The sequence below is a fragment of the Paenibacillus borealis genome (assembly GCF_000758665.1).
Classification (GTDB): Bacteria; Bacillota; Bacilli; order Paenibacillales; family Paenibacillaceae; genus Paenibacillus_AQ; species Paenibacillus_AQ borealis.
This window is the reverse complement of record NZ_CP009285.1, coordinates 5,876,064-6,798,809: the sequence shown is the minus strand read 5'-3', so window position 1 is coordinate 6,798,809 and position 922,746 is coordinate 5,876,064. Positions and strand designations below refer to the sequence as shown.

Below are 922,746 nucleotides of genomic sequence, written 5' to 3'. Positions count from 1 at the left end.
TGATCTGATGGACAGATATCATGTGTTCTCGTCCGCAGATATGGTGAACTGGCGGGACGAAGGGGAGATTCTGGGCTCGGCGGATGTGCCATGGGGCAGACCCGAAGGCGGCTTCATGTGGGCCCCTGACTGCGCCTATAAGAACGGCACCTATTATTTCTATTATCCGCATCCCAGCGGCTCGGACTGGAACAGCACCTGGAAAATCGGTGTGGCCGCAAGCCCTGAGCCGTCCCGGGGATTCACCGATCAAGGCTATATTCCGGGACTTGGCGGTTTTGCCATGATTGATCCGGCTGTGTTCGTAGATGAAGATAACCGTGCCTATATGTACTACGGGGGCGGCGGAAAATGCGAAGCCGGTGAATTGGACGAGGATATGATGTCAATCAAGGGCGGCATGCGGGAAATGGAAGGCCTTGAGGACTTTCATGAAGCAGCCTGGGTGTTTAAAAGAAACGGCGTGTACTACCTGACGTATGCGGATAATCTGGAGAATAACAACCGTATGCGGTATGCCACCAGTGACCAGCCGCTGGGTCCGTGGATGTACCGGGGGATCTTTCTTGAGCCAACCGGCTGTTCGACGACCCATGGCTCCGTGGCAGAATTCAAGGGCCAGTGGTACTTGTTCTACCATAACCAGGAGCTGTCGGGAGAAGGAACGCTGCGGAGCGTGTGCATCGACGAGCTCTATTTCAATGAAGACGGAACGATCCGGAGGGTGGTACAGACCCGGGAGGGCGTTAAGCCGGCGGGGGAAGCGCCGCTTCCGAATCCGTTAATGAAGAGCTATGAAGCGGGGGACAGCACGGCTGGCAGCGGTGCGGTCATCGAAGCTTCGGACGAGGGGCGGAGTGTTATCGCAGGTCTGGATGGCGCAGACGCCTGCTGCCGGTTCCATAATGTGGACGGCGGTGTGAATGGCGGACGGGCAGAGGCCCGGATTCTATATGCAACGGCAGAGCCTCTCGCCAAGCTGCGGCTAATGGTGAACGGCAAGGACTACTCGCTGATTAATGCGCCTTCAACCGGCGGGTCTACGGCATTTACCGGCTGCACCGGCCTGACCGTTCAGCTGGAACCGGGCAGCGGCAACCTCATTACCTGGACAGGCGGTAAAGGGGATGTCCGGATCAGCGGGATGACGGTCAGTCCGCTGGGGGATTGAAGCCTTCTGCGGCTGTTATCTAAAGGCACCGGCGGAAGCAAAAAAAACCCGTGAGGAGAAGCGGCCAAGCAGCGGCGCTCTTTTCACGGGTTCTTTGTTTGCAGCTATACAGATGTAGGCGTATGCCAGCTTCGGTACTAGGACGTTCAGTGTCTCTCTATCCAGGAATACCGGGGCTGCCAATGAAGGGTCTCCTTCGCCATCCGGTTGCTGACAAGCGCTTCCCGGCCCTGGAACCGGCTGCGGCGGTCGTGCACTTCAGGGTAAAACTCATTCAGCAGACGTTCAGTGGGCCAGTCGCTCAGCGTATCATCCGCCGTAATATTGAGATGAGCTGCGGCATCCTCTCCATGCTTCAGGGCCGCAAGGCAGGCATCGGCGGCATCCCGGATGTCGATATAGCTCCATAATGTTTTCTTGAATCTTTCGGGCTGCTCAGGCCGGATATGGGCATATTCGGCTTCGGTCATCACCGTGGAGAACCGCAGGGATACCGCCTTCATTCCGCCTCTGCGGTTGAACATGGCGGCTGTGGCCTCATTGACCACCTTGGACAAGCCGTAGCATTCCCGGGGCTGCTGCGGATGCTGCTCATCCACCGGTACATATTCCGGGGGAAAGGGCAGCGGTGCCCAGGCGAAGCCGTAGGAGGATTCGCTGGAGCCCAGCACGGCCCTGCGGATGCCCAGCAGTCCTGCCGCTTCCAGAACGTTATAGCCGGAGAGTACATTATTGGCAAAAATATGGGCCGGCGGGTACAGCAGCGGCGCAGGGATTGCGGCCAAATGCACAACCGCATCGGCACCCTGCAGCGCACCTGCGAGCTGGCCCAGATCGCTGAGATCGACGATCAGCTGGCGGCAGGACAGCTCCCCGGATTTACGCTGATCAAGAGACATGACTCCGTATCCGGACAGCTGAAGTGCCCGGATGACGGCCGAGCCGAGCTTGCCGCTGCCGCCAGTGACGGCTATGGTTTCCATAAAGCTGAACCTCCTTCAGATTGGTTGGGATAAGCTGTGCATTCAAGGACGGACCAGAGTTCCGTCCGCCTTGCGGTCCAGCGGGTAGGGATGATAATAGGCCGCTGATTTCCAGCCGGTGCCGATCAGTCCCTTCGCTTTCACCTCGTCAAGCTCAATGCCGAGCCCCGGCTTCTCGGCGGGATACAGATACCCGCCGGAGCGCCGGATATGTCCCGGGAAGGCCTCCAGCTCCTCTTCACGGAAATGGTTGATTTCCTGGATACCGAAGTTCCAGGCGGAGAGGTCCAGATGAACGGCGGCAGCCTGGTTGACGGGGTCGTTCTCCCCGCCTTCCTGCCAGGCTGTCCGTACGCCGAAGGCTTCGCAGACGGCGGAGATTTTGCGGCAGGCGCTGATGCCTCCCGCCTTGGATACCCGGACGCGCAGGAAATCGATCAGCCGCTCCTGCACCAGCGGCAGCCATTCCTGCGGATTCGTGAACAGCTCGCCGACCGCCTGCGGGGTTGAGCTCTGGGCGCGCAGCTGGCGGTACCAGCCCAGCTGCTCCGGCGGTAGGGCATCCTCCAGATAGAACAGCGCATACGGCTCCAGCGACTTGGCCAGCTGGATCGCGGCAATCGGCGACAGATGCTCATGCACATCATGCGTGAATCCGATCCCGCCGCCGAATTCAGCCCGGAGCTGCTCGAACATGGCGGGCACAGCCTGCAGATAGGCCTGTTCATCAAAGGCCCGGTCTTGGATCCAGGAAGGCTCCGGCAGGCGGTTCCGCCCGCCTTGCAGGAAGCCGCCTCCGCCGTAGCCTCCGAGCTGGCAGCGGATGACTGAGTAGCCTTCTTCCAGATAACGCTGAACATCTTCCTTCAGTTCGGCGACGGAATCCCCTGTGGCATGCCCGTAGCAGGGGACCGCAGACCGGACTGCCCCGCCGAGCAGGCGGTATACGGGCATTCCGGCTTCCTTGCCGAGAATATCCCACAGCGCCATATCAATGCCGCTGATCGCCGTCTGCGTAACCGAGCCGTTCCGCCAGTAGGCGCTGTGCTGCATGGTCTGCCACAGCTCCTCGATATAGGCGGTATCCCGGCCAATCAGCAGCGGGGCGAACAGCTGCTCAATGACCTGCACGACCGCTTCCGGGTTATACAGATCGGAAGCGGAGCCGAGGCCGTACAGCCCGTCGCAGTCCGTAAGGACCTGAACGATGGTCCAGCTTCCGTCTATTCTGGTGCGGATGCAGCGGATGGCTTTGATTGTGGCCATGTGATTATCTTCCTTTCTGGCGGAGAGTGCCGGGAATCCCTACAGTAACAATCTTGAAGCCTTGAACAGCCAGAACAGCTCCTACAGGAGCCCCGGCGGCCTCTTCGAGAATAGTAGTCTCATAGGCTGCAGCTTCCGTCTCCAGCTTGAGTCCGGTGTCCTCACCCGAGAGATTGTACCAGCGGGCAATGGCATCTCCGCTGTCTTCGGCAATCTTCAGGCTGGAGAAGGCGAGCCGCTCCCCTGACCAGTGCAGCCATCCGGCATCCGGCGGCAGCTCTCCGCCGTGTAACCGCGTGTCAGCTGTGAATGCCGGGACGGGGAAGGCGTAAGCTTCCCGGTAGGCTGCGTAGCGGTCAGCTGCGCCGCCGTGGGGAATGATCATCCATTCGGCTTCACAAGGGCCAAGGCACTGGGCTTCCGGTGTCGGAAATACCCCCCAATCGCCCAGCTCGCCCACAGCACGGAGCAGCGTAACGGCAATTGTGCCCTTCCCGTCCTGCAGCACTTCATATTCATTCAGCCCCTTGCCGGCAATCACCAGTCCGCGATCTGGACCATGCACATCGACAAACGTCTGCATGTGGTGGCAATAGCTGGGATTCTTCCACTCCGGTGCCGGGACGGTCTGGCGCTCCGCCACCTCGAAGACCGAATCGGCGTAATGCACGGCAGCATCGATGCCGGCGGGGAACAGCGCACGCAGCCGGTGGTCACACGCCTGATTATCGAAGGAGGCGGATACCTTAACTCCTGCGCCTGAGCGCTCCAGGCTGACCCGGGTGACGATGCGGAGCGGCACGGTGCTCGCGGAGCGCCCGGACAGACGCTCGTTAAAGAGCACCATTGTACGTATTTCCTCTGCAAGCCGTTCGTCTGCCGCAGCCGGGATCTCCAGCTGATGCATAATCTCAATCGTGGCCCGCCATGGCATATCCTCCACGAGTGTGATTTCCGCCTTAAGTCCTGCCGTAGTGATTGGAGCCTCGCCCGGTGGCTGATAGAAGATATATTCATTGCCGATATCCCCGGCATCCTCATATACTCCCAGGCCTGCATAAGTCACGCCGGTCTTCTTGTCCAGGAGCGTCAGGCTCCCGTCCGGTTCCACGCTTACCCGCAGCAGGGGATTCTCCAGCGTATTTGCTGATACAGCCAAGGACACGCTGTTGCCTTCATCCGCAGCCGCAGCTTTATGCGCTTCAGAAGACACTTCACCGGTAACGGGAATCCAGGCGAAGGAGCGGTAGCCCATGCCAGGCAGATCGTCTGCTTCGAAGGTGATCCGCAGTGCCCGTGCCATGTAAGGCTGTCTGAACCTGTCGTCCGGCAGATCATAGCCGAAGCGCACGCCCAGATCGGTGATCTCCGCAGCGAGCTGCCTGCCGTGCGAATCCACAAGGATTCCTGCCGCATGGGAGCGCCGCTCTACCTCGCCGGCGATTTCAACCGGATTCTCGCTTTGACTGAAATAGCGGCGGCTCCACTCCAGCTCCAGCGTCACCACCCGCGATTCTCCGTAGCCGCTGGTATTGTACACGGTGAACGGCACGGCATCTGCCCCATAGGCCGAGAAGCCTGAGGTATCAATGCGCGAGCTGATGTAGTCCGCACTTGCCCGGGCGAGATTCCGCCCGACCTCCGTGCTTTTGGCGAACCGGATGTCCATCTCCCGGTACACCTCGTCTACGCTGCAGCCGCAGATGCTGTCATGCGGATGGTTCTGCATCAGCGTCTTCCAGGCATAGCGGAAGAGCGCATGCGGATAAGGGGAGCCCAGCGTATGCGCCAGGGCGGCCAGCGGTTCAGCGGTCTTCTCCAGCAGCGTCTGCGCCTGCTGGTTCCGCTGTTTGATCCACACGCGTGCCGAAGCTGTGTTGACGAGCGAGTACCAGCCGTCCGTGCGCTGGCCGCGCAACTCACCGCGGATGCGGGTCAGCTCCTCCGGCAGCTCCGCGCGCAGGCTGCGGATGTAGCTGTCATAGTCCGAGTGGAGGAACTCGGTCTCCGGATACAGCTCCCGGGCGGTGCGCAGCGCGGCGGACAGATTCTGCTGAACGGGCTGGTGGTCGCAGCCGTTCAGCAGCAGCAGATGCGGGGTGGACGCGTAGCGCGAGGCCTGCTCCAGCCGCTGATCCCAGTAGACCCTGGCTTCTGCGGGGTCCACCGGGATCTCCATGCCGTTGTTGTACCAGTTGGCAAAGAGGATGCCAAGCACCTCGGAGCCGTCCGGTGATTCCCAGATGAGCTCCGAGAATGGAGACTCCAGGTGTCCGCTATCCAAGGTCTGATTATTGAATCCGGTCGCCTTCACGCCCCGTCCGAATACGGCAGTCCCGATTCCGGCCTGGCGGAGAATCTGCGCCGCCTGTCCCATGTTGCCGAAGGAATCAGGGAAATACCCGAGCCGGGAGACCGTGCCAATCTCCCGCGCATCGCGCAGGCCGATCTGCAGGTTGCGGACATTGGCCTCACTGCTGGTCAGGAATTCGTCCTGCAGCACATACCAGGGGCCGGCGGCCAGCTTGCCTTCGCGGCTGAGCCGCTGCAGCAATTCTTTTTTCTCGGGATGCACCTGCAGGTAATCTTCAAATACGATCGTTTGCCCGTCCAGGTAGAAGCTGCGGAATTCCGGATCACGTTCGAAGGTGTCCAGCAGTGAATTCATCGTTTCAATCAGGCGGACATGATGGGCTTCATAAGGCATATACCATTCCCGGTCCCAATGTGTGTGCGAAACGACATGAACCGTTTGTTTTGCTTTCATGGAGGAGCCTCTTTTCTTTGGGTTTCGATTATACACCCCTCATTGTAGAAAGGGGAGGGGAGGCGGACAAGGAGACAATCGCAAACTTTAGCGGGAATTATTGGCTTATCGCGGCGGATCGCTTGTTCACTCCGGGAGCTGGAGGCTAAAATAAGGGCACCGGCTTCTGCCGGATGCCTACGGTATACAAGGATATAAATCAATGAAATATGCAGCATGGGATGGTGGCGTAATTGCTGGCACTTATAGTGGATGATGAAATGGAGATCAGGGAGGGGCTGCGCACTGGTTTTCCCTGGTCGGCTTATGGAATTGAAAACGTTTTAACCGCCGATGATGGCGATACGGCACTCGAGCTGGCGCGGGCCCGGAGGCCCGATCTGATTGTGACCGACATCCGGATGAAGCGCATGTCCGGGCTTGAGCTGATCGGGACGCTCGGCCGGGAACGGCCGGACGGCTGGAAGGCCATCGTTATCAGCGGCTATGATGATTTCGATATGGTCCGGCAGGCGATGAAGCTGGGGGCGATGGACTATATCCTGAAACCGATTAACATAACTGAGCTGGGCGAGGTGCTGGGACGCGCGATTTCACAGCTGGAGCAGGAGCGGATGGACCGGAAGAACCGGCAGCTGCTCAATGACCAGGTGCACAGCGCGCTGCCCAAAATCCGCGGTGAGCTGCTGCGGGAGATTCTGGAGCATGACTATGATCCCTACCGGGAGACGCGGCTGCTCCACCGGCTGCGGACACTCCAGGCCGACTGGATTGCCTGCGGGCCTTCCGTGGTTCTGCTGCTGGAGGCCGACGATCTGAAATCGGTGGAGAACCGGGAAGGCCTCCGCCGTGAGAAGGAGCTGATTCTGTTCGGCATCGGCAATGTGGTGAAGCAGACGCTGGAGGAGGATTATCCCGAGCCCTTCATCCTGTACGAGGATTCGAAGCAGCGCTGGGTCGCCGTGCTGAGATGCGCCAAGGGAGAGGGCACAGCACGGATCGAAGAGCTGGGCAATCTGTGCATTGAGCGCATCCATGCCTTTGTGAAGGTGAAGGCCAGCGCTGCGCTGTGCACCCTTCCCGGGGCGATGTCCGAGCTGCATGCCAGATATGCCGAAGCGGAGGAGATTCTGGAGCAGAAGGCGATATACGGGGGGCAGCGCCTCCTGACCAGCCGCGGCTGGGAGCAGGAATCCGAGCTTGATATTCCGCCGATTACGAACCCCGATGAAGTGCTCGATCTCATCCGTTACGGTACCGAGGCTGACATCCAGGCCGCCATGAACCGGTTCTACGAGCTGGTCCAATCCTGGTCGCTCTGCCAGATCAAGGATATCCAGCAGCATATTTTCGAATGGCTGCTCGGCATCTTCAAGAAGGCTGCCCAGCTGGGCTGGAGTGAGCAGGGCTGGCAGCGCAATCCGATGATTCTCTGGGACCGGCTGGAGCGCTATGATACGCTCGAATCGCTGCGCGGACAGGCGGAGCTCTGCCTGCTGGAGATGGCGCGTGATTTTGCCGAGCTGGCCGCTTCACCCGGTCAGATCATTCAAGAGGCGGAGAAATACATTCTGATGCATTATGCAGACAACCTGACCCTGCAGAGCGTGGCGTCTGAGGTGCATGTAACGCCGGTATGGCTCAGCAAGCTGTTCAAGAAAGAGAAGCACCAGACCTTCCTGGAGTATCTGACCGAGGTGCGTATGGACAATGCCAGGAAGATGCTCGGGGAAGTGAAATATAAGATTTACCAGATTTCCTCGCTGGTAGGCTATAAGGACCCTGTTCATTTTACCAAGCTGTTCAAAAAACAGACGGGCTGTACACCCAAGGAATTCCGCAAGCTGCAGGGCATTGCGGATGAGTAAGGCACGGATTGCGCTGGGCTCGCTCCGGAATAAGGTCATCCTGATTTTTTTTGCCATTCTGATTGTTCCGTTTCTCCTGTTCGCCTATTACACCCATGTCAAAGCGATAGAGGGGATCTCCAATGCCAATACATCGGTTTCCCATAGCTTTCTTATCCAGGCGCGCAAAGGCTTCGAGGTCTATCTGTCGCAGCTGAACAGCCAAATGAACGATTTGATCGGGAACAAGCAATTGCAGGATCTGCTGAAGACTGCACCGGCAGGCTGGGAAGAGGAGGAGCTGTTTACGGTCAACATGCTGACCCTGCTTAACAATCAGGCGCTGGCGATCGATGCCTTCCGGGTGCATATTTACCCCATCGATCCCGCCGCCTACACAGACTATATGAATACGATCGGTGAGCCGGACCTTGCCGCCAGGGGGGAATGGTTCCAGAAGGCCCGCTCTTCAATCAGTCCGGCCTGGCATTTGTCGATGCCGAGCAGCGGACGTTATGCCAAGCCCCTCTTGACCTATACCAAGCGGTTCACCGGCCTGTATGACCGCCAGCCGCGGGGGATTATTGCCGCAGATGTATCCGAGGACCAGCTCGCGCGCTATATCTCCCCGTCGGGGAATATCGCCGGGCAGAAGCTGCTGCTCCTGGACGGGGATGGGAGTGTGCTGTACGATTCGTCCGCCAATGAATGGACGGGGCAGCCGGAAATGGCGGGCCGGTTCCACAATCTGACGAGCGGCCCGGAAATTTCACGGACGGTCATGATAGGAGGCCAGAAGTATCTGGCTTCCAGCCTGAAGCTGGACAGCCGTTCCTGGTATCTGGTCAGCCTGTCGCCGCTGAGTGAGTTAACCGGAACGATTGACGAGATCAACAGGGTCATGCTGATTTTCCTGGTGATCTATCTGCTGTGCAGCTTAGGTGTAGTCATTTATTTCACCGTGCATTTCACCCAGCCTGTTGTCCGGCTTGTTCAGCTGATGCGCAAGGCGGAGAAGGGGCATTTCCGCTACCACTCCGTGTGGTCGAAGCGCAATGATGAGGTCGGCTGGCTGTACCGCGGCTTCACCAGTCTGACTACCCAGATCGAAACCTTGATTGAAGAAGCCTCACGTTCGGAATGGAAAAAGAAGGAGCTGGAATTTCAGGTGCTGAGCCACCAGATTAATCCCCATTTCCTGTACAACACGCTGGAATCCATCCGCTGGAAGGCAGAAACTCACGGCCGCAGCGATATCAGCGAGATGGTGGCGGCGCTTGGCAATCTGCTGCGGCTCAGCCTGAACCAGGGCAAGGAAATTACGACACTGCGGCGCGAGATCGAGCAGCTTCAGGCCTATGTGCAGATTGAGCAGGCCCGGATGGGCCAGACCATCCGGATTCTGTATGCCATCGAACCGGAGCTGCTGCCGCTGCCCTTCATGCGCCTGCTGCTGCAGCCGCTTGTGGAGAATGCCATCCAGCACAGCATCCGCGACAATTTCGAGCAGGGCAAGATTCTTGTGTCCGCCCGCCGCGAGAGGGAGGATATCGTCATCGATATCATTGACAACGGCAAGGGCATTCCGCAGGAGATCCTGGACAAGCTGAACCGGGATATTCAGGAGGAGCCGAGCCAGTCCACCGGCAGCAAGGGGGTAGGTCTCCGGAATGTCAACGAACGTCTGCGGCTGTATTTCGGGGATGCCTACCGGCTGCAGATCGAATCTGATCCGGCTTACGGCACGAAGATTGCGCTGCGCCATCCCGTCATGAAGAAGGAGGAACCGGGCCCTGAAGGCGGGGGCGCACCTGCAGCCGGGGCAGACCGGTGACGCCTGCGAACCTCCAACTGAACTGCCCATTTCCTGCCGTCCGCCTGCCGGACGGCAGTTTGCTGTGTACGGGACAGAGCGAAGTCTGCCGGGTATAAGCCAATTTTGGACCAGCAAAGAACAAGATAGGCTCATGGTCTTCCCCCTGAGTGCGGCGGTATCATTAAGGCATCACCTAAACAGAAAGGTACATGCTAATGAAAACGATAACCGCGACTTCAAGCGGGCGGCCCAGCCGCACCGCCGTCCGCAGGAAATCAGGCGTGCTGAAGGATTTATACAAGAACCGGTCACTGCTGGTGATGTTTCTGCCGTTTGCCGTCCTGCTGCTGCTGTTCAACTACCTGCCGATGGCCGGGCTGGTCATTGCCTTCAAGGATTTTGATTTCAGCAAAGGGATTTTCGGCAGCTCGTGGATGAACCCGCTGCTCAGCAACTTTGAATACCTGTTCTCCTCCGATGCCGCGTTCCGGGCGATGCGCAATACTGTCCTGCTCAACATTCTTTTTATAACCGTCGGCTTGGTATTTGAGGTGGGCTTCGCGCTGGTCCTGAATGAGATCCGCCACAAATTCTTCAAAAGGGTGACGCAGTCGATTACCTTCCTGCCCTTCTTCATCTCATGGATCGTAGTTGGCGTTTTCTCCTACAATCTGCTGAATTATGAAAGCGGGTCCATTAACCGGCTGATCGAATGGATGGGCTTCCCCGGCATTGACTTTTACAGCAGCTCCGGGCTGTGGCCGCTGATTCTGACGATTGCCATCCGCTGGAAGGTTACAGGCTATGGCACAATCATTTATCTGGCTGCGCTGACCTCCATCGACCAATCCTATTACGAGGCGGCAGCGATCGACGGCGCGTCCCGCTGGCAGCAGATCCGGCATATCAGTCTTCCGATGCTGCGGCCGACGGTGATCATCCTGACGCTGCTGGCGGTAGGGCGGATTATGAATGCGGACTTCGGGATGTTCTATGCGATGGTGGGCGACGCTTCGCTGCTGTTCCCGACCACCGACGTTATCGACACCTTCGTGTACCGCAGCCTGCGCAAGACCGGAGATATCGGCATGGCCTCGGCCGCAGGGTTCCTGCAGTCGACAGTGGCCTTCGTGCTGGTGCTCAGCAGCAATTATGCCGCCCGTAAAATTGACAAGGATTCTGCCATTTTCTAATCGGCCAAGGAGGTTCTACCGGCATGACAGCCAAAAAATTCTCGATCAGTCAGCTGATCCTCATGCTTATCGTAGCCGTGTTCAGCCTGACCTGCCTGTACCCGTTCATCATGGTCATCTCAGGCTCGCTCAGCAATGAGCAGGACATCGCCGCTTACGGCTACACCCTTTTGCCCAAGCATGTCACCTTCGATTCCTACCGCATTCTGCTGCTGGGCTCACACCGGATTGTCAACGCGTATGGAGTCAGCCTGCTTGTCACCAGCGTGGGCACGGTATTGTCGCTGCTGCTCACAGCCATGGCTGCCTATGCGCTGTCGCGCAGATCCTTTAAGCTTCGCGGCGTTCTGTCGGTATACGTCATTATTACGATGCTGTTTAGCGGCGGCCTTGTGCCCTGGTACATCATCTGTGTGCGCTACCTGGATCTGAAGGATACGCTGTGGGCCTTGATCCTGCCTTCACTGGCGAATGCGTTCAATATGTTCCTCATCCGCAACTTTATGCATTCTATTCCCGAGGAGATTCACGAATCGGCCAAAATCGACGGTGCAGGCGAATTCCGCATCTTCTACCGGCTGATCGCTCCGCTGGCACTGCCCGTGCTGGCCACAGTAGGGCTGTTTATGGCCCTTGGTTATTGGAATGACTGGTTCCTTGGCCTGATGTTCGTCGACAAGCAGGAGCTTCAGCCGCTGCAGCTGCTGCTGCGCACACTGATCTCCAACGTCGATTTTCTGCGAAGCTCCGGCAACGCAGCCGCGATGCAGCGGATTTCGGCCCAGATTCCTTCCGAGTCTATGAAAATGGCGCTCACCGTCGTTACCATCGGCCCTATCGTTTTCCTGTATCCGTTCCTGCAGCGTTATTTCGTCAAGGGTCTGATTGTAGGCGCTGTCAAGGGCTGAGTTACCCGTTCACCGGCTTTACCGGCTCCGGCCGCGAAAGGCATATACATTAACCATCAAGGGGAGAGGTTCTACATGCGAACAAGGAAATCGGGGTTGTTCCTGCTTACCGCCATTTTGCTGCTCAGCTTCACATTATCGGCCTGCGGGGGCAATAATAATTCCGGAAATGCGGCTGGCGGCAATGCCAGCGGCGAACCAGGCAACGGCACCAAAGCTACTGAACCGGAAGTGACGCTCAAATTCTACTTCGGAGGCGATAAAAAAGCGGCCACAGACGAGGTCTGGAGCAAAATCAGCGATTACGTCAAGGAAAAAGGGCTGAATGTGAAGTTCGACATCAACACGATTCCCTTCGGCGATTTCAAGGACAAAATGCTGGTCATGGCGGCTTCCGGCGACAGCTGGGACATGAACTTTGACGGCGACTGGCTGTCCTACAAGCAGATGGCGGCTAAAGGCTCTTACATGGCACTGAACGATCTGCTGCCCAAATATGCCCCGAACCTGTACAAAAAATATGAAGAGCAGGGCACTTTGTCTGCCGCAACGGTAAACGGGGATATCGTAGGCCTGCCGTGGACCATGAAGATGAATGAACGCAAATTCGCCGGCTGGCGCTCCGATCTTGCCGAGAAGGCGGGCATCCAGATTGCAGCGGATTCTGTGAAGACGGTCGAGGATGTCGACAAGCTGCTCCGCGAGTTCAAAAAAGCATATCCGAACGAAAAGCTGTCCCGCACCACGCCGCTGTCGATGTATATGATCCGGGACGAGTGGGTGGACCTCAATTTCCATGGTCTCGGCTTCTACCTGAGCGATCCGAAGGTAACCGTCCAGCCGGTGGAGCAGCAGCCGTTCTATCTGGAATCCGCCAAGCTCTCCAAAACCTGGTATGACGACAATCTGATCAACCGGGATGCCATGATCGACAAGGAAGGCGAGGAGGTACAGTGGAGAAACGGCAAGAAGTTCTTTACGATCACTTCGCATGAATGGGCTTACGCCGATCCCGGTTTTGTAGACCCTTCCTACAAACAGGAAATGTCGCTGCTCTATCCGGACAAAAAATACGTCAACCGCACCGCGCTGGCCAACGTGCTGGCGATCAACCGGAACTCCGAGCATCCGGATCTTGTGCTCCGCTTCCTCGATATGGTAGAGACGGATAAGACGCTGTATGATCTGCTGCAGTACGGAATCGAAGGCAAAACCTACAAGCTTGACGGCGATATGGCCGTCTATCCGGAAGGCATGGAATCTTCCACCAGCAACTATATGGAATGGGGCGGACAATGGGCCTTCTGGAAGCCGCAGTTCATGCGTCCGACACAAACCTACGGCGCAGGCTTCTGGGAGAGTGAAGCTGCATTTGCCAGTGAGCCGAATAACGTGAACTCACCAGTCGATGGTCTCTTTATCGCAGAGGACAATGTGAAGAACGAAATTGCCAAACGCGACCAGGCCTCCGATGAATTCAGCCGTCCGATTGAATTCGGCGTCGTCAAGAATGTCGAGAAGTCCGTCAGCGATTACATCGAGATGCAGAAGAACAACGGGCTGGATAAGCTGCTCTCCGAAACGCAGAAGCAGGTGGATGCTTACCTGGCCGCCCAACAATAGAACATCACGCCAACAAGCTGGAGTACGGTTTGCTGAACGAAGAGCGCCCATAAGCGATTTACGCCCATGGGCGCTTTTTCTTTGAGCTAATATTAATTGGGTGGAGGTTAGTGAACAGATGGGACAAAGATGGACGAAAAGGCTTCGGCGTGTGACTTCTTCTCTGCTGGCTATAGCACTAGTGACTGCGGGCCTGTATTTGCCCGCTGCTTCGGCGGAAGCAAGCGATTCCGCCACCGGTATTAGCGTTACGCTGGGTGAGACTCCCGTAATCAACGGCATCAGCCCTCGGGCCGGTGATAACCCTGCCGGACTGCGGACAGGCATGCTGGACGGCATAACCTATTGGGAGACGAACAAGGCCGAGGATGGCCCGCAGACCGTATATTTCTATATGGATGCGGATGACCTGTTCCTGCATGAGAACACGGGTTACAACGTATCGGTTACGATGGAATACTTCGATGAGGGCAACGGTTCGGCAGTGCTGCAGTATGACAGCGAATCGAATGCCTTCAAGGATGCGCCGCTCTTCACGTATACGGACACCCATACCTGGAAAACGCATACGTTTGAGTTGAGCGATGCCTGGTTCGGCAACCGCACGAATGGCGCAGACTTCCGCCTCGGCATCGAGGGCGGCGGAGTGAGCGCTGCGGCCAACAGGGATCTCAAGGTGGCTTCTGTCAGCATAAGCAAAACCTTGAAACCGCTGCCATCGGATGAGGCTGGAATTATTCTTGGCGATACCCCGGTGCCGCAGGGTATCACCGCAAGGGGAGGCGATTATGAACCGGGCGTTCTGACGGGTACCCTGGCCGGCAGGGGGTACTGGTCGACGAACCGCTCCGCCCCGGACGGCGGGACGCTATATCTGTACATGAATGTTGCGGACGATTACCTGTACGATAATACGGATCAGGATGTATACCTCACGGTGGATTATTATGACGAAGGCAGCGGCAGCATGGTGCTGCAGTATGATGCCGTCTCTGCGCCGTTCAAGGATGCCACATTGTTTAACTATACAGACACGAAGCAATGGCTAAGCCATACATTTAAGCTTGCCGATGCGAAATTCTCAGACCGCACGAACGGCTCCGACTTCCGGATCGGCATCAGCGGGGCAGGTGCGACGGATAACAATCCGGATCTTAAGGTGGCGAGGGTCACTGTGAAGAAATCACCGCGGATCACAGCACCTTCACAGACAGGTATCGTGCAGACGGTATACGGGACAGAGGATATTGTTATCGCCAATATTAACGTGAAGGATTACGGGGCCAAAGGTGACGGGACAACCGATGACACGGCCGCTGTTCAGAACGCGCTTCATGCGGCTTCGGTCCAAGGCGGCGGTGTAGTGTTCGCGCCTGAGGGAACCTACCGGCTGAACGGGCATCTTGTCATTCCAACCGGGGTTACACTGCGCGGCGACCGGCCAGATCCGGCGGCTGGAGATTACACAGTGCGGGGCACAGTCCTAGCGGCTTATGAAGGGCGGGGTGAGGAGAACGGGACCAGCCTTATCCGGATGGAGCCGGTCAGCGGAGTCACGCATCTCTCGGTCTGGTATCCGGAGCAGACACTGGACACTCCGGCAGCATATCCCTGGACTTTCGAGCAGCTGTCGGGGGACAGCGCTACGATCAGCAATGTTACTCTCGTTAACAGCTATAACGGGATCAAGATCGGTCCGGTCTGGAACGAGCTGCACTACATCAGGGATGTATACGGAACAGCGCTGAAGACAGGAATCTTCCTTGATTTCACCACCGATATCGGCCGGCTGGAACGGGTGACACTGGCTCCGGAGATCTGGTCCGGTTCAGGTCTGCCCGGTGCGGCGGAACAACAGGCTTTGTTCGATTATATGACCAGCCATGCCGAAGGTGTGGTTATGGGCCGCTCGGACTGGGAGTATATGTCCGACCTGTCCATTTCAGGGTTCAAGACCGGCCTGCGGGTGACGACACGGACCGATTCACTGGAGACGGCCAATGCGCAGTTGTACCGGGTCCGCATCAAGGACTGCAACGTAGCGCTTAAGATTGAGGGGGTCAATGACTACGGCCTGCTTGTCTCGGACAGCAGCTTTGAAGCAGGAGCCGGTGAGGCTCCGGTAGCCATTCAGGCTACGCAAGGCTTCCATTCCATTGCCCAGTTCAATACGGTTACAGTCGGCGGCAATCCGCTGAATGCGGTGGTAAACGACGGCAGCGGAGTGCTGTCCTTCGAGAACAGCAGCTTCACCGCCTGGAACGGGGAGGCAGGCGGCTATGCAATTGCAGCTAATGGCGGCTCGCTGCTGCTCGGCCAGTCCACCTTCGCCCGGCCCGGCAGGCATGTGCTGCTGGGAAGCGCAGCGCGCACGGTGAACGCCATCAACTCCGGCTATGACGGGCAGCTTGAAATTGCCGATCAGAGCGAGGCTGCGGAAGTCAATGTTCATCAGGATGAAGCCTACACGCTTGAGGTGCTGCCGGAGGGAATCGTTACAGATAGGGCGGCCGCACCGAAGCCGGCGACGAATCTGCTGTTCGATGTGACTGCCAGTCCCTACAATGCCGACTGGAGCGGGTTGCTTGATGTCTCTGCGGCAGTGCAGCAGGCACTTGACGATGCCGGAGCGGCCGGAGGCGGGACGGTATATCTTCCGGCAGGCACCTACCGGATCGACACCAGACTCACGGTGCCGCCTGGTGTGGAATTGAGAGGCTCCTGGGATGTGCCGCATCATACCATCGGCGGCGGAACAGTGATATTCACGAATTACGGTGAGGGCAAGCCGGAGGAGGAGGCGCTGATTACGCTGGAGGCCTCAGCGGGTATACGCGGGTTGTCTGTTTATTACGACAAACAGGACTGGAGCAATATCAAACCTTACGCCTGGACGGTCCGGGGCAAGGGCCACGGCGTATATGCCATTGATGCCACCCTGGTGAATCCTTATCAGGGCATTGACTTCGGCAGCTACGATACAAGCGGGCATTATATTGACTATGTTGCCGGTTCTCCGCTGAAGGAGGGCATCTTCGTAGGCGGGGGCTCGAGTGGAGGGTTTGTGCGCAATGTGCAGTTCAATCCGCATTATTATGGCAGAAGTACCTATCCGAACCATCCTGACACCGATGCTGCCTTCCAGCAGTTGTGGGACTACCAGAAAGACAATCTGGATGCGTTCCGGATTGCCGATGTCAGCGGAGAGACCGTGTTCAATACCTTCGTCTACGGCTCACAGTATGGCATTCACTTTGCCGCACAGTATGGCCGGGGGCCGCAGGCGGTTGTAGTTGGCCATGGTACGGATGGCAGCAAAAAAGGTGCAGTTCTCGACAGCGCTGCACCCGAAGGGCTGACGCTGATCAATACCGAGCTGGTCTCCCTCAGCTCCTCCGATAAGGTTTATGTAACGGTAGGCGAGGATTTCAACTCCAAGGCCACGCTGTTCAACTCCTCCATGTGGGGAGATACGACCAGATCCTTTGATATTCACGGTGGAAAAATAAACATCCAGCAGGCTAATGTCACTACTGTGGGTGAACGGGGGCTTGGGGCGCTCGGCGGGGATATCGCCCTGTATGATTCGTATTTCCAGCAGGCCCGGACAACACATGTCTATGCGGACCCCGCAGTCGGACGGCTCATTCTGACCAACAATCTGTATAACGGGGGCCTGCAGCTGGACAACCGCGCACCGTCCAGAGTGACAGGCACCGATCTCGTGCCTGTGTCGCTGCAGCTTGCGGTAACCCCGTTTGATGAGGCGGGAGGACAGCCGAACGCTGTGCTGACCCTCTCCAATCTTTCGCTGCCGCAGCCGCTGAAGGGCAAGCTGGAGCTGCTGGAGCCTGCTGTGTATCAGAGCGTTATGCAGCCGGTGCGTTTCGAGGGCGTGGAGCCTGGGAGCAGCATCGATATTCCGCTGCCCTTCCTGGCCAGCGACTCGCTCAAATTCAAGATTACACTGGATCACGGGGAAGCATATGTAACCTCCGTCAAGCTCGGGCAGTCGTTCGCCGCCTTCAGTGCGGACGGTGCCGGAAATACGGCGGCTCCCGCCGTAACCGTGTCTGATGCCGGGCATTACTTCAGCCTGGGCGGCCAGTGGAAGGGGACCGGTGATCTCAGCGCCGAAGCCAGGCTGCGGTGGGATGAAGACCGCCTGTATGTGACGGTGGCGGTGCATGACGATGTTCATGCCCAGAGCTGGACGGGCGGGGATATCTGGCAGGGCGACAGCCTACAGCTCGGTATTGACCTGTCACGGCAGGAGGGCAGCGCCAGTCCGGATGTCAGTGAGCTTGGTTTCGCCCTGAACGGGCAGGGCACTGTAAGCGCCTGGCGCTGGAGAGCGCCGCAGGGGCTGAATACCGGAGTTCTGCCTGGAGTGCAGGCGGATATCAGCCGTAATGAAGTTGAGGGAGTCACGCTCTATGAGCTTGCCATACCGTTTGCGCAGCTTCATGGTCCCGGAACCGCGTTCACGCCGGAGGATGCCATCGGCTTCACACTGCTCTTGAACGAGAATGACGGAGCGGGCCGCGCGGGCTTCATCGAATACAATCAGGGCATCGGCACAAGCAAGGATGCAACTCTCTATGGCGATTTGTATCTGCTGCAGGGATCATTTGCAGAAGCTCTTGCCGCATCGGCTGAAACGGCAGTCGCCGCCGCGGAAGCCGCAGCTTCGGTGACAGCGGTGGATGCCGCCGCCAATTTCGTCGCCCTGCTGCCGGAAGGCAATGTGAAGGACGGTCTGAAGAACCGCTTGGCGCTGCTTGACCCTGGCACAACTCCACCGACGCCAACACCGACGCCAACACCGACGCTGACACCAACACCAACGCCAACATCGACGCCAACACCGTCGGCAACGGCAGCGCCGACGCCGCCACCGGCCTCGCAGGCGCCAGCGTCGGCAGCCTCGCCGTCAGCTTCTCCACCGGCGGTGCCTGTGATTACCGTCAGCGGGGACGGAACAGCGATGATCACGGCGGAGGCCGTGCCGGGTTCCGGCCCGCAGACCGCCGGAGTTACGCTCTCCGCAGAGCTGCTGGAGAAGGCCTTCGGTCAGACAGCGGAGACCGGCGGAGTGCGGAAAATAGCTGTTCAGATTACCGGCTCGCCGGGAGCACGGGGCTATGGATTGCAGCTGCCTTCTGCTTTCCTGGGCGGTGCCGGTCCGGACAGGGTTATTGAACTCATAACCCCCACAGGGACGCTCACTCTGCCGGGAAATATGCTGGACGCGGCAACGCTGGCGGCAGCCGGCTCCAATGTGACGGTGACCATCCGGGAAGCGGACCGTGAGGGCTGGGGCGCTGAACTGCAGCGGCAGAGTTCAGGCCGCCCGGCTGTAAATATTGTCCTTACCTCCGGGAACCGGAAGCTGGACTGGCGAAGCAGCAATGCGCCGGTGACGGTATCGCTCCCCTATCAGCTCTCCGCAGGAGAGGAACATGAAGATCTCGCTGTCCGCTACATTGCCGACAACGGAGAAGCAGCTGCGGTTGCAAGCGGCCATTATAATCCTTTGACCGGCAGGATTACCTTCCGCATCTCTCATTTCAGCGAATATGCAGTTGTATCTGCTGCTCCTGCCTTTGGCGATCTGAACCTGGCCCCTTGGGCGAAGCAGGCCATTAGAGCGCTGGCAGCCAAAGGAATTATCCGCGGTCAGTCGGCAGTGAGCTTTAATCCGAAAGCCCCGATTACAAGAGCGGACCTGGTCATGCTATTGTCGGCGGTGCTGGAGCTTAAGCCGGAACCGGCAGCCTCGCCGGGGAATGCTTACGCCGATGTGCGGCCAGACGCCTATTACGCGCAGGCTGTAAGCGGCTTCCGGGCGCTGGGAATCGCCGGGGGAACGGGCGGCAACCGCTTTGAACCGGAGAAGCCGGTCAGCAGACAGGATGCCGCCGTGCTTGTGCAGCGTGCGCTGGCTCTGAAGCCCGGTACATCCAAGCTTGAGGCTGCACCGGAGCAGCTGTACCGGTTCGCCGATGCGCAGGCGGTTTCGGGTTACGCCCGTGACAGCATCAGCCAGCTGCTGCAGGCCAAGCTGCTTCAGGGAGACCGCGGCAGGCTTAATCCGCAGCTTGGTCTGACCCGCGCAGAGGCTGCGGTTCTGATCTATAACCTTTACAATTATATTTATGGGATATAAGCGGATTTTGCAGTAAATCTCCAGACCTGTCAGAGATGTTTTCTGGCAGGTCTGTTTTTCAAATATTAGAATTTATAGGCTTCGCATGATAACTTATCCTTCTATTTCCCGCTGAAATGCCCCGTCCTTGAAAGGACGGCGTAGCCGTTTTCACTTGTATTCTGTAATTTGTTGTATATGTTAATATTTGTTATAATTTCCCGTGCCGAGGGTGTTTCTTTCAGGTCTCAAAAAGGGTACATGTGTAGACAGTCCTTTTTGAGGCAAGAACATACATAGGTGGCTGTAGTCGGACGGATTCTAATAAAATTAGGTGATTATGTTATAATCTACATAGCTAAATCCAGCAGTTAAGCAGTGGACAACGGGGAGGAATTACAGTGATTTGTCGCGAACAGGATGGGGCATTTGTGATGGTGAAGCAGCATGAGCACGGGCTGCTGGCCGGGGAATTTGCGAAGTGGTTCAAGGAGGAGCATACGCCTGCGGAAGGCCGCCGGGCTGAAGTGCTGCGGGCGGTGAGCAATCATGACCGGGGCTGGATCGATCTGGATGAGACGCCGTTCTGGAATGATGCGGAAGATGCGCCATACAGCTTCATCGATTTCCCCGTTGTGCCGAAGCTGACTTTCTACCGGCGGGGCATCAACGAGGTAGAAGCAGATACGCCTTATGGGGCGCTGCTGTGCAGCTCCCATTTCGAGCGGCTGATCGAGGTATCCGGCGAGGAATGCCCGGAGCTCACGCAATATCTGCAGGATGAAGCGGAGCGCAGAGCCCGGATCCACCGTGAGCTGGAGAAGAGCCGGCCGCTCGAAGAAGGTGAACTGTATTATGACGCCAGACTGCTGCAGTTCTGTGATGACCTGTCGCTGTTTCTGGCGCTGAGCGAGCCGGGCAGTGCCGAGTCCGAGAAGCATCCCTGGTTCGCAGACGGCTTCTCGGGCAGTGAGGAATTCAGCTTCACCTCCGGACGTGCGATTCAGGCAGAGTGGCAGGACACCTCCACGCTGACGCTTACCCCGTTTCCATTCACGAAGGAGATCGGAGTAAGCTTCAAGCTGCGCCGGGTCAGCCGCAAGGATATCGAGTCTAAAGGCATTGCCCTGGCGTACAAGGAGACTCCGGAGGAAGAATGCCGGATCACTCTGATTAGCGGAGCAGAAGAAGATGCACAGGTGAAGACCGGTGCAGCTGAACGCTCCGGGAGCTAGCAGAGGACAGAGGCGGACAGATCAGGCGCGCAGCGATAGAGCGCAGGTTAACGGAGCCTTCATGACAAGGCTGGAAGCCGGGACCCGGAACCACAGGACAGGAGTCCGGGACCATAGAACAGGAGAATATGGGACATGGCATGGTGGATATGGACTTTCAATATTGCTGTAATCATACTGCTGGCGCTGTGGTTCCTCCGGATGAAGCTGAGCTGGATGGGCAAAGGAGTGCTGCTGGCCCCCATCCTGATCTATGCGCTGATCTCGGTAGAGGACCTGCTGAACCTGATTGATCTGGGAACGATCGTACCCGGCAACCGGGGGCTGCGCGGTCTGATTCTGATTTTTGTCCTGGCCTCGGTCCTGTTCTATATTCTGTTCATTTTTCATGAAATCAAGGAATCGAACAGCAAGGAGGTCCGGATGCAGCAGACGCTGGTCCGGATCAGTATCGCTGCGTTTACGTGTATTATTTTTTTTACAGTCGTATATACATCCATATATAAGCTGTTCGGACAGTCCTCCTTCGAGGGCAAGGGATTAGGCCAGGACCTGCTGAGCCAGCTGATCACCTTCCTGTACTTCAGCGTAGCTACTTTTACGACAGTCGGTTACGGCGATGTGGCTCCCGTAGACAATACATCACGGCTTGTCGTGGTCATGCAGATCAGCTTCAGCTTCATTACTGTGGCCTATGCCCTGTCCATGCTGGGCCTCTTCCGCAAAATTCTCGGACCCGGCACAACGGAAGAAGAGATTGAGGCGTCTATAGAAGTGGACATCGATGACAAGGTGGAAGAAGCCGTCACGGATAAGCATGAGGAGCTGGAGCAGCAAGCAGAAGGCGGGCGGGATAAGGCGGTAACAGAAGCGGACGGGAATACGAAACCGCAAAGCGGGATGGAACGGGATAAACAGGAAGCACAGGATAAAGAAAAAGCACAGGATAAACGAGAAGAAAAGGATGGACGATGAACAGGATAATGGTGCTCTGCCGAAGCGGGGGGGAAGCGATAAAGCAGAAGATTAACCGGATGCTAAGCCGAATCAGATGCTAAGGTAAACCTGAAAGGGTGAAACGCGCTTGATTTGGAGGCGTGGCATATTCAGATTCATCCTAACGGACTCCAGTGCAGTTATTTGCTGACATCAGCATGTCCATATAGGAACATAGCAGCATTAACCAAATAGATTTCAAGATAGAAAGGAGAATCTCCCTATGAGTACCAAATCGTCCGGGGGCTCTCCCAGGTCTGACCTGCCGGCTGCTGCAAGCACCGGCGGCTATACTCCCCCGGAGAAGGAGAATGGCGGCGGCCGCAAAATGACCCGCCGCCAGTTCCTCGCCCGGGGGGCGGCAACCGCAGTTGGCGCCGGTCTGCTCGCAGGCGGCTATGCCTGGCAGGGCGAGCCGAACTGGCTGGAGATTACGCGGAGGGAGCTGCCGCTGAAGGATCTCCCTTCAGCCTTTGCCGGAACCCGGCTGGTTCATTTCAGCGATGTTCATCTGGGCTTCAATAAGGATGCTCATGATCTGGCCCGGCTGACTAGACACATCAAGGAAGAGAAGCCGGATCTGATCTGCTTCACCGGAGATATTGTGGACAGCTATGCCGAGGATTTGACGGATTCGGTCTCTATACTGGCAGAGCTTGAAGCGCCCTTAGGCAAGTATGCCATCCTTGGCAACCACGATTACAAGAATACGGAGCTGCTTACCCGTCTGTTGAACGAATCGGGATTCCGTGTGCTGCGGAACCAGTCCTACCTGATCAGACAGGGCGGTGCTGTGGTGGCAGTGGCTGGGCTGGACGATATGCTGCATGGCAAGCCGGACCCGGAGGCCGCGATCCAAGGGATTCCGGAAGGCACATTCACGGTGCTGATGATGCATGAGCCGGATTACGCCGATACGGCGGAAGGATATCCTTTTCACCTGCAGCTCTCGGGTCACAGTCACGGCGGTCAGATCCGTCTGCCGCTGCTGGGTGCGCCGTTCACGCCCTACGGATCGCAGAAATACATAAACGGCCTGTATTATACAGAGAATAAGGCGATGCCGGTATATGTGAACAGAGGATTCGGCGAAACCATGATGCCGCTGCGCTTCATGTGCCGGCCGGAGCTTACGGTACTGACTCTGCGCCGGGGGTAAGACGGCAGAGCTTGAGGGTAGGAGCTTAACGAGAGCAGCAGAAGAGGGTGAAGTTCATGAGCACTTTTGAGGCGATTATGGGCATGGCGCTGCAGGGAACGGCAGTGGAACTGAAGACGATGGCGGCCGGTGACAGAGCGGTGCTGGGAACGCTGCTCTCCCATCCGGAGGTACAGCCGCATATTCAGCTGCGCCATGGATCGTCGACCCAGCTGGGTGTCCTGGATAAGCTGGTGAACCGGATGCTGCATGGTTATGATCCTTGCGCACTGCATGCGGGGATATATCTCAAAGGGCAGCCGGAGCTGATCGGATCAGTCTCCCTGCAGAACTGGAACCGGCATGAGGGCAAGGCGGTGCTGGGCTATATGCTGAATCCTGTGTGGTGGGGGCGCGGCTATGCCACAGAAGCGCTGGGGCTGCTTTTGGCCTACGGATTCCGGGAACTGGAGCTGCAGAAGGTGGAGGGCCGCTGCCGCGGGGACAACCTCAGATCGGAGCAGGTCATGCTCAAGAACGGTCTGACCCTGGAGCGGACGCTGCCGATGGCAGACGGCTCGGGCGATGTAATGAAAGTCTTCACAATGTTACACAAATGAAATAATGCCGTTATCAAACTCTAACAGTGTCAGGTTAAACTAAGTACATGACCCCCTTTTGAAAATATAACTGCTGCTGGGACCCGATGATTCGGGTCCATTTTTTTGCGCTCTCCTCACCGGATTCCGGGGTTTACCTGTTTCTGCTGGCGGTTTCCGGAGGCATTAGGCTATGATGGATATACAGAAACAGCATTAGGCGAGGAGGACATTACTCTTGAACGAAGTGATTAGACTACTTACGAACCACCGCTCGTTCCGGCAATATACCGGGCAGGCGGTAGAACCAGAGAAGCTGAAGACCATTATTGAGGCGGCCCAGGCAGCCCCATCCTGGGTGAACGGCCAGCAGGTATCAATCATAGCGGTACGGAGCGAAGAACGGAAGCAGCAGCTGTCGGTCCTGAGCGGGAACCAGAAGCATGTGGCTGAAGCGCCGGTGTTCCTGGTGTTCTGCATGGACTTTCACCGGGCCAAGCTGGCGGCCGAGCTGGAAGACCAGCCGTTTGAAGCGGCCGGGGATGTCGATGCGCTGCTGGTCGGCGCTGCCGATGTCGGCATTGCCTTATCGAATGCGGTGGCTGCCGCGGAGTCGCTGGGACTGGGGATTATCCCGATCGGTGGCGTGCGCCGCCACACAGCGGAAGTGATTGAGCTGCTGCAGCTGCCCGAATATGTATTCCCGGTAGCCGGCCTATGCATTGGCTACCCGGCGGAAGAGCTGCCGAAGAAGCCGCGTCTTCCTATGGAGGCTGTGTATCACGAGGAAGTGTACAACCAGGATCAGAAAGGCCTGATCGAAGCATACAATAAGACTCACCGCGAGTCGCTTAAGGCTCAGGGGCTTACGGAAAGGGATTGGAGCAGTACGATTGCCCGCTTCTATGCCCTGAATCCGCAGTACGGCGACGCCGGGCGGACGCTCCCGCAGCAGGGCTTCACCTGCGATAATCTGAATAAGGAATAGCCATAACAAAAATGCACCGCAGCGGTAACGGCGGACGATAGCAATTATCGTCTACAGCCGGACCATATGCGGTGCATTTATTTTGTTCAACCGGGGATTGCCGCGTCTATTCTGCTGCTATAGTGCTACGGTAATTTTCTCGCGCCGCTTGTAGTAGACCCAGTGCTTGAATCCGATCTCCTTAAGCCGTGCGGCAACGTTATTGCGCTGATCAGCCACCCGGGAGGGCTTATGGGCATCGGAGCCGAAGCTGACCTCCACGCCGAAATGCAGCGCCCGCTCCAGGATCTCATCCGACGGATACCAGCCGCCGCACAGCTTGGTGCCGCCCGAGGTATTGATCTCGATGGCCAGCCCGCATTCGCTGATCACCTGCAGGCATTCGTCAATCTCGCGGGGAGCGGAGATCTCCGAGAACTGCGGATAGTTGCCTTTCATGGCATCGATATGTCCGAGGATCTGGAACATCCCGCTGCGCGCTGATTCGGCAATCAGCCGGTAGTACTCGGCTTTGGCTGCCAGCTTCTGCTCGGGGCTGAGCCCCTTCCAGCGGCTTTTATTAAAAATACTGTTGCCGTCTACGCTGTGCACCGAACCGATCACGTAGTCAAACGGATAAGCGGCAAGCGTCTTGCGGTACAGCTCCGCATGCTCGGGGAAATAGTCCGATTCAATGCCGAGCAGGACATCAATGCGGCCTTCGTATTCTTTTTGCAGGGAGAGGACTTCCTCCACGTAGTGGACAAGCTCCGATTTGGCCATTGCGATACGCGGAAAAGCCTGCTCAGACGGACTTCCGAAATAGGGTGTGTGATCAGAAATACCGATAACATCCAGACCGGCAGATATACCGGCTTCAATATAATCTCTGATGCTTCCGTCAGCATGACCGCAGCGGAAATGATGGGTATGCAGGTCGAAATTCATAGCGGGAACACATCTCCTTAGGCCAATGTGGCAGAATAGGTTACTGGTTAATGGTTAACGGTTACTCTGAGCCGATGAATTGGGTTTCGGGCATTCCCTTAAGATCGCTCAGGAACTGTCTCATGGCAGAATTGACATACTTGCCGGATTTGGTGATGACACCTACGGGATGAGTGACCTCAAGCTCGATAATCGGGACGATTTTGAGTGTGCCGTTTCTGACCTCGGCGGTTACAGACTGTTTGGAAATAACTGCTGCCCCAAGATCCAGCTCCACCATCCGTTTCACCTCTTCGCTGCTGGTCAGCTCCATGATGACCTGGGGGTGAATGCCGTGTTTGGCGAGTACATCATCCACGAATCTCCGTCCGACGGTGTCCGGGGAGAGCAGAATGAGCGGTGTTCTGCCGAGCGCCTCAATCCCGGCTGATTTGACCTGGGCCAGAGGATGGCGGGGCGAGACAACCAGTTCAAAGGTATCATAATACAGGACAGAAGTGGTCATCCCGGGACTGCGGCCGATCAGATAGCCGATGCCGACATCCACGATTCCGCTTTCGACATGCTGATAGATTTGTGAGGAGGACATGGACGAAATCGAGGTTTTGATATGCGGGAACTGGTCCTGGAAATAAGACAGAATCCGCGGCAGAATCTGAATCGCGATGGAGGTGGTCGTGCCGAGAATAATATGCCCTTGAGGATTCTCTTCCAAATCCGCAAGACGCTGCTTAAGCTCTTCAACGATACCTACGATTTGCTCCGCATGCGTGAGAAATACTTTGCCCCTGTCTGTCAGTGTTACGGGCTGATTCCGGTCAACGAGCTGGGTTTTGAACTCTTCTTCCAGACTTTTGATCTGGGCTGAAACCGCTGGCTGGGTCAAATTGAGCAGTTCGCCCGCCTTACGGAAACTCATGGTTTTGGAGATGGTAATCAGTGTTTCGAGCTGGCTGATATTCATGGACTTGCCCCCTAATGGCTACCGGATGGTGCCGCCGTATATTTGTAACTTGTGGGAAAGCGGGTGCTTTCCAGAGGACGTATGCGCCGTAAATCTTACGTTCAGTGTTGGCATTTGATTAAATTATAGGAGATTACACCCGGCAGGGCAATGTCGCCGTCCAAACTATCTTGTGAATTCATTCGACAAGACCATTAATTTTTGGTGAATAATGCCGATATATGAAGTATAATAAATCATTATTGCTTAGGACTTTTGGTATATGACTAAAGCCTGGTCGAGGGGGGACAACACTTTCATGAAAGCAGAAGTAATTAATCCGTTTCTAGAGTCTGCACGGATTGTAATTGAACAGGTGATACAAGTCTCGCCGTCTACCGGTATTCTGGGTATTAAGGACATTGAACTGATCGATAATCATATATGGATTCAAGTGGGAATGACAGGTCAGCTCAGCGGGAATATTATCTTCGGGATCGCCGAGCAGGTGGCGCTTAAGATGGTCTCGGCCATGATGGGCGGCTATGTGATTACAGAAATGGACGAGATGGGCCAGAGTGCAATTTCGGAGCTTGGCAACATGATCAGCGGCAATGCCAGTACTATTCTCTCCAATCAGGGGGTGTCGGTAGACATTACCCCGCCGAAGCTGATGAAGACGGAGAGCATGTCTATTCTGCCGCGCAGAGCGCTGAGTATTCCACTTATGATGGAAGGCATCGGGGAGCTTGATATTCAGGTTATGATCTCTTAGGCGGATAATCGGGAGCTGAACACATTCCATGGCATTACAAGGCAAGGTTGTTGTTATTACAGGAGCTTCGAGCGGAATCGGTGCGCTTACGGCACAGATGCTCAGCCAGCGCGGGGCTGTTCCCATTCTGCTGGCCCGTTCGGGAGACAAGCTGAAAGAAACCGCGGCCGGGATACCGGGCGTTTTTGGACTGTTCGTCTGTGATGTGACCGATGAGGCGGCAGTGGAGCGTACCTTCGGGGAGATTCTTGACCAGTACGGCAGAATTGATATTCTGCTCAACAATGCCGGTTACGGCAAGTTTGCAGCGTTTACGGAGATGGAGCCCGGCGAATTCGATGCTATGATGGACGTGAACTATATGGGGATTGTCCGCTGCACCAAGGCGGTAGTGCCTCATATGCTGGAGCGCGGCAGCGGTCAGATCGTGAATGTTGCTTCTATGGCCGGCAAAATCGGCACAGCCCGCGCGGTTGCCTATACGGCTACCAAGCATGCTGTTCTCGGCTTCACCAATGCGCTCCGCCAGGAGCTCCGCAAGAGCGGGATTATTGTCTCGGCCGTGAACCCCGGACCGATCGCCACCGAATTCTTCAAGACCGCTGATCCTTCAGGCAATTATGAGAAAAGCGTGAGCCGGATCATGATGACTCCGCAGCATGTGTCTGCGAAGATTGTGAAGCTGATGGAGAAAGGCAAGGAAGAAGTGGATCTTCCCGGACTGGCAGCCTTCGGGATTCGTCTATACGGCTTGTTTCCGCGGCTGGCGGATAAGCTGACCTATAATGCAATGAACAGAAAATGATTACTCAGCTATGAAGCAAACGGCTTGTCCCCTTTTGCATGCAGGATGGAATTACATATATAAAATATGGCGTAGATTGGAACTTATGGCCTTCCATTTGGTGGAGAGGCCTTTTTGGCATATAATGAACATATTATCTTAAGCGAAAAGGATGAATTACTATTATGAATAAAGCTTCTTTTGCAGCTATCGGCATTGAGGAAGACCTAGTTGCCCGATTGTCTGAATTCGGCATCACCGAACCATCCCCGGTACAGGAGCAGACGATCCCGCTTCTGCTGGAAGGAAGAGATGTGCTGGCCGCTTCCCAGACAGGGACAGGCAAAACGCTGGCCTACCTGCTGCCGCTGCTGCAAGGGATTAATCCGGACCAGAAGTCGGTGCAGAAGCTGGTACTGGCTCCGACCCAGGAGCTGGCCATGCAGATCCTCCGCGAAGCGGAGCGCTACGGGGCACACCGGGGCATCCGGGCGATGGGGCTGATCGGCGGAGCGGCGATCAAACGCCAGATTGACAAGCTGCGCGAGCATCCCCAGCTGGTGGTAGGCACACCGGGACGCGTGCGGGAGCTGATCGGGCTGCGCAAGCTGAAGATGCATGAGGTGACGACGATTGTGCTGGATGAGGCGGACCAGATGTTCCAGCTTAGCGGCGCGGGCGAAGTGACGAAGATCGTCAGCAGCGCGCTTCGCACACGCCAATTGGTCATGCTGTCCGCGACCATCGGGCCGGAGACCAAGCTGCTGGCTAACCGTGAGATGAAGAATATCGCAGAGGTGGGCATTGATCCCGGTATGATGACGGCTCAGAGCCTGGAGCATCACTATGTGGTATCCGAGGAGCGGAACAAGGTGGATATGCTGCGCCGGGTGATCCGCCACTACAAGCCGGAGCGGGCGATTGTGTTCGTCAATGCTACTGATGACATCGCTGAAGTGACTGCGAAGCTGAACCATCTGGGACTTCCGGCCGCAGCGCTGTACGGCGACGCCGACAAGGTTACGCGCGCAAACGTGCTGGCCCGCTTCCGGGACGGCAAGTTCAAGGTGCTGGTCGCCAGCGACGTGGCGGCCAGAGGCCTGGACATTGAGAATCTGACGCTGGTCGTCAGCTTCGATCCGGCCTTTGACTCCGAGCACTATGTCCACCGTGCCGGACGGACGGGGCGCATGGGCAAACGCGGATTGTCCGTAACGATTGTTACGGAGCAGCAGACGTTCATCATGCGCAAATTCGCCCGCGAGCTGGATATCCAGCTGGACGAGCGGGAAATGGCCTTTGGCAAGGCGCTGACGGAGGGCGAGCGCAGTGAATTCCGCGGCGGCGGTGCAACGCGCCGCGAAAGTGCCCCGCGCGGCGGCGAAGCTGCGCCGCGCACCGGCAAGCCGCAGGTGCGGACCTCGGCGGCTGGAACAGCCGGAGGGACAGGCGGCGAAGCTCCGGCCGCGCAGCCGGGCGCAGCTGGCGGCAGCGGTGGTGCCGGTGCGGTGCGGCGAGAGCAGCAGCACCGGCCGGGAATTGCCGCGAGCACGCGCAGCGGCGCGGCACCGGCAAGCAAGGCGCTCAGCAATGCGGAGCGGGACAAGAACCGCAAGAACAAGGGAGCCCCGAAGTGGCTCAAGAACAAAACCCCGAGAGGTGACGGTCAATGAACACAGCCCCCGTATTGCAAATTACGGGCTTAAGCGGAGGATACAGCCTGAACAAGCCGGTGCTTCATGATATCGGCCTGCAGGTTCAGCCCGGTGAAATGGTCGGGCTTATCGGTTTAAACGGCGCAGGCAAAAGTACAACCATGAAGCATATCCTGGGACTCATGTCTCCGCATAAGGGTGAGATTACGGTACAGGGCAAGACGCGCAGCAGCGACCCTGAGAGCTATCACAGCGCACTGTCCTTCGTTCCAGAATCTCCGCTGCTCTATGAGGAAATGACAGTCCGCGAGCATGTTGAATTCACTGCCAGAGCTTACGGCGTGGAGCGCAGTGATTATGAATCGCGCACCGGCCAGCTGGCCGCACTCTTCAATATGGAGGACAAGATGGATACATTGTCCTCCCATCTATCCAAAGGCATGAAGCAAAAGGTAATGATTATGTGTGCATTCGTAGCACGCCCGGCACTGTATGTCATTGACGAGCCGTTCCTCGGCCTCGATCCGCTCGGCATCCGCTCCCTGCTGGATTTCATGCTGGACCTGAAGAAATCCGGGGCATCCATCCTGCTCAGCTCGCATATCCTCTCCACCATCGAGAACTACTGCGACCGGTTCATTGTCCTGCACCGCGGAATGGTCATCGCGGAGGGAACGCTCGCCGAGATGACCGCGAAGGCCGGGCTGCAGGGCTTGAATTTGGAGCAGCTGTTCTACGAGCTGGTTCAGGGAGGGAAATGATATGGATTTGAAGGAGCTGCGCCGGCAGCGGCGCAGCCGGTTTACAGGAAGCCTGATCCCCTATATGGGGTATATCATTCAGAGCGGTGTAGCAATGGTTTTCCTGCTGGTGCTGATCATCTTCTCCGCCTGGTACACTTCCCTGCTGCGTGATCTTCCGTCAGGCATTCCCATCCACTGGATTATGCTCGTCCTGCTTGTGCCGGCGGCGGTGCACAGCAGCTTCCGGACCTATCTGCAGACTCCGGATACCATCTTCCTGCTGCCGCAGGGCCACCGGATGAAGGAGTATTTCGCCCCGTCCTGGGTCAGCGGGAATGTGTGGAAGATCCTGCGGCTGGCTTTTGTCCTCATTACATTATGGCCGCTGTACATACGCACGGATGAATCCCATAAGGGACTGCTGGCTACGCTCCTCGTCCTGATCCTGGTGAAGCTGCTCGCCAGCTTCGGGTTATGGCGGGAGACCGCTATGCTCTCCCGGCCGGCGGCTATAGGCTACAACCTGCTGCGCTGGGCAGTGGGCACCCTGATGGTTGCCGCCTGGGTATGGCAGCCTTCGGTCCGTGCTCTGATCTTCATCGTAATTCTGGGGGCAGCTTACGCGGCAGCGCTGGCCGTACCCGGCCGGCACTCTGTTCCGTGGGAACGCCTGATTACGATGGAGAAGAATCAGGGGACCCGGGCGCTTATGGTCCTCGGCTGGTTCGTTGATGTCCCCGGACGTGAGCAGCGGGTCTATGCCCGGCGCTACCTGTCTCGGTGGGGCGGCGGCATACCCTGGCAGCGGAATTCGGCTTACCGGTTCCTCTTGACCAAAAGCTTCGCCCGGGGCGACATCTTCGGGATCGTCCTGCGGATCGCCGTGCTGGACCTGTTCCTGGTCTGGATGAATCAGGCCAGCTATACCGGCAGCGGCATCTATGTATTCTTCCTTTTCCTGATGGGGATTCAGCTGACGGCGCTGCGCAAGCTGCACAGCGAGTCGTTCTGGCTGACCGTGTATCCGCTGCCGGAAGGCAGCAAGAGCAAGGGAACCATCCAGTTTGTCTTCCGGGCGCATATGGTGCTGGCGCTGCTGACCGGCTTGCCTCTTCTGCTTCAGCTGGGAGAGCGTCCGCTGCCGGTTCTCGGGACATTTGCCTGCGGATTCCTGCTGGCCTATCTGTTCAAAGCCTATTCGACCCGAAAGGAAGCCCGCATGGATGAGGATGACTTGTAGAACAGGTGTTGTTTGGATAGGAATTGTCACATGAAAAATGGCCTCATTCTCCGCCAAGCGGAGCGTGAGGCCATTTTTATACAGAGGGGTTTGCCCTCTTAATTTCAGGTGGAACAGGGAATGCTGCAACACGGGGAGCGGAGAGAGCACTGGGCTCCCTCCAGGGACTTATTCCCGGTTAGACAAAGAGTGAACGGCTGATGATAACCAGCAGGATAAAGAGAACCAGAATTGCGCCTGTGCTTGTGAATGCACCGTGTCCGTATCCGTATCCGCCTCTAACTTCTTCGCTCATGTTCATTCCCCTTTCGCGTTTGAGTTGTTGTACTTGAGTACATCGTATTGTATGTGCGGAGGGAAGAACGTGTATAGGCCAATGCCATAGGGCGGGGTAAAAAAAATCAGCCCCGGAAATCCGGAGCTGACTTACGTATGCAAAGGACGGAAATCAGGCTTTCTCCAAATCGCGGATGCCTGCATAGACCAGATCGAACAGATCCTCAAGCTGATCCTCTTCGATACAGGAGAAGGCAATGCGCAGATCGCTTTCGCCGAGGGCGATGGTGCCCAGACCGTAATTGTGGATCAGGTGGAGCCGTAGGGCTTCAGCCGGCACGGTGAGCAGCTTGAGGCACATGAAGTACCCGGAGTTGAACGGATAATAAGTCCATACGTCATCGCCGTATTTGCCGCTGTCCAGCAGCGCCTTCACTTTGTTGGCCCGGCCTTTCATGATCTGGAACTTCTCTTCCTTTTGTGCGGCGAATTCCGGTGCCTTCAGTGCGTCCAGTACGAAGGTCTGTGACGGATGTGCTCCGCTGGAGATAGTGGCCCGGATAATACCGAGTGTCTTCTGCTCCAGGGCTGCCAGCAGCTCTTTGTTCTCGGAAGCGTATGTGATGAAGCCGACGCGGAAGCCCCAGACAAACTCCTCTTTGGTTGCCCCGTCGATCTTGACTGCCAGCACACGCGGATGCAGGTTAGCCAGCTTGCCAAACAGCGATTCCTTCAGTGAATCCTCGAAAAAGAGTCCGAAATAAGCGTCGTCGCTGACCACCACGACATTAATGCCTTCTTCAGCGGCACGAAGGATGGCGGCAACAATAGCTTCGCCTTCTTTAATGCCAGGTGTATACCCTGTCGGATTGTTAGGGAAGTTGAGCAGGACGATCGCTTTGCCGCGGTCCTTCTGGGCCAGCAGCGCGTCCAGCAACCCTTCGCTGTTGAAGCTCATATCTTCGGTGAACAGCGGATAGTTAACGGTTTCGGTCAGACGGCGGATGCCGAAGGTCAGCTCGTAGTTCTCCCAGTTTTTGTCCGGATAGATGACGGCATCCCCTTGTTCTGCGAACAAGTCGGCAACTATGCTAAGGCCGTGTGTCAGGGCGTTCGTAACGACAGGATTGCTGAAGGACTTGCCTTCAAGCGACGGATTCTCACGCAGCATCTTCTCCCGCCATACCGTGCGCAGCTCCGGCTTGCCTGCAGGAGGCGCGTAGCCGTACAGGTCTTTGGGGCTGTAGGCGGAGAGTTTATCCTGGATCACACCAAGATGCATCGGCATTCCGTTCTCGGTAGCAATACCGATGGTAGCATTATACTTCTTGGCATGAGCCGTCGCTTCTGCGGATTGGCTCAGGATGCCCTCTTTGGGGAAATAGATTGCCTTACCGAGATTAGAGAGCATATCGTACACATGTTCATTGCCTGCCTTGATGCTGTCATTTAATTGTCCAGCCAGTGGATTCATCAGTTTCATCCTTCCGGTATTCTTCTGGGATATATACGCTAACATTGCCTAACATTATATCACCGTGAATTGCCGCCGTCACTGAGGAATGCCGCGTTTTCATAAATACTTTTGCAATAAGCCGGGCGGCTCCTCCCAGACCTGGGCTTCGACGTAACGCTCGGGGCCAAGGTCTCCTGTGGCGTTCCATTTCTGCGGAAGACCGTATTCGCGGACTACCTCAAGGATCTCTTGCAGTGTGTACACCTGTTCACGGTAAGGCTTGCTGTCCGGATAGCGCATAGTGGGAAATAAATCGCCGTAGGTGAAGCTGATCCGCTCAGGGGTGAATGCCGCAACCGGGATGGCCAGCTCCCTCCCCTCCGGGTACCACTCCAGCAGCCAGGGGCATCTCCCTAGGGTCATATAATGCGGCTGCTGGCGGACCGGCTGGCCTCCTTTGGCGATAAATAGATCTCTTGCCTTCTGTTCAAGGCTGTGGCGGATCTGCAGATAATCGGCGGAACGCTGACTGGCAAAGCCCTTCTTCTGCTCGCGGATATCCCGCAGCACCGTCTCCGCCGATTCAGGCGGAAGATCCGACAGATTCCGGAAGGGGCCGGTTGATTCATCATAATAGTGAAAGAGATAGTGGTAGTCCATAGGCTTCCCGCCGATCTATAGAGGATATTACTATATTTTAACAGATAAAGGGATGATAGGAACAGTGCAGAGATGGGAAGATGTACAAATGGGAACCGTACAAGGTATTATGAAAAGTAAGCTTACGCTTCCAAAGCGGGTTTTGTTCGAAGTATTACAGTGAAGACATGCTCACCAAACTTTAGGAGGGACCAATATGCTGCATGCATCGCCATCCTCTTTTGTAATCCTCCCGGCCTTAGCGAAGATCGTCTGTGAACCGGGCTGGAAGTGGCAAAAAAGAGAGAAGCCGCTGCAAAATTATGATTTGTTCTATGTGTGGAGCGGGGAAGGAACCGTTGTGCGCAGCGGTGTGCCTTATCAGGTGGGAAAGGGAAGCTGCTTCCTGTTCCGGCCGGGGGATCATACAAGTGCTACACATAATCCGCAGAAACCGCTTGTGCTTACATATATTCATTTCGATGTCGCCGAAGAGGTAACGGAGATTCCTGCGCCTTATCACGAACTGGAGGAGACCGTGGAGTTCGAGCATCTGCTGGCCCGTTACGTCCGCCTGTTCCTGGTGCAGACTTACGCTGCAGAGGAGGAAGGCCGCCTGATCCTGAAGCAGCTGATGATTCATCTGCTGCGGCAGGACCAGGTCGTGCCGGTAGAGCGCCATGTCAGCAACCAGCTGGCGGAGGTGATCCATGAGGTGGCTAACTATGTCAGCCAGCATCCCGGTGCAGCGCACCGGGTGGAGGATCTGGCCGCACGGGCAGGACTGTCGCCCCGTTACTTCTCGATCAAGTTCAAAGAGATTACCGGCTCTTCCGTGCAGTCCTATGTGATCCGCACCCGGATTGAACGGGCCCAGCATCTCTTGCTGTACGCCGGTATGAATGTGACTGAGGTAGCGGATGCGCTGGGCTACCGCGATATATTCTTCTTCAGCCGCCAGTTCAAGCAGCATACCGGCAAAAGCCCGTCGGAAATACGCTGAACTTTATCGCTCACTGCCCTGCCGGATTCCCCGGCAGGGTTTTTAGAATTTGTATGGTTTTGGGATCCCTGCCAGGTACCTGAGTAATCATCGAAGCTGCGCCCTGGTTTGTGGGGTCATTCTTTTGGGGTAATACTATTGCAGAGAGTTCCATGCGGAGACGGCTTCCGCTGTGAAGCGGAGCTGATTCATCTGTTCACGGTTCGGCCGTCCGGTCCGGTAAAGTTGAAGAGGGCACCCGTCTGTGACAGAATATAGGGAAGAACAGCATAAGACCTGAGAGGCTGCCGCTAAGGGCAGCTGAATAAACACACGGGAGAAGGAGAGAACTTATGTACGAAATAGTACTGATACGGCATGGAGAGAGCGAATACAACCGGCAGAACCTGTTTACGGGCTGGAGCGATCCCGATCTGACGGAAAAGGGTGTAGAAGAGGCGAAGAAAGCAGGCAAGCTGCTGAAGGATGCAGGGTACACATTCGATCTTGCGTTCGCCTCCGTGCTGAAGCGTTCGATCAAGACACTCAACTATGTGCTGGATGAGATGGATTTGCTGTGGATTCCAGTGCAGAAATCGTGGAAGCTGAATGAGCGTCATTACGGGGCGCTGCAGGGCCTCAGCAAAAGTGAAACCGCACTGAAATACGGCGAGGAGCAGCTCCATATCTGGCGGCGCAGCCTCTCGGTCCGTCCTCCGATGCTGGAGCCGGATGATCCGCGCTATGCCAGAAATGATATCCGCTATAAGGAAGTGCGTCCGGGCGACATCCCGCGCGGTGAGAGTCTGGAGGATACCGTGCACCGGGTCGGCGATTTCTGGGGCAACCGGATTGTCCCGCTGATCCGCAAGAAGGAGCGTGTGCTGATCTCGGCGCATGGCAATACGCTGCGGGCCCTGATCAAATACATGGAGGATATTGATGAAACGGCGCTGCTGGATCTCAATATTCCAACCGGCGTCCCGCTTGTCTATAAGCTCGATGACGATGTGAAGCCGATCAGCCGCTTCTATCTCGGCGAACCGGAAGAGGTACAGGAGAAAGCGCGCGAGGTAGCTAATCAGAGTAAGATTACGGAGTGACTCGGGGATTGTGCGATCCTGTTCTACTTGCTTTGTTGAGCTAAGTCTAATCAATGATAATAAAGGGAGTGTTCCAGCCATTTCGTGGTTTTGGGATACTCCCTTTTTTGGTGTCTGCATAAACGTTCTGAATAGGAAGCTGAAATCAATAGGGTACAAGTGCCAAGTTATAACTCTCTGCTCCAGCCTTTGGGATATGCCAAAAGTAGTGTTTTTCAGATTGTGAATGAATTCGGCAAGATACAGCTGAGATTTTACAAATTTTGTAGTTGAGTGTATTTGATAATATGTTTATTCTTGTTAAGTAAAATTCTGGATCTGACTATTTGACGATAATTTATTGAATAAAAACTGAGGTGCATGAATGAAGGTATATGAATTAAAGGTTAACCATTCCAACACAACTACATTAATTATGAAAAATCGTGACGCACTTTCGTCTCATCCTATTCGAAGTGACTTTAAAGAACAAAATCTAGCCCGAGATTGGCAGCCCGCTGAAATGCAGACTTATAAACGCAGAAAATTTAATGAATTTCCGTATCTGATACCCGAGAAACCAATAGTCTCCGAAAAGGTTATGCAAATTCTTAAGCCTCATACACCTACTGAGGTTGAGTTCCTTCCCCTTTTACATAATGAGTTTGAACTTTATATGATGAATGTAACGAATATTTTGGATTGTGTGGACTGGCAGCGTTCGGAAGCACAATGGCTTTATGAAAAGTATTTTATGCGTTTTGATAAACTGGTATTTGATTTTGCTAAAATCCCGAAAAATACATATCTGTTCAAAACGGAAGAGCTGGCGACAACAAAAGTGTTTGTTACTGAATTATTCAGAGAGCTTATAGAAGATTATCAATTGCCAGGTCTGGACTTCTCTGTCGTATACGATTCGGAGTTCACTTATACAGAAGCAGAGCAAAGAATGGACCAAGGTCAGGCTGTCGGCAGCGGGAAGTGGAGAATGCAGTTTGATGAGGAAGGTGAGTTTTGGCTGGGGGAATTAACATTGGAGCTGAAATACCGGTGGGGCAGGCCGGTGTATATCCCGCCGATTCTGCTTGGCTATAGCTGGCATGAGGTGGAGAAATGTGAAATTGACAGCTTCAATTGGTAGTTGGTATTAGTATACTGGATGAGTGTATGAGTGTATTCAGCTCTGCAGAATTTCGTTGCAGGGCTTTTTTGGCATTTGTGTGACAACGGGTTGCCAGCAAGCAACAAAAAATAGGGTTCAAGGGCCATGAAACTACAATAGCCACCAGCCTGCGGCGCATGTCTTTAGTAGTATCTTTTGAATTGCGTCATTTTTCGACATTGAATTACATAATAATACAATTTTAATTGTTGTTAGGTTCTTGTTGAAAGATTATCCTTTCTAAGTGGTGTATTAGAAGGAAAATCTATTTAATAGGAGGAAATTTGTTTGAAGAAGATAGTCACTTTATTTTTAGTTTTATCTATCTTGCTTGGTAATGTCAGCCAGATGTCGGGCTATGCTACTGCTACAGGAGCTGTTGAAAGCGGCCTCCTCACAGAGACTAAGCCATCATCCGAAACGGATGACTTGGTGCCATTGGTCTCGAAGAGCACTAACGATGCAGTTAGTGAAATTCTGTCTGCTATGACAGTAACACAAGATACATACAGTAAAAGTATACGGGGAAGATATTTAGTCAGCTTGAAAAAAGATTATCCTGTAAGTGTCTCAAGTGTAGTTTACAGTGTGTATGCAGAAACACTTGAGGCTGGTTTTACGGATAGTGCTGTAAATCTGAGCACTTTCGCGGAGATGAGAAAGCAGCAAAACAATGAGGATCTTGCACACAAAGTTAATCTATATCATGTGAAGGGCCTGGAGAGTGCCAATGCACTGTATATGGAATTGCATCCGGAAGAAGTCAACCAGTTGCTTGCAAATCCAATGGTTGCTGCAGTTGAAGAAGACAAACCGATACAAATTGCGGAAGAGAAGGCACTCACACAGGTGGAAGAGCAGCCGATCAAGGAAAGCTCACAAACGATTCCTTGGGGCATCCATTCGACAGGATCATACATAACGAGACAAGCAGAAGGTTCAGTTGATAGCCGGATTAAAGTGGCGGTCTTTGATACGGGAATATCTAGCCATCCAGATCTGAACATTGCCGGTGGAGTTAGTTATGTAGATACTTCTCCGAGTTATGCAGATGACAAGGGGCATGGAACACATATTGCCGGTACAATTGCCGCTTTGGATAATTCATTCGGCGTAGTAGGTGCTGCACCGGAGACCGAGCTTTACGCGGTAAAAGTGGCGGACTCTTCTGGCGACGGATACACAAGTTCGGTCATTCAGGGTATCGAGTGGGCTATTGATCATGACATCAATATCATTAATATGAGTTTTGTATCTGCTCAATATAGTGAATTACTGCACAAAGCCATACAAAAGGCAAGCTCTGCCGGAATCATTATTGTGGCTGCGGCTGGTAATAACGGTTCCGGAGAGGACACCGTGCAATATCCTGCTAAATACCCTGAGGTTGTTGCGGTCGGAGCGATAGAGTCATCACACCACCGTACGGACTTCTCGGCTACAGGCGATGAGCTTGATCTTGTAGCACCGGGCTTTGGTGTAATGAGCACGATGATGAATGGTGGGTACGGTGTTTCCTCCGGAACGTCCAACGCAGCTGCACATGTCACGGGAGCTGCAGCATTATTCTGGTCTCACCATCCGTCGCTCAGTGGACAGCAAGTTATTGACAAGTTATATGAAACAGCGACACCACTCGAAACATCACATGAAGCCGGTCACGGTATTATTAATATTGCTAAAGCACAAGGAGTCATTACAGGTTCAATTGCCCCATTATCAGAAGAAAATCTCTCAGGGCTTAATACAATCATTCCTTCTAATCCAGATAGTGAAATAGGGATTGCCTCTTATGATCCTAAGAATGACGGCGCTTCTATCCATCCAGGGGATTCGGTTACAGTCTCCCTAAAGCTGGAGGGAGATGAGCATGGGGAGAACCCGCATCAACGGGTTGATGTGGAAGTTACTTCCGCCTCCAATCCGCTTCAAGTTATTGCAAGTAAAACGATAACCGGAGTGGAACTGGACAAGGATATTTCCTATACTTGGCAGACTTCTTCCTCTACGCCTACCGGTACGTATAAAATCAAATACAAATTTCCTGCAGTACCTTCAGGGTTATATGATTATCAGTTTACTGTTTATGTGACTGAAGCAGGCATAGGGCAAGATACTTTTGAACCTAATGACACCGTTATAACTGCCAAAAATGTATTCCCGGAGAATAGTTATATCTCTTATATTTCCTCAGCCAGTGATGTGGATTACTACAAGCTGACAGCTGAGGAGACTGGACAAATTCCTATCGGGCTAACCATTCCCTCGACGGTAGATTATGAACTAGATATTTATACCGCATCGGGACTCCCTGTATGGAGCTCTTCTAATGGTACAGGTGCAGCAGAGCATGTGGATTTACAAATAACCAAAGATGAAGTCTATTATCTTAAGGTCACCGGATTCAGCGGCCAGTTCAGCTCCTCACCGTATACTTTAATTTTAGGGGCCATTGAAGCACAGCCTTTTGCAGTTCCTACTGGTCTGGAAAAGACAGAGTATGCTAACAGCATCAAGCTGACCTGGGATGCGATGCCTGGGGCTGTACTCTATAAACTTCGAATTAACGGAGTAGATAAAGGGACCTCAAACGTCAACTCATATACCTTTTCAAACTTGATATCCTCACAAGGCTATCTCCTGGAAGTAGCCGCAGTATATCCGGAAGGTACCAGCGCTTATGCCTCTGTTCAGGCTTCTACTACCTTGCCGGAACTAATTGTATATCAGCCGCAGGATGTAAATCAGGCCTCCCGCAGCACTCAGCTGTTCAGCTTCAAGCCGGCTACAACCGGGGTGTACCGGATTTTTACCAGTCCGTACCAAGGCAGCGGCCCTGCCGTGGATACCGAACTTTCAATATATAATAATCTGCAGCTGGGTAAGCAGCTTGCAGTGAATGATGATACGAATGACACGGTCTTCTCGGAGATCCGAGTCAGCCTGATTGGCGGACAGACTTACTATGTCAAAGTAAATGGTTTTGATACAACCGCTTTGCGTACGAGAATTACTGCGGATGTCATCAGCTCAAGCATTCCTTACATTCAGCAGGATCATGCAGTTGATATTAACGAACAGGCTGGTAACAGCAATGTATACGTCTTCGTTCCGGCGAATACCGGTAAATTCAGAATAAACACTAACCGCTATGGCGGAAGCGCAAGTTCGAAGGCTAACGATACGGATCTCTCTATATTTGCGAGTGTAGATATGGAAGAAACAATTACCGGCGGCTATAACGACGATAAAGCAGACTCCGTGTTCTCAGAGGTGACTGTGAATCTCAGTGCGGGTGTTCCGTATTACATTCGTGTAGATGAAGTGAATGGCGGCAAAACGTATGCACGGCTGCTGGTCACTTCAGCTGGACAAACTACATTTACCTCCCTGAACACCGGGATACCACTTGATTTATCCAAGGTAAGCGGAGAAGAAGCATATTTGCAATTCACACCTGTGTCGACAGGCAAATACCGCTTCTTCACTTCCAATTACCAGGCGACTTCGCAGCTGAATGATACCGAAATAGCCTTATATACGGACACAGATCTTAAGAATTTGCTTGACTCCAATGATGATGCCCGGGATTACAGACCGTACGGTGAACATTTCTCGAAACTGGAAGTGAACTTAACTGCAGGGACGACTTACTATGTCGCTGTGCGAAGCTTCGGCTCAATCAACGGATTGCAAACTCGGTTTGCAGTGGAAGAAATGGGGCATAACACTGCGGGTTCTGCGGTGAACTTACCCTTTGGTGAATTAGTAACTACAGATTCACAAGGTGCTCCACTTGCAATTTCATCCTTGTACGATACCGATTATTACAAAATAGAATTGACTGCTCCTGATCAGATCAGTTTGTATCTGTCTCAGGGTGACGGGACCATCGAGGATCCCCACGGAAATATCAGAGGCTACTTCAGTACAGATGGGCAGATGTCCTTTGATCTGGATGCCGGGACATATTATCTGAAGATCCAGAGCGGTTGGGAAGGTCCCGCTTGGGGTTTTTCAAAATTTGAGTATGAGTTGTCAGCGGATATTAACCTTGTAGAGTATATACAGGGTGAAAATGAGTTCATGTCTACCCTGCGTGCTCTGAAAGCAAGCGCAGTAAAAAGCTTTGATGCTACGCCTGGTAATAAAGGTTCTGTCAAGGTTCAGTATAAAAATAAGGTAAATAATACTAACCTTAAAGTAGAGATCAGAACAGCTAATTTGGCAAATGGGATAAGTGTTTATGAATACACCACAGGAGGAAGTTTTAACAAGAATACGCTAACCGACATTTCATGGAATGGAGCGGTTGATTCCAAGTCGCCAGATAAATATTGGTATGCAAATTATACTGATTCAATCTCTGGAACGCCTCAGTACTGGGCGAAAGATGGTTATTATAAAATATTTGTATCACGCTTGGAAGGCAGTAAGAAGAAACAAACTCAGGAATTCCTAGTGCAGGTAATCAACGATCCGTTAAATGGGTTGAATATTATTCCGCTGCCTCCGACTATTGAGAAGGGTAAAACGATCACTTCAAAAACTGATCCATGCAAAGCATGCAAAAATTATTTTGAGCGTTATATTTTGCATCCCAATGATCATGCCTATGAACTGACGTATGGGACATGGTTTGCAGAAGTGTATGGACTAACGGGTATTCAGAAATTTGCAGCCGGGGCATCAGCTCTAATCACATGTAGTGAAGGTACTGCCAAAGAAAGATTACAGTGTACCTTGAGCAATGTTGGGATGATACCGATACTTGGTGAAGGTGCTGATGCAATTAATGGCGTGATTTACTTTGTCAATGGTGATTATATTGACGCCTTATTGTCAGCCGGAGCGATCGTCCCATTCGTCGGTAATTTTGTTACAGCGGGAAAGAAAATTTCATATACCGCAGCTAAACGTGTTGAACTAGTCTATAAATTGAACCCCTGCGGATGCGTTCCTGAAGGAACGGAGATTATTACCAAAAATGGACCCAAGCCAATAGAACAGATCCAGATTGGCGAGCTTGTATTGGCTAAAGATACGGATACCGGCAAGCAAGAATATAAACCTGTTGTAAATCTATTCAACAGGGAAAATACCGAGATTTATAATCTTGGAATTCAAGGTAAAATAGTTCAAAGCACAGGTAACCATCCATTCTGGGTGATAGGAAAAGGCTGGGTAACTGCTGACGAGTTAACTCCTGGGGATTTATTAGAGACGCAAACAGGCGCTACTGTTGTTTTACAGTCTGTTGCATTAAGTGATGCAGTATCCAAGGTCTATAATTTTGAAGTAGAAGAGTTTCACACCTACTATCTATCAGAGTTTGCTTTACTAACTCATAATTCGGCGGAAGCATGTCAACTTTCTAATTATAGTAAAATTGTAACCAAAAGATTGACAGCTAGAACCACCGGTGCACAATCTACTATTTTGGCTGGGGAAATTACAAAGGCAACAGGACTAGCCAAGCCGTTTGGTTGGGCAGCACATCATATTATACCTTATAAGCCATCAAATGATTTTGCTGTTAAATTACATGCAATTATGAAAAAATATAATATTGATCTCAATTCATCAGCAAATGGAGTGTTTTTACCGCCAGCAACTAATAAAACGGATTTGCTGGTAATTGATGAGTTTACAATTTCTACGCACACTGGGTCACATGGTGTAACCTATTATGAGGATTTGTATAACATGGTTAGGGTTGTTGAAGATGATGGTGTTGATGCAGTTTTGGAAGTGATTAACGAAATGCGAGAAAAACTGCTCACTGGACAATATCAGTTGTATAAAGCGAAAAAATAGGAGGAGAAGTATGAGAGTATATAGTTTAAGATCTGGTGAAGATTCCATGGATTTAATGCTGGACAAGACTGTAAGTGCAGAGCATCCTATAGAGTCGAAATTCACAGGCGATTCCAAAATAACGGTGTGGACGCCACCGATCCTGTACACTAATAATAAAAGGAAATATAACGATTTTCCAAGATACTTAACTGGACATCCTATTATCTCGGAGAAAGTAAAGAATATTTTATTTCCAATTATTGCAGAAGAAATTGAATGTCTTCCCTTGGCGCATCCTGAATTGAAGTTGTTTATGCTCAACATTACAAATGTTATTGACTGTGTTGATTATAGTCGTTCAGTTATTAAGCTAACGGGGAAAGGCAATTTCGCTCGATTTATTAAACAAGTTTTTGATTTTTCTAAGATACCTGAAAAGACCTATATGTTTAAAATAAAGGAAACGGCAATCATTCAAGTTTTTGTAACAGACAAATTTAAAGAGCTTGTGGAGCTCCACGGTCTTAAAGGTTTGGATTTCTCAGAAGTATACGATTCAGCTTTTACTGCAGATAAAGAAGAAGAACAAGAACGGAATTATCAAGCAGCTCTTGATTCTATTGAGCGCAGTAAAGGGATTGAGTTCTCTTACGATGAGGCTCGTATTCTTATGGAGCAGGGAAAAGCTGTTGCCAGTGGAAAATGGAGAATGCAATTGGATGAGAATGGTGAATTGTGGATAGCGGATTTGACACCAGCTTTGTTGTATGACTGGGGACAGCCGATTTATATTCCTCCTGTGTTAATGCTTTTACAATGGCACGAAGTAGAAAAGTCCGAAATTAACTTATAGAGTCCGGAGGAATGAAATGTACTCATTAAAGCGATCTATTGTATTTATCATAAGCTTTGTCCTTGTCTTCACGCTTCTTATCCCCGGTATTGGAACGGGAACACCTTCGGCGGCAGCCGCCGAGGGTGCCCCGGTAACCGGACACCTGCTCAAAGGCAATCTTAATGTTAACGGAATTTATTATGGGACAGTAGAGCTTGGGCTCTCCGTTCAGAACCCGGGTTCCGGAGTTTCTGCAACCCGGTATAGTCTGGATGATGGAGGCTCTTGGCAGACCTACAGTCAGCCGCTCTTTTTCTCGGACAAAAAAGTATATCATATCCTTTATCAGTCCCTTGGACTAAATAACAATAATGAAGTACCCCAAGAAGTTTCTTTTACGATAAAGAAAGATAATTTTCCTCCTGAAACATCCGTTTCAGTGAATGGGACATTGGGACAGAATTCTTATTACACCAGCGCAGTTACAGTTTCCCTAAATGCAACCGATACGCATTCGGGGATACAATATTCAGAATATAGCTTGAATGCGGGACAGAGCTGGAACCAGTACAGCACTCCTTTTGCTGTTGATGGTGCCAATACAATCATTCTTTATCGTTCAACGGATATAGACGGGAACGTGGAAAAAGCGAAAAAAACCAAAATCAGTGTAGATATGGAGCCTCCGTCTTCTCCTGACTTCAAGATTAGTCCGGATGTATGGAGCAACTCCACCTTCACTGTTACTATAACAGATGGTAATGACAGTCAGAGCGGTACGCTGAAATCACAGTATCGTGCAGGAAACTCCGGAGAATGGCTCGATTATACGCAGCCTGTAGAAGTAAGTGGAGATGGGCAGACCAATATATATGCCCGGACACTGGACTACGCTGGAAACAGCAGTGTGGTAGCTGAATATACATTGCAGTTTGATAAAGTATCTCCGACAGTTCCAGTAATTAGTCTTAGCACATCTGATTGGACGAATGAACCGGTCTATGTCAGCCTGGATGGTGGAACAGATGCAGAGAGTCTAGTCCGAGGCTACGATTACAAGGTTGGTGGGGCCGCTGAGTGGAGTGAATACGTTAATTCATTTCCTGTCCGTGGAGAAGGAATCACCCAGGTATATGCTCGGACGATTGACATGGCAGGGAACGTAAGTCCATCTGTTGAAAGAGCGGTTAAAATCGATTTAACTCCGCCAATTGCGCCAGCGAATGTTTTTAAAATCAATCAATTTGGCACTTCGGCTCTAATCCGCTGGACAGCTGGTTCAGATGGCCTGTCAGGAATGAATGAGTATGAAATACTGAACGGAGAAGAGCTGCTCGGCATCACGAAGGATCAGCAGATTAAGCTGGAGAATCTTCGCCCGAATGAGAAGTATTCCATTACTGTAGTTTCTATCGATAATGCGGGGAATGTTTCCGAAGAAACGGTTCCTCTGGTCTTCTTCACCAGCAGCATTGCGGTATCCGGATACCGTGATCATAGCTTTGCCTTGGATAATCAAGGACAGGTCTGGGGCTGGGGACTTAATAATAAGGGGCAATTGGGAGACGGAACCCTTACTACCCGTAATGTTGCAACGAGAATTTCGGCGCTCGATGGTTTCTCCATGATTTCATCCGGATTGACCCAGAATATTGGGCTGCGTGCCGATGGGACCGTGTGGACCTGGGGACAGGATAGCTACGGCATTAATTTATCCTTGCAGGCTGTAGCCGGACTTGATCACATTGTATCTATCTCATCCGGTCTCGGACACTTTGTTGCCTTGAAAGAGGATGGGACGGTCTGGACTTGGGGAAATAACGGTTTCGGACAACTGGGTACTGGGACGATCAATAGCTCAGCTACTCCTGTGCAAGTCAGCGGATTGAGTTCGGTTGTTTCGATTGCTGGCGGATATTACAACACTATGGCGCTAAAAGAAGATGGCACGGTGTGGATCTGGGGAGATGGCTCCAGAGGAATTCTTGGTTATACTGCAACTGCTGAATATAAGCAGCTTATTCCTTTGCAGATTCAGGGGCTGGCAAATATTATTCAGATTGATTTCTCCTATATGCATGGGGCTGCTCTGAAGAAGGATGGAACTGTGTGGACCTGGGGCTTCAATGCAAATGGTCAGCTTGGAAACGGATCAACTTATGATGCTCCTGCCCCGGCAAAGGTTCAGAATCTGAGCAATATTATCAAAATATCTTCCTCTTATGCTCATAATCTAGCGTTAACTGGTGAAGGCGAGGTCTGGAGCTGGGGTGATAATGCTCAGGGTGAACTGGGAGACGGCACTATTGTGCAGACCAGACTCGTTCCTGTAAGATCAGCGCATTTGGAAGGTATTGTCGATATTGAAGCGGCAGAGTTTTACAGCTTTGCTGTAAAAATGGATGGCTCTCTGTGGGCATGGGGGGTTAATGATGACGCTCAATTGGGTACAGGCAATTTGACCCTGCAGCGTACCCGTACGATAGTAAGCGGAATAAGTTATCCGGTCGATACGCTGGTTCCTGCTGCACCAGCCCACTTGATCACTGCGGGTAAAACAGCAACTACAGCTGTACTGTCTTGGGACGAAGCTTCTGATAATCACGGCATCAAAGATTATCTAGTCTATCGGGGGACAAATCTGATTCAGGCACTTCCTGTTGACGGGAACTCGATTGATTCAGTAACCGGGTACACGGCTACAGGTCTTGCGCCTGGAACAACATATACCTTCTCGGTTAAGGCAAGGGACTATGCTAACAATATTTCGGCCTCAAGCAATGAGGTTTCGGTAACAATGGAGGCTTCAGCACCAATGACTGTCTCAGCTGGCTCCGATCAAACCTACGCCCTTAAGAGCGATGGTTCTGTATGGGCATGGGGCAGCAACTATAGAGGACAATTAGGAAATGGGACATTGTCTATTTCGTATACGGCCTCACAGACTGTAAATCTGTCATCGATGACAGCCATCTCCGCTGGTGGTTCTTACGGATTGTCATTGAAAAGTGATGGCACAGTTTGGGGTTGGGGTGATAACTCCATGGGACAACTCGCCAATACAGACCTGTCATCCCAACAATATTTGCCGCTCAAGATTGAAAATTTCAACTCTGTTACAGCTATATCTGCAGGCCATACGCACGCACTGGCGCTGAAGAGTGACGGAACAGTGTGGGCGTGGGGATCAAATTACTTTGGTGAATTAGGTCTTGGAACTACCGGAAACAAATATGTTCCTACAAAGATACCTTCACTCAGTGGGGTGAAAGCGATAAGCGCAGGCATGTTCTACAGTCTTGCGGTTAAGACTGACGGTACCGTCTGGGCATGGGGGACGAATATGAATGGCCAGCTTGGCAACGGTTCTACAACAGATTCAATGGTTCCAGTTAAGGTTAACACGTTGCTCAATGTAAGCAGTGTTTCTGCAGGCTTCTATCATGCTCTTGCGCTGAAGACTGATGGGACCGTCTGGGCATGGGGGAGTAATTCATATGGCCAGCTTGGAGATAGAACCTATACGGACCGTTCTAATCCTGTAAATGTATCTACAGTTAGCGGGATTACGCAAATCTCCGCTGGCATGTACCACAGCATTGCAAAGAAGGATTCTGCTGTCTACAGTTGGGGCTACAATGCTTCAGGACAACTGGGCAATAACAGCACCAGTGCTACATCGACTCCTGTCACTGTTTCCGCGATAACCAGTACCAAAGACATAGATGCGGGTGTAAGTCATAATGCGGTAATTGACGGAAATGCGGTGAAGACTTGGGGCAGCAACAGCAATGGCCAGTTAGGCAATGGGACCTCATATGACGCCAGGGTGCCGGTAACTGTACTCGGGTTGATACCAGGGCAAACGGCCGCTCTCAAGACTATTAATTCCAGTACCCTTTTAACTAATGAATTCGCTGAAAAGATAGATGATGGACAGAGCGTTATTCAGAGGCTGAAATTCTCTGACGGATTTGTAATGCCTGACCTAATTTCTCCTACTGCGCCTGCCCATGTGGAGATCACGAAGAATGCTGGTGCAGCCGTTCTACAATGGGATGAATCAAAGGATAATATAGGCGTCAAAGAATACTGGGTGTACATGAACGAAGAACTCGTACTGAAGACAGCCGCACATGAAGGAGTTGAATTACAGATTCCTGACAATGAGTTGGTCTCTATTACTGTAATTGCTGTAGATGAAGCAGGTAATATCTCGAAGTCCAGCATGCCTGTATCGCCCTGATAAATAGAAGTATTTACAAAAAAAGGACCTTCAGATTCTGAAGGTCCTTCTAAAGGAGCAAAATTAGCTTGTCAAATCATGTGAACAAACGGAACAAAAATTCAAAGATGAGCAAAACAATGCTTATGGCTTCCGGTATTTTTGTAATTATTTTGATTGGATTAATATTGATTATCGTCATAGATCATACATCAGGGAAGTCGTATTCAGTGGAGGAAATGCCTAATTACACTCAGATTAAGGGCGAATATCAAGCTGAAGGGTTAAAGTATGAAAAACAGCCTCATCTTGGCGATTCCCAGGCAAAAGTAAAGGTTGTAGAATTTGCCGATTTTAAATGCCCAGCCTGCAAGAAATGGAAAGAAGCGAACATGCAGCGCTTCATAAGTGAGTTTGTAGATTCAGGAAAGGTTGAGCTTTTCTTCATCAACTATGCCTTCATAGACCGGGACTCCATCCTTGCCGCGAGTGCAGGGGAAGCTATCGCCAAACAGGATAACGACAAGTTCTGGGAGTTCTATGATGTACTGTACGGACACCAAGGCGATGAAAGTAAAATTTGGGCCACAGAGTCTTTCCTGCTAGACTTGGTGAAGGAAAACATAAACGGCATCGATTACAGTTTGTTCGAGAAAGATTTGAAGGAACATACCTATATGCTGGATGTGAAAGAGGATTACAAAACAGCCGGTCATTATGGGGTTAATGGTACACCGCAATTTATGGTGAACGGAAAGCTGTTGCCGGATTCCTCTTATGAAGGATTGGCTAATGCCATTAACGAACAACTGGAAGCCACAGCCTCTTCGCCGCAATAAAGGAGGAATAAGAAATTGGAAATGGAGGTTCAAAAGGAACCCCAAACCTATGCCCCACTCGGCCCTTCGGGTCTTGGAGGCTGGCTGGTGCTTGTGCAGATCGGATTAATCGCAACCTTGTTTCAGGGGGCTTTTCAACTGCTGAATTACAATCTCCCCAGCTTTGGCCGGGAGTATTGGGATATTCTGGCGTCACCGCAGGGAGAAATGTATCATCCGCTATGGGCTCCGCTGATCGTATTTGAATGCGCTGTTGCTGTTGCTTACGGTGTTTAATTTAGTTCTGTTCTATCAAAAAAAGGCACTATTGCCGCGCGTGATTATACTGCTGTATTCTGCCAACGTACTGATAGGAATCATTGATTACATTCTAATCATGAATATACCGGTTGCTCGCGGACTGGAAGACGGTAGCAGTCTGCGTGATCTTATAAGAGCGGCCCTCACCTGTGCTCTATGGATGGCCTATTTCCGCAAATTGGAGCGGGTAAAAAAACCTTTATACGGTAAAATTATAGCAGAAGTAAACGGTCCGGATTTTTGCGAAACGCTTCTTCAGCAATAACAAAGCCCCGCACAAGGACACGTAAGTGTACTTTGGCGGGGCTTTGTCTGTCTGGGAAGCCTTCCATAAATTCATCTTAAGTTGTTTAGTTTAAGCCGGACTCTGCCCGGTATTCTAAGTAGCGCGCTGCATCTCACCCAGCAGCTCGCCCATCTTCACCTTCGTGTCCACGGTAAGCCCGGGGCGCGGTGTGAAGGTGCCGCTCTCCAGCAGCAGGACTACGGTAGAACCGAATTCGAAATAGGCCAGATCGTCGCCTCTTTGCCATTCTGTGGCGTTCTCATCGGTGTAGCGGATACTGCTCACATTCATTGCGCCTACCTTGACCACGGCGGTTTCGCCATAGCTGCCGGCTATATAAGTAATCAGCCGTTCGTTGCGGCTCAGGACACTCTTCATATGCCGCATGCCGAAATCATTCACGGGATAAGCCCGGCCGCGGATATAATCGCTCTCCCGCAGCTGCCCGGTTAACGGGGAATGTATCCGGTGATAATCGGTGGGGCTCAGGTAAAGAACGAAATAGTAGCCTTTTTTATACAATTCGAGGTGTGGCGAATGATTAAGCAAATCCTCCAGCGTATAATCCTGACCCTTCACATTCATTATTGTTCCGCAGTTAATGTCGCCCATTGCCGTAATCATGGCGTCCACAGGACTTGCCACCGCCTGTTCACCGCTTGCGACCGGCCGCATTCCCGGCTTCAGGCGTCTGCTGAAGAATTCATTAAGTGTACGGTATTCTCCGGCAGTCTTCTCCGCCTCAGCGGCAGGAATATGATAGGAACGAATAAATACCGGAATCATAAAGCGGCTGAGTCTGCTATGGGAAAAAGCACCCATTACCCGGGAAAGCCATCTGTGTGAGGATAGCTCGGTCATCAGCCGCAGCAATTGTTTAACCATGCCCATCTCCCTTCCATCATGCAGCAGCAAGGTCCGAGTAGCCTCGGACCTCACCCGCTCTGCATTATATTGACATAGAATAGAAGACAAATCAATAAGAGTTATGCCGTGCAGCCTCTTCATACAGGTATCTGGCATAGCCCATGGGCCGGCGGTAGCTTTCTTTCCAGACGGATCCGAGCCCGGCTTTCTGGAAGCCGTAACGCTGGTCGCGTCCGTTGCATTCGATGAAATATAAGCGTCCGCTGCCCGTAATGCCGATGTCCAGACCGATATCAGCAAGGCCTGGAAGGCTCTGTTCCAGCTCACGGGCAATGGCAAGACTGAGGGAGAGGACAGACATGCGGATCCGAGCTGCCGCTTCCCCCGGGAAAGCCTTCTCCAGAGCGAAGGATGAATTCAGTGCTTCGCCTCCACGGGCGATGTTGGACACGAAGCCGCCCGGTGCAGCCAGCTTGGCGAACATGCCGGTCACCTGCCAGTCTCCGCCCCATCCGCGCTGTACAGTAATACGCAGGTCAAAGGGGCGGCCGTTTATCTCAGCCAGCGGTATCCGCTCCTGCACGAGATACGGCACCGAAGAGAGTCTGGCACGGAGTGCCCGTGGAATGGCGCCCTGATTCACAGGCACACTGTACCAGCGTCTTGAGCCGGAGGGAGAATAACTCCATTTCCATTGTCCCGCACCACTGATCCGTGTAAGACGCATAACCCCGTTTCCTACACTTCCCCGGCAAGGCTTGAGAATCAGATCCGGATAACTGTCCATCATTTCCTTCAGGCCGGACATTCCGGCTGAGGTGACAGGCAGAAATGTCTGCAGTTCCTGGTTTTGCTCCAGCAGGCCGTGAATCTGATCCTTACCGTAGCGGTTGCATATGTTGTATACCTGAATCCCCTGCCGGAGCAGCCGCTGGACGCCGCTGCTGCCCGGGTCATAGATCGCCCGGTTATGGATGACCTCCGGCGTCGGGATGATTTGACTCCGGTAGCCGTGCGGACCCTTTATATAAGCCCTGCTGAAGCCGGACTTCGTATCGATGCCGGACAGCTTCAGAAAGCAAGGGGTTAATCCGTATGCGGCGGCGGCTTCCTCGTAGTTGGCCAGAGATTCCTGTCCGGTTTTTAACCGGGGAACGCCCCCGTGCACAGCGGCATTTAGCAGTATCCCAACGAGCTTTTGCCCCATGTTCGTTCCTCCCGTTATCTTGAAGTAGCTTCCCGGCTGATTTTTCGTCTCCTGTCATTGTATGTGTGTACGTGCCCGTCAGGGTTGGACGGATGCGCGGCGGCAGATGCCCTTTTTTGAAAGGCGAGAATGGAAATTCTTTAGAACACTACACCTTATTCTTATCAAAGCTTAGCCGGGGGAATGGTGTCATCAGCCCATACTACTGCATATGATGCCTAGGAGAAACAACAGATGGAAGGAGGAGACTGCTTGTGAAGAGTTCCAAAAGAAATCAGCATCGCAGTTCAAAAAAGCCGCTCTATTATGTAGATGATCCCAATAAGACTGAACTTAGCATGTTGAAAAGCAGTCCCAAAATACAAGAAGTGAAAGAATCTGCCGCCGTAGAAGCGGTGGATACAGTGGACCGGACGCTGCAGGTCAGCGGGGTAGAGGTCCTGGAAGTGCCAGAGCAGATCCAGCAGCAGACTTTGCTTGATCAGGAGGCTGTGCACGAAACGGTAGTGGAAGAGCAACAGGAAGAGGAACAGCAGTATGAAGACGGGGATTTTTTGATTGAGCCGGAAGTCATTGTACCGGTGGAAAAAGAGCGCCTGCAGCCCGTATATACCGATGATCTGTCCGATGCAGCAGTTACAGGTGCCAAGATTGCTCCGCGCACGATTGACGGGTCCAAGCTGAAGTTCGGCATCATTGGTACGCCATGGCTGCAGGACTATGCAGTGCAGAACATCAACATTGCAGACAAAGCGGTCACTTCCTCTAAGATCGCCCCGGAATCTATTGCCGGCGAGCATCTGGCGGAAGGCAGTGTCAGCGGAGGGAAGCTGCTGGATCATTCCATTGGCGGAGAAAAGCTGAAGAACGGCAGCATTGGTCCTGAGAAGCTGGCGGACCGGATTATTGGCGGAGGGCAGATTGCCGACGGAGCGATCAGCAGCCGGCATCTCAGTGAGTTCATCATCACGGCGGAGCTGCTGGATGACGGTGCGGTGACCGGCGAGAAAATTCTCAGCAGCAGTATTGTCAGCCGCCATATCGGCAACGGCAGCATTGACCGCTCGAAATTGGCAGATGAAGCCATATCCGGTGACAAAATCGCCGATGGAGAGATCAGCGGCGTCAAGCTGGGCGACGCGGTGATTGAAGGCCGCCACGTAGGGGAAGGCGTCATTACATCGAAGCATCTGGCTCCTGGCGCAATTGGACGGGAACAGCTCGCCACCCGGCTGATCGGGAAAGAGCAGCTTCAGGCGGGCATCATTGACGGCGGGCATCTCGCGGACGCAGCAGTTGGATCAAGGCAGATCAAGGAGAAGGCTGTCCGCAGCCAGCACTTAAGCCCGGAGAGCGTAAATGCGGAGCATATTGCTGACGGGGAAATTGGCAGCCGGCATCTGGCGGACCGCAGTATTTCATTCGTGAAGCTGGCAGAGGGTGCAGTGGGTACAACACAGCTGATCGAGCAGGCGGTAACTTCTTCTAAGATTGCGGACCAGAGCATCCTGCCGCATAAGCTGGCTGATGAAGCGGTAACTACACGCCATATCGCCAAATCCGCAGTACGCGGACCGCAGATTGCCCTGCAGGCCATCACCTCGGCTCATTTGCAGCGCGAAGCCGTAGACAATTCCCACCTGGCAATGGAATCCGTCGGATCTGCCCAGCTCCAGCAGCATTCGGTTCTTGCAGGACATTTGGCTCCCGGAGCGGTAACGGAAGAGCAGCTGGCGTATGACTCCGTTACGGGAGAACATCTTAGTCCCCAGAGTGTCAGCTCAACCAAGCTGGCTGACGGGAGTGTCATTTCCGCCAAGCTGGCCACCGGTGCGGTTGGGGGAAATGCCCTGGCCAGAGAAGCGGTCAGCGGAGAACATATCGCCATCTGTGCCGTCGAAGAGAAGCATCTGGCTGACGGCAGCATCAGCAGCCGTGCCCTGCAGGAAGAATCGGTCGATGCTGAACATCTTGCACCGGGGGCTGTAGAACGCCGGCATCTCGGGGATAACAGTGTAACGTCAGCCGCGCTGCAGTCCGGTTCCGTATCGGGAGATAAGCTGGCTTCCGGCGCAGTGAAGGAGGCGCATCTTGCTGCTAGTATTGTACAGCCGCATCACTTGGCTGACCATGCTGTAACTTCATTGAAATTATCGCCGGAGAGTGTCTCGACAGACAAACTTGGCGATTTGTCCGTCACCTCCATCAAGCTGGCTGACGGCAGTGTGAGTGCCTCCAAGCTTGCGGCATTAGCTGTGCAGAGTGAACACATATCAGCAGGTGCGGTCGGACCGGATTCCATCAGCGATACATCGGTACAGGGCAGACATCTTGCGCCGGGGAGTGTGGGCGGCGCGCATATCCGTCCTATGTCAATCGGTAACGGACATATCATTCCTAGCTCTGTATCCTCCATCCAGATTCAGGATGGCAGCATCGGTGCCGCCAAGCTGGCGGAGGGTGCTGTAGCCTCCCGCCATCTCGCAGCCGGAAGTGTAGCGGGCAGCCACTTGGCTGAATCCTCGGTAGAAGGACAGCATATAGCCGAAGGCAGCATCAGCCTGACTCATCTGGCGGCAGAAGTCCGCAGCGGCGAGCTTCTGCCGGACGGCAGCATCAGCGGGGAGAAGCTGGCCCCGGGGGCTGTGGAATCCGTCCATCTGGCTCCGGACAGTGTGCAGACTATTCATTTGACGCCGGAAGCCGTAGAGGGGCAGCATATCCGTGCAGGTGAGATCACGCTGGCGCATCTGGCGCAAGAAGCGCGCAGTGCAGATCTTCTGCCGGATGGCAGCATCGTAGGAAGCAAGCTGGGAGCAGGCGCTGTAGGTGCCTTCCATCTGGCGGCAGGCAGTGTGTATGGCGGCCATCTGGCTGCGGGTGCAGTAGACAGCCGGCATATCCGTCCCGGCAGCATTCAACTGGCACATCTGTCCCAGGATACACTGACCTCAGATCTTCTGCCGGATGGCAGTATTAGCAGCGAGAAGCTGGCCGCAGGTGCGGTAAGTTCGCTGAATCTGCAGCAAGAGAGCATCTATGGCGAGCATCTGGTTGACGGCATATTGCAGGAACGGCATTTGCATTCCGGCCTGATCAAGCTTGAGCATCTGGCCGATGAAACCCGGAGCGCGGAGCTGCTGCCTGACGGCAGTATTGGCGGAAGTAAGCTGGCGGCAGGTGCGGTGGGCTCGTTCCATCTGGCTGCGGGCAGCATCTATGGCGGTCATCTGGCTCCAGATGCAGTGGACAGCCGCCATATCCGCACCGGCAGCATCCAGCTCGCACATCTCGCTTCCGAGACGCTGAGCTCTGAACTGCTGCCGGATGGCAGTATTGACGGAAGCAAGCTGGCCACAGGAGCTGTAGATTCACAGCATCTGCAACTGGAGAGCATCCATGGAGAGCATCTTGCGGATGAATCGCTTGAAGAGCGGCATTTAGGATATGGCATCATTAAGCTGGAGCATCTGGCAGATGAAGTCCGCAGCGCGGAGCTGCTGCCGGACGGCAGTATTGACGAGAGCAAGCTGGCGGCAGAGGCGGTGGGGCCGCAGCATCTGAAGCCGCAGAGCGTCCACGGAGAGCATGTCGCGGATAGGTCGCTGAGGGGGCAGCATCTGGCCTCCGGCAGCATCCAGCTGGAACATCTGGCGCAGGAAGTCCGCAGCGCTGAGCTGCTGCCTGACGGCAGCATCAGAGGAAGCAAGCTGGCGCCAGGCGCAGTGGGCTCTGTTCATCTGGCTTCCGGCAGCGTCTATGGCGGTCATCTGGCGCCGGAAGCAGTCGACAGCTGCCATCTGCGCGCAGGCAGCATCCAGCGTGAGCATCTGGCTGAAGATACGCTGACTTCAGAGCTGCTGGCAGATGGCAGTATCGGAGGCAATAAGCTGGCGGAAGGTGCAGTAGGTTCCTCTCATCTGGCTCCGGGCAGCGTATTCGGAGGCCACTTGGCCCCGGGTGCGGTAGACGGCAGCCATATCCGCTCCGGCAGCATCAGTCTGGACCATCTGGCAGAGGATACGCTGACTTCCGAGCTGCTGCCGGACGGCAGCATCACCGGAAGCAAGCTGGCGGAAGGTGCAGTAGGTGCCCAGCATCTGCAGGAGCAGAGCATTCAGAGCGAACATCTGACAGACGGCGCGCTGGAAGAGCGTCATTTGAGCAGCGGTATTGTGACGAAGCTGGAGTATCTTGCAGCGGAGATGCGCAATGCAGGACAGCTGGCAGACGGCAGCATCACCGGAAGCAAGCTGGCAGAGGGTGCAGTAGGTGCTCAGCATCTGCAGGAGCGGAGCATCCAGAGCGGACATCTGACAGACGGTGCGCTGGAAGAGCGTCATTTGAGCAGCGGTATTGTGACGAAGCTGGAGCATCTTGCAGCGGAAACGCGCAATGCAGGACAGCTGGCAGACGGCAGCATCACCGGAAGCAAGCTGGCAGAAGGTGCAGTAGGTGCTCAGCATCTGCAGGAGCGGAGCATCCAGAGCGGACATCTGACAGACGGTGCGCTGGAAGAGCGTCATTTGAGCAGCGGTATCGTGACGAAGCTGGAGCATCTCGCAGCGGAAACGCGCAATGCAGGACAGCTGGCAGACGGCAGCATCACCGGAAGCAAGCTGGCGGCCGGTGCAGTAGGTTCCTATAATCTGGCTCCGGGCAGCGTATTCGGGGGCCATTTGGCCCTGGGCGCGGTAGACGGCCGCCATATCCGCCCCGGCAGCATCAGTCTCGGCCATCTGGCTGAGGATACACTGAACTCCGAGCTGCTGGCAGACGGCAGCATTACCGGAAGCAAGCTGGCGGCAAGCGCAGTAGGTTCTCCGCATCTGGCAGACGGCGTGCTGGAAGAGCGTCATTTGAGCAGCGGCATTGTGAAGAGGCTGGAGCATCTTGCGGCGGAAACGCGCAGTGCGGGGCAGCTGGCAGACGGCAGCATTACCGGAAGCAAGCTGGCGGCAGGCGCAGTAGGTGCTCAGCATCTGCAAGAGCAGAGCATCCAAGGCGTGCATCTGGCAGACGGAGCACTGGAAGAGCGTCATTTGAGTAGCGGTATTGTGACGAAGCTTGAGCAGCTCACGGCGGAAACGCGTAATGCAGGGCAGCTGACGGACGGTAGCGTTACTGGTGAGAAGCTTGCTCCGGGCAGTATCGGGACCAACCATCTGACTGAAGGTGCGGTAGGGAATGCAGAGCTTCAGGACGAAGCGGTGGATGGCTCCAAAATCACTTCATTTGCTATTCAATCCCGTCATCTGGAAGAAGACAGTGTGCAGAGCTATCATATTGCTCAAGGTGTGGTGACCGGAGATCATCTGGCGCCCGGATCAGTGAATGCCGAGCATCTGTCGTTCAGTCCGGTACAGAGTGCCGGGAACCGGGAGGTCCTGCAGCAGTTCGGGATGACGGCCTTCATGTTTAATGGAGACGCACAGAGTGTTGAGGTAACTGTATCTTTTGATGAAAGCTTCGGCCATACCGGCTATGTGCTTGTCGCCATGACCAACCAGCCGTATTTCCACGCTTCGCTGAAGAACAGATCTGGCGGGGACGCGACGATTGAAGTAGTGCGCCTGCGCGAAACTCCTCATTTCTATGGAGTGCTGTCCTGGATCGCCCTCGGTTCGCCTTTGGTGAAGCCGGCTGCAGATCATCGTGTGTTTGATTAGAGCAGGAAGATAAACAAATACTAGAGCGCAGCCGGAGGCTGCGCTCTTTATGTTGATAAGTACAGCGAAATCCGGGTTCACCGGGACTGCGGCAGCGGAAGGGCATTTGTCCAAATTTCTGCTCGGAGGGAGACACTTGCCGTTACCCGGGACAGCGGATTACATAGACTGTGATGTAACCCTCAGCCCGGAGACCATGCCCTGCAAGGAAGGTGGATGAGCTTGAAGCACACACGTACATCTGCCCGCCGCACGGGGCGGCGGGCTTTGCAACCCAAACGGCGGATTTCCCGGCCGGCGTGCCCTGCCGTGCCGCTCCCTGCGGCCAATCACCCCACTCCCTATGTGTCGGTGATCATTCCGGCTATGAATGAAGCCGGAACCATTGGCAGGGTGATTGCCAGAGCCAGGGAAGTCCATCCCCGCTGTGAGGTTATTGTTGTGGTTAACGGTTCTGCCGACAATACGGCAAAGATTGCATTGTCACTGGGAGCACATGTCATTCACTTCGAGCAGCCGCTCGGTCATGATGTGGGCCGCAGTGTTGGAGCAGAGGCGGCCAAGGGAGAGGTCCTGCTTTTCATTGACGGGGATTTTGTGCTTACCGCTTCGCAGCTGCGGCCTTTTGTGGCCGCAGTCAGCCAGGGTACAGATGTGGCCCTAAATGATTACTCCGGTCCGGTCCGTCATGAATTCCCGCATCCGGTAGTGCTCTCCAAGCATGTGCTCAATATTATGCTTGGCCGTCCGGATCTGAAGGGCTGTTCACTGACGGCGGTACCTCATGCACTCAGCCGAAGGGCTCTTGTGACGCTGGGGAGCGGCCTGTTGTCGAGGCCGCCTCTGGCACACGCGCAGGCAGTGCTTGAGGGCCTGCATGTGAAGGCTGTGCATAAGGTGGCGGTCGGCAGGCTGAATGCCGTACGGCCCAAGCAGGCGGGGACAGATCCCTTGCGTGAGGTTATCCTCGCGGATCATCTGGATGCGGCAGGTCTGGTCCTCCAGCGCAGAGGCGAAAGAGCAGGCTTCATTGACGGCAACCGGCGAAGGGAGATGGTGAGATGACAGCAGCACCGGATCCTTCACCCGGACAACGGCAGGAGGTTCACGTATCTTCGCTTCCTGCGGCCCGCCGCGCGGGAACGGCGGGCCGAGGCAGAGCTTCAGCCCGGCGTTCCCGGTCCGCCAGCCCGGCCGCCCGGAGCAAGGCAGCCAAACCAGCTGCCCCCGCTGCCGCTGCGCTGCGCCGGAGCACCACCGGCAAAGCAGCGGTTGTCCGGAGGCCGGCTGCCGGCAAGGCGGGTTCCCGCCGTACCGCAGCGGGGGCTTCATCCGCTGGTGATGCCGGCTACCGCCGGGCAGGGCAGCCGCTGCCCCCTCTAAGCGGTTCATTGTCCGTGATTATCTCGGCAAGGAATGAGGAGCAGACCTTATTGAAGCTGCTTGATCAGGTCAACCGCCTCCAGCCGCTGGAGATTATCGTCGTGCTTAACGGCTGCAGTGACCGCAGCTTCCAACGCACCCGGATGTGTTCCCGGGCGACCATCGTGCATGTTCCGGAATCTGCCGGGCATGATGTGGGACGATCGCTTGGCGCTAAGCTCAGCCGGGGAGATATTCTGCTATTCCTGGACGGGGATATGGTGATTCCCGTTCGGCAAATGTCTCTTTTTGCGGAGGCGGTGGATGGCGGTGTTGATGTAGCCTTGAATGATCTTGATCATCTGCTGCCCCCATTTGCCCTCAGTGATGCGGTTACCCGCTGCAAGATGTATCTGAATGCGGTGCTTGGACGGAATGATCTGGGCGTCAGCTCGATGACAGCCGTTCCCCATGCCTTGTCGCGGAAGGCGCTGGAGCGGATTGGCTACCGTGAACTGATGGTTCCGCCCAAAGCGCATGCGCTCTCGATTATGGGACAGCTGCGGGTGGAGAAGGCAGGTACGGTGAATGTGATCAAGCATAACCGGCTGCGCCAGGGCAATACGGGGGCCGGGAATGCCATGGAACAGCTGATTGCCGGAGATCATGCCGAAGCGCTGGCTCAGGTTCTTGCAGAGCGGCAGGCAAGCGGGCGGTTGCCTGAAGGCCATCTGCAGGAACAACGCCGGCAGATGGCGGCGTGGAGGAATGCCCTATGACACTGACCAGCATTATTATTCCAACGTATAACAGACTCGGCCTGCTGCGTTCCTGTGTCGAGTCGATCAGAGCTTATACGGATTCACCCTATGAAATTATTGTAGTCGACAATGCTTCAAGTGACGGAACGGATGACTACTGCCGCGCGAATAAGCTGACCTTCATTTCCCTTCCGGAGAACCGCGGCTTTCCGCTGGCCTGCAATCTGGGGCTGCAGCTGGCTGCGGGAGATGAGCTTTTGCTGCTGAACAATGATGTCATTGTGTCGCAGGGCTGGCTGGCCAATCTGAAGAGCGCCTTGTCCAGCGCCCCGGATATCGGAATGGTCGGTCCGGTGACCAATTATGCCAGCGGACGGCAGCAGGTGGAGACGGGTTATACAGATATTCCGGGTTATCATGCTGAAGCCCGCTTGGCGAATGTTCCGGATGCGGCGAAACGGCTGGAGACCACAAGGCTTGTAGGGCTGTGCCTGTTATTCAAAAGAGAGCTGATGGACAACATCGGCCTGCTGGATGAACGGTATTCACCAGGCCATTACGAGGATGATGATTACTGCTACCGCGCCAGGCTTAGGGGATACCGGCTGCTGATTGCCGGAGATTGTCTGGTGCATCATGAAGGCAGCGCCAGCTTCAAGGAAGTCTTTTCTTCCTCACTTCAGGAGCTGGTGGAGCGGAACCGCAGACTATTTATGGAGAAATGGCATGTAGATCCCGCACAATTCATCTGAGGGGCCAGGCCAATGGCTAAAGACATAGATAAAGAGGAGGAAAGTAAGTGAAAGGAGTCATACTGGCGGGCGGAACAGGAACAAGGCTTTACCCGTTGACCCGGCTTATGAACAAACATTTGCTTCCGGTCGGCAATTATCCTATGGTGTGCTACGGCATTGACCGGCTGCGCCAGGGGGGATAACCGATATTCTCCTGGTCATCAGCAAACAGTCCGCAGGACAGTACACCGACTTTCTGGGCAGCGGCGCGGAATTCGGTGTATCCCTGACTTACAAAATCCAGGAAGCTGCAGGAGGCATCGCGGAAGCGCTCGAGCTGGCGGAAGGATTTATTCAGCCGGGGGAACGGTTTGTCGTGCTGCTTGGTGACAATCTTTTTATGGATGATCTGAAGCCTTATGTGGAGAGTTATCTGCAGCAGCCGCAGGGATCGGCGAAAGTGCTCTTGAAGCCGGTTGATGATGCGCGGAGATACGGGGTACCGGTGTTTGACAGCGGGGATTCTTCCCTGATTGCATATATTGAAGAGAAGCCGGAGCATCCGAAGACAAAATTCTGTGTTACAGGCATTTATATGTATGACGAAGCGGTATTCGATATTATCCGCCGCGTATCCCCTTCCAAGAGAGGGGAGCTGGAAATTACCGACGTAAACAATATTTATGCCGCAGAGCGCAAGCTTAGTTATGATGTGCTTAAGGGATGGTGGAGCGACGCGGGAACATTCCAGTCCTTGCGCGAAGCCGGAGAAAAGCTGAGAGATACGCTGCCCTGAGGGGCAGCGTTTTTTATAGATAAGTATTTATGTGTTTTGGGGTCCCCGCAAAGTACCTGTATCATCAGCGAAGCTAAAGCCCCACTTTGTGGGGTTATTTTAGATGTACCTGTAAGCTCCGGCTGATTCATCCCTGGGGATTCTGTGCTCTCCGTCAGGTGCTTGCCGGCCGGGCGATTCTCCACCAGAGCAGGTCTTCGGTCTCCCGGTACAGCTCCGCATCCAGATGCTGCAGGACACGGTGCGAGGCGGTATTATCCTTCTCGGTATCCGCGATGACCCAGCGTGCATCCGGGTGTTTGAAGATCCAGGCCGTAATTTGGCGCGCCGCCTCTGTAGCGTAGCCATGCCCCCAGTACCTCTCATCGATGACATAACCAAGGATGACCTCGCCTTGTTCATTCGGCCCGCCTTTGAGGATCAGGAAGCCGATAATCCGCTGCTCCTCCTGCTGAATAATGGCCCAATTGGTCAGCCACGGATAGTTCTGCTCATCCTGGAGAACCTTGGCGCGCCTCACCTGCATGGCATAACGCATCTCTTCGTCGTCAAGCAGGGTTTGCGCTGCGGTCACCTTCAAGCCCAGCGACTGCTCCAGCTCCGCGTAATTCTCCAACGCTAACGCCAGCTCGGCTGCGGTCAGGGGCCGCAGCTCCAGGCGGTTGTCTGCAAGTTTCATAGATTACCTCCAGTTCATGTCGATACATAGATCCGGACCCATATAATAAAGATCCAATTTCAGCCAAGCATAGTCTGCTGTTCAGCAGCTTGTCAATATCCTCCAGCCGGTAACTCTTTTCAGAGCCCTGTCATTATCCGCTCCACTTCCCCCTCCCAGTTCCCCTTATCTAGAAGCAGTTGGATTTTCTCCACTTAATAATCCCATTGCGCCTTTTGTATCTATCCTAAGTGGAAAAAAGGCATTTATTTCTTCCTGAATTCACTTTCATGCCTAATCGCTGTAAAAATAGTTGTTCTTTTTCCACTTGTTGCTCTGGTTCCCGGTCATTCGGATAAATTAGGTGACGTTTTTCCACTTAACAGCCATAGCACTTAGCAGTCTTATCTACGCAGCCCTCCACAACTTGAGGAGCTTCTCCGGCACCGTCACGGCTGATGCCGCATATGCTGTAGCAGGGCGTTTGAGCAAAGGAGACATGAAGGTGCAGAGTAAAATAACAAAAGTCCTGCAGCACATGGCCCATACGCACGAACAGATGGCTCGGATTCTCGACGCCGAACGCCACGTGGCCGTCCGTATGTCGCAAATAGTTCACGATCTGCCGGATGCGGACCCTGATTTTGGCGGATTCAGTGGGCTGGTAGAAAGCTCAGGTCAGGTTAACAAGAACATTATTGCTTACTTGAATGCACTTGCCGATCTCGAAGAAGCAATGGCAGAGGGAGTAGGCAGGGTAATCAAGGAATTAAACGGTCAGGAAGAAGAGTAACGCGTAACCTGCGCAAGGAGGCGGAAGATGAGCAGAGAAAAGGCTTATCTGCAAATGCTGGAGTCGACCGCTGTAATCCAGTGGAACATCGCGATGATTCTCGAGGCCAAAGCGGTGGAAGCGGAAAAAGTGAAGCAGTGGACCCATCATCATATCCACGCTAGAGCATTCGACTCCCATGAAGACCAGCTGAAGGAATCACTCTCCATTCACGAAGTGATCGTAGAGATGGTGGAGGGGCTGACGAAGCTGGAGAACGGGCTGTACAGTAATCTGAAGGCAGTGCTGGGCAGCGGTGAAGATGAGGGCGGCGGCGACTTCGGCGGAGACGGCGGGGATGGATTCAGCTTCGGAGACGATAGCAAATGAGCGGCGGGCTTCTCTCCGAACATGCCGTCAAGCTGGAGATGATCCGCTCGATCGCCCGCAGTCAAGCCGCGCTCGCAGCAATCCTCGAGAGCATTGCCGAAGTTACGGGGCAATCGGAGCTGACAGCCCGCAAGCTGAGCGACAATATCAGGATTCTGAGTGGGTACCAGAGTTCGATGTGCCGGATGATATCCGGTATTTCACTGCATGAGCCCAAACAGGGAGTTCCTGCTGCGCCATGGCTGAGCAAAGAATGCTCAGATGGTACCGCTGCTAGAAGTAAATGAAGTACAGGAGGAGTAGACAGATGAAGAGAAAGAGACTTGGCAAGCTGCGCTCAGGCAGCAAGGGCCGCAGACGTACACTGCTGTTGTCACGGAAGACCAGGGTGCGCAGAAGCCTTGGACGCAAAACGCGCAGGGGGCTGATCCGCAAGACAGGCAAGAGAGGGCTGCTGCTGCGCAAGAAAAAAAGACTCCGCCGCCGGCTTTCCCGCAGGGTGCATGTAATTCAGCCGCCGGTACATGTTGTGCCGGTAGTCGAAGCGCCGCCGGTGCCGCAGGTAGTACCGCTCCCCCCGGATCTGGGCGTCCCTCCGGAACTGCCGCCGGGAGACGCCTTTCAGCAGGGCTACACCGAAGCATACAACGTGGGGTTCGACGCAGGTTTCGCCAAGGGCTTCGAGGACGGGCATAAGCTGGAGCTGGGCTGACAGAGCCTTAGCCGTGGCCTAGATGGGCAGCTATAGAGGTTGGCAGGGTCTCCCGCCGCCTCTATAGCCTATGGAAGACACTGGAATCAGCGGACTATCGGAATTTCCGCCCGGATATGATAGACTTCTTAACAGAATCTTTACCGGGTTCAAATGCCGATAGGAAAGCGGGGAATATACATGATTGGAAATGAGATACGGAGAGCACAGAGCGATGAGATCGGGGAGATTATGAATCTGATTTCCAAATGTGTACAAGTTATGCAGGCAGGCGGAAGCGATCAATGGGACGATAGCTATCCGAACCGCGAAGTCATTACCGCGGATATTGATGCAGGCACATTATTTATCTGTCTGGACAACGAAGCTATTGCCGGTATTATTGTGCTGGATGAGAATCAGGCGGAGCAATATGGGGAGATTGAATGGTTACAGCAGCAGGGGACGCATCTGATCATGCACCGGCTCGCGGTTCATCCGGAGTTCCAAGGTAAAGGGATCGCCCGGCAGCTGATTGCTTTCGCTGAAGAGCATGCCCGTCACAGCGGGTATAGCAGTATTCGGATGGATACTTATGCGAAGAATGAACGGGTACTCAAAATTTATCCCTCGCTTGGTTATGTGCAGAGAGGCGAGATTTATTTTCCCGGCCGGGTAGCGGCTTTTCCTGTATTTGAGAAGGTACTGACGGAGGTTCCTGAGTAGTTTGTGTGATGTTACATTACATATTCAGGTCTAATAATAGCGAATACATTATTTTAATCTGCTAAAAATAGTTTTGTGTTAATTATTATAACTTGTGTTGACAGGAAAGTTGTCTTTACTTTATGATGGGATTATTCAGAATCAAATGAATAGTCCTTTTCGTATATCCTTAATAATTGGTTTAAGGGTCTCTACCGGGAACCGTAAATTTCTGGCTACGAAAATATGCTGAGGCATATTTTTGTGGCCTTTTTGTGTTAGTCATCAGCTGGACATCAACAAGACTAGGGGGAACGGACAATGGCGGACATCCTGATCAAGCATGCGGAGATCATTACAATGAATAAGCAAGAGGAAATTATATACGGGGATATCCGCATCAAGGACAATCTGATTGTGGAGATCGGCAGCGGGCTTGAGGTGCAGGGGGATGAGACGGTACTTGATGCCAAGAACCGCACGGTAATTCCCGGTTTCGTGCAAACCCATATTCATCTGTGCCAGACACTGTTCCGCGGCAAAGGCGATGATCTGGAGCTGATGGACTGGCTGCGCAAGCGGATTTGGCCGCTGGAGGCGGCACATGATGAGGAGTCGCTGTATTATTCCGCTATGCTTGGCATTGGGGAGTTAATTACAAGCGGCACAACGACTATAGTGGATATGGAGACGGTGAATCACACGGACTTTGCTTTCCAGGCGATTGCGAAAAGCGGCATCCGGGCACTGTCCGGCAAGGTGATGATGGATCAGAAGAATGCGGATGCCCCGGCGGCGCTGCAGGAGGATACGGCAGCTTCCCTTCAGGAGAGTGTGGATCTGCTGGAGAAGTGGAATGGATATGGCAACGGGCGGATTCAATATGCGTTTTCCCCGCGTTTTGTTATTTCCTGCACGGAGCCGCTGCTGAAAGAGGTGCGTAATCTCTCGGCGCATTACGGGGTCAAGGTGCATACCCATGCCTCCGAGAATCTGGGGGAGATCGAGATTGTGCAGGCGATGACCGGTATGCGTAACGTGGTGTATCTGGATCATCTGGGGCTGGCGAATGAGCGCCTCATTCTGGCCCACTGCGTCTGGCTCGATGATGAGGAGAAGCGGATTCTGCGGGACCGCGGAGTGCATGTCAGCCACTGCCCGGGCTCTAACCTGAAGCTGGCCTCAGGTATCGCCGATACGCCGGGAATGCTGCATGATCATATTCATCTCAGCCTTGGGGCGGATGGCGCTCCGTGCAACAATAACCTGGATATGTTCAATGAAATGCGTCTGGCGGCGGTGATCCAGAAGCCGCAGCATGGTCCAACAACGATGGATGCCAGAAGTGTGTTCCGGATGGCGACGATCGGCGGAGCCAAGGCGGTGGGCATGGAAGACCAAATCGGGAGCATTGAGGTTGGCAAAAAAGCCGATCTGGCGATCCTCAACCTGTACAATTTCCATACCTTCCCTTCCTATGATGTGGATCCGATATCGCGGATTGTCTATTCCGCCACCCGTGCGGATGTGGAAACGACCATTGTGGACGGAGAAATTCTGATGCATAAGGGCCTGCTGAAGACCGTCGATAAAGAAACCGTGCTCCATGAAGCTAACCGTTCGATCAAAAGACTGCTGGTGAACACTCCGCTGGGCTAATGGCTCTATTTCTGAATCACGCTCAGGATCATCACACAAATCGCTCTTAACAGCTAACTAACCGGTGATCCGGGAACACAACGGCTGGAAGTCGCAATATTCACCGCAATTGGGATCGGTGCGAACAGTGGGCAAGCCTCTCGTTCAAGCTATATACTATGCAGGGGACTCCGGTCCTCTGTTTTTTTTTTTTTTTTTTTTTTTTTTTTTTGATGTTAAATACACGCTGTATCGGCGGAAATGTTGTACTTTTTGCAACTTGAATCGCAAGATGCCATGGTGTTCGTGAGGCTTGTTGTACAAATTACAACAATTGTCCCGCATCCCGCTTGCAGGAGGAGAAATGCTGCTTTTTGTACAACAATTTCGAAATTGAACCGAAATAACCAGGGAAATGTTGTATTCTGTGCAGGATTTTTAAATTAAAAAATTTACGCAACAACGTCGGCTGCCCGGGAAGTCCGCTTTTTCACTGAGGAGCAGGCTGGATGATGGAATGAGTTAAATTTTTATTGGAAAAAGTGAACCATTCCTCCATATATGAGGTCAAATATAGTGAGGTGAACCCATTGGAACTGGATGGACTGGAGCAGGCGGAGGCTATTAGTGAAGAGCAACTGCGGCAGATAATGAAGCTTTATGGAGAAGATGTCTGGAATTATATTTATTTTCTGACCAAAAGCAGTGATCAGGCGGATGAGCTCGCGCAGGAGGTGTTCATCAAATGCTATTACCGGATCGGTACCTACCGGGGGATTTCATCGCTCAAAACCTGGCTGTTCACGATTGCCCGCAATACGGTGTTCTCTTACCGGAAGTCACGGTTTTTCCGCTCGGGTCTGTGGGGCGGGGTGCAGCCTTTACCCGCTGCGGCCCAGAAGCGGCAGGATGCAGCGGGACTGGCAGCCGTTGCCCGTTCGGCGGAGATGGAATACCTCGGCAACCGGCAGGTGGATGAGATCTGGGGCCTGATTATGAGCCTTCCAGATAAGCTTCGTGAGGTGCTGGTGCTTGATCTCAAGGCAGAGCTGTCGGTCCGGGAAATCTCTGAGCTGATCGGGATATCCCCTGGCACCGTCAAATCAAGGCTGCACCGCGCACGTTATAAAATCCAGGATAAACTAAGGAGGATGGAGTAATGGATAAGCGTGAACGGGAGCCGCAGTGGTATGAGCTGGCCCGTAAAGGCCCGTTTCCGGAAATGAAATTTACGGAAGAAGCTGCAGGCAGAGTAACCCGGCAGATTGGAACGGATGGTTCCTTACTGAACCAGGTGCTGCCTTCCGGCCGGCGGCGCAGGGTAATCCGCGTGCGGATCCTCTCTTCAGCGGTCGTCCTCCTACTGTTGTTCGGAGCCGGGGCGCTGGTTCTGGGAGGTGATGGGGTTGGGCGGTCCGGCGGCTTTAATCCGTTGCAGGTAAGCAGCGCCGGAATCATCGATCCGCCGGTTACGGGCCAGGCTGATCTTACGAATGAAGGGCTTAAGGCGGCCGCCGAACAGGTAATGCTTGAGCAGCTGGGGAAGAAGCTTCCCTTTGTGAACCTGGAGCCGCTCGTGGAGGAAGGAGAAACTCTGGCCGATTTTAAAGATGGGGATAGTTTTGCTAAAATCTGGCTCCAAACAGAGACCGGCAAGGTAGTGCGGACGTACATGGACACCTTTTTTACTCCTGAAGAAGTCGACTCCAAGTTCATTGATGAAGCGATGGATCAGCTGCGGAAAGCTGGTTACAAGGGAGAATTCACAGTTACTGCGCTTCACCATTCCGTCCACTACGGGACAAACGCTGATGAACAGGGCATACAGACCGATGACGGTCTCATAGCGGAGGAAGGGCAGATTGATTACGAGAACGGCGCCTACCGCAGCTCGACCTTCAAAATGGGCGAGAATGAGGTCGGTGCGGAAGTGAAGCAGGCGGGTCTTAAAGCAATTAAGCTGCTAAGGGAAAAGGGCACCGATCATCTCTATTCCATCAAGCGCACCGTTGCGCAGAAATGGGATGCACTCGTTTTGACGTATGGAGAGAGTGAATATGGGGCTACTACAGTGCTTATGGACTACGCTGCACAAGACATACTGCAAGTGTTCGATATTTTACTTTACGATGAGAAGTCATTCAGCTCCGCCGATCCAAACACGAATCTGCTGGATATGGATAAGGCCAAGCTCCGGCGCTCTGCTGCTGCCATCGCTGATGAAATGTTCGGCATCCGGCTGGAGGAGTATACAATCGTCAAGGAGATGTCGGGCATAGGATCGATTGCTTTTAAAAGTCCGGACGGAGCAACAATCATTACCGGCTCGTATAATCTGGACGGTACTTTTTACATGATCCAGCAGACGCCTGCCACTGCCGAATAATCTATCATTTTCATAGGAGTTGAACAGGACGCATGCCCCTAAGGGCGGCGTCTTTTTACATTTAAGTAGAAGCTCCGGTTTTGATAACTATTTCAAGTATTGCTATACTAGAGAAATCTGAACTTTTACAGAAAAATGGAATAGAATTTACACAGATTTTCAATAAAGAGAGTAAGAGGGGATAATATTATTATGAACGACAAGAACAATGCGCCAGTGCAGGCTCATTTCTATATCGTTATTGGACTGATCTGGCTGAAGCTGCTGCTGCTGCGCGGTTTGTTTTTTGACCGGATTGCCTGGGAATGGATTGCTGCGGATATCGCACCGGTGCTGCTGCTGATGGGCGTGCTGGCTATTGTTACGCCTAAGCGGATGAAGAAAGCTGTCTTCTGGAGCTTCAATGGTCTATTGTCGCTGCTGTTCTTCGCGGCTAGTGTGTACTTCAACCACTTCGGCTCAGTGCCGACCTATCTGGCGCTCTATGAGCTGAATCAGGTGCTTCAGGTGAAGGAGAGTGTGGAATCTACGATTGAGCTGATCGATTATCTGTTTTTTGCCGATCTGGCCGTTATGATAATCTATTTGCTGTTCCGCAAATGGAAGAATGGTGCTGCGCTGCGGCCAAGCAGTCAGCCTTCGCACCGGGCACGGAGGGTCTATCTGGTGGCACTGCTGGTAGCTATTATCGGAGGCGGCTCGCTGTCGGTCTATTCCATTGATTCGGCCCGAGGAATAACCAATGAGCTGGTTCAGGCGGAAAGCGCCGGCTTTCTGAACTATGAGGTGGTGGCGGCGATCAAAGCCCAGGAGGATAACGGTCTCATCGGCACCGGGGATATCAATGAAACGATTGCCAAGGTGGAGGCGCTGGAAGCTGCTTATCCATACAAGGATATCGCAGGGGGACTGCCGGAATATTTTGGATCGCAAAAGGGTAAAAATGTAATTGTAATCCAAATGGAAGCATTTCAGAATTTCCCGCTGCATCAGTCGCTGGATGGCCAGGAGCTGACACCGGTGTTGAACGGCTTGGCCGGAGAGGGCTTTTATTTCCCGCATGTCTTCCAGCAGGTCGGTCCGGGCAATACTTCGGATGCGGAATTCATGAGCAATACTTCGGTTTATCCGATTGCAACGCTTGCGATGTCAACGGGCTTCGGAGACCGGGAACTGCCGGGTCTGCCGCGTCTGCTGCGGGATAAAGGGTATGAAGCTTACACTTTCCACGTGAACAAGGTTGGCTTCTGGAACCGCAACGAGCTGTACCCGGCGCTTGGCTTCAACGGCTATTATGACAAAGGCTACTTCAAGAATGATCATTTCAACGCCTTCGGGGCATCCGATGAGCAGCTGTATGCTACAGCGGTAGAGAAGCTGGCGGCATTGCAGAAGAAGGGGACACCATTCTATGCCCAGCTCGTAACAGCCTCCAGCCATCATCCGTTCCAGATTCCGGACAGCTTCAAGAAGATTAAGGTTCCGGATAAATTGCAGGGGACGATGCTGGGCGATTATCTGACAGCAGTGAATTATACGGATTATGCCGTCGGCACTTTGATCGATGGACTGAAGCAGCAGGGCATGTGGGAGAATACCGTGCTCGTGCTGTACGGCGATCATTTCGGCCTGCAGCCGAAGGATGTCCCGGCAGAGCAGGTGGAAGAAGCGCTTGGAACCCCGTATGACGACCGGATCAGCCGGTTTAATATTCCGTTAATTATTCATGTACCCGGCATGGAGCAGGGACAGGTCGTGGAGCGGACCGGCGGACAGCTGGATGTGCTCCCTACGGTGGCTAACCTGCTGGGGGTAGCGCTGAAGGATGAAGGCTTTACCGCTTTTGGGCATGATCTGCTCAATATTGACAATAATGTGGTCGGGATGCGGTATTATTTGCCGACAGGCTCCTTCTTTAATGATGAAGTGATGTTCGTGCCCGGTAAAGGCTTCGCGGACGGAGAGGCCATCTCCCTGGATACGTATGAGCCGGTTGCGGATTTCAGTAAATATCAGACCGATTACGACTATATCCTGAAGCTGATGGGTTTGTCCGATGAATACGTGAAGCTGCTTCCGCAGCGTTAGGAGGAGAGACAGGGATTTGAAAAAGCTGAATAAAGCAGAGATTATTGTGGCCCTTGCGGGCTGCGTCCTGATCCTCTATCTCCTATTCTTGAAACCCTTCACCGGCGTTGCCGACAACGGGGATTTCAAGCGCATGATGGAGACGGTCGGACTGAATTACTATGACAGCACAGAAAGCTATGCGGACCGCTTTTTCAGCTATAGCCATAGCCGGTTTTCCTATGAAAATCTGTTCAAGGGCTTCTATCCTTCCTCACAAATTCTCGTTGTGCTGGTGCCGCGACTGCTTGCCGGGCTGGTGCATGGAAGTTACTTTGATATCCGGCTGGTTGCGTGCGTCTACGCTATGCTGCTGCTGTGGGCGACATGGCTGATCGTGAAGCTCGGGGCCAGAGGCTCCTATATTACGGGGCTGCTGCTGGGTGCGGGACTGCTGTTTGTCTTCTATGATATCGGTTATCTGGCTTATTTCAATTCGCTGTTCGGTGAGCCGGTATCGATGGTGTTCATGCTGCTAACCTTCGCGCTCGGACTCCGGCTGGCAGGATCAGAGCGGCCGGCGGCGGGCGGGCTGAAGCTGTTCTTTATTGCCGTGCTGTTTCTGGTCTGCTCCAAAATCCAGAATGCACCCGTCGGCCTGGCGTTTGCCCTGATCTTCCTGCGTTTGCGGACCTTGAATGGAACAGGCAACTGGCGCAGGCTGGCACTCCGGTTCGCGGTGGCAACGGCGCTCGTGTCCGTGGCTTTGTACGTGGCTGCACCGAAGGAATTGAAGCATATCAATCTCTATCAGACCGTATTCTTCGGAATTCTGAACGGGTCGCCGGATGTGCGCGGTGATCTGCGTGATCTGGGTCTGCCGGAGAAGCTGGAGGTTCTGGCGGGTACGAATTATTTCCAGGCCGGTACGGCCATTAAGCAGGATGATCCTTCGCTTACAGCAGATTTCTATAATCTCGTATCTCACAAAGACGTGCTCTTCTTCTACCTGGGACATCCCTCACGTCTGGTAGAGAATATGAAATATGCAGCTAAGAACAGCATGTCCATCCGTCCCTATTATCTCGGAAGCTATGAGAAGAGCATGGGGAAGCCCGAAAGGGCAATCGACTATACCTATAGTACATGGAGCCAGTTCAAGAATAACCATCTGCCGCATACGCTCGGGTTTCTGGCTCTATTCTATCTGGTGTATTATGTGATTGTTCTGGCTCACTATTTCCGCAGCCGGGGGCAGCAGGCGCGGATTGCCGGTGAACTGATGATGCTGCTGGGACTGATCGGGTTATTCTCATTCCTTGTTCCGGTACTGGGCGACGGCCGGGCGGATATCGGCAAGCATCTCTTTCTGTTCAATGTCTGTTTCGATATGATGGCCGTAGCGATGTTTGGCTGGGCTGTGCATAAACTCGTTATGCTTTTGAAACCTGTTTTCGCTGCAAACCGCTAATTGACCCGTTACGGATTATAGAATACAATGTGTTTGGAACTTTAGTAAAAGAGTGGAAAATGGCTTAAAACAGCCTCATCCTACAAGGGGGCCGCTATGGGTAATGATGAATACAAGGACAAGATTGAACAGGCAAGGCAGGAACTGAACAAACTAGCCCTGGAACACGGGATGCAGGATGTAAGGGTGCTTCGCCAATCGGTGAAGCTGGATGCGCTCCTAAATGAGTACAGTGATTGCAATACAGAGAAGGACGACCAGCTTTATTAGAGAATCAAAGAGCAGCTTTGTAAATTCAAAAGACACTTTAACGGCAGTGTGCCGCTAAAGTGTCTTTTTTAATTGTATAGGAAACTATGATATTTGTTTGTTGTGGATCAATTTTTTTGGAATTTGGAGCAGGTCGGTTCGTCTGAAGGACGAAGTGGTTCTGGTACCAGCAATCCCACAGCATCCCCGGAAGTCGGAGGCGTGGAAACAAAGGGATAAATCCCTCTGATTCCGCTGAAAGTGGACGATATGAGGAAATTAAAAGGATAAATCCCTCTGCTGATTCCAGCGGATGCAGGCCCAAGGCAGGAATGAGGGGCAGAAGTGCCCCTGAATCCGCCAAAAGTGGGCGGGAAGCAGGAATGAGGAGCAAAAGTGCCCCTGAATCCGCCAAAAGTGGGCGGGAAGCGGAAATGAGGGGCAGAAGTGCCCCTGAATCCGCCAAAAGTGGGCGGGAAGCGGGAATGAGGGGCAGAAGTGCCCCTGATTTTACCGGCGGCTGCCCCAAACAAAACTAGTCAGAATAGAGCAATGTGAGAGGGTCTTAAAATCTACATCAGCTGCATAGGCTGCATAGCTCCAGCTTGATTCACCCGTTTGGGTGATTTTGTTCTGTTATGTGTCGGGTGGATAATCATCACCCAGCAGCTCACGGAGCATCTTCTCCCGGTCGGTCATGAAGGCTCGAGTAACCGTATAGTGATCCGTGTCTTCAAGAGCCACTGGTGTGATGTGCTCTCCCTCCAGCAGGAAGATATCCGCACCCGGGTAAGACATCAGAATCGGTGAGTGGGTGGCGATGATGAACTGGGAGTTCTGCTCTGCCAGCTCATGCATGCGCACCAGCAGCGACATCTGCCGCAGCGGGGACAGAGCCGCTTCCGGCTCGTCCAGAATATAGATGCCCTGCCCTCCGAAGCGGTGGACGAAAGTTGAGAAAAAGGATTCTCCATGAGACTGCTCATGCAGAGAATTACCGCCGTAGGAGTCTTTGATAAAACGTTCCGAGCCCGCCACGGGCTCCTCGTCCAGCTCATCGATATAAGTAGCCACATTGTAGTAGCTCTCCGCACGCAGGAAGAAGCCGTCCTTCGGCCGCTTGACCCCTTTGGCAATCCTCAGGTATTCATAGAGACTCGAATGCGAGGCGCGGGTATTGAACGAGAAGTTCAGCGTCCCGCCTTCCGGATTAAATCCCCAGGCAGCAGCGATGCCCTCCAGTACAGTCGATTTCCCGGTTCCGTTCTCCCCTACAAGAAATGTGACCTGCTTCTGAAAAGCAATCCGCTCCAAAGCCTGCACCACCGGCAGATTAAACGGATAGGTATCAAATGAAGGCACCTGTTCACGCAGCAGGTCTACATGGCGGAGATAGAGCATCGGGCCATATATCGAATTCATTTCTAAATTCCTCCTCTTGACCAAGGTATACGGAATGGTTGTAATTCCTATTTTAAATGGATTCCGGGGTCCCCGCAAAGTACTTGAATAGGCTTCGGAGTTTTGGCGTCACTTTGTGGGGCTATTCCGGGGCTTTTTGTGGATGAAATCTGCAGAGGTTCGGGCCATGCGGGCGAAAGACAGGGGGCATGTGCCAATTTCGGCGCGATACAGACAGATGTCCATGAGGCGGATGCTGACTCCGCATATAGTACTACTGTCTTGAGAATATGACGGGGCAGGGTGAAAGCCGTGAAAGCAAAAAAGAGAAACGTGCGTCCGCGGGATTACCGTGACGGTTACACGGAAGGATACCGTCTCGGCTTGTGTGAAGCCGTGAAGCGTCTGAATTCTCCTGAAGTGGGTGCATGCCGGCCATTTAAGCTGATGTATGTTCCACAGGGGTTTCAGGCCATCGACACGGGAATAACAGAAGCGCTGCGGCAGCTGGTCAGTGAGCTAATTATTTGTTCTCCGGAAACCATGCTGGAGGTGGCATCGCGCGAATCACCGGGAGCGGTGCTTGTGATGAACGGGCTGCATGTGTTTCCCGAGAATCATCTGGAACAAATCACGGAAATAAGAAAGCTGGGTATTCCAGCGGCGATCTGGTTTGTCGATGACCCCTATTTTACCGAGGACACATCGGTCATTTGCCGACACTATGATTACGTGTTTACACATGAACTGGGCTGTGTGGAGTTTTACCGTTCGCTGGGCGTGACTTCGGTGCATTATCTTCCGCTGTGCGTCAACCCGCAGATGTTCTACCCGCGCCGTACCGGACCGCAGTATCAATACGATGTTGTGTTTATCGGCAATGCCTTCCGCAACCGGACGGAGCTGTTCGATGAGCTGGCTCCGTTCCTCCGCGGGAAGAAGGTGCTGATCGCCGGCGGCTTCTGGGAACGGCTGAACACCTTCGAAGAATTGTCTCCATTCATCAAAAGCGGCTTCATCCCTCCCGAGGAAACAGCCAATTATTACAGCGGTGCCAAGCTTGTCATTAATATTCACCGTCCCTGGGAAGGCGGGCAGGACAACCGGAATACCTTCCAGCTGCCGTCCCTCTCCATTAACCCCCGGACCTACGAGATCAGTGCCTGCGGAACGATGCAGCTGACCGACATCCGCGAGGACCTGGGCAGCCACTACCGTCCGGGTCATGATCTGGAGACCTTTGCTTCTGCCGACGAGCTGAAACGCAAAATTGACTATTACCTGAAGCATGAGCAGGAGCGCCGCAAGTATGCGCTGCGGGGGCTGCAGACTACACTGCGCCACCACACTTTTACCGCCCGGCTGCCTCATTTACTAAATGTTCTTACTGCACAAGGGTGAAATCCAATATGGGATAGAAGGAGCGAATACTCATGAATAATCAATTTATAATGCCTGCACCACCTCTGCCGCGGACACCTGCGGAAGAAGAGAAACTGAGCGGCCGTCTGACCGGCTTCAAGGTCGGATACGATGAAGGCTACCTGCGTGGACGCCTGGCAATTCTGGACGGCCGGCCGGAAGAGCCGGTTCAGGTGCGCAATATCCATGTGATGTATGTGGCTTCAGGTAAAGGTTATCCGTATTCTCCGCTGGATGATGCCGTACTCTTCGCACTGCAAAGACTGACCGCCCAGGTGACGATTACCGATGTGCGTCAGAATCTGGTGGAGCTGGCGTCGGCCCAGCGTCCGGATCTGGTTCTGGTCCTGGACGGTCTGGATTTACCGCTGGATCAGGTCGCCGTTCTGCGCGGCAGAGGCATCAAGACAGCGATCTGGCTTACGGACGATCCGTACTATACGGATTTCACGATGAAAATCGTTGCCCACTATGACTATGTATTCACCCTGGAGCGCAACTGCGTGGAGTTCTATCGCGGCCTCGGCTGCACAGAGGTACATTATCTGCCTTTTGCCGCCCACCGCGAGCATTACCGCCCGACTACCGGACGTTCGCCGATCAGCCGTGATGTAAGCTTCATCGGGTCTGCTTACTGGAACAGGGTTAATTTCTTCCGTGATATCATGCCGGAGCTGATGAGCTACAACACGGTGATTAACGGGATCTGGTGGGACCGTCTGCCGGAAGCACCTATCTATGGCGACCGGATTGAGATCGGCAAATGGATGTCCCCTCAGGAAACGGCAGTCACCTACAGCGGTTCGAAGATTGTCATCAACCTGCACCGCTCCCACATTGATGAGGTAGCCAATAACAATACGCTGTATATTCCGGCTGCCTCGCCGAATCCCCGTACCTTCGAAATCGCCGCCAGCGGCACGCTGCAGCTCAGCGACGCCCGCGATGACATGGGCTCGTTCTATAAGGTCGGGGAAGAGATTGACACCTTCTCAAGCCCGCAGGAAATGATGGATAAAATCCGTTTCTACCTGACGCATGAGGAAGAACGCCGGGATATGGCGCTGCGCGCTTTTGATCGGACTCTGAAGGATCACACCTACACCAAACGCCTGAACCAGCTGTTGACGGTTATTTACGGCTAACGGCCGGCAGGCTATTACGCACCGCAAAACGCTCAAAAATGTGCGCTTTACAGGGGACAGGTGTCGTGCCGGCATCTGTGCCCCCTCAATATACTGGATGGAGTGCCGGGTTATGATGTTAGCCTGCTGCGGGGGATTTCCGCCGGATGAAAGAAAAGTAAGACGCAATGATACTTCGTAAACTTTAGCGGATGGTTCCGAAGCGAGTTTTACACGAAGAAATGCTCTGCAGTGAGTGCTCGTAAAACTTAAGTTTATGCTTTCGAAGCGAGTTTTACTGCGATGAAAATGCTCTGATGCTAAGCTTCGTGAAACTTAAGCGAATGCTTCCGATGCAAGTTTTACACGAAGAAATGCCCTGCAGTGAGTGCTCGTAAAACTTAAGTTTATGCTTTCGAAGCGAGTTTTACTGTGATGAAAATGCCCTGATGCTAAGCTTCGTAAAACTTTTAGGGAGGTGAATGGCTGCTCCACAGCCCCTCGCGGGGGAGCGCCGAGACACCATGGCCGACAAAGCTACAATCGTCCTCTTTTCCCATGTTTCCAATACACGCAGCATTACGGGTGCGGAGAAGCTGCTGTTATTCTTCAGCCGGGAGCTGTCTCCTTACTTTAATTGTATTCTGGTAGCCCCACAGGACGGGAAGCTGACGCGCCTGGCTCGGAGCTACGGAATCAATGTCCAGCTGTTATCTATTCCGCTTGTCTATGGAATGTATACTCCATACGCAGGCCTTCCGGCTGATATCCGCAAGCTTCAGGAGAGCCGGGAGTACCATGAGCTGAGTGACTGGCTTGCGGGTGTGCGCCCGTCGTTCATTATTTCCAGTACGTGCGTGCATGCTCTGCCGCCGATGGCAGCGAAATCATTGGGCATTCCGGTGGTGTGGAAGATCTCCGAGACCATTACGGATAATGAATTCACTCCGATCAGCGTGGAGCTGATCCATAACAACAGCGATGAGATTCTGGCCATCTCGCAGACGGCGGCGGCTTGCTTCCCCGAGGATATCCGTGAAGGCAAGGTGACCCAGCTGCCCCCCTCCTGGAATGACGCAGAAATGATGTTTGAAGCCTGGAGCAAGCTCCGGGGAGAAAGGCGGAGTGAACTGAAGGTAGCTCCGGAGGAACCGCTGGTGGGTTATGTCTCTTCCTTCATTAATAAAGAAAAGGGTCTTGAGCATTTTGTCAAAATGGCTGTTCTTGTAAATGAGCAGCATCCGGCCGCCCATTACATCGTGGTGGGTTCTCCCGGAGACAAGAGCTACTATGAACGCTGTGTCCGTAAGGTGAAGCTGGAGGGGTTAACCTCCCGGTTCAGATTTGTCGGATATGAAGAATGTCTGCCTGCAGCTTACTGCGCTATGGATCTGCTGGTCGTTCCCAGCCTGATCCGTGAAGGCTTCGGCATGACGGCACTGGAAGGCTATGCCTTCGGCAAGCCGGTGGTCGCTTATGATTCCGGGGGCTTGCGGGAGATTCTGAACGCAGCAGGCTGCGGTGAACTGCTCGTGCCTGCGGCTAACATCGGCGCGCTGGCCGAGCGGGTGAACCTGCTGCTGGCCGCTCCAGCCATGGCGGCGGCCATTGGCAGCCTGGCGCGGGAACGCATCGAGGCCGTCTACGGCCCGGCGGCTTACCGCGCCCGCCTGCACGGCTTAGCGGAGAGATGGTATCTCCGCTACTGCCTCGCGCCGCCGCAGGCAGCCGGCGGCGAAGAAGCCCCGCCCGCAGCTCCGCCGGCGGGCGGGGAGGGGGCCCCCGCGGCCGAGGCGCCGCGGGAACGCTCCTCGCGCCGCGCCGCGCGGCTGCGGGGCGCGAAGCTCCGGCGCGGCAGGCTCCGCCGCGCCAAGGCCCGGGCGCGTGCGGCGGCATCGCGCCCGCGCCGTAAGAAGCGCGCGGGGGGCTCCGCGCGCCGGAGGGCCAGCGGCGGCAAGCACCGCCGCGCGGGCCATGCGCGCCGCCGGGGAAGACGGCGGCGCAAGGCGGCCTGAGGTCCGCGGGGAGTTCGCGGACCGGGCCGCTTTGCAGGCGCTACGCCAGCTCCGCCGGAACCGCACTCCTCAGAGGGATAAATCCCTCTGAATCCGCCCCACCCGGCGGAATCGCACAAATCAGGAGCACAACTGCCCCTGAATTCGCTCCAGCCGCCGGAATCGCACAAATCAGGGGCACAAATGCCCCTGATTCAGCTAAAACTGCCGGAATCACCAGAATCAGGGGCACAACTGCCCCTGAATTCGCTCCAGCCGCCGGAATCGCGCAAATCAGGAGCACGAATGCCCCTGAATCCGCCCCACCCGGCGGAATCGCACAAATCAGGGGCACAACTGCCCCTGATTTCGCCCCACCCGCCGGAATCGCGCAAATCAGGGGCACAACTGCCCCTGAATTCGCTCCAGCCGCCGGAATCGCACAAATCAGGGGCACAACTGCCCCTGATTTCGCCCCACCCGCCGGAATCGCGCAAATCAGGGGCACAAATACCCCTGATTCAGCTAAAACTGCCGGAATCGCGCAAATCAGGGGCACAAATGCCCCTGATTCCATCGCTCCTGGCGGGCCAGCCCTTCACCGCCGCTGCGCCGGACCGGCTGCCAGCTCAGATAGAACTGCCTGCCCTTCCCTAAGGGCAGGCCATAATCAAAGGGGAGTGAACCCATGAAGATCATGACGATTTTGGGCACACGGCCCGAGATCATCCGCCTCAGCGTCATCATTCCGCTGCTCGACGAGCATGCGGAGCGGCATGTGCTGGTGCATACGGGACAGAATTTCACGGCCAGCCTCAGCGGGATTTTCTTCGCCGAGCTGGGACTCCGCGCACCGGACTATGTGCTGCAGGATAGGCAAGCCGGACTCGGGGGCCAGCTGGCCGCTATGTTCGGGAGCCTGGAGAGCATCCTGCTTCAGGAGAAGCCGGACCGGATTCTGCTGCTGGGCGATACGAACAGCGCGCTGAGTGCAATCCTTGCCGAGCGGATGGGCATTCCTGTGGTCCACATGGAAGCAGGCAACCGCTGTTACGATTTGAAAGTGCCGGAGGAGAAAAACCGCCGTGTCATAGATGCCGTCTCGACCATAAATATGCCTTATACCCAGCAGAGTAAAAGACATCTGCTCAGCGAAGGGTTTCCCAGCCAGCGTATCGTGTTAACCGGCAATCCGATCCATGAGGTGATTACGCATTATGAGGAGCAAATCGGGTCCAGCGATATTCTATCCCGGCTAAACCTTGAAGCAGGCCGGTATTTGCTGGTGACTGCCCACCGGGCCGAGAATGTCGATGATCCTGAATCCCTGCTCCAGATTATGTCGGGACTTAACCTTGTGGCTGAACATTATGGACTCCGCCTGATCTGCAGCATCCATCCCCGTACACGCTCCAAGCTTACGGAGCAGTTCCCGCTGACTATGAACCCGCTGGTGGAATTCCATGAGCCCTTCGGATTTTTTGATTTCGTCCATCTGGAACGATACGCCCTGTGCGCCATTACGGACAGCGGCACCGTTCAAGAGGAATGCTGCCTGATGGGGGTGCCGACAGTGACTATCCGCCGGACCACAGAACGTCCGGAGACGGTCGATTGCGGAAGTAATGTAGTGTCCGGCGTAGAGCAGAACAGCATTCTGCGCTGCACCCGGCTGATGACGTCGCTTAAGCCCGATTGGGAGGCGCCGGAAGGGTATCTCACCCCCGATGTCTCGGTTAAAGTAGTTAAATTTCTGCTTGGAGGGAACCTGCATGTTCAATAATAAACGGATTCTGGTTACAGGCGGTACCGGTTCCTGGGGGCATGAGCTTATCCGGCAACTGCTGCCGCAGCATCCCAAAGAAATCATCGTATTCTCCCGCAGCGAGTCTGCACAGGTAGCCATGAGCCGTGAATTTGAAGATAAGCGCCTCAGCTTCGTCATCGGTGATATCCGTGATAAGGATGCCCTCGTGGCTGCATGCCGCGGAGTGGATTATGTGTTCCATCTGGCGGCGCTTAAGCATGTTCCCGTCTGTGAAGATCAGCCATATGAGGCGCTGAAGACCAATGTGGTCGGCACGCAGAATGTGATCGAAGCGGCGATTGCCAACAATGTGGAAAAAGCGATTTATATCTCCACTGATAAAGCGGCCAATCCGTCGAACTTCTACGGCATGACCAAAGCTATCGGCGAGAAGCTGTTCGTATACGCCAACCTGATCGGTTCAGGCACCCGGTTTGTAACGGTGCGCGGCGGTAATGTGCTGGGAACGAACGGCAGTGTCGTCCACTTGTTCATGAAGCAGATCAAGGACAAGGGACAGGTGCGGATCACAGATATGAATATGACCCGCTTCTTCTTCACCCTGCGCGATGCCATCACGCTGCTGTTCAAAGCCTCTGAGGTCAGCATCGGCGGCGAGATCTTCGTCATGACCATGCCAACCTGCCGGATCGTGGACTTGGCCGAGGTACTGATCGAAGCTTCGGGCAGAAGAGATGTCAGCATGATCGAGGCTGGAATCCGCCCGGGTGAAAAAATCCATGAGATTCTCATGAGTGATTTTGAGAGCTTAACTACCGTTGTTTACGATGAGCAGTATCTGGTCATCCTTCCTACCCTGGATATGCCGGAGCTGAAGGAGCACTACCGCGAATACCCGCATGTGTCCTTCAACAGCTTCAGCTCGGAGAACAATCTGATGGATCAGGCAGAGATCAAGGACATTCTGATCCGGGGAGGGTTCCTCAAGTGAAGCTGCTTATCCTCGGAGGAAACGGTATGGCGGGTCACATGCTGGCGGATTTTTTTCGCCGCCAGGGCAAGCATCACGTCTTCCATACAACCCGGGATAAGAACGATCTTGGCGGGCTGTATGTGGATGCCGATGACATTGCCGGCGTAGAGAAACTGGTCGAAATCGTCTCTCCCCATTGCATGATTAATGCAATGGGTGTACTGAATCAATTCGCCGAACGTGACGTAATCGGCGCTTACCATGTCAACGGATTCCTTCCCCACCGTCTGCGGCGGGCAGCGGACAGCGTCCATGCCCGGCTCATCCACATCAGTACCGACTGCGTGTTCGAAGGAACGCGCGGCGGGTACACGGAAGAGGATGCCACTGACGGCACATCGGTTTATGCCATCACCAAAAGCCTTGGAGAAGTGCGTGACCCCGGCCACCTGACGATCCGCACCTCCATTATTGGTCCCGAAATCCGCTCCGGCGGCATCGGGCTCATGGAATGGTTCCTGGCCCAGAAGGGCCGGGTAACCGGCTATGAACGTGTGATGTGGAACGGAGTCACCACGCTGGAGCTGGCCAAAGTGATCAGTTCCCTGCTGGACGCTGATCTGTCCGGGCTGATCCATCTGGCCCATCCCCGGCCGGTGAGCAAATATGAACTGCTGCAGATGATGCAGTCGGCGTTTCATAAGGAGGATGTCGAGATCATCCCCGAACGGATACATGTTCAGGACCGGACACTGGTCAGCACCAGAAGCGACGTGAACTTCGAATTACCGTCCTATCCCGAGATGCTTGCGGAGCTCGCAGACTTTATGCACGGCTCAGAGATGCCGACATGAAGGGCCGGAGGCTGCTGATAACCGGAGCTTCCGGCTTTACCGGCAGGCATGCCGTGGCTTATTTTGCGGCTGAGGGAGCTGAAGTGACCGCTGTGGTACGCCGCAGCGAAGCGGAGGCTTCCGTCTTCCCGGCAGGCGTTCAGCAATATATCTGTGATCTAGGCGACCGTAAGGCTGTCGCCGGGATGATTGGAGAGGTCATGCCGGATCAGGTGCTGCACCTGGCAGGCAAGAACTCGGTTCCGGAGTCCTGGCAGGACCCTCTGCTCTATATGGAGACTAATGTAATGGCTACATTGTATTTGCTTGAGGCGCTGCGTTTTCAGCCGGCCAGCCGTATCCTGGTGGCCGGTTCCCGGCTTAAGTACAGACCGGATTCCGCGGCAGGTCCGCCGCATCCATACAGCCTCAGCAAGACGCTGGAGGAGCTGGTATCGCTGGCCTGGGGCACGCTGTTCAAGCAGCCCGTTCTGATGGCAGAGCCCTCCAATCTGATTGGCCCCGGGCCGTCTACCGGCTTCTGTTCCTTACTGGCACAGCATATTGTGCGCAGTGAAGAGGCGGCCGCTAAGGGGGAAGCCCGGCCTGCTGCATTCAGGCTCTCCTCGCGGCATGTCCTGCGCGACTTTCTGGATGTGCGTGATGCCGTTAGAGCGTATGGCTATATTCTGGATCATGGAGAGACCGGGAAGATCTACAGGATCGACTCCGGCGCGCAGCGGGAGCTTGGGGAGATTGCCGGGAAGCTGCTGGCTCATGCAGCGGTTCCGGTAGAGATGGACTGGGGACCGCAGCATGCAGAGGAAGGTCAGGCTGCTGCTTCCCCAGCATCTGCCGTTCCGGCAAAGGCTTCGTCTGCATCTGCTGATAGAGAAGTGCTGCAGGAAGAACCTGAGTACAATGCTGCTATTCTTGGCTGGAAGCCCGGGATCGGTCTTGACCGGTCACTTGCGGATATTATCGGCTATACAAGGGCCGGCAAGGAAGGAAGAATATGATGAAGCCCAGAGTATCTGTGATCATTCCCTTTTATAATTGCCCTTATATTGAGCAGGCGCTGCAAAGCGCCTTGGCTCAATCCTGGCAGCCCTATGAGATTATCGTGGTTGATGACGGATCATTCATGCATGCAGAGCGCATTACCCCATATTTGCCGCATATTCACTACCTGGGCAAAGCCAATGGTGGTACTGCCTCCGCACTGAATCACGGTATTGCCCATTCTACAGGGGATTATGTAGTCTGGCTTAGCTCGGATGATATGTTCTATCGTGACAAAATCAACAACCAGGTTCTGTTCATGGAGCAGAACCGTTTGCTGATCACGTACACGAATTTCAACTTCATTAACGGGGATTCACAGCTGACCCAGCTGAACGCAGCTGCTGTGTTTCATAACCAGCTGGATTACTTACGCTGTTTCCTGCAGGGCAATCCCATCAACGGCTGCACCGTGATGTTCAAGCGGGAGATATTCGGAGCCATTGGTCTGTTTAATGAGGCTCTCCCATACACCCATGACTATGATTTGTGGTACCGGGCGATTCTGAACGGCTATGCTCCGGTCATGCTCAATCAGTCCTTGACGGCCTATCGCCGCCATGACGGTATGGGCACTATCAAACATTATGATGTCATCATGGCTGAAGCCGCTGCGACCAATGCCCGCTATCATGCTCCGCTGAGTAGCTTGATCGCTTCCATGGGCGGCTAAGTGCCGGCGAGAGAAGATGATTCATGCTTCCGGAGTGAGTTTTACGAAGAGAATTCAGGAAGTAGATGTTATCACAACTTTTAGGAGGGAAAGCGTATGTACCGGGAAATAGAAGTGAAAGACTTCCTGCCGGTCCTGCTGGAGCAGCTGAAATTCTCCGAGAGTATCCTGGATATCGGCAGCGGTACCGGTACGCTGCTGGAGCGATATGAAGCGGCTGTTGTGCTGGGGCTGGATATCCACAGACCTTATCTGCTGCACCGCAAATACAAGTCCCCTCATATCATTCCGGTTCATGCCGATGCCAGCCATATCGATAAGCTGTTTCTGCCCGGGACCTTCTCTGCGGTCACGCTGATTGATTCCCTGGAGCATTTCTCGATGAGAGAAGGCACGGAGCTGCTGCGGAAAGCGGAGATTATCGCTTCGAACCGGGTAGTCGTGTTTACGCCCAGGGGTTTTTTTCCTCAGGAGGGAACGGATCATTTCAACCTGCACGGGGAGTTTTACCAGAGACACTGGAGCGGCTGGGAGCCTGAGGATTTCCTGAAGCTGGGATACTCTGTAACCGTACTGAAGGGCTTCCACCATGCTGAGAACCCTTCATTCCGTGCAGCGTTCGGCGAGAATCATGCGCCGCTGGATGCTCTGCTTGCCTGCAAAACAGTATGAATCGAATCGGGAAGGAGGTGAGCACATGAATCAGAAAACCAAGGTTTCGGTGGTGATCCCCTTTTACAATTGCCCTTACGTCGACCTGGCGGTGAAGAGTGTGCTGGCTCAGAGCTACCCGGACATTGAGCTGATCGTTGTCGATGACGGGTCTACACACTATGTTGAGAAGCTGGAGGCGTATAAGGACAATATAGTGTATATCCGCAAAACAAACGGCGGCACCGCCTCGGCGCTCAATATTGGAATTAAGGCGGCCAGCGGAGCTTATTTTGCCTGGTTAAGTGCTGATGACCTGTTCCACCCGGATAAAATCACAAGGCAAATGGAAGCCATCCGCAGCTCTGGAACCTCCTTCAACCATACGGCCTATTATTATATCAATGAGCTCGGGGAGCGCTTCTCCGGAATCATCAGCGTGCCTTTTCACAACAGGGGTGATCTGATCGAGACGATGATGTCAGGTTGTCCGGTAAACGGCAGCTCTGTTCTGCTTGATATGGACATCTTCTCCAAGGTCGGCCTGTTTAATGAGAAGTTCCTGTATACGCAGGATTATGACTTGTGGCTGCGTATTCTGCCGCATTATGAATGGTCCTATATTGAGGAGCCGCTGCTTGATTACCGTGTGCATAAAGAGATGGGCTCTGTCATACACAGTGAAGCGCAGAACCGGGAGATTGCGCTGGTGCAGACCAGGCATCAAGGCATTCTGACGCAGCTGCTGAGAAAGGAGAGAGGGAAATGAGACTGACATTCCCGATTCTGACGCTGTCCAGAGGCGGTGCGCAGCGGATGCTGGCCGAGCTGGCCAACCGTCTGGCGGAAATCGGCCATGAGGTGGTTGTTCTTTTACCTAGCCACGGTATTGTTGAATATGAAATGAAATGCCCCATTATCACTGCACCGGCAACGGTGCTGACCGAAGATGATTTTCCATACGGGGATGTGATCATCTCCAACTACTATACAACGGTGCCGGTTGCCCAGCGGGCCAGTGAACAGGGCAAGGGGCTGCATATCCGGCTGGCCTTATGCTATGAGCCGACTTTTTTACCCGATAACAATTTGTCGTTCGCCTCTTATAATATCACCCGCAACCTGTTCGTGCTTTCGCGCTGGCAGCAGGAAATCGTACGGATTAATCATGGCATTAAGGGCAGAATTGTTCCCATCGGTCTAAACCCTGATTTCAGTAATACACATTTACGCGGCAGAGGCGGGAACAAGATTGTCGTCTCGGCCATTATGCGCCGTCCGGAGGGCGGGTTCTCGGGCCACCGGGAACAGGATTATCTGCTCCAGCAGCTGGACATAGTGAAACAGCGTCATCCTGAGGTGGAGATCTATATTATCACGCCCCCGGCAGAATTTGCTTCCTCCGAGACGCTGCAAGAGCTCCTTGGGGATGGACGGTTTCAAATACGTACTCCGGGCAATGATTCTGAGCTGTCTTATCATTACAATGAGAGCGACATTTTTGTCAGCTCCAGCACCTATGATACCGGCTCGTTGCCCGGGCTGGAAGCCATGCGCTGCGGTGCCGCGCTGGTTACTGTATATTCCGGGGGGAATCTTGAATACTGTGTACACGGGCATAACTGCCTTATGTCATACCGTTACGAGAACCGCCTGGCCGATGATGTCTCTGTGCTTGTTAACAACAAGGAGTTCCGCGAGCGTCTGGCCGCGAGGGGAGAGCTGGATTCTCAGCGTTTCACCTGGGAGAGAAGCATGCAGATCTTTCAGACAGAGCTGTTTGAGCTTGTATCTAAACAAGGTGTATAACCAAAAAGAACCTTCAAGCCCCGGAAGCTGTGCGGGTTGAGGGTTCTTTTTCACGTTATCTTCAGAAGATAGAGAAGGAATTCAACATTTCACGGAAGGAATGGGCATATTGCTCGAATCCAAAACGGGACACCATATGCTGCCGGCCCTGCTGGCGGATCGCTTCACGCAGCGGAAGGTTGTTCATCAGCTCCAGCCCTTCGTTTACAGCCGCTCCCACATTGCCGATCGGATAAAACTTGCCTGTAATGTTATGGGTGATAAACGATCTGACCCCGTCAGAATCGGTGCTAAGTACAGGACAAGTACAGCAGATGGCCTCAGCTACAGCATACCCGAAACCCTCCGTGATAGAGCTTGACAGCAGGAATCCCCCGGAACCGGCGATGGATGAGTAATATACCGGCATAATATGATTTGGAATGTTGGTGAACACACTGAGGCGGTCTTTCAGACCCAGAGATTGCAGCTCTCTGTTAAATTGCTCCTTCTGGTCATCTGCAGCAAGATCGGGATCATGGAACATCCAGAGATGAAGATCAGGCTTGTGGAGCCGGATTTGATGGGCAATCTTGAGATATTCACTCCAGTTCTTATTGGTTTCCAGCCGTCCTACCCAGGCGATGACCGGATCGCAGGGCGGTTCACCGGGGATATACTGGAAGGACTGCACATCCACGATGTTGGGAATGACATAACGGTGCAGCCAGGGACAGATCTCTATAAACAGCTCCAGTAAGTGATCGGTCGGGGGAATGAGTACAGCATTGCAGTAGGATCGGAGAAAAGGTACGGAATCAATAATCAGATCCCTCGCATCACTGCGCTTTCCAAGTCCCTGAGATTCATATATCAGAATACGGCCATACCCCAGCCGGCGCAGACGTTCCAGCAGTAAATAGTCTGAAGTTACAATAATGGCATCATAATTATGCGTATCCAGCACCGCTTTGATCTCTGCATCCACGGAAGTGATAAACACCGGGAAGCTTGCCTGGTTGTGACTTCCGGACCCCGGCATGAGGTAAAGTACATGGCATTCGATGCCGCTCTTCTGAAGACTCTCACACCGCAGCTTGTTCAGTGTCTCTACCCCGCCGCTTGGTACATAAAACGTGAATAAAACCTTCAATATCACCCCTCCTGACATTAACCTTGCGGAGAAACACAGTCTGCTATTTATAAGATACGCCAAGGTTCCCTTACGCGTGACGGTTAAAGAGCGATGTGCCAAATCCTTTCAGGATAGCTTGGCAGGGCAAAGGCCATGCTAAAGCTTGTTACGCTGCACTTAACTATTCTATAGACGGGGGATGAACGGATGTTACGATCGAAATTTGGTTTAACGGTTTCTGCTGCGCTGCTGCTGGGCGCGGTGAGCATTACAGGATGCGGTGCGAATAACTCTGCAACGGGCAATACGGTGGAAACGAAAAGTGTGCGGGGGACGGACGGGCGGATTCACGTCAACTCTGCGCAGAACGGAATGCGTGCCAACTCCTTCGACAGCATGGAGGTGAGCAAGGAACTGGCTGACCGTGTAGCGGCCATGCCGGAAGTCCGTTCGGCCAACGTAATGCTGGTAGGCAAAAGCGCCTATGTAGCCGTAATGCTGGAGGATGCCTCCGGCGGAGTAAATGCCAAGAGCACCCGGGGAATTAAATCGTACAGCTATGGCAGTACAAGCGGCAGTACCACATCCGGGATGCTGAGCGGTACAGGCAGACCGGCAGGCGGGCTGGAAACAGGGATAGGTGCTGGAATGGGTGGAATGGACAACAGTATGCGTACCGGCAGAGGAACTGTAGCCGGTAATCCGGGTATGACGGGTACAGGCGGCTCCATTGCCGGAATTCCGGGAAGCATGACAGGCACGGGAACTGTCGGCGGTACGGGCGTTGCAGATCCTGAGAATTATCTGGGGAACGGCAACAACGGTATTATGTCCCGCAGCAATATGGTCGATGGACGGCATATGAAACGCGACATCGATGAAAGCCTGGGCAATACCATTGGAATCCGCAGCGTGGCACCGGGTAACGGAACCGCGATAACGGATAAGGACACGCTTACCCAGGAGATGAAGGATAAGATTGCCGCAGAGGTTAAAAAGGGAAAGACAGACATTAAGAATGTGTATGTCTCGGCTAACCCTGATTTCGTCGAGCGGGCTGATTATTATGCTCAGGAATTCCGTGCAGGGCATCCGTTAAAGGGCTTTGCGAATGAGTTCCGCACGATGGTTGAACGGATCTTCCCTACGCGCAGCGGGTATTAAGCATTGTGAGTAAGCTGCCCTGTCTTAATTAGGCTAGTATTCCAGAGGAATATGAAGCTTATTCAGCATGAGGGCACAGCACAGTACAGGAATGCACCTGCACAAAGAGCCAAGCAGCCACTGCTCCCGGATCCGGGCCGAATGGCTGCTTGGCTTGCTTATACATATATAGAATGGATCAGGGGAGCAGCAGACAACTCATAGTCTAACCTATTTCAGCCTCCAGCTTGCGTCCGCCAATCCATACTCCGCGGAGATTCAGCTCACCATCCAGCAGCAGGATGTCGCCGCGTTTGCCTGCCTCCAGCGACCCGATAGACCGCTGCATGCCAAGCGACACCGCCGGGGTAAGGCTGGCTGCCTGCGAGGCTTCCTGCAGGCTGAGGCCGACCTCCTGAACCAGGTAGCGGAAGCCGCGGATCATGGTCAATGTACTGCCGGCCAGAGATTCGGGATGCTCCTTCAGCGTAGCGATTCCGCCGCTCACAATAACGGGCAAATCGCCGATGGCGTATTCTCCGTCGCTGAGTCCGGTTGCTGACATGGCGTCTGTGATCAGCAGCAGATTGTGTTCGTTCTTGAGCCGGGTAATAATGCTGATTGCTGCCGGATGAACATGAATGCCGTCAGCAATAACCTCCGCACGGATCCGCGGATCGAATAGGACAGCACCTGCGGTTCCCGGCTTGCGGTGATGCAGCGGCGTCATGGCATTGAACATGTGCACAGCCTGGTTTAGGCCGGCATCTGCAGCGGCAATAACCTCTTCGAACGAGGCATCCGTATGGCCGAGAGCTGCCGTAATCCCGTGCTTACGCAGCCACTGGATGGCATCCTGTGCCCCTTCGCGTTCCGGGGCCAGTGTAACCTGGCGGATCATCCCCGGATAACGGCCCTCCCATTCCTCCAGCCATAATATATTCGCCGGAACAATATGTTCGGGATTCTGGGCTCCGGGCCATTTCGGGCTGATGAACGGGCCTTCCAGATGCACGCCTGCCAGCTGGGCATAAGGCATGCCGCCGTCAGCATTACGATAAGCATCCACTTCCGACAGTACACGGTCGATGTCAGCCTTGGCAGCGGTCATTGTCGTGGCCAGCATAGACGTTGTGCCTTGTGAAGCATGGAAGCGGGTAATGGTGTTCAGAGAATCGGCATCGCTGTACATGAAATCGTAACCGGCTCCACCATGCACATGCACATCAACAAATCCGGGAATCAGCAGTCCTTCCGGCTCAGATGAAGTCCCCGCCTTCCAATTAGCATAAGCTGCCGGAAGCCAGGCGGCCTCTCCGGCATATTGGATCAGGCCTTCCGAAACGGCAATTACACCCTTTTGGATGACCCCCTCAGGAGTAAGTACTTTGCCGTACAGCAGTTCCCCGGTTGAGCTATTTATTTCAGCCATTTTGCTGCTCCTTCATCAAGCAGGACCACAACATTCGGATGGCTCTGCAGCAGCGAGGCAGGACATTGGGTCGTAATTGGACCCTCCAGCGCATTTTTTACCGCTTCCGCTTTCTCTTCCCCGCGTACCAGCAGCACAATCTGCTTGGCTTTGAGAATACCTCCGATGCCCATCGTTACGGCCTGCCGCGGCACATCCTCGAGCTTATCGAAGAAGCGGGCGTTGGCTTCCAGCGTTTCCTCCAGCAGGTCAACGACATGCGTCCCACTGCTGAGGCTGGCATCCGGCTCATTGAAGCCGATATGGCCATTGCTGCCGATGCCGAGAATCTGCAGATCCACAGGACCGTTATCCTCCAGCATCCGGTCATAAGCCAGACATTCGGCATCCAGATCCGGAGCATTCCCGTTCGGGACATGGGTACGGGCCAGGTCAATATCGATATGGTTGAACAGATGCTCATTCATGAAGCTGCGGTAGCTCTGCGGATGATCGACCGGTAGGCCGACATATTCATCCAGGTTATAGGAAGACGCTTTGGCGAAGCTGACGATGCCCTTGCGGTGCATTTCCACCAGCTTCCCGTACACGCCGACAGGAGAGCTTCCGGTAGCCAGACCCAGCACGGCTTTGGGATTGCTCTGCAGCAGGCTGGCAATCAGGTTCGCCCCGGTTACTGCGAAATCTTCTTCGTTCTGGAATTTCAAAATATTCATTACGATTGTCCTCCCCGTTTATGACGGTAGTGTTGTACATTCAGATAAGACTGCTCCAGCTTGGGAATGAAATCCCCGAACCGGGTGCTGACCATGCCGGTGAACAGGATGTCAATGATATGCAGCTGGGCAATTCTTGAGGCCATGTCGCCGCGCCGCATGCCCTGCTCAAGTGAGGATGAGAACAGCGGGATATCGGCCAGTGTTGCCAGTGTGCTGCTTCCATATGAGGTTAATGAGACCGTGGCCGCGCCGCTTGCCGCAGCACAGGTTAACGCATCGATCGTCTCCGGGGTTTCACCCGAATAAGAGACTGCAAACGCGACATCACCGGCAGCGAGCGAAGAAGCGGAAGTAATCTGCATATGCGAATCGGCAAAAGCAGTGCAGTTCACGCCGATGCGGATCAGCTTCTGATAGAAATCCTGGGCGACAATGGATGAGGTTGCCATCCCGTACAGATCGACCCGCCGTGCCCGGCAGAGCAGATCGATCACGCTCTGCAGCCGTCCGAGATCAAGCAGCGAGGTGGTATCCCGGATGGAGGCCAGATGATTAGCCTGCATCGCCTCGACAATGAACGGCAGCGGATTGCCGGCTACGATATCCTGGTAAGAGGAGCCGCCGTCCTGCGGCGAAGCGTCGCTATGGGCGAGCTCAGCCGCCAGCTTGACTTTGAAATCAGGGAAACCTTTGAAATGCAGCACCTTGCAGAACCGCGTAATGGTTGCCGGGCTGATGCCGCACTCTTCGGCAAGATCCGTAATACCCATATGGACGATCTCTCCCGGGGAAGCCAGGATACGTTCCGCCAGCTTGCGCTCCATTTGTGACAGCTTGGGCTTGTCATGCTCCAGGGCATGCAGGATTGGAGACAAGTACTCACCTTCTTTTCTTTGAAATCATACAGGTTGTTTGTGTTTAGGGTGACGCTGCTTACTATGATTGTCGAATGGATGGGAAGCAGACTCGAAATAGTGTTCTGAAATTATTTTAGTTAATATGTTGATAATTAAGAAAATTATTTTCATGTTTAGAATAAATCAAATCGCCCAAGGATGCAATAGTGAGTTTGCCCTAAGTGCGCAGAAATACGCTAGCCTGAGGCGCGTCTGCTGGAGAGGTGCCAGCCGGGGACGCTCCAGCGAGAAGCGCGCCTGCGGGAGATGCGTTTGACGGAGACGCGCCTGCTGGGGAACGTGCCGATCGGAAATGCACCTGCCGTGGCGTACCTAGTGGTAGAGTTGCTTGCCGGAGGGGCGTTTGCTGGAGAGGGGTCTGCGGGAGATGCGCTTGCTGGAGACACGCCTGCTGGGAACGTGCAGATCAGAAATGCACCTGCCGTGGAGTACCTAGTGGTAGAGTTGCTTGCCGGAGGGGCGTCTGCTGGAAAGGGGCCTTCTGAAGGCGAATGCTGGAGATGCGCTGATCGGAGGGGCGCCGGCTAGAAATGTGCCGATCGGAAATGCGTCTGCTGGGGACACGCCCGCCCGCCGGGAAATTAGTTGGATAATCGTCATTTAAACCAGTCTGCTTCTGCTCTTTTGTTGAATTTAATTGGATTTATGTTAATTAATTCTACCCCTATCCTCGTCGTTTGCTATTTGAGTAAAATTAAGTGTTGTTATTCCAACTGTGATGCTGCAAACAGGATTTATTCTAATATTAGATGACGTTTTTCCACTTAATTCTCCTTTGCAGGCAGAGGGCAACAGTGAGGGGAGGCTGAATGTACGTTTGTGCTAACAATTGCGGCGGATGGGGCAAACCGGAAAATCAAAAGCCGCAATCTGCGTGCTTGAGGTCACTCACGCAGATTGCGGCTTTTCTAATTAGTGTGTTTATTTGGTTAATCGGGTTGTGCGCGTTTTGCTGGAAGGTTGTCTGCCGCGCAGCAGCTCCCAGAGGATGAAAGCGAGAATGAGCAGCTGCGGCACAAAGGTCTCCCAGGTCGGATACAAGCCGAGCCAGCCGATAGAGGGGAGGCTGCTCTCCGCATGTGCCGGTATTTTGCCGGCCACTTGGAGTGCATGGATGCTCTCGCCGAGGAACCGGAATACGAGATAATAGATCAGCACTGTGGCGGTGCGGAAGAAGGCGGCAACCGGCAGTCTGGCGCTCAGGGCAATGATTGCGTAGCCCAGAACGATCAATACTGCAAGTGCACCGCCTATTCCCAGCAGCAGCCGGGAAGTGGCGATAGCAGGTGCCATGCCTGCATAGAAGATGGTTGTTTCCGCTCCTTCCCGCAAGACCGCAAGTGCAGCGATGAAGAACAGATACCATAGATTGCCCTTGGCAAGCGCACCCTGCATCTGGCGGTCCACATACTTATTCCATGCAGCCGTACTGGATTTGCCGTGCAGCCAGCGGCCAACGGTGAGCATCATGACCACGGCGACCAGCCCGGCAATACCTTCGATCAGCTCACGTGCTCCCCCGGAGGCTGCCTGCGAGATGGTATAGGTCAGCAACACGGCGAGGCCGATGCTTCCGGCCAGCCCCGCCGCAGCCCCGGACCAGACCCAGCGCCGGGCTGCGGGTTCTGCTTCTCTGCGCAGATAAGCGAGCAGAGCGGCGAGCACAAGAATCGCCTCCAGTCCCTCACGCAGCAGAATCAGTGCCGCATCCCACGCAGTATACGTCTGTTCTCCGGCCAGCGGAGTCAGCTCGGTGAGCATATTGTCCATGATCTCCTGTGCTTCGGCAAGCTTCGGAGGATCGGAGAGCAGATAGCCGGTGACGGCGGTGCTTTCATTCTCAATGTTGGCATAGACCTTAGGCGAGGCAAGCTGCACAGCGCCTTCTGCCGAAGGCCAGGCTGTGATGAATTGCTCCATTACCTCAGCTGCCGCCGGGCTGTCTCCGGCTTCGGCAGAGGCTGAAGCTTTGTTCAGGTAGCTGATCAGCCCTTCAATGGAGGCGGGCTCCGCCGTCGCGGTACCGGTATCGACCGCCTTGCCCTCGCTATAACCGGACAGCAGCGTAACCAGCGCCTCGGCTTCCGCCAGCGCAGCTTCTTCGCGGAGCGGCTCGGCCTGCAGCGCAATGCGCAGCAGGCTCATCTTCGTCTCCAGCAGGCCGTAGACGGCGGGATTGTCCCCGCGGATGCCGCGCTCCGCCGGCGTCCAGCCGTTCACGACGGCGCGGTAGGCTTCCGCCGCCGCCGTCCAGTCGGCGCTGCGCGCCGCATCCCGCGTGCGCTCCGCCGCGGGCAGCAGCTTCGCCGCCGCTGCGCGCCCGGCGGCGCCTGTGTCACCGCCGCCTCCGCCTGCAGCGGCGGTGACGTACGCGTCCACGCTTCTGGCGAGCGTGGACAGGGCGGCCTTGGCGTGCGCTCCGCCGCCGGCCGCAAGGGCCTGCGCCGCGGCTGCCAGCGCGGCGTCGACCTCTGCTGCCGGACCGGCAAGTGCCGGGTCCGGCGTGCTTTCGTTCGCGCTGCGCCACAGCACCGCGAACGATTCCACATCGGCTGCCGCCGCATCCCAGCGGCTCTGGCCGGCCTCTACAAGCGCGCTGCCTACGGGCGGCAGCAGCTCATCCAGCGGCGCGCCTGACGCAGAAGCCGGCGCGCCGGGCAGCAGCAGAAGCAGGCAGATCAGCAGCAGCGCTGCCCTGATCTGCCGCCATGGACTGATTTTAACCGTTATGATCATCGGGATCATTCCCTTCGCGAATAAGCATGCTATTATCTTTCTTCTATAGAAGGCGGACTTAAGTGTTGCGTGTGAAGCGTGGTTGTCACTGCAGTGAACATTGGGACTTCGGGGCGGCAGCAGTTGTTGCTCCTGATTCTCGGCCAACAATCCTGCACGAAATACAACATTTCTTTTAAAATATTGCCCCTAAACTAAAATTGTTGTATGAAATGCAGCATTCCACCGGTTCCAGGCTGGTAAACGAAGCGATTGTTGTATTTCATACAACAATCCGTCCAAATAGGCAGGAAACTCGGTATTCGGGTTGTATTCCATACAACATTTTGCCTGATTCCGTTTGCCGCCGCGCCAGTTGCCAGCCGCCCCTCCATTTACTCAATCCCGCCGCTGCTCCGTTTCTTTCCGCGATTTCCGCGACACACATCCTGTTCTGAAATCTCCTGTCTGCTCCGGATTATTTGTTCGTGATCGTTTGTCCCACATCTCGTTCATCCTGCAATTTCCGAAACACACATCCTGTTCACAGATCTCCAGTCTGCTCCGGATTATTTGTTCGTGACGTTCGTCCCACATCTCGTTCATCCTGCAATTTCCCCGTCCCACATCCTGTTCTCAAATCTCCAGTCTGCTCCGGATTATTTGTTCTTGATCGTTCGTCCCACATCTCGTTCGTCCCACATCTCGTTCATCCCGCTGATTCTGGTCACGCTGAACAACCTTTGGCACCCGGATGTATCCGGCGCCAAATTTCAGCGTCAATTCCTCACGCTGAATCCGGGCAATGCTTCCAAAGTACGTCACCCCAGCAGCGTCTCTCCAATATATCCGCCTTCCCGTACACCGGGGAAGCAGGCGAATACGGCGCTGCCGGTATGGACCATATATTCATTCAGCCGGTCATTCTTCGAGAGGCGCTGCTGGATGCTCACGAACTGCTTCATCAGGTCCTTCTGGAAGCTGATGAATACCAGTCCTGCATCCAGCTGTCCGGTCTTGAGATCCATGCCGCTGGAATAGGAGTAGGAGCGGCGCAGCATTTTGACCGAGCCGTCCCCGTGGGCGAGGGCCGAATGGGAATCCGGCGGGATGACAGGCTTGCCGCTGGCATCAGCCGCTTCGAGATTCAGCTCAGCGAACTCATCCCGGGCGCCGATCGGGGCGCCGCTCTGCCGGTGCCGCCCGAACGTTGCTTCCTGATCGCTCAGGGTAGAGCGGTCCCAGACCTCAATGCGAAAGCGTACCCGGCGCAGAGCGAGATACGTGCCGCCGTTCATCCAGGCGGGGCCATCGGCGCTTCCGCTCCAGACGACACTTCGCATCTCGGCTTCATCAGTGACGTCGGGATTGCCCGTGCCGTCCTTGAAGCCGAGCAGATTACGGGGTGTGCCGCCTGCCGGATCGGCGCTGCCGGTGCGCTGGAAGCCCTCCTGCGTCCAGCGCAGCACCGCCGTGCCCCGGGCGATGCGGGCCAGATTGCGGATGGCATGGAACGCCACCTGCAGATCGTCAGCGCAGGCCTGCACACAGAGGTCGCCGCCACACCACTGGGGCTCCAGGCTGTCTCCCGTAAATGCCGGGAGATCGGAGAAGGAGGCGGGCCGCTTAGCAGCCAGTCCGAACCTGTCGTCAAAGAAGGCAGGACCCGCACCGAAGGTAAGCGTGCATTTGGAAGGAGTAAGGCCATCTGCCTCACCAGTGTCGGCTGGCGGAAGATTGGGATTGTCGTTCACGCTGCCGATCAGCGTACCGGAAGTAAGGGCAGCGGCCGCTGCAGTCCAGGCTTCCAGCAGTTTCTGGACGTCACTGAGCTTGGTTGTCGTCAGGTCAAACGCAGCGAAGCACAGGAAATTCTGCGCAGGTGTAGTGATTCCCGCCTGATGATTCCCGTAGAATGGAATAATGTCTGTTCCCGTGTGTTGCGGGGAAGCGCCTGCCTGGCCCGCCTGCCCTGCGGCTTTGCGTGCCGCCAGAATGCCGCCCATCCCGCCGCCGCCGAGCAGAAGCCCGAGGCTGGAGGCGCCTGTAAGCCGCAACATATCGCGGCGGCTTAGTTTTTTATCGAATAATAGCTGTTCCTTGGAATCTTCCTTTGGCAGTTCGTTCTCCGTACCGGCGTTTCCCCAGGAAGGCTTGTCTTTCTTCTTCATACCGGTCACACTCCCAGAATAGTTCCCATGTTGGATAGAGGCTCAGCTAAGGCGTCCAGATTCTGGCTAAGCTTGCGGACCTCATCCTCTTTCAACGTTTCGTAGGAAACGTAGCCGTCACCGGATTTGAACGGCGCCAGCTCATTCAGCAGTGCAGTGAACCGTTCACCAATCGTTTGCTCGAGGGCAGGATCTTTTTTGGCCAGCTCGGGTTTCAGCAGCTCATAGATCTTCTGGGCACCTTCCACATTGGCGACAAAATCATACAAATCCGTGTGCGAGTAACGTTCCTCTTCACCGGTTACTTTGGAGGACGATACTTCATTCAGCAGTTCTACAGCTCCGGTAACGAGCAGATTGGCATCAATCTCAGCGGTTTCCACCTTGGCGCGCAGCAGCTGCGCATCTTTTAGTAAACGGTCCGCAACATCGGTCATGCCATCCGTAGTATTGTTCTGCCAAAGGGCTTGTTCAATCTTATGGAAGCCGCGCCAGTCGGCAGCGTCAACATCGTTCTCACGGGCATCAATGTTCGGGTCCAGATCTCCGAGCGCTTCAGCGATGGGTTCAATCCGTTCATAATACATGCGTGCCGGAGCATACAGCGCTTTGGCATCTTCAAGCTTGCCTGCTTTCACCGCATCGGTGAAGCCTTCGGTCTGTTTCACGAATTCGTCGCATTGTTCAATTACATATTTCCGGTACTCATCGATGGCTGTGGTGAAATCCGCCGTAGTGGCAGCAGTTGAATCTGCAGTTGCAGATGGTGAGCTGGTTGCCCCATTACCCGTCTGGGCTGCAGCATTATTCCCGGAGGTATTGCTGTTATTGCCGTTGTTGCCATTATTATTGTTGTCATTGCTTGCACAGCCGGCAAACAGGAGTGAAGCCGCAAGCAAACCCGCGGGCACTGCATAACCTATCTTCATTCTGTTGGACACCCCTTTTTTTATGTAAATGATAATCGTTATCAATGATGGACCTATCATAAATCTCCCTCCAGTACCTGTCAATAAAAATGTGATAATTATCATATCCATGCTGACTCGCACAAATAAAACACAAAAAAGCCTCCCGGCAGGCGGAAGACGCAGTTCGTTAATTTTAAAACGGTACCGTCCTTTAAACGGACAACGTTACTGTTTCTACTTGATTCCTGCACAGAATACAACAATCTACTCATAACAACGGCCCAAATCAAGAATTGTTGTAAAAAAGGCAGCAATTCCTCTTGTTCCAGCAGATGATAGGGGGAATTCCTGTATTCCGTACAACATTCCTCCCGGACACCCGGGTATTCATGAACCGGAGTTGCACTGCGTACAACATTGTGTAATCACGGAAACTCCTGAAGTCCCTTGGCTCGGCCAGCTCATCTGATTCTATACCGTAGACCGCTCAATAATCCGGTAATCCAGCTTACGGTAGACCGGGTCAGGATTGTCTGAGCTAATCTGTTCATGAATGATACGGAAGGCGGATGCTCCCATCTCATACAAGTGGTTATCTATGGTGGTGATCTCGAGCAGACGGCCGATCGGCTGGTTATCGAAGCCCATGACCGCGAGATCTCCGGGGATGCTGAGACCCGCTTTGCGCGCCTCAATTATCAGTCCGGCTGCAACATGATCTCCGGTAATAATCATGGCTTCAGGCCGCTCCGGCATCTCCAGCAGCGAGCGTGCCACGGCCGCCCCGTCTTCCTCCGTAGTGCAGTCGTAGATCATCCATTCCTCCTGAAAATCCAGCTTGTGCTCAGCAATGAATTCGCGAAAAGCAGTCTGCCGGATGGAGGCGCTGCTGCCGTTCTGCCTGCCTTCGCAATAGCCGATGGAGCGGTAGCCTTTGCCCGTCAAGTACTGCAGCCCCTGCCGGAAAGCCGCATAATGCTCAATATATACAGAGGAATAGCGGCGCTGCCCGCTGTCCTGGCAGGTTACAACCGGACCGTATGCGGTATACTCTTCAATGACTTCCGGCTTCAGTGCAGTCGATACAATGACCACACCGTCGATTTCTTTGTTGCGCAGCATCTCCAGAACTTTAATCTCTTCTTCTGCTAAATAATTGCTCTGGCACAGAATCAGCCGGTATTGCGCGAGCAGTGCCTCATGAGCAAGGCCATTCATAATAATGGAGAAATAAAAAGCATTAATATACGGAAGAATCACCGCCACTGCTCCGGTACGGCCGGTAATCAGATGGACGGCATTCATATTTCGGGTGTAGTTTAACTGCTCAATCGTATCGAGGACGGCGGCTCTTTTGTCTTTGCTGACATAAGGATGATTATTCAGCACCCGCGAGACGGTCGTTACGGAAACTCCGGCAATCCGGGCGATTTCTTTAATATTAGCCATGGCGTATGCTGCCCCCCGAGTCAGAATTGGAATGGTTTTATTTTACCATAGAAATTTTCACATTTTCGCATATAAAAAAGCTTGCTATGGAATCCATTTCATAAATTACACTGGGGTTGTTAGCAGCCTTACCGGATTAAGCCGGCGTGACCGAAAGGGCGTGACGGACCGGTAAAGTTTGCGGCTTCACGCTGCGGGCGGACGGAGTTCCAGCAACATTTTTTTGCCTAAGCATTACTTAGCAGCGTGTTTTCTATAGACTTTGCCCAAACGGATGCCGCCTTAACGCCCAAGGAGCTGCAGCCGTTTTTTGTACGCCCCGGTGAGGAGCGCCAGGTTTGTCCACGCTCCACATTTGTCCCCGCCCAAATTAATGCTGCAACAGCACCATTAACTGCCACCCTACATAGTATGGTTTGACTGTATCCCTTTACCTTGTTATACCAAACAAACCCAGAGCAAGGAGGGGTGACACCATTGAAAGGGAACGAACATCATAGCAAATTTCTGTTGACGCATCGTGAGCGCGAAGTATTCGAGCTTCTAGTGCAGGACAAAACTACACGGGATATTGCAGGACTGTTATTCATTAGCGAAAAAACCGTCCGCAACCACATTTCCAACGTCATGCAAAAATTAAACGTAAAAGGCCGTTCGCAAGCGGTTGTCGAGCTGATCAAGCTTGGGGAGCTGAAAATATAGCTGCCGTGCTTCAGAGGTGATGCGTTTAAGCCTTCTCTTATCCTTCGGGGTGAGGGGAGGTTTTTTGTTGCTTGAATTTTTGTAATGTGAAAAGTGAATGAAATCACAATCTATTTTTGCCGGAGTGGTAAATTAAAGCTATCAAGTAAATCCGGGGGGATCTGTTATGACCAGATATGAACAGCAAAGAAACTTTCTGAAATCTAATTTTCATGAATTCAAGCATATCAAAACAGATAAGATTAAGGGAATTGCCCAGCCGCCAATTGTTAAGTCTTTTGATTCAAAATCACCAATTATTGATCTGCCGAAGGCCAGCAAAAATGTGGTAAGAAAAGGGAGTATATTTGATTGTATTGAGCAAAGAAGAAGTACACGCTTCTATTCTGCCGACACTTTGAGTCTGGAGGAGTTGTCCTATTTATTATGGGCTACCCAAGGGATTACCGGGATAAGCAAGAACGGGCTTACGCTGCGGACCGTGCCCTGCAGTGGGGCGACACACACCTTGGAAACCTATTTAATGATTATGCGGGTAGAGGGCGTTCGGCAGGGGATCTACAGATACCTTCCAGTGGAGCATAAGCTCTTGTTTATGTTTGAATTAGATCAGCTTGAACAGAAGATTGATGCGATTACTTTGGATCAGCCCTTTGTCCCTAACTTTGCCCGCAAAGCTTCTGTGCTGTTTGCCTGGAGTACCACGCCCTACCGCTCCGAATGGAAGTATGATATTTCTGCCCACAAAAAAATCCTCATCGATGTAGGACATGTCTGCCAGAACCTCTATTTAGCCAGTGAATCCATCGGTGCAGGTGCCTGCGCCATTGGCATCTATGATCAGAAGCTAATTGATGAGGTATTGGAGTTAGACGGTGATGAGGAATTTGTTATCTATCTTGGCGCAGTGGGGAAGAAGCGGGAGTAGGAGCCTTGGTGGGAAATTGAAAGTATAGCTGACATCTTCTGAGGCGAGCGTTAAACCTTCCTTTTACCTTTTGGGGTGAGGGAGGGTTATTGTTGTTTAAATTGGTTGTGTTTTTATATACTAAAACAAGAATTGGAAAAACAAAAGGGAGGCACTATTATATCGACTGTATATGTTAAAGTTCGGCATTGGCTCTTTTGGTATGGGGTTTATGGATTCTGTCCTACAAGCTGTAACGATGAAATCACTCTCTATTCTGATAAAGAGCTTAGAAATTTCCTGGGTTATTTTGAGCTTACAACGGAAACATCCCTGAGGTATCTATTGGATCATGAACTAGATAAAACAGAAGATAAAAATTACTGTGAGGAAATTGAAAACTTTTTAAATAGTCAGAAAGTTATTCATTATAGTTACATTTATCCAAGAAATGTAGAGGATGTTTCAGATCAAGTGAGTCACTTTGCCCCCATAAATGAGAATGGCCATAAACCCGTTTACATCGAAATGTGGTCTAAGTTATCAAGATCTTGGGACATTGATCAGCTCAAAATGAGTGTGAGAATACTTGCTAAGGATTTTTTACATATGGAGATTTGTAATGTGGAGCTTTTAGAAGTTCCGACTCACGAGGAGACCAGACTATCATTACAAAATGAATATAAGCCGTTTATTAAGTGATATTGGAGCTGATAAACTATGCCAAATATTAAAAATCTGGATCTAATTACCGCCAAAGTAAATGACTTTACTCTTAATGATCTGAAGTTCATTACGGATTTCAGATATTGGGTTGAAGTGGATACGGTGCAGTTGTTCGATGAATACAATACTCCGATGCTGATGATCAACTTTGTTTTAATGCCTAAAGGGGATAAACCAACATATAAAGTCAGCATTCATTTCAAAAAGGTGGGGAGTCTTCAACTATCTGCCACCGGAACAGTAATCCAGTTAAGCTGGTTTGAGATTTTGAATATTTCGGATAGGGGCTGGGATTCGGTTAAATATCTTGTCAGGGATTTTGAGAATGAGGACCGATTTAAGTTCTATTGCGATGACATTGAAGTCATTGCTATTGAGGAAATCGATTGGATTATTGGTTAGACGTTCTCATAAAGGTAATCAGGGCATTGCAGATATGTTATTTTCACACCGTATTTCCATTAATGTTGTACATATTGCAACTCTGAGGCCTAGATATCCGTGTATTTAATAGGATTGTTGTATAAAATGCAAGAATTGTCCGGTTAAGCCGCCCGGAGGAAGAGAAATCCTGCCTTTTGTACAACATTTTTGGATTATGGCCGAGATGAGTGGGGAAATGTTGTATTTTGTGCAGGATTTTCAAAAGGAATAAGGGAGGTTTGTGAGCCCTTATCGATTCTCAATAATATATTGAAGATAGTCAGCTGCACTCTGGTTGATTACTTCATCACTCGCCTGAAAGGAAGCTCCGAAGACGGCGAAATAGGGTGATGCGATCGCGCCCACATGGATTGCGCTGGCTTTAAACGGTGCTATAACCTCATCTACAGTAAAAGAAACGGAGCCGGCCGGCTGGTAATTTTCTTGCTTATCCCCAATGGACATAGCGATCCCCAGCTTTTTCCCATTCAGCTTATTCCCGTTTGAACCGTACGCCCAGCCGTGAGTGAATACATCGTCCAGCCACTTTTTCAGTAAAGGCGGGTAGCTATACCAATATAAAGGAAATTGAAAAATAATATGGCTGTGTGCTTCGAGTAAACGTTGCTCTTTCTGAACATCAATGCTCCAGTCCGGATACTCCTTGTAAAGCTCATGGACCGTAACTTCCTCTGGATGCTGCAGCAGCTCCTGTTTCCATCTTTTATTTACTCTTGAATTCTCAATATTAGGGTGTGCTAGGATCACAAGGGTTTTCATATTTAATCACCTTTCCGGCGGATATTGGCTTTGTGCAGCTGTTTATATTATTTTGGATGCCTGTAAAAATGTAAATACACACAATAAAGTAACATGGTTACCTCAAAGTGTGCATTGGACTCCGGATCGTTATATGGCATGATAGAAATCATAAGATAAGATAGGCTAAATTAATTAGGGTGTGATGAGGTGGCAGGTATGAAAGAATATTATTTAGGCATAGAAGCAACGCTTGAAATTCTCGGAGGAAAGTGGAAAGCGTTAATCATATGTAATCTAATGTCGGGTAAGAAACGGACAAGTGAATTACAGCGCAGTATCCCGGGCATCTCGCAAAAGGTTCTGATCCAGCAGCTCCGCGAACTTGAAAGGGACGGAATGATCGGCAGACAGGTCTATAATCAAATGCCGCCCAAAGTTGAATATTATATAACGGAATATGGAACCACAGCCAATGGAATTATTGACGTAATGTGTTCCTGGGGCAGAGCCAATATTGCAATCAGACAGCAGCAGGGTGAAGAAGTAATGTTGCTGGAAAATAATCCGAACGATGAGTAAACCTGCGTTGCATCGCTACATAGAATGCCCCCAATTGACAATAGTTTGATATCAAACTATAATTTCTGTATGGAAACTAGAGATGTGATTTCGCTGATCTCCAAAATCAGAGAGAAGGTTAACCGGTTCATTGTCCAAGAGATGGTGAAGCAGGGGCTGGAAGGTATCGGCACCTCTCATGGGGACATTATTTATGCGCTGCTGCAGAAGCCCAGGCTTACAATGGCAGAGATCTCCGCCAGAATTAATAAGGATAAATCGACAGTCACGGCGCTGGTAGATAAGCTGGTCCGGCTTGGCATGGTGACGAAGGAAAGGGAGAAGGAGGACAGCAGGTTTGTGTATGTTGCCCTGACGGGGAAGGGGAGGGAGCTGGAAACGGTTTTTGAGGCGATATCCGCAGACATGCTGGAGCAGTTTTACCTTAATGTCACCGAACAGGAGAAGGAAGCGCTGCTGGGCATTTTAATCAAAATTAATAACAACTTCTAAAAAAATATGCCAAATAGTTTGATATCAAACTATAACTCGAAGGAGGAAATACTTGTGAGAGATTACACGAAAGAATTGCCGCAGCATACGGAGAAATACATCGGAGAGAACGATCTGTATCTGCAGATATTCGTGGGGGAGAAACTCCCGGAAGACGCCGGCCTCCGGCCCCCTTTGCTATTCGTGCATGGTGCCTTTACCGGAAGCTGGATGTGGAGCAAATACATTCCCCATTTTATCCGTGAAGGCTGGACCTGTTATGTCATGAATCTGAGAAGCCATTACAGAAGCCGGGTGCTGGATATGACGGAGATCAGTTTCGCAGATTATCTGGAGGATATAAGGGAGATTATCGCTGAGTGCGGGGCTCCGCCTATTGTGATCGGGTTCAGCATGGGCGGGATTCTGAGCCAGAAGCTGGCGGAAACAGCAGAGCTGGCCGGGCTCGTGCTGATTGATTCAAGTATTAGTAAGGAGGTTCATGACCGGGTGCCTTACCGGGACATAGTCCGGACACAGCCCGGCCTCGTAGTGCCTTCCCCGGTTCGTGAGGAGCTTGTGAGCATAGATGAATCGGCAGAGGATGTAGCTTTTCAAAGAAAGTACCTGACTATGGAATCTGCCAAGGCGTTTAGCGCTTTTTCTTTTCATTATGGTGCAGAGGGAATCCGGGTAGACAGCCGCTCCATTACGTGCCCTTGTCTGGTTATCCATGCTGTTAACAGTGAGGAGGACGACGGCCGCGGCAGAGTCAACGCAGAGCATTTCCATGCGGAATATAAAGGCCTGTGGAACACCACGCATACCGGTCTGCTCGTAGGACAGCGGTATCTGGAAGCTGCGGGGACTGTTCTGGAGTGGCTGAAAAGATTGACACTCGACCCCCCAGGGGGGGATACTACCTGTAAATGTTGAAGATAGTTCTATACGTTAAAATATAGGGTGGGATACTATATTGAATACCAAACCCAAAACTGCGGTCCTTTGGGCGATTCTGGCGGCTGCACTGTATGCAATTAGTACGCCGATATCGAAAGCGCTCCTTAAGGAAATTCCGCCAACGATGATGGCTGCGCTGTTATATCTGGGTGCAGGCATTGGGATGTCGGCTATCGGATGGTTTCGTTCCGGAAGAGAAGCAGTGAGGAGCGAAATGCGGCTGACCAGGCGGGAACTGCCTTTTACAGCCGGGATGGTTGTCTTGGATATCGCCGCTCCTATCCTCCTGATGATCGGACTAACGGTGACTACACCTGCAACGGTCTCACTCCTCAATAACTTTGAGATTGTAGCAACCGCACTAATTGCCCTTCTGCTGTTCAAGGAGTCGATTAATTCGAGATTGTGGCTGGCGATTATCCTCATTACAGCAGCCAGTATGATCCTTTCTGTCGGGGATTTCGGCAGTATCTCATTATCGTGGGGTTCAGTCTTTGTGCTGCTTGCAGCAGTTTGCTGGGGACTTGAGAATAATCTGACCTCCAAGCTGTCCGCCAAAGACCCGTTACAGGTTGTAGTGATCAAAGGGTTCGGTTCAGGGTCAGGCTCACTTATCATCTCACTCATTCTCGGAGAAACTGCAGATCGTATCGGGTATATCTTTGCTGCGTTGCTGCTGGGATTTGTTGCTTATGGACTGAGTATCTATTTGTACATATATGCACAGCGGTATCTTGGAGCGGCGAAGACTAGCGCTTATTATGCTATTTCCCGGTTTATAGGAGTGCTGCTGTCACTGATTATGTATTTCGATTTACCGCCCTTATCGTTTATTGTTGCACTCATCATTATGATTGCTGGTACTTATTTTGCCTCTACGGACCGTAAGGGGACATGAAATAAATAAAAGGCCGCATGAACCGGATGATCCGGTTGCTTGCGGCCTTGTTTGAGTGTGGAGGGTCGATTGTGAAATATAGTTCAATCTATATACATCCGGTTAGATTAATGGAATTTGACGGTCTTGATGCGTGATTCCTGTTCGTAAGTAAGCGGGCTTGGCGTTTGCGGTGTGTGCAGATGGCGTTCTACGCTGTATTCCATTTTCCGGTAGTCTTCTTCTCCAGAAGCCATTCCAGGCTGCCACATTCCGGTTACCCAATTCTTCAGTTCCTTAATTCCTGCCAGCATTGCATTCATCCTCCTTGGCGATGAAATCCGATGGAAAATTAGGGTTTCGATCACTTTTGTTTACGCTTTCATTATAACACGGATCAGTTGAAAATCAATGGTGTGTCCGTGTGAAATAGACAATAAAAGAGTACAAAGTGTGAATTAGAAAGGTTTTGTGCTTTGTGAAGAGATGTGTGTCCGTACGGGGGAGACATAAGGCGAGGGAGAATGGCAAAAGAAAAAGCGACTGCCGGAAATGGCGGTCGCTTGCAGCAAAAAGTTTATTTTATACGTTTCAATGCGGCTTCCTGATCAATAGAACGTCTGGCCAGCATGTCCAGTGTAGCATCATGTACGGTTAATGTTTTGTCTATCCGCTCAAGAGTGTCCCGGGTTGCAATGACTTCAGCATTGACTTCGGATACAGCCTGCTGGATCAGCGGGATCAGCTTCGTATCTTCTTTGATGCTGTCAATATCGGCCTTCATTACGCCCAGCTCAGACTTAACCTCGCTCAGCTCAGACTTGACCGATCCCAGCTCAGACTTGACCTCGCTCAGATCAGACTTGACCGATCCCAGCTCAGACTTGACCTCGCTCAGATCAGACTTAACCGATCCCAGCTCAGACTTAACCTCGGTCAGATCAGACTTGACCGATCCTAGCTCGGACTTGACCTCGCTCAGATCAGACTTGACCCCGCTTAGCTCTAACCGCATGTCTTTAATATCAGATTTGATGCCGGTAAATTCAGACTTTATGCCTGTCACTTCAGTTTTCATTCCCTGTAATTCCGTAAGAATCTGTTGCAAAATCGTATCACTCATCGTCACAGCTCCTCAAATATGGATTACATCAGAAGCGGGCCCTTTGGATTATGTTTAATTATTATAGCATAAGCCGTAGGGACAGGCCGAGGAAAAAGAGCACAGTAGCTTAAGTGCTGCATCCCTGCCTGGCCCGTAGAAAATCTCTAATTGTGAATGTATTTTTGCACTAATAATTGGGATATTTACCAATCCGCAAAGATGCTATATTGATTTTGGTAAGCGGTTGCATAAAAAATATAAAACCGATTTTATGCATCGGCCGATCACAACAAACCGGGAGGAATAAATGATCCATGCCAAAAAAGAAATCGTTTCTGTCCTTAATCTTCACCGCTGTCTTGCTGCTCGCTGTGGCCACACCTATGGTCTCTGCAGCAGCTGAAGAACAGGCGCTGCAGGCGCAAGCACCCGCAGCTGCGGCTGCATCTACGGGTCTTCAATCCTACGTAGATGCCATGCAGCCCGGATGGAATCTGGGGAATTCACTGGATGCGACCGGAGCCGATGAGACTTCCTGGGGCAACCCGGCAGTCACGCAGGCTCTGATCAAGAAGATTGCCGCCCAAGGCTATAAGAGCATCCGGATTCCTGTGACCTGGGATGTACATACCGGAGCGGCTGCCCCGTATACAGTGGATGCGGCCTATCTGTCCCGTGTCCAGCAGGTTGTCGATTGGGCTGTAGCAGAGAATCTGTATGTCATGATCAACGTTCACCATGATTCCTGGCTGTGGATCAGCAAAATGGAGCAGCAGCATGACCTGGTGCTGGCCCGCTATAAGGCGGTCTGGACGCAGATTGCGAACCGCTTCAAGGGATATTCCACCAAGCTGATGTTCGAGAGCGTCAATGAGCCGCGTTTCACCGATGGCGGAACAACGGATGAAGCGAAGGCGATTCAGATGCTGGATGAGCTGAATGTGGCTTTCCATGGCATTGTCAGAGCCTCCGGCGGGAATAATGCCACCCGTCCGCTGGTGCTATCCACACTGGAAGCCTCGCCGACGCAGACCCGGATGGATGCACTTTACCAGACCATCACCAAGCTGAACGACTCCAATCTGATCGCGACCGTTCACTATTACGGGTTCTGGCCGTTTAGTGTCAATATTGCCGGTTATACCAGGTTCGAGACCGATACCCAGAATGATATCGTGACTACCTTCAATAATGTCTATAATACCTTTACCGCCAAAGGCATTCCCGTTATTGTTGGCGAGTATGGGCTGCTCGGTTTTGACAAGAATACAGGTGTGATCGAACAGGGCGAGAAGCTGAAGTTTTTCGAATATCTGGCTTATTACCTGAAGTCCAAGCAAATTACACCGATGCTGTGGGACAATGGCCAGCATTTCGGCCGCACGTCCTTCCAGTGGTCCGATCCGCTGCTCTACAATATGATGAAGGCCAGCTGGACCAGCCGCTCGTCCACAGCTGAAAGCGATCTCATTAATCTGAAAAAGGGTGCTGCAGCCAAGGATGTGACGGTGAAGCTGAACCTGAACGGCAATACGCTTACTTCGATTCTGAACGGCAGCCAGCAGCTGGTGTCGGGAACGGATTATACTCTAAGCGGTGACCAGCTGACGTTCAAAGCAGCGAAGCTTACCAGTCTGATTTCTTCCGGCAATCTCGGTGTCAATGCTGTATTGACTGCCCGCTTCAACAAAGGCGCGGACTGGAATTTTAATGTGATTCTCTATAATACGCCAAAGTTAAGCAACGCGCAGGGAACTACCACTGCTTTTAAAATACCGACTACGTTTAATGGGGATACCCTGGCTACTATGGAAGCTGTGTATGCCTCGGGAGGCAATGCCGGTCCGCAAAACTGGACGCCGTACAAGGAATTCGCTTATACGTTTACGCCTTCCTACAGCACGGGCGAGATTAGTCTGCTTCCGGCTTTTTTCAATGAAGTGAATAATGGTGATGTAATCCTGAAGTTCCATTTCTGGAGCGGCGAAGTCGTGAATTACAAGATCACCAAGAACGGAACGAGCGTTACTGGTACGACGATGTAGATGCAGCACAAGCAGAAGATGTACATTAGCCTTCTTTTATCCTGCGGGATGGAAGAAGGCTTTTTATTGCGGCAGCGTTAAATATCCAAGAAAATCTTGGGGATACTATTCCAAACGAACTGGGAGGGGGGGAATCTATGGATCCGGATGCACAGAATATTCCTACACTGCGGCATATTCTGGATGAATTTGATCAGTGTGCGGATCTCAGCCACCGGAGCTTTCCTGAACTGGCCGTTGATATTGTATATTTCCCGCATACGGTGGATAAGGAGCTGTTCATCCAGGAAATACTTATTCCCTTTGACCGGCTCCCGGCGGATGAAATCGATAAGCTGTTCCAGCAATCCCAATTTGTCAGAGCGGAGGAATCTAAGGCCGCCGTTATCAGCATACTGGAGGGCTGTGTTGCTGTTTTTCACCGGGAAGCCGTTTATTTGCTGGATGCTTACGGCCCGGAAGTTCGCAGTGTGCAGCAGTCCGAAACCGAGACGGTGATTGCCGGTCCCCATGATGCTTTTGTGGAATCCGCCTCTACGAATCTTAGCTTAATCCGCCGCCGGATCAAAAGCTCACATCTGAAAATTATCAAATGTGAAATCGGAGAAATCTCCAAGACAAATGTGTACATCCTGTATATCAAGGATATTGCCAATCAGAAGTATGTTCAGGATCTGCAGAACCGGATTAACCGGATTGAGACGGATGCGATTAATGACGGCGGGACGCTGACCCAATTTATTGAGGACATGCCGAATTCGGTGTTCCCGCAGTTTCTGACTACGGAAAGACCTGATGTGGCCGTGTCGAAGCTGGTAGCCGGGCGGATTATTACGATTATTGACAATAGCCCGACAGCGCTCAGCGCGCCCTCATCCTTTTTTGAATTCTTCTCTTCACCGGATGATTACTATCAACGCTGGGCGCTGGGGACAGCACTGCGGCTGCTCCGGTTTCTGGCCCTTGTCATCACGATCTCCTTCACTGCGATGTATGTGTCGGTGACCACCTTTCATTATGAGATGATTCCGGAAGCGCTGCTCAGAACCTTGGCAGAGTCACGGAACCGGGTGCCGTTTCCGCCTGTATATGAAGCGCTGCTGATGGAAATTATGATCGAACTGCTGCGGGAAGCCGGAGCGCGCCTGCCGACCAAGATTGGACAAACCATCGGGATCGTAGGCGGTATTGTTATCGGACAGGCTGCGGTGCAGGCCGGGCTGACCAGTAATGTGCTTATCATCGCAGTAGCTTCATCTGCTATTGCCTCCTTTGTGATTCCGAGCTACATGATGAGCGCCTCCATCCGCCTGATCCGCTTCGGGATTATTATACTCACCGGAATATGGGGCAATATGGGACTGGTAATGGGGATAGCCCTGATCGTAATTCATTTATCCAGCCTGACCAGCCTGGGCTCATCTTATCTCACGCCTGTCGCTCCAATGAAGACGGGTGACTGGAAGGATGTATTTATCCGCGCGCCCTTCTCGAAGCTGACCAGCCGTCCTTCCCAGAGCAGGACTGCCAATTCCGTCAGGCAAAAAAACAGAAAGCAGGAATAGACTCTATGGCCGGAAAGCTGCGCCCTTTTCATATAGCCGTTCTGATGCATATGACCCAGTCCGGGATTGTAATTTTTATCCTCCCCCGTAATCTGGCCGACTATTTCGGTACCAATGGATGGCTGTTTCTGGTGCCGTGCATCGTAGTCTCTACTTTCAATATCTATTTAATTTCCCTGGTCTTCCGGCTGGGTCAGGGGAGGTCTGTGTTTGAAATTATGGAGCAGTCTATTCCGAGGCTGGCGCTGTATCCCTTTTATTGCGGACTGGCTTCGGTCTGGCTCGTTTTTGGCTGCATGATCGGCAAGAAATACGTGCTCATCTTTCAAATGCTGTCCTTCCCGACAACCAACCCCATGGTATTCAAGCTTGCAGTGGATGTTCTGGCCTTTCTGATGATTACCAAAGGAATCTATTCGATATCTAAAGCGGCAACTCTGTTCTTCTGGCTTAGCGCATGGATGTACCTGCTCATGCTGTGGTTCTTTCCGGCGTTCCGCTGGGAACGGATGACTCCGTTTATTCTGAAAGGCGGACATGACCAGTTCAAAGGCGGGCTGGAGATTTATTCCGCTTATCTGGGCTACGAATTATCCATATTGTTATTTCCTTACATGGATAAGAATAAAAAGGCAATGGCAGGTGTTCATGCGGGAAATCTCTATTTATCCTTGCTCTATCTCTCGCTGGCGATCATTTGCTTCGGATTCTTCAGTCTGGGGCAATTGAAGAAGCTGCTCTATCCCTTGCTTGATCTGCTGGCCTATATCCAGTTTCCGTTTATCGAGAGGCTGGAGAATCTGCTGTACGGCCTGTTTCTGTTCCCGGTTCTGGTTACGGTCGTGATGTATTGGTGGGCGGCACAGGAGTCGGTGCGAAGAATGCTTCCCAAGCTGAAGTCATCCTTGCTCACCTTCCTGCTGACCGGTATCTCCTATGGCATCTCTTTTGTTCCGAAGACTCTGGATGAGGTGGGGGTCTGGATCACTAATCTGGGATACGCGGTGACCGGGACCGCATTCGGCTTCCCTATACTATTGCTTCTGCTGCTGCTGATTCAGCGGAAAGGAGGCGGGGTCCGTGCCTAGACAGCTTAATTGTATTGCCCGGTTGTTCCTTCTCTTGGTTCTGCTTCCTCTGCTTCTGACCGGCTGCAGAAGCGACGAACGAATTCTTGAGAAGCTGGGTATGGTGCAGACGACGAGTTATGATCTTGCGGAGAATAACAGACTCAGAGTCACCTCATGTGTCCCGGTTATAGATCCGGATTCCAGTGTACGCAGAGAACTGCTGTCTACCGTCACAGACAGCATTAAGTCAGCCAGAATAACCTTCTCCAGACAGACGGATTTGACGGTCGTCAGCGGCCAGCTCAGAGATGCGTTATTTGGCCTATCCCTGGCGAAGGCCGGGCTGGGGGATTATACTGATACCCTGCTGCGGGATCCTTCTATTGCACTTGGCGTCAAAGTTACGGTGATTAACGGGGATGCCAGTGCAATTCTGGCCAAGGATTACAAGCCTCATACGGATACCGGAAGATATATCAATCATTTGCTGGAGAAAGAGGCGGCCGGCAATTCTATCCCGAATACCACGCTCTATGAATTCTCCAGAGACTATAACGATGATGGTATAGACCCGGTAGCACCGGTCGTCAGGGATGATGGTGACAAAGCCGTTATTGACGGCATTGCCTTATTTCAGGAGGACCGGTATATGATGAAGATTCCAGCCCAGGACGGGATCTTCTTCGGACTGTTCCGCGATGATCTGAGGCAGGGAGAGGCCGCGTTCAATTTGGGGGAAGAGGAAGGCAGACCCGTGGTCGCTATGCTCAGTTCCATCTTGAATTCGCGCAAGGTGAAGGTACAGCATCTGGGCGGCAACCATTTCAAGGTTGACCTCCTGGTAAACATCCAGGGTTCTGTGCTCGAATACACCGGACACCATTATTTGAATAAGGCAGAGGTGCGGCAGGGTCTGGAGCAGGACATCGCTGACAGGATTACAGCTAAAGCGGAAGCCATGGTCCGGCAAATGCAGCAGCATAACGTGGACAGTCTGGGGATTGGAATACAGGTAAGGAACAGTTTAAGTTATAAAGAGTGGAGCCAAATGAATTGGCGGGATGTCTATCCGCAGGTAGAGATAGAATGTCATACCAAGGTGACCATTAAGGATTACGGGAAATACATGTAGGATAATTATTTCAATTTATAAATATACAAAATAGGGCAATGGGTGTAAAATTGCATTACTTAGGCCTTACCGGAGAGCAGAATATCAATGGTAGATAGAGAAACGGGTGCTGCCCTTCCAAGGGAGGCATGAACGTTTCTACTTCTATGCCTGCATGTGAATAAATGCGCATGGACCTCAGGCCTGGGGGGATTATGCCGCATTGCACCACAGGGTTATTCTGTTCCCGGAAGCAGAAGCGAAGTAACGGCAAGAAGATGAACCGAAAAGAGACGGAGGAATTAAGAATCATGGAGAGAAAAAACTGGAAGCACCTTATGAAAATAGCAATGTTGACTGCTGCGGTTGGCCTGGTAGCGGCTGGCTGCGGAAATTCCAATAATGCCAATGCAGGCAATGCCAATACTGCAAGTACCGGAAATGCTGCGGAAGCTCCCGCCGAGGCGGTTACAATATCGCTGGGCCTGCTGCCTTCTATTGATGCGATTCCGTTTATTATTGCTCATGAGCAAGGGTTTGATAAACAGCATAATGTAAATCTCGATATCCAGACCTTCAAGAGCGCCAAGGACCGTGATGTGGCTTTTCAAGCCGGCAAAGTGGATGGTCTCAGCGCAGATCTTGTAGCGATCTCCATCTATAATGAAGCGGGCCTGGATGTCAAAATCACCAGCACCACAACGGGTGAATTTGATCTGCTGACCGGAAATGACGAAGTCAAAGAGGTGAAGGATCTGAAGGGTAAGACGGTCATTCTGTCCAAGAATACCTCGACTCAATATACCGTGGCGATGATGCTGAAGCAGGCTGGCCTGACTGAAGACGACATTACAGTGACCGAAGTGCCGCAGATTCCAACCCGTCTGGAGCTGCTCAAGAATAATAAAGCCGATGCAGCCGTCCTTCCGGAGCCGTTCGTGACCATGGGCAAAACTGCCGGGCTGCGCGTTCTCAGCTCGACCCATAGTGCGGGAATCAATCCGTTCGTGCTGGCTTTCCCGCAGAGTGCGATTGATGCCAAGGGACAAGGCATCCGTGATATGTATGCCGCTTATGATGAAGCTGTAGATTATATGAAGACGCATGACCAGTCGGAATATATCGATCTGATTATCAAGGAAGTGGGTTATCCGGACACGCTGAAGAATGAGATTCAAGTGCCGGAATACCTCCCTGCTTACCAGGTGGATGTGAAGGAAGTAGAAGCTGCCTTCGCCTGGGCCCGTGAAAAAGGACTGCTCACCAAAAATATATCGGCTGAAGACGTGATCTCCGATGTCCAGTTCAAAGAATAGCGGACTACGCATTAATAACCTGCATGTAGCCTACCAAAAGGGTCAGCTGGCGCTCGGAGAGATGAATCTGACCCTTCCGGAGCATGGGATTTATACGGTAATCGGTCCTTCCGGCAGCGGCAAATCCACGCTGCTGCGGGCGATAGCCGGACTGCTGCCGGGTTATGAGGGGGAGCTGCTCTTCAACGGCAGATCCGTCCATGACAAGGAAACGCTGATCGGACTGGTGCCGCAGAATTATGGGCTGCTGCCCTGGAAGACGGTCCGTGACAATATCCGGATTGCCATGAAAATTGCCCGCCCCGGCGGCGGAAGCAGTAACAGGCAGGAGCAGGACGGGAAAATCCTGCATTGGCTTGAGTCCATGGGAATAGCCCAGCTGGCTGGCCGGTTCCCGCTCTCGCTCAGCGGAGGGCAGCAGCAGCGGGTAGCCATTGCCCGTGCGTTCGCCATTCTGCCGACCATTCTGCTGCTGGACGAGCCGTTCTCGGCGCTGGATGCCCTTACGCGGGAAGGGCTGCAGCAGATTTTTATCGACAACTGGCAGGCACATCCGGCGACCACGCTGTTCGTCACCCATGACGTAGAAGAAGCTATTCTCCTGGGACAGAAGATTATTGTGATGCTGCCCGGTCAACAGGAGCCGCCGGAGATTCTCGACAACTCCGCGGTGTTTGCCATGAAGCATGGGGACAAGCGGGAGAGCGATGAATATTTTGAGCAGAGTAAGAGAATCAGAAAGGTAATGATGGAGAAATGGTGAAAAAACGGCATCTCCCTCACCTGCTGCGGCTGCTGTTAGTTTTTGCGGGCATGAACGTAATCTGGTATATTGCCTATCTGCTGATGAATCATGCTATTCTGCCCAGCCCTGGTGCGGTCTATGAAGCTATGTTTCAGTTAGGAGCGCGTGATGTGGCGCTGAATGTCGGCTACAGTCTGGTCCGGATCTTCGAAGGGGTGCTGCTGGCGCTGCTGCTGGGTTTGCTCGTTGGTCTGCTGATGGGCCGCTCTCCGCTCTGGAACAGGCTGCTGGATCCAGTGGTGTATCTGACCTACCCGATTCCCAAGATTGCGCTCTTGCCTGTAGTGATGCTGTTCTTCGGCCTGGGGGAGACCTCCAAAGTGCTGATGATCATGCTGATCCTGCTGTTTCAGGTGATCATTTCCGTACGTGACGGTGTGAAGGCGATCCCTGAGAGTACATACGATGTTCTGACGAGCATCGGCGCGAGCACCATGCAGAAATTCTGGCATGTGACGCTCCCCGGCGCTTTGTCGGTCATTCTCAGCACCATCCGCATCTCGCTGGGAACGGCAATATCTGTGCTGTTCTTCACCGAGATTTACGGCACGGAGCATGGCATGGGCTTCTTCATTATGGATGCCTGGCTGCGGCTGGATTATCCGGAGATGTATGCGGGGATTATGCTGTTCAGTCTGGTCGGCTTTGTCCTTTTCCTGCTGGTGGATCTGCTGGATTACCGGTTTATGAAGTGGCGGCGGTAACCTCATCAGCTGTTCTCGAAGCTTTCTTTAACCCTGCGGGGTTAGAGAGAGCTTTTTTTGTATAAGGATTTACATGTTTCACAAGGCCACTTATCCTCCTGTTTCTCGCTGAAAGGCTACTGTCCTTAAAAATGGACGGCAAGGCCGTTTCTGCTTATCTGTCCAGTGGCAAAAATTAAAATTATTTTTAGTTTCAGGGAATTTAAACGAAAAAATATAATTATAAAACAAAATAAGGAGCGGGGCAGAAAAAGACCCGGGTTTGCATTGTGAACGCCCGTTTAGTTCAAGTTAAGGTAAACTTAAAGGAATGGAATGAGCATTTTTGTTTTAAATAAAGGTAAATTCGCTGAGGTTATTTACATAAATAGAAAATATTAAGTTCATATAAACATGAAATGGTTTAGTTTTATTTGTTTACAATGCAATTTCTGTATGTTATTTTATTTTTGGAAACGGATTCATTCAGGTTTTATGAAAAGATTTATGTATTTGCAAATGGAATTACTTTAAAGAAATGTGAATCAAGCATGGGAAACGGGGGAGGTAATCTGAACAGATGGAGACGGGGATTAAGTCTGATAGTAGTGATTCTGCTTCTTGCTGCCGGTGCAGCGGCATACTTCTGGTCTTCAAACGAAGAGCCGGACTTATTGCAGTCCGCTCAGCAGACAGCTGAACCCGGAGAAGAACCGGCTGCAGCAACGCCGGCCGTGGTCAGCCGCAGTGAACGCTCTTATGACTTAACTGTGGATACAGTGAATCCGGGAGCGGAGATCAGCCCGATGCTGTATGGTGCTTTTTTTGAAGAAATTAACCATGCCGGCGACGGCGGGCTGTATGCAGAGCTGATCTCCAACCGGTCCTTTGAAGACAATCCGGATACCTTATTTCATTGGTGGGTAGAGGAAACAGGCGGGAGCACAGGCAAGCTGTCCCTCAGTGATTCCGGTCTGCTGAATGAGGTGCAGACCAGGGCTATGGCTATAACAGTAACTGCTGCCGCTGAAGGCGGAGCCGTATCTGCAGTGAATAACGGGTATTGGGGAATCGCGGTGACTGAAGGAGCCAGCTACAGGCTGAACTTCTATGCGAGACCTGAACCGGGGGAAGAGCTGCCGCTGCGGATTACACTGGAGAGCGCGGACGGGAAGCAGATCTATGCAGAGCAGGTGGTCAGCGTACTGAAAGAAGGGTGGAATCAATATTCATATACCTTGATCTCCTCGGGTACGGCTGCAAATGCAAGAATTGTCTTCTCCGCTTCCAGGGCAGGAACACTGTATCTGGACATGGTCTCCCTGTTTCCGGAAACCTGGAAGGGCCGGGAGAACGGGCTGCGGATAGACCTCGCCGGGAAGGTAGCTGCGATGAAGCCTTCATTCGTCCGCTTCCCGGGAGGCTGCTTCGTTGAAGGGAAAACGCCGCTGGATGCTTACCGCTGGAAGACAACCATCGGGCCGGTGGAGTCGCGGCCGGGTCACAGCGCCTACTGGAACTACCGTTCCTCTGACGGGCTGGGCTTCCACGAGTATCTGCAGTGGGCGGAGGATTTGCAGGCAGAGCCTTTGTATGTAGCTTATATCGGAATCTCGCATGACGGGGACCCTATTGCCAAGGCCAATACTGTTCCGCTTGCTGAAATTCAGCCCTGGATACAGGATGTACTGGATGCGATCGAATATGCGAACGGTCCGGTAACAGGGGAATGGGGGGCGCTGCGGGCGGCAAACGGGCACCCGGAGCCTTTTCAGCTGAAATATGTAGAGATCGGCAACGAGAATAACTTCCAGTTAAGTGAATATGCACAGCGCTACGGCCTGTTCTATCAGGCAATTAAGGATAAGTACCCGGACATGAACATCATTGCCAATACTGCCCTGGAAGGCGAGCCGATTGAGATCATTGATGAGCATTACTATGAATCGGCGGAATGGTTCATGAACAATGCAAACCGGTATGACACGTATGACCGCAGCGGTCCCGGTATCTATGTCGGCGAGTATGCGGTAACCAAAGGTGCAGGCGAAGGTAATCTTAATGCGGCGATTGGCGAGGCAGCTTTCATGGTAGGGATGGAACGGAATTCCGATATTGTGAAAATGTCGTCTTATGCGCCGCTGTTTGTCAACGCGAAGGACCGCACCTGGAATCCGGATGCGATTGTGTTTGATTCTGCATCCAGCTACGGGACTCCGTCTTATCATGTTCAGCAGCTGTTCGGAAGCAACAAGGGCGATGTTGTTCTGCCGGCGGTTCTCACGGCTGCCGGCTCAGCGGATGCCGCGGTGAAGCAGTCTATTCAGGGAGCCATTGGCCTGGGCAGCTGGTCCACGCAGGTAGAATATAGTGATGTGCGTGTTGCCAAGGGGGATGAGGTGCTGTTCGAAGATGACTTCAGTGCGGATTCCGGAGGCTGGACTGTGAAAAGCGGAAGCTGGGAGCAGTCCGAAGGAACATTCAGGCAGAGCAGCAGTGACATTGATGTGCGGGCGGTCGCCGGAGATGCCTCCTGGAGCGATTATACGCTGACCCTCAGAGCCAGAAAGACCGGCGGAGCGGAAGGCATGCTGATCATGTTCGGAGCCAAGGATGACGATACGTTCTACTGGTGGAATCTCGGCGGCTGGTGCAATACGCAAAGTGCCATTGAGAAATCCGTCGGCGGTTCACGTTCCGTCATCGGCCAGACAGTCCCTGTAAGCATCGAAACCGGCAGATGGTACGACATCCGCATTGAATTATCAGGCGGCAATATCCGCACCTATCTGGATGACAGGCTTATTCAGGAGATCGATGACAATAGCTCTCATGGACCGTTGTTCCAGACCGCCAGCCGTGATCTTGCCACGGGTGAGATTATCGTCAAGGTCGTCAACGCAGGTGAAGCTGCCCAGCGTACGCATATAACCTTTGCAGGCCTTGCCGCAAAACGGCTGACAGGGACATCCACCGTGCTGCAGTCGGAAGAACTCAGCGATGAGAACAGCTTCACGCAGCCGGACAGGATCGCTCCTGCCGTGCAAACGATTCAAGTGAATGACGGTAGTCTGGAGTATGAATTCCCTAAGTATTCAGTCACAGTTCTTAGACTAAAGGAAGGAGGCGGATGAGCGTCAGGGGGATACAGCTCTTTTACTATAAGCCAGCCTAAAGTACCTATTTTAAGGGGAGGTTCAATTCATGAAGAGAAAGACAAACAATCTGCTGGGGTGTCTCTTATTGGCGGTTGCATTAATGCTGCCAGCCTGCAGCAGCGCGCCGGCCACATCAGGAAATGAAAGTTCATCTAACAACGAAAAAACGACTGCATCCGCTAATGTAGGAACCACGGAAGCAACTACAGAAACGGCGGAACCGGCAGCATCCGAAGCCGTGGCGGCCGATACGGCAGCGACCGATTTGCCTAGTAAGGATATTACGGGCGAAGTAACCGTATGGGCCTTTAATGAACAGGTTTTCGAAGAAATCGGGAAGGCGTTCATGGCTGAATATCCGGGCATCAAGCTGAAGACCGTGGTTATGCCGTTTGCCGATCTTCATGACAAGCTGCAGACAACCATTGCTGCAGGCAGCGGGGCGCCGGATGTGGCGGAAGTGGAGATGTATCAGCTTAACCGTTATATGGCCGGCCATGTGCTGGAGAATCTGCTGGAGGAGCCATATAATGCCGGCAAATACAAGGATCTGGTCACGCCTTTCAACTGGGAACGCTGGATGACACCGGACAGCTCCGAGCTGCTCGGGATGCCCTGGGATATGACACCGGGGGTTTATTACTACCGCGCGGATATTTTTGAAGAGCTGGGTTTGCCCAGTGACCCGGCTGAGCTTGGGGAGTACATGCAGGATGAGGAGAATTTCCTGAACCTGGTGCAAATTTTGAAAGCTAATGGCAAGTACTTCATGGAATGGAGCGACGGTCCGGTGGTCTGGGCTGGCGATGAGGTCGGCTATTTCGATAAAGATATGAACTGGACCCGCAATACGGACAAAATGGTCAACATTCTGGATATCACCAAACGCGGACAACAGCTGGGCTGGGCGCCGCATATCGGCTACGGCTCGGATGAAGGCAAACAGCTTGTACTGAAAGGTGATCTGGTCGGCGTGGTCTCCGGTTCGTTCGGTGCACGCGGTCTGCAGGAAACCTTCCCTGAATTGGCTGGCAAATGGAAGGTTACCCGCCTGCCGGTCGGCATTAACGTAGGTATGGGCGGCTCCAGCTTCGTAATTCCGGCGCAGAGCAAGAACAAGGAAGCGGCATGGGCTTATATCCAGTGGAGCATGAGAAGCGAGAATGCCTGGAAGATCTGGACCAAGCATTCCATTCAACCGGGCTACAAGGATATTTCCAGTCTTGACTGGTACGCCAGCACCAAGAATGAATATCTGGGCGGCCAGGAGGAATTCAAGCTGTACGAACAGCTCAGCAACGATATTCCAGTCAAGCACCTGACCCCTGTGGATAATAAAGGCTGGGAAATCTTCATTGCGGCGATCGGCGATGCGCTGGCCAAAAACACGGATTCCAAGACGGTCATTCAGAAAATCGGCGACGACGTGATGGCTCAGGCCTCCAAGGAAATCGCTGCCTTTAAGAAAGCAATGCAGGAATAACCGGGGAAATTATAACAGGGGGCAGCCTGCATTTCCCGGAGCTGTCCCCTGTATTTAATGATAAGTGTTTGTGGGGTTAATTTGTGGGGATGGTTTTTGTGGGGATTTTTCAGATGGGAGGAAACCAACGCGTGTTGCGCATGCTGCGAAAATATAAAGTGAGTCTGTTGGTTCTGGCACTTTTGGCGATCTCCCTGGTGTGGTGGAATCAGTCCAGGGGATTCGATAATACGGCCATGGCAGGCATTCCTGTCTATGCCGATGTAGATGAAAGCTCTGTGCTGGAAAGTGACAGCCTGAGCTCGAAGCTTGAGCCGTCCTACTCCAGCTATTATGCGGAGCAGCAGAAGTCAGGCGCGGCAGATGCTGCGGATTTCGATCTGCGCCTTCCTGCGGCAGAGTACTCTGCCGTCAGCAGCGAAGGCACTGAGCTGCTTAGTGATCTTGGCGGCAAAACAGAGAAGGTGCTGGCGATGAATGCAGAGGACAGCTGGGTAGAGTATACCTTCTCGGTCCCGTCAGACGGCTTCTACCAGATGGGGATGGAATATTATAATCTGCCCGGCAAGCGCTCCTCTATTATCCGCAGTCTGAAGGTTGACGGGGAGTATCTGTTCTCCCAGGTCAAGAGAATGGAATTCCAGCGGATGTGGAAGGAGAGTGCAGAGCCATGGCGGGATAATCAGGGGAATGAGTTCAATCCGAAGCGTGAAGAAGTGGCAAGCTGGCAATACCGCGAATTCCGCGATGCGGAGGCCCGCACGGCCGATCCGTTCCGGTTTCATCTGAGCGCGGGCGAGCATACGCTGCGGCTCGAAGCGATCCGCGAGCCGGCTGCCTTAAGCGAGCTGCGGATTGTCTCGCCGCAGACATTACCGTCCTATGCGGAAGTGAAGCAGGAATATGCAGCCAGGGGCTACCAGCCTGTGCAGGACAGAATCGTCAAAATCCAGGCGGAAACCTCCTCCCTCCGCTCTGATCCAACACTGAAACGGATCGAAGACCGGGAGCCGTTAACCGAACCTTTCGACAAAGACGCCATTGTGCTGAACAGCTTCGGTGGCGTAGGCTGGCGTACCGGCGGACAATGGGCCGAGTGGAATTTCGAAATTCCGGAATCCGGCTTATACAATATCGGCATCCGTTTCGGGCAATGGTTCCTGAACGGTATCCCGGTGGAGCGGCGGGTCATGATTGACGGTGAGGTGCCGTTCCAGGAAATGAATGCCCTGAGATTCCCGTACAAGGCGGAATGGCAAGTGAACAAGCTGGGCAATGAAGACGGCGCTTATCTCTTTTATCTGGAGCAGGGTAGGCATACACTCCGCATGGAGGTTCAGGTCTCAGGGGTAGGCCCGATGATTGAATCTGTTCTGAATACCACTCATAAAATGTCGCTCCTGTCGCGTGAAATTACGCAGGTGACCGGGACGAATCCCGATCCGAACGGGGACTGGAAGCTGGAGCAGAATATTATCAATCTGGTGCCGCGGCTGCATCTGATGGCGCGTACGCTGGATGATGCCGTGCAGGCGATGTACGATTTCGGCGTGGCGGAAGGAAGCTCCGAGCTGAGCACCCTGTATGAAGCGCGGGACCGGTTCCTGGAAATGGCAGCGGACACGACAAGCATTCCGGCACGTCTGCAGCAATTCACCGACCTGCAATCCTCGCTTGGCCTATGGGTCAACGGTCTAATGAAGCAGAGTATCGTAATGGATTACATCGAAGTGAAATCGGAGGATCAGGCCTGGCCTAAAGACGCAGCTCCCTGGTATACACGCGCAGGCACGATGAGCTACGACTTCCTCAGCTCCTTCACCAAGGATTACAGCGGCATTGGCAATACCTATAAGGATGAAAAGGTGCTGGATGTCTGGATTTCACGCGGGCGTGACTGGGCTGAGATCATTAAGCAGATGATCGATGAAGACTTTACGCCAAACTCGGGCATCAAAGTCAATGTTAACGTCATTCCGACGCTTCCGGCGGATCAAAAGCAAATTCTCCTGCTGGCTAATACGGCCGGACTCGCTCCTGATGTGGCACTGGGGGTGGAGGGGGAGGTCCCGATTGACTTTGCCGTCCGCAATTCACTCGTCGATCTGAATGACTTCGCGGACTATAAGGAAGTGGCCGGCCGCTTCAGAGAAGGCGCCCTGATTCCTTATAAATATGACAATGGCGATTTCGCCCTGCCGGAGAATCAGAACTTCAGCATGCTCTTTTACCGGAAGGATATTATGGAGCAGCTTGGCATCCGGGATGAGGATATTCCGGATACCTGGCAGGAGGTCATGGACTTGATCCCTGTCCTGCAACAGAACGGAATGGATTTCTATTACCCGCATGCTGCGAATAACACGAGTCTGGCGATCAACGAGTTTGCCCCGTTCCTGTTTCAGTTCGGCGGAGATTTCTATAAGAACAACGGCACACAGTCCGGCCTGGATTCGCCGGAGGCGCTGACCGCCATGAAGATGTGGACCGGCCTCTTCACGAATTACAAGCTGCAGAAGCAGGCTGATTTCTATAACCGCTTCCGCTCCGGGGAAATGCCGATCGGGGTTGCCGACTATTCAACCTATATTCTGCTGTCTACCGCTGCTCCCGAGCTTACGGGCTGGTGGGGCATGAAGCCGATGCCGGGGATAGAGCAGGAAGACGGCCGGATCAACCGCTCCACCGGCGGGCTTGCCCAGACGGGAATCATCTTCAAGGATTCCGATATGAAGGAAGAGTCCTGGGAGTTCCTGAAATGGTGGACCAGTGCGGACGCACAGGAGAATTTCGGCTCCGAGCTGGAATCCCTGCTTGGCGTAGAAGCACGCTGGAATACCGCCAATATTGAAGCGCTGAAACGGCTGCCGTGGCAGCAGGATGATATTGATGCCATTCTGGAGCAGTGGGACTGGTTCAAGGAACGTGAGGTTGTGCTCGGCGGTTACTACACGACCCGCTATATCGCCAACATCTGGAATGAGATTGTGCTGAACGGTAAATTCCCGCGGGAGGCGATGGAGCAGGGTGTACGTGAAATCAATAAGGAGCTTAACAAAAAGCGTGAGGAATTCGGGCTTAAGGTGCCTGAAGCTTCGGGCGCGGCCGGTTCAGGGGAAGGAGGACAGAAATGAGCAGTGAGATCATAACACCGGCAGAGGCTGGAGGCGCAGCCGTGCTGGATTCCAAGACACCCGGGAAATGGGCTCAGCTATGGATAGATATCAAGAAGAATAAGGTTTCCTATTATTTTCTGGCCCCGTTCCTGCTGCTGTTCGCTATTTTTACAATCGTACCGATAATTATGTCCGTTGTGCTGAGCTTCTCCTATTACAACATCATTGAAACGCCGAAATTCATCGGATTCTCCAACTACAAGCTGCTGTTTGTAGATGATGATATCTTCCTGAAGGCAGTCGGAATCACACTGAAGTTCGCCGTCATCACCGGGCCGGTAGGCTATATTCTGGCCTTCCTGCTTGCGTGGCTGATTAGCCAGATTCCGCAGAAATACCGCTTTTTCTATACACTGTGCTTCTATTTGCCTTCTATTACAAGTGCGGTGGCGATGTCGGTCGTCTGGCTGTATTTCTTCGCCGGCGACCGCAAGGGACTGCTCAACCATTGGCTGATTCAGCTGGGCATCCTCAATGAGCCTTATCTGTTCCTGCAAAATGTCGATTCGATCGTCCCCGTCATCATCATTGTTTCCCTATGGATGAGCATGGGGGTAGGCTTTCTTGCCTTTCTGGCCGGTCTGCAGAACGTGCCGGGGGATCTCTATGAGGCGGGTTCCATTGATGGAGTGAAGTACCGCTGGCAGCAGCTGTGGTTCATTACCATTCCGTCCGTCAAGCCGCAGCTGCTGTTCGGCGCGGTAATGCAGGTGGTCAGCTCGCTTACTGTATTTGATGTCAGCATGCGGCTCGTCGGATTTCCGAGTCCGCTGTATGCGGGCCATACCATTATGGCGCATTTGTTCGACTACGCATTTACCCGGTTTGAAATGGGGTATGCCTCGGCAATTGCCGTACTGCTGTTCTTTCTGATGTTTGGGATGAACCGTCTCATCTTCAGAGTGCTGGGGAGGGATTAGGATGCACAAGTTAAAATTACGGCGCCTCGATTATGGCGGAGTCTTACTGTATCTGTTTCTTACCGCGTTCGGGCTGTTCATGCTGCTGCCGCTGATTTATATGGCCGTAACCGCACTCAAGCCGACCAGCGAGCTGTTTATGTTTCCGCCGCGGTTCTTCGTGGTCAATCCGACGCTGGTGAATTTCCGCGATCTGCTGCTGATTACCGGAACCTCGGCGGTGCCGTTCTCCCGGTTTATCTTCAACAGCATCATCGTTACTGGAGGGATTGTGGCCGGCGGGGTTGTGATCTCAGCCATGGCTGCCTATCCGCTGGCCAAACATCATATGCCGTTCAAAAGCTTCATCTTCAACATGATCGTAGCCGCGCTGATGTTCTCGCCGCTGGTCCTGCAGATTCCGCAATATTTGCTGATCAGCCGCAGCGGATTGATGAATACGTACTGGGCGATGATTCTGCCGTATCTGGCCGCGCCGATGGGGATGTTCCTGATGACGCAATTCCTGCGCCAGCTTCCCGACGCGCTGCTTGAAGCCGCCCGGATAGACGGCGCTTCCGAGTGGAAGGTGTTCTGGATTGTGGTTATGCCCATGCTCAAGCCGGCGATCTCAACGTTTGCGCTGTTCAGCTTCATCTCTGCCTGGAATGATCCGTACCCTTCGATGGTGTATACGACCGTTCAGGAGATGAAGACACTGCCGCTCGCAATCCAGACGATCAGCGGCGGGGTTGGAGTTGTGGCCCGGGTGGGCACCTTGGCAGCGGCGAGCTTCCTGATGATTATCCCGACGATTCTTGTCTTTATCATTACACAGCGGATGGTGCTCCAGACAATGGCCCATTCCGGGCTGAAGGAATAGGGGGGCTTAAGCGAAATGATGACTAGAGGCGCCAGAGTGAAAAGAACGCTGTTTAGCGTAATGCTCCTGATCCTGCTGCTTCCGCTGTTTCTGCCTCCCGGCCAGGCATCTGCCGATGCTCCGTATAAAGGATATACCTGGAGTCAATCCGGCAATGAGGTCCGGTCCATCAACGGGTATTTGTATGATTCCTCCATTGATCCCGGCAGCTCGGAGACGGGGGTGCTCAAGAATCCCGAATCGCTCTTTATCGGGGAGGATGACACGCTTTATATTGTCGATACCGGCAACAGCCGGATTATCCATATGGATAAGGACGGCGGGCTGATCAAGATAATCGGTGATGGCGAAGGCGGCGGCAAGCTGCTGGAGCCGAAGGGGGTTTTTGTGAAGCCGGACGGCACTGTGTATGTCGCTGACACCAAAAACCAGCGGATTGCGATTTTTGATGCTGCGGGAAAGTTCTTGAAGGAATTCCTGAAGCCGGACAGCACGCTGCTGGGCGCGAATTTCTCGTATTCACCCTCCAAGCTGATTGTAGACAAACGGGATTATATGTATGTGGTCAGCGACGGGAATACCCAGGGCCTCCTGCAGATAGATTCCGGCGGCAAATTCAAAGGCTTCTACGGGGCGAACCATGTAGGCTTCTCCTGGACCCGGCTGCTGATCAGGCTGGTTGCCACCAGGGAGCAGCAGAGTCAGCTGGCGACCGTCCGTCCTTCCGAGTTCTCCAATGTGGACCTGGATCAGGAAGGCTTCATTTACAGCACCACACTCGGAGAAGAGACGAACCAGATTAAGCGGCTGTCCCCCGTAGGTGTAGATACCCTGAACATCGGAAAGCGCCGGTATGGGGATTATTACACGGACGGCCCGTTCAGCATGGCTTCCTTTATGGGAATCAGCATTGACAAGAACGGCTTCATTACCGCCCTGGACCTGCAGACCAGCAAAATCTATCAATATGACAAGCTGGGCAACCGGTTATTCAGCTTCGGGGGCATCGGTGATCAGAATGGCCTGTTCGTCACACCTTCAGCGGTAGATCAGACCTCTGACGGTATGCTGTATGTGGTCGATAAAGGACGGGGCCGGATTGACCGTTTCAGGGCAACGCCGTTCGCTGAGCTTGTGCATCAAGCATCCCTGCTGTACGTAGACGGCAGATATGATGAGGCAGAAGCGTTGTGGCATGAGGTGCTGCGGCAGAACTCCAACTACGATATGGCTTATCAGGCCATCGGCAAGGCGCTCTACAAAGCGGAGGAGTATAAGGAAGCGATGGGTTATTTCAAGCTTGCGGGTTCGAGAACCGACTATTCCTCCGCTTTCCGCGAATACCGCAAACTATATATCCGCGAGCATTTTACGTTATTTTTTGCCGGTGCGGCCGTGCTGCTTCTGGTGCTGTACTGGACTGTGCCGAAAGCATACCGCAGGTTCCGCGTATGGCTGTACAGACCGGTGTCGGCTGAACCCGGTACGGCTAAGGGGGGATTGTGATGAATACGTTGCGGATGATTCACCAGGTGGTAGCGCATCCTTATGAGTTCTATCACGACATTCAAGGCAGGCAGCGGATCGCCTGGTTCCAGGGGATTCTGATCATTCTCCTGACCTTTGCAGCGAAAATGATTTCGATTCTGATTACCGGCTACGCCTTTCAGACCCGGGAGCCGCATGAAATCTCGATGTTCCATGAGTTCATCTGGCTGATTGTTCCCTGGCTGACCTGGTGTGTATCGAACTGGGGCGTGAGCACGATTCTGGACGGTGAGGGGAAGTTCAAGGAGATTTTTGTGGGCAGCGCCTTTGCCCTGGCTCCTTACATGCTGCTCATTATTCCGGTTACTCTGCTGACACTGGTGCTCTCGCTGGATGAGGCTTCAACCTTTAATCTGCTGCAGAAGTTTGTGTTGGTCTGGGTTGCCTGGCTGTTCCTGCTCAAGGTTAAAATACTGCATGATTTCGAGGTAAGGAAGGTGATCTTCATTACGCTGATCAGCATGATCGGCATCGGGATCATCTGGTTTGTCGGCATATTGCTGTTCGGGATATCTAATCAATTCGTATCATTTATCGTCGATCTGCTCAAAGAGATGAGATTGCGCGCGTAGAGAGGGGAAGGAACACGATGATTACAAAAATGAAGGTGCGCAGCATCCTCTTGATCGTGCTGGTGGTGCTGGCTGCAGCTATACAGGTTCCGCCGCTCTACGGCTCTGCGGGCCCGTCCGCCGCAGCCCCCGCGGAGGCTGCGGCGGGAGAGCTGCAGGCGCAAGCACCGGTGCAAGCGGAAACGGCGGAAGCACAGACACAGGAGCCTGCCGCAGTGAAGGCTCCGGCGGCGGACACGGTCACGCCCGGAACGAAGGCGCTGGAGAACGAACGCTACATCCTGTATGCGGATGAGCAATCGGGGAACCTGCGGATCACGGACAAATCGACGGGCAAGGAATGGCTGGGCTCGCCGCAGCTTGCGAAGACGGCCATGCCGAACGTCAAGAAATATACGGCAGCGCCGGTCTATGCCAGATATACGCAAGGGGCGGATATTACACAGGTCTATCCGCTTAAGGATGAGGATTCCAGCGTTAAGGTTACGCTGGAGCCGGAGGTGGTCCGCGCCGAATTCACCTTCAAGAGTCTGCAGCTGTCATTCGCGCTGGAGTACCGGCTGACGCAGGACGGCTTCGAGGCGTCCATTCCCCAGGAGTACCTGAAGGAAACGGGCAATGCGAAGTTTACGAGCCTGGAGGTGCTGCCGTTCTTCCATGCGGCCAGGGAAGATGAAGAAGGGGCGATGCTGCTTCCCGACGGCCCCGGGGCACTGCTGGAATTCCGCCCGGATCATCCGGCGTACCTGAAGGGATATTCCGAATACATTTACGGCGGAGACGAAACCTTCATTAAGCAGAATCATGAAATCGAGGACAGCTATTGGCTTAAGGAAACGCCTATGAAGAAGGCGGTGGCCATGCCTGTATTCGGGATGTACCATGGCGGCACCGGTTATCTGGCCATCGTCACCCAAGGCGAGACCGATGCGAAGATCAACGGTGTGCCGGCAGGCATCCGTGCCATCCCGCTGTACAGAGCTTCCAGCGAATTCACGCTGCGCAAGGATGATGTCATCTTCGTCGGTACCTCCGGACAGATTCCTTATTATCAGGGGGAACTGATTAAGACGGACCGTGCGGTAAGGTATGTCCTGCTGCAGGATGAAGAGGCCAATTATGTCGGCATGGCCAAGGAATACCGCAAGTATCTGCTCGGGGAGAAGGGAATCAGGGAAACCCGGCAAGAGGATACCCCCCTGTATCTTCAGGTGCTCGGCGGAATTACCCGCGACGAGGTGATCGGCTCGACGTTCATAGAGATGTCTGCCTTCAAGCAGATCAGGGAAATGATCGACCGCTACAATGCCGCAGGCGTATCCAAGCTGGAAATCACGATTTCCGGCTGGTCCAAGGACGGCTTATACGGCAACCAGCCGGATCACTTTCCCGCCGCGAAGCAACTCGGCGGAAGCGGCGGACTGAAGGAGCTGCAGGAATATGCGGCAGATCAGGGTGTAGAGCTCTTTTTGAAAGCCAATTATGTTAAGCCTTATATGGACAGCGACGGTATCAAGGCAGGTAAAGAGGCGGTGCGCGGCATTAACCGCGAAGTGCTGAAGCAATACATCTACTACCTCTCCAGCGGATGGAACACGGATGATTATTTCTATCTGCTGAAACCGGCTGTGATTGTGAAACGCAGCGCAGCGGAATTGAAGGAATACCGGAAGCTGGGGATTAACGGCATTCAGTTTGATCATTTCGGCAGTCTGCTGTATTCCGACGAGGATAACAACTCCAGGACGGACCGCAAGCTGACGGAGAGTGCCTATGTAAGCACGCTGGATCTTTATCGCCAGGAGAAGATAAGCACGGCCGTGGATTACGGGTATGCCTATACGCTGGGACATGTGGACCGGATTGACGGGGTGCCGCTGGATTCCAGCGGGTTCGTATATACCGACCGGGCGGTTCCGTTCTATCAGCTGGTGGTGCATGGCCTTGTTCCTTATACGGCAAGCCCGGCCAATCTGAGCGATGATTCCCGCAGCCAGGCGCTGCGCGCTCTGGAGTACGGGGCGCTTCCGAGCTATGAGCTGACCTATGCCAAAACCAGCGACCTGCAGCGGACACTGGAGGACCGGCTGTTTAGCTCAGAACTGAACGATTGGCTTACGCCTTCCGCCAAGACCTATCTTGAGCTCAAAGAAGTATATGATGCTATCGCCAACCGGCAGATGACGAATCATGAAGAGCTGCAGAGCAAGGTCTTCCGGACAACGTATGCGGGCGGCGTGAGCATTATCGTTAATTATAATGATCAGCCGGTGGAGGCAGCCGGCCGGACCATTGAGGCTTACAGCTACGCGGTGACAGGAGGATGATGAAGTGAAGAAATTAAAGTTGTCGATGCGGGCGCGTTATTTTATGGAAGGCTATTCCTTCATCTCCTTGTGGCTGATCGGTTTCCTGATGTTTATGGCCATCCCGCTGGGCCGTTCAATGTATTATTCCTTTCATGCACTGAAGGTCAGCAAAGACGGGCTGATCGCCACCTTTGTCGGAATGGACCATTTCCGCGCAGCGTTTACGACCGATGTCAATTTCCTGCCGCTGCTCAAGGAGACCATGGTGTCAACACTGACCCAGGTGCCGCTGATTCTGATTTTTTCGCTGTTCTGTGCCATTCTGCTGAACCGCGGAATGATCGGCAAAACCTTCTTCCGCGGCGTATTCTTCCTGCCCGTCATCATTGCTTCAGGAGCCATTCTCAGCAAGCTGATGGACCAGGGGGCGGCGAATCTGCCGATCTTTTATAATCAGAATTTGTACAATAAGCTCTCAGCCTTTATCCCCGGCGATATTCTGGAAACGCTGCTGAAGTCCGCAGAATCTCTGACGCTCGTGATGTGGGATTCCGGGGTGCAGATTCTGATTTTCCTGGCCGGGCTGCAGACAATATCCATATCGCTCTATGAAGCCGCCAAATGTGACGGCGCGACAGCCTGGGAGAGCTTCTGGAAAATCACCTTCCCGATGATTATGCCCATGATGCTGGTGAACACCTTATTCAGTATCGTCAGCTCCTTCACGAAGGCGGATAATCAGATTATGAGCCATATCCTGAACGTGGTGTTCAAAAATAATGATTTCGGCTACGGCTCGGCGATGGGCTGGATTTACTTTGTCTTTATCTTCTTGATCCTGGGCGTAGTATTCCTGCTGTTCCGCAAGTCGCTCAGTGCAACCGAAGGGAGGAAATAGAACATATGCTTAAGGAAGCAGCAAGTACGGTTCGTCCGGCGGACATGGAGCCTCTGTCCACCCGCCTGAGAGCCAGCGGGAAGCTGGACAGGGCAGCTAAGCGCTCGTTCCGGGTCATCCATGTGGCGTTCTATTATCTGGTCATTCTCAGCTTGACGTTTGTATTCCTGTATCCGCTCCTGTACATGGTATCCAAATCCATGATGCAAATGCAGGATGTGGCTGATGCCACCGTGCAGTGGATCCCGAAGAAGCTCAGCTTCCACAATTACAGCCTGGCGTGGAATGCGCTTAATTTCTGGGGCGGCTTTGCCAACAGTGCGATCATTTCCTTCGGGAGCGCGGTGCTGCAAATTCTTAGCTGCTCGCTGGTCGGCTACGGCTTTGCCAGATACCGGTTCCCTGGATATATGATGTGCTTTGTGCTGCTGCTGTTTACGTTCCTCGTTCCGCCGCAGACGATCGTTGTTCCGCTGTATCTGTTCTTCAGTGACTTGGGCTGGATCAATACGCATCTGCCGTTTGTCATTCCTTCGCTGTTCGGCCATGGACTGAAGGGGGCTTTGTTCGTCCTCATCTTCGTCCAGTTCTACCGGAGAATGCCGAATGTGCTGGAAGAAGCAGCCCGGATTGACGGAGCAGGACCGTTCAGAACCTACTGGAGAATCATGTTCCCGCTGGCTAAGCCGGCGATGCTGATCGTCTTCCTGTTCTCGGTAGTGTGGCATTGGAACGACAGCTTCGAGCCGAATACGTATCTGACAACGCCGGATTTCTATAATCTGTCGCAGCGGCTGGCCATGTTCTACGGCACCAACAATCAGGCGGCGGAAACAATGTCGCAGATGACCTCCGGCTCCATCGGCATGGCCCCCACGGGCCTGAACCAGATTATGGCCGGCTGTATCCTGACCATCCTGCCGATTCTGATTCTATACTTATTCGTGCAGCGTCATTTCGTGGAAAGTGTAGAACGTTCCGGGATTGCCGGAGAATAAGACTGGAATCAGGGAAGTACGAGTGGACTGCCGCTGATAAATCTGCTGAGAATGCTGTAATTTCCTGTCGCAAATATAATATGGTAAATATATCTAAATATATTTATAATTAGAATATCCATGTTACTTATTTGAGGAGGATGAACTGTTTTGAACAGCAACCGTAATCAATTTATTCAGCAAGCAGCCAGAACTGCACTGATCACTTCCGTAACGCTCGCATTGCTGCTGCCTGGAGGACTGGCCTCCGCGGCTTCCGCCGTCACTTCAGAGATGACAGCAGTCCCTGTAACAGCTGCCGGCCCGACCGCCAATTCAGCCGCTCCGGACCCGGCCAAAGCCAAATTCACGCAAGAGCAGGCCATTGCCAAGGTAAAAGAGCTGTTTCCTGTTCTGAAGGAAGCGACGGTATCCAATGTACGGCTTGGCACGGACTCGTACCCTCCTTCCGGAAACCAGATGGTCTGGAACATCCAGTGGCAGTATCAGCTGGGCAACTCGGGTTACGGGTTCTCCAGTCTGGTGGATGCCATGACTGGTGACCTGGTCAGTACGTATATTTCTTATCCTATGTTGAGGGAGAATGCCTATTATCCCCCGCAATTCTCCCGGGAGGAGGCACTGGCGAAAGCCCGCAGCTTTACTGCCCTGGCCGCACCATCGCTGGCAGGCACTGATCTTATACTGGAAGAGAACGACCAGAACTATATGAGCAGGGCAGCGCTCTTTGGTATGTTTGAATACAGCTTTAGGTTCAGCATTTTGAGAAACGGACTTCCCTCGGCAGCAGATATGCTGAACATAGTCGTCGATGGGAACGGAAATATCGTTCAATTCATCAAGCCGTCTACAGACGCAGTGTATCCGTCAGCGAAGCCGGCGGTCTCCCTGGAATCAGCAAGCAAGAAATTTGCCGAGAATTTCAAAGTAGGACTCTATTATATCCCTCTATATAAAGATGGTGCGGCAACCCGCTGGATTCTGGGTTGGCGTCCTGAGAGTGAGTCCCTCTATCTTGTGGATGCCCAGACCGGCAAAAGCATCGATAACGAAGGGGGGGCGATCTCCGCGGCTGTCACTTATGAGGCTGTTCCGGAGCGGAAGAATACTTTCCAGCCGATAAGCTCCGGCACCGCATTAACCGCAGCGGCAGCAGCAAAGCTTGTACAGCAGACCGTTGCAATCCCCGCAGAACGCAAGCTTTCGGGCCAAAATCCTGGCGTCAATTCCCAGAATGACGGTCAAAAGCTCTGGAGATTGTCCTGGGAAGCAAGCCGCACGGCTGCAAATATGGCAATGCCGGAGCGTACTTACGCTGAAGTAGACTCAAGCACCGGGGAAATCGTTCAATTCCAGCTGGATCAGTATGGAGGCCAGGTATTGAAAGAACAGCCTGCACCTGCGGGCGGAACCAAGCTGAATCAGGCACAAGCCAAGGAGAGGGCGATAGAGCTTATCAACCGTCTGTATCCTAAGGCCAGCGGAAATCTTAAGCTGGCTGAGCATGGAGGGAAGTGGAGTGTCCTTGAGGACGGGAAAGGATACCGTTACCAGTTCATACGCTATTATCAGGGTATTCCGGTTAGCGACAGTAATATATCCTTAAGTATAGATACTTACGGCAGACTGCAAAGCTATATGAATCCAGGAAGCACCGGTTATGAAGCGCTCAAAGACAAGCCTGCTCCGGCAGTTTCCGAGAAGGAAGCACTCCAGAGCTATCTCGGCGGATATGATCTGAAGCTGCAGTACAGTAGTGTAGGCGGATATAATATAGACAATAAGTATGTTGAACCGGTGGTTAAGCTGGTTTATGCTCCGACTCCGGTAGAGTCTCAGGATACCTATAAGGTGCTGGATGCGCAAACTAAGGAATGGGTCACGACCTACGAGAACCCGTTGCAGTCAAGAAGTACAGCTGAGGCAGTTGATCTTAAGGGCCATGCTGCAGAGCAGGCACTGACCGAGCTGCTGAGATACGGCGTGATCAGCGTAGATGCGGACAAGAAGGTGAATCCGGACCAGGAGATAACGGCCGGTGACTGGTTTACCCTGATTGCCAGATCCTCAACGCCATATTATGCTGGATATTCGAATGGTTCTGAGCCGAAAGCAGTGGCTGGTGTGAGCCCGGACAGCCCTTATTATGAAGCCATCAGCTACGCGGCGGAGCGTGAATGGATCAGCAGAGAGGCTGCGCTGCAGCCTGAGAGTAAGCTAAGCCGCGAACAACTCGCCGTCCTGCTGGCCTCCTTCCTGAAGTACGATAAGCTTTCAGCTTTTCTGGGGAATGACTCTGTCCTAACCAGCTTCAGTGACAGTGCGGCAATTAAGGATAAAGGCGCTGTAGCACTGGCCGTGAAGCTGGGACTGCTGCAGGGAGAGAACGGGAAGTTCAATCCGCAGCAAATCGTAACGAAGGCGCAGGCGGCGGGTGTAATCATTAAGCTGGTGGAGCTGCAAGGCAAAACTGATCAGCCGATCGGCCAATAAAGAATAGACAACAGCAAAGCCCGTTCCCGCCATTATGGCGGGAACGGGCTTTTTGAATCCTATTATTACGTTGTGAAGCTTATTTGCCGAGCTGCTTATCGACTTCCCGGACGGGATTCTCGCCGACATTTTCTTCGGTCTTGATGCTGCTCATGAACCAGCCGGTAGCGGCAATAATAATCAGAACCACGTAGAAGGTGAGCTTCCACCAAGTGCTGTGTGCGAAATCTTCGGACAGCACACCCAGCGAAGGATGTGCCAGGGTGATGACTGCGAGCTTAATACCGACCCAGCCGACAATGAAGAAGGCTGCGATTTCAAGACCTGGACGGGTGTGCAGCAGCTTGACGAAGAACGAAGCAGCAAACCGCATAATAACCAGTCCGATGAATCCGCCCGCAAAGATGACGAGGAACTGTCCGCCGTCGAGGCCGCCAATGTGGCCGATTCCGCTTGGCGGAAGGGCGACGGCGAGAGCGACAGCTGCAAGGATGGAGTCTACTGCAAAGGCGATATCTGCAATCTCAACCTTAAGTACAGTGAACCAGAAGCTGGATTTCTTCTTGTTGACGGCCCCGGAAGTGCCGCTTTCAGCTGCTTCATCCGTGACGGGCTTCTTGAACAACAATTTCCGGAAGATGTGATTCCCCGCGATAAATAACAGATAAATTGCGCCGATAGCTTGTACCTGCCAGATATCGACCAGATAAGAGATGACGAAAAGCGATCCGAACCTGAACACAAACGCTCCTGCCAATCCGTAAAAGAGCGCCTTCTTACGTTCCTCATCAGGAAGATGTTTAACCATGATTGCCAGTACGAGTGCGTTGTCTGCGGCAAGCAGCCCTTCCAGTGCGACCAGAACGAGCAACACCCATCCGTATTCTAATAATAATCCCCAATCCATTACTGTTTCCTCCTCATGTGGCTCCGGATACTTTTTAGCAAAAAATACCCTTATTACCATTATTGTAACCAAAACTATATAAAAAAGACCTTTACCAAACAGATTAGCCTTTGGAATAAAGGTAACCTGATTGGTAAAGGTCTCGCTAACAATGATAAATTGCCGATAAAACCGGAGAATATCCTCATATTCTCGTATTGACGATTTTATCTAACAGCTACTCCCCTTTACGGGATATATGAAATTTTAGGATTTACGTATCTGACTAAAAGTATCATATATGAGTTGAGAGGCGTTGTCAATGCTTATGAGAATAAATATCAATCGGAGATGACTGTTTTGAAAACGGAAACATGGTATGTCTAAGTTATATAACTTAACATCTGATATGTCGAAACTGCAAACATAAGGAAATAAAGGGCAAATCAAGCTTTATCCTAATTGACGATACCCCGTTATGAAAATATGATGAGACTAATTAAAGCGGTCAAGCGAGGTTTATGTTAATTAACTTAACACTTTACCAAGCTGGCAGCCAGTTGACTGTCGCATATGGGAATGCCAGGGAAGCTTAGCTCACAAAACGTAAGCTGATGCTTCCGAAGCGAGTTTTACTGCGAAGTGGTTTCAATGGAGTAATGCTCCGTAAAACATTCAGGAGGTGGGAAATGATGCAGCCGTCATGTATATCAAGTGAAGCGGAGGAGGAGATTAGCCGCCACCCTTGCTACAGCGAGGAGGCCCACCGGTTTTATGCCCGGATGCACATCCCGGTTGCTCCCGCCTGTAACATCCAGTGCAATTACTGCAACCGCAAGTTCGACTGTGTAAATGAAAGTAGGCCGGGCGTGGTCAGTGAAGTGCTTACGCCGGAGCAGGCAGAACGAAAGGTGAGGGGCGTTGCCGCTCAGCTGATGCAGCTCTCGGTAGTGGGTGTGGCCGGACCCGGAGATCCTCTGGCGAATCCGGAACAGACGTTTGATACCTTTGCCCGGGTCAAGAAGTATGTGCCAGATGTGTCACTCTGCCTCAGTACTAACGGACTTACGCTGTACCGGCATGTGGATGAGATTATCGAGCTTGGCATCCGTCATGTCACCATCACCATCAATGCCATTGATCCTGATGTCGGCCAGGCGATTTATCCCTGGGTATTCGACGAAGGGGTCCGGTACGAAGGAAGGGAAGCAGCTGAACTGCTGATCAGCCGTCAATTGCTGGGGCTTGAGATGCTGGCGAAGCTGGGGATTCTGGTCAAAGTGAATTCGATTATGATTCCGGGGGTCAACGATCATCATCTGCCCGCCGTGTCCCAAAGAGTAAAAGAACTCGGGGCCACACTGCATAATGTAACACCGCTGATTATCGCACCGGGCAGCCAGTACGAAGCGGATGGGCGCAAGGCGCCCCGTCCGAAGGAATTGTTAAATCTGCAGGAGCTGCTCGGCCGTGACGGAATGAAGGTCATGCGCCATTGCCGCCAATGCCGGGCGGATGCGATCGGGCTGCTGGGCCAGGACCGCAATCAGGATTTCCCGCTTGAAGCAATGGAAGCTGAACCGGTCATTAATGAAGAAGCCAGGGCAATGTTCCAGCGTGAGCTGGATACCAAAATCCGTGAGCGCGTCAAAGCTAAACAGGCCAGACGCATTCAGGCAGGCGGACCGAAGACCAGAGTCGCAGTGGCTACAAGAGGCGGCGACAAGGTCAATCAGCATTTCGGGCATGCCACTGAGTTTCTGATTTATGACACTGACGGCGCAGATGTACAGCTGCTGGGTGTCCGCAAGATACAAGCATACTGTCATGGCAAAGCAGACTGTAACGGTGACAAAACCGCCACGCTGCAAGAAATCATATCCATTCTAAGTGATTGCCGCATTCTTCTCTGCTCCGGTATCGGTGACGCTCCAAGAGCCAGCCTGAACAAAATCGGAGTCTTGCCCCTCGTCCGCAAAGGCGGAATTCAGGAAGCCATTCTCGAAAGCGTCAAGTACAGCTCTTATTTTGAAAATATAAACATTTCGAAGGGATGATGAACAATGAGACAAATAGCTTTCTACGGTAAAGGCGGTATCGGTAAATCGACAACTTCACAAAACACCCTGGCTCAGCTGGCTACTAAATTCGGACAAAGAATCATGATCGTTGGTTGTGACCCTAAGGCAGACTCCACCCGTCTTATATTGAATACGAAAGCCCAGAACTCCGTGCTTGAACTGGCGGCTGAGCTTGGCTCGGTAGAGGATCTTGAGCTTGAAGATGTATTGCAGACAGGTTTCGGTGACATTATCAACGTAGAATGCGGCGGACCTGAACCGGGTGTAGGCTGCGCAGGACGCGGGATCATCACCGCCATTAACTTCCTTGAACAGGAAGGCGCTTATCAGGATCTGGACTTCGTATCCTATGACGTACTTGGTGACGTTGTATGCGGCGGTTTCGCAATGCCAATCCGCGAAGGCAAGGCGCAAGAGATCTACATTGTCTGTTCCGGTGAGATGATGGCGATGTACGCAGCGAACAATATCGCCCGCGGTATCCTGAAGTATGCTACCAGCGGCGGTGTAAGACTGGGCGGCCTGATCTGCAACAGCCGTAACACGGACCGTGAAGATGAGCTGATCATGGAGCTGGCCCGCCGTCTGAACACGCAGATGATCCATTTTGTACCGCGCGATAACATCGTTCAGCACGCCGAGCTGCGCAGAATGACCGTTGCCCAATATAACCCTACCCACTCGCAAGCCCTGGAATATGAGAAGCTGGCTGAGAAAATCCTTAACAACAAAATGCTGACCATCCCTACTCCGATCTCGATGGAAGAGCTGGAAGAGCTGCTGATGGAATTCGGCATCATCGAAGATGAAGAAGCTGCGATCAAGAAGCTGCAGGCTTCCGGTCAATAAGACTCTAAGCCATCAAGAAAAGGAGGGTCAATACATGGGACTGAATATCGAAGAAAATAAAAAACTGGTAGAAGAAGTTCTGGAAGCTTATCCGAAAAAAGCGAGGAAAGACCGCGAGAAGCATTTCCAGGTTGCTACCGATAACGCAATAGATTGCGGGACTTGCGCAGTCAAGTCCAACATTAAATCCCGGCCGGGTGTGATGACTCCGCGCGGTTGTGCCTATGCAGGCTCCAAAGGTGTAGTATGGGGGCCGATCAAGGATATGGTTCACATTAGTCATGGACCGGTCGGCTGCGGTCAGTACAGCTGGGGCTCACGCCGTAACTTCGCGAACGGTACGCTGGGCATTGACAACTTTACGGCGATGCAGATCACCAGTGATTTTCAGGAGACGGATATTGTCTTCGGCGGAGATAAGAAGCTGGCCGTAATCATGCGTGAAATCACCGAAATGTTCCCGCTGGCCAAAGGGATCTCGGTTCAATCGGAATGCCCGGTCGGTCTGATCGGCGATGATATTGAAGCGGTATCCAAGAAGATGTCCAAAGAGCTGGATATGCCGATTGTTCCCGTGCGCTGTGAAGGGTTCCGGGGGGTCAGCCAATCGCTGGGCCACCATATCGCGAACGACGCCATCCGCGATTTCGTCATGGGCCGTGCGGAGCTGGCGGAGACCGGCCCGTATGATGTCAACATTATCGGCGACTATAATATCGGCGGTGACGCCTGGGCCTCCCGTATCCTGCTGGAAGAAATGGGCCTGCGCGTGATTGCCCAATGGTCAGGGGACGGCTCCCTCAATGAGCTGGAAGTGGCTCACAAGGCGAAGCTGAACCTGATTCACTGCCACCGTTCAATGAACTACATGGTGGATCATATGGAGAAGGCTTACGGCATTCCCTGGCTGGAATACAACTTCTTCGGGCCAACGAAGACGTATGAGAGCCTGCGGGCGATTGCGGCCCTGTTCGATGCAACCATTCAAGAGAACTGCGAAAAGATGATTGCCAAATATAAGCCGGTGATGGATGCCATTATCAATAAATTCAGACCCCGGCTGGAGAATAAAACCGTCATGCTGATGATCGGCGGACTACGTTCCCGCCATACCATCGGAGCGTATGAGGATCTGGGGATGGATATCGTGGCTTCCGGTTATGAATTCGCCCATAAAGATGACTACGAGAAGATGCTTCCGATGCTGCAGGAAGGAACAATCATTATGGATGACCCTACAGCCTATGAGCTGGAAGAGCTCACCCAGAGAATGAACATTGATCTGGTAGGTTCGGGTGTGAAAGAGAAGTATGTGTATCACAAAATGGGTGTTCCGTTCCGTCAGATGCACTCCTGGGATTACAGCGGTCCGTATCATGGCTTCGACGGATTTAAGGTTTTTGCCAAGGATATGGATATGACGGTGAACAGCCCGGTATGGGATCTGGTCACCCGGAAATCCAAAATCCAGCCAGAGGAGGCGAGCATATGAGCAAGGATGAACTGAACATTAAAGATAATACGAGCTTGTTTAAGGAAGAGCGTTATGTTCAGCAGCGGGAGAACAAGAAACAGTTCGAAGCGCCTTGCAGCGAGCAGGAAACTGCTGAAGCACTCGCTTACTCCAAATCCGCTGAATATATGGAGAAGAACTTTAACCGCCAGAATGTGGTCATCAATCCGCACAAAGCCTGCCAGCCGCTGGGTTCCGTAATGGCCGCGCTCGGGTTTGAGAAAACACTGCCGTTTGTACACGGCTCGCAGGGCTGCAACGCCTACTTCCGCAGCCATCTCAGCCGCCACTTCAAAGAACCGACGCCATCCGTTTCCACATCAATGACAGAGGATGCAGCCGTATTCGGCGGAATGAACAACCTGATCGATGGTCTTGAGAACAGTGTCGCGCTGTACAAACCGGAGATGGTTGCGATCTGTACCACCTGTATGGCTGAGGTTATCGGGGACGACCTGAATTCCTTTATCGGCAATGCCCGGATTAAAGGGGTGATCAGTGAAGAATATCCAGTGGCTTACTGCAATACACCGAGCTTCGTCGGTTCACATATCACTGGCTATGACGCCATGATCAAAGGTATTCTGAGCTACCTCTACACCCGTTCGGGAATCGAGAGTAAGCCTGGAAGCGGTGCGGATAGCGGTGAGAAGCTGAATGTTCTGCTTGGCTTTGAGCCATACACCGGTAACTTTGCTGAGCTCCGCAAGATTCTGGCAGCTTTTGATACGAAGTACACCATCCTGGGAGATCACAGCGGGAACTATGACTCACCTGCCACAGGAGAATACGAGTATTACTATGGCGGCACGAAGCTTGAGGATGTTCCGCAGGCAGCCAATGCACTGGGAACCCTGTCCCTGCAAAAATATACGCTGAAGAAGACGCAGGAATATATCAGTGGCACCTGGAATCAGCAGATTTCTGCATTATCCACGCCGCTTGGGATTAAAGGTACGGATCAATTGCTGGAGGCGATCAGCGAACTGACCGGCCTGCCGGTTCCTGCTTCACTTACTGAAGAACGCGGCCGCGTAGTAGATGCGCTCATGGACAGTCATCCTTACCTGCACGGCAAGCGGGTTGCGCTTGTAGGTGATCCGGATCTGCTGATCGGACTAATCGGCTTCTGCCTGGAAACCGGAATGGAGCCGGTGCATATCGTCTGCTCGAACGGTGATGTCGATTACAATGAAGTGAAGTTCAAGGATGAAGCAGAGGCGCTTCTCGCCACCAGCCCGTACGGCTCAGAAGCAACTGTGCATGTGGGTAAAGATCTGTGGCATATGCGCTCGCTGCTGCTGAATGATACGGTTGATCTGGCCATTGGCAGCTCACATCTGAAATTCGCCGCTAAGGATGCCGATGTACCGCTGATCCGGGTCGGATTCCCGATCTTTGACCGTCATCATATGCACCGTTATCCCATTATCGGGTATCAGGGGACGTTGAATCTGCTTAGCTTGATTGTGAATACAATCCTTCAGCAGCTCGATGATAATCATTCCGGATTTAATTTCGAGCTGGTGCGCTAAACGGGATTTATCAGCTATCTAAGTTAAAGTGATCACGGAAGGTGATTGGGATTACTGAAACTTTCTGAAATGTAATTTATATTATAAAGACAACTTTTTGAATAAATGTAAAAAATAACTCGCCTGGTCTCCCTGGTCCCCGGTACATTCGGCAACGGTTAATATGACCGCAATCCGGGGGCAGCGGAGGGCCGGGATTCTTGCCATCATGTGCAAGTGCCGCCTCAGGAACAGCGCAAGATATGCGTGAAACACAGCATCTTAAGCGAAGGAGATGAAGAGCCGATGGACCCTGTTCGAAAAGACGAATTTGATTCCGAGGCTTGCGGGAGCATAGCTCCAAAGGCAAAGCCCTGTCCGCGGCCCAAACCGGGTGAAGCAGCTGGAGGCTGCTCCTTCGACGGAGCCCAAATTACGCTGCTGCCGATTATGGACGCTGCACATCTTGTCCATGGACCGATTGCCTGTGCCGGAAATAGCTGGGAGAGCAGAGGAACGTTATCAAGCGGCCCCTGCCTGTCCCAATATGGCTTCGCTACGGATCTTACGGATTCCGATATTATTTTTGGCGGCGAGAAGAAACTGAAGGAAAGTATCGACTATATTGCCGAGCGCTTTGCGCCTCCGGCAATATTTGTATATTCAACCTGTGTGACTGCGCTGATTGGCGAAGATATGGATGCGGTCTGCAAGACTGCGGCTGAGCGGATCGGGATTCCTGTGATCCCCGTGAACAGTCCCGGCTTCGTCGGCAGCAAGAATCTCGGCAACCGGCTGGCCGGGGATGCCCTGCTGCAGTATGTCATCGGTACAGGAGAGCCGGAGCCGCTGACACCTCTGGGTGTGAATCTGATCGGAGAATATAATATTGCCGGTGAGATGTGGGATATCGAGAAGCTGATGAACAGTGCGGGGATTACGGTAACCTCGCGGATAACGGGAGATGCCCGTTACAAGGAAATTACCTGGGCACACCGTGCCAAAGTGAATATGGTGGTCTGCAGCCGGGCACTGCTGGGCCTTGCCAAGGAGATGGAATCCAGATACGGCATTCCATATTTCGAAGGCTCGTTCTATGGTGCCAAGGAAACGACCTATTCGCTGCGGCAAATGGCGTTTCTGATGAATGACCGTGAGATGGAGCGGCGGGTGGACCGGCTCACAGAACGGGAAGAAGCCCGGTTAAGCCAGGATCTGCGGCCTTACCGCAAGCTGCTGAAAGGGAAACGGGCGGTGCTCTATACCGGCGGTGTCAAAAGCTGGTCGGTGATCTCGGCGCTGAAGGAGCTTGGCGTCCAGGTAGTCGGGGTAGGCACTAACAAGAGTACAGAGGATGATGTACGGCGGATTGCTGACCGGGTGGGCGACGATACGGAATACATTCCTGAAGGCGGAGCAAGCCGGATTATTAAGACGGTCAGGGAGCGCAAGGCTGATATTATGATTGCCGGCGGACGCAATATGTACGTGGCAATGAAAGAGCAGATCCCTTTCATTGATATTAATCAGGAGCGGCACAAAGCTTATGCCGGATATGAGGGATTGCTGAGGCTGGCCAAGGAGCTGACCTATTCGCTGGCCAATCCAATCTGGAAGCTGGCCGCAAGTCCTGCCCCATGGGATAAGGAGGCTCATCCTTATGACCGTTAACCGGAGAAAGAAGCCGGCATCGGTCAACCCGATGAAGATCGGACAGTCGCTGGGTGCCGTGCTTGCACTGCAGGGCTGTTACCGGGCCATGCCGCTGATTCACGGCTCACAGGGCTGCTCAGCTTTTCCGAAGGCGCTGCTGACCCGGCATTTCCGGGAACCGATTGCCGTACAGACCTCGGCGCTGCAGGAGATGGATGTCATCTTCGATGCCAACCGTAATCTGGAAGAGGCGCTGAATCTGGTGCTCAGTAAGCACCGTCCCGATATCATCGGCATTATTGGAACAGAGCTGACTGATGTGGCGGGTGTGGATTATCAGAACATGCTGAAGACGTATAAAAGAGAACGGAATATGCGCGGCGGTCTCGCCTTCTCCGTCGTGCTTCCGGATTTTCGCGGATCATTGGAATCGGGCTTCAGCTCTACGGTAGAAGCCATGATCGACGAGATGATCCAGCAGGTCGGGCACCGGGGGTCCAGGAGCGTAAACACCCGGCAGATCACCTTGCTGCCCGGATCTTTCTTAACCCCGGCCGATGTAATGGAGCTGAAGGAGATTATCTCCTCCTTCGGATTCGAGGTGATTGCGCTGCCGGATATCTCGACTTCCCTTTCCGGCCATCTGCTCACCGGCTTCTCGCCGCTGACCCGGGGCGGGGTTCCGCTGGATTCCATGCTGCAGAGTCTGCAGTCCGGACTGACAATTGCCATAGGCGGGAGCATGGAGCGTCCGGCCCGGCGGCTGCACAATGCCCTGGGCACGCCTTATAAGGTATTCGAAGGCGCAATGGGGCTCAAGGCTTCCGATGAACTACTGCATTTCCTGCATCAGATCAGCGGGGAGCCGGTACCGCTGCGTTATTGCTGGCAGAGGGAGAATCTGCTCGACAGCATGCTGGATGCCCATTTTCAGTTTGCCGGAATGTCGGCTCTGACGGCGCTGGAACCGGATCATTTGTATTCTGTCTCGGGATGGCTGGAGGAGCTGGGTGTAGAGCAGAAGGCGCTGATTACCTCGTACGAAACCCCGCTCGTTGCCGGAATGGAACGTGAAGTATGGGTAGGGGATCTGGACGATGCCGAGGTACTCGGGAAGGGTGCGGATCTGTGGATCAGTAATTCCCACGGGATCGCGGGTGCACAGCGGATCGGGGCAGCCTTCATGCCGGCCGGATTCCCGGTCTGGAACGAGCTTGGTGCTTATATGTCTGTCTCGGTCGGGTACAGAGGCGCTATGGAATGGAGTAATAAAGCAGGGAACTTGTTAATGCAAAGGGAGGCAGGACACCGTGAAAGTAGCGTTCGCCACAGATGATGGAAACCGTGTGAATGCCCATTTCGGACAAAGTCCGATGTTTGCCGTATATAATGTAACGAAATCCGGTGCAACTCTGGTTGAGCTGCGTAAGCTGCCGGCTGTGCTGAACCAGGATGAAGCAGGCAAAATCGACAGCCGCCTGGATACGGTCAGCGACTGTACATTGATCTTCATCATGCAGATCGGTGCGTCAGCGGCGGCGCGGGTCACTCGGCGCAAGATTATGCCGGTGAAGGTGCCTTTCGGCAGTCCTATAGATGATCAGCTGAAACGGCTGGTGGAGATGCTTCAGGGCAAGCCGCCCATGTGGCTGGCCAAGGTTCTGCGGGCGGAGGAAGCCGGAGAGAGCGAAGGGGGAGAAGCGAATGGAACCCATGGCTAATGAGCATGCGGCACTGCAGGATACGGGAATTCCGGAAGCTGCGGGAAGACAGCGCAGCCGGAAAGTGCGCAAGGAGCTGAATCAGGAGACAGCGGATGCTCTGGTCCGGCGGTTGTGCCATCTGCTGGATGCCGGAGATTTCTTCGGGCGTAATAGCATGCTGCCGCCGCTGGAGAAGATCGGGAAGCTGTTCCTGGCTACTGCCGAGGATCAGAATCAATCTGAATTCAATTGTGCCGTGTCACCGAAGGTCCGCCAGCAGGTGCCGCTGCTCTTCCAGGCGATGGCCGGAGTCATGGAAGAAAGAACGGGCCTTATGATCCAGAGTACCGCCGAGATTAACGGCGAGGGCTTCGGACGGGGGCTGCTGTACAGCGGCAGAGTTATTCTGGTGCTCAAAAGCTTACGCGCCGGCGCCCCCTTCCCGTTCACTTCTGCAGAGAAGACGATCCGGTACGGGGTAGAGTGTATAGAAGAAGGGCAGGCTTTTCTGGATAAATACAAGGTGATGACTTCAGAGTACGGGCTGCTCAGCCTGGAGGGCTAGAGCAAATCTTAATTCGCAGTTACAGGGGGATTCAGGAATGGAGCAGCTTGCCGGAGGTTTGGAGCTGGAACGGTATGCCCGGCAGCTGAAGCTGCTCGGGGAAGACGGGCAGAGGGCACTGAAGGAAGCGACAGTCATGGTGGCCGGAATCGGCGGACTTGGCGGAACAGCGGCACTCTATTTGGCGGCGGCAGGTGTCGGCAAGCTTATTTTGGCCCATGAGGGAATCATTCTCGCACCGGATCTTAACCGGCAGATTCTGATGGATAGTGATCATTTGGGACATGAGCGTATGAGTACAGCTATTGCTCAGCTGAAGCGGCTGAATCCGCACGTGGAAATTGAAGGCTATAATTCTAAAATTGAATATAACGCGGCCAGACCCTGGGTAAGGGATGCCGATATTGTGATCGATGCCCGGTACGATTTCCCTGAGCGTTATGCGCTGAACCGTCTGTGTGTCGATACGAACACGCCTATGGTGGAAGCGGCAATGTATGGCTTTGAAATATCGCTGACTACTATGATTCCAGGACTGACGCCTTGCCTCGAATGCCTGTATCCGGATGTGCAGCCGCAGTGGGAGCCGTTTGGGTTCCCTGTTCTGGGTGCGACCTCCGGGATTGCGGGTTGTCTGGCAGCGCTGGAAGCCGTAAAATGGATTACAGGGGTAGGGACAACTTATGCGGGCGTAATGCATCGCTTCAGCTCACTCGACTTCGCCTGTTATAGCGTCCATATTACCCGTAATCCGAATTGCGCTTGCTGCGGAGAAGGAGGTAAACCGTGAAAAGTCTCAAGCTATGTGACACGACACTGAGGGATGGTGAACAGGCGGCTGGAGTTTCATTCACGAGGGCGGAAAAGCTGGAAATCGCAAAGTTGCTGTCGGAGTGCGGAGTAGAGCAAGCAGAGGTAGGGATTCCTGCCATGGGCAAACGGGAGCAGGAGGATATCGCGGCCATCGCTGAATTGGGACTGCCCATGAAGCTGATGACGTGGAACCGTTCGGTTCCCGGAGATATTGACAAGGCAAAGGCTACCGGAGTGAACTGGAGTCATATCTCCATTCCGGTGTCGGAGATTCAGCTGCAGGGGAAGCTGGGGCTGTCGCAGCGGGAAGGCCTGAACAAGCTGCTTCGGGCAGTGGAATACGGGCTGCGGCAGGACATGACGGTGTCAGTAGGCATGGAGGATTCCTCCAGGGCGGATATGAATTTCCTCATTGAAGTGGTGAATATACTATATAAGGAAGGCATCCGCAGGTTCCGTTATGCGGATACCGTCTCGGCGCATCATCCGGGGCAGATGGCGGACCGGGTGAGCCGGCTGCTGGGTGCAGTGCCTGGTGATGTGGAGCTGGAGGTGCACTGCCACAATGATTTCGGTCTGGCCTGCGCCAATACGCTCAGCGGCGTTGCTGCAGGGGCGGTATGGGCCAGCACGACGGTGGCTGGAATCGGTGAACGGACCGGCAATGCGGCCATGGAGGAAGTAGCCATGGCCTGGCGCTATTTGTACGGCGGTGAATGTGCGGTCAGGCTGGATCTGCTCAAGGGCTTGGCTGACAAGGTGATTAGCGCATCCGGCCGCAGTGTCGGTGACGCGAAGCCGATTGTGGGGCAGCTTGCCTTCACCCATGAATCGGGGATTCATGTGGACGGGCTGATGAAGGAGCAATCGACATATCAGTCCTTCGATCCTGCGGAGGTAGGCCGGGCTCACCGTTTCGTGCTCGGCAAGCATTCCGGCAGCGGCGGTGTGACCCATGTGCTGGAGCAGCGGGGGCTTGAGGTCAGTGCCGATACGGCCGGCCGTCTGCTGGAGAAGGTGCGTGAATATGCGGAAGCCCGCAAAGGCACCGTGCCGGAGTATATGCTCGTGCAATGGCTGATGGAAGAGCAGCAGCGGGCTCAGAATGCGGTATAGAACAGCAATGAAGTGTTGATCATATAAGCAGCGCCGGTTTTCCTAAGGGAGGACGGTGCTGCTTTTTTATTTTTTTGCTGTGAAACCGCCATTTTCTGAAAAGATAACTTGCATAGCTTACAGGAAGCATCTACACTTTGAGCAGGATGTTAATCGGAAAAAAGCAAGGAGAATGGACAGCTATGACTTTGAAGAAAACGATCTTTTTCGATATTGACGGCACGATTTATGATGAGGAAAAGCAGATTCCCCCGTCCACCAAAGAGGCGATAGCCGAACTGAAGAGGCGCGGCCACCATGTGGCGATTGCTACCGGAAGAGCAGACTATATGTTCGAGGAGTTGCGCGGGGAGCTGGGGATCGATTCTTATGTCTCGCTCAACGGGCAATATGTAGTGTATGAAGGAAAGCCGGTGTACAGCAATCCGATTGAGAGGCCTACGCTGGAGGATCTCACGTTGTTCGCTGAGAAGCTGGATCATCCTGTGGCGTACACAGATACGGCGGGGATGAAGGTAAACGTAGCGGATCATGAGTATATCAAGACGAGCATCGGTTCGCTGAAGCTGGTGTTTCCGACGCATGATGCGGAATATTTCCTGAAGAATGACACGCATCAGGCGATGATCTTCTGCCCGCAGGAGAGTCAGGCTATATACACTGAGCGGTATCCGCAGCTGAATTTCATCCGCTGGCACCCGCTGTGTATGGATGTACTGCCGGGCAACGGCTCCAAGGCTAACGGGATCGCGGAAATGCTGAAGGTCATCGGCGTGGAGAAGGAAGAGGTATACGCGTTTGGCGATGGTCTGAATGATGTGGAGATGCTGGGATTTGTCGGCTATGGTATTGCCATGGGCAATGGGGAGGCTGAAGCGAAGGCTGCCGCCTCTTACGTAACGAAGCATGTCAGTGAGGACGGGATTTACGAAGGCTTGAAGATGGTCGGACTGCTGTAAGGCAGGGAATGGACAGTGTAAGCGGAAGCGCTGGTTACCTGGACTGAGGACGCCGCCCAAGGAGTATCCTATTGCAGATTGTGCAGTAGGATGCTCTTTTTTTCGTGTGGCCGGCTTCCAAAGGGCGGGTTGTCCGGCAATAGTATATGTTATTGGTGGACGGGGTGTGATAAGGCGGGTGAACAATTTCCGGCCTGTCTGGGTGAATATAACTTGTCCGACCGGTACAAATCACCAGTTTTTCCTAAAATAAATATTTGCCTACGGGATGAATGTCCATGCCCTGCCCTGGGTAAACGGAGTAGGATACATAAAGTCCACTGGAGGTGTTGATAATGGGTCGCCCTGAACATAAGAGAAAAAAACGTATCTGTAAAGATGAAGTGTTAGAATGCCCGCTGCCAAAGATTAAACGTCCGAAACGAAAACTGCATGACAACAAATGCAACTGCAAGAAGATTATCGTCAAAAAGCAGATAGTCCGCGTTAATATTCCATTGGGGGCACTGGGAGCAGCAGGTGCCGCCGGAGCTTTAGGCGCTGCCGGAGCTGTGGAAGCGCTGGGCGCGGCGGGAGCCGCCGGGGCAGCAGGCGCGCTTGGCGCAGCAGGTGCAGGCGGAGCACTGGGTGCACCGGGCGCTGCCGGAGCACTCGGTGCTGTCGGCGCGGCCGGAGCGCTGGGAGCCGTAGGCGCAGCAGGTGCCTTGGGTGCCCGGGGAGCAACCGGCACGCTGGGTGCCGTTGGTGCCGCAGGGCTGCTGGGTGCGGCCGGAGCCGCTGGCGCACTCGGTGCGGTTGGGGCCACAGGCGCACTCGGCGCTGCCGGCGTCGCCGGAGCTTTGGGTGCCGCAGGCGCGGCCGGGGCAGCAGGCGCGCTGGGGGGCATTGGTCCGGCGGGGATTGCCGGACTGCTCGGGCCCGCAGGGCCGGCGGGCGCAGCTGGGCCAGCGGGACCTGTAGGTCCCGCCGGAGCAGTGGGGCCTGTAGGACCTGCTGGAGCCGCCGGAGCAGTAGGACCAGCGGGTCCCGCGGGAGCAGCCGGAGCAGTGGGACCAGCGGGTCCCGCGGGAGCAGCCGGAGCAGTGGGGCCAGTAGGCCCCGCAGGAGCTGCAGGAGCAGTGGGGCCAGTAGGCCCGGCGGGAGCAGCCGGAGCAGCCGGTGCCACGGGCGCCACAGGCGCGGCTGGTCCAACCGGAGCCACAGGCGTTGCCGGCCCGGCTGGTGCTACTGGTGCGACCGGAGCCACTGGCGGGATTGCCCAGTTCGGTTATGTATATAATCTAGGTGCACAGGTGGTGCCGATTGAGGCGGATGTATCTTTTGATACGAATGGGTTTCTTACGCCAGGAATTACACATGCTCCGGGTACGACCACCATTTCGGTCACCAATGCGGGTGTCTACGAGGTTAATTTCTCGGTATCCGGTGTAGAGCCGAGCCAGTTTGCCCTATTCGTCAATGGCGCACAGGTTCCGGGAACGGTATATGGTTCAGGTGCAGGAACGCAGCAGAATACCGGGCAGGCCATTTTCTCCCTGTCCTCCGGAGATGTGCTGACGCTGAGAAATCACAGCTCGGCAGCAGCAGTCACACTGCAGACACTGGCTGGCGGAACACAGGCGAATGTCAATGCGTCGATTGTAATTAAGCAGCTGGCTTAGCGGTTAAACAGACTGAATTGAAGGTTATAGAACAGGCTTGGAGAGAGGCGGGGTACCGGGAGCGGGTATCCTGCCTTTTTATTATGCGTAAATTACAAAATGTAGCATTCAAACGCAACCTGGAACCATAAGCATCCGTCATATTATAGAGATTCCATAAGGGCGGGTGCAGGAATAGAGGAATAGAGCATTAGAGCATTAGAGCCATAGAGGAAGAGGGGAAGATCATGAGTGTAGCACGTAAGTTGAACCGCAGGTATCTGATGATCATTGTGCTGGTCTTGACGGCCGGACTCTCCCTGCTGTTAGCAGGCTGCGGGAAGACGGAGAATTCCGCCCGGGAACAGGTGCGGGTGCTGTCTCAGGAGGAAGTTGTTGCTGTTTTTGCTGAGCAGGATTTGGCGTTGCAGGCGGGTGAAGAGGTACCTAGCTCTACTTTTCAGCTGGAATTGAACGGGCTTAAGCCACAGACCTATTCCTTGGACGGGGTGGAGCTGTCTTTGTACCAGTTCGCTTCAGAAGAGGAACGGAGTGCAGGGTGGAAGGCTTTTGGAGAACAAACGGCGGCTGCTGATCTGATCCCCTTTAAGGATTATCAGGAAGGCTCCGTTCTGATGTTCTATATCCACGGAGTGTCTGGAGCAGAGGGGCAGAAGTGGAACGGACAGATTGATATGCAGCTGAAGGCAGTGATGCAGGGATTGATTGCAGCGCAGTAAGCGCAGGCTTTTAGAATAAATTGTTATCCTCTTCCTTCTGTCTGGTTAAGATATATTAATATGTCTTACAGAGGCAGGAACCAAGAGAAGCGGAGGGAATCTAAATTGAACCCCAAATGGTGGAAAGAGAGTATTGCCTACCAGATTTATCCGATCAGCTTCATGGACAGCAATGGTGACGGGAAGGGCGATCTGCGCGGAGTGTTATCGAAGCTCGATTATTTGCAGGACCTCGGCGTAGATGTGATCTGGATCTGCCCGATTTATAAGTCACCGAACCATGACAACGGCTATGATATCAGCGACTATTGCGACATTATGAAGGAATTCGGCACGATGGATGATTTTGACCTGCTGCTGCGCGAGATGCATACCCGCGGGATGAAGCTGATGATGGACCTTGTTCTGAATCACACCTCGCATGAGCACCCGTGGTTCGTCGAATCCAGAAGCTCGAAGGATAATCCCAAACGGGACTATTATATATGGAAAAAAGGCAAAAACGGCGGTCCGCCCAACAACTGGGAATCCTATTTCAGCGGTTCGGTCTGGGAGCTTGATCCCCGTACGGATGAATATTACCTGCATCTGTACTCCCGCTTTCAGCCCGATCTCAACTGGGAGAATCCCGCAGTGATTGATAAGCTGCATGAGATGGTGCAGTGGTGGCTGAAGAAGGGGGTTGACGGGTTCCGGTTTGACGCGATTGCCCATATTGTGAAGGCCGAGGGTTATCCGGATGCGCTGAATCCCGGCGGAACACCGACCGTACGCGCGTATGATATGTTCTCTAACCTTGAGCATGTGCATACGCTGCTGCAGAATCTGCATGATCAGGTGCTCTATTACTACGATATTATGACGGTGGGGGAAACCTCGGGTCTCGGGCCGGAGCAGGCACTGGATTATGTCGGTGACGGACGCCGCGAGCTGAACATGACCTTCCAGTTCGAGCATATGAATCTGGATGCCGCCTCACCGGGCAGCGGGAAATGGGATGTCGTGCCCTGGAAGCTGACTGACCTGAAGAAGATTATCAGCAACTGGCAGACGGTTCTGCATGACCGGGGCTGGAACGCCAACTATCTGTGCAACCATGATCAGCCGCGTTCGGTCTCACGGTTCGGCAATGATCTCTATTACCGCATCCCGTCAGCCAAAATGCTGGCCACCTTCATTCACATGCTGGAAGGCACTCCTTATATCTATCAGGGTGAGGAGATTGGGATGACCAATGTTGCCTTCGAGTCGATTGATGATTACCGGGACGTGGAAACGCTGAATTATTATGAGGAAAAGCGGACCGCCGGCGTTCCCGAAGCCGACATTATGGCCGCTATTCATACGAAAAGCCGCGACAACGCCCGCACGCCGATGCAGTGGGACGATGGTGAGGATGGCGGATTTACGACGGGGGTTCCCTGGATCAGGGTGAACTCGAACTCCCGGGAGATCAATGTGGCTAATGCAGTCAAGGACCCGGACTCCATCTACAATTACTATAAGAAGCTGATTCAGCTTAGAAAACAACATCAGGTGATCGTCTACGGCGAATATGGCCTGCTGCTGGAAGAGCACCCTGAGATCTATGCCTACACCCGGACGCTGGAGGACCAGCGGCTGCTGGTGATTCTGAATTTCTATGAACATGATCCGGTATTTGAGCTTCCGGAGGAATTTCAGGCTGCAGAGAAGCTGGAGCTGCTGGTCTCCAATTATCCTGCAGCCAAAGAGGATGATCTGCGCAGTCTGAAGCTGCGTCCATATGAGGCGCGCGTGTATCTGCAGCACCTGAGCGGCAAAGCGTAACAAGGGGCTTGGGATTCCATACTGCCTGCTTCGCACAGGCATATAAACAGCAGTCCGGAGAGAGCCCCCGGACTGCTGTTTTGTGCAGAATAACATAAGAATTAAGCCCATCTGTTGCATCTCTGTGACCATGCTTTGTTTCTATAACAAAAGACGGTACAATAAGCGGTATTAGAATAATTCATAGGACCGTGCTGGGAAAAAGGCTGTGGAGGGAGTAATAGAGAGATGAGTGAGTGGTATGAAACAAGCTTTGGCGAGGACTATTTAATCGTTTATAGACACAGGGATTTCGGCGGTGCACGCCATGAGGTGGAGACGATGATTGGCTGGCTGGACTTGCCTAAGGGTGCGAAGGTACTGGATCTCTGCTGCGGCATGGGCCGCCATTCGCTGGCTTTGTCAGAGGCCGGTTATGAGGTGACCGGTGTTGACCTCTCAGAGGCGCTGCTGCGTGAAGCGCGTTCGCAGGCAGGCTCGGAAGCCGTAACCTGGCTGCGCTCGGATATGCGCGAGCTTCCCCTGAAAGGCGGATTCGATGCAGTGGTTAACCTGTTTACTTCCTTCGGGTATTTCGAAGAAGACGAGGAACAGATCAAGGTGCTGAAGGAAATCTGCCGGATGCTGAAGCCGGAGGGCAGGTTCATCATTGATTTTCTGAATCCGGCTTATGTCATCCGCCATCTGGTGCCCCACTCTGTCCGTGAGGACGGGGATAATCTGATCGATGAATCCCGCCGGATTGAGGATGGTTACGTGAAGAAGGATATCCTTCTGACCTCGAAGGCCGGCGGTTCACCCCGTAAGTATCATGAACGGGTGAAGCTCTACTCCCTGGATAATTTCCGCGGGATGATTGCGGCTGCCGGGCTGCGGCTCGAAGCTGTCCATGGCAGCTATGATGAAGAGGAATATGATGCTGAGTCCTCTACCCGGATGATCTTCACAGGAGCTAGACCGTAGATGGCGGCGGGAAGAAGAGCCAGAGGAGGAGAGAGGATTTTGCACAAGGCGGATATTCATACATGGGAAGGCGGAATTCTGCAGGTATCTGTACCGATGGGGCTGCCGCTCCGTCAGGTGAACAGTTATATTCTGCCTGACCGGGACGGCAGGCTTACGGTGATTGACCCGGGCCCGCATACCCCGGATGCAGAGCTTGCCTGGCAGGGTGTGCTGGAGGAACTGGATTTGTCCTGGTCCAAGGTGCGGGATATCGTCGTTACCCATCATCATCCCGACCACTATGGCCTTGCCGGCTGGATGCAGGCCCGCAGCGGCGCACGGGTCTGGATGTCGGAACGGGCTCACGCTGAGGCCGGTCTGGCCTGGGGCAGCGGGGCGATTCTGGATGAGGCGTTGCCGTTGTTTTTCCTGCGGCACGGAATGCCGGAGGCCTGGATTCAAGGTATCCGGGAGCATCTGGAGAGCTTCCGGCCGGAGGTGACCCCGCAGCCGGAGGTCACCTATATCAATGAGGCGGAGCCATTTGTAATGGGCAGCCGCAAATGGCAGGTGCTGCTGACCGGCGGGCACGCGCCGGGGCATGTGTCGCTCTACCACGGCGGCAGCGGGCAAATCTTCTGCGGCGATGCCGTGCTGCCGCAGATTTCGCCCAATGTCGGCCTGCAGCCGGGCAGCGATCCGCAGCCGCTGCGGACGTATCTGCAAGGGCTGCGGGAGCTGCGCAGCCTTGAGGTGCAGCTGGCGTTCCCGGGCCACCGGGAACCGTTCAGCGGGTTCACGGTGCGGGCGGACAGCCTGCTCCGGCATCATGAGGAGCGGCTGGATGCTACAGCCGCATTACTTGCCGGCGGACCGCTGAGCGGGTTCGCCGTCTGCGAGGGGCTGTTCCGCAGCCGGATCGCGACCGCGCATCAGATGCGGTTCGCGATGAGCGAGGCGTTGGCCCATCTGGCCGAGCTGGTGCGCCGGGAGCGGGCGGCCGAGACGGAGGAGGGCCTGGGCGGGAGCATATTGTTCACGGCCGTGAAATCCTAAGCCTGTTGTGTGCCGCCCAAGGGTGGTGTTCCTGCGGCGAATGGGGATTCGCTCGGTCAACGAGCTATGCCGGTTGTTGCTTATTCAACAGTAACCATTCCGGATGGTTTAAAACTTACCTTCTGGGGGTTCAGGGTGCCACTTACGCCGCTTCGCATCAGGGTATCTGCAGGTCGGCTTCAGCCACTGCGGACCGTACAGCCCTTATTGTCTTGATTGGGCACATTTTACCGGGTTAACGGACCCCAGTGTATTTATTCTCTCTCTTCGGGGCATATTTCAGGTGGAATATAGTAAATAACGGCTGTGGTGTCCGGATAATCTGCGGAGTGAGGCTTTTTGCAGACATAAGTGCATCTGTGTCCGTTGCTATCTCTCCATGCGGCGCCTATCCTTATGCTATCGCGTGAACCTTACATTGTTATTACCATTACCAGATTAATCGAGAGAAACGGGTACCATCCATTAATGGACAGTACCCGTTTTTTTTTTTTTTTTTTTTGTGTTATTTAGCAAAATGCCGAGTTACTTTAAGCGGCGGGAACAAGAAATCTCCTCTGTACCCGCCGGAAGTGGGTGAGATGGGCCGAAAGTATGCGAAAAATCGAATACAATGAGCTACCGCGAAGGTAAACGGACCAAATGTATGCGAAAAATCGAATACAATGAGCTACTGCGAAGGTAACTGGGCCAAATGTATGCGAAAAACCGAATACAATGAGCTACTGTGAGAGTTAAGGGGCCGAATGTATGCGAAAAACCGAATACAATGAGCTACTGCGAGGGTAAACGGACCAAATGTATGCGAAAAATGATGTGAGGTAATGATGACGGCAGACGGGAAATAGTTGCGTCGTGCTAAACCGCGTTGTGCTGAACTGCATTGCACCTACAGCGCAACATGGTCAGCATGGTAGACTAGTTAGACCCTGGTTTTCGGTATGTACACTTGTTGATTTATTAACAACTGTTAAATATAATAATTGCAACTAAGCAACTAAGCAACTAAGCAACTAAGCAACTAAGCAACTAAGCAACTAAGCAACTAATGAAAAGGAGAAGCTTATGGACAGACGTATCGGCAAAACACGGGAAGCTATTTTTGAGGCTTTTATCAGCCTGATGGCCGAGAAGAACTTTGAGCAAATTACGGTAAATGAGATCGCAGCACGTGCCAATGTAAGCAGAGGTACAATCTATCTCCATTACGTGGACAAGTACGATCTGCTGGATCAGTGTATAGAGACGCAAATGGAGCAGCTGTGTGAGAGCTGCCTCTCCGGCAGGGAGAGTGCCCATTTTGCCTCAGGGGGGCCGCTGCTGCGCACAGCCGAATATCTGGAACGGCACGCATGGGTCTTCACTACACTGCTTAACAATAAAGGCGTTCCGGCCTTCCGGACCCGTCTGCATGCTATTCTGCTGCAAGGTCTGAGTGAGCAGATCGACATGAGCGGCCTGAACCACGGGATGAACAAAGAGATGCTGATCCAATTTCTGGCATCGGCTGTAGTGGGTGTAATGGAGTGGTGGATCACCCATTCCATGCCGTACCCGGCCAAAGAAATGATCGAAGACATTCTGACTCTAATGGAGCGCAATCAGATGGCGCCCCGGCCGCTGGATATTGTGCAATAGATCTGTAGAAGCCGGGAGGTTGCTGTATTATTTCGAAACAAAGACATTCCGCTACTTCTATGCAGCAATTTATGTAGTAGTTCCGAGTGGGAATTCAGAATAGTTGTAGAACGTACACTTAAAAACAGCGAAAAGGCAGGCTAGTATCTTTTAACTGTATTCTGTACAACTAAATCTGCCTGTATGGTGAGAAACAATCTACTAATCGCAGTTTAATTGTACGAAATACAACTAAACGGATAATCGGTTGTAAATCAGACGATTTAGTTGTACAAAGTGCAATTAAGCCGCATCAATTATTTTCATTTTGGACGGGTTGTTGATTTTGTATTTTACCGGATGCTGCGTCAGTTTCTTGGCGACAATCTTGGCTTCGAAGGACACTTTATCACCGACCTTAAGCTCCAGCTTCTTCAGCGTTGCGCTGTGGCTGGACCAGACCTCCTCAATCGCCAGATCATGGCCTTCTACCGAAACAGCTTCATATATAATGACTTCATCATCGTTATCCGAGAAATGATTAGGTACGGTTGTGAACTCTTTGATCCTAGCGGTAATCACGAGCTTGTCTTCAGGCAGCTGGACAGCGGCTTTCTTTTTGGAGACGGCTTTTTTCTGCGGAATTTCCGGTATCGCTTGCTTTACTGAATCTGATTCTGAATCTGAGCTTTCCGGAGCAGCCAGAATCTCCTTGCTTGCTGTTTCTGCCTCAGGTACTTCCACATCCTGGCTTACCTGCTCTTCCAGAATGTCCTCGGCTAGCTTGGTCTCTTCCGTTACCTCTGCGGAATCATCCGCCTTGGCTGCTTCAGCCGCCGCCGCGCGTTGTCCGAAGGCAGCGGTCTGCATTTCTTTCAGATAAGCGGGATGTATGCAGTGCTGCTGTTTATTCTCAAACTGTATCACCACGGTCTGGCTGTCCACGTAGCCTACAATTTCTACCGGCAGTGTCAGGCCGTTTCTTTTATACAGATAAGTCTTGACCCGGGTTGCTGTAGCGGGCAGGAGATTCCATTCCTTACACCGGTCAATCAACTCATCCTCACTGTCAAAATCCAGGACGGATACAGGCTCTACTACGAACGAATAGGTCATTCACACTTCGCACCTTTCAAAATAAAAATAATGTAATATCGTCTTACTCCGGCTCCTCATTCTCCGGGACACTTCTCCGCGCGGCTTCTTCAACATCCTCCGGCGCATGCGGCAGGCCAAGCTCCTGCTCGCGTTCTGCCTGCTTGCGGTGGGCAATACGGCTGCTGGCAGCTGCGGCTACGGCACCTACGATATCGTCCAGATACGTGTGGATCTGGCCGGTAGTCTTGTCATTCAGCCGCTCCAGTACGCCGGGCTTCAGCTTGTCCACATAACCGTAGTTGGTGAAGCCGATGCTGCCATATACATTCACGATGGAGAACGCCAGAATCTCATCAACTCCGTACAGCCCCTCATCATTCTCAATCATATCCTGAAGAGGAGTAAACAGCTTGCCCTCTTCGGCCAATACATCAAGCTGGATGCCGGTCAGGACCGCATTCTGCACCTCCCGTTTGCTCAGCACCATCTCCACATTATGAATGCATTCTTCCATGGTCAGGTTCGGATAATACTTCTTCTGCAGCAGCATGACAAGCTCGGCAATCTCAAGAATTGTTACCCCGCGTTTCTGCAGCCAGAACCGGGTGGCTTCGGCGACGGCTTTGCTGTTGAGGCTGTAAGGTATTTTGGCATCAGTCATGAGAAGTCCTCCATTCGTGAGTCAGTTTGGATAGCTGTTTGTACTAAATTGTACGCAAGCGGCAGAGGGATGTCCAGAACCTGGCGGATTTGCTGGCTGGTTCTGGCAGTGTGCTGGCCGGATCTGGCTGCATCTGTCCGCCCGGACAGAACTTCTGTAATTTAGGATAAGCTGTTGTTATTTTTTGGACAGAGGGCTCGTATACATAGCAGTACAAACTGATCTTAGCATTGAAAGGGGTAATGAAGATTGAAAAAGCCAATCAAACACATCCGCGGGGTTTCCGCGGCTTGCCTGCTGGCCGTTCCGATTATGCTCTCCGGCTGCAGTCTGTTCGGTTCGGAATCCGCAGCGGTAGACCCGCCACCGGGTGAAGTGGAAGCACAAATGCTGCAGGTCAGCGGTGAGGGCACGCTTGACACCGGGGTGCTGGGACCGGTCTCGCTGGATGAGGGCGATCTCGCTGCGGGAGTTAAGGATACGGCAACTTCTGCTGCAGCCGGAGAACGGACAACCGTGTTCCTGGAGGATCAGAACGGCCTGCTGGCACCGGTGTCTCTGGCCCTTCCGCAAGGAGATGGCACAGCCATGCTGGAAGATTCTCTTACTGCGCTAGTCAGCAAGGGAGCATACAAATCTGCATTGCCCGAAGGCTTCCAGGGCGTACTGCCGGCCGGGACGGAAGTGAATAGTGTATCTGTCGGCCAGGATAAGGTGGCTATCGTTGAATTCAATTCGGCATTCAATGACTATGATCCGGCGGATGAACGCAAAATTCTGGAGGCAGTCACCTGGACCCTGACGGGTCAGGAAGACATCCAGGGCGTACAGCTCTGGGTCGATGGCAAAAAGCTTACCGAAATGCCTCTGCAGGGTACTCCGCTGGACCGGCCGCTGTCCCGCACTATGGGCATTAACCTGCCCAAGCAGAGTGGACTTATGATGAACTCCAGCGCAGTAACCGTCTATTTCTCTGCTGCTTCACCGGACGGTATTCATCAGTATTATGTTCCGGTTACCCGCTTTGTACCCGCAGGGGGGGATACGGTGAAGGCTGCCCTGAATGAGCTGATTGCCGGACCTCAGTCCGAGAATGGCCTGGAGATGGTCATGACGCAGGGCACGGTGGTTGATGCTGTGGAGGCGGGCCAGAACGGGGTAGTTACCGTTTCCCTGACGGATGAGATGTTCGAAGGCAGCACAAGCGTTCCTGAGGAAATGCTGGAATCGGTCGTGCTGACTGTAGCGCAGAATACGGACGATGCCCTGGTGCAGATCCGCCTGAACGGTAAAGAAACGGTCACAGGAACCAACAATGTCGATTACGGCCAGCCGGTCTCGGCACCGGAATATGTGAACGACCTGGCGCTGTAGAATGAATCTGAAGGCTTAAAAAGATGCTTTTGTGCCTACTCTTTGATAGAATAAAGGTTCATCTATCCGGATATCGTGACAGGAATAGCGGTGCCGTTCTCTGAAGAAGAGGACGGCACCCGTTTCTGCGTATAAGATAGGGATGGATTTGTGTACACACAAACTTATGGCTATACGATGTAGGAGGCAGAAAAGATGAGATCAAACGGGCGCCAAGAAGACCAGCTCCGGCCGCTGACGATAACCACCCAAACCAACAAATATGCAGAGGGCTCTGTAATTATTGAGATGGGAGATACCAAAGTCATCTGCACGGCAACCGTGGATGAGAAAGTTCCGCCGTTTCTGAAAGGACAAGGCAAAGGCTGGGTCACTGCCGAATATTCCATGCTTCCCCGGGCTACCCAGACCCGCAACCAGCGTGAAGCAGCACGCGGCAAGCTTACCGGACGGACGATGGAAATTCAGCGTCTGATCGGACGGGCACTCCGTTCCGTAGTGAATCTGCAGGCGCTCGGCGAACGCAGTATTACGCTGGACTGCGATGTGATTCAGGCGGACGGCGGAACACGGACAGCTTCGATAACGGGCGCTTTTGTAGCGATGGCCTTTGCCATCAATAAGATCGCGCTGCAGCACAAGCTGGCGGTATTTCCGATTACGGACTACTTGGCGGCGATCAGCGTCGGTGTTGTCGGCGACAAAACGCTGCTCGATCTGAACTATGAAGAGGATTCCAAAGCGAAAGTTGATATGAACGTGGTCATGACCGGCGGCGGTGCATTTGTTGAAGTGCAGGGCACAGGCGAAGAACGGCCGTTTACCCGCCAGGAGCTTGACCAGCTGCTGGGTCTGGGTGAGAAGGGGATCTATGAACTGATCGCCGTGCAACAAGAAGTACTGGGCACCATTGCGCTCAAAATTCCTTCCGGCCAGCCTGGCCAAGAGGTGTAATATGAAGTCCGGCAGCGGTATTCTGATTGTCGCGACGAAGAACAAAGGCAAGGTGCGGGAGTTCCAGCACGCCTTTGCTCCCCTTGGACTCACCGTCAAAAGCATGTTTGATTACCCGGATCTGCCGGATGTGGTGGAGGACGGGGTTACTTTTGCCGAGAATGCCCTCAAGAAATCCCGGGCCGTAGGCGACGCACTGGGATTTCCGGTGCTTGCGGATGATTCCGGTCTGTGTGTGGAAGCGCTGGACGGAAGTCCGGGCGTATATTCGGCCCGCTATGCCGGTGAGCCTGCAGATGATGAAGCGAATAACCTGAAGCTGCTGAGCGAGCTGGAGAAGCTGAAGCAGGGCGAAGATACCGGTCAGCCTTTGCTGAGTCCGGCCCGGTTCGTCTGCGCACTGTCGCTGTATGATCCGGCGGACGGGCGTGAGCTGACGGCGGAAGGAACGGTGGAAGGCTGGATTACCTCGGAGCCTGCGGGCGGCGGAGGCTTCGGCTATGACCCGCTCTTCTATCTTCCGCAGTTTGAGAAGACGATGGCGGAGCTGACGCTGGAAGAGAAGCAGGCGGTCAGCCACCGGGGCGCAGCACTGCGCCTGCTGACGGAGAAGCTTGCAGCTGCGCAGCGGGATGTGAAATAGAAGCTACAACTTATCCGGAAGTCCCCATGCATGCATAACATGCACGGGGGCTTCCGGATTTTTTATTGTGATATGGAAATTAGATGATAATCCCCCCTCAGTATGGAAATTTACCCCTAGCGCAGCAGCGTGCTTTGTATGAGAATAAGAGTTGACTTCACCCCTTTCGAACATCCTGCATTCTTCCGCTACCCCATCCCTTCCACAAGTTTTGCATACAGAGGCAGCCTTAGCTGAATGAGGCAAAACTTACTACACAAGCATAAGCCATAATTACAAGCACGCACCCGGCAAGAGAGCACGTGATCCGCATGTATGCAGCATAGCTGCGTTTTTTTGGGCTGGACTATAGCTTTCAGCCTGCTAGCCGTGAATTTAATAGATTTACAGGGTGGGGGTCAATAGGTTCCTGGAGGTGAGTGCTGAAGCTTTCTGATTGGGTAACGCATTGAACCGGGGAGGTAATAACGAAATGGTCTTTATCAAAAAGAAATCTCGTAAAACCTTTGTGCTTGGCTTGGCGGCAGTCCTTTTCCTTTCCCTTTTGACAGCTCTCGGTACAAACACTAAAACTGCAAACGCAGCTTCCGATTACAAGATTGTCGGGTACTATGCATCCTGGGCCGCTTACGGGCGGGCGTATAATGTAACGGATATTGATCCTAATAAAATGAATGTGATCAACTATGCTTTTGCGGATATTTGCTGGAACGGGATCCATGGTAACCCTGACCCAACCGGTCCGAATCCGGTAACCTGGTCCTGCCAGAATGAGCAGGGCCAGACGATCAGCGTCCCGAACGGCACCATTGTGCTGGGTGATCCCTGGATCGACGCCCAGAAAAGCTTCGGCGACGACAAATGGGATGACCCGATCAAGGGTAACCTGAAGCAGCTCTGGAAGCTGAAGGAAAAGAATCCGAACCTGAAGACGGTCATATCCGTCGGCGGCTGGACGTGGTCGAACCGCTTCTCGGATGTGGCTGCGACTGCGGCAACCCGTGAGGTATTCGCCAATTCCGCCGTTGATTTCATCCGCAAATACCAGATGGACGGCGTCGATCTGGACTGGGAATATCCGGTCAGCGGAGGACTGGCAGGCAACAGCTACCGTCCGGAGGATAAACAGAATTATGTCCTGCTGCTTCAGAAGATCCGCGAGAAGCTGAATGCTGCAGGAACTGCCGACGGCAAAACGTATCTGCTGACCATTGCTTCCGGCGCAGGACCTGCTTATATCCAGAACAATAATCTCAGCGGGATCGCTGCAGTGGTGGACTGGATTAATATCATGACCTATGACTTCAACGGAAGCTGGAATACAACTACCGGACACAACGCGCCGCTCTATTATGATCCGGCCGCAGCTTCATCGGGGCTGACCGAGCCGGCGAATTACAATATCGACAAAGCGGTCACCAGCTATCTGAGTGCCGGCGTGCCAGCCAGTAAACTGGTGCTCGGCATGCCGTTCTATGGCAGAGGCTGGGGAGGAGCTCCGGCGACAGGTAATGGCCAGTATCAGGTCTCGGCGGGAATCTCCTCCACAGGCACGTGGGAGAAGGGCAACTATGATTTCAGTGATCTGGAAGCCAATTACATTAACAAGAACGGCTATACCCGCTACTGGAATAACACTTCCAAGGTTCCTTATCTCTATAATCCTTCGAATCAGACTTTTATCAGCTACGATGATGTAGAATCCATCGGCTACAAAACAAGTTATCTGAAATCCAAAGGCCTGGCCGGAGCCATGTTCTGGGAGACCAGCGGCGACCGCAACCGGACACTGCAGACTAAGCTGAGCGCCGATCTTGGGGGCGGAGTAGTCACTCCGACACCAACGCCGACAACAACGCCAAGCCCTACGCCAACCGCTACAGTGAAACCGTCAGCAACGCCGAGTGCGACACCATCGCCGACACCGACAGCAACGGTCAAGCCGAGCGCCACACCGACTGCCACACCTGCGCCGACCGCAACAGTCGCGCCGACAGCGACTCCGGGCCAGTGTACGGCGGCGGCATGGAGTTCAACCGCTGTCTACACTCAAGGCCAGCAGGCCTCCTATGGCGGAGTGCTCTATGAAGCCAAATGGTGGACGCAGGGCGAACGGCCGGATCTCAGCGGTGCGTATGGTGCATGGAAAGTTATCGGCACTTGCGGCAACACTACACCGCTGCCGTCAGCCACGCCTGCTTCCACCGTGAGTCCTTCGGCTACGCCGACAGCCGCACCAACCGCTACACCTGCTGTGACATCAACCCCATCGCCAACGGCTACCACGGGAACCTTGGCCTGGGCTGCCGGAATTGCCTATAAAGCGGGTGATGTTGTAACCTACAGCGGGAAATCATACACCTGCCTGCAGGCGCACACCTCGCTGGTAAGCTGGGAGCCGTCTACTACGCCAGCTCTCTGGAAGCTGAACTAAGAAATGAAGCCTTATCAGCAATAATAAATCTCCACACGAAGAAACGGTGCCGGTATAAGCCTGGCACCGTTTTTTTTATGCGCTCTAATCAGAGTATCATTTTGCCATTCCCGCCTTTTACTGCTTCGTTTGAATAATTTCATGTTTACATATAATTAGTTATATAAAACCGGTGTTCATAAGCTTCCACAAGCTGAAATATAATGAAGAGGCAGGCGGCTGTCCCGGTCACAAATATATTTATGGAACGTGATGCCGTTTATTTCGTTATAGTAGTATATAGCGGAAGGTGGTGGATTCACCGATGGTTGTTTGGGTATTATGGTTGATTGCCGCTGGCGTCTTGTTTGTTGTAGAAATGTTTACGTTTACATTCTACCTATTATGGCTTAGTCTCGGAGCATTGGTTGCCGGCTTGGTCGCGCTGCTGCTCCCGGATGCATTATTGCTGCAAGTGGTGGCCGGATCACTGGTGGCCTTGATCCTGACAGTTTTCACCAAACCCTTGGCAGCGAGATTACGCAATTCCAGGGGCTTCAAGGATACTGGTACCGATATTGTCGGCCGAAAGGGTCTGGTCGTCGAAGCGATTGAGCCCGGCCGTTATGGGCAGGTCAAGGTAGGCGGCGATACATGGAGTGCAACATCCACAGTGGCGCTGGGCAAGGATCAAGAGGTTATAGTTGTAAGAAGAGGCACCACAATTATCGAAGTAGAACGATGGGGGGATATGTACTGATGGAGTTAGCTATTATCGGAATTATTGTTGTTGTTGTCGTAGTATTTATCGCACTGACTATCAAGATTGTCCCGCAGCAACGAGTGGGGGTCGTGGAGCGTCTCGGTAAATTCAACCGCCTGCTTACACCGGGTCTGAATATTCTGATTCCTGTAATCGATCAGGTGCGGGTCTATCATGACCTCCGGATTCAACAGGCGAATGTACCGCCGCAGACTGTAATCACGAAGGATAACGTTCAGGTACAGATCGACACGATTATTTTCTATCAAGTGGTAGGACCGGAAGAAGCAACTTACGGAATTTCCGATTATGTCTATGGTGTACGGAATATCTCTACAGCCACCATGCGGCAGATTATCGGTAAGCTGGAGCTGGATGAAACCTTGTCCGGCCGTGAAAAAATCTCCTCCGATATCCGGCTTGCGCTGGATGAAGCGACGGAGAAATGGGGCGTGCGGATTGAGCGTGTAGAAGTTATCGACATCAAGCCGCCGCTGGATATCCAGGAAGCCATGGACAAACAAATGAAGGCTGAGCGCAGCAAGCGTGCGATTGTATTGGAGGCGGAAGCCGCCAAGCAGGATATGATCCTCCGCGCTGAAGGGGATAAGCAGAGTAAGATCCTGAAGGCCGAAGGGGATAAGGAAGCCCGTATCCGTCAGGCGGAAGGTCTCGGCCAGGCGCAGGAGCTGGAAGCCCTCGGCCAGGCCAAGGCGATTGAAGCGGTGGCGCAAGCCGAGAAGATGCGGATTGCCCTGATCGCCAGTGCAGGACTGGACGAAAGAGTGCTGGCTTATCAGTCCTTCGAAGCATTGACTGAAATCTCCAAGGGACCGGCGAACAAAGTGTTCCTGCCGACCAGTGCTGTTGAAACGCTTGGCAGTATCGGAGCCATTGCTGAAGTATTCAAGGCGAGCAAAGACGGCAAATAAGCTCAGGACTATTTTACAATTGCGGCACATTCCGTTAAAGTTAAAAGCAAAACTAAGCCTATGCTTACGAAGCATGCAACGCAAAACTAAGCCTATGCTTACGAAGACAGTTTTGCTACGCAAAACTCTAAGGAGAAGATACTGTGACGCAAAAAGAGATTTCACCGCTCGTAGAAACGCTGGGGCTGCAGCCTCACGTTGAAGGCGGATGGTACAAGAGACTTTGGAATTCATCCTTCGAGATTCCCCAGGAGACTCTGGGCGGAAGCTATTCGGGGCCGCGTGCCTCAGCTTCATCGATTTATTTCCTGCTTCATGCTGACGAGACTTCGGATTGGCACACTGTGCTGTCCTCCGAAATCTGGCTGTATCATTCCGGCAGCCCGATTGTGCTTAGCCTGGGCGGCAGCGGTGAGCAGCCGGAGAACGTAACGGAAGTGATTCTGGGGCTGGACATCGCCGCCGGCCAGCAGCCGCAGGTCGTCATTCCTGCGGGAGTATGGCAGGCAGCCCGTCCGCTGGGTGAAGAGCCGGTGCTGGTCTCCTGCATCGTGTCTCCGGAGTTCCACTTTGATGATTTCAAGCTGATTGATAAGAAATAAGTCAGGAATAAGATGGAGTGCAGCCGGAGGATAGGCTGTACTCCATTTATTTTTTTGAATCAGCATATGATAACCGGACATGCTTTTGTCACTTTTTGGCGGCTGTGCCCCTATCTGGTATACTGATTCTGATTTCGGATGATTATGAATCCGCTTTTAAGGTTAAGGATGCTTGATGAACTCAAAATAGGCTTGGAGGGTAAACATATGAGTCAATTAAACGCACCATTTACAGGCGGGCCTACCTTGAACGACGGGGTGACCATGCCCTGGCTCGGTCTTGGCGTATGGCAGACGAAGGATGGCGATGAAGTTATCCGGGCAGTGAAGGCTGCCGTGGAGACCGGATACCGCAGCATTGATACGGCAGCCGGATACAACAATGAAGAAGGCGTCGGACAAGCCATCCGTGAATGCGGGGTACCCCGTGAAGAGCTGTTTATTACCACTAAAGTGCGCAATCCTGATCAAGGCTATGAATCCACGCTGAAGGCTTTTGAAGTCAGCCGGAAGAAGCTGGGTCTGGAGCAGATTGATCTGTACCTTATTCACTGGCCGGTTGCCGGCAAATATAAAGACACCTGGAAAGCGCTGATTCATCTGCAAAAGGAAGGCCTGGTCAAATCGATCGGCGTCAGTAACTTCCAGACCCATCACCTGCAGGATATCATCGATGACAGCGGTGTTGTACCTGTGGTTGACCAGGTCGAATTCCATCCGCTGCTAACCCAGCGCGAACTTCTGAAATATACACGGGAGCATGACATTCAGCTGGAAGCGTGGAGCCCGCTGATGCAAGGCAATCTCGACTTGCCGCTGCTTAAGGAGCTGGCGGAGCGGTACGGCAAGACCGTAGCCCAGATTGTCCTGCGCTGGGATCTGCAGCAGGGTGTCATCACGATTCCGAAATCCGTACATGCGGAGCGTATCATTGAGAATGCCGGCTTCTTCGACTTTACCCTTAGCGATGACGATGTTAAGGCCATTGAGGACCTGAATCAGAATCACCGTTTCGGCCCGGACCCGGATAATTTCAATTTCTGAGGATGAGGTAGATTGAACTGAAGTATTTAGCAATAGATGTTGGTCGTAACTGCGGTGAATATTTGGACTTCCGGCCGCTGTTGTCCCCAGATTTCTTGATTCATGCCGCTATTGGCGGTAGAAATCCGGGGACTGCTTATGCTTCCGTTGCGAGCTTTCCTCCGGAAAGCTTTCAGGCGGTCGCTGACGCTCCTACAGTTCCAAAATCCCCCTCCGTACGATCATCTTTTATTGGTTTTCTCTTAGTTCAATCTATGGGTGGAGGCGTATAAAGAAAGGAGCAGGCTCTAATGGGGCCTGCTCTTTGCTTTTAAAAGCAGAACAACAATCCAATGGTAAGACATCAAAGCTCATCGACATCTGCTGCCCCGACTTTTATGATGAGAAAAGAAGGAACCAATGGGAGGGCGCAACGTTGGAATTGATAAGAGATCTTCCGGAGAAGCATGGATTGTCTTCGCAGGCTCTATGCCGTTTTTTCATGGAGGTCAGGGAGCGGGGGCTTGAGGTTAACAGCTTCATGCTGCTGCAGGACGGCAAGGTTACGGCAGAGTTTACCCGGATGCCTTACCGTCCGGATACCCCGCAGCTGCTTTACTCACTTAGCAAAAGCTTTACCTCTATAGCCATAGGCATTGCCTGGGATGAGGGATTGCTGCAGCTGGAGGAGGAGGTGATCTCCTTTTTCCCGGACAAGCAGCCTGAGGTAGTGCCGCCACATCTGGCGCAAATGACAGTGCATCACCTGCTATCGATGAATGCGGGCCATCATGATGATATTTACCCCGCTGTGGTCAAGGAACAGGATTGGATCACCGCCTTCCTCGCCCAGCAGGTAGAGCATGAGCCCGGGAGTTATTACCGCTACAGCACCCCCTCCACTTATATGCTGGCTGCCATTCTGGATCGGGTGACCGGGCAGAATATGGTCGATTACCTGCTGCCCCGTTTGTTTGAACCCCTGGGCATTCCCCGGCCGTCGTGGGAGACTTGTCCTCTGGGAATTACGGCTGGCGGGATGGGACTCAGCCTGTCTACAGAAAGTGTAGCCAAGTTCGGCCAGATGCTGCTGAATAATGGGGAGTATAACGGGCGGAGGATTGTATCGGAGCAGTACATACAGCGGGCTGTAAGTGAGCAGAGCGACAACCGGGCCGGGGTGGAGCGCATCGACTCAGCACAAGGGTACGGTTACCAATTCCATCTGTGCCGGCGGGGCTGTTACCGGGGAGACGGATCTTTTGGACAGCTGTGTCTGGTGGCCCCGCAGCAGAATATCGTCGTTGCAGCAACTGCAAGCTTCGTGAGCATGAGCCGGCTGCAGGTATTGCTGGATCTTATTTTTAAGTATATTTTTGATGCGCTGGGAGAGGAATTATCGCCCGATCCAGGGGAGGACGCCAGTCTGCAGGAGTTATTGTCCGATTGGAGCACTTCTGCATTACCTGTGGTGCAGCAGTCTTTTCCGGAGAAATGGCTGACGAATGGTTTGAACGGAACATACCAGATCAGCGGCAACCCCCATGGGCTGCAGAGGATTGCTTTTACCAGGAATAACAAGCGGCTGGAGCTGCAAATGGTGTATGGCGATAAGCGGGACAATGTGCTGCTGTTTGATTTCAGCAAAGCGGTATGGACTGAGGATGTGTTTAATAAAGACCTCGCGCTGCACCGCCAACAGGTAATTACTTACGCTAACTGGCTGGCGGAGGACACACTGAAGCTTACGCTGTACTACATTGAGACTCCTTATGTGGTCACGTACACGGTTATTGTTGAGGACAACAAGCTGGAATTCCGTTTCAACATTAACGTTTCGCTTAATATCCCGGAGTATGCGGCTGTAGGCGGGCTTGTACAGGCTTAGTTCTTATTAATTTGAAAAAAAATGCCCGCCTGAACGTATGCTATACGGTCTTGGCGGGCTTTTGCATCTAGTTAAGATCATCCGATGGAGACATTGTATTTCCGCAGCCACAGATCTACCTGGGCCAGATAAGCGAATAATTGCGGGCCGGACATCAGCTGGCCGAACCACGGCAGATTGCTGGAGGATTCCTTTGAAGCGGCGATTTCCCGGATTTTGGCCGGATCAATCAGCGGAAGGATAGGCGAAGAAGGATCATCCAGAATGCTCAGTACCTGTGAGCGCACCTTGTTGAGATAGGCAGGGTTATGCGTTTTAGGGTACGGGCTTTTTTTGCGGTAGAGCACATCGTCGGGCAGTACACCTTCGAGTGCTTTGCGCAGAATGCCTTTTTCACGGTTGCCTACGGTCTTGATCTCCCAGGGAATGTTGAATACATACTGCACCAGGCGGTGATCACAATAAGGAACACGGACCTCCAGGCCCACCCCCATACTCATCCGGTCCTTGCGGTCCAGCAGCGTAGGCATGAAGCGGGTAATGTTGAGGTAGGACATCACGCGCATCTGCGCCTGTTTGCCGGTCTCGCCGTCAAGCTTAGGCACCTCGGCCACAGCATCGCTGTACCGGTCACCCAAATATTCCAGCGGACGTATCCACTCATTGATTTCCGGCGATAATAGACCCGCACGCATTTTGGGAGCTACCGACCAGGGGAAGGTGCCGGAAGACAGCATCTCCTCACGGTGGAACCAGGGATAGCCGCCGAAGATTTCATCTGCTGCTTCGCCTGAAATCGCAACCGTCGCCTTCTTTTTGATCTCCTGGCAGAATAAATAAAGGGATGAATCCACATCCGTCATCCCCGGCAGATCGCGGGAGTAGAGGGCATTGTCGAGCGCCGTTACCAGTTCAGGGGTGTCAAAAGCAATAAAATGATGGTTCGTATTCAGTTCATCGATCATCCGCTGAATCCATGGACCGTCTGCTCCGGGCTGGAAGGAATGGCTTTTGAAATGCTTGTCGTTGTCTACATAATCCACAGAGAAGGTATCTACCCGGCCCTGGCCGGTCCGGTTGTAATAATCTACGGCAAGCGCAGTTAAGGCGCTGGAGTCCAGTCCGCCGGAGAGCAGAGAGCAGACCGGAACATCGGATACAAGCTGGCGCTCAAGCGTATCCTGGAGCAATTCCCGCACCCGGGCTGCAGTTTCATCCACGTTATCCGTGTGCTGTTCACTCTCCAGCTTCCAATAAGCATAGGTGCGGATACCGCTGCGGCTGTAAATCATGGCATGACCTGGACGAAGCTCGAATATATCTTTGTATACACCATGTCCCGGTGTCCGGGCCGGACCGATAATGAAGATTTCGGCAAGGCCTTCCGGTCCAACCTTCGGCTGGATTTTGGGATGCTGCAGCAGCGCCTTGGGCTCGGACCCGAATACGAAGACATCGTCCACTTGGCTGTAGAACAAAGGCTTGACGCCCAGGCGGTCACGGGCCAGGAAAACCTGATCGCGCAAGCTGTCCCAGACGGCAAAAGCGAAGATGCCATTCAGCTTCTCCGTGCAGTCCGGCCCCCATTCGATATAGGCATGCAGCAGAACCTCAGTATCGCATTCTGTGAGAAAATGATGCCCGCGCTGCTTCAGCTCTTTTTTGAGCTCAGGGGCATTATATAGTTCGCCATTGTACACAATTGCATATACTTTATCGTCATGGCGGGCAATCATCGGCTGTGCGCCGTTCTCAGGATCGATGACGCTGAGTCTGCGGTGTCCGAAGGCAATGGGTCCTGAAATCCAGGTTCCGGCTGCATCCGGTCCGCGGTTCGCTAAAGTTTCAGTCATTCTGACAAGCAGTTGCGAGTGCCCTGTAAGATCACCGCGCCACTGGACAAATCCGGTTATTCCGCACATGTTGGTTCATCCTCTCTTTTGTGCGATTGTTGTCTGTCCTTTCTTTTTTGCCAAGTAATACAGATATATGCCGATTGAAGGGATAAAATGTATGTCCTTATCCGAACACTAGGGGAGAGGGAAATTTGCCAGGAGGGATGGATGACAAGTGTATTACATTAAAGACGCCAAAATCCGCAGAATGACCGAGTATGACGGAGCACCTTGCGCAGAGGTTGGCGTATTGCCTGGAGCTGTGGGCGATTCCGCACTTTTGGTGTACATTGTTGAGGACCGGCGTGAGGAGGGTTACGAAATTGTTCGCATTCTGACGAATGATGCGGACACCGCCACCGATTGGTTTGATAACAATCTGCATGATGCTTTCAAGGATGTGACGGTCAGCGGGTTCACCGGCAGCACTGTAATGAGCCCAGAGGATGAGCGGTCCAAGTTCCAGCGTGAACTGCTGATCTTCGGCGACTTGAAAAAACAGCTGGGCGAGCATTTCCGGCAGTACTCCTAATTCCGGAATCAACAACCGATAACCTATAAGATGGACCATAGAGCAGGAAGCCTGCCGCTTTGCAGATGCGGGAGGCTTCTTTTTTGATCTTATTCAGGAAATTATGATCTTCGTCTGGATTTCGGAGCAGATCCGTCTGAAGGACGAATGTGTTCTTGTATCAGGAATCCCGCTGAATCTCTCCGAAGTCGCCTGCACGGTGGAGGCTTCAGCAGCAACGTTTTTGTTCGGCTGGGAGAGTTTAGCCTTGATAAATTCTGTGAATCAGGTATAATAAATAACGTTGCATTAATACATATGGTTTTTACAGCTTTAGGTTTTATGATTATTCATTTGTCCCGGTAGCTCAGTTGGATAGAGCATGCGCCTTCTAAGCGCACGGTCGGGGGTTCGAATCCCTTCCGGGACGTCAAGTAACAGCCTTCCTTCGGGAAGGCTGTTTTGTCGTCCGGAGGAGGAGAACCCTAGGCGCCAGCGGGGGACGTTGGAGCATACGCTTCGATAGGAATACATCGCAATCAGCCCGAATGGGCTGTATCCCTTCCGGGACGTCAAGTAACAGCCTTCCTTCGGGAAGGCTGTTTTGTCGTCCGGAGGATGAGAACCCTAGGCGCCAGCCGGGGACGTTGGAGCATACGCTTCGATAGGAATACATCGCAATCAGCCCGAATGGGCTGTATCCCTTCCGGGACGTCAAGTAACAGCCTTCCTTCGGGAAGGCTGTTTTGTCGTCCGGGGGAGGAGAACCCTAGGCGCCAGCCGGGGACGTTGGAGCATACGCTTCGATAGGAATACATCGCAATCAGCCCGAATGGGCTGTATCCCTTCCGGGACGTCAAGTAACAGCCTTCCTTCGGGAAGGCTGTTTTGTCGTCCGGAGGAGGAGAACCCTAGGCGCCAGCCGGGGACGTTGGAGCATAGGCTTCGATAGGAATACATCGCAATCAGCCCGAATGGGCTGTATCCCTTCCGGGACGTCAAGTAACAGCCTTCCTTCGGGAAGGCTGTTTTGTCGTCCGGAGGATGAGAACCCTAGGCGCCAGCCGGGGACGTTGGAGCATACGCATTGTTACTCAAACCCCCACTCGCCTACAGCGATCTTCAAAGTAACCAGCATCATTCACACCATGAGTACCGCTATTTACTTTATTGCCCCGCTTATACACATTCACATTCGGGAACCGGTACAGCAGCTACGCTCCCGGCTTACATCCGTTCCGGCTTGGGCAGTCCGAGCACATCAAGCGCCTCGCCCAAAGTACCGGTGAAGCGCCGGGTCAGCCAGAGACGGAAGGCGACGATGGAAGCTTCTCCTTTGAGAATCGGGCAGGCGGAGTAGAAATTGCTGAACAGTGCGGCCAGACTGTGCGCATAGTTACAGATCGTATTTGGCGTAAGCTCCCGGCTTGCCGTATATAGGGTGTCCTGCCAGAGGCTGAGCTGTCTCAGCAGAGCAAGCTCGGCTGCTTCAAGCTGTAGCGGAAAGAGCGGAAGATCTCCCTCTTTTTGATCTATGCTGTCTACGTTATCACTCTTATCTATACTATTTGCGCTATATAAGTTATCCGCACTATCTCTATCATTCCGGCTATTCCCACTATTCCCGCTACCACTCTCCGCCAAGGCGCCGCCTTTACTGAGCACACGGCTGGCCCGGGCATAGGCATACATCAGGTAGACGCCAGTGTTGCCGGAAATCTCCATGGCCTGTTTGAAATCAAACACAATCTCTGTCCCCAGATTGAAGCGCAGCAGATAGTAGCGGATGGCTGCGGTGGCGATGAGCCGGCTGGACAGGCCGTTTTTATCCGAACGGGTAGCATCGATGGAATCCTCCATAAGCCGGACCAGCTCGGTTACCTTAATTCCGATGCCCTGGCGTCCGGACATGGCATAGGAGCTTTTGCCGGCGGATGTATCCAGACCAAGCCCGGCAGCGGAAGCCGGACTTAGAGAAACCACCCCGTAACTTACATGATGCAGCCGCTCCGCCTGCTCGTGGTATCCCAGTGCCTGGAATGCCTGCTTCACCATCGCCTGCGGATATTCCTGTCTGTAATCGATGACGTTAACGACCTTGTCCGCATGTCCAAAAGGCAGCACCTCGCCGCTCAGCCCAGTCGTCCACAGCCCGCTGTTAAACTCACTGTAGGCAAAATCTTTATCCAAGAGGCCGAATTTCCACAGATGATAAGCGATATCCTTGGCCGTATAGGTCAGAATCCCGTTCGAGCGCACCAGCACCTTATCCTTCTGATGCTCCTCTTCAGTATCCTGTGCGGAGTCGCCACCGCCAGCGGATTGCTTCAGAATCCAGCAGCCTGCCAGCTTACCCTCACTCTCCTGAACGAACACCTCTGTCTGCGACAGAAGGTCGAAGGCGGAAGCCCAGAAGCCTTCTTTCAGAATGCTGCTCTCCCAGACCAGCAGATCGTAGCCGATCCCGAAGTTCCGCATCTCCTCCACATGCTCTTTCACAATCTGTCCTGCAACTAGGTTGCCGATCCAGGCGGTGTTGCCGTGACCTTGTTCCAGCGCGTGAAGAATTTCGGTCCGCTTATGTACAGACTCCGGATGCTGCGCATACTCTTTGTTGATCTCGGCATAGATGTCCCAGCAATAATCCCCGAAACGGACATGATTCCCCGCAAGCGGCACATTCAACAGGCCAACAACGGTATCCGCAAGCTGATTGCCGAGATCATCCACGTAGTTGTGCACCTCGACAGTATGACCGGTTTTTCTCAGAATTCTGGCCAAAGCATCCCCGATACAGGAGTTTCTCAGGTGGCCGATGTGCATGCTTTTATTCGGATTAACGCTAGTGTGTTCGACGATAACCTTCTCACCTCCAGCCTGCGGGAGTGCAAAATCAGTCTGCGCCCATACCTGCCAATCGATATACATATTAATGAACCCCGGCGGCGCAACCTCGATTCTCTGCAGCAGTCCGTTTGCGGAACCCGACGCTTTGAGCTCGGCGGTGATCAGTTCCGCGATGACGGCCGGAGGCTTGCGCAGGGTCCGGGCCAGTTGCATAGCAATATTGCTGGAATAGTCCCCATGCTCGGCATTGGCCGGCTGCTCCAGAGCCGCGTTTACCGGAGAGCTGCCGAGAATCCCCAGGCCTTCAGATACTTTGGAAATACATTGTTCCAGACTGTTCTTGATAAGCTGACTAAGCATTAACATAATAAGTACCTCCTATAAATTTGTGAAAAAGTGTAAGCGGCCGCAAAGGGCCAGAGGTTGTTACGGAAATAGACGACAAAAAAAGCCTTCGTCTCAAAAGAGACGAGGCTTAAGCGCTCGCGGTACCACTCTCGTTGCTAAACCTACAGTTCAGCCACCTCACAGGTTAACGGTCTTTAGCCGGGGCTTCCTACTCTTCATTCAGAAGTCCATCTCACGGGTGCGCTTCATTGCCTGATCTGTACCGGCTTACACTCTCCCGGCTCGCTGGGGACTAGATTCAGGGCAACTACTTTCCCGGTCATCGATTGAATATGATTTTTACCAGTATAGCGAATTTCCCGAAGAAAGCAATAGCAGATTACCGGACGGCTGATGCGCCTCTGCAGATCTTTAATCCGCTGTAGGTGCTCCCGTCAGATTCTTAATGTCCGTGGAACCATAAATCAGCAGGGCAATTACAATCACCAGCAGCAGACCGCCGGCGAAGCCCTCCCCGTCAAAGCTGTCCATATCCCCGCGCCTCACTTTCACTTCCGTTTAGGTAATCAGGAGTTTTCGGCTTTCTTTTTCAAAGCGGTCATAATCTCGTTCAGTGTCAGACTGCTGTTGTCATCAAGGAAGCTGACCAGCTTATCGACGTTGTCATTGCTTAGATCACTTAAGGTTTTATATTTGCCTACCAGACTGACGAACATCGACGCGTCCGTGTACATCTGGATGGAGTCTACTTTCAGCTTGCCGGTCAAAAGAAGGGCGGCCACTGCGAACTCAAGCCCTTTTGGAGTTTGTGTTTTGGAGCTGGCCGGCGTTTTTTTGGCGGCAGGTTTCTTTCCTTTTCCAGGAGGGGGCATCTGACTCCCTTCTTCCATTGGGCGTTCTGGCAGGAAAGCGGCAGTAAGGGCGGTCTCTCCTTAATAAAAGATATGCGCCCCCGCAGATTTTGGTGAATGGAACCTGTCTTATGTCCACACCGAGCTGAGGATGCCCGAATAATATTATATTGTGCGATTAAAGATCAACCGTCGCTAGTAACATAGTTTCACAGCCGTAAATGCTAGACATGGAAGGAGGGATGAGACGGGATGCCGATTTTATCAACAGGACCTATCGAGAACAATGCCGTTTCGGGAGTCAGACCTACGCAGACTGTTACGGTAAAGCTGGTGAAGCGTGATGCCGTGGGCGGCTCCGCGGTCAGTATTCAGGGCTACTTGCTGGGGGCGACAAGAATACTGTATGTAAGTGAGGTTATTAATATTGCTCCGAATGAAGTGGTGACCAGGGATTACTTTGCCGATCTGGATGCGTTTGAATTTATCTTCACGATCGGGGAAGCAACCGAGGAGGAGATCGGAATTTCAGTATGGGGCAAGACTTCTACCGGCCAGCTGGTGAATGCCCATCGCGTTGTTACACATGAGAAATTAAGCTCCGAAGTATAGAGATTCACCCCATTCTAATAGGAAAAGGAGTGCTGAAACGATGAGTTTTTTGTCCACGGGACCGATAGAAAATAACATGGTTGGCGGTGTGAGACCGACTACCCAGGTTACAGTCAGAATTGATAACCGCAGCGATATCACTGCCTCCTCAGTATCGGTTCAGGGATACTATTTGAGTGGCGGCGTCAGAAACCTGTATGTCAGCGAGGCGATCGATGTTGCTCCGAATCAATCGATAACCACTACCTATTTTGCTGATCTGGATGGTATAGAATTTACTTTCTTAACACCTGCCACTGTAAATGATCCGGTCCAGGTTTCGATCTGGGGTAAGAGCAGCACAGGGGCACTGGTAACCGCCCATCGCCTGGTTTCTGCAGAATTGCTGGGTGAAGTCTTCGGCATTACCGGCGCAACCGGGCCGGCGGGGGCAACCGGAGCAACGGGTGCTCAAGGCGCTACCGGCGCGACAGGTTCCGGCGGCGGAGCGACAGGTGCAACAGGGGTTACGGGAGCGACAGGCACAGCAGGCGCGACTGGGGTTACGGGAGCGACAGGCACGGCGGGCGCGACTGGGGTTACAGGAGCGACGGGCACAGCGGGCGCGAATGGGGTTACTGGAGCGACGGGCACGGCAGGCGCGACCGGAGTAACTGGAGCGACGGGCACGGCAGGCGCGACCGGAGTAACTGGCGCGACGGGCACAGCAGGCGCGACCGGAGTAACTGGAGCGACGGGCACAGCTGGCGCGACTGGGGTTACGGGCGCGACGGGCACAGCAGGCGCGACCGGAGTAACTGGAGCGACGGGCACAGCGGGAGCGACTGGGGTTACGGGAGCGACGGGCACAGCGGGAGCGACTGGGGTTACTGGAGCGACAGGCACAGCGGGAGCGACTGGGGTTACTGGAGCGACAGGCACAGCGGGAGCGACTGGGGTTACAGGTGCGACGGGCACGGCAGGAGCGACTGGGGTTACGGGAGCGACGGGCACGGCGGGAGCGACCGGGGTTACTGGAGCGACAGGCATAGCGGGAGCGACTGGGGTTACGGGAGCGACAGGCATAGCTGGGGCGACTGGGGTTACTGGAGCGACAGGTATAGCTGGGGCGACTGGGGTTACTGGAGCGACGGGCACAGCTGGAGCGACTGGGGTTACTGGAGCGACGGGCACAGCGGGAGCGACTGGGGTTACTGGAGCGACAGGCACGGCGGGCGCGACTGGGGTTACGGGAGCGACGGGCACAGCGGGAGCGACTGGGGTTACGGGCGCGACAGGCACAGCAGGAGCGACTGGGGTTACGGGCGCGACAGGCACGGCGGGAGCGACTGGGGTTACCGGTGTTACCGGGGCGACAGGAGCAGCGGGTTCAGGGGCCATCATTCCGTATGCTTCCGGGCTTCCAGTAGCTTTGACAACAGTACTGGGCGGGCTTCTGAACACCTCTAGTCTTGTAGGTTTCGGCAGCAGCTCTACCGGTGTCAGCATTGCGGGCGGAACTATTGACCTGACAGGTGCGGCTGGTACATTGCTCAACTTTGCCTTCTCCGTACCGCGTGCCGGAACTATTACTTCACTGGCAGGCTATTTCAGTACAACTGCGGGACTTAGCTTAGTAGGTTCGACGGTAACCATAACTGCGAGATTGTTCCATTCTACTACACCAAATAACAGCTTCACGGCGGTCGCTGGTGCCACAGTAACTTTGGCTCCGCCATTGACAGGAGTTCTTTCTCTCGGTACGATCAGCAGCGGCTTAACTACAGGACTCAGTATACCGGTAACAGCCGGTGAGCGTCTGCTGATGGTCTTCTCGGCAACGGTAACAGCTGGTCTTGATGTAGCGACAACGGTGGCCGGTTATGCCAGCGGTGGGGTTACAATCGTCTAATCGCAGCGCTGCAAGCTATACGCAATAGTAATAAAACAGGGACCTCCCAAGCTTGAGCTTAGGAGGTCCCTGTTTTTGTATGTGGAAGAGAACTAAATATGAATAATGTCTAACATGCAATGTTATACCAGATCGCAAGCCTCGGCCGGCATCCAGTGGGCATCCTGGCCGTCCCATTTCACATTGCAGCCGATCGGGTTAGTCAGAGGTTCACTGACCGGTTGCCCGGCTACCAGCTCTGTCAGGGCGTTATCCAGATTGTTGACGGTCAGCTTGCTGGCCTCGCGCGGATTATCGACGCCGCGTCCGGTGTAGACCAGCTTGCGGGCTTCGTCGAAGATATAGAAGTGGGGCGTGCGCAGCGCGCCATAGGCCCGGGCGGTCTCTTGCGTATCGTCACGCAGATAAGTCCAAGGGAATTTGTGCTCCTCCATCCGGGCAACCATATGCTCGAAGGAATCATCGGGATGCGTGGTTTCACTGTTGGCATTGATGCCAACGAATTGGACACCCTGATCGCGGAACTTCTCCGCTGCCTCACGGGTAAGCTCATCGGAACCCACTACAAACGGGCAATGATTGCAGGTGAAAAAAACAACCAGGAACCTGGCGGACGCGAATTGCTCCAGGGAATAAGTCTGTCCGTCCGTCGCCTTCAGGGCGAAGTCAGGGGCTGAGTCTCCAAGCGCTAACGTAAAACTCATTTACAAGCACCTCCTGAATAAGATACAAGCCTTCCCTTGTATTATACCGGACTTTCCAAGCGCTTCCAAACGAAGGCGTATTACCGTCCTCACCCCCCAAGCCTCGAAGGAGATTTATCAGCGTGATTATACTTTGTACAAAAGAAACCGTATAATTTGGCGCAAAAATCCATTCTATTGCATTTCATACAATTGATTTACGGATTTCTGCTGAAAACATCTGTTTCACTAAATCTGCTGCACAAAGTGCAGCAGATTCAATTTCTCGGCGGATATGAGGCGGATCTGCTGTATAAAGTGCAATTAGAACGGAGGCTCTCTGAAAGTAGATGCTTGGCATAACCATGCCCGCAGCCTGCCACGGTTAAATCGCCATCCCCCGCAGCCAGCCGCGCTCAAATCACCATCCCCCGCAGCCAGCCGCGGTCAAATCGCAAGTATCTCGCGGATGTCCTGCTCGCTCAGACTGGACAGGGCTTCCTGCCCCGGCTGAATCACTTCGTCAATCAGATTTTTCTTCTTCTGCTGGAGCTCGTACATCTTGTCTTCTACGGTTCCCTGCGCAACCAGGCGGATGACCTGCACGACCTTCTTCTGGCCAATCCGGTGGGCACGGTCAGCGGCCTGCTGCTCGACGGCCGGATTCCACCACAGGTCATAGAGAATGACCGTATCGGCTCCGGTCAGATTGAGGCCGGTGCCGCCCGCCTTCAGCGAGATCAGGAAGAGATCGCGTTCCCCTTCGTTGAAGCGGGTGCACAGCTGGGTGCGCTGGGAAGCCGGTGTTTGTCCGTCCAGATAGAAATGCGGTATGCCAAGCAAGGCCAGTTCGCGCCCGATCATTCCCAGCATTTGCGTGAACTGTGAGAAGATCAGCATCCGTTTGCCGGAGCTGCGGCATTCGTCGATGATCTCCAGCAGCTGTTCGAATTTGCCAGATCCTCCAGTGTACCCGTCTACGAAGAGGGCAGGATGGCAGCACAGCTGGCGCAGCCGGGTAAGTCCGGCGAGTACTTTGATCCGGCCGTTGCCGAAGCTGTCGCTGTCCAGATGCTTGAGCGCTTCCTTGCGCAGTCTAGCCAGGTAGGCGACGTAGAGCCTTTTCTGCTCCGGCAGCAGCTCAGAGGCCTGGAGTGACTCGATTTTGTCCGGCAGCTCCTTCAGGACATCGCTTTTGAGGCGGCGCAGCAGGAAAGGACGGGTGCGCCGCGCCACAGTCTCCCGGGGAAGGTCATGGAAAGCCTTCTTGCCGGGAAACAGTCCGGGGAATACGACGCCGAAGATCGACCACAGATCCTCAAGCGCATTCTCCACCGGCGTTCCCGTAAGCGCGAAGCGGTACCGGGCTTGCAGGAGCTTAACCGCCTGGGCAGTCTGGGTCTCATGGTTCTTGATCATCTGCGCTTCATCCAGGATGAGGGTATGGAAAGAGCGCTTAGCGTATTCCTCCGCATCTCTGCGCAGCAGCGGATATGAGGTAATGATGACATCATGGCCGGCTGAATTCCGCAGCGTCCGGCTGCGTTCGTCCGCGTTGCCGTCGGCGATGGCTGCCTTGATGTCCGGGGCGAAACGCTTCAGCTCATTATGCCAGTTGTAGAGCAGCGAAGCCGGGCTGACAATGAGTGCAGGCACGCCGTTCTGGCGGATGTCCGCCAGCTCGGAGAGCAGGAAGGCAATACTCTGCAGCGTTTTGCCGAGACCCATATCATCCGCCAGAATGCCGCCGAAGCGGTAGTGGGCCAGCGTCTTCATCCACTGGAAGCCATACTGCTGATAGTCCCGGAGTACAGGGGCAAGACTCTCCGGCACAGGGAAGTCCAGATTCTCCGGACTTGCCATATTGGCCAGCAGCCGCCGGAATGACCGGCCGAGCTGCACGGAATCGCCTTTGCCGGCATCCGCATGCAGGCGAAGGCCGCGGATGAGCGGCAGGGAGAACTCCGCATGACGGATATCTCCGTTCTGAACGCCAAGCTCATTCATCAAGGCGATAATTTCCTGGAATTCTGCAGTTTCCAGCGGGAGCAGCGCACCATCCGGCAACCGGTAATACTTACGCTTCTCCTGCAGGGATTTCAGCACCAGCACGATGTCCTTCTCCGGGATACCATCCATGCTGAACTTGAAGTCCAGCCAGTCGGTCTTCTCATTCCAGCTCAGACTGACCTTGGGCGTGGCATGCTCAGTGAGCACCCTTTCCTTGACGGCCGTAGTGGCATAGACCTGAAGCAGCGGCTCCAGCAGCGGAATGGTGTGGTGGAGGAAGTCGAATTCCCCGTCCTCATCCCGCATGATATATCCGCTTTCTGTCCGTGCGAAGGACTCGTGAGCCATCAGGTCGAGAATCCGCCGCTCGGCATCACCGTCCCGCATCAGGATAACCTCGTTGCTCCGCTCATGCGCCTTCTCATCCAGCGGGTTGATGACAATCCCGCCGTACTGGAATTCGAGTCCGGCCAGCAGCCGGTCTCTGACCCGGTCGAGATAGAGTCTGGCGTGAAGCTGCGCCTGAACGATTCTGTCCGCGATGGTATCGGCTATAAACACCTGACCCAATTTTTTGAGTCCCGGTATAACGCCCTCCATGAAGGGCTCCATCTGCTCCGGGGCAATGGAAATTCCGTCCTGGCGCGAGGGGTTCAGCATTTTTTTCAGCTCAGCGAGACGCCCGCATTCCTGCACCGGCAGCTTCAGCAGCTTGCCTTCAGACAATACCAGCCCGTAGTCTTCCAGGATCGTTAGCTGTTGAAGACCCTGGACATCCAGCCGGTACCCCTCCCCTTGCGCCTGATCGAACTGGAAGCTCAGCGGGAGGGGCTCATCGGAGAGAGCCAGCCGGTCGTGCAAAGTCTGGCCGTGCTGCAGCCGGGCCGCAGGTGCAGCTAAAAGTGCGGGCAACAGACTCTCCCAAAAGAAGGGAGGAACGGCCAGCAGCCGCTCATTCCCCGGATGGCTGGTATGCGGGGCGTAGGGGCTGAGGCTAGTGCGGTATATTTTTTCATTCAGCATGATTTCAATCAGCTTCAGGAGCACTTCATTATCTTCCTTGGAGAAGCTGTGCTGAGCGTGGTCATAACTGAAATGTCTGGAGAATTCGAAAGGCTCACCGCGGTGAACGCGTTCCAGAAACCCCCTGATTTTGGGCACGATATAGAGGCGTTTAGGGCCTACTTTCAGTTCTATACCAAGCATCGTGGTACCTAAGCTATAGGAGTAAGGTTTGCAGATGAACTCCACCTGTAACGGTGTCCGCAGATCCATATAAGTTCCGGCTCCGCTCGGACGCTGCCGTACGCCGGTGAACATTCCGAGCATGCTGCTCACCAGCTGCCTATCGCCGCTGCCTGTGCGCCCGTCTCCGGCAGAACCGGAATGGCGGGGCGTAAGTATACCGGTCTCTCCCGTGAACCTCCCCGGGTCCTGTCCTTCGGAAGCAAGCGTCTGCCCGATTTCCATATCTTTGCCGAGATATAGGACGCTAACCAGCGCAGCAGCAATATGCTTGCAGAACGGACCTCCCCGGTAATAGGCCGGGCAGCTGCACTCCCCGTTAACATCCCCGTCACTGTCTATGGTCAGCACTACCTCATGGCTCTCCAGCCCATGAACCGCAGCGCGGTATTTCGAATATTCTCCACCCTCGTTGTGTTCTGTATAGATAAGATCAACCTTGTGAGCGTGATAATAAGCTACTCCCTGATCAAAAGCGGCTCTGCCGCACAGCAGCTTGATTACCCGTTCCGGTACCTGGAAACCCAATGTAATCATCACTTCCTTCTATTCCTGATGGCTAACTTGGCTAACTTGCACTCAAGTCAAAACCCTGTTTGCCCATACGACAATCGCTACAGTACCCATAATAGCAGAACAGGCGTACGCCTTCAAAAGGGTTTATGCTGGGAGCAGTTCTGTCTGCTCTGTCCTGAAGAATTAAGCAATGCGGGAGTTATCTTGATGGATGGCAGCGGACTGGGGTGCTCTAGTTGCCCGGACAACATCATTTCACCGCGCCTGCGGACTCCATTGCAGTTATTTCTGTGTAAATTGTGTACAAGGAGTGGTAAGGCGGAAATAGAACAGGGCAGGGGCATGAGCAAGAATAGCGGACAAGCAGAAGTGTGCAAAGGCATAAGTGAGGGGGAGAAGCAGCAGAACTGGTATAGCTTCAGATTTAAAGTAGGTGAAAATCAAAGTGGTAAATCGCGTGCTGAGGGTTTTGCTGTGACCTGATTATGGCTTATGCGTATGCTTAATTGTACTTTGTACAACTAAATCATCTGATTTACAGGCAATTCTCCGTTTAGTTGTATTTCGTACAATTAAACTGCCTGATGTAGACGGGTTATCACCAATTCGGCAGATTTAGTTGTACAGACTACAGTTAAAAGAGACAAGCAACCCTTTTCGCAGTTTTTAATTGCACAGTATACAACTATCGCTGAATTTCCACTTGGAACTGATTACATTTATTATTGCGTTGTTGAATCAACTCCAGTAGAACCAGTAGAGCCAGTAGAGCCAGTAGAGCCAGTAGAGCCAGTAGAGCCAGTAGAACCGCAGCAGCCCACCAAGCAAAAGCCGGCCTGGCCAGCACGATGTGCTCCCGGACCGGCTCAGAGCTGTCCCGAAATGGCGCAGCTGCTCCAGTAATGTTCTCATCCAGCCGCCTACAGTGTCCCCGCCCCGCCAATACCATGCATGATGAAGCTGACGGTCTGCTCAATTTCTTCCTCGTCATTCCAGTCATGGTCCGGCATCAGCAGCAGGCGGGTCAGCAGATAGCCGATGACCGAAGAGATGGTGAAACGGATGATCGCTGGAGTAGGAGCATCCATAATCTGGCCCTGCTCCTTGAAGTGTTCGGTGATTGCAGTGACACGCTCCAGCACCTGGCTGAGAATATTCTCGACCAGCTGCTCTCTGAGCGCAGGCTGGAAGGGGATTTCCTGGATAAGGATGCGGATAATCTTGAGATTCTTACGGGCGAAATCGAGCCGGTTCACCATGAACGCCTTAAGGAAGGCTTCATAGCTCTCAAAGGGAACATCCAGCACACCGCTGAAATTACGCATCACAAACGGAGCGATCATCCGGCTCATGGTGGGCACAACGATGGCCAGCAGCAGATCCTTTTTGGTTTTGTAGTAGCGGAAAATCGTTCCCTCAGCCACGCCCGCCTTCTGGGCGATCTCACTGGTGGCGGCTGCCGAGAACCCTTTCTCGGAAAATGTATCGATGGCCGCCTGCAGGATGGACATCTGCTTGGGCGTCATTTGTTCCTTTTCGCTGAGGGCCAGCAGCTCTTGAATCCACTGCTCCTGCCCCTGCTGCTCTGCAGCATTGTCTTTCTCCATCATAGACCCTCCAACTCTCTTGCTCTTAACTCCAAGTGTACCACAGCCCGTACCGCAAATTCGCGGTTACATTTTGCGGTGCTTGCGCAAGGCCAGCACATTCAGCAGCATGAACAGCAGGGAGAAGCCGGCCAGCATGAATACATCAAGAGCGATATCATTCCAGCCTTTGCCGCGGATCATGATATCCATCAGCGCCTGCGCACCATAGTAGATGGGGGTTGCCAGTCCTACGCGCTGCAGCCAGAGCGGAAGGGTGTCCAGCGGAAATAATCCGCTGAGGAATATCTGCGGCACGATGACCAGGGGAATAAACTGGATCATCTGCAGCTCATTGGCGGCAAATGCCGAGAGCAGGGTGCCGAGCGTCAGCGCTGACATCGAGAGCAGCAAGGTCATCAGCAGAACATAGCCGAAGCTGCCGGCCATCATAATGCCAAGCACCTGGATCGAGAACCAGGAGATCAGCAGCGCCTGAAAGACGGTGAAGATACCGAAGCCGCAGACATATCCGAGCACGATTTCCCAGCGCTTAAGCGGAGTGGAGAGCAGGCGTTCCAGCGTTCCCGTGGTCCGCTCGCGCAGGAAGGAGACGCCCGCGATCAGGAAGACGAAAAAGAATACAAATACCCCAATCATAATCGGTCCGAAGCGGTCGATGGTCTTCATATCCTCTGCGCCGTACAAATAGCTGATCTGTGGCTGATTCTGTACGCTGCCTGCCGCCTCCGGCTGCAGGCTCTGCATAGCTTCCTGGAGGGCCATCATTACGGCGCGGTTAGCAGTAGGGTTGCTGCCTTCAAGCACGATCTCTGGAGTGGTTCCCTTCATTGTAATATAAGTATCTATGTCCCCGGCCTGGAGAGCGGCGTTGCCCGATTCATCATTATCATAACTGGTGATTTCAGCCTTCTGCGCTTCCAGCGCTGTGCTGAACGCTGCTGCACCGGAAGACACGCCGATCTTCGGCTCATAAGCATCGCCGTTAAAGACCAGGCTCATCAGGCTGAGCACCAGCAGAGGGGCGATGAACATCAGCGCCATGGTTCTTTTATCATGGATGAATTGCTGCAGAATTCTTAAGGTTATCGCACGGATTCTCATGAACGTACACCTCCATAGTATAAGAAGGCTTCTTCAATGGTAGCTGAGCCGGTAGCCTGCAGCAGTCCGGCAGGAGTGTCTACTGCGAGCAGAACGCCATCCCGGATCATAGCCAGCCGGCCGCATTTCTCTGCTTCATCCATAACATGTGTAGTTAGGACAATCGTGGTGCCCTTGCGGTTTAACGCCTTCAGTTCCTTCCAGATCGACTGGCGCAGCACCGGATCAATGCCGACCGTGGGTTCATCCAGCAGCAGCAGCGGCGGCTCATGCAGCAGCGCAATGGCCAGCGACAGGCGGCGTTTCATGCCGCCGGAGTATTGGTCTACTCTTTTACGTAAATGCTCCTGCAGGTTCACCAGCTCCATTACATCTCTGATCCGCCGTGTGCGGTCGCCGCCCTTCAGTCCGTAGAGGGAAGCGAAGAACTCCAGATTCTCCTTGGCACTCAGTTCTGTGTATAGTGCATCGGACTGGGCCATATAGCCGATCTGCTGCAGCATGGCAAGCTTCGGCATCCGTACCCCAAGCACGTTTATCTCGCCGGAGGTAACCTCGTCTATGCCCGTGAGCAGCTTAACCAGCGTGGTTTTGCCGGAGCCCGACGGCCCCAGAATCCCGAAGGTTTCAGCCTGTTCCACCTGCAGCGTAATATCCTTCAATACCTTTTTGCTGCCAAAAGCACGATCAACGTGATTGACCGTAATCACAGGGTTCATTGGATTCATTAGTATATCTCCTCATTTCCCAGATCATGAGTGAGCGCTCACTCATTATATTAATGATTCCCGGCATAAATGTAAATCTCTTTCTTCATGCCGAAATAAATATATTAAATTTTATGGATTGCCCGTTTCCATATACCGGTTATCAGGGTAATAAGGAGAATACTGGAGATTGCCGGCAACCGGAACCTACTACATCAGAAGGTGGTGCGAATCATGGCAGGACATAAGCTGCTCCTTACTATGGGAGTGCTTCTGGCTGCGGCGGGGCTTAGCGGCTGCAGCAGCAAAGACGGCGCAGAAGCGGATGGCGTAGCTTTTCACACCTTGGCGGAAGAGAATGCGGACGCGCGGCAGTATTTGCCTGACGATCTGCCGATTCCGGAAGGCGCGGGTATTACTTTTACCAAAGGTGAAGTGGCAGAGGGGAAGAAATCCTCTATGCTGATCTACGAGACAGAGGAAAGCATGGCCGCCCTGGGCAGTACATATCAGAAATATGTAAGAGATAAGGAACTGGAACGCGGTACAGAGATAGTGGACAGCAACAATATTCTAATCAATGGCAAGGTAAACGGTTCTTATTCGTATTCTATTATCGGCAGCAGCTCGGAGTCGAAACCCGGCGGTAATGAGATTATCGTCACCTGGATATTGAATTAACATAACTTTTACAAACGGCGGGTCCTGGAGTTATTCCGGGGCCCGCCGTTGTATTTTCCTCCCCATAAACATTTTTGCTTTTTTTAATAGATTGGATGGACAAGTTGAGAAAGAAAAGGAGTGACGGAGGGGAATTTTGGAACTGTAGGAGCGGGAGCGACCGCCTTTGTCCCCGGATTTCCACCGCGTATAGCGGTAACAATCAAGAAATCTGGGGGCGGGCAGCGGCTGGAAGTCCAAATATTCACCGCAGTGGCGAGTGGTTTTTTCTCGAAAAGTTTAAAGTTCAATCCATTTAGGAGAGCAAAAATGTGATTACTTTTACAATTAATATTTCCATAACATTCCTCTGCAACAGAATTGACATTCGTAGATGAAAATAACATTAGCAGTTACCTATAGGAAAAGGGTGAATCTAATTGACAAACAGTAAATGGATCGGCGCCGCTTTGGCTTCAGCACTTCTCGTAACAGGGGGATCAGTAAGTGTTCTGGCTACAAGCAGCAGTGTGAGCGCCGCCGCCGTCAAGACAGCCGCAGTGCAAGAGGGAAGTACTACATGGAATATTAACGGTACGCAGGTTGCACTCAGCACGATCAACAGCGGCGGATACAAACTCTATTCGCTAAGCCAGGTGGCAGGAGAGCTTGGAGCGGGACTTGTGCTCGGCAGCAGCGGATTTCTTTTAAATGACAGCAAGGGTCTACATAATGTACAGATTCAGGCGGGAGTAAAAAGCTATCAGGTTGATGGTGAAGCACAGGAATTCACAGTGGCACCTGTCGTTCATAACAGCAAAACCTATGTTGAACTCACGAAGCTGGTTACCGCACTTGGCGGTGAACTGCAGGCTGAAACCAGCAGTATCCTGAGCTTCGCCCGGCCGGTTGGCCAATTTGATACCCTTCACTGGAGTGCGGACGGCGGCCTGATCGCGAACCAAAGCGACGCTGAATCCACACTGCTCTATAAATTCAGCCAGGTGCCGGGCAATTATGAATGGTTCTCTTCCAATAGCGGTGCAGTGGACTATGCCGTTTCTGCAGATCAGCAGTGGGGTGCGTTCAATGATGAGACAGGCCTTCTGCAGCTGATCAACCTGTCCAGCGGAGTGATCACTCCCCTCGGCAAAGATACCAGCGTGAAGACGGATCTGGTGTGGTCGAACGACGGCAAGACGATCTATTTCGTGCAAGGCGACAAGCAGGAGAAGCTGGCCCAGATTTCTGTAGAGACCGGTGCTGTCAAAACAGTGCTTGAAGATAAAGTAGAGAACAAATCGGAACTGCGTGTATCGGCCGATGGAAAAACTGCTGTGTACATTGTCAATGTAACAGGCACAGCCAAGAATGATGCCGACAGTACAGAAGATTCACTGACTGTAGACTTCAGCAAAGCCGGAGAACAGCTGTACAAGCTGGATCTTACAGCCAAGGATGCCAAACCGGCAGCACTGACCACTGCACTCGACAACAAGCTGTATCCTGAAATTCTTGGTAACGGCAGCGTGGTTTACCTGAGTGCAGATCCTGAAGGCACTGCCGCCAACACCCTGAAGTCGATTGCAGCAGATGGAACCAGTGCAGATATCGCCTTGAGCGCTGAAGCCAACTGGTCTGCCGGAACCAGTACAGGTCTGGTAGTAGCAGGCTTGACAGCAGACGGAACTACAGTGATCTACTCTATTGCGGGCGGCGCGGCTCCGGTTGAATTGTTCCGCACGGCAGAAGATGTGTCCGAGGTGTCTGTCTCGAATGACGGCAGCAAAGTAGCTATTGTGAGTGACGGCAAAGTGCTTGTGATCCAGAACGGTAAAGCTGTACAGCTGTCCAACTAAAACCTGAGCTTCAACGATTCACAACAACATTTATCGGCGCTGGCCGCCGGGAGGAGAAATATTACATGAAAGTTTTCCGGAAATTAACAGTTACAGCGCTCACCGCGGTTATCGCGGTTACCGCAGCTTTTGCAGGGGTTGCCGCTGCTGCGGACAGTCTCAAGGGTAAAATCACCGTCAACGGTTCGACCGCACTGCTTCCATTGACGCTGCAGGCCGCCAAAGAATTCCAGAAGCTTCACCCTAAAGTGAAGATTGCTGCTTCAGGCAAGGGCTCCGTAACCGGACCTCAAGCCGTGAAGAAAGGCATTGCCGATATCGGCGCCTGCGACTGGGATGCCAGCATCGATGTTCCGGGCTTCAAAGCTTTTGAAGGACAGGTAGCGAACAAGGTAGCGGTCATTCCTTTTGCAACCATCGTGAACAAAAACGTCGGCGTAGACAACTTGACTACAGAACAGCTTAAAGGGATCTACTCCGGTAAAATCACGAACTGGAAAGAAGTCGGCGGAGCAGATGCCAACATCGTGGTCATCACCCGTGCCTTCGGTTCCGGTACACGTGTCAACTATCAGGCTAAGGCGCTTGCCGGCGGAGATATCGTGAAGAAAGAGAAGAACTACAAGGAAACCGGCTCCAGCGGCGACATGAAAACAGCTGTGGGCACTACCCCTAACGCTATCGGATACATCGACCTTGTCTACGTAACCGGCAGTGACATCAAAGCCGTGAAGTTCAACGGTGTGGAAGCTACTACGGACAATGTTATCAACGGTTCGTACAAGATTTGGGCTTACGGCTACTATATGACCAAAGGCCAGCCTACCGGCGCTACCAAAGAATTCATCGAGTACGTGCAGAGCAAGAAGTTCCAGCAGGGTTCGCTCAAAAAGCTTAAATTCATTCCGATTGCAGCAATGCAATCCTAAGATCAACCATAGAACAAGGTAACAGACTGACAGGTAACAGCGGCCAGCTCCGAGTATCATGCGGGGTTGGCCTCTTACAGGAGGGAAAGTATGGGGGCACCGGTTCATAGCCTGACAGCACAGACACAGAAGAGCCTTGAGGAAGTTAAGGTAGATACCAGAAGACATAAGAGACATCTGCTTGGCAACACAATATCCCGTTATTATTTCTTATTCAGTATCCTGGCACTTTGTCTGGTGCTTGGACTAGTTATTGTATTCATCGGCAAAACGGCGCTGCTGCTGTTCGGGAGCATCTCACCGCAGGACTTCTTCTTCTCATTCAACTGGACACCGGAAGAGGATGCCTTCGGCGCCGCTGCCTTCATTGTTAATACATTATCGCTTACCGCATTGACTCTGGTCATTGCCGTACCTATCTCCGTAGGGATGGCCGTGCTCTGTGCGGAAATCGCGCCCAAATGGCTGACAAGCTTCATCCGTCCGGTGCTGGATCTGCTGGTCGGTATTCCTTCTATTGTATACGGTTATCTGGGCTTGACCGTATTGCTTCCCTTCCTGCGGAGAGTGAGCGGAGAAGGTCTGGGGGACGGACTGCTCGCCGCAGCCCTCGTGCTGGCGCTGATGGTGCTGCCGACCATTTGCCGGATCAGCGATGACGCCATTGTATCCGTTCCGCGCAAATACCGTGACGCCGCGTATGCGCTGGGCTCAACCCGTCTTCAGGTCATTATGCGCGTTGTGCTGCCGGCAGCAAGCCGGGGGATTATCTCGGCCGTTATTCTCGGCATGACCCGCGCGATCGGTGAGACCATGGCGGTGGTTATGGTTATCGGCAATACGCCGCAGCTGGCGAAGACCCTGTTCACGCCAACCTCCGTACTGACCAGCAACATCGTAATGCAGATCTCTAACGTCGAGTTCGAATCCACCTGGAACTATTCCCTGCACATGATGGCTTTCCTGCTGCTGCTCATTTCGTTTGTGCTGATTCTAATTATCCGCGTGCTGGGCCGCAAACGGAGGGATGCCTGATGAACGGATTTACCCGTACCCGCCATACTGCAAGATCGCAACGCAACAACAAGATTGCGACTATCGGCTTCTACACCCTGGGAGTTCTGGTGATGCTGCTGATCTTCTGGCTGCTGTTCACTATCCTTGGCAAGGGTCTGCCCGCACTTAGGCCTGAATTCCTGATTAAACAGCCGGAAGAGATGGATGCCGGCGGAGGAATCGGTCCCGTCCTCTTTAACTCCTTCTACATTCTGATTATCTCGCTGCTGATCTCGGTTCCGATCGGGATCGGAGCAGGCATCTATATGGCGGAGTATGCGCCGGATAATGCCTTCACTGGCGCTTTGCGCATCTGCGTGGAATCCCTGGCCTCGGTTCCGTCGATCGTGTTCGGCCTCCTGGGCCTGGCGATCTTCGCCGAGTACTTCGGGGTCGGCCTGACGATTCTCGGCGGAGGCGTCAGCCTGGCGCTGCTGAATCTGCCGACACTGGCCCGCGTCACCGAAGAGTCCATCCGTGCCGTGCCCGGCGAGATCCGTGAAGCCGGCTATGCCCTCGGCATGACCAAATTCCACGTCATCCGCAAGGTCGTGATGCCGGTAGCCCTTCCGGCAATCGTTACTGGTGTCTGCCTTGTGGCCGGACGCGCCTTCGGGGAATCGGCGGTCATTATCCTGACCGCCGGACTCAGCACCTCCGGCGAGATGTGGGATTTCAATCTGTTCTCGCCGGGTGAGACCCTGGCGGTGCATCTGTGGTACGTGCAGTCCGAGGCTATTGTCGAGGATGCGCAGCAGATCGCGGATAAATCTGCCGCGGTGCTGGTATTCGTAGTCCTGCTGATCAACTTTATATTCCGCTTTCCGCTGTGGCTGGGCAACCGCCGCCGGGGGCGCTGAGACTTAAGCTGAAGCTGAAGCTGAAGCTGAAGCTGAAGCTGTTTATGCGAAATAACAGGCTGCTCTGCTGTGGATGATCCACGGCGGGGCAGCCTGTTTGATGTGATAAGGGAAGCCGGGAGGATCGGGCAGCCGCCGGTATGCTTTTTTCACAGGGGAGCCTATCTATTTACAATGCTTAAAATTATAATAATGCTAGAATGAAAGCGGTTATAAGGAATAGGAGGTATGCCGAATGCCTGACCGTATGTCCGAGCAGGAATTGAATAAGCTGATTAATATGCTGGAGCTGTCGCAAGGTAACAGTGATATAGAGTTTGATGTTTCATTTATGGTATCCGATGATCCGGATAATGACCAGGGAGGACGTGTGCTGGTCCGGGCTGACAAAATCTTCGTACAGGACCCGCTGCCCGGCGGATCGCCCGCAGTGATTATGGGAGTCCTGCCGGTTAATCTATATGTCAACGGGGAGCTGATTTCCGGCCCGGCCGAGGTTACTACAGAGGATACTGTAGAGTGGGAGATCTCGGAACCGCCGCTGTATTCTGTTACCGTGTCGGAGGATCGCCTGCTGGCTTTTTTCACTCTCCATTCCACCAAGAAATTCTCCTGGAAGCTGAATGATCATTTCTCTGCCGGAATGGTAGAAGTAGATGCCGTGATGAATACGGAGAATGTTGTCGGAATTCTGGGCCTGAACCAGATTATTACCGACTTCGAGCGCCGGGGAATGATTCAGAATCTGAATATCTCCGGCATCCATAGTGAACTGCAGAATCCGACCTACCAGCCGATTACCGCTGCCCAAGGCAGAGCGGCTGTGCCGGGAGAGAATGCGCATCTGGACTTGTTCTTTTCCGAGACAATAGAGAATGAATTCAGTGAAATTGAAGGCCAGGTCGATTACCGCAGTCATCTGCGTATTCCTTCGGCCATCCGTGGCGAAGTGCTGGCGCGCAAGGTTCCGGTTATCGAGGGAATCCCCGGCTATGATGTCTATGGAGAGATTCTGTATCCTCCGCCGCCTGCAGACATTTCGATTCTCGCCAAAAATAATACGGTGCTGCTGATCGGCAACGAAATCCGCGCTCTCCGTGAAGGGCGGCCCCGGGTGACGGGTGACCGGATCAAATACTTCGACATTTGCACGTCCTACATCGTACCCGGCAATGTGAACATTAAGTCAGGCAATATTGTGTTCTCCGGCGATGTTATTATCCGCGGCGATGTCGAGGACAATATGATCATTGAATCACTGGGTAATGTCTATGTTGCCGGCAGTATTTATAACTCCACCATCACAGCCACCGGCAGTATTCTCGTTAAGGGCAATGTGGTGAACAGCAAGCTGTACTCCGGATATTTCGGCGTGATGTACAACCGGATCTACAACTGCTCCAAGCTGCTGATTGAAGAGACCAGGATCCTCCAGAAAGCGGTCCGGATGCTGGTCCAGGCCGTCCATAGCCGGAAGCAGAGCGTGAAGTACGGACAGGCTGTGCTGCTGCTGCTGGAGAGCAAGTTCCAGAAGATCCCGCAGCTGATCAAGGAGCTGCTCTCGGTGCTGGCAACGGTACAGGCCTCTTACCATCAGGATCTGGAGCAGACGCTGCATTTCCTGAACTTGTTCCTGAAGCCGGCGCAGCTGGTGGATTTTATGAGCGAAGCATCGCTCAGTGGAGTAATCAGTATGCTGGAAGAGCTGCATATGGGAGTGGCCCGGATGCAGGAGACCAAGGTGGAGGTTAACATCGGCAAATGCCAGAACAGCACGCTGAAATCCAACGGTGACATCATCATCCACAGGGACGGGATCGTGCAGAGTGAGCTGTTCTCTTCGGGCAATATCACGTTTCTCAAAACGTTCTCCGTCTGCCGCGGCTCCAAGCTGGAGGCGGGGGGCAGCATCTCTGCCTTCTATGTCGGCGGGGAGAGCGGTGCACAATCCTACCTTAAGGCCAAACAAAGTATCTCCGTCCGCAAAATGTACCTGGGCAAGGTCACCATCGACCGCTATACCGCAGACATTACCGAGCCGGTCGAGAACCTTGTCTTCGACGCCGAGAGCCTGCAGAAGATGAAGCTGTCAGGGGAGTCCGGGAGAGGGTAGAGTGAAATAGGAGCGTCCTGCAAGCCTCGTGGCTGCTTGGGCGCTCTTTTTTCGGTTGCAGTGTACGTAGGTAGGTGCCACCGTGAAGGGGAGCGTCTGAGTGCGGGGTACGAAGGTGCGGGTGGCAGGGTTGAAGGTAAGTGAGGGCAAGCGGCGGGATGATGCAGTATGGGGAGTAACAGGCATGATAGAAGAAGCAATGAGGGGGAAGGTGGAGGCAGTGAGGAGAGAGGAGTGGGGAGAGAGGAGTGGGGAGAGAGGAGAGAGGAGAGAGGAATGGACTGAATGCAATGAGGTGTGCTCTGTGGCCAGTATGGGGGGAAATAGAAGGTTCGGCAGACCTATGCGGACTCAGATGACGTTATTTGGCGAAAAAGACTGCTTTTTTGCCCGTTGCGGACTCAGGGGCTCTTATATTGTTGTTTGGAGCTCAAAATGAGGTGAAACGGGTTACTTAACGGAATCTGAGTCCGCTTGGCCTGCGGAATGGCATGATCCGCCCAAATAAAGGCCCTGCAGTCCGCAAGGATGCTGCTGCATGCATGTGACGTCCCGGAAGGGATACAGCCCATTCGGGCTGATTGCGAAGCAGGTGCTAACGAAGCGTATGCTTGGGCGTCCCCGGCTGGCGTCCAGGGTTCTCATCCCCCGGACGCACAAACAGCCTCCCCGAAGGGAGGCTGTTCTATGACGTCCCGGAAGGGATTCAGCCCCTTCGGGCTGATTGCGAAGCGGGTGCTAACGAAGCGTATGCTTGGGCGTCCCCGGCTGGCGCCCAGGGTTCTCATCCCCCGGACGCACAAACAGCCTCCCCGAAGGGAGGCTGTTCTATGACGTCCCGGAAGGGATTCGAACCCCCGACCGTGCGCTTAGAAGGCGCATGCTCTATCCAACTGAGCTACCGGGACATGGCGCCTGACTGAAAAGCAAGCAAAAATTATGTTATCATACATAGATAATTTTTTCAACTTGTTTTTTTGAAACCGTACGGGGATATGCTATAATCTACAATTGATTAGGGTTCGGATGAATAGGAACGGAGAAAAGGAGGTGCCCTCATGAATCAATTCAATTCCCCTGCCAAAGAGAATATCGTGCTGTTCCCGAAAACGCTGGATTATTATCAGATCCAGCTTACGGTAATGCTGGAAAGTGAACGTTACGGGGAGGCGATGGAACTGCTGCGTTTTCTGCTGCAGTGCCAAGGACAGGAAGAGCGGCACTACGAGGAGTGGCAGTCGCTGCTGGATTGGCTGGAGGCGGCGTTCCCCTATGCCGCGCAGGGTAGTGATGCAGATGGTGCCCCCTCTGCAGAAGAGCAGGATCTGAAGGAAGAGGATATGGCCCGGATTCTGGCCAAGTCCAAGCTGGAGGAGGATGCGGATTATCCCGATAAGCTGCTGAAGCGGGTCATGAATGAACCGCTGTCCGAGGCGACCGTGCTGGCGCTGGAGCAGCTCTCCTACCTCGAGGGGAGCCACGTAGATGAAGCGCTGACCGGCTGGCTGCAGCAGGCTGAGGTACATCCGCTGCTGCAGTTCCGCACGCTGCAGACGCTCCGCCGCCGCGGGGCACAGGGAGCGGTCAGACTGAGCCGCGGCCACGAAGCTGCTGAGGTGGAGATCGAGGCTGTGCCGCTGCAGAACGACGAGTTCCCGGCGCAGGTAAGCCAGGTGCTGGAGCGGGTAGCTGAGCAGGCGGAGGTGCATGAGCCGACGCTGTACTATTTTGCCCAGGAGCTCTGGGGGCAGTTCATCATGTCCATTTATGGAACGAAGGAATACCGCAAGCTGCTGGACGGAGAGTATTCGCTGCTGGATATTTGGGCGGGAGCCCTGCACCAGATGGTGTCGGAGAGTCTGAACGGAAACCGCAAAGAAGAGGAAACACGGAGTATGTACGGGATCACAGACAGCATGCGCTTTCAATTTGAAGGTGCTTACCGTTCGCTCAAAGGATTTGTAAAGACTTCTCTACTTGATAAATAAAGTAATGTTGTATATAATATAATGGTTATTCTGTGCGTGAATTGTATGACTTTTTTTAAGTAAACATGTAACCAATTTTGGAGGGAAAAGTATATTATGAAAGCAACCTGGGAAAAAATAGAGAAGAACCTTGGAGTTCTTGAAGTCGAAGTAGACGCAGACCGCGTAGCTGCAGCACTCGACAAAGCTTTTAATAAAGTGGTTAAGAAAGCAAACGTACCTGGATTCCGTAAAGGTAAAGTGCCGCGGCCGATTTTTGAATCCCGTTTTGGCGTAGAAAGCCTGTACCAGGATGCCATCGACATTCTTCTTCCTGAAGCTTACGGCGAAGCGGTTGAACAAACTGACATCTTCCCTGTAGACCGTCCTGAAGTAGACATCGAGCAATTCGCCAAAGGCCAGCCGTTCATCTTCAAAGCGAAGATCACTGTTAAGCCTGAAGTGAAACTGGGCCAGTACAAAGGCCTGGAAGTTCCTGTACAGAAGGCTGAAGTAACTGACGAAGAGCTGGACGCTGAACTGAAACGTCTGCAGGAGCGTCATGCTGAGCTTGTTGTTGTTGAAGATGATGCAGCAGTTAACGGCGACATCACTGTGATCGATTTCGACGGTTCCGTAGACGGCGTTCCATTCGAAGGCGGACAGGCTGAGCGTCATTCCCTTGAACTGGGAAGCAACTCCTTCATCCCTGGCTTTGAAGAGCAGGTAGTTGGCATGTCCACTGGAGACTTCAAAGATGTTGAAGTTACTTTCCCTGAGGCTTACCATGCTGCTGAGCTTGCCGGAAAAGTAGCTGTATTCAAAGTGAAGCTGCACGAAATCAAACGCAAACAGCTTCCTGCACTGGATGATGAATTCGCTAAGGATGTAAGTGAATTCGACACTCTGGAAGAATACAAGGCAGACCTGAAGGCACAGCTGGAATCCCGCAAACAGGAAGAACTCAAAGGCGTTCGCGAAACTGCAGTAGTTGATGCAGCTGCTGCTAATGCTGAAGTTGAAATTCCTGCGGCTATGATCGCCAGTGAAGTAGAGAACATGGTTCGCGATTTCGACACCCGTCTTCGCCAGCAGGGCATGAACATGGATATGTTCCTCAGCTTCTCCGGCCAGACACGTGAAGACCTGCAGGAACAAATGAAGGGCGATGCTGAGAAGCGCGTTCGCAACAACCTTGTTCTGGAAGTCATCGCTAAAGAAGAGAAGATCGAAGTTTCTGAAGAAGAAGTTACGCAAGAGCTGGCTACTATGGCAGAAGCTTACAAACGTACTCCTGAAGAAATCCGCAGCATTCTGTCTGCCAATGGTTCCCTGAGCAGCCTGAATGACGAAATTTCGCTGCGCAAGACCATCGACTTCCTCGTTAGCAATAGCGTAGAAGTAGAAGCTCCAGCTGTAGAAGCACCTGTTGAAGAAGCGGCTGCAGAAGAAGCAAGCGCTGAGTAATTTTTCTTCAGAGCTATAATTTACCTAGCACGGCCATCTCCAAGGGCCTCCATAAAGATCAGATAAGGCACGTAAGTTTTTGTTACGTGCCTTATTTTTATCGGGGCAGACGTTTGTTAGTACATACCACGGATCAAGAATTGGCATTGCCCGCGGAATTGCGATATAATGGCATGCACATGAGCAGTGCGGTTAAAGAGCAGCAGTGAATAAATGACATCCCGCTTTGAACGTGTTAAAATATTTCTGAAACGGAAAGACTAATCTGTATAGAGAAAAGAGGTTGGTGGCATGAGTCTGGTACCAATGGTTGTGGAAACGACAAGTCGGGGAGAACGCTCATACGATATCTATTCCAGATTGCTCAAGGATCGCATCATCTTCCTAAGCAGTGCGATTGACGATGATGTCGCCAATCTGGTAATTGCCCAGTTGTTATTCCTGGCAGCAGATGACCCCGAAAAAGACATTCACTTGTACCTCAACTCGCCCGGTGGTTCTGTCACAGCCGGCATGGGTATATATGATACGATGCAATATATCAAACCGGATGTTTCAACGATTTGTGTGGGTATGGCTGCCAGTATGGGATCATTGCTCCTTACAGCTGGAGCGCCTGGCAAGAGATATGCGCTGACCAACAGCGAGGTTATGATTCATCAACCGCTTGGCGGCGTTCAGGGGCAGGCATCCGATATCTGGATCCATACCGACTGGATTCTGAAGACCAAGGCGAAGCTGAATCAGATTTATGTAGAGCGCACAGGTCAGCCCCTTGACAAAATCGAACGGGATACGGACCGCGATAACTTCATGAGCGCGGAAGAAGCGAAGGAATACGGGCTCATTGACCAGGTACTCTCTTCACCGATCATATCTTAAAGGGGTGGTAAGATGTTTAAATTTAATGATGAAAAAGGGCAATTGAAATGTTCCTTTTGCGGCAAATCACAAGAGCAGGTTCGTAAGCTTGTAGCCGGACCTGGCGTTTATATATGTGACGAATGCATCGAGCTGTGCACGGAGATTGTGGAAGAGGAGCTCGGTCACGAAGAAGAACTGGATATGAAGGATATTCCGAAACCGAAGGAAATCCGCGATATTCTGGATCAATACGTAATCGGCCAGGAGCAGGCGAAGAAATCGCTCTCCGTTGCCGTATACAATCACTACAAGCGTGTGAACAGCCAGAGCAAGATTGAAGATGTGGAGCTGACGAAGAGTAACATCCTGCTGCTCGGACCTACCGGTTCCGGTAAGACCCTGCTGGCGCAGACGATGGCGAAGATCATCAACGTTCCTTTTGCCATTGCAGATGCCACTTCCCTTACGGAAGCAGGTTATGTCGGTGAAGACGTTGAGAACATTCTCCTGAAGCTGATCCAAGCGGCTGATTACGATGTGGAGAAGGCCGAACGCGGCATTATCTATATAGACGAAATTGACAAGGTAGCACGCAAATCCGAGAATCCGTCCATTACCCGCGACGTTTCCGGTGAAGGTGTACAGCAGGCTCTGCTGAAGATCCTGGAAGGTACTGTAGCTTCTGTTCCACCGCAAGGCGGACGCAAGCATCCTCATCAGGAATTCATCCAGATCGATACCACGAACATTCTGTTCATCGTAGGCGGTGCCTTTGACGGCCTGGAGCAAATGATCAAACGCCGTATCGGCAAAAAAGTTATCGGCTTCAACGCAGCGGTTGAAGGTCAGAAGGATCTGAAGGCCGGTGAATACCTCTCCATGGTATTGCCTGAGGATCTGCTCAAGTTCGGCCTCATTCCTGAGTTTGTCGGCCGTCTGCCGGTCATCTCGACGCTGGAGCCGCTTGATGAGAACACACTGGTACGTATCCTCTCCGAGCCTAAGAACGCGCTGGTGAAGCAGTATGTGAAGCTGCTCGAGATGGATAACGTTGCACTCAAGTTTGAGCCGCTGGCCCTTGAAGCTATTGCCAAGGAAGCGATCAAACGCAATACCGGTGCCCGCGGACTGCGTGCAATCATCGAGAGCATTATGCTCGACGTGATGTATGAGGTTCCTTCACGTGATGACATTAAGGATTGTGTCATTACCGAGAAGGTTGTCCAGGAGAAGTCCCTGCCGGAGCTCAGTCTCAAGAAGGATAAGAAAAAAGAAGAAAGTGCGTAAGCAATGAGTAATCATCTGCTTAGTGCAGCTTAACAATACAATTCAGGGTCTCCACTTTCTCCCGCACACCCCGCAGTACCTGCGGGAGCGGAGAGGGTGGAGCTTTGATCGTTATGGGGGAGAAAACCATGTTCTTGAGACACCAGACCCGTCCCGTCAATGTCGGCGGGGTAATTATTGGGGGAAACAACGAGGTTGCTATCCAAAGCATGTGTACGACCAAAACCGCCGATGTCGAAGCGACCGTAGCCGAGATACTGCGGCTGGAAGAAGCCGGATGCCAGCTCGTGCGTGTAACGGTCAACAATGAAGAAGCGGCGGCGGCAATTAAGGAAATCAAGAAACAGATTCATATCCCGCTGGTAGCGGATATTCATTTCAACTATAAGCTGGCCCTGCTGGCGATTGAGAACGGCATCGACAAGGTACGCATCAATCCCGGCAACATTGGACGCCGCGATAAGGTGGAAGCTGTCGTTAAGGCTTGTAAGGAGAAAGGCATTCCAATCCGTATCGGGGTCAACGCAGGTTCCCTGGAGAGTCATCTGCTGGAGAAATACGGCTACCCTACACCGGAAGCCATGGTCGAGAGTGCCTTATACCATATCGGAATTCTGGAAGAGCTGGACTTCCACGATATTATCGTGTCACTGAAGGCCTCCGATGTGCCGATGGCCATCGAAGCTTACCGCAAGGCGGCGGAAGTGATTCCTTATCCGCTGCATCTGGGCATCACCGAATCCGGCACGTTGTTCGCCGGAACCGTCAAGAGCTCGGCCGGGATTGGCGCGCTGCTCTCCATGGGAATCGGCAGCACGGTACGTATCTCGCTGAGTGCTGATCCGGTGGAAGAGGTGAAGGTGGCCCGCGAGCTGCTCAAGACCTTCGGTCTGATCTCGAACGCCCCTACACTGATTTCCTGTCCGACCTGCGGACGCCTGGACATTGACCTCTTCTCCATCGCGAACGAAGTGGAAGAGTATATTTCCAAGCTGAAGGTGCCGATTAAGGTATCTGTGCTGGGCTGCGCAGTGAATGGTCCGGGTGAAGCAAGGGAAGCCGATATCGGCATTGCCGGAGCACGCGGAGAAGGCCTGCTGTTCCGCTACGGTAAGATGATCCGTAAGGTTCCTGAGGCGGAGCTGGTCTCCGAGCTGAAGAAGGAGATTGACATCATTGTGGCTCATTTCGAAGAGACCGGTGAGATTCCCGGCCGCAAGCATGCGGGACTTGCTCCTGCAGTAGGTGCGGGCAACCCTGAGAGCGGCAACTAACTGAACTGATTCTAATCGTATCCTAACCTGATTTTTTCTATGTTTATATACATGAAGCGCCCCGCTGCAGATGTCTGGTACGATCAGACCATCTGCAGTGGGGCGCTTTTCATTAGATAAGAATCTATATGTTTTGGGGGTTATTTTACGTGCTTTTCCGGAATAGAGCCTTCTTCAGCAGTGTGATTACATAGATCAGAATAGGGATCAGCAGGAGAAAAATAAACGAGAACTTTCCCCATACCGTTCCGATGATGTCATTGACATAGACGGTGTTGATATATGTATTCCAGGCGATGATGAGGAACAGTACAGCCAGCGGGTAGATCAGATGCTGAGGAGCTTTGAGGCTGAAGACCGTTTGGATGCCTTTGAGGATGGAAAGGTAGAGCAGTGAGATTTTGATGAAAAAGGTTAATATCCAGATGGTGATCAGCAGTCCCTCGACGCGCTGCAGAATGTTCCCGATATTGATGGTTTTGGCCAGTGCATAAGCAGGGAAAGTGCTGTTCTCCGTCTGCTCAATGCCAAGTACAAGGATGCTGAGCAGTACGATCAGGAGCAGCACGGTACCGCCGGTTATAGTCCCCCACAGAAAGGCTTTTTCCCCGCTTTTTCGCTTATGGACCAGAGGCAGGAACGTCATCATCACAATGAGCTCCTGAAACATGGCCGACTGTAAGCCGGCCTGAAAGACAGGACCTGCACCCCCCTCCAGAACAGGCTTGATATGATTCCATTCGATTTGGGGGATCAGCGTGAGAACAAGGAGCAGGAACAGAAACAATACCCACGGAAACAGCAGCTCCCCCAATCTGGCGAGCACGATAACCCCCATACTGGCCCCCATAACCGCAGCAATCAGGAACACAATCTGGATCGCCTCAATCGGCGTTTCCGGCATGATCTCACTCGACATGAAGAATCCGAGGTCACCCAGCAAAGTGCCGGTGAGGATGAGGAAATAGAACAGATAGAGCAGCGAGATTAGTTTACCCATCCATTTACCGAAGGCAGCTTCGTGAATTTCAAAAAGATGTCTGCCGGGATGAAGCCGTGCAATAAATAGATAGAGCACCACCATGACCAGGTTGATCATAAGACTGCAGAGCGAGGCAATCCAGGCATCTTCTCTGGCAGTATGCGCAAGTCCGCTTGGGATGACCAGAATAGAGGTGCCGATGGTCAAACCGAATGTCATAATGTAGAACTGTCTTGCGGCAATACCGGTACGGCTTTTCACCTCTATCTCACATCCTTTATCGCAAAAAGTATTCAGGACAGCAGCTCCATGATGCTGCGTACCCAGTCGAGCGGCCTGAGCTGGGACAGATCTGCCTTATCCGCGAGAGTGACCATGACAGTCAGAGCCCAAATTCCATAGAATGCGGCGGTATCCCGGGCGGACCGGAGCCTGAGAATGCCGGGGGTTTTCAGGATGAGTATAAACAGCAGGAAGAACAGTAACAGCAGACTCCAGTTCATTTCTCCTCGAGCTCCCTTTGGAGTGGCTGTATGACCGAGCCGATGCGCCGGATTGCCACCTTGGAATGAACACTGATCTTAACGGTCTTGAAGCTATCCTCCCAATGGTTGCGGTAATCCTTCCACAGATGGGGATACTTCCGGTGCAGCGCTTCTCCGAAGCCGAAGATATCGGAACTATATTTCTGCTGGACCTCCCGGATATCGCTGGCCATTCTGTCGTCGAAACGCTTCTCCAGATTCTTCTCAATGCCCTCGATGCTGGACGGTTTGTTCAGATCGAGGGTGCCTTCCACTGTCGTCAGGTTGGCTTCTATATTCAGTTTCACGGTGAATTCGGGTTTGCCTTGGTCATTCAGCTTGATATCCATCGCGGTATTTGCCTGTGTCACGATGAAGCCTGCGGTGCCGCCATCCGGACTGGGCACATTTCCAACCGTTGAATCCACGTCATTCAGCGTATAATTGACACTTTTGCTGAGCGGTTCACCCAGCCAGCCGACCAGCTTGTCTTTTTTGAACACGGCGATGCCGGCATGCTGAATCAGGGTCTTCGGGCTGATGCTCTGCACATTCTTGGCGGACTCCCCGTCCTCTACATCTCCTTTTAACTGTACCCCCGACATGATCGGATTAGAGCCGCCGCGCTCCAGCTCGGTAATGAACTGCTGCAGGGTTACTTTCCCGGTCGCGGCCCATTTCTTATGGGAGACTAGAATCGAAGAGTACAGGGAATTCGCCGGGATATGCTCGAAGGGAGTGATAATCTCCAGGATCTTCGAAGCTTTCGAATTCTTGGCTACCAGCAGGAAGAAATCTGTACGAAGCTGATTGTCGCGGGAGATGTAGTCTAGAGCATCACTGACCCCGCTCCGGGCCAGCGCTTCCCCGAACACAAGCACACGGATATGGGCCAGATACAGCATACGGGGAGTCATGCTCAGCATCCGCTGCAGCGCATCCGGGACGGTACGGCCTACGGATTCGTAGGTTACGACAGGCAGGCTTCCGGAGGAGGCTCCCTTCTGGTTACCGGCCTCGCTGGGATTCATAACCTGGGCGGTGACCGCATACCCCTCCGGAACCAGATCAATGCCAAGCGCCATGACCAGAGCAAGATCATTCAGTTCTTTGCGGCTCCAGCATCCGGTAAGTGACATGAGACTTAGAATCAGGAGGATTGTAAGGGCGCGTCTTCCCCGCATCAGGCAGCGTTCCTTTCGTTATAGATTCACAGGCAACCTCTAATTTCGTCCGAAAAACTTCTTCATGCTACGCCGCGAGAGGCGGATGAAGGTATCCCGCTGGCTCTGCCAGCGCATAGGTGCGAAGGAGGTCATGTAAGGAATGCCCACCGATTCCAGGCTGCACAGATGCAGACCCAGAATTATCATCGCGATAATCATCCCGTACAGGCCGAAGGAGGCAGCAATACCCATCAGCACAAAACGCAGCATCCGCACAGAAATGCCGACATTGAAGGCCGGCAATGCGAAGTTGGCGATCGCTGTGATGGACACCACGATGACCATGGCTGCTGAGACAAGCCCCGCATCGACCGCGGCCTGACCGATAACCAGGGTTCCGACGATGGACACGGACTGGCCGATGGATTTGGGCAGCCGGATACCGGCTTCGCGCAGAATCTCGAAGGTGATCTCCATGATGAACGCTTCAAGGAATGCCGGAAAAGGAATCCCCTCACGCTGCCCGATCAGACTGATCAGCAGAGTGGTTGGGATCATCTCCTGATGGAACGTAGTAATGGCGATATAGAAGGAAGGAGTCAGCAGCGCAACGGCGAAACAAAAAAAACGCAGCAGCCGCACCAGGCTGGCGAAATCGCTCCGCTGGTAATAATCCTCGCTGGACTGAAAGAATTGCACCAGCAGTGCAGGAACCACGAGCACGAACGGAGTGCCCTCGACCAGAATGGCGATCCGTCCTTCCAGCAGTGCCGAGGCCGTGACATCCGGACGCTCTGTATTATAGACAGTGGGAAAAGGGCTGTAGCGCTTGTCCTGAATCATCTCCTCGATGTAATTGCTCTCCAGCACGCTATCCAGCTTCGCGTCATCCAGCCGTCTGCGCAGCTCCTCTAGCACTACCGGATCGGCATTGCCTTCAATGTACATTACCGCGACATCCGTCTGGGTCTGCTCCCCCAGCTTGCGTGACTCGATCCGCAGCTTCGGGTTCTGGATGCGCCTGCGGACCAGTGCGGTATTCTCCCGCAGGGATTCGGTGAAGCCTTCACGCGGTCCCCGTACAACCGACTGGGAGATGGCATCTTCCACAGCACGCTGCTTGAGCGCCTCTGTGCCGGCAGAGAGTGCGGTAACACTTCCATCTATGAAGAGGATTGTGTTACCGGCCAGGATTTCCGTTTCAACCTCTGTATAGTTGCTGATCTCCCCGACCTTGCCCAGGGTAAGCGTCCGTTCCTGCAGCAGCTTGAGGCAGGTCTCCGTTGTAAACCCGTCCAGCTCATGGAACAGGCTGGCATCCTCGTGAATTGCCTGTATCAGATCCCGCGGCTCAGACAGTCCTTCAATAAATACAAGCACAGCGGACAAGGGGCCGAGCGAGATGAACCGGTAGATGATATCTGTACTTTTGCCCAGGCGGACTTGCATGCCCTCTATGAAAGCGGATAGAGATTCCGGCAGCTTCTCCTGCGGCGATCCTGCATTTTCCAGCTGTGTCATGTGTATTCGCCTCCTGTCATCCGGTATAGTCTTTCCGTTTGTGGAAATCGTATGCAATCTGCAGGCCGGGAAGGGCGGCTCGGGCTTCTGTTTTTTTAGCGCAGGCGTTTACGAATGATTGAAACGGCTATACTACCTAGTAGTAGTTAAATACTGGATAGGCAGACGGAAGGAAACAGGAGGGTGTGCTATGGAACTAAGTATATTGCTGATGGTCGTGCAGCTCTTTTTTGCGCTGGTCATCGGCGTTTATTTTTGGAATCTGCTGCGTGGACAGAAGACCAACAAGACGGCGGTAGACCGGGAATCGCGCAAGGAGCTGGATAAGCTGCGCAAGATGCGGATGATCTCACTGACCAAGCCGCTCTCAGAAAAGACACGTCCGGCCTCCATCGACGATATTGTCGGACAGAAGGACGGATTGCGCGCGCTCAAAGCCGCGCTCTGCAGTGCCAATCCGCAGCATGTCATTATCTACGGGCCGCCCGGGGTGGGCAAAACTGCGGCTGCCCGCGTCGTCATGGAGGAAGCGAAGAAGAATGCATTGTCCCCGTTCAAGCGGGATGCCAAGTTTACAGAGATTGATGCCACTACAGCGCGCTTCGATGAGCGCGGAATTGCCGATCCGCTCATCGGCTCGGTGCATGATCCGATCTATCAGGGTGCGGGGGCCATGGGGGTGGCCGGAGTTCCGCAGCCGAAGCCGGGAGCGGTCACCAAGGCGCATGGCGGGATTCTGTTCCTGGATGAGATCGGAGAGCTGCATCCGATTCAGATGAACAAGCTGCTGAAGGTGCTGGAGGACCGTAAGGTGCTGCTGGAGAGTGCATATTACAATTCAGAAGACAGCAATACGCCGGCGTATATCCATGATATCTTCCAGAACGGCCTGCCCGCCGATTTCCGGCTGGTTGGCGCAACGACACGTTCGCCGGACGAAATCTCGCCTGCGCTGCGGTCGCGTTGTATGGAGATCTACTTCCGGCCGCTGCTGCCGGAGGAGATTGCGGTGATCGGAAGGGATGCCGTCCAGAAGATCGGGCTGAAGCCAAGCCCCGAAGCGGTGGAAGTGGTGCAGCAGTATGCCACGAACGGCCGTGAAGCGGTCAACATGATCCAGCTGGCCGCCGGATTGGCCCTGACCGAAGGCCGGGATACCCTTAGCGCTGCCGAAGTGGAATGGGTCGCGGGCAGCAGCCAGCTGCCGCTGCGGACGGAGCGCAAGATTCCGTCGTCCCCGCAGATCGGGCTGGTCAACGGCCTTGCCGTCTACGGGCCGGGCATGGGTACGCTGCTGGAGATCGAAGTCTCCGCCGCACCCGCTGCGAATGGTCAAGGCAGACTGAATATAACCGGTGTGGTCGATGAAGAAGAGATGCGGGGAGGCTCACGGACAACCCGGCGCAAGAGTATGGCCAGAGGCTCCATCGAGAATGTGCTGACCGTGCTGCGCACGATGAAGCTGGACCCGGACCGCTACGACCTGCACATTAACTTCCCCGGCGGCACGCCAATTGACGGCCCGTCCGCCGGTGTCGCCATGGCGGTCGCTATCGTCTCCGCCATCCGGCAGCTGCCGGTGGACAACACGGTAGCGATCACCGGGGAGATCGGCCTCCACGGCCGTGTGAAGCCGGTCGGCGGCGTGGTCGCCAAGGTGGAGGCCGCGTTCCAGGCCGGTGCAACCACCGTGCTGATCCCGAAGGAGAACTGGCAGTCGCTGTTCTCCGACCTCGGCCCCCTGCGGGTTATCCCGATGGACACCGTCGAAGAAGTCTTCCGCCATCTGTTCGGCACAGACACGGCAGACGTGAGAATGCCTGCCGTGTCGGGCGAGACCTTCTCTTCGGCGCCTTCGCTGCTGAAGGCGGATGCTTCGGGGGAGAGTCTGGGCGGGTAGGAAGTAAATAGTCTGAAGACAATCCCTCAGATAAGGAATCTGGGGGATTGTTTTGCAGTACCGTCCTTTGGAGGACAGTAGAGCTGTTTCAGCTTGTTCGTTATGTAATGATTCCAGAGCCTTACGGACCGTAAGGTTGCTATTTTAGGCGAAAGAGGGACTCAGTTCGGCACCGGGCTAACGGACCGGATGCAGCTCCCGGATATAGATGGATTTTCTACACTTGTTGAGGAACGGATGAACCCTGCGGAACCAGCAGTTGGATAAACAGCACTTAAATCGTCGCATTTCATCCAAAGCAGCTAAATCACCCGAATTAAATGTTATTTTTCCACTTGCTTGCTCCCGATCCGCCAAAATCAGCAAATTAAGATACCTTTATCCACTTGCTTGTGGCAGCAACCGATATCCCTGCGGCATCCTCTCCACGGATACCGTACATATAAGGACGGCGAAGCCGTTTCCACTTGGTACAAGGATCAAGTTTTTTGAGAAGAAACTCTGACATTTCTCCGCCAAAAATGATATAATGATTAGATCAGTGTGTAGAGATATTAGTCTTTTATAGGACTAAAAATATATGTCTCACGATACGTCTGCCATCTGAAATACTATTTTTATGGAGATGACGTACATGCACGGAGAAACAAGACTGCCCAGAAACGCCAAAGAAGGTTTATTATTTTTGTTAATTGTTTCAATTATTTCAGTCAATACCATTGCTCCTCTTATTGTAGGATTGGAGCTCGGATTCAGTAAGGAAGTCTACCTGGATACACTGAAGATCCTTCCATTCATGTGGGTAATCGTAGTTCTGCTGGTACGGCTGGTTGCAGGACCTATTGTCCGCAAAGTGCTGCCTAAGTTCACAGGACAAACCGACGGATTTAATGCCAGGGTTCTCCTGAATATTTTATTGAATGTTACAGTATTATCGATTTCATTGTCGGTTATCGGCACATGGGTTGGAACGAGACATGTAAGTCTGGAGCCCATTAGGAACTTCCTTCATATTTGGCCAAGAAACTTTGGGATAGCCTTCTGGATTGAACTGCTGGTGGCACAGCCGATCGCAAGATTTGCAATGAAGAGCCTGCATGCAAGACAGGACCGTAAGACAGAAAGTGTAAATGCGTAATCAGCGCTGATCGTCCAAAATAACAATACATTCGGGGAACGTCCATGCCGGGCGTTCTTTTCTTTTAATTAACCAGGCACCCTTTAAGTAAAGGCGACGGCATAGTACACTTAAGTTCAGCGAATACTAAAAGACGACTGCGCCACAGCATTTGCCGCGGCACAAGGCTTGTTGGTGTTTTCATGCCGCTTTTGTTAGAATGAATGCATATGACACTACTTATGAACCATGGGAGGTGCGAAAGCGATGATACAAAGCAAATCGAAAGGTCGTCGTTTTCCTTTATTACCGCTTAGAGGTCTTCTTGTATATCCCAGCATGGTTCTGCATTTAGATGTAGGCCGCGAGAAGTCCGTCCGGGCACTGGAAAAAGCTATGGTTGAAGATAACCTGATTCTCCTCTGCTCCCAGTCGGAAGTGAATATAGAGGAGCCGGGACAAGAAGATATTTTCCGGGTGGGTACAGTTGCGAATGTGCGGCAGATGTTGAAGCTTCCCAACGGCACGATCCGTGTGCTGGTGGAGGGTGTGGAGCGGGCCGAGATCATTCATTATACGGATAACGAGGAGTATTACGAGGTAATGGCGCGTGAGCTGCCGGAGCAGGAGGATGTCGATCAGGAGAGCGATGCCCTCATGCGTACCGTGCTAAGCCAGTTCGAACACTACATCACCTTGTCCAAAAAGGTTACTCCCGAGACGCTGGCCGCGGTCTCCGATATTGAAGAGCCGGGCCGGCTGGCCGACGTGATCACCAGTCATTTGGCGCTGAAGATTAAGGAGAAGCAGGAGATTCTGGAGACCATTGACGTCAGCAAACGTCTGGAGAAGCTGCTCGATATCCTTAATAATGAGCGTGAAGTGCTGGAGCTGGAACGCAAGATCAGCCAGCGCGTGAAGAAGCAGATGGAGAAGACCCAGAAGGAGTATTACCTGCGCGAACAGATGAAAGCGATCCAGAAGGAGCTTGGCGAGAAGGAAGGCCGGGCCGGCGAAGCGGATGAGCTGCGCGCCCAGATGGAAGAGAAGCATCTGCCGGAGCGTGTGCAGGAGAAGATCGAGAAGGAAATCGACCGTCTGGAGAAAATGCCGGCAAGCTCGGCCGAAGGCAGCGTCATCCGCAACTATGTAGATTGGCTGCTGGGTCTGCCGTGGAGCGAAGCGACCGAAGATGACCTGGATATCAAGAAGGCGGAGCAGGTGCTGGATGCAGACCACTACGGTCTGGAGAAGCCGAAGGAACGCGTGCTGGAATATCTGGCTGTACAGAAGCTGGTCAAGAGTCTGAAGGGTCCGATTCTGTGTCTGGTTGGTCCTCCGGGTGTCGGCAAAACCTCGCTCGCCCGCTCCATCGCCCGCTCGCTGAACCGTAAGTTCGTCCGCATCTCGCTGGGCGGCGTACGGGATGAAGCGGAGATTCGTGGTCACCGCCGTACCTATGTCGGTGCTATGCCGGGGCGGATTATTCAGGGGATGAAGACTGCGGGCAGCATTAACCCGGTCTTCCTGCTGGATGAGATCGACAAGATGGCAGCGGACTTCCGCGGCGATCCGTCGGCTGCACTGCTGGAGGTGCTGGACCCTGAGCAGAACAATACGTTCAGCGATCACTTCGTAGAGCTGCCGTTCGATCTGTCGAATGTCATGTTCGTCACAACAGCGAATGCCGTGCATAATATTCCGCGTCCGTTACTGGACCGGATGGAGATGCTGTTCATTCCCGGCTATACGGAGCTGGAGAAGCTGCAGATTGCCAGCCGCTATCTGCTGCCGAAGCAGCGCAAGAGTCATGGCTTGGAAGATGAGCAATTATCCATTGAGGACGATACACTGCTGAAGATAGTCCGCGAGTACACCCGGGAATCCGGGGTGCGTAATCTGGAGCAGCAGATTGCTGCCCTGTGCCGCAAGGCCGCCAAGCAGATTGTCTCGGAAGAGAAGGAACGCGTAAGCATTCTTCCGGAAGAGATCAAGGATTATCTGGGTGCTTCGAAGTACCGCTATGGAATGGCGGAGCTGGAGGATCAGATCGGTACTGTGACCGGGCTGGCCTGGACCGAGGTTGGCGGCGACACGCTGCTGATCGAAGTAACGGTTGTGCAGGGGACGGGCAAGCTGACGCTGACCGGACAGCTGGGCGATGTGATGAAGGAATCGGCGCAGGCCGCCTTCAGCTATACCCGCTCTAAGGCGGAGGAGCTGGGACTGGCACCGGATTTCCATGAGAAGAACGATATTCATATCCACATTCCCGAAGGTGCGATCCCGAAAGACGGTCCGTCCGCAGGGATTACGATTGCTACAGCGCTCATCTCCGCCCTGACGAAACGTTATGTCTCGAAGACTGTGGCGATGACCGGCGAGATTACGCTGCGCGGACGTGTGCTGCCGATCGGGGGCCTCAAGGAGAAATCGCTGGCAGCCCACCGTGCAGGCTACAAGAAGATCCTCATTCCTAAGGATAACGAGCGTGACCTGAAGGATATCCCCGAGAGTGTCCGTAACGATGTTGAGTTTGTGCCCGTAGCCCATATGGACCAGGTGCTGAAGCATGCACTTGTTGATCACGGGGCCGTCAGCGGCAGAGACACAGATACGGATACAGATACAGAAATTAGTATTGAAGCGCCTAGTAGTGTGCATTAGAAAGGAAGTCCTATGAAAGTTAACAATGCCGAATTTGTGATCAGTGCCGTAGGCCCTGACCAGTACCCTGTGGATGCCTTGCCGGAGATTGCTCTGGCAGGGCGCTCCAACGTAGGGAAATCATCCTTGATCAACCGCATGATTAACCGCAAGAATCTCGCCCGTACCAGTTCTACACCGGGTAAGACACAGCATATGAACTATTATCGTATTAATGAAAGTATGTACTTCGTCGACTTTCCGGGTTACGGCTACGCTAAGGTCTCCAAGACGCAGCGCGCCTCCTGGGGCAAAATGGTTGAGAAATACATGTCCGAACGTGAAACGCTGAAAATGGTTCTGCTCGTTGTAGACCTTCGTCATCCGCCAACCGGCAATGACAAGATGATGTTCGACTGGCTGAAGCACTATGATCTGCCGCTCTGTGTAGTGGCAACCAAGGCGGATAAGATTCCGAAGACCCGCTGGCCGAAGCACATCAAAGTGATGAAGCAGGAGCTCGGTGTGCTGCCGGGTGATAACTTCATTGCTTATTCTTCAGAAATTGGACTTGGCAAAGACGAACTATGGGAACTTATCGATAGACATACTCTTCCTACCGAAGAAGAACCTCCGGCAGAACCGGATGATCAGGAATCCGGGGATGAACCACAGCACGAAGAGTCTTCTGAGACTTAAGGGTTTGTCATAGAATTGAGGGATGGTTATGGCTCAGCGTCTGGCTATGGAATATGTGAATGCAACAATGCAAATGACCGAATTTCAGCTGAACCAGTTTCTGCTTACCGCCGATACCAGCTATATCAGCCACCGCGTGAAGATCCTTGGGGCAGGTGAACAAGAGATTGTGCTGGAAGAGGCCGGGGGCGAGGAGGTACATCTGTCTTTTGAACGCAAAGGCGGCATCTATATTGGTTCCTTGTCCTGCAGGGTAGTGAATCCTCATCTGATCAATGCGGTCCGTAAGCTCTTCTTCATGTATAAGGGCACGGGAACCGTGAACCGGATTTATAAGGAATTAACGATGATGTATTACTATGAGGGAGGCTCGGTGCGCCGGATTTCGGAAGTGAGACCGGGCGGCACTAAGCTGATCTATCAGCATAAATATTCATTAGTAGAGATGATGTCTATTTACAAGCTGCAGACGGTAGAGCAGGAGATAGAGCAGGAGCGCCGGAAGATTAATAGCTTACTGGATCTCCGCAATACTTGTCAGCATGAAGCGGCTATCCGTGAAGTAGACGAACAGCTTGCGCTGTCTGCTTACCGGCTCTTTCAGTTAGAAGCTTAAGAAGTTTAATTTAAAATTTAGCAATCATTTCCTAGTGAAATGGTTGTATTTTTTTGCGAAATCTATACATATCCTCCCGAAAAGGACCGATAAAAGACATATGATAGATATCCATAGCCACATTCTACCCTTCATGGATGACGGAGCCGCTGATGTTGACGCCGCTCTCGCCATGGCGCAAGACGCCCATAACGATGGTATTACAACTGTAGTTGCCACCCCGCACCATGCGAACGGAGTTTATATGAATCCGGCTCCAGATATAGAAGCAGCTGTGCGGCTGCTGAATGAGAAGCTCCAAGAAGCGGGCAATCCCCTTCAGGTGCTGCCGGGCCAGGAGATTCGTATCTACGGCGATCTGCTGGATGATCTGGAGAAGGGACAGCTGCTGACGCTTGCAGGCTCCAGGTACATTCTGCTGGAGATGCCCTCCTCGCGGGTGCCCCGCAACATGGAGGAGGTCTGTCATGAATTGATCATTCAGGGCTATGTTCCGGTAATCGCCCATCCGGAGCGTAATGCCGAGGTCGCCGAGAATCCGACCAAGCTGGAGCGGCTAACCGAACTGGGAGCACTTGGACAGCTGACGGCCCAGAGTCTTGCCGGGACCTTCGGGAGTAAGCTGCAGAAGGTGTCACTAGACTTGTGCCGGCGGGGGACTATACAGGTGATTGCATCAGATGCACATGATTCTAGTAATCGTCCGTTCGGTTTAAGCGAGGCTTACGAGGTTGTGAAGAAACAATTGGGAAATGAGACATTCGACTTTTTTCTACACAATTCGCGCAGAATTGTTGCTAATGAGGAGATCATTCGAGTTAATCCTGTTCAATCTGGCAGCAAACTTCATAGATTGTTCGGATTTTTTTCTCGTAAAGGGTGACCTCCCTGTTGTTTAATGGTAGAATGGGTATTACTGGATTAAAGCTATAAATTTTATAAAACTACATACAAAGAGGTGGATGACAAGTGACTTTGAAGAAAAAATTGGCAGTATCTACACTAGCAGTAAGCATGGCAGCGGCATCCGTTGCCGGATTCCCATTCAGCAGTAAAGGCCTGGCCCAGCATCTTGGGATCGTAGGTACGGCTTCTGCGGCAGCGGTTACTCACGCAGATGCGAAGCTCAAAGTGAAGAATGTATATGATCAACTTACTGCAGCAGACAAGGAGAAGCTTCTGGCTTATGAATTAGAAGCAGGCAACATTGACATTACTACATTCAAAGCTATCTTCAAGCCAGTGCTGGACAAGCTTACATTCTTGAATGATGGTGATGTTGCAACTGCCCATAAAGCATTCAAGAGCGTATCCAGTGTAGTTTATGATGTGTATGCTAATGATTTTGCTGAAATTAAAGCTATTCGTTATGATTTGGATAATGTAAACCTGCTTAACAAGATCGCTGCAGAAGCTGGCGTGGCTGAGCTTACATTTGATGACCTGATTGAATTCCTGCTGGGTAGCAATGGTGTGGAAGCAGAACTCCGCGCATTGGTCAGCAGCAAGACAAATGCTCAACTGCTTGATATTATCGCTAATTCCACAAGCCAGGATGCTCTCATTGATGATGCCATTACAGCTGTGCTTAACCACAGAACAGGTACAGGAGCCCTTACAGTTAGTCAGGTAGTATACAATCTTGATATTGCTCCTGCTGATGTGAAGCTGACTCTGAAGAACCTGAATGCTACACTTCCAACAGCGAAGCCTGCGGTGAAGGCTCTTGCTACTGCTTATATCAAAGCGTACGGCTTCAATAGTGGCGGTGATGGCGGTAGCAGCGGTGGCGGTGGCGGAACTGTAGTAACAACTCCAGTTACCAATCCAACAGCTACACCTGGAATCTACGATGTATCCAAGCTGGTAACTATTGTTGGAGACAAGGCGACACTTAAGCTGGTTGATGCTGATGTACTGAAAGCATTCGATGCCCTGGTTGCTGCTAATGCCGGTAAGACAGGCCTTACACTTACCCTGAACCTGGGTACAGTGAATGCTGCAACAGTTGAAGTTCCATTGTCCAAAGCAATCATTGATGCCGCTAAGGCTAAAGGCATTGCCAACATTGCCATTACCTTCAACGGTTTGACCGTAACGATTCCAGTAGGCCAATTCAACGATGCGGTTACACTGACTGTATCCACAATTGCTGACACTACTGTAACCTCGATTTCCAGCCTGAAGCTGGCATCAAGCGTATATGAATTTGATCTGACTGTAGGCGGCGTTGCTACAACAACCTTCCAGCAGCCGTTGACAATCAAGCTGCCACTGAAGAATACAACAGGCCTAGACAAAGAATTGCTCTCCGTTGCTAAGGTTGTATACGGTGCGCTGCAGTTCCAGGGCGGTGTTGTAGACGGTGACTATATCGTAGAACCACGTGACACGTTCTCTTCCTACGCAGTAGTAGAGAACAAAGTAAGCTTCAAAGACATTGCAAGTGTACAGGCTTGGGCGGGAAGACAAATTGCCGTTGTAGCTGCTAAGGGCGCAATCGAAGGCGTGGGTAACGGCAACTTTGCTCCGAAGAGCAATGTGACCCGTGCTGAATTCGCCAAGATGCTGATTCGCGCACTGAACCTGGAGAACAACTCCGCTAAGCAGAGCTTCAGCGATGTTAGCTCTACTTCCTGGTATGCTCCATATGTAGCTGTTGCTGCTGAGAAAGGTATCATTACCGGACGCAGCGCTGCACAATTCGATCCTAATGCAACCATTACCCGTGCGGAAATGGCAACCATGATCGCACGTGCAGTTAAGTCGGTGAACCCTGATGCAACTACTAGTGCAAGTGCGCTAAGCCAGTTCTCTGATGCTGCTAAGATCAGTGCATCGCTGAGAGACGGAGTTGCCTTCGCTGCCAGCAATAACCTGGTTATCGGTAACGCAGGCAAGTTCAACCCTAACAATACTGCTACACGTGCAGAAGCAGCAGTTATTATCTACCGTACAATCAACTTCAAGTAAGTAAATAGTAAGTGTGGAGAGCCTCCTCTCGTCTATTAGAGAGGAGGCACTTTTTTAGCTTAGGTGGAATATTACAGAAACAGCTTGGAGGGAAATTCACTTGTCAGCACAAGAATTGGATCTGCGCGATTATTTCCAGATTGTCAGGAAGAGACTGTGGATGATTGTTAGCATTGTTATCGTGGCATGTGTACTTGCCGGGGTCTACAGCTTATACATTAAGAATCCGGTGTATGAGGCTTCAACGAAGATTATTGTTAATCAGACACCTACTCAATCTACAGTAGGGCAGCTGGATCTTAACCAGATTAATACGAATATTCAGCTTATCAATACGTACAAGGAAATTATTAAGACACCGGCAATCCTCGATGTTGTGGCTAAGGACTATCCGCAATTCGCGATTACTGCGGAGGAAATGCTGAAGAAGGTTAATGTTAGCTCCGTAAACAATACGCAGGTGATGACACTTGTCGTTCGAGATAATTCATATCAGAGAGCCGCAGAAATCGTGAATGCCATATCACTTGTGTTCAAGCAGGAGATTCCTTCCCTGTTCAATGTGCAGAATGTATCCATCCTTAATGAAGCTAAGCTTAATCCTCCAGTTGCACCAGGACCGGTAGAGCCGAATGTGGTGATGAATCTCGCGATTGCGTTTATCGTAGCCTTGATGATCGGTCTGGGGATTGCCTTCTTGCTGGAATATCTGGATGATACGCTGAAGACAGAGGATGACATTAAGAAATACCTTGGACTGCCGACGATTGCGATGATTACACGGCTTGGACAAGAAGAAACGAAGACCACGGAACAGCTAGTACAGACGCAGACCAGAAAGGCGGGAGATCTCGAACATGTCACAGCAGCCAAGTAAACAACGCCATCTGATTACCGTGACGAATCCCCGCTCGCCTGTATCTGAAGCTTTTCGGGCACTGCGCACGAATATTGATTTCTCCTCAGTAGACGAACGGATTCAGGTCATCATGGTCACTTCTTCCGGACCGGAGGAAGGGAAGTCTACAGTGACAGCTAACCTTGCCGCTGCCTATGCTCAAGCGGATAAGAAGGTGCTGCTCATTGACGGTGACTTACGTAAACCTACCGCACACAAGACTTTTTCGCTCAGTAACCGTTACGGATTGTCTTCATTATTATCCCAACAGGCTGAACTGTCTGAGGTGATCCAAGAATCAGGAGTGCATAACCTCTCCTTAATGACTTCTGGTCCTATTCCGCCGAATCCGGCAGAGATGATGGCGTCCAATCGCATGAGTGCTGTTCTGCAGGAGTTACGCCATCTATTCGATGTTATTCTGATTGATACGCCACCACTATTGGCAGTTACAGATGCACAGATTGTGGCCTCCAAGAGCGATGGTGTCATTATGGTCGTGAGTTATGGCAAGGTTAAGCGGGATATTGCCATTAAGGCAAAGGCAGGTCTGGACCGGGTAGGGGCAAGAATGCTTGGCGTAGTACTGAATAATGTTAAACGTAAAGCTAGCGAAGGCTACTATTATTACTATTATGGCAATTGACTTGTCACGTAGAGAAAATTGTTATTTTTGGAGGCACTGAAAATGACAGCGAAAACCAGAGTGTTGGTATTATTTCTGATCGATATCACAATCATATGGTTCAGTATCGTGACTTCCTATCTATTCCGGTTCACTAACCATATTCCTCAGGAATATGTTGTCCAGATGATCGTATTCGGTGTGATTTCGACTGTTGCCTTCGGGGGAAGTCTGGTGTATTTCGGGCTGTACCGCAGAATGTGGCAATATGCCAGTATTGGCGAGATCATATCGGTACTCAAAGCTATTGTGGTAGGAGCCGTAATCTCATACTCGGTAGCTTTCTTTATTCTGCCCCAGCGGGTTCCCTTAAGCATAGAGGTACGTTCGGTGGAGACGATTCTACTGTTGGTAGGCGGAGTGCGGTTTATCTGGAGAGTGTTCCGCAATGACCGGATTAGCAATAAGGATACGGAAATCCACACACTTATTGTGGGAGCCGGGGACTGCGGAATATTGATTGCCAGGGAAATGATGGGGCCTTCATTCGCTCATACACGGCTGGTGGGATTCATAGATGACAGTTCAGATAAATATCACCTGACAATATTAGGAGTCCCTGTGCTTGGCAACCGTTACGATATTCCAAGGATTGTGAAGGAGAAGGAGATCCATGAGATTATTATTGCTATGCCTTCCGTCTCCAAAACAGAAATATCTGAGATTATTAATCTCTCCAAGGCAACAGGAGCGAAGCTGAAGATTATCCCTGCTTTGAATGATTTGATTGCCGGCAAAATCTCTGTCAAGAAGCTGCGGGATGTCAGTGTAGAAGATCTGCTGGGCCGTGAGCCTATAGTAGCCGACATGAACAGTATCCTGGGTTATGTCCATAACAAGACCGTACTTGTTACGGGAGCAGGAGGTTCTATTGGGTCAGAGCTATGCCGCCAGATCTCTCCGTTTGCACCGGACAAGCTGCTGATCCTTGGACATGGGGAGAACAGTATTTATACCATAGAGATGGAGCTGCGCAAGAGCTTCCCTTATCTGAATATTGTGACGATTATTGCCGATGTTCAAGATCGTACAAGGCTGATGGATATATTCCAGAGCCACAAGCCGCAGGTCGTCTTTCATGCGGCAGCACATAAGCACGTTCCCTTAATGGAGCGTAACCCTTCTGAGGCGATTAAGAATAATGTCTTCGGCACGCGTAACGTGGCAGACTGTGCAGACAAATACGGTGCAGAACGTTTTGTGCTGATCTCATCGGATAAGGCGGTTAATCCTACCAGTGTCATGGGAGCAACGAAACGAATCGCTGAGATGTATGTTCAGAGTCTTAACGTAACTAGCCCAACCAAGTTCTCGGCAGTTCGTTTCGGTAACGTACTAGGCAGCCGTGGAAGCGTAATACCGGCGTTCAAGCAGCAGATTGCTGCCGGAGGACCGGTCACAGTTACGCATCCTGAGATGGTTCGATACTTCATGACGATACCTGAAGCGGTTCAATTAGTGATTCAATCGGGTTCCTTTGCAAAGGGCGGCGAAGTCTTTGTGCTAGATATGGGTGAACCGGTAAAAATTCTTACACTAGCCGAGGATTTAATTACATTGTCCGGATACGAGCCCTACAAAGATATTGACATCACCTTCTCAGGTATTCGTGAAGGCGAGAAGTTATATGAAGAACTGTTGACAGATGAAGAGAATCTGGGTTCTACACAGCATGACCGGATTTTCATAGGCAGACCTAATGTCATTAGTCAGAGTCAAATGGAGCTGGAATTCAAACGGCTGGAACGTGTTATAGCTGAAGACGGAGAAGCCATTCGTGAAGTCATTAATCAGATCGTGCCAATGCAACCTGTGATCCAGGCGGCCATTAGCTAATTAGAGATTCGGAGGTACCTGAAGTGAAAAGATGGAAGAAAGTATTGATCTGGACGCTGTCGGTCATCGTGGTGTTGGGAGTTGGCGGATTATTCGCTGCCAATTATGCTGTTGATAAGCTGATGAATTCTATGGCTGATGGATTTGATGTAGAGGCAGACGATACTGGTAATGTACCTCAGGGGCAGATTGTTGAGCCTACAGTAGCAGAGAGTGATCCGTCTGCTGAGCCAACCGATGCTGTTGATCTGACAACAACAACATCACCAGACAGCACACCAGCTTCTACGGCTGCCGGAGAACAAACGGCTGTCAGTACAACTAAGCCAGCAAATAATCCAGCTCCAACGCCAGAGGGTGTGGATGGGATTGCTCATATCTCAACGGATAAGGCTAAAGAAGTTCAAGACAACGTTTCGATTACAGATAAAGCTAATGTAGCGTCAATAGTAGCACAACAGTTGAGTGTATCTGATATTAAGAGATTGCAAGAGTTAGCCAAAGGCGGACTAACTAATGAAGAAAAGCGGGAAGCGCGCAGTATTATTCTTGGTAAAGTCTCCGAAGAACAATATAACGAGCTCTCAAAAGTCGCCAAGAAATACGGTGTTAGTCAAGGCAAGACGCGCGATCAAATACTTGCTGAAGAAGAACAACTCAAAGCACAAGAAAAAGGAAGTGAATGATCTTGTTTAAGGTGAAAATTCCCGCAGCAGCTCTACTGACAGTAGCGTTAATAGGATCAGCACCATTAACAGCATCGGCGCCTATATCGGCTTCAGCTGCTGTTTCTGCAGTAACTGCTTCTACAGTAACTACAAAGGCTTCAAATACAATTAAAGTGCAGAATATAGATGTGAAGTTAATCTTTGATGGTGTGGTTATGCAGCCACCGGCAGGACAATATGTGTTTATGTACAATAACACTACCTATGTTCCTCTAAGGTTCATGTCTTATGCACTGCAGAAGAGCGTAAGCTGGGATGCTAAGAATCTTAAGGTAACAGTAGCAGAGCCAAGTAGTTCGGAAATGGTCGTAATTAAAGAATATTTAATGAATGTTACTAATGATTCTTCTTTTAGAGCTAAGAATATTTCTTTGAACAACGTAAATGCAAGTTATGTATTTAACGGGAATAATAAAGCTTTACCCAAAGGTCAATCCAGTTATCTGTTGAACGGTTCCATATATGTACCACTAAGATTCTTATCGGAATCTGTGGGGAATTCCATTAGCTGGGATCAGAAGACGAAGACTATTACTGCCAACTCTAAGAGTTATGAAGAAAATAATGCTAATGTGAATTCAAACAGCAACGGATCGAGTCCAACTGCAAGTACAGCACCGACAGCAACTGCTGATGCAAATGGAGCAGGTTCAGGATCGGCGGGAACAGGTTCGGGTAAGGTTTCCTACGAGTCTATTACAAGCGCAACAGAAGCGAAGTTGAATGCATTAGAGTCGCAAAGTGCATCTACTCTAATGGGAACCTTAGGCGAATATTTAAGTGCGAAAGATGATGCGACCAGAGAAAGTATTATAGCCAAAGGGAAACAGCAGATATCATCCTTTAGAGCTTCTTTCAATAGTATAATCGCTGACGCTGAACAAAAACTAAACAATAATGGATATAGCACAGCTATCATTCAGCAGTATAAAGATGCATTTGAAGCATCTCTTCAGGGCGGTATAGCCGGAGCTAAATCTTTTATGAATTAGAAGTTCAGAGAATCATCAATATTAGAAACGTGGTTCACCGCTGCCCTCATTTATCTCAGGTAACGATAGCGGTGACCATAGTATCCTAAGGACATGGTGAGCGTATGAAGCCGTATATTTGTATCAAACAAACTTTAGACTTTGCATTGGCTCTAATTGGAATGCTCCTGTTATGGCCTTTTTTCTTGATTATCGCTATTCTGATCAAGTCAACATCTAAAGGTCCTGTCTTATTCCGTCAAAAGCGGTTGGGGAAGAACAAGAAAGAATTCTATATTCTCAAGTTCAGAACAATGCGCACAGATACTCCGGCAGAGATGCCTACGCATCTGTTACAAGATCCGGATTTTTTTATCACTAAAGTTGGGAAATTTCTCAGGAGGACAAGCTTGGATGAACTTCCTCAAATTATAAATATTCTCAAAGCTGAAATGAGTATTATTGGCCCTCGTCCGGCGCTGTGGAATCAGTATGATCTAATTGCTGAACGTGATAAGTATGGTGCGAATGATATCAAACCTGGATTAACGGGATGGGCGCAGGTTAATGGGAGGGATGAGTTGGAGATTTTCACTAAAGCTCGCTTAGATGGGGAGTACGTTCGGAAAATGGGATTCTTCATGGATTTGAGATGTTTTTTTGTAACAGCAATAAGTGTGTTGAAGAGTGACGGAATCGTCGAGGGAGGACCTGGAAATTTAGAGAGTAGAGAGATGTAATGAGGTCTGAGGCCCCAAGCCAGTGCTCTTCCTATGAATGATAAGGGATGCAGCTTAATTCAGCCGGTATTTAATGACTGGTGCTCTAAAACTAAAAAGTGATAATTTAAATGAAAAGACGGTTTTTATTAATATTCCTTCGTAATTGGTGTGTTTTTAACTAAGTCTATAAAGTAGTTATATTAGGCATAGATGATTATATAGTAAGAGTCTAAAATGGGAGAGAATCGGAGTTTCTCTCATGAAGATGTAAGTAAAGATTCAGCTATAATCCAATGCCCTTTAGTGAGGGATTAGAATAGAAGTAGAACAGTATAAACTTAGATAATACTGAAGGGAAGTAATTATAAGTGAAAAAGTTACTTATTACAGGTGGTTCAGGTTTTATTGGGAGTAAAATCATCGACAGGCTTTATAGGGATTATGATATTGTTGTTCTGGATAATTTCTCACCACAAATTCATGGTGAGCACTACGAAGAATCGTTTTTATATCAAAACATTAAAGAGAAATGTACGGTAATTAAAGGCGATGTGCGTAACTATGAAGATATACTGTTAGCGTTGGAAGACGTCGATTATATAATACATCTTGCTGCGGAAACTGGTACGGGACAATCTATGTACGAAATTAATAGATATACTGATGTTAATATCAAGGGAACTTCTAATCTACTTGAAGCTATCCTGAAAAATAAGTTACCTATTAAGAAAATTATTCTATCTTCATCTCGTTCCGTATATGGTGAAGGTATGTACACGTGTAAAGAACATGGTAGTGTTGTACCAAAATCAAGGAAAGTTGATGACATGTTGAACTTGGACTTCGAAGTGAAGTGCCCTATATGTGGGCGCGAAGTCGAACTATGCAAAACATCTGAGGAGTGTTCATTAGCTCCAATTTCCTACTATGCATATACTAAACTTGCACAAGAAAAAATGTTAGAAGTTATGTGCCCAACAATGGAGATTCCATTCACAATCTTTAGATATCAAAACGTATATGGAGCAGGACAATCTCTTACTAACCCCTATACAGGAATCCTTTCTATTTTCTCAAAGTTATTATTACAGAATCAGAACATTAACATCTTTGAAGATGGTAACGAAAGCAGAGACTTTATCCACGTTAGTGATGTAGCTGCAATTACATGTGATGCACTTGAGAATGAGTTGACTAATAATCAATATATTAATGTAGGCAGTGGTGAGAATATTTCTGTAATCCAAGTTGCAGAAACATTGAAGCAATTATATGAATCTAACTCGGATATAAAGATTTCCGGTGACTTCCGAATTGGTGATATCAGACACAATATTGCTGATATTAGCAGAGCGCAACAACTATCTGATTTCAAACCGTCTTTTACCTTTGAAAAGGGTATGGAGGAATTTACTGCATGGGTTAAAGGACAAGAGGAAGGAAATAAGCTTGAGAAATCCAATGATCGTTTTGAATTTTCACTTAAGGAAATGAAGTCAACAGGAATGTTGGTTCAAGTTGAGGGTTAGACTCAGATGAGAAAGAATGTTCTATATATTGGCACCCCGTTTTTTGGATATTATAAACAGATCATAGCGGAGTTCGAGGAACAGGGATGCTCTGTTGATTATTATAATGACAGACCCAGTGAAAGTGCATTAACGAAAGGGTTAATCAAAATCAAAAGAAGTTTGATGAACTCTCTCATTCAGAAGTATTTTGATAAAATCATGGCTGAGACTCAAAACAAAAGCTACGATATAATATTCATCGTTAACTGTAAAGTGTTTACACCAATAATGATTCGGAAATTAAAAGACAGTCAAAAAGATGCCAGATTTATTTTGTATATGTGGGATTCATTAACACTGTATCCTAACAGTAAAGATCTGATCCCTCTCTTCGATCGAGCTTATTCTTTTGATTCTGATGATTGTGACAATTTGGAAGGATTAAGTTTTTTGCCGCTTTTCTATGGTAAGACATATGAGAATGTAGGCGAGGAAGTCGTTGGTAAAAGGCTTTACGACATCGTAAGTGTATGTACGGCCCATCCAAATCGCTATATCATATTGAAGGAATTGTTCCCGCGATTAGAGTCTAATGGAGTTCGTATCTTCTCTTATATGTTTTTGAACAAGTTGCAATATTTCTACAATAAAGCTTGTTTATCTGCGTTTAAAGGAGCAAGAAGTAGTGAATTTAAATTCATACCGCTGTCAGAAAAGGAAAATATAGAAATTCTAAAGAAATCAAATACAGTGTTTGATATACAACATAATCAACAAAGCGGTTTAACGATGAGAACGATTGAAACGCTTGGTGCAAAAAGAAAATTGATCACAACAAACACGAATGTTAAGAAGTATGATTTTTATAACGAAAAAAATATCCTGGTAGTGGAAGAATATGATTTGAACGCTATAGAAACATTTCTGAAACATGAGTATGAACCTATTGATGAACAGATTTATGAAAAATACAGTTTACACAGTTGGCTTGAAACAATTATTTCGGGTGCAGATAGTAAAGGATATTTTGTAGTAGGGCTATAGCAGAGTGACGGAGGTAGTCTATGAAAAATATATATTCACTTTCTGAGACGATATCAACCGCATTTGCATTGATATGTACCAAGTTGTTTTATAGAGGGGCTCGATTAATCAGACGGCCATTTTATTGCCGTGGTAAGTCAAGGCTGCAATTTGCTCAAGGACTTACTACAGGATATAATTGCAGATTTGATTTGCTTGGTGAAGTGACCGATAAAACATCGAAAAAACTTATTTTAGGGGAAAACTGCAAAATTGGCGATTATGTTCATATCGTTGCAAGTGAAAGGGTTATAATTGGCGATAATTGTTTGATGGCTTCCAAGATATTTATTAGTGATACCAGTCACGGTGAATATATTAATTTTGATATTGATTCAAGGCCAGATGTTCCACCAGATGATAGACCTCTGTATACTAAACCAGTTAGTATTGGAAATAATGTTTGGATAGGCGAAAATGCTTGTATACTTTTAGGGGTTAATATTGGAGATGGCTGTATAATAGGTGCCAATTCTGTGGTTAACAGAGATATACCTAATAATTGTATAGTCGCTGGTGCACCTGCAAGGGTCATTAAAAAATGGGATGATTCCTTAAATGTATGGAAAGCAGTTAAAAAGGGTTGAAGGGTACTGTTTTAATATATAAACATGAAATCATAAAAAGGTGAATTATATGAAAATATCTGTGGTAATTCCGATGTATAACAGTAGTGAGACAATTACTAATACACTAGATTCCATAAAAAATCAAACTGCATTTAATTATATCCTAGAAATATTAGTCGTTAATGATGGGTCTACTGATAACTCGTTCAATTTGGTTGAGAGTTATGCTAATGAAAATAGGGGAATGCCAATCATCCTTATAGATAAGCCCAATGGAGGGGTTTCAACAGCTCGTAACATCGGTATGGGAGAAGCTAAGGGAGAATGGATCGCTCTTCTAGATTCAGATGACGATTGGTTACCAGAGAAAATTGAAATACAGATGAATACTATACAGAAACACCCTGAGATTGACTTTTTGGGTGGAGATATAGATGACAAAGGGCTAAAGATATTATGGAGACGAATTGAAGGGCTTTATAAGGCAAATGTAAATGATATTTGCATCAAAATGTTCCCTCAGACTTCTGTTGCGATTTTTAAAAGAAATATCTTTGAACAGATTGGCGGATATGATGAAACTCAGCAGTACGCTGAAGACGGAAATTATTTCTTGAAGATATGCACTAATTATAATTATTATCATCTGCCTATACAAATGGTTTACTACGGTAATGGTAAGCCAGGTTTTGGATTTAGTGGACTATCGGCAAATCTGAAAGGTATGTATTTGGGTAATTTAAAGAATATTAAAGAATTAAAGCAAGAATTCATTATAAAAAATAAATTTTATATTTTTTTACGTGTATTTTATTGGATGAAGTATATTAGAAGAATTTTTATAACTAAATTGCGTTGATTAGAAATAAATCGGAGTGGGAATAGCAAAAGATTCATATATCTAAAACCTTAATAAGATGTTTAGTTATATTATGTGAAATGAATATAAGAAGGGATGGAGTACTTGAAACCTTTAATAAGTATTATTGTTCCTATATATAATGTTGAACAATTTATAAAAAAATGTATTGATAGTATCATTTATCAAACTTATAGGAATCTTGAAATAATTTTGGTGGATGATGGTTCGCCAGATAATTGCGGACGTATATGTGATAGCTATGCAAATCAAGATAATAGGATTAAAGTAATTCATAAAAAGAATGGAGGTTTAAGTTCAGCAAGAAATGCTGGTCTAAACGTGGCTACTGGAAATTATATTGGTTTTGTCGATAGTGACGACTGGATAGAAATTGATATGTTCGAAAAACTTCTTAGCGTATCAGAAAGAGAAGATGCAGACATCGTCCAATGCGGATATAATTCTGTTTTAGAAAATGGAAAGATACTTCGTAAGTATACTTCACTTAATGAAAGTTATAATAATAATAAAGATGTGTTGGCGGCATATTTTTCCCAAACTAAAATAAATGTTGTAGTCTGGAACAAACTTTATAAAAGACACTTATTTGATTCTATTCGTATGGTAGAAGGTAGACTATTTGAAGATACAATGGTTTCATTTGAATTAGTTCTTTCTACGAAAAAATTAGTGAGTATTGAAGGAGAATATTATAATTATCTTCAAAGGAAATCAAGTATTATGGGAAGTACATATTCTTCACAAAAATTAGATATGATTTATGCAGGGAATTATGTCTTATCTAAATGTGAGGCCAATGCACCAGAGTATATAAACCAGGCTCATATTTTGTTGTGCATGTACTGTTTCTATTTGTATTATGACTTGAACTATAGCAGCATACAAAATAAGTCGGAACATAGAAAAACTTTAATGTTTGAGTTTGTTAATCACTATGAAATTGTGAAATATAGTGAAGAATTTAAAATGACCAGATTGAAAAATAAAATATTAATTAAATCTTTTTCATTAAATAAATTTTTGGCAATAATAATATATCGCCTATATTACTTACTGAAAAAAATGTAATAATGGCAGAAAGAAGTTAGCGATAAAATGTTAGTTACAATCTATTTTTTTCTTTTATTTTTAATATTAATTTCTACTCAAGTAAAGTTTAAAACACTTATACTTCCGAATACAATATTTTCTGTGATTTGGTGTGCGGGAGGGGTTTTAGCCTGCACAAATAAATTAGGTTTGATGAAGCCGGGTCTACAAATACATCTCTCCATTTTATTATCAATAATTATATTTAATGTATTTTATTTTGTGTTGTCTAATAATCTAAATGAAAATAAAGATAACAAAGTACAATTTAATATTAATTATAAGTTTATCACCGTGATGTGTATTTTGGGTATATTGTTGATTATTCCCAATACTATAACATCTGTGAATACGTTATTAACAACTGGATTTAGTTTATCCAGTGTACGAATTAACTATGCATCTTTGTCATATTCCCAAAGGTTTTTTTATATGTTTTTTACTAATAATATTCCAATTGCAATTTTTAGTGCTGCTTCAATTATTACCGCAATTGATTTAGCGAATAACAAACGTAACCTTTTAAAAATTTCATTAATTTGTATATTTATCGGTACTATCACCTTTGGTGGGAGATATTTAATATTAAATTTTATAATATATTATATTTCAGCTTTTCTTATTTTGAAAAAATATAAAGATTTGAAAATCAAGAAATCTTATATTCTAATAGCCATAATTATATTAGCTATTGTTACGTTATTACGGGGAACAACTGGATTGTCAGTGTTTGATATGGGTGTTTTATATTATGTGGGTTCATTTTCATTTTTAGAATTTATATTGTCACATCCAAATTTATATGGGTTACTTGATCCTCCGATGTATGGGTATTTAACATTTGGATTTTTATTAGAACCTTTTATCTTAACCCTGAAACTTTTTTTTGCTTTAGATATTGATGTACCTAGTTATCATTTCAATGTTTATGCACAACCGTTTGTCAATATTGGCGTCGATAAAGTAATTTACTATAACAATAATACAACGATTTTGTATACATTTATTAGGGATTTTGGGAAGAGTGGGGTTGTAGTTGGTACAGCTTTATTAACCAGTGCAGTTTGTATATTTCAAAAATTGTTTAAGAAAACAAGAAGCATTAGAGCAATAGGGGTCTTAGTACTTTTATACTCATTAATTTTCAATAGTACTATGGTTTATAATTTGACCTCGATTGCTTCTAGTTTATTGATAATTTTCCTTCTGATTTTCAGCAGAGAAAAGAAGCAAAATGAAAATATTCAAAACAAATAAATTGGAACAAACTAGAAATTTTGATAAGCGTAAGTCAATGGAGGATTTTGTATATGAATTATAGAATTAAAATCAAGAACATATTCAAAGATATCTTTAGACCTATATGGCATGTGAAATTAAATTTCACAATTAATAGAAGTTGTTACAACAAGTTTAATCAAGGAGAACTTATCAAATACAAGAATAAACATAATGGTGAACGGTGTTTTATTATTGGGAATGGTCCAAGTTTATCTATTGCTGATTTAGAGAAATTAAAAAATGAGCATACTTTCGCTGCTAATTCTATATATGTTTTATATGATAAAACAGACTGGAGAACATCATATTATTTTTGTCAAGATTCTACTGTGCTTAGAAACAATATAGAAGATATTAAAAAAAAAATAACATCTACAAAATTCATTAAACCAACAGGTTATAGTCAAGATATCGATGATAATGCTATTTGTTTTAATGTTGACTACAATAACTATAAAAAGAGGATTTCACCAGAGTTCAGCGAGGAAATAACTGATAATGTTAAAGATGGATACACAGTAACTTATTCCATGATTCAATTTGCTTGTTATATGGGATTTAAGGAAATATATTTATTGGGTGTGGATTTTAATTATATAATGAAAGACAACAAGATTGACGAGGCAAGTTATCCTGACAAAAGAATGGGAGTAAAAGCAGGAGGGAATCCAGATCTTGAATATAATTTATTAGCATATCAAGTTGCAAAAAGACATGCTGATGACCAGGGGATTAAGATCTTTAATGCGACAAGAGGAGGAATTTTAGAAGTTTTCAAACGTGCTGATTTGGATGATGTACTAGGAGCGAAGAGAAAAAATGACTCGATTTAAAAAGATAATAAATAACAAAAATACTAAAGCTGGTGGCCTTTATTTGGCAGGCAACCTCTTTAATAAGGCCATTGCCTTTTTGACAATACCAATATTTACAAGGCTGATGTCAACCTCGGATTTTGGTCTAGTAAATACTTATCTTTCATGGGTTTCGATTCTTTCATTAATAGTTGGACTTTCTTTAGGTAGCTCTATAAGAAGTGCTTATAAGGATTTCAAGAATGATTTAGAAGGATACGTCTCATCAATCTTCTTTTTGTCATTCTTGAATTTCATGGTAACATCTTCCATAATAATCGTAATTACTTATTTTTTCATTGAGGAATTAGACATACTATTGGTAGCCCTTTGCTTAGTGCAGTCCTATATGACATTTGTAATTAATAGTATTGATATCAAATACATGATGTCTATGGACTATATTAAGAAAACCCTCTTATTAGCACTGCCAAATGTAATTATAGTTTTTATGTCAGTTGTTTGGCTGATAAATATAGAAAATACTAAGTACCTAGGGCGTATTCTGCCATTTGTTATTGTTACGAGTGTAATAGGAGTTTATTACTTGGCTAGGTCTTTCATTACAGGGAAGAAATTGATAGATAAACGCTACTGGAAATATGCGATAACATTATCTATTCCTCTTATCTTTCATGGGTTATCAATCAATATACTAGCAACATCTGATAGGACTTTGTTAACTATATTTCGTAGTTCTTCCGAAGCAGGTATATATAGCTTAGTTTATAATTTAAGTATGGTTGCTGCAGTCGTTACTGCGTCATTAGAGAGTGTATGGATACCCTGGTTTAACAAAAAAATACATGATGGAAAGAAGGAAATCATAAACCAGAGTGTAGCATTATACATAGAAATTGCACTTGTTGTAATGGTTGGAATATTAATGATAGGCCCAGAAGTGCTCGTTTTTATGGCACCACAAGAATATTGGAGTGGGAATATATTAATACCACCAGTTGTGTTAGCTTCATTTTTTATTTTTTTATATTCAATATCTGTTAATCTAGAATACTATTATAAATCGACTAAAGTAATTGCAACTAACACAATCATTGCTGCTTTAGTGAATTTGGGATTGAACTTTATATTCATTCCAAAGTATGGAGCGTTGGGTGCAGCTTATACTACTGTTGCAGCATATATAATTTCATTTGTTATTCATTATCGTGCTGCTAGGAAATTAGACAAAGGTTTATTTCCATTTAGGGTGTATATAAAACCTATAGGTTGGATGTTTCTATCTGTAGGGTTAACTTATGTTCTTATGGATTATATTGTGGCTAGATGGTCTTTAGCTATTGTTGGTTTTGGTATATACATCATCTTTTCAGTTAAAAAAGGAAGATTTTCGTCTTTGCTTAAATAATATTCAGAAGGTAGGGTTAATTTTTGAGTAATAGAAAAGTAGTAGCTTTTGTTCCAATAAAACTAAATAGTCAAAGACTGCCTCATAAAAATATTCTTCCAATAGCGGGGCTTCCGTTATGCTGGCATATTGTTGATACCTTGAATAATGTCGAAAGCATTGACGAAATCTATGTTTTTTGTAGTGATGAGGAAGTAAAAAATTATATACCCTCAGAAGCGAAATTTCTAAAAAGAGATCCGAAATTAGACGGTGATATGGTAAAGGGGTTTGAAATCTACGAAGCCTTTATTAATCAAGTGGATGCAGATATTTATGTTTTAGCACACACGACTTCACCATTCATAAAAACTGAATCTATTAGTAATTCATTAAATTATATTTTGAATGAAGGTCATGATTCTGCTTTCTCCGCACAGAAAATACAGACTTTTGCATGGTATAAGGGCGAACCCGTGAACTATGACCTTAATGATGTACCCCGTACTCAAGATATGGAACCTATTTATGTAGAAACAAGTGCCTTTTTCATGTTTGAAAAAGAGATATTTACTAAATTTCATAGAAGGATTGGATTCAACCCGTATATACAAGAAGTTGATAGTGTTGAGGCAGTCGATATTGATACCAGAGAAGACTATGATTTTGCATTACGAATAATAAAAGATAAATAAGAGGAGTGGAATTATGTTTAAATTAATAGCTGGACCTTGTGTAATTGAGAGTGAGGAATTAGTATTACAGATTGCGAAAGAGGTAAAAGAAATAACAGACGAACTAGGAATTGATTATTATTTTAAAGCTTCATTTGATAAGGCTAATAGAACTTCAATTGATTCTTTTAGAGGACCAGGGCTTGAGGAAGGTCTTAGGATTTTACAAAAGGTAAAGGATACGTATAATTTAAAGATTGCAACTGATATTCATGAACCATACCAAGCTGGGCCTGTTTCAAAAGTTGCTGATATAATTCAAATTCCAGCTTTTTTGTGTAGACAGACAGATTTACTGGTTGCTGCAGCGAGAACTGGGAAAATCATTAATGTTAAAAAGGCACAATTTCTTGCACCTTGGGATATGAAAAATGTTGTTCGGAAATTAGAAGAAGGTGGAAATACAAATATTATGCTCTGCGAACGTGGTACTACGTTTGGGTATAACACTCTAGTTGTTGACATGACCGGTTTAGTAGAGTTGAAGAAATTTGGATATCCAGTTGTGTTTGATGCTACTCATAGTGTACAAAAGCCAGGTGGAAAAGGGGATGCAACTGGTGGTAATAGAGACCATGTCCAATATCTAGCTAGAGCTGCAATGGCCGTAGGAATAGATGCGCTGTTTATGGAAGTTCATCCTGATCCAGATAATGCAAAATCTGATGGTCCTAATATGGTTAAGTTAAGTGACTTAAAATCAATCTTAGAAAAATTAATAAAGGTATATCATGCTGTGAATTAATAGAATAGGGGCTAGAAGCATGGACTATGTAGATCAAGCCAAAAGAGTCTTTGATATAGAAATTAGAGCACTTGAGCTTGTAAGAGATCATTTAAATGACGATTTTAGCAATATTTTAAGAATTGTAACAGAATGCAGAGGGAAAGTGGTAGTCACTGGTATGGGTAAGATGGGGCATATTGCACGTAAGATTGCTGCAACAATGGCAAGTCTTGGGGGACCGGCATTCTATTTACATCCTGGAGAAGCTCTTCATGGGGATTTGGGAATGGTCACTAATGATGACGTCGTAATTGCTTTAAGCTATAGCGGTGAAAGCGAAGAGATTACTAGAGTGCTGGCTAATATTAAGGCAATTGGTGCAACCTTGATAGGAATCTCAGGTAATGCTGATTCTACATTAGTGAAGTATAGTGACTATTCACAGGTATTTCCAAATTTTGAGGAGGCTTGTTACCTGAATTTAGCTCCAACTTCAAGCACGACAGCTGCTTTAGTTTACGGAGATGCTTTAGCTGTTGTAGCGTCAAAGGTATATGGATTTACTGAAACGAAATTTGCATTATTTCATCCTGCAGGTTCATTAGGTAAAAAGTTATTGATTAAAGTTCAAGATGTAATGGCGTATGGAGAAGATAATGCAATGATACAACAAGATGTTACTTTAAAAAGTGCAATTATTGAAATGGGTAAAAAAGGTCTTGGAATAGTTACCGTAGTCGATAATGAGGCTAATATTATTGGTGTTGTAACCGATGGAGATCTAAGACGACAACTTGAAAAAGGTGTTGATGTCTATGGTCTAACAGTAGATGAGATCATGACAAAAACGCCTGTCACCGTTAAGCATGATTGTATGGCAGTTGAAGCACTTCAAATACTAAAAGAAAAAAACATATCATGTGCACCCGTAGTTGATAAGCAAAACAAAGCAGTAGGAACCATTAGAATACAAGCAATTTTGAACAAAGGAATAATCATATGATAAAAATGCTTATAATGGATGTAGATGGGACATTAACTGATGGGAAGATTTACATTGGACCACAGGGTGAATTAATGAAGGCTTTTAATGTAAAAGATGGATTGGGAATTACTAAATTAAATGCCATTGGGATTAAACCCGTTATATTAACTGCTCGAAGTTCAGAAATTGTAGCCAATAGAGCTAGAGAATTAAATATAGTTGATGTATACCAAGGTATACATGATAAGATTTCGGGTTTGAAGATGATAAGTGATAAATACGAGTTGGCATTTAATGATATAGCTTATATTGGAGACGATGAAAATGATTTAGAATGCATGAAATTGTGTGGCTATAGTGGGTGTCCAGCAGATGCGATGGATACTATAAAAAAATTAGTGAATTTCGCAAGTAGGTTTAATGGTGGAGACGGAGCAGTTAGAGAGTTTATTGAAAATATTCTTGTTCGAAATGCAGAAGATTTATCTTCGTGAATTTTTTATAAGATTTGCGATATGTCAGATATACTTCTCTCTAATATTTGAGACTCTCGTTTGTAACGAGTAATTCAAGATGGAGAGAAGTTGTTTTTTTATCACTAAAATACATTTGGAGGTGAATATATATGAAAGGCATAATCCTAGCCGGCGGCTCCGGAACCCGCCTCTACCCATTAACCATGGTAACCAGTAAACAACTTCTACCCGTTTACGACAAGCCAATGATCTACTATCCGTTATCTACTCTAATGCTCGCCGGAATTAATGAGATCCTTATCATCTCCACGCCTGAAGATACTCCGAGATTCCAAAGTCTATTTGGCGACGGGTCTCAGTTCGGTATTTCCCTGCAATACATAGTTCAACCAAGTCCTGACGGTCTAGCTCAGGCTTTTATTTTGGGGGAAGCGTTTATTGGGGATGACTCTGTGGCTATGATTCTTGGAGATAATATTTACTACGGGAATGGAATCCGTAAAATGCTTCAGCGTGCTTCGGACAAAGCACAAGGTGCGACTGTGTTCGGTTATCACGTACAAGATCCCGAGCGTTTCGGTGTGGTTGAATTTAACGATGAAGGCAAAGTGTTAAGCGTGGAAGAGAAGCCGGCACAGCCTAAGTCTAATTATGCGATTACAGGTCTTTATTTCTACGATAACCGTGTTGTAGAGATCGCTAAGAATGTACAGCCTTCCTCCAGAGGCGAACTTGAGATTACTTCCATTAATGAAGCCTATCTTAAAATGGGCGAGCTGGATGTTGAACTACTGGGACGAGGCTTCACATGGCTGGATACCGGTACTCATCAGAGTCTGGTGGATGCTACGAACTTTGTCCGGACGATTGAGGACCATCAAGGGATTAAGATTGCCGCTCTTGAAGAGATTGCATATATTAATGGGTGGATTACGAAAGAACACCTGTTAAGCTGCGGGCAGAAGCTAAGCAAGACGGGCTACGGCCAATATCTGATCAAGGTAGCTACCGGGAAGATTCAATATTAAGCAGTAAAGGTGTGGAGGATATGAAATTAACGGAAACGGCGCTCCCTGGCGTATTTATCGTGGAACCTGCGGTGTTCGGTGATCACCGGGGATGGTTTATGGAGACGTTCAGTGATGCGAAATTTAGAGAGCAGGGCATCGATATAGCTTTTGTACAGGATAATCAGTCGTATTCAGCTACAAAAGGGACCTTGCGGGGATTACATTATCAGCTCAATCCTAAAGCTCAGACGAAGCTTGTCCGTTGCACGCGTGGAGTCATATTCGATGTGGCAGTGGATGTCAGACAAGGCAGTCCCACGTACAGCAAGTGGTTTGGAATTGAACTGAGTGCCGAGAATAAGAAGCAGCTGTTGATTCCCAAAGGGTTCGCCCATGGGTTCATGACGCTGACCGAGGACGTTGAAGTTCAGTATAAATGTGATGAGCTGTATGCTCCGGATTGTGATGGCGGTATTCTCTGGAATGATCCTGCCATTGGAATAGAGTGGCCATTACATGTTACTCCAGTTCTATCCGGCAAAGACGAGAAGGCTCCTGTGTTGAAAGATGCTGTTCTGAACTTTACCTATAATAACTGAAGCATATAGACACTAAATCGAATCATTCTGAGGTGTAATTCATGAGTCGGAAGAAATTGCTGATTACCGGAGGTGCCGGTTTCATTGGCGGGAACTTTGTGCAATATATAGTGGATAAATACTCTGATTATGATGTCTATAATCTGGATCTGTTAACCTATGCCGGTGATTTAACCAAGCACAAGCAGATTGAAGATAGAGATAACTATCATTTCATTCAGGCGGATATTGCTGACCGTGATGCGATTATGTCGCTTTTTGAACAAGAACGCTTCGACTATGTGGTACATTTCGCAGCAGAGAGTCATGTGGACCGCTCGATTACAGATCCGGCTATATTTGTCCGGACGAATGTAATGGGAACTCAAGTGCTGTTGGATGCTTCACGGACCATTGGTGTGGCGAAATTTGTTCATGTGTCCACGGATGAAGTGTATGGCGAACTGGATTTCGATCCTACGGTATTCTTCACAGAGGAGACACCGCTGCAACCTAATAGTCCTTATAGCGCCAGCAAGGCGTCGTCTGATTTGTTAGTTCGCGCGTACCATGAAACCTTTGGCCTGCCAATGAACATTACACGCTGCTCTAACAATTACGGCCCTTATCATTTCCCTGAGAAGCTGATCCCGCTTACGATCTCGAAGGTCTTGAATGAACAGAAGCTTCCTGTCTACGGGGATGGTGCCAATATCCGGGATTGGCTGCATGTCTGGGATCATTGTGCTGCTATTGATCTCGTATTGCACGAAGGTGTAAGCGGTGAAGTATACAATGTAGGCGGCCATAATGAACGTACGAATCTCGAAGTAGTGAAGACTATTATTCATACCTTAGGGAAATCTGAGGAATTGATCGAATTTGTTGCAGACCGGCTGGGGCATGATAAACGTTATGCTATTGATCCCACTAAGCTGGAGCGGCTTGGTTGGAAGCCCACCTATACTTTTGAGACAGGAATTGCTCAGACGATTCAGTGGTATACGGAGAATGCTGAGTGGTGGGAGCAAATTCTTAGCGGCGAGTACCGGAAGTAGCTTATGAGCAGAAAATCAACCAGTAAAAAGATGGGCAAGCGTAGAAAGAGAATCCTCTTTCTGTACTTGCCTCTTCTGTTAATGGCCTTGTTATTCCTGTGTGCGGGCCGCTTCCTCCCGCTGTCCGAAGCTCCCAAGCAGGCTGATGTCATTATCGTACTTAGCGGCGGTGGAGGACGGGTTGAGAAAGCGGTGGAGCTTTTCAAGGAGGGTTTCGCACCGTATATGCTGTTATCGGCAGTTTCAGAAAATGCAGGCCCCTCCGGCGACATGCACCAAACCGCCCTCGCCCTGGGCATCCCGGAAGAGGCCATCCTCACCGAAGACGCAGCTCAAAGCACCTATCAGAACGCCCAGTTCACGCTTCCTATTATGAAGCAGCACGGCTTCAAGTCTGCCATTGTTATGTCCTCTGACTTCCATATGCGGCGGGTGAAATTTATCTTTGATCATGTCTATAAGAAGTCAGGGATTGAACTGACCTATATAGGTGCTGACTCAGGCTATAATGCGAAGACATGGTGGAGTGACCGGTACAGCCGGGAGACTACTTTTAACGAATATACTAAGATGATTGGCAATGCCTTCGGCTATAATGGCCCGGAAGCGAAGAGTGCGTTTGAACAGATTAAGCGCTGGTTCCGCCGGTGAGTTAATTCCGACAATCAAATCAGGTATTCCGGTCTATATTTTGAAGCAAATCTATTTGTAGTCCGGGAGAGATGGACCATGCCTAATTATCATTTTAGGCAGCTTTTGAGCAAACAGGGAATAGAAACGACAGAGACCTTACGAGACCACTAGGGTCTCTATTTTTTTGCCATAACCGGAATCGTAATCTATTTTCAGTAAAATTCAGTGAGAATGGCAAGTAGATCCCCCGCAGTTCACGGATTATACTAATCTGCAATATTCTACACTATTGAACATTGGGATAATGTGACATATTATTACATCTATAAAACAAATATATAATATTTGGATTCCAGCTAGGTGGTGTCTGCGTGGTCCCTACTACAACTATGATTCGCGATGCACTGGCGACGTATCTGTCGCAGAAGAGAATGTCCATTAATCAATTCTCCGGACAATCCGGAATTAATTCAGGAACGCTCAGCCGGATACTTAGTGGTCAGCAGCCGATTGCTATGGACCATCTGGAGCGAATCACCAAGGCGATGGATCTGCCGGAGGACTATTTCTACAGCTTATACGTGGATGAATGTTTCTATTACTCGTCACCAACCTGGCGGCGTCTGCGGCCTTTTCTTTTGCGGTCAGCTGCGCTAGGCCGTCTGGATTGCGTTGAACAGGTTGTTCAGAATCTGCTAGAGAATCTGGTCTATGCCCCCATGTTGTTCGAAGTAGCTGAAGGACTGTTTCAAGAGGGGCTGTGGCAAGCTGCCGAATTGTTGTATAAGAATGTGAGTGCCAGTGAGAAGTATCAGAATTCCGAGAGACTCGCGGTATGCCAATACCGTCTATTCCGAATCGCCATTGGTGACGACCAGACGCGGAATTTGCAGGCGGCGCATCTCTTTGAATGTTACCTGGACCGGCTGGATGAAGCGGATCAATTGGACGGGTTGAAGCATTTGGGTCATGTCTATGGTTCAATGAATCGGTGGCATAAGGTGGATGAACTAGCGAAGGAGATGCTGCAATTAGCGACTCTTCGTTATAATCTCCAGCGTCAGTCGGACCGTAGAGAGAGTAACGAGAAAAAAACCGAGAAACCCCTGTACTTCTATATCCTGTACGCACAGCTTATCCGTTCAGCTGTGTATGAGAAATTAGGAGACTATCAATCGGCATTAGATTGGGTGTCCCTCTATATGGATGGAAGCTGGATACAGGAGGACAATGAAGAAGTGAAGCGGACTGTAACCCAGTTCCAGGAGTGGGGTACCGCGAATCGTCTGCTCTATCGGGTGATGGCAGGACAATATGAGGCTCTCTCTGAATATGTCGAATATATCTCCGAGCGACCAAATGAGATATTCATAGCGTTATATAGTATTATCTTATCGGCTAACCGCTATGATTGGAATGTTGATTATATTCTGGATCGATTTGCTTCCTATATTCCCTACCGGACGTATTCTACAGAATTTGGGAATTACAATCGGCAGATTATATCGGACCAACACAGCCGATTCCTAGTTGAGCTGGCAGTCTATTACCTGCGCAATAAACAAAATGATGAATTTATTTTCGTGCTACAAAGCTTGGAATCCAATCCTACGATTAACAATGAGAGTATAACAATCGCTTGTGTTGATTTGTTTGAACAATATCAGTATGCAGCCGGGGAAGAAGAAATGGAGCGTTACAAACTTCTGATCAGAACAGTGAAAAATTCTAATGCTAAGAAAATTCATTCTTCTTCTAGCTTCGTGTAGTCTGGTTACCATTTTTATATACCTATCGGTACTATCACTTGACTGACCCCGTAGAAAACAGCAGCACTCAACTTCTGATTCAAACTATGTGGCACGGTTATGGCGGTGTTTGATGTTCCGCAGACTAAGCAACGTTCCAGGAATACCGGGAACGTTGTTCTCTTATACAGAAATTAATATTCTACCCGCTGCATCCACAAAATGACAAGCAAATAGTGCATCCCGGTCTATACTTAGAAGCAAATCTATTTATAGTCTGGGAGAGATGGACCATGCCTAATTATCATTTTAGGGAAATATGGACACCTTTGCGATGGATACAGATCAGGTTCTACCGGGATGATGCGGATCGGCTGTGGATTAAACGGGGGAAACAGCGGAGACGGCTTTTAAGTAAACAGGGAATAGAAGCGATAGAGACCTTACGAGACCACTAGGGTCTCTATTTTTTTGCCATAACCGGGAAGCGTAATCTGATTTCAATAAAATCGATTGATAATGGCAAGTGGGTTGCCCGCAGTTCACGGATTATACTAATCTGCACTATTTCACACTATTGACCATTGGAATAATGTGACATAATATTACATCTATAAACAAATATATAATATTTGGATTCCAGTTAGGTGGTGTCTGCATGGTCCCTGCTACAACTATGATTCGCGATGCATTGGCGACGTATCTGTCGCAGAAGAGAATGTCCATTAATCAATTCTCCGGACTATCCGGAATTAATTCAGGAACGCTCAGCCGGATACTTAGTGGTCAACAGCCGATTGCTATGGACCATCTGGAGCGAATCACCAAGGCGATGGATCTGCCGGAGGACTATTTCTACAGCTTATACGTGGATGAATGTTTCTATTATTCGTCACCAACCTGGCGGCGTCTGCGGCCTTTTCTTGTGCGGTCAGCCGCGCTAGGCCGTCTGGATTGCGTTGAACAGGTTGTTCAGAATCTGCTAGAGAATCTGACCTATGCCCCCATGCTGTTCGAAGTGGCTGAAGGACTGTTTCAAGAGGGGCTGTGGCAAGCTGCCGAATTGTTGTATAAGAATGTGAGTGCCAGTGAGAAGTATCAGAATTCCGAGAGACTCGCGGTATGCCAATACCGTCTATTCCGAATCGCCATTGGTGACGACCAGACGCGGAATTTGCAGGCGGCGCATCTCTTTGAATGTTACCTGGACCGGCTGGATGAAGCGGATCAATTGGACGGGTTGAAGCATCTCGCTCATGTTTATGTTTCAATGCATAAGTGGCATAAGGTGGATGAGCTGGCGAAGGAGATGCTGCAATTAGCGACTCTTCGTTATAATCTCCAGCGTCAGTCGGACCGTAGAGAAGACAACGAGAGAAAAACTGAGAAACCCCTATACTTCTACATCCTGTACGCACAGCTTATCCGTTCAAGTGTGTGTGAGGAAATAGGTGACTATCAATCGGCATTGGATTGGGTGTCCCTCTATATGGATGGAAGCTGGATACAGGAAGATAATGAAGAAGTGAAGCGGACTGTAGCCCAGTTCCAGGAGTGGGGTACCGCGAACCGCCTACTCTATCGGGTGATGGCAGGGCATTATGAAGTTCTCTCAGAATATGTCGATTTTATCTCTGAGCGACCAGATGAGATATTCTTAGCTTTGTACAATATTACCTCATCGGCTAACCGCTATGATTGGAATGTTGATTCAATTCTTGAAAGGTTTGCAGCCTACATCCCTTACCGGACAAATCTTGCAGAGTATGGCATTGTTCATAACAAACAAGTTATAGCCAACCAATACGCCAGATTTCTCGCTGAATTAGCAACTTATTATCTACATAATAAGAACAAAAAGGGGATTATCTTTATACTTAAAAGTTTGGAATCGTCTGTTAGAATCAATAACGAGACTAATATCATCAAATGTGTTGATCTGTTCGAACAGCATCGGCATCTGGCAGATGAAGAAGAGCAAGCGCAATACAAACTTCTAATTAGAGAGGTGCAGGACTCACATGAAAAGAAAATTGTTCAAGCTTCTAGCTTCCTGTAGTCTGGCTATTGTAATTATTATACCTGTGGGTACTACTGAGCCCGTAGCAAACAGCAGCACTCAATTTCTGATGCAAACTATGGGACACGGTTTAGGTGATGGTTGATACTTGCCGGACAGCAATAATCTAATTCCGCAGACTAAGCAACGTTCCTGGAATACCGGGGACGTTGTTCTTTTATACAGAAGTTGAAATTGGTCTGAAACAATAGAATAATAAATACATCCGACAAAACTACTAATAATATTCTAGCCTCTGCACCCACAAAACGACAAACAAATAGTGCATCCCGGTCTATACTTAGAAGCAAATCTATTTATAGTCTGGGAGAGATGGACCATGCCTAATTATCATTTTAGGGAAATATGGACACCTTTGCGATGGATACAGATCAGGTTCTACCGGGATGATGCGGATCGGCTGTGGGTGAAGCGGGGATCGCAGCGGCGGCGGCTTTTGAGCAAACAGGGAATAGAAACGACGGAGACCTAAAGGGTCTCTATTTTTTTGGCTCTAAGTACTCCTTAGGATTTACACATTTATGCAAAAATGTTATGGCGGGCTACACTTTGGAGGGATGGCGGATCTTGGATTTCACTTTATACTCTAGTTGAATTACATATGAACGGAGAGGAAGGTGAGGGGGATGAAGCCATATGACTATTCCTTGGATGCGATTAAGGGGATTAGCTGTATTTTGATGATTATTGCGCATATTCCGCTGTATTTCCACGGCAATGAACGGGTGTTTCAGATTGTTGCGGGTGTGGCTCCAGTCCTATTCTTCGCGGTCTCAGGGGTGACTACCACCTTGCAGGTGAAGAGGCGCAGCTTCGGTTCACTTCTCGGCTTCTATGTGCTGTTCGCGGTCATCGGGTTCGCCTACAATCTGATGTGGAGACCGGATGTACAAGCTTTTCGGATTATGGATGTTCCTCAGATCATCGCGCTTGGCGTCCTCAGTGTCTATTTGCTGGAGAAGTATTTGAAGCCCCCGCTCTATCTATATCTGCTGCTGTCGCTGGCCGTGTTTGCGGTACATTCGTTCATCGGGCACCGGCTGCCGGACTTTCCACTTAAATCTGTTGTGTTCACAGAAACGGTCGGCTTCACGTATTTCCCTTGGCTGTTTGCGTTCTTGGGGGGAGTCTTTGCGTACCGGGCCAGTAACCGGGTGAACCTGATCATGACTCTGGTTGCGGGCGGGATGCTGGTGGTCGTCAGTTACGGAGGTGTGAGTGAGGCGGATTACGTGAAATATAATATGTCCATGCCCTATCTGCTGTTGTCTATAACTGTGTTGTTCGGGGCGTTCTATCTCTTCAGAAGGTTCAAAAGCTACGCTCCTGCTAATCCGCTGCTGTATGCCGGCAAGCATTCGTTGCTGTTTCTTTTTACCCATCTGTTCCTGATCCTCGCGTTTGACCGGCTGGGTCTGGGGCGTCTGTACATTGTGCTCATATGGGGGCTGGTGCTGATCTGCACCTATGTGGGCATGCATATTCTTCTGTGGTTTAACCGCTATATAGCGCAGTACCTGGAGCACTTCCTGCCATGGGCGGTTATCGTCATTAGCGTAGTTGCGGTTCCGCTCGTGATCCCGAACAGGGACCTCATCATCCTGATGGAGGCGGCGCTGGGTATGCTGTTCGCCATGAATTATAAGCAGCTCTCCAGTCTGATGTCGGCAAGTGTGTCGCCGCGGCGGGAGCCAGCTCTTCCTGAGGCTGTGGGTGAGCGGGTTTGATTACTTTTAGCTAAGCATTTAAAATGAAATCTTACACATACGACGATGGGGACCTGAAAGGTTTCCGTCGTTTTGCGATGCGCATTGTGACATTTTTTGAAAGGAAGGTGAAGTAATAATGGAGCTGATGCCACACTGGAAACGTTGGGGATACGAAGAAGGAAAAGCTGAAGGAAGAGAAGAAGGAAGAGAAGAAGTCCAGGCCGAGATTATCCGAAAATTGCTGCTTCATGGATTTACTCCGGAAGCTGTATCCAAAGCTGTTGAGTTACCACTGGATGAGATTAAGAAGCTGATGTAAGAGAGCTTTCTGAATAGATATATAACTATAATAATCGAAGACCTTGGTGAGAGTAGAGTACCCAAGGTCTTCTTTTCGTTGAAAATCAATACGTTTATCCACCAGTTAGTGTAATAGCGTTTCTGCCATCGTGCTCAGAGGAAGATAGTCTACTCCCCTTCCCCCTCTTCCCGCTAATCAGCAAGCTAAGCACCGGTACCTTCTTAATCACCAGGTTTAGGGCGAGCGATCCGGCTACCGCAATCACAGTGGTCGGGAACCAGCCCAGATAGGTGTGCAGCACATAACGTTCGAGGAAATTCAGCAGCAGGATGAAGATGCCGTAATGGAAGATCAGGATGACCAGGGATTCTTGGCCGATGTAGGTCAGGAGGGCCGCGCATAATTTGGATTTGGATAGCAGCTGGGTGCCTTTGATGGCCAGCAGGCTTCCGGCGATACCGGCGGTGTAGAAGAGGAGAAGGTTGCCGTATACGCGGTTGTTCATGTCGACGTAGGAGTTGAAGTAGGCGGCAGCCAGGAAGATGAACAGCAGGATTAAGGTATTCAGGTTGAAAATGCGGATTCGGCTGAGGACCTGATGCTGCTTCAGCTTATAGCCGATGAACACATAGAGCTGGGCGACGAGGGCCACATCGATGTTCCAGGGCAGGAAGAAGACCCGTCCCAATCCGTAGCCGGTCAGGCTTAACGCAAGTATGACCCCGTGCTGGAGCTGCCAGGAGCGTGTGTGTATGTAGCGCATGGTGATGCAGAAGACGATTTGTGTGACGAACAGGCAGGTCAGGAACCAGATGGGGATGTTCAGCAGCAGTCCGTCGGAATAGTTGCCGTAGAGAAGTGCGGCCAGTGGCTGAACCCAGCCTACATCCGGACTATGGTCATTGGCGACCAGCCGCAGGATTGCCCAGAGGCAGTAGGTCAGCAGGCCGGCGGTGAAGTAGGGGAGGACGAGAGTCAGGAGCTTGGTCCGCAGTAATAACTTAAGGTTGTCAAAATACTTGGAGGCGCTGAATAAGTAACCGGAGACGATGAAGAACAGCGGGAGACGGAAATCTCTGAACATATCGTTCAGTACAGCTGGAGTCAGGCCGGCATGTCCAACGACAACCAGCAGGATGGTGATGCCGCGGACCATATCAATGACTTTCAACCGGGTGGTCTTCGGTGTCCCACTGGTTCCTGCGGATAATGAAGGATGTGATGCTTGCATGTGGTGACATCTGCCCCTTCCATAGGTGAGTTATACCCTACGATATCGGATATAAGGAGCAGGGACAATAGTACAAAATAGTTATTTCTATATACTACCTTAGTTGGTTGTATATTCTTCATTGAAGGATAGCAAGGAAATGAACAGGAAGTCCGCAGGCAGGAGCAGGGATTGCTCCGTTGTGCGGGCTTTTTGGGTATGAGCAGTTTGGATATCGGACTAATATCTGTATAAAATCCGGCAAGTTTATAGAATAACACCAGAAATTAAAGGATTGCCTGCTACTGAAAGCGTTCTCTTCGCTTTAGATTAAAGAGGCAGCCGGATGATTCATCTGCTGGCTGTGATAAGGTTCCAGCATTGGCAAGCCGGAGATTGCCGGTCAGCCAATGACAAACAAATTACATTCAGGAGGGTCTCACACATGAGAACAATCGGCAAAATGATCTCACTGGCCGCAGTGACCATGCTTCTCGCATCGTCCCTGACAGCATGCTCATCGAACAACGGCAGCAATAACCCGACAGCGGCAGGAGGTGCAAATACAGCGGATAAGTCCGGGAGCCCGGCTACAGCCGCCGCCGAATCGAAGCCGGACCTTAAACGGCTGAGCATCTGGCAAAGCGAGGATTACAATACCTATCCGGTAGCCGCGATGCTGCAGGAGAAGACCGGCTACAAAGTGTCATACGACATGCTGCCGCAGGACAAATGGGGCGAGAAGCTCAACCTGATTATGTCCTCCGGGGAGCCGTACGATGTGGTCACTACCTACAATGACATGGCGCTCTATTCCGATTATGCGCAAAAAGGCGCACTGGTCGATCTGACGCCGCTGATTGATGAATACGGTCCCAATATCAAAAAGGCGATCTCCCAAGAGTCGATGGACGCGCTGAAGATCGACGGCAAGGTGTACGCGATTCCGGTGGTCGTCACTTACAAAGTAAACAACAGCATCCTGATCCGCACGGACTGGCTGGATAAGCTGGGGCTGAAGATGCCGACCACTACCGATGAGCTGACCGCCGTCCTGAAGGCGTTCAAGGAGAAGGACCCGGGCGGCAACGGCGACCAGAACGTGCCGCTGACCATCCGCGGCGACCTGCCGATGCTGGATAACATCGTCGGCGCGTTCGGCATGCCGAATACGTGGAATGATGTGGACGGCCAGCTGGTACCGCGCCTGCTGGACCCGGCGTATAAGGACTACATTACCTATACCGCAGACCTCTACAAGCAGGGCTTGCTGGACAAGGAATTCGTCGTGAACAAGGACGCCACCGCCAAAGAGAAATTCACCAGCGGCAAAGCCGGAGCGATTATCGTCCACTGGGCCGATATCGGCGGCATCTCCGATGCGCTGACGAAGAACATCCCGGATGCGAAGTTCGCCTTCGTCTCGGCACTGAAGGGACCCTCGGGCGAAGCGGGCTTCTCCGGCAATGCCGGGTTCGACCGTCTGACCTTCGTGCCGAAGGCTTCGAAGCACCCGGAAGATGCGGTGAAGTGGATCAATGCAACCTTGGAGCCGGAAACGTTCAAGAATCTGGCGATCGGGGAAGAAGGCAAGACGTACACGTTCGAGAACGGCGCTTACCTGCCGATTCTGCCGGCCTTCAACGACGAACGCAACCTGTCGAACAACTATATGTCGGGCACGGACGAAGAGAACTATCCGCTGTACTGGCAGGCGCGGGCACGGAAGAATCCGGTGCAGTTCGAAGCATTCGACAGCCTGAACAACCAGCTGCCGGATGAATACAAGATCCAGAATATTCTGGGGCTGGCGCCATACATGCCGGAATACGCGAAGAACAATCTGCAGCTGGAATCGATGGCCGGAGACTATACCATTAAGCTGATTGCCGGAGCGGATACGCTGGACGGACTGGCAGACTTCCAGGCCAAGTACAAGGCAGCCGGGGAAGAAGCGAGCGCGAAGGAAATCAATGACTGGTACGCAACTTTGAACAAATAAACCATAGGAGCGGCAGCTTGCATTCCGGGAGTCTGCCGCTACTAGCATAGAAGGGCAGTGATCCTATGAAATTAATGAAGAGGCTGAAACAGACAATCGCCGTGCTCTGTACCGTTGTTCTGCTGGCCGCTCCGTTTCCGGGCCAGTCCGCCATTGCGGCGGCGGAGGGAGAGCTTGCGGCGCATAGCGGTACGCATGTTCTGCAGGCGGTGCTCAAGGCGGGCGCAACCGATTGGGCGTATACGGAGCAATCGGTCTCCGGAATAACAGCCAATACCGCCTATACCTTCGGCGTATGGGTAAAAGGCAGCGGGATTGTCACGCTGAAGATGTCGTCGGGCGGCCCGACGGTAGCTTACACCCGGCCCGCAGCAACCGGGGACTGGACCTATCAGTCCATAGATTTCAATTCCGGGACCCGGTCTGGAACGATGGTCTTCTCCATTGTGGACAGCGCGGGAACCGCCTTCCCGCAGAGCCAGGCCGCCGGAACGATGGTTCTGGATGATGCTTTTCTGGGGCTGGCCGGCTCCACGGATAATCTGCTACAGAACGCGGGCTTTGAGCAAGGCTTCAGCGGCTGGAACAAATACGAGAAGGATGTCTTTACGGTAGCGGAAGCCGCTCCGGGGGAGGAGCCCGCTCAGCCCACAGCGCCGCCGGTTAATACAACGGTATATACAGGAACCCACTCGCTGAAGGCGGATCTACAGGGCAAAACAAGCGGTTGGGCCTATGCCACCCAGAAGATCACCGGCATTACTCCGGGCACAGTCTATGAGCTGGGCATGTGGGTGAAGGGCGGCGGGGCCGCCACGCTGAAGCTGTCCAAGGGCTCAAGTTCTGGAAGCGCTTTACAGTATGTGCGCCAAAAAGCGACCGGCAGCTGGGTCTACTGGACAGCGGATTATACCGCCACTTCAGCTGAGGATCTGTATGTATCCATCTATGACAGCGCCGTCTTCTCCGGCTCGGGCTTTACGCAGGCGGAAGCGATGGGCACCATGTACATTGACGATGTATTTTTTGGAGTCAAAGGTGCATCGTCCAATCTTCTGCTGAACTCAAGCTTTGAGGCCGCAGGCGGACTCACGGACTGGATTGTCGCGAATAACAGCTCGCCGGTTGTGTTTGCAGTTGCAGAGGGAACCTCGGAGAACGGTACGCCGGGTCCGAGCAGTACGCCAAGTCCGACCAGCACAGCGGCTCCGAGTAGTACGCCGGTGCAGACCAGTACACCCACCCCGGCTGCTACAGCAACTCCAGCACCAACACCAACCGTAGCACCGACCGTAACACCAACCGTAACGCCAAGCCCATCCGGCTCGCCGCTCCCAAGTGCACCGGTGGACGCAGCGAATATACACAGCGGCAACCGTTCGATGCAGGCGGTGCCCAAAGGCAAGAAGTCTGACTGGAAAACGGTCACGCAGACGGTCAGCGGAATTACCGCGAATACGGATTACACCTTCGGCCTGTGGATGAAGGGCAGCGGCGCGGTAACGGTGAAGACGGCCAAGAGCAATGGTGAGAATCTCCAGTTCATCAGGCCGAAGGCTACAGGCACCTGGACTTATGTAACTGCCAGCTTTAACTCCGGCACGTATTCCGGCTCGCTTGTCTTCTCGATCGCGGACAGTGCGGGAAGTGCCCTGCCCGAAGCGGAAGCTGCGGGTACGATGTATATTGACGATGTCTTCTTCGGAGTAACGGGCGGCGCCAATCTGCTGCTGAACAGCGGCTTTGAGCAGCAGCTCAAATATTGGGGAGGCGATAAGGGAACGGTCTTTACCCGGTATCCCGACCAATCGGATAATCCGCCGGCCGAGCAGTACGAGGGCATTAACAATCTGGGCGTGTATGCCTGGGACCGGAACCCGGACGGGGTAACCGATTTCGGAGACTGGGTTGGCCGGACACCGTATCTGGCGGAGGATTTCCTGGAGCAGAATACATGGTCCGATCTTGAAGGCGGCAACCGCCTGGCTGCCTGGCAGAATACACCTTATGCCGGCAGCATGCTGTGGGCGGCATATCCGTTCCCTAAATCGGGCGGAAGCCTGGCAGAGGCGGCAAGCGGAGCCTATAACGGGCATTACCGGAAGCTCGGGGAGAATCTGATTGCCTCCGGCATGGCGAATGCGACGATCCGCTTCGGGCATGAGTTCAACGGCGGCTGGTATGTCTGGTCGGTCGGAAATGCCAATGATCTGGACCATCTGCAGAAAACCGAGGATTTCGCGGAAAGCTTCCGCCAGTTCGTTAACACGCTGCGCAGCATTCCGGGGCAGCAGTTCAAATTCGTCTGGAATCCGGCCACCGCAATCTGGGGCGTAGACCTGGAAGCGGCCTTCCCGGGCCGGGATTATGTAGACTTCATCGGGATCGACCACTATGACCAGACCTGGACGCAGAGCGGCGGGACCCCGATATACGGGACGGCCTACCAGAATGCCGATCCGGCTGAACGGTTAAGAAGACAGCAGCTGGCCTGGACGGCCGAGGTGAATGACGGCAACTGGGGACTGAATATGATTGCTGCTTTCGCCGAAGATCAGGGGGTTCCGCTTGCGCTCTGTGAATGGGGGCTGGCTGCCCGCTCAGACGGAATGGGCGGGGCGGATAACCCTTATTTCATCCAGCAGATGCATGATTGGATCGAGAACAACAATGTGGCCTGGCATGTATATTTCAACGTCTCGGCCAGCGACGGCGACCATGATCTGTATGACACGGTAGCTTTCCCGCAGTCTTCGGCCAAATTCAGCGAGCTGTGGAATCCGGCCGGTGCGCCGGATACAGCGCCAGCCATTGAGCCTGCGGACATCCCCGGCATCAGCGGGCCGTATGTCCGGATCGAAGGCGAAGACGGCATCCTGACCGGTAGCGTCAACAAGCTTCACGGTGATCCGTGGGCATCCGGCGGAGAATTCGCCGTGATGTACAAATCGGTCAACGCGCTTACCTTCACCAATGCGAACCGGGCGGATAACGGGCTTGCCATTGTCTATCAGGGCTGGCAGTCGGACCAGAAAGCTTCTCTCTACGTCAACGGCGTTCTGGTCAAAGCGGGTATCCTGTTCCCGCAGCACGGGCGCTCCTGGTCACACAGCTACGGCTCTGTCGTCATTCCTGACGTACAGATTCCAGAGGGAGCTACCGTCAAGCTGCAGATCAATCCAAGCGATGAGCTGGACAACTTCGATAATTTCAAGGTCGACTATATTCTGCTGCTGGGAGCCACGGGGACTTATGTCCCCGGCGATCCCGCCGATATCGAAGACGGTTCCCAGGCGGTGAGCGTTCCTTCGCGGACCTCCTTCACCCGCAGCGGGGTATGGGCGCTCACGGCCAATGTCAAAGGCACCGGAGATACCAACGGTTCCAGTTATAGTACGCAGCCTGTGCTTACTGCAGGCAAGAGCTATACCTTCGGCGCCTGGATCAAAGGCTCGGGCAAGATGGCGCTGGTGATACAGAATACTTCAAGCTGGGCGGAGGTGCTTGTGAAGCCCTTCCAGGCCACGGCTGACTGGCAGTATGTCTCGGCCACGTACACGCCTTCCGCCACCGGCCCGTACAACATCAAGCTGGGAGACAGGGACACCAGCGGCAATGCAGGCCGGATCTATATTGACGATGTGAAGCTGGCGGGAACGGAGGACGGGGCTGCCGTAATTGATGAGAATTTCGAGGACGGCGGAACCCATTGGTGGAATCCTGCAAATTTCACGATGACGGATTACTCGCGGAATGCAGGCAGCGCAGATGCCCATAGCGGCAGCTGGGCGCTGAAGGTCAGCAGCGGCGGGGCAGCGGCGGGAGTGGAGACAGCCTTCTCCCCGGCGCTGCACCTGAAGGGCGGCGATGCTTATACCTTCAAGTTCTGGGCGAAGGGCAGCGGCGGTGTCTCGGTACAGCTTCAGAATAAGGATAACCAGCAGCTGCTGGCCGATGAGAGCTTCGCCGTGGCTTCTGCGGGTGTCTGGGAAGAACACAGCTTCACCGTGCAGCCGGCGGCAAGCGGCGACTATACCCTGAAGCTGGGGAGCGGAAGCAGCGGCGGGGTGCTGTACCTCGATGATCTGCTCCTGAACGCCGCAGGCAACAATAATCTGCTGGCTAATCCCGATTTCGAGCTGGGGACGGGATACTGGCAGGAGAATGCAGCATTCACCGTCCTGAATACCAATGAACTGCAGCTGGCGGATGGGCTGATCGACGGGCTGGACAGCCTGGACAAAGTGAAGGAATCCGCCAATATCAAGATCGACAACGCCAATACAGCCTGGTATGGCGGAGATTCCGCGCGGGCTGTCCAGGGCGGGGCGGGCGGCGGCTATCTTCTGTACGAGCTGCCGTCCGGCATCACCTCGGTTTCCATCTCCCTCTATGAAGATGAAGCCAATACGCCAAAGGGGATAGCCGCTTCCGTGTCTGACGGAAGCGGTTTTGAGCCTCTGGCCCTGACTGCCGACACGTATGCCAATGCCGGGAAGACGAATCTTCCGCTCACCGTCTACCAGAGCTATGGCGTTCCGGCAGGCATGACCCTGCTTAAGATCGCCATTCCGGACAGCAGCGGCGCCGGGACTGTGCAGCTGTCGGAGGTTGCAATCAATGCTGTTGCGGCTCCGGTGACGGCAGCGCCGGGAGCCGGGGAGATTACTCCAGGGCAAGCCGTAACTCTTGCCACAAGCGAGAGCGGCGGCAACATTTACTATACGCTCACTGGAAGTGAAGCGAAGCTGCTCTATACCGGGTCAATCACCCTGGACCACTCCGCCACTCTGACCGCCTGGACGGAGGCTGCGGGCAAGCGCAAGAGCATCACCCGTCTGTTCGCTTACGTGAACACGGAAGAGATTGTGGTCGATGCCTACGGGCAGATCCGCACGGCCGAGTTCCCGGGCAAGATTCATAACGACGCGGAATTCGCCGGGGCTGCGCTTGCCGATCAGGCCTATACGGACGGACTTACCGCTCCGGCAGACCGGGATGCTTACGGCGGACTGGCCGGAAGCCAGGCAACCTATCATTTTGGACAGACCGGATACTTCCATATTGAACAGCTGAACGGGAAGTCTGTCATGGTCGACCCGCTCGGCAATCTGTATTTCAACCTGGCTGTGAACGGCACGGGATATGTCGATGAGACCTTCACGGTCGTGAACGGGCGCGAGAACGTCTATGAATGGCTGCCGGCGAAGACCGGACAGTTCCAGACTGCCTATGACGGCAGCGGGAACTTCTCCTTCTATGTGGCGAATCAGATCCGCCGGACCGGACAGCCCTTTAGTCAGGCCCAGTATTCCGCGGACAGCGTGGATTTCGTGAAGTCGCTGGGCTTCACCGGACTCGGCGCCTGGTCCAAGGCCAGCGGTATGCCGTATGTGGACTGGCTGCCCATGCCGAACCTGAAGATCGGGGACAGCGGATTATTCGATATCTTCCACCCCGATATGCTGAACCAGCTGGATACGAGATTCAGTGCGCTCGCGGCGAACACCGGCAATCAGCAGCTGATCGGCTATATGTTCGCCAACGAGCTTCCTTACAACAAGCTGAAGTCCGCCGTTCCGGCGGCGAATGCCTCAACCGGCAGCAAGGTCAGGCTGGTGGAGATGCTCGCGGAGGAGTACGGGACGATTGAGAGCTTCAATACGGCCTGGGCGATGAACGCCGCCAGCTTCGAGGCGCTGAAGAACACTTCTTTTGCCGCCAAGACTGAGCTGGCTACGCAGGATATGGACCATTTTACAGCGCTGTATCTGGATGAGCTCTACAAGCAAATTGCCTTTTACACCAAGAAGTATGACCCGAATCATCTGGCTATGGGTGACCGCTGGCTGGCCGGTGTGATGAATGACAGCAAGCTCCGGGAAGCCCTGGCCCAGTACGCGGGCAAATATATGGATGTGCTGACCTACAATTATTACACCTATGATTTGAACCTGGACATGCTGAAGCATCTGTATGAGCTGGCCGGAGAAACGCCGTTTATCATGACGGAATTCCATTACGGCGATCCGACCACCGGACTGACGTTCGCGGCCCGGATGGCCGAGAATGAGCAGGACAAAGGGCTGATGTACAGCAACTACGTGGAGCAGGCGGCAGCTTCAGGCATTATTGTCGGCGCCAATTGGTTCACCTATCTGGACCAGGCGCCTACGGGCAGATGGTTCCAGGGGCTGAACGGCGAAGCCGGTGCCATCGGGCTGATCAATGTCGCGGGACGGCCGTATCAGGACTTCCTTGAGTCGGTGTCCGGAACCAACGCCAAGATCTATGACATCCTGCTCGGCGACACGACGCCGTATGACCATGTGTTCAAGCCGGGACAGACCGAGCGGACCTCGGACAAGGTATTGTCTGTAGCGAAGGCAGCAATTGCTCCGGTAATCGGTAATTTGGACACGGAATGGACAGGTGCCGCGACTGCTTCGATTACCGATGTCGATCTGGTACTGGGTGTGATGAAGACAGGTGTCGGCGGCCAGATGAGCCTGACTTGGGATGATAATTACTTCTATTTCCGCTCCCATATTGATGATCCCACACCGATGCAGAGCCCGAATGTAATCAAGGGGCTCACCGTGCCGGCGGCCAAGGCCTACCTGTGGGCCGGAGATGCCATCGAGCTGTTCTTCGGGCCGAAGTATGTGGATGAAGGCGGCTCAATGCAGTTCAGCGACAGCCAGATTCTGCTGGCAGCGGCCATGGACGCAAGCGGCAACGCGCAGACGGCCTATTACTGGGCCGGGTATAAGGAGGAGGAGCAGCCGGTCATCGACATGGCGGCCAAGCCGGATGAGGACGGCAAGGGCTATACCCTTGAGGCGCGGATTGCTTTTGCGGATCTGGGAGTTACCGGTCCTTCAGACGGTACGGCCATCCGTTTCGATATGGGCTTCGATGAAGGCGGCGCAGGCGGCCGTGAACGCCAGTTCTACTGGAACGGGGTAGAGAGCAACTCCGCGAACCGGGAGAAATGGGGCAAGATCATTCTCGCGGACGGCGGCACTGCTGCTCCGGCCGGAGTGCCCGGCACGCCGGTGCTTGCTGACAACAACGGCTACGATACAGGATTGGCCGATGGCGATTATCAGGTGACAATGAATATGTGGTGGGGCAACAACGGAGATACCTATAAGCTCTACGAGAACGATGTTCTCATTGATACGCAGACGTTGTCCGCCCATTCTCCGGATGCCCAGACAGCGGTCACGTCCATCAGCGGCAGGAAGAACGGGACTTACCGCTATTACGCGGAGCTGACGAGCCGGGCGGGAACCACAAGAAGCGCTCCTCTGACCGTGGCTGTAACCCAGGCACAGCCCGGCACCCCGGTCCTGAGCCACAACAACTGGGATCAGGACGGCAGCTTTGAGATCAGTATGAATATGTGGTGGGGAACGAACGGCTCCGTGTACAAGCTGTATGAGAATGGCGTGCTTATAGATACTCAGACGCTTGCCCAGCGGACGCCAAATGCCCAGTCTGCCGTGACCAGGGTCCGCGGCAAAGCGCCGGGCAGCTATGAATACCGCTGCGAGCTGATCAACAGCTCGGGGGTGTCAACCAGCCAGATGATCGTTGTCCAGGTTACAAAATAATATTTCACGGCAAAAGTCTATACAATAAGCCGGGAAATTAAAGGATATTCCATGGGGAAATGAAGCGCAAATTGATAGAATGTGGGGGAGTAACAGGGACCCGGCCAGAGCTGCTGGCCGGGTTTCCCACATATTAGGGGGTTTGAGAACATGGCAGAAATTATTGGCAGCGCATTGCCGAACATTCCGTGGCAGGACAAGCCGGACGGAATTCAGGATGTAGTCTGGAGACATAACGCCAATCCGATTGTGGACTGGAATCCCATTCCGGCCGCTTCGCGGATCTTTAACAGTGCGGTAATTCCCTACGAAGGCGGATTTATCGGGGTGTTCCGCGCCGAGCATAAGCATGGCATGCCCAATCTGCATCTGGGACGGTCGGAGGACGGGCTGAAGTGGGAGATCGAGCATGAAGCCATTGTCTGGAAGGATGAGGCGGGTGAGCCTTACCAGCCGAATTATGCCTACGATCCCCGGGTGGTGCAGATTGAAGATATGTACTACATCATCTGGTGTACGGATTTCGGCGGTGCGGCTCTGGGGCTTGGCATGACCCGGGATTTCCGGGAGTTTGTCCGGCTGGAGAATCCGTTCATTCCTTTTAACCGCAACGGCGTACTGTTTCCCCGGACAATCAATGGAAAGTACGTGCTGCTCAGCCGTCCCAGCGACAGCGGGCATACCCCGTTCGGCGACATTTATCTGAGCGAGAGCCCGGATATGGTCCATTGGGGACACCACCGGAAGGTCATGTCCAAGGCTGCCGCCGGCTGGTGGCAGGATGTGAAGATCGGAGGCGGACCTGCGCCGATTGAAACGTCGGAGGGCTGGCTGATCTTGTACCATGGCGTCGTCGGCACCTGCAACGGGCTGGTCTACAGCATGGGAGCGGCGATACTCGATCTGGACATCCCTTCCAAGGTGCTGTACCGGACAAGGGATTATTTGCTGACCCCGGAGAAAAATTACGAAGCGGTCGGGTTCGTCCCGAACGTGGTCTTCCCCTGTGCAACGCTGCAGGATGCGGCAACCGGGCGGATTGCCATCTACTACGGGGCGGCGGACACCTATGTGGCCGTGGCCTATACCACCATTCAAGAGCTGATCCCATATATCAAGGCGAATTCCGCGCTTGCTCCGGGTGACGGCATCGACTTCAGATAAGGAGCTGCAACGAAATTAGTACCCGCTTTTGTTGACGAAATCTCCACGGGTTTGGGAGTTTTGTCAACAATTTAGCGGTACTTTATTTCGTCGCAGTCTCTAAGCAGAAATTCTTATATTTTAAAGAAAAGGGGGCTGGAGCACCATGGCTGGCTTCGGCAATTTCACAGAGAACGGCTCAGAGTTTGTATTTACCGGCACGCAGACTCCGCGGCCTATGCTGAACTATATTTGGAACCCGCGGATACTGTCGGGTGTTAACCATTTCGGCGGGGGGGACGGGGCTTATGGCGCACGGAGTGCCGCCTATATCGACCCGGAGGGAAGAGGGCGCTCAAGCCTGTTCCGCGGCGGCAACCGCTATTTCTATATCCGTGACGCGGAGACGGGTGAATTCTGGAATCCGGGCTGGTACCCGGTTAAGCGGACGCTGGACCGCTATTCCTGCACCCACGGGCTGGGGTATACCCGGCTGGAGGGGGCTTACGGCGGAATTGCCGCCGGTGCCAGAGTATTCGTCAATGCGGAGGATCCGGTGGAAATCTGGACGGTGACCCTCACGAACGAAAGCCCGCGTGAACGGGAGATTAAGGTCTATTCCTTCGTGGAATTCTCACTGGAAGGCTATGCAAGGTACAGTGAATATAACTCCTATGTCTACTGCGATTATCTGGCAGAGGACGACATTATTGTCGCGCACAACCATGCCCAGGAGCGGCCGCATGAATGGTTCGATGGCTTCGCGGCGGCGAGCGTGAAGCCGACAGGCTACGAGACGGGGAAGCGGGCGTTTCTGGGGAACTACGGCGATACCGACAGTCCCGGGAGCGTAGTCCGCGGAGCCTGCTCGAATTCACTGGCCGCCTGTGAGGATATGGTCGGCGTGCTGGAGCATACCTTCACCCTGAAGCCAGGGGAGGAGGTTACATATCATACCCTCTGGGGAGCGGCCGATGGCAATGAGACGGCACGGGAGCTGACCCGTAAGCTGCTGGCACCCGGCAGGATCGAAGATGATTTCGCGCGGCTGTTGGCGGAGAAGACAGCGATGACGGAGGATATTGCCGTGCAGACGCCGCTGGCCAAGGTGAATCACATCACCAATATGTGGGTCAAGCAGCAGGTGCTGCTCTGTGCCGAGGCCGGCAGAGCCACAGGCAAGGGCTTCCGCGACCAATTGCAGGATGCCTGGGCGGTGTCCGCTTTTCTCCCGGGATTGGCCAAGGAGAAGATCAGGGAGACCCTGAAGTATCAATACAAGGACGGGAAATGTGTCCGGGGCTGGCTTCCGCTGGACCCGCATATTTATTCCGACGGTCCGGTGTGGATTGCGCCGACGGTGAATGCCTATCTCAAGGAAACCGGCGATTATGCCTTCCTGCAGGAGCAGGTGCCTTATCTGGATGAAGGGGCTGGTACGGTCTGGGAGCATATGCTGACAGCGGTCCGGTATTCCTCCGGGGATCTCGGGGAGCACTCGCTGGTGCTTGCCCATGACGGCGACTGGAACGACTCGCTGAACGGGATCGGAACGGGCGGCAAGGGCGAAAGCGTCTGGACCTCGATTGCCCTGTATCATGCGCTGAACGAAACTGCGGAATTGGCCCGCGAAGTGATTCGGGATGAAGGGCTTGCCCGGGAGCTGCTGGAGCTTGCCGTACGGATTAAGGAAGCGGTGAATGCTAACGGCTGGGACGGGGACTGGTACCTTGCGGCTTACAATGACCATGGGGAGAAGGTCGGCTCCCATACGGAACAGGAGGGCAGCATTTACCTGAACAGCCAGACCTGGGCGGTCATGTCGGGACTGGCTGAAGGCGAACGTGCCGGCCAGTGCCTGCAGGCGGTGGATAACAAGCTGGACTCCCCTTATGGACCGCTTACCCTCTCGCCTCCTTATACGGAATACAATGCCTCCATCGGCCGCTTAACCGGCTTCGTTCCCGGCATCTGGGAGAACGGAACGCCTTACTGCCATGGGGGAACGTTCAAGATTGTTGCCGACTGCGTGGCGGGAAGAGGCAATGAAGCTTTTGACACTTACAGTAAAATACTGCCCGACAGCGCCGCCAACCCTTCGGATCATTCCGGGTGCGAGCCTTATGCGTTCACGAATATGTACTTCGGCCCGGCGAATCCGCGGGCCGGAGAGACGGCATTTGCCTGGGTAACAGGTACGGCAGGCTGGATGTTCCGCGCGGTGACCCAATATATGCTCGGCTTCTATCCGGGCTACGACAGTATTAGGATTCGTCCCTGCATTCCTGAGGACTGGGAAGAATGCTCCATGAAGCGGGTCTACAGAGGTGATACCTATCTGCTGACCATCCGCAACAAGAACCGGGAGCAGTGCGGGCTGAAGCGGCTCACGATTGACGGCAAGGAGATTGCCGGGGACGTCTTCCCTATTTTTGGAGACGGCCTGACGCATACTGTAGAGGTGGATATGTAGAGACTGCGGGCAGCTCCATAGTGCCGCAACTTTATAGAATAGCACCAGAAATTGAAGGATTGCCTTCTACTGATAACGGTATCGTTTCTTTACAATAAAGATACAACAGACAGAAGAAGGTGATAGATTTGAGCAGAAGCGAAATCTCGCTGGGCCATCAGCAGGGGGTCAAGACGGGGGCCGGCGGACGGCGCTGGCGGCTGATTCGCGGCAATCTCGATATGTATGCACTGCTGCTTCCCGGGCTTGCCTTTTTATTATTGTTCAAATACACGCCGATGTACGGCATCCTGATTGCCTTTCAGGATTTCAACATTTTCGGCGGTATTGGGGGAAGCGATTGGGTCGGGCTGGCGCAGTTCGAGAAGCTGATTCATTCCAGCGATTTCATGAATGTGCTGATCAACACGCTGGTCATCAGCCTGTACAAGATCGTCATATTATTTCCAATTCCGGTATTGATCGCTTTGCTGCTGAATGAAGTGAAGCGGATGTTCTTCAAACGTACGATCCAGACGGTCATTTATCTGCCCCATTTTCTCTCGTGGGTCATCATCTCCGGATCGTTCATCACCATTCTCTCCCCGGCGGGCGGGCTGGTTAATGAGATCATCCGCAGCTTCGGCGGGCATCCGGTCTCCTTCCTGACCGACAACCAGTTCTTCCGCAGCGTCATTGTCTTCACGGCAGGCTGGAAGGAAACCGGCTGGAATGCCATCGTCTTCATCGCCGCCATTGCGGGCATTGAGCAGGAGCAGTATGAAGCGGCAGCCATCGACGGTGCGGGCCGGATCAGACAGATGATCTCGATCACCCTTCCGGGTATTCTGCCCACCGTTGTGCTGATGTTCATCCTGCGCATCGGCAGCCTGCTGGAAGCGGGGACGGAACAGATTCTCACCATGTATAATCCGCTGGTCTACCAGACGGGGGATGTAATCGGAACCTATGTGTACCGCCTCGGGCTGGGGCAGCAGGATTACAGCTTCAGTACAGCGGTCGGATTATTCAATTCCGTCGTCGGCTTTGTGCTGGTGTTGTCCGGCAACATGCTCAGCCGCAAATTCTTGAACCGCAGCATCTGGTAAGGGAGGAGAAGTGTGAACATGCGCAGCAAAACAATCGGCAGTCTGTGCTTTGATGCCGGAATCTATCTCTTTTTGACCGCGATGGGACTGATCACTCTGCTCCCGTTCGCCAATGTGCTCTCTAAGTCGGTAAGCGAGGAGTGGGCGATAACCTCGGGTAAGGTCGGCATTTTCCCGGTAGGGTTCCAGCTGGATACGATGAAATTCGTCGTCACCTCCAGCCAGTTCCTGCATTCCCTGCTGATCTCAGTCATTGTCACGCTTGTAGGAACGCTATTATCGCTGCTGATCACCGCCATGACGGCCTATCCGCTGTCCAAACGGGAGCTTCCCGGCTCCGGCATTCTGATCGTCATGTTCATCTTCACGATGATGTTCAGCGGCGGCATTATTCCGAATTATCTGCTGATCCGCCAGCTTGGCCTGATCAATCATCTGGGCTCGCTGATTCTGCCGGCGCTGATTAATGTATTCAACATGCTGGTGATCAAAAGCTACTTCGAGAGCCTCCCGGAAAGCCTGGAGGAATCGGCCAAGCTCGAAGGGGCGCGGAATTATACGATCCTGTTCCGGATTATTCTGCCGCTCAGCGCTCCGGTGCTGGCCACGATCGGATTGTTCTATGCCGTATCGTTCTGGAATGACTATTTCAATCCGATGCTGTATATTAACAGCTCCAACTTGAAACCGCTTCAGCTATACCTGCAGGATATCGTCATGAACGCCGACAGCTCCTCCCTCAACCGGAGTGCCGATGATCTGATGAATGTTCCGGCGGAAGGCGTCCGGGCCGCGACTGTTATCGCCTCGACCGTGCCGATTCTGCTGGTGTATCCGTTCCTGCAAAAGTATTTCATCAAGGGTGTGCTGATCGGCTCCGTCAAGGGTTGATCAGACTTCCCGATTCAAGCTTCAAATCCAAAATAGGAAAATCACAAGTTCAATCTATATAGAATATATCTTTCAGGAGGGTCTCATATGAGAAAAATTAGCAAAACGGCCGCACTGGCCGCAGTGACCATGCTGCTGGCATCATCCCTGGCAGCCTGCTCGTCGAACAACGGCAACAATAATGCCGCAGGCACAGCGAATGCACCGGACAATTCCGGCACACCGGCTACGGCAGCCGCCGAGTCCAAGCCGGACCTTAAACGGCTGAGCATCTGGCAAAGCGAGGACTACAATACCTATCCGGTAGCAGCGATGCTGCAGGAGAAGACCGGCTACAAAGTGTCGTACGACATGCTGCCGCAGGACAAATGGGGCGAGAAGCTCAACCTGATTATGTCCTCCGGGGAGCCGTATGATGTGGTTACCACCTACAATGACATGGCGCTCTATTCCGATTATGCGCAAAAAGGCGCACTGGTCGATCTGACGCCGCTCATTGATGAATACGGTCCCAATATCAAAAAAGCGATCTCCCAGGAGTCGCTGGATGCGCTGAAGATCGACGGCAAGCTGTACGCCATCCCTGTAGTGGTTACCTATAAAGTAAACAGCAGCATCCTGATCCGTACGGACTGGCTGGATAAGCTGGGGCTGAAGATGCCGACGACCACCGACGAGCTGACCGCCGTTCTGAAGGCGTTCAAGGAGAAGGACCCGGGCGGCAATGGCGACCAGAACGTGTCGCTGACGATCCGCGGCGACCTGCCGATGCTGGATAACCTGGTCGGCGCGTTCGGCATGCCAAATACGTGGAATGATGTGGACGGCCAGCTGGTGCCGCGCCTGCTAGACCCGGCGTATAAGGACTACATTACCTATACCGCAGACCTCTACAAGCAAGGGCTGCTGGACAAGGAATTCGTCGTGAACAAGGACGCCACTGCCAAAGAGAAGTTCACCAGCGGCAAAGCTGGAGCGATTATCGTCCACTGGGCCGATATCGGCGGCATCTCCGATGCCCTGACGAAGAACATCCCGGATGCGAAGTTCGCCTTCGTCTCGGCGCTGAAGGGACCGTCGGGGGAAGCGGGCTTCTCGGGCAATGCCGGATTCGACCGTCTGACCTTCGTGCCGAAGGCGTCGAAGCACCCGGAAGATGCGGTGAAGTGGATCAATGCAACCTTGGAGCCGGAAACGTTCAAGAATCTGGCGATCGGGGAAGAAGGCAAGACATACACGTTCGAGAACGGGGCGTACCTGCCGATTCTGCCGGCCTTCAACGACGAGCGCAACCTGTCGAACAACTATATGTCGGGCACGGACGAACAGAACTATCCGCTGTACTGGCAGGCGCGGGCCCGGAAGAATCCGGTGCAGTTCGCCGCGTTCGACAGCCTGAACAACCAGCTGCCGGATGAATACAAGATCCAGAATATTCTGGGGCTGGCGCCGTACATGCCGGAATATGCGAAGAACAATCTGCAGCTGGAATCGATGGCGGGTGATTACACCATTAAGCTGATCGCCGGAGCGGATACGCTGGACGGACTGGCAGACTTCCAGGCGAAGTACAAGGCAGCCGGGGAAGAAGCAAGTGCGAAGGAAATCAATGACTGGTACGCAACTGTAAGCAAATAAATCATAGGAGCGGCAGCTTGAATTACGGGAGCTTGCCGCTTCCTTTCCATGAAGGGAGACGGAAAATTTGAATAACCCGGAATATTCGTTTCAGCGGCAGGTTCAGACAGTGCTGCATGCTGAGGTTATTGTCATAGGCGGCGGCCCTGCGGGTACGGCGGCGGCAATCAGTGCGGCAAGATGCGGCAAGCAGGTGGTGCTGCTGGAGAAATCGGCGCAGCTCGGCGGGATGGGAACCCTGGCGAATGTCAGCGTATTTATGCCAATCGGGAATGTGACCGGAATCTACCGCGAGATCATCGCGGAGATGCTGGCAGAATCTTTACCGCAGGGGCATGATGAGTCGATTGCGCCACAGTATTCGCCTTTTCTGATGCGGCAGTATATGAATGAGAAAATGAAAAAAGAGCAAGTGCAGGTATACTACCATGCCGAGTTTGTGGGAACGGTGCAGGAGGGCGGTAGGATCAAGGCGGTCATTGTCTCCACCCGGGAAGGACTGAAGGCTTTTGAAGGCGAGCAGTTCATTGACTGTACGGGTGATGCAAGAGTAGCCATTGAAGCGGGAGTCCCTTATCACTCGGGCAGAGAAGAGGACGGACTGACTCAGCCAATGACCCTGATGTTCATGATGCAGAATACCGGCAAGCCGGTGATCCCGTTCCTTCCGGAAGGCTGCTATGAATACAAGGAGCTGGCTGATCTGCCGCAAGGGCGCGAGCTCTACTGGGAGCAGAACGGCGACGGTACACTGCTTGTAAATATGTCGCGTGTGAAGGCGAACGGAGCTAAAATAGAAGAGGTAAATTACGCGGAGACGGAGGCGCTCCGGCAGGTGTTCTCGATTGTGAATTATTTGCAGAGAAACGGCTTCGGGACGTATGCACTCTCGCATGTTGCCCCGCAGACCGGGGTCCGGGAGAGCAATCAGATTGAGGGAATCTACACGCTGACTGAGCAGGATGTGGTCAGCGGAGCCCGGTTCCCGGATGTGGTCGCACAGACCAACTATGAAATTGATATTCATAGCCCCGACGGAGCGGGGACGACCGATGAACGGGCCATCAGCGGGTATGATATTCCTTACCGGTGTATGGTGCCGGAGCAGGTCGTGAATCTGCTGGTGGCCGGACGGCCGATATCGGCTACACATGTGGCTATGTCCTCCATGCGCATGCAGGCTACCTGCTACGCGCTTGGCCAGGCGGCAGGCGCTGCGGCCGCGATCTCGCTGGATGAGTCTGTGCCGCTGCGGGATGTCCCGGCCGATAAGCTGCATGAGGCACTGAAGCGGCAGGATGTGCGTTTTATAAGTTAACAATAACTATATAGATTGAACTGAAGAACTTCACGCAAGATTTCACATCACTCTGTGAATATGGGACTTCATGGTGGCTGCTGTTGCCGCGGGGTATCCTCGATTCATCCGCTTTCCGGGCAGTGATCAGGTAGATTTTCATAAAATCTTGCACATAATACAACATTCTCTTCATTAAATCAGCCCAAATCCGAAATTGTTGTAGAAACTGCAGGATTTCACCTATTTCAAACGAATTTGCTGGAGGATTCTTGTATTTTATACAACAATCCTCCCGAACATCGGACTATATATGAACTCAAGTTGCAAAACGTACAACATTTATGTCTACATTGATTATTTAAAAGTCAACACACTGCCAGTAACGGATCAAGTGTAAGGTATTGACGTATTCCGCCAGGCCCACACAATTAGATTCTGAAGTTCAATCTATATAAGTACTAATGTAGATAAAATGAACTTAAAAACTACCCCAAAAAAGCAAAGGTACGGAGGGGAATTTTGGAACTGTAGGAGCGACTGCGTACGCCTGAAAGCTTTCCGCAGGAAAGCCCGCTTCGGAAGCATCAGCAGTCATCGGATTTCCACCGCGATCAGCGTTACAAATTCAAGAAATCCGGGGACAACAGCGGCCGGAAGTCCGAATATTCACCGCAGTGGCGACTGATTCTTGACTCTATATCTCAAGTTCAATCTACATAAAGGAGGACGGGGCTGTGTACAAACTGCTAATTGTGGATGATGAGCCGACGGTTCGCTTCGGCTTGCGCTCCTATTTCAACTGGTCCTCGTACGGTATTGAAGTGATTGGTGAGGCGGATGACGGGGATGTGGCCTTTGAGGTGATCGAGAAGGAGCAGCCGGATATTGTGCTGACCGATGTCCGTATGCCCAAGATGGACGGGATTACGCTGTCCCGGCATATCCATGCCGGGTATCCCCGGACGAAGATTATCTTCGTCAGCGGCCATGATGATGCGGATTATCTGAAATCGGCGCTTAAGGTAAGCGCGGTCGATTACATCTTCAAGCCGGTGAATCTGGAGGAACTCAGCGCGGTCATCCGGCGTGTGGTCAGCCATCTCGATGCCGAGCGGGCGGAGCACAGATTCAAGGTGGACATGCAGAGCAAGCTCAAGGAAGGGATGCCGCTGCTGCGGGAGAAGTTTCTGCTGTCCCTGATCAGCACAGGTGCCCCCCGGCAAGGCCTGGGTGAACGGCTGCAGTTCCTCGGTCTGAATCTGCCGCTTACTGTCGTGTACTGGGTGATCGTAATTTCTGTCGATGATCTCGCAGAGGTCACAGGGAGCCGTTCGGAGACGGATCAGCAGCTGTTGTGGTATTCCGTGCTGAATATCTGCCAGGAGCTGATCGGCCAGCATCTTACCGGCTATGCCTTTGAGCACCGGAACGGGGAGTTCGTCGGCATTCTGCGGGAGAATCCGGAGGACGGCGGCGCTGCGGACAACGCGGAAGCGCTGCTGGAGCTGGCGGGGGATATTCTCGGCAATCTGGAGAAATGGCTGAAGATCAGCGTCACCATCGGCATCAGCGAGCGGGTGACCGGCCTTCCCGGGCTGGTTCATTCCTATAAGCAGGCGCGTGAAGCGGCCGATCATAAATGGTATTTGGGCAAAAACCGCATTATCACCATGGACAGCCTGGAGAATCCCGAGTCGGAGCCGGCCAGCTTCACTAGATACGATCCAGATCATAGCGAGCAGCTGCTGTCGGCACTGAAGGCGGCTGATCCGGACCGGATGCGCGAGGTGCTGGACCAGCTGTTCACGGATTTGAACCGGGGCCGCCGTGACGGGCTTAAATACGGGCGCAACATCTGCCTGCAGATTGTCCTCGCGGTCGGGCAGCTGCTGCTGGAGCTGAATGCCGGATCTCCCGAGCTGGAGGCGGCGGAAGCCCGGTTATGGGAGACTCTGTTCGAGCAGGAGACGCTTGGCGAGATGCGGGAGCTGATTGAAGCTCATCTCAGCAGTGTCTGCGCGCGTATCCGCGAGAAGCGGACCGGCAAAGTAGCCAATCTGATCGAAAGGGTGCGCGAGATCATCAAGCAAAGATATGCGGACGGGGCATTGACGGTAACGGACATTGGCAAGGAGGTCTATCTGACGCCAACCTATGTCAGTCTGCTATTCAAGCAGGAGACCGGGCAGACGATCAACGAATTCCTGACACAGATCCGGGTGGAGAAGGCGAAGGAGCTGCTGCGCGATCCGCAGTACAAATTCTATGATATCTGTTATGCCATCGGCTATACGGACCCGAGCTATTTCACCAAGCTGTTCAAAAAAGCCACGGGAGTTACACCGAGCGCATACCGGGACAGCCATGCGTAGGGCAGCCGTAAGCCTCTGGCGCCTGTTGTCCTCAGCCTTCGGCTCGGCTGTAAGCCTGGCCCGCCGCATCCGGATTCCCCGGCAGTGGCTGCTCGCCTATCTGCTGCTGATTGTCGTTCCGGCGGGAATCTTCCTGTATGGCTATTACGAGCGTTCGGCCTCCATTCTGAAGAGCGAAGTGATCCGGACCATGCAGCAGGCGCTGAAGCAGGCGGGAAGCAATCTGTCTTACCGCCTGGAGCATATCTACGATATCAGCAATGCGGCTTTTATGAACCCGAACCTCCACTCGTACCTCTCCGTCGGCGCCGATGACCAGTCGATGGAGATTCAGCTGCAGGTCATTAAGGACCTGAGGTTCCTGGTTGATACGGTACAGTCGAACTCCGATGTCTTCCATGTGCGGCTGTATGTCGATCAATCGAAGCTGTATGCGGGTGAGAAAATCAATTTCTTCTCGCTGGACAGCCTGAAGAACAAGGCCTGGTACACCCCCGTCATTGAGGCCAACGGAGGCATTGTGCCGATTGGGGATTACGAGGAATCTTTTCTCGATATCGGGAAGGCCCGCGTGTTCTCGTTCGCCCGCATGCTGCGTGATCCGGACCGGTACGATAAGGTATCCGGCGTGCTGATGATTGATGTACAGGAGAAGATGGTGGCGGATATTCTGTCCGCGCTGCAATTTGCGCCGGGCACGCAGGTCTACCTGACGGACGCGGATGGAACGATTGTCTATCATCCTGACCGCGCCATAATCGGTACGAAGATTGCTCCTGCCATTCTGGAGGATATGAAGCTTAGCAGTGAGGGCAGCTCCACGCTGAAGATAGGCACGGAGGTCAACGATGTGATGTATACGACGCTGCAGCCCACCGGCTGGAGGCTGGTCGCGCAGGGAACGGAATCCCAGCTGTCTCGCCGCGCCGTGGAGCTGACGCAGCGGTCGGAATGGACCTCGCTGATGGAGTATGTGGCGCTGTTCCTGATTCTGCCCTTTGTGCTGCTCGCGATCATTGTCCGCGGAATGAACCGCAGAGTCATGCAGGTCATTACCGTCATCCGCAAGGAGGGAAGTGACGGGCTGATTGAGCTTCCTCCGGTCAACGGCGATTTTCATATGCTGGAGCGGAGTGTCGATCATCTGATTCTCCGGGTGCGGACACTGGTCGAGGAGAAGTACCGGGCCGAGATTCATGAACGCGAGGCCCAGCTGCAGGCGCTGCAGGCCCAGATTAATCCGCATTTCCTCTACAATACGCTGGATACGATCAATTGGATTGCCATCGGCAAAGGGGCAACCGACATCAGCCAGATGATCGACAGCCTGGCCAAATATTTCCGGCTCAGCCTTAACAAGGGCCGGAGCATCGTCAGCGTGGAGGATGAGCTGAGCCTGGCCGCCGTCTATCTGAAGATCCAGCAGAGCCGGTTTGTGGATGCGTTCGGCTTCGTGCTGGATAGCGAGCCCGGACTGAGTGTCTATCAGATGCCGAAGCTGATCCTGCAGCCGATTGTCGAGAATGCGCTTTTGCACGGAATCCTGAAGTCCAAAGACAAACGCGGAACGATTACAATCTCTGTGAGAGAGGAAGACGGCGATCTGATCTTCCAGGTATCCGACGACGGAATCGGCATGGAAGAGGAGCAGGCGCGCCAGCTGCTGATGGAGGAGCCGCATGAGACGAAGCCTGATTCCACCGGCAGCTCCTACGGGTTGTATAACGTGAATGAGCGCATTAGGCTCTATGCCGGGAATCAGTATGGAATCAGCATCGCGTCTAAGCCCGGCGCCGGTACTACGGTTACGGTGCGCCTGAAGGCAGAGCGGGCCAAGGGACTGGTCTGATGCCACAATACAGCAGTACAAACAGGGGAGATAAGAATGGCAACGATACGTATTGAGCATCACGAAGCTTTGCTGCATATGCTCATTGAAGTGACGGACGACGGCAGTGTGAAGCTGCTGCATTTCGCCTCTGGACCTTATGAAGAAGAAATGCTGGACGATACAAGCTATGCGAACCGCCGCCTGGTGGATGTGCAGATTACAGGAGAGGATCATGTCATCCATCACGGGCTCAAGCATGTCGGAACGGTGCCGGGCACCCGCCTGAAATACCAGTCGCACCAATTCATTGAAGCCGCAGACAGCCGCAGCCGCAGGCTGGAGATCCGCCAGTCCGATGCCGCCACAGGGCTGGCTGTGATCAGCCATTTCCAGTTCTACAAGGGCTTGTCCCTGGCGAGAACCTGGACCGAATTGCGCAATGAAGGAGAGCAGCCGCTGCCGGTCGAGTACGTGTCTTCCTTCGCCTATAACGGCGCGGCCAAGGAAGGAAGCCTTCCCTGGGACCAGAAGATGCGGCTGCACCTGCCGCGTAATTCCTGGTGCGGGGAGGTGCAGTGGCAGCAGCATAGTCTGCCTGAATGGGGTCTCAGCCGGGTGTTCGACCATTCGGTGAACCGGCTGTCGGTGCATTCGCTCGGCACCTGGTCCTCCTATGAACATCTGCCGGTAGGTGTTCTTGAGAATACGGAATCCGGCTCCTGCCTGTTCTGGCAGATTGAGCACAACGGCTCCTGGCAGTGGGAGCTTAGCGATGCTGAGGTGAATGAGCTGTATGTCCGGCTGAGCGGACCGAACGAGGATGAGGGACACTGGAGCCGGACGCTCCAGCCGGGAGAGAGCTTCGAATCGGTACCAGCGGCAGCCGGAGCGGTTCAAGGGGGCTTCACCGAAGCCGCCCGGGAGCTGACCCGTTATCTGCGGCAGGTGCGGAGGAAGAATGAAGACAACCGCACGCTGCCGGTAGTCTATAACGATTTCATGCACAGCCTGTGGGGCAATCCGACGACGGCCAGAGTGCAGCCGCTGGTGGACGCGGCTGCGGCGGCCGGCTGTGAGATTTACTGCATCGATGCGGGCTGGTATGAGGGTGAACTGGGAGAATGGCTGCCGTCCGTGAGCCGCTTCGAAGGCGGTCTCGCGGCCATGGCCGGCTATATCCGCTCCAAGGGTCTGATTCCGGGACTGTGGCTGGAGCTGGAATCGGTGCACCGGGACAGTCCGCTCAGCAGCAAACCGGATGACTGGTTCTTCTGCAAGCGCGGCCGCAGAGTCGTCGATGCCGGGCGGTACCAGCTTGATTTCCGCAACCCGGAGGTTGTGCGGCATGCCGATGACACTGTAGACCGGCTCATTGCGGAGCTGGGTATCGGCTACTTCAAGTTCGACTACAACCAGAACGCCGGAACCGGCACGGATATCGCGGCGGAGAGTCTGGGCGACGGCCTGCTGGGGCATAACCGGGCTTATCTGGCCTGGGCGGACCGGCTGTTCCGCCGCCACCCGGAGCTTATTGTCGAGAGCTGTGCCAGCGGAGGCATGCGGATGGATTATGCCACCCTGGAGCGCTTCAGCCTCCAGTGCGTCAGCGACCAGATGGACTACCGGCTGATGGGCATGATCGCCGCCGCAAGCCCGTCGGTCATTCCGCCGGAGCAGGCCGGAATCTGGTCCTATCCGCTGACCAGCTCTGATGATGAAGCTGTCATCTTCAACATGGTCAACGTGATGCTGTTCCGCGTCATTATGGGCGGACCGCTGGCAGAGCTTGACGAAGCCGGGAGCGCCCTGGTCCGCGAAGGCATCACCTGCTACAAGTCGCTCCGGCAGGAGCTGGCGGAAGCCGCCGCCTTCTGGCCGCTAGGCATTCCGCAGCTGCATTCCAGCCGGGCCTGCCTGGGTCTGCAGCTGGATGGCCGCCTCGTCCTGGCTGTCTGGCGGATGGATCAGGACGAGGAGCTTATCGAGATTCCGCTGGGCAAGCGGGCGAAGGGGATTGGGCAGGGGAAGAGCACCGGTCAACGGGAAAGTGCCGTCCGCTGCCTCTATCCGGCCCGGGCGGAGGACGCTGTGGCTGCCTGGGATGCCGAGCGGGCTGTGCTCTGCGTCCGGCTGCCCCAGGCCTATTCGGCCAGAGTGATTGAGATTGGCTGATTGGCATATGGCAATATTAAAGAACCTGACCCTCCTGTGAAAGGAAGTCAGGTTCTTTGCGTTGCGAGTGGAATGCATAACCATGAAGTTAAACGTCTTCAGGCTGTTCCCGCTCCGGAATAACAAAAGAAACAGTGGTGCCGGACCCGACCTGGCTGTGTATGACGAGTCCCTGGCCATACAGCTGTGTCAGCCGCCGGTTCGTATTCAAGAGCCCGATGCCGCGGGAAGGCAATCCGAGTCCGCTGTCGTCCAGCAGATGGCTGACCTGCTCATCGGGCATCCCCTTGCCGTTATCCTCTACTTCAAAGGACGTGCATCCCTTCCGGCGGTGAATGCGGATAGACAGCTTGCCGCCGGCCTTCCGGCTCAGCAGACCGTGTCTGACCGCATTCTCCACCAATGGCTGGAGGGTGAGCGGAGGCAGAAGCAGATCAACGCCTTGTTCCACATCCCATTCGATCTGCAGGCGTTCGTCAAACCTGGCTTTCTCAATAAACAGATAGGACTTAATCAGCTCCAGCTCATGGGACAGTCCGACCAGCTGCTGCGAGTTCATATAATCGAAGCTGATTCGCAGATAGGAGGAGAACGCCTCTCCAAGATCACGCATCTTCGGGAGGTCGAATTCACTTAAGGCCAGCAGTGCGTTCAGCGTGTTGAACAGGAAGTGCGGCTGGATTTGCGCCTGCAGGTAAGCAGCTTCCAGCCGCAGGCTCTGATTAATAGACTGCTTCAGTCCGGTCAGTGAACGGACCCGGTATTTCAGCTCCAGCGCATCCACCGGCTTAGCGACATAATCATTGGCTCCCGATAAGAACCCCGTATAGATATCCACCGGCTGATTGCGGGCAGTGAGCAGCAGGATCGGCAGCTCCGAGATAGAGAAGCGCTGACGGGCGATCCGGGTTAGTTCGTAGCCGGACATGTACGGCATCATGACATCGGCGATCAGCAGATCCCAGGGTTCGGTGCCGAGCAGATCGAGGGCTTCCCGGGCGCTGGTGACGGTGACCAGCTGATGATGATCTTCCGAGAGTATGCTGGCCAGCACCCTGAGATTGACCGGATCATCATCCACAGCGAGAATATGAGTCTTAGCGGTCAGGGAGGCATCCTGCACCGGCGGGAGAGAAGTGATCTCTTGTATTGCAGATGTGCCGCCAGTATCAGGCTGCCGGAAGAACAGTCCATCCTGTTCAGGCAGCAGTGCTTCCATATCCGGGCCGTCCATCATCATGGCAGCAGCAGTCTTTTCCGGCACCTGCCGGACCTCAGAAGCAGACGCCAGAGGAAGGGTGAAGGTGAACACAGACCCCTTTCCGGGTTCAGAATCCACGGTAAGGTCTCCGCCGTGAAGCTCTGCCAGCTGCTTGCTGATGCTTAAGCCGAGTCCAATTCCGCCTCCGTCATTAATGCCTTTACTGCCTTGCTCATAAGGGGAGAAGATCCGCGCCTGTGTCTCCTTGTCGATGCCTATGCCAGTGTCGGACACGCTGATCCTTGCGGTCTTGCCGGCAATCCTGGCGGATACGGTGATCGTTCCGGCCTGCGTGTATTTGATGGCATTGCGCAGCAGGTTATAGAGAATCTGCACAATCCGTTTCTCATCACCTGAGACGAGCGGCAGGGAAGCGGGGAGCTCATTCCGCAGCTGCAGCTCTTTACTGTCTGTCATGAATTCAAACATATTCAGAATTCCGGTTACCAGCGGTCCGATGGCCAGCGGTTCACGCTGCAATATAATCCGCTTCTCCTGCAGACGGGTCACATCGAGCAGGTCATTCAGCATATGGGACATGCGGCGGCTGATGGTGATGAGCAGCTCCAGGTCCTGGTAGCTCTGATTGCCCAGGGCGGACTGCTCCTTCGCCGCTACCGTTTGGGCGATGCTGATGATGCCATGCAGCGGTGTTCTGAGTTCATGTGAGGTATTCGCCAGAAACTGATCCTTCAGATGATCACTTTCCTTCAGCTGCTGGTTAAGTATCCGGTTCTCCTCGGCATTGCGGAAATACCGCTTGAACCAATAAGCGGAGAAACCAATGATAGCCGCGATGACATCAACCGGATAATACAGGATACTGGTTTTGCTATTCGATTCGAAAGCACCGCCCAGGACGCTGGAGCCGATAGCCGCAGCGGCAAACAACAGAAACACGGAGTCCTGCTCCTGCCGGATGACCATGCGGCCAATGGAATATACGACCGCTGCTACCGGCAGCAGGTAGAGCACAGAGAAGAAGGGTCTAGCATATACAACATAGTGCGCAGGCAGAACCAATACATAGATTGTATAGAGGAACAGGACAAGCAGGTATCCTTTGAACAAACGGCCAGGACGCTCCTGTGTGGAGAAGCTGCGGGTCAGCAGCAGCATGAACAGCGATATCGCAGGATAAGCCAGCATTTTGAGCTTCAGTGCCCATGTATAGTTAATCGGCAGCCAGAGCAGCAGCAGGGTATCATTATCGGTCACTATTGAAGCACCTACCGCCAGGAGCAGCAGGCAGAACACCAGGAACGCTTTTTGCCGGCGGTTGAAAAAGAACAGGATGCCTGCATACATCGCATGCAGCAGCATAATCACAAAAGTGACCATCTGGAAGCCGATAGAATACATCCGTTCCGTATCAACCGCTGCCTGGGAGCCGAAACGGATGGAGCGGACGATTCCTCCTTCGAGCGGGTGATCGTAATTGGCTGCACGGACCAGAAGCGTGATCTGCTGCTGCCCTGCAGCATTATAGGCTGCCGTGTAGGAAACAGCTTTAGGTTTGTAGTCTTGGCGGTTCTCGGCCAGTTGACCGAAGCTGCCTTCCGTCTGCCCGTTAATTTCAATGACGGAGGACGCTTGAATACGCTGAATCCAGAAGCCGTAAGGCTGCTGCTGCGACGGGTCAACCAGAATGCGCAGCCGGTAAGTGCCGTAGCCGAAGGAGGAATGTCCTTCTTCAGGGAAGCCGCTGCTCCAGTCGCCGGGAACGCGGACAACATGCTGCGCGTCCGGAGGGAGTCCGGCGAAGCTCTCTTGGGTGAGGAATTGGCCGGGGTAGAACTCCCATTCGCCATCCAGCCGCACGGACCGGGAATTCTCGAAGTCCCAGCCCCGCATATCCAGAACACCTTGCTTCGCTTCCGGATGCTCCGGCGCTGCATACGCGCCAAACCACAGATACCGTATGCTGATCAGGAGGGTCAGATATAACAGCAGCAATAGAGCGTGCTTAAGATTCAATATGCTGTTTTTATGAATTAGGGTTGGCTTACGTAAGGTAGTCTTCATCATACGGTTTCAATTCGACATTATCCGAAGTTATCCTGCCATGAAATAGCGGAGGTTTGTCCTACCCCCATACACCAACAAGCAGGATGCCGCCGAAGATGACTACCGAGCAGACCATCCGCCGCAGGCCCTGCTGCTCTTTCAGCAGGAGGATGCCCAGGAACGTAGCGAATATCGTCCCGATCTCTCGCAGGGGGCTGATATGGGCGAGCGGCGCCTGCTGCAGCGCGAACAGGAACAGCAGATACGAGCCCGGATTCAGCACGCTTCCCAGCAGGATAGTGAACTTGTTGCTCCGCCACTCCTCAAGCAGCTTGCGCGATTTCAGGACTGCGGGAGTCAGACCGGCGACAAAACCGATATTGGTAACCTCAAGCAGCGCCAGCGGAGACATGTGCTGGAGGTTCAGCTTATCGACGAATACATAGCAGGTTGTGCACAGTCCCACGCAGAGCGCCATAAGAACCGGCGTATAGCCTGGCTTCCGGGAGGCGGTGGAGGTGGATGAGCCTCTGGAGCCCAGTCCGCTGAGCACTGCGAATCCGCCGAGCATGAAGGCAATGCCGGTCCATCCATAGACAGACAGCGATTCGCCCAGAAAAAGAACACCGATCAGCGGGATGAGCAGCGTGCTCGTTCCCCGCATCACCGGGTAAATCTGTGATAAGTCACCCATCTCATAGGTTCTGGATAAGAGCCATGAATATAAGGCCTGCAGCGCCACAGACAGCAGCAGCAGAGCATAAGCGCCGGCAGCAAGCGGGCGTGTCCACAGCTCGGTTATCAGAACAGGGAGCAGCAGAATAGTAGAGATCATCATGATCGACCACAGGAAGATGCTTTTGTCCCGGCTTCTTTTGGTGAACATGCTCCACACCGCGTGACACATCCCGGAAGCCAGAACCAAAAGAATTGGCAGCAGCATTGAAGTTCAACCCCTTAAGAAATGATTAGTGTTCTGAATCGGCGGCAGATGTAGGTGTATGGAAGGGTTGTTCCAGTAGAGCTGAGCCATCTTCAAGCCGGAGCCATGTCTCGAACTGCTTATCGCCCTGAGTCATACGGATGACACGCGCCCCCCGCATGAAGCCTTCCCGCCCGTATGTGTTGTAGCCGGTGGCCCGGCCATAGCTGAGCCGGATGCCATGCAGGCTGCCGGTGAAGTCGTTGATATGATCATGTCCGCAAAAAGTACCCGCCACATCGCCCATTTCCACCAGCGCCGTAAATAGTCCCGAGTTCAGCACCGGAGCGCAGACCTGCTCGAACTTATGACCGTAGCAGTTTTGGGTGGACCACATCTCGGCATACTCGGGAAGCGGGATATGGAAGAACGCCAGCGCAGGCAGCTTGGCCTGGCCTGCCCCGGGATTAAGCCGGGCCGATTGTTCCATCAGCCAGCTAATCTGGCTCTGCCGGACCCAGTTATAGCCGGGGATCTGCGCAAGTCCGGAGTAGGCACCGGTGTCCAGCATATAAAGGATTGCACCTGTTCTACCGTCTGTACCCGCAATCTCAAGGGTGTAGTTGCCTGAACCGGCAAGCTCTGCGGGGCCGGCTTCTGCCAGGCAGTGGGGATGCTCCAGCGCAATGTTCATTAGCTCTTCATAGGAAACCCCTTGCTCAGTATCGTGATTGCCGAATACGAAGGCCCAAGGAATACCAGTCTTCTCTACGGCCTCAACCGCATCCCGGAACGCCTGCTTGGGATTCACACAATCCTTCTCTCCTTCCGGGACAGGTCCGGTATAGATCAGATCGCCTGTGAAGATCACGAGATCAGGCTGTTCCGCTTCCATCACGCGTTCCATAAGCTCCCGGGTATGCTGATCCTCCGCCCTGCCATCCATCCAGTGCAGATCGGTAAACTGTACGATGGTAAAGGTTCCGTCCTGCCGGAATGATAATTTGCGCTTCATGTGATAATCCCCTCTCTGCCTTAATGAAATGGATTTACAAATTCATTTCATTAGTGTTTAAGTTCATTGGTATTTAAGTGCCTTGATGTTGATTTATATTTTTTTATGTTGTTTCATGTTGATTTTAGGGCGATAATCCGTTTCTGTCAATCAGAAATCGGACTGATTGCACTTTCTGCAATAGAATTCGTTCCATTCTGCGTAAAATCTCAATCTGCTGTACTTCATACAATTGATTTCTCAAATTTCACGCCAAAAGCCCCTTTCGCCAAAATTCTAATGTACAGAGTGCAACAGATTCTATTTTCCGGCGGATTTTGGAGTTATCTGCTGCATAAAGTGCAATAGAACTATGGATTGAGCTGTATCTTTTAATCGGAGCTTTTGGAGCGGGGCAGAGGCGGAGGGGGATGGAGCAGAACTGGCTGAGCTGGAGCTGAACCGGACCGTAACCGGAGCGGAGCTGGGACGGAACTGAGGCTGGATTGGAGAGCAACTGGAACGTGATCGGAGCTGAACTGGTTGAGCTGGAGCTGAACCGGAACATAACCGGAGCGGAGCTGGGACGGAACTGAAGCTGGATTGAGAGTAACTGAAACGTGACCGGAGCAGAACTGGTTGAGCTGGAGCATAACCGGACCGTAACGGGAGCGAAGCTGGGACAGAACTGGAGCTGGATTGAGAGAAACTGGAACGTGACCGGAGCAGAACTGGTTGAGCTGGAGCTGGAGCTGAACCGGACCGTAACCGGAGCGGAGCTGGGACGGAACTTGCGCTGGATTGAGAGTAAATGGAACGTCACTGGAGCAGAACCGAAGCGCAACCGAAGACAGCCAATGTGTATCCTTACTCCTGCTTGAAGTAGAGAGCTTCCTCGCTTCACAGGCTTTAACTGTATTTTGTGCAACTAAAGTCACCGGATATGATGCGTTTGTGCACTTTAGTTGCACTCTGTACAATTAAATAACCCGCCATTCCTTGAATGATCGCCATACGCCGTTTTTAGTTGTACAGAATACACTTATCGCAATAAATTTACTCTTTAGCTAATCTTTAACTGTACGAAATACAACTATTTAATATTCGCCACCTTCGATCCGCGCGCAAACAGCAAGCAAGTGTGTGAACAGAATAAAATGACGAAAAGTACAAAGGAGCGGTGGTGGATTAGAGAATTATGAAATTATGAAATTAAGAAATTACGAAATCAAGGAGTTAATAAGGAGTTAATAAGGAACTAAGAAATTAAAGAATTAAGGACTAGAGTGTGGATGCCTAAGCCGATACACTCCACCACCAGAGTAATCTTTGATAAAAGCAGCTGCATTGACAAGTGGAATTCGGCTCCATATACTGAGGAAATCAACATCAATACACTCAAAACAACATTACATATACATAGGGATGACCTAAACTGTAAGCTGGAATGCAACAATCAGCATTCGCGAATTCACTATAACTGGAGGAATCATGCATGTCCCTGACCTATGAAGAACGCAGGCATACGATCCTCTCCCAGCTGGATCTGGAGGGGAAAGTGCAGGTGCATTTTTTGGCTGAGCGGTTCGCTGTGACTACAGAGACGATCCGGCGCGATCTCGACCGTCTGGAGAAGGAAGGGCGTCTGCGCAAGGTGTATGGGGGAGCCGTACGGATTCGCTCCGGGAATAATGAACCCACCTTCATGAAGCGTTCCCAGATGAATCTGCCGGATAAGCAGGCCATCGGCAGGCTCGCGGCTTCGCTTATTCAAGATGGCGAGACGGTGATCCTGGACAACGGAACAACCACGCTTGAGATTATGCGCCAGCTGAAAGACCGTGCCCATGTGACGGTCATTACCAACTCCGTCCCGGTCCTGAACTGTGCACTGGAACAGTTTCAGGGGAAGATTATCTTTGCCGGGGGCGAGGTGAATGCTGATTATCAGGCGGCCGTAGGGATCACCGCCCATGAGCTGCTGAGTCAGTTCAAGGTGAATAAGGCCTTTATCTCTGCCGGGGGGCTGTCGCTCTCGGAGGGAATTACCGATTATCATCTTGAAGAAGCGCTCATCTCCCGCAAAATGATGGAACGGGCCGAAGAATCGATTCTGGTCGCCGACCATTCGAAATTCGGAGTCACTACCTTTGCCCAGATTGCCCCGATGGAGCATATCTCCATGGTTCTGACCGACAGCGGCTGCTCCCGGGAATGGAAGGATACCTTTGCCCGGCTGGATATAGAGCTGCTGACAGGATCATAACGTACTACAGAAGCTGTATTCAAAAAATTAAAAGCGCCAATCCTCCTCACCTTATGGTGTAAGAGGATTGGCGCTTTCTGTTGTGCAGCTGGCTATAGGCTGCGATCTGAAGCTGTGCTCACCTGCCTGAAGCTAGGTGAACCTAGGTGAAGTCATTAGCAGCAACTTAGCCGATCCAGATCCGCTGCGTAGCGTGATCGCCGGAGTTCCGGCCGATCATAATATCGAAGTCTCCAGGCTCGAACACAAGCTCATCGTCCTGGCCGTAGAACATCAGCATCTCACGGGTGATCTCGAAGGTAACAACCTGCTTCTCATGCGCAACGAGCGTAACCTGCTTGAAGCCTTTCAGTTCCTTCACGGGACGGACCACACTTGCGGTAACATCGCGGATATAGAGCTGAACGGTCTCCTTGCCGGTAACATCCGATGTGTTCTCAACCGCAATGGAGGCGAGCACCCGGCCATCAGCCGCAGCCTCAACATTGAAGCTGCTGTAAGCAAAGCTGGAGTAGCTCAGGCCATAGCCGAAACAGAACAGCGGGTCATTGGGGATATCCAGATACCGGGTTACATAACGCACATTCGGATACTGGGGATCATACGGGCGTCCCGTTTGATAAGCATTATAGTACACAGGAATCTGTCCCACGGAGTAAGGGAAGCTCATGGACAGGCGTCCGGACGGGTTATAATCGCCGAACAGCACATCTGCAATAGAATTCCCTGACTCACTGCCCAGGAACCAGGCCTGTACCAGCGCATCGCTTGCATCAAGCACTGGCGCAAGCTCCAGCGGACGGCCGCTGAATACGATGGTGATGACAGGCTTGCCGGTATCCTTCAGACGCCGGATCAGCTTCTCCTGGTTTGCGGACAGCCGCAGGCTGGCTTTACTGCCGCCTTCCCCGGTGTCATGCTGATTCTCGCCGACAGCGGCTAGAATGACATCGCAATCCTTCAGCTGTTCGAAGGCTTCCTCAGCTGCGTCCTCCACATCGAAGACACCCTCCAGCATGCTTCCCAGCTCGCCGGTCATTGCGGTAACAATATCTGCTGCCGGAATTTTGCCGGTGATGCCGGTGTAGAGCGATACTGCCGGATCTTTCTCAGCGCCTGCCCAGCCGCCCAGTACATTAATAGAGGTGGCGAATGGACCGGCCAGACCGATCTTCATCCCCCGCTTCAGCGGCAGAACTTCATTGTCGTTCTTCAGCAGCACCACAGAGCTTGCACCGAGTTCCCGTGCAGCCTGCAGATGCTCAGCGCTTGGCTTATCCGCTTCGTCTGCCGCCGGATCGGCATCCTTGAACGGATTGTCGAATAATCCCAGGGCATCCTTCAGCTCCAGTACCCGGGTGACGGCTTCGTCGATCAGGCTGATATCGAGCAGTCCCTCTTCGACCAGCGCGGCCCCGTGGTTCAGATAGTGGGTGGACATCATCTCGATATCCAGGCCTGCGGCAAGGCTTTTCTGGGCGGCTTCACGGCCATCCTGCGCAGCGCCATGGGGCACCAGCTCATTCACAGAGTTGAAGTCGGCGATGGTAACGCCGTCAAAGCCCCATTCCTCCCGCAGAATACCGCGGAGCAGCTTGCTGTTGCCACTGGCCGGAATGCGGTCAATGGTATTGAACGCGGCCATGACCATAGCGACACCGGCATCTACTGCGGCCTTATAAGCCGGCAGATAGAATTCGCGGAGTACACCGGCGGACATATCCACCGTGTTGTATTCACGGCCGCCTTCAGGCGCGCCGTAGCCGGCGAAATGCTTCACGCAGGCAGCGATCCGCCCGGGTTCTCTCAGGTCTGTGCCCTGATAGCCCCGGACCATGCTCTCGGTCACGCGGGCATTCAGGTAAGGGTCCTCACCGGAGGTCTCCATCACCCGGCCCCAGCGCGGATCGCGCACGAGGTCAGTCATGGGTGAGAAGGTGACATGAATACCGGCAGCGGCGCTCTCTATGGCTGCAACTTCGGCGAAGCGTTCGATGGCTTCGAGGTCGAAGCTGCTGCCCATCGCCAGCGGAATCGGCAGGATGGTCCGGTAGCCGTGAATGACATCCGCCATGAAGAGCAGGGGAATCTTCTGGCGGCTGGATTCCAGATGCCGGGTCTGCAGCTCAATGACATTCCGTGCGCCAATGCCGTTCAGAACGCTTCCGATGTTCTCCATTACCTGCGGCTTGATGTTCAGTTCTTTGAATGGACCCGTTAAATCCACGGTATCATCCAGACCCCAATAGTAAGGACCGAGCTGGGTTAGCTGGGCCAGCTTTTCGTCTAGTGTCATATCGTTCACGAGATCTTGGATAAACGGTTTAGTCATGGCGAACTCCTTCGTTAAACGTACTGAAAGTTATTGTCTGTATATATTATTGTGCCAAATAAATATGCAATTCATCGCCAGGCAGCGTAAGCAGGTTGTTCTTGGCAATGCTTACGGCACCCGGGCGGTACGGATTAGACAAGACCTGGCCGGTAACAGCAGTTCCTGCTGCTTGCAGCTCCGGAGTGCGGGCCGGGCCTGAGCCGATGTGATAGACAAAGGTTAACGGACGGCCGAAGCACTCATAAGTGAAACGCAGTCCGTCAAGACTTGCCGGCAGTACCGGATCAATGATCAGCTCTTCTTCGCTGAAGCGGATACCCAGAATAGCTGAGATGAGCTGATTGAGATAGATTCCGGGGCCGCTGGAATACAGGCGCCAGCCGCCTTTAACCTCTACGCTGCCGTCACGCAGCTGATCGAAGTTCTGCTGATAGCTGTAGCGGTCAGGGAAATTCCCGTCCGAGCTGCTGAAGTACATATTGCTCTGGCGCAGCTGCGCATTAGGAACGCTCTGCCGGATGTTGATCGGGTTGATCCGGAACAGGCCTTCCCAGGCGCGGTCTGCTTCGCCAAGCTTGGCGGAAGCTTCGAGGTAGCGGATATGGGCATGTACATACTGCAGGCTGATCTCGCGGCCCACACTGGCGGCTTGCTCAGCACGGCGGAAGATGGTGCTTACGCCGCCTTCATAGCGGGCGGGACGATCCATCAGACGTACGCCATCCGGGTGATTCAGATGCTCGTCAATCAGGCGGAAATTGGCAACCGCCTGTTCCGGGGTGACCAGTTCAGCAATGATACTGCGTGTCATCGGCAGTAACCGGTACTTAATGCCCGTCTGCTGATCGAGCGGGTGAAGCATATAGTCAATCTCTCCGTCTTCCTGGAAGTAAGCGAAGCCGGCAATGACGCCATCCTTGATCAGCAGCGTCCGGAAGGATTCCTTCATCTCTTCTGCCATTACAGCAAGGCTGGCGGAGAATTCGGCATCGGCTTCAGTGACCTGCGACAGGTTGCGGATAACCTGGAAGGCCAAAGCGACAGTCCAGGCACTCACGAGCTTGGTCTTCAAGGCTTCATCGGCAGGCTGCAGAGTATCATCCCAGTCGCCGCCGGCATAATTGATCAGGGACGTGCCCGGTACGAAGCGTTCACGGATCGTCTCTACAGCAGCTTTGACATGCTCGAGCACGGTTTCGGTCTGCTGGCTTGGCTGAGCATCTGCCAGGTGGTGATAGCCAACCTGTTCCTGGAGAATCGAATAGTCTCCGGTAGCCATGATATAATCGCTGATGCATTTCAGCGGCCAGAGCACGACATCGCCATGCCATTCATGGGCTTGAACCGGATGCTGGTCGAACATGAACCATTGCGGCCATTCCTTGCTCTCCCACAGCTGATGAGAATAAATCTTCAGCAATACATTTCTGGCGAGCTCATAATGCTGGGTCATCAGGAAATACTCCATCGGTCCCTGGCATACATCGCGTGTGCCCCATGCGGCTCCGCCCGGCTGTTCAAGACCATGCGGCATAATGAAATGGGTCATCGCATTATGGGTGTACCACCAGACGGTTTCGTTCAGAATATCAATCCGTGACTGCTCAGCACCTTCAAGCTGGAGCTGGAAGCCCGAAGTAAACGTTTCATAGAACCCTTTATACAGCGCTGCCTCGGTTTCCGCAGTGTAAGGAGATAACAGGGGAAGACTATCCGCCTGTGTGAGCCGGCCCTGAATTACAAGCTGGAAGCCTGCGGAATGCGAGACGGAAATCGTCAGCAGCGTTCCGTTGCGCGGCTGTCTGTCCGTGTAGAACATCCGGTCATCGCTGTACGTATAGGCCGTTCCCGGCAGCTGGATATCGAAATGCAGACCCGGATAAGGAAGCTGCTGCACGGACGCTTCGTCAGGAAGAACCTGCAGAATACCGTCCTTGGCTTCAACTCTTACCGGATGCAGGAATTCATGCTCACCCATAACAAGCTGGTTCGTGATCAGATAGTCATAGGCTCTGCCGAGCTTCGACTGTACCTGCAGGGCAACATCCGGCTGGCCTGCTGCGGTAAAGACGGTAACCGTGAGCAGATCATCCTCTACCTGATAATGCCATTTGGCAAAGTTAACGCCCATTTCGTAAGCTGCCGGCAGCGTAAGAATCCGGTAGACCCCATCCAGACGGACATAGATCCGCTGTCCGCTGTTCCGCTGAATGTTCAGCAGCCCGCGTGGTGTGGAGAGCAGTTTGTGGAAAGAGGTATTGCCGACAACCGTCTGGCCGTTGAAGATTCCGTACATATAGTTAGTGGAAGAAATTAGGTTGTTATCGACTTGGCTTTTATCGAGCAGCGTAGTGATGATATGGCCGTGCGGACGTTCAACCAGCAGCTCCTTGGGCTGCAGGACTACGTGGACATGCTCATCAGTGAAGAAGGAGAGCAGTTCCCCGTTCTCAATTTCTTCAAGCTTCCGGTTAGGGTAAGCCGCATCAATCTCAGCTTGGGTCCACTGTGCAGAGACATAAGGTGCGCCAATATCAGTACTTAGCACAGGCACATCTCTGCCCGGCACAGCCTCACCCGCGCTCCAGTCGATTTCATCGTAAGCTGCCTGCAGCTCGGCCTGGAACTCAAGCTCTGTAACAGCAGCCGGATGAGTAGGGCGGAAGAGCCCGTAGAAAGCGAATTCAGCGGGAGCGGACAGCGTCATAAGCTCTGTCTGCAGCGCGGTATAGGCCAGCTCGTATTGATAGTTGCGGTTCTGCAGATTGCCGCTAAGCACCTCGGGCACATAACTGCCTTTGTAAGACACGCCGAAGAACTGCATGCCGTCAGTAGAATAGCCTACTGCGCGCGTACCCACTGCACCCTGCTGGAGATAAGGGAAATCAGTGCCCTGCGGCTGGTTCTGGCGCGAGCATACGGCGTAGCCGTGCGTGCCTTCCCAGATGCTGTGATCCAGGTATTGGCTCATGTACAGCTCATTGGCCAGTACGCCGCCTTTGCCTGCGACCCCGATATCCTGTCCGTATACCACATCAACAGTCTCGCCGCTGCCGGAGAGCTGAATATGCCAGAACCAGATTCCGTCCCGGGCCGGCGCGAAGGTGACACGGTAGCTGATGGCTTCTATAGAACCTTCAAAAATGAGTTTGTCATCTGTACGGGACAGCTTGGAGCCGGAGCGGATACCGAGTAATGGATAGCTGTTAATTCCTTCCTCTGTATGCACGCGCAGATAGATATTATTAGCTGAACCTTCTACAGGATTGCCTTGGAACTGATTAATGAGAGTAGACTCATGGGTGAACTCGAAGATATCTCCTGTTGGCAGGAACGTATAACTAAGATCATCCCGGGTTAAGGTAATCATGTTTAATTGTTGTTTGAAAATCATAATAACCCTCTCTTTCCAGTACGTGATTGGGACATGAATGTAGGTTAGGGGGAATTCATCATTAGATGTCACAAGAAAAAGGTGACATGTCCGTGTAAAGAATAAATAGAAACGTTTCCATAAGTGATACATCTCGATATTAGTCTGAAGACGAAAAAAAGTCAATTATCTGCGAAAAAACGACTGAATTATTGTTTTTGGAACGTCAAATGTAATATTTTTACTTGTAATTCGAAAATAAAAAATGTTTGACAGCGTATACAACTTGGGAGTATGCTCTGAGCAAGGGGAAACACAAAGAAATAATGGAAACGTTTCTATACTGTCCAATACGGTTAAATATTAAAGGTATGCACGCAGTTGTCATTCAGCTGCAGGGACAAGAAGTGAAACAAAGATATGCATGCGGTAGAATGCATCGTTCAATTTGGAGGTGGGCTCATTGGCAAGATTTGTACATGCGGGCGGAAATATCGTCCGGGAACTATTTAAGAACAAAGTGCTGTATCTCATGCTGCTGCCTGTCATTGTGTATTTCGCGGTCTTTCATTATGCGGTAATGCCCGGCGCTTATGTTGCATTCGTGGATTACAAGCTCAACAAAGGCATCTTCGGAAGTGATTTCATCGGTCTGAAGAACTTTGAATTCCTGGTGCAGACCGGAGAACTCTGGAATATCACCAAGAATACGCTGCTCTACAATCTGGTATTCCTTGCTTTAGGCAATATTATTCAGATTGTGTTTGCCATCATGTTGTCGGAGATTACCGGGAAATGGTTCAAGAAGATCTCCCAGTCCGTTATTCTCCTGCCAAACTTCATTTCGATGGTTATCGTGGGTGTGTTTGCTTACAATCTCTTCAACTTCAACTCCGGATTCATCAATACGATAATCTCGGGGGCAGGGCTGGACCGTTATGAGTTCTATAACGATCCGGGCATCTGGAAATACATTATTGTGGCCTTCAAGATCTGGGCGGGTACCGGCTACGGTATGATTGTCTATCTGGCTGCGATCACAGGGATCAACCATGATCTGTACGAGGCTGCCTACATGGATGGTGCTACTACCTGGCAGCGGATCCGCTACATGACCCTGCCTATTCTGAAGCCGACCTTTATACTGCTCCTGCTGTTCGGTATGGGCGGGATTCTCAAAGGCTCCTTCGACCTGTTCTACAATCTCATTGGCACAAACTCCGTGCTGTATCCGCAGACGGATATCATAGATACGTATGTCTTCCGCTCCCTGGTGGGACAATTTAACTTCTCGATGGGTGCTGCAGTAGGATTCTACCAATCCTTATTCGGCCTGGTCCTGGTGCTTGTGGTTAACTTTATTGTACGCAAGGTTGAACCGGACAGCGCGTTGTTCTAAGACAAGACACGAAACAGGGGTGATGAAAATGGCAAGTACATCTATTAAAATCAAGCAGGATTCCGGCAGTGTTTTCATAAAAGTGATCAGTTACATCTGCATCACGATCTTTGCACTGTTCTGTGTGTTTCCTTTTGCGCTGATGATCTCTTCCTCCTTCATGAATGAGCAGGAGATTGTCCGCGAGGGATATAAGCTGATTCCGAATGAAGTTTCCTTCAAGGCCTACGAATTGTTGCTCAGTAACTCCTCCAAGCTGGTGGATGCTTATCAGGTTACGATTTTTATCACAGTCGTAGGTACGGTGCTCGGGCTGTTCATGATGTCCATGGCCGGATTTGTCCTGAACCGCAAGGATTTCAAATACCGTAACTTCTTCTCCTTCCTGATCTATTTCACAACCTTGTTCAGCGGAGGATTGATTCCGACTTATATTCTGATGGTCAAGCATCTGCATATGAAAGACAACCTGTTCGCCATGATTCTGCCGGCTGTGGTAGGGGCGTGGTCGATCTTCCTGATGCGTAACTTCATGAAGGCGATCCCGGATTCCCTGTATGAATCAGCCACGATTGACGGTGCGGGCGATTTCCGCATCTACTGGCGGATCTTCATGCCGCTGGCGGTTCCTTCACTGGCGACTATCGGGCTGTTCTCGGCGCTGGGCTTCTGGAATGAGTGGTACAACGGGATGCTGTACATGGACTCTCCGACCAAGTTCCCGCTCCAGTACTTCCTGCAGCGCATGATCAACCAGGCGAATATGGGCAGTCTCATCAACTCGGGAGCGGTCATTAATACAGCCGATCTGCCTACCCAATCCATTAAAATGGCTACAGCCGTACTGGCCACAGGCCCGATCATTCTCCTGTATCCATTCATTCAGCGTTACTTCGTAACCGGTCTTACCGTCGGTGCTGTTAAGGGTTAATAGACGCCTGCTTCAATCGAAGGGTGTTTGTTATAGATGCAAAATCCATAATATAGAAAAGAAAAGGGAGGCTTACCGAATGAAAGGTAAAAAGATTGCTTCTTCTCTAGCTGCTGTCCTCATGCTTACTGGAGTGCTATCCGCTTGTTCGTCAAGCAATAATGCAAATGGAAATAATTCAGGTTCCTCGAACACTCCATCCACTTCCACCAATGCCGGAGGTGTAGACACCTCTAAGGAAGCAAAGCTGGTGTACTACCTGTGGGGCAGTGAAGGAGTTACCAATAAAGAAATTCTGGCTGAGATCAATAAGAAGCTTAAGGCTGATCTGAATACTACACTTGAAATCAAGTATATTGACTGGCCGGACGTAGCTACCAAGTATCCGCTGTTGTTCGCTTCCGGCGAATCGTTCGATCTGTCGCATGCTTCTCCGGGTGCCGCTGTGTCCTACTACACCCTGGCTACTGAAGGTGCGCTGACTGACATTACCGACATGCTGGACAAGGTGGCGCCTAAGCTGAAGGCTGAGATTCCTGAAGCCTCCTGGCAGAACACCAAGGTCAATGGCAAAATCTACGGCGTACCGAGTCTGTTCAGTGAATACACGCCTGCCGGTTATGCATACCGTACGGATCTGCTGAAGAAATACGGCATGACCGAAATTAAGACAATCGATGATATGGTTAAATACATGGATAATGTGGTTGCCAACGAATCCTTCCCGCCAATTAACGGTAAGGCTGAGGATGCACAGAACATGTTCAGAATGCTCGTAGATACTACAGACATGTGGCTGAACGCACCTGGTATCTCGCTGAATGAATTGAATCTGGTCACCAAGAGTCCGGAGGATTACAAGACCGTATTCCATCCAGCCTTCACCCAGGAATTCGAGGATTGGGCTGTGAGAATGCGTGAGTGGGGCGACAAGGGCTATTGGGGCAAAGACGTTCTGTCCGCTTCCCTCGGCAGCAAGGACAACTTCAGAGCAGCGAACTCTGCGGGTTATCTGACTCATGCCCAGGACTGGATCGGGCAGTACGGCGGGGATATCAAGGCACTGCCTGACTCTCCTACAAGCTTCTATACTTTTGCTGAAGCGAATAAGAAAATCAAACGTAAAATGGGTGTAGACAACTCGACGGTAATCAGCGCGAATTCCTCTAATCCAGAGCGCTCTCTGATGGTAATTGAGAAATTCATGACCGATGAAAGCTACTACAACCTTATCCAATACGGTATCGAAGGCAAGCACTACGTCATTGAAGATGGCGTGAAGAAGCAGCCGGAAGGCTTCAATGAAAAAACAGATGGCGGAGGCTTCTCGGCCTGGTCCCTCAGAAACGACAAGTTCGTGATTCCGAGTGATACTGAGAACCCGATCCGTAAAGACCTGTTTGCTGAATGGGATAAAGAAGCAATCGATGATCCGTACAACGGCTTCAGCTTCGATCCTTCGAATGTAACAACGGAAATCGCTTCGATCTCGAACGTCAATGCACAGCTCGGTATTCAGCTGATGCTGGGTAAAACAAGCAAAGATCCAAAAGCAGCCGTTGCAGAATACCGTGATCAGCTGACAAAAGCAGGAATTGACAAGGTCATTGCCGAAGTAGAGAAACAATTGGCAGATTTTGTACCCGTCAACTAAAGGAATGTAAAGGTACCAGGGAGCTATAGTCTATAGCTCCCTTACCTATAAATGGGGGAGTAGTGTGGACGTAAACATTAAGGATATCGCGCGGATATCCGGAGTCGGCATCTCGACTGTATCCAGGGTTATCAACAATAAGGGACTGGTGAGTGATGCGACCCGCGAGAAGGTTCTGAGTGTCGTGAAGGAATACAATTATATTCCGAATTCCAACGCACGGAATTTGAAAACCACGCAATCCAAGAACATTGCACTCATGGTCAAGGGGATTACCAATCCGTTCTTCGCCATCATGATTAAGGAAATTGAACGGCAGGTCAACCTGCGCGGCTATCCGTTTCTCATCCATCAGGTAGAGGATGGGACCGATGAGATCAATGCGGCGATTCAACTTGTGAAGGAGAAGAACTTAAGCGGGATTATTTTCATGGGCGGTACGTATAATCATTCCGAAGAAAAGTTCAAGCAGCTGACTGTTCCGTTTGTACTGACGACGATTACTACCTCCCAGGAAGTGGACCCGTCCATATTCTCCAGCGTAACGATCAATGAATCGAAAGAGGCCTATAAAGCCACCAGTTATTTAATCTCACTCGGACATAAGAATATCGGCTTCCTGGCCAAATCACCTTTATTGGATGAAACTACGGGCAGCCGGCGGCTTCAGGGATATAAGCTGGCATTAGAAGAAAATAATCTGCCTTACAATGCCGGGCTTGTAGAGGATTGTGAATACAGTCCGAGCTCGGGCTTCAACGCTGCACGCAGACTGCTTAACCGGGACAGAGCGGTGACCGCAATATTTGCTGCTTCCGATACTATTGCCATCGGTGCGGCCAAGGCTGTGCTTACCGCTGGCTTGTCCATCCCTGATGATATTTCGATTATCGGCTTTGACGGCATTGAGATGGCAGAATATTATCATCCTGCGCTGGATACGATCAGCCAGCCGGGTACGGAAATGGCTCTATCCAGTGTAGGGGTATTATTTGATCTTATTTCGAATCGCACAAACCATCAGCATATTGTCTATGATGCGGTATTGCTTAAACGGGGCTCCTGTAAGATGCTTAAGAGCCGGTAAGAACAAGGCGCTGACTATAAACCCATTGGAGTTGGTAACCAAAATGCAAGAGAATTTGAGAATAGGTACGCTGGTCCGCGGCGCTGAGGCCGTTCAGGTCATTCCGCAGATTGTGAAGCATGGCTTCGAGTCCTTCCAATTGAATTTCTGGCAGACGATAGGTGAGACTGATCTCGTGGAGACGGCTGCGCGGCTCCGCGAGCTGGCTGCCGAGCATAATTTCGTTATCTCTGCCATCGGGATCTACGGTAATCCGCTTGGCGGCAATATCGAGAGTGCGGATACGCTGGCCGGCTGGGAACAGCTGATCGAGCATGCGCATCTGTTCGGCACGGATATTGTCGGCGGCTTCACCGGGCGGCTTCCCGGCTCTTCGATTGACGAGTCGCTCCCGAGATTCGCCGAGGTGTTCGGAGAGCTGTCGAAGAAGGCTGCGGATAAGGGGCTGCGGATTGCTTTTGAGAACTGTGCGATGGGCGGCAGCTGGCAGAAGGGCGACTGGAATATCGCGCATAACCCTACAGCTTGGGAGAAGATGTTTAATAGCGTTCCGGCAGATAATCTCGGGCTGGAATGGGAGCCTGCCCACCAGTTGACCGCGCTGATCGACCCGGTCCCGCAGCTGCGCAAATGGGTGGATAAGATCTTCCATGTGCACGGTAAGGATGTCACTATCGGCTGGGACATTATCAAGGAATACGGGATTCATGGTCCGAAGCCTTATGTATGGGACCGCACGCCCGGCTTCGGCGATACCAACTGGACCGATATTATCACCATTCTCCGCCAGGGCGGCTATCAAGGCACCATCGATATCGAAGGCTGGCATGATCCGGTCTATCGTGATGAGCTGGAGATGACCGGCCAGGTTCATGCGCTGAATTATTTGAAGCATTGCCGCGGAGGCAGCTTTGTGCCGAATCCGGTGGTTTGACTTTGACGACAACAAGACCTCATTATCCACGCATGTGGAGGATGGGGTCTTGTTTGTATTTGAGTTTAAAGATCCGCGAGAAATCCTGCAAAAAGTACAACAATACCGGATTTGAATAGGGCCGGCGCAGGAATAAGAAGCAGAAATACCCCTGATTCAGCTGGCCAAAAATGACCCGGCATATGAATTAGAGGTAAGGAATTTATTTTGGTGACTGTTCCCGGAATCGGTGCCTTATACGAAACGCTTGATTGTCCAGTAAGGAACAGTGAAGCTGCCTTTGTTCGTTGCGATGTGTAATGCATCTGATGAGTGATCTATTTTGCATACTCCGGTGTAGGTTTCTCCGCTAATCAAGTGAACGCGTTGCCACAGGTTGGAGAGGAGGGCATGTTGAATGTCCTTTTTTATCATACTCGTTCACTTCCCTTAGCTGCTGTAAGTTAGTAAGCCTCTGTACTTATTAATTAAACCACAGCAGAATAATGTAACAGCTCAATTGGTTACAGTTTTGTACCTTTTATTATATACATTGCATTGTTAGGAGGCTTACTCTTAATACACTCATAAAAGTGAACATAGACCCGCAACCCTCCGAGTTAGGCTAACAGGTTGATTTTCTCAAATTATGGAGTCGGAGAGGGGAATGCACGTGAGTGACAATCAGTGAATACAAGAGGATTACCGGGAGATTTATGAGCGGATTAAACTGCTGATCGGAGCGGGCTCACGGCTTGCAATGGTTGAGAATTCTTCCGGAGTAATTGAAGGCGGCGTCTACATGTGGGATAAGGTTGTCCGGGCAGACAGCAGGGTAAGGGATGCACTGATTGAGGATTATATGATGCTGGTTACCAGAATACGACGGAACGCGTATTGAAGTCTGTGCAGCGGGAACTGATTGTGCAATACTGTATTCTAACGCAGCTAGTACAAGTCTAACTGCTCTGAATTTAGATCTTGAACCAGTGTCCACGGAAGCAGAGGCCGCTTATCTCATCGGGCGGTCTCTGCTTATTCTGCTGTAATTCGGCGAAACAGAGTGGACAAGCAATTACATAGTGCAGAGTAGCAGTCCTCATAGAGGGTATATATATTCTAGGAGGTGTCACCAATGAATTGGACAACCAGATTGCAGCAGATCACGTTGACTTTACTTACCGCAAGCCTATTTACTCTACTGGGCTGGGGGACATCAGCTTCTCCGGTGAACGCCGCAGCGCCTGCTCCGACCACAGCTCCGGCCTGCAGCACGGGAGATCATGGCCTGCTTAAGGAATTGCAGGCAGCACACAGCGGAGCAGATACGATCCCGCTTAGCTTCTCCGATGTAGAGTTTCTGAGTGCAGATACGGGGCGGGCAGCCGGGAACGGATTCCTGATCGGAACTTCGGACGGCGGCTGCCATTTCCAGAAGATTTATGAAGGACAGTGGAGTTTTGAGCAGATTGACTTCCCTGATAATGTTCATGGCTGGGCGCTCGCAGCGGTCAATGACGGGCAGGCTAAATATCTGATCCGGACCACGGATGGTGGCTCTACCTGGACAAGGCTGTCGAATAAGGCCGTGACCTTTGAACGCGTAGAGTTTCTTGACAGCAGTAAGGGATTCGGCTACAACCGCACATCCACCTATTATACGAATGACGGTGGAGAGAGTTGGAGCCTGATCAAGACACCTGCGAATACTCGCGGAGCGTATTTCACGAGCCGCAATAGCGGATGGGCTGTAGTCGTTGTGCCGGGCAGCGGATACCAGGTGATGCGGACAGCAGACGGCGGAACGAACTGGAAGCTGATGCTGAAATCTTCTTACGCTGAACCTATGTATGGACAAATCTATGCAAACGGCAGTCAGGTGTATGCCGTATTGTACGGCGGATACGGAATGTCGCAGACTTCTTATTCGCTCTACGGCAGCTCTAACTCCGGAGGCAGCTGGACCCGGGTGATTGCCCAGGAAACAGCGGGAGGCGGTCCGGCTCCGGGAAGCGGCGGCGCCAAAGTGAAGAAAGGGCCGGCTTCGGGCAGCCCGGGCAATCTGGTGCTGATCGGCAAAACGACCGCTTTCCTGGTAGGCTTCCAGCCGGCAGCGGAACAAGTAGGGATCGGGCTCACCAAGAACAACGGGCAGCTCTGGAGCAACCAGGGCACAGTTCCCGGCTTCGAAGGGACGATCACGTTCACCGATCATAATCAAGGCTGGCTTGCAGTGAGAGATCTGAACAGCTCGACGCTTTATGTTACCAAGGATGCAGGCGCCACCTGGACGTCTAAGTTTTCTTTTGAGACCACGGGGCGGTAAGCCTTAAATAGCTAATGAAGAAACGGGTATCGTCCCTGCGAGGGTGGCGGACCCGTTTTTTGTATTACAGCCTCATAAATTGAACTTGCAAGGGTGTATGACATGCACGGCAGAGCGTTGCATAGGGAGTCCATATCAGATAACTGTATTTCCTGCAGTTAAAAGACGAAGAATAACCCGATGTGCCGGGCGAAGTGTATTCTGTACAACTAAAATTGAGGAAAGTTTCCTTTATGGCGAAATTGAGTTTTTTAAGTGTACAAACTGCAGTTAAAATCCTCCAGCGTGATCATAGATCAATTATAGTTGTACAAAGTACAGTTATAGCATGAGTAGGCACCGGAGTCACATAGCAGACAACCTGTTCCAACCTAATAGTAGAAATCAGTTGCTGTGAAATGATTACCAGCATGCGGGGTAATGAGACATAGTAAGGAGGTGGAGCATGGTTAAATCTGTTAAAATACTGTGGATCAGCGCTGTTGTAGTAAATTTCGCATCAATCGTGTTCTTTTTTCTGCTGACGAACCACTGGCTTACCCAAGGGTTGATCATGGATATCATCAGTACGGTAGTGCTGCAAATGTTTGGCATCCCGGCGGCGGCTCTGATCGTGGCTTCGCTTTGTATTCTTAAATACAACTGGAAACCGTCCGGCTGGGTGGGATACACGGGGGCCTTGATCATAATTGCTGCGTTGCTGTGGATCGCCGGATACATGTTCTTTTTTGCCTGGCTGGCTATATAGGGAGTTGAATAGAGGGGGGAGGGGGCATGGGAGTGGATAGTTTGTACGATCAAGGTGAAGAAGCTTATGCCCGCGGGGAATTCGTTCAGGCGCTTGCACTGTTCACGGAGGAATGGGAGTTTGGGCATTCCGGTGACTGTCTTAATTATATGGGTTGCTGCCACTTGTCGCTGGGAGAGTATCCGGAGGCGGTTTCTTGCTTTGAACGTCTTCGGCAGAAGAGCCCGGAGTGGGAGAGACCTGTGTTTAATCTCGGGCGGGTATATTTCAGACTGGGGGAGCTGGATAAAGCTTTCCATTATTATGAGGCGGCTCTGGGAATGAATCCGGCCAGTGAAGATGCTCTTTATTACATGGGAACCTATTATTATGAGGTAGGAGACTATGTACAGGCGCGGCAATGTTATGAGCAATCCTTGAAGCTTAATGAAGCGCAGCCTGAACCCCATCTGAACCTCGGAATGTGTTATGTTAGGATGTCTGATTCCAAGTCAGCCCTGAAGGAATTTGAGAGAGCCTATGAACTGGATCCGTCCTGTTACGATGCAGTGCGCAATAAAGGTCTTGTTCTTCAGGATATGCGTAAATTTAAGGCGGCACTGAACGCATTTGGACTGGCGGCCAAGATCCGGCCTGATGAAACGGAGTGCATGACCGACATCATCTATTGCTATGCTAAACTGAAAGACTACGAGACGGCACTAAGGAATCAGGCGTTGCGCTTTATTGAGAAGCTGGAGGTTGCAGTGGCCAAGCAAATTCCTGGAGGTAGTTAATAAACAGGAAAATGAGAACGGACGGTAAAAATAATAATTTACTGATCGTTCTCAATATGCTAAGATTGCAAATGTGAGGCGGAGAAATTTTCTTTGATTATATTAGAATGATCGGTCTCAAAAAGGTGGGAATAAACTTAATTACACAGTAACAACAAATAAACTTAAGGAGTGTTAACGATGGCGAAGCTTGAAGGGAAGGTTGCATTGATTACAGGAGGAAATAGCGGAATCGGGTTGTCTGCCGCCAAATTGTTTGTAGCTGAAGGTGCCAGAGTAGTGATTACCGGCCGCAATCCGGTATCTTTACAGGCGGCGGTAGAAGAGCTGGGCGCGGAGCATGCGATTGCGGTTCAGGCGGATGCAACTGATCCGCAGAGTGCCGTTAAGGCTGTGAATGCAGCCATTGAGGCATTCGGCAGACTGGATGTTGTCTATGCCAATGCAGGTATAGCGGCTTCAACCCCGCTCGGCAGCACGGACTTGGCGACTTTCGAGGAAGTGCTCAAGATTAATGTGACCGGTGTCTTCTTCACCGTTCAGGCGGCGCTGCCTCATCTGAAGGCCGGGGCATCGGTCATTCTGACCGGCTCCGTATTAGCCAAAGCCGGAAGACCCGGCAACTCCGCATACGCCGCCAGCAAGGGTGCTGTCAGCAGCATGACCAAAGTGCTGGCTTCGGAACTCTCACCGCTCGGCATCCGGGTTAACAACATTGCCCCTGGCGCAACGCGCACCCCCATCTGGGGACAATCTGCGATGGATAATTGGAGCCAGGTAGAAGCGGGCATGTCGCGTTCGATTCCGCTGGGCCGTGCGGGGGATCCGGAAGAGGTTGCCAAGGTGGCGCTGTTCCTGGCCTCGGATGATTCCTCTTATATCCAAGGCGCAGATATCGCTGTAGACGGCGGAGCGGGCAGTTCTCCGCTGGGCGCACCGGTTTACCAACAGAACGCATAAACAAGTTGGTATGCGAAAAGCACCTTAACCGGTGCTTTCTTTCGTGTTAGCCATACGAGAGGCGTTGTGCTAAACTGGAATTGTATGTAAGAATATGTTATTTTCATCGTCTTAATAATTACAGTGTTGAACGGAGGTTATCATTTGAGGTTGAGGAGCCGCACTTCAATTATTGGGTTATTGGTAATGACTCTATTGGCCGGAGGGATATATTTCTCTGTTACCGGATTGCCTCATAAGAAAAGTCAGATTGCAAGTGAAGTGAGGGAATATCTGGTTCAGACAAGATTTTATCCGGCAGCAGATATTGAGGAGATCCGGGGATGCTACAGCTTCAAATCGGGCGACTACGAAGCAGAGGTGCGATTTACAGATGAGCCCAATGTGAATTATACGTATGCCAAAGTGAAAGGGGACTTCAGACTTGTCGGAACTTCCAGCCTCCACGGGAATCATATGGATGAAACATTCTATTGAATGTACTTTTCTGCTTTTCCAATAAGAGGTAATGTGCATACACTGTCGAATAACACATACATATACAAATGGATTCACTTTGTGTACGCAGCTGAAATGTTGTAAACGCTCACAATAGACGCAGGAGGCGAATGGAAGATGGACGGAAGCAAGTCGTTGATCTATCAGATTCTCAAGACGATTGAAGAGGGCAAAGAACCGGTGCTGGAGAACCTGGAGGGTATAACAATCGGGGGATACCATAGTGCGCTGGAGCAGATTGTGGAGAATAAGCTGGCTAATAATATCAGTTTCTCCCTAAGCGGCAAAGGGAAAAAAGCAGTCCGCGTCGCGAATACGAGCGGCTCCAAATTGACCGCGCAAGGCGTTAATTATATTCATATTCAGGACAGCCGGAGCTACTAGTGCATGACGGTAGGAGCCTGCTATCTTCGGCTTAAATTTGTTATCCCCTGGCAGCTCCTTGTTGATTGCACAGGAATTAATGCGGTTAATAAAGGGCATGCATGAACTCAGGGGATAAGAAGTATGAGAGGAGGAGCGGCTCCATGGAAGATGAGCGCAAACATAACATCCACATCACTCCGGGGGAAGACGGAGGCTGGGATATTCAGGGGAGCGGAGGCAGGAAGCTCAGCCATCACCGCACCAAGGAGGAAGCTGGACACGCCGGTAGAGCAGAGGCGAAGAAGGCTCATACCGAGCTGAAGATTCACAACAAGGATGGCAGAATCTCCGAATCGGTCAGCTATGGCAATGATCCTTTCCCTCCAAAGGGCTGACCACAGACAAGCTAAATAAACAATGACACCCGCAGACTGGAGATGGGTTATCTCCGGCTGCGGGTGTTTTGCTGCGCTTAAGGTGTTTCATGACAAGCAGGAATGAGCTTGAAATCCAACAGTGATGAGGACTGAATTCATGAAGCAATCCTAGTTTAATCGCCCGTCTCCACGATCCACACCTCAGGCAGATTGCGGAACTGCTCGGCGTAATCCAGACCATAGCCGACGACGAATTCGTCTGGGATGTCGATGCCGCTGTATTCAATGGGGACATCGACCAGGCGGCGTGAAGGTTTGCTGAGGATGGTACAGATGCGGACGCTTGCCGCTTCGCGCAGGGCGAACAGCTGCCTCAGATGCTGCAGAGTCAGGCCGGTGTCGATCAGATCTTCGACGAGCAGTACATGCTTGCCGCGGATATCGGTATCGATATCCTTCTTGATCGTGATCACTCCCGAGGAAGTGGAGCTTGCCCCGTAGCTGGATACCGACATATAATCGATGCCGACGGGGACGGTGATCTCGCGCATCAGGTCGGACATGAATACGGCGCCGCCCTTGAGAATGCCGATAAGCACCAGCTCCCGGCCTTCATAGTCACGCGATATTTCAGCGCCCAGTTCTCTGACTCTTTGCTGCAGCTGGTCCTTGCTTACCAGAATCTTGGTGATTTGTGTCATGATTGACGCTCCTTATGAATCGGAATTGGATCAGGATGATCTGTCCTTTTCCTTCAGCATAACATCATGTGCGCCTCCTTCAAAGATGGTTGTGGAGGAAACCAGTGTAATCTTTGCTTTCTGCTGCAGGTCAGGGATGGTCAGCGAGCCGCAGTTGCACATGGTTGATTTGATTTTGCTGATGCTGAGATCCAGATTGTCCTTGAGCCGGCCGGCATAGGGAATGAAGGAATCCACGCCTTCCTCGAACTCCAGCTTGCTCTCCTTGTCGGCATTGCCGAAGTCATAACGCTGCCAGTTGCGGGCACGGCTCGAGCCTTCACCCCAGTATTCCTTCACGAAGTTCCCGCCGACCAGCAGCTTGCGTCCGGGGCTTTCATCGAATCTGGCAAAATAGCGGCCCAGCATTACGAAGTCAGCGCCCATTGCCAAGGCCAGCACAATGTGGTAATCATGGACAATCCCGCCGTCCGAACAGATTGGAACATAGATGCCGGTCTGCTCATAATATTCCTGGCGGGCAGCCGCTACTTCGATAACGGAAGAGGCCTGGCCGCGGCCGATGCCTTTCTGCTCCCGGGTAATGCAGATGGAGCCGCCGCCGATGCCGACTTTGATGAAATCCGCCCCGGCTTCCACGAGGTACAGGAAACCTTCCTTGTCGACCACATTGCCTGCGCCAACCTTCACATTGTCCCCGAAAGTATCCTTAATATAATGGATGGTTTCGGCCTGCCATTCGGAATAACCGTCAGAGGAATCAATGCACAGGACATCTGCGCCTGCTTCCACCAGCGCCGGTACGCGCTCCTTGTAATCCCGGGAGTTGATGCCCGCGCCGACAATGAGCTGTTTGTTGTCATCATGCAGCTCCAGCGGATACTCCTGATGGCTGTCGTAATCCTTGCGGAACACAAGATGGACAAGATGGCCGCTGGCATTAACAATCGGCAGGCAATTCAGCTTATGGTCCCAGATCATATCATTGGCTTCGGTTAGTGTGATGCCTTCTTCAGCATAGATTAATGAAGATAACGGCGTCATGAATTCCGTAATCGGGCAATCCGGCGGTAGCCGGTTCTCCCGGTAGTCGCGGCTGGTGACGATGCCCATCAGCTTGCCGGTCGGTTCCCCGTTATCCGTAATGGCTATGGTTGAGTGACCGCTGCGTGCTTTTAGCGCTAATACATCCTGAAGGGTATCCTCCGGCCGCAGATTGGAATCGCTGAGGACGAAGCCTGCTTTGAACTTCTTGACCCGGCGGACCATCTCGACCTGCTGTTCAATAGACTGGGAACCATAGATGAAGGAGATACCGCCGCTTTTGGCCAGGGCAATCGCCATGTTATGATCGGATACGGCCTGCATTACGGCTGACGTAACGGGCAGATTCATGGTCAGCGCAGGCGTTTCGCCCTTGCGGAACTTGGTTACAGGCGTCCGGAGATCGACATTTCCCGGTATGCATTCTTTGGTTGTCAGACTGGGCACCAGCAGGAACTCACTGAAGGTTCTTGAAGGCTGCTCATAATAATAAGCCATGGCTTGTCACTCCCCTGCTAAAGTTTCATTAATTCTGCGATTGTAGATTTATACACTTCATACCTTGGATAGAAACCGTACCGGCACCCCGATGTCCGTTTCCAGCTGCTTGTAGTGTTCCCCTTTGGCCAGAATCGCCTGCACCCCGACAAGCTCAATACCCATAACGGACATTTGGTCCGCGATGCAGCGGATGGTAGCGCCTGAACTAATTACATCATCCAGCAGCAGCACCCGGTCACCGGAAGTGAAACCGTCAAAATATATATAATTCTCGTTATACGCCGTCTCGCGCTTGATGCTGACCTCATAATTCTCATACAGCTCTGTACTGAGCCGCAGAATGTTCATCGGCTTCATCAGTTTGTAGGCCGCCAGCATGCCCCAGGTATGTCCGCCGGGTTCAGGCGAAACAATGTAGTCGAAATCCGGGAATTGTTCCGTGATCGCTTCAGCCAGACTATCGGTAATTTCACTGATCAGCTCAGGGGCAATGTAAGTTCCGCGTTCTCCGAAAGGGTACAGCTTGAAGTCATAGGCGATGTCTTTATTTTTGTAAATCCTCACATTCTTGGCTTGGCTGATCGATTCACTTAACCGTGCGTAGGATGCACTCATTGCCCTCACTCCTTCTATTATAGATACCAAAAACCCCAGGACCAAGAGGCGCAGGACAAGACAGGTACGTCAGGAGGAGAGTCCGGCATAGCCGTGTTTCCTTCACTGGTTTCTTCAGTGTCTTGTCTGGCCTCTTGTAGCCTGGGGCAATTTACGGTTGCCTGTAGATACGCTCATACCAAATTAACGAGCTTATACAAGAGATATTTAGTTGAATACCTGACATATTTCTGACTTAAAAATACGTTCATAGGTTAAAACAGGTTCTTGCGTTATATAATATTACTCGTATCATTTGTTATATGCTATCATCCGCAATAAAGTGTGTCAATAATTCATTTATGTGTTATATAATATGACATTTCATAAGAACGCTCGAAGTGTTTTTTTGGACAGTCTGTTTGGTGCCGGGCTCTCTTCAGATTAATAATCAATATAAGCAAGTAAAAGATTCATAAATAAACTCTAAATAACCCATTCTAAAGCATGGTGCTTTCGCGGATTTTTATTTATAATAATTATTATCTGCAATTCATAAATAGTTCAAAGGTTTTGTAAAAAGCCGTATTTTGATGTGATATACTTAACACAGCGATTTGAGATCTTGTGAATTTGATACTAATTTCAGCTTATAAGCTGTAACAGTGCCTACACCAATGAATAGAGATTAGGATGGTGAACAAGCGATGCATATTGTCGTCGTTGGCCTGAATTACCGTACGGCTCCCGTAGAGGTGAGAGAACAGTTCGCTTTTGCCGAGAAGGATCTGCCTGCTGCGCTTCATCAGCTGATGCAGACGAAGAGCGTTCTGGAAGGGGTCGTAGTCGCCACCTGTAACCGGACGGAAATTTATGTGGTCGTGGACCGCCTTCATATGTGCGGATATTTCATCCGCAGCTACATGGAGCAGTGGTTCGGTGTAAAAAGTGATGTATTTGCGCAGCATATGTATATATATGAAGACGAGCAGGCGATTGCCCACCTGCTGCGTGTAACCTGCGGCCTGGATTCCATGGTGATCGGCGAGACGCAGATCCTGGGACAGGTGCGCAGTGCTTTTTTGACTGCCCAGGCGGAGGGTGTAACCGGAACGTGGTTCAACCGGCTGTTCAAGCAGGCGGTGACGCTCGGCAAACGTGCGCATAGCGAGACTTCCATCGGCGAAAGTGCGGTTTCGGTCAGTTATGCAGCGGTGGAGCTGGGCAAACGGATCTTCGGGATGTTTACCGGTAAAAGAGTGCTCATTCTCGGTGCCGGCAAAATGAGCGAGCTGACGGTGAAGCATCTGTACAGCAGCGGCGCGGCTGAGGTTATTGTCGCCAACCGGACGTTGGCCCGGGCGGTGGAGCTGGCCGAGAAGTTCTCGGGCAAGCCGAGTACAATTGAGGAAGCGCTGAAGCGTCTGGATGAAGTGGATATTGTGATCAGCTCTACGGGAGCGGACGGTTATGTGCTGACGGCTGCCCAAGTGGCTGAAGGGATGAAGCGCCGGCCGTCACGGCCGCTGTTCATGATCGACATTGCCGTGCCCCGCGATATTGACCCTGCTGCGGCAAGTGTGCCGGATGTCTTCCTCTATGATATAGATGATCTGGAAGGCATTGTGGAGAGCAATCTGGAAATGCGCCGCAGTGAGGCGGCCAAGATAGAAGTGATGATCAGCGAGGAAATGGATGAATTCCAGCTGTGGCTGAAGACGCTCGGTGTCAGACCGGTGATCCGTGCGCTGCAGGACAAGTCAAACGGGATTTATGAAGAAACGATGGACAGTCTGTTCAACAAGCTGCCTGAACTGGATGATCATCAGCGCAAGGTCATCCGCCGCTTGACCAAAAGTATTGTAAACCAGATGATGCATGATCCGATTAATGTCATCAAGGAGTTGTCCGGCGGGAAGCAGGGGAATGAAGCTCTGGAGTATTTCACCCAGATTTTTGCACTGCAGGAGCAGCTGGATCCGGGTCCGGGAGGCGATGGTGCTGCACCGGCTAAGGAGACGCCTGCTGAAATATCCTCCGGCGGAAAGTTCGCGGTGCCGGGGACGGTGTTTGCCCCGGCCGGCCTGCTGGGCGGGTGAGCGACATGCAACTGCTGAACGGAATATATGATGCCGCTCTGCTGCTATATGCCCTGAGCCTGCTGTTTGTTTTCTCGGATTGCCTTCGGCGTAATCCGGGCGGGAAGCGGCTGGGCACAGGGCTTCTTGCTGTTGTGGGCCTGCTTCAGCTTGCAGGGCTGGCGATCCGCTTCTCCCAGGAGGGCGGGCTGCCGATCTTCACGCCGTATGACTTTCTGTTCTGGTTCTCCTTCAGCATGGTGGTGATCTCGCTTGCGGTAGCTTACACGCGCGGCGGCGAGTTTACGATTCTGCTGCTCAGCATGGCAGGGTTCAGCGTGTTTCTGCTGAACCGGGTATGGCTGACCGCAGAGGACCATACGCTGCAGAGCTGGAGTGCAGTGCACGGCTGGCTGGCGATGCATGTGATTTTGGCTAATTTGAGCTTTGCCGCACTGACACTGGGGACCGTATTTGCGATAATGTATTTGTTTCTGCATACGAAGCTTAAGAACAAGAAATGGGATGACCGTGTCCGCAGGCTGCCAAGCCTGGAGACGATGGACAAATATTCATATACCGCCATCCTTGCCGGTGTGCCGCTGCTGCTGGCCTCGCTGATTCTGGCTGGCTTGTCGATTATCGCGGAAGGGCGGACGCCGCTGTTTCAGGATCTGAAGGTGCTGACTACGCTTATCGGCCTCGGAGTCTACATACTCTATATAGTACTGAAGGTTTCCGGCCGCAGAAGCGGCACTGCGATGGCACGCTGGGCCATCACCGGCTATGGTTTTATCATTCTTAATTTCCTGCTCAATTCTTGGTCTGAGTTCCATGGCTGGGGCGGGGAGTGAGGGGATGTCAAGATTCATGCTGGGGTGATGAAGCGCGGGAATTGGGCTAGGGCTGGAGTGTGAAGGTGGATGGTGTGCTGGAAGTGCGAAGGCGGATCATGTGCCGGAATTGCGAAGGCGGATTGCGTGCCGGAATTGCGAAGGCGGATCGTGTGCTGGAAGTACGAAGGTGGATCGTGTGCCGGAAGTGCGAAGGCGGATAGTGTGCTGGATTACGGTATGCCCGATGAGAAGTGTTTATATTGTGCTCAAGAGCACAGGTGGATTAGAAGCAAGGCGTTATGCTGGAATGTATAGGCGGGTAAGAAGAGGGGAATTGTGCGGCGTGCTGATGCAGATAATTAATGGGGCAGGCGAAATGTCCTGTGTGCTGATGCAGCTAATGAGGCAGGCGAAATGTGAGGGAGTGCTGAGACGGATAAAGATAAGCTGTTCATTGTACACTTGAGTGCTGCAGATGCGGTAGTGTTACTGAGGAAGAGTTCTAAATTTAGCGGGCTAGATTATTATGATTTTGGAGTATGGATATCTTGGTTGCTGGAGTGAGGCGGGATGAGCAAATATTTGCCCATTATGCTGGATGTTCAGGGCAGGCGGGTGGTAATAATCGGCGGCGGAGCTGTGGCTGAACGTAAAGCGGCTCCGCTGCTGGAGGCAGGAGCGGAGCTTGTGATTGTCAGTCCTGCGCTTAGCGGGACGCTGTCCGCAGTGGCTGCGGAGGGGCGGCTGAAATGGATCAGCCGCATCTATGCTCCCGGTGATCTTCAGGGAGCTATCCTGGTCTATGCCGCCAGCAGCGACAGGGCGGTGAATGAAGCTGTTGCCGGGGAGGCACGGATGCTGGGCCTGCCGGTTAATGTAGCCAGCCATGCAGAGGCGGGCAGCTTCATCACGCCCGGCATCCTCCGGCGGGGGCGCTTGACGGTTGCGGTCTCGACCTCTGGGGCGGGGCCGTCCGCTGCCGCGGAGATTACGTCGCAGATCGCCGGGCTGCTGGGCGGGGAATACGAGCCTTATTTGGATTTCCTGCATGAGCTGCGCACCGAAATCAAGCGGCTGGAGCCATCACCTGAGGTTCGCGCACGGCTGCTGCGGAAGCTGGGGAAGCTGGATGTGTTGAATGAGATGAGACAGGGCACCTTTATACCATGGACATCAGAGGTTATCGAATCCTGGATTGCGTGTAACCGGGGGGAGTAGGCGGAATGATCGGGTGGAGTCGGCCATCGGGAGATGTTGATGGAATGAGTGGATGGAGCAGGTCATCGGGAGGCGTAGATGGAATGAGTGGATGGAGCAAGCATCAAGTATAACTGCTGCAATTGCGGAGTAAGTTTGCATCTGCTCTGGCTGCTTCAAAACTAATCCATCAATCATTGAGACTGCTTCAAAACTATGTCTGTAAAGACAAAGGCGGCGGCAGAAATTGACTCAAGTTGCCGATTAAATCGTGCAGCTGAAGCTGTTCCAAACGAAATGGTGGGTTGATGCTTGACGGCCTGCCTATTGAATAGACGATTGAATGGACGAACGATTGAATGGTCGTATAGTCGAATAATTCATTAGACTAATGGATAAATAAGTGGACTAATTGGATGTGTTTATGACGCTGAACTGGGCGGATTCGCGGGTATGTGGCTGGAATGACCAAAGCTGACTGTTGTGCGGTAAATTAAAGGGATAAATCCCTTATATTCCGGCTAAATCGGCCGGAATGAGCAAAATAAAGGGATAAATCCCTTTGATTCCAACGAAATCGGCCAAAATGAACAAATTAGAGGGATAAATCCCTTTGGTTTCAGCAAAAGCGGCGCGAATGAGCAAATGAGGGGCAAAAGTGCCCCTGATTCCAGCAATAGTGGCGCGAATGAGCAAATGAAGGGCAAAAGTGCCCCTGATTCCAGCAAATGTGGCGCGAATGAGCAAATGAAGGGCAAAAGTGCCCCTGATTCCAGCAAATGTGGCGCGAATGAGCGAATGAAGGGCAAAAGTGCCCCTGATTCCAGCAACAGTGGCGCGAATGAGCAAATGAAGGGCAAAAGTGCTCTTGATTCCAGCAAAATTGGCGTGGATGAGCAAATGAGAGGTATCGTGCAGGAAACAGGGCGGGTGCAGGTAACTTGAAAGGGGGAATGGTTCATGCGGAAGATTATTGTGGGCAGCAGACAGAGTGCGCTGGCGCTGACGCAGACAGGACATGTGATTGCCGATCTGGAGCGGCTTAGCGGGGAGCATGGCTTTGATTTTACTTTTGAGGTGCATAAGATTGTTACCAAAGGCGACCGGATTCTTGATGTTACCCTGTCCAAGGTGGGCGGTAAGGGTCTTTTTGTGAAGGAAATTGAGCAGGCCATGCTGGCCAAAGAAATCGATATGGCAGTACATAGTATGAAGGATATGCCTTCCGAATTGCCGGAAGGCTTGATTAACGGTGCAGTGCCGAAGCGTGTCGATCCACGTGACTGCCTGATCTCAAGCAGCGGAGCTGGCCTTGAGGATCTGCCGCAGGGCGCGCGCGTAGGCACAAGCAGCCTGCGGCGCTCCAGCCAGCTGGCCGCGCTCCGGCCAGATCTGGTAATTGAGCCGGTACGCGGCAATATTGACTCGCGGCTGCGGAAGCTGGAGAACGGCGAATACGACGCGATCCTGCTGGCAGCGGCGGGCTTGTCGCGGATGGGCTGGCAGGACAGAGTAACGGCCTATCTGCCGCCGGAAATCTGCCTGCCCGCTGTGGGCCAGGGAGCTCTCGGCATCGAATGCCGTGAGGACGATGAGGAACTGCGCAAGCTGCTCGCGCTCTACAATGATGAGCGCACCGCTCTTACGGTGACGGCGGAGCGCACATTCCTCGGCGCCCTGAACGGCGGCTGTCAGGTGCCGATCGGCGCCTACGCTGTGCTGGAGACGGAGCAGGCCGGGACAACGGGAACAACCGGGACTATTCATTCCGGCGGGACTTCTGGAGAAGGCGGCCCGTCAATCACTTTAACCGGAATGGTGGGAACACCGGACGGATCGGTAATCCTTAAAGAAACCTGTACCGGGAAGGATCCGGTGCAGCTCGGTGCGGAGGTTGCACGCAAGCTGATTGCCAGGGGCGCAGAGAAGATTTTGGCGGATGTAAAGGGACAGGATGTTCAGGGATAAGGTGATAAGGGGATGACGGAGATGGCGGGGAAAGTTTATCTTGTAGGTGCAGGTCCCGGGGATGCGAAGCTGATTACGGTTAAAGGTCTGGAGTGTATCCAGAAGGCAGATGTGCTGGTCTATGACCGGCTGGCGAGTCCAAGGCTGTTGAAGTGGATGAAGCCGGGCGGGGAGAAAATATACGTAGGCAAGCTGCCGGACCGCCATACGATGAAGCAGGAGGACATTAATCAGCTGCTTGTCGATCTCGCTCTGGAGGGCAAAACGGTAGTGCGTCTGAAGGGCGGAGATCCGGTGATTTTTGGCCGGGTGGGTGAAGAAGCGGAGCTGCTGCGGCGCCATGGCATCTACTATGAGATTGTGCCGGGCATTACCTCGGCTATCAGCGTCCCGGCGTACGCCGGTATTCCGGTAACCTACCGGGAGGCTGCGTCTTCCCTGTCGATCATTACCGGACATGAGAGCCCGGATAAGCTGGATCATTCCATTCATTGGGATAAGGTGACGAATGCCACCGGAACCCTGGTGTTCCTGATGGGCGTCGCCAAAATCGGATATATCAGCGCCCAGCTGATGAAGTACGGGCGTCCGCCGGAAACGCCGGTGGCGCTGGTGCGCTGGGGGACACGTGCCGATCAGGAGACACTGACCGGCACGCTTGCCGACATTGAGGCGAAGGTCAAGGCGGCGGATTTCCAGCCGCCGGCCGTTATCGTTGTCGGCGATGTAGTGCTCCAGCGGGAGCACCTCATGTGGGTTGAGGCGATGCCGCTGTTCGGCAAGCGGATTGTGGTGACGCGGGCCCGCAGCCAGGCGAGCGAACTGGTAGACCGGATCGAGGAGCTTGGCGGCGAACCGTATGAGTTCCCCGTCATTGAGACAGTTATGCAGCGTGATGCGGACAAGCAGGCAGAGATTGCTTCAGCGCTTGGCCGGCTTCCAGAGTACGACTGGGTGTTCTTCACCAGTCCGAACGGCGTGGACTTCTTCATGCGCCATCTGGCGCAGTTGAAGACGGATCTTCGCGGTCTGCACCGCGCGCGGATATGTGCGGTGGGACCGGGTACGGCTGCGGCGCTTGCCGGGCGCGGGCTGATTGCCGAAGTGCTGCCTGGACGGTTCCAGGCAGAAGGGCTGATTGAAGCCTTCGGCGATCAGCTGCAGCCGGGGCAGAAGGTGCTGCTGCCGCGCGGCGATCTGGCGCGCGAGTGGCTGCCCGGCAAGCTGAAGGAGCTGGAGCTGGAAGTGACTGAAGTGGATACGTATGAGACTGTGGTTACTGGTGAAGATGATATTGAACTGGTGAAGCTGCTCGAAGAGAAACGGATTCATGCGGTCACCTTCACCAGCTCTTCTACGGTGCGCAACTTCATCTCTATCCTGAAACGGATGGGCCTGGAAGATCCGCTGACGCTGCTGGCGGGGGTCAAAATCGCCTGCATAGGTCCGGTAACCGAACAGACTGCTGTGGAGGCCGGGTTGACTCCGGGATTGCTCCCGGACGAAGCGACGATCGAAGGGCTAGTGCAGGAGCTCTGCCGCTGGAATGAAACAACTAGGCTCAGATAACCTGCGGCCTGGTTTCCGTTATTCCGCTAATGCAATCTGGGCTCTGAAAGTTTGAACACTGCATTTCAACTTTGCATTTTGTGATTTCATATTCGAATAATGCTTGAGACAGATAGATGTGTTTAATTACTTACTGTACAGGAGGAAACACCAATGAGCTTTCCAATTACTAGACACCGCCGCTTGCGCGGTACAGCCGGAATCCGCGGAATGGTGCGGGAGACCGTCCTGAACGTGCTGGACTTTATCCAGCCGATATTTGTAACCTACGGAACCGGCGTGAAGAATGAGATTGGCTCCATGCCCGGCGTGTATCACTTCTCGCTGGATACCCTGAAGGCGGAAGTGGATGAGATTGCCTCCCTGGGAATTCCGGCCGTATTGCTGTTCGGCATTCCCGAAACGAAGGACGCCATCGGCTCCTCCGGATTCGCTGAGGACGGCATTGTGCAGGAGGCTACCCGGCTGATTAAGCAGTGGTATCCCGGGCTGCTGGTTGTCGCCGACACCTGTCTGTGTGAATTCACCAACCACGGCCATTGCGGTATGGTACATACCCATACAGTTGACGGCGTAGTACATGGCGATGTGATCAACGATGCTTCACTGGAGCTGCTGACCCGCACGGCGGTATCCCAGGCCCGGGCCGGTGCGGATATTATCGCGCCTTCCAATATGATGGACGGGTTCGTGCAGGCAATCCGCAGCGGCCTTGACGAGAATGGTTTCGAGCATGTGCCGATTATGTCCTATTCGGTAAAATACGCATCCGCCTTCTACGGCCCCTTCCGTGAAGCAGCGGATTCTGCACCGCAATTCGGTAACCGCAAGACGTACCAGATGGACCCGGCCAATCTGCGGGAAGCGATCCGTGAGGCTGATTCAGATGTGCTGGAAGGCGCTGATATGCTGATGGTTAAGCCCGCGCTGGCTTATCTGGATGTCATCCGGACGATCCGCGACCAGTTCGATCTGCCGCTGGTGGCTTACAACGTGAGCGGTGAATATTCAATGGTAAAAGCGGCCGCACAGCAGGGCTGGATCGATGAGCAGGCAGTTGTCCTGGAAATGCTGACCGGCATGAAGCGCGCCGGAGCAGATATTATTATTACGTATTTCGCCAAGGATGCAGCCCGCTGGCTGCGCGGCTAGACTATATTCAGCTGTATAATTCAGCAGAGCAGGAGTGAAAAAGCATGGGCAATGTGCCGCTTACACGCAGGGAAGAGGCTTCCCGCACAGCTTTTGAAGAAGCGAAACAGTATATTCCGGGAGGGGTCAACAGCCCGGTCCGGGCGTTCAAATCCGTAGGATTGACCCCGGTTTATGTAGACAGAGGCGAAGGCTCACGTATCTACGATATAGACGGCAATAGCTTCATCGACTACGTCTGCTCTTGGGGACCGCTGATTATGGGCCATGCCCATCCGGAAGTGGTGAAGGCGCTGCAGGAGACTGCGGTTAAAGGGACGAGCTTCGGCGCACCCACACTGCTGGAGACCGAAATGGCCAAGACCGTCGTGGAACGTGTAGCATCGGTGGACATTGTGCGCATGGTGAATTCGGGGACGGAAGCTACGATGAGCGCCATCCGGCTGGCCCGCGGATATACCGGACGCAGCAAAATCCTCAAGTTCGAAGGCTCCTACCACGGCCACGCCGACAGCCTGCTGATCAAAGCCGGTTCCGGGGTAGCTACTTTGGGTCTGCCGGATAGCCCCGGTGTGCCGGAAGGCGTAGCCATCAACACCATTACGGTACCTTACAATGACCTAGAAGGGGTCAAAATCGCGTTCGAACGTTACGGCAATGAGATTGCCGCTGTGATTGTTGAGCCGATTGCCGGGAATATGGGCGTAGTGCCTCCGCTTCCGGGCTTCCTGGAGGGTCTGCGTAAGGTGACTACGGGGTATGGCGCGCTATTGATTTTTGATGAAGTGATGACCGGCTTCCGGGTGGACCGCGGCTGTGCGCAAGGGCTGTTCGGGCTGGACCCTGATCTGACCTGCTTTGGCAAGGTAATCGGTGGCGGTCTCCCGGTAGGTGCTTATGGCGGCAAAAGAGAGATTATGGAGCAAATCGCTCCGTCCGGTCCGATTTACCAGGCAGGTACGCTCAGCGGGAATCCGCTGGCCATGGCGGCTGGTTACAGCACGCTGAAGCTGCTGACACCTGAAGTGTATACCCGTCTGGAGGTGCTGAGTGCACGTCTGGAAGCGGGCCTTAAGCGTAACGCGCAGGAAACTGGCATCCCTCTCACGATTAACCGTGTTGGCTCTATGGTATGCCCGTTCTTCACTGAAGGGCCGGTATTCAATTTCGAGACAGCCAAGACCAGCAACCTGGATCTGTTCAAGCGCTATTTCGGCAAAATGCTCGATCAGGGCATCAGCGTTCCCCCATCCCAGTTTGAAGGCATGTTCGTATCCGCTGTGCACAGCGAGCAGGATATTGATGATACGATTGAGGGCCATTATAATGCCCTGAAGTCGTTATGACAGGCGGGCCGGAGGAGTTGTCCGGCACAAGTATCCCTGGTGGAGCGGATGCAGATACAGGGAATACTGGCGAGGTCATCAGGAACATCACCGGCGGCGGCAAATGGATCCGGCGCGGAGAGTGGCTTCAAGTCATGCCGGGTCGGGTGATTACGGCTGCGGCCGACAGGCAGGCAGCCATTGACGCCTGGCTGCTCGGCACAGCCGGTATGCCGGAGAAGCTGCATGCTAGACTGCGCCGCGAGGGCGGCATCCAGTGGAAGGGCGACCGGCTGATGTTATCCCTGTTCCCCTACCGGGAAGCGGGTATTGAGCCGGTATGGCAGGAGCTTGAAGTGCTGTACGAGGATGACTTCTGCCTCGTGGTCCATAAACCGGCCGGCATGGCGGTTCATCCGGATGGCAGCGGAGCAGGCGTAACGCTGGATCATATTGTCGCAGCGCATTATGCCGCTTCCGGCGGAGGAGTGGCCGTCCGCCATATCCACCGGCTGGACAAGGATACCACAGGACCTGTGCTCTATGCGAAGAACGAATACGCCCAGCTGGTGCTGGATGAGGATATGCGCGACAAAACCGTATCCCGCCTGTACGCGGCGATTGTGGAAGGCAGTGTGCCGCCTGAGCTTACCGTGATCGATGCCCCGATCGGCCGTGACCGCCATCATGCGGCCCGCCGGCGGGTCTCGCCCGGAGGACAGGCGGCGGTCACGCGAATCATCGGCCGGGAAGCGCTGCCTGGCGGAACTGTGCTGAAGGTGAAGCTGGAGACGGGCCGTACCCACCAGATCCGTGTCCACCTCAGCCATGCGGGCCATCCGCTGTACGGGGATGACCTATACGGCGGACCCGGCTGGCATACTGCCGGTATTCATGCGGGTGGCAGCAAGAAGGAGAACCTGCCGCTGCGTACAGAACCGGGTAAGGTGAAGTCTGCGATTACAGCCTGGTTCGAGCAGCAGGAGAAGGCGGGCATTACACCCGGATTGCAGGAGCCGGGCAAACTGGCAGGTCCCGGCAGGCCGGAGGTTAAGCCTGGCGTCAAGGCCAAGGCGAAGCCGGCGGGGGCAGACCGCCAGGCGCTGCATGGCGAGAAGCTTATTTTCGCCCAGCCCTGGACCCGAAGCCAGATCGAGGTGGCCGATCCATGGCCGGAGGATATGCGGCGTCTTCGTGAGCAATTAGGCGGGGAGCCGCTGAATTAGTATAACGCCTAGGAGTATGCAGTATGGCTTAATTGCACTTTGTACAACTAAATCGTCTGTTTTACAACCGGTTATCCGTTTAGTTGTATTTCGTGCAATTAAACTGCCGGTTATAGAAGGTTTTCACCGATTCAAGCGGATTTAGTTGTACAGAATACAGTTATAAGAGGCATGCATCTCTTTTCGCTGTTTTTAATTGCACATTATACAACTATTACTGAATTTCTATTTGAAAAGGAACATTATATAGCAGCTGATCTTCATCCGCGGGGCTATATAAATTAAGCAAAGCAGCGATTCTCCCATAGGAGAGGCGCTGCTTTTTTGACCTTCTGCAGAAAAGTTTGATAGAAGTGACAGAAACTGGCTGAACAGGGCCAACGCCGCTGTTTCTTCTCCAGCCCTTGCTGTTCAGTTACCCAAGCCTACCCGGCTGATAAAATTCCGGCGGAGCGCAGGGTCCCTCTGATACATTTCCGCGTTGCAGTTCGTCTTCCTGTAAAGGAGATGAGTCTTTGAGACGCAATCGCAGAGTAATCCTGGTGTCAGCAATGGGTATAGCGGTTATTGCCGCCGGAATAATAATGGCAGTGCAGTTGAACAGCAAATATGGCATTTTGAGTATAGCCGCCCAGTTCCAGAGCTTCAAGGTGACAGTAGACAACCAGTCCGACTTTGATTTGAGCCTCCTTGAGACAGGCGTGGTAACGAGTGCGGCTGCCGGTGCTTCTGCAGACGAGCTGGGCAAGCCTCTAAAAAGCGGAGAAACAATCAAAATCCGACCCCGGCTTAGCATAAGCGGTGAGGGGGGCATTTATCTGAAATATACAGATCCAAGAGAGCCGGAGGCAGCTCAAACCGTTGGAATATGCTCCTACACCGAATCTTTATCCGGATATTCAAAGGTCACGATAACGAATGATAAAGTGACTGTGAAAGAGAATTGCAGCTGATTTTGCCTGTTAAAAATACATATCCCAATTATTTGCAGTTTTCTAGTAACATTTGTAACAGACGGATATCCAATATATTGATAAATATAGTATGTAAGCGTTTCTCATAACATTAACTGGGGGAATCTTTGTGAAAAAAGTAACAAAACTAATGCTCGTAGCCGGTATCTCTTTGGCACTTGTAGGGGTAGGCAACAGCGGCGCCCTGAACAGTGTAACATCTGCAGCGAGCGCACCACTTAAGGTAGGCCGGGTGGAAGCGGCTGCCCATGGTACCAAATGCTTCACAGTAGCTGTTGCTGTAGTACAGAACGGCGTAATCGTTGCAGCTTCGCTGGATGATTATCAATTCCTGGGCACAGATGTAGCAACTGGCGTTCCTAACTCCGATAAGGATTTTGGTCTGAACGGCTACAAAGACCCTAACGTAGTTCTGGCTTCCAAGAAAGCTAACGCTAAATACTATAGCGAGCATATGGCTGAAGCAGCTGGTTCCACAGTTTCTTATGACAAGAACATTGCTGCTGTAGAGAAATTCGCTACAGGCAAAACAATCAAATCCCTTGAAATGACACTTAGCAAGAAGTCCGCAGAGCAAGTAGTTGACGCAGTGAGCGGCGCTACTCTGGTGGATACCTCTAACTATCTGAAAGCAATTTTGGACGCTGCTAAAGCTGCCAAATAATTGCCCTTTTAATATTTGTTTGCGGGACTCCTTCACGGCTGCGGCTGTGCAGGAGTCTTTTTTATGTTCTCTCTACAAGGATGGGCGAGTGGGACCCCTGCGATTATGGGTATAACAGTATTAAGGTGAAATACATCCTGTAACCGGAAATCATAACTGGGGGTTGGGCCATGAAATGGCAGGGCAGAAGAGGCAGTTCGAATGTAGAAGACCGCAGAGGAAGCAGAGGCGGAGGCGGCAAGCTTATTGGCGGCGGAATTAGCGGAATTATTATTGTGGTGATCGTTACGCTGCTGAGCGGCGGGAATATCGGTGACATTATGGGCAATCTGACTTCCACAGGCTCCAGCACCAGCTCTAACGCTCCATATGAGCAGACTGCACAGGAGAAGGAATTGTCGGAATTTGTGTCTGTCGTACTCGCAGATACCGAGGATGTCTGGTCCGAGGTATTCCAGGAGCAGGGAAAAACGTACCAGGATCCTACGCTGGTGCTCTATAGCGGCAGCGTGGACTCTGCCTGCGGAACCGCCAGTTCGGCAGTCGGGCCGTTCTATTGTCCCGGGGATGCCAAGCTGTATATCGATCTCAGCTTCTACGATGAGCTGCAGCAGCAATTCAATGCGCCGGGCGATTTCGCCATGGCTTATGTAATTGCCCACGAGGTAGGGCATCATGTGCAGACGCTGCTGGGCGCATCCGAGCAGCTGAACTCGCTGCGCCAGAGCCTCAGCGAGACTGAGTTCAACAAATATCAGGTCCGCTTTGAGCTGCAGGCCGATTATTATGCAGGGGTATGGGCGAAGCATGCCCAGGGTATGAATCTGCTGGAGGAAGGGGATCTGGAGGAGGCCTTAACCGCGGCGAGCGCGGTGGGTGACGACACGATCCAGAAGCGGGCACAGGGCTATGTGGTGCCCGACAGCTTCACGCACGGCACCTCCGAGCAGCGCAAACGCTGGTTCTACAAAGGGTTCAACTCCGGCACCATTGAAGGCGGAGATACCTTTAATGCTGCTGAGCTTTAGGGCCAAACTGAAGCGGCTGAGCGGTACCCGCAAAAGCTGTCAGCAAAGAGCCTTTCTTCCGATTACCGGGAGAAAGGCTCTTCTTGTTCTAATGCACAGCGCTCCCGTACCTGATCTTCACCGTTCTAAAGTCTGCCTACGGACGGAGATCATTGCGGTACGAGAGCCGGTTCCGGCCGAGTTTTTTGGATTCCAGCAGAAGCTGGTCGGCGTAGACATAGCCTTTTTCCATAGAAGTCTTCTGGCCCGGATCTGCCTTGTAATAGTACAGTCCGAAAGAGGCTGAATACGGCACGCTGATCACCTGGTCCTCGAATTCTGCGGTTACGCTATGTCCGTGAAGGCTGTCCAGGATGTCCTGAATCTGCGCCTGGCACTGTTCAAAGCTTCTGTTCCTGAGAAACAGGGTGAACTCTTCCCCGCCGCTGCGGAACAGGATGTCTTCTTCGTGCAGGAATTTCTTCAGCGTATCGGCAAAATGAATAATGACGCGGTCACCGACGGCGTGGTTGTAAGAGTCATTGATTTTTTTGAAACGGTCGATATCCGCCACTACAATGCCGATATATTCCCCGCTCTGGTTCAGCTCCTTCATCATCTTGTCCATGTGGGCCCGGTTATAGGTTCCTGTCAGGAAGTCCCGGTAAGCCATCTGCTCGAACTTATCGCGTTCATATTTGTGCTGGGCGCTTTGTGATTTGGAATAGAAGGAGAGGCTGACGATGTAATTGAGCAGGAAGAGGGCGATCAGCATTTCCCATTTCTCCATTTGCAGCAGGCGCAGGAGCAGCGCATTGGTCAAGGCTACCTTGCTGAAGTCAAGCAGGTTACGGCTCCGGAACAGCAGATGACGGGCTTCCTTGCGTGTCTTGATGTCTCCAGAAATCGCGAAGGTTATGATCAGGAAAGTGGAGGACAGCAATGTGGTTACGCAGACCACCAGGAGAAACAGGAGCCAGTATCCAAGCGGAAATCTCTCCGCAAAAGGGTGAAGCACTGTATACAGATAATACGCAGCCGAGCCGCCCAGTGTGAAGGACCCGATGTTGTAGAAGGTATCGAGAAATTCGCCGGGATCGGCGGTTTTTGTCTTCTTTTTATAGAAAAACACAATGAAGCGGTATACGGTTTCGAACAGAAAGGTGCCTAGCGGTCCGGCGAAAATTCCGAACGAAGAGGTATAGCTGATCGCATAATCTATCGTAGAATTCCCGCTCCGGGTCACGATGCGCAATTGAAAGTAGAAGCTGGAGAAGATCGTATAGAGCACCAGCGCTTTGATATATGTATCGTCCAGAGCTATAGCATGTTTGGGAATGAAGGCTATAGCAACGGAAGCGGCAAACAGGGAAAGGTCAAATACCCGTGCTTTAGACATGACAGAAGTTTTCCTTTCAGGATTTATACCGATTATAACCGAAAAGATGTTTTTTGATGATAAAGATATTTTTGATTTTTTTAGATGATTGAACCATACACCCATGTCCTATAACCGGCAGCGTTCATATAATACTTTGTTAATGTGGAGCCGTTTGCTCTCGTGCACGAGTGAATCTATAAGCCGGGGAGAGGAAATTATGAGAATATTGCTGGTTACCTACTGGGGCCTTACCAATATGGGCGGGATCTGGACGTATATGAGACAACTTGCCGATAAGCTGAGCGAGCAGGGACACTCCGTTACGCTGATGGGAAGCCATGTGGAGAACAACACCTTGTATTTACTGGGACAGAATGCTTCTTTTGATAAAAAAGCCTTCTATACCTTGCTGCTCCCGCACCTCGATATTACCTTATTCCCGCATCTGCATCTGGAGCATGGCATATTCAGCTTTGAGCTGGGACGTTATGTGTTCGAGGGTGGAGCTGCGGTTCTGGGGCTGGAGAATTACGATGTCATCCATGCCCAGGACCCTATAGCCTCGTACGCGCTGCGGCGGATCATGCGCCGGCCGGTCCCGCTGGTCTCAAGTGTCCACGGTGTGCTGTCCCGGGAAGCCTACTATGAATACAAAGGGCTTGAACCTGAGCTTACCCGTGAGGAGTACGAGAGCCGGCCGATCTGGCGATATTTCCGCCGGATCGAGGCGCTCGCTGCCCGGTCGGCCGACTTGATTATGGTCTCTTCGAATTGGATTGGACAGCTGACCCGGGAACTCGGCATAAGCAGGGAACGTATTCATACTTTGCCGTATGGAGTAAATCTGGAGCAGTATGCGGCCAGGGCGGCGAAGCCTTCACCGCTTAAGATCGGAGGCGGAACCAAGGTAATCATGTATGCAGGACGCCTGGAATATATCAAAGGAGTGCATGTGCTGATCGAGGCTCTTGGAATGCTGCAGAAGCGGCGGGCGGACTGGATCTGTGTAGTGGCCGGCATCGGCAGCCTGCGCGAGGAACTAAGGGAACAGGCGAGCGAGCTTGGGATTCTGGAGCATATCCGCTTTACAGGAAAGCTGGACAATATCCCGGCAGCACTAAGTGAGGCTGATATTTATGTGCAGCCTTCCCTGCAGGATACACAGCCGTTCTCGGTTACAGAGGCTCAGCTTGCCGGTATAGCCCCGATAGTCGCCGGCACTTCAGGTATGCCGGAGATGGTCCGTCACGGCGAGACCGGCTGGATCGTTCCTCCCGGCGATGCCGCCCAGCTGGCCCGGCTGCTGGAGCAGCTGCTGGGTAATGAGGAGCTGAGAGTACGCACCGGCTTCCAGGCAAGGGAGTGGGCGCAGCGCAGCCGTTCGCTGGATGTCATGGCGGCCGGAACGCTGAATGTGTACCGTAAAGCCATAAATATGCGGGAGGGTGTACACAGTCCTGCAGCCAGTTCAGCCTTTGGGGCAGAGCCGGCAGCTGCCGCCATTCCCGGAGCCTTCCATCCAGCCGATGTGCTGAATGCGATGTATCCCGGCATTCCGCTTGCGGCGAGCATGCGGGCAAGGCTCCCGCAGGATTATTCCATTCCGGATTCCCTTACGGTGCTTGCCGATCCGAAATAAGCTCCTGTCCGCCAAAGTAGGCGGCAAAGTTGTCATGCCTTCCTGATTGAAGCATATACATGAGTGGAGTAACATTTTGGGCTTATGCTCTGGGCTTGTCTCAGGGATAGATTATGCCAAGAAGGAGGACATTTCCCGTGTTTGACCAGTCACACGGCTTGAGGTTTGATATTTATGAACGCATTCACCTTTCGGAAGAGCTTCCGGGAATAGCTGAGCTGGAGGAAGTCGAGCTGATTCCCGACATCCAGGTAATCCAGCGGGAGGACCGGGCCGAACTGCACGGGCAACTGCTGCTCACCGGACTCTACCGGGGGGAAGATGATCGCACACAGCGTCTGGAGCATGCGATTCCCGTTGAAATCACAGTCCCGCTGACCCGGGTCAGCTCACTTGAAGACATAGGGGTGGAGATCGAGAATTTCGATATTGACCTGCTTACGATGCGAACCGTCAACATTACAGGGGTGCTCTCGCTGCGCGGAATCGGAAGCGCGGATAACCAGCCGGCCTGGCAGCAGGAGGAGTACACAGTAGCTTACGCGCCTGAGGCTGAAGACAACAAGGCAGAGGCTGAGGCCGTTAACCGCGGGCAGGATAACGATGCACTGTATGAGAATTCGCTCTGGACCTATGGGGAAGGCGCTGCGGAGGCTTCTGTGGAGGAGCAGGAATATGCTGATTCTGCCGAAACCGCCGGAAATCCACTATTCCTGGAAGGCTCTGTATACACTCAGCCTTCGGCCTATGTTTCCGCTCAGCTGAAGGACAAGGAACCCAAGGTAAGGACACATAGCCTGGATGCCTCCCCCGCAACTGCTCCATCCGGAAGAGCAGATTCCGGGCAGAACTACAGTAAGGCTGTGCCGGAGCCGGTATCCAGCCACTTTCTTCCTTCCCGTGAGAAGACAGGAGAGCCAGCTGCGGTAAACGATTCATTCCAGGCAGGTACGGCGAATTATGTAAGTCCGTTTGATCTTGCGGAGACGGCTTCCATATCCGCTGTGCCGCGGGCGGAGGAGACAGGGGGCCCGGCGGGAACAGCCGCTTTGAATACCGTGGATCACTGGGGCACTGCCAGTCTTCATGCCGACCTTCAGAATGAGCCGGTACTCACATCCGCTGCCAGTGATGATTCGGCAGTGTTAGCCGAGAATGCAGAAGTACCTGAAGAGATTCAGGCTGTAGACAATGAGAACCTCGTGTCCGAGGAAGTCTTACCTCCACAGGAGGAGAAGCAGGATCTCAAGATTGCGCTTGGCAGCAAAAAAGATCCGGCAATTGCCGAGCAGGAGCCATTGACCTTCTCTTCACTGCTAAGCTCCAGCCGTGCGCGCAAGGAACAGGAAATTCTCCATTCTGAGGAAGTGGCCTCCAAAGCGGCGGTTATTCCTGAGGCGGGGAATGATACCGAGTGGAAGAGCCGGTTCATCGGCGGCCTCGGCGGAACAGAGCTGTTCCGTAAAGTACGGCTCTGCATCGTCCAGCGGGAAGAAACGCTGGATACGATTGCCGAGAAATATCAGCTCAGTGCAAGAGAGCTGTCCATGTACAACCGGCTCTCCGGACAGAGTGTAGAAGAAGGCCAGGTTTTATATATTCCCTAGGATAGATCGGGGAATACGAGCAGGTAGTTGCTGGGGCTGTCCCGCAAGCCATGACATGGCTGCTTGGGGCAGCCTTATTTTGTATGTGGAATATAATATCGTCAACGTGATCTGGAGCGGGAAGTAAGATAGATGGGCGGTTCTCTGTGTATTAATCTCTGTTAGCCCTGTGTATACAGCTCCGTTAGCCGTTTTTTTGAACCAGGCGGTATAAACTCTGCCCTTTGTGTGTATGCTGGTTGACTAGGAATAGGACTGAATGTATTATTGACATAAGTAATAACTAACATAAAGACTGGGAACGGGAAGAGTAGGCGGTTAGCCCTTCAGAGAGCGGAATTGTAATTGCTGTGAATTTCCGCAGGATGCAGCCCCCGAAGTCGCCCCGGAGTCGCCCTTCTGAGCTTGCCTTCATCTTCATGGAGATCAGGTTAGGATGTGGCCGGAAGCAGCCGTTATCTGCATGAGTGTCGCGCTAAGCCGGACCTGTAAGGGTTTTGAGGCAGAGGTTTATTTTTTGTTAGCGCGAAACAAAGGTGGTACCGCGAAAGAATGGCCTTTCGTCCTTTGAGACGAAGGGTCTTTTTGTATTTAAATATAAGGATTTATATGTTTCACTCTATCAAACCTCCTTATATTTCTCGCTGAAACGGTACCGTCCTTAGAAAGGACGGCAAAGCCGTTTCCACTTGTCAGATCGTTACAGAATACAAAAAGCATCTCATCATTTTCACTAATGGAGGGTTCACAATGGCTGATAACAACAATACAGCAGCGGAGCTGCCGAACCAGCTGGAAGCGGCAGAAGACACCGCGGCGGCGAATCACAAGCAAAGCGATATGCCGACTACCTATGATCCGGGGTCGGCGGAGAAGAAATGGTATGCCTACTGGATGGAGCAAGGCTTCTTCGAAGCCGGCAAACGTCCGGATGCCGAGCCCTACAGCATTGTAATTCCCCCGCCGAATGTAACGGGGATGCTGCATATCGGGCACGCGCTTGATTTCACATTGCAGGATGTTCTGATCCGTACCAAACGGATGCAGGGCTATGATACGCTGTGGCTGCCGGGAACGGACCATGCGGGTATCGCTACACAGACTAAGGTAGAGCAGAAGCTGCGCGAGCAGGGGATCTCCCGCCATGATCTGGGACGCGAGAAGTTCCTGGAGCAGGTATGGGCCTGGAAGGAGCAATATGCGGAGACGATTCACGGGCAATGGGCCAAGATGGGCTTGTCGCTGGACTACTCGCGTGAACGGTTCACCCTGGATGAAGGAATGTCCAGCGGCGTCCGCCAGGTATTCATTCAGCTGTACCGGAAAGGCCTGATCTACCGCGGCAAACGCATTATTAACTGGGATCCGGCTGCACGTACGGCTCTGTCGGACATCGAAGTTGAATATAAAGAGGTAAATGGCCATCTGTACCATCTGCGCTATCCGCTTAAGGACGGCAGCGGCTATATTACTGTAGCTACAACCCGGCCGGAAACGATGCTGGGCGATACAGCGGTTGCCGTGCATCCGGAAGATGACCGTTACAAGGATCTTATCGGCAAAACCCTGATCCTGCCGATTATCGGCCGGGAAATTCCGGTTATCGCTGATGATTATGTAGATAAGGATTTCGGCAGCGGCGCGGTGAAGATTACCCCGGCACATGATCCGAACGACTTTGAGATGGGCGTGCGCCATAATCTTCCACAGATTAATGTGATGGATGAAGGCGGAATTATGAATGCGGAAGCAGGCAAATATCAGGGGCTGGACCGCAGTGATTGCCGGAAGGCGATTATTGCCGACCTGAAAGAGCAGGGTGTACTGGTTTCCATTGAGGATCATGTGCACCAGGTTGGACACAGCGAGCGTTCTGGAGCCGTAGTTGAGCCATACCTGTCCACCCAGTGGTTCGTAAAAATGCAGCCGCTGGCAGAAGCGGCCATCGCAGCGCAGAAGGATGGCAGCGGTGTTAACTTCGTACCGGACCGCTTCGAGAAGACTTACCTGAACTGGATCGAGAATGTCCGGGACTGGTGTATTTCCCGTCAATTGTGGTGGGGCCACCGTATTCCGGCCTGGTACTCCGAATCTACGGGGGAGATCGTTGTTGCGAATGATGAAGAAGAAGCACGCCGGATCAGCGGCCTGACAGACCTGAAGCAGGATGAGGATGTTCTGGATACGTGGTTCAGCTCGAACCTCTGGCCGTTCGCCACACTGGGCTGGCCTGATGAGAACAGCAGCGACTATCAGCGTTACTATCCGAACAATGTGCTGGTTACCGGCTACGATATCATCTACTTCTGGGTAGCCCGCATGATCTTCTCGGCTCTGGAATTCACCGGACAGAAGCCATTCTCCGACGTGCTGATGCATGGTCTTGTACGCGATGCTGAAGGACGCAAAATGTCCAAATCACTCGGCAACGGTATCGATCCTCTGAATGTAATCGAGCAGTACGGCGCAGACGCTATGCGCTACATGATTACGACAAGCAGCACAGCCGGTCAAGATCTGCGGTTCCGGATGGAAAAGGTAGAGCAGGCGCGGAATTTTGCCAACAAGATCTGGAATGCCTCACGCTTTGCACTGATGAATCTCGAGGGTGTTTCTTTTGAAGATATTGACATTACAGGTGAGCTCAGCACGGCGGACCACTGGATTCTGCACCGCCTGAACGAAACTTCCCGTGATATTACGCGTCTAATTGACTCGTACGAGTTCGGCGAGACCGGCCGGCTGCTGTACAACTTCATCTGGGATGATCTGTGCGACTGGTACATCGAATTCGCCAAGCTCTCACTCTATGGAGCGGACGCCGCCGCCAAGGCTAAGACGCAATCGGTTCTGGCCTATGTGCTGGACCGCACGCTGCGCCTGATTCATCCGTTCATGCCGTTCATTACGGAAGAAATCTGGCAGCATCTGCCGCATCAGGGCGACACAATCACGCTGGCCGAATGGCCGAAATATGATTCTGCGCTTGAGAATCCGCAGGCAGTGGCAGAGATGAACCTGCTGATGGATGTCATCCGGGCCGTTCGTAATATCCGTGCGGAAGTGAATGTGCCGATGAGCAAGAAGGTAGAACTGATCATCAAAGCCGGCAGTCAGGAAACGCTGGACATTATTTCCCGCAACGACAATTACATCGGGCGCTTCTGCAACACCTCTTCCTTCGAAGCGGGCCTTGCGCCGCAGACACCGGACAAAGTAATGTCTGCTGTAGTTACAGGAGCTGAGCTGCTTCTGCCGTTGTCAGGACTGATTGACATTGAACAGGAAATTGCCCGTCTGGAAAAAGAAGTCCAGACACTGAACAGCGAAGTTGAGCGCGTGGAGAAGAAGCTCGGCAATCAGGGCTTTGTCGCCAAGGCACCAGCTAAAGTCATCGAAGAGGAGCGGGCGAAGCAGGCGGACTATTCCGATAGACGCGAGAAGGTGCTGGCCCGTATCGCAGAGCTGAGAGGATAAGGGACATGGAAAAGATCACCCGGAGCGGCAGTGCCGCTCCCTTAAGTTCTTATACAGAAGCAGTAGACTGGATTAACAGCCTGATTCCTTTCGGTATCCGGCCGGGTCTTGAACGGATAGAGCTTCTGATGGAGAAGCTGGGTCATCCGCACCGCAAGCTCAAGTTCATTCACGTAGCGGGGACGAACGGCAAAGGCTCCACCTGTGCCTTTCTGACCCGTGTGCTTATTCAGAGCGGTTACACGGTGGGGACCTTTACTTCTCCTTATATCACGAAATTCACTAACCGTTTCCAGTACAACGGAGCCGATATTCCCGAAGAAACTTTGCTGGAACTCGTAAATAAACTGCGTCCGCTGGTTCAGGAGATTGCGGCCGGCGAACTCGGTTCGCCCACCATGTTCGAGGTCTCGACGGCGCTGGCGATTCTCTATTATGGTGAAGTCTGTTATCCGGATGTAGTCGTATGGGAGACTGGTCTTGGGGGAAGGCTGGATGTAACGAACATCGTTACCCCGGTTGTGTCTGTAATCACGAATGTCGGGCATGATCATACCGATGTGCTGGGGGATACACTGGAGCTGATAGCCGGTGAGAAAGCCGGGATTATTAAGCCGGGCGTTCCCGCAGTCAGCTGTGTGAGCCAGCCGGAAGCCGTTGCCGTGCTGAAGGCGAAGGCGGCGGCTACCCGCTCTACTCTCTATTTGGCGGGAGAAGATTTCAGCTACAGTAATGTAGAAATGAGGGACGGCCGCCAGCATTTCACCTTCAAAGGTCCTTTCCGCTCGCTTGAGCTTGATATTGCGATGAAAGGTGAACATCAGCTTGAGAATGCTGCTGGGGCTATGATGGCCCTTGAGGTGCTGCGGCAGTATATGGCTTTCATGCTGGAGGACGAGGATGTGCTGGAGGGATTCCGCGGCACGTTCTGGGCCGGAAGGCTGGAGGAAGTAGGCACTTCGCCGAGAATTATTCTGGACGGAGCGCATAATCCGGAAGGTGCAGAGAGCCTGGCCAAGAGTCTTCCGCAGTTTGGGCCTTACGGTAAATTAAATTTGCTCATGGGGATGCTGGCAAATAAGCATCACGAGTCGTATCTCAAGCATATACTGCCTATAGTGGATACGCTCATCCTGACCGAACCGGATTTCCGGAAGAAAATGGACGCGGAAGATCTGCAGGCCATCGCAGAAAGTCTGCGGAATAAATATGCCAAGGAAAACTTGGAAATCATAGTAGAACGTAATTGGGGCCAAGCGCTGCATCTGCTGCAGACGATCACAGCGGACGATGACCTTGCGGTCGTGTCCGGAACGCTGTATTTGATTTCTGATGTACGCAGTACGCTTTTACGGCAACCCGATTCTGAAAAAGGCTGGTGACGAACTGTTGGATACTACTGAACGTGTGCATTTTATAGGGATCGGCGGCTACGGTATGAGCGCGATTGCCCGGGTGATGCTGGAGATGGGATATACAGTTACGGGTTCTGATGTAGCTGCCCAAGAGTTAACGGAGAAATTGATTGCCAAAGGTGCCAAGGTCTACATTGGACACACGGCAGAACAGGTCAAAGGTGCAGATCTGGTCGTATATTCTACGGCGCTTGCGTCAGACAACGTGGAGTGGGTGGAAGCCGAGCGTCTCAAAATACCGATTCTTCACCGTTCGCAGATGCTTGCCCGGCTGCTGAATGAGCGCAAAGGTGTGGCTGTTGCAGGTGCGCACGGCAAGACTACCACTTCGTCGATGATCGCTTTGGTTATGGAAGACTGCGGAGTGGACCCTACTTATATTATTGGCGGGGAGATCATGAATGTCGGTACGAATGCCAAGGCAGGACAAGGGGAATTCGTCGTTGCCGAAGCGGATGAGAGTGATGGCTCCTTCCTGCAATATCATCCCTGGCTGGGGATTGTAACGAATATTGAAGCCGACCATCTGGAGAACTACGGCGGTGATTTCGGCCAGCTGAAGGAAGCTTATGTACAGTTTATGAACCAGCTGCGTGAGGACGGAACGGCCATTGTGTGCGCGGATGATGAGAATGTGAAATCTCTGCTGCCTCAAGTGAAAGGTACGGTTATCACCTATGGCATTCATTCGGAGGCTGCGGATTATATAGCGACCGATATTGTTCTGGGCGACCGCCAGGTGTCGTATACGATGAACCATGGTACTGAGGTTCTGGGCCGCATCGAGCTTTCGATTCCGGGGCAATACAATCTGTATAATTCAATGGCGGCGGTAATTTCCTGCCTGAAATCCGGCATTACCTTTGAAGCTATCGCTGCAGCTATCGTGAAATTCCACGGTGCCAAACGGCGGTTCCAGGTGCTGGGAGAGATCGACGAGATTCTTGTCATTGATGATTATGCGCATCACCCAACGGAGATTCAGGCCACCATTAGTGCTGCCAAGGCAACAGGCAAACGGATTATCGCCGTGTTCCAGCCGCAGCGCTACACGCGTACCTTCTTCCTGCTGGATGCGTTCAGCCGTGCGTTCAGCGAAGCGGACGAAGTGATTATTACCGATATCTATTCCCCTGCCGGCGAGAAGCAGATTGAGGGAGTCACCTCCGCGAAGCTTGTGGAGCTGATTGTGCAGAACAGCAATGCCGGCGCACGGCATCTGCCGACGAAGGAAGCTGTGCTGGCTGACCTGCAGGACCGCATTGCTCCTGGTGATCTGGTGATTACGATGGGTGCGGGTGATATCTGGAAGGTCGGGTATGCGCTGGCGGATAGTCTGAAGAATCGTTAAGATGGATTAGGCGATTCTATGCAGGTTACATTTATCACTTTAGGCAAGCAATAGGATAGCTAGGCATTTTGACGGAAACGGTTTTCGTTCCTTGAATAAGGACAGCGAAGCCGTTTCTTCTTTTTGTGTCTGGGGATATCCGGCTGGCTGTGAATTTAGAAGTGAAATTAGACCGTCCATTTGCCGATATAGCTTGTGAATGATTTTGTCCTGAAAAAAAGAATGTATTCCCGCATATTTGGTGGTGTGTTCATGAGCTTTCAGCTTGATATTAAGACACTGTTGTACTTGTTCATCTTGGGGAATTTGTTTTCCGCCCTGCTGATTACCTTTTACCGCTACCAATTCTCCAAAGATATCGCCTCGATCCTTTTTATTACTGCCAAATGGATTCAGGTCGTCTTCTGGAGCTCAATTCTGTTGTGGGATTACATTCCCCATTGGATCGCCGTTCCTTTAAGCAATGCGCTTATTCTGGGTGGAGGCGGTCTGGAAATTTCGTCCCTGCTGATGATGATGGGGATGATGGACCGTAAGGCGAAGCTCTATTATTCGGGGCTTGTTGTAGGAAGTGTTCTCAGTTTTATTATCGTCGCGCTGTTCTTCAACCATGCGAACCTGCGGGTGGCATCGACTTCACTCTGGGTAATGCTGTTTGTGATTTATCCCGGGTACCGTCTGACAGCGGGTAAAGAACGTTCACCTCTCCAGATAATAATGGGCGGCGTTTTTTACACCATTGCTGCCGTGATGCTCGTGCGGTCCTTTGCCGCGCTGATTCTGGAACCGGAGATGGGACCGCTGACGGCTAATCCGGCGCAGTATTTGTATTACCTTGGGATGTTTTTGATGCTGGTCGGGGGAATTGCGGTGTTTATTCTGCTCTCCAATGAGCATTCTTATGAGAAGCTGAAGCGCATAGCCACTTATGACAGTCTTACCGGAATCCTTGGCCGCAGGGCTTTCCTGATGGAGGCTGAGCTGAAGCTGGCAATGGCGGCAAGAAAGAGAGAATACTGCTCAATGCTGCTGCTTGATCTGGATCATTTCAAAATAGTGAATGATACATTTGGACATGACAAAGGCGATATAGTACTCCAGGATTTCGCGCTTACCATTGAAAGCCGGTTAGGAAACGGTGACTTGTTCGGCCGGATAGGCGGCGAAGAATTCGCCATTATGCTCTATGGGCAGGATGTGGAGAACAGCGGCCGCAGGGCGGAAGAACTGCGGGAAGCCGTGAAGGAGGCTTCGGCAGACAGCCTTGACGGCGGGTACACCATCAGCATCGGGATCGTTACAGTACTGCCTGATCAGCACACCGCCTTGAATACCCTGTACAAGCTTAGTGACAGGGCGCTATATCAGGCGAAGCAGGACGGGCGGGACCGTGTGGTCAGAGCCGGGTAAAAGAACAGGTTTATACACATCATACATAATGACATTGATGAGCAAGGGGGGGATACTATGGCTGCCAGTTTGGATTTCAAGACACTGCTGGCGTGTCTCTTTTTTGGTAATTTCTTTACGGTTATGCTTACCTTGGCTTACCGGTCGCGTTATCCGAAAGATGGTACATCCCTGTTGTTCCTGACGGCCAAAATTCTGCAGCTGGTGATTATGATCCTTCTGCTGTTAAGGGAATACCGGGAGTTTAAGCTTGTGCTTCCCTGTATTATTCTCTTGAATCTGGCCGGAGGAACCGCAGAAATCTTCGCGTTGCTCAAAATTCTGGATGTCTATTCCGAACGGGTTAAGCGGATTTACTATACATTAACCGGAAGCGCCTCACTTGGTCTTCTCCTGTTGTATCTGCTGTCTCCGGATGTCCCGCGGCTTATTGCGTCTGCCTCGCTTGCGGGGGCGCTGCTGCTGGTCTATCCTGCCTATATGCTATGCTGGAAAGTGAGAACAACACCGCTGCAGGAAATTATGGGCCTGCTGTACGGGATTGTTATCCTGTCGCTGCTTTGCAATGCAAGCGGACTGGCCTATCTTCCGCCTGAGGGCTCGCCCCTCGGTGAATGGATACATGTCTTTTTCTATATCGGAATATATTTGCTGATGTTTCTCGGAACTGCCGGCTTTATGCTGCTCTCCCGGGAGCAGTCCTATGCGGAACTGGAGCGCGCAGCCACCTATGATGAGCTCACCGGCATCCTTAACCGCAGAGCCTTCGTGCTGCGTGCCCGTCCTCTGATTGCTGCCGCTGCCAAGGAAGTGGCGCCCTTCTCGTTCCTGCTGCTGGATGTGGACCATTTCAAACAGGTGAATGATACCTATGGCCATGATACGGGGGACAAGGTGCTGCGCGACTTTGCCCGCAGAATTGAGCGCCAGCTCGGCAACGGTGACCTGTTCGGGCGATTCGGCGGTGAAGAATTTGCCGTGCTGCTGCACCGGTCGGATGAGGAAGCAAGCGGCGAGGTGGCTGAGCGTCTGCGCCGGTCTGTGCTGGATGCCACCATTGAAGGTATACCGCTCTCATACACAGTGAGTATCGGTCTGATCACGATCGTCTCGGGGGAGCGGGTCCCGCTCAATATGTTGTACAAGCTGAGCGATACCGCATTGTACCAGGCGAAGCAGCGCGGACGAAACTGTGTGGTCCGAAGCTATGGCTATGCCGCGGGGGAGCATGGAGTACATCCCTGAGTGTACAAGGGGCTCACGGGTTCAACCCGCTGCCTGGGTCGGAGATCTGATTGCTTTTTTGTGAAATCCTGCCCATAATACAACATTCCTCTCATCATTTCGGCCCAAATCCGAAATTGTTGTACAAACTGCAGCATTTCTCCTCTTCCAAGCAGCTTTTCGGGACCATTCTTGTATTTCATACAACAATCTGTCCGAACACCTAGGAATATGGGAAGCCAAGTTGCAATACGTACAACATTTTTGATTAGTTGTCTTCTAAAGTGCGTTTTATATAGAACAACATATCTAAGCAGCGAAGCGCTTCTCCTGTTATTGGAGCAGCGCTGTTTTGCGTCCGGGCTTCACAACTATGGCAAATTTGGCTCCAGTGATGGGAGTCTCCATATTTTTCTGTTCCTCACTAACCATGTCACTTCTGAGTTAACCACGTTTCGCAAAATTACATTTTTTTGAAATTATTTTCGCAGCAGCCAAGAAACGACAAAACTCCGTAGAACTTTGGGGTAATATATGCTAGATACCTGGCATTGCCAGGGAGACAGACAGATAAATGGAGAGTAGGAGAAGAAGCCATGAAGGAGAAATTGCTATTCATATCTGCAGAGAATCCATTTCCGCAGGATAGCGGAGGCAAGCTGAGAACGGGCAATATTCTGAATATATTACTCGCCAAATACGATGTGGATCTCTTAACCTATCCTGGTTCCAAAGAGCCGGAAGCCATACCATCCCTTACCGTCCATGAAGTGCAGCGTACTATGAATTACCGCAAAGCGATGCTTCGCTCCCTGTACAAATGGCGCAATTGCTCTTATATGAGCCATGTAGATGTGGATATGAAGGAGAAGATTACCGAGCTCTGCAGCCAGCATGCATACAGCCATGTATTTATTTCGCATAGTCTGCTTGGCTGCTGCATTGACATTGTCCGCCGTTCCTTGCCTGGCACTGTAATTATCACGGACGCGCATAACTTTGAGAGCGGATTATCTGCACAGCTTGCCGGCAGGAAGAAGGGGATCGCCAAAGTTTTTTATTCCCTTAATGCAGCATGGACGCGCAGAGATGAGCTTAAGCTGATGGACAAGACCAACCTGCTGCTTACCACATCCGAACAGGACGGACTGAGCTTCAAGGCACTTTCCTTTAAAAATTCCTTTAAGGTCCACGTGATTCCCAACTTCATACGTATGGGTGACTATCGGACGAATACGCTTTATCCGAAAGAGCCGTGGATTATTCTCCCGGGCAATATGAACTACTTCCCGAACATTAATGCAGCTACCTACTTCTACCGTCAGATCTATCCGCTCGTCAAAGCCAGGGTTCCGGACATCAAATGGTATATCGTTGGCCGGGATGTGCATCCCGAGGTTGCCGCTCTGGCAGATAACGACCCCTCCATCATCATCACCGGGTATGTCGATAGTGTGGCGGACTATATACGGAAGGCGCAGGTTGTGATCGCCCCTCTGCAGGAAGGCAGCGGAACAAGGCTTAAGATCCTTGAGGCCTGGGCGCTCAAGACTCCTGTCGTCTCAAGCACCAAAGGAGCAGAAGGGCTGCTGTATGAGCATTCCGCGAATATTATGATTGCCGATGATCCGGTTACTTTTGCCGAAAGCGTGACGCTATTATTGCAGGATCATGAAAAGGGGTTAGTGCTGGCGGACCGTGCCTACCAGACCCTGCTGGCTAACTATGAGGTGGAAAGTGTCCGGGAGAAGCTGCTTAGCCTGGTCTAATCATAAGGGAACACAAAAAAAATTATTATATCCCATAAATCGACATTCTTTTGAGGAGAATTGCGTTACTATTGATCTACATCTAAAGTTTCATAAATGAGGGCTGGATGTAATCCGGCCTATTTTCTTTGTATACAATGATCACTATTTACATAGAACCAAGGAGCTATAGCCATGAGAGAGAGAATGCTGTTCCTATCAGCCCAGAGTCAATATCCCGAAGATTTAGAAGGAGAAATACGAACAGAGAATTTTCTTGATATTCTGCTGGAGCGTTTTGATATTGATCTGCTCGAGTATTGCCATTACCGCAGGGAATTAACAGTAGAGCCTGGACCTGCGCTTACGGTGCATCAGGTCAAGCGTTCTTCTGCTGCACAGAGATCGCTGCTGTACCCGCTGAACAAGCTGCGCTCACCTTCTCCGCTGATCGGTACGGATAAGTCTTTACAGGCGGAAATCACTGAGATGTGCCGCTTGAATACGTATAGTCATGTGTTTATTTCGTACTATATGCTAAGTAATTGCCTGGATATTGTATCCTCACTGCTTCCGGAGGCGGTCATTATTACAGACGCCCACCGTTTCGGGAGCAGAGTGCTGGAGAATGGGGCGGCTGGTAAACGCGGGATCAGCAAAAGCTATCATAAGCTGAATGCCGCACTGATCCGCCGGGAAGAGCGGAGATTAATGAACAAGACCAATTTGCTGCTGACCGCTACAGAATGGGATGCCCTTTCTTTTAAGGCGCTATCCTTCGCGGATGCAGGCAAGGTGCATGTCGTTCCGCCTTACATCGACCTGAGGGAGCCTGCTTATGCCTGCCGAGAGACAGTAATCAAGGAGAAATCCATTGTCCTTCATTGGAATATGAATACCGGTCAGGGCAAGAATGTGACCTTATTGTTCTTGAAGAAGATATACCCGCTGATCAGAGCGGAGGTGCCGGATTTCCGGTGCTATATCATCAGCGATAAAGTGCATCCGGAGGTTGCAGCCTTGGCACACAATGAAGCTACTATTGAAATTGTCAGGGAAGTTGAACATACAGCCGATTACATCCGCCGGGCCAGTGCCGTGGTTGCTTCTTTGCGTGAAGGCTGCGGGGGGCCGATTAAGATTCTGGAGGCCTGGGCGCTGCGGACTCCGGTAGTCTGCAGCTTGAGAGGTTCGGAGGAATTAATCTGTGAAACTGGACGGGATATTCTGCTCGCAGGCACGACCGCAGTTTTTGCCGGCCATCTGGTGAAGCTGCTTACGACGCCGGAGCTCGGCTCCATTATTGCGGATCAGGCATACCGGACGCTGTTGAAGCATTACGCCGCGGAAGGCGTTAGGGAGAAAGTACTTAGTTTGGTGTAAATATATTAAAATAGCATAACCATCTCACATCTATCATATATTTCAGTATAGAACTGAAGATAGCGAGGTGTGGGCATTGAATAGCGGAAGAATGACATTCCGGTTTGACGGGGAGACGGCAGAACGGAAGGCGGAGATGGCAGACCGCCGGATGGTAAGGGAACCTGGTAGAACCCTGGAGCTTGAAGACAGGGGACAGCGTGAGGAGATCAGAACCACTACGCATCTCCGTGCAGATGAATATATAGTTGATCTGGAACGGGAAGAACCCCCCCGCGCCGCCGAAGTATCTTATATGAAATCCTCCGGTCCGCGCCGCCGGAACTGGGATGATTCAGATGGAGAATATGAGACTGGACAGTATTCTATTATCCCTGACTCAAGAACACGCACCATTCCTGTTTATGCAGAGGATTACAGGGAAGATGATAACGGACCAGGCGAGTATTACCCGTTGTTTGAGGATGAACGGGACCCTGAGCCGGAACGGTTCGGGCAGTTCAGCATGAATGGGAATCTGTATGGAGGCTCCTACCATACCCGGCGCCCCTCCTATTGGTGGAAGTTCGCACTGTCCGTAGCGGGAGCGTTAGGTACGGGAATCCTGCTCGGCTATGCCGCGTTGTCCTTCATCGGCAGCGGGGGGAGCGGCACCGGGAATGGAAACGGCAGCACCGCTATTCAGACGGGAACCGTCCAGAGCCAGAATGTCACTGACGGGGGAACGGAAGCGGATATCACCGGCGTTCCGGTTGAAGGAACCGGTGAAGCAGTGGCAGTGCATGTTCCCGTACAGATTGCGGCGCAGAGCTATTATCTGCTCCAATACGGTGTCTTCAGCACACCGGCTGGTGCTGCGCAGGCTCAGCAGGAGCTGCTGGCTGCAGGTCTTGCTGCGGGTCTGGATCCCGCGGACGGCAACCGGGTGTACGCCGGGATGTCGCCTGACCGCGAGCAGGCCAAGCTGCTCAGCAGCGGCCTGAAGAATCAGGGCATCGAGCTGTATGTAAGGGAAGTTGCGTTGCCCGCTGTGGATCAGGTCAGCTATAACGGAACGGCGGAAGCAGTGGACAGCTATTTCGCAATCAGCAGCCAGTTGTTAAGTGAGCTGAGCGGCTTGTCTGCTTCGCTGCTGAGCGGTGCGGGCAGTGTGACAGACAGCTCAGCGGTAAGTGATCTTCATATGCAGTGGACCCAGGCGGTCAAGCTGCTGGAGTCCGGGCTGTCTCCGGAAGGCCAGGGCATTGCCTCAGGATTGGAGAAATCCATGAGCAGGGGGATATCCGCACTGAACGAGTATGGCAAGAATAAGGCAGAGGGCCTGCTCTGGGAAGTACAGGAAGCTATGATGAGCTTTTTGACCGGACAAAAAAGCCTGTTGACTGCGATAAGCTGACGTCCATCGAATTGTATAGGATGCTGCCAATCCCCCGTACCGGCTGTTTGCCGGACGGGGGATTGTTGTGTTGTGCGCAAGTATAGCTGTTGCATGATAAACCAGTTGCCTATTGTGCCGGACTCGGATAATGTTAGTGGACCACGGCTGGCGGAGACCGGTGAAATCGGGCTTTATACGGCCCGGTAGTGGTAAACATTCCCTGGATGGATTTTGCGTTTGTATTGAACCCCGTTTCACCGTATAATAATTAGGGTGTCAAAAAATGGCGAGGGAAGACCAAAATGAAGAAGAAAAATGTAGGAACACTGCTGTTATTTCTAATTCTGGGCTGGCTGGCCGGAGCCTGGATTGCCAAGCTGCTGGAACCTGTAAAAGCTCTGTCTTTTCTTACAGCCTCGACTGTACTCAAGTGGTCGCCGCAAGCCGATTTGGACATCATAACCTATGACATCACTATCCATTTGAAATTGTGCCTGCTCAGTCTTGCCGGAATTATAACAGCTGTATGGCTGTACCGCAGACTGTAGCGTTCACTGCCGGCATCAAGAAGGGACGTTTATTACAGTGGAGCATAACAACACGCGACACATTATTCTTGCCTCGGGTTCGCCGCGGCGGCGTGAACTGTTAGCCTCGCTTGGCCTGCCTTTCGAGGTTCTGGTCAGTGATGCTGATGAGAGTACGCCACCGGAATGGACACCTGAGACCATCGTGCGGAATCTGGCTCTGCGCAAAGCGGAGGCAGTAATCCCTGCAGCCGGTGAACGGAATGCTGTTATTGTCGGCAGCGACACGATTGTTGTGCTTGACGACAAGGTGCTCGGCAAGCCGGTGGACGAGCGGGACAGCGCTGAGATGCTGTCCATGCTGCAGGGCCGAACGCATCAGGTATATACCGGGGTGGCCTGTATTGGTCTTGCAGAGGGACGAACCCTGGTAGATCACCGGGTAACCTCTGTAACTATGAGAGCAATGAGCGAAGATGAAATCTCCGCCTACATAGCGACCGGAGAGCCTGCCGACAAAGCCGGCTCTTATGCAATACAAGGGCTTGGCGCCACCCTGGTGGACGAGATTGCAGGCTGTTATTTTAACGTGGTCGGTCTGCCGCTGTCGCTGCTAAGCGGCATGTTGTCCGGGTTCGGCATTTCTGTGCTGAACCGGCAAGGATAGCAGAGGAAAGAGGGATAGGGATGGAGTCGCAATCATTTATGCTGCGTGACCTCCCCCATGAAGAACGACCACGAGAGCGCATGATGCATTATGGGGCGGAATCATTAAGTCAGGCGGAGCTGCTGGCTATTCTGCTGCGCACGGGTGCGCAGAGTGAATCAGCTATTCATATTGCCCAGCGGTTGCTCGGCATTACTGGCGGCCTCCGCGGACTGGCGGACCTGAGCATTGAAGAACTGACAACAATCAAAGGCATTGGCCCTGCCAAGGCCGTGCAACTGAAAGCAGGCATAGAGCTGGGAAGACGCATGGCGAACTCCCGGCTTACAGAACCGGTTATCATCCGCAGTCCCCAGGACGCGGCGGAGATTCTAACCGAGCAGCTGCGTTATTTGCAGAAGGAGCATTTCATCTGCTTGTTTCTGAATACGAAGAATCATGTTATTGCGCAGGAAACATTGTCCATGGGCAGCCTTAACGCCTCCATTGTGCATCCCCGCGAGGTGTTCCGGGCAGCCATGAAATGCAGCAGCGCAGCTATTATATGCGCACATAATCATCCGAGCGGTGACCCGACGCCGAGTCCTGAAGACATCTCCTTGACCTCAAGGCTGATGCAGGCGGGCGAAATCGTCGGCATCGACGTGCTGGATCATCTGGTCATCGGTGACAGCAGCTTTGTAAGTTTGAAAGAAAAAGGTTATATGTAATACAATTGTCTAGATCCACAAGGAAAAGGAGCATACAAGATGTTAGGTGGTTTTACGAAAGATTTAGGAATTGACTTGGGGACAGCGAATACGCTTGTCTACGTGCGCGGTAAAGGGATTGTTGTAAGAGAGCCTTCCGTGGTAGCCATTAATACTGATACTAAGACGATTGAAGCTGTAGGGGAGTCCGCCAAAAAAATGATCGGACGCACACCGGGCAACATTCGTGCCATTCGTCCGATGAAGGACGGGGTCATTGCCGATTTTGATACTACGGCTACAATGATCAAATATTTTATCCGCCAGGCACAGAAGCAGCGCTCGATGTTCCAGCGCCACCCGAATGTCATGGTCTGTGTACCATCCGGAATTACGGCTGTTGAACAACGCGCCGTTGAAGATGCAACGAAGCAGGCGGGAGCGCGTGAGGCTTATATCATTGAAGAGCCCTTTGCCGCTGCCATCGGAGCAGATCTTCCGGTATGGGAGCCTACAGGAAGTATGGTTGTGGATATCGGCGGAGGAACTACCGAAGTGGCAGTCATCTCGCTCGGCGGTATCGTAACAAGCCGTTCTGTCCGCGTAGCCGGCGATGAAGCGGATGAGTCCATCATCCAATATATCAAACGCCAGTATAATCTCATGATCGGGGAACGCACCTCGGAGCAGCTGAAGATGGATGTGGGTTCCGCTCTGCCGCTCGAGAAAGCCGAAACTATGGAAATCCGCGGCCGCGATCTGGTAACGGGACTTCCGAAGACGCTGACTATTACCTCTGATGAGATCTGTGAAGCGTTGTCGGATACAGTAAACGCTATTGTTGAAGCTGTCAAAGTTACGCTGGAGAAATGTCCGCCGGAGCTTGCTGCTGACATTATGGACCGCGGGATTGTGCTTACAGGCGGCGGTGCGCTTTTGCGTAACCTGGACAAGCTGCTGGCGCGTGAGACCGGAATGCCGGTGATCGTAGCCGAGAATCCGCTGGACTGTGTTGCTATTGGTACAGGCAAGGCACTGGAGAATATTCATTTGTTCAAGAGCCGCAGCAGTTCGAGCCTTCGTTCCAAACGCTAGGACAATTCTGACCTGTGAACGTCAACCCCTGATGTGGGAGAAATTCGGTTGTTAGAGGGTGTTGAAACTGTTTAAGCTGTTTAATAATAAACGTTTATTCATATTGCTGATTACACTGGTTATGTTTATTGTGTTGATGGGCTTCAGCCTGGGGCAGAGGAAAAACTTGTCCTGGCCGGAGAACTTCCTCAGGGATACGACCGGTTTCGTGCAGAATTTGTTCTACAAGCCCGCTGGATACGTAGCGGGCTTGTTCCAAGATATCGGCAATCTGCATGATCTGGCGGAAGAGAACAAGGAGCTTAAGATTCTGGCTGCACAATACGCCCGGGATAAAGCGCAGTATAATTTTATCAAGGCCGAGAATGAAAATTATAAAAAAGATCTTCATTTCACTAAGGCGCAAACGGATCTGTATAACTATGAATATCATATCGCTAACGTAGTCAGCGTGACGACAGAGCCGAGCAATAACACGCTCGTTATTGACCTCGGGGCGAAGGACGGCATCAGGCTGAATATGTCTGTAACCTCTGTCGAGGGACTTGTAGGGGTCATAAGCAATGTTAGTAATTTCACCTCTACCGTCAAGCTGATGACGATGATGGATATTCATGATCCCAATTCGCAGCCGCCGATCGCGGCGACAGTGTTTAACAAGGAAGGCGATACCTTTGGGATGATTGAAAGTTACGACCAGCAGACCGGAATGCTGATGATGAACAAAATTCCCGCAGGAGATCCAATTGCCAAGGATGATATCATTATCTCCTCCGGTAGTGGCGGAGTGTATCCGCGCGGAATGACCATCGGTACAGTCCAAGAGGTGAAGACAGGAGATTATTTAACTTCTACTGCAATCATTAAGCCGGCAGCAGGATTCCAGGACTGGAAGGAACTCTTCGTTGTCTTTACGGAGGAGCGTGCAGAATAGTGAGGATGCGAAGCTCCGTTCTAATTCTATTGTTGTTCCTCTTATTTATCATTGAAGGCACAATCCTTCCTTGGCTGATCCCGAACGCCTGGGAGATGCGGATTATTCCTGATCTCGTGTTTATCGTAATTCTGTTTGTGACGGTATACCATCACCGGCATACGGCACTTATTCTTGGTTTATCCTTCGGAATGCTGCATGATGTGGTGTTCTACGGTCGCATTCTGGGGGCACATTCTTTCGCAATGGGATTATCCGCATATCTGATAGGTCTGATATTCCAGATTCCGCGCGCACCGCTGCCGCTGATGATGACGGTGGTGCTGCTGGGCAGCCTGCTGGAGGACAGCATGCTTTTTGCCATTTACAGCGTCTTTAACCTGAGCCAGCAGCCTTATAACTGGGCGCTTCTGCACCATATGCTGCCTACTATGCTGTTTCATTTTGCTATCGGCTTGCTTCTCTACATTCCGCTCCGGCGCCAGCTTGAGCTGCTGAAGAAAGAGACCCGCAAAGAAGAAGCTGCTTAAGCCGCTGCTGCATTTTCTTATCCTATAAAGAAGGAATTTGCCCGGCCCGGCACGAATGAATGAGGATGGGGGGACAGGCATATGACAGTTAAATCCAAGCATGTAAGGATTAAGGGCATCAAGGATGGCCTGGTATTCCTGCTAGACGACAAGTGTCCCTTTGAAGATCTCTTAAGCGAGCTTCGCTATAAGCTGGAGCACAGCCATCAAAATATTCTGACCGGACCGATTGTGCATGTAGACATCAAGCTGGGCAACCGGCCTGTTACCGAAGAAGATAAAGAGGCAGTTCTGGATATCCTCAAAAGCCAGGGGAACTTATTAATCCGTTCCGTTGAAGCCTTGGAGGACCCGGAAGAGAAGGATCCGGAAGCATTATTCCTGATGAGTGGAATGCTCCGTTCCGGCCAGGTGCTGCATCATGAGGGCAATCTGCTGTTTCTCGGCGATGTGAATCCGGGAGGAACCATTACCTGCTCAGGGGACATCTATATTCTTGGAGCGCTTAAAGGGATGGCACACGCCGGAATCAACGGTAATCAGGAAGCGATTATTGCCGCTTCTCTGCTGGCTCCTACCCAGCTCCGGATTGCTGATATTATCAGCAGGCCGCCGGATGAATGGGGAACCCGGGAGAGCAGTATGGAATTTGCCTATTTATCAGGCGGTGCTATGCAAATCGACAAAATTCATAATATAGTCAAATTACGTCAGGATTTAAATGTGTTTAAAGGGGTGTAGCCTCCATGGGAGAAGCGATTGTCGTAACCTCGGGCAAAGGCGGAGTTGGCAAAACAACCACAACAGCCAACATTGGGACCGCGCTTGCATTGCAGGGCAAAAAAGTATGTCTGGTCGATACTGACATTGGACTGCGGAATCTGGATGTAGTCATGGGGCTGGAGAACCGGATCATTTATGACCTGGTTGATGTGGCGGAAGGCCGCTGCCGTCTGAATCAGGCGCTGGTCAAAGACAAGCGTTTCGATGAGCTGTACATGCTGCCCGCAGCCCAGACCAAAGACAAGACCTCGGTCACACCGGAGCAGGTCAAGGATATTATTCTTGAACTCAAGAAGGAATATGAATATATTCTGATCGATTGTCCGGCCGGAATTGAACATGGCTTCCGCAATGCCATTGCCGGCGCCGACAAAGCCATTGTCGTCACTACTCCGGAGCATGCTGCGGTGCGGGATGCAGACCGGATCATCGGTTTGCTGGAGCAGTCGCATGTGGAATCACCGAAGCTGGTGGTCAACCGTATCCGTCCGGGAATGGTGAAATCCGGCGATATGCTGGATATTGAAGACATTCTCCAGGTGCTCAATATTGATCTGATCGGGATTGTGCCTGATGATGAGCTGGTCATCAAGGCAGCGAACAGCGGTGAACCTACCGTAATGAATCCGAATTCTGCAGCAGCGATTGCTTACCGCAATATTGCCCGGCGTATTCTTGGCGATGCGGTACCACTGATGCAGCTGGACCAGAAACCGGGTGCTTTTAAGAAATTCAAGAAATTTTTTGGAATGGGCTGAACCCTGGCCAGGCACTTATCTATAGTGATCTTCCCTTAAGACCCGCCTGCTGAGAAATCCATGGCGGGTTTTTTGTGTCCGGCGATCTCTCTGAAGGCTTGTTCTAAAGCAGCTTCCGCTACTCATAAAATGGAAGTAAAACAAGCCCGTCCGGAGGGATCAATATGGAATACCAGAGAGATATCAAAAATCGCCGTAAGAAGCGTATACAGAGCTTATTGGAGGATCAGACCGAAGCCGGGTCAGCGCCTGCGCTTTTCACGCCGCCTGACAACACTATCCCGTTCAGGGAATGGGGGGCGGGTCCCCGAAAAGAATTTACGGCTTCAACCGAACCTGATCCTGAGGTGATGTGGAAGAAGCAGCGCAGCAGCTGGGAGGACGATGGCGGGGAAGGGCCGCGTTTTGGCTCGGGCTTCATGCGGAGGACGATTGCCAGCCTGCTAGTCTTCGGAGCGGTATGGGGAATCTTTGCAGTGAGTGAGCCGTGGGCCGTGAAGTCGCAGTATTTCATCACTGGCGCCCTCAGCAATGATATGGATTTCGCTGCAGTGCAGGTGTGGTATGAGGAGCATTTCAATGGAGCGCCTTCATTTATTCCGATTTTTGGAGATAAAGAGGTGCCGGCAGAAAAAGTGACAGCCATACATGAACTGAGCGCTCCCTTGGAGGGGAGTATAGTGCGACCCTTTGCCGCTTCCCTCAAGGGGGTAGAAATTATGCCGGCAGATGATTCAAGCTCCAGTGTCACGGTGGAAAGTGTGGATACGGGCCGTGTATTGTCCGTATCCAAAGAAGCCCAGGGAGGTATCCGGATTACAGTCCGCCATACCGGAAATATAACGGCGGAATACGGTCATTTGAGCGGGACACGGCTCGCGGTGGATGACTGGGTACAGAGCGGAGATACGGTGGGCTGGATTCAGGGGACGGAGGATGCTCAGATCCCGTTGCTTTTTTTTGCGATTATGAAAGACAAGTCTTATATTGATCCCGCTGAAGTGGTATCGTTTGATTAGGATCTTCGGTATTGAGCTGTCACTGCATCCGCTCTTCGTGCTGATTCTGTTCTTCTCCGTGCTCACCGGACAGTTCCTTGAACTGATTACCCTGTTCTCGATTGTATTTATCCACGAACTTGGACATGTATGTGCGGCACTGCTGACCGGGGTTACTGTCAAATCCGTGCAATTGCTGCCGTTCGGCGGAGTTGCGGTCATTGAGGACCATGGACGGCTTACAGCCGGACGTGAAATGGGGATTGCCCTTGCCGGACCGCTTCAGAACGGGATAATGATTCTGATGGCGCTGGCCCTCAAGCAAGCGGAGTATGGCAGCAGCGCTTATCTGGATTATTTCATCGGGGCCAATGCCATGATCGCGCTGTTCAATCTGCTGCCGGTGCTCCCGCTGGACGGGGGCAAAATCCTGCAGGCAGCGCTAAGTCTGCTGCTTCCGTATTATTACACCCTGCTGTGGATCGGCAGAGTCAGTATTGCTGCCAGTCTGCTTGTTGTGGTGTTCGCCCTGCTTCCGCTGGGAACCGGCGGCGGACTTCGCCTCAACCTGCTGATGATTGGAGCCTTTCTGCTCTATTCCAATGTAACAGACCAACGCAACCTGCCTTACCGGTTTGTTGCTTTTTTGATGAACAGGGAACAGATCTATGAGCGGTATCTGCACTCAGACAGCGCTGCCCGCCCGATAGTTGCTCTCGCTGCGAAACCTTTGGATGATATATTGCGTCTATTTAAACGTAACCATTATCATTTTATCTATGTAATGAACGATGACAGGGATATAGTGGCTGTTGTCCCGGAGCAGCGTCTGATTTCTTCTTATTTCGGAATGTAAAGCTAGAATGATTCAAACCAGAGGTGAAGCCATGAAACAAATGATCGTTCACTCCACACAACATATTACTCGTATGGCTCTTCTGGAGAACGGGAGGCTGGTGGAATATGCGGCTGAACGCGATCAGCAGCAAGGTCTGGTCGGGAGTTATTATAAAGGCCGGGTTATGAACGTGCTGCCTGGCATGCAGGCGGCTTTTGTAGATATCGGACAGAAAAAGAATGCCTTCCTATATGTAGACGATGTGCTCCATCCCCATCTGGAGAAGCAGCCCGAGGTGAAGCCTTCCATTGAGACGCTGCTGCAGCCCGGTCAGGAGATCGTCGTCCAGGTGAGAAAAGAGCCGCGTGGCGGCAAAGGGGCGCGGGTGACAACCCACTATACCCTGCCCGGACGCTGGATGGTGTACATGCCTTTTGCCGAGTATGTCGGGGTTTCCAAAAAAATCAGCCGTGAATCCGAGCGCAGCCGGCTCAAAGGAATCGGTGAACGGCTGCGTAAGGGTGAAGAGGGACTCATCATGCGTACAGTCTCCGAGGACGAGCCTGCGGAGGCCGTTGAAGGGGACCTGGCTTTTTTGCGGGCCCAGTGGGAAGTGATTACCCGGCGGGCCAAGGAAGCGGATGCGCCAGCGTTGCTGCACTGTGATCTGAGCATCGTTCAGCGGTTTATCCGGGATGCCTTCAACCCGCAGCGTGATGAGCTGCTGATTGATTCAGCTAAGGCAGTCAAGGAGGCGGAAGCCTTCCTTACCGATATGGCTCCTGAAGGGTACAAGCCTGTAGGATTCTACCGTGGACAAGAGTCTATCTTCTCGGCTTATGGTGTGGGGGATCAGCTCCATAAGAGCTTCGGCCGCAAGATTATTCTGGAAGGCGGGGCTACGCTCATCTGGGATGAGACGGAGGCGCTCACCGTTATTGATGTGAATACAGCTCAGTACACCGGAGGGACGAACCTTGAGGATACCGTAACAAGGACCAATCTGCTGGCGGCGGAAGAGATCGGACGGCTTATCCGTCTAAGGGATACGGGCGGCATTATTATTGTTGATTTCATTGATATGGAGCGGGAGGAACACCGGAAGCAGGTCATCCAGAAGCTGGAGAGCATCATCAGCCGCGACCGGACCAAGACGCATATTCTCGGCTGGACTCATCTGGGGCTGCTGGAAATGACCCGCAAGAAGGCAAGGCATGATTCGGCCGGATTTGCACCGGTGATCTGTCAATGCTGCGGCGGGACCGGCAAAGTCGGGACATGGCTGGAGTAGAGCGGCATAACAGCTGTGCCCGAGGCTTCAACTTCACTTGAAGATACCATTGAAACGGTGCCGTTCTTTAAAAGGACGACAAAGCCGTTTACCCTTGACTTAGGCTAATAAGTATGATAATATCTTCAAGTATGTGTTTGGTTGTTAAATTCCTGCACATGCTGTAACCGCTCCGATCGGGTATATCAAGTGTAATTCCTCCGGGGATTGCCACCTAGACTAGGCGAGTCTGAGACATGAGGAGGTGCAAGTACAATGTATGCAATTATCGAAACTGGCGGTAAACAATACAAAGTCCAAGAGGGCGACGTGTTGTTCATTGAGAAGCTGGAAGCTGAAGACGGCGCAAGCGTAACGTTTGACCGTGTCTTGGCTGTTTCTAACGAAGGTGGTTTGACTGCAGGAACTCCGCTGGTAAGCGGCGCGTCTGTAACAGCCAAAGTCGAGAAACATGGTAAAGGTCATAAGGTTGTAGTTTACAAATACAAACCTAAGAAGAACTACCACAAGAAACAAGGCCATCGTCAACCGTACACCAAAGTAACTATCGAGAAGATTCAGGCGTAAGAAGGTGCGTTAATGATTAACGTGCGGATTACACGGGCTTCTGCTCAAGGTGTCATTGTCGGTTTTGCCGTCAAAGGGCATGCGGAATACGCAAGGAATGGTAAAGACATCGTCTGCGCGGGCGTTTCAACCGTTACGGTGGGAACAGTGAATGCGATTGAAAGCCTGACCGGTGTGGTTCTGGATACTTCAATGAAGGATGGATTTCTCAGTGGAACCCTGGTTCCCGTGAATGATCCTGAAGTCTCCGCCAAGGTGCAGCTTTTGCTGGAATCCATGGTGCTGATGCTCAAAGATATCGCTAAATCTTACAGAAAATATGTTCAGATACAGGAAGTCATTATTTGAAGAAGGAGGTTGACAACATGTTGAAATTGGATCTTCAATTATTCGCATCGAAAAAAGGTGTAGGTTCCACAAAGAACGGACGTGATTCCCACTCTAAACGTCTTGGCGTGAAACGTGCTGACGGTCAAGCAGTAACCGGCGGCAACATCTTGGTTCGTCAACGCGGAACAAAAATCCACCCGGGCACTAACGTGGGCATCGGTAAGGATGATACACTGTTCGCACTCGTGGACGGCGTAGTGAAGTTCGAACGTTGGGGTCGCGATCGCAAAAAAGTGAGCGTGTATCCGGTTGATGTCGCTCCGGTAGCAGCGGCACTGGAAGCGTAAGCTTTCGGAACCTATTTAGATGAGAAGCCTCCGGCATGAGTGCCGGGGGCTTTTTTTGAAAATATTCGCACATATAGAATTCAAGTCAAACACCCGGCAGGAATGCTGGTGATTGCAGAGAAAGCCTGTGTTATACTGGGAAATGGAAAATATCAAGCAAGATGAGCAACCGCTACATTGGAATGAATTTTGCGAACCGAGGGACGGGGAGAAAGAATGAAATCCTGGAAAATTATCGTCTGGGCAGTCATGTTATCCGCAGTGCTTCCTTTAGGTCTCGTGTATTGGCAACCCTCCCTTTTCACATGCCTGCTGCTCGGAGTATGGGTAGCGGCAGTGCTTGCATTCAGCTTTCTTTACAACCGGCGTCATTATGAAGAGGAACTGCGTATACAGGAGAAGACTCTGCAGCAGGCGGCAAACCGGACACTGAATCACCATCGTCATGATTGGATGAACGATCTGCAGGTACTTTACGGATATATCCAGCTGGGGAAACCTGATAAATCCGTGCAATGTGTGGAAAGAATAAAGGAGCGTATCGCGCTGGACAGCCGTATTGCCAAACTGGGTGTACCTTCACTGGTATTCTACCTGCAATCCTTCCGGACCTACAGAAGCAGTCTGGAACTGGAAGTGCAGGTGGAGGAAGGGCTGCAGCTGGAGGACAAGCTCAGTCCCGAAACAGGCGATGAGCTGACATCTGTGATAATGCAGACCGTTAGGGCGTATCAATACAGCGGACTTGTACCGCAAGGGGAAGCGCGGAAGCTTCGGCTCGGTTTTTCACAGGAGGGAAGAGACATTCTTATCTCTTTCGAGGGTGAGGGAGATCATGGCAATCCCGAACTGCTGCAGGGGCAAATTTATAATATAGTACAAGGAAAAATCATGAAGGCGGAGCAGTTTCAGCCGAGCACAAGCTATGTAGAACTGCGGTTACCGCTGGAGATGTAAGGAAGGTGAACATTAATGTTCGTAGATAAAGCTAAGATTTATGTTAAAGGCGGCGATGGCGGCGATGGCCTGGTAGCGTTCCGCCGTGAGAAGTACGTACCGGAAGGCGGCCCTGCCGGCGGCGATGGCGGCCGTGGCGGAGATGTAATATTCCGGGTGGATGAAGGCCTGCGTACACTGATGGATTTCCGTTATCAGCGCCACTTCAAGGCTGACCGCGGGATCAAGGGACGCAACAAAAGCCAGCACGGGGCTAACGCCGATCACATGATCGTACGCATTCCTCCGGGAACTGTGCTGATTGATGATGATACCCAGGAGATCATTGCCGACATGACCCGTCATGGACAACAGGTCGTTGTGGCCCGCGGCGGCCGCGGCGGCCGGGGGAATACCCGGTTTGCGACTGCAAACAACACTGCGCCGGAGCTTGCCGAGAACGGTGAAGAAGGCCAGGAACGTTACATCGTAATGGAACTGAAGGTAATGGCAGACGTGGGTCTGGTAGGATTCCCGAGTGTGGGTAAATCTACATTGCTGTCGGTAGTATCTGCTGCCCAGCCGAAGATCGGCGCCTATCACTTCACAACGATTACACCCAACCTTGGTGTAGTTGATGTTGGAGATGGACGCAGCTTTGTTATGGCGGATCTGCCGGGACTGATTGAAGGTGCGAGTGAAGGAGTGGGGCTTGGACATGAGTTCCTGCGCCACGTTGAACGTACACGTATCATCATTCATGTGGTGGATATGTCCGGCTCTGAAGGCCGTGATCCCTTCGAGGATTGGGTGATGATTAATGACGAGCTAAGGCAATACAACGCAGCCCTGATTGACCGTCCGCAGATTGTTGCGGCGAACAAGATGGATATGCCTGATTCCGAAGAGAACCTTGCGGCCTTCCGCGAGCGTGTGGCGGAGCTTCGTCCTGATCTTGAAATCATGCCGATCTCCTCGCTTACACGCCAGGGAGTTCAGGAGCTGCTCTACCGTGCAACGGATATTCTTGACAGCATCCCTGTAGCACCGGTTGTTGAAGAAGTGGCTGAAACCACTGAACGCAAGGTGTATAAGCTGGAAGCGGAAGAGGATAATTCCTTCACGATTACCCGTGACAACGATGCCTTTGTAGTTACCAGTCCGCGCATTGAGCGGATGCTGAAGCGGATGCAGCTGAGTACACATGATGCCATCCTCAAGCTGGCCCGTACCCTGCGTCATATGGGCGTGGATGCCGAACTGCGCAAGCGCGGTGCTGTAGAAGGCACCATCGTGCGCATTGCTGATTTCGAATTCGAGTTTGTTGAGAACAGCAGCTACTATTAAGCGTTAACAAGCAGATTCAATATGCCGGCTGTGTCTCCCGAGAGGGGATGTGGCCGGCTTTTTTAATATTATCGGGTACCAAAAGAACGGATTTGTATAAAGTTTGCTTTAAATATTTGGCTAAATTTACTACAATCATAGGTGGACTCAAGAAAGTTCAGGCCATGGGGAGACAGAATTATCTGCAACCGAACCTAAATAAGAAGATCCCCGTATATAATTAAGTGCAATAAGCACTTATTTCCAGCTGAATCAACCGATAATAAATACATATACCTGTCATGAAAGAAGGAATAGGCAGATGGCAATTATTGAAGTAGTCAAATATGATGGGCCTGCGGGCGTCTTCGCCTGGAAATACCCTAATCAGGAGCTGGGTACATGGACACAGCTGATTGTGAATGAGTCCCAGGAGGCGATTCTGTTCAAGGGCGGAGAGGCGCTCGATTCCTTTACAGCGGGACGTCACACGCTCAGCACGGCGAACATCCCGATTCTGTCGAATGTAGTGAATCTGCCGTTCGGCGGCAAATCACCGTTTACAGCGGAAGTATGGTTCGTGAACAAGATGAACTCTATGAACGTCAAGTGGGGGACCAGTTCGCCGCTGCAGCTGCAGGATCCCAAATACCAAATCATGATTTCTGTCCGCGCCTTCGGCCAATTCGGAGTCAAGATTGAGGATCCCCGCAAATTCCTGCTGAAGCTGGTGGGGACGCTGCCGGTCTTTGATCAGGACACTATGGTAAGTTATTTCCGCGGGTTGCTGATGTCCAATATCAATGAACTGATCTCTTCTTACCTGGTGCACAAAAAAATCAGCATTCTGGAGATCAACGCCTATGTAGTAGAAATTTCGAAGCATATCCAAGGCCGTCTGGCATCGTCCTTCCTGGACAGCGGGATCGAGCTGAATAACTTCTTTATTGATTCGATTAACATTCCTGATAATGATCCGGCCATACTCCGTCTGAAAGAGGCTTTAGCCAAAAAAGCAGAAATGGACATTATCGGCTTCACCTATCAGCAGGAACGCAGCTTCAACACCATGGAGGAAGCCGCAGGTAATCCGGGTAATTTAGGCGCCGGGATGATGAATACCGGCCTGGGGCTTGGTATGGGCTTTGGCCTTGCCGGACCTGCGACCGATATGATGAACCGGATGACCCGCGGCATGTCACTGGACGGCGGTACGGCGGCAGGACCGGGAACGAATTCCAAATCCTGTGCGGGCTGTGGAACGCTTAACCCGGCAGATGCACGGTTCTGTACCGGCTGCGGTCAGAGCCTGCAGCCGATGCCGGCGGCAGCCAGTAGTACTTGCCGCAGCTGCGGCAAGCCGGTAATTCCCGGCGCCAAATTCTGTCCGCATTGCGGCGAGAGCCTGATCATCAAGTGCACGGGTTGCGGGCATGAGCTGCAGCCCGGTCAGAAATTCTGCGCGGAATGCGGAACAAGGGCGGCTAATGGGTGAGCCGGATGAATAAGCAGAGGTCTTACACGGGTCTTATAACTGTCATTTATATTGCCGTCTTGGCGGTCACTGTATTTTCCTTCTTCATGCTTGGATTCTCTGAATCGCTGATGCGTTTCGTAGTGACCCTGCTTGCAGTCTGCATTGCCGAGACCGTTGTATATGGGTATAGCGTATTCTGGCTGCGCACCGCTCCTGATGTCAGCAGAACTTCGCCGCTGCTACTGAGCGGAGCTTGGATTGTTGGCCTGTATGTAGCTGTGGTAATCGCATCGGCTGTATTGCTTGACTGGCTCCTGGAACTGAGTCCGCTCTGGTATGCGGGAGTGCAGCTAATCGTGCTGGTTGCTGCTGTAGCTGTTCTTGAAGCGATAGGGTTATATGGAAGGAATGCAGCTTCACAGGAACAGAGGGATGCCAGTGCCTCACGAAATCTGCGCCGTCACCGGCAGGAGCTGCACGAGATCAGAGAGCTCGCGGGCACCTGGAAGCATCCGGAATCCATTCGTTTGACTGAACTGGTGGGTACCCTGGAGGAGGTATTCCAATATAGTGATCCAATCTCTAGTCCGGAGTTGTCCGCTACTGAGGATGTGATAAGCCAGCAGATTTCTCTGCTCCATGATCATGTTGCCTTATTGCTTGTACTGAAGGAGCCGCCAGCCGACTGGGACGCGGAAACACAGGAATTGACGGATAGTATTGCCAGCACGCTCCAGCGGCGTAACCGGGAGCTGGCGGCACTTAAATAGGAGGAAGATTACGGAATGGGTATCGTGAATGAGCTAGAAGGACTGCTGCCGGGCCGGGAAGGCCAGCCGTCTGACGGTCTGCCCAAATATGAGCGGACAACATTTGACTATGTAACTATCGGAGTGGGCTATCTTGTGATGCCGCTCGGGCTTGTGCTTGCTTTGATACGCTTCTTTGGAACACATTACAAAAACTACCGCAAAGCCGTCAATTACAGCCTGCTGTACCATGTTTTTGTCGGGGGATTTGTGCAGATGATGGGATTTCTCCTTTATTCGATATATAGTGACGACGGGATCGATGTCATGACGTTAATTATAATGTTAATCCTCTTTGCTCTTGTTCTGCTCCTGCCCGCGTCAGCTTTTGCCAAAAGGGCGGCCAAAGCCAGATTCCGCTTCTCACAGCTGGCCAATCAATATGTACAGCTAATTACTGTGGGAAGAGTACGTTATATTGGGAATCTGGCTGACCGTACCGGACAAAGTGAGAGCGATGTGAACAGGGATCTGATCTACCTCAAGAAGTATGGGGTGCTGGACTCCGGGCTCCTCTTCAGTGAAGGGGCGGATACTGAGCCTGAGGCTCCAGTTAATCAGGCGGATTCATCACCATTTTCTTCTTCTGGCGGACAAACGGTGTATCAGCCGCCAAGGCCGCAGCAGCAGCCGAAGTCCATACGCTGCCCGGGCTGTGGTGCGCAGAATACCGTATCTCCTCTCCAGTCCAAGAGCTGTGACTACTGCGGTACGACCGTTTCTTACAGTTAAGTGAAGGCTGTTCCTCCTGATTAACGGGCGGAATAGCCTTTTTTGAAAATCCAAGGGCACTTGCTCTCATATGAAAAAGTGTTGCAATTTAAGTCTTTCATCCCGTATAATGTCCACTATGTACATACAAAAGTCTTTGGGGTGAGGACGTTCGTGAAAGAACGCTATTATTTGGTCCGGGAGGACATATTGCCCGATGCTGTACTGAAGACCATGCAGGTCAAGCAGCTGCTGGAAGCAGGAGATGTCAAAACGGTACACGAGGGCGTGGAGCAGGTCGGGCTTAGCCGCAGCGCTTTTTATAAATACAAAGACGGAATTCATTTGATTCATCAGCTGGAACGTGAGCGCATCGTAACCATTTCGATTGATCTGGAGCACGAGTCTGGCATGCTGTCCAAGGTGCTGGGTTCCGTGGCTGTCCACGGGGCCAATGTGCTGACGATCCACCAGAGTATCCCGCTGCAGGGGCGGGCCAATGTGGTGATCTCTGTTGAAATTTCTCATTTAAATGAAGAATTAGGCGATTTGCTGGACAGTCTAAAGGCAATCTCGGGTGTGAAACGGGCATTAATTATAGGTCAGGGTTGATATCGCTTAACAAAACTTTTAGGAGGACACAGATGAAGCCGGTTAAAGTGGGATTGCTGGGTTTAGGCACAGTAGGTACGGGCGTAGTCCGTATCGTTGAAGGGAATCAGGAGGATCTGAGCAGCCAGGTAGGCTCGCCCATCCTGATTGAACGTATAGCTGTGAAGAATACCGAGAAGCCGCGGGAAATTGAAGTCGATCCATCCAAGATCACCGATGACCCATGGGAGGTTATCCGTGACCCGGAAATTGACGTCATTGTCGAGGTCATGGGCGGTATTGCGGGAACGAAAGAATACATTCTTGAGGCATTGGAGCGAGGCAAACATATCGTTACAGCCAACAAGGACCTGATGGCCCTGCATGGCTCGGAGATTCTGGCCAAGGCCCAGGAGAAGCAGTGCGATGTGTTCTATGAGGCCAGCGTGGCGGGAGGCATTCCGATTATCCGTACACTGATTGAAGGATTCTCCTCCGACAAGATCATGAAGATTATGGGTATCGTTAACGGGACAACCAACTACATACTTAGCAAAATGAGCCAGGAAGGCGCGTCTTATCTGGATGTCCTGAAGGAAGCCCAGGAACTCGGGTATGCTGAATCGGATCCTACGTCAGATGTGGAAGGGTTGGATGCGGCACGCAAGATGGCTATCCTGGGTACACTTGGCTTCCGGACCAACGTTGAACTGAGCGATGTCAGTGTGAGCGGCATTTCCGGCGTGAGCAAAGAAGATATTGCTTTTGCCAAACGGCTGGGCTACGAGATGAAGCTGCTCGGCATTGCCGAACGCCAGGATGAAGAATTCAGCATCAGTGTGCAGCCTACGATGATTCGTGCGAGCCATCCGATTGCATCCGTGAACGGAGTGTATAATGCGGTATATGTGTATGGTCAAGCCGTAGGGGAAACAATGTTCTATGGTGCCGGAGCAGGCGCAATGCCTACCGCAACCTCGATTGTAGCGGATCTTGTGGCTGTGATCAAGAATCTGAAGCTGGGTGTGAATGGACTCAAGCAGATTGTCCCGTATAAGCAGAAGAAGCTGAAGAGCGATGAAGATATCTTCTACAAGAACTTCCTCCTCCTGCATGTGGATGATAAGGCGGGTGTGCTGGCCAAGATCACTCAGGTGTTTGCCGAATATGATGTCAGCCTGGATTCCGTAGTGCAGCAGGCCAATCCCAATAACCCGGATGCAGAGATTATTATTGTGACGCACAATGCCAGCAAAGCGAGTATGAATAAAGTAATGCGGCATTTGGAGCAATTGAACGTCATTCACCGCATCAAGAGCCATTATCGTGTAGAAGGCTGAGTACCGCATTCCGAGATTCAACGGCTGCGTGCAAATATAACGAAGGAGATTTCCCACGCCATGAGTATTTACGGAAGGTCTAGAGTAAAAGTCCCTGCCAGCACCGCTAATCTCGGTCCGGGATTCGATACACTGGGCATGGCACTGTCACTGTATGCCTGGATTGAGATGGAAGAGGCAACTGAAACAGTATTTCACCTGTATGGTGATGAGATGAAGGGTATCGCCCGTGACAAAAGCAATCTGCTGTACAAGGTGGCCCAAATGGTATTTGCGGAGGCCGGGGTTTCTGTCCCTGAGCTATCCATCTCGATGTATTCCGAGATTCCGCTCACCCGGGGACTGGGCAGCAGTGCTTCAGCGATTGTTGGCGCACTGGCCGCAGCTAATGCTATGATTGGTTCACCGCTTGGCGCTGCGAAGCTGTTTGATATGGCTACAGCGCTTGAGAAGCATCCCGATAATGTAGGAGCCTCCATCTTCGGGGGGATTATCACAGCAGTATGGGATGGAGAGCATGCCGATTATATCCGGATCGAGCCTCCCCGGGAGCTTGAAGTGCTTGTGGTCATTCCAGAATTTGAACTGGAGACAGTCAAAGCAAGGGGGCTGCTGCCTGCCGAAGTTACGATGAGTGATGCTGTCCATAATATCAGCCGTACCTCGCTGCTTACCGCAGCGCTATCTGCCGGCCGGCTCGATATGATCGGCAGAGCTATGCAGGACCGCCTGCATCAGCCGTACCGTGCACCCATGGTGCCGGGTATGGAGAAGCTGCTTGCTGAGGCGCCCGGGCATGGTGCTCTGGGAATTGCATTGAGCGGTGCAGGCCCTACACTGTTATGTATGGTGGACCGTAACGGGGATAAGAAGCAGGAGCTGGAGAATTTCCTGAAAGAGACGATGCAGGAGAATGGTATTCCTTCCTGTACTGTATGGCTGTCTCCGTGCACTTCGGGTGTCACTGCGGAGCTGATTGAAAGAAACGGGATGCAAAACGAATCATTTTTGGATATGATAAAAGGAGAATTACAGTCATGAAATCAATAGCGGTATTGCCTCAGGGCTCGGTGTCGCATGAAGCGCTGCTGCATTTATTTGGGGGTAACCCGGTAAATATTGAGCATCATAAGCTGATATCCGATGTCTTCCTGTCTACGGCGAACGGAGTTACGGATTACAGTGTGATTCCGATTGAGAATACGATTGAAGGCTCGGTCAGCCTGCATATTGACTGGCTCATTAATGAGGTGAATCTGCCAATGCAGGCGGAGTGGATTTTTCCGTCCGTGCAGAATCTGATTGGCAATCCGCAGGAATTTACGGATGGGAGCGGGCATAAGGATTATACGAAGATCGTCAAAATCCTGTCCCACCCGGTTGCTATGGCACAATGTCTGCAGTTTATCCGCAAAGCCGCACCGTGGGCGGAGCTGGAATCTGTGGGCAGCACTTCCGAAGCCGTTGAGATTGTAAAGGATAATCCCGGCAAGGGCTGGGCCGCCATCGGAACATCACTCGGGGCAGCAACGCACGGGCTGGAGATTGTGGAGCGGCAGGTTACAGACCATAACAACAATTACACGCGTTTTGTACTTGTTGGGCAGGAGAAGCTGGAGCTCCCGCTAGAGAGCAGCGGGGACAAGACGAGTATTCTTGTGACGCTGCCCGAGGATTTTCCTGGTGCGCTGCATCAGGTGCTGGCTGCATTTTCCTGGAGGAAGCTGAATCTGTCGCGTATTGAATCACGGCCTACCAAGAAGAAACTGGGTACTTATTATTTCTATATTGATGTGCTGGAACCGATAGAGTCTGTGCTGCTTCCGGGGGCGATCGAAGAGATCAAGGCTTTGGGCTGTCAGGTACGGATTCTGGGGTCATATCCCACATACACCTATGAGGAAGAGAAAGCGGAGGTGCAGTAAGTTCATGGCTGAACAATGGATCTATCTGGATGGACAACATGTAACGAAGGAAAATGCTAAGGTATCGGTATTTGATCACGGTTTTTTATATGGAGACGGTATTTTCGAAGGTATCCGTATTTATAACGGCAATATTTTCAAATGCAAAGAGCATCTGGACAGGCTGTATGATTCGGCCAAATCGATTATGCTGGAGATTCCGCTGACGTATGATGAGATGCTGGAGGCTATGGCTGAGACCATCCGCCTTAATGAAATGCGCAACGGTTATATTCGCCTGATTGTTTCTCGCGGTCCTGGTAATCTGGGACTTGATCCGCGCCGCTGTCCCAAAGCCAGTGTCATCATTATTGTAGAGCAGCTGGCCATCTACCCTGAACAGGCTTATCTGAACGGTCTCCGTGCCGTTTCGGTATCCCAGCGCCGCAACATCCCGGATGCGCTGAACCCTAAGATTAAATCGCTGAACTATCTCAACAACATTCTAGTGAAGATCCAGTCTAATCTGGCCGAAGCCGATGAAGCGATCATGATGAATGCTCAAGGGTACGTAACCGAAGGATCAGGCGACAACATCTTCATTATCAAAAGAGGGGTAGTCTACACGCCTCCTTGCTATTTGGGCGCGCTTGAGGGCATTACCCGTCTGGCGATTATCGAGCTATGTGAGAAACTGGGCTTGCCGCTTAAGGAAGAGCCGTTTACCATGCATGATGTATATATTGCCGATGAGGTGTTCTTCACCGGTACCGCAGCTGAAGTCATTGCAGCCCGTGAAATCGACGGCCGGATTATCGGCTCCGGTCATGCCGGTCCGATTACCCTTCAGCTGCTTGAAGAATTCCGTAATGTTGTGGACAAAGACGGTTACAAGGTTTGGGAATAATATAGCGACAGTGAACTTTAGCTGTAACCATTGAATGAATAGAGCATTAATCCTCTCATGGAGCCATGGGAGGATTTTTTTTGCTTTTAGGGATGTCATTCGCCCATGGGCTGCATAAGATGAAGTAACGAAGGAGGCGGCTGTACCGCATATACCGATGCTGGAGTGCAATAATCCCTGAACCGGGGTGCAACGTCGATCATAGATACTTATTAGGAGGTAAATGCTGCGTGAAAATACACATTGTTAAGCAAGGCGATTCGCTGTTTGCGTTATCGCAGAAGTATGGAGTGCCGCTGCAAAAAATAATCGAGGCCAATCCGCAAATTTCGAATCCAGACGTGCTTGCTGTCGGTGATAAGGTCAAAATACCGGCAGCCCCGATAGCTGTACCGGATAACAGCGATGTATACTACAAGCATACCGTGAAACAAGGTGATACCTTGTGGAAGCTATCCAAAGCATGGGGGATTACGCTGAAGGATATGATTGATGCCAATCCGCAGCTTAAGAATCCTAATGTTCTGATGACTGGGGAAATAGTGAATATCCCGAAGAAAGCTAATACTGCTTCGCCTATTCAGGCTCAGTCTGTCGCTCCGGCAAAAGCTAATACTACCCCCATTCAAGCACAATCAACAGCTCCTGCAGTGGTAGACAAAACAGCTATTGGCGGCAAAACCTATACCGGTCCAATAGAAAAGCCGGCTCCGGTCGTATCTCCTGCTGCAGAAGCTGTCCCGGTTCCTATCGCCGTTCCTGTACCAGCGCCTAACCCTGCGCCTAATAAGGCACCCGAAGTGATGCCGGTCCAGGAAATCATCCATGAGAAGCAAAGCTTGTTTGTACAAATCTCAGTTCCGGCACAGGAAGCCATCACATATGAGATGCCCAAAGAAGCACATAAAACAGAGGTTCAACCGGCAGCCTGGAATGAAGGCAAAGGCTCTCCATGCGACAAGACAGAAGGCTATCCAGGTCTGAATGAGAACCCGTATTTTATGAATTGTCCGCCGGTATATCCGGTGTATGAACCCATGGGAATGATGGACATCAACGCTGCCCCTAACTACATTCAGCCTGCGGCTTTCATGCCGGATTGCCCGCCGTACTATGCTTATCCTGCGGGCGAGTATCCCGGGACCTGGTATCCTAATGCTGCGCCTGACTATAACAATGCGGCAATGTCCGCAGTGAGTCCGGCTGGCGATAATGCGTCATTTGTTTCTCCGCAGTATAGCGGCCAGCCAGTCAATCTTCCTTGGCCTTCCTGCGGATGCGGCGGAATGTCGATTCAGCCTTACCCGTATGAGCAGGCGATGCAGCCTATGTACAATACGTATCCGGTGTACGGCATGCCGCAGCAGGGAATGGTATCCCCTTATTCATCAGGAATGAATTCAATGCCTAATGCGGTGTCACCGGTGTATGATCAGCCGATGGTATCGAATATCCCTCCTTATCCGTCCTACCCGGGCATGGAGAACTTCGCTCATAACCGTGTTCCGGAAATCCAGGTTCCGGAGCTGGCAGTACAGGAACCGGCAGAGACTCTGGAAGCAGGACGCGTTGAAGCTCCGTTAGCGAAGAATGCAAAGAGCGGAGCTTCCAAAACGGCACCGAAAGTGAAAACTTCCAGTCAAACAACAACAGCCAAGGCTAAGACTTCTTCCAAAACACGTTCGAATACAGCCAAAAAGAATAAGAATCCATGGATTTCTAACTAAGCAGTCTGAAACCAAGGTTTACGGAGTGCATGCAGGTCACGCATATGATGCGGGCTTGCTGCACTTTTATAGTTTTTGCAGGTATAGAGACTCGTATAGTATAACTATGTAGTTCTATAGAATTATTTAAAAAATGGTAAATATTAAGGGTTGTCTTTGGCAACACATACATGGTATATTATAAATCCAGTCGCGAGGCGGAAGCCTTTTCACAAGATTGGACATGTTGTTTTGAAGAGTATGCAAACAGCTTCTGAAAAATAAGTGTTGCAATCAGACGAAAAACATGGTATATTATAAAAGTTGCTGGTGACGCGGTAAGCGGCGCTGACAACGAGCTTGATCTTTGAAAACTGAACAACGAGTGAGTATCGGAAATCACCTCGGTGAGATCCAAAATAGAGAATGTAACATTCTCGTCAGATGTTTCAAAATGAGCAATCGCTCTTTCTAAATACAATTTGGAGAGTTTGATCCTGGCTCAGGACGAACGCTGGCGGCGTGCCTAATACATGCAAGTCGAGCGGAGTTTGAATGGAAGCTTGCTTCCATTCATGCTTAGCGGCGGACGGGTGAGTAACACGTAGGCAACCTGCCCTCAAGACTGGGATAACTACCGGAAACGGTAGCTAATACCGGATAATTTCTTTCCTCTCCTGAAGAGAGAATGAAAGGCGGAGCAATCTGTCGCTTGGGGATGGGCCTGCGGCGCATTAGCTAGTTGGTGGGGTAACGGCTCACCAAGGCGACGATGCGTAGCCGACCTGAGAGGGTGAACGGCCACACTGGGACTGAGACACGGCCCAGACTCCTACGGGAGGCAGCAGTAGGGAATCTTCCGCAATGGGCGAAAGCCTGACGGAGCAACGCCGCGTGAGTGATGAAGGTTTTCGGATCGTAAAGCTCTGTTGCCAGGGAAGAACGTCCGGTAGAGTAACTGCTACCGGAGTGACGGTACCTGAGAAGAAAGCCCCGGCTAACTACGTGCCAGCAGCCGCGGTAATACGTAGGGGGCAAGCGTTGTCCGGAATTATTGGGCGTAAAGCGCGCGCAGGCGGTCATTTAAGTCTGGTGTTTAAACCTTGGGCTCAACCTGAGGTCGCACTGGAAACTGGGTGACTTGAGTACAGAAGAGGAAAGTGGAATTCCACGTGTAGCGGTGAAATGCGTAGATATGTGGAGGAACACCAGTGGCGAAGGCGACTTTCTGGGCTGTAACTGACGCTGAGGCGCGAAAGCGTGGGGAGCAAACAGGATTAGATACCCTGGTAGTCCACGCCGTAAACGATGAGTGCTAGGTGTTAGGGGTTTCGATACCCTTGGTGCCGAAGTTAACACAGTAAGCACTCCGCCTGGGGAGTACGGTCGCAAGACTGAAACTCAAAGGAATTGACGGGGACCCGCACAAGCAGTGGAGTATGTGGTTTAATTCGAAGCAACGCGAAGAACCTTACCAGGTCTTGACATCCCTCTGAATCCGCTAGAGATAGCGGCGGCCTTCGGGACAGAGGAGACAGGTGGTGCATGGTTGTCGTCAGCTCGTGTCGTGAGATGTTGGGTTAAGTCCCGCAACGAGCGCAACCCTTGACTTTAGTTGCCAGCAGGTAAGGCTGGGCACTCTAGAGTGACTGCCGGTGACAAACCGGAGGAAGGTGGGGATGACGTCAAATCATCATGCCCCTTATGACCTGGGCTACACACGTACTACAATGGCCGGTACAACGGGAAGCGAAGCCGCGAGGCGGAGCCAATCCCAGCAAAGCCGGTCTCAGTTCGGATTGCAGGCTGCAACTCGCCTGCATGAAGTCGGAATTGCTAGTAATCGCGGATCAGCATGCCGCGGTGAATACGTTCCCGGGTCTTGTACACACCGCCCGTCACACCACGAGAGTTTACAACACCCGAAGTCGGTGGGGTAACCCGCAAGGGAGCCAGCCGCCGAAGGTGGGGTAGATGATTGGGGTGAAGTCGTAACAAGGTAGCCGTATCGGAAGGTGCGGCTGGATCACCTCCTTTCTATGGAGAATCGTTTCCTGCAACGGAAACATTCAAATCGGAAGTATTACTTCCAAAACTCAGGTTTAGGCCTGTTACTCACTCGTTGGTCAGTTTTGAGAGTTTAAGCTCTCATCTTTAACTTGATCCTTGAAAACTGGATACCGAAACGAATTTGCGTTTTAGAACATCTTTTAGCTGAAACTTGTGAAAGCAAGTTGAAATAGTTATTAGTCATGCTGAGCGATGGTTTTGGATTATGAGGGACTTTTGGCTTTAAACAGAATAGCGGACGGATTCATCCGGAAGCGCTGTTTAAAACAAGATGAGCGAATGAGCCAATACCGGAGCGATTGGTTAAGCTAATAAGAGCACACGGAGGATGCCTAGGCGCCAGGAGCCGACGAAGGACGTGGCGAACAACGAAACTGCCTCGGGGAGCTGTAAGCAAGCTTTGATCCGGGGGTGTCCGAATGGGGAAACCCAGCTGTGGTAATTCGCAGTTACTCATTTCTGAATACATAGGAAATGTAGAGGCAGACCAGGGGAACTGAAACATCTAAGTACCCTGAGGAAGAGAAAACAATAGTGATTCCGTCAGTAGCGGCGAGCGAACGCGGAACAGCCTAAACCAAGGGGCTTGCCCCTTGGGGTTGTGGGACGTCTCACATGGAGTTACAAAGGAATATGGTAGGCGAAGAGGTCTGGAAAGGCCCGCGATAGAGGTAAAAGCCCTGTAGCCTAAACTGTGTTCTCTCCGAGACGGATCCCGAGTAGTGCGGGGCACGTGAAACCCCGTATGAATCCAGCAGGACCATCTGCTAAGGCTAAATACTACCTGGCGACCGATAGTGAAACAGTACCGTGAGGGAAAGGTGAAAAGCACCCCGGAAGGGGAGTGAAATAGAACCTGAAACCGTGTGCTTACAAAAAGTCAGAGCCCGATCTATGGGTGATGGCGTGCCTTTTGTAGAATGAACCGGCGAGTTACGTTTAACATGCAAGGTTAAGGTGAGAAGCCGGAGCCGCAGCGAAAGCGAGTCTGAATAGGGCGACTGAGTATGTGGACGTAGACCCGAAACCGTGTGATCTACCCCTGTCCAGGGTGAAGGTGCGGTAACACGCACTGGAGGCCCGAACCCACGCATGTTGAAAAATGCGGGGATGAGGTGGGGGTAGCGGAGAAATTCCAATCGAACTCGGAGATAGCTGGTTCTCCCCGAAATAGCTTTAGGGCTAGCCTCGGTGAATGGAGTGGTGGAGGTAGAGCACTGATTGGGTGCGGGGCCCGCAAGGGTTACCAAGCTCAGTCAAACTCCGAATGCCATTAACTTCTTGCCGGGAGTCAGACAGTGAGTGCTAAGATCCATTGTCAAAAGGGAAACAGCCCAGACCATCAGCTAAGGTCCCCAAGTGTGTGTTAAGTGGGAAAGGATGTGGAGTTGCACAGACAACCAGGATGTTGGCTTAGAAGCAGCCACCATTGAAAGAGTGCGTAATAGCTCACTGGTCGAGTGACTCTGCGCCGAAAATGTAACGGGGCTAAACACACCACCGAAGCTATGGCTAGATGCTTTGCATCTGGGGTAGGGGAGCGTTGTATGTAGGTTGAAGGTGTACCGTAAGGAGCGCTGGACAGCATACAAGTGAGAATGCCGGTATGAGTAACGAAAAGATCAGTGAGAATCTGATCCGCCGAAAGCCCAAGGTTTCCTGAGGAAGGCTCGTCCGCTCAGGGTAAGTCGGGACCTAAGGCGAGGCCGAAAGGCGTAGTCGAAGGACAACAGTTTGAAATTACTGTACCACCGTAATCCGCTATGAGCGATGGGGTGACGCAGGAGGGTAGTGACGCGGACTGATGGATGTCCGTCTAAGCAGTGAGGCTGGTGTGTAGGCAAATCCGCACACCGTTAAGGCTGGGCTGTGATGGGGAGCGAAAATTGTAGTAGCGAAGGTCATGATCTCACACTGCCAAGAAAAGCCTCTAGCCAGGAGAAGGTGCCCGTACCGCAAACCGACACAGGTAGGCGAGAAGAGAATTCTAAGGCGCGCGGAAGAACTCTCGTTAAGGAACTCGGCAAAATGACCTCGTAACTTCGGGAGAAGAGGTGCCTCGGTAGGGTGAATAGCCCGAGGGGGCCGCAGTGAAAAGGCCCAAGCGACTGTTTAGCAAAAACACAGGTCTGTGCGAAGCCGCAAGGCGAAGTATACGGGCTGACGCCTGCCCGGTGCTGGAAGGTTAAGGGGAGTGGTTAGGAGCAATCCGAAGCTGTGAACCGAAGCCCCAGTAAACGGCGGCCGTAACTATAACGGTCCTAAGGTAGCGAAATTCCTTGTCAGGTAAATTCTGACCCGCACGAATGGCGTAACGACTTGGGCGCTGTCTCAACGAGAGATCCGGTGAAATTTTAATACCTGTGAAGATGCAGGTTACCCGCGACAAGACGGAAAGACCCCATGGAGCTTTACTGCAGCTTGATATTGAATTTGGGTACGATCTGTACAGGATAGGTGGGAGCCGGTGAGGCAGGAGCGCAAGCTTCTGCGGAGGCGCCGTTGGGATACCACCCTGATCGTATCTAGGTTCTAACCTGGTACCCTAAGCGGGTACGGGGACCGTGTCAGGCGGGCAGTTTGACTGGGGCGGTCGCCTCCTAAAGAGTAACGGAGGCGTTCAAAGGTTCCCTCAGAATGGTTGGAAATCATTCGCAGAGTGCAAAGGCATAAGGGAGCTTGACTGCGAGACCTACAAGTCGAGCAGGGACGAAAGTCGGACTTAGTGATCCGGTGGTACCGCATGGAAGGGCCATCGCTCAACGGATAAAAGCTACCCTGGGGATAACAGGCTTATCTCCCCCAAGAGTCCACATCGACGGGGAGGTTTGGCACCTCGATGTCGGCTCATCGCATCCTGGGGCTGAAGTAGGTCCCAAGGGTTGGGCTGTTCGCCCATTAAAGCGGTACGCGAGCTGGGTTCAGAACGTCGTGAGACAGTTCGGTCCCTATCTGTCGTGGGCGCAGGAAATTTGAGAGGAGCTGTCCTTAGTACGAGAGGACCGGGATGGACGTACCGCTGGTGCATCAGTTGTTCCGCCAGGAGCATGGCTGAGTAGCTACGTACGGACGGGATAAGCGCTGAAAGCATCTAAGCGTGAAGCCCCCCTCAAGATGAGATTTCCCAATTAGTAAGACCCCTTGAAGACGACGAGGTAGATAGGTTGGAGGTGGAAGTGCAGCAATGCATGGAGCTGACCAATACTAATCGGTCGAGGGCTTATCCAACAATTCTAACACGCAGATTCGTTTCGGATTCAGTTTTCAGGAATCAAATTGTAATTTATAGAGCTCAAGCAGTTCTGTAGAGAAAATTTGTTTTCAGCATTTGGCGATGCTGAGACCTGAACAATGCATTTGATATATCAAATGCCCGTTTGGTGGCGATAGCGGAGGGGTTCCACACGTACCCATCCCGAACACGACCGTTAAGCCCTCCAGCGCCGATGGTACTTGGACCGAAGGGTCCTGGGAGAGTAGGACGCCGCCAAGCACTTAAGACCACTGTTGATATTCAACGGTGGTTTTTTGTTGTACAGTTAACACATGAATTTCACGATTTTAGCCCGCTGCCTGAGGAGGGGAACGGATTACATTTTAAAATTCCTGCTCATAATACAACATTTTCTTTATAAGATAATTATTGTCGGGAGGGTGCGTATGTGATTATTTGGCTGAATGGAACCTTTTGTTCAGGAAAAACGCAAACGGCGGATGAACTCCACCGGAGAATTCCACATTCTTATGTATTCGATCCGGAGAATGCCGGCTATTATATCCGTGATAACATTCCTGCGGAAATGTCAAAAAACGATTTTCAGAGCCATCCTCTCTGGCGTGAGCTTGCGTATTCAATGCTTAGATACATAGATTCAGAGTATGATGGAACAATTATTGTACCTATGACACTAGTAGATCCAGACTATTTTATGGAGATAGTGGGTAGACTAAGAAGCGAGGGCCGTGAAGTTCGTCACTTCACGTTGTCTGCTTCACCTGAGACCCTGCTCAGCAGACTGGAGAGCCGTGGTGAAGGTAGGGACTCCTGGGCTGCTGTGCAGATGGACAGATGCCTTACAGGGCTGAAGAATAAGGTCTTCGAGTGTTATGTGGACACTGAGCAGAAGTCCATTCCAGAGGTAGCTGGAATTATTATATCTCTGTTGAAGACCGGGGAATAGGAAACGGATTCTACAATTAGCTATTCAGAATAGAGTTGAAGTGGAAGGACAAAAGAATTTAATAATTATATTGTTTTCTATTGCATTATGCCCATATATTTGATATAATATTTTTTGTTGTCGAAAGAATTATTGTTGATATGGCTCGTTGGTCAAGGGGTTAAGACACCTCCCTTTCACGGAGGTAACATGGGTTCGAATCCCATACGAGTCACCATAAAAAATAATGTTTGTATATCTCATGATAATGTGTTATGATCATTAAGTTGCTTCTTCGATGGAGGCTTAGCTCAGCTGGGAGAGCATCTGCCTTACAAGCAGAGGGTCGGGGGTTCGAACCCCTCAGCCTCCACCATGGAGACTTGCAAGATAGAAGTGAATACATTTATTACTGACGCGGGGTGGAGCAGCCCGGTAGCTCGTCGGGCTCATAACCCGAAGGCCGCAGGTTCAAATCCTGCCCCCGCAATTTAACTTGGAACCGTGGTGTAGTTGGCCTAACATGCCTGCCTGTCACGCAGGAGATCGCGGGTTCGAATCCCGTCGGTTCCGCCATCTTTTTTACTTCAGGGATGAGAATTCCCAGGGTTCGTTGAAGCATAGGCATCGTAAGGAATACATCGCAATCTCGTAACGGAGTGAAGAGTATCCCGTCGGTTCCGCCATTTTACTTAAGTAAACTATTGAATACATACCGTGTGCGGACGTGGCTCAGCGGTAGAGCATCGCCTTGCCAAGGCGAGGGTCGCGGGTTCGATTCCCGTCGTCCGCTCCATATTTTGCGCCCTTAGCTCAGCTGGATAGAGCGTTTGACTACGAATCAAAAGGTCGGGAGTTCGAATCTCTCAGGGCGCGCCATATTTACTTCTTGGGATAATCAAAGTGTCCTCAGATTCGAACGAGTTCGTTGGAGCATATGCTTCGTTAGAATAACTTCGCAATCGGATGTATAGCATCCGTATCTCTCAGGGCGCGCCATTATTACTTCTTGAATACTCAAAGTATCCTTAAGGGATATATACCTATAATTTGCCGGCGTGGCGGAATGGCAGACGCGCTCGACTCAAAATCGAGAGGGAAACCGTGGAGGTTCGAGTCCTCTCGCCGGTATAACAATGACTGACATGTGAAATTGCTAAATGCAATATTACATGTCAGTCATTTTTTGTTGTTCAGAAACATCCCCAGCTGAGCTGTCCCTTTAGCGATATTGGGCTTCATCTATAAACCAGGTATTTTTTAAATCCATATATCCGTAACTGCTTGTTACATCTTCATTAATGAAAGGATAAATCATTTGTTCATGCTTCATTTGGTTCAGATAAATTATGTAATAATTGCTGAACAAAAAATCATCCAGTCTGTATAAATTATCATTTGGCGATATCGTTTCTGGATCATTATTTTCTTCTGCCAGGTGTTCGTTAATTTCGTTATATATGTTATCGGAGAAAAAACGTTTGGGCAGCAATACTGGGCTAAAGAGAAATTGTAAAAAGGAGAGCTGAATATCTTCGGAAGGTATTTCTCCAGCCAGCATAATATCAATTTTACTCTCAGCAAGATTCGACGACAGATATTCATTTTTATCAATGGCCATTAACTCAAGACGAAGGCCGTACTTATTTGCTTTTTGCTGAATCCACTTGGCTTCTTCACTGTATTCATCTGACATCATAAATCCAAGTGTGAGAGGTTCGTTATTGTAGTCGCAAGCCTTCAAAAGGTTCTCAATTTTACTATCCTCAAGAGGGATATGCTTCTCTTGAGTCTGGAAGTAACTTTTTATTTTATTATTATATGGTCGCTTGAGCTCCGTGAACATTTGTTTAGAGTCGAGTAAATGATAAAGGGCTTCCCTAAACTCCTTTTGATTAAAAACCGGGGATTTTTTGTGATTGAAAATAATAAAATTGAAGCCATCATTTAGCAGGATAGGTGAATAATCAGCACGCTGCTCCGGAATGAGCTTTACTTTTTTTATATTCCAGAATTCAACAATGTCAAGTAACGGTTTGATGCCATAGTAGTCGTTAAAGCTAACAAGCCTCACTGGGGTTTCATTTTTTATTTCAAGTTTAAAGGCTCCCGTACCGGTCCATTGATCCACCGGATAATTATAGCCGTTTGGAACCATTGTTAGATTAATAGAGCATAGGTATCTGAGGAAAAACGAATCCGGTTTTTTTAAACAAATTTTTATCGAGTACTCGTCTAGACATTCCATACTATCGATATTGTCCAAAGCCCAGCATATGACTGATTCCGGACCACAGGCTTGTTTAATGGAATATAATACATCCTCACTGTTAAATAGCTTTCCATTATGGAACAGGACGTTTTTTCGTAAAAATAAGACCCAGGTCCGACCAAAATTCAGCTGACGCCAATGATGAGCCAATCTTGGTGTTATTTTTTGTTTCTCCATATCGAAATCAAGCAAGGTATCGCCTGTTTGTTGAAGCAGAAATGCTTCTAGTGCAGAGGAAGCTTTTCTGGGATCAAGGGTTGTAACAGGGCGGGGCAATATCGTTCTCAGACATGTTAAGTTATCGTTCATATAATGAACTTTAAATATTTTACGCACGTCCTCAAGCGCATTATTCAACCATTGGGAAGGCAAATTTAATTCCAGCAGGAACAGAATATCGTCATAGGATTTAGCTGCTAAACTTTGATTGAGAAACTCGTCGAGCTCCACATCAAAGGGATGGGAAAAGATTATTTGTGACAGATTCCCCCTGCCGATTCCAGCTTGAAAGACTAGCAGTTTTTTATCCTGATATTTTTTTAATCTGCGGTTTACTGTTTTTGTTGTACAATTCCATAAGTTCTCTAACTCATTTGTTTTAAAAAGAATTCTGTTTCCAATATATGAGCGCATCGAAATGTAGTTTCTCTCCATAAACCCCTCACCTCATAAACAATTTTGAAGCTGATTCCTGAAATCTATTCATCCTCTATTTTGTAAAAGTGGTCACATTAAAGTTAAATAACTATTTTTAACATATTATCATATATATATAATGGGGAATAAGAATAAATGGTGAAGATTGAAATAAATATTAATTTAGTTGAATAATCTAAATACATATATAGGAGCGTAGAGTGCATGAAGGAAGTTAGCTTTGAAACATATGATATGCTGATAGAAAGATCCATAAACGATGCGCGGAACACAGAGACAGCTTCTCAAGCGATTCAACTTATTTTAACTTTATCCGGACATTTGGAGTTTGCAGAGATGTTTAAGAGCCTGACTTACTTTGAACAGGAGATCTATAAACTGGTCACTGAAGATGCTCTGAAATTCACTGGATCTGAAGAACAGGACGATTCAGACTTATTGTATTTTTATTACATAAAAAAGCAAAAGTTATTTATTACTGAGCTTAAGCAGGAGCACGGGAGCTTAATTGGATCAATGAAGATAGGCTCCTACAGAACGAAAATTGACGACCTCTTTGAGGAAAATAATATTCGTCATTTGAAAGAAGTAAAAGAGTGCGATTTGTTTTTTAGTGGGCACAGTGGCCAGGAAATTATAAAAATGGTTAATGAAATCAAGCATTTCTGCCAGCACATGGCTCCCATATCCTTGTTTGTGAATCATAAATTATATTCGAATTTCTATGAATTAAATAATCTTTATCCTGCTCATCATAAATTTGATGCAGATTATATTTTATGTGCGTTGACCACCAAATCCATAGAAGATTGGGAAGAAGAGGATAAGATCTTTGTTTATTCCCTCTATCTGTTATTTAAGTCAGGTATCCAAACACGTGCAGAAGAAATCAATAATCAGCAAATTACGCTTTCTTCACTGCATATATTTTTTGAAGATAAATATACAACCTATTGTGAAATTCTGCACCTTCCATTGGAACCTATTTTTAAAGCCAGCAGCCTGATGGAAAAATCGTTACGGGTGCGGGAACTTTTTGCAAAGGTTAGAGAAACTGTCCTCATCTATAGAGATATTAATGGAATCAGTCTGCAAAAAACAGAAAAATTCCTCGGTCTAAATCATGCATCCTTGTGTACGAAAAGAGACAACGCTCTGGAAGAGATGCTGCGCAATCAATTTGGTCTGATTAGTGCTGATCACTCTTCGCTCTATGAACTGTCGAGAAAGCTTGTATATCAGGAGCTGACAGGTCAAATTGCAGGCAATGACCGTCACAACTCGATTCATGCCTTAGTGCATAGCATATTAAGCACATTAGGAGAAAAAACTAATTCGGATGTTTGCTTTTCAAGGTTTTTTCAAAACATAGGAGCTTTCATTAAATTGTTGCGGGAAAAAAAGGTTGAGGATATTTGTGCTTTGAAGCTGCAGAATTATTCCTGTTATATCGTTCCAAGTGCACGTTTGGCACACAGAATGCCTGTAGAAATGTTAGCCAAAATGTGCGTTTCTATTGCATCCCGGATGTTATATAACAGCTGGCATTATATCCCCGGAAATTTCCAGAGTTATACAGATATAATTGAAAATCGTGATTATTATTTCCCTCCACAGTTGCCTGATATTACTAAGCTGTCTAAATATCATCATGTCGGCCATGTAAAACTCTCGGTAAACAATTGTATAAGAGCACCGCATTCTATCACAATTGATGATACTATTCTTCATGCCTTTATGGATATCAGATTGGTGAGATTGGGCGATGAAGTATACCAAGAGTCTGATCTTCTCGACTCCCTTGTCTATACCCAATATTTATATCAGGTATATCAAGCGATCGTTGATGAGGTTGCTGAACAGAATACATCCTATAGTTTAATTGAATACGATAAAGACTGGTATGTTCAATACTATTCCTTGGAGGCTGCCCCGAATGAAAAGAGTACTGTTTATTAATTTAAGATCACATAAGGTAGAACGGATGGAGCCACTTTATGCGGCTAGAAATTTGAACGTGAAGGTTACTTTGCTGGCAGACAAGAAGCCCGGGGTAGATGAAGGATTTATTGATGATTATATTATTACAGATACCTATGACATGAAGGCTTGTCTGGAAATCGTTAAAGAGTATGCTGCAAAGACAAAGATCCATGGGGTGGTCACTTGGGCCGATAAGGATGTTGAACTGGCTTCACTGATTGGAGAAGCTTTGCAGTTAAAAACACTGTCTATTGCGGCTAGTACAGGTGCAAGAAATAAATTTGAAATGAGAAAAAAAATCGAAAGTGTTTTCCCGGAATTATGCCCACAATTTAGGCAGGTTAGAACTTGGGAAGACTTGATGTCAGCACAAGCGGAAATTGGTTTTCCGGCTATTTTTAAACCAGTAGGGGCTTCAGGAAGTAAAAGTATTTTTAAGGTAAACGCTGAATCCGATCTGCCGGATATCTATCGGAGTATGGTAGAGACAACCAGGATTGAGAAAGATAAAGTGTATTCGTACTACCCTTCAGAGTATATCTATGAAGAGTTTCTTGAAGGGGACGAAATCTCGATTGAAGGGCTTATTGATCAGGGGCAGATTATTATTGCCGGAATTATCGACAAGTATGTAACTGAGGATTATTCCCTGGAGTATAAGGAAATATTCCCTTCCCAGAAAAACAGTGAGGATCTCAAACAATATCAAATCCAAATCAAGCAAGCTCTCACAGCCTTGCAATTTGATAATTGCGCGTTTCATGCCGAATGCAAAGTCAAAGGCAGCAAGCTAAAGGTTATTGAAATTGCCGCACGCCCGGCAGGCGGATTCATAACTTCGCATCTTATTCCGATTGTTACGGGAATCTCCTTTCATGAGGAAGTCATCAATAATGCAGTTGGAGAAGCAGTGAATCAAGATATGGATATGGTTGTCTGGCAAAACAATGTCCCCTCAAATGTAGTTCTTGGTCATTTAGATCTACTATCCCAGCAGGCTGGTGTAGTTACTCAAATTGCAGGGATCGAGGATGTATTTGAGGACAAAAATATACTGTATTTCCTGCCTACAGCAAGTGTGAATCAACAGGTATCTTTACCGCCTGACAGCTTTGGCTCCCTGTATCTGGCAACTTGTATAGCCAAAGGAACATCTATATCTGAGGTGGAATATTCGATGGCAAAGGCGATGCAAAAATATAAAGTGACCATAGAATAGGTGAGAAAATGACAATTGCTATTATGAATAAACTAAGCTACCATAGGGTGCCTTATGATAAGTGGCTGGGCAATAAAGAGGACATTGTTATATTCACATCCTCAGAGACATACGAAGAATTCTGTCATAAGGGCTTTCTTGAGGTTTGGCCTTTTGATTCTTATGAAAAAAATACAGAAATAGAAAACTCCATTATTCATCTGAATAAGAAGTATCAATTTTCAAAACTTATCGCTCTATCAGAATATGATATTTTACGTGCAGGGAAACTTCGCAGCATTCTGAATATACCTGGACAGAATTTTTTTAGCAGCACTGCTTTTCGGGATAAACTCCTTATGAAACAAACAGCAAGTTACGGAGGCATCAGGGTTCCTGAGTTTAACCAAATTTTCAGCAAGGATAATATCATTCATTTTGTACAAAACAATCATTTTCCCGTTATTCTTAAACCTATTTCTGCCTCTGGTTCCGAAGGGGTTATGGTACTGAAAAATGAGCAAAACCTGCAAGAGCTCTTAACTGAATTTGATGATTTTGAATCCGGTAATTATGAAGTAGAAACATTTATTGATGGAACAATGTACCATGTGGATGGATTGGTGGCCAAAGGCCATTTGATTTTTTGTTCAGTGTCCAAATATTATAACGGTTGCCTGGAGTACCAGAGTAACAACCCTTTAAGTAGTTTCACTTTATCTGATACAAATTCTTTGAAACACGCGATCATCAAGGAAACTGAAAAATTATTGGAGGCCATGCCCACTCCGGAGGATACTTCTTTCCATGCCGAGTTTTTTGTAAATAATGAAGGGGAAATTTATTTATGTGAAGTTGCCAGCAGAACAGGCGGCGGCAAGATTGGCAGAGTGGTGGAGTTGAAATACGGGCTGAATTTAAACCAGGCTTCCTGCCAGCTGCAATGTCATTGTGCTGTTGAAGCTTCACTCAAAGAAACAGATATGTTATACGGATTTTTGTTGATTCCCCCGCAGATCGGTACTTTTGGTGGATACAGTAAAAATATAACCGTTGAGAGTATCGTTGAGTATGAAACCGCGGCGACTTCCGGGGAAAGATATAACGGGGCTCAGCACAGTGCCGATTTCGTTGCGGCAGTTATCGTAAAAGCTGGCAGCGAATCAGAAATAGAGAAGGAGATCGACAGAATCACAAGTTTATTTCAAGAAAATATGGTTTGGGAAAAATAAATCTTAAGGGAGAATCTTTTGCAGGTCAATGATGGCAGTGTAAATCCAAGCTTGAACAGACGTACATGGTTTTTATTGGGGCTGGGTCTCAATAATCTGGGGAACAATTTTTATTATATCGGCTTACCTTTGTTGGTTTACAAATTGTCCGGGTCTGCAACCTCAATGGGGATTATGGCAATCATCGAAGTACTTCCTGTGCTTTTGCTGGGACCCTTTATTGGTACAATCGTAGATAGACTGGATTCAAAGAAAATATTACTGGTTTCGTCCATATTACAAGCTGTCATTATGGCGGTATTTTTTGGTGTGAGTAATATACAGGACAGTACAGCCATTGTGTATATTGTTTACATTTTAGGCGGAATTACCGCAACCAATGTTCAATTTAATAAAATAACTATTTTTACGATTGTACCCAAGCTTTTTCATAATAATCTGAAAGCAGGAAATGCAAAGATATCTTCTGTAACTACATCCACCGAATTGTTCTCTCCTTTTATAGCATCCTTCTTTATCGGATTAATGGGACTGTTTTCTCTATTTTTGTTTAACTGTATTACTTCTGTGTGGTTTGCCTTGATTATTGTCAAAGCGCAGATACTGGATGAGAAGAAACAACCTGCTCCATTTGATTTCAGCTCTTTTATTAGGGATACAACCAAAGGATTTAAGGTATTTGTACATTCAAGACCTCTTCTGTTATTAATAATAATTGTAGCTATCTCAAACCTGGGAGACGCAGGACTCATCCAACTGCTGATGTATTATATGGCAGAGGACTTTCACCTATCCAATGCATCTATTTCGTTTATCATAGGGATTAGTGGTATTGGGGCTTTTTTAGGTACGTTTTTCCCAAGGTTCACCAATAAAATGACTATAGGTCATACGCTGTTTATAGGATTGCTGCTGAACAATGTCGGGATTTTTTTATTGCTAATTAAGAGTTGGCCCATTATTGCAGTAGGATTGTTTATAGCTAATGTAGGGGGGATTATTTATGGAATCTCTCAGAATACAATTATTCATATGGTCGCAGAGAAAGATATGCTGGCTAGAGTGAATAGTTCACTGAAATTATTGGTGCAGATTACTAAGCCCATCTCAATTTCTATGTTAATGTTCTCAGCCAATGCGTTTGGGGCTTATTTTGGGATTGTTGTATGCGTTAGTTTTGCAGTAATTACTACGGCAGTTATGATAATCACCAAATTTTATAATTTTGAATTGGAAGATAAGAAGATAAGAGGTGAATAGCCCTTGAGAGCGGCGATTATTAATCATTTCTCAGTCAAAAGAGTAGATTACATAAAGGCTTTGAATAATCTTGATGTTGAAATTGTTCTGTTCACTAAAAAGAAATTCGAAAATGATTACAGGCAAATATTTACTACTGTCCTAGGATACGATCATTTGGAACATAATGATAATGTCTATTATGATCTGATAGAAATGCATAAAGAAAAGAACTTTGATGTAATTATAGCTACTTATGAATTTGATCTTGAGAAAGTAGGGTTGTTAAGATCTTATTTGGGTTTGCCCGGACAAAATGCCAGCAGTTCTTTATTGTTCAGAAACAAATTCAAGATGAAAAGCCGTTTGCAGGGTACTGTTAATTTGCCCAGGTTTAAGGAGGTGACCAATGTTTTTGATATCTTTGATTTTGCTCAAAGTAATGGTTATCCTTTTGTTGTTAAGCCCCAGTCAGGAGCAGGTTCTGTTGGGGTGAAAATTATACGGGATGTCAGTGGATTAAGAAAACTGTTAGAAGCAAGTATAACTGAGCCTTTATTAATTGAAGAATATATCACGGGTGAGATGTTTCATGTTGATGGATTGTATAAGGATGGGCATTTAATTCTATCTGTGCCTTCAAAATATATCAATGATTGCTTAGCTTTTGAAACAGGCAAATATTTAGGTTCTGTTATGCTGGAGGAACGCGATCCATATTATGACCGGCTTAACCGGGAGGTTGCCAAAGTTTTAGATACGTTGGAGACACCAAATCAGGTTATTGCTTTTCATGCTGAGTTTTTTTTGGATGATGAGGATACACTGATTTTCTGTGAGATTGCTTCAAGAGTGGGTGGCGGGATGATTCCTGAGGCCATTTATTATGCCAAAGGAGTTGATCTTCTTACTGAATCCATAAGTTCTCAGCTGCTCATTGAGCATGAGTTCACGGTCCAGGATAATAAGATGGCTGGTTGGATAACCATTCCCCCTGGAACAGGTAAACTGAAGGAGTTTAACCTTGCTCCTTTTGAATGGATTAAGGAAAGTTATTATAAAGAAGATGACTTAAACAAAATTTTCGAGGGAGCTTCCTCCAGCGCGGACGCTATCATTTCGTACGTTATTTCGGGAGAGTCCACCGATGAATTATGCGAAAGAATCGAGCAAATATATGCTTGGCACAAGCTGCATGATGAATGGATACAAGAATGCTCAAATGCGGACAGTACCCCGGATAACCTTTTTTTGGGCGCGGCTTTGTCTCCTTGAAATTTGCTTGCCGATATCATCATAAACAGGCTTACAATTTGCTTTCGGGCAATTTGTAAGCCTGTTTTCAAGTTTAATGTACCAGCTCTATTACTGCCATCTGGTGATTCTCCATGTAAGGAATTGTGTACGAGATTTCACCCTCCGGACTTACTGTAAACGGCAGTTCAGTCATCGAGGGAGCCAGATAGACCCGCTGGATGGGGGCCGGAGACGGCAGATTCAGGCTAACAGAAATGTCCCGCAGCGGCACAATGTCCTCGATGACTTCAATACGGCCCTTCAGGGCAGGGGCGGCATAGAGCAGATGGTTCACATAGCGCTTCTCCGCCGGCTGGTGCTGCAGAGTCGTTACTCCCCGGGCTGGGAGATCAGTGCGGAGGGAAGGGCGCGGCAGCAGCCGGGACAGCGCATGGAGCACCATTTCTTTGAGGATAAGGTGGCCGCCTTCCGCATAGTCGCTGAACACTTCCCAGGCAATATAGATTCCGCTGCTGCTCTCAACCATGGCCGGTCCATTATCTTCCCGGGTACCAGGTGTATGCTGATGCGAACAGAAAGTGAAGACATCGCGGTTGAAATACGGATTCTCCAGGTGGCCGAGCGATTGTCCCTCCCGCAATTCTACCAGCTGACCTTCACCGTACATTACATAAGAAGCAGGCAGTAAGGCGCCGGGCGTGAAATGCGGATGGAAATACGCCGGACGGTACGGATTTGTTCCCTGCCAGCGGATACCCAGATTCAGCGCAAAGGCATCACCTGCCGGATTCAGGCCCGAACGTCCGGTGGCCAGCACCTTGCCGCCCACTGCCGTAAAGGCTTCAATAGCAGCCGCCAATTCCGGCCATACCGGTACTTCATCCGGCAGAATCAGCACCTTGTAAGCGGCAAAATCGCTGAATGTATCCACGATGTCATACAGGTAGTGCCCTTCACTCAGTATGCGCACCACACCGGCGTCAGCTACATTGCGCAGTCCCTTCAGTTCCTGTCCGCCGGGACAGGCTTCACGCGCTGCCTCCAGGGACAGGACAGCGATATCCGCAACGGACTCCACCCCGCTGCACCACGGCTCCTTCGCCTCCACCTCGGCATAGGCAGCGCCGATTAGGGCATAGGTCGCTTCATCCATAAAGCCCGAAGGGTGAAGCTGGTCACCGATAGAGCATTTCGCACCATGGGCGAGGCTGAGAGCGGCTTCATAGCGCAGCGCGTTCGGATGCTTATAGCCGCCAAATTCGCCCCAGGAGGTATGGAATTTGCCGGTCATGCCGAGAAATTCCATGCCCAGGGTCTGGGCGTACCGTGCCGACAGCGGGAAGTGATCGTAGCCCCAGCCGCCGGTCGGAAGGGATTCCAGCTCAATGTGGCTGTTGACCTGGACGAGATCACGCCGGCCCCGCTGCTGATGGCCGTTGTTGTGATAGACCGGAAGACCAGGCTTTACAGCGTCGATCGTCTCCCGGACGCGGCGGGCATAATTCAGGTAAGTCTGTTCACCTAAGGCAGTGACGGCTGCTTCATCACGGGGATCCTGGCCGGCTGCCCGCAGTGCCGTGACGCAATATTGGCAGCGGCATTTACGGCTACCGACGATATCGAGAAAGATGCCGTCGGCATCATAACGGGAGACAACTTCATGGATTTGCGCCAGCAAAACGTCCAGATAAGGTGTGTTCAGGCAAAACTCATGGTAACCCGGTGTCATGAAGTCCTTCACCCAGCGTGTACGGTCCTCTGCATCACGGATGAGCCACTCGGGATGACGGCGCGCAAGCTTCTCATCAAGGCCGGCGGACAGATATACCGGCGTCTTGACCCCGATTTCGTGAGCTGCACTGATCATCTCCCCCAGAAGATCGAAGGAGAGATGCGGATGCATTTCATTGGCTTCACTGGGGTGATAGGCCCAGCCGTGATGGCATTTGGAGAACACTGTAACAGAGTCAACATGACCGGCACGCAGCATGGATTGAAACTGGGATTTGGAGAAGTCTTTGCCGGTGCCGGGTATGAATTCGGAAGTATGGAAGTCCAGGTGAACCTGACGAAAACGCATGGATACACAGCCCCTTATACGATTTGGATGAAAAGCGGATTCCCAGTCAATGTAACTCTTTTATGCCGGAGCGGCCAGTGATATTATAGACTTTGAATAGCACAAAATCGACTTGGACAGGAGAGATAGACAGTGCTGTGTCTGGAATTAGCGATTCCGCCGCTGCCGCAATTCGTCACGGTGGGGCATGCCGTCTGGGCGCCGGGAGACCGGCATTTCGCCCGCACGTTCGGTGTGTACGATCTGCTGCTGGTGAAGCGGGGAACGCTCTATATAAGAGAAAAGGATAGAGAGTATGCGGTGGGGCCGGGTAAGCTGCTGGTGCTGGAGGCGGGGCTGCCGCATGAAGGGTACCGGGCCTGCGAGGAGGATACAGAGATTTACTGGGTGCACTTCATCCACGAATCTAAGCCGGCCTATATCCGGCGGGAGGATATTTCCTGGTCATCACTGCTGGCCAAAGGAACGGTGGAGGATGAGGAGCCCTCTGCACAGCAGCGTCTGTACATGCCGAAATATGCCACAATCGACGTAGAGGCGCTGGAGCCGATTCTGCATGAGATGAATGAGATCCACAGCCGGCTGAATACAGAAAATGCACTGCGTCTTCACCTGCTGCTGGCCGGGCTGCTGGAGGCACTTCAGGCGGAATGCATACGGACTGCACAGCCGGAGCCGGCGGCACGGCTGGCCCGGGCAGCAGCCAGCTATCTGGATGTCCACTGGAGACAGCCGTTTAATCTTGCAGGGCTTGAAGAGGAGCTGCATTTCCAGGCGGATTATATTACAAGGTGCATGAAACAGCATATCGGTACTACGCCGCTGCAGTATGTACTCCATCTGCGTCTGGAAGAAGCAAAGAAGCTGCTGGGCGGTACAGTGCTGGGTATTTCTGAAATTGCCGAACGGATAGGCATTCAAGACCCCAACTATATGACGCGCCTGTTCAGCACGAGGTTTGGACTGACTCCCGGAGCTTACCGCCGCCGGCAGCGCCAGAGGGAAGATACAGCTGCCTCTACCGAAACGGAGGAAGTCTAAGGGCCGCTTCGGGGGCTGCCAAGAGCTCAGTCATGTCGATATAATGCTAAAGAAAGTCGGGATCGTTAAGGCGGAAAAAGGCAGAGGGCGCTACCATTAGATTGCAGGAGAACCGCTTGGCATAGGCCAAGACGGGGAAATGGCGCAATGATCAGGAGGGAAGAAATGCTGCCTTTAAATATTCATACGATTATTGATAGGGTAACCAAAGATTCCGCGAATCCCGTGATTCTGTTCCTCGGGGACAGCATTACGGCAGACGGCCTGTATATCCGATTAGCCCGGGAAGGGCTGAAGCAGCACCGTCCGGATCTGGCGGTGGAGCTGATCCCGGGCGGTGTTCCCAGCGAGACGGCGTCGGGCCTCAGCGAAGCGGCACATCCGTTTCCGCGGCCTTGCATCCACGAACGGCTGGCAAGAGAGCTTGCGGCAGCGTCTCCGGGTGTGGTCGTAGCCTGCTACGGGATGAATGACGGGATCTATCATCCTTTGTCGGAAGAGCGTTTCGCAGCCTATCAGGCGGGGATGCTGCAGCTGAGCACACAAATCCGTGAAGCGGGGGCCGCTGTTGTGCTGATGACACCGCCGCCATTTGACGCTCCGTCCATGAACGGCCGGCTGCAGCCGGCGGATGCGGCTGATTTCAGCTATCTGGCTCCTTACAAGGATTATGACGAGGTGTTGGAGCATTATGCGGGCTGGCTGCTGTCCGGTGAATGTCCTGCGGATGGCATCATCGATTTGCGCACACCGCTGCTGGAGCATATCCGGCAGGAGCGGTCACTGAATGCCTCGTATAGTTATGGAGACGGAATCCATCCGGACGCAGCGGGACACGGGGTAATCGCACGGACACTTCTGCGGAATTTGTTCGATGCAGAGCCGGATACGCTGCGGGGTGCGGAGGAATCGGGGGAGGCGGCCCGCGGAAAAGCGGATTGACATGCAAAATGGCGCGGGATTATAGTAAGGTCACCCTATGAGCCGGGAGAGATCACCTATGAAGGTATTGCAGACGATCCGCTCGCGGAAATATTTACAGCGGATTCTACTCAGCTTTATGCTTGTTGTGGCCACACTGGCTGTGGCTTCGCTGTTTGTGAACTCAAATGCCCGCGGGAAGGTGCTTAGCCTGCAGAACGAAGCCGACCGCAAGCTGCTGACCCAAATCAATTACAATATAGAGAACATGAATGGTATCGTAAAGGATCTGGCGGTTTCGCTGTACAATGACGAAGAACTGCTCGCCCTGAAGTCCGGCGCGGATTACAGGCAGAGCATTCTCAAGATCGAGCGCCTCAACCATACGGTGGCCTCTTCCCCGTATCTGCATGCTGCCATCTTTTACAATGGGGCCCAGCACCGGTTCTTCTCGTCGCTCAATCATGAAATTAACAATAGTCTCCTGTACGATTCCCTTAAGGACTACATGGCCTCCCGGGCCGATCTGCCGAAGCTGCAGCTGATTCCGCTGGACCTTGACGGAGAGGACGAGGGGATTGATGTATTTGCGATCTTCATTTATGACGGGGAGACCCTCGGATCTATCAATGACAATGTGCTGATTCTGACGGTGAAGCCGGGCTGGATGCTGGATAATATGAAAGCGCTTAATCAGGTGGCGGAGCGTGAAAAGGATGTCCTCTTCATTACGGACAGTGACGGCGAGGTGCTAATTTCAACCGACGGGCTGCTTCCGGCGGGTCTTGACATCAAGGCGGACCTGCTGCCGCGGATAACTTCTTCAGCCACGCCGCTTAATTCTTTTAACGAAACGTATGGAGACAGGAAGTACAAGGTCACTTATCTGAGCAAAGCGCTGAATAACTGGCAGATCGTCAGCATGCAGGATTACGATGTTGTGCTGGGCAGCGTGCGGCAGATGAAATGGACGGAGATAGCGGTCACGCTGTCTGTAGTTCTGCTCGCTATCCTGCTGTCTGTGTTCTTTGCATTACGGCTGTATAAGCCGGTGGGCCAGCTGCTGACGCTGGTGCCGCAGGATGTACACGGCGCTCCGCAGGCGAAGGATGAGCTGTCGCTGATTGCAGCCAACGTGACCGAGATGATCAGCAAGCTGAAGGGGCTGGAGCTGGAGCGGGCATCGCAGTCAAATATCGCCAAGCTCTACCAGCTGCGCAGTCTGATCGGGTCAAGCCAGAGCATCGATGAACAGGCATTCCTGCAGATCAGGGAGCAGCACGGAATTAACATCGCTTATCCTTCACCGCTGCGGCTGGCCCTGGTGCAGATTGACAATCTGCAGGGACTTGCCGCAGAACCGGGGCTGCCGATGGAATCCCTGCTGTACTTTGCCATTGCCAATATCGGCCAGGAGCAGCTGCGGCGTGAGGGCTCCTGTGAAGCTGCAGATATGAAAAGCGGCCATCTGGTCTTCATCGCCGGCAGCGGAGAAGGGACACTTGCGAAGCTGGAGGAGCGCTTCAGGGAGCTTCAGCAGACGATTTTTGACTACTATCATATTACCTTTACAGTTACGCTGAGCGAAGTGTTCACGGATTACCGCTTCATTACCCGGCATTACAATCTGGCTATGCGCCACTCGAACTACCGGATGATCTTCGGCAAGGGAGCCGTGCTTGAGCCTGAGATGCTCCGGGAGAATGAGCGGAATGAATCGCTGCGTATCCCGCAGGAGCTGGAACGGCAGCTGACGGAAGGACTGAAGGGCGGGGATCTGGCAGAGACGGAGCAGACGATCCGCAAATGGAGAGAACTGCTCGGCAGCTTCAGCTACGAGAATATGTTCTCGGCGGTGCTTCATCTTGCGGTTACCTTAAGCAACACGCTTGGCGAGATGAACAACCGCAACGTCAACCCGGTATCGGTCAACCTGCAGGCCGTTAACCGGCGTATTCTGGAAAAAGAGACGCTGGATGAGATTGAGGCCGTACTTCTGGAGGTTGTGCGCGAGGTGGCGGAGCAGCGGCGCAGCGGGCGGGAGGATAAGAACCGGCTGCTGGCCGAAACGGTGAAGGAAATTATTGATAAGCATTACGCCGATCCGGATCTGAATGTGCAGCGGATCGCTGATATGCTTAAGATGAACTCCGTCTATCTGGGTCAGGTGTTCAAAGCACAGGAAGGCACGACCGTGGTGGATCAGATCAACGCAGCCCGCCTGGCCTATGCCAAAGAATACCTGGAGCAGAAGGACTTGACCGTTACAGAGATTATGGAAAAGGTCGGCTTCGGTAACGAAAGCTATTTCTACCGCCTGTTCAAACGCCGCTATGGAACGACACCGAAGGAATACCGCCTGAAGTCTGCCATTGACCGCAGCAAATAAACGGGTTGTTCCACCTTAAGCAGGCCCGCTAATGAACGATGTTCATGTAGCGGGCTTTTTGCTGCGCCTTGAATGCCACAGTCCGGCCGGAACAGGAAACTGGCAACAATACAGCCCCTCTTTACAGCAATCTTGCAATTGTACAGTTACGCCGAGGCCTGATTCTGAGCTATGGTTAGTCATGCAAAGCCTGGAACGCAGGCAAACAGCTGCAGCTAAGGAAGGAAAGGAAGGGGCTTTGGTTATGTTGAATAAGGTTCCACTAGCGGAACAAAGAGCAGGTTCAGGTGCACCGCCGGGAACGCGCAGAAGAACCTGGATCGGAAGAGAGCTTCACCATTTCCGGAACAACCGGGAGCTGTTCCTGCTCTCGCTGCCGGGACTGCTGTACAAATTGATTTTTGCCTACATTCCAATGATCGGCCTCATCATCGCTTTTAAAAATTACCGCTATGATCTCGGCATCTTCGGCAGCAAGTGGGTGGGACTGGATAATTTCCGTTATTTATTCACTACGGATACAGCGTGGCGGATAACCCGTAATACGGTTCTCTATAATACCGCCTACATTCTGGTAGGTACCTCAGCGGCGCTGCTGCTGGCGATTCTGATGAACGAAATCAAGGCGAAGTGGAGCAAGTTCTACCAGACGGCCTTGTTTCTGCCCCACTTCCTGTCCTGGGTACTGGTGGGTTACGTGGCGTACGCCTTCTTGAACCATTCCGACGGCTTCATCAACCGCACTCTGGAATCCTTCGGGCTGAATCCGGTGAGCTGGTACCAGAATGCCGGGCCGTGGCCGGTGATCCTCATTCTGGTTCAACTATGGAAAGTGGTCGGGTTCAACACGCTGATATATTTTGCCGGCATTATTGGTATTAACAGCGAATATTACGAGGCGGCGCGGATCGACGGGGCGACCAAGCGGCAGATGGCGTTCAAAATCACGATCCCCCTGATGGCTCCGATCATCATCATTATGCTGATCCTGTCCATCGGTAATATGTTCCGCGGCGACTTTGGCCTGCATTATTTCATCCCGAACAACTCAGGTTTTCTCTACGGCTCTACGGATATCATTGATACCTATGTGTACCGCGCGCTCCGTGAAGTCGGCAATGTAAGCATGTCCGCGGCTACAGGCTTTTACCAGTCGGTTGTGGGTCTGGTGCTGGTGCTGACGGCCAACGGAATTGTGCGCAAAATTGATTCTGATAATTCCCTGTGGTAAGGAGGTGCCCTTAGCGTGGGCAAGAAATTCGAATTTTCCAAGCTGTTCATTAATCTGCTGTTTACGGTGCTGTCGCTTGTGGTTGTCCTGCCGTTTCTGCTGGTCATCGCTGTATCGCTGACGGATGAGAAGTCGCTGAACGAAAACGGGTATCAGTTTATCCCTACAACCTTCAGTCTGGATGCCTACCGCTATCTGCTGGACGCTCCTGACATTCTGCTCCGGGCCTACGGGGTAACCTTTACGGTGACCATTATTGGCGCGCTGGTTGGCCTGCTGCTGACCGCGATGACCGCATACGTGATCTCAAGGCAGGATTACCGGTATAACCGGGCGACGACCTTCTATGTATTTTTCACCATGCTGTTCAGCGGGGGACTCGTTCCTTCCTACATTCTTATAACGCAATATCTGCATCTGAAGGACAGCCTGCTGGCGCTGATTCTGCCCATCCTGCTGTCGCCGTTCAACATCATGGTCATGAAAGGCTTCATGTCCAAAATTCCGCTGGAGATCATTGAATCGGCCAAAATTGACGGGGCGCGGGAATTCCGCATTTTCTTCCGGATCATTCTGCCGCTGTCCACTCCGGCGCTTGCCACTTTGGGTCTTCTGATTTCATTTACCTACTGGAACGAATGGTTCAACGCGATGCTCTACATCGATGATCCGAACAAAGTGCCGCTCCAGCTATTGCTGGTACGGACGCTCAACAGCATTGAGTTTCTCACCACGAACTCTGAATTTACCGGACAGCTGGGCATCGATCTATCGAGTTTCCCCAACAGCTCCGCGCGGATGGCGATTGCCGTACTGGCCGGCGGACCGATGCTGGTGATCTTCCCGTTTTTTCAGCGGTTTTTCGTCAAAGGGCTTACGGTTGGCTCCCTAAAGGGTTAACATACAATTACATGTACAAAGTACAGGAGGTCACTTACATGAAAAAGAAGCTGTTTGGAGTTCTGGCATCCGTATTGCTGGTTGCATCGGTGCTGTCCGGCTGCGGAGGCAATAATAACGGCGGGAACAGTAATGCCGGGAAAGGTGCGGAAGGAAGCGGGGGAGCGGAAACCGCGCAAAGTGCGGCCCCGGAATCAGGAAACGCAGGCGAGCTGAAACCGGTCGAACTGACCTGGTATTATCCGCTGTCCCAGCTTCAGGCTGACCAGGAGAAGGTGCAGGAGGAAGTCAACAAGATTGTGAAGGCGAAGATTAATGCCACAGTGAAGCTGATGCCTGTTGCCATCGGGGACTATGTGCAGAAGATGAACACGGTGCTTGCGGCGGGAGAGAAGTTCGATATTCTCTGGACCGGCTACATGCTGAAGCCCGAAGAGCTGGTTCGCAAAGGAGCCATCCAGCCGATGGATGCCCTGCTGGATGAATACGCGCCGGAGCTGAAGGCGGATGTGCCGCAGGTGATGTGGGACGGTCTGTCGGTCGACGGGGAGATTTACGGTATCCCGAACCAGCAGATCAACGGCTCCCGTTACGGATTTATTATCCAGAAACGTTTCGCTGACAAGTACAATCTTGATACCGCTTCCATTAAGAAAATTGCCGATATTGAACCGTTCCTTGCTCAAATCAAGCAAAATGAACCGGACATCATTCCGTTTGGCCTATTCGGCACTTCCTTCATCAATCCGCAGTCCCATGACGACAAATACTGGGTAGTTCCGGGGCTGGATGACCATTTCTATATCAAAACAGATGATCCTGCGTATACATTGCAGCGCTATCCTGAAGAAGAGCTGGACAATTTCCGATTGGCCAGCAAATGGTATAAGGAAGGCTATATTTACAAAGATGCAGCCACAGAAAAAATGAATGATTATCTGGTCAAAGGCCAAATTGCGGTCGATTTCAACGTTACCCTGAAGCCGGGTGTGGAGGCTGAGGTGAAGGCCAAAAACGGCGGTAACGAAGTTATCACGGTTCCGCTTAGTGACTGGTTCTCCAACGGCTATTCGGCCACGACCAACCAGTCGATCAGCCGTACGGCTCCTAATCCGGAGCGTGCGATGATGTTCCTGAATCTGGTGAATACCGATAAGGAGCTGTACAATCTGCTCTGCAATGGTATTGCCGGTGAGCACTATGACAAAACCAATGGGGATTACATCAAGGCAAAGGCTGATTCCCGTTATCTGCCGAATATGGACTGGGTTTTTGGCAGCGTATTCAACTCTTATCTGAAAGAAGGCCAGCCGGAGAATGTCTGGGAAGAGACCAAGAAGATCAATTCCGATTCAGAGGTCAATCCTGTAGGGGCCTTCAAATTCAATTCTGAGCCGGTGAATACGGAGATCGCCAACCTGAATGCGGTCTGGGGTGAATATAAACGGGGACTCGTTACCGGAACACTCGACTTCGAAGAAACCTGGCCTGCACTATACGGCAAGCTGAAGGAAGCGGGAGAAGAGAAATACGTAGCGGAAGTAACCAAACAATTCGAGCAATTCCTTAAGGATAAAGGCCTGAAGAAGTAAGCTTCATAGAGAATATACCTGCACCTCTGGAGGAGATCACGGGAACCTGCTGCTCATGGACGGCTTCGCTAAGGCATAACACAGGCGGAGCCGTTACTATTCCAACCGGAAAGGAAGAGGAGACTTGGTGAAAAAACGTTTGCTTGCCGCCATTGCCGCCAGTATGTTGTTCACGGTCAATCCTGCCCCGCCGCTTGCGGTCACTGTATCAGCGGAGGGCACGACTCCAGGGGCGGTTATTTATGTCGCCACTAATGGAAGCGATTCCAATAATGGGACGCAGAATGCCCCGTTTCTGACTTTAGAGAAAGCCCGGGACACCATCCGTACGCTGAAAGCAGAGGAGGGTCTGCCGGAGGGCGGCGTCACTGTGTATTTGCGCGAAGGGAGGTACGAACGGACGTCCAGCTTCGAGCTGCGGCAGCAGGATTCAGGCGAAGCCGGCAAGCCGGTGACTTACACGGCCTATCCGGGTGAGTCCGTGACGTTGTCAGGTTCGGAGCAGCTGGCCAAGTCAGCGTTCGTTCCGGTTACGGACACGTCGGTGCTCAGCCGTATTATTAGTACTGAGGCCAGAACCAAAGTGCTGGAGGCTGATCTGGCAGCGCTCGGGATTACCGATTACGGCCAGCTCAGCCGTCACGGGTATTATCTGGCCAATGATCTGAGCGAGGTGCCGCCGATGGAGCTGTATGTGGCCGGACAGGGCATGACGCTGGCCCGCTGGCCGAACGAAGGCACCGTCCAGATGGATGAAATTCTCGATCCGGGCCCGACGCGGAAGGACCCGAACGGGGAGGTGCATACGCGCGGCGGCACCTTCACCTATACGTATGACCGTCCCCAGTACTGGACACAGGCGGATGACATCTGGCTGGACGGGATCTTTGGCTACAGCTGGGAGTGGTCGTACAACAAGATTGCTTCCATCGACACGGCTGCCCGAAGCATCACGCTCCGTTACGGTGAAATGAGCGGCCTTTTCAAAAACTGGTACCCGGATTTCCATTTCGCGCAAAATCTGCTGGAGGAAATCGATATGCCCGGCGAATATTACATCGACCGTCAGGCGGGCAAGCTGTATTTCCTGCCGAACGCTGAGTTTACAGCCGCAGAGAATCCGGATATTGAAGTGACGATGCTGAAGAGTCCGATGATCAACGCTCTGAATGCCTCCTATATCGACTTCTCGGAGCTAGTGCTTGAGAACGGCCGTGATTCGGCAGCTGTATTCATGGGCGGCAGCCATATGCGTATTCTGAACAGCGAGATCCGCAATTTCACCAACAGCGGGGTACTGGTTAACACACAGAGCCGATTCTATTACAACAACTTTGAAGGGGCACCGGGAACGGATCACGCCATAATCAGCACCCATATTCATCATATCGGAGGCACCGCCGTCACGCTGGCGGGAGGCAACAAAACGACGCTTGCGCCGGGGAACAATACGGTGGAAAATTCGCATATCCATGATTTTGCCTACTATCACAAAGCCTATAACCCCGGGGTTCTGCTGTCCGGCGTCGGCAACCGCATGTCGCATAATGAGCTGCATGATGCGCCCCATCCGGGCGTGCTGATCTTCGGCAATGACCATACCGTGGAGTATAACGAGATCTATGATGTATGCACCACCTTCTCGGATCTCGGCGCCATCTACATGAATGCGGGCGAACAGCCCCATGAGCGGGGCACTGTCATCAGACGCAACTACTTCCATAACATCGGCGAGAGCAAAGCAGGAGTGGAGGGCGTATATCCCGACAACTTCACGATGGGATTGACTATCGACGAGAATATATTTTACAAGATGGGCAATTCGGCTATTAAAAACAACGGCGGCGCGCATATCCTGACCCGCAACAATATTTTTATCGACAGCAAAATTCCTTATGATTATGCGGATATGTTCCTGGGCGATGAGCCGGATGATCAGGTGCCGCTGAACTACATGCCGAAGTGGCAGGCGCTGTTCGCGGCGAACAATAATTTCACCGGGACCCCTTATATGACCAAGTATCCTGAGCTGGCGGATTTCTTCACGGAGAACCGGTATTATCCCGACACGAATACGTTCCAGGGTAATGTCGTCTACAACCCGTCGGTTCCGCGCAGCGTAACGACTAATGTGTATGGGGCGTATGACAAATTCGGGCTTGTGCAGTATGCGGATAACTGGGTGACGGCAACGGACCCCGGATTCACTGATCTGGCGGGCGGTGATCTGTCGCTGCTGCCGGACGCGGATGTCTTCGATGTCATTCCCGGTTTCCCTGACATTCCGTTTAACGACATCGGCGTTGTTGGCAAGGCAGGTACAACAGCTGGTACAGATAGCCATCCTGTTCAGGGGGTAGCCGTCTATGACAGCGAAGTTACCGTGGACCGCTGGAAAACGCTGAAGCTGCGCACGGCGGTGCTTCCTTGGAACGCGGATCATCCCGTCCTGACCTTCACTTCAGCCGATCCCGGTATCGCTGCTGTGGATGGGGCGGGTGTTGTAACCGGCCAGTCTGTCGGCAGCACGGCTATTACGGTAGCCTCCGCGGAGAATCCGCTGCTGACTGCTACCGTTACGGTGAATGTGGAGGCCGGTGACGGCGTGATGGATTTCACGGATTTCGAGTCGGGCGCGAACGGCTGGCTCCAGGATGCCAACCGCAGCATTGAGAAGATTGGCACGAACCGCTGGTACAAGGTGCTGAACGGAGCGTCATCGCTCAGTCCCAAAACCTTCTCTGAATATGAGTTGAGCTTCAGGCTGAAAACGCCGGAGATTATGGGGGATAATGTGACCCTGTATATTTTCGACCGCCAGGCCGGCAGCGGCTCCAGCCGGATCGGCTACAAGACGCGGGCCGACGGCACCTCCGCCTGGCTGCTGTACAATTCAGCCTGGACGGTGCTGAAGGAGGTGAAGCTGCCCGGGCATGACCTGCAGCCGAATACGGAGTATGCGGTCAAAATGCTTGTGAAGGGCGGCGATATCAGCGTCTATCTGAATGGAGCCTTCCGGCTGAAGGGCAACGATCCGGGCCATAATGCGGAGGGGAAGGTCGGCTTCTACGTCAGCAATGTCAGCCAGATGCACTTCGATGACATTCAGTTCAAGGCTCCGACGACTACGCTGGCCGGGATCATTCCGGCGGAGAGCAAGGTGCGTATTGCCGCAGGAGAACAGCGGCAGTTGCAGCTGGCCTTTGATCCCGCGGATACGCCGGATACAGGCGTAACCTGGCAGTCGGCCAACCCGGCGGTGGCCACGGTGGATAGCACGGGAGTGGTCCACGCCGTATACGAAGGCGAGACCCTCATCTCGGCTGTGTCTACGGTAAATCCGCTCATTAAGGCGGACATTACAGTAACCGTCTCGAGCATCATGCATGAGACGGATTTCGAGAACGGGGGCAATGGCTGGCCGGTAGATCCCAACCGCAGCATCGCCGCTGATCCGGACGGGAACCGCCGTTATAAGCTGCTGAACGGTGCTACCGGCCTGCTCGACAGGAGCTTCACTTCTTATCAACTGGAGTTTAAGCTGAAGACGCCGCCAGTGATGCCGGATAACGGCATCCTCTACATCTTCGACCGCCAGGACAGCGCCGGCTCCACCCGGATCGGCTACCGTACCCGGGCAGACGGAACCTCCGGCTGGATCCTGTACGATACGGCCTGGCAGAAGCTGACCGAGACGGTCCTGCCTGGACATGACCTGCTGCCGGATACGGAGTATGACGTGAAGGTGACGGCCCGGGACGGAGATATCGCCGTATCTGTGGACGGCTCGCCAAGGCTCTCCGGCAGCGATCCGGGACACCGTCCGTCCGGCAAGGTCGGCTTCTATACCAGCGGCTTCGCCTATATGCTGTTCGACGATATTACCTTCTCGGTCCTGCCGTAAATGTTAAAAGGCGCTCTTCCTGCGGGAAGGGCGCCTTTTACAGTTGACTGTCCGGAGTCGATGAGGGCGTTGTTTGAGGCTACGGATTGGGCGGTTTTTCTGAATTACAATCCGAAATGCTCACACACTACTCGAAATTGTTCTTCAACACTCAGACTAGTTGTTCTTTCAAGGGTTTTAATACCGCTTTTAACACAGGCATTTCTAATATCACGGGAAAACTTTACGACATTTTTATTTCCGTTTGTGATTGTTTCTGCTGGATTAGCTGTTAGGTTAATAACATCCAAAATCATCTTATGGTCTTCCCTAAAGAAAAATAGCCTTTCGATTTCTTCATCAGACGTATAGAGACATATCATTCTTTCCTTGGGAACAAAGGGGAGAATCCGTTCCGGCATGATTCCCAGATCTATTATGACCGGTATATCAGCAGGCATTTTCAATAAATCGATAACGAAGAACTCCATCATTTCCTCGACAATTTGAAGCAGCCATTCACAATACTCATTTTGGGGTCTATTAAACCATTCATCCCAGTTTAAGTCAGGATGCGGATATTGAAGTGCAGGGTATTCAGCAGCTTTAGTGAACGGCCTATAGTTTAGGACATTATCCTCTAGCGTTTGAAATCCTAATTCCTCAACAAATTTCTTCGTCATTGTAGTCTTGCCCGCGCAACAACCGCCATTTAACCAATAAACATGCTTTAGCTGTTCTTTTAAATAATTATCATTAATTTTCATTATAACCCTCCTCAATTTTTTATGATTGAGGGAGGGGGCGAATTCTTATCGGTTGTATATAACCATGAAACCACATCTGGAATCCTCCTTTCAAAAGCTATTGATAATATTCCACAATCTTCATTTAAATTCCTTCCACTCTAAAAGAGCATCCGAGGCTGCGCCTCAGATGCCTTGTATTTAGTATTGTTCTATGACTGGTCTTCTACAACGGCGGGCAGGTTTTTACCCGCTGCATTTGGCTTCGTGTATATTTATTGAGTATGACCGTTTGCACGATAATAAATATACCGCCAACCGCCCAATATAACGGCAACGCGGCGGGCATAGCAAAAGAAGATAAACCCATCATGACCGGTGACAACAATCCGATGAAAGCCATTTGGTTATTTTGATTCTGCTGAGACTGCGCTGAAACGGATTGGGACATGCGGAACTGAACGTAATACACCGCAGCCGCAATCAGCGGCAAAATCATATCTGTTGTCCCCAAGCTAAACCACAGAAAATCGTGAGCTGCAATCTCTGGGGTACGGCGAATGGCGTAGTAAAATGCGAGGGTGACCGGCCATTGGAGAAGCATCGGTAAACACCCCATGTTTAAGGGATTGAATTGATGCTTCTGGTAGAGCTGCATCATCTCGGCTTGCTGTTGTTTTTTTGCATCCGGACTGATATCGTTCTTGTACTTCTCCTGAAGTGCAGTTAACTCCGGCTGGAGGACGGCCATCTTTGCTTTCATGACCATTTGTTTCTTGGTTTGATTCATCATGAGCGGCAGGATCGCAAGTCTGATGATGAAAGTCATCAGCACGATCGCTAATCCGTAGTTTCCGTGAAAAGTATCCGCGAAGAATTTGATCAAGACCGAAAATGGATATATAAAAAAGTGGTTAAATAACCCTGGTGAAGCGGCAGTGATCGAGTTTGACTGGGATGCAGCCGAACACCCGCTGAGCACAATGACCGGAATAATCCCAAGCAATAGGACGAGAATGGGCTTGGCCCATTTTTGGAGCAATAAAGTCTTGTTCATCGTTGTCCTCCCTAATTGAAAGTATGGAATTCAATGTGGGGAAGGACTAGGGTCTTCATCATCAGGTGCTTCTCTTCGTCTGACGGTACGTACTATCCAACGTTGAATGCTGCTCGGTTGCGATAGTCTGACAGCCACAAACCAGGTTGAACCGGCTGGAGCAATTTCATAACCCCAGTGTATCTCTTGTGTAGAAAAATAGGTGAAGGGAATTAACACTAACGAAGAGATGAGAGCGATCGAGAATGCCAATTGAATTAAGTCATAAAAATGCTCCAGCCAAGTCACCTCCTTATGAGCCGTATTGGAAAATTTGAATAATGATTATACGGCAGAAGAACTATGTGGTTTCACTAACCTGCCTGTGATTGCGTTATACATTCAACGGATGCTGTTCCTGTATTTCTCGGGGGAGATTCCTTTGTTCTTCTTGAACATCTGGCTGAAATAGGACGGGGACAGATTGCCTACTTCTACCGCGATCTCCCCGATGGATTGGCTGGTGTTGGCGAGCAGGATACAGGCTTCCCTGACACGCCGCTGCATCAGATATTCGGACAGCGTAATGCCGGCATATTGTTTGAACACATGCGAAATATGGTAGGGGGACAGATGCAGACTGGCGGCCAGTGCCTCAAGGCTGAAATTCTCCTTGTAATGCTCATCCAGCCATTCGGTAATCCGCTGGACATGTGAGCCTCCCCGCGAATGGAGAGGGTTGTCCCCGGCCGGGATACCGGACATCTGTGTTTGAAGCAGCCGGATAAGCTGAAGAATGAGCAGTCCTGTGTTCTCTTCCCGGCCGGTAGCAGCGTGCCCGGTACATTGATGCAGCTCTTCCAGCAGCTCGGGAATCCGGGTGTCATTCATTCCGTAGAATACCGGCTTCTGCAGGGTGCCCCTCCACAGGTACCGGAAGAACTTCTCCAGGATAGGAAACGCGGCAAGATAATGCTCCATGAAACCAGGATCAAAGGTTAGATTGGTCCGGATATAGGAACGGCCTTCTGCCGGAGGTACCATTACACGGTGCAGCTGATAGGGCTGGAACAAGACCAGCGTATGATCCTCAAGAGGATAGGTCTGATTCTCCACCATGATTTCACCGCAGCCGCTGTAAATATACAGTATTTCAATGCCCCTGTGCGCATGAAAATAGAGGGATTCGCCGTCAATATATTTATATTTGTACATAAACAATCCGGGGTCCATTCCCCTGGGCGGATGATTGTTACTATTCCTGTCCATGCTCATGCGACGCTCCCTTATCAACCATAGTTCACTGCTATTACTCCATTACTACTAACTCCAGTATAAATAGACGGCTGGCAAAAATAAAACTGCGATTTCGGCCACACTTATAAGACAACAATCGCCAACCAAGCAACCGACGAACCAAGCAAGTAAGCAAAGAACCAAGCAACAAACCAACGAACGAGCCAAGTAAGTAAACAACCAACTAAGCAACGAACCAACGAACCAAGTAACCAAACAACTAGCCAATCCATGGCTTTGTGGCAGGGCAATTGTGAAAATCCATCCTCCATTCCTAAAATGTTGTAAGAAATACAGCTTTGATTCCCTGATACCAGGGAGTTCGGGAGAATTGTTGTATGAAATACAGGAATTGTCCCGCTGAGCCGCTTGAAGGAGGGGAATTGCTGCATTTTCTACAACAATTCCGGATGTGGGACGATTTGATGAGGGAAATGTTGTATTTCGTGCAGCAAAAACCGGCAGGCTCCACTGAAAGAGGCTTGCCGGAATAAAGGATTATCAACCCGGTGCCGCAGATAATGTTGTGTACCAGCAGATCAGAGTCTAGTCAATCCAGATGCAGTACATGCTATCCCCGTTCGTACCAGTACCCCGGTACACCCCGCTGCAGACGCAGCAGTGCCTCCAGGAAGAAGTAATCCCCCCAGATCATGAAATCATCGGGAGAGGAATTCCCTCTGACCGAATAGGAGCCGTGACGCAGAAAACCCTCTTCTGACGGACTGCCTGCGGTAAAATAGCAGTTCAGCAGCGAATCCATCGACTTGTTTACTGCTTCTTCAAACCATGCCCGATCCGGGTCCTCCTCCGGCAGGTGCTCCAGCAGCTCAAGAAGACCGCAGACAACGATGGCGGAAGCTGAACTGTCGCGTGGAGTGGACTCCTCCTGCGGGGCATCGAAATCCCAATATGCGACATGATCGGCGGGAAGATGCTCCAGGAAATAGCGGGCCATCCTTTTGGAGGTTTCGAGATAATGAGGCTCTTTAAAATAGCGGTATGCTAAGGCAAAGCCGTAGACCCCCCAGGCCTGTCCCCGCGTCCAGGTGGAGCCGTCCTGATAACCCTGCGCGGTTCCTCCGCGCAGGGCATTCCCCGTCTGCTGGTCAAAATAAAAAGTATGGTAGGAGGAGTCATCTCCCCTCACCAGGAAGCGGCGGCTTTTCTCGGCGTGGATCCGGGCATACCCGGCATAGCCGGGGTCTCCGGTCTGTTCAGTGGCCCAGCAGAGCAGCGGAAGATTCATCAGGCAGTCGATAATAATCCGGCCGCCGTTGTCTGCATCGCCTTCCGGTCCCCAGGCCTGAAAGAGCTGCGGGGCAGCGCGCCAGCGCTTCATCAGAACATCGGCTGCCTGCAAGGCCAGCTGACGCGAAGCCTCATCCTTCTCGGTGATCCAGCGGGCCTTGGCGGACAGCGAATATAAGAAGCCTATATCATGATGATCAAGCTCCTTCCCGGCGGTCATGCGCTTGTTGAAGGACTCAACCGTCCGGATGGCGGCAGCGTGAATCTCCGGGTCTTGGCTGTATTCATAGCTCAGCCACAGAATGCCGGACCAGAAGCCTTCCGTCCAGCTGGTATGGTCCGTCAGATGATATTTGCCGTCGCCCAGGCTTACAATTGGTGAATGGTCTCTAAAGCGCTTGATATTAAGGCGGGTGGTCGAGAGCGTGTGCTCAATCGCATTTTTCCAGTTCATAATAACCTCCATATTATCGCTATATTGTTCTTATGGTTATTATAAGCCTGCTGCTATGTTGGTTTGTTGCGTGAATTCTTAGGTGAATTGCGGTTTAGGTGGAGCTTACCCGGAACCTGTTACACGGGAGAGAGCTGTTTGTCACAGAACTCCGGTCCGGTTTGTCTACAGGATGTACAGCAAACAAAATAGGATGGAGGCAGAGTGCCCGTGGCAGGGCGGTTTGTGTCTGTTGCAGAAACCAGGAGGAAATACACATGAAAATTGTAGTGGTTGGCGGGAGCGGACTTATTGGAAAGAAATTGGTGAACCTGATGCAGGGGCTGGGTCATGAGACTGTGGCTGCATCACCTTCTCTGGGCATCAATGCTATGACAGGTGAGGGGCTGGCAGAAGCGCTGAAAGATGCTGATGCCGTTGTTGATGTTGCGAACTCGCCTTCGTTTGCAGACGACGCTGTGCTGGAATTCTTCGGGACAACGACCCGCAATCTGTTAGCAGCGGAAATAGAGGCAGGAGTGAAGCACCATGTGGCGTTATCTGTAGTAGGTACTGACGGCTTACTGCAGAGTGGTTATTTCCGCGGGAAAATGGCTCAGGAGGAGCTGATCCAGGCTTCCCCCGTTCCCTATACCATCGTGCGTGCGACTCAGTTCTTCGACTTCGCGGAAGGCATTGCCTATACCGCTACAGAAGGGGATATCGTCCGCCTGCCTTCAGTCTGGGTACAGCCAATAGCCTCTGATGATGTAGCAGCTGCGCTGGTTGATTATATCCTTGGGGCTCCAGTGAACGGGATTGCCGAGCTGGCCGGACCGGATAAGCTGCCTCTGGATGAATTCGTCCGGCAATCCCTGAAGGCTAAGCAGGATACGCGTCAGGTAGTCGGCGATATGGAGGCGCGTTATTTCGGAACAGAGCTGCAGGATCATTCGCTGGTTCCGGCCGGAGATCATCTGCGTATTGCGCCGACATGGTTAGCGGACTGGCTTGCGGCTTCCGGATCAGAAGCATAATATTACTACAAGAAACCGCCATCCTCCGGGCAAGTTTGCCAAAACTTCAGCCTGATGGGGATGGCGGTTTTTTTAAAAAAAAGACAGGATTGATATGTTGCGAGGCGGACACCAGTGGGCTTCTAGCGGACCTGAGTATAAACATTCCAGCTGTTCACCAAATGACCAACGGCAAACAGGAAGGCAGGGATCAGGAGCAGCCAGGACTCCAGCCAGAATCCAAGCAGCATGAAGTAGATTGCCGGGAAGACAGCCATAGGAACGGGAATTCCAAGCCAAGGCGTGAACAACACGGCGAATTCTCTCCCACTCCAGTAAAAGCGGCCCCAGCAACCATAATAGATGAGCAGGCAGACCGCCATCAGTACAGCAGACGGGCCAAGGGGCTGCTCGGCAAGCTTGCGGCCCAGGAGAATAGGCATCATGAAGCAAGTGATCTGGCCTGCCCGCTCCAAGATCGTGAAGATCAGGGGTGTAGAGGCCAAAGACTCTGGAGCATTCCGGGGCGGGAAGAAAATGAAGATCAGATTCGGCAGCAATACTAATAAGGGTATGATGAATCCTTTAATGTGCAGACCCATGTGAACTCTCCATCCTATTGTTCCAAAGTGGATTTATGCATTCTGGCATTGCGGAAATGAATTTTGTCTTTGCCGGATACCACGATCGCCTTACGCGGACAGTTCGCTGCACATTTCATGCAGAAGTCACATTTGTATCCGTGGTACGGCAGATCATCGACAACCACTATGTTACCGGTGGGACATTGCAGAACGCATAATTCACAACTGATGCATTTCGAGGGGACCGTCCGCAATCTGAGCATCAGCCGCATCGACATCCAGGGCAGTACGGTTCTTCTGGAAAGAACGGAGACGGCCTTCGACCCCGGGTACTCTGACTTCCATACCGATTCACCGGCAAGTGCCTGATGGACAAAAGTCTCAGCTTTCTGATAGGCGGCGCTCAGCCGGCCCAGATCATCCTCCGGACTTGCTTCAGCATCCAGCATATTGTTAGGCATACTGATCTCACAGGCGGAGACAGGGATGTAACCCTTATTCTTCAGCAGGGTATAGAGCGGCTCCAGAATATGTGCTGAGTTGTTGAGCGTGGCAATCACATAGACTCTGGTGCCCTGGCTCTTCGGGAGCCAGCGGAAGAATCTCCAGATGAACGGGGATACGGATTGCGAATTGACCGGAAAGGCCAGCCACAGGTCATTAACCGGACTGCTTGGCATATATCCGCTGCCGATCAGGTTCAGGGAGGTGCGGATGTTATAAGTCTTAAGGGTTCTGACCACAAAGTCTACAATCGCTTTCGTATTGCCCGTACCTGAAAAGTAATACAAATCCACGGTCTTATTCATTCTGCGGAATCCCCTGTTCTGCGATTTCCTGCTCCAGCAAGGCTATGGTCTGCCCGCACCAGTCGGCGTAAGATTCCCACAGCTTCTGGCCAAAGGACAGAACCATCAGGATGCGGCTGTGATTGCTGTGGACATCCAGATTCTGCTTCAGCTGCGCCTCGAATTTGTCGAACATCTGCTGCTGCCTGCGATGGTTGATTTCGAATTCCCGGATATGCTCCAGCATAGTTTCGGAAGAGGATGAATTGGAGAAGTACAGCTTGAGCAGAAGCTCGTAGCGTACGGTTTCCTTTTCCACCGGTGTCTTGAGCCATTCCTGTAATTCATACCTTCCGGATGCGGTTATCTGATACTTGATGCTTTGTTTGCTGTTCTTGCCCCCGGCAGAAACAGGTTCTTCACACACGGCGATCAGGCCCTCCGCAGCCAGCCGCTTCAGCTCCGGATAGATCTGGCCAAAGCTCTCACTCCAAAAGAAGGAAAGCCGGGTATCTACGATCTTTTTGATCTCATAGCCAGTTAAATTCTCTTCGTTTAATAGTCCCAGTAACACGTAACCCGTCTTGCTCCTGTTAGCAGCCATATGCACGCATCCAATCTGTAAGATATATCTTTTAGATATAAAATACCGTAAGGATAATCTAAAGTCAAACGTTATTTAATGAGATGAATTGTTGGGGGTGCTTATGCGCTTATGCCCGAATTGGAGCGATAACCTGGAATCTGCACGCTAAAAAGCCGCTCCCGGTGAAGGGAACGGCTTGATGTTTTGGGAGGAACGCTTATACCATATTGGGAATAGCGACGGCAGGCTCAGCCTCGGCTTCGTAATCCACGCCTTCGGTGCGGAAGCCGAACAGATGGAAGAAATCATCCTGGTAGCCCTTAAGATCTGCAAGTTCAGGAACATTATCCGTTTCAAGCTCGTTCCAGCGTCTCATGACCTCGATCTGCACATCCTCGCGCATCTCCCAGTCATCAATCCGGATCAGGTGGCTGCCGTCTGCTGCCGCTTCACCGCCATTATACAGGTGGTCTGCGAACAGGCGGTACATCTGCTGAATGCAGTTCTCGTGCAGTTCTTTTTCCTTCATTACTCTATAGAGTGCGGAAATGTACAGCGGCACCACCGGGATGGCGGAGCTGGACTGGGTAACCAGAGCCTTGTTCACGGAGACGAAGGCCCGTCCACCTGTAGCAGAGAGCTGTTCGTTCAGCGCGATCGCCGTCTGTTCCAGATGGTTCTTCGCCTGGCCGATGGTTCCGTCCCGATAGATGGGATGGGTGATCTTGGGTCCGATATAGGAATAGGCCACAGTTGTTGCACCATCTGCAAGCACACCGGCTCCCTGCAGCTGATTGATCCACATGCCCCAGTCTTCTCCGCCCATAACAGCGATCGTCTGGCGGACCTCGTCATCCGTTGCCGGCTCAATAGTAACCGTGGATACTTCTCCGGTGTGGAAGTTCATCGTTTTGTTCGTGTAAGCTTCCCCAACTGGCTTAATCACCGAAGAGAACACTTCTCCTGTAACCGGATGGGTGCGGCGCGGGGAAGCTACGCTGTACACAACGAGATCAACGGTGCCGAATTCAGCTTTGATGAGGTCAATGGTCTTGGTCTTAATGGCATCCGAGAAGGCATCGCCGACGATACTGAACGATTTCAGGCCCAGCTTGGCCGCTTCCTGCTCAAAAGCAGCGGAATTGTACCAGCCTGCGGAGGCCGTGCGGGCACCTTCAGCAGCTTTGTCGAAGAATACGCCGATGGTATTGGCACCTGCGCCAAATGCCGCCGCAATCCGTGAAGCCAGCCCGTAGCCGGTAGAAGCGCCGATGACCAGCACGTTGGCCGGACCGGAAAGTTTCTTTTGTGCCCGTACATAGTCAATCTGTTCCTGTATTTGTCCGGCACATCCCTCCGGGTGAGCAGTCGTACAGATAAATCCGCGTGTTTTTGGCTGAATAATCATCAAGGATATCCCCTTTGTTTTAGTTTTTAACTTTTTTCGCTAATATAGAGTATAGCAAATGATGGCATAGAAAGATAAGCTTGAATCATTTTTTGATACCAGGAATCCGGGAGGGTCTATAGGTGCTGATGATAAACGGGAAGGAAGTTGCAGAGATTCTAACGATGGAGTCCTGCATCGCTGTGATGGAAACTGTCCTCGCTGACCTGTCGGAGGGGGAGGCGGTGCAGAGTCTCCGCCAGGTTCTTCCGCTGGAGGAGCGGAATGTGCTGGGATTGATGCCGGGGTATCTGCGGCGTGAAGGGGTCGCTGGTGCTAAGATCATCAGCGTATTCCCTGGCAACCACGGGAGCGGTCTGCCGTCGCATCAGGGGATGGTGTCGTTGTTCGACGCCGCCACCGGCGTGCCGCTGGCCATAGTGGACGGCCAGTCGATTACAGCCATCCGCACGGCGGCGGTCAGTGCGGCAGCGACGAAGCTGCTCGCCAGGGAAGAGGCGGAGTCCCTGGCGGTTCTCGGCACCGGGGAGCAGGCCCGGAGCCATCTGGAGGCGATGCTGCAGGTGCGCGGCATTAAGCGCGCCAAGGTCTGGAGCAGAACGCCGGGCAAGGCCCGGGCGTTCGCCGATGCCATGAGCAGCCGGTGGAACGCAGAGATCACGGCAGCGCTGTCTGTGCAGGACGCGGTGATGGACGCGGACATTATCTGCACGGCGACGGCGGCGGGCGAGCCGGTGCTGCACGGCGCCTGGGTGAAGCCAGGCGCGCACATCAATGCGATCGGCGCATGCAGGGCGCATGAACGGGAGCTGGACACGGCGCTGGTAGCCGGGGCCAGGCTCTATGTGGACCGGCTGGAGTCGGCGGTCCATGAAGCGGGGGATTATCTGATCCCGCTCAGTGAAGGGGCGATTACGGCGGACCATATTATTGGTGAAATCGGCGGCCTGCTGAAGGGACATGTTCCGGGCAGGGGAAGCAGCAGTGAAATCACGCTTTTTAAGGGACTGGGGCTTGCCGTTCAGGATCTTGCCGCAGCCTTCTATATTTATAAACAGGCGGTTGCGCTGAATAAAGGTGTGGAAGTTTCATTGTAATTAGATCGAACCTGACGCTGACCAGCTCCGCAGAACACTGCGTTTTCAAGTCTTATTAGGAGTAACATTAAGAGTAACTAGTCCAACATCAGAAATAAAGAAGTGAGTGGATTCAACAATGCAGCAAGCAGCAATGGATGATGATGTATTCGCTCCAAGTGAAACTTAAGTGATAGTTGTATAATGTACAATTAAAAATAGCGAAAAGGGATGCTTGCCACTTATAACTGTAGTCTGTACAACTAAATCTGCCCAAATGGCGAGAACCCGTCTACATAGGTCAGTTTAATTGTACGAAATACAACTAAACGGATAATCGGTTGTAAATGAGACAGTTTAGTTGTACAAAGTGCAATTAAGCCTACCGCATATCCCCTAATCAGGGCATTGTGAACCCTCAGCAAAGCGACGGGCCAACGTGGTTTTTACTAGTTTAGATCAGACATTATACTAGCAATAGAATAGTTGAACATTACAAGAACGACAAAAACCAGCTATCAAGTTGATAGCTGTAGTTAATATAAGAGGGGCTGAATCAAGTGGGCTTACAGGAACAGGAAGGCTGGTATGATTTCGGACTGAGTGCATCACAGGAGGAGCGGGCGAAACGCCTGCATGAAGAGAATATCAATATTGATCTGCTGTTTCAGGGGCCTCTATCTCCAGGCGCAATTCCCGAGAGTGTCTCGCTTAAGGTGAAGGAGCTGTGCGAGCCGTACAAGGATGAACCGATGGTCTACAGCGCCATGCCGGCGCAGATCATTACCCGGCTGTCGGCCAGCGGCGAGATTGCGGAGTACAAAGAGGAATGGTACAGGTCCGGCATTACGGCGGGGAACCGCGAGCTGCACCTGAATGATACGGAGAGTATGATTACCAGTATGGGTGAGGTTCAGCTGCAGTTCGATTCCTCAGACTGGCTGGTGAAGGCACTGACGGCGGAGGATATCCGCAGGGCTAAACGTGAGGGCAGGAAGGCAGGGATTGTAACGGCACAGGAAACGGATGCGCTGGGAAAAAATCTGGAGCTGCTCGATGCGCTGCATGGCTTTGGTCTAAGGATTCTGCAGTTAACGTACAATAACCAGAATCTGATAGGTTCCGGCTGTGCGGAGCCGGGCAATGGAGGGCTGTCCAAATACGGTCTGCGGTTTGTGGAACGGCTGAACACGCTCAGAATCATCGTCGATACCGGACACTGCGGCAGACAGACCACCCTGGATGCCTGCGCGGCCTCAAGTGCGCCGGTTATCGCCTCGCATACTGGTGTGGAAGCTATCTACCCGCATATGCGCTGCAAAAGTGATGAGGAGATCCGTGCAATTGCTGCCACCGGCGGGGTGATTGGTATTTTTGCGATGCCGTGGTTTGTACATGAAGATCCTGATCATACCACCATTGAGCATGTGCTGGACCATATTGAATATGTGATCAGGCTGGTAGGCGCAGATCATGTGGGCATCGGCACGGACTGGCCTATGAGTGACCTTGGCTGGTCGCTGGTCTTTTTCAAAGAGCATATCGCTCCGAAGCTGGGATTCGCCAAAGGGGATGGTCCCTCCACGGAGACCGTAGCAGGGCTTGAGAAATACAGTTATTTCAGCAATTTCACGCGGGGACTGGTAGGGCGCGGTTACAGCGATGAAGAGATCGCTAAGATTATGGGCGGCAACTGGCTGCGCGTGTTCGAACAAATTTGCGGATAGGGGACTTTTACAGATGAATTCATACTTACAGCAGACAAGCTTTAACTTCTACTGCTCAGGAATATATAGCGGCAAAATCCGTTTCACGGACCAGGTCGTCATGCACGCCAAGGTTGACACGCGCAGACGTACGCAGATGCAGGAGAATGTGCTGGAGGCAGGGGCGAAATATGTTCTTCCGCTGGCCCGGATTGCGGAGCAGCTTAGTATATACACATCAGCAGAATGGCTGGGGGACGAGGTTGTACTGGAGAACGGGGATAAATATCAGAAGCATATTACCTATCAGGCGGAGATCTCCGGCGCAGAGCGGACTTCACAGGTATGGGCTTACCGCGGGGGCACGGCGCTGGATATTGTGACGCTGGACGGGGAGGTTATCGCTTTTCTGACCCCTAACCGCTATGGCATTGAGCTGATCGTTAAGGCAGGGTATGAGCAGCTGACCCCGCTCGCCCTCTATGCTGAGCCGCTGTTGTCACAGCCGGAATACGGTGTGAATGATCTGGGGGCGTATCTTGTGCCGATGCGGGACGGCGTGAAGCTGGCTACCGATTTGTTTCTTCCTGAAGGTCTTGAGCCGGGAACGAAGGTGCCAACTATCTTGGTAAGAACCTGTTACGACCGGAATGGTAAAAAAGAAATCTTCATGCGCTGGGCGAACAAAGGCTACGCCGTGGTCTCCCAGGATGTACGCGGCCGGGCGGATTCGGAAGGGGAGCTGATCCCGTTCTACAATGAACGCGATGACGGCTACGATACTATTGACTGGATTATAGCCCAGCCATGGTCTGACGGCAAAGTTGGAATGTGGGGCGCCTCCTACCTCGGCTATGTCGTTGTAGCAGCCGCTACCAGCGGCCACCCGAACCTGCTGGCGGTGGTGGATGAGGTGAATGTAGGTTCGCCCTTCGTGGACACCGCGCGCAAAGGCGGGACGCTCTGCTCCTGGCCGCTGCTGTCCTGGACGCTTGCGCAGTCGGTGGGGACGCGTACGGACTTTGATATCTTCGGCGGCATTACAGTGGACCCGGAAGCGGCGGTCGATGCCAGACCGATCAGGGATATTCCGCAGCAGATGATCGGCCGCACTTCGGGGCCGTGGGAGCTGTGGAGCCAGCATCCTGAATATGACGATTTCTGGAGAAACTGTACGTTCACCGAACGCGGGGATCAGGTTAAGGTTCCGATGTATGTGATTTCCGGCTGGTATGACGGTGACAGCCCGGGAGTATCGGAGACCTGGCGGATGCTGACGGAGCATGATGTGAAGAGCCGCAAAATCCGGCTCGGCGCCTGGGAGCACGGACCGAACCGGGCACGGGATCTGCTGGGTGTGTCCTTCGGCAATGATGCAGTGGTGTACGATTATGATATTTCCGTGCTGCGCTGGTTCGACCGGTTCCTGAAGGATATCCCGAACGGCATCGACCAGGAGCCGCGGGCTTCCTATTATGTGGTGGGTGAGAACCGCTGGAGAACCTCGGAGGACTGGACACCGGCAGAAGCGGTGATTACTCCGTTCTATCTGGGCGGGAATGGCCGGGCGAATTCGTCGCTGGGGGATGGCAGACTGGCGGCTGAGCCTGAGGAGCATTCAGCAGCAGACACTTACATCTATAATCCGGCTGATCCGGTGGCCGACAGCGGCGAGCGGGAGCCGGAGAATATGCGGAAGCATGAGCTGCGCAGCGACATTGTCGTCTATACCAGTGAACCGCTGGCAGAGCGTCTGACGATCGCCGGAGAGCTGTCAGCGGTCATCTATGCCGCGAGCACGGGGCTGGATACGGACTGGGTGGTGACGCTCAGCGATGTGAATGAGCAGGGCGATTCCATCCGCCTGTCCAATTACATCGTGCGGGCGAAATACCGGCACGGGCTGGAACAGCCGCAGCTGCTGGTGCCGGGGCAGGTGGAGCAGTACGATATTTTCATGCAGAACATTGCCCACACTTTTGCCGCAGGGCACCGGGTACGCTTCACTGTCACTTCTTCCAGCAAATTTGTGGCCTTCCCCAACACGAACACCGGGAATAATCCATATGAAGATGCTGAAGCGGTGATTGTACAGCAGACGATCTGCCATAACCATGAGTATCCGAGCCATATTAAGCTGCCGGTGGTGCCGAATTGCTAAGTGTTAAATTTCAAAGTGTTGAATTTCTAACCCTTTATTTGTAACTTTTCCCAAGCAGGGGACGTCCATGAATGGAAAGGGGACTCTCGTATACAGATCCTTTACCGCTTCGGATGAACTTAAGGGGGAAATAAGAATGGGAAGAAGAATATCCGTACTCTTGTTAGCCGTGCTTCTGCTGGCCGGCTGCAGTGAAGGAGGTTCACCAATGAGTTACTCGGAGAGACAGGCAGCCGCAGCTGGACTTGATTCCGGGCTGGCTGAGAGAAGCAACCGGCTGGGCGCGAAGCTGTTTGGCCAGTTGTGGAAGCAGGGCGGCGGGAATCTGTCGGTGTCACCTTACAGTGTGGCCGCCGCTCTGGCCCTTGCGTATAACGGCAGCGCCGGAGAGACGGCCGAGGAGCTGGGGACGCTGCTCGGTTATGCGCCTGAAGAGCGGCAGAAGCTGAACGCCGCCCATCAGGCATTGCTGCAGCTACTGACTGACGGGGGACCGGGGGTTCAGCTGAAGATTGCGAACTCGGTCTGGGGCATGAAGGGTTTGCCGCTGCGCAAGGATTATCTCAAGACCGGCAAGGACTTCTATAATGCGGAGATCAAGACCACAGACCTGACTGCCCGGAAGTCCGTCACGCAGATCAATGATTGGGTCTCGGAACACACGGAGCATAGAATCAATGAAATGCTCACGGAGCCGCCGGGACAGCGGGCTGTCGCGGTGCTTGTCAACGCGCTGTATTTCAAAGGCGGCTGGAGTGATATCTTCCCGGAAGAGGCTACAGAGCCAGCAGATTTCTATCCCCCGGACGGAACGGCCGTGCAGGCGGTGATGATGAAGCGGAGCGGGTATTTCCAGTATGCAGAGAATGAGGATTGGCAGGCTGTGAAGCTTCCTTATGGAGAGGGCCAGATGGAGATGCTGGTGGTTCTTCCAGGCGAGGACTCCTCCCTGCAGGAGCTTGCAGATCAGCTTGCGGCGGGCAAGCTCCCGCTTCTTGATGATGGCTTTGCCAGTACCCAAGGTACGCTTCGGCTGCCGCGGTTTACAGCCAGCTACGGGACAGAGCTTGCAGACGCTCTTCAGGCCCTGGGAGTGAAGCGGGCCTTCGATCCGGACCTTGGCGATTTCTCCTTGCTGGCCGATCTTGGGCTTCCGGTATACTTCAGCAAGGTCATCCACAAAACCTACATCGATGTGAATGAACGGGGGACGGAGGCGGCGGCTTCCACTGTGATCGAGATGCTTGCAGGGTCAGCCCCTCCGGCAGATACGCCCTTTGAAATGACGGTCAACCGGCCGTTTCTGTTCATGATCAGAGATGTGCAGACCCGGGTAGTGCTGTTTCTCGGAGCCATTGAGAATCCGCTGAACACAGATTAAATTGCGGGTTGGGATGAATTTCAAGCACAGGCGCATAAATGCTCCCTTCACAGGTCACAATAGGAAAAAACCAGAATGAAGGGATTAACGTGAATGCTTTTCGCTTGAAAAAACAACTGTGGCGGCGGTGGAGACGTTGGAAAAAGGCTCCCTGGGTGGGAGCGGCATGCATCGTGCTTACGGTGCTGGCCTGGCGGGGCATGCAGGTTCCGGAAGAAATCAGCGCACTGCTGGATCATTCGGCCTGGACGTTACCCGGAACTCTAGACGCAACGATGGAGCAGACCAAGGAGGCCGGTGGCAGTATGCCGGCTGTGGCAGCCGTTTATAATCATATAGAGTCTGACGAGGAAGAGAGAGCCGCTATACTGGACAGCAAGGGGCTACTGGAAGCAGTCAGCCGGGAGCCGGTCAGCCGGACAGTGCATTTGAAGACCATCTATGTCTCCGGAGAAGAAGTGCAGACGCTCCCCGGGAACAGGAACCCGTCCCAGCTTAAGGTGCTGATTGCACAGCATTCCGGCTGGAGCGGCTGGCTTAGCCGGGAGGGCGACCTGTGGCTGGAGCAGAGAGTTAATGATCTGTCGCCGCTCACCAAGAAAGAAGCCTATTTCGGTGTGGACGAGCAGGGGAATCTGACACTGTTCAAAGGACCGCCGGCGTCGGAGAAGGTAATGAAGACCTTCTTCCAGCTGGATATGGGCTCGATGAAATCTTCACTGCCGGAGGGAATCTGGGATCAGCTTCATCAAGGCATCCGGGTGCAGGATATGGAGGAGTACAACAGTGTGCTGTCTACCTTCAGCGACTACGCGCGGGATTCGGCGGAACAGGTGATGCATGCGGAATGAAAATGAAAGTAATAACTGTTTGAAGGCTCGCGGGCAGGACGCTCGCGGGCCTTTTTGTCTGAAATAGAGTCCTGATTTTAATTTCTCCGGGACAAAGTTTTTGTCTCCCCGGGGAAACTTTTTTTGCTATAATGGGTAGAAGGAATACATATGTTCGCTTTAGGGCGGATTCATGGATGAACCCGCAGGGGTATTCTGCCCTGGCACAGAGGAGAGAGAAGGATCTTGCGCATCTTGGGGATTGATCCGGGGCTGGCGATTGTCGGCTTTGGTTTTGTAGATAAAACAGGAAACAAATTGACACCGGTACAATACGGCTGTATCCAGACCGAGGCGCATACACCGGAAGAGGAACGTCTGCTGCATGTCTATGAAGGCATGGTGCAGCTGATCGATAAATATAAGCCGGATGCGGTAGCGGTAGAGAAGCTGTTCTTCAGCCGCAATGTGACGACGGCCCTTCCGGTGGCGCAGGCGCGCGGGGTGCTGATTCTGGCGGCCGTGCAGCGCGGGCTTCCGGTCGCGGAATACACCCCTATGATGGTGAAGCAGGCAGTAGTAGGGTACGGCAAGGCTGAGAAGAAACAGGTTCAGGAGATGGTCAAGCTGCTCCTTAAGCTGTCGGCTGTACCGAAGCCCGATGATGTGGCGGATGCACTGGCGGTGGCCGTATGCCACGCCCATTCCGTGAGTCTTAATTCCAAACTAAATGAGGTATTGCGAAAATGATAGATTTCCTAAGAGGACCGGTTGTACATTTGGAATCAGAATATGTCGTGCTGGATGTTCAAGGCGTCGGATACCGGGTCTTCTGCCCGAATCCGTATGCATTTGCCAAGGTGGAGGGTCCGGTGACCATCTTCATTCATTATCAGACCCGTGAGGATGCTACGCTCCTGTTCGGGTTCCCGACCCGTGAGGAACAGAAGCTGTTCCGCAAGCTGATTGAAGTGTCGGGTATCGGACCGCGTGTGGCGCTGGGCATTCTGACCGGCGGAACACCGGATCAGCTGATCTCGGCCATCTATCAGGAGAATATCACCTTCCTGACGAAGCTGCCGGGCATCGGCAAGAAGACGGCGCAGCGGATGATTCTGGATCTGAAGGATAAGCTGGACGGCTTCGGCGGAGCTGCCCTGCATACAGGGCTGTTCGCAGTAGCAGCTGAAGCCCAGGCCAAGGCCGAGGCACTTCCGTGGGAAGAGGCCCGGGACGCCCTGAAGGCGCTGGGGTATACCGATACCGAGCTGGACCGTGTGTGGCTGACGATGAAGAAAGAAGGAACGGATACCGGACCGGTTGACGTGCTGATGAAGAAGGCGCTGGGGCTGCTCTTTATAGCCAAATAGGTCCCCGAAGAACGGAGTGAGGAATAATGGATGACCGGATTATATCGGCAAATCTGATGATGGACGAGCAGGCGGTCGAATTAAGCCTGCGGCCCCGTTACCTGGGGGAATACATCGGCCAGAATCAGGTTAAAGAAAACCTGAAAATATATATAGAAGCAGCCAAGATGCGCAGCGAAGCGCTGGATCATGTACTGCTGTACGGGCCTCCGGGCCTGGGCAAGACTACACTGGCCAATATTATTGCCAACGAGCTGGGTGTGAATCTGCGGACCACTTCCGGTCCGGCGATTGAGCGGCCCGGCGATCTGGCGGCGCTGCTGACCAACCTCCAGGAAGGCGATGTGCTGTTCATTGACGAGATCCACCGCCTGCACCGCACGGTGGAAGAGGTTATGTATCCGGCGATGGAGGATTTCGCGCTGGATATTATGATCGGCAAAGGGCCAAGCGCCCGCTCGGTGCGGCTGGACCTGCCGCCCTTCACGCTGATTGGAGCAACGACACGCGCGGGGCTGCTGTCCGCTCCGCTGCGCGACCGCTTCGGCGTAGTCAGCCGGCTGGAGTATTACACCATCGATGAGCTGAGCTTCATCGTGTCCCGCAACGCCGAACTGCTCGGCATCGAGATACTGGGCGATGCCGCTGAAGAGATTGCCCTGCGGGCCCGCGGGACACCGCGGATTGCCAACCGCCTGCTGAAGCGGGTGCGCGATTATGCGCAGGTCCGCGGCGACGGCATCATTACGCCGGAGATTGCCGGTGAATCGCTGAAGATGCTTCAGGTAGATCCCCGGGGCCTGGACAGCATCGACCATAAGATGCTGCAGTCGATGATCAGCTCCTTCCGCGGCGGACCGGTCGGGCTCGATACCATCGCTGCTACGATAGGCGAGGAGAGCCAGACCATCGAGGACGTATACGAGCCTTATCTGCTGCAGATCGGTTTCCTGCAGCGCACGCCGCGCGGACGCATCGTTACCCCTGCGGCCTATCATCATCTGGGACTTCCGCTTCCCCCGCAGCAGAACTGAGTCTGCCGGTTCAGAAGAGCATATGTTATATAAAATCCTGCACATATTACAACATTTCCCGCATGATCTCGGCCATAATCCAACATTGTTGTATGAAATGCAGCATTTTTTTTCCGCCAAGCGGTTTATTGGGACAAATCTTGTATTTCCTACAACAATCTGTCCAAACACCCTGGTATCCGGGAAGCAAAGTTGTAATACGTACAACAATCTGATTAAGCCTACACGTATTCCGGAGCAAGATTTGAACGAAGCCCGGTCAGGAAACAGATACTCTCAAAACTTTTAGGAGGCCTACAATGAACCTTGCCAAGTGGAAAGAAACGGGGAAAGGGCTGCTGGGACGGGGGGCACTGGCGGCGCTGCTTGCTGCAGCCAGCGTTCTGACTCCAGCAGGCACCACTCACGCCGATTCCGGCGGGACGATCCGGGTTGCACTTTATGCCGATATTGGCAGCAAATATAAATCTACTGTACCGCTGGTCACACTGCAGTCCGATTTGGGATTCAGCCTGCTCTCGCAGGCGGGAACACCTCTGCTGTCGGTTCCAGCGCAGAACAAAGTCCGCGTCAGTCTGGACGGTTACCGGGTAAAGGTGCTGGAAACGCCAACCTGGCAGGTGGCGGCGGATGCAGCCAAGAAGCTGCAGGCTACCTCCGATAAACCCCAGCTGTTCATGGCATCTCGGGGCGGAGCCAAGGTGTATCAGCTATACACTGGAAGCTATGCCAGTGAAGCTGCTGCCAAATCCGGGCTGACCTCTGTAATGAAAGCCGGATTAAGCTTTCCGGAAGGACAGACCCCGGCGGTTGCCGGGACCAAACATCTGTCCGCAGGCTCCTACGCGACGCTGGAGGAAGCACAGGCGGTTGTCGGCAGCCTTACCGCTGCAGGGTTCGACGCCTGGCCGGTATTCGTGTCCGGAACGGACGGCAGTGCACGGACTGAGGTTTGGGCAGGCGAAGCGGCAAGCGACAGTGATCTTGCAGCGGTCTCTGCCTCAGCAGCTACACTGCTTCCGCAGCTAGTTCTGTCGCCGGTGGCGGCAGGTACTGCGGGACTAATTATCCGGATGGATGCGGGACTTGACTTCAGCAGTGAAGTTCAGGCCTTCCATTATCTATTGTCCGGAAGCGACGCGAAGTTCACGGCCGCCGGTAATGAGAAGGGTATACTGCTTACGGAGAGATCCAAGCGCACTTACCGCGGCAATCTGGAGCTGGGCAATCTGAACGGTTCATTGTCTGTAATCAACTTGGTGCCGCTGGAGCAATATCTGTATGCGGTTGTCGGAGGGGAAGTTTCATCCGGCTGGCCGGAAGAAGCGCTCAAAGCCCAGGCGGTCGCAGCCCGCAGCTATGCGCTGGCCCAAGGCAACCGCTTTGATGTAGCCAATGTTGTCGACACCACGCTAAGTCAGGTATATAACGGCATCACCGCTGAAGCTCCTGTCATTACTAAGGCTGTGGATGCTACCGCAGGCGAAGTGCTGATGAGCGGCGGCAAAGTAGTAGAAGCTGTATTCTCCTCTAACGGCGGCGGCGTAACCGCAGATCCGTCTGAAGTATGGAACAACGGCGGCGATACCTTCGTCAGTGTAGCCAGCCCCGAGGATAGTGCGGCAGTTGCTTCATCTAAGAAGTGGTATTATGTACTGCTGGACAGCGGTATTTCCGGATATGCCCGTGAAGACAATATCAAATTGACCGGGAATACAACAGCGGCAGGACTTCCGCTGGCTACGGCAACTACCAAGGATGTTAACATCCGGCCTTTGCCTATTATTGAGAGCAGTGTTACTCCCGCAGGCAAGCTGAACCCCGGCGATAACGCCGTAGTACTGGGTCAGGTCTATGAATCCGGCAGCTATAGCTGGATCAAAGGGCCTTATTCCTCGGCAGAGCTGCTCAAAAGCCTGTCCGGCAAAACAAGCAATGCTCTTCCTTCTTCCATAACCAGTCTCCAGGTTACTAAGCGCGGCCCTTCCGGGAGAGCGGTGGAGGTCAAGGCGAACGGCCAGATTCTGCAGGTGAAATACCCGGATTTATTCCGCTCTTCCTTTGGCGGATTGCCTAGTACTTTGTTTGATATTGTGCCTGCAGGCAGTTATACTGTACTAGGCGCTGACGGCTCTACAGCCACTATCGGCAGTGTGGCAAGCGCCGGCGTGCTCTCTGCATCCGGCAAAGTGACTGCAAATGGCAGCGGAACCGTAGTTATGGGCGCTAATCAATCCTCCAGAGTGGTCACCAGCAGCCCCGGATTCTACTTCATCGGCTGGGGCAACGGGCACGGCCTGGGCATGTCCCAATGGGGCGTAAAGGGCATGGCGGATAACGGGTATGATTATCGTCAAATATTGCAACACTATTTTAATAACGTTACTATAGTTAAGGAATGAAGACCCATCATGAATGTAGACAATTATGATTTCAATTTACCCGAGGAACTGATTGCCCAGACTCCGCTTGCGGACCGCAGTTCATCCAGACTGCTGCTCGTAAACAAAGAGAACGGTCAACTGGAACACGGACATTTCACAGATATACTGCAGCAATTCCGTCCCGGAGATACACTGGTACTGAATGATACGAGGGTTATCCCTGCCAGACTGTTCGGTGTCAAAGAAGATACCGGAGCCAAGGCAGAGGTTCTGCTGCTGAAGAATCTTGGTGAAGACCGCTGGGAAGCGCTGGTCAAGCCCGGCAAGAAGCTGAAGACCGGAGCTGTGATTATCTTCAGCGAAGAGCTTCGTGCCGTAATAGAGGATGAAGCGGATATGGGCGGCCGGACGCTGCGCTTCATCTATCAGGGAATCTTCCAGGAGATTCTGGACAGGCTCGGATCGATGCCGCTTCCCCCGTACATCAAGGAAACTCTGAGTGACCGTGAACGTTATCAGACGGTCTATGCGCGGCATGAAGGATCGGCGGCTGCGCCGACGGCCGGACTGCATTTCACCAAAGAACTGCTGGAGCAGATTGCAGCGATCGGCGTGAATATCGCTTATATTACCCTGCACGTAGGTCTTGGCACATTCCGTCCGATGTCTGTAGAAACGGTGGAAGAGCATGTGATGCATGCCGAATATTACGAATTATCCCAAGAGACGGCAGATATGCTGAACGCCGCGAGAGCCAGAGGCGGAAGAATTATCGCTGTCGGCACCACCTCCTGCCGGACCCTTGAGACGGCGGGAAGACAAGCGGCGGGCGAACCGCTGAAGGCATCAAGCGGCTGGACGGATATTTTTATCTATCCCGGCTACGAATTCACTGTCGTCAATGCACTGATTACTAATTTCCATCTGCCGAAGTCAACTTTGGTCATGCTGGTGAGCGCTTTAGCCGGCCGGGAGCATATTCTCGCCGCCTATGAAGAAGCGATTAAGCAGCAGTACCGGTTCTTCAGCTTTGGCGATGCAATGTTCATTTATTAAGCAAGAGGAAGGGTTAAACTTATGGCAGCAATCACTTACGAACATATTAAGACCTGTAAGCAGTCCGGAGCACGGCTCGGAAGAGTCCACACTCCGCACGGAATTATTGAAACACCGACCTTTATGCCGGTAGGTACACAAGCCACCGTTAAGACAATGAGTCCTGAAGAGCTTAAGCAAATGAATGCGCAGATTATTCTGAGCAATACCTATCATCTGTTCCTTCGTCCGGGCCATGAGATTATCGGCGAAGCCGGTGGACTGCACAAATTCATGAACTGGGACCGGCCGATCCTGACAGACAGCGGCGGCTTCCAGGTATTCTCGCTGAGCGACATGCGTAAGATCACCGAAGAAGGCGTTCATTTCCGCTCCCACCTGAATGGTGACAAGAAGTTTCTCTCGCCGGAAGTGGCGATGGAAGTCCAGAATGCACTCGGTTCCGATATTATGATGGCCTTCGATGAATGCCCGCCTTATCCGGCAGAATATGAATATGTCAAAAAGTCACTTGAACGCACCACCCGCTGGGCAGAAAGATGCCTTAAGAGCCATGCACGCCCTAATGATCAGGGGCTGTTCGCGATTGTACAGGGGGGCATGCACGAGGATCTGCGCCGCCAGAGCGCGGCTGATTTGACTTCCATGGATTTCCCGGGGTATGCTATTGGAGGGCTCAGCGTCGGAGAGTCCAAGCAGCTTATGTATGAAGTGCTGGATTATACGGTTCCACTGCTGCCGCAAGGGAAACCGCGCTATTTAATGGGCGTAGGTTCACCGGATGCGCTGCTGGAAGGGTCAATCCGCGGAATAGACATGTTCGATTGTGTTCTGCCTACCCGTATTGCCCGCAATGGAACGACGATGACCAGTCAGGGAAGACTCGTTGTACGCAACGCTCAGTATGCCCGTGATTTCGGGCCGCTTGATCCGGAGTGTGATTGCTACACCTGCCGGAATTATTCCCGCGCTTATTTGCGCCATCTGATCAAGGCCGACGAAACCTTCGGCTTGCGGTTAACGACATACCATAATTTACACTTCCTGCTGGAATTGATGCGTAAAGTGCGTGAAGCCATCATGGAAGATCGGCTGCTTGATTTTCGCGATGAGTTTTTTGCACAATACGGATTATATGATAATCTAAAAGGCTTCTAAAAGTACTGAGTGATGTGTTAAAGTTTTTGGAAAGGGGGGAATGATATGTCACAATTTCAACTGGCAGCAGCTTCAGGCGGGGGAGGCAGCATCCTTGGCCTGGTAGGTCCATTTGTACTTATGTTTGTTGTTTTCTACTTCCTGCTGATTCGTCCGCAGCAGAAGAAAACCAAAGCACGCAACGGAATGCTCAAGTCTTTGAAAAAAGGCGATAAGGTAGTTACTATCGGGGGTCTTCACGGAACAATCATGGAGATTTCGGATGACATCGTTGTATTGCGGGTTAATGACGTGACCCGATTAACCTTTGACCGGGGTTCGATCAGTCACGCTGTAGTGGAAGTAGAAGACAAGGATTGATTTGTCTGCACCAAATTACATAAAAATCGGCGTCTCTCGTAAGAGAACGCCGATTTTTTTTGTACATTTATAAGGTTCGGGATCTGGTGTTAACGTTAACGGACATTCGTTGCCCGGCTGCGTACCCGCAGTCTCTCTTCCCCGCTGCGCAGGGTGAGTTTGGCAAGCTGTACGGCGACAGTTGTGGACAGGACAGCCAGCAAAGTGCCGCCGAGCATATCGGTCAGCCAGTGGATGCCGAGATAGAAGATGCCGAATACGATAGTAACGGCCGAGATTGTACTAATTACCATCCAGCGGCGGTTGCCGGAGCGGTAGGCCAGCAGCGCCATGGATACAGAAATGGCCGTATGCAGGCTGGGGAAGCAGTTGTTCAGGCCGGATAGCGGCCGGTACTCCTGTTCGAACTTCGGAAAAACATCCAGCATGGTAAACCGCACCCCTGCGGGCAAATAGGACCACACTTCGTTTACCGGAAAATACAGATAGAATGGAATGGCAATGGCGTAGGTGATCATGATCGTGTAGCAGGTCGCATATAGCATCACGCGGTTCTTATCCAGCAGATAGACTCCGAGCGAGGCGGCGAGCACCGATTGCAGCATGAAAATATAGAAGAAGACAATGATTGGGGTCAGCCAAGGCGTATAGAACAGCTCTTGCACATGTCTGACAAAATGGCCCTCAAGACCAAAGACAAAGGCTGTGTAATCCGAGGTCAGATGCATCTTACGCTCGATCTGCAGCTCATATTTATTCAGAGCAAGCACGCTGAACATTCCTATAACGATTAGTGTGAATTTATAGGAGCGCAGGAGCTCTCTCCCGATTTCAACTAGAGCCATCAGCGGATTGCGCCGGGCACCGATCCAAATCAATACCACTACAATGGCAACGGTGTACACAACTACAAGATTCATGGACTGGTAAAGCAAAGCATTCGAAGCCTCCTTGATAAATCCCTCATATGAAGTCAGATGAACTCAGTTTAACATATTTTCAAGGGGAGGTTTCAATTTTCGAAAAATTATATTAATTAGGATTTTTGCAAATTAACCCCAAATATTCCCCCGAGTGCACCAATGCCTGCTGCAGCAAGCACCCACAGGAAATCAATCCCTTCGGGTGCGCTGTCCAGAGCCAAAAATCCGATCAGCAGAACAATCAATCCATAGAATGCACCAGTGAGACCTCCCTGATACCAGCCTTTACTTGAAGCCCGGCTCCCTGCAGTCAAACCTCCGAAAGCGGCAGCTATGCCGTGTACAATATAGGTGTACATGGTCAGATCCTGTTCCTGCAGTCCGCTGCCCCAGAGCAACAGGGAGAGGACGAACGCGCCCAGCAGCATCCACAGGAACGACCGGCATAAACCCGATAATACAGGACTAGATATTTTCCATGAGAATAGACGCCTGATTAACGACATGGTAAAACCTCCTAAAAGTTTTGTCAGCACTTGCCCTCTTTGTTTGCGATACTTCCTGTGCTTTGAGCTGGTACTAATTATTGTATGGGAAGGCTTGCCCCAATAGTACAAGAATGGCAGACTGGACTTTTACCAGTAATTAATCAGCAGGCTTCCGAATGTTCCCTTGGCAGGCAGGTCAGAATAGGGGTACATTACTCCGCCCGTACGGTCATAAGCCGCCGGGTGAGAAGCGGAAGGGGAGCGAAGAGAATATGTTGTTCCAGCATATTACTGCCCACATCTTTCTGACCGTGCTGATGTATATCTTCATTTTCCTGAGTATGCGGATCATGGGCAAACGGGAGATCGGCAAATTGTCTGTTTTTGACCTCACGATTTCCATAATGATTGCTGAGATCGCTGTGTTTGTAATTGAAGATATCGAGCGGCCCATCTATGACGGGTTCGTGCCTATGGCAACACTGGTTCTGATTCAGGTATTGGTCGCACAGCTTAGTCTGAAGAGCCGGAAGCTGCGCCTGCTGGTGGATGGCAAGCCGAGTATCCTCATCTCGGACGGTAAGCTCCACCGGGGCGAAATGCGTAAACAAAGATATAACATTGATGATCTGCTGCTGCAGCTGCGCGGGCAGAACATAGACAGTCCGGCAGATGTAGAGTTTGCCATTCTTGAAACAAGCGGGCAGCTCACCGTGATTGAGAAGAATAAAGGTGTATCCTCGTCCAATCAGACCGGAAACAGCAGTTCAAGCGCTGAGCAGAAAGAGCAGAACAGCGGAGGCCAGGAGAGCTCCGGAGGTTCAGATAAGTCAGACAAATCAAACAAATCAGACAACTCAAAAAAATCGGGCAAATCGGACAGTTCCGGTAAAGTTAAGCTTCCGAAGCATAAAATCCGCTACGAGGGGCTGCCGATCCCGCTGATTATGGACGGGAAGGTGCAGGACGGCAACCTGGAGATGATCGGCAAGAACAGATTTTGGCTTAGAACGCAGATCCGTCAGAAGGGCGTCTCCGATTTCCGCGATGTCTTCCTATGCTCGATTGATCATAAAGGGCAGATTTATATTGACCCGATCAGCCGCCGGTAACCACTAATTGCGCCAGCGTTTGAAGAAGGGCACACGCTCCAGATCACGCCTGGAGATCAGCCCGGATAACAGGCAGATGCTAAAGTACACTCCCATCCCGCAGGCAGCGGCAGCCAGAAACTGTATCCACTGTGACGGGGAGACGGGAACTGAGGTGTAGACATACGACATTCCAGCGGCCATGATGATCGTAGCCGCTATGATTTTGACCGGATCCGACCATCTTAAGGACATGGCTGTGAGCCGGATAACACTGTATCCATGCAGCATGGTTACGAGGAGGCTGTTGACAATAATGGCGACGATGGCTCCTTGTATCCCGTACTCCGGCCGGGAGGCGAGCAGCAGGATCAGCAGAATCTTGACGACTGCACCAATCAGCGTATTGATCAGTGCCTTGCCCGGGCGGTCCATTGCCTGAAGGGCAACCTGCAGCGGAGCCTGAACATAGAGGAATAAAGCGAACGGCGCCATCATCCGCAGCATAGGTGCCGTATCCGCTGCATTGCCGTACATCATTGTACATAACGGTACGGCAAGAACGTACATAACAGCAGCAAACGGGGCACCGGTGACCATCGCCAGCCGCAAGGCCTGATGCATTCTTTTATGAATCGTGGGCAGGTCATTTCGGGCAGCTGCCTCGGATAAGGAAGGGACGAGGGACACGGCCAGCGAGGAGCTGAGGACACCCGGCAGCAGCAGCAGCGGGATGACCATTCCCTGCAGGGAACCATATTGTGCAGTTGCGGCTGCAGCAGCTATTCCGGCAAGTGCAAGGCTGCGCACGGTAATAATGGATTCGAGCAGATACGAGAAGGAACCGATCAGCCGCCCGGCTGTCACAGGTACAGAAATGCCGATCAGCCGCTTAAGCACGGCGTCGGGCGGCCTCTGCGGTTGATCTCCGGACTCTGCAGCACTACCGGAAACTGCCGTGCCGTCAGCAGGAGGATCCGCATTCTTGTCCTTTTTGACGATATAATAATATTGCAGCAGCAGGGCCATCATTCCGCCAATTTCACCGACAGTTACGCCCAGCATCGCACCTGCCGCCGCAAAAGCGATTCCTTTTGGGAGCAGCAGCCACGAAAACCAGAGCATGAAGAAGATTCGGATGACTGATTCCAGCACAGAGGAAAACGCCGAGGGCAGCATATTCTGCCTTCCCTGGAAATATCCGCGGTAGATGGACGAAACGGCAACGATTGCGATCATTGGGGTCATGCTGACAAAGGTGTAATAGACCCGCCGGTCGGTCAGAATAACACTGGATACCCAAGAGGCGCTGAGCAGAGCTACAATGGTGAACAAAATACCCAGCGTCAGGCTGAGCGCGAGGCCCGTATGCAGGATTTTGCGGGACTGCTCCGGACGGTTCTCTCCTTCTGCTTCAGCAACCATTTTGGCGATTGCCAGCGGGATCCCGCCGGTAATGACAGTCACCAGCACAATAAAGAACGGATATCCGAGCTGATATAGTCCAACTCCTTCGGCACCGATGATCCGCGGCAAGGCAATCCGGGGAATAAAACCAAGCATCCGGTTAATAATGCCTGCAAATAACAGGATTAATGTTCCTTGTATAAAGGTCTGTTTCCTCAAAGGCCACTCCTTCTTCCCAAATTAGATAAACACTGCAGGTGAATTTGTCTCTCTCCCAAGAAGGCTTGTATAAGGATATGCTGCTACCGGTCCACTCCATGACAAGCTTTCCATGTGACAAGTTTTTGGCTGAAAGAAGGAAAGAACGGCAGAGAGGTCGAATATTTACCTCTGAGCATTCGTAACGGGGAATCTTTGGAGGTGTCAACACGTGGAATCGGAACAATGGAGATATGACGAGCTTAGTGAAGAAATCGAAGCCATGTGCATCAGCAAAGCGGAGGAATTCCGGCTCCTCGGCTATGAATATGTGACCGGTAAGGATATTTGGGATTGCATCAGCCGTAACTATGTTAAGGAAGGAAGACCTCCTCTGCATAAACTGGTCAATGATATATATTCGCTGAAATCGGGCAGTTATATGAATTATCTGACCATTGCGGCCTACCGGGGATTGAACTGACGTGCTAATTTGCCAAAAGGTACGATTTTCTTTTGCAAACAGCTACAGGAAGCAGTAAAGTAAGAGAAGAGTATTTCAACAGTTCCTATCCAAACGGATGGCTCTCGCCACAAGCAGAACCGGCCGTTTCTTTGTGTGAATCCGGCACCGTCATTCCTCCTGAATTGACGGTGATTTCGCACGTAGCTATAATAGGAATATTGAGTAATGAAAGGGGAACTAGCTAGAGCATGAAGAGAATGTTGAGCTTTATCATTACCGTGGTCGTCCTAACCGGCGTCATGGGACTTACAACTCCCGGGCTGCTGGACAAGGTCCGTCTAGGTCTTGACCTGAAAGGCGGATTTGAGATTCTGTACCACGCCGAGCCCATGGATACGGGAGGAACCCTGACCCGTGCTTCGCTGCAAAAAACAGCGGAGAGCCTGGAGAAACGGGCGAATGCACTCGGAACAAGCGAGCCTGAGGTTACAACCGAAGGTACGGACCGCATCCGTCTGAAGATTGCGGGCGTTACTGACGAAGCCGAGGTCCGCAAGAAAATGAAAGAACCTGCAGTTCTGACCTTCCGCAGTGCCGCTGATGGTGATGCAGCTGGAGTCTTCAGCAAGATTGAACTCGTAGGCAGTGATTTTGTTGAAGGTGCGGCTGAAGTTCAACGCGACAATCTCAACCGTCCTGAGATTAGTATCTCTATTAAAGACAAAGCTAAATTTGCTGAAATTACAGAGCGTCTCCTGGGTAAGCAGCTCGCCATTTATCTGGATGAGACATTGTTGTCCGATCCTCCTTATGTTAGGGCAGTCCTGACCGATGGTAAGGCTTCCATTTCCGGCGGATATACACTAGATGAGGCCCGTGAGATCGCCGATACGATCAATCTCGGTGCTTTGCCGCTGAAGCTTACGGAGAAATATTCCCAGAGCGTAGGGGCAACACTTGGTAAACAGTCACTTGATCAAACGGTTAGAGCAGGTATTGTCGGTTCCCTGATCATTCTGATATTCATGATGTTTATGTACCGTCTTCCGGGCGTACTGGCCAGCTTCGCGCTGATTCTTCATACCTGGCTGCTGATTCTGGTGTTCGTTATAGCTGATTTCACCTTGACCCTTCCCGGTATCGCCGCGTTCATTCTCGGTATAGGGATGGCAGTCGATGCCAATATCATTACCAATGAACGGATCAGGGAAGAAATGCGCAGCGGTAAGAGCATTTTGTCTTCCGTCAAAGCAGGTAACAAGACCTCCTTCCGTACCGTTATGGATGCGAATGTAACCACTATTATCGTAGCGGCTGTCATGTTCGCCTTCGGTACAGGTGCGGTTAAAGGCTTCGCGCTGATTCTGATTGTGGAAATTGTACTTAGTATTGTAACAAACCTTTATTTTGCCCACTGGATGCTGACAGTGCTGGTTAAAGCCGGCGCACTCAAAAAGCCGAAGCAATTTGGGGTAAAGGAGAGTGACATCAGTGCGCTTTAAGAAAGAGCTTGATTTCGTACATTTAAGTAAATTTTTCTATATTTTCTCCATCGCCCTTACTGTGGCGGGACTGGTCTTTCTGGCAACCTTCGGCCTGAATTACAGCGTTGATTTCAAGGCCGGGTCCAACGTGGACGTGTCCCTCTCCAAGAGCATCACGCTGGCTCAGCTGCAGCCGGCTTTAGATGAAGCGGGGATTGGTCATGACCCTACAATTACCATCGGGGATAAGCGGGTTAACATCCGCTACGATGAAGAGCTGGATGACACTCAAAGTGAAACCCTGAAAGCGGCAATCACCAAGATTGACGATAAGGCATCCTTTGAAGTCAACACAGTGGATACAGAAATGGCTAAGGAATTGGCCCGCAATGCGATCTATTCGGTGCTGCTCTCCAGTATCGGGATTATTATTTATGTAAGTATCCGCTTTGAATGGCGGTTTGCGCTGGCTTCCATCGTGGCGCTGCTCCATGATGCATTTATGGTTGTAGCGATCTTCTCCATCTTCCGTCTGGAGGTGGACTTGACCTTCATTGTCGCGGTGCTGACCATCATCGGTTATTCCATCAATGATACGATCGTTATCTTTGACCGGATCCGCGAGAACCTGCGGTTCGGTAAACAGAAGTCGTATGAAGATCTTAAGTCCCTCGTTAATAAGAGTGTGTCCCAGACCCTCATGCGCTCCCTGTATACAGCCTTTACGGTATTTATTGCCGCATTCTTCCTGCTGATTATGGGCGGAGAGTCGATCAAAATGTTCTCACTTGCCATGGTAATCGGTTTGCTCTTCGGAGCCTATTCTTCGATCTTTATTGCAAGCCCGCTCTGGCTGCTGCTCAAGAAACGCCAGAAGACACCGGTAAAGAGCAACCCGGCCAAAGCCTAAAACTTAAGTTTCCCGGAAAGCCGTGTCACAAGCGACGCGGCTTTTCGGAATCTTTGGATCAGCATCTTAGCTGGTTTCATCATCATGAGATTACTTGCTAGTGGTAAGGAGGGCCTCGTTATGAATGACAAACAATTAGCTGCAAGAGACACCGTTGCCTGGACCGGAATCCTCAGTGATGTCGGGCTGGCTCTGGCCAAAGGCGCCTTCGGTTATCTTTCAGGCAGCAAAGCATTGATGGGGGATGCCATCTATTCCGGAGCAGATGCCGCCGCCAAGCTGGCTGGGGTTATTCCGTGGAACCCGAAGCAGGGACACAAGTATGCAGGATCATCAGGCAGCCGGGCCGGGCAGCGAAATAAAGAGCCGATGGCAGCCATTCTTTTTTCTGTGCTGATTCTTATGGGCGGGCTGCAGATTGCTTTCTCGGCCATTCGTGATTTAACCAGAGGACATTTATCAGCCCCGGGGCAGTCGGCACTTGTTACTGTCTTAATCTGCATTGTGTTCAAAGAGGCTATCTTTCAATATCAATACCGTTATTCCAAAAAAAAGAACGATGGCAGTCATGCCGCGTATGCGGATAACCACCGTTTCAGTCTATATACTTCCATAACCGTATTTATAGGTATCGCTCTGGCCATGACGGGCGGGTATTTCAATTGGCATCCTATGCTCTATATGGACCCGATTGCCGCGCTGCTGACCGGATGTCTGGTTATCCGCAAAGGCTATTCATTAATCACTTCCTCTGTTTACAGCAAAAAGATTCAGGAGCTTCCTTCCGAGGAGGCAGCCAGCTTCATTGAGACTGTCCAGCGTGTGCATGGAGTCATCCGGGTGGAGCAGCTCAAGGCAGTGGAGGAAGGCAGTTATGTGAATCTTCATGTCAAGATCAGCGTAAATCCGCGGATCAGCGTGATGGAAGCCCAGGATATCTCGGAATGCGCCCGGAAGCTGCTGCAGCACCGGTTTGTACATGTAGGCGAGGTTCAAATGGATGTTGTGCCGTATGATCCGGGTTATCCCTATAAAAGCAATCATGAGCTCGTGGATAATGATATTCCCACGCTGCTTCAGTAGTCTGCAAGGTGAGAGAAAGGTGAGCTGTATTGCTTCATTCAAAAACAAGATGGCAATCTCCGGCAGCCGATCCCGAGAAAAATGGGGAACTGGCCCGGAGCCTTTCTATTTCTCCGCTTCTTTCCTCACTGCTGGTGCAAAGAGGCATGAATACCGCAGACAAAGCGCGGGTATTCATGGATGGCGGAGCAGAGGATAGTCATGATCCGTTCCTGCTCAAGGGAATGGCTGAGGCTGTGCCGCGAATTCGAAAGGCATTGCAAGATGAAGAACATATTCTGGTGTATGGCGATTATGATGCAGACGGGGTGTCCAGTACTGCGCTGATGATCTATCTTCTGCGTCATCTGGGCGCTTCTTTTGACATTTATATCCCTCATCGTTCCAATGAAGGCTACGGTCTGCATAATCATGCGCTTGATTGGGCGCTGCAGCAGGGAGTATCTCTCGTTATTACTGTGGATACTGGTATTAGTGCCTACCATCAGATTGCCTACGCTTCCGGGCTGGGCATTGATGTTATAGTCACAGACCATCATGAGCCCCCCGAGCTGCTGCCTGAGGCTTATGCACTCATTAATCCGAAATTGCCAGACTGCCCGTATCCATTCAAGGGTCTCGCCGGAGTGGGTGTTGCTTATAAGCTGGCCGAGGCGCTCCTTGGCAGCGAAGTTCCTGAGGAATGGTGTGAGATCGCCGCAATCGGTACGGTTGCAGATCTGATGCCGCTGCTTGGGGAGAACCGGAGTCTTGTGCGCCGGGGACTCACCAGCATGCGGAATTCGCCGTTTCCGGGGATTCGGGCGCTGCTCTCTGTCAGCGGAATTACGATGAGTACTGTGAGCGCTGTTAATATTGCCTTCGGCATGGCGCCGCGCATTAATGCCAGCGGAAGACTGGATCATGCAGGACGGGCGGTCACACTGCTCACTACCTCGGATGCTGAAGAGGCGGAGCAATTTGCCGGAGAGCTTGACCTCCTGAATAAGGAACGTCAACTGGTCGTTGAGAGAATTGTTGGGGAAGCTACGGCCAAACTGGAGGAGAGAATCAGTCAAACCGGGCTTCCGGATATTATTGTGCTCGCTGAGCAGGGCTGGAATGTCGGCGTAGTCGGTATTGTAGCCTCCAAGCTGCTGGAAAAGTATTACCGTCCGGTTATTATTCTGGACATTCACCCGGATACAGGAATGTGCAAGGGCTCTGCCCGCTCGATTCCCGGGCTGGATATCTATGAGGCCTTGTCTTCATGTGCCGGATTGATGGACCATTTCGGCGGGCATCCGGCTGCGGCCGGAATGAGCCTGCCGCAGGACAAGCTTGAAGACTTTGATGCAGCGCTTAACGCATATGCTGCATCTATCCTGACACCAGAGGACTTTGTAGCCGTGACGGCTGCAGACGGTGAGGTCTCAATAGCTGATTTGTCACTGCAGGCTGCGCTTGAACTGGAGCGGCTTGCCCCCTTCGGGATGGCTAACCCGCTGCCGAGATTCATTCTGCGCGGAGCTGCTGTGAAGGAAACCCGCAAGATGGGCCAGGACGGCAAACATCTGAAGCTTGTCCTGCAGCAGGACAAGGTGACGATCGAAGCGGTAGCCTTCGGTAAGGGGCCGCTGGCTGATCTGCTGCCTGCAGGTACCCTTATTGATGTGCTGGCGGAGCTGTCGGTCAACGAATGGAACGGCTCACGCAAGCCTCAGCTGATGCTGCAGGACCTCGCAGTGCCTGCCGCACAGCTGTTCGATCTGCGCGGTGCTGCCGATGCAGTCAAGCAGGCAGCGCATATCCAGGAGCTGATCCGCTCTTACAGCGGCAGCAACCCGGTGAAGACTGCGGCGGTATTTCAGAACAGCCGTATGTCACCACTGCGTGAACTGAAAGGCATGTCGCTGTGGGTCTATGATGAGGATGCCGGGATTTCACCGTTGCATCAAGGTGATTCGGGAAGTGACCAAACAGAGATAACACTGCTCTGTCTGCTGGATATGCCGGAAACGCCGGAGCAGCTGGAGGCACTGTTCACTGCATTTCCACGCACAGAGAATATTGCCCTGCTGCATTCGATCCGCGACGGCCGTGACCGGCTGCAGGTTCCTACCCGTGATCACTTCAAGTCGTTGTATAAATTGATAGCCTCGATCGCAGCTACCGCAACCCCTGAGCATGAAGTGCTGCTGCGGCTTAGCCGCCAGTCTGCACTGGGTGTGCGTATGCTGGGCAGAATGCTCGATGTATTCGATGAGCTTGATTTCATTAAACGCAGCGGCGGCAGCATCACCTTTGTCACGCAGCCTGCCGCCAAGAGTCTGACGGCATCAGAGCATTTTGTCAGACTGGGCAAGACGGCTGAAATGGAACAGTATTTCATGGAAGGCAGCCGCGGCGAATTGCAGGAATTCATGCTGTCACGCCGGTTAGGCGCCTCGTAGCATTTTGTAATTGCTTTCCGTATAAGAGTTTTTGCAGGGAATTCAGATGAGGATGATCCTGTCCTCATAACTTTTAGGAGATGAGACTATTGGATTTCAAAGACAGTATTCGTGTGATTCCGGATTTCCCGCAGCCGGGAATCAGCTTTAAAGATATAACTACCCTGCTTAAAGATGGCGCCAAGTACCGTGCAGCTATCGATGAGCTTAAGGCGCTTGTTGCCCATCTGGAGATTGATATAATTGCCGGACCGGAGGCGCGCGGCTTTGTAGTAGGTGCACCGCTGGCGTATGCACTGGGCGTCGGTTTTGTGCCCATCCGCAAAAGCGGCAAGCTTCCTTACGCGACGATTGAAGTGGGATACGATCTGGAATACGGCAAAGATACCCTTGCCGTACACACAGACGCTATCCAGCCGGGACAGAAGGTTCTGATTGCTGATGATCTGCTCGCTACCGGCGGCACGATCGCTACTTCGGTAAGCCTGGTGGAGCAGCTTGGCGGACAGGTGGTCGGCGCAGCATTCCTGATTGAACTGACGGCTCTGGCCGGACGCAATAAGCTGTCTGATATTGAAGTGGTTACCCTGTTGACTTACGAGGATTAATTCACCCGGACAACTTTTCCCGGGAAATATAAAGCGGACTGCTGTCGATTTAAGACAGCAGTCCGCTTTTTTTTGAAATATTAGAATTTATAGGCTAGAGAAGTGATAAGTGCACCACGGTCGTTAGCACGGCGAAATGCACTCTTTTTGAAAGGATAAGAGCTCTACGGTCCGTAAAAGTACTTTATAACCGTGTTTCTTCTATTATATATAAGTATTCAGGGCTTAATGAGCGGATTTCTCTGCTTCCTGTTCATTGGACAAGCCAAGAACCTCGAACAGCTTGAAGAGCAAGGAGAGAACCATACCGACGATTGTCGCCAGTGCCATACCTTTCAGCTGTACACCGTAGATCGTCAGTGAGATACCGCTGATGCCGACCACCAGTACCAGAGTAGCCAGAATCATGTTGGTAGCTTTGGAGAAATCGACCTTCTGCTCCACGAAAATACGCAGACCCGATGCGGCAATTACTCCGAACAGTAAGAGTGAGACACCGCCCATGACCGGCTGCGGGATATTAGCAATGACCGACGAGAATGTTCCGGAGAACGAAAGCAGGATAGCGATCACTGCAGCGCCGCCGATTACGTACACCGAGTAGACTTTGGTAAGCGCCATAACGCCGATATTTTCACCATAAGTGGTATTCGGGGTGGAGCCCAGGAATCCTGATAGTACCGTGGAAATCCCGTTACCCATCAGTGAGCGGTCCAGTCCGGGATCTTTGGTCAGGTCTTTGCCGACAATGTTGCTGGTTACCAGCAAGTGGCCGATATGCTCAACAATAACAACAAGCGATACAGGGATGATTGTGAAAATTACCGACCATTCGAAAGATGGGGTGATAATCGTTGGATGGGACAGGAAATGGGCTTCAGAGATAGCCCCTGTATTTACCTGGCCCAAGATATAAGCGAGTACATAACCGGTAACGATACCGATGAGGATATGAATGATTTTGGGGAAGCCGCGGAATAACACGGAGCCGAGTACGGTAACGCCCAGCGTGACCATCGACAAGGTAATAGCTTTTCCATCCGGAGTCCAGTCAGTGGCGGCCACTCCTTCAGGAGCAATCAGTCCGGCCATGCGTGCTGCTACAGGAACGAGCTCCAGTCCGATGGTTGCTACGATAGCGCCCATAACCGCCGGAGGGAATACGACATTAATCCAGCCGGTGCCCGCATAACGCACGATCAAAGCGACTAGAATAAAAATAACACCAGTAACAATAAATGCGCCAAGTGCAAGCGAATATCCATGCTCATGATCGCCGGAATGTTTATCTAGCACACTTAATACCGGAGAGATGAAGGCGAAGCTTGAACCAAGATATGCGGGGATTTTGCCGCGGCAGATCAGAATGTAAAGCAAGGTGCCGATACCATTCATCAGCAGGATCATGCCGGGATCTACACCGAACAGGTTGGGGACAAGCACTGTGCTGCCGAACATGGCGAACAAATGCTGAAGACTCAGGAGGAAACCCGGGCCCCAAGGGAGTCTTTCGTTAACTTGAATTTCGCGTTGCAATGGAGTTCACTTCTCTTTCTGATCTAATTTGATGTAAGCTTGACGTTAAAAAACCGCCTTTACTAGATTAAATAGATCGGCGCCTTTTTACAACAACATTTTTGCGCGCGCCACAAAATTGTCTTTTCTTGTCCCTTTCCCTTACAGGAATACCACGCTATGGCAAGTGTTGACGTAATCCTCCGTAAGCGTCATAATTATAGACAACTTTAATCTGTGCGTAGTGCAGTTTGGAACATATGGAACCTGCAAATTCTGCACGGCTTGCGGGTTCATTTTATTATAGAAGGGAAACGGATACGACGAGAATGGGCATAGAGCAATTAACCGAAAAGGCCGGCGCCTATATAAAAGAAAAAGATCTTCTCCGCATCCGGGAAGCTTATGAGTTTGCCGATCAGGCTCATCACGGGCAGGTTCGGAAATCGGGGGAGCCATACATTCTGCATCCGCTGGCGGTCGCAGATATTGTCGTCAACATGCAAATGGATGTTATATCTATTATTGCAGCGCTGTTGCATGATGTTGTAGAAGATACGACGGTGTCACTGGACCAGATTCGCGCGAAATTTGGCGATACCTGCGCCATGCTGGTGGACGGTCTGACCAAGCTGGAACGCATCCGGTTCCGCTCTAAGGAAGAGCAGCAGAACGAGAATTACCGCAAAATGTTCATCGCTATGGCTCAGGATATCCGGGTCATTGTGATTAAGCTGGCGGACCGTCTGCATAATATGCGTACGCTCAAGTACCAGTCGGAAGAGAGCCAGCGCCGTATTTCCTATGAGACTCTGGAGATTTTTTGTCCCATTGCGGACCGCTTGGGGATCTCTGCGATTAAATGGGAGATGGAGGATATTGCCCTCCGTTATCTGAATCCGCAGCAGTATTACCGGATTGCCAATCTTGTACACAAGAAACGGGCAGAACGTGAGCAGTTTATCGACAGCGTTATCGGGCGGATCCGCGCCAAGCTGGATGAAATGGGCATCGAAGGGGATCTTTCGGGACGCCCGAAGCATATTTACAGTGTCTATAACAAGATGAGCACCAAGAACAAGCAGTTCAACGAAATCTATGATCTGCTGGCCATCCGCATTATCGTCGACAATATTAAGGATTGTTATGCTACGTTAGGAATTATCCATACTCTTTGGAAGCCGATGCCTGGCCGGTTCAAGGATTATATCGCCATGCCCAAAGCGAATATGTATCAGTCTTTGCATACAACGGTAGTGGGTCCCGGAGGGGAGCCTACTGAAGTGCAGATCCGTACCTGGGAGATGCACCGTACGGCCGAATTCGGGATAGCTGCGCATTGGGCGTATAAGGAAGGCAGCAGCAACAACGTGAATCCGGAGAACCGGATGCCGTTCTTCCGCGAGATTCTGGAGCTGCAGCATGAAGCTAAGGATGCGGAAGAATTCGTGGAGTCGCTCAAAATGGACTTTTTCTCCGACCTCGTCTTTGTGTTCACGCCTAAGGGTGAGGTTGTAGAGCTGCCTGCAGGCTCTGTGCCGCTTGACTTCGCGTTCCGCATCCATACAGAGGTCGGCAACCGGACGATCGGCTCCAAGGTCAACGGGCGCATCGTACCGCTCGACCATAAGCTGAAGACCGGGGATATCGTGGAGATTCTGACCTCGAAGAACTCGTACGGGCCGAGCCGTGACTGGCTGAAGATTGCCCAGTCTTCACATGCGCGAAGCAAGATCAAGCAATGGTTCAAGAAGGAGAAGCGGGAAGAGAACGTTGAAAAAGGCCGTGAAGCGATCGAACGTGAGCTGAAGCGCCTGAACGTGGAGGTCTCTGACTGGCTGACGGAAGATAAATTGTCAGAAGCAGCGAAGAAATTCGCCTTCAATGATGTAGAGGATATGCTCTCCGCAGTAGGTTTTGGCGGGATTACAGCCGCGCAGATTGCCTCCAAGCTGACCGAGAAGCTGCGTAAGGACCAGGAAGAAGCCGCCGGTCATCTGGAGCTGACTTCTGAGATGAAGGAGATCAAATCCAGCGGGGAGAAGCGCAATCAGCCGACCAACGGCGTGCGTGTCAAAGGGATTGATAATCTGCTTGTACGCTTCGCACGATGTTGTAATCCCGTGCCGGGCGACGATATTATTGGTTATGTAACCCGCGGACGCGGCGTATCCGTGCACCGTGAGGATTGTCCGAACATTCCGGGTGAAGGGGACGGGGAGGAATCAGCCCGTGTCATTGAAGTGGAATGGGAAGGCAGCATGGAGGCCAACTATAGCGTCGATATTGAGATTACGGGCCATGACCGCAACGGACTGCTGAATGAAGTGCTGCAGGCGGTGTCGGAGAGCAAGACCAATATCTCAGCGGTTACGGGACGCTCTGACAAGAACAAGATGGCGATGATTCATATGACGATTCTGATCCGCAACACCGATCATCTGCAGTCTGTGGTGGATAAGGTCAAGCGCGTGAAGGATGTTTATACGGTTAACCGCATTATGCAATAAGGCATGAAGGCAACAAGGCAAGGAGCTGAAGGATGTTATGAGAGTGGTTGTACAGCGCTGCAAGGATGCGAGTGTGACGGTGGACGGAACAGTAACCGGAGCGATTGGAGAGGGCCTGATGCTGCTGGTCGGCGTAACCCATGAAGATACGGAGAAGGATGCCAAGTATTTGGCTGACAAGGTAGCCGGACTGCGGATCTTTGAGGATGACGCCGGCAAAATGAACTTCAGTGTAACAGATGCCGGCGGAGCAATCCTGTCTGTGTCCCAGTTCACCCTGTACGGGGACTGCCGCAAGGGCCGGCGGCCCAACTTCATGGCTGCGGCGGCTCCGGCGGAGGCCGAGCGGCTCTATGACTACTTCAACCAGGAGCTGCGCAGAGGCGGACTTCAGGTGGAGACCGGTATTTTTGGAGCGATGATGGACGTCTCCCTGACGAACTGGGGCCCGGTTACCCTGCTGCTGGACAGCCGGGGCTAGTCTTGGAAGAGGCGGCCGCTAAGCGGGCTTAATATGACAATCTAATTTTACAGCTGGATGTAAGGACCCCGTTTGGGGTCTTTTTTGTATTGGATAGCGGTTTCCCCGGCTGGATAAACTAGTGAAGAACCATTATACACAAGTTGCGGGGAGTAAGTAGCATGAGACAATCACAGAAAGCATGGATATGGAACAGTATACAGAGCTCTACAGCGGGCTCTATGACTGAAGCTGCTGCGACGGCAAGGGGAGCCGGGGAGCAGAGGGAGCCGCAGATGCTCAAGGGAACAAGCCGCAACCTTCTGCCGCGGACGTAAGGAGTGCGGGAGAAGGCGGCTTATTTCTGTGTTTTTTGGAGCGTTCAAATGGGGGGTAGCCGGCGGGATTTTGCGAAAGCTGCCCTGATCTCGTTATAAAGCAGGGGAATGAGGGTAATAGAATGACGAGAACAGAATAGCGTAGAGAGGAGAAATATATCTCAATGAGTAAAGTAGCATTTCTGCTCGCTAATGGTTTTGAGGATTCCGAAATGAAGGTGCCTTACGAAGAAGTACTGCAGGCCGGACATCAGGCAGAGATTATTGGTCTGAAGAAAAATGAGACCCTGCTCGGTAAAAAAGGCAGCGTGTCTTATGCCGCCCATAAGGCGGTCAGCGAGGTGAAAGCCGGAGATTATGATGCTGTAGTCATCCCGGGCGGATCTTCGCCGGAGAACCTTCGTCTTGACCAGGATATCCTGCAATTTGTAAAAGATGCGGACGGTGCAGGCAAGCCTATTGCTGCTATCTGCCACGGGCCGCAGATTCTGATCAGTGCCGGTCTGGTACAAGGCCGCACGCTTACCTCCTATCCGCCGCTGAAGGATGATCTCATCAATGCCGGTGCGGAATTCAAGGATGAAGAGGTCGTCGTGGACGGCAATTACATTACTTCACGCACACCCAAGGATGAGCCCGCATTTGTGCGTGAGCTGCTTAAGGTGTTGTAATACATGCTTGATCTGAATGAACTCATGCAGCGCTGTAATACTTAAACTAACCTTTGGGAGGGATTTACCATGACTAAAAGAATCCAAGCCTATTTCAGCACAGAAGATGCAGCAGAAGGTGCCAAGACAGCACTGATTCCATACGGTGTGGAGGGAATTGAAGTGTCGGCGCTGACGGATCCTCTGGATACGGGCGGAAACAACCGCCGCAATATTCTGATTCCGCTGGCTCCCTATAACACTTCGGCTACAGCTGCCGGAGGGGTCTACGCAGCAGGGGGCGCGGCAGGGCCGCTTACCGGAGCAGCCATTGTACCTGGAGTTACTGTTGATGATGACCTGGGCCGGACAGATGATGAACGTACGGCGGGAGAGGTGCACAGCGGCTCTGATTTGAAAAGCAGCGATTTGGATAACCTGCACTACGTAATGGATCTCAAAGTGGCTGAGAATCACTACAATGAGGTTGTTGAGGTTCTGCGCGGCAAGCAGGCCTATGTGGAGATTTTTGATTAAGCAGGAGGCCGTGCTTAGTCCGGATAACCAATTCAGCTCCAGTCCTCCCTTAGGGGGAGGCTGGAGCTATTTATTTGCCCGCAGGGAAGCAGAAACCGCATGAATTCTCTAGACAGGGAATAGGGTTGTAGTGTAACCTAATCTGTAGAGTTCGGGCACAGGCATGTACGACTCAATAAAACGCTTTCTTTTCTGTAATGCAACTGTAATATTACATTCATGATTCCTTAATATAGCGTGTTTATAATAGAAGCATGACCCCCTTTTTTATAATATATGATGATGGACCTGCAGCAATCGGCTGCAGGTCATTTTTTTTTGAAATCTAAGAATTTACATGCTTGGAGTAGAAGGGCGTCAGTAGTCGGTAGCGTGAAGCAGACCGTGTAGCGGACTGAGAGGCCCTTATTTTCCACAAAAGCTTACTTTAGAGGATGAAACGGACTGAGATTCCGTTATCTTGTTCATTCCAGCTCGAAATGAGGCATCTCTGGACACATAACGGAATCTCAGTCCTCCTGGCTGGCAGGTAATCCTGAGGAGCCGCGTCCAGTTCTTGCATAGGCCATGTGCGCTTGCGCAGCTCCGGCTGATTCACCCTGGCTGCGAGCAGGGATACTTAACTCAATTTAATTCAATTCATTCCTTGACTTTAGCGCAGTGGTTCAGTAGAATCTAACAATATACGGTATGTTATAATGTTTTGATGACGGGACCAAGTACTCCGTAGCCCACAACCCCAGAGAGGAATCCCGCAGATCCGGCTGCACGTCCAAGTGAGGACGGCAATACCTGATCCGCATGGCTGTAAGGATTCTGTTGATGAACGGACGAATGACCTCCCCGAGAACGCACGGCGAAAGCAGGCAGCAGCAGGTTGCCCGGAGTCAGTAGCCGATTGCGCGTAGGCGGGCGTTAACCGCTTAGAGCGGATGTGGAGCAGAGCAGTTGCTTATGTCCGGAATGTGGGTGGTACCACGGGTGAATTATTGGTTATGATAATCCCTCGTCCCTGTTTGTAATTAAACAGGGCGGGGGATTTTTTGTTGTTTTTAGAAGCAGAGACAATGAGTTCCATGAAGCAAGAGGGGTTATTTTCAGGAGGGATTGGCTGTGGCTAAAGAAAGATTCGAGAAACCAACCGGTACGCAGGATGTGCTTCCGGGTGCAGTAGAGAAGTGGCAGTACGTTGAGGGCAAAGCAAGAGATCTCTGCCGCCGCTTCAACTACCGGGAGATCCGCACACCGCTGTTCGAGCACACCGGGCTGTTTGAGCGTGGTGTAGGTGAAACAACGGATATTGTAGAAGGGGAAATGTACACCTTCAAGGACAAAGGCGACCGCGATCTGGCACTGCGTCCCGAAGGGACTGCGGGCGTTGTACGCGCGTATGTGCAGAACAAGCTGTATGGTGAGCCGGATGTCAGCAAGCTGTATTATATCGGACCGATGTTCCGCTATGAACGTCCGCAGGCAGGCAGATACCGCCAGTTCCACCAATTCGGCATCGAAGCCTTCGGTGCAGTGGACCCGGCAATCGATGCGGAAGTGATTTCGCTCGGGTACCAGTTCTATCTTGATCTGGGGCTGAAGGATGTAAGAGTGGAGCTGAATTCCGTGGGTAACGCGCCTAGCCGCGCGGCGTACCGGGAGAAGCTGCTGGATTTCCTGAGACCGATGAGAGAGAGCCTGTGCAGCGACTGCCAGCGCCGGATGGAACGCAACCCGCTGCGCGTGCTGGACTGCAAGGTCGATCAGGATAAATTCGGCGGGGCCCCGTCTATTCTGGATAGTCTGGACGAGGAGTGCACAGAGCATTTTGCCAAGGTAAAAGGGCATTTGGACGCGATGGGCGTGGAGTACAGCATCAATCCCCGTCTGGTACGCGGTCTGGATTATTACACGCATACAGCGTTTGAGTATAAAGCGGCAGGCATCGGCTCCATCGACACGGTGGGCGGCGGCGGCCGGTATAACGGCCTGGTGGAAGAAATCGGCGGACCGGATCAGCCGGGTATCGGTTTCGGCATCGGCCTTGAGCGTATTCTGCTGATTCTGGAGAATCAGGGAGTAGAGCTGGAAGCAGTGAAGCCGCTGGATGTGTATTTTGTCGCATTGGGCGAAGCTGCAGATCTGGAAATCACCAAGCAGCTGTTCCATCTGCGCAGCCTGGGTTTCTCGGCAGAACGCGATTACCTGGGACGGAAGATGAAGGCACAGATGAAGTCAGCGGACCGCATGTCGGCCCGGTATACGGCGATTCTTGGCGAAGACGAGCTGAACAGCGGTGTTATCGCCCTGAAGTCGATGGAAACAGGCGAGCAGCGGACCGTCAAGCTGGAAGAGCTGGCGCAGTCGCTGAATTAGAATTTAAGCATGGATATACCCGCAAGCAAGCTGCAGTCAGTATATGTAATTTTAACCATGAAGGGGTAGGATAAAAGATGACCAGAAGCCATAACTGTGGACAATTGACAACGGCCAGCATCGGCGAGACAGTAACACTGAACGGTTGGGTGCAGACCCGCCGTGACCTTGGAGGCGTGCTGTTTATTGACCTGCGCGACCGCACAGGGATTGTACAGATTGTATTCAACCCTGACTATTCCGGAGAAGCGCTGCAGATTGCCGATAAGGTGCGCAGTGAGTACGTGCTTGCCGTAACGGGTAAAGTGGTTAAACGGGATGAAGAAACGATCAACCGCAACCTGCCGACCGGTGAGATTGAAGTACAGATTACAGATATTGAAGTACTGAATGCTGCCAAGACACCTCCGTTCTTCATTGAAGACGGTGTGGAAGTGGATGAATCGCTGCGGATGAAATACCGTTACCTGGATCTGCGCCGTCCGGAAATGCACAAGACGCTGCTGCTCCGTTCGAAAGCGGCCAAGATCTTCCGCGACTTCCTGGACAGCGAAGGTTTCATTGATGTGGAAACTCCGATTCTGACCAAAAGCTCACCGGAAGGCGCACGTGATTATCTCGTGCCAAGCCGTGTGCATGAAGGGGAATTCTTCGCGCTTCCGCAGTCTCCGCAGATCTACAAGCAGCTGCTGATGGTCGGCGGCATCGAGCGTTATTACCAGATGGCACGCTGTTTCCGCGATGAGGACCTGCGCGCAGACCGCCAGCCGGAATTCACCCAGTTCGACATCGAGACCTCCTTCATGCCGCAGGATGAACTGTTGTCCATGATGGAAACCCTGATGCAGCGACTGCTTAAGGAAACTATTGGTGTTGAGGTGGCTACTCCGTTCCAGCGGTTGACTTATGCCGAAGCTATCGGCAAATACGGCTCGGACAAGCCTGACCTGCGGTTTGGCCTGGAGCTGGTAGAGATGAACGATATCGTTGCTTCCAGCGGTGTGAAGGTATTCGCCTCCGTGATCGAGAAGGGCGGAGAAGTGAAATGTCTTAATGCTAAGGGCTGCGGCACCTGGACCCGTAAGGAAATTGATGATCTCGGACCGTATGCTGCACGCTACGGCGCCAAGGGCCTGGCCTGGATTCAAGTGAAAGACGGCGAGTTCAAAGGCCCAATCGTGAAGTTCTTCACGGAAGAAGAGATTGCCGCCGTGAAGGAACGTACCGGTGCTGAAGAAGGCGACCTTCTGCTCTTCTCCGCTGACACCAAGAAGGTGGTTGCGGATGTGCTCGGCGCACTCCGCCTGAAGATCGGCCGCCAGCTTGGCCTGATCGATGACAGTGTGTTCAAATTCGCCTGGGTTACAGAATTCCCGCTGCTCAGCTATGACGAAGACCAGAAGCGCTACATGGCAGAGCATCATCCGTTCACACGCCCGATGGATGAAGACCTGCATCTCTTCGATACAGATCCGGGTGCGATCCGCGCGCAGGCTTATGACATCGTGCTTAACGGCTACGAGGTGGGCGGCGGCTCCCAGCGTATCTACAAACGCGAGGTTCAGGAGAAAATGTTCGAAGCTCTCGGCTTCACACAGGAACTCGCGTATGAGAAATTCGGCTACCTGATGGATGCCTTCGAATACGGCACACCTCCGCACGGCGGGATTGCCTTCGGCTTCGACCGTCTGATCATGCTGCTGGCCGGACGCACGAACCTGCGTGAAACCATTGCCTTCCCTAAGACCGCAAGTGCAACCGACCTGCTGATGGACGCTCCGTCCCCGGTAGATGCTGTACAGCTCGAGCAGCTGCATATCAAATTGGCACCAAAACCGGAAAAAGAAAAGAAATAAAACATAAATGGCTGATGGGGCATAGCGCAGACTTAAGCGGCTATGCCCCGCAGGCCTGCATAAGGAGGCTGACATCATGCTGAATCAGTTCTCGCGTACGGAACTGGCAATCGGACCGGAAGGTCTTGGGATCTTGAAGAACAGCACAGTGGCTGTGCTGGGGATTGGCGGAGTGGGCGCGATGGCTGTAGAGGCCCTCGCCCGTACCGGTATCGGACGCATCATTCTAATCGATAAGGATTCCGTCGATATTACCAATATCAACCGCCAGATCCATGCGCTGACGACGACCATCGGCCAGAACAAAACCGATCTGATGGTGGACCGCGTCAAGCTGATCAATCCGGATTGCGAAGCGATCGCCTTGAACATGTTCTACACCGAAGAGACCTATGAGGAGCTGTTCAAATACAAGCCGGATTATGTCATTGACGCTTCGGACACGATTATCTACAAAATTCATCTGATCAAGGAATGTCTGACCCGGAAGATCCCGATGATCTCCAGTATGGGTGCGGCGAACAAGATGGACCCGACCCGTTTCCAGGTGGCCGACATCTCCAAGACGACTATGGACCCGATTGCCCGCGTGATCCGCACGAAGCTGCGCAAGGAAGGCATCAAGAAAGGCGTGAAGGTTGTATTCTCAACCGAGAAGCCGGTAAAGCCGCGTGAGGATGTAACCGAGCAGATTGTTCCCGCCAATGCGCCTGACCGGCGTAAAGCGAAGCAGCCTCCGGCCAGCAATTCGTTCGTGCCTCCGGTAGTCGGTCTGATCATGGTTAGCGTTACAGTACGGGATCTGCTGGAAACCGGCGGCATCACGTTTGAATGAGGATTGAACAGGAACCAAGGGCGTGCAGCCGATTCCCCGCTGCATGCCCTTTTATTGCGGCTTAAGAGTACTAATTTGACGGCATACTAGCTATACCGGCAGAGCCTGCTGATTACGGATCAGGCGAACCGGGTAATAGCCAGCGGAACTTATCATCAGTGGAGGTTTTTACATGAAATCGAATTTTTGGCGGAATAGCGTGGGACTTGAGCCGGGCGACAACTGGAAACGGGAGTGGGCGGCAGGTATTCTATCGTATTTCGCTTCGGTATATATCGTTATGGTGAATGCGGCGATTCTGCATGATGCAGGCATGCCGCTGCGCGCGGGAATGGTGGCCACGCTGCTGACAGCGATTACAGGCTGCCTGCTGATGGCTTTTGGCGGCAAAACACCGATCATCGTCGTCCCGGGCATGGGGATCAATGCTTTTTTCACCTATACGCTTGTGCATTCCATGAAGCTGGACTGGCGTGAGGCGCTCGCCGTTGTCGTTGTAACGGGTGTGCTGTTCGCGATTGTAGCGTTTACTTCGCTCTACCGCATTCTGAGCGACGCGATTCCCCATAATCTGCAGCATGCAATTACTGTCGGAATCGGGCTGTTCCTGACGTTCATCGGCCTGCAAAAAAGCGGGATTGTCATTGCCCACGCCACGACCTTTGTCGCCATCGGGCATTTCAGCGATCCTGCAGTCATTACCTCCGTGGTGACGCTGCTGCTTGCCCTGGTGCTGTTCATCCGCGGTACGCGCGGCGGCCTGCTGATCAGCATGCTGGCGGGGACAGGCCTGGCCTACCTGCTGGGGGCGGCTCATGCGCCTGAGAATACCGAATCCGGACATGTGTTCAGCGGATATGGCGATGTGTTCGCCAGTATGGAATGGAGCGGCTTCATCAGCCTCGTCTTCTGGATTGCCGTATTCCTGCTGCTGCTGATTGTCGTCTTCGAGAACATCGGCCTGATCTCCTCCCAGACGCTGATGATAGGCCGTCCGGAACGCTTCAAAAGCAGTCTGCGGGCGCTGTCCATCGCTAACATCGCGGCAGGCCTGTTCGGCAGCAGCCCGGTGGTTGCTGCGGCCGAATCTACAGCCGGCATCGCGGCAGGCGGACGCTCCGGACTCACCTCACTCGTCACCGGTCTGCTGTTCAGCGCAACGTTCCTGTTCATCCCGCTGCTGGCCTACGTGCCGGACAGCGCAATTGCGCCGATTCTGATCGTGATCGGCGGACTGATGGTGCAGAGCGTGCGCGAGATGGATTTCAGCGACATGACGGAGCTGTTCCCTTCGTTTCTGATTATGGTGATGATTCCGTTCACCTACAGCATCGTGGATGGTATGGCCTTTGGTTTCATCACTTATCCGGTTGTGAAGCTGGCTACAGGCAAAGGCAAGGATGTCCCGCCGGCGCTGTACGGAATTGCCGGGTTGTTCGTAGCGAACTTTGTGCTGCATGCGCTGATGGGCTAAGTTCGCCTCATAAAGGGGCAGGTGAGCCGCTGCAGGCGGCAGCTTGAATTATATGGCTTTCCCTGTCCTGTTGTGATATGATGTACTGCTCACATCACTTTTAGGAGGTAACTGAAATTGGAAGACAACTTTCAAAGTGCCTATCAAGAGGAAGAAGACAGGCTGAACCACGCGCTTATAGAGATTGACTCTACCCTTGAGCGGTTGCGCAGCACTCCGGTGTACACAGGACACGACTATACGGAGCAGGTGCTGGAAGACTCAAGGGAACAGAGGCGCAAAGATCTTGCCAAGCTTAGGCAGGAGCCTTATTTCGGACGGCTTGATTTTCAGGGCAATGACGAGGAAGAACGCAAGGCACTTTATATTGGCAAAATCGGCGTAGACCGCGAGCAGGTAAGCGACCGTCCGCTGGTCATTGACTGGCGGGCACCGGTGGCAAGCCTGTTCTATTCATTTACCGGAGGAACGGAAATGACCTCCTATGAAGCACCGGAGGGGCTGATTGAAGGGCTCGTCTACCTCAAGCGCAACGTGGTCATCCGCAAGCAGATTCTGGAGCGGGTTGCGGATACGTATAACCGCGACAGCGATGCGCCGGCAGTGTCGGACGAATTCCTGGTGTACCGGCTCGGAGAGAACAAGGACAACCGGCTGCGGGATATCGTGTCGACGATCCAGGAGGAGCAGGATAAGATTATCCGGGCGGCCAAGAACACGGCGCTGATTATTCAAGGGGTGGCGGGAAGCGGTAAAACCACCGTCGCGCTGCACCGGCTGGCTTTCTTATTGTATCAATACAAGGATCAGGTCTCGGCGGAGAAAATGATTATTTTCGCTCCGAACCGTATGTTCCTGGATTATATTTCAGATGTGTTGCCGGAGCTCGGTGTCGGCAATATTGCCCAGAGCACCTTTCCGGACTGGGCGGCAGATGTGCTGGGCGTGACTTTACCGGAGCAGGATGCTTCGGAAGCGGTGAGCCGCTGGTTCGAAACAGCGGGAGCGATGCCCGTCATTACAGAAGAGACCCCGGGGCGCTTCAAGGGCTCCACGGTGCTGATGAGCGTCATTGAATCCAGCATTAAGCTGCTGGAGACCAGCGCTGTGCCTGAAGGGGATTTCAGCCCGTGGGACGGTGCTGTGCTGCGCCGCTCGATGATTCTGCGCTGGCATAATGAGGAATATGCGCCGTATCCGCCGGCCAAGCGCAAGGAACGCGTGATGGCGCGGATTCACCGCTGGATTGAGATGGAGCTGAAGAAGAGCCCTTCGGCTGCTGCGCTGAAGGACCGTAAGAAGAAGGGCGCGGCGCGCGAGAAGGCGTACAGCGCCAAGTGGCCGAAATATGAGCCGCTGGCTATCTACAAGCAGATATTCCGTGCGGCGAAGACTCCGGAGGACTGGCCGGCCGGGGCGCCGGAAGAAATTCCGCCGGCTGTGCTGAAGGAAACGGTCAAAGAGCTGAAGAAAGGCATTCTGCGCGAAGAGGATCTTCCGCCGCTGCTCTATATTCACTATCTTTTGAACGGCAATGAGGGAACCGAACGCTTCGACCATATCGTCATTGATGAAGCGCAGGATTTCTCTCCCTTCCAGATAGCCGTGCTGGATTTGTATGTGAAAGGACATTCCTTTACTATTCTTGGTGACTTGTCCCAGGGGATTCATGCCTATAAAGGGGTACATGAGTGGAAAGAAATGCAGTCGCTGTTTGCCGGGGAGTATACAGCGTATCATGCGCTTACCCGCAGCTATCGTTCAACGATGGAGATTATTGAGTTCGCCAACGGTATCCTGTCCGCCGGCGTCGGCAGCGGGCTGCTTGCCGTGCCGGTCTTCCGCAGCGGTAATCCAGTGCGGCTGATTTCCTATGAGGATGCGCAGCCGGAACAGGCTGCAAGCGGCGGCAAGCGGCTCAGCGCTGTCAGGAGCGCCCTGTCGTCGCTCTCCGGGCGCGAATACCGTACAGTGGCTGTATTGACCCGCAGCCTGCGGGAAGCCGCTGAGCTGTATGCTGAGCTTGCCGGGCAGTTCGAGGATATTCATCTCATTGACGGCAGCATTACCGAATACCGCGGCGGCTTGTCCGTACTGCCCGTATATTTGTCCAAGGGACTGGAATTCGATGCCGTCATCCTGGCGGATGCGGACAGTGCGCACTACGGAGGGGCAGCCTGGGATGCCAAGCTGATGTATGTAGGCTGTACACGCGCACTGCATGAGCTGTGGCTCTTGCATGACGGCGGTCTTCCGCATTACGTTCAGCAGCTTGGAGAGGAAACTGTCTCCGGCTGGCCGGTACCCGAAGGGAATTAAGGCCAAACGGAATGTTGTTCTAATCGCTCCCCGGTCCAGATTTTTTTAATTTCCCTTGGCGGTGAAAAGCCGGACATAAGGCGACCGCTAACGCTTTTCCGCGGGTCGTCCCGTCCGATCCACTGTTTAAGCGGGAACCGTATATGCAATCTTAAAAAACGCAAAAAAGAAACCTCTCTTTGATGAAATGGATTAAGATCAACCATTTCAAAGGAGAGGTTTCTTTTGCGGGCCAAATGAGCAAATGAGGAGCATTAGTGCCCCTGAATTCACTGGAAACGGGCCAAATGAGCAAATGAGGGGCATTAGTGCCCCTGAATTCACTGGAAACGGGCCAAATGAGCAAATGAGGGGCATTAGTGCCCCTGAATTCACTGGAAGCGGACCAAATGAGCAAATGAGGAGCATTAGTGCCCCTGAATTCACTGGATGCGGGCCAAATGAGCAAATAAGGAGCACTAGTGCCCCTGAATTCACTGGATGCGGGCCAAATGAGCAAATGAGGGGCATTAGTGCCCCTGAATTCACTGAACGCGGCCAAATGAGGAAATGAGGGGCATTAGTGCCCCTGAATTCACTGGAAGCGGACCAAATGAGCAAATGAGGGGCATTAGTGCCCCTGAATTCACTGGATGCGGGCCAAATGAGCAAATAAGGGGCATTAGTGCCCCTGAATTCACTGAATGCGGGCCAAATGAGCAAATAAGGAGCACTAGTGCCCCTGAATTCACTGGATGCGGGCCAAATGAGCAAATGAGGAGCAGTAGTGCCCCTCATTACGCCGGGTGCCTTAAGCTTTGCCCTTCGGTTCAAAGTGGAACCGTTCTACCTGCCCTTGCATGTCCGAAGCCATGGCGGAGAGTGCAGCGGAGGAGGAGGTGATCTCCTCCATCGAAGCAAGCTGTTCTTCCGTCGCTGCTGTGACACTTTGGAAGGATTCGAGCGCCGCCTGGGCGATCTTGGCCATTTCCTGCACAGAGGCTGCTACTTCTGCGCTGCTGGCCGACATTTGCTCAGTTATCGCAGATACTTCATGGATTTGCTCGCCTACATGCCGGGTGGACTGCTCGATCTGGAAGAACGCCTCGCTGGCTTCCTGTGTAAGCGCCATTCCCTGCTCCACATCCCCAACCACTTTATGCCTCATCACATCATAGGCGCTGGCAATCAGCTCCACCATCTCGGAGATCGTCTCCTGGATTTGTCCTGCACTGACATTGGAGGCTTCGGACAGCTTGCGCACTTCGCCGGCGACTACAGCGAAGCCTCTGCCGTGTTCTCCAGCCCGTGCAGCTTCAATACCGGCATTCAGCGACAAGAGATTGGTCTGCTTGGCAATGGCAGAGATGGCCGTACTGGTGTCCGCCACCTTGGCACTTAATCCGTTAAGCTCAGCGATCAGGGTGCCGGACTGATGTACGGATTCGCGGATCGTCTTCATCTGTTCTCCGACATGCTGCATCTTGGCACTGCCGGTGGAGACATCCTGTTCAGTCTGTACGGCGGCGCTGACAATCATCTCTGAGGCGGAGGCGATTTTTTGAATGCCGGTCGACATTTCATCCATCGTTGTGGCCACTTCGGCGGAAGCATAAGCCTGGGTTTCCACACCACGGGTTGATTCCTCGACCAGCTCGGTCACATATTCGACTGCTTTGCTATTCTCGCCGGTGCTGGCTGTCAGCTGTTCACTGGCTGCCGCCAGGTGGCCTGACGTCTCAGCGACCTCCTGAACCATTTTGCGCAGGGAAGACACCATTTCATTATAATTGCCGGCCAGCTGGCCGATCTCATCCTTGCGGTTCGTTTCCACAGACTCATCCAGATAACCTTCGCTTACCCGTTTGGCCGAACGGTTCAAGCGTTCCACAGCGCCGGTAATGCGGCGGATGATCATAAAGGCTATTGCAGAAGCCAGCACAAGAGTCACAACAAGCACGATGGCCGACTTGTACAGAATCGGATATACAGCCTTGGTATATTCATTCTCCGGGAGCACTCCGGCCATTTTGAATCCGGTCAGCTCGTTCGTAATGTAGAATCCGTCCATTTGTGTGTTGGCTGTATCGTCCTTGTAGGAGAGCTTGCCTGCCGGACCTTTGCCCATTTCTTCCAGCATCGGGCCTGTTGCTTCGGCAGCAACCTCCATGGTGGGATGATAGATCACCTTGTTATTGCCGTCGAGGATATATACATAGCCGCTGTCGCCCAGACTGACGTTCTTGGTTAGCTCCATCAGTTCGTTCATGCTGATGCTGATTGTAACGGCCCCCTTACCGTCCGGCAAAGCCCTGGAAACCGGAAGGATGTAGCTGTTCGTCACTTTGGAGAAAATAGGATCGATCACCGATGTGCTCTCCGGTGTCTTTAGTGCATCTATGTACCAGTCGCGCGTACGGGGATCATAATTCTCCGGCTGTGAATCCGGAGCGAACATGTATTTACCCTGGTCGTTGCCCAGAGCTACGATATCCACTTCCGGATGCTCCAGCTTGAATTTGTCGATCAGACTGCGTGCTTTTGCAGCGTTGCCCGTGAGATCAGTGCTGCTGATCTGGTAGGCGAGCTCGTTGACGCCTGCGCTCTCCAGCTGGATTAACTGCGAGAGGGTTTTATCGAGAATATGAATGCTTGAGTTCGTGGTTTCTTCCATTTTGGTGCGCAAGGCCGACTCTGAGGTTTCCGTGGATATGACAACCAGGGCAAGTGAGGGAAGCACAATAGCTATGATGATTAGCAGCATCAGTTCAGTTCTCAGCTTGGTGATGTGAAATACACGTTTTAAGGGATTCCGTGGGGTTGTCATAGAAGGTTCCTCCTGAATTTCTGAATGGATGGGGTTAAATTAATTTCCATATCTCGAAGTAAATAGATAATTTAATATATATTTCGACACTAATCGACTAAAAAATTAGTTTTTCGTCAAAAAATTTTTGGCTAAAATTGCCGATATGCATTCCTCCTGATAGTTATGGTTAACATGAACTCAAGGTGGAGAACGATTATAACTATTCTTGAACTTGTAACCCGCGGATACCTGTGGCTTAATAATAAGTGTCCGGCCGGGCAAGATTACTTCTGGAAGGAGGCTGATGGCAATGTTTTCAGAATACGAGGTGGTTTCCGTCTAAGACGGAAGCCTGTTTAAGGGGAGGCCGCGAGGCCTCCTTATGTATAAACAACGGCTATATATTTCAGGCTTAGCTAAAATATATAGAAGTACACTGACAAACTACTGATAGATTACCGATAAACAATGAATGTAGACGTTAACCGCAGGGTTTAATATAATGAATTTAGGTTATTTACCAAATTTGAGGAGAAGAAAGGAGGCAGGTGGCATGATTATCAAGAACAGCGCAGTGATCGGACTTAACGGAACACACCTGTTGAAGGAGGAACCAGAACGTGAGTTACGTAAATGGAAAGGATGTGCTCCCCCCGGGGCTGCTCGAAGAGCTACAGGGCTACATCCAGGGTGAATTGCTATACATCCCGAAGAAGACGGAAGAGCGGGTAAGATGGGGCGAGAACAGCGGCTCCCGGCAAGAAATTGCGAACCGCAATGAAGAGATCTTTTGCAGTCACAGCAGCGGCTGCTCGGTGAACGAGCTGCAGAAGAGATATCATTTATCCGAAGAAAGCATCCGCAAAATCATTTCAAAAATGCGGCTGGCGCTGAACAGCTAGCCTGAATATTTGAAAACAACCCACATATAAGTTCTAATAATAGAACAAAGAGCATGCTCCCGCCGGTGATGGCGAGGTCATGCTCTTTTTAATGAAAGCTGCGGGTATGGTATGATAGAGGGCAGCCAGTTATTTCTATCTATCGAAGGATAGCGAATATCAGATTACTAGCAAGGAAGTGGAGTTATGGATTTATTCTCGCTTGGTGAAGATAACGGGAACGGGAACGGACGGTTGCTTGCAGACCGGATGCGGCCCGGGAATCTCGATGAATATATTGGACAGGAGCATATTGTAGGCCCCGGCAAGCTGCTGCGCAGAGCCATCGAGGCTGACCAGGTGTCTTCCATCTTGCTGTACGGGCCTCCGGGCTGCGGCAAAACAACCTTGGCTCATATCATCTCGCATCATACCCGGGGTGAATTTGTCCGGCTGAATGCGGTGGAAGCTTCGGTGAAGGATGTCCGCGAGGTCATTGAGCGTGCCCAGAGCAATAAGTCGCTGTACGGCTCGAAGACCATTCTGTTTCTGGATGAGGTACACCGCTTCAACAGCTCCCGCCAGGATGCGCTGCTTCCGGCAGTAGAGAAGGGGACGATTACCTTCATCGGCGCAACAACGGAGAATCCGTTCCATTATGTGAACGGGGCGCTTATGAGCCGCTCCACGCTGTTCCAGCTGGAGTCCCTGACCAGCGGGCACAGCCTGATTGCCATGAAGCGGGCGCTCGCCGATGAGCAGCGGGGCCTGGGGTTCATGGACCTGAAGGCGGATGAGGATGCGCTGCAGCATATCGCCACGATGGCTAACGGCGATATCCGCCGCGCTTTGAACGCGCTGGAGCTGGCGGCGATGACCACTGCCCCGGAGAGGGACGGCAGCGTGCATATCACACTGGAGGTGGCGGAGGAGTCGATCCGCCGGCCGATTGTCAAAGCGGACGAGTCTACGCAGTATGATGTGCTGTCCGCTTTTCATAAGAGTATCCGCGGCTCCAGCGACGCAGCCCTGTTCTGGTTCCTCTACGCCGTGGAGAAGCTCGGCATGGACCCGATGACCTTCATCCGCCGTCTGATTGCCGCCAGCAGCGAGGATATCGGCCTGGCCAACCCGCAGGCGATGGTCCAGGCTGTCAGTGCGCTGGATGCCTACCGCAACAACGGCTGGCCGGAGGCGAAGCTGAATATCGCGCAGGCAATCCTGTTTGCGGTGGAGAGCCCGAAATCAAACGGCGTGGTGATGGCGATCGCGAACGTCATGGACAGCCTGGAGGATCTGAAGTCGGCTGAGGTGCCGCTGCATCTGCGGGATACACATTATAAAGGCGCAGCCCAGCTGGGGCATGAGGGATACCAGTATCCGCATAATTTCCCCGGCCACTATGTGAAGCAGGACTATCTGCCGAAGGCGATCTCCCGGCGGGTCTTCTATCAGGCGACCGAGCAGGGCAACGAGGCGAAGATCCGCCATAACCAGCAGCTGCGGCGCGGGCAATAATGCCCGCGCAAAGGTACACCAATAAAAAGTAACTTCAGAGGTCTGCGCTATAAATAATCTTTATATTTCTCACTGAAACGGATACTGTCCTTTAAAGGGACGGTATCCGTTTCTATTTGTTTCGTTATGTCCATAAGGCTGACCTTACGGACTGTAGGGCCTTTATTTTATCGGAAGGGGAAATTGGTGTCCGTTTAGCCTGCCGAAGGTTGATTTTGGCAAAGAATAAGAGCTGCTCAGTCCGCTAACAAACAAAGAGGTTGAAAATAAGCAGACAGAACAAAAACACAATTGCTTAGCCTGTCCTGCCAGTAACGAAGCTGATGCGGGGATGAAGGCATTGTGTAAGAACTGACCCTGTAACGGCAAATATGATAAAAATGGAAATTTTTTGACAAAATGAGTCTGTTTCCGGTCAGAATAATTGTAAATATATAGAATTAAATAACATTATGTGGTATATGTGTATATGAGGAGATGATTTCCTTAATTTGTAAGAAGAGGGGGCGGATTGTACGGATTGAATAGAATGTCTTCTAAAGTGTTATCAATGGACACTGGGGAGGGATCTGCGCGTGACCAAGCCCGATTGGGCTGAAACGTAAGAATCGAAGGGAGATGAGTTAGGATGAAGCAAACGAGACGGAAGACAGGCTTTATCGCAGCACTGAGCTTAATGTTAACCTGCACCATTGCTTCAGGGACTGTTGTTCATCCGTATGTCAGCAAAGCCGCAGCCGCCGGGATTAATTATGCAGAGGCACTGCAGAAATCTATCTATTTCTATGAGACACAGCGGTCGGGTGATCTGCCGGAGAACAACCGTGTGGAATGGAGAGGCGACTCGGGGCTGCAGGACGGTGCAGATGTCGGCCACGATCTGACGGGAGGCTGGTATGACGCAGGAGATCATGTTAAATTCGGGTTTCCTATGGCTTACACCTCCACCATGCTGGCATGGTCGGTCTATGAATACAAGGATGGCTACGTGCAATCGGGACAGCTGGATGAGATTCTGGGCAATATCCGCTGGGCAACAGACTATTTTGTGAAAGCGCATACGGCTCCTAATGAGCTGTGGGGACAGGTCGGAAACGGCACAGCGGATCATAACTGGTGGGGACCGGCGGAGGTCATGCAAATGGCACGTCCTTCCTACAAGATTGATGCCGCGCATCCAGGCTCTGATCTGGCTGCGGAGACTGCCGCTGCGCTTGCCTCGGCTTCCATCATTTTCAGGGATTCGGATGCCGCTTATGCGGACAAGCTGCTGCTGCATGCCAAGCAATTATACAATTTTGCCGATACGTACCGGGGGGCTTACTCCGATACAATCACTGACGCCAAGCAGTATTACAATTCGTGGAGCAGCTACGCCGATGAATTAAGCTGGGGCGGCGTCTGGCTGTACTTAGCGACCGGCGAGCAGACCTATCTGGACAAGGCTACTGCCGCCAGTAATCTGTGGGGCACGAACCAGGCCGGACAATGGGGCTATCAATGGACCCAATCCTGGGATGACAAGCATTACGGTGCGCAGCTCCTGCTGTCCCGCATTACAGGTGATCCGAAATTCATTCAATCCACGGAACGGAATATGCAGTTTTGGACCACCGGGGTGAATGGCAGTACCTCTGACCGGGTAGCTTACACTCCCGGCGGATTGGCCCATCTCGACCAATGGGGAGCGCTGCGTTACGCGGCCAACCAGGCCTTCCTGGCCTTTGTCTATGCAGACTGGGTTGCCGATCCCGTGAAGAAGAGCACCGCTCAGACCTTTGCGGAGCGGCAGATTACCTATATGCTGGGCGATAATCCGCGGAGCAGCAGCTATGTGATCGGCTTCGGCGCAAATGCGCCCCAGCATCCTCATCACCGCACCTCGCACGGCTCCTGGAGTGACAGCCAGACCACTCCGGCGAACCACCGTCATGTGCTGTACGGCGCACTGGTCGGAGGACCTTCCAAGACAGACAGCTACACCGATACGATCAGCGATTATGTCTCCAACGAAGTTGCAACCGATTACAATTCAGCCTTTACGGGCGCTTTGGCCAAAATGATGCTGCTGCACGGGCAGGGCCAGCAGCCGCTTGTGAATTTCCCGCCGGCCGAAACACGTGAGGATGAAATGTTCACCGAGACTTCTGTGAATGCCAGCGGCAGCAATTTTGTAGAAATCCGTGCGCTGCTCAATAACCGCTCCGGGTGGCCAGCCCGCTCCAGCAGCCAAATGTCCTTTAACTACTACCTGGACATCAGCGAGGCTGTGGCCGCGGGGTATGGTCCCGGCGATATCACGGTCAAGGCGGGAGGCTACAATCAGGGGTCAACGGTCTCGCAGCTGCTGCCTTATGATGAAGCGAACCATATTTATTACACCAAAGTGGATTTCTCCGGCACACTGATTTATCCGGGCGGACAATCCGCTTACCGTAAGGAGGTCCAGTTCCGGATTGCCGGGCCGCTGAACACCACCTTCTGGGACAACAGCAACGACTTCTCGTTCAAGGGAGTGGCTTCAGGCGCTTCCTCTCCGGTGAAAAACCCGTATATTCCGGTATTTGACGCGGGTGTCAAAGTGTACGGAGAGCTGCCGACCGGCGGTGGAACCCCCGGTGAACCCCAGGTTCCGGGCCGTCCGTCCGGCCTGCAGGCTGTACCCGGCGATGCCAGCGTGGCCTTGAGCTGGAATGCGGTCAGCGGTGCTTCCCAGTATACGGTCAAGCGCTCTCTGGTGAGCGGCGGACCGTACACGGTGATCGGCACGGCAACCGGAACTGTCTACAACGACAGCGGACTGACGAACGGTGTGGACTACTATTATGTGGTGACCGCATCGAACAGTGTGGGGGAGAGTACGGCGTCTGCACAGGCCACGGCCCGGCCGCGCGAGACCACTCCGCCGGTTACAGGAGCTTTGCGTGTACAGTACCGCACTAACGACACCAGTCCCGGCGATTCGCAGATCCGCAGCCAGTTCCGGATTATCAATACGGGAACCGAGACCATTGCGCTCAGCGGTCTGAAGCTGCGCTATTATTACACCGTGGACGGGGACAAGCCGCAGGAATTCCACTGTGACTATGCTGTTGTCGGCAGCGGGAACGTGAGCGGAAGCTTCGGGAAGCTGAGTTCGCCTGCGGCGCTGGCCGATTCTTATGTGGAGATTTCCTTTGCCGCAGGAGCAGGAAGCCTGGCTCCGGGAGCGGATAGCGGGGAGATTCAGGTGCGGTTCAACAAGACCGACTGGACGGCCTACAATGAGAGCAACGACTATTCCTATGGAGGAACCCAGCAGGTGTTCGCGGATTGGGAGAAAGCTACACTCTACCGTGCAGGAACGCTTGTGTGGGGCTTGGAACCATAAATCATTCCAGAGAGGAAGTATGCCGAAATGATGAAGCTGAGTTCAATCAAGAAACCGTTCTCCATAGTAATGGCTGCCATCCTGATCATTTCTCTTACAAGTGGTATCTTTAATTTCAGACCCGGGACAGCCAAGGCTGCATCGGTGGAAAAGACAAGATTTCTGCAATTATATGCCCAGTTGAAGGATCCGGCGAGCGGCTATTTCTCGGCGGAAGGCATTCCTTATCACTCGGTGGAGACTCTGCTTAGCGAGGCGCCCAACTATGGGCATATGACCACCTCCGAGGCTTACAGCTACTGGATGTGGCTTGAAGTGCTGTATGGCTATAACACCGGAGACTGGAGCAAGCTTGAAGCGGCCTGGGACAATATGGAGAAATACATTATTCCGATTAATGAAGGCGACGGCGTGCAGGAGCAGCCGACGATGAACAATTACAACCCGAACAGTCCGGCAACCTACGCCTCGGAGCTGGCCCAGCCGGATCAGTACCCAAGTGCGCTGAACGGCAAGTACGCCCCGGGCAAAGACCCGCTGGATGCGGAGCTGAAGGCCGCCTACGGCAATAACCAGACCTATCTGATGCACTGGCTGGTGGATGTGGACAACTGGTACGGCTTCGGCAATCTGCTGAATCCTACGCATACCGCTGCTTATGTGAATACCTTCCAGCGCGGAGTGCAGGAATCCGTCTGGGAAGCGGTGGCGCATCCTTCCCAGGATGACAAATCGTTCGGCAAAACGAATGAAGGCTTCATGAGCCTGTTCACCAAGGAAAATAGTGTACCTTCCGCACAATGGCGTTATACGAATGCTACAGACGCGGACGCGCGCGCGGTGCAAGCGATGTACTGGGCCAAGGATCTTGGCTACACCAATACGGTCTATCTGAACAAAGCCAAGAAAATGGGCGATTTCCTGCGTTACGGCATGTACGATAAGTATTTCCAGAAGGTCGGCAGTGCTGCTGACGGCACACCTGAAGCGGGAACCGGCAAGGATTCCAGCCAGTATCTGCTGGCCTGGTATACCGCCTGGGGCGGCGGTCTGGGAACAACCGGGAACTGGGCCTGGAGAATCGGCGCGAGCCATGCGCACCAGGGGTATCAGAACGTGGTTGCAGCCTACGCGCTGTCCACTGCAGACGGCGGCCTGATTCCGGCTTCGGCAACGGCAGGAGAGGATTGGGGCAAATCGCTGACCCGCCAGCTGGAATTCTACAACTGGCTGCAATCCTCTGAAGGAGCCATTGCGGGCGGAGCCACGAACAGTTATGGCGGCTCATACAGCGCGTATCCCTCCGGCACAAGCACCTTCTACGGCATGGCCTACGACGAGGCTCCTGTCTATCATGACCCGCCATCCAACAATTGGTTCGGGATGCAGGCCTGGAGCTTGGAACGGGTAGCGGAGCTGTACTACATTCTGGCTTCCAGCGGGGATACTACCTCGGCCAATTTCAAAATGGCCAAACGGGTGATTGAGAACTGGATTGACTGGTCTGCGGATTATGCCTTTGCGGGCAGCCGTCCGGTAACGGATGCCGCCGGCTATTATCTGGACCTGCAGGGGAACCGGATTCTGGGCGGAGATGATCCGCAGATTGCCACCGTATCTGCACCCGGCGAGTTCTGGATTCCGGGCAATGTGGAGTGGCAGGGCCAGCCGGATACCTGGAGCGGCTTCAGCTCCTTCAGCGGCAACAGCGGCCTCAAGGCAGTGACCAAAGATCCCGGGCAGGATACCGGCGTGCTGGGCAGCTATATTAAAGCGCTTACGTTCTTTGCTGCAGGGAACAAAGCTGAGCATGGCAGCTATACTGCGCTTGGCGGAACCGCTTCACAATTGGCCAAATCCCTGCTGGATACAGCATGGGGCTACAATGACGGAGTGGGAATTACGACGCTTGAGAAGCGTGCGGATTATTTCCGCTTCTTCACCAAAGAGGTCTATTTCCCGGCAGGCTGGACAGGCACCTTCGGCCAAGGAAATACCATACCCGGCAGCTCGACTGTACCTTCTGATCCGGCCAAGGGCGGAAACGGAGTCTATGCGAGCTATACTGATGTGCTTCCCGATATCAAAAATGATCCCAAGTGGAGTTATCTGGAAGGCAAGTACAACAGCTCATACAACAAAACAACCAAGACATGGGACAATGGCGCACCCGAGTTCACCTACCACCGCTTCTGGTCACAAGTGGACATCGCTACAGCCTATGCCGAATATGACCGGCTAATCAATAACGGCAGTGGTCCGATACCGACGGCTACACCTACCACCACGCCAACGGCCACACCGACGGTTACGCCAACGGCTACACCTACAGCCACACCGACGGTTACGCCAACAGCAACGCCGACGGTCACGCCAACAGCAACGCCGATTGCTACACCGACGGCTACGCCTACTGCTACACCGACGGCCACACCAACGGCAACGCCTGCTGCGGCGAACCTGGTGGTTCAATACCGCACAACGGATACGAACGCCACAGACCAGCAGTTCCGTCCGCAGCTGCGGATTGTTAACAACGGAACCACAGCGGTAGATCTCAGTAAGGTCAAGCTCCGTTATTACTACACGATTGACGGAGAGAAAGCCCAGCAGTTCAATGTCGATTATGCCACGCTCGGCGGCAGCAATGTGCTGGGCAGCTTCGTGAAGCTCGAGCCTGCGGTTGCAGGAGCAGACTATTACGTGGAAATTTCCTTCAGCACCGGTGCCGGCAGTCTGGCACCCGGGGCGAACACCGGGGAAATTCAACTGCGGATCAACAAAACCGATTGGAGCAATTACAATAAGGCCGACGATTACTCCTATGATTCAACCAAAACGGCTTATACCGACTGGAACCGGGTAACGCTGTATTTGAATGGCGTGCGGGTATGGGGCGTTCAGCCGCAATAAAGCGGGCATTCTGTTGCCGGAATCCGGCCGGAATCTGCCGGTCTGAGCGTTATCCCGTACAATAACGAATAAAAGAACCTTCAGCTCCACTATCCGGTGGTTTTGAAGGTTCTTTTGTATTTATGGGGTTAGCTCGGGCAGGTGAAGTAATTACACCTGCGGCAGCGGCACGACCTTCTCAGCAGCCTCAATGGTTCCGCCGCCCAGACACGTATCACCAAGGTAGAACACCACAGCCTGTCCCGGCGTGATTGCCTTCTGCTGGACATCAAAAGCAACATGCACGGTTCCATCTGCCTGCTTCGTCAGCGTAACACCCTGATCCGGCTGGCGGTAGCGGAACTTGGCGGTACACTTCAACGGGGTGTCGCCAAGTGTATCTGCATCGATCCAGTTCACGCCGGAAGCTGTGAGGCTGGTGGAGTACAGGCTGACATGCTTCTCTCCCTGTACGACATACAGGGTATTGCTTGCCAGATCCTTCTCGGCTACGAACCACGGTTCCCCTGTGCCGGAGCCGCCGATGCCAAGACCCTGGCGCTGGCCCAGCGTGTAGTACATGAGGCCGTCGTGACGGCCTTTGACTTCCCCGGTGGCGATATCGACCATATTGCCCGACTGCGCAGGCAGGTATTGGCTCAGGAATTCACGGAAATTACGTTCTCCGATGAAGCAGACGCCGGTGCTGTCTTTTTTCTTGGCGGTGTAGAGTCCGGCTTCCTCGGCAATTCTCCGCACCTCAGGTTTCGGCAGATGCCCGATCGGGAACATGGCCTTGGAGAGCTGGTACTGGTTCAGCGCGTTGAGGAAATAAGTCTGGTCCTTGTTGTTGTCCACGCCGCGCAGCAGCTTGAACATGCCGCCTTCTTCCACTACCCTGGCGTAGTGCCCGGTAGCGACGTAATCAGCGCCAAGCTGCAGCGCTTTGTTCAGGAATTCCCCGAACTTAATCTCGCGGTTGCACATCACATCCGGATTCGGTGTCCGGCCGGCCTTATATTCTTCGAGGAAATAGGAAAAGACTTTATCAAAGTATTCCTTCTCGAAATTAACGGTATAGTAAGGAATATCGATCTGCTCGCACACGCGGCGCACATCCTCGGCATCGGTCTCCGCCGTACATACGCCGAACTCGTCGGTATCATCCCAATTCTTCATGAAGATGCCGATGACATCATAACCCTGCTGCTTCAGCAGAAGCGCTGTAACAGAGGAATCGACCCCACCCGACATACCGACGACGACACGGATATCCTGATTAGCTTTTGTCATCGTGATCACCATTTTCTATGCACAAAATACCGGCGTTCTGACTGAACACCCGGCTCATTGTGTATTATAACATACCTGTCTACCCCAAACAGGAGAACGCTGTTATAAAATATAGCGAAAAAAGGTTCGAAATTGACAATTTGTCCACCACTGGTGAACAAAATCGCGAATTATTCCCGTTGGGTGTTCCAAATGTGTCCAAAGATATGATAACATAAGCTGAGAGCAAACATCGGAATACGTTGATATGACATATCTCATGTCTAACCAGCGAAACAGGAACAACAGAACCAGCAACTAAACCGAAAGAGGTGCCCCTTTGAAAATATCAACCAAAGGACGTTACGGATTAACCATTATGATGGAGCTTGCCCTGAGATTTGGTGAAGGGCCAACATCACTTAAAAGCATTGCCGAGAAAAACGGACTTTCCGAGCATTATCTGGAGCAACTGATCGCCCCGCTGCGTAATGCCGGACTTGTAAAAAGTATCCGCGGCGCATACGGCGGGTATATTCTGTCCCGCGAGACCAGCACCATTACTGCCGGAGACATCATCCGCGTCCTGGAAGGCCCGATTTCTCCTGTGGACTTCACAGAAGAAGATGACCCGGCCAAGCGCGACCTCTGGCTGCGTATCCGCGACAGCATTGCCGATGTGCTGGACTCCACCACATTATCCGACCTGATCAACTTCAAGGAAGAGAGCCACGCGGATAATTATATGTTCTATATCTAAGGTAATTAGGACAAAAAGCCCCTTCGAGTCGTCCGCGACTTTGAAGGGGCTTTGTTGTGTTGCTGGATATACATCTCTTTAGAGATAAATGTTGTACGTTTTGCAATTTTGATTCATAGATAGCCAGGCATTCGGGAGGATTGTTGTATGAAATACAAGAATAATCCCGCTAAGCCGCTTGGATAAGATGAAATCCTGCATTTTTATACGAAAATAAACGTAGGCTTTAGTAGGCATTAGCTTAGTACGTGTTTTAAAAGTAACTCTTTCGGGATAAACTTACTCTTAAAGGCGCAAAAAGTCCCCCTACCCCAATTATTGAGCGATTTTTAAAAATCAGCTCGTTTCGGGGGACGTCACTTGAACCGTTAAGCCTAACTTTTCGATTTGTTTCAAGTAATAAGCTAACGCCTTTTCCTTGGACGTGCTCTCCGGCACGTCTTTTTCTTCGTATCCAGATCTGTTTTTCATTAAACTGTAAATAATCTTTACCAGTAAATGTGCCGTGGCTACACACGCTTTTTTGTCTCCACGCCGCTTTCGAACCCGCCTAAAGTGCTGACCGATACGATTGGAGGATTTCTCATTGGCCCATGCCGCCTGGGTTAACGCGCGTTTCAAAAACTTGTTTCCCGGCAGACATTTCGTTTTAGATTTCCTTCCTGCACTTTCCTTGTTTCCCGGGCTGACGCCTGCCCAAGACGTCAATTGTTCCTCCGTTTCGAAACGCTTATGAACCTCCGGACCGAGTTCAGCAAAAATAGCCGCAGCCGTATTGCGTTCAATCCCAGGGATCGAATCGAGCCACTCCAGTTCTTCGGCATATGGGGCTAGCTTGCATTCAATCCGGGCTTCCACTTGCTCGATTTGCTTCTCCAGATACAACAGATGATCCCAGTGAAGCCGCATCATCTCCCGATGATGACGACGCACACGTCCATTCAACGCGTCCATGAGTTCAGGGACCTTTTTCTTTAGTTTTGTCTTCACGAGCCCGCGAAGCTGCTCTTCGTCCAGCACCTCGCCATTCATTAACTGCTCCAGCAACAAACGGCCCGATACGCCAAAGACATCCGTGATGAAACTAGACAATTTGATATTTCCATCTTGCAGCAGTTTATGAATCCGATTCTTTTCGGCAGTGATCGCTTGGACCATTTTCACCCGGTACCGGGTCCAGTCCCGCAGATCCCGCAACTGCTCGGGCAGGACCACACTGGCTTGAACCAATCCGCACCGGTGGAGTTTCGCAATCCAAAAGGCATCGTTCATATCGGTTTTTCGTCCAGGAATGTTTTTAATCGTCCGAGCATTCGCCAAGACGATGTCGCACGTCGATTCGAGTACATTCCAGACCGGTTTCCATAATACCCCTGTACTCTCCATCGCTACCTCCTGACACCGATTCGCGATAAGCCAGTCCTGAAGCCGCAATAATTCACGCGTTGTCGTTCCGAACGTCGAGATTTGCTTTTGGGGAGTGTGGTCCAGCGGTCCGTTTAGAATACAAGCGACAACCGTTTTGTTATGAACATCGAGACCCGCACAGCATTCACGTATAGCATCCATGAATCTATCCTACTTTCCTGTCAATTCACAAATCATGCGCTCATTCGTTTAGAATTTTATACACGCACTTTGATGTGCAATAGGCGGTGCCTGAGAGTCGCAATAGGACAGTTTATACAACAGGGTTTTTGGCCCCAATAAATGCTCGTCCACAGATTTGTTATCTTTAGTTTTTCCAGGTTTTAGGTATAGAAACATAGGGAGTACCTATTTTCATTCTAGGGGGTGACGCCGAGGCGTCATGGAAGTTTATACAACAATGTTGGATTTGGGCCGATAGGCTGAGGAAAATGTTGTATTATGTGCAGGATTCTATAAAAAACCTCCTGATCTCTGCCACAGATATCGATGGATTAAGGAATTCTTGCGTCAACATCAGCCACCTCGCAGTCCAGATATTTTACATTCGTGAAGGATGGGTTTATGTTGAAATCTTAAGTTTAGCCTATATAGCTTTCTGAATTATCAGAAATGCTTTATCCGATTTTTACCAGGAATTCCGTAGCATCATTACGCATAAAGACGAAGACAAAAAAAGGAAAATTTATAAGCCTGCTTTTTGGATGCGCCCCGGGTTTCACCGTATTCCCAGTCCTTATGGTCCTCACTGTTGCCTGCCCCCGGCCCATTCCTCTTCTAGCCGGTTCTAATAATTATCCGCGACGCATAAGCTACCAATAACAAACAAGAACGCCTGTTCTATTTTACCATTGCTTAAAAAACTTAATCCTGGTTATAATACAAACAAATGTTCTTATTATACCGGAGGCGATCAGTCATGAAAATGAGCATCGGCCAAACGATTGAAATGATATACCTGGACAAAGCGGGCAAGATTACACAGCGGAAGATTGAAGTACACGGGATTCGGGACGGCCGCATACGGGCTACCTGTCTGAGCACCGGCCTGCCCCGTGTTTTCCTGATGGACAGCATCTTGTCGTGGCATCCGGTACGGGGGCAGAAGTATGCCTAAAGACCGGATCATTCTGCTCTCGGATTGCCAATCCTTCTATGCAAGTGTCGAAAAGGCTGCTCACCCCGAGTATAAAGATAAGCCTGTCGCCGTCGGCGATCCTACGCGGATGAACGGTATTGTCCTGGCTGCCTGCCCTATCGCCAAATCTCATGGTGTAACCACCGCATCCCGCGTGGGTGAAGCCATGACCAAATGCCGGGATCTCGTAGTGATCCGCCCGCGGATGAGTACGTATATTAAGGTTTCGTTGATGATTTCAGAAATCTATAAGGGGTATACCGACCAGGTTGAGGCCTTCAGCATTGATGAGCAGTTTTTGGATGTGACGGGTTCGTTGAGTGTGTTTGGAGAAGGTCTGCCGGAGATGATTCGCTCCATCCAGCATCATGTCCTGTTATCTACGGGGGTGTGGACCCGGGTGGGGACCGGACCGACCAAAATCCTGGCCAAGATGGCCAATAACTTTGCCAAGAAGCAGAAGGACGGGGTCTTCAGGCTGGATTACGACAATATCGACACAGAGCTCTGGCCGCTGCCGGTGCATGAAATGTTCATGGTGGCTGGACGGATGACCAAGAATTTTTACCGTATGGGGATTACCACGATTGGCGATATTGCCCGGATGGAGCTGGGGGAGTTCAAGCGGAGAATGCGCACAACCATGGGCAAGCAGAGCGATATTCAAGCGGAATATTATTGGCAGACGGCGCGCGGCATAGATCCCAGCCCGGTCGTTACCGGGATTCGGCACCAGATTAAGTCGGTGGGGCACGGGAAGGCGCTGCGCTGGAATCTCTATACTCGGCTGCCGGAGATTGAAGTGGTATTGCTGGAACTGGTGATCGAGGTGTGCCAGCGGGCACGGAAATACCGGTATATGGGGTCGGTGGTGTCTATCGCGGTAGCAGAGACGGACGGCAACAAATCTAACTCCTACAGCAGACAAATGACACTGCCGGAGCCCTCGTCTTTAACGCATGAGGTGGCAGCGGCGGCCTACCGCTTGTTTGTGGATCATTGGACGGGGATGCCGCTAAGCCGCCTGGCGATATCTATATCCCAGCTGACCGATGACAGTGTCATGCAGCTCACTTTATTCGATGACCGTATCCGCACTTACAACAGAGAACAGGCAGTGGATCAGATCAAAACCAGATACGGCAGCCGGGCGCTTATCCGCGCATCCTCTTTGCTGGAATCCGGAGTTGCGCTGGAACGGGCCGAACAGATTGGAGGTCATTATAAGTGAGCAAATTAAACGGAAATGAGCGGTGGAAAACCAAAATGTTAATGAGCGAGCATGTAGACCAGTTTGAGGAGAAGCAGGAGGATACGGTCAGAAGAATGATAACAGTGGAGGAGCGGACGATGGTGCGTGACCTCATTTTGCTTCCTTACATAGATACCATGGTCGCCAGAAGCCTGAAGGAGATTGAGCTCTCCGGCAGCATCCTTAAGCGCGCCTTTCTGATAGCGGGGCAAGCGATACAGCGCCGGATCATGCAGGACACCTACCAGCTGCAAAAAGAGCTGAAGCAGCGCAATATCAGAGTGCTGCCCGATGAGCAGGAGGAGTTCCTGGTGTATCACAAAATCTTTTGCCGGGGATATCAGGAACGGTTCGGACTTACGCGTGATGTGATGCGCACCGAGATCAGCTTACGGCTGACCCGATACACCGCGGAGCTTGGCGCCGCATGGAAAGAATATCTGAAATAAGCCCTTAAGATTCATCCGTCAAATTCCCCGTAGTTCCTTTGATGATATACTTTTTGGGTGTGGTCAGACTGAATTCTTTGAACTCTTTAATGAAGTGGTTCTGATCGAAATAACCGAGCTCGGAGATTTGCTCCAGCGTTTCTTTGTAATGCTTATTCTCCAAGGATTCCAGCACATGCTGGAAGCGGATGATCCGGCTGAACAGCTTGGGGGAGGCCCCGATATACCGCTCGAAGGCTTTGATCAAATAGCGGCTGGAATATCCCGTATCCTGCGACAAATCGTTGACATGCAGTGTACCGCGGCTGCAGATGATCTGATCCGTCAAATATTCAATCAGCCGGGGGATTTCCAGCCGGTCACGCATATAGGTTCCATAGAAATCCTCGAATGCCTGGACACGTTCATGAAACGTATTCTTCGCTACCACCCGCTCCAGCAATTCTGCGGCATGCGGGAGAACGTCCCCGACCGGAATCTCCAATTCGCTAAATTCACCTATAGGAAAACGAAAGAAATGCTCCGCATACCCCGGCAAAAAACGAATCACAAAGTACTCACACTCCGAACGGACAAAAAGCCCCTGTCTGCCTTTGTACAACGTGCCGCATATGTTGGCTGACGGGTGATCCGGATAACAGCAAATGACAAGACTCATGCAGCCTTCCGGGATGACAAACATTTGATTGACGTTCGTGTCATCCATGTAAAAGCCATAAAATTGAATGCCGCCGCCGAATGGCGCGGTCAAGGAAGCCCTGTAGTCGGAATAGGAGTGCAGCATCTTTTCAAAGTTTGGCTGGAAGGGCTTATACAGCATGGACGGTCTTGCATTCACATTCAACTTAACTCCCCCTTTTCTCTTAAAACCTATTTTATCCATGCGAATTATAAGTATTAAAAGAGATATTCACATTAAAACCACTGCCGCTACCTATGTCAAGCAGACAAAATGTGAACGGAGGTTCCGGTTTTTACTATAACTATGCTCCTAATCACCATATAATCATATAAATCGATGAAGTTAGTCGGATATAATCTGCGGATTCTGGCAGTAAGTACATATACATTTGGGCCATGGTTAAGGAGATGACATGAGTGTGAATAAGAAGCACCCCGTATTTGCAACTGAATTGAAAGCGGACGGCTCCTTTGAGCCGCAGGCCAACCTGTTCACCGTCCCGTTCGGCTACAGTCCGGGTGAACACCGGCCCCAGCCCGGCCGCTACCGGCTGCTCTGGATGAAGGCCTGTCCCTACGCCCACCGCGCAGTGATTGTCCGCAGGCTGCTGGGCCTAGAAGAAGCCATCAGCCTGGGTACAGCCAGCCATTTCCGCACGGCATACGGCTGGGAGTTCTCGCTGGACGCGGGCGGTGTTGATCCTGTACTGGGCATCCGCTACATCAAAGAGATTTACGATGCGGAGGACCCTGGATATAAGGGGCGTCCCACTGTACCCATTATCGTGGATGTGCAGACAGGACGGGGCGTGAACAGCGATTACTTCAGGCTGACGAACTACCTGGAGACGGTATGGGCCCCTTTTCATAAGGAGGGGGCACCTGACCTGTATCCGCAGCGGCTCCGCAGCGAAATTGACACGCTGAATGACATTATCTTCAGAGATATCAACAGCGGGGTGTATAAAGCCGGCTTTGCCCATTCCCAGGCGGCGTATGAGCAGGCGTTTGATGCACTGTTTGACCGGCTGGATGAGCTGGAGCAGCGCCTTGAGCGCAGCCGTTATCTTTTCGGGGATTTCATTACAGATTCCGATGTCCGGCTCTATACCACGCTCGTCCGGTTCGATGCGGCTTATTACACGGTGTTTAACACGAACCGCAGCCGCCTGACCGATTTCCCGAATCTGTGGGGATATGCGAGGGATCTGTACCAGCTTCCCGGCTTTGGCGACACCACCGGTCTGGCGGCGATCCGCAGCAGCTATCATGCCTCCCCTCACTTAAGGGGATTTGCCCGCAACCCGTACGGCATTTATCCGCTAGGTCCCGATGAACGGGACTGGGCGGCTCCCCATAGACGCTCACATTTAAAAGGAGGGTATTCCCGTTGAGTAATCAAATTCAGACTTCCCCGGCAGAAATTGCTGTGACTGGTGCTTTTGTTAGACAGACTAACCGTTTCTCTGCTGCATTCGGCGATAGTCCTGATGAGCTTCCCGTGGAGCAAGGCCGGTACCGGCTAATCTGGTCGGCAGCCTGCCCCTGGGCCCACCGCGCGGTCATTGTCCGGCGGCTGCTTGGACTGGAGGAAGCCATCAGCCTGGGCACGGTGGACCCGCTCCGGCCGGCTCTTCCGCATACCGACTGGGCTTTTACGCTGGATGAGGATGGGAAGGACCCGGTGCTGGGCATCCGCTACCTGAGTGAGGCTTATCTGGCTGCTGATCCCGGTTATACGGGGCGCCCTACGGTTCCGGCGGTTGTAGAAATCGCGACTGGGAAGGTAGTCCAGAATGATTATTTTAAGCTGACCAATCACCTGGAGACCGCCTGGGCTCCGCTGCATAAGCAGGATGCGCCCGATTTGTATCCCCTGCATCTGCGGGCAGAGATCGATGAGCTGAACGGACAGATCTTCCATGATGTGAACAACGGTGTATACAAGGCCGGGTTTGCCCGTTCGCAGGAAGCCTATGAGGCAGCTTATCACACCTTATTCGAGCGGCTCAATGAACTTGAGGAACGTCTCTCTATCAGCCGCTACTTGTTCGGGGATCAGCTGACCGATTCCGATGTGCGCCTGTACACTACACTAGCGCGCTTCGATATCGCTTATTACACGGCATTCCGTGCGAACCGGCAGCGGCTGGCCGATTACCGCCATCTATGGGCGTATGCCAGGGATTTATACCAGACTCCGGGCTTTGGAGATACAACCGATTTTGACGCCATCAAACGGCATTATCATTTATCCGTGCTTCTGGCTGCTGAGGGCTCCAATCCGTACCGGATTCTGCCCAAAGGACCGGATCTCAGCCAGTGGAACACTCCGCATGGGCGTCATAGCTGAAAGCAAAGGAAAGGAAGGGAATGTATGCTGACATTTAAATCACCGGATCTCTACGTGAACGAGCCGGGCGCACTGCAGCGCCTGGGAGCCTTGACCCGCCAGTATGGCCGCAGAGCGTATCTGATTGGCGGAGAGACCGCGCTGAAGCGGACAGGAGCAACCCTTGAGGCCAGCCTGAAGGCGGAAGGCATTGAGGTTGTTGTAGAGATCAATACAGGTGAGGTTACCCTGGTGAATATCGAACATTATGCGAATAAGCTCTCCGCAGCCGCGCCTGATTTCATCGTGGGAGCCGGCGGCGGCAAGGTGCTGGATCTGGTCAAGGCCGTGGGTGAACGTCTCGAACTTCCTGTGGTCACCGTCCCTACAATCGCGGCTACCTGCGCTGCCTGGTCGGCTCTGACGATCCTGCATGATGATGAAGGCAGAGCGGATGGGGCGCTGTTCCTGAAAGCCTCTCCCCGTGTGATTGTCGCTGATACAGCAGTTCTGGCGGAAGCCCCCAGGCGTTATTTAGCTTCGGGGATTGGGGATACCTTGGCGAAATGGTATGAAGTAGCCCTGAACTTGCAGGACGGGGAAGGCGGACTGGATATCCAGCTCAGTCTGCATCCCGCCCGGCTGGCGCTTGAGATTATCGGGCGGAGCGGCGAGGCAGCCTGCCGGCAGGCAGAGACTGGTGCTTCTGGCGAAGCGTTCAAGGAAGTGGTTGATGCGATCATTGTGCTGACAGGGCTGGCAGGTACAGTAGGTGCGGGCAAGAGGCGCGCACTGGTGGCCCATGCCATTCATGACAGCCTGACCCATCTGGAGGAGACGAAGTCTTCGCTGCATGGGGAGAAGGTAGGCTTCTGCCTGATTATCCAGTCATTGCTGGAAGGCAGGGAAGACATTCATGAGCTGATCAGTACGCTGCTCCGCTATGAACTGCCTGTCACGCTTGCGGAGCTGGGCATTGACAGAGAGCCGCAGATCATCCGTGTTGCTGAAGGCAGTGAAATCGTTCCGGCACCGGGAGGTTTTGCCTTTCCGTATGACAGCGGCAGCGTGGAGACAGCGATTAGAGCCGCAGATGAACTAGGCCGTCAGGCGCTGAAGAATATCGTTTCTTTTAGCACAAGCATTGGTAAATAAAGGCGGAACGCGGACGGGGTTAATATCCCATAATATTTTATATTTCAAAAGGTGGTAGATCTAAAGATGAAAATCATAAAGACAGACGGATTCAGACGCTCCATGCTGTTCATGCCATTACTCGTCCTGGCGCTGGCAGCCAGCGGCTGCGGCAATTCGGGCAGTGCGGCGGCAGTTTCGCCTTCGGCTGAACCTGCTGCTACAGCGGAACCTGCCGCCACGGCTGCACCGGCAAGTCCGGCATCACCGGAAGCTGATCTCAGCGGAGTTACGCTGCGGATTGGCCAGGTGGGCTGGTCGGAATGGGAGGAAGGCTTCAAGGCGGCCGGACTCCTGGATACGCCGTACAAACTGGAGTTCAGTGTCTTCCAGGGCGGCAATCTGGAGCTTGAAGCGATTGCCGCAGATCAGCTGGACTTCGCCATTACGAGTGAAATCCCGCCGATCTTCGCCTCGCAGGCGGCCAATCAGGGGAATTTCAATGTGATCGGCGTCCAGCGGTGGAATACGCTGAATCAGGAGCTGGTGATCCCTAAGGGTTCCAAGGTGACCACCGTAGCAGAGCTGAAGGGCAAAAGAATAGCTTACGTGCCGAATACGACCGCACAGTATTTCCTGGTCAAGATGCTGGAAGGCGCCGGCCTGACCTGGAAGGATATTGAGCCGGTTAAGCTGACGACAGCCGAAGGGCTGAGCGCACTGGTTGGCGGCAAGGTGGACGCGCTGGCCAGCTATGGCAATTCCATTATCGCAGCGCGCCAGAACGGGGCCACGACACTCGCCAGTGCAGCAGACATTCTGTCCGGTAATTTCCCGGTCAGCGCCAACGTGAAGTCCATTGACGATCCGGTTAAGCATGCCGCCATAGCTGACTTCCTGGAACGGTTAACCCGTTACTATACCTGGACCCAGGGTAACCAGGAGCAATGGGCAGAGATCACGGCCAAGAATACGAATCAGAAACAGGCTGAAGTGCTGGACACCCTGGTGAACGGTGACAAGCAGCGTCCGCTGGCACTGGAGACCATCTCGGATCAGTCGATCGCTTCACAGCAGGATATTGCCGACATCTTCACGGATTTAGGGCTGCTGCCTGATACGGTTGATGTGTCCACGATTTGGAGCCATGCCTTTGACGACGAGATTACCGCTATTGTGAAGAAATAGCCTAAGGGTGGAAGCAAATATGAATAACAGAAATGGGAAAAGGCTTCTGCAGGCGGCCCTGCCTTGGGCTGTGCCCGTGCTTGTCCTGCTCTTGTGGCAGGTCTTCACTACCACCGGCCTGCTGGCCGGCAACATCCTGCCGAGGCCGGTTGAAGTCGGACGGGCAGCGGCTGACCTGCTGAAGAGCGGAGAGCTGCTGGACAATGTAGCGATCAGCACCAGGCGGGCCGTTCTGGGCTTCCTGGTCGGAGGCACGGTAGGCTTCCTGCTTGGGCTGTTCAACGGGGTATGGGCCAGGGCGGAGCTGCTGCTCAACACAACGATCCAAATGGTGCGCAATATTCCCCATCTGGCGCTTATCCCGATTGCGATCCTGTGGTTCGGCATTGGCGAGGAAACGAAGCTGGTGCTGGTGTCGCTCGGGGTATTCTTTCCGATCTATCTGAATACCTTTCACGGCATCCGCTCGGTAGATCCGAAGCTGGTGGAGATGGGCAAGGTTTACGGTTACCGGGGAGCTTCCCTGTACGGGCATGTCATTCTGCCCGGGGCCCTGCCTGCTATATTGGTCGGTGTCCGGCAATCGCTGGGCATCATGTGGCTGACGCTGATTGTGGCGGAGACAGTGGCTGCGGATTCAGGCGTTGGGTATATGGCAATGAATGCCCGGGAGTATATGCGGATGGATATTATTGTACTCAGCATTCTCCTGTATGCCGTGCTCGGCAAGCTGTCAGACAGCCTGGCGAAGCTGCTGGAGGCAAGCTGGCTGCGCTGGCATCCGAATTTCGCCGCAAAACGATAAGGGAGCTATGGATGGAATGAATAAATCACAATGGGGCTTTACGCTGCAGACGCAAGGGCTTAGCAAATCATTCGGAAACAGCGCGGTGCTGAAAGGAATCAGCCTGAGCGTGGAGCCTGGGGAATTCATCGCGGTTGTAGGGAAAAGCGGCTGCGGTAAAAGCACGCTGCTCCGTCTGCTCGCGGGGCTTGAGCAGCCCTCCTCCGGGACGGCCATTCTGGACGGTGTGCCTGTGGCCGGGATTCATCCGGAAGCAAGGGTGCTGTTTCAAGAACCCCGGCTGCTGCCGTGGAAGCGGGTCATCGAGAATGTGCGGATGGGCGCTCCCGGACGGGACCGGCTGAAGGCACAGGAAGCGCTCCGCCTTGTCGGTCTGGAGGGGCGGTCCGGAGAATGGCCCGGCGTGTTGTCCGGGGGACAGCAGCAGCGTGTGTCCCTGGCGCGGGCCATCGCCGGCCATCCCCGGCTGCTGCTGCTGGATGAGCCGTTCGGTGCGCTTGATGCGCTGACCCGGCTGGAAATGCAGCAGCTGATCGGCCGGCTCTGGGCGGAGCAGGGCTTCACGGTCTTGCTGGTGACCCATGATGTCAGTGAAGCCGTGGCGCTGGCCAGCCGGGTGCTGCTGATCAAGGAGGGCGAGATTACGCTCGACGAGAGAATCGCGCTGGGCCGGCCGCGCGTGCGTGACTCCGGATTCGCCCACTACGAGAATCTGATCCTGAAGCATGTTATGGGAACGATGGATGAAGAAGATACGCCATCTGGCCGGACGGTTCAATATTCCATCTGACAGGGAGAGGGGGAGAGGCAGTGTGCGTTAAGGAGAAAGAGTACGAGTACAACCGGGATATTGTTGTACGGCCTGTCGGGAGAGGGGCAGCGGCGGCCAAGGACAGCGTGAATCTGTCCTTTGGATTTCCGGCTACCGAATTGCTGCCGGTGGAAGCGCTGAACCGCGCAGCCGCCGGAGCCTTGAACGCTGAGGGCGCGGATGCCCTGCATTATACCGGAGGCCAAGGCGTAGCCCAGGTGCAGGAATGGAAGCTGAACCGCCTGCGGAAATTCGGCATTGAGGCAGAGGCGGAGAACTATCTGGCGGTATACGGAGCAGGCCAGGGCATTGAGCTGGCCGCCCGGGTGCTGCTCAATCCGGGAGATACAGTGTGGACGGAAGCGCCCAGCTTCTTCAATGCACTCGATGCGTTCCGTCATGCGGGAGCGGAGACCGTTGGATTACGGGCAGATGCATACGGGCTGGATGTGGATCAGGCAGAACAGCTGCTGAGATCCACGGAGGCAGCAGGCGGAGTCCTGCCGAAGCTGATTTATGTCATTCCGAATTTTCAGAATCCGTCGGGCACAACCCTGCCGGCGGACAGAAGACAGCGGCTTGCGGCGCTGGCCCGGGCCTACAATCTGTTCATTCTGGAGGATGATGCCTACGGGGAGCTGCGTTATGAAGGGCATGATTTGCCTTCGGTATACTCTTATGCGCCGGAGCGGGTCATCTACCTGACCACCTTTTCCAAAACACTGGGTCCCGGACTCCGCCTGGGTACGGTGATCGCCCCGCTTAATGTAGCCGAGCGTATGCGGGTCCTTACCCTGAACAGTCCGCCTACTCCGTTCACGCTGGAGATTGTGGGCCGGCTGCTGCAAACCTATGACTATGATGGGCAAATCTCCCGGCTGTCGGCCTGTTACCGGGCGCGGCGGGATTTCATGGCGGAGCGTGTGGAGGCAGAGCTTGGAGACGCGGTCACGTTCCAGGTGCCGGAAGGCGGATTTTTTCTGTGGCTATCCTTTAAGGAAGGCGTAAGTGCAACGGAAATAGCCCGGTTAGCGAGGGAACATGGCGTGCTTGTTGTACCGGGTGAGCAGTTTTTTACCGGCAACCATGCGCCTGCCCCCTTCCTGCGGCTCTGCTTCAGCTATTCCAATGAACAGGAAATTGCCCGCGGGGTTCACGCTTTGGCCGCAGCCTATAAACTGCTTATCCAGGCGCAGAGGAGATCCTTATGACGACGAATATTTACAGAGTAAATGCGGTATGGCAATTGGCCGGGGTGTACGGGGTCAGAACCAGAACTTTTGTAGAAGGGCAGGGGATTCCGAGACAGCTTGAATTCGATGAAGTCTATGGCGGGCAGTACCACTACCTGCTGCTGGAGGAGAATGAGCAGGCTGTCGCGACCGCCCGGATTAATCTGAACCATGGGGAGTACGCCAAGATCGAACGGGTCGGTGTCATTCCTGAATTTCAGCACAAAGGCTATGGCCGGCAGCTGATCGGGGCCGCTGAGGAATGGATCAGTGAGCTGGGCGTTCAGCGGATCGTCATTACGAGCCAGCAGCAGGCCGTAGGCTTCTATGAGAGCCTGGGTTATACCGTGAGGCCGGAGATTGTGATCAAGTCCTCGATTCCGGTCGTCCATACCGAGAAAGAAATCCACTGAGCAGAGGAGCAGCATCATGCCGAATAACAATACCATTGAGGGTACGAAGATTGTGAACCACGAGATCGCGAAGGAAATCACCAAGGATGGAGCCTTTAACCGTCAAAAGAACCGCTTCACCACCCCCTTTGGCAATCAGCCCGGTGAGCTGCCGGCAGAGGCCGGGCGTTATCGCCTGCTGTGGGCAAGGATTTGCCCTTGGGCGCACCGCGCGGTCATTGTACGTGAACTGCTGGGGCTGCAGGATGTCATCAGCCTGGGAACGGCCAGTCCGGTGCGGACGGAGAACGGCTGGGAGTTCTCGCTGGACGCGGGCGGCGTGGACCCTGTGCTGGGCATCCGCTATCTGCCGGATATTTATGCGGAGACCGATCCGGAGTATAGCGGAAGAGCAACCGTGCCGACGGTCGTGGATGTGCTGGAGCGGAAGGTCGTGAATAACGATTATTTCCGGCTGACCAACTATTTCGAGACAGCATTCAAGCCTTTTCATAAGGAAGGGGCTCCTGACCTGTACCCGCAGCATTTACAGGCTGAGATCGACGAGTTCAACGACCTCCTGTTCCATGAAGTGAATAACGGAGTCTACAAGGCCGGATTCGCCCATTCCCAGGCGGCCTACGAGCAGGCTTACGATGTGTTGTTCGCCCGGCTGGATCAGCTGGAGGAAAGACTGTCAGCGCAAAGATATCTGTTCGGCGATTCCCTCACAGATTCCGATGTCCGTTTCTATGTGACACTGGTGCGTTTCGATGCGGCGTATTATTCGGTCTTCCGGACGAACCGGAACCGGATTATTGATTTCCCGAACCTCTGGAACTATGCCAAGGATCTGTACCAGACCCCCGGCTTTGGAGATACGACTGACTTCGATTCGATCAAAAGAGGCTACCAGCTCGGCAATCATGCGTATAATCCCCATCAGCTGCTGGCCAAAGGGCCGGATGTATCGATCTGGAATGAACCGCATGACCGGCACAGATTCAGCAAGTAAGGAGTAATAGCTCCGGGATTATCCCGGAACAATGGATAACAAAAGAGGAGGCATTACCGATGAGTTCTGAAGCTAACGTGCGTGTCCGGCCGAAGGAAACCGAGCATGAGATCAATGAGCGGGGCTATTTTGTCCGCCAGAAGAATCATTTCACCACCCCCTTCGGCGAAGGGGAGGGCAAGCTGCCAGTGGAAGCGGGACGCTACCGCCTGATCTGGGCCAAGGGCTGCCACTGGTCCAACCGGGCCTCCATCGTCAGAGAACTGCTTGGCCTTGAGGAGGTCATCAGCATTAATCTGGTAGGTCACGGCAAGCATGAGCAGAATCTGGGCTGGGAGTTTGTGTTCAATGAGAATCAGAGTGATCCCGTGCTGGGCGTGCAATTCTTAAGTGAGTTATACGCGAGCGCCGATCCGGAGTATAAAGGCAGACCCACAGTTCCTGCGGTCATCGACGTTCACACCGGGAAAGTAGTCAATAACGATTACGTCTGGCTGACCAATTATCTGGAGAAGGAATTCGCCCCCTTTCATAAGGCTGGCGCACCGGATTTATATCCGGCGGAGCTTAGAGCAGACATCGATAAGTACAATGATTTCCTGTTCGACAATGTGAATAACGGCGTCTATAAAGCGATGTTCGCCCAGTCCATAGAAGCTTATAACGATGCTTATGAGCATTTGTATGCCGCGCTGGATTCCATCGAGGAACGGCTGGCGGACCGCCGCTTTTTATTCGGGGATTATGTCACAGACTCTGATGTACGGTTATTCGTAACACTGGCACGGTTCGATACTTACTATTTCAAGAATCTCGGCCCGCTGCGTAACCGGATTGTGGATTTCAGGAACATCTGGGGGTATGCACGTGACCTGTACGCAATCCCGGCGTTCAAGAACAATACCTATCTGCGGGATCTGGCCAGAGGGAATGGCGACAAATCAACGATTTTCATCGACTATAATACGCGGTTCTGGGATCAGATTGATTATGAGGGACTGTGGTCGCAGCCGCATGACAGACGGGCGAAGAGCAGTGACCCGGAGCAGAAATTCAAGACACAACATTAGAAATCAATAGACTATAGGGGGATTACGGGGATGAAGATATGGAGAAAGCTCGGACTGGGACTAACGGCGGCGGTGCTGCTGGCGGGGGTTGTGGCTTGCGGGAATAATAACAAGGAATCCGGAAATATAGCGGGTGAAGCTTCAGTAAACAACGATAAAATTACGGTTAATATTGCCACAGGCGGTGCACCCAAGCCCTTTTCTTATGTGAATGACAAGAATGAAATCGACGGGTACGATATCCAGGTGGTCAAAGCTATTTTTGAGGGACTGCCGCAATACGAGATTAATATTGAAAAGACGGAATTCCCGTCGATCTTCGCGGGCCTCGATTCCGACCGTTATCAGATTGGCGCGAACAATTTCGCCAGCAATGCGGAGCGGAGAGAGAAGTACAACTACTCTGATCCGATTTTCAAAAACCAGTTTGTCATTGCCGTGAAGGAAGACCGCGGGGATATTCAGTCCTTTGCCGATCTGGAAGGGAAGACAACGGAGGTTAGCCCAAGTGTGAACTATACGGTTGCCCTGGAGAAATACAATAAGGAATCTGCCAAAACGCCCGTGAATCTGAAATACAGTGATGCCGAGCTGGTGACGATTCTGCAGAATGTGGAGAGCGGCGCCGATGACTTCAACCTGATTGATGCGGCTATGCTGCAGCTGTACATCAAGGAGTATGGTCTGAAGCTGAAGGCAATTCCGCTGTCCCAGGAGGACACGGAGCGGATCGGCGTGCCTTACAGCTATCTGATTCTCAGCAAGGGCGGGAACAGTGACCAGCTGCTGAAGGATGTCAACGGGCGGATTCAGGAGCTCATTAAGGACGGTACGGTATCGAAGCTGAGCGAGCAGTATTTAAATGGTGATTTTGCTCCGGAAATTCAATAGGCGGCCAGCGCGATGCCGAATATATTTGATCTTGAGCTAGTCTTCACCCTGATTCCCAAGCTGCTGAAATACTTGCCGGTTACACTCGAGCTGACGGTGATTGCCATGCTGGCGGGGCTCCTTCTGGGGCTTCTGCTGGCGATCATTAAGATGAAAAGAATCCCCGTGCTCTACCAGATCAGCGCCGTGTTCATCTCATTTGTCCGGGGAACGCCCATCCTGGTTCAGCTGTATTTGTCCTATGCCGGAATTCCGCTGATTCTGAAATATTATAACTACTATCATGAAACCAGCTATAACGTGAATTCCATCCCTTCAATCTTTTATGTGCTGCTGGCCCTGTCGCTGAATGAGGCGGCGTATAATTCCGAGGTGATCCGTGCGGCCCTGCAGTCGGTGGACAAAGGCCAGATTGAAGCGGCGCATTCGCTGGGCATGACGTATGGCCAGGTGCTGCGGAGGATTATTCTACCGGAGGCGTTTATCGTAGCCCTTCCTACATTGGGGAATGCCCTGATCGGGCTGATGAAGGGTACCTCGCTGGCCTTCGTCTGCTCTGTGGTGGAGATTACCGCGCAGTCGAGGATTCTGGCCGGGAATAATCTGCGGTTCTTCGAGTCTTATTGTTCACTTGCGCTGATCTACTGGGCGATGACGATCCTGATTGAACAGGCAATTGCCTGGCTGGAGAAGCGGCTGGATATTGACTTCAAAAGCCTGAGAAAACGGAAGGGAGATGCCATCCTTGATTGAGATCCGCGGGTTAACGAAGTCCTTCGACAAGCACAAGGTCCTGAATCAGATCGACCTTACGATCCGCAAAGGAGATGTAGTCGCGGTCATCGGTTCGTCTGGCGCCGGCAAATCCACGCTGCTGCGGTCGATTAATCTGCTGGAAGTGCCGGACGCAGGGACGATCAGGCTGGACCAGCTGCAGGTCGATTTTGCCCGGAAAACGAAAGCGGATGTGCTGGAGCTGCGGAAGAGTACGGCAATGGTATTCCAGCATTTCAATCTGTTCCGGCAGAAGACGGCCCTGGAGAATGTGATGGAAGGGCTGATTGTCGTCCGCAAGGTGCCCAAGGAAGAAGCCCGGAAGATTGCCGCCCGGCATCTTGCCGGTGTGGGGCTGTCCGACCGGATGCACCATTATCCGAAGCAGTTGTCGGGCGGACAGCAGCAGCGGGTGGGCATTGCCCGGGCGCTCGCCATGCAGCCGAAGATTCTGCTGTTCGACGAACCGACTTCGGCGCTTGATCCGGAGCTGGTGGGCGAGGTGCTGGATACGATCCGCAAGGCGGCGGAGGCGGGCAATACGATGCTGCTGGTCTCGCACGAAATGAGCTTTGTCCGCAAGGTAGCTACGCGGGTACTGTTTCTGGATCAGGGCGTAATCGTGGAGGACGGAACGCCGGAGGAAGTTTTTTCACATCCGAAGTCGGAGCGCACTAAGCAGTTTCTGGCGAATTATTACCGTGATCAGGAGCCGGAATTCACTATTTAATGAAGAGGAACGCTGATGACATACACCTACCGGAAAGACCGCAAGAATATCGACTGGGCACAGGTCACCCGCCTGCTGAACGGCTTCGGCTTAACCGACTTCACACCGGCACAGACGGAAACGGCCTTCAGCAACAGTGCGGTGAATGTATTCATCCTGGATGGAGATAAGATCATCGGGTGTGGAAGAGCCTTATCAGACGGGATTTCGCAGGCGGCGATTTATAATATTGCTATAGACGGGGCGTACCATCACCAGGGTCTTGGTAAAAAGCTCATCGCGCTGATCCTGGAGGAGACGGCGGACTGCAATGTCGTTCTGTATACGCATCCCGATACGGTCTCCTGGTATGAGGAGCAGGGCTTCAGGAGAATGAAGACGGGGCTGGCGCTGTATCATCCGGATAAGATTACAGCAATAACGCGGATGGGATTTATCTAACCAAGCGCTAGCTGCGCCGGGGGAAATAAGTGGATAAACGACATCTAAAGTTGGGGGATTTGCTGTTCTCGCAGGATTAGTTAGATAAACGACACTTAATTTCACTGACGCTGCCTAATAACGGGGGAGGGCATGGAAATAAGTGGATTAAATCCACTTGTTACCCGTAACGCGGGTTCCAAAGGATGAATAGGTGCTGAAAATCCACTTATTTCGGGCGGTGTGGCGAAGCTGGTGACCAACAAGTGTCTACAGGTGCAGAACGGCGAACTTGGGCAGCGGAAGCGGTAGCCGAAATGCAAGGCGACAATATGATTGGCTAAGCAGTGCGGAGAACCGGCAAAGTGAGCCGCCGGATAGTGTCCGCGAGTACGAAACGATGGAGTGAGAGGCCGGAAGGTCCCTGCGATTACAGTGTCACAATGTTCATAGCCGCAAACTTACCTGTCAGCACACAAAGGAGGTGTCCCTGCAGCCAGTAATGGCTCCGGGAACACCTCCTTTTTTGGCAGCCTGCCGGGTCAATTAATTCTCAGGCTTCGTACCATCATCCGCAGCCTCGGGCAGACTCTGTAATATCCGGAACCCCAGCGGTTCCAGCGTAATGCTGAATCCGTCGCCGTCCATCTCCACCGGCTCACCGCTGAAGGCGTCCTGCCAGTTGCCACCGCTGAGTGACTGCTGAAGGGTTAACGGTTCGCTGGAATTGTTCATCCAGACGGTAAAGCGGCTGTTGTCATTGAAACGTTCGTACACGAGGCCCCGGCTATCCGCTTCACTCTGCAGGAAACGGAAGTGACCGGTACGCAGTACCTCATGTTCTTTGCGCAGGGCAATCATGCGCTGATAGAAGCTGAACAGCTCACGGTCCTGGCCGTCCTCTTCCCAAATCATGCATTTACGGCAATCCGGATCATCTTCACCTGTAAGCCCGATTTCATCTCCATAGAAGATACACGGCGTTCCGGTAAAGGTGAGGAGGAAGGTAACCGTCAGTTTCAGTCTCCGGGTATCCCCGCCGAGCCGGGTAAGGACTCTGGGTGTATCATGGCTGGCAAGAAGATTGAACAGTACTTCGTTTGCCTGCCGCGGATACCGCATTAGAAGCCCATAGATATGGGAGGCGAAGGTCTCCGGATCCATCTCCTCTCCCTGGAAGAACTCCAGCAGCCGGTCAGAGAAAGGATAGTTCATTACAGAATCGAACTGATCCCCCTGCAGCCAGCTAAGGGAATCGCTCCATACCTCGCCGATGATGTACGCCTCGGGATTAATCTCTTTGACCGCCTGGCGGAATTCGCGCCAGAAGGCATGGTCCACTTCGTTGGCCACATCCAGACGCCAGCCGTCGATCTGGACCTCGCTAAGCCAGAAGCGGGTGATGTCCAGCAGATATTCTTTGGTTTCCGGGTTGGCCGTATTCAGCTTAGGCATCCCGGCGAAGAAGCCGAACGTATCGTAATTGGGATTGTCACCTTCGGCCTTAACCGGATAATCATAGATATGAAACCAATTGGCGTATTTGGAATCTGCCCCATGTTCAATTACATCCTTGAACGGCGGAAATTCTGCGCTTGTATGGTTGAAGACGGCATCCAGCACTACCTTAATCCCTTTGGAATGGGCCAGGCTGACCAACTGCTTCAGCAGTTCCAAATCCCCGAAGCTGGAGTCGATCGTTCCGTAGTCTACCGTATCATATTTATGGTTGCTGGGAGCCTGGAAGATAGGCGTCAGATACAGCGCCGTTACGCCAAGCTCCAGCAGATAATCCAGATGGTCGATAATCCCCTGCAGGTCCCCGCCGAAAAAACTGTCGTTCGCCGGCGCAGCGCCCCATTCGAGCGTCCCTTCAGGATCATTCGCCGGATCGCCGTTGGCGAACCGGTCCGGCATGATCTGATAGAAGACAGCAGACTTCGCCCATTCCGGAACATGCAGCAGATCGACCTCGTGAATATAAGGCATTTCATAATAGCCTCCGGGAGGCGTAGGCTGCTCTTTCGTATAGAAGCCGGACTCCACCATCCATACCGTTTCTTCTCCGGACTCAAACCGGAAGCCGTAGGAGAAACGTTTACGCTCAGGCGTTACCTCAGCTTCCCAGTAATCAAAATACGTGTCCGTAGCCACCTTGAGCATCTCCAGCTCCTGATGATGATGCTCCCAGTCGTATTTGTCGCCTGTCAGCGCAAATACGCGGTCCACATTGTTCCTTTTGCTGCGGACTCTTAAGTGGAAGGTGTTCTTGTTATACGAATACGCCCACTTCCCCTGTGGAGAATGATAGAGACACTCAAGCTCAATGGATGTGCCGGGTGTTGTTGATGTCAGTGCTTGTCTGCTGATAGCCATGTCTATTCCTCCTGGGATCAATAATGAATGGATATAATAACGAATGAATTATGAGCTTTAGTTAATACCCCGGGCCAAGAGGAATTAAACACCAGATAGACTCATGAAGTGAGGGGGATAATTGGTAAGCGGGGAGAGAAGAAAAAGGGTTTGGGGGGGAACTATAGAATATTTCACCAATGATTACTTACTTCATACATACTAAGACATTTGGGGTGCTCTGTCTGTGAATGCCAAGCTATCGAAATTTGCTTCACTATTCTTCTTAAGTTTGTTATTGGCGGCATGCTCTGCGGATAAGCAGATGCCGGCAGGTGCTTCTGCTCAGGCGGAATTTTCCGTGGCTGCGGCTTCGCCGGGCCCTGCTCAAACTCCGGTGCCGGCGGTTACTGGTCAGCCATTGGTAGTGCCCGTACCATCTCCTTCTCCCGGTCAGCCGGAGCAGCCGGCTTCAAGTCCGCTGATTGCGGCCGCTCCAAGCCCAGGTTCAGAAGAAGCCCACCCGCTACAGAAATATATGGATGCTGTTCACGGGGATATGAGGGGAGATTTGCTGTTCTCCGCCAAACAGGATCTGGACCTCGACGGATATGAAGAAATTGTGCTTGGCTACGGAGATCTTGATCAGGCTGATCCGCAGTATTCCAGAGTTTCGGAGCTGCATGTATTGCGGGACAGGGATGGGAAGATCGAGGAGCTTACACATGATTTTGAGGGCGGATACCAGAAGCTGGGGTTTAAGCTAATCCGGCTGCAGGGTCTGCGGCAGACGTTCATATATTGTGACCTCACCAACGATGCCGGAATGACGGGCTTCATGGTGCTGGAGATCTCTGGTGATCAGGTGCTGCGGAAGGTGTACAGTGCTGCGGCAACCGGGCAGGGGGAAGACGCACTATTAGACAACAACGGGGACGGCCAATATGACGGTTATGTGCAGTACAGGGCAGACTACAGCACATTTTATTATTCTCTGGACCGGACTTATGAAATGGAGAGCGGAGAAATTGTTCTGAAAGAAACCAAAGTGGGGATTCCCGAATACCCGCAGGAGATTAAGGATGTAATCCTGCAGTATTTGAGTCTGAGTGCCCTGCAGGTTGAGCAGTCCCCTGAAACGGAGGAGCGGTTGGCCCTGCTGCGCATCGATAAGGACGGGACTGAGATTACAGGAGAAGACCTTAGCGGCTGGCGGGAAGCTCTGGAAGGCTATCATTCGGAGATTCAGTTTGATATTAAACAGGATGGGCTTGCGTCTGAGGCCTTTCTGACGTATACAGAAGACGATAACAAGCCACAGACGCAAGAGCATACAATGCAGCTCCATCTGGTCAAAGCTGCTGCCGGGTGGCAGATTGATGGTCTGGAAATTCCGTAATTTGAGCATTAAGGCCCTAGACCGCATCTGCCCCGGCTCTGTTAATCAGCTCCCGGTAGTCATTCCGCACATTGCCTACGGCTGATGAGACCGGATAAGCCAGCATCTGCCTTGCATCATAAGGCTGCAGCAGCTTCATCAGGGAGGAGATATCCTGATTGCTGCGGTCCAGCCACTGTGCTTCCGCGTCCTTGCCCAGAATGACCGGCATCCGGTCGTGAATCTCCTCCATGAGGCTGTTCGCAGCTGTGGTGATGATGGTGCAGGTGGCGATTTTGTGGCCGCTGGGGTCTGTCCAGATATCATACAGCCCGGCCATGGAGAAGAGCTGTCCGTCCCGCAAGGTGATACGCAGCGGCTGCTTGCCGCTCTCCTTGACCTTCCAGTCATAGAAGCCGTCTGCCGGAATGACGCAGCGGCGGGACGAGACAAGCCCTTTAAATGAAGCTTTCTCCAGCAGCGATTCACTGCGGGCATTGATTAGCTTCGCAGCGTTCTTATCCTCCTTAGACCAGGAAGGCAGAAGCCCCCAGCGCAGCTGGCCAAGCTTATTGCGCTTGCCGTCATGGATAACCGCCGGAATATACTGCATCGGAGCCGCGTTGAACTTCGGTGCATAATGGTCGAAGGAAGGATCGCCGGTGAAATACCTGGTCATCAGCTCTTCCAGTGTTACGGTAATCGTATATCTTCCGCACATCTTGCCCGTGCCTCCCTTTATCGGCTATTGGTTTACAGCATGGCCGCTTCGTGCTATGCTCGCCTATATTTCTCATGATAGCATTACATTATAGAGGAAGAAACTTAAGGATTGTGAAGGAGGGGCGGCGGCTATGATTATCGTAAGTTCCTGCCTGGCCGGAATGAAGGTTAGATATAACGGTACGGATTGTCTGAATCCGGGTATCCAGCGTCTGCTGGACAATCAGCAGGCGGTTACCGTATGCCCGGAACTGCTGGGCGGCTTCTCTACTCCGCGGGAACCGGCCGAGATCATAGGCGGCAACGGCAGGGATGTGCTGGAAGGCCGGGCCCGGGTGATCGACAGAACAGGCAATGATGTAACTGCAATGTATATAGAGGGAGCCTATGCCGCACTGGAGCAGGCAAGGAGCTTATCGGCAACTCTGGTGGTGCTTAAGGAGAACAGCCCGTCCTGCGGCAGTTCCATGATCTATAACGGAGAATTTGCCGGTGTGAAGGTGCCGGGAGAAGGTGTGACCTCTGCGCTCTTGCGGCTGCACGGAATTGAAGTGATCTCCGAGGAGCAGCTGGCTGCGCGGTTGCCGGAGCTCGAGGCTACGAACCGGCCAAGCCAGCGGAATGAGGCTGCCGGCGCAGCGGATAGCCGTATCCATAATTAGTTTTTCCCAATAATACTCCATGGACAAATGTTACAATATTGTGTTTATTAACAGGTGGTAAAAGGGCTTGTTCAGCAGTATAATCGAGTAGTGCTGCAAGTGGAAACGGCATTGCCGTTCTCTCAAGAACGGTATTGTTTCAGCGAGAAATAGAAGGAAAAATTATCGTGTGAAGCATATAAATTCTTATATTTTAAGAAAATCCTGAATTTCAAGAAGCGGAGAATCTCGTCATGAAACCCATCTATTTGGACCACGCCGCCTCAACACCGGTTCATCCGGAGGTGGCTACGGTTATGTACAATATGCTATTGAACCAGTATGGCAATGCGTCCAGTGTGCACCAGTTCGGACGGTCGGCCAAAAGGATCGTAAATGGAGCGCGCGACAGGATCGCGGGCTTTTTGGGCTGTTCCCCTGATGAGTGGGTGTTCACCAGCGGCGGTACAGAGAGCGATAACCTCGCCCTGTTCGGCGCAGCGTATGCTTCTATTCATAAGGGTAAACATATCATTACCACAGCAGTAGAACATCATGCGGTATTGCATACGTGCGGACAACTGGAGCAGCAAGGCTTCGAGGTTACTTATCTTCCCGTAGATTCCACAGGACTTGTCTCACTGAGGGATGTGGAGTCTGCCCTGCGTGAAGATACAGTATTGATTAGCGTAATGTTTGTGAATAATGAAGTGGGAACTGTACAGCCTATAGAAGAGATTGGCAGATTAGCAGCCGGGCGGGGCATTCTTTTTCACGTGGATGCTGTACAAGCTCTGGGTACGCTGCCTATGGTGCTCCGCGAGCTGCCTGTCGACTATATGAGCTTCTCAGCCCACAAGATTGGCGGTCCGCAGGGCATTGGCGGATTGTATGTCCGGCGGGGAGCGCCGCTGCAGCCAAGGCAGCATGGCGGACTTCAAGAGCGCGGCAGACGGGCAGGTACAGAGAGCCTGGCAAGTACAGCCGGCTTCGCCACAGCGGTAGAGCTGGCAGTAGGCGGACTTGCGGAGCATCATGAGCAGGCTGTCAGGCTGCGGAGCACACTGCTGCAGGAGCTGGACAAGCATGCCGGAGCCGGCGGATATGTAATTAACGGAAATGAACAGCAGACGGTGCCCGGAATCCTGAATGTAAGCTTCCCGGGTGCGAAGACAGATGTGCTGCTGATGAATCTCGATATGGAGCGGATTGCGGCGGCCAGCGGTTCAGCCTGCACCTCGGGCTCTCTGGAAATCTCGCATGTCCTGCAGGCGATGAAGCTTCCGGAAGAACTTTTGAACTCGGCGATTCGCTTTAGTACAGGTTTGGGTAATACTAATGAAGAAATGCAGGTTGTTGCCCAAAAAGTTGGAACCATCTTGAACCGGCTGCGTACTAAAGACTAGGCATTTTTGCGGTCTGGCATCCGCCTGGAAGGTTTCTAACCTCAGGGAACTCGTAATGCACTACTTAAGACTTAAGGTGAGGGGACTTTGGACGCCATGAAACTTCAAGATATGATTGGCCTCACCGTATATGAAGTTGAAGAAGGTACTGAAGTCGGTGAAATAATCGATATTGGACTGGATTCAAACTGGAACATTACGGGTATTGAACTGGAAAGCAAAACTTTTTTCTCCAGTCATGTGAAAGTTGTGGCATGGGATGATATTGTCGCTTATGGCGAAGATGCTGTCATGATCCGCAATAAAGAGTCGATTATTAAGACCGACGCTGACCATATACCCTATACTTTCCTCTTAGGAAAGAACAAATTGAAGGATTTGCAGGTGCTTACGGCATCCGGAACGATACTTGGACGAATATCGGATGTTTATTTTGACCAAAAGATGGGAAACACAATAGTAGCGCTGGAAATCAGTGACGGGCTTGTAACTGATTTGATCGAAGGCCGCAAATGGCTGCCTTGTTCTGAAGGAATGTCTATCGGGGAGAATTCGGTACTGGTTCCTGCGATGAGCGAAGAACGGCTTCAAAAAGCCATTAATATTGTTAACGGATAGGTGGAATGTATTATATGAAGTGTCCAAACTGCAACTCCAAGGATATCGGCAAGATCGGTTCCCACCAGTTCTATTGCTGGGGCTGTTTCATCGAACTTACGGTCAACGGCGAGAAAATGTCGGTTTATCAGGTTGAAGAAGATGGCACGCTCAGTTCGCTTGACGATCTGTTCTCGGGTGAAGATGTTGCACAGGATTTCCCGCAGATCCATGCATCCTCCTGATCCGGTGATCACATCGCTCAATTAACCACTGGGTACATATTATAAAAATTAGCGTCAATTTCCTTTCAGCGTCCACTTTGCTGAGGGTTATTGGCGCTTTTTTGTGCGCGTTACTGCTTTTGCAGCGCTTTTAGCTAATATCTTAAATCCAGCTTACAGACCTTGTATCTTTGTTATCCAAGCTAAGGAATTGTTATATAAGCGCTCAGGCGGCGAATCTATACTGGATAAGACCGGACCCAAGAATTGCCGGAACTATCAGTAGGGAGGAATTGAATTGCAGCGCAGAGCCATAGCAATACTTCTGATCGCACAGCTTATCGTATCTATCTTACCGGGAACACCGGTTAGTATGGCCGCCCCGGCGGAACAACAGCAGACATCAGCCGCAGCTTATCCGGATGTAACACAGCACTGGGCGGGTGATGCCGCAGGCAGATTATCGGCAGAGGGTATCCTGAAGGGATACGCGGACGGGCTCTTCCATCCGGAGGCGCCGGTTACCCGGGCAGAACTCGTAATGATGCTGAACCGGGTATTTCAATATACCACCCAAGGAACGACCTCCTTTGTTGATGTGAACGGTTCCGCCTGGTATGCGGAGCCTGTTATGAAGGCTTATCAGGCCGGAGTAGTGAACGGAACCGGCGGGGACAGATTTATGCCGGATGCGAAGGTACAGCGGCAGGACGGATTCGTCATGCTAAGCCGGGCTTTTCAGCTTGAAGCTTCAGCCGCTCAAGAGCTGACGGCCTTCAATGACAACGGTCAGGTGGCGTCTTATGCATCATCGGCAGTGGCTTCAATGGTTGCCGCGGGGTATGTGAGCGGTGATCTGAACAAGCGGCTGAATCCGCGTGCACCGCTGACCCGGGGCGAAGCTGCGGTCATCCTCAATCATATGATTGGCTGGATCAGCCCGGCTGCGGGAGAATACACGCCGGGTGAGGTCAAGAGCAATGCGGTTGTGAACCGCACCGGGGCAGTACTCCAAGGCAGCAGCATTGCCGGATCGCTTTACGTAACTGAAGGTGTAGGCGAAGGAGAATTCCGCGCCGGCAGGGTTAACGTGACCGGCAGGGTGCTGATCAGAGGCGGCGGTGGTAATACCGTAGTGTTTGAGCAGTCGGAGCTTGGCGCAGTAGTTGTTGACAAAAGCGGCGCTCCTGTCCGGCTGGCTTTGGATGGAGCTTCGGTAGCGGAGAGCATTACCGTACGTCAGAAGTCGATGATCGAGGTGTCTGCCAGTTCGAAGGTCGGGCAAATAACCATCGGACCGAAGGCGGCAGGTTCCAGTATCGTGAACCACGGAACCATCACCCTGCTTGAAGTGGAGGCAGACGGCATTCTGCTGAACGGCCAGCCTCTTGCCAAAGGCTCGAAGCTGGAGCAGCCCGGCAGCGTTGCGGCAACGCCAACAGCAACATCAACGCCGGCACCGGCAAGTACAGTAACAGTAAACACAGGGTCTGGCTCATCGACGGCAGCGCCGGCAAGCACACCAAGCCCCGCTGCATCAGTGGCACCAACTGCTGCACCAACTGCTGCGCCAACTACTACTCCTGCGCCTACTCCGCAGCGGCCTGTTGAGCCGGCAGATGCCTGGAAGCTGGTATGGAACGATGAATTCGATGGCGAGGCCATTGATACAGCGAAATGGAATGTGCAGGACACTGGGCTTGTGTATAACAATGAGCTGGAATATTACCGGCCGGAGAATGCAGGGCTGCAGGAGGATGAAGGGAATCAGGTGCTGGTCCTGGAGGCAAAGAATGAATCCCATCAGGGCAAGAACTATACCTCCGGCAAGCTGACCTCCAAGCTGAAGGGCGACTGGACCTACGGCAAATTCACGGTCCGCGCGAAGCTTCCGGTTCAGCAGGGCATGTGGCCGGCAATCTGGATGATGCCGACCGATGAGCTGGAGCAGTATGGGCCTTGGCCGGGCAGCGGGGAAATGGATATTATGGAGCTGACCGGACCGGTCGCAAGCGATCCGGACAACGCAGGTAAATATCCGAGAACTGTCCATGGATCGCTCCATTATGATTCTCCTCATCTGTCACAGACGGATGAATATCTGCTGCCGGAAGGCCAGACCTTCGCTGACGGATATCATGAATTCACGATGGAATGGCTGCCGGGCCTGATCCGTTATTATGTAGATGGAGAGAAGTACTTCGAGACCAGAGACTGGGGAACGAAAGCGGAAGGCCAGCAGGATTATTATACATTCCCTGCGCCGTTCGACCGTCCGTTCTATATGATTCTGAATCTGGCTGTCGGCGGGGACTGGCCGGGCAATCCGCTGGATAGCTTCCAGTCCGACAGGATGTATGTCGATTATGTCAGAGTGTATAAATATACCGATATGGCCAATTGGCCTGATGTGACCGGTAAACGCGGGGAGGGCCTGCCTCCGGTAACCGCACAGCGTCCGCCGCTCCCGGACGGCAACCAGATTTACAACGGCGATTTCAAAGGTGCTGAGAACAGCTCGGGGCTGCCGGAGAACTGGGACTTTATTCTGAACGCCGGCGGACAGGGAGAGGCAAGTGTGGTGAATGACCCGGATAAAGGTGCAGTAGCCAAGGTTGCCGTAACCCAGCCGGGTACCCAGAATTATGCATTGCAGCTTACGCAAATGCCGCTGCTGCTGGAGAACGGGAAGGCCTACAAGGTAAGCTTTGACGCGAAGGCGGACGCAGCAAGACCGTTCATGACCAAGCTTACCGAATTCGGCGGCGGCTGGACGGCCTACTCAAAGGAGCGTACCTTCCAGCTCACGGAGGAGTGGCAGACCTATGAATATATTTTTAACATGGGTAATTCATCTGACAATAATGTGCGCTTCGAATTCAATCTTGGCCTCGACACCACTTCTGCTTACTTCACGAATGTGAAGGTAGTGGAGACCGAACCATTGCCGGTGATCAGAGAGCCGCTTCCGGACGGGAATCTGATCTTCAACAGCGGCTTTGATCTCGGGGAAGACCGGATGAAGTATTGGACTTATGAAGTGGCGGCGGGTTCTGGTGCAAGCGCAGCAGCTAGAGTTACGAATGAGCTTGTGTTCCCTATAATGGACCGCAAATTGGTTAGCAGCGTTCAATCCCCGGGCCTCGCAGCCGGGTCAGTGAAGCTGTCACAGAGCGGGCTTCCGCTGACTCCGGGAACCGCCTACGAGCTGAGCTTCGACGGGAAAGCAGACCGGAATCTGCCGGTTCAGATTGGGCTCGAAGCAGGGGACAGCAATATCAATTATGCTGCAGGGACAGCCGTTGTCCTCACGGAAGAGAAGAAGCACTACAGCAAGATCATTGAACTTGGTACAGATGCCGGGGCGGAAGGAACCTTGTCCTTCCTGCTGGGGGAATCCGCCGGACGGGCAGAGCTGGATAATGTCCGGCTGACGCCGAAGAAGAATCCGCCTGTAATCTCCGGATACCTTCATTTCCAGGCAGACAGCTACTGGAATACCGAAGGAACAGCGCTGATCGCCGGCGGTGAAGGTACGAAGGATATTACCAGTGTGGATGAAGGCGATTATACCGATTATAAGCTGCGGGTTGCTGCGGGCGGAACCTTCGTACCAGTGGCACGGGTGGCAAGTGTGCAGGAAGACTCCGAAGTAGTCATTGAAGTGCTCGACCAATCGTTGCAGGCTGTAGCGGAACCTTTCCGTGCTGCCGCCCCCAACACCGGCGGACTCCAAAGCTACCAGGCGGTTACAGGTGCCGCGCTTACTCTTCCGGAAGGAACCTATTATCTGCGGATCAGCGGCCACGGCTACAATTTGGCCTGGCTGGATCTGTCCCGGGAGATGGTAGCGGGCGGCAGCTTTGACAGCAAGAGCATGGAAGGCTGGACCCTGTTCAAGAAGGACTGGGATGACAGCGATCCGGTCAAGGATACGGTGGCGTACGCTGTATATGGCAACCTTGAAGTGAAGCTTGGCGGAACGGGAGATGAGTCCTGGAATGCCCAAGTGAATCTTAGGGGGCTTACGCTGGAAAAAGGCAAAACCTATCAGCTCAGCTTCGATGCCCGCGCGAGCCTTGACCGGAGTATTCTTGCGCTGATCCAGCATGACGGAGATATCGATGACAACTGGTTCGCCTATATGGAGGAGCCGGTTGTATTAGGGGCAGAAGGCAGCCGCTATACGTATACGTTCACCGCAAGGACAGATGAGCCGTATGCCGTACTGCAATTCTCCGTGGGCAAAGTTGACCAGGTGCTTGGTGAACATACCGTTACACTGGACAATATCTCGCTCATCCGGGTACATCCGGCGCTGGCAGGCGGACCTGTCCATGAGAATATGATGGCTAACGGTGATTTCGCCTCCGGTACCGCAGGCTGGAATTTGTATTCAACAGACAGCGGCGAGCTGAGCATTGCGAATGTGGAGGAAGCGCTGCAGATTCATGTAGGTACGGTTGGCAGCAATTCCTGGGACCGTCAGGTCTTCTATGAAGGCCTGGCGTTAGAACAAGGCAACCGTTATACCTTGACCTTTAAGGCGAAGGCAGAAGCAGCGCGCCTAATGAATATCAGCATCGGCTGGCTGGATGCCGCGAACAATTACGCCTGGCATGGCTATACCAGCGCGATTGTGGATCTTACGAACGGTGATAAGCTCTACACCATCGTGTTCGATGTGAATGAAGCCAGTACAGAGATTGGCCGGATTTCCCTGGAGCTTGGCAATATTGCCGGGGGGGCGGCCGGTAACCTGAACGTTCAGATCGACGATATCATGCTGGTGAAGAGCGGGGAGATCCCGGCAGAATAAGCGTTACAGCAGCATAATTACAGCTGCCTGCACAGCAGGCGGAACAGAGCAGGGACCGGGCTAATTCGCCCGGTCCCTGAATTCTTGCGGCGTCATATGGCTGTATTCCTTGAACAGCTTAATGAAATAATGGGCATTGGAGTAGCCGAGTGCAGCGGATATTTCATAGATTTTTAGTGCGGAATGCGTAAGCAGGTAAGCGGCTTTTTCCATTTTAGCTGAACTGATATGATCACTGAGCCGTTTCCCGGTCTCTGCCTTGTAGATTTTGGAGAGATAGACCGGATGCAGCTTAACCTCGTCCGCAATAGCGTTCAGCGATACGTAGTGCAGGTTGAGGTCGATGTATTCATGAACCTTCTGAATCAGTACACTGCGCATATCCTTGCGTTCACTGTCAAAATGCTCCTTAAGCAGCGCCAGCATCCGGAGTGCATAATCCAGCAGCTTGTCCGGAGTATGGAAGCTTCCCCCGCCAGGCATAATGCTCCCGGTGATGTCCCCGAGCATTGTATTGTTTTTGTGGGCGAAATAGTAGAAGGCCGTTTCCATATACAGCTTGGCTTCTTCAATATGCTCCGGGGAATGGCCGTCCGTCTCTATAAGCTCGGCATGGATATTCCGGACCTTGGACTCGATGCTGTCCCAGTTACTCGCCTCCAGCAGATGGAACAGAGTGGGCGGCTCATACAGCGACTGAAGGGTCGTGATCCGCTTCTCTGCGGTGTCTTCCGCCTTCAGAAAAACACCTGTTTCGTGGCCGATATGCGCTCTGATCGTGGATATGGCAGTCTGGTACAGGCTGTACACCTGATCCGGGAACGATCCCCAGCCTGTAGCAATCACGGAAATGCCGCCGCCGATGACGGTGCTTACGTTTTTTTGCAGCTGGTAAGCCGTCTGGATCATCTGACTGTGCAGGGACGGCAGGTTGTCCCGGCAATCCTCCGTAAGCGGCTGAAGAACAAGCACAAGATAATCATGGACATCCTTGCAGGACCACATGGCAAACCGCTCCTGAAACAGCTCATGGGCAATGTTGACAATCGCATATTCAAATAACTGCATACTGTTCACATCATGCTGTTGAAAATAATCCTCCAGCCGGATCACAAGTAAGGCCGCCGGCCGCTCCAGTGTGAAAGGCAGGCTGAACTGGTCAAGCTGCTCCGCCAGCTGCCGGTTGCCCGGCTTGCGGCCCTGCAGCAGCCCGTTCAGGAGCCGGTCCCGCAGCAGAGGCAGATGCTCGCGGAAGGTTTGCAGCGTCCGTTGATAGGAAGCGCGGGTCTCCCATTCCTTCCGGATCTCCAGCAGCAGCTGTTCAAGCACCTCCATGAGCGGCCCGTTGCCGATCGGCTTCAGCAGATAAGCGCTGGCCTGCTGGGAAATGGCCTGTTTGGCGTATTCGAATTCCGAATATCCGGTCAGCAGAACCGTTTTGATGTGTTTCCACTCCCGGCGGATATGTCCGATAAGCTGCAGGCCGGACATTTCCGGCATATTAATGTCGGTGACCACAATATCCACCGGGTGCTGGCGGAGAATCTCCAGCGCCTCATATCCCGAGTAGGCTCTGTGCACCTGCTCGACCTGCAGCTCATTCCAGGGGATGGAGATGAATAAGTCGTCTACAACATAGGGTTCGTCGTCAACCAGCAGAATCTGATACATTGTTGTCCTCTTTCTTCCGGATATGCAGGGTGACCATAAGTCCGCCCTGCTCAGATGCTGTAATCAGGATTGCCGATGCTTCGCCGAATTGATGCTTCAGGCGCTGCTGTACATTCCAGAGGCCGCAGCCCCCGTCCAGGCGGTCCTGTTCATTCAGACGGTCTTGCAGCAAGGCGATTCCGGCCTCATCCATTCCGGCCCCGTTATCTTCAACGGAGATCACGAGTTCACTGCCGCTGCGGGCGGCGCGGATGAGAATGAAGCCGAGGCCGATTCTCTTCTCAATCCCGTGGATGATGCTGTTCTCCACCAGCGGCTGGATCAGGAGGCGCGGAATACGCTCGTCCAGCAGCTCTGCGGGAATCTCAAGCTCATACCGGAGCCGTTGCTTGCGGAGATTCTGGATTGCCAGATAATGCTCAAGCAGCTTGACTTCATCGGCAACCGTAGTCAGTGAATGATCCATCCTGGTGATATAGCGGTAGTACTCTCCAAGGCTCAGCGCCATGGCCTCGACAGAGTCCGTATCTCCGATGCTGGCCTTGCTCTTTATGAAGAACAGGCAGTTGTACAGAAAATGCGGGTTAATCTGCGACTGCAGCTGTTTGAGATAAGCATCCTTGGCCCGCAGCTGCTCCAGATACACTTGTTCAATCAAGGATTGCAGCGTGGCAGCCATCTCATTAAATTCCTGATTCAGCAGCGAGAAATCACTGTTAGTCCGGACATGGATACGGGTGGACCAGCGGCCTTCCTTCATGCGGTTGAGCGAACGCAGGAGCAGGCTGATCGGCCGCTGCACCTGACGGTACAAGAGCAGCGACAGCAGCAGGCTCATCCCCAGCAGCACAACGGTCGCTGTAATGAAAGAATAACGGCTGCTGTGAATCGGCTGCAGAATCTGCTCCAGCGGGGAGTAGTGGATGACATACCAGCCCAGCGTGGCCGAGCGGACGGCGCTGACCAGGTAGCTTCCATCCCCCAGCCTAAGAATCGTTGAGCTCTCCTGAGCCTGCGGGAAATCGGGCAGCTGGCTCACCAGCTGCCCGGCAATCTGTTCGTCCGCAGGCTGCGGATTCAGTACCCCGTAGCCGGTATGATAGAGAAAGGTACCGCCGCTGCCGGGCGGCTGGTAACTCCCGAGCATTTTAGCAATGTTGGAGACAGGGAACTTCACTTCAATGATCATATTAGCCTGGGAAGGCTTCTCCCGAAAATTGGCCGGATCAGAGAGCATCAGCCGGAAGCCGCCAGCGCCGCTATTCCCGGAGGGGCCGGGCGAATATTCCCAGCCTGCAGGCAGCGAATGCCGCAAATCGGCTGTGTCGAAGCTCAGGGAAGGATCGGTGGAGAGCGTCTCTCCTTTCAGCAGGTTGAAGATCAGAAGCTGATTCTCCCAGGTGCTTGAGCCGGTCTGCAGGGACAGCTTCTCCAGCACCGTGCGGATGGTCTGGCTGACATCTATCAGATGGCCGAGCTGCTGCAGCTGCACATAATCACGGATAGTCGGGTCCCGCCGCAGGGCATATACACTTCCGGCCAGCTGGTTAATATTATTGTCGATCTGCGCAGTCAGAAACTCCAGATGGTTCAGGTCAGTCGTCTTGATCTGCCGGGTGATAACGCGGATATCCTTGCGGTAGGAGAACCCGTAGAAGATAAGGGTGACCATAATGAGCGAGATCAGAATAGCAACCATTTTGACAAACAAGTTAGCGCGCATCCGCTGTTAATCATCCTTTTTCTTCAAATATAGAAATAGATTAAACCGCTTTCATTAATCATGAAAACTATACCATATTTGCACCAGCCGTTATGCTATACTTTTGAATATTCGTTACTATGAAAACGCTGTTAGGAGGAGACTATGCGTCTATATGCACTTCTCGCTGTAGTAATCATGCTGGTCTCCGGCTGCTCCTTCGCCGGAGATGATCCCCCTGATATCATTCCGGCAGCCGCGCAGCCAGAGGCTCAGACTGTACATTATGATGAAGAGCTTGGCAAATACGTTCCCGCTGTAGATTTATATACCGTCGGAGTGATCAATCCCGACATGAGCTTCAAAGAAGGCGAAAGCCTGGAGTCTAACGTGCATACCCGCTGGGCCGAAGAGCGGCTGGGAATCCGCATCCGTTATTTATGGACGCTCCTCGGCTCCTCCGAGATCTATGCCAATAAGCTGCGTCTCGAGCTGGCCAAAGGGAATATGCCGGATATCGTAACCACACGGGACCGTGAAGTAATTCAGGAGCTGATTGATTCCGGTCAATTCCGGGAAGCCGGCAGCCTGTTCCAGCGTTATGCCTCTCCGGTATGGAAGGCTGCAATGGACGAGGAACCGGCGGTCTGGAACAGCCTGGAGCGGGACGGCCAGCAATATGCGATTCCCATTCTCGATTATGAGTATAACTCAGACCCGGTATTATGGATCCGCGCGGATTGGCTGAAGAAGCTGAAGCTACCAGTGCCGGAGACCCTGGATGAGCTGGAGACGGTTATGGATGCCTTTGCAAACGGTGATCCGGACGGGAACGGCCTGAAGGATACGTTCGGATTATCTGTAAGCTTCAGGAATGGAGCCAGCACCTGGATGGGCGATGCAAGCTGGATCTTCGGAGCCTTCGGGACGGTCCCCGAGCAGTGGAACACTCAGGCGGACGGCACTCTGCAGTACGGGTCCGTGATGCCGGCCGCCGGGCAGGCGCTTGCCCTCATGAAGAGCTGGGTGGACAAGGGGTATATCTCCAGGGATAATGCCTGGCAGGATGAAGAAGGAGCCGCAGCGCTGTTCACTTCGGGCAAGGCCGGCATCATTGCCGGACCGTTCTGGATGCGGGGCTGGCCGCTGAACAAGCTGGCAGACCTTAACCCGGAGGCCGTAATCCAGGCTGTCCCCATTCCTTCGGGTCCTGACGGGAGGGTGCAGCGGCGGGGGCTGCTTCCTGTTAACGGAGCCATTCTGATCAACAAGAAGATGGAGCATCCGGAAATCTTTTTCACCTATCAGAATTATCTGTTCGATTATTACGCCACCTCGAGCGGAGAATTCGCGAACGGGCTGGCTAAGGGATATGACTGGACGGAGCAGGACGGCGGGCCTGTGACGGATCCGGCCTTGCTCCCGCAAGGAGGGATCCGTGTCGAGTCCTATACGCTGACCTTCGATGGAGCGCGAATTCCGTCCAGAGTGATTCAGGAGATTCCCCAAGATATAGCTCCGGTGCTGCTCTCGCAGCTGGACGCCTCCCTCCAGGATCAGTTCACCGGTCCGCCCACACGCACCATGCGGACCAGCTGGGAGCTGCTGCAGAAGCTGGAACAGAAGACGTTCGAGCAGATTATCTTTGGTGATCTTCGTGTAAGCGAATTCCCCGCCTTTGTCACCAAATGGTCGCAGTATGGCGGAGAGCAGGTTACCAGGGAAGTGGGCGAGTGGTATCTCGACCAGCGGTAAAGCGTGATTGGCAGCTTCCTTGAGGGCGGCCGGGTTTACCTTGGAATACAGCAGGAGACTGTGTATACCGGATGCTTCCGGCATACGCAGTCTCCTGTGTTTTTATGCAGCATAACAGTCAACTCAGCCTGATCAGTTGCTCGTATATTTCACAAAATCATAATAGGCATAGAGCGGATTCGCACCGTTATAAGCGCCGAGCCAGGAATCTACCCCGGTACCGTTCCAGATGTTCATCATAATTTTACCAGCGTGGGTGGGGATATTGCTGGTGGCCGTATGCTTCAGCACTCCGTCGACGTACCATTTGATCGAGCCGGGCTGCCAGTCAAAGGCATAGATATGATAGCCCTGCGAAGCATCAAATCCCAGATTAACCACCTTTTCATGGCCGCCTACACCGTTCGTGAAATAATTGAACTGCACCTTAGTTGTATCCTTGCCGAGGAATTCGATGTCAATCTCATCCCAGGGGTTGCCGTCCGACGGGCCGGTATACGTGAAGAAGGAGGAGACAATTCCGTTATTCTTGGCCGGCATCATGTTCACTTCGTATTTACCGTAGCCGTATTTATACACAGAGCGCAGTTCGGCACCGTCAAAGGTATTGTAGGCCGGACTGGTAAGGGCCAGCCGCAGCTGTCCGCCGCTGGTGAAGCTGATGTTATTCGCACGCCACGTACAATTGAACATGCCGCCGTTGGAGTATCCGTCTGCCTTGGCCCATGTATCAGCATTGAAATAGGTTAGCGGTTCCCAGAAGACCGTTGCCGCCGAAGCCGGCGTTGTAATCATAAAGCAGCTCATCAATGCTACAGCCAGGCTGCCCCTCCACAATTTTCTCCAATTCTTCATTACACCATCAGCTCCCCGTGAAAGCGTTTGTAATTACGGGTTAATCTTACCGGATGCACGCGGGGCGGACTATAACAAGTTGTGAATTTGCATACCAAATAATCAAGATCATCAAGTTTCATGAGGCTGGCGGGAAATGGCGGTTATTTTGCGGCAGGCATACATATACTTACTTAGTACTGAAGCCAGTCCAGAACTGCTGCAAGGAGGGTGTGCTCATGGAGCAATGGTCCCAAAGTAAATGGTTCCGCTGGATGATCGGCGTGCTGCTCTCCCTGATCATTCTTTATTTCGTCTGGCTGCTCCGCCCAATGCTGGAGGGAATATTCCTGTTTCTAAAAGCGATCCTGGCCCCGTTCCTGGCGGCGATGATCATCTCATATGTGCTGAATCCTGTCGTCACTATGCTGTCCAAGAGAAAAATGCCGCGCAGTGTGGCCGTCCTGCTGATCTATGCCGTATTTCTCACCTCACTCGCGGTCATTCTGATCAACCTGATCCCCATGTTCATCGAGCAGCTTGAGGAGCTTAACGAGCATCTGCCGGAAATGACACTGCATGCGCAGGGTCTGATGCGGAACATGAACTCCAGACTGATTCCGCCCGGCGTGGAGACGGGGATGAATAACTGGTTTTTTCAGCTGGAAAACCGCCTGGCCGAAGGTATCTCCCATTTCCTTAATAATATTGCGTCTACGATCGGTATCCTTTTCAATGCATTCATCGTGCCTTTTCTGGTGTTCTACATTCTCAAGGACTTCGATGTGTTCGAACGGACCGTTGTATCCTGCCTGCCCCGTTCCCGCCGCAAGTCGATTGTCACCCTGCTGAAGGATATTGATGAGGCGCTCGGCAATTACATCCGCGGGCAGTTTCTTGTCTGCATCATCATCGGCGTGCTGGCCTATATCGGCTATATGATTATCGGGATGCCTTATGCGCTGCTCTTCGCCTGTGTGGTAGCGGTCTTTAACATTGTGCCTTATATGGGTCCGTTTCTGGGTGCGGCTCCGGCCATTGTAATGGCTTCAACCCTCTCTTGGCGCCTGGTACTGATGGTAGCTGTGGTGAATACACTATGCCAAATGCTGGAGAGCAACGTTATTTCGCCGCAGGTGGTCGGGCGGAAGCTTCATCTGCATCCGCTGCTGATTATCTTCGCGCTGCTGGTCGGCGGGGAAATCGCCGGAATGATCGGACTGATTCTGGCCGTGCCGTTCTTCGCAGCCGGTAAAGTGGTCATTCAGCATATCATCGCCTATTATATCCGCAGAAAGCCGGCATAAAGGCAGGGATATTGCTAAATCATTGACGGTACATGTATCTTTTGGTTATAATGTGGTGAATATTACGAGTAAGAAGCAGTACACATAGCATGCGATGAAGAGGAGTATTAATTCGTGAGACCGTTATTGCAGAGAGCCGGCACCTCAGGTGCGAGCCGGTTAACGGACCGCAGTGAACTCACCTCGGAGTAACGGCGCAAGCCGCAGGTTCCTTAAGCTTCATTATAAGGAGACCGGCGTGTGAACCGTCGTCGCCTCACCCCCGCTAAAGGGTGTCAAAGTGAGTGCCGGACAAAGAATGTCCGCCGCTAACTAGGGTGGTACCACGGGAATTCAAACCTCTCGTCCCTAGCGATAATACGCTAGGGATGGGAGGTTTTTTTGCGGTTAGTCCGGCGGAGCGGTGAATTAATTGCGGATTTAGGCTTTGCAGGTTCTACCAGCCGAGCGAATCATAAGCGGGTTCTTGGACTTTGTAGGGCTACAGCCCAGCGAAACTTAAGCGGGTTCCTGCCAACCCGGCGAATCAACGGCGGGTTTGGCTTTTCAGCCCTTCCGGCCCGGCGAATCATTGCCGGTTCTTGGACTTTGCTGTTCCGCCAGGCTAGCGGATTGGTTTTACAGAACTTATGTAAAGATAAAGGAACGGATAGAAATTTTGGAGCTGTAGCAACGTTAGTGGCCGCCTGAAAGCTTTCCGTAGGAAAGCTCGCATCGGAAGCATACGCTAGATTCGGATTTCTACCGCGAGAAGCGGTTCTAATCAGGAAATCCGAATATAACAGCGGGCGGAAGCCCAAAACTTTCTGCAGTGACCCTTATTTACAGTATTTCTTTTTATAACATTAGCCTTACCTAAGACAGCAACACTCCAAGGAGGAGCATAAGATGAGCGATAACACATTTACCCAAGCCCACACCGGCTACCGTGCCCAGACCATCGAGCCGAAATGGCAGAAATTCTGGGACGAGAACAAGACATTCAAGACAAGTGAAGAAGCAGGCAAGCCGAAGTTCTACGCCCTGGATATGTTCCCGTATCCTTCCGGCGCAGGGCTGCACGTAGGCCATCCTGAAGGCTATACAGCTACTGACATCGTCTCCCGTTTCAAACGGATGCGCGGCTACAACGTGCTGCACCCGATGGGCTGGGACGCTTTCGGTCTTCCGGCAGAGCAATATGCGATGGATACGGGACAGCATCCGCGTGATATTACCTTCAAGAACATTGATAATTTCCGCCGCCAGATTAAGTCGCTGGGCTTCTCCTACGACTGGGACCGCGAGATCAGCACAACCGATCCGGGATATTACAAATGGACACAGTGGATTTTCATCCAGCTGTACAACCGTGGTCTGGCTTACGTGGCTGAGGTTTCCGTCAACTGGTGTGAAGCGCTGGGTACCGTCCTGGCGAATGAAGAAGTGATCGACGGCAAAAGCGAGCGCGGCGGCCATCCCGTGGTCCGCAGACCGATGCGCCAGTGGATTCTGAGAATTACCGAATACGCAGACCGTCTGCTCGAGGATCTGGATGAGCTGGACTGGGAAGAGAGCATCAAGGATATGCAGCGCAACTGGATCGGCAAATCGACCGGCGCTGAGGTGACTTTTGCCATTGAAGGGCATGAGGCTACGCTTGAAGTGTTCACCACCCGTCCGGACACCCTGTTCGGAGCAAGCTATTGCGTCGTGGCGCCGGAGCATAAGCTGGTTGATGTGATTACAACAGAAGAGCAGAAGGCTGCCGTTGCGGACTACCGCGACAAGGCTTCGCGCAAGAGTGATCTGGAGCGTACCGATCTGGCCAAAGAGAAAAGCGGTGTCTTCACCGGCGCTTATGCGGTCAATCCGGTGAACGGCGCACAGGTGCCGATCTGGATTGCCGACTACGTGCTGGCCGGCTACGGAACCGGAGCGATTATGGCTGTTCCGGGCCATGATACCCGTGACTGGGAGTTCGCCAAGCAGTTCGGCTTGAATATTATTGAAGTAGTACAAGGCGGCAACGTCGAAGAAGAGGCTTATTCCGGCGACGGCCCGCACGTAAATTCTGAATTCCTGAACGGCCTGTCGAATACTGAAGCTATCGCCAAAATGATTGCCTGGCTGGAAGAGAAGGGCAGCGGCAAGGGCAAAGTAACCTACCGCCTCCGCGACTGGCTGTTCAGCCGCCAGCGTTACTGGGGTGAGCCGATTCCGATTCTGCATCTGGAAGACGGCACAATGAAGACTGTTCCTGTGGACCAGCTGCCGCTGGTACTGCCGGATGTGGATGCCATTAAGCCTTCAGGCACCGGTGAATCTCCGCTGGCGAATGTAACCGAGTGGGTTGAAACGATCGATCCGGAGACCGGCATGAAAGCCCGCCGCGAGACCAACACCATGCCGCAATGGGCCGGCAGCTGCTGGTACTACCTGCGTTATATCGATCCGCATAATGATCAGGAGCTGTGTTCACCGGAGAAGCAGAAGGAATGGCTGCCGGTTGACCTGTACATCGGCGGAGCCGAGCATGCGGTGCTCCACCTGCTGTACGCCCGCTTCTGGCACAAGGTTCTGTATGATATCGGCGTAGTCGATACCAAGGAACCGTTCCACAAGCTGGTGAACCAGGGGATGATCCTGGGGAACAACAATGAGAAGATGAGTAAATCGCGCGGCAACGTCATCAACCCGGATGAGATCGTGGAAGCTTATGGCGCAGATACACTGCGCGTCTACGAAATGTTCATGGGGCCGCTGGAAGCAACTAAGCCTTGGAACGAAAAAGGCGTGGAAGGCATCCACCGCTTCCTCTCCCGCGTATGGCGCCTGTTCGTGAATGAAGACGGCAGCCTGAGCGCGAAGATCACAGCGGACGGCGGAACCGATGAATTCAAACGCACCTGGCATAAGACGCTGAAGAAGGTAACCGAAGATTTCGAGTCGCTGCGCTTCAATACGGCGATCAGCCAGCTGATGATTTTCATCAACGATGCCTACAAGCAGGAGAGCCTGTCCACGGAAGCGGCAGAACAGTTCGTACAGATGCTGTCACCGCTGGCACCGCATATTGCCGAAGAGCTGTGGCAGCTGCTGGGCCACGAAGGAAGCATCAGCTATGTCGCCTGGCCGGCTTATGATGAAGCCTGGACCGTAGACGCGGAAGTGGAAATTGTCGTGCAGGTTAACGGTAAAATCGTTCAGCGCGCACTGATTCCGCTGGATATGGCTCAGCAGGAAATGCAGGACCACGCACTGGCCCTGCCGAATGTGCAAGCGGCTGTCGAAGGCAAAACCGTACGCAAGATCATTGCCGTTCCCGGCAAGCTGGTAAACATAGTAGTGGGTTAAGCGAAGAACGCAACAGTGCCCGCAGCAACGGATGATTCCGTGCTGCGGGTTTTATTGTTTGTGGCCATGATCCGGGGAGAGCAGGGGGGAAAGCCTGATATTAAGGAGGCAATGGTGCTGCGGTTGCGGCCGCCCTAGCGGTCAAGGGGGCTCTGGACGATGCTGCTGCGCCCGAACAGCTCGTCGAGCTTTTCCACATCCTCATCGTATTTGTCATGCGTCGTGGTAATCAGGCGCTCGAATACCCCTTCCAGACTCGTGCGCAGGTGGTTCAGCGCTTCCGCTGTAATGCCTCCGCGGACGGCAACCCGTTCCTGCAGCCCCTGCGGGGTGAAAGAGCCTTCTGTCAGCAGCTTGCCTGTACCAAGCAGCATTTCACCGGCCAGACGGCTGACCAGGGCTTCATCAATGCCGGTTGCTTCTACAGCCGCCTCGATCCACCGTTCAAGGAAATAGCTGAGGAACGCCGGGCCGCAGCTGGAGAAATCTGAGGCAATCCGCGTATGGCTCTCCGGGATTTCCGCAGGAACACCAATACATGAGAATAGCCGGAGCAGGACCAGCCTGTCTTTTTTATTTAATCTGCTTCCGAAGATGCACAGAGAAGTCCCGCTTCTGACGGAATGGGTGATGCTGGGAATAATCTTGGCAATTTTGGAGGGCAGAACGGATTCCAGATGGTAGAGCTGGACAGGACTTGTAATGGAGACGACAATCTGCTCGCTGCGCAGGTAAGGGGCAATCTCATCGCTTAACATTTTGAACTGCAAAGGTTTGACACACAGAAACACAATATCGCTCTCTGACGCGGCTTCTATGTTGCCCGAACATACAGTGATTCCGGGATGAAGCTTCTTCAGCTCCATCAGCTTACCCGGGCTGCGGTTGCTGGCCAGCACATCACACGGATCAAGGGCTCCCGAACGAAGAAAGGTGTCGATGAGCAGACCGCCCATGCTGCCTGTTCCGATAAATCCCACTTTCATCCTGTGGTTACCTCCTTTCTAATGTTGCTGGGTTCTGGGCTTACAGGAATACTCTTCGTTCAATGTATGCACGGCAGTCTTGGACAAATGACAGGTTTTACGCTTGTTTTTGAATAAAATTCCAGTTTACTGAAGGAGGACAGCTTCATGAGCAAAAGAATGATCGGCTGCGCAATTGCCGCTGCCTTGCTGGGCGGCGGTCTAGTCTGGGCTGCAGACCACAGGGCGGAGGATGGTATCGCCGGTTGGGAGACCCTGAACGCCGGAATGGCGCAGGCGCTGGGCGTGTCGGCTGGCAGTGCGGCAACGGCAGGGGAGAGTGGTGAAGATGGTGGCGCTGGTACTGTAGGGGCAGCTTTTGTTGGTGGCAATGGTGCTGGGAGTGGCAAAGCCCTGGCAGCAGCTGGCGGTGAGGGCGGGGGTGCAAGCGGGAAGGACACAGCGGGCGGAAGTACTGTGCCAGCGGGGGAAGCCGGGACAGTGGCAGGTGGAGATGACGGGAATGCGAACAGTAAGGCCGGGGCAGCCGTTGGTGGCGGGATCGCAGGAGCAGCCGGAAACGAGGGCGGTGTAAAAGGAGGGACAGCTGGGGCAGGAGGAAGTGGCGCTGTAAGCGGTGGTGAAGTAACTGGCGGTGCAGTGATTGGATCGGGTGGAAGCGGCGGGACAGCTGGAGCCGCAGGAAGCACTGGAGCCGCAGGTGCCGCAGCTCCAGCAGTGGCTGCTGATGGCAGGGTCAACGTGAACTTGGCCGATACAGCAGCCCTGATGGACCTGCCGGGTATAGGGGAGAAGAAGGCGCAAGCGATTATCGACTACCGCAGCACCAAAGGGGCGTTCCGCAGCTTAACCGATCTGGGCAAGGTGAAGGGGATCGGGCCGAAGCTGCTGGAACAGCTGAAGCCGCTGGTGGTATTTTGAGTCCATGGACCCGCTGGATGATTCGAACGGGCGGCAGCATTCATACTGAAGCTTGTATACACTACAATTGACAGGGAATTACTGGGGTGTTGTTACACAAGGTTGTCTGATTGAGCCGAGTCTATCCTGTCCTGCCCATCCGTATGCTTCGTTGGTCAGATAAGTGTATTTGGTACAACTAAAAACTGTAAAATCAGATATTTTTAATGTTAATTGTATTTTGTACAACTAAAATACACTGTGTGACGTCTTTAGCTGTTTAGAGCATTATATAAGTGTACGAAGTGCAATTAAATCGATTTTCATCCGGATTTCAGCCCTTTTAGTTGTATAGAATACAATTAAGGCCAGAAACCGAAAAGGACTAGTAACAGGCCTAGCTTGAGGCTGCCGGAGAACTGAGCTTAACGCCAGAATCGACGTCTGTATCAGCAATTGCGGTTTACGCAGCATGAGGCTGTAACAAGAACAGCTGGACAGGTAGTTTTAGGATAAGCTGTATAGTGAAAGATTGCTGCATTATGATACAATAATGAACAACTATCTAAGAGGAAGTGGAGATTGCTGATGACTGTGGCTTACCGCAAGAACTGGGATACATACTTTATGGATATTGCCTGCATGGTCTCCACCCGTTCGCGCTGCCCCCGCCGTCATGTCGGCGCTGTGCTGGTACAGGGCAAGAAGCTGCTGGGTACGGCCTATAACGGCGCACCGATGGGTGTTCCGGACTGCTCGGAAGCGGGCTGTATGGTCTCCGAGCAGTATGAGCGTGAGATCATTGATGGTGTAGAGACAATGGTGAAGAAGCAGCGCTGTATCCGGACGATCCATGCCGAGCAGAATCTGCTGCTGTTCACAGACCGGAGTGACCGTGAAGGCAGTACCGTCTATGTCACGGATGAACCGTGCTGGACCTGTGCCAATATGCTGGCTAACAGCGGAATTGTGGAAATCGTCTATCTGCGTCCCTACCGCAAGGATATGGAGAAGGTTGAGGCTATGCTCTCCTCCAAAGGAATTGTGTTCCGCCAATTGGAGAACTATGAGCCGCCGAAGGAAACGATGATTTCGGTATCGGAATAACCGGAAGCATACCGGAGGACTTGTGCCACCACACAGAATAGGGACAGATTAGTGTTATGGATAGCTTCAGGGCTTCAGGGGAAGAACCTCTGCTTACGCATGTGTTTGCGTTTGCAGGGGTTCTTTGTCGTTGCTGCGGCAGCGGGAGAGGAAAAGAGTAGTTCCATTGTGACGGGAAGAAGAGAATAGACCCATGATTGAAGGAGAGATGAGTATGAACAGAAGGCCGCTCTTAAGCTTCACGATATGCTGGATTGCAGGAAGTGCGGCAGGCTGTATGTTCTCCGGCCGCAGCTTGCTGTTCTACCTCGCAGGGTGGCTGCTGCTGCCTGCAATCTGGGCTGTCAGCGGAGGTATCCGCTGGAGAACGGCTGCTGTGTTCGGACTGGCATTTGCTGCGGCGGCGTTGTACTGGGAATGGAGTGAGGCGCGTAATGTAAGTCAGCTGCCGGAGCTGCTCAGACAACCGGCAAGCGGACTTCACGAGGCGTATATAACAGCCGATGGCGTTATTGTGTCCCCGGTGCAGCGGGACGGGGACAGGGTTGATTTTACGTTGAAGCTGTCACGGATCGGACTGGATCAGCAAGGCGGGCAGACGGCCGAAACAGAGGCGGATGTAGAAACGGAAGCCAAAGCAGATACAAAAGAAAAATCAGCGGCTGTGGTAATGTCGGGGGCAGGAGCAGGAGCAGAAGCGGAAGTCAAAGGGGAACTTATCGCCGTACAGATCAAGCTCCAGGAGGAGAGTGAAATTGCTGTAGCTGCCCTATGGGAACGGGGAGACCGGGTGGCTTTGGGGGGAGAACTGGTGCTTCCGCAGGCAGCGCGTAACTTCGGCGGATTCGACTACCAGGCCTATCTGCTCACGAAAAAGATACACTGGCTGCTGAAAGGGGCGGGAACTGCCAGTGTAACGGTTAAACCTCAGGCATCGTGGGAGCTCTCCCGTATCCTGCGCTGGAATGATAAGGCACGCAGTACGCTCGGCGCAGAGATGGAGCGCCTATTCCGGGAGCCTCATGCCGGATATATGAAGGGCCTGGTCATCGGCATCCAGGAGGACCTGGATCCGGAGACCTTCAAGCAGTTCTCACAGCTGGGGCTGACTCATATTCTGGCGATCTCGGGAATGCATGTTGCGGTTTATGTCGGGGTGATCCTGTTTCTTCTGCGCCGCTGCCGCTTTACCAGAGAAACCGCACTGGCGGTTACCTTGCTGCTCGTTCCGGTCTATGTGCTGCTGTCCGGTGCCGGACCGTCAGTGGTCCGCGCCGGGCTAATGAGCATGATTGCTCTGCTTGCCGCAAGGCTCGGCGTGCTCAAGGACGGAATGAATATTCTCGCCGCAGCGGCGCTGATGATGCTGGTATGGAACCCGTATCTGCTGCTCAGTGTCAGCTTTCAGCTGTCTTTTCTGGTGACAGCAGGGCTCATGGTGTATACACCGCTGGCCGCGCCATTGTTCAGACGCTGGCCTAACTGGCTGGGCAGTGCCCTCTCGGTAACCTTCATTGCACAATTGGTCTCCTTCCCGCTGACGATTTATTACTTTAACCAGTTTTCGCTGCTGTCCTTTGCTGCCAATCTGCTGCTGGTTCCCTTCATTACATTCCTGGTGCTGCCGCTAGGTACGCTTGCGCTGCTGCTCGGACGGTTCTGGAATGCGGCCGCGCACTTAACTGTGCAGCTTGCAGAGCTGTTGAATAACGCAACGTTCGCGGCGGTAGAGTGGGTGAACGGCTTCACGGCTGGTGTACTGATCTGGGCTTCACCGTCCTTGCTCTGGATTTGCCTCTACTACGGTCTGTTATACGGTTTGCTATATGCCTTGAAGCGGCGGACAGAGTTTATGCCCGTTCCCCGGTTCATGGACGATGAGACCCGGCCGCTGGCCGAGCTGGAGCGGACGGGCAACAGCCGCGGTAAGGCCGGCAATAGCCCGGAGAATCCGGCGGCAGCTGCGGCTGGCAGAAGAACAGCATTAGGCTTCCAGGCATTCCCCCAGCCTGGTGCAACACGATGGAACGGCCTTGCAGCTATGCTGTGCGCCGCAGGCATAGCCCTTCTGCTCTATAAAGGCTACTACGCGGAAGACCTGAACGGTGAGGGAGCCATCAGCTACCTGGATGTGGGGCAGGGGGACAGCATCCTGATTACCACGCCGGGAGGTGCTCATATTCTGGTCGACGGCGGCGGGACGGTGAGCTTCGGGAACAGGGAGGCCTGGCGTATCCGCCGCAGCCCGTTCGAGGTCGGCGCGAAGACGCTGCTGCCGCTATTGAAGCAGCGGGGCATCCACCGGCTGGATGCGGTAATCCTGACGCATGGCGATCAGGATCATGCCGGCGGGCTGCAGGCGGTGCTGGAGGGCATGCCGGTGTCAGCGCTGCTGTTCAACGGGACGCTGGCGGATACAGCGCCGTACACCAAGCTGATGACTACGGCGCTTGCCGCAGATGTCCGGCTGTATCCGGTGCAGCAGGGCATGGTGCTGGCCGCGGATGAGGCCACGCAGCTGCATTTCCTCTGGCCGGAGCCGAATGCGGACGGGCAGCCCCTTCCGGATGAAGTGGAGGATCAGAACCACGAATCAGTAGTGTTCCGGCTGGAGATGAACGGCCGCAGCTTTCTTTTCACAGGAGACATGGATCAGGCGGCGGAGGAAGCGATACTGCAATCCGCACAGCAGGCCGGAATGCAGGCAGGCAAGCCCATCGACATCCTCAAGGTCGCCCACCACGGCAGCAAAACCGCCACCAGTGCGGACTGGCTCTCCTTCTGGAATCCCGGGGCCGCTGTAATCTCAGCCGGTGTGAATAACCTCTATGGGCATCCGAATGGTGATGTGCTGGAGCGCCTGCATAATAGCGGTACAGCGGTATACCGGACAGATCAGCAGGGGGAGACTCAGCTAAGGGTTCTGGCAGAGGAGATTAAGGTACGGTATAAGCTGAATCAGAGGCCAGCGGAATAGAGCGAATGAAGCGGTGAAAATCCAATAGAATGCGTTTTAACTAAAATAATGTTGCATAAAGCAACGCTATTTTATTATTGATTAACTATAGTTGATTAAGTGTTGTAATATAGCAACGTTATGCTATACTAAATTCGAAATCGCTGTATAAGACGTTCAGAGGAGAAGATAAGATGGAACAGTATTTTTTTCAGACGGCCCGCAGCATTATCGCGGGCAGCGGCTCCCTGGAGCGGCTTGTAGAGCATCTGCAGAGGCTGGGAACTTTGAAATCGGTGCTGCTTGTATCCCAGCCTTTTCTTCAAAGCAGCGGCACGCTGGACCAGGTTACAAGTCTCTTGAAGAGCGGCGGGATCGCCGCACACTGGAATACCGATGTTCAGCCTGAACCGACCATTGCCCAATTGGAAGCGCTCTACAGCGCAATAGCCGAAGTTCCCTGCGATGCCATTATCGGCATCGGCGGAGGCAGTGTGCTGGATGTGGTCAAGCTGCTGTCTGTCATGAAGACCAACAGCCTCTCTGTCCGGGATATGCTGGGGACGGATCTGATTCCGAATCCGGGCATCCCGACGGTCCTGATCCCTACCACCTCAGGCACAGGCTCGGAAGTGACGCCGAACGCCATTGTGACTTTGCCGGAGGAAGAGCTGAAGATCGGCGTTGTCAGCCGCCACCTGCTGCCTGCGCTGGTCATTCTGGACCCGCTGCTGACGCTTGGCCTGCCCCGTGATATTACAGCCTCGACGGGGATGGATGCCTATACCCATGCGCTGGAATCGTTTATTTCCAACAAGGCCAACCGGTTCAGCGACATGTTCGCGCTGGAATCCATCCGCAGCATATCTGCAAGCATCCTGCAGGCCTATCACCATGGAGATGATACAAAGGCGCGGGAGGATATGCTGATCGGTTCCATGTACGGCGGAATGGCCTTGACCTGCGCCGGAACGGCGGCTGTGCATGCCTTAGCTTATCCGATCGGCGGGAAATTTCATGTACCGCACGGTGTTGCCAATTCCATGCTTTTGCCGCATGTGATGGAATTTAATTTCGATGTCATCGTGGAACGGCTGGCTCTCGTTGCCGGAGCGATGGGACTTCAGAGCGGAGCGGGAAAACAGCGGGATGCGGAGCAAGTGATTGAGCGGATCCGGCTGTGGACGCAGGAGATGAGCATTCCCCAGGACCTGGCGCTCTTCGGGGCTGCGCGCGGGGATATTCCCGGGCTGTCGCTTGCGGCTTCTCAGGTTACCCGGCTGATGGGCAACAATCCGAAGGCGATGACGCTGGAGGATATCGGGGCGGTCTACGGCAAGCTGTTTCACTAGGGAACGGTTTGATGCTGCCTTAAGAGCAGCGGCTGGGTTATAATGGAATTAAAAAAACAAGGATGAATAGCTGCATGAAAATTAAAGCCATCGTTATTGCTCCTTACCCGGGGTTATCTGAATTAACGCTAAGCTTGCAGAATGAGCTGCAGGAGTTTGAAATTGTAGTAGAGCATGGGGATTTGTCGAGGGTGCTGCCGCTGATCGGCCGCATTCACACGGAAGGCTACGATGTCATTATCAGCAGAGGCGGAACGGCGAAGCTGCTGCAGAAGCATTCCTATCTGCCGGTTGTGGAAATTCCCATTTCCGGATTCGATATCTTGCGGATTCTTACACTGGCCAAGGGATATAACGCTAAATGTGAAATGATCGGATTTCCCAATATCATTGAAGGATTTATGTCCGTTTCCAGCTTGATGGAGGTTGATATTTCATACACGGTTATTCATCAGGAGCAGGAGGCCGGCGCTGCCCTGGCAGATGCCAAGGCAAGAGGCATTCAGGTGGTCATTGGCGACAGCATCACAGTCAAAATGGCGGCAGAGAGCGGACTGCAGGGCGTGTTAATTACCTCCGGCAAAGAGTCTTTAATGGAAGCGTTCTCGCGGGCCGGGCAGCTCTATAAATCGTCCGAGAAGCTGAAGAGCAAGAATGAAATGTACGAGGCGATGCTGGGCAAGCTGCAGGGCGGATATGCTGCAGTGGACCAAGGCGGCAGACTGGAGTTCTCCAATCCTTCGTTCAAGCATCTGCTGAAGCTCCCTCAAACGGCAGATACGCTGTATACCATGTATCCGGGTCTGAGGGAGATGCTCAGGGATGCCGCCAGGGGGGCAGACTTCGACGGGGTGACCGCCGTATATGAGCCTGAGCAGGGTTTGTATGTGCAGGCGCAAGTGCTGCCCGGCGCAGATGAACGCCAGCTGTATATGCTGGTCGCATCGGAGGAAAAGCCGGAACACAGCGGTCTGGCGGCGAGTTACCTTCTGGCGGAAGCCCCTTACTTCTCCCACCAGGAAGAAGGCGGGCAGAAGACGGATTCTCTGGCTTATCCCGCAGCTGTATACGGCGAAAAAGGCAGCGGGCGCAAGCGTTACGTTATCAACGCCAGCCTCTCTGAATCCAGAGACGGCATTCTTTACCTCAATATCCGCAAATCGTCGGAAGAGGTGCTGAAGGCTGTCATGGAGCTGATGCTGTACGGCGGCGGGCGTATCACCGCCATAGAAGGGACGGAAATTCTCTCCCCCAAGCAGCAGAGAGAGCTCGCTGAGTTCATTATCAAGCGCAAGATGAAGACGGTATTTCTGTTTGATAAAGACCCGGAGGTGCTCGCTGCGGAGGAACGCCTGGCCGGCAAGCTGCTGCGCAGCTTTCAGAACCGGAGTACCCCGCTTCCGGCCCTTCGGGATACAGCCTGGCTGGAACGCAGCATCCGTGCCTGCCTCATCTGGACGAACGAGCGCCAGGGCAAGCAGATCGCCGGTATCCGGGGTGACGTGATGGATGTCCTTCTCGCACAGCCGTGGCAAGGTAATTTTACCGAACTGCGCACGGTGATGGAACTCTTTGTATCGTCGGCGGAGGGGGCATTTATCGAACGGGAAGCGCTTGGAATGCTGGAGGAAGGAAGCCGGAAGGCACGCAGAGGGCTGGCACCGGTGCCCGGCAGGGAAGGATTGAACCTGTATCAGCCGCTGGAGAACATCGAACAGGACATCATCCGGACCGTTCTGGAGCAGGAGAATATGAACCAGTCGCTGGCCGCCAAGCGGCTTGGCATCAACCGTTCGACGCTGTGGCGTAAATTGAAAGAAAACTGACAGGGCAGCTGCTCCCTGGAGCAGCGTTCCTGCTACTTGTGTAATTGCTGCTTGATGGAGGGGGTTAGAAAATGAACATCGCCGTCATCGCGGATGACTTGACCGGGGCGAACGATACGGGGGTGCAAATGGCCCGCCAGGGCTTGGCCACTTCTGTGCTGCTGGAGCTGAAGACGGGCGGCGGCAAACAGGAGGCCGTTGTATTTGATACCGACAGCCGCTCTCTTCCGCCCCTGGAGGCTTATCAGAAGGTCAGGGATGTATGCCTGTTTCTGGGGCGCGGCGGAGATGCTTCCTCTCCGGTTATCTACAAAAAGTTTGATTCCACGCTGCGGGGGAATATCGGCAGTGAGCTGGATGCGGTCTATGAGACGCTGCAGCCTGATTTTATAATTATCGCTCCTTCCTTTCCCGGGGTCGGGCGCACAATGACAGACGGAATTATGTATGTGAACGGAATGCCGCTGCACGAGACGGAGATGGCTCTTGATCCTAAGCACCCGGCGACGGAATCAGCCTTCTCTGCGATTCTTGAGCGGCAGAGCCGTTATCCGGCAGCCCTTGTTTCGCTGGACGGGCTGAGAGGAGAGCGGGCTGCGCTTGATAAGCGGATTGCCGGATACCGCCACTCAGGCATTCCCTATCTTGTGTTCGATGCGGAGCAGGAAGAGGATCTGGCCTTGATCGTTTCGTTATTCCCCCAAGGACCGGAACATCCGAAAGTGGTATGGGCCGGATCGGCGGGCCTGGCAGGTGCCCTGACGACGCAAATTCTTCTCAGCCTCAGGGAAGCTTCGGAGCAGGCGGGAGTTATACCGGAGAAGTCAGGCCAAACACCGGCTACGGCCTGCAATAATGTCTTGTATAACGATCCGAATAGTGTGCTTATTGTTGTCGGCAGTGTCAACCCGTTGTCCCGCCGCCAGCTGACCGAACTGGTGAAACAGGAGACTGTCTCCGCTATCGCCGTTGAATCGGATAAGCTGCTCTTCCCGGGCTCATGCGGCAAGGAATTGAGCCGGGTCCGTGAGCTTGCAACCGGTATTCTCTCACAGGAACTGAAGCATGTGGCGCTCTATACGCCTGGCGATCCGGACGAGGTCGAACGGGTCCGTGAGCTTGGCCGCGCCGGCGGCCTGAGCGCTACGGAAGTGGGCGAGCGCATCAGCGCGGCGCTTGGCCGCGTGGCCGCCGATATTATCGCCGAATGCGGAATCCGCCATATGGTGCTCACCGGAGGCGATACCGCGAAGCAGGTCTGCCACCATTTAAGCGATGTGGAGATCAAGCTCATTGATGAGGTGGAGAACGGAGTCCCGCTAGGGAGGACGCCGGGCGAATCCGGCAGATATATCATTACGAAAGCGGGGGCTTTCGGAAGCGATCAGGTACTGGTCCGCTCCGTGAAGGCTCTGCAGAAAGGTGGGACATTATGAAGCCAATTATTGCCATTACGATGGGGGATGCAGCCGGAATCGGGCCTGAAATTATTGTCAAAGCGTTATCGCACCCTGAAGTTTATGAGATGTGCCGGCCGGTCGTCATCGGCGATGCCGGAACGCTAGAGCGGGCAGCCGCCGTCTCCGGCCGGGATGAAATGGTTATCCGCCCGGTAGCCGGAGCCTCGGAGGCGTTATTCCGGCAAGGCACCATTGATTGCATCAGCCTGGATCTCCTTCCGGACGCTGTAGCTTTCGGCCAATTGTCTGCAGCGGCAGGCAATGCGGCGTTTCATTATATTGCCAAGGCTGTTGAACTGGCTAAGGCCGGTGAAGTCCAGGCGATTTGTACCGCTCCGCTGAATAAGGAGGCGCTCCACAAGGGAGGGCATCTCTATCCCGGCCATACCGAAATTCTGGCTAAGCTGACGGAGACGGAGGATTTCTCAATGATGCTGTCCACCGACCGCCTCAAGGTCATTCACCTGACGACCCATGTCGGGCTGATCAAGGCCGTGGAGATGATTACGCCGGAGCGGACGTACAATGTGCTGAAACTGGCGGATCAGGTGCTGCGGACAGCGGGCAATGAGCATCCGCGCATTGCCTTATGCGGAATCAATCCGCATGCCGGGGAGAACGGCTTGTTCGGGAACGGGGAGGAAGAAGAGAAGCTGCTTCCGGCCGTGGAGAAGGCGCGTGCGGAAGGGATGGATGTATTTGGTCCGGCTCCGGCGGACACACTTTTTTATAGAGCGATGCGGGGAGACTTTGATATCGTCGTCGCCTGCTACCACGACCAGGGGCATACGCCGATCAAGGTGCTGGGTATCGAAGCTGGCGTTAATATCACTATTGGCTTGAAGGGCGGCATCATCCGTACTTCCGTTGATCACGGCACGGCTTTTGATATCGCGGGAACGGGTGTTGCCGATGAGAGAAGCATGCTGGCGGCGCTTCACTCCGCTGTGGAGCTGGCCCCGCAAGGCATATAAATTATATTCTGAATTCAATAGGAAAGGACGGGAGAGCATGCTGGAAGTGAAGGGGATTATACCTGCTATGGTCACTCCGCTGAATCAGCGGGAGGAGCTTGATGAGAAGGCGCTGCGGAAGATGGTCAACCGTTATATTGATGCCGGGGTACACGGCCTGTTCTGTCTGGGAACCAACGGCGAATTCTTTAATCTTTCTTTTGAAGAAAAGCTGGCGGTAGCGCAAATCGTCATCGATGAGGTACGGGGCCGCGTGCCTGTGTATGCCGGGGCAGGCTGCTCCGGAACGGGCGAGACCCGCCGCCTTGCGCAAAAACTGGAGCAGGCGGGGGCGGATGCGCTTTCTGTGATTACGCCTTATTTCCTGACCTACACGCAGGCGGAACTGCAATACCATTTTGAAGCTGTAGCAGGCGAGACCTCGCTGCCCATCGTACTGTACACGATTCCGGCCCGTACAAGCAATACCCTTAGCATTCAGACTGTATCCAGGCTTGCAGAATTGCCGAATATCGTAGGCATCAAAGACAGCAGCGGCAGCTTCGATAACATCCTGCAATTGATCGACCGCACACCGGAATCCTTCTCCGTGCTTGCCGGAACGGATTCGCTTATCTTATCCACGCTCATGGCTGGAGGCGCGGGGGCTATCGCTGCAACGGCCAATATTTTCCCCGGGACGGTGGTGGCGATTTACGAGCATTGGCTCCGCGGCGAATATGAGCAGGCCGAGCAGGCGCAGCGCGTCCTCCGTGAGTTGCGTGCCGCCTTCGCACTGGGCACCCTGCCTTCAGTGCTGAAGGCTGTGCTGGATGAAATCGGCTTGCCGGCAGGTCCGGCCCGGCGGCCTGTGGCTCCGCTCACCCCTCAGGCGCTGGAGGAAGTACGCAAGATGGTGGCCGGTTATGCGGATAGAGGCTTACTGTAAATTTTTTTAACTATACTATTGCAAATTGCAACTCATTTTTAAAATGAGTAGCACAAAATAGATTTTGTGCGCAATATTCCATGAGTTATAGCTATTTTTGCATTAATATTCTACTTGGGTCGTGAGATACTAGTCATACAGACACTCCTAGTTTTTCAGATTACACTATGAGGGGGAACTAATAATGAGAAAAAAGAAAGCGTTTTATTTGGTCTTTGCCGCTCTGCTTGCGTCCGGGTCCGTACTGGCCGGCTGCTCACAAAATGCCAAACCGGACACCTCTGACAACGGAAGCGGGAGCGGTGAAGGAAGCAGCAGCTTTTCTTATTTAATGCATGATAAATTTATTAACTGGCTGCAGGAGGACAAGTGGTACCCATACGTGGAAAAGGCAACCGGCACGACCGTCGAATTTGTTCCCGGCGGCTCCAACGACGATGAGTATTACGCTTCCGTTGACCAGAAAATTATCAGCCGCACCTTCCCTGATTCAGGCATCGTGTCCGTCTCGCAGGCTACCGTATACGGGGCCCAAGGCGCGTTTGTCGATCTGTCTCCCTATATTGATGAATTCGCACCCAATATCAAGAGCTATATTGAGAAGAACCCCAATTACAAAACGCTGATCAGCAATAAAGACGGACAAATTTATGGACTGGTTGCCGAGGCTCCGCTTTTTGCAGACTTCATCTTCTACCGCGCCGATCATTTTGAGAAGGCTGGCATTACCAAGGCTCCGCAGACGATTGATGAGCTGACCGATGCGATGCGTAAATTGAAAGCGTATTATGGCAAGGATGATAAGAATTACTATCCGATGGTCGGCCGTGAAGGCTATATCCGCTTCCAGAGCGCATTCAATGCCGCTGCGAGCTATGATGACGGCATATCCAAAGGTGTGTACGCCAATGGTAAAACCGGCACGGACCTGTATTCCGACGGATACAAGAAGATGGTAGAGTGGTACAAAACGCTCTATAGTGAAGGCCTGATCGATCCGGAATGGGTAGCAGGCTCCGGCACGGAGGAAAGCTGGGAATCCAAAATGCTGACCGGACAAGGCTCCATCAGCTATGACTATCTGACCCGTCCATCGTGGTTCATGGATAACGGCGGGCCGGACAACGATCCGGACTATAACATTGCCATCCTGCCTTATCTGAAAGATCTGAACGGCAATCCTTCCGTGCAGACCACAGAAACCCAGTACAACACCTTGAGAGCAATGGTTATTAATGCAGACAGTAAGGACAAAGCGGAGACGATTATCAAATTCCTGGATTACCTGTATTCCGAAGAAGGCCAAACGCTTGTTTCATGGGGCGTTGAAGGGGAAAGCTATAAAGATGAGGGCGGAAAGAAGCAGTACACCGTGGACTTCTCGGAGCAGGAGGCCACGCCTGCCGGGGAACCGCGCTGGTCTTTCCTCAATGACCGTCTTACCTTTGTGAAGCCGATCGACAACGATGCATTCTACTCCTGGAACACCGAGCTTGTACGCAATGCTGCACTTGAGCTGTTCACGGATGAAAATTTGAAAACCGGCGTACAGGTAACGTACACGGCTGAGCAGGCCAAGCAGCTGGCTGATCTGTCCGCTAAGGTCAATGAGGCGGTTACCGCCGGAGTCACCGAATTCGTCAATGGCAAACGCCCGATGAGCGAATGGGATGCCTTCCTCGGCGAAATGGAAACAGCAGGCTATAAGAAGATTGTAGCCCTTCAGCAAGAAGCATACGACGCCATGTACAAATAAACAGCAGCACCGGCCGCGCTGTCCGCTTGAAGGGACGGCGCGGCTCCTTAATACAGGATTTAACTACAGATCAAATGGGTGGTGGACAAAGTGATAACAAGTGAAGGAATGACGCCTCTTCCCCGTAAAACGGTGATGCGCCGGTTTCTTGCCTATATGAATACGAACAAGCTGCTGCTGCTCATGCTGTTGCCCGGTTTGATCAGCCTGGTATTGTTCAAGCTGGCTCCTCTGGGCGGCATGGTTATCGCTTTTCAGGATTTCAGCGCCTTCCGCGGGGTTCTGGGCAGTCCCTTTGTCGGTCTGGAGCATTTTCAGCGTATCTTTGAGGACCCGTATATCTGGACCCTTGTCAAAAACACGCTTATTCTCGCCTTCTATTCCCTCTTATTCACGTTCCCCATTCCGATTCTGTTCGCCCTCCTGCTGAACGAGGTAAGGGTACGCTGGATCAAAGGGAGCGTGCAATCACTGAGCTTTTTGCCTTATTTCATTTCTTCGGCTGTTATGGTCAGCATTCTGTACACGCTGCTCTCGCCTTCGACCGGCCTTGTTAATGATATTCTGGCCCGCTTTGGCCTGGATACCATCTATTTCATGGCTGAACCGGGATGGTTCCGCAGCAACTATGTGCTGCTTCAGGTATGGCAGACCTTCGGCTATTCGGCCATCGTGTATATTGCTGCAATGGCGGCTATTGATCCATCCATTTATGAATCGGCTTCACTGGACGGCGCCAGCCGCTTTCAGCAGATGCTGCACATCACGCTGCCCTCGCTTAAGCCGACGATTGCCATCATGCTGATTATCAGCGTCGGCAACATTTTCACGGTCGATCTGGACCGGATTCTGCTTATGTACAATCAAAGCGTCTATGAGACGGCTGACGTCATTCAGACTTATGTCTACCGCCTGGCTTTCGCCAGCACGGGATTCCCGGAATACAGCTACGGCACAGCAGTCAATCTGCTGAAATCCCTCGTCGCCTACGTTCTGGTTATCGGCACCAACAAGTTGTCCACTAAATATTCCGATACGCGGCTATTCTGAGAAAGGAGAAGGATGATGAGAACAAAGATCAGCCTGTTCGACATCTGCAACAATATTTTTCTGCTATTGATCGCTCTTATCTGCACGTATCCTTTCCTGTATATATTCTTTCTGTCTATCAGCGATGGAAGAAGCATCGCCTCAGGGGACGTCGTGTTCTTCCCGAAGAACCCCAACTTTGAAGCCTATCAATATATATTGACGAATTCGAGCCTCGGCATTTTCCGCGGTCTGCTGAATTCGGGCATCTATACGGCAGTCGGCACCGTTGTTGCGCTTCTGCTGACATATATGACGGCCTATGTATTGTCCCGCAAGCAGATTAAAGGGCGTTTTCTGATCATGAGCCTGTTCGTGTTCACCTGGGTATTTGAAGCGGGAATTATTCCGGCCTATATCGTCCTGAACAAGCTTGGCTTCGTGGACAACTGGCTGGTTATGATCATTCCCAATGCAATCAATGTGCAGTTTCTGATTATTACCAAGACCTTCCTGGACGGTCTGCCGACTGAGCTTGAGGAAGCAGCCAAAATCGATGGCGCCAACGATTTCCAGGTCATGAGCCGCGTCTTTCTCCCTATATCCAAACCGATTCTGGCCACAATCGGCGTATTCTACGCCGTGTTTATCTGGAACCAGTATCTGATGCCGCTCATTTACCTGCAGAATCCCAACCTGCAGACGATTCAGGTCATGCTGAAACGGCTGGTCATCAGCTCAGGGGATTCCAATACGGCCTTCCGCACGATTATCCAGGACGGCATAATGCTGAACCCGGGCAACCTGAAGGCTGCAGCTATCTTCGTAGCGATGGTGCCGATCGTGCTGATCTATCCGTTCGTACAGAAGTACTTCAAGAAAGGGATTCTGATCGGTTCCGTGAAGTAAGCCTGTCTTGCCTGCATGGAGCCGTCCGGTTAACCCCCGCAATCCGCTAATCCACAATCTGCTAACCAAAGGAGCACATGATGTTAAATAATCCAATGATTGAATTGAACGACCTTACGGAAGACGGAAAGCTGTATTTCAACCGCCGGCTCGGACTGGTGGAATCTTTGTTGCCCTGCGGTTTCGAAACCAGCCATGCCTGCGACCTGCAGGAGCTGCCTAATGGCGATTTGCTCTGCGTCTGGTTTGCCGGCTCGGATGAAGGCAACTCGGATGTCAGCATCGTGATGTCCCGCCTGAATGCCGGTGCAGACGCCTGGACGCCTGCGGTGAGAATCTCCGATGACAACGGCTTCAGTGAGCAGAACCCGTCCTTGTTCCTTCATCCGAACGGCGAGCTGTGGGTGATGTACACGGCCCAGCGGGCCCGGACGGCCGACGAACCGCCGGAGTTCAACCTGCAGTATACCTCCAAGATTTACCGCAAGGTTTCCAGGGACAACGGATTGACCTGGGGGGAGGCGGAGGTCATGTTTGCGCGTGAAGGCTCGTTCTGCCGCCAGAAAATCCAGATTCTCTCCAGCGGAAGATGGATCTTCGAGAACTGGATCTGCTTCAATGACGATACCCGCAACGGCAGCGATATTACAGTCATGAACATCTCCGACGATGAGGGCGCCACCTGGCGCAGCGTCGAGGTTCCCGGCAGCCGCGGCCGTGTGCACTGCAACGTGCTTGAGATGGCGCCCGGGAAGCTGGTCGGGCTGTTCCGCAGCCGTGCGGCGGACAATATTTATTATGCGAAATCAGACGACAACGGCGAGACCTGGACGGAACCGGCACGCACTGAGCTGCCGAACAACAACTCCAGCATTTCCGCCATCAAGCTTGCCAGCGGCAAGCTCGCCATAATCTACAATGATCTGCGCTTCAATGACAAGCCGGATATTACCGTCTGGCCGTTTGAACGCTGTCCTGTCACTGTAGCCCTTTCAGAGGACGAGGGCAGAACCTGGCCGTACCGCCGCCATGTGGAGACCGGTGAAGGCTTCAGCGGGCACAAGAACTTAATCCGCAACCGCCGCTACGAATATCCGTGCATCATGCAGGCTGCGGACGGAAGTCTGCATGCAGCCTATTCCTTCGGCAACCGCCGTACGATGAAATTCATCTCCTTCACGGAGCAGTGGGTTACCGGGGCCGAATAACCGGACTGCTGCCGGGCTGAGCCCCTTTATGGGGCTTTTTGGGTTCGGTTGACAACGAAAAAGCGGTGCTGTACAGTGAGAGACCTAAATTACGGCAACTTGTTGGGGTGAAACGGAAATGAAAGATCATATTGTACAGCATTTTTACACACCGACCAAAACACAAATGGAGCAGTCCGCCTATATTACCTGGGCCGGTCACCGGAAGTGCGGCAAAGAACATGTCGTAGGCCCGCGTGTCCTGGAGACCTATAAAATGGTGTTTGTCCTCAGCGGCAAGGGCTATTTAACCCAGGGCGACCATGTCAACAAAATGCTGAACGAGGGAGATATGTTTATCCTGATTCCCAGGGAAAAGCATTTTTACTATGCCGATCCGGAGGACCCGTGGGAAATCATGTGGGTCTCCTTTGGCGGCCAGCATATACCTTACTATCTGAGCCTGATGGGGCTGGATATTAATCACTGCTGCCTCGCGGGAATTGCCACGCATACCATCATTAACAAAATGCTGCTGCTGATCCAGGAGCTTCCGGAGGCCGGGGACGGGCAGCTGCTGTGCATCAGCTATCTGCTGCATATTTTCCATCTGGTTGAGCAGGGTGCGAAGCATTACGGTGAGGCCGGCATGCGGACAGGCTCCGAAAGCGTGGTGCAGCAGGCTGTTCTTTTTATTGAGCAGAATTATTACATGCATCTTGATGTGGATATGCTGTGCAAGCATGTCAACTACAGCCGTTCCTACCTGTCCCGCTACTTCAAGCGGATTACCGGGATTTCGATCCCGGAATATATCAGCAAAACCCGCATCCAGAACGCCAAGGTGCTGCTGCAGAAGACGGACCTCAATATTCAGGAGATTTCGGCTTCCGTGGGCATCACGGATTCCCTCTACTTCTCCAAGCTGTTTAAGAATGCGACGGGGACTTCTCCCATGTCCTACAAGAAGCACAACCAGGAGCGCTGAGCTAAAGCCGTATCTATAGATGAATGAATGGGGGGATACCCATGTTTGAGTTTGAGCATACCGTGGAATTTAAAGAGACTGACCTGGATCTTCTAACTGTCGGGGAACTGCTGGTGGACATGATATCGGACGATTACGGTGATTCTATTGAAAATGGCACGTATCGCCGCTACTTCGGAGGCTCGCCGGCCAATATCGCCATGAATACGAAACGGCTGGGCATCCGCGCGCTTGCGGCCTCCGCAGTGGGGACGGATGGACTTGGACAGTTTCTGGTAGAGCAGTTAAGCAGGGCGGATATGGATACAAGCTGTATACAGCTTGTGGACGAAGCAACCAGTCTGGTAGTCGTGACCAAGAGCAGGTCCACGCCAATCCCGGTCTTCTACCGGGGAGCGGATTGCCGGCTCACCTACACAGAGGAATTACGCGCAGCCCTGCTCCGGACGAAGATCGTCCATTTCTCCAGCTGGCCTCTGTCCAGGCAGCCGGTAAGATCGGCGGTGGAGCAGATGATCCGGGATGCCCGCCAGCACGGGGTCCTCGTCTGCTTTGATCCCAACTACCATCCGGCATTATGGGATACAAGGGAGGACGGGGTTAAATATATACAATCGATCCTGCCGCTTGTCGATATTGCCAAGCCGTCGGAAGACGATGCCGAGCGGCTGTTCGGGAAGGACACGCCGGAGAATCAGCTGCAGAAGTTCCTGGACCTGGGCGTGAAGCTGGTCATTCTGACGCTGGGCAAAGACGGGGCGCTTGTCTCAAACGGCCGGGAAACGGTGAAGCTTGATACGCTGGCTGCGCAGGTGACGGATACGACGGGGGCAGGAGATGCCTTCTGGTCCGGCTTCTATACGGCGCTAGTCAAAGGATATACGGTGCGCACAGCGCTGCAGTTCGGGCTGGCGGTCAGTGCGTATAAGCTGCAATATACGGGGGCCGTCGTAGAGCTGCCGGCACTTGAGATATTCAAGGCGAAATATCAAATCTAGGAGGTCGAAAGTATTGGCAATTCACAATCAAGTACAATTGATTACGTATCCCGACTCGCTGGGCGGGAGCCTGCAAGCCTTAAACCGCGTGCTGGATCAGCATTTTACGGATATTTTCAAGGGCGGCATCCATATCCTCCCTCCCTTCCCGTCCTCGGGAGACCGGGGCTTCGCTCCGCTTACCTATTTCGAGATTGAGCCTGCCTTCGGTTCCTGGGAGGACATCAGGGCGATCGGGGCGAAATACGATGTGCTGCTGGATGTGATGGTCAATCATATTTCCCGCCAGTCGGCATATTTCCAGGATTTCCTGAAGCAGGGAAGACGCTCGCCCTATGCGGACTTGTTCCTGACCCTCGACAAGGTCTGGGCGGACGGACAGCCTGTTCAAGCCGATATCGGCAAGATGTTTCTCCGCCGTCCCTTGCCGTATTCCACGTTCACTGTTGAAGAAACCGGTGAAGAGGAGAAGGTGTGGACGACTTTCGGCAAAACCGATCCTTCCGAGCAGATTGACCTCGACATTCATTCAGACAAGGTAAGGCGTTTGCTAACCGATATCTTTGAGAATTTCCGCAGCAACAGCGTCAAGATTGTGCGGCTGGATGCCGTAGGTTACATCATCAAGAAGCTGGGTACAAGCTGCTTCTTCGTAGAGCCGGAAATATACGGCTTCCTGGACTGGATCAAGGAGCTGGCCGATTCGCTGGATATCGAGCTGCTGCCGGAGGTTCATGCCCATTACAGCATTCAATATAAGCTGGCGGAGCACGGCTTCTGGATCTATGACTTCATTCTGCCTTACCGCATCCTCGATACGCTCATTAATACTAATGCGGATGCGCTCAAGGAATACCTGATCACGCGTCCTGCGAAGCAGTTCACGATGCTGGACTGCCATGACGGCATCCCCGTCAAGCCTGATCTCGACGGATTGATCGACACGAAGGAAGCGCGGGAGCTGGTCGATATCTGTCTTGAGCGCGGAGCCAATCTGAGCCTGATCGTCTCTGACGAGCACAAGTCCGGGGACGGGTTCGACGTGCACCAGATCCGCGGCTCCTACTATTCCCTGTTGAACCGCGACGATGATGCCTATCTGGCTGCCCGTGCCATCCAGTTCTTCGCACCGGGTATCCCGCAGGTGTATTACGTCGGGCTGCTGGCCGGAGAGAACGATGAAGAAGAGGTCCGCCGCACAGGAGAAGGGCGGGAGATCAACCGGCATAACTTCAGTATAGACGAGATTGAGCAGGCCCTTGGCAAGAGTGCAGTCCAGCGTCTGCTTGCCCTGATCCGGTTCCGCAATGAATACGGCGCCTTTAACGGCGATTTCCGTGTACTGGAATCGGCAAGCCATGAGGTCCGTCTGGAGTGGACCCAGGATGATCTGCGCTGCACGCTACATATTGATCTGAGCACCAAGCGGACGGTCATTGATTATGCAGGAGCGGAAGGGACAAGTGTTCAGCTTGAGGTGTAGAGCGGATTTTTTGCCAAGATATTGTATATGGACTCGCCGTAGTAGCCTGCTCGTCAGCTTGACCGCGTGATTTATCCTGGCACTGAATGTTATAGAGATGGTGCTGGCGGCGCTGGAATCCCGGATGGATGGTGTTCATTGAACTAGAGATTATTTCAGGCGGGGATCGGCTGCAATTTTTATGTATCCCTCGGGCAGATCCCTATCGTGCATCCAGGCTTCCACCAGTCCGTTGAAAAGCTCTGGCTTCGCCAGAGAGACACCGTGCCCAACCCCGGGAATTATCACGCCAACACAGTGGGGATTCGCAGCGACAAGATCCTCGGCGGAATGCTTCATCACAGCTTTTTCCTGCCCGCCTACAGTAACCAATATTTTGCCTGCGGCCTCATTGAACCCGGCTGGAATACTGAACGACATATTCTCTTTCAGCACTGTGATCAGAGTCTCAGGCTGCATCCGGCAGCTCTCGGCATAATACCGCTCCAAGTATTCATCGCCCAGATATAATGTCTTAGCCTGAAGCCTGGAGAACCATCGGTACTTAATCAGCGGAAAAGTTATTCTGGCGGCAGGTCCGATCAACTTTGCAGCGTACGAGATCGGTCTGACCAAAGCACTGTTAATGATGGCATAGTCGATGAGTGCAGGTCTTATACTCAGCATTTGAACCAACACCTGTGCGCCCAGCGAAAAGCCTGTAACGACAACCTTCTTGCCGCCAGCGTTGTCTTCTATCCATTGGAGGAGTTCTGCTGCGCTGCTGCGGATAGAGAATGCAGGCTCCTCCGTACTTAACCCGTGTCCGGGCAGATCTGGAACCGCGCAATGATAGCGGGCGAAAGCCCCCACCTGCCGATCCCACATCCAGCCGCTCACACCGCCGCCATGTAAGAAGAGCATCAGAGTATCCGCGCTCCGGTCCCCATATTCCTGATAATGAATAGCCAACTCGTCACACCTCATTCTTGTAAAAATAACCATCCCTACTCCTACGTCCCAACACCAAAATGGTCTCATAAGTAGAATCGGCTTTACCATCCTTTTGGGGACGGTACCGTTTCAGCGAAAAGTGGAGCTTGGTTTCGATGTTTACTCAGGACCTTTGTGGGGACTGAAAAGGTATATCACAAAAAAGCCCCGTCAGCTTGTCTCAGCTGACGGGTGCTCTATCTATAATACAACCTATATAAGTTGAATCAAAGAATATAACGAAAAGCAAGAAGGATCGGAGGGGGATTTTGGAACTGTAGGAGCGGTAGCGTCCGCCTTTGTATACGGATTTCTACCGCGAACAGCGGTTATAACCAGGAAATCTGTATACAACAGCGGCCGTAAGTCCAAATATTCTCCGTAGTGACGGCTGAGCTGTAAGTTAGCATCTTAGACTCAGCTTATACTAAAACCGGAAATCCTCATCCCGCAAAGGCTCCACGTTCATCGCACGGACGTAGCCGTTGCCTTTTTTGGAGAAAAAGTCATGCTGCTTGGTGTGGGTGCTGATCCCGTTCTGGACGATCGGGTTGATCTCTTCCTCTTCGAACAGCGGATCAAGCCCCAGGTTCATCATCGCCTTGTTGGCGTTGTAGCGCAGGAAGGCCTTCACTTCATCTACAAGCCCGATCTGGGCGTAGATTTGCTCGGTGTACTGCTCCTCGTTGGCATGCAGCAGACGCAGCAGTCCGACCAGAGTCTGGTAGACATCACGCTGATCGTCTTCGGACAGCTCCTCGAAGATCTCCTGGGCGAGCACGCCGACGTAGACGCCGTGGATGCTCTCATCCCGCAGGATCAGGTCGATGATCTCGCCGCTGCAGGTCATTTTGCCCTGGCCGGCCAGATAGAGCGGGTAGAAGAAGCCGCTGTAGAACAAGTAGCTTTCCAGCAGAACAGAGGCAGCCATTGCCAGATAGAGGTCTTTGGGCGACTCGATCTTCTTGTAATATTCCGAGATGGTCTCGGCCTTGAATTGCAGGAACGTATTGTCCTCCACCCAGCGGAAGATGCCGTCGATCTCCTCGGTTGAAGCCAGTGTTGTAAAAATACTGCTGTAAGACTTGGCATGGATCTGCTCCATCATCCCCATGAAGCCGAGGACCGCCTTGCGCTGCAAGCCGTCCACATGCTCCATAATCTGCGGCATGCCGACGCCGCCCTGGATGGTATCGAGCAGGGTCAGTCCGCCCAGCACCTTCATATAAGAGTCCTTTTCGATCTCGCTCAGCGTGAGCCAGGACATTTTGTCATCGGATAATGGAATTTCGTCGTCGGTCCAGAACTGCATAATATTCTGATTCCAGAACATCAGCGAGTAGTCGTCGTCGGGACGGTTCCAGTTCACGGCTTTGATTGCGCTCATAATGATTTATTCTCCCTTTCTGTACCTGTGCCCGCTCTTAGATGGAGCAGGACAGGCATTCCTCGACAGACAGTTTATTGGTCCGGGTGTAGTACAGGGATTTCAGCCCTTTGTGTGCCGCATACAGGTAAGAGCGGGCCAGCTCACGGGTCGTTACATCACTGTTCACATGCAGGACCGTTGAGATACCCTGGTCGATATGAGGCTGAATTTCCGCAATCAGGTCAATCACCTTGAACTGGTCCATCTGGTATGCAGATTTATAGAAGAATACATTGTCCGGACGCAGGTAAGGCATCGGATAGTAGGTGGTCGAGTTGGCATACGTGCGGGTCTCGATCTGTTCTACAATCGGCATTACGCTGGACGTGGCATTCTGGATGTAAGAGATGCTCGCAGTGGGCGCAATCGCCAGACGGTAGGCATGGTACAAGCCGTTCTTCATCACATCATCACGCAGCTGCTTCCAGTCCTCGGTTGTAGGAATATAGATGCCCTCGAACAGCTCCTGCGCTCTTGCAGTAACCGGACGGTAGTCCGTGGTCAGGTAACGGTCGAAATACACGCCGGACGCATAATCGGATTCTGCGAAGCCATGGAAGGTCTCGCCAGTCTCCGCTGCGATCTGCATACTCTTTTCGATCGAATGGAAGTTCATCGTCATGAAGAAGGTCCGGGCGAAATCGCGGGCCTGCTCACTCTCATAAGCAATCTTGTTCTTGGCAAAATAACCGTGCAGATTCATCACACCCAGGCCGACGGAGTGCATCTCTTTGTTCGCTTTAGCCACACCCGGAGCATTGGAGACCGTAGTCATATCGCTGACTGCAGTCAGTGCGAGCATGCCTTCATGAACGGATTCACGAATCTTGCCATGCTCCATCACATTCACAATGTTGAGGGAAGCCAGGTTGCAGCTGATATCACGGCGGATCGCATCCTGCTCTCCGTAGTTGTTAATCTCTGACGTCTCCTGCAGCTGGAAAATCTCGGTGCACAGGTTCGACATTTTGATCTGACCCACATTACGCAAGGCGTGGGCGTTATTGGCATTGCTCTTGTTCATAATATATGGATAGCCCGATTCGAGCTGGATCATGGCGATTTTGGTCAGCATGTCGCGTGCGCTCATGGCAACCTTCTTCTTCACGCGCGAATCAGCGAGCAGGGTATCATACATCATGTCCAGATCCATGTCATCCAGATGCGTTCCATATGCCTGATAGACAGTATAAGGAGCGAATACATGCAGCGGCTGATTATCCTGCGCCAGCTTGTAGAAGCGGTTAGGCACGATCAGGCCTATAGACAACGTCTTCAGGCGTGTTCTTTCATCGGCATTAATCTTCTTGCTGTCCAGGAATTCCAGTACGTCCCAGCCAAAAATATTATAGTAAGCCGCACCCGAACCCTTGCGCTGGCCCATCTGGTCTGCGTAGGAGAAGCCGTCTTCCATCAGCTTCAGGACAGGCATGATGCCTTTGGCCGCATCCTCGACGCCCTTGATGGTCTCGCCGCGCGAGCGCAGCTTGGACAGATTGACCGCCACACCGCCGCCGATCTTGGACAGCTGCATGCAGGTGTTCAGCACATAGTTAATCGAGTTGAGCGAGTCATCCATCTCCAGCAGGAAGCAGGAAACCATCTCACCGCGGCGGCTCTTGCCCGCATTGAGGAAGGTCGGCGTAGCCGGCTGCAGGCGCTGCTCCATCATCGAGCGGGTCAGCGTGCGGGCAGTCTCCACGTTGCCGCGTCCCAGATGCAGGGCCACTACAGCTACGCGGTCCGGGTAATGCTCAAGGTATTGCTTACGGTCATTGCTTTTGACGGCATAGTCTGTGTAGAACTTGGAAGCCGCCATATAGGAAGGGAACTGGAAGTTATATTCGTGGGCAATCCGGTAGATATCCTCCATCTCAGCTGCGGAATAACGGTCATACAGGTCCTCGTAGTAATCATTGGCGATCATGTAATCGATCTTCGCTTTGGTAGTTGTGAAGGTCAGGCTGCGCCGCTCCACATCCCGTATGAACTCGGCTACTGCCTCCTGGTCTTTATCCAGCTGGAAAAAGCCGCTTTCGTCTCTCTTCATCAACATGTTGTTCAGTTCAATATGCCGCAACCCGGCTCACCTCCTGTTTTATGCGTTCTACGTCCCCGAATGTTCCTGACAGCTCGAACTTGCCGACCACCGGTACGTTGTAACGCTGTGCAATTAAATCTGCGCTATGCGCGTAAAACTCACCCCAGTTTTTGTTGCCGCTCGCGGCGATGCCTTTGAGCCTGGAATGGTTCTTCTCTAAGAAAGAAGAGACCTTCTCTGGAATCTGCCCAAATCCGGTGGTGTATGTAACAAGCACGTAAGGCTCGTCGATCGTCATATGCTCTTCGATTTGAACAGCAGGCAGCTTCAGCTTATTGATGAACCGTTTGACGTTGCCCGTCTTGGAATCGTAAGCAATCAACATGGTCCCTAACCTCCTATAACATATAGCTATTTCTACTTGACAAATGATGATGGGCAATTTCACTAGATTTATTGGCTTTTCTCTTATATACACTATATTTAGTAACGTTTAATCATTTTACTACCATATATTGAAAAGTCAATAGAGGGGCAGGTCCTTCTAACCCCCTGATTTGCCCATGAAAAAGGGAGAAAACCACGCCCCGCCTGCATTCTATTCTCTTATAATTTATTAGTATTTTTTTTAAGCTTTTTTGTGCGCCGGTGTCCGGCGAGAATTGAGTCCGTATACACCGGGAAGCTGCCCACTGCAGCCATCGACTCTATGCCTCCAATCCGTACCCGAACAAGTGCGCAGACCAATCCCCCAAGCGATAAGCCGCTTGGGGGATTGGTGGTGTGAGGGATTTCTAGCACAGATGTTGGCTAATGGAGTTCAGGCCGGGCTGATTCCGGTTCTATTGCACTTTTATACGAAAATAAACGTAGGCTTTAGTAGGCATTAGCTTAGTACGTGTTTTAAAAGTAACTCTTTCGGGATAAACTTACTCTTAAAGGCGCAAAAAGTCCCCCTACCCCAATTATTGAGCGATTTTTAAAAATCAGCTCGTTTCGGGGGACGTCACTTGAACCGTTAAGCCTAACTTTTCGATTTGTTTCAAGTAATAAGCTAACGCCTTTTCCTTGGACGTGCTCTCCGGCACGTCTTTTTCTTCGTATCCAGATCTGTTTTTCATTAAACTGTAAATAATCTTTACCAGTAAATGTGCCGTGGCTACACACGCTTTTTTGTCTCCACGCCGCTTTCGAACCCGCCTAAAGTGCTGACCGATACGATTGGAGGATTTCTCATTGGCCCATGCCGCCTGGGTTAACGCGCGTTTCAAAAACTTGTTTCCCGGCAGACATTTCGTTTTAGATTTCCTTCCTGCACTTTCCTTGTTTCCCGGGCTGACGCCTGCCCAAGACGTCAATTGTTCCTCCGTTTCGAAACGCTTATGAACCTCCGGACCGAGTTCAGCAAAAATAGCCGCAGCCGTATTGCGTTCAATCCCAGGGATCGAATCGAGCCACTCCAGTTCTTCGGCATATGGGGCTAGCTTGCATTCAATCCGGGCTTCCACTTGCTCGATTTGCTTCTCCAGATACAACAGATGATCCCAGTGAAGCCGCATCATCTCCCGATGATGACGACGCACACGCCCATTCAATGCTTCCATGAGTTCAGGGACTTTTTTCTTTAGTTTTGTCTTCACGAGCCCGCGAAGCTGCTCTTCGTCCAGCACCTCGCCATCCATTAATTGCTCTAGCAACAAGCGGCCCGATACGCCAAAGACATCCGTGATGAAACTGGACAATTTAATATTTCCATCCTGCAGCAGTTTATGAATCCGATTCTTTTCGGCCGTGATCGCTTGGACCATTTTCACCCGGTACCGGGTCCAGTCCCGCAGATCCCGCAACTGCTCGGGCAGGACCACACTGGCTTGAACCAATCCGCACCGGTGGAGTTTCGCAATCCAAAAGGCATCGTTCATATCGGTTTTTCGTCCAGGAATGTTTTTAATCGTCCGAGCATTCGCCAAGACGATGTCGCACGTCGATTCGAGTACATTCCAGACCGGTTTCCATAATACCCCTGTACTCTCCATCGCTACCTCCTGACACCGATTCGCGATAAGCCAGTCCTGAAGCCGCAATAATTCACGCGTTGTCGTTCCGAACGTCGAGATTTGCTTTTGGGGAGTGTGGTCCAGCGGTCCGTTTAGAATACAAGCGACAACCGTTTTGTTATGAACATCGAGACCCGCACAGCATTCACGTATAGCATCCATGAATCTATCCTACTTTCCTGTCAATTCACAAATCATGCGCTCATTCGTTTAGAATTTTATACACGCACTTTGATGTGCAATAGGCGGTGCCTGAGAGTCGCAATAGGACAGTTTATACAACAGGGTTTTTGGCCCCAATAAATGCTCGTCCACAGATTTGTTATCTTTAGTTTTTCCAGGTTTTAGGTATAGAAACATAGGGAGTACCTATTTTCATTCTAGGGGGTGACGCCGAGGCGTCATGGAAGTTTATACATCAGATGAGTCCATAACCGGCCGGAAAGGAAAATCTGCTGCATTTCGTACATTAGAATTCAGCAAGAGAGGTGTTTTAGGACGGAATTCCAGAATTCAATTGTATGAAATGCAACAGAATGGGATTTAGCTTAGACAATCGCCGATTCTATTGCAGAAAGTGCAATCAGCCAATTATACAGCGCTTCCGGGACAGGGGCATGTCCCGGAAGTTACAAATGCGTTCATGAACTCACCATATGACTCCTGCTCTCCTCCAGCAGCTCGGCATAATATCCGCCCTGCTGGAGCAGCTCACGGGGATGTCCGGATTCGGATATCCGGCCTTCCTTCATCGCAATGATGAGATCCGCTCCGGCAATCGTCGACAGCCGGTGGGCGATAATCAGCGTCGTTCTGCCGTTGGCCACATTGTCGATCGCCTTCTGGATCAGCTTCTCCGTGTGCGTGTCGATGTTGGCGGTGGCTTCATCGAGCACGAAGATCGCCGGATCATGGGCGATGGCCCGGGCGAAGGAGATGAGCTGCCGCTGGCCTGCGGACAAGGTGCCTCCACGCTCGGTGACCGGCCCCTCGATGCCTCCGGGGGAACCTAGCACGAACTCTTCCGCGCAGGAGGCCTGCAGGGCTTCCAGCACGTTTTCCTCTGCAATATCATCCCCGAGGGTGATGTTGTAGCGGATTGTGCCGGAGAACAGGAACACATCCTGGAGCACAACGGAAATATTCCGCCGCAGATCATCCAGCCGGATATCGTTCACATTGACCCCGTCAATCAGAATCTCGCCTTTCTGCACGCGGTAGAAGCCGTTGATCAGACTGATGATCGTCGTTTTGCCGGCACCGGTCTCGCCGATGAAGGCGGCGGTCTGTCCTTTATCGATCACGAAGCTGACATCCTTCAGCACCCAGTCGTCATCGTTATAAGAGAACCATACGTGGCGGAACTCTATCGTTCCATGCAGCCGGTCCATCGATATGCCGCGATCCGGCTGCTCCAGGCGGTCCTCCTCACGGATCAGCTCATAGATACGCTCTGTGGATACGAGTGCGGATTGTATGGAGGTGTACTTGTCAGCCAGATCGGAGATCGGGCTGAAGAATTGCTTGATATACGTCGTGAACGCAAACAGTACACCAATCTGCAGGGTGCCGCCGGAGATCCGGCTGATGCTGAACCAGACCAGGATGGCTACGGCCAGACTCTGGAACATATCCGAAGCCGGCTTGAGGACACTGTTGAGACGAACCTGAATCAGGGTGGTTTTGAAATATTCCCCGTTCAGCTTCAGGAATTGATCCTCTTTTTCCCGCTCGGCACGGAAGCTCTGAATGACCCGCATCCCGGAGAGGCTCTCGGCAAAGAACCCGTTAATCTGTCCAATAAAGTGCTTCATATGGAAGAAGTTCTTTTTGATTTTGTTCTTAATGAAGAGAACCAGGAAGGCCATCACTGGAATCACGGTAAAAGAAACCAGTGTAAGAGAAGGGCTCAGCAGCAGCATGGCGTAGATAATTCCCAGCAGAAGCAGTACATCCTTGACCAGGGATATGACGACATCGGTGTATAGCTCGCTGATTTCGGCCGTATCGTTGGTAGCCCTGGTAATCAGCCGCCCGGAGGAAGTCCGGTCCAGATAAGGCAGGGGGAGCCGTTCAATGATGGAGAATACTCTGACCCGCAGCTCATGGATCAGGCTCTGTCCCGCTTTGCCCACAATCAGCGCCTGGAGATACGAGAAGATTCCGCCAGCTGCAGCTACCGCCACATACAGCAGGGCTAAGCCGCCGATAGAATTCAGTCCGCTCTGCGCGGCACCTCCGATCAGGAAGTGGTCGATCACGCGCTGCAGAATAAGCGGCTGAATCAGGAATGCGCCGTTTACGATCACCACGCACAGACAGGCAATCAGGAGCTGGAACTTGTAAGGGGCCGATAACCGCAGCAGCAGCCTCACTGCACCAGCTTCAGATTTGTCCCGGCTAGCAGACCTCTCCTTCGTCAAGTTGTTCGGTATAGATGTCATAATACATGCCTCCTTTCTTCAGCAGCTGCTCATGGGTGCCCCGTTCGGCAATGCGCCCTTTATCCAGCACGATAATCTCATCGGCTTCCATAATGCCCGATACCCGGTGGGAGATCAGGATGTTGCTCTTGCCCTTGCGGGTCTGCCGCAGGCTGTTCAGAATCTGCCCTTCCGTTACAGCGTCAACCGCTGACAGCGCATCGTCCAGAATCAGGATGGCCGGTTTGCGGATCAGGGCCCGCGCGATCGCGAGCCGCTGCTTCTGCCCGCCGGACAGGTTCACGCCTCGTTCACCTAGCATAGTGTCATAGCCGTCCGGGAACTCTCCGATACTTCCGGCAATTTGGCTGAGTGCTGCGGCATGCTGCACATCCGCGTCCGTGTAGCCGTCTTTGAACAGGACGATATTGTCCTTCACGGAAGCGGCGAACACGAAGGTATCCTGCGGCACAACACCGAGCCCCTCCCGCAGCGGGTCCAGCGCGTAATCGTTAATATCCCGCCCATCCAGCAGAATGTGCCCGGGCTCCACATTGAAGAAGCGGAAGAGGAGGGAGGCCAGGGTGCTTTTGCCGGAGCCGGTCCTGCCGATGATTCCCAGCGTGCGTCCTTTTGGCAGAACGAGTGAAATATCCCGCAATGCCGGAGCATCGGAACCTTCGTAACAGAAAGTCAGCTGGCGCAGCTCCATAGCTCCTTCCGGCTGAACCCGGACAGCATGAGGCAGATCCGTAATCTCGGGCTGAACCCGCAGAATATCATTTAATCTTCCGAGAGAAGCCATCCCGCGCTGAAATATCGTCACGATCCGCCCGATCGACACAATAGGACTTACAATCAGACTGAGGTATCCATTGAAGGCGACAAAGTCACCAATACTGATCTCCCCCCGCAGCACCATCCGTCCTCCAAACATCAGATTCATAACGAAGCATACAGCGAAGCCGAATTCGATCATCGCGGGAAGTGCGGCGGAGACTTTGATCAGGTCCAGGTTGCCCTGTTTCATCCGGCTGCTCAGTTCGCTGAATCTCTCCATTTCCGAGCGTTCCTGCACATAGGCCTTAATGACGCGGATGCCTGAAATGTTCTCCTGAACCCTGTCCGAGACGGCGCCGAACTGATTCTGAACGATCCTGAACCGGGTCTGGACCTTGCGGCCGCTGAAGAGCATTAGGAGGATGATGAAGGGCAGCGGGGAGAGTGTGAGCAGAGTGAGGCTGGGGCTGACTGATGCGAACATGAAATAGACCGAGGAGATACAGATGACAATTCCGTTAAAAGACATCGCCGTAGCCGGACCGAAGGTCATGCGCACTGCTGAAATGTCGTTGATGGCATAAGCAATCAGGTCGCCGGTCTTGCGGCTGCTGAAGAATCCGGGAGAGAGCTTCAGGAAATGCCGGTACAGCTCCTCACGGATGTAGCATTCCAGGTTCCGCCCGTTCGCGATAATGATATTTCTCCAGAGGAAGGTACAGATAAAGACGACAGCGGCAATCAGCACCATCCAGAGTACCTGGGTCAGCACCTGCCCCGGCTCAAAACCGTTATTCTTCATCAGATCGACCGCATTGCCAAGCACCTTGGGGAACAGCGTTTGAATGAAGGAGGCGGCGAACATGAAGACGAAGCCTATAATGTAGCTGAGCTTGCGTGACTTGAAGAACCGCAGTAATACAGATGAATTCATTGGTTTCCCACCTTTACAATACCCTTGTTAAGTATAGTACACATGTTAAAAATCACAGCTCCCGCACGGAGTCACGCTCCACCAGTGTGCTGAGAATGGCGATGTTCTCGGCAGGCTTGCCGGGCTCGGCGATCCGTTTCAGCAGTGTGGCAACAACCGTGCGGCATGAATATTCGATATTCAGATCCATCGTGGTCAAAGCGGGCAGTGAGAAGGCCGAGACCTCGGTATTGCCGCTGCTGAGCACCGACACCTCTCCCGGCACCTTGATGCCATGCTCCTGCAGCTCGCGAAGCAGTTCAACCGCAGTGAAATCATGATCACAGATGAACGCACTGGGCAGCTGGCCGTCTGCAATAAGGGCGGACAGTCTCAGGGGAAGAGTTTCATCCCGCCCCAGAAAAAGCTTCTCATCCACAGGCACCCCGTGCTCTTCCAATGCAGAGGTGATGCCGGTTTTCTTTTCCTTGTTTCGGTAGGCACTGGGATCTCCGATGAAACCAATCCGGCGGTGCCCCCGGTCCAGCAGATATTTGCACTGCTTATAACCCGCGCCCAGGAAACTGAACCATACACTGTCGTAATCATAGGCCGGTGAATAGCCGGTGTAGAAGATGAGATTCGGGATCTGCTCATGAATAAACGAGGCATATTCCAGATTAAACCGGCCGATCAGAATAACCCCGTCGAACTTGAAGCCCCGGCTCAGACGGTAGGGCAGGATCAGCTTATTCTGATTCTCCTTATCCAGAAACTCGATGCTGTAATCGGTCTCTGCCTTCTGCAAGGCGAGCTCAATCCCTTGTACCATGTAGCTGAAATTGCTATTATCATGCGAATAGGGCTTCTGGTGCAGCACCAGAATTCGGGCAGGCTTATGCTTTTTAGGCTTGATATAGCCCATTTCCGCCGCTTTCCGTACTATGGCCGCCTTCAGCTCGTCGCTGATTCCGGCTTGATTGCTGAGAGCCCGGCTGATCGATACAGGCGAGAGGCCCATGGCCTGGGCGATATGTGTGATCGTTACTTTTTTTGTCTTCAAAAAGAATCCCCCGCTTTATCGTACTGCCGCAGCATATCGTTACCGGCACTGTTATTATAATCATAATCATCCATTCAACAGGAATCTACGATAGAAAACGTAAAAAACAACGTAAAAAATATAATTTTTTAACGTAAATTTAAGGACAAATGTATGCATTTCTAACAAGTAAATAATTTTTGCTATCAATATGGGGTTTATTGGGAACCGTTTCGGAGCTGCTGAGTCTTATTGGGCGAGAGGGGAGAGAGAAGCATGCAAAGTAGAGAGATGCCTTATAGCGTGACCATCGCTCCGTCCATGACCCTGCGGGAAATGATGGAGACTTACGGCCCGGATGTGTGGAATTATGCGTTTTTCTTGACCCGCAGCCGGGAGCAGGCAAGTGATATCAGCCAGGAGGTATTCCTTAAGGCATATAAGAGTGTCGGCAAGTACCGGGGCCAGGCCACTTTGAAAACCTGGCTGCTGACCATCACGCGCAACACCGCGTTCAGCTGGAGGCGGAACAGCTTCTGGCGCAGGTTCGCTCCGCTTGGCGAACGGCAGGATACCGGAGAAGCAGCCTTGTCCGCAGAAAAGGAAGCCATCGGCAATCAATATGCGAACCGCATCTGGGAGATCATCATGGGGCTGCCGGATAAGTACAGAGAGGTGCTGGTGCTGGATATTCAGCAGGACTTATCGGTAGCCGAGATGTCCGCTCTGCTCGGCATCGCGCAGGGAACCGTCAAATCCCGGCTGGGCCGGGCCAGAGATAAAGTGAGAACGGCGATAAAGGAGGAAGACCTGTGAAGAAGGAATACGGGGACGAACAAGTACAAGTGATGAGCGGAACGCAGGATTGGTATGGCAAAGCAGGGCGCAACCCGCTGGCCGAGCCGGGCTTTACACCGCAGCTGATGGCGCGGATTGAACAGGCTGCCGAAGAGCGTTCTTCGGGAAAAAGCGGGCAACACCAGCAGTTTGGGCGTATGGCAGGCATGGGAGGACTGGTAGCGGTGCTGCTGTTCGGCGTGCTGCTCTGGCCGTCTGGACAATGGGGGAACAGCAATCCTATGGGGCAGCTGGCGGCGATCTTTAACCAAAGTTCTGGTGCAGCGGCAGTTCAGCCTTCGGCATCACCTGCAACTGCTTCTTCCGCAGCGCCGCATGGTCTGGGGCTGTATAAGATCTCTGCGGAGTTTGAACTAGGCGGGCTTAAGTATTATATGCCACTTCCACTGGACCGGAATAAGGGTGCTGCGATGGCTGTTGAGACTTCCGCCGGGATAGTCTGGTCGCTTCCTCCTCCAATGGTTGATTATCTCAAGCCCAAATATACACACAATACAGAGCCGTATATCCTTTATCTAACCCCAAAAGGGCACCCGGAGCTGTCAGCGGATACAGCCCGGCGGATATATACCTTTCCTTTGTATGCGGGCGGTGCCCAGTCTTACTATTCGTTGGGCGGTCTAATCGGAGCTGAGGATTATCTTATATTTTCAAGCAGCAGCTATAGTATAGGAGAGAAGCAGAAACGTTCAATTCCCAAACTATTTGTAATGGATGTCAGACAGGCAACAGAGCAAGAAATTCCTGTTCCCCGAGAACTTCTGACCATGGATGAATCATATCAAGTCTATAAATCCTTTATGGCCCTTAATCCCGAAAAGTCAGAGCTGTTGGTTGTTTACTACACGGATGATGGAAAAGGCGGCTATACTCAGCAGAATAAGCTGTATGATATTGCAACAGGCAACGTGCAAGTACTTACAGGCAAGATAACGACAGAGGAGCAGGAAAGACCCTCCATGATGCATTATGGAGAACTTACTCTGAATTCAAAAGAACCAGGCACCATAGTCCATTACGAAGTTAACGGAGAGCAACGGAGTACTGAGATTGGTATGAAGACAGGCCAGCAATGGTTTTACGATTGGTGGTATGAGGAATATGGCGTGAAAATTGATCCCACCTCAATAGAAAATTGATGGGAGGAATTCCGTACAGAGCAAGCTGACTTGCAGAAGTTGCTGTGCTGGTGTTGAAATTCTCTATGTGCCAATAGAGGAATTCCTGTGAAACCAGGGATCCCTCTTCATCGTTTCCCCCCCGCCCACATTTGTTCTTTAATTTTAGCCTTACGGACTGTAAAGCGCTTATTATCTTGATTTGGCACATTTGACCACTTTTGCGGACTGGAGTGCGCTTATTGTTTCCCAATCGCGCATTTTTCGGGTGAGTTACATTGAATAAGAGCACTGGAGTCCGCAAGCCGGGCGAAATGATGCTTTTTGAGAAAATAAGCGCATCTCAGTCCGTTTCCATCGTCTTGGCTGTGCTGATTAGTAAGTTTGTTCTTTGTCTTCTGGCACCCAGCCAATTATCGATAACATGTCACTAGCCTACACCGGCCGCCACCCCCTAATATCACGCCACTTGCCATCTCTACCCGCCAGCCACAATCCCCAAGGTCTCATCATCCGCAAATCGTCAATCACTCCACCTGTTTCCCTCCACCTTCGACAGCACATATTTCCTTTTTCCGCGCTCCCGGCTCAATCCCTATAGATAATTTACTAAAAAAAAGCTATACTTTTTGGTAATATCAGAAAGTAAAGTTTTATTCCGTTTATCACTAGTAACACTAGGGGTAACGTAATGACCAGGTTTGGTTCTATATAGAAGAGTGGGGCGGGGTAAATGAAAAAGCTGACCATAGAAGATGTGGCCCAGAAAGCGGGCGTATCGAAAAGCACGGTTTCGCAATTTTTGAATAAACGGTTCAAATATATGAGTGAAGCGACCAGACAGCGTATTGCTGAGGTTATTGATGAGCTGAACTACCAGCCGAACGGACTGGCCCGCAGCCTGAAGCAGAACCGTACGCATATGGTGGGTATTATTGTGGCCAATATTGATTACTCGCTGTCCATCCAGTGTATCCGGGCGATTGAGAATGAGCTGCAGCGCCACGGGATTCAGGTCATTATCTGCAACGCCGACGAGAATGCGGATAAGGAGAACACTTATGTGGAGACCCTGGTTGCCCGCCAGGTGGACGGTCTGATTATTTTCCCGACCGGTGATCAGGCCACGCCGTACATCAGGCTGATTGAAGCGGAATACCCGCTGGTCTTCATGGATAGGCTGGTAGACGGGATCTCGACCCAGAGCCTGCTGCTTGATAACGAGATGGCGGTGAAGACGGCGGTCAAGGAGCTGACCAAGCACGGGCATGAAGCGATCGCCATATTGTCATTGCCGCTTGGCCTGAATGCTATTACCCCGCGCAAGGAGCGGATGAGCGGATACAAAAAAGCGATGGAGGAAGCAGGCCTGCCGCTGCAGGATGCCTATATGTGCAGTGTGCCGCGCGAAGAAATCGCCACCGCGCTGGATGAGCTGCTGCGGCTTCCCCAGCCGCCAACAGCGCTGATTGCCGCCAATGATCTTGTACTGGGGGAGATCCTTAAGTACGCGAACCATAATGCCATTGCCATTCCCGGCCAGCTGTCCGTCATCGGGATTGACGATGCTGAATTCGCCCGGATCTATAATCCGGACATCACTACGATCCGCCAGCCGGCTTATGAGATGGGCATGCAGGCTGCGAAGATTATGCTCTCCCTGATCAACGATGCGGACGGCTCTGTGCCGATTACCTACCGTTTTCCGCCTTCGCTGCAGCAGGGACAGTCGGTCTGCCCGCCGGTGCTGAAGAAATAAAACGGTTTATATAAAGTTCTGCACGAAAAGGAGCGTCACAATAAGCCGGGTGGCTTGTTGTGACGCTCTTTATTTCAAAATATAAGATTTTATATACTCTATGCTATAAAATTACACGCCTGCGTTCATGAATTTCTCCAGCCCCTCACGGGTTGGAAGCCCATCCATATCGCCAGGCGACATCACGGCGAGTGCGCCGATCGCATTGCCGCGCTTCACAGCTTCGGCTACGCTCAGCTTCTCCAGCATGGCGCTGATTACACCAACGGCGAAGCCGTCTCCGGCACCGACCGTATCTACAACCTGCTCCACCTTGAAGCCGTTCACATAACCTTCTTCACCCTTGGAGGTTTTGTAATATGCACCTTCAGGGCCCAGCTTGATCACCACAAGAGATACTCCGCGTTCCAGGTAGAATCCGGCAATTTGCTCTGGCGTATCGAGGCCGGTCAGAATTTTGCCTTCACCATGTCCCGGCAGGAACCAGTCGCAGCGGGTAGCCAGGTCATTGATCGTATTGACCATGGTTTCTGTGTCCGGCCAGAGGGTCGGGCGCAGATTCGGGTCAAGCGAGACAGTTTTGCCGCGCTGCTTCATGAATTCCATGGCATGCAGCGAGAACTCATGGCAGGAAGCCGAGAGGGCGGAAGAGATACTGGTCACATGCAAATGACCTGCAGAAGCGAAATAATCCTCATTGAAGTCAGCCAGGCTCAGCTTGGAGGCGGCGGAATTTTTGCGGAAATATTCAACCTTAGGGTCTCCGGTCAGCACTTTGGATTTGATCAGCATGCCTGTGGAGAACTCCTTGGTTGTAGTAATGCTATCCGTATCAATCTTCTCTTTATTTAGTGCACCGACGATGAATTGGCCGAAGTTATCTTCGCCAAGCTTGGTCACATATCCGGTCAGGTGCTCCAGGCGCGACAATCCGGTAGCCACGTTGCTCTCCGCACCTGCCAGCGCTTTCGAGAAAGAAGTAACCTCATGCAAGGGGCCAACTTCATTGGCGTAGAACATGGCCATAGGCTCCCCGAATGTGACTGCATCCAGCTGTTTACTCATTGATAGTTCCTCCTAAAAGTTTTGATAGCATCGGCTTCCTGAATTCACTTCGCAAAACTCGCTACGGAAGCGTACTCTAAAAGTGTGGTAAGCATAAGCTAAGGTTCAAGAACAAACCCCGTTAAAAAAGTTTGGGATAGAATATAAGTTGAAATTATCACATAAAACGGTTTTGTACAATATGGCATTGCTCATTCAGCGGTCTTATTTTATAGAAAAAGAGAGTACTTAAATTTGAAAACCGTTGATACATAAGCATTTGATGCGTTTATCTGAGGTGTATCGTCTTTGTTCACATAAATATATATTGACTGATGGCAACAATATTATTACTATTTTCTTAGAAGGATAAAGTCTATTGTTAGTAAATTAGATAAATTAGTTTATCTAAATAAATATTCTTATCAGAATGTACCCAGAGAGGAAGTTTCTAAATGAAGAAAATCAAAGTATTGCAGAACATCACTTCTGTTGGCGTTGTAGCCGTTATCCGCGCGGATAATGCCGACGATGCTTATAAAATGTCGGCAGCCTGTATCGAAGGCGGACTGAACAACATTGAAGTCACCTTCACGACTCCGGATGCGGATGTGGCGATCAAGCGCCTCGTTGCCGAATATGGAAGCCGCGCTGTGATCGGCGCAGGTACAGTGCTCGACCCGCTTACCGCAAGAATCGCAATTCTGGCTGGTTCTGAATTTGTAGTCAGCCCTTCTTTTGAAGAAGATACAGCCAAAATGTGTAATCTTTACGGCATTCCTTATATGCCTGGCTGCATGACGCTGAATGAAATGAAGGAAGCTCTGAAGCTGGGCGTGGATGTGCTGAAGCTGTTCCCTGGCAGTGCGTTCGGACCGGACTATGTCAAGGCAGTTAAGGGCCCGATGCCGCATGTGAACATTATGCCTACCGGCGGTGTGGATCTGAACAATATGGAGAAATGGATCAAGAACGGCTGTATCGCTGTCGGCATCGGGGGGAACCTGACTGCACCGGCCAAAGAAGGACGTTATGACCAGATCACGGAGCTGGCTGCACAGTATGTGGCGAAGTTCAAGGAGATCAAGGGCGCGTAATTAAGCGGATCAGTTCACGGAGCTAAAACCTATAAATAATGACAAATGTCTTGCCTGTATTGGGCAGGGCATTTTTTTGTCGTGAGAATTCCTTCATTATAGTGCTGGAGATGTGCGGCGTTCCGCTTATGCCTGTGGCAGGCCGGGTGATTTCCCGGATGTGTAAATGATGGAAAAAGGCCGATCAGGGCAATACTTACAACTAGGACTGGGGTGCTGAAGCGCCTGCCGAAATTGATAAGCTTTCCTGAAAGGTGATGCCATGCCGGGCGACGATGTTCACAGCAAGCTGTATCCCACTCTGAATATGGAAGAGGCGGAGTATATAGAAATCCGCTCCACTGTACACGGCTGCAGGGTGACTGCAGGGGCTTTTTATAAGCTGCACCGGAACTATAATCATCCGCAACTTTTTGCGGAGGGGGAAGTATATGTGCTTGATGATGATTCCAGAGAGAATTATGCTGTCCTCCTGCTGTGCGCAGCTACACTTTATAAATTATAGGGCAGTCTTCTCGCAGGGGGTTATCTTGCGGGGCTGCCTGCTTTTCATGTCATTTTTGTAACAAAATTCTATAAAAGAGTATTTGAATGATTGAAGCATCCCCTGTATGCTTAGTAAGGATTATGGACCGGTCTGCGGCAGCCGCAGAAAACGGAAACCTGGTCTTCATTATGGCGTTATTATCCAAGTTTGGTATTCCAAAAATATTGATTACAGGCTTGCAACAAATTCGCAGTCTTGCGCGTCAGTAAGATTGCATAGAGAGGGGGAACCTTCGTGGTGGAGCAGGGACTCATCAGAGCCGCTCAAGCGGGCGATCGCGACGCTCTAATCACCCTATTGCGAGAAATTGAAGGGCATGTGTATAAGACGGCCTTCTACATTCTGCATAATGAACAGGATGCTCTGGATGCATCCCAGGAGGCATTAATCCGGGTGTATACCAAGATCGGCTCCTATGAGGAGAAGGCCCAGTTCAAAACATGGGTTCAGCGGATCGTGACGAACATCTGTATTGACAAGTTCCGGAGAACGAAGCCTACAGTTTCTATCGATGAGCACGAAATGGTGTTCCAGGATAATAAACATAACGTAGAGCGCGAAGTGATGTCGGGTTACCTGGCGGAGGATATCCGCGAGGCGATCGATCAGCTTCCTGAGCATCACCGGACGGTGATTGTACTCCGGTATTTGCAGGATTTTTCTTACAACGAGATTGCAGACTGTCTGGATCTGCCTTTGAACACGGTGAAATCCTACCTGTTCAGGGCGAGGGCGCAGCTGCAGAATAGACTTCAGGAGTATCAGAAAGGTGGTGTGTCAGGATGAAGTGCGCGGAGGTGATGGAATGGATGCACCGCTATTTAGATCATGATCTCAGTCAGGAAGAAATGCTTGAAATGTTCCGTCATATCGACGATTGTCCTTCCTGCGCGGAAGTCTTTGACCGGCTGACGATGCTCTCCCGCCAACTGGAGGAGCTGCCGGATGTGAAGCCTCCTTTCAGTCTGGTCGACTCTATCCTGCCGCAGCTTGAACAGCTGGACCGCGGCGTCCGGGAGGAGCCGGTTATGGTGGGATCTGAAGATCCCAAGATTGTTCCCTTTACACGCCAAAGCACCCGCGGCAAGAAGTCCAAGGGCGCTTCAATAGCAACGCGGACAGGCATCGGCGCTGCTGCGGCAGCGGTGATTCTGTTATTCGCCGTCTTCAACATGCCGGAGAGTATGCCGGGCGCGGATATGGATCAGGCGTATAATGCAGCAGGAAGTGAAGCGACCTCTAAGATGATGACGGAATCCGCAGAGAATGCAGCTCCGGCGGATGCAGGACAGAACAACAGCACTGACGGCGGCGCTGAGGTCTTCTTCTCAGAACCAGCCACGGCGGAGCCTAATGCTGAGGGCGCGGCTCTGAACAGTACAGGGCCTGCTGCCGGGGATAGTGCGGATGTTGCAGACAAGGCTGACGGAGCGGACGCAGGCCCGGCTCCGGCCAAGGAGCCTCCGGCAACGCAAGCCCCTTCCGCGAAACGCAATGCCACTGCGCCGCCGGCAGATAATTCCCGGAAGGGCAGCAGCGGGAATGATGACCGTGCCGCTGATCCGGCTGCCCAAAGCCAGATCTTCATGGGCACGGCCCAGGAGGATGCGGCGGCTGATACCGCAGTTCCGGAACAAGGCGCTCTGCAGGATCCGAACGCAGCGGAGCCTGGAGCGATGGGTCTGCTGCCTGCACTGGTAGCCCCCCAGCCTTCATGGCCTTCCCCGGACGGCCGTTATACGGCAGAACTGTTCGGTCAGCAGGTTGTGATATACCAGGCTCCGGCAGGCAATGCAGAGGGAGAACGGGTTGCGCTGACTTCTCTTCCAATAGAAGGGACCTGGGTCTCCGGCGTATGGTCAGAGGATGGGAGCCAGTTCACCTATGTAACCCAGCTTCAGGACGGTACGCAGGCAACGAAGGTATACACGGTTCCGGCGGACACTTCAACGCCGCTGCCTTCCGTATCTCCTTCGGTCCCGGCTTCCCCTGGTTCCAGCCCGGCTATTACTCCGGACGCGGCAACGTCCAATAAATAATCGCGAACTGGAACTTTTTAAGCACCTGCGGAATATGCTATGGTAAGAGGACAGGAATTACAGGATTTGCGAGTATCATCGGTATGACCGCCGGATGGTAAGTTTCTAGAGCTTCCCTCTCCGTCGTTTATATAGATGCGCCGCTGAAACGGAGCAACTTTGGCCCTGGCTGCCGAGGTTGCTCCGTTTTTGCCTATGTTTGCAGACGTTTTTTTGTTAAAATGTATGAATGTATGAGTTGTACGTTGTACGCAACCAGGCAATGAAATGGAAAAGGAAGTGGCGGGATGGATGCCAAAACGGCGGCCAAAGACATCAAGCAGGGGAAGATTTCACCGCTGTATGTACTGTATGGCAGCGAGAAATTCCGGATGAATGAATTCACGGCCATGCTGGAGGAACACCTGATAGCCAAAGAGGACCGCGATTTCGCGGTGATTCCCTTCGATCTCTCCGAAACGCCGGTGCAGGCCGTCATAGAAGAAGCAGAGACGGTTCCGTTTATGGTAGAGCGCAAACTGCTGCTGGTGCGGGATGCCGCCCTGTTCACGGCAGGCAAGGAGAACGCCAAGATTGAACACCGCGTAGAACTGCTGAGCGATTATATGCAGCACCCTGCCGAATTCAGCGTGATTGTATTTATGGTGAATAACGATAAGCTGGATGAACGCAAAAAAATCGTCAAAAGTGCCAAGGCCTCCGGTACCGTCTTAGCCTTCAATCCGCTGGGCGCAGAGGAGCTGCTCCGCTGGGTGGAGAAGGGCTTCCGCGACCGGGGCTGTACGGCTGCGCCGGGAACGGCTGAAGCGCTGATCGCAAGTGCCGGCACCGGGCTGCAGGGCCTGTCGGCAGAGATGGACAAGCTGTGCTTGTTCGCCGGTACAGGCGGGAAGGTGGATGCTGCGGCTGTAGAGAGTCTGGTCCACCGCGGTACGGAGCAGAACATATTTACACTGGTGGAGGACATCGCGAATCTGCGCCTCGATAAGGCACTGAATACACTCTATGAGCTGCTTAAGCAGCGCGAAGAGCCGATTAAGATCGCGGCGCTGATCGCCCGGCAGTTCAGAATCATCCTGCAGGTTAAAGATCTGTCCGGACTGAGCTATTCGCAGGGGCAAATTGCCTCCCAGCTTGGGCTGCATCCTTATGCGGTGAAGCTGGCGGGAGAGCAGGCCCAGAAGTTCGGCAGCCAGCGTCTGCGGCAGATTCTCAGCATTCTGGCTGATCTCGATTATCAGATGAAGACAGGCGCTATTGATAAAGTGCTGGGGCTGGAGATGTTTATGCTTCGTCTTGGCGTGTAATCAGGTACAGGTTAGGGTAACCCAAGAGCCTGTCCGCTCCGCTTCCATGCGGGTGTACAGGCTCTTGGGCTGTTCCGGTATATGAAAAAAAGAACACAAAAAAACCTAACCGTATGCAGCATAGCGGTCAGGTTCTTCAAGTGCTCGTTATGATTGTCGCCCGTGGCTTAAGCTTGAGCCTTCAGAGCGTTCAATTTCTTAGCCAAGCGGGATTTTTTGCGGGCAGCCGCATTTTTATGAACCAGGCCTTTAGTTACAGCCTTGTCCAGCTTTTTGGAAGCAGCTTGGAAAGCAGCGTGAGCAGTTTCCACTTCCGTACCTGTCAGTGCTACATCAGCAGTTTTCACAGCTGTACGAAGCGCGGACTTCTGGGAAGCGTTCAGTGCACGGCGTTTCTCGATCGTCTTGACGCGTTTAACCGCGGATTTGATATTTGGCATTGCATTCACCTCCTGGAAGACATTCGAAATCATCATATGATTCACAACTTAAAATAGTTTAGCATGAAGGGTTACAAAAAGCAACACTAAAAGCTTTTGAATTATAGCACCGGGGATTGTATAAACAGCGGCTTTCTCTCGCACACTATCGGCAATATGCTTAAGGAGGCTGAACTAATAATGGAACTGGATCTTCAGCTGTATTCGGTACGTACGGATTTGGCAGTGGAAGCAAAGGAAATGGCTCAGGCGCGGTCCAATGCGCCTATTCCCGGCGTCAATGAAGAGGTGCAAGAAGCAGATGGCATCAAGGTTACCCGGCTTGCTGTAGCAGACAATGCCGGTTCCCAGGCTATCGGACGGGCTATCGGCAATTACGTGACGCTGGAGGTTCCGGCGCTGCGCGGAGGAGATACCGGCCTGCAGCAGAAGGTTTCCACCGTGTTTGCCCGCGAATTCGAGCATTTCCTGGACAGGATTGGCATTAACCGGAACTCCTCTGTACTCATTGTGGGACTGGGTAACTGGAATGTGACTCCGGACTCTCTTGGACCGCTGGTAGTAGAGAATTCGCTGATTACCCGGCAGTTCTATGAACTGGTTCCCGATCAGGTCTCGCCCGGCTACCGTAACGTGAGTGCGATTGCCCCTGGTGTGCTCGGCCTGACCGGCATTGAGTCCAGCGAGGTTGTGCAAGGGATTGTAGACCGTACGAAGCCGGATGTGATCATAGCCATTGATGCGCTGGCCTCCCGTTCGCTGGAAAGAATCAATACGACGATCCAGATTGCCGATATCGGCATCCACCCGGGTTCAGGCATCGGCAACAAGCGGCGGGGGCTGACCAAGGAAGTGCTGGGCGTTCCCTGCATTGCCATTGGCGTCCCTACTGTCTGCTACGCCTCAACCATCGTCAACAACGTGCTGGAGATGATGAGCAATCATTTCGGGAAGATGGAAGGCGGCGGTGCCCATACCAAAGAGATTATGGGACTGCTGGACGATATCTCGGAGCAGGAGCGGCTGGCACTGGTTAAGGAAGTACTTGAACCGCTGGGGCATGACCTGATCGTTACTCCCAAAGAAATCGATGAGTTTATTGAAGAGATCGCCAACATTGTCGCCAGCGGACTCAACGCTGCACTGCATGAAGCGGTAGATCCGGGCAATGTCGGAGCCTATACGCACTGATCTTCACCGTTCTTCACAGGCCCGCACAGTCTGCCTCAAGGCAGCACTGTCAGCGGGTCTTCTCTATGTCCTCTCATCCTGAGGTTCTAGCATTACTCTTTCGCTCATAGATTTGGAGTATGAGAGATTACAGAGGGCTTAGAGGAGGACATAACAATCATGAACAGAAAATGGTTTCAGCTATGGAATATTGGCCGGCTGCGGGGAAGGCTGCTGGATGTTCTGTCGCTGGGAAGAACGATGCTGCTGCTGGCCGGAGGTTCACTTGTATTTTTCATGCTGCTTGGAGCCGGCGGATTGGCCGGACAGAAGCTGAACTCTTCACCCATTCCCTCTATGAAGGGCTTGGCCGCGTCACTTTCCAGCGGATTCTTCATGGAGCTGCTGGGCATGGAGGTTCCGCATTTGCCGCAGGGTGAGGAGCCTTCAGCATTCTCGGGCGACAAGGTTACCTCCTTCGTATTCCGGCTGCTCACCAGCGTCGACCCGGGTGATCCCAAAAGTCTGGTATCGCGTGAGATGCCCGGCCTTGCGGCAGATGATCCCTTCCTGCTGCGGGAAGGCTCCGGGGGGACAGGTACCGCAGGGGCGCCTGCGGATTATCATCCCGGTGTCGATGAATTAGCGGCTGGTGGAGAATCGGGAAACGGTGCTGATCCGGGAACGGACCTGGGCACAGACACAGAGGCGGGGACCAATGATCCGCCTGCCGGAGGCGAAACGGACAACCCGGGTGGAGAAATTGGGCAGCCGGAGGCTACGCCTGCACCGGATTCAAGCGGTACGGGTACAGACCCTGGTGAGAGCGAAGGTTATTCCGGAAGCGGTGATGCTGAGAACGGTACCGGGGATACCTCGGTCAAACGTATCCTAATCTATCATTCCCATCCCCGCGAGGCCTATAATCCTCTGCTTGGCGCAGCAAGCGATAATCCAAGCTCTGCGGTTCCTTCCAAGAATGTAATGCTGGTAGGATCATATATTGCCAAGCGGCTGGAAGCCCGCGGGATAGGAACTGTCCATGCACAGGAGGATTACGCCACGGAGGTGCCGGATTATAACTGGAACTTCTCCTATAAATATTCACGCATGACTGTGAAATCAGCGATGGCCGCCAATCAGGAAATGAGTGAGCTGATCGATATCCACCGCGACTCGCAGCGGCACGGCAAAACGACAGCGGAAATCAATGGGAAAAATTATGCGCAGGTGTATTTCATCCTCGGGCATGCGAATAAGAATTGGAAGCAAAATGAGGCCTTCGCCAATCAGATCCATCAGCTGCTGGAGAAAAATTATCCGGGAGTATCGCGCGGTATATGGGGGAAATCCTCAGGAAACGGGAATAATGGGGAGTATAACCAGACACTGTCCCCGAACAGCGTGCTGATTGAGGTAGGCGGAATCGATAATTCTGCCGAAGAGCTGAAGCGGACAGCAGATATTCTGGCAGATGCCATCGCGGATGTGTACTGGGCCAGCCGGGATGCAGAGAAGGCGGCGGCGCCTGAACAAGGCGATGTCAAACTGGAAGGCACGAGCACGAAGACATCTGCTGGCGGTGCTTCCTGAACTAATTCACTTGAAAAGGAGCGGGGAATATGACGCGGTTCGGAAAAAAGCTGGTCATGGTCGGGATATGGGCGGGAGTCGGGCTTCTGGTGGGTCTGCAGTTCGGCGGCGGCAGCGGTTCAGGAGTCTCCGGCGTGCTGCCGGGCTGGAACACTGTAGCCGGGAATACTGCCGCCGGCGGACAGCTCCAGGCGGGGCAGAGCGGCACAGCGGGAGCCGCGTCTCTTCCGGCCGCGGGTAAGGCCCAGGGCGGGCAAGCCTATGTGTATGTGCCGGTTGTCATTGATCCGGCTACGGGTGCCTACAAGGTACTGCCGGTGCAGCAGCCGGCTGCAGCTGGTACGGATGCAGCAGACGGGACGGGCAGTCTTCCGCAGCAGGAAGTGAAGGACTATGCTACCCTCAGTCCTGAGCAGATTCTGATTCCTGAGGAACAGAAGCCCACCGTAGATGTGCTCGCGGACAAGACAGCCGGTCTGCTGCAGCAGGCTTCGCAGAAAAGCATCCGCTGGGTGGTCTCCCTCTTCGATTCATCGGAGGAGTGAAGAGGTGTACGTGTGCTGCCGGACAGACTTTGAAAGGTAATCGACGGTTGCCGCTTAATTGGAGCGGGCAGCCGTTTCTTTTGTATTGATTCTCCTGTGGTTATTGGCTATCCAGACCGTTTCTTTATATTCCTGCAGCGGGCGGGATTGATGGGCGAAGCCCGTACTGTTATAATAAGTGGATTAACATTAGGCTGTCTGTGGGGGTAAGGAATGACTGACGTTCAGAAACGACAACAACAAATCCGCAATTTCTCGATTATTGCACATATAGACCATGGCAAATCGACACTGGCTGACCGTATTCTGGAGTATACAGGTGCGCTCACTTCGCGTGAAATGCAGGAGCAGGTACTCGATCAAATGGACCTGGAACGCGAACGCGGCATCACCATTAAGCTGCAGGCTGTACGCCTGACCTATCGTGCCGACGATGGACAGGATTATTATCTGAATCTGATTGATACACCGGGGCATGTCGATTTCACCTATGAGGTATCCCGCAGTCTTGCCGCCTGCGAAGGCGCACTTCTGGTAGTGGATGCAGCGCAGGGGATTGAAGCCCAGACCCTGGCTAACGTGTATCTGGCACTCGATAACAATCTGGAGATTCTTCCGGTGCTCAACAAGATTGACCTTCCGAATGCCGATCCTGACCGGGTGAAGCAGGAGATTGAGGATGTAATCGGGCTGGATACGAGCGAAGCTGTTCTGGCTTCGGCCAAAGCCGGCATCGGCATTAAGGAGATTCTGGAGCAGGTCGTTAAGCAGGTTCCGGCGCCGACAGGCAACTCCGAAGAACCGCTCAAGGCTCTAATCTTCGATTCCCACTATGACCCATACAAAGGCGTTATCGTCTATGTCCGCGTTATGGACGGAAGTATCCGTGCCGGTTCCAAGATTAAGATGATGGCAACCGACAAAACCTTTGAAGTTATCGAAGTCGGAGCATTCATGCCGCGTATGACCATTGTGCCTGAACTGAACATCGGCGATGTCGGGTTCATTGTGGCCGGGATTAAGCATGTTGGCGACACGCGTGTCGGTGACACGGTGACGGATGCCAAGAATCCGACGCCTGAACCGCTGCCGGGCTACCGCAAGATCAATCCGATGGTCTACTGTGGTCTGTATCCGATTGAGACCTCTGATTATAATGATCTGCGTGAAGCCCTGGAGAAGCTGCAGCTGAACGATGCTTCCCTTAGCTTCGAGCCGGAAAGCTCCAGTGCACTGGGCTTCGGCTTCCGTTGTGGCTTCCTTGGACTGCTGCACATGGAGATCATTCAGGAGCGGATTGAACGCGAGTTCAATCTGCCGCTGATTACTACAGCACCAAGCGTTATATACCGCATTAAGCTGACTAACGGTGAGACCATTCAGATCGACAATCCGTCGCATTATCCGGAGATCGGGACGATTGACTTCATTGAAGAGCCATATGTGAAGGCGGGAATTATTGTACCTAACGACTTCGTAGGTACAGTTATGGAGCTATGCCAGAACAAACGCGGCGAATTCGTCAACATGGAGTATCTGGATACGAACCGCGTAACCATTACGTATGAGATTCCGCTGTCCGAGATTGTCTATGACTTCTTCGATCAGCTGAAATCCGGCACGAAGGGTTATGCTTCCTACGATTATGAGATCTCCGGATACCGCCAGTCGAATCTGGTGAAGATGGATATCCTGCTCAATAATGAGCAGGTCGATGCGTTGTCCTTCATCGTTCACCGTGACCGCGCATATAACCGCGGCCGGGTCATCTGTGAGAAGCTGCGCGGCATTATTCCGCGCCAGATGTTCGAGGTGCCGATCCAGGCATCCGTCGGCACGAAGGTAGTTGCGCGCGAGACCGTTAAGGCGATGCGCAAGAACGTACTGGCCAAATGCTACGGCGGTGACATTTCGCGTAAGCGGAAGCTGCTGGAGAAGCAGAAGGAAGGTAAGAAGCGCATGAAGCAAGTCGGCAGCGTTGAGGTGCCGCAGGAAGCGTTCATGGCTGTGCTTCAGATTGAGTAGCAGCGTGTAAGCTCCTTGGAGCTTGCGGCTATGTTATTGACCTGCAAGGGAAGCCGTAAGGCTTCCCTTTTCTGGAAATGTTATATTTCTTGAAGAATCAGGATGAAGAGAATAATCATCGCTTATTTCTCGCAGAAACGGGTGCCGTCCTAATCAGGGCGGTGCAGCCGTTTCTTCTTACTTTTCAGCAGCAGAGGCTGCGGATAGCTTTTAACATTAAATAGAACAAAGGAGACAGCTATGAACACAGCGAACAAAGGCCGTCCCCCTGAGGCCGTATATATTCATATCCCGTTTTGCACCAATAAGTGCTTCTACTGCGATTTCAATTCCTATGTCCTGAAGGACCAGCCGGTTATGGAGTATCTGTATGCCCTTGACCGTGAGATGGAATTGACCGTGAAGAACACGCCTCCAGGTGTAATCAAGACCATTTTTGTCGGCGGCGGTACGCCTACAGTGCTCAAGCCTGATGAGATGGCATATTTCCTGCAATCGGTCCGCAGACATTTCCCGCAGTGGGATGAGAATATCGAATTCTCTATGGAAGCTAACCCCGGCACTACCGATATTGATAAGCTCAGAGTAATGAAGGAAGGCGGCGTCAACCGGGTCAGCTTCGGCGTTCAGGCGTTCCAGAATGAGCTGCTGAGCGGGATCGGCCGCATTCATGATGTGAATGATGTATACCGTAGTCTGGAGAATGCCCGCGCTGTCGGGCTGGATAATCTTTCGCTGGATCTGATGTTCGGCCTGCCGAACCAGACGGTGGATATGCTGAGAGAGAGCATCGACAAGGCGCTGGCGCTGGATCTTCCCCACTATTCTATCTATAGCCTTAAGGTCGAAGAGAACACGCTGTTCCACACTCTATTCAATAAGAACAAACTTCCCCTGCCGAATGAAGAGGATGAGCTGGCGATGTATCTGCTGCTTATGTCCACCATGGAAGCTGCGGGTTATACGCAATATGAGATCAGCAACTTTGCCAAGCCGGGAATGGAGAGCCGCCACAATATTACTTACTGGCGTAACGAGGATTATTATGGCCTAGGTGCCGGAGCGCACGGATATGTGGGCCGGCAGCGGCATATGAATATCAAAGGCGTTAATCCGTATAATGAGGCTACGCGCAGCGGGCTGCCCCGTCTGGACAGCTTCCCTATCTCCGAGCAGGAGGCGATGGAGGATTTCATGATGGTCGGCCTGCGGATGCGCGAAGGGGTATCGGATACGGCATTCCGCTCACAATTCGGGAAGTCGCTGGAGGATATTTTTGCGGGATCGCTGCATAAAATGCTAAAGGCCGGGCTGCTGGAGCAGGCCGGGGACACCTATCGTCTGAGCAAGCAGGGAATCCTGTTCGGCAACGATGTATTTGGAGAATTTGTCGGTGCTTTGACAGAAGTTTAATTTTAAAATACCCCTTGAATTGTAATTCACTCTGTTGTATATTTATTCATATTAACAACGAGGGGTGAGTCAAAGTGCTTGTCAAAACGGATATGTTCCGCAAGGTATCTCCTGCGGGAGATCAGCAAGTGATATGCAGAAATGCTACAGTGGAGGATGTAGAGCCGCTGTATCTAATGATAGAGGAATACGCTCAGCGCGGAATTATGCTGCCCCGTTCCAGGCAAGCACTGGCCCGCCAGATCGATCAGTTCGTGATTGCCGAAATCGGCGGCAGATTTGTTGGCTGCGGATCCCTGTTCAGACTCGGAAGCGACCTTGTTGAGGTACGTTCGATTGGTCTGCGTGATGAAGGCAAGGGCAAAGGCGTAGGCTCGATGATTCTGGAGAAGCTGACCGAAGAGGCCAGACGCCAGAAAATTCCTAAGATTATGGCTTTGACCTATGCCGTGGATTTCTTCCTCAGAAACGGCTTCGATGTTGTGGACAAAGAGATTTTCCCGGAGAAGGTCTGGACCGATTGCGTGAACTGCAAGAAGCAGCATGCCTGTGATGAAATCGCTGTGCTGAAGAGATTGGATTAATCGGGAGCCACAGGTTCTGCGGCAACCTATATAAATAAGAAACCACTGCCCTGCGGATCGGAAGCTCCGGGGCAGTGGTTTTTTGCGCGGATAAGAGGATGTTACACTTCACTCTATATAGTGAATATTTGGACCTGTGCTGCTGTTGTCGCAAGAACTTCTCGATGAGAAATCCTGCACATAATACAACATTTACCTCATTATCTCGCCCATAATCCGAAATTGTTGTAGAAAATGCAGCATTTCATCTCCCCCAAGACGCTAAGCGGGATAATTGTTGCATTTCGTACAACAATCTGTCTGAACACCTGCCTATCTAAGAATCTAAGTTGTATAACGTACAACATTTCCGCTTCGCGCACAAGTGATCGCCCCGTTACCTGGCATAAATAAGCTTGCGTTGCTGCTCTATCAGCTCGGCCAGTTCAGGTGTTGCATACGCGGAAGGCTGAAATGAAGGGAACATCGTATTATAGGTAACTCTTCGGGTGGACCCGTCTTTCATTTCGATTTCCATCCAGTATTTGTCGCCCACCCAGCTTTTCGTCTGTTTGGACAGCTCTTCGAACGGAATGTACTCCAGCTTGGGGAATTCCCGGATAAATATGGCGTTGGCCTCCGGGGTAAAGTCCATCAGATCAGAACCGTCATTGCCGCTGATGAAACGGACGGTTTGTATTTTGCCCTCGGCATCCAGCAGATCGTTGAGGGTTCTGGCTGCAGGATTGCTGGACGCCACATAGAGCCGGTCCCCCGCCCAGATTCTTGCCGACACTTTATATCCCTCGGCTTCATAGAGCTGTGTGCCTGTCTTAAGATTCGTTGCATCTCCATCCTGCAGCTCTTGGCGGGGACACCTATGCTCGGATTTGCTGTAAGTAATCTTGCCGATAGCCTTGCCTTTACCCAGTACACTGAGATTAGTCTCGGTATTATCATAATACTGGACACTATCCCATTGCAGGATGGATGCATAATCTACATCACCATAGTAGCACTTGTTCTGAATTATTTTGCCGGTACAGCCTGTAAGCAGCATTGCACCTAAGACTCCGGCGATAATAGTGCATAACCATGATTTCATCAAGCGCATTTCATCACCCCTTGTTTATCTGACGGTGTAGCGGATGAATGGTTGCGGTGTCATATCGGAATAATGGTTTTATCTTGAAAAAATTGCATCCGGCAGTGCTTTATGATTTGTGAAACTGACTTGACAATGCCAAGGTCAGTTTGGTATTTTTGTATTAGTGGTTAGCACTCATCTAACTAGAGTGCTAACGAATCGGAGCCACAGCCGATAGGAGGGAATAACATGTTAACTGAACGCCAGAGAATGATACTGAATGCAATCGTAGATGATTATATTCTTTCCGCTGAGCCGGTAGGCTCGCGCAGTATCTCGAAACGCGGGGATGTAGGCTACAGTCCTGCGACGATCCGCAACGAAATGGCTGATCTTGAGGACCTGGGATACCTGGAGCAGCCTCATACTTCGGCAGGGAGAATTCCTTCCCATAAGGGCTACCGCTATTATGTGGATCATCTGGTACCGTGGAATTCCGCCGAAACGGCCGAACTGGGCACGATCCGCGCTTTTTTCGCCGAGAAGCTGAATGCGACAGAGCAGGTAATCCAACATGCGGCAATGATTCTTTCCAATATGACGAATTATACTTCCATCCTGCTGGGACCGGAGGTTTTTCATACTTCATTGCGCCATTTTCAGCTGCTTCCGCTCGATGACAACACTGCAGTGGCGATTATCGTTACCAGCACCGGTCAGGTGGAGAACAAGATCGTCAACCTTCCTCCGGATATTTCTGTATCCGAGATGGAGAAGGTCGTCAATCTGCTGAACAGCAAGCTGGTGAATGTACCGCTCTATAAGCTGAAGAGCCAGCTCTATTCCGAGCTGGGCGAGGAAATGCAGCGTCACATCTCCCACTATGAAGAATTAATGCAGGTGCTGGACACGGCGCTCGAAAGCGACCATGAACAGCGCATCTATCTCAGCGGCGCAACGAATATGCTGACCCAGCCGGAGTTCAAGGACGTTGACAAGGTGAAGAATATTCTGGACCTGCTGGAAGAGACGCCAACCCTGCTCAAAATGCTTACTCCAACAAGCGGCGGAACGGGGATGCAAGTGCGCATTGGTACAGAGAATAAGCATGATGCCTTTGCGAATTGCAGTCTGATTACCGCTACCTATTCGCTGGATGGCAAAGCGCTGGGAAGCATCGGCATCCTGGGGCCGACCCGGATGGAGTATGCTCGAGTGATGGGCATTCTGGGGATTTTGTCCCGGGATTTGACAGCGATGCTGGCACACTGGTATAAGTGAACAGAGCGTAAATGATTATCGTGAATAATGTTAAGGAGGTGAAGACAACTTGAAAGAGGAAGAGATTCAGGAAATGAATGAACAAAAGGATCCCTCCATAAATGAGAACCAGGCTGCTGATGAGGCTGAAGCTGCAGAAGGCACTGGCACATTTACGGCTGAAGAGGCCGGCGAGGCGGCTTCAGACAGTGGAGAGGAGTTCGGACGGCTGCAGGAGCTTGCGAATGAACATCAGGCGCGTGCACTGCGCGTACAGGCTGATTTCGATAACTTCCGCCGCCGTACACAGAAGGAAAAGGAAGAGCTGGCGCAATACGCGACTTCCAAGCTCGTAACTGAATTGCTTCCGGTACTCGACAACTTCGAGCGTGCACTGGCAACAACTCCGGCAGGCCCGGATTCCGAGGCGTTCACCAAAGGCATCAATATGATTTTCCGTCAGCTGGACGGGGTACTTAAGTCTGAAGGACTTACAGCCATGGAAACGGTAGGACAGCCCTTTAACCCTGAATATCATCAGGCGATCATGCAGGTGGAGAGCGAGGAGCACGAGGAAGGCATCGTGACGGAAGAAGTCCAGAAGGGCTATCTCCTGAAAGATAAAGTTCTTCGTCCGGCCATGGTCAAAGTCAGCATGTAGTTCTGTCTATATAAGCGAGCTTGAATTTACGAAGACAACGTTTCACCACAATAACAATATGAATGGTTGAAGCCCCGGGCTTCACATTATGTCTGAGGAGGCAAATTACAGTGAGTAAAGTTATCGGTATTGACTTAGGAACCACCAACTCTTGCGTTGCCGTTATGGAAGGCGGCGAAGCCGTCGTTATCCCGAATCCGGAAGGCGCGCGTACAACCCCATCGGTGGTAGGCTTCAAGAAAGACGGCGAGCGTATCGTCGGCGAAACGGCTAAACGCCAGGCTATCACGAATCCGGACCGTACCATCGCTTCCATTAAGCGCCACATGGGTACGAACCACAAAGAAAGCATTGACGGCAAAGACTACTCCGCACAGGAAATTTCGGCGATGATTCTCCAGAAGCTGAAATCCGATGCTGAAGCATATCTGGGCCAGACAGTAACCCAGGCCGTTATTACGGTTCCTGCATATTTTAATGACAGCCAGCGTCAAGCTACGAAGGATGCAGGCAAGATTGCCGGTCTCGAAGTACTGCGTATCGTCAACGAGCCAACGGCAGCAGCACTTGCTTACGGTCTGGAGAAATCCGAAGACCAGACCATCCTTGTCTATGACCTTGGCGGCGGTACGTTCGACGTATCGATCCTTGAACTGGGCGACGGCTTCTTCGAAGTAAAAGCTACCAGCGGTGACAACCGTCTGGGCGGTGATGATTTTGACCAGCTGGTTATGGATTATCTCGTGGCTGAATTCAAGAAAGAGCAAGGCATTGATCTGAGCAAAGATAAAGCGGCTGTACAACGTCTGAAGGATGCTGCGGAAAAAGCGAAAAAAGAGCTGTCCGGCGTACTGACTACTACGGTATCGCTGCCGTTCATCACGGTTGTTGACGGAGTACCACAGCACTTGGAGGTCAACCTGACCCGTGCCAAGTTCGACGAACTGACTGCCAGCCTGGTAGAACGTACCCTGGGACCAACCCGTCAAGCGCTGAGCGATGCGGGAATGACTCCTGCTGACCTGAACAGAATCGTGCTGGTCGGCGGTTCCACACGTATTCCTGCCGTACAGGATGCGATCAAGAAGCTGACAGGCAAAGAGCCTCACAAAGGCGTTAACCCGGATGAAGTCGTAGCCCTTGGTGCTGCTGTTCAAGCGGGCGTGCTGACTGGTGACGTTAAAGACGTGGTACTGCTTGACGTAACTCCGCTGTCCCTCGGTATTGAAACTGCAGGCGGCGTATTCACGAAGATGATCGAACGCAACACTACGATCCCTACAAGCAAATCACAAGTGTTCTCGACCTTCGCGGACAGCCAGCCAAGCGTGGAAATCCACGTATTGCAGGGTGAGCGCCAGATGGCGAACGGCAACAAGACACTGGGACGCTTCATGCTGAACGAGATTCCACCGGCACCACGTGGCGTACCGCAGATCGAAGTTACCTTTGACATCGATGCCAACGGTATCGTTAACGTATCTGCTACGGATAAAGGCACCAACAAGAGCCAGAAGATCACTATCACTTCTTCCAGCGGCCTGAGCGATGCTGAAGTAGAACAGATGATGAAGGATGCCGAGCTGCACGCTGAGGAAGACCGCAAGCGTAAAGAACTGGTAGAAGCGAAGAATAACGCTGACCAGCTCGTATACTCCACTGACAAAGTCATCAAAGACCTTGCTGACAAAGTTGACGCTTCCGAGATCGACAAAGCGAACGAAGCCAAGGACAAGGTGAAGGCTGCGCTTGAAACTGACAACCTGGAAGAAATCACTGCCGCTACAGAGGCGCTGAATGAGATCGTACAGCAGTTGTCCGTGAAGCTGTATGAACAGGCTGCACAAGCCGAGCAAGGCGCTGAAGGCGGTCAAGGAGCTTCTGAAGGCAACGCCAAGAAAGACAACGTGGTAGACGCCGATTACGAAGTGGTTGACGATGAGAAGAATCAAGGGTAACCTTAAACGATAAGTTTCTATTTGGTGAGAGGGGAAGGTCAAAACCGGGGCATCCCGTGTTTTGGCTTTCCCTTTAAAATGTAAGGATTTATGGGTTTCCCGTCATAAATTTCTTCTTACATTTCTCGAAGAAACGGTGCCGTCCCCGCGGGACGGCGTAGCCGTTTCTACTTGCCATGTTAAGGGCAGAAGAATAACGATGTACGGAGGTGAAAGCAGTGGCAGATAAACGCGATTATTATGAGGTTCTGGGCCTCGGAAGAGATGCTTCAGACGAAGATGTGAAGAAAGCGTACCGTAAGCTGGCGCGCCAGTATCATCCGGATGTGAATAAAGCTGGCGATGCAGAAGCCAAGTTCAAAGAGGTTAAGGAAGCTTACGACGTCCTCAGTGACGGGCAGCAGCGGGCTCGTTATGACCAATATGGACATATTGATCCTAACCAGGGCATGGGCGGCGGCTTCGGCGGCGGCGGCGGAGATTTCGGCGGTCTTGGCGATATCTTCGACATGTTCTTCGGCGGTGGCGGACGGCGTGATCCGAATGCACCGCAGCGCGGCGGAGATTTGCAGTATACAATGACCATTGAATTCAAGGAAGCGGTATTCGGTAAAGAAACCGATATTACCATTCCGCGCACGGAAACCTGTGATACCTGCTTTGGCTCCGGTGCCAAACCCGGAACGAAACCGGAGACCTGTTCCGTATGCCACGGCAGCGGCCAGCAGGAATTCGTGCAGAATACACCGCTTGGACAGATGCGTAACCGCCGTCCCTGCTCACACTGCAGTGGTACAGGCAAAATCATCAAGGAAAAATGTACAACATGTGCGGGCCAGGGCAAGGTTAAGAAACAGCGCAAGATTCATGTGCGCATTCCTGCCGGTGTCGATGACGGCGCGCAGCTGCGCATGACCGGTGAAGGCGAAGGCGGCACACGCGGCGGCCCGGCCGGAGATCTGTACATTGTCTTCCGCGTCAAGAATCACGATTTCTTCGAGCGCGAGAACGATGATATTATGTGCGAGGTTCCATTGACGTTCGCTCAGGCGGCGCTCGGTGACGAGATTGAAATTCCTACACTTACGGAAAAAGTGAAGCTCAAGATCCCGGCAGGCACACAGACCGGAACCTTCTTCCGCCTCAAAGGCAAAGGTGTTCCTCATCTGCGCGGCAGCGGAGTCGGCGATCAGCATGTCCGCGTCATTGTGGTCACGCCGAGCAAGCTCAGTGATGAGCAGAAAGACCTGCTCCGCCAGTTCGCCTCCCACAATGGAGAGAACACTCATGAGCAAGAGCAGTCCTTCTTTGACCGCGTGAAACGTGCGTTCCGCGGGGACTAATCTCTTAACAGCAGCGCCCGCCCCCATGGAATTGGAGGCGGGCGTTTTTTGCTATGTGCACCTCACTTTAGACATTAGCCAAACCAGTTACCGGCCAATCGCTGCGGGACTGGAGGCATATATCCTCAATTCCACGGCGATTGATTCGTTACCGGCAAATGGAGAAGTTGAGAGGGGGTTGTAGGCATAAATGTTGTACGTTTTGCAACTTGGGTTCATAGATAGCCGGGTGCCCGGGCGGATTGTTGTATGAAATGCAAGAATAATCCTGCTAAGCCGCTTGAAAAAGGTGAAATCCTGCTTTTTATACAACAATTCTGGATTTAGGCTGATATTAAGAAGGGAATGTTGTATTATGTGCAGGATTTCGTTGTTCGAGAAATTCTGCTAAACATAAGGGGATCTGCAGGGGAGAAGATATGACGATCCTGCTGCAAGCACAACTATTCCAACAGTCCGGTTCATAGACAGCACTATCTTGAATCTGTACAAAAACGGCGGCAGCATCCTGATTAAGGATACTGCCGCCGTTACTTTTGGGGCATATTACTTATGAAATACAGTATTCCGTTTACTGATTACGCAGATCCTCGAGCACACGCTCCAGGATTACCGCGGCCTGGGCACGCGTCAGGGTACCTTTCGGGTTGAAGGTGTTGTTGCCTACACCCTGGAGGTAGCCTTTGCTTACTGCATAAGCGATTGCGTTCTTGGCATTAGCCGAGATGGAACCTGCATCCTTAAAGGTCAGCGAGGAGGAAGTGACATCGGCACCCAGTGCCTCAGCCAATATTACCGCTGCTTCTTCGCGGGTCAGGACATCACGGGAGCCGCTCTCCTTGATGTGTATTGTCCAGGTGTCGCCTTTGCCGAGCAAGCGGTCGAACAGGGTCAACAGCTCAGCCTGATTCAGGGTGTCGGCAGGCTTGAAGCTGGCCGTAGTTCCTTTACCGGCTACGATACCGTGAGCGGCAAGAACTTCGACAGCATCCTTGGCCCAGTGTACGCCGATATCGGAGAAGCTTGCATTACGGGCTGCAGCAGTGTAAGTGCCATCGCCGGTAATGCTGAACTGCAGCAGGCCGTCTGCAGGAATGGTGCCTGGCTGCAGATAACTCCATGAATTTTCAGCAGACTCTTTATAAGCTCCTGTCTTGCGGACATCCTTCAAGCCGTCAGGGTTCAGGGCAAGCTGTACAAATACAGGTTTGCTTGTCGTCCAGCCGTTCTTGAGGGTCAGTGAGGAGGAGCCGATATCAATGCTTCCTGTACTGCCGCTTAGAGGGGCGGTATCCGCTTCCTCATTCAAACCGATTGTGACGGTTAGGCCACTGGCGGTAATGAAGTCTGGAAGTGTGCCAGCCGGAATGATCAGGGAGAATCCCTTGCCGTTCAGGCTGAGTGCACTTGCGGAGCTCTTCAGCTTGTCCGCTTGGGCAGCTGTGAGTACAATGCTAACTTGTCCATATTTGGAGAAGTCTACATCAGTGATGTTCAGTACCACACTGTTGTTCACCGCACTCTTCAATGCTGCATCCAGAACGGAGTCCGAAACAGCCAGGCTCGCTGTAGGCTTTCCGCCTGCAGGATCAGCAGTTTCAGTAATCTGCCCGGAAGCCGTATTAGTGCCTGCAGCTGGTGTTGATGTACTTGTAGATGGTGATGGATTACTGGAGCCGGATAGCGGCTCTTTGACAACGACACTCACGGTCGATGAACCTGCCGGAATTGTTGCCGAGTAATTGTCGCTCCAAAGCTTAATATCCGCTAGCTCAAAAGTATAGGTTCCGGCTTTAGTCGGAGTAAAGGTGAACTGTCCTAAGGATCCGGTACCAATTCCATCGTAAGCTCCGTCTGTTACATGCACGCCGTACTGCTGGACATCGCGTCCGTCCTCCAAATGGATCAGGTTCGTATATTCAGGCAATGGTACACCAGGGAAATGAGTTTCCTGATAGGTTGCCAGCTGTACGCTTGACTTGATATTTGGCTGAGCCAGGCTATTGCTGTAGAGCAAATTGAAAGTGGCTCCGTAGATACCGTACACATTCTCAGTTACGGAGAAGCCGGCATCAATGGTAATCGAATTACCCAGCTCAACAGTCGCACTGGAAGCTGTAGGTGAGACCGTTGCTACTGTCTGATCTGTGTTGTAACGCAGAAGCTGGTTATAGTCAAGCCAACCGTTTGAAGCGTAATCGTAAGCGTACAGATAGAACTGATTCAAGCCCTCGGTCAAAGGAACCTCAATTTCAAAATAACCGTTGGAATCAATATAGCCGTCCGCTTCTTTTACGGTGCCATCCGGTTCTTCATAGGCGGCAGAAACTGCAAGCAGATCATTCGGATCCGTCTCTTCATCGATCAGCTCGAACATCAGATCGTAAGCAATGACGCCACTAATGGTTGCACTTCGTGGTTCCTGCTCGTTCGTCCGGGCGTGCTCCGTTATTGTTGCACCGCTGACTTCCGGTGCTTCACGGTCAATAATAACAATAGCAGACAGATCTTTGAAACGGGTCGTTCCGTCCAGGACAGGAGTTATGGAATAGATGCCGTCAGGCAATACATAAGGCTCACCCTGAACATCAATGACGCCAGTCCATTCCGGTTCTTCATAGAGGCCCGGGTAGAATTTCTGCCCTGTAGCATACACGTCTCCGACAACCGTTGTAGAACCATCCAGTGAAACAACTTCCAGCGCTAGGTTTTCTACGGTTTCATTTACAGAGAAGGTCAGGTAGGTGCTCTCCAGAAGCCCGTCACCGTTAGGTGAAATGAACTCGAAATTCTCTGCACCGACTTCGAAATTCGTGATTGTGTCCGGTTTGTACTGCGCACCTACTACCACGCTGAACGGCAGAGTCAGAGTCTCTGTACCTGAAGTTAGCGTCAGTACACCTTCGTACTTTCCAGTCTCCGCATTCGCAGCTACCGTCAGGGGCACCTGGAAGTAATGATCTGCTTCAACAGAGGTTTCAAGATTGGCAAAATCAATACCTTTATGGGTTGGAGTACGCCATTCCACATCAATAGTGAAAGTGTCGGGTTCCCCAGTCAGGGAGTCTACATACACGGTCTTCGTCACAGTGGACGCCGCAGTCACCAGTCCGAAGGACAAGGAGCCTGTGTCATAGTTAACCTTAGGTATTTCTGTTTCCGGACGTTTGGTATCAAGCACCTCCGGAACACGGGCGATGGCAGTGGCACTAAGTGCTTTTGGAAGATCAATCAGCCCGGCACCCTGCTCGTATACACTGTAATATTTATTATTCCGGTCGGAAAGAGTCGTGGCATTATTGGCTAACAGGATTTTAACCTGGTCCGGAGTCAGGGAAGGCTCTTCCCCGTTATCAGGAATGCTTGCGCTCAGCAGCAGTGCAGCAGCCCCGGCCACATGCGGGCTGGCCATACTGGTTCCGTTGAGCTTGGTGTAACCTGTTTTGCTTTCCCAATCCGGTACGGATGAATTCACCCCGACACCCGGAGCCGTTACATCCGGCTTGATGGTGAAGTCCGGAAGTGCAGGTCCGCGCGAGCTGAAACCGGCAATGAGGTTGTCTTTATCTCGACCCACAGAGAAGGACAGCTTATTGCGGTTCGCTGCCAGTTCAGCTTTGATCGCTTTGCCTTCGTCCTGGGTGATGCCGTAAGTAGGGACTCCGGTAGCATCAGTAGCAGCATTGAGATCACCTGCTCTGTTGTTAGCAATCAGCAAGCCGACAGCTCCTGCTGCACGGGCATTTGCGGACTTGTTCACGAAGGTGTTGGTTCCGCGGTCAACAATCGCAATTTTACCTTCAACATCTGCATTCTTATAATCATCTACAGTAAGCCCAAGTCCGGCATAGACAACTTCCAAGCCGTTGGCTTTTCCGGGAAGTCCTTCTTCAGAAGCCTGGATACCATAGACAGTCTGGGTAACACCCACCTTAATGAACGTAATATCGGCAGGGGTCGTAGAAGCGGCGACTGAAATGGTGCGGTGCGCACCGCCTGGTGTACCGACGGTTTCCGCTTCGGGACCGGCGTTACCTGCGGCCAGTACAACGGTGACACCGGCAGCAGCAGCGTTATCCACTGCAATGGCATCAGGCGAATACTGCTGGTTCACATCTGAACCGAGCGAGAGGTTAATAACATCGGCACCGTCGGCTACGGCTCTTTCGATACCGTCAATAACGTCGTCCGTAGTGCCGCTTCCATATGGACCGAGCACGCGGTACACATAAAGCTCAACATCCGGTGCTACGCTCTTGATAATACCAGAGACGTGTGAGCCGTGAGCCGTCTCATAAGGATTGCCGTTGATTGGCGCATAATCGGAATCAGGCGCTGTCTCTGACGGATCGTCGTCACCGTCGACGACATCATACCCGCCTTTATAAATTTCCTCCAGGTACGGATGCGTACGGTCGATACCGGTATCGATTACGGCAACCTGGATTCCTTCACCTGTGATGCCATCCTCATTCAGTTCATCGGAACCGAAGATATCCCCGTTTCCAACCTTTTCGGCAGCCCCGGCATCCTTAAGGGTTTCGGTAAGAGTAGAGGCATCTGTTGCAGTTTCCAGCGCTTGAACCTTCTGGTTAGGGAAGACCGCCTTCACACCAGGTAAGGTCAGCAGCTTGTCCACTTGATTACCCGGCAGAGTCACAGAGTAGCCGTTGAATACTTCCGTATATTCATGGCCGGTGGTTGCACCGAGCGCAACGGCAGCGGCAGCGAAGCTGTTATGCTCCGTGCGGAGAATATTGCGCTGCAGGGCAGGCGCTTTGCTCTTGGCGCCCTGGTTCTCAGCTACTTTGACCGGGTCGCTCTGCAATTGGACAATGAAAGTTACTGGTGCTGAAGTAGTGATGTTGCCCGCATAATTCTGCGGTTTGGAGTTTATCGCTGAAGTGTAGTTCTGGATGGAAGATTTCAATGAGTCCGGGGTGTTGCCAAGCCTGGAGTTAAGCAGAGAGACTTGATTCTTGAGATCCGGTGCTGCCGGTAAAAACGAATCGCTACTTGCGAAAGATGCGGAAGGAAAGAGAATTGAAACAGCTAGACTAAAGCTTGCAGTGCCTAGGCCAAATTTGCGAATGGAGCGTCTGAACATTTAATATCCTCCCCAGTAGTATTTGATTTTGATTGCTGCAACCTTATAAACCGGTTCTCTCCCTTCCTAATGGCTTAATGCTTTGCAGAAAAATAATTGTGAAAATTACATTTATTTTACAGGCAATTTACAGTTTGGAATATACTACTTTAGTACCATATTACGGTAAAGTGGTGAATAAATTGTCGAAAACCGATTAAATTACTTGGTTATTGGAAAAAAAGAATAAAAAACTCCCCGTCAAGACACCATAAACTTGTACAACATATAGCTTAAATTTCAAGAGAGCGGGGATACGGTCTTGGAAAGATATATACTGGCGTACTTCAGGGCTCCAGAAGAAGCGGAAGGAGTCTCCCGCAAGCTGCAGGCATTGCGCGTTGAAGAAGTCACTATTGACAGGTTCAGCAGGTTTGGCGGGAACGGGCTGCAGTCCGGAGTGAATCCGGTCACCGGCAATTTGGCGAGTATGGATTCCATGACCGCAGTCAGTGAGCATACGGGCATCCTCTCCGCATCGCATACGAGCGGCAGCGGGATGAGCCACGGCGGGGATGGCGGACCGACAGGCAGAAATATTCTGCTGACTGTAATTGTGGATTCGGCCATTTACGATCAGGCGCTGACACTTATTGAGGAAGCCGGCGGAATGATTTGATTGTCAAATAACATTACCTGGGAGGCTGATGGAAAGTGGACAGAGAAAACTCGAAAATATTCTCCAAAACGGAAAAATTGAAAATGCTCTATGAGGCGAAGGCGGAGGATGTTGAATTCTCAGCGGCTGAAGCGGATCACGATGATATAGAAGCCATGGACAGGTCACGGGAGGCTGACAAAAGACAGCTGGAGGAGATTCTGAAGAAGGAATAGCGGAAACCTTCCTTATAATGTGAGTTTAATAATGTGATCTTGGCCAGTTCATAATGCGAAATGTTGCAGAGGATGCCCCACAGAAGTGGGGTATTTTTGTGTGCAGCCGTGTATAATGAAGAGATAGGCCATACCGGGAGGTTACTTACGTGAATACAGTTATTTTGTGGGTTGGACTGGCGTTGCTGGTTGCGCTGCTAACCTTCCTGAACCAGAAGCAGGTCTATTCTTCCAAAGTAAAAAAGGCTTACCGCGAGCTTCGGGAGCTTGCCGCTAAAGTCCGTGCAGAGCAGTCGGAGGCCGCTGATCTGGCAGGCTGGGAAACTTCACTTGCCGAAATGGAGAAGCACCCTAATGAGTTCAACAAGCTGGACAATGAGATCGGTCTGCGGCGTGCCTTCGTCCAGTATCTGGAGCGCCATTATCCCCGTGATGCCAGGCTCCCGGATCTGCAGGAAGCAGCTGCATACCAGAAGGATAGTGTGTGGGGGATTAAGATGGGGGATTACGGCCCCAAGAAGTAGTCCAGAACGGTACATACACCCGGAAGAACCGCATACTCTGCCTTCCAAAACTCGAAACCCCATTCTCCGCCAGCCGGGAGTGGGGTTTTCTATCTAGCTGGACCGTGATTGGCAGCCGGACGGTTACCTTGCGCAGCGGCATCATCTACACTGATTTTTTTAATTAATATAATCCAAAATGCCCAAACATCCGTTAATATGAATAAAGCGAAACATAACTGATATAACACAAAAAATAGATAAAAATTGAGATTTGCGGGGAGCTGTCATAATGGAGAATCTATCAGTCCAGGAAGTCACAGATGCACTGGTTGTCAAAGCTTTGGAAAAGAATCTCGCATTGATCCGATTTGATCTTGACCGCCGGGTAGCCTTTGTCAATGAGGTGTTTGCCGGCTCGATGAAATACAAGGTAGAGGAAATGTACGGGATGCAGCACAAGGAGCTGTGTTTCCCCTCGTTCGTGAACAGCCCTGATTATGAACTATTCTGGCAGAATCTGTTCGCCGGACGGAGCTTTCAGGATAAAATCGAACGGATGGACGCGGAGGGGAATTCGGTCTGGCTGGAAGCTACATATATGCCGGTGTTTGATGAGACGGATACGCATGTCATTGGAGTGTCGAAGGTGGCGACCAATATCACGGGCAGGCAGAATAATATGAACCGTGTAGTAGAACAGATGCAGGAAATGGCTGACAGTCTGAATCAGCGTGCGGAAAAAGGAATCGAGCGGAGCCGGGATCTGCTGATGAGTATTGATAAAATTGCTGAAGTGTCGAGCGAAAATACGGATACGCTGCTGAATCTGCAGAAGCAGGCCGCGGCCATTCACGGCGTTGTACAGACCATCCGTAATATTGCATCACAGACCCATCTGCTTGCGCTTAACGCGGCTATTGAAGCTGCTCATGCCGGTGAATTCGGCCGGGGATTCGACGTAGTAGCCAAAGAAGTACGGAAGCTGTCCGCAATGGTTCAGGATCAGATCACAGAAGTGCGCGACAGTGTCCAGGCTATCACGGAGGAAGTAGGAAGAATATCTACCGGACTTAACCTGGTTCAAGAGAATGTGGGTGTGAGCCAGCAGCAGATTCAGGTAGCCCTGAATGAATTCACGCTGATTGCTTCCTCTGCGCAGGAACTGGACAATCAGGCGCGTGAAGTAATGAACATCGTCTGATGTTTGCCTGCCCCGAATGCTGTTCCGGTTCAGCATAGAATTTCCTATTAAGGCATGTATCCCGTTCATTTTCGGGAAGACATGCTTTTTTTTGCTTAGAGTGAATAGGAAAATGAACCTTTTGAAGCTCCCGGTTGTTATAAAGGGTAGTCCAAACAAGAAAGGAGGCATGCTCAGGTGGGCAATAGGGAATTGTTCCAAACGTACAGTAAAGAGGTATACCGGACCTGCTATTATATGGTGCATGATGCTGCCGATGCTGAAGATCTATGCCAGGAGGTATTCATTACCCTTTTCCGCAGCCAGTGGGAGAACATAGATCATCTGAAGGCCTGGATCATGAAGATCACGGTCAATACCTGCCTGAATCACTTGAAGCGCAGGAACAGCCTGCAGCAGAAGCTGATGGCCAATCTCTATGTGTTTAAGGAAAATCCGGAACCACATGTAGAGGGGCTGGTGGAGCAAAAGGAAACGAAGCTGGAGTGGGCTGGTTATATGTCCCGTCTTCCGGTGAAGATCAGGGCTGTGCTGACACTGCGTTATATGCATGAATTCAGTCTTGCTGAAATTTCCGGTATGCTGGATATTCCGCTGGGAACGGTCAAATCCAGGCAGCACAAGGGGCTGCGCCTGATGAAGAAGATTCTTGAGGAAACGGGAGTTCAGATTATAGCTAAGGAGGAAGAGCAATATGGACAGCACCGAAGCACTGCTAAAGCGTCGCTTAAATGACGATAACGAGATTCAGTATCCTGATTTTGAGGAGATGTGGGGACGGATGGAGCAGGCCGGACATACAGGTTCAGTAAGCAGAACCGATGCAGAGGCTCCCGCTCCGCGCAGTCACCGCAGCTGGCGCAAGCTCACCATCGCTGCTTCTCTCAGCGCCCTGCTGGTGGCTGTGCCCGTATATGCTGCTGTGCAATATGATTGGGGCATCCTGCTCAGAGGTAGAGGAGGTGTGCAGGCGGCGCTGACGCAGAATCTGGGTCAGCCGCTTGGACAGACGATCACTAAGGATGGAGTAACCCTGACCCTGCATACGGCGCTCACCGATGAGAACCGGACGGTGATTCTGTACAGTCTGGATGTCGGTGCAGACAGGGAAAGCGGAATGTGGAATATTCAAGGCATGTCCCTTAAGGATGCGAAGGGGAACGGCGATGAAATGGAATATAATTATCAGCAATGGGACGAGAAGAATCAGCGGTATAACGGGTATTTCGAGTCGAATTGGACGCCGGACCAGGAGACGGTCAAGGTGAGCCTGACGGCAGAGAGAATCGAGTCGTATTCACAGCAAGAGGTTGATCTGAACCTGGATACCGATTCACCGCAGCAGCAGAGCTTCCCTGTTAACCGGGATGGACTGGAATCCTTCAGTGTTCAGCCCTTTAAGGAGGGGGATGAACGTCTGATGCTGTCCACGGCTGCAGTCTTTAATAATCCGGAAGCCAAGAGCTTGGCTTTCCCGCAAATTATAGCTTATAGAGACGGAGAGCTTGTCAGGAACTCTCAGGCAGGTGCTTTTGGCAAGCCGGGAGACAACGGGGAATACACCTCGCTTCAGTATTACAAGCCGGGTGACGTTCCCAAGGCTGACACAGTGTATAAGCTCGGCTACACCAGGATTGAACGCAATATTGACGGCCCTTGGACGTTTGATCTGGAACTGAGCAAGAAGAAGATGGCAGACGCCACAATCAAGACGGCGCTGGATCTGCCGCTCGAAGCGGGAGACACAGATAACAGGATTGAGCAAATGGTAGTAACGCCTACGCAAATTCGTGTGTCCGTCCGGAGCAAAGCTAAATTCGCTGAATTGCCGTATGTTACGTATACACTTGAGGTGGACGGCCGGCAGCTGGAAGGCGGAATATGGTATTCGACAACCGGGGACAGGGAGCTGACAACCCTGCGTTTCGAACGGCCGGCAGATCTTGAGATTACAAAGACGACGCCAATAACGCTTGTAGGGAAATATAAAGTTACCCGGCATGGTGACGATAAGGTGCCACTCCAATTGACCAATATCTCCAGCGAGAAGCAGACGCTGATCCGGGAAACCGGCGGTTATCCGGTACAGTGGACCTACTATATGCAGGGTGCGGATCTCTATGTGGAGACGAAGAGCGATGATCCCCATTTTGGCGGCGTGAATCAGACTCATATCGGCACAGGGAAAGACCGGATCTTAGGTAAAATAGTGACAGTGAACTTCCGCGGAGACGGAAACAACCACAGCATTGATGTATATAAGGACTTCAAAGGAACAGAAGCTTCTATATACATGTTCTTCTATTCCACCAACGAGCCAGACAAAGAGACGCGGGTGCAATTGCAGCCTTAAAAGGCAGTCCAAACCTGAAAAGGGGCGGACGCCTTTTTTTTCATAGGAGACGCCCGGGGAATAATGTAGCTGAAATATTTATTGTGCTTACACTGCGATGATCTCACGAATACGTTACCGCGTTATGCTGGAATAACTTGTCCTTTAAAATTTAAATTTTAAAATTGCGATTTAGAGGCGAACAAGAACAGACAACGAGGAGCGTGGCAGGCAGTGAGCAGGCAGCATCCGCTTTTAAAGCGAGTATTAACCGGGGTATTGGCAATGTCAGTTTTGATTCCGGTCATTCCACCTTCCTTCTCTTCATCGACCGTGTATGGGGATCCAGCTGAGCCTGGCGATGTCGTTATGCTGGAGGATTTTGAACATGTGAGCCTGGCAGACTTAACGTTTGACAGTGCGCGCATCTACAGCGGCAATATGGCGCTTGAAAGTGATCCGAAATACGTTCGTGACGGGGCAAAATCCTTGCGGATTGATTATGATTTTATCGGCATAACCGATAATCCCTCCCAGGTTGCAGTCGGGCCTGCAACCCAGTTAGCTTTGACAGGCAGAACGCCCAAAAAAATCGGCATGTGGATTTACGCCAATAACGAAGGGCATGGCCTAACCTCCAAGTTCTATGTTTCAGCCACCGGGAAGTCCAAAACGTATGAGATGAGGAGCGAAGAGACAGGGATAGACTGGAGCGGCTGGAAATATGTCGAGGCCGAGATAGGGAGTGATCTGACGCTGCCCGGTACCGTGGCGTTCTACTTCCAGATGAAAGAACGGCAAATGAGCAAAAAGAACAAAGGCTCCATATGGATCGATGATGTCAGACTTATTTATGATGAGCCGGCGGATGAAGATATGGATGTTCCCGTGCTGGCCCCGGTTTCACCCGCACCGGATCAAACCTTGAATGCTCCCGTATCCGACATTATCCTGTCGGCGGATGATGCGGAATCGGGCATTGATTCAGACTCGATCCAATTAACAGTGGATGGCCAGCCGGTTGCACCGGAGGCTTACGCTTACGATCTGAACACTAAGGCAATTACATATCACCCGGAGGTGCCGCTTGATGGCGGTTATCATCAAGTGGTTGCTGAAGTGAAGGATCTGGCGGGTAATCCGGCTTCAGCGGAATATGCTTTTACTATTGAGCATGGGGCGATGCTCACCTTGGAAGCGCCGGAGGAAGCGGTCAGCAACGAGACTTACCGGTTGAAGCTGGCGGCGAAGAATACAGGCGGAGCGAGCAATGTGCTGGCCAAGATCAAGTTCGACCCGCAGACGCTGCAGGCGGAGGCTGTGCACGCTCGTGACGGACTAAGCAACGTCCAGAGTACCATCGACAATATAGGCGGTTATGTTGAATTTAGCGCAGAAGGACTGCAGGGAGTTCCTGCGGAAGCCCTGGCCAGCATTGATTTCGCTGTAAGCAGGTCCGCAAAAATGGAACGTGGCGAGACCTACAAGCAGTTCACGATGGCGGAAGGCCGCTTTGGGTATGGCAGCGGGACTGCCGTAAGCTCCTTTGCCTCTCCGGTTAATTATAAGATCGGTTTCCCGTATGCCTTAAGCGTCAGGGGATCAGGTCTGCAAACGAAGAACATTATCACCGTTACTACCCATGCGGGAGCTCCCGTAGAAGGGGCGGAGATCGATTTTACCGATACTAGCGGCCCTCAGACTTATGTGACGGTAACAGCCGCCAGTTCCAATATATATACAAGCGCTGACGAATCGTCCGCCGTGCTGCTTACAGCAGAGAACAACGGGCAATTCTTCGCTACAGCAGGAAGCACCTCCGGATTCGTCAAAGTGTATCTGCCGGATGGAACGAAGACAGGTTATATTGCCTCTGCTGATGTACAGCAGCAGAGCCTTACAGAAGGATTGGGACTGACGGATGCCAAGGGCGAAATTCATACTTCGCTGGCCAATCTTGCAATCGGCACCTGGAAAGTACAGGCGGTCAAGGACGGCGGCACCAGTGAGAGCTTCAGCATGAATGTTGTGACCCAATTCGGCGGAGATGATCCGAAATATGTCCAGACCTTTGTTACCGAAGATATGGGTACGATGCTGAGCGTAGGCTGGCAGACAGCCCCTGGAGTTCAAGAGACTAAGATACAATATGTGAAGGACAGCGACCTGGTAGACCATGGGTCGGACAGTGCTCAGCCAAAGGCGGTAGAGCAGTCTGCGCTTACTGAAGTGGAGGTCATCCATGAAGTGGAGGGCGGACCGCTGGGCGAAATTAAGTTCCATAAATCACTGGTTACCGGCCTGGAGCCGGGTATGGCTTATCATTACCGGGTGGGCTATGAAGGCCATTGGAGTGCCTGGTACGAATACAAGACACTGGATGCAGCACCGGAAGCCCCCGTTTCTTTCGTATTCGTTACTGATTCGCATACCAAAGGAGATAATGGGCTTGAAATCTATCAGCAGCTGATCAGCGATGCTCTAACCCGTTATCCGGATACCCAATTTGTGATGCACGGCGGCGATATGGTTGACGACGGAGGAATCCTGAATGAGTGGAACCAGTTCTGGGAAGCTTCTTCGGTCTATGCATCCTCTCTTCCTTCAGGCTATACGATGGGGAATCATGATGTGAAGGGTGAAGGCAAGGAGATTTTTGCCAAGGGACTGGATCTGCCGGAGAATGGCCCGGACATTCAGAAGGATTACGCCTATTCCTTCGATTCAGGTGAGGTGCATTTCATTGTGCTGAACTCCGAGGCAGACGAAGTGACCATGGCTAAGCAAGCCGAATGGCTGCGCGGGGATGTTCAGGCCAGTGATAAAAAATGGAAAATTGTAATGTTCCATAAGCCTGCTTATCATACCGAAGATGGGCGCGGGAATGTAATTGAATACACGCAAACGTATTTTGCGCCTGTTCTGGAGGAACTGAAAGTAGATCTGGTGCTGGAAGGCCATGACCATGTGTATGCGCGCACCTATCCGATGAATGGAGGAAAGCCGCTGCTAAACGGCGAGCGCGGGACGGTCTATCTGGACGGGGGCGCCTCCGGCTGGAAATTCTATGATGGTAAGCAGTACGAGTATCTCAACTTCATGTTTGACGAGGACGTTCCGGTGTATTCTGCCATTCAAGTCAGCCATGACAAAATCACCATCCAGGCCCGTACTACAGAAAGCGATGCATTATTAGACAATTATACTATTGAAAAGAAGGATGAGCTTACAGTGACCTCCGTGGCGGCATCACCGGCGGAGCTGACATTGCAGGCCGGGGAGGAGCGCGCGACAGTTCTCACCGCTACCTATAGCGATAAGTCCACAGCAGATGTCACGAATGAAGCGATTTGGACTTCCTCCAATGACAATGTAGCTACGGTAGATGCCAATGGCCTAATTCATGCGGTTGCAGAAGGCGGCGCTACGATCAAGGCGCAATACGGAAATATGCCGGCAGTCAGCATTGCTGTAAAGGTTCAGGCGGAAAGTACGGCTCCTGTTCTGCTGAAACTGACAGCTGATCCGGGTAAACATACGCTGCAAGTGGGCCAGACCGCAGCTTCTGTGATAACGGCAGTATATGATCATGCAGAGAACCTGGTGGTCACGGATCAAGTCATTTGGTTATCTTCGGACCCTGCTATTGCTTCTGTATCGGACAAGGGGCTTATCACGGGCGTTGCGGCAGGTGAAGCAACGGTCACGGCTTCATTCGGAGGCAAGTCCGTTGCGATACCGGTTGTGATTACGGAGGTTTCCGCACCGGCAGTGGTTGATTTGGAGGTGACGCCAGCTTCAGTCTCCCTGACAGCAGGTCAGACGCAGAGCTTGGCGGTAACGGCTAAGTATTCTGACTTTTCTAGCGCCCTTAAGACCCTGGAAGCGAACTATGCCACTGGCAATCTTTCGGTTGCAGCTGTGAGCGAAGCGGGGGTAGTCACTGCAGTGGGTACAGGAACGGCGATGATCACAGTTTCATACGGAGGCGTGAAGAAGGAGATTCAGGTCTCCGTAACGGCGGCTACAGGCAACAATGATGGAGGCACAGTACCTGTAGCAACTCCAAGGCCAGCGTCAACGTCAACGCCAACTCCGGCGGCAACGGTAACGCCGACACCAGCAGCAACTCCGACACCGGCTGTAACTACGGGGCCAACGCTGCCAACTGTAACGAAGCCTGTGTTCAACGACAGAGTAGATCTTGATAAGGTAAAAGCGATCATGGCAAAAGGGCAAACCGCTCCTGCTGTCACATTCCCGGATGCCCCAGCAGCTCTGTGGAGTGCCGCATTCATTGAACGTGCGGCCCGGATGGGGATTATAACTGGCTATGCGGATGGTTCCCTCCGCCCTGACGCCAGAGTAACCCGCGCTGAGTTTGCAACGATGCTGTTCAAGGCCTTTGGCCTGAATGCTTCAGGCGGAACCGGCTTCTCGGATACGCGGGGGCATTGGGCCGCTGAAGCCATTAGTGCACTTCAAGGCAACGGAGTGATCACCGGGTACGCGGATGGCTCCTTCCATCCCAAGCAGGAGATCACCCGGGCGGAGATGGTGACGATGCTGTCCCGTCTGACGAACTATGTGAGCGGCGATAGTGTTCCATTCTCCGACGTCACTGCGGGCTGGGCGGCAGGGCCGATCAATGCCTTTGCTGATGCGGGTATCGTAACGGGAAAAGGTAATGGACAGTTCAAGCCGGAGGAGCAGGCTTCCCGCGCTGAATCGGTAGTGATGATCCTCCGCCTCATGGATAAGCTCTTGGCACAATAGGCGGCATTTTGTAGCGAGTATAGTAAGAAACAAGTACAATTGGAAGAGCAGCCCGGCCGGGGCTGCTCTTTTTATGCTGAAAGCTCTCAGGCGTCATCTGGCGGGCAGATTTCGCAGTAGCTAAATAGAGATGGTTGGCCGTGACCCGATTACGGGATATGCGGTATACTTAATTGCACTTTGTACAACTAGAACGTCTGATTATCCAGCGATTATCCGTTTAGTTGTATTTCGTACAATTAAAAAGAGCTGTGTAGACGGGTTCTCGCCATTTGGGAAGATTTAGTTGTACAGAATACAGTTATATGAGGCAAGCATCTCTTTTCGCTGTTTTTAATTGTACATAATACAACTATCACTGAATTTCCAGTTCAGTACATAAGGAGAGAACAACACTTGATGATAACACGCTGCGCCTGGGTGAATGAGGATCCTGTCTATATTGCCTATCATGATGAGGAATGGGGCAAGCCGCTATATGATGATCTGAAGCTGTTCGAGCTGCTGATGCTGGAGGGCATGCAGGCCGGACTGAGCTGGTATACGGTACTGAAGAAGCGGGAGAATTTCCGCGAAGCCTTCGACGGTTTCGATCCGCAGAAGATTGTGCTGTACGGGGAGGACAAGATCGCCGAGCTGATGCAGAATGAGGGGATTATCCGCAACCGGCTGAAGATTAATGCTGTCATCCGCAATGCGGAGGCCTATCTGCAGATTTGCCGGGAGGAGGGCAGCTTCGCAGAGTATCTCTGGAGCTTCACCGGCGGAACGCCTGTGGTGAATCAATGGAAGAGCAGAGCGGAGGTTCCCGCTACCACTCCGCAGTCTGACAACATGAGCAAGGCGCTGAAGCGCAAAGGGATGAAGTTTGTCGGCTCGACGATTTGTTATGCATTTATGCAGTCCTCGGGGATGGTGGACGACCATGTGCTGGATTGCTTTTGCCGCAGCCGCGGGACAGATGGAGGGATGTGAAGCGCAGTTTGGCGCTGCACGGGTAAGAAATGCTATACTATCCTAGATATGCTTTACTTAACTACGCGGACGCTTTCCAATCCAGTTCTGCGGAGTGATTTCAGGGAGACTGGGCTCTCATAACTAAGCGTATGCTTTCGAAGCAAGTTTTGCGGAGCAGAACCAACGGAGCATATGCTACAAAACTTTCAGGAGGATTTACTAACATGCTATGGCACGAACTGACGGTACATACAACGGAGGAAGCACAGGAGATGATATCCAATCTGCTGTATGAGGCCGGTGCGGGCGGAGTTTCCATTGAGGAATCCGGAACGCTGAATAAAATACGGGATACCCGTTATGGTGAATTATACGATGAGCCGCTGAATGACATCCCCGAGGGGGAAGCGGTAATTAAGGGCTATTATGCCGAAACAGTGGCAATGGATGAGATTGTGGCGGAGGTAACGCCAAGGGTGGAAGAGCTGAGAGGGTACGGGATTGATCCCGGCAAAGCGCTGATCTCCTGGAAGACGGTGGATGAGGATGAGTGGGCCCATGCCTGGAAGCAGTACTTCAAGCCGCTGCGCGTATCGGAACGGCTGACCATAAAGCCTACATGGGAAGAATATACCCCGGCCTCCCCGGACGAAAAGATTATCGAACTCGATCCCGGCATGGCCTTCGGAACGGGGACGCACCCGACGACGGCGCTGTGCCTGCGCGCGCTTGAGAAGCATATCGCCAGCGGCGATGAAGTGATCGATGTCGGCACAGGCTCCGGCATCCTTGCCGTAGGCGCGGTGCTGCTGGGCGCGAAATCCGTCCTCGCCCTGGATTTGGATCCGGTGGCGGTGGAGAGTGCCCGTGAGAATGTGGCGCTGAACCGGCTTGAGGCTGCGATCACAGTTAAGGAGAGCGATCTGCTCTCCCTGCTCGGCGGTGAACGGGCGGCAGATACCACAGCCGGTGATATGTGGCCTTCGGCCCGACCGGGCTATACTGCTGACCAGGCTGGACAGGAAGCTGTTCCTGCCGCTGCTTCGGCTGCTGAGGGACTGGGAGTTACCCTGCCGGTGCGGGTTGTCGTAGCGAATATTCTGGCCGAGATTATTGTGTTGTTCACGGATGATGTGTACCGTGCACTCCAGCCGGAAGGAATCTACATCACCTCCGGTATTTACAAGGATAAGGAAGGACTTGTAGCGGAAGCGCTGAAGTCTTCCGGTTTCGAAATTATAGAAGTAACCCGTGAAGAAGATTGGGTGGCGTTTACAGCCGGAAAGAGGTAGAGATGGAATTTCTGCAAAGCTTTATACGAATGCCGCTGGAACAGCTTCCGTTCCTGCTTATTACCCTGCTCATCGCCTTTACAGTACATGAGTTTAGCCATGCTTACTTTGCGAACAAGTTCGGTGACCCGACAGCACGCCTGCTCGGCCGCATGACCCTGAACCCGGCGGTGCATTTCGATTTCTTTGGAATTATCCTGCTCGTGGTCGCCGGCTTCGGCTGGGCGCGGCCGGTTCCGGTTAACCGTGACAATTTCAGCCGTCCCCGTCTGATGGGCGTTATCGTATCTGCTGTCGGTCCGATCAGCAATCTGCTCCTCGGGTTCCTCGGAGCAATGATTTATTCGGCTCTGGCGGCGACCGGAGTGTTGGAATCTATCAGCAATGACCGCGTGCTTCAGGCTATTTACTGGTTCTTCGGCATTTTCATTCAACTTAATTTCTTCCTGTTCCTGTTCAATCTGATTCCCCTGCCGCCGCTGGACGGCTACAGGATTGTGGAGGATGTGGCTCCGCGTCCGATCCGCGGGAGACTGCAGCAGTATGAGCAGTGGGCGGTCTTCATCTTTTTGCTGATCCTGTTTATCCCGGGTCTGCGTGCCTACACGATTACACCGCTGGATAACTGGGCCAATCAAATGAGCGCCGGAGCCGTGCAATTCTTCTACGGATTATTCGGCGGCTAGAATTCAGATTGAGGGATGTTCATGCAGCTCTAAACGTTGTACAATATAATGTGGTATTTTTTCGAGGTTTGATCATGTATGTGAAGCGGCGGCCGGGACCTGATTAGACGGGAACGCCGCCGCTTTTACGCTGAATAAGAGACAGGATGATGATAAAAGATGCAGCGTTATTTCGTAACACCGGCGCAGTTCGGCCAAGACAAGGTAAGCATTGACGGCGAAGATGCCCGGCATATTGCCAAGGTGATGCGCGGTAAGGCGGGGGATACGCTGATCGTCAGCGACGGCGTTTCCCGTGAGGCACTGGCTGAGATCGCTGAAATAGAGATTGGCTTCGTAACCGTGACCATACTGGAGAATCTGGCCATGACCCACGAGCCGCGAATCAAGATTACTGTAGCCCAGAGCCTGCCGAAGGGGGACAAGCTGGAGACTGTAATCCAGAAATGTACCGAGATTGGTGCGGTTGCCTTCACCCCGTTCCTCTCCGAGCGGACGATTGTGCAGTATGATGAGCGCAAGGAGAGCAAGCGGGTAGAGCGCTGGCGCAAGATCTGCAAGGAAGCTGCCGAGCAGGCGCACCGGAATATCGTTCCGGAGGTGCATTCGCCGCTGAGCTGGAAGCTGCTGCTGAAGAGCTTCAGTGAGTATGACGCGGTGTATTTCTGTTATGAAAAAGAAGAAGGGCTGCAGCTCCGCAGCGCAGCCGCGCCTTGGCTGTCCTCGCTTGCGCAGGATTCAACTGCCAAGGTAATGATTGTAGTCGGCCCGGAGGGCGGCTTCAGTCCGGAGGAATGCCGCGCGGCCGAAGAGGCCGGCGCAGTATCCGTCGGTCTGGGAGCGCGCATTCTGCGCTGTGAAACCGCAGGCATGGTCGCCGCCGCCTGCATTCTATATGAATCCGGAGAAATGGGGGGAGCTTAAACAATGCCATCCGTAGCATTTTATACTTTAGGTTGTAAAGTCAATTTCTATGACACTGAAGCGATCTGGCAGCTATTCAAAAATGAAGGTTACGAGCAGGTTGATTTCGAAGGTTCCGCCGATGTCTACCTGATTAACACCTGCACGGTGACCAATACGGGCGACAAAAAAAGCCGGCAAATGATCCGCCGTGCCGTGCGCCGCAATCCTGAAGCGATCGTCGCTGTAACCGGCTGCTATGCGCAGACTTCACCCGGAGAGATTCTCGACATTCCCGGCGTCGATCTGGTCATCGGCAACCAGGACCGTGAGCAGATCATGACCCATGTGAAGAATATCCAGGAATCGCGCCAGCCTGTGAATGCGGTCCGCAACATTATGAAGACCCGGGAGTTCGAGGAGCTGGACGTTCCCGGATTCGCTGACCGGACGCGCGCGTTCATGAAAATTCAGGACGGCTGCAACAACTTCTGCACCTTCTGCATCATTCCCTGGTCGCGCGGCCTGTCGCGCAGCCGGGATCCGAAATCGATTGTCGCCCAGGCGCATCAGCTTGTGGAAGCCGGATATAAGGAATTTGTGCTGACCGGTATCCATACCGGGGGATACGGCGATGATCTGGACAACTACCGTCTGGCTGATCTGCTGTGGGAGCTGGATCAGGTTGATGGCCTGGAACGGGTACGCATCAGCTCGATTGAAGCCAGCCAGATTGATGAGAAGCTGCTTGAGGTGCTGAACCGCAGCTCCAAGATGTGCCGCCATCTGCATATTCCGCTGCAGGCCGGACATAACGACGTGCTGAAGGCGATGCGCCGTAAATATACGACCGAAGAGTATTATGCCAAAATGCAGCTGATCCGCCAGGCGATGCCGGATGTAGGCATTACAACCGACGTTATTGTCGGCTTCCCGGGCGAGACCGAGGAGATGTTCCGCGCCGGTTATGACTTCATGAAGGCGGTCAACTATTCCGAGATGCATGTGTTCCCGTATTCCAAGCGGACCGGCACGCCTGCTGCACGGATGCTGAACCAAGTGGATGAAGAGATCAAGAACGAACGTGTCCAGAAGCTGATCGACCTCTCTGAGGAGATGCAGCTGGCTTATGCCCGGAAATTCGTCGGCAGAACTCTGTCCGTCATTCCTGAGCGTTCAGCCAAGGGATCACCGGGACGCAGTATTCAGCACGGCTTCAGCGACAACTATCTGCAGATTCTCTTCAGCGGTGATGACTCGCTGCAGGGTGAGCTCTGCGAGGTGAAGGTGACTGAAGCTGGTGTGAACGAATGCCGCGGTGAGCTTGTCAGTGTGAGCAGAGCCACAGCCGAACCGCGCCGCGCGTAAGCGTACGCAAGGACAGCTATACGCAAGTATAAACAACACCAAGGGGACGCCTCCAAGAGCCGGTAACGGCTCTAAGGGCTCCCCTTTTTTGGCTTCCTGATCTATTGCGGATAAGTCTACTGGCTAACCGCCCGCCGGTATCAAAGAATCAGATCTGCTGCGTCACAGCCTCAGCTTCAGGACCCTTGTGCAGCGCGGAACGTCCCGTCCGGGGTCTGGTGACATAGCTGCTGAGATGCCGTCCGAGAGCCATAGCCGGCTTCTCCACCGCATAATAGCTTGCTGTAGCCGCCAGAATGCTAAGAGCCAGTGTAAGCAGGCCGAACAGCCAGTAGGGAATATAAGGCTGGATGGTATAGGCCAGAGTGAGGAACACGATGAAATGGTAGAGATAGAGACTGTATGAGATTTTACCAAGGAAGCTGATGAAGTTCAGAGAGAGCAGCTTGATCAGCTGCACTGAAGTAAGTGCCAGGATGATGAAGAAAGCCACAGCCAGAGTGATCCCATAGTCGTCGATAACGCGGTTGAACGGCAGATGGATTTTGTCGGAGATGAAACGGGAGTAGGCATAGAGCAGGATGGCTGCGGCCAGGCCGGCCGCCTTGTACAGCTGTCCGGCACGCTGGCAGAGGCTCATCAGTTCTGCCCTGTGCTTGGCCAGCAGGGCGCCGATGATGAAGAACGAGGTGTAATAGACGGTGTCAAAATATGAAGTGTGAAATCCTCTGCTGGACTCCAGGCCGAAGATATCATTGGCTGCGCTGGCCATGTTCAGCAGGAGGCAGATGAGGAGATTGAACACCAGGCCGCGCCTGAGCACTAGGATCATTAACAGCGGGAAAATCAGGGAGATCCGCATCTCATGGAGCAGAGACCAGATGACGGTATTGTAGGCGTTGGTATTGAAGTTGGTGAGCAGCGTCAGATGCTCGGCGATCAGCCGGAGGCTGAACCCGCTCTGCCAGAAGAAGTAGAAGAATGAACCTACCTGACTCTCTGACTTGTTATGCAGCAGGCTGGCGGCAATGATCGCAAGGATCAGGGCCACTAGATAGGGGAGATAGATCCGGCAGATCCGTTTGATGATGAAGGCGGAATATGAGGCAGTTTTGCCGCCCAGGAACGGGAGAGCGAGCACGAAGCCGCTAAGGATGAAGAAGAGAATGACGGCCTGATGGCCGCCGATGAATATCCGGGCCGGGGAATAATAGAATACAGCCGGCAATACCGGAGCAGACTGCCACAGATGATGAAGCACTACAGATAGTGAGGCCAGTCCGCGTATGGAATCCAGTTGAGCAAGCCGCTTCATGATAATCCTCCTCTGCATTTTTATCGGCAATAGCAATACGGTTACTCAACTCAATTGCAAATCTACTAAATCATCAAGTGAAATACATTGTTATAGGAAGCAAAGCGGTTTCTCGATGAAGGAAAGCTGGATGAGGTATAAACATAGAAAGAGGATGTTATAAAATACCATATCGAAAATGTAAATTTCAGACAATGGTACAAATTAGGTATTTTATATACTACCTTAGGCGGTTGCTAACCAGAGCTGAATGTACAGATACAGAGCACTGATTTTATAGTTATAAAGACCTGAATTCGGCCTAAACTGAAAATTAACTGAAAATAGGGTAAAGACTTGGGCTCTAATTGTCGATATAGTGGAAGAGTGTGGCAAAAGGCCACCGATAATAAGACCGTCTAAGGAGAGAACAGATGACCGTGTACAGGAAAATGACAAAAACGCTCCTCATTATGATATTGCTCGTTGCTGCAGCTTTTCCGGTAAACGTCTTTGCCGCTGCTGGAGACATCAACTCTATTGAAATCGACAGCTCTGACAAAATAGAGCTAACCGTTGGCCAGACACCGAAGCAGCTTAAGGTATATGCCAATGTAGAAGGCTCTTCTTCCAAGAGGGATGTGACGGCATCCGCCACATGGACCTCCTCCAAGAATGAAGTTGTCAGCGTAATTAACGGTCAGATCAAGCCGCTTACTTACGGGACGGCAATGATTACAGCTACTTACAGTAATAATGCGGTAGATACTGTTGAGGTATCTGTTACGTATCCGTATAAAGATCTTACACTGAAACGCAGCACGGAGGGCAGCTACAAACTAGGAGACAAAGAAGCCTCACTCCTAGTTACCGCAACGGCCAAGGGCGGCGAATCAGCCACTGAAGAGAAAGATGTGACGAAGGACGCCGACTGGAGCAGCTCGAATTCAGGCGTACTGACAATTACAGCGGGTAAGATTACGCTGGTAGGCGAAGGAACGGCGACAGTTACTGCCAAGTACAAGGGATTAACTGAGACTTTCAAGGCAGTTGTGGAGCTTCCTTATTCGGCAATTGAACTGAAAGACAAAAACGGGACGGTTGTCAAAGAGCTGGAAATGCTGGTTGGTGACGATCCGGTACAACTGACCGCCAAGACGAAAGCGACTGCGGAGAGTACGGAATCCACCATAGCCAATGCTGATGTGGACTGGAGCAGCTCGGCTGAAAGTGTTGCTAAAGTAGATGAAGGTAAGATTACTATACTTGGAGTCGGCAAAGCGGTTATCACTGCCAGTTACCTCGGAGTTACCCAGTCGGTGGATGTGTATGTGCGTGCACCTTATGAAGCGCTGCTGCTGAATCCTACAGGGGATCAATCCCTGTTCCTGGGCGAAAGCCTCAACGTGACGGCTTCCATGCGTAATGCAGTGAATTCGACCACCAATGAAACGGCAGCGGCAACCTGGACCTCCGACAACCTGATGGCGGCTACGGTAGCTGCCAATGTTACCGATGCCAGCAATGCTTTTGCTACAGTAACAGGCAAAGCGGTAGGGTCTTCTGTCATCAAAGCAGATCACCTCGGAATCAGCAAAACCTTCAAGGTAACGGTCTATCCAACCCTGACTGAGCTGACCCTAGAGAAGACTGAACAGGAAATATACACAGCAGACTCCGTCAGCCTGCCGAAGGTAAGCGGAACGAAATATGACGGAACCAAGCTGGATATCAGCGATGAAATCGAGTGGACCTCGGCGAATGAAGAGATTGTCTCGATTAAGGACGGGAAGCTTACCGGCGGCAAGGCAGGTACGGCTACCCTGACAGGCAAGATCAAAGCAGGTGCAGTAACTGCAGGTTCTGCGACTGCGATCCGCTCCAAGACGGTTGAGCTCAAAGTTACAGTTAAGAATAAAGTGCTTGTTCTGATTGGACCGGAAGATGCACTGGGGCTGGTCATCGGTGAAGAAACGCCGCTCCCGGCGGTTCAGGCCGTACTGGAGAACGGTGATGAGCTCGATGTAACAGACACCATTGTCTGGGAACTGGGCGGAAGCAACGCGGTTCTCAAGCAATCGGCAGCTGCCAAGACCATTAAAGGTCTGGTCAAAGGCTCGGCAACACTCAAAGGAACATATTCCAATAAGACGATCAGTGTTCCGGTAACGATTGAGCAGAAGGTTGTGAAGCTCGTCGTAGAACCGGCTGTGCTTGAGATGAATATCAAAGGCTCCAAAACGATTAAGGTCACCGGATATTTCTCGAACGGCAAAACTGCGAACTTCTCGGGCGGAATGAACTGGGTATCGTCAAATCCGGAAGTTGCTTCTGTGAAGGGAACGTCGGTCAAAGCGATTACGGAAGGTACAGTAACCTTGAGCGGTTCCTACCAGGGGATTCCTGCCACCGTCAAAATCTCAGTGGTGCCGAAGCTAATGAAGATTACGGTCAGTGAGAATAAGCTGAGCCTTGCACCGGGTGCAGGCAAAAGCGTAGTTGTAACCGCATTGTATGATACGGGCAAGAGCGCAGTTGTCACAGGAAGCGTAGTCTGGACCAGTTCCAAGCCTTCTGTGGCTAAAGTGAATTCCTCCGGGCAGATTACAGCGGTAAGCAAAGGAACAACATCGGTTAAAGGCAAGCTGGGCACGAAGACAGTGACAGTATCAGTTACTGTGAAATAGTACAGTAATGCCTGCTATCCTTAAGCATAATCATCAGACCTGAACATTTGCCTCTACGGCGGTGTTCAGGTCTTTTGTCGTATAACGGATTCGGATATTAATTTGCTCTCCCCTATAGTAATCCCAAGTAAACCGATGTATAATTCGGAAAAGCATATTATAAAGTCCATTAAGGGAGATGAAGCAGGTGGCTAAGCACAAGGCATTATCCATTCAAACAATTGTGGCAATCGGCATCGGTTCGCCGTTATTCGTAATACTGGGGAGGTTCGGTTCCATTCCTTCGGGTATCCCGAATACCAACATTGAGACTACATACGCACTTCTGGCGCTGTTTGCGCTGCTATACGGACCGGTTGCCGGACTCTTCATCGGACTGATCGGGCACACACTGAAGGATGCGATCTTCTACGGTTCGCCTTGGTTCAGCTGGGTCATCTCCTCGGGACTCGTCGGGCTGATTATCGGGCTGCTGGCAGCCAGAATAGCGATCAGGGACGGTGAGTTTGGCCGGAAAGAGATCATTGCCTTCAATTTAGCGCAGATTGTCGCCAATGCCATTGCGTGGTTCGTAGTAGCGCCGGTGCTGGACATTCTCATCTATGCGGAACCGGCTAACAAGGTCTTCACCCAGGGGCTGATCGCCGGGGCGTCCAACATCGTAACGGTGGCGGTCATCGGAACACTGCTCGCTGTAGCCTACTCCAAGACGAGAACGAAACAGGGTAGCCTGAAAAGACTGCAATAATATATAATTCAAACAGAAAGGCCGGTGCCCGTCACCGGCCTTTCTGTTTGAGCGGGTCAGTTATGATACGTAAATCAGCATATGAGGAAGGTTACCCATGAGCAAAACGGTTATAGAATTCACCGATTTCACCTTTAAATACCGGGCCCAGCAGGAACCTACACTGCATAAGATCAATCTGAAAATTCATGAAGGCGAGAAGATTCTGATTGTCGGGCCCTCCGGGTCAGGCAAAAGCACCCTGGCCCATTGCATCAATGGCCTGATTCCGTTTGCGTATCCAGGCGAAACAAGCGGCACCTTGACCGTTAAGGGGAGAGATACGAAGGAGCTGGGAATTGCCGGCTTGTCAGAGGTGGTGGGGACTGTGCTGCAGGACCCTGACGGGCAGTTTGTCGGCCTGACCGTAGGCGAGGATATTGCCTTCAGTCTGGAGAACGCAGCGGTTCCGGTGCGGGAGATGCATGAGCGGGTGGAAGCTGCGGCAAGAGCGGTCGATATTCAGGAGCTGCTGGCAGCTTCTCCGCAGGAGCTGTCCGGCGGACAGAAGCAGAAGACCATGCTGGCCGGGGTGCTGGTCAGCAATGTGGATGTCCTGCTGTTCGATGAGCCGCTGGCCAGTCTTGATCCCTATACGGGAACCGGGGCGATTGAGCTGATCGACCGGTTGCAGCGTGAGACCGGCAATACGGTCATTATCATTGAGCACCGGCTGGAGGAAGTGCTGCACCGTCCGGTGGACCGGATCATTGTCATGAATGAAGGAGTCATTGCGGCGGATCTGCCGGCCGCCGAGCTGCTGAGCTCTGGGCTGCTTGCGGAGTCAGGTATCCGGGAGCCGCTGTATCTTACCGCTCTTAAATATGCCGGCTGCGAGATTACGCCGGAGATGAACCCGCAGCATCTGAACGGGATTAAGCTAGAGACAGGAGCCGCCAAGCTCCGCGCCTGGTATGAGGCCAGTGAAGTACCGCAGGAGGCGGAAGCGGCACCTGTGCTGCTTGAGCTGCGGGATCTTACCTTTGGCTATGACAAGCAGGCTCCGGTGCTGCAGGGACTGTCTTTCAGCGTCCGCCGCGGCGAGATGCTCTGCATTGCCGGGAGGAACGGTGCGGGCAAATCAACGGTGTCGAAGCTGATTTGCGGGTTCTACCGGCCGTCAGCGGGAAGTATTCTGCTGAACGGGCGTGATCTGGCAGCGGATACGATCAAGGAGCGGGCAGAGCATATCGGCTTCGTGATGCAGAATCCCAATCATATGATCTCCATGACGCTGCTCTATGACGAGATTGCCCTGGGAATTAAGCTGCGGGGCTTCGCGGAAGAAGAGATCCGCGAGAGGGTACATAGGGTACTCCGGATTTGCGGGCTGTATGAATTCCGCGAATGGCCGGTTTCAGCGCTCAGCTACGGGCAGAAGAAACGGGTGACCATTGCTTCCATCCTGGTGCTGGAGCCGGAGGTGCTCATTCTGGATGAACCCACCGCCGGACAGGATTACCGGCACTATAACGAGATTATGGAGTTTCTGCGCGGACTTGGCAGCACCGGGATTACGGTAATCATGATTACGCATGACATGCACCTGATGCTGGAGTACGCAGAGCGGACAATTGTGCTGGCGGAGGGCAGGAAGCTGGCTGATGCCCGGCCGGAAGTGATTCTGACCGACAGGAATATTGTGGGCAGCGCCAATCTGAAGGAGACTTCACTGTTTACACTGGCAGTGAAGGCGGGGATTGACCAGCCGGTGGAATTTGTCCGGCGGTTTATCGAATGTGACAGGGGGAACCGGCGCGGATGAAGGCTAAGATGCTAACCTATACCAAACAGGATTCTCCGGTGCACCGGCTGACGGGGGCGACGAAGCTGATTATATTCGCCGTCTGGTCGGTCTCTGCCATGATTACCTACGATACCCGCTGCCTGCTGCTGATGCTGCTCTTCAGCCTGGCCGTATTCCGGATTTCGCGGGTCCGGTTTCAGGACTATGCCTTCGTGCTCTATTTCATTCTGATCTTCTTTCTGCTGAATCATATCGCGATCTTTGCCTTCTCACCGCTGGAAGGTACACGCATCTACGGCACCCGGCATGATCTGCTCCATCTGGCCGGACGTTACACCTTGACGGCGGAGCAGCTGTTCTATCAATTCAATATCGCTCTGAAGTATGCGGTCGTGATTCCGATGGCGCTGCTGTTCCTGCTCACGACAGATCCGAGCGAATTCGCCGCTTCGCTGAACCGGGTCGGGGTCAATTACAAGATCGCATATTCCGTTTCGCTGGCCTTGCGCTATATCCCCGATATCCAGCAGGATTATGAGAATATCTCCTTCTCGGCACAGGCGCGGGGAATTGATATCTCCCGCAAGGAGAAGCTGCCTAAGCGGCTGAAGAACATCGTATCGATTCTGCTCCCGCTGATTCTGACCAGTATCGAGCGGATTGAGAAGATCAGCACTGCGATGGAGCTGCGCGGCTTCGGAACAGGCCGGGGGCGGACCTGGTACCAGGCCCGGCCGTTTACCCGCAGCGATTATGCTGCGCTGTGTCTGATGGTGGGGATAGCCGCAGCCGCGACGATTATTACTTTTTATGACGGCTCGCGGTTTTATAGTATTTTCTGAGGGGGATGCTGGAAGTGGAGCTTCCGTAGAACTGCGGGGCGGATTGAAGTATAATAAGACAGTTGTAATCCTGGCCGGACGGTACGGTTTAGCGCTGAAGCCGCTGCTCCAGCCTGGACCATACGGGCAGGTAGCACAGCGGCAGTACCCCGAGTGAGCACACGACATTGAAGATGGTCTGGGCATGAGCGAGCTGTGCGGCAGGTCCGCCGCCAATCCAGGCGGAGAGTGACTGCAGCGGTCCGATGAAGGGCAGGAAGAGCAGGGCGCCGCCGACATTGAGCGCCACATGCGACCAGGCAACGAACACGCCGGACGGCGTGCTGCCGATGGCGGCAATTACGGCCGTAACGCAGGTGCCGATGTTCGCGCCAAGCACGATGGCGATCCCGAGCTCCGGCGGCATAACGCCGCTGGTCGCGAGGCCCATCGCCATGCCGATCACCGCCGCGCTGCTGTGCACCATCGCGGTCAGCACGGCACCAGCTGCCAGCCCCCACAGTGCGCTTGTGGCGGCATGTCCGAGGAACCAGCGGAACAATCCGCTGCCTTCCAGGGCGGGGCCGATCGACTGCATAACCGCGATGCCCCAGAGGACCAGCGCGAAGCCGGCCACCGCAAGGCAGATGAACTGCAGCGGCCCCGAGATCCGGCGGCAGGCTTCAACCAGCCGCCATGCCTGCGGGGATAGCTCGCCGGCCATCACCGCGGCCGCCCAGAGGCATAGCGCTGCTGCCAGCAGCGGCGCTGCCATGGTGCTGATCTGCAGGCTGATCAGCTCTGTAGTCAGGCAGGTGCCGATGTTGCTGCCGAGGATAATGCCCAGCGTCCGGGCATACGTCAGCAGCCCGGCATTGACCATACCGATAGTCAGCACGGTTACGGCCGTGCTGCTCTGCAGCAGCGCGGATAGCAGGCTGCTGGCAATCAGGCCTTTGGCCGGCGTAGAGGTTGCTTTATGCAGACTCCGGGTCAGGAGCGGGCCGGCAAGCCTCGACAATGAGGCTTCCATCACCTTCATGCCGGCGAGAAAGATGACAAGGCCGTAAATGACAGGGAACAGCAGGTCACGGATCATGAGGACAGGCTCCTTTTTGGACGGGGGTTGTACACCAATATATGAAGGCATTGCATGGGACATGTATACAAATCGAACAACAAGAACAGGGAGTTGAAGTCATTGGCATCGGTAATTCTGGAACGAAACCGTAAAAAAAGACTGGAACAGGGACATCCGTGGGTTTACGCCAGCGAAGTGGCCTCGGTAGACGGAGAGCCGCAGGCAGGGGGACTTGTCGATGTGCTGAATCACCAGGGCCGTTATCTGGCCACAGGGTATTACAATCCGGCCTCGCAGATCCGGGTAAGAATTCTGTCGCAGAGTAAGCTTGCGGCGATGGACACGGCATTTTTTGCCGGCCGGTTCGCAAGCGCTCTGCAGCACAGGGAGCGTTTCCTGCCGGGTGCGGATGCTTACCGTCTGGTGTATGGGGAAGCGGATTTCCTGCCGGGGCTGATCATCGACCGCTTCGGGGAGGTTCTCGTCGTGCAGCTGCTGACGCTGGCGATGGATCAGCACCGCTCCGAGATTGTGGAAGCGCTGGTACAGGTTATGGCGCCGCGCGGCATTTATGAGCGCAGTGACGTCAGCGTCCGCGAGCTCGAAGGCTTAGAGCAGACCACAGGCGTGCTCTACGGGGAATGCCCGCGCCACATCACGGTGAGCGAGAACGGACTGAAGGTTATCGTCGATATTGAAGAAGGCCAGAAGACTGGATACTTCTTCGATCAGCGCGAGAACAGAGCCTCCATCGCTCCGCTCATGAAGGGCTGGGGCGGACGCAGCGGAATTACGCTGCAGGAGGTAGCGGCAGAGGATGGATCGCTCCAGACGCTGCCGGTCAACAAAAGCGGCAAGCCGGTCACGTTCCCGTTCTGGGACGGCGCAACCGTGCTGGAATGCTTCGCACACACCGGCAGCTTCACCCTGCATGCCTGCAAATACGGCGCCAAGAAGGTAACCTGCCTTGATGTGTCCGCGCATGCGATTGAGAGTGCGAAAGCCAATGTGGAGATCAACGGATTCACCGACCGGGTGGAATTTGTAGTGGATGATGCGTTTGCCTACCTGCGTAATCAGGTGAAGGGGCTGGAAGAACGCTCCGAGCGGGCGACAGGTCCGGCGGCAGAGGTTAAACCCGGCGCTAAGCCGGCTGCCAAGGCGGATACTGCGAAGCCGATGACTGCTGGCGGCGGACGTACCTGGGATGTCGTTATTCTTGATCCGCCCGCTTTTGCCAAGACCAAAAGTGCTGTAGCAGGCGCCGTCCGCGGCTACAAGGACATCAATCTGCACGGCATGAAGCTGGTCAACGAAGGCGGATATCTGGTTACGGCCAGCTGCTCGTACCATATGCAGCCACAGCTGTTCCTGGACACCATTCAGGAAGCGGCCAAGGATGCCGGCAAAGTGCTGCGGCTGATCGAGTGGCGGGCCGCAGGCAAGGATCACCCGCAGATCCTCGGCGTGGACGAAGGGCATTATCTGAAGTTTGCCATCTTTGAGGTGCGCAGCAAATAATGATGTTATCTCAAGCCGGAAGGCTTGTTACGGAGAGTCTCTACTTTAGAGGCTCTCTTTTTTCTTACGGGGAAGTTGCGGGTACTATAGGCAGGGAACCGTCAGCAGAGTGAAGCGGACTGAGAAACCTCTATTTCTCCAAAAAACCTCAGAATGGGGCTTAAGCGGACTGGGATTCCGTTATGTTGCTGGCTGGATTCCATATGAGCTCTGACTGGTCACTTAGCGGAATCTGAGTCTGTTTGCCCGGCGAATCCGCCTGATCTGCTCATATAACGGAATTTCAGTCCGCTTCCTAGGCCGGCGGATCATGAACTAAGCAGAGGAATCGCGCTGAGTGTTGCCCTGCAATTCAGCTGGAATCAGCAGAGGAGTGACTCTGCTGATTTAATTGGACTTTCTCAACAGTCTGGGGGTTATTCCAACTATGTCCCTTCTATTGGAGTTTTACCCGTTAGTAGATGCCATTTGTTCACTTGTAATCATACAATCCATCCAGGTTCTCCCAACCAGCCGAACCATGGCTCCGGGAGAATCTTCTTTGCTGTTGCCCTTGGTAGTCGTGTCCTGAAAAATAGCTGCAGCCATTTGCAAACAATGGCAAACGTACGTTCTGGAGCGTGCTGCGGAGGTATGCTATACTATTGGGACGAGATTATTCATAGATTCTGATATTTATCAGGCAATCCGCTTCTGTGTGTGCAGCAGCAGGGCTGCCTGCATTCTAATTCTCCGCTACGGAAGGAGTCTGCTGAAATGACGGTTAACTTTTTGATCGGACGCTCGGGCAGCGGCAAGACAACTACAATATGGGAGACGGTATCCTCACGGCTGAAGACAGAGCCGCTTGGAGCGCCGATCATTATACTTGTCCCTGAGCAGGGATCATTCGGTACTGAGCGCGGGCTGCTGGCTGCGGGTAATGTGAAGGGCAGCATCCGCGCCCAGACACTCAGCTTCTCGCGGCTGGCCTACAGGGTGAAGCAGGAGACCGGCGGCAGCGCGAGTCTGCCGATCAGCGAAGAAGGCAAGAAGATGCTGATCTATAAGATTGTCAACCGGCGCAAGGAAGAGCTGAAGCTGTTCGGCGCTTCTTCGGACCGGCCCGGATTTGTGGAACGGCTCAGCAGTCTGCACACGGAGCTCAAGCGCTGCTGCCTTGGAGCCGGTGACCTCGAAGAACAGCTGGGCAGAATGCGGGATGCCCTGGGAGGAAGCCCGATTCTGGCCGGCAAGCTGGAGGATCTGCACCTGGTCTTCAGTGAGCTGGAGCAGGAAATGTCGCAGCTCTACATGGATCAGGAGGACAGGCTGGCGGAGCTGGCCGAGCATATTCAGCATTCCGGCTATATCCGCGGTGCAGAGATTTGGGTAGACGGGTTCCACGGGTTTACCAATCAGGAATTCATCGTACTGCGAGAGCTTATGCAATATGCTTCGGGGGTGACCATTGCCCTGACCCTGGACCGGATCTATCAAGCGGGCCAGGCACCGCATGAGCTGGAGCTGTTTCACCCGGCTGCGGTTACATATATCAAGCTGCGCGGAATGGCAGAGGAGATGGGGCTTACAGTCTGGGATCAGCTTCTGGCTCCGCCTGTACTTCCAAGGTTCAAGGACAGCCCGGCTCTCGCGCATCTGGAGCGCGGATTCCAGCGCCGGATGCGCTGGAATGGAGCAGCCGGGCAAGTGGAGGAAGCAGTCAGTATCCGGGCTGCGGCCTCACGCCGGACCGAGGTCGAAGGCGTGCTGCGCGAGATGCTGAGCCTGGCGAGAGACTCGGGGGCCAAATACGGTGAGATGGCTGTATTCATGCGGAATATGAGTGATTATGAGCCGCTGATTGCTCCGCTGTTCCAGGACTTCGGCGTTCCGTTCTTCCTGGACCAGAAGCTGAATGAGCTGCACCATCCGCTGGTGGAATTCATCCGTTCCGCTCTGGATATAGTCCGCCGCCGCTGGCGCTACGAGGATGTGTTCCGCTGCGTGAAGACTGAGCTGCTGCTTCCGCCGGACGGAAGTATTACGCGCGCCAATATGGATGAACTGGAGAATTACGTGCTGGCCTGCGGTATTCACGGGTACCGGTGGACTGACGGCCGTTCATGGAAAGGCATTCCCCGCCTCTCGCTGGAGGGCAGTGAGGCCGTAGATGAAGCTATGCTGGCCAGAATGGAAGCCTGCCGGAGCGCGATCACAGGACCGCTGCAGGCTTTTGAGCAGAGAGTCAAAGCCAGCCGCAGCGGCCTGGAGCTGTGCAGGGCAGTATATCTGCTGCTTGAGGACACAGGGGCGGCGCGCAAGCTGGAACGGATGGGAGCGGAGTCTCTGGAGCAGGGACGCCCGGAAGCTGCCCGTGAGCATAACCAGCTGTGGGGTGCTGTGCTGGACCTGCTCGATCAGATTGCCGAGATGATGGGCAAGGAAAGAATGGAATTTGAACTGTTCGCCGGCGTACTGGAAACAGGGCTGGCTGAGCTCAAGATGGGGCTTGTCCCGCCTGCCCTTGACCAGGTGCTGGTCGGAACGATGGACCGTACGCGGGTGTCGGGAGTGAAGTATGCCTTCCTGCTGGGCTTCAATGAAGGTGTGGTTCCGGCACAGTTCAAGGAAGACGGGATCTTGTCCGAGGGAGAGCGTCTGCTGCTGGAGAATGCCGGTATGGAGCTTGCCCCCGGTTCATCCCGCAAGCTGCTGGATGAGCGCTTCCTGATCTACAATGCGCTTACGACTGCCAGCAGGAAGCTGTGGATTAGTTACGCAACGGCTGATGATGAAGGCAAAGCGTTGCTGCCCTCGGAGATTATCCGCCAGCTGCAGGGCATGTTCCCTGAAGGGCTGGATGAGAAGTATCTGTCAGGATTCCCCCAGGGAGGGGAGGCAGCTGATGAAAGCGCGTCTGCGGAAGCGGTCCACATGAATTTTATCGGCCATCCTGAGCAAACGCTCCGCATGCTGATGCTTCAGCTCCGGCAGTGGCGCCAGGGGGTGGAGATTCCGGGACTGTGGTGGGATGTCTATAACTGGTTTGCAGCGGATAGACAGGCAGACAAGGCGTTGAACAAACTGGCAGCAGCAGATGAGCAGGCAGAAGTCCCGGTGAAGCTGCAGCTTGAACGGCTGCTGGGCTCGCTGTTCTACCGCAACGAAGGGATCAGGCTGAAGCAGGAGACCAGCCTGCGGCTGTATGGCGGCCCCACACTGCGCGGCAGCGTGTCGCGCATGGAGAAATTTGTCGCCTGCTCCTTCTCCCATTTCGCCTCATACGGGCTGAGGCTGAAGGAACGCCAGCTCTACAAGCTGCAGGCTCCGGATATCGGGCAGCTGTTCCATGCGGCTTTAAGCCAAATGGCGCAGCGGCTGCAGGACCAGGGCCGCAGCTGGGGCAGCATGACGGCAGAGGAATGCCGCCGTGAGGCGGGCGAGACAGTAGACCGTCTGTCTCCGCTGCTGCAGGGCGAAATTCTGATGAGCAGCAAGCGTTACAGTTATATCTCGCGCAAGCTGAAGAATATTGTCGGCCGCGCTTCGGTGATCCTTGGTGAGCATTCGCGCAGGGGGAGCTTCGAGCCGGTCGGGCTGGAGCTGGATTTCGGTCCCGGGAAGGAGCTGCCTCCGCTGAGAATTACACTGCCGAACGGCTGCGTAATGGAGGTGGTCGGCCGGATTGACCGTGTGGATATGGCTGAAGGCGAGCAGGGTATTCTGCTGCGGGTCATCGACTACAAATCGAGCCAGAAGGATCTCAAGCTGCATGAGGTCTACTATGGATTGTCGCTGCAAATGCTGACCTATCTTGATGTGCTGCTCACCTATTCCGAGCAATGGCTTGGCCAGGCTGCACTCCCGGCAGGCGCGCTCTATTTCCATGTTCATGATCCGCTGCTGACCTCAGCCAACGGAATGAACCGGGAGCAGGCGGAGCAGGAGCTGATGAAGCGCTTCAAGATGAAAGGTCTGCTGACGGCCGACCGTGAAGTGGTCTCACTGATGGATACCACACTCGACAAAGGATATTCCTCTATTGTTCCGGTAGCGCTGAAGAGCGACGGCAGCTTCTACAGCAGTGCGTCTGTTGCTACGCCGGAGCAATGGGGTCAGCTGTTGTCTTCAGTCCGGAGTACGATTTCGGATATCGGGACGCGTATTACAGAAGGCGATGTGGCCATTCAGCCTTACCGCATCCAGCAGGAAACCGCCTGTACCTTCTGCTCCTTCCGTCCGGTCTGCCAGTTCGACGAGGCTGTGGAGGGCAACGGCTACAATAATCTGAGCAAGCCCGGCAAAGATGTAATCTGGGATCTGCTGTCCCGCAAAGGAGGAGAGAAATTGTGAGCATACATCCAGTAACGGAAGCGAAGCCGGAAGGGAGCCTGTGGAGTGATGACCAGTGGCGCGCCATTGCCGAGAGCGGCAGCGATATTCTCGTCGCGGCGGCAGCGGGTTCCGGCAAAACAGCTGTACTCGTAGAGCGCATTATCCGCAAAATAAGCAATGAAGAAGCAGGCTTCAGCGTGGACCGGCTGCTGGTAGCGACATTCACCAAGGCTGCAGCCTCCGAGATGCGGCAGCGGATCCGGGAGGCACTGGAGCGCAAGCTGGAAGAGGATACAAGCGGTGAGAACGAATACCTGCGCCGCCAGCTTGCCCTGCTGGGCAGAGCATCTATTACGACGCTGCATTCCTTCTGTCTTGAAGTCATCCGCCGTTACTATCAGCTGATTCCGATTGATCCGGGCTTCCGTATACTCAATGAGCATGAAGCTGAGATGATGCGCCAGGAGCTGCTCGATGAGCTGATGGAGGAGAAATACGGTGAGGTCACTGAAGACGGGGAAGATAGCGTATTCGTCCGGCTCGTGGACTGGTTCAGCGGGGAGCGCAGTGACGATGCGGTGCATTCGCTGATTCAGCGGCTGCATGATTTCGCACGCAGCCATCCCTGGCCGGCACAGTGGCTGCGGGATACGGCTGCTGATTTCTCACTGCCGGATGCAGAGTCCTTGAGCCATACCCCTTGGGTACAGAGCATTCTCGCCGAAGCCAGGCTGACGCTGGATGGTGCCATCAGCCAGCTGCTGCAGGCCCGTGAAATCGCGCTTCAGCCCGGCGGACCGGCGCCTTATGCGGATAACCTGACGGCTGACCTGGATATGGCGCAGGGATTACGGGATGCCGTAGAAGCGCAGCCCTGGGCTGATCTGTATGATATTTTCATGGAAATCTCTTTTGGCAAGCTGAAGCCCTGCAAGAAGGATGCAACCGATCCCGGCCTGCAGGAGAGTGTTAAGGCAACCCGGGATCAAGTGAAGAAGAGCCTGCTGGAGCTGCAGAAATCCTTGTTTGGGCGTCCGGCGGAATCTTTCCTGGGTGAACTCCATGAAGCGGCACCGCTGATGAGCGAGCTGGCCGAGACGGTTATCGGGTTCGGTGAACGTTACCGGCTGGAGAAGGCGGGCCGCGGGCTGGTGGATTTCAGTGATCTGGAGCATTACTGCCTGCAGATCCTGCGCCACCCGGACTCGCTTCCGGGGCATTCCCTGCCGTCGGATGCTGCCATGGAATACCGCAGCCAGTTCGATGAGGTGCTGCTGGATGAATATCAGGATACCAACAGTGTACAGGAGGAGATCGTCCGGCTGATCTCCCGTGAGTTCCCCGGCAACCGCTTCATGGTCGGGGATATGAAGCAGAGTATTTACCGCTTCCGCCTGGCTGAACCGGGGTTGTTCCTGGACAAATACCGCAGGTTCAGCGCTGATCCATCTGCTGAAGGTAACGGCAGCGGCCTGCTTGCCGGTGAAGCGGATGCCCGGACTGAAGCCAGTCCCGGGCAGAACGATAATGGCGGCGGCTCGGTCATTGACCTGGCCCGCAATTTCCGCAGCCGGCTGGAGGTTGTGAATGCCGTAAATATGGTTTTCCGGCAGATCATGGACAGCAATGTTGCAGAGATAAGCTACGACGAGCGCGCAGAGCTGGTCTATGGAGCCAACTTCCCGGGAGCGGTGGAGAAAGGGCCGGATACTTATTTTGCGCCGGAGCTGCTGCTGATCGATAAGGGGACTTCTGCATCCGGACAGCCGGAGGAACCCGGGGAGGACGATGAGCTGCCCCAGCAGGAGAATGAGGCAGTAGAGAGTGAGACTGCACAGCTGGAAGCACGGGCCATTGCCCGGCGCATCTCGCAGATGACAGGAATGACCGGCGGGGAACCGCTGCTGATCTATGATAAGGCACTGCGGATCATGCGTCCGGTAGTGTACGGTGATATCGTTATTCTGCTGCGCTCCGCGCGTGTGTGGACGCCGCTGATGATTGAAGAGCTGCGGAATGAAGGCATTCCGGCATATGGCGACCAGAACAAAGGCTACTTCCAGGCTACCGAGGTGGAGATCGCCTTATCGCTGCTTCAGATTGTAGATAATCCCCGCCAGGATATTCCGCTGGCCGGTGTTCTGCGTTCACCGGTGGTGAACCTGCGCGAGGAGGAGCTGGCGAAGGTGCGCCTATGCAGCACCGGAACGTTCTATGACGCGCTGGTTGCGGCATCAGGCGGCCGGGCGGCAGCGGGGGCAACCCCGGCTGGGCATGACGGAGCCGCAGGCGGAGACCCGGCGGCTGAAATTGCAGCGGCTTATGATCTTTTTGCCCGGGAAGAGGAGATCGTGCCGGAAGGCATGGCTGCCAAAGCAGAAAACTCAGCAGCGCGCACGGAGATTGATCCACAGCTGCAGGAGAAACTGCGGATTTTCCTGAATCTGCTGGAGAGCTGGAGAAACACCGCCCGGCAGGGGAGCTTAAGCGATCTGATCTGGCGTATTTACCGGGAAAGCGGGTATCTGGAATGGGTCGGCGGGCTTCCCGGCGGCTTTCAGCGCCAGAACAATTTGAAGGCTTTGTATGACCGGGCCGTTCAGTTCGAGAATGAGACTTCAGCCAGAGGCTTGTTCCGCTTCCTCGTGTTCATCTCACGGCTGAGAGAGAACGGCGGCGATCTGGGCGTTGCCGGAGGCAGCAGCGAGGAGGCTGGAGGCGTCCGGATTATGACGATCCACAAGTCCAAGGGCCTGGAGTTCCCGGTTGTATTCCTGGCAGGCATGGCCAAAATGTTCAATCGGCAGGATCTGCATTCCCCGTTCCTGATGCACAAGGAACTCGGCTTCGGTCCCCGCTTCGTGGAGAGGGAGACGCGGGTCAGCTACCCTACACTGCCTTACCTAGCCATCAACCGCCGTTCACGGCTGGAGCTGCTGGCTGAGGAGATGCGCGTGCTCTACGTCGGACTGACCCGTCCGCGCGACAAAATGATCCTGGTAGGCACGGTCCGCGATTTGCCGCGCACGGTATCCGGCTGGACTGCTATGCAGGGCCGGGAGGAGCTGCTCCTGGCAGACCATCTGCTGGCCCGGGGCCGCAGCTATCTGGACTGGGTGGGACCGGCGCTGATCCGCCATCCCGCAGCCGCTATTCTGCGCAAGCTTGCAGGTAGTGAAGGCACGGTATCCACGGCGCTTCACGGCGATGATTCCAACTGGAGCATATCGGTGCTCGGCGCTTCGGAGCTGGGCTCCGGATCTTTTCTGGCAGCAGACGGTGACAGTGACAAGAACGAAGAACGCCGTATGGCGCTTGAGGCGCTCCGCCGTGGTGAGACTGTGCCTTCGCTGGCAACTGCTTCTGCAGGGCAAATAGCAGACAGGCTGCTGTGGACCTATCCGTATGCGGCTGCTTCCGGCATTCCCGCCAAAACATCGGTGACCGAGCTGAAGGCATTGCTGTCCATGCAGGACCAGCCTTCCCTTGATCTGCTGGAAGAAACCTATGTTCCCGGGGGGCAGAAGACAAGAAGCGGCGGTGCGGGATATGGTGACAGCCTGCATCTGCAGCGCCCGAAATTTATGGAAAAGCGGGGGCTTACCCCTGCTGAGCGCGGAACCGCCTATCATACCGTTATGCAGCATATTCCGCTGGATGAGCCGGTGGACCGGTCTGTTCTCGAGGCTACACTTGCTCGGCTTGAACGGCTAGCCATACTTAGCAAGGAACAGGCAGACGCGGTTGAACTAGGGGAAGTAGAGGATTTCTGTACTAGTGAACTGGGCCGCAGACTCTTTAAGTCTTCCTGGAAGACCAGAGAGCAGCCTTTCAGCTATAGCGTTCCTGCAGACGAGGCTTACCGGGGACTTGCATATCTGGATGAAGCGGCAGCGGGACTCCCGGCTGACAGTGCCAGAGGGAGTTTCAATGAGACCGTCCTGATTCAAGGGGTGATTGACTGTCTGTTCCGGGAGGAAGGCCGGCTTATTCTGCTCGATTACAAAACGGATTTCGTCCCTGTGCAAGAGGGCGGGCTCGAAACGCTGACTGAGAAATACCGCTTCCAGCTGGAGCTGTACAGCAAGGCGCTGCTTGATATTCTGGGCGAGCCGGTCAGCGAGGTCTGGCTGTACTTTTTTGACGGCGGACATGCTGTGAGGTTGTGAGAATAAGGATTACGAGGCTAAGAGTGCTAAGAGTGCTAAGAGACTAACAGTCTAACAGTCTAAGAGACTTAGGATGCTATTAGACAAGAGGTTAAGGATTCTCATAGACTTAGAGATTAAGAGAATGAGAGATTTAACATATATAGGTTGAACCTCAAAGTATATAGACTAAGGGAACGTGGCGGGGAACCATTTTGGAATATAGCGGCGTCAGCGTCTGCCTTTATCTGCGGATTTCCACCGTGAACAGCGGAATAATTCAAGGAATCTGCAGACGGACAGCGGCCGTAGGGCGAAGTGTTCTCTGGATTCACGATATAGGTTGAGCGGATAGACTGACAAAGAGTATCTATATAAACAGCGCTTTAGACTGTAAACATTCAAGTAACCGGCTACCGATTATCTGTCACTCGAAATCTTTTAATTTTAATACCTGATTTGTTAGTGGCAGAAAAGAAATGAGATCCTTACGTTCACGCTGCATAGGCACAATTGTTGTACATTATCCAACTTGAATTCTTATATTCATGACTATTCGAAAGATTGTTGTACGAAATACAAGAATTGTCCTGCTAATCCGCTTGTAGAAGCAGAAATGCTGCCTTTTATACAACAATTCTGGATTAGGATCGATATAATGAGGAAAATGTTGTATTTCATGCAGGATTCAACAAAACACGCGGATGGTCAACACAAACAGCAGATAAAATCGATAATTGCTATGGCAACAGCAGCTGGAAACCTAAATATCCGTTGTAGGTGAAGCCAGCTCTTATCTAAGTATATTAAGTTCAGCCTTTATATATAAATCTATGATTGCCGCGGACAGGCGGGGAAAAGAGGGCGGAAATGCGCATATTGCACACGGGAGACTGGCATCTGGGGCGGACGCTGGAGGGCAGAAGCCGGCAGAAGGAGCAGGAGCAGTTCGTGGATGAGCTGGTGGAGATTGCAGATTCCTCCGGAGCGGATCTGATTCTGATGGCGGGAGATGTCTACGATTCGGTCAATCCTCCGGCTGCGGCGGAGCAGCTGTTCTACGAGGCTGCGGCCAGGCTGACGGCGGGCGGCAGGCCGCTGGTTGTCATTTCCGGCAATCACGATCAGCCGGAACGCGTAGCTTCCGTGTCTCCGCTTGTCCGCAGACAGGGGATTACACTGGTAGGAATGCCGACCTCAGAGCCGGTGACCGTGCATGCTGCAAGAACTGGTGAGATTGCCAAAATCGCTGCGCTCCCCTACCCCTCCGAAGCCCGGCTTGGCGAGCTGCTCGCCGGGGACGGCGGAGAGGCTGAGCTGCGGCTGGCTTACAGCGCGCGCGTCGGCAGGCTGATGCAGCTGCTCGGCCGGGAGTTCACGCCGCAGACCGTTAATCTGGCGATGAGCCATATTTATGTGCTGGGTGGTGTGGAGAGCGACTCTGAGCGGCCGATCCAGGTAGGCGGTGCTTATACCGTAGATCCCTCGGCGCTCTCCTGCGGTGCACAGTATACGGCACTCGGGCATCTTCACCGCGCCCAGCGGGTCAAGGGCGAGGGGATGATCCGCTACAGCGGCTCGCCGCTGGCGTACAGCTTTTCTGAGGCAGGGCAGGCCAAGTCGGTGGCGATGATTGACGTTGCTCCCGGCGGGGAGCCGGTGTTCGAAGAAATCTATCTGAGCTGCGGCCGTCCGCTGGTCAACTGGAAGTCAACCGGAGGATTGCAGGAGGTCTATAGCTGGCTGGATGAAGGCAGGGATGCGGGGGCATTCATCGATCTGGAGCTTCGTTTGACGGAGGCGATGTCGATGAACGATATCCAGCGTCTGCGCAAGTCACGGGAAGGCATCGTACATATCCGTCCGGTCTATCCGCAGATGGAACAGGAGCTGGAAGAGACTGCGCGCTCACGCATGCCTGTACAGGAATTGTTCCGCAGGTTCTACCAGCGCCAGACGGGCGGGGCAGAACCGGACGACAGCCTGATTGAGCTGTTCCTGGAGCTGGCTGAAGAAGAACGGCAGGAATCTGCGGAAGGGGAGGAGATGCTTAAGTGAAGCCGATACTACTGAAATTATCCGGACTGCAAAGTTATAGGGAGCAGCAGGAAATTGATTTTGCCAGTCTCACTGAGACCGGGCTGTTCGGGATCTTTGGTCCGACCGGCAGCGGCAAATCCAGCCTGCTGGATGCGATCACGCTGGCGATGTACGGTAAAGTAGAGCGCGCGGTGAACGGGACCCAAGGCATCATGAACCATTCCGAGGACCAGCTCAGCGTTGCCTTCACCTTCGAGCTGACCTCTTCTTCCGGGGCCCGGCGTTACCGGGTGGAACGCAAATTCAAACGGACCGGTGAGCAATCAGTCAGCAATACCATCAGCCGGTTCATCGAGGTCAAGGATGACGGCGATGTTGTAATGGCTGACAAGCTGGCGGAGGTTACCCGCTGTGTGGAAGAGCATATCGGGCTGAAGATGGATGACTTCACTCGGGCGGTGGTGCTGCCGCAGGGCAAATTCGCCGAGTTTCTGTCCCTGCGCGGTGTAGACCGCAGGCAGATGCTCCAGCGCCTGTTCCATCTGGAGCAGTACGGGGACGGGCTGGCCCTTAAGCTTAGCCGCCGCGTCAAAGAGAATGAGGCGGCACTGCGTGCTTTGGAGGCCGAACAGCAGGGACTGGGCAGCGCAGGCAAGGCAGATGTGGAAGCGGCAGCTGTCCGGGTGCAGGAGGCTGTCCGCCATGCGGCAGAATGCCGCAAGCGGCTCACGGAAGCGGCGGCGCGTGCTGAGCGCTTCGCCCGCATCCGCGAGCTGCAGGAGGAGCATGCCCGCCGCGGGCAGCAGCGGCAGGCTCTACAGGCCCAGGAGGAGCAGATTCTCCTCCTGGAGCAGAAGCTCGGCAAGGCTGACGATGCCGAGAAAAGGCTGCCCGCGCTGAAGGCCTGGCGCAGCGCGGAAGAGGCCTGGAAGAGCCGGCTGGCCCGCGCGGAGGGCCTGGAGGCTCTGGCCTCCGCCGCCAGCCGGGAGGCGGCGGTAATGGCGGAGGCGGAAGCAGCGGCACAGGCCGCGCTTACTGCTGAAGAGCCGGCCCTCCGGCAGGAGGAGGGCCTGTTCCGCCGCGCGCTCGAGCTGGAAGCCGAGCTCGGCGGGCTGCGCCAGGAGCGCGCGGCGCTGCTGGCGCGGGGGGACGAAGCCGCCCGGGGCCTAGCCGCCGGGCGGGAGAGCCTGGCCCGGGAGCGTGAGCTTTTGGCCCGCGGCCAAAAGAAACAGCACGAGCTGCAGCGGAGCCTGCAGCCGCTCGCGGTCCGCTCCCAGGAGCGGCAGTCTCTGCAGGAAGCCATGCAGAGACTGCAGGGTCTGCGTTCTGCCGAGCTCCAGCGGGAGTCGGCAGAACGTGAGCACCGCGGGCGCGCAGCGGTGCTCACGGCGGCGCAGGCGCGCCTGGCCGCTGCCGGTTCCCGGCGGCAGGCGCTTGCTGCCGGGCGCGGGGAGCTGCTTGCCGCCGCTGCCCTGCACCAGGAAGAGCTGCAGGCGGCCGAAGGTGCAGCGGGAGCCGCTGCCGGCCGCCTGGAACAGCACACCAGCGCGCTTGAAGCTGCGCTGAAGGAGCAGGAGGTTCACAGGCTCTCGCTGGCGCTCGCCCGTGAACTCCAGGAGGGTGTGCCCTGCCCTGTGTGCGGCAGCCAGCACCATCCCTCCCCTGCGCTTAATCAGGAGCAGGGGGAACATGAAGAGCTGGACCAACGGCTCCGCCATGTCCGCATTCTGGCCCGGCAGGCGCTGGAGACACGCCATTTGTTCCGCAGCCTGCTGGAGCAGGACGGATCATGGCTTGCCCAGCTGGGCGGGGCAGCGTCCGAAGAGGCGCTGGAGCAGACCGCTGCTACGGCTGCCGGGATAGAGCAGCAGCCGGCTGTTAGCTCTGCCTCTCGCGACTCTCTCGCATCTCTCGAGTCCTCTGCAACTCACGACTCTCCTGCATCCCATGAGTCCTCTGCACACGACTCACTTGCTTCCCTTGAGTCCTCGGCGGCCCTTGAGTCCCTTGGAGCCCCTGTGTCCTCTGGATCACTTGCAGTCCCTGCCGCCGCAGACATCCCGGATGAAGCAGCATTATCCGGTCTGAATGCCCAGCTGGTCTCGCTGAAGGCCAGTTCCGGAGAATTGCGCCGTGCGGCCGCAGACTGGCAGCGCTCCATGCAGGAGCTGGAGCAGCTGTACCACAAGGAAGCGGCCGGTGCTGAAGCTGAGCAGACCTGGGTGCAGGGTCTGGCTGCCAAAGCGGAGGAACTCGCCGCCTCGGCGAAGAAGCTTAGGGAAGAATGGAACCGGCTATTTCCGAAGCTTGCGCCTGAGGAGGCAGAGAAGGCCTATCAGGAGATGCTTGCCAAGGATGAGCGGGCTGAGGAGATCCGTGGACGGCTGGAGATCAGCGTCAAGTTTCTGGACGAGAAGAGCCTTGCTGTACAGGCACTGCAGGAGCAGATAGCCGGGCTCGACAAGGAGCTGGCACAGTGGGATGCGCAGCTTGAAGGCAAAGAAGCCCTTGCGCGTGACAAAGAGCAGCGTCTCCGGGAATGGACAGGCGGGCGTCCGGCGGCTGCGCTGCTGGCCGAATGCGAGCGCAGGCTGCTGGAGCTGCAGGCTGCGCTTGAACGCACCCGGCAGGGACACCGCCAGGCGGCGGACAAGGCCCAGCAGCAGACGCGGGAAGCTGCGGTTGCCCGTCAGGCGGCAGAGTCTGCGCATGAGCATTATACGGCAGCCGACTCCCAGTGGAAGGAGACGCTGCAGTCTTCGGTGTTTGCTTCAGCCGCTGAGGTTGAAGCCGCGTCACTGGAGACCTCCGAGCGGGCACAGGCGGCTGAACGGGTGCGGGCTCACCGCGAGGAGGAAGCGGAGTGTGCCCTGCAGCTACGGAGTCTAGAGGAGAAGCTGGAGGGTGCTGTGCTTAGTGGTGAGGAGTGGCAGGAGAGCCAGGCGTCACTGCAGAAGTGCAGGGAAGAGGATGAGAGTTCACTGCAGGCCCGCGCACGTGCGGAGCGTGATCTGGAGGATCTTCAGCAGCGGCACATCCGCTGGATGGAGCTTGAGGGCCAGCGGGCGGAACATGCTGCTATGCAGGACCGCTTGTCCAAGCTGCAGACGGTGCTGCGCGGCAATGCCTTTGTGGAATATATGGCGGAAGAACAGCTGATGCAGGTGTGTCAGTCCGCCTCACAGCGTCTGCGTTTCCTTAGCAAGCAGCGCTACGCGCTGGAAGTGGATTCCGGCGGAGGTTTCGTCATCCGTGATGACGGGAACGGCGGTGTTAAACGGCCAGTCTCGACGCTATCCGGCGGGGAAACCTTCCTGACCTCCCTTGCACTGGCGTTAGCCTTGTCAGCCCAGATTCAGCTCCGTGGACAGTATCCGCTGCAATTCTTTTTCCTGGATGAGGGTTTCGGTACGCTGGACCCGGATCTGCTCGATACCGTGATAACCTCACTGGAAAGATTGCACAATGACCAGCTGTCCGTGGGCATCATCAGCCATGTTCCGGAGCTTCGTGCCCGTCTGCCGCGCAAGCTGATTGTAGTTCCTGCAGAGCAGGGCGGCGGGGGTTCAACCATTCTTTTGGAAAAAATGTGAAATGCGGGGTTGAGTGTGACAACGATCACAGATACACCTTCAACCCCCTGTTATAATACAGCTAAGCCGACATCATTTGAAACACCTCGGCGGACGTATGACAGGGAATTTGTTCCTTCTCATACGTCCGCCGCCGAAGCAGCTCATATGAGCTGTGAAGGGTGTTTCTTTTTTTTTGTCTTTTTTTAAATAAGAATTTCTCAGTTTCTTCCCTCGTTCCACCGCACCTGAAGTATTCTGCCCTGTTATAATACAGCCTTGTCTTCTTGATCCTATTTCATATACTTCCTCCGGGGTTAACCGGAATGCCCGGACTCCGCCTTTCGTTATCTTTCAATTTCCTGTATGATTAGAGCCATAAACTTTAATTTGTCGCGAAGCGGATCAGGCCGGAATAACCAACAAATTCAGGCAAATGCGCCCCGCCGGGCAAAAGCTGAGCTCACGATTACAGGGTGCAACCCTGTGAGCGGCGGATTTATTTAGTGGAAATGGCCGTGAATACGCCTGTTTTTACAGTATAAGGACTGCCAGTGCTACAGAATTTACCGCGGGAAGTGCCGGATGCAAGCTTCTGCATCACAAATTTCTGGGGAGGATGCGTTGTATGGAAACTGTGTTCAGCAAAATTATCGAAGGTTCGATCCCGTCCACCAAGGTGTTCGAAAATGAGCGGATTCTGGCATTCTACGATATTGAGCCTGCAGCCCCTGTGCATGTGCTGATTATCCCGAAGAAGTTCATCGCTTCGATGAACGATGTCACGCCCGAAGACCTGCCGCTGATCGGCGAGATCCATGCTGTTGCACAGCAAATTGCGGTAGAACTGGGAATCGCTGATACCGGATACCGGCTGATTAATAACTGTGGACCGGACAGCGGACAAGCGGTGCCTCATCTGCATTATCATCTGCTGGGCGGCGCCAAACTTGGTGCCCTCGTAGGGAATTCTGCTTCGCACGCATAATCAGGAATTCAATAAAGCATTCCGGCTAAAAAATAATAACACGAAGGTTGACACCTTATTTAGGTTTGACCTATAATGAAATTTGATGAACCGTGTTGTTATGCTCTTGGACGGTCTGGTCGGAGGGAGGGAAAACTGGTGTCTGAAACGAAAGTTCGCAAAAACGAGACAATTGATGCTGCACTTCGTCGCTTTAAACGTTCCATTGCTAAGGATGGTGTCTTGGCTGAGGTGAAGAAACGCAAGCATTATGAGAAGCCAAGCGTAAAGCGCAAGAAGAAGTCTGAGGCTGCTCGTAAGAGAAAGTTTTAGGAGGATTACCCACGCATGAATCTTAGCGAACGATTAAACGAAGATATGAAGCAAGCGATGAAGAGTAAGGACAAGTTCAGACTCTCCACCATTCGAATGGTTCGTTCTACAATAAAGTATCTTGAAATAGATTTGAAGAGAACATTAGACGACAACGAAGTGCTTGATATCCTTAGTCGTGAAATCAAACAGCGCAAAGATGCCCTCCAAGAATTTGAAGCAGCGGGTCGCGAAGAGCTTGCCGCGAGTACTAAGGCAGAAATCGAGATTATCATTCAATATCTTCCTGAACAGCTTTCCGAAGAAGAAATTAAAGTAATTGTACAGCAGACCATCCAGGAAACCGGTGCTTCTTCGAAAAGTGAAATGGGTAAGGTGATGAGCGCACTGATGCCTAAGGTCAAAGGTCGCGCCGATGGTAAACTCGTGAACCAGGCGGTTCAGCAATTTCTGCAATAATATAACGCTAGCACCCCTTTAATTAGGGGTGTTTTTCGTTATGTGGAGAGTGGCGGACTCCAAGTGCCAATAGCTTCGAATGCAGCAGAATGCATATTGGAAAATAATCGGCGTCACTTTCAGTTTCTCAAATAGCCTCTCTATCAACCTCTCTATCAACATCCAACTTTCCTGTTTCCCCCCTCAAAGCAGTTTTGCCATCCATCTGTGACAATGATCTTACTAAATACACTTTATCCACTGTTGAAACGACCGGACGGAACTGGCGTTCTAAGGATTATATGCTGCGTTTTATTATATGATAAGGATGCGGGCGGATTTATAAGTGCAGAAGGGAGGCAGCAAGTTTGAAAAAGTTACGCATAGTGGTCTTGTCCTGTATAGCCGCGATGTTGATTCTGCTGATACTGCCGTTTACGGGCAGAGTCCAGGCGGACAACGAAGCGGTTCGTGCACCGTCTGCAGCTTCAGGCACAGTCGTGGGCGGTCCTGTCTTCATCATTCCGGTGGACCAGGAGATTGAGCGCGGATTGCAGAGCTTTCTGGAACGCGGGTTTCAGGAGGCGGCTAATTACGGCGCGGTTCTGATTGTGCTGGAGATTGACACACCGGGCGGGCGGGTGGATTCAGCTGAGCAAATCGGCAATATGGTCAGGGACAGCAAAATTCCTACCGCAGCCTACATCAAAGGCGACGCCGCTTCCGCAGGCAGTTACATAGCGCTTAATGCTGGTGCCATTATCATGAAGCCGGGGAGTATGATCGGTGCCGCTTCGCTGGTAGATATGAATGGCAATAGCGTGGATGACGCAAAAATGGTATCCTACTGGAAATCCAAGATGGTAGGAGCCGCATCGCTGAATGGGCGTGATCCGGACGTAGCTGCCGGGATGATGGACATCAATCTGGTGGTGAACAAGCCGGAACTCGGTGTGGACAAAGGACAGGGAGAGATCATCGCTCTGAGCAGTGAGGAAGCGCTCCAGGCCGGTTACGCTGACCGCATTGCGGGTACCGCAAATGAGGCCATCTCCTGGCTGGGTTACTCAACAGATGACATTTTTCGCGTAGAGCATACCGGCGCGGAGAAAATGTCGCATTTTCTGACGAATCCGGTTATTATGACGATTCTGCTCTTCGTCGGCATCGCCGGGGTGTTCATTGAGCTGCTGGTGCCCGGCTTTGGTGTGCCCGGAATTATCGGGACGCTGGCGTTCGCCCTCTATTTCTTCGGGAATTATGTGGCTGGCTTCGCCGGGGCAGAGACCCTGCTGCTGTTCATTCTGGGACTCGTAATGCTTGTGCTGGAGCTGTTTGTGCCTAGCTTCGGTATTCTGGGGCTGCTGGGCTCCGTCAGCCTTGTGGCTGGGGTAGTAAGAGCTGCTTACAGCTTAACGCATGCGATGTTCAGTCTTGGCATTGCTTTTTCGGCAGCGGCAGTTGTGATTGTGATTGTAGCGGTGGTCTTCAAGGAGCGGGGGATCTGGAACCGGTTCATTCTCCAGGACAGTCTTACCAAAGAGCAGGGCTTTGTCCCTGTGACGGAGAAGCTGAGTTTGATCGGAGCCTCAGGGATCAGCGTAACTCCGCTGCGGCCAGCCGGAACCGCCGCGATTGGCGGCGAGCGGATTGATGTGGTGACAGAGGGCGGATTCATCAATGCACAAACCGCTATTTCGGTGGTGAAGGTCGAAGGCGGCCGCGTGGTCGTGAAAGAATCCCTGAAGTAAGCTGTGAAATAAGCTGAGCCTCCTCTTAAGGATTTGCAGCAATGTGGAACTGAATGAATACTTAGGTTACTCAAAAAATAACGGAGGTTGTAAAGCGTATGATGGAAGCATCTATGATTACTTTTTTGCTGATTGCGGTTGTTGTGATCATTGTACTAAGCGTTTTCTTCAGCTTCTTCCCGGTCATGCTGTGGGTGTCCGCCTGGGCATCCGGCGTTAGAATCAGCATTATTACGCTGGTAGCGATGCGTCTGCGGCGGGTAACGCCAAGCCGGATTGTTAATCCGCTGATTAAGGCTACCAAGGCCGGATTGGGGCTGAACATCAATCAGCTCGAAAGCCACTACCTGGCCGGAGGGAACGTAGACCGGGTGGTTAATGCGCTGATTGCGGCGCAAAGAGCGGATATCCCGCTGGAATTCACCCGTGCTGCGGCCATCGATCTGGCAGGGCGCGATGTGCTGCTGGCAGTTCAGATGAGCGTTAACCCGCGGGTCATTGAAACGCCGATTGTTGCAGCAGTCGCCAAGAACGGGATTGAAGTGAAGGTCAAAGCGCGGGTGACTGTCCGGGCCAATATCGACCGGCTCGTCGGCGGTGCAGGGGAAGAAACAATTATTGCCCGTGTCGGCGAGGGGATTGTAACCACAGTAGGTTCGAGTAATTCGCATAAGGATGTACTAGAGAATCCCGACTCGATCTCGCGGACAGTGTTGTCCAAGGGTCTGGACTCAGGTACAGCCTTTGAAATTCTGTCGATCGATATTGCGGATGTGGATGTCGGCAAGAACATCGGTGCGTACCTGCAAACCGAGCAGGCGGAGGCCGATAAGCGCATCGCCCAGGCCAAGGCTGAGGAACGCAGAGCGATGGCTGTCGCCCACGAGCAGGAAATGAAGGCGCGCGTGGTTGAGATGAAGGCGCTGGTGGTTGAAGCCGAATCCCAGGTTCCGCTGGCGATGGCTGAAGCACTGCGCTCCGGTAAACTTGGTGTAATGGACTACATGAACCTCAAAAATATTGAGGCCGACACGCAGATGCGCGGCTCCCTCGGTAAATTAAACGACGGGGACGACAGCAGCCGTCCGCCCCACAAATAAAGGGATGTGATTCCCATGAGCAGCATAATCTACATCGTGGTCATTGCGGTGATCGCGGTCATCAGCAACTGGAACAAAAATAAAGGCAAGTCCGCCCCGCGCGGCGGCATGCCTACCTTTGGCGGCGGCGGGAGCGAAGGCAATCCGCTGCGCCGTCCCCGTGTTCCCGCCCGGCCAGAGGACAGCGGGCGCCCTGGACGTCCAGGCAGCAGATTTCCTGAGCCTGAAGCGCGGCGGGCGAATTCGGACCGGCCGGCTCCCGCGCCGGAAGAGCGGGAGTACGACGCTTCGCCGGCTTGGCCGGAGCGGGCAGAGCAGCCGACGCCTGACTACGAGACAGGCGAAGGGATGTCCATGGAGCAGGCCGGCGATATGGACGGTGTGCAGATCCGGACAGAACGCATGCAGCGGGAGCTGGAGCGTCTGCAGGCAGCTTTTGACGGCATGGCAGCTGCAGTGCCGTCTACAGGCGCAATGACTGCCGGAGAGGGCTCCAGTCCGTCTCAGGCAGGTACAGGGCAGCATCCGCTGGCGCGTGACCGTGAGGCGCTGCGCAGCGGCCTGGTGTGGGCGGAGATTCTGGGACCGCCCCGTTCCCGGCAGCCGCATGCCTCTGTCCGCAAGGAAGGCTGAGATCCCGTCAGATGAGCGGTTTCAGAACCGAATTATATACCAGGCTCTGCCATAATGCCCGGTTTTGCTCTTTAAGAGGAGCAGACCCGGGCTTTTTGCCGTGCTGTCCCTTGGACCTATCCGGCAGAATCCGCTGTATATACGGCTGCCTGGCGGATGGAGCCGCAGGAGCTTCCCGGTACAAATGATGTGAGTTCCTCTCATAAACAAACGCCCTCCCGCATAAGGTGTACAGAAGGCAGGAAGGGGGAGCGTCTACTTATGACCCGTATCGGCCGCAGGCTGCGGGGATGGACAAACGGGGTACTGGATCTTCCGCAGGATGTGCTGCAGGAGATGCCCCGGATCACCCTGATCGGCAATAAGGAATTGTATATTGAGAATCACCGCGGCGTGCTGCATTTCTCATCGGAGCAGCTAAGGCTGGCGTTAGCCAAAGGATATTTGGAGATTTCCGGTGAAGGGCTGGTCATCCGCAATATTCTGGGCCAGGAGCTTGCCGTTGAAGGTATTATCGGTGAAATCAGGTATAGGGAAAGTGGGGAGAATCCATGAAAGAGCCGCCTCTGTCATCACTGCGGGGGTTCGTTACACTGCATGTGACGGGACCGCAGGTGGAAACCTTTATCAATGCTGTAACCGGAGCAGGCATCGTCATCTGGGATGTGAGGCCTGCCGGGGACGGCGCTTCGCTGAACCTGCTGCTCGATGATTTCTTCAGCCTCCGTCCGCTCCTGAAGAAGACAGGCTGCCGCATGCATGTTACGGCCCGTAACGGAATTCCTTTCCGGGCGGCCCGCTTATGGAAGCGGAAGTTTTTTGCCGCAGGACTGCTGATCTTCGGTGTGGGGCTGCTGCTGCTGTCCTCCATGGTGTGGAGCATCAAGGTTGAAGGGAATACCCGCATTCCCACCGAGGATATCCTGGAAGCCGCCCGCAAGGAGGGGGTATACCCTTTTCAGTGGATTTGGCGGATGGAAGAATCGGACAAGCTCTCCAGGGAGCTGACCACCCTTGTTCCGGGTTTGACATGGGCAGGCTTCCACCGGACGGGGACGAGCATTACGATCCAGGTTGTCGAAGCCGACCGCCCGGAGACTAAGCCGCTGCTCAGCCAGCGCCATCTGATCAGCAGAACGGATGCGGTTGTCACCGAAATCTATGCGGAGCAGGGCAGACCTGTGGTGAGCCGCAACTCGCGCGTCAAAAAAGGGGACATCCTCATCTCCGGGGTGCTGGGCGACGAAGAGAATAGAGAACTGGTAGTAGCCAAAGGCGATGTTAAAGGCCTGGTATGGCATGAATATAATCTTGAAGTGCCCCTCAAAAGAACGGGCAGTTCCTATACAGGAGAACGCAAAGACCGTACGTATCTTGTTCTCGGCAAGTGGGCGGTGCAGCTGTGGGGCTACGGGGATTCCGGCTTTGAGAAGTCGCGTACGCTTACGGAGCCCGATATGCTGTCCTGGCGGTCCTTCCAGCTGCCGCTGGGCCTGATGACCGAGAAGGAAATGGAGATTAAATATACCGCTGAAATGCTGACTCCGGAGGCCGCACGGGAGGAAGGGCTGACTCGGGCCAAGAGTGATATTTTCGCGCGTTACGGTGCTGACAGCGTCATCAAAAGTCAAAAAATTTTGCATGAGAAGAAAGAGAATGGTAAAGTTTATATGAAAGTGCTGTTTGAAGTGGAAGAGAGAATCGCGGAAGAACTTCCGATAGTAAACAATTGAGGAGAATGAGGCTACTTGTCAGAACAGACTGCAAGCATTCGTATATCTTTGCAAAATGCGGGAGAAGCTCAATCCCTGTTCGGCCCGCAGGACGGATTCCTGAAAATTATCGAGAAAGAAATTCCGGCGGTTATCGACTCGCGTGAAGCTGAAGTTACCATTCGCGGTGCTGAGCGTGAAGTGGACATGCTGGGCCAGCTGTTCAACGTGCTGCTGTCCCTGGTACGGGGCGGTTACATATTAAGTGAGCGTGATGTGCAGTACGCCGTAGAACTGGCGAAGGATTTCCGTGCCGATCAGCTGCTTGACCTGTTCAAAGGTGAAATTACAACAACTTTCCGCGGAAAACCCATCCGCGTCAAAACGATTGGCCAGAAACATTATGTGACAACCATCAAAAAGCGTGATATCGTCTTTGGCATCGGGCCGGCGGGAACAGGCAAGACTTATCTTGCCGTTGTGCTCGCGGTGACGGCGCTCAAGGAGGGCTCGGTCAAGCGTATCGTGCTGACGCGTCCGGCAGTGGAGGCAGGCGAGAACCTGGGCTTCCTTCCCGGAGATTTGCAGGAGAAGGTAGACCCGTATCTGCGGCCGCTCTACGACGCCCTGTACGACGTTATGGGGCCTGATCAGGTAGCCAAGGCGCTGGAGCGCGGGCTGATCGAGATCGCGCCGCTTGCCTATATGCGCGGGCGTACGCTGGAAGATGCTTTTATTATCCTCGACGAGGCCCAGAATACCACACCAGAACAAATGAAAATGTTCCTCACCCGGCTGGGCTTCGGCTCCAAGATGGTCATTACGGGCGATGTTACCCAGATCGATCTGCCGCGCGGCAAGAAGTCAGGGCTGATAGAAGCCAAAACGATATTATCCGGTATTGAGGAGCTCGGCTTTGTCTATTTTGCAGAACAGGACGTAGTCCGGCATTCCCTGGTGCAGAAAATTATCGTTGCCTATGACCGCTCTGCCGAAAACCTCCAATAAAAAAGGGGATTGTCTTCATGGCCTCAAAGCAACCATCGAAATTAAGCGGATTTGTATATAGCACTAACGGGTGGAAGTATAGCGCGGTCTCGCGCTATGCTCTTTTCCTGTTATTGGGGCTTGTTTTCTACTTCAGCCTGTCCTCTGATTTGCTGCCCAAAAAGTATGACATCAAAGAGGGAACACGCAGCGCCAAGGAAATTACAGCACCCAAGCAAATCCTGGACACCAATGCCAAGCTGAAGGCCCAGGAAGAAGCGGCTGAGAATGTAGTCAATCGTTATGCGATTATTCCAATGCGGGCTGAGAACCTCGTAACGCTGCTGCTCGACCGGATCGACCGGCTGAATCAGGATGATACGATTTCACAAAGCGATAAGACGACGATCTACCGTGAGGAGATTCCGCGGCGGGCCAACGATTTTATTCTTAATTTTGTTGCTGCCAGCAGTAAAGCCGGGACGTATTCAGAGCATCTGCTCGCTGAAATGCAGTCGGTCATCAAAGATCAGGCGTATGTGATTCCGGAAGAAACGTATATTAAGATTCCGCGGCTGACCTCCCAGGATATCATTGAGATGAAGCCTGTCGCCCGGGATATTGTCACCAAGCTGATGAATGACCAGATTACCGACGCCCAGACCGCACGCGCTAAAGTGGCGGAGCAGGTCAGCGTCAGCTCGCTGAGCCAGCGTACAGCCCGCGAGGTTGTGCAGGAACTGGTACGGCTGGTTATTACCAGCAACAAATTCTATGACGAGGATGCGACCAAGGAAGCAAAGGTACAGGCCCGCCAGAATACACCTGATGTATTCATTGAGCAGGGGGATGTACTGGTCGCCAAGAACCAGGAGATTACTCCGGAGCTGTATGCTCTTCTGGACGAGAACGGCCTCTTGAGCAAAGAAGTTAATTATTGGCCGCAATTCGGACTGCTGCTGCTCTCTGTGCTGCTGTCTTTTGGCCTGATGACATTCATCCGTTATAACGGGGGGACCTCCGGCTTCAAGTATAATAACTCCCAGCTGCTTATGCTGGTGCTGGTGTTTATAATTACAATTATTATGATGAAGCTGGCGGCATTCCTGCAGACGGATGTCCGGACGTATATAGGCTTCCTGGCTCCTGTAGCGATAGGTGCGATGCTGATTTCCATGCTGCTGGATATGACTTTGGCCTATTTCTGTTCCATTCTGTTCAGTGTTCTTGCCAGTATTCTACTGAACGTGCAGCAGAACACCGTATTTGATTTCACCTTCGGCTTCTTTGCACTTATTGTGAGCTATGTGGCTATTTTCTCCACCCATCGGGCAGGACAGCGCTCTACACTCCTGAAAGGCGGAATCATGGTATCCCTGTTCGGCTGCCTGACGGTAGCTATTTTGACCATGCTGAGCGGAGGCGTGTGGAACGAAACGCAGACGCTGTATTCCATCGGCTTCGCGTTTGCCAGCGGTCTGCTGACTGCCGTGCTGGTAATCGGCCTGATGCCATTCTTCGAAGCTACATTCGGTATCCTGTCGGCACTGAAGCTCGTCGAATTGTCTAACCCGAACCATCCGCTGCTGCGTAAGCTGCTTACGGAGACACCGGGAACGTACCATCACAGTGTTATGGTCGGGAACTTGTCCGAGGCCGCTGCTGAAGCGATCGGAGCGGACGGCCTGCTGTGCCGGGTGGGTTCGTATTATCATGATATCGGCAAGACGAAACGGCCGTTCTATTTCATTGAGAACCAGAACAATATGGAGAACCCGCATGATTCGATTGAGCCGAAGCTGAGCAAATCCATCATTGTGGCCCACGCCCGAGACGGGGTGGAGATGCAGAAGGAGTACAAGCTGCCGAAGCCGATCCGCGATATCGCGGAGCAGCATCACGGCACGACGTTCCTGCATTATTTTTATCATAAGGCACTGAAGCTGGCGGAGGAAAAGGGTGTCGAGCCCGACTTCACGGAGGAGGACTTCCGTTATCCGGGACCGAAGGCACAGTCGAAGGAATCTGCAGTTGTCGGCATCGCCGACAGTGTGGAAGCCGCAGTCCGTTCGCTCCGCAAGCCTACCGTAGTGCAGGTAGAAACGATGATCGAGAAAATTATCAAAAGCCGGCTGGATGACCATCAGTTCGATGAATGCGACCTGACCATCAAAGAGCTGGATATTATTGCACGGACACTTAAAGAGACCGTAATGGGCATTTTCCATTCCCGGATTGAATATCCCGAGGATGTGCGCAAGCCCAAAAAAGAGGAAGGGGCCATCAAAAATGAGCCTGAGCGTCGTTTGGAACAATGAACAGGAAGAACATGAGATTAACAGCGAGCTGATTGAATTGCTGGAGCGCATTCTGCAGAAAGCGGGTGAAGCTGAAGGGATCGAGAAGGGTGAAGTGGATCTTACCTTTGTCGATAATGAGCGCATTCATGAGCTTAACCTGGAGTACCGGGGAATTGACCGTCCGACGGATGTGCTGTCCTTCGCGATGAATGAGACCGGAGAAGATGAGCCGGAAATTATATATGCTGTGGCCGAAGACGAGGGTGAGGAGCTGGAGGAAGTTCCTTATGTGCTTGGAGATATTATTATCTCCGTAACGCGTGCGCAAGAGCAGGCGCTGGAATATGGACATTCGCTGGAGCGCGAGCTGGGCTTCCTGTTCGTCCATGGTTTCCTGCATTTACTGGGTTATGATCATCAGGACCCGGAATCCGAGGCGGAGATGATGTCCAAGCAGGAGAACGTTCTGGCTCAGGTCGGGTTGACACGCTAATGGTCAAGAACACGGCGGTCGGCCACAAAAAATTCTGGCATTCTTTTCGCTTCGCGGCTCATGGCATTGCTGCGGCTTTCCGGTCGGAGCTGAATATGAAGGTGCACAGCGGTCTTGCTGTTATAGTGCTGGCCGCCGCCGCTGCATTCAGGCTTCCTCTGTCAAGCTGGATGCTGCTGCTCCTGGCGATTACGCTGGTGCTGACCGCCGAGCTGCTGAATACGGCAATTGAAGCGACGATTGATCTGGTCTCGCCGGAGATTCATCCCTTGGCTAAGAAGGCCAAAGATACCGCCGCAGGAGCTGTACTGCTTACGGCGGTGTTTGCTGTTATTACGGGAATCTATGTTTTTTATCATCCCGTGATGGACTGGATCACAAGTCTTATGTCATAATCAGTTTACAACTTCAGCTTAGGGAGAGGCGGATCCGCTTTGTGCGCTCCGTCATCTTTACTTAGAACTGCAAAACCGGGCCATGCTTAAGTGGCGGGTTATGTACGAAGAATAATCGATGCGGTGTATGCCTACGAAGCGAATTTTGTGCGAAGAATAAACGAAGCAGTGTATACTCACAAAACTAGGTCCATGCTTACGAAGTGAGTTTTATTTCGAAGAAAATTCAATGAAGAGAATGCTCAATAAAACTTTCAGGAGGACAACTATGGATTCTGCTCTACTTCTTCAGGAAGCGATCAAGGCAAGAGTCAATGCATATATACCTTATTCTCGTTTCGGGGTCGGCGCTGCACTGCTGGACCAGGACGGGAATGTTCACCACGGCTGTAATATTGAGAATGCTGCTTACGGCCCGACCAACTGCGGGGAACGGACCGCTATGTTCCGCGCGATTGCGGACGGGCATAAGCCGGGTACCTTCCGGGCTATCGCTGTAGTCGCGGATACGGACGGCCCTGTATCGCCTTGCGGCGTCTGCCGCCAGGTGATGGTTGAGCTGTGCGGCCCCGATATGCCGGTAATCCTCGGCAACCTGAAGGGCGACATCGTGGAGACTACCGTGCGCGACCTGCTCCCCGGCGCTTTTGGTCCTTCGGATCTGGAGCAGGGGCAGGCTCCGGAGTAGGCTTCAGGTGGGGTGGAGCATTTAATTGGGGTTAGTTATGCTGGTGATCATAGGTTAATTGTATTTTGTACAATTAAAAGCCCGCTAACTCAGCTAAACTTCGATATAACTGCAAAAAGTACAACTATATTTGCAGTTTAGTCCGAAAATAGCCTCTAATTCAGGAAATAGTTGTATCAAATACAATTAAACCTGTAAAGGTTCTGATTCTAAACAGAATAAGTGTACAAAATACAATTAAGTTTGTTTTCGAGGGTTTTAGTATGGGTTTTTGTTGTTAAAGTAACCAGTCTTTTCCGCGCCGCAGTAAAGCGTGTTCCCGCAGGGAACGTAAGCGCTCATGCTCTAATTCCCTCTTCAATGCACCGGACGCTGAGCCCACGCCAGTTCCGGGTGTCCAGAGGGCCGGGGCCCTTGGGGTCCCCCTTGGCGAAGGGGGAATTAGGGGGATCGAAACGCTTTTGACCTTGTATCAAGGTTTCCAGATTGATCTAAAAATGTTATGAACGCTTTTGACCAAGTTGTAAGACAAATAGGAGGATTATATGAAATTCAAATCAGGGTTTGTCGCCATTATCGGCAGACCGAACGTAGGCAAATCGACACTCATGAACCAGGTGATCGGCCAGAAGATCGCCATTATGTCGGACAAGCCTCAGACGACCAGAAACAAAATTCACGGGGTATATACCGCCAATAATTCACAGATCGTATTCCTGGACACACCGGGTATCCATAAAAGACAATCCAAGCTGGGCGATTACATGAACCAGACGGCGATGAGCACCCTGCATGAAGTGGAGGCTGTATTGTTCCTGGTTGATGCTTCAGAGGGGATGGGCGGCGGTGACCGTTATATCGCGGAACAGCTGAACTCCATCAAGACACCGGTCATTCTCGTAATGAACAAGATTGACAAGATCGAGCCGGAAGCGCTGCTTCCGATGATTACCGAATACAACAAGCTGCATGAGTTCGCCGAGATTGTGCCGATTTCTGCCAAAATGGGCAGCAATGTCAATACGCTGCTGGAGCAGGTACAGAAATATCTGCCGGAAGGCCCGCAGTATTACCCGGACGACCAGATTACCGATCATCCGGAGCAGTTCGTCTGTGCGGAGCTGATCCGTGAGAAGATTCTGCATCTGACCCGCGAAGAAGTACCACACTCCATTGCAGTGGCGATTGAGGACATGAGTGTGGAACCTAATGGCGTAGTGCATATTTCGGCCGTTATTTTTGTGGAGCGCGATTCCCAGAAGGGGATCATTATCGGCAAGCAGGGCGCCCTGCTGAAAGAAGTCGGACGGCGTGCGCGGACGGATATTGAGAACCTGCTGGGTTCGAAGATTTTTCTGGAACTATGGGTAAAAGTGAAAAAAGACTGGCGCAATCAGGACCGCGTACTGCGGGATTTGGGCTTCCACAAAGACCAATAAACTCTCCCTCCGCTCCTACTTGGCAGGAATTGCAAGGATAGATCCTTGAGCTTCGTACATCCTACTTCTGAAGAGACATCGTGTTTCCGAAGAAAGGATGAATACGAATGCGGAACTTTTCGTGGAAGTATTTTGCAATGACTGGAGATGTCGATGCTTATTTGCTGTACAGGGAAGCCGGGGATTCGCCGGAGAGCAGCGGACCGCTGCCGGCGGAGGAAGAGATGGTCATTGATGAAGAAGCACAATAAGGACTGGTTGCTTGCCGAGTGGTTGGGGGAAGAGGCATGCTATACAGGGTGGAAGGGATCGTCATCCGCAGCATGGACTACGGCGAAGGGAACGCAATTATTACGCTTTGCACCGAGAACGCCGGTAAAGTAGGGGTTCTGGTACGGGGCGCTAAGAAGGTGAAAAGCCGCCATGCTGCCCTGATCCAGTTGTTCACAACAGGAGAATTTGTGTTTTTCCGCAACAATGGCGGACTGGGAACACTGAATGCCGGGGAGATCACGAAGTCCCATCATCCGCTGCGTGAGGATCTTGTCAAAGCGGCGTATGCATCCTATGCCTGCGAGCTGCTTGACCGGGTACTGCATGATGAAGAGACGGGAAGCTTTTGGTTCCGTCAACTAAGCGCCTGTCTGAATGCACTTGAAGAAGACAAAGAGCCCGGCATCATCATAAATGTTTTTGAAATGAAAGTGCTCCAGGCGGCAGGCTATGGCCCGCAGCTCGATGCCTGCGTCGTCTGCGATATGGACAAGCCGGATGAGGAGCTTAGAATCAGTCCGCGTCTTGGCGGTGTCATCTGCCGCAGCTGCCGGCATAATGATCCTCCGGCGATGGAGATTTCTCCGCGTGCCCTGAAGCTTCTTCGTGTATTCGCAGCGCTGGATCTGACCAGACTTGGCAATGTGGATGTGAAGCTTGATACCCGCGCGGAGCTCAAGGCCATTATGCGGGCATTTATGGATATGCAGCTGGGACTCCGGCTGAAGACGCAGAGTTTCCTCGATCAGCTCGATAAATACAATATTTGACGAAACGCGAAATATCCGTTACTATAAGTTCAGTTTCTTTTTACAGCAATTTATAGCAATGCCGTGATTGCTCCAGCTTATGGAGAGAGTGCAGTGATCGGGAAAGTAATGAATCGATTTGTCGCTTCAGCGAGCCGGGGATAGTGGAAGCCTGGCGGGACAACGTTCATGAACATGGCGCCCGGGAGTACGGAAGCGGCAGTATGAAAAGTGGATTTCGCGTAGCGTAATCAAGTAGGGTGGAACCGCGGGAGAAGAATTTGAGGCTCTCGTCCCTATGTCTGTTAATCAGGCATGGGGGCGGGAGCTTTTTTGCCTTGTGATGGACCTATGGAGGATATACTCTCCGTAACCTGCCGCAGGGATATAGAAGCCGGTGACCGCCTCCATCGCGCAGCAGCAAGAGCCAGTCATAAGTAAGAGGCAGTACACACTTGTAAAGCGAAGGAGTCGGTAGTATGAACTTTCAGCAGATGATTCTGACACTGCAGCAGTTCTGGGCAGCCCAGAACTGCATTCTCGTCCAGCCGTATGATACGGAAAAAGGGGCGGGCACGATGAATCCTATGACCTTTTTGCGGTCGCTTGGTCCAGAGCCCTGGAAGGTCGCTTATGTCGAGCCTTCACGCCGTCCGTCAGACGGCCGTTACGGGGAGAACCCGAACCGCCTGTACCAGCATCACCAGTTCCAGGTCATCATCAAGCCGTCCCCGGACAATATTCAGGAGCTGTACCTGGATAGCTTGAAGGCACTGGGCGTAGATCCCCTGCTGCATGACGTACGGTTTGTTGAAGACAACTGGGAGAACCCGTCCCTGGGCTGTGCGGGCCTCGGCTGGGAAGTATGGCTGGATGGTATGGAAATTACGCAATTCACCTACTTCCAGCAGGTAGGCGGAATTGAAGCAAGTCCGGTAGCGGTGGAAATTACCTATGGTATGGAGCGTCTTGCTTCCTACATTCAGGATAAAGAAAATGTATTCGATCTGGAATGGGTCGACGGAATGACTTACGGTGATGTGTTCCATCAGCCGGAGGTGGAGCATTCCACGTATACTTTTGAAGTCTCCGATGTCAAAATGCTGTTCACCCTGTTCAACACCTACGAAGAGGAAGCGCGCAGAGCGATGGAGAACCACCTGGTTTTCCCGGCGTATGACTACGTGCTGAAATGCTCGCATACCTTCAACCTTCTGGATGCGCGCGGAGCGATCAGTGTAACGGAACGTACGGGCTTCATTACAAGAGTGCGTAATCTTGCCCGCACCGTAGCGGCAACATATCTGGAGGAACGCGAGAAGCTCGGCTTCCCGCTGCTGAAGAAAGAAGGTGCTGACCTTGTCTAAAGATATTTTGTTCGAGATCGGTCTTGAGGAAATTCCGGCCCGCTTCATCCGCGCCGCTATGGAACAGCTGAAGGACAGAACCGTGAAATGGCTCGAAGCCTCAAGGATCAGCCACAATGGCGTAAGTGCATATGCAACACCGCGGCGTCTTGCTGTGCTGGTGAAGGATGCTGCGCAGCGGCAGGAAGATGTAAGTGAAGAAGTCAAAGGCCCGTCACGCAAAATCGCCCTGGACGCAAACGGCGAATGGAGCAAGGCGGCACTTGGTTTTGCCCGCAGCCAGGGAGTAGCACCGGAGCAGTTTACCTTCAAGGAACTGGCAGGCGTAGAATATATCTATGCCACCAAGAGCAGCACCGGGATTGAGACAGCTTCCCTGCTCTCTGAAGGTCTTACAGGTATTGTAAATGCCATGACTTTCCCCAAAAATATGCGCTGGGGCGCTTATGATTTCAAATTTGTCCGTCCGATCCGCTGGATGGTCGCGCTCTTCGGCCAGGAGATTATTGACCTTACGATTACCGGAGTCAAAGCCGGCAATGTGAGCCGCGGCCACCGTTTCCTTGGGAAGGAAGCAGTTATTGCTGAGCCTGCCCTGTATGTCGAAGCTCTGCGCAGCCAGCATGTGCTCGTAGATGTGAAGGAACGCGAAGAGCTGATCCTTAGCGGAATCAACAAGCTCGCAGAAGAGAAGAGCTGGAAGATTGCGATTAAGGAAGATCTGCTCGAAGAAGTGCTGTTCCTGGTAGAAACACCGACCGTCTTGTTCGGTACATTCGACCCTGCTTTCCTGAACATCCCGCAGGATGTGCTGATTACTTCCATGCGCGAACATCAGCGTTACTTCCCGGTGTTCGGCGAAGACGGCAAGCTTCTTCCGTTCTTCGTAACTGTGCGCAACGGGAATGCAGTATCGCTGGATGTGATCGCCAAGGGTAACGAGAAGGTGCTGCGCGCCCGGCTGCAGGATGCCAAATTCTTTTATGAAGAGGACCAGAAGCTGCAGATTAACGATGCGCTGGCCAAGCTCGAGAATATCGTGTATCACGAAGAGCTGGGCAGTGTAGGAGATAAAGTGCGCCGCATCCGTGCCATCGCTGACCGTCTGGCTGTGAAGCTTGCGCTGCCGGCAAGTGCCGCGGCTGAAGTCAGCCGGACTGCGGATATCTGTAAATTCGACCTGGTTACGCAAATGGTTGGTGAGTTCCCTGAGCTGCAGGGTACGATGGGTGAGGATTATGCCCGTAAGTCCGGCGAAGCTGACAATGTATCCAAAGCGATCTTTGAGCACTATCAGCCGCGTTTCGCCGGAGATGCCGTTCCTTCCACGCAAGCTGGACTGGTAGTCAGCCTGGCCGATAAAATCGACACCATCGTGGGCTGTTTCTCGATCGGAATTATTCCGACCGGTTCCCAGGACCCTTATGCACTGCGCCGTCAGGCGGCAGGAATTGTGCAGATTGTGCTGGAGCATCAGCTCAGCATCAGTTTGCAGGAAATTTTCGCTGCAGCGCTGGAAGTTCATGAAAGTTTACGTGCAGAGAAACATTTCACCCCTGAGCTGCGTATAAACCTTTACGAGTTCTTCGGTCTGCGCGTCAAACGCCTATTATCCGACAATAATGTCCACTATGATGTGGTGGATGCAGCTACTGCTGCCGGTTTCGATGATATCGTTGATGTGGTAGGCAGAAGTCTTGCGCTTATGAATGCAGTAACAGACGTAGCTGATTTCAAAATCACTGTGGATTCCCTGACCCGTGTCAGCAATCTGGCGGCCAAAGCAGCCGAAGGGGCGGTAATCGATCCTGCTCTGCTCAAAGAAGAAGCCGAACAGAAGCTGTACCAGACCTGGCAGAGTATCCATGACCCTTACCGCGAAGCACTTGCCATCCGGCATGCGGCTGAAGCGCTGCAGATTCTGTCGGGGCTGAAGGAAGCCGTCACCGGATTCTTCGATTCCGTTATGGTTATGGCCGAAGACGAGGCGGTTCGCGCTAACCGTCTGGCACTCCTGTCCGGCATCAACGCGGACTCCAGATTGTTTGCCGATTTCGGCAAGCTGGTGTGGTAAGCAGGGACTGAAATTCAAGTAATGTTTGTGACTTATGGTATAGATTGAGGGTTTAGGGTATAAATATACGGAACGGTGCCAATGAGTAAGTTGACATTCGTTCCGTATTTATGCTTTACAAAGAAGGATTTCTGCCAAGCGGAGCGTATATATATTACACGGGAATTTGGTGAGAAGCATGGTGAGGTCCCAGGAAAGAAAGATTGTCGTGGATGGGGATGCTTGTCCGGTCAAACAGGAGATCACTACCGTGGCCCGCAGTTTTGGCATACCGGTGCTGATGGTTTCTTCTTACGATCATGTACTCAAAGCTGAAGAAGGTGTTACGGTTGTCCAGGTGGACCGCGGAGCTGACAGTGCCGATTTGTATATCGCTAATCATATTTCTGCAGGAGATGTCGTAATTACGCAGGATTATGGACTTGCTGCGCTGGCGCTGGGCAAACGCTGCAGGGTGCTCTCGAACCGGGGGCAGGAATATGAGGATTCCAAAATGGATTTTATGCTGGAGGGCAGGCATGCCCGGGCGGTAGAGCGCAGGCGCGGCCACTATTCCAAGGGGCCAAAAGCGATTACCGCAGAGGAAAAAATTTATTTTCAACATAAACTGACAAAAGTTTTAACTTTTTTGCAGGAGAATGTTCAGCTGTAGCGAATTATATTTATTTGTTAAGAGATGAAGGTGGTTGAAGTGGCTAGCGGACACGGTAATATTCCGGAAGAGGTTATCGAGAGCGTGCTGGCGCGGCATGATATTGTCGATACAGTCGGTAAGGTTGTCCATTTGTCCAAGCAGGGGAAATATTTATGGGGCCTCTGCCCGTTCCATTCGGAGAAATCCCCTTCCTTCACTGTCACCCCTGACCGGGGAGTATTTCATTGCTTTGGCTGCGGTATGGGCGGAAATGCCATCAAGTTCAGGATGGAAATCGAAGGATTGTCCTTCCCCGAAGCAGTCAGAATAATGGCGGAAGAAAGTGATATACCCGTGCCCGAGGGCAGAGGAGGGGCGCTCGCTCCACCCGATCCAGAGCGGGACCGGCTGATTCAGGCGTATGATTTATCGGCTAAGTATTATCATTATCTGCTGAAGAACACGGAATACGGCACTGCCGCCATGGAGTATTTAAGAACCCGGGGTTTCAGCGATAAAATGATTGACCAGTTTCAAATTGGCTATGCACCGGACCGTTGGGATACACTGCTGCAGTTTCTGGAGAAACGGAGCTTTGATCTCGCCGAGATGGAGAAGGGCGGGCTGCTCTCTGCCCGGGGTGAAGGCAAAGGTTATCTGGACCGTTTCCGCGGCCGAGTCATTTTTCCGATTGCCAACCGCATGGGTAAGACCATCGCCTTTGCCGGAAGAATATTTGGTGAAGGCCAGCCGAAATATTTAAACTCCCCGGAGAGCCGGTTATTCAACAAAAGCCGGATCCTGTACAACTTGCACCAGTCCAAAGCATCCATCCGCAAAACGCGGCAAATCGTCCTGTTCGAGGGATACGGTGATGTCATTTCGGCTTGGGATGCAGGTGTGCATAACGGGGTGGCGACCATGGGTACATCGCTTACCGAGGGCCATGTGGCGCTGATGAAAAGTCTGGGGGATGAGATTGTACTCTCTTATGACGGAGATAAGGCGGGACAAGCTGCAGCACTCAAGGCCATTCCACTGCTGGAAGAAAGCGGGCTGAGAGTTAAGGTTGCACTGCTCCCGGGCGGAATGGACCCCGATGAATTTATCAACCGGCATGGCGGGGACAGATTCAGGGAACAGGTCATTGACTCCGCAGTATCATCCATAAAATTTAAGCTTATATATCTGAAAAAAAACCATATACTCCTAGAGGAAGACGGCAAAATCGCCTATGTCAAGGAGGCTCTTGAGATCATTGCCGGGCTCCACTCCTCGACAGAGCGTGAGGTATATCTGAGGGAAATCGCCTCCGAGCTGGAGCTATCCTATGACAGCTTGAAGCAGGATTGCAATTTACTTCGGGCGTCCATGCAAAAAAACATTCCCGAAGGGGATAATAACGACAAAAGGTGGAATAATGGTAGGCATAAAAAAGGGCAAGTGCAGACACCTACGCTGCTGCCTGCTTACCATGTTGCGGAACGGCGCCTTTTATCACTGATGATTCAGGATCCGGAAGCGGCGGCCTATGTGGGCGAGCGCCTCGGGGAAGAGTTCAATATTGATGATCATGCGGCAATTGCCGCTTATCTATATGCCTATTATGCGCAAGGCAAACCACCCGGCATCAGCCGGTTTCTATCATCGCTTCAGGATGACCGTCTGGAGAAGACTGCTACGGCGATCTCCATGATGGATACCCCTCCGGACTGGAATACCAAGGTTCTGGACGATTGTATTCGTGAAGTGCAGAAGTATCCTCTGCAGCGCAAAATAGAACCCAAGCGTGAAGAGATGATTCAGGCGGAAAAATCCGGTGACTTTTTGCGTGCAGCACAAATAGCAAGTGAAATTTTAGCCCTAGAGAGACAATGAGACATTGACAGGATGTACCTAGGGAGGAGGGAGTCGAATTATGGCGAACGATCAGCACACTGAACTGGAAGCGGAATTTACTCTGGATCAGGTTAAGGATCAGCTTATTGATCATGGTAAGAAAAGATCATCATTGAACTACAAAGATATTATGGAGAAATTATCGCCGTTTGATCAAGACCCCGAGCAGATGGAGGAATTCTACGAGCAGCTGAGCGATCTGGGGATCGAAGTTGTGAACGAGAATGATGAAGAGGTTAACAGCCTCCGGCCAAGTGAGGATAATGAGGACAAAGACAGCGATGATTTCAGCTTTGACGACGATCTGTCGCTGCCTCCGGGCATCAAGATCAACGACCCCGTACGGATGTATCTGAAGGAAATCGGGCGTGTTCCGCTGTTATCGGCTGACGATGAAGTGGAACTGGCGATGAGAATCAAGAATGGTGACGAGGAAGCGAAGCGGAGACTTGCGGAAGCGAATCTGCGGCTCGTAGTCAGTATCGCCAAACGTTATGTCGGACGCGGCATGCTGTTCCTCGATTTGATTCAGGAAGGCAACATGGGTCTGATCAAGGCCGTTGAGAAGTTCGACCACAATAAAGGCTTCAAATTCAGTACCTATGCAACCTGGTGGATCCGTCAGGCGATTACCCGCGCGATTGCCGACCAGGCGCGGACCATCCGTATTCCAGTGCATATGGTGGAAACCATCAACAAATTGATCCGGGTCTCCCGCCAATTGCTGCAGGAGCTGGGACGTGAGCCTTCGCCGGAAGAGATTGCGGCTGAGATGGAACTGACCGTTGAGAAGGTTAGAGAAATCATGAAGATTGCCCAGGAGCCGGTATCACTGGAAACACCAATCGGTGAGGAAGATGATTCGCATCTGGGAGATTTCATTGAGGATCAGGAGGCGCTTGCGCCTGCGGATGCAGCGGCTTATGAGCTGCTGAAGGAACAGCTGGAGGATGTGCTGGACACGCTCACCGAGCGTGAAGAGAACGTGCTGCGCCTGCGTTTCGGACTGGATGACGGACGGACGAGAACCCTTGAAGAAGTGGGCAAAGTGTTCGGTGTTACCCGCGAGCGTATCCGCCAGATAGAAGCCAAAGCACTGCGCAAACTGCGTCACCCGAGCCGCAGCAAGCGGTTGAAGGATTTCCTCGAATAGACGTATAAGGCCGGACCTTCTGCTGCACGGTGGCAGGAGGTCCTTTTAGTTTGACAGGTCAAGGCAAGATCTGGAAAGAGGGATGAAACGTTGAATTTGGAGAAACGTGACACTATTTTAAGAGAAATTCAGTACTGGAGAAGAAGCAAGCTGCTGCCGGAGCAATATTGTGACTTCCTGACCAACCTGTATGATGATCAAGCAGAAATTAAGGATAGCAATCCGGTGTCGCTGCGGAATCTACAGCAGGGAAGCATCAAAATTTGGCTGTTTGGTTTTGGAATAATTTCCTTGATTTTCTTGATTAGTCTTTATTTTAGCGTTTTTCCCTGGCCTTTGCAACTTGCCACGGCGCTCTGTGTATTAATTGTATGTTATGGCTATTCTGCTATTTATCAGGACCGCAACAAGATGATCAGTCTGGTACTGGCAGGAATCGGCAGCGTGTTAACCCTCGGGTTCGGGCTATGGCTGATTGCCCTGCATGATCTGGATCCGGACTTTTGGAGACCTTTGCTGATTGCAGGCTGCGGTCTCCTATGGTGTGTACTTGGTTTCTTTCTGCGTATCGGACTCCTTCATTTTTGCGGTTTTGCTTTTTGGGCCTTGCTGTATGCGGGATTCTTCGGCCAGGCCCGGCCGGATGCTTCCATTCTCATGCTGGAGCTGCTCTGGGTTCCGCTATGTGTGCTGATGATCTGGCTGAGCTGGCTTTTGTATCACCGGGTTAGCGGGGTCTCGGGTGTGTACCTGGGCGTCGGCGTTTCGCTCTGGCTGATGCCGGAAATCGATGCGCTATGGCTCAGATCAGGATTCCCGGAATGGACTTCGCTTATATTAATACTGAAGATCGCGGTAGGCTTAGCGCTGCTGTTCATCTTCAGAAAAAAATGGATAACGTGGGTGGCCTCATGAATAATGTAAAATTATCAGAACGGCTTCAGCTACTGCTGGAGCAGGTACCGGAAGGAAGCAGGCTTGCTGATATAGGTTCGGATCACGCCTTGCTGCCTGTTGCTGCAGTGATAAGCGGGCGTGTGCCCTCGGCAATTGCCGGGGAAGTGAACCTGGGACCGTATGAAGCGGCAGGCAGAGGTGTAGCTGAAGCAGGCCTCAGCAAGCAGATTGCTGTACGGCGTGGAGACGGACTTGAAGTACTGGAGCCGGGGGAAGCGGACACCATCACCATTGCCGGCATGGGCGGATCGCTAATCGCCGCTATTCTTGAACGCGGACAGAAACAGGGGAAGCTGGCCGGGGTGAAGACACTTGCGCTGCAGCCGAATGTAGGCGAGGATATTCTGCGCCGCTGGCTGCTTGGTAACGGCTGGGTGCTGATCTCGGAGCATATTTTGGAGGAAGACGGCAAAACTTATGAAATCCTTACAGCTGTCCCTGAAGGCAGCGAAGCTGGCCGGACGAATGAACAGCTGTATCAGGAATATGCGCCCGCAGGCGGCAAGGTGGCCTTTGATCAGGCTCTGCTGCTGCAGATGGGTCCTTGGCTGCTCCAAGCGCCGAATGAAGTGTTCATGGCGAAATGGCAGGGGGAAATCTCCAAGCTGGAAGGTATTCTGACCTCACTTTCGCGTTCAGAGCTGGAGGCGGCAGAAGAGAAGCGCAGTAAGATCAGTGCACAGATTAAGCGGATAGCGGAGGTGCTGGAATGTTTGCCAAAGGACAGACTGTAATAGGATATATGGAGCAGCTTGCCCCGAAGCATCTGGCGGAGGAATGGGATAATGTCGGGCTTCAGCTGGGCAGTCTGCAGAAGGAGATCACCGGCGTGCTGGTCGCGCTGGATGTTAACGACAGTGTCGTGGATGAAGCAATTGCCCAAGGCTGCAATCTGATCATCGCTCATCACGCGATTATTTTCCGGCCGGTCAAAGGCATTCTCACAGACACTCCCATGGGCCGGCTGTATGAGAAGCTGATCAAAAACGATATCGCCGTCTATATCAGCCATACCAATCTGGATGTGGCCGAGGGCGGAATGAACGATTGGATGGCCGAAGCGCTGGGGATTGAGAACGGTGCACCGATTAAGGATATTCATACAGAGCAATTGTCCAAGCTCGTTGTTTTTGTACCGAAGGATCACCACCAGAAGGTGCTGGATGCAATTCTGAACGCCGGAGCGGGCTGGATCGGCAATTATAGCCATTGCAGCTTCAACATCGAGGGATATGGCACCTTCATGCCGCAGGAGGGGACAGACCCTTATATCGGCAAGCAAGACAAGCTGGAGCGGGCTGAAGAGATCCGCATCGAGACTATAGTGCCGCAGCCCATCCGGAATAAAGTCGTGCAGGCGATGCTGAAAGCGCACCCCTATGAAGAGGTAGCATATGACCTGTATTCTATGGATCTTAAAGGCCGCAGCCTTGGACTGGGAAGAGTGGGCAAGCTTAAGGAGCCGGCCACGCTGGGAGAATTCGTAGAAACCGTTAAGAGCGGGCTGGACGTCGGCAGTGTGCGGGTTGTTGGTGATTTGAACCGCCCGATCCGCAAAGCGGCTGTAATGGGCGGTTCCGGTGCCAAGTATTACAGCAGTGCCATCTTCAAAGGAGCGGATGTGCTGGTGACTGGTGATATCGATTACCATACGGCACAGGATGCGCACCTGGCGGGTATCGCACTGATCGACCCGGGGCATAATGCGGAGAAGATCATGAAGGAGAAAGTTGCAGAGTTTCTTGCCGGTAAGCTGACGGAGCATAAGAGCAGTACTGTGGTGCATGCCTCCAAGCTGAATACCGAGCCTTTTAAATTCCTCTAAGCAGCTGCGTTGTAATTATTTGCACTTGTGCAGGCTGGTGCAAGTCTGTATAATATACAATGTTGTTCCGGAAAGTTTGACAGACAATCGCCGGTGTGCGTGAGAACGCCGCGGGAGGAAAGTCCGGGCTCCACAAGGCAGGATGCTGGATAACGTCCAGTCGGCGCGAGCCGAAGGATAGTGCCACAGAAATGGACCGCCGATGGCTGCTTTCGGGCAGCACAGGCAAGGATGGAACCGAGGTGTAAGAGACCCCGAGGAACGCTGGTGACTTCGTTCCTGGTAAACCCCATCTGGAGCAAGACCTAATGAGACGCAGCGTCTTCCTTAACCGGGAGAAGCAGCCTTCGCCTGAGGCGTGTCTAGGTTGGTCGCTGGAGCTGTGCAGTAATGTATGGCCTAGATAGATGATTGTCGCTTATGGTGGGAGGGTAGTTCCCGTTTGAACCACAACGAGCACAGAACCCGGCTTACGGCAAACTTTCCTAACTGACAACGAATAAGCACTGTGCGGTAACTCAATACACTTACACAATAAGACGGCGGCCTCCTTAGGGGGCCGCCTTTTGTGTACTGTTATAGATATACCTACAAATATCCGGAGAGTAAATTACATAGGAAGCAAGCGCTCCTCATACCGGGACAGTGCTGTCTCCAGCCGCTGCACCGCAAGCGGCAGCAGCTCCGGCCGCGTATGGGTGAAGTTGAGGCGCATCGCATTCTTCAGCGGACGTTCCGAGTAGAACACCTCACCGGGAACGAAGGCGACACCTTGCTCTACGGCGAGCGGGAGCAGCTCAGCGGTATGGATCTGATCAGGCAGGATCAGCCACAGGAACATGCCGCCGCGCGGTTCGAGGAAGCTGGCTCCCTCCCAGTTCCGCGAGGAGAGCTCCGCCGAGAGGAGCTTCATCCGTGACTGATATTCACGGGAGATCAGGCGGATATGTCCTTCAAGGTCAAACCTCTGCAGGAGTTCATGCAGGGCGCGCTGATCAATGGCGCTGGAATGCAGATCCGCAGCCTGCTTGGCCTTGGCTGCCACACGGATCAGCTCTGAAGGGCCGGTGATCCAGCCTGTGCGCAGCCCGGGTGCGACGATTTTGGAGAAAGTACCGGTGTAGACCACACAGGAATCACCGTCCAGATTTCTGTCGATGGCGGCTAGCGCAGGCGGATATGCTCCCGGTGTCTCATCAAAGGTAATCTCCCCGTACGGATTGTCTTCCAATATGAGCACACCGTATTTCCGGCATAGCCCTACAACTTGTTCTCGGCGTTCCTTGCTCCAGGTCGCACCTGAGGGATTATTGAACGTAGGGACGGCATAGAGGAGCTTGGGGCGGTATGTGCGGAGCTGCTCTTCCAAATGCTCAGGCAGCATGCCTTGATCATCGCTGTCCACCATGCGGATGTCTGCGCGGTAGGAGCCCAGCACCTGCAGGGCAGCCAGGTAAGTCGGGGCTTCCACCAGTACGGCATCACCCGGATCAATAAGTATTCTGCAGAGCAGATCTATCGCCTGCTGGGAGCCGGTGGTGAGGAGCATTTCTTGTGCGGACACCGGAATACCCTGCCGTCCCAGTCTTGCAGCGATCGCTTCACGCAGCGGAAGATACCCTTCGGTTAAGCCGTATTGCAGTGCTGAAACATCACTGGAGAGTACGCGGCTATAGGCCTCGCGGACAGCCTCTACAGGGAACAGCTCCTCAGCAGGCAGGCCGCCCGCCAGGGAGATAATATCTTTGCCCTGCGTAATTTTGAGAATATCACGGACGGCTGAGGACCCCAGGTGGTTCGTCATCTCAGCATAATTGATCTTCATGGTTCATGCTCCCCGCTAATCTGAATTTTGTTGTATCATAACGGTATAGCAGTATAACAGTAAAGCGCTAAATATAACAGTAAGGGGGAAGCGGAATGCGTATTGATTTACTCCGCAGCGGAACCAAATCCCTGCCGCAGCAGATTAGTGAGACAATCGCCCAGCGGATCACCTCCGGACTGCTGCAGCCGGGAAGTAAGCTGCCTTCGGTAAGAGTTCTGGCCTCCTCCTTGAAGGTAAGCCAGGTAACTGTCAGCAAGGCTTATGCCGATCTGGAAACGCGGGGACATATTCTCTGCAGCCAGGGCAAAGGCTGTTATGTAGCGGAGCGGCAGCGGAATTCGCCCGATACTTCAGCCGGCTGGCAGGACGGTTATGACGACTACCTGCCGCGGGCGCAGCTGTGGCGTAACTTCAATTATTCGGAAGTGAAGTATCCCTTCCATCTGGCAGCGATACACAGCAGTCTCCTCCCGCTTGAACCGATTGGCGCCACTATGGCGGCTCTGGTACAGGAACAGCCGGAGCTGATGGCCTCCTACGGGAATTTCCAGGGGGATCAGGAGCTGCGGGAGGTGATGCGCAGGCATTTGCAGAGCCGGGGCATATCGCTGAGCTCTAATGACCTGATGATTACCAGCGGTTCGCAGCAGGGTATCGATCTGGTGGCCCGGACCTTTGTTGGTCCCGGGGATACAGTGTATCTGGAGGCGCCCAGCTATACGGGGGCCATTGATGTTTTTGCCGGACGGGGTGCCGAGATGATCTTCGTTCCGATGGATGAGCACGGGATGCGGGTGGATAAGCTCACTGCAATGTGTGACCGCAGGCCGCCTAAGCTCATCTATACGAACCCCACCTTTCAGAATCCCAGCGGTGCAACGATGAGCATAGCAAGAAGACAGCGGCTGCTGGAGCTTGCCCGCAGTTACCGCTGTCTCATTGTGGAGGATGATCCGTTCAGTGATCTGTATTTCCATCAGCCGCCTCCGCCGTCGATCAAATCGATGGATGCCGCCGGGCATGTGGTCTATATGAAGAGCTTCAGCAAAGTGCTCGCCCCCGGATGCCGGATCGCCTGCGTTGCCGCTGAAGGCAATATCCTGTCCAGGCTGATTGCCGCTAAGTCGTCGAGTGACCTTGGCAGTCCGCTGCTGACCCAGCGGGCGGTATTGCCCTTCATCGACCGCAGGTATGAGGCTTACGCAGCGAAGCTGCGCACAGCCTTGCGCCTCCGCAAGGAAGCGGCAACGATGCTCCTGAAGCAGTATGCCCCGGCCGGTGTCAGCTGGACGCTGCCCGAGGGCGGGCTGAACCTGTGGCTGCAGCTGCCCGAATCCCCCGGGATCGGCAAGCTGCATGCGCTGGCTGAGCAGGAAGGGATATCCTTCCTGCCAGGAGATGTCTGTTATGCCGGAGACACACCCTCCCGGCATATCCGGCTGTGTTATTCGCAGCTTACGCATGAAGAGATGGAGCGCGGGCTCAAGCAGTTCCTGCATCTGCTGGAACGGCATCTGCGTTCCATCTGCAGATAAGCCTTCCCGCGTCAGGCAGGCGGACAAGCGCCTAACTCACTGCATGGATTTAAGCTGTTTGCCGACATGCTGCGGGAACAGCTGCAGGGGAACCTGACCTCCGCCGGCGGCCTGCAGGGTCTGGTAAATATCAACCTGACCCCAGCCATAATATTTATCATGTCCGGCATCGCCCAGATCCACGGCATTTGAGGTCAGCAGCTCGGTTACTTCCTTATTGGTCAGTTCGGGGTTCAGCGAGCGTACCAGTCCGGCGAGAGCTGCCACATGGGGGCTGGCCATGGAGGTGCCGGATAATGCCGCATACTGATTATCAGGATAGGTGCTGGCGATACTTTCCCCGGGTGCAGCCACATCGATATAATCCCCGTAATTGGAGAAAGACGCTCTCTCTCCGGTGGAATTGGTTGCAGCCACTGCGATTACCTCCTCATAGGCCGCGGGGTAGCCCGGCCGTTCGGTATTGTCATTGCCGGAAGCGGAGACAATGACCACGTCACGGTCGTAGGCATACTTGATGGCATCATGCAGAAACTGGGAGTCGGCATAATTGCCGAGGCTGAGATTAATGACTTTGGCACCGTTGTCGGCCGCCCAGATGATGCCTTCGGCAACGGAATAGGTGGTGCCCGCCCCGGAATTATCCAGCGCTTTTACCGGAAGGATCTTGTTGTACCAGCTGATGCCGGCTACCCCTTCCTCATTATTGGTCAATGCTCCGATGATGCCTGCAACATGTGTGCCATGGCCCACATCATCATCCGGCGTGGAGCCGTTAGTTATCGCATTATATCCGGCCAGCAGCTGGCCCTGGAGATCGGGATGGTCCGCCTGAACTCCGGTATCCACCACCGCCACAACGACTTCCTTGCTGCCTTTGGACAGATTCCAGCCCAGCTCTGTTTCAATGGCCGGCAGATTCCACTGATAGGTGGAGAACAGCAGATCATTCGGAGTGATTACATTTGCTCCTGTATTTTCGCTCACCGTATCATTGGTTAAATACATGTAGTGAGGCTCGGTATATTGCGGATGCCATTTATAAGCGAAGTAGGTTTTGAGCTGGGAATAGTTCATCTTCTCTGAGCGGAAAATATAGGCATACCCCAGCTTGCGCGGCTCCTTACAATGAATATCTGCGGCGATGGTCTGAAGCTGCCCTGCTGTAGGATGTCCGTTCCGGAAACGGACGACGATCTCGTTCTCGTAGTAGTGGCTGGCATTCTCGTTGTCATGGCCGGTCTTGACGGTAAGATCCTGCAGAGTATCGGCATGAACGGATTCTACGCGGTACTTGCCTTCCTTCGGATAAGGAATCAGCCGCAGATTCTTGAGCTGATGCTGGGCTACCCGGTCAAGGATCTTCTGATTGATCAGGGCGATAACGCCGAGCTGGCCTTCCTGGTCACGCTGAGCGACGAAATAATATTTCTTGCTGCCGATCACAAACGACGGGGACTCGTAGGATTGATGCCCTTTGATAGCCGACTTGGCGGTGTTCAGATATTTGAGCAGCTGCTTGTTCTCGTGGTCCGTTCCTTCCGGAAGTGAGGATTTATAGGTAGTTGTCTTCTGCGTACGGAAATCAATGAGCATCAGCATGGTGATATGCCCGTGTCCCTGCTGTAAGTTCCTGGCATATGCTGAGATATCCTCAGGCGAAGCACCATGGGTATCCGAGAGCATAGTTCTAAGATGTTTGCTTACATCCACACGGTTCAGGCGGTCAGTAGCACTTACATCCTGTACCAGAGCGGTTTTCTTGATGGTTTTTTCCTGAGAGGGATTCGGCACAGAGGCTTGTCTGAGGGTACCGCTGGTGGTGCTGTCTTCCGGACGGAGGGCAAAAGTAAGCAGCACAACCGTTAGCGCAGCAGTGACCAGACCGGCGACGGTTAAATTTTTACGTGACATAGTTTCCGCTCCTTCATGGCATTGTAATACCTGTTAGCTTTAGAAGAGAGGGCCGGTTTTATGCATCGGAGAAAAGGATACCGCCGTACAGGGTTTTATGTTAATATCAGAAAATAAGCGCCTTCAGGGGCTTGTATCCGGTCCGCCGGACCGGGAGGACCATCCTCACTTACGGTGGGTGGAGGCCGATGAAGTTTTGTGATACTATCAAGAGAGAACTACTCGAAATGATTATGTCGTAACGACTACAAAGCAAGGACTAATAAGGGGGAGCAATCGCCATGTCAGCAGCTAATGTGCAGAAATTGTGTGAATCGACGAGAGAAAAACTTAAATCCGTAATCGGAAAAATGGAACTGTTCCTGAACGAGCATGCGCTGCCGCAACTGGTTGCCGAAGAGGATGAAGAAACACTGCATTTCTATCAAGGTTTCTTGTCCGATCTCCGCCATCTGCTGGTGTTCTCGGAGATGTCTTATGAGAAGCTTGGGGTTGCTCTGCGCCGCGCCACTTTTGATGAAGCCTTCGCGCAAAAAGCGCTATATAATGTATATCATTTTGGAGTGAACAATTTCTTCTATCCTAAGAATGAAAGCTACTCCGAAGATGGACGCTATGCCTACACAGGTCAGGATGCGATCCGTTTCCGCAAGAAGCCGGTTCGTCCGGCGCGCGATATTATTATGGAGATTACCAAGGTCTATGAAGAGCTGCGTGATGATCTGGCTTATTACGAGAACGATTATTTAACGGAGAAACGGATGCAGAATCAGGTGTAATACCGGAGCTGCCGGTTTCAGCTAAAGGACCGGGTTTGTCATGAGGAAGATGACAGCCTGGTCTTTTTTGCGTGTACATTTACCTGTATGTAGGAACGGCGCCATTGCATCAACTGGAAACCATTCAGCCGCATAGCAGTAAAGCGGAGAGGACATAATGAAGCCGAGGTGATCATTATGACAAACGCAAAACCGCTTGTGAAATGCAGTGTGAGCAACTGTCATTATTGGGGAGAACAGAACCTGTGCCGTGCCGAAGAAATTGTTATTGAAATCGACAAGCATGCAGGCAGCCATTTCAAGGAAGAATATGCTGAAGAGCTGACGGCGAATAATCATCATGACCATGCCGGAACTTCATCCGCAACCTGTTGTCTGACGTTCAAGCCGAACGCCTAGAGGAGGCCCTTATGGACAATCAGAATGATGAACCCAAAGTGGACCGTTCGGAACGCAGGAAAATTATTCTGCGTCCGCGCAGAGTGGATTATCCCCGCCGGGACAGAAGTCAGAACGAGGAATATGCAGCTGAGATCAGTCCGCTTCCCGCGCAGATTCACAGAACAGCCAATAAGGAAACGGAGCATACAAGCGGCGGTGTAAAGGACAATGAAGAACGGACTATCGGTTATATTGGCCTTGGATTTGGTGTGGTATCCTTATTTATCTGGTCGATTATTATGGGGCCAATTGCTACAGTGCTCGGGTATTATGCCTATGCCAGGGGGCAGAAAACAGCTGGTGCCTGGTCCATGGGGCTGGGGATTGTTTCTACCTTAAGTTATTTTGTCTTAATTCCTTTTGCCCGTTAGAGCATCCTGATTCCGGATATACGATTTCCAAACAGGCTTCCAGACCTAACTATGCGGGTCTGAAGTCTGTTTTTTCGGCTTTGCATATAGCTATTCCGACAAAATAATTGTAAAATAAAGCCGTATTTTAAATTTAAATAGAATGCTTTGTTTTGTTTATATAGATCCAACATGAAAGAGGGAATGGGAGCATGGCAATCAACCCCGCTGCAGCAGGCGGATCCGGGCAACTGAAATGGGTTGATCTTAGGAGTTCAAGCATGAAAGGCGCAAGCGGCAAGGTCACATCCGGGGTAACGGGTTCATCTGCGGCGGAATTCGCTGCTTTGTTACAGCAGGCGGCTCTGCAATCGGCAACCGGCGGCAGCAACGGAAGCTCTTTAACCTCACTAACGGATGCATCTTCACTTGGCAATCTGCTGTGGCAGCAGCTCGGTGGAACTGCTGAAACCTATGGCGGCATTTCCGGGGAAATAACGCAGACAATGCCGACAGATTACGAAGATCTGATCCAGACAGCCAGTGCGAAATATGGCGTTCCTGTTGATCTGATTAAGGCGGTAATTGATACGGAATCCTCGTTTAATCCTAATGTTGTTTCCTCTGCAGGAGCCAAAGGGCTGATGCAATTAATGGATGGAACGGCGAACGGGCTGGGGGTCACCGATCCGTTTGATCCGGCACAGAACATTGACGGAGGTGTACGTTACCTCTCCTATCAGCTCAAACGTTACAATGGCGAGGAGAATATGGCACTGGCTGCTTATAATGCCGGCCCGGGCCGGGTTAACAAGCTGGGCGTCAATAACGACGCAGAGCTTATGGCGAATCTCTCAGGGCTTCCGAAGGAAACCCAGGCCTATATTGCCAAAATAGAACGCGCCCGTGCACAATACGCGGTATAATATAAAGGATCAAACGGAATCTGCATCATGCCGCTCCGGCGGCAGCAGCCCGTTTGATCCTTTTTGCAAAATATTAAGGTATAAATTTATGATAAGAAAAGGAGAACGCCGATATATGCTGTATTGGGATTACGCCGCTGCTGCTCCGCCGTACGACGAGGTGGTGCAGACGCTGGAACAGGTCATGAGGCAGCATTATGCCAATCCCTCTTCCCTTCACCGGGCAGGGACAGAGGCAGACAAGCTGATCAAGCGTGCGCGGGAAGTGTGTGCAGCAGCGCTTGACGTTCAGCCGAAGGAGATTATGTTTACCTCAGGAGCTACTGAGAGTAATAACCTGGCCGTCAAAGGGGCTGCGCTGCAATATCAGAGCAGAGGCCGCCATATTATAACTACCGAGCTGGAGCATCCTTCTGTCTATGAGAGCTGTCTTCAGCTGCAGCAGCTGGGCTGGGAGATTACCTTTGTTCCACCGGACAGCTCAGGAGTTGTCGATCCTTCGCGGATTGCCGCAGCGGTCCGGCCGGATACTGTGCTGGTCAGTGTAATGCATGTGAATAATGAGATTGGCACGGTGCAGCCGCTGCAAGAGATCGGACGACAGGTCAAGGCTGTGAACCGCCGGACACTGTTTCATGTCGATGGGGTACAGGGCTATGGCAAGCTGGAGACGCGGCTAAAGGAATGGCAGGCGGATCTGTACAGCTTGTCAGCACACAAAATCCGCGGCCCGCGCGGAACTGGAATCCTGTATGTACGGGAAGGCGTGACCTTGTTTCCCCTGCTTACCGGAGGGTCCCAGGAAATGGGCAACCGCGCGGGGACGGAGAATGTGCCGAATATTGTAGCCGCAGCCAAAGCTGTGCGCATGAGCGGTGAACGGCGGCAGGAATTCAGCACCCGGATTACTCCGTTTAAGAAACGGCTGGAGGATTATATATCAGGAATTCCCGAGCTTGTGCTGAATAGCAGAGGAGACGGGGCGCCTCACATTGTTCATTTCTCATATCCAGGAATGAAGGGGGAGGTCATGGCCCGGAGGCTGGAGGAACTGGGAATGGCCGTTGCCACACGCTCCGCCTGCTCTTCGCGGCTGGCAGAACCGAGCCGGGTTCTGCTGTCGATGGGCAGGGATAGGGCTGCTGCGCTTGGCGGCATCCGGATCAGTCTGGGCGACAGCCATACGAAGCAGGATGTAGAACAGCTGGAACAGGCGCTCTTTGCCGCTGTCCAGTCTTTGAAGATTGCTGAAGGAGGCGTGAAATAACAGATGACTACTATAGATTCGGGAACCGGAGCAATCACTACGGGAAATGGAAGCAGTATTGAATATGCTGACATGCTTCTGCTGCGCTTTGGAGAGTTCATCTTAAAAGGGAAAAACCGCAGCCGGTTCGAAAAAACAGTGCTCCGGCATGTGAAGGAGATGGTCAAGCCTTATCCCGGCGTGGTGCTGAGCAAAGAGTTCGGGCGGATTTATGTCGAACTCAACGGTGAACCGGCATGTGAATTAACGGATGCGCTGAAGAATGTATTCGGTATCGCTTCGATCAGCCCGGTAAAGGTCTCCCGCTCTGAATTTGAAGAGATTCTTGCAACCAGCCGGACGTTCCTGAATATCATTGCTCCGGCAGCGGGAACAACCTTCAAGGTCAGTGCACGCCGGGTGTGGAAGGAATTCCCGTATGGCTCCATTGAAATGAACAAGCTTATTGCCACTCCTCTGCTGCAGGGTTATCCCGGGCTGCTCGTGGATGTGAAATCTCCGCAGATGGAGCTGAGAATTGAGATCCGTGAAGGACATACTTTTATTTTCTGCGAGAATATTGCCGGTGTCGGCGGATTCCCGCTCGGTACGAACGGCAAAGCGATGCTGCTCTTATCCGGCGGCATCGACAGTCCGGTTGCAGGCTGGTCATCGATGCGCAGAGGGCTTGAAGTGGAATGTATACATTTCTACAGCTACCCTTATACCAGTGAGCTTGCCCGGCAGAAGGTTGTAGATTTGACGCGGGTACTGTCGCGTTATGCCGGAGTAATCAAGCTTCATCTGGTTCCGTTCACGGAGGTCCAGACCTCTTTTACCGGGATCGGCCAGGATAATCTGATTATTACACTAATGCGCCGGGCCATGCTGCGGATCGCTACCGCTCTCGCTGAACGCGAAGGGGCGCTGGCCCTGATCACCGGTGACAGTCTGGGGCAGGTCGCCAGCCAGACGCTGCCAAGCATGAATGTCATTGGCCGTGCCACTGAGCTGCCGCTGCTGCGTCCGCTGGTGATGATGGATAAGAGTGAGATTGTCGGAATCTCCCAGAGCATCGGCACCTATGACTTGTCCATCCTTCCTTATGAAGATTGCTGTACGCTGTTTGTGCCCAAGTCGCCGACAACGAATCCGAACATGCGGATTGTGGACAAGATTGAAGCCACGCTGCCCGGGTACCAGGCTCTTCTGGATGCGGCTGTTGCCGGAACAGAGACGGTATCGATCACACCCTACGGTGATGAGGAGCCGAGCGATGTGATCCCTGTGCAGGTAGGTATACAGGAAGAATGGTTCTAGAATAGCTGAAGAAGAGGTGCCCAGCAGCCGCTAATAACGGTTGCCTGGGGCACCTCTTTCTGATATACGGGGAATATTTGCGTTACCGGGAGGAATCACCGCTATGCTTAATTCTGCTGTGCGCGCGGTGGCGCTGCCAGTGGCCGGCGGCAAGGATGCCTGCAATCACCAGGGCAACAAACAAATAGTGCAGCAGCGGCTGCTGTCCGAAGAAGGGGGAAATCCGCTTCTCACTGGTAATCATACTTGCGGCCGTGAAACCGAGAACGGCTGAGCCGATATAGATAATCCAGGGATACCTGTTGATTAGCTTGATGAACAGCGTGCTGCCCCAGACCACTATCGGCACACTGATCAGCAGCCCGAGCACCACAAGCGTAATATTATGCTTGGCTGCCCCGGCAATCGCGATTACATTATCCAGCCCCATCGCCGCGTCTGCGACAATGATCGTCCGTACGGCCGACCACAGTGTTCCTCCGGCCTGTATGTCCGTGTCCTCTGTATTTCCCCCTGTCAGCAGCCTATAGGCGATCATAATCAGCAGCAGTCCGCCGAATAGGAGCAGCCAGGGCACTTTGAGCAGCCATACGACAAGAATTGTCGCGATAATCCGCAGCACTACGGCGCCCCCTGTGCCCAACAGGATGGCCTTCTTCTGCGAACTTCCCTGCAGGTTCCGGGCGGCCAGGCCGATCACAATGGCATTGTCCCCGGCCAGAATCAGATCGAGGAAGACAATATTCAGCAGGGATAATATGAAATCCGTAACGGATGTATTCAACCCGGGTCACTCCTCAAATTTGGTAGAAGACAGCATAAGCTATAATGACATACGGCAGGCAGGCTATAATTTTGTATACGCAGGAACAGCCCCGCTCATGCGTAGTTTCTAAAAAAGCCGGACAGGATGCATAGCTTGTCACCCTGAGGCATACATGTATTTACATGGAGTTCAGGGAGGCTGAAGAGAATGGATTCTTTATTGCTGCTGGGTGAAATATTGATGATCAATCTGGTGCTGAGCGGAGACAACGCAATGGTGATTGCGATGGCCAGCAAGAATCTCCCGGAGAAGCATCGCAGGCAAGCGGTATGGTGGGGGGCTGCCGGGGCAGTGGGTCTGCGCTGCATCCTGACTTTTGCTGCAGTGCTGCTGCTCAAAATTCCTTATATTGAAGCCGGAGGCGCAATACTGCTGCTCTGGATCTCCTTTAAGCTGCTGCTGGAGGAGGAGGAGGAACTTAAGATTGAGGGAAGCTCCAGTGTATGGAAGTCTGTGCGCACCATTCTGCTCGCCGACTTCATCATGAGTCTGGACAATGTGCTGGCGATTGCAGGCTTGGCCAAAGGTGATCTGGCACTCATCGTAATCGGGATTGCCATCAGCATTCCGATTGTGGTCTGGGGAAGCGGCATCATCGTGGGCTGGCTGCACCGTTTCCCGGTGCTGGTCTTCATCGGAGCCTATATTCTGGCGTATACAGCCGGTAATATGCTGCTGCAGGATGCCAAATTTGGTGCGGTCATTTCCTTCATGCTGCCCACCTTCCATTCCATGCTGCCTATGGTGCTGGGAATTATTGTTGTAGCCACAGGTATGCTCAAACGGAAGATGGTATCTGCAGGATAAGATGCGGCAATACTAGAGGCTGTGCCAAAAGCTGGAAGGCTTGGGCACAGCCTCTTTGTGCAATTATTAGAGAGTAAAGGTTTGCCCCCTGAATACATGAAGAATGATGGTGTTTTAATTATTTTTCAGATAAAATATAAAGGGAATCCTGTCGCAGTTCAGACTGCTGAAGTGACAAGGCCAGAGAAAAGACGCGAATTTTGAAGGGATGGGTGAAAGATGTCTTCCAAAAACGACATGAAACTGGGTGTGTTCATCGCCGCCGCCGGCATTGTGATTCTGTTCGGAAAGCTGGGGGTGTTCGGATTTCTTGGACATGCCTTGTGGCCGCTCGTAATTCTGGTTCCGGGCCTGTTCCTCCAGGTGCTCTTCTTCACCCGCCGTGCTTCTGCATCTGTATTAATACCTGCGGGCATATTAACGGTATACGGTCTGCTCTTTGGACTATGCAATACATGGGGCTGGGACCTGATGAGGCATTTGTGGCCCATCCTGCTGCTGGGCATTGCGGTCGGACTTTATGAATATTCGCTGTATTCTTCAGCCAGAACCAGAGGGCTTACAACAACCGCTGTTATTCTTGGGCTGCTAAGCATTGTATTGTTTATCTTCACCTTACTAGGAACCGGAGCACTGTATCTGCTGGGTGCCGTTCTGGTTGCCGCAGGCCTTTGGCTGATGCTGGGCCGGGGCAGACCGGGCGGGCGCAAGAAGTGGAACGGCGGCTGGTAAGACAGCCGGGTAAACGGCACAGATTGAGGGAATGGACACCTCTGAATTTGACGTAAGGCAAAATTAGAAAAATTAAACGAAGTTGGTAAGGTTTTTTTCAGAAAAAGACTTGCTTTTCATGGTGCTTTCACGATACTATTAAGGATATGTTGGAGCGTCGGGTTTCTGCCTGGCGCTTCTTTTGTGAGACTGCCGTGACATGCTATAAATTTAAACATTTTTAATTTGATAAATGAGAGGATTTGGATACAAATCATGCATTCAAGAAAAGATATTCGCAATATTGCGATCATTGCCCACGTTGACCATGGTAAAACAACACTCGTCGATCAGCTTCTCCAGCAATCAGGGATTTTCAGCGCGCACGAGCACTTGCAGGAACGGGCCATGGACTCGAACGACCTGGAGCGGGAACGCGGAATCACTATCCTAGCCAAAAATACAGCAATTACCTATAAAGAGTTCCTGATCAATATCGTAGATACCCCTGGACACGCCGACTTCGGCGGTGAAGTAGAACGTATCATGAAGATGGTTGACGGCGTTCTGCTGGTTGTTGATGCATATGAAGGCTGTATGCCTCAGACGAAGTTCGTTCTGCGCAAAGCGCTGGAACAGCACCTTACACCAATCGTTGTCGTGAACAAAATTGACCGTCCGGCTGCACGTCCGAAGGAAGTTATTGATGAAGTCCTGGATCTGTTCATTGAGCTTGAAGCCAGTGACGATCAGCTCGAATTCCCGGTTGTTTATGCTTCTGCGCTTAACGGCACATCGAGCATGGACCCTGAGAAGCAGGATGAAACGATGCTTGCCCTTTACGAAACCATTGTTGAACATATCCCGGCTCCAACTGAAAAAATTGAAGAGCCCCTGCAGTTCCTGGTAACTCTGATGGATTACAATGAATACCTTGGCCGTATCGCCATTGGCCGTGTTAACCGCGGTGTAATCAAGCAGGGCCAGTCCGTAACTGTAATTATGCGTGACGGCAAGAGCAAAACTGCCCGTATTGAGAAGCTGTTCGGCTTCCAGGGCCTGAAACGTGTTGAGACTGAAGAAGCGGGGGCAGGCGACATTGTAGCAATTGCCGGTATCAAGGATATCAACATTGGTGAGACCATTGCTGATCCCCAGCATCCAGAGGCGCTGCCTGTTCTGAAGATCGACGAGCCTACGATGCAAATGACGTTCCTCGTGAATAACAGTCCGTTCGCTGGTAAAGAAGGCAAGTGGGTAACTTCCCGTAAGCTGCGCGAACGTCTGTTCAAAGAGCTGGAAACGGATGTCAGCTTGCGTGTAGATGAAACGGATTCCCCTGACGCATTTGTCGTATCCGGCCGCGGTGAGCTTCACCTGGGTATCCTCATCGAGAACATGCGCCGTGAAGGTTACGAAATGCAGGTTTCCAAGCCTGAAGTTATCGTCAAGGAAATCGACGGAGCCAAGATGGAGCCGCTTGAACGCCTAATGATTGATGTTCCGGAAGAAAGCATGGGCGCTGTTATGGAAAGTCTGGGAACACGCAAAGCAGAAATGGTCAACATGATCAATCATGGTACTGGCCAGGTTCGTCTGGAGTTCCTGATTCCTGCACGTGGTTTGATTGGTTACAACACCTACTTCCTGACCCTGACCCGCGGTTATGGCGTTATGAACCATGCGTTTGACAGCTATGCTCCACTGATTGGCGGACAGGTTGGCGGTCGTCACCAAGGCGTACTCGTGTCCAGTGAAACCGGCAATACGACTCTATATGGCATGATGGGCGTAGAAGACCGCGGTATTCTCTTCCTGGAACCGGGAACTGAAATTTATGAAGGCATGATCGTGGGTGAGCACACCCGCGATAATGACATCATTGTAAATATCTGCAAAGAAAAGCAGCTGACCAACGTTCGTTCTGCAACGAAGGATGAGACTGTTAAAATGAAGACTCCGCGTATGTTCTCACTGGAAGGTGCTCTTGAGTATCTGAATGATGATGAATACTGCGAAATCACACCTAAATCCGTTCGTCTGCGCAAAAAGATCCTGAATAAGGGCGAGCGCGAACGTGTAGAGAAACAGCGTAAAGCGGCGCAAGCCAGCCAAGCGTAAGCTGCCAGTCATTCAAGCCGCCGGATGAACCATCCGGCGGCTTTTCTTGTTTATTTTTGCGGGCGGAAGATCTTTCAAATTGCAGGTATTAAAAGCGGTATAAAACCGCTGCGGATGATATAATGTAAGCGATACTTATATCCGGGAGGAGTGACGAGCTGTGCAGAGCTGGTTCGCTGAGCATCCAATTGTCGCTTACATTGTCATCTTTATTCTACTGACCTACGTGTATAATCGTGTATTTCGCGTCAATCAGAAGCTGCCCATCGGCAAAGAGATCGTACTTTATCTTATGATGGCTTTAGGCTCAGGGATGCTGCTCATCTTCCAGCATGACAAACTGCCGATCATCCAGTGCCTGCTGGTGGCTGTAGGCCTAATGCTGCTCGTGCGGGTCCGCTACCTGGTGGAAGCCCGGCAGAAGCGGAAGGCCGCAGCGGCAGATGCCGCGAAACGGCACTGAACGCAACTTTTAGTGTTACGGATCGTCTAAGTTATTATAAAGTTATCTAATTCTACCTGAATGTAAAGGACCTAATTGATTATGAATACAAGCAAGGGCGGTCTGCCACCCAGATCGAATGGCCAACAAGGAAACAATAGACAGCAGTCCAGACCCGCTGCCGCAACGCAATCTGCCAAATCTAAAACGAATAAGAAAAAGCCCAAGAAACGCGGATTCTTCGCCCGGCTGATGAGACTGCTTCTAATCATCCTCCTGGTTGCCGTACTTGCGGCGCTGGGCTACGCAGGGTATCTATACTGGAAACTGGATCAGGGAGGGTTCGGAGTGGACCAGCCGGTTCAGGCAGGACACTCCGCTTCGGAGAAGCCGCTGACCATGCTGCTGCTCGGTACCGACAACCGTCCCAAGCACCCGTCCAACCTGACAGATGTGATTATGGTTGCGGCGCTGAACCCGGAGACCCAATCGGCTACCGTGGTTTCTCTGCCCCGTGATACTTATGTGGAGCTGAGCGGCTACAAGAAAACAAAGATCAATGCATTTTACTCCCGCTTCAAGAGCAAGGAGAAAACCTCCGGCATTCTTGCCGAGGATGAAATGAAGACCATGATGAGCAAGTATCTCGACATTCAGGTCGATTACACCACTGTGCTTGATTTCCAGGGCTTCCGGGATATCGTGGATGAATTCGGCGGAGTAGACGTTAATATCAGCGAGAATATGTGTTATACGGACAGCGTGGACGGAACGGATATTAATCTCAAGAAAGGCCAGGCCCAGCTGAACGGGGATAAGGCGCTTGATTATGTACGTTACCGTAAATCCAATTGCAGTCCGGCAACGAAGCCTTCCGATGATTTTGACCGCAATAAACGCCAGAATGAAGTGCTTAATTCGCTGATCGCTCAGATGCAGTCACTCGGAGGAGTGCTCAAAATCGGCAAGGTGCTGGATGCTGTGGACGACAATCTGCAGAGTGATATTGAGAATGCGCAGATCAAAAGCATGATAGCTACTTACTGGAATATATCTAAGGAGAATGTAGAATTTGTGCCGGTGACAGGAACCTGGCGCAGTCCCTATGTATATATTGACGATAAAGAGCTGGACGCAGCCAAGAAAAGCCTTCAGGACCAGATTGCCGGCCTCTCCGGCACCGCAGCTTCTGCAGCCGCAGACAGCCCGTGAGTGGCAGGAAACAATCTACAAATTGAATGCAAGTTTCATCCTGTGCTATAATATAATAAATTGAATGCACTCACGCCGCATAGGGGGCCTGTACTTATGTCCGAAGCCGTTGCTCAGCTCAACGAAACTCTGCTAGCTATGCTGCAGTCGGAAACTTTTGTTCTTCTAAACACTGTGGATGCAGAATCCGGTGGCCCTACGTCTACTGCGATTTCCTGGATCTATGCAGTGAGCCCTTCTATTGTGCGCTTATCAGTAGATCACCGGTCCAGACTTGTGAACAACATGAAAGTCAACCCGCTGGTAACTATTACGGTTTTTGGTGAGGGAACGGTTCATGCCATCAACGGGCGTGCTTCTGTGAAGCAGGACCCGCTGCCGGATGTTCCTTTCAAGATGTGCTGTTTTGATGTTGAGATTGAAGCGGTCCGCAATGCGCTGTTCTACGGTGCCCATCTGGAATCCGCTCCGAAATATGCGAAGGTATACGATGCGCGTGCGGCTGAGAAGCTGGACGGACAAGTATTTGCCGCCATGCAAAAAGCCTAGTGTGCCATCACTAGGCTTTTTTTGTCTCCAGATCCTGTGCTTTGACAGGGATGTGCAAGATTATTGTCCGTTACCTTGAGGTTTGGTATCCTCCGGCAGCTGCGGAATAATCCGGCCGATAATGTCAGCCATTTCTGAGGCGAAGCCGGATACCGGGTTTCCCTTGGTAATATGTTTGCCCATCTCGGCTAATCTGCTGCTGATGTCCATATCGGCAGTAACCAAGGCTCTTACCCCTCTCGGGTCTTTGCGGATAGCTTCCGCAACGGTGTACTTCACGCTTCCGACCCGTGAGCGGGTAAGCGACCCGTCGACATCAATGCCGACAACAGCAATATTGTTCATTACGACACAGTGGGCTCCGTTTACACCGGGAACTCTTTTGGCTAACTGCTCGAAATGATCCTTAAGTGCAACATCGCTTTCGCCCTTAACGTCAGAAGGTTGTCCGGTCTCTGGTGTAGGTTCAAGGGCAGTTGTACCATCTTCGGACAATGTCCGCACTTCGCGGTCCCCCTGGCTGCTCAAAGCCTTTGACGATTGTTTATCCTGAGGAGAGGGTGATGTCTCTTTATTAGCGATACCGCAGCTTGTCAGCAGCAGCAGTACCAGCAACAGACACATTGATTTTCTCATATGTGCTTACTCCTTTCAGCCATGGTTCAGTGGTTTACCTTAGCTTGCCCTTGCTGAAAAGAGTTATGTATGATCAATCAAACCAGGCGCTGTGGAGGGGATAACATGAAAAAGATATTCGTACTAGACACTAACGTGCTACTGCACGACCCCAATTCGATCTTTGCCTTCAAGGCGAATGAGGTTGTCATTCCCGCTGTAGTCCTGGAAGAAATCGACTCCAAGAAGCGTAATGCCGATGAAATCGGCCGCAACGCCCGCACCGTGTCACGCTTGTTAGACGGACTCCGTGAACTGGGCCACCTGCACAGCGGTGTGGTACTGGAACATGGAGGCACGCTGAAGGTAGAGCTTAACCACCGCAGCTTCGTTAAGGTACAGGAAATGTTCGGGGAGGTCTCGAACGATAACCGCATATTGGCTGTTGCCCTCAATTATCTCCATGAGGAGAATGAAAAGGCTGAACCCAGCCCCGTGGTACTCGTAAGTAAAGATGTACTCGTCCGCATCAAAGCGGATGTGCTTGGCATAACGCCGGAGGATTATTTATCCGACCGCACCGGAGATTTGAATGAGCTGTATTCCGGCTGCCAGTCGCTGATGGTGCATCCTTCGCTGATTGATGAATATTACAGTCACCGTTTCTTGTCCATCAAGCAGCTGTCATTGTCCTACCCGCTCTATCCCCACGAATTCGTCATTCTGAAGGATGAGATTGGCAGCGGCAAATCCGCCCTGCTTAAGGTGAACAGCGATGCCAGCCGGCTCGAACCCCTGTATCTCGGCAATGATGCGGTATGGGGAATCAGCGCCCGTAATGCCCAACAGCGGATGGCGCTTGAGCTGCTGCTGAATGATGATATTCCGCTGGTAACCATTACCGGAAAGGCCGGAACAGGGAAGACGCTGCTGGCACTTGCTGCAGGACTGTTCAAGGTGGAGGACGAACATAAATACAAGAAGCTGCTGATCGCCCGTCCGGTGGTTCCGATGGGTAAGGATATCGGGTATTTACCGGGAGAGAAGGACGAGAAGCTCCGTCCATGGATGCAGCCGATCTATGATAACCTGGAATTTCTATTCGATACCAAAAAAGCCGGAGATATCGATAAAATATTGATGGGCCTGGGCAGTATTCAGGTTGAGGCGCTCACCTACATCCGCGGGCGTTCCATTCCGTCGCAGTTCATCATCATCGATGAAGCGCAGAACCTGTCCCGGCATGAAGTGAAGACGATCGTCTCCCGCGCCGGTGAAGGCAGTAAGGTAATCCTGATGGGTGACCCGGAGCAGATCGACCATCCTTATCTGGATGCGGCGAGCAACGGACTTAGCTATATCGTTGAGAAATTTAAGCAGCAGGGCATCAGCGGCCATATCACGCTTGAGAAGGGTGAGCGTTCGCATCTGGCTCAGCTGGCTGCGGATCTGCTGTAGCAGCTCCAAGGGTTGGATACACATTTTTTTATCACTGCAGCCCGCAAAATCAACTGACAGCACCCGCTCTTCAACCGGCAGTCCGCCGGTTAATAAGCACAATCACGGCCGGGAGAGGACCACTCCCGGCTTTTGTCTGCCCCGCCCCGGAACGGTGGGAGGTCAGGCTGTAGAGCTGAGACGATATGGCGGGAGCACCGGAGGGGAATTTTGGAACTGGAGGAGCGGGAGCGTCCGCCTTTGTCTCCGGATTTCAACCGCGCACAGCGGTCTAATCGAAGAAATCTGGAGACAACAGCGGCCGGAAGTCCAAATATTCACCGCAGGTGCGAATACCGCCCAACCGGCGGCCCGTTCTTCAGACGATTCACCTCACAACGTTCACACCTATATAATAGAAAGAGAACGTTTTCACAAACGCAGACAAGCACGTGCATGTCTGCTAAAATGAGGAAGACGAGATTAGCGGGAGGAGAGAAGCACGTGCTGAGACGCAAAAACTATTGGCTGTTGTTTGCCGTTCTGCTGCTGTCGCTGACAAGCTTGTCGCCCAGCATGGAGCTGGACACGGATGAGGGAGCCTATCCCCCCAGGCAGCCGTTGAACCAATCGGAGCGTCCGCCTTCAGGTGAACCGGGAGACGAGCAGAGCTTGACGATACGCGTATCGCTCAGCAGTTTAGAATTCAATGTACTGCAGCTGATCAGCAATAATTACAGCCTGTCCAGCGGAGTAAGTGTGCAGCTAACTAATGTAGACACTGAAGACGGGGCAGCTCAGGTACGGGAGGAACTTACAGTCGGGGATAGTCCGGATATTGTGATGCTGGACGGTCACAGTATTTTTGATCTGGCTTCCCGGGGGTATTTGCTGCCTGTGGATATTTACCAGAGTGTTCCCGGAAGCACACCTCTTACCATGCTGATCCCGCAAATGCAATGGAACGGTTACGACTGGGGGGTTCCGCTCGATATTGATCCCTATGTATTAGTATATTCTCCGCAGCGGCTTGCTGAACTGGGCCTATCTGCTGCGCCGTCAAGCCTGGAAGAATGGAATGGACTGCTGGGCCGGCTGAATGCGGAAGAGACAAAGGAGCGTTATATGCTGGCAATGGATACGCGGAACCCGTATGGTTATGCAGCTGTACTGCAGAGCATGGGAGGGGGAGTGCTGTCCATGACTGAGGCACAAGCGGCATGGACGGAAGCTGCCCGCGGTTATTTTTATCTGACCAGCCGGTTTAACCAGGAGATCTGGGATATGCTGCAGGATGGCAAGCTTGCAGTGGCGGCAGTGCCGCTCTCTGAATGGAAGAAGCACGGAAACTCCACGCTGAGAGTGCAAGCGCCGCAGGAGCAGACGGGGAAGAACATCTACGAGGCAATCCATAGCCGCTTTTTCGCTCTCCCCGCACAATCCGGCAGCCCGGAAGCGGCGGTCAAGTGGCTTGCTTATGTAACTTCAAGCTCGGCCCAGCTGGAATGGCTGGAGAATACGGACCGTCTGCCTGCACTGGATGAGTTGTACCGCTCCGGATTGTCTGAAATCTCCCGGCTTCCATTCGACTCCGGGGTGTTCCTCACCGAGGACAACGCCCCCGGGCCAGACTCAGAAGGCGAATGGAGCCGTTATGCTGAAGCGGCAGTGCTGCTCTTGACCGGCAAGCTGGATGCAGCCGGATATGAAGCAGCGGTCACAGACTCAGAATGAGAGGGACAGCTTAACATGCAGAATACCATCTGAGCTGGATACTTCCGTAGCATGCAGGAAGGAGACGATTTTGGACGGATAGAAGCCCAGATCGAATTCTTCCTCCAACGCCTGACGGGTGGTGTCCGGCAGCTCCAGTCCATTGAAGACCACATGGTCCACATGGAACATTAATCCGTTGACCGGTTCCTCCTGAATGGTGTAATGACCGGTTAACGTCAGAGACAAGCCCCCGCTTTTTCCTGTAGCCGTAATCTCGTTATCCTTGAAATGAAAGGCGAAATCCTTGAATAACGTATTCTGTGTAATCAGGAATTCGTTCAAATCCTCTTCCTTCAGCGCAAGATTATAAGTCATCCCCTTGCGGACCAGTACGCCATCCCGGTTCTGGACAAACTCCGGCAGATGCTTCATCGCCGAGGATAACGCCTTGAAATAAGTCTTAACCTCATGGATCCCGATATTCTCCCAATATTTACTGAACTCCTCCAGCAGTAACCCCATACGCTCAGGATCTGTACTGGCCTGAATGCCGCCCTCAATTTCTTCATTCAAAGCAAGCACGCGCTTTTGCTGCTCCACGAGCGCCGTTTTGAGCTCCGCAAGCTCTTCAGAGCTGCGCCGGGCGGCCGTGAGCGTCTTTTTCAAATCCTTATATTGTGTTTCATACTGGGATAGGGTATCCCGGTCCTGCCCGATAATAATCTCATAGTAATCATAAAGAGCGAGTATTCTGCTGATACTTTTGGCAGACAGAACGGCCGCCAGCAGCCCGTCGCGTTCCCCCATATAATAAGCCCGCACAACTGCGCCAGCGCGTTCCTGCTGATCTGCAATTGCCGTTTGTTTGGCGGCCGATTGCTCGGTCAGAGTGGCGACTTTGCTCTCAAGTATTTGTTGTTCTGCCGTAATCCGGATAATCTCCCGTTCAATCTCCGCTGAGGACAGCGTCTGTTCGAGCAGCTTACGGGTTTCTTCATTATCCGGAATGGCAGGCAGCGAAGTGCTAAGGCCGGAACCGGGTTCGGCGGACAGATATACCGGAGCGGATATCGGCGTGAGCGTGCAGGTGAGAAGGAGTATAGCTGCAAATAACCGGCGTAAGGAACTGCGGGATAACACCACATCACCACCTTGAACAGAGTTGAGTAACAGGTATGTACTAATAATATGTTTCTGCCTGTGAAAATATCATACCCTGTTTCGCCACCCGGAAACTACATTTGGACAAACAAAATTACCCCACAAAGTGGGGCCGCTAGCTTCGAGGATTACTCAGGTACTTTGCGAGGACCCCAAAAACATATAAATTCTCATACAAAAAAACGGAGTGGCTCCTTGAGGTAAAGGAACACTATCCGTTTCAATAATATATATGCGTTACAGCGGCAGACCCATCTGAAAGACTGTCCAATAACTGAAGCCTGTAAAGGTCAGGATCATATAACCCCAGAAGAGCAGGATGTAGGTCTTTTCGGTGAATTTCATGTAGCCCAGGATCACAAAAAAAGCGGTTTGCAAAAAGAATAGCAGGGCCATTTCCGTAAGATCACCGGCGAAAGCCATAAGTCCGATAACGAGTGTGAAAAATCCCAATACGCGAAACATGCGGTCCAAGAGAGATTCCCCCTTCCAGTATGAATCCGGCTACTGCTCTTACCCTTCATTATAACGGCTCTGCAAAACACTGTAAACGAATTCATTGAAAAAAATGCAGGAATTTATAAAATTTATGATTTTTATAATTGACACAAGACTTTCTCTTGGAATTTAAGAATTTATAGCATGGTAAGTATGATGTTCAGACAAAATGGCAATACAATTTAGTATCAAATAGATTCTATGAACTCTAATAGAGGCATAGAAATGGAGTAAGCAGCTTTTATCCCTATTCACTACCCGGCGGAGCTGCCGGTTCTGAAGATGGTTATTTCATGATGTTGTTAGGAGGGTTAGGCTTTATGACAGCCGTTAGACAGGATGCTTGGAGTGCGGAAGATGATCTGATATTGGCAGAAATAACGCTGCGTCATATCCGTGAAGGCAGTACACAGCTTGCTGCTTTTGAAGAGGTGGGTGAAAAAATCGGCAGAACTTCGGCTGCCTGCGGTTTCCGCTGGAACAGCTGCGTACGCAAAAGTTACGAGGATGCTATCGGAATCGCTAAAGGCCAACGGCAGAAACGAAGTTATTTGAAGAAACAGCCGTCATCCAGAGGCGCACAGGTAGCGGGACTGATTCTCGGAGACATTGAAGAGGACTACGGACGAAGCGAAGGGCTAAGCGAGAACAGCTTATCCATTGATGCTGTAATCCGGTTTCTGAGACAATGGAAAGGTACGTTCCAGGAAGCCGGGCGGCAGCTAAAGATGCTGGAGCGGGATTTGCGAGAGAAGGAAGATGAACTGACGGAGCTGAGAGCAGAGAATGAACGCTTATCTAAGGAAGTCAATCTCGCCCAGAGCGATTACCGGGTGGTCAATGATGATTACAAAGCGCTGATCCAGATTATGGACCGGGCCCGCAGACTCGCATTTCTTAATGAAGAAGAAGAGGAAAAGACCCGCTTTAAAATGGACGCGAATGGAAACCTGGAACGGATTGAATAGAAGATGAATCCCGCAAATCCTGCATCCCAGTGCCTCACGGCACCGGAATTGCAGGATTTTTTGTGTTTTTGCTTTGAGCGGATGTGCAGGATATAATTAGGAAAAATTACCGGTCGGCAGGAGGATTGCGTGATGAGAATCGATATTATAGGTGCGGGCTCGCTTGGGCTGCTGCTTGCCGGCAAGCTAATCAGTTCGGGGAACGAAGTCAGACTCTGGTGCAGGAGTGAACAACAGTGCCGGGAATTAACAAGCAACGGACTAACTGTGAGCTATGAAGACGGCGGGGCGGCAATTTCAGTTCCGGGTGACAGCTTTTCGGCTGAGCCGGTTAGTAAATATCCGCAGCGGCAGCTGATTAACCCGGGAGACATTACATTAATAACTGTCAAACAAATGGTGCTTCATAATGATCTTCCGGAGATTCTACGTCCGCTTCAAGCCCGGAAGGCAGAAATCATATGTTTCCAGAACGGCTGCGGACATCTGGAGATGCTCCGGGAATTGCTGCCGCAAGCTTCCCTGTGGGCGGCGGTCACTACGGAAGCAGCCAAAAGGAAAACATTAACAGAGGTTATTCATGCGGGCAGAGGGGAAATATGTATAGGGAAAAGCAGTCATCCTATAAATAAAAATGAATTAAACTCACAGGATTTGAATAACGGCGGCGCAATAAGTTTCGTTCAGGCTCTTGCCGCAGCAGGATTCAACGCCTCTCTGTCGAAAGAAGTGGATACCATCATTTACCGGAAGCTCTTGATCAATGCTGTAATTAATCCTCTAACCGCAATATGGCGGGTCCCAAACGGCGAATTGCTGGCTTCACCTGAACGTGTACAGCTCATGAAGGAACTGTATACAGAAGCCGTAAGAGTATACGATGCCTGTGGGATTACCTATGAGAAGCATACCTGGGAGGCCATTGTTGAAGTTTGCCGTGCTACATCAGGCAATATTTCATCCATGCTGGCCGATGTGCTTGCTTCGAGGGAGACAGAAATCCGCTGGATTAACGGAAGCATTGTGAATATGGGGCGGCAGCGGGGCATTGAGGTTCCACTGCACCGTTATATCTTCGGACTGGTAGAGGGCATGACTGTGAGGGAGAGGTGAGGCTGTTTGGAATTTCTGAAGAATTCTTTCGGTGTGTTAAGCATTATTCCGATTGTTCCTTTTTTAATCGTTTATTTCGCGGGTATCGGTCTTAAGCAGGATAAGAGAAAAACTTTTTTGCTGGCGATGGACGTGACAACATTATTTTTATTACTGTCTGTTTCGGGATTGTTCAATACTATTTTCAATACGAATTTCGGGTTCTTTCTTATACTACTTATTGTATTAATATCCGCTGGACTGATTGGCGGCGCGCAAAACAGGCTCAAAGGATCGGTCGACGGAAAACGGTTACTCCGGGCCGTTTGGAGACTTTCTTTCTTTTTTATGGGGGTTAGTTACGTATTATTTATGGTTGTAGGCCTCATACAATACATATCACAAGCGATGTAATGTTCCGCTGCTCCGGTGAAGCGTCAACGTCACAAAATTTTAAAGAATTAAAAAAAAGTCGTTTTCAGAAAATATTGCTCTAGATTTTTTTGACCACTGGTTGTATAATCATAAACCATATACCACATTCTATTTAGGGGGAACTGCTAGATGAAGAAGAGTAAAAGTCTATTGCTCATGTTCGCATTAGTTTTGGTTATCGGCACAGTGCTTGCTGGCTGCGGCGGAAACAATAACAATGCTAACAGCGGCACCAATGCTGCAGCAACAAATGCAGCCGGTAATGAAGGTAGCACGAACACAGGAACAACTGGTGACGAGAAACTGGCTGCTGACCAGACACTTAGAGTCAACCTGACTGCAGAACCACCTACTTTTGACCCTGCTCAAGCTCAGGACAGCCAAGCAAACACCGTCCTGAAAACTATGTATGAAGGTTTGACCCGCATGAATGACGAAACTGGCCAAGCTGAGCCGGGAATTGCTGAATCTTGGGAAATTTCCCCTGACGGCCTGGTATATACATTCAAACTGCGTGATGCACAATGGAGCAACGGCGATCCTGTAGAAGCTGCTGACTTCGTCCGCGCTTGGAAAATCGTGCTGGATCCTAACACAGATCCAACTGCACCTTACGCTTACCAATTGTACTACCTGAAGAACGCTGAAGAATATTACGGAAAGAAAATTACAGATTTCAACGAAGTGGGCGTAAAGGCTGTTGATGCGAAAACTCTTGAAGTTACGCTGAAAGCACCAACTCCATACTTCCTTGGCCTTCTGTCCTTCTATACTTATTACCCTGTACACAAATCCGTTGAGGGTAATGCTAAATGGGCAACAAGCAAAGACACTATGATCACTAACGGTGCATTCACATTGACTGAGTGGACTACTGGCCAATCCCTGCAAGTAAGCAAGAACGATAAATATTGGGATGCTGCTAACATCAAGCTTGCTAAAATCGACTTCTCCCTGGTTAACAGCGGCGCAACTGAACTGCTGAGCTACAAGAACGGCGAACTTGACCGTGCTGGTGCACCACACGGCGAAATTCCGCAAGAACAGATTCCTATCGTACAAAAAGAGCTTCCTAACGAATTCCAGAGAAAAGGTATCGCAAGTACCTACTACTATGAATTCAACATCACTGAAAAACCTTTCGACAACGTTAAAATCCGTAAAGCCCTGGCGATGACTGTTAACCGTCAAGCGCTGATCGACAACGTAACACTTGGCGGACAACTTCCGGCATTCGGCTTTGTACCTCCGGGTATCGCTGGCGCTGACGGTGAATTCCGTACAGCAGTTAAAGACAGCTACTTCACAGAAGATACAGAAGCAGCTAAGAAATTGCTGGCTGAAGGTCTGGCTGAAGAAGGTCTGACTGAACTGCCACCGGTTGAATTGTCTTATAACACAAGTGAAGGCCACAAGAAAATCGCTTTGGCTGTAGCTGACATGTGGAAACAAGCTCTGGGTATCACTGTAAACACTGTTAACCAGGAATGGGCAGTATTTATCGACAACCGTCAAAACCTGAACTACCAGATCGCACGTGCTGGCTGGACTGCGGATTATAATGATCCAATGACCTTCCTGGATATGTGGGTAACAGGCGGCGGTAACAATGATACTGGTTACGCTAACCCTGAATACGACAAGCTGATCAATGACGCTAAAGCAAGCTCCGACCTGGCAGCACGCCAAGAAATGTTTGCTAAAGCTGAAAAAATGATCATTGAAGATGATATGATCCTGATTCCGTTCTACTACTACACAAACAACTCCCTGACTAAAGAGTACCTCAAAGGTGTAACTCTTGACTTCAGCGGTGCAATTGACTTCACTCGTGCTTACCTGCTTGAGCACTAAGAATTGTAGAACCTTCGGTTAGCTTAACTGAATAGTGGTTGTCTGAAGGGTGCAATATACTTCGGGATATATATGTGGAATTCCATATATATCCCTTTTTTTTGCATTTCAGGCTTTTTGTTAAAGATTTCACGAACTTACAAAATAAGAAATTAGACAAATGGCCATTTTTTTCATAAACTCTAATTATGTGTCTCAAAAAAATGTCGAAGGAGGTGTTGATGGGGATGGTTCGTTATGTTGCCAATAAGTTCTTCTATATGCTTGTCTCGCTGTTTGTGCTAATTTCAGCGACCTTTTTTCTGATGAAAGCCATTCCGGGGGACCCGTTTACTTCTGAAAAGAAAGTTCCGCCGGAAATAAAAGCGCGTTTATACGAGCAGTATGGACTGGACAAGCCGCTCTATCATCAGTATTTCAAGTATTTGGGTGAAATCGTCCAGGGTGATCTGGGTGTATCAATGAAGCGTCTGAACCAGGATGTAACTCACTTGATCGGGCAAACGTTCTCGGCGTCTTTAAAGCTGGGGGTTATCGCAATTATTGTGTCGGTTATTGTCGGAGTCTTTCTCGGCATGATGGCGGCACTCTATCACCGCAAGTTTATTGACAGCGCGGCAATGGTGCTGGCGGTGCTGGGGATTGCAGTTCCGAGCTTTGTAGTCGCCTCGCTGCTGCAGTATGTGTTTGCCTACAAGTTCCACATGTTCCCGGTCTCCGGATTTAAGGGGCCGCTATATTATGTCTTACCTGTAACCGCACTCTCGGCGCAGCCGATAGCCTTTATAGCGAGGCTGACGCGCTCCAGTATGCTGGAAGTGCTGCATGCGGATTACATCAAGACGGCTAAGGCTAAGGGCCTAAGCTGGGCAGCAATCCTAAGCCGCCACGTTCTCCGGAACGGGATTTTGCCGGTTGTAACCTACATGGGACCTATGACAGCTAACATCGTAACAGGTTCTGTAGTTATCGAGCAGATCTTCGGTGTCGGCGGTATCGGTAAGCAATTTGTCGAAGCGATTGGTGTGCGCGACTATACCGTTATTATGGGGATTACGATCTTCTATGGGGTATTGCTGATGCTGGCACGCTTTATCACGGATATTGCTTATGTGTTTGTAGATCCGCGTATCAAACTAACGGGTGGAAAGGAGGGCTAAAGATTGGCTTCTGACAAAAAATTGGTATCGCAGGATGCGAACCTGAAACCGGAAGATTTCCGTAAAATCGGCATTGATGAGCGGCAAGCTGAAGTCATTCAGCGCGAAAGTCTGTCCGCCTGGCGTGATTCCTGGGAACGTCTGCGCCAGAACAAAATGGCAATGACAGCACTGGGTATTCTTGGACTGATTATCCTTGCGGCGCTTATCGCTCCGTTATTCTCAAAGTACAATTACTACTCTAACGATTTGATCAGTACCAATAAGCCTCCTTCATCCGAGCACTGGTTTGGTACAGATGATCTTGGACGCGATATCTTTGTCCGTACCTGGTACGGTGCGCGTATCTCGCTGATCGTCGGCCTTGCTGCCGCTGCGATTGACCTTTTGATCGGGGTTATCTATGGCGGGATCATGGGTTACTTCGGTGGACGTGTAGACAATATCATGAACAAAGTATCTGAAATTCTCTACTCCATCCCTTACCTGCTGGTTGTTATCCTGCTCCTGGTTGTGCTTGAACCAAGCCTTGGGACGATCATCCTGGCACTGACGATAACGGGCTGGATTACCATGTCCTGGATTGTCCGCGGTGAGATCATGCAGCTGAAGAACCGTGAGTTCGTTCTGGCTTCGCGTTCCATGGGCGCAGGGTCCAAAAGACTTTTGTTCAAACACCTGTTGCCGAATGCTGTTGGTCCGATTATCGTAACCATTACACTGTCTGTGCCAAATGCTATCTTTGCTGAAGCGTTCCTGAGTTTCCTCGGACTTGGCGTACAGGCTCCTGTAGCTTCACTCGGATCGATGATTAATGACTCACTGACTGGCTGGCTATATTATCCGTGGCGTTTCCTGTTCCCGGCTATCCTGATCAGCTTGACCATGCTTTCCTTTAATATTTTTGGTGACGGTCTCCGTGATGCACTGGATCCTAAGCTGAAGAAATAAGGAGGTGAACAATGATGGAACCCATTCTGCAAGTCAAGGATTTGCAAGTTTCCTTTTTTGTAAAAGGCGGAGAAGTTCAGGCTGTGCGCGGCATGAACTTTGAAGTAGGCAGAGGCGAGACCGTTGCCATCGTCGGTGAATCCGGCAGCGGCAAAAGTGTTACCGCGCAGTCGATTATGCGGCTGCTGCCTGCCCCGCTCTCCAAAGTGAAGCAAGGCGAGATTGTTTTTCAAGGAAAGAAACTGCTGGACCTTAGCATGAAACAAATGGAATCGATTCGCGGCAAAGATATTGGCATGATATTTCAAGACCCGATGACTTCTTTGAACCCAACTATCAAAGTGGGCAAACAGATAACCGAAGTTTTGATCAAACATCAGAATATGTCAGCGGCCGAAGCGAAACAGCAAGGTATCGAAATGCTGCAATTAGTAGGCATTAAAAATGCGGAGGCTCGCTTTAACCAATATCCCCACGAATTCTCCGGCGGGATGCGCCAACGCGTAATGATTGCCATTGCTCTGGCCTGCCGCCCGGCTCTCCTGATTGCGGATGAGCCGACAACGGCGCTTGACGTAACCATCCAAGCGCAAATCATGGAAGTTATGAAAGAGATGCAGCAAAGACTAGGGACCTCCATCATCCTGATTACACATGATCTCGGCGTGGTTGCCGGCATGTGTGACCGGGTCATCGTAATGTATGCTGGTGAAGTAGTCGAAACAGGGACACGCTGGGAGATTTTCAAGAATCCCCAGCATCCGTACACCAAAGGTCTTTTGCGGTCGATGCCGCGTCTTGACCAAAAGAAGGGTGAGCCGCTGATTCCGATCATCGGTACTCCCCCGGATCTAATTAAGCCGCCGGTCGGTTGCCCGTTCACAGCGCGTTGCAGCGAAGCGATGCATGTCTGCGAACAGATCGATCCCGGCGCCACAGAGTTCAGCGAAACGCATATGGCGCGCTGCTGGAATCTGCATTCGATGGCCAAGGAGGTGCAGTTCGTTTGAGTAAGAATCTGATTGAAGTAGAAGGTCTTAAGAAGTATTTCAATGTAGGCAAGGGAAGAGTTCTTAAGGCTGTTGATAATATTAATTTCTCGATTCGCGAAGGCGAAACCCTGGGTATGGTAGGGGAGTCCGGTTGCGGTAAGACTACTGCAGGCCGTACGGTTCTCCGCTTGTACGAACCGACTGCAGGAAGCGTGAAATACAATGGTGTAGATATCTACAAATTGTCCGGCAGCAAAATGAAGGCTATGCGCCGTGATATGCAAATGATCTTCCAGGATCCGTATGCCTCGCTTAACCCGCGGTTCACGGTTTCGGATATCATTGGTGAAGCACTGGACATTCACAATCTTGCGGGAAGCCGCCTTGAACGCAAGAAACGGATTGAAGAGCTGCTGGATATGGTTGGACTTAACCATGATCATGCAACCCGCTATCCGCATGAATTCTCAGGCGGTCAACGCCAGCGTATCGGGATTGCCCGTTCCCTTGCGGTTAACCCTAAGTTCATCGTCTGCGATGAGCCGATCTCCGCACTGGACGTGTCCATTCAGGCACAGGTAGTCAACCTGCTCAAAGAACTTCAGGACCGTCTCGGACTTACTTATCTCTTCATTGCGCATGACCTGTCCATGGTTAAGCATATCAGTGACCGTGTAGCTGTTATGTACCTGGGCAAAATGGTTGAACTCGCGGAAAGCGAAGAATTGTACGCTAATCCGATCCATCCGTACACCAAATCGCTGCTCTCGGCGATTCCGGTTCCGGATCCGGAGGTTGAAGCAAACAAAAAACGCATTCATCTGCATGATGAGCTGGGCAGCCCGATTTATGCTGCCGGCGAAAAAACAAATGACAGCGATTTTGAATTGGTAGAAGTGTCCAAGGGACATTTCGTCGCCAAACAATTCGCTTAAAATTTAACTGTTGCATTACCTTAGGCGGGAGCGTTCAGCTCTCGCCTATTCTTTCAATTCAAGCAAGTGTAGCTGCATGGCGGCGCTTCTTTCTTTGACGCCGCACCTAACTTTGGATACAATCATAAAGGGTTTACCGATTTATGATTACATACAGCAGGTTATAGTAGAACAGGAGGCAATTGCATATGAATGTTGTACCGGAACCACTGCCGGGCGGATCTGCGCTCGCCAGTGACTATATACATCAATTTGAGAATGTAGAACATCTGTATGGCGGGGATTTCCGCAACCGGGAGAACCGGGTTAAGCGCGCAGAATGGCTTGATGGAACCGCAAGCCTCCGTGCAAACCGCACCGGGGTTGTTTCATACTTACGTAGCTATAACGGAGCGCATAATGCCCATGAAGAGGTAATGCGTTCCATTGATTTGCTGGAACAGCCGGAAACGCTGGTTGTAACAGGCGGTCAGCAGAGCGGTTTGTTCACAGGCCCTCTCTTTGTAATATATAAAGCCATTACTACGATTCAGGCCGCCCGCGAAGCGGCAGCCCAGCTTGGGCGCCCGGTCGTTCCCCTGTTCTGGATCGCCGGTGAGGATCATGACTGGGATGAGGTCAATCATACTTATGTGCTGAACCGGACGGGCGAAATTTCGCGGATTAAGCTGGATATAGGCGAGGGTCCGCGTTCTTCGGTCAGTGAGATCAAGGTGGAAGCAGAGAGCTGGCTTCAGGCAACCCTCCAGCTGGACGGATTGCTTCAGGATAGCGAGTTCAAGCCGCAGGTGATGGAATTTGTCACGGCAGCTTCGCTGGGTTCGGACAATATGACTACAGCTTTTGCCAAGCTGATGGGTTCTTTGTTCGGGCAATACGGACTTATTCTGCTGGATTCTGCCGATCCTGCGCTACGCAGGCTGGAGGCGCCGATGTTTGCAGCAATAATCGAGCGTAATGACGAGCTCGAGGCCGCCTACACCGCAGCGGCTGATCGTATTGCTGCAGGCGGATACGTGCTGCAGGCGGATGTGACACCCGGGAATGCCAACCTCTTTTATATCCATGAAGGCGCACGGCTTCTGCTCCATAAGGAGGGGGACAGATTCGCAGACCGGAAATTGGTGGTATCATTCTCCCGCACAGAGCTGCTGGAGCTGCTGGAGAGCCACCCTGAGCGGTTCAGCAACAACGTGCTGACACGGCCTTTGATGCAGGACTATGTGCTGCCTGTGCTGGCTACGGTGCTTGGACAAGGAGAAATCGCCTATTGGGCAATTCCGCAGCAGGCCTTTGGGGTAATGGGCGGGCAGATGCCGCTGATTATTCCGCGCATGTCTTTTACAGTAATAGAGGGAACGCTTCACAAGCATATGGATAAATACGGGCTGTCCTTCACGGATGTGCGTCTTGGTCTGGATGATAAACGCAAAGAGTGGTTAACGGCGCAGGATGAATTGAAGATTGAAGAACGGTTTGAACAGACCAAAGCCGCATTCACCGCAATGTACGAGCCGCTGATTGAGCAGCTTGGCGCAATTCAGGCAGGTCTGCTGAAGCTGGGCAACAACAATAAGGACAAGATTATTGACCAGATCTCCTTCCTGCAGGGCAAGGCTCTGGATGCGATGGAGAAGCAGAACGAGGCTGCGCTGCGCCAGTGGGAACGGATAGAGCTGTCGGTTATGCCGCTGGGTAAGCTGCAGGAGAGAGTATATAATATGATGTATTATTTGAACCGCTACGGCCTTGGCTGGCTGGAGGAATTAATGGCAGTGCCCGCCGATTACAGCGGAACACACCGCATTATTTATATGTAGGAATATATTTTAGGAGGTTATAACATGAGTTCATTATCCAAGGAAAATAGTATCGTTACCGACATGTCACTCGCGCCCGAGGGGCATCTCAAAATCGACTGGGTTCGCCAGCATATGCCGGTACTGAACCGTATCCGTGAGCAGTTCGAAGCAGAGCAGCCGTTCAAGGGCCTTAAGGTATCGATCACGCTTCACCTGGAAGCCAAGACAGCTTATCTCGCCAAGGTGGTGCAGGCAGGCGGTGCCGAAGTTACGATTACCGGCTCGAATCCTTTGTCTACTCAGGATGATGTGTGCGCTGCACTTGTTGAGGACGGCATCACTGTATTTGCCAAATATAATCCGTCTCCTGAGGAATTCAAGGCGCTGAACATTAAGGCGCTGGAGAGCAAACCGGACCTGATTATCGATGACGGCGGAGATTTCGCCACCCTGCTGCATTCCGAGCGTCCTGATCTGATGGAGAATATCCGCGGCGGCGCTGAAGAAACAACTACAGGAATTATCCGGCTGAAGGCACTGCAGAAGCAAGGCATGCTGAAATTCCCGATGGTGGCTGTAAATGACGCCTATTGTAAATATTTGTTTGATAACCGCTATGGTACAGGGCAATCGGCATGGGACGGCATTGTTCGCACAACCAACCTGATTGTGGCCGGCAAGACGGTGGTCGTGGTCGGCTACGGCTGGTGCGGTAAAGGGGTGGCGATGCGGGCCAAGGGTCTTGGAGCGAATGTAATTGTTACTGAAGTGGATGCGATTAAGGCGGTAGAAGCCCACATGGACGGATTCCATGTTATGCCTATGCTGGAAGCTGCGAAGCGCGGCGACTTCTTCGTTACGGTGACCGGTAACCGGTATGTTATCCGCGGCGAGCATTATGATGTCATGAAGGATGGAGCAATCCTCTGCAATGCCGGACACTTCGATGTGGAAGTGAACAAGCCGGAGCTGGCCGAACGCTCCACCTCTCAGCGGACGGTGCGGAAGAATATCGAAGAGTATCTGCTGAAGGATGGACGCAAGCTGTATCTGCTGGCTGAAGGACGTCTGGTGAACCTGGGCGCAGCCGATGGCCATCCGGCAGAAATAATGGATACCACTTTTGCGCTGCAGGCTTTATCCCTCAAATATGTGAATGATAATTATAAGAGCATCGGCGTCAAGGTGGAGAATGTACCGTATGAGCTTGATGAGCAGGTTGCGCGTTATAAGCTGGAGAGTCTGGGAATCGCCATTGACTGCCTGACGCAGGCACAGGTGGACTACCTGGACAGCTGGAATCTGAACGACTAAAGAATGGATCTGCAAAACCCGGAGCCAATCAACTGGCCCGGGTTTTTATTTTTTACGGAATATTGCAGAGCCACTTGACAAACAAGAAAAAATTACCTTGCTTATGAAAAAGGTTTTTGATTTTTAATGGCGAATCTATTATGCTTAAGTGGTGAAAAGTGGGGCAAAGTGGGGAATCGGTACTTAGGGGTGGGGAACGATCATGTTTATGGGGGAATACCAGCATAGCATTGACGACAAAGGCCGGATCATTATCCCGGCTAAGTTCCGTGAATTGCTCGGAACCTCCTTCGTAGCGACCCGCGGCCTGGACTCCTGTTTGTTCGTTTATCCCATGGAAGAATGGGGAATCATGGAGCAAAAGCTCAAAAGCCTTTCACTGATGAAATCGGATGCCCGTGCCTTCAGCCGCTTTTTTTTCTCAGGAGCGACCGAATGTGTATGGGACAAACAGGGCAGGGTAAATCTGCCGGGGAATCTGCGGCAATATGCCAAGCTGGACAAGGACTGTGTTATTCTGGGCGTTTCGAACCGGGTGGAGATCTGGAACAAGGAGCTATGGGAGCAGTACTTCGAACAGTCAGAGGAATCGTTCAACGAAATTGCCGAGAAATTGGTTGATTTCAATTTTGATCTATAAAACATACAATTCGAATTACTGCCTTGGAGGGATGCAGCTTGTTTCACCACATCACGGTGCTTAAGGAAGAAGCGACAGAAGGGCTGCACATCAAGAAGGATGGTATATATGTTGACTGTACGCTCGGAGGAGCCGGGCACAGTTCGCTTATTGCATCCAAGCTTAGCGGTGAAGGCCGGCTGATCTGTCTGGATCAGGACGATTGGGCGTTGAATAATGCCAAAGAGAGATTAGCCGAGTACGGAGACAAAGTGGTCACGGTTAAGACCAACTTCCGTGATCTCGAACAAGTGCTGAAGGATTTGCCGTTTGTTCCGCAAAAGGATGGAGTTCCTCAAGTGGACGGGATCCTGTTCGATCTTGGGGTATCCTCTCCGCAGTTTGATGAAGGAGAGCGGGGATTCAGCTACAATCACGACGCTCCGCTGGATATGCGGATGGACCAGTCGGCACAGCTGACCGCGGCCGATATCGTTAATACCTGGAGTGAGCAGGAAATTGCCCGTGTGCTTTTCCAGTATGGAGAAGAGAAGTTCTCACGGCGGATCGCCCGCAAGATTGTGGAGCGCCGGGAGGAACAGCCCGTGGAGAGCACCGGAGAACTGGCCGAACTGATTAAGGAAGGTATTCCGGCGGCTGCGCGGAGAACAGGCGGACATCCTGCCAAGCGCAGCTTCCAGGGTCTGCGGATTGCGGTCAATGACGAGCTTGGCGCTTTTGAGGACGGGCTGCATGCAGCTGTACGCTGCCTGGCGCCTGAAGGAAGGGTATCGGTCATTACCTTCCATTCGCTGGAGGACCGGATCTGCAAACAGATATTCAGCAGCTATTTAAGCAGATGTACCTGCCCGCCTGACCTGCCGTATTGCGTGTGCGGAGCTAAAGGAACCTTGAAGCTGATTAACCGCAAGCCCATCGTACCCGGAGAAGAAGAATTAGAGCTTAATTCACGTGCCCGTTCAGCCAAACTGCGCATTGCAGAGAAATTGTAAATGACGATAAAGGAGAATCAGAGATGGCCTATACCCGCGGCAATTTAGCAGTTCAACCCAAGAGAAAAGAAGAGGTAAACCCGCTTTACCGTGAGAAGACAAAAGTCGTCACAAGGCGGAGAGTGCTTCCGCTGCAGGAGAAGCTTTTGTATATGCTGACGCTGGGAGCCTTTCTCCTGGTAGCTGCCTCCCTGATCTGGCGTTACGTCCATATTTACGATTTGAACATGCAGGCACAGAAGCTGGATAACGAGATCGCTAAGAACAAGAAGCAAATTGCTACTTACCAGATGGAGAAGCAGACGCTTGAACAGACGGTAGCCAAGAGAGCAGAAGAAATGGGATATAAGACTCCCCCTGTTGATTCAACCATCTATGTACCGCTTAGCAGCCAGGTCACTGACAAAGCCGGCAACTAATCAGCGATTGACTTCAATCGCAATAATAGAATCTGTGAGGTTTGCTATGGTAAAGAGAATAAAACTTCGCACGCTGTTTATAGGAGGGTGTATTACCCTCTTTTTTCTTGTTTTAGTCGGCAGAGTATTCTGGATTCAGGTGATGCAGGGTGAGAAGTGGCAGAAGGAAGCAGCCTCGCAGTGGGCGCATACCTCAACCATCAAAGCGGTACGCGGTGTGATTGAAGACCGTAACGGCAGTATTCTGGCCAGTGACGTACCTGCCTATACGGTTGTTGTAAATCCTGAAGTCATTGCCGAAAAGAAGATCGGTGAAGAGGTTATCCAGGGGCTGCATGAACTGTTGGGCAAGCCTGCTGATGAGCTGAAGAAGCTGGTGGAGGCCAAAGATGATAAGGGCAACTACTACAAGAACCGTGAAATCCGCAACGAAGGCTGGAAAATTGATCAGGATCTGGCCGATAAGGTAACGGCTTTTGTGGATAAGCTCAAGAAAGAGCATGATACCCTGGAAACAGGTGTAGGGCTTGTTAGAGAGCAGAAGCGTTATTATCCGAAGGATTCACTGGCGGCGCATATTCTGGGCTACACCGACAGGGACGGCAATGCGGTCATGGGGCTGGAAAAGTACTTCGACAAACAACTCTCCGGTACGGATGGCAAGCTGAATTATCAGAGTGACGGCAAGGGAATCAAGCTCCCGGATTCGCAGGATACGTACCAGCCTGTAGTGAACGGAAGCAATTTCAAGCTGACCATCGACAGCACCATTCAGCATTATATCGAAGAGGCGATGAAGAAGGCCTATGCCGAGTACAAGCCAAAGTCGATAAGCGTCATTGCTGCGGATCCGAATACGATGGAGATTCTGGGACTGGCGAATATGCCGACCTTCAATCCGAATAAATATTATGACCTTAATCAGGATGCGGCAGGCTTCTATAACCACGCCATCATGTCGAGGTTTGAGCCGGGCTCAACGTTCAAGATTGTACCGCTGGCTGGTGCAGTTGAGGAAAATCTGTTTAATCCGGAAGAGACTGTCCATTCGGGCTCTATCCGGATCAAAGGGTACAGCAAACCTATCTATGATATGAATAGAGCCGGTTATGGAGATATAACTTTGCTTCAAGGGGTCAAACGTTCCAGCAACGTAGCCTTTGTCAAGATTGGTTATGAACTGCTGGGCCAGGAAAAGCTGCTGCAATATATCAAGGATTTCGGATTCACGGAAAAGACGGGCATTGACCTTCCGGGCGAGACCACCGGTATTGTTAACCCTAATCCGAGCAGGCCGATAGAGAATGCTACACTGGCCTATGGCCATGGCAAGCTGCTGGTTACACCGATTCAGCAGCTCACGGCGATAGCGGCGATAGCGAACGGCGGTAAGCTGATGGTGCCGCATGTAGTGAAGGAGGTCACCGATCCTAATACAGGTAAGACTACGGTCACTCAGCCGGAGGTTGTGCGCCAGGTCATTTCCGAGGAAAGCGCCCGTGAAACCGGCAGCTACCTGGAGCAGGTCGTAGCAGACCAGGTAATCGGAACCGGACGGCATGCCTATATCGAAGGATACCGGGTGGCCGGCAAGACCGGGACAGCGATTAAGCCTGACGGCAAGGGCGGGTATGACCGGGATAAGGTGCTTGCCTCCTTCCTCGGATATGCTCCGGCCAATAATCCGAAGATAGCGCTCTACGTCGTTATTGATGAGCCTGCAGATGCTGCCGGCGGCGGAGCCGCGGCCGGACCTATTTTCAAAGAGATTGTATCCCAGTCCCTGCAATATATGGGCGTACCCAAAGCGGTTGAAGAAGATGCTACTGGCAGCAGTAAAACGGCAGTCAATGTGTCAACAAGCTCCTCCGACCTGCGCAGCACACCTGATATTGCGGACAAAACGGTGAAGGAAGCCAGACAGCTGCTTCTTAACCAGGGCTTTGATTTCGAGATTGTCGGCACAGGGGCGAAGGTCATCAGACAATATCCGGATAAAGGTACTAAACTGGCTGCCGGACAGCGGATTTATCTGCTTACCCAGCAGGATGAAGCGATGAGTATTCCCGATTTGAAGGGGCAATCCCTTCGTGATGCCCTGGAAATTCTCAATCTGTTGAAGGTTGGCATAACGGTCGATGGCGAAGGTTATGTCACAGAGCAGACGCAGACCAAGAATAACGGCAAAACTCATGTCTCTCTGAAACTCAGTCCCATGAATGAATACGGGGAGAACATCCCTGTAGCCGTCAACACTGACACCGATGCAGAGGACACTGCGGAGTAACGCCCATACAGGCTTGTTCTAACCCCTGTTTGTCCCGAATAGTCATGAAGATAAGAGATCATGTCTATACGAGCGAAAGCGGGGAGAACGGGATGAAGGTTTCGAAAGTCATAACTCGGCGGAGAATGCTGTGGACGCTGCTGGGACTGGCCGTGTTGTTCGGTTCGCTGGCCGTGCGTCTTGCCTATGTACAGTTATCACAAGGGGAGAAGCTGAGCGCCAAGGCTGAGGAATCCTGGCGGCGGAATATTCCCTTCACTGCCAAACGCGGCGAGATTCTGGACAGGGAGGGCGTTGCACTGGCTTATAATATCAGCTCACCAACGATTTATGCCATTCCTGTGCAGGTCAAGGAGAAGGAACAGACCGCGAAGCAGCTGGCTCCGCTGCTCGGCATGACCGAGGAGAAGCTGGTCACTCTGCTGACCCAAAAGAAAGCCTCGGTGAAACTGCAGCCCGGCGGCCGCAAAATTACGATGGAGCTTGCCGCGAGCATCCGTGATTTGCAGCTGCCGGGCATCGTTGTGGCTGAGGATAACAAACGGTATTATCCTTATGGCGATTTAGCCGCGCATATCCTTGGCTTCACGGGAATTGACAATCAGGGGATCACCGGGATAGAGAGCATATACGATAAGCTGCTCCAGGGTAGCGCAGGCAATATATCGTATCTGTCCGATGCTGGAGGACGGCTGATGCCGGGCTCGTCGGAGAAGTATACTGAACCGCAGGACGGACTGAGTCTGCAGCTGACGATCGACAAGCAGATCCAGTCGATTATGGAGCGCGAGCTGGATCAGGCCATGGTGAAGTATCAGGCACAGGGTGCCTGGTCTATCGCCATGGACCCCCGCAATGGTGAGATCCTGGCCATGGCAAGCCGTCCGGGTTATGAGCCGGGCTCCTATAAGGAATACGATGCTGAAGTATATAACCGGAATCTGCCGATCTGGATGACGTACGAACCGGGGTCCACCTTCAAGATCATTACCCTGGCTGCTGCACTCCAGGAGGGTAAGGTTGATCTGCAGAATGAGCATTTTTTCGATCCGGGTTATATTGAAGTCGGCGGTGCCAAGCTGCGCTGCTGGAAAAAAGGCGGACACGGAAGCCAGACGTTCCTCGAAGTGGTGGAGAACTCCTGCAACCCCGGATTTGTGGCCCTGGGCCAGCGTCTAGGCAAGGATACCCTGTTTAAGTATATCCGTGATTTCGGGTTTGGCACGAAGACGGGGATCGACCTCAACGGTGAAGCGAACGGGATTCTGTTCAAGCCCGCGCAGGTGGGCCCGGTCGAACTGGCCACCACGGCCTTTGGCCAAGGGGTGTCCGTTACACCGATCCAGCAGATTGCAGCGGTGTCTGCAGCGATTAACGGCGGCAAGCTGTATACTCCGCATGTCGCCAAAGCCTGGATTAACCCGGATACCGGAAATGTTGTATCCGAGGTTGAGCCGGAGGAAGTGCGGCAGGTGATCTCGGAGGAGACCTCGAAGAAAGTGCGGGCTGCCCTTGAGAGCGTGGTTGCCAAAGGCACAGGCCGGCCGGCATTCATTGACGGCTACCGTGTGGGAGGCAAGACAGGGACGGCACAGAAGGTTATTAACGGCCGGTATTCTCCTACAGAGCATATCGTATCCTTTATCGGATTTGCGCCGGCGGACGATCCGCAGATCGTGGTCTACACCGCAGTTGACAATCCCAAGGGAATTCAGTTTGGGGGTGTGGTAGCAGCTCCGATTGTCCAGAATATTCTTGAGGATTCCCTTCATTATTTGAAGGTTCCGCAGCGCAAGGATCAGCTGCCGAAGACCTATAAATATGGCGAAACTCCGATTGTGACGGTTCCTGATCTTACAGGAGCTACCGTTCAGGATATTTATGAGGATTTGAACATGAATTTCATGCTGGCCCGCTCCGGATCAGGCAATACAGTGATTAATCAGGCGCCCAAAGCGGGAGCGAGAGTTGAGCAGGGCTCAACCATCCGGATTTATATGGGAACTTCCAGTGAATAATAAGGTAGTCTGACAAATGTAGAGTGAGGGATTATTATGAAAATTAATGAACTGTCATCCTGTCTTGCCGCTTCGTGTCTATACGGGGAAGGTGAGATCGAGATTACGGATTTGCAGGTGGATTCCCGCAAGGTTAAGCCGGGCGATTTGTTCATCTGCCTGCCCGGTCATACGGTGGATGGACATGATTATGCGCCACAGGCTGCCGCCAGCGGTGCAGCTGCCCTTGTGTGCGAGCGGAAGCTGGAGATCGATCTTCCGCAGATCGTGGTAGATGACTGCCGGTTTGCGATGTCCGTGCTGTCGAATGCCTTCTTCGGCTCACCCAGCAGCCGGATGAAGATGATTGGGATTACCGGCACCAACGGCAAAACCACCACCACGTATCTGATTGAGCAGATTATGCAGGACCATGGTGTGAAGACTGGGCTGATCGGGACGATTCAGATGCGTTATGACGGACAAAGCTATCCGATGTCCGGGACTACACAGGAATCCCTTGAGCTTCAGCGTACTTTGAACGATATGGCGTCCAAAGGCGTGCAGTGCTGTGTGATGGAGGTATCCTCCCATGCGCTTCAGCAGGGACGGGTGAAGGGGACGGACTACCGCACGGCGATATTCACGAACCTGACCCAGGATCATCTGGATTATCACCATACGATGGAGGAGTACCGCTCGGCTAAGGCGCTGCTCTTCTCGCGGCTCGGCAATGTGATCTCCCCCTGGAAGGAAGAACGTAAATACGCCGTTCTCAACGCGGATGATGCAGCAAGCAGCTATTTTGCTGACCAGACCGCAGCGGAAGTGATTACATATGGGATCGACAGTTCTGCGAACGTCCGGGCTTCACAAATTTCCATCACGTCCAAAGGAACTTTTTTCCATGTGAATACGTTTAAGGGTGAGACAGATATTTCGCTCCGCATGGTCGGCAAGTTCAATGTATATAATGCGCTTGCGGCCATTACTGCTGCTCTGCTGGAGGGTGTGCCGCTCGAAGGTATCAAAGCCAGTCTGGAGTCGGTAGCCGGTGTGGACGGCCGTGTAGAGTCTGTGGATGCCGGACAGGATTTCGCGGTGATCGTAGACTATGCGCACACGCCTGATGGTCTGGAGAATGTGCTGAAGGCTGTCTGTGAATTCGCTGCCGGCAAGGTCATTACCGTCTTTGGCTGCGGCGGAGACCGGGATACGACCAAACGGCCGCTGATGGGCAAAATAGCTGCTAAATACAGCGACCGCGTCATGGTCACTTCCGACAATCCCCGGACGGAGGATCCGCTGTTGATTCTGCGCGATATTGAGGCAGGTCTCCTTGAGGAAGGCGTGGAGCAGGAACGGTATGAGATGATTCCTGACCGGCGCGAAGCGATTAGAAAAGCTATTGAAATGGCAAGCCCCGGCGATGTAGTATTGATTGCGGGGAAAGGTCATGAGACCTATCAGCTAATCGGCGGAGTGGTTCATGATTTTGATGACCGCATCGTAGCCAAAGAAGTGATAAGGGGCCGAAGCTATTGATTACAAGAACGCTGTATACTATCGCGCTAATGTGCGGAGGAGAGCTGTCCTCTGCTGAAGATAAGAATATCGAAGTTGCGGGGGTCGTAACCGATTCCCGCAAGATTACGCCTGCCTGCCTGTTCGTTCCGCTGGTCGGAGATAACTTTGACGGCCATCATTACGCTGCTGCTTCTCTGGCGGCAGGAGCAGCCGCTACGCTCTGGCAGCGGGACAAGGGGCCTGCCCCTGAAGGCGGCGCTGTAATCCTGGTGGAGGATACACTGGCCGCCTTGCAGAAGCTGTCCTCGGCTTATCTGGGGGAGCTTGCGCCCCGTGTCGTTGCCGTAACGGGCAGTAATGGCAAGACCACAACCAAAGATATGATTACCGCTCTGCTTGATGTGCAGTATAAGGTGCACAAAACACAGGGCAATTTCAATAATCATATCGGTCTGCCGCTTACCATCCTCTCTATGGACAGCGATGTCGAAATCGCTGTGCTGGAGATGGGCATGAGCTCACGCGGAGAGATTGCCCTGCTGTCCGGGTTAGCTGTTCCTGATGTGGCTGTAATTACCAATGTAGGCGAATCACATCTGCTGCAGCTCGGGTCCCGCAAGGAAATCGCCCGGGCCAAGCTTGAGATAGTAGACGGACTTAAGCGGGGAGGCCTGCTCATCTATAACGGGGACGAACCGCTGCTTGCAGAAGTTATGGCAGAGCCCGGGTTTAACCCGCCGGAGGGCATGCTCCGCTTCCGGTTCGGCCAGTCCGAAGGCAATGACGATTATCCGACAGGTCTTATGTCTCATGGCGGCGGAATGACCTTCACCTCGCATCTTCATGCGGAGCGTGCCTTCACGCTGCCTCTGCCGGGACGTCACAATGTCATTAACGCACTCGCTGCACTAGCGGTTGCGCGCCATTACGGTGTGACTGACGAGAACATAGAGACCGGATTAGCCGGCCTTAAGCTGACTGGTATGCGCATTGAAGTGATCCAGGCGGCAAACGGTCTGACGCTGCTGAACGATGCTTACAATGCCAGTCCTACATCCATGAGGGCTGCGATCGATGTGCTGCAGTCCATGAAATGCAGCGGGCGCAGAATCGCTGTGCTGGGGGACATGCTGGAACTTGGGCCTGATGAAGTATTGTTCCACCAGCAGACCGGCAGCTATCTTGATCCTGCACTGACGGATGAGGTCTACACTTTCGGACCGCTCGCTGCTCATATTGCGGAGGCTGCGGCGGAGAGATTCGGGGCCGGCCGTATATTTGCTTTTACAGACAAAGAAGCATTAATCACTGCCTTGAACACCAAATGCGGTGCCAAGGATGTTGTATTGTTCAAAGCATCCAGAGGGATGCGTCTGGAGGAAGTGCTTCACCGCCTGAAAGAATATTCTGAAGCTAACTTAAACTAATGGAGGGGGTGTACCCATGGATTATCAATTACTTCTGCTGACTATTGCTGTGTCCTTTATCCTTGCGGTCATTGCCGCTCCGCTGATTATTCCGCTGCTGCGCCGGATGAAGTTCGGGCAGCAGGTTCGCGACGACGGTCCACAGACCCATTTGAAAAAGGCGGGAACACCAACGATGGGCGGAATTATCATCATGGTGGCGTTCACGCTGTCTTTTCTGAAATTCTCGGTAATTAATTCGGATTTCTACGTACTTCTGGTAGCTACGCTGGGTTACGGTCTGATCGGTTTCCTGGATGACTATATTAAGATTGTCTTCAAACGCTCCCTCGGGCTGACCGCGCGCCAGAAGCTTGCAGGCCAGTTGCTGGTCGGTATCGTTCTTTGCGCTCTGCTGATTTCCGGCGGACATAATACAAACATCAGCATCCCGGGAACGTCAGTGAGCTTTGACTGGGGCGCCTGGTTCTACTATCCGTTTATTGTCCTGATGATGATGGCGGTAACCAATGCAGTCAATTTCACAGACGGGGTGGACGGCCTGCTGTCCGGCGTCAGTGCCATCGCGCTCGCTGCTTTTGCTGTGGTCGCCATGCAGGCAACCTCGATTGCCGCCGGTGTCTGCGCTGCCGCGATGATTGGTGCAGTACTCGGTTTTCTGGTGTTCAATGCCCATCCTGCTAAGGTGTTCATGGGTGATTTCGGCTCCTTCGGTATTGGTGGCGCCATTGGCGCCATTGCCATTGTTACCAAGACCGAGCTGCTGTTCGTGGTGATCGGCGGCGTCTTCGTAGTCGAAATGCTGTCCGTAATTATTCAGGTCGCTTCGTTCAAGACACGCGGCAAACGGGTATTCAGAATGAGCCCGATCCACCATCACTTTGAGCTGGGCGGCTGGTCGGAGTGGCGTGTTGTTGTCTCCTTCTGGGCGGTAAGCCTGGTGCTGGCGGCTGCTGGACTATATCTCATCAAGGGGTTGTAACATATGAAGCATCCGGATCTGTACCGTGGTGAAGAAGTGGTCGTCCTGGGGCTCGCCAAAAGCGGGGTCCAGGTGGCCAAGGTGCTGCATGAACGCGGCGCGGTTGTGACGGTCAATGATAAAAAGGAAAGAGATCAAAGTCCCGAAGCTTCCGAACTGGAATCTTTGGGAATTTCTGTTATATGCGGAGGGCATCCGGAGGGGCTGATTCATGAGGGGGTAGCCCTTGTCGTTAAGAATCCCGGGATTCCCTACTCCGTATCTCCGGTGCAGCAGGCACTTGAGCTTGGCATCGAAATCGTAACCGAGGTAGAAGTGGCCTATCATCTATGCGCCGCACCAATGATCGGCATTACGGGCTCCAACGGCAAGACGACGACAACGACCTGGGTGGGCCGTATGCTGGAAGCAGCGGGGATGAGGCCCATTGTTGCCGGAAACATCGGTACACCGCTCTGTCAGGCCGCACAGGAGGCTGATGCGGACAATTGGATGGTTGTCGAGCTCAGCAGCTTCCAGCTCAAGGGTACGGAAGCCTTCCGGCCCAAGGTCGCTGCCCTGCTGAATGTTGCCGAGACTCATTTAGACTATCATGGGGGGATGGAGGATTATGTTGCCTCCAAATCCAAGCTGTTCGCGAATCAGGGGCCGAGTGACACCGCCGTACTGAACTGGGATGACCCGGTTTGCCGCGAGCTGATTCCTTATATCAAAGCAGGCATCCTGCCCTTCTCCACCACTGAAGAACTGGTTCAGGGCATCTTTGTCCGTCCGTCCTTTGTGCCGGATACAGAAGATGATCTGAAGCGTGTCATTATCTACCGTGATTACACGGAGAGCGAGACCGAAATAGCCGATGTGGATTCGATCGGCCTTCCGGGCCGTTTCAATGTGGAGAATGCGCTGGCCGCCTGCGGCATTGCCATTGCCGCAGGTGCGGACCCTGCTGTGCTAGGCGGGGTGCTGGCTTCCTTCCGCGGTGTGGAGCACCGGCTGGAATATGTGGCAGACAAGGCGGGGGCTGCCTACTATAACAATTCCAAAGCTACCAATTCCAAAGCGACGACTATGGCGCTAGGCTCCTTCAAGAAGCCGGTGATCCTCATTGCCGGAGGGCTGGACCGCGGTTCTGATTACATGGAGCTGCTGCCTGTCCTCGGCGGGAGCGTCAAGGCGCTGGTGGCCCTCGGGGAGACGAAGGACAAGCTGGCCGCAGTTGCACAGCTGGCAGGAGTAAAGACCATCATCTCCGTCGATAATGGGGAGAGCGCCGCCGCCGTGCTGCAAGAGGCTGTGCGGGAGGCTTCCGCTCTTGCGGAAGCAGGAGATGTAATTCTCCTGTCTCCTGCCTGTGCCAGTTGGGATATGTTTACATCCTATGAGGAGCGCGGGCGTATTTTTAAAGAGGCGGTGCATAACCTTTAAGTAGGGGGGTGGATAAGCCCCTACTACGGATGCAAGAGGTGTGCTCCTGATGAACAAATCCCGTCATGCGCCCGATATCTGGCTGCTGCTTCCGATATTGGCTTTGCTGGCCATCGGTATGGTAATGGTTTACAGCGCCGGGTCTGTTTTGGGCTTCCGCAATTATGGCGACTCCTTCTATTTCGTCAAAAGACAGCTGCTGTTCGCAGGCCTGGGCCTTATCGCCATGTTCATCACCGCTAATACCGATTATGTGGTGCTGAAGAAGTTCGCCAGACCGGCGCTGATTGTCTGCTTCGTACTGCTCGTGCTGGTGCTTGTTCCCGGCATCGGGGTCGTGCGCGGCGGTGCCCGCAGCTGGCTGGGAATCAGCTCCTTCGGCATTCAGCCCTCGGAGTTCATGAAGATGGGGATGATCCTCTTTCTGGCCAAATGGCTTGGGACAGAGGATTATGACATTTCCAGCTTCACCCGCGGACTGCTTCCGCCGCTTGCGCTGATCGGTTCCGCTTTTGCGCTGATCATGCTCCAGCCGGATCTCGGTACAGGCACTGTCATGTTCGGGGCTGCCTTGATGATGGTCTTCACGGCAGGTGCCCGGATGAAGCATCTGCTCTCCCTGGGCGCACTGGGTGTTGCCGGGTTCGCGGGGCTTATTGCCGCAGCACCCTACCGCCTGCAGCGGATTACGGCTTTTCTGGACCCCTGGTCCGATCCGCTCGGGGCCGGCTACCAGATCATCCAGTCACTGTACGCGATTGGACCCGGCGGGCTAGGCGGCTTGGGTCTCGGCATGAGCCGGCAGAAGTACAGCTATGTGCCGGAGCCGCAGACCGATTTTATATTCTCCATATTGGCCGAAGAGCTGGGATTTATCGGGGGGCTGGCGGTGCTGCTGCTGTTCCTGATTCTGATCTGGCGCGGAATGAAGGTAGCGATGAGTCTGCCAGACCGTTTCGGCAGCTATCTGGCCGTAGGCATCGTCTGTATGGTCGCTGTTCAGGTGATCATCAACATCGGTGTCGTTATCGGCCTCATGCCGGTTACCGGCATTACGCTTCCGCTGATCAGCTATGGGGGCTCATCGCTGACCCTGATGCTCACAGCTCTTGGCATTCTACTTAATTTATCCCGTTATGCGAGGTGAAAGACATGCGTATTGTATTAAGCGGCGGCGGTACGGGCGGACATATCTATCCGGCCGTGGCCGTGGCCAGACAGCTGGAATCCGAAGATGACAAATCAGTCTTCCTGTATATCGGGGGCAAACGTGGTCTGGAGAGCAAGCTGGTTCCCCAAGAGAACCTGCCCTTTAAGGCAATTGATATTACCGGCTTCCGGCGTAAGCTCTCGATGGACAATGTGAAGACGGTTATGCGTTTCCTAAAGGGCGTTAAAGCTTCCAAGGCCATGCTGCGGGAGTTCAAGCCGGATGTCGTGATCGGCACCGGCGGATATGTCTGCGGACCTGTAGTGTACGCTGCATCCCGGCTCGGCATCCCGACGCTCATTCATGAGCAGAACGCGATTCCGGGTCTCACTAACCGTTTCCTAAGCCGGTATGCGGATACGGTCGCCGTAAGCTTTGAAGGCACGGAGCCGGCTTTTCCAGGGGCTAAGAACGTAATCTACACAGGCAACCCCCGGGCAACTACTGTAATGACTGCCAATCCGCAGCGGGGATTCGCTTCACTCGGCATTCCTGAGGGCAGTACGGTTGTGCTGGTAGTCGGAGGAAGCGGAGGCGCCAAGGCAATTAACCGCGCGATGATTGAAATGGCTCCGTTTGTGGGTAAGGGTAATGGTGTTCATTATGTGTATGTTACCGGAGAGGCTTATTTCGAGGAAACCCTTAAAGCTGTGCGCGAGAAGCTTGGCAGCCTGCCGAACTGGCTGCATATCCTTCCGTATATTCATAATATGCCCGAGGTGCTGGCCTGTACTTCACTCATCGTGAACCGGGCGGGGGCATCGTTTCTTGCAGAAATTACCGCGCTCGGCATTCCCTCTGTGCTCATCCCTTCTCCCAATGTGACGAATAATCATCAGGAAGCGAATGCCAGACAGCTTGAACGTGAAGGGGCGGCAGTTGTGCTGCTGGAGAAGGATCTTAGCGGCGAGGCACTGTTCGCAGCTGTGCATAAGATTATCGGAGCGGACGATGCACGCCGCAGTATGTCTGCCGCCTCAAGGCGTTTAGGTAAAAGGGACTCCGCTTCACTGGTTGTCACCGAGCTCCGCAGACTGGCCGCAGGCCGGAAACGCTAGAATCCCGGGCTTCATTGTCACACACGAGAGGTTACGAACATAGGATGATCCTATAATCGTGACAATCACCCAGAGCACTTCCAGTTCATGAAATATGAAGCGGGATAGCTTCCCGGCCTATTTCTGATGTTCTCTGTACAGGAAGTGCCCAACGGTGGGTGAGCGGTAATCTCGGAGGTGATACATTGGACAAATTGGTGATTGAGGGTGGAAATCCCCTGTCAGGCACCATACGTATCCATGGAGCGAAAAATGCGGCCCTGCCTATTCTGGCAGCAAGCCTGCTGGCCGAAGGAGTTCACTCACTGCATAATGTGCCGAAGCTGCTGGACATCGAAACCATGCTGGATATTCTGGAAAGGCTAGGCTGCAGGGCCGTTCATGAAGACGAAACGGTTACGGTCGATACAACATACGTCGCTACCTCGCATGTTCCGGAGGATTTAATGCGGCAGATGAGATCTTCCATTTTTCTGATGGGGCCGCTTCTGTCCAGGTTTGGTGAAGTGACGATTTATCAGCCGGGAGGCTGTGCCATCGGAGAACGCAAAATTGATCTTCACCTGCAGGGCCTTAAGCTGCTCGGGGCGGAGATTGAGGAAACCAGCGGGATGATATGCTGCCGGGCTGCCAAACTGACGGGCTGTGATATTCATCTGGATTATCCAAGTGTCGGGGCCACGGAGAATATTATGATGGCTGCCGCTATGGCGGAAGGGACAACAACAGTGTCCGGAGCGGCCAGAGAGCCGGAAATTCAGGATCTGCAGAATTTCCTGAACGCGATGGGCGCGCAAATCATCGGTGCGGGTACGGATACGATTACCATCCAGGGAGTCTCCAAGCTATATCCTTGCAATTATGAGGTCATTCCCGACCGGATTGTTGCCGGGACCGTAATGATCGCAGCTGCAGCGACCAGGGGGAATGTGACGCTGACCCACACCAACGCAGGACATTTGACCTCACTGATCCATGTTCTGAGGCGTGCCGGTGTTCAAATTACAGTTTGCAATGATATAATTAATATCAGCTGTATGGGGCGTCCGCGTGCAGTAGAAAGAATTGTAACTTCCCCTTATCCTTCATTTCCTACGGATCTGCAATCTCAGGTGATGGTTCTTTTGTCCCTGGCTGACGGATTCAGTGTGATTAAAGAAACTGTATTTGAAGGACGCTTCAAGCATGTGGAAGAGATGGCCCGGATGGGAGCAGACATTTCCATTGATCTGAACCGGGCGTTTATACGCGGAGTGCAGAGGTTATACGGGGCTACGGTTGAAGCCACCGACCTGCGGGCCGGAGCTGCCCTGGTTATCGCCGGACTTGCCGCTCAAGGAACTACCATTGTTGAGCAGGCGCATCATATTGACCGCGGATATGACGGCATTGAGAAACTGTTTCAGAAGCTGGGTGCACACATTAGCCGCAAAGTGCCAGTGCCGGACCCGCTGGATTTGGCCAACTAAAGCTCCCTGTCTCCTTCAGCCCAGCAACTTGGGAAGGAGACAGGGCCTTATTACGGAGATATGAGAATGCCTAAAACCCGAATGCCTCTTCTTAAAGAGGACAAGCCCAGCAAGAGAATGAGCCGTAAAATTACAATTATCCTGCTGCTGCTGTTTATTGCGCTGCTGGCCGTGATATTTTTCCGTTCGTCCGTCAGCAAGATTACGGCAATCCATTTCCAGGGGGATAAATATACGTCCCGGGAGGATTTGCTTGCCGCAAGCGGACTTACGGTCGGCGGACAGTTCTTCGCGGTCTCCGGAGATTCCGTGGAAAGTGCGCTGACAGAACTGAAGACCGTTCAGGAAGCGGCTGTGAACAAGAAATTTCCGGGTGTGATTGATATTAGTATTAAGGAATTCCCCGCAGTGGCCTACGAACTGGATCAGGCGGGATCGCTTGAGGCGATTCTGTCGAGCGGTGCTGCAGTATCTGTTAAAGATACGGGGATTGCCGTTGAGAAGCCGATATTAACCAACTGGCAAGCTGATGATCCCTACAAGACGAAGCTGTGTCAGGCGCTGGCTGGTATTCCTAATGAACTAACCAGTGATATATCTGAGATTGTTCCTTCCCCGACCTTGTCTTTTCCGGACCGCATTAAGCTGTATACACGTTCGCGGTTCGAGGTCATTACGGCCATTTCGCTGCTTAAGGATAAAGTGGAGTACCTGAATCAAGTGATCGAAAATGAGCAGCCGGGACTGATTAAGATGCTTGAGGCCGATTCCTATGTCCCTTTTCATACGGAAGCGGAAGATTCAGGGGAGGATACAGACACACAAGAGTAAATAGTCCCTACTAATAGTACCGAAAAAATGCTACAATCGGTTTTACGGGCAATAAGCAATATCCCTCTTTTTTCTGCGGATTTTTTGAAATGCACTCATGGATATAGCTGTCATTTCTTAAAAGATAAGAACTTATATGCTTTACGAAAAATTGAAAGCAGTTGTTTGCATGTGAAAAGGCTGTTATATTATTCCATTCAAAAAATTTGTAGAAAAAAGAGGGAAAGGATTAGGGATGTTGAATATGTACAGAGAAGTTTCCCGGGACCGGGATCAAAGCGTAATTTCTATTTATTCGGCTTCACAATTTATTATGATTATAACAGGAGGTGCCATAGGGCTTGAGCAACAATGACATCATTGTTAGTTTGGACATCGGTACATCCAAAGTTCGGGCAATTATTGGGGAAGTTACCAATGGAACCTTTAATATTATTGGCGTTGGATCTGCTGATTCGGAAGGAATACGCAAGGGTGCGATTGTAGACATCGATCAGACTGTGCAATCGATCAGGAGTGCCGTAGAACATGCGGAGCAAATGGTCGGTATTCAAATATCCGAGGTGTATGTCGGTATATCCGGTAATCATATCGGCCTGCAATCCAGTCACGGTGTAGTTGCCGTGCAGAATGAAGACCGTGAGATCGGCGAAGATGATATCGACCGCGTAATCAAGGCTGCTGAGGTCATAGCACTGCCTCCTGAGCGCGAGGTCATTGATGTTGTCGCCAAGCAATATATCGTCGACGGGCTTGAAGGAATTCAAGATCCGCGCGGAATGATCGGGGTTCGCCTAGAAGTTGAAGCGACGATCATTACCGGTGCCAAGACACCAATACATAATCTGCTGCGCTGCGTGGAGAAATCAGGTCTGAAGGTTAAAGATCTTGTGCTTATGTCTCTCGGGGCAGGCGGATTAGCGCTTTCCAAAGATGAGAAATCAATGGGAGCAGTACTGGTGGATATCGGTGCCGGCCAGGCGACGATAGCCGTATATGAAGAAGGTTCCCTGTGCGCAACCTCTACGATTCCGATCGGAGGAGAATTTGTAACCAATGATATTGCTTACGGTCTGCGGACGCTTACCGATCAGGCGGAGAAGGTCAAGCTGAAATATGGCTGTGCCTGGATTGATGATGCTGCCTCGGATGTCGTGTTCAAGGTTCTGCGAATCGGCAGCAATGTCGAGAAGGAATTCAACCAGGAGGATCTGGCGGCGATTATTGAGCCCCGAGTTCAAGAAATCTTCCATCTGATCCGCCAGGAAGTGAAACGGCTTGGTTACAATGAGCTTCCAGGAGGTTATATACTAACGGGTGGCACAGTTTCGATGCCGGGCGTGCTGAAGGTAGCCCAGACTGAACTGGCAGCCTCTGTACGTATTGCCGTACCTGATTATATTGGAGTACGTGACCCCGGGTTCACCGGCGGTGTAGGTATACTTCATACCGTTGTGCGCAGATTCCGCGGACGAAGCAGCGGCGGAAGCGCCAATAAGAAGACGGTTAGCCGCAGCAAACAAAGTGCAGCTCCGAGTCAGGATTCTTCCAAGAAGCCGGGGCTGGTGGAACGTCTAAAGAATATGTTCAGCGAGTTCATATAAGTGTAAGTCCAGATATACTTGGACTGGCCATCCAAGCACTACTCGAGGGGGAGATGGAAACAATATGTTGGAATTTGATTTTGAAATGGAGAGCTTAGCCCAAATAAAGGTCATCGGCGTAGGCGGCGGCGGAAGCAATGCTGTGAACCGGATGATTGAAAATGGCGTTCAGGGTGTTGAATTCATCACGGTTAATACAGATGCCCAAGCGCTGCATATGGCCAAATCGGAGCATAAACTGCAAATCGGGGATAAACTGACCCGCGGACTTGGCGCTGGAGCCAATCCTGAGGTAGGTAAGAAAGCGGCTGAGGAATCCCGCGATCTGATTTCAAATACGCTTAAAGGTGCAGATATGGTATTCGTAACTGCAGGTATGGGCGGCGGTACCGGAACAGGCGCAGCGCCTGTAATTGCTGAGATTGCCAGAGAGTGCGGAGCATTGACGGTTGGCGTCGTGACCCGTCCGTTTACTTTTGAAGGCAGAAAACGTGCAAATCAGGCAGAGCTTGGCATCGAGGCGCTGAAGGAAAAGGTCGATACACTGATCGTGATTCCCAATGACCGCCTGCTGGAAATTGTGGATAAGAAAACCCCAATGCTGGAGGCATTCCGTGAAGCGGATAATGTACTCCGCCAGGCGGTGCAAGGGATCTCCGACCTTATTCAGGTTCCCGGCCTGATCAACCTTGACTTTGCCGATGTGAAGACAATTATGACGGAGCGCGGTTCAGCGCTTATGGGTATCGGTATCGCCACCGGCGAGAACCGTGCGTCAGAGGCGGCCCGCAAAGCCATTATGAGCCCGCTGCTCGAAACCTCCATTGAAGGTGCGCGCGGTGTAATCATGAACATCACAGGGGGGGCTAACCTCTCTCTGTACGAGGTGAATGAAGCCGCGGAGATCGTTACCTCTGCTTCGGACCCGGAAGTGAATATGATCTTCGGTGCCATTATCGAAGAGAGCATGAAGGACGAGATCAAGGTCACAGTCATTGCGACCGGCTTTGAACACAAGCCATTTCCTGCAGCGCCTGTACGCCGTCCGGCAGCCAGCAGTGAGCCGGCAGCGGATAAGGACAAAAACGCCAATCTTCGTCCGTTCGGCAATCAGACAAGCTCTGATCAGCTGGATATCCCTACATTCCTGCGCAACCGCACACGCGGCAATAACGACTAAGAGTTATTAACTGCATAGTATTTTTACGGAAGCACCGTATTCGTCCCGGCTTTAGCTGGGGGCCGGATACGGTGTTTTTTCTTTTTCAGGCTGTTATAATAACGGTAACGGGAGACGATGGAATGGAACTGCTGGACCCCCGGGTAGATTTTGTATTTAAACGGATATTTGCAAGCGAGAGTAACAAGGATGTGCTGCTGGCTTTTCTGAACCGGATATTCATGGATGCAGGAGATCCGCCGCTGGAGGAAGTAGTGCTGCTCAATCCTTATACGGATAAGGATGATCCGTTGGATAAGCTATCGATATTTGATATTTGGGCGAAGTCTGTTGACGGCAAGCTGATCAACATTGAAATGCAGCTGTTCAACAAATATGATATTGAAAAACGGACTTTATATTACTGGAGCAAACGTTATGCGGGCCAGCTTCAGGTAAGCGGCAAATATGCAGACCTCAAGAAATGCGTAACCATTAATATTCTGAATTATAAGGTACTGCCTAACGAATATCCCCATAGTGTATTTCACTTACGGGAGGATGCAACCGGAACGCCGCTCACGGATGACATTGAAATTCATTTCCTGGAATTACCCAAGCTGAATCAGCCAGCTGTTCCCGGCCAAAGCGGTTTGGTGAACTGGCTGCTGTTCTTGAAGGGAATAAACCACTCGGATTGGGAGGTACTGCGGATGAATGAGCCTGCTTTGAAAAAGGCGATGGAGACCCTGGAGTTTCTGAGTCAGGATTCGGAAGCCCGGCGTAAATATGAGGACCGCCAGAAGTTTCTACTTGACGAAGCCTCGCAGAGAGACGGTGCACAAAGAGAAGGGTTTGCTAAAGGTATAGCAGAAGGCAGAGAAGTAGGCAAAGCAGAAGGTAAAGCAGAAGGTAAAGCAGAAGGCAAAGCAGAAGGTGAGCTCGAGGCAAAACTGGGAATAGCCAGGAATCTCCTGGCCATGGGAATGGATCTGCCTTCTGTACAGAAGGCAACCGGACTGACTGAAGAAGAATTGAAATCTATTACGTGAATAAATCATCCTATTTGAAGTCAGCCTCTTTGAGGCTGGCTTTTTGTTTAAGGACGACAAAGCCGTTTCTACTTATATCCTCTTAATATCTCTGCTGACCTATAACTCGACAAAAAAACTGCAAGAACGCCCCCCAAGTTTAGACAGACTTTGAATGCGAGAGTTCCTATACTAATCTTATCGTCTAAAAAGAGAGCCTTCACCCCGGCCTCCGGCTAGATATCCGTTTGCAGGCAGGTGAAAACACTGGTTGTTTATATTGACTTGATCTTCGCCGCCAATCTGCTGATCGACGGAATCCTATTGTGGCTGACCAGCTGGCTGGTCAAGCTTAAGGTGAGCTGGTGGCGCCTGTCTCTCTCTGCGCTGGTTGGCGCGCTCTATGTCGTGATGATGTTCGTACCGGAGCTGTCCTTTATGTACACCTTCCTCATCAAGTTCGGGTTGTCGGTCGTGATGCTGTGGATTGCTTTCGGATTTAGAAGTCTGCAAAGCTATCTTCGTGCATTAGGGGCATTTTATATCATTAATTTTGCGGCGGCAGGAGGTATAGTAGGGGTTCATTATTTGCTGCAAAGCTCAGGCGACATCTGGAACGGAATGATCTTTACCTCTTCAGGAGGCCAAGCTTACCGGCTGAAGATTGGATTCTGGTTCGTGCTTGCGATGCTTCCGATGGTGCTGCTTCTCTTCAAGCTGATTCAATCCTCGCGCAGGCGCAGGGAGCAGCTTGAGACATATATCGGTGAAGTGACCGTGGAGATTGACGGGGTTACTGTCACCTGTCCCGGGCTGCTGGACACCGGAAACCGGCTGAATGATCCGCTTACGAGAATTCCGGTCATGGTTATGGAATCCTCGTTATGGGAAGGCCATCTGCCGGCTTCCTGGAAGGGGAGACTGACACAGACGGGCGCGGATACACTTGTACTGGAAGCGGACGGGCAGTCTTTTGCCTGGCAGGACAGGATACGGCTGGTGCCGTACAGGGGGGTTAACCGCGGGGCATCCTTCATGCTCGCGTTGAAGCCGGATTCAGTGATGATAAAGCTTGGCGGCGAAACCTTTTACAGCAAGAGGGTTCTCATCGGGCTGGATGGCGGGACACTGTCGGGAGACGGAGCGTACCGGGCGGTCATACATCCTGACCTGACCCACAATGAGAGCGCTGTAGAGGCGCTGGCAGACAAGACTATGAGTTAAGGAACATATAGGAGGAACAATAATGGTCAAATTCAAACTTGTGCTGCAACTGCAGTATTATCGCATGCTGTTTCTGCTGGGACTGAAGAGCCAGGAAATTTACTATATCGGGGGCAGTGAGGCGCTGCCTCCCCCGCTTACCCGGGAAGAGGAGGAGTTCCTGCTGCAGCGGCTATCCAGCGGCGACGCGGCGGTCCGGGCCATGCTGATTGAACGCAACCTGCGGCTGGTGGTGTATATCGCCCGGAAATTCGAGAACACAGGCATCAACATCGAGGATCTTGTTTCCATCGGGGCGATTGGACTGATTAAGGCGGTCAACACCTTTGATCCGGAGAAAAAAATAAAACTGGCCACTTATGCCTCACGCTGCATTGAGAATGAAATTCTGATGTATCTGCGGCGCAACAGCAAAACAAGAAGTGAGGTTTCTTTTGATGAACCCCTGAATATTGACTGGGACGGCAACGAGCTCCTGCTATCGGATGTGCTGGGAACGGAGAATGACACAATTTACCGGAATATCGAAGAACAGGTGGACCGCAAGCTGCTGCAGAAGGCGCTGGAGAAGCTTAGTGAACGGGAAAGATTAATTATGGAGCTGCGGTTCGGACTGCGCGGCGGTGAAGAAAAAACCCAAAAGGATGTTGCTGATTTGCTTGGCATTTCCCAATCCTACATCTCGCGCCTGGAGAAAAGAATTATCAAGCGGCTGCGCAAGGAGTTCAACAAGATGGTGTAAGCTGATGGAACCGAGGAATAAAATGCCGGACCGGGGAGATAATGTACAGTAATGTTTCTCCTTGGGAGGTAAATCATCATGACCCGAAATAAAGTCGAGATTTGCGGTGTGGACACCGCCAAGCTGCCCGTTCTTACGAACGTGGAAATGCGGGCATTGTTCACTTCGCTGCAGCAGCAGGGCGAGCGATCCGCCAGAGAGAAATTGGTAAATGGTAACCTTAGACTTGTCCTTAGCGTAATTCAAAGGTTCAATAATCGTGGGGAGTTCGTGGATGATCTGTTTCAGGTAGGCTGCATCGGACTCATGAAAGCCATCGATAATTTTGATTTATCGCAGAATGTCAAGTTCTCTACCTATGCGGTGCCGATGATCATCGGAGAAATCCGCCGCTACTTGCGTGACAACAACCCGATCCGGGTATCGCGCTCCCTGCGGGATATCGCCTATAAGGCGCTTCAGGTCCGTGACAGCCTGACCAATCAGAATTCGCGGGAGCCGACGATCTTCGAAATCTCAGAAGCACTCGGTGTACCTAAAGAAGATGTCGTCTTTGCCCTTGATGCTATTCAGGACCCGGTATCATTGTTCGAACCGATCTATCATGACGGCGGTGACCCGATCTATGTGATGGATCAGATCAGCGACGATAAGAACAAGGATGTATCCTGGATTGAAGAAATTGCTCTTCGGGAAGCGATGCAGCGGCTGGGACAGCGCGAGAAACGTATATTATCGATGCGGTTCTTTGAAGGTAAAACCCAGATGGAGGTAGCGGACGAGATTGGTATCTCACAGGCGCAGGTATCGCGGCTTGAGAAGTCGGCTATCCAGCAAATGCAAAAGCATGTAAAGTCTTAAAACAGCAGCTATAGATAAGCGGGGATATTCCGGAAGGCGGCGTGAGCGGCTGCCCGGAGTATCCTTTTGTATGTAACGGCGAAGGCCGGGAAATGAATTAAGACATGTTGCCAAGCCTTACGGACATATACTGGAGCTATAGGTCTGAATGTACAGGGGTGGCGGGATGAACGAAGATTCCATAGGGTCAGGCAAAAAAATGAAAATCTCTGATTTTCAAACCAAGGATGTTATCAATATCGTCGACGGCAAGCGGCTGGGGCAGATTAGTGATCTGGAGCTGGATCTGCGCCGGGGGGTTATTGATGCCGTCATTGTTCCGGGTTATACAAGGTTTATGGGACTGTTCGGAGGCGGAGCGGATCTGATTATCCCGTGGCGGAATATCGTTAAGATTGGCGCCGATGTTGTGCTGGTGAAGATTGAGGAATCCCGGATGCCTCAGGGCCAGGAAGACCGGGAGATGATGTATCTGGAACGGCCGGACCGCAGTGAGCGGCGCACTTATTGACCGGGTGCGTCTTTTTTCTGCGTATATGGGTAAAGGCATAGGGTGGGCTCAGGAGTGTGCAGCGTAACATCACTTTGTGGGGGAAGTTTGTGGTTTGATTTTCGGGGCCCCCGCAAAGTACTTGGATAGGCATCGGAGCGTAACATCACTTTGAGGGGATTAATTTATGGGGGAGAGTTTGTGGTACACTTAAGCGGAGGTGAAGATATGGAACCGTTTGTGCGGAGTGACGGAACGCCTATGCTGCTTCATCTGGAGCCGTGGCGTGAGAAGTATAGGGCAATAACAGCAGGATTCACGGGCAGGGAAGGCGGCAGCGGTACGAAGCCTTATGACAGCTTTAACTGTGCGCTTCATGTGGGTGATGATCCGGCTGATGTGCTCAGCAACAGGAAGCTGCTGGCTGAAAGTCTTGGTTTCCAGCTCCGGTCCTGGACCTGCGGGGAACAAACCCATGGTAAAGATATAGCCGTAATTACAGAACAGGACCGCGGAAAAGGCAGTCTGGACCGGACAACAGCTTTTCAGGCTACTGACGGTCTGCTGACTAATGTGCCGGGGGTGCTGCTGACTTCTTTTTATGCGGATTGTGTGCCGCTCTACTTCTATGACCCCTTGCACAATGTTGTCGGGCTGGCACATGCAGGCTGGAAGGGAACAGTAGCAGAGATAGCGGCAGCGATGGTGGGTAGAATGACTCAGGAGTATGGAAGCCGTCCGGAGGATATCCAGGCTGCCATAGGCCCTTCTATTGGCGAATGCTGCTACGAGGTAGATGATTATGTAATGGACCATGTCCGCCGGCTGGAGGCCGGGCTGAACCCGCTGATGCTGGCGGAAGGCGCGCCGGACTTATATAGAAGATCGGATAAGGACAGCAGCAAAAGTATGCTTAACTTGAAAGAAATGAATCAACGCATTATGATTAAAGCAGGAATATTGCCGACTCATATCGAATGTACATCATGGTGTACAAGCTGTAACAGTGATCTGTTCTTTTCTTATCGCAAGGAAAATGGAGTTACTGGAAGAATGTCGAGCTGGATCGGAATAAAGGAGAGTTGAATTTTGGCCTCACTACAGGAAAGAATCGCCAGCGTCCAGGAACGTGTCGCACGTGCCTGTGCGGTCAGTGGCCGTGACGTAAGTGACGTCAAGGTTATCGCGGTGACGAAATATGTACCACTGGACACGGTAGCTGCTGTGCTGGAAGCCGGGCTAACGGAGATTGCGGAGAGCCGCTGGCAGGATGCAGAGCCTAAATGGAATGCGCTCGGACACAAGGGAATCTGGCACTTCATCGGGCATTTGCAGACTAATAAGGTAAAAGACGTTATCGGTAAATTTGAATATATACACTCGCTCGACCGATTATCGCTGGCACGGGAATTGCACAAGAAGGCGGATGCCGCCGGGCTGGATGTTAAAGTGTTCCTGCAGGTGAATATATCCGGAGAAGATACAAAGTTTGGTTTGGCGCCTGAAGCGGTGGAGGGTTTCCTGAAGGAGATTGCCCCGCTAAACCGTGTGAAAGTAATCGGACTTATGACTATGGCCCCGCATGAAGGGGATCCGGAGCTTACCCGTCCCGTATTCCGGGGGCTCCGTGAGCTCCGTGATTCGCTCAATCAGCTTGCTTTGACACCTGAGCCTATACAAGAGCTGTCGATGGGAATGTCGAATGATTTTGAAGTGGCGATACAGGAAGGAGCCACCCGGGTACGCCTGGGTACGGTACTAGTAGGTCATTAGGAGGGAGATTGATGGGCGTGATGAACCGGTTTATGAGTTTCTTGGGTTTGCAGGAGGAAGAGGAAATAGTGGAGCGGGAGCAAATATCCCGTGATGAGGATGAATACGAACCCGCCCCTGTAGAAACACGCAAAAATCAGCGGGCCAACGTCGTCAGTATCCATTCTCAAAAAAATGTGAAGGTAGTGCTCTACGAGCCGCGTTCGTACGACGAGGCCCAGGAGATTGCCGATCATCTGCGTTCGCACCGCACAGTAGTTATTAATTTGCAGCGGGTGCGTAACGACCAGGCAATGCGGATTATTGATTTTTTAAGCGGAACGGTTTATGCCCTGGGTGGAGGAATATCCAAGATTGGGGGCAATATATTTATGTGCACACCGGACACCGTGGAAATTCAAGGCTCCATTACGGAGATCCTGGGTGACGATCAAGATTACAACAGAATGAGGTGAGCAGGTTTTGGATCAAATAACTTCGATAATTGACATCCTGTTTAAAATTTACTATTACATGATTTTTATATACATTCTCATGTCCTGGCTGCCTAATCTGCGCGAGAACTTTATCGGTGAGCTGCTGGGCAAGCTTGTCGAGCCGTACCTGACTCCATTCCGGAAGATTATTCCGCCTCTGTTCGGAACGATTGACATCTCTCCGATTATTGCGATTGTCGTGCTCCAGTTTGCAGTAGGCGGGCTTCATTCTATTTTAGCCCTGGTTTTCGGCTAGGCGCATGAAGAATGAAATTTACGGGCATTTCCACCCGGATGAACGGCAATTTGTGGACAAGGCCTGGGAATGGGTTACAAATGCGGGAGAGTACCATGAGACCAAACTGACGGAATTTCTCGATCCCCGTCAGGGTTATATTCTGCAGAGCCTGGTGAACCGCCATCCCGATGTCATTGTACGCTGGGAGGGCGGTTCTGACGATGCCGAGCGGAAGCGGGCTATGGTAGCGCCGGATTACCGTGAGCTTGCGGATGAGGACATGGAGATGAGGGTGCTGGCTATCACCTCGGGTGAACAGAAGTTTCTCTCTCTTGAACATGGTGACTATATGGGGGCGATCCTCGGACTGGGCATCAAAAGAGGCAAAATCGGCGATATCCACGTCCTGGAAGACGGCTGTCACGTAGTGGTGGCTGCGGATATTGCTGATTATCTGTCAATGAATTTGACCGGTGTGCACCGGATCAACGTTAGTACGGAGATATTGCCGCTATCCGGCTTACGCAGCAGTCAGGTTAAGCTGGAAACAATGGATTTCACCGTGGCTTCCCTGAGACTTGACGGGATTGCTGCGGATGTGACCCGGCTTAGCCGGAGCAAAATTCTGGCTCCCATCAAAGCCGGGCGTGTACGGGTGAACTGGAAAGTGGAGGAAGATCCGTCCTGCAGTCTGACAGACGGTGATGTGGTTTCTATCCAGGGTTTCGGACGGTTCAAGGTGCTGGAGATCGGCAGTCTGACGAAGAAAGGCCGTTACCGGATTCTGGTAGGCAAATTTGTCTGAATTCTTTGCAGGATTACAGCTGTGCTTGTCGAAATTGATATTCTCAAGGGAAACAAACATTTAGCAGGCTGAACGCCGATAGTTGTAGAAGAGGCGAACCTGAACCTGAAGCTACAGCGGATTGAACCCCGCTTTTTTGCTTCTCTGCCAAGTACCGGAGTAGGCATAGAAGCCACCCCTCACTTAGGGGATATCCAAGCAAGCAGTCTTTCATCTTTGTCTTCCGGACAGATTAACGTTCAGGGACAACGGATGTCCGAAATTTCTAGGAGGTGCACAGCATGCCATTAACACCGCTCGATATACATAACAAGGAATTCTCCCGGAGAATCCGCGGTTATGACGAAGATGAGGTCAATGAATTTCTGGATCAGGTCATTAAGGATTACGAAAGCGTTATTCGTGAGAACAAAGAGCTGCACAACCAGCTTTTATCGATTCAGGAACGTCTTGATCACTTCGTCAATATTGAAGAAAGCCTGTCCAAGACCATTCTCGTGGCTCAGGAGGCTGCAGATGATGTGAAGAACAACTCCAAAAAAGAATCACAGCTGATCCTCAAGGAAGCGGAAAAAAATGCCGACCGGATCATCAACGAAGCGTTATCCAAATCCCGCAAGGTAGCGATCGAGACAGAAGAGCTGCGCAAGCAGGCTTCGATCTACCGCACCCGTTTCCGGACGCTGCTGGAAGCTCAGCTCGAACTGCTCTCCCAGGACGACTGGAATGCGCTTGAGAGCCGTGAGGTTAGCGAGAATTCGATACTGTGACGTTTTTCTGAAAAGAGAACATGTTTTTAGTCAGCGAAGCGGTTTGGATGTTGGATTCAGCCTGGCCGGTTCGTGTCCCCGGAGTTTCGCAGCGGCAGGTCATATCGATTGAAGTTTCTGCTGCCTTTACTGCTAATCAACATTTAAGTGGAAAAAGAGCATCTAATTAGCTTTGAAATCAGGTTTTTCTTATGCTAAGTGGAAAAAGAGCATCTATTTGTTCGAAGTTAGGCTCAATTGCAGGAGTTCATGCAGATTAAGTGTAGAAAATCCAACTAAACTTCTGGTCCACAAGAATATAGCTGCTTTAGTTGTACTAAATCCACTTAAGTTTACTGTGCGAATGTTTTGTCTTCAATTTGTGGGCTATCAGGCAGTTAGTGATGGCAGGCGCGATTCTTGACAATACAGCCAAAACAGTCTATAACTAGAACATATCTGTATCCATTGAATTTAAATTCGATGACGGGACAAGTACGACAAGGTTACGTTCTCCAGAGAGTCGGTGATTGCTGCGAGCCGATCGTTCACGCCTTGCCGGAAGATCTTCCCCTAGAAGCTAAGCTGAAGCGTATGTATATACGTGTGTAGGCTATGCCGTCTGCCGGACGTTATCCCGGACCCGTGTGGCAATTCTGCATGCGGAACTGAGATCGTACTGAATACACTCCCCCTAAGGGTGTGCGTGAAGTGCAGAATTAGGGTGGTATCGCGAGCGCTGTCTCGCCCCTTTGGGGGCTGGATGGCGCTTTTTTGTGTGGGTCCATCCCCCTAAATCCCCCTTTCCAAGGGGGACCCCAAGGGCTGGCCGCCCTCTGGACACCCGCAATAAGTGCATTGTGCTATGAGTGGTGTCCGCGGACGGGAAAGGATTTGTTCGGCGGGGGAGCGGCTCTTCTTAGGCTGCCCTGGCGGGTACGCCTGTGGAGCCTTAGCTGCGGAAGATCTAGGGCAAAGATTAGAGCGAAGCCCCGGCCCAGCGCTGCCCTAAGGGGTTCGCGGGCCGAATGCCACGCAAGAGCGAAGCCCCGGCCCAGCGCTGCCCTAACGGGTTCGCGGGCCGGGTGCCACGGCAAGAGCGAGACCCCGGCCCAGCGCTGCCCTAACGGGTTCGCGGGCCGGGTGCAACGGCAAGAGCGAAGCCCCGGCCCAGCGATGCCCTAAGGGGTTCGCGGGCCGGATGCCACGCAAGAGCGAAGCCTCAGCCCAGCGCTGCCCTTCGGGTTCGCGGGCCGGGTGCCACGGCAAGAGCGAAGCCCCGGCCCAGCGCTGCCCTAACGGGTTCGCGGGCCGGGTGCAACGGCAAGAACGAGGCCCCGACCCAGCGCTGCCCTAACGGGTTCGCGGGCCGGGTGCAACGGCAAGAGCGAGACCCCGGCCTAGCGCTGCCCTAACGGGTTCGCGGGCCGGATGCCACGCAAGAGCGAAGCCCCGGCCCAGCGCTGCCCTTCGGGTTCGCGGGCCGGATGCCACGCAAGAGCGAGGCCCCGGCCCAGCGCTGCCCTAACGGGTTCGCGGGCCGGATTGCTTGAGGTAAAGCGTGCCGCTTGCGGCGTAAGCGGGCACTGCAACCACATTAACACACCAAACGCCTCTCCCAGGAACATCGACAAACTTTCCAGGTGTCCAGAGGGCGGAGCCCTTGGGGCCCTCCCTTGGCGAAGGGAGGGTTTGGGAGGGATCGAAAAGCTTGGAAAGGTTTTGATGGTTTTAATGTTTAGAAAGGTTTTAATGTTTGGAAAGTTTTTATTGTTTTAAAGTTTATAAAAGGCTCGGATGTAATCCGAAAAAAGGTTTAAAGACTAAACCACGGAAGGATTGACCATCATGCAAAAAGTAGATGTCAAAGAAAAAGCACGGGCCAGAGATGTCCGTATATTGAAGAAATGGAGCGACGAGAATACGTTCCGCAGATCCATGGAAAATCGCGAAGGACGCCCGAACTATGTGTTCTATGAAGGCCCTCCGACGGCGAACGGCGTGCCGCATATCGGGCACGTGCTGGGCCGGGTCATCAAGGACTTCGTCGGGCGTTACCAGACGATGAAGGGCTTCCGTGTCATCCGCAAAGCGGGCTGGGATACCCACGGCCTGCCGGTGGAACTCGGCGTGCAGAAGAAGCTTGGAATCTCCGGCAAGCAGGATATCGAAGAATACGGTGTGGAGAAGTTCATTAAGGAATGTAAGGAAAGTGTATTCGGCTATGAGAAGCAGTGGCGCGAGTTCACGGAAGCGATCGGCTACTGGACGGATCTGGATAACCCGTATGTTACGCTGGATAACACCTATATCGAGAGCGTTTGGAACATCCTTGCTACGGTGCATGACAAAGGCCTGATGTACCGCGGACACCGGGTCAGCCCGTACTGCCCGAGCTGTCAGACTACACTGAGCTCCCACGAGGTGGCGCAGGGCTACAAGACAGTCAAAGACCTGAGTGCTACAGCGAAGTTCAAGCTGGACGGCAGCGGCGATTATGTGCTGGCCTGGACGACCACGCCTTGGACTCTTCCGGCGCATATGGCGCTCGCCATGAACCCGAATATGGAGTATGTCCGTGCTCAGCAGGAAGACGGCGTGTATGTGCTGGCCAAGAACCTTGTAGACGAAGTGCTTAAGGGCGAGTATACAATCCTGTCTACCCATACAGGTGCTGACTTCATCGGCCAGAGCTACACTCCGCCGTTCGATTATATCAAGGCAGAGAAGCATAATGTGATCGTAGGCGCATCGTTTGTTACGGATTCCAGCGGTACCGGGATCGTGCATATGGCTCCGGCACATGGTGAGGATGACTACAAGAGCTGCCGCGAGAATGGCATCAGCTTCGTGAATGTGGTGGATACCTCCGGTAAATACACCAGTGTGGTGAGCGATTTTGCCGGACGGTTCGTGAAAGACGTCGACCTCGATATCGTGAAGGTATTGTCCGAACGGGGACTGCTCTACAGTAAAGAAAAATACGAGCACAGCTATCCGTTCTGCTGGCGCTGCGATACTCCGCTGCTCTATTATGCAACAGACAGCTGGTTCATCCAGACAACAGCGATCAAGGATCAGCTGATCGCCAACAATAACAGTGTGAACTGGTATCCGGATCATGTACGTGAAGGCCGCTTCGGTAAGTTCCTGGAAGAGCTCGTGGACTGGAACATCAGCCGCAACCGCTACTGGGGCACGCCGTTGAATGTCTGGGTCTGCCAGGACACCGGCAAGGAATTCGCACCGCACAGCATCGCTGAGCTGAGATCGATGGCGATCGGCGAGGTAGCGGAGGATATCGAGCTCCATAAGCCGTACGTGGACAATATCAAGCTGCGGAGCCCGTTCAGCGAAGGTGGCGTAATGGTACGCACACCGGAAGTGATCGATGTATGGTTTGACAGCGGCTCGATGCCGTTCGCCCAGAGTCACTATCCTTTTGAGAATGAAGACAGATTCGCTGACCAGTATCCGGCGGATATGATCTGCGAAGGGATCGACCAGACACGCGGCTGGTTCTACAGCCTGCTTGCCGTATCGACGCTGTTCACGGGTAAAGCACCTTACAAGGCGGTTATCGCCCATGGTCATATTTTCGATGAGAACGGCCAGAAGATGTCCAAATCCAAAGGCAATGTTATCGACCCTTGGGAAATCATGAACGAATACGGCACGGATGCGTTCCGCTGGGCCATTCTGTCCGACAGTGCGCCTTGGAACAACAAACGCTTTTCGCGCGGTCTGGTAGGAGAGACGAAGTCCAAGGTGGTAGATACGCTGGTTAACACGCATGCTTTCCTGACGCTGTATGCCGGTATTGACGGCTACGATCCTGCGGATCATCCGTTCAAACTATCGGAGCATAAGCTCGACCGCTGGATTCTGTCCCGCTTGAATAGTCTGATCCTGCTGGTGGATAAAGGTCTTGCCGTTAACGATTTCGTCAACACGTCCAAAGCGGTTGAGAATTTCGTGGATGAGCTGAGCAACTGGTACATCCGCCGTTCCCGTGACCGTTTCTGGGGCAGCGGGCTGGGCGAAGAGAAGCTGGACGCATACCGCACACTCACGCATGTCCTGCTGACAACGGCTACGCTGATGGCACCGTTCACACCGATGCTGTCCGAGGATATCTTTACGAACCTGGGCGGCGGCGAAAGCGTGCATCTCGCGGATTACCCGGTAGCGGATGAGAATCTGATCGATCTTGCGCTGGAAAAAGATATGGAGAGCGCCAGAGGGATCGTGGAACTGGCCCGTAACGTACGCAACGAGAGCGGCATCAAGACCCGCCAGCCATTGTCTGAGCTGATCGCATCGATTGATGATGACTTCAATGTGGCGGATTATGAAGAGCTGATCAAAGACGAAATCAACGTGAAGCATATTGTGATCGAGCACAGCGACAGCGGATTTGTGGACTTCACCCTGAAGCTGAACCTGAAGGTCGCGGGCAAGAAATACGGCAAGAATGTCGGCTTCCTGCAAGGCTTCCTCAAAGCTATGGATAGTGATGCTACCCGCAAAACCGTACAGGACGGCGGACTTGCCATTGTATCGCCGGATGGGGAAGAGCTGCAGATCACTTCCGAGGAGCTGCTGGTGGAGAAGCAGGCCAAACCAGGTTTTGCCTCGGCTTCCGGCTACGGCCTGACGGTGGCGCTGAACACCGAAATTACACCGGAGCTGGTGCAGGAAGGCTGGGTACGCGAAGTTGTACGTGCGGTGCAGGATTACCGCAAACGTCTGGATCTGCCGATCGACAAACGGATTGCCCTTACGCTGCATGTCGATGACGAGCTGAAGGCGGCGGTTACTGCATTCGAGCATGTGCTGCGCGAGAATGTGCTGGTGACTACGGTTGATTTTGACGGAGACTATACCTATGAAACTGTGGATGCCGGCGGCAAGAGCATCGGAATTCATATCGGAGCTTAAGTAACGCCTGTACCCTGCATCACTTGTCCCTATATGGCATATACTAGCCGCAAAGGAAAAGATTCTATGGGTTAGAATGCAAAATGACGAGCCCCGTGCTTAAAGAGACTACTCTCTTTAACCGGGCTCGTTTGCTTTGCGGGACATAGAGAATCAGGGAGGTGCCGGAGGCATGGGCGGATGGAAAGACAGTGAGGTAGAGGCCGGGAAGCCGGAAAGACCGGTGGGGCCGGAAGGGCCGGGCAGAATTTCAATTCATACCTCAGGAGTAAACAGCAGCAGCGATACCGGTAAAGCACCGGAGGAGAAGCGGCAATTCCTGCATTCCGGGGAGCGCATACAGACACCAGTCTCCCCTCAAAAGCCTGCAGCCGTGCTCTCAGCAGCCGGTGATCCGGCAGCTTTGCCGCAGGAGGAGAAGCTGAACGCACTGTACCGGATGACCACCCAGCTGGCCCAGCAGATGGAGAAATCGCGGATTTCGGAATATACGGAGCTGCTGCATTCGCCGTTCCGGCTGATCTGGCTGAATATTTTATCCGGCGTTGCCCGGGGGCTGGGGATTGCGCTCGGATTCACTTTTTTTGCGGCGACGATTATTTATGTGCTTCAGGTGCTTGGGGCATTGAACCTGCCGATTATCGGGGACTATATCGCTGACATTGTGCGGATCGTACAGCATCAGCTGGAGCTGAAGACGTTCTGAATCCGCCTGCAAAAATAAAAAAGGAGCAGCACGCGGCTACTCCTTTTCTTTTTTGAGCGGGTCCAGCAGGTAGTCGCCTTCCCCCTCGTCCATGTAATGGCGGTAACTGTTGCCTTTGATGATGGTCAGATGATTGCCGGTAATGTCGGTGGCGACGAAATTCTCCCAGGGCTCCACGAAGCCTTCGGTTTCGTCCGCTTCGATCTCCATGTCATTGTAGGAACTGATGTTATTGCCTTCGGCCATGGCAGGGGAATCAGAGTTGCCCCAGCTCTCCACGACTTGCCAGGCATCCTCACCGTCGAAGCCGTTCTGGCCGTCCCGCTCATCCAGGCTGGTGCGTCCAAAAGGCGGAGACAACAGCTCCTCCTCCACCGGCCGGGTGAACGGAGCGTTCTGGCGGGGAGCGTGCTCTTTGGTGTAACGGGTGGATGGAATCGCAGCCAGACGTTCATAAGGAATCGGTTCGCCGCTGGCTATGCAAATGCCGTAGGTGCCTTCATCCATCGCCCGCAGCGCCGCTTCGATATCGTCCAGCTCATGCTCGTCCCGCTCCAGCAGGGAAATATCCATGGAACGGTTATACAGCTCGGTGGCAGCATCGCCGGGATGGTTGTCAATCTCGGACAGCTCCCCGGTGGTATCGCGCATGCCCTCCTGCAGTCCGTAATGCTCATTATTCTGCAGCCTGTGCCTGATGTCCTCCTGTTGCTGTAGCAGTAATGCGCGCAGCCCGGAGAGCTGGGTTGGTGTCAGATGGCTCATTGCTGTGAACTCCTTTCGGTGGCTATTCCTCGCTGAAACGGTAACGCCCTTGTGCATGGCGGCAAAGCCGTTTCTACTTGTATAGCTTGACCGCAGGGTGCCTTTTTTAGCGATGGAAAATAGTGTGCGGACTTTGGCGGGTTTAGAGTGCCTTGCAATGGACGGTATCTTGAGGCCTGTGCTACAATATACAAGTCTTTATACAGTATTCGTACCGCGGGACCGCGGGAAAAATAAGAACGGAGTGACAACTTCTGTGGTGTACTTTCTGATTGCGCTAATTGTATTTTTGATTGACCAGGGTACCAAATATCTGATTGCTACCCGGCTGGAGATCGCAGAGCAGATTCCGGTTATCAAGGATTTCTTCATTATTACGTCCCACCGCAATCGTGGAGCCGCTTTCGGAATTCTTGAAGGACAGCAGTGGTTCTTCATTGTAATTACGGTTATTGTTGTTGCCGGTATCGTATGGTATCTGAACAAGGCCCGGAAGACCCGCAAATTGCTGCCTACGGCACTTGCGCTGGTGCTTGGCGGAGCAGTCGGAAACTTCCTCGACCGGATTCTGAATGGTGAAGTCGTAGATTTCCTGATGTTCAATTTCGGCAGCTATACGTTCCCGATCTTCAACGTGGCCGATTCCTGCATCGTGGTCGGGGTAGCTCTGATTATTCTCGATACGCTGCTGGATGTGAAGGGCGAACAGGAGGTCACCGAGGTCAAGGAATCACAGGAAGTCAAAGAAGGGAATGAATGATTTTGAATAAAGACGTCAATGAGTTGGCGGTTTCTGGCGCCCTCGAAGAAGAAAGAGACGTCACCGAATGGATGGTTGCCGCGGAGAATGCCCGGGAACGGATTGATAAGTACATTACAGAGTCTTGGGAAGAAGAGGTTTCACGCTCCCAGGTTCAGCTGTGGATCAGCGGCGGGCATGTTACAGTGAACGGTGCTCCTGTCAAAGCTAACTATAAGTTGTATGAAGGCGATAAGGTGGCTGTAACGGTGCCGGAAGCCGAAGTTACGGATTTGATTGCGGAGAATATCCCGCTTGAGGTTGTATATGAAGACAGCGACGTTATCGTGGTGAATAAGCCGCGCGGTATGGTGGTGCATCCGGCAGTAGGACATCCCTCAGGCACCCTGGTCAATGCGCTGATGTATCATTGCAAGGACCTGTCGGGCATTAACGGCGAGATTCGTCCGGGCATTGTGCACCGCATCGACAAGGATACCTCCGGCCTCATTATGGCTGCCAAGAATGACGCCAGTCATGCTTCACTGGCCGCCCAGCTGAAGGAGCACAGTGTAACCCGTCGCTACATCGCAGTGGTGCATGGCAATCTGTCTCATGATAAGGGCACAGTAGATGCGCCAATCGGCCGTGATCCGCATGACCGCAAGCTATACGTAGTTACCGAGAAGAACAGTAAGCGTTCTGTGACGCATTTTACGGTAATGGAGCGGTTCGGCGATTGTACACTGCTTGAGCTGCAGCTGGAGACCGGACGGACGCATCAGATCCGTGTGCATATGAAGTTCATCGGTCACCCGCTGGTCGGTGATCCAATCTATGGACGCAGCAAAGGTACGACGATGACCGGACAGGCTTTGCATGCCGCTGTACTGGGATTTGTACATCCTTCTACCGGTGAGTATAAGGAGTTCAGCGCGCCGGTTCCGGCAGATATGGAAGAAGTGCTGTACACGCTGCGCAGCAAATAAGTACAAATGAATAGATTATAAGTCCATGGCTTCTAAGGGGGCTTTGCTTCATATTTAGAGCATGGATTCACAACAATAGCCAGGAGATGAGACGAAGATTATGAGTATTGAACAATATCAGGAAACATTCATTCAGACTAATTTTGCGGACCGCATCGGCGGCGCCGGATATGGCAAGGACACTTCCATCTATAAATTCGAGAAAATCAAACGCGCCAAAGCATCGGCGAAGCAGGATTTTCCTAACATTGAACTAATCGACATGGGCGTCGGCGAGCCGGACGAAATGGCGGATGAAGGCATTGTGGCCAGACTTGCGCTGGAAGCTGCCAAAGAAGAAAACCGCGGATATTCCGACAACGGAATTCCTGAATTCAAGGCTGCAGCGGCAGTCTATCTTAAGGAAGTATTCCAGGTAGACGGCGTTGACCCTGTAACTGAAATCGTGCATTCCATCGGTTCGAAGCCAGCGCTGGCGATGCTGCCATCTGTCTTCATTAATCCGGGGGACATCACGATCATGACCGTTCCGGGTTATCCGGTGCTGGGTACCCACACCAAATATCTGGGTGGACAAGTCTACTCCGTAGAGCTTAAGAAAGAGAACAACTTCCTGCCTGACCTGAACTCCATTCCGGAAGACGTAGCCCACAAGGCGAAGCTGCTCTACCTGAACTATCCGAACAACCCTACGGGTGCAAGCGCAACTCCTGAATTTTTCAGCGAAGTAGTAGCCTGGGCCAAGGAATATGATGTAGTCGTTATCCATGACGCACCATACGCCGCGCTGACTTATGACGGCGTGAAGCCGCTGAGCTTCCTGTCCGTGCCTGGGGCGAAGGATGTCGGCGTGGAGCTTCATTCCCTATCCAAGTCCTATAACATGACCGGCTGGAGAATCGGTTTCGTAGCAGGCAACCCGCTGATTGTCAAAGCTTTCAGTGATGTGAAGGACAACAACGACTCCGGTCAATTCATCGCCATTCAAAAAGCTGCCGCATACGGCCTGTCTCATCCTGAGATTACCGAAGCGATTGCTGCCAAGTACTCCCGCCGCCACAACATGCTGGTGGATGCACTGAACAGCCTGGGCTTCAAGGCAGAGAAACCGAAGGGTTCTTTCTTCCTCTATGTAGCTGCTCCAAAAGGCGTTAAAGGCGGACGCCGCTTCGAATCCGGCGAAGATTTCTCACAGTTCCTGATCCGCGAGAAGCTGATCTCCACCGTGCCTTGGGATGATGCCGGCGCGTTCGTACGTTTCTCCGTTACCTTCGTTGCCAAGGGCGAGGAAGATGAGAAGCGTGTAATTTCCGAAATCCAAAGACGTCTGAGCGACGTTGAATTCGAATTTTAAGTTTGGTTGATGGGGCCGCTGCAGAGGAATCTGCGGCGGCTTTTATTATGGCAGCCGATCGCTCCCGAGCCTCACTATCCACTCCGGTCTGGTCTATTGTTGTACAAACTGCAACTTTACTCAGACGAAACAGGCCCTGAGAGCGCAAATCCTGCACCTTTTACAACAATCCGCTTCAGAAAAGTAAATATTAAGCTTAAATGCTGTAAAAAATACAACATTTAGCCCGATGATGCATTTGCAGAGCAAAAATCCTGTAAAATGTGCAACATTACTTGGACAAAGAGCTAATGGGTTGGGTTGACGACTGCATATGGCGGCGGTGGGAGGGATGTGCCGTTAGCAGCCTCGAATATAAAAACAAGCCAGCCGGCAGCTTCCGGCTGACCTGATCGGACAGCAGCCTAACCTTTCCGGTAGGCCTTGCTGTGAAAGGCATTGATATAACGGAACAGTGCTTCGCCGTCATCCGGCACATTCCCGGTTCCATCCAGCGGCAGCAGCATCGCCTGATACGGCTCCGGCACCCAGATATATTGATGGACATAGGAGGTCAGGACGAATCCGTTCCGCTCCCAGAAATGAATGCGTTCCTTGTGTGTATCCGAGGTTCCGGATTCGGCCTCAATGATGATGCCCCGGATCCTGTGTTCTTGGATAGCCCAGTCTCTGATTTGTCCGAGGAACCAGCTTCCTGTCCCGGCTCCGCGCAGTTTCTTCTCCACCGCTAAGTAATCAATGACCAGCTTCTTATCCTCCGCTGCACCCACTACTCCAGTTACTGCCATCGCAACAACTTGTCCATTGTCCAGTCCCGCATGTAAATAAGCAATCTTCCGGTCCAGCATACTGCGGAGAATCCCTTTTGACTTAGCGCCGCTCGGGAAAGCCTCATGGTACATCTGCTCCATTTGCTTCCACAGTTGTTCATCCCAATGATCCACTGTAATAAAATCCAGCTCCATGATCTATTTCGCCTCCACTTTCATCATAGCAGAGGCGGGGCGGGAACGAAAATAAGCTTAGCGGGGATGAGAGTAACTTAGAAGGGGATGTGGGATGAGGAGAGTGGCGGGAGATGCGGTGGATGTTGCTGGGATCTATATCTATTGTATTTAATACAGTAGATGACTCCAGAACGGGCCTGAAAAGTGAATCTATTGCATTCTGTACAGTGGAATTCTGCGAAAGTGGTGTATTTGAGCAGAAACCTGCAATTCAATTGTACGAAATACAGTAGAACGGAGTTCAGCGGGGGATTTCACGAAATCTATTGTATAGAATACAATCAGCCCAAAATACAAAGCTATAAATACTTGGTTGGTTAAAGTGAAGCTGCTTTAGCTCTAGTTTCTTAACGTCGTCTGTTGCGTCGTATGTTGCGTCATCTGTATGCTCGCAACTCGCAGTTCATAAAGTACTTCGCACTTCGCACTTCGCAGTTCGCTATCCGCAGTTTGCACTATCAGCGCAGCGCTATAGTGCCGCCTTGCCTGCCCCATCCCTCCCCGGGTGGCGGGAAATTCTTTCACACCGTTTAGGTGGAAGCGGCGGAGGGGATTTTGGAACTGTAGGAGCGATAGCGTCCGCCTTTGTCTCCGGATTTAATCCGCTTAGCGGTTAATCAAATAAATCTGGAGATGGGCAGCGGCCGGAAGTCCAAAATCACCGCAGCCGCGCCTTTTACCTAAACTAACTCTTTAAACATTTGACACCGCCCCTTTCATCTGTCATAATTCCCTTTAGTTGAATATGCGCCTTTAATTCAGTCCCGTGAGGCTGGCAAGGTAACGTGAATCGAGGTTCGCGAACATGGAAGCAGGAATCCGTATGAGATCGGAGGGCCTTTTTATGCGCGCGGACACGCCATCTTTTTGAATCTGCGGATTTCACTCCTTGCCTGTTTCGGGCAAGGAGTTTTTTGTTTATCCGGGAACTTGAACAGGCGATCAAGCAGGAGGATGGCACGATGATGGTTACTGAAAAAAATGTCATTATGGACGAAACGGCGATTCGCCGGGCACTGTCACGCATTGCACATGAGATTTTGGAGAAGAACAAAGGTATTGAGAATTGTCTGCTGGTCGGCATCCGTACGAGAGGGATTTATCTGGCCCAGCGGATTGCGGAGCGTATCAAGGAGATTGAAGGCGTGGATATACCTTACGGTGAGCTGGATATCACGCATTACCGCGATGACCGCGAAGGCGGCGGTGACAACAGGGAGTCGATGGACAAGGCGGTGGTCAACAGCAATCTGACCCTGCCCCCGGGCAGCAACGGCATTAGGGACAAGAAAGTGATTCTGTTCGACGATGTGCTGTACACAGGCAGAACGATCCGGGCGGCGATGGATGCACTGATGGATTGCGGACGGCCGCGGATGATCCAGCTGGCTGTACTGGCTGACCGCGGACACCGGGAACTGCCCATCCGCCCCGACTATATCGGCAAGAACGTACCTACCTCCAGGCATGAGCAGATTGAAGTGTCACTGACCGAATACGACGGCAAGGACGAAGTGTACATTATTTCAAACCGGGAGGAACGATAACAATGATGACGGCAACGAAAGTGAAGGAACGCAGTCTGCTGGGGATTAAGGAACTGGACGGTTCGGAAATCAGCCAGCTTTTGAACAGAACGGCTTACTGGGACAATCAGAGCGAGAAGCTCACGCCGGTGCTGAGATCGCATTTTGTTGCCAACATGTTTTTTGAGAACAGCACGCGGACCCGCTTCTCCTTCGAAATGGCCGAGAAACGGCTGGGCGTTCAGGTGCTGAACTTCACGGCGGCAGCTTCCAGTGTAGAAAAAGGCGAGTCGATCTACGATACCGTCCGCACCTTAGAATCGATGGGGATCGATGCCGGAGTTGTACGTTTGAAGCCTGCAGGCGTGCTGCAGCAGCTGGCCGAGAAGGTGAACATTCCGCTGATCAATGCCGGAGACGGCAACAACGAACACCCGACGCAGGCGCTGCTGGACCTCTACACGATGCGCAAGCATTTTGGCGAGCTGAAGGGCCTGAAAGTGTCGATTATCGGGGATATTATGCATAGCCGGGTGGCACGCTCTAACCTGTGGGCGTTAACCAAGATGGGCGCAAGCGTCCAGTTCTGCGCACCGGCGAATATGCAGGCTCCTGAGCTTGCCGCTTACGCTCCATACGTTTCAATGGAAGAAGCGCTGAAAGCGGATGTGGTCATGATGCTGAGAGTGCAGCTGGAACGGCATTCCTCCGGTATTATTTTATCGGCCGCAGAGTACCGGGAGCACTTCGGACTTACAGAAGAACGCGCTGCGAAGCTGGACAAGGGAACGATCATCATGCACCCGGCGCCGGTCAACCGCAATGTGGAGATCGATGATGCAGTGGTGGAGAGCAGCCAGTCACGGATTTTCCCGCAGATGGCGAATGGAGTGCCGGTTCGGATGGCAGTGATGGAGAGAGCACTTCAGTAGCAAGATTCCGCAAAAAAACCTCACATAACTTTACTAATAAATATACACAAAGATGAATTTTTATTATATAATAACTAAAGAGCTTACGGCTGCGGCCAGAGGCACAAAGGAGAATCATAACCGTGATCATTAAAAACGCCAGTGTAATAAGCCAAGAAGGCGTGCTGGAGCGCAAGCATATTGTCGTGTTGGACGGGGTAATCTCTAAGATTCAGGATGCTGCAGAAGCAGTAGAAGAAGCTGGGGAGATTATTGAAGCGGAAGGCAAGCTGCTGATTCCGGGACTGATCGATATGCATGTGCACTTACGTGAACCGGGGTTTGAGCATAAGGAAACGATTGAGACCGGCGCGCGTTCGGCGGCCAAGGGCGGATTCACAACCATTGCCTGCATGCCGAATACACGCCCGGTAACAGACAGTGCAGAGATCGTCCAGCTGGTGAAGGATAAGGCGCGTGAAGCCGGACTTGTGAAGGTGCTGCCTTATGCGGCCATTACGAAGAATGAGCTGGGACTTGAGCTGACTGATTTCGCGGCACTGAAGGAGGCTGGAGCGATTGGCTTCACCGACGACGGTGTAGGCGTACAGAGCGCACAGATGATGAAGGATGCCATGAAGCTGGCGGCTGGACTGGATATGCCGGTCATCGCTCACTGTGAGGACAACTCGCTGGTTGAGGGCTGCGCGGTAGCGGAAGGTACTTTTGCCGATAAGCATGGCCTCAAGGGAATTCCGAACGAGTCGGAAGCCATTCATGTAGGCCGCGACATTCTGCTGTCTGAAGCTACGGGCGTCCACTACCATGTCTGCCATGTCAGCACCGAGCAATCGGTACGGCTGATTCGTCAAGCGAAGCAGATTGGCATCAAGGTGACCGCTGAGGTGTGCCCGCATCATCTGCTGCTCTCGGAGGAAGACATTCCGGGAATGGACGCGAACTGGAAAATGAACCCGCCGCTGCGCTCGCGCCGCGATGTGGAAGCCTGCATCGAAGGCCTGCTGGACGGCACACTGGATATTATCGTTACCGATCACGCACCGCACAGTGCGGAAGAGAAAGCAAAAGGCATGCAGCTTGCACCGTTTGGCATCGTCGGTTTTGAGACAGCCTTCCCGCTGCTGTATACCGCTTTTGTGGCCACTGGCAAATGGGATCTGTCCCTGCTGGTCCAGCGGATGACCGCTGATCCGGCCCGGGTGTTCAGATTGAACACAGGCAGCCTTGCAGTAGGGGCGCCTGCCGATCTGACACTGATTGATTTGAATGAAGAGAAGGAAGTAGATCCGGCATCGTTTGCCAGCAAAGGGCGGAATACTCCTTTTGGCGGATGGAAGCTTAAGGGCTGGCCGGTGAAGACTTGGGTAGACGGTAGAGCCGTATGGAGTGAAGTATAACTGACGGTACCTGCAGCCAGGCTGCAGTCCGTGACATAAGCATCAGACTACAGAAACAAGAAGGAGTGGAAGGGAATGCAGGCGAGATTGCTGCTTCAGGACGGAACGCTGTTTACAGGCACCGCATTTGGCGCGGAAGGCGAAAAGACGGGCGAGGTTGTATTTAACACAGGAATTACGGGATATCAGGAGGTGCTGTCGGACCCTTCGTACTGCGGCCAAATCGTCACAATGACGTATCCGCTGATCGGAAATTACGGCATTACCCGTGATGATTTCGAATCTGTGCGCCCTTTTGTGCACGGCTTTGTGGTGCGTCGTCACGAGACTGTGCCCAGCAACTGGCGTGCTGAATACAGTGTAGACGATCTGCTGAAGGAATACGGCATTCCCGGAATCAGCGAGATTGATACCCGGATGCTGACCCGCATTATCCGCCATCACGGCACGATGAAGGCGATCCTCACCACTTCGAATAAACGTGTGGAAGAACTGATGGAAATGATGGGCGATACTACAATTGAAGAATTACGCAATCAGGTAGCCCGTACCTCCACAACTAAGACATATAGCAGTCCTGGGAACAAAGAACGCATTGTCCTGGTGGATTACGGCGCGAAGACAGGCATTCTGCGCGAGCTGAACAGCCGCGGCTGTGATGTGGTTGTCGTGCCTCACGATGTGACTGCAGATGAGATCCGCCGCCTGAATCCGGATGGAATCCAGCTGTCGAACGGTCCTGGGGACCCTAAGGATGTGCCTTATGCAGTTAAGACCATTTCCGAGCTGCTCGGCGAATATCCGATCTTCGGCATCTGCCTGGGTCATCAGCTGTTCGCGCTGGCATGCGGCGCAGATACCGAGAAGCTCAAATTCGGCCATCGCGGCGGTAACCATCCGGTCAAAGAGCTGGAGAGCGGACGCTGCTTCATCACATCGCAGAACCATGGTTACACGGTTAATGAAGAATCCGTAGTGAACACGGAGCTGGAAGTTACGCATATTAACAACAATGATAAGACCGTTGAAGGACTGAAGCATACCCGTTACCCCGCTTTTTCGGTGCAATACCATCCGGAAGCGGCGCCGGGACCGCATGACAGCAGCTACTTGTTCGACCGTTTCCTGCAGATGATCGCAGACCACAAGGCGAAACTGCCGGCAGGCTCGCGCCAGGCGCAGCTGGCGGCGGGTGCCAGAATCACGGCACCGAAACCTGCAGCACAGCTTGAAGCCGTGAAAGGAGCACTATAACATGCCTAAGAACGATAAACTCAAAAAAATTCTGGTTATCGGCTCCGGTCCGATTGTCATCGGCCAAGCCGCCGAGTTTGACTATGCGGGCACACAAGCCTGCCAGGCGCTCAAAGAAGAAGGCGTAGAGGTTGTGCTGATCAACAGCAACCCGGCTACGATCATGACCGATACCAATATGGCTGACAAAGTATACATTGAACCAATCACGCTCGAATTCGTGACGGCGATTATCCGCCAGGAACGTCCGGACGGCCTGCTGCCGACACTCGGCGGACAGACCGGCCTGAACATGGCTGTGGAGCTGGCCCGTGCAGGCGTACTGAAATCCGAGAACGTGAAGCTTCTGGGCACACAGCTGGAATCCATCGAGAAAGCGGAGGACCGCGACTTGTTCCGCGAGCTGATGCGTGAGCTGGACCAGCCTGTTCCTGAGAGTGCCATCATTACAAGCGTGGAAGAAGCGATGGGCTTCGCAGCCGGCATCGGCTATCCGCTGATTGTCCGTCCTGCCTACACGCTGGGCGGAACAGGCGGCGGGATCTGTGACAATGAGGAAGAGCTCCGCGAAACCGTCAAAGCAGGTATCCGTTACAGTCCGATCGGCCAATGTCTGGTGGAGAAGAGCATCGCCGGCATGAAGGAAGTCGAATATGAAGTGATGCGTGATAAGAACGACAACTGTATCGTAGTCTGCAACATGGAGAACTTTGATCCGGTTGGCGTACATACAGGCGACAGTATCGTAGTGGCGCCAAGCCAGACGTTGTCTGACCGCGAGTACCAGATGCTGCGCAGCGCTTCCCTGAAGATTATCCGCGCGCTGAATATCGAAGGCGGCTGTAACGTGCAGTTCGCACTCGATCCGCAGAGCTATCAATACTATGTCATTGAAGTGAATCCGCGTGTAAGCCGCTCGTCGGCGCTGGCGTCGAAGGCGACCGGATATCCGATTGCCAAGATGGCCGCCAAAATCGCCCTCGGCTACACGCTTGATGAAATCGTCAATCCGGTTACCGGACAGACATATGCCTGCTTCGAGCCGACACTGGATTATATCGTAAGCAAAATCCCGCGCTGGCCGTTCGACAAATTCATCTCAGCGAACCGCAAGCTCGGTACCCAGATGAAGGCAACCGGAGAAGTGATGGCGATTGGCCGTACCTTCGAAGAGTCGATTCACAAGGCGATCCGGTCGCTGGAGATCGGTGTGCACCGTTTCCGTCTGCCTGGCGCAGAACTGCTTGAAGACAGTGTGCTGCGCAATAGACTCGCTAAAGCGGATGATGAGCGTCTGTTCCTGATCGCGGAAGCGTTCCGCCGCGGCTACGGGCTGCAGGATATTCAGGATACGACGAACATCGACTGGTGGTTCCTGTCCAAGATCGAAGGCCTCGTGAACTTCGAGGACGAGATCCGCGCGGAAGAAACCTTGTCCGCAGAAATTCTCTATCAGGCGAAGCGCAAGGGCTTCACCGACCGGGCGATTGCCGAGATCCGTGCCGAAGGGCGTCCGGGTGGAGCATTCACCAAGGAATCCGAAGTACGCGTGCTGCGTCTACAGCAGGGTCTGGTTCCGGTATTCAAAATGGTCGATACCTGCGCCGCCGAATTCGAAGCTTCAACCCCATACTACTACTCGACCTATGAGACCGAGAATGAAGTCATTCATTCCGATAAGCAGAAGGTTATCGTGCTCGGCTCCGGTCCGATCCGTATCGGCCAGGGTATCGAGTTCGACTACTCTACCGTGCATGCGGTATGGGCGATCCAGAAAGCCGGCTATGAAGCCGTAATTATCAATAACAATCCAGAGACAGTGTCGACGGATTTCAATACATCAGACCGCCTGTACTTTGAACCGCTGTTCTTCGAGGATGTCATGAATGTTATCGCCCAGGAGAATCCGATCGGGGTTATCGTACAGTTCGGCGGACAGACAGCCATTAACCTGGCTGCGCCACTCGCTGCTGCTGGTGTGAACATTCTGGGTACCAGCCTGGAGAGCATCGACGAAGCCGAGAACCGCAAGAAATTCGAAGCGCTGCTGGCCCGTCTGGATATCGCACAGCCAAAAGGCAAGACGGTTATCAACATTGACGAAGCCGTTGAAACAGCGCAAGCGCTGGGTTATCCGGTGCTGGTTCGTCCATCTTATGTCCTGGGCGGCCGTGCGATGGAGATTGTCTACAACGATACAGAGCTGCTGAGCTACATGGTTGAAGCGGTGAAGGTTAATCCGGAGCATCCGGTGCTGATCGACCGTTACATGCTGGGCAAAGAGGTTGAAGTCGACGCGATCTGCGATGGCGACACCGTAGTGATTCCGGGAATTATGGAGCATGTAGAACGCGCAGGGGTTCACTCCGGTGACTCCATCGCCGTCTATCCGCCGCAATATCTGGATGAAGGCCTGAAGCAGAAGATCTCCGAGATCACGATCAAGATCGCTAAGGAACTAAAGACGATCGGACTGGTCAACATCCAGTTTGTCATCTATCAGAACGAAGTGTATGTCATCGAGGTTAACCCGCGCTCCTCGCGTACGGTTCCTTTCCTGAGTAAGGTTACAGGCATTCCAATGGCAAACCTGGCAACAAAAATCATCCTCGGCGGCAAGCTGAAGGAAGACGGGTACACAGAAGGACTGTGGCCGGAAAGCGACTACGTTTCGGTAAAAGTACCTGTGTTCTCTTTTGCCAAGCTGCGCAGAGTTGAACCGACCTTAGGACCGGAAATGAAATCGACCGGGGAAGTTATGGGCCGCGACAAGCTGTATGCCAAAGCGCTCTACAAGGGCCTGATCGGCGCAGGAATGAAGATTCCGGCCACCGGGGCAATCATCGTTACCGTAGCGGACAAAGACAAGGCTGAAGCGGTTGAGCTGATGAAGGGCTTCCATGCCATGGGCTACAAAATCATCGCCACCGGCGGTACCGCGCTTGCGCTTGAGCAGGCCGGGCTGAACGTGATGAACGTTAACAAGCTGGATGAAGGTGAGCCGACCATTCTGGATCTGATCCGCGGCGGCCAGGCGAACTTCGTCTTCAATACACTGACCAAAGGTAAGACTCCTGAGCGTGACGGATTCCGTATCCGCCGGGAAGCGGTAGAGAACGGCGTTGTATGTATGACTTCGCTGGATACCGTAACCGCGCTGCTGAGAATGCTGCAGACGATTAACTTCTCGTCACAGTCGATGCCTGCTTTTGTCGGACAATAATATAGGGGTGAGGGCAGCCGCTACAGGCTGCTACTAGGACGGTTTGCGTTAGCGCAGACCGTTCACCTATGCCCGGGACCTTTAACGTTACAAGATAACAAAGGAGAGAAGGTTGGCAAATGGAGGGGACTGCAGCACAGCAGCAACACGAACATGAGAACATTGGACAGGTAGAGAAACGTAATGAAATGGCCGGACGGCTGATGGTTGCCCTGGACTATCCGGATGCGGCACACGCGAGGCTGTTACTTGACCAGCTGGAAGGTATCCCTTGCTATATGAAGGTCGGCATGCAGCTGTTTTACGCTGCCGGGCCGGACTTCATCCGGGAGCTGAAGGAACGCGGCTATTCTGTCTTCCTAGATGTCAAAATGCATGATATCCCGAATACAGTTCGGGGCGGCGCGGAAAGCCTGACGATGCTGGGCGTTGATATGTTCAACGTGCATGCCGCCGGGGGAGCCGCCATGATGGCTGCTGCACTGGAAGGCGCAGCGAAGGCCGTCAGCCTGCATCCGTCGCTGCATATTCCGCTCATTATCGCGGTGACCCAGCTGACCAGCACCAGCCAGGAAGTTATGAACAGCGAAATCGGCATCGCCGGAACGGTGACGGACACGGTTGTGCGGTATGCCAAGCTTGCGGCGGAGGCCGGACTGCATGGCGTAGTGGCATCGCCGCAGGAATCAGCAGTGATTGCAGCAGCCTGCGGACCGGATTTCCGCACAGTGACCCCGGGTATCCGGCCTGCCGGTGCCTCGCTGGACGACCAGTCCCGCGTGATGACACCCGGACAAGCTATACGACAGGGCAGCCACTACCTGGTAGTGGGCCGGCCGATTACAGCGGCTGCAGATCCTCGCGCCGCAGCACTTACTATCATTGAGGAGATGAGCGAAGTATGAGCCCATTAGAGAATAAAAGTGAACAAGTTGCACGTTACCTGCTGGAGATCGGAGCGGTTGCCCTGCGCCCGCAGGAGCCGTTCACCTGGACGTCCGGGATCAAATCACCGATCTATTGCGATAACCGCCTGACCTTGTCTTTCCCGGTTGTCCGCAACTACATTGCTGAGGCCTTCGCAGAGCTGATCAGAACCAGCTATCCGGACGCTGAGGTCATTGCCGGGACTGCAACCGCCGGGATTCCGCATGCGGCCTGGGTGGCCGATAAGCTCGGTCTGCCAATGGCTTATATCCGCGACAAGGCCAAAGGCCACGGCAAGCAGAACCAGATCGAAGGCCTGATCGCTCCCGGCCAGAAGGTCATCGTGATCGAGGACCTGATCTCCACCGGCGGCAGCTCGATCAAGGCCGCGCAAGCTGTACAGGAAGCGGGCGGCGTGCCACTGGCCGTTCTCGCCATCTTCAGCTATGAGCTGGACCGCGCCGTAGATGCCTTCACTGCTGCGGATATCCCGCTGCAGAGCCTGTCCAACTACAGCACACTCATTGATGTGGCGCTGGCCCAAGGCACGATCGCTGAATCGGATGTAGCGCTGCTGCAATCGTGGCGCAAAGACCCGGCAGCGTTCGGCGTATAAGCTGGATTGCAGGCTGTCATCGGCTTATGGGCGGCGTAATACACTACAACACGTCCATTCCTCACAATTGATTTGTTACGGCCAATTGGAGTCTGCTTAGCAGGCGCTGTGGATATTGATGTGGATATTGATGTGGATATTGATGTGGATATTGATGTGGATATTGATGTGAACATTAATGTTGTACTTTTTGCAACTTTGATCCATAGGTAACCGGGTGTTCAGGAGGATTGTTGTACAAAATACAAGAATATTCCTGCTAAACCTCTTGAACACGGTGAAATCCTGCAATTTATACAACAATTCCGGATTTTGGCCGATAGGATGAGGGAAATGTTGTATTATGTGCAGGATTTTACGGAAGATGAGACTATACAGACAAGAATTACAGCGAGAAGCCCCGTGCCTTGACAGGTACAGCAGGGCTTCTTTTTTGTGTTAGATAGAAGCAGATTGTACAAGGGTGAACAAACTGTCTTTTTAGTTTAAACGGGATGTCACTTCCCATATTCGAATAGGCTATATAATGCTAAATAAAGGAATGCTCAGCTGGTTGTCCAGGCTCATGATATTTCATTAGGAGGCTATAAATATGGCTAAATCAACGATTCCTCTTCTGCTTAGGCGCGGTCTTCCGCTGGCACTCTGTGCGGCAGTACTGCTGCCTGTTATTCCAGTAGCGGCGGCAGCACCAGGCTCACCAGCCGTTCCGGCCAGACCCCTGACGCCATCCGTGGTGACGCAGCCGTCAGATGAGCAGCGCGTCCTGCGGATCGGAAGCCTGTGGAGCAATAGCGACGACACTTATCTGCGCCAGAACCTTACAGACCTCTATGAGTTTACGCATCCGGACGTGAAGCTGGAGTTTGTTCCGGCGGTAGATCAGGAGCAGTTCCGCTTCACCAATACGTACATGGTGGAAGGACCGGAAGCATTAGGGCATATGCGGGACATCCTGCTGGGCAGTGATCCGGTCGATGTGATTATAGGAGACGGCAGCCTGATCAGGAATTTGGCAGATCAGAACCTGCTTGAGCCTCTGCAGCCGCTGATTGACCGTGACAGCTATGACATCAGCAACATGGCACCCACCATGCTGAATGGTGTCCGCGAGCTCGGCAGGGGCCACCTGTTTGCGCTGACACCTACCTTCAGTGCCAGTGTGGTTTACTACAATAAGGGGATTTTTGATGCTGCCGGAGTGGATTATCCCACAGACGGGATGACCTGGGATGAATTCTTCAAGCTTGCAGGTAAGGTGACGAAGACCTCCAAGCATCCGGATGAGCGGATATATGGCTTCTCAAGAAGCCGTTATGCCGGTGATCCGTTCGGGGATATGCTGGTATATCTTTCTCCCCTTCAGGCTGCTATGTACGATAACCAGGGCGGCGCTATGACGGTAAACAATGCACTATGGAGCAGAGGCTGGACTACCTTCAGCAATCTGATTCAGAAGCAGATTATCCCCGGCCCGGGTGATATTGAAGCCGCAGCCGCAGCAGCTGCCGGAGTTGCAGAGACTGAATTCAACCCGTTTCTGGGAGACTGGTTCCTGACAGGCAAAGCGGCAATGGTCATCGGGGAATACGGTTATATCAACGAGCTGGCCTCAGTAGACCGTAAGGCTATGCTGATTAAGAACATTAATTTCAGACATGTCGATTGGGGCATCGCTGCCGTACCTGCGTTTGCTGAGAAGCCGGGAGTGACTGTAGGCGCCGGACTGGATCAAATGCTGGCCATCAGCAGTACCGCGCAGAATGAAGAGGATGCCTGGGAGCTGATCAAATTCGTCAACAGCAACGAGGTAGCCAAAATAAAGGCGGCCAACCCTTATCAGCTCACCTCCCGGATGGATTTCAACCGTTCGCAGAAGGCCGGAGTGAGCCTTGAACCCTTTTACAATGTAAAGCCTGTGCCAGTGTCGGTGTCGGATTCTGATGTGAATAATCTGGCGTACAAGATGCCTAATATTTATCAGATTAATCTGGCCGGACAGATGCTGTTCAGCGAAGTCATTCAAGGCAAACGGACGGTAGCGAATGCCCTCAAGGCCTGGGAGCAGCAGGGCAACCATATGCTTAACGCGATGCGCAAAGATCCTACGGTCTTTTTCAATCTGGACAACGGCTGGCTGGAGCGAAGTGCGAAGAAGAAGTAGTGTCCGCATGTGGACGGGGGAAGCTAAGTGGGAAAATGTCATCTAATTATTGCGGAGTCTCTGTTTTGGAGGAGCTAGATGGAAAAACAGCACTTGTTTTCGCCCAAAATGGAGATTGATAAAGAAAGGTCAGAACTAGATGACGATAATCCACTTATCTTCGCCAAAACATAAGAGGCGATCAATTTAAGTGTAGAAAATCCAACTGTTCACGGTGGGAGGCTGACTCGGCCTGCGGAAGAGTGAACAAGGCAAACGGTGCAGAATTTGCCAACCGATCCGCAGGGTCTTTCTCCTGTTATTAATGAAAAACTGGGCATGCTAAAGATCAGGGCAGCCTACATTAATACGAAAAAGGAGAAGGGGCATTATGAATTGGATATACTTCGCGAAATTGTTCAGGACAAGATTTCAAGCGGGTTGTCTGGCCAAAAGACTCGAACAGGACGGCTGGATCTACGGCTATCATGATCCGCGTTTTGTGGAAATTTACCGTTCGCGCAAGGGCCGTTACGGTGTGCGTTTTCTGCCATAAACAAATTATCCAAATTCATCCTTGACTTTATCCATGCTTATATTGTATATTATCTATTGTCGCTGTTTGAATATGATTACTGACGCGGGGTGGAGCAGCCCGGTAGCTCGTCGGGCTCATAACCCGAAGGCCGCAGGTTCAAATCCTGCCCCCGCAACCAATTTTAATTTCATCAGACAGCACTTGTAAAATACGGATATCCTAGTCCGGGCCCTTAGCTCAGTTGGTTAGAGCGGTCGGCTCATAACCGATTGGTCACAGGTTCGAGTCCTGTAGGGCCCACTTCACTAAAACCCTTACTTTGTAAGGGTTTTTTGCTATATGTAGGCTCGTCGGAGAACCATATAATTACTTAGAAAATAAGCAATGAACTAAGCTTAATAGATTGCTTGTATCACAGGGGGATCACTTTTGGTGGTTATGGAACAGCATTACACGAGAAAATCTAAACAATTCGAAGCATTGGCGGGTAAGCGAAGAGCGCCAGCATTTGCTGTGGATAAGGGTACGCGAATAAGCAGCCTGGCACAGGAACAGCATCCAATGTTATTGATAATACCCGCCAGGCATAGTGCCTGACGGGTATTTTGTTTACTCGGATTGATCAAGTGAAATCGTTAAAACGCAGTCTCCGGACAAATGCAGTTATTATAAGGAATCAGTAAGTCCCTAACTAAAAATTATAGGCAAAAAGAATAGGAGAAAGACAATAAGTACGATAACGCTGCTGATTCTACTCATCAAGAGATAGGCATCGCTGGGTTCGGATTCACCCTGTACCATCCATCCATAACGCATATGCCAGCCCATTGCCGGGAAGAAAATATTCAGTATCGCAATCAGCATGAACAGAATAGCAAAGATAACCATATTTACCAACTCCTTTATTCCTTTTACGCAGAATGAGTATATGAAGTTGCATAGGTATGTCGTTTTCTAGCCCCCAAAATAGCTACGCCTGAGACACAAGAGAGAGGCAATGAAGGAATATAGCTTACGATCATCCTACCGGAAGGCAGCAGCAGAGTGGGCAAGTTATGCAGCATGGGTTTGAAGGGAATCAACAAAAAAATAGACCCAAATTAGGAATTTGGGTCAAACAGGGAGGGTTCAGTTGTCCTACTATAAAATACGATAATGAATAAATTTGGTGTGGACATTGGAATGGACTTAAGGGCGGAGCTACTGGGGTTAGCGCCCTTTTTTGCGTAAATAGGTTGTTAACTGGTTATAACTAGTTGTTCGTCCATGTCTAAATCTGATGAGATGCGTACACTAAACTATCTTAATAGGGAGGTGTACGTATTGAGTTGTCCAGACGATAAAAAATGTCACCATAAAAAAATCGTCACCATTGCTCCTTCGAAAAGAAAAAGAAAAGAACATTGCCGAAAAGTTATAAAAAAGGTTGTTAAAGTAACATGTCCACCACCTGAAGTAAATGTCACTACCCCGACAGTCATTGGTCCCACAGGTCCTCAAGGAGCACAGGGTGCTCAGGGCATACAAGGAATCCAAGGAATCCAAGGGGGACAGGGCCCGCAAGGAGCAGAAGGTCCTCCAGGACCCGCCGGCGGGCCTCCAGGACCCCAAGGACCCCAAGGTCAACCCGGGCCAGCGGGGGCGATAGGACCACAGGGTGTAGCGGGGCCCGTCGGTCCGCAAGGTGCGCAAGGAGTACCGGGCGCACAAGGGCTTGTAGGTCCCCAGGGCCCGCAAGGTGTACCTGGTCCTGCAGGAGCGATAGGACCACAGGGTAATGCAGGAGCGACAGGACCTGCCGGACCCGTAGGCCCAGCCGGGGCAACAGGAGCAGCCGGAGCCGTTGGAGCAGCCGGGGCGACAGGGGCAACCGGGGCAGCAGGAGCCGCAGGACCTGCCGGAGCGACAGGAGCAACCGGGGCGACAGGAGCAGCTGGAGGAGTATTGGGATTTGCTGATTTCTTTGCTCTGATGCCCCCGGATAATGCAGCAACTGTAGCACCGGGCACAGATGTAAGCTTTCCTCAAGATGGCCCAACCAGCGGGACGACGATTACCCGAATCGGACCCAGCTCATTTAATTTAGCGGTAATCGGGACTTATCAGGTGCTGTTTCAGGTTAGCGTAACCGAGGCCGGGCAACTCATCTTGACTCTTAATGGTGCGGATCTTGCCTATACCGTGGTTGGGCGTGCAACAGGTACCTCTCAAATCGTAGAAATGGCTATAGTGCAAACAACAGTTATTAATAGCATACTGACAGTTCGAAATCCAGCGGGTAATTCCACGGCACTTACGATTACTCCTCTCGCTGGAGGAACAAGACCCGTTTCAGCACATCTTGTCATCACGCAACTTGCCTAGCGGTTATCTTACAAATAGATAATTCATAAAATGCTGCCACCATTAGCTTGGTGGCTTTTCTTGTAATTCGCTCATATACATAAAAAAAGCTTGGAATAAAGACTGAACAATAGCCATGTGACAATAATGTCATACCGCTTGTAAGATTGTTATGTAAATCGATGGGGAAATGAGTACATCCCCCTTATACTGGGAATAAATTGATTCTATTTCTGAAAGGGGACTCATCGCAGGTGAGTGACGTAATGAAAGCAATCATCCTCGGCATAGTTGAAGGCTTAACTGAATTTTTACCGGTATCCTCCACTGGACATTTAATTTTAGCTGGTGATTTACTGAGCTTTGAAGGAGACGCTGCAATAACCTTTAAAATTGTTATTCAGCTGGGTGCTGTAATGGCAGTTCTGCTTCTGTACTGGAAAAGGTATTTGGAGATAGGGACTAATATGGTTAAAATGGATTTTTCCAAAAACAAAGGATTAAATGTATTTCATATGATCTTAGCGATGCTGCCCGCATTAATCCTGTACCTCCTCTTCAAGGATACTATAAAAAGCCGTTTATTCGGCCCGACGCCTGTTTTGATTGGTCTGGTTGTCGGCGGCTTGTTGATGATCATTGCGGCAAGGAATAGGCGGACTGCAACTGCGGATACGATGGATGGGATTAATTATAAACAGGCATTCGGAATCGGTCTGTTCCAATGCCTGGCGTTATGGCCGGGATTTTCGAGATCGGGTTCGACGATTTCAGGCGGCCTTTTGCTAGGCACCAGCCAAAAAGCCGCCGCAGATTTTACATTCCTTATTTCCGTGCCTGTCATGTTTGGTGCAAGCTTATTGGATTTGTATGATAGCCGTGATTTGTTGAGCTCTGACGATTTAGTTCTAATGTTAATTGGCTTTGCGGCATCCTTTATAGTGGCAATGATTGCAGTAGTGACCTTTATTAAGCTGATTAAGTGCCTTCGATTGGAGTGGTTTGCTCTCTACCGGTTCATTCTAGCAACTCTCTTCTTTTTAATCGTTATACATTAATTAGTTTAAATTAGTTTTTAAGGATCTAATGTAAGTTTCTGAAGAAAGTTAAAATTTTCACAATGTATTTTTGTTTCAAAATGCGATACACTGGACTCACACAAGATTGTGATTGCTAACTGAATGGATTTTACAGCAGCGGAAAATCACATCTTCTTATCTATTTGGGAGGTGTCTTTTTGGAAGACGTAATTAATTTTGTTCAAACTTTCAAAGGTTTAGAGGAGCGGATTAATGAATTCATTAATGAGGATTCTTCTTTGGAATATGTAGAGGGATCTGAAGAAGTAGTGGCTGGAGGAGCTTACGCCTGGTCTAAATTAAAACCCGCTGAAATGAATAAGCAAGATCACATTGACTCAGATTATATGGAATTAGCAGAAGAGGTCAGAAAAGTTTTGAAAAATGAGCACAGCCCCCATATTGAAAAATTTGAACGGAGTTGCGCCTTAGTTTTAAACTATATTCGGCAAGATACTTTGCTCTGGGTTCCAGGTTTGAAAAATGTGATTGAAAATATAAAATCCGAATTGGATTTACAGCAGTTTTTCATGGAAGTGACACGATAGTCTATTATATTGAGGCCCGTCAACCGTAATCCGTTGGCGGGCATTTTTCTTTCGTGGCAAGTCTAACCTTTACTGTTATTATAATAAGGAATAAGCAGTTGACTGCATTACCAGGCATAAACCCCATTTACATCCAGGAACTCTCCATTGTGCCGCAGACCATCTGTTGCGTAGCCGACAATAATAGCAGCGCCGTCTGCTTTGGATTTGCCGCCTTCGGCATTGCCGTTCAAATCCGTCTTGGTGAAGCCGGGTGTGACGGCGAATACTTGAGCAGTGCTGTTCTTACATTCCATCGCCATGGCCACGGTCATCGCATTGTTGGAGGTTTTGGAGGCGTTATAGTCAAAAGCATTGAGCGCGTATGCAGAGCTCTGCATGAAGTGGAGTGAGGCCATATCGGTCGACACGTTCACAATGGTTCCTTCATTCTTTTGGATTAGGGGGAATAGCTGTTGATTCAGGCGGAATGTTCCAAAGAAATTCACTTCAAAGGCATTGCGCAAATCAGCCTCTTGGGTTGCACTGAATGAGCTCGAGAAGGCGCCCGGCATGCCGGCATTATTAATTAAAAGTGTCAGATCCGCGTAGTTGGCCCGAATGCTGCCGGCTGCTTCTTCAATACTCTCTTTATCAGTCATATCAATTTGAACGAACTCTGCGTTTAATCCCTGGTTTCTTAGTTCGGAAGCTGCGGCTTCTCCCCGTTCAATACTGCGTGCACCAAGCAACACCTTCCAGCCGGCTTCACCAAGCTGTCTCGCAATTTCAAATCCAATTCCTTTATTAGCGCCTGTTACAAAAGCGGTTCTGTTCATAGTATTCCTTCTTTCTGCGGGATATGGTCTAGCAACAATTCAAAGTTTATTATGCTACACTTAGTGTAGGTCAACATAAATATTTGGGAGTGAACCGGAATGTTTACAATAGGACAAGTCGCCAAAAAAGTTGGAGTGGGCATAGGGGCGATCCGCTTTTATGAACGAAAGGGACTTCTGGATTCCGTAGCCCGCAATGAGCAGAACAACCGCCTGTATACCGATCAGGAGATTACCTGGCTAATGTTCCTTAGATGTCTGCGTGAAACCGGAATGAGTGTGGAGGAGATCAAGAAGTATCATGATATGGTCAAAGCCGGCACCGCTACCTTACCTGAACGCATTACGCTTATTCAGAATCAGAAGCAACAGCTCCTGGATGATATTGAAGCGAAAAAAGCGCAGCTCATTCATCTGGAGCATAAGCTGGAGCGGTATTATGCCGGGGAGAATTATTAATAGATAATATTCTGGCGCGGTTTCTCTAAATGGAGGGGCATAAATGAAATTGATTAAGAGATTGAGTTTGTGGTTGCCGACCCTGTCTATAGCGGTATGTATGATAAATCTGTCAGGACAAGATGATAAAAACCTGCTGCTTTTTTTGACATGCCCCTTACTGTTATGGCTTAACCCTCAGCTGACAGATCTGCACTATAGTATGGACAATGAAATTCTTTGGCAGTTTATACTATACGGCATCCACTTTTTCTTCTGGTTGGTGTTTGGACTATTGTTCGATTGGTTATTAACGCGCAGAAGAGCAAAGTAGTTGTAGGAGTCTTCGGGATCTTCCTGGGTCTTGCGGTTGTCATTTATGGAACGAAGATCTTTGGTGTGCTGTTTCCGTGGCTGTAGCCCAATCCTTGCCGTCCGGCGAAGTCCAAAGGGCATGACCAATGCGGATTTCCCAAGAGTAATGTTCCTTATCCTGATTTTCAGCAGCGTCCCAGGACAAGCTGTTCCATGTACCTGCGGTATGGTCAGTTATAGCAGTCCAGTGCTGTCCAGCGTCTTGAGTCACGAAAAACAGGAAAAACGAAGTGTTCCCGCCCTGTGCATTCTGTATCTCAGGGTGATCCGGAATCATGATTCCATAGGAAGTTGAGCTGAAAAAAACAGGCGGTGCAGGATCGAACATGGAAGCGGCGTATTGATCAGGCACGTCAAGCTTCACCCGGGTCCAGTGCGCTCCGCCATCTCCGGTTGTGTACAGCCGCTGTGTCCCTGATTGCGGAGTGTTGATGGTTAGCCATCCGTTATCCGCACTACTGAATGTAAAAGCTCCGACTGGTCCGGAGGGTAAGGTTCCGTTCTCCGAATCACTGAGCTTATCCCAGGTTTTGCCGCTATCGGCCGTCTGGTAGATTACATTGTCAGCTCTGAACATCCCGGAACCGGCGGAAGTGATCTTCCAACCGTGCTTCTGATCCAATCTATATTGATAAGTCTGGATGTTCTCAGTAGAAGCAGAAGCGGCTGTATCAGCGGCTTGGGCAGGCATAGAATTGAATGTGAGCCCAACAAGACTGGCGGCAAGCTGCAAGGCTAACCATATTCTCCATAGAAATTCCACTATAAACACCTCCATGTCCATAGTAAGGGATGGCAGCTGGATATAAGTTACAGAAACATGATTAAACGATTAAAAATATATAACCAAGGAGAGGGGGAATAGAGCGGCAATGAGTGAAGCAGAGGATAACAACCTTGAACTGGAAAAGCGGGTAGCAGCGCTGGAGAAGCGGATTGCTGTGATGGAGAAATCTACCCCGCCGGCTCCGCATTCTTCCAAAAAGGGAGTCTGGATCATGCTTGCGATAATACTCGGAATCCTCCTGGCAATGGCGGGTATCGGGATTATCCAGTTTGTCAGCAGCGGCTAGCTGGTTCTTAGCAAACTTTCAGAATTTGCTCATACCTGATTTAAGGTTGGTTTAAGCAACAGTGAGTATAGTGTATACATACCCCCTGATAGAAACCTTGGACCCTGCCGGATGTTGGCGGGGTCACTTTTTTGTCAGATGAAAGGGTTACGGATAGAGCTGCGCTCGCTATATGCTGATTATTCTGATTAAGAGGTTTAATCGTACTCCTTGGGTTCCTGCAGTAGGATGGAGAAGGTCTGCGTTTCGTGGTCCACTTCGATGGTCTCAATGCCGACAAAATCCGGGATTTCGGGATGGACTGCATCTACGCTATATTCCGGATGGGTCAGCAATAATTGAATGACTTTTATGGCTTCCATGTCGCTCCCCTTTACGGTTGAAATGTCACCATGCATAGAGGTACATCTGTTTCTTATGTCTATGCCGGTATTATCCCCGCAGCGCTTAGCGAATATGTCTATGGATTAATTTTCTGTCCTCGTTCCTTTCCATTACGGCCATTAATTGCCCCTGAAAAATACGCCGCTGGATCTGGTCAATCCGCTGCAGGGCCAGCTCTACGGGAACCTGGAAGACGCCGGCAATTTCGGCGACAGCATCCTCACGCAGTTCAGGCAGTGTCCGCGCAGAAATCATGGAATAAGGCATGGCGGCATACAGAATAAACCGCTCCGATTCATCCTCCTGCGCCTGCGTGAACTGTTCGGGCATAAGGGTGTGCTTACCGGCATGGCGGAGAAGATGGCATAGCTCATGGAGGAACTCCAGCCGCTGCAGTTCGGGAGGGAGCCTGTTGTCGATAAACATGCTGTACATTCCGGCGCTGGCTTCAATGCTCTTGCTTCGGACATCCAGATAATGAACCCAGATATTCAGCCGCTCGGCTATGTACTCAATGGATATGTCGGCCGGCTGGCGGACACCGATGCGCTGATATAAATCCTCAGTCCATTTCTCCAAGGCGGTCATCTGATAATAGGATTGCATAATCAATCACCTCAATATAAGATCGTATGTTCGTATTAATGGTCAAAAGAAAAGCCCTGAAGGGCTAAGCAATCAGCACGCTTAACATTCAGCAGCTGAATTGATATGGAACGGGTGTTCCTATGTATGTAAGCATAAAGCAATCAGGCGCGAATATCAAGTGTTTTTCCCAAGGTGGGGTGTACGCTTTGGCTCAGCATCTGGACCATATTCTGGGCATCCGTCTGTGCCTGATCTTTGGCAATACTCATAACCTGCAATCCCGCAGCCTGCAATAATGAGGACTGGTTCATGACAACCGATAACGCAGCAATATCCATTTGGTACTACCTCCTCAAAGTTTTTTGAAGCAGCGCCTCCACCTATTATATCGACTGATGATAGCTTGTCCGTTAGGTGAACGGCATTTCTTTGCCGATTGGCCCATGCCACTGGTTAAATTTCCACATATTCTGTGCTGTATTCAATATTCAAGAGGAGGAATTAAATTATGGGTGCAGAGTATGGTTGCGGTTGTGGAAATAACGTCGGTGGAGTTAATCAGGGTCCTCCGATTGTTCCGGTAGTAAGCCCTTGGACTTCGACTGGTGCGATTCTGGTTCTGTTCATTCTGCTGGTTATTATCACTAAAGCCTGTTTGTTCTAAAACGACATTGAACAAGTGCTGCCCTGTCTGGCCTGAGGCCGGATGGGGCTATTTCTTTTTTTTGCGTGCTGCCGGACCGATCTGGCGTTTGATTCTGCCTGTAAGCTCATCCGTTTCAATGATATACAACTCCCTGACTGTACCTGCAAGTGCAAACCATTCCTGTAAGGCTTCGGCCTCGGACATAGGGCCGTACAGCCTTTTTCCCCGATAACAGATATAGAACACTCCCGGCTCTCCGTCTTTGGAATAATATCCCACCCTATTTTACGCTTTATCCGGGTGAAATTGCATAAAGAACTGTCGTTCGCATAACAGTTATGCAAATGTCCTTATATGACGGAGAGGAGAGCGGCTAATTTGTCTATTTGAACATGAACTCTACGCGGGTACCGTCTGCGAAGTCCTCCAGCTGATTGCCGACCCAGCTTCCTGCCCCGCGGTTATCACTGGGGGTTATGTATTCAATATCGGCTCCGGCTCCGCCTTCTGCACACATCGCCATCGGCCATTCGTCGCGGTCATAACCTTTTTTGGTAGGTACGCCTTTCAGGGATTCCTTACGGTTCGCTTCGGCTTCATTCCGGTCAATCGTGCAGATGGGGGACTCCCCGTTCTCAATCGCTTCCTGAATATGTCTGGCGGTCTCCGGATAACGGTCAGACGGAAATTCCAGCCGGACAACCTCCGAATTGCCGGAAGACGGCGTCTGAGACGGGAGCTGACCATTCTCCCCGAAGTAGTAAGCAGCCAGGCTGAGCAGAACAACGATAATGAGACTGGTGATAAATTTTTTGGCTTTCATATCTGCTCCTTAAAAGTTTTGTTAGCATTGCTTCCAGTGATAAGCTCCGGCAAAACCCGCTTCGGAAGTATACGCTTAAGTATTGTGGGCGCAGGAAGCCTGCGCTCACAATAGTATAGCGTATGACAGCCGCATTGTAACAGACCGAATTCCTGTCCATTCGCCGTTCTGATGTTACATAATTCGCCATATTATGTACAAACAGATGGAGAAGGATGGTGGAAGAAGTGGAGCAGCGCATACTCAGGGATCTGCTGGATTCCGCGTCACGGCTGGTGGGCGATGTACAGTGGCAGTCGGCATTCCGCAGTGTGCAGATGGCCCCCGCGGATGCGGAGCTGGGCCTTCCGGCAAGCAAATTGCTGAGAACTTTATATTGGCTGCAGGGGCAGGGCATGATTAGCGGACAGCATGATTATCTGGAGAGCCCGGATGAATTCAGCGTGAAGCTGAAGAATACCGGCGGAAGTTATGCCGGACTTCACGGCTATGAAATGGGCCCCATCAGCAACCAGACTGTGCAGCAGATCAGCAGCCAGCGGCAGGCCGTCACAGACAGCGCTATCCGCTGGCATCAGGCCGGGGGAATCGTGACGATGAGCTATCATGCCAATCTGCCGGGGACTGCTCCGGCCTGGGCGAATGTCTCGATGAGTCTCAGTGAAGCTGATTTCAGCAAATATATTACTCCCGGAACTACTCAATATACAGCATTAATTACGGAGCTGGACAAAGTAGCCGTGTACCTCAAAAAGCTGAATGATGCCGGTGTACCTGTGCTCTGGAGACCTTACCATGAGATGAACGGCGGCTGGTTCTGGTGGGGGCAGAAATCTTCCTTCAGTGTGCTTTGGGAGATTATGTTCGAGCGGTATACCGTGTATCACAAGCTGCATAATCTGCTCTGGGTATGGAGTCCGAATGCGAAGAACCAGTGGTGCGATGAACCTGCGAAGTATTACCCGGGCAGCGGGAGAGTGGACGTGCTGGCGCTGGATATCTATGACGCTGATTTCAAGGGGAGCCATCATGACAGTCTCTGGGATCTGGGCCGCGGCAAGCTAATCGCCATTGGAGAGAACGGAGAGCTTCCTCCGGTCGCCTTGCTGGCTGGTTCCCAGAACAAATGGAGCTACCAGATGACCTGGGGCAAGCTGCTGTATGAGAAGAACAGTGATGCGGTGATCAAGGCTTTTATGAAGGATAATTTCGTGTTCACCAGAGATGAATATGCAGCGAAGGCGGCAGCAATGGATTCATCATCGGGCGGCATTCCTAAGCCGGGCCTGTATGGCCAGTACTATAATAACATTACGCTCAGCGGTACGCCCGCCCTCACCCGGACGGATGCCAGCATCAACTTCATCTGGAGACAGGCAGCCCCTGATCCGGCTATTGGTGCAGATATGTTCTCGGTACGCTGGAGCGGCAGGCTTAGTGCGGTGTACAGTGAGACTTACAGCATCTATACTTCTTCGGATGATGGCATCCGGGTATGGATTGACGGCAAGCTGATTATTGACAGCTGGATGAAGCAGAGCGGGCAGGAGCGGCAAGGCAGTGTGAATCTAATTGCGGGTAAGCTGCATGGGCTGAAGGTGGAGTATTACGAGAACCAGGGGGATGCGCGGGCCGTGCTGATGTGGGAGAGCCCCAGCCAGGTCAAAAGCGTAATTCCGGCAGGGGCGCTGTATCTTCCTTAACAGGGGAGGACTAAAGTCAGATTTGTTCGCGGTAGCTGATGTTGTTGGCGACTTTTTCGTTGCGGACGGCTTGGCGCAGCACGTCTTTAACTGTCTGGACCTTGCGTATCTTACGGAATGGAAGCTGCGGCGACGAGGCATCATCTGAGAGTATGGTAAGAGTTCCAATGCCTAGAATACGGTCAGGAATTGACTGTGTGACGGAAAAATCATTGACCCGCAGCAGCTCGATTTCTTCGACATCCTTGCCGATCAGTCCGCTTTTCACCATAATCCGCTGGCTCGTAATGGTGTATCTGGTTGTATTAAGTCCTATAAGCCCTTTGAGCCGGTCGGATATACCGGCAGGCTTGCCCTGCCACAGCTCGGTTTCCGGGCTTGTTCCGGAGACCCGGCCTGCCGCCGGACGGCGTGCTGCTGCCGGAGTGTGATCCTCTGTTCCTGCTCCGCATTCTCCGCAGAATTTGGCACCTTGCTTGTATTCTGCACCACAGGCTGTGCAATAAGGCATAAGATATCTTCCTCTCTTATAACGGATAATTTGATTATAGTATAACAAGAATTCCCGGTCACCACCGGGTTCTTCTTGTGTTTCTTTCTGTGAATACGCTTTATCGCGGAAAAATGTTTCATCATATATCATTTTACATTAATTTCATTTGCACTTAACAAAATTCGATATTATTCTGTTAAGTGGAGGGATATAAAATATGAGACGATTCTTTTTTGCAGGATTACTTATGATCGTTGTAGTACTAAGTGCCTGCAGCAATAACAGCGCAGAACCTGCTTCGCAGGAAGTAGTGCAGGATACAGTTCAGAGCTTCTATAATGAAATGTCAAAATTCGATGAAATGGGCAAATCCTCACTGGAGAACTTTAACACCACCTTAACTTCTTATTCAACCGGAGACGCGACCGATAAGGAGCTGCAGAAGGCCGTGGACGAGTTCCAGGATACAGCCTCGGATATTGCCGATCAGGTGAGTGATGTGAAGATTTCCAAGAGCCTGCCGGAAACCATCCAGACGCTGCTCAGGGATTCTATCATTGCTTTTGAAAGTGCCTATTCGATTAAAGAGCAAGCCTCCAAAAGTGCGGTTTCCCCCGATGTGACTGCCGAGGAATTCAATGCCATGAACCAGCAGGCGGATGTAGCGATGCTGTACGGCATCTCCAAGCTGAATGAAGCCAGAGTGGCCGCAGGACTGATCGATCCTGAGGAAAGTACGGAGGGCTTAATTGTGAACCCGTCAGAGGCGGATGCCGCTACAAAGACAGATACGGGTGCTGCGACGACAGAGAGCACGGCAGGAAATACAGCCAATTAAAGTGTTCATCCCCGCATAGTAAACTGAAGTAATCATAAGTACTTAATCAAAGCTAGCCCCACTGCTGTGGGGTTATTTTGCTGTGGAGGCGGAGTCCGGCGTTGTTCTTCCCAGGATGTGGTCTTACATATATTTCTGCTTGCTTAAAAAGCCGGATCACGGATATAATACAAACATACGTTCGGTACATGGACGGACAACGGATTACGGTATTGTATACAGACCATAGATTGGGGGAGCGGCAATGGGCAAGAAGCTGGAGGGCAATAACCTGTGGGACAGCAGCAACCGGACAGTACTGCCGGAGCAGATGAGCGTAATCAGTAGAGGTGAACGGGAGACCTGGCAGAGCGTCAAGCCGGTTCTGGATGAACACAAGCTGGAGGAGATTGAGCATACGCTGGCCTTGTCACTGCGGAGCCATGTGCGGGTAACGATAGTGTTGTTTGACCCTCTTGAGCACAAGCTGCTTAGCGGATTTGTGACCTCCATTCACACCCACTCGCGCGAAATCAAGCTGCAGTGGGCGGAGGAATGGAAGTGGCTGAACGTGGATGATATTGTGGAGGCCTACATCGTCTGAGTGAGCAGGCTATGCTGACCGGAGCATGCGGAACAGTTAATTTCTCCCAGAGGTTTCCGTCTTTTCATAAGCAATCAGCGTCACTCCGGGATTCCCGGTCATCCGGGCGATGGCCGACTCGGCCTCGCGGATCACTTCGACAACATCCTCCTGATCGCTAAGCGAAGCTACCTTATAACTGTCACTGTGAATATCCATTGGTGTCCACCTTTCCATGCGGATTTAAGGATTACAGGTTCTCTGTAGTATTGTAGCCTGTTGTGCAGCAATTCATCCTTATTGGCGCCTGTTTAAGCTAAGCTTGGTTACACGTATATATTAAGGCCTCAGGATTGCCTGGGGTCTTATTTGTATGTAGGGCGGATCGGTCGAAAATGGGCATATGCAGAAGTGAAAGCGTACAAGCAACGCGGCAAAAGCGGGCATTTACTATACCAGGGGGTGAGTATATGCTGACTTTGGATCAAGTAAAGAGTAAATCAGCAGGGTGGCTGGGCAATCTGCATCCGGTGCTGCTGGCTGGCGCCACAGAGCTGATCCGGCGGAGTTATGCCAGGGGGATTCCGATTCTCATTACCCAGGGAATGCGCACCATTGCCGAACAGAATGCACTATACGCACAAGGGAGAACCAAGAAAGGCGCTATTGTCACCAATGCCAGGGGCGGCAGCAGCTATCACAATTACGGCCTGGCGATTGACTTCGCACTTCTGCTTCCGGATGGCAAAAGCGTTTCCTGGGATATGAAGCGTGACGGAGACGGCGACAAGGTAGCGGATTGGCAGGAGGTCGCACAGGAGGCGAAGAAGCTCGGTTTCGAGTGGGGCGGGGACTGGAGTTCCTTCAAGGACTACTCTCATCTGCAGATGAGCTTCGGACTTACCACCACTGAGCTCCGGGCCGGTAAGCACCCCACAGTTCAGCAGGTGAAGGACGCATTAAGCCGGATTAACGGAGGTGACCCGGAAGTGAATACCGACATTAAAGTAAACATCACTCTGAACGGCCAGAAGCTCACAACCGGCGTGCTGGATAACGTCACCACATATGCTCCTGTACGTGCTATTGCGGAAGCGCTAGGAGCCAAGGTAACTTATGATCCTGTGAGCAAGACAGTGAACATCGTAAAGGAATAATCTTCGTTGCATAGATGATGCGCCGTGTGGGGAAATTATCAGTGATAAACCACAACCACAAGGGGGCATAACATCTTGAACAAGCTGATTACAAGCCTTGCATGCGGCACAGTATTATCCATGAGTCTGCTCGGAGCCGGATACACATCCGCTGCGGCCGGTACGACAGGCATGGGCAGTACGGCACCCGTTACCAACAGCACAACATCGGATACCCGAATGGGCACTATGGGCAACATGGGGAACATGGATGGCCGGAGCACACCGATGACGAACGGCCGAGGCAATACCATGATGAACCAGACGACAGGCACCATGCATAAAACTGAAACAATCATGAAGGATAAAATCCGTACCGGAGACAACAGCTCCGTCTCCCCGCTGAACAACACTACACCAACCGGCATCTACCGGGCACAGAGCACCACCACTGATAATAATAACGGCTCTAACTGGGGCTGGCTCGGCCTGCTCGGTTTGCTGGGGCTGGTGGGTATGCGCAGCAGAAGCGGTGAGCGGGAACGCCACTAAGCGGATTAAGAAGTGCAAATGGCCCGTATCAGTTTCGGCTGATCGGGCTGTTTGTATATACAGGAAGATTTAATGGCAATTATTTGTTGCGTATCCCCATAATACGTGATATTATATTTCTTGTCGCGTTAACCACGCACATAACATGCCGGGGTGGCGGAACAGGCAGACGCACAGGACTTAAAATCCTGCGGTACGTGAGTACCGTACGGGTTCGACCCCCGTCCTCGGCACTACAATGAGAACCTTGAGAAATCAAGGTTTTTTTGTTTTTCTTGGATTAGATTCAAATGGAAATTGTATTGGAACATTGTTATGTACACAGGATTCACTCTGTTATTTATGGAATTTGTCAGGGAAGCTGCTCAACTTACTGGCAAGCTCTTCTTCTCCGGTTAAGACCTCTACCATGATGCCTGCTCCCAGGCGAAACCCATATTTGAAAATAGAAGCTAACTCCATGTCATGAGTTTGGGCATATAAGGCTAATAACGTTTCTAATTCGCTAAATTCCTCCTCAGAGAGTCTGTCTTTCCAAGATTCAATAGCTTCAATTGTTTTCTGGCTTAACTGAATATATTGCGGGTCATTAGATTTAACTTTCTCCTTTGGATGCAAGCCACCATAATATAGCTGCTCTATAAGACTCCTCATTACTTTTCCTCTTCTCTCTTAAGAGTGCTTTTTATACTTACTCATGATTTTCACATTCGGTTTGCAGTTTTTGGTGGGTAAGAGTTTTTCTTCAAATGAATCAAAACATAAATAATTGACTTTTTGTAGAGTATACTACGTGGAAAGAATGGTTAAGACAACTAGATAATGAATCTAAAAGAGGTATTACCTTGAAATCAGAAGAAATATTTGGGCTAGTACTAAGGACAATTCGAAAGAAACAAAAGATGAGCCAAGAGAAATTAGCCTTCCAAAGTAACCTTGACCGAACTTACATATCTATGCTGGAACGTGGTGTTCACCAGCCTACCCTCAATTCCTTGCTGTCTCTTGCTGAGGCTTTGAACATGAAGGCTTCGGAGTTAGTGAAGCTTGTGGAGGAAGAGATTGCTAAATTGAAATGAATACCACTTGAGAACCATACGATACTCCTCCTATCCTCCATCCAACGAAAACCTTGAGATATCAAGGTTTTTTCTTGTGTTATTATTCATTTTTAGTAACTTCAAAAGCTATGTTACAATGTAAATTATGGAAATAGACAGGAGGAGTAAATAATGGCCACATGGGTTACTCATTTAGGATTGCTGAAGAATTAATAAAGAGAGGACTGCCGGTATCCAAGGTTGACTTTGTGGTTGGTAATATTGGCCCGGATTGCGGGTTAGCCGATGAGGAAGGTAAGATTGCTCCGCCCAAACGGATTACACATTTTAAGGACGGCCAGGGAATTCAGCCTGAGCATTTCTTTGAGCAGCATGAATTGCAAAATCATGATATTGCTTCGAGTGAAGGTTCCTATTATCTGGGGTATTATTGTCACCTTATTACCGATGTGGAATGGGTCAAGCTAACCAGGACAAAGCAGCAGGAGCAAGTGCATCAAGCGGTCATAGGCACTCCCGAATACAATCTACTTGTTAAGCGAGACTGGTACTGGCTGGATTTTAAATATTTGAAGCTAAACAGCGGGCATGTTTTTTGGACTGATTTTCAGTATATCCAGCAATATCCGGAGTACTTGCCGTTTTTTCCGGAAGGCCAAACCTTTAAGCAAATCCAGAATATCATTCAGTTCTACTGCAATAATGAAGTCCCCATTGATTATGAACCTACATACATTAAGGAAGCTGAAGTAGATGATTTTGTTCTGGAGACAGTAAACAAGATCCAAGCTTCTCATATTAATTTCCTGGGGATGCTGTGAACCTCTACAAATCATGAAATTAGGATAATAAATATGCTTTTTGTCGGAGAAGGTGAAGAAGAATGAACAGAAAATCTTTGATGATAATCATGTTTGGTTTGTTTATGCTGCTGGCGGCTGCTTGTCAAAAGGATGCTTCCTATGATGTACTGTTCCGCAAAGTAGAAGAGCATAGGGCAGTTTTTGCTATGACCCGGGATGAAGCGGTTGCGGCGCTGAACCTGGCTAATGTTGAAGGAACGGATAATATGATTAATCTGGATGAAGAATTGACAGCGGGGGATCAGAATTTCAGACAACGAATCCAACTGGACTCAAGTGAAATGATTGAAGGGTATGAGTTAGTGACCCGATTACCCAGATCGGAGGCAGGGTATGAGAATGCTGGAGAGATTGTCGAGGCCTTCCTGAGGGAGTATAAGCCTTCGGGGGATGAGGGGGACAAGGTACTTGATTCCGTGCATTCCATTGATGAAATGACCTTTCCCAAGAAGCCGGCAGTTAAATTGGTTACAGAATCGTGGTCGAGCAATGACGAGGGAACTCCCATGAAGATCACCTACAGAATAACGAACAATGTGGTGAATGAAGAGGAGCTGTCTCTGGTTTTACAATTTTTCCATATAGCTGCTCGTTAAGGATCAATAGTTATAGTGGATCTGTCGTATAAGTTTGGATTAACTAGAAGTGGAATCCCTGCTAACCCATCCGGTCGGCAGGGATTTTTTGTTATCAGCCATGTTCCATTCTATCCGATGTCTTCAAGTAATTCCTTAGAGTTGTTTCGTACGTTGCCTACTGCAGAAGGAACTTTATAAGCCCTCATTTTCGCTGCATCATAAGGCTTCTGCAGTTTTAATAAGGACTCCACATCGTCATTGTCTCTCCCTAGCCAATCAGCTTCATCCTCCGGCCGGAGAATTACCGGCATGCGGTCATGTATGTCCGCCATCAGACTGTTCGGGGTAGTGGTGATAATCGTGCAGGTGCTCACTTTCTTTCCCTCCGGATCTTCCCAGGTGTCATACAGTCCAGCAAAAGAGAAAATGCTCCCATCTGTCATAAGAATACGGTAGGGCTGTTTGCTGGTGCCGTCCTTTTTCCACTCGTAAAATCCGTCTGCGGGTATAATACAACGCTTGGATTTGAGCAGCCGCTTAAAAGCGGGCTTCTCAGCGACTGTCTCCGCACGGGCATTGATCATCTTACTGCCGATCTTATCGTCTTTGGCCCAGAAGGGCACCAGCCCCCAGCGAAGTTCCCCAAGACGTTTTCCCTCGTCACTGGCGATCACTGCCGGGATATTATGCATAGGCGCAACATTATAATTAGGTTTCAAAACGGCTATTTTGCTGTCATCGATTAGGTAATGAGTTATTAACTCTTCCAGCGAGACCGTGATGGTAAAGCGTCCACACATATAATCAACCTCCATATAAGGAATGTCTTTGTATTAATCATAAAATCATGTTTTTAAACTTAGAGTCTGTAGTGGCATGGATGATGTGAACATAAAAAAACTCCTCATCCAATTATAGCGCTTGGCTACTTAGGATTGAGGAGGTAAGTGTTGGGATTGATTAATCTGTATCTTATCCCCGCTCTCTAACAATCACGATCTTTCCCCGGAACTTCCGGGTATCATAATGATCATGTGCTTCAGATATTCCCTGTGCGGTAAACGGGAAAATTTCATCCACATGGACTTTAAGCTTATTCTCGCGGACCTGGTGGATGATGGAGGCCAGATCATTGCGGTTTGGCTCTATATAGGCGAATTGGGCTTCGATGCCGCGAATCTTAGGGTGAGCAGCGATCGAGGGGTCTACGAGGGAGATCAGCCTGCCGTTGTCCCGCAGAATCCGGATGTTCTTCTGCTCGGTTAATCCTATTCCGGTATCAGAATCTACAGCTGTGTCTCTCACCATATCCAGCACGGCATCTACTGTACCGGCTGCTTCTGCAAAATCAGCCGTCGTGTAGTCAATGACTTCGTCTGCCCCGAGGTGCCGCACGAATTCATGATTATACGCACGGGCTGTGGCAATGACGTAGGCGCCATGTTGTATGGCCATTTGAACGGCCAGATGGCCTACGCCGCCTGCGCCTGCATGAATCAGAATCCGCTGGCCGGATTCCAGCTTGCCATACTGGAATAAGGATTGCCAGGCCGACAGTGCAGAAGCCGGCAGGGCGGCAGCTTCCTGGAAGGGAAGCCCGGGCGGAATGACAACGGCTGAGTTCTCTTCCAGAGCTACGAAGTCCGCGTAACCGCCGCCCAATCTGGAGAGTCCCATGACGCGGTCGCCAACCTTCAGCTGTGATACATAGCTTCCAGTTTGCCGCACTACTCCGGCTACTTCAACGCCCAGCACATGCGGGAACCGGAGCTGCTGCACCTGCTTGAATGCGCCTGAGCGGACCAGCTGGTCTGCGGAGCTTGCAGTTGTGGCGTACACCTCGATAAGCACCTGGGTATCGGTAATGGCGGGGGAAGTGAGCGCCATTTGTGTGAACACTCCGGGATTTCCGTAATTTTGAATAACAATAGCATTCATGACAGAAGCCTCCGATCTCTATATTTGAACATCTGTTGATTTACGAATAGACGTTCAATATAATGATCGTACCAATGCTGTATGGCTGCATCAATTGCTGAAATTCCTGAATCCGTTCAATACTGTACAGAATCGGGAGAAGTGTTCAACTCAAGAGAACGGGGCCAAGAAGGAGCTGTTTATGGACAGACGGATACGTAAATCGCGGGAAGCTATTATCGAGGCCTTTATCCTGCTGATTGCAGAGAAGAATTTCGAACAAATCACGATCAACGAAATTGCCGAGCGGGCCGATGTAAGCCGGGGTACCGTTTATTTGCATTATACCGACAAATACGATCTGCTGGATCAGTGCATCAGGACGCATTTTGTCCAGTTGATTGACAGCTGTCTGCCGTGCGGCGAGCAGGCGCTTTTCCCTACAGAGGCAGCTCTGCTCTACACGTTCCAGTACCTGGATCAGCATGCTTCCTTCTATGCCGCGGCACTCGCCAACAAAGGGGTTCCTGGGTTCAGAAACCGTCTGCAGGCCGTTCTGCTGCGGGGGTTCGACAAACAGATGGATATGAGCGGGATTAACCGCAAGATGGACAAGGGAATACTGGTGCAATTTCTGGCGGTGGCGATGACGGGTATGATTGAACAGCTGGTTACCCGGGCTACCCCGTACTCAGCAGCAGAGCTGGCAGAACAAGTGTGGGCATTGATGGAACGCAATCAGATGGTGCCGCAGCCACAGCCTGTCCATCGTTGAAGCCAGAGCTTGCAAAAGGAAGTCTCAAACATAGGTATTCATTGGTACAATTACTACATCATTAGACCAACCGTTTCACGGGGGAGCAGACGGGTAAGTGATTAGCTTATGCGTGCCCCCTGTCGTTTGATCAATAGCCGTATGAAGAGGATCGATCTTGTATTCGTTTAAACCAACTAAACTCATAGGTATTATATACTAGTTTTGTGGAGAAAAATGTCTTTTTTGTAATTATTATTACATAATTGAATTTTGGTGATATAGTGAGATCTATTAAACCATAATTTGGTTATTGAGGAGGTTGGATATGGGCATTTATTATTTTAAATCCGAGTTTACATAGCTGTTTAATTTTATTTCTCGAAGTTTTATCACGGAAATGAAAATAAAAGGAGGAATATTAGATGGTGCTTAAATCTTTCAAAGCATTTACAGCAGTAGTTTTGTCTACAAGTCTATTATTTGTGAATTTAAGTGCAGGAACTACTTATGCGAGTTCCTCTATACAAGATGCTGAAAACATTGCCCCTTCTCGCTCCAATCTTCAAATCATTAATGATAACTTTGATAATTATGAATATACTTTCGATGAGAATGGTGAGTCTTTTAAAATTATTGAACAGATCAGTACTGATTTAAAAGAGGTACACAGTCAAATTTATAAAAAAGACAATCAAGGCGATTACCAACTGGATGAAAATAAAATTACGAATATCAAAACCGATGGAACAGTAGAAATTACTACAACAACCTCTGATGAACAAATTATAAATGAATCCTTTCAACTAGACCTTTCAAGTATAAATGTTGTTAGCAGAAATAAAAACGATTCGTTACTTACAGTTAACTCCAATCCATCTCCGTTAACTGGATGGCAATGGAGCAGAACAGACCAATATTCCAGTCAAATTTACTCTCTTACTATTGCAGCTATTATAGCTGCACTTGGAGCGTATATTCCTGGCGCAACCGCAAGTTTCCTGGCAGCTCTCGCAAATTTAATATATTTAAATAATGTAACGACAGTCTACTATACTGTATATGTCTACTTTAAATATATTGTTGGTACATCACTACCAAGAGCGGAGTTGGATAATACTTACGTATATAGTGACAAGGCCAGAACAAATTTATTAGGCACAACTTCTGTTGAGACATACACTCCGGGATGGGGGCCAGAATGAAGTTCTAATTATTATTCATCTTCAATTATTTAGTCACATTATTTAGGTCACCCAATATAATTTGGATGACCTTTTTTTCTAGAAATTTACTTTTGAACTAATGATATAAGTAATTTTTTGAAAAATACATATTATTTAAACTAATTTCATTGGAATAGTGTAATATGTCTATATAGAAATAGGATGACTAAACATAACTTTTCAAATACTGGCTAGAAATGGAGGGGGTTGTTTTATGAACTTACTCAAAATTTTAATAGGCATTGTAAATATTTTAAACTTTTTAACAATTATCTTTCCTAACAAGCTACTGTTCATTCTTAGCTTTATAGCGGCGTTAGTGTTGGCTTCAATTGATATATACTTTAAGCCAACTCAAAGGAAAATCTTAATTTATATTTCCTCTGCAGTCCTGTTACTTATTTTATATTTTTCTCTATAAAGCCGCTTTTTTAGTTAATACATATTTTCAGGTAAATGGTAGATAGCTCAACGTGGATAATGAAACGTTTTTTAAATGAGGTGTATGCCACGGACTTGGACGTTTCTGAATTATCTAAAAAGACCTTGAACGGTCAGAACACAGGTCTTCCGTGTAAGACAATCAGAGGGAACAAGGTTTCTGTTCATAGAGATAAAAGAATCGAGCCGGAGGGGCATAGGCCACCTCCGGCTCGATTTATGAATGTGCAAGCTCGCTCCTACACCGAGAAGCAGGGCACGTCGCCTCCGCTCTTACCGATCCGGGTCAGCTTCTATTCCTGCGTTAGCCGCGAGGGGTCACGGAACTCAGCGCCCGGATGGTGATCAGGCAGGCGGGAGGCACCTTTTCCGAATAGCCGCTCCCTGAAGGTGCCTTCCTCATATTCCTCTTTGAAAAACCCCCGGCGCTGCAATACCGGGACGACCAGATCGATGAAGTCCTCATAGGAAGCCGGCAGAATGTAAGGCTCCAGATTGAAGCCGTCGAGGTCAGTCTCTTCGACCCAGTATTGCATTTTGTCGGCTACTTCTTCGGGGGTGCCAATCACGGTCAAGCCGCGGAAGCCTTTCTCCAGGAAATCTTCTGTTACCTCACGGACAGTCTTTTTCGTCTTGCTGTGCTTGGTGAACCGGTCGGTATGGGTCTGACCCATCTCGGTGTGAATATTCTCGAAATAGGAATCGGGATCGAGCCGGGTCAGGTCGATGCCTGTGACATTGGCATAGCTGGACAGCGTCGCTTCTTTGCTCTGATAGGAGAGGTACTCCGCATGCTTGCGCTCGGCTTCCTCCCTGGTCCGCCCGACGACAACCGACAGACCCGTGAATACTTTAACGGCCGAAGGGTCTCGGCCATATTCGGCAGCTCTGCGGCGGATGTCGCTGATCTGATCCCGCAGTACTTCAATGGTCGGCGCTTTCAGGAAGATGCCCTCGGCATGCTTGGCAGCGAAGGCGCGGCCCCGGTTCGAGCTGCCCGCCTGAAAGATAACCGGTGTCCGCTGCGGGGAAGGCTCGGTCCCGTGATAGCCGGTAAGCTTGAAGTATTTGCCTTCATGAACGATTTTGTGCACTTTGGCCGGGTCAGTGAATACGCGGTTCTCGCGGTCGATCAGCACGGCATCATCCTCCCAGCTGCCCTCGAACAGCTTGTAGCTGAGGCTCATATATTCATCCGCCATATCATAACGCTCGTCATGGGGCAGGAACAGCTCCTCGCGCCCGAACAGATCAGCAGCAGACTTGTTGCTGGTGGTCACGACATTCCAGCCAATCCGGCCGTTTGTAACATGGTCAAGCGAGGAGAAGCGACGCGCATTCGAGTAGGGGGCTTCGTAGCTGGTCGAGGTCGTCATGGTGAATGCCAGATTCTTGGTAACCATGGCGAGCGCGGGAATAAGCATCATCGGGTCATTTCCGGGCAACCCGGTTGCCTCCCGGAAGGCCATCTCCGTCCGCTGCTTCGGGTAGCCGTACGTATCGGCGAAGAACATGAAGTCGAACTTGCCTCTCTCCAGCAGCTGGGCGATATTCTTCCAGTACTCAATCTTGCTGTAATGGACGCGCTGCTGGTCAGGATGTGCCCAGATCCCCTGGGTAAGATGGTTGACACTGTTGACCTCGAATACGCCGAGATGGATCTTTTTCATGTTAATTCCTGCCTTTCCTGGTGATTGGGTTGGAGGATGGCTCTAAATCAAATGGCATGCGGCAAAATGGCCCTCGGCCGCTTCCCTCTGGACCGGTGTCTCGGTGCGGCACCGGTCCATGGCGTACGGACAGCGGGTATGGAAGGCGCAGCCGGAGGGCGGGTCCAGCGGTGAAGGAAGGTCGCCCTCCAGAATGATGCGCTGGCGCCGTGCTGCCGGGTCCGGTACGGGGACAGCCGAGAGCAGGACTTGTGTGTACGGATGGAGCGGGTTCGCGAACAGGCTGTCTGTATCCGCCTCCTCAACCAGCTTGCCAAGGTACATAATCCCGATGCGGTCTGAGATGTGCCGGACGACAGCAATGTCGTGGGCGATGAACAGATAAGTGAGCTTCAGCTCGGCCTGCAGCCGGCGCATCAGGTTAATGATCTGCGATTGGATAATGACATCGAGTGCGGATACGGGCTCGTCACAGATGACGATCCGCGGATTAAGGATGAGCGCCCGGGCAAGGCCAATCCGCTGCCGCTGTCCGCCGGACAGCTCGTGGGGCAGCCGGTAATAGTGCTCCATCTGCAAGCCAACGGTGTGGAGCATCTCCATCGCATGCAGGGTCCGCTCTTTTGGCGTACCGATGCGGTGAATGGCCAGTGCCTCCTCCAGTGCCTGGCCGATAATCTGGCGGGGATTCAGAGAGGAGAAGGGGTCCTGGAACACCATCTGCAGCTCACGGCGGTAGGTCTGAAATGCTTTGCGCGGCTGCTTGAACAGATCGACCCCCTGATAGACCGCTTCTCCCTCTGTAGGCTCTGTCAATCGGAGCAGCGATTTGCCAAGCGTGCTCTTGCCGCAGCCGGATTCCCCGACCAGTCCGTACGTCTCACCTTCCCGAAGGTCAAAGGAGACACCGTCGACGGCCTTGACCACGGAATGGCGGAAGCCTGCCTGATTTGCGGCGGAGTAATATTTCTTCAGGTTGTTGACCCGCAGAAGCGGCTCGGCCGCTAGCTCCTTGTGTTTTAGCGTTGTTGTTATCATCTGTTAGGCCTCCATTCCGCTCAGCTTGCCGGCATGCCAGCATCTGACCAGGGTATCGCTGCCCTGCAGAGCAGCAAGTTCAGGCATAGCGGACCGGCACTTGTCATCCGCATAGAAGCAGCGCGGCGCGAACCGGCAGCCTTGCGGAAGCTGATCAAGGGCGGGGACACTTCCCGGCACGGCAGCCAGCTCTTGTGAGCGGTCTCCGTCCAGTCGGGGAACCGACTGCATCAGCCCGATCGTGTAAGGGTGAAGCGGCTTCTCGAACAGGGTCCGGACGTTGCCGCTCTCGACCACCTGGCCAAGGTACATGACAACGACCCGGCTGCAGGCTTCGGCCACGACGCCGAGGTCATGGGTGATGAGCATGACGCTCATGCCCATTCTGCGGTTAAGGTCTAAGATCAGCTCCAGAATCTGCGCTTGAATGGTTACGTCCAGTGCTGTCGTCGGCTCATCGGCAATGAGCAGCTGCGGCTCGCAGGCAAGAGCGATGGCAATCATGACGCGTTGGCGCATGCCGCCTGAGAGCTGATGGGGATATTCGCGTGCTCTCCGTTCGGGAGCAGGAATACCGGTTAGCCGCAGCAGCTCTACGGCCTTCGTCCAGGCTTCTTTTTTGCCAATGGGCCGGTGCAGCCGCAGCGTCTCGACGATCTGCTCTCCGATGGTGTGAACCGGGTTCAGCGAGCTGAGCGGGTCCTGAAAGATCATAGAGATTTCATTGCCGCGGACACTGCGCATCTGTTTAGGGGTGAGCTTAAGCAGGTCAATGCCGTTGTAGCGAATCTCCCCTTCGTAGCCAGCAAGCCTTTTCTCGTCGAATAGCCGCAGTACGGACTGGGCAGTGGCGCTTTTGCCGCACCCGGATTCCCCGACGATTCCTACGACCTCTCCTTTGCCCACCTCGAACGATACTCCATCCACTGCCGGTACCCGGCCGCGTTCCGTATGGAGCTGAGTCTTAAGCTCTCTAATCTGCAGAAGCGGCTCATCCGCCGCGGCGGAACCCGCTTGAAACGGAACAGGACGCTGTTTCAGCGGTTGGACCAAGCGTTTGGTCAACGAACGGCGGGCATGGGGATCGAGCAGATCCCGCAGTCCGTCGCCGAACAGGTTCATCGCGAGCACGACGAGGACAAGGGCAAGGCCGGGAAAGAGGGTCATCCATGACGAGTTGTAAATATACAGCTTGCCGTCCGACAGCAGGTTTCCGAGACTTGGCGTCGGAGCGGGAATGCCTGCACCAAGGAAGCTGAGCGCCGCCTCCACGATAATTGCCTCGGCAAAGATGAAGGAGCCTTGAACAATAAGCGTGGACAGGGAGCCGGGCAGAATATGCTTCCAGATTATCCGGTTGTGTGACGCGCCCAAGGTATGCATTGCTTCAATATAGGTCGTCTCCTTGGCAGTCAGCACCGAGGAACGGACGATCCGGGCAATGGAAGGGACGAAGACGATGATGAGGCAGAGGATCAGATTGCCGACGCTCGGCCCTAGCGCGGCCATCATTGCTATCGCCAGCAGCACAGCCGGAAAAGCGAATAGGCCATCCATCACGCGCATCAGAATCTGATCCAGCCATTTGAAATAGCCGGCGTACAGGCCAATGACGAGACCGATTGCCGACGAGCCAAGCGCGACCGCGAAGCCGACTTCGGCCGACATCCGCGTTCCGTATACGACCCGTGTCAGCAGGTCGCGGCCAAAGTTGTCCGTACCGAACGGATATGCGGCGCTTGGAGCCTTAAGGCGGTTGACGACGTCGATGGCGTAGGGATCGCCGCTTGCAATCCATGGCGCGAACAGCGAAACGGCAGCGACCAGTGCAATGAGCACGCTGCCGATGACCGCGGCCTTGTTGACCAGGAATCTCCGCACGAACAGTTTGCGGTTCTCCTGCTTCAGGCGGAGCCTGCGGGCAGCCAATTCATCCGCCTTTATGTCCAATAGGGGCATTAGCAATAGTTCTCCTTTCCCTCCGTTATTTGAGTCTGACCCTCGGGTCGACGATCGTGCAGAGCAGATCCACGACGAGATTGACCATTACATAAGCGAAGGCGACGAACAGGATAACCCCTTGGATAACCGCGTAATCCCTTCGCTGTACCGAGTTGACAAGCAATTGTCCCATACCGGGGATATTAAAGATGGATTCAATGACGGCTGCTCCGGCAAGCAGAGCGCCAAATGATCCGCCAATTACCGTCAGAATCGGCAGCAGCGCATTGCGCAGGACGTGACGGTATACGATGCCCTGCTCGCTGACGCCTTTGGCAAGCGCCGTCTTGACGAAGCCTTCGTTCAACACCTCAAGCATCGAGGAGCGGGTAACTCTTGCCAGCAAGGCGGCTTGGACAATGCCGAGCGAGAGTGCCGGCAGGATTAGATACTTCAGGTGTGTTATCAGGCCGTCAGAGAGCGGCTTGTAGCCGGACACGGGAAGCCATTTAAGTTGTACGGAAAAAAGCAGCACTGTGAACATGCTGAGTACGAACCCGGGAACCGTGATGCCAAACAGTGAAAATCCTGTCAACGCCTTGTCCGCAAGCTCTCCTCTTCTGGAGGCCGCACGAACACCGAGGGGAACCGCGATGACGATGGCGATAAGCTCTGCCAGCAATGCAAGCGAGAAGGTCGGACCCAGATGCTCGGCCAGCGCTGTGCGGACAGGCTGCCTCATGAAGAAGGAGTCGCCAAGCTCGCCTTGCAGCGTATGTCCGATCCACCGCAGATATTGCGGGAGAAGAGGCAGGTTCAGACCCATTTGCTCACGCAGCGCCTCAATCGTTTCCGGACTGGCGCCATCGCCAAGCATGACGGCAGCCGGATCACCGGGGATCAGATAGATGATGAGGAAGACGATCACGGACAGGACGAAGAGTACAGGAATCATGGCCAGCAGCCGTCTTGTGATGTAAAATGCCAAGAATGGAGCCTCCTTCCAGGCGGGTAATGAAGGACAAGGGCCGCATGCACTCCCTAAGGGATTCATGCGGCTCCTGTTTGCTTTATTGGGACAGTTTCGTATTTGCCAGGTTTGGATAGCCTGCCAGCGTGGTCAATCCTGACAGCTTGTCACGTGTTGCACTCTGGGAGTAGGTGTCACCGATCTTAACGGCGGCGAGATATTCCCACTCGTATTGCTGCAGCGCATCGTTGGCTGCCTTAATCTCCTCCGTTGTGGAGGCTGCGGTCAGCTGCTTGGTCAGCTCAGCGAGCTTAGCATCTTCAGCGAAGCCGTAGGTCGGATTCAGGTAGAGCAGCTGGGAAGGGGTGGACGGCATGGTGAACAGTCCAACATAGATGTCCCAGGCGTTCGGGTCAGCGCGTTTTTTCAGCAGGGTTGCGAAGTCGTTGATATCCAGCTTGGTCTTCACACCGATGGCTTCCAGTTCCTTCTGAAGGACGATTGTTGCGTTATAGAAGGAGCCGCCGAGCTCTTTGGTCGTAAGCAAGGATACTTCCTGTCCGCTGTAGCCGGCTTCTTGAAGCAGCTGCTTCGCCTTATCCGGATTCTTCTGATTATAGTTCTCCTTGCCGGCTTCGCTGTACCAGGTCGTATTCTCCGGATACATGTAGCTCGGATTGAGGCGGTACAAATCCGGAGAATTCACTGTTCCAAGCAGAATTTCGTCGGCGTCCAGCACGGCGGCTACCGCTTCGCGGTATTTGATGTTCGAGAACAGCGGGGACTTCTTATTGAACACGAGATTGATATCCGATCCGAGGTTCTTATTCACCTTCACACCTTCAAGGCCTTCAACCTGCGGCAGATTGTCCAGTGTAACATCAACGTAATCGTAAGTGCCCGCGAGGAACGAAGAGAACCGTGTCGCGCTGTCTGTGACGATATCGAAATAGATATCCTGGAGATAGGCTTCCTTCTTGCCGGAGAGCCCGGAAGCAGGGGTGTCGACGGATTGATAGTCATCGAACTTCGCAACATGTACGTACTGGTCCTGCTTCCATTCGACGAGCTTGAACGGGCCGGTACCGATGTATTCCTTCACGCCGTCCGGACCGGCTGCGTCTACGACTTCCTTAGGCAAGATCGCGGCATTGTTAAGCACATGGCTTAATTGAGAGATAATATCGTTGCGGGGCTCGCTCAGCGCAAGCCCGACGGTGTAATCATCTTTTATCGTAAACTCTGATTCTCCCAGCGAGGCTTGCGCACGGCCGGTCAGTGACTTCCAGCGGTTGAGGGAAGCGGCCACATCCTCCGCCTTCATCTCTTTGCCGTTGTGGAACTTGACACCCTGACGCAGATGGAAGGTATAGGTCTTGCCGTCCTCGCTCAGGTCGTAGGATTCGGCCAGCATCGGAACCGGATTGAAATTGGCATCGAAGGCGAACAGCCCTTCAAAAATATTCAGCGTTACATACACATTGGTATTAAGCGACAAGTGCGGGTCCAGCGTCGGCACCTGCTGGGCGAGCGGGAAGCGCAGCTCTGACGCCAGGTTCTCCGGGGCCGGCTCAGCCGTTCCGGGAGCGCTGGCATCCGCGCCTGAGGCTGCATTGTTATTGCCGTTGCCCGAAGAGCAGCCGTATACGGCGAGCAGCGAGACAAGCAGCAGTACTAAAATAGAATGGCGGTATAGCTTATTCATCTGGTTTCTCCCCTTAGTCTTTTGTCTAAACTTTATTAATCCAATTAGTATAATCGGATTTAATATATTAAAATTAAATATATATGATTTTATTAAAGATGTATATTGAATCCTTTTAATGGATGACATCAATAAAACTAAAGTCTGAGAGGATTACGGCTAGGAATCCCAGTCCAGCAGCTTGTCCGCCACCCTTACGAACAACCGGACACCGGTTTCCAGTGCGGATTCATCGAAAGTGAATTTCGGATGGTGATGGGGGAATACAATGCCTTTATCCGGGTTGCCGGCGCCGATGTTGACGAACGTGCCGGGCACCTTCTGCTGATAGGCGGAGAAATCCTCACCGCTCATGCCAGGAGGTGTATGGATGACGGCACTCTGCCCGACCAGCTCACCCGCAGCTTCTTCAAGGATCCGGGTGAGCGCTTCATCGTTAACGACCGGCTCATAGCCGAGGACGTAATCGAATTCGAACTCAGCGCCATGCGCCGCCGTAATGCCCTGCACAATGCGCAGTAATTGTTCACGCGCATCCCGGCGGACCTGCTCTCCGAAGCTGCGGACCGTGCCTTTGAGAATGGCCGTGTCCGGTATGACATTGTGGGATGCTCCGGCAGTGAACTGAGTCACAGAGACAACTAACCGGTCCAGGGGATTCGTGTAGCGGGAGACAATATGCTGCACGTTCGCCACGATCTGGGCGCCGACCGCGATGGTGTCGACAGCCCGGTGGGGGAAGCCGGCATGGCCGCCGTAGCCTTTGATTACAATGGTGAAATTGTCCGGTGAAGCGGCCATATCGCCGTAGGCTATGCCAATCTGTCCGACCGGCAGCTGGGAGGCCAGATGTTCGCCAAATACCCAATCTACACCGTCCATCACCCCCGCCCCGACCAGCTCAATGGCACCGCCCGGCGGCAGCTCCTCGGCATGCTGGAAGATGAAGCGGATCTCGCCGTGCAGCTTGTCCCGCCGCTCTGTAAGCAGCCGGGCCGCAGCAAGCAGCATGGCTGTATGGCCATCATGGCCACACGCGTGCATGACGCCCGGTTTGCCCGAAGCGAACTCGAATTCGTTCTCCTCCAGAATCGGCAGGGCGTCCATATCTGCACGCAGAGCAAGCGTCTTGCCCGGCTTCGCGCCGGTCAGCCGTGCGACGACGCTGGTCGGTGTCGGGTGGCTGAGCTCAAGGCTGCCGAAGCTTGCGAGCGTGTCTGTAACGAAGCGGGCAGTGTTCTCCTCCTGGAAGGAGAGCTCGGGATGGCGGTGGAGATGCCGCCGCCAGGCAACGAGCTGCTCCGCCAGACCCTCCGGCCATTCTTCACGATTATTTTGCTCTGTCATAGGAACCATCCCTCTCTGTCCGGGTGCGGACACTGTTTATTCTCTCTCATAGGCCTGCAGTGCGTTTACGCGGTGGGCCATAGCGGAGCCGGCTTTGAGCACGGTGGCCACAAGGGTTGTCTCGGCCAGCTCTTCTAGGGTAATGCCCGCCTCCTTGGCGCGGCGGGTGAAGATTTCGATGGAATACGCGCTGCCTTCGACGAGCGCGGCTCCGACCGCAATCAGCAGCTTCTCTTTCTCCGGGATACTTCCGCTGCGCAGTGAAATCTGCAGGAATTCGTGGAACCCGTTGTAAAGGTCCCCGTTCACTTCCTCAAGCTTGTCAACCAGTTCGATATTGGAGAGGGGGAAGAGATCGGCGTCCGTGCTGCCCTGGAACGCCTTCAGCGCGTTCGAAGCGTTGAAGAAGGCGGAGTGGGCTTTGACCGCAGCGGCGACAGTCACCGATTCGAAGATTTCCTCGAAGGTGGTTTGCTCGGACTTGGACTTGCCGATGTGGGCTTCGATGCAGTAAGGGCATCCGGTGATATGCGATACGGCAACTGCAATCAGCTCCTTAGTCTTCACAGTCAGCACTCCGGCTGCAAGAGCCTGCTTGTTGAATTCGCCGAATGCCTTGAAGCCTTCGGGAGAGTATGCGAACAGCTTGGCGGAGAAGCTCGGGGTGTGGCGGGTATACAGGCTGTTGTTGCTTTCCGGAACTGAGCTGCTTAGGTTATTCATAATAGAGGCCTCACTTTTTATGGGTTTTTTTAATTCATTGTAATCCGCTTGGATTATTTAATAGCTTGTCTGCTATAATAGGGGAAAAGCAACGAGTTGTATAATTGAAATATATAAAGCTTCGGTTTATAAATAGTAAATCGTTGTGATTGGGAGGTGTGACGTTCTTGGAAATTCGACTTATCAAAACCTTTCAAACCATCGTGAAGCTCGGCAATTTTCAACGGGCGGCGGAGGCGCTGCAGTACTCACAGCCCACCATTACGATTCAGATCAAAAAACTGGAGGAAGAGCTTGGTGTCAAGCTGTTTGAGCGGGGTAAGACCATTACACTGACGACAGCGGGCCGCCTGTTCCATGAGAGGGCAGGGGCGCTGCTGCAGGAATACGATGATCTGAACGTCGCGCTGGTTGACTTCATTCAAGGGGACACCGGCCTTATCCGTGTCGGCGCTTCTGAGCCGTCGGCCAGCAAACGCCTGCCTGATATTCTGGCATCCTTCACCCGGCAGAAGACGAAGGTGCAGACCAAGGTGACGATCGGTACAACGAGAGAGCTGGCCGGCATGCTGCTGGAGGACAGGCTTGATCTGGTCTTGTGCAACCAGCCCGATCCGCATCTGGAGCTGGAGTTCTACCCGCTGCTCAAAGAGACCTTCAAGCTGATCGTGCCGGATGATCATCCGCTGGCCGGGCGGGAGGACCTTCATCTTAAAGACCTGAAGGATGAGAAATTCCTGTTCACCCCCGGCTCCTGCGCCTTCCGCATCCGGATTGAAGAGATGATTACCAAGCATATAGGTAAGCTGCGCCAGAGCAGTATAGAAGTAGCGGGCATCACCGTGATCAAATACTTCGTCCAATCGAAGCTGGGCATTGCGCTTGCGCCGGAAGTGGCGGTAATGCCGCCGATCCCGGGTACAGTGGTGAAGGATGTAGCGGATCTGATGGAGGGGCCTTCCCTTGGCATTCTGACCCGCCGTAATCAGGCTTCCATGAGCCGGATCAGCCAGGAGCTGGTAGAGGAGATCAAACGGATGTATGCCTGAAACAGCTTTGCCCCGGGCGGGTGCAATCATTGCATTCACCCGGGGCTTTTCTGCGAACAGGGGCAGACTTTACTTTTTGTAATTGCCGGATTCACTTCTTTCTATTGTACATTCGCCTTAGCATCGGATATCCTCTGTACTTAAAGATATTCATATTCTATTAACAGACGAATCATGGAGCAGGAAGGAATGAGTTCTCAGGTGAAAAAAATCCATCTAGGCATCTTCGACATCAACACGCTGAATCAGATGACTCAGGGGTTGTGGGCACATCCGGACAATCAGTCCTACCGGTATAAGGAGCTGAATTTCTGGATTGAGCTGGCTCAGCTTCTGGAGCGGGGGATGTTCGACTTCATGTTCTTTGCCGATTCGTACGGCTATCCCAATCATAAGCGGGAGCTCACCTACCGGGAAGCGGTGTATGCGCCAACCAACGACCCGATGCTCCTGATCCCCGCGCTGGCGGCGGCGACTAAACATCTGGCCTTCGTGACTACGGCATCTCCCGTCTATGAGCTGCCCTTCCCGAACGCCCGCCGGTTCTCGACACTGGATCACCTCACCAATGGCCGGATCGGCTGGAACGTGGTTGCCACGGGAGGGATCAGCGGGGCGGAGGCCTTCGGCCGAAGCGGTATTCTGCCGTACGACGAGCGCTATGAGCAGGCGGAGGAATTCATGGAAGTCAGCTACAAGCTGCTGGAGGGCAGCTGGGAAGAGGATGCGGTCACCGGTGACAAGCTCAGCCGCCGCTATACCGATTCTTCCAAGGTGCATATCGTCAAGCATGAAGGGCGTTACTTCCAGATGACTGCAGCCCACTCAAGCGAACCTTCGGTTCAGCGGACACCGGTTCTCTTCCAGGCGGGCAGCTCGGACCGTGGACGCGATTTCGCAGCCAAACATGCGGAAGGCGTCTTCCTCAAAGCGCCTACCGCCGAGGCACTGCGTGCACAAGTGCAGGATATCCGCCGGCGGGCAGCAGTCTATGGAAGAGGCCCGGAGCAGATCAAGATCTTCACCGGCTTGTCCGCCGTCGTCGGACGGACGAAGGAGGAAGCGCAGCGGAAGCTGGAATCCTACCGGAGTTATGCCAGCAAGGAAGCTGCACTGCTCACTTACGAGACCTCGACGGGCATCGACCTAACAGCCCTTGACCCGGACGCGCCGTTCACCAATTTGCAGACAGAGCAGGGCCGCACCCATACGGAAAGATACACGAAGCACAGCGGCTTCACTCCTACGGTGCAGGATGTCATCGACAACTTTTCGGCCAAGGAATTCCGGGGAATTACCGTGGCGGGCACAGCAGAAGAGATCGCGGACCAAATGCAGTATTGGGTGGAGGAGACGGGAGTGGACGGCTTCAACTTAGAACGTTATGTGCTGCCAGGAGGACACCGCGACTTCGTCGAGCAGGTTGTGCCTGTGCTGCAGCAGCGGGGGATATTCCGTGAGCGGTACGAGGAAACGACGCTCCGTGAGCGGCTGTTCGGAAAGGGAGCCACGCGCCTGGCGGATACACATCCGGGGGCAGCTTTCCGGAGGCTGGAGGAATAGAGCTTGCATTGAAACGTTTTTAAAATGAAGCGTATACCGTGAACATTGAATAAAGGAAAGAGTGGGACAAGCGCGCTTGAAGCGCCAGGTCTCGCTCTTTTTTTAGAAGCGGAAGGTCGGTTATTAACTTACTCTGCTTAGATTTGCGGTAATTATGCTTCCATCCGCTGTTGCAAAAATGCAATTTACGCCCCGAGGAAAAAATATTTTATTTTTTCTTCACTGGTACAGAATATCTTAAATTCCATTCTGCATGCATTTGTATTATCCGCCGGATAGAATAGGCCGCCTCCGCGTTGTTGTCACTAACAGCAGAGTAAGCGTGATGAAATAGTGTGGTTATTTTGCGACTCATACCTCTAAGCCGGGTGGGGGAAATTCAGCCCTGTATTGCAGCTGTTTGTTCAAGCCTGCTTATCAGGCATTGCAGAAAAACCTGCTTGAAAAGGGTGCGTTCAACAGAGCCAGTCGCAAAAAAACAACAGAAAAAAACCTTGAATTAAAGCCATTTGGGGCCGGTTGACCGGTCCTTTTTTCTGTAATACGATGACATTGAAAAATATTTCACAATATGTTCAAGGCGTATGAAGCAACTGTTTTATTTTTTTAATTAGAGAAGTGAAATTATTCACATACAAGGGAGCAGATGAAATGACCAAAGTAATTTCAGCCGCCAAAGCAGCGGAACTCATCAAAGACGGAGATACAGTGGCAGCCAGCGGATTTGGATTATCCTGCTGGGCAGAAGAGATGGGGATAGCCATTGAAGACCGCTTCATGCAAACAGGGCTGCCGAGGAATCTGACGGTCATGCACGCCAGTGCAGTCGGCAACCGCCGCGACAAAGGGATGAGCCACTTAGGCCATGAAGGCTTAATTAAACGCTGGATTGGCGGAATTGCCATTGCTTCTCCCGGGATGGCGAAGCTGATCGAAGAAGACAAATGTGAAGCGTACAATTTGCCCCAGGGTGTAATTACTCAGCTCTACCGGGAAATTGCCGCCAAACGTCCGGGTGTGATTACCAAAGTGGGCATGGAGACGTTCGTAGATCCCCGGGTCGAAGGCGGCAAAATGTCCCCGTCCACGAAGGAAGACATTGTGAAGGTTATCGAGCTTGAGGGAGAAGAGTGGTTATTCTATAAATCCTTTCCCATTCATGTCGGCTTGATCCGCGGAACCGTGGCAGATGAGAACGGCAATCTGACGCTGGAAAAGGAAGGCCTGCATATGGAGGTCCTGCCTATCGCCCAGGCAGTCCGCAACTCGGGAGGGATCGTGATCGCCCAGGTAGAGACGGTTGCCAAGCGCGGCACCCTTAACCCTAAGGATGTTAAAGTTCCAGGGATTCTAATAGATTATATTGTCGTGTCCAAGCCGGAGAATCATTACCAGACAGAGAACACCCAATATAATCCGGCATTCTCCGGTCATGTTAAGGTGCCTACCGAATCTATTGAATCGCTGCCGCTGGATGAGCGCAAAATCATCTCCCGCCGGACGGCAATAGAGCTTCAGCCGAATGCGATCCTGAATCTTGGGGTTGGAATTCCGGTTAATGTTGCCAACATAGCAGAAGAGGAGGGAGTAAGTGACCAGCTGATTCTAACCACGGAGGCCGGTTCTATCGGGGGTGTTCCTGCAGGTCTGAAGGACTTCGGCCATGCGTATAACTCTGAGGCCATCGTAGATCATGACGCGCAGTTCGATTTCTATGATGGTGGCGGTATCGATTTATCTGTCCTTGGCCTCGCTCAAATGGATGAGTCCGGGAACGTAAATGTCAGCAAATTTGGTACCCGGGTAGCCGGATGTGGCGGATTCATTAATATCTCTCAAGCAGCCAAAAAGCTGGTATTCGCAGGTACATTTACTGCCGGCGGTCTGGAGATCAAGGTTGAAGACGGGAAATTGCACATCCTTCAAGAGGGAAAAGTGAAAAAGTTCATTAAGAAGGTGCAGCAGATCACGTTCAGCGGTTCTTATGCGGCCAAAGTAGAGCAACCGGTTGTATATGTTACGGAGCGCGCAGTATTTGAGCTGCTGGATGGAAAAGTAACCTTAACTGAAATCGCACCGGGTGTTGATCTGCAGACGCATATTCTGGATCAGATGGAGTTTGTACCGGTGATCTCACCCGCGCTCAAGCAAATGGATCAAGCCATGTTCCACGAACACTGGGGGAAGCTGAAATCTATCATTGCCGAGAAAAACCGGGTCTTATTGGAAGTATATTAATCTATCCGTGCTTCAATACACTATGAAAAGGGATGATCTCATGAATATTCAGTTAAACCGCTGGAGGATACTGATCGCATCGGCCATCATTAATATCTGTGTAGGTGCAATATACGCATTCAGTATTTTCGCCCTTCCGTTAACCAAAGTGTTTGATGTCACGATGCCTGATATTATGATGGCTTTCACGATCAACGCGGCGATTTCTCCAATTCCCATGATCCTGGGAGGGAAGTTGGTCGATAAAGGGGGAGCCAGGAAGGCTATATTTATTGGCGGAGCCATGTTCGGGATTGGCTTCATTCTGTCGGGACTCGCAACCGCACCCTGGATGCTGTATATCACTTACGGTGTAATTACCGGGATCGGCCAGGGGATTGTATATTCCTCTACCATTGGCAACAGTGTGAAGCTCTTTCCGGATAAAAGAGGCTTGGCTGCAGGAATTGTTACAGCGGGCTACGGCGGCGGAACCATCGTTATCGCTCCGATTGCCAACGCATTAATCAGCGGCCAGGGTGTCCAGCCGGCTTTGATTATGCTCGGTGCCGTCTTTCTAGTCATCATTCTGAGCCTGGGTCTGCTTGTTCGACCAGCCCTGGCCGGTTATGCCCCTGAGGGCTGGACGCCTCCGGCTGCCGGAGCTGCTAAGGGTGGCGTGAATGTACAATGGCACGAAATGATTAAGAAGCCGCTTTTCTATGTCATCGCCTGCCTGTTCTTAATCGGTGCCTTGTCAGGAATGATGGTAACCGCCAATGCGTCTGTCATCGGACAGAAGATGTTTGGCCTCTCTGCCGCAGCCGCAGCGCTATATGTAAGTCTGTACTCACTCAGTAACTGCATCGGCCGTGTATTCTGGGGCGCTGTATCCGACAAAATCGGCCGGGTAAAATGTCTGCTCATGATCTATCTGGTCATTGCGGCCATGATGCTGACTATAGCATTATCGACATCCATTGCCGGATTTGCGGTAGCCATTGCAGGCATTGGCTTGTGCTTCGGCGGAACCATGGGCATCTTCCCTTCGATTGTCGGTGAGAAATTCGGGATGAAATATTACGGTGTGAACTATGGTGTCACCTTTATCGGTTATTCAGGAGCGGCCTTCTTCGGACCAAGAATTGCCGGTAAGGTGGCAGCGGCCAATGACGGAATGTTCACGAATGCTTTTTACATCGCGCTGGTAATCTCTTTGGTTGGTTTTGCTCTAACCTTTGTGTACAAAGCAATGGACAAACAACAGCCGCCACAACCTGAAGTTACCCAAGCCGCTTAAGCAACTGAGTTACATTAATGAACAATATAAATGGAGGTTAACACAATGTCGATTACACAACTATTAGGGATTAAATATCCGATTTTTCAGGGGGGGATGGCTCAAATCGCAGTTTCTCCTCTGGTAGGGGCTGTGTCCAATGCAGGAGGGCTGGGCATTATCGGTTCAGGCGGATTTACTGCGGACCGTCTCCGTGACGAGATTCGTAAGGTGAAAGCAAGCACCGATAAACCCTTCGCTGTAAATTTGATGCTGATGATGAACAATATCCCTGAGCTTATTGAGGTTATTATCGAAGAAGGCGTGAAGATTGTGACCACGGGTGCAGGCACGCCTGCCCCGTACATGACAACGCTCAAAGAGCATGGCATTATCGTGATTCCGGTAGTTCCTTCGGTCAAAATCGCCAAGAAAATGGAAGCCTTAGGTGTCGATGCGATTGTTGCCGAAGGAACCGAAGCCGGCGGACATGTGGGTGAAACTACGACGATGGCTCTTCTGCCTCAAGTCGCCAGTGCAGTGTCGATTCCGGTAATTGGAGCGGGTGGGATTGCAGATGGCCGGGGTATCGCAGCGGCATTTGCACTCGGAGCGCAAGGCGTTCAGGTTGGAACCCGGTTCCTGGCTACGGTGGAATGCCCTACTCACGAGAACTTCAAACAAGCCGTCATTAATGCTGATGATACGAGCACAACAGTGACTGGCCGCAGCCTGGGCGGTCCTGTAAGAAGCATCAAGAATAGTATGATTGCTGAATTCCTGAGACTAGAGAATGAGAAGGCTTCGCGCGAGGAGCTGGAGAAATTAAGCCTGGGATCTTTGCGCCGGGCTGTATTTGAAGGAGATACGGATACCGGCTCCGTAATGGCAGGACAGATTTGCGGGATGGTAAATAAGATTACTACGGTTGAAGAGATGATTACCACGATGTTCGAAGAGGCGCAGGAAACCCTCGGGAAGCTCGGACATTTACAGCTGGGACCATTATCAGTTGTAGGCGCATAATAAAGTGTCATATTATAAGCCAAGTGGTATCATTTACGTAATGATATCGTTTGGCTTTTTTTCCGGATAAGGATGTAAGCGTTACTATAATTGTATGGGACTGGTGAATTTGACGAGAAAAAATAAAAAATCAGGCAAACGTACGATGAACGACATTATCGAAGAATTGCCTTCGACTTTATTTGTCACCGATCCACACGGAAATATATTAATTTCCAATGAATTTACCGCTTTAACCATCGGAGTTCAATTGGAGGAGCTGCTGAAGGCGAATGTCCAGGATTTGGTGAAGGCCGGCTATTATCCGCATTCGATAACGATGGAGGCCATTCAAAGTAAACAAAAGGTCTCAAAAAATGTCGTAACCTCAAGAGGATTTCATATCTTCTCAACAGCGATTCCTATTCTGGACAAGGATGGGGAGGTACAGCTGGTCGTCACCACTTCCAATGAATTCAAACAGGAGCACGCTTATTATGAAGCCAACGTGCCTGTAACCCAGCAGATGAACAAGCAGCTTGGAGAGGCGGCGGCCGGGAGCGGGAAGGGCATTGTGGCTGAGAGCCTTGCCATGAAGCAGATTATCAAGGTATGCAATCAAATGGCTTCCTATGACAGCAAAGTCTTAATCTACGGTGAGTCCGGGACCGGTAAAGAGGTTATAGCGAAATATATTCATCTGAAGAGTGACAAGTGGAAGGGGCCCTTCATTGTCATTAACTGCGCAGCGATTGCCCCGTCTTTATTTGAATATGAATTGTTCGGATATGAGAAAGGCGTCATGGAAGGGCAATCTGAAGTGAAGAAGGGCATGATTGAAATTGCGAACGGCGGGGTGCTGTTCCTGGATGAAATCGCGGATTTGCCGCTTGAGATGCAAGCCAAGCTATTGCGGGTTCTGGAGAATAATGAAGTCAGACGCGTCGGCGGCATCGTGAATATCCCGGTCCATTGCCGTGTGATCTCAGCTACGAACCGGGATCTGTGGAGTATGGTGAAGAAGGGCCTGTTCCGGGAAGATCTGTATTACCGGATTAATGTGATCCCGATTCATATCCCTCCGCTGCGTAACCGCAAGCTGGACCTGGTAGGCTTAATCTCCAGCTTCATCGCCAGCTTCAATCAAATGTACGGGAAGAAATATGTCTTAGGTGCGGAAGAGTTTGAGAAGATGCTGAGTCAGCCCTGGCACGGGAATGCGAGAGAGCTGAGGAATTATATCGAACGGCTTGTGGTTACGGAATACACGGGAATTAACCAGGAGGAAGAGGATCAGGTTGCGGACTGGTTTGCAATCGACCACTTCATCGACAAGAATAAACATCGCCTGTCTGCGCTGAAAGACTTCACTGCAGTAGCAGAGGGGCGTTATATAGTAAAAGTGCTGAAGGATTGTTATGGAAACGGTACAGAAGCGGCCAAAAAATTAAGTGTGGACCGCTCGGTTATTTACAGAAAGCTGAAGAAAATGGAAGAAGTGCTGCGGAATTAAATGAACCCATTTCCATGAACTGCCGTAGAAACAACTATATCTACTATTTCATGGAATGGAGTGAAGTGAATGAAGTTGTCTATATTGCGAAACCGTTCTGCCTTCTGGACGAGGACAGTGCTTGCCGCTGCCCTGATTCTGACGCTGGCGGCCCCGGCGGTACAAGCGTCTGCAGTTTCTCCCGCGTCTGCACCTCCGGCAGCTGCTGCCGCACAAGCCAAGCCGCTGACGACGGAGAATGCCGCAGCGTTCCTCAAGCAATTCTTCAGCGCGGAAGAGGTGAAAGCGCAGCTTGCCGGTGCGGTTGTCATTGTGGTTAAGGATGGCAAGACGGTGATTGAAGAGGGCTTCGGCTACGCGGACAAGGCTGCCAAAACAGCGGTAGACCCGGACGAAACGGTCTTCCGTATGGCCTCGGTATCCAAAACCTTCACTGCCGCTGCCGCCATGCAGCTGGTAGAGCAAGGCAAAATCGATTTGAAAGCGGATTTCCAGACCTATACCGGGCCGATTGTCTTCGACAATCCCTTCGGTGTTCCGGTAACGGTGGAGAATCTGCTGACCCATACTACCGGGTTCCGCATTCAGGACCCCCAGCCGGAAGATATCAACGATGATTTCGAGGCAAAGGTATCGATAGAGGATTATGTGCTGCAGAATATGCCGCCGGTGGTCCGTGAGCCGGGCACTTCCTACATGTATGACAACTTCGCTTCACTGCTGCTGGGTCTGGTGGTAGAGAAGGCCAGCGGCATGCCTTATGAGGATTATATGGAGAAGTATGTATTCTCCCCGTTGAATATGGATTCAAGCGGCTACCTGCTGGAAGGCAAGCTGAAAGAAGATCTGGCTACCGCCTATGATGCCACCGGTAAGGCGCTTGATCTGTACACAGTAACTCCGACAGTTATGCCGCATGGAGGCATGCTATCTACTGCCGATGATATCGGCAAGTTCATGACGGCTTTTCTGAACGGAGGCACTTCCGGGAATAACCGCATTCTGGCTGCAAGTACAGTAGATGCCATGGAGGAATACCGTTCCTCCATCCACCCGTTGCTGCCGAATACGACCTATGGCTTCGAAGCACCTATTCAGCTTCCCGCTGCCGGCAGCAGCTCCAAGATTATCACCAAAGCAGGCGACTTAATCGGCTTCAGCACTTATATGTTCCTGATCCCGGAGCAGAACACCGGGGTGTTCATTGCCTACAATCAGCAGAGCGCATTGCGGGAGCTGTTCTACCCGGCGTTCATCAAGGCGTTCTTCCCGCAATACGCCGCACCGGCGAAGCTGGACACCTTCCAGCCGCTGAGTGCTGAGGCTCTGGATGCGTTCACCGGCTACTATGCGGATCTCCGTCTCAAGAGCCTGGTCTCTACAGTTGCTGTACAAGAGGGAGCGCTTACCATTAGCGATGCCTTGCTGGGCACCCGCCAGCTGCAACAGGTAGATGATAATCTGTTCATGGATGAGCTTACTAAGAAATTTACCGGTTTTGAATTGACGGCGGACGGACAAGGAGCTTATCTGAAAGAACCGTATCTCAATCCTTACAGCTATGCGCAGAAAGGACCGGACGGCGCAGGTTATGCCGATGTCACCGCAAGCCATCCCTATGCGGTCCCGGTTATGATGCTGCAGTCGCTGGGTTATCTGCCGAATGATGCAGCGCTCAGCTTCGAGCCTGAAGCGGGAATTACTCGGGCCGAGTATGTGCGGCTGCTGCTGGAGAGCAGCAGTGTCAAGGAGAGCAAGACCACGAAGCTGGCGTTCCCTGATCTGCAGGGCCATCCGGATGCCGGTTATATACAAATGGCTGTAGAACTTGGAATGGTTGAGGGAACAGCAGGCGGAGAATTCCAGCCTGACCGGGTCATTTCCCGCCAGGAGGCGGCGGTCATGGTATGGAGGCTGCTCAGTGCACAGTACCCGGATAAGCTGTTCCAGGATGTGAAGCTGGCCGGTAATACGGATAAATGGGCCGTTCCGGCAGTGAAGATGGCCGTGGCTCTGGGCCTGTACGGACCTGACATCAAGGCGGATGCCAAGGGGGCTGTTGATTTCAAATCCAGAGAAGCCTTGAGCAAACAGGAGAATGCTGCCATTCTGTATGCCCTGTTCACGAATCCGATGAATCAGATCGTAGCCGGACTGGCGGAGAAATAAGGGAAAGCGGGTAACTAATCTTGACTCAAAGAAGAGCACATTCTACGGGATGTGCTCTTTCTTGTATCCGCAGCTTGTTAAGTAACGTAGATCATGGTAATCTGCAACAAAGAGGAGATGATCAGATGTTTGAAGAGGGATCGTTCCGGCCCGTTCAACCCGTTAAGCTGGTAGACGATATTGTGAATCAAATCCAACAGCAAATATCAAAGGGGCTTATCCTGCCCGGTGACAAATTGCCTCCGGAGCCTGAGCTAATGAAACTGTTCAATGTAGGCCGTTCTACCATCCGCGAAGCCATTCGTGTGCTGGTTCATGCCGGGCTGCTTGAGAAAAAACAGGGGTTCGGTACGTATTTGAAATCCGGCCCCGTCATTCAAGAACCGCTTACCCATCGTTTACACCGTGCAGAGCTAATTGAGGTGTTCGAAGCCCGGAAGATGCTTGAAATAGAAATTTCAAGATTGGCAGCTCTGCGGCATAATGGCACAGACCTGTCCCGTATGCGGGAGCATTTGGATACGAGGAAGACGGCACTGGAGCAGAATGACCGTGAGCTCTATGCCAAATCGGATATTGAATTTCATCTGGCTGTGGCAATGGCCAGTAAAAATTCCGTGATCATTGACTTATATCGGACCTTCTCGCATGTTCTATCAGAGGCTATGAATCAATTGAACCGCAGCTATAGCTCCCATGATCCCCAATCCTACTACCATGAACAAGTGTATGAAGCTATTAAAAATGGCGATTCCGATCAGGCAGTACAATGGACTCTGAATATACTAAACGGCACGCTTTCCGAGCTGTAGAATTGACGAAAACCTTAATAAGAGAGGGGAATGAGGCATGATCATATCACTCCAAAATGTATCCTGGCAAAGGGATAAAACGATGATTCTGCGCGATATGAACTGGGAAGTGGAGCAGGGGCAGCACTGGTGTATCGTTGGTCTGAACGGATCAGGCAAGACGACGATGCTGAACGTTGTGAACGGCTATATCTGGCCGACGACGGGGCAGGTCGAGGTGCTGGACCACCGCTTCGGCGATGTTGATCTGCGGGAGCTGCGCAAACGGATCGGGTGGGTCAGCACTTCGCTGCAGCAGAAGCTGTACGGCCATCAGACTGCGCTGAATATTGTCCTCAGCGGGAAATTCGCAACCATTGGCCTGTATGACAAGACGAATGAGGAGGATCTGAAACAAGCGGAGGAGCTGATGGAATTCCTTGGCTGCGCTCCTTTGGCTGCCCGTACATACGACACCTTGTCGCAGGGACAGCGCCAGAAAATCCTCATTGCCCGTGCGCTCATGGCGAATCCGGAACTGTTAATCCTGGATGAGCCGTGTACAGGACTTGATATCTTTGCCCGGGAACAGCTGCTGCAGATGATCGAGAAGATTACGCAGCAGCCCGGCGGGCCCACCTTGCTGTATGTAACGCATCATATCGAAGAGATAACGCCTTGCTTCACGCATACGTTATTGGTGAAGAACGGTGAAATCTACAAAGGGGACAAGACCGTAAACTGCTTGCGGTCAGATGTGCTAAGTGATTTCTTCGATACCCCTGTTGAAGTACAGGAGCATCATAACCGCAAGTGGCTTACACTTGCCGGTGAGTAATAATTAACTTATGGATTAATACCCCACACTTCAAGCAGCGGACCTGTCTCACCGTAGACCGGATCACTGTCCGGCAGCGGCACTTTGCCAATCTCGGAGAGTGCCGCCGTGAAGTCATCCGGCGTCGCCCGGCGGGTGTTGTAATCTGCTCCGCCCGGATAAGCGCCGGCGATGCGGAAGTCCTGCGTGGACGTGAGCCGCTTATGTGCTGTACCGGCAGGCAGCACCAGGACATCCCCGGCTGACACCTCAACCCTGCGGCCGGCATCGCCGCCTAGCTGCAGGCTGGCGCTGCCGGACATCACACCAAGCACCTCATGCGCATTGCTGTGGTAATGGTGATAGCTGAATACCCCGTTCACCCAGCTGTTCCGCCAGCCGTTATCATTGAAGATCTGCTCTGCGTTTGCCGGGTTCTCCTGAAATGCACCTGTATACAGAACTGCCGGAAGCTCCGGATTATTCGGCAGCAGCTTGTCTGCCTCGAAGGAGAAAGTTTCGATAGAGCTATTCTGCTTCGGTCTGTCATGATGAGATTCTGGCATTCATGATCATCTCCTTGTCTTTAGTTGTCATTACCCAAACCCTTTGATGGCCCATCATAGTGTATCCTCTTGCCGTAAATTTCTTCAGGACCTTGAGGTTCTGAGGGTTTACCTGACAACAATAGGGTAATTTATGGCATACAGTGTAATATATCTGTTATAAACGGGGTGAAAGGGAGGTTCATTATGATACGTAAAATAGGTACATTGCTGGCTGCCGCGCTGCTGCTGCCCGCACTCTTCATTATCCCGGCGGCAGCTGCCGCTCCGGTACAAGATAAGGCTGCTCCGGTTCAGGTGGCAGCGGCAACCCAGAGTCCGGCCACGAACGGACTGGTGCCGCTGACCGGCGCAATTAACGGGAATCTGCCGATTCATATGTCGGTGAAGATTGAGAGCAGCGGGAAACTGACCGGCAGTTATTATTACGACAAATACAAGAAGACAATCAAACTCTCAGGTAATGTCAGCGGCAAAATAGTCAATATGTATGAATACGATGCCAAAGGTAAGGAAACGGGCCGTTTCGAGGGCTGGTGGATTGCCGGAACCGGCTTTGCCGGGGTATGGAGCAACCCGGACGGTACCCGCCAGCTGCCGGTAGAGGCGTTGACGGCAACAGCTGCCAAGAGTGTCAAGGTCCCGGCAGCTGCCGAGTGGAACGGCGAATGGTACATGGCGAGCAAGTCACCTTTCTATGGGGGATATGTGGAATTCAGCAACGTCAAGAGTGATAAGCTGACCTTTTCCATTGATGCATTTGATGGCGGCCATTCCGGCCAGCTGTATGAAGAGTCGGCTGTGGTCCGCAAACGGATGGCTGTATACAAGGAAGAGGACGGTTCGGTTGTCTTTTTCTACCTGCTGAACGGACAGCTGTATGTGACCAGCCCTTCGCCGGTATACTCTGCAGGTGCGAACGTTACCTACACCGGCGAATATGCCAGAGGCCCATACAAAGAGGGTGTCTACACGCTGAAGGATACAGGTGTCTTCAAGACAGCTGCGGAAGACAAAGCCTTCCGCACAGTGGTAGGGGATGATTACGATCTGTTCCTGTACAGCATGCAGCTGCTGGATAAGCCGAAGGATCTGGATGGACTGGGTGCAAGCGTAATCTCAGGCGGCGTGCGCGGACTGTTTACACTGACGGAAGCGATCATTATGTATGATAAACAGGGCCACTACTGGGCAGCGGTGCTCGACACGGATAATGAGAACAGCATTGAAGATATTGATGTCGCCATTGTCCGGTTCTACACCAACGTGCCGAATACAACTGAACTGCCGAAGACGATTGCCAAATGGACGGAGGCTTTTCCCGAATACGATGTTGTATTTATGAATCCATAACATTGAATCTAAAGAAATAATTCAAAGTAACGATGTCACTAGGCCCTCTTGGGGCACAGGAGCTCATAATTAGATGTTTTACACCTAAGTTATGTTCTTAACTTAATCTTGTAGCTGATTTCTAGTACAGCTGTAGGAATCAGATGAGCAAGGAGTCTTGTCGATTAGAAATTCATCACTTAGCAGGCATAAGGCCAATTAAAGCTCTTGTATACTGAAAATTGACCTGTCAAGGTACTGAGTTGAACTGTTGGGGAGAATATCTGACATAATCTCCCCTTTTTTAAATTTATTTTTCACCATTCTTCTGTAAGGCTAAAAGTTGCAGTAACAGAATTAGTAGCGCCACTTAAATTAGCTACAGCCAGTGTGACAAATTCATTATCCGGCAATTGGAAATCCAATAATGAAGCAGAGGCTGAAATTCGAGCAATACCTCCAACTCCAGCAGCTAGCCCTTGTAATAGTACCTGACCGCCTGATATTGTTGTTAGAGTATTATTAACTAGAAGAGCTGTTTCTGAAGAGGGGATATTAGTAGTCACAGTGGGGAAGTTTGTAAATGCTCCATCAATCGTTCCACCGAGTATGAGTTGATAGTAAATATCTTCTGAAGTTACAAGATCAATCGCTTCGAGTTTTACGCTGACTGAATTTGCTCTACCTGAACCTGGCGGGAAAAACTCCTTTCTTTGAAAGGACAAAACAGGTGTAAGGGTTCCTGATGCAGTTACTGTTCTTCTTTCGGAAGTAACCCTGAAGACTGGATTATATTTGCCTAAAATACTATATTGTCTTCCTCCAACAAATAAATTGAGCCCAGTTGCTGTGCCATTATTAAATATTTCTGCACGCAGGGGAAGATTTGGATCAGCAAGACTTGTCTGCCCGCTAGGTGAGAACCGGTGAACTGTAATTACTTCTTGTGCTAAAGTCGTAGCATTGGGAAGCACTACTCTAAATTCAATGACTCCATATCCATACCAAGTAAATACCATTTGGAAAATGTTACCTTCCGATAAACTAAGCGTTATCCCGCTTGGCCCCGTTCCATCTAATTTATCTACGTTCCAGGATGTTTGAGGAATTACAGTGTCAACACTTGCTCTTCGAATCGCAACAAATATTCCATTCGCCACACTCTGACCAAAGAATAAGCCATTTTGATCGTCAAAAGCACCCCATCTCACCACTTGGCTTCCTGTGGGCGCAACCGGTAAACGGATGCCTATGCCTGCTTCGGCAGCTAAACCTGGTTCATACCTTCCTCTTTCCGAACTTTGGAGGATGGCGATATCTCCGCCTGATGCTGTCGTAGTTAATTGAAACTCCGTGTTGGTACTTCCAACCGTAGCACTGCCCAGTGTGGCAACAACGTCTCTTAGACTAGATAATCCATATACCGAGGTCAGTTCAATAATCGGTGTTTTTTCACTTGTTCTTAATTCGCTAAATTGGGAGCTAACATTTGGTCCTACTCCCACTATGGTTGCATTAGGATCGATAGTACTTGTTGCTTCTAACAATTCTGAAGATACGATACGGTGAGGTGTTACAAGTTGCCCTGAAGCATTTTTCCCCCAAACGGAGATTTCCATTTGATCTTCTGCTACGCCGCTGGTTGTAAAGATAAACTCAAAGGCACTAAAGTTCGCATAATAATTCTTCGTTACTACCTCATTTGGGCTTATAATAATTGTTTCGAGTATATATAACGTTCTGGTTCCGTTTAGGTAGTATCCCTGGATCATGATGCTCGCATTATTGACTGAATCACGATTTTCGATTTTAACGGTCAATTGTTGGGTTGGGCTTTCACCACTGACCTGATTATTTTCTATCGGTCCGGTTGATAAAATAGCCATATCTCTGACTCTCCCTTATCTCGAAATTTTAGATACAGAAAATCCCAATCCCAATCCCAATCCATTTTAATATTTTACTGAACCTGAATAATTGAAACAGAACCATCCGTAAACGTAGTTGTTGCTGATCCATTATAAAGAAAATCGATTGTTATAGCAGTTGAGGTAGCGTCAACTAAGAATGTACCAGATACGCTCACATTAGCATCTACAGTTCCAGTAACCGATCTGCCTGAAAAACGACTTTGAAATACTAGATTTAATCTTGGTGTAACAGTAACATTTCCATTTACTGAACTAGTTGCCCTGAAAGTAAAAGATACTAAATAAATGTGTCCTATGGCCAGTACAAAGGTCGTATTTGACGGATGCAAAATGTTAGCGCCATTAATGAATGAGGTCGTATACGAAATTGCCGTCCCATTTACTACAGATGCTACATTCACAGTAAATAGTCCGTTTTGTAATGTGCCACCTGTTCCGGTGGCTCCAGTGACACCCGTTGCCCCGGTCACTCCTGTCGCACCTGTTGCCCCGGTGACACCTGTCGCTCCGGCGGCCCCAGTGGCTCCCGTTTCACCTGTCGCCCCGGTGAGGCCGGTGGCTCCCGTTGCCCCAGTAACACCTGTCGCCCCGGTGACGCCGGTTGCTCCAGTGACTCCGGTCGCCCCGGTTGCTCCTGTGACTCCGGTTGCTCCTGTGACTCCCGTTGCCCCGGTGACACCTGTCGCCCCGGTGACACCTGTCGCCCCGGTGACACCTGTCGCCCCGGTGACTCCAGTGGCTCCCGTTGCCCCAGTAACTCCGGTCGCCCCGGTGACTCCGGTTGCTCCAGTGACTCCGGTCGCCCCGGTTGCTCCAGTGACTCCGGTTGCTCCTGTGACTCCCGTTGCCCCGGTGGCACCGGTCGCCCCGGTTGCTCCTGTCGCTCCAGTGACTCCGGTTGCTCCAGTGACTCCGGTTGCTCCAGTGACTCCTGTCGCTCCTGTGACTCCCGTTGCACCGGTGGCACCTGTCGCCCCGGTGGCTCCCGTTGCCCCGGTGACACCTGTCGCCCCGGTGAGGCCGGTGGCTCCCGTTTCACCAGTGGCCCCTGTGACCCCGGTTGGCCCAGTGGCCCCAGTTTCACCAGTCGCCCCGGTGAGGCCGGTGGCTCCCGTTGCACCAGTCGCTCCGGTGACTCCAGTGGCTCCCGTTGCCCCTGTTGCGCCTGTCGCTCCGGTGACGCCAGTAGCTCCCGTTGCCCCTGTTGCGCCTGTCGCTCCGGTGATTCCGGTAGCCCCAGTGGCCCCAGTATCACCAGTCGCCCCTGTGACGCCAGTGGCTCCCGTTGCCCCTGTTTCACCCGTCGCTCCGGTGGCTCCAGTGGCTCCCGTTTCACCAGTCGCCCCGGTGACGCCAGTGGCCCCAGTTTCACCCGTCGTTCCGGTAGCCCCGGTGGCCCCAGTTTCACCAGTCGCCCCGGTGACGCCGGTAGCTCCCGTTGCCCCCGTCGTCCCTGTGACGCCAGTGGCTCCCGTTGCCCCTGTTTCACCAGTCCCTCCGGTAGCTCCAGTGACTCCCGTTGCCCCCGTCGTCCCGGTGACGCCAGTGGCCCCAGTTTCACCCGTCGTTCCGGTAGCCCCGGTGGCCCCAGTTTCACCAGTCGCTCCGGTAGCTCCAGTGGCTCCCGTTGCACCTGTCGCCCCGGTGACGCCAGTGGCTCCCGTTGCCCCTGTTTCACCAGTCGCCCCGGTGACGCCGGTAGCTCCAGTGGCTCCCGTTGCACCTGTCGCCCCGGTGACGCCAGTGGCTCCCGTTGCCCCTGTTTCACCAGTCGCACCGGTGACGCCGGTAGCCCCAGTGGCCCCTGTTTCACCCGTCACTCCGGTGCTTGCTCCTACCAATTCTGAAGATACGATACGGTGAGGAGTTACAAGTTGTCCCGCGGCATTTTTTCCCCAAACTGAAATTTCAATTTGTTGTTCTGCTAAACCGGTCGTTGTGAAGACAAACTCAAAAGCATCTAGGTCTGCAAAAAAATCCATTGTTATTGCTTCATTAGGATTTACACTAATTAATTCAAGTACATATAAAGCTCTCATCCCGTTTAGGAAGTAACCCTGAATCAAAATACTTGCATCATTAACAGAGTCAGCATTATCAGCTTTAATGGTTAGCTGTTGTGTTGGCCTTACACCACTGACCAGATTATTTTCTATTGGTCCAGTTGATAGAATAGCCATTTACTTGGTCCCTCCTTCTCAAAGGTATGTAGAGTTCATGTTCTACATAGAGTATTCAAATTTTTTCTCAAGGTGTGGACGCTATGTTCGAGTACGATTTTTAATTTCCATAAAAATAGACCGCCCTTTTTCAAAGGCCTGCGGTCTATTTCCTGACTAATCTATCGAGGGCCGCCGACTTAAAATGCGGCTTTAGCGTAAGGGAGCCTTAATTATAGCAACGTTCTTTTGAATGCGTTTGCTTTACCCAAACTGTATCTTAACATGATCTTAATGCTACAGCAGAACTCGTAATACTATGCTGATTTTGCAGATGATATACTAGCGCTAAACGAGACTAGAAAAAATTGCGAAATCTTGTGCAAACAGGAGAATTTCGAGGAAGGTCTAATGCGAAACAAGAGGGGGAAGTGGATGGGAACCAATCAAAACAGTTCAGATTCCCTGCTCGATCGGATTTCTAACATGCCGGAGGATAAGAAGCCGGGAAAGTTAAAAATATTTTTCGGATATGCGGCAGGTGTCGGCAAGACCTGTGCGATGCTGAGTGCCGCCCAAGAGGAGCAAAAAAACGGAGTCGATATGATCGCTGGATATATCAAGCCTCATGGTAGGCGGGAAACTTCGTCCCTTATCGAAGGAATAGAGCTTTTACCGCCACTGGAAATCTTGCACAAAGATGCTGTAATACAGGAATTTGATCTGGATCGTGCGATCCGCAGAGGCCCTGAGGTGATTTTGCTGGATGAACTGGCACATACTAATGCGCTGGGGTGCCGTCATACGAAAAGATATCGTGATGTTGAGGAACTGCTCAAAGCAGGAATTAACGTCTACACCACGGTTAACGTTCAGCATATTGAAAGTCTGCATGATGTGGTTGCTTCCATAACCGGTATTTCCGTGCATGAGCGTATTCCAGACAGCGTTTTCGACAGTGCTGACCAGGTTGAGCTGGTGGATATTGAGCCTGATGATCTGATCGAACGTCTAGCGAAGGGGGAAATCTACCGTGAAGAGCAGGAACGGCAAGCGCACGCCCACTTGTATAGCAAAGAAAAATTGATCGCCTTGCGTGAGATTGCTCTGCGCTACACGGCCAATCAGTTCAAGAGGATCGAAATGAAAATCAGTCCACAGGAAATGGATAACAGGTTTTATGCAAAAGAGCATATCTTAGTCTGTCTATCTTCTGCTGCCTCTAATAAAAAGGTTATACGTACAGCGGCAAGAATGGCTGATGCTTTCCACGGGGATTTCACAGCATTATATGTGGAAACGCCGGAAAGTAAACAATTGAAGCAGAAAAGCAAGGAAGAATTGATGTGGAATCTTAGGCTAGCCGAACAGCTCGGCGCACAGATTGCCACTGTATATGGGGAGGATATCCCGGGACAGATTGCGGAATACGCCAATACAAGCCGGGTGTCGAAGATCGTCATGGGACGTTCGCATAACAACCGAAAAAGATGGTTTACCAAACCAAACCTGATGGATAGGCTGACCGTCTCCGCGCCGAGCATTGATATTTATATTATCCCTGATACTCAGCCTTCACCCAACAACAGGTTTCCTCCATATGCAAGACCCCCGCAGCTGACGCTGGCTGATACAGCCAAAACGGTAGGGATTTTGGCTGTCTGTACTATGATCGGTCTGTGGTTTCATTTTTTAGGCTTTAGAGAAGCGAATATCATCACGGTATATATATTGGGTGTTCTGCTTAATGCTATGGTCACCAAAGGAAGGTTATATAGTGCGGCAACCTCGGTACTCAGCGTGCTTGTATTCAATTATTTCTTCACCGAGCCTTATTTTTCTTTGCAAGCCTATGATTCGGGGTATCCGGTCACTTTCCTGGTTATGCTGTCCGCTTCCTTTATAACGAGTACGTTAACCATGCGGGTAAAAGAGCAAGCCCGCCAATCTGCGCAGAAAGCCTACCGTACAGAGGTGCTTCTGGAAACGAGCCGAAAATTGCAGCAGGCTAAAGATATCCCGGCAATTATCAATGAAACAGCAATACAGATGGTGAAGCTGCTGGACAGAACGGTTATTTTTTATCCTGTACAGCAGGGTATCTTGTCCAAGCCGATCATTTTTGCCAAAGAGAAATCGGCTGTTGATCCGCAAAATTATACGGGAAGCAATGAATATGCGGTTGCCGACTGGGTGTATAAGAACAATAAGCGGGCAGGAGCAACTACGGATACCTTCTCAGCTGCCAGCTGCCTTTATCATGCCGTGCGCGGAGGGGATACCGTATTTGCCGTGGCGGCCGTTGTCATGGATCAGGAAGATCCGCTGGAGGTATTTGAGAAGAGCCTGATGATTGCTATGCTTGGAGAAAGTGCGTTGGCGCTGGAAAAAGAAACATTAAATGAAAGACAAAAAGAAAGCTCAATTCAAATCCAGCAGGAACAGCTTAGAGCGAACCTTCTTCGCGCTATCTCCCATGATTTGCGCACGCCTCTTACCAGTATCTCCGGGAATGCCGGTATTCTCATTGGAAACGATAAGGTACTGAGCGAGGAACAGAAAAAGGGGCTGTACACGGATATATTTGACGATTCGATGTGGCTTATCAATCTGGTTGAGAACCTGCTGTCCATTACCCGGATCGACAATGGCTCCTTGAATTTGAATCTGCAGGCGGAGCTTATGGAGGAAGTCATTGCTGAAGCATTGCTTCATATTAACCGGAATAGTAAGGAGCATTTCATTAACACTGTTCTGGATGATGAGTTGATGATGGCCAAAATGGATTCCCGGCTGATTATTCAGGTTCTGATCAATATTGTGGACAACGCCATTAAATATACCGGGATCGGGTCGCATATTACGATCTCAGCGAGATGCGAAGAACAATGGGTGATTGTAGAGATTGCTGATGACGGACCCGGTGTCCCGGATGAATCAAAGACGAAGCTGTTTGAGATGTTCTATACAGCAAATAATGTGCGCGGGGATGGGCGCCGCGGGTTAGGCCTGGGGCTTTCCCTGTGCAAATCCATCGTAAATGCCCATGGTGGTACCATCGAAGTGAAAGACAATTTCCCGCAAGGTACGGTATTCCGCTTTACCCTGCAGGCTGAGGAGGTGAATGTTCATGAATAAGCCTTTGATTCTGGTTGTAGAAGATGACAAGCCTATCCGCAAGCTGATTACCACGACACTGGAGACACAGGGATATAAATATCATACGGCAGAAACCGGTGAGGATTCGATCATTGAGGCGGTTTCCAGACAGCCCGATTTGATGATACTGGATTTGGGTCTTCCGGATATGGATGGAGTGGATATTATCAAAAAAGTTCGGACTTGGTCAAATCTGCCCATTATTATCGTCAGCGCACGCAGTGAAGACCGGGACAAAATCGAGGCGCTGGATGCAGGCGCGGACGATTACCTGACTAAACCCTTCAGCGTGGAAGAACTGCTGGCCAGGCTCAGAGTGAGCTTGCGGCGAGTACGTTATGACAGTGAAAAACTTTTGAAGGATGCTTCTGTATTCACTAATGCCAGCTTGAAAATTGATTATGCCGCAGGCTGCGTATGGCTGGACGAAGAAGAAATCCACTTGACTCCAATTGAATATAAGCTATTATGTCTACTGGCCAAAAATGTGGGAAAAGTACTGACGCATAATCATATCCTGCATGAAATCTGGGGCAGTCCTACCTATGACATCCCTGCCTTACGCGTATTTATGGCAACGCTGAGAAAGAAAATAGAAAAGATGCCCTCGCAGCCAACATACATCCAAACGCATATCGGAGTGGGGTACAGGATGCTTCAGGTTGGTGATGACAGCAAAGTTATCTCATGATTATTTAAACTGAATCCAAAAAGTGATGTAAAAACAGATGTAAAAACAACCATGCTCTTTGTGTATAAGAGCATGGTTGTTTGGGTTTTAACCGTATGCTGGAGCCTATTCAGACTAGGGAGTAATAAGAGACAGATTCATTAAATAATACAGATGAGTCCGGAGGACTTTTAGACTGTTTTGTATAATGCAATACAGGCTCTCTACTGGGGAGAAAACTGTTTATCCGATGCTCATATCGTCCTGCTCCGGCGGCTATTTTCATTCGGAGCTGCCCGCTTTGAAGCATGTTGTCGAGAGCGGCATGGAGTAAATTACGCTGGTTTGGAGCCCATTCCTGCCCGTGCAATCGTATGAGTTCAAAGGCTTCCTCAATTGTGCAATTGCGTATGTTCTTCAGAAATGAACCCCATTTGACCAAATCCACGGCATTGTCACCCGCGCACAGAATGCATTTTCCGTAACTGATCTGCTGTCCGCAGGTTAGCTTCAGCACTCCATACCAGCATCCAGATGGCTCAGATCCGTGCATGAATGACGGACGAGTATCAAATGCAAACAACTCGATTCGTGACAGCCTGCTGTTATTCATGGATGATGCCTCCTAGTGTGTCCATAGACTTGATGTGCAGATGATGGATCTGTTCAGCTTTAGCTATGCAGGCCGCAAGCTCAGCTTCATCCTCACATACGGCCGTATGCTCCAGCCAAACTGCATATTTGGTTCTCTGTACAATCGACAGGTGCATGGGGAAAGCTTTGTGGGACCGCAAAATGTACCAGCCTGGGGCCATGCTTTTCCACGGCTCTCTAAGGAATGTCAATAAAGGAAATCTTCTGTGCGCCGACCAGTCTTGCTCCTGCTGTTTATTTCGTATGCTTTGATAAACTTGGTGAATGATCTGCAGATTCGTACATGTAATGTGTGCTGAAGATGTACTGAACTCGGTCAATACTTCAATCTGACTTGCACCAAAGCCGTAGCCAACAATGTACCGCTGATCATGTTCTTCGTACCATAGAGCTCCGAAACTGGAGTGCGCGAGGCTTACCGGTTCTAATACATCAGGATGAATTCCGAAGTAATATTCTCTCTTATCGTTCATTTTCGCTGCTCCTTACTTAATGATAAGCTGACCTATAACAAAAAAACCGCAGCCAGCGTCGAGATCCTGGCTGCGGTTTTTGCGATTCCAGGTCGAAACAAAACCTTCGCAAAAGCGTGGCAAAATAAGGCTCTCTCCAGTGCTTACGAGGTTAGCTGACGGATTCGGGCGGTGAGAGTCGCCCTACCTGTGAAGAGGATTCTACATCTCTTCTGCGGATTCACCCCATATAGGCTTATAGCCTGTTGGTTCCCCCGTTTCCCGCTAAGCGGGAATTCAGCGTGCGTTTAAAAGGTATCATACGCTGAGCTTTTTGGTTTGTAAAAGATCAAGAATCGTCCTATATGATGGCAATAAGGCATATTGGGGGAGAAAGTGGAAACAATCCAGCTTAAACTCTTCTAAATCTCTATTTATCTGGAAAAACCGCTGTTTTTTTAGTCTTTTAATGCAATCTAAATGGTCAGAAATATATCTTAATGGTTCCTTAATAAGGAGATTAAAGAATTCGGATTAGCGAGAATAATGCTTATGAAAGCGGTAAAAGGCAATGATTTATTTGGATAATTGAGGAGATTTGAGGTTAGGAGCATTTTACAAGAACTCAGAGCAGGAGTATGATTCTACCTGTTTCCAAGGGGTTGAATTGAATAGTGATCCGCTTAATTTCCGTTAAGGAAAGCGGGGGAACCAGCAATCGGAGACCGATGTGAGAGTCGGGGGCGATTATGGGGTGAATCCAGGCCGGGTGCGACTGTTCGCAACCGGTACTGGTAGGGCGACTCTCACCGCCCGAATCCGTCAGCTAACCTCGTAAGCGTCTGGAGAGAGGAGAAGCAATGTGACCATTATGAGCCACAGGGGAGATCCTTAGTGGTTTTTTTGCTATGTATTTATTGATAGTTGTTCATGGTCAGGAGGGAGAAGACAAAATGCTGGATAAAGATGAGTATGTACTGGTGTGCGCTCCGACTTTGGCAGGTGAACACTTTATTGAATTATTGACGGAAAAAGGAATCAAGGTCGCGGGGTTAACAAACAATCCAGATAAGAGAAAACGACTGGAGAACTTGGGGGTTGAGCAAAATATTGTCGTAGATTCTCATGACGAGAGAACCTGGGGGATTCCTCCATTTTCAATTGGGAAAGTATACCTGTTTGAGAGTAACCTTGCGGTTTGTTGCCGATATCTTCAAATGTGCCGCCCTTGGACGTCAAAGTCCATTTTTGTCATCACTACCTCTGTCCATCCCAGACTTGTCTATAAAGGGCTCGGAGCGAACTACGTTATTTATTCTCATAGTGGTAATGTCCATTTTCTTGCAGATCAATAACTCAGCACGGTAGACGGACTTAAGCAATGTCTTAATGTAATCTTTATTCTCTCATGAAAACTCTAACCCTGAACTAATGGCGGAAATGATACGCTATATCACAAGTTAAACAAACATATACGGGGAGCAGAAGAGGCAAATCAAGAAGAATGGGTTTTAAAGGAATAAATACGGCTGATCTAATCAATAATACGAAGGCTAATACTAGGCTGATTTCAAATTTAGGAGAGAGGTGGCAAAGGCGATGATGGATGTGTACATGGTGGCGGCACTCACAGTGATATTCGGTTTGTTTTACGCGTTTGCAACGTGGTGTGAGCACGTTGTTGACGATAAAGGGGAAGCGGAACAATGACTATGGTTTTGATAGCAACCTTGCTGTTGTTTCTGTACTTGGTTTACGCCCTGATTCATCCGGAGAAATTTTGAGTTTTCTGAGATAAAGAACAGTAACTGTTAAAAAAAAATCAATAGCTTTACATTTAAGGAGGGGCATTCGTGGGTATCCTGCAAATCGTCGTAGTTATTGCCATACTGCTGCTGCTGGTCAAACCGGTAGGAACTTATCTGTATCATGTATTCTCAAATGAACCAAACCGGACAGACCGGATCTTCGGGGGCTTTGAGCGGGGGATTTTTAAGCTTAGCGGACTAAAAAAGCATGGAGGCATGTCATGGAAACGGTATGCCCTCAGCTTCCTGACAACCAATATTGTGCTGGTAGCATTCGGTTATCTATTCCTTCGTCTGCAAGGCGGACTGCCGCTTAATCCAAGCGGAATTGGTGAAATGGAGCAGACCTTATCGTTTAATACGGTAATCAGCTTTATAACCAACACCAATCTGCAGCATTACAGCGGGGAAACCGGGGTCTCTTATTTCTCTCAGATGGCTGTTATGACGATGCTGATGTTCACTTCGGCTGCGAGCGGATTTTCCGTGGCGGTTGCTTTTGTCAGAGGGATTACAGGCCGGAGTTCAGTAGGGAACTTCTTCCAGGACTTCGTCAAAGCCCATACCCGGGTCTTCCTTCCGCTGGCGCTGCTGGTTACACTCGTAATGGTTGGGCTGCATGTGCCGCAAACGCTGAAACCTATGCTTGAGGTAACCACTCTTGAAGGACAAACCCAGCAAATTGCCATCGGACCTATTGCTTCGCTGGAATCGATCAAGCATCTTGGAACCAATGGCGGCGGCTTCTTCGGAGCCAATTCGGCTCATCCTTTTGAGAATCCGAGCCCGCTTACGAACGTGCTGGAAATACTCTCGATGTGGCTGCTACCGGCTTCGCTGCCTTATATGTACGGCAAGTTTGCCAAGAATAAACGTCAGGGCTGGATGCTGTTCAGTGCCATGATGACGTTGTTTGTACTGCTTCTGGGTTTGAACTATTATGCAGAATCCCAAGGGAATCCGGCAATCAACGCCATGGGCATTGACGCCTCGCAGGGCAGTATGGAAGGGAAGGAAGTCCGTTTCGGTATTGCGCAGAGTGCACTGTTCACTACCGTGACCACTGCAGCAACAACGGGCAGTGTCAACAATATGCATGATACCCTGACGCCGCTTGGAGGTATCACTCCACTGGCACTGATGATGCTAAACAATGTATTTGGAGGCAAGGGTGTAGGACTGGTCAACATGCTGATGTATGCCATTCTTGGCGTCTTCCTGTGTGGATTGATGGTTGGCAGAACACCAGAGTTTCTCGGGCGAAAGATAGAGGCCAGGGAAATGAAGCTGATTGCCATCGCGATCCTGATTCATCCGCTCATTATTCTTGCCCCTACTGCAGGTGCGTTCCTGACGGAACTGGGCAAAGGCTCGATCACCAATCCGGGCTTCCACGGGCTGACTCAGGTGTTATATGAGTATACCTCTTCCGCTGCTAATAACGGCTCGGGGTTTGAAGGGTTGGCCGACAATACCTCCTTCTGGAATATGACCACCGGGGTTGTCATGCTGCTGGGACGATATGTTTCAATTATCGCCATGCTGGCCGTTGCCGGTTCCATGATCCGCAAGAAGCCGGTACCGGAGACCATTGGCACGTTCCGTACAGACAACGTTCTGTTTACTGGTATTCTAATCGGTACGGTACTTATTATTGGTGCACTGACGTTCTTGCCGGTCATCGTGCTCGGGCCGATTGCAGAATATTTGACTCTACGGTAGGGGAGAGAGAACTTAGATGAGTACTATACAAAAAAAGAAGCTGCTGACAGGCTCCATCCTGCGAGGTGCGGTTAAAGATAGTTTTATTAAGCTGAATCCGGTGTCCCTGATTAAGAATCCGGTCATGTTTGTAGTTGAAATCGGAACAATTATCGTATTGCTGATGATTCTTGCTCCTGGTTATTTCGATGCTAAGGATGCTATAGGTTTCAATATTACTGTATTCTTCATTCTGCTGTTTACGGTATTGTTCGCCAATTTCGCGGAGGCGCTGGCGGAAGGCCGCGGGAAGGCGCAGGCCGATACACTCAAGAAGACGAAGCAGGATATTTCGGCCAATAAGCTGGTGGGAGGCGCAATCAAGACGGTAGCTTCTTCCGAACTGCGGAAAGGCGATATCGTGATTGTCAGTCAAGGCGAGCTCGTTCCCGGCGACGGGGAGGTCATCGAGGGCCTGGCTTCCGTGGACGAATCAGCGATAACAGGAGAATCGGCTCCGGTCATTAAAGAGGCAGGCGGAGATTTCAACTCGGTCACCGGAGGTACAAGGGTCGTAAGTGATGAGATCAAGGTACGAATTACGAGTGATCCCGGTGAATCCTTCCTCGACCGGATGATATCCCTCGTTGAAGGGGCGAAACGGCAGAAAACGCCCAATGAAATTGCGCTGAACACCCTTTTAATCAGCTTAACGATTATTTTTCTGATTGTGGTGGTCACCCTGCGGCCGATTGCATCTTATCTGCAGATTGACCTGGAAATTCCGGTTCTAATCGCTCTGCTGGTCTGTCTGATTCCTACAACAATTGGCGGTCTGTTATCGGCGATCGGTATTGCCGGTATGGACCGGGTTACCCAGTTTAACGTACTGGCCATGTCGGGAAAGGCAGTCGAAGCCGCCGGAGATATTAACACGATGATTCTCGACAAAACAGGCACGATTACCTTTGGGAACCGGATGGCCAGTGAATTCGTTCCGGTAGGCCGTGAGACACAGGGCGAACTTGCGGTATGGGCGGCAATTAGCTCCTTGAAGGATGAGACACCGGAAGGCCGTTCCGTGATTGAACTGGTCAAAAAATCAGGATACAGCTATGACGCCAGCTTAGAGTCAGGAGGGGAGTTCATTGAATTCCGCGCCGAAACTCGGATGAGCGGGATGAACCTGAAGGACGGACGCGTGGTCCGCAAAGGGGCAGTGGATTCCATTAAGCGCTGGGTGTCCTCACAGGGGGGACAGATCCCCGACAATCTGGATAAGAATTCAAACGAAATCGCTGGCAAAGGGGGAACCCCGCTTGCTGTGGCAGTAGACAACCGGATATACGGACTCATCTATCTGAAGGATACCGTTAAGCCTGGCATGAAGGAACGCTTCGACGAGTTGCGTAAAATGGGCATCAAGACGATTATGTGTACAGGAGACAACCCGCTTACGGCTGCGACAATTGCCGCCGAAGCCGGAGTGGACGATTTCATCGCCGAGAGTACCCCGGAGGATAAAATCGAAGTCATCCGCCGTGAGCAGAAGGAAGGCAAGCTGGTTGCCATGACGGGTGACGGGACGAATGATGCGCCGGCACTCGCACAGGCAGATGTGGGACTTGCGATGAACAGTGGTACTTCTGCAGCCAAGGAAGCAGCCAATATGGTCGATTTGGATTCTGACCCATCCAAGATTATCGAGGTTGTAGCGATCGGCAAGCAGCTGCTTATGACGCGTGGTGCCCTGACCACATTCAGTATCGCGAATGATATCGCCAAATATTTTGCCATCATCCCGGCGATGTTTACACTTGCCATTCCGGAAATGAAGGTGCTTAATATTATGGGGCTGGGCTCTCCGAGCTCTGCGATTATCTCAGCTCTGATTTTTAATGCGATCATTATTCCACTGCTTATTCCGCTGGCGATGAGAGGGGTATCGTATAAGCCGATGAGCTCGATCAAGCTGCTGCGTAAGAATATTTTTATCTACGGGTTTGGAGGTATTCTTGTTCCGTTCCTGGGCATTAAGCTGATTGATTTGGTGGTTAGCATTTGGATCTAATATGAACTTCAAACCGGTGGGAGAAAGGGTGAAGAAAAGAATGGAACAAGTTAATATAGAATCAGATGAACTGGAACAGGAAGGCAAGGGTTCTTATCTGTTGAGTGTGGTGAGGCTTAGCGTAGTATTCATTATACTCTGCGGGATTGTTTATCCGCTGGCTTCCACAGCCATTGCCCAGGTACTTATGCCTTCCCGGGCAAACGGGAGTCTGCTGAAGAATAGTGCGGGTCAAGTGGTCGGCTCCGAGCTGATTGGGCAGAGCTTCACTAACCCTGCGTTGTTCCATGGCCGCGTATCCAGTATTGATTATAAAGCTGAAGCTTCGGGCTCGAATAACTACGGTCCTTCCAACCCGGATATGCTGCAGCGAACCAGCGATTCGGTAACCCAGTGGAAAATCGATAATCCTGATGTACCGGTCAGTGAGCTTCCAATTGATCTGATCACGAACTCCGGCTCGGGACTGGATCCGCACATCTCGCCTGCAGCAGCCATTGTGCAGATTCCGAGAATCAGCAACCTTACCGGTATTCCAGTGGATCAGCTCAAAGAATTGGTAACGAAATATACGGAGGGTCGTGATCTTGGGCTGTTTGGTGAGGAACGGGTCAATGTACTGAAACTGAATATGGCTTTATCGGAAATGCCGGCGAACTAGCCCGGCTCACACCCTGTCCGCGCTTTTGGCGGGCAGGGTAGTTTTCGGTTCAGACATCATTTTCTTGATTCATGGGGGGGATCAGATTGCCGGTTGCAAGACTAAATGGAACATCACTTTACTATGAAGTCCTTCGTATGAAAGACATGGCGGCACAATTGCCGCAAGCGCAATTCGCAATTATTCCTGACGCATTGAATCCCAGCAACTTATGTCAGCCGGAAACGTTTAATCGGTTACTCCAGCAGTTTCTGGAGAGCAGGGCAACGGAATAGTAAGCATTCATTAATTCATAAAAATGGCGAATGAAGGTGAACAAATGGCACCCTACAAACGGAAGACCCCGGAGGAAATCTTATATTCCATTTCCCGCTTACATTGGGGAAGACTGAAGATTATTATCGGTTCAGTCAGCGGTTCCGGAAAGACGTACCAGATGCTGCATGAAGGCAGACTCCTGAAACAGCAGGGTATCGATGTCGTAATTAGTGCAGTATCAACTATGCAGCGGGCAGAGACCGTTGAGCAGTCACTTGAATTGGAGCGTGTGCCAAGCATTCATTGGCAGAAGGATGGTAAGGAGCAGAAGGATCTGCCGCTAGAGGCTTTGCTGGAACGCAATCCCGAGGTAGTACTGGTGGATGGCCTGGCACATCGCAACCGTAAAGATGCCCGTTTTCCAACGAGGCTCGAGGACATCCGTTATTTAATGGACCACGGCATCAGCGTGATCACAACGATTAATGTGTATGAACTGGCCGGTGTGGCTGATATTATCTATCAAAAAACGGGAATTCGTGCTGAAGATACGGTGCCTCTAAATACACTTGAGCTGGCAGATGAGGTCCGGTTAATTGATGTATCTCCGGAAACGATATTGAAACGGATGAATGAGGGGGTACTCGGTGATCAGACCCATCCTGCCCTGTCCCGCCGTGGCAATCTCGGTGTGCTTCGTGAGCTTTCTCTGCGTTTGGTGGCTGAAGGGGTAAACGATTCTCTTGAAAAATACCGGGAAGAGCATGGACTCATCGGACCCTCAGGGGCAACAGAACGGATTCTTGTATCCGCGCAGTATCATTGGAACGGTTCGCTGCATGTGCGCAGAGGCCAGCAGATCGCCAAACGGTTAAATGGAGATCTGCTTGTGGTGACATTTGTATTGTCCAAACAGACATTGTCCAAGGAACAGCAAGCTTTCAAGCGATCTATCCAAAAGCTGGTTAAAAAGGTAGGTGCCAAATTTGAGGAGCTCCCTCTGCTGCATCTGCGCAAGCTCCCTTCTACACTTGTCCGTTACGCGATTCAAAGTAATGTAACCCGAATTGTGATGGGCCATTCTAAGAAGAACCGCTGGCAGGAGTATTGGCAGGGCTCCATCGGGAACAGAGTGTTGAGAAAAACACGGAATATTGATCTGTTCCTCATGGCCGACCGTGCGGAGCAGGAAGGGGAGCGAATCCTCCCCATCAAAGCGAGCCGTAAAGGAGAGGAATATCCTTTTCACCGCTTGAGCAGTACGGAAATTGAAAAAAAGATAGAAACAATCCGCCGAGGCACCTTCAAAGTGTATATTGGAGCCGCTCCAGGTGTTGGGAAGACCTATAAGATGCTGCAGGAAGGCAATATCTTGCTGAAAAAAGGCATTGATGTCGTGATAGGTCTATTGGAAACCCATGGCCGGAAGGAAACCATTGAACAGATGGGGGAGTTGCCGGTCATTCCCCGGGCAAAAACTACATATTTGGGGACGCAGCTGGAGGAAATGGATACTGAAGCGATTATTGTGCGTCACCCGGAGGTCGTGTTGGTTGACGAATTGGCGCACACGAATGTGCCGGGAAGCCCAACCAAGAAGAGATATGAGGATATTACCCGTTTGCTCGAGAACGGCATTTCTGTGATTACAACGGTTAATGTCCAGCATCTTGAAAGCTTGAATGATGCAGTGGAACAATTGACAGGTGTCCGGGTCAGGGAGACGGTACCGGATGCTGTCTTGAAGATGGCTAATGAGGTAGAACTGATTGATGTAACTCCCCAAATGCTGCAGGAACGGATGCGTGACGGTAAAATATATGGGCTTGAAAAGGTGAACCAGGCACTGCAATCTTTTTTTAAAATGGGGAATCTCATTGCTCTTAGAGAACTTGCACTTCGTGAAATTGCAGATGATGTGGATGAACGATTAGAAGCGTGGGATCGTGAAGTATCCTTGCGTGGTCCCTGGAGCAGACGTGAGGTTATTTTTGTATGTGTGGATTTAGGTCCCCGATCGGAACGGTTGATCCGCCGCGGATTTCGTATTGCCTATCGTTTAAAGGCAGAATGGTTTGTCCATTATGTGCATTGCGGGGGGGTGAAGACGGATCAGGATCAAAAGCGGCTGGATGCACTGCGTCATTTAACGGAGCGTCTTGGCGGGAAGATGGAAGTGGCTGAAACCAATAATCGCCGGAAAATCCATGAAGATTTGCTGAATAGAATGAATGAAGTTCATACGACACAGCTCATTATCGGCTACTCCCGCAGACCTCTCTGGTATACCCTGTTTAAAGAGAGTATGGTTCATTATCTGCTCCGAAATGCCCGTCATATGGATATGCTGATCGTGGCAGATTTCGATCCGGCTATTGCAGATCAAACGCTTTAGACTATGACTCCCAGCAGCCTATAGATAGCTTGTGTTCTTGATACTCTACAATAAGCAAGAACCATCCTTGATTATTATAAGGAGCGGACGCAATGCGGACAGCATACGACTTGGTCAAAGAGAGCAAAGCAGCGATTCTCCTATTTTGGGAGGCGCGCTGCTTTGCATTTATAACATTAGTGGCTTGCTTTAGCAGATTGTGGGCGGTTGTTCTTCAGGCGTTACTGCTTCTTCATTGTAACTGATACAGCATGAGTGCAATGCTGTCTAGGCTGCAGAAAATCCACTTTATTTATAGTAGGAAGTGGTCAGCGGAATAATGAAGCCTCCATCGACAGGCTGCTTAACATCAATCGAGATGTTGCTCACTCCGGAGATTGATACCTCAATCGTCTGGATACCGGCGGATAGCGAAATCTTCTCTACCTTCTTGAGTAATGTATTCTTGTCAATATCCTTGATTTCAATTCCATCTACGTCCTGGCCGGTTGCCGCAAACTGCAGAATCAGTTTCGTATATTTGCCTCCCGGACTGAGTGCGGTGTACTTGATATTGGAGCCCGAGGCGCTGTACAATACCTCTCCATAATCCTTGCCGCCAAATGTGGTCTGCGCAGAATCCTTGGAATACACTGTCATTGTATACTAATCTTAAATACATCTCCTGCTTGACCGCCAAACACAATCATACCGCCTTGCGGCAAGACTGCCGAAGGGTTCTTGGTCACCACAGAGAAGTTAACGATCATCCCGTCGGCATCATAGACAGCGAAGCCGCCGCTTGCCGGAGCAGTCACAGTCATTGTTTTCCCGGCTGACTTCTCACCGATCTTGAACCATACCCCTTGACCGTTAGCGGGTACCGTACTGAGCGATGACCGGCCTCCATAGATAGATTGAACCGCATCTTCGCTGATATAAGAATTGCCATCGATACTTAAATACTCCGCTTCGTTCTTCGTATAGAAATTCAAATCAAATGCATCTCTTCCGTTCATGACCGGTATTTCCGCCGCATTGACGGCCTTGTGCTCATCCACAATCCGGGTTCCCGAGGCATATCCCTGATCCACAGCGATATTCTTCATTAAGATCGCAGGGGACAGATAAAATAATGAATTGATCTTCTCATCCAGAGCATAGTAATTTTTCCCGTTTCTATTTTCCCATGCCTGCTTCGTGACGGAGTTAAGAGGATTGGACTCCAGCTTCTGATATTCATAGGTTACCATCACCATTTGGCCTGCTCCGGGGAAATTCAATTCGGCATTAAGCTTTAAGTAGGTTTTGCCGTTCTTCTGCGGATCGAAGCTTACGGCGGTCCGGCCGTCGCTGCTCTTAAATTGCCCGTTGCCTGTATAGATATATTTCTGTGCGGGGATCAGTCCGCCCTCCAGATCAGGCAGGTCAAGCTCTCCATCCTTAACCGTTATAGCTGTTGTTGCACCCACTGTACCGTATAATCCGGAATAGGACTGTAGCTCAGCGGGCATGGCTGCTTTTACCGGGGGCTCGAAGGTTGGGTCCGGCAGGAGCTTGTCGATCTTCCCGGTATCCTTCAAGTACTCCAGCAGGACATTCGAGGCGAAAATCGTATTGAAGAGGGAGCTCCCGCCGGAGGAGAGTACAGCAACCGAAATATCGGATTCGGGAATTGCAGTCAGCGCAGCATGATACATAATGGTATCCCCGCCTTTGGTTAGTGCAGTGATTCCGTAATCGCTGAACGGTGCCAGGCTCACAGCATCCCAGCCCAGACCATAGCCGAAGGTGTTTCGCTCATCCGGTACCCAGATTCCATTCTTATATTCAGGCTCCTGCATGGCCTTGGCGGAGGCTTCGGTTAAAATATCCGTACGGTTTCCAATCAGCACTTCAGCAAACCTGGTCAATTCTTCTGCCGTGGAATAGATTCCTCCCGCTCCAATGACGTTGGCGTTCTCAACGGGCAGAGCCTGCTCCAGCCCCGGGAAATACGTCTTGGCCAGCTGCTGTCTGTCAAACGTATCGAGCGGCGTTTGGGTTGAGCTTAACTGCAGCGGACGGCTCAGGTACCGGTCCAGGAATTCGGAATAGCTTAAACCACTCACTTGCTCAATCATGAGCTCCAGCAGCTGGAAGCCATCGTTGCAATAGACGGAATATTCTCCGGGGTTGGATTTCAGATGCTCGGACTCCAGTCTTGACAGCAATTCATCATGATTCTGTGTATCGTTGTCATCCAGCAGCATGCTGTTGCCATAGTGGCTGCCGTAAAGACCTGACGAATGATTCATTAACATCCGCGGTGTGATGTCCTTATATCTGGCATCGGCCATCTTAAACTGCGGTAAATACGTGGTGAGGGGTTTGTCGATATCAATGGCCTTGGAATCCGCCAGGATCATCGTTGCGGCCGATACATGCATTTTGCTGACCGAGCCAATCCCAAACATCGTATCTTTCGTTACCGGTGCCTGAGTGGCTTTATCGTACACACCGGCACCCCCGGACAGGGTGATAGAACCTTTATCACTGATGGCATACTGCAGTCCGCTTACCCCATAATTGGAGATGAGCTCTGAAGCCAGCGCGCGTGCCTTTTCTTGCACAGTGGTCCCCTTCTCCTGTGCCGAGGCCTGAGCCATGGGGATCACTAACACTGAAGCCAATACTGCTGCAATCAACTTCTTCATCCTTATTTCCTCCTTCTGTTGCTGCTCGAAATTTAATCCTGAATTCATCATACAAGCAAGAAGGAGGGAGGAGGTCCGAAGTACCCTGAAACGAAAAAAACAATCCCTAAACAATGGTTTGTCTAAGGATTGTCCGTGTGAAAGGGGAGAACGACCATATTGTTAAAGACTTTATGTCCGGACTCGATGGTCATGTTGCCGCCGTACTTATCGCATATTCTGGCTATATTGGTTAAGCCGATGCCATGATACTCCGGGTCCGGCTTCTGGCTGTGCAAGGGGGCAGTCTCTTTGTCCATATGGTTAAGGATGTGGATGAACAGCGCAGACTCATTCGAATGAATCTGGATGAGCATGTACCGGTCCTCAGCCACCTTAACCTTCTTAGAGGCTTCTATCGCATTATCCAGCATATTGCCAAGAACGACACATAGGTCATAACGGTCAATATTCACTTCCAGCGAATAGAGCTGAAGCCTGGTATCCATTCTAATTCCGTTGGCCTGTCCAATATTAAGTGTATTCGTGACTAGCGCATCTATAACGAGATGACCTGTGTTCACCCGCTGATACGCATCCTCAACTTTATTTAAGGTAACCCTGATATGCTCCAATGCCGCCGCTGAATCATTTCGTTTAATACACTCTTCAATGTAGAGGAACTGCTGGTGGGTGTCGTGAATAATCCGCTTAACGGATTTGAAGCTGTGCACTGTTTTCTCGTAGTTCGCATCCTGATAATTCATCTGCTGCTGCAATTGTGTATTCTCATGCATGAATTGAAATTTATCAATAATCGTATCGAAAATATAGACGACCATCACGTTCAAGAACAGGAATCCGATAATCGCCATGAAATAATAGATGTTCTTCTCACTGGTGGCAGTGAGTACATTGATCTGATAGATACTAATCAGGGGGACGAGCAGGAAGAAAATGTAATAACGGTAAGGCAGAGAGAAGCTTCTGCGTTTGGAAATAAATCTTATGATCTGAATCACGGCAAACATAATCACACAGCTAAGGATTAATGACTTCGTAAAGGTCAGCCGGTCCTGCCCGTTGCCCGAATCCAGAGTAGTGAAATCTATGGAATCAAAGACTGAGAAGATATACAGCGAGATGAAGCTAACCATCGTCATCAAAACCGCATACAGGATGGAAAAAATGACCTTGGTCTTGATCTCCACATCATAGGATTGCGCCAAACCAAAGATCATCAGCAATGCGACACAAGAGGCTATATAAGAATTCATCGGAATGACTAAATAAATGAAACAAAGCAATCCGTAAACCATGAAGTAAACGATCCGGTTAGGCTTCCTGGCGGACTTGTCAAAGACGGAAGTGAAGAAAAAGTTGGTTTGAAAGCACATCACCAGCAGCACACAGAAGACTATTGGCAGGTTATATAGAATCATACGAATTACCCTTCATGATCATAAATTTGGTGTAGTAATCTTTAACCTCTTTGATCTTGGACCGGCCTATAGGAAGCTCCATCCCATTCGACATGAGAACGGAGCCGCTGGCGAACTTCTTCACATGCAGCAGGTTGATAATTATAGAACGGTGGATGTGCAGGAAGTTACTGTCTTTTAGAGCTGCAGCATAATCTGCAATAATCCCTTTGCTCTCATAGACTTGAGCTGTGGTGATCACATGCAGCTTGCTTTTTATCGTTAAGCTTTTGGCGACCTCAATCGCAATGATATCATCATATCTTAATACGACCTCGTCATAACCGGATTTAATGACCATATACTTTTTATCCTGAGCCTGGAAGTATTGGCACAGCTTAGTGATCTTCTCTTCCAGGAGGAGAGGGGCTACCGGTTTGATTAAATACTGGAAGGTGATGACATCGAAGCTCTCTACCATATATTGAGGGTAGCTGGTCAGAAAAATAATTTGTTCATCAAAATGCTTCAGATCCCGTATTCTCCGTGCCGTCTGAATCCCATTCATCCCGCCCATCTCCACATCAAGAATTAGAATATGGAAGGGCGCTTCGCCACGCTCATAATAAGCGGCCAGCTGCTCCCCTGAGTGAAACAACTCCATTTCGAATTCTATATTTGCCTTGATGGATAAGCCAATCAGAGTTCTCTTAACAAGCTCCCGCTGCTTCTCCTCATCATCGCATATCGCTACTCTATACATGAATGTCCCCCCTTTCGTTCCGGCGCAATGACCTATAAATAGATTCACAACAGTATATAGCATTATTAATCATGACAAACAACTTCGTGGATCAAATGCAAATTAGAATCCCTGGAATGCAATCGGGTGCAGGCTCTTCTGAATGCATAGTCTATTTCTGATTGGATTTCCTGTAGACTGCCGGAGTAACGCCATATCTTTTTTTGAAAGCAAGATAGAAGGTATTTAATGAAGAAAAGCCATATTTCAGTACGATGGGCTCAATCGGCGCTTCGCTGGAGATCAGTTCGCCGCAGATGATGTTCAGCCGCTTCTCGGTAATCGTCTCTGTAATGGAGCGGTTCGTCTCGTTCTTGTACAAATTCCGGATATAATTCACCGACAGGCCAAGCTCATCCGAGAGCATCTTGACGGACAAATTGGCATCGGTCAGATGCGCTTCGATGAGCTGGTCCACCTGTCCGGCCAGACCTGCGTTCCTGGAGACACTGCGGACGGCAGCAATCTCCTCCAGAAATTTGGCGGATACCTCTGCCATCCACTCCGTGACAGCTTCCAGGGTCTCCAGCTTAATAATCTGATTCTCTACCGAGGTCAGACTCCAGGAGCTGGGCAGCACAGGCTGATGGGTGATCTCCTGCATTGAGCGGCGGATTTCCATGAATAAGGTGATCAATGACATTTTGCATTCGAAGTAAGGCCGTTCCCGGAGTGAAGAAATGGCGGTATGCAGGCAGCCGAGGAAGGCGGAAGCATCCGCCCTATGGATGGCCTGAACCATTTGCCGTTCCAGCTCCAGCGGCATGTGATACAGCCCGGCCGGACTTGCATCGGCATACTCCTCAATTACCAAGGCTCCTTGCCCCAGACGGAAGCGTTCCTGAGTCAGCTCGTAGGTCTCCATATAACCCTCATGAAGTTCATTCAGCCCCTCCAAGTGCTTGCCGCAGGCGACGGTGGTTCCGATGGACAGGAATTGGGCGACAAGCCGCTGCGCCTGCTGCAGCTTCCCGGCATACATAGCCGCAGATTGCCCCCTGTTAAGCGGGAGAAGCACAGCCACATGATCCTTGCCCATATCAACGGTCAGAATCCCTTTCATCGCATCCGGCTGCAGGGATTCCTGGATAATATTAGCCATGGCGAAGCGCAACAACCGCTGGTCTTTTTCCGAATACCGTACAGTAAAGGAAGCGAACTGGTCTATCCGGAAGATCGCTACCGCTATTCCCTCCTCAGACAGTTCAATGCCAAGCTCCTTACAGCTGTTGCGGATTTCCGCAATGGATAAGGTAAGCCCTCCCAATAATTCCCGTATAAACCGCTCCCGGGCCAGGAACTTGTTCTTCCGTCCGTGCTCGGTCAGCTCATGGATCCGCTCATTCTGGGAGACGAAGACCTGGGATAAATACACCAGCTCATTGGCTTCATTCTGCCCGTCCAGCTGCTCCGCGTGATGCTGTTCCATCACATTGTGAACCAGCTCCTGGATCGGTGAATATACCCGTTTGGATAATAGAATGATCACCCACAGAGAGGCGGCGAACAGTCCGCCGAACAACAGCAGCGTCAAGTTCCGCAGCCAGGTGATTTTGCTCAGAATAATCGATTTGGGAATCGTCTCAATAAATCTCCAGCTCTGGATGCCATTGATGGAGGTATTGGCGTAGACCAGCATTTGCTCCGGGAAGTTCTGCGGCTTAACAATCTTCCAGCCGTTCGCCTCCTTATCTGTGGCCTGGCTGAACTCCTGAATCTGCTCTGCGTCCAGCTTCACGGTGCTGAACACCAGCTCCTTCTTGTCATTGAGCACAAAGACACTGGTCTCCAGAACATTGCTGTTATTCTGCAGCAGCGTCATGATGTTGTCCGCATCGACATTCAGTACAAAAGCAGAGATGGATTTGCCGGTCTCATAGGGGATGATTGCCGTAATGACTTTCTTCTCCTTGCCGGATTCCAGCGGCAGTATAAGGGTCCGGGGAATAAGGAAGGCTCCGTCAGTCAGTTTGCGGGTCCGCAGCCGCTGTAATACCTCCTGGTCATAGAAGCCGTCATATTCATTCACGCCCAGCCGGGAATCGATAATTTGCTGCGTATAATCATTAATCAGATAGACCGAATCGATAGAGGGATTGCCTTTCTTGATGTTCATGAGCCGGCTCCACACTGCATAGGTGTCCAGGTCTGTGTGCTGCTCTGAGAGCGCATAAGCTTCTATTTGGACATCGGAGCTTGAGGAATAGGCATAATTGATGGACCATTCCATGAGCTGCGCTGTATTCTTGGCTCCATTGACTAACAGGGACTCGGAGTGGTCGCCGATTTCCTTGAGCAGGGTTTTTGAGGATAGAGAATAGAGGGCAATGAATGAAACCGCCAGTACGATAACATTGGCGCTGACAAAATAAATGATGATTTTGATGAAAGTCGAGCGTTGCTTGATAAAATTCAACCGGGATAGTTTGAATTTAGGCATGTTGTACCCCCGTCTGTATCTCTGTGGATTGATAAGGCAGGTTCATTGTATCATATCGCTGCTTTTGATAAAGACAATCGATGGTTCCTGGAACTGTGATGCTTTTGGGAAGCCCGCCGATTCATGCATACAGTAGCCAGCGTTAATTCCCGCAATGGTCTGCAGTATCAAAGCCTGATATATTTCTCCCAGACAAAGCTTGTAACGAATCATTCACGAGGGGGTACACAGGAATGCCAAATGTCCGGAAACGCGGGGCAGGCTACAAACTGCAGCAAATTGCACGCAATCCTTTTTTATACGGGATGGCGGTGCCGGGATTGCTCTTCTTTCTTATCTTCAGTTATTTTCCGATTTACGGAATCCTTATTGCATTTAAGAACTATGACTTTTCCAAAGGGATCACCGGGAGCGACTGGGTAGGCTTCCGCAACTTCAATTATTTCTTTACATCGGATGATTTCTGGACCATCCTGCGCAATACACTGCTGCTGAATGTGCTGTTCATTGTGTTCACCACGCTTGCAGCGGTTCTTATCGCTCTGATGTTTAATGAGATCCGCAATAAGTATTTCAAGCGGATTTCGCAGTCGCTGATCTTTCTTCCTTATTTCATGTCATGGATTGTGATCGGCATGCTGGTGCAATCGTTCCTGGGAGGCGAATCACCGCCGGTCAATGCATGGATTCAGCATTTGGGCTTTGCGCCGGTCAATTGGATGTTTGAATCCGCCTTATGGCCATGGATTCTTACGATTATCCGCGTGTGGCAGGGTGCCGGCTACTTGTCGATTATCTTTTTGGCGGCTATCACGGGCATCTCCGAGGATCTATATGAAGCAGCGCGGATAGACGGCGCCTCCAAGCTGCAGATTATGCTGCGGATTACGTTGCCGCTGCTCGTTCCGACCATTTCCATTATGACCCTTCTGTCGGTCGGCAGAATCTTCAACGGCGATTTTGCCATGATCTATGCGATTATCGGAGATAACTCTCTCTTGTATCCGGCAACGGATGTGATTGATACCTTCGTATTCCGTTCTATGCGGCAGCTTCATGATTTCGGGATGTCCTCCGCGGTGGGCTTGTTCCAGTCGGTAATGGGTCTGATCTTCGTGATTATCGCCAATGCGGTTACACGCAAAATGTCCAAAGAATCCGCTTTGTTCTAGGAGGGAAAAGAATTGAAACAGACGTTGTCTGACCGTTTATTTAGTATTTTTGCCTATGTGGTACTCATCTTGTTCACCCTATTCTGTATCCTTCCGTTTCTGCTGATGGTCATCGGCTCGTTCACGGAGGAGAGTGAGCTGATTGTGAACGGCTACACGCTGTTCCCCAAAGCGTTCTCGATTGCCGCCTACAAGGCGCTCCTGCATTCGGACGCCCTGTACAATGGATACGGTATCACCCTCATCATTACAGTGGTGGGTACGGTCGCCGCACTCTGCATTTCGGCCATGCTGGCTTATTCGCTGGCCAATAAGCGCAATGTGCTGCAGACTCCATTTTTGCTGTTCTGCTATCTGCCCATGCTGTTCTCGGGTGGAATTATTCCCTTCTATATTGTGGTCAGCCAATGGCTGCATCTGCAAAATACAATCTGGGCGCTGATTCTTCCGCTGCTCTGCCAGCCCTTTCTTGTATTCCTGCTCGTAAGCTTCTTCAGAACGGTTCCGGAGGAGCTGGAGGAAGCGGCACGTATAGACGGCGCCAATGAGATGAGAGTGTTCTTTCAGATTATCCTTCCGATCTCCAAGCCGATTCTGGCTTCGGTGGGCTTGTTCTACGCCCTCAATTATTGGAACGACTGGTACATGGGGCTGATGTTTATCGATAACGAGAAGCTGTTCCCGCTGCAGCTGATACTGCGCCGGATGGTCTCTAATATGGAAGCGGCCAAGAATCTGATCCCGGCTTCCGCTGCAATCTCTACCGTGGCGCCGACTTACGGGGTCCGCATGGCAACGACCGTGCTGACCATTGGTCCGATTATCCTGCTCTATCCCATGCTGCAGAAATATTTTGTCAAAGGACTGACGGTAGGGGCAGTCAAAGGGTAAGCCGCGTTTGGCAACAACCGGATTTCCGGTTATCGCATATAAGCATTATTATGAATGGGGGAGGGTTATTGAAATGAGATCAAAAAAATTGTTCAGCATTACTCTGGCTGCGGTTCTGTCACTATCCATGCTTATGTCCGGCTGCGGGGGGAACGGAAATAATAAGGCGGGGGCTCCGGATAACGGAGCGGGTCAAGACAGCTCAGGGGGCAACCCGAAGGAAATTGTCGAATTAAAGGCATATTTCCCGGGTGATAAGCCTGCCGGCTTCGAGGATGTATTGAAGGCGGTCAATGAAAAGCTGAAGGCGGACAACGTAGGCGCTTCATTAAATATTAATTTCCTTCCGTGGTCCGACTACGGCAATTCGGTCTCAGTCAAAATGTCGGCGGGCGAGGAGTTCGACATGTATCTGGATGCGCCGTGGTTGTCGATGTCACAGATGATTGCCAGCGGCTCCATTATTCCGCTGGATGATATGGTAGCGTCGCGCCAGGAATTGAAGGCTTCCATTCCCGATCAAATGTGGGATGCCAACAAATTCGGCGGGAAGATCATGGGGATTCCGCTCGGGACTGTACAGGGAACCTTATACGGGTTCGTTATCCGCAAGGATCTGCGCGAGAAATACGGGATGCCCGAGCTGAAGACAGTAGCCGATGTGGAGAAATTCCTCTATACCGTCAAAGAGAAGGAAACAACGATCAAGCCGTTTGTAATCGACGGACGCAAAGCAGATAAGCTTACAGCGCTATTTAATGATACCTTGAATACGGGCAAAGAAAGCTTTATCGAGACCTTAGTGCCTATGTTCTATTATTCGCTCGACAGCAAGAAGGTTGTAGGAGCATGGGAGGCCAAGACACTGGACCAATCCTTCGAGCGGGCGACCAAGTACTATGAAGACGGCATCCTGTCCAAGAATATTGCCCAGGAGCAGAATGCCCAGACCTTATTTAACCAGGGGAAATATGCGGCAACCTATTATGCGGCCGATGGCGTAGAAGGCCTTAAGTATCTGGATGCGCTCAAGATTGACGGAGCCGAGCTGGAAGTGGTGGTTCCCCACGACGAGACCTCCAAGCCATATTCCAATTACCAGCAATGGAACTTCCTCACCATTCCCAAAGCTTCGAAGCATGCCGAACTGGTTATGGATGTAGCGAATTGGCTGTCGATTAAAGAAAATCACGATCTGCTGGAGTATGGTGTTGAAGGAAAGGACTGGGAATCCGTAGGCGATACAAGTTACAAGCAGCTTTCCGGATATGTATTCCCCGGCTTTGTGCTCACCTGGCGACCAACGCTGGAGCGTACTCCGGACAACATGCTGGCCGGTGACAAGGAATGGGTTGAAAAGGCCGGCGCCGCTGATTTCTTCAACTTAAGCCCGATCACCGGATTCAGCTTCGATGCCGAGCAGGTGAAGACCGAATACGCCAAGACCACACCGTTCTTCGACTCTGTATTCCTGCCGCTGTCCCAGGGGGTATTGCCGGCAGATAAAGGCAAAGAAATGCTGAAGGACAAGATTCTCGGGGTCGGCGGCCAGAAGGTCATTGACGAGATTCAGAAGCAGATTGATGCGGCAGTCGCCAAATAGAGCAGAAAGAGGAGATATGAATGACAGTAATACGATCTGAACATAATCCTATCGTCAGGACGGCCGATGTTAAGCCTTCACGGCCGGACTTCAAGGTGCTGGGAGCCTTCAATGCCGGGGTTGCCGTGTATGGGGAAGAGACTATTCTACTGCTCCGTGTGGCGGAAGCGCCGGTCAGCAGCTGCGAAGGAGAAGTGCTGATCCCGAAGCTGGATGAGGCTACCGGGGAAATTACGGTAGAACGTTTGTCGTCAGATGATGAACGGTATGACTTCAGTGATACCCGCTTTGTAGCAGAGAAGGGCCGGATGGTGATGCTGACCTCCATGTCCCATCTTCGCGTGGCACGCAGCAAGGATGGCATCCATTTCACCGTAGAGGATCAGCCGGCGATCTTCCCGATGACGGCGCTTGAAGCCTGGGGAGTGGAAGATCCGCGCATCACGCAGATTGGAGAGAAGTATTACATTACTTACAGTGCGGCTTCTTCCCGCGGGGTAGGCGTAGGGCTGGCGGAGACTGGCGACTTTGTAACCTACAAGCGTCACGGAGTGATTCTGGCTCCGGAGAACAAGGATGTGATGCTGTTCCCTGAGAAGATTGGCGATAAATACTATGCCTTGACGCGTCCGGTGCCGCATTCCTTCGGTGCGCCGGAAATGTGGATCGCCGAATCGCCGGACCTCCTGCATTGGGGCAATCACCGTTTCCTGATGGGACTCCGCGAAGCATCCTGGGACGGCGGCAGGATGGGCGGCGGAGCCGTGCCGCTCCGGACGGAGCGGGGCTGGCTGACGCTGTACCACGGCGCTGATACCAAACACCGCTATTGCATGGGAGCCGTACTGCTGGATCTCGAAGATCCGGGCAAAGTGCTGGCGCGTTCAACCCGGCCGTTCATGGAGCCGGAGGCGGATTATGAAGTGAACGGTTTCTTCGGGGGCGTAGTCTTCTCATGCGGTGCCCTGTTAATCGGGGATACCGTCCGCATGTATTACGGGGCTGCTGATGAAGTGATGGCGGTTGCCGATATTCCGCTGAATGATATTTTGGATACATTATTATATGAAGAGAATTAAGTATTCTATCCGGTATATATAGTTTGTGAGGAGCAGCCAGGGATGGCTGCTCCTTATTTTGGCTGGGGATGTCAACTGATTATCATCTCCGGCTGAAAGGATGCAAATTCCATTTACAATATACCCAGGCACAGTCTGGTTATTTGAATATTCTAAGCTGTACCCCAATTTAGAGGAGGAATTAATGATGAGTGAAAATGTAGGCGGATATGGTGTAGGCGGATACGGCGGTTTGGGCGGAGGACTGACTTCAACTGCCGGCATTCTGGTTCTCTTCATTTTATTGGTTATTATCTCTAAAGCATTTCTTATTTAATTCGCTTTCACTCTATACTCATTTTTGATCCGCCAGTGCAGCTGGCGGATTTTTTCATTCCTGCACGGTCTCTGTTTACGGAAGGAATTGCCGCTGCGGCAGGATTGCAGCAGCTGGATTTGTCGCAGTATTCACGAACTCATCATAGGTCTTAAGCGGCTCTTATGCTGTAGATGATTTTGGTGAAAGTACCGTAAACAGCAGATCGAACTGAAATAAGCCTGCTTATCGCAAATAAAATGAATAAATCGAAAGATTTTATAATAGTAAGGAAATTTAAAAAGCTGGTATCATGAAGAGAGTGCAGCAGGCTTGCATAACTAGAGGTTATTTATGAAAGCGTTTTATTTAGCGGGTGCCGAAAAGTAAGCGCGTATACAGAGAAAAGGGGGAGCAGCATGAACAAATACGGTTATAAAAAAACCATATTCAATCACCTGGTTTTATCCTATACCATTCTTTCTGTTGTTCTAATCAGCACGATGGGCGGCTACTGGTATACCCAGGCCAACCGTATGATGGACCAGGAAATCGCCAAGGACAGTGTCACCCGGCTGAATGCCGTTCAGACGTTTATAGAACAGACGCTGCTCAAAAAATATGAGGATAACCTGCAGAACAAGGCCTTATCCATCAACTTTATACAGAGTAATGCCAACCTGAGCCAGTTGCTGTACGGGGGCTGGAAGGGGAATCTGAGCCGGGTGGCTTCCTTCAATAATGATCTGGAGTTCTTCAAGGTGGAGAATACGGGTGTTACCAATGTTGCGGTATATTTCCCAGGGAATGATTATGTGGTGGATGCAGACAAATTTTATATGAAAACGGCCAATTCGCTGGAATCGGGTTTCTACTGGAAACTGGCCCATATGCCTCTTAAGAAGTGGACAGTCCGGACTAACGCAAACGGTGAGCAGGTTATCAGCTATGTGATTAAACTTCCCTATCAATTGCCGAGCGTGAAGGCTGCGGGGTATTTCATCATCGATGTAGGCGTGAATTATCTGCAGACGGTTGTGGCTCCTATGCTCAGTTCCCCGGAAGATAAGCTTCTCGTATTGGATGGAACGGATCATGTGCTGTTCTCGGCGGGCGGTGAGAACAACAGGATCGACGAGCTTTTGCAGGAAGCGCTTGGTTCGGGATCGTTCCAGGAAAGAAGGATTAAGGAGGGCGGAGTGCCGGGGGTCTTGTCACAGCTTCCAGCCGTTCATTCGGCTCATCAGTGGACTTACGCGATGTACCGGCCAACCAATACCGTTGAACTCTTTACCGAGCATCTAAAAACAGGGCTGTATACCGCCTCTGCCATTATTATTCTGTTCGGACTTCTGATCTCTTTCCTGTTCTCCAAACAGCTCTACATTCCCATCAAACAGCTGATGGCCAAGATCGGCAGCTTCCAGCCGGCCCATGCTCATCTCTCCCGCAGGAATGAGTATATGATTATCGGAGACACCTTTTCCTTAATGAACGACAAGATTGTGGATCTGGAGTCCCAGGCCAGGAAGAATGAGCTCATCAATCTGCTGCTTGGGGTCAGCCAGAACGAGGAGCCTCAGGAAAGAGTACTGCCTGATACCGCTTATTGCGCAGCATACCTTCAGCTTAGCGCAGGGGAGCCGGAGGGGTTAAAAGCCAGATACGAGCTCTACAGCACGCTTCCGGGAGAATTCATCTCACTAAATGCAAGAGAGGCAGTCATTCTTTACTACTTGGAGCAGGAACAGGGATTTGACCCGTCCATCCTTATCAATGATCTGCAGGGATTGCAGCGGATATCCGGCGAGGGCTTCACATTTCAGGCGGCCATTGGCCGGAAGGTTCATTCTATTGAAGAGATTCCGGATTCCTACCAGACGGCGCAGCAGGCCAGCCGGTATCATTATATCTACGGCAAGCATACGGTGATTTCATTCCACAAGACGCAGCCCCTGAATGCGGAGCCTATCTTCTTCAACTTTGATCATTACAGCAATGCGCTGAAGGCCGGCGATCTTAAGGGAGTGAATGATTTCCTGGATACCTTTGTCTCAGCGTTACATAAAGAAGAGGTGCAGATTGATGCCGCGGAGCTGGCCGTGCTTCAGCTGATTGCCCAGCTCTACCAGTGTGTAATCGAGCTGAAGCTGCAGCATCTGCTTCCGTATTCCAATCTGTTTGACGAGCTGAAGAAGGATACGCTGTACGAAACAATGACAAGCATCCGTAAGCTGTGTACAGAAATTTCGGAGCTGATGAATGCTGAAGGCAATCATGCCCATGCAGAGGTCATCCGTACGTTGAAAGCTTTCATATCCAGCCACCTGCATGAGGACTTATCGCTGCAGATTCTGTCCAGGGAAGTCTCGCTGGCACCTGCTTATATCTCCACCCTGTTCAGTGAAGTCACCAAAACCCCGTTCACCGAATATGTAACGAAGCTAAGACTGGAGAAGGCCGCCGAGCTGCTGATTGCCGATCCGCGGCTGTCCATCGCTGTCATTGCCGAGCAGGTCGGCTACCGTAATCCGCAATATTTTCACAGTAAATTCAAAGCCCGGTACGGCGTCACTCCTGTCCAATACCGGAAATCGCATAAGGATCAAGCGGATTGGATCACTTTGGAGAATTGAATGCCCTAGCAACGCCAGCCTTAAATATTAATTATCCCGAACCTTCACGCCAATGAAGGTTTTTTGTTTGTATAGGAAATGATGCAGTTTGAAAAGGTGAGGATAAAGGTGAAGAAGCGGCTTATGCGGCGTGGAACGACACCTACGGGAGTCTGGATACCGCGGCAACTGAAAAATAGATGTATATTCTACACTTGCTAAAGGGCGCTTCAGCATTTTGAGTAGCGGCTACTATTCATAAGAAAGAGGCGCTGATTTGTTCATATTTCGGCCGAAAGTGGATAAACGCTTGAATAATTGAACTTCTGCAGGCTGGAAAACGAAAGAAAGTATAAGGAATTGAATGAAGTTGAACTAGAAAAAGCGCTTCCATAAATCTAAACTTACATTTGTGAGCGGCACATGATGAATATACCGGGATTGTCTATTTTGGAAAGGAGCAACTGTAATGACCTCGCTTGTCACTTCGGATGGTAAAACCCAGGCCGGGAGAAGAACCTCAAAGATCGCAGCAGTATGGAAAGAATATAAAAAATGCAGGTATCTCTTTCTATTACTCACACCCGTACTGATCTGGTACGCCGTATTCGCATACTCGCCTTTGTATGGAATTCAGCTGGCTTTTAAGGATTTTCGGATTATGGACGGGATCTGGGGGAGCCCCTGGGTCGGACTCAAGCATTTCAAATTTCTGTTCCTGCAATCGCCTGACTTCTTCAAAATTCTGGGGAATACGGTTGTCATCAGTATCTATCATATTGTATTCGGCTTCCCCGCCCCGATCATTCTTGCGCTGATGATTAATGAAATCCGGTCATCCAAATTTAAGAAGGTCGCCCAATCGCTTACCTATCTGCCCCATTTCTTCTCTTGGGTCATTCTGGGCGGGATTCTGATCACCTTGCTCTCTCCCTCCACGGGAGTGGTGAACTATCTGATTACATTGGTCGGTCTGGAGCCGATCTATTTTCTTGGTGATCCCCATTATTTCAGATTCACACTGGTGACCTCAGCGATCTGGAAGGAAGTAGGCTGGGGGACGATTATCTATCTGGCTGCGCTGACGGGAGTTTCCCCCGATTTATATGAAGCGGCTGTCATGGACGGGGCAAGCAGGTGGAAGCAGACCCTCAAAATCACGCTGCCGTCCATCCTGCCCGTTATTGTGCTGATGCTTATTCTGCGGATGGGCGGAATTCTCGATGCAGGCTTCGACCAGATACTGAACCTGTACTCGCCCGCAACCTATGGAGTAGCTGATATTCTGGACACGTATGTCTACCGGGTAGGCTTGCAGAATTTTCAATTCAGTCTGACGACTGCGGTAGGGCTATTTAAGAATGTGATCGCTTTTATGCTGGTGCTGTTCACCAATTATATCTCGAAGAAGCTTGGGCAAGACGGATTATTCTAATTTGAAAGGAGCACCAGGCAGTGAGACAAGGCAAAGGTAGTACGTTGTTTCAAATCTTTCTGATTTCGTTCATGGTTATTCTCTGCATTATCATGTTGTATCCATTTGTTCATATGCTGGCGATCTCGTTCAGCAGTCCCGCAGAGTCGTTAAGACTGGGCATCCATCTCTATCCGAAGCAGGTTTCGTTGTATGCATGGGAGCGGGTACTCGGGAAACATGATATCTGGATCGGCTTCGGCAATACCGTCTTCAGAACTGTAGTGGGTACGGTATGCTCCGTTCTCTTCATGTCCATGGGCGCCTATCCTCTGTCGAGAAGATATCTGCCCCACCGCAATGTGTTTACGCTGCTGATCGTATTTACGATGTTCTTCGGCGGCGGCCTGATTCCAACCTACTTTCTGATTAAAAACCTCGGGCTGCTGGATACCCGTGCGGTATACATATTGCCGGGGCTGGTCAGCACCTTCTCCATGCTCATTCTGCGCAATTTCTTCCAGGCGATCCCTGATGAGCTGGAGGATTCAGCCAAAATTGACGGAGCGAACGATTTGCGGATTCTTTTCCAGATTGTACTGCCGCTGTCCCTGCCGGTTCTGGCTACGCTGTCTCTATGGTCGGCAGTTGGACACTGGAACGCCTGGTTTGACGCTGTGCTCTATATCCAGGACCCTGACAAGCAGGTTCTAACCACCTTTTTGCGGAGAGTTGTGATTACAGGCGAGGACCTATCCATGTACGCCTCCAATACAACAAATACGGCTTTGGGATATCAGGAACCGATTAAGGCGGCTACGCTGATGTTCACGGCTCTGCCGATTATCATTGTCTATCCGTTCCTGCAGAAATATTTCGTCAAAGGTACAATGGTAGGCTCGCTCAAAGGTTAACAGGATTTACTCAATCTGCTATACAGGCAGTATTGTTTAAATAACAAGCATCAGAGAACAAAAGGGAGGATATTAGAAAAATGAAAACAAAATCATGGTTGACCGGTATGGCAGCATTGCTGCTGTCCACCTCGTTGCTTGCCAGCGGGTGCAGCAATAACGGAAATAATAGTACTTCTTCATCCAATACTCCAGCAAATCCGGGAACGGAAGCGCCGATTGAAATTACTTGGGCGAACAACTGGAACGCGCCGGAAGCTGACAATAACTATGTGCAGAAATTCATTGAGCAGAAATTCAACGTCAAAATTAAAAATGTGAAATTTGAAACCGCGACCTGGAAGGAACAGCTGGGGGTCATGCTTGCCTCAGGCAACATACCGGATGTTCTGGCTGTCGATGGAACAGTCGGAGATATGGTGCAATGGGCGGATCAGGGCGTAATTGCCAGTATTCCGGTGGAGGATATTAAGACTTATATGCCTAAGTATGTGGCAGACGTAGAGAGTATTGATCCCAAGGCATGGGATGCCGGGAGCTATAACGGCAAGAACTGGGGAGTTCCCAAGGTCTGGTCCAACGGCAGCACAGGCTTCATGCCGGCGTATAACGGACAATGGCTGAAAGCGATTGGCTACAGCGAGGCTCCGAAAGATCTGACAGAGCTGGAAGATGTGCTGACCAAGTTCACGAATGATGATCCGGATGGCAACGGCAAGAAGGATACCTTCGGGATGTCCGGCCGTGGTAAAGATGCGCAAATGCAGATGTTTAATCCGATCTTTGCCGCTTATGGCGTGAATCCGTTCCAGTTCAAACTGGGAGCTGACGGTAAAGTGGAATACGGCGCGATTACGGAAGAAGCCAGACAAGGGCTGGCACTTCTGAACAAGTGGTACGAGGCCGGAATTATTGATCCTGAGTTCGTTACTGACGACAACGGCTCGATTCAGAACAAATTCATCAGTCTGCGCACAGGAATGTTCGATACCGGGATGTGGCATCATCTGTACAAGGATGGATATTTCGGGCAGGTAGCGACGGATAAAGGAATTGAGCTGGTGCCGGGGACACCGCTTACCGGGCCTGATGGCAAGAAGTATGCGTTCTCCAATGGCGCCTTGCAGCCTCCGATCTTCTTCGGCGTTCAGCTTGAGAAGGATGATAAGAAAAGACAGAGGATTCTGGAGATTCTGGAATATGCCGCAACGGATGCAGAAGGCTATCTGACCACCACTTTCGGTAAAGAAGGCGTAACGTATAATCTGGAAGGCGATCTGGCTGTGGCTATCGAGAATCCGGCGGAAACCTTGGCCGCATTAGGTGTAGGCTTCTATAATCCGCTCGGCGGCAAGGTGGAAGCGATGACGAAATATCATTTCTCTGCTGACAAAATTGCCTTCCGTGACAAGTACACCAAAATTGACGGACTCACTGTGTTGACAGACCTGATGCAATCGACCGTCATGACCACGAAGGCGCAATATGAGACGATTCTGACTACGCTTCAGACCCAATTCTATATTAAAGCTATCACCGGGGAAGCAGACACGGATAAGGCATTTGATGATTTCAAGGCCCAGTGGCTGAAGTCAGGCGGACAAGCGGAGCTTGATGAAGCGCAGAAGATATACGAAGAACGCAGCAAATAACACTATTACATGCACGAATTTGTGAGCCGGCTGTGCAGACATGGAGACATGCCTAAGCACGGCTGGTTTCATCATTTACTGATAGGAGTGGGAATATTGCTATCTGACAATACGATTCATGTCTATCCGGCACCGGAGGGTGCCGTGCACAACACCGATTTCTCCGTCCGCGTCCGGACGCCGGGTGAGGAGTGGAAGCCGCTCTTCAGCTACAATGTCAAAGTGGATATGCACAATGTACGGAACGCATCTATGGTCATGTTCGATTGCTCCGGAACGGTTGAAATCGAAGTAGAATATCATCCTGAAACGGTTCGGGAGGCTGTGATCCGGCCGCTTTCAGCCGGCTTAGCGGGTGAAATAAGCGGCCGCAGCTTGTCGTTCACCATTGACGGGCCTAAGCTGCTGTCGGTTGAAGTCAATGGCGAACGGTTTCATAATCTCCATATTTTTGCGAATCCGCCGGAAGAGCAGCTGCCGGACATGGAAGGCGGTGAGCTTCTGATTCTGGAGCCGGGAATTCATAACACAGAGGAGCTCCAGCAACAGCTGGAGCATACTGCGGATGCGGATGCTCAGCGAATCCTCATCTTCAGACCGGGCCTTCACCGGCTGAATGAACCGCTGCTGCATCTTCCATCCTGCAGCACGGTGTATATCCCGGGAGGCGCAGTAGTTTATGGAGGTTTTGTATGTGACGGGGTTCATGATGTGACAGTAAAAGGCCGGGGCATTCTGTACATGTCGGATTATGAGAAGAATACCTTTTACCGGGGCTTCGACATTAAATATTCCCGTGATATCTACATCGAAGGGATAACAGTGGTTGATCCCCCGCACTACACCGTACTTCTCGGCCAGTCGGAACATATTCTGATCCGCAACCTGAAATCGTTCAGTACGCGCGGCTGGTGTGACGGCATTGATATGATGGCCTGCAAACAGGTCACCATTGAAGGAGGTTTCCTCCGCACATCTGACGATTGTATTGCGGTGTATGCTTCGCGCGGTGAATACCGGGGCGATACGCGGGATGTCTCGGTCAGCGGCTCCATCCTGTGGGCGGATGTCGCCCACCCGGTCAATATCGGCACGCACGGCGATTATGATGGAGACGGCGATGTCATTGAGAATATCCGGTTCACGGAGCTCGATATCCTGGAGCATCATGAGCCTCAGCCCGATTACTGGGGTTGCCTGGCGATTAACGCAGGTGACAACAATACCGTCCGCAATGTAGCGTATGAGGATATCCGAATTGAATCGTTTGAGCTTGGTGAATTGTTCAATCTGCGGGTATTGCAGAACGAGAAATATAACCCTGCTCCGGGCAAGCGGATTGAGCAGATTACGTTCAGGAACATTCACTTTAACGGTACCTGCACGAACCCTTCGCATATTGAGGGCTACGACGATGCCCGGGTTGTCCGGGACGTTACTTTTGAGAATGTAACGGTGAACGGCAGCGCGTTTCAATTGGAGGAGCCGTATATGATTATCGGGAAGCATGCTGACGGGATAAAGGTATTGTGAGGGGGTGTCCAAAAGTGGATTGTCTACAAGCTGAGAAAGGTGCCTTCTTATAATGCATACAAGTTAAAAGAGCAGCGCTTCTCCTGTTATGGGAGGAGTGCTGCTTTATGTTTGGTCTATGGATTTTTTTATTTTAAAGATTGTAGATGCATTCCCCGCTTAAACAGCGGAGAGGACGGACTGACCCGCGGAAAAGCGGCAGCGTCCATCCAAGTGCTAACGTATATCCTTCTCAAACCGGCTTAAGGAGTGACCTCTGTAAAGGTAGCATCTGCACTGAATGCAGAACCGGACTCGGCCTGTGCGAATAACAGATAATTTACGTGCCGCAGGTATTTGGTCTGGTCTGTCCACATTTGGTAAGAGGACTTCTGCGGGTCGGCCAAGCCGGCTACACGGCGGAAGGTCGCCTCGTTGTTAAAGGCTGCTGTGCTGTCGTTCGGGTCCAGCCATACTTCCCCGTTGGAACGGACCCGCAGGAACCGTCCCGGGTAGTTGACAGACTCGAATGATACACCACCCGCATTAGCCAGCCCGGTTACCATTTTAAATTGTGAATCCTGTGCAGGGGAGACGCCGGAGTCTATCCGGGCGCGGTAGCTGCTGTGCCGGATGAAGCGGTCCGGATAGTTATACGACTGCAGGCGGACATTCACGGAGACCGGTTCGAGTCTCCATTGCTGGTGGCTGCCGAGGGTATATCTCCATTGATCAATCAGGGCAGCTTCACTAGTCGAGGCGCTGACCACATCGGCCGGCTTATTTGAATGCACAGGGGTAATCCGGTAGTATCCGCTGCCCGTAGGGATAAAAGCGAACCTCTGATGGTCTCCGCCGTTGCCGGAGTAGATTTGGAATTTGGCTCCATGGTCCAGAGAGCCGCTTGCGACCTCGAGGAACAGCCCGCTCTGCGCATTCTTAATGCTGTACTGGCCGCCGCCCAGATGGGTTACGGTCCATTGCTGGCTGACTGCCCCGGTATAAGTTGATTTCCGTACCGGGGAACTGTTCGCCGTACCGGCGGCTTCCAGAGCCTTGCCGTCCAGACGTACGGTGAACCTGTACGTGCCATCCGGGATATTGCCTCCTGGAAGAGAAGCCGATTCCCCGGAGCCTGCCGGACGGGTATAGAGCAATGTGCCGAATCCAAGCTGGTCAAAGGTGGAGGGATACTGCGTATTGGCGCCACCTTCCGGTCTTGTCAGCGCGGCGCGGGCGGCAATATTGGGGACCGACAGTCCCTTCCGGTTGGCATAATGGTTATAGATCATTTCCCAGATGGGGCGGACCTCATTGCGGCTGGCATCGGACACAACCGTCTGGGTCTGGACGGTACCGTTCGTGCCGGTGCCCCACTCGTAGGCAGCAAACGGTACATCTGCCCCGTTATTGTATTTGGCTACATATTCAGCGGCCCGCAGGAAGCGGTTGTTCGCCCAGCCGTACAGATCGTCGCCCTGATGCCAGGTCATCTCATTAATTACAGCCATCAGGCCGACGCCGAGCTGGGTATGCGCCTGGTCGCGCCCGGATTCCTGCCACTGGGCCAGCCCATTCGGATGAAGGAAGGGAATCGCATTATAAATCGAGCCATTGCCGGCCCCATGCTTGTAATATTCAACTCCAATATTGTAGATATCCGCGCGGTCACAGAAGATTCCGATAGCCACAGCCGAAGCCATATTAGCCAGATCCCAGTTGGCCCAGTAATTCTGGATGTAGGCGTCATTATGATCCTGGCCGAATTCATTGCCGATCAGGAACCGTTCATTCAGCGGTTTATAGAAGACATTGATCAGCATATCCTGCATCTGCGTTACATTAAAGCCGGGATAATCCCGCATGAGTTCGGCTGCATTGGCCAGTTCATAACCATACAGGCCGGATGCCAGATAACGGTCCGCATTGCCTGAGACGGCCGTAAGGGTAGACGACCAGGCATTCAGAATATCGCGGGCGGTGTCTCCGTTGGCCGTGCTGCCGCTGATCTTCCAGCGCAGGGCATTCTGGTAAGCACGGGCTGTATCGTTGTAGAGCAGCGCCACATTATCCCCGGTGCCGCCGCGGATAATCGTGGCGGTTGCCCGCGGGGTCCAGCCGGCCTGCGACAGCGGGCTGTTCATGAGCTGGTTCCAACCGTCCAGATACGGCTGGGTTCCGGCATTCACCATCTGCCTCATGCGGTCAAAATCCGCCTGTGAATGCAACAGACCCGGATGTGCAAAGCCGCCTGCCGGAGCCGCCTCCGCTTGCTTGACCGGCACGAGTCCGGTTAAACCGGCTGCAAGGGTGAGGATAAACAGGATCATCACAAATTTTTTCATTCCTTCAGCTCTCCTTCTTTTTGTGGAATCGCTTCCATCCAGTACTATAGCTGAATTCAGTCCGGGAATAAATTCCAATTATATTAGAAAGAGTGCATTTCTTAATGCTTTTTATAATCCGGATCTTTCCCGCGGGGGGATTGGAGCTTTCGTTAAAGTTTGAATGAAAACATAAGAAAACAAAAGAATTTGCAATAGATAGCAGTTAAGGAATTTGCTATGATGAGCCGTGTTTCCGCGGGGAATTTGAAATTAGAACACAAAGCTATTCATTCATAAGGAGGTTGGATATGAGCATCCGGAAATCCCTGTTATCGAAAGCGTTTGTCATTATGATCTCAAGCATCCTGTTAGCTGTAACCTTGATCGGTGACATTGCCTTGCCTACGGCTAAGGCGGAGGTCAGCGTTCCTGAACCAAGTGATCTGGTCGTTATTCATGAGACGGTCAGAGGCGGGTTTACCCATCCCGGAGTGGGGGTGACCAAGTCTGTTCTGGAAAATATGCGTGAGCAGGTGATCGCGGGGCAGGAGCCCTGGAATTCGTATTATGCGGCCATGACGAAGTCCTCCTACGCATCCAGAACCGTTACTTCAACCCAGGCCAGCGCGGCAGATCCGGCCAAGCCGAAAAGCGTCGCGGTGAACAGCAAAGGGGCATTCGTTACAGACGGATTAAGCGCGTATACACAAGCTCTTATGTATTACATTACCGGAGATGAAGTTTACCGCGCCAATGCCATGGCTATCATCCGCATCTGGGAGCAGATGGACCCGGCCCAGTATACGTATTTTACGGACTCTCATATCCATATGGGCATTCCGCTGAACCGGATGGTGACTGCGGCGGAGATTCTCCGGTACACCGGTGCCCGGAATGAGGCGCTTAGCTGGACGGAAGCGGATACCGCCAAGTTCACCTCCAATCTGATTGTGCCGATGACGGAGACCTTTCTGCACGGCAATAACTATTTCATGAACCAGCATTTGTATCCGCTGCTTGGGGCAATGTCCGGTTATATCTTCACAGATAATATAGACCGGTACAAGGAAGGCGTTGAATGGTTTACCGTTAATAGGACTGCCGTGGATCAAGGCCAGAACGGTGCGATCCGGCAGCTGTTCCGGCTGGTGACGGAAGACGCCGTAACCGGTGAGCAGCTGGAGACGCCGAGAGTTCAGCATGTGGAGATGGGCCGGGATCAGGCTCACGGCGCCGGAGATCTTACCAATGTGGAGATTCTGGGACGGCTGCTGGATGCCCAGGGCACGAAGGTTGACCCGGCGGATGGAACGCTGTCCACTGCGGATAATGCTGTAACCGCTTACGCCTTCCTGGGCAACCGGATTCTGAAGGCAGCGGATTACTTCGCCCAATATATGCTTGGCTATGACACACCCTGGACTCCCGTTGTGGCCCGCTACGACGCGGAAGGAAATCCGGTGATTTATAAAGTGCTGTCCGGTGCATACCGGGGGCGGATCGGCGGCAATGTATACGGCCAGTATTATTACTATAAATACAGCATGGGGGTGGATATAGAGAAGGAAGCTCCATACTATGCCGAAATGTTCAATAAGCGGACGCCGTATTACTGGGAATCACCCGATGGCGGAGCGGATTACTGGCTGTTCATCCCGAAGGAAGCGGCTTCCGAAGGGGCATCCACCTTGCCAGAAGTCTCGCCCAGCGCAGATTGGACAGAAATAGAGCAGCGGGCTACCAGCTTGGATACCAATGCGGTAACGCGGCAAGAAGGAGACATTTCCTACGTGCAGGTTAAGGCTACAGAAGCAGGCAGCCGGATTTCTGTGGTTGCCTCAAGCACAAGCCTGAAGACAGTCGCCCTTCGTATCCGGACGAACGGAACAGCCAGGCTGGAAGTCAACGGATGGACAGAATCAGAGCTGGTGCTGCCGGATACGAAGGGCCAGTGGAAATATATAACGCTGACCATGGATCAATACCATGGATTGGGGGATTTGATCTATTTCAAGGTCACGGGTCCCGGAACCCTGGTCGATATCGATCATCTGCTGCTGGCGCCGGCAGCCGGATTGACCCCGCCGGCCTTCACTTCCGGACCGGCAGATGTGAATGCATATGCCTATACGGGCTCTGAAGCTACACTCCAGGTAGATCTGTCTGCCAAAGATGCAGCCGCAGGCGATACTGTGACCTATCAGCTGGATCATATGCCTGAAGGGGCTGTATTCAATGAGAGCACGGGTGCGTTCTCCTGGAAGCCGGAACAGCCGGGGGTATATTCCCTGATCGTAAGCGCGGCCGATGGAGTCTCGGTAACAGCCAAAGCCGTAACCGTTACAGTAGGGGAGAGCCGGCAGGAGGCGGCAACGGCTGCTGCCGGCAGGTACAATCCGGAAACCAGCTACATCTCCACGACGCTGGCGGAATATATGGCCATGATCGGCGATGTGATGAATGCGCTGCCTGACGCGACCGATGAAGAGATGTACCGGAAGCTGGCCGGTCTGAATCTCGCCGCCCAAGGTCTGAAGGAATTGACACCCCTGATGAAGGACGGAAGCCTGCGCTATTTCGATACCATCGCCTCTTCCACCTTCGGAACAGAAATCGGAAATCTGATCGATAACGCGCCGGACAGCTTTGCCGGGTATTATCTGGCCGACAGTCTCAGCTATATTCTGGATTTCGGGGAGAGCTTCAAGGTATCCGCCACGGCCTTCGCGCTTCAAGTCAGAACCGGATTCCCTGAGCGGATAGGCGGGGCTGCAGTCTATGGCTCGAATGACAAGGAGTCCTGGACCCGGCTCACTCCGGGAATGACTACCGTATCGGATGCAATGCAGACGCTGGAGGTCGGTGAAGCGCAGCAGGAAGGACAATTCCGTTTCCTGAAGCTTCAGATGATCGAGCCGTCAAGCACGATGTTCGAATTGTCCGAGCTTCGCATCTATGGCCAGCGGCATGAGACCCATAACAAGCTTAAGTCTGTAACGCTCAGCTCCCCGCAAAGTACTCAGAACAGGGTGGAAACCGGCAGCAGGGTTGACTTGTCCTTCCAATCTGCCGAACCTATTGAGGGTGTAGAGGTTACCATACAGGGGAGGCAAGCCTCCGTGCACACCACAGACCGGATCAATTGGACGGCTTCTGTAATCATGGACAGCGCTATGCCGGCGGGCAAGATCAAATTCTCTATTAACTATACAACCGCAGGCGGATTGCCGGCCGCTCCTGCCCTATTCACTACAGATCATTCAGTGCTCTACTATGTAAACAAGTCCAAATATGTGGATGTCACGAAGCTGGCCCGTGTGACGGCTTCAAGTGCCCAATACGGCAGTAATGGTCTGCCCGCTGACAAGGTCGGCTATCTGCTGTTTGACGGCAACACTGCGACCTATGGAGATTTGGCCAGCGGCAACGGGGCTTATTATACGCTGGACTTCGGGCCAGAAGCGTCAATCAGACTCAGCGGCGTCATTCTGCTGCCGAGAACAGGTTATGCCAGCCGGATGAATGGCCTGATCATTCAAGGCTCCAATGATGAGCTGAATTGGACTATTCTCACCCCGGCTGTATCAGGCGCGGCTGACCAATCCTGGACCTATATTAATGAGGAACAAATTAAGGACAGCAAGCCTTACAGGTATTTAAGGATAGTTAACCCTGGTTCATGGAGCGGCAATGTAGCTGAAGTAGAAATATACGGCGAGTATAGTATTCCAGCCGCAGTCCTTGAGTCGAAGGTGAAGGGACCTGAAGGATACACCCGGTTAAGCTACTACCAGTACAAGCACGAGGCGGACCGGATTGTGGAAGCTGCCGGAGATCAAGGCGCAGATATGCTGGCCTTGCTTAATGAGCTGTTCCAGGCGGAGCGGCTGCTGGTTACGGTCACGGAGCTGCCAGCAGAGAGAATAACAGTTACCGAATCGATGGTGATGGCGTCTCATATCTCGTGGGACGGGAAGTTATCCGAAGCTGTCAACGGCTGGAAGGCCTTCGACGGCGACAAGGCTACTTATACTGATACCAAAGCCAATCCGGGCTGGATTGTTGCCGATCTGGGAGCGGGCAATGACAAGGCGTTGTCCAGCTTCAAATTCTATCCGAGAAGCACTCAGGCCCATCTCGGAAGGGTCAATGGAGCGATTCTTCAGGGCTCTGCAGATGGAGAGCACTATACGGATCTATATACCATAAGCGGTATCACCACCGCAGAATGGCATACGGCTGCCATTAGCGGCGATACAGCTTACCGCTATCTCCGTTATTATTCCCCAAGCGGGAACGCCAACGTGGCTGAGCTGGAATTCTATCAGAAGACAGCTGACCGGACGCTGCTGGAGTATCTGAAAGAGCAAGCTGAAGGTGTGCGGCGTGACCTCTATACGGAAGAGAGCCTTGCAGCTCTGGATACGGCAAAAGCTGCCGCGCTGGACCTGGCTGCGGATGCGCCCCAATCCTCGATCGACGCGGCAGCATCCGGCTTGCACGCTGCCTTGGAGCATTTGGCGGTCAAAGCAGTCATTGTCAGTCTGAACAAGGTGGAAGTAACAACAGTAGTGGGAACAGCTCCGGAGCTGCCCTCGGTAGTTGAAGCAGTATATAGCGATAATACGGTCAGGTCCCTGTCTGTACATTGGCAGGATATCGATCCGGTTCAATACAGCTCCGTGGGAAGCTTCACGGTAACCGGCGCGGTATACGGAACCGGTGTGCCGGCAATCGCCAATGTGGCTGTGATGGATGAAGATTCGCCAACGCCGCCCGTACTCCCGGCACCTCCAACCGGATTAACGGCTTCCTCCATTACCGCGAATTCCCTGAGGCTGGGCTGGAATGCCCCGGCCGATAACGTGCGGGTGGCCGGATATGAGGTCCTGCTGAACGGAGAAGTACATGGAACGGTAACAGGGGATACCTATGAGTATGGCTTTACCCGGTTATTGCCGGATACATCCTATACATTCAGGGTGACCGCCTTCGATGATTCGGGTAACAAGGCTTCAAGTACTGACTATACGGTGAAGACCCTGAAGGAGGAGGAGCAGTCACCACCGGCTGGCGGAGGAAGTACAGGTGAGAATGCATTTCCATCTGCACCTCAGACTGTAATAAACGTGCACGGCAGCCGCATTCAGGTCATTCCTGCCGCGAATCAGGGAGCGGCGCTAGCCACACTAAGTGAAGAGAGCCTGGAGGAAGCCCTCAAGCAGGCGATCCAGAACAAGGAGGACACCCTGCATATTCAAGTGCAGCCAAGCGGAGAGTTGTCCGCCATTACGCTGGAGCTTCCGGTCAGTTCCTGGCTTAAGGCACAGCGGGAAGGAATCAGGTTCCTGTCGGTTGAATCTGGATTAGCATCACTGTTAATTCCATTCGATGCGGTCGATAGTCTGAAAGATACCGACAGGCTGACTGTGTCGATCGGACAGGCGGACCGGTCCGGATGGAAGGCATCACTGTCCGGCCTGCTCAAGAACAAGCCTGTCTATGAATTTGGGCTCTCCGTTAACGGGCAGAGTGTGAACGTCTTCGCCAAGGGAAGTGTTGTGAAGGCCGAGATTCCCTATACGCCGCAAGCGGATGAATCCGTATACGGACTGGTCGCTGCTTCCCTGCGTGATGACGGAGGTCTGGAGGTGATCCGGAACTCCAAATATGACAGAACAGCCGGAAGGCTTGTCTTTGGCGCCAGACATTTCAGCAAGTATGCGGTGGTCTCGGTTCCATCCGGCTATAATGACATGGAGCCCTATTCATGGGCGAAGGATGGCGTTACAGCCTTGTCGGCCCGTGAAATTGTGAAGGGAACCGGGAATAACAGTTATGCTCCCGGACGCGCGGTATCCCGCGCCGAGTTCCTGAAGATGATGATGGAGGCTTTTGAACTGGTGCAGTCAGGCCACAGCTCCTCCTTCAAGGATGTGAAAGCCGGCCAGTGGTATGCGGATGCGGTTGCATCAGCGGAGGCCCTGGGAATTGTTACGGGATACGGGGGCAGTACCTTCGGTACGGACCGCAGCATTACCCGGGAAGAAATGGCGGTCATCACCGTCCGTATTCTGAAGGCGGCGGGAGAAGAACTGCCGAAGCAGCATGAAGCAGTCAAGTTCAGCGATACTCCGCTAATCTCTGCTTTTGCTCTGGATGCGGTGAATCTCATGGCTGAAGCAGGCTTCATCGAAGGCCAGACCTCAGGAGCTTTTGCTCCGAAGTCACAGGCCACGCGGGCGGAAGCTGCGGTACTTGTGGCAAGAGTGATGGGATTCATTTAATAAGGCGGCAATAAGCAGCAGGCGAAACTAAGAAACCTTAGTCCAGTGGAGTCACGGACTAAGGTTTCTTTTGTTGGAGTGAACGCTTGAAGGGGGAAGTAATGATTGCTGTACGTAAACAGATTAGTGCATCACCTGACCGCCGGTTACATTAATCGCCTGACCTGTCATGTAAGAGGCTTTATCAGAAGCGTAAAAGATTACCGCATTGGCGATATCGTCATAAGTGCAGCCCCGTTTAAGCGGCACTTTGTCCGTGTACACCTGCTCCACTTCTTCCGGAGCAATCCCCAGTTTGGCTGCATACTGGGGAAGCAGGCTCTGGAACATCGGTGATTTCAGCAGATTTCCGGGCATAATCGCGTTGACGCGGATATTGTGTTCGGCCAAATCCAGTGCAAGACTCTGGGTAAGGCCCACGCCGCCGAACTTCGAAGCGGAATAAGCGGAATTATGCTTGCTGCCGACTTTGCCGGATTTCGAATTGATTTGAATGATGTTGCCGCCGCCTTGCTCGATCATGATTTTGGACACTTCGCGTGCACAGAGGAAATATCCGGTCAGATTCACATCAACGGTCTGATTCCAGTCTTCAAGTCCGAAATCCGTAATCTTACGGCTTTTGGCCACGCCTGCCACATAAACCAGCAGATCGATCCGTCCGAAGGAAGCAACAGCCTGCTGAACCATTTCGGCAACCTCAAGCTCATTTGTGAAATTCACCTGAACCGCCAAGGCTCCTATCTGATGCTGCTCACCAGTTTCTCTGGCTACTCTTTGAGCGTTTCCTTCATTAATATCTGCGACAACAATATTGTATCCATCTTCAGCCAGACGATGGCAGAGCGCCTCGCCCAGACTTTGTCCGCCACCGGCAACCAGTGCTACTTTTCTCTCACTCATGTCTCTATCTCCCCAAATGATTTATTGTTTTATAATTATGATTTCGCTGCCGATCTCGGGCTTATGGAAAGGCGTATTCTCCAAATATAGTGTTCCCGGAAGACCTTCGTCTGTCTTGCCGTCGAATTGAAGTGTGATATGTCCGAGCTGCTCCAGGTTCAGTGCCACTTTACTGCCTACAGAAGTAATGGTGTATGATTTGCCTCCCAGCTGAAATATATCTCCTTTAGAGATTTCTCCATTCACTTTCGAGAGATCAATCAGCAGGCAGTACTCCGCTACATCCTCGGGTGCGTTGTTTCCGAACAGCACAAATACTTTATCCTCCATAAAGTCAAAGGCAGCTGATCCGAACTTAGTAATACGAGTCTTATATATGGTCTGCATAAAATAGTTCCTCCATTACTGATATAATCCAAAGCTGGCCAGCCAGGCGATGAACACTGTCGGTGCTCCGGTCAGAAACCGCGAGTAGAGCACCGAAGGAACGCCCACTTCGATCGTCTCGACTTCGGCTTCGGCGAGTCCCAGCCCCACGGGCACGAAATCTGCGGCAGCCTGGGAATTGATGGCGAAGAGGGCCGGGAGGGCCAGATGGGCAGGAATGTTGCCTTTGCCGATTTCTACCCCGATCAGTGTTCCGATTACCTGCGCAATTACTCCCCCGGGTCCCAGAAACGGGGATAGCAGAGGGAAGGAGCAGATCAGCGAAATCAGCAGCAAGCCCGGAAGCGATCCGGCCAGAGGGGAGAGGAATTTGGCAATGATATCTCCGATGCCCGAAGCATTAATGATACCGATAAGCATGGCTACAAAGGCCATAAAAGGTAAAATCGTTTTAATCACAGTCTCAATCGTTTCCCGGCCGGCTTGATAGAAGACACCTATAATGGAGCCCATAGCCATACCTACACGGGCAAGCAGACCTTTTGGCTTATGCTGTTCACTAATTTTCTTGTTTGCGCTATACTTAGGTTGTGTAATTTCTTTATCAACGATTTTTTCGGCTTGGGCTGTATGGGGTGTTGCAGCACCTTCATACGGCTCAATGTTCGAAACCTTAACCCCTGAGACATAGATATCTTCCGTAATATGTTTGGCTAGAGGTCCGCTTTTGCCGGTAGGCAGCAGATTAATGGTGAGAATCCCTTTTTGCGGATAGAGGCCGCATCTCAAGGTTCCGCCGCAGTCAATAACCACACAAATGATTTCCTGCTCGGGGACACTTGTTTTGAAACCATCCACCAGCTCGGCACCTGTTAATTCTCCGATCCGCTCCGCGATTGCCGGCCGTGTTCCTCCGGTCACATAGACGACTTTGTTCTTCACCTCTGTCGGTGTGATAATGAGTGGTCCGCCAAAACCGCCGGGTCCGGCTGATACCCTCACTGATTTGTAAGTCTCCATTTTCATTTCTCCCTCCTTCCTAAAGACTCACAGTTTCTTTTAATTTGACGCTTTGCTGCTTCGATACATAAGCGGTGGTTAAGTCGGTGACCCAGCCTCTGAGGAAATTCGTCACTATGCCCACCAGGAAGTAACGTACGGCTAGTTCGGTAGTATCAAGTCCCAGTGCTGTGATGCCGGCTGCAATGCCCAGGAATACGAACAGCTCGCCCGGATTCACATGCGGGAACAGCCCGTTGTGGGTATGGCAGGAATAAGAGGCTGCGGCATAATAGCTCGGTTTATACTTCTCGGGCAGAAATCTTCCCAAGGATAGGGTCATCGGATTGGCCAAAATGAAAGTACCTATGACGGGCAGAACGAAATAACGTGTGAAAGGATTCCGGGCCGATTTACGTGCGACTTTTTCTACCTTATCCTGGCCAATCAGTTGAATCAGCGAGTTCATGGCTACCAGCAGCATTATAAGCAGGGGGATGATTCCTGTGACCAGGCTCATAAACGTTTCACCGCCGGCACGGAACAAATCCATGAAGCCTGAAGCCAAATTTGTAACTACATTCATACTAACCTCACCTCTTTTATTTTTTTGCGGGCATTAACCGTTCCAGCCAGGATTTCCTGACCTTAAGTTCACCCCCCTTCAGGATAATGTCACAATTGTTCAGCGCATCCATGATGGCGGCACGGATCAGCTTGTTGCAATGGCGCATATCTTGTTCAGTTAATCCCAGTAAATGCCGGCCTTCAAATCCCTTAAGCTGCCGCATCCTCGAAAATACGGTGACACCCTGCATTCGAGCGGCCTGCATAATCCGGGTGTCCTTATCAATGGCGAACATGACCACCGTTCCGGCTCTGAATTTGCCGGTTTGTTTGCCGATGGCTACACGTCCGAGTCTTCTAAGCTCTGTATATTTTCTATTGAAATTCCTGATTTGCAGAAGTCCCAGCATTCCCTGCAGCAGCCAGGCGAGAGCCGCAGCAATAATCAGTAAGCCCATCCGGATCATTCCCCTCCATAGTGGTGTTAGCCAGCTGAATCCCCGGCCAGCCGCAGCACCTCGGCAGCGGTCTCTTCGTTGGTGACCAGGGCATTGATATATTTGCCGCGGATGGCGCCAAGAATCGAAGGGGCCTTCTCGATAGACTCCGCGAGTGCAAGGGTATACCGGGTATCCCGCAGCCGTTCCAGCGGAATAGCGATTGTGCGCTCGGCCAGCTCCGAATTTACCGCATTCCCCTGTGAATCATAGAACCGTGAACAGATATCGCCGACGGCATCATGGTTGTTCAGATGTTTGATTTCTTTGTCTCCCAAAAATCCGGTCCAGATCATATTGGAGTTGCTGATAGGGGCGCCAATACCCACTACTGCTACCGTAAGCTTATCCCATAGCTCTGTGATTTTACGGAAGTAGTTGGAGTTCATAATTTCATTCCTGGTTTCCTTGCGCTCCAGAACGGCTGCTGCATCAATCATATGTGCTTCCCCGCCAAAATCCGTTGCGATGCTGTAGACGATTGCATTGACATGATATTTGGTCTCCATGTCTCCGGGACCACCGACAAGAGGGACAAAATGCGCCGATCTTTGCGGACAATCATTAAACTCGCCGATCAGGCTGCCCATCGTTCTTCCCCAGGCAAAACCGACCACATCCTCGTCTTTAATCATCTTGCTCAGCAGTTCCGCACCGGCTCTGCCCACGGACTTGATTTTGTCATTACCTGACATGCTCTCATGGGAAGCGACGATAATCACCTCCTGGAGACCAAACAACTGCTTGAGGCGGTTTTCCATTTCAAAATGGGTACTGGCCTCATCTATAATGTTGATCTGTACGATACCCTCATCCCGTGCCTTCTTGAGCAGACGGCTGATGGATGTACGGTAGATTCCCAGACGTTTGGATATATCGCTCTGGGTTAAATCCTCCAAATAATACATTTTCGCGACCTGGACCAATATTTTTTTCTCTTCTTCATTCATTGGAGCTGCCTCACTCTCACTCAGCACAAATGTGCAAATTAATATAATCAAATGTGCAATTATCTTGGGTTTAGTATACGCTTACAGTGGATTTCCGTCAATATCATTGCCCATTATTTTTATTATTAAGATCCGTGTCATATTTCAAACACAAATAACCTCACTCCTAATCGTTAGAAGTGAGGTTATTTGGATAGAGAATATGGGAACGTCGCGCAAAATCAATGAGTACATTCTTACTTAATTTCGTGCCTCTTCCACATTCAGCTTCTTCAGCTTAATGTCGGAATCCTCCTGTGAGGGTTGCCCGACACGCTTGATGAACAAGGAGAGCAATAGACCGATGATGCTGATTCCCACAATTACGAGGTAAGCATCATTAATCCCCTGGATAGAAGCTTCCATAAGCGAATGCTCCTGTGTCCCGCCTGCGGCCATCAAATCCTGCATATGCGTCTTGGTGCTGCTTGCCATGACGGTAACGAGCAGAGAAGTACCTACAGCGCCGGCTACTTGTTTAACCGTATTGGAAATGGCGGTTCCGTGTGCATTAAGCTTGGCTGGCAGCTGATTCAACCCTGCGGTTTGAATAGGCATAAGGATCATGGCTAATCCGATTCGCCGGCCGGTTGACATGAGGACCATGTACAGGTAGCCGGTCGAGTCTGTTAAGTTAGTAAAGCTGATGGTCGTAGCAATCAGAATCAGTAAACCGGTGATGGCAAGCCATTTGGCGCCGAACCTGTCGAACAGCTTACCGGTAACCGGCATCAGGATGCCCATCACCAGCGAGCCGGGAAGCAGCAGGAATCCGGACTCCATGGCCGTGTAACCACGGGCATTCTGCAGATACAGCGGGAGCAATATCATATCAGCATACATAACGATCGTAACCGCCATATTGATAATAGTGGTTAAGGAGAACATCTTATATTTGAAGGCGCGGAGCTCCAGAAGCGGACTCTGGGACACCAGCTGCCGCCAGGTAAATAAGCCAAGGGATAGGACGCCCACACCAAGAGATAAGAGAACTTCGGTGCTTAACCAGCCTTCGCTGCCAGCCCGGCTGAAGCCATACAGCAAGGTTCCCAAGCCGATTGTGGAGATCACGACGCTTAACAGGTCCAGTTTGGCATAGGAGCGCACCGATACATTCTTTAAATAGATGAAGCCGCCAATAATAATTATGGAGACCAAAGGGATCATCCCGTAAAACATGGTTTCCCAGCTGTAGCTTTCCAGAATATATCCTGCCAGAGTAGGTCCAACCGCCGGAGCGAAAATGACGGCTAACCCGACCATGCCCATAGCTGCCCCCCGTTTCTCAGGAGGATAGAGGGTTAGAATCACATTCATCAGCAGCGGCATAATAATTCCAGAGCCTACTGCCTGCGTCAGGCGTCCGGTTAACAGAACTGGGAAGTTTGTTGCGAGCGCCGATATAACCGTTCCGGCCAGAAAAATAACCATTGAAGTCTGGAAAAGCTCCCGCGTCGTAAACCGTTGCATCAAATAGGCTGTAATCGGAATCAGGACACCGCTAACCAGCATATAACCGGTTGTCAGCCACTGGGCGGTGGAAGCTGATATGCTGAAATCAATCATTAATTCCGGCAGCACAACACTCATAATCGTCTGATTCAGTGTCGCAAGAAAAGCACCCAAAATCATAATGACCACGATGGGACCTTTTCTTATGGAACTGATATTTACTGCTGCTTCTTTGCTCACTTGTATACACCCTTTCAAAACCTATATTTGTACTTGTTTCGTATCGTCTGGCGATAAATTCTTTTTCCTTCTGAGCAGCATACATACCCCTGCGAGAACAAATACAACACTGCATCCCATCCCGAATAAAGCGCTGGATTCAATTGCAGCCGGGGAATTCTCCATAATAAGCAGAGTGTATTGAGTCACTACAATGGAAACCATTGCATCTGCAAAGCTGATTAGCTTCAGTGATGAAACAATGGGCCCTTTTAGATGCCGGTTAGCTAAGGTTCCGTAAATGGCAAACCCAAGCTTGAGGAAAGCCACTGTCGCGATCAGATAAATAATGAGCCCTTTATAAATGAGGGCATCTCCGACAAGGTACATCCTCAGAGAGACCAAGAGATAGGAGATTCCTAAGAGGCAGAGGAAGGTGCCGCTTCGTCGATAGACCACAAACTCCATATCATATCTTTGCTTCGGATCTTCGATGGTTTTGGCCACTGCATATTTATGGAGTGCCTGACCTCTTGCGCCACAGAGGATTAAGTAATATACCGCGTTTATGATGAACCATCCGGAAAGGAGGTACACACCGATTGTCAGCTTGGCGGCGCCGATCAGGGCATTGATTACGAGTGACGCACCGCTTGTTATGGCAGTCCGGTCTTGATAATCTGACATATAGCGGTTTAGTAACTCCTTAATCTCCTTCTCCTCCTTTCTGTTCCGGGTATGAAGCCGCGGCGTCTAGGTATGCTTGAAGTATTCCCGGATGATGAGATAGCCAAGAAACAGAATAATTAGCTTGCTGATCATCGCTACCACTCCGTTTATTGGGCCAGCAAGGAATTCGCCTGTTGACACAACTCGTAGATCTCGTCATATTTCTGATCAATCAGCGGCGCCACCTTATTTGACTTTTTCTTGCTGATATTACAATAGAGAAGATACGGGATGATCCAGCCAACGAAACCCGGAATTGCCAGGAGGACCGAAAGAGCCAGTCTGTCATCCTGATTAGCAAATACAGAGCCGGCCATAAACGCTGTTCCAATAACACCGACGATATAGGCAACGGCAGAAGCGCGGATGACCTTGGAGTTTTCCAGAGCCCCGATTTCTACAACAGAGGCGTCAAACTGGCGCTGCAGGCGGGTCAGTTCGACTTTATTACGGATCTTGCGGTCCCGCTTGAACTTCAAAGTTACTGTACCCACATTCTTTAATGGGGTTGAAGTGCCATCCAGCGCCCAGCCAAAATTAGCATAACCGTCGGTATACACCTGCTCCATTCTCCGCTTTACCGTTACATCCTTGTACTCATAACCTACAAACTGACCTTCGTTTCTGGTGGTCTCATTCATAATGATCTCTCCTTTGTTCTGCTTCACTTGATAGGATCATTGTAGAGTCAGGATATTTATGAATTGCTTACGAAATGTTTGTATTCTATTAATTGAAGTCAGAAAACAGGAGTTTCAATTAGCTCTTGCAGCTGTACACTGGAATGGCTGATCTTCTCAATGGATGTACAGATAATTTCAATTCGGTCATCCTGCTCTTTATTGGCGCCAAGAAGCTCCGTGGTTGCCGTCAGATTCTTATGGGCAATAGCGGAGATATTGTCGGATTGCTCACGTATCTGCGTGAACATTTCGCTTACATGAACAATTTTATCGAGCTCAGCTTCTATATAATGATCAATCATTTTAAATGCAGAGCTGACTTGCTCAAAACTGCCGATTACCTGCTTAGTAATCACATTGCCTTTTAGAACAGCCGCTTCTTCATCGGTGGCTTTCTTCAAGACAGCATTAGTCTTCGCCTTGATATCCTGTACAATTTCATTGATATCATCGACGGTTCCGGCGCATTGTTCTGCAAGCCTTTTAATTTGCAAGGCTACCACACTAAATCCGGCTCCGGCTTCTCCAGCCCGCGCTGCTTCAATTCTGGCATTAAGCGCTAACAGGTTTGTTTCACTGGCGATTTGGCTAATAGCAGCGAGAAAACCGTTTACCTGTTCTATACTTTTATTAAGAGTGCCAACCGTAGAGAAAGATTCCTGTACAGCTAAATTGATAATCTTCATCTGCTCATCCATCTGACGGAACTGTTCCGCGCTCTGCGCCATAGTTTGGCTGGCAGCATCTGATGTTTTTGCCAGCTCTGTGGACATCACATTGATCCCGGCCATCTCCGTATCCGCACTGTTTATCATCGAATGAATCTGGACCAGGCTATTTGATTGATGGGCAACATCCTGTGAGACTTCGCTGATTTTGGTTGACATGATGTCGCTGATGTTTCTTAGCACGCGAATATCCTTGTTGCTATTATCAATATTACCGTGCAGCAGAACAGTATTTTCACCGATGACGCGGATCATATTTTGGGCCTCAGCCGCATTATTTCGCGCCTCAGCCTCATTGCTGTTGGATATTTCTATTAAATCCGCACTCCGCTTGCATACAAAATACAGCACCAATGTAAGCAGCGCCAAAAAGCCCATATTGATGAAGTAGTAATCTAGGCCGCCAGGATTGTCCGGATTGTTGCCTGCAAAATGCATGACCGAAAATGTAATGGTGTATAAACCGCCAAAACTAAAGAGTATAGCTTTATTTGAATACAGAGAAACTATGCATAACACGGTTGCTATTATGATAGCGGTATATGTTCCGCCAATATAGTTAACCGTACAAGTAAGAATCGCCATAAACAGAATCGCCATGGTTAATGTATGCTTTTTAGTTTTCAGGATTAATAAGGTTGCGGTAATTAGCTCAATAAAGAGTGAACCGGCAATTGCGCCCAGCACCTGTCCCATGAAGAATAGGATGATTGATCCTGCAAAGACGCCCCACAGCATAACGGTAATGATTTTGTTTACCCTGATCCTGTTTGTTTTTATAAAATTGCTTTCCATGCTAAATTCCTCCCGTTGGCTATGATCCATGTCATGATGGGAGTGATTGTATTCAATGAATGTTTATGTTTTGCTTAAGAAGTGTTGCTATTCTATTAATTCCGGGATTCACACCAGCACTCTATTAACAATTTAGAAACAAAACTCAAACAAATCATAAATGTACAAACGGTAATATGTAGCAAGGAGCAAGGACGGATGATATCCGGTAATTATAAGGAGGAGCAGGCATGATTCATATTTTGGTGGTTGAGGACGATGTGAAGCTTAATCAGATTGTCTGTACCTATTTAAACGATAGCGGCTACAAGGCCAAGGGGTGCCTGAGTCCCCGTGAAGCTTACGATCTAATGTATAACCAATTGTACGATATGATTATTTCCGATATTATGATGCCGGAGATTGACGGGTTTGAATTTGCAGAAACCGTGCGTCAGCTGAACAAGACCATTCCCATACTTTTTATGACTGCCAAGGATGACATTATTTCTAAGCAAAAGGGCTTCAAGATCGGTATAGATGACTACATGGTGAAACCCATTAATATGGATGAGCTGATTATGCGGGTGGGCGCTTTACTGCGCCGGGCTAACATTATGGAGGAACGCAAATTGACAGTGGGCAACCTTATGCTGGATGCAGATGCGATGACCACGTCCATTGGCGATGAAGAGATCCCGCTCACGCTTAGGGAGTTCAATATTCTGTACAAGCTGCTCTCTTACCCGAAAAAAACCTTCACGCGCGCCCAGCTCATGGACGAATTCTGGGGTGTGGAATCTGAAACCAGCCTGCGGGCTGTAGATGTGTACGTAACCAAGCTGCGGGATAAGCTTTCTTCCTGCACGGGCTTCCAAATCGTGACCGTACGCGGCTTGGGGTATAAGGCGGTGTTACTGTGAATCCAACGGACCCCAGAGTGAAAGCACCCATCTTTCCTTTGTACAGCTTTGTACTTTCTTTTGTGGTGTTGGGTGCACTCACTACAGGCCAGATGCTGATCCTGCAGAACCACCTGGATTTCACGAACATTTCTCAGGGGTATATTGTATCGGTGCTCATTTACTGGATTTTTGTCGCTGCCGCTTTTACCCTGGTAACCCGCTACCAGTTCATGAAGCGTTATCATAAACCGATGGAGGAATTTGCAAAAGCGACCCGGAAGGTGGCTAGAGGCGATTTCTCCGTCTATGTCTCTCCAAGACATCTTAAAAATAAAATGGATTATCTGGATGCAATCTGCATGGATTTCAATGTGATGGTGGAGGAGCTCGGCAGTATGGAGACGCTCAAAACCGACTTTTTCTCCAACGTGTCCCACGAAATTAAAACTCCATTATCGGTTATTCAGAATTATGCCCAGGCTCTTAAGAATGAAAGGCTCACGACAGAGCAAAGAGCAGGCTACATCGACACCATTGTGGATTCTTCCTCACGGTTAAGCGAACTGATTACCAACATTCTCAAGCTGAATAAGCTGGAAAAGCAGAATTTGCAGCCGGTTACGGAACCCTACGATCTGTGTGCACAGCTATGCGAAAGCGCCCTGCTGTTTGAGGAGGTATGGACAAATAAGAATATTGAGTTTATCGCAGACATTGAGGATTGTGCCACGATTGAGGCAGACGCCAGCCTGCTCGAGCTAATATGGAACAATCTTCTTTCCAACGCCATCAAATTTACAGAGCCCGGCGGGACGGTTACTCTTCAGCAAAGTTCAACGGACGACGAGGTGATTGTCTCCATATCGGATACCGGCTGCGGGATGAGCGAAGAAACGATGAAGCATATTTTCGATAAATTTTATCAGGGCGATACCTCCCACTCCACAGAAGGCAACGGATTGGGACTCGCTCTTGTTCTGCGTATTCTGCAGCTCATCGGCGGCAGTATCACCGTGGCAAGCGTGCCTGGAGTGAACACCACCTTTACCGTGCGTATTCCTGTACATCATGAAGCGGCAACTGAGGATTAATGCCTCATAAACATTTTGCAAGCAATCCAGCAATATTTGACTGTTACTCTTAAGTTCGTAAAGGAGTAGATCTTATGAATGAGGTTACACGGAGCGGAAGCGGCTTTGTCGGTTATGATTATAAAGAAGTGCTGGTAGATCAGGACAAAACCTCCATGTATATTGATGGTTACCAGAATTTCGGATGGGTCCTCGATGAAAAAGTAATCCCCCCCAGCTATAGGGGCAAAAGCCAAATAGGCAAAATTATCATCAAGCTCAAGCGGGACCGCAAAATTCTGAATAAAACAGAGCTGACCCGCCTGCAGCGCCATTTCGAAGCCTGCATGAGTGAAATCGAAACGATGGAGAAATCCAGGACTTCCTCCGCTATTATGTGGGCACTGGTCATTGCGATGACCGGCACAGCCTTTATGGCAGGCTCTGTGTTTGCCGTTACAAATGATCCGCCCATGATCCTGCTGTGCATCCTTTTAGCCATTCCTGCTTTTGCAGGCTGGATCCTGCCCTTTTTTGTCCATAGAACAATCTTAAGTAAAAAAACAAAAACAATGGAGCCGCTGATGGAGCAGAAGTACGATGAAATCTATGAAATTTGTGAAAAAGGGAATAAACTGCTGTCTTATTGAACGATTACACAATCAAGCACTTTATAGATAAGCTGTAGGGGTTCTCTTTTTCACGGCACAGTTCATAGTATTCTATATGGTGAATTTTGTAACGTACCTTTGCATGTCTTATCTAGTGCGCGATTGTAAAAGGGGGCAGTTATGCAGAATTTTGTAATGTCGATGTTATGGTTTTGGATTTGCTATTTTGCAGTCACTATGATCGGCGTTTTACATACTGTATTTAATATTTATGTGTTAAAAATGAGTCCAATGGACGAAACAGGTATGGGTGAGGGATATGAAAAAACAAAGCCTTGGCATCCGCTTTATAATATAATTCTTTTTTCTATATTTGGTTGGCTGTATATGCGGGGTTTATCGGTGCCCACTCTTAAAGAAGCTCTAGTTACTGGGGGAATATGGGCAGGCGTTTGTATAATAGTTGATGTTATCGGTTGGGTAATTATTAAACATCCCTGGAGTCTTTCTTTCAAAGAATTCTATATTAACTATCAGCCATGGATTACACTTATCTATTTAGTCATTTTTGTGGGTCCGGTTATAGGATACTTGTTCGTATAATTCTATCCTGAAGGTCCATATGAGGAACAAAATCCCAGTCGTCTGCGTCTAACCTTATAAGACTAGCAAACTGCACTGGAGGGGAACGGGGATGAGAGCAGCACCAATGAACCGTTTGATCAAGAAGACTGCACTTATGGCATTATGTATATTGCTGCTATTGTTGGATGGCAGGGCAATGGCGGAGCCGTCTGCGGGGCACAAGGCAACGGTTGCGTTCACAGCGGAAATGCAGCAGGTCCTGAATGAGGCAGAGCGAGTACTGTTGGCTGAACAGCCGTTTCCGGACGAAGCAGCCGTGGGCTTCTTCAAGAACGGGCGCAGTCTGCCCAAGGGATATTTGGAGGGGACCGCAGACCGGATTCTGGAGCAGCGGGGCAAGTTCGCCTCAGCCTCCGGTCTGATTCAGACAGCGCTGGCTTATAGTGCTGCGGGCGGCAATATCAACAACATAGCCGGGATTGATTTGTATCCGCTGCTCATGAACCATGCCGGCCTTGATTCAGAGGGGGCAGCCGTGGCAGCTGCTGCTTATATTACTACGAATAACTCCACCTTCAATACTATTGAGCGGACGAACCGTTATCCCGATATGCTCCTCTATCAGCTGCTCAGCATGCAGCTGGCGGACGGCAGCTGGTCCATGCCCGGCCAGAGTATTGGTGATCCGGCCGCAACAGCCCGGGTGCTCACGGCGCTGGCTTCGGTAGCGGGATCGGAGCTAACGGAGCAGCCTGTAGAGAAAGCTGTGCAATGGCTGAGGGACAAGCAGCAGCCGGACGGAGGATTTGAAGGCAAGACTGAGACTACGGCGCAAGTGATCATTGCCCTATCGTCCCTGGGAATGGATGCGGCAGACTTTGCGCAAGAAGGCGGTGCTTCGCTGCTGGACCATTTGCTGGCTGCGAAGCTTCCCGGCGGCAGCTTCGCGCAAATGCCGGGCGGCGGCAGTGACCGTCCGGCTACGGTGAACGCCTATCTTGCCCTGACTTCATACAAGCTGCTATCGGAGCAGGCTGGATTACTGTACAGCGGACTGCATCATAGCGGACCTGAACGGGCGGTGATTCAGGTTGAAGGCCCCGGCGGCACGCTAGCCGGCGGTCGTATAACGGGCGGTGATGCGGTGAAGACGGCCGCCGCTTTTTTACAGTCAAAGGGCCTTGCCTATAAGCTGAATGCAGATGCGGCCAAGCCGTCTTTCACAGCTATTGAAGGGATTCAGAATGGACGGTACAACGGACGCGGAGAATGGAAGATTGCCGTTTACAGCGGGGGAAGTGCCTGGCTGTATGCCGAGAACATTTCATCCCGGCTTACCGTTGGTGACGGCGACCAATTGCTGGTTTACTATGCCGATGATACAGAGCTGTTAGACCAGATAACAGTGGAATGGAAGGACCAGTATGGCCAGCAGAGCGGGAGTTCTGCTGCTGCCAATACACCGTTTTCGCTGCGTATAACCAGATCGAACAGCCAGCTAGGCGGACTTCCGGCCTTTGGGGTTACAGTAACACTCCAGGGGAAAAGCGCAGTCGCCGACAGCACCGGAAAGGTGTCCTTTGCCGGAATAAAGCCTGGCGTCTATCCGGTGCAGGTTACCAAATACCGTAAAGAGGGCGCTCCCGCGTTAGCCAAGCGCACGTTTGCGCTGCATATTGCTTCCCCCGAGCTGGCCAGCTTTAGCGATGCCGGTAAAGTTGCCGCCTGGGCAAGGGGGGATCTCGCCATGGCGCTGAGCAGCGGCTATATTCAAGGCGTGAGTGCGAGCGGGAATGTGCTAGCCCCGAAGCAAAAGCTGACCCGGGCCGAATTCTTGACCCTGCTGCTGCGGCTGCTGCATGAGTTCCCTGACGGGAAGACGGTCTCCGGATTTACCGATGTACCGGCAGGCAAATGGTACAGCGGTACTGTCACTAAGGCCGTGGAACTCGGCATCGTCAGCCCCGCATGGGGCAAGTTTGAGCCGGACCGCGGCATTACGCGGGAGGAAGCGGCGGTTATGGTTGTCCAAGCTGCGCGGCTGACCACGTATGGCAGTCCTGAGCGTATGGGCTTAGCTGATATTTCCGGCCTGGCGCCGGCCAGCCGCCAGGCGATTCAAGCCGTCAATGAACACGGAGTAATGACCGGCAGCGGCGGCCGCTTTGAGCCGAAGCAGGTTCTGGTGCGTGAGCAGGCAGCGGCGATTCTGGTCAGGCTGCAGAAGCTCATTCCGGGAGCGTCCTACTAACTATCTTGTTCTTGATGTTGATATGAATCACAAACAAAGAGTGTTCCCCAGCCATTTTCCGGCCCTTGGGAACACTCTTTTTTTACCAGATCCAAATGAACAACAAATTGCAGAATGCTAAAGCTGAACACGGCTTAATAACTCAGTTTGTACCGGCCAATCCTGCACGAAATACAACATTCTCTTTAAGGAATCGGCCCAAATCCAAAATTGTTGTACAAAATGCAGGATTTCACCTTTTTCAAGCGCCTTAGCCGAATTATTCTTGTATTTTATACAACAATCTTCCCGAACACCTAACTATCAACGATCCAAAGTTGTAAAACGTACAACATTTATGTCTACAGTACCTCTTAAGAAGTCTTCATACTGCCGGTAACGAATCAAGTGTGGGAATTGACATATTCCGCCAGTCCCACAGTGACTAACCGATACTTTAGTGGTTGTTGTCTTAACTGCGTTCTATACAGACAGCGAATGATATTAATCAGCTAGTCTTAGATTGTTCATACAGCCTTACCCGGTTTCTCTCATAATCGTCCTTCCCCAGCGGGTAGAGGAATGCAGCGATTAAACCTGCAACAATAAAGAGCTCCGGCGCGAACGTCATCGTAGTTCGGATGGTCATTTGCGCAGGCCCGTCCTGAATTTGATTGGGCATATAACCGGCAGCCTCCAGCAGGATTCCAATCAGAAAAATGGCCAGCGAATTAGATGTCTTCATGAAGAATGTCATGATTCCGGAATACAGTCCCTCTCGCCTTAAGCCTGTCCGTAGCTCATCTGCATCGAGTACGTCAGGAAGCATGGACCAGGGAATGACATGGGCAACACCATAGCCGGCACCTACAATTGCACCAATAAGATATACCAGATAGGACGGAGAACCGGGAGTGAGCAGCATCCAACCCAGCTGGCTGACCGCCCAGAGGAGCAGGCCGCAGATAATTGTTGTCTTCTTGCCTGCCGCCTGAGAGAGTTTCGTCCAGAGAGGAAGCGTAAAGACTCCGGCCAGAATAACCGTCACCAGAAGGTAGGACATCTCCTCTTCACGGCCCAGCCAATATTTCATGTAATAAATTACGAATCCTTCGATGACATTGGACGCCGCGTAGCAGCCGACATAGAGCAGCAGCAGGCGGCGGAAGGGCTGGCTGGCCAGCGCAAGCCGGATTTCGGAGCTGAAGCGGGGAGAAGGCGACTTGCTTTGAAGGAAATTGCGTTCGCTTTCTTGTACCCGGAAGAACAGCAGCAGCGGAATGAGGACGATGAACAGCCCGACGGCCAGCCCCATCATCCTGTAGCCCAGGAAGGCATCTGTATAGCTGTCAGCAATCATTTTGGGGATGACGGCAGCGACCAGCCCCATTAATAATTGAATGACGATCCGGTAATTGTTAACGCTGGTCCTCTCGTTATAATCATCCGTCAGTTCGGCGACCAGACTAAGGTAAGGCACGTAATAGAGCGTTAATGTGGTCATGAACAGCATATAGGCAGCGGTGAAATAAATGGCATTTAGAGTGTCGGTTCCCGCTCCCGGGTAACTCCACATGAGGAAAAAGAGCAGGCCGATTGGAAGCGCAGCAAGCAGCAAAAACGGTCTTCTCCGTCCCCATTTCGTGCGCGTCCGGTCGGTTACAATCCCCATAACCGGATCGATAAACGCATCCCAGATCCGGCCGATCATGAAGATCCCTCCGGCAAGGGTGGGTGACAAACCGACGTAATCGGTGAGGAAGAACAGATAGTACATGCCGATTACCGTGATGGTAATCACATTTACGGTTTCACCCGAACCGTACAACAGCTTAGTATTCCAGCGCAGCTTCCCGGCCCGGGCGAGGCCGTTCTGCCCCTGCTCCGAAGAATGGACAGCGTACGGAGAAGGCGGTTCTTGTCCGTCCGATAACTTAGGCATCGTTCACCGACACTCCCTCTAATGAAATGTTAGTTTCTACGGGTCATGGAGCTGAGATAATCGCGCATGAATCCGTGAGCCAGGCTTGAGTCCGGCAGGCTGCCCACCATGCCGTACATCGCTGTGGTGCCCTCCGCATAAGCCTCCGGATGACTTGCTACCGCAGCAATCGCTTGCTGCAGATCATGAATGAATACATCTACGCTCTCCCGGTGCGCCTGCGTCACCATGAAATGCAGACTTGGCGGCAGATGCTGGCGGTCCATATGCCAGCCCTTGCTCTCCAGCTCATCTGCAACCGCGTACAGGTTGAGCACTTCTGAACCGGCGGCAAAGACGCTCATTAGGGGATCGCCCAGAATGTGCAGACCTGGAATGGCAATCAGGGCCTCTTTGAGCCTGCGGGTGATTTGCAGCGTTGTGTCGGCGAGACGGCTGTAGCCGTCCCGGCCGAGCAGCTTCAGTACTGCCCATGCGGCGGCGATAGCCCCGCCCGGCCGGGTGCCGGCCATCGTAGGGGAAGCGAACAAGCCGCCCGGCCAGTCGCTGCGGACGTAGAACTGGTGCTGGCGGTATTCGTCCTCGCGGTACAGGACGACAGAAGCTCCCTTAGAGGCATAACCGTATTTATGGAGATCCGCGGACATCGAGGTTACGCCCGGTATGCGGAAGTCGAAATCGGGAATTGGCACGCCGAGGTCCTTCAGGAATGGCAGTATAAATCCTCCGAGACAAGCATCCACATGAAAAGGAATTTGATGCTGGGCGGCGATTCCGGCCAGCTCTTCAATCGGGTCCATCACACCATGCGGATAGGCAGGCGCGGAGCCGACCAGCAGAATTGTATTTCCGTTAATCAGCTGACGGGCAACAGCGGCATCTGCCCGGTATTCCTCCGTTAACGGAACGTATACAGGTTTGATATCGAAATAAGCTGCTGCTTTGGAGAATGCCGGATGAGCCGTAACAGGCAGGACTATCTCCGGCTGACTAATCTCCGGACGGACAGCCCGGGCGTAGTCCCTTGCGGTTTTGACGGCCATCAGAATACTTTCCGTGCCGCCTGAGGTCATATTTCCGGCCGTTCCGCTTCCCCCGCCCAGCAAATCCGCCGTCATGGATACCACCTCTGTTTCCATTTGGCGCAGAGAGGGAAAAGCTCCGGGGTTGAGCCCATTCTCTTGCGAGAATAGCTGGTAGGCTTGTCTGGTTAAATCAGAGATTTCCTCACCCCCGTAATAAACCAGGCTCCAGGTGCGGCCGTCCCGCCAATTGGCATCCGCCCCGCGCAAGGCCTGCAGTTGTTCCAGAATCTGTGCCTTTGCTGTGCCGCTAACAGGAAACTGATATTGTACCATAGGTGAACACCGCCTTTCTTTATGGATATCTCCAGCGTTTATTGCACAATTATTGCTGTGAAGCTAAGGTTGCCTCTGCATGCACGTATACCTTACGGCCGCCAATAATCGTCTGGAGAACGGGAATCTTATGCAGACCGAGCGGATCAGCGGTCAGCGGATTGTCTGCGAGAATGACCAGATCGGCTAGCTTGCCGGGCTCAATCGAGCCTTTATCATCCTCCTCAAATGCCTGCCAGGCGGCATCGATTGTGACGGCCCGCAGTGCATGATACGGCGTAATCCGGTATTCGGGACCGAGCTCCCGTCCGCTGGCGGTCAGCCGGTTGACGGCGACAGATACCAGATGCAGGGGAGAGGGCGGCGTGATCGGCGTATCGTTATGCAGCGAGAAACGGATGCCCCGGACCACCGCCGATTGGAGCGGACTGATCCGGCGTGCCCGGTCCTCACCCAGATAAATATCACGGTGGTCATCACCGAAGTAATAGACATGATCGTTAAAGAAGGAAGGCGTAATGCCTAATTCCTTAATGCGGTCCAGTTGATCTTCACGTACAGACTGGGCATGCTCAATCCGGTGGCGGGCGTCCGGACGCGGCAGCTGCCGCTGGGCTTCACCGATGGCGTACAGCACATCATCAATGGCAGCGTCACCGTTGGCATGAATAACGACCTGGCGGCCGGTGGAATGAACAGCGAACACAGCCTGTGCCAGCTCCTCCCGCTCCAGCATAGGAAATCCTCTGTACAACGGATCGTCTTCAGAGAACGGCTGGTGGTAAGGGTTGGAGAGCCAGCCGGTATACCCCTGGATGGAGCCGTCCTGAAACAGCTTGGCCCCCTGCGATTTGACCGGGCCATAGTCGTAGACTTCCTGCAGCGGCGCTTGTTCGGGATGATATAAAGGGATATTGATCAGCCGGAGATCCAGCAGCCCGCGGCTGTGGGCATTGACCAGCGGTTCCGGATCCACACCTACAGCGATGATGGCAGAAGTAATTCCTTGCGACACGTACTCGGCATTGGCAAGCCTTATCCCTTCAGCATGCTGCGCTGCGGATAGAGGGGGGATATAAGCTTCAATTAAAGCGCCATTCTCCTGGATTAATCCTGTAGGCTCCCCATCAGGTTCACGCTGGATGATGCCAATTACCGGGGCGGGGGAGTCCTTCGTAATTCCTGCTATAGCCAGCGCCTTGCTGTTCGCCACCCCCATGTGTGCCGAGTTATGGGAGAGCCACACCGGATGCTCCGGAAAGGCCTGATCCAGTTCATACCGGCTGGGATGCCGCTTCTCCGCAAGCTTGGAGGGATCATATCCAAATCCCGTGACCCAGCCACCGGCCGGAATGTCCGCTGCTTTCTCCTTCAAGACCGCGAGCAGCCCGGAGATGCTGGTGATTGATCCGCGCGGCGGACTCCACAGCGGAGCCGACTGCACCTCCAGGATTCCGCTTAACGGAAAATGGCCATGCGCCTCATAAAAGCCGGGCAAAACCGTCTTTCCCTGAAGATCGGTCACTGCCGTCTCCGGTCCTGCCAGCTCCAGCAGCTGCGCTGTGCTGCCGACTGCAGCAATACGTTCTCCTTGCAAGGCTACTGCTTCAGCAGTTGTTCCTGTAGGGTCAAAAGTCAGCACTATGCCGTTAATATAGATTTGATCCGGATATGCCATAGGGGCACCCGCCTTTCTTCTATTAAATTGTTGTACAAACTACGGTACAGTCAGAACCGGATCAGCCTTTATAAGCTTCTCTCCAGTGCAGCAGCCTTGATTCCAGTAACCGCACAAGGGAATCGGACAGCTTGCCCACTACTGCAAAGATCCCTATGCCCACAAATACAGCTGCGGTCTGCGAATACTGGCGCGCCTCGGCAATCATGTAGCCGATGCCGGAGCTGGCTCCCATCAGCTCGGCTACCACCAGGCAGAGCCAGGCTATACCCAGCGACAGGCGGATGCCCAGCAGGATGTTGGGCAGTGCCGCAGGAATAATGAGCCGGAAGATCCGCTGCATCCGGGAATACTGAAGGACCTGCGCCACCTCGTACAGCTTGCGGTCGACACCACGGACACCTGCGAAGGTATTGACATATAAGGGGAAAAAGGCGCCCAGTGCGATCAGAAGCACCTGTGACAACTGTCCTACCCCGAACCAGAGAATGAACAGCGGAATGACAGATAATAGCGGAACTGTACGCATCATCTGCAGGGAAGGGTCCAGCAGTTCTTCCACCAGCCTCGATAGTCCGGCGGCCAGCCCGATAATCAGGGCGAGGGAGCCGCCGAGTGCAAAGCCGGCAGCAGCCCGGATTACACTGGCTTCCAGGTGCATCAGCAGCTTTCCGTTCCCGGCCAGCCGGATGAACTGCTTCCCGATCTCCAACGGAGTTGGCAACAGCGACGGGGACAGCAGCCCGGTTGCTCCCGCAATCTGCCACAGCAGCAGAAGGGCCAGCGGGAAGATCCAGGCCTGCAGGGAATCCGGCAGTCTGCCGGATAGTGTTGATTTCTTCTGTTTCAAGCTAATCTTATTCATAGATTCTCCCCCAGATAGCTGTCACGCCAGCGGAGCAGCCGCTTCTCCAGCAGCTTGACCAGGGAATCGGTCAATTTCCCGACGATGGCGAAGATCAGGATGCCTACAAAGACTAGCGAGGTAATGGAGAAATACCGCGCATCCATAATCAGAAAGCCGACACCTTCACTGGAGCCCATCATTTCAGCCACCACCAGCCCAAGCCATGCTGCCCCCAGCGATAAGCGGATCCCGAGCAGAATGTTCGGCAGGGAGGCTGGCACAATCAGCTTCGTAATCAGGCTGCGGCGGTTATATTGAAGAACCTTCGCTACCTCGAACAGCTTCTCATCCACCGACCGGATGCCCAGGAAAGTGTTCACGTATACCGGAAAGAAAGCACCCAGCGCAATGAGCAGGATCTTGGACCATTCCCCGAAACCGAACCAGAGAATAAAGAGCGGGGTGATGGCCAGATGGGGAACGGTCCGCAGCATCTGGATGGAAGGGTCAAGCTGTTTCTCCGCAAGCCGTGAGAAGCCTGACCACAGACCAAGGGCAAGACCAACGGAGCCTCCCAGCAGGAAGCCGAGCAGCGAACGCCATAAAGATATCTTCAGGTGGAAGAGCAGCTCCCCCGACCTGGCAAGATTATAGAATTCCAAGGCAATCACGTGAGGAGTAGGCAATACGGTGGGATTGATCTGTCCTGCCGTTCCGAAGATTTCCCAGACTATAAGCGTCAGTACTGGCAGTATTAGTCCTTTGAGCGTAGTCTTCCGCCTGATTGGTCTATTACTTGACCTACTCTTGCTTGCGGCAGCAGGGGGGGCCGCCCTTTCTTCCAATTGGACGCTCTGCATACTATTCACCTTACCATTTCGGTTCGGCGGCAGCATCCTTAAGGGCCTGCTCAATAAACTGGTTATCGACCACCTTGGATACATCGATTTGTTTGCGGATCGTTTTCTGCTCCAGCTGGAAATCTGCAGTTTCCTGCTGCTGGGCAATGACCTCGTCACTGATCGGCACATTGATTGGTGTGACGCGGTCGCGTAGCGCCTGTATGATACCTGCATCTACCGAGAATTGCTCGACATACGTCTTGATCGCATCCTCCAGATGCTGTTCCTCCCAGACACGGGCCTGCTCATATACTTTCAAGAACGTGGTGATTAGTTCTGGATGCTCTTCGGCAAGCTTCGTACGGGCAATCAGGAAGGAAGGGGACAGCACACCCAGTGCTTCACCATCGGTCAGAACCTGTGCTTTGCCGGTGAGCAGATTCGTTGTAATGTAAGGGTCCCAGGTTGCCCAGGCATCGACACCTCCGGTTTCAAAAGCGGGCTGCGCCTCATTGGGCTGCAGCTGGATGATCTCCAGGTCAGAAGGCTTAAGTCCGGCCTTGTCCAGACCGCGGTAGAGGAAGTTGAACGCGTTGCTGCCTTTGGCGACAGCTACCTTCTTGCCCTTGAGCTGCTCTATTGTGGTAATCGGGCTATCCTTAGGTACGATAATGGCTACATTGTTCTTGCCGTCGATAATATTGGCGATTTCAGTGAATCCGATATCCGCAGCCTGAGCTGTGACCACCGGCAGGTTGCCAAGGCCGGCGAAATCCAGACGGCCGGCGGCAATGGCCTCTGTCATCGGCGGACCGCTCTGGAATTCAGCCCATTCCACCTTAACGCCTACCTTGTCGAATTCTTCCTCGAACCATCCCTTGCTCCGCGCAAGCGCGTAGGAGCCCGGTCCGGGCTGAATGCCGATCGTCAGGGTCAGTCCGCCGTAATCCTTAACAGCAGGTGAGGGATCTGCACTTGCTGCTGCGGCGGGGGCGGCGGTTGAATTCGCAGCAGTGTCGGCAGCTGTTGCCCCATTATTGCCGCAGCCTGCGATTAGAAATGTCAGGGCGGTTAATAGCATCCAGGTTGTGCTTTTTTTAAATAAGTTCATTGCATAAATCCTCCTTAGATTATCTTCATTTCGTCGTGAGATCCGGTAAGGCCGGCAGCTCTTGAGTCTTCAACCTTCTCGAATTCATTCAATACCGCCCGGCGGTACTGCTCAAAGGCAGTGCTGGCCTTCTTGCGCGGATGGGGAAGCTGGATGTGCTGGAGACTCTGGATCTGCCCCGGGCGGGCATTCATCACAGCTACCCGTTCCCCAAGGAATACCGCCTCGTCCAGATCATGCGTGACCAGCAGCATCGTGGTTCTGTCCTTCTGCCAGATATCGAGCAGCACCTCCTGCATGTGTGAACGGGTGAACGCATCCAATGCGCCGAAGGGCTCGTCCAGCAGCAGCACCTTGGGACCGCGCAGAAGTGCGCGGGCTATGGCAACGCGCTGGGCCATACCGCCCGACAGCTCGCGGGGGTAAGCCTGCTCGAAGCCCTGCAACCGGACCAGCTCAATTAGCTCCTCCACCCGGAGACGGACTGCGGGATCCTTCAGGGAGAAATTACCGGCAATATTCTTCTGCACAGTAAGCCAGGGGAACAGGCGCGGCTCCTGAAAAATAAATCCTTTCTCAATGCTGGGCCCCTCGATGGGCTGCCCGTTCAATACAATCCTTCCTTCATAGCTGTTGTCCAGACCGGCGATAATCTTGAGCAAGGTGCTCTTGCCGCAGCCGCTGGGGCCGATAATCGTGACAAATTCGCCTTCGCTGACATTCAGATTAATATTGTGCAGCGCTTTGACCTGCCCCTGGGGGGTTGAGAAGGTTTTGTGCAGGCCGCTGATCTGCAGGATGTGCGAATCCAATGAACATACCTCCTTTATGAATGTCCGGGCGTTGTAGAATTCCCGGCAGGCCTGGAATGGACGGAGTTCCCGAGTGCAACGGCTTCTCCGCGGGCTGCCTGGCCCTGGGGGCTGACGGAATGTTCAAGCGGCAGCAGCGGGAAGAGCAGCTCAGCTACCCGGTAGGCTTCCTCCAGGTGAGGATAGCCTGAGAACACAAAGGTTTCGATGCCGAGATCAGCGTATTCCCGCATCCGCAGCGCAACCGTCTCCGGATCACCGACCAGCGCCGTGCCGGCTCCGCCGCGGACGAGGCCGACCCCGGCCCACAAATCCGGGCTGATCTCCAGCCTCGAACGGTCCCCGCCATGCAGCTCAGCCATTCTGCGCTGCCCGACGGAGTCCATGGTGGCAAATACCTGCTGGGCTGCTGCAATGGTATCCTCATCCAGACGGGAAATCAGCCGTTCTGCTGCTGCCCATGCCTCCTCACGGGTCTCGCGGACAATGACATGCAGCCGGATGCCGAAGCGTACGGTCCGGCCCTCGAGCTCCGCGAGCCGCCGGACGGCTGCGATCTTGGATTTTACCTGCTCAGGCGGTTCTCCCCAGGTGAGGTATACGTCGATATGTTTGGCTGCTGTTCTCAGTGCCGCGTCAGAGGATCCTCCGAAATAAAGCGGAGGATGGGGCGACTGAACTGCGGGCTGCAGCACTTTGGCTTTGTTGACCCGGATATGCTTGCCGAAGAAGGTGACTTCCTCCTGCCGGATCACCTGCCGCCAGACCGTAAGGAATTCATCTGCGCGTTCATAACGCTCGTCATGGCTTAGAAATACACCGTCCCCCTCAAGCTCTGCGGGATCGCCTCCGGTGACCACATTCAGGAGCAGACGTCCTCCGGAGCTGCGGTCAAAGGTGGAGGCCATCCGCGCTGCAAGTGTGGGGGACATAAGGTCCGGCCGGACAGCGACCAGAAACTTGAGCCGCTTGGTCAGCGGGAGCAGGGAAGAGGCAATGACCCAGGCATCCTCGCAGCCCCTGCCGGTAGGAATCAGCACGCCTTCATAACCGAGTTCGTCGGCAGCGGCGGCGATTTGCCGGTAATACCCGGGCGTAGCCGCTCTGCTGCCGGTTTCTGTTCCCAAATACCGGCCATCTCCATAGGTGGGAATAAACCAGAATATCTTCACATAGAGACCTCCTCTAATTTACTTTTTGTACATTGGAATACTTGGTTTATAGATGTGCAGAAACCTCGTTTTTAGCGGTTCAGTTCAAGTTATTAATAGAAGACAGCTTTTGCTTGTTAATCAGACCGAGAATTTCTTCACGCAGCTTCAGGAAGGCCGGTGAATACCGGGCTTGACCGGTACTTTCAGCGGTAATGCCGCAGGTGAATGAGGTAGTGAACTCCCGGATGATCCGGCCGGGGCTTCTCGACATTACCAGCACCCGGGTACCCAGCGAGAGCGCTTCGTCAACATCATGGGTAATAAACAGAATCGTGCAACCGGTCTCCCGCCAAATGTTCCGCAGCAGTTGCTGCATCTCCTCACGGGTCAGCGCATCGAGTGCGCCGAAGGGTTCATCCATTAACAGTACACGCGGACTGTTAACGAGTGCCCGGGCAATGGCTACCCGCTGCTTCATTCCTCCGGACAGCTCATAAGGCTTGTGCCCCGCATATTGCAGCAAACCGACCTTGTCTAGATACTCGTCAGCAAGCTTCAAACCTTCTGCTTTCGGGATCTTGCGCATCTTCAGCCCGAATCTGACGTTCTCCCGGGTGCTCAGCCAGGAGTAGAGAGGAGGCTGCTGAAACACAACTCCGCGATGCCATTCCGGGCCCGTGATATGGATCCCGTCCATCACGGCAGAACCCGCCGAGGGCTGGATCAGGCCGGCAATGATTTTGAGCAGTGTGCTTTTTCCGCAGCCGGAAGGTCCCAGAAGACATACGAACTCACCTTCATGCAGCTTAAGATCAATTTCCTCCAGCACATTTGGGCCATCAGCGGCCCCGTAGGCCAGAGATACATTCTCTACGGATATAATGGCTGTCGGGTTCTTCTCCAATATCGTCTTATCGGCAATCGGCATGCGGCATGACCTCCTATCCTTATTTCAGTGAACGTTCAATATATGCGGAGTTGATCCCCTGTTCAAAGGCCTCCAGATCAGGTGCCTTTTCCAGTGCCTTTTGCTCCACCAGAAAGTCTGCGGTAGCCTTCAGAATGCTGGCCAAATCCCCTTTGCTGTCACTGGGGCCGAAGTATTTGGAAGATAGTTGTTCACTGGCGGACAGCCAGATGAGATCGCCAGTTTGTTTCAGCGCTTCGGATTTGCTGATATTAAGGCCTTTAGCGAGCGCATCGCCAGCTTCATCGGGATTGCTGGTATAGAGGTCGTGAGCCTTTGACTGGACCTTGATATATTTGGCCACAAGTTCAGGGTATTTGCCGGCGAACGCTTTGCTGACCACTCCGACATCGGCAGTCACAATGCCTTGTTCCGCTAATTTACCGCTGTCGGTAAGAACTTTGCCGTCCTTCAGCAGTTCGCCCAGCACCGGATTCCATACATAAGCGGCGTCAATATCACCTCTTTGCCAGGCGGCAAAAATATCATTCGGCTGCATATCCAGAATCTGCACATCCGCCAGATTGACACCCTCAAGCTCCAGCGCATTCAGCAGGCTGTAGTGTGCCGTGGAGCTGAAGGGAACCGCCACCTTTTTGCCGGCCAGCTCCTTGACCGAATTCACACCTGAGCTATTCTTGACCGCTAGCGCTTCGGCAGCGCCAATGACATCGTGGATCCAGAACACCTCATATTCCAGCCCGGTGGCGATGCCTACGGAAGCCGGTGTACTGCCCATCAGCCCGATATCGATGCTCTTCGAGGCGAAGGCGGTGTTCACATCACGGCCGGAATCGAATTTCTTGAAGTTCACCGGCACACCGAGCTCAGCTTCATACCAGCCTTTGGCTTTGGCGACAATTTCATCATTGGGAATGTCCTGGTATCCGATCGTAACGGATTCCGGTTTGGCTGTACCCCCGTCTTCCTTGCTGTTTCCGCATGCTGCAAGCTGCACTGATAGTACAAGAGCCAGGCCGCCTGTCAGCATAAGTCTAAGTTTCTTGTTCAATATGATTCCTCCCCTATTCTATTCTTTGCCTTTCCACGGTACGACTCTACGTTCAACGGCCCGCAGTACGGCATCAATCAACATCCCGGTTATCCCCATAATGATAATGCCCACGAAAATAATGTCGCTTCTCAGAAATTTGCTGGCGTCCAGCACCATCCATCCAATGCCGGTTACTGCGGCGACCATTTCGGCTGCGACAAGCGTCGTATAGGAGACGCCGACTGCTGTTCTCAGTCCGATGAATATATCCGGCAGGCAGGCGGGGAAAACAACATGAAAGAAAATTTGCCGGCTGTCTGCCCCGAGGGTATAGGCCCCGTCAATATAATCCTGCTTCAGTTTACGGACTCCCGATTCACAGGCAATGAAGACGGGGGCAAAACCGGCCAGATACAGCAGTGCAATCTTGGACGAATCTTCAATTCCCATCCACAGCACAAGCAGGGTATAGTACGCGAGCGGCGGGAGCGGGCGGTAAAATTCAACGAGCGGATACATGATGGCGCGTATTTTGGAGTTATAGCCGCTCAGCAGACCGAGGGGGACGGCGGTGAGGATGACGAGCACGAAGGAGCTTAATAAGCGCATCATGCTGTCTCTGAGATGTGTCAGCAGACTGTTGTCTTTGTAGCCTTCCTGCAGAATTTGAATAAAGCTGGCAAACACTTTGCCGGGAGAAGGGACCAGAATCGCTGACAGGAGCTTTAGCTCCGTGACCGCGAACCATAATAGAAGCAGAACCAGAATGGTGCCTGTTGTTAACATCCGCTCAATGGTTGCTTTTTTGTGAATCCAATGCCTCAAGCCTGCAAGCTTAGCCACCTGATGCCTCCTTTCCCGGCCTGTATGGCAGGATAATTCTGATTCTTAATCAGGCCTACAACTGTTTGTGTAGTGCACTGCGCAGAGCACCGATGATCCTGTCGATTCCATACTTATCGATGATGAGCGGAGGTGCCATATACAGCACGTTGTTATAACCCGGCACACTGCGCGTCATTCTGCCGATAATTACACCATCCTCCCGGGCACTGGCAACGATCTGCGCCAGCCGGCTCTCCTGAAGCGGTATCTTGGATCGTTTATCCTCCACCAGTTCAACACCGGCCAGCAGACCTTGCCCCCGGACGTTGCCGACAATGGGGAATGCCTCCAGCTCCTTCAGCCGCTCCATCAGGTAGGCGCCCATGAGCGCGCTATTCTCCGTCAATCTCTCCTCTTCAATAATCCGGATGTTCTCAAGGGCAGCCACTGAGCTGCCTGCGCAGCCTCCGAATGTGCTGATATCCCGGAAAAATCCGTTCGGCTCTTCCGGCCCGGCCATAAACTGGTTGAATATCTCTTTGCGTGCAACCGTAGCCGAGATCGGCATGTAGCCGCTTGCCAGTCCTTTGGCCAAGGTGATGATATCGGGCTGTACGTCGTAATGCTGATGCCCGAACAGGGCTCCTGTCCGGCCGAAGCCGGTAACGACCTCATCCAGGATCAGCAGTACGCCATACCTGCGGCAGATTTCCTGCAGCACCGGATAATATTCCGGAACCGGAGGGATGATGCCGCCCCCGGCGGTAACCGGCTCCAGAATCACGGCGGCAACCGAGTCTTCACCTTCCTGCTGAATCACTTGTTCCAGTGCCCGGGCGCAATCGATATTGCAGCCGGGATAGCTTTTGCCGAACGGACAGCGGTAGCACAGAGCGTGTGGGATTTCCGCGAAGCCTTCCGGCAGCGGACCGAAATCCGCTCTTCGTTCCTGTTGTCCGCTGCTGGCCAGCGCCGCCAGAGTAGTGCCGTGATAATCCCTGTCCCGGTATATAATCTTGTATTTCTTCTTGCCCGGGGACTTTGCGGCGAAATATTGCCGGACCATCTTGAATGCTTTCTCATTCGCTTCAGAGCCGCTGTTCGAAAGGTAGACCTTCGGCAGCGAGGGCAGCAGGGAGGCGAGCTTCGCGGCCAGCATAATGTAAGGCGGGGTGGCCATCGAGCCGGCATAATAAGGCAACAGCTTCATTTGCCGGCTCACAGCATCTGCTATGCTTGCTCTGCCGTGTCCCACATTGACGACCCACACTCCGCCGGACAGGCCGTCGACAAACTCCTTTCCCTGCACATCCTTCAGCATATAGCCTGTGCCCTCAGCCATAATCGGCGGCTCCTGCGTCTCATAAAGCTTGTGGTTGGTAAGATGCAGCCAGAGATGCTCCCGGTGGAGTTCTGCCAGTTCAGCCGCGCTTGGTACGCCGGTCAACGTCTGTTTCATTCCTTGGCCTCCAAATAAAATAATAAAGGCTAAGTCACGTCTCCCAAATAAGGAGGACGCAGCTTAGCCTTCAGTGATCTGATCAGCTGTATAAGATTGGTTGATACATAAATTACCACATGCAAATTGAACCTGTCAACAGGTTGTACGGACAACCTAATGATGATATAATAAATAATCGCATCTACTTACTTGGAATTATAATAGACGAGAAAGGGTGTTACATATAGTGCTCGACAGAAGCAATTCAATCCCGCTGCATTTACAGGTAAGGAATTTACTTCGAAACGATATATTTAAAGGCACCTACACTGAGAAAATCCCGGCGGAGCATGAGCTGATGGACAAATATTCCGTCAGCCGGGCGACCGTCCGCCGCGCGATCCGCACCCTGATCGATGACGGAATGCTGGAATCCCGGCAAGGGCTCGGTACTTTTGTGGCTGTAAGGCCGATAGAGGAGTGGCTGGGCAATTTAAGCACGTTCTTCGATATCATCGGCGAGCGCGGGCTTACTCCCGATATCAAGGTGCTAAAGCAGGGGATTGTGGAGGCGCCGCAGGATGCCGCCAAAATATTCGGGGTATCCCGGCTGTACGAGACGATCCGGCTGCGACTGGCAAACGACACACCTGTTGTGCTGGAGACCCAATATTACCCGCTGGAAATCGGCGAGAAGCTGGCGCTGCTGGATTTAAGCAATGTGTCGACCTATGATGTGCTGGAAACGGAGCTGGGGCTGAATCTGTGGGAAGCACAACAGACGATTGGCGCGATTATTCCGGCGGCGGAAGAGAAGAAGCTGCTGGGCATGACTGCCGAACCAAGCTGCGCCCTGCTATCCAAGCGCCTGGTGCTGGATCATGACGGCAATCCCCTGGAATATGAGAAAAGCATCTACCGCGCCGATAATTATGCTTTCCGGATCAATCTGACCCGCAGAAGAAAACTGTGAGTGTGTGAACTTTCCCCTACGGTTTCTCAAAACCGGTTGACAAACTAAACCTAACCGCTTTACGATGGGTCACATAATTTAACAAATCCTACTGGTTTAGTTAGGATTTAGTTGGGAGAGATCTAATGACGGTTCAATCGGTTTTATCGGTGCAGGAACAAAGACTGCTTCTTCCACCCGGGGAACGGACCTTCCCGGGGCATGAACGGGCAGTCCGTATTCTCCATTCATTTCAGAATCAGCGTCCCACAATTGATGTGGAACGTGCGCAGCTTTTTACCGAATCGTTCAAGCAGTCGGAGGGTGAAGCCCTGATTCTGAGATGGTCCAAGGCGCTGCTGCATATTGCCCGGCATATTACCGTCTATATCGACGGGGATCAGCTGATTGCGGGAAGAGGCGGGGCCCCGGGAAGATACGGAATCCTGTATCCGGAGCTGGATGGTGATTATCTGGACACGGTGATCAGGGAGCTGCCCAGCCGCGGCCAGTCACCGTTCGATCTGGGTGAAGCGGATGCAGCCATTATTGTGAATGAAATATCACCGTACTGGAAAGGGAAAACCTTCCACGAGGCGCTGGCCAGTGCATTGCCTGCGGATACGCTGAAGGTGACGTATGATCCCGCAGACCCGCTGAAATCCAGATTCATTGTCAACGAAACCGCATCGTTCCGTTCATCCATCCAGTGGGTGCATGATTATGAGAAGGTGCTCCGCATCGGCTACAAGGGGATCAAAGAAGAAGCGCTGCGGGAGATCAGCCGGCTTGATCCTTACAGCCCGGTCGATAACATGGAGAAGCTGCCCTTCCTGCAGGCTATAGTGAATGTGTCCGATGCTATTGTACTGTGGGCTAACCGTCATTCCATATTGGCTGCCAAGCTGGCGGATGAAGAGACGAATCCCGTGCGGCAGGCCGAGCTGCGGAAGATTGCCGGAATCAGTGCCCATGTGCCGGAACATCCGCCCCGCAGCTTCCATGAAGCTGTGCAATCCCAATGGTTCGTCCAGATGTTCTCCAGATTGGAGCAGAAGACGGGCACTGTGATTTCGAACGGAAGAATGGACCAGTACCTCTACCCGTTCTACGAGAAAGATACTGCGCTTGGCCTCATTACAGATCAGGAAGTGATCGAGCTGCTGGAATGTGTATGGAATGCGATGGCCCAGTTTCTGGACCTCTACATTTCACCGGCCGGCGGTGCCTTTAACGAAGGATATGCCCACTGGGAAGCGGTGACAATTGGCGGACAGACCCCTGGGGGGCTGGACGCGACCAACGAGCTGACCTATCTGATGCTGCAGTCCAAGCGGGAATTCCCGCTGAACTATCCCGATCTGGCGGCCCGGATTCACACGAGAGCGCCTGAGCGTTACCTGTATGAGGTCGCGGAGACCATCAAAGAAGGCTCGGGATTTCCGAAGCTGATCAATGATGAGGAAGTTGTACCCCTGCTGCTGGCCAAAGGGGCAACGTTCGAGGAGGCCTATGACTATGCCGTATCGGGTTGTGCGGAATGCCGGATGCCGAACCGCGATACGTACACCAGCCCCTGTGCCTATATCAATTTTGCCGCTGCCGTCGAGATGACGCTGCGGAACGGGCAGATGCTGCGCTACCCCGGAGAGACCCTGGGCCTTGAAACCGGTGATCCGCTGAGCTTCGGTACATGGGAGCAGTTCTTTGATGCTTATAAGGCCCAGCAGAAATATTTCCTCAAGCATGCCTTCATCCAGCAGCACGCGATTATCCGGCTGCGCAGCCGGCATTTTGCCGCTCCGCTAAGCTCCTCCATGCACAGGCTGTGCCTGCAGAATCATAAGGATATCCATGAGCCTCATATCGAGGGCGGAATTGATCTGGGTTACTTCGAATTTATCGGTTACGGCACGGTAATCGACTCTCTGGCCGCCATCAAAAAGGTGGTTTTCGAGGATAAACGGATTTCGATGGCTCAATTAATTGAAGCGCTTGACCGTGATTTCGAAGGCCGCGAAGCTATCCGTCAACTGCTGGCACATGCGCCAAGTTACGGTAACAACGAGGATTATGCCGATTCTATCGCCAAGGAACTGGATGAGGAAGCATTGAAATTTACCCGCGCTTATTCGAAGCAGCTGGGTGTGAACCTGGATCTCCGTTACGTTCCCTTCACTTCTCATGTTCCTTTTGGCAAGGTCGTCTCAGCGACTCCCAATGGGAGAAAAGCCTATACCCCGCTCGCAGACGGCTCCTCCGCCTCACATGGCGCGGATATTAACGGGCCGACGGCCGTCCTGCTCTCCAACTACTACTCCAAGAATTACAACTACCGGGAAAGAGCCGCGAGATTGCTCAACATTAAACTTACGCCTTCCGTCATCGAAGGGGAAGAAGGGACCCTGAAGCTCGTTTCCTTTATCCGGACCTGGAGCGATTTGCGCCTCTGGCATCTGCAGTTCAACATCATCAACAGGCAGACGCTGCTGGATGCGCAGCAGGACCCGGATAAATACCGCAACCTGCTTGTGCGGATTGCCGGCTACAGCGCTTATTTCACGGATCTTTCCGCAGATTTGCAGAACGATCTGATCAGAAGAACCGGGCATACGGTAATATAATGGAACATCAGCCGCTTCAAGGCAACATCTTCAATATTCAAAGATATTCGCTGCATGACGGGCCGGGCATCCGCACAGTGGTCTTCATGAAGGGATGTCCTCTGCGCTGCAGATGGTGCAGCAATCCTGAATCCTGGCTGTCCGCCAGGGAAATGTACTATGATGCAGGCAAATGCATAGGGACGGAAGCTTGCGGATTCTGTCTTGCGGCCTGCGGACGGGGAGCCATCGCAGATGATCCTGTCAGCGGAAAGGTGAAGATTGACCGCGGGCTATGTGTTCAGGGTTGCCTGGATTGCGCGGCCGTCTGCCCGTCCAGATCCCTTGATGTATACGGCAGGCTTATGACGGTGGAAGAAGTGCTGAAGATTGCCGGAGAGGACAGCCTGTTCTATCAAAGATCGGGAGGCGGTCTAACCCTGAGCGGGGGCGAAGCTACTGCCCAGATCGGATTCGCTGAAGCGCTGCTGGCCGGGGCGAAGCGGCGGCGGATTCACACCGCGATTGAAACCTGCGGATACTCCCCCTGGAATCATTTCAGCAGATTGCTGCCCAGCCTGAGTATGATCCATTACGACTTGAAGTCGCTGAATGAGCAGGCTCATTTGCAGTTTACAGGGGTATCCCCGCGCCTGATCAAGGAGAACCTGGAACGCCTGAGCCGGTCGTTCGAGCGGAGCAATATTATTGTCCGCACCCCGGTAATTCCCGGGTTCAATGACTCGGCGGAGGCCATTGCAGAGATCGCTGAATTCGTCAGCAGTCTGGGCGGCATCCGCCATGAGCTGTTGAAATACCACAGATACGGCTCGGTGAAGTATGGTTTGCTGGGCAGAAGCTACGAGCTTGGACAGGAAGAATTATCTGAAGAGAAGTTCGCCGCACTCACCCGGGTAGCGGCTCAATATTCATTTTGATATTTTGGAGAATGTTGTCATATCTACTCGGCAACGCTATCAGCTTTTGGTATGATACTGTCATGAGAAATAATAATGTTGTACATAAGACAGCTGTAATTCTGCTATTTATCGGTGTGCTTTTTGGATTCCGCTTGACTTGGATAAGCTTATTCTCAGTAGAAGAACCGATTCCTGCCGTTAACGGGGTAACGGATCTGCGCGGCCGTGACCTAGGGGATTCTGGATTATACAGGCTCGAGGGCGAATGGAGTTTCTATCCTGATCAACTCGTCTCGGAAAAGAATCTCTCATCGTTAACCGGGGTCCCGCTGCCGCTTAAGGTACCAGGGGATTGGAAGCATGCGATAGGCAATGATTCTGCTACTTCATACGGCTACGGAACATACCGGCTGCGGATATTGGTAGATCCGCTCCGGCAGCCTGTCTCATTGTGGATCAAACAGATTCATGCTGCTTCCAGTGTTGAAATCAACGGGGTACCCCTGACCGGCAAGGGCAGAGTAGCACAGAATTCGAAGATGTATCAGCCCAATGCCACCTCGTACCTCTCTCCCTATTATTTAGAAGGGGCAACTGTAATTGATGTGCTGATTCAGGCAGCTAATTTCGATCATCCTTACAAGGGCGGTATCGGAGGCTCCATATACTTTGCTTCCCAGGATGAGGTTAACCGCATCTATTTTTATACAGTAGGCTTTCAAATGCTTACAGTGGTTATTCTGCTGCTGCATGTACTGTATGCCTTTATTCTCTATATATTTAATTCCAAAGAACATGCATTATTCCTGATAGCATTAATGACTTTATCTGTCGCCATAATCTTGATGGCCCGCAGTGATAACATCGTTCTTGATCTTCTTGGAGTGAATTACACCTGGTCCCTGAAGATCCGGCTGATTGCTTTCCTATGGCAAAATCTGCTGATCCTGCTCGTCTTTAGAAGGTTCACCCCGGGCGCCGGAATGAACAAAGGATTACGCATGTACATACTGTCTTTGGGTCTATATTCCGTTTTTGTAACAATCGTTCCCGCTGCACTAGTTAGTACGTCCGTTCACTGGGGAGTCGTTCAAGTCTTTCAGTACATTCCGTTCCTCTGGCTGATTTATAGTCTGGGCCGTTTATTATTCAGACAACAACAAGGTAAGGATGTTGTCTACCTGCTGCTGTCAGGAGCGGCAATTATCTCGAATCTGCTGTGGAATTTATGGGATTATAACGGACAGTTTGCCGTTGTTTATTACCCCCTGGATATTATAGCTGCCATCGTTGGTTTCTCTGCATATTGGTTCAAACAGTATTTTCATAATGCCAAAGAGAATATGAAGCTGAACGAGCAGCTGAAAAAAGCGGATAAACTCAAGGATCAGTTTCTCGCCAATACCTCTCATGAGCTGCGGACGCCGCTTCACGGAATTATGAATATTGCGGAGAATATCGTCGCGAAGGAGAAAGGCAGGCTGTATGAGAGCAGCCGCAAGGATATGGAACTGCTGATTACGATCAGCCGCCGGATGTCACATATGCTTGGAGATCTACTGGATGTAGTCCGCCTTCAGGAGCATCGAATTATTTTGAAGCAGGAGCCGGTCCTCATTCAATCGGTTGTTCCGGGAGTCATCAGCATGCTTCAGCATATGATTGAAGGCAAGCCGGTAACGCTGGTCATGGACATTCAGGAGTCGGTGCCGCTTGTTTTTGCGGACGAGAAAAGACTGGTACAGGTTGTATTCAACCTGGTTCACAATGCGCTCAAATATACGGAGAAAGGCCAGGTCTGTGTCTCGGCCAGAGAACAGAACGGATATGTCGTTGTTCATGTAATAGATACCGGAGTCGGTATGACCCAAGAGACGATGGACCGGGTGTTCCTCCCTTATGAGCAAGGCCCGCATGGGATTCGTGACGGGCGCGGAATCGGGCTGGGATTAAGTATTTGCCGGCAGCTGGTGGAACTGCATGGAGGACATTTAAGCATTCAATCCGAGCCCGGCACAGGCTCTGTCTTCAGCTTTAATCTCCCACTGGCCAGCGCATCAGGCTGGGAGATGGGAGTAAGCCAGATCTCCGCTACAGAGGAGCTGGCGGATGCCATTCATCAGCAGCTGGCCGAGTGGCGTCTATCGGGTGAGCAGCCAAGTCCCCATCCGGGAACTGAACCGGTTCCGCCGCTCTTTGCAGACACGAAGATGAATATTCTGGCTGTAGATGATGATCCTGTCAATCTGATTGTACTGAAGGGCATTCTGGCAAACGAGCCTTATATCGTTACTGGTGTGAATTCCGGCCGGGAAGCACTGGAGGTGCTGGATAATAAGAAGTGGGATCTCCTCATTGGCGATGTGATGATGCCGCAGATGTCGGGCTATGAATTAACGCAGAAGATCCGGATGCGTTACTCCTTATACGAGCTTCCGGTGCTGCTGCTAACCGCCCGCAGTCAGCCCGCAGATATCTATACCGGATTTCTGGCAGGAGCCAATGATTATGTCACCAAGCCGGTAGATGCAATGGAACTCAAATACCGCATCCGGGCTTTGACGGCGATGCAGCGAGCTTTTAACGAACGGGTGCGGATTGAAGCGGCTTATCTGCAGGCACAGATTGAGCCGCACTTTCTGTTCAATACCCTGAATTCCATTTCAGCACTTGGTGAAGTGGATACCCGCAAAATGCAGGAGCTTATTGATGCATTCACATCCTACTTAAGAATCAGCTTTGACTTCCTGAACACAGGAGAACTTGTAAGCCTCTCACATGAACTGGAGCTGGTGGAGTCCTATTTATATATTGAACAGTCGCGGTTTGCAGAACGAATCTCTGTAATTTGGAAGGTGGATCCGGATATTGACATCCTCTTGCCCCCTTTAACCATTCAGCCTCTGGTTGAAAACGCAGTGAAGCACGGTTTGCTCAGCCGCAGGCAAGGCGGAATCGTTCAGATCCGGATAGAACGTCAGCACAAATCTGTAAAGATTGAAGTTGAAGATAATGGACAAGGCATGGATCATGAAACGCTTGAATTACTGCTGAAGCCGGTAATGGAAGGGAAAAGCGGCATCGGTCTGGCCAATACCCACCGGAGGCTCAGCCAGTTATATGGCCGGGGCCTGTCGATTTACAGTGAACTGGCTGTAGGTACTTCGGTGTCTTTTATGATTCCGGAAGAAGATAATCTATAGGTCATATTTATGAAGAAACAGGTTTCCGTCTGAAAAGATATACAGCATTTTCAGACGAAGGGGGCAACAGGAGTGAGGACAACCGCTCACTGAACTCCATCGTGAAGTGATCGGCGCTGTAATAAGAGTCGAAATCTCCAGTAACCGCAGGGTCTTTTGTGCCAAGAACGATATATAAGTCAACCGAATTCGTCTTAAATACATGTTTTTCATACGGATTCTTAGGTACCGGCCACGAGCAGAGAACTACTTCAGGGCTGTATTTATGAAGAGCAGTTTTGGCATCTGCCTGTTCCACAAAGGCGGGGTAATCGATATAGTGCTTCCAGCTATAGTCGTCGGTTGCAGTGCAGCTGATATTTTTTGCGTTCAAAAACTTGGTTAACGTACCATCGCCTGCAGCTATCTCAAGGCATTTTTTATCGCCTATCAAGCTTGAGAGTTCGTTAATTAAAGGTTTCGAGTAGAAACAATAGATGCCTTTCTTATTGACGAGGGGCATCAATATTTTTCTATTCAGGAGAATCCGCCAGCACAACCTGAATAGGCCCAGAGATACCGGCTTTCGTTCAAGCCCCTTTTTGAATAAAAGCTTTTGTAATATCATGCCGTCCCAGAGGTTGAACTTTACATTTCCGGCAGACGTTTTTGAAGAAGCGCTTATATTGAGCTGCTCCAGCAGATGAAGGGCAAATCTGGCCTTAATTACATTAGGCAGAAAGGCATTTACCGTTTTTTCATTGAACCCGCTCCTGGAGATTTTGTGATTGGCCATCTTTGCACTTGCCGAATATTTATCAATAATGGCATGTATTAAATTAGCATTCCTAGTGTTCTTAAGTACGCTTAGTTCTTGCAGGACCTCCTGTTGATACTCCGGATACTGATGTAATAAAGTTTCTACGCTAATTTCATTTGCTAATATTTTACGGGCGGTATCATTTGTGAAAGTTCTCATTCTATTCTCCATTATCATTGAATTTCGTGCAGCGCATCTCTATAAATGTATCATATCTCATTCAGAATGTTGTAGTATATGCTCAGGAATAGCCCTGTGAAATTCGGGTTATCCGTTCTGTGATGTATAATGAGATAATACAAGCTTAACAAGCAGTAGAAGGGACGGGCAGGATTATGTTAAAAACGGAATATATTGAGGTCTTGTCAGTCATTTCAAATAAATTATATACTTCGGCAGCGAATGTTATGGATACTGCGAGTAAGCTAATCCCGGCGAATACGTTCTGCATCGCCAATCTGGACAATGTGTCTACCAAGGTGCTCAAATCGTTTAACCGGGAGAAGGTTATGCTGGTTGAGGGACTGGTGGTGGATAATAAGGAATCCTATTGTGCCCTGGTCACCGAGCATGCGCAAGGTCCGCTTTTAATAGATAATAATCTGACCCACCCGCTGACCCGGGATATGGATGCGACGCAGTTCGTGGGGGGATGTTCATTCATCGGAGTGCCTATTCGTACGGAGCAAGGTAAATTCTATGGGTCGCTGTGTTCGTTTGACCAGAATTTCTATCAGTATCAGGAGCGGGATGTGGAGCTGCTGCTGTCTTTGTCGGCTTTTTATACGAATCTGCTGGAAATGGAATCGACCCTTGGCAGGCTGAAAGCTGCGGAAGAACAGGCTACACAAGTCCTTGAGGATAAAAATAATCTGCTGGCCGTACTCAGTCATGAAATCCGTACACCGATGAACGGGGTCATCGGGATGACAAGTCTGCTGCAGACGACAGAGCTGTCCGAAGAGCAGACGCTGTACGTGGATGTGATTGAGAAGAGCGGCAGCAATCTGCTGGCCATGATGGATCAGATTCTCGATTATTCCAAAATGGAAGCCGGGACCATGACGCTGGAGAGCAGCCCGTTCCACCTCCGTGATATTGTCTCCCATGTCGTGCAGCTGTTCTCAGCCGAGGCTGAGAAGAAAGGGATCAGGTTGCATGCCATATTCGGCAGTGAAGCGATACCCGCTCTTGTGGGTGACAGTCATAAAATTAATCAGATTCTCACCAATCTGGTGGGCAATGCGCTTAAATTTACGGAACAGGGTGAGGTCAGCATAATTGTGCAAACTAAGGCCGATGCAAAAGACAGTGTCACCTTCTCCATTGAAGTGAAGGACACCGGCATTGGACTGCCTGTAGATCAGAAGGATAACCTGTTCCGCTCCTTCTCGCAAATTCATGAAAGACGTTCACCGGGGAGTTACAGCGGTGCCGGGCTTGGGCTCTCGATCTGTAAGCAGCTGGCCGGGTTAATGAACGGCAGAGTATGGCTTAAGGATACCAGCGAGCAGGGCAGCACGTTTGCGTTCGCGATTACCTGCTTTGTGGCAGGTTCGGATAAGGTTCAGGCTGGATTGTGCTGATAAGCAAATTAAACCTAAGCATCAGTGGGATTAAGAGCGGGTTATCCGTAAGTTAGACTGCTTTCAATAATGCTCCAGATGTTATCAACTTGGCATACGAAAAAGCCCCTCCGGTAGAAAAACTGGTCAGCGGGGCTTTTTGTTTTGCGCCGGCCTAGAACCTTCACTAATACAGTGATCGAAAGGCTCCGTGCCCCGACAACAACCTATTTAGATTGAACTCATAACACCCCGGGTTAAGCTGATCAACCGCGAAGCCCCGATAGAGATGGTTCTTGCAGGAATCAAGGAGTTATTTTCTTCTTAATAAATGAAAATAAGTGCAAAAATAAAGAAAACACAAACGAACCCAACCCGAAGAGCAAAATTAATTGTAATGAAGCCTGTAAATTATTCGCTGAATTAATCAAAAGAATTAATGAACCAAGTAGGGCCCCTATAAAAAAATATAGAAGGAAATGCAAAAGGAGACTGCGATTTATGATTATTTTATCTATATACAATGAAACAGGCGTTACAAAGAATAAATAAATGCAGAACATAATCAAGAAACCATTAAAAAATTCATTCGCGAATGAATAATACAAAACAGTATCATCCGTATTATTATTTTGACTGACCATTGTGAAAACAAGTGACAGAAGTAGAGCGGAAAATAATGAAGCGAGGAGTCTAGTCATAATCAGCAATTCCTCCTTTGCGAAACTCCTTAGCATCAATAGGCGGTCTTCATTTTTAAATTTAATTTGAAACATTAAAAGATCTGGCTAATGTACTAGGTGCGCCTAAATATTCAAATCCTTCATGAGGATGATTAAATATTGTCAGAGTAATTTTTTATATAAGAGGAAAGTGAGTGTCACAGGGAATAACTTTAGTGGTGAACACTTTATAAATGTATGAATATTATCAATACCGCAAAAATGTAATGGGATACGTAGTATTTTAAAGTCAAGGACTTGGGGATTGAAGAATATTTTATTTTTGTTGACAAACAGAGTGGAGAAGATTTTGAACATCTACGTTATAAGGCTTATGGTTCGGAAGATATTCTAGTTTATGGGGGATGACCTAGATTATTTAGTTCGAGACTATGACGGCATTATTGCTGAGTGGAAATATAATACGGCGAGATTGGTGCACTATTGTATGCCTGAATAACAAAATCGTTTTAATTCCTACACAATTTATAAAATGGACAATCAATTTTTAGGCCTGCTGGCATATCTGTTTGAGCAGTAACGAAAAAATCGGTTAAGACAGACAGAAGGCATTGAGGTAAGTCTGGACTGAAGCGGTTACTTTTGGCCGACTCAAATATGAGATCTATCTTAGACTAAATAATATAAGTAAACTTTATTGTTCAATAAAAAGCTATACAAATAAGATTATTGGGAATTTTAGACTCTATTCTACTAATAATGCAACACATATAAATATTACATACAATAAAATGGCTGTTCCAAGGGCTGCTAATAAAATAATCCATGTTAGATGTGTTTTAAAGGGGTTGAGCAAAAGCAATAGTTGTTTTCTTTTTGTTAGTAAACCATTGTTAGCATTTCTTAATATAATTTTAACTTTATTTTCCTCAGTATTGAGGAATTCATTCCAAAGTTGATCATACTGTTCTTTGATTGAATCTTTATTGGTGCTATCCTTTAATTTAACCATATCTTCCCTCTTTTTTGAGATCAGGAGATGATCAAAAAAAATTCTCCTGATCTCGGATTAGTAGTTTAGTTATCAGTTGCCATAGATATGACCTCTTACTCGTACTGCATGGGCTGCACTCGGATTTGATATCTTTAGATACACACCTTGTGGAGCATTTAATGCTCCTACAGATATTGTTTCATAAAAGGCAGCACCATTCCAACCATTAAACCCTGTATGGAATATCTCTCCGATTGTATCATCGCTAAAAAAACCTTTATACACAACACTATATCTCATTGTACTGTCTACAGATACCCCTGGAACCTGTTGCCACCCAGTAATACCTAATGATGTTTGAGTCATATTAAATTGATTGCTATAAAATGAATTTCCTGTTCCAACTATTGTGTCATCGTAACTTCCTAATAAAGTTGAAGCTAGAGGAGCGATGATGCTTTTATTTTTGTTTTGTAAATCTGATATTTTTTGTGCAGCGGTACTCATTGTTTCTTGCCCATTTAAGAATAATTTCCAAGTTCCATCTTTCTCAATAATAGGAAGAGAGATCTTAGTGGTTTCCCCATTTTCTTTACGTGTTAAATCGAGTGTGGCTATAAATTTGCTCTCGGATTCAGCCACAACACTCTCAATACTTGCAGTTGAAAAAGGGTCGGTAGTCAAAGAATCCTTGTATTGTTTAAGTTGATCTTCCTCTGAAGCGAATCTGGTATCAATAACCCATTTTACTGCCTCTCTTACATCACCAGATTGAACTGCTTCAATATAATTACTTACTGACTCTTTTGCTAATTCTAACGGGGTGATGATTACGAAAGATACCAGGTTGATGGACCAGCTGACGACATTGTGAAGTTGCTACAGTTCCGTGCACTGGTTGCCACTGGACGAAGCCGGCTGGGACCCGCGGCACGGGCAGAATGACCAGTTCCATATGTTGTATAAAAACAAGCCGCTCATTAATGGGAGGCTTGTTTTTAAATGACGATGATGTCCGGTTTCTTGAGCGAGCCGTACAGAGAATACAAACGCCTTCCCGTTCAATATGAATGGGAAGGCGTTTTTTCGACCGCTGAAGTAACCGTAATTTATATATTAATTAAATTGAGGATTCTGAAATTATTACTAGTCTCTTTCATTCATGTTCTCAAGGAATAGAGCATTGACTGCATAACTCTCTAGTAACTATAATATTAATATAATTATGAAAAAGTTAATATAAATATTAACTAAATTAGTTTGTTGAAAGGAATCCATCCATGGACACGAAACCGAAACTGAATGTGTATACGCAACAGACAGGGGCTGAGCTTGGGGATTTATTCGGTATTTTCTTCGAGGATTTGAATCATGCGGCAGACGGGGGGCTGTACGCCGAACTGGTGCAGAACCGTTCGTTTGAATTTGACCCGGTTGACCGTCATGATTACCATCCGCTGACGGCCTGGGAGAAGGTTGAACGCGGGGGCGGCCGGGCCAGCTTAAGTGTGGAGGACGAATCTCCATTTCATCCGGAGAATCCCCACTATGCGGTAATCGAAATTCTGGAGCCGGGCACCGGAGTAGGGCTGTCTAATGCGGGCTTCAATACAGGCATTCCGGTCAAGGCAGGCGAGAATTATCTCTTCTCTGTATATATGCGGCGCAGCGGGAGCTTCGGCACACCTGTGCAGGTTCTTATTGAGGATAGCGGGGGAGCGGTGACTGCATCGGCAGTTATCACTGTAGATTCTGCCGGGTGGCAGAAATATGAAGCGGTTCTTACCGCAGCTTCCACCGATAACTCCTGCAGGCTGGTGATTCTGACCGGGGGAGCAGGCAGACTGGAACTCGATATGGTGTCGCTCTTCCCTGAGAAGACCTATCTTGGCCGCCGCAATGGATTGCGGGAGGATATTGCGGTGCTGCTGGCGGATATGAAGCCCAAATTCATGCGGTTTCCCGGCGGCTGTCTCGTGCATGACGGCTCGCTGAACCCGGATGACCGGAATTCGATGTACCGCTGGAAGAAAACAATCGGAGACGTAACCTCGCGGCCGCCGCGGCGCAATAACTGGGGCTATAACCAGACACTGGGCCTTGGCTATTACGAATACTTCCAGTTCTGCGAGGATATCGGGGCCAAAGCCATTCCCGTATTGCCCGGCGGCTACGACCCCCATCATGGGCGCATAGTTCCCCTTGACGAGCTGGGACCCTGGATTCAGGATGCGCTGGATGTGATCGAATTCGCCAGAGGAGACGCTTCTACCGAATGGGGAGCGGTACGCAGCTCGCTTGGCCATCCCGAGCCCTTCGGGCTGGATTATATTGCGATCGGCAACGAAGAGGTCGGGGAGCCGTTCTTCGAGCGCTACCCGTATTTCCATAAAGCGATCAAGGAACGTTATCCGGATATGCAGGTGATTAACAGCAGCGGGCCGTTCGCGGCAGGCGGCGAATATGAACGGGGCTGGGCTTCGGCACGAGAGCACGGTTCGGATCTGGTGGACGAGCATTATTACCAGTCGCCGGAATGGTTCCTTGCAAATATGGACCGGTACGACCTGTTCAAGGCAGACGAACCTAAGGTGTTTCTTGGTGAATACGCTTCCTGGGGCAATACCTACTATAATGCACTGGTAGAGGCTGCATTCATGACCCGGCTGGAGCAGAATGCCCATGCAGTCGGTCTGGCCTGTTACGCGCCGATGCTGTGTAATGTAGACTATGTGAACTGGAAGCCGGATATGATCTGGTTCGATAACCACCAGGTCTTCGGCACACCGAACTACTACGTCCAGAAGCTGTTCATGAATCATCAGGGAGACCGGCTGCTGCATATTGAGGCCGAGCATCTGCCCGGGCAGCCCGAAGCGCTTCAGCAACCAGTCAAGGGAAGTATTGTGCTGGCTGCCGAGAAGTCTGCTGTTACTTACCGGAACATTACTCTGACGAATAACCTTACAGGCGAGCGAAGAGTAATAGAAGAGATTGTTGAACTGGACGATACGGAAGCGGCTGCGAGTAAGGAGGAGGGACTCCGCTCCTTCCCTCTGGATGACACGGACTGGAGTGACTACACGCTCAAACTGACCGCCAGCAAAAATGGAGGCGTGCGCGGATTCCTGATCTATTTCGGCATGCAGGACGGAATGAACCGGCTGAACTGGGAGCTCGGCGGCTGGCAGAATCAGGACAGTATACTGAGCGCGGTCTCCGGCGGCCGGGGTTCATGTCTGACCCAGAGCCTGTTCACGGTGGAGAATGACACGGATTATGAACTGGAGCTGCATGTTTCAGGACGCCTGATTACGGCAGCAATCAATGGCATTGAGATTAACCGGGCGGAAGACCGCTTACCTGAGATTCAGCCGCTGTACTATACGGCAAGCGTGGAAGACCTTTCAGGAGATGTAATCGTCAAAGCGGTGAATGTGCTGGATACCCCATTGTCCGTCCGGGTTGAGCTGAAGGAGCTGAAGGCCGCTTCATATACAGCAGAAGTACATGAACTGTCGGGAGTAGCGCTGGATGCTGAGAACAGCTTCGCTGATCCGCTGAAGGTCAGCCCTTCTACCCGGGCTATAGCCTTCGAAGGAACCGGCTTCGATTATGACTTCCCGGGCCAATCCGTTACATTGCTCAGAATAAAGCGACAACATTCATAAATCTGAAATCCCTAAGGAGGGCTTATCTTGTCTCAATCCATACCCGCATACACCGGTTATCTCTTAGTTCATTTCATCGGAGAGCAGCCGGATGGCGAACAGGTCTATTTCTCCTACAGTGAGGACGGCCTGCACTTTAAGGACCTGAACGCGGGTCAACCTGTTCTGCGCTCGGAGCTCGGTGAGAAGGGAGCCAGAGATCCCTTTATCGTCCGTTCGCCGAAGGAAAGTAAATTCTATCTGATCGCCACCGATCTGCGCATTGCCAGCGGCAAGGGCTGGAGTGCGGCGGTGGAGGCCGGAAGCCGTGATATTATCGTCTGGGAATCCGCCGATCTGGTGAACTGGTCACAGCCATGGGCAGTCACGGTTGGCGTGGAAGGTGCCGGATGTGTCTGGGCTCCTGAAGCTATTTACGATGAGGCCGCAGATGAATTTCTCGTATTCTGGGCTTCTGCTACCCAGGAGCCGCATGAGAGTGAACGGAAGCACAAAATATACAGTGCACGCACGAAGGATTTCCGGGAATTCACAGCGGCTGAGAAATACATTGAACGTGACAACCATATTATTGATACGACGATTATCGCAGATGGCGGAATGTACTACCGCTTCTCCAAGGATGAGACGACCAAGAATATCCGGGTGGAGCAAGGTGCGTCGCTGGATAAAGACGCCTTCAGCTTTGTGGATGCACCGGTTCTGGAGGCCATCATGGGCGTGGAAGGTCCGGAGATTTATAAGCTGAACGACCGCGGGGAATGGTGCCTGATTGTGGACCGTTATGCGGAAGGGAAGGGGTATCTTCCCCTGCTGACGACAGATCTTAAGAACGGCGATTTCCGCGTGCTTGCAGACGGGGAGTTCGACCTTGGCGTAAGCAAAAAGCGCCACGGCGGAGTCCTTCCGATTACCGCCGGAGAATGCAGCCTGCTGCTGGCAGCCTTCGGAGACGGGCATCAGGTGCTGCCGGGACAATTCGCTGACCCGGATCTGGCGAAGTTCGGCGGCCGCTACTATCTGTACCCTACAACAGATGGCTTCACAGGCTGGTCGGGAACACAGTTCCATGTATTCTCATCAGCGGATCTCAAGCTGTGGCAGGATGAAGGCGTTATTCTCGATCTTGCGGCGGAGGATGTACCCTGGGCTGTCGGCAGTGCCTGGGCTCCGGCCATCGCCAGCAAGGAAGGCCGTTATTTCTATTATTTCTGCGGCAAAAAGCCGGATGGGGAAAGTGCCATCGGCGTTGCGGTCGCCGACACTCCTGTGGGCCCGTTCCGCGCGCAGCCGGAGCCGCTAATTACCATGGAACAGATCCAACGTCTTGGTCTGGTCATAGGACAGGCCATTGACCCGTCCATCTACGTGGAGGATGACGGTACAGCTTATCTGCTGTTTGGTAACAGTCATCCGGCGATCGTGGAGCTCGGTGCGGATATGGTAACGGTCAATGAAGACACGATGAGAAATCTGGATGGATTATACGACTTCCGGGAAGCAGTTACCGTACTTAAGCGGGACGGACTGTATCACTTTACCTGGTCCTGTGACGATACGGGCAGCGAAGATTACCATGTCAACTATGGTACAGCAGAGCAACTGTACGGACCCGTGACCTACCGTTATCCGGTTCTCAGCAAGAATAAGGACAAGAGCATGCTCGGCACCGCCCACCATTCGATCATGCGTGACCCGGATACCGGGCAATACTGGATTGCCTATCACCGGTTCGTGACACCGTTAACCCGGTTCAACGATTACAAAGGAATTCACCGTGAAACCTGTATTGATCCGCTGGAGTTCGGCGCAGACGGGCTGATGCAGCAGTTGAAGCTCTAACAAGCAAATCACTCAGGAGGCTGAATTATATAATGAATGAAACAATCACAAACCCAGTGGTCCTTCAGCGGGCAGACCCCTGCATTTACCGGCATAGCGACGGCTATTATTACTTCACCGCTTCGGTTCCCGAATATGACCGGATTGAGCTCCGCAGAGCCGTGTCAATCGGCGGACTTACAGCCAGCGAGCCTGTCGTCATCTGGACGAAGCATATCTCCGGTATTATGAGCGGATATGTCTGGGCACCTGAAATTCATCACATCAATGGGAAGTGGTACATCTATTTCTCCGCCGGGAGTGATGATGCTCCTTTTGCGCAGCGTCTGTATGTGCTGGAGAATGATTCCGGCAATCCGCTGGAAGGAAGCTGGGAGGAGAAGGGGAGAATCTATACCGCTTGGGATACGTTCTCGCTGGACGCCACTACCTTTGAACATAGGGGATCGCAGTACCTGGTATGGGCGCAGGAGGACCCTTCAGTTCAGGGGAACTCCAGCCTGTTTATCTCGAAGATGGCTAATCCATGGACTCTGGAAGGTGAGCAAGTCCTGCTGACCCGGCCGGAATATGACTGGGAAACGGTCGGATACCGTGTAAATGAAGGGCCTGCTGTATTACAAAAGAACGGCAAGATGATCCTGACGTATTCTGCCAGCGCCACCGACCACCATTACTGCATGGGGCTGCTAACCGCGCCGGATGACAGCGATCTGCTGGACTCCGGCTCGTGGACGAAATCCCCGGTTCCAGTGTTTACGACAAGCGAGGAGAACGGCCAGTACGGTCCTGGACATAACAGCTTTACAGTGACAGCTGATGGAACTGAGGATCTGCTCGTCTATCACGCCAGAAATTATAAGGACATAGAGGGAGATCCCTTGAATGACCCTAACCGACATACCCGTGTCCAGCCTTTGGCCTGGGGAGAAGACGGACTGCCGGTATTCGGATTACCAGTGCCGGATACAATATAAATTCATGAATATGGAGGTAAAGGGAATTCTAGAATTGGAGAGAAATCTCAAATTCTGAAGTGATGAGGACGGAAAGAATGAACCAGACTTCAAGTAAGGCGGAGGAAGACAAGAAGCTGAAATGGTGGCAGTTGAGCTTATTGGGGGTTGCAGGAACCATAGGGACCGGATATTTCCTCGGGTCAGGCCTGGCAATCTCCATCGGCGGGCCCGCGGTGCTGTTGGCTTATATTTTAGCGGCTGTAGGCACCTATGTTGTATTTGACGCATTAGCGCGAATGACAGCAGAACATCCTGAACAGGGCTCTTTCCGTTCCTATGCCAAACAGGCATTCGGCAGCTGGGCCGGATTCGGGAGCGGTTGGGTGTACTGGTTCTCAGAGCTGCTCATTATGGGCAGCCAGCTCACCGCCTTGTCTATTTTCTCAAGATTCTGGTTCCCGGCTGTGCCAATGTGGATGTTTGCAGCAGGGTTTGCCGTCTTGAGCTTATGCATTGTCTTCTTTGGCAATAAAGGATTCGACCGGGTTGAAAATGTGCTGGCTATCATTAAAGTAGCGGCCATTGTGATGTTTCTGCTGCTTGCGGCTGCTCTTCTGGCCGGCTGGATCGGCGGCAGCAAATACACCCCGAAGGTTCCGCTGGATTATCCGGCACTGTTTCCCTCCGGAATGACCGGATTATGGTCAGCTTTTATTTTTGCTTTCTATGCTTATGGCGGCATTGAGGTGCTCGGCATTATGGCGTTCAGGCTACAGAAACCTGAAGATGCACCCAAAGCAGGAAAAGTCATGCTGCTGGCACTGGCTGTGGTGTATGTCCTGTCGATCGGTCTTGCTGTGATCATGGTTCCTGCAGGGGCGTTTAATCCGAAGGAAAGTCCGTTTGTGCTGGCACTCCGCAGCGACCAGCTGGCTTTCGTGCCTCATTTGTTCAACGGAGTATTGATTATAGCCGGCTTCTCTACGATGACTGCATCACTGTATGCCATTACCTCCATGATGATGACCTTGGCCCAGGAAGGCGATGCCCCCCGGCTATTCTCGAAGAAATGGAAGAAGAAATATCCGTTCAACGCCTTGTGCCTGATTGCTGCCGGATTATCCGGTGCTATTATGATGTCACTGTGGCTGCCGGGCAAAGTATATGAATACATCACTACGGCTGCGGGACTGATGATCCTGTATAACTGGTCCTTTATTCTGCTCTCCTCCGGCAGACTGCTGAAGCCGGCCAAGCTAAGCGGTGTGAAACGCTGGACGGGCTTAATACTGATTGGGGCAGCTGTAACGGGCACACTGTTTCACCGGCTCAGCCGTCCCGGCTTCTATATCAGTCTGCTGATTGTTTCGCTAATTGCCTTAAGTGACTGGATCTTTCAACATTTCCGTAATAAGACAGGCAACTCCGTTAAGGAGTGCTCACTGGACGGACAAACGAATGATCACCACTCTCTGGCTGGCGGCCCCGGGTTCCGGATTAAGGGCATCCGGATGCGGAGGAGCAAGCTTTAAAGAAAGAGCAGCTGCACAGCCTGTACACCGAAATAGAAGCCGAATCCGACCAGCGACAGACCGGACAATACAGAGATCACTTGTAATACCCGGACCGTCATAAATTGGCGGAAGATGCTGGAGGCGGCTGCCATAGTTACATCCCAGAGCAGAATTCCCAGGATGATGGCTCCGCTGTACAGCAATAACTGGTGCATTGGATACTGGCTTGCCGCTTTGGCCAATATCGAACCATAAATGCCCAGCCAGAACAAGATGGACAGGGGATTGAACAGTGACATCATGAACCCGGACAAAAAGGATTTAAACAGAGAGGCATCATTTCCTCTAAGTTCTGTTGCTGAAATTTCCCCGGAATTTAGGATGCTCTCCACACCTGTATAGACGAGGACAAAGAACCCGAACAGCCACAAAAAAGCTTTGACAAACGGTGCATCCAACAAATGAATCATGCCGAAATAGACAAGCAGCATGTAAATAATATCGGCGCTGACGGCACCAAGTCCGACGGACCAGGCGTGCAGGAACCCTCCGCGGAGCCCCTTGTCCAGCTGTGCGGCATTAATGGGACCAATCGGTGCGGAGAGAGAAAGCCCGAGAAAGATATAACCTATAAATACGTTAATATTATCCTCCCCCTTCATATTTAAGCGTATTCTGAAAAAGGGGATTGTAGGACAACCAAAAAAGAAGGCCCGCGGAAACGCGGGCCTTCGTCTTAAACAATTTCCCTTCTGCTAAGCTTAAGCTATGCCTTAACCGTCTCCGGTCTTTTTACCTGAAGCGGTGGAGGAATGAGCCAGCCGTTTTTCTTGGTCAGATGCATAATTTTAAGGCCGATTGCCGCTTTGGTCAGGTGATATTTAGCGAATAAGGCGCCGATATCCTCCCGGATGGACTGACCCATTACCATGCTGCAAGCCACCAGCCCGGTAGCGATATCCGCAGCAAGTTTGGCGGCAATCTCCGGATCTGTGAATCTTGCACCTACAGGAATATCCTCCAGCTTCGCTTCAGGCCGGTTCGGCATTACCGGTGCCGAGGCCAGGCCCTGATCTGCCAGCAGCGAATCGCACTCACTGATCTCCAGCTCCGCCTGATCAATTAAAGTCCCTAATATTTTTTTGAGATCATGGTCACCCGCATGATACATATAGGCCCTATAACATGATAGTGCGCCTTTGGCTACCATTGAGGCTTGCCATACATTGTAGATCTCTCCATAATGCATCGGTTCATCTTTGGCATTGCCGCCTAGAATTCCAGTCATAAGTAAGCTCCTTTATGATTTAATGTCAAACAGGGTTAGCATGCCCAGAAGTCTGCTGAACTTGCGCTGTATCAGATTATTTTCTATAAGCTTGAGGAGTTGACAAACTGGTTGATAAGCTTCAGAATGACCTCCCGCTTTACAGGCTTACTGACGTACTCATCCATCCCTGCCGCCAGACACTTTTCCCGGTCCCCCTTCAAGGCATTTGCTGTAACCGCAATAATGGGCGGACTCTTCTCCTTAAGCTCTTCTCTGATCCTCTTTACCGCCTCGAAACCGTTCATAATCGGCATATGCAGATCCATTAAAATGAGATCAAACGGCTCTTTGCATGCGGCTTCAACAGCATCTATCCCGTTCGTGACGGTAATAATCCTGTGGCCTATTTTTTCAAGTGTTTTGGTCATCACCAGCTGATTGATATAATTGTCTTCAGCAAGCAGAATGCTAACCTTGCGTGTGTCAGCAAGCTTGTTTATGGAAGCCTCGTGGGTGTGAGGGCCTGCGGCTTGCTTGGGCTTGATGGTGAAGGTGAAGGAAGAGCCGCTTGTGCCGTCACTTTCCGCATAAATCTCCCCGCCCATCATGCCGATGATTCTGCGGCTGATGGCAAGGCCAAGTCCGGTGCCTTCATGTTTACGCGTCATAAAACTGTCAATCTGTGAAAAGGGTTCGAAAATATCGGTAAGCCGGGCGGGATCAATTCCAATGCCCGTATCTGTCACCGTGAAGGCCAGCATGGACGGATCTTCCCGGACAAGCTTCACTTTTACGGAGATGCTGCCGCTCGGGGTGAATTTCACGGCATTGCCGAGCAGGTTGAGAAGCACCTGCTTTAGACGCTCGCTGTCTCCGTATACATAATCGGGAACATCGTGATTTATAGTACTGGAGAGCTCCAGCTGCTTCTGGGCAGCACTCATGGAAATGACGGCAAAGCTGTCCTTGATGCATTTACGCAGATCGAAGGTATGCTCCTGCAGTTCAGTCCGGCCTGCTTCAATCTTGGAAAGATCGAGGATATCATTGATAATATTAAGCAGGGTTTCACCGCTTTTACGGATAATTTCCAGGTAGCTCCGCTGCTCTTCAGTAACTTCGGTGGTATCCAGCAGAATATCCGTCATGCCTACAACCCCGTTCATCGGAGTGCGGATTTCATGGCTCATCATGGCCAGGAACTCGCTTTTAGCCCTGTTTGTAGATTCGGCGGCTTCCTTGGCAAGCATCAGCTGTCTCTGCTCGGAAATGTCTTTGCATATAAGATAGAAGCCGATATTTTGATTATTTACGTAAATCGGTGCAATGCTGGTAAGCACTTCTACGACCTCGCCATTTTTGACGTAAAGGGAGTTGATGTGCTGATCAACCGTTTTATCGTACAGAGCTCTGTCCAGAATGTTCTGGACACTTTCCTGTCCGATCAGAGTGGCCAGTTCCATCCCGATCAGATCGGATTCGATGGAGTAGCCGGTTAATTTTTCTGCCATACTGTTAGCGTTAATGATCCGGCCGTCGAGGCCAAAGGAAATGACGGAATCATGGTTGTACTTTTTTAGCGAAGTGTAACGTTCAACGGACTCCTGAAGGTGTTGCTCCGATTCCTTTTGCTTAGTAATGTCAACGATCTGGCAAATGTAATATGATGGATGATCCGCATCTTCGCTGAAAAAGGTGAGAGTGAGCATTCCCCACATAGGTTCACCTTTTTTTGAAAGAAACCGCGTTTCAAGCTGTATAACTGTTCGGTCCCCCATGAGTTCCTTGAGGTCGTGAATATTTCCCAAATCATCGGGATTAAAAAGGTCTTCCAGCTTCATACCATCAAGCTCTGCCCCGGAATAGCCAAAAATCCGTTCCATGGCGTGATTCACAGTCAATATCCCACCATCCGGTCCAACGAGTGCGATTCCAAAGGAAGCATTATCAATGACCTGCTGGTTAAATCGTTCCTGGTTCAGATTTACGCGATGCATGGCGGCCTCCCTAGAAAAGTTTATATTGTCGTAAAAAATAGACCTTCGGCTTGAAGGTCTGTCAGATACTTAAAATGTAATAAAGGTAACTTTGAGTTGAATTTACCCCGCTCATTCCTCATTGAAACAAAGTTGGCATTTATGGTGGTTCTCATCAAACCCCCTGTTTGATTAGACTCCAGATGTGTTCAAACCTGTCCTGGTAGTCAGGGGAATTCCAGGACTCCTTGAAGGAGGGGAGCCAAAGAACGTCCCGTAACACGAGCGGATTGCTGTACACATATTTTGAAATCAAACTTTACAGTTTATTTCAATTGATAATCTGATATGATCTGCTTTGTTGATCCTTATGTGTTGAGGGAGGTCATCTTGTGACCCAAAGTAATGTAATAATCGAAACCAAGAGGCTCCGTTTAGTTCCGATGACTTATGATTTTGTGCGGAAAATAATCGGTCATGATCACTCGGCTTATGAGTTATTGGGGGCGGTAAGGACGGATACGTGGCCGGAAAAGGCAGATATCAAGGATATTCTGCCAATGATTCTAGGGAACCTGGCGGATCATCCAGTCCCTGACGGCTTCGATGCCTGGTTATTTATCAGTAAAGAGAATCATTCCGTTGTAGGTGATGGGGGATTCAAAGGCGCTCCTGATGAGCATGGTGTGATTGACATAGGCTACGCCATTATTGAAGCGCAGCGGGAAAAGGGATATGCATCTGAAGCGGTCCCGGCGTTGCTGGAATGGGGTCTGGCGCAACATGGAGTAAACGCTGTAACAGCGGATTGTCTGGAGGATAACCTTCCGTCTATTAAGGTTCTGTCCAAGCTGGGGATGCAGGAGATTGACCGGCGGGAAGGCTGTATATTTTACAGAACATTCTAGTGAGTGTCTTCATGCCGGGGAATCGGGATTTATCCCGCTGGCAAGCCCCTCCGGCTCAATAAGGAACCAGTCCCCATAATAGCCGGGAGAACCCTGCCATTCCTGCGATTCTATTCCCGTATCCGCCTGTCCGAACCACCCGGCTGGAGTCTCGACTTTCTATTACCCCTTCACCGCACCAATCATTACACCCTTCTCGAAATACTTCTGGACGAAGGGATACACACACAGGATGGGCACCGTTGCCACGATAATGGTGGCGTATTTAATCGTTTCTCCTATCATGAACTGATCCGCCGAGCTTGCTCCTGCCGACATGCTGTCTGTTGAATTGGCAATCAGGATCTCCCGGAGCACCAGCTGCAGCGGGAACAGGTCTCTGTCCCTCAGAAAGATGGATGCATAGAACCACGCATTCCACTTCTCGACGGCATAATAGAGCACCATTACAGCTATAACCGGCTTGGACAAAGGCAATACGATCCGGAACAGGATCGTCAAATGGTTAGCGCCGTCGATCTTGGCCGATTCCTCCAGGCTCTCGGGAATCGCCGAGAATGCGGTGCGCATGATAATCAGGTTAAAGGTACTGACAGCGAACGGTATGATGGTGGCCCAGATGGAATCAATTAATCCGACGCCCTTTACGATCAGGTACATCGGTATCAGACCTCCGTGGAAGAACATCGTGAACACGATCAGCAGCGTGAAGGCGCTGTTCCACATTACATTTCTTCTCGACAGCACGTAGGCTGCTATGGCAGTCAGCAGCATGTTAAGGGTGACACCGAAGACCAGAATGAACAATGTATTGCCGTAACCTTTGATAATGCCGGGATTGCTAAACACGCTCTTGTAAGCTTCGAGACTGAAGCCCAGCGGCTTCCACAGGAATCCCTTGCTCGCAACCAGCTGCGCGGAATCGCTGAAGGAGGCGAACAGTACATATAACAGCGGATATAACGTTACGATAACGAGGAGAATCAGCACGGTGTTAATGGTGTAATCAAAGATTTTATTTCTCAGGCCGGTTTCGGCATGCATAACGGTTTCCTCCTACCAAAGGCTGGTTTTATTGACTCTGCGGCTGATATAATTGGCCGAGATCAATAGAATGAGATTCACAACCGAGTTAAACAAGCCGACTGCTGAACTATAGCTCCAGCCGAATTCCAGCAAGCCCTTTCTGTACACAAAGGAAGAAATGACGTCAGCTGTTTCATAGGTTACAGGATTGTAGAGCAGAATGATTTTCTCGAAGCCGACATTCAGCATATTGCCCATCCGCAGGATGAACATGATGGTGATCGTAGGCAGAATTCCCGGCAGGGTAATGTGCAGCATCTGCTTCAGACGGCTGGCACCGTCAATCCGGGCGGCTTCATACTGCTCCTGGTCAATACCGGCCAAGGCGGCAATGTAGATTATGGATTCCCAGCCGATCTTCTGCCAGATTTCGGACAGGATATAAACCGGGCGGAACAGGCCGGGCTTCTGCAGCATGGCGGTTCCGTCATACCCTAACCAGGAGAATAGTGTATTAATGACCCCGTTGCTGTTGGTGAAGTCGGTAATCATACCGCAAATGACGACGAGTGAAATGAAGTAGGGCATATACGAGAAGGTCTGGACTATCCGTTTGAAGCTCTGATTTCTCACTTCATTGATCAGCAGAGCCAGAAGGATCGGGGCCGGAAACATAAACAGAATAGAATACACGCTGATGAGAACGGTATTACCCAGAATACGCCAGAAATAATAGCTGGAGAAGAAATCCCTGAAATGCTGAAATCCTACCCAGTCGCTGCCCATAATCCCTTTCATCGGGGAGAAATCCTTAAAGGCAATAATCGCCCCATACATCGGTGCGTAATGGAATACGGCATAGTAGAGGATGACAGGAATCATCATGATATACAGCAGTCTGTTCAGCTTAAAATCACGGATAAAACGTCGCTTAAAGCTGTTGTTAACAGAAGTTTGAACGCCGGTCATAGGAGCTAATTTGGACATGATTTCTCTTTTCCTCCTTACGGGAGCAGCTCTTCAGCCGATCAACGTGCTGCTCCCGGCTTGGCTGTAGTTTAGCGCTTCAAGTACCGCTCCAGTGCGGCCTGTTTAATCTCAATGGCACGCGGGAGCTTGACGGAATTCAGCTTCTCCAGATACTTGTCATAAGCCTCAAGCGGCTCAGTTCCAAGGATAATCTTCAGTGTCATTTCATCGACCAGCGTGTTCACATCCGCCATGATGTTGGCATATTCAGCGCTTTCCTCCGGAGTTGGAGTTAACAGCGGAATCTGGTATTTGGCCATATCCGTCTTCTGCCAGATAGGTATCGCGGCCTGCTGCTCCGGCAGGTTCAGGTATTGTTCGGAGACCCGTTTATCGGAGACAAAGGGACCCATCGTATTGCCGCGAATGTAGAGAGACATGGCTTGTGCAGGGGCCAGCTTGTCGGGATTGCTCATCAGCAGATCCGTAAATTTCGGATAACCGTCTTCCATGGTGTAGCTGACACCCTCTGTTCCGAAGTTGAACAGCTTATTGCCTTCCTCGCTGTAGCCGTAATCAAGCAGCTTGACCGCCAGCTCCGCATTCTTGGACGTTGCCGAGATCGCCACCATCCCGCCGGTAGAGAAGGCATAATCGCGTTGGCCGAACTTCGGTGTAATGCCCTTCTCCAGCACCGGATAAGGGGCCGCGACAATGGAAGCCTGCGGATCGGCTCCCTTAAGGATCGGCTGCCATTTCCCGATACCGCCGCCTGCATTGGCCCAGGTAGCCCCGGTCTGCCCTGATGTAATATTGGCATCCATCACCTTGGAATCGACGGTGGCCACGTCTTTATCCAGCAGTCCGTCAGCATACCACCCCCTGAACAGGCTAAGGAAGTCCTTATAACCCGGCTCTGCCGGACCAAATATAACCTTGCCGTCCTCCAGATAGAAATCGCGGGTTACACCAAACGCCCCGATGAAAGCGCCGTTGCCCAGTTCATTGAACACACGCGGTTTGGCGACGAAGGAGATCGGTGCCGCGGCCCCTTTTTTCTCTTTAAACGCTTTCAAAGTAGTAGTCCATTCATCGATGGTTTCGGGCACGGGCAGACCCAGCTCATCCAGCCAGTCCTTGCGGATCACCGGCCCCTGGAAGGTAAGCAGCGATTCATCCCCGCGGATAAAAGGAAACGAGTAATAGCTGCCCTTGTCTGTCTTGACCATTTTCTCCACCTCAGGATGCTCATGGAGATACTTCTTGTAGTTCGGAGCATATTTGTCGATCAGGTCATTCAGCTCCATGATGTAGCCGTCCTTGATTGCCTTTTCCGGGCCGCCGGGGAAGTTGAAGAAGTTGTACTCCAGCATATCAGGCAATTCTCCGGAAGCGAGCATCACGTTGAAGGATTCGTCGACCTGGTTAGCCGGAGGTGCGGTGAAATCTACTGTAACCCCAGTGCGTTTCTGCCATTCCTGATAAAAGGGAACCTCTGCATGCGCAGACTTCACCCCGGTCAGATTGTTAGGCAATGCTCCCCAATAAGTGAGTGTGCTGTCTGTTTTCATCGGGTATACCGCTGCTGATTCTGATGCTGTGTCTGAGCCGGAAGGGGTATTATTCCCTGCCTTGTTCTCGGAGCATCCTGCCAGCGTGGTGCCTGCAATCAGGGATGCCATGAGCGAAAACATTATTTTTCTGCTTGTTCTCCTCATTCTTGTTAACCTCCTCAATTGATTCCATTAGTAGTTGTAAGAACCCGCTGTGGTGCCGGGGTTCATGCCATAACTATACGGTCGGCCCCGGTTTGCTGTATATGTGCAGTACATCCAATGCGGTTGAAAAAGCTGCTGCGGGTATCGGCAAAATGCACAAAACGATAGGCGATTGCTCTGCGGGCGCGGCTGAAGTCCTTGCAGAATGCCCAAAAACCCCTGTACGCCACGGTTGGGTGACGGGCAGGGGCACTGTTAATCTTCGGTGACCTCTTTATACTTGCCGGGGGTGATCCCCTCGATCTTCTTGAAGGTGCGGATAAAGGTGCCAACATCATTAAAGCCTGACTTCTCCGCCGCTTCGTTGACCGTCAGCCGCTGCTCCTGAATCAATTGCTTGGCCCAGCCGATCCGCTGCTTGTTGATCGTATCCAAAAGGGCTTCCCCCGACTGCTCCTTGAACAGCTTCGACAGATAAGTAGGCTTCAGATCAAAGTGCTGCCCCAGCATGGAGACGTTCAAGCCCGGATCCGTGAAATGTCCGTCTATAAATGCCGTTACCCCGCTGATTAGGTCATTCAAGGCCCGGTTACGGTTCTCCTGAACATTCTGCAGCCGTCTGGCCCCGGCATATTCACAGGCTTCCTTAAGCATGGACTTCAGCTGCTCCTGCATTTCAGCTAACGTCTCTGCAGAAGAGAGCCTGTCGATGCGCTTCGGATTCTGCAGCAGGATATTATCCTGCGCGGGTCCAAGTTCACCGATGCTCTTGATCAAAGTCCCTACCAGATCGAGCATAAGGCAGCGGGCTAAAGGGATCTTTACCGGGTGATTCGACAGGTTCAGCTGCAGGATATCGTCCAAGGCGGTAACAGCCGACTGGAAATCGCCTACTTTTACATAATTAATTAACTGCTGCTCCAGCTGAAGGGGATAGAAGTAACCGGAATCTGTATCGGGACGGGTAATGTTCCGCTCAATCTCTTCATAGGAGAGAATCTCCTGTTTGCCCATCACCAGCTTATATTCCATGGCATCCAAGGCCTCCTGATAAGCCTGCTGAAGCTGCCGGATTCCGTGATGAACCCGGCTGACCGACACCGTAAGGTAGATATTGTACGTCTGTGCAAGAAATTCTTGCGCGGAACGGGCCACCTGCAGCAGATCGCTATTGTGCTCATCCGGGGAGGCAGGGGACAGGCTGACCAGACAAGGCATGGCATCATCCGTTTCAGCCATATAACCCCTGTGCTTAACGCTTACAAGCTCTTCGACCACATTATTCACAATGAAATGCAGCAGCTGCAGCTTCTGGGCAGCGGTTTTGCCCTGGACACGCTCCAGGAAGACATCGAGATCCTCCAGGTAGAATAGAAGAACGGCACAATCCCCGGAGAGGAGCTGAATATCGAAGGCGGCTAAGGCTTCCGCCAAAGGAAGCTCATCGTCCTGCCTGCCCTTGAGCAGCCGCAGGATGTAATTGGAACGCAGCGAATAACTCTGCCGCTTCATCTCCAGCAGCATATGGTCCAGCTCACTCAGCGTGCTGTCCACAGCCTGCTGGATAAACAGGAATTCATTGGAGCCTTTCTCCCGGAGGGCTGTCTTGCTGCTGAAGGCATGTACAATCCGCCGGATCGGGTTATAGTTCTTCCGCAGGAAAATATACGTTAATCCCCCGCCTCCCAGCAGGCTGGCCATAATACTTAGTAAGGTCAGTCTGCGGACCAGCTCCGCCTTTTGCCAATAGACTTCACTCGGAATCATGGAAATATAGCGGAGATCGGATTCGGCAGACTGTATAGAGAAGACTTCGTACCGCTCCCCGCCAAACTCCCAGATGAACATTCCGCTGTCGCCGGTCAGCTTGCCGAAGGGCAATTGTGCCGGAAGATCTGTATTGGAGCTGGATACCAGCACCTGGTTGTCGGAGTCGGTGATGAGCACATGCCCCTTGCTGAACGCTTCAATATTCATGAGGGAGGATAATATTTTGTTGTTGTCGATCATAATCACATTGGCTCCGGACGGCTTGCCGTCCTCGTAGTCATAGGTGCTGACATATGCGAGCGCTTTCACGGAAACGCCGTTCTCGGTCGTACGGTTCATCGGTACATAGCCCTTGAATTTGTTCTGCCGGAGGATATCTAACCATGCTTCATAGCTTAAGGTGCCGGAGGCATTATGCTCCGCGTAGGCAAATCTCGTATTCCGGTAAACGCCGGGGAGCAGAATGGTATCCCGTGATGCCAGGTAGATATAGAACAAGCCGGTTTCGGCATAAGCCGATTGATATAAGGACATATCCTTCGTGGCGTCGTACAGATCGTACATATAATCTTCCGGAAAAATGGAGTACTTGTGCTGATCGACCAGTTCCCTGAACTTGGTATTCCAATTCAGCTCGAAGTTAAGCCGGTTGACCGCTTCAAGCTGCTTATCCATATTCTCACGCAGCTGCTTGAGCAGGGAGTTATTGGCCAGATGTATCTCGTCGGCGAGCATCTTGCTGGACTGAAAGTATACAATCGAACTCAGAATAACCGGAAGCAGCAGAACAGCCATATAGGATAAGGTCCAGGTCAGCAATACACTCCGGCTACCCAGCCATTTGATTCTTGGTTTCTTCATCCGCATTCTCCTGTCCGGGCTTCAAATCATTAACTTCGTATATTGTACATGCATACCCGGGTTAGCACAATTGTCATTACAGGGAAATAACGGTAAGCTCCTGCTGCTCCTAACCGAGCAGCAGATCCGGCGGGACTAAAGGGATTTATCCCTTTAAATTCCTCATATCGCCCACGTCCGGCGGGACCAGGATTTATGGTCGCTACGGTCCGTTAGCACGCTTGATGTGTCCTTTTGGGGGAAATAAAGGCTCTGATGTCCGTAAGAAACAACAGAACGAAAGGAGCCTGAGCCTGGCGCTAGTGAAATCGAGAGTTGTTACTCGGCATGCAAGGCCTTAGCCGTCAGCGGATAAAGTGATATACTCGAACGCCGTGTTGCCAAGCTGAATGCAGCACAGCAGTACGTGGACGGATACCAAATCATCACGCAAGTCTGCCAGCTGCAGACCTTAGGGATACAGTACAAGAGTAGTGAATTAAAACGAGTTTCAAGCGGAGAGGGATGAACTTTGGATTGGCCATTGGCTTTGCCCTCAAGCGATTCTTAAGTATGTTACAAGCCCGTGAAAGCTTCATTTCTTATTCCAGCTTAATCTGGTGACTCCCCGCTGCCCCTTGTAATCAGGTGATAAGTTAGGTTTGCAATTGCATGATTCTGTGCTAGACTCAGTCATTATTAAAGCCCTTACATCCGTGCCGGCAGGCTTATTCCTATGCGGCGGCGAGTGCTAGGGGAGAGGAAGAGGTCATGAAACGCTATTTTCTGGATAAGCCCATTCAAACCAAATTGCTGATTACCTTTCTGCCGGTCATGATTCTGTCCGTTATTGCAACAGGATCGTTCTCCTACTGGTCCGCCAGTGACCAGCTCCGCAAGAACTCGCTGTATTCGCTGGCCGATACCACCTATCAGACCGCCTTGTTCCTGGACGATAAATTTCTGACGATCTTTGAACAGCTCGTTAATCTAGAGGATACGACATCGCTGCGCAACCTGCTGTCGGTGAATGACCAGGGGGATACCCCGCAGAAATTCAATGACATTATTGAGCTGCATAACCGTCTTGAAAGCGTATACCACTCCTATAATGCCATGGTTGATTCCATCTACGTTGCCTTCAACAACGGCAGGACCTTCAACCTCCAGCAGGAATATGTGCCCCGGAGCGTCTCGATCGATCTTCCGGCATGGCAGGAACGGTACAACGATTCAGATAAAGGCTATTACTGGCTGAACAGCCACCAAGATGCCATCTTCAATACGGTGGAGGACAGGCGGGTGCTCAGCAGCTTCAAAATGATCGGCACGCCGACTTCCCCCTCAAGCGGAATTGTGCTGATCAATTTACGTGAAAGCTACTTCCTGGAAATCATGCAGAATGTACAGATCAGCCCGAACGGCGCGCTGGCACTGATCAGCCCGGACGGCGAGCTATTCTCCAAATCCTTGAAGGCGGACTATGAAGTGAAGCCGGGTACAATTACCGAATTGCGGCAGCTGGCCGGCGGGAACGGCAGTCTTGCGGTGGAAAGCGCGGCAGGCCAGAAGCTGGATATTGCTTATCAGACGCTGCCGCTGAACGGATGGGTGCTGGCTGCTATTGTGCCGGAGAAGGATATTCTCGCGGGTGCATCGCGCATCCAGTGGATCGTTCTGGCGGTCACGCTGGTCATCCTTGTGCTGGTGGCAGCTGCGACGACGCTGGCGGCACGCAATCTGAGCAACCCGATCCGTTACCTGTCCAAGCAGGTGAAACGGTTCGAGCGCGGGGATTTCAGCGTCAGCTTCCAGATTGACCAGCGCAATGAAATCGGCGTCCTGGCCACGGGCCTGACCCGGCTCTCCGATTCGGTCGAGCAGCTGCTGAATGAGGTGCGGGAGGAGCAGGAGCAGAAGCGCAAGGCGGAAATGCGGGCGCTGCAGGCGCAGATTCAGCCGCATTTCCTCTACAATACGCTCGGTTCAATCAAGCATCTGATTGATCTGGAGGAGCGGGAACGGGCCTCCGTGATGGTGGGCGCGCTGACCCGGTATTTCCGCATCGGCATCAGCAAAGGCGCCGAGCTGATTACCGTCGCGGAAGAGATCGAGCATGTGCGCAGTTATCTGCTGATTCTGAACATCCGGTATAATCAGGATTTCGATTATGCCATAGAAGTGGACGAAGAGCTGCTGACGCTGCGCATCCCTAAGCTGACACTGCAGCCGGTCGTGGAGAATGCCGTCTACCACGGCATCAAGAACAAGCGCGGCAAAGGAATGGTAACGATAACAGGTTATGCGGATGAAGACGGCGCAGTGCTGGAGATTTATGATAACGGACAAGGCATTAGCCCTGAGCGGTTGGCGCAGCTGCGCCATTCACTGCAGGCGGACAGCGCAGGCGACAATGCGCTGAGCTTCGGGCTATGGAACGCCCATCGCCGGCTGGTGCTGCAATACGGACCGGCCTATGGCCTTGTCCTTGACAGCGAAGAGATGAAGTTTACCCGGGTCACGGTACGGCTGCCCCGGGTGCAGAAGGAAGGAGATTCCCATGATTAAACTGCTTATAGTAGATGACGATATGTGGATCCGGGAAGGCCTGCGGCGCAATATCCGCTGGGAGCAGGCCGGCATTGAGGTAGCCGGCACAGCCGCTGACGGGGAAGAAGCGCTGAAGCTGATGGAGGAGCTGCGGCCGGATCTGGTGCTGACCGATATCCAGATGCCTTTTCTGGACGGACTGCAGCTGGCTGAACGTATTAACGGGGAATACCCGGGAACCAAGGTCGTCTTCCTGACGGGCTATGATGACTTCTCGTATGCCAAGCAGGCGCTGCGGCTGCAGGCGGCCGATTATATTCTGAAATATGAGGATAATGAAGTGATTCTAAATGCGGTTGCTTCTGCCGCAAGCACTCTGCTGGCCGACAAGAGGGGGGCCGAGCAAGCCCGGAAGAGCCAGGCCCTGATCCAGAACAAGTTCTTCGCAGAGCTGTTCGAGGGCTGCGCCAACCCGGAGTGGGCGCGGAAGGAACTGGACAATCTCGGCATAGCTGCACCGGAAGCCTGCTTCCAGGTAGCGGTGATTCAGCCGGAGGACAACCGCCGCTTTGCCCGCGCGGGGGAAGGGGACAATGCGGAGCTGCTGCTCTTCTCCATTCATAATATCTGCTCGGAGCTTGAGTCCGGGGAATTTCCCTACCGGTATCCGGCGGTCTATAACAACCGGGTCAACCTGCTCTTTAACCTGCCTGCCCCGGAAGACCGGGAAGGTGCGGCGGAGCAGCTGGCTGAGCATCTGGGGGAAATCCGCCGGACGCTGGAGACCTGCCTGAAGCTTCAGATCAGCGTCGGTCTGGGCAGCTGCCGGGAAGGGATCGGGCGCATCGCAATTTCTTACGGCGAGGCACTGAACGCTGCCCAGCTGAAGCCGGTCATCGGTGAAGCCGGTGTATTCGTCAGCGGAGAAATCCGCCATTCGCAGAATTCACATCATACGCTGCTGAAGGAGATGGAGCAGTATATGCGGCAGCATTTTCATGAGGAGGAGCTGAACCTGACCGCCATCGCGGGCCATGTGCATATTTCATCCGCGTATGCCAGCACGCTCTTCAAGAAATATAAAGGCATGAACTTAAGCGAGTATCTCATTCAGCTGCGCATAGACAAGGCAGCGGAGCTGCTGTCTACCACGGATGCGAAATCGTATGAGGTATCGGAGCAGGTAGGCTACCGCAACCCTCAGTACTTCAGTGTGCTGTTTAAGAAGCATTACGGCAAATCGCCTTCCGAGTACCGCAGGGACCGGCAGCATTCTTAGAGCGGCTTAGTTCTTCAAGCGGATAAATGATCAAACAAATCAGTTAAAGAAAACAAACAATCCTCGAAAGATAGTGTATTCAGCACGTTCACGCTCTGGTTTAAGATAAGCGTGGAGGTGCTGTTATGGAATTATCCCAATCAACCGGCGGCAAGACAATGACCGTCAAATCTAAAGCTTCCCGCAAAAAAACGGGCGACCGCTGGTTCCCTTACCTGCTGATCGCACCGACAGTCCTGCTGATCGCGGGACTTCTCGTCTTCCCGATCTTCAGGGTGTTCGATCTCAGTGTGCAGAGCTATGATTTCACCCGGCTGCAGAAAGCGGGTTACATCGGACTCGAGAACTTCAGGAATATATTCACGCAGGACGATATGTTCTACTCTTCACTGTGGATCACGGTGAAATGGGTGCTGATAGAAGTAGTGCTGCAGCTCGTATTCGGACTCGTGGTTGCGCTGCTGCTGAACCAGGCGTTCAAGCTGCGCGGTCTGGTCCGTTCCCTGGTGCTTGTTCCCTGGGCGGTGTCCGGTGTACTGACCACCATGCTGTGGTCGCTGATGTTCAACCAGCACATAGGGATCATTAACGATATCCTGATGAAGCTGGGCGTGATCTCTGAGCCAGTCGCCTGGCTGGCCAATATCCATACCGTCTTTGGTTCCGTGATTGTCGCCGAGCTGTGGCGCGGGATTCCGTTCTTCGCGATCACGCTGCTGGCGGCACTGCAGACCATTCCGCATGAGGTCTATGAATCCTGTGAGGTGGACGGTGCGGGGAGCGTCAAGAAGCTCTTTTTCATCACGCTGCCTTTCCTGAAAGAAAGTATTGTATTCGCTACGCTGCTGCGTGCCATCTGGGAGTTCAACTCCATTGATATGATCTTTACGATGACGAACGGCGGACCGATGGATATGACGACCACGCTGCCGATCTATATGATGAAGACTTCCATCCTTGAAGGGAACTACGGTTACGGTTCGGCAATTGGCGTGGTCACGTTCGCGTTCCTGATGATCTTCGTTGTCCTCTACCTCAGACTGAACCGGTCAGGAGGGATGCAGGATGAATAGCAAACGGCAACGAAAGCTGGGTTCGAAGCTGCTGTTCTACATACCGCTGGCCCTGACACTGGTGTTCGTGCTGGTTCCGTTCCTGTGGGCCATCTCCACCTCGCTGAAGCGGGAGGGGGACGTACTTAGCGGCACGGTCCGGTACATTCCGAGTCCGGCTACCTTCGAGAATTTCATTCATGTGTGGAACGACAACAATTTCTCGCAATATTTCATGAACAGTGTGTTCGTGTCGGTATTGTCCGTAGTGGCAATTACGGTGCTGTCCGTGCTGAACGGCTACGCCATGAGCCGCTTCAAGTTCAAGGGCAAAGGGGCGTTCATGCTGGTGCTGCTCGCGACCCAGATGATGCCGGTCATTCTGTTCGTCATTCCGCTCTTCCTGATCTTCAAGAATCTCGGGATGATCAACACGCCGTACGCGCTCATCCTGTTCTACATCGTGCTTCAGGTTCCGTTCAACACGATTCTGATGCGCGGCTTCATCTCCTCGACGCCGAAGGAAATTGATGAAGCGGCGATGGTGGACGGAGCCGGACGTTTCCGGATTATCTTCGCGATAATTATGCCGGTCGTGCTGCCGGGAATAGTAGCAACAAGCGCGTTCGCCTTCATCGGAGTGTGGAATGAATTCCTGGTTGCCTTCTCGTTCATTACGACGCCGGACCGGTTCACGATTCCGATCGGCCTCAAATTCATGGTCGGCGAATTCAGCGTCCAGTACGCGTCGCTTGCGGCCGGCAGTATTATCGGGCTGATTCCGCCGGTGCTGCTCTTCATGTTCATTCAGCGTTATCTGGTCGAAGGACTGGGCGGCGCAGTCAAAGGCTAGTGTCCGGTATCGCAAGGACGGACACGGCCAGGGCAGAACACGCCGGGTTCGTTCTTTGAGGTATATACAAGAATTTCAATTAGGGAGGATCACAGAATGATGGGGAAACACAAAGCGAAACGCACGGCACTGGTATCGGCAGCATTGCTGCTGCTGCTGGCCGGCTGCGGCGGAAATAATGGCGGAAATACCGGGGGAAACAGCGCGGCAGCGGCGGATAACGGGGCAGGTAAAGCGGCAAGCGGAGAGAAAGCCAAAATCAGCTTCTGGGCTGCAGCTGTAACCACAGAACGCAATGCCTTCTTCGAAGAGATCGTGAAGCAGTTCGAACAGGAGAATCCGGATATCGACGTGGATTATCTGGGTGTACCGGGAGACCTCGCGGCTTATGAGCAAAAGGTTAACGTGGCCATCTCTGCCGATCAGGCGCCGGATGTGATGAATGACTTCAAATCCGATCTGCTGGCCCGGGGTGTGCTGGAGCCGCTGGACACCTATTATGAGCAGTGGGCGGACAAGGACCTGATCAACCCGGAACTGATTGCAAGTAACCGCAAGCTGGATACTGCAGAAGGTAAATTGTATGCGCTACCATACAGCTCGCAGACCTGGAATCTGTGGGTTCGTCCAGACTGGTTCAAGGAAGCCGGACTGGCACTGCCGGATACCTGGGATCAATTCTTCGATGCTGTTGCCAAGCTGACGGATAAATCGAAAGACCGTTACGGGCTCAGTATCCGCGGGGGCGCCGGCAGTGCCAATACACTCGAAATGCTGATGTATGCTTACTCCGGCATTACCGATTATTTCACGGCGGACGGCAAAGCAACAATCAATGATCCGCTTAATGTTGAATTTGTAGAGAAATATCTGGGTTCTTACAATATCTATACGCCGGAAGATGACCTTAACAAAGGCTGGAGTGAACTCGCTGCAACCTTCCAGTCGGGCAAAGCCGGAATCGTCGTACACAACCTGGGTTCGGCCAGTTCCCATGAGAAAGCCTTCGGCGGTGACTATACGAAGTTCGAAGCTGTACCTTTTCCAAAGAGTGTAAAAGGCTACCGCGAGCACCCCGGCCTGATGCCGCTGGGGCTGACGATGAGCAAATCGGCGAAGAACAAGGATGCGGTCTGGAAATTCATGACCTTCTACCTGTCGCATGATATCAACAGCAAATACGGCAAGCTCTATGGCGAAATTCCGGCCAATACAGAAGCTGCCGGCGACGAGTGGGTGCAGAGCGTGCCTTATATGAAATCAGCCTCCGATCTGCTGAACAGCCAGGAGACGAAGTTCTCCGATGTGCCGTACTATCTTGCGGGTTATTCCAATGTGCAGAAATCGGTAGAACCGCTGATTCAGAAGGTAATGGCTAAACAGCTGACCGCGCAGGAAATGCTGGATCAATGGGCATCGCTGCTGGAACAGGAGAAGGCGGCACAATAAACTGCCCGGGCGGTAGGCGTCCGGCGCTGAAGGAGTTATTCAATGGAGACAATCAATGCGCCCTGGGTATCCGACCTTGGCAACGGCCGGTACCGCAATCCGGTGCTGTATGCAGATTATTCCGACCCGGATGTGATCCGGGCCGGGGACGATTATTATATGACAGCGTCGAGCTTCAACCACATGCCGGGATTGCCGATCCTGCATTCCCGTGACCTGGTGAACTGGACGATTGTCAATCACGCGCTGGACAGGCTGGACCTGCCGGGATATGACCAGGTTCAGCACGGCAAAGGCGTGTGGGCACCCAGCCTGCGCCATCATGACGGGAAGTTCTGGATTTTCTTCGGGACGCCGGATGAAGGAATCTTCATGACTCAGGCAGAGGACCCGCTCGGGAAGTGGTCTTCGCCCCATCTGGTTAAAGCGGCCAAAGGCTGGATTGACCCTTGTCCCTTCTGGGACGAGGACGGGCGGGCTTATCTAGTCCATGCCTTCGCGAAGAGCCGGAGCGGCCTTAAGCACATTCTGCATGTGTGCGAAATGAGCCCGGACGGCAGGGAGCTGCTGGATGAGGGCCGGCTGATTATTGACGGAACTATGGATCATCCGACACTGGAAGGCCCCAAGATGTACAAGAGGGACGGCTGGTATTACATCCTTGCCCCTGCGGGCGGTGTGTCAACCGGCTGGCAGGCTGCCCTCCGCTCCAAGTCCATCTATGGCCCTTACGAGGACCAGATTGTGCTGGAGCAGGGCGATACCCTGGTGAATGGTCCTCATCAGGGCGGCTGGGTAGAGACGCCGGAAGGAGAAAGCTGGTTCCTGCATTTCCAGGACAAAGGGGCTTACGGTCGGATTGTTCATCTGCAGCCGGTGGAATGGATTGAGGGCTGGCCGGTAATGGGTCAGGCTGCACCCGGCAGTCTGACCGGGACGCCGGTAGCGCAGTGGCGGAAGCCGGAATTGCCCGGGACAATGCTTCCGGCGGCTCCCCAAACCTCCGATGACTTCACGGACGGCCGTCCGGGGCTGCAGTGGCAGTGGCAGGCGAATCCGCAGGACGGCTGGCTTGCCTCCGGCCATCCGGGGCCGGGACTCCGGCTCCGCTGCGCGCCGCTGGATACGCAGCGGTTATACGATGCGCCGCAGCTTCTGATGCAGAAATTCGCTGCACCTGCATTCACGGCGCAGGTACAGATCACACCGCAGTTCGCGGCGTTGTCTGAACGCGCGGGTCTGGTGGTATGGGGGCATAAAGCGGTACATTTAAGCCTGTTCTCCAGTGAGGCTGGCGGCCTATGCTTAGGCCGGTTCGAGAGCCTGCCGGCAGGTCCCGAGGAAGATGCGGAACAGGAGTGTACGTTTACGGATGATTGTGTAAAGCTGGACTCGGACGCTGCATATCTTCAGCTTACAGTCTCGGAAGAAGCGGAATGCCGCCTGGCATACAGTCTTGACGGAGAAGCTTACACGGAGATGGGGGCTGCGTTCCGCTTGAAGGAAGGTGAAGGGGCCTGGGTGGGTGCCAAGTTCGGCATATTCGCGGTATCCATCGGATCCGGCACCTTAACGGAGGAGAACGGGTACGCCGAATTCGGGCGGTTCGGGGTGTGTTAATTACATCTGCAAAGCCGGCCGCAGCCGGGATAAAGCGGTGCTCCCCGGCAGCAGCCGTTTGAATCTCCCTGCAGAAGGGTAAGATAGAGACAAATAACCTTCGGGGAGAAAGGCGGTAATCTTATGTTGTGGGGATTAATCGGACTGGTTGTCGTGATGTGGTTGTTCGGCTTCATCTTTCATGTCATGGGCAATCTAATTCATCTTCTTCTTATTGTCGCTGCGGTCCTCTTTGTGATCAATCTGTTCCGGGGACGTTCCCGGAGTTAGCGGGACAGCGGGACATAACTGGCAGCTGTTTTAAAATACTTAATGAAGCAGATAGAACGGCAAGCACGCGTTTCCCTTATATGGGGACGCGTGTTTTTTTGTTCGTAAGCATTGATTCAGCCGCAGGGCATCCAGAGGAAACCGCCCGGCCAGTCTGGACACGTTCCCTCCGGATGCCTATAATGTAATCACTATGCAATTTGGAGGAGAATCAATGAATAAACCAATCATCGCCGTCGACATGGATGATACCATCTGCCATCTCGTCAAACGAGCGATATACCACAACAACATTGAATTTCCGACGCATCCGCTCCGCTACGAAGATATGATGGACTGGAACACGGATCACCTGCGCCATCCGGACAGCACGATGGACCTTTTCTTCGGCAGACCCGGCCTGTACGAGGAGCTGGAGCTGTTCGATGAATATGTGGTCGAAGAGATGGAGAAGCTTCACAACGCATATGATGTCATTATTGTTACAGCCGCTGTACCTAAGACGGTGCTTGAGAAATGGAACTGGCTGCAGAAGCATATGCCGTATATCCCGGCTGAGAACTTCTTCACCTGCAAGCGCAAGCATCTGATCGGCTTCGATCTGCTGATTGATGACGGCCCGCATAATCTGCTGCCCGCTGTGCAGGCAGGGAAGAAGGTGCTCTGCATCCCGCATCCCTGGAACCTGCGGGCGCGGGAGGAATATGCCTTTCCGCTGATGACCTCCTGGCAGGGGGCGAAGGAGCGGGTGGATGAAATTTTGCAGGCACGGCAGTAGCCAGGCATAAGTTATATCAGTTAAATCCATATAATAGATGAAACTGATGGCTGCTATTCAAACAAAGACTGTTGCTCATTATTGAGTTACAGTCTTTGTTTTTATTTTCTTAAAAACAAATTGAGTTATATAAATGTAAACACAGCCCCTGTTCATTCAATAATCACCTGATAAAATAATGATAAATCGCTTTCATAAAAACTATTTAGTTTATTTTAATAATTATTTACTAACAAAACTAAAGAGTGAAAGCGTTTCATTCATCAAACCATCGGGAGGATTATATGAAAAAAGCTCGCAAATTAATGGTTTCTGCTTTGGCCTCCGTAATGCTGATGTCGGCCCTCAGCCCCGCACTGGCAGAGAACGGAGCGACGCAGTCCGGGTTGCAGACCCCGAAGACCGCAGCGGCTTTTGCGGATTCCGCCGGTCACTGGGCAGCTTCCAGTATTGCCAAATGGACGGGGAACGGCATCATCAGCGGCTATGAGGACGGAAGCTTCCGTCCGGACCGGAGCATTACCCGGGCGGAATTTGTAACGGTCATTAATAAGCTGTTAGGCCTGTCCGTGAAGGCGGACAGCAATTTCACCGACGTTCCGGCATCGGCCTGGTACAGCGGCCAGCTGGCCATTGCCAAGCATGCCGGATACTACGAAGGGTTCGCAGGCAACCGTGCGATGGCGGATGCGGCCATCACCCGGCAGGATGCGGCGGCGCTGCTGGCCCGGATATTTGAACCGGCAGGCAGTCCGGCTGCAACGGCTGCGGCTTTCAGCGATTCGGAGGAAATCAGCGGCTACGCGAAGGAGGCGGTTGCGGCGCTTGCCGGAGCGATTACGGGCTACAGCGACGGAAGCTTTAAGCCGAAGGGAAGCATTACACGTGCAGAAGCTGTAACATTAATCGACCGGATTGTAAGCGCTTATTATTCAGCTGTGGGCGGGCAGACCGGCGGGATGGTTAGCGGCAACGCGGTCATTTCCCATGCCGGAACCGTGTTGAAGAGCGCCACCATTAGCGGGAATTTGTATCTGAGCGCAGGTATCGGCGACGGAGAGGTCAAGCTAGACGGCGTGACCGTCAAGGGCAGGACCTTTGTGGCCGGCGGCGGGGAGCATTCCGTTGTTCTGGAGGACACCGTTCTGAACACACTGGATATCTTGCGGAAGGACGGGCGGGTCCGGGTGCTGGCTTACGGTTCCACGCGGATTTCCTCCGCCGATATCAACAGCAGCGCCAGGCTGGAACTTGGCAGCGGAGCGATCATTGACCGGGTTACGCTCAATACCCCGGGCGAAGTGGTAGTGCCGGCCGGCGGGAAGATCGGCAGCCTGATCATTAACGAGGCAGCCGCAGGGACGATAATTACCGGAGGCGGCGACATCGGCAGTGTGACTGTTAAGGCTGCAGGCGTCACGCTGAGCGGCAAAGCGCTGCCTGCCGGAACCCACACGATCAGCGGCGGCATACTTGCTTCCCCGCCGCCATCCGCTACAGCCAAGGCATCTGCGGCACCGGTGTCCGGCGGATCGGGTTCACCCGCAACGCCGGCAGCTACAGCAACGCCGTCTCCGTCCCCTGTTCCGGCCACGCCGGTTCCGTCACAGACTCCGTCGCCAACGCCGGCAAATACGCCGGAGCCAGGCATTGATCTGGCGGATTCGGAGGCGACTGCTGCCACCCGTTCGCTTTTTGCCTATCTGGAGAGCAACCGGGGCAAGGAGACTATATTCGGGCACCAGCATGATACAACGGAAGGGCTATCCATCACTGCCAAAGACGGAACCCAGTCCGATGTTAAGAATTCGGTTGGCGATCTGCCCGGAATGTTCGGCTGGGATACCTTAAGTCTGGAGGGCAAAGAGAAGCCTGGTGTCAGTCTGGATGCCATCCGGCAGAACCGGGACAACCTGATCGGTGTGATGAAGCAGGCATACGGTCAGGGCGGCGTGCTTGCCCTGAGTGCCCACATGCCGAACTTCGTGACCGGAGGCAGCTTCAATGATACCAAGGGCAAGGTGGTATCACATATTTTGCCGGGTGGAGATAAGCACGAAGCCTACAACCAGTTCCTTGATATGATTGCGGACTTTGCCAACAACCTCAAGGATGATTCCGGCACGCCGATCCCGGTGATCTTCCGTCCGTTCCATGAACAGAACGGGGCCTGGTTCTGGTGGGGTGCCCCTTACCGGACCAAGGAGCAATATATCGAGCTGTACCGCTATACGGTGGAATATCTGCGCGATGTGAAGGGAGTCCACAACTTCCTGTATGCCTATTCGCCGAACAGCTCGTTCAATAATTCGGAAGCCACTTACCTGGAGACCTATCCGGGGGATGAGTATGTGGATATTCTCGGATTCGACGATTACTACGACGGCAGTGCGGAAGGCTGGTTCAATGGTGCGGTTCAGGATGCGGGGCTGGTCTCCAGGCTCGCCGATGCCAAGGGCAAGGTCGCAGCGATGACCGAATTCGGTTACTCCAATCTGCGTCCGGCAGGTACGAAGGATCTGGAATTCTTCACCAGGCTGCTGGAGGCGCTGAAGTCCGATCCGGACTCTGCCAGAATGGCCTACATGCTGACCTGGGCCAACTTCGGCACAGACAACTTCTTCGTTCCGTACAAGAACGGCCTGAACGGACTCGGGGATCACGCGCTGCTGCCGGATTTCGTGGAATACTACGGGGACCCGTATTCCTCCTTCCTGGGTGAGATCAAGGATGACGGGGTGTACTCCATTCCAGTGGATGCGGCCCAGGAAAAACCCGGCCTGCATATCGCAACACCTGTGGGCAACGAGACCGTTCTGACCGAAGGTACTGCGGCTATCCGGGTGCGTGTAACCCATCAGGATATTGAAAAAGTCGTCTATCTGATTGGAGATGATCCTGCAGAGCATCCGATGGCGGCAGACGGCGCCGGCTTCTACTATACGGCGGACTGGACGCCGGGAGCTTCGCTCTCCGGGATGGGCACTACCCTTACGGTCAAATCTTACGCGAAGAACGGAAGCGTACTGGACCAGAGTATTCAGGTCTATGTCAGCGATACGCTGCCGAACGCGAATACACTGGTTGTAGACACCTTCGAGGACTATAAGGGCAATAACGGGCTGCTGGACAATGCTTACAGTCCGGGAGGGGACCTCAGCGTGATCTCGCTGGATGCAGAGCACAAGAACAACGGCCAGTACAGCCTGAAGTTCGTTTACAATGTAGATACTCAGGGTTATACCGGCCAATCGAAGAATGTCGACAATGCCGACTGGTCGGAAGCGAATCAGCTGAAGTTCTGGTATCAGCCGGACGGCAGCGGCCAGAAGTTGGTCATCCAGATCAAGATGAGCGGCATCTCCTTTGAGGCTTATCCCTCCCTGGCCGGTACGGAAGCGGGCGAGATAAGTATTCCGTTCAGTGAATTCAAGCCTGCACCCTGGGATACAGCCAACGCGGGACGCGTCATTACGAAGCAGTTCCTGAAGGATGTCCAGACCTTCTCCATCTATGTCAACAAAAACGAGGGGACGGCGGGCAACTCCGGCACGCTCTACTTCGATGATATTCAGGCGTTTGGCGACGGCACGGGCGGTGTCCCGAACGGCGGGTCCGGTTCGGACGGGTCGCCGGCGCAGCCGGGACTGCTGTACGGTTTCGAGCAGGATGCCGAAGGCTGGGCCGTGGAGTCGAATAACGCAGAAGCGGCTGCAGCAGCCGTTACCACAGCAGCTTCCGCCGAGGGCGGCAAGGCGCTCGGCACCGTCTTTTCGCTTAGCGGCAGCGATTTTGAGCTGGCCAAATATGTGGCCCTTGACCTGAGCGCCGTCGATACGCTGAGCGCGAAGGTCAAGCTCTCGGCCGGCACTGCCCAGGCCCGCCTGTACATCAAGACCGGCTCCGGCTGGGCCTGGGCAGACAGCGGCCTGTCCGGGGTAGATTCCAGCCAGTTTACCACGCTGACTCTGCCGCTGGCGGGGATAGCCGATCTGAGCCAGGTGAAGGCTATAGGCATTAAGTTCGAGAGCTTCAGCGGCACGGGCAGTGCTTCGGCCTATCTGGACGAAGTGCGGATTGCAGGTGCCGGTACTACACCGGGCAGCCCGGATACCACTAAAGTCGAGGCTGAGAGCGGCGTCCTTGCAGAGGGTGCGGCGGTCGCGGCAGCAGCGGGCGGCTACAGCGGAGACGGCTACGTTGCCTTCCAGCAGGACGGCTCTATTACTCTGAAGTATAACGCCGAAGCGGCAGGGACGTATGAATTGATTCTGGGCTACAGCTCACCGTACGGCGATAAGAAGACCCGCATTGCCGTCAACGGCAGTGACGGTGAAGAGCTGGACCTGGCTGCCTCCACCGGATTCCAGGAGAGTGAGGCCATTTCCGTAGAGCTGCTGGAAGGCGGGAACTCAATTGTAATCCGGAGCAACTGGGGCTGGTACAACGTCGATTACATCAGGCTGAATCCGGTTCAGCAGGGAATAGAACCGCAATAATAATCACGTTAGAATTAACTTTGCTGCCCTTTCACTTCCCGGGAGAAGTGAAAGGGTATTTATTAATGTTTCCACGGCATTACTATTCAATAGAAGCGGAAGGCAGTTTTCCTTGTGTATGCTAAAGCTAACAAGTATAATAATTTTGTTAGTTAAATGTTATGATTTATTGTAAAAAGTTAGGTAAAGCTGATGAAGGGGAAGACCAAATGATGGACCAACACAAACACAGCAGGTGGTCTTTTATCAGGGACATGGGCATGGAACGTAAGCTGCTGCTCGTATTCCTGGTTATTATCACACTGCCTCTTTCTATTATCAGCATCATCAGCTTTAAGAGCTATTCCGAGTCGATTCAAGCGAATACCGTCGCTTATTCAGAGAAGCTGATTGACCAAATGATGGACGGGATCGATGACTACATAGAAGATATGAAAAGAATCTCCTCAATGCCGGCTTATGTAAACGATATCAAGCAGAATCTGATCGCGTCCAACCGGTATTATGAACAGAAGAAGATGATTGAGGGGGATCATGGAAGCGCCGGGGTAGCGCCGGGTGATTTCGATCTGCTCCTGTCTATCCAGAGGGGTATAGAGGGCAATATCTCCTTCATTAACAATATCAAGCGGGGGACGAACTCCGTCTATATTTTTGACGCCTACGGTCACGGTTATTATTCTGCCAAGGATGGCGGCGTGCGGCTTGATCTGGATCAGAGCTATACCTTCTGGAGCCAGCAGGCCAAGGATTCCAGCGGCGAAGCGCTGCTATTCGGCACACAGGCTTACACTACCAATCTGCAGAGCACCCGTTATGCCTATACCGTTGTCCGCAAAATCGTCGACGGGCTCTGGAACCCGGTCGGACTGATCGCGGTGGAGGCTAATATCAGCAATATGGAGACCCAGGTAGCGGAGCTGGACAGGGTCACCCGCGGTACATCGCTGATCGTGGACGAGAAGGGCAAGGTCATTTATGACAGTGACCAGAAGCTGCTGACGATGGATATCTCGCAGACTCCGCTGTTCCGCAGTGCCCAGGGCGCGGCCGGAAGCTTCTATGATACAGTGTCAGGCAAGGAGAGGCTGAATATTTACTCCAGTTCCTCGAAGACGAGCTGGAAGGTGATTATCTCCATTCCGGTCGATGAATTAACCCGTGATGTGAAGCTGACCCGTAACGCGACCCTGGCGGCGACACTGATTATTATTGTGCTGGCCTTGATCATTTCCATTGTGCTGTCCTTCGCGCTGACCAAACCGCTGACCCAAATGATTCAGCTGATGAAAAGGGTGCAGGGCGGTGATCTGGACGTTAACTTCCGCGTGAAACGCCGGGATGAGATCGGCCTGCTCGGCCATCAGTTCAACCGGATGCTGGCCCGCATCCGGCAGCTGATTCAGGATATATACCGGATCGAGGAGCAGAAGAAGGAAGCGGAGCTGCATGCGCTGCAAAGCCAGATTAACCCGCATTTCATCTATAACACACTGGAGTCCATCCGGATGACAGCGGAGATTAACGATGATGTAGAAGCTGCCGATATGATCTCAATTCTGGGCAAGCTGCTGCGGTATAGCACCAGTGAATTGTCAGGCCGGACAACGATGAAGCAGGAGCTGTTATATGTCTGCAACTATGTTGAGCTTCTGGGCTGCCGTTATCCCGGGCGGTTCGTGCTGCAGATCGATGTTCCCGAGGAGCTGGATCATTATTCGATCATCAAGCTGGTGTTCCAGCCGATTATCGAGAATGCCGCGTACCATGGGCTCGATGACAGTAAAGAGCATATGCATCTTAGCATCAGATGTGAATTCACCGATCAGAAGCTGCTGTTCCATATCCGTGACGACGGCTGCGGGATGGAGCAGGCGACCCTGGACAAGCTGAACGATGATCTGAAACGGGAATCGCCTCCGAAGAAAAGCATCAATGGCGGTATCGGCATGAAAAATGTGCATCAGCGGGTACAGCTGAACTACGGGGCGGCTTATGGCATTGAGGTGTTCAGTCAGCCGGGTGAGGGGACGGATGTTATCCTTTCGCTGCCGCTGCCCCCGTACCGCTCAGCCAGTGATTCAGAGACAGAAGGGAGTTAAGCGGATTGAAAAAGACGAACGCACACCGGCCTCTGCGTACAATGTTATTACTGCTGCTTCTGCTGTCTGCGGGCTGTGACAGCTCCGGCAGCAAGCCGGCCGTTCCGGCAACGCCTGCAGCAGACCATGAACAGCAGAGCCTGTCCGGTAGCATTCTCATGCTGACCAACCGGATTGATCTTATTGAGAACGGTACAATGCAGGGGTACGCCGACCAGTTTATGAAGAAGTATCCGGAAGCAAGCGTAGAATTCGAAGGCTTGTCCAACTATGCGACCGATATTATGGTGCGTCTCTCCACCAAGGATGCCGGTGATGTGCTGCTGCTGCCGGTCAATCTGCCTGCGAGGGAGCTGGATTATTTTTTTGAGCCGCTTAGTGCGGAGATGTCTGCGGGGGAGAAGTTCACTACCTTTGCTGCCTATGACGGCAGAAGATACGGTCTGTCCACCGGGACAACTACAAGCGGGATTGTCTACAACAAAAAGGCATTTAAGCAGGCGGGCATCACGGAAATTCCGCAGACGCTGGATGAATTCTACGCCATCTGCGCCAAGCTGAAGCAAGCGGACATTACACCGATTTATATGAATTACGGTGCAGTCTGGCCGCTGCGGGAATGGGGCAATAATATGGTCAATTACATGACCGGGAATCCCGATTACCTGAACAATATGGTTCATGAGAATGCTCCCTGGCAGCTTGATAATGAATGGGGCCGCTTGCTCGGAATTACCCGTACAATCATAGCCCGCGGTTATGCAGAGGATGAGCTGTTCTCGAATAATTGGGAGATCTCCAAAACCAAGCTGGCTAAAGGGGAGGCCGGGATGTTCCTGAGCGGCAACTGGACCGTCCGCCAGATTCTCGATGCCGGAGCAGCTCCGGAGGATATCGGTTTCTTCCCGTTTCCCTATGATAACGGGCTGAAGCATTATGCACCGCTGAATCCCGACTGGTTCATCGGAGTCAGCAAATTCAGCAGAAACAAGGAACTGTCGATGTCTTGGGTGAACTTCCTGGTTCATGAAACCTCTTATACAGCAGAAGGATTTCTTCCACTGGACGGTAACACAGAGCCTTCCATGGAACAATACCGTGAATTTCTCTCCTATCAGCCTGAGCTGGTGGAAGCGACCGTACAGACGGATTCATTTATTGATATGGCCAACCGCGCGAAGCTGTCGTTTGCCTCCGGAGACTATATCCAGGAGCTGATTGCCGCACCGGATTTGCAGAAGGCCTTTGACGGGTTGAATGAGAAGTGGGAGGAAGCACGCGCTTTATCGGACGCAAAGTAAAGAGAAGACTATAAAAAGGCAATACAGCACATTTTATATTGCAGGGATGAAGCCTATAATTGAAATGGTAACGCAATCATTGTGCAAGCGATAATAAGGCTGGAGGCGGTTTGCCAAGTGATCAGAATCATGATTGCGGATGATGAGGAAGTGATTCGCCGCGGGCTTGGGAAGATTACTTCCAGAATGGATGTGGAAGTGGAGGTTATCGGCTCGTATGGTAACGGCCTGGAGGCGTGGAACCGCCTTTCAACAATGTCCGCAGAGGATATTGATTTGCTGATTACGGATATTAAGATGCCGAGAATGGACGGCTTTAAGCTGATTGAAGCAGCCAGGGGCCATATGAAGAATCTGCCCATTGCGGTGCTGAGCGGATTCAATGATTTCGAGTATGCCCGGCGGGCGATCCGTTTCGGGGTGCTGGATTATCTGCTGAAGCCTATCGAGAAAGCCCAGTTATATGAGCTGCTGAAGCGGGTGGAGGAGAGCAGGCAGCTGAAGCTTTCCGGAACAGAACAGCCGACAGTGCTGGCTCCGGGAGGCAGGGAACATCACGTGGTCGAACAGACCAAAGTAATCCTGGAGAAGGAATACAGCCATAATTTCGAGCTGGAGCGCCTGGCGGAGACGGTCGGAATGAATGCCAGCTATATCAGCCGCCTGTTCAAATACAAGACCGGACAGACGATTACCGATTATCTGATTGGTATACGGATTGCGAAGGCCAAGGAGCTTCTGACCGGGCAGCCTGAACTCAAGAATTACGAGATTGCCGAACGGGTAGGCTATAATGATCCCGTATATTTCAACAAGCTGTTCAAAAAAATATGCGGCATGACTCCCAAAGACTATAAGAGCGGCTGCAGAATTCCCAGAGGTTAAGAAGCATCGATACATGCATGTGAACAGGATGAAATGAATTGGAGGAGGGCGAAAGCCCTCTTTTTTGACGTTTTTCTGCATAGAATAATAAAATAATAAAAACAAAAATAACAAATTGAAGACCAGAAAAAACAATTCAAACCATCGTTTTAGGGCGGATTACGATTTATAATTAGCCTGTAAGCGATACCAACACTCAATTTCCCGAGTGAAGACATCCATGAAACTCTTGTGGAGTGAATTATGCTTTTATCTGGGTAAAGTTTTGTTAGTTGATTGTTATTATGTTATGTGAATCGCAGAGAGGGGTTTAACCAGCAATGAAGAAGACAAAGGCAGTTACCAGTTTAGCAGCATTGACGCTGATGGCAGGCTTATTCGCAGGCTGTTCATCAAACAACAACACGGATAATACAGCAGCAACGAATGGAGGAAATACAGGGACAGGCACCGAGGCTACTGCTGCTCCTGAGGGAGATGCGGCCAAGGATATTAAAGGCAATATCACGGTAATTACCCAAAGAACGGATATCGTTGATACCGTATTCAAGGATTACGCAGCCAAGTTCAACGAGAAATATCCGGATGTCAAAGTCAACTTTGAAGCGCTGTCCAGCTATGAGGACCAGATTAAAATCCGGATGGGCACGAGTGATTACGGCGATGTGCTGCTGCTGCCAACCAGCGTGGCGATCAAAGACCTGCCGGAGTTCTTTGAGCCGCTGGGTAAAATGTCCGATCTGGAGCAGCAGTATACCGGCCTGGAAGAACGCACTGTAGACGGCATTTCCTACGGGATTCCGGTCACCGTTAACTTCTCCGGTGTGATTTACAACAAGCAGGTATTCAAAGATGCGGGGATCACTGAGGTACCAAGAACCTTTGAACAGTTCCAGACTGCACTGCAGAGCATCAAGGACAAAACCGACGCTGTTCCGCTGTACACGAACTATGCAGCAGGATGGACACTCACCCAATGGGAAGCCGATCTGGCTACGGTTGCCGGAGACCGGGAATATGTAAATATTGCCCAGGTTGCTTCGGATGATAACTTCGTGCCGGGTCAACCTCACTACGACCTGTACAAAGTAATGTACGACGCCGCGAAGAACGGGCTGATTGAAGAGGATCCTACGACTACTGACTGGGAATCCTCCAAGGCTGATCTGGCAAACGGTAAAATCGGGACGATGATGCTCGGCTCCTGGGCCATCGGCCAGATCAAAGGACTGGCAACCAATCCTGATGATGTCGGCTTCATGCCTTTCCCTACCAACGCAGACAAAATTCTGGTTCCGCTATCCGACGATTATAACCTGGGTGTAAGCATCCACAGCCAGAACAAAGAAGCGGCAAGAGCCTGGGTGGACTGGTTCATTAATGAATCGGGTTATCCGACCACTGAAGGCGGCGGCATGAGCCCGGTTAAGGGCGCTGAGCTTCCGGAAATCCTCAAGCAATTTGAAGGCACGGACGTAACCTTCGACACCCTTGCACCAGCCAAGGCCGGTGAAGAGGGCTGGGTGGATGCGATCGATAAAGAAGCGGAGATCGGCCTCTGGCAGCCTGACTTCAAGAAAGTAATCATTGAAGCCGCCATCGGCAACCGCAAGGATTCCTACGACGATATCATGAAGGACCTGAACGACAAATGGAAAGCGGCAAGAGCTAAGATTACAGCAGCGCAATAAGCTTTTATAAACGCAGAGTGAAGACAGATTCAAGAGAACGGGGAGATGCCGTCAGGGCATTTTCCCCTTCGCTTTTGCGGGGTTAGGCAGGATATGGAGTAATAAGCCAGTGTTCTTAGGAGGTGTGGAGAGATTGTCCAACTTAAGCTATAAAAATCAGCGGCTATTGATCATTCTGCTGTTCTCGTTAGTTCCGGTAGCGCTGCTGTTGACGTTCTCATATTTACCTGTATTCAAAATGTTCCAGTACAGCTTCACAAGCTGGGACGGCTTCAGCAAGAAAATGGAGTATGTCGGTTTCGACAATTACAAGACGATCTTCACCAGACCGGAGTATTTCACCGTGTTTAAGGTCAGTCTGTATTATTTCTTTGCCACCTTTGTGCAAATGGGGCTGGCCCTGTATTTCGCGACCATCCTGAGCTTCAATGTCCGTCTGAAGAACTGGTTCAAAGGCATTCTGTTCTTCCCGACACTGCTCAACGGGGTGGCCATCGGGTTCATCTTCCTGTTCTTCTTCAAGCCGGAGGGGACCCTCAATACGCTGCTTGACCTGGTTGGACTCGGCGCATGGCAGCAGAAGTGGCTGCTGAATCCGCATCTGATCAATATTTCACTCGCATTTGCTTCCGTCTGGAGATACATGGGGATGAACTTTATTATCTTCCTCGGAGCGATTTCTTCCATCGGCAGCGATATTTATGAAGCATCGGAAATTGACGGTGCGAACCGCTGGCACCAGTTCAGACATATCATCATTCCAAGCATCAAGCGTATTCTGCAGCTCAATCTGATCCTCGCGGTGAGCGGCGCGATCGGTGTCTTCGAAATTCCGTATGTCATGACCGGCGGCTCTAACGGCAGCGGCACCTTTGTCATTCAGACCGTCGATGTGGCCTTTAAATACAGCAAGCTGGGCCTTGCTTCGGCAATGGCTGTAGTGCTTCTGGGTATTGTGATTCTCGTGACCATTCTGCAGCGTGTGCTGATTAAGGAGGAGAAGTAAGAGATGCAACCTTTCAAATACAGCGCAGCTTCTTTCTTCAAGTACCTTTCCTTAGTCTTAGGAGCGCTTGCCGCACTCATTCCGATCATTGTCGTCTTCTTCGCCTCGCTCAAAACCAATGCGGAGTACGCCAGTACCGGACCGCTCACCATGCCGGAGAACTGGCTGAATTTCAGCAACTATACCAAAGCTTTTGTCGACGGCAAAATGCTGCTGGGCTTCATGAACACCATCATCATCGTATTGATCTCGATTGCAGGTGCTACATTGACCGGATCAATGATGGCTTATATTCTGGCCCGCTTCAAATTCAGAGGCAGCAAGCTGCTGATGGGGGCTTTTCTGCTGGCTACCCTGATTCCGGGCGTAACGACACAGGTGGCTACCTTCCAGATCATCAACTCGCTGGATTTGTTCAATACGCGCTGGGCGCCCATTCTGATGTATCTTGGTACCGACATTATCGCCGTTTATATTTTCATGCAGTTCCTGGACTCGATCTCCGAGTCGCTGGATGAATCGGCCATGCTGGACGGGGCGTCGTACTGGACGATTTACTGGCGAATTATTCTGCCGCTGCTCAGTCCTGCCATAGTTACGGTGATTATCGTGAAGGGCGTTAACATCTACAATGACTTTTACACGCCTTTCCTGTACATGCCAAAAAGCAGCCTGCAGGTCGTCTCTACCGCGCTGTTCAAATTTAAAGGGCCTTACGGCTCGCAGTGGGAAGTCATCTGTGCGGCGATTATGATTGCGATCATTCCGACGCTGGTCGCCTTCGTCTCCTTGCAGAAGTACATTTACAACGGCTTTGCTCAAGGTTCAGTAAAATAAAAACACTTGGAGGAATCAACCATTGAAAGAAGTTAAGCTGACTACTGACCATAATATCCCGAACATGCCTTGGCAGGGCAGACCCGCAGGCAATGACAATCCGGTGTGGAGACACAGTGACAACCCGGTCATCAAACGCAATCCGGCCAAAGGCGTTGCCCGGATCTTTAACAGTGCCGTTATTGCCTACGAAGGCAGCTTCCTCGGCGTGTTCCGTGTAGAAGACAATACGACCCGCCCTCACCTGCGGATGGGCCATAGTGCGGACGGTCTGGACTGGGAAATCGCTGACGGGCCGATTCAGTTCATTGATGAAGCGGGCCAGCCGTATGCACCGCGTTATGCCTATGACCCGCGTCTGGTAAAGGTTGAAGACACCTATTACATCATCTGGTGTACAGATTTCTATGGGGCTGCCATCGGGGTAGCCAAGACACAGGATTTCAAAACGTTCATTAGCCTGGAGAATCCGTTCCTGCCGTTCAACCGCAACGGTGTGCTGTTCCCCAAGAAGCTGAACGGCAACTTCGTGATGCTGTCCCGGCCGAGCGACAGCGGGCACACGCCGTTCGGTGATGTGTTCCTGAGCGAAAGCCCGGACTTCGTATACTGGGGCAAACACCGCCATGTCATGACCAAGGGCGGACAAGGCTGGTGGCAGAGCACCAAGATCGGCGGCGGCCCTGCACCGATCGAGACCAGCGAAGGCTGGCTGATGTTCTATCACGGGGTTACAGGAACCTGCAACGGGCTCGTGTACAGCATGGGCGCGGTTATTCTGGATAAGGACGAGCCGTCAAGAGTCAAATACCGCTCCAGAAACTTCGTGCTTACCCCGGAGGAATGGTATGAGGAAAGAGGTTTCGTCAACAATGTATTGTTCCCTTGCGCGGCTCTGACCGACGCCGAAACCGGCCGCATCGCCATTTATTACGGCGCTGCCGATACCTATGTAGGCGTGGCCTACACTACTGTCCAGGATATCGTGAACTATGTCATCGACACCCATGAGGAAGTGGGCGACGATGCCGGCCTGGGCAAGATCTAGGACATAATCAACCTTAAGGAGAGTCACCATGAACGAAAGATCACTGCCGCAATTACAGGCTTACGGAGGCAGCAGCCCGAAGCCGGCGGATTTCGGGGACTACTGGGATCGTGCGCTGCGTGAGCTGGATGCGCAGCCGCTGGATTATGAGCTGGTACCGGCGGAATTTACGAGCCCCTTGGCGGATTGCTTCCATCTGTATTTCACCGGGGTCGGCGGAGCGAGAATACACTGCAAATATGTCAGGCCGAAGACAATATCCGGCGGGAAGGGCGGTCCGGGAGTGGTCATGTTCCACGGCTACGCCTGTGACAGCGGCGACTGGCTGGAGAAGGTGGGGTATGCCGCCCACGGAATCAGCGTACTCGCCATGGATTGCCGCGGCCAGGGCGGGCTGTCCGAGGATAACCTGACCGTTCAGGGCACAACGGTCCGGGGGCATATCATCCGCGGGATCGATGATCCGGACCCGGATCATCTGTACTACCGCAATGTATTTCTCGATACCGCCCAGACCGCACGTATCCTGATGGCCATGCCGGAGGTTGACCCCAAGCGGGTCGGCGCCTTTGGGTTATCGCAGGGCGGCGGGCTTACTGTTGCCTGTGCCTCGCTGGAGCCGCGCATTAAGGTGGCCGTACCTGTATATCCGTTCCTCTCCGACTATAAGCGGGCCTGGGAGACGAATATTACAACCTCTGCCTATGAGGAGCTGAACTATTATTTCCGCTTCTTCGATCCGCATCATCTGCGCGAGGAAGAAATTTTTGGCCGCCTGGGTTATATCGATATTCAGAATCTGGCCGGCCGGGTGCAGGCTAAGGTGCTATGGGTAACCGGGCTGACAGATACAATCTGTCCGCCTTCAACCCAATTTGCTGCTTACAATAAAATTACGGCTGACAAGGAACTCCTGGTATATCACGAATACGGCCATGAGTACCTTCCGTATCTTGCCGACCGGACACTGCAGGCATTTATGAATTTGTGATATGACAACAGCCCGTTCACCATTGTGAACGGGCCGTTTTTCTGTATTTGCTCCCCGGTATAGCCCATAACCCCTCCTGCAAATAATCCATTGCCGAACAATAATATAATTCAATGTAATATTAAGTAACTATGTTTTCAGACACCAAGGAGGATTGCAGGTTGCTTAATATGTTAAATAATGCGCTCCATATAAGTAAAAAGCTGAGTCTCACAACGCTGCTAACGGGGCTGGTGACGCTGGTAATTCTGCTAACTTCAGGTATTCTTCTGGTAGGTTCGTATGAGTCCAAGAAACGATCATTGACGGAGACGACGATGCATCTGAACTATAGTAACGCCGACCGTATGTCAAGGACGATGGATTCCTTATTCCTGTCCATGCAGAGCAGCCTGAAATACACTGCCGGTAAATTGTCAGCTATCGATACAATGGCACCGGAGGACGTAAATGAATATTTAGATCTGATGCAGAGCAGCAGTAATTTCTTCAATTCCATTGCAGTGATCGAATCAGATGGACTGATCCGTAATGTAGCACCGGCAAGCGTGGGAACTGCAGGTAAGCACATCACCTCTGCAATTAGCCTGGAAGCTTTGGCGGTCCAAAAGCCGTATATATCCTCTCCCTACCTGACAGCGAATACTAAGCGGCTAATCGTATTTTTGAGCCAGCCGATCTTTGATAACACCGGTACATACCTGGGAATATTGAGCGGCACGATCTATCTGCAGGATAACAATGTCCTGTCTGATATTTTTGACAACGGCCAAGAGGATGATTCCGGCGCTTATTATTATATTGTGGATTCCGACGGGCATCTGGTGTATCACCCGGACAAGCAGCTTATCGGAGAGAGTGTCAGCAGCAATGTGGTTGTCCAGAGACTGATGAATAAGGAAAGCGGGGAACAACAGGTCCGCAACACCCGAGGCACAGAGCTGCTTGCCGGGTATTCCAGTGTCCCGTCCAATGGATGGGGAATTGTGGTCGTTTCTCCGGTTGGTCAGATCCATAAGGAACTGATCGGCCACATTCGTATCCTAATCTGGTATTCCCTGTTGCCGTTTATCATCATGCTGCTGGGCGTCATTCTCTTAGCGCGCAAGTTTGCGCGTCCTTTTGTCTACCTGGCTAATGTGGTGAGCAAGATGGGAAAGGAAAAGATAGAATTGCCGGAAGCAAAGCAGTATTGGAGCCGGGAAGCCCATCTGCTGACCAATGGTGTGTTGCTTGCTTTGGCTAATATTCAGGAGCAGACCGAGCAATTGACTCAGGAAGCCGTGACGGATGTTCTGACCGGCCTAATGAACCGCAGATCGCTTGAACACACGATAAGTGAATGGATAGCGTCGGGTTTACCATTCTCGCTTGTTATGCTGGATGTAGATAAATTCAAGCTCGTAAACGACACTTATGGCCATAACAGCGGCGATGAAGTGTTGAAGCATGTTGCGCGGGTTGTCGTGGACTCACTTCGTCCGGACGATGTCTGTTACCGCTATGGCGGGGAAGAATTCGTTATTCTCCTAGCCCGTACTACACCTGAAGCAGCCTTCAAAGCAGCTGAACGAATTCGCCGGGCAGTAGAAGTAAGCAAGGCTCCGGTTGCGGCACAGGTTACGGTTTCTCAGGGCATCGCCCATTATCCATCGCATTCCTCTGACCGGGAGGGATTACTGGAGAAGGCGGATCAGGCGTTGTATCTGGCCAAGAGCGGGGGCAGGAACAGGACGGTTATCGCGTTTTTAGAACAGGAACTATCGCGCTTTTAGAATTTTTGCGTTATAATCGAGAAAAATTTCTTGAAGGTGGAGCACAGTGAGAATTGGGAAAATGAGATTACGCCTTCAGACAACCATCACCCTTATGATCTGCTTGATCGTTGTCCTCGTGCTGCTGATTGTATATGTGATGTTTGGCATGAAATTCTCCCGGCAAGCCCAGGAATCGCTGGAGAACAAGGCCATCACCATTGCCCGAACCGTTTCGCGCACGCCGGTTGTTATTGACGGTCTGCTGGACAAGGCGGATTCCGGCAGCATTCAGGATTACGCAACAGAAATCAGTGCCATTAATAACGTCCAGTTTGTGGTTGTTATGGACATGCAGGGGATTCGCCGTTCCCATCCCGATGTTACCCAGATCGGCAAGCATTTCATGGGAGGCGATGAAACGGATGCGTTACACGGCAAGGAGACAATATCCATTGCCCAAGGTTCACTGGGCTATTCCGTGAGAGCGTTTTCACCCATATTCGTCTCCGAGGGGAAGCAGGTCGGTGCAGTGGCCGTAGGAATTTCGCTTGGCAGCGTCCGTTCAGCCGTTCAGCAGAACCAGTGGATCATCTACTCGGGGATACTGGTTGGCGGACTTATGGGGATTGCCGGAGCTGTGCTGTTGGCCCGCAAAATCAAGCGGATGATGTTTGGCATGGAGCCGGAGGAAATCGCCAAATTGCTGGAGGAGCGGAGTGCCATGCTTCAATCCACCAAGGAGGGGATTCTGGCAATAGACAAAGAGTCCCGTATCACCTTAGTTAATGCTGAAGCACGAAGGCTGATGGGCAGTGTCGGCATGAACCAGGACCCGCTGAGCAGGCAGGTGGATCAGTTCTGGCCTCTCCTGCGGATGGAGAAAGTGCTGGATAACGGTGAGCCTTTGCAGGATAAGGAAGTGGAGCAGAGCGGCATCACGCTGCTGGTGAATGTGGTTCCGGTAAGGGTGAACGGAACCATTGAAGGAGCCATTGCCACTTTTCGGGACAAGACCGAAATCAGTATTCTGCTGGAGCGGCTCTCGGGAATATCTCTCTATGCAGAGGCGCTGCGTGCACAGACTCATGAATTTATGAACAAGCTGCACGTGATCATGGGTCTGACCAATATGCGCAGCTACGACCGGCTGGAGGAATATTTGACAGACATTGTGCAGAGCATCCGGACAGAGGCGGATTCCGTAGTCAGACAGGTCAAAGACCCGGTTATGGTCGGGTTTCTGCTGGGCAAGCTCAGCAGGATCAGAGAGGCAGATGTACGATTGGTGATTCTAGGCGATGGTATGCTGCCCGAGTCTGCCGATCACGATGTATCCCGGGAACTGGTCACAATAGCCGGCAATCTGCTGGATAATGCTCTGGAGGCTGTGCAGGGTACAGACAACAAGCTGATTGAGATTGGATTCCGGCACGAGGATAATCTGCTTACACTCACGGTTTGCGACAGTGGTGCAGGTATATCTGCCGAGAACGGAGATTACCTCTATGAGCAAGGCTATTCTACCAAGGGCAAGGACCGGGGGATCGGATTGTACCTGGTACACCGGAGTGTGACCAAGCTGGGCGGGACCATTCACTATAAGAGCCGCGACGGAGAAGGAACCGAGTTTACTGTGCAGTTACCCTATATTGCGAAGAGTGATGATAACGAGCTATGATAAAAGTACTTATTGTTGAAGATGATCCGATGGTTTCGGAGATGAATAAATTTTATCTGCAGCAGGTTGAAGGATTCCGCGCCGAAGGCTGGGCCAGCTCTGCCCAGGAGGTACTGGACATGCTGGGAGAGAATGTCTATGACCTGATTCTGCTGGATATTTACATGAAAGAGAGCAACGGGCTGGAGCTGTTGTCCGAGATTCGGCGGAGAGGCTTAAGGATTGATGTCATCGTTATTTCGGCGGCAAGCGACAAGGAAAGCATTCAGGAAGCCCTGCAATACGGAGCTGTGGACTATCTGATTAAGCCGTTTGAATTCTCCAGATTCCGCGCCGCCCTGAACGGATATAAGGAGCAGAACCGGCTGTTCCGCACCCAGGAGCGGCTGAACCAGTCTGAGCTGGACAAGCTGTCCAGATTCAAGCAGGAGCGGACTGCTTCACAGGAGCTGGCCAAGGGATTCACCCGTCAGACACTGCAGACGATCTGGAGAGCGGTTGAGGCCTGCAATTGCGAGTTTTTTTCTGCGGAGGACATATCGGCTGTATCCGGAATTTCCCGGGTTTCTGCCGGTAAGTATCTGGTCGGGCTGACGGAGATGGGTGTGCTGGAAATGGATCTGGTCTATGGGAGCGTCGGCAGGCCGGTACAGAAATACAGGATCTCACCCAGTGGGAGAACGCTGATAACCCAATACATTTAACAATACCGTAAGCTCTGCTGCGAAACCGCGGCCGGGCTTTTTTTTTGATATTTTTGATAGCGCTTACTTTAATAATTTACAAAACCTCTTCATTATTTACACAAAAACAAAAGCGCTTTCAAAGCGGCTATGATGAATTTGTAAAAGAGTTAAGGAGGTAAGGATAAATGCAAAAAGCAATTCAAACGCCACTTTCAGTACCTGAACATCAGCATGTACCGGAACAAGGCAAACAAAGTTTTGGCCGGCGGATCCTGCAATTAAAGGTGGGTGTCATTCCGCTTCCGCTGTATGTTGTATTTGCACTCATCATTGTTGCGGCATCCGTGCTAGGTGAACTGCCAAATGATATGATTGGCGGCTTTGCAGTGATTATTGTGCTCGGTGTCCTGCTCAGCGATCTCGGCTTCAAGCTTCCGGTTCTAAAAAATATCGGAGGCCCGGCAATCCTCTCGTTAATGATTCCCTCGTTCATGGTGTTCTGGAATGTGCTTGACCCTTCGGTTATCGAATCGGTCAACACGCTGATGAAGACGTCGAACTTTCTCTATCTGTATATCTCCATTCTGGTGGCCGGAAGCATTACCGGTATGAACCGCACCACATTAATCAGCGGCTTCATCCGCATCTTTATCCCGATGATGGCCGGAACCGTTGTTGCGGTAGGCGCGGGTCTGGGCGTCGGTATGCTGCTCGGCTACAGTGCGCACCGGACCTTGTTCTACATTATCGTACCTATTATAGGCGGCGGAGTCGGTGAAGGAATCCTTCCGCTGTCCATCGCATTCTCGCAGATTCTCGGCGGCGAATCGGGTTCCTATGTGGCCCAAATGATTCCGGCGGCGGTGATCGGCAATGTGTTCGCGATTATCGGTGCGGGACTGCTTAAGAGGATGGCTGACAAAAATCCGTCGATTACCGGCAATGGCGTACTGGTGAAATCGAAGGATGGACAGAAGCTGGGCGGAAGCACCTATGACGGTGAAAAGCCGGACTTCCTGCTGATGGGCGCCGGGCTGCTGTTCGCCTGCGGATTATTTATTACCGGACATCTGCTGTCTCCCTTTATCGGTATTCCGGGTCCGATTCTGATGATCTTTGCAGCGGCGCTGCTGAAAGTAGTGAAGCTGCTGCCGGCCAAAATTGAGCAGGGCGCTTACCAGCTCTACAAATTTGTCTCCGGCACGTTGACCTGGCCGCTCATGGTGGGCCTTGGCATGCTGTACATTCCGCTGGAGGATGTGGCTGCCCTGATCTCCATTCCTTATATTATTGTCTGCGCTACTGTCATCGTTGCAATGATTCTCACCGGCTATTTTACCGGCAAATGGGTCAACATGTATCCCGTAGAAGCGGCAATAGTAACCGGCTGCCGCGGCGGCCTTGGCGGAACGGGCGATGTGGCAATTCTGTCAGCGTCCGGACGGATGGAGCTGATGCCTTTCGCACAGATCTCTACGCGTATCGGAGGAGCGATTACGGTTGTTGCAGCAACGCTGCTCATCTCCGTATGGGGCGGCTGATTCACACCAGTTACGGCAAAACATTATGCAGGAGGCGATTAGTATGAATAAGCCCAGCGGGCATTCCCATGTGTTTACGCTTCGTGTCCAGTACCGCAGCAATAGCGATTATCTTGCGAATCTGGTGAGCATCGCCGAGAACTATAAAGGCATGGTGATAAGTGCGGAGCTGAAGGAGCTGCGCACGGACCTGACCGGTGCCGATGTCGCAATTTCCGTGGAGCAGATTGAAGATCAGAAATGGATTGAAAAAGCGGTAAACCAGTTGAGCGGAGGAGATATTGTGGAGTTATTGGAAGAAATCATGCTGCTGCACAAAGGCGGCAAGCTTGAAACAACCTTGAAAAATCCGATCCGGACCAAAGAGGACTTATCTAAAGTATACACGCCGGGAGTGGCGAAGGTTTGCCAGGCCATTGCACAGGATCAGGCCCAGGCCTATGAATTGACGACGAAAAAAAATACCGTGGCAGTCATATCCGATGGAACTGCTGTGCTGGGACTCGGGGATATTGGTCCTAAAGCGGCCATGCCGGTAATGGAAGGCAAAGCGGCACTGTTCAAGCAGTTCGCAGATGTCGACGCCGTGCCCATCTGCCTTGACACGAAAGATACGGAAGAAATTATCGCGATTGTGAAGGCACTCGCTCCTACATTCGGAGGCATTAATCTTGAAGATATTTCTTCTCCCCGCTGTTTCGAGATCGAAACGAGACTTCGAAAGGAGCTGGATATCCCGGTATTCCATGATGATCAGCATGGCACGGCCATCGTTGTGCTTGCCGGACTGCTTAACGCGCTTAAGGTATGCGGCAAAAATATCAGGGATGTCAAAATCGTGGTGAATGGCGTCGGTGCCGCAGGGATCTCCGTCTCCAAAATGCTGCTGCGTGCAGGAGCCGTAAACCTGATCGGCGTGGACCGGGAAGGTGCCATTAACCGGCGGGTGACCTATAACCGGACCCATTGGAGCGATTTTGCCCAAATCACCAATCCCGGTCTCGAAACCGGCGTTTTATCAGATGTCATCAAAGGGGCGGATGTCTTTATCGGGGTGTCTGCACCTGGTGTACTGAAACTGGATGATGTGCTGAATATGGCCAAGGATCCGATCGTGTTCGCCATGGCAAATCCTACTCCGGAAATCGATCCCGCGATTGCTGCGCCGCATGTGAGAGTAATGGCAACAGGCCGTTCCGACTATCCGAACCAGATTAACAATGTGCTGTGCTTCCCCGGGATTTTCAGGGGGGCGCTGGATTGTGAGGCCATGGATATCAATGACGAAATGAAGCTGGCGGCAGCAGAGGCAATCTCCTCGGTAATTGATCCGTCCGAGCTTCATGAGAAATATATCATTCCCGATGCCTTTGATCCGCGGGTGGTTGAAAGAATCCGCATGGCTGTTGCCCAGGCAGCGTTCAAAAGCGGTGTAGCCAGAAAAAACCTGCTGATCGGCATTAACTAATTCCTGGACAGAATTGTATCCCGGTAAAATGAAGAAGGGCTATGGAGGAGGAAATACAAAGATGTCGGCTGAACAAATTACAGAGAAGCAGGTCTACCTGTTTGAAGAAGGAAACGCCTCTATGGTCAAGCTCTTAGGAGGAAAAGGCGGGAATCTGGCTGAGATGACAGCACTCGGGCTGCCTATTCCGCCGGGATTTACGATCACCACGGATGCATGCAAAAGCTATTACAAGCAAGGAGGCCGATTGACCGCTGAGCTGCAGTCTGAGATCAAAGGAGCCATTGTAGCCCTGGAAAAAGTGAAGGACTGCCGGTTCGGTGACGCCAATCAGCCGCTGCTGGTATCCGTCCGTTCCGGTTCGGTCACATCCATGCCGGGTATGATGGACACCATCCTGAACCTGGGTCTGAACGATGAAACCGTGGCGGGGCTGGCCCGGCAGACTGCAAGTGAGAGCTTTGCCTATGACTGTTACTGCCGGCTCATCGCGATGTACGGCCAGATTGTTCTGGGCATCCCCGGCTTTTTGTTCAGCCGCCAATTAGAGAACCTGAAGCTTCATTCAGGCCGCGAAAGCGATGGGGAAGTAAGCGCTGGGGAATGGAAGCAGTTAACGGGTGCGTATAAGCTGCTTGTTAAGGAGCATAGCGGGATTGACTTCCCGCAGGATGTCGATCAGCAGCTCAATATGGCTGTCAAGGCGGTGTTCCGCAGCTGGAATAACGCACGGGCCAAAGTTTACCGCAAACTATACTCGATTCCTCATGATCAGGGAACAGCAGTGAATGTGCAGGCCATGGTCTTTGGAAACCGTGGTGAGGATTCCGGTACCGGCGTTCTGTTTACGCGCAACCCGTCTACCGGAGCCAAGGAATTGTATGGCGAGTACCTGATTCATGCACAGGGTGAAGATGTGGTGGCCGGTATCCGGACACCCCGCAGACTGACGGAGCTGCGGGAGAATATGCCGGAGGTCTACGATCATCTTGCCGCTTTGGCTAATGGGCTGGAGGCACATTACAGGGATATGCAGGATATCGAATTTACAATAGAAAATCGTACATTGTACCTGCTTCAGACCCGCAGCGGCAAACGTACCGCCCAGGCGGCAGTGAAAATTGCCGTAGATCTGTACGAGGATGGAATGATCCTTAAGGAAGAAGCTGTCAGCCGGATTGATGCCGGTCATCTGGATCAGCTGCTGCACCGTTCCATATCTCCGCTGGAGGAACTGAAGCCCTTGGCTGCCGGACTTCCGGCTTCGCCCGGCGGAGCATCCGGGATGATTGCGCTGGATGCTGAAACAGCAGAAGCGTGGAAGAGGAAAGGAAATCAGGTCATGCTTGTCAGCACCGAGACATCACCTGAGGATATTCATGGCATCCTCGCCGCCGAAGGCGTGCTTACCGCCCGGGGAGGAATGACTAGCCATGCGGCGGTTGTGGCAAGGGGCATGGGCAAGCCCTGTGTCTGCGGGTGCGAGGAGCTGACTATAGATGCGGATCAGCGGATCATTTATTTGGGGGAGAACATTCTGAAAGAAGGAGACATCCTCTCGATTGATGGTACATCCGGCCGGGTATATGCCGGGAATGTACCGCTGAGCGATCCGGAGATGACCCCTGAGCTGCTGAAGCTGCTAAGTCTGGCGGATGAGATCAGGGAGCTGAAGATTTATGCCAATGCAGATACGCCGCAGGATGCCCGTATCTCAAGGGAGCTGGGAGCTGAGGGAATAGGGTTGTGCCGGACGGAGCATATGTTCTTCTCGGCTGCCCGGCTGCCCGCTGTGCAGTCCATGATCCTCGCCGAGAGCCGGGAGGAGCGGCTGAGCCTGCTGGAGCGTATCCTTCCCATGCAGCAGTCCGACTTCGAGGATATGTTCATGGAAATGGATGGATTGCCGATGACTATCCGGCTGCTGGACCCGCCGCTTCATGAATTTTTGCCTAATCTGGAGCAGCTCGGAGAACAGCTGCGGAGATTGCAGCTGGCAGGCGGAGATTCGGAAGAGCAGAAGCGCCTGAAGCGGATGATTGCCAGGATCCGCAGCATGCAGGAGAAAAATCCAATGCTGGGCCTGCGTGGCTGCCGGCTTGGCATTCAATTCCCGGAAATCTATGATATGCAGATTGAGGCCGTTTTCCGGGCGGCCAAACTTGCAGTACAGAGAGGAATTGAAGTGCGGCCGGAAATTATGATCCCGCTGGTAGGAGACCCGGGTGAGCTTAAGGAACTGCGGATGCTGGTGGATAAAGTGGCTTCAGAAGTGCTTGGAGAAGCGTTCAAGTCGATTACCTATGGGGTGGGTACTATGATTGAAGTGCCGCGGGCCGCTGTTCTGGCCGGCAGGATTGCCGAGCATGCGGATTTCTTCTCCTTCGGTACTAACGATTTAACTCAGATGACGTTCGGCTACAGCCGAGATGATGCTGAAGGCAAATTCCTGAACAGCTACCTGGACAAAAATATACTATCCGGTAATCCTTTTCAGATTCTGGATCAGGAGGGTGTAGGCAAACTTATGGAGTGGGCCGTTGCCAGGGGGAGGGAGAAGAAACCCTTTCTGCAAACAGGGCTATGCGGAGAGCATGGCGGAGATCAAAGCTCAATCTTTTTCTGCCAGCAGACGGGCCTTGATTATGTGAGCTGTTCGCCTTACCGGGTACCTTATGCCCGGGTGGCAGCGGCGCAGGCGGTAATTGCCGTGCGGAAGAACAGTCATTCATCGCCAATACACTAGTCCAGACGGACCTGCGTATGCTATACAAACAACGGCAGGCTCATTTACGAGCCTGCCGTTTCTTTTGCGGTTTATATGTGAAGCAAGCTCCAAATTGAAGGGCACGCTCCCGCTTAGGAGGCCTGCTCAAACTGGCTGTTGTACAGCTCGGCGTAGAATCCGTTCTTCGCGAGCAATTCTGTATGGCTGCCGCTTTCCAGGATATCGCCGTCCTTCAGGACGAGAATCACATCAGCATTCTTGATTGTGGACAACCGGTGGGCGATGACGAAGGAGGTTCTGCCCTCCATCAGCTGGTCCATCGCCTGCTGGATCAGCAGCTCAGTCCGGGTATCCACGGAGCTTGTAGCTTCATCAAGAATGAGCATCGGTGCATCCTTCAGCATCGCGCGGGCGATGGTCAGCTGCTGCTTCTGGCCGGCGGACAGGTTGACCTTATCGTTCAGGACGGTATCATATCCGTCCGTTAAAGATTGTATGAAGCGGTGCAGGCCAACGGCCTTGCAGGCTTCTTCAAGCTTCTCGTCCGTGATATTCTGCTGATTGTAGATCAGGTTCTCCTTGATCGAGCCTTCAAACAGCCAGGTATCCTGCAGCACCATGCAGAACAAATCGTGGATGTTCTCCCTCGTCAGGCTGCTGATCGGTGTGTCATCAATGTAGATTTCTCCGCCGGTCAGCTCGTTGAACCGGATGAGCAGATTGACCAGCGTGGTTTTGCCTGCGCCGGTCGGGCCGACGATGGCCACCTTTTGCCCCGGCTTCACCTCTGTCGAGAAGTTCTTGATTACCAGGTTCTCGGAATTCTCATAAGCGAATTTCACCTGGTCAAATTTTACTTTGCCTACCGCAGTTGCCAGTGTGTTCTCTTTGCGGCTCTCGTCTTCCATTTCTGCTTCTTCGAGGAATTCAAACACGCGTCCGCCGGCGGCTGATGCCGATTGCAGGTTCTGCGCGGCCTGGGCGATCTGGGATAACGGCTGGGTGAAGTAACGTACATACATAATGAAGGCTACGATAACCCCGAAGGAAATAGTTCCATCCAAGGCCAGTACAGCCCCAACGACACAAACGGCAACGAAACCGAGATTACCGATAAAGCCCATTAGCGGCGGCATCAGTCCGGAGAGGAATTGCGCTTTGAACGCGCTGTTCTTCAGCCCCTGATTCAATTCCTGGAAGGTGGTGCGCATCTGCGCTTCACCGTTATAGGCTTTTACAACATTATGTCCGGTATAGACTTCCTCAACATGACCGTTGATTTTGCCCAAATACTCCTGCTGGCTGGCAAAATACTTCTGCGATTTCTTCATAATAACCGCCATCAGGCCGAAACCGATGATTGTTGCTACGATCGCGGTAAGGGTCATAATTACATTGGTCCGCAGCATCATAATGATCGAACCGATGAACATGGCTACGGCGGTCACGACCGTACCGATACTCTGATTCATCGCCTGCCCGATGGTATCCACATCATTCGTTACCCGGGAGAGGATATCCCCTGTGGCCGATTTATTATAGTAGGAGATCGGAAGCCGGTTCATTTTATGAGCCAGATCGGTTCTTAATTTCTTCGAGACCTTCTGGGTAATATTCGACATGATCAGGCCCTGCGAGAGCGATAATACCGCACTGATGGCGTAGATCACGACGAGGGTGATGCCGATGGCAGCAATGCCGTCCATATCGATCCCGCCCGCGAGACCGGCTGTGATTTTGTCCGTAATTTCGGAGAGCATATCCGGACCCAGCAGCGTGAGCACAGTTCCGGCCGCCGCGCAGATCAGCGCAATGACGATCACCGGAACGTATTTACGGCAGTACCGGAGCAGCTTGCTCCAGGTATTCTGTCCCTTAGTCTTGGTTTTCATTAGGCAAGCTCCTCCTTGGTCAGCTGTGAGTAAGCAATTTCCTGATAGACGCTGCAGGTTTGCATCAATTCATCATGTGTGCCCATACCGGCGATTTGTCCGGCTTCCAGCACGATGATTTTGTCGGCGTCTTTAATCGTACCAATGCGCTGGGCAACGATCAGCATCGTGGACGCATGAGCGTCCTTCTTCAGCTCGCTGCGCAGCTTGCGGTCCGTCTTATAGTCAAGCGCCGAGAATGAATCATCGAAGATCAGAATTTCCGGACGCCGGGCAATCGCTCTGGCAATCGAGAGCCGCTGCTTCTGTCCGCCGGACAGATTGGAGCCGCCTTGGGCGATGTGGGCCTCATAGTTGCCCTCCAGCTTCTCTACAAATTCAGAGGATTGGGAGGTGTACACCGCATCGACAATATCGGAGCTGAGCACCTGACCGGCACCATTCTCGCCAAAAGCAATATTAGAAGCCACCGTTCCGCCGAACAGCACCGCCTTCTGGGAGACATAGCCCATTTTATTACGCAGCACCTGCTGGTCGTATTCTTTGACATTGATGCCGTTCACGAGCACTTCGCCTTCTGTAGCATCATAGAAACGGGGAATGAGATTAACGAGTGTACTCTTGCCGCAGCCTGTTGAGCCGATAAAAGCAACCGTCTCCCCCTGCTTCGCCGTGAAGCTGATATTCTCCAGCACATAATCCTCTGCGTCAGGATATTTGAAGCTGACCCCTCTGAATTCAAGCTCATCTTCTCGCTTCACAGGGAAATGAGTGACAGATCCGTTCTTCAGGCTAGGCACGGTTTCCAGCACTTCATTAATACGTTTGGCCGATACCTGGGCGCGGGGCAGCAGAATGAAGATCATGATCAGCATCATGAAGGCCATAACCACCTGCATCGCGTACGATGAGAAGACGATCATATCCGAGAACAAGCCCATCTTGGCGGTGCCGTCGGCCGCTTGAATAATTACAGCACCGATCCAATAGATCGAGAGGCTGAGTCCGCTCATAATCAGGGAAATACTCGGCATCAGCGTGGTCATTACATTGTTGGCAAACAAATTGGTGCTGGTTAGCTCGTTGTTGGCGGAAGCGAATTTCTCTTCCTGATATTTCTCGGCATTGTAAGCCCGGATGACCCGCAGACCGTTCAGATTCTCTCTGGAGACACGGTTCAGATTGTCGGTTAACTGCTGCAGTTTCTTGAATTTAGGAAGAACGAGAGTGATGCAGACGGCGACAATCAGCACCAGCAGAGCAACAGAGGCACCTGTCGCCAGCGTCCACTGCCAGCTTTTACCCGTAATCTTGAGGATCGCCCATACGGCAAGGATTGGAGCCTTGACCAGCAGCTGTAAGCCGATGACAATCAGCATTTGCACCTGCGTAATATCATTCGTGGACCGGGTAATCAGGCTGGCGGTGGAGAAGTTGCTGATCTCCTCCATGGAGAAGGACTGTACCTTGTCGAACAAATTAGCGCGTAATCTGGCGGACAGATCGGCTGCGATTCTGGCAGCGATACCTGCTACGACGATGGAAGTCGCCAGACTGCCCAGGGCACAGAGCAGCATCCAGGCTCCGGCGGTAAGGATCTCACTCATTTCGCTGCCCGGGGTCTGGATCAGCCGGGTAATGTCACTCATGTAGTCAGGCAGCTCCAGGTCCAGCCAGACCTGCGCGATAATGAACATGAGGCTGATGCCGAATAAGAACCATTCTTTGGGTTCCAGATTCTTCAGTAATTTCAACATAAGAATGACTCCTTTGCGTGTTTGTTGCTACGATCGTAACGGAGAATGATAAACTGAAAATTAACTTTTGCTGAAACAAGCAGAAAATGTTATGAAAAAGAGGCCAACCCGGGAGCAGCCATGAGACTGGCTATGACAAAAAGGCCGCCCCGGGAGCTGCCATGAGATGGCCGTTCAGCTGGGATAGCCTCTAGTTTGGTAAGAGTCATCAAAATCCTGTACAAAATACAACAATTCCCTCTTCAAATTGGCCGTAATCCAAAATTGTTGTACAGAATGCAACATTTCACTTCCAATTAAGCAGTGTAGCGGATAATTGTTGTATTTCATACAACAATCCTCCTGAACACCTGTAGTTCTTGGAATCAAAGTTGTAATTCGTACAACAATCGGCAAGTTCGGCGATGCGATTTATACCTCACTGCTTCAAGAATTATAAAGTACATCTTCTGCCGAGACGGTTCCCCGGCATAGCTCTTGGAAGCTTCCGGCAATCCATGCCGCATCCTCATAACCGAGATTACCGGAATGGGCGATGAGGATGGGATAGGCACCATCATCCCGGGCCGTGCGCATATCCCAGATATAGTGATGGCCGCTGCCGTCCATGGCGAAGGGAACCCCGCCCGGCATATATTCAGGGAATTCATAGGCCAGCATCATGGAGCGTAACTGGTCCGTGCCGAACAACTGGACATACCGTTCAGCAGTGCCGAATTCTCCGCCGTTAGAGTAACGCAGGAAATTCAGATATGCCGCTGGCAGAGGCATGTCCGGAAGGGTCCAGAGTGCAGGATCGAACGGCCGGTATACGGCATGAAGCGGATCGTTAACCGGAAAGGGATTCCGTTGCCGTCCGGTAATCTCCGTGATTTCCTCATGCGTCAAAGGCTTCCGCCATTCCTCTGTGAAGCGCGTCAGTTCAGGCTCCGAAGCCCCCGGATGCTTCTGGTAACAAATCTCAAACAACGATTCTGCATTCATCTGCTGGTAGCCCCCTTAAGTCTTGTAGATTTAGTGTAACATGAACAAGAGCGGCAGGTTAATCAGGGCAATCACCTGGAGGCAGCTGAACCTTGCACTGGTTATAGCTGGTTATGATCAAGTAATTCCGGGTAATGAACGGGAGATTAAGGGCTTGAATGGGTCAGGACTACATAATTTTGAATCCGGAGGGAACATAATGAGCGAAGAAGAAGTGGAAGCAACCGGCTGGGATGCCATTGAGGAACAGATGTCGGGATTGTATGGACAACAGGAGCCGAAGCATTATGCTGCCTTGTTGCCCTACATTCTGGGAGGAAAGGACCCGCTTAACGGGATCAGCGCCTATCAAGCTGAACAGCCCTATCCGCATTGGCATTTTGTGACCTTCGGATTCTCTGAGCTGTATGAGAAGGAATCAGAGGACCCTGAATACAGCGGCTACGGATTTGAGCTGACCTTCCGGCTGGCACGTACTGACGGAGAAGAGGAGCCTCCGGCCTGGGCCATGAATCTGCTGCAGAATATGGCTCGATATGTGTTCAGCAGCGGCAATATTTTTGCTTCAGGGCATTATCTGGATGCGAACGGTCCCATCTGTCTGGGGGCGGATACCCGGCTGACCGCTCTGGCTTTTACCGGTGATCCGGAGCTTCCGGCGATCGATACCCCGAATGGGCGGGTAGAGTTTCTGCAAATGGTGGGGATTACAGCGGATGAACTGGAAGCCATGATGTCTTGGAATACCAACGCATTCCTGCAGGCCAGCCAAGGAGTACTACCTGCATATATTACTGATCTTGGACGTGATTCGCTGCTGCGGCTTCCGGCAATAGAGGATGCAGTGCGGCAGGGGATTGAACGTGACGGGTCCCAGACAGGCATCCTGTACGTGGATCAATTGGACTTCGAGCCTGGCAGAAACCGTCTGCTCAGCAAAGCGCCGGCCGTTCTGGCCATGGGGGCGCAGCAGGCAGCAACGGTAGCCATGCTGCTGCGCGGCCGCCTGCTGAAGGGCAGGAAGCTGACGCTCACCAGCCCCAAACTGCAGGTTGTGCTGGAACCGGCACAAGAGACCGGCTGCGGGGAAGACGGCGGGACCGTCCGCATCGGCCTAAGTGAAGAGGCTGTCCTGGAGCTGGAATCGAAGCTTAAGCCTAAGGAGAGTGAGTTCAAGCTGTCCACAGCCAAGGAGCTGATGATACGGGTGAGAAAGACGTATATCAAAGACCAGGAGGGCAATGTTGTGGATACCATCGGCTAATAGGGGGGGCGGTCATGTGGACCGCCCTTTGTTAAGTAATCATCGAAGATAAGGCCCCGCTTTGTGGGGATATTTTATTTGGTGGATGGCAGCTTCTTTGAGGCAGGAAGCAGCAGGGTAAAGGTGGTCCCTTGCATCGGAACACTGCCACAGGTGATGGTGCCGCCGTGCAGCTGAATGATTTTATGGACAATTGTAAGCCCCAGGCCATTACCGGCAGCGGAGTGGGAAGTATCCTGCTGATAGAACTTGTCGAACACCTTGGGAAGTGCAGCCGCACTTATCCCGGCACCATTATCCCGAAAGGTGATTTCGATCTTGTCTTCGGCCTGCCGCATCGAAACTTCAATTTCGCCATGCTCCGGAGTGAACTTAATAGCATTGTCGAGCAGATTCAGCCAGACCTGATTCAGCATCTCTTTATTTCCCGGTACCTCATAGTCCTGCACGTTGGCTGTGATGGAGATATGTTTTTTCTCCATTTTTGTGTGCAGAAGGAGTACACATTGGCGGATCTGTTCACCGACATTGAAGGGCTCGCGGCCCGTTAATATCGTCTGGGCCTCCACTTTGGACAGGCTCAGGACGTTGGAAGCGAGGGCGGCCAGACGGGTGGATTCCTCGATCACAATATCCAGATATTCATTCCGTTCTTCCTTGCTCAGCTCATCATCCTTGAGGATTTCAGCGAATCCTTTGATCGACACAATCGGGGTGCGGAACTCATGCGAGAAATTGTTGATGAAATCGGTACGCAGAATCTCAATACCGCCCAGCTCATCCGCCATCCGGTTGAAATTGGCAGAGAGAATCTTGAATTCGGGCGGATTATTGAGCCGCAGACGGGTGGTGAAATCCCCTCCTGCCAGCTGGTTGGTGGCATCGATAAAGGTGCGGATGGATTTCAGCATCCTCCGGCTGGCCAGACCCGAGGTGACGGTGCCGATCATGATGCAAGCAATTAATGTGATAAAGGTGAGGACTTTGAAATCCTGAATGATGCGTTCATTGAGTACACCAAAGACCATCAGCAGATAGACCAGTATGCCGGTAATCAGAACGGTAATGAGGAAGATGATAAATACAGCAAGCGAGAAGTAGAGCGACAGACCGATTTTACCCGTCAGCCTCTTGATCATGTTCATGTTCTCACCGCCTTATATCCGAGCCCGCGGACAGAGACCAGCTCGAACTCCGGATAGGCTTCAAAACGTTTGCGCAGGCGGTTGATATGCACATTCACCGTAGTATCCGTGCTTTCGCTGTCCATCCCCCAAATCTCGTCCATCAGCTGGATGCGGGTGAAGATGCGCTCCGGATAGGATAACAGCTTATAGAGCAGATAGAATTCCTTCTGCGGAAGCGTCTGTTTGTCATCGTCCCGGGAGACGGTTAATGTGTCATAGTCCAGATGAACCTTGCCGATCACCAGCTTACGGGCATTCGCAATCTGCGAGCGGCGGAGAAGGGCCTGGATTCTCAGCAGCATTTCTTCTGTATCCACAGGCTTGGTCATATAATCATCGGTTCCGAGCCGGAAGCCTTTTTTCTTATCCTCAGGAAGCTGTTTGGCTGTGGCCATAAGGATGGGGATTCGATTGTCCGCTTCCTTCAGCTCTTCGGCAAATTCATACCCGTCCATCTCCGGCATCATAATATCCAGAATAATCAGATCGATATGCTGGACTTCAAGAACCTCCAGGGCTTCCCTTCCATTCTCAGCCGTTATCACTTCATAACCTTCCCGTTTCAGGACAGCGTTCATCAGCTTGCGTACATGCTTATCGTCTTCTACAACAAGGATCTTTATCATGGTTTCACTCCATAGGTTGTCGGATTTGACCGCGTTTCCCCATCATTCTAATGGAAAAAAAGGCTAAAGACAAAATCTTTAGCTTTTCTTTAGACTTGGTTTAGTCTGAATTAAGAATGACGCACTATATTATAGGGAAAAGAACCGCCGGTTCAAATATGAAAACGGGAGTCACTCATGGCCAAACTGAATTTGTTCATCCGCATTTGTATTGCAGTGCTGCTGGTGCTGGGAATCATCTATGTAAGCTCACTGGTGGACTTTATTTTCACACCTGTTATCTCGCTGTTCAGTGTTGCCATTGTGCCGTTAATGCTGGCCGTCTTCTTCTATTATCTGCTGCGTCCATTGATTGATTACCTGGCCTCCCGCAAGCTGAACCGGACAGTCGCTATATTGCTGGTCTATCTGGTTATCGCTGTGCTGCTGCTGGGATTCACGGTAGGCGTCTGGCCGTCGCTGCAGAATCAGCTGGTGAATCTGGCGAATAATATGCCGGGCGTATTCAATGCCGTGGGAGAGCAGCTGACGAAGCTGGAGGACAGCGATTTGTTGTCGAAGCTGATTCCTGCGGATATGAATCCGGCCAGCCAGCTGATGGATTATTTGAATAAGGGCTTCTCACTTATGACGGTTTATGTGTCGGGATTATTCTCCTTTGTCTCCAATTTCGCGATTGTACTCTTTACCTTTCCGATCCTGCTGTTCTACATGCTCAAAGAAGGCGGGAAGTTCGGCGACAAGCTCGTGAGCTTCTTTCCAAAGCGTTATCATGAGGAAGGTGCGTCCGTTGTTGCTGAAATCGACGGGGTGATGAGCAGCTTCATCGTCGGGAGAGTGCTGGTTAACCTGGCGCTGGGTGTCCTGATGTATTTTGGTTTTCTGATGATTGGGCTGCCATATTCGCTGCTGCTGACACTGGTGGCTGTGCTGATGAACTTTATCCCGTTTATCGGAGCGATTCTGTCCACCGTGCCGATCTTTATCTTCGGTCTGATTGAGTCGCCGTCCACGGCCATCTGGTCGATCGTGGTGGTGCTGGTCGCGCAGCAGATTCAGGATAATCTGGTGGCCCCTTATATCTTCGGAAAAAGTATGGATATCCATCCGCTGACGACGATCATTCTAGTCCTTGCCGGAGGCGATTTCGGCGGCATTATCGGCATCCTGCTGATTATACCCGTCTACATGATGCTGAAGATTATCACAGTCAAGCTATATGAGCTGTTTGTCCGGCAGCGCTGGGAAAAGGAACCGGAGGTGCCTGCGGAAGCGGGGGATTAAGCTGTATGCGGGTAAGACCGGGAGGCCGTCATTTGGCTTTCCGGTCTTTTTGGACTGGATGATGCTTAGTAACTGAGCCGGGAATGGCCCAAATGGTGAGAGATAGAGGGATAAATCCCGCTAACAGCGCAGGAAATGGCCCTGAATGGTGAAAATAGAGGGATAAATCCCATTAACAGCGCCGGAAATTCATAACGTTTACTGCGCAGCCTGTTTTCTGAACTCGCTGGGCGTTACTGATAGCGCCTGTTTGAAGATTTTACAGAAATACATAGATGAGTTGAAGCCGCAGGCATTCCCGATCTCCAGAATGGACAGATTGGAATTCACAAGCAGATTGCAGGCATGCTGGATTTTAATATTGTTCAGGTATTGGATCAGGGTGAGACCGGTCGCTTCTTTAAAGACATGGCATAAATAATATTTGGAGATGAAGAACTCTTCGGCGATTTCTTCGATTTTGCTGATCCGGTTATAGTTCTGACTGATGTACAACAGGATCGGGGCGAAATTTGCGTAGGCCGCAGGCACATGCTCCACTCTGGGAGATCTTACATTCTCATTCAGGATGTTCAGGATATCGGCCAGATAGATGAAAATCCGGTTGGCAGGGTCATCGATATCCTCTTTGTCGAGCAGCAGCAGCAGCTTCTTAATTCTCGGGAAGGTTTCTTTGCTGGTGGAGATGATTTCTTTGTCAAAGCAGCTGAGCAGCGACTGAATCGAACGGTCCGTGAAATGCAGCCGCAGGAAACGGTCGGTGAAATACACGCAGGTTCTGGCACAGGAGTGATTGCCCCGGCTTTTGTGAAAGGAGTTGGGCTTGAATAAAGCCACGTCATGCATCGTGATGTCATACAAGGCGTCATTGACCACGAAATGATGATAGCCGTCTTCGAGAAAATATAGCTCATAAGAGTTGTGATAGTGGAACGCGGGCATCCGGTAGTTGGAGTCATGTTTCTCGTATTCCATGGAGAATAACGGATGGGCTTGATATAAATCAGCATTCATAACTGATGCCTCCTTAATCTATAGCAATATAATACAACAAATCGTGAAATGAACAATATACTAAAAGATTATTGCTATGATTTGCTGTATATTCGAGTCAATAAATATAGATTTATATATAGGAGGCAAGCAGCGTGTCGTACGAATTAGTTAAGAGAAACACCACAATCCAAATCTACATGTCCGAAACAGAGAACAGCGCGGTACATATAGCGGTGAACAACCTTATCCGGGATATTGCGGCGGTGTGCGGCTGCAAGGCTGAGTTGTCACAAGAGATCGGTCAATGCAGCATTATAATCGGGACCGCAGGTAACGAGGCGGTGGCTGAGAACATTTCCGGGAAGCAGTTATCGCTCAACAAGCTTAGAGCTGAAGGCGCTTACCGCTGGGAAGCTTTTCTCCATGAGCTGGTGGACGGTGTATTGTATATCATCGGTACAGACAGACGCGGGACTATTTATGGAATATACGATTTATGTGAGCAGCTCGGCGTTTCTCCGTGGTATTACTGGGCGGATGTTCCGGTTAAAGTCAAAGAATCCTTCAGTCTTCCTGCGGATTACTCCAAGACAGATTGGCCGTCGGTGAAATACAGAGGCATCTTCCTGAATGATGAAGAGGAGCTGAACGATTGGGCGAAGCTGCATACCGCTGACGATACGATTGGCCCGGAGGCATATGAGAAAATTTTTGAGCTGCTGCTCCGCCTGAAAGGGAATTATATCTGGCCGGCGATGCATGTGAATTTCTTCAATGGCAACCTGCGGAACGGCGCACTTGCGGAGGAGATGGGGATTGTCGTCGGGACATCCCACTGTGATATGCTGCTGCGCAGCAACCAGAACGAATGGACGCCGTGGATCATGAGCAAAGGCTATACGGATGCCGTCTACGACTATTCTATAGAAGGAAGAAACCGCGAGGTTCTGCTGGAATACTGGCAGGAAAGTGTGGAACAGAATAAGGATTATGAAGTGAGCTTTACGATGGGCATGCGCGGTATTCATGATTCCGGGTTTCATACGAAGTCGATTGATGAAGATGATTCCTTAAGCGCGGAGGAGAAGACCACGGCTAAGGTACGTCTGCTTGGTGATATTATCAAGGATCAGCGCAAGATTCTGATAAAAGTACTCGGGGAAGCCAAGGGGGCCGAGGTACTGCAGACTTTTGTACCCTATAAAGAGGTGCTGGATCTGTACAATCTCGGTCTTGAAGTGCCGGAGGATGTCACACTGATCTGGGCGAATGACAATTTCGGGCATGTGCGCCGTTATCCGAATGAGGCGGAACGGGGGCGCAGCGGCGGGCACGGGCTGTATTACCATTCATCCTACTGGGCGCACGGGGGAACGGCCATGAGTTATCTGTTTATCAACTCGATTCCCTTGGCCCATACCGGCAATGAACTGAAGAAGTCCTATGAATCGGGAATCCGGAATATATGGGTGCAGAATATCGGCGGACTCAAGCCGCTGGAGCAGGATATGGAATTCTTCATCCGCTACGGCTGGGAAGCAGGGAAAGAAACGGGGATTACCAGGAATACCCGGCAGTTCACCGAGCACTGGATCAATACGAACTTCTCCGGTAATCGTGGTGCTGAAGCGGCTGAGTTATATGAAGTTTTTGCCCGGGTAACCAATGTGCGGAAGATTGAACATATGAATTCGGATGTCTTCACGCAAACGGTGCTGGGGGATGAGGCTGGACGCCGGCTGAAGATGCTTGAGGATATTTTCCGGCGGGGAAATGCGATTCTGGACAGTTTGCCGCCGGAGGAGCGTGCTGCCTTCTTCCAATTGTTCCTGATGAAGATACATGCTTCCTACTATACCAACCACGAATTCTATTATGCTGACCGGAGCAACCTTTCCTACGCGCGGGGGAATATGCAGGCAGCGGACCAGTACACGGAGCTATCCGGTAAAATGCTGGCCTACAAGCGGAGCATGCTGCATTTCTACAATCATAAGATGAGCGAAGGGAAATGGGAGGGAATCCTCACGCCTGAGAGCTTCCCGCCGCCTCCGACAGCAATGTTTCCGGCACGAAAACCTGCTTTGCGCATATCCGGAAGCGGGGCAAGAGTGGACCTGTGGAACAACGATGAGGCACTCTCATTCTCAGCGTATGGGGTGGCGCAAAAGTGGATCGAGATTGGGAACCAGGGAGCGGGAAGTATTCCTTATTCTATCGAAGTCACTGAAGGTGCGGACTGGATTACACTCTCGGATCATGAAGGCATGATCCACACCGAGAAAAGAATTCTTGTATCGGTATTGAATCCGGCAGAGCATGCGGGTAAGCGGGGAGTAGTTACTGTTCGCGATCATAGAAATGGAGCGGAATACTCTGTTAAGGTTCAGATTGAGAAGGGGATAGAGCTTCCCGGCAGTTATTCGGGTTATATTGAAGCGGACGGTTATGTATCCATTCCGGCAGCGGGTTACGACAGAAACAATTTCCATGAAGCTGTAGAGGGGGATGCAGCGAAGTTCGGCTGGATAACCGTGCCGGGCCTCGGCAGGCATGAGGGGGATGCGGTAATGGCCTGGCATTCGGAGCTCCGTCCGCTGGAAGTCCTGGACAAGGCGTGTCCTCATCTGGAATATGATCTCTATTTACAGCATAACGGAAAGTTCAAGCTGGAAATCTGCAGGTTCCTTACACTGGATTCCACGGGGCAGATCCGCTTCGGTGTCGGCATAGATGAAGAAGATCCGTTTATCGTAGAAAGCGAGACCCGTGACGAATGGCTCGGCAACTGGAAGGAAGCTGTGTTCGATAACGGTGAGAAAATAACGGTGGAGCTTCCGTTCCTCTCTGCCGGAGCCCATACCCTGAAAATTTATATGATGGACCGTTATGTGACCCTTACCAAACTTGTGCTGTATACCAACGCGCAAAGCGGAAGCAATCTGGGTCCTCTCTTCAGCAGACATGGGGAAACACCGGTTGCCGCGTATGGACTGGAGGGTCCGGAAGTGCAGTGGGATGAAGTGGAACGGCTGTGCAGCGGACTCTATTTAACAAGTTCGGATGAGGTTCCTCCTCCCAATGTCCTGTATGCGGACCGGGAGTTCTTCCAGACGATGAACACTCAGATCTTTAATAAGCTTGTGAATTTCCCGCAGACTGAGTTAGGTGAGCCGCGCTATGCTAACATCAGCGGAAGTGACGGGAGTAAGGATTGGCTTCAGGAATTTGGTTCCGGTGTCTTCGTTGAACAGAATGGAGTTCTGGCGATTGAAGCGGAATATGCGCTGGAGAATTCAGCGAATGCTTATCTGACGCCGGCTGCTGACGGAAGCGGCCTGAGCTGGAGTCATCTGCAGGCAGAAAAGAACGGGAGAACGGGGCTGGCGATGCACGTTGCTGCGCCGGGAATCCGGTGGGATCACCCGGAGCAGGCTCCGGCTATGAACTACCGGCTGGATATCAGTACACAGGGAACTTACCAGGTCTGGATGCTGCTCCGGCATTATAATGACAAGTCGGACTCCTGCTACCTGGCGCTGGACGGCGAAGTGCAGCCGTTATCCGAGCAGTTCGGCGGAGGTACGCTGCATACGTACAACACTGCGTATGTGTATTACTGGTGTGCGATATCCGACCTTGCGCTCACGGCCGGTGAGCATGTACTCTCCGTCCTGGCCAGAAAGTCGCAGCTGCGGATCGACCGGATCTACTTGACCACCGGTGACAAGCTGCCGCCAGTTGATGCGGTGTGGAAGGACTCGGAGCGGAGATAGCTTCGGGGAATCAAGGAACTCGGGGGAATTAAGGGAATTAAGGGAATCAATGGATTTGAGGGACTCAAGGGAATAAAAACGGCAGCCTGGAGTTGGAATTCTCCCGGGCTGCTGTTTTTTTGTTAAGGGTATAGAGGGGGCGCCCAGAATCCGCTGGAAGTGGGCTAACTGAGGAAATGAGGGGCAGAAGTGCCCCTGAATCGGCCGGAAGCGGGCAAACTGCTGGAATGAGGAGCAGAAGTGCCCCTGAATCGGCCGGAAGTGGGCAAACTGAGGAAATGAGGAGCATTAGTGCCCCTGAATCGGCCGGAAGTGGGCAAACTGAGGAAATGAAGAGCAGAAGTGCCCCTGAATCCACCGGAAGTGGGCAAACTGAGGAAATGAGGAGCAGAAGTGCCCCTGAATCGGCCGGAAGTGGGCAAACTGAGGAAATGAGGAGCAGAAGTGCCCCTGAATCCGCCGGAAGGGGGCAATATGCGAGGGTAAACGACCCAAATGTATATGGAAAACTAAATACAATGTGCCAACGTGAGGGTAAACGGACCAAATGTATGTGAAAAACCGAATACAATGTGCTACTGCGAGGGCAAACGAACCAAATGTATGCGAAAAACCGAATACAATATGCCACTGCGAGGGCAAACGAACCGAATGTATGCGAAAAAGCGAATACAATGTGCTACTGCGAGGGTAAACGAACCAAATGTATGCGAAAAACCGAATACAATGTGCCGCTGCGAGGGAAAACGAACCGAATGTATGCGAAAAACCGAATACAATGTGCCACAGCGAGGGCAAACGGACCAAATGTATGCGAAAAACCGAATACAATGTGCCGCGGCGGGGGCAAACGAACCAAATGTATGTGAAAAACCGAATACAATGTGCCGCTGCGAGGGCAAACGATAACAGAAAAGGGGCTGTCCCAAGTAGCCATTGTATGGCTAATGGGACAGCCCCTTTCTGATCCACCTCTGGTTACTCCCGGTTCAGAAATGTCCGGGTCCGCTCCAGCTGCGGGTTGCCGAAGATCTGCTCCGGTGTGCCGGATTCGGCGATTTCGCCGTTATCCATGAAGAATACACGGTCGGCCACATCGCGGGCGAAGTTCATCTCATGCGTGACGATAATCATCGTCATGTTCTCGTCCGCAAGCTGGCGGATGACCCGCAGCACCTCACCGGTCAATTCAGGATCGAGCGCCGAGGTCGGCTCGTCGAACAGGAGAATGTCCGGATTCAGCATCATCGCCCGGGCGATTGCCACCCGCTGCTTCTGCCCGCCTGACAGCATGGCGGGGTAGACGTCTGCTTTATCGGCAAGACCTACTTTGGAGAGCAGCGCCTCGCTTTTGGCCGTGATATCCTGAACACTCTCCCGCTTCAGCGTTCTCGGGGCAAGCTCCAGGTTACCCCTTACGGTGAGATGCGGAAACAGATTAAAGTGCTGAAACACCATCCCCATGGTCGAGGTGATTTCCCTAATGTCCGCATTACCGGCATATTTGCCATTGTCCACGAGCGCTTTGCCGCAGATCAGGATGCTTCCGCCGGTAACCTCCTCCAGATGCACAAGACTGCGCAGCATGGTGCTTTTGCCTGAGCCGGACGGTCCGATCACCGCAACGACTTCTCCGGGTTTAACGTCAAAGGTAATCTGTTTCAGCACATCGAGGCTGCCGAAGGATTTCTGCAATTGCGATACTTCAATCATACTACTCATAGCCAAACAGCCCTTCTACTCAAATTTGAAACGTTTCTCCAGTGTCTTGAAGAACAGCGTAAGCACCAGTGTCATCAGCAAATAAATTACGCCCGCTACGACAAAAGGGGTAACCGTGAAATCACGGTTTACCGCCGTTTTGGCGAAATTGAGCAACTCCGGTACGGCTACGGCATACAGCAAGGCAGTGTCCTTGACCAGGGTTATGGACTCATTGGCTACTGCAGGCAGCGCCACCCGGAACATCTGGGCGAGAATGACCTTGCGCAGAGTCTGCCATTTGCTCAGCCCGAGAACCTTGGCCGCCTCATGCTGGCCTTTATCGATCGAGAGCATTCCCCCGCGGAAGATCTCGGCGAAGTAAGCGCCATAATTAAGAATAAATCCAAGGCTGGCCGCAACGAACCGGTCCATGACCAGATATTGTCCAATCACGGGAATCTGCGGCAGGCCGAAGCAGAAGAACAACAGCTGCAAGAGCAGAGGAGTTCCGCGCATCACGTAAATATAAGTATGTGCAATCCAGGCCAGCGGCTTGACCGGACTTTTGGCCATCAGGGTAACCACCATTCCGAGCGGAATGGACAATACGATTACGATCAGGAACAGCAATACCGTTGTCCGTGCCCCCTCCAGCATCGGTCCGGAAATTTTGATAATATAGTCAATATTCATGTCTTCACCCGACTCCTAAAGGAAACCATCTAGTTAAGTACTTTGTTCTCTCCGAACCATTTCGTGGAAATCTCGGCAGCCGTTCCGTCACTGCTCAGCGCGTCCAATGCCTTCTGCAGCTCAGTCAGCAGGTCTTCATTGCCTTTCTTAATCCCGATGCCATATTGCTCAGGAGCCAGCGATTCATCCATCAGCTTGTAAGTCTCCGGCTCCTTGGAGATGTAATATCTGGCGACAACTTCATCAATGACTACTCCATCCAGACGTCCCGATTTCAGGTCTGTCAGGGCAAGCACATTATCGGTGAATTCAGAGACACCTTTAAGCTCCGCCTTGATCGGATTAGCATCCAGGGCATCGGCAGCAGATGAGAGGCTTTGCAGTCCGACCTCTTTGCCGGCCAGATCCTTAAGCGTAGACAGCGCTGAATCTGCAAGCACGACTACAACCTGGCTGTTCTCCAGATAAGGCTTGGTGAATAATACTTTTTCCTTGCGCTCGTCTGTGATGGTGTAGCCGTTCCATATCATATCAATGCGTCCGCTATTCAGCTCCGATTCCTTGGCAGACCAGTCAATCGGCAGGAAGGTAACCTCTTTGCCCATTTTCTCAGCAGCCGCTTTCGCATAGTCAATATCGAACCCGACAATTTCATTGTTATCATCCCTGAAGCCCATCGGGGCAAACTTATCATCTATACCGATCACCAGCTTACCGTCATTACTTCCGGAACTGGAGCAGCCTGCTATTATAGCAATAGCCATAATTACCAATAAACCCAATATCCCTTGTCTCTTCATCTCTCTATTCCCCCTAGTAGATTACACGCAGCAGCCTGCGCTTTAGTTCGTTAATACGTTATCAGTTTATCATAATAACATATCATGTGAGTTAATGTCGATAGAGTAGGGGAACACATTTGTGTCCAAATCTCGTCATCCAAACTGCGCCAGCGGCCTTTTTAGGGACTTAAAAGATAATCCTATAATATTTGAAACGTTTCCAAAATAATTATTGAAACGTTTCCACTTTGGTGCTATTATAATTTTCATAAGAGAGTTCGGGGGTGTTAAATGACAAGCATTAAAGATGTTGCCAGCTTAGCAGGGGTTGCAGTAGGGACCGTGTCCAGAGTCATTAACAACTCTGGCGCTGTGAAGCCGAAGACACGCAAAAAAGTAGAGGAAGCCATACAAGAGCTAAATTATTTCCCAAATGAAGTGGCCCGGAATTTCAAGATGCAGAAGTCCAAGATGGTTGCCCTGCTGCTTCCCAGCATCTGGAATCCTTTCTTTTCGGAGCTGGCGTATTACATTGAGGATGAATTGGACCGGGAAGGGTTCAAGCTTATGCTGTGCAACAGCGGCGGCAAACCCGAGAAGGAGCTCTATTATCTGGAAATGCTCCGGCAAAACAAAGTGGCTGGTATCGTTGGCATTACTTACAATGATATCGAGAATAATGTGAGCAACGACATTCCGATTGTAAGCATCGACAGACACTTTAACAAGAAAATCACCTGTGTAACCTCGGATAATTATGAAGGCGGACGGCTGGCTTTACGGGAGCTCGTAAAGGCGGGGGTAAAGAAACCGGCATTTCTGGGAAGTATCACTTCTGTATTCAGTGAAACGATGAACAGGAGAAAGGGATTCATTGATGAGGCAGAGGCTTTGGGAATCGATTATGTAATCTATGAGAAACCGGATCCCATTGTGGATGATAATGCCTATTTTAACGAATTCCTGAAGGAGCATGGCGACGTGGATGGTATTTTTGCGATTACCGATATGTTAGCTGCCAATTATATTGAAAGAGCCCGCAGGCAGGGCAAGCGTGTTCCGGAAGATATCAAGGTTATCGGATACGACGGGATTCAGGATAATCCTTATTTCCATCCAATCTTATCAACAATCAGACAGCCGGTAGAAGAAATGGCACGTATGACTATCAGACTTCTCTATAACAAGATCGAGGGTATACCCTTAGACAAGCAAGTGTATCGTATCCCTGTTATGTTCAAGCAAGGTGAAACTACATGATCCCTGGGGGATCGGAAAACATCAGCTCATCCGGTATGGATATAAATAAACTGACGTTTTTCTTTCAAAATTGGAAACGTTTCAAAAAGATAATTAAGCCTACTCAGACCATTTGAAATATAAAATAATCTCTTCTTACCCAAAATTGGAAACGTTTCAAATTTACTGGTCACTTTTACATGAAAGGGAGAATAAACGTGAATTCAACAACCAGCGGGGCAGTGATCAAACCAAAACGGAAAGTGTGGGCCCGGGTCAAACGCGACTACGAACTATACCTGTTTCTACTGCCGATCATTATTCTGTATCTCGTATTTAAATATTACCCGATGTATGGGGTGCAGATTGCTTTTAAGGATTTCTCGCCAAGTCAGGGAATCTGGGGAAGTGAGTGGGTAGGATTCCAGCACTTTACAGACTTTTTCAATTCCTACAACTTCTGGACCATTATCAAGAATACGCTCTCCCTCAGCTTCCTTTCACTGTTGTTTGGTTTCCCGGCTCCCATCATTATCGCCATTATGCTAAATCAGATGCTGGGCAAATCATACAAGAAATTTGTGCAGACCGTAATCTATGCACCGCACTTTATATCAACCGTAGTCCTGGTCGGAATGCTTAATGTCTTTCTGTCTCCGAACAGCGGAATTGTGAATCACCTCATCACCTGGCTTGGAGGAAATCCCATTCTGTTTATGGCCGATGCAGGCTGGTTCCGTCCTCTGTATATTTTATCCGGGATATGGCAGGAGACAGGCTTCGCCACGATTATATACCTGGCTGCTCTTGCCGGGGTCAATCCTGAACTGCATGAAGCTGCAACTATGGATGGGGCGAATAAGTGGAAGCGCATACTCAATGTAGATATTCCGAGTATTTTGCCTACAATCGTTATTCTGCTAATTCTCGCACTCGGCAACATTATGAGTATCGGGTTTGAAAAAGCATTCCTTATGCAGAGCGATTTGAACTACGCCACCTCCAATATTATCCCTACCTATGTGTATGAAATGGGGATTCAGAAGGCGCAATACAGCTTCTCTACAGCGGTTGGCCTGTTTAACTCACTGATCAATATTATCCTGATTTTCACCGTTAACCGCATCGCCAAAAAGCTGACAGAAACCAGTCTGTGGTAAGGAGGAGTTTACCTATGAATCAATTATTGAAGAGAAAGAGCAGAGGGGACATATGGTTTGACATCATCAACTATTTTTTGCTGACCGTAATTATGCTGCTCGTATTATTTCCATTGTACTTTGTACTGATTGCCTCATTTAGTGATCCCAATTATATCTACTCGGGTGAGGTCTGGCTGTTTCCGAAAGGCTTCACACTGGACGGGTATGAGCGGATATTCAGTGATTCCTCCATATGGATCGGGTACGCCAATTCGATTATATATGCAACTCTCGGAACATTAATCGGAGTAGCGGTGACTGTGTTTGCAGCCTACCCGTTAGCCCGCAGAGAACTGGCCGGAAAGTCTGTGATTATGTGGTTTTTGCTGGTCACTATGTTTTTTAGCGGCGGGCTGATTCCTACCTATCTGCTGATCAAGGATCTTCACCTGCTGAATACGATGTGGGCTCTAGTCATTCCAGGGGCAGGCGGTGTATTCAACGTCATCATTGTAAGGACCTTTTTCCAATCGTCCATCCCGGATGAAATGTGGGAAGCAGCATCGATTGACGGATGCTCCAATACGAGGTTCTTCTGGAGCATCGTCCTGCCCTTGTCCAAGTCCATTCTGGCGGTAATGGTGCTGTATCATGTGGTCGGCTTCTGGAACGGGTTCTTCGACGCATTGATCTACCTTAATGATGAGAGCAAGTATCCGCTGCAACTGGTGCTCCGCAACATCCTGGTTCAGAATCAGGTCAACTCCGGCATGATGATCGATGTGGAATCCTATGCAGCCAAGATGCGTGTTACAGAGCTAATTAAATACGGTGTCATCATGGTGTCCAGTCTGCCGCTGCTTGTCTTGTATCCTTTCCTGCAGAAGTACTTTGTTAAGGGTGTCATGATTGGCTCGATCAAGGGGTGAGGCTGACAGAGTCCTGAAAGGGGTGATGTACAGAATTAGATGAAACCTGAGGAACAGTAACGTATGATTTTCGCTTGTGGAACGAAATAAGGGGAGGTTATGTAGAATGAAATCTTTATTCAAAGGCGCTGGGATTGTAATGCTGGCCGGAGCATTTGCTGTCAGCGGGTGTTCGGGAAATGGTAACGGGGCAAATAATCAGTCCGGCAATCAGAATCAGGAAGCGAATTTCAATCAAACGGGTCTTCCGATTGTGAAAGAAGCTGTGACTTTAAGAATGGTGTCCCCGAAAGCTGCATTGGCACCGGAATTCCCGGAAATGGAAATTTTCAAACGTCTGGAAAAGGACACCAATGTAAAAATTAACTGGGAGAACATTCCTGACACCGATTATACAGAAAAGAAAAACCTGCTGCTCGCAAGCGGAGATTTGCCGGATGCCTTTTATGCAGCAGGATTCACGGATTACGAGTTAATCAATTACGGTAAGGACGGAACCATTATCCCGCTGGAGGATTTAATTGATCAGTATGCGCCTAATTTGAAAGCGCTTCTTGACCGCCGGCCTGATATCAAATCCTCGATCACAGCACCGGATGGGCATATCTACGGACTGCCATCCTATGAAGAGAATAACCTGGGAACCAATCCCTTCTTCCACGTCATCAATAAAGCCTGGCTGGATAAGCTGGGGCTGAAGGTACCACAAACACTGGATGAATATACGGAGGCTCTGCTGGCATTTAAAACGCAGGATCCGAATGGCAACGGGAAGCAGGATGAGATTCCGCTAAGCTTCATGCATATGCAGTGGTGTATGGATATTGCCGGACTATTCGGGGCCTTTGGACTTCCGGATAATCTGGAGCACCGGGTCGTGCGTGACGGAAAGGTGATTTTTACCGCAACTCAGCCTGAATATAAGGAAGCTCTGAATTATTTCCATGAAAAATGGTATAAGCAAGGCCTGATCGATCCGGAGTCCTTCACCCAGGATGCGGCACAGTATCTGGCAAAAGGCAAAACAACGGATGAAACGCTTGGATCTTATATCTGGTGGGAAGTTGAAGAGGTAGTCGGAACTGAACGCAGTAAGGATTATGTTCTGCTGTCTCCGCTGAAAGGACCGAAAGGTGATCAAATCATTGGACGTGCTAATGGCGGAGGTCCGGGCCGCGGGGCTTTTGTGATTACAAAAGAGAACAGCAATCCGGAAATAACCATGCGCTGGATCGACCAGCAGTATGAACCTTACATGGCTGCTCAAATTCACTGGGGTCCACTGGATGTCGTATTCAAGAAAGACGAAAACGGAAAATTGGTGAATCTGCCGCTTCCTGAGGGAGCCTCTGCAGGTGAATTCCGTCAAAAAGTTGCCCCAGGCGCGGGCGGACCTGGCGTTATTACCATCCAAGATCTGGGGAAAATTGTGGATCTGGAGCCACGCGCCCAGCAGCGTGCTAAAGATCTAGAGCAATATTACGATCCTTACATGGAAAAGGAAAATTATCCGAACATCTTCTTTGAGCCGGAGGAATTGGATAAAATTAACAAGATTGAGCCTGAACTCATTAAGTATGTAAATACCCAAAGAGGAAGATTTATTGTAGATGGCGGTGCAGATAAAGGCTGGGACAGCTACCTGAAGACACTGGACAAAATGGGCCTAAACGAACTGATGGAAATTTATCAAACGGGTCTGGACCGTTATAACGCAAATCTGAAAAAATAAATAAATAGATGATAGGTGGGGAGAAACTGTGCTTGATGTTATCGCTATCGGAGAAGTATTGATAGACTTTACTCCGGCAGGACGTTCAGCCGGGGGTAACGAGCAGTTCGAATGCAATCCGGGAGGGGCTCCGGCTAATGTAGTAGCCGCGCTATCCCGGTTAGGAGCCAGAACAGCATTGATCAGCAAGGTCGGGGAGGATCAATTCGGTTCCTTGCTGCACCGGACACTGCTGAGCAGCGGTGTTGATGTAACCGATGTATCTTTCACCAATGAAGCGGGCACAACGCTTGCTTTTGTCCATCTGGATGAACAGGGAGACAGATCGTTCAGCTTCTTCCGGAAGCCGGGGGCTGATACCTTCCTGCACGCGCAGGATGTCCCGCTAGAGCGGATCGGAGCATGCCGGGTTCTGCATTATGGCTCATTGTCCATGACCCATGAACCGGCCCGTACCGCAACAAAGGCAGCAGTGCTCAAAGCCAAGGAAGCAGGAGTGATGCTGTCGTTCGATCCGAACATCCGGTTTGCGTTATGGGAGAGTAAAGAGGAAGCCAGACAAAGTATTTATTGGGGCATGAATTACGCCGATATCCTGAAAATTTCGGAAGAAGAGCTTTCTTTTATAACAGGGACCAGCGACGTTGAAAAAGGCACACTGGAGCTACAGCAACAATTCGAAATCGCCTTAATCATTGTGACTCTAGCGGAAAAAGGCTGTTACTACCGTATGGCTGGTCACGCTGGATATGTGCCTGGGGTTAAGGTCAAGGCCATCGACACGACAGGAGCCGGCGATGCTTTTCTGGGGTGCCTCTTGTATAAGATTCTGGAAAGCGGAAGTTCATTGCAAAATCTAACCAGCCAGCAAATGAGCAGCATGCTGACCTTTGCTAATGCCGGCGGAGCGGCAGTTACAACACGAAAAGGGGCTCTTATGTCTATGCCGACAACAGATGAGATTAATCAGATAATAGAGTCCAGTAAAGAAAATAATGCCGATCGCTTCAGACCGGGCTTTCATTTCTCACCTCCTTCCAATTGGGCGAATGATCCAAACGGATTAGTCTACCTTGAGGGAAGCTATCATCTATTCTATCAATATCATCCTTACAGTAATAAATGGGGGCCAATGCACTGGGGCCATGCTACAAGTGAAGACCTGGTTCACTGGGTGCACGCACCTGTGGCTCTATTTCCGGACGAGCATGGAGCGATATTCTCCGGCTGCTGTGTAGTGGATTGGAATAATAGCAGCGGTCTATTCAAAGATTCCCATGGACTTGTTGCCATCTTTACCCATGCGGACACCCATCTGGAGACGAGGCAGCCGCGCCAGCGGCAAAGCTTGGCCTACAGCAGCGATAAAGGCCAGACCTGGCACAAGTATGACGGAAATCCTGTACTTGCCGAAGACGGCCTGATAGACTTCCGGGATCCGAAGGTGTTCTGGCATCCGCAAAGTGAGCGGTGGGTTATGGTTATTGTTGCTGGAGATCATGCGCGATTCTATCAATCTGCTAATTTGCGCGAATGGTCACTGACTGGAGAATTCGGCAAAGGAGAAGGCTCACACGATGGTGTTTGGGAATGCCCGGATCTGTTTGAATTGCCAATTGATGACACTGGACGTTCCAAATGGGTGCTTATCATAAGCATAGGAGATAATCCGGACTGTCCGGAAGGATCGCGTACACAATATTTCATAGGGGATTTCGATGGAACTAAGTTTATGAATGACAATCCGTCAGATCATATCCTCTGGCTGGATTATGGCAGGGACAACTATGCGGGGGTTACCTGGTCGGATATCCCTGAGCAGGACGGACGCCGTGTAATCATAGGGTGGATGAGCAACTGGAAATATGCCAACGAGACACCTACCGGTTCCTGGAGAGGTGCAATGACCTTGCCCCGTGCCTTGTCTCTGACAATCAATGACGGAAGTATAGTTCTGACCCAAAAGCCTGTCCGGGAAGTGGAGCAGCTGCGCAAAGATTCTATGAAATGGAAGGAGATTACCGTTACTCCAGTATCCCCCTTTAGACAGATAATGAATGAAGATTTGCTGGAAATTGAAGCGAAAATCGATATCCGGTCCGGGGAAGAGGTTCATATTAGTCTGAAATCCTCTGGGCAGAGTGAAATTGTTATTGGGTATGACCCTGTTCAGCAATGGCTATTCATTGACCGCTCTAAATCGGGTGTGATGGATTTCCACCCTTCGTTCGCAATCAGGCACGGTGCCCGGATGGCTGCAGTGAACGATAAGATCAAGCTGCAGGTCTGGCTGGACCGCAATGCGGTTGAAGTGTATGCCAACAATGGCCTGGTTGCTCTGACAGATCAGATATTCCCCGACGCTCCAATGCAGAGGATTGAAGTAAGCACGCAATCCGGGCAAGTTGTATTGGATTCGCTGCAGATTCATACGCTCGAATCCGTTCATATTCCCGGTGGCGCTACAGTACAGACTGCAGGGAGGAATGATGTGTGAGCCACAAAAACGGAGATCAAGGACTGCTGATGCACTGGGCCTTTGATGAAGGAAGCGGAACAAGCGTACTGGAGAGCGTGTCCCAAATCCGTGATGACATACAGTATGTATTTAATCAAGCGGAGTTTAACGAGCATAGCGGTCCGCAGTGGAGACAGGGTGTAACGGGAAGCGGGCTTCTGTTCGACGGGTATTCCACTTCTGTAGTCCATACGGTTGTTAATGAAGAGAAAAAGAATGGCGGGCAGGAGTTTCTGTCAGCACTAAGTATCGGAGTATGGGTGGCGCCGCGCACCTATGATTGGGGTTATGAAGGCAAGTTAACTGCTATCGTAAACCGTCACAATATGGAGCGTAAGCAAGGTTATCTGCTTGGCATGTTCCGGCACGGCTCCTGGTCCTTTCAGGTTGGGCTTGAGGGAGGAGAATGGAAGGAGCTTTGGGCGCCGGAGGGCTATGAATTATCCAAGAACGAGTGGTCATACGTGAACGCTGTATTTGATGGAACCCAAGGCGAAATTAAACTGTTTCTCAACGGCACTGAAATTGCTTCGGCTGATGTGCCGGGCGGTTCCCGTATTGCAGAGGCTGTGAACACGGAGCTGCTCATTGGCAAGAATAATCACAGCAGCCTGCTGGCAGAAGTATTCAATCTTCAGATGTTCAGCGGGATCATGGATGAGTTGAAGATATATAACCGCGGCTTGAGCAAAGATGAGGTTGCCGCTTCTTACCGGGAAGTGTTGGATTCTGCACATGGAGGCGTCCGGCCGCCGTTGAAATATGACGACATCAAGCTGGATCGCACTCCCCTGCTGGCAGACCGGCATAGACCACAGTATCATGTCAGCCCGCCGGCACACTGGATGAATGAGCCGCATGCACCGATCTATTTTGACGGTCAATATCATTTGTTCTATCAGCATAACCCATTGGGGCCGTTCTTTTATCATATTCATTGGGGACATTGGGTGAGCAGCGATCTGGTACATTGGCGTGATCTTCCTGTGGCCCTGTCACCGGAGAAGGATCAGCTCGCACCCGACGGAATCTGGTCGGGAAGCGCGGCCTATGATGCAGACGGACTTCCTGCCTTGTTCTTTACAGCGGGTAATGACAGTGCTTCGCCGAATCAGAGTGTGGCACTTGCCCGTAGCACTTACCCGCAGGATGGAGACCCGGATCTGATAACGTGGATTAAACATCCGGAGCCGCTTATCGTTCAGAAGCAGGGAATGGGCGCATTCGGAGATTTCCGCGATCCGTTCGTATGGAAGGATGAAGAGGGCTGGTATGCCCTGGTCGGGTCGGGAATTGAAGGTGAAGGCGGGGCAGCGCTGGCATTTGCCTCACAGGATATGCTGAATTGGACGTACAAAGGCCCATTCTTTGCAGCGGATATTCAGAAGTATCCTTATCTCGGGCCCATCTGGGAGCTCCCTGTATTTCTGCCTCTGGGCGTTGACAAGCATGGTGTGAGCAAGTATCTACTGCTGGTCAGCCCTGTGGGAGCAGGCGCCGATGTTGAGGTATTCTATTGGATCGGGCAGTTGGACAAGAATGAGCTGTCATTTATCCCGGATCAGGAAGAACCGCAATTGATAGATGTCGGTGATTTTCATTTCACCGGTCCGAGCGGCATGGTGGACCCGAAGACCGGCCGGAATATTGTCTTTACAATTGCGCAGGGCGACCGTACATCCGAACTGGAATACCAATCGGGTTGGGCCCATAACGGCGGCTTGCCGCTAAGTGTGTATTTGCGGGAGGATGGACGGCTGGGCATTGAGCCGATTCAGGAGCTGCAATCGCTGCGGGGGGAGAAACGGTTATCGCTCCGGGACAAGTCATTGGCTGAAGCTAATGTCCTGCTTAAGGATGTACAAGGTGACATGCTTGAAATTCAAGTGGAGCTGGAGCCGGGCAATGCAGGACAACTAGGAATCAAGGTCCGGTGTACACCGGATGGAGAAGAAGAAACACTGCTGTATTACGATTTCAATGAAGCTAAGCTTGTGATTGACCGCACGAAAACGACACTGCATCCGGGTGAAAAGTGTAGGGGAATCCAAGGAGGCAAGCTGGAATTGTTAGGAGAGAATCTGAAGCTGCATATCTATTTGGACCGCTCCATGGTCGAAGCCTATGCCAACGGGTTGAAAAGCCTGACGACCCGGGTATATCCAAGCCGTAAGGATGCATTAGGGCTTGAGCTCTGGGGAGACGGTAAGTCATTGGTGAAGTCTATGGAAATATGGGATATGCAGTCTATTTGGTAACGCGGGGCGCCCAGGCGCTCCTTACCCCATGAAGAAACAAAACCTCAACAAGTAAACCGCTATATGGAAGCGCTTCAGTTTTGATGTGGAATAAAAGCGACTAAGGAGGCTTGTTAATGAGGGACGCCAAAAGTAATAAATCTTGGATCTCTAAAATAGTTGTTGGGGTTATGGCTCTTCAGCTTATGGCTCCGGCAATCCAGGGTGCAGCCGCAGCAGGAGTTGTATTAGAAAGCGGGGAAGCTTCTGTTCCACAGGTGGACATAGGATCGTCAGTTACGGATACGGTCTATCATAGTCCAGTGAAGGATTTGGGACGGTCAGTTACGGATGCAGTCTATCAAATTCAGAACCCGGGTTTTGAAGATGGTGATATGTCAGGCTGGACGGTTGTCAGAGGACAAGCGTTCGGTCAGGATAGTGTCTCAGATGAAACCACCTGGTGGGCGGAACAAATCCCGTACAACCAGGAAGGGGCCTTTCATTTAAACGGCTGGAAGCATGACGAGGCTGCGACCGGTGTGCTTCGTTCCAGCACCTTCGAGCTCGGGGGCAGCGGCTGGATCAGCTTCAAGTTTGGCGGTGCGAAGAATCCAAATAAGGCCTATATAAATGTCGTGGAGGCTGCATCGGGCCAAGTGATTGCGAGGTATGGCAACAGCGCCTTTGCCGATGTCGGCTTCCCGAATCCTGCACAAGGCTTGCGGCTTGCCAATATGGAGCAATATAAGGCGGATTTGTCGGATTATTTGGGCAAACAGCTGTATGTGGAAATCGTTGATAATGCTACCTCGGATTGGGGAGTGGTATTTGCGGACGCCTTCTTCATGTACCATGAATCCGAGCCCGCAGCCGGGATTGCCGCAATAGATATTAAGCCGGATTTCAAACGCTATCAAATTGAGAATCCCAGCTTTGAAAGCGGGAACTTAACAGGCTGGACGGTTGTAGAAGGCGAAGCGTTTGGACCGGACAGCGTGTCGGACGAAACTACCTATTGGGTTGAACAAATCCCCTATAATCAGGAAGGCACTTATCATTTAAACGGACTGAAGTATAACGAGACTGCGACAGGTAAGCTTCGTTCCAGTACCTTCGAGCTGGGCGGAACAGGCTGGATTACCTTCAGACTGGGCGGAGGCAAGCATACAGATCAAGTGTATGTGAGTGTTATCGATGCAGATACAGGAGACCTGATGGCCAGATACGGCAACAGCGAATTTAATGAATCAGGGTTCCCGGATCCGGCACAAGGCCTGAGACTCGCGAATATGGAGCAATATAAAGCTGATCTCTCCAAGTACATCGGGAAGAAGCTGTATGTGGAGATCGTCGATAATGGGTACGCGGATTGGGGAGTCATCTTTGCGGACGCCTTTCACACCTTCAATGAACTGGTACCTGAAGAAGGAGTTATGGCAGATAATATAATGCCGAACGAAATCCGGAATCCCGGTTTTGAAACCGGTAATTTAGAGAGCTGGGCCGCTCAGGGCAGCGCTTTTCAAGTGAGCAATGATGCTCAGGCTGGTAAAGAAGGTAACTATTATGCCAAATCCTCCTTGGAGGGGCAGGGTTCAATAACCTCTAGTACCTTCACTCTTCAGGGAACCGGTACGATTAACTTCACTGTTTTAGGCATCGACAAGCCGGAGGACGCTTATGTCGCATTATATGATGCCAGTACGAACACACTGCTTGAGAAGACCGGGAACGTCAGTGCGAATGAGCAGATCTCCTGGAAAATGCAGAAGCACTACAATAAGAGGCTTTATATCAAGGTTATCGATCAATCCAATCAAGCCCGTATCTCCGTTGATGCTTTTCAAGCGAATAATACGGGAACCACTTTCTATATGAGCCTTGATGAAGGCGCAGGAAAAAAGGCGCTTGAGGAAGTAAGCAATCTTGAGCATGACGTAAACTACGTATTTAATGACGCCAGATATATGGACTCCAAAGATCCAAGATGGACTCCGCGAGGAGTAAAAGGCGGGGCCCTGCTCTTCGATGGATACTCAAATGATATTGAGGTAGACGCAAAGGATGCCGTTCCTGTAAGTGACGCGTTAACGCTTGAAGCCTGGGTTGCCCCGCGCAGCTACGAGTGGGGAGACGGAAACAAGCTGTCTGCTATCGTGAACCAGTCCGATCAGGATAAGATGGAAGGATTCGCTTTGGGGATGTACCGGCACGGTACATGGTCAATGCAGGCCGGAATTGGCGGACAGTGGATACAGGTATGGGTCAAGGACCATCCGCTCGAAAAATACAAATGGAATTACGTTGCAGCTACGTTCGACAAAAAGGACGGTATCATTAAATTATATCTAAATGGCCAGGAAGTAGCTTCTCAGGCAACTCCTGTCAACGTTCCGGTTACACCTTCTACGGAAAAGCTGATGATCGGAAAAAACAATAGATCTGCAGAGTTTGCAGGATTGTTCTCCTACAATATGTTCAGCGGACTTATCGATGAAGTGAAACTGCAGAACAAAGCGCTCACGGGGCAAGAGATCCTTGCTGAGTATGAGAATGTGAAGGCGCTTCACGGCGGGATGGTTCCAGAAATCCCGAATGGTGACATTGACGAGGATCCTAGTGTATTTGACGGTGATCAGCACCGTCCGCAGTACCATGCGATGCCTCCGCAAAACTGGATGAATGAAGCGCATGCACCGATTTATTATAACGGCCAGTATCATTTATTTTATCAGCATAACCCGCAAGGTCCATTCTGGCATCAAATCCACTGGGGACATTGGGTGAGTGACGATATGGTGCATTGGGAGAATGTGAGGCCTGCACTTGCGCCGGAAGCGGGTACTCTTGACCCGGATGGTGCATGGTCTGGCAGCGCAGCTTATGACCGGGACGGCAATCCTGTGCTCTTCTATACTGCCGGCAATGACTCTTTGTCACCAAATCAAAGAACAGGCCTGGCGACTCCGGCTGATCTGTCGGACCCTAAATTGGAGCAATGGGTGAAATATTCTGAGCCGGTAACGGAGCAGAACGGAAATGGCATCCATAATGAGTTCCGTGACCCTTTTGTATGGTATGACCAAGAGACCGACAAGTGGTACCAGCTGGTGACATCCGGCCTACAAGACTTCAGCAGCGGTACAGCTCTGGTGTATGTGTCTGACGATATGTACAACTGGGAGTATAAGGGGCCTTTATACGTTAGTGACAGAAATCTTTATCCGGAGCTCGGTACGGTATGGGAACTGCCGGTATTATTGCCGCTGGGTGGGGATAGTACAGGACAACAAAAATACATTTTCATGGTTAACCCCCATGAGAAGCCGGAGCAGGTTCCTCCAGCTGATGATGTGCAGAGAGATGTTGAAGTCTTTTACTGGATTGGAACCTGGGATAGAGATAACTTCAAGTTTATACCTGATCAGGACGCACCTTCCAAAATGGATGTGGGAGATGGATATTTAACCGCCGAGAGCGGGATGGTTACACCTGACGGAAGAACGGTCGTATACTCCATGGTGCAAAATGTAAGAACTCCGCAGGCTGAATATCAGGCCGGATGGGCTCATAATCTGGCACTGCCGGTTTCCCTGAGCCTGGATGAACACGATGAATTGCGCATTGAGCCTATTGAGGAATTGCAGAGTCTCCGTGGAGATAAGATAGCTGATTTCTCGGACAAGAATTTGGCTGCCGCCAATCAATTGATCCGGAGTGTCAAAGGCGACATGCTGGAGATTGTGATGGAAATTGATCCGGGTGAAGCCCAGAAATTCGGTCTCAAAGTGCGGCGCTCCGATAACGGCCAGGAGGAAACACTGATTTACTATGACAAGACAAACGGGACCTTCAATGTGGACCGGACCAAGAGCAGCATTGATCCGGATGTACGCGTAGACGGGATTCAGGGCGGGGCCGTGGATCTGGACGGAGAGAACCTGAAGCTGCATATTTTCCTTGACCGTTCGGTTGTGGAAGCCTTTGCCAATGATAAGAAAAAGCTGACAACCAGAGTCTATGTAGGCCGATACGATTCCTTGGGCCTGCAGGTTTGGGCTGACAACGATATTACAGTCAAATCCATGGAAGTATGGAATATGAATGCCTTGACGGGTGAACCGGCTGCTCCGGTCGATGTGCCGGACAACTGGGACAACTCCGTATATACCGATATTGCGGATCTGCCTAACCATGATTTTGCCACAGGTGACTTAACAGGCTGGATTCCAGAAGGAGACGCCTTCCAGGATGTCCACGTGACCGATGCCCAGTTCTTCTGGGACACGATCTACTTCAATCCGTCGCATAAAATTCCGGGCGGCTATCATTTATGGGGCTTTAACGAGGAAGCCGGAGGTGACAGCTTAACGGGAACGCTGAAATCACAGAATTTCGTTCTTGGCGGGAACGGCAAGCTCAATTTCCTGGTTAGCGGCGGGCGTGATATCGATAAGCTGTATGTTGCGCTAGTCCGTGCATCGGACGGCAAAGAGCTGTTTAAAGAAACTGCCACGAATTATGAGGAGTATCAGCGGAAGATATGGGATGCTTCGCAGTATATCGGTGAGGAGCTCTACATTAAGGTAGTTGACCAATCCACAGGCGGTTTCGGACATATTAATGTCGATGATTTCAATGTACCGGTTAAGGTGCAGAATGGGGTGAATCCGACTAACCCGACTGATCCGACCGACCCAACCGATCCAACCGATCCAACCGATCCAACCGATCCAACTGACCCAACCGGTCCAAGCAGTCCGAGTCCAACCGGTCCGAGCGATCCAACCAGCTCTCCGACTCAGTCTGCCACTCCAGTGAGCAAGCCGGAGAGTCAGAACAGTCTGTTATTCGAATTGGGAAAAGGCGAGCGACAGGTACTATTCCCTGCGACTCTGGCAGCCAATGACGGTAAGAATGCGCTGAAGATCAAGCATGCAGATGTGGAGATTGAAGTTCCCGCAGAAGTATTGAAGGATTTACAGGCAATGGTTACGGGCAGTGAGCTTGGGCAGGCGAAGATCTCTTTTGAAATGGAAACTTTAACTTCAGAGCAGAGTAAAGAGCTGGTTGGGCAAGTTGGACAAAGAAATCAGGCAGCCATTTCAGTGGCTGGAGAGATCTACGAATTCAAATTGTCTATTGTAAGGCCCGACGGAACGAAGCTGACGCTTGAGAAGTTCTCCAAACCCATCACAATCCGATTGGGCGCACAGGAGAATTCCCGCCAGGATTTAACGGGTATTTATTACATCTCAGATGACGGAAGACTGGAATATATGGTTGGAACCTATGCGGACGGTAAATGGACGGCAGAGGTGAGTCATTTCAGCAAGTATGCCGTCCTTACTTATGATAAATCTTTTGAAGATGTGAATGCCTCCTATTGGGCCCATGATGTTATCAAAAAGATGGCAGCAAAGCAGATTGTCCTGGGTGTGAGTGAGACGGAATTCGCACCGAAGCAAAAGGTGAGCAGAGCGGAGTTCGCTTCCCTGATCACCCGGGCACTTGGAATAACAGGGACGAACTTAACCGCATTCAAGGATGTAGAACCTGAGCATTGGTATGCATCTTCTATTGCCGCAGCATATGAAGCGGGGATTGTAACGGGAAGAAGCACAGATACCTTTGCACCTGGGGAAACGATAAGCCGTGAAGAAATGGCATCCATGATCTACAAGGCGTATCTGTTCCATACAGGACAGAATGCTGTCTTCGGTCAAATGAGTAACTTCAAGGATGCCGGCACGATTAGTGCATGGGCTGTAGATGCAGTGGCTGCCTTACAGGAGCTCGGATTAGTTACCGGGCGCGGCAACCGGTTATTCGCACCGCATGAAACTGTGAACCGTGCAGAAAGTGCCCAAGCTGTCTCGCTATTGCTTGACAGAATTAATAAATAACGGGAGGAATCATCTATGAAGGAATTTTTCTATCGCCCTGAGAACGCCTGGGTAGGGGATGTTATTCCATACTATGAAGGCGGGGAGTTTAAACTCTTTTATCTCCATGGCTGGAGAGAGAATTATAAGGAAGGGCTGGATCACGGCTGGCATTTACTTGGGACGAAGGATTTCGTGGATTTTAGAGAGGATGGGTCTTGCAGTATCGAAGGCGGAACCGGCCACATTCTCAAGGTGGATAATATTTATCATATGTTCTACTGTATCTTTCCTGAAGGGAAACAGATTGCCTGCCATGCCGTCAGCAAGGATCTGCGAACATGGGAGCCGATCCCTGAAGACACTTTTGGTCCGGACGGCGAGATTTATGAGCTGGCGGACTGGCGTGATCCCTTTGTATTCTGGAATGAGGAAGAAGGGCAATACTGGATGCTGATCGCAGCCCTGAAGAAGGGGCCGACGAACCGTAAAGGCTGTACAGGTTTGCTGACCTCTAAGAATCTCAAGCATTGGGAATACCGGGAGCCGCTGTACGCGCCGAATCTGCATGTAGGAGCACACGAATGTCCGGACTTGTTCCAGATGGGAGAATGGTGGTATCTGATCTATTCCTCTTATACGGGACGTTTCGGCACCTTTTACCGGATGAGCCGTTCTTTGAACGGGCCGTGGATTACGCCGCAGGAAGAGGCATTTGATGGACGTGCCTATTATGCTGCTAAGTCGGTATCCGACGGACAAAAACGTTATTTGTTTGGCTGGAATCCGACAAAAAATGACGATTTGTTCGGCTGGAACCCGCCTAAGGCAGCAGGCAAAGATTATGATACCTGGGATTGGGGCGGCAACATGGTTGTGCATGAAATCATTCAGCGGCTGGACGGAACACTGGGTGTGAAGGTCCCGGAAACCGTAGATTCGGTTTTTGACAAGCAGGTCCCCGCTAATTTTCATGGAGTTACAGGGGAGTGGACGATGACGGGCGATGTGCTCCACTGCGATTCCCCTTATGCTTTTGCCAGCTGTATTACTCAGGAGGAACTGCCTGATCTATGCAAGATTTCTGCTTTCGTCAGATTTACCGGGGAGAGCCAAGGTCTGGGGTTCATGCTGCGGGCAGGCGATAGCCTGGATTTCGCCTACTACATCACACTGGAGCCACAGCGTAACCGGATTACCTTCCGCGGGCCGGTTATGCAATCGGAGGAGGGAGGCAAAACCTTCCCTTACGAGGTCGAGCTGGAACGTCCGCTCAAGCTGGTGCCGGAACAGAAATATGAGCTGAAGGTGTTTATTGATGGGACGATTTGTGAAATTTATATCGGCGGAGAGGTGGCAATGAGTGCCAGAATGTACGACATTCAGCATGGAAAGCTTGCCCTATTCATCAGCCAGGGGGTGGCGGAGTTTAGCCGGGTCCAGGTCCAGATTCCTCCTCAGGGATAACCCTCCCAGGAAATCTTCCGTTTATCCCAATTCGCTCTGTGAATAATTCAGTTTATATTCCTTGGGACTCATTCCCGTATATTTGGAGAATACATGGGTGAAATAGGCAGGAGTCTCAATACCGACGGCTTCCGCAACCTCGAATACCTTACTCGCCGGATTCCGGAGCAGCTTCTTGGCCATATCAATCCGGTACCGGTTGATCACATCGATGATAGACTCACCGGTGACCTTCTTGTACAGGCGGCTGAGGTAGCTGCTGTTGATATGGATGTGGTCGGCAATAATCTGCAGGCTCAGGTTCTGATTGTAGTGCTCTCTGATATATTTCTGGCATTCAATCACGATGTAATTGGGCTGTCTGTCACTCAGTGCCACTGCCCTGGAGCAGTTCAGAATCAGGCGCCCCAGGATATCTGCCAGCAGCTGGATGCTTTTGCTCTCCTGAATTTGCTTATACACGGCAGATTGGCTCTCCTCCATCTCCGGTGCGAAGGGTGTGCTTGCGCTCAGCAGACGGAAACAGTAGGAAGCGATAAGCAGACAGGCTACCTTGACATTCTCGATCGGCTCTTTAGTACTCTTGTAACTCTCCAGCAGCTGGTCCAGCTGCTGGACTGCCAGCTCGCTTTGTCCCTGCTGCAGATGTTCGGCAATTTGCTCTGCGGCGTGATGGGGAGGCGCTCCGGGAGTGATTGTCTGGTTCGAATGAGGCATATATACAGCCACATAATTATCGTTATAGAAGCTGCCCTGCAGCGCCTCTCTGGCCTCCAGGTAAGCCGTTGTCAGCGTAGATATATCCCTGTGCAGCAAGCTGATGCCGATATTGACATGGCATTGTCTGAAGTTCTCCGCCATGGCGAGAATTTCATTGCTGATCGTAAGCAGGGTCTGGGTGGAGACTGCGGTATTGCCGCTGCCCATGGAGACAAGCGCCAGCAGGGTGTTTTTCTCCATGGCCATAATAGAAGAGGGGCGCTCCCCGAAGGCCAGGCCAAGGAATTGGCGGATGGAGGCCAGGAAGCGGTAATGGTCATTCGCCGGGTTCCCGGTATAACCTTGGGAGCCGGGCATATCTTTTACCTCCATATAGACGGCGAAATAGTTCTCCAGCTGCAGCCCCAGCTCTCTAGAGCGGCTGAACAGACCAGCTTCATCGCTAATCAGGCCATAGACGGCCTCTCTAAGGAATTTTTCGCTGATTTCGGACAGATTATCGTTGATTTTGCTCTCCAATTGCCGGACCTTCTGCGTCTGCTCCCGTTCTTTTTCCAGCAGCTGTGTGGCTTTTTCAATCGCCCGGGGAATCTGCTCTGTGGGATTGGTCTTGACTACAAAATCGACAACTTCATATTGTATGGCCGTTTGGGCATAGGCGAAGTCCGCGAAGGCCGTAAGAATAATGACCTTCGTTTGCGGAAAGTGCCGGTGCACATAATCCGATAAAGCAAGGCCGTCCATTCCCGGCATGCGGATATCCGTGACAACGATATCGACATCGTAATAGCCCAGCAGCTCGACCGCTTCCAATCCGTTCGCTGCCTCACAAACAACCTCGCACTCAAGAATACTCCAATCGATGAAGCACTGCAGCCCTTTTTTGATCACAGGCTCATCGTCTACAATCATGACCTTATACATGTGTTAGTTCCCCCTGATCTGCCGGTATGTGTAGAGTGACTCTCGCACCTGACCCAGGCTCGCTCTCGACCTCAATGCCATAAGGCTCGCCGTAGAGCAGCTTAACCCGTTTATGTGTGTTGATCAGGCCAATATTGTTGTGGCCCTGTTTGCGCATGGTATCGCTCTCGAAATGACTCCAATTCTTGGGGACATGCTCAAACCCGCTGCCGTTATCGGTGATCTCGAAATAGACCGAATCGTTCTCGCGGTAAATGCGGATGCAGATGTTTCCTTTGCCGAGCTTCCGCTCCACCCCGTGCACCACAGCATTCTCGACCAGCGGTTCAACACTGAGCTTGGGCAGCAGCAGATCCAGTATGGCCTCATCCTCGATCTGGATCGTATACTCCATTTTGTCCTCGAACCTTTCCTTCTGCAGATACAGATAGAATCTGATGAAATCCAGCTCCTGCCGGATCGGGATTTTGGCCAGGCTGTTGGAATAGATGCTTGCCTGCAGCAGCTCTGTGAGGGACGTTACCATTTTGTAAACGGTCTCATCTTTGGACAGCTTTGCCTTGTAGCCGATGGTAATCAGCGTATTAAACAGAAAATGCGGATTCATCTGCGCCTGCAGAAATTTGAACTCCGACTCTTTGACCAGCAGATGTTTCTCATAGACTTCCTTGATCAGGTAATTGATTTCGTCTGTCATGTTATTGAAGGTAGAGCTGAGCTGGTTGAGCTCTGCATCCTTGAAGGCCGGCATCCGGGTATTGTAATCCCCTTTCTTGACCTTACGGATACTCCGCAGCAGATCGCGGATAATCCGGGTGAAGCGAAGCGATAGCAGGACACCTGCTGCAAGCGAGACGAACGCAATCAGCGCGATAAACCAGATATAATTGTGCATGCTTCCCGATAATTTGGCGAGTACCTGCTTCCTCGGAATGCCGGCAATGAAGGTAAGTCCGGTAGTACCGATGCTGCGGGAAGCGGCCAGATAAGTCTCCTGATTAAGCTTGACCTCACTTACTTCCGTATGATCTCTCAGCGCGAGCACATCGGGAGGAACAGTTGAACCTAATTCCTGCTTACCCGCACTAGAATAGATGACTCCCTGATTATCAATGATGTAGGCCATGGCGCCCGGGTATTCGAGCAGCCCGGAATACTCCTCTGCTAAATCCGCTTCATTCGTACCGAAGATCAGCACCAGGCGCTGCTCGGGAAGATTGATATTGGACATCACCCGTGTGAAATAGAGAGTGGGGTCACCGGGACTGGGCGTGAGAATTTCTTTGCCGCGGACCATTTTACCGTTAACCTTTTGATAGACTGCGAGATTGTTCCGGTTAATCTGTTCAATATTCGGCGGGGATTTCAGAACGGATACATAATTGTCGGTGTCAAAAAACACATAGGCCGTTGACAGCAGGCTGATATTCCAAGCATTGTTGAACATAAGGCTGTACTTCAAATCCTCTTCCATTTCGCTTTTATTGACGAATTTCTTATAGAAGTCATCGCTCAGCGACATATCGTCGATTAGCCAGTTTCTTAACATTTTAGTAGAGAGGAAATGCAGGGAGGTATTATCGATAATCTGAAAAGACTTCTCGATATTGTCGTTGGTCTGGCGGATCAGCAGGGACAGATTATCATTGGCATTTCTCGTTAGAATCTGGGAGATGCTCCAATAGAAGTAGCAGCCGGCGAACGTCATCGGCAGGAGAATGAGCAGGAAGATAATAATGACCATTTTATTTCGTACCGGAATACGGGAGAAACGTCCGAGTATTGGAGTAAGGCTGATCCGCTTCAGGATATGCTGATTGGACATGTTGGTTGCTCCTTGCTGATGAGTCTGTAGTACAGCCATTATATATTCATTTCCTGGCGGCGAATAGCGGAGCCGGGCGAAAACTGGCCTTTTCCGGCCAGATGGTAAAGAAAATGATAAAGAGTTAAAGAAATCTGAAAACCCTTACACTTATCCCGCTGCCGTGCTTCATTTGCTCAAGATATTATAAAAGATCATGCGGAAAAACGAATTCATAACTTTTTTTCTTTGCTCTACAATGAGACCTGTAAACAACTGTAATTGGCTGCTGGGAGATGCCCTGGCTTAAGCCATCATTCTAAAGGGGGATTTATTGTGCGAAAGTCTTTGTACAAAACGGGCTGTACCTTAGCAGGCATGCTGATGCTGACCATGTCCATTACGGCATGCGGATCAGGGAATTCAGCAGAGAATAATGGAGCGGCCGCAACGGCAGGCTCAGGAAATGCAGCAGCGCCTGCGGCTAAAGCGCCGGTCAAAATTTCTTATCTTACCTTCCGGGTCGGCACGCATGCGTCAGCCAAGATGGAGGAAGAGCAGATCAAGCAGTTCAATGCCAAGTACGGCAATGAAGTGGAAGTTGTGGTTGAAGAGATTCCAAGTGATGCCGCATATGTGGATAAAATAAAGATTCTGGCAGCCTCCGGGGATGTGCCGGATGTCGTTATGGGCAAGGACGGAATTAATGACGTCTTAATCAAAGGGAATCTTGCAACCCCTTTCAATGATTATTTAGACAAGGACGCGGAATGGAAGGCAGCCATCGGAGAAGATGCACTCGCTTCCAATACCCGGGACGGGAAGATCTGGTCGATCAGCGATCAGAAGCAGAATATCGGCTACTTCTACAATAAAGAAATGTTTGAGAAGGCAGGCATCAAGCCCGCCGAGACTTGGGATGAATTCATGAGCAACAATGAGAAGCTGAAGGCCGCAGGCTTCGTTCCGCTCGCCCTGATGACCGGGGAGAATGCCTGGACCTCCAACCTGATTCTTGCCGCAATGATCGGTACGAACGGCGATAACGGCAAAGCGTTCATGAACACCCTGCACCCTACCGACTTCAACACGCCGGAAATGATTAAGGCGCTTAACATGATGAAGGAGCTGCTGGAGAAGTATACGACGAAGGATGCGCTTGGAGCGGGATATGCCAATGCAGCGAACGCATTCAGCCAGGGCAAGGCAGCGATGATTGCCAACGGTCCTTGGATGATTGGGGACTTCAGCGATCCGGCCAAGAGCAGTGAAGGGTTCGATGCAAAAGTGGGCGTTGCCGCGTATCCGGACAACAGCCTGATTTCTACCTATGAGGTCGGCTATATGATCGGCGCCAAAACGCCGGAAACCCGCGACGCTGCGGAGAAATTCATCAAGTTCAAAACAGGCCTTGAAGGGCAAACCATCGCGCTTGAATACGGCAATGTAATGCCGGTATCCAGTGAAGTTCAGCCTTCAGACGCACTGAAAGAGAAATATCCGATTATGGTCGAATCGATCACAGTCGCGCAAAAGACACAGCTGCATTACCGGACACTGGACTCCATCGTCTATCCGAACGTAACAGATGCCTGGAAGAACCTGTATCCGAAGCTGGTAGCGGGCCGGGCAACGGCCGAAGAGATCGCCCAGGAACTGACGGATATTGCCGCTAAGAATAAATAAAGAGCAATGTAAGCTGAGGATTGGGGAGGACCATATGGATGGTTAGGAAAAATAGAGGGTATATCACGCTTTTCCTGCTACCGACTGTAGCATTGTTTATTATTGTCTATGCCGTCTCACTTGTCATTCTGTTCGGCACATCCTTTACGGAATGGTCAGCCGGACGCAGCCCGGTGTTTACCGGTCTCGCTAACTATATCAAGCTGTTTACGGACGATGCCGATTTTCGCCAAAGCGCACTGAATACGGGGATCTGGGTCGTGCTGCAATCTACGGTCCACGTTGCCATCGGTACCCTGTTCGCGGTTATTCTCAGTATGAAGGAATTCTACTGGAAGTTTGCCCGCACGGTGTACATGTTTCCGAATATTATCTCAGGTGCAGCCGTAGGTATGCTGTTCCTGTGCATGCTCAATCCTGAATTCGGTGCGGTGAACAGTATCGTCCGTTTATTCGGCAATGCGGATTACTCCCAGAACTGGTTCATGGATTATGCCACGGCTTTTCTATCGGTTACGATGACCTGGCTGCCTTATGCGGCGGTGGTTACAATTCTGATTCTGGCTGAGATTGCCGCCATTCCGGAAAGCCTGTTCGAATCGGCGCGGATTGACGGAGCCAGCAATTTCAAAATCAACCTGTACATCATCATTCCTATGCTGCGCAACATTATCGGGACCTGCGTCATTCTGTCCGGAACAAGCATGCTGCAGAAGATGGATATTATTCTGATGACAACAGGCGGCGGACCCGGCAATGCAACCATGAATTTGCCCATTTACATTTACAAGACCGCTCTCATGGACAATAACTTCGGTTATTCCAACTCCGTGGGCGTCTTCCTAATCGGCTTTGGCTTGATCTTTGTCCTGCTGTGCCGAAATCTATTCAGAATAGGCAGCTCTGAGCACTGAATGGAGCGGATGGGGTGAGAATGTTGACAAAAAGTTTGGGTGTACTTAAGTATGGATTTGTAATCTTGATTGTTCTGCTGTCCCTGGGTCCGTTCCTGTGGGTGCTGCTGGCTTCGTTTAAGACGAATGCCGAGATTCTGAGCAATTCGCTCGGCTGGCCAAGCAGCTTCCAATTCTCCAATTACACGAAGGCCTTCCAGATCGCGCCGATTTCCCGGTTCTACATCAACAGTGTAATTGTGGGGATTTTTGGAACACTACTCAATCTGTTGTTGCTTGGGATGGCCGGCTATGTTCTGGCACGCTTTCAGTTCCGCGGCAAAAAGCTGCTGATGGGAGCCTTCTCCCTCTCGTTGCTGATTCCGGGCGCTGCGATGCTGCAGCCGCTGTACTTGACAGTTAACGCGCTCGGGCTGTATGACAAGCTGATCGGACTTATTATTGTGTATACCGGCTTTGGATTACCGGTCTCGCTCTACATTCTATCCAGCTATTTCCTGACAATTCCGAAGGAAATGGAGGAATCCGCTTATCTGGATGGTGCCAGCTTCATCCAGACCTTCTTCCGGATTATACTGCCGATCTCGAAGCCGGGCTTCGGCACGGCAGGGGTAATGCAGTTCCTGCTCTGCTGGAATGAATTCCAATTCGCGATCATTCTGACGACAGGCAATCAGAGCCGGACACTGCCGCTTGCGCTCTATTATTTCAAAAGCCAGTTTGCCAGTGATTACGGCGTCATGTTCGCCGCTACGATGGTTGTAATCATCCCGAGTATTGTGGTCTATATCCTGCTGCAGGAGCAGGTGGTATCCGGACTTGCTGCGGGAGCGGTGAAGGGATGACGGAGCGGACGGGAATGTCATGGAAAGATACCGGAGAATTGAGGGGTTGCAGATGAATGAGGAACACCTGTGGTGCCTGAAAGAAAGCGGGTATGAGGCCGGGCTGCACAAGCATTATGAAGGACTCTTTACCCAGGGGAACGGCTATATGCATGTCCGTGGAAGCTTTGAGGAGGGTTGCAGTGATGCGCCTCAGGACGAGGAATATCTGCGTTTTCCGGATAACGTCACGCTGGAGAAGCCGCGGCATCCGAAGTCCAAGCAGGGAACGTTCATCCCGGGTATTGTCGCACAGCATCCGCTGCTGAAGGAGGAGATTGTTAATCTTCCTTATATGCTGGGGCTGGAGTTGTGGTCTGCCGGCGGGAGACTGGATATGGACCTGTCCCGGATCAGCGGCTACAGCCGCTGGCTGGATCTGCGGGATGGATGTCTTCACCGTTCATTAATATGGGAGACTCCGGGAGGCATGCTGCTTAAGTGTAATTTCGAGCGCTACATCAGTATGGCGGATAAGCATCTCTGCATCCAGCGTGTACAGGTAGAGGTGCTGGCAGGGGAAGGCAGGCTGGAGGTGAGAGCCACCCTCCGCGGTGATGTGCGGACCAATGGGATGAATCATTTTGATAGTGTAGTTCCCTCGGCGGAAGTTGGGTGCAGCCTGTCACTGGAAACGCTGACGGAGGGGGGCAACCAGATCTTCATGCACTCTGCGCTGGAAGCCTCGGAAGCGGTGATATGGCATGAGGAGAACACCGGGGTGACGGCTGCGCTCCGCGGAGAGTTTGCTTTGCAGGCGGGGGACCGCCTGACGGTCAGCAAGCTGACTGCGGTGACCACGGACCGGGATATGGAGCAAGGCGGGACCGGCAGCAGAGCGCTTGCGCAGCTTAGCCGTGCACGTGATATAGGCTGGGATGGGCTGTATGAACGGCATACTGCCAGCTGGAAGAGCAAGTGGCAGCATGCCGATATCATCATCCAAGGAGATGATCTGGCGCAATTAAACGTCCGTGCTTCCATCTATCATCTGCTTCGTGCTAATAGGGAGGAGGATGACCGGGTAGCGATTTGTGCCAAGGGGTATGCCGGTGAAGCCTATTTCGGCAGATATTTCTGGGACACAGAGATCAATCTGCTGCCTTTCTACCTGCACACCAACCCGCAGGCCGCCCGCAATCTGCTGCTGTTCCGCTACAATACGCTGGACGGAGCCAGACGCAACGCGCAGAATTATGGGTACCGCGGAGCAAGGTATGCCTGGGAGTCCTCGTTAAGCGGGGAGGAGCAATGCGCCAACTGGCAGTATGCGGATCATGAAATTCATATAACAGCGGATATAGTGTATGCTCTGTATCATTATGTGCGGGCTACCGGAGACGAGGAATTCCTGGAACGCTATGGCATTGATATTCTGGTGGAGACGGCCCGTTACTGGTGTGGCCGGGTAGACTGGAACCGGGAGGGAGAGTGCGAGCTGCTCGGCGTAATGGGGCCGGATGAATATTTGCCCTTAACCCGGAATAATGCCTTCACCAACCGTATGGTCAAGTTCAGTCTGGAGCAGACCGTAACCTGTCTGGACAGCCTGATGAGCAGCAAGCAAGACAGCTATGCGGCTGCTGTCGAGCGACTGAATATTCGTCCGGAGGAACGGGAGCTGTTCCGGCACACGGCGGAGAAGCTGAGGCTGCCGTATGACAGCGGGACGGACGTTGTTCCGCAGTCTGATGATTTCGCCTCCTATGCGGATGTGGATTTTGCCGGGATCTGGACTGACAGGTCCAGACCCTTCGGCCATTTCATCTCCCAGGAGCGCAATTACCGCTCCAAGGCGCTTAAGCAGGCGGATGTTCTGGAACTGATGCTGCTGTTCCCGCAGGAATTCCCCCGGGAGCAGCTGAAGGCGGCCTATGATTATTATGAGCCGATCACAACCCATGACTCTTCCTTGTCTGTGGCGGTTCACGGCATTGTGGCCACCTGGCTGAATCAGCCGGAAGCGGCGGCGAATTTCCTGCAGCGGGTGATGGCTATCGATCTTTCAACGGAGAAAAAAGGTGCCGCCGAGGGAATTCATATCGCCAATTGCGGCGGCTTGTGGCAGCTGATCGTATACGGGTTAGCCGGTCTGAAGAGTGCGATGTGGAGCGGGAGCATTGAGCTGGAGCCCCGCTTGCCGGAAGGCTGGACGGAGCTAAGCTTCCAGCTTGCCTGGCAGGGGGAACGCTACCGGATCACTGTTCATCCGGATGCTTATGAAGTGCACAAGCTGGAAGGGAGGGGCTATGTTGCGGGCACAACCCTTTAAGGCGGCTATCTTTGATCTGGACGGCGTCATTGTCGATACCGCGAAATTTCACTATCAGGCCTGGAGGCGTCTGGCCGGTGAGCTCGGCTTCGAGTTCAGCGAGCGCACCAATGAGCAGCTGAAGGGTGTCAGCCGTATGGAGTCGCTTGAACTTCTGCTGCGCTCTGGCGGAATAACAGATCTGACGGCGGAACGTAAGGAGGAGCTGGCTTCCCGCAAAAATGAGTGGTACAAGGAGCTGCTTGAGACGCTCACTCCGGGCGATGTATTACCCGGAGTAAGCAGCTTTCTTGGGCTGTTGCACTCACACGGAGTCAGAACAGCGATTGCCTCGGCCAGCAAAAATGCTCCGCTGATTCTGGAGAAGGTGAACATCGCACCGCTGTTTGATGTGGTGGTGGACGGGAACAGCATTGTCAGGGCGAAGCCGGACCCGGAGGTGTTCCTGCAGGCAGCCAGGCTGCTTGATGCGGTCCCGGCGGCTTGCTTTGTCTTTGAAGATGCGGCTGCCGGTGTTGAAGGGGCGATCCGGGCGGGCATGCGCGTGGTCGGTATTGGTGACGGGAGGCTGCTTGCCCGCGCCGACCTTACCATCGCCAGCTTTGAACAGCTGGAGCCTGTTTTTCTGCTGAGCCACATCGGCTTGAACAGTCCCTCCGGAAGGGGGGACTGTTCGAATGAGCAAGGAGCGGGAAAGTGATGAGCGGGAAAGTGATGAACGAATAAGTAATGAACGAATAAGCAAAGGGCCGAACAGCAACGGGCAAAAAAACTATCAGCGAATAAGCAATGAGCTGAACAGCGATGAGCAAAATAGCAATCAGCGAATAAGCGAATTGACGCTGGCGCAGCTGCAACCGGACATTCCGCAGAAGCTGCCGGAAGGCGGCTTCGTCACCCTAACGGTTGTTACGGACCGCTTCGGCTCGCAAATGCACCTGTTGACGATATCCAATGGACGGCTTGTCTTTACTGTAATTCTGGAGCGGGGGATGGACATTGGGGAAATTTGGCTGGATGCGGAGAAGATCAGCTGGGAGCGTGACGGGCAGTATCTGCTGCATCCGGATCATGTGGATCTGACAGACAATGAGCATTCGGGTTGGGATTCCGGCTTCTATGCGGCGGTGGCAGCGATTGGGCCGGAAATCTTCGGCACCCCGGACGAGGTAAGAACCGTCCACGGGACGGGTTCTTACTCCCCGGCGCTGCCGGAATCGGTGCGGCTGACCTGGGATGAGCAGCAGATCTGCCTGGAGGGCAACGTTCCGGTGAGAGGGTACAGTACATTGCCGGTGTATGACAAAACAATCCGGATCGTAACCCGTTACGGGGCAGCCACGCTGTTCCGGGAGGATACGGTGCGGAATTTAACTGATGCTGCCCAGCCAGTGGATGACGGGTATCATATTCAGCTGGCAGGGGCTTATATGTCAGGAGGCGGAAGTTATATTCTGCCTGTTTCCCCGGGTAAAATGCTGCTTCGCGACGCTGCTCCGCCCGAGGGGGACCCGTTAACTGTCTACGATTCCGGGACCAGGTTGGACCCGATCCGCTGCTATCAGTACATTCCTGGGCCGGTGGAAGGGCTTGCGGATCTGCCGCAGGTCCGCGGCTACCAAGCAGCCGCGGCCGATGATCAAGAGTTGACGGCTGAGATGCTGGTGAATGCCGGGCAGGATACGGCAGCCTATGTCATTCGTTCCCTGCAATGTTATCCCCGTTCACTGATCGCCAAACGGGCGATCAGTGACTTCATGTATGCGCTGGAGCCTTGCAAGACCAGACCCAATTCGCTGGAGCAAAAAACGATAGACGGTGAAGTAGTCTCTATCGGCCCCCGCGGCCAGAGCACCGGCTGGATCATCATCGGGGCTTCGCGTGATCCCCAGGAAATCACAACCCTTGCGCACATGATCCGAAGCGCAGCAAAGTAACTGATGTATGCCAGTAGCGCGGACACCATCCACATTCAAATGAAACTACAAATAACCAGCTGCCGGTAGATTTCCGGCATCTGGTTATTTTCTTTGGGTTTCTGCCGGGTTCGGCTTCTGCTCAAAGGTTGCTTGCTTTGCCAGCTGCTGCGAGGTATGTCAGGCCAAATGTATGTGAAAAACCGAATACAATTTGCTTCCGCGAAGGTAAACGGACCAATGTATGCGGAAAACCGAACACTATCTGCCTCCGCGAAGGTAACCGGGCCAAATGTATGCGAAAAACCGAATACAATGTGCTTCAACGAGGGTAAACGGGCCAAATGGAAGGTCGCTGTACAGCCCGAATAAGCTACAGGTGAATAATTACAGGGTAAACAAAAGGCGCTCCCCCGGACAATGTTCCTGGGGAGCGCCTTGTTTATGCCTTGCAGCAGAACCGGTAATATCCGCCTCTCATTTCTCTACTTCAAATAATTCAGCAGGATCTGCGCAGCTTCTGCACGGGTGGCAGGAGCCTTCGGAGCGAAGGTGCCGTCAGCCCGTCCTTTCACGAAGCCGAGTGAGGCCGCAGCGGCTACCTGCTCCGCTGCCCAGCCGGAGATGTCCGCAGCATCCTTCAGAGAAGTGATGCCCTTAGCAGCCGGGATTGCACCATTCTGGAGCTTGTAAGCCCGCATCAGAATGACGGTCATCTCCTCACGGCTGATCTCTGCATTCGGCTGGAAGGACTCCGGACTCCGTCCGGTAATCAGGCCGGCCTGCACCATGCCGGAGAGAGCTTCCCTGTACCAGGCATCTTGCGGAACATCGGTGAATGCGGTGTTGCCACTGCTGGCGCCGTTCCCACTGGCGCCACTGCCGTCGTTACCGATGCCGTTGCCACTGTTGCTACCGCCATTGCCGCCCAGCTGCAGCGCACCGGCCATCAGCTGCACGAATTCAGCCCGGGTAATATTGCGGCCCGGCTGATAAGCCTGCTCCGAGATCCCCCGGATCAGATGTTTCGCAGACAGCTCACGCAAGGCTTCAAAGGCCCAGTGCGTGACCGGAACATCGCTGAATTGCTTGGAGTACTCCAGCAGCGCGTACGTGCCGCTGCCGTCAAAATGCCCCTTTAATCCGCCGGCTTCAGCTGCTCCGCCCAGATAGGTGAGTGTGCCGTCACTGTCTACGCGATACAGGCCAAGCAGCCTCGAATCGAGACCGGCAGCTAGCCAGCTGACGCTTACCGGAACCGGATAATCCGCAAGACGGTGAACCCTTCCATCCGCCCCGGCCAGACTCAGGTCATAATCCATCAGCTTGCCTTTCAGCGCTACGCCAGCTTCTGTCTTCAGCTTCAAGGCTTCCAGTGTCTTGGGCTGCACCTTCAGCACAATCTTAGCGCCGCTGCTCCCGACAGCAGGCACGGCTTCCGCCAGCTGCTTCAGCAGCTCCGGTGCCAGCACCAGCTCTATTCCGTCTCCCTGTACACGCAGGGAATGGGTTCCCAGCAGCGTCCCGGCATTCACCGGAAGCTCAACCGCAGCCGCTTGCCCCACCTGCACCGTAACCACACCATTCACCGCAGGGCTGCTCAGCTGAGCGGTTGTGATGACTGCAGCCGAAGGACCCGGCGTTGCTGTGGGCTGTGGTGTTGCCGCAGGTTTCGCTGTAGATGACGGCGGACTTGTCGGTGTCACTGGCGGATCCGTTGGTGTGGCCGGAGGGTCCGTTGGTGTTACCTGCTGACGGTTGACAGTCAACTCAATCGTCGCTGTATCGACCGCATCCATATAAGCATACTCCCCGATCATACGGGTGTTCATCACCTCAACTTTGTATGCCCCTGCATCAGATATAGCGGCCTTATCCAGTGTCAGACTGCTGCCGGCGGCACCGTCCAGGACAAGGCCGTCCTTCAGCCAGCGGTAGCTCAGCTCTCCATACACAGAATTGGCTACAACGTTAAAGGTAACTGAATCCCCTTCCTTTACCGGATTTACACTTGCCGTGAACGACTGGATCACCGGTACTTCATGTGCCGGATATACCTTGAGTGCCAGCTCCGTTCCGGTGATACGTTCCGGATTCACCTCGGCTTTGCCGGTCAGTACTACACGGTACTGCGTTCCGTCATCTTCCATTCCCGGTGTGAAGCGGTATACTGCGCCAGTAACACTCGTCAGCGGCAGCCAATCCCCGCTGTCCGGACGTTTCACTTCCCAGCCGATAGACTCCACGTCACCTGTTGCATCAACGAGCAGCGTCAAGGGTTCGCCTTCAACGGCGTCCATCGCAGAAGGCAAATCTACCGCGAAGGCAGGGGTAATCCACTCTACCGCAGCCGGGAGCACCTGCAGAATATATTCCTGCTCACCGGTTAAGCCGCTTTCGTCTGTCACGACGGCCTTATACCGGTAGCCGCTCATCGCTTCCGTCAACCCCGTAAGCGTCAAGCTATCGCCTGAACCGACCGGTTCGCTATAGCCTTCGCCTTGGTCGAGGTACCAGGTGAAGGACAGTTTTCCTTCTCCTTTACCGGCGGCGCGGAGTACTCCAGTTGAACCCGCCCGCATCAAGCCCTCACTGACAATCTGCACCTCCGGCGCCTTTTGGTTCCATTTCGCCGTCAGCGTCATTACACCCGGCACGGTCTGATTTGCGAAATCCCATAGCTCTGTCTCGTTATACCAGCCCTCCAGTACATAACCTTTATTCATTACGGCCGGAGCCGTTAACTGTTCGCCGTATGCAGCCTGAACGACTGTCTGTCCCGGACTTCCGCCATTCGCATCAAAGGTAATATCATAACGTCCGTTCAGCTCGGTCAGAGCGCTGATTTCACTATTGCTGAGGTTACGGACTTCAATTTTCATCCGCTGGTTATCCTTCGCCTGATCATCCGCTACTCTCACTGCTGCACCGTCACTCTTGGACGCTCCTTCTACAGTGATTACTTTATTATTGCTTTTGTTAAGGATCTTGTAGTAATCTCCGTCTTTCTCCAGCTTCCACTGCTGCGTATCCGGTATCGTCCCGGAAGCTTTCGTATTCTGACACAGCTGCTGGATTGCTGAACCGGGAAGAATGTCGAGCACATGGCCGCTTTGGACCGATTGGATCTGATAATAGCCTGTACCGAGATCCAGGAATCTCCACAGCTGATTATTACCGTCACCGTTAGACCACTGGTTAATCACTGCTAATGGATCGCTGGACACTCTGTCCACATCCAATGCTTTTCCGCTGTGCTTGGGCTGGATTTTAACCATTTTCTCCGGAATGATCTTGCCCGCAATCGAGCTCATAAATCCGCCGCTCGTCTTATCAATCGTGAGACTGTCGACATTGAATCTGCCGGTATCTCCTTGTTCGCGGATGAATTCAATCGTATTCTTGCCGGCTTTGAGGTTCACGGACTCCGTACTGTTAGCCCAGATATCCCAATTCGCCGTCGGAGTTAAGGATACTTGCTTGATTCTCTGTCCGTTAACCGTCATCGACATGGTAATATTCGAGCTTTGTACACCGGAATACCGCAAAGTCGACGTATAGTCAGCCGTATTTGGGACGTTTACTTCAAACTTCAGCGCGTCGCCGGTCTGCTCAAATCCGCCTACGAACCCGTTGCCTTCATACCATAAATGATCCCTGACAACCTTGAGGCTTCCTTGCCGGGTGGCATCTTCGGCCTGATATCTCCACGGCGTACGCTTGTTAAGATGAATACTGTCCATATTTAGAATGCCGGAGTTTCCTGTTTCATTCTTATAAGTAATCGTGTTTTTACCCGCCTTCAGGCTTAACGTCTCAAGCTGCTCCTTCCAGGCCGTAAGTCCGCCGGTAGAAGGGAGAGTAATATTCTTAATCTTCGTGCCGTTCAAATACAGGCTATAGGTTGAACCTGCAGCTTCTTTGGCATATCTCAGCTTCACATCATAAGAGGCCGCATTCTCAACATTTACCGCAAACTCCACGGACGAACCCGCTTTGGACAGCCCGGAAACATAACCGGTTCCCAGATTGCCGTCTTTGGCGTAAACAACTGCAGCATCGCTCCCGCCAGCCAGCTTGGCATCTTCAGCTCCATAATGCCAGGTTGTTGCTTCTGTTACGGTTATAAAGT

The 922,746-nt window shown here is 51.9% G+C and carries 724 protein-coding genes, 12 tRNA genes, 3 rRNA genes, 1 other RNA gene, 4 pseudogenes, 4 riboswitches and 3 other annotated features (2 of these 751 running past the window's edge); of the genes and pseudogenes, 564 read left to right on the top strand and 180 right to left on the bottom strand.

Annotated elements, in window-relative coordinates; translation table 11 throughout:
- Nucleotides 1–1,171, top strand: partial view of a family 43 glycosylhydrolase gene (locus PBOR_RS28710; protein WP_081972231.1) — the 3' portion only. It extends 155 nt beyond the left edge of the window; the window shows 1,171 of its 1,326 coding nt (coding positions 156–1,326); the start codon falls outside the window, past its left edge; its stop codon occupies nucleotides 1,169–1,171.
- 146 nt (nucleotides 1,172–1,317) lie between these two features.
- On the opposite strand, the gene PBOR_RS28705 is transcribed toward PBOR_RS28710, so the two are convergent.
- From PBOR_RS28705 to PBOR_RS28695, 3 genes are read right to left on the bottom strand one after another with little or no spacing between them, the layout of a single operon-like run.
- Entirely contained in the window at nucleotides 1,318–2,154 is an 837-nt protein-coding gene (locus tag PBOR_RS28705; protein WP_042217249.1) for an NAD-dependent epimerase/dehydratase family protein, read from the bottom strand.
- A gap of 42 nt (nucleotides 2,155–2,196) precedes the next feature.
- Nucleotides 2,197–3,420 carry an enolase C-terminal domain-like protein gene (locus tag PBOR_RS28700; protein ID WP_042217248.1) on the bottom strand — a complete coding sequence of 408 codons (1,224 nt, stop codon included), beginning with the start codon at nucleotides 3,418–3,420 and terminating at the stop codon, nucleotides 2,197–2,199.
- A 4-nt stretch (nucleotides 3,421–3,424) separates the two neighbouring features.
- Nucleotides 3,425–6,187, bottom strand: a complete 2,763-nt coding sequence (locus tag PBOR_RS28695; protein WP_042217247.1) for an alpha-mannosidase — start codon at nucleotides 6,185–6,187, stop codon at nucleotides 3,425–3,427.
- A 233-nt stretch (nucleotides 6,188–6,420) separates the two neighbouring features.
- On the opposite strand from PBOR_RS28695, the gene PBOR_RS28690 reads away from it, so the two are divergent.
- The 11 genes from PBOR_RS28690 to PBOR_RS28640 all read left to right on the top strand — a co-directional run bounded on the left by PBOR_RS28690 (nucleotide 6,421) and on the right by PBOR_RS28640 (nucleotide 24,678).
- Nucleotides 6,421–8,055, top strand: a complete 1,635-nt coding sequence (locus PBOR_RS28690; RefSeq protein ID WP_099052496.1) for a response regulator — start codon at nucleotides 6,421–6,423, stop codon at nucleotides 8,053–8,055.
- Nucleotides 8,048–9,868, top strand: a complete 1,821-nt coding sequence (locus PBOR_RS28685; RefSeq protein ID WP_042217246.1) for a sensor histidine kinase — start codon at nucleotides 8,048–8,050, stop codon at nucleotides 9,866–9,868. Before PBOR_RS28690 ends, PBOR_RS28685 begins: the two co-directional genes overlap by 8 nt.
- Nucleotides 9,869–10,065: 197 nt before the next feature.
- The gene (locus tag PBOR_RS28680; protein WP_081972230.1) at nucleotides 10,066–11,043 is read left to right on the top strand and encodes an ABC transporter permease; all 978 of its coding nucleotides are present in this window, start codon (nucleotides 10,066–10,068) and stop codon (nucleotides 11,041–11,043) included.
- A 23-nt stretch (nucleotides 11,044–11,066) separates the two neighbouring features.
- On the top strand, nucleotides 11,067–11,951 hold the full coding sequence (locus PBOR_RS28675; protein WP_042217244.1) for a carbohydrate ABC transporter permease: 885 nt from the start codon (nucleotides 11,067–11,069) through the stop codon (nucleotides 11,949–11,951).
- Nucleotides 11,952–12,026: 75 nt separating this feature from the next.
- On the top strand, nucleotides 12,027–13,574 hold the full coding sequence (locus PBOR_RS28670; protein ID WP_042217243.1) for an extracellular solute-binding protein: 1,548 nt from the start codon (nucleotides 12,027–12,029) through the stop codon (nucleotides 13,572–13,574).
- 118 nt (nucleotides 13,575–13,692) lie between these two features.
- A complete protein-coding gene (locus PBOR_RS28665; RefSeq protein WP_042217242.1) occupies nucleotides 13,693–19,743 on the top strand; it encodes a glycosyl hydrolase family 28-related protein in 6,051 nt (2,016 codons plus the stop codon).
- Between the two features lie 380 nt (nucleotides 19,744–20,123).
- Nucleotides 20,124–20,957, top strand: coding sequence for a DUF3891 family protein (locus tag PBOR_RS28660; protein ID WP_157764161.1), 834 nt, complete (start codon nucleotides 20,124–20,126; stop codon nucleotides 20,955–20,957).
- A gap of 135 nt (nucleotides 20,958–21,092) precedes the next feature.
- A complete protein-coding gene (locus tag PBOR_RS28655; protein ID WP_081972229.1) occupies nucleotides 21,093–21,932 on the top strand; it encodes a potassium channel family protein in 840 nt (279 codons plus the stop codon).
- Between the two features lie 244 nt (nucleotides 21,933–22,176).
- Nucleotides 22,177–23,112 (top strand): metallophosphoesterase, encoded by a 936-nt coding sequence (locus PBOR_RS28650; protein ID WP_042217240.1) that lies wholly within the window; start codon nucleotides 22,177–22,179, stop codon nucleotides 23,110–23,112.
- Nucleotides 23,113–23,168: 56 nt separating this feature from the next.
- Nucleotides 23,169–23,711, top strand: a complete 543-nt coding sequence (locus tag PBOR_RS35775; RefSeq protein WP_052429681.1) for a GNAT family N-acetyltransferase — start codon at nucleotides 23,169–23,171, stop codon at nucleotides 23,709–23,711.
- 226 nt (nucleotides 23,712–23,937) lie between these two features.
- A complete protein-coding gene (locus PBOR_RS28640) occupies nucleotides 23,938–24,678 on the top strand; it encodes an NADPH-dependent oxidoreductase (protein WP_245648308.1) in 741 nt (246 codons plus the stop codon).
- 117 nt (nucleotides 24,679–24,795) lie between these two features.
- Here the strand turns inward: PBOR_RS28640 and PBOR_RS28635 are convergent, their stop codons facing one another.
- Complete coding sequence (locus PBOR_RS28635) at nucleotides 24,796–25,605, bottom strand: histidinol-phosphatase (RefSeq protein ID WP_042217236.1); 810 nt, start codon at nucleotides 25,603–25,605, stop codon at nucleotides 24,796–24,798.
- A 61-nt stretch (nucleotides 25,606–25,666) separates the two neighbouring features.
- Nucleotides 25,667–26,569 (bottom strand): LysR family transcriptional regulator, encoded by a 903-nt coding sequence (locus PBOR_RS28630; RefSeq protein ID WP_042217235.1) that lies wholly within the window; start codon nucleotides 26,567–26,569, stop codon nucleotides 25,667–25,669.
- Between the two features lie 298 nt (nucleotides 26,570–26,867).
- Here PBOR_RS28630 and PBOR_RS28625 point away from each other — a divergent pair, with 298 nt between their 5' ends.
- The 5 genes from PBOR_RS28625 (at nucleotide 26,868) to PBOR_RS28605 (ending at nucleotide 31,745) form a co-directional block, all read left to right on the top strand.
- Nucleotides 26,868–27,323, top strand: coding sequence for a chemotaxis protein CheX (locus tag PBOR_RS28625; protein WP_042217233.1), 456 nt, complete (start codon nucleotides 26,868–26,870; stop codon nucleotides 27,321–27,323).
- Between the two features lie 28 nt (nucleotides 27,324–27,351).
- On the top strand, nucleotides 27,352–28,128 hold the full coding sequence (locus PBOR_RS28620; RefSeq protein WP_042217232.1) for an SDR family NAD(P)-dependent oxidoreductase: 777 nt from the start codon (nucleotides 27,352–27,354) through the stop codon (nucleotides 28,126–28,128).
- Between the two features lie 164 nt (nucleotides 28,129–28,292).
- Nucleotides 28,293–29,780 (top strand): DEAD/DEAH box helicase, encoded by a 1,488-nt coding sequence (locus PBOR_RS28615; RefSeq protein ID WP_042217231.1) that lies wholly within the window; start codon nucleotides 28,293–28,295, stop codon nucleotides 29,778–29,780.
- Nucleotides 29,777–30,523 (top strand): ABC transporter ATP-binding protein, encoded by a 747-nt coding sequence (locus PBOR_RS28610; protein WP_039306914.1) that lies wholly within the window; start codon nucleotides 29,777–29,779, stop codon nucleotides 30,521–30,523. Before PBOR_RS28615 ends, PBOR_RS28610 begins: the two co-directional genes overlap by 4 nt.
- A 1-nt stretch (nucleotide 30,524) precedes the next feature.
- A complete protein-coding gene (locus tag PBOR_RS28605) occupies nucleotides 30,525–31,745 on the top strand; it encodes an ABC transporter permease (RefSeq protein WP_042217230.1) in 1,221 nt (406 codons plus the stop codon).
- A gap of 178 nt (nucleotides 31,746–31,923) precedes the next feature.
- On the opposite strand, the gene PBOR_RS37825 is transcribed toward PBOR_RS28605, so the two are convergent.
- The 3 genes from PBOR_RS37825 to PBOR_RS28595 all read right to left on the bottom strand — a co-directional run bounded on the left by PBOR_RS37825 (nucleotide 31,924) and on the right by PBOR_RS28595 (nucleotide 34,137).
- Nucleotides 31,924–32,040 (bottom strand): YjcZ family sporulation protein, encoded by a 117-nt coding sequence (locus PBOR_RS37825; protein ID WP_209994562.1) that lies wholly within the window; start codon nucleotides 32,038–32,040, stop codon nucleotides 31,924–31,926.
- A 153-nt stretch (nucleotides 32,041–32,193) separates the two neighbouring features.
- Nucleotides 32,194–33,495, bottom strand: a complete 1,302-nt coding sequence (locus tag PBOR_RS28600; RefSeq protein ID WP_042220025.1) for an aminotransferase class I/II-fold pyridoxal phosphate-dependent enzyme — start codon at nucleotides 33,493–33,495, stop codon at nucleotides 32,194–32,196.
- A gap of 99 nt (nucleotides 33,496–33,594) precedes the next feature.
- On the bottom strand, nucleotides 33,595–34,137 hold the full coding sequence (locus PBOR_RS28595; RefSeq protein WP_042217229.1) for a hypothetical protein: 543 nt from the start codon (nucleotides 34,135–34,137) through the stop codon (nucleotides 33,595–33,597).
- 196 nt (nucleotides 34,138–34,333) lie between these two features.
- Here PBOR_RS28595 and PBOR_RS28590 point away from each other — a divergent pair, with 196 nt between their 5' ends.
- The 8 genes and pseudogenes from PBOR_RS28590 to PBOR_RS38660 all read left to right on the top strand — a co-directional run bounded on the left by PBOR_RS28590 (nucleotide 34,334) and on the right by PBOR_RS38660 (nucleotide 49,608).
- The gene (locus PBOR_RS28590; RefSeq protein ID WP_042217228.1) at nucleotides 34,334–35,119 is read left to right on the top strand and encodes a helix-turn-helix domain-containing protein; all 786 of its coding nucleotides are present in this window, start codon (nucleotides 34,334–34,336) and stop codon (nucleotides 35,117–35,119) included.
- 332 nt (nucleotides 35,120–35,451) lie between these two features.
- Nucleotides 35,452–36,201 carry a 2,3-diphosphoglycerate-dependent phosphoglycerate mutase gene (gene gpmA / locus PBOR_RS28585; protein WP_042217227.1) on the top strand — a complete coding sequence of 250 codons (750 nt, stop codon included), beginning with the start codon at nucleotides 35,452–35,454 and terminating at the stop codon, nucleotides 36,199–36,201.
- A gap of 364 nt (nucleotides 36,202–36,565) precedes the next feature.
- Nucleotides 36,566–37,324 carry an imm11 family protein gene (locus PBOR_RS37225; protein ID WP_157764160.1) on the top strand — a complete coding sequence of 253 codons (759 nt, stop codon included), beginning with the start codon at nucleotides 36,566–36,568 and terminating at the stop codon, nucleotides 37,322–37,324.
- Nucleotides 37,325–37,633: 309 nt separating this feature from the next.
- A complete protein-coding gene (locus PBOR_RS35770) occupies nucleotides 37,634–43,162 on the top strand; it encodes a S8 family serine peptidase (RefSeq protein WP_052429680.1) in 5,529 nt (1,842 codons plus the stop codon).
- Nucleotides 43,163–43,172: 10 nt separating this feature from the next.
- Nucleotides 43,173–43,997 carry an imm11 family protein gene (locus tag PBOR_RS28570; protein ID WP_042217225.1) on the top strand — a complete coding sequence of 275 codons (825 nt, stop codon included), beginning with the start codon at nucleotides 43,173–43,175 and terminating at the stop codon, nucleotides 43,995–43,997.
- A 16-nt stretch (nucleotides 43,998–44,013) separates the two neighbouring features.
- Nucleotides 44,014–48,225 carry an RCC1 domain-containing protein gene (locus PBOR_RS35765; RefSeq protein WP_052429679.1) on the top strand — a complete coding sequence of 1,404 codons (4,212 nt, stop codon included), beginning with the start codon at nucleotides 44,014–44,016 and terminating at the stop codon, nucleotides 48,223–48,225.
- Between the two features lie 68 nt (nucleotides 48,226–48,293).
- Nucleotides 48,294–49,043: a DsbA family protein gene (locus PBOR_RS28560; protein ID WP_245647931.1), complete on the top strand. Its 750-nt coding sequence runs from the start codon at nucleotides 48,294–48,296 to the stop codon at nucleotides 49,041–49,043.
- A gap of 21 nt (nucleotides 49,044–49,064) precedes the next feature.
- Nucleotides 49,065–49,608: pseudogene (locus PBOR_RS38660) on the top strand (DUF2569 domain-containing protein).
- A gap of 114 nt (nucleotides 49,609–49,722) precedes the next feature.
- Here PBOR_RS38660 and asd read toward each other — a convergent pair.
- Both asd and PBOR_RS28540 read right to left on the bottom strand, forming a co-directional pair.
- Nucleotides 49,723–50,514 carry an archaetidylserine decarboxylase gene (asd, locus tag PBOR_RS28545; RefSeq protein ID WP_042217222.1) on the bottom strand — a complete coding sequence of 264 codons (792 nt, stop codon included), beginning with the start codon at nucleotides 50,512–50,514 and terminating at the stop codon, nucleotides 49,723–49,725.
- A 91-nt stretch (nucleotides 50,515–50,605) separates the two neighbouring features.
- Nucleotides 50,606–51,703 (bottom strand): YheC/YheD family endospore coat-associated protein, encoded by a 1,098-nt coding sequence (locus PBOR_RS28540; protein WP_042217221.1) that lies wholly within the window; start codon nucleotides 51,701–51,703, stop codon nucleotides 50,606–50,608.
- A gap of 254 nt (nucleotides 51,704–51,957) precedes the next feature.
- Between PBOR_RS28540 and PBOR_RS35760 the strand changes: the two genes are divergently transcribed.
- From PBOR_RS35760 to PBOR_RS35115, 6 genes and pseudogenes are all read left to right on the top strand, one after another.
- A complete protein-coding gene (locus tag PBOR_RS35760; protein ID WP_052429678.1) occupies nucleotides 51,958–57,372 on the top strand; it encodes a WIAG-tail domain in 5,415 nt (1,804 codons plus the stop codon).
- A 49-nt stretch (nucleotides 57,373–57,421) separates the two neighbouring features.
- On the top strand, nucleotides 57,422–57,592 hold the full coding sequence (locus tag PBOR_RS37220; RefSeq protein ID WP_157764158.1) for a hypothetical protein: 171 nt from the start codon (nucleotides 57,422–57,424) through the stop codon (nucleotides 57,590–57,592).
- Nucleotides 57,589–58,437 (top strand): glycosyltransferase family 2 protein, encoded by an 849-nt coding sequence (locus PBOR_RS28530; protein WP_042217220.1) that lies wholly within the window; start codon nucleotides 57,589–57,591, stop codon nucleotides 58,435–58,437. Before PBOR_RS37220 ends, PBOR_RS28530 begins: the two co-directional genes overlap by 4 nt.
- On the top strand, nucleotides 58,434–59,513 hold the full coding sequence (locus tag PBOR_RS28525; RefSeq protein WP_081972227.1) for a glycosyltransferase family 2 protein: 1,080 nt from the start codon (nucleotides 58,434–58,436) through the stop codon (nucleotides 59,511–59,513). Before PBOR_RS28530 ends, PBOR_RS28525 begins: the two co-directional genes overlap by 4 nt.
- A complete protein-coding gene (locus PBOR_RS28520; protein WP_042217219.1) occupies nucleotides 59,510–60,247 on the top strand; it encodes a glycosyltransferase family 2 protein in 738 nt (245 codons plus the stop codon). The genes PBOR_RS28525 and PBOR_RS28520 overlap by 4 nt, the downstream gene beginning before the upstream one ends.
- A gap of 47 nt (nucleotides 60,248–60,294) precedes the next feature.
- Nucleotides 60,295–61,025 (top strand): annotated as a pseudogene (locus PBOR_RS35115) (sugar phosphate nucleotidyltransferase).
- Nucleotides 61,026–61,179: 154 nt separating this feature from the next.
- Here PBOR_RS35115 and PBOR_RS28510 read toward each other — a convergent pair.
- Nucleotides 61,180–61,704 carry a GNAT family N-acetyltransferase gene (locus PBOR_RS28510; RefSeq protein WP_042217218.1) on the bottom strand — a complete coding sequence of 175 codons (525 nt, stop codon included), beginning with the start codon at nucleotides 61,702–61,704 and terminating at the stop codon, nucleotides 61,180–61,182.
- A gap of 478 nt (nucleotides 61,705–62,182) precedes the next feature.
- Here PBOR_RS28510 and PBOR_RS28505 point away from each other — a divergent pair, with 478 nt between their 5' ends.
- The 11 genes from PBOR_RS28505 to PBOR_RS36470 all read left to right on the top strand — a co-directional run bounded on the left by PBOR_RS28505 (nucleotide 62,183) and on the right by PBOR_RS36470 (nucleotide 72,073).
- Nucleotides 62,183–62,476, top strand: a complete 294-nt coding sequence (locus tag PBOR_RS28505; RefSeq protein WP_081751236.1) for a nucleoside-diphosphate sugar epimerase — start codon at nucleotides 62,183–62,185, stop codon at nucleotides 62,474–62,476.
- Between the two features lie 27 nt (nucleotides 62,477–62,503).
- Nucleotides 62,504–62,845, top strand: coding sequence for an alpha-helical endospore appendage domain-containing protein (locus PBOR_RS28500; RefSeq protein ID WP_039306867.1), 342 nt, complete (start codon nucleotides 62,504–62,506; stop codon nucleotides 62,843–62,845).
- Nucleotides 62,842–63,132 carry a hypothetical protein gene (locus PBOR_RS28495; RefSeq protein ID WP_042217217.1) on the top strand — a complete coding sequence of 97 codons (291 nt, stop codon included), beginning with the start codon at nucleotides 62,842–62,844 and terminating at the stop codon, nucleotides 63,130–63,132. The genes PBOR_RS28500 and PBOR_RS28495 overlap by 4 nt, the downstream gene beginning before the upstream one ends.
- A gap of 20 nt (nucleotides 63,133–63,152) precedes the next feature.
- The gene (locus tag PBOR_RS28490) at nucleotides 63,153–63,557 is read left to right on the top strand and encodes a hypothetical protein (protein WP_052429677.1); all 405 of its coding nucleotides are present in this window, start codon (nucleotides 63,153–63,155) and stop codon (nucleotides 63,555–63,557) included.
- A gap of 180 nt (nucleotides 63,558–63,737) precedes the next feature.
- On the top strand, nucleotides 63,738–64,262 hold the full coding sequence (locus PBOR_RS28485; protein ID WP_042217216.1) for a GNAT family N-acetyltransferase: 525 nt from the start codon (nucleotides 63,738–63,740) through the stop codon (nucleotides 64,260–64,262).
- Nucleotides 64,263–64,401: 139 nt separating this feature from the next.
- Nucleotides 64,402–64,500: riboswitch (purine riboswitch) on the top strand.
- 62 nt (nucleotides 64,501–64,562) lie between these two features.
- Complete coding sequence (locus tag PBOR_RS28480; protein WP_042217215.1) at nucleotides 64,563–65,900, top strand: 5'-deoxyadenosine deaminase; 1,338 nt, start codon at nucleotides 64,563–64,565, stop codon at nucleotides 65,898–65,900.
- Nucleotides 65,901–66,421: 521 nt separating this feature from the next.
- Complete coding sequence (locus PBOR_RS28475; RefSeq protein WP_342671131.1) at nucleotides 66,422–67,039, top strand: RNA polymerase sigma factor; 618 nt, start codon at nucleotides 66,422–66,424, stop codon at nucleotides 67,037–67,039.
- A complete protein-coding gene (locus tag PBOR_RS28470) occupies nucleotides 67,039–68,265 on the top strand; it encodes a hypothetical protein (RefSeq protein ID WP_042217214.1) in 1,227 nt (408 codons plus the stop codon). The genes PBOR_RS28475 and PBOR_RS28470 overlap by 1 nt, the downstream gene beginning before the upstream one ends.
- 192 nt (nucleotides 68,266–68,457) lie before the next feature.
- Nucleotides 68,458–70,353, top strand: a complete 1,896-nt coding sequence (locus PBOR_RS28465; protein ID WP_042217213.1) for an LTA synthase family protein — start codon at nucleotides 68,458–68,460, stop codon at nucleotides 70,351–70,353.
- 16 nt (nucleotides 70,354–70,369) lie between these two features.
- Nucleotides 70,370–71,803, top strand: a complete 1,434-nt coding sequence (gene wsfD / locus PBOR_RS28460) for a glycan biosynthesis hexose transferase WsfD (RefSeq protein WP_052429676.1) — start codon at nucleotides 70,370–70,372, stop codon at nucleotides 71,801–71,803.
- A 96-nt stretch (nucleotides 71,804–71,899) separates the two neighbouring features.
- Entirely contained in the window at nucleotides 71,900–72,073 is a 174-nt protein-coding gene (locus PBOR_RS36470) for an aspartyl-phosphate phosphatase Spo0E family protein (protein WP_081972226.1), read from the top strand.
- A 615-nt stretch (nucleotides 72,074–72,688) separates the two neighbouring features.
- On the opposite strand, the gene PBOR_RS28455 is transcribed toward PBOR_RS36470, so the two are convergent.
- On the bottom strand, nucleotides 72,689–73,474 hold the full coding sequence (locus PBOR_RS28455; RefSeq protein ID WP_042217212.1) for an AAA family ATPase: 786 nt from the start codon (nucleotides 73,472–73,474) through the stop codon (nucleotides 72,689–72,691).
- 282 nt (nucleotides 73,475–73,756) lie between these two features.
- Between PBOR_RS28455 and PBOR_RS28450 the strand changes: the two genes are divergently transcribed.
- The 3 genes from PBOR_RS28450 (at nucleotide 73,757) to PBOR_RS38400 (ending at nucleotide 78,014) form a co-directional block, all read left to right on the top strand.
- Nucleotides 73,757–74,854, top strand: coding sequence for a CgeB family protein (locus PBOR_RS28450; RefSeq protein ID WP_425415507.1), 1,098 nt, complete (start codon nucleotides 73,757–73,759; stop codon nucleotides 74,852–74,854).
- 32 nt (nucleotides 74,855–74,886) lie between these two features.
- Nucleotides 74,887–76,020: a CgeB family protein gene (locus PBOR_RS28445; RefSeq protein ID WP_052429675.1), complete on the top strand. Its 1,134-nt coding sequence runs from the start codon at nucleotides 74,887–74,889 to the stop codon at nucleotides 76,018–76,020.
- 503 nt (nucleotides 76,021–76,523) lie between these two features.
- On the top strand, nucleotides 76,524–78,014 hold the full coding sequence (locus PBOR_RS38400; protein WP_042217210.1) for a glycosyltransferase: 1,491 nt from the start codon (nucleotides 76,524–76,526) through the stop codon (nucleotides 78,012–78,014).
- A 40-nt stretch (nucleotides 78,015–78,054) separates the two neighbouring features.
- On the opposite strand, the gene PBOR_RS28435 is transcribed toward PBOR_RS38400, so the two are convergent.
- Together PBOR_RS28435 and PBOR_RS37215 are read right to left on the bottom strand one after the other, a co-directional pair.
- Nucleotides 78,055–78,501 carry a hypothetical protein gene (locus tag PBOR_RS28435; RefSeq protein ID WP_157764157.1) on the bottom strand — a complete coding sequence of 149 codons (447 nt, stop codon included), beginning with the start codon at nucleotides 78,499–78,501 and terminating at the stop codon, nucleotides 78,055–78,057.
- Nucleotides 78,502–78,542: 41 nt separating this feature from the next.
- Nucleotides 78,543–78,692: a hypothetical protein gene (locus PBOR_RS37215; protein WP_157764156.1), complete on the bottom strand. Its 150-nt coding sequence runs from the start codon at nucleotides 78,690–78,692 to the stop codon at nucleotides 78,543–78,545.
- On the opposite strand from PBOR_RS37215, the gene wecB reads away from it, so the two are divergent.
- The 8 genes from wecB to PBOR_RS28395 all read left to right on the top strand — a co-directional run bounded on the left by wecB (nucleotide 78,682) and on the right by PBOR_RS28395 (nucleotide 85,762).
- Complete coding sequence (gene wecB / locus PBOR_RS28430) at nucleotides 78,682–79,776, top strand: non-hydrolyzing UDP-N-acetylglucosamine 2-epimerase (RefSeq protein WP_042217208.1); 1,095 nt, start codon at nucleotides 78,682–78,684, stop codon at nucleotides 79,774–79,776. The two genes, PBOR_RS37215 and wecB, sit on opposite strands and share 11 nt — an antisense overlap.
- A complete protein-coding gene (locus PBOR_RS28425; protein ID WP_042139752.1) occupies nucleotides 79,766–80,752 on the top strand; it encodes a polysaccharide biosynthesis protein in 987 nt (328 codons plus the stop codon). The genes wecB and PBOR_RS28425 overlap by 11 nt, the downstream gene beginning before the upstream one ends.
- On the top strand, nucleotides 80,749–81,588 hold the full coding sequence (locus tag PBOR_RS28420) for a dTDP-4-dehydrorhamnose reductase family protein (RefSeq protein WP_042217207.1): 840 nt from the start codon (nucleotides 80,749–80,751) through the stop codon (nucleotides 81,586–81,588). Before PBOR_RS28425 ends, PBOR_RS28420 begins: the two co-directional genes overlap by 4 nt.
- A complete protein-coding gene (locus PBOR_RS28415; protein WP_042217206.1) occupies nucleotides 81,585–82,586 on the top strand; it encodes an NAD-dependent epimerase/dehydratase family protein in 1,002 nt (333 codons plus the stop codon). Before PBOR_RS28420 ends, PBOR_RS28415 begins: the two co-directional genes overlap by 4 nt.
- On the top strand, nucleotides 82,586–83,302 hold the full coding sequence (locus PBOR_RS28410) for a glycosyltransferase (protein WP_042220015.1): 717 nt from the start codon (nucleotides 82,586–82,588) through the stop codon (nucleotides 83,300–83,302). Before PBOR_RS28415 ends, PBOR_RS28410 begins: the two co-directional genes overlap by 1 nt.
- Nucleotides 83,303–83,398: 96 nt before the next feature.
- Nucleotides 83,399–83,974: a class I SAM-dependent methyltransferase gene (locus tag PBOR_RS28405; RefSeq protein ID WP_042217205.1), complete on the top strand. Its 576-nt coding sequence runs from the start codon at nucleotides 83,399–83,401 to the stop codon at nucleotides 83,972–83,974.
- Between the two features lie 25 nt (nucleotides 83,975–83,999).
- Entirely contained in the window at nucleotides 84,000–84,722 is a 723-nt protein-coding gene (locus PBOR_RS28400) for a glycosyltransferase (RefSeq protein ID WP_042217204.1), read from the top strand.
- Nucleotides 84,719–85,762 carry a glycosyltransferase family 4 protein gene (locus PBOR_RS28395; protein ID WP_042217203.1) on the top strand — a complete coding sequence of 348 codons (1,044 nt, stop codon included), beginning with the start codon at nucleotides 84,719–84,721 and terminating at the stop codon, nucleotides 85,760–85,762. Before PBOR_RS28400 ends, PBOR_RS28395 begins: the two co-directional genes overlap by 4 nt.
- A 61-nt stretch (nucleotides 85,763–85,823) precedes the next feature.
- Here PBOR_RS28395 and PBOR_RS28390 read toward each other — a convergent pair whose 3' ends face one another.
- Entirely contained in the window at nucleotides 85,824–86,900 is a 1,077-nt protein-coding gene (locus PBOR_RS28390) for a glycosyltransferase family 4 protein (protein WP_342671092.1), read from the bottom strand.
- 183 nt (nucleotides 86,901–87,083) lie between these two features.
- Here PBOR_RS28390 and PBOR_RS28385 point away from each other — a divergent pair, with 183 nt between their 5' ends.
- Nucleotides 87,084–88,040, top strand: a complete 957-nt coding sequence (locus PBOR_RS28385; protein ID WP_042217201.1) for a YhcN/YlaJ family sporulation lipoprotein — start codon at nucleotides 87,084–87,086, stop codon at nucleotides 88,038–88,040.
- Between the two features lie 205 nt (nucleotides 88,041–88,245).
- On the opposite strand, the gene nagA is transcribed toward PBOR_RS28385, so the two are convergent.
- The 8 genes from nagA to PBOR_RS28340 all read right to left on the bottom strand — a co-directional run bounded on the left by nagA (nucleotide 88,246) and on the right by PBOR_RS28340 (nucleotide 98,333).
- Nucleotides 88,246–89,451 carry an N-acetylglucosamine-6-phosphate deacetylase gene (gene nagA, locus PBOR_RS28380; RefSeq protein WP_042217200.1) on the bottom strand — a complete coding sequence of 402 codons (1,206 nt, stop codon included), beginning with the start codon at nucleotides 89,449–89,451 and terminating at the stop codon, nucleotides 88,246–88,248.
- Nucleotides 89,439–90,167: a glucosamine-6-phosphate deaminase gene (nagB, locus tag PBOR_RS28375; RefSeq protein ID WP_042220014.1), complete on the bottom strand. Its 729-nt coding sequence runs from the start codon at nucleotides 90,165–90,167 to the stop codon at nucleotides 89,439–89,441. The genes nagA and nagB overlap by 13 nt, the downstream gene beginning before the upstream one ends.
- The gene (locus PBOR_RS28370; protein WP_042217199.1) at nucleotides 90,167–91,045 is read right to left on the bottom strand and encodes a MurR/RpiR family transcriptional regulator; all 879 of its coding nucleotides are present in this window, start codon (nucleotides 91,043–91,045) and stop codon (nucleotides 90,167–90,169) included. The genes nagB and PBOR_RS28370 overlap by 1 nt, the downstream gene beginning before the upstream one ends.
- 963 nt (nucleotides 91,046–92,008) lie before the next feature.
- Entirely contained in the window at nucleotides 92,009–93,832 is a 1,824-nt protein-coding gene (locus PBOR_RS28360; RefSeq protein WP_081972223.1) for an FTR1 family iron permease, read from the bottom strand.
- Nucleotides 93,833–94,438: 606 nt separating this feature from the next.
- Nucleotides 94,439–94,627 (bottom strand): hypothetical protein, encoded by a 189-nt coding sequence (locus tag PBOR_RS28355; RefSeq protein WP_042217197.1) that lies wholly within the window; start codon nucleotides 94,625–94,627, stop codon nucleotides 94,439–94,441.
- Complete coding sequence (efeB, locus tag PBOR_RS28350; RefSeq protein WP_081972222.1) at nucleotides 94,624–95,973, bottom strand: iron uptake transporter deferrochelatase/peroxidase subunit; 1,350 nt, start codon at nucleotides 95,971–95,973, stop codon at nucleotides 94,624–94,626. The genes PBOR_RS28355 and efeB overlap by 4 nt, the downstream gene beginning before the upstream one ends.
- Before the next feature lie 5 nt (nucleotides 95,974–95,978).
- Nucleotides 95,979–96,902, bottom strand: coding sequence for an iron uptake system protein EfeO (gene efeO / locus PBOR_RS28345; protein WP_042217195.1), 924 nt, complete (start codon nucleotides 96,900–96,902; stop codon nucleotides 95,979–95,981).
- A gap of 453 nt (nucleotides 96,903–97,355) precedes the next feature.
- Nucleotides 97,356–98,333: a LacI family DNA-binding transcriptional regulator gene (locus PBOR_RS28340; protein ID WP_042217194.1), complete on the bottom strand. Its 978-nt coding sequence runs from the start codon at nucleotides 98,331–98,333 to the stop codon at nucleotides 97,356–97,358.
- 477 nt (nucleotides 98,334–98,810) lie between these two features.
- Here PBOR_RS28340 and PBOR_RS28335 point away from each other — a divergent pair, with 477 nt between their 5' ends.
- The 4 genes from PBOR_RS28335 (at nucleotide 98,811) to PBOR_RS28320 (ending at nucleotide 101,070) form a co-directional block, all read left to right on the top strand.
- A complete protein-coding gene (locus tag PBOR_RS28335) occupies nucleotides 98,811–99,035 on the top strand; it encodes a helix-turn-helix domain-containing protein (RefSeq protein WP_019908812.1) in 225 nt (74 codons plus the stop codon).
- A gap of 166 nt (nucleotides 99,036–99,201) precedes the next feature.
- Nucleotides 99,202–99,963, top strand: coding sequence for a SagB/ThcOx family dehydrogenase (locus tag PBOR_RS28330; RefSeq protein ID WP_042217193.1), 762 nt, complete (start codon nucleotides 99,202–99,204; stop codon nucleotides 99,961–99,963).
- Nucleotides 99,964–100,095: 132 nt separating this feature from the next.
- On the top strand, nucleotides 100,096–100,644 hold the full coding sequence (locus PBOR_RS28325) for a hypothetical protein (RefSeq protein ID WP_157764155.1): 549 nt from the start codon (nucleotides 100,096–100,098) through the stop codon (nucleotides 100,642–100,644).
- A gap of 18 nt (nucleotides 100,645–100,662) precedes the next feature.
- The gene (locus PBOR_RS28320) at nucleotides 100,663–101,070 is read left to right on the top strand and encodes a hypothetical protein (protein WP_042217191.1); all 408 of its coding nucleotides are present in this window, start codon (nucleotides 100,663–100,665) and stop codon (nucleotides 101,068–101,070) included.
- Between the two features lie 270 nt (nucleotides 101,071–101,340).
- Here PBOR_RS28320 and PBOR_RS28315 read toward each other — a convergent pair whose 3' ends face one another.
- Nucleotides 101,341–101,871: an NAD(P)H-dependent oxidoreductase gene (locus tag PBOR_RS28315; protein ID WP_042217190.1), complete on the bottom strand. Its 531-nt coding sequence runs from the start codon at nucleotides 101,869–101,871 to the stop codon at nucleotides 101,341–101,343.
- Between the two features lie 198 nt (nucleotides 101,872–102,069).
- Here PBOR_RS28315 and PBOR_RS28310 point away from each other — a divergent pair, with 198 nt between their 5' ends.
- From PBOR_RS28310 to PBOR_RS28295, 4 genes are all read left to right on the top strand, one after another.
- The gene (locus PBOR_RS28310; protein WP_042217189.1) at nucleotides 102,070–102,432 is read left to right on the top strand and encodes a winged helix-turn-helix transcriptional regulator; all 363 of its coding nucleotides are present in this window, start codon (nucleotides 102,070–102,072) and stop codon (nucleotides 102,430–102,432) included.
- A gap of 69 nt (nucleotides 102,433–102,501) precedes the next feature.
- A complete protein-coding gene (locus PBOR_RS28305) occupies nucleotides 102,502–102,924 on the top strand; it encodes a MarR family winged helix-turn-helix transcriptional regulator (RefSeq protein WP_042217188.1) in 423 nt (140 codons plus the stop codon).
- Between the two features lie 54 nt (nucleotides 102,925–102,978).
- Nucleotides 102,979–103,839: an alpha/beta fold hydrolase gene (locus PBOR_RS28300; protein WP_042217187.1), complete on the top strand. Its 861-nt coding sequence runs from the start codon at nucleotides 102,979–102,981 to the stop codon at nucleotides 103,837–103,839.
- A gap of 40 nt (nucleotides 103,840–103,879) precedes the next feature.
- Nucleotides 103,880–104,761 (top strand): DMT family transporter, encoded by an 882-nt coding sequence (locus PBOR_RS28295; protein ID WP_042217186.1) that lies wholly within the window; start codon nucleotides 103,880–103,882, stop codon nucleotides 104,759–104,761.
- A gap of 107 nt (nucleotides 104,762–104,868) precedes the next feature.
- On the opposite strand, the gene PBOR_RS28290 is transcribed toward PBOR_RS28295, so the two are convergent.
- Both PBOR_RS28290 and PBOR_RS28285 read right to left on the bottom strand, forming a co-directional pair.
- The gene (locus tag PBOR_RS28290; RefSeq protein WP_039297739.1) at nucleotides 104,869–105,054 is read right to left on the bottom strand and encodes a hypothetical protein; all 186 of its coding nucleotides are present in this window, start codon (nucleotides 105,052–105,054) and stop codon (nucleotides 104,869–104,871) included.
- A gap of 263 nt (nucleotides 105,055–105,317) precedes the next feature.
- Nucleotides 105,318–105,863 (bottom strand): hypothetical protein, encoded by a 546-nt coding sequence (locus tag PBOR_RS28285; protein ID WP_245647929.1) that lies wholly within the window; start codon nucleotides 105,861–105,863, stop codon nucleotides 105,318–105,320.
- A 296-nt stretch (nucleotides 105,864–106,159) separates the two neighbouring features.
- On the opposite strand from PBOR_RS28285, the gene PBOR_RS28280 reads away from it, so the two are divergent.
- The 18 genes from PBOR_RS28280 (at nucleotide 106,160) to PBOR_RS28195 (ending at nucleotide 132,857) form a co-directional block, all read left to right on the top strand.
- The gene (locus tag PBOR_RS28280; RefSeq protein WP_042217185.1) at nucleotides 106,160–107,890 is read left to right on the top strand and encodes a cellulase family glycosylhydrolase; all 1,731 of its coding nucleotides are present in this window, start codon (nucleotides 106,160–106,162) and stop codon (nucleotides 107,888–107,890) included.
- A 137-nt stretch (nucleotides 107,891–108,027) separates the two neighbouring features.
- The gene (locus PBOR_RS28275; protein WP_042217184.1) at nucleotides 108,028–109,455 is read left to right on the top strand and encodes a spore germination protein; all 1,428 of its coding nucleotides are present in this window, start codon (nucleotides 108,028–108,030) and stop codon (nucleotides 109,453–109,455) included.
- Between the two features lie 5 nt (nucleotides 109,456–109,460).
- Nucleotides 109,461–110,543, top strand: coding sequence for a GerAB/ArcD/ProY family transporter (locus tag PBOR_RS28270; protein ID WP_042217183.1), 1,083 nt, complete (start codon nucleotides 109,461–109,463; stop codon nucleotides 110,541–110,543).
- Nucleotides 110,536–111,657, top strand: coding sequence for a Ger(x)C family spore germination protein (locus PBOR_RS28265; protein ID WP_052429674.1), 1,122 nt, complete (start codon nucleotides 110,536–110,538; stop codon nucleotides 111,655–111,657). The genes PBOR_RS28270 and PBOR_RS28265 overlap by 8 nt, the downstream gene beginning before the upstream one ends.
- A gap of 317 nt (nucleotides 111,658–111,974) precedes the next feature.
- The gene (locus PBOR_RS28260; protein WP_245647928.1) at nucleotides 111,975–112,952 is read left to right on the top strand and encodes an ABC transporter substrate-binding protein; all 978 of its coding nucleotides are present in this window, start codon (nucleotides 111,975–111,977) and stop codon (nucleotides 112,950–112,952) included.
- The gene (locus tag PBOR_RS28255; RefSeq protein WP_042217181.1) at nucleotides 112,933–113,715 is read left to right on the top strand and encodes an ABC transporter ATP-binding protein; all 783 of its coding nucleotides are present in this window, start codon (nucleotides 112,933–112,935) and stop codon (nucleotides 113,713–113,715) included. Before PBOR_RS28260 ends, PBOR_RS28255 begins: the two co-directional genes overlap by 20 nt.
- A 50-nt stretch (nucleotides 113,716–113,765) precedes the next feature.
- Nucleotides 113,766–114,461, top strand: coding sequence for an ABC transporter permease (locus tag PBOR_RS28250; protein ID WP_245647927.1), 696 nt, complete (start codon nucleotides 113,766–113,768; stop codon nucleotides 114,459–114,461).
- 587 nt (nucleotides 114,462–115,048) lie between these two features.
- Nucleotides 115,049–117,574, top strand: a complete 2,526-nt coding sequence (locus tag PBOR_RS28245) for an alpha-L-arabinofuranosidase C-terminal domain-containing protein (protein WP_052429673.1) — start codon at nucleotides 115,049–115,051, stop codon at nucleotides 117,572–117,574.
- Between the two features lie 70 nt (nucleotides 117,575–117,644).
- Complete coding sequence (locus PBOR_RS28240) at nucleotides 117,645–119,081, top strand: ABC transporter substrate-binding protein (RefSeq protein WP_042217179.1); 1,437 nt, start codon at nucleotides 117,645–117,647, stop codon at nucleotides 119,079–119,081.
- Nucleotides 119,082–119,221: 140 nt separating this feature from the next.
- Nucleotides 119,222–122,215, top strand: a complete 2,994-nt coding sequence (locus tag PBOR_RS28235; protein WP_245648304.1) for an extracellular solute-binding protein — start codon at nucleotides 119,222–119,224, stop codon at nucleotides 122,213–122,215.
- Complete coding sequence (locus PBOR_RS28230) at nucleotides 122,212–123,177, top strand: carbohydrate ABC transporter permease (RefSeq protein ID WP_052429672.1); 966 nt, start codon at nucleotides 122,212–122,214, stop codon at nucleotides 123,175–123,177. Before PBOR_RS28235 ends, PBOR_RS28230 begins: the two co-directional genes overlap by 4 nt.
- Nucleotide 123,178: 1 nt before the next feature.
- The gene (locus tag PBOR_RS28225) at nucleotides 123,179–124,039 is read left to right on the top strand and encodes a carbohydrate ABC transporter permease (protein WP_042217177.1); all 861 of its coding nucleotides are present in this window, start codon (nucleotides 123,179–123,181) and stop codon (nucleotides 124,037–124,039) included.
- A 15-nt stretch (nucleotides 124,040–124,054) separates the two neighbouring features.
- Complete coding sequence (locus tag PBOR_RS28220) at nucleotides 124,055–125,545, top strand: hypothetical protein (RefSeq protein WP_042217176.1); 1,491 nt, start codon at nucleotides 124,055–124,057, stop codon at nucleotides 125,543–125,545.
- Nucleotides 125,545–126,159, top strand: coding sequence for a YIP1 family protein (locus PBOR_RS28215; protein WP_042217175.1), 615 nt, complete (start codon nucleotides 125,545–125,547; stop codon nucleotides 126,157–126,159). The genes PBOR_RS28220 and PBOR_RS28215 overlap by 1 nt, the downstream gene beginning before the upstream one ends.
- 17 nt (nucleotides 126,160–126,176) lie before the next feature.
- Nucleotides 126,177–128,486: a DUF5696 domain-containing protein gene (locus PBOR_RS28210; RefSeq protein ID WP_042217174.1), complete on the top strand. Its 2,310-nt coding sequence runs from the start codon at nucleotides 126,177–126,179 to the stop codon at nucleotides 128,484–128,486.
- Nucleotides 128,487–128,490: 4 nt separating this feature from the next.
- Complete coding sequence (locus PBOR_RS28205) at nucleotides 128,491–129,366, top strand: carbohydrate ABC transporter permease (RefSeq protein WP_052429671.1); 876 nt, start codon at nucleotides 128,491–128,493, stop codon at nucleotides 129,364–129,366.
- 5 nt (nucleotides 129,367–129,371) lie between these two features.
- Nucleotides 129,372–130,364 (top strand): carbohydrate ABC transporter permease, encoded by a 993-nt coding sequence (locus PBOR_RS28200; protein ID WP_052429670.1) that lies wholly within the window; start codon nucleotides 129,372–129,374, stop codon nucleotides 130,362–130,364.
- A gap of 150 nt (nucleotides 130,365–130,514) precedes the next feature.
- The gene (locus PBOR_RS28195) at nucleotides 130,515–132,857 is read left to right on the top strand and encodes an S-layer homology domain-containing protein (RefSeq protein ID WP_042217173.1); all 2,343 of its coding nucleotides are present in this window, start codon (nucleotides 130,515–130,517) and stop codon (nucleotides 132,855–132,857) included.
- A gap of 79 nt (nucleotides 132,858–132,936) precedes the next feature.
- Here PBOR_RS28195 and PBOR_RS28190 read toward each other — a convergent pair whose 3' ends face one another.
- A complete protein-coding gene (locus PBOR_RS28190) occupies nucleotides 132,937–133,764 on the bottom strand; it encodes a TerC family protein (protein WP_042217172.1) in 828 nt (275 codons plus the stop codon).
- A gap of 668 nt (nucleotides 133,765–134,432) precedes the next feature.
- Between PBOR_RS28190 and nifB the strand changes: the two genes are divergently transcribed.
- The 17 genes from nifB to PBOR_RS28105 all read left to right on the top strand — a co-directional run bounded on the left by nifB (nucleotide 134,433) and on the right by PBOR_RS28105 (nucleotide 154,337).
- Nucleotides 134,433–135,800 (top strand): nitrogenase cofactor biosynthesis protein NifB, encoded by a 1,368-nt coding sequence (nifB, locus tag PBOR_RS28185; protein ID WP_052429669.1) that lies wholly within the window; start codon nucleotides 134,433–134,435, stop codon nucleotides 135,798–135,800.
- Between the two features lie 6 nt (nucleotides 135,801–135,806).
- Nucleotides 135,807–136,673 (top strand): nitrogenase iron protein, encoded by an 867-nt coding sequence (gene nifH, locus PBOR_RS28180; RefSeq protein WP_042217170.1) that lies wholly within the window; start codon nucleotides 135,807–135,809, stop codon nucleotides 136,671–136,673.
- Between the two features lie 34 nt (nucleotides 136,674–136,707).
- Nucleotides 136,708–138,165 (top strand): nitrogenase molybdenum-iron protein alpha chain, encoded by a 1,458-nt coding sequence (nifD, locus tag PBOR_RS28175; RefSeq protein ID WP_042217169.1) that lies wholly within the window; start codon nucleotides 136,708–136,710, stop codon nucleotides 138,163–138,165.
- On the top strand, nucleotides 138,162–139,721 hold the full coding sequence (nifK, locus tag PBOR_RS28170) for a nitrogenase molybdenum-iron protein subunit beta (protein ID WP_042217168.1): 1,560 nt from the start codon (nucleotides 138,162–138,164) through the stop codon (nucleotides 139,719–139,721). Before nifD ends, nifK begins: the two co-directional genes overlap by 4 nt.
- 246 nt (nucleotides 139,722–139,967) lie before the next feature.
- A complete protein-coding gene (gene nifE / locus PBOR_RS28165; protein ID WP_245647926.1) occupies nucleotides 139,968–141,371 on the top strand; it encodes a nitrogenase iron-molybdenum cofactor biosynthesis protein NifE in 1,404 nt (467 codons plus the stop codon).
- Nucleotides 141,361–142,689, top strand: a complete 1,329-nt coding sequence (gene nifN, locus PBOR_RS28160) for a nitrogenase iron-molybdenum cofactor biosynthesis protein NifN (RefSeq protein WP_042217166.1) — start codon at nucleotides 141,361–141,363, stop codon at nucleotides 142,687–142,689. Before nifE ends, nifN begins: the two co-directional genes overlap by 11 nt.
- Nucleotides 142,664–143,074, top strand: coding sequence for a nitrogen fixation protein NifX (gene nifX, locus PBOR_RS28155; protein ID WP_042217165.1), 411 nt, complete (start codon nucleotides 142,664–142,666; stop codon nucleotides 143,072–143,074). Before nifN ends, nifX begins: the two co-directional genes overlap by 26 nt.
- A complete protein-coding gene (locus PBOR_RS35755; RefSeq protein ID WP_052429668.1) occupies nucleotides 143,058–143,621 on the top strand; it encodes a DUF269 domain-containing protein in 564 nt (187 codons plus the stop codon). Before nifX ends, PBOR_RS35755 begins: the two co-directional genes overlap by 17 nt.
- A gap of 37 nt (nucleotides 143,622–143,658) precedes the next feature.
- Nucleotides 143,659–144,411, top strand: coding sequence for a HesA/MoeB/ThiF family protein (locus PBOR_RS28145; RefSeq protein ID WP_042217164.1), 753 nt, complete (start codon nucleotides 143,659–143,661; stop codon nucleotides 144,409–144,411).
- Entirely contained in the window at nucleotides 144,408–145,550 is a 1,143-nt protein-coding gene (locus PBOR_RS28140; RefSeq protein WP_042217163.1) for a homocitrate synthase/isopropylmalate synthase family protein, read from the top strand. Before PBOR_RS28145 ends, PBOR_RS28140 begins: the two co-directional genes overlap by 4 nt.
- Nucleotides 145,551–145,732: 182 nt before the next feature.
- A complete protein-coding gene (locus PBOR_RS28135; protein WP_042217162.1) occupies nucleotides 145,733–146,509 on the top strand; it encodes a Cof-type HAD-IIB family hydrolase in 777 nt (258 codons plus the stop codon).
- A gap of 335 nt (nucleotides 146,510–146,844) precedes the next feature.
- Nucleotides 146,845–148,170 carry a BclA C-terminal domain-containing protein gene (locus PBOR_RS28130; protein WP_052429667.1) on the top strand — a complete coding sequence of 442 codons (1,326 nt, stop codon included), beginning with the start codon at nucleotides 146,845–146,847 and terminating at the stop codon, nucleotides 148,168–148,170.
- 227 nt (nucleotides 148,171–148,397) lie between these two features.
- Nucleotides 148,398–148,889 carry a hypothetical protein gene (locus tag PBOR_RS28125; protein WP_042217161.1) on the top strand — a complete coding sequence of 164 codons (492 nt, stop codon included), beginning with the start codon at nucleotides 148,398–148,400 and terminating at the stop codon, nucleotides 148,887–148,889.
- 60 nt (nucleotides 148,890–148,949) lie between these two features.
- The gene (locus PBOR_RS28120; RefSeq protein WP_081972219.1) at nucleotides 148,950–150,698 is read left to right on the top strand and encodes a glycoside hydrolase family 13 protein; all 1,749 of its coding nucleotides are present in this window, start codon (nucleotides 148,950–148,952) and stop codon (nucleotides 150,696–150,698) included.
- 228 nt (nucleotides 150,699–150,926) lie between these two features.
- Nucleotides 150,927–151,661, top strand: coding sequence for a class I SAM-dependent methyltransferase (locus PBOR_RS28115; protein ID WP_042217159.1), 735 nt, complete (start codon nucleotides 150,927–150,929; stop codon nucleotides 151,659–151,661).
- 39 nt (nucleotides 151,662–151,700) lie between these two features.
- A complete protein-coding gene (locus tag PBOR_RS28110) occupies nucleotides 151,701–152,699 on the top strand; it encodes an MBL fold metallo-hydrolase (RefSeq protein ID WP_245647925.1) in 999 nt (332 codons plus the stop codon).
- Nucleotides 152,700–153,764: 1,065 nt separating this feature from the next.
- Nucleotides 153,765–154,337, top strand: a complete 573-nt coding sequence (locus PBOR_RS28105; protein ID WP_042217158.1) for a TetR/AcrR family transcriptional regulator — start codon at nucleotides 153,765–153,767, stop codon at nucleotides 154,335–154,337.
- A 282-nt stretch (nucleotides 154,338–154,619) separates the two neighbouring features.
- Here PBOR_RS28105 and PBOR_RS28100 read toward each other — a convergent pair whose 3' ends face one another.
- A complete protein-coding gene (locus tag PBOR_RS28100) occupies nucleotides 154,620–155,432 on the bottom strand; it encodes a hypothetical protein (RefSeq protein ID WP_042217157.1) in 813 nt (270 codons plus the stop codon).
- A 43-nt stretch (nucleotides 155,433–155,475) separates the two neighbouring features.
- Complete coding sequence (locus tag PBOR_RS28095) at nucleotides 155,476–156,075, bottom strand: phosphatidylglycerophosphatase A family protein (RefSeq protein WP_042217156.1); 600 nt, start codon at nucleotides 156,073–156,075, stop codon at nucleotides 155,476–155,478.
- A gap of 249 nt (nucleotides 156,076–156,324) precedes the next feature.
- Here PBOR_RS28095 and PBOR_RS28090 point away from each other — a divergent pair, with 249 nt between their 5' ends.
- The 9 genes from PBOR_RS28090 to PBOR_RS28050 all read left to right on the top strand — a co-directional run bounded on the left by PBOR_RS28090 (nucleotide 156,325) and on the right by PBOR_RS28050 (nucleotide 166,667).
- The gene (locus tag PBOR_RS28090; protein WP_042217155.1) at nucleotides 156,325–157,449 is read left to right on the top strand and encodes a GerMN domain-containing protein; all 1,125 of its coding nucleotides are present in this window, start codon (nucleotides 156,325–156,327) and stop codon (nucleotides 157,447–157,449) included.
- Between the two features lie 195 nt (nucleotides 157,450–157,644).
- Entirely contained in the window at nucleotides 157,645–158,403 is a 759-nt protein-coding gene (gene rph / locus PBOR_RS28085; protein WP_042217154.1) for a ribonuclease PH, read from the top strand.
- A gap of 1 nt (nucleotide 158,404) precedes the next feature.
- A complete protein-coding gene (locus PBOR_RS28080; RefSeq protein WP_042217153.1) occupies nucleotides 158,405–159,046 on the top strand; it encodes an XTP/dITP diphosphatase in 642 nt (213 codons plus the stop codon).
- Between the two features lie 472 nt (nucleotides 159,047–159,518).
- Nucleotides 159,519–161,480, top strand: a complete 1,962-nt coding sequence (locus tag PBOR_RS28075; RefSeq protein WP_042217152.1) for a glycosyl hydrolase family 18 protein — start codon at nucleotides 159,519–159,521, stop codon at nucleotides 161,478–161,480.
- 304 nt (nucleotides 161,481–161,784) lie between these two features.
- Nucleotides 161,785–162,219 (top strand): NfeD family protein, encoded by a 435-nt coding sequence (locus PBOR_RS28070; protein WP_039297677.1) that lies wholly within the window; start codon nucleotides 161,785–161,787, stop codon nucleotides 162,217–162,219.
- Nucleotides 162,219–163,154, top strand: coding sequence for an SPFH domain-containing protein (locus tag PBOR_RS28065; RefSeq protein WP_099052495.1), 936 nt, complete (start codon nucleotides 162,219–162,221; stop codon nucleotides 163,152–163,154). The genes PBOR_RS28070 and PBOR_RS28065 overlap by 1 nt, the downstream gene beginning before the upstream one ends.
- Nucleotides 163,155–163,297: 143 nt before the next feature.
- Nucleotides 163,298–163,756: a cupin domain-containing protein gene (locus PBOR_RS28060; protein WP_039297676.1), complete on the top strand. Its 459-nt coding sequence runs from the start codon at nucleotides 163,298–163,300 to the stop codon at nucleotides 163,754–163,756.
- Nucleotides 163,757–163,963: 207 nt separating this feature from the next.
- Nucleotides 163,964–164,800, top strand: coding sequence for an aldo/keto reductase (locus PBOR_RS28055; protein ID WP_042217151.1), 837 nt, complete (start codon nucleotides 163,964–163,966; stop codon nucleotides 164,798–164,800).
- Nucleotides 164,801–165,215: 415 nt separating this feature from the next.
- Nucleotides 165,216–166,667, top strand: coding sequence for a serine hydrolase domain-containing protein (locus PBOR_RS28050; protein WP_042217150.1), 1,452 nt, complete (start codon nucleotides 165,216–165,218; stop codon nucleotides 166,665–166,667).
- Nucleotides 166,668–166,744: 77 nt separating this feature from the next.
- Here the strand turns inward: PBOR_RS28050 and asnB are convergent, their stop codons facing one another.
- On the bottom strand, nucleotides 166,745–168,589 hold the full coding sequence (asnB, locus tag PBOR_RS28045; RefSeq protein WP_042217149.1) for an asparagine synthase (glutamine-hydrolyzing): 1,845 nt from the start codon (nucleotides 168,587–168,589) through the stop codon (nucleotides 166,745–166,747).
- A gap of 148 nt (nucleotides 168,590–168,737) precedes the next feature.
- On the opposite strand from asnB, the gene PBOR_RS28040 reads away from it, so the two are divergent.
- The 3 genes from PBOR_RS28040 (at nucleotide 168,738) to PBOR_RS28035 (ending at nucleotide 169,503) form a co-directional block, all read left to right on the top strand.
- The gene (locus tag PBOR_RS28040; protein WP_042217148.1) at nucleotides 168,738–169,094 is read left to right on the top strand and encodes a hypothetical protein; all 357 of its coding nucleotides are present in this window, start codon (nucleotides 168,738–168,740) and stop codon (nucleotides 169,092–169,094) included.
- Nucleotides 169,095–169,197: 103 nt separating this feature from the next.
- Complete coding sequence (locus PBOR_RS37820) at nucleotides 169,198–169,368, top strand: hypothetical protein (protein WP_157764153.1); 171 nt, start codon at nucleotides 169,198–169,200, stop codon at nucleotides 169,366–169,368.
- A gap of 61 nt (nucleotides 169,369–169,429) precedes the next feature.
- Nucleotides 169,430–169,503: transfer RNA gene (locus PBOR_RS28035), tRNA-Arg, on the top strand.
- Between the two features lie 797 nt (nucleotides 169,504–170,300).
- Here PBOR_RS28035 and PBOR_RS28030 read toward each other — a convergent pair.
- The 3 genes from PBOR_RS28030 to PBOR_RS28025 all read right to left on the bottom strand — a co-directional run bounded on the left by PBOR_RS28030 (nucleotide 170,301) and on the right by PBOR_RS28025 (nucleotide 173,140).
- Nucleotides 170,301–172,280: an arginine--tRNA ligase gene (locus tag PBOR_RS28030; protein WP_042220004.1), complete on the bottom strand. Its 1,980-nt coding sequence runs from the start codon at nucleotides 172,278–172,280 to the stop codon at nucleotides 170,301–170,303.
- A gap of 101 nt (nucleotides 172,281–172,381) precedes the next feature.
- Nucleotides 172,382–172,600: a binding site (T-box leader), on the bottom strand.
- A 79-nt stretch (nucleotides 172,601–172,679) separates the two neighbouring features.
- Nucleotides 172,680–172,820: a hypothetical protein gene (locus PBOR_RS37815; RefSeq protein ID WP_157764152.1), complete on the bottom strand. Its 141-nt coding sequence runs from the start codon at nucleotides 172,818–172,820 to the stop codon at nucleotides 172,680–172,682.
- A 14-nt stretch (nucleotides 172,821–172,834) separates the two neighbouring features.
- Nucleotides 172,835–173,140 (bottom strand): hypothetical protein, encoded by a 306-nt coding sequence (locus tag PBOR_RS28025; protein ID WP_042217147.1) that lies wholly within the window; start codon nucleotides 173,138–173,140, stop codon nucleotides 172,835–172,837.
- A 231-nt stretch (nucleotides 173,141–173,371) separates the two neighbouring features.
- Between PBOR_RS28025 and PBOR_RS28020 the strand changes: the two genes are divergently transcribed.
- A complete protein-coding gene (locus PBOR_RS28020) occupies nucleotides 173,372–173,731 on the top strand; it encodes a hypothetical protein (protein WP_042217146.1) in 360 nt (119 codons plus the stop codon).
- A gap of 40 nt (nucleotides 173,732–173,771) precedes the next feature.
- Nucleotides 173,772–175,622, top strand: coding sequence for an exosporium glycoprotein BclB-related protein (locus PBOR_RS28015; protein ID WP_081972217.1), 1,851 nt, complete (start codon nucleotides 173,772–173,774; stop codon nucleotides 175,620–175,622).
- 122 nt (nucleotides 175,623–175,744) lie between these two features.
- Here the strand turns inward: PBOR_RS28015 and PBOR_RS28010 are convergent, their stop codons facing one another.
- The 3 genes from PBOR_RS28010 to PBOR_RS28005 all read right to left on the bottom strand — a co-directional run bounded on the left by PBOR_RS28010 (nucleotide 175,745) and on the right by PBOR_RS28005 (nucleotide 180,097).
- Nucleotides 175,745–176,326, bottom strand: coding sequence for a thioredoxin family protein (locus PBOR_RS28010; RefSeq protein WP_042217145.1), 582 nt, complete (start codon nucleotides 176,324–176,326; stop codon nucleotides 175,745–175,747).
- 184 nt (nucleotides 176,327–176,510) lie between these two features.
- Complete coding sequence (locus PBOR_RS37810; protein WP_218918866.1) at nucleotides 176,511–176,666, bottom strand: hypothetical protein; 156 nt, start codon at nucleotides 176,664–176,666, stop codon at nucleotides 176,511–176,513.
- An 86-nt stretch (nucleotides 176,667–176,752) separates the two neighbouring features.
- On the bottom strand, nucleotides 176,753–180,097 hold the full coding sequence (locus PBOR_RS28005) for a DEAD/DEAH box helicase (protein ID WP_081972216.1): 3,345 nt from the start codon (nucleotides 180,095–180,097) through the stop codon (nucleotides 176,753–176,755).
- Nucleotides 180,098–180,418: 321 nt separating this feature from the next.
- Here PBOR_RS28005 and PBOR_RS37805 point away from each other — a divergent pair, with 321 nt between their 5' ends.
- Nucleotides 180,419–180,559 (top strand): hypothetical protein, encoded by a 141-nt coding sequence (locus PBOR_RS37805; protein ID WP_157764151.1) that lies wholly within the window; start codon nucleotides 180,419–180,421, stop codon nucleotides 180,557–180,559.
- 255 nt (nucleotides 180,560–180,814) lie between these two features.
- Here the strand turns inward: PBOR_RS37805 and PBOR_RS36680 are convergent, their stop codons facing one another.
- The 4 genes from PBOR_RS36680 to PBOR_RS27980 all read right to left on the bottom strand — a co-directional run bounded on the left by PBOR_RS36680 (nucleotide 180,815) and on the right by PBOR_RS27980 (nucleotide 183,515).
- On the bottom strand, nucleotides 180,815–180,988 hold the full coding sequence (locus tag PBOR_RS36680) for a hypothetical protein (RefSeq protein WP_157764150.1): 174 nt from the start codon (nucleotides 180,986–180,988) through the stop codon (nucleotides 180,815–180,817).
- Between the two features lie 8 nt (nucleotides 180,989–180,996).
- Nucleotides 180,997–181,686, bottom strand: a complete 690-nt coding sequence (locus PBOR_RS27990; protein WP_042217142.1) for a TetR family transcriptional regulator — start codon at nucleotides 181,684–181,686, stop codon at nucleotides 180,997–180,999.
- Nucleotides 181,687–181,749: 63 nt separating this feature from the next.
- Nucleotides 181,750–182,787, bottom strand: coding sequence for an ABC transporter permease (locus tag PBOR_RS27985; protein ID WP_042217141.1), 1,038 nt, complete (start codon nucleotides 182,785–182,787; stop codon nucleotides 181,750–181,752).
- Nucleotides 182,784–183,515 (bottom strand): ABC transporter ATP-binding protein, encoded by a 732-nt coding sequence (locus PBOR_RS27980; RefSeq protein ID WP_042217140.1) that lies wholly within the window; start codon nucleotides 183,513–183,515, stop codon nucleotides 182,784–182,786. Before PBOR_RS27980 ends, PBOR_RS27985 begins: the two co-directional genes overlap by 4 nt.
- Nucleotides 183,516–183,728: 213 nt before the next feature.
- Between PBOR_RS27980 and PBOR_RS27975 the strand changes: the two genes are divergently transcribed.
- From PBOR_RS27975 to PBOR_RS27945, 7 genes are all read left to right on the top strand, one after another.
- A complete protein-coding gene (locus PBOR_RS27975) occupies nucleotides 183,729–184,175 on the top strand; it encodes a hypothetical protein (protein WP_042217139.1) in 447 nt (148 codons plus the stop codon).
- Between the two features lie 419 nt (nucleotides 184,176–184,594).
- Nucleotides 184,595–186,013, top strand: coding sequence for a TolB family protein (locus PBOR_RS27970; protein WP_042217138.1), 1,419 nt, complete (start codon nucleotides 184,595–184,597; stop codon nucleotides 186,011–186,013).
- A gap of 65 nt (nucleotides 186,014–186,078) precedes the next feature.
- The gene (locus PBOR_RS27965; RefSeq protein WP_039296622.1) at nucleotides 186,079–186,942 is read left to right on the top strand and encodes a phosphate ABC transporter substrate-binding protein; all 864 of its coding nucleotides are present in this window, start codon (nucleotides 186,079–186,081) and stop codon (nucleotides 186,940–186,942) included.
- Between the two features lie 90 nt (nucleotides 186,943–187,032).
- A complete protein-coding gene (gene pstC / locus PBOR_RS27960; RefSeq protein WP_042217137.1) occupies nucleotides 187,033–187,977 on the top strand; it encodes a phosphate ABC transporter permease subunit PstC in 945 nt (314 codons plus the stop codon).
- Entirely contained in the window at nucleotides 187,977–188,858 is an 882-nt protein-coding gene (gene pstA / locus PBOR_RS27955) for a phosphate ABC transporter permease PstA (protein ID WP_042217136.1), read from the top strand. The genes pstC and pstA overlap by 1 nt, the downstream gene beginning before the upstream one ends.
- A gap of 235 nt (nucleotides 188,859–189,093) precedes the next feature.
- Entirely contained in the window at nucleotides 189,094–190,971 is a 1,878-nt protein-coding gene (locus PBOR_RS27950; RefSeq protein ID WP_042217135.1) for a FapA family protein, read from the top strand.
- A 184-nt stretch (nucleotides 190,972–191,155) separates the two neighbouring features.
- Complete coding sequence (locus tag PBOR_RS27945; RefSeq protein WP_157764149.1) at nucleotides 191,156–191,410, top strand: hypothetical protein; 255 nt, start codon at nucleotides 191,156–191,158, stop codon at nucleotides 191,408–191,410.
- A 395-nt stretch (nucleotides 191,411–191,805) separates the two neighbouring features.
- Here the strand turns inward: PBOR_RS27945 and PBOR_RS27940 are convergent.
- Nucleotides 191,806–191,879: transfer RNA gene (locus tag PBOR_RS27940), tRNA-Arg, on the bottom strand.
- A 150-nt stretch (nucleotides 191,880–192,029) separates the two neighbouring features.
- Between PBOR_RS27940 and PBOR_RS27935 the strand changes: the two genes are divergently transcribed.
- The 5 genes from PBOR_RS27935 (at nucleotide 192,030) to ispG (ending at nucleotide 197,830) form a co-directional block, all read left to right on the top strand.
- Nucleotides 192,030–192,959 (top strand): hypothetical protein, encoded by a 930-nt coding sequence (locus PBOR_RS27935; protein WP_042217133.1) that lies wholly within the window; start codon nucleotides 192,030–192,032, stop codon nucleotides 192,957–192,959.
- Nucleotides 192,960–193,055: 96 nt separating this feature from the next.
- A complete protein-coding gene (gene tig / locus PBOR_RS27930) occupies nucleotides 193,056–194,405 on the top strand; it encodes a trigger factor (protein ID WP_042217132.1) in 1,350 nt (449 codons plus the stop codon).
- Between the two features lie 291 nt (nucleotides 194,406–194,696).
- Nucleotides 194,697–195,287, top strand: a complete 591-nt coding sequence (gene clpP / locus PBOR_RS27925; RefSeq protein WP_036726029.1) for an ATP-dependent Clp endopeptidase proteolytic subunit ClpP — start codon at nucleotides 194,697–194,699, stop codon at nucleotides 195,285–195,287.
- A gap of 12 nt (nucleotides 195,288–195,299) precedes the next feature.
- Nucleotides 195,300–196,556, top strand: coding sequence for an ATP-dependent protease ATP-binding subunit ClpX (clpX, locus tag PBOR_RS27920; protein WP_042217131.1), 1,257 nt, complete (start codon nucleotides 195,300–195,302; stop codon nucleotides 196,554–196,556).
- Nucleotides 196,557–196,684: 128 nt separating this feature from the next.
- Nucleotides 196,685–197,830, top strand: a complete 1,146-nt coding sequence (gene ispG, locus PBOR_RS27915) for a flavodoxin-dependent (E)-4-hydroxy-3-methylbut-2-enyl-diphosphate synthase (protein ID WP_042220001.1) — start codon at nucleotides 196,685–196,687, stop codon at nucleotides 197,828–197,830.
- Between the two features lie 145 nt (nucleotides 197,831–197,975).
- Here the strand turns inward: ispG and PBOR_RS27910 are convergent, their stop codons facing one another.
- The 4 genes from PBOR_RS27910 to PBOR_RS27895 are packed head-to-tail and all read right to left on the bottom strand — an operon-like array spanning nucleotide 197,976 to nucleotide 202,023.
- Nucleotides 197,976–199,073 (bottom strand): GerAB/ArcD/ProY family transporter, encoded by a 1,098-nt coding sequence (locus tag PBOR_RS27910; protein ID WP_081972215.1) that lies wholly within the window; start codon nucleotides 199,071–199,073, stop codon nucleotides 197,976–197,978.
- A 32-nt stretch (nucleotides 199,074–199,105) separates the two neighbouring features.
- The gene (locus PBOR_RS27905) at nucleotides 199,106–199,315 is read right to left on the bottom strand and encodes a hypothetical protein (RefSeq protein WP_042217130.1); all 210 of its coding nucleotides are present in this window, start codon (nucleotides 199,313–199,315) and stop codon (nucleotides 199,106–199,108) included.
- Nucleotides 199,312–200,520, bottom strand: coding sequence for a Ger(x)C family spore germination protein (locus PBOR_RS27900; protein ID WP_042217129.1), 1,209 nt, complete (start codon nucleotides 200,518–200,520; stop codon nucleotides 199,312–199,314). Before PBOR_RS27900 ends, PBOR_RS27905 begins: the two co-directional genes overlap by 4 nt.
- A gap of 39 nt (nucleotides 200,521–200,559) precedes the next feature.
- Nucleotides 200,560–202,023 (bottom strand): spore germination protein, encoded by a 1,464-nt coding sequence (locus PBOR_RS27895; RefSeq protein ID WP_042217128.1) that lies wholly within the window; start codon nucleotides 202,021–202,023, stop codon nucleotides 200,560–200,562.
- Nucleotides 202,024–202,213: 190 nt separating this feature from the next.
- On the opposite strand from PBOR_RS27895, the gene lonB reads away from it, so the two are divergent.
- The 33 genes from lonB (at nucleotide 202,214) to PBOR_RS27730 (ending at nucleotide 238,489) form a co-directional block, all read left to right on the top strand.
- Nucleotides 202,214–203,923: an ATP-dependent protease LonB gene (gene lonB, locus PBOR_RS27890; RefSeq protein ID WP_042217127.1), complete on the top strand. Its 1,710-nt coding sequence runs from the start codon at nucleotides 202,214–202,216 to the stop codon at nucleotides 203,921–203,923.
- Nucleotides 203,924–204,557: 634 nt separating this feature from the next.
- A complete protein-coding gene (locus PBOR_RS27885) occupies nucleotides 204,558–205,061 on the top strand; it encodes a DUF2798 domain-containing protein (protein WP_042217126.1) in 504 nt (167 codons plus the stop codon).
- Nucleotides 205,062–205,307: 246 nt separating this feature from the next.
- A complete protein-coding gene (lon, locus tag PBOR_RS27880) occupies nucleotides 205,308–207,707 on the top strand; it encodes an endopeptidase La (RefSeq protein ID WP_167549577.1) in 2,400 nt (799 codons plus the stop codon).
- 12 nt (nucleotides 207,708–207,719) lie between these two features.
- Nucleotides 207,720–208,385 (top strand): ribosome biogenesis GTP-binding protein YihA/YsxC, encoded by a 666-nt coding sequence (gene yihA / locus PBOR_RS27875; protein ID WP_042217125.1) that lies wholly within the window; start codon nucleotides 207,720–207,722, stop codon nucleotides 208,383–208,385.
- 28 nt (nucleotides 208,386–208,413) lie between these two features.
- Nucleotides 208,414–209,001, top strand: a complete 588-nt coding sequence (locus tag PBOR_RS27870) for a hypothetical protein (protein ID WP_042217124.1) — start codon at nucleotides 208,414–208,416, stop codon at nucleotides 208,999–209,001.
- Between the two features lie 100 nt (nucleotides 209,002–209,101).
- Nucleotides 209,102–209,884 carry a tyrosine-protein phosphatase gene (locus PBOR_RS27865; RefSeq protein WP_042217123.1) on the top strand — a complete coding sequence of 261 codons (783 nt, stop codon included), beginning with the start codon at nucleotides 209,102–209,104 and terminating at the stop codon, nucleotides 209,882–209,884.
- Between the two features lie 86 nt (nucleotides 209,885–209,970).
- Nucleotides 209,971–211,974 (top strand): S-layer homology domain-containing protein, encoded by a 2,004-nt coding sequence (locus tag PBOR_RS27860; protein WP_042217122.1) that lies wholly within the window; start codon nucleotides 209,971–209,973, stop codon nucleotides 211,972–211,974.
- Between the two features lie 100 nt (nucleotides 211,975–212,074).
- The gene (locus tag PBOR_RS27855) at nucleotides 212,075–212,851 is read left to right on the top strand and encodes a YveK family protein (RefSeq protein ID WP_081972214.1); all 777 of its coding nucleotides are present in this window, start codon (nucleotides 212,075–212,077) and stop codon (nucleotides 212,849–212,851) included.
- Nucleotides 212,832–213,518 (top strand): CpsD/CapB family tyrosine-protein kinase, encoded by a 687-nt coding sequence (locus PBOR_RS27850; protein WP_042217121.1) that lies wholly within the window; start codon nucleotides 212,832–212,834, stop codon nucleotides 213,516–213,518. Before PBOR_RS27855 ends, PBOR_RS27850 begins: the two co-directional genes overlap by 20 nt.
- A gap of 42 nt (nucleotides 213,519–213,560) precedes the next feature.
- The gene (locus PBOR_RS27845; RefSeq protein ID WP_042217120.1) at nucleotides 213,561–215,393 is read left to right on the top strand and encodes a polysaccharide biosynthesis protein; all 1,833 of its coding nucleotides are present in this window, start codon (nucleotides 213,561–213,563) and stop codon (nucleotides 215,391–215,393) included.
- A 23-nt stretch (nucleotides 215,394–215,416) separates the two neighbouring features.
- Nucleotides 215,417–216,079, top strand: a complete 663-nt coding sequence (locus PBOR_RS35750) for a hypothetical protein (protein WP_052429665.1) — start codon at nucleotides 215,417–215,419, stop codon at nucleotides 216,077–216,079.
- Between the two features lie 11 nt (nucleotides 216,080–216,090).
- On the top strand, nucleotides 216,091–217,113 hold the full coding sequence (locus PBOR_RS27835) for a stalk domain-containing protein (RefSeq protein ID WP_245648303.1): 1,023 nt from the start codon (nucleotides 216,091–216,093) through the stop codon (nucleotides 217,111–217,113).
- 104 nt (nucleotides 217,114–217,217) lie between these two features.
- Complete coding sequence (locus PBOR_RS27830) at nucleotides 217,218–217,832, top strand: sugar transferase (RefSeq protein ID WP_042217118.1); 615 nt, start codon at nucleotides 217,218–217,220, stop codon at nucleotides 217,830–217,832.
- A 350-nt stretch (nucleotides 217,833–218,182) separates the two neighbouring features.
- Nucleotides 218,183–219,343, top strand: a complete 1,161-nt coding sequence (locus tag PBOR_RS27825; protein ID WP_042217117.1) for an NAD-dependent epimerase/dehydratase family protein — start codon at nucleotides 218,183–218,185, stop codon at nucleotides 219,341–219,343.
- 6 nt (nucleotides 219,344–219,349) lie between these two features.
- A complete protein-coding gene (locus tag PBOR_RS27820) occupies nucleotides 219,350–220,369 on the top strand; it encodes a WaaS/CpsH family glycosyltransferase (protein WP_042217116.1) in 1,020 nt (339 codons plus the stop codon).
- A 20-nt stretch (nucleotides 220,370–220,389) separates the two neighbouring features.
- A complete protein-coding gene (locus tag PBOR_RS38200; RefSeq protein ID WP_042217115.1) occupies nucleotides 220,390–220,995 on the top strand; it encodes a DapH/DapD/GlmU-related protein in 606 nt (201 codons plus the stop codon).
- A gap of 49 nt (nucleotides 220,996–221,044) precedes the next feature.
- Nucleotides 221,045–221,836: a glycosyltransferase family 2 protein gene (locus tag PBOR_RS27810; protein ID WP_042217114.1), complete on the top strand. Its 792-nt coding sequence runs from the start codon at nucleotides 221,045–221,047 to the stop codon at nucleotides 221,834–221,836.
- Nucleotides 221,837–221,941: 105 nt separating this feature from the next.
- Nucleotides 221,942–222,928, top strand: coding sequence for a glycosyltransferase family 2 protein (locus PBOR_RS27805; RefSeq protein ID WP_157764146.1), 987 nt, complete (start codon nucleotides 221,942–221,944; stop codon nucleotides 222,926–222,928).
- A gap of 27 nt (nucleotides 222,929–222,955) precedes the next feature.
- Nucleotides 222,956–224,206, top strand: coding sequence for an O-antigen polymerase (locus PBOR_RS27800; RefSeq protein ID WP_081972213.1), 1,251 nt, complete (start codon nucleotides 222,956–222,958; stop codon nucleotides 224,204–224,206).
- Nucleotides 224,207–224,259: 53 nt separating this feature from the next.
- Nucleotides 224,260–225,063 carry a 6-hydroxymethylpterin diphosphokinase MptE-like protein gene (locus PBOR_RS27795; protein ID WP_052429664.1) on the top strand — a complete coding sequence of 268 codons (804 nt, stop codon included), beginning with the start codon at nucleotides 224,260–224,262 and terminating at the stop codon, nucleotides 225,061–225,063.
- Entirely contained in the window at nucleotides 225,050–226,453 is a 1,404-nt protein-coding gene (locus PBOR_RS27790; RefSeq protein WP_042217111.1) for an oligosaccharide flippase family protein, read from the top strand. Before PBOR_RS27795 ends, PBOR_RS27790 begins: the two co-directional genes overlap by 14 nt.
- A gap of 23 nt (nucleotides 226,454–226,476) precedes the next feature.
- Nucleotides 226,477–227,127 carry an acylneuraminate cytidylyltransferase family protein gene (locus PBOR_RS27785; protein ID WP_042217110.1) on the top strand — a complete coding sequence of 217 codons (651 nt, stop codon included), beginning with the start codon at nucleotides 226,477–226,479 and terminating at the stop codon, nucleotides 227,125–227,127.
- Nucleotides 227,128–227,140: 13 nt separating this feature from the next.
- Complete coding sequence (gene kdsA / locus PBOR_RS27780; RefSeq protein WP_052429663.1) at nucleotides 227,141–227,911, top strand: 3-deoxy-8-phosphooctulonate synthase; 771 nt, start codon at nucleotides 227,141–227,143, stop codon at nucleotides 227,909–227,911.
- Nucleotides 227,912–227,930: 19 nt separating this feature from the next.
- On the top strand, nucleotides 227,931–228,896 hold the full coding sequence (locus PBOR_RS27775) for a KpsF/GutQ family sugar-phosphate isomerase (RefSeq protein ID WP_042217108.1): 966 nt from the start codon (nucleotides 227,931–227,933) through the stop codon (nucleotides 228,894–228,896).
- A complete protein-coding gene (locus PBOR_RS27770; RefSeq protein ID WP_042217107.1) occupies nucleotides 228,893–229,372 on the top strand; it encodes a KdsC family phosphatase in 480 nt (159 codons plus the stop codon). The genes PBOR_RS27775 and PBOR_RS27770 overlap by 4 nt, the downstream gene beginning before the upstream one ends.
- Before the next feature lie 131 nt (nucleotides 229,373–229,503).
- A complete protein-coding gene (gene rfbA, locus PBOR_RS27765) occupies nucleotides 229,504–230,382 on the top strand; it encodes a glucose-1-phosphate thymidylyltransferase RfbA (RefSeq protein ID WP_042217106.1) in 879 nt (292 codons plus the stop codon).
- 20 nt (nucleotides 230,383–230,402) lie between these two features.
- A complete protein-coding gene (gene rfbC, locus PBOR_RS27760; RefSeq protein ID WP_042217105.1) occupies nucleotides 230,403–230,963 on the top strand; it encodes a dTDP-4-dehydrorhamnose 3,5-epimerase in 561 nt (186 codons plus the stop codon).
- Nucleotides 230,964–231,004: 41 nt separating this feature from the next.
- Nucleotides 231,005–232,000: a dTDP-glucose 4,6-dehydratase gene (rfbB, locus tag PBOR_RS27755; protein ID WP_042217104.1), complete on the top strand. Its 996-nt coding sequence runs from the start codon at nucleotides 231,005–231,007 to the stop codon at nucleotides 231,998–232,000.
- 30 nt (nucleotides 232,001–232,030) lie between these two features.
- The gene (locus PBOR_RS27750; RefSeq protein ID WP_042219995.1) at nucleotides 232,031–232,651 is read left to right on the top strand and encodes a YdcF family protein; all 621 of its coding nucleotides are present in this window, start codon (nucleotides 232,031–232,033) and stop codon (nucleotides 232,649–232,651) included.
- Between the two features lie 353 nt (nucleotides 232,652–233,004).
- Nucleotides 233,005–234,402 carry a helix-turn-helix domain-containing protein gene (locus tag PBOR_RS27745; RefSeq protein WP_052429661.1) on the top strand — a complete coding sequence of 466 codons (1,398 nt, stop codon included), beginning with the start codon at nucleotides 233,005–233,007 and terminating at the stop codon, nucleotides 234,400–234,402.
- A gap of 637 nt (nucleotides 234,403–235,039) precedes the next feature.
- Complete coding sequence (locus tag PBOR_RS27740; RefSeq protein ID WP_081972211.1) at nucleotides 235,040–236,440, top strand: helix-turn-helix domain-containing protein; 1,401 nt, start codon at nucleotides 235,040–235,042, stop codon at nucleotides 236,438–236,440.
- A 647-nt stretch (nucleotides 236,441–237,087) separates the two neighbouring features.
- Nucleotides 237,088–238,188 (top strand): hypothetical protein, encoded by a 1,101-nt coding sequence (locus tag PBOR_RS27735; RefSeq protein ID WP_042217103.1) that lies wholly within the window; start codon nucleotides 237,088–237,090, stop codon nucleotides 238,186–238,188.
- 118 nt (nucleotides 238,189–238,306) lie between these two features.
- A complete protein-coding gene (locus PBOR_RS27730) occupies nucleotides 238,307–238,489 on the top strand; it encodes a hypothetical protein (protein WP_042217102.1) in 183 nt (60 codons plus the stop codon).
- A gap of 94 nt (nucleotides 238,490–238,583) precedes the next feature.
- Here the strand turns inward: PBOR_RS27730 and PBOR_RS27725 are convergent, their stop codons facing one another.
- Nucleotides 238,584–239,702, bottom strand: a complete 1,119-nt coding sequence (locus tag PBOR_RS27725) for an acyltransferase family protein (RefSeq protein WP_042217101.1) — start codon at nucleotides 239,700–239,702, stop codon at nucleotides 238,584–238,586.
- Nucleotides 239,703–240,126: 424 nt separating this feature from the next.
- On the opposite strand from PBOR_RS27725, the gene PBOR_RS27720 reads away from it, so the two are divergent.
- The 11 genes from PBOR_RS27720 to PBOR_RS27670 all read left to right on the top strand — a co-directional run bounded on the left by PBOR_RS27720 (nucleotide 240,127) and on the right by PBOR_RS27670 (nucleotide 264,210).
- Nucleotides 240,127–241,683, top strand: a complete 1,557-nt coding sequence (locus PBOR_RS27720; RefSeq protein WP_042217100.1) for an extracellular solute-binding protein — start codon at nucleotides 240,127–240,129, stop codon at nucleotides 241,681–241,683.
- 65 nt (nucleotides 241,684–241,748) lie between these two features.
- Complete coding sequence (locus PBOR_RS27715; RefSeq protein ID WP_042217099.1) at nucleotides 241,749–249,302, top strand: carbohydrate binding domain-containing protein; 7,554 nt, start codon at nucleotides 241,749–241,751, stop codon at nucleotides 249,300–249,302.
- A 150-nt stretch (nucleotides 249,303–249,452) separates the two neighbouring features.
- On the top strand, nucleotides 249,453–250,466 hold the full coding sequence (locus PBOR_RS27710; protein WP_042217098.1) for a glycoside hydrolase family 130 protein: 1,014 nt from the start codon (nucleotides 249,453–249,455) through the stop codon (nucleotides 250,464–250,466).
- A gap of 145 nt (nucleotides 250,467–250,611) precedes the next feature.
- Nucleotides 250,612–252,918, top strand: a complete 2,307-nt coding sequence (locus tag PBOR_RS27705; RefSeq protein WP_042217097.1) for a GH36-type glycosyl hydrolase domain-containing protein — start codon at nucleotides 250,612–250,614, stop codon at nucleotides 252,916–252,918.
- 221 nt (nucleotides 252,919–253,139) lie between these two features.
- Nucleotides 253,140–254,006: an ABC transporter permease gene (locus PBOR_RS27700; protein WP_081972418.1), complete on the top strand. Its 867-nt coding sequence runs from the start codon at nucleotides 253,140–253,142 to the stop codon at nucleotides 254,004–254,006.
- 18 nt (nucleotides 254,007–254,024) lie between these two features.
- Nucleotides 254,025–254,897 carry a carbohydrate ABC transporter permease gene (locus PBOR_RS27695; RefSeq protein WP_052429660.1) on the top strand — a complete coding sequence of 291 codons (873 nt, stop codon included), beginning with the start codon at nucleotides 254,025–254,027 and terminating at the stop codon, nucleotides 254,895–254,897.
- A gap of 87 nt (nucleotides 254,898–254,984) precedes the next feature.
- Entirely contained in the window at nucleotides 254,985–256,535 is a 1,551-nt protein-coding gene (locus PBOR_RS27690; protein WP_042217096.1) for an extracellular solute-binding protein, read from the top strand.
- A 67-nt stretch (nucleotides 256,536–256,602) separates the two neighbouring features.
- The gene (locus PBOR_RS27685) at nucleotides 256,603–257,853 is read left to right on the top strand and encodes an FAD-dependent oxidoreductase (protein ID WP_042217095.1); all 1,251 of its coding nucleotides are present in this window, start codon (nucleotides 256,603–256,605) and stop codon (nucleotides 257,851–257,853) included.
- Nucleotides 257,854–258,569: 716 nt separating this feature from the next.
- The gene (locus PBOR_RS27680) at nucleotides 258,570–260,207 is read left to right on the top strand and encodes a response regulator (RefSeq protein ID WP_042217094.1); all 1,638 of its coding nucleotides are present in this window, start codon (nucleotides 258,570–258,572) and stop codon (nucleotides 260,205–260,207) included.
- The gene (locus tag PBOR_RS27675) at nucleotides 260,200–262,056 is read left to right on the top strand and encodes a sensor histidine kinase (RefSeq protein WP_042217093.1); all 1,857 of its coding nucleotides are present in this window, start codon (nucleotides 260,200–260,202) and stop codon (nucleotides 262,054–262,056) included. The genes PBOR_RS27680 and PBOR_RS27675 overlap by 8 nt, the downstream gene beginning before the upstream one ends.
- 36 nt (nucleotides 262,057–262,092) lie before the next feature.
- Complete coding sequence (locus PBOR_RS27670; RefSeq protein WP_042217092.1) at nucleotides 262,093–264,210, top strand: alpha-galactosidase; 2,118 nt, start codon at nucleotides 262,093–262,095, stop codon at nucleotides 264,208–264,210.
- 88 nt (nucleotides 264,211–264,298) lie between these two features.
- Here the strand turns inward: PBOR_RS27670 and PBOR_RS27665 are convergent, their stop codons facing one another.
- From PBOR_RS27665 to PBOR_RS27655, 3 genes are all read right to left on the bottom strand, one after another.
- Entirely contained in the window at nucleotides 264,299–267,427 is a 3,129-nt protein-coding gene (locus PBOR_RS27665) for a hybrid sensor histidine kinase/response regulator (RefSeq protein ID WP_342671089.1), read from the bottom strand.
- Between the two features lie 130 nt (nucleotides 267,428–267,557).
- A complete protein-coding gene (locus PBOR_RS27660) occupies nucleotides 267,558–268,421 on the bottom strand; it encodes a DMT family transporter (protein ID WP_042217090.1) in 864 nt (287 codons plus the stop codon).
- A 25-nt stretch (nucleotides 268,422–268,446) separates the two neighbouring features.
- Entirely contained in the window at nucleotides 268,447–269,415 is a 969-nt protein-coding gene (locus tag PBOR_RS27655) for a metallophosphoesterase family protein (protein ID WP_042217089.1), read from the bottom strand.
- 599 nt (nucleotides 269,416–270,014) lie between these two features.
- On the opposite strand from PBOR_RS27655, the gene PBOR_RS27650 reads away from it, so the two are divergent.
- Together PBOR_RS27650 and PBOR_RS27645 are read left to right on the top strand one after the other, a co-directional pair.
- Nucleotides 270,015–270,275 (top strand): hypothetical protein, encoded by a 261-nt coding sequence (locus PBOR_RS27650; RefSeq protein WP_042217088.1) that lies wholly within the window; start codon nucleotides 270,015–270,017, stop codon nucleotides 270,273–270,275.
- A 614-nt stretch (nucleotides 270,276–270,889) separates the two neighbouring features.
- On the top strand, nucleotides 270,890–271,660 hold the full coding sequence (locus tag PBOR_RS27645) for a DeoR/GlpR family DNA-binding transcription regulator (RefSeq protein WP_042217087.1): 771 nt from the start codon (nucleotides 270,890–270,892) through the stop codon (nucleotides 271,658–271,660).
- A gap of 166 nt (nucleotides 271,661–271,826) precedes the next feature.
- On the opposite strand, the gene bglX is transcribed toward PBOR_RS27645, so the two are convergent.
- Together bglX and PBOR_RS27635 are read right to left on the bottom strand one after the other, a co-directional pair.
- Nucleotides 271,827–273,992: a beta-glucosidase BglX gene (bglX, locus tag PBOR_RS27640; protein ID WP_042217086.1), complete on the bottom strand. Its 2,166-nt coding sequence runs from the start codon at nucleotides 273,990–273,992 to the stop codon at nucleotides 271,827–271,829.
- A 46-nt stretch (nucleotides 273,993–274,038) separates the two neighbouring features.
- Nucleotides 274,039–277,365 carry a GH36-type glycosyl hydrolase domain-containing protein gene (locus tag PBOR_RS27635; protein WP_157764145.1) on the bottom strand — a complete coding sequence of 1,109 codons (3,327 nt, stop codon included), beginning with the start codon at nucleotides 277,363–277,365 and terminating at the stop codon, nucleotides 274,039–274,041.
- 466 nt (nucleotides 277,366–277,831) lie between these two features.
- Between PBOR_RS27635 and PBOR_RS27630 the strand changes: the two genes are divergently transcribed.
- From PBOR_RS27630 to PBOR_RS27575, 13 genes are all read left to right on the top strand, one after another.
- Nucleotides 277,832–278,767 carry an ABC transporter permease gene (locus tag PBOR_RS27630; RefSeq protein WP_245647923.1) on the top strand — a complete coding sequence of 312 codons (936 nt, stop codon included), beginning with the start codon at nucleotides 277,832–277,834 and terminating at the stop codon, nucleotides 278,765–278,767.
- 43 nt (nucleotides 278,768–278,810) lie between these two features.
- Complete coding sequence (locus PBOR_RS27625; protein WP_042141583.1) at nucleotides 278,811–279,698, top strand: carbohydrate ABC transporter permease; 888 nt, start codon at nucleotides 278,811–278,813, stop codon at nucleotides 279,696–279,698.
- Between the two features lie 79 nt (nucleotides 279,699–279,777).
- A complete protein-coding gene (locus tag PBOR_RS27620; RefSeq protein WP_042217083.1) occupies nucleotides 279,778–281,352 on the top strand; it encodes a DUF3502 domain-containing protein in 1,575 nt (524 codons plus the stop codon).
- A gap of 64 nt (nucleotides 281,353–281,416) precedes the next feature.
- Entirely contained in the window at nucleotides 281,417–282,439 is a 1,023-nt protein-coding gene (locus PBOR_RS27615; RefSeq protein WP_042217082.1) for a LacI family DNA-binding transcriptional regulator, read from the top strand.
- Nucleotides 282,440–282,482: 43 nt separating this feature from the next.
- Nucleotides 282,483–283,373 (top strand): sugar phosphate isomerase/epimerase family protein, encoded by an 891-nt coding sequence (locus PBOR_RS27610; protein WP_042217081.1) that lies wholly within the window; start codon nucleotides 282,483–282,485, stop codon nucleotides 283,371–283,373.
- A 739-nt stretch (nucleotides 283,374–284,112) separates the two neighbouring features.
- Complete coding sequence (locus PBOR_RS37795; RefSeq protein ID WP_157764144.1) at nucleotides 284,113–284,253, top strand: hypothetical protein; 141 nt, start codon at nucleotides 284,113–284,115, stop codon at nucleotides 284,251–284,253.
- 234 nt (nucleotides 284,254–284,487) lie between these two features.
- Entirely contained in the window at nucleotides 284,488–285,678 is a 1,191-nt protein-coding gene (locus PBOR_RS27605; protein ID WP_052429659.1) for a WD40/YVTN/BNR-like repeat-containing protein, read from the top strand.
- Nucleotides 285,679–286,123: 445 nt separating this feature from the next.
- Entirely contained in the window at nucleotides 286,124–286,426 is a 303-nt protein-coding gene (locus tag PBOR_RS27600) for a hypothetical protein (RefSeq protein WP_042217080.1), read from the top strand.
- Between the two features lie 26 nt (nucleotides 286,427–286,452).
- The gene (locus PBOR_RS27595; protein WP_042217079.1) at nucleotides 286,453–287,202 is read left to right on the top strand and encodes a tetratricopeptide repeat protein; all 750 of its coding nucleotides are present in this window, start codon (nucleotides 286,453–286,455) and stop codon (nucleotides 287,200–287,202) included.
- Between the two features lie 180 nt (nucleotides 287,203–287,382).
- Nucleotides 287,383–288,162 carry an SDR family NAD(P)-dependent oxidoreductase gene (locus PBOR_RS27590; protein WP_042217078.1) on the top strand — a complete coding sequence of 260 codons (780 nt, stop codon included), beginning with the start codon at nucleotides 287,383–287,385 and terminating at the stop codon, nucleotides 288,160–288,162.
- A 186-nt stretch (nucleotides 288,163–288,348) separates the two neighbouring features.
- On the top strand, nucleotides 288,349–288,639 hold the full coding sequence (locus PBOR_RS27585; protein WP_042217077.1) for a DUF3139 domain-containing protein: 291 nt from the start codon (nucleotides 288,349–288,351) through the stop codon (nucleotides 288,637–288,639).
- Nucleotides 288,640–288,777: 138 nt separating this feature from the next.
- Nucleotides 288,778–289,044: a hypothetical protein gene (locus PBOR_RS27580; protein ID WP_042217076.1), complete on the top strand. Its 267-nt coding sequence runs from the start codon at nucleotides 288,778–288,780 to the stop codon at nucleotides 289,042–289,044.
- A gap of 143 nt (nucleotides 289,045–289,187) precedes the next feature.
- Nucleotides 289,188–289,421, top strand: coding sequence for a DUF2188 domain-containing protein (locus PBOR_RS27575; RefSeq protein WP_042217075.1), 234 nt, complete (start codon nucleotides 289,188–289,190; stop codon nucleotides 289,419–289,421).
- A 155-nt stretch (nucleotides 289,422–289,576) separates the two neighbouring features.
- Here PBOR_RS27575 and hpt read toward each other — a convergent pair whose 3' ends face one another.
- From hpt to PBOR_RS27560, 3 genes are read right to left on the bottom strand one after another with little or no spacing between them, the layout of a single operon-like run.
- Nucleotides 289,577–290,107 (bottom strand): hypoxanthine phosphoribosyltransferase, encoded by a 531-nt coding sequence (gene hpt, locus PBOR_RS27570; protein WP_218918931.1) that lies wholly within the window; start codon nucleotides 290,105–290,107, stop codon nucleotides 289,577–289,579.
- A gap of 27 nt (nucleotides 290,108–290,134) precedes the next feature.
- Complete coding sequence (locus tag PBOR_RS27565) at nucleotides 290,135–291,646, bottom strand: IMP dehydrogenase (RefSeq protein ID WP_042217073.1); 1,512 nt, start codon at nucleotides 291,644–291,646, stop codon at nucleotides 290,135–290,137.
- A gap of 57 nt (nucleotides 291,647–291,703) precedes the next feature.
- On the bottom strand, nucleotides 291,704–292,264 hold the full coding sequence (locus tag PBOR_RS27560; protein WP_042217072.1) for a phosphoribosyltransferase: 561 nt from the start codon (nucleotides 292,262–292,264) through the stop codon (nucleotides 291,704–291,706).
- A gap of 117 nt (nucleotides 292,265–292,381) precedes the next feature.
- A riboswitch (purine riboswitch) is annotated at nucleotides 292,382–292,484 on the bottom strand.
- A gap of 466 nt (nucleotides 292,485–292,950) precedes the next feature.
- Between PBOR_RS27560 and hemA the strand changes: the two genes are divergently transcribed.
- From hemA to PBOR_RS27545, 3 genes are all read left to right on the top strand, one after another.
- Nucleotides 292,951–294,342, top strand: a complete 1,392-nt coding sequence (gene hemA / locus PBOR_RS27555) for a glutamyl-tRNA reductase (protein WP_042217071.1) — start codon at nucleotides 292,951–292,953, stop codon at nucleotides 294,340–294,342.
- 5 nt (nucleotides 294,343–294,347) lie between these two features.
- Nucleotides 294,348–295,175: a cytochrome c biogenesis protein CcsA gene (gene ccsA / locus PBOR_RS27550; RefSeq protein ID WP_042217070.1), complete on the top strand. Its 828-nt coding sequence runs from the start codon at nucleotides 294,348–294,350 to the stop codon at nucleotides 295,173–295,175.
- A 552-nt stretch (nucleotides 295,176–295,727) separates the two neighbouring features.
- Nucleotides 295,728–296,375, top strand: a complete 648-nt coding sequence (locus PBOR_RS27545; protein ID WP_042217069.1) for a precorrin-2 dehydrogenase/sirohydrochlorin ferrochelatase family protein — start codon at nucleotides 295,728–295,730, stop codon at nucleotides 296,373–296,375.
- A 489-nt stretch (nucleotides 296,376–296,864) separates the two neighbouring features.
- Here PBOR_RS27545 and PBOR_RS37190 read toward each other — a convergent pair whose 3' ends face one another.
- On the bottom strand, nucleotides 296,865–297,254 hold the full coding sequence (locus PBOR_RS37190; protein WP_157764143.1) for a hypothetical protein: 390 nt from the start codon (nucleotides 297,252–297,254) through the stop codon (nucleotides 296,865–296,867).
- A gap of 60 nt (nucleotides 297,255–297,314) precedes the next feature.
- Between PBOR_RS37190 and hemC the strand changes: the two genes are divergently transcribed.
- The 8 genes and pseudogenes from hemC (at nucleotide 297,315) to ypfJ (ending at nucleotide 306,260) form a co-directional block, all read left to right on the top strand.
- Nucleotides 297,315–298,322 (top strand): hydroxymethylbilane synthase, encoded by a 1,008-nt coding sequence (gene hemC, locus PBOR_RS27530; protein ID WP_042217066.1) that lies wholly within the window; start codon nucleotides 297,315–297,317, stop codon nucleotides 298,320–298,322.
- A 21-nt stretch (nucleotides 298,323–298,343) separates the two neighbouring features.
- Complete coding sequence (cobA, locus tag PBOR_RS27525) at nucleotides 298,344–299,891, top strand: uroporphyrinogen-III C-methyltransferase (RefSeq protein ID WP_042219989.1); 1,548 nt, start codon at nucleotides 298,344–298,346, stop codon at nucleotides 299,889–299,891.
- A 153-nt stretch (nucleotides 299,892–300,044) separates the two neighbouring features.
- Nucleotides 300,045–301,043 (top strand): porphobilinogen synthase, encoded by a 999-nt coding sequence (hemB, locus tag PBOR_RS27520; protein ID WP_042217065.1) that lies wholly within the window; start codon nucleotides 300,045–300,047, stop codon nucleotides 301,041–301,043.
- 44 nt (nucleotides 301,044–301,087) lie between these two features.
- On the top strand, nucleotides 301,088–302,389 hold the full coding sequence (gene hemL / locus PBOR_RS27515; protein WP_042217064.1) for a glutamate-1-semialdehyde 2,1-aminomutase: 1,302 nt from the start codon (nucleotides 301,088–301,090) through the stop codon (nucleotides 302,387–302,389).
- A gap of 86 nt (nucleotides 302,390–302,475) precedes the next feature.
- Nucleotides 302,476–303,237 (top strand): annotated as a pseudogene (locus PBOR_RS27510) (RluA family pseudouridine synthase); the annotation flags it as partial.
- Between the two features lie 872 nt (nucleotides 303,238–304,109).
- Nucleotides 304,110–304,547, top strand: coding sequence for a hypothetical protein (locus PBOR_RS27505; protein ID WP_042217063.1), 438 nt, complete (start codon nucleotides 304,110–304,112; stop codon nucleotides 304,545–304,547).
- Between the two features lie 130 nt (nucleotides 304,548–304,677).
- Nucleotides 304,678–305,232 (top strand): hypothetical protein, encoded by a 555-nt coding sequence (locus tag PBOR_RS27500; RefSeq protein WP_042217062.1) that lies wholly within the window; start codon nucleotides 304,678–304,680, stop codon nucleotides 305,230–305,232.
- A 170-nt stretch (nucleotides 305,233–305,402) separates the two neighbouring features.
- The gene (gene ypfJ / locus PBOR_RS27495; protein ID WP_042217061.1) at nucleotides 305,403–306,260 is read left to right on the top strand and encodes a KPN_02809 family neutral zinc metallopeptidase; all 858 of its coding nucleotides are present in this window, start codon (nucleotides 305,403–305,405) and stop codon (nucleotides 306,258–306,260) included.
- Nucleotides 306,261–306,396: 136 nt separating this feature from the next.
- Here the strand turns inward: ypfJ and PBOR_RS27490 are convergent, their stop codons facing one another.
- Complete coding sequence (locus tag PBOR_RS27490; RefSeq protein WP_042217060.1) at nucleotides 306,397–307,638, bottom strand: GGDEF domain-containing protein; 1,242 nt, start codon at nucleotides 307,636–307,638, stop codon at nucleotides 306,397–306,399.
- Nucleotides 307,639–307,837: 199 nt separating this feature from the next.
- Here PBOR_RS27490 and PBOR_RS27485 point away from each other — a divergent pair, with 199 nt between their 5' ends.
- From PBOR_RS27485 to PBOR_RS27260, 46 genes are all read left to right on the top strand, one after another.
- A complete protein-coding gene (locus PBOR_RS27485) occupies nucleotides 307,838–309,259 on the top strand; it encodes a glycosyltransferase family 4 protein (RefSeq protein WP_052429657.1) in 1,422 nt (473 codons plus the stop codon).
- 137 nt (nucleotides 309,260–309,396) lie between these two features.
- Nucleotides 309,397–310,866, top strand: a complete 1,470-nt coding sequence (locus tag PBOR_RS27480) for a LysM peptidoglycan-binding domain-containing protein (protein ID WP_042217059.1) — start codon at nucleotides 309,397–309,399, stop codon at nucleotides 310,864–310,866.
- A gap of 288 nt (nucleotides 310,867–311,154) precedes the next feature.
- Nucleotides 311,155–311,437, top strand: a binding site (T-box leader).
- A gap of 269 nt (nucleotides 311,438–311,706) precedes the next feature.
- A complete protein-coding gene (locus PBOR_RS27475) occupies nucleotides 311,707–314,343 on the top strand; it encodes a valine--tRNA ligase (RefSeq protein ID WP_042219986.1) in 2,637 nt (878 codons plus the stop codon).
- 5 nt (nucleotides 314,344–314,348) lie between these two features.
- Nucleotides 314,349–315,725: a bifunctional folylpolyglutamate synthase/dihydrofolate synthase gene (locus tag PBOR_RS27470; RefSeq protein ID WP_042217058.1), complete on the top strand. Its 1,377-nt coding sequence runs from the start codon at nucleotides 314,349–314,351 to the stop codon at nucleotides 315,723–315,725.
- A 7-nt stretch (nucleotides 315,726–315,732) separates the two neighbouring features.
- Nucleotides 315,733–317,109, top strand: a complete 1,377-nt coding sequence (murC, locus tag PBOR_RS27465; RefSeq protein ID WP_042217057.1) for a UDP-N-acetylmuramate--L-alanine ligase — start codon at nucleotides 315,733–315,735, stop codon at nucleotides 317,107–317,109.
- 297 nt (nucleotides 317,110–317,406) lie between these two features.
- On the top strand, nucleotides 317,407–318,519 hold the full coding sequence (locus tag PBOR_RS27460; RefSeq protein WP_218918865.1) for a GGDEF domain-containing protein: 1,113 nt from the start codon (nucleotides 317,407–317,409) through the stop codon (nucleotides 318,517–318,519).
- 57 nt (nucleotides 318,520–318,576) lie between these two features.
- A complete protein-coding gene (locus PBOR_RS35745; protein ID WP_052429656.1) occupies nucleotides 318,577–319,764 on the top strand; it encodes a GGDEF domain-containing protein in 1,188 nt (395 codons plus the stop codon).
- Nucleotides 319,765–320,339: 575 nt separating this feature from the next.
- The gene (locus PBOR_RS27450; RefSeq protein ID WP_042217055.1) at nucleotides 320,340–321,512 is read left to right on the top strand and encodes a glycosyltransferase family 4 protein; all 1,173 of its coding nucleotides are present in this window, start codon (nucleotides 320,340–320,342) and stop codon (nucleotides 321,510–321,512) included.
- A 174-nt stretch (nucleotides 321,513–321,686) separates the two neighbouring features.
- Complete coding sequence (locus tag PBOR_RS27445) at nucleotides 321,687–322,874, top strand: glycosyltransferase (RefSeq protein WP_042217054.1); 1,188 nt, start codon at nucleotides 321,687–321,689, stop codon at nucleotides 322,872–322,874.
- A gap of 91 nt (nucleotides 322,875–322,965) precedes the next feature.
- Nucleotides 322,966–324,270, top strand: coding sequence for an SPOR domain-containing protein (locus tag PBOR_RS35740; protein ID WP_052429655.1), 1,305 nt, complete (start codon nucleotides 322,966–322,968; stop codon nucleotides 324,268–324,270).
- Between the two features lie 284 nt (nucleotides 324,271–324,554).
- Nucleotides 324,555–324,800 carry a DUF4321 domain-containing protein gene (locus PBOR_RS27435; RefSeq protein WP_042217053.1) on the top strand — a complete coding sequence of 82 codons (246 nt, stop codon included), beginning with the start codon at nucleotides 324,555–324,557 and terminating at the stop codon, nucleotides 324,798–324,800.
- A 37-nt stretch (nucleotides 324,801–324,837) separates the two neighbouring features.
- On the top strand, nucleotides 324,838–325,446 hold the full coding sequence (locus tag PBOR_RS27430) for a Maf family protein (protein ID WP_042217052.1): 609 nt from the start codon (nucleotides 324,838–324,840) through the stop codon (nucleotides 325,444–325,446).
- 20 nt (nucleotides 325,447–325,466) lie between these two features.
- Nucleotides 325,467–326,156 (top strand): RadC family protein, encoded by a 690-nt coding sequence (gene radC / locus PBOR_RS27425; RefSeq protein ID WP_042217051.1) that lies wholly within the window; start codon nucleotides 325,467–325,469, stop codon nucleotides 326,154–326,156.
- A gap of 39 nt (nucleotides 326,157–326,195) precedes the next feature.
- Complete coding sequence (locus tag PBOR_RS27420) at nucleotides 326,196–327,230, top strand: rod shape-determining protein (protein WP_039300524.1); 1,035 nt, start codon at nucleotides 326,196–326,198, stop codon at nucleotides 327,228–327,230.
- Nucleotides 327,231–327,288: 58 nt separating this feature from the next.
- On the top strand, nucleotides 327,289–328,164 hold the full coding sequence (gene mreC / locus PBOR_RS27415; RefSeq protein WP_042217050.1) for a rod shape-determining protein MreC: 876 nt from the start codon (nucleotides 327,289–327,291) through the stop codon (nucleotides 328,162–328,164).
- A complete protein-coding gene (gene mreD / locus PBOR_RS27410) occupies nucleotides 328,164–328,694 on the top strand; it encodes a rod shape-determining protein MreD (RefSeq protein ID WP_081972208.1) in 531 nt (176 codons plus the stop codon). The genes mreC and mreD overlap by 1 nt, the downstream gene beginning before the upstream one ends.
- Before the next feature lie 81 nt (nucleotides 328,695–328,775).
- Entirely contained in the window at nucleotides 328,776–329,435 is a 660-nt protein-coding gene (gene minC / locus PBOR_RS27405; protein ID WP_042217049.1) for a septum site-determining protein MinC, read from the top strand.
- 5 nt (nucleotides 329,436–329,440) lie between these two features.
- Entirely contained in the window at nucleotides 329,441–330,235 is a 795-nt protein-coding gene (gene minD / locus PBOR_RS27400) for a septum site-determining protein MinD (protein WP_042217048.1), read from the top strand.
- A gap of 164 nt (nucleotides 330,236–330,399) precedes the next feature.
- Nucleotides 330,400–331,254, top strand: a complete 855-nt coding sequence (locus PBOR_RS27395; RefSeq protein ID WP_042217047.1) for a M23 family metallopeptidase — start codon at nucleotides 330,400–330,402, stop codon at nucleotides 331,252–331,254.
- The gene (locus PBOR_RS27390) at nucleotides 331,247–332,089 is read left to right on the top strand and encodes a M50 family metallopeptidase (RefSeq protein ID WP_042217046.1); all 843 of its coding nucleotides are present in this window, start codon (nucleotides 331,247–331,249) and stop codon (nucleotides 332,087–332,089) included. The genes PBOR_RS27395 and PBOR_RS27390 overlap by 8 nt, the downstream gene beginning before the upstream one ends.
- A gap of 31 nt (nucleotides 332,090–332,120) precedes the next feature.
- A complete protein-coding gene (locus tag PBOR_RS27385) occupies nucleotides 332,121–333,362 on the top strand; it encodes an Rne/Rng family ribonuclease (RefSeq protein WP_042217045.1) in 1,242 nt (413 codons plus the stop codon).
- A gap of 155 nt (nucleotides 333,363–333,517) precedes the next feature.
- Nucleotides 333,518–333,603, top strand: a sequence feature (ribosomal protein L21 leader region).
- 14 nt (nucleotides 333,604–333,617) lie between these two features.
- On the top strand, nucleotides 333,618–333,929 hold the full coding sequence (rplU, locus tag PBOR_RS27380; RefSeq protein ID WP_036698983.1) for a 50S ribosomal protein L21: 312 nt from the start codon (nucleotides 333,618–333,620) through the stop codon (nucleotides 333,927–333,929).
- A 12-nt stretch (nucleotides 333,930–333,941) separates the two neighbouring features.
- A complete protein-coding gene (locus PBOR_RS27375) occupies nucleotides 333,942–334,277 on the top strand; it encodes a ribosomal-processing cysteine protease Prp (RefSeq protein WP_042217044.1) in 336 nt (111 codons plus the stop codon).
- A 17-nt stretch (nucleotides 334,278–334,294) separates the two neighbouring features.
- Entirely contained in the window at nucleotides 334,295–334,606 is a 312-nt protein-coding gene (rpmA, locus tag PBOR_RS27370; protein WP_020429282.1) for a 50S ribosomal protein L27, read from the top strand.
- A 216-nt stretch (nucleotides 334,607–334,822) separates the two neighbouring features.
- Nucleotides 334,823–335,563 carry a Spo0B domain-containing protein gene (locus tag PBOR_RS36465; RefSeq protein ID WP_042217043.1) on the top strand — a complete coding sequence of 247 codons (741 nt, stop codon included), beginning with the start codon at nucleotides 334,823–334,825 and terminating at the stop codon, nucleotides 335,561–335,563.
- Nucleotides 335,564–335,578: 15 nt separating this feature from the next.
- Complete coding sequence (gene obgE / locus PBOR_RS27360) at nucleotides 335,579–336,889, top strand: GTPase ObgE (RefSeq protein ID WP_042217042.1); 1,311 nt, start codon at nucleotides 335,579–335,581, stop codon at nucleotides 336,887–336,889.
- Nucleotides 336,890–337,190: 301 nt separating this feature from the next.
- A complete protein-coding gene (locus tag PBOR_RS27355) occupies nucleotides 337,191–338,363 on the top strand; it encodes an SPFH domain-containing protein (RefSeq protein WP_042217041.1) in 1,173 nt (390 codons plus the stop codon).
- Nucleotides 338,364–338,368: 5 nt separating this feature from the next.
- Nucleotides 338,369–339,115 (top strand): hypothetical protein, encoded by a 747-nt coding sequence (locus PBOR_RS27350; protein WP_157764140.1) that lies wholly within the window; start codon nucleotides 338,369–338,371, stop codon nucleotides 339,113–339,115.
- Between the two features lie 15 nt (nucleotides 339,116–339,130).
- Nucleotides 339,131–339,886 (top strand): hypothetical protein, encoded by a 756-nt coding sequence (locus PBOR_RS27345; RefSeq protein ID WP_042217039.1) that lies wholly within the window; start codon nucleotides 339,131–339,133, stop codon nucleotides 339,884–339,886.
- Between the two features lie 153 nt (nucleotides 339,887–340,039).
- Nucleotides 340,040–340,477 (top strand): ACT domain-containing protein, encoded by a 438-nt coding sequence (locus tag PBOR_RS27340; RefSeq protein ID WP_042217038.1) that lies wholly within the window; start codon nucleotides 340,040–340,042, stop codon nucleotides 340,475–340,477.
- A 32-nt stretch (nucleotides 340,478–340,509) separates the two neighbouring features.
- Nucleotides 340,510–341,796, top strand: coding sequence for a homoserine dehydrogenase (locus PBOR_RS27335; RefSeq protein WP_042217037.1), 1,287 nt, complete (start codon nucleotides 340,510–340,512; stop codon nucleotides 341,794–341,796).
- 60 nt (nucleotides 341,797–341,856) lie between these two features.
- Nucleotides 341,857–342,837, top strand: a complete 981-nt coding sequence (gene thrB, locus PBOR_RS27330) for a homoserine kinase (protein ID WP_042217036.1) — start codon at nucleotides 341,857–341,859, stop codon at nucleotides 342,835–342,837.
- Nucleotides 342,834–343,721 (top strand): prephenate dehydratase, encoded by an 888-nt coding sequence (gene pheA, locus PBOR_RS27325; protein WP_042217035.1) that lies wholly within the window; start codon nucleotides 342,834–342,836, stop codon nucleotides 343,719–343,721. Before thrB ends, pheA begins: the two co-directional genes overlap by 4 nt.
- Before the next feature lie 4 nt (nucleotides 343,722–343,725).
- Nucleotides 343,726–344,607 (top strand): branched-chain-amino-acid transaminase, encoded by an 882-nt coding sequence (ilvE, locus tag PBOR_RS27320; protein ID WP_042217034.1) that lies wholly within the window; start codon nucleotides 343,726–343,728, stop codon nucleotides 344,605–344,607.
- A gap of 230 nt (nucleotides 344,608–344,837) precedes the next feature.
- Entirely contained in the window at nucleotides 344,838–346,334 is a 1,497-nt protein-coding gene (locus tag PBOR_RS35730; RefSeq protein ID WP_052429654.1) for a LysM peptidoglycan-binding domain-containing protein, read from the top strand.
- Nucleotides 346,335–346,792: 458 nt separating this feature from the next.
- Nucleotides 346,793–348,350, top strand: a 16S ribosomal RNA gene (locus tag PBOR_RS27310).
- Nucleotides 348,351–348,684: 334 nt separating this feature from the next.
- Nucleotides 348,685–351,611, top strand: a 23S ribosomal RNA gene (locus tag PBOR_RS27305).
- A gap of 148 nt (nucleotides 351,612–351,759) precedes the next feature.
- Nucleotides 351,760–351,876: ribosomal RNA gene (gene rrf / locus PBOR_RS27300) — 5S ribosomal RNA — on the top strand.
- The 16S, 23S and 5S rRNA genes sit together here, the layout of an rRNA operon.
- Before the next feature lie 169 nt (nucleotides 351,877–352,045).
- On the top strand, nucleotides 352,046–352,564 hold the full coding sequence (locus PBOR_RS27295) for an AAA family ATPase (protein ID WP_042217033.1): 519 nt from the start codon (nucleotides 352,046–352,048) through the stop codon (nucleotides 352,562–352,564).
- A gap of 142 nt (nucleotides 352,565–352,706) precedes the next feature.
- Nucleotides 352,707–352,781 (top strand) — tRNA-Glu (locus PBOR_RS27290).
- A gap of 62 nt (nucleotides 352,782–352,843) precedes the next feature.
- A tRNA-Val gene (locus PBOR_RS27285) sits at nucleotides 352,844–352,919 on the top strand.
- Nucleotides 352,920–352,959: 40 nt separating this feature from the next.
- Nucleotides 352,960–353,033, top strand: a tRNA-Met gene (locus tag PBOR_RS27280).
- An 8-nt stretch (nucleotides 353,034–353,041) separates the two neighbouring features.
- Nucleotides 353,042–353,119: transfer RNA gene (locus tag PBOR_RS27275), tRNA-Asp, on the top strand.
- A gap of 145 nt (nucleotides 353,120–353,264) precedes the next feature.
- Nucleotides 353,265–353,339 (top strand) — tRNA-Gly (locus tag PBOR_RS27270).
- A gap of 6 nt (nucleotides 353,340–353,345) precedes the next feature.
- Nucleotides 353,346–353,422, top strand: a tRNA-Arg gene (locus tag PBOR_RS27265).
- A 173-nt stretch (nucleotides 353,423–353,595) separates the two neighbouring features.
- Nucleotides 353,596–353,674 (top strand) — tRNA-Leu (locus tag PBOR_RS27260).
- 91 nt (nucleotides 353,675–353,765) lie between these two features.
- Here the strand turns inward: PBOR_RS27260 and PBOR_RS27255 are convergent.
- Nucleotides 353,766–355,469, bottom strand: a complete 1,704-nt coding sequence (locus PBOR_RS27255) for an ABC transporter substrate-binding protein (RefSeq protein ID WP_042217032.1) — start codon at nucleotides 355,467–355,469, stop codon at nucleotides 353,766–353,768.
- A gap of 207 nt (nucleotides 355,470–355,676) precedes the next feature.
- Between PBOR_RS27255 and PBOR_RS27250 the strand changes: the two genes are divergently transcribed.
- Genes PBOR_RS27250 through PBOR_RS27230 form a run of 5 tightly spaced genes read left to right on the top strand, consistent with a single transcriptional unit; the run spans nucleotide 355,677 to nucleotide 362,399 of the window.
- Complete coding sequence (locus PBOR_RS27250) at nucleotides 355,677–357,431, top strand: hypothetical protein (RefSeq protein WP_042217031.1); 1,755 nt, start codon at nucleotides 355,677–355,679, stop codon at nucleotides 357,429–357,431.
- Complete coding sequence (locus tag PBOR_RS27245; protein WP_042217030.1) at nucleotides 357,409–358,674, top strand: ATP-grasp domain-containing protein; 1,266 nt, start codon at nucleotides 357,409–357,411, stop codon at nucleotides 358,672–358,674. Before PBOR_RS27250 ends, PBOR_RS27245 begins: the two co-directional genes overlap by 23 nt.
- Before the next feature lie 8 nt (nucleotides 358,675–358,682).
- Complete coding sequence (locus PBOR_RS27240; RefSeq protein ID WP_042217029.1) at nucleotides 358,683–359,885, top strand: ATP-grasp domain-containing protein; 1,203 nt, start codon at nucleotides 358,683–358,685, stop codon at nucleotides 359,883–359,885.
- 18 nt (nucleotides 359,886–359,903) lie between these two features.
- Nucleotides 359,904–361,145, top strand: a complete 1,242-nt coding sequence (locus PBOR_RS27235; RefSeq protein WP_042217028.1) for an MFS transporter — start codon at nucleotides 359,904–359,906, stop codon at nucleotides 361,143–361,145.
- Between the two features lie 3 nt (nucleotides 361,146–361,148).
- On the top strand, nucleotides 361,149–362,399 hold the full coding sequence (locus PBOR_RS27230; protein WP_052429653.1) for an ATP-grasp domain-containing protein: 1,251 nt from the start codon (nucleotides 361,149–361,151) through the stop codon (nucleotides 362,397–362,399).
- Between the two features lie 73 nt (nucleotides 362,400–362,472).
- On the opposite strand, the gene PBOR_RS27225 is transcribed toward PBOR_RS27230, so the two are convergent.
- Entirely contained in the window at nucleotides 362,473–364,461 is a 1,989-nt protein-coding gene (locus PBOR_RS27225) for an alpha-amylase family protein (protein ID WP_042217027.1), read from the bottom strand.
- A 132-nt stretch (nucleotides 364,462–364,593) separates the two neighbouring features.
- Between PBOR_RS27225 and PBOR_RS27220 the strand changes: the two genes are divergently transcribed.
- From PBOR_RS27220 to PBOR_RS27190, 7 genes are all read left to right on the top strand, one after another.
- Entirely contained in the window at nucleotides 364,594–365,502 is a 909-nt protein-coding gene (locus tag PBOR_RS27220; protein WP_042217026.1) for an AraC family transcriptional regulator, read from the top strand.
- Between the two features lie 165 nt (nucleotides 365,503–365,667).
- Complete coding sequence (locus tag PBOR_RS27215; RefSeq protein ID WP_052429652.1) at nucleotides 365,668–366,444, top strand: GDSL-type esterase/lipase family protein; 777 nt, start codon at nucleotides 365,668–365,670, stop codon at nucleotides 366,442–366,444.
- A gap of 58 nt (nucleotides 366,445–366,502) precedes the next feature.
- Nucleotides 366,503–368,812, top strand: coding sequence for a helix-turn-helix domain-containing protein (locus PBOR_RS27210; RefSeq protein WP_042217025.1), 2,310 nt, complete (start codon nucleotides 366,503–366,505; stop codon nucleotides 368,810–368,812).
- 244 nt (nucleotides 368,813–369,056) lie between these two features.
- The gene (locus PBOR_RS27205; RefSeq protein WP_042217024.1) at nucleotides 369,057–370,043 is read left to right on the top strand and encodes an ABC transporter permease; all 987 of its coding nucleotides are present in this window, start codon (nucleotides 369,057–369,059) and stop codon (nucleotides 370,041–370,043) included.
- Between the two features lie 15 nt (nucleotides 370,044–370,058).
- On the top strand, nucleotides 370,059–370,943 hold the full coding sequence (locus PBOR_RS27200; RefSeq protein ID WP_042217023.1) for a carbohydrate ABC transporter permease: 885 nt from the start codon (nucleotides 370,059–370,061) through the stop codon (nucleotides 370,941–370,943).
- A 38-nt stretch (nucleotides 370,944–370,981) separates the two neighbouring features.
- A complete protein-coding gene (locus PBOR_RS27195; protein ID WP_042217022.1) occupies nucleotides 370,982–372,535 on the top strand; it encodes an ABC transporter substrate-binding protein in 1,554 nt (517 codons plus the stop codon).
- Between the two features lie 127 nt (nucleotides 372,536–372,662).
- Complete coding sequence (locus PBOR_RS27190) at nucleotides 372,663–376,439, top strand: Ig-like domain-containing protein (RefSeq protein ID WP_042217021.1); 3,777 nt, start codon at nucleotides 372,663–372,665, stop codon at nucleotides 376,437–376,439.
- A 104-nt stretch (nucleotides 376,440–376,543) separates the two neighbouring features.
- On the opposite strand, the gene PBOR_RS27185 is transcribed toward PBOR_RS27190, so the two are convergent.
- The 3 genes from PBOR_RS27185 to PBOR_RS35725 form a co-directional block, all read right to left on the bottom strand.
- Complete coding sequence (locus tag PBOR_RS27185; RefSeq protein WP_042217020.1) at nucleotides 376,544–377,185, bottom strand: hypothetical protein; 642 nt, start codon at nucleotides 377,183–377,185, stop codon at nucleotides 376,544–376,546.
- A 205-nt stretch (nucleotides 377,186–377,390) separates the two neighbouring features.
- Nucleotides 377,391–378,221: a membrane protein insertase YidC gene (yidC, locus tag PBOR_RS27180; RefSeq protein ID WP_042217019.1), complete on the bottom strand. Its 831-nt coding sequence runs from the start codon at nucleotides 378,219–378,221 to the stop codon at nucleotides 377,391–377,393.
- Nucleotides 378,222–378,602: 381 nt separating this feature from the next.
- Nucleotides 378,603–379,469 (bottom strand): AraC family transcriptional regulator, encoded by an 867-nt coding sequence (locus tag PBOR_RS35725; protein ID WP_167549575.1) that lies wholly within the window; start codon nucleotides 379,467–379,469, stop codon nucleotides 378,603–378,605.
- A 365-nt stretch (nucleotides 379,470–379,834) separates the two neighbouring features.
- Here PBOR_RS35725 and PBOR_RS37185 point away from each other — a divergent pair, with 365 nt between their 5' ends.
- Entirely contained in the window at nucleotides 379,835–379,990 is a 156-nt protein-coding gene (locus PBOR_RS37185) for a hypothetical protein (RefSeq protein ID WP_157764138.1), read from the top strand.
- A gap of 77 nt (nucleotides 379,991–380,067) precedes the next feature.
- Here PBOR_RS37185 and PBOR_RS27170 read toward each other — a convergent pair whose 3' ends face one another.
- On the bottom strand, nucleotides 380,068–381,201 hold the full coding sequence (locus tag PBOR_RS27170; RefSeq protein WP_042217018.1) for a glycoside hydrolase family 88 protein: 1,134 nt from the start codon (nucleotides 381,199–381,201) through the stop codon (nucleotides 380,068–380,070).
- A gap of 257 nt (nucleotides 381,202–381,458) precedes the next feature.
- On the opposite strand from PBOR_RS27170, the gene PBOR_RS27165 reads away from it, so the two are divergent.
- Nucleotides 381,459–382,217 carry an SDR family oxidoreductase gene (locus PBOR_RS27165; protein WP_042217017.1) on the top strand — a complete coding sequence of 253 codons (759 nt, stop codon included), beginning with the start codon at nucleotides 381,459–381,461 and terminating at the stop codon, nucleotides 382,215–382,217.
- Between the two features lie 122 nt (nucleotides 382,218–382,339).
- Here PBOR_RS27165 and PBOR_RS27160 read toward each other — a convergent pair whose 3' ends face one another.
- Nucleotides 382,340–382,642 carry a hypothetical protein gene (locus PBOR_RS27160; protein ID WP_042217016.1) on the bottom strand — a complete coding sequence of 101 codons (303 nt, stop codon included), beginning with the start codon at nucleotides 382,640–382,642 and terminating at the stop codon, nucleotides 382,340–382,342.
- On the opposite strand from PBOR_RS27160, the gene PBOR_RS37790 reads away from it, so the two are divergent.
- Nucleotides 382,641–382,802 carry a hypothetical protein gene (locus tag PBOR_RS37790; protein WP_157764137.1) on the top strand — a complete coding sequence of 54 codons (162 nt, stop codon included), beginning with the start codon at nucleotides 382,641–382,643 and terminating at the stop codon, nucleotides 382,800–382,802. The genes PBOR_RS27160 and PBOR_RS37790 overlap by 2 nt on opposite strands.
- A gap of 10 nt (nucleotides 382,803–382,812) precedes the next feature.
- On the opposite strand, the gene PBOR_RS27155 is transcribed toward PBOR_RS37790, so the two are convergent.
- The 3 genes from PBOR_RS27155 to fabV all read right to left on the bottom strand — a co-directional run bounded on the left by PBOR_RS27155 (nucleotide 382,813) and on the right by fabV (nucleotide 385,562).
- On the bottom strand, nucleotides 382,813–383,589 hold the full coding sequence (locus PBOR_RS27155; protein WP_042217015.1) for an EFR1 family ferrodoxin: 777 nt from the start codon (nucleotides 383,587–383,589) through the stop codon (nucleotides 382,813–382,815).
- On the bottom strand, nucleotides 383,582–384,172 hold the full coding sequence (locus PBOR_RS27150; RefSeq protein ID WP_042217014.1) for a PadR family transcriptional regulator: 591 nt from the start codon (nucleotides 384,170–384,172) through the stop codon (nucleotides 383,582–383,584). Before PBOR_RS27150 ends, PBOR_RS27155 begins: the two co-directional genes overlap by 8 nt.
- A gap of 199 nt (nucleotides 384,173–384,371) precedes the next feature.
- On the bottom strand, nucleotides 384,372–385,562 hold the full coding sequence (gene fabV, locus PBOR_RS27145) for an enoyl-ACP reductase FabV (protein ID WP_042217013.1): 1,191 nt from the start codon (nucleotides 385,560–385,562) through the stop codon (nucleotides 384,372–384,374).
- A gap of 128 nt (nucleotides 385,563–385,690) precedes the next feature.
- On the opposite strand from fabV, the gene PBOR_RS27140 reads away from it, so the two are divergent.
- From PBOR_RS27140 to yajC, 12 genes are all read left to right on the top strand, one after another.
- Nucleotides 385,691–386,659 carry an ornithine cyclodeaminase family protein gene (locus PBOR_RS27140; RefSeq protein ID WP_245648302.1) on the top strand — a complete coding sequence of 323 codons (969 nt, stop codon included), beginning with the start codon at nucleotides 385,691–385,693 and terminating at the stop codon, nucleotides 386,657–386,659.
- A 539-nt stretch (nucleotides 386,660–387,198) separates the two neighbouring features.
- Complete coding sequence (locus tag PBOR_RS27135; protein ID WP_042217011.1) at nucleotides 387,199–388,365, top strand: dipeptidase; 1,167 nt, start codon at nucleotides 387,199–387,201, stop codon at nucleotides 388,363–388,365.
- A 13-nt stretch (nucleotides 388,366–388,378) separates the two neighbouring features.
- On the top strand, nucleotides 388,379–390,505 hold the full coding sequence (locus PBOR_RS27130) for a CocE/NonD family hydrolase (protein WP_042217010.1): 2,127 nt from the start codon (nucleotides 388,379–388,381) through the stop codon (nucleotides 390,503–390,505).
- Between the two features lie 136 nt (nucleotides 390,506–390,641).
- Nucleotides 390,642–391,886 carry a serpin family protein gene (locus PBOR_RS27125; RefSeq protein WP_042217009.1) on the top strand — a complete coding sequence of 415 codons (1,245 nt, stop codon included), beginning with the start codon at nucleotides 390,642–390,644 and terminating at the stop codon, nucleotides 391,884–391,886.
- A gap of 155 nt (nucleotides 391,887–392,041) precedes the next feature.
- Complete coding sequence (locus PBOR_RS27120; protein ID WP_052429649.1) at nucleotides 392,042–392,737, top strand: BofC C-terminal domain-containing protein; 696 nt, start codon at nucleotides 392,042–392,044, stop codon at nucleotides 392,735–392,737.
- Between the two features lie 225 nt (nucleotides 392,738–392,962).
- Nucleotides 392,963–393,466: a crossover junction endodeoxyribonuclease RuvC gene (gene ruvC, locus PBOR_RS27115; protein WP_042217007.1), complete on the top strand. Its 504-nt coding sequence runs from the start codon at nucleotides 392,963–392,965 to the stop codon at nucleotides 393,464–393,466.
- A complete protein-coding gene (gene ruvA, locus PBOR_RS27110) occupies nucleotides 393,463–394,086 on the top strand; it encodes a Holliday junction branch migration protein RuvA (protein ID WP_042217006.1) in 624 nt (207 codons plus the stop codon). Before ruvC ends, ruvA begins: the two co-directional genes overlap by 4 nt.
- A 26-nt stretch (nucleotides 394,087–394,112) precedes the next feature.
- Entirely contained in the window at nucleotides 394,113–395,120 is a 1,008-nt protein-coding gene (gene ruvB / locus PBOR_RS27105; protein WP_042217005.1) for a Holliday junction branch migration DNA helicase RuvB, read from the top strand.
- A gap of 299 nt (nucleotides 395,121–395,419) precedes the next feature.
- Nucleotides 395,420–397,522, top strand: coding sequence for a SpoIID/LytB domain-containing protein (locus PBOR_RS27100; protein WP_042217004.1), 2,103 nt, complete (start codon nucleotides 395,420–395,422; stop codon nucleotides 397,520–397,522).
- Nucleotides 397,523–397,531: 9 nt separating this feature from the next.
- Nucleotides 397,532–398,560, top strand: coding sequence for a tRNA preQ1(34) S-adenosylmethionine ribosyltransferase-isomerase QueA (queA, locus tag PBOR_RS27095; RefSeq protein WP_042217003.1), 1,029 nt, complete (start codon nucleotides 397,532–397,534; stop codon nucleotides 398,558–398,560).
- Between the two features lie 21 nt (nucleotides 398,561–398,581).
- Entirely contained in the window at nucleotides 398,582–399,718 is a 1,137-nt protein-coding gene (gene tgt / locus PBOR_RS27090; RefSeq protein WP_042139546.1) for a tRNA guanosine(34) transglycosylase Tgt, read from the top strand.
- A 45-nt stretch (nucleotides 399,719–399,763) separates the two neighbouring features.
- Entirely contained in the window at nucleotides 399,764–400,078 is a 315-nt protein-coding gene (gene yajC, locus PBOR_RS27085; RefSeq protein WP_042217002.1) for a preprotein translocase subunit YajC, read from the top strand.
- 95 nt (nucleotides 400,079–400,173) lie between these two features.
- Here yajC and PBOR_RS27080 read toward each other — a convergent pair whose 3' ends face one another.
- Together PBOR_RS27080 and PBOR_RS27075 are read right to left on the bottom strand one after the other, a co-directional pair.
- Nucleotides 400,174–400,998 (bottom strand): phosphatase PAP2 family protein, encoded by an 825-nt coding sequence (locus tag PBOR_RS27080; protein ID WP_042217001.1) that lies wholly within the window; start codon nucleotides 400,996–400,998, stop codon nucleotides 400,174–400,176.
- Between the two features lie 116 nt (nucleotides 400,999–401,114).
- The gene (locus PBOR_RS27075) at nucleotides 401,115–401,507 is read right to left on the bottom strand and encodes a TIGR04086 family membrane protein (protein WP_042217000.1); all 393 of its coding nucleotides are present in this window, start codon (nucleotides 401,505–401,507) and stop codon (nucleotides 401,115–401,117) included.
- A gap of 257 nt (nucleotides 401,508–401,764) precedes the next feature.
- On the opposite strand from PBOR_RS27075, the gene PBOR_RS27070 reads away from it, so the two are divergent.
- Nucleotides 401,765–402,601: a YetF domain-containing protein gene (locus PBOR_RS27070; protein WP_425415553.1), complete on the top strand. Its 837-nt coding sequence runs from the start codon at nucleotides 401,765–401,767 to the stop codon at nucleotides 402,599–402,601.
- A gap of 3 nt (nucleotides 402,602–402,604) precedes the next feature.
- Here the strand turns inward: PBOR_RS27070 and spoVB are convergent, their stop codons facing one another.
- Entirely contained in the window at nucleotides 402,605–404,206 is a 1,602-nt protein-coding gene (gene spoVB, locus PBOR_RS27065; RefSeq protein ID WP_042216999.1) for a stage V sporulation protein B, read from the bottom strand.
- Between the two features lie 211 nt (nucleotides 404,207–404,417).
- Between spoVB and PBOR_RS27060 the strand changes: the two genes are divergently transcribed.
- The 6 genes from PBOR_RS27060 to PBOR_RS27035 all read left to right on the top strand — a co-directional run bounded on the left by PBOR_RS27060 (nucleotide 404,418) and on the right by PBOR_RS27035 (nucleotide 411,168).
- Nucleotides 404,418–404,669, top strand: a complete 252-nt coding sequence (locus PBOR_RS27060) for a post-transcriptional regulator (protein ID WP_042216998.1) — start codon at nucleotides 404,418–404,420, stop codon at nucleotides 404,667–404,669.
- A gap of 230 nt (nucleotides 404,670–404,899) precedes the next feature.
- A complete protein-coding gene (secD, locus tag PBOR_RS27055) occupies nucleotides 404,900–406,153 on the top strand; it encodes a protein translocase subunit SecD (protein WP_042216997.1) in 1,254 nt (417 codons plus the stop codon).
- A complete protein-coding gene (gene secF / locus PBOR_RS27050; protein WP_042216996.1) occupies nucleotides 406,143–407,045 on the top strand; it encodes a protein translocase subunit SecF in 903 nt (300 codons plus the stop codon). Before secD ends, secF begins: the two co-directional genes overlap by 11 nt.
- A 120-nt stretch (nucleotides 407,046–407,165) precedes the next feature.
- A complete protein-coding gene (locus PBOR_RS27045; protein WP_042216993.1) occupies nucleotides 407,166–408,128 on the top strand; it encodes a cation diffusion facilitator family transporter in 963 nt (320 codons plus the stop codon).
- Nucleotides 408,129–408,157: 29 nt separating this feature from the next.
- On the top strand, nucleotides 408,158–410,560 hold the full coding sequence (gene recJ / locus PBOR_RS27040; RefSeq protein WP_042216992.1) for a single-stranded-DNA-specific exonuclease RecJ: 2,403 nt from the start codon (nucleotides 408,158–408,160) through the stop codon (nucleotides 410,558–410,560).
- Between the two features lie 89 nt (nucleotides 410,561–410,649).
- A complete protein-coding gene (locus PBOR_RS27035) occupies nucleotides 410,650–411,168 on the top strand; it encodes an adenine phosphoribosyltransferase (protein ID WP_042216991.1) in 519 nt (172 codons plus the stop codon).
- A gap of 225 nt (nucleotides 411,169–411,393) precedes the next feature.
- Here PBOR_RS27035 and uraA read toward each other — a convergent pair whose 3' ends face one another.
- Nucleotides 411,394–412,704 (bottom strand): uracil permease, encoded by a 1,311-nt coding sequence (gene uraA / locus PBOR_RS27030; RefSeq protein WP_042216989.1) that lies wholly within the window; start codon nucleotides 412,702–412,704, stop codon nucleotides 411,394–411,396.
- Between the two features lie 308 nt (nucleotides 412,705–413,012).
- Here uraA and PBOR_RS27025 point away from each other — a divergent pair, with 308 nt between their 5' ends.
- The 10 genes from PBOR_RS27025 to PBOR_RS26985 all read left to right on the top strand — a co-directional run bounded on the left by PBOR_RS27025 (nucleotide 413,013) and on the right by PBOR_RS26985 (nucleotide 426,029).
- Nucleotides 413,013–415,193 carry a RelA/SpoT family protein gene (locus PBOR_RS27025; RefSeq protein WP_042216988.1) on the top strand — a complete coding sequence of 727 codons (2,181 nt, stop codon included), beginning with the start codon at nucleotides 413,013–413,015 and terminating at the stop codon, nucleotides 415,191–415,193.
- 37 nt (nucleotides 415,194–415,230) lie between these two features.
- Nucleotides 415,231–415,674: a D-aminoacyl-tRNA deacylase gene (gene dtd, locus PBOR_RS27020; RefSeq protein WP_042216986.1), complete on the top strand. Its 444-nt coding sequence runs from the start codon at nucleotides 415,231–415,233 to the stop codon at nucleotides 415,672–415,674.
- Between the two features lie 161 nt (nucleotides 415,675–415,835).
- Nucleotides 415,836–415,991, top strand: a complete 156-nt coding sequence (locus PBOR_RS37175; protein WP_157764135.1) for a hypothetical protein — start codon at nucleotides 415,836–415,838, stop codon at nucleotides 415,989–415,991.
- Between the two features lie 164 nt (nucleotides 415,992–416,155).
- Nucleotides 416,156–416,662, top strand: a complete 507-nt coding sequence (locus tag PBOR_RS27015; RefSeq protein WP_042216985.1) for a type 1 glutamine amidotransferase domain-containing protein — start codon at nucleotides 416,156–416,158, stop codon at nucleotides 416,660–416,662.
- Between the two features lie 69 nt (nucleotides 416,663–416,731).
- Nucleotides 416,732–417,178, top strand: a complete 447-nt coding sequence (locus PBOR_RS27010; protein ID WP_042216984.1) for a hypothetical protein — start codon at nucleotides 416,732–416,734, stop codon at nucleotides 417,176–417,178.
- A gap of 1,113 nt (nucleotides 417,179–418,291) precedes the next feature.
- Complete coding sequence (gene hisS, locus PBOR_RS27005; RefSeq protein WP_042216982.1) at nucleotides 418,292–419,545, top strand: histidine--tRNA ligase; 1,254 nt, start codon at nucleotides 418,292–418,294, stop codon at nucleotides 419,543–419,545.
- Nucleotides 419,546–419,622: 77 nt separating this feature from the next.
- The gene (gene aspS / locus PBOR_RS27000) at nucleotides 419,623–421,401 is read left to right on the top strand and encodes an aspartate--tRNA ligase (RefSeq protein WP_042216981.1); all 1,779 of its coding nucleotides are present in this window, start codon (nucleotides 419,623–419,625) and stop codon (nucleotides 421,399–421,401) included.
- Between the two features lie 76 nt (nucleotides 421,402–421,477).
- Nucleotides 421,478–422,236, top strand: a complete 759-nt coding sequence (locus tag PBOR_RS26995; protein ID WP_042216980.1) for a tRNA threonylcarbamoyladenosine dehydratase — start codon at nucleotides 421,478–421,480, stop codon at nucleotides 422,234–422,236.
- Between the two features lie 172 nt (nucleotides 422,237–422,408).
- Nucleotides 422,409–423,710 (top strand): NCS2 family permease, encoded by a 1,302-nt coding sequence (locus PBOR_RS26990; RefSeq protein ID WP_042216978.1) that lies wholly within the window; start codon nucleotides 422,409–422,411, stop codon nucleotides 423,708–423,710.
- A 117-nt stretch (nucleotides 423,711–423,827) separates the two neighbouring features.
- Nucleotides 423,828–426,029 carry a HelD family protein gene (locus tag PBOR_RS26985; protein ID WP_042216976.1) on the top strand — a complete coding sequence of 734 codons (2,202 nt, stop codon included), beginning with the start codon at nucleotides 423,828–423,830 and terminating at the stop codon, nucleotides 426,027–426,029.
- 790 nt (nucleotides 426,030–426,819) lie between these two features.
- Here the strand turns inward: PBOR_RS26985 and PBOR_RS26975 are convergent.
- A complete protein-coding gene (locus PBOR_RS26975) occupies nucleotides 426,820–428,835 on the bottom strand; it encodes a methyl-accepting chemotaxis protein (protein WP_042216973.1) in 2,016 nt (671 codons plus the stop codon).
- Between the two features lie 602 nt (nucleotides 428,836–429,437).
- On the opposite strand from PBOR_RS26975, the gene PBOR_RS26970 reads away from it, so the two are divergent.
- The 4 genes from PBOR_RS26970 (at nucleotide 429,438) to PBOR_RS26955 (ending at nucleotide 437,499) form a co-directional block, all read left to right on the top strand.
- Entirely contained in the window at nucleotides 429,438–429,719 is a 282-nt protein-coding gene (locus PBOR_RS26970) for a CD3324 family protein (protein WP_039294537.1), read from the top strand.
- 186 nt (nucleotides 429,720–429,905) lie between these two features.
- Nucleotides 429,906–431,216, top strand: a complete 1,311-nt coding sequence (locus PBOR_RS26965; RefSeq protein WP_042216972.1) for a replication-associated recombination protein A — start codon at nucleotides 429,906–429,908, stop codon at nucleotides 431,214–431,216.
- A gap of 628 nt (nucleotides 431,217–431,844) precedes the next feature.
- Nucleotides 431,845–434,586: a glycoside hydrolase family 9 protein gene (locus tag PBOR_RS26960; protein ID WP_042216970.1), complete on the top strand. Its 2,742-nt coding sequence runs from the start codon at nucleotides 431,845–431,847 to the stop codon at nucleotides 434,584–434,586.
- Between the two features lie 30 nt (nucleotides 434,587–434,616).
- The gene (locus PBOR_RS26955; protein WP_081972417.1) at nucleotides 434,617–437,499 is read left to right on the top strand and encodes a glycoside hydrolase family 48 protein; all 2,883 of its coding nucleotides are present in this window, start codon (nucleotides 434,617–434,619) and stop codon (nucleotides 437,497–437,499) included.
- A 150-nt stretch (nucleotides 437,500–437,649) separates the two neighbouring features.
- Here PBOR_RS26955 and mnmA read toward each other — a convergent pair whose 3' ends face one another.
- Complete coding sequence (mnmA, locus tag PBOR_RS26950; protein WP_042216966.1) at nucleotides 437,650–438,771, bottom strand: tRNA 2-thiouridine(34) synthase MnmA; 1,122 nt, start codon at nucleotides 438,769–438,771, stop codon at nucleotides 437,650–437,652.
- Nucleotides 438,772–439,090: 319 nt separating this feature from the next.
- On the opposite strand from mnmA, the gene cymR reads away from it, so the two are divergent.
- The gene (cymR, locus tag PBOR_RS26945) at nucleotides 439,091–439,510 is read left to right on the top strand and encodes a cysteine metabolism transcriptional regulator CymR (RefSeq protein ID WP_039294546.1); all 420 of its coding nucleotides are present in this window, start codon (nucleotides 439,091–439,093) and stop codon (nucleotides 439,508–439,510) included.
- 336 nt (nucleotides 439,511–439,846) lie between these two features.
- Here the strand turns inward: cymR and PBOR_RS26940 are convergent, their stop codons facing one another.
- Entirely contained in the window at nucleotides 439,847–441,079 is a 1,233-nt protein-coding gene (locus tag PBOR_RS26940) for an IS110 family RNA-guided transposase (RefSeq protein ID WP_042211610.1), read from the bottom strand.
- A 778-nt stretch (nucleotides 441,080–441,857) separates the two neighbouring features.
- Here PBOR_RS26940 and PBOR_RS26935 point away from each other — a divergent pair.
- Genes PBOR_RS26935 through PBOR_RS26925 form a run of 3 tightly spaced genes read left to right on the top strand, consistent with a single transcriptional unit; the run spans nucleotide 441,858 to nucleotide 443,777 of the window.
- Nucleotides 441,858–442,055: a hypothetical protein gene (locus tag PBOR_RS26935; RefSeq protein ID WP_081972201.1), complete on the top strand. Its 198-nt coding sequence runs from the start codon at nucleotides 441,858–441,860 to the stop codon at nucleotides 442,053–442,055.
- Complete coding sequence (locus PBOR_RS26930) at nucleotides 442,048–443,307, top strand: DNA polymerase IV (protein WP_042216963.1); 1,260 nt, start codon at nucleotides 442,048–442,050, stop codon at nucleotides 443,305–443,307. The genes PBOR_RS26935 and PBOR_RS26930 overlap by 8 nt, the downstream gene beginning before the upstream one ends.
- The gene (locus PBOR_RS26925; RefSeq protein ID WP_042216962.1) at nucleotides 443,304–443,777 is read left to right on the top strand and encodes a YhjD family protein; all 474 of its coding nucleotides are present in this window, start codon (nucleotides 443,304–443,306) and stop codon (nucleotides 443,775–443,777) included. The genes PBOR_RS26930 and PBOR_RS26925 overlap by 4 nt, the downstream gene beginning before the upstream one ends.
- Nucleotides 443,778–443,781: 4 nt before the next feature.
- On the opposite strand, the gene PBOR_RS26920 is transcribed toward PBOR_RS26925, so the two are convergent.
- Nucleotides 443,782–444,615, bottom strand: coding sequence for a helix-turn-helix domain-containing protein (locus PBOR_RS26920; RefSeq protein ID WP_245648301.1), 834 nt, complete (start codon nucleotides 444,613–444,615; stop codon nucleotides 443,782–443,784).
- A 256-nt stretch (nucleotides 444,616–444,871) separates the two neighbouring features.
- Here PBOR_RS26920 and PBOR_RS26915 point away from each other — a divergent pair, with 256 nt between their 5' ends.
- The 14 genes from PBOR_RS26915 (at nucleotide 444,872) to PBOR_RS26850 (ending at nucleotide 457,273) form a co-directional block, all read left to right on the top strand.
- Nucleotides 444,872–445,852, top strand: coding sequence for a glutathione S-transferase family protein (locus PBOR_RS26915; RefSeq protein ID WP_042216958.1), 981 nt, complete (start codon nucleotides 444,872–444,874; stop codon nucleotides 445,850–445,852).
- A complete protein-coding gene (locus tag PBOR_RS26910; protein WP_042216956.1) occupies nucleotides 445,849–446,811 on the top strand; it encodes a glutathione S-transferase family protein in 963 nt (320 codons plus the stop codon). The genes PBOR_RS26915 and PBOR_RS26910 overlap by 4 nt, the downstream gene beginning before the upstream one ends.
- 24 nt (nucleotides 446,812–446,835) lie before the next feature.
- Nucleotides 446,836–447,945 (top strand): iron-containing alcohol dehydrogenase family protein, encoded by a 1,110-nt coding sequence (locus PBOR_RS26905; protein WP_042216955.1) that lies wholly within the window; start codon nucleotides 446,836–446,838, stop codon nucleotides 447,943–447,945.
- A 66-nt stretch (nucleotides 447,946–448,011) separates the two neighbouring features.
- Nucleotides 448,012–449,112, top strand: coding sequence for an ABC transporter substrate-binding protein (locus PBOR_RS26900; protein WP_052429648.1), 1,101 nt, complete (start codon nucleotides 448,012–448,014; stop codon nucleotides 449,110–449,112).
- Between the two features lie 19 nt (nucleotides 449,113–449,131).
- Entirely contained in the window at nucleotides 449,132–449,917 is a 786-nt protein-coding gene (locus tag PBOR_RS26895; protein WP_042216953.1) for an ABC transporter permease subunit, read from the top strand.
- Nucleotides 449,918–449,933: 16 nt separating this feature from the next.
- Nucleotides 449,934–450,707, top strand: coding sequence for an ABC transporter ATP-binding protein (locus tag PBOR_RS26890; protein ID WP_042216952.1), 774 nt, complete (start codon nucleotides 449,934–449,936; stop codon nucleotides 450,705–450,707).
- Between the two features lie 20 nt (nucleotides 450,708–450,727).
- Nucleotides 450,728–451,939, top strand: coding sequence for an aminotransferase-like domain-containing protein (locus PBOR_RS26885; protein WP_052429647.1), 1,212 nt, complete (start codon nucleotides 450,728–450,730; stop codon nucleotides 451,937–451,939).
- On the top strand, nucleotides 451,936–452,373 hold the full coding sequence (locus PBOR_RS26880; RefSeq protein WP_042216950.1) for a GNAT family N-acetyltransferase: 438 nt from the start codon (nucleotides 451,936–451,938) through the stop codon (nucleotides 452,371–452,373). Before PBOR_RS26885 ends, PBOR_RS26880 begins: the two co-directional genes overlap by 4 nt.
- 16 nt (nucleotides 452,374–452,389) lie before the next feature.
- Nucleotides 452,390–453,367 carry a glutathione S-transferase family protein gene (locus PBOR_RS26875; protein WP_042216948.1) on the top strand — a complete coding sequence of 326 codons (978 nt, stop codon included), beginning with the start codon at nucleotides 452,390–452,392 and terminating at the stop codon, nucleotides 453,365–453,367.
- Between the two features lie 59 nt (nucleotides 453,368–453,426).
- Nucleotides 453,427–454,437, top strand: a complete 1,011-nt coding sequence (locus tag PBOR_RS26870) for a glutathione S-transferase C-terminal domain-containing protein (RefSeq protein WP_042216946.1) — start codon at nucleotides 453,427–453,429, stop codon at nucleotides 454,435–454,437.
- 30 nt (nucleotides 454,438–454,467) lie between these two features.
- The gene (locus PBOR_RS26865) at nucleotides 454,468–455,328 is read left to right on the top strand and encodes a transporter substrate-binding domain-containing protein (protein WP_042216945.1); all 861 of its coding nucleotides are present in this window, start codon (nucleotides 454,468–454,470) and stop codon (nucleotides 455,326–455,328) included.
- 12 nt (nucleotides 455,329–455,340) lie between these two features.
- Nucleotides 455,341–456,081: an amino acid ABC transporter permease gene (locus PBOR_RS26860; RefSeq protein ID WP_042216944.1), complete on the top strand. Its 741-nt coding sequence runs from the start codon at nucleotides 455,341–455,343 to the stop codon at nucleotides 456,079–456,081.
- The gene (locus PBOR_RS26855) at nucleotides 456,074–456,832 is read left to right on the top strand and encodes an amino acid ABC transporter ATP-binding protein (protein ID WP_042216943.1); all 759 of its coding nucleotides are present in this window, start codon (nucleotides 456,074–456,076) and stop codon (nucleotides 456,830–456,832) included. The genes PBOR_RS26860 and PBOR_RS26855 overlap by 8 nt, the downstream gene beginning before the upstream one ends.
- A gap of 15 nt (nucleotides 456,833–456,847) precedes the next feature.
- Nucleotides 456,848–457,273 (top strand): GNAT family N-acetyltransferase, encoded by a 426-nt coding sequence (locus PBOR_RS26850; protein WP_042216941.1) that lies wholly within the window; start codon nucleotides 456,848–456,850, stop codon nucleotides 457,271–457,273.
- Between the two features lie 525 nt (nucleotides 457,274–457,798).
- Here the strand turns inward: PBOR_RS26850 and PBOR_RS26845 are convergent.
- Nucleotides 457,799–459,628 (bottom strand): alpha-glycosidase, encoded by a 1,830-nt coding sequence (locus PBOR_RS26845; RefSeq protein WP_081972198.1) that lies wholly within the window; start codon nucleotides 459,626–459,628, stop codon nucleotides 457,799–457,801.
- Between the two features lie 226 nt (nucleotides 459,629–459,854).
- Between PBOR_RS26845 and PBOR_RS26840 the strand changes: the two genes are divergently transcribed.
- The gene (locus PBOR_RS26840; RefSeq protein WP_042216939.1) at nucleotides 459,855–461,006 is read left to right on the top strand and encodes a hypothetical protein; all 1,152 of its coding nucleotides are present in this window, start codon (nucleotides 459,855–459,857) and stop codon (nucleotides 461,004–461,006) included.
- Nucleotides 461,007–461,022: 16 nt separating this feature from the next.
- Here PBOR_RS26840 and PBOR_RS26835 read toward each other — a convergent pair whose 3' ends face one another.
- Nucleotides 461,023–461,706, bottom strand: coding sequence for an SOS response-associated peptidase (locus PBOR_RS26835; RefSeq protein ID WP_042216937.1), 684 nt, complete (start codon nucleotides 461,704–461,706; stop codon nucleotides 461,023–461,025).
- A gap of 133 nt (nucleotides 461,707–461,839) precedes the next feature.
- Between PBOR_RS26835 and PBOR_RS26830 the strand changes: the two genes are divergently transcribed.
- From PBOR_RS26830 to PBOR_RS26810, 5 genes are all read left to right on the top strand, one after another.
- Nucleotides 461,840–462,370 (top strand): 2-thiouracil desulfurase family protein, encoded by a 531-nt coding sequence (locus tag PBOR_RS26830; protein ID WP_042216935.1) that lies wholly within the window; start codon nucleotides 461,840–461,842, stop codon nucleotides 462,368–462,370.
- Nucleotides 462,371–462,603: 233 nt separating this feature from the next.
- Complete coding sequence (locus PBOR_RS26825; RefSeq protein WP_042216933.1) at nucleotides 462,604–463,755, top strand: cysteine desulfurase family protein; 1,152 nt, start codon at nucleotides 462,604–462,606, stop codon at nucleotides 463,753–463,755.
- Nucleotides 463,756–463,851: 96 nt separating this feature from the next.
- The gene (locus PBOR_RS26820; protein WP_039300903.1) at nucleotides 463,852–464,373 is read left to right on the top strand and encodes a PRC-barrel domain-containing protein; all 522 of its coding nucleotides are present in this window, start codon (nucleotides 463,852–463,854) and stop codon (nucleotides 464,371–464,373) included.
- Between the two features lie 14 nt (nucleotides 464,374–464,387).
- Nucleotides 464,388–464,597 (top strand): hypothetical protein, encoded by a 210-nt coding sequence (locus PBOR_RS26815; RefSeq protein ID WP_039300906.1) that lies wholly within the window; start codon nucleotides 464,388–464,390, stop codon nucleotides 464,595–464,597.
- 277 nt (nucleotides 464,598–464,874) lie between these two features.
- On the top strand, nucleotides 464,875–469,395 hold the full coding sequence (locus PBOR_RS26810) for a carbohydrate binding domain-containing protein (protein WP_042216931.1): 4,521 nt from the start codon (nucleotides 464,875–464,877) through the stop codon (nucleotides 469,393–469,395).
- A gap of 60 nt (nucleotides 469,396–469,455) precedes the next feature.
- On the opposite strand, the gene PBOR_RS26805 is transcribed toward PBOR_RS26810, so the two are convergent.
- Nucleotides 469,456–471,066, bottom strand: a complete 1,611-nt coding sequence (locus PBOR_RS26805) for a response regulator transcription factor (RefSeq protein WP_042216929.1) — start codon at nucleotides 471,064–471,066, stop codon at nucleotides 469,456–469,458.
- Nucleotides 471,044–472,789: a sensor histidine kinase gene (locus PBOR_RS26800; protein WP_052429646.1), complete on the bottom strand. Its 1,746-nt coding sequence runs from the start codon at nucleotides 472,787–472,789 to the stop codon at nucleotides 471,044–471,046. The genes PBOR_RS26805 and PBOR_RS26800 overlap by 23 nt, the downstream gene beginning before the upstream one ends.
- Nucleotides 472,790–472,933: 144 nt before the next feature.
- Here PBOR_RS26800 and PBOR_RS26795 point away from each other — a divergent pair, with 144 nt between their 5' ends.
- Nucleotides 472,934–474,523, top strand: coding sequence for an extracellular solute-binding protein (locus PBOR_RS26795; RefSeq protein ID WP_042216927.1), 1,590 nt, complete (start codon nucleotides 472,934–472,936; stop codon nucleotides 474,521–474,523).
- Nucleotides 474,524–474,655: 132 nt separating this feature from the next.
- On the opposite strand, the gene bglS is transcribed toward PBOR_RS26795, so the two are convergent.
- Nucleotides 474,656–475,330: a beta-glucanase gene (gene bglS / locus PBOR_RS26790; protein WP_245648300.1), complete on the bottom strand. Its 675-nt coding sequence runs from the start codon at nucleotides 475,328–475,330 to the stop codon at nucleotides 474,656–474,658.
- A gap of 266 nt (nucleotides 475,331–475,596) precedes the next feature.
- Here bglS and PBOR_RS26785 point away from each other — a divergent pair, with 266 nt between their 5' ends.
- Nucleotides 475,597–476,664, top strand: a complete 1,068-nt coding sequence (locus PBOR_RS26785) for an AI-2E family transporter (protein WP_042216923.1) — start codon at nucleotides 475,597–475,599, stop codon at nucleotides 476,662–476,664.
- Between the two features lie 888 nt (nucleotides 476,665–477,552).
- Nucleotides 477,553–480,000, top strand: a complete 2,448-nt coding sequence (gene leuS / locus PBOR_RS26780) for a leucine--tRNA ligase (RefSeq protein WP_042216922.1) — start codon at nucleotides 477,553–477,555, stop codon at nucleotides 479,998–480,000.
- 134 nt (nucleotides 480,001–480,134) lie between these two features.
- Here the strand turns inward: leuS and comER are convergent, their stop codons facing one another.
- Nucleotides 480,135–480,986, bottom strand: coding sequence for a late competence protein ComER (gene comER, locus PBOR_RS26775; protein ID WP_042216919.1), 852 nt, complete (start codon nucleotides 480,984–480,986; stop codon nucleotides 480,135–480,137).
- A gap of 147 nt (nucleotides 480,987–481,133) precedes the next feature.
- Here comER and PBOR_RS26770 point away from each other — a divergent pair, with 147 nt between their 5' ends.
- The 15 genes from PBOR_RS26770 (at nucleotide 481,134) to gtfA (ending at nucleotide 500,839) form a co-directional block, all read left to right on the top strand.
- A complete protein-coding gene (locus PBOR_RS26770) occupies nucleotides 481,134–481,907 on the top strand; it encodes a ComEA family DNA-binding protein (RefSeq protein WP_042216917.1) in 774 nt (257 codons plus the stop codon).
- 567 nt (nucleotides 481,908–482,474) lie between these two features.
- Nucleotides 482,475–482,993, top strand: coding sequence for a deoxycytidylate deaminase (locus PBOR_RS26765; protein WP_039300969.1), 519 nt, complete (start codon nucleotides 482,475–482,477; stop codon nucleotides 482,991–482,993).
- 214 nt (nucleotides 482,994–483,207) lie between these two features.
- Entirely contained in the window at nucleotides 483,208–485,970 is a 2,763-nt protein-coding gene (locus PBOR_RS26760; RefSeq protein ID WP_081972415.1) for a ComEC/Rec2 family competence protein, read from the top strand.
- 173 nt (nucleotides 485,971–486,143) lie between these two features.
- Nucleotides 486,144–487,301: an iron-containing alcohol dehydrogenase gene (locus PBOR_RS26755; RefSeq protein ID WP_042216914.1), complete on the top strand. Its 1,158-nt coding sequence runs from the start codon at nucleotides 486,144–486,146 to the stop codon at nucleotides 487,299–487,301.
- A 74-nt stretch (nucleotides 487,302–487,375) separates the two neighbouring features.
- Nucleotides 487,376–489,127: a sigma-54-dependent transcriptional regulator gene (locus PBOR_RS26750; protein WP_042216913.1), complete on the top strand. Its 1,752-nt coding sequence runs from the start codon at nucleotides 487,376–487,378 to the stop codon at nucleotides 489,125–489,127.
- A gap of 71 nt (nucleotides 489,128–489,198) precedes the next feature.
- Nucleotides 489,199–490,563: a four-carbon acid sugar kinase family protein gene (locus tag PBOR_RS26745; RefSeq protein WP_042216912.1), complete on the top strand. Its 1,365-nt coding sequence runs from the start codon at nucleotides 489,199–489,201 to the stop codon at nucleotides 490,561–490,563.
- Complete coding sequence (pdxA, locus tag PBOR_RS26740; protein ID WP_042216910.1) at nucleotides 490,560–491,561, top strand: 4-hydroxythreonine-4-phosphate dehydrogenase PdxA; 1,002 nt, start codon at nucleotides 490,560–490,562, stop codon at nucleotides 491,559–491,561. The genes PBOR_RS26745 and pdxA overlap by 4 nt, the downstream gene beginning before the upstream one ends.
- Nucleotides 491,562–491,598: 37 nt before the next feature.
- A complete protein-coding gene (gene dapA / locus PBOR_RS26735) occupies nucleotides 491,599–492,489 on the top strand; it encodes a 4-hydroxy-tetrahydrodipicolinate synthase (protein WP_081972196.1) in 891 nt (296 codons plus the stop codon).
- 184 nt (nucleotides 492,490–492,673) lie between these two features.
- On the top strand, nucleotides 492,674–494,245 hold the full coding sequence (locus tag PBOR_RS26730; RefSeq protein WP_042216909.1) for a type 2 periplasmic-binding domain-containing protein: 1,572 nt from the start codon (nucleotides 492,674–492,676) through the stop codon (nucleotides 494,243–494,245).
- 90 nt (nucleotides 494,246–494,335) lie between these two features.
- Nucleotides 494,336–495,295 (top strand): ABC transporter permease, encoded by a 960-nt coding sequence (locus PBOR_RS26725; protein ID WP_218918864.1) that lies wholly within the window; start codon nucleotides 494,336–494,338, stop codon nucleotides 495,293–495,295.
- Nucleotides 495,296–495,307: 12 nt separating this feature from the next.
- Entirely contained in the window at nucleotides 495,308–496,183 is an 876-nt protein-coding gene (locus PBOR_RS26720; protein WP_052429645.1) for a carbohydrate ABC transporter permease, read from the top strand.
- A gap of 95 nt (nucleotides 496,184–496,278) precedes the next feature.
- Nucleotides 496,279–497,391, top strand: a complete 1,113-nt coding sequence (locus tag PBOR_RS26715; protein ID WP_042219971.1) for a sialidase family protein — start codon at nucleotides 496,279–496,281, stop codon at nucleotides 497,389–497,391.
- A gap of 118 nt (nucleotides 497,392–497,509) precedes the next feature.
- A complete protein-coding gene (locus PBOR_RS26710) occupies nucleotides 497,510–498,358 on the top strand; it encodes an AraC family transcriptional regulator (protein WP_042216905.1) in 849 nt (282 codons plus the stop codon).
- Between the two features lie 41 nt (nucleotides 498,359–498,399).
- Entirely contained in the window at nucleotides 498,400–499,356 is a 957-nt protein-coding gene (locus tag PBOR_RS26705) for a carbohydrate kinase family protein (RefSeq protein WP_042216903.1), read from the top strand.
- Between the two features lie 13 nt (nucleotides 499,357–499,369).
- Nucleotides 499,370–500,839 carry a sucrose phosphorylase gene (gtfA, locus tag PBOR_RS26700; RefSeq protein ID WP_042216902.1) on the top strand — a complete coding sequence of 490 codons (1,470 nt, stop codon included), beginning with the start codon at nucleotides 499,370–499,372 and terminating at the stop codon, nucleotides 500,837–500,839.
- Between the two features lie 150 nt (nucleotides 500,840–500,989).
- On the opposite strand, the gene PBOR_RS26695 is transcribed toward gtfA, so the two are convergent.
- The 8 genes from PBOR_RS26695 to PBOR_RS26660 form a co-directional block, all read right to left on the bottom strand.
- Nucleotides 500,990–501,790, bottom strand: a complete 801-nt coding sequence (locus tag PBOR_RS26695) for an alpha/beta fold hydrolase (protein ID WP_042216900.1) — start codon at nucleotides 501,788–501,790, stop codon at nucleotides 500,990–500,992.
- A gap of 448 nt (nucleotides 501,791–502,238) precedes the next feature.
- Nucleotides 502,239–503,198 (bottom strand): class 1b ribonucleoside-diphosphate reductase subunit beta, encoded by a 960-nt coding sequence (nrdF, locus tag PBOR_RS26690; protein ID WP_042216898.1) that lies wholly within the window; start codon nucleotides 503,196–503,198, stop codon nucleotides 502,239–502,241.
- 37 nt (nucleotides 503,199–503,235) lie between these two features.
- Nucleotides 503,236–505,320, bottom strand: a complete 2,085-nt coding sequence (gene nrdE, locus PBOR_RS26685; protein WP_042216896.1) for a class 1b ribonucleoside-diphosphate reductase subunit alpha — start codon at nucleotides 505,318–505,320, stop codon at nucleotides 503,236–503,238.
- Entirely contained in the window at nucleotides 505,307–505,666 is a 360-nt protein-coding gene (gene nrdI / locus PBOR_RS26680; protein WP_042216894.1) for a class Ib ribonucleoside-diphosphate reductase assembly flavoprotein NrdI, read from the bottom strand. The genes nrdE and nrdI overlap by 14 nt, the downstream gene beginning before the upstream one ends.
- Before the next feature lie 601 nt (nucleotides 505,667–506,267).
- Entirely contained in the window at nucleotides 506,268–507,500 is a 1,233-nt protein-coding gene (locus PBOR_RS26675) for an IS110 family RNA-guided transposase (protein WP_042216893.1), read from the bottom strand.
- A gap of 479 nt (nucleotides 507,501–507,979) precedes the next feature.
- Entirely contained in the window at nucleotides 507,980–509,782 is a 1,803-nt protein-coding gene (locus tag PBOR_RS26670; protein WP_042216891.1) for an ABC transporter ATP-binding protein, read from the bottom strand.
- Nucleotides 509,739–511,475, bottom strand: coding sequence for an ABC transporter ATP-binding protein (locus PBOR_RS26665; RefSeq protein ID WP_042216889.1), 1,737 nt, complete (start codon nucleotides 511,473–511,475; stop codon nucleotides 509,739–509,741). The genes PBOR_RS26670 and PBOR_RS26665 overlap by 44 nt, the downstream gene beginning before the upstream one ends.
- A gap of 52 nt (nucleotides 511,476–511,527) precedes the next feature.
- Complete coding sequence (locus tag PBOR_RS26660) at nucleotides 511,528–512,517, bottom strand: LacI family DNA-binding transcriptional regulator (RefSeq protein ID WP_042216888.1); 990 nt, start codon at nucleotides 512,515–512,517, stop codon at nucleotides 511,528–511,530.
- Nucleotides 512,518–512,772: 255 nt separating this feature from the next.
- On the opposite strand from PBOR_RS26660, the gene PBOR_RS26655 reads away from it, so the two are divergent.
- The 3 genes from PBOR_RS26655 to PBOR_RS26645 all read left to right on the top strand — a co-directional run bounded on the left by PBOR_RS26655 (nucleotide 512,773) and on the right by PBOR_RS26645 (nucleotide 516,231).
- Nucleotides 512,773–513,312 (top strand): RNA polymerase sigma factor, encoded by a 540-nt coding sequence (locus tag PBOR_RS26655; RefSeq protein WP_042216886.1) that lies wholly within the window; start codon nucleotides 512,773–512,775, stop codon nucleotides 513,310–513,312.
- Complete coding sequence (locus tag PBOR_RS26650) at nucleotides 513,309–514,493, top strand: hypothetical protein (RefSeq protein WP_042216884.1); 1,185 nt, start codon at nucleotides 513,309–513,311, stop codon at nucleotides 514,491–514,493. Before PBOR_RS26655 ends, PBOR_RS26650 begins: the two co-directional genes overlap by 4 nt.
- 712 nt (nucleotides 514,494–515,205) lie before the next feature.
- Nucleotides 515,206–516,231: a LacI family DNA-binding transcriptional regulator gene (locus tag PBOR_RS26645; protein ID WP_042216882.1), complete on the top strand. Its 1,026-nt coding sequence runs from the start codon at nucleotides 515,206–515,208 to the stop codon at nucleotides 516,229–516,231.
- A gap of 111 nt (nucleotides 516,232–516,342) precedes the next feature.
- Here PBOR_RS26645 and PBOR_RS26640 read toward each other — a convergent pair whose 3' ends face one another.
- The gene (locus PBOR_RS26640; RefSeq protein ID WP_042216880.1) at nucleotides 516,343–517,296 is read right to left on the bottom strand and encodes a sugar kinase; all 954 of its coding nucleotides are present in this window, start codon (nucleotides 517,294–517,296) and stop codon (nucleotides 516,343–516,345) included.
- Nucleotides 517,297–517,730: 434 nt separating this feature from the next.
- On the opposite strand from PBOR_RS26640, the gene PBOR_RS26635 reads away from it, so the two are divergent.
- From PBOR_RS26635 to holA, 6 genes are all read left to right on the top strand, one after another.
- Nucleotides 517,731–518,372: a bifunctional 2-keto-4-hydroxyglutarate aldolase/2-keto-3-deoxy-6-phosphogluconate aldolase gene (locus PBOR_RS26635; RefSeq protein ID WP_042216878.1), complete on the top strand. Its 642-nt coding sequence runs from the start codon at nucleotides 517,731–517,733 to the stop codon at nucleotides 518,370–518,372.
- Nucleotides 518,373–518,634: 262 nt separating this feature from the next.
- Nucleotides 518,635–518,877 (top strand): hypothetical protein, encoded by a 243-nt coding sequence (locus PBOR_RS26630; protein WP_042216876.1) that lies wholly within the window; start codon nucleotides 518,635–518,637, stop codon nucleotides 518,875–518,877.
- Nucleotides 518,878–518,963: 86 nt separating this feature from the next.
- On the top strand, nucleotides 518,964–519,128 hold the full coding sequence (locus PBOR_RS37170; RefSeq protein WP_157764134.1) for a hypothetical protein: 165 nt from the start codon (nucleotides 518,964–518,966) through the stop codon (nucleotides 519,126–519,128).
- A gap of 25 nt (nucleotides 519,129–519,153) precedes the next feature.
- A complete protein-coding gene (locus PBOR_RS26625) occupies nucleotides 519,154–519,705 on the top strand; it encodes an RNA polymerase sigma factor (RefSeq protein ID WP_039309588.1) in 552 nt (183 codons plus the stop codon).
- Nucleotides 519,702–520,958: an anti-sigma factor family protein gene (locus tag PBOR_RS26620; protein WP_042216875.1), complete on the top strand. Its 1,257-nt coding sequence runs from the start codon at nucleotides 519,702–519,704 to the stop codon at nucleotides 520,956–520,958. Before PBOR_RS26625 ends, PBOR_RS26620 begins: the two co-directional genes overlap by 4 nt.
- A 287-nt stretch (nucleotides 520,959–521,245) precedes the next feature.
- The gene (gene holA / locus PBOR_RS26615) at nucleotides 521,246–522,265 is read left to right on the top strand and encodes a DNA polymerase III subunit delta (protein ID WP_042216873.1); all 1,020 of its coding nucleotides are present in this window, start codon (nucleotides 521,246–521,248) and stop codon (nucleotides 522,263–522,265) included.
- Nucleotides 522,266–522,432: 167 nt separating this feature from the next.
- On the opposite strand, the gene rpsT is transcribed toward holA, so the two are convergent.
- Nucleotides 522,433–522,705, bottom strand: coding sequence for a 30S ribosomal protein S20 (gene rpsT, locus PBOR_RS26610; protein WP_039309591.1), 273 nt, complete (start codon nucleotides 522,703–522,705; stop codon nucleotides 522,433–522,435).
- A gap of 180 nt (nucleotides 522,706–522,885) precedes the next feature.
- On the opposite strand from rpsT, the gene gpr reads away from it, so the two are divergent.
- The 6 genes from gpr (at nucleotide 522,886) to PBOR_RS26580 (ending at nucleotide 530,035) form a co-directional block, all read left to right on the top strand.
- Nucleotides 522,886–523,896 carry a GPR endopeptidase gene (gene gpr / locus PBOR_RS26605; RefSeq protein ID WP_042139471.1) on the top strand — a complete coding sequence of 337 codons (1,011 nt, stop codon included), beginning with the start codon at nucleotides 522,886–522,888 and terminating at the stop codon, nucleotides 523,894–523,896.
- Nucleotides 523,897–524,055: 159 nt separating this feature from the next.
- Complete coding sequence (locus tag PBOR_RS26600) at nucleotides 524,056–525,468, top strand: stage II sporulation protein P (RefSeq protein WP_042216871.1); 1,413 nt, start codon at nucleotides 524,056–524,058, stop codon at nucleotides 525,466–525,468.
- A gap of 29 nt (nucleotides 525,469–525,497) precedes the next feature.
- A complete protein-coding gene (locus PBOR_RS26595; RefSeq protein WP_042216869.1) occupies nucleotides 525,498–526,013 on the top strand; it encodes a hypothetical protein in 516 nt (171 codons plus the stop codon).
- 213 nt (nucleotides 526,014–526,226) lie between these two features.
- Nucleotides 526,227–528,038 (top strand): translation elongation factor 4, encoded by a 1,812-nt coding sequence (gene lepA / locus PBOR_RS26590; protein ID WP_042216867.1) that lies wholly within the window; start codon nucleotides 526,227–526,229, stop codon nucleotides 528,036–528,038.
- A gap of 240 nt (nucleotides 528,039–528,278) precedes the next feature.
- On the top strand, nucleotides 528,279–529,451 hold the full coding sequence (hemW, locus tag PBOR_RS26585; protein ID WP_042216864.1) for a radical SAM family heme chaperone HemW: 1,173 nt from the start codon (nucleotides 528,279–528,281) through the stop codon (nucleotides 529,449–529,451).
- 92 nt (nucleotides 529,452–529,543) lie between these two features.
- Entirely contained in the window at nucleotides 529,544–530,035 is a 492-nt protein-coding gene (locus PBOR_RS26580) for an N-acetyltransferase (protein ID WP_042219970.1), read from the top strand.
- 376 nt (nucleotides 530,036–530,411) lie between these two features.
- On the opposite strand, the gene PBOR_RS26575 is transcribed toward PBOR_RS26580, so the two are convergent.
- Complete coding sequence (locus PBOR_RS26575) at nucleotides 530,412–531,119, bottom strand: hypothetical protein (protein ID WP_218918863.1); 708 nt, start codon at nucleotides 531,117–531,119, stop codon at nucleotides 530,412–530,414.
- Between the two features lie 231 nt (nucleotides 531,120–531,350).
- Between PBOR_RS26575 and hrcA the strand changes: the two genes are divergently transcribed.
- The 4 genes from hrcA (at nucleotide 531,351) to dnaJ (ending at nucleotide 536,323) form a co-directional block, all read left to right on the top strand.
- The gene (gene hrcA / locus PBOR_RS26570) at nucleotides 531,351–532,382 is read left to right on the top strand and encodes a heat-inducible transcriptional repressor HrcA (protein ID WP_042216861.1); all 1,032 of its coding nucleotides are present in this window, start codon (nucleotides 531,351–531,353) and stop codon (nucleotides 532,380–532,382) included.
- A gap of 49 nt (nucleotides 532,383–532,431) precedes the next feature.
- Nucleotides 532,432–533,022, top strand: a complete 591-nt coding sequence (gene grpE, locus PBOR_RS26565) for a nucleotide exchange factor GrpE (RefSeq protein WP_042216859.1) — start codon at nucleotides 532,432–532,434, stop codon at nucleotides 533,020–533,022.
- Between the two features lie 110 nt (nucleotides 533,023–533,132).
- Complete coding sequence (dnaK, locus tag PBOR_RS26560) at nucleotides 533,133–534,980, top strand: molecular chaperone DnaK (protein ID WP_042216858.1); 1,848 nt, start codon at nucleotides 533,133–533,135, stop codon at nucleotides 534,978–534,980.
- 218 nt (nucleotides 534,981–535,198) lie between these two features.
- Nucleotides 535,199–536,323 carry a molecular chaperone DnaJ gene (gene dnaJ / locus PBOR_RS26555; RefSeq protein WP_042139464.1) on the top strand — a complete coding sequence of 375 codons (1,125 nt, stop codon included), beginning with the start codon at nucleotides 535,199–535,201 and terminating at the stop codon, nucleotides 536,321–536,323.
- A gap of 571 nt (nucleotides 536,324–536,894) precedes the next feature.
- Here the strand turns inward: dnaJ and PBOR_RS35720 are convergent.
- Complete coding sequence (locus tag PBOR_RS35720) at nucleotides 536,895–541,253, bottom strand: S8 family serine peptidase (protein WP_218918862.1); 4,359 nt, start codon at nucleotides 541,251–541,253, stop codon at nucleotides 536,895–536,897.
- A gap of 478 nt (nucleotides 541,254–541,731) precedes the next feature.
- On the opposite strand from PBOR_RS35720, the gene PBOR_RS26545 reads away from it, so the two are divergent.
- The 12 genes from PBOR_RS26545 (at nucleotide 541,732) to mtaB (ending at nucleotide 556,324) form a co-directional block, all read left to right on the top strand.
- Complete coding sequence (locus PBOR_RS26545; protein ID WP_042216855.1) at nucleotides 541,732–542,088, top strand: hypothetical protein; 357 nt, start codon at nucleotides 541,732–541,734, stop codon at nucleotides 542,086–542,088.
- Nucleotides 542,089–542,123: 35 nt separating this feature from the next.
- Nucleotides 542,124–542,303, top strand: a complete 180-nt coding sequence (locus tag PBOR_RS26540; RefSeq protein ID WP_039300782.1) for a YfhD family protein — start codon at nucleotides 542,124–542,126, stop codon at nucleotides 542,301–542,303.
- 149 nt (nucleotides 542,304–542,452) lie between these two features.
- Nucleotides 542,453–542,827 carry a hypothetical protein gene (locus PBOR_RS26535; protein ID WP_042216852.1) on the top strand — a complete coding sequence of 125 codons (375 nt, stop codon included), beginning with the start codon at nucleotides 542,453–542,455 and terminating at the stop codon, nucleotides 542,825–542,827.
- Nucleotides 542,828–543,098: 271 nt separating this feature from the next.
- Nucleotides 543,099–544,010: a methyl-accepting chemotaxis protein gene (locus PBOR_RS26530; RefSeq protein ID WP_042216850.1), complete on the top strand. Its 912-nt coding sequence runs from the start codon at nucleotides 543,099–543,101 to the stop codon at nucleotides 544,008–544,010.
- Nucleotides 544,011–544,247: 237 nt separating this feature from the next.
- Entirely contained in the window at nucleotides 544,248–544,745 is a 498-nt protein-coding gene (locus PBOR_RS26525) for an RNA polymerase sigma factor (protein WP_245648299.1), read from the top strand.
- Nucleotides 544,705–546,363, top strand: a complete 1,659-nt coding sequence (locus PBOR_RS26520; protein ID WP_042216846.1) for a DUF4179 domain-containing protein — start codon at nucleotides 544,705–544,707, stop codon at nucleotides 546,361–546,363. Before PBOR_RS26525 ends, PBOR_RS26520 begins: the two co-directional genes overlap by 41 nt.
- 264 nt (nucleotides 546,364–546,627) lie before the next feature.
- The gene (locus tag PBOR_RS26515) at nucleotides 546,628–551,118 is read left to right on the top strand and encodes an S-layer homology domain-containing protein (protein ID WP_081972195.1); all 4,491 of its coding nucleotides are present in this window, start codon (nucleotides 546,628–546,630) and stop codon (nucleotides 551,116–551,118) included.
- Nucleotides 551,119–551,517: 399 nt separating this feature from the next.
- Nucleotides 551,518–552,093, top strand: coding sequence for a DNA-3-methyladenine glycosylase I (locus PBOR_RS26510; protein ID WP_174479876.1), 576 nt, complete (start codon nucleotides 551,518–551,520; stop codon nucleotides 552,091–552,093).
- Nucleotides 552,094–552,299: 206 nt separating this feature from the next.
- Complete coding sequence (gene prmA / locus PBOR_RS26505) at nucleotides 552,300–553,367, top strand: 50S ribosomal protein L11 methyltransferase (protein WP_042216842.1); 1,068 nt, start codon at nucleotides 552,300–552,302, stop codon at nucleotides 553,365–553,367.
- Between the two features lie 2 nt (nucleotides 553,368–553,369).
- Nucleotides 553,370–554,053 carry a site-2 protease family protein gene (locus tag PBOR_RS26500; RefSeq protein ID WP_042216840.1) on the top strand — a complete coding sequence of 228 codons (684 nt, stop codon included), beginning with the start codon at nucleotides 553,370–553,372 and terminating at the stop codon, nucleotides 554,051–554,053.
- A gap of 159 nt (nucleotides 554,054–554,212) precedes the next feature.
- Nucleotides 554,213–554,977, top strand: a complete 765-nt coding sequence (locus PBOR_RS26495) for an RsmE family RNA methyltransferase (protein ID WP_042216839.1) — start codon at nucleotides 554,213–554,215, stop codon at nucleotides 554,975–554,977.
- A 3-nt stretch (nucleotides 554,978–554,980) separates the two neighbouring features.
- Complete coding sequence (gene mtaB / locus PBOR_RS26490) at nucleotides 554,981–556,324, top strand: tRNA (N(6)-L-threonylcarbamoyladenosine(37)-C(2))-methylthiotransferase MtaB (protein WP_042216836.1); 1,344 nt, start codon at nucleotides 554,981–554,983, stop codon at nucleotides 556,322–556,324.
- Nucleotides 556,325–556,472: 148 nt separating this feature from the next.
- Here the strand turns inward: mtaB and PBOR_RS26485 are convergent, their stop codons facing one another.
- The gene (locus tag PBOR_RS26485) at nucleotides 556,473–557,639 is read right to left on the bottom strand and encodes an acyltransferase family protein (RefSeq protein ID WP_052429643.1); all 1,167 of its coding nucleotides are present in this window, start codon (nucleotides 557,637–557,639) and stop codon (nucleotides 556,473–556,475) included.
- A 452-nt stretch (nucleotides 557,640–558,091) separates the two neighbouring features.
- On the opposite strand from PBOR_RS26485, the gene PBOR_RS26480 reads away from it, so the two are divergent.
- The 4 genes from PBOR_RS26480 (at nucleotide 558,092) to PBOR_RS26465 (ending at nucleotide 563,681) form a co-directional block, all read left to right on the top strand.
- Nucleotides 558,092–560,305: an Ig-like domain-containing protein gene (locus PBOR_RS26480; RefSeq protein ID WP_245647920.1), complete on the top strand. Its 2,214-nt coding sequence runs from the start codon at nucleotides 558,092–558,094 to the stop codon at nucleotides 560,303–560,305.
- A gap of 178 nt (nucleotides 560,306–560,483) precedes the next feature.
- Nucleotides 560,484–561,053, top strand: coding sequence for an ECF-type riboflavin transporter substrate-binding protein (locus tag PBOR_RS26475; RefSeq protein WP_042216832.1), 570 nt, complete (start codon nucleotides 560,484–560,486; stop codon nucleotides 561,051–561,053).
- A gap of 97 nt (nucleotides 561,054–561,150) precedes the next feature.
- Nucleotides 561,151–562,857, top strand: coding sequence for an ABC transporter ATP-binding protein (locus PBOR_RS26470; protein WP_042216829.1), 1,707 nt, complete (start codon nucleotides 561,151–561,153; stop codon nucleotides 562,855–562,857).
- Nucleotides 562,854–563,681 carry an energy-coupling factor transporter transmembrane component T family protein gene (locus PBOR_RS26465; RefSeq protein WP_042216826.1) on the top strand — a complete coding sequence of 276 codons (828 nt, stop codon included), beginning with the start codon at nucleotides 562,854–562,856 and terminating at the stop codon, nucleotides 563,679–563,681. The genes PBOR_RS26470 and PBOR_RS26465 overlap by 4 nt, the downstream gene beginning before the upstream one ends.
- 88 nt (nucleotides 563,682–563,769) lie before the next feature.
- Here PBOR_RS26465 and PBOR_RS26460 read toward each other — a convergent pair whose 3' ends face one another.
- Nucleotides 563,770–564,759, bottom strand: coding sequence for a Na/Pi cotransporter family protein (locus PBOR_RS26460; protein WP_042216824.1), 990 nt, complete (start codon nucleotides 564,757–564,759; stop codon nucleotides 563,770–563,772).
- 102 nt (nucleotides 564,760–564,861) lie between these two features.
- Between PBOR_RS26460 and PBOR_RS26455 the strand changes: the two genes are divergently transcribed.
- Nucleotides 564,862–566,262 (top strand): class I SAM-dependent rRNA methyltransferase, encoded by a 1,401-nt coding sequence (locus PBOR_RS26455; protein ID WP_042219967.1) that lies wholly within the window; start codon nucleotides 564,862–564,864, stop codon nucleotides 566,260–566,262.
- A gap of 447 nt (nucleotides 566,263–566,709) precedes the next feature.
- On the opposite strand, the gene PBOR_RS37785 is transcribed toward PBOR_RS26455, so the two are convergent.
- Nucleotides 566,710–566,850, bottom strand: a complete 141-nt coding sequence (locus PBOR_RS37785) for a hypothetical protein (RefSeq protein WP_157764133.1) — start codon at nucleotides 566,848–566,850, stop codon at nucleotides 566,710–566,712.
- A 168-nt stretch (nucleotides 566,851–567,018) separates the two neighbouring features.
- On the opposite strand from PBOR_RS37785, the gene addB reads away from it, so the two are divergent.
- From addB to rnpB, 29 genes are all read left to right on the top strand, one after another.
- Nucleotides 567,019–570,597 (top strand): helicase-exonuclease AddAB subunit AddB, encoded by a 3,579-nt coding sequence (addB, locus tag PBOR_RS26450; RefSeq protein WP_042216821.1) that lies wholly within the window; start codon nucleotides 567,019–567,021, stop codon nucleotides 570,595–570,597.
- Nucleotides 570,594–574,748, top strand: a complete 4,155-nt coding sequence (locus PBOR_RS26445) for a UvrD-helicase domain-containing protein (RefSeq protein WP_042216820.1) — start codon at nucleotides 570,594–570,596, stop codon at nucleotides 574,746–574,748. The genes addB and PBOR_RS26445 overlap by 4 nt, the downstream gene beginning before the upstream one ends.
- Before the next feature lie 849 nt (nucleotides 574,749–575,597).
- Nucleotides 575,598–576,785, top strand: coding sequence for an exonuclease SbcCD subunit D (locus tag PBOR_RS26440; protein ID WP_042216817.1), 1,188 nt, complete (start codon nucleotides 575,598–575,600; stop codon nucleotides 576,783–576,785).
- On the top strand, nucleotides 576,782–580,360 hold the full coding sequence (locus tag PBOR_RS26435) for an AAA family ATPase (RefSeq protein WP_042216815.1): 3,579 nt from the start codon (nucleotides 576,782–576,784) through the stop codon (nucleotides 580,358–580,360). The genes PBOR_RS26440 and PBOR_RS26435 overlap by 4 nt, the downstream gene beginning before the upstream one ends.
- Before the next feature lie 607 nt (nucleotides 580,361–580,967).
- Nucleotides 580,968–581,327 carry a histidine triad nucleotide-binding protein gene (locus tag PBOR_RS26430; RefSeq protein ID WP_042216812.1) on the top strand — a complete coding sequence of 120 codons (360 nt, stop codon included), beginning with the start codon at nucleotides 580,968–580,970 and terminating at the stop codon, nucleotides 581,325–581,327.
- Between the two features lie 138 nt (nucleotides 581,328–581,465).
- Nucleotides 581,466–581,639 (top strand): 30S ribosomal protein S21, encoded by a 174-nt coding sequence (gene rpsU / locus PBOR_RS26425; RefSeq protein ID WP_005547957.1) that lies wholly within the window; start codon nucleotides 581,466–581,468, stop codon nucleotides 581,637–581,639.
- A gap of 15 nt (nucleotides 581,640–581,654) precedes the next feature.
- Complete coding sequence (locus PBOR_RS26420; RefSeq protein ID WP_039310385.1) at nucleotides 581,655–582,098, top strand: GatB/YqeY domain-containing protein; 444 nt, start codon at nucleotides 581,655–581,657, stop codon at nucleotides 582,096–582,098.
- A gap of 389 nt (nucleotides 582,099–582,487) precedes the next feature.
- Complete coding sequence (locus tag PBOR_RS26415) at nucleotides 582,488–583,828, top strand: NfeD family protein (RefSeq protein WP_081972414.1); 1,341 nt, start codon at nucleotides 582,488–582,490, stop codon at nucleotides 583,826–583,828.
- A gap of 98 nt (nucleotides 583,829–583,926) precedes the next feature.
- Entirely contained in the window at nucleotides 583,927–584,928 is a 1,002-nt protein-coding gene (floA, locus tag PBOR_RS26410; RefSeq protein WP_042216808.1) for a flotillin-like protein FloA, read from the top strand.
- Nucleotides 584,929–584,943: 15 nt separating this feature from the next.
- Nucleotides 584,944–585,561 carry a hypothetical protein gene (locus tag PBOR_RS26405; protein ID WP_042216807.1) on the top strand — a complete coding sequence of 206 codons (618 nt, stop codon included), beginning with the start codon at nucleotides 584,944–584,946 and terminating at the stop codon, nucleotides 585,559–585,561.
- Between the two features lie 261 nt (nucleotides 585,562–585,822).
- On the top strand, nucleotides 585,823–586,116 hold the full coding sequence (gene yqfC / locus PBOR_RS26400) for a sporulation protein YqfC (protein ID WP_042216804.1): 294 nt from the start codon (nucleotides 585,823–585,825) through the stop codon (nucleotides 586,114–586,116).
- Complete coding sequence (yqfD, locus tag PBOR_RS26395) at nucleotides 586,113–587,294, top strand: sporulation protein YqfD (RefSeq protein WP_042216802.1); 1,182 nt, start codon at nucleotides 586,113–586,115, stop codon at nucleotides 587,292–587,294. The genes yqfC and yqfD overlap by 4 nt, the downstream gene beginning before the upstream one ends.
- Before the next feature lie 15 nt (nucleotides 587,295–587,309).
- Entirely contained in the window at nucleotides 587,310–588,281 is a 972-nt protein-coding gene (locus PBOR_RS26390) for a PhoH family protein (protein ID WP_042216800.1), read from the top strand.
- Nucleotides 588,282–588,298: 17 nt separating this feature from the next.
- On the top strand, nucleotides 588,299–590,578 hold the full coding sequence (locus PBOR_RS26385; RefSeq protein WP_042216798.1) for an HD family phosphohydrolase: 2,280 nt from the start codon (nucleotides 588,299–588,301) through the stop codon (nucleotides 590,576–590,578).
- Nucleotides 590,550–591,053 (top strand): rRNA maturation RNase YbeY, encoded by a 504-nt coding sequence (gene ybeY / locus PBOR_RS26380; protein WP_042216796.1) that lies wholly within the window; start codon nucleotides 590,550–590,552, stop codon nucleotides 591,051–591,053. Before PBOR_RS26385 ends, ybeY begins: the two co-directional genes overlap by 29 nt.
- Entirely contained in the window at nucleotides 591,053–591,448 is a 396-nt protein-coding gene (locus PBOR_RS26375) for a diacylglycerol kinase family protein (protein ID WP_042216793.1), read from the top strand. The genes ybeY and PBOR_RS26375 overlap by 1 nt, the downstream gene beginning before the upstream one ends.
- Nucleotides 591,449–591,686: 238 nt before the next feature.
- A complete protein-coding gene (locus PBOR_RS26370; protein WP_483823612.1) occupies nucleotides 591,687–592,136 on the top strand; it encodes a cytidine deaminase in 450 nt (149 codons plus the stop codon).
- Between the two features lie 545 nt (nucleotides 592,137–592,681).
- Complete coding sequence (gene era / locus PBOR_RS26365) at nucleotides 592,682–593,575, top strand: GTPase Era (protein ID WP_039304132.1); 894 nt, start codon at nucleotides 592,682–592,684, stop codon at nucleotides 593,573–593,575.
- 107 nt (nucleotides 593,576–593,682) lie between these two features.
- The gene (locus PBOR_RS36460) at nucleotides 593,683–593,826 is read left to right on the top strand and encodes a YqzL family protein (RefSeq protein WP_081972193.1); all 144 of its coding nucleotides are present in this window, start codon (nucleotides 593,683–593,685) and stop codon (nucleotides 593,824–593,826) included.
- A gap of 36 nt (nucleotides 593,827–593,862) precedes the next feature.
- Nucleotides 593,863–594,618 carry a DNA repair protein RecO gene (gene recO / locus PBOR_RS26360; protein ID WP_042216790.1) on the top strand — a complete coding sequence of 252 codons (756 nt, stop codon included), beginning with the start codon at nucleotides 593,863–593,865 and terminating at the stop codon, nucleotides 594,616–594,618.
- Between the two features lie 458 nt (nucleotides 594,619–595,076).
- On the top strand, nucleotides 595,077–595,964 hold the full coding sequence (gene glyQ / locus PBOR_RS26355; protein WP_039304138.1) for a glycine--tRNA ligase subunit alpha: 888 nt from the start codon (nucleotides 595,077–595,079) through the stop codon (nucleotides 595,962–595,964).
- On the top strand, nucleotides 595,957–598,038 hold the full coding sequence (gene glyS / locus PBOR_RS26350; RefSeq protein WP_042216787.1) for a glycine--tRNA ligase subunit beta: 2,082 nt from the start codon (nucleotides 595,957–595,959) through the stop codon (nucleotides 598,036–598,038). Before glyQ ends, glyS begins: the two co-directional genes overlap by 8 nt.
- 178 nt (nucleotides 598,039–598,216) lie before the next feature.
- Nucleotides 598,217–598,690 (top strand): YaiI/YqxD family protein, encoded by a 474-nt coding sequence (locus PBOR_RS26345; protein WP_042216785.1) that lies wholly within the window; start codon nucleotides 598,217–598,219, stop codon nucleotides 598,688–598,690.
- Between the two features lie 24 nt (nucleotides 598,691–598,714).
- Nucleotides 598,715–600,550 carry a DNA primase gene (dnaG, locus tag PBOR_RS26340; protein WP_245647918.1) on the top strand — a complete coding sequence of 612 codons (1,836 nt, stop codon included), beginning with the start codon at nucleotides 598,715–598,717 and terminating at the stop codon, nucleotides 600,548–600,550.
- Nucleotides 600,551–600,590: 40 nt separating this feature from the next.
- Entirely contained in the window at nucleotides 600,591–601,724 is a 1,134-nt protein-coding gene (gene rpoD, locus PBOR_RS26335) for an RNA polymerase sigma factor RpoD (RefSeq protein WP_039304147.1), read from the top strand.
- Nucleotides 601,725–602,135: 411 nt separating this feature from the next.
- Nucleotides 602,136–602,639: a hypothetical protein gene (locus PBOR_RS37160; protein ID WP_157764132.1), complete on the top strand. Its 504-nt coding sequence runs from the start codon at nucleotides 602,136–602,138 to the stop codon at nucleotides 602,637–602,639.
- On the top strand, nucleotides 602,636–603,415 hold the full coding sequence (locus tag PBOR_RS26325) for a tRNA (adenine(22)-N(1))-methyltransferase (RefSeq protein ID WP_042216781.1): 780 nt from the start codon (nucleotides 602,636–602,638) through the stop codon (nucleotides 603,413–603,415). The genes PBOR_RS37160 and PBOR_RS26325 overlap by 4 nt, the downstream gene beginning before the upstream one ends.
- Nucleotides 603,391–604,506: a Nif3-like dinuclear metal center hexameric protein gene (locus PBOR_RS26320; protein WP_042216778.1), complete on the top strand. Its 1,116-nt coding sequence runs from the start codon at nucleotides 603,391–603,393 to the stop codon at nucleotides 604,504–604,506. The genes PBOR_RS26325 and PBOR_RS26320 overlap by 25 nt, the downstream gene beginning before the upstream one ends.
- 71 nt (nucleotides 604,507–604,577) lie before the next feature.
- Nucleotides 604,578–604,994: RNase P RNA component class A (gene rnpB / locus PBOR_RS35960), an RNA gene on the top strand.
- Between the two features lie 122 nt (nucleotides 604,995–605,116).
- On the opposite strand, the gene PBOR_RS26315 is transcribed toward rnpB, so the two are convergent.
- Nucleotides 605,117–606,331, bottom strand: a complete 1,215-nt coding sequence (locus PBOR_RS26315; RefSeq protein WP_042216776.1) for an aminotransferase-like domain-containing protein — start codon at nucleotides 606,329–606,331, stop codon at nucleotides 605,117–605,119.
- Nucleotides 606,332–606,426: 95 nt separating this feature from the next.
- Here PBOR_RS26315 and pdxR point away from each other — a divergent pair, with 95 nt between their 5' ends.
- Nucleotides 606,427–607,869 (top strand): MocR-like pyridoxine biosynthesis transcription factor PdxR, encoded by a 1,443-nt coding sequence (gene pdxR, locus PBOR_RS26310; protein WP_042216774.1) that lies wholly within the window; start codon nucleotides 606,427–606,429, stop codon nucleotides 607,867–607,869.
- A 36-nt stretch (nucleotides 607,870–607,905) separates the two neighbouring features.
- On the opposite strand, the gene PBOR_RS26305 is transcribed toward pdxR, so the two are convergent.
- Nucleotides 607,906–609,783 carry a S8 family peptidase gene (locus tag PBOR_RS26305; protein ID WP_042216772.1) on the bottom strand — a complete coding sequence of 626 codons (1,878 nt, stop codon included), beginning with the start codon at nucleotides 609,781–609,783 and terminating at the stop codon, nucleotides 607,906–607,908.
- Nucleotides 609,784–610,064: 281 nt separating this feature from the next.
- On the opposite strand from PBOR_RS26305, the gene PBOR_RS26300 reads away from it, so the two are divergent.
- The 6 genes from PBOR_RS26300 to thiI all read left to right on the top strand — a co-directional run bounded on the left by PBOR_RS26300 (nucleotide 610,065) and on the right by thiI (nucleotide 614,845).
- Complete coding sequence (locus PBOR_RS26300; RefSeq protein WP_042139416.1) at nucleotides 610,065–610,562, top strand: YpuI family protein; 498 nt, start codon at nucleotides 610,065–610,067, stop codon at nucleotides 610,560–610,562.
- A 177-nt stretch (nucleotides 610,563–610,739) separates the two neighbouring features.
- Nucleotides 610,740–610,961: a DUF1540 domain-containing protein gene (locus PBOR_RS26295; protein WP_042216770.1), complete on the top strand. Its 222-nt coding sequence runs from the start codon at nucleotides 610,740–610,742 to the stop codon at nucleotides 610,959–610,961.
- Nucleotides 610,962–610,972: 11 nt separating this feature from the next.
- A complete protein-coding gene (locus PBOR_RS26290; RefSeq protein WP_042216768.1) occupies nucleotides 610,973–611,374 on the top strand; it encodes a hypothetical protein in 402 nt (133 codons plus the stop codon).
- Nucleotides 611,375–611,565: 191 nt separating this feature from the next.
- Nucleotides 611,566–612,279, top strand: a complete 714-nt coding sequence (locus tag PBOR_RS26285) for a lytic transglycosylase domain-containing protein (protein WP_042216765.1) — start codon at nucleotides 611,566–611,568, stop codon at nucleotides 612,277–612,279.
- Between the two features lie 115 nt (nucleotides 612,280–612,394).
- Nucleotides 612,395–613,546, top strand: a complete 1,152-nt coding sequence (locus PBOR_RS26280) for a cysteine desulfurase family protein (protein WP_042216763.1) — start codon at nucleotides 612,395–612,397, stop codon at nucleotides 613,544–613,546.
- Nucleotides 613,547–613,618: 72 nt separating this feature from the next.
- Nucleotides 613,619–614,845, top strand: coding sequence for a tRNA uracil 4-sulfurtransferase ThiI (gene thiI, locus PBOR_RS26275; protein ID WP_425415552.1), 1,227 nt, complete (start codon nucleotides 613,619–613,621; stop codon nucleotides 614,843–614,845).
- An 82-nt stretch (nucleotides 614,846–614,927) separates the two neighbouring features.
- On the opposite strand, the gene PBOR_RS26270 is transcribed toward thiI, so the two are convergent.
- Nucleotides 614,928–615,629 carry a TerC family protein gene (locus PBOR_RS26270; RefSeq protein WP_042216759.1) on the bottom strand — a complete coding sequence of 234 codons (702 nt, stop codon included), beginning with the start codon at nucleotides 615,627–615,629 and terminating at the stop codon, nucleotides 614,928–614,930.
- A gap of 189 nt (nucleotides 615,630–615,818) precedes the next feature.
- Here PBOR_RS26270 and PBOR_RS26265 point away from each other — a divergent pair, with 189 nt between their 5' ends.
- From PBOR_RS26265 to PBOR_RS26240, 6 genes are all read left to right on the top strand, one after another.
- Nucleotides 615,819–616,478, top strand: a complete 660-nt coding sequence (locus PBOR_RS26265; RefSeq protein WP_042216757.1) for a TerC family protein — start codon at nucleotides 615,819–615,821, stop codon at nucleotides 616,476–616,478.
- Nucleotides 616,479–616,697: 219 nt separating this feature from the next.
- Nucleotides 616,698–617,210, top strand: a complete 513-nt coding sequence (locus PBOR_RS26260) for a hypothetical protein (RefSeq protein WP_042216756.1) — start codon at nucleotides 616,698–616,700, stop codon at nucleotides 617,208–617,210.
- Nucleotides 617,211–617,465: 255 nt separating this feature from the next.
- Nucleotides 617,466–619,310: a translational GTPase TypA gene (gene typA, locus PBOR_RS26255; RefSeq protein ID WP_042216753.1), complete on the top strand. Its 1,845-nt coding sequence runs from the start codon at nucleotides 617,466–617,468 to the stop codon at nucleotides 619,308–619,310.
- A 160-nt stretch (nucleotides 619,311–619,470) separates the two neighbouring features.
- Entirely contained in the window at nucleotides 619,471–619,773 is a 303-nt protein-coding gene (locus tag PBOR_RS26250) for a YlaH-like family protein (RefSeq protein ID WP_042216751.1), read from the top strand.
- Between the two features lie 81 nt (nucleotides 619,774–619,854).
- A complete protein-coding gene (locus tag PBOR_RS26245; protein WP_042219965.1) occupies nucleotides 619,855–620,964 on the top strand; it encodes an LCP family protein in 1,110 nt (369 codons plus the stop codon).
- Between the two features lie 96 nt (nucleotides 620,965–621,060).
- Nucleotides 621,061–621,513, top strand: coding sequence for a PNPOx family protein (locus PBOR_RS26240; protein ID WP_042216746.1), 453 nt, complete (start codon nucleotides 621,061–621,063; stop codon nucleotides 621,511–621,513).
- Between the two features lie 60 nt (nucleotides 621,514–621,573).
- Here the strand turns inward: PBOR_RS26240 and PBOR_RS26235 are convergent, their stop codons facing one another.
- Entirely contained in the window at nucleotides 621,574–622,149 is a 576-nt protein-coding gene (locus tag PBOR_RS26235) for a YhcN/YlaJ family sporulation lipoprotein (protein ID WP_042216744.1), read from the bottom strand.
- Nucleotides 622,150–622,254: 105 nt separating this feature from the next.
- Here PBOR_RS26235 and PBOR_RS26230 point away from each other — a divergent pair, with 105 nt between their 5' ends.
- Both PBOR_RS26230 and PBOR_RS26225 read left to right on the top strand, forming a co-directional pair.
- A complete protein-coding gene (locus PBOR_RS26230) occupies nucleotides 622,255–623,586 on the top strand; it encodes a PhoH family protein (RefSeq protein WP_042216742.1) in 1,332 nt (443 codons plus the stop codon).
- A gap of 483 nt (nucleotides 623,587–624,069) precedes the next feature.
- A complete protein-coding gene (locus PBOR_RS26225) occupies nucleotides 624,070–625,299 on the top strand; it encodes an extracellular solute-binding protein (RefSeq protein ID WP_042216741.1) in 1,230 nt (409 codons plus the stop codon).
- Here the strand turns inward: PBOR_RS26225 and PBOR_RS26220 are convergent.
- Both PBOR_RS26220 and PBOR_RS26215 read right to left on the bottom strand, forming a co-directional pair.
- Complete coding sequence (locus PBOR_RS26220) at nucleotides 625,291–626,421, bottom strand: coiled-coil domain-containing protein (protein WP_052429642.1); 1,131 nt, start codon at nucleotides 626,419–626,421, stop codon at nucleotides 625,291–625,293. The genes PBOR_RS26225 and PBOR_RS26220 overlap by 9 nt on opposite strands.
- Before the next feature lie 258 nt (nucleotides 626,422–626,679).
- Nucleotides 626,680–626,916 (bottom strand): DUF2626 domain-containing protein, encoded by a 237-nt coding sequence (locus PBOR_RS26215; protein ID WP_039304209.1) that lies wholly within the window; start codon nucleotides 626,914–626,916, stop codon nucleotides 626,680–626,682.
- A gap of 344 nt (nucleotides 626,917–627,260) precedes the next feature.
- On the opposite strand from PBOR_RS26215, the gene PBOR_RS26210 reads away from it, so the two are divergent.
- The 38 genes from PBOR_RS26210 (at nucleotide 627,261) to PBOR_RS26025 (ending at nucleotide 671,506) form a co-directional block, all read left to right on the top strand.
- Complete coding sequence (locus tag PBOR_RS26210) at nucleotides 627,261–627,908, top strand: RsfA family transcriptional regulator (protein ID WP_042216738.1); 648 nt, start codon at nucleotides 627,261–627,263, stop codon at nucleotides 627,906–627,908.
- A gap of 132 nt (nucleotides 627,909–628,040) precedes the next feature.
- Nucleotides 628,041–629,021, top strand: coding sequence for a ketopantoate reductase family protein (locus tag PBOR_RS26205; protein WP_042216736.1), 981 nt, complete (start codon nucleotides 628,041–628,043; stop codon nucleotides 629,019–629,021).
- Nucleotides 629,022–629,027: 6 nt separating this feature from the next.
- Nucleotides 629,028–629,414: a DUF3397 domain-containing protein gene (locus tag PBOR_RS26200; protein ID WP_042216735.1), complete on the top strand. Its 387-nt coding sequence runs from the start codon at nucleotides 629,028–629,030 to the stop codon at nucleotides 629,412–629,414.
- A 150-nt stretch (nucleotides 629,415–629,564) separates the two neighbouring features.
- Nucleotides 629,565–631,289, top strand: coding sequence for a peptide ABC transporter substrate-binding protein (locus tag PBOR_RS26195; protein ID WP_042216732.1), 1,725 nt, complete (start codon nucleotides 629,565–629,567; stop codon nucleotides 631,287–631,289).
- A gap of 227 nt (nucleotides 631,290–631,516) precedes the next feature.
- The gene (locus PBOR_RS26190; protein ID WP_042219963.1) at nucleotides 631,517–632,449 is read left to right on the top strand and encodes an ABC transporter permease; all 933 of its coding nucleotides are present in this window, start codon (nucleotides 631,517–631,519) and stop codon (nucleotides 632,447–632,449) included.
- Between the two features lie 3 nt (nucleotides 632,450–632,452).
- Nucleotides 632,453–633,400: an ABC transporter permease gene (locus tag PBOR_RS26185; RefSeq protein ID WP_042216730.1), complete on the top strand. Its 948-nt coding sequence runs from the start codon at nucleotides 632,453–632,455 to the stop codon at nucleotides 633,398–633,400.
- 14 nt (nucleotides 633,401–633,414) lie between these two features.
- The gene (locus PBOR_RS26180; RefSeq protein ID WP_042219962.1) at nucleotides 633,415–634,410 is read left to right on the top strand and encodes an ABC transporter ATP-binding protein; all 996 of its coding nucleotides are present in this window, start codon (nucleotides 633,415–633,417) and stop codon (nucleotides 634,408–634,410) included.
- On the top strand, nucleotides 634,407–635,327 hold the full coding sequence (locus tag PBOR_RS26175; protein WP_042216728.1) for an ABC transporter ATP-binding protein: 921 nt from the start codon (nucleotides 634,407–634,409) through the stop codon (nucleotides 635,325–635,327). The genes PBOR_RS26180 and PBOR_RS26175 overlap by 4 nt, the downstream gene beginning before the upstream one ends.
- Before the next feature lie 188 nt (nucleotides 635,328–635,515).
- The gene (bshC, locus tag PBOR_RS26170; RefSeq protein WP_042216727.1) at nucleotides 635,516–637,147 is read left to right on the top strand and encodes a bacillithiol biosynthesis cysteine-adding enzyme BshC; all 1,632 of its coding nucleotides are present in this window, start codon (nucleotides 635,516–635,518) and stop codon (nucleotides 637,145–637,147) included.
- 24 nt (nucleotides 637,148–637,171) lie between these two features.
- The gene (locus tag PBOR_RS26165) at nucleotides 637,172–638,443 is read left to right on the top strand and encodes an adenosylhomocysteinase (protein WP_042216725.1); all 1,272 of its coding nucleotides are present in this window, start codon (nucleotides 637,172–637,174) and stop codon (nucleotides 638,441–638,443) included.
- Nucleotides 638,444–638,645: 202 nt separating this feature from the next.
- Nucleotides 638,646–639,083, top strand: a complete 438-nt coding sequence (mraZ, locus tag PBOR_RS26160) for a division/cell wall cluster transcriptional repressor MraZ (RefSeq protein WP_039304237.1) — start codon at nucleotides 638,646–638,648, stop codon at nucleotides 639,081–639,083.
- 38 nt (nucleotides 639,084–639,121) lie between these two features.
- Nucleotides 639,122–640,075: a 16S rRNA (cytosine(1402)-N(4))-methyltransferase RsmH gene (gene rsmH, locus PBOR_RS26155; protein WP_042216724.1), complete on the top strand. Its 954-nt coding sequence runs from the start codon at nucleotides 639,122–639,124 to the stop codon at nucleotides 640,073–640,075.
- A gap of 23 nt (nucleotides 640,076–640,098) precedes the next feature.
- Entirely contained in the window at nucleotides 640,099–640,494 is a 396-nt protein-coding gene (locus PBOR_RS26150) for a hypothetical protein (RefSeq protein WP_042216723.1), read from the top strand.
- Nucleotides 640,495–640,540: 46 nt separating this feature from the next.
- The gene (locus PBOR_RS26145) at nucleotides 640,541–642,781 is read left to right on the top strand and encodes a penicillin-binding transpeptidase domain-containing protein (protein ID WP_042216720.1); all 2,241 of its coding nucleotides are present in this window, start codon (nucleotides 640,541–640,543) and stop codon (nucleotides 642,779–642,781) included.
- Between the two features lie 92 nt (nucleotides 642,782–642,873).
- A complete protein-coding gene (locus PBOR_RS26140) occupies nucleotides 642,874–644,799 on the top strand; it encodes a stage V sporulation protein D (protein ID WP_042216718.1) in 1,926 nt (641 codons plus the stop codon).
- A 36-nt stretch (nucleotides 644,800–644,835) separates the two neighbouring features.
- Nucleotides 644,836–646,323: a UDP-N-acetylmuramoyl-L-alanyl-D-glutamate--2,6-diaminopimelate ligase gene (locus PBOR_RS26135; RefSeq protein ID WP_042216716.1), complete on the top strand. Its 1,488-nt coding sequence runs from the start codon at nucleotides 644,836–644,838 to the stop codon at nucleotides 646,321–646,323.
- A complete protein-coding gene (locus PBOR_RS26130; RefSeq protein ID WP_042216714.1) occupies nucleotides 646,320–647,732 on the top strand; it encodes a UDP-N-acetylmuramoyl-tripeptide--D-alanyl-D-alanine ligase in 1,413 nt (470 codons plus the stop codon). The genes PBOR_RS26135 and PBOR_RS26130 overlap by 4 nt, the downstream gene beginning before the upstream one ends.
- A gap of 16 nt (nucleotides 647,733–647,748) precedes the next feature.
- Nucleotides 647,749–648,714 (top strand): phospho-N-acetylmuramoyl-pentapeptide-transferase, encoded by a 966-nt coding sequence (gene mraY / locus PBOR_RS26125; protein ID WP_042216712.1) that lies wholly within the window; start codon nucleotides 647,749–647,751, stop codon nucleotides 648,712–648,714.
- A 3-nt stretch (nucleotides 648,715–648,717) separates the two neighbouring features.
- Nucleotides 648,718–650,139 carry a UDP-N-acetylmuramoyl-L-alanine--D-glutamate ligase gene (gene murD / locus PBOR_RS26120; RefSeq protein ID WP_042216709.1) on the top strand — a complete coding sequence of 474 codons (1,422 nt, stop codon included), beginning with the start codon at nucleotides 648,718–648,720 and terminating at the stop codon, nucleotides 650,137–650,139.
- A 49-nt stretch (nucleotides 650,140–650,188) separates the two neighbouring features.
- Nucleotides 650,189–651,286: a stage V sporulation protein E gene (spoVE, locus tag PBOR_RS26115; protein WP_042216707.1), complete on the top strand. Its 1,098-nt coding sequence runs from the start codon at nucleotides 650,189–650,191 to the stop codon at nucleotides 651,284–651,286.
- 5 nt (nucleotides 651,287–651,291) lie between these two features.
- Entirely contained in the window at nucleotides 651,292–652,407 is a 1,116-nt protein-coding gene (gene murG, locus PBOR_RS26110; protein ID WP_042216704.1) for an undecaprenyldiphospho-muramoylpentapeptide beta-N-acetylglucosaminyltransferase, read from the top strand.
- A 185-nt stretch (nucleotides 652,408–652,592) separates the two neighbouring features.
- On the top strand, nucleotides 652,593–653,876 hold the full coding sequence (gene murA, locus PBOR_RS26105) for a UDP-N-acetylglucosamine 1-carboxyvinyltransferase (RefSeq protein WP_042216702.1): 1,284 nt from the start codon (nucleotides 652,593–652,595) through the stop codon (nucleotides 653,874–653,876).
- 66 nt (nucleotides 653,877–653,942) lie between these two features.
- Nucleotides 653,943–654,707, top strand: coding sequence for a cell division protein FtsQ/DivIB (locus PBOR_RS26100; RefSeq protein ID WP_042216700.1), 765 nt, complete (start codon nucleotides 653,943–653,945; stop codon nucleotides 654,705–654,707).
- 341 nt (nucleotides 654,708–655,048) lie between these two features.
- Nucleotides 655,049–656,311, top strand: coding sequence for a cell division protein FtsA (gene ftsA, locus PBOR_RS26095; protein ID WP_042216697.1), 1,263 nt, complete (start codon nucleotides 655,049–655,051; stop codon nucleotides 656,309–656,311).
- A 64-nt stretch (nucleotides 656,312–656,375) separates the two neighbouring features.
- Entirely contained in the window at nucleotides 656,376–657,491 is a 1,116-nt protein-coding gene (gene ftsZ / locus PBOR_RS26090) for a cell division protein FtsZ (protein ID WP_042216695.1), read from the top strand.
- Nucleotides 657,492–657,613: 122 nt separating this feature from the next.
- Nucleotides 657,614–658,522 (top strand): Rpn family recombination-promoting nuclease/putative transposase, encoded by a 909-nt coding sequence (locus tag PBOR_RS26085; RefSeq protein WP_042216692.1) that lies wholly within the window; start codon nucleotides 657,614–657,616, stop codon nucleotides 658,520–658,522.
- Nucleotides 658,523–658,759: 237 nt separating this feature from the next.
- The gene (spoIIGA, locus tag PBOR_RS26080) at nucleotides 658,760–659,725 is read left to right on the top strand and encodes a sigma-E processing peptidase SpoIIGA (protein WP_174479834.1); all 966 of its coding nucleotides are present in this window, start codon (nucleotides 658,760–658,762) and stop codon (nucleotides 659,723–659,725) included.
- A gap of 19 nt (nucleotides 659,726–659,744) precedes the next feature.
- Nucleotides 659,745–660,467, top strand: coding sequence for an RNA polymerase sporulation sigma factor SigE (gene sigE, locus PBOR_RS26075; protein WP_036690190.1), 723 nt, complete (start codon nucleotides 659,745–659,747; stop codon nucleotides 660,465–660,467).
- A 78-nt stretch (nucleotides 660,468–660,545) separates the two neighbouring features.
- Nucleotides 660,546–661,328: an RNA polymerase sporulation sigma factor SigG gene (gene sigG / locus PBOR_RS26070; RefSeq protein ID WP_036690188.1), complete on the top strand. Its 783-nt coding sequence runs from the start codon at nucleotides 660,546–660,548 to the stop codon at nucleotides 661,326–661,328.
- A gap of 166 nt (nucleotides 661,329–661,494) precedes the next feature.
- Nucleotides 661,495–661,839, top strand: a complete 345-nt coding sequence (locus tag PBOR_RS26065; RefSeq protein WP_042216689.1) for a YlmC/YmxH family sporulation protein — start codon at nucleotides 661,495–661,497, stop codon at nucleotides 661,837–661,839.
- Between the two features lie 207 nt (nucleotides 661,840–662,046).
- Entirely contained in the window at nucleotides 662,047–662,904 is an 858-nt protein-coding gene (gene pgeF, locus PBOR_RS26060) for a peptidoglycan editing factor PgeF (RefSeq protein WP_042216687.1), read from the top strand.
- A gap of 3 nt (nucleotides 662,905–662,907) precedes the next feature.
- On the top strand, nucleotides 662,908–663,591 hold the full coding sequence (locus tag PBOR_RS26055) for a YggS family pyridoxal phosphate-dependent enzyme (protein WP_042216686.1): 684 nt from the start codon (nucleotides 662,908–662,910) through the stop codon (nucleotides 663,589–663,591).
- 11 nt (nucleotides 663,592–663,602) lie between these two features.
- Nucleotides 663,603–664,046: a cell division protein SepF gene (locus PBOR_RS26050; protein ID WP_042216684.1), complete on the top strand. Its 444-nt coding sequence runs from the start codon at nucleotides 663,603–663,605 to the stop codon at nucleotides 664,044–664,046.
- Nucleotides 664,047–664,053: 7 nt separating this feature from the next.
- Nucleotides 664,054–664,323 (top strand): YggT family protein, encoded by a 270-nt coding sequence (locus PBOR_RS26045; RefSeq protein WP_081972191.1) that lies wholly within the window; start codon nucleotides 664,054–664,056, stop codon nucleotides 664,321–664,323.
- 4 nt (nucleotides 664,324–664,327) lie between these two features.
- Nucleotides 664,328–665,110 carry a YlmH family RNA-binding protein gene (locus PBOR_RS26040; RefSeq protein ID WP_042216682.1) on the top strand — a complete coding sequence of 261 codons (783 nt, stop codon included), beginning with the start codon at nucleotides 664,328–664,330 and terminating at the stop codon, nucleotides 665,108–665,110.
- A 281-nt stretch (nucleotides 665,111–665,391) separates the two neighbouring features.
- Nucleotides 665,392–665,880, top strand: a complete 489-nt coding sequence (locus tag PBOR_RS26035; RefSeq protein WP_042216679.1) for a DivIVA domain-containing protein — start codon at nucleotides 665,392–665,394, stop codon at nucleotides 665,878–665,880.
- Nucleotides 665,881–667,707: 1,827 nt separating this feature from the next.
- Entirely contained in the window at nucleotides 667,708–670,800 is a 3,093-nt protein-coding gene (gene ileS / locus PBOR_RS26030; protein WP_042216676.1) for an isoleucine--tRNA ligase, read from the top strand.
- 373 nt (nucleotides 670,801–671,173) lie between these two features.
- Nucleotides 671,174–671,506, top strand: a complete 333-nt coding sequence (locus tag PBOR_RS26025) for a DUF5665 domain-containing protein (RefSeq protein WP_099052560.1) — start codon at nucleotides 671,174–671,176, stop codon at nucleotides 671,504–671,506.
- 36 nt (nucleotides 671,507–671,542) lie between these two features.
- Here PBOR_RS26025 and PBOR_RS26020 read toward each other — a convergent pair whose 3' ends face one another.
- Nucleotides 671,543–672,271, bottom strand: a complete 729-nt coding sequence (locus PBOR_RS26020; protein ID WP_042216675.1) for a TraR/DksA C4-type zinc finger protein — start codon at nucleotides 672,269–672,271, stop codon at nucleotides 671,543–671,545.
- Nucleotides 672,272–672,527: 256 nt separating this feature from the next.
- On the opposite strand from PBOR_RS26020, the gene lspA reads away from it, so the two are divergent.
- The 3 genes from lspA (at nucleotide 672,528) to PBOR_RS26005 (ending at nucleotide 675,353) form a co-directional block, all read left to right on the top strand.
- Nucleotides 672,528–673,031 carry a signal peptidase II gene (lspA, locus tag PBOR_RS26015; protein WP_042219958.1) on the top strand — a complete coding sequence of 168 codons (504 nt, stop codon included), beginning with the start codon at nucleotides 672,528–672,530 and terminating at the stop codon, nucleotides 673,029–673,031.
- Complete coding sequence (locus PBOR_RS26010) at nucleotides 673,028–673,999, top strand: RluA family pseudouridine synthase (protein WP_042216673.1); 972 nt, start codon at nucleotides 673,028–673,030, stop codon at nucleotides 673,997–673,999. The genes lspA and PBOR_RS26010 overlap by 4 nt, the downstream gene beginning before the upstream one ends.
- A gap of 100 nt (nucleotides 674,000–674,099) precedes the next feature.
- Nucleotides 674,100–675,353, top strand: coding sequence for an LL-diaminopimelate aminotransferase (locus PBOR_RS26005; RefSeq protein WP_042216671.1), 1,254 nt, complete (start codon nucleotides 674,100–674,102; stop codon nucleotides 675,351–675,353).
- Nucleotides 675,354–675,757: 404 nt separating this feature from the next.
- Here PBOR_RS26005 and PBOR_RS26000 read toward each other — a convergent pair whose 3' ends face one another.
- Complete coding sequence (locus tag PBOR_RS26000; protein ID WP_042216670.1) at nucleotides 675,758–676,318, bottom strand: GNAT family N-acetyltransferase; 561 nt, start codon at nucleotides 676,316–676,318, stop codon at nucleotides 675,758–675,760.
- Between the two features lie 1,007 nt (nucleotides 676,319–677,325).
- On the opposite strand from PBOR_RS26000, the gene pyrR reads away from it, so the two are divergent.
- From pyrR to PBOR_RS25950, 11 genes are all read left to right on the top strand, one after another.
- Nucleotides 677,326–677,907 carry a bifunctional pyr operon transcriptional regulator/uracil phosphoribosyltransferase PyrR gene (pyrR, locus tag PBOR_RS25995; protein ID WP_042219957.1) on the top strand — a complete coding sequence of 194 codons (582 nt, stop codon included), beginning with the start codon at nucleotides 677,326–677,328 and terminating at the stop codon, nucleotides 677,905–677,907.
- 2 nt (nucleotides 677,908–677,909) lie between these two features.
- The gene (locus PBOR_RS25990) at nucleotides 677,910–678,818 is read left to right on the top strand and encodes an aspartate carbamoyltransferase catalytic subunit (protein ID WP_042216669.1); all 909 of its coding nucleotides are present in this window, start codon (nucleotides 677,910–677,912) and stop codon (nucleotides 678,816–678,818) included.
- A gap of 116 nt (nucleotides 678,819–678,934) precedes the next feature.
- On the top strand, nucleotides 678,935–680,215 hold the full coding sequence (locus PBOR_RS25985) for a dihydroorotase (protein ID WP_042216667.1): 1,281 nt from the start codon (nucleotides 678,935–678,937) through the stop codon (nucleotides 680,213–680,215).
- 75 nt (nucleotides 680,216–680,290) lie between these two features.
- Entirely contained in the window at nucleotides 680,291–681,469 is a 1,179-nt protein-coding gene (gene carA, locus PBOR_RS25980) for a glutamine-hydrolyzing carbamoyl-phosphate synthase small subunit (RefSeq protein ID WP_042216665.1), read from the top strand.
- A gap of 1 nt (nucleotide 681,470) precedes the next feature.
- On the top strand, nucleotides 681,471–684,692 hold the full coding sequence (carB, locus tag PBOR_RS25975; protein ID WP_042216662.1) for a carbamoyl-phosphate synthase large subunit: 3,222 nt from the start codon (nucleotides 681,471–681,473) through the stop codon (nucleotides 684,690–684,692).
- A gap of 188 nt (nucleotides 684,693–684,880) precedes the next feature.
- The gene (gene pyrF, locus PBOR_RS25970; protein WP_042219956.1) at nucleotides 684,881–685,597 is read left to right on the top strand and encodes an orotidine-5'-phosphate decarboxylase; all 717 of its coding nucleotides are present in this window, start codon (nucleotides 684,881–684,883) and stop codon (nucleotides 685,595–685,597) included.
- Nucleotides 685,594–686,235, top strand: coding sequence for an orotate phosphoribosyltransferase (pyrE, locus tag PBOR_RS25965; protein ID WP_042216660.1), 642 nt, complete (start codon nucleotides 685,594–685,596; stop codon nucleotides 686,233–686,235). The genes pyrF and pyrE overlap by 4 nt, the downstream gene beginning before the upstream one ends.
- A 592-nt stretch (nucleotides 686,236–686,827) precedes the next feature.
- Nucleotides 686,828–688,399 carry an extracellular solute-binding protein gene (locus tag PBOR_RS25960; RefSeq protein ID WP_052429641.1) on the top strand — a complete coding sequence of 524 codons (1,572 nt, stop codon included), beginning with the start codon at nucleotides 686,828–686,830 and terminating at the stop codon, nucleotides 688,397–688,399.
- Nucleotides 688,400–688,769: 370 nt separating this feature from the next.
- On the top strand, nucleotides 688,770–688,934 hold the full coding sequence (locus tag PBOR_RS37495) for a hypothetical protein (protein WP_019909365.1): 165 nt from the start codon (nucleotides 688,770–688,772) through the stop codon (nucleotides 688,932–688,934).
- A gap of 83 nt (nucleotides 688,935–689,017) precedes the next feature.
- Nucleotides 689,018–689,094, top strand: a tRNA-Met gene (locus PBOR_RS25955).
- 48 nt (nucleotides 689,095–689,142) lie between these two features.
- Nucleotides 689,143–689,216, top strand: a tRNA-Ile gene (locus PBOR_RS25950).
- Nucleotides 689,217–689,603: 387 nt separating this feature from the next.
- Here PBOR_RS25950 and PBOR_RS25945 read toward each other — a convergent pair.
- The gene (locus tag PBOR_RS25945; protein WP_042216657.1) at nucleotides 689,604–689,804 is read right to left on the bottom strand and encodes a DUF6199 family natural product biosynthesis protein; all 201 of its coding nucleotides are present in this window, start codon (nucleotides 689,802–689,804) and stop codon (nucleotides 689,604–689,606) included.
- Between the two features lie 1,056 nt (nucleotides 689,805–690,860).
- Here PBOR_RS25945 and PBOR_RS38195 point away from each other — a divergent pair.
- The 3 genes from PBOR_RS38195 to PBOR_RS25930 all read left to right on the top strand — a co-directional run bounded on the left by PBOR_RS38195 (nucleotide 690,861) and on the right by PBOR_RS25930 (nucleotide 692,886).
- Complete coding sequence (locus PBOR_RS38195) at nucleotides 690,861–691,280, top strand: hypothetical protein (protein WP_245647916.1); 420 nt, start codon at nucleotides 690,861–690,863, stop codon at nucleotides 691,278–691,280.
- A 233-nt stretch (nucleotides 691,281–691,513) separates the two neighbouring features.
- Nucleotides 691,514–692,317 (top strand): undecaprenyl-diphosphate phosphatase, encoded by an 804-nt coding sequence (locus PBOR_RS25935; protein WP_042216654.1) that lies wholly within the window; start codon nucleotides 691,514–691,516, stop codon nucleotides 692,315–692,317.
- 179 nt (nucleotides 692,318–692,496) lie between these two features.
- Entirely contained in the window at nucleotides 692,497–692,886 is a 390-nt protein-coding gene (locus tag PBOR_RS25930) for a hypothetical protein (RefSeq protein WP_042216652.1), read from the top strand.
- Between the two features lie 107 nt (nucleotides 692,887–692,993).
- On the opposite strand, the gene PBOR_RS25925 is transcribed toward PBOR_RS25930, so the two are convergent.
- Nucleotides 692,994–693,704 (bottom strand): SDR family NAD(P)-dependent oxidoreductase, encoded by a 711-nt coding sequence (locus PBOR_RS25925; RefSeq protein WP_042216650.1) that lies wholly within the window; start codon nucleotides 693,702–693,704, stop codon nucleotides 692,994–692,996.
- 99 nt (nucleotides 693,705–693,803) lie between these two features.
- Between PBOR_RS25925 and PBOR_RS25920 the strand changes: the two genes are divergently transcribed.
- Nucleotides 693,804–694,163, top strand: a complete 360-nt coding sequence (locus PBOR_RS25920; protein WP_042216647.1) for a MerR family transcriptional regulator — start codon at nucleotides 693,804–693,806, stop codon at nucleotides 694,161–694,163.
- A gap of 352 nt (nucleotides 694,164–694,515) precedes the next feature.
- Here PBOR_RS25920 and PBOR_RS25910 read toward each other — a convergent pair whose 3' ends face one another.
- Complete coding sequence (locus PBOR_RS25910; RefSeq protein ID WP_157764130.1) at nucleotides 694,516–695,280, bottom strand: WD40/YVTN/BNR-like repeat-containing protein; 765 nt, start codon at nucleotides 695,278–695,280, stop codon at nucleotides 694,516–694,518.
- Between the two features lie 109 nt (nucleotides 695,281–695,389).
- On the opposite strand from PBOR_RS25910, the gene PBOR_RS25905 reads away from it, so the two are divergent.
- A complete protein-coding gene (locus PBOR_RS25905) occupies nucleotides 695,390–695,590 on the top strand; it encodes a hypothetical protein (protein ID WP_042216640.1) in 201 nt (66 codons plus the stop codon).
- 197 nt (nucleotides 695,591–695,787) lie between these two features.
- Here PBOR_RS25905 and PBOR_RS37150 read toward each other — a convergent pair whose 3' ends face one another.
- The 3 genes from PBOR_RS37150 to PBOR_RS36450 form a co-directional block, all read right to left on the bottom strand.
- The gene (locus PBOR_RS37150; protein WP_156123296.1) at nucleotides 695,788–695,952 is read right to left on the bottom strand and encodes a hypothetical protein; all 165 of its coding nucleotides are present in this window, start codon (nucleotides 695,950–695,952) and stop codon (nucleotides 695,788–695,790) included.
- 85 nt (nucleotides 695,953–696,037) lie between these two features.
- Nucleotides 696,038–696,580: an ImmA/IrrE family metallo-endopeptidase gene (locus PBOR_RS25900; protein WP_042216637.1), complete on the bottom strand. Its 543-nt coding sequence runs from the start codon at nucleotides 696,578–696,580 to the stop codon at nucleotides 696,038–696,040.
- 143 nt (nucleotides 696,581–696,723) lie between these two features.
- Nucleotides 696,724–696,900, bottom strand: coding sequence for a YjfB family protein (locus PBOR_RS36450; RefSeq protein ID WP_081972188.1), 177 nt, complete (start codon nucleotides 696,898–696,900; stop codon nucleotides 696,724–696,726).
- A 170-nt stretch (nucleotides 696,901–697,070) separates the two neighbouring features.
- Between PBOR_RS36450 and PBOR_RS37145 the strand changes: the two genes are divergently transcribed.
- Nucleotides 697,071–697,226 carry a hypothetical protein gene (locus PBOR_RS37145; RefSeq protein WP_155991357.1) on the top strand — a complete coding sequence of 52 codons (156 nt, stop codon included), beginning with the start codon at nucleotides 697,071–697,073 and terminating at the stop codon, nucleotides 697,224–697,226.
- Between the two features lie 48 nt (nucleotides 697,227–697,274).
- Here PBOR_RS37145 and PBOR_RS25895 read toward each other — a convergent pair whose 3' ends face one another.
- Both PBOR_RS25895 and PBOR_RS25890 read right to left on the bottom strand, forming a co-directional pair.
- Nucleotides 697,275–697,412, bottom strand: coding sequence for a hypothetical protein (locus PBOR_RS25895; RefSeq protein WP_157764129.1), 138 nt, complete (start codon nucleotides 697,410–697,412; stop codon nucleotides 697,275–697,277).
- 178 nt (nucleotides 697,413–697,590) lie between these two features.
- Nucleotides 697,591–698,031 carry a NucA/NucB deoxyribonuclease domain-containing protein gene (locus PBOR_RS25890; RefSeq protein WP_042216634.1) on the bottom strand — a complete coding sequence of 147 codons (441 nt, stop codon included), beginning with the start codon at nucleotides 698,029–698,031 and terminating at the stop codon, nucleotides 697,591–697,593.
- 227 nt (nucleotides 698,032–698,258) lie between these two features.
- On the opposite strand from PBOR_RS25890, the gene PBOR_RS25885 reads away from it, so the two are divergent.
- Nucleotides 698,259–699,734 carry a glycosyl hydrolase gene (locus PBOR_RS25885; RefSeq protein ID WP_052429821.1) on the top strand — a complete coding sequence of 492 codons (1,476 nt, stop codon included), beginning with the start codon at nucleotides 698,259–698,261 and terminating at the stop codon, nucleotides 699,732–699,734.
- A gap of 16 nt (nucleotides 699,735–699,750) precedes the next feature.
- On the opposite strand, the gene PBOR_RS25880 is transcribed toward PBOR_RS25885, so the two are convergent.
- On the bottom strand, nucleotides 699,751–700,245 hold the full coding sequence (locus tag PBOR_RS25880; RefSeq protein WP_157764128.1) for a zinc ribbon domain-containing protein: 495 nt from the start codon (nucleotides 700,243–700,245) through the stop codon (nucleotides 699,751–699,753).
- Nucleotides 700,246–700,444: 199 nt separating this feature from the next.
- On the opposite strand from PBOR_RS25880, the gene PBOR_RS25875 reads away from it, so the two are divergent.
- Both PBOR_RS25875 and PBOR_RS25870 read left to right on the top strand, forming a co-directional pair.
- Nucleotides 700,445–701,065 (top strand): hypothetical protein, encoded by a 621-nt coding sequence (locus PBOR_RS25875; RefSeq protein WP_157764127.1) that lies wholly within the window; start codon nucleotides 700,445–700,447, stop codon nucleotides 701,063–701,065.
- Nucleotides 701,066–701,309: 244 nt separating this feature from the next.
- Nucleotides 701,310–701,648: a YolD-like family protein gene (locus PBOR_RS25870; RefSeq protein ID WP_042216625.1), complete on the top strand. Its 339-nt coding sequence runs from the start codon at nucleotides 701,310–701,312 to the stop codon at nucleotides 701,646–701,648.
- 36 nt (nucleotides 701,649–701,684) lie between these two features.
- Here the strand turns inward: PBOR_RS25870 and PBOR_RS37490 are convergent, their stop codons facing one another.
- The gene (locus PBOR_RS37490; RefSeq protein ID WP_167549573.1) at nucleotides 701,685–701,846 is read right to left on the bottom strand and encodes a hypothetical protein; all 162 of its coding nucleotides are present in this window, start codon (nucleotides 701,844–701,846) and stop codon (nucleotides 701,685–701,687) included.
- A gap of 251 nt (nucleotides 701,847–702,097) precedes the next feature.
- Here PBOR_RS37490 and PBOR_RS25865 point away from each other — a divergent pair, with 251 nt between their 5' ends.
- From PBOR_RS25865 to PBOR_RS25855, 3 genes are all read left to right on the top strand, one after another.
- Complete coding sequence (locus PBOR_RS25865; protein ID WP_042216623.1) at nucleotides 702,098–702,784, top strand: M15 family metallopeptidase; 687 nt, start codon at nucleotides 702,098–702,100, stop codon at nucleotides 702,782–702,784.
- Nucleotides 702,785–702,859: 75 nt separating this feature from the next.
- Nucleotides 702,860–703,315 (top strand): WGxxGxxG family protein, encoded by a 456-nt coding sequence (locus PBOR_RS38190; protein ID WP_042216621.1) that lies wholly within the window; start codon nucleotides 702,860–702,862, stop codon nucleotides 703,313–703,315.
- Between the two features lie 147 nt (nucleotides 703,316–703,462).
- Nucleotides 703,463–703,548, top strand: a tRNA-Leu gene (locus PBOR_RS25855).
- Nucleotides 703,549–703,651: 103 nt separating this feature from the next.
- Here PBOR_RS25855 and PBOR_RS25850 read toward each other — a convergent pair.
- Nucleotides 703,652–703,969 (bottom strand): DUF6809 family protein, encoded by a 318-nt coding sequence (locus PBOR_RS25850; RefSeq protein WP_042216619.1) that lies wholly within the window; start codon nucleotides 703,967–703,969, stop codon nucleotides 703,652–703,654.
- Nucleotides 703,970–704,160: 191 nt separating this feature from the next.
- Here PBOR_RS25850 and PBOR_RS25845 point away from each other — a divergent pair, with 191 nt between their 5' ends.
- The 3 genes from PBOR_RS25845 to PBOR_RS25835 all read left to right on the top strand — a co-directional run bounded on the left by PBOR_RS25845 (nucleotide 704,161) and on the right by PBOR_RS25835 (nucleotide 705,835).
- A complete protein-coding gene (locus tag PBOR_RS25845; protein ID WP_042216617.1) occupies nucleotides 704,161–704,394 on the top strand; it encodes a helix-turn-helix domain-containing protein in 234 nt (77 codons plus the stop codon).
- Nucleotides 704,395–704,555: 161 nt separating this feature from the next.
- On the top strand, nucleotides 704,556–705,197 hold the full coding sequence (locus PBOR_RS25840; RefSeq protein ID WP_042216615.1) for a hypothetical protein: 642 nt from the start codon (nucleotides 704,556–704,558) through the stop codon (nucleotides 705,195–705,197).
- Between the two features lie 62 nt (nucleotides 705,198–705,259).
- A complete protein-coding gene (locus tag PBOR_RS25835) occupies nucleotides 705,260–705,835 on the top strand; it encodes a hypothetical protein (RefSeq protein ID WP_042216613.1) in 576 nt (191 codons plus the stop codon).
- A gap of 110 nt (nucleotides 705,836–705,945) precedes the next feature.
- On the opposite strand, the gene PBOR_RS25830 is transcribed toward PBOR_RS25835, so the two are convergent.
- A complete protein-coding gene (locus PBOR_RS25830) occupies nucleotides 705,946–706,617 on the bottom strand; it encodes an SOS response-associated peptidase (protein ID WP_042216611.1) in 672 nt (223 codons plus the stop codon).
- A 172-nt stretch (nucleotides 706,618–706,789) separates the two neighbouring features.
- Nucleotides 706,790–707,755, bottom strand: coding sequence for an NADP-dependent oxidoreductase (locus PBOR_RS25825; RefSeq protein WP_042216609.1), 966 nt, complete (start codon nucleotides 707,753–707,755; stop codon nucleotides 706,790–706,792).
- A 181-nt stretch (nucleotides 707,756–707,936) separates the two neighbouring features.
- On the opposite strand from PBOR_RS25825, the gene PBOR_RS25820 reads away from it, so the two are divergent.
- The gene (locus PBOR_RS25820) at nucleotides 707,937–708,509 is read left to right on the top strand and encodes a TetR/AcrR family transcriptional regulator (RefSeq protein WP_042219954.1); all 573 of its coding nucleotides are present in this window, start codon (nucleotides 707,937–707,939) and stop codon (nucleotides 708,507–708,509) included.
- Between the two features lie 404 nt (nucleotides 708,510–708,913).
- Entirely contained in the window at nucleotides 708,914–709,693 is a 780-nt protein-coding gene (locus PBOR_RS25815; RefSeq protein ID WP_042216607.1) for a hypothetical protein, read from the top strand.
- Between the two features lie 755 nt (nucleotides 709,694–710,448).
- On the opposite strand, the gene PBOR_RS25805 is transcribed toward PBOR_RS25815, so the two are convergent.
- The 8 genes and pseudogenes from PBOR_RS25805 to PBOR_RS25775 form a co-directional block, all read right to left on the bottom strand.
- Nucleotides 710,449–711,825, bottom strand: a complete 1,377-nt coding sequence (locus PBOR_RS25805; RefSeq protein ID WP_042216605.1) for an LLM class flavin-dependent oxidoreductase — start codon at nucleotides 711,823–711,825, stop codon at nucleotides 710,449–710,451.
- Nucleotides 711,826–711,867: 42 nt separating this feature from the next.
- Entirely contained in the window at nucleotides 711,868–712,863 is a 996-nt protein-coding gene (locus PBOR_RS25800; protein WP_042216604.1) for an ABC transporter ATP-binding protein, read from the bottom strand.
- 3 nt (nucleotides 712,864–712,866) lie between these two features.
- Nucleotides 712,867–713,904, bottom strand: a complete 1,038-nt coding sequence (locus PBOR_RS38185; protein WP_245648297.1) for an ABC transporter ATP-binding protein — start codon at nucleotides 713,902–713,904, stop codon at nucleotides 712,867–712,869.
- 42 nt (nucleotides 713,905–713,946) lie between these two features.
- Nucleotides 713,947–714,822, bottom strand: a pseudogene (locus PBOR_RS38180) (ABC transporter permease); the annotation flags it as partial.
- Between the two features lie 25 nt (nucleotides 714,823–714,847).
- The gene (locus PBOR_RS25790; protein ID WP_099052492.1) at nucleotides 714,848–715,792 is read right to left on the bottom strand and encodes an ABC transporter permease; all 945 of its coding nucleotides are present in this window, start codon (nucleotides 715,790–715,792) and stop codon (nucleotides 714,848–714,850) included.
- 82 nt (nucleotides 715,793–715,874) lie between these two features.
- On the bottom strand, nucleotides 715,875–717,479 hold the full coding sequence (locus PBOR_RS25785; protein WP_042216602.1) for an ABC transporter substrate-binding protein: 1,605 nt from the start codon (nucleotides 717,477–717,479) through the stop codon (nucleotides 715,875–715,877).
- 159 nt (nucleotides 717,480–717,638) lie between these two features.
- Nucleotides 717,639–718,826, bottom strand: coding sequence for an amidohydrolase (locus PBOR_RS25780; RefSeq protein ID WP_042216601.1), 1,188 nt, complete (start codon nucleotides 718,824–718,826; stop codon nucleotides 717,639–717,641).
- Between the two features lie 36 nt (nucleotides 718,827–718,862).
- A complete protein-coding gene (locus PBOR_RS25775; protein ID WP_052429639.1) occupies nucleotides 718,863–719,549 on the bottom strand; it encodes a carboxymuconolactone decarboxylase family protein in 687 nt (228 codons plus the stop codon).
- Between the two features lie 167 nt (nucleotides 719,550–719,716).
- Between PBOR_RS25775 and PBOR_RS25770 the strand changes: the two genes are divergently transcribed.
- From PBOR_RS25770 to PBOR_RS25730, 9 genes are all read left to right on the top strand, one after another.
- Entirely contained in the window at nucleotides 719,717–720,598 is an 882-nt protein-coding gene (locus PBOR_RS25770; RefSeq protein ID WP_042216599.1) for a LysR family transcriptional regulator, read from the top strand.
- Nucleotides 720,599–720,787: 189 nt separating this feature from the next.
- The gene (locus PBOR_RS25765) at nucleotides 720,788–722,161 is read left to right on the top strand and encodes an LLM class flavin-dependent oxidoreductase (protein WP_042219950.1); all 1,374 of its coding nucleotides are present in this window, start codon (nucleotides 720,788–720,790) and stop codon (nucleotides 722,159–722,161) included.
- A gap of 651 nt (nucleotides 722,162–722,812) precedes the next feature.
- Nucleotides 722,813–724,399: an acyl CoA:acetate/3-ketoacid CoA transferase gene (locus PBOR_RS25760; RefSeq protein WP_042216597.1), complete on the top strand. Its 1,587-nt coding sequence runs from the start codon at nucleotides 722,813–722,815 to the stop codon at nucleotides 724,397–724,399.
- Nucleotides 724,400–724,439: 40 nt separating this feature from the next.
- Entirely contained in the window at nucleotides 724,440–725,678 is a 1,239-nt protein-coding gene (locus PBOR_RS25755) for an L-lactate MFS transporter (protein WP_042216595.1), read from the top strand.
- A 45-nt stretch (nucleotides 725,679–725,723) separates the two neighbouring features.
- Nucleotides 725,724–726,683, top strand: a complete 960-nt coding sequence (locus tag PBOR_RS25750) for a DUF561 domain-containing protein (protein WP_042216594.1) — start codon at nucleotides 725,724–725,726, stop codon at nucleotides 726,681–726,683.
- Between the two features lie 94 nt (nucleotides 726,684–726,777).
- Nucleotides 726,778–728,175, top strand: a complete 1,398-nt coding sequence (locus tag PBOR_RS25745) for a sigma-54 interaction domain-containing protein (RefSeq protein ID WP_042216592.1) — start codon at nucleotides 726,778–726,780, stop codon at nucleotides 728,173–728,175.
- A gap of 69 nt (nucleotides 728,176–728,244) precedes the next feature.
- Nucleotides 728,245–730,344 (top strand): serine hydrolase domain-containing protein, encoded by a 2,100-nt coding sequence (locus PBOR_RS25740; protein WP_042216590.1) that lies wholly within the window; start codon nucleotides 728,245–728,247, stop codon nucleotides 730,342–730,344.
- A gap of 125 nt (nucleotides 730,345–730,469) precedes the next feature.
- Nucleotides 730,470–731,156: a FadR/GntR family transcriptional regulator gene (locus tag PBOR_RS25735; RefSeq protein ID WP_042216589.1), complete on the top strand. Its 687-nt coding sequence runs from the start codon at nucleotides 730,470–730,472 to the stop codon at nucleotides 731,154–731,156.
- Nucleotides 731,157–731,193: 37 nt separating this feature from the next.
- Entirely contained in the window at nucleotides 731,194–731,973 is a 780-nt protein-coding gene (locus PBOR_RS25730; protein ID WP_042216587.1) for an ABC transporter ATP-binding protein, read from the top strand.
- An 8-nt stretch (nucleotides 731,974–731,981) separates the two neighbouring features.
- Here PBOR_RS25730 and PBOR_RS25725 read toward each other — a convergent pair whose 3' ends face one another.
- On the bottom strand, nucleotides 731,982–732,518 hold the full coding sequence (locus PBOR_RS25725; protein ID WP_042216585.1) for a cupin domain-containing protein: 537 nt from the start codon (nucleotides 732,516–732,518) through the stop codon (nucleotides 731,982–731,984).
- Nucleotides 732,519–732,704: 186 nt separating this feature from the next.
- On the opposite strand from PBOR_RS25725, the gene PBOR_RS25720 reads away from it, so the two are divergent.
- Nucleotides 732,705–733,871, top strand: a complete 1,167-nt coding sequence (locus tag PBOR_RS25720) for a hypothetical protein (RefSeq protein ID WP_042216583.1) — start codon at nucleotides 732,705–732,707, stop codon at nucleotides 733,869–733,871.
- A 296-nt stretch (nucleotides 733,872–734,167) separates the two neighbouring features.
- On the opposite strand, the gene PBOR_RS38175 is transcribed toward PBOR_RS25720, so the two are convergent.
- Nucleotides 734,168–735,736, bottom strand: a complete 1,569-nt coding sequence (locus tag PBOR_RS38175; protein ID WP_245647914.1) for a hypothetical protein — start codon at nucleotides 735,734–735,736, stop codon at nucleotides 734,168–734,170.
- A 74-nt stretch (nucleotides 735,737–735,810) separates the two neighbouring features.
- On the bottom strand, nucleotides 735,811–737,601 hold the full coding sequence (locus PBOR_RS25705; protein ID WP_281191884.1) for an exosporium protein: 1,791 nt from the start codon (nucleotides 737,599–737,601) through the stop codon (nucleotides 735,811–735,813).
- 774 nt (nucleotides 737,602–738,375) lie between these two features.
- On the opposite strand from PBOR_RS25705, the gene PBOR_RS25700 reads away from it, so the two are divergent.
- Both PBOR_RS25700 and PBOR_RS25695 read left to right on the top strand, forming a co-directional pair.
- On the top strand, nucleotides 738,376–741,078 hold the full coding sequence (locus PBOR_RS25700; RefSeq protein WP_042216581.1) for a sensor histidine kinase: 2,703 nt from the start codon (nucleotides 738,376–738,378) through the stop codon (nucleotides 741,076–741,078).
- Complete coding sequence (locus tag PBOR_RS25695) at nucleotides 741,071–741,790, top strand: response regulator (RefSeq protein WP_042216578.1); 720 nt, start codon at nucleotides 741,071–741,073, stop codon at nucleotides 741,788–741,790. Before PBOR_RS25700 ends, PBOR_RS25695 begins: the two co-directional genes overlap by 8 nt.
- Nucleotides 741,791–741,899: 109 nt before the next feature.
- On the opposite strand, the gene PBOR_RS25690 is transcribed toward PBOR_RS25695, so the two are convergent.
- Both PBOR_RS25690 and PBOR_RS25685 read right to left on the bottom strand, forming a co-directional pair.
- Nucleotides 741,900–742,382, bottom strand: coding sequence for a hypothetical protein (locus PBOR_RS25690; protein ID WP_042216576.1), 483 nt, complete (start codon nucleotides 742,380–742,382; stop codon nucleotides 741,900–741,902).
- The gene (locus PBOR_RS25685) at nucleotides 742,375–742,896 is read right to left on the bottom strand and encodes a hypothetical protein (protein WP_042216574.1); all 522 of its coding nucleotides are present in this window, start codon (nucleotides 742,894–742,896) and stop codon (nucleotides 742,375–742,377) included. The genes PBOR_RS25690 and PBOR_RS25685 overlap by 8 nt, the downstream gene beginning before the upstream one ends.
- Before the next feature lie 125 nt (nucleotides 742,897–743,021).
- A riboswitch (cyclic di-AMP (ydaO/yuaA leader) is annotated at nucleotides 743,022–743,188 on the bottom strand.
- A 357-nt stretch (nucleotides 743,189–743,545) separates the two neighbouring features.
- Nucleotides 743,546–743,732, top strand: a riboswitch (cyclic di-AMP (ydaO/yuaA leader).
- Nucleotides 743,733–743,828: 96 nt separating this feature from the next.
- Here PBOR_RS25685 and PBOR_RS25680 point away from each other — a divergent pair.
- The 7 genes from PBOR_RS25680 (at nucleotide 743,829) to PBOR_RS25655 (ending at nucleotide 751,769) form a co-directional block, all read left to right on the top strand.
- Nucleotides 743,829–744,230 (top strand): hypothetical protein, encoded by a 402-nt coding sequence (locus tag PBOR_RS25680; protein ID WP_042216572.1) that lies wholly within the window; start codon nucleotides 743,829–743,831, stop codon nucleotides 744,228–744,230.
- Nucleotides 744,231–744,581: 351 nt separating this feature from the next.
- Nucleotides 744,582–744,659 carry a K(+)-transporting ATPase subunit F gene (gene kdpF, locus PBOR_RS38655; RefSeq protein ID WP_081972411.1) on the top strand — a complete coding sequence of 26 codons (78 nt, stop codon included), beginning with the start codon at nucleotides 744,582–744,584 and terminating at the stop codon, nucleotides 744,657–744,659.
- Between the two features lie 69 nt (nucleotides 744,660–744,728).
- The gene (kdpA, locus tag PBOR_RS25675; RefSeq protein WP_042216570.1) at nucleotides 744,729–746,405 is read left to right on the top strand and encodes a potassium-transporting ATPase subunit KdpA; all 1,677 of its coding nucleotides are present in this window, start codon (nucleotides 744,729–744,731) and stop codon (nucleotides 746,403–746,405) included.
- 16 nt (nucleotides 746,406–746,421) lie between these two features.
- Nucleotides 746,422–748,455: a potassium-transporting ATPase subunit KdpB gene (gene kdpB, locus PBOR_RS25670; protein ID WP_042216569.1), complete on the top strand. Its 2,034-nt coding sequence runs from the start codon at nucleotides 746,422–746,424 to the stop codon at nucleotides 748,453–748,455.
- 40 nt (nucleotides 748,456–748,495) lie between these two features.
- Nucleotides 748,496–749,116, top strand: coding sequence for a potassium-transporting ATPase subunit KdpC (kdpC, locus tag PBOR_RS25665; protein ID WP_042219945.1), 621 nt, complete (start codon nucleotides 748,496–748,498; stop codon nucleotides 749,114–749,116).
- An 86-nt stretch (nucleotides 749,117–749,202) separates the two neighbouring features.
- The gene (locus PBOR_RS37780; RefSeq protein WP_042216567.1) at nucleotides 749,203–749,391 is read left to right on the top strand and encodes an alpha/beta fold hydrolase; all 189 of its coding nucleotides are present in this window, start codon (nucleotides 749,203–749,205) and stop codon (nucleotides 749,389–749,391) included.
- A 44-nt stretch (nucleotides 749,392–749,435) separates the two neighbouring features.
- Nucleotides 749,436–751,769 (top strand): histidine kinase, encoded by a 2,334-nt coding sequence (locus PBOR_RS25655; protein WP_042216565.1) that lies wholly within the window; start codon nucleotides 749,436–749,438, stop codon nucleotides 751,767–751,769.
- 288 nt (nucleotides 751,770–752,057) lie between these two features.
- On the opposite strand, the gene PBOR_RS25650 is transcribed toward PBOR_RS25655, so the two are convergent.
- From PBOR_RS25650 to PBOR_RS25630, 5 genes are all read right to left on the bottom strand, one after another.
- On the bottom strand, nucleotides 752,058–752,408 hold the full coding sequence (locus PBOR_RS25650; RefSeq protein ID WP_052429638.1) for a hypothetical protein: 351 nt from the start codon (nucleotides 752,406–752,408) through the stop codon (nucleotides 752,058–752,060).
- On the bottom strand, nucleotides 752,405–754,444 hold the full coding sequence (locus PBOR_RS25645; RefSeq protein WP_042216563.1) for a serine hydrolase domain-containing protein: 2,040 nt from the start codon (nucleotides 754,442–754,444) through the stop codon (nucleotides 752,405–752,407). The genes PBOR_RS25650 and PBOR_RS25645 overlap by 4 nt, the downstream gene beginning before the upstream one ends.
- A gap of 122 nt (nucleotides 754,445–754,566) precedes the next feature.
- Nucleotides 754,567–755,865 carry an ATP-binding protein gene (locus tag PBOR_RS25640; RefSeq protein WP_042216561.1) on the bottom strand — a complete coding sequence of 433 codons (1,299 nt, stop codon included), beginning with the start codon at nucleotides 755,863–755,865 and terminating at the stop codon, nucleotides 754,567–754,569.
- Nucleotides 755,852–756,607, bottom strand: a complete 756-nt coding sequence (locus PBOR_RS25635; protein ID WP_042216559.1) for a LytR/AlgR family response regulator transcription factor — start codon at nucleotides 756,605–756,607, stop codon at nucleotides 755,852–755,854. The genes PBOR_RS25640 and PBOR_RS25635 overlap by 14 nt, the downstream gene beginning before the upstream one ends.
- A 151-nt stretch (nucleotides 756,608–756,758) precedes the next feature.
- Entirely contained in the window at nucleotides 756,759–759,086 is a 2,328-nt protein-coding gene (locus PBOR_RS25630) for an AraC family transcriptional regulator (protein WP_042216557.1), read from the bottom strand.
- A gap of 233 nt (nucleotides 759,087–759,319) precedes the next feature.
- Between PBOR_RS25630 and PBOR_RS25625 the strand changes: the two genes are divergently transcribed.
- The 10 genes from PBOR_RS25625 (at nucleotide 759,320) to PBOR_RS25585 (ending at nucleotide 772,254) form a co-directional block, all read left to right on the top strand.
- Entirely contained in the window at nucleotides 759,320–760,258 is a 939-nt protein-coding gene (locus tag PBOR_RS25625; RefSeq protein ID WP_042216555.1) for an ABC transporter permease, read from the top strand.
- 12 nt (nucleotides 760,259–760,270) lie between these two features.
- Nucleotides 760,271–761,149, top strand: coding sequence for a carbohydrate ABC transporter permease (locus tag PBOR_RS25620; RefSeq protein ID WP_052429637.1), 879 nt, complete (start codon nucleotides 760,271–760,273; stop codon nucleotides 761,147–761,149).
- Between the two features lie 73 nt (nucleotides 761,150–761,222).
- Entirely contained in the window at nucleotides 761,223–762,752 is a 1,530-nt protein-coding gene (locus PBOR_RS25615; RefSeq protein WP_042216552.1) for an extracellular solute-binding protein, read from the top strand.
- Nucleotides 762,753–762,772: 20 nt separating this feature from the next.
- Entirely contained in the window at nucleotides 762,773–763,831 is a 1,059-nt protein-coding gene (locus PBOR_RS25610; protein WP_042216550.1) for a glycoside hydrolase family 130 protein, read from the top strand.
- A gap of 187 nt (nucleotides 763,832–764,018) precedes the next feature.
- A complete protein-coding gene (locus PBOR_RS37775; protein ID WP_218918930.1) occupies nucleotides 764,019–764,147 on the top strand; it encodes a YjcZ family sporulation protein in 129 nt (42 codons plus the stop codon).
- Nucleotides 764,148–764,545: 398 nt separating this feature from the next.
- Nucleotides 764,546–766,762 (top strand): helix-turn-helix domain-containing protein, encoded by a 2,217-nt coding sequence (locus tag PBOR_RS25605; RefSeq protein ID WP_042216547.1) that lies wholly within the window; start codon nucleotides 764,546–764,548, stop codon nucleotides 766,760–766,762.
- Between the two features lie 640 nt (nucleotides 766,763–767,402).
- Nucleotides 767,403–768,176, top strand: coding sequence for an ABC transporter permease (locus PBOR_RS25600; RefSeq protein ID WP_245647912.1), 774 nt, complete (start codon nucleotides 767,403–767,405; stop codon nucleotides 768,174–768,176).
- Between the two features lie 20 nt (nucleotides 768,177–768,196).
- The gene (locus tag PBOR_RS25595; RefSeq protein WP_245647911.1) at nucleotides 768,197–769,069 is read left to right on the top strand and encodes a carbohydrate ABC transporter permease; all 873 of its coding nucleotides are present in this window, start codon (nucleotides 768,197–768,199) and stop codon (nucleotides 769,067–769,069) included.
- Between the two features lie 80 nt (nucleotides 769,070–769,149).
- Nucleotides 769,150–770,721 (top strand): extracellular solute-binding protein, encoded by a 1,572-nt coding sequence (locus PBOR_RS25590; RefSeq protein ID WP_042216544.1) that lies wholly within the window; start codon nucleotides 769,150–769,152, stop codon nucleotides 770,719–770,721.
- Nucleotides 770,722–770,817: 96 nt separating this feature from the next.
- Nucleotides 770,818–772,254: a glycosyl hydrolase family 28 protein gene (locus PBOR_RS25585; RefSeq protein ID WP_042216542.1), complete on the top strand. Its 1,437-nt coding sequence runs from the start codon at nucleotides 770,818–770,820 to the stop codon at nucleotides 772,252–772,254.
- A 242-nt stretch (nucleotides 772,255–772,496) separates the two neighbouring features.
- Here the strand turns inward: PBOR_RS25585 and PBOR_RS25580 are convergent, their stop codons facing one another.
- Nucleotides 772,497–774,578, bottom strand: coding sequence for an RICIN domain-containing protein (locus PBOR_RS25580; protein ID WP_081972183.1), 2,082 nt, complete (start codon nucleotides 774,576–774,578; stop codon nucleotides 772,497–772,499).
- Between the two features lie 290 nt (nucleotides 774,579–774,868).
- Here PBOR_RS25580 and PBOR_RS35715 point away from each other — a divergent pair, with 290 nt between their 5' ends.
- Nucleotides 774,869–780,847 carry an S-layer homology domain-containing protein gene (locus tag PBOR_RS35715; protein WP_052429636.1) on the top strand — a complete coding sequence of 1,993 codons (5,979 nt, stop codon included), beginning with the start codon at nucleotides 774,869–774,871 and terminating at the stop codon, nucleotides 780,845–780,847.
- A gap of 123 nt (nucleotides 780,848–780,970) precedes the next feature.
- On the opposite strand, the gene srlD is transcribed toward PBOR_RS35715, so the two are convergent.
- The 10 genes from srlD to PBOR_RS25525 all read right to left on the bottom strand — a co-directional run bounded on the left by srlD (nucleotide 780,971) and on the right by PBOR_RS25525 (nucleotide 789,795).
- Entirely contained in the window at nucleotides 780,971–781,750 is a 780-nt protein-coding gene (gene srlD, locus PBOR_RS25570) for a sorbitol-6-phosphate dehydrogenase (RefSeq protein ID WP_042216540.1), read from the bottom strand.
- A 21-nt stretch (nucleotides 781,751–781,771) separates the two neighbouring features.
- Entirely contained in the window at nucleotides 781,772–782,137 is a 366-nt protein-coding gene (locus tag PBOR_RS25565; protein WP_042216538.1) for a PTS glucitol/sorbitol transporter subunit IIA, read from the bottom strand.
- A 15-nt stretch (nucleotides 782,138–782,152) separates the two neighbouring features.
- Entirely contained in the window at nucleotides 782,153–783,157 is a 1,005-nt protein-coding gene (gene srlE, locus PBOR_RS25560; RefSeq protein WP_042219936.1) for a PTS glucitol/sorbitol transporter subunit IIB, read from the bottom strand.
- A 19-nt stretch (nucleotides 783,158–783,176) separates the two neighbouring features.
- Nucleotides 783,177–783,722 (bottom strand): PTS glucitol/sorbitol transporter subunit IIC, encoded by a 546-nt coding sequence (gene srlA, locus PBOR_RS25555; protein ID WP_042216536.1) that lies wholly within the window; start codon nucleotides 783,720–783,722, stop codon nucleotides 783,177–783,179.
- A 16-nt stretch (nucleotides 783,723–783,738) separates the two neighbouring features.
- Nucleotides 783,739–784,161: a transcriptional regulator GutM gene (locus tag PBOR_RS25550; protein WP_042219935.1), complete on the bottom strand. Its 423-nt coding sequence runs from the start codon at nucleotides 784,159–784,161 to the stop codon at nucleotides 783,739–783,741.
- A gap of 26 nt (nucleotides 784,162–784,187) precedes the next feature.
- Nucleotides 784,188–785,150, bottom strand: a complete 963-nt coding sequence (locus PBOR_RS25545; protein WP_042216534.1) for a sugar-binding transcriptional regulator — start codon at nucleotides 785,148–785,150, stop codon at nucleotides 784,188–784,190.
- A 240-nt stretch (nucleotides 785,151–785,390) separates the two neighbouring features.
- Nucleotides 785,391–786,881: an MDR family MFS transporter gene (locus PBOR_RS25540; protein ID WP_042216533.1), complete on the bottom strand. Its 1,491-nt coding sequence runs from the start codon at nucleotides 786,879–786,881 to the stop codon at nucleotides 785,391–785,393.
- A gap of 21 nt (nucleotides 786,882–786,902) precedes the next feature.
- On the bottom strand, nucleotides 786,903–787,547 hold the full coding sequence (locus PBOR_RS35710) for a hypothetical protein (protein WP_245647908.1): 645 nt from the start codon (nucleotides 787,545–787,547) through the stop codon (nucleotides 786,903–786,905).
- A 149-nt stretch (nucleotides 787,548–787,696) separates the two neighbouring features.
- Nucleotides 787,697–788,230: a SoxR reducing system RseC family protein gene (locus PBOR_RS25530; protein ID WP_042216531.1), complete on the bottom strand. Its 534-nt coding sequence runs from the start codon at nucleotides 788,228–788,230 to the stop codon at nucleotides 787,697–787,699.
- A 98-nt stretch (nucleotides 788,231–788,328) separates the two neighbouring features.
- Complete coding sequence (locus tag PBOR_RS25525; protein WP_042216529.1) at nucleotides 788,329–789,795, bottom strand: methyl-accepting chemotaxis protein; 1,467 nt, start codon at nucleotides 789,793–789,795, stop codon at nucleotides 788,329–788,331.
- A gap of 230 nt (nucleotides 789,796–790,025) precedes the next feature.
- On the opposite strand from PBOR_RS25525, the gene PBOR_RS25520 reads away from it, so the two are divergent.
- The 5 genes from PBOR_RS25520 to PBOR_RS25500 all read left to right on the top strand — a co-directional run bounded on the left by PBOR_RS25520 (nucleotide 790,026) and on the right by PBOR_RS25500 (nucleotide 795,196).
- Nucleotides 790,026–790,697, top strand: coding sequence for a response regulator transcription factor (locus PBOR_RS25520; protein ID WP_042216527.1), 672 nt, complete (start codon nucleotides 790,026–790,028; stop codon nucleotides 790,695–790,697).
- Nucleotides 790,694–791,770 carry a HAMP domain-containing sensor histidine kinase gene (locus tag PBOR_RS25515; protein WP_042216525.1) on the top strand — a complete coding sequence of 359 codons (1,077 nt, stop codon included), beginning with the start codon at nucleotides 790,694–790,696 and terminating at the stop codon, nucleotides 791,768–791,770. Before PBOR_RS25520 ends, PBOR_RS25515 begins: the two co-directional genes overlap by 4 nt.
- A 74-nt stretch (nucleotides 791,771–791,844) precedes the next feature.
- Complete coding sequence (locus PBOR_RS25510; RefSeq protein ID WP_042216523.1) at nucleotides 791,845–792,399, top strand: hypothetical protein; 555 nt, start codon at nucleotides 791,845–791,847, stop codon at nucleotides 792,397–792,399.
- Between the two features lie 141 nt (nucleotides 792,400–792,540).
- Nucleotides 792,541–792,963, top strand: coding sequence for a hypothetical protein (locus tag PBOR_RS25505; protein WP_042216521.1), 423 nt, complete (start codon nucleotides 792,541–792,543; stop codon nucleotides 792,961–792,963).
- Nucleotides 792,964–793,054: 91 nt separating this feature from the next.
- On the top strand, nucleotides 793,055–795,196 hold the full coding sequence (locus PBOR_RS25500; protein ID WP_042216519.1) for an S-layer homology domain-containing protein: 2,142 nt from the start codon (nucleotides 793,055–793,057) through the stop codon (nucleotides 795,194–795,196).
- Nucleotides 795,197–795,683: 487 nt separating this feature from the next.
- Here PBOR_RS25500 and PBOR_RS25495 read toward each other — a convergent pair whose 3' ends face one another.
- The 12 genes from PBOR_RS25495 to PBOR_RS25440 all read right to left on the bottom strand — a co-directional run bounded on the left by PBOR_RS25495 (nucleotide 795,684) and on the right by PBOR_RS25440 (nucleotide 809,164).
- A complete protein-coding gene (locus tag PBOR_RS25495) occupies nucleotides 795,684–797,117 on the bottom strand; it encodes an MFS transporter (protein WP_042216517.1) in 1,434 nt (477 codons plus the stop codon).
- A gap of 29 nt (nucleotides 797,118–797,146) precedes the next feature.
- Entirely contained in the window at nucleotides 797,147–798,475 is a 1,329-nt protein-coding gene (locus PBOR_RS25490) for a pyridoxal phosphate-dependent decarboxylase family protein (protein ID WP_042216514.1), read from the bottom strand.
- 49 nt (nucleotides 798,476–798,524) lie between these two features.
- Nucleotides 798,525–800,153 carry an amidohydrolase gene (locus tag PBOR_RS25485; protein WP_042216512.1) on the bottom strand — a complete coding sequence of 543 codons (1,629 nt, stop codon included), beginning with the start codon at nucleotides 800,151–800,153 and terminating at the stop codon, nucleotides 798,525–798,527.
- Nucleotides 800,154–800,214: 61 nt separating this feature from the next.
- Nucleotides 800,215–801,018: an ABC transporter permease gene (locus PBOR_RS25480; RefSeq protein ID WP_042216510.1), complete on the bottom strand. Its 804-nt coding sequence runs from the start codon at nucleotides 801,016–801,018 to the stop codon at nucleotides 800,215–800,217.
- Nucleotides 801,015–801,860, bottom strand: coding sequence for an ABC transporter permease (locus tag PBOR_RS25475; protein WP_042219931.1), 846 nt, complete (start codon nucleotides 801,858–801,860; stop codon nucleotides 801,015–801,017). Before PBOR_RS25475 ends, PBOR_RS25480 begins: the two co-directional genes overlap by 4 nt.
- A 10-nt stretch (nucleotides 801,861–801,870) precedes the next feature.
- The gene (locus PBOR_RS25470; protein WP_042216508.1) at nucleotides 801,871–802,953 is read right to left on the bottom strand and encodes an aliphatic sulfonate ABC transporter substrate-binding protein; all 1,083 of its coding nucleotides are present in this window, start codon (nucleotides 802,951–802,953) and stop codon (nucleotides 801,871–801,873) included.
- A gap of 14 nt (nucleotides 802,954–802,967) precedes the next feature.
- On the bottom strand, nucleotides 802,968–803,765 hold the full coding sequence (locus PBOR_RS25465) for an ABC transporter ATP-binding protein (protein WP_042216506.1): 798 nt from the start codon (nucleotides 803,763–803,765) through the stop codon (nucleotides 802,968–802,970).
- Between the two features lie 14 nt (nucleotides 803,766–803,779).
- A complete protein-coding gene (ssuD, locus tag PBOR_RS25460; protein ID WP_042216504.1) occupies nucleotides 803,780–804,937 on the bottom strand; it encodes an FMNH2-dependent alkanesulfonate monooxygenase in 1,158 nt (385 codons plus the stop codon).
- Between the two features lie 79 nt (nucleotides 804,938–805,016).
- Nucleotides 805,017–805,847, bottom strand: a complete 831-nt coding sequence (locus PBOR_RS25455) for an ABC transporter ATP-binding protein (protein ID WP_042216501.1) — start codon at nucleotides 805,845–805,847, stop codon at nucleotides 805,017–805,019.
- Nucleotides 805,848–805,866: 19 nt separating this feature from the next.
- On the bottom strand, nucleotides 805,867–806,898 hold the full coding sequence (locus tag PBOR_RS25450) for a taurine ABC transporter substrate-binding protein (RefSeq protein ID WP_218918861.1): 1,032 nt from the start codon (nucleotides 806,896–806,898) through the stop codon (nucleotides 805,867–805,869).
- An 18-nt stretch (nucleotides 806,899–806,916) separates the two neighbouring features.
- Nucleotides 806,917–807,723 (bottom strand): ABC transporter permease, encoded by an 807-nt coding sequence (locus PBOR_RS25445; RefSeq protein WP_245647906.1) that lies wholly within the window; start codon nucleotides 807,721–807,723, stop codon nucleotides 806,917–806,919.
- 55 nt (nucleotides 807,724–807,778) lie between these two features.
- Nucleotides 807,779–809,164, bottom strand: coding sequence for an aminotransferase family protein (locus PBOR_RS25440; protein WP_042216499.1), 1,386 nt, complete (start codon nucleotides 809,162–809,164; stop codon nucleotides 807,779–807,781).
- A gap of 217 nt (nucleotides 809,165–809,381) precedes the next feature.
- On the opposite strand from PBOR_RS25440, the gene PBOR_RS25435 reads away from it, so the two are divergent.
- From PBOR_RS25435 to PBOR_RS25420, 4 genes are all read left to right on the top strand, one after another.
- On the top strand, nucleotides 809,382–810,119 hold the full coding sequence (locus tag PBOR_RS25435; protein WP_081972182.1) for a UTRA domain-containing protein: 738 nt from the start codon (nucleotides 809,382–809,384) through the stop codon (nucleotides 810,117–810,119).
- A 125-nt stretch (nucleotides 810,120–810,244) separates the two neighbouring features.
- The gene (gene hpsG, locus PBOR_RS25430; protein ID WP_042216496.1) at nucleotides 810,245–812,722 is read left to right on the top strand and encodes a (2S)-3-sulfopropanediol dehydratase; all 2,478 of its coding nucleotides are present in this window, start codon (nucleotides 810,245–810,247) and stop codon (nucleotides 812,720–812,722) included.
- Nucleotides 812,722–813,639: a glycyl-radical enzyme activating protein gene (locus tag PBOR_RS25425; protein WP_042216495.1), complete on the top strand. Its 918-nt coding sequence runs from the start codon at nucleotides 812,722–812,724 to the stop codon at nucleotides 813,637–813,639. The genes hpsG and PBOR_RS25425 overlap by 1 nt, the downstream gene beginning before the upstream one ends.
- A gap of 62 nt (nucleotides 813,640–813,701) precedes the next feature.
- Nucleotides 813,702–816,824 carry a hybrid sensor histidine kinase/response regulator gene (locus PBOR_RS25420; RefSeq protein WP_042219926.1) on the top strand — a complete coding sequence of 1,041 codons (3,123 nt, stop codon included), beginning with the start codon at nucleotides 813,702–813,704 and terminating at the stop codon, nucleotides 816,822–816,824.
- Nucleotides 816,825–816,831: 7 nt separating this feature from the next.
- On the opposite strand, the gene PBOR_RS25415 is transcribed toward PBOR_RS25420, so the two are convergent.
- Entirely contained in the window at nucleotides 816,832–817,782 is a 951-nt protein-coding gene (locus PBOR_RS25415) for a hypothetical protein (RefSeq protein ID WP_042216493.1), read from the bottom strand.
- A 203-nt stretch (nucleotides 817,783–817,985) separates the two neighbouring features.
- Here PBOR_RS25415 and PBOR_RS25410 point away from each other — a divergent pair, with 203 nt between their 5' ends.
- Nucleotides 817,986–819,209, top strand: coding sequence for a GAF domain-containing sensor histidine kinase (locus tag PBOR_RS25410; RefSeq protein ID WP_245647905.1), 1,224 nt, complete (start codon nucleotides 817,986–817,988; stop codon nucleotides 819,207–819,209).
- Between the two features lie 1,407 nt (nucleotides 819,210–820,616).
- On the opposite strand, the gene PBOR_RS25400 is transcribed toward PBOR_RS25410, so the two are convergent.
- Both PBOR_RS25400 and PBOR_RS25395 read right to left on the bottom strand, forming a co-directional pair.
- On the bottom strand, nucleotides 820,617–820,883 hold the full coding sequence (locus PBOR_RS25400; RefSeq protein WP_042216490.1) for a hypothetical protein: 267 nt from the start codon (nucleotides 820,881–820,883) through the stop codon (nucleotides 820,617–820,619).
- A gap of 72 nt (nucleotides 820,884–820,955) precedes the next feature.
- Complete coding sequence (locus tag PBOR_RS25395; protein WP_042216488.1) at nucleotides 820,956–821,549, bottom strand: hypothetical protein; 594 nt, start codon at nucleotides 821,547–821,549, stop codon at nucleotides 820,956–820,958.
- A gap of 596 nt (nucleotides 821,550–822,145) precedes the next feature.
- On the opposite strand from PBOR_RS25395, the gene PBOR_RS25390 reads away from it, so the two are divergent.
- The 4 genes from PBOR_RS25390 to PBOR_RS25375 all read left to right on the top strand — a co-directional run bounded on the left by PBOR_RS25390 (nucleotide 822,146) and on the right by PBOR_RS25375 (nucleotide 828,869).
- Nucleotides 822,146–824,536, top strand: a complete 2,391-nt coding sequence (locus PBOR_RS25390; RefSeq protein ID WP_042216486.1) for an alpha-L-arabinofuranosidase C-terminal domain-containing protein — start codon at nucleotides 822,146–822,148, stop codon at nucleotides 824,534–824,536.
- 27 nt (nucleotides 824,537–824,563) lie between these two features.
- Nucleotides 824,564–826,378 carry a glycoside hydrolase family 43 protein gene (locus tag PBOR_RS25385; RefSeq protein ID WP_042216485.1) on the top strand — a complete coding sequence of 605 codons (1,815 nt, stop codon included), beginning with the start codon at nucleotides 824,564–824,566 and terminating at the stop codon, nucleotides 826,376–826,378.
- Nucleotides 826,379–826,410: 32 nt separating this feature from the next.
- A complete protein-coding gene (locus tag PBOR_RS25380; protein WP_042216483.1) occupies nucleotides 826,411–827,355 on the top strand; it encodes a glycoside hydrolase family 43 protein in 945 nt (314 codons plus the stop codon).
- Between the two features lie 77 nt (nucleotides 827,356–827,432).
- Nucleotides 827,433–828,869 carry an amino acid permease gene (locus PBOR_RS25375; RefSeq protein ID WP_081972181.1) on the top strand — a complete coding sequence of 479 codons (1,437 nt, stop codon included), beginning with the start codon at nucleotides 827,433–827,435 and terminating at the stop codon, nucleotides 828,867–828,869.
- Here the strand turns inward: PBOR_RS25375 and PBOR_RS25370 are convergent.
- The 3 genes from PBOR_RS25370 to PBOR_RS25360 all read right to left on the bottom strand — a co-directional run bounded on the left by PBOR_RS25370 (nucleotide 828,866) and on the right by PBOR_RS25360 (nucleotide 832,118).
- Entirely contained in the window at nucleotides 828,866–829,513 is a 648-nt protein-coding gene (locus PBOR_RS25370) for a LysE family transporter (RefSeq protein WP_099052491.1), read from the bottom strand. The two genes, PBOR_RS25375 and PBOR_RS25370, sit on opposite strands and share 4 nt — an antisense overlap.
- A gap of 104 nt (nucleotides 829,514–829,617) precedes the next feature.
- The gene (locus tag PBOR_RS25365; RefSeq protein ID WP_042216481.1) at nucleotides 829,618–830,139 is read right to left on the bottom strand and encodes a DUF3231 family protein; all 522 of its coding nucleotides are present in this window, start codon (nucleotides 830,137–830,139) and stop codon (nucleotides 829,618–829,620) included.
- Between the two features lie 83 nt (nucleotides 830,140–830,222).
- A complete protein-coding gene (locus tag PBOR_RS25360; protein ID WP_042216480.1) occupies nucleotides 830,223–832,118 on the bottom strand; it encodes a PAS domain S-box protein in 1,896 nt (631 codons plus the stop codon).
- A gap of 371 nt (nucleotides 832,119–832,489) precedes the next feature.
- Between PBOR_RS25360 and PBOR_RS25355 the strand changes: the two genes are divergently transcribed.
- On the top strand, nucleotides 832,490–833,005 hold the full coding sequence (locus PBOR_RS25355; RefSeq protein WP_167549571.1) for a GNAT family N-acetyltransferase: 516 nt from the start codon (nucleotides 832,490–832,492) through the stop codon (nucleotides 833,003–833,005).
- Nucleotides 833,006–833,167: 162 nt separating this feature from the next.
- On the opposite strand, the gene PBOR_RS25350 is transcribed toward PBOR_RS25355, so the two are convergent.
- The 4 genes from PBOR_RS25350 to PBOR_RS25335 form a co-directional block, all read right to left on the bottom strand.
- Nucleotides 833,168–834,049 carry a carbohydrate ABC transporter permease gene (locus PBOR_RS25350; protein ID WP_042216476.1) on the bottom strand — a complete coding sequence of 294 codons (882 nt, stop codon included), beginning with the start codon at nucleotides 834,047–834,049 and terminating at the stop codon, nucleotides 833,168–833,170.
- Nucleotides 834,050–834,061: 12 nt separating this feature from the next.
- Complete coding sequence (locus PBOR_RS25345; RefSeq protein WP_081972180.1) at nucleotides 834,062–835,018, bottom strand: ABC transporter permease; 957 nt, start codon at nucleotides 835,016–835,018, stop codon at nucleotides 834,062–834,064.
- A gap of 71 nt (nucleotides 835,019–835,089) precedes the next feature.
- Complete coding sequence (locus tag PBOR_RS25340; RefSeq protein WP_245647903.1) at nucleotides 835,090–836,682, bottom strand: extracellular solute-binding protein; 1,593 nt, start codon at nucleotides 836,680–836,682, stop codon at nucleotides 835,090–835,092.
- A 291-nt stretch (nucleotides 836,683–836,973) separates the two neighbouring features.
- Entirely contained in the window at nucleotides 836,974–839,349 is a 2,376-nt protein-coding gene (locus PBOR_RS25335) for a helix-turn-helix domain-containing protein (protein ID WP_042216473.1), read from the bottom strand.
- 750 nt (nucleotides 839,350–840,099) lie between these two features.
- Between PBOR_RS25335 and PBOR_RS25330 the strand changes: the two genes are divergently transcribed.
- The 23 genes from PBOR_RS25330 to ppdK all read left to right on the top strand — a co-directional run bounded on the left by PBOR_RS25330 (nucleotide 840,100) and on the right by ppdK (nucleotide 873,415).
- Complete coding sequence (locus PBOR_RS25330; protein ID WP_042216472.1) at nucleotides 840,100–841,896, top strand: sensor histidine kinase; 1,797 nt, start codon at nucleotides 840,100–840,102, stop codon at nucleotides 841,894–841,896.
- The gene (locus PBOR_RS25325) at nucleotides 841,889–843,157 is read left to right on the top strand and encodes a response regulator (protein WP_042216469.1); all 1,269 of its coding nucleotides are present in this window, start codon (nucleotides 841,889–841,891) and stop codon (nucleotides 843,155–843,157) included. The genes PBOR_RS25330 and PBOR_RS25325 overlap by 8 nt, the downstream gene beginning before the upstream one ends.
- 125 nt (nucleotides 843,158–843,282) lie before the next feature.
- Nucleotides 843,283–844,230, top strand: a complete 948-nt coding sequence (locus PBOR_RS25320; RefSeq protein WP_042216467.1) for a carbohydrate ABC transporter permease — start codon at nucleotides 843,283–843,285, stop codon at nucleotides 844,228–844,230.
- The gene (locus PBOR_RS25315) at nucleotides 844,223–845,062 is read left to right on the top strand and encodes a carbohydrate ABC transporter permease (protein ID WP_042216465.1); all 840 of its coding nucleotides are present in this window, start codon (nucleotides 844,223–844,225) and stop codon (nucleotides 845,060–845,062) included. Before PBOR_RS25320 ends, PBOR_RS25315 begins: the two co-directional genes overlap by 8 nt.
- A 96-nt stretch (nucleotides 845,063–845,158) precedes the next feature.
- Nucleotides 845,159–846,511 carry an ABC transporter substrate-binding protein gene (locus PBOR_RS25310; protein ID WP_052429634.1) on the top strand — a complete coding sequence of 451 codons (1,353 nt, stop codon included), beginning with the start codon at nucleotides 845,159–845,161 and terminating at the stop codon, nucleotides 846,509–846,511.
- A 42-nt stretch (nucleotides 846,512–846,553) separates the two neighbouring features.
- A complete protein-coding gene (locus PBOR_RS25305; protein WP_042216463.1) occupies nucleotides 846,554–848,131 on the top strand; it encodes a glycoside hydrolase family 43 protein in 1,578 nt (525 codons plus the stop codon).
- A gap of 123 nt (nucleotides 848,132–848,254) precedes the next feature.
- The gene (locus PBOR_RS37140; protein WP_157764125.1) at nucleotides 848,255–848,401 is read left to right on the top strand and encodes a lmo0937 family membrane protein; all 147 of its coding nucleotides are present in this window, start codon (nucleotides 848,255–848,257) and stop codon (nucleotides 848,399–848,401) included.
- 214 nt (nucleotides 848,402–848,615) lie between these two features.
- The gene (locus PBOR_RS25300) at nucleotides 848,616–849,179 is read left to right on the top strand and encodes a 5' nucleotidase, NT5C type (protein ID WP_042216461.1); all 564 of its coding nucleotides are present in this window, start codon (nucleotides 848,616–848,618) and stop codon (nucleotides 849,177–849,179) included.
- A 284-nt stretch (nucleotides 849,180–849,463) separates the two neighbouring features.
- Entirely contained in the window at nucleotides 849,464–853,678 is a 4,215-nt protein-coding gene (locus tag PBOR_RS36440; RefSeq protein ID WP_081972178.1) for a glycosyl hydrolase, read from the top strand.
- Between the two features lie 254 nt (nucleotides 853,679–853,932).
- Nucleotides 853,933–855,780 (top strand): cache domain-containing sensor histidine kinase, encoded by a 1,848-nt coding sequence (locus PBOR_RS25290; RefSeq protein WP_245647902.1) that lies wholly within the window; start codon nucleotides 853,933–853,935, stop codon nucleotides 855,778–855,780.
- Nucleotides 855,781–855,785: 5 nt separating this feature from the next.
- Nucleotides 855,786–857,081 carry an ABC transporter substrate-binding protein gene (locus PBOR_RS25285; protein WP_245647900.1) on the top strand — a complete coding sequence of 432 codons (1,296 nt, stop codon included), beginning with the start codon at nucleotides 855,786–855,788 and terminating at the stop codon, nucleotides 857,079–857,081.
- 117 nt (nucleotides 857,082–857,198) lie between these two features.
- Nucleotides 857,199–857,966: a response regulator transcription factor gene (locus tag PBOR_RS25280; RefSeq protein WP_042216457.1), complete on the top strand. Its 768-nt coding sequence runs from the start codon at nucleotides 857,199–857,201 to the stop codon at nucleotides 857,964–857,966.
- A 320-nt stretch (nucleotides 857,967–858,286) separates the two neighbouring features.
- A complete protein-coding gene (locus PBOR_RS25275) occupies nucleotides 858,287–859,657 on the top strand; it encodes an ABC transporter substrate-binding protein (protein ID WP_042216456.1) in 1,371 nt (456 codons plus the stop codon).
- 124 nt (nucleotides 859,658–859,781) lie between these two features.
- A complete protein-coding gene (locus tag PBOR_RS25270) occupies nucleotides 859,782–860,663 on the top strand; it encodes a carbohydrate ABC transporter permease (RefSeq protein ID WP_042216454.1) in 882 nt (293 codons plus the stop codon).
- A gap of 3 nt (nucleotides 860,664–860,666) precedes the next feature.
- The gene (locus PBOR_RS25265) at nucleotides 860,667–861,500 is read left to right on the top strand and encodes a carbohydrate ABC transporter permease (RefSeq protein ID WP_042216452.1); all 834 of its coding nucleotides are present in this window, start codon (nucleotides 860,667–860,669) and stop codon (nucleotides 861,498–861,500) included.
- Between the two features lie 64 nt (nucleotides 861,501–861,564).
- A complete protein-coding gene (locus PBOR_RS25260) occupies nucleotides 861,565–862,548 on the top strand; it encodes a glycoside hydrolase family 130 protein (protein ID WP_218918929.1) in 984 nt (327 codons plus the stop codon).
- A gap of 28 nt (nucleotides 862,549–862,576) precedes the next feature.
- Nucleotides 862,577–863,539 carry an acetylxylan esterase gene (locus tag PBOR_RS25255; RefSeq protein ID WP_042216448.1) on the top strand — a complete coding sequence of 321 codons (963 nt, stop codon included), beginning with the start codon at nucleotides 862,577–862,579 and terminating at the stop codon, nucleotides 863,537–863,539.
- 170 nt (nucleotides 863,540–863,709) lie between these two features.
- The gene (locus tag PBOR_RS25250; RefSeq protein ID WP_042219916.1) at nucleotides 863,710–865,314 is read left to right on the top strand and encodes a sensor domain-containing diguanylate cyclase; all 1,605 of its coding nucleotides are present in this window, start codon (nucleotides 863,710–863,712) and stop codon (nucleotides 865,312–865,314) included.
- A 61-nt stretch (nucleotides 865,315–865,375) separates the two neighbouring features.
- A complete protein-coding gene (gene dcuS, locus PBOR_RS25245) occupies nucleotides 865,376–866,974 on the top strand; it encodes a DcuS/MalK family sensor histidine kinase (RefSeq protein WP_042219914.1) in 1,599 nt (532 codons plus the stop codon).
- The gene (locus PBOR_RS25240) at nucleotides 866,971–867,678 is read left to right on the top strand and encodes a response regulator (RefSeq protein WP_042216446.1); all 708 of its coding nucleotides are present in this window, start codon (nucleotides 866,971–866,973) and stop codon (nucleotides 867,676–867,678) included. Before dcuS ends, PBOR_RS25240 begins: the two co-directional genes overlap by 4 nt.
- A gap of 167 nt (nucleotides 867,679–867,845) precedes the next feature.
- Nucleotides 867,846–869,201, top strand: a complete 1,356-nt coding sequence (locus PBOR_RS25235) for a 2-hydroxycarboxylate transporter family protein (protein WP_042216444.1) — start codon at nucleotides 867,846–867,848, stop codon at nucleotides 869,199–869,201.
- Between the two features lie 43 nt (nucleotides 869,202–869,244).
- Nucleotides 869,245–870,669, top strand: a complete 1,425-nt coding sequence (locus tag PBOR_RS25230; protein WP_042216442.1) for an NAD(P)-dependent malic enzyme — start codon at nucleotides 869,245–869,247, stop codon at nucleotides 870,667–870,669.
- 61 nt (nucleotides 870,670–870,730) lie between these two features.
- Entirely contained in the window at nucleotides 870,731–873,415 is a 2,685-nt protein-coding gene (gene ppdK, locus PBOR_RS25225; RefSeq protein WP_174479833.1) for a pyruvate, phosphate dikinase, read from the top strand.
- 113 nt (nucleotides 873,416–873,528) lie between these two features.
- Here the strand turns inward: ppdK and PBOR_RS25220 are convergent, their stop codons facing one another.
- The 4 genes from PBOR_RS25220 to PBOR_RS25210 all read right to left on the bottom strand — a co-directional run bounded on the left by PBOR_RS25220 (nucleotide 873,529) and on the right by PBOR_RS25210 (nucleotide 878,030).
- Nucleotides 873,529–875,289, bottom strand: a complete 1,761-nt coding sequence (locus tag PBOR_RS25220) for an ABC transporter ATP-binding protein (protein WP_042216440.1) — start codon at nucleotides 875,287–875,289, stop codon at nucleotides 873,529–873,531.
- Nucleotides 875,289–877,046 (bottom strand): ABC transporter ATP-binding protein, encoded by a 1,758-nt coding sequence (locus PBOR_RS25215; protein ID WP_042216438.1) that lies wholly within the window; start codon nucleotides 877,044–877,046, stop codon nucleotides 875,289–875,291. The genes PBOR_RS25220 and PBOR_RS25215 overlap by 1 nt, the downstream gene beginning before the upstream one ends.
- Nucleotides 877,047–877,220: 174 nt before the next feature.
- The gene (locus PBOR_RS37480; protein WP_167549570.1) at nucleotides 877,221–877,376 is read right to left on the bottom strand and encodes a hypothetical protein; all 156 of its coding nucleotides are present in this window, start codon (nucleotides 877,374–877,376) and stop codon (nucleotides 877,221–877,223) included.
- 96 nt (nucleotides 877,377–877,472) lie between these two features.
- Entirely contained in the window at nucleotides 877,473–878,030 is a 558-nt protein-coding gene (locus PBOR_RS25210) for an SMI1/KNR4 family protein (protein WP_042216436.1), read from the bottom strand.
- A 199-nt stretch (nucleotides 878,031–878,229) separates the two neighbouring features.
- Between PBOR_RS25210 and PBOR_RS25205 the strand changes: the two genes are divergently transcribed.
- On the top strand, nucleotides 878,230–879,294 hold the full coding sequence (locus PBOR_RS25205; RefSeq protein ID WP_042216434.1) for a suppressor of fused domain protein: 1,065 nt from the start codon (nucleotides 878,230–878,232) through the stop codon (nucleotides 879,292–879,294).
- 74 nt (nucleotides 879,295–879,368) lie between these two features.
- Here PBOR_RS25205 and PBOR_RS25200 read toward each other — a convergent pair whose 3' ends face one another.
- Both PBOR_RS25200 and PBOR_RS25195 read right to left on the bottom strand, forming a co-directional pair.
- Nucleotides 879,369–880,439: a sensor histidine kinase gene (locus tag PBOR_RS25200; protein WP_218918860.1), complete on the bottom strand. Its 1,071-nt coding sequence runs from the start codon at nucleotides 880,437–880,439 to the stop codon at nucleotides 879,369–879,371.
- Nucleotides 880,436–881,107 (bottom strand): response regulator transcription factor, encoded by a 672-nt coding sequence (locus PBOR_RS25195; RefSeq protein WP_042216432.1) that lies wholly within the window; start codon nucleotides 881,105–881,107, stop codon nucleotides 880,436–880,438. The genes PBOR_RS25200 and PBOR_RS25195 overlap by 4 nt, the downstream gene beginning before the upstream one ends.
- 177 nt (nucleotides 881,108–881,284) lie before the next feature.
- Between PBOR_RS25195 and PBOR_RS25190 the strand changes: the two genes are divergently transcribed.
- Complete coding sequence (locus tag PBOR_RS25190) at nucleotides 881,285–882,391, top strand: AI-2E family transporter (RefSeq protein WP_042216430.1); 1,107 nt, start codon at nucleotides 881,285–881,287, stop codon at nucleotides 882,389–882,391.
- 198 nt (nucleotides 882,392–882,589) lie between these two features.
- Here PBOR_RS25190 and PBOR_RS25185 read toward each other — a convergent pair whose 3' ends face one another.
- Nucleotides 882,590–883,405, bottom strand: coding sequence for a helix-turn-helix transcriptional regulator (locus PBOR_RS25185; protein WP_042216428.1), 816 nt, complete (start codon nucleotides 883,403–883,405; stop codon nucleotides 882,590–882,592).
- A 134-nt stretch (nucleotides 883,406–883,539) separates the two neighbouring features.
- Here PBOR_RS25185 and PBOR_RS25180 point away from each other — a divergent pair, with 134 nt between their 5' ends.
- Entirely contained in the window at nucleotides 883,540–887,163 is a 3,624-nt protein-coding gene (locus PBOR_RS25180) for a glycosyl hydrolase 115 family protein (protein WP_042216426.1), read from the top strand.
- Between the two features lie 978 nt (nucleotides 887,164–888,141).
- Here the strand turns inward: PBOR_RS25180 and PBOR_RS25175 are convergent.
- From PBOR_RS25175 to PBOR_RS25165, 3 genes are read right to left on the bottom strand one after another with little or no spacing between them, the layout of a single operon-like run.
- Nucleotides 888,142–888,885 (bottom strand): amino acid ABC transporter ATP-binding protein, encoded by a 744-nt coding sequence (locus PBOR_RS25175; protein ID WP_042216424.1) that lies wholly within the window; start codon nucleotides 888,883–888,885, stop codon nucleotides 888,142–888,144.
- Nucleotides 888,886–888,900: 15 nt separating this feature from the next.
- Nucleotides 888,901–889,560, bottom strand: coding sequence for an amino acid ABC transporter permease (locus tag PBOR_RS25170; RefSeq protein ID WP_042216422.1), 660 nt, complete (start codon nucleotides 889,558–889,560; stop codon nucleotides 888,901–888,903).
- A gap of 29 nt (nucleotides 889,561–889,589) precedes the next feature.
- The gene (locus tag PBOR_RS25165; RefSeq protein WP_425415506.1) at nucleotides 889,590–890,324 is read right to left on the bottom strand and encodes an amino acid ABC transporter substrate-binding protein; all 735 of its coding nucleotides are present in this window, start codon (nucleotides 890,322–890,324) and stop codon (nucleotides 889,590–889,592) included.
- Nucleotides 890,325–890,633: 309 nt separating this feature from the next.
- Here PBOR_RS25165 and PBOR_RS25160 point away from each other — a divergent pair, with 309 nt between their 5' ends.
- The 8 genes from PBOR_RS25160 (at nucleotide 890,634) to PBOR_RS25125 (ending at nucleotide 907,494) form a co-directional block, all read left to right on the top strand.
- Nucleotides 890,634–891,602, top strand: coding sequence for a LacI family DNA-binding transcriptional regulator (locus PBOR_RS25160; RefSeq protein ID WP_042216418.1), 969 nt, complete (start codon nucleotides 890,634–890,636; stop codon nucleotides 891,600–891,602).
- A 179-nt stretch (nucleotides 891,603–891,781) separates the two neighbouring features.
- Nucleotides 891,782–892,741 (top strand): ABC transporter permease, encoded by a 960-nt coding sequence (locus PBOR_RS25155; RefSeq protein WP_042216416.1) that lies wholly within the window; start codon nucleotides 891,782–891,784, stop codon nucleotides 892,739–892,741.
- Nucleotides 892,742–892,755: 14 nt separating this feature from the next.
- The gene (locus PBOR_RS25150) at nucleotides 892,756–893,652 is read left to right on the top strand and encodes a carbohydrate ABC transporter permease (protein WP_042216415.1); all 897 of its coding nucleotides are present in this window, start codon (nucleotides 892,756–892,758) and stop codon (nucleotides 893,650–893,652) included.
- A 106-nt stretch (nucleotides 893,653–893,758) separates the two neighbouring features.
- On the top strand, nucleotides 893,759–895,384 hold the full coding sequence (locus tag PBOR_RS25145) for an ABC transporter substrate-binding protein (protein ID WP_042216414.1): 1,626 nt from the start codon (nucleotides 893,759–893,761) through the stop codon (nucleotides 895,382–895,384).
- A 28-nt stretch (nucleotides 895,385–895,412) separates the two neighbouring features.
- On the top strand, nucleotides 895,413–897,881 hold the full coding sequence (locus tag PBOR_RS36435) for a PfkB family carbohydrate kinase (protein WP_081972177.1): 2,469 nt from the start codon (nucleotides 895,413–895,415) through the stop codon (nucleotides 897,879–897,881).
- A gap of 29 nt (nucleotides 897,882–897,910) precedes the next feature.
- Nucleotides 897,911–900,160 carry a GH32 C-terminal domain-containing protein gene (locus PBOR_RS25135; RefSeq protein ID WP_425415551.1) on the top strand — a complete coding sequence of 750 codons (2,250 nt, stop codon included), beginning with the start codon at nucleotides 897,911–897,913 and terminating at the stop codon, nucleotides 900,158–900,160.
- Between the two features lie 116 nt (nucleotides 900,161–900,276).
- A complete protein-coding gene (locus PBOR_RS38170; RefSeq protein ID WP_081972176.1) occupies nucleotides 900,277–906,048 on the top strand; it encodes an S-layer homology domain-containing protein in 5,772 nt (1,923 codons plus the stop codon).
- A gap of 15 nt (nucleotides 906,049–906,063) precedes the next feature.
- Nucleotides 906,064–907,494, top strand: coding sequence for a glycoside hydrolase family 32 protein (locus tag PBOR_RS25125; RefSeq protein WP_042216410.1), 1,431 nt, complete (start codon nucleotides 906,064–906,066; stop codon nucleotides 907,492–907,494).
- A 21-nt stretch (nucleotides 907,495–907,515) separates the two neighbouring features.
- On the opposite strand, the gene PBOR_RS25120 is transcribed toward PBOR_RS25125, so the two are convergent.
- Both PBOR_RS25120 and PBOR_RS25115 read right to left on the bottom strand, forming a co-directional pair.
- Entirely contained in the window at nucleotides 907,516–909,138 is a 1,623-nt protein-coding gene (locus PBOR_RS25120; RefSeq protein ID WP_042216408.1) for a response regulator, read from the bottom strand.
- Nucleotides 909,131–910,963 (bottom strand): cache domain-containing sensor histidine kinase, encoded by a 1,833-nt coding sequence (locus PBOR_RS25115; RefSeq protein ID WP_042216405.1) that lies wholly within the window; start codon nucleotides 910,961–910,963, stop codon nucleotides 909,131–909,133. Before PBOR_RS25115 ends, PBOR_RS25120 begins: the two co-directional genes overlap by 8 nt.
- Before the next feature lie 315 nt (nucleotides 910,964–911,278).
- On the opposite strand from PBOR_RS25115, the gene PBOR_RS25110 reads away from it, so the two are divergent.
- From PBOR_RS25110 to PBOR_RS25085, 6 genes are read left to right on the top strand one after another with little or no spacing between them, the layout of a single operon-like run.
- Nucleotides 911,279–912,628, top strand: a complete 1,350-nt coding sequence (locus PBOR_RS25110; protein WP_218918859.1) for an ABC transporter substrate-binding protein — start codon at nucleotides 911,279–911,281, stop codon at nucleotides 912,626–912,628.
- A 38-nt stretch (nucleotides 912,629–912,666) separates the two neighbouring features.
- The gene (locus tag PBOR_RS25105) at nucleotides 912,667–913,542 is read left to right on the top strand and encodes a carbohydrate ABC transporter permease (RefSeq protein ID WP_042216403.1); all 876 of its coding nucleotides are present in this window, start codon (nucleotides 912,667–912,669) and stop codon (nucleotides 913,540–913,542) included.
- Between the two features lie 20 nt (nucleotides 913,543–913,562).
- Nucleotides 913,563–914,387, top strand: a complete 825-nt coding sequence (locus PBOR_RS25100) for a carbohydrate ABC transporter permease (protein WP_081972175.1) — start codon at nucleotides 913,563–913,565, stop codon at nucleotides 914,385–914,387.
- A 52-nt stretch (nucleotides 914,388–914,439) separates the two neighbouring features.
- Nucleotides 914,440–916,698 (top strand): glycoside hydrolase family 65 protein, encoded by a 2,259-nt coding sequence (locus PBOR_RS25095; RefSeq protein WP_218918858.1) that lies wholly within the window; start codon nucleotides 914,440–914,442, stop codon nucleotides 916,696–916,698.
- The gene (gene pgmB / locus PBOR_RS25090) at nucleotides 916,676–917,398 is read left to right on the top strand and encodes a beta-phosphoglucomutase (RefSeq protein WP_052429632.1); all 723 of its coding nucleotides are present in this window, start codon (nucleotides 916,676–916,678) and stop codon (nucleotides 917,396–917,398) included. Before PBOR_RS25095 ends, pgmB begins: the two co-directional genes overlap by 23 nt.
- A complete protein-coding gene (locus tag PBOR_RS25085; protein ID WP_081972174.1) occupies nucleotides 917,376–918,635 on the top strand; it encodes a DUF4432 family protein in 1,260 nt (419 codons plus the stop codon). Before pgmB ends, PBOR_RS25085 begins: the two co-directional genes overlap by 23 nt.
- A 464-nt stretch (nucleotides 918,636–919,099) precedes the next feature.
- Here the strand turns inward: PBOR_RS25085 and PBOR_RS36425 are convergent, their stop codons facing one another.
- On the bottom strand, nucleotides 919,100–922,746 hold the 3' portion of the coding sequence (locus PBOR_RS36425; RefSeq protein ID WP_081972173.1) for a CBM35 domain-containing protein. It continues 1,837 nt past the right edge of the window; only the last 3,647 of its 5,484 coding nucleotides appear in the window; the start codon falls outside the window, past its right edge — the gene reads right to left on this strand; it ends in the stop codon at nucleotides 919,100–919,102.

Excerpts from the sequence above, each read along its gene's own strand:
- PBOR_RS28705 (WP_042217249.1), bottom strand. The coding sequence starts at position 2,154 with ATGGAAACCATAGCCGTCACTGGCGGCAGCGGCAAGCTCGGCTCGGCC.
- PBOR_RS28700 (WP_042217248.1), bottom strand. The coding sequence starts at position 3,420 with ATGGCCACAATCAAAGCCATCCGCTGCATCCGCACCAGAATAGACGGA.
- PBOR_RS28695 (WP_042217247.1), bottom strand. The coding sequence starts at position 6,187 with ATGAAAGCAAAACAAACGGTTCATGTCGTTTCGCACACACATTGGGAC.
- PBOR_RS28685 (WP_042217246.1), top strand. The coding sequence starts at position 8,048 with ATGAGTAAGGCACGGATTGCGCTGGGCTCGCTCCGGAATAAGGTCATC.
- PBOR_RS28680 (WP_081972230.1), top strand. The coding sequence starts at position 10,066 with ATGAAAACGATAACCGCGACTTCAAGCGGGCGGCCCAGCCGCACCGCC.
- PBOR_RS28675 (WP_042217244.1), top strand. The coding sequence starts at position 11,067 with ATGACAGCCAAAAAATTCTCGATCAGTCAGCTGATCCTCATGCTTATC.
- PBOR_RS28670 (WP_042217243.1), top strand. The coding sequence starts at position 12,027 with ATGCGAACAAGGAAATCGGGGTTGTTCCTGCTTACCGCCATTTTGCTG.
- PBOR_RS28665 (WP_042217242.1), top strand. The coding sequence starts at position 13,693 with ATGGGACAAAGATGGACGAAAAGGCTTCGGCGTGTGACTTCTTCTCTG.
- PBOR_RS28655 (WP_081972229.1), top strand. The coding sequence starts at position 21,093 with ATGGCATGGTGGATATGGACTTTCAATATTGCTGTAATCATACTGCTG.
- PBOR_RS28650 (WP_042217240.1), top strand. The coding sequence starts at position 22,177 with ATGAGTACCAAATCGTCCGGGGGCTCTCCCAGGTCTGACCTGCCGGCT.
- PBOR_RS35775 (WP_052429681.1), top strand. The coding sequence starts at position 23,169 with ATGAGCACTTTTGAGGCGATTATGGGCATGGCGCTGCAGGGAACGGCA.
- PBOR_RS28635 (WP_042217236.1), bottom strand. The coding sequence starts at position 25,605 with ATGAATTTCGACCTGCATACCCATCATTTCCGCTGCGGTCATGCTGAC.
- PBOR_RS28630 (WP_042217235.1), bottom strand. The coding sequence starts at position 26,569 with ATGAATATCAGCCAGCTCGAAACACTGATTACCATCTCCAAAACCATG.
- PBOR_RS28625 (WP_042217233.1), top strand. The coding sequence starts at position 26,868 with ATGAAAGCAGAAGTAATTAATCCGTTTCTAGAGTCTGCACGGATTGTA.
- PBOR_RS28620 (WP_042217232.1), top strand. The coding sequence starts at position 27,352 with ATGGCATTACAAGGCAAGGTTGTTGTTATTACAGGAGCTTCGAGCGGA.
- PBOR_RS28615 (WP_042217231.1), top strand. The coding sequence starts at position 28,293 with ATGAATAAAGCTTCTTTTGCAGCTATCGGCATTGAGGAAGACCTAGTT.
- PBOR_RS28610 (WP_039306914.1), top strand. The coding sequence starts at position 29,777 with ATGAACACAGCCCCCGTATTGCAAATTACGGGCTTAAGCGGAGGATAC.
- PBOR_RS28605 (WP_042217230.1), top strand. The coding sequence starts at position 30,525 with ATGGATTTGAAGGAGCTGCGCCGGCAGCGGCGCAGCCGGTTTACAGGA.
- PBOR_RS37825 (WP_209994562.1), bottom strand. The coding sequence starts at position 32,040 with ATGAGCGAAGAAGTTAGAGGCGGATACGGATACGGACACGGTGCATTC.
- PBOR_RS28600 (WP_042220025.1), bottom strand. The coding sequence starts at position 33,495 with ATGAATCCACTGGCTGGACAATTAAATGACAGCATCAAGGCAGGCAAT.
- PBOR_RS28595 (WP_042217229.1), bottom strand. The coding sequence starts at position 34,137 with ATGGACTACCACTATCTCTTTCACTATTATGATGAATCAACCGGCCCC.
- PBOR_RS28590 (WP_042217228.1), top strand. The coding sequence starts at position 34,334 with ATGCTGCATGCATCGCCATCCTCTTTTGTAATCCTCCCGGCCTTAGCG.
- gpmA (WP_042217227.1), top strand. The coding sequence starts at position 35,452 with ATGTACGAAATAGTACTGATACGGCATGGAGAGAGCGAATACAACCGG.
- PBOR_RS37225 (WP_157764160.1), top strand. The coding sequence starts at position 36,566 with ATGAAGGTATATGAATTAAAGGTTAACCATTCCAACACAACTACATTA.
- PBOR_RS28570 (WP_042217225.1), top strand. The coding sequence starts at position 43,173 with ATGAGAGTATATAGTTTAAGATCTGGTGAAGATTCCATGGATTTAATG.
- PBOR_RS35765 (WP_052429679.1), top strand. The coding sequence starts at position 44,014 with ATGTACTCATTAAAGCGATCTATTGTATTTATCATAAGCTTTGTCCTT.
- asd (WP_042217222.1), bottom strand. The coding sequence starts at position 50,514 with ATGGTTAAACAATTGCTGCGGCTGATGACCGAGCTATCCTCACACAGA.
- PBOR_RS28540 (WP_042217221.1), bottom strand. The coding sequence starts at position 51,703 with ATGGGGCAAAAGCTCGTTGGGATACTGCTAAATGCCGCTGTGCACGGG.
- PBOR_RS37220 (WP_157764158.1), top strand. The coding sequence starts at position 57,422 with ATGTTGATAAGTACAGCGAAATCCGGGTTCACCGGGACTGCGGCAGCG.
- PBOR_RS28530 (WP_042217220.1), top strand. The coding sequence starts at position 57,589 with ATGAGCTTGAAGCACACACGTACATCTGCCCGCCGCACGGGGCGGCGG.
- PBOR_RS28525 (WP_081972227.1), top strand. The coding sequence starts at position 58,434 with ATGACAGCAGCACCGGATCCTTCACCCGGACAACGGCAGGAGGTTCAC.
- PBOR_RS28520 (WP_042217219.1), top strand. The coding sequence starts at position 59,510 with ATGACACTGACCAGCATTATTATTCCAACGTATAACAGACTCGGCCTG.
- PBOR_RS28510 (WP_042217218.1), bottom strand. The coding sequence starts at position 61,704 with ATGAAACTTGCAGACAACCGCCTGGAGCTGCGGCCCCTGACCGCAGCC.
- PBOR_RS28505 (WP_081751236.1), top strand. The coding sequence starts at position 62,183 with ATGAAGGTGCAGAGTAAAATAACAAAAGTCCTGCAGCACATGGCCCAT.
- PBOR_RS28500 (WP_039306867.1), top strand. The coding sequence starts at position 62,504 with ATGAGCAGAGAAAAGGCTTATCTGCAAATGCTGGAGTCGACCGCTGTA.
- PBOR_RS28495 (WP_042217217.1), top strand. The coding sequence starts at position 62,842 with ATGAGCGGCGGGCTTCTCTCCGAACATGCCGTCAAGCTGGAGATGATC.
- PBOR_RS28490 (WP_052429677.1), top strand. The coding sequence starts at position 63,153 with ATGAAGAGAAAGAGACTTGGCAAGCTGCGCTCAGGCAGCAAGGGCCGC.
- PBOR_RS28485 (WP_042217216.1), top strand. The coding sequence starts at position 63,738 with ATGATTGGAAATGAGATACGGAGAGCACAGAGCGATGAGATCGGGGAG.
- PBOR_RS28480 (WP_042217215.1), top strand. The coding sequence starts at position 64,563 with ATGGCGGACATCCTGATCAAGCATGCGGAGATCATTACAATGAATAAG.
- PBOR_RS28470 (WP_042217214.1), top strand. The coding sequence starts at position 67,039 with ATGGATAAGCGTGAACGGGAGCCGCAGTGGTATGAGCTGGCCCGTAAA.
- PBOR_RS28465 (WP_042217213.1), top strand. The coding sequence starts at position 68,458 with ATGAACGACAAGAACAATGCGCCAGTGCAGGCTCATTTCTATATCGTT.
- PBOR_RS36470 (WP_081972226.1), top strand. The coding sequence starts at position 71,900 with ATGGGTAATGATGAATACAAGGACAAGATTGAACAGGCAAGGCAGGAA.
- PBOR_RS28455 (WP_042217212.1), bottom strand. The coding sequence starts at position 73,474 with ATGAATTCGATATATGGCCCGATGCTCTATCTCCGCCATGTAGACCTG.
- PBOR_RS28445 (WP_052429675.1), top strand. The coding sequence starts at position 74,887 with ATGAATAATCAATTTATAATGCCTGCACCACCTCTGCCGCGGACACCT.
- PBOR_RS38400 (WP_042217210.1), top strand. The coding sequence starts at position 76,524 with ATGGCCGACAAAGCTACAATCGTCCTCTTTTCCCATGTTTCCAATACA.
- wecB (WP_042217208.1), top strand. The coding sequence starts at position 78,682 with ATGAAGATCATGACGATTTTGGGCACACGGCCCGAGATCATCCGCCTC.
- PBOR_RS37215 (WP_157764156.1), bottom strand. The coding sequence starts at position 78,692 with ATGATCTTCATGGGTTCACTCCCCTTTGATTATGGCCTGCCCTTAGGG.
- PBOR_RS28425 (WP_042139752.1), top strand. The coding sequence starts at position 79,766 with ATGTTCAATAATAAACGGATTCTGGTTACAGGCGGTACCGGTTCCTGG.
- PBOR_RS28415 (WP_042217206.1), top strand. The coding sequence starts at position 81,585 with ATGAAGGGCCGGAGGCTGCTGATAACCGGAGCTTCCGGCTTTACCGGC.
- PBOR_RS28410 (WP_042220015.1), top strand. The coding sequence starts at position 82,586 with ATGAAGCCCAGAGTATCTGTGATCATTCCCTTTTATAATTGCCCTTAT.
- PBOR_RS28405 (WP_042217205.1), top strand. The coding sequence starts at position 83,399 with ATGTACCGGGAAATAGAAGTGAAAGACTTCCTGCCGGTCCTGCTGGAG.
- PBOR_RS28400 (WP_042217204.1), top strand. The coding sequence starts at position 84,000 with ATGAATCAGAAAACCAAGGTTTCGGTGGTGATCCCCTTTTACAATTGC.
- PBOR_RS28395 (WP_042217203.1), top strand. The coding sequence starts at position 84,719 with ATGAGACTGACATTCCCGATTCTGACGCTGTCCAGAGGCGGTGCGCAG.
- PBOR_RS28385 (WP_042217201.1), top strand. The coding sequence starts at position 87,084 with ATGTTACGATCGAAATTTGGTTTAACGGTTTCTGCTGCGCTGCTGCTG.
- nagA (WP_042217200.1), bottom strand. The coding sequence starts at position 89,451 with ATGGCTGAAATAAATAGCTCAACCGGGGAACTGCTGTACGGCAAAGTA.
- nagB (WP_042220014.1), bottom strand. The coding sequence starts at position 90,167 with ATGAATATTTTGAAATTCCAGAACGAAGAAGATTTCGCAGTAACCGGG.
- PBOR_RS28360 (WP_081972223.1), bottom strand. The coding sequence starts at position 93,832 with ATGATCCCGATGATCATAACGGTTAAAATCAGTCCATGGCGGCAGATC.
- efeB (WP_081972222.1), bottom strand. The coding sequence starts at position 95,973 with ATGAAGAAGAAAGACAAGCCTTCCTGGGGAAACGCCGGTACGGAGAAC.
- efeO (WP_042217195.1), bottom strand. The coding sequence starts at position 96,902 with ATGAAGATAGGTTATGCAGTGCCCGCGGGTTTGCTTGCGGCTTCACTC.
- PBOR_RS28340 (WP_042217194.1), bottom strand. The coding sequence starts at position 98,333 with ATGGCTAATATTAAAGAAATCGCCCGGATTGCCGGAGTTTCCGTAACG.
- PBOR_RS28330 (WP_042217193.1), top strand. The coding sequence starts at position 99,202 with ATGACCAGATATGAACAGCAAAGAAACTTTCTGAAATCTAATTTTCAT.
- PBOR_RS28320 (WP_042217191.1), top strand. The coding sequence starts at position 100,663 with ATGCCAAATATTAAAAATCTGGATCTAATTACCGCCAAAGTAAATGAC.
- PBOR_RS28315 (WP_042217190.1), bottom strand. The coding sequence starts at position 101,871 with ATGAAAACCCTTGTGATCCTAGCACACCCTAATATTGAGAATTCAAGA.
- PBOR_RS28310 (WP_042217189.1), top strand. The coding sequence starts at position 102,070 with ATGAAAGAATATTATTTAGGCATAGAAGCAACGCTTGAAATTCTCGGA.
- PBOR_RS28305 (WP_042217188.1), top strand. The coding sequence starts at position 102,502 with ATGGAAACTAGAGATGTGATTTCGCTGATCTCCAAAATCAGAGAGAAG.
- PBOR_RS28290 (WP_039297739.1), bottom strand. The coding sequence starts at position 105,054 with ATGCTGGCAGGAATTAAGGAACTGAAGAATTGGGTAACCGGAATGTGG.
- PBOR_RS28285 (WP_245647929.1), bottom strand. The coding sequence starts at position 105,863 with ATGAGTGATACGATTTTGCAACAGATTCTTACGGAATTACAGGGAATG.
- PBOR_RS28280 (WP_042217185.1), top strand. The coding sequence starts at position 106,160 with ATGCCAAAAAAGAAATCGTTTCTGTCCTTAATCTTCACCGCTGTCTTG.
- PBOR_RS28275 (WP_042217184.1), top strand. The coding sequence starts at position 108,028 with ATGGATCCGGATGCACAGAATATTCCTACACTGCGGCATATTCTGGAT.
- PBOR_RS28270 (WP_042217183.1), top strand. The coding sequence starts at position 109,461 with ATGGCCGGAAAGCTGCGCCCTTTTCATATAGCCGTTCTGATGCATATG.
- PBOR_RS28260 (WP_245647928.1), top strand. The coding sequence starts at position 111,975 with ATGAAAATAGCAATGTTGACTGCTGCGGTTGGCCTGGTAGCGGCTGGC.
- PBOR_RS28255 (WP_042217181.1), top strand. The coding sequence starts at position 112,933 with ATGTCCAGTTCAAAGAATAGCGGACTACGCATTAATAACCTGCATGTA.
- PBOR_RS28250 (WP_245647927.1), top strand. The coding sequence starts at position 113,766 with ATGAACGTAATCTGGTATATTGCCTATCTGCTGATGAATCATGCTATT.
- PBOR_RS28240 (WP_042217179.1), top strand. The coding sequence starts at position 117,645 with ATGAAGAGAAAGACAAACAATCTGCTGGGGTGTCTCTTATTGGCGGTT.
- PBOR_RS28235 (WP_245648304.1), top strand. The coding sequence starts at position 119,222 with ATGCTGCGAAAATATAAAGTGAGTCTGTTGGTTCTGGCACTTTTGGCG.
- PBOR_RS28230 (WP_052429672.1), top strand. The coding sequence starts at position 122,212 with ATGAGCAGTGAGATCATAACACCGGCAGAGGCTGGAGGCGCAGCCGTG.
- PBOR_RS28225 (WP_042217177.1), top strand. The coding sequence starts at position 123,179 with ATGCACAAGTTAAAATTACGGCGCCTCGATTATGGCGGAGTCTTACTG.
- PBOR_RS28220 (WP_042217176.1), top strand. The coding sequence starts at position 124,055 with ATGATGACTAGAGGCGCCAGAGTGAAAAGAACGCTGTTTAGCGTAATG.
- PBOR_RS28215 (WP_042217175.1), top strand. The coding sequence starts at position 125,545 with ATGAATACGTTGCGGATGATTCACCAGGTGGTAGCGCATCCTTATGAG.
- PBOR_RS28210 (WP_042217174.1), top strand. The coding sequence starts at position 126,177 with ATGATTACAAAAATGAAGGTGCGCAGCATCCTCTTGATCGTGCTGGTG.
- PBOR_RS28200 (WP_052429670.1), top strand. The coding sequence starts at position 129,372 with ATGCTTAAGGAAGCAGCAAGTACGGTTCGTCCGGCGGACATGGAGCCT.
- PBOR_RS28190 (WP_042217172.1), bottom strand. The coding sequence starts at position 133,764 with ATGGATTGGGGATTATTATTAGAATACGGATGGGTGTTGCTCGTTCTG.
- nifB (WP_052429669.1), top strand. The coding sequence starts at position 134,433 with ATGATGCAGCCGTCATGTATATCAAGTGAAGCGGAGGAGGAGATTAGC.
- nifH (WP_042217170.1), top strand. The coding sequence starts at position 135,807 with ATGAGACAAATAGCTTTCTACGGTAAAGGCGGTATCGGTAAATCGACA.
- nifD (WP_042217169.1), top strand. The coding sequence starts at position 136,708 with ATGGGACTGAATATCGAAGAAAATAAAAAACTGGTAGAAGAAGTTCTG.
- nifK (WP_042217168.1), top strand. The coding sequence starts at position 138,162 with ATGAGCAAGGATGAACTGAACATTAAAGATAATACGAGCTTGTTTAAG.
- nifN (WP_042217166.1), top strand. The coding sequence starts at position 141,361 with ATGACCGTTAACCGGAGAAAGAAGCCGGCATCGGTCAACCCGATGAAG.
- PBOR_RS35755 (WP_052429668.1), top strand. The coding sequence starts at position 143,058 with ATGGAACCCATGGCTAATGAGCATGCGGCACTGCAGGATACGGGAATT.
- PBOR_RS28145 (WP_042217164.1), top strand. The coding sequence starts at position 143,659 with ATGGAGCAGCTTGCCGGAGGTTTGGAGCTGGAACGGTATGCCCGGCAG.
- PBOR_RS28135 (WP_042217162.1), top strand. The coding sequence starts at position 145,733 with ATGACTTTGAAGAAAACGATCTTTTTCGATATTGACGGCACGATTTAT.
- PBOR_RS28130 (WP_052429667.1), top strand. The coding sequence starts at position 146,845 with ATGGGTCGCCCTGAACATAAGAGAAAAAAACGTATCTGTAAAGATGAA.
- PBOR_RS28125 (WP_042217161.1), top strand. The coding sequence starts at position 148,398 with ATGAGTGTAGCACGTAAGTTGAACCGCAGGTATCTGATGATCATTGTG.
- PBOR_RS28120 (WP_081972219.1), top strand. The coding sequence starts at position 148,950 with ATGTCTTACAGAGGCAGGAACCAAGAGAAGCGGAGGGAATCTAAATTG.
- PBOR_RS28115 (WP_042217159.1), top strand. The coding sequence starts at position 150,927 with ATGAGTGAGTGGTATGAAACAAGCTTTGGCGAGGACTATTTAATCGTT.
- PBOR_RS28105 (WP_042217158.1), top strand. The coding sequence starts at position 153,765 with ATGGACAGACGTATCGGCAAAACACGGGAAGCTATTTTTGAGGCTTTT.
- PBOR_RS28100 (WP_042217157.1), bottom strand. The coding sequence starts at position 155,432 with ATGACCTATTCGTTCGTAGTAGAGCCTGTATCCGTCCTGGATTTTGAC.
- PBOR_RS28095 (WP_042217156.1), bottom strand. The coding sequence starts at position 156,075 with ATGACTGATGCCAAAATACCTTACAGCCTCAACAGCAAAGCCGTCGCC.
- rph (WP_042217154.1), top strand. The coding sequence starts at position 157,645 with ATGAGATCAAACGGGCGCCAAGAAGACCAGCTCCGGCCGCTGACGATA.
- PBOR_RS28080 (WP_042217153.1), top strand. The coding sequence starts at position 158,405 with ATGAAGTCCGGCAGCGGTATTCTGATTGTCGCGACGAAGAACAAAGGC.
- PBOR_RS28075 (WP_042217152.1), top strand. The coding sequence starts at position 159,519 with ATGGTCTTTATCAAAAAGAAATCTCGTAAAACCTTTGTGCTTGGCTTG.
- PBOR_RS28070 (WP_039297677.1), top strand. The coding sequence starts at position 161,785 with ATGGTTGTTTGGGTATTATGGTTGATTGCCGCTGGCGTCTTGTTTGTT.
- PBOR_RS28065 (WP_099052495.1), top strand. The coding sequence starts at position 162,219 with ATGGAGTTAGCTATTATCGGAATTATTGTTGTTGTTGTCGTAGTATTT.
- PBOR_RS28055 (WP_042217151.1), top strand. The coding sequence starts at position 163,964 with ATGAGTCAATTAAACGCACCATTTACAGGCGGGCCTACCTTGAACGAC.
- asnB (WP_042217149.1), bottom strand. The coding sequence starts at position 168,589 with ATGTGCGGAATAACCGGATTTGTCCAGTGGCGCGGTGATCTTACAGGG.
- PBOR_RS37820 (WP_157764153.1), top strand. The coding sequence starts at position 169,198 with ATGATCTTCGTCTGGATTTCGGAGCAGATCCGTCTGAAGGACGAATGT.
- PBOR_RS28030 (WP_042220004.1), bottom strand. The coding sequence starts at position 172,280 with ATGCTTAGTCAGCTTATCAAGAACAGTCTGGAACAATGTATTTCCAAA.
- PBOR_RS28025 (WP_042217147.1), bottom strand. The coding sequence starts at position 173,140 with ATGCCCCCTCCTGGAAAAGGAAAGAAACCTGCCGCCAAAAAAACGCCG.
- PBOR_RS28020 (WP_042217146.1), top strand. The coding sequence starts at position 173,372 with ATGCCGATTTTATCAACAGGACCTATCGAGAACAATGCCGTTTCGGGA.
- PBOR_RS28015 (WP_081972217.1), top strand. The coding sequence starts at position 173,772 with ATGAGTTTTTTGTCCACGGGACCGATAGAAAATAACATGGTTGGCGGT.
- PBOR_RS28010 (WP_042217145.1), bottom strand. The coding sequence starts at position 176,326 with ATGAGTTTTACGTTAGCGCTTGGAGACTCAGCCCCTGACTTCGCCCTG.
- PBOR_RS37810 (WP_218918866.1), bottom strand. The coding sequence starts at position 176,666 with ATGCCAAGCATCTACTTTCAGAGAGCCTCCGTTCTAATTGCACTTTAT.
- PBOR_RS28005 (WP_081972216.1), bottom strand. The coding sequence starts at position 180,097 with ATGATTACATTGGGTTTCCAGGTACCGGAACGGGTAATCAAGCTGCTG.
- PBOR_RS37805 (WP_157764151.1), top strand. The coding sequence starts at position 180,419 with ATGAGCAAGAATAGCGGACAAGCAGAAGTGTGCAAAGGCATAAGTGAG.
- PBOR_RS36680 (WP_157764150.1), bottom strand. The coding sequence starts at position 180,988 with ATGAGAACATTACTGGAGCAGCTGCGCCATTTCGGGACAGCTCTGAGC.
- PBOR_RS27990 (WP_042217142.1), bottom strand. The coding sequence starts at position 181,686 with ATGATGGAGAAAGACAATGCTGCAGAGCAGCAGGGGCAGGAGCAGTGG.
- PBOR_RS27985 (WP_042217141.1), bottom strand. The coding sequence starts at position 182,787 with ATGAGAATCCGTGCGATAACCTTAAGAATTCTGCAGCAATTCATCCAT.
- PBOR_RS27980 (WP_042217140.1), bottom strand. The coding sequence starts at position 183,515 with ATGAATCCAATGAACCCTGTGATTACGGTCAATCACGTTGATCGTGCT.
- PBOR_RS27975 (WP_042217139.1), top strand. The coding sequence starts at position 183,729 with ATGGCAGGACATAAGCTGCTCCTTACTATGGGAGTGCTTCTGGCTGCG.
- PBOR_RS27965 (WP_039296622.1), top strand. The coding sequence starts at position 186,079 with ATGAAAGTTTTCCGGAAATTAACAGTTACAGCGCTCACCGCGGTTATC.
- pstC (WP_042217137.1), top strand. The coding sequence starts at position 187,033 with ATGGGGGCACCGGTTCATAGCCTGACAGCACAGACACAGAAGAGCCTT.
- pstA (WP_042217136.1), top strand. The coding sequence starts at position 187,977 with ATGAACGGATTTACCCGTACCCGCCATACTGCAAGATCGCAACGCAAC.
- PBOR_RS27950 (WP_042217135.1), top strand. The coding sequence starts at position 189,094 with ATGCCTGACCGTATGTCCGAGCAGGAATTGAATAAGCTGATTAATATG.
- PBOR_RS27945 (WP_157764149.1), top strand. The coding sequence starts at position 191,156 with ATGATAGAAGAAGCAATGAGGGGGAAGGTGGAGGCAGTGAGGAGAGAG.
- PBOR_RS27935 (WP_042217133.1), top strand. The coding sequence starts at position 192,030 with ATGAATCAATTCAATTCCCCTGCCAAAGAGAATATCGTGCTGTTCCCG.
- tig (WP_042217132.1), top strand. The coding sequence starts at position 193,056 with ATGAAAGCAACCTGGGAAAAAATAGAGAAGAACCTTGGAGTTCTTGAA.
- clpP (WP_036726029.1), top strand. The coding sequence starts at position 194,697 with ATGAGTCTGGTACCAATGGTTGTGGAAACGACAAGTCGGGGAGAACGC.
- clpX (WP_042217131.1), top strand. The coding sequence starts at position 195,300 with ATGTTTAAATTTAATGATGAAAAAGGGCAATTGAAATGTTCCTTTTGC.
- ispG (WP_042220001.1), top strand. The coding sequence starts at position 196,685 with ATGTTCTTGAGACACCAGACCCGTCCCGTCAATGTCGGCGGGGTAATT.
- PBOR_RS27905 (WP_042217130.1), bottom strand. The coding sequence starts at position 199,315 with ATGAACTGGAGTCTGCTGTTACTGTTCTTCCTGCTGTTTATACTCATC.
- PBOR_RS27900 (WP_042217129.1), bottom strand. The coding sequence starts at position 200,520 with ATGCGGGGAAGACGCGCCCTTACAATCCTCCTGATTCTAAGTCTCATG.
- PBOR_RS27895 (WP_042217128.1), bottom strand. The coding sequence starts at position 202,023 with ATGACACAGCTGGAAAATGCAGGATCGCCGCAGGAGAAGCTGCCGGAA.
- lonB (WP_042217127.1), top strand. The coding sequence starts at position 202,214 with ATGGAACTAAGTATATTGCTGATGGTCGTGCAGCTCTTTTTTGCGCTG.
- PBOR_RS27885 (WP_042217126.1), top strand. The coding sequence starts at position 204,558 with ATGCACGGAGAAACAAGACTGCCCAGAAACGCCAAAGAAGGTTTATTA.
- lon (WP_167549577.1), top strand. The coding sequence starts at position 205,308 with ATGATACAAAGCAAATCGAAAGGTCGTCGTTTTCCTTTATTACCGCTT.
- yihA (WP_042217125.1), top strand. The coding sequence starts at position 207,720 with ATGAAAGTTAACAATGCCGAATTTGTGATCAGTGCCGTAGGCCCTGAC.
- PBOR_RS27870 (WP_042217124.1), top strand. The coding sequence starts at position 208,414 with ATGGCTCAGCGTCTGGCTATGGAATATGTGAATGCAACAATGCAAATG.
- PBOR_RS27865 (WP_042217123.1), top strand. The coding sequence starts at position 209,102 with ATGATAGATATCCATAGCCACATTCTACCCTTCATGGATGACGGAGCC.
- PBOR_RS27850 (WP_042217121.1), top strand. The coding sequence starts at position 212,832 with ATGTCACAGCAGCCAAGTAAACAACGCCATCTGATTACCGTGACGAAT.
- PBOR_RS27845 (WP_042217120.1), top strand. The coding sequence starts at position 213,561 with ATGACAGCGAAAACCAGAGTGTTGGTATTATTTCTGATCGATATCACA.
- PBOR_RS27830 (WP_042217118.1), top strand. The coding sequence starts at position 217,218 with ATGAAGCCGTATATTTGTATCAAACAAACTTTAGACTTTGCATTGGCT.
- PBOR_RS27820 (WP_042217116.1), top strand. The coding sequence starts at position 219,350 with ATGAGAAAGAATGTTCTATATATTGGCACCCCGTTTTTTGGATATTAT.
- PBOR_RS38200 (WP_042217115.1), top strand. The coding sequence starts at position 220,390 with ATGAAAAATATATATTCACTTTCTGAGACGATATCAACCGCATTTGCA.
- PBOR_RS27810 (WP_042217114.1), top strand. The coding sequence starts at position 221,045 with ATGAAAATATCTGTGGTAATTCCGATGTATAACAGTAGTGAGACAATT.
- PBOR_RS27800 (WP_081972213.1), top strand. The coding sequence starts at position 222,956 with ATGTTAGTTACAATCTATTTTTTTCTTTTATTTTTAATATTAATTTCT.
- PBOR_RS27795 (WP_052429664.1), top strand. The coding sequence starts at position 224,260 with ATGAATTATAGAATTAAAATCAAGAACATATTCAAAGATATCTTTAGA.
- PBOR_RS27790 (WP_042217111.1), top strand. The coding sequence starts at position 225,050 with ATGACTCGATTTAAAAAGATAATAAATAACAAAAATACTAAAGCTGGT.
- kdsA (WP_052429663.1), top strand. The coding sequence starts at position 227,141 with ATGTTTAAATTAATAGCTGGACCTTGTGTAATTGAGAGTGAGGAATTA.
- PBOR_RS27775 (WP_042217108.1), top strand. The coding sequence starts at position 227,931 with ATGGACTATGTAGATCAAGCCAAAAGAGTCTTTGATATAGAAATTAGA.
- PBOR_RS27770 (WP_042217107.1), top strand. The coding sequence starts at position 228,893 with ATGATAAAAATGCTTATAATGGATGTAGATGGGACATTAACTGATGGG.
- rfbA (WP_042217106.1), top strand. The coding sequence starts at position 229,504 with ATGAAAGGCATAATCCTAGCCGGCGGCTCCGGAACCCGCCTCTACCCA.
- rfbC (WP_042217105.1), top strand. The coding sequence starts at position 230,403 with ATGAAATTAACGGAAACGGCGCTCCCTGGCGTATTTATCGTGGAACCT.
- rfbB (WP_042217104.1), top strand. The coding sequence starts at position 231,005 with ATGAGTCGGAAGAAATTGCTGATTACCGGAGGTGCCGGTTTCATTGGC.
- PBOR_RS27750 (WP_042219995.1), top strand. The coding sequence starts at position 232,031 with ATGGGCAAGCGTAGAAAGAGAATCCTCTTTCTGTACTTGCCTCTTCTG.
- PBOR_RS27740 (WP_081972211.1), top strand. The coding sequence starts at position 235,040 with ATGGTCCCTGCTACAACTATGATTCGCGATGCATTGGCGACGTATCTG.
- PBOR_RS27735 (WP_042217103.1), top strand. The coding sequence starts at position 237,088 with ATGAAGCCATATGACTATTCCTTGGATGCGATTAAGGGGATTAGCTGT.
- PBOR_RS27730 (WP_042217102.1), top strand. The coding sequence starts at position 238,307 with ATGGAGCTGATGCCACACTGGAAACGTTGGGGATACGAAGAAGGAAAA.
- PBOR_RS27725 (WP_042217101.1), bottom strand. The coding sequence starts at position 239,702 with ATGCAAGCATCACATCCTTCATTATCCGCAGGAACCAGTGGGACACCG.
- PBOR_RS27720 (WP_042217100.1), top strand. The coding sequence starts at position 240,127 with ATGAGAACAATCGGCAAAATGATCTCACTGGCCGCAGTGACCATGCTT.
- PBOR_RS27715 (WP_042217099.1), top strand. The coding sequence starts at position 241,749 with ATGAAATTAATGAAGAGGCTGAAACAGACAATCGCCGTGCTCTGTACC.
- PBOR_RS27710 (WP_042217098.1), top strand. The coding sequence starts at position 249,453 with ATGGCAGAAATTATTGGCAGCGCATTGCCGAACATTCCGTGGCAGGAC.
- PBOR_RS27705 (WP_042217097.1), top strand. The coding sequence starts at position 250,612 with ATGGCTGGCTTCGGCAATTTCACAGAGAACGGCTCAGAGTTTGTATTT.
- PBOR_RS27700 (WP_081972418.1), top strand. The coding sequence starts at position 253,140 with ATGTATGCACTGCTGCTTCCCGGGCTTGCCTTTTTATTATTGTTCAAA.
- PBOR_RS27695 (WP_052429660.1), top strand. The coding sequence starts at position 254,025 with ATGCGCAGCAAAACAATCGGCAGTCTGTGCTTTGATGCCGGAATCTAT.
- PBOR_RS27690 (WP_042217096.1), top strand. The coding sequence starts at position 254,985 with ATGAGAAAAATTAGCAAAACGGCCGCACTGGCCGCAGTGACCATGCTG.
- PBOR_RS27675 (WP_042217093.1), top strand. The coding sequence starts at position 260,200 with ATGCGTAGGGCAGCCGTAAGCCTCTGGCGCCTGTTGTCCTCAGCCTTC.
- PBOR_RS27670 (WP_042217092.1), top strand. The coding sequence starts at position 262,093 with ATGGCAACGATACGTATTGAGCATCACGAAGCTTTGCTGCATATGCTC.
- PBOR_RS27660 (WP_042217090.1), bottom strand. The coding sequence starts at position 268,421 with ATGCTGCTGCCAATTCTTTTGGTTCTGGCTTCCGGGATGTGTCACGCG.
- PBOR_RS27655 (WP_042217089.1), bottom strand. The coding sequence starts at position 269,415 with ATGAAGCGCAAATTATCATTCCGGCAGGACGGAACCTTTACCATCGTA.
- PBOR_RS27645 (WP_042217087.1), top strand. The coding sequence starts at position 270,890 with ATGTCCCTGACCTATGAAGAACGCAGGCATACGATCCTCTCCCAGCTG.
- bglX (WP_042217086.1), bottom strand. The coding sequence starts at position 273,992 with ATGACTAAACCGTTTATCCAAGATCTCGTGAACGATATGACACTAGAC.
- PBOR_RS27635 (WP_157764145.1), bottom strand. The coding sequence starts at position 277,365 with ATGATTACCTTAACCCGGGATGATCTTAGTTATACGTTCCTGCCAACA.
- PBOR_RS27620 (WP_042217083.1), top strand. The coding sequence starts at position 279,778 with ATGAAAGGTAAAAAGATTGCTTCTTCTCTAGCTGCTGTCCTCATGCTT.
- PBOR_RS27610 (WP_042217081.1), top strand. The coding sequence starts at position 282,483 with ATGCAAGAGAATTTGAGAATAGGTACGCTGGTCCGCGGCGCTGAGGCC.
- PBOR_RS37795 (WP_157764144.1), top strand. The coding sequence starts at position 284,113 with ATGGTTGAGAATTCTTCCGGAGTAATTGAAGGCGGCGTCTACATGTGG.
- PBOR_RS27605 (WP_052429659.1), top strand. The coding sequence starts at position 284,488 with ATGAATTGGACAACCAGATTGCAGCAGATCACGTTGACTTTACTTACC.
- PBOR_RS27600 (WP_042217080.1), top strand. The coding sequence starts at position 286,124 with ATGGTTAAATCTGTTAAAATACTGTGGATCAGCGCTGTTGTAGTAAAT.
- PBOR_RS27595 (WP_042217079.1), top strand. The coding sequence starts at position 286,453 with ATGGGAGTGGATAGTTTGTACGATCAAGGTGAAGAAGCTTATGCCCGC.
- PBOR_RS27590 (WP_042217078.1), top strand. The coding sequence starts at position 287,383 with ATGGCGAAGCTTGAAGGGAAGGTTGCATTGATTACAGGAGGAAATAGC.
- PBOR_RS27585 (WP_042217077.1), top strand. The coding sequence starts at position 288,349 with ATGACTCTATTGGCCGGAGGGATATATTTCTCTGTTACCGGATTGCCT.
- PBOR_RS27580 (WP_042217076.1), top strand. The coding sequence starts at position 288,778 with ATGGACGGAAGCAAGTCGTTGATCTATCAGATTCTCAAGACGATTGAA.
- PBOR_RS27575 (WP_042217075.1), top strand. The coding sequence starts at position 289,188 with ATGGAAGATGAGCGCAAACATAACATCCACATCACTCCGGGGGAAGAC.
- PBOR_RS27565 (WP_042217073.1), bottom strand. The coding sequence starts at position 291,646 with ATGGCTTATTATTATGAGCAGCCTTCAAGAACCTTCAGTGAGTTCCTG.
- PBOR_RS27560 (WP_042217072.1), bottom strand. The coding sequence starts at position 292,264 with ATGAGTGCATCCTACGCACGGTTAAGTGAATCGATCAGCCAAGCCAAG.
- hemA (WP_042217071.1), top strand. The coding sequence starts at position 292,951 with ATGCATATTGTCGTCGTTGGCCTGAATTACCGTACGGCTCCCGTAGAG.
- ccsA (WP_042217070.1), top strand. The coding sequence starts at position 294,348 with ATGCAACTGCTGAACGGAATATATGATGCCGCTCTGCTGCTATATGCC.
- PBOR_RS27545 (WP_042217069.1), top strand. The coding sequence starts at position 295,728 with ATGAGCAAATATTTGCCCATTATGCTGGATGTTCAGGGCAGGCGGGTG.
- hemC (WP_042217066.1), top strand. The coding sequence starts at position 297,315 with ATGCGGAAGATTATTGTGGGCAGCAGACAGAGTGCGCTGGCGCTGACG.
- cobA (WP_042219989.1), top strand. The coding sequence starts at position 298,344 with ATGGCGGGGAAAGTTTATCTTGTAGGTGCAGGTCCCGGGGATGCGAAG.
- hemB (WP_042217065.1), top strand. The coding sequence starts at position 300,045 with ATGAGCTTTCCAATTACTAGACACCGCCGCTTGCGCGGTACAGCCGGA.
- hemL (WP_042217064.1), top strand. The coding sequence starts at position 301,088 with ATGGGCAATGTGCCGCTTACACGCAGGGAAGAGGCTTCCCGCACAGCT.
- ypfJ (WP_042217061.1), top strand. The coding sequence starts at position 305,403 with ATGAAATGGCAGGGCAGAAGAGGCAGTTCGAATGTAGAAGACCGCAGA.
- PBOR_RS27490 (WP_042217060.1), bottom strand. The coding sequence starts at position 307,638 with ATGTCTAAAGCACGGGTATTTGACCTTTCCCTGTTTGCCGCTTCCGTT.
- PBOR_RS27485 (WP_052429657.1), top strand. The coding sequence starts at position 307,838 with ATGAGAATATTGCTGGTTACCTACTGGGGCCTTACCAATATGGGCGGG.
- PBOR_RS27475 (WP_042219986.1), top strand. The coding sequence starts at position 311,707 with ATGCCGACTACCTATGATCCGGGGTCGGCGGAGAAGAAATGGTATGCC.
- PBOR_RS27470 (WP_042217058.1), top strand. The coding sequence starts at position 314,349 with ATGGAAAAGATCACCCGGAGCGGCAGTGCCGCTCCCTTAAGTTCTTAT.
- PBOR_RS35745 (WP_052429656.1), top strand. The coding sequence starts at position 318,577 with ATGGCTGCCAGTTTGGATTTCAAGACACTGCTGGCGTGTCTCTTTTTT.
- PBOR_RS27450 (WP_042217055.1), top strand. The coding sequence starts at position 320,340 with ATGAAGGAGAAATTGCTATTCATATCTGCAGAGAATCCATTTCCGCAG.
- PBOR_RS27445 (WP_042217054.1), top strand. The coding sequence starts at position 321,687 with ATGAGAGAGAGAATGCTGTTCCTATCAGCCCAGAGTCAATATCCCGAA.
- PBOR_RS35740 (WP_052429655.1), top strand. The coding sequence starts at position 322,966 with ATGACATTCCGGTTTGACGGGGAGACGGCAGAACGGAAGGCGGAGATG.
- PBOR_RS27435 (WP_042217053.1), top strand. The coding sequence starts at position 324,555 with ATGAAGAAGAAAAATGTAGGAACACTGCTGTTATTTCTAATTCTGGGC.
- radC (WP_042217051.1), top strand. The coding sequence starts at position 325,467 with ATGGAGTCGCAATCATTTATGCTGCGTGACCTCCCCCATGAAGAACGA.
- PBOR_RS27420 (WP_039300524.1), top strand. The coding sequence starts at position 326,196 with ATGTTAGGTGGTTTTACGAAAGATTTAGGAATTGACTTGGGGACAGCG.
- minC (WP_042217049.1), top strand. The coding sequence starts at position 328,776 with ATGACAGTTAAATCCAAGCATGTAAGGATTAAGGGCATCAAGGATGGC.
- minD (WP_042217048.1), top strand. The coding sequence starts at position 329,441 with ATGGGAGAAGCGATTGTCGTAACCTCGGGCAAAGGCGGAGTTGGCAAA.
- PBOR_RS27395 (WP_042217047.1), top strand. The coding sequence starts at position 330,400 with ATGGAATACCAGAGAGATATCAAAAATCGCCGTAAGAAGCGTATACAG.
- PBOR_RS27385 (WP_042217045.1), top strand. The coding sequence starts at position 332,121 with ATGAAACAAATGATCGTTCACTCCACACAACATATTACTCGTATGGCT.
- rplU (WP_036698983.1), top strand. The coding sequence starts at position 333,618 with ATGTATGCAATTATCGAAACTGGCGGTAAACAATACAAAGTCCAAGAG.
- PBOR_RS27375 (WP_042217044.1), top strand. The coding sequence starts at position 333,942 with ATGATTAACGTGCGGATTACACGGGCTTCTGCTCAAGGTGTCATTGTC.
- rpmA (WP_020429282.1), top strand. The coding sequence starts at position 334,295 with ATGTTGAAATTGGATCTTCAATTATTCGCATCGAAAAAAGGTGTAGGT.
- PBOR_RS36465 (WP_042217043.1), top strand. The coding sequence starts at position 334,823 with ATGAAATCCTGGAAAATTATCGTCTGGGCAGTCATGTTATCCGCAGTG.
- obgE (WP_042217042.1), top strand. The coding sequence starts at position 335,579 with ATGTTCGTAGATAAAGCTAAGATTTATGTTAAAGGCGGCGATGGCGGC.
- PBOR_RS27355 (WP_042217041.1), top strand. The coding sequence starts at position 337,191 with ATGGCAATTATTGAAGTAGTCAAATATGATGGGCCTGCGGGCGTCTTC.
- PBOR_RS27350 (WP_157764140.1), top strand. The coding sequence starts at position 338,369 with ATGAATAAGCAGAGGTCTTACACGGGTCTTATAACTGTCATTTATATT.
- PBOR_RS27345 (WP_042217039.1), top strand. The coding sequence starts at position 339,131 with ATGGGTATCGTGAATGAGCTAGAAGGACTGCTGCCGGGCCGGGAAGGC.
- PBOR_RS27335 (WP_042217037.1), top strand. The coding sequence starts at position 340,510 with ATGAAGCCGGTTAAAGTGGGATTGCTGGGTTTAGGCACAGTAGGTACG.
- thrB (WP_042217036.1), top strand. The coding sequence starts at position 341,857 with ATGAGTATTTACGGAAGGTCTAGAGTAAAAGTCCCTGCCAGCACCGCT.
- pheA (WP_042217035.1), top strand. The coding sequence starts at position 342,834 with ATGAAATCAATAGCGGTATTGCCTCAGGGCTCGGTGTCGCATGAAGCG.
- ilvE (WP_042217034.1), top strand. The coding sequence starts at position 343,726 with ATGGCTGAACAATGGATCTATCTGGATGGACAACATGTAACGAAGGAA.
- PBOR_RS27255 (WP_042217032.1), bottom strand. The coding sequence starts at position 355,469 with ATGGAGAGAAACTACATTTCGATGCGCTCATATATTGGAAACAGAATT.
- PBOR_RS27250 (WP_042217031.1), top strand. The coding sequence starts at position 355,677 with ATGAAGGAAGTTAGCTTTGAAACATATGATATGCTGATAGAAAGATCC.
- PBOR_RS27245 (WP_042217030.1), top strand. The coding sequence starts at position 357,409 with ATGAAAAGAGTACTGTTTATTAATTTAAGATCACATAAGGTAGAACGG.
- PBOR_RS27240 (WP_042217029.1), top strand. The coding sequence starts at position 358,683 with ATGACAATTGCTATTATGAATAAACTAAGCTACCATAGGGTGCCTTAT.
- PBOR_RS27225 (WP_042217027.1), bottom strand. The coding sequence starts at position 364,461 with ATGCGTTTTCGTCAGGTTCACCTGGACTTCCATACTTCCGAATTCATA.
- PBOR_RS27215 (WP_052429652.1), top strand. The coding sequence starts at position 365,668 with ATGCTGCCTTTAAATATTCATACGATTATTGATAGGGTAACCAAAGAT.
- PBOR_RS27210 (WP_042217025.1), top strand. The coding sequence starts at position 366,503 with ATGAAGGTATTGCAGACGATCCGCTCGCGGAAATATTTACAGCGGATT.
- PBOR_RS27205 (WP_042217024.1), top strand. The coding sequence starts at position 369,057 with ATGTTGAATAAGGTTCCACTAGCGGAACAAAGAGCAGGTTCAGGTGCA.
- PBOR_RS27195 (WP_042217022.1), top strand. The coding sequence starts at position 370,982 with ATGAAAAAGAAGCTGTTTGGAGTTCTGGCATCCGTATTGCTGGTTGCA.
- PBOR_RS27185 (WP_042217020.1), bottom strand. The coding sequence starts at position 377,185 with ATGAAAATTAATGATAATTATTTAAAAGAACAGCTAAAGCATGTTTAT.
- yidC (WP_042217019.1), bottom strand. The coding sequence starts at position 378,221 with ATGAACAAGACTTTATTGCTCCAAAAATGGGCCAAGCCCATTCTCGTC.
- PBOR_RS35725 (WP_167549575.1), bottom strand. The coding sequence starts at position 379,469 with ATGGACAGGAATAGTAACAATCATCCGCCCAGGGGAATGGACCCCGGA.
- PBOR_RS37185 (WP_157764138.1), top strand. The coding sequence starts at position 379,835 with ATGAAATACAGGAATTGTCCCGCTGAGCCGCTTGAAGGAGGGGAATTG.
- PBOR_RS27170 (WP_042217018.1), bottom strand. The coding sequence starts at position 381,201 with ATGAACTGGAAAAATGCGATTGAGCACACGCTCTCGACCACCCGCCTT.
- PBOR_RS27165 (WP_042217017.1), top strand. The coding sequence starts at position 381,459 with ATGAAAATTGTAGTGGTTGGCGGGAGCGGACTTATTGGAAAGAAATTG.
- PBOR_RS37790 (WP_157764137.1), top strand. The coding sequence starts at position 382,641 with ATGAAGCAAGTGATCTGGCCTGCCCGCTCCAAGATCGTGAAGATCAGG.
- PBOR_RS27160 (WP_042217016.1), bottom strand. The coding sequence starts at position 382,642 with ATGATGCCTATTCTCCTGGGCCGCAAGCTTGCCGAGCAGCCCCTTGGC.
- PBOR_RS27155 (WP_042217015.1), bottom strand. The coding sequence starts at position 383,589 with ATGAATAAGACCGTGGATTTGTATTACTTTTCAGGTACGGGCAATACG.
- PBOR_RS27150 (WP_042217014.1), bottom strand. The coding sequence starts at position 384,172 with ATGGCTGCTAACAGGAGCAAGACGGGTTACGTGTTACTGGGACTATTA.
- fabV (WP_042217013.1), bottom strand. The coding sequence starts at position 385,562 with ATGATTATTCAGCCAAAAACACGCGGATTTATCTGTACGACTGCTCAC.
- PBOR_RS27140 (WP_245648302.1), top strand. The coding sequence starts at position 385,691 with ATGATAAACGGGAAGGAAGTTGCAGAGATTCTAACGATGGAGTCCTGC.
- PBOR_RS27130 (WP_042217010.1), top strand. The coding sequence starts at position 388,379 with ATGAATTCATACTTACAGCAGACAAGCTTTAACTTCTACTGCTCAGGA.
- PBOR_RS27125 (WP_042217009.1), top strand. The coding sequence starts at position 390,642 with ATGGGAAGAAGAATATCCGTACTCTTGTTAGCCGTGCTTCTGCTGGCC.
- ruvA (WP_042217006.1), top strand. The coding sequence starts at position 393,463 with ATGATAGATTTCCTAAGAGGACCGGTTGTACATTTGGAATCAGAATAT.
- ruvB (WP_042217005.1), top strand. The coding sequence starts at position 394,113 with ATGGATGACCGGATTATATCGGCAAATCTGATGATGGACGAGCAGGCG.
- PBOR_RS27100 (WP_042217004.1), top strand. The coding sequence starts at position 395,420 with ATGAACCTTGCCAAGTGGAAAGAAACGGGGAAAGGGCTGCTGGGACGG.
- queA (WP_042217003.1), top strand. The coding sequence starts at position 397,532 with ATGAATGTAGACAATTATGATTTCAATTTACCCGAGGAACTGATTGCC.
- tgt (WP_042139546.1), top strand. The coding sequence starts at position 398,582 with ATGGCAGCAATCACTTACGAACATATTAAGACCTGTAAGCAGTCCGGA.
- yajC (WP_042217002.1), top strand. The coding sequence starts at position 399,764 with ATGTCACAATTTCAACTGGCAGCAGCTTCAGGCGGGGGAGGCAGCATC.
- PBOR_RS27080 (WP_042217001.1), bottom strand. The coding sequence starts at position 400,998 with ATGAATCTTGTAGTTGTGTACACCGTTGCCATTGTAGTGGTATTGATT.
- PBOR_RS27075 (WP_042217000.1), bottom strand. The coding sequence starts at position 401,507 with ATGTCGTTAATCAGGCGTCTATTCTCATGGAAAATATCTAGTCCTGTA.
- secD (WP_042216997.1), top strand. The coding sequence starts at position 404,900 with ATGAAGAGAATGTTGAGCTTTATCATTACCGTGGTCGTCCTAACCGGC.
- PBOR_RS27045 (WP_042216993.1), top strand. The coding sequence starts at position 407,166 with ATGAATGACAAACAATTAGCTGCAAGAGACACCGTTGCCTGGACCGGA.
- PBOR_RS27025 (WP_042216988.1), top strand. The coding sequence starts at position 413,013 with ATGGGCATAGAGCAATTAACCGAAAAGGCCGGCGCCTATATAAAAGAA.
- dtd (WP_042216986.1), top strand. The coding sequence starts at position 415,231 with ATGAGAGTGGTTGTACAGCGCTGCAAGGATGCGAGTGTGACGGTGGAC.
- PBOR_RS37175 (WP_157764135.1), top strand. The coding sequence starts at position 415,836 with ATGAGACAATCACAGAAAGCATGGATATGGAACAGTATACAGAGCTCT.
- PBOR_RS27015 (WP_042216985.1), top strand. The coding sequence starts at position 416,156 with ATGAGTAAAGTAGCATTTCTGCTCGCTAATGGTTTTGAGGATTCCGAA.
- PBOR_RS27010 (WP_042216984.1), top strand. The coding sequence starts at position 416,732 with ATGACTAAAAGAATCCAAGCCTATTTCAGCACAGAAGATGCAGCAGAA.
- aspS (WP_042216981.1), top strand. The coding sequence starts at position 419,623 with ATGACCAGAAGCCATAACTGTGGACAATTGACAACGGCCAGCATCGGC.
- PBOR_RS26995 (WP_042216980.1), top strand. The coding sequence starts at position 421,478 with ATGCTGAATCAGTTCTCGCGTACGGAACTGGCAATCGGACCGGAAGGT.
- PBOR_RS26990 (WP_042216978.1), top strand. The coding sequence starts at position 422,409 with ATGAAATCGAATTTTTGGCGGAATAGCGTGGGACTTGAGCCGGGCGAC.
- PBOR_RS26975 (WP_042216973.1), bottom strand. The coding sequence starts at position 428,835 with ATGACAACCCCACGGAATCCCTTAAAACGTGTATTTCACATCACCAAG.
- PBOR_RS26965 (WP_042216972.1), top strand. The coding sequence starts at position 429,906 with ATGGATTTATTCTCGCTTGGTGAAGATAACGGGAACGGGAACGGACGG.
- PBOR_RS26960 (WP_042216970.1), top strand. The coding sequence starts at position 431,845 with ATGAAGCAAACGAGACGGAAGACAGGCTTTATCGCAGCACTGAGCTTA.
- PBOR_RS26955 (WP_081972417.1), top strand. The coding sequence starts at position 434,617 with ATGAAGCTGAGTTCAATCAAGAAACCGTTCTCCATAGTAATGGCTGCC.
- mnmA (WP_042216966.1), bottom strand. The coding sequence starts at position 438,771 with ATGACAAAAGCTAATCAGGATATCCGTGTCGTCGTCGGTATGTCGGGT.
- PBOR_RS26940 (WP_042211610.1), bottom strand. The coding sequence starts at position 441,079 with ATGGATGCTATACGTGAATGCTGTGCGGGTCTCGATGTTCATAACAAA.
- PBOR_RS26935 (WP_081972201.1), top strand. The coding sequence starts at position 441,858 with ATGAAAATGAGCATCGGCCAAACGATTGAAATGATATACCTGGACAAA.
- PBOR_RS26930 (WP_042216963.1), top strand. The coding sequence starts at position 442,048 with ATGCCTAAAGACCGGATCATTCTGCTCTCGGATTGCCAATCCTTCTAT.
- PBOR_RS26915 (WP_042216958.1), top strand. The coding sequence starts at position 444,872 with ATGAGTGTGAATAAGAAGCACCCCGTATTTGCAACTGAATTGAAAGCG.
- PBOR_RS26905 (WP_042216955.1), top strand. The coding sequence starts at position 446,836 with ATGCTGACATTTAAATCACCGGATCTCTACGTGAACGAGCCGGGCGCA.
- PBOR_RS26900 (WP_052429648.1), top strand. The coding sequence starts at position 448,012 with ATGAAAATCATAAAGACAGACGGATTCAGACGCTCCATGCTGTTCATG.
- PBOR_RS26895 (WP_042216953.1), top strand. The coding sequence starts at position 449,132 with ATGAATAACAGAAATGGGAAAAGGCTTCTGCAGGCGGCCCTGCCTTGG.
- PBOR_RS26890 (WP_042216952.1), top strand. The coding sequence starts at position 449,934 with ATGAATAAATCACAATGGGGCTTTACGCTGCAGACGCAAGGGCTTAGC.
- PBOR_RS26880 (WP_042216950.1), top strand. The coding sequence starts at position 451,936 with ATGACGACGAATATTTACAGAGTAAATGCGGTATGGCAATTGGCCGGG.
- PBOR_RS26875 (WP_042216948.1), top strand. The coding sequence starts at position 452,390 with ATGCCGAATAACAATACCATTGAGGGTACGAAGATTGTGAACCACGAG.
- PBOR_RS26870 (WP_042216946.1), top strand. The coding sequence starts at position 453,427 with ATGAGTTCTGAAGCTAACGTGCGTGTCCGGCCGAAGGAAACCGAGCAT.
- PBOR_RS26865 (WP_042216945.1), top strand. The coding sequence starts at position 454,468 with ATGAAGATATGGAGAAAGCTCGGACTGGGACTAACGGCGGCGGTGCTG.
- PBOR_RS26860 (WP_042216944.1), top strand. The coding sequence starts at position 455,341 with ATGCCGAATATATTTGATCTTGAGCTAGTCTTCACCCTGATTCCCAAG.
- PBOR_RS26850 (WP_042216941.1), top strand. The coding sequence starts at position 456,848 with ATGACATACACCTACCGGAAAGACCGCAAGAATATCGACTGGGCACAG.
- PBOR_RS26845 (WP_081972198.1), bottom strand. The coding sequence starts at position 459,628 with ATGGCTATCAGCAGACAAGCACTGACATCAACAACACCCGGCACATCC.
- PBOR_RS26835 (WP_042216937.1), bottom strand. The coding sequence starts at position 461,706 with ATGTGCGGAAGATATACGATTACCGTAACACTGGAAGAGCTGATGACC.
- PBOR_RS26830 (WP_042216935.1), top strand. The coding sequence starts at position 461,840 with ATGATTATCGTAAGTTCCTGCCTGGCCGGAATGAAGGTTAGATATAAC.
- PBOR_RS26825 (WP_042216933.1), top strand. The coding sequence starts at position 462,604 with ATGAAACCCATCTATTTGGACCACGCCGCCTCAACACCGGTTCATCCG.
- PBOR_RS26820 (WP_039300903.1), top strand. The coding sequence starts at position 463,852 with ATGAAACTTCAAGATATGATTGGCCTCACCGTATATGAAGTTGAAGAA.
- PBOR_RS26815 (WP_039300906.1), top strand. The coding sequence starts at position 464,388 with ATGAAGTGTCCAAACTGCAACTCCAAGGATATCGGCAAGATCGGTTCC.
- PBOR_RS26805 (WP_042216929.1), bottom strand. The coding sequence starts at position 471,066 with ATGTATCAGATTCTGCTGGTTGACGACGAACCCTATGTTGTAGACGAC.
- PBOR_RS26800 (WP_052429646.1), bottom strand. The coding sequence starts at position 472,789 with ATGCGCGCTAACTTGTTTGTCAAAATGGTTGCTATTCTGATCTCGCTC.
- PBOR_RS26795 (WP_042216927.1), top strand. The coding sequence starts at position 472,934 with ATGCGTCTATATGCACTTCTCGCTGTAGTAATCATGCTGGTCTCCGGC.
- bglS (WP_245648300.1), bottom strand. The coding sequence starts at position 475,330 with ATGAGCTGCTTTATGATTACAACGCCGGCTTCGGCGGCAACGGTCTTC.
- PBOR_RS26785 (WP_042216923.1), top strand. The coding sequence starts at position 475,597 with ATGGAGCAATGGTCCCAAAGTAAATGGTTCCGCTGGATGATCGGCGTG.
- leuS (WP_042216922.1), top strand. The coding sequence starts at position 477,553 with ATGAGCGATAACACATTTACCCAAGCCCACACCGGCTACCGTGCCCAG.
- comER (WP_042216919.1), bottom strand. The coding sequence starts at position 480,986 with ATGAAAGTGGGATTTATCGGAACAGGCAGCATGGGCGGTCTGCTCATC.
- PBOR_RS26770 (WP_042216917.1), top strand. The coding sequence starts at position 481,134 with ATGAGCAAAAGAATGATCGGCTGCGCAATTGCCGCTGCCTTGCTGGGC.
- PBOR_RS26765 (WP_039300969.1), top strand. The coding sequence starts at position 482,475 with ATGACTGTGGCTTACCGCAAGAACTGGGATACATACTTTATGGATATT.
- PBOR_RS26760 (WP_081972415.1), top strand. The coding sequence starts at position 483,208 with ATGAACAGAAGGCCGCTCTTAAGCTTCACGATATGCTGGATTGCAGGA.
- PBOR_RS26755 (WP_042216914.1), top strand. The coding sequence starts at position 486,144 with ATGGAACAGTATTTTTTTCAGACGGCCCGCAGCATTATCGCGGGCAGC.
- PBOR_RS26750 (WP_042216913.1), top strand. The coding sequence starts at position 487,376 with ATGAAAATTAAAGCCATCGTTATTGCTCCTTACCCGGGGTTATCTGAA.
- PBOR_RS26745 (WP_042216912.1), top strand. The coding sequence starts at position 489,199 with ATGAACATCGCCGTCATCGCGGATGACTTGACCGGGGCGAACGATACG.
- pdxA (WP_042216910.1), top strand. The coding sequence starts at position 490,560 with ATGAAGCCAATTATTGCCATTACGATGGGGGATGCAGCCGGAATCGGG.
- dapA (WP_081972196.1), top strand. The coding sequence starts at position 491,599 with ATGCTGGAAGTGAAGGGGATTATACCTGCTATGGTCACTCCGCTGAAT.
- PBOR_RS26730 (WP_042216909.1), top strand. The coding sequence starts at position 492,674 with ATGAGAAAAAAGAAAGCGTTTTATTTGGTCTTTGCCGCTCTGCTTGCG.
- PBOR_RS26720 (WP_052429645.1), top strand. The coding sequence starts at position 495,308 with ATGATGAGAACAAAGATCAGCCTGTTCGACATCTGCAACAATATTTTT.
- PBOR_RS26715 (WP_042219971.1), top strand. The coding sequence starts at position 496,279 with ATGATTGAATTGAACGACCTTACGGAAGACGGAAAGCTGTATTTCAAC.
- PBOR_RS26710 (WP_042216905.1), top strand. The coding sequence starts at position 497,510 with ATGAAAGATCATATTGTACAGCATTTTTACACACCGACCAAAACACAA.
- PBOR_RS26705 (WP_042216903.1), top strand. The coding sequence starts at position 498,400 with ATGTTTGAGTTTGAGCATACCGTGGAATTTAAAGAGACTGACCTGGAT.
- nrdF (WP_042216898.1), bottom strand. The coding sequence starts at position 503,198 with ATGAGCGCAATCAAAGCCGTGAACTGGAACCGTCCCGACGACGACTAC.
- nrdI (WP_042216894.1), bottom strand. The coding sequence starts at position 505,666 with ATGTTGATTGCTTACGATTCCAAGACGGGCAACGTCAAACGGTTCATC.
- PBOR_RS26675 (WP_042216893.1), bottom strand. The coding sequence starts at position 507,500 with ATGGATGCTATACGTGAATGCTGTGCGGGTCTCGATGTTCATAACAAA.
- PBOR_RS26670 (WP_042216891.1), bottom strand. The coding sequence starts at position 509,782 with ATGACATCTATACCGAACAACTTGACGAAGGAGAGGTCTGCTAGCCGG.
- PBOR_RS26665 (WP_042216889.1), bottom strand. The coding sequence starts at position 511,475 with ATGAATTCATCTGTATTACTGCGGTTCTTCAAGTCACGCAAGCTCAGC.
- PBOR_RS26655 (WP_042216886.1), top strand. The coding sequence starts at position 512,773 with ATGCAAAGTAGAGAGATGCCTTATAGCGTGACCATCGCTCCGTCCATG.
- PBOR_RS26645 (WP_042216882.1), top strand. The coding sequence starts at position 515,206 with ATGAAAAAGCTGACCATAGAAGATGTGGCCCAGAAAGCGGGCGTATCG.
- PBOR_RS26640 (WP_042216880.1), bottom strand. The coding sequence starts at position 517,296 with ATGAGTAAACAGCTGGATGCAGTCACATTCGGGGAGCCTATGGCCATG.
- PBOR_RS26635 (WP_042216878.1), top strand. The coding sequence starts at position 517,731 with ATGAAGAAAATCAAAGTATTGCAGAACATCACTTCTGTTGGCGTTGTA.
- PBOR_RS26630 (WP_042216876.1), top strand. The coding sequence starts at position 518,635 with ATGCCGGGCGACGATGTTCACAGCAAGCTGTATCCCACTCTGAATATG.
- PBOR_RS37170 (WP_157764134.1), top strand. The coding sequence starts at position 518,964 with ATGATTGAAGCATCCCCTGTATGCTTAGTAAGGATTATGGACCGGTCT.
- PBOR_RS26620 (WP_042216875.1), top strand. The coding sequence starts at position 519,702 with ATGAAGTGCGCGGAGGTGATGGAATGGATGCACCGCTATTTAGATCAT.
- holA (WP_042216873.1), top strand. The coding sequence starts at position 521,246 with ATGGATGCCAAAACGGCGGCCAAAGACATCAAGCAGGGGAAGATTTCA.
- rpsT (WP_039309591.1), bottom strand. The coding sequence starts at position 522,705 with ATGCCAAATATCAAATCCGCGGTTAAACGCGTCAAGACGATCGAGAAA.
- gpr (WP_042139471.1), top strand. The coding sequence starts at position 522,886 with ATGGAACTGGATCTTCAGCTGTATTCGGTACGTACGGATTTGGCAGTG.
- PBOR_RS26600 (WP_042216871.1), top strand. The coding sequence starts at position 524,056 with ATGAACAGAAAATGGTTTCAGCTATGGAATATTGGCCGGCTGCGGGGA.
- PBOR_RS26595 (WP_042216869.1), top strand. The coding sequence starts at position 525,498 with ATGACGCGGTTCGGAAAAAAGCTGGTCATGGTCGGGATATGGGCGGGA.
- lepA (WP_042216867.1), top strand. The coding sequence starts at position 526,227 with ATGACTGACGTTCAGAAACGACAACAACAAATCCGCAATTTCTCGATT.
- hemW (WP_042216864.1), top strand. The coding sequence starts at position 528,279 with ATGAACACAGCGAACAAAGGCCGTCCCCCTGAGGCCGTATATATTCAT.
- PBOR_RS26580 (WP_042219970.1), top strand. The coding sequence starts at position 529,544 with ATGTTCCGCAAGGTATCTCCTGCGGGAGATCAGCAAGTGATATGCAGA.
- PBOR_RS26575 (WP_218918863.1), bottom strand. The coding sequence starts at position 531,119 with ATGAAATCATGGTTATGCACTATTATCGCCGGAGTCTTAGGTGCAATG.
- hrcA (WP_042216861.1), top strand. The coding sequence starts at position 531,351 with ATGTTAACTGAACGCCAGAGAATGATACTGAATGCAATCGTAGATGAT.
- PBOR_RS26530 (WP_042216850.1), top strand. The coding sequence starts at position 543,099 with ATGGAGAATCTATCAGTCCAGGAAGTCACAGATGCACTGGTTGTCAAA.
- PBOR_RS26525 (WP_245648299.1), top strand. The coding sequence starts at position 544,248 with ATGGTGCATGATGCTGCCGATGCTGAAGATCTATGCCAGGAGGTATTC.
- PBOR_RS26520 (WP_042216846.1), top strand. The coding sequence starts at position 544,705 with ATGGACAGCACCGAAGCACTGCTAAAGCGTCGCTTAAATGACGATAAC.
- PBOR_RS26515 (WP_081972195.1), top strand. The coding sequence starts at position 546,628 with ATGTCAGTTTTGATTCCGGTCATTCCACCTTCCTTCTCTTCATCGACC.
- PBOR_RS26510 (WP_174479876.1), top strand. The coding sequence starts at position 551,518 with ATGATAACACGCTGCGCCTGGGTGAATGAGGATCCTGTCTATATTGCC.
- prmA (WP_042216842.1), top strand. The coding sequence starts at position 552,300 with ATGCTATGGCACGAACTGACGGTACATACAACGGAGGAAGCACAGGAG.
- PBOR_RS26500 (WP_042216840.1), top strand. The coding sequence starts at position 553,370 with ATGGAATTTCTGCAAAGCTTTATACGAATGCCGCTGGAACAGCTTCCG.
- PBOR_RS26495 (WP_042216839.1), top strand. The coding sequence starts at position 554,213 with ATGCAGCGTTATTTCGTAACACCGGCGCAGTTCGGCCAAGACAAGGTA.
- mtaB (WP_042216836.1), top strand. The coding sequence starts at position 554,981 with ATGCCATCCGTAGCATTTTATACTTTAGGTTGTAAAGTCAATTTCTAT.
- PBOR_RS26485 (WP_052429643.1), bottom strand. The coding sequence starts at position 557,639 with ATGAAGCGGCTTGCTCAACTGGATTCCATACGCGGACTGGCCTCACTA.
- PBOR_RS26480 (WP_245647920.1), top strand. The coding sequence starts at position 558,092 with ATGATATTGCTCGTTGCTGCAGCTTTTCCGGTAAACGTCTTTGCCGCT.
- PBOR_RS26475 (WP_042216832.1), top strand. The coding sequence starts at position 560,484 with ATGAAGCAGGTGGCTAAGCACAAGGCATTATCCATTCAAACAATTGTG.
- PBOR_RS26470 (WP_042216829.1), top strand. The coding sequence starts at position 561,151 with ATGAGCAAAACGGTTATAGAATTCACCGATTTCACCTTTAAATACCGG.
- PBOR_RS26465 (WP_042216826.1), top strand. The coding sequence starts at position 562,854 with ATGAAGGCTAAGATGCTAACCTATACCAAACAGGATTCTCCGGTGCAC.
- PBOR_RS26460 (WP_042216824.1), bottom strand. The coding sequence starts at position 564,759 with ATGATCCGTGACCTGCTGTTCCCTGTCATTTACGGCCTTGTCATCTTT.
- PBOR_RS37785 (WP_157764133.1), bottom strand. The coding sequence starts at position 566,850 with ATGGCTGCAGCTATTTTTCAGGACACGACTACCAAGGGCAACAGCAAA.
- addB (WP_042216821.1), top strand. The coding sequence starts at position 567,019 with ATGACGGTTAACTTTTTGATCGGACGCTCGGGCAGCGGCAAGACAACT.
- PBOR_RS26440 (WP_042216817.1), top strand. The coding sequence starts at position 575,598 with ATGCGCATATTGCACACGGGAGACTGGCATCTGGGGCGGACGCTGGAG.
- PBOR_RS26430 (WP_042216812.1), top strand. The coding sequence starts at position 580,968 with ATGGAAACTGTGTTCAGCAAAATTATCGAAGGTTCGATCCCGTCCACC.
- PBOR_RS26420 (WP_039310385.1), top strand. The coding sequence starts at position 581,655 with ATGAATCTTAGCGAACGATTAAACGAAGATATGAAGCAAGCGATGAAG.
- PBOR_RS26415 (WP_081972414.1), top strand. The coding sequence starts at position 582,488 with ATGTTGATTCTGCTGATACTGCCGTTTACGGGCAGAGTCCAGGCGGAC.
- floA (WP_042216808.1), top strand. The coding sequence starts at position 583,927 with ATGATGGAAGCATCTATGATTACTTTTTTGCTGATTGCGGTTGTTGTG.
- PBOR_RS26405 (WP_042216807.1), top strand. The coding sequence starts at position 584,944 with ATGAGCAGCATAATCTACATCGTGGTCATTGCGGTGATCGCGGTCATC.
- yqfC (WP_042216804.1), top strand. The coding sequence starts at position 585,823 with ATGACCCGTATCGGCCGCAGGCTGCGGGGATGGACAAACGGGGTACTG.
- yqfD (WP_042216802.1), top strand. The coding sequence starts at position 586,113 with ATGAAAGAGCCGCCTCTGTCATCACTGCGGGGGTTCGTTACACTGCAT.
- PBOR_RS26385 (WP_042216798.1), top strand. The coding sequence starts at position 588,299 with ATGGCCTCAAAGCAACCATCGAAATTAAGCGGATTTGTATATAGCACT.
- ybeY (WP_042216796.1), top strand. The coding sequence starts at position 590,550 with ATGAGCCTGAGCGTCGTTTGGAACAATGAACAGGAAGAACATGAGATT.
- PBOR_RS26375 (WP_042216793.1), top strand. The coding sequence starts at position 591,053 with ATGGTCAAGAACACGGCGGTCGGCCACAAAAAATTCTGGCATTCTTTT.
- PBOR_RS26370 (WP_483823612.1), top strand. The coding sequence starts at position 591,687 with ATGCTCAATAAAACTTTCAGGAGGACAACTATGGATTCTGCTCTACTT.
- era (WP_039304132.1), top strand. The coding sequence starts at position 592,682 with ATGAAATTCAAATCAGGGTTTGTCGCCATTATCGGCAGACCGAACGTA.
- PBOR_RS36460 (WP_081972193.1), top strand. The coding sequence starts at position 593,683 with ATGCGGAACTTTTCGTGGAAGTATTTTGCAATGACTGGAGATGTCGAT.
- recO (WP_042216790.1), top strand. The coding sequence starts at position 593,863 with ATGCTATACAGGGTGGAAGGGATCGTCATCCGCAGCATGGACTACGGC.
- glyQ (WP_039304138.1), top strand. The coding sequence starts at position 595,077 with ATGAACTTTCAGCAGATGATTCTGACACTGCAGCAGTTCTGGGCAGCC.
- PBOR_RS26345 (WP_042216785.1), top strand. The coding sequence starts at position 598,217 with ATGGTGAGGTCCCAGGAAAGAAAGATTGTCGTGGATGGGGATGCTTGT.
- dnaG (WP_245647918.1), top strand. The coding sequence starts at position 598,715 with ATGAAGGTGGTTGAAGTGGCTAGCGGACACGGTAATATTCCGGAAGAG.
- rpoD (WP_039304147.1), top strand. The coding sequence starts at position 600,591 with ATGGCGAACGATCAGCACACTGAACTGGAAGCGGAATTTACTCTGGAT.
- PBOR_RS37160 (WP_157764132.1), top strand. The coding sequence starts at position 602,136 with ATGATCAGTCTGGTACTGGCAGGAATCGGCAGCGTGTTAACCCTCGGG.
- PBOR_RS26325 (WP_042216781.1), top strand. The coding sequence starts at position 602,636 with ATGAATAATGTAAAATTATCAGAACGGCTTCAGCTACTGCTGGAGCAG.
- PBOR_RS26320 (WP_042216778.1), top strand. The coding sequence starts at position 603,391 with ATGTTTGCCAAAGGACAGACTGTAATAGGATATATGGAGCAGCTTGCC.
- PBOR_RS26315 (WP_042216776.1), bottom strand. The coding sequence starts at position 606,331 with ATGAAGATCAATTATGCTGAGATGACGAACCACCTGGGGTCCTCAGCC.
- pdxR (WP_042216774.1), top strand. The coding sequence starts at position 606,427 with ATGCGTATTGATTTACTCCGCAGCGGAACCAAATCCCTGCCGCAGCAG.
- PBOR_RS26305 (WP_042216772.1), bottom strand. The coding sequence starts at position 609,783 with ATGTCACGTAAAAATTTAACCGTCGCCGGTCTGGTCACTGCTGCGCTA.
- PBOR_RS26300 (WP_042139416.1), top strand. The coding sequence starts at position 610,065 with ATGTCAGCAGCTAATGTGCAGAAATTGTGTGAATCGACGAGAGAAAAA.
- PBOR_RS26295 (WP_042216770.1), top strand. The coding sequence starts at position 610,740 with ATGACAAACGCAAAACCGCTTGTGAAATGCAGTGTGAGCAACTGTCAT.
- PBOR_RS26290 (WP_042216768.1), top strand. The coding sequence starts at position 610,973 with ATGGACAATCAGAATGATGAACCCAAAGTGGACCGTTCGGAACGCAGG.
- PBOR_RS26285 (WP_042216765.1), top strand. The coding sequence starts at position 611,566 with ATGGCAATCAACCCCGCTGCAGCAGGCGGATCCGGGCAACTGAAATGG.
- PBOR_RS26280 (WP_042216763.1), top strand. The coding sequence starts at position 612,395 with ATGCTGTATTGGGATTACGCCGCTGCTGCTCCGCCGTACGACGAGGTG.
- thiI (WP_425415552.1), top strand. The coding sequence starts at position 613,619 with ATGCTTCTGCTGCGCTTTGGAGAGTTCATCTTAAAAGGGAAAAACCGC.
- PBOR_RS26265 (WP_042216757.1), top strand. The coding sequence starts at position 615,819 with ATGGATTCTTTATTGCTGCTGGGTGAAATATTGATGATCAATCTGGTG.
- PBOR_RS26260 (WP_042216756.1), top strand. The coding sequence starts at position 616,698 with ATGTCTTCCAAAAACGACATGAAACTGGGTGTGTTCATCGCCGCCGCC.
- typA (WP_042216753.1), top strand. The coding sequence starts at position 617,466 with ATGCATTCAAGAAAAGATATTCGCAATATTGCGATCATTGCCCACGTT.
- PBOR_RS26245 (WP_042219965.1), top strand. The coding sequence starts at position 619,855 with ATGAATACAAGCAAGGGCGGTCTGCCACCCAGATCGAATGGCCAACAA.
- PBOR_RS26240 (WP_042216746.1), top strand. The coding sequence starts at position 621,061 with ATGTCCGAAGCCGTTGCTCAGCTCAACGAAACTCTGCTAGCTATGCTG.
- PBOR_RS26235 (WP_042216744.1), bottom strand. The coding sequence starts at position 622,149 with ATGAGAAAATCAATGTGTCTGTTGCTGGTACTGCTGCTGCTGACAAGC.
- PBOR_RS26230 (WP_042216742.1), top strand. The coding sequence starts at position 622,255 with ATGAAAAAGATATTCGTACTAGACACTAACGTGCTACTGCACGACCCC.
- PBOR_RS26210 (WP_042216738.1), top strand. The coding sequence starts at position 627,261 with ATGACAGCCGTTAGACAGGATGCTTGGAGTGCGGAAGATGATCTGATA.
- PBOR_RS26205 (WP_042216736.1), top strand. The coding sequence starts at position 628,041 with ATGAGAATCGATATTATAGGTGCGGGCTCGCTTGGGCTGCTGCTTGCC.
- PBOR_RS26195 (WP_042216732.1), top strand. The coding sequence starts at position 629,565 with ATGAAGAAGAGTAAAAGTCTATTGCTCATGTTCGCATTAGTTTTGGTT.
- PBOR_RS26190 (WP_042219963.1), top strand. The coding sequence starts at position 631,517 with ATGGTTCGTTATGTTGCCAATAAGTTCTTCTATATGCTTGTCTCGCTG.
- PBOR_RS26180 (WP_042219962.1), top strand. The coding sequence starts at position 633,415 with ATGGAACCCATTCTGCAAGTCAAGGATTTGCAAGTTTCCTTTTTTGTA.
- bshC (WP_042216727.1), top strand. The coding sequence starts at position 635,516 with ATGAATGTTGTACCGGAACCACTGCCGGGCGGATCTGCGCTCGCCAGT.
- PBOR_RS26165 (WP_042216725.1), top strand. The coding sequence starts at position 637,172 with ATGAGTTCATTATCCAAGGAAAATAGTATCGTTACCGACATGTCACTC.
- mraZ (WP_039304237.1), top strand. The coding sequence starts at position 638,646 with ATGTTTATGGGGGAATACCAGCATAGCATTGACGACAAAGGCCGGATC.
- PBOR_RS26150 (WP_042216723.1), top strand. The coding sequence starts at position 640,099 with ATGGCCTATACCCGCGGCAATTTAGCAGTTCAACCCAAGAGAAAAGAA.
- PBOR_RS26145 (WP_042216720.1), top strand. The coding sequence starts at position 640,541 with ATGGTAAAGAGAATAAAACTTCGCACGCTGTTTATAGGAGGGTGTATT.
- PBOR_RS26140 (WP_042216718.1), top strand. The coding sequence starts at position 642,874 with ATGAAGGTTTCGAAAGTCATAACTCGGCGGAGAATGCTGTGGACGCTG.
- PBOR_RS26135 (WP_042216716.1), top strand. The coding sequence starts at position 644,836 with ATGAAAATTAATGAACTGTCATCCTGTCTTGCCGCTTCGTGTCTATAC.
- mraY (WP_042216712.1), top strand. The coding sequence starts at position 647,749 with ATGGATTATCAATTACTTCTGCTGACTATTGCTGTGTCCTTTATCCTT.
- murD (WP_042216709.1), top strand. The coding sequence starts at position 648,718 with ATGAAGCATCCGGATCTGTACCGTGGTGAAGAAGTGGTCGTCCTGGGG.
- spoVE (WP_042216707.1), top strand. The coding sequence starts at position 650,189 with ATGAACAAATCCCGTCATGCGCCCGATATCTGGCTGCTGCTTCCGATA.
- murG (WP_042216704.1), top strand. The coding sequence starts at position 651,292 with ATGCGTATTGTATTAAGCGGCGGCGGTACGGGCGGACATATCTATCCG.
- PBOR_RS26100 (WP_042216700.1), top strand. The coding sequence starts at position 653,943 with ATGCCTAAAACCCGAATGCCTCTTCTTAAAGAGGACAAGCCCAGCAAG.
- ftsZ (WP_042216695.1), top strand. The coding sequence starts at position 656,376 with ATGTTGGAATTTGATTTTGAAATGGAGAGCTTAGCCCAAATAAAGGTC.
- PBOR_RS26085 (WP_042216692.1), top strand. The coding sequence starts at position 657,614 with ATGGAACTGCTGGACCCCCGGGTAGATTTTGTATTTAAACGGATATTT.
- sigG (WP_036690188.1), top strand. The coding sequence starts at position 660,546 with ATGACCCGAAATAAAGTCGAGATTTGCGGTGTGGACACCGCCAAGCTG.
- PBOR_RS26065 (WP_042216689.1), top strand. The coding sequence starts at position 661,495 with ATGAACGAAGATTCCATAGGGTCAGGCAAAAAAATGAAAATCTCTGAT.
- pgeF (WP_042216687.1), top strand. The coding sequence starts at position 662,047 with ATGGAACCGTTTGTGCGGAGTGACGGAACGCCTATGCTGCTTCATCTG.
- PBOR_RS26050 (WP_042216684.1), top strand. The coding sequence starts at position 663,603 with ATGGGCGTGATGAACCGGTTTATGAGTTTCTTGGGTTTGCAGGAGGAA.
- PBOR_RS26040 (WP_042216682.1), top strand. The coding sequence starts at position 664,328 with ATGAAGAATGAAATTTACGGGCATTTCCACCCGGATGAACGGCAATTT.
- PBOR_RS26035 (WP_042216679.1), top strand. The coding sequence starts at position 665,392 with ATGCCATTAACACCGCTCGATATACATAACAAGGAATTCTCCCGGAGA.
- ileS (WP_042216676.1), top strand. The coding sequence starts at position 667,708 with ATGCAAAAAGTAGATGTCAAAGAAAAAGCACGGGCCAGAGATGTCCGT.
- PBOR_RS26020 (WP_042216675.1), bottom strand. The coding sequence starts at position 672,271 with ATGAGCCATCTGACACCAACCCAGCTCTCCGGGCTGCGCGCATTACTG.
- PBOR_RS26010 (WP_042216673.1), top strand. The coding sequence starts at position 673,028 with ATGATTTTGAATAAAGACGTCAATGAGTTGGCGGTTTCTGGCGCCCTC.
- PBOR_RS26005 (WP_042216671.1), top strand. The coding sequence starts at position 674,100 with ATGAGTATTGAACAATATCAGGAAACATTCATTCAGACTAATTTTGCG.
- PBOR_RS26000 (WP_042216670.1), bottom strand. The coding sequence starts at position 676,318 with ATGGAGCTGGATTTTATTACAGTGGATCATTGGGATGAACAACTGTGG.
- pyrR (WP_042219957.1), top strand. The coding sequence starts at position 677,326 with ATGGTTACTGAAAAAAATGTCATTATGGACGAAACGGCGATTCGCCGG.
- PBOR_RS25990 (WP_042216669.1), top strand. The coding sequence starts at position 677,910 with ATGATGACGGCAACGAAAGTGAAGGAACGCAGTCTGCTGGGGATTAAG.
- carA (WP_042216665.1), top strand. The coding sequence starts at position 680,291 with ATGCAGGCGAGATTGCTGCTTCAGGACGGAACGCTGTTTACAGGCACC.
- carB (WP_042216662.1), top strand. The coding sequence starts at position 681,471 with ATGCCTAAGAACGATAAACTCAAAAAAATTCTGGTTATCGGCTCCGGT.
- pyrF (WP_042219956.1), top strand. The coding sequence starts at position 684,881 with ATGGCCGGACGGCTGATGGTTGCCCTGGACTATCCGGATGCGGCACAC.
- pyrE (WP_042216660.1), top strand. The coding sequence starts at position 685,594 with ATGAGCCCATTAGAGAATAAAAGTGAACAAGTTGCACGTTACCTGCTG.
- PBOR_RS25960 (WP_052429641.1), top strand. The coding sequence starts at position 686,828 with ATGGCTAAATCAACGATTCCTCTTCTGCTTAGGCGCGGTCTTCCGCTG.
- PBOR_RS37495 (WP_019909365.1), top strand. The coding sequence starts at position 688,770 with ATGAATTGGATATACTTCGCGAAATTGTTCAGGACAAGATTTCAAGCG.
- PBOR_RS25945 (WP_042216657.1), bottom strand. The coding sequence starts at position 689,804 with ATGGTTATCTTTGCTATTCTGTTCATGCTGATTGCGATACTGAATATT.
- PBOR_RS25925 (WP_042216650.1), bottom strand. The coding sequence starts at position 693,704 with ATGAACAGAACCGCTTTTGTAACAGGCGCTAATAAAGGAATTGGATTT.
- PBOR_RS25920 (WP_042216647.1), top strand. The coding sequence starts at position 693,804 with ATGTTTACAATAGGACAAGTCGCCAAAAAAGTTGGAGTGGGCATAGGG.
- PBOR_RS25905 (WP_042216640.1), top strand. The coding sequence starts at position 695,390 with ATGAGTGAAGCAGAGGATAACAACCTTGAACTGGAAAAGCGGGTAGCA.
- PBOR_RS37150 (WP_156123296.1), bottom strand. The coding sequence starts at position 695,952 with ATGGAAGCCATAAAAGTCATTCAATTATTGCTGACCCATCCGGAATAT.
- PBOR_RS25900 (WP_042216637.1), bottom strand. The coding sequence starts at position 696,580 with ATGCAATCCTATTATCAGATGACCGCCTTGGAGAAATGGACTGAGGAT.
- PBOR_RS36450 (WP_081972188.1), bottom strand. The coding sequence starts at position 696,900 with ATGGATATTGCTGCGTTATCGGTTGTCATGAACCAGTCCTCATTATTG.
- PBOR_RS37145 (WP_155991357.1), top strand. The coding sequence starts at position 697,071 with ATGGGTGCAGAGTATGGTTGCGGTTGTGGAAATAACGTCGGTGGAGTT.
- PBOR_RS25895 (WP_157764129.1), bottom strand. The coding sequence starts at position 697,412 with ATGTCCGAGGCCGAAGCCTTACAGGAATGGTTTGCACTTGCAGGTACA.
- PBOR_RS25890 (WP_042216634.1), bottom strand. The coding sequence starts at position 698,031 with ATGAAAGCCAAAAAATTTATCACCAGTCTCATTATCGTTGTTCTGCTC.
- PBOR_RS25880 (WP_157764128.1), bottom strand. The coding sequence starts at position 700,245 with ATGCCTTATTGCACAGCCTGTGGTGCAGAATACAAGCAAGGTGCCAAA.
- PBOR_RS25875 (WP_157764127.1), top strand. The coding sequence starts at position 700,445 with ATGAGACGATTCTTTTTTGCAGGATTACTTATGATCGTTGTAGTACTA.
- PBOR_RS25870 (WP_042216625.1), top strand. The coding sequence starts at position 701,310 with ATGGGCAAGAAGCTGGAGGGCAATAACCTGTGGGACAGCAGCAACCGG.
- PBOR_RS37490 (WP_167549573.1), bottom strand. The coding sequence starts at position 701,846 with ATGGATATTCACAGTGACAGTTATAAGGTAGCTTCGCTTAGCGATCAG.
- PBOR_RS25865 (WP_042216623.1), top strand. The coding sequence starts at position 702,098 with ATGCTGACTTTGGATCAAGTAAAGAGTAAATCAGCAGGGTGGCTGGGC.
- PBOR_RS25850 (WP_042216619.1), bottom strand. The coding sequence starts at position 703,969 with ATGAGGAGTCTTATAGAGCAGCTATATTATGGTGGCTTGCATCCAAAG.
- PBOR_RS25840 (WP_042216615.1), top strand. The coding sequence starts at position 704,556 with ATGGGTTACTCATTTAGGATTGCTGAAGAATTAATAAAGAGAGGACTG.
- PBOR_RS25835 (WP_042216613.1), top strand. The coding sequence starts at position 705,260 with ATGAACAGAAAATCTTTGATGATAATCATGTTTGGTTTGTTTATGCTG.
- PBOR_RS25830 (WP_042216611.1), bottom strand. The coding sequence starts at position 706,617 with ATGTGTGGACGCTTTACCATCACGGTCTCGCTGGAAGAGTTAATAACT.
- PBOR_RS25825 (WP_042216609.1), bottom strand. The coding sequence starts at position 707,755 with ATGAATGCTATTGTTATTCAAAATTACGGAAATCCCGGAGTGTTCACA.
- PBOR_RS25820 (WP_042219954.1), top strand. The coding sequence starts at position 707,937 with ATGGACAGACGGATACGTAAATCGCGGGAAGCTATTATCGAGGCCTTT.
- PBOR_RS25815 (WP_042216607.1), top strand. The coding sequence starts at position 708,914 with ATGGTGCTTAAATCTTTCAAAGCATTTACAGCAGTAGTTTTGTCTACA.
- PBOR_RS25805 (WP_042216605.1), bottom strand. The coding sequence starts at position 711,825 with ATGAAAAAGATCCATCTCGGCGTATTCGAGGTCAACAGTGTCAACCAT.
- PBOR_RS25800 (WP_042216604.1), bottom strand. The coding sequence starts at position 712,863 with ATGATAACAACAACGCTAAAACACAAGGAGCTAGCGGCCGAGCCGCTT.
- PBOR_RS25785 (WP_042216602.1), bottom strand. The coding sequence starts at position 717,479 with ATGAATAAGCTATACCGCCATTCTATTTTAGTACTGCTGCTTGTCTCG.
- PBOR_RS25780 (WP_042216601.1), bottom strand. The coding sequence starts at position 718,826 with ATGACAGAGCAAAATAATCGTGAAGAATGGCCGGAGGGTCTGGCGGAG.
- PBOR_RS25775 (WP_052429639.1), bottom strand. The coding sequence starts at position 719,549 with ATGAATAACCTAAGCAGCTCAGTTCCGGAAAGCAACAACAGCCTGTAT.
- PBOR_RS25765 (WP_042219950.1), top strand. The coding sequence starts at position 720,788 with ATGAGTTCTCAGGTGAAAAAAATCCATCTAGGCATCTTCGACATCAAC.
- PBOR_RS25760 (WP_042216597.1), top strand. The coding sequence starts at position 722,813 with ATGACCAAAGTAATTTCAGCCGCCAAAGCAGCGGAACTCATCAAAGAC.
- PBOR_RS25755 (WP_042216595.1), top strand. The coding sequence starts at position 724,440 with ATGAATATTCAGTTAAACCGCTGGAGGATACTGATCGCATCGGCCATC.
- PBOR_RS25750 (WP_042216594.1), top strand. The coding sequence starts at position 725,724 with ATGTCGATTACACAACTATTAGGGATTAAATATCCGATTTTTCAGGGG.
- PBOR_RS25745 (WP_042216592.1), top strand. The coding sequence starts at position 726,778 with ATGGGACTGGTGAATTTGACGAGAAAAAATAAAAAATCAGGCAAACGT.
- PBOR_RS25740 (WP_042216590.1), top strand. The coding sequence starts at position 728,245 with ATGAAGTTGTCTATATTGCGAAACCGTTCTGCCTTCTGGACGAGGACA.
- PBOR_RS25735 (WP_042216589.1), top strand. The coding sequence starts at position 730,470 with ATGTTTGAAGAGGGATCGTTCCGGCCCGTTCAACCCGTTAAGCTGGTA.
- PBOR_RS25730 (WP_042216587.1), top strand. The coding sequence starts at position 731,194 with ATGATCATATCACTCCAAAATGTATCCTGGCAAAGGGATAAAACGATG.
- PBOR_RS25725 (WP_042216585.1), bottom strand. The coding sequence starts at position 732,518 with ATGCCAGAATCTCATCATGACAGACCGAAGCAGAATAGCTCTATCGAA.
- PBOR_RS25720 (WP_042216583.1), top strand. The coding sequence starts at position 732,705 with ATGATACGTAAAATAGGTACATTGCTGGCTGCCGCGCTGCTGCTGCCC.
- PBOR_RS38175 (WP_245647914.1), bottom strand. The coding sequence starts at position 735,736 with ATGGCTATTTTATCAACCGGACCGATAGAAAATAATCAGGTCAGTGGT.
- PBOR_RS25700 (WP_042216581.1), top strand. The coding sequence starts at position 738,376 with ATGGGAACCAATCAAAACAGTTCAGATTCCCTGCTCGATCGGATTTCT.
- PBOR_RS25695 (WP_042216578.1), top strand. The coding sequence starts at position 741,071 with ATGAATAAGCCTTTGATTCTGGTTGTAGAAGATGACAAGCCTATCCGC.
- PBOR_RS25690 (WP_042216576.1), bottom strand. The coding sequence starts at position 742,382 with ATGAATAACAGCAGGCTGTCACGAATCGAGTTGTTTGCATTTGATACT.
- PBOR_RS25685 (WP_042216574.1), bottom strand. The coding sequence starts at position 742,896 with ATGAACGATAAGAGAGAATATTACTTCGGAATTCATCCTGATGTATTA.
- PBOR_RS25680 (WP_042216572.1), top strand. The coding sequence starts at position 743,829 with ATGCTGGATAAAGATGAGTATGTACTGGTGTGCGCTCCGACTTTGGCA.
- kdpF (WP_081972411.1), top strand. The coding sequence starts at position 744,582 with ATGACTATGGTTTTGATAGCAACCTTGCTGTTGTTTCTGTACTTGGTT.
- kdpB (WP_042216569.1), top strand. The coding sequence starts at position 746,422 with ATGAGTACTATACAAAAAAAGAAGCTGCTGACAGGCTCCATCCTGCGA.
- kdpC (WP_042219945.1), top strand. The coding sequence starts at position 748,496 with ATGGAACAAGTTAATATAGAATCAGATGAACTGGAACAGGAAGGCAAG.
- PBOR_RS25655 (WP_042216565.1), top strand. The coding sequence starts at position 749,436 with ATGGCACCCTACAAACGGAAGACCCCGGAGGAAATCTTATATTCCATT.
- PBOR_RS25650 (WP_052429638.1), bottom strand. The coding sequence starts at position 752,408 with ATGACAGTGTATTCCAAGGATTCTGCGCAGACCACATTTGGCGGCAAG.
- PBOR_RS25645 (WP_042216563.1), bottom strand. The coding sequence starts at position 754,444 with ATGAAGAAGTTGATTGCAGCAGTATTGGCTTCAGTGTTAGTGATCCCC.
- PBOR_RS25640 (WP_042216561.1), bottom strand. The coding sequence starts at position 755,865 with ATGATTCTATATAACCTGCCAATAGTCTTCTGTGTGCTGCTGGTGATG.
- PBOR_RS25635 (WP_042216559.1), bottom strand. The coding sequence starts at position 756,607 with ATGTATAGAGTAGCGATATGCGATGATGAGGAGAAGCAGCGGGAGCTT.
- PBOR_RS25630 (WP_042216557.1), bottom strand. The coding sequence starts at position 759,086 with ATGCCTAAATTCAAACTATCCCGGTTGAATTTTATCAAGCAACGCTCG.
- PBOR_RS25625 (WP_042216555.1), top strand. The coding sequence starts at position 759,320 with ATGCCAAATGTCCGGAAACGCGGGGCAGGCTACAAACTGCAGCAAATT.
- PBOR_RS25615 (WP_042216552.1), top strand. The coding sequence starts at position 761,223 with ATGAGATCAAAAAAATTGTTCAGCATTACTCTGGCTGCGGTTCTGTCA.
- PBOR_RS25610 (WP_042216550.1), top strand. The coding sequence starts at position 762,773 with ATGACAGTAATACGATCTGAACATAATCCTATCGTCAGGACGGCCGAT.
- PBOR_RS37775 (WP_218918930.1), top strand. The coding sequence starts at position 764,019 with ATGAGTGAAAATGTAGGCGGATATGGTGTAGGCGGATACGGCGGTTTG.
- PBOR_RS25605 (WP_042216547.1), top strand. The coding sequence starts at position 764,546 with ATGAACAAATACGGTTATAAAAAAACCATATTCAATCACCTGGTTTTA.
- PBOR_RS25600 (WP_245647912.1), top strand. The coding sequence starts at position 767,403 with ATGGACGGGATCTGGGGGAGCCCCTGGGTCGGACTCAAGCATTTCAAA.
- PBOR_RS25590 (WP_042216544.1), top strand. The coding sequence starts at position 769,150 with ATGAAAACAAAATCATGGTTGACCGGTATGGCAGCATTGCTGCTGTCC.
- PBOR_RS25580 (WP_081972183.1), bottom strand. The coding sequence starts at position 774,578 with ATGAAAAAATTTGTGATGATCCTGTTTATCCTCACCCTTGCAGCCGGT.
- PBOR_RS35715 (WP_052429636.1), top strand. The coding sequence starts at position 774,869 with ATGAGCATCCGGAAATCCCTGTTATCGAAAGCGTTTGTCATTATGATC.
- srlD (WP_042216540.1), bottom strand. The coding sequence starts at position 781,750 with ATGAGTGAGAGAAAAGTAGCACTGGTTGCCGGTGGCGGACAAAGTCTG.
- PBOR_RS25565 (WP_042216538.1), bottom strand. The coding sequence starts at position 782,137 with ATGCAGACCATATATAAGACTCGTATTACTAAGTTCGGATCAGCTGCC.
- srlE (WP_042219936.1), bottom strand. The coding sequence starts at position 783,157 with ATGGAGACTTACAAATCAGTGAGGGTATCAGCCGGACCCGGCGGTTTT.
- srlA (WP_042216536.1), bottom strand. The coding sequence starts at position 783,722 with ATGAATGTAGTTACAAATTTGGCTTCAGGCTTCATGGATTTGTTCCGT.
- PBOR_RS25550 (WP_042219935.1), bottom strand. The coding sequence starts at position 784,161 with ATGGGCTTACTGATTATTGCTGCGGCTCTCGCCTGGCTGCTGCAGGGA.
- PBOR_RS25545 (WP_042216534.1), bottom strand. The coding sequence starts at position 785,150 with ATGAATGAAGAAGAGAAAAAAATATTGGTCCAGGTCGCGAAAATGTAT.
- PBOR_RS35710 (WP_245647908.1), bottom strand. The coding sequence starts at position 787,547 with ATGTCAGATTATCAAGACCGGACTGCCATAACAAGCGGTGCGTCACTC.
- PBOR_RS25530 (WP_042216531.1), bottom strand. The coding sequence starts at position 788,230 with ATGAATGAGACCACCAGAAACGAAGGTCAGTTTGTAGGTTATGAGTAC.
- PBOR_RS25525 (WP_042216529.1), bottom strand. The coding sequence starts at position 789,795 with ATGGAAAGCAATTTTATAAAAACAAACAGGATCAGGGTAAACAAAATC.
- PBOR_RS25520 (WP_042216527.1), top strand. The coding sequence starts at position 790,026 with ATGATTCATATTTTGGTGGTTGAGGACGATGTGAAGCTTAATCAGATT.
- PBOR_RS25510 (WP_042216523.1), top strand. The coding sequence starts at position 791,845 with ATGAATGAGGTTACACGGAGCGGAAGCGGCTTTGTCGGTTATGATTAT.
- PBOR_RS25505 (WP_042216521.1), top strand. The coding sequence starts at position 792,541 with ATGCAGAATTTTGTAATGTCGATGTTATGGTTTTGGATTTGCTATTTT.
- PBOR_RS25500 (WP_042216519.1), top strand. The coding sequence starts at position 793,055 with ATGAGAGCAGCACCAATGAACCGTTTGATCAAGAAGACTGCACTTATG.
- PBOR_RS25495 (WP_042216517.1), bottom strand. The coding sequence starts at position 797,117 with ATGCCTAAGTTATCGGACGGACAAGAACCGCCTTCTCCGTACGCTGTC.
- PBOR_RS25490 (WP_042216514.1), bottom strand. The coding sequence starts at position 798,475 with ATGGTACAATATCAGTTTCCTGTTAGCGGCACAGCAAAGGCACAGATT.
- PBOR_RS25485 (WP_042216512.1), bottom strand. The coding sequence starts at position 800,153 with ATGGCATATCCGGATCAAATCTATATTAACGGCATAGTGCTGACTTTT.
- PBOR_RS25480 (WP_042216510.1), bottom strand. The coding sequence starts at position 801,018 with ATGAATAAGATTAGCTTGAAACAGAAGAAATCAACACTATCCGGCAGA.
- PBOR_RS25475 (WP_042219931.1), bottom strand. The coding sequence starts at position 801,860 with ATGCAGAGCGTCCAATTGGAAGAAAGGGCGGCCCCCCCTGCTGCCGCA.
- PBOR_RS25470 (WP_042216508.1), bottom strand. The coding sequence starts at position 802,953 with ATGAACTTATTTAAAAAAAGCACAACCTGGATGCTATTAACCGCCCTG.
- PBOR_RS25455 (WP_042216501.1), bottom strand. The coding sequence starts at position 805,847 with ATGCCGATTGCCGATAAGACGATATTGGAGAAGAACCCGACAGCCATT.
- PBOR_RS25440 (WP_042216499.1), bottom strand. The coding sequence starts at position 809,164 with ATGAAACAGACGTTGACCGGCGTACCAAGCGCGGCTGAACTGGCAGAA.
- hpsG (WP_042216496.1), top strand. The coding sequence starts at position 810,245 with ATGACGGTTCAATCGGTTTTATCGGTGCAGGAACAAAGACTGCTTCTT.
- PBOR_RS25425 (WP_042216495.1), top strand. The coding sequence starts at position 812,722 with ATGGAACATCAGCCGCTTCAAGGCAACATCTTCAATATTCAAAGATAT.
- PBOR_RS25420 (WP_042219926.1), top strand. The coding sequence starts at position 813,702 with ATGAGAAATAATAATGTTGTACATAAGACAGCTGTAATTCTGCTATTT.
- PBOR_RS25415 (WP_042216493.1), bottom strand. The coding sequence starts at position 817,782 with ATGAGAACTTTCACAAATGATACCGCCCGTAAAATATTAGCAAATGAA.
- PBOR_RS25400 (WP_042216490.1), bottom strand. The coding sequence starts at position 820,883 with ATGGTTAAATTAAAGGATAGCACCAATAAAGATTCAATCAAAGAACAG.
- PBOR_RS25390 (WP_042216486.1), top strand. The coding sequence starts at position 822,146 with ATGGACACGAAACCGAAACTGAATGTGTATACGCAACAGACAGGGGCT.
- PBOR_RS25380 (WP_042216483.1), top strand. The coding sequence starts at position 826,411 with ATGAATGAAACAATCACAAACCCAGTGGTCCTTCAGCGGGCAGACCCC.
- PBOR_RS25375 (WP_081972181.1), top strand. The coding sequence starts at position 827,433 with ATGAACCAGACTTCAAGTAAGGCGGAGGAAGACAAGAAGCTGAAATGG.
- PBOR_RS25370 (WP_099052491.1), bottom strand. The coding sequence starts at position 829,513 with ATGAAGGGGGAGGATAATATTAACGTATTTATAGGTTATATCTTTCTC.
- PBOR_RS25365 (WP_042216481.1), bottom strand. The coding sequence starts at position 830,139 with ATGACTGGAATTCTAGGCGGCAATGCCAAAGATGAACCGATGCATTAT.
- PBOR_RS25360 (WP_042216480.1), bottom strand. The coding sequence starts at position 832,118 with ATGCATCGCGTAAATCTGAACCAGGAACGATTTAACCAGCAGGTCATT.
- PBOR_RS25350 (WP_042216476.1), bottom strand. The coding sequence starts at position 834,049 with ATGCATGCCGAAACCGGCCTGAGAAATAAAATCTTTGATTACACCATT.
- PBOR_RS25345 (WP_081972180.1), bottom strand. The coding sequence starts at position 835,018 with ATGTCCAAATTAGCTCCTATGACCGGCGTTCAAACTTCTGTTAACAAC.
- PBOR_RS25340 (WP_245647903.1), bottom strand. The coding sequence starts at position 836,682 with ATGGCATCCCTGATTGCAGGCACCACGCTGGCAGGATGCTCCGAGAAC.
- PBOR_RS25335 (WP_042216473.1), bottom strand. The coding sequence starts at position 839,349 with ATGAAGAAACCAAGAATCAAATGGCTGGGTAGCCGGAGTGTATTGCTG.
- PBOR_RS25330 (WP_042216472.1), top strand. The coding sequence starts at position 840,100 with ATGAAACGCTATTTTCTGGATAAGCCCATTCAAACCAAATTGCTGATT.
- PBOR_RS25325 (WP_042216469.1), top strand. The coding sequence starts at position 841,889 with ATGATTAAACTGCTTATAGTAGATGACGATATGTGGATCCGGGAAGGC.
- PBOR_RS25320 (WP_042216467.1), top strand. The coding sequence starts at position 843,283 with ATGGAATTATCCCAATCAACCGGCGGCAAGACAATGACCGTCAAATCT.
- PBOR_RS25315 (WP_042216465.1), top strand. The coding sequence starts at position 844,223 with ATGAATAGCAAACGGCAACGAAAGCTGGGTTCGAAGCTGCTGTTCTAC.
- PBOR_RS25310 (WP_052429634.1), top strand. The coding sequence starts at position 845,159 with ATGATGGGGAAACACAAAGCGAAACGCACGGCACTGGTATCGGCAGCA.
- PBOR_RS25305 (WP_042216463.1), top strand. The coding sequence starts at position 846,554 with ATGGAGACAATCAATGCGCCCTGGGTATCCGACCTTGGCAACGGCCGG.
- PBOR_RS37140 (WP_157764125.1), top strand. The coding sequence starts at position 848,255 with ATGTTGTGGGGATTAATCGGACTGGTTGTCGTGATGTGGTTGTTCGGC.
- PBOR_RS25300 (WP_042216461.1), top strand. The coding sequence starts at position 848,616 with ATGAATAAACCAATCATCGCCGTCGACATGGATGATACCATCTGCCAT.
- PBOR_RS36440 (WP_081972178.1), top strand. The coding sequence starts at position 849,464 with ATGAAAAAAGCTCGCAAATTAATGGTTTCTGCTTTGGCCTCCGTAATG.
- PBOR_RS25290 (WP_245647902.1), top strand. The coding sequence starts at position 853,933 with ATGGGCATGGAACGTAAGCTGCTGCTCGTATTCCTGGTTATTATCACA.
- PBOR_RS25275 (WP_042216456.1), top strand. The coding sequence starts at position 858,287 with ATGAAGAAGACAAAGGCAGTTACCAGTTTAGCAGCATTGACGCTGATG.
- PBOR_RS25265 (WP_042216452.1), top strand. The coding sequence starts at position 860,667 with ATGCAACCTTTCAAATACAGCGCAGCTTCTTTCTTCAAGTACCTTTCC.
- PBOR_RS25260 (WP_218918929.1), top strand. The coding sequence starts at position 861,565 with ATGCCTTGGCAGGGCAGACCCGCAGGCAATGACAATCCGGTGTGGAGA.
- PBOR_RS25255 (WP_042216448.1), top strand. The coding sequence starts at position 862,577 with ATGAACGAAAGATCACTGCCGCAATTACAGGCTTACGGAGGCAGCAGC.
- PBOR_RS25250 (WP_042219916.1), top strand. The coding sequence starts at position 863,710 with ATGTTAAATAATGCGCTCCATATAAGTAAAAAGCTGAGTCTCACAACG.
- dcuS (WP_042219914.1), top strand. The coding sequence starts at position 865,376 with ATGAGATTACGCCTTCAGACAACCATCACCCTTATGATCTGCTTGATC.
- PBOR_RS25240 (WP_042216446.1), top strand. The coding sequence starts at position 866,971 with ATGATAAAAGTACTTATTGTTGAAGATGATCCGATGGTTTCGGAGATG.
- PBOR_RS25235 (WP_042216444.1), top strand. The coding sequence starts at position 867,846 with ATGCAAAAAGCAATTCAAACGCCACTTTCAGTACCTGAACATCAGCAT.
- PBOR_RS25230 (WP_042216442.1), top strand. The coding sequence starts at position 869,245 with ATGAATAAGCCCAGCGGGCATTCCCATGTGTTTACGCTTCGTGTCCAG.
- ppdK (WP_174479833.1), top strand. The coding sequence starts at position 870,731 with ATGTCGGCTGAACAAATTACAGAGAAGCAGGTCTACCTGTTTGAAGAA.
- PBOR_RS25220 (WP_042216440.1), bottom strand. The coding sequence starts at position 875,289 with ATGAAAACCAAGACTAAGGGACAGAATACCTGGAGCAAGCTGCTCCGG.
- PBOR_RS25215 (WP_042216438.1), bottom strand. The coding sequence starts at position 877,046 with ATGTTGAAATTACTGAAGAATCTGGAACCCAAAGAATGGTTCTTATTC.
- PBOR_RS37480 (WP_167549570.1), bottom strand. The coding sequence starts at position 877,376 with ATGAAATACAACAATTATCCGCTACACTGCTTAATTGGAAGTGAAATG.
- PBOR_RS25210 (WP_042216436.1), bottom strand. The coding sequence starts at position 878,030 with ATGAATGCAGAATCGTTGTTTGAGATTTGTTACCAGAAGCATCCGGGG.
- PBOR_RS25205 (WP_042216434.1), top strand. The coding sequence starts at position 878,230 with ATGAGCGAAGAAGAAGTGGAAGCAACCGGCTGGGATGCCATTGAGGAA.
- PBOR_RS25200 (WP_218918860.1), bottom strand. The coding sequence starts at position 880,439 with ATGAACATGATCAAGAGGCTGACGGGTAAAATCGGTCTGTCGCTCTAC.
- PBOR_RS25195 (WP_042216432.1), bottom strand. The coding sequence starts at position 881,107 with ATGATAAAGATCCTTGTTGTAGAAGACGATAAGCATGTACGCAAGCTG.
- PBOR_RS25190 (WP_042216430.1), top strand. The coding sequence starts at position 881,285 with ATGGCCAAACTGAATTTGTTCATCCGCATTTGTATTGCAGTGCTGCTG.
- PBOR_RS25185 (WP_042216428.1), bottom strand. The coding sequence starts at position 883,405 with ATGAATGCTGATTTATATCAAGCCCATCCGTTATTCTCCATGGAATAC.
- PBOR_RS25175 (WP_042216424.1), bottom strand. The coding sequence starts at position 888,885 with ATGAGTAGTATGATTGAAGTATCGCAATTGCAGAAATCCTTCGGCAGC.
- PBOR_RS25170 (WP_042216422.1), bottom strand. The coding sequence starts at position 889,560 with ATGAATATTGACTATATTATCAAAATTTCCGGACCGATGCTGGAGGGG.
- PBOR_RS25165 (WP_425415506.1), bottom strand. The coding sequence starts at position 890,324 with ATGGCTATTGCTATAATAGCAGGCTGCTCCAGTTCCGGAAGTAATGAC.
- PBOR_RS25160 (WP_042216418.1), top strand. The coding sequence starts at position 890,634 with ATGACAAGCATTAAAGATGTTGCCAGCTTAGCAGGGGTTGCAGTAGGG.
- PBOR_RS25155 (WP_042216416.1), top strand. The coding sequence starts at position 891,782 with ATGAAAGGGAGAATAAACGTGAATTCAACAACCAGCGGGGCAGTGATC.
- PBOR_RS25150 (WP_042216415.1), top strand. The coding sequence starts at position 892,756 with ATGAATCAATTATTGAAGAGAAAGAGCAGAGGGGACATATGGTTTGAC.
- PBOR_RS25145 (WP_042216414.1), top strand. The coding sequence starts at position 893,759 with ATGAAATCTTTATTCAAAGGCGCTGGGATTGTAATGCTGGCCGGAGCA.
- PBOR_RS25135 (WP_425415551.1), top strand. The coding sequence starts at position 897,911 with ATGCACTGGGCCTTTGATGAAGGAAGCGGAACAAGCGTACTGGAGAGC.
- PBOR_RS38170 (WP_081972176.1), top strand. The coding sequence starts at position 900,277 with ATGAGGGACGCCAAAAGTAATAAATCTTGGATCTCTAAAATAGTTGTT.
- PBOR_RS25125 (WP_042216410.1), top strand. The coding sequence starts at position 906,064 with ATGAAGGAATTTTTCTATCGCCCTGAGAACGCCTGGGTAGGGGATGTT.
- PBOR_RS25120 (WP_042216408.1), bottom strand. The coding sequence starts at position 909,138 with ATGTATAAGGTCATGATTGTAGACGATGAGCCTGTGATCAAAAAAGGG.
- PBOR_RS25115 (WP_042216405.1), bottom strand. The coding sequence starts at position 910,963 with ATGTCCAATCAGCATATCCTGAAGCGGATCAGCCTTACTCCAATACTC.
- PBOR_RS25105 (WP_042216403.1), top strand. The coding sequence starts at position 912,667 with ATGGTTAGGAAAAATAGAGGGTATATCACGCTTTTCCTGCTACCGACT.
- PBOR_RS25100 (WP_081972175.1), top strand. The coding sequence starts at position 913,563 with ATGTTGACAAAAAGTTTGGGTGTACTTAAGTATGGATTTGTAATCTTG.
- PBOR_RS25095 (WP_218918858.1), top strand. The coding sequence starts at position 914,440 with ATGAATGAGGAACACCTGTGGTGCCTGAAAGAAAGCGGGTATGAGGCC.
- pgmB (WP_052429632.1), top strand. The coding sequence starts at position 916,676 with ATGTTGCGGGCACAACCCTTTAAGGCGGCTATCTTTGATCTGGACGGC.
- PBOR_RS25085 (WP_081972174.1), top strand. The coding sequence starts at position 917,376 with ATGAGCAAGGAGCGGGAAAGTGATGAGCGGGAAAGTGATGAACGAATA.